At 65.5% G+C, this 906,633-nt stretch carries 838 protein-coding genes, 4 tRNA genes, 1 other RNA gene, 5 pseudogenes and 2 riboswitches (2 of these 850 running past the window's edge); of the genes and pseudogenes, 385 read left to right on the top strand and 463 right to left on the bottom strand.

Going from position 1 to position 906,633, the window contains the following annotated elements; translation table 11 throughout:
- The 8 genes from ACSQ23_RS00530 to ACSQ23_RS00565 all read right to left on the bottom strand — a co-directional run.
- Positions 1 to 1,028 carry the 5' portion of a class I adenylate-forming enzyme family protein gene (locus tag ACSQ23_RS00530; RefSeq protein WP_055887756.1) on the bottom strand. It extends 364 nt beyond the left edge of the window, so the window shows 1,028 of its 1,392 coding nt (coding positions 1-1,028); it begins with the start codon at positions 1,026 to 1,028; its stop codon lies off the left edge, out of view.
- Positions 1,025 to 1,996 (bottom strand): nucleotidyltransferase family protein, encoded by a 972-nt coding sequence (locus ACSQ23_RS00535; protein WP_436089377.1) that lies wholly within the window; start codon positions 1,994 to 1,996, stop codon positions 1,025 to 1,027. Before ACSQ23_RS00535 ends, ACSQ23_RS00530 begins: the two co-directional genes overlap by 4 nt.
- On the bottom strand, positions 1,993 to 2,988 hold the full coding sequence (locus ACSQ23_RS00540; protein WP_055887764.1) for a hypothetical protein: 996 nt from the start codon (positions 2,986 to 2,988) through the stop codon (positions 1,993 to 1,995). The genes ACSQ23_RS00535 and ACSQ23_RS00540 overlap by 4 nt, the downstream gene beginning before the upstream one ends.
- Positions 2,985 to 3,458 carry a lasso peptide biosynthesis B2 protein gene (locus tag ACSQ23_RS00545; RefSeq protein ID WP_436089378.1) on the bottom strand — a complete coding sequence of 158 codons (474 nt, stop codon included), beginning with the start codon at positions 3,456 to 3,458 and terminating at the stop codon, positions 2,985 to 2,987. Before ACSQ23_RS00545 ends, ACSQ23_RS00540 begins: the two co-directional genes overlap by 4 nt.
- Positions 3,448 to 3,717, bottom strand: coding sequence for a PqqD family protein (locus tag ACSQ23_RS00550; protein ID WP_056002612.1), 270 nt, complete (start codon positions 3,715 to 3,717; stop codon positions 3,448 to 3,450). The genes ACSQ23_RS00545 and ACSQ23_RS00550 overlap by 11 nt, the downstream gene beginning before the upstream one ends.
- A gap of 60 nt (positions 3,718 to 3,777) precedes the next feature.
- On the bottom strand, positions 3,778 to 3,867 hold the full coding sequence (locus tag ACSQ23_RS00555) for a putative RiPP precursor (RefSeq protein ID WP_156384752.1): 90 nt from the start codon (positions 3,865 to 3,867) through the stop codon (positions 3,778 to 3,780).
- A gap of 590 nt (positions 3,868 to 4,457) precedes the next feature.
- Positions 4,458 to 4,550, bottom strand: a complete 93-nt coding sequence (locus tag ACSQ23_RS00560) for a putative RiPP precursor (protein ID WP_156384753.1) — start codon at positions 4,548 to 4,550, stop codon at positions 4,458 to 4,460.
- 301 nt (positions 4,551 to 4,851) lie between these two features.
- On the bottom strand, positions 4,852 to 5,070 hold the full coding sequence (locus ACSQ23_RS00565; protein WP_436089379.1) for a hypothetical protein: 219 nt from the start codon (positions 5,068 to 5,070) through the stop codon (positions 4,852 to 4,854).
- A 183-nt stretch (positions 5,071 to 5,253) separates the two neighbouring features.
- Here ACSQ23_RS00565 and ACSQ23_RS00570 point away from each other — a divergent pair, with 183 nt between their 5' ends.
- Both ACSQ23_RS00570 and ACSQ23_RS00575 read left to right on the top strand, forming a co-directional pair.
- On the top strand, positions 5,254 to 6,465 hold the full coding sequence (locus ACSQ23_RS00570; protein ID WP_436089380.1) for an efflux RND transporter periplasmic adaptor subunit: 1,212 nt from the start codon (positions 5,254 to 5,256) through the stop codon (positions 6,463 to 6,465).
- A gap of 10 nt (positions 6,466 to 6,475) precedes the next feature.
- The gene (locus tag ACSQ23_RS00575; RefSeq protein ID WP_436089381.1) at positions 6,476 to 8,428 is read left to right on the top strand and encodes a MacB family efflux pump subunit; all 1,953 of its coding nucleotides are present in this window, start codon (positions 6,476 to 6,478) and stop codon (positions 8,426 to 8,428) included.
- 15 nt (positions 8,429 to 8,443) lie between these two features.
- On the opposite strand, the gene ACSQ23_RS00580 is transcribed toward ACSQ23_RS00575, so the two are convergent.
- The 4 genes from ACSQ23_RS00580 to ACSQ23_RS00595 all read right to left on the bottom strand — a co-directional run bounded on the left by ACSQ23_RS00580 (position 8,444) and on the right by ACSQ23_RS00595 (position 12,781).
- Positions 8,444 to 9,145, bottom strand: a complete 702-nt coding sequence (locus ACSQ23_RS00580; protein ID WP_436089382.1) for a methyltransferase family protein — start codon at positions 9,143 to 9,145, stop codon at positions 8,444 to 8,446.
- 315 nt (positions 9,146 to 9,460) lie between these two features.
- The gene (locus ACSQ23_RS00585) at positions 9,461 to 10,474 is read right to left on the bottom strand and encodes an Hsp33 family molecular chaperone (RefSeq protein WP_055887790.1); all 1,014 of its coding nucleotides are present in this window, start codon (positions 10,472 to 10,474) and stop codon (positions 9,461 to 9,463) included.
- 92 nt (positions 10,475 to 10,566) lie between these two features.
- A complete protein-coding gene (gene argF / locus ACSQ23_RS00590; protein WP_055887793.1) occupies positions 10,567 to 11,502 on the bottom strand; it encodes an ornithine carbamoyltransferase in 936 nt (311 codons plus the stop codon).
- A gap of 79 nt (positions 11,503 to 11,581) precedes the next feature.
- Positions 11,582 to 12,781, bottom strand: coding sequence for an aspartate aminotransferase family protein (locus tag ACSQ23_RS00595; RefSeq protein WP_436089383.1), 1,200 nt, complete (start codon positions 12,779 to 12,781; stop codon positions 11,582 to 11,584).
- 404 nt (positions 12,782 to 13,185) lie between these two features.
- Between ACSQ23_RS00595 and ACSQ23_RS00600 the strand changes: the two genes are divergently transcribed.
- Together ACSQ23_RS00600 and ACSQ23_RS00605 are read left to right on the top strand one after the other, a co-directional pair.
- Positions 13,186 to 13,752, top strand: a complete 567-nt coding sequence (locus tag ACSQ23_RS00600) for a GcrA family cell cycle regulator (protein WP_055887798.1) — start codon at positions 13,186 to 13,188, stop codon at positions 13,750 to 13,752.
- Positions 13,753 to 13,835: 83 nt separating this feature from the next.
- Positions 13,836 to 14,396 (top strand): DUF1697 domain-containing protein, encoded by a 561-nt coding sequence (locus tag ACSQ23_RS00605; protein WP_055887800.1) that lies wholly within the window; start codon positions 13,836 to 13,838, stop codon positions 14,394 to 14,396.
- Between the two features lie 212 nt (positions 14,397 to 14,608).
- Here ACSQ23_RS00605 and ACSQ23_RS00610 read toward each other — a convergent pair whose 3' ends face one another.
- Genes ACSQ23_RS00610 through ACSQ23_RS00625 form a run of 4 tightly spaced genes read right to left on the bottom strand, consistent with a single transcriptional unit; the run spans position 14,609 to position 17,404 of the window.
- Positions 14,609 to 14,977, bottom strand: a complete 369-nt coding sequence (locus tag ACSQ23_RS00610; RefSeq protein WP_055887803.1) for a hypothetical protein — start codon at positions 14,975 to 14,977, stop codon at positions 14,609 to 14,611.
- 55 nt (positions 14,978 to 15,032) lie between these two features.
- Entirely contained in the window at positions 15,033 to 15,704 is a 672-nt protein-coding gene (locus ACSQ23_RS00615; protein ID WP_055887806.1) for a dienelactone hydrolase family protein, read from the bottom strand.
- A 33-nt stretch (positions 15,705 to 15,737) separates the two neighbouring features.
- A complete protein-coding gene (locus ACSQ23_RS00620; RefSeq protein ID WP_055887809.1) occupies positions 15,738 to 16,778 on the bottom strand; it encodes an aldo/keto reductase in 1,041 nt (346 codons plus the stop codon).
- Positions 16,763 to 17,404: a ThuA domain-containing protein gene (locus ACSQ23_RS00625; RefSeq protein ID WP_055887811.1), complete on the bottom strand. Its 642-nt coding sequence runs from the start codon at positions 17,402 to 17,404 to the stop codon at positions 16,763 to 16,765. Before ACSQ23_RS00625 ends, ACSQ23_RS00620 begins: the two co-directional genes overlap by 16 nt.
- 164 nt (positions 17,405 to 17,568) lie before the next feature.
- On the opposite strand from ACSQ23_RS00625, the gene ACSQ23_RS00630 reads away from it, so the two are divergent.
- A complete protein-coding gene (locus tag ACSQ23_RS00630; RefSeq protein WP_055887814.1) occupies positions 17,569 to 19,050 on the top strand; it encodes an amidase in 1,482 nt (493 codons plus the stop codon).
- Positions 19,051 to 19,097: 47 nt separating this feature from the next.
- Here ACSQ23_RS00630 and phoB read toward each other — a convergent pair whose 3' ends face one another.
- The 7 genes from phoB to ACSQ23_RS00665 all read right to left on the bottom strand — a co-directional run bounded on the left by phoB (position 19,098) and on the right by ACSQ23_RS00665 (position 26,841).
- Positions 19,098 to 19,799 (bottom strand): phosphate regulon transcriptional regulator PhoB, encoded by a 702-nt coding sequence (phoB, locus tag ACSQ23_RS00635; RefSeq protein ID WP_055047977.1) that lies wholly within the window; start codon positions 19,797 to 19,799, stop codon positions 19,098 to 19,100.
- 99 nt (positions 19,800 to 19,898) lie between these two features.
- On the bottom strand, positions 19,899 to 20,594 hold the full coding sequence (phoU, locus tag ACSQ23_RS00640; protein WP_055887815.1) for a phosphate signaling complex protein PhoU: 696 nt from the start codon (positions 20,592 to 20,594) through the stop codon (positions 19,899 to 19,901).
- An 18-nt stretch (positions 20,595 to 20,612) separates the two neighbouring features.
- Positions 20,613 to 21,422 carry a phosphate ABC transporter ATP-binding protein PstB gene (gene pstB, locus ACSQ23_RS00645; protein WP_055887818.1) on the bottom strand — a complete coding sequence of 270 codons (810 nt, stop codon included), beginning with the start codon at positions 21,420 to 21,422 and terminating at the stop codon, positions 20,613 to 20,615.
- Positions 21,423 to 21,443: 21 nt separating this feature from the next.
- Entirely contained in the window at positions 21,444 to 22,763 is a 1,320-nt protein-coding gene (pstA, locus tag ACSQ23_RS00650; protein ID WP_055887821.1) for a phosphate ABC transporter permease PstA, read from the bottom strand.
- The gene (gene pstC / locus ACSQ23_RS00655) at positions 22,760 to 24,229 is read right to left on the bottom strand and encodes a phosphate ABC transporter permease subunit PstC (protein WP_436089384.1); all 1,470 of its coding nucleotides are present in this window, start codon (positions 24,227 to 24,229) and stop codon (positions 22,760 to 22,762) included. The genes pstA and pstC overlap by 4 nt, the downstream gene beginning before the upstream one ends.
- Before the next feature lie 99 nt (positions 24,230 to 24,328).
- The gene (locus tag ACSQ23_RS00660; protein WP_436089385.1) at positions 24,329 to 25,351 is read right to left on the bottom strand and encodes a PstS family phosphate ABC transporter substrate-binding protein; all 1,023 of its coding nucleotides are present in this window, start codon (positions 25,349 to 25,351) and stop codon (positions 24,329 to 24,331) included.
- Positions 25,352 to 25,560: 209 nt separating this feature from the next.
- A complete protein-coding gene (locus ACSQ23_RS00665) occupies positions 25,561 to 26,841 on the bottom strand; it encodes an ATP-binding protein (protein WP_436089386.1) in 1,281 nt (426 codons plus the stop codon).
- Positions 26,842 to 26,944: 103 nt separating this feature from the next.
- On the opposite strand from ACSQ23_RS00665, the gene ppk2 (ACSQ23_RS00670) reads away from it, so the two are divergent.
- The 6 genes from ppk2 (ACSQ23_RS00670) (at position 26,945) to ACSQ23_RS00695 (ending at position 34,452) form a co-directional block, all read left to right on the top strand.
- Positions 26,945 to 27,802 (top strand): polyphosphate kinase 2, encoded by an 858-nt coding sequence (gene ppk2 / locus ACSQ23_RS00670; protein WP_056002641.1) that lies wholly within the window; start codon positions 26,945 to 26,947, stop codon positions 27,800 to 27,802.
- Between the two features lie 124 nt (positions 27,803 to 27,926).
- Complete coding sequence (locus tag ACSQ23_RS00675) at positions 27,927 to 28,763, top strand: N-formylglutamate amidohydrolase (protein WP_436089387.1); 837 nt, start codon at positions 27,927 to 27,929, stop codon at positions 28,761 to 28,763.
- A complete protein-coding gene (locus ACSQ23_RS00680) occupies positions 28,763 to 30,286 on the top strand; it encodes an amino acid permease (RefSeq protein WP_055887839.1) in 1,524 nt (507 codons plus the stop codon). The genes ACSQ23_RS00675 and ACSQ23_RS00680 overlap by 1 nt, the downstream gene beginning before the upstream one ends.
- Positions 30,287 to 30,361: 75 nt before the next feature.
- On the top strand, positions 30,362 to 31,729 hold the full coding sequence (locus tag ACSQ23_RS00685) for a glutamine synthetase family protein (RefSeq protein WP_436089388.1): 1,368 nt from the start codon (positions 30,362 to 30,364) through the stop codon (positions 31,727 to 31,729).
- A gap of 29 nt (positions 31,730 to 31,758) precedes the next feature.
- A complete protein-coding gene (locus ACSQ23_RS00690) occupies positions 31,759 to 33,141 on the top strand; it encodes an aldehyde dehydrogenase family protein (RefSeq protein ID WP_436089389.1) in 1,383 nt (460 codons plus the stop codon).
- Positions 33,142 to 33,294: 153 nt separating this feature from the next.
- On the top strand, positions 33,295 to 34,452 hold the full coding sequence (locus ACSQ23_RS00695; protein WP_436089390.1) for an iron-containing alcohol dehydrogenase: 1,158 nt from the start codon (positions 33,295 to 33,297) through the stop codon (positions 34,450 to 34,452).
- A gap of 177 nt (positions 34,453 to 34,629) precedes the next feature.
- Here the strand turns inward: ACSQ23_RS00695 and ACSQ23_RS00700 are convergent, their stop codons facing one another.
- Entirely contained in the window at positions 34,630 to 36,093 is a 1,464-nt protein-coding gene (locus ACSQ23_RS00700; RefSeq protein ID WP_436090555.1) for a mannitol dehydrogenase family protein, read from the bottom strand.
- 206 nt (positions 36,094 to 36,299) lie between these two features.
- Between ACSQ23_RS00700 and ACSQ23_RS00705 the strand changes: the two genes are divergently transcribed.
- Positions 36,300 to 37,217: a sugar kinase gene (locus tag ACSQ23_RS00705; RefSeq protein ID WP_082533561.1), complete on the top strand. Its 918-nt coding sequence runs from the start codon at positions 36,300 to 36,302 to the stop codon at positions 37,215 to 37,217.
- A gap of 34 nt (positions 37,218 to 37,251) precedes the next feature.
- Here ACSQ23_RS00705 and ACSQ23_RS00710 read toward each other — a convergent pair whose 3' ends face one another.
- Entirely contained in the window at positions 37,252 to 37,584 is a 333-nt protein-coding gene (locus ACSQ23_RS00710; protein WP_055887854.1) for a hypothetical protein, read from the bottom strand.
- A gap of 118 nt (positions 37,585 to 37,702) precedes the next feature.
- On the bottom strand, positions 37,703 to 38,614 hold the full coding sequence (gene gcvA / locus ACSQ23_RS00715) for a transcriptional regulator GcvA (RefSeq protein WP_436089391.1): 912 nt from the start codon (positions 38,612 to 38,614) through the stop codon (positions 37,703 to 37,705).
- Between the two features lie 141 nt (positions 38,615 to 38,755).
- Between gcvA and ACSQ23_RS00720 the strand changes: the two genes are divergently transcribed.
- From ACSQ23_RS00720 to ACSQ23_RS00730, 3 genes are read left to right on the top strand one after another with little or no spacing between them, the layout of a single operon-like run.
- Complete coding sequence (locus tag ACSQ23_RS00720; protein ID WP_436089392.1) at positions 38,756 to 39,004, top strand: hypothetical protein; 249 nt, start codon at positions 38,756 to 38,758, stop codon at positions 39,002 to 39,004.
- A gap of 28 nt (positions 39,005 to 39,032) precedes the next feature.
- Positions 39,033 to 39,488 (top strand): VOC family protein, encoded by a 456-nt coding sequence (locus ACSQ23_RS00725; RefSeq protein ID WP_436089393.1) that lies wholly within the window; start codon positions 39,033 to 39,035, stop codon positions 39,486 to 39,488.
- A 50-nt stretch (positions 39,489 to 39,538) separates the two neighbouring features.
- Positions 39,539 to 40,270, top strand: coding sequence for an SDR family oxidoreductase (locus ACSQ23_RS00730; RefSeq protein ID WP_436089394.1), 732 nt, complete (start codon positions 39,539 to 39,541; stop codon positions 40,268 to 40,270).
- Here ACSQ23_RS00730 and ACSQ23_RS00735 read toward each other — a convergent pair.
- From ACSQ23_RS00735 to ACSQ23_RS00760, 6 genes are all read right to left on the bottom strand, one after another.
- The gene (locus tag ACSQ23_RS00735) at positions 40,263 to 41,459 is read right to left on the bottom strand and encodes a TCR/Tet family MFS transporter (RefSeq protein WP_436089395.1); all 1,197 of its coding nucleotides are present in this window, start codon (positions 41,457 to 41,459) and stop codon (positions 40,263 to 40,265) included. The genes ACSQ23_RS00730 and ACSQ23_RS00735 overlap by 8 nt on opposite strands.
- A gap of 324 nt (positions 41,460 to 41,783) precedes the next feature.
- Positions 41,784 to 42,941 carry an NAD(P)-dependent oxidoreductase gene (locus ACSQ23_RS00740; RefSeq protein ID WP_436089396.1) on the bottom strand — a complete coding sequence of 386 codons (1,158 nt, stop codon included), beginning with the start codon at positions 42,939 to 42,941 and terminating at the stop codon, positions 41,784 to 41,786.
- 16 nt (positions 42,942 to 42,957) lie between these two features.
- Positions 42,958 to 43,338: a DUF2200 domain-containing protein gene (locus tag ACSQ23_RS00745; protein ID WP_055887874.1), complete on the bottom strand. Its 381-nt coding sequence runs from the start codon at positions 43,336 to 43,338 to the stop codon at positions 42,958 to 42,960.
- A gap of 11 nt (positions 43,339 to 43,349) precedes the next feature.
- Positions 43,350 to 43,973 carry a LysE family translocator gene (locus tag ACSQ23_RS00750; protein WP_436089397.1) on the bottom strand — a complete coding sequence of 208 codons (624 nt, stop codon included), beginning with the start codon at positions 43,971 to 43,973 and terminating at the stop codon, positions 43,350 to 43,352.
- Between the two features lie 133 nt (positions 43,974 to 44,106).
- Positions 44,107 to 44,466, bottom strand: coding sequence for a hypothetical protein (locus ACSQ23_RS00755; RefSeq protein ID WP_436089398.1), 360 nt, complete (start codon positions 44,464 to 44,466; stop codon positions 44,107 to 44,109).
- A gap of 131 nt (positions 44,467 to 44,597) precedes the next feature.
- Positions 44,598 to 45,557: an SDR family NAD(P)-dependent oxidoreductase gene (locus ACSQ23_RS00760; protein ID WP_436089399.1), complete on the bottom strand. Its 960-nt coding sequence runs from the start codon at positions 45,555 to 45,557 to the stop codon at positions 44,598 to 44,600.
- Positions 45,558 to 45,671: 114 nt separating this feature from the next.
- On the opposite strand from ACSQ23_RS00760, the gene ACSQ23_RS00765 reads away from it, so the two are divergent.
- Positions 45,672 to 46,574 carry an AraC family transcriptional regulator gene (locus ACSQ23_RS00765; protein WP_436089400.1) on the top strand — a complete coding sequence of 301 codons (903 nt, stop codon included), beginning with the start codon at positions 45,672 to 45,674 and terminating at the stop codon, positions 46,572 to 46,574.
- 17 nt (positions 46,575 to 46,591) lie between these two features.
- Here the strand turns inward: ACSQ23_RS00765 and ACSQ23_RS00770 are convergent, their stop codons facing one another.
- Complete coding sequence (locus ACSQ23_RS00770; protein ID WP_436089401.1) at positions 46,592 to 47,134, bottom strand: DUF924 family protein; 543 nt, start codon at positions 47,132 to 47,134, stop codon at positions 46,592 to 46,594.
- A 124-nt stretch (positions 47,135 to 47,258) separates the two neighbouring features.
- Here ACSQ23_RS00770 and ACSQ23_RS00775 point away from each other — a divergent pair, with 124 nt between their 5' ends.
- Positions 47,259 to 47,468 carry a hypothetical protein gene (locus ACSQ23_RS00775; protein WP_055047954.1) on the top strand — a complete coding sequence of 70 codons (210 nt, stop codon included), beginning with the start codon at positions 47,259 to 47,261 and terminating at the stop codon, positions 47,466 to 47,468.
- On the opposite strand, the gene ACSQ23_RS00780 is transcribed toward ACSQ23_RS00775, so the two are convergent.
- A complete protein-coding gene (locus tag ACSQ23_RS00780; protein ID WP_156384755.1) occupies positions 47,469 to 47,966 on the bottom strand; it encodes a hypothetical protein in 498 nt (165 codons plus the stop codon).
- A 7-nt stretch (positions 47,967 to 47,973) separates the two neighbouring features.
- Complete coding sequence (locus ACSQ23_RS00785) at positions 47,974 to 48,975, bottom strand: zinc-binding alcohol dehydrogenase family protein (RefSeq protein WP_055887895.1); 1,002 nt, start codon at positions 48,973 to 48,975, stop codon at positions 47,974 to 47,976.
- Between the two features lie 198 nt (positions 48,976 to 49,173).
- Here ACSQ23_RS00785 and ACSQ23_RS00790 point away from each other — a divergent pair, with 198 nt between their 5' ends.
- Positions 49,174 to 50,199 (top strand): threonine aldolase family protein, encoded by a 1,026-nt coding sequence (locus ACSQ23_RS00790; protein WP_055887898.1) that lies wholly within the window; start codon positions 49,174 to 49,176, stop codon positions 50,197 to 50,199.
- A 150-nt stretch (positions 50,200 to 50,349) separates the two neighbouring features.
- Here ACSQ23_RS00790 and ACSQ23_RS00795 read toward each other — a convergent pair whose 3' ends face one another.
- The 4 genes from ACSQ23_RS00795 to ACSQ23_RS00810 all read right to left on the bottom strand — a co-directional run bounded on the left by ACSQ23_RS00795 (position 50,350) and on the right by ACSQ23_RS00810 (position 53,668).
- Positions 50,350 to 51,267, bottom strand: a complete 918-nt coding sequence (locus ACSQ23_RS00795; protein WP_055887901.1) for a hypothetical protein — start codon at positions 51,265 to 51,267, stop codon at positions 50,350 to 50,352.
- 283 nt (positions 51,268 to 51,550) lie between these two features.
- On the bottom strand, positions 51,551 to 52,435 hold the full coding sequence (locus ACSQ23_RS00800; protein ID WP_055887904.1) for a hypothetical protein: 885 nt from the start codon (positions 52,433 to 52,435) through the stop codon (positions 51,551 to 51,553).
- Positions 52,432 to 53,316, bottom strand: coding sequence for an ABC transporter ATP-binding protein (locus tag ACSQ23_RS00805; RefSeq protein ID WP_055887907.1), 885 nt, complete (start codon positions 53,314 to 53,316; stop codon positions 52,432 to 52,434). The genes ACSQ23_RS00800 and ACSQ23_RS00805 overlap by 4 nt, the downstream gene beginning before the upstream one ends.
- Positions 53,309 to 53,668, bottom strand: a complete 360-nt coding sequence (locus ACSQ23_RS00810) for a GntR family transcriptional regulator (RefSeq protein WP_055887910.1) — start codon at positions 53,666 to 53,668, stop codon at positions 53,309 to 53,311. The genes ACSQ23_RS00805 and ACSQ23_RS00810 overlap by 8 nt, the downstream gene beginning before the upstream one ends.
- Before the next feature lie 190 nt (positions 53,669 to 53,858).
- Here ACSQ23_RS00810 and ACSQ23_RS00815 point away from each other — a divergent pair, with 190 nt between their 5' ends.
- Both ACSQ23_RS00815 and ACSQ23_RS00820 read left to right on the top strand, forming a co-directional pair.
- Positions 53,859 to 54,857 (top strand): NAD-dependent epimerase/dehydratase family protein, encoded by a 999-nt coding sequence (locus ACSQ23_RS00815; RefSeq protein ID WP_436089402.1) that lies wholly within the window; start codon positions 53,859 to 53,861, stop codon positions 54,855 to 54,857.
- A gap of 254 nt (positions 54,858 to 55,111) precedes the next feature.
- The gene (locus ACSQ23_RS00820; RefSeq protein ID WP_055887913.1) at positions 55,112 to 56,317 is read left to right on the top strand and encodes an MFS transporter; all 1,206 of its coding nucleotides are present in this window, start codon (positions 55,112 to 55,114) and stop codon (positions 56,315 to 56,317) included.
- Positions 56,318 to 56,469: 152 nt separating this feature from the next.
- Here ACSQ23_RS00820 and ACSQ23_RS00825 read toward each other — a convergent pair whose 3' ends face one another.
- The 12 genes from ACSQ23_RS00825 to ACSQ23_RS00880 form a co-directional block, all read right to left on the bottom strand.
- Positions 56,470 to 57,483 carry a lactonase family protein gene (locus tag ACSQ23_RS00825; protein ID WP_436089403.1) on the bottom strand — a complete coding sequence of 338 codons (1,014 nt, stop codon included), beginning with the start codon at positions 57,481 to 57,483 and terminating at the stop codon, positions 56,470 to 56,472.
- Positions 57,484 to 57,565: 82 nt separating this feature from the next.
- On the bottom strand, positions 57,566 to 57,829 hold the full coding sequence (locus ACSQ23_RS00830) for a hypothetical protein (RefSeq protein ID WP_056002719.1): 264 nt from the start codon (positions 57,827 to 57,829) through the stop codon (positions 57,566 to 57,568).
- Between the two features lie 96 nt (positions 57,830 to 57,925).
- Positions 57,926 to 58,777: a sugar phosphate isomerase/epimerase family protein gene (locus ACSQ23_RS00835; RefSeq protein ID WP_436089404.1), complete on the bottom strand. Its 852-nt coding sequence runs from the start codon at positions 58,775 to 58,777 to the stop codon at positions 57,926 to 57,928.
- Positions 58,778 to 58,800: 23 nt separating this feature from the next.
- Positions 58,801 to 59,934, bottom strand: coding sequence for a Gfo/Idh/MocA family protein (locus ACSQ23_RS00840; protein ID WP_056002725.1), 1,134 nt, complete (start codon positions 59,932 to 59,934; stop codon positions 58,801 to 58,803).
- A gap of 156 nt (positions 59,935 to 60,090) precedes the next feature.
- The gene (locus ACSQ23_RS00845; RefSeq protein ID WP_056002728.1) at positions 60,091 to 61,140 is read right to left on the bottom strand and encodes a TIM barrel protein; all 1,050 of its coding nucleotides are present in this window, start codon (positions 61,138 to 61,140) and stop codon (positions 60,091 to 60,093) included.
- A 37-nt stretch (positions 61,141 to 61,177) separates the two neighbouring features.
- Complete coding sequence (locus ACSQ23_RS00850; protein WP_056002731.1) at positions 61,178 to 62,248, bottom strand: ABC transporter ATP-binding protein; 1,071 nt, start codon at positions 62,246 to 62,248, stop codon at positions 61,178 to 61,180.
- A 9-nt stretch (positions 62,249 to 62,257) separates the two neighbouring features.
- Positions 62,258 to 63,421, bottom strand: a complete 1,164-nt coding sequence (locus ACSQ23_RS00855; RefSeq protein ID WP_082533563.1) for an ABC transporter ATP-binding protein — start codon at positions 63,419 to 63,421, stop codon at positions 62,258 to 62,260.
- Positions 63,414 to 63,704 (bottom strand): hypothetical protein, encoded by a 291-nt coding sequence (locus tag ACSQ23_RS00860; protein ID WP_156384756.1) that lies wholly within the window; start codon positions 63,702 to 63,704, stop codon positions 63,414 to 63,416. The genes ACSQ23_RS00855 and ACSQ23_RS00860 overlap by 8 nt, the downstream gene beginning before the upstream one ends.
- Positions 63,701 to 64,660: a carbohydrate ABC transporter permease gene (locus ACSQ23_RS00865; protein ID WP_055887932.1), complete on the bottom strand. Its 960-nt coding sequence runs from the start codon at positions 64,658 to 64,660 to the stop codon at positions 63,701 to 63,703. Before ACSQ23_RS00865 ends, ACSQ23_RS00860 begins: the two co-directional genes overlap by 4 nt.
- Before the next feature lies 1 nt (position 64,661).
- Positions 64,662 to 65,552 (bottom strand): carbohydrate ABC transporter permease, encoded by an 891-nt coding sequence (locus tag ACSQ23_RS00870; RefSeq protein WP_055888021.1) that lies wholly within the window; start codon positions 65,550 to 65,552, stop codon positions 64,662 to 64,664.
- A gap of 81 nt (positions 65,553 to 65,633) precedes the next feature.
- Complete coding sequence (locus ACSQ23_RS00875) at positions 65,634 to 66,947, bottom strand: ABC transporter substrate-binding protein (protein ID WP_436089405.1); 1,314 nt, start codon at positions 66,945 to 66,947, stop codon at positions 65,634 to 65,636.
- Positions 66,948 to 67,315: 368 nt separating this feature from the next.
- Positions 67,316 to 67,948 carry a TetR/AcrR family transcriptional regulator gene (locus ACSQ23_RS00880; protein WP_055887937.1) on the bottom strand — a complete coding sequence of 211 codons (633 nt, stop codon included), beginning with the start codon at positions 67,946 to 67,948 and terminating at the stop codon, positions 67,316 to 67,318.
- Between the two features lie 111 nt (positions 67,949 to 68,059).
- On the opposite strand from ACSQ23_RS00880, the gene ACSQ23_RS00885 reads away from it, so the two are divergent.
- The 5 genes from ACSQ23_RS00885 to ppk2 (ACSQ23_RS00905) all read left to right on the top strand — a co-directional run bounded on the left by ACSQ23_RS00885 (position 68,060) and on the right by ppk2 (ACSQ23_RS00905) (position 73,466).
- Positions 68,060 to 69,247 carry a Tm-1-like ATP-binding domain-containing protein gene (locus ACSQ23_RS00885; protein WP_436089406.1) on the top strand — a complete coding sequence of 396 codons (1,188 nt, stop codon included), beginning with the start codon at positions 68,060 to 68,062 and terminating at the stop codon, positions 69,245 to 69,247.
- 19 nt (positions 69,248 to 69,266) lie between these two features.
- Positions 69,267 to 70,103 carry a phosphoenolpyruvate hydrolase family protein gene (locus ACSQ23_RS00890; RefSeq protein ID WP_436089407.1) on the top strand — a complete coding sequence of 279 codons (837 nt, stop codon included), beginning with the start codon at positions 69,267 to 69,269 and terminating at the stop codon, positions 70,101 to 70,103.
- Between the two features lie 95 nt (positions 70,104 to 70,198).
- Positions 70,199 to 70,609, top strand: coding sequence for a cupin domain-containing protein (locus tag ACSQ23_RS00895; RefSeq protein ID WP_056002740.1), 411 nt, complete (start codon positions 70,199 to 70,201; stop codon positions 70,607 to 70,609).
- Positions 70,610 to 70,688: 79 nt separating this feature from the next.
- Entirely contained in the window at positions 70,689 to 72,452 is a 1,764-nt protein-coding gene (locus tag ACSQ23_RS00900) for an adenylate/guanylate cyclase domain-containing protein (RefSeq protein WP_055887951.1), read from the top strand.
- 90 nt (positions 72,453 to 72,542) lie between these two features.
- Complete coding sequence (ppk2, locus tag ACSQ23_RS00905) at positions 72,543 to 73,466, top strand: polyphosphate kinase 2 (RefSeq protein WP_056003213.1); 924 nt, start codon at positions 72,543 to 72,545, stop codon at positions 73,464 to 73,466.
- Positions 73,467 to 73,583: 117 nt separating this feature from the next.
- Here the strand turns inward: ppk2 (ACSQ23_RS00905) and ACSQ23_RS00910 are convergent, their stop codons facing one another.
- Positions 73,584 to 73,805 (bottom strand): hypothetical protein, encoded by a 222-nt coding sequence (locus ACSQ23_RS00910; RefSeq protein WP_436089408.1) that lies wholly within the window; start codon positions 73,803 to 73,805, stop codon positions 73,584 to 73,586.
- Positions 73,806 to 74,033: 228 nt separating this feature from the next.
- On the opposite strand from ACSQ23_RS00910, the gene sthA reads away from it, so the two are divergent.
- From sthA to hrpB, 5 genes are all read left to right on the top strand, one after another.
- Entirely contained in the window at positions 74,034 to 75,434 is a 1,401-nt protein-coding gene (gene sthA / locus ACSQ23_RS00915) for a Si-specific NAD(P)(+) transhydrogenase (RefSeq protein WP_436089409.1), read from the top strand.
- Between the two features lie 422 nt (positions 75,435 to 75,856).
- Positions 75,857 to 77,101, top strand: coding sequence for an aminopeptidase (locus tag ACSQ23_RS00920; RefSeq protein WP_055887956.1), 1,245 nt, complete (start codon positions 75,857 to 75,859; stop codon positions 77,099 to 77,101).
- 148 nt (positions 77,102 to 77,249) lie between these two features.
- Positions 77,250 to 79,745, top strand: a complete 2,496-nt coding sequence (locus ACSQ23_RS00925; protein ID WP_436089410.1) for a putative bifunctional diguanylate cyclase/phosphodiesterase — start codon at positions 77,250 to 77,252, stop codon at positions 79,743 to 79,745.
- Positions 79,746 to 79,817: 72 nt separating this feature from the next.
- Positions 79,818 to 80,702, top strand: a complete 885-nt coding sequence (locus ACSQ23_RS00930) for a PAS domain-containing protein (RefSeq protein ID WP_055887964.1) — start codon at positions 79,818 to 79,820, stop codon at positions 80,700 to 80,702.
- Between the two features lie 76 nt (positions 80,703 to 80,778).
- The gene (gene hrpB / locus ACSQ23_RS00935; protein WP_436089411.1) at positions 80,779 to 83,223 is read left to right on the top strand and encodes an ATP-dependent helicase HrpB; all 2,445 of its coding nucleotides are present in this window, start codon (positions 80,779 to 80,781) and stop codon (positions 83,221 to 83,223) included.
- Positions 83,224 to 83,369: 146 nt separating this feature from the next.
- Here hrpB and recQ read toward each other — a convergent pair whose 3' ends face one another.
- The 10 genes from recQ to ACSQ23_RS00985 form a co-directional block, all read right to left on the bottom strand.
- Positions 83,370 to 85,196 (bottom strand): DNA helicase RecQ, encoded by a 1,827-nt coding sequence (gene recQ, locus ACSQ23_RS00940; protein WP_055886193.1) that lies wholly within the window; start codon positions 85,194 to 85,196, stop codon positions 83,370 to 83,372.
- A gap of 248 nt (positions 85,197 to 85,444) precedes the next feature.
- Positions 85,445 to 86,245 (bottom strand): alpha/beta fold hydrolase, encoded by an 801-nt coding sequence (locus ACSQ23_RS00945; RefSeq protein ID WP_055885396.1) that lies wholly within the window; start codon positions 86,243 to 86,245, stop codon positions 85,445 to 85,447.
- A 325-nt stretch (positions 86,246 to 86,570) separates the two neighbouring features.
- A complete protein-coding gene (locus ACSQ23_RS00950; RefSeq protein WP_055885400.1) occupies positions 86,571 to 87,005 on the bottom strand; it encodes a YdeI/OmpD-associated family protein in 435 nt (144 codons plus the stop codon).
- A complete protein-coding gene (locus tag ACSQ23_RS00955; protein ID WP_436089412.1) occupies positions 87,002 to 87,499 on the bottom strand; it encodes an SRPBCC domain-containing protein in 498 nt (165 codons plus the stop codon). Before ACSQ23_RS00955 ends, ACSQ23_RS00950 begins: the two co-directional genes overlap by 4 nt.
- Before the next feature lie 3 nt (positions 87,500 to 87,502).
- Positions 87,503 to 88,171, bottom strand: a complete 669-nt coding sequence (locus ACSQ23_RS00960) for an SRPBCC domain-containing protein (protein WP_055885407.1) — start codon at positions 88,169 to 88,171, stop codon at positions 87,503 to 87,505.
- Between the two features lie 28 nt (positions 88,172 to 88,199).
- Entirely contained in the window at positions 88,200 to 88,544 is a 345-nt protein-coding gene (locus ACSQ23_RS00965) for an ArsR/SmtB family transcription factor (RefSeq protein ID WP_055885411.1), read from the bottom strand.
- A gap of 15 nt (positions 88,545 to 88,559) precedes the next feature.
- A complete protein-coding gene (locus ACSQ23_RS00970) occupies positions 88,560 to 89,369 on the bottom strand; it encodes an alpha/beta fold hydrolase (protein ID WP_056002767.1) in 810 nt (269 codons plus the stop codon).
- A gap of 5 nt (positions 89,370 to 89,374) precedes the next feature.
- Positions 89,375 to 89,923, bottom strand: a complete 549-nt coding sequence (locus ACSQ23_RS00975; protein ID WP_055885419.1) for an SRPBCC domain-containing protein — start codon at positions 89,921 to 89,923, stop codon at positions 89,375 to 89,377.
- An 80-nt stretch (positions 89,924 to 90,003) separates the two neighbouring features.
- Positions 90,004 to 90,594, bottom strand: coding sequence for a hypothetical protein (locus ACSQ23_RS00980; protein WP_055885422.1), 591 nt, complete (start codon positions 90,592 to 90,594; stop codon positions 90,004 to 90,006).
- Positions 90,587 to 91,747 carry a hypothetical protein gene (locus tag ACSQ23_RS00985; protein WP_436089413.1) on the bottom strand — a complete coding sequence of 387 codons (1,161 nt, stop codon included), beginning with the start codon at positions 91,745 to 91,747 and terminating at the stop codon, positions 90,587 to 90,589. Before ACSQ23_RS00985 ends, ACSQ23_RS00980 begins: the two co-directional genes overlap by 8 nt.
- Positions 91,748 to 91,905: 158 nt before the next feature.
- Here ACSQ23_RS00985 and ACSQ23_RS00990 point away from each other — a divergent pair, with 158 nt between their 5' ends.
- From ACSQ23_RS00990 to ACSQ23_RS01025, 8 genes are all read left to right on the top strand, one after another.
- Positions 91,906 to 93,501: a glucan biosynthesis protein gene (locus tag ACSQ23_RS00990; RefSeq protein WP_055885431.1), complete on the top strand. Its 1,596-nt coding sequence runs from the start codon at positions 91,906 to 91,908 to the stop codon at positions 93,499 to 93,501.
- Positions 93,498 to 93,641: a hypothetical protein gene (locus tag ACSQ23_RS00995; RefSeq protein WP_156384757.1), complete on the top strand. Its 144-nt coding sequence runs from the start codon at positions 93,498 to 93,500 to the stop codon at positions 93,639 to 93,641. The genes ACSQ23_RS00990 and ACSQ23_RS00995 overlap by 4 nt, the downstream gene beginning before the upstream one ends.
- 99 nt (positions 93,642 to 93,740) lie before the next feature.
- Positions 93,741 to 95,483 carry a glucans biosynthesis glucosyltransferase MdoH gene (gene mdoH / locus ACSQ23_RS01000; protein WP_055885434.1) on the top strand — a complete coding sequence of 581 codons (1,743 nt, stop codon included), beginning with the start codon at positions 93,741 to 93,743 and terminating at the stop codon, positions 95,481 to 95,483.
- Positions 95,476 to 96,699: an OpgC family protein gene (locus ACSQ23_RS01005; RefSeq protein WP_197421394.1), complete on the top strand. Its 1,224-nt coding sequence runs from the start codon at positions 95,476 to 95,478 to the stop codon at positions 96,697 to 96,699. Before mdoH ends, ACSQ23_RS01005 begins: the two co-directional genes overlap by 8 nt.
- A 257-nt stretch (positions 96,700 to 96,956) precedes the next feature.
- Complete coding sequence (locus tag ACSQ23_RS01010; protein WP_197421395.1) at positions 96,957 to 97,841, top strand: S1C family serine protease; 885 nt, start codon at positions 96,957 to 96,959, stop codon at positions 97,839 to 97,841.
- Positions 97,842 to 97,925: 84 nt separating this feature from the next.
- Entirely contained in the window at positions 97,926 to 98,945 is a 1,020-nt protein-coding gene (locus tag ACSQ23_RS01015) for an AAA family ATPase (protein ID WP_056002778.1), read from the top strand.
- Complete coding sequence (locus tag ACSQ23_RS01020; RefSeq protein ID WP_055885440.1) at positions 98,920 to 99,852, top strand: DUF58 domain-containing protein; 933 nt, start codon at positions 98,920 to 98,922, stop codon at positions 99,850 to 99,852. The genes ACSQ23_RS01015 and ACSQ23_RS01020 overlap by 26 nt, the downstream gene beginning before the upstream one ends.
- A 48-nt stretch (positions 99,853 to 99,900) precedes the next feature.
- Positions 99,901 to 100,989: a VWA domain-containing protein gene (locus tag ACSQ23_RS01025; protein ID WP_055885443.1), complete on the top strand. Its 1,089-nt coding sequence runs from the start codon at positions 99,901 to 99,903 to the stop codon at positions 100,987 to 100,989.
- Between the two features lie 105 nt (positions 100,990 to 101,094).
- On the opposite strand, the gene ACSQ23_RS01030 is transcribed toward ACSQ23_RS01025, so the two are convergent.
- Genes ACSQ23_RS01030 through dctP (ACSQ23_RS01085) form a run of 12 tightly spaced genes read right to left on the bottom strand, consistent with a single transcriptional unit; the run spans position 101,095 to position 110,534 of the window.
- Positions 101,095 to 102,141 (bottom strand): 3-carboxy-cis,cis-muconate cycloisomerase, encoded by a 1,047-nt coding sequence (locus tag ACSQ23_RS01030; protein WP_055885448.1) that lies wholly within the window; start codon positions 102,139 to 102,141, stop codon positions 101,095 to 101,097.
- Entirely contained in the window at positions 102,141 to 103,346 is a 1,206-nt protein-coding gene (pcaF, locus tag ACSQ23_RS01035; protein ID WP_055885450.1) for a 3-oxoadipyl-CoA thiolase, read from the bottom strand. Before pcaF ends, ACSQ23_RS01030 begins: the two co-directional genes overlap by 1 nt.
- A gap of 1 nt (position 103,347) precedes the next feature.
- A complete protein-coding gene (locus ACSQ23_RS01040) occupies positions 103,348 to 104,016 on the bottom strand; it encodes a 3-oxoacid CoA-transferase subunit B (protein WP_055885453.1) in 669 nt (222 codons plus the stop codon).
- A complete protein-coding gene (locus ACSQ23_RS01045) occupies positions 104,013 to 104,735 on the bottom strand; it encodes a 3-oxoacid CoA-transferase subunit A (RefSeq protein ID WP_055885457.1) in 723 nt (240 codons plus the stop codon). Before ACSQ23_RS01045 ends, ACSQ23_RS01040 begins: the two co-directional genes overlap by 4 nt.
- A gap of 10 nt (positions 104,736 to 104,745) precedes the next feature.
- Positions 104,746 to 105,327, bottom strand: coding sequence for a protocatechuate 3,4-dioxygenase subunit alpha (gene pcaG / locus ACSQ23_RS01050; protein ID WP_055885460.1), 582 nt, complete (start codon positions 105,325 to 105,327; stop codon positions 104,746 to 104,748).
- Positions 105,327 to 106,073 (bottom strand): protocatechuate 3,4-dioxygenase subunit beta, encoded by a 747-nt coding sequence (gene pcaH, locus ACSQ23_RS01055; RefSeq protein ID WP_055885464.1) that lies wholly within the window; start codon positions 106,071 to 106,073, stop codon positions 105,327 to 105,329. The genes pcaG and pcaH overlap by 1 nt, the downstream gene beginning before the upstream one ends.
- Entirely contained in the window at positions 106,070 to 106,441 is a 372-nt protein-coding gene (gene pcaC / locus ACSQ23_RS01060) for a 4-carboxymuconolactone decarboxylase (RefSeq protein WP_055885467.1), read from the bottom strand. Before pcaC ends, pcaH begins: the two co-directional genes overlap by 4 nt.
- Entirely contained in the window at positions 106,434 to 107,228 is a 795-nt protein-coding gene (gene pcaD / locus ACSQ23_RS01065) for a 3-oxoadipate enol-lactonase (RefSeq protein ID WP_055885471.1), read from the bottom strand. The genes pcaC and pcaD overlap by 8 nt, the downstream gene beginning before the upstream one ends.
- Before the next feature lies 1 nt (position 107,229).
- The gene (locus ACSQ23_RS01070) at positions 107,230 to 107,661 is read right to left on the bottom strand and encodes a type II 3-dehydroquinate dehydratase (RefSeq protein ID WP_055885474.1); all 432 of its coding nucleotides are present in this window, start codon (positions 107,659 to 107,661) and stop codon (positions 107,230 to 107,232) included.
- On the bottom strand, positions 107,658 to 108,968 hold the full coding sequence (locus tag ACSQ23_RS01075; protein WP_436089414.1) for a TRAP transporter large permease: 1,311 nt from the start codon (positions 108,966 to 108,968) through the stop codon (positions 107,658 to 107,660). Before ACSQ23_RS01075 ends, ACSQ23_RS01070 begins: the two co-directional genes overlap by 4 nt.
- Positions 108,969 to 108,972: 4 nt before the next feature.
- The gene (locus tag ACSQ23_RS01080; protein WP_436089415.1) at positions 108,973 to 109,488 is read right to left on the bottom strand and encodes a TRAP transporter small permease; all 516 of its coding nucleotides are present in this window, start codon (positions 109,486 to 109,488) and stop codon (positions 108,973 to 108,975) included.
- A 56-nt stretch (positions 109,489 to 109,544) separates the two neighbouring features.
- On the bottom strand, positions 109,545 to 110,534 hold the full coding sequence (gene dctP / locus ACSQ23_RS01085; protein ID WP_436089416.1) for a TRAP transporter substrate-binding protein DctP: 990 nt from the start codon (positions 110,532 to 110,534) through the stop codon (positions 109,545 to 109,547).
- Between the two features lie 271 nt (positions 110,535 to 110,805).
- On the opposite strand from dctP (ACSQ23_RS01085), the gene ACSQ23_RS01090 reads away from it, so the two are divergent.
- On the top strand, positions 110,806 to 111,477 hold the full coding sequence (locus ACSQ23_RS01090) for a GntR family transcriptional regulator (RefSeq protein ID WP_055885489.1): 672 nt from the start codon (positions 110,806 to 110,808) through the stop codon (positions 111,475 to 111,477).
- Between the two features lie 62 nt (positions 111,478 to 111,539).
- Here the strand turns inward: ACSQ23_RS01090 and ACSQ23_RS01095 are convergent, their stop codons facing one another.
- Positions 111,540 to 112,415 carry a shikimate dehydrogenase gene (locus tag ACSQ23_RS01095; RefSeq protein ID WP_056003219.1) on the bottom strand — a complete coding sequence of 292 codons (876 nt, stop codon included), beginning with the start codon at positions 112,413 to 112,415 and terminating at the stop codon, positions 111,540 to 111,542.
- Positions 112,416 to 112,624: 209 nt separating this feature from the next.
- Here ACSQ23_RS01095 and ACSQ23_RS01100 point away from each other — a divergent pair, with 209 nt between their 5' ends.
- The 15 genes from ACSQ23_RS01100 (at position 112,625) to ACSQ23_RS01170 (ending at position 127,150) form a co-directional block, all read left to right on the top strand.
- A complete protein-coding gene (locus ACSQ23_RS01100; protein WP_056002809.1) occupies positions 112,625 to 113,302 on the top strand; it encodes a TetR family transcriptional regulator in 678 nt (225 codons plus the stop codon).
- A gap of 80 nt (positions 113,303 to 113,382) precedes the next feature.
- Positions 113,383 to 115,269, top strand: coding sequence for a bifunctional sugar phosphate isomerase/epimerase/4-hydroxyphenylpyruvate dioxygenase family protein (locus ACSQ23_RS01105; RefSeq protein WP_436089417.1), 1,887 nt, complete (start codon positions 113,383 to 113,385; stop codon positions 115,267 to 115,269).
- Positions 115,270 to 115,501: 232 nt separating this feature from the next.
- On the top strand, positions 115,502 to 115,669 hold the full coding sequence (gene hemP / locus ACSQ23_RS01110; RefSeq protein WP_082533565.1) for a hemin uptake protein HemP: 168 nt from the start codon (positions 115,502 to 115,504) through the stop codon (positions 115,667 to 115,669).
- A gap of 8 nt (positions 115,670 to 115,677) precedes the next feature.
- Positions 115,678 to 116,103: a hypothetical protein gene (locus tag ACSQ23_RS01115; protein ID WP_056002814.1), complete on the top strand. Its 426-nt coding sequence runs from the start codon at positions 115,678 to 115,680 to the stop codon at positions 116,101 to 116,103.
- An 11-nt stretch (positions 116,104 to 116,114) separates the two neighbouring features.
- Positions 116,115 to 116,819 carry a protein TolQ gene (tolQ, locus tag ACSQ23_RS01120; protein ID WP_407065086.1) on the top strand — a complete coding sequence of 235 codons (705 nt, stop codon included), beginning with the start codon at positions 116,115 to 116,117 and terminating at the stop codon, positions 116,817 to 116,819.
- Positions 116,819 to 117,253, top strand: a complete 435-nt coding sequence (locus ACSQ23_RS01125) for an ExbD/TolR family protein (RefSeq protein ID WP_056002820.1) — start codon at positions 116,819 to 116,821, stop codon at positions 117,251 to 117,253. The genes tolQ and ACSQ23_RS01125 overlap by 1 nt, the downstream gene beginning before the upstream one ends.
- A 1-nt stretch (position 117,254) precedes the next feature.
- Complete coding sequence (locus ACSQ23_RS01130; protein WP_436089418.1) at positions 117,255 to 118,397, top strand: TonB family protein; 1,143 nt, start codon at positions 117,255 to 117,257, stop codon at positions 118,395 to 118,397.
- 8 nt (positions 118,398 to 118,405) lie between these two features.
- The gene (locus tag ACSQ23_RS01135) at positions 118,406 to 119,203 is read left to right on the top strand and encodes a HugZ family protein (protein ID WP_055885511.1); all 798 of its coding nucleotides are present in this window, start codon (positions 118,406 to 118,408) and stop codon (positions 119,201 to 119,203) included.
- The gene (locus ACSQ23_RS01140; protein WP_055885515.1) at positions 119,200 to 119,715 is read left to right on the top strand and encodes an invasion associated locus B family protein; all 516 of its coding nucleotides are present in this window, start codon (positions 119,200 to 119,202) and stop codon (positions 119,713 to 119,715) included. Before ACSQ23_RS01135 ends, ACSQ23_RS01140 begins: the two co-directional genes overlap by 4 nt.
- Before the next feature lie 165 nt (positions 119,716 to 119,880).
- Entirely contained in the window at positions 119,881 to 122,169 is a 2,289-nt protein-coding gene (locus ACSQ23_RS01145; protein ID WP_436089419.1) for a TonB-dependent hemoglobin/transferrin/lactoferrin family receptor, read from the top strand.
- A 68-nt stretch (positions 122,170 to 122,237) separates the two neighbouring features.
- On the top strand, positions 122,238 to 123,947 hold the full coding sequence (locus ACSQ23_RS01150) for an ABC transporter ATP-binding protein/permease (RefSeq protein ID WP_436089420.1): 1,710 nt from the start codon (positions 122,238 to 122,240) through the stop codon (positions 123,945 to 123,947).
- 11 nt (positions 123,948 to 123,958) lie between these two features.
- On the top strand, positions 123,959 to 124,675 hold the full coding sequence (locus tag ACSQ23_RS01155) for a hypothetical protein (RefSeq protein ID WP_436089421.1): 717 nt from the start codon (positions 123,959 to 123,961) through the stop codon (positions 124,673 to 124,675).
- 237 nt (positions 124,676 to 124,912) lie between these two features.
- Positions 124,913 to 125,692: an SDR family NAD(P)-dependent oxidoreductase gene (locus tag ACSQ23_RS01160; RefSeq protein WP_436089422.1), complete on the top strand. Its 780-nt coding sequence runs from the start codon at positions 124,913 to 124,915 to the stop codon at positions 125,690 to 125,692.
- An 8-nt stretch (positions 125,693 to 125,700) separates the two neighbouring features.
- Positions 125,701 to 126,273, top strand: coding sequence for an SDR family oxidoreductase (locus tag ACSQ23_RS01165; RefSeq protein ID WP_436089423.1), 573 nt, complete (start codon positions 125,701 to 125,703; stop codon positions 126,271 to 126,273).
- A complete protein-coding gene (locus ACSQ23_RS01170; protein WP_436089424.1) occupies positions 126,257 to 127,150 on the top strand; it encodes an aldose 1-epimerase in 894 nt (297 codons plus the stop codon). Before ACSQ23_RS01165 ends, ACSQ23_RS01170 begins: the two co-directional genes overlap by 17 nt.
- A gap of 43 nt (positions 127,151 to 127,193) precedes the next feature.
- On the opposite strand, the gene ACSQ23_RS01175 is transcribed toward ACSQ23_RS01170, so the two are convergent.
- The 3 genes from ACSQ23_RS01175 to ACSQ23_RS01185 all read right to left on the bottom strand — a co-directional run bounded on the left by ACSQ23_RS01175 (position 127,194) and on the right by ACSQ23_RS01185 (position 130,908).
- Positions 127,194 to 128,729 carry a sugar ABC transporter ATP-binding protein gene (locus ACSQ23_RS01175; protein ID WP_436089425.1) on the bottom strand — a complete coding sequence of 512 codons (1,536 nt, stop codon included), beginning with the start codon at positions 128,727 to 128,729 and terminating at the stop codon, positions 127,194 to 127,196.
- 83 nt (positions 128,730 to 128,812) lie between these two features.
- A complete protein-coding gene (locus tag ACSQ23_RS01180) occupies positions 128,813 to 129,784 on the bottom strand; it encodes a sugar ABC transporter substrate-binding protein (protein WP_436089426.1) in 972 nt (323 codons plus the stop codon).
- A gap of 62 nt (positions 129,785 to 129,846) precedes the next feature.
- Entirely contained in the window at positions 129,847 to 130,908 is a 1,062-nt protein-coding gene (locus ACSQ23_RS01185) for an ABC transporter permease (RefSeq protein ID WP_436089427.1), read from the bottom strand.
- A 252-nt stretch (positions 130,909 to 131,160) separates the two neighbouring features.
- Between ACSQ23_RS01185 and ACSQ23_RS01190 the strand changes: the two genes are divergently transcribed.
- Positions 131,161 to 132,195: a LacI family DNA-binding transcriptional regulator gene (locus ACSQ23_RS01190; RefSeq protein ID WP_436089428.1), complete on the top strand. Its 1,035-nt coding sequence runs from the start codon at positions 131,161 to 131,163 to the stop codon at positions 132,193 to 132,195.
- A gap of 133 nt (positions 132,196 to 132,328) precedes the next feature.
- Here ACSQ23_RS01190 and ACSQ23_RS01195 read toward each other — a convergent pair whose 3' ends face one another.
- From ACSQ23_RS01195 to ACSQ23_RS01210, 4 genes are all read right to left on the bottom strand, one after another.
- Positions 132,329 to 133,513 carry a mandelate racemase/muconate lactonizing enzyme family protein gene (locus tag ACSQ23_RS01195; RefSeq protein ID WP_436089429.1) on the bottom strand — a complete coding sequence of 395 codons (1,185 nt, stop codon included), beginning with the start codon at positions 133,511 to 133,513 and terminating at the stop codon, positions 132,329 to 132,331.
- Between the two features lie 85 nt (positions 133,514 to 133,598).
- Positions 133,599 to 134,585, bottom strand: a complete 987-nt coding sequence (locus tag ACSQ23_RS01200; protein ID WP_436089430.1) for a transketolase family protein — start codon at positions 134,583 to 134,585, stop codon at positions 133,599 to 133,601.
- A complete protein-coding gene (locus ACSQ23_RS01205) occupies positions 134,582 to 135,430 on the bottom strand; it encodes a transketolase (protein ID WP_436089431.1) in 849 nt (282 codons plus the stop codon). Before ACSQ23_RS01205 ends, ACSQ23_RS01200 begins: the two co-directional genes overlap by 4 nt.
- A 4-nt stretch (positions 135,431 to 135,434) precedes the next feature.
- Complete coding sequence (locus ACSQ23_RS01210) at positions 135,435 to 136,232, bottom strand: SDR family NAD(P)-dependent oxidoreductase (protein WP_436089432.1); 798 nt, start codon at positions 136,230 to 136,232, stop codon at positions 135,435 to 135,437.
- Positions 136,233 to 136,316: 84 nt separating this feature from the next.
- Between ACSQ23_RS01210 and ACSQ23_RS01215 the strand changes: the two genes are divergently transcribed.
- On the top strand, positions 136,317 to 137,537 hold the full coding sequence (locus tag ACSQ23_RS01215) for a mandelate racemase/muconate lactonizing enzyme family protein (protein ID WP_436089433.1): 1,221 nt from the start codon (positions 136,317 to 136,319) through the stop codon (positions 137,535 to 137,537).
- A gap of 158 nt (positions 137,538 to 137,695) precedes the next feature.
- On the opposite strand, the gene ACSQ23_RS01220 is transcribed toward ACSQ23_RS01215, so the two are convergent.
- Positions 137,696 to 138,454: an HpcH/HpaI aldolase family protein gene (locus ACSQ23_RS01220; RefSeq protein WP_436089434.1), complete on the bottom strand. Its 759-nt coding sequence runs from the start codon at positions 138,452 to 138,454 to the stop codon at positions 137,696 to 137,698.
- Positions 138,455 to 138,606: 152 nt separating this feature from the next.
- Between ACSQ23_RS01220 and ACSQ23_RS01225 the strand changes: the two genes are divergently transcribed.
- The 8 genes from ACSQ23_RS01225 to ACSQ23_RS01260 all read left to right on the top strand — a co-directional run bounded on the left by ACSQ23_RS01225 (position 138,607) and on the right by ACSQ23_RS01260 (position 148,230).
- Positions 138,607 to 141,009, top strand: a complete 2,403-nt coding sequence (locus tag ACSQ23_RS01225; protein WP_436089435.1) for a thiamine pyrophosphate-dependent enzyme — start codon at positions 138,607 to 138,609, stop codon at positions 141,007 to 141,009.
- Positions 141,010 to 141,040: 31 nt separating this feature from the next.
- On the top strand, positions 141,041 to 142,054 hold the full coding sequence (locus tag ACSQ23_RS01230; protein ID WP_436089436.1) for a C-terminal binding protein: 1,014 nt from the start codon (positions 141,041 to 141,043) through the stop codon (positions 142,052 to 142,054).
- Positions 142,054 to 142,740, top strand: a complete 687-nt coding sequence (locus ACSQ23_RS01235; protein ID WP_436089437.1) for an E3 binding domain-containing protein — start codon at positions 142,054 to 142,056, stop codon at positions 142,738 to 142,740. The genes ACSQ23_RS01230 and ACSQ23_RS01235 overlap by 1 nt, the downstream gene beginning before the upstream one ends.
- A 304-nt stretch (positions 142,741 to 143,044) precedes the next feature.
- Positions 143,045 to 143,815 (top strand): GntR family transcriptional regulator, encoded by a 771-nt coding sequence (locus tag ACSQ23_RS01240; RefSeq protein WP_436089438.1) that lies wholly within the window; start codon positions 143,045 to 143,047, stop codon positions 143,813 to 143,815.
- A gap of 288 nt (positions 143,816 to 144,103) precedes the next feature.
- The gene (locus tag ACSQ23_RS01245) at positions 144,104 to 145,426 is read left to right on the top strand and encodes an ABC transporter substrate-binding protein (protein WP_436089439.1); all 1,323 of its coding nucleotides are present in this window, start codon (positions 144,104 to 144,106) and stop codon (positions 145,424 to 145,426) included.
- A 107-nt stretch (positions 145,427 to 145,533) separates the two neighbouring features.
- Positions 145,534 to 146,475 carry a carbohydrate ABC transporter permease gene (locus ACSQ23_RS01250; protein ID WP_436089440.1) on the top strand — a complete coding sequence of 314 codons (942 nt, stop codon included), beginning with the start codon at positions 145,534 to 145,536 and terminating at the stop codon, positions 146,473 to 146,475.
- Position 146,476: 1 nt separating this feature from the next.
- Positions 146,477 to 147,337 carry a carbohydrate ABC transporter permease gene (locus ACSQ23_RS01255; protein ID WP_436089441.1) on the top strand — a complete coding sequence of 287 codons (861 nt, stop codon included), beginning with the start codon at positions 146,477 to 146,479 and terminating at the stop codon, positions 147,335 to 147,337.
- Positions 147,338 to 147,345: 8 nt separating this feature from the next.
- On the top strand, positions 147,346 to 148,230 hold the full coding sequence (locus ACSQ23_RS01260) for an SMP-30/gluconolactonase/LRE family protein (protein ID WP_436089442.1): 885 nt from the start codon (positions 147,346 to 147,348) through the stop codon (positions 148,228 to 148,230).
- A gap of 180 nt (positions 148,231 to 148,410) precedes the next feature.
- Here the strand turns inward: ACSQ23_RS01260 and ACSQ23_RS01265 are convergent, their stop codons facing one another.
- The 3 genes from ACSQ23_RS01265 to ACSQ23_RS01275 all read right to left on the bottom strand — a co-directional run bounded on the left by ACSQ23_RS01265 (position 148,411) and on the right by ACSQ23_RS01275 (position 150,647).
- Entirely contained in the window at positions 148,411 to 149,100 is a 690-nt protein-coding gene (locus ACSQ23_RS01265) for an amino acid ABC transporter permease (RefSeq protein WP_055885597.1), read from the bottom strand.
- A gap of 1 nt (position 149,101) precedes the next feature.
- On the bottom strand, positions 149,102 to 149,767 hold the full coding sequence (locus ACSQ23_RS01270) for an amino acid ABC transporter permease (RefSeq protein WP_436089443.1): 666 nt from the start codon (positions 149,765 to 149,767) through the stop codon (positions 149,102 to 149,104).
- 79 nt (positions 149,768 to 149,846) lie between these two features.
- On the bottom strand, positions 149,847 to 150,647 hold the full coding sequence (locus ACSQ23_RS01275; RefSeq protein WP_056002881.1) for a transporter substrate-binding domain-containing protein: 801 nt from the start codon (positions 150,645 to 150,647) through the stop codon (positions 149,847 to 149,849).
- A gap of 287 nt (positions 150,648 to 150,934) precedes the next feature.
- On the opposite strand from ACSQ23_RS01275, the gene ACSQ23_RS01280 reads away from it, so the two are divergent.
- On the top strand, positions 150,935 to 151,261 hold the full coding sequence (locus ACSQ23_RS01280) for an NIPSNAP family protein (RefSeq protein ID WP_056002884.1): 327 nt from the start codon (positions 150,935 to 150,937) through the stop codon (positions 151,259 to 151,261).
- A 152-nt stretch (positions 151,262 to 151,413) separates the two neighbouring features.
- Here ACSQ23_RS01280 and ACSQ23_RS01285 read toward each other — a convergent pair whose 3' ends face one another.
- The 4 genes from ACSQ23_RS01285 to ACSQ23_RS01300 form a co-directional block, all read right to left on the bottom strand.
- Positions 151,414 to 152,730 carry an alpha-glucosidase/alpha-galactosidase gene (locus ACSQ23_RS01285; protein ID WP_055885613.1) on the bottom strand — a complete coding sequence of 439 codons (1,317 nt, stop codon included), beginning with the start codon at positions 152,728 to 152,730 and terminating at the stop codon, positions 151,414 to 151,416.
- Positions 152,731 to 152,794: 64 nt separating this feature from the next.
- Positions 152,795 to 153,670 (bottom strand): carbohydrate ABC transporter permease, encoded by an 876-nt coding sequence (locus tag ACSQ23_RS01290; RefSeq protein WP_436089444.1) that lies wholly within the window; start codon positions 153,668 to 153,670, stop codon positions 152,795 to 152,797.
- Complete coding sequence (locus ACSQ23_RS01295) at positions 153,667 to 154,557, bottom strand: carbohydrate ABC transporter permease (protein ID WP_436089445.1); 891 nt, start codon at positions 154,555 to 154,557, stop codon at positions 153,667 to 153,669. Before ACSQ23_RS01295 ends, ACSQ23_RS01290 begins: the two co-directional genes overlap by 4 nt.
- A gap of 144 nt (positions 154,558 to 154,701) precedes the next feature.
- Positions 154,702 to 155,955: an ABC transporter substrate-binding protein gene (locus ACSQ23_RS01300; RefSeq protein ID WP_055885623.1), complete on the bottom strand. Its 1,254-nt coding sequence runs from the start codon at positions 155,953 to 155,955 to the stop codon at positions 154,702 to 154,704.
- Positions 155,956 to 156,130: 175 nt separating this feature from the next.
- Here ACSQ23_RS01300 and ACSQ23_RS01305 point away from each other — a divergent pair, with 175 nt between their 5' ends.
- The 3 genes from ACSQ23_RS01305 to ACSQ23_RS01315 all read left to right on the top strand — a co-directional run bounded on the left by ACSQ23_RS01305 (position 156,131) and on the right by ACSQ23_RS01315 (position 159,165).
- On the top strand, positions 156,131 to 157,054 hold the full coding sequence (locus ACSQ23_RS01305) for a helix-turn-helix domain-containing protein (RefSeq protein WP_055885626.1): 924 nt from the start codon (positions 156,131 to 156,133) through the stop codon (positions 157,052 to 157,054).
- A gap of 103 nt (positions 157,055 to 157,157) precedes the next feature.
- Positions 157,158 to 158,294, top strand: a complete 1,137-nt coding sequence (locus ACSQ23_RS01310; protein WP_055885629.1) for an alpha-D-ribose 1-methylphosphonate 5-triphosphate diphosphatase — start codon at positions 157,158 to 157,160, stop codon at positions 158,292 to 158,294.
- Between the two features lie 67 nt (positions 158,295 to 158,361).
- The gene (locus tag ACSQ23_RS01315; RefSeq protein ID WP_436089446.1) at positions 158,362 to 159,165 is read left to right on the top strand and encodes an alpha/beta fold hydrolase; all 804 of its coding nucleotides are present in this window, start codon (positions 158,362 to 158,364) and stop codon (positions 159,163 to 159,165) included.
- Positions 159,166 to 159,464: 299 nt separating this feature from the next.
- Here the strand turns inward: ACSQ23_RS01315 and ACSQ23_RS01320 are convergent, their stop codons facing one another.
- Positions 159,465 to 160,508 carry a LacI family transcriptional regulator gene (locus ACSQ23_RS01320; RefSeq protein ID WP_055885637.1) on the bottom strand — a complete coding sequence of 348 codons (1,044 nt, stop codon included), beginning with the start codon at positions 160,506 to 160,508 and terminating at the stop codon, positions 159,465 to 159,467.
- Positions 160,509 to 160,791: 283 nt separating this feature from the next.
- Here ACSQ23_RS01320 and ACSQ23_RS01325 point away from each other — a divergent pair, with 283 nt between their 5' ends.
- The 9 genes from ACSQ23_RS01325 to ACSQ23_RS01365 all read left to right on the top strand — a co-directional run bounded on the left by ACSQ23_RS01325 (position 160,792) and on the right by ACSQ23_RS01365 (position 173,370).
- Entirely contained in the window at positions 160,792 to 162,105 is a 1,314-nt protein-coding gene (locus ACSQ23_RS01325; protein ID WP_082528452.1) for an extracellular solute-binding protein, read from the top strand.
- Between the two features lie 109 nt (positions 162,106 to 162,214).
- The gene (locus ACSQ23_RS01330) at positions 162,215 to 163,105 is read left to right on the top strand and encodes a carbohydrate ABC transporter permease (protein WP_082528453.1); all 891 of its coding nucleotides are present in this window, start codon (positions 162,215 to 162,217) and stop codon (positions 163,103 to 163,105) included.
- Positions 163,105 to 163,917, top strand: a complete 813-nt coding sequence (locus ACSQ23_RS01335; RefSeq protein WP_055885646.1) for a carbohydrate ABC transporter permease — start codon at positions 163,105 to 163,107, stop codon at positions 163,915 to 163,917. The genes ACSQ23_RS01330 and ACSQ23_RS01335 overlap by 1 nt, the downstream gene beginning before the upstream one ends.
- 5 nt (positions 163,918 to 163,922) lie before the next feature.
- Entirely contained in the window at positions 163,923 to 167,105 is a 3,183-nt protein-coding gene (locus ACSQ23_RS01340) for an alpha-mannosidase (protein WP_436089447.1), read from the top strand.
- A gap of 265 nt (positions 167,106 to 167,370) precedes the next feature.
- Positions 167,371 to 168,678 carry an extracellular solute-binding protein gene (locus ACSQ23_RS01345; protein ID WP_436089448.1) on the top strand — a complete coding sequence of 436 codons (1,308 nt, stop codon included), beginning with the start codon at positions 167,371 to 167,373 and terminating at the stop codon, positions 168,676 to 168,678.
- 83 nt (positions 168,679 to 168,761) lie between these two features.
- Positions 168,762 to 169,667 (top strand): carbohydrate ABC transporter permease, encoded by a 906-nt coding sequence (locus tag ACSQ23_RS01350; protein ID WP_436089449.1) that lies wholly within the window; start codon positions 168,762 to 168,764, stop codon positions 169,665 to 169,667.
- Positions 169,664 to 170,503 (top strand): carbohydrate ABC transporter permease, encoded by an 840-nt coding sequence (locus ACSQ23_RS01355; protein ID WP_055885662.1) that lies wholly within the window; start codon positions 169,664 to 169,666, stop codon positions 170,501 to 170,503. Before ACSQ23_RS01350 ends, ACSQ23_RS01355 begins: the two co-directional genes overlap by 4 nt.
- An 18-nt stretch (positions 170,504 to 170,521) precedes the next feature.
- Positions 170,522 to 172,270, top strand: a complete 1,749-nt coding sequence (locus tag ACSQ23_RS01360) for a glycoside hydrolase family 36 protein (protein ID WP_436089450.1) — start codon at positions 170,522 to 170,524, stop codon at positions 172,268 to 172,270.
- 14 nt (positions 172,271 to 172,284) lie between these two features.
- Entirely contained in the window at positions 172,285 to 173,370 is a 1,086-nt protein-coding gene (locus ACSQ23_RS01365; protein ID WP_436089451.1) for a LacI family DNA-binding transcriptional regulator, read from the top strand.
- 413 nt (positions 173,371 to 173,783) lie between these two features.
- On the opposite strand, the gene ACSQ23_RS01370 is transcribed toward ACSQ23_RS01365, so the two are convergent.
- Together ACSQ23_RS01370 and ACSQ23_RS01375 are read right to left on the bottom strand one after the other, a co-directional pair.
- Positions 173,784 to 175,103, bottom strand: a complete 1,320-nt coding sequence (locus ACSQ23_RS01370; RefSeq protein ID WP_436089452.1) for a mandelate racemase/muconate lactonizing enzyme family protein — start codon at positions 175,101 to 175,103, stop codon at positions 173,784 to 173,786.
- A gap of 81 nt (positions 175,104 to 175,184) precedes the next feature.
- Positions 175,185 to 176,108 carry a dihydrodipicolinate synthase family protein gene (locus ACSQ23_RS01375; protein WP_055885671.1) on the bottom strand — a complete coding sequence of 308 codons (924 nt, stop codon included), beginning with the start codon at positions 176,106 to 176,108 and terminating at the stop codon, positions 175,185 to 175,187.
- A 139-nt stretch (positions 176,109 to 176,247) separates the two neighbouring features.
- Between ACSQ23_RS01375 and ACSQ23_RS01380 the strand changes: the two genes are divergently transcribed.
- Together ACSQ23_RS01380 and ACSQ23_RS01385 are read left to right on the top strand one after the other, a co-directional pair.
- Positions 176,248 to 176,946 (top strand): GntR family transcriptional regulator, encoded by a 699-nt coding sequence (locus ACSQ23_RS01380; RefSeq protein ID WP_436089453.1) that lies wholly within the window; start codon positions 176,248 to 176,250, stop codon positions 176,944 to 176,946.
- Positions 176,947 to 177,010: 64 nt separating this feature from the next.
- The gene (locus tag ACSQ23_RS01385; protein ID WP_436089454.1) at positions 177,011 to 178,030 is read left to right on the top strand and encodes a hypothetical protein; all 1,020 of its coding nucleotides are present in this window, start codon (positions 177,011 to 177,013) and stop codon (positions 178,028 to 178,030) included.
- Positions 178,031 to 178,264: 234 nt separating this feature from the next.
- Here the strand turns inward: ACSQ23_RS01385 and ACSQ23_RS01390 are convergent, their stop codons facing one another.
- Genes ACSQ23_RS01390 through ACSQ23_RS01400 form a run of 3 tightly spaced genes read right to left on the bottom strand, consistent with a single transcriptional unit; the run spans position 178,265 to position 184,676 of the window.
- A complete protein-coding gene (locus tag ACSQ23_RS01390) occupies positions 178,265 to 180,901 on the bottom strand; it encodes a glycoside hydrolase family 38 C-terminal domain-containing protein (protein WP_436089455.1) in 2,637 nt (878 codons plus the stop codon).
- Positions 180,902 to 180,926: 25 nt separating this feature from the next.
- Entirely contained in the window at positions 180,927 to 183,542 is a 2,616-nt protein-coding gene (locus tag ACSQ23_RS01395; RefSeq protein WP_436089456.1) for a hypothetical protein, read from the bottom strand.
- A 36-nt stretch (positions 183,543 to 183,578) separates the two neighbouring features.
- A complete protein-coding gene (locus ACSQ23_RS01400) occupies positions 183,579 to 184,676 on the bottom strand; it encodes a lactonase family protein (protein WP_436089457.1) in 1,098 nt (365 codons plus the stop codon).
- Positions 184,677 to 184,902: 226 nt separating this feature from the next.
- Between ACSQ23_RS01400 and ACSQ23_RS01405 the strand changes: the two genes are divergently transcribed.
- From ACSQ23_RS01405 to ACSQ23_RS01430, 6 genes are all read left to right on the top strand, one after another.
- Positions 184,903 to 186,126, top strand: coding sequence for an enolase C-terminal domain-like protein (locus ACSQ23_RS01405; protein ID WP_436089458.1), 1,224 nt, complete (start codon positions 184,903 to 184,905; stop codon positions 186,124 to 186,126).
- An 8-nt stretch (positions 186,127 to 186,134) separates the two neighbouring features.
- Positions 186,135 to 187,223: an ABC transporter ATP-binding protein gene (locus ACSQ23_RS01410; RefSeq protein WP_436089459.1), complete on the top strand. Its 1,089-nt coding sequence runs from the start codon at positions 186,135 to 186,137 to the stop codon at positions 187,221 to 187,223.
- A gap of 33 nt (positions 187,224 to 187,256) precedes the next feature.
- Entirely contained in the window at positions 187,257 to 188,495 is a 1,239-nt protein-coding gene (locus ACSQ23_RS01415; protein ID WP_436089460.1) for an ABC transporter substrate-binding protein, read from the top strand.
- A gap of 63 nt (positions 188,496 to 188,558) precedes the next feature.
- Positions 188,559 to 189,503, top strand: coding sequence for a carbohydrate ABC transporter permease (locus ACSQ23_RS01420; RefSeq protein WP_055885744.1), 945 nt, complete (start codon positions 188,559 to 188,561; stop codon positions 189,501 to 189,503).
- Between the two features lie 7 nt (positions 189,504 to 189,510).
- Positions 189,511 to 190,398, top strand: a complete 888-nt coding sequence (locus ACSQ23_RS01425; RefSeq protein ID WP_436089461.1) for a carbohydrate ABC transporter permease — start codon at positions 189,511 to 189,513, stop codon at positions 190,396 to 190,398.
- Positions 190,399 to 190,411: 13 nt separating this feature from the next.
- Complete coding sequence (locus ACSQ23_RS01430) at positions 190,412 to 191,158, top strand: GntR family transcriptional regulator (protein ID WP_436089462.1); 747 nt, start codon at positions 190,412 to 190,414, stop codon at positions 191,156 to 191,158.
- 205 nt (positions 191,159 to 191,363) lie between these two features.
- On the opposite strand, the gene ACSQ23_RS01435 is transcribed toward ACSQ23_RS01430, so the two are convergent.
- The 5 genes from ACSQ23_RS01435 to ACSQ23_RS01455 form a co-directional block, all read right to left on the bottom strand.
- Positions 191,364 to 192,701, bottom strand: a complete 1,338-nt coding sequence (locus ACSQ23_RS01435) for a GH1 family beta-glucosidase (protein ID WP_436089463.1) — start codon at positions 192,699 to 192,701, stop codon at positions 191,364 to 191,366.
- Positions 192,702 to 192,871: 170 nt separating this feature from the next.
- On the bottom strand, positions 192,872 to 194,176 hold the full coding sequence (locus tag ACSQ23_RS01440) for an ABC transporter substrate-binding protein (protein WP_436089464.1): 1,305 nt from the start codon (positions 194,174 to 194,176) through the stop codon (positions 192,872 to 192,874).
- Between the two features lie 74 nt (positions 194,177 to 194,250).
- Positions 194,251 to 195,129 (bottom strand): carbohydrate ABC transporter permease, encoded by an 879-nt coding sequence (locus ACSQ23_RS01445; protein WP_436089465.1) that lies wholly within the window; start codon positions 195,127 to 195,129, stop codon positions 194,251 to 194,253.
- Complete coding sequence (locus ACSQ23_RS01450) at positions 195,129 to 196,037, bottom strand: carbohydrate ABC transporter permease (protein ID WP_436089466.1); 909 nt, start codon at positions 196,035 to 196,037, stop codon at positions 195,129 to 195,131. Before ACSQ23_RS01450 ends, ACSQ23_RS01445 begins: the two co-directional genes overlap by 1 nt.
- A 202-nt stretch (positions 196,038 to 196,239) precedes the next feature.
- Positions 196,240 to 198,336 carry a beta-galactosidase gene (locus ACSQ23_RS01455; protein WP_436089467.1) on the bottom strand — a complete coding sequence of 699 codons (2,097 nt, stop codon included), beginning with the start codon at positions 198,334 to 198,336 and terminating at the stop codon, positions 196,240 to 196,242.
- Between the two features lie 196 nt (positions 198,337 to 198,532).
- Here ACSQ23_RS01455 and ACSQ23_RS01460 point away from each other — a divergent pair, with 196 nt between their 5' ends.
- Positions 198,533 to 199,552 (top strand): LacI family DNA-binding transcriptional regulator, encoded by a 1,020-nt coding sequence (locus ACSQ23_RS01460; RefSeq protein ID WP_436089468.1) that lies wholly within the window; start codon positions 198,533 to 198,535, stop codon positions 199,550 to 199,552.
- Between the two features lie 13 nt (positions 199,553 to 199,565).
- On the opposite strand, the gene ACSQ23_RS01465 is transcribed toward ACSQ23_RS01460, so the two are convergent.
- From ACSQ23_RS01465 to ACSQ23_RS01485, 5 genes are all read right to left on the bottom strand, one after another.
- Entirely contained in the window at positions 199,566 to 200,747 is a 1,182-nt protein-coding gene (locus ACSQ23_RS01465; protein ID WP_436089469.1) for an NAD(P)/FAD-dependent oxidoreductase, read from the bottom strand.
- Entirely contained in the window at positions 200,737 to 201,462 is a 726-nt protein-coding gene (locus ACSQ23_RS01470; protein WP_436089470.1) for a class I SAM-dependent methyltransferase, read from the bottom strand. Before ACSQ23_RS01470 ends, ACSQ23_RS01465 begins: the two co-directional genes overlap by 11 nt.
- A 1-nt stretch (position 201,463) precedes the next feature.
- A complete protein-coding gene (locus ACSQ23_RS01475) occupies positions 201,464 to 202,546 on the bottom strand; it encodes a type III polyketide synthase (protein ID WP_436089471.1) in 1,083 nt (360 codons plus the stop codon).
- A 164-nt stretch (positions 202,547 to 202,710) separates the two neighbouring features.
- Positions 202,711 to 203,154, bottom strand: coding sequence for a riboflavin kinase (locus ACSQ23_RS01480; protein ID WP_436089472.1), 444 nt, complete (start codon positions 203,152 to 203,154; stop codon positions 202,711 to 202,713).
- Positions 203,132 to 203,620, bottom strand: a complete 489-nt coding sequence (locus ACSQ23_RS01485; RefSeq protein ID WP_436089473.1) for a flavin reductase family protein — start codon at positions 203,618 to 203,620, stop codon at positions 203,132 to 203,134. The genes ACSQ23_RS01480 and ACSQ23_RS01485 overlap by 23 nt, the downstream gene beginning before the upstream one ends.
- Before the next feature lie 98 nt (positions 203,621 to 203,718).
- Between ACSQ23_RS01485 and ACSQ23_RS01490 the strand changes: the two genes are divergently transcribed.
- Entirely contained in the window at positions 203,719 to 204,324 is a 606-nt protein-coding gene (locus ACSQ23_RS01490) for a PadR family transcriptional regulator (protein WP_436089474.1), read from the top strand.
- 23 nt (positions 204,325 to 204,347) lie between these two features.
- Here ACSQ23_RS01490 and ACSQ23_RS01495 read toward each other — a convergent pair whose 3' ends face one another.
- From ACSQ23_RS01495 to ACSQ23_RS01610, 24 genes are all read right to left on the bottom strand, one after another.
- The gene (locus ACSQ23_RS01495) at positions 204,348 to 205,697 is read right to left on the bottom strand and encodes an NtaA/DmoA family FMN-dependent monooxygenase (RefSeq protein ID WP_436089475.1); all 1,350 of its coding nucleotides are present in this window, start codon (positions 205,695 to 205,697) and stop codon (positions 204,348 to 204,350) included.
- 40 nt (positions 205,698 to 205,737) lie between these two features.
- Positions 205,738 to 206,553, bottom strand: a complete 816-nt coding sequence (locus ACSQ23_RS01500; protein ID WP_436089476.1) for an ABC transporter permease — start codon at positions 206,551 to 206,553, stop codon at positions 205,738 to 205,740.
- Positions 206,546 to 207,376, bottom strand: a complete 831-nt coding sequence (locus ACSQ23_RS01505; protein ID WP_436089477.1) for an ABC transporter ATP-binding protein — start codon at positions 207,374 to 207,376, stop codon at positions 206,546 to 206,548. Before ACSQ23_RS01505 ends, ACSQ23_RS01500 begins: the two co-directional genes overlap by 8 nt.
- 8 nt (positions 207,377 to 207,384) lie before the next feature.
- Positions 207,385 to 208,497, bottom strand: a complete 1,113-nt coding sequence (locus ACSQ23_RS01510; protein ID WP_436089478.1) for an ABC transporter substrate-binding protein — start codon at positions 208,495 to 208,497, stop codon at positions 207,385 to 207,387.
- A gap of 317 nt (positions 208,498 to 208,814) precedes the next feature.
- The gene (locus ACSQ23_RS01515) at positions 208,815 to 209,585 is read right to left on the bottom strand and encodes an ABC transporter ATP-binding protein (protein WP_436089479.1); all 771 of its coding nucleotides are present in this window, start codon (positions 209,583 to 209,585) and stop codon (positions 208,815 to 208,817) included.
- Positions 209,582 to 210,613 carry a FecCD family ABC transporter permease gene (locus tag ACSQ23_RS01520; protein ID WP_436089480.1) on the bottom strand — a complete coding sequence of 344 codons (1,032 nt, stop codon included), beginning with the start codon at positions 210,611 to 210,613 and terminating at the stop codon, positions 209,582 to 209,584. The genes ACSQ23_RS01515 and ACSQ23_RS01520 overlap by 4 nt, the downstream gene beginning before the upstream one ends.
- Positions 210,610 to 211,596: a FecCD family ABC transporter permease gene (locus ACSQ23_RS01525; protein WP_436089481.1), complete on the bottom strand. Its 987-nt coding sequence runs from the start codon at positions 211,594 to 211,596 to the stop codon at positions 210,610 to 210,612. The genes ACSQ23_RS01520 and ACSQ23_RS01525 overlap by 4 nt, the downstream gene beginning before the upstream one ends.
- Position 211,597: 1 nt before the next feature.
- The gene (locus tag ACSQ23_RS01530) at positions 211,598 to 212,521 is read right to left on the bottom strand and encodes an ABC transporter substrate-binding protein (RefSeq protein ID WP_436089482.1); all 924 of its coding nucleotides are present in this window, start codon (positions 212,519 to 212,521) and stop codon (positions 211,598 to 211,600) included.
- Positions 212,522 to 212,866: 345 nt separating this feature from the next.
- A complete protein-coding gene (locus ACSQ23_RS01535) occupies positions 212,867 to 214,453 on the bottom strand; it encodes a peptide ABC transporter substrate-binding protein (RefSeq protein ID WP_436089483.1) in 1,587 nt (528 codons plus the stop codon).
- Positions 214,454 to 214,511: 58 nt separating this feature from the next.
- The gene (locus tag ACSQ23_RS01540; protein WP_436089484.1) at positions 214,512 to 215,513 is read right to left on the bottom strand and encodes an ABC transporter ATP-binding protein; all 1,002 of its coding nucleotides are present in this window, start codon (positions 215,511 to 215,513) and stop codon (positions 214,512 to 214,514) included.
- Positions 215,510 to 216,526 (bottom strand): ABC transporter ATP-binding protein, encoded by a 1,017-nt coding sequence (locus tag ACSQ23_RS01545; protein WP_436089485.1) that lies wholly within the window; start codon positions 216,524 to 216,526, stop codon positions 215,510 to 215,512. The genes ACSQ23_RS01540 and ACSQ23_RS01545 overlap by 4 nt, the downstream gene beginning before the upstream one ends.
- Positions 216,523 to 217,698, bottom strand: a complete 1,176-nt coding sequence (locus ACSQ23_RS01550; protein WP_436089486.1) for an ABC transporter permease — start codon at positions 217,696 to 217,698, stop codon at positions 216,523 to 216,525. Before ACSQ23_RS01550 ends, ACSQ23_RS01545 begins: the two co-directional genes overlap by 4 nt.
- Positions 217,695 to 218,624: an ABC transporter permease gene (locus tag ACSQ23_RS01555; protein WP_156384759.1), complete on the bottom strand. Its 930-nt coding sequence runs from the start codon at positions 218,622 to 218,624 to the stop codon at positions 217,695 to 217,697. Before ACSQ23_RS01555 ends, ACSQ23_RS01550 begins: the two co-directional genes overlap by 4 nt.
- Before the next feature lie 91 nt (positions 218,625 to 218,715).
- On the bottom strand, positions 218,716 to 219,210 hold the full coding sequence (locus ACSQ23_RS01560; RefSeq protein ID WP_436089487.1) for a GAF domain-containing protein: 495 nt from the start codon (positions 219,208 to 219,210) through the stop codon (positions 218,716 to 218,718).
- Between the two features lie 115 nt (positions 219,211 to 219,325).
- Positions 219,326 to 219,994: a thermonuclease family protein gene (locus tag ACSQ23_RS01565; RefSeq protein WP_436089488.1), complete on the bottom strand. Its 669-nt coding sequence runs from the start codon at positions 219,992 to 219,994 to the stop codon at positions 219,326 to 219,328.
- On the bottom strand, positions 219,994 to 221,028 hold the full coding sequence (locus ACSQ23_RS01570) for a hypothetical protein (protein ID WP_436089489.1): 1,035 nt from the start codon (positions 221,026 to 221,028) through the stop codon (positions 219,994 to 219,996). Before ACSQ23_RS01570 ends, ACSQ23_RS01565 begins: the two co-directional genes overlap by 1 nt.
- Positions 221,025 to 221,792, bottom strand: a complete 768-nt coding sequence (locus ACSQ23_RS01575; protein ID WP_436089490.1) for a hypothetical protein — start codon at positions 221,790 to 221,792, stop codon at positions 221,025 to 221,027. Before ACSQ23_RS01575 ends, ACSQ23_RS01570 begins: the two co-directional genes overlap by 4 nt.
- 2 nt (positions 221,793 to 221,794) lie before the next feature.
- Complete coding sequence (locus ACSQ23_RS01580; RefSeq protein ID WP_436089491.1) at positions 221,795 to 222,616, bottom strand: hypothetical protein; 822 nt, start codon at positions 222,614 to 222,616, stop codon at positions 221,795 to 221,797.
- The gene (locus ACSQ23_RS01585) at positions 222,603 to 224,057 is read right to left on the bottom strand and encodes a hypothetical protein (RefSeq protein WP_436089492.1); all 1,455 of its coding nucleotides are present in this window, start codon (positions 224,055 to 224,057) and stop codon (positions 222,603 to 222,605) included. The genes ACSQ23_RS01580 and ACSQ23_RS01585 overlap by 14 nt, the downstream gene beginning before the upstream one ends.
- A 219-nt stretch (positions 224,058 to 224,276) precedes the next feature.
- The gene (locus ACSQ23_RS01590; protein ID WP_436089493.1) at positions 224,277 to 225,053 is read right to left on the bottom strand and encodes an ABC transporter ATP-binding protein; all 777 of its coding nucleotides are present in this window, start codon (positions 225,051 to 225,053) and stop codon (positions 224,277 to 224,279) included.
- The gene (locus ACSQ23_RS01595) at positions 225,053 to 225,841 is read right to left on the bottom strand and encodes an ABC transporter ATP-binding protein (RefSeq protein ID WP_436089494.1); all 789 of its coding nucleotides are present in this window, start codon (positions 225,839 to 225,841) and stop codon (positions 225,053 to 225,055) included. Before ACSQ23_RS01595 ends, ACSQ23_RS01590 begins: the two co-directional genes overlap by 1 nt.
- A gap of 7 nt (positions 225,842 to 225,848) precedes the next feature.
- Positions 225,849 to 226,991 carry a branched-chain amino acid ABC transporter permease gene (locus tag ACSQ23_RS01600; RefSeq protein WP_436089495.1) on the bottom strand — a complete coding sequence of 381 codons (1,143 nt, stop codon included), beginning with the start codon at positions 226,989 to 226,991 and terminating at the stop codon, positions 225,849 to 225,851.
- A gap of 2 nt (positions 226,992 to 226,993) precedes the next feature.
- Positions 226,994 to 228,022 (bottom strand): branched-chain amino acid ABC transporter permease, encoded by a 1,029-nt coding sequence (locus ACSQ23_RS01605; protein WP_055885830.1) that lies wholly within the window; start codon positions 228,020 to 228,022, stop codon positions 226,994 to 226,996.
- A 72-nt stretch (positions 228,023 to 228,094) separates the two neighbouring features.
- Positions 228,095 to 229,444 carry a substrate-binding protein gene (locus tag ACSQ23_RS01610; RefSeq protein ID WP_055885834.1) on the bottom strand — a complete coding sequence of 450 codons (1,350 nt, stop codon included), beginning with the start codon at positions 229,442 to 229,444 and terminating at the stop codon, positions 228,095 to 228,097.
- Between the two features lie 180 nt (positions 229,445 to 229,624).
- Between ACSQ23_RS01610 and ACSQ23_RS01615 the strand changes: the two genes are divergently transcribed.
- From ACSQ23_RS01615 to ACSQ23_RS01670, 12 genes and pseudogenes are all read left to right on the top strand, one after another.
- Positions 229,625 to 231,247: a helix-turn-helix domain-containing protein gene (locus tag ACSQ23_RS01615; RefSeq protein WP_436089496.1), complete on the top strand. Its 1,623-nt coding sequence runs from the start codon at positions 229,625 to 229,627 to the stop codon at positions 231,245 to 231,247.
- 52 nt (positions 231,248 to 231,299) lie between these two features.
- On the top strand, positions 231,300 to 231,683 hold the full coding sequence (locus ACSQ23_RS01620; RefSeq protein WP_055885841.1) for a response regulator transcription factor: 384 nt from the start codon (positions 231,300 to 231,302) through the stop codon (positions 231,681 to 231,683).
- 4 nt (positions 231,684 to 231,687) lie between these two features.
- A complete protein-coding gene (locus ACSQ23_RS01625) occupies positions 231,688 to 231,921 on the top strand; it encodes a hypothetical protein (protein WP_436089497.1) in 234 nt (77 codons plus the stop codon).
- Positions 231,921 to 234,596: an ATP-binding protein gene (locus ACSQ23_RS01630; protein ID WP_436089498.1), complete on the top strand. Its 2,676-nt coding sequence runs from the start codon at positions 231,921 to 231,923 to the stop codon at positions 234,594 to 234,596. The genes ACSQ23_RS01625 and ACSQ23_RS01630 overlap by 1 nt, the downstream gene beginning before the upstream one ends.
- Positions 234,597 to 234,685: 89 nt before the next feature.
- Positions 234,686 to 235,642, top strand: a complete 957-nt coding sequence (locus ACSQ23_RS01635) for a sugar-binding transcriptional regulator (protein ID WP_055885852.1) — start codon at positions 234,686 to 234,688, stop codon at positions 235,640 to 235,642.
- A 331-nt stretch (positions 235,643 to 235,973) separates the two neighbouring features.
- The gene (locus ACSQ23_RS01640; protein WP_055885855.1) at positions 235,974 to 237,281 is read left to right on the top strand and encodes an ABC transporter substrate-binding protein; all 1,308 of its coding nucleotides are present in this window, start codon (positions 235,974 to 235,976) and stop codon (positions 237,279 to 237,281) included.
- 254 nt (positions 237,282 to 237,535) lie between these two features.
- On the top strand, positions 237,536 to 238,408 hold the full coding sequence (locus tag ACSQ23_RS01645; protein ID WP_055885859.1) for a carbohydrate ABC transporter permease: 873 nt from the start codon (positions 237,536 to 237,538) through the stop codon (positions 238,406 to 238,408).
- A 196-nt stretch (positions 238,409 to 238,604) separates the two neighbouring features.
- Positions 238,605 to 239,429, top strand: coding sequence for a carbohydrate ABC transporter permease (locus tag ACSQ23_RS01650; RefSeq protein WP_055885863.1), 825 nt, complete (start codon positions 238,605 to 238,607; stop codon positions 239,427 to 239,429).
- A gap of 10 nt (positions 239,430 to 239,439) precedes the next feature.
- Positions 239,440 to 240,441: an ABC transporter ATP-binding protein gene (locus ACSQ23_RS01655; RefSeq protein WP_436089499.1), complete on the top strand. Its 1,002-nt coding sequence runs from the start codon at positions 239,440 to 239,442 to the stop codon at positions 240,439 to 240,441.
- A gap of 18 nt (positions 240,442 to 240,459) precedes the next feature.
- Positions 240,460 to 241,938 carry a mannitol dehydrogenase family protein gene (locus tag ACSQ23_RS01660; RefSeq protein WP_436089500.1) on the top strand — a complete coding sequence of 493 codons (1,479 nt, stop codon included), beginning with the start codon at positions 240,460 to 240,462 and terminating at the stop codon, positions 241,936 to 241,938.
- 64 nt (positions 241,939 to 242,002) lie between these two features.
- Positions 242,003 to 242,626: pseudogene (locus ACSQ23_RS01665) on the top strand (HAD family hydrolase); the annotation flags it as partial.
- A 66-nt stretch (positions 242,627 to 242,692) separates the two neighbouring features.
- Positions 242,693 to 244,279 carry an FGGY-family carbohydrate kinase gene (locus ACSQ23_RS01670; protein ID WP_436090556.1) on the top strand — a complete coding sequence of 529 codons (1,587 nt, stop codon included), beginning with the start codon at positions 242,693 to 242,695 and terminating at the stop codon, positions 244,277 to 244,279.
- Here ACSQ23_RS01670 and ACSQ23_RS01675 read toward each other — a convergent pair.
- The 3 genes from ACSQ23_RS01675 to ACSQ23_RS01685 are packed head-to-tail and all read right to left on the bottom strand — an operon-like array spanning position 244,276 to position 249,526.
- Complete coding sequence (locus ACSQ23_RS01675; protein ID WP_436089501.1) at positions 244,276 to 247,377, bottom strand: efflux RND transporter permease subunit; 3,102 nt, start codon at positions 247,375 to 247,377, stop codon at positions 244,276 to 244,278. The genes ACSQ23_RS01670 and ACSQ23_RS01675 overlap by 4 nt on opposite strands.
- On the bottom strand, positions 247,374 to 248,450 hold the full coding sequence (locus ACSQ23_RS01680) for an efflux RND transporter periplasmic adaptor subunit (RefSeq protein ID WP_436089502.1): 1,077 nt from the start codon (positions 248,448 to 248,450) through the stop codon (positions 247,374 to 247,376). The genes ACSQ23_RS01675 and ACSQ23_RS01680 overlap by 4 nt, the downstream gene beginning before the upstream one ends.
- Entirely contained in the window at positions 248,447 to 249,526 is a 1,080-nt protein-coding gene (locus ACSQ23_RS01685) for an efflux RND transporter periplasmic adaptor subunit (RefSeq protein WP_436089503.1), read from the bottom strand. Before ACSQ23_RS01685 ends, ACSQ23_RS01680 begins: the two co-directional genes overlap by 4 nt.
- Before the next feature lie 149 nt (positions 249,527 to 249,675).
- Here ACSQ23_RS01685 and ACSQ23_RS01690 point away from each other — a divergent pair, with 149 nt between their 5' ends.
- Together ACSQ23_RS01690 and ACSQ23_RS01695 are read left to right on the top strand one after the other, a co-directional pair.
- Entirely contained in the window at positions 249,676 to 250,398 is a 723-nt protein-coding gene (locus ACSQ23_RS01690; RefSeq protein ID WP_436089504.1) for an XRE family transcriptional regulator, read from the top strand.
- Positions 250,399 to 251,007, top strand: coding sequence for an RES family NAD+ phosphorylase (locus tag ACSQ23_RS01695; RefSeq protein WP_436089505.1), 609 nt, complete (start codon positions 250,399 to 250,401; stop codon positions 251,005 to 251,007).
- 191 nt (positions 251,008 to 251,198) lie between these two features.
- Here ACSQ23_RS01695 and ACSQ23_RS01700 read toward each other — a convergent pair whose 3' ends face one another.
- From ACSQ23_RS01700 to ACSQ23_RS01720, 5 genes are all read right to left on the bottom strand, one after another.
- Positions 251,199 to 252,041, bottom strand: a complete 843-nt coding sequence (locus ACSQ23_RS01700; RefSeq protein WP_436089506.1) for a GNAT family N-acetyltransferase — start codon at positions 252,039 to 252,041, stop codon at positions 251,199 to 251,201.
- 107 nt (positions 252,042 to 252,148) lie between these two features.
- Positions 252,149 to 252,970, bottom strand: a complete 822-nt coding sequence (locus ACSQ23_RS01705) for an ABC transporter permease (RefSeq protein WP_436089507.1) — start codon at positions 252,968 to 252,970, stop codon at positions 252,149 to 252,151.
- Position 252,971: 1 nt separating this feature from the next.
- Positions 252,972 to 253,886, bottom strand: a complete 915-nt coding sequence (locus ACSQ23_RS01710; RefSeq protein WP_436089508.1) for an ABC transporter permease — start codon at positions 253,884 to 253,886, stop codon at positions 252,972 to 252,974.
- 171 nt (positions 253,887 to 254,057) lie between these two features.
- Complete coding sequence (locus ACSQ23_RS01715; RefSeq protein ID WP_436089509.1) at positions 254,058 to 255,353, bottom strand: ABC transporter substrate-binding protein; 1,296 nt, start codon at positions 255,351 to 255,353, stop codon at positions 254,058 to 254,060.
- A 27-nt stretch (positions 255,354 to 255,380) separates the two neighbouring features.
- Positions 255,381 to 256,466: an ABC transporter ATP-binding protein gene (locus ACSQ23_RS01720; RefSeq protein ID WP_055885888.1), complete on the bottom strand. Its 1,086-nt coding sequence runs from the start codon at positions 256,464 to 256,466 to the stop codon at positions 255,381 to 255,383.
- Between the two features lie 265 nt (positions 256,467 to 256,731).
- Here ACSQ23_RS01720 and ACSQ23_RS01725 point away from each other — a divergent pair, with 265 nt between their 5' ends.
- A complete protein-coding gene (locus tag ACSQ23_RS01725) occupies positions 256,732 to 257,466 on the top strand; it encodes a GntR family transcriptional regulator (protein WP_056003055.1) in 735 nt (244 codons plus the stop codon).
- A gap of 138 nt (positions 257,467 to 257,604) precedes the next feature.
- Here the strand turns inward: ACSQ23_RS01725 and ACSQ23_RS01730 are convergent.
- From ACSQ23_RS01730 to ACSQ23_RS01770, 9 genes and pseudogenes are all read right to left on the bottom strand, one after another.
- Positions 257,605 to 257,994, bottom strand: a pseudogene (locus ACSQ23_RS01730) (allophanate hydrolase-related protein); the annotation flags it as partial.
- Positions 257,995 to 258,023: 29 nt separating this feature from the next.
- On the bottom strand, positions 258,024 to 261,557 hold the full coding sequence (gene uca / locus ACSQ23_RS01735; protein ID WP_056003060.1) for an urea carboxylase: 3,534 nt from the start codon (positions 261,555 to 261,557) through the stop codon (positions 258,024 to 258,026).
- Positions 261,557 to 262,177 (bottom strand): urea amidolyase associated protein UAAP2, encoded by a 621-nt coding sequence (locus tag ACSQ23_RS01740; RefSeq protein ID WP_436089510.1) that lies wholly within the window; start codon positions 262,175 to 262,177, stop codon positions 261,557 to 261,559. Before ACSQ23_RS01740 ends, uca begins: the two co-directional genes overlap by 1 nt.
- A 1-nt stretch (position 262,178) precedes the next feature.
- On the bottom strand, positions 262,179 to 262,994 hold the full coding sequence (locus ACSQ23_RS01745) for an urea amidolyase associated protein UAAP1 (protein WP_436089511.1): 816 nt from the start codon (positions 262,992 to 262,994) through the stop codon (positions 262,179 to 262,181).
- Entirely contained in the window at positions 262,991 to 263,827 is an 837-nt protein-coding gene (locus tag ACSQ23_RS01750; RefSeq protein WP_055885908.1) for an ABC transporter ATP-binding protein, read from the bottom strand. Before ACSQ23_RS01750 ends, ACSQ23_RS01745 begins: the two co-directional genes overlap by 4 nt.
- The gene (locus ACSQ23_RS01755) at positions 263,824 to 264,642 is read right to left on the bottom strand and encodes an ABC transporter permease (protein WP_436089512.1); all 819 of its coding nucleotides are present in this window, start codon (positions 264,640 to 264,642) and stop codon (positions 263,824 to 263,826) included. The genes ACSQ23_RS01750 and ACSQ23_RS01755 overlap by 4 nt, the downstream gene beginning before the upstream one ends.
- Positions 264,643 to 264,733: 91 nt before the next feature.
- Positions 264,734 to 265,801: a putative urea ABC transporter substrate-binding protein gene (locus ACSQ23_RS01760; RefSeq protein WP_436089513.1), complete on the bottom strand. Its 1,068-nt coding sequence runs from the start codon at positions 265,799 to 265,801 to the stop codon at positions 264,734 to 264,736.
- 75 nt (positions 265,802 to 265,876) lie between these two features.
- Positions 265,877 to 265,989: riboswitch (guanidine-I (ykkC/yxkD leader) on the bottom strand.
- A 152-nt stretch (positions 265,990 to 266,141) separates the two neighbouring features.
- A complete protein-coding gene (locus ACSQ23_RS01765; RefSeq protein ID WP_436089514.1) occupies positions 266,142 to 267,065 on the bottom strand; it encodes a DUF1989 domain-containing protein in 924 nt (307 codons plus the stop codon).
- On the bottom strand, positions 267,062 to 267,205 hold the full coding sequence (locus ACSQ23_RS01770; RefSeq protein WP_156384760.1) for a hypothetical protein: 144 nt from the start codon (positions 267,203 to 267,205) through the stop codon (positions 267,062 to 267,064). The genes ACSQ23_RS01765 and ACSQ23_RS01770 overlap by 4 nt, the downstream gene beginning before the upstream one ends.
- 204 nt (positions 267,206 to 267,409) lie before the next feature.
- Between ACSQ23_RS01770 and ACSQ23_RS01775 the strand changes: the two genes are divergently transcribed.
- The 3 genes from ACSQ23_RS01775 (at position 267,410) to ACSQ23_RS01785 (ending at position 270,032) form a co-directional block, all read left to right on the top strand.
- Positions 267,410 to 268,147, top strand: coding sequence for a GntR family transcriptional regulator (locus ACSQ23_RS01775; RefSeq protein ID WP_436089515.1), 738 nt, complete (start codon positions 267,410 to 267,412; stop codon positions 268,145 to 268,147).
- Positions 268,144 to 268,815, top strand: coding sequence for a flavin reductase family protein (locus ACSQ23_RS01780; RefSeq protein ID WP_055885921.1), 672 nt, complete (start codon positions 268,144 to 268,146; stop codon positions 268,813 to 268,815). The genes ACSQ23_RS01775 and ACSQ23_RS01780 overlap by 4 nt, the downstream gene beginning before the upstream one ends.
- 128 nt (positions 268,816 to 268,943) lie before the next feature.
- Positions 268,944 to 270,032, top strand: a complete 1,089-nt coding sequence (locus tag ACSQ23_RS01785) for a BMP family ABC transporter substrate-binding protein (RefSeq protein WP_436090557.1) — start codon at positions 268,944 to 268,946, stop codon at positions 270,030 to 270,032.
- A gap of 92 nt (positions 270,033 to 270,124) precedes the next feature.
- On the opposite strand, the gene ACSQ23_RS01790 is transcribed toward ACSQ23_RS01785, so the two are convergent.
- Positions 270,125 to 270,643: a Dps family protein gene (locus ACSQ23_RS01790; protein WP_056003088.1), complete on the bottom strand. Its 519-nt coding sequence runs from the start codon at positions 270,641 to 270,643 to the stop codon at positions 270,125 to 270,127.
- Between the two features lie 24 nt (positions 270,644 to 270,667).
- A complete protein-coding gene (locus ACSQ23_RS01795; protein ID WP_436089516.1) occupies positions 270,668 to 271,729 on the bottom strand; it encodes a cupin domain-containing protein in 1,062 nt (353 codons plus the stop codon).
- A gap of 185 nt (positions 271,730 to 271,914) precedes the next feature.
- Between ACSQ23_RS01795 and ACSQ23_RS01800 the strand changes: the two genes are divergently transcribed.
- From ACSQ23_RS01800 to ACSQ23_RS01820, 5 genes are all read left to right on the top strand, one after another.
- Positions 271,915 to 272,604 (top strand): YoaK family protein, encoded by a 690-nt coding sequence (locus tag ACSQ23_RS01800; protein WP_055885931.1) that lies wholly within the window; start codon positions 271,915 to 271,917, stop codon positions 272,602 to 272,604.
- A 146-nt stretch (positions 272,605 to 272,750) separates the two neighbouring features.
- Positions 272,751 to 274,280 carry a sensor histidine kinase gene (locus ACSQ23_RS01805; RefSeq protein ID WP_436089517.1) on the top strand — a complete coding sequence of 510 codons (1,530 nt, stop codon included), beginning with the start codon at positions 272,751 to 272,753 and terminating at the stop codon, positions 274,278 to 274,280.
- Entirely contained in the window at positions 274,277 to 274,984 is a 708-nt protein-coding gene (locus tag ACSQ23_RS01810) for a response regulator transcription factor (RefSeq protein WP_436089518.1), read from the top strand. Before ACSQ23_RS01805 ends, ACSQ23_RS01810 begins: the two co-directional genes overlap by 4 nt.
- A gap of 59 nt (positions 274,985 to 275,043) precedes the next feature.
- Positions 275,044 to 275,403, top strand: coding sequence for a response regulator transcription factor (locus ACSQ23_RS01815; RefSeq protein WP_436089519.1), 360 nt, complete (start codon positions 275,044 to 275,046; stop codon positions 275,401 to 275,403).
- A 101-nt stretch (positions 275,404 to 275,504) separates the two neighbouring features.
- Positions 275,505 to 276,341, top strand: coding sequence for an alpha/beta fold hydrolase (locus ACSQ23_RS01820; RefSeq protein ID WP_436089520.1), 837 nt, complete (start codon positions 275,505 to 275,507; stop codon positions 276,339 to 276,341).
- A 54-nt stretch (positions 276,342 to 276,395) separates the two neighbouring features.
- Here the strand turns inward: ACSQ23_RS01820 and ACSQ23_RS01825 are convergent, their stop codons facing one another.
- The gene (locus ACSQ23_RS01825) at positions 276,396 to 277,265 is read right to left on the bottom strand and encodes a helix-turn-helix domain-containing protein (RefSeq protein WP_436089521.1); all 870 of its coding nucleotides are present in this window, start codon (positions 277,263 to 277,265) and stop codon (positions 276,396 to 276,398) included.
- Between the two features lie 200 nt (positions 277,266 to 277,465).
- Between ACSQ23_RS01825 and ACSQ23_RS01830 the strand changes: the two genes are divergently transcribed.
- The 6 genes from ACSQ23_RS01830 to ACSQ23_RS01855 are packed head-to-tail and all read left to right on the top strand — an operon-like array spanning position 277,466 to position 281,213.
- Positions 277,466 to 278,614, top strand: coding sequence for an amine dehydrogenase large subunit (locus ACSQ23_RS01830; RefSeq protein ID WP_436089522.1), 1,149 nt, complete (start codon positions 277,466 to 277,468; stop codon positions 278,612 to 278,614).
- Positions 278,611 to 279,141, top strand: a complete 531-nt coding sequence (locus ACSQ23_RS01835; RefSeq protein WP_436089523.1) for a MauE/DoxX family redox-associated membrane protein — start codon at positions 278,611 to 278,613, stop codon at positions 279,139 to 279,141. Before ACSQ23_RS01830 ends, ACSQ23_RS01835 begins: the two co-directional genes overlap by 4 nt.
- A gap of 25 nt (positions 279,142 to 279,166) precedes the next feature.
- Positions 279,167 to 279,763 (top strand): methylamine dehydrogenase accessory protein MauD, encoded by a 597-nt coding sequence (gene mauD / locus ACSQ23_RS01840; RefSeq protein WP_055885956.1) that lies wholly within the window; start codon positions 279,167 to 279,169, stop codon positions 279,761 to 279,763.
- Positions 279,764 to 279,783: 20 nt separating this feature from the next.
- Complete coding sequence (locus ACSQ23_RS01845) at positions 279,784 to 280,326, top strand: methylamine dehydrogenase light chain (protein WP_055885961.1); 543 nt, start codon at positions 279,784 to 279,786, stop codon at positions 280,324 to 280,326.
- The gene (locus ACSQ23_RS01850; RefSeq protein WP_436089524.1) at positions 280,319 to 280,759 is read left to right on the top strand and encodes a c-type cytochrome; all 441 of its coding nucleotides are present in this window, start codon (positions 280,319 to 280,321) and stop codon (positions 280,757 to 280,759) included. Before ACSQ23_RS01845 ends, ACSQ23_RS01850 begins: the two co-directional genes overlap by 8 nt.
- Position 280,760: 1 nt before the next feature.
- Positions 280,761 to 281,213 (top strand): c-type cytochrome, encoded by a 453-nt coding sequence (locus ACSQ23_RS01855; protein WP_436089525.1) that lies wholly within the window; start codon positions 280,761 to 280,763, stop codon positions 281,211 to 281,213.
- A 551-nt stretch (positions 281,214 to 281,764) separates the two neighbouring features.
- Here ACSQ23_RS01855 and ACSQ23_RS01860 read toward each other — a convergent pair.
- The 7 genes from ACSQ23_RS01860 to ACSQ23_RS01890 all read right to left on the bottom strand — a co-directional run bounded on the left by ACSQ23_RS01860 (position 281,765) and on the right by ACSQ23_RS01890 (position 286,838).
- Positions 281,765 to 282,592, bottom strand: coding sequence for an SDR family NAD(P)-dependent oxidoreductase (locus ACSQ23_RS01860; protein ID WP_055885970.1), 828 nt, complete (start codon positions 282,590 to 282,592; stop codon positions 281,765 to 281,767).
- Positions 282,589 to 283,515, bottom strand: coding sequence for an alpha/beta fold hydrolase (locus ACSQ23_RS01865; RefSeq protein WP_055885973.1), 927 nt, complete (start codon positions 283,513 to 283,515; stop codon positions 282,589 to 282,591). Before ACSQ23_RS01865 ends, ACSQ23_RS01860 begins: the two co-directional genes overlap by 4 nt.
- Positions 283,499 to 283,759, bottom strand: coding sequence for a helix-turn-helix domain-containing protein (locus tag ACSQ23_RS01870; protein ID WP_055885976.1), 261 nt, complete (start codon positions 283,757 to 283,759; stop codon positions 283,499 to 283,501). Before ACSQ23_RS01870 ends, ACSQ23_RS01865 begins: the two co-directional genes overlap by 17 nt.
- A 10-nt stretch (positions 283,760 to 283,769) precedes the next feature.
- Complete coding sequence (locus ACSQ23_RS01875) at positions 283,770 to 284,207, bottom strand: CBS domain-containing protein (protein ID WP_055885979.1); 438 nt, start codon at positions 284,205 to 284,207, stop codon at positions 283,770 to 283,772.
- Between the two features lie 11 nt (positions 284,208 to 284,218).
- Positions 284,219 to 284,983, bottom strand: coding sequence for an SDR family oxidoreductase (locus tag ACSQ23_RS01880; protein ID WP_436089526.1), 765 nt, complete (start codon positions 284,981 to 284,983; stop codon positions 284,219 to 284,221).
- A 135-nt stretch (positions 284,984 to 285,118) separates the two neighbouring features.
- Positions 285,119 to 285,808 (bottom strand): sensor histidine kinase, encoded by a 690-nt coding sequence (locus tag ACSQ23_RS01885; protein WP_055885985.1) that lies wholly within the window; start codon positions 285,806 to 285,808, stop codon positions 285,119 to 285,121.
- 58 nt (positions 285,809 to 285,866) lie between these two features.
- Positions 285,867 to 286,838, bottom strand: a complete 972-nt coding sequence (locus tag ACSQ23_RS01890; RefSeq protein WP_436089527.1) for an alpha/beta hydrolase — start codon at positions 286,836 to 286,838, stop codon at positions 285,867 to 285,869.
- 270 nt (positions 286,839 to 287,108) lie between these two features.
- Between ACSQ23_RS01890 and ACSQ23_RS01895 the strand changes: the two genes are divergently transcribed.
- Positions 287,109 to 287,891 (top strand): alpha/beta fold hydrolase, encoded by a 783-nt coding sequence (locus ACSQ23_RS01895; protein ID WP_055885988.1) that lies wholly within the window; start codon positions 287,109 to 287,111, stop codon positions 287,889 to 287,891.
- A gap of 58 nt (positions 287,892 to 287,949) precedes the next feature.
- Here ACSQ23_RS01895 and ACSQ23_RS01900 read toward each other — a convergent pair whose 3' ends face one another.
- A complete protein-coding gene (locus ACSQ23_RS01900) occupies positions 287,950 to 288,534 on the bottom strand; it encodes a glutathione S-transferase C-terminal domain-containing protein (protein WP_436089528.1) in 585 nt (194 codons plus the stop codon).
- Between the two features lie 378 nt (positions 288,535 to 288,912).
- On the opposite strand from ACSQ23_RS01900, the pseudogene ACSQ23_RS01905 reads away from it, so the two are divergent.
- From ACSQ23_RS01905 to ACSQ23_RS01930, 6 genes and pseudogenes are all read left to right on the top strand, one after another.
- Positions 288,913 to 289,425, top strand: a pseudogene (locus ACSQ23_RS01905) (PAS domain-containing protein); the annotation flags it as partial.
- A 33-nt stretch (positions 289,426 to 289,458) separates the two neighbouring features.
- Complete coding sequence (locus tag ACSQ23_RS01910; RefSeq protein ID WP_436090558.1) at positions 289,459 to 291,456, top strand: PAS domain-containing protein; 1,998 nt, start codon at positions 289,459 to 289,461, stop codon at positions 291,454 to 291,456.
- Complete coding sequence (locus tag ACSQ23_RS01915) at positions 291,453 to 292,103, top strand: response regulator transcription factor (RefSeq protein ID WP_055885998.1); 651 nt, start codon at positions 291,453 to 291,455, stop codon at positions 292,101 to 292,103. Before ACSQ23_RS01910 ends, ACSQ23_RS01915 begins: the two co-directional genes overlap by 4 nt.
- A complete protein-coding gene (locus tag ACSQ23_RS01920) occupies positions 292,093 to 292,473 on the top strand; it encodes a response regulator (protein WP_055886001.1) in 381 nt (126 codons plus the stop codon). Before ACSQ23_RS01915 ends, ACSQ23_RS01920 begins: the two co-directional genes overlap by 11 nt.
- Positions 292,463 to 293,140, top strand: coding sequence for a response regulator transcription factor (locus ACSQ23_RS01925; protein WP_436089529.1), 678 nt, complete (start codon positions 292,463 to 292,465; stop codon positions 293,138 to 293,140). The genes ACSQ23_RS01920 and ACSQ23_RS01925 overlap by 11 nt, the downstream gene beginning before the upstream one ends.
- A gap of 552 nt (positions 293,141 to 293,692) precedes the next feature.
- Positions 293,693 to 294,022 carry a DNA-binding protein gene (locus tag ACSQ23_RS01930; RefSeq protein ID WP_436089530.1) on the top strand — a complete coding sequence of 110 codons (330 nt, stop codon included), beginning with the start codon at positions 293,693 to 293,695 and terminating at the stop codon, positions 294,020 to 294,022.
- Between the two features lie 532 nt (positions 294,023 to 294,554).
- On the opposite strand, the gene ACSQ23_RS01935 is transcribed toward ACSQ23_RS01930, so the two are convergent.
- From ACSQ23_RS01935 to ACSQ23_RS01945, 3 genes are all read right to left on the bottom strand, one after another.
- Positions 294,555 to 294,631, bottom strand: a tRNA-Arg gene (locus ACSQ23_RS01935).
- Positions 294,632 to 294,733: 102 nt separating this feature from the next.
- On the bottom strand, positions 294,734 to 296,164 hold the full coding sequence (locus ACSQ23_RS01940) for a sensor histidine kinase (protein ID WP_055886009.1): 1,431 nt from the start codon (positions 296,162 to 296,164) through the stop codon (positions 294,734 to 294,736).
- A 59-nt stretch (positions 296,165 to 296,223) separates the two neighbouring features.
- Positions 296,224 to 297,657: a dihydrolipoyl dehydrogenase family protein gene (locus tag ACSQ23_RS01945; RefSeq protein ID WP_436089531.1), complete on the bottom strand. Its 1,434-nt coding sequence runs from the start codon at positions 297,655 to 297,657 to the stop codon at positions 296,224 to 296,226.
- 266 nt (positions 297,658 to 297,923) lie between these two features.
- Between ACSQ23_RS01945 and rpmH the strand changes: the two genes are divergently transcribed.
- The 5 genes from rpmH (at position 297,924) to yihA (ending at position 301,988) form a co-directional block, all read left to right on the top strand.
- Positions 297,924 to 298,061, top strand: a complete 138-nt coding sequence (rpmH, locus tag ACSQ23_RS01950; protein ID WP_055886015.1) for a 50S ribosomal protein L34 — start codon at positions 297,924 to 297,926, stop codon at positions 298,059 to 298,061.
- A 40-nt stretch (positions 298,062 to 298,101) separates the two neighbouring features.
- Positions 298,102 to 298,452 carry a ribonuclease P protein component gene (gene rnpA, locus ACSQ23_RS01955; protein ID WP_162247993.1) on the top strand — a complete coding sequence of 117 codons (351 nt, stop codon included), beginning with the start codon at positions 298,102 to 298,104 and terminating at the stop codon, positions 298,450 to 298,452.
- A complete protein-coding gene (gene yidC / locus ACSQ23_RS01960; RefSeq protein WP_436089532.1) occupies positions 298,452 to 300,311 on the top strand; it encodes a membrane protein insertase YidC in 1,860 nt (619 codons plus the stop codon). The genes rnpA and yidC overlap by 1 nt, the downstream gene beginning before the upstream one ends.
- Before the next feature lie 37 nt (positions 300,312 to 300,348).
- A complete protein-coding gene (locus ACSQ23_RS01965; protein WP_436089533.1) occupies positions 300,349 to 301,050 on the top strand; it encodes a hypothetical protein in 702 nt (233 codons plus the stop codon).
- A gap of 287 nt (positions 301,051 to 301,337) precedes the next feature.
- Positions 301,338 to 301,988 carry a ribosome biogenesis GTP-binding protein YihA/YsxC gene (gene yihA, locus ACSQ23_RS01970; protein ID WP_055886024.1) on the top strand — a complete coding sequence of 217 codons (651 nt, stop codon included), beginning with the start codon at positions 301,338 to 301,340 and terminating at the stop codon, positions 301,986 to 301,988.
- Between the two features lie 4 nt (positions 301,989 to 301,992).
- Here yihA and ACSQ23_RS01975 read toward each other — a convergent pair whose 3' ends face one another.
- From ACSQ23_RS01975 to ACSQ23_RS01995, 5 genes are all read right to left on the bottom strand, one after another.
- Positions 301,993 to 302,697: a type 1 glutamine amidotransferase gene (locus ACSQ23_RS01975; protein WP_436089534.1), complete on the bottom strand. Its 705-nt coding sequence runs from the start codon at positions 302,695 to 302,697 to the stop codon at positions 301,993 to 301,995.
- A 157-nt stretch (positions 302,698 to 302,854) separates the two neighbouring features.
- Positions 302,855 to 303,352: a peptide-methionine (R)-S-oxide reductase MsrB gene (gene msrB, locus ACSQ23_RS01980; protein WP_055886033.1), complete on the bottom strand. Its 498-nt coding sequence runs from the start codon at positions 303,350 to 303,352 to the stop codon at positions 302,855 to 302,857.
- A gap of 140 nt (positions 303,353 to 303,492) precedes the next feature.
- Positions 303,493 to 304,056, bottom strand: coding sequence for a fasciclin domain-containing protein (locus ACSQ23_RS01985; protein WP_436089535.1), 564 nt, complete (start codon positions 304,054 to 304,056; stop codon positions 303,493 to 303,495).
- Positions 304,057 to 304,290: 234 nt separating this feature from the next.
- The gene (locus tag ACSQ23_RS01990; protein WP_436089536.1) at positions 304,291 to 305,007 is read right to left on the bottom strand and encodes an anti-sigma factor; all 717 of its coding nucleotides are present in this window, start codon (positions 305,005 to 305,007) and stop codon (positions 304,291 to 304,293) included.
- Positions 305,004 to 305,552, bottom strand: coding sequence for a sigma-70 family RNA polymerase sigma factor (locus ACSQ23_RS01995; protein WP_056003132.1), 549 nt, complete (start codon positions 305,550 to 305,552; stop codon positions 305,004 to 305,006). The genes ACSQ23_RS01990 and ACSQ23_RS01995 overlap by 4 nt, the downstream gene beginning before the upstream one ends.
- A 199-nt stretch (positions 305,553 to 305,751) precedes the next feature.
- On the opposite strand from ACSQ23_RS01995, the gene argB reads away from it, so the two are divergent.
- Positions 305,752 to 306,660, top strand: coding sequence for an acetylglutamate kinase (argB, locus tag ACSQ23_RS02000; RefSeq protein WP_244488541.1), 909 nt, complete (start codon positions 305,752 to 305,754; stop codon positions 306,658 to 306,660).
- Positions 306,661 to 307,075: 415 nt separating this feature from the next.
- Here the strand turns inward: argB and ACSQ23_RS02005 are convergent, their stop codons facing one another.
- The 4 genes from ACSQ23_RS02005 to ACSQ23_RS02020 form a co-directional block, all read right to left on the bottom strand.
- Positions 307,076 to 308,041 carry a hypothetical protein gene (locus tag ACSQ23_RS02005; RefSeq protein ID WP_436089537.1) on the bottom strand — a complete coding sequence of 322 codons (966 nt, stop codon included), beginning with the start codon at positions 308,039 to 308,041 and terminating at the stop codon, positions 307,076 to 307,078.
- Positions 308,042 to 308,165: 124 nt separating this feature from the next.
- Positions 308,166 to 308,537 carry a YciI family protein gene (locus tag ACSQ23_RS02010; RefSeq protein WP_436089538.1) on the bottom strand — a complete coding sequence of 124 codons (372 nt, stop codon included), beginning with the start codon at positions 308,535 to 308,537 and terminating at the stop codon, positions 308,166 to 308,168.
- Positions 308,538 to 308,637: 100 nt separating this feature from the next.
- Positions 308,638 to 310,149 carry an MFS transporter gene (locus ACSQ23_RS02015; RefSeq protein ID WP_436089539.1) on the bottom strand — a complete coding sequence of 504 codons (1,512 nt, stop codon included), beginning with the start codon at positions 310,147 to 310,149 and terminating at the stop codon, positions 308,638 to 308,640.
- A 3-nt stretch (positions 310,150 to 310,152) separates the two neighbouring features.
- Positions 310,153 to 310,767, bottom strand: coding sequence for a TetR/AcrR family transcriptional regulator (locus tag ACSQ23_RS02020; RefSeq protein ID WP_162247994.1), 615 nt, complete (start codon positions 310,765 to 310,767; stop codon positions 310,153 to 310,155).
- A gap of 178 nt (positions 310,768 to 310,945) precedes the next feature.
- On the opposite strand from ACSQ23_RS02020, the gene ACSQ23_RS02025 reads away from it, so the two are divergent.
- Both ACSQ23_RS02025 and ACSQ23_RS02030 read left to right on the top strand, forming a co-directional pair.
- Positions 310,946 to 311,116, top strand: a complete 171-nt coding sequence (locus ACSQ23_RS02025) for a hypothetical protein (RefSeq protein ID WP_156384763.1) — start codon at positions 310,946 to 310,948, stop codon at positions 311,114 to 311,116.
- A gap of 31 nt (positions 311,117 to 311,147) precedes the next feature.
- Complete coding sequence (locus tag ACSQ23_RS02030) at positions 311,148 to 311,852, top strand: pyrimidine 5'-nucleotidase (protein WP_436089540.1); 705 nt, start codon at positions 311,148 to 311,150, stop codon at positions 311,850 to 311,852.
- Positions 311,853 to 312,132: 280 nt separating this feature from the next.
- Here ACSQ23_RS02030 and ACSQ23_RS02035 read toward each other — a convergent pair whose 3' ends face one another.
- Positions 312,133 to 312,984, bottom strand: coding sequence for an LOG family protein (locus ACSQ23_RS02035; protein ID WP_056003139.1), 852 nt, complete (start codon positions 312,982 to 312,984; stop codon positions 312,133 to 312,135).
- A gap of 121 nt (positions 312,985 to 313,105) precedes the next feature.
- Here ACSQ23_RS02035 and dapD point away from each other — a divergent pair, with 121 nt between their 5' ends.
- Genes dapD through ACSQ23_RS02060 form a run of 5 tightly spaced genes read left to right on the top strand, consistent with a single transcriptional unit; the run spans position 313,106 to position 316,803 of the window.
- Positions 313,106 to 313,945 (top strand): 2,3,4,5-tetrahydropyridine-2,6-dicarboxylate N-succinyltransferase, encoded by an 840-nt coding sequence (gene dapD / locus ACSQ23_RS02040; RefSeq protein WP_056003142.1) that lies wholly within the window; start codon positions 313,106 to 313,108, stop codon positions 313,943 to 313,945.
- A gap of 17 nt (positions 313,946 to 313,962) precedes the next feature.
- Positions 313,963 to 315,117, top strand: coding sequence for a succinyl-diaminopimelate desuccinylase (gene dapE / locus ACSQ23_RS02045; protein ID WP_436089541.1), 1,155 nt, complete (start codon positions 313,963 to 313,965; stop codon positions 315,115 to 315,117).
- Positions 315,117 to 315,662 (top strand): hypothetical protein, encoded by a 546-nt coding sequence (locus ACSQ23_RS02050; protein ID WP_055886073.1) that lies wholly within the window; start codon positions 315,117 to 315,119, stop codon positions 315,660 to 315,662. The genes dapE and ACSQ23_RS02050 overlap by 1 nt, the downstream gene beginning before the upstream one ends.
- Positions 315,659 to 316,198 carry a hypothetical protein gene (locus ACSQ23_RS02055; RefSeq protein ID WP_055886077.1) on the top strand — a complete coding sequence of 180 codons (540 nt, stop codon included), beginning with the start codon at positions 315,659 to 315,661 and terminating at the stop codon, positions 316,196 to 316,198. The genes ACSQ23_RS02050 and ACSQ23_RS02055 overlap by 4 nt, the downstream gene beginning before the upstream one ends.
- Complete coding sequence (locus ACSQ23_RS02060) at positions 316,198 to 316,803, top strand: hypothetical protein (RefSeq protein ID WP_055886081.1); 606 nt, start codon at positions 316,198 to 316,200, stop codon at positions 316,801 to 316,803. Before ACSQ23_RS02055 ends, ACSQ23_RS02060 begins: the two co-directional genes overlap by 1 nt.
- A gap of 6 nt (positions 316,804 to 316,809) precedes the next feature.
- Here ACSQ23_RS02060 and truA read toward each other — a convergent pair whose 3' ends face one another.
- From truA to def, 3 genes are all read right to left on the bottom strand, one after another.
- Positions 316,810 to 317,547, bottom strand: a complete 738-nt coding sequence (gene truA, locus ACSQ23_RS02065; protein ID WP_436089542.1) for a tRNA pseudouridine(38-40) synthase TruA — start codon at positions 317,545 to 317,547, stop codon at positions 316,810 to 316,812.
- Between the two features lie 148 nt (positions 317,548 to 317,695).
- Positions 317,696 to 318,616, bottom strand: coding sequence for a methionyl-tRNA formyltransferase (gene fmt / locus ACSQ23_RS02070; RefSeq protein WP_436089543.1), 921 nt, complete (start codon positions 318,614 to 318,616; stop codon positions 317,696 to 317,698).
- 225 nt (positions 318,617 to 318,841) lie between these two features.
- Positions 318,842 to 319,363, bottom strand: coding sequence for a peptide deformylase (def, locus tag ACSQ23_RS02075; protein WP_055886090.1), 522 nt, complete (start codon positions 319,361 to 319,363; stop codon positions 318,842 to 318,844).
- A gap of 150 nt (positions 319,364 to 319,513) precedes the next feature.
- On the opposite strand from def, the gene ACSQ23_RS02080 reads away from it, so the two are divergent.
- Both ACSQ23_RS02080 and ACSQ23_RS02085 read left to right on the top strand, forming a co-directional pair.
- On the top strand, positions 319,514 to 320,692 hold the full coding sequence (locus tag ACSQ23_RS02080) for a DNA recombination protein RmuC (RefSeq protein ID WP_436089544.1): 1,179 nt from the start codon (positions 319,514 to 319,516) through the stop codon (positions 320,690 to 320,692).
- Positions 320,693 to 320,782: 90 nt separating this feature from the next.
- A complete protein-coding gene (locus ACSQ23_RS02085; protein WP_436089545.1) occupies positions 320,783 to 321,664 on the top strand; it encodes a dienelactone hydrolase family protein in 882 nt (293 codons plus the stop codon).
- A 573-nt stretch (positions 321,665 to 322,237) separates the two neighbouring features.
- Here the strand turns inward: ACSQ23_RS02085 and ACSQ23_RS02090 are convergent.
- A complete protein-coding gene (locus tag ACSQ23_RS02090) occupies positions 322,238 to 324,640 on the bottom strand; it encodes a bifunctional diguanylate cyclase/phosphodiesterase (RefSeq protein WP_436089546.1) in 2,403 nt (800 codons plus the stop codon).
- A 184-nt stretch (positions 324,641 to 324,824) separates the two neighbouring features.
- Here ACSQ23_RS02090 and ACSQ23_RS02095 point away from each other — a divergent pair, with 184 nt between their 5' ends.
- Positions 324,825 to 325,283: a hypothetical protein gene (locus ACSQ23_RS02095; RefSeq protein ID WP_056003161.1), complete on the top strand. Its 459-nt coding sequence runs from the start codon at positions 324,825 to 324,827 to the stop codon at positions 325,281 to 325,283.
- Positions 325,284 to 325,349: 66 nt separating this feature from the next.
- Here the strand turns inward: ACSQ23_RS02095 and recR are convergent, their stop codons facing one another.
- The 5 genes from recR to ACSQ23_RS02120 form a co-directional block, all read right to left on the bottom strand.
- Complete coding sequence (gene recR / locus ACSQ23_RS02100) at positions 325,350 to 325,943, bottom strand: recombination mediator RecR (RefSeq protein ID WP_055877232.1); 594 nt, start codon at positions 325,941 to 325,943, stop codon at positions 325,350 to 325,352.
- Positions 325,944 to 326,034: 91 nt separating this feature from the next.
- Positions 326,035 to 326,355, bottom strand: coding sequence for a YbaB/EbfC family nucleoid-associated protein (locus tag ACSQ23_RS02105; RefSeq protein WP_055877229.1), 321 nt, complete (start codon positions 326,353 to 326,355; stop codon positions 326,035 to 326,037).
- Entirely contained in the window at positions 326,352 to 328,136 is a 1,785-nt protein-coding gene (locus ACSQ23_RS02110; protein ID WP_436089547.1) for a DNA polymerase III subunit gamma/tau, read from the bottom strand. Before ACSQ23_RS02110 ends, ACSQ23_RS02105 begins: the two co-directional genes overlap by 4 nt.
- An 82-nt stretch (positions 328,137 to 328,218) precedes the next feature.
- An RNA gene (ffs, locus tag ACSQ23_RS02115) (signal recognition particle sRNA small type) lies at positions 328,219 to 328,316 on the bottom strand.
- Positions 328,317 to 328,369: 53 nt separating this feature from the next.
- The gene (locus ACSQ23_RS02120; protein WP_436089548.1) at positions 328,370 to 328,546 is read right to left on the bottom strand and encodes a hypothetical protein; all 177 of its coding nucleotides are present in this window, start codon (positions 328,544 to 328,546) and stop codon (positions 328,370 to 328,372) included.
- A gap of 254 nt (positions 328,547 to 328,800) precedes the next feature.
- On the opposite strand from ACSQ23_RS02120, the gene ACSQ23_RS02125 reads away from it, so the two are divergent.
- Positions 328,801 to 329,196: a hypothetical protein gene (locus tag ACSQ23_RS02125; protein ID WP_436089549.1), complete on the top strand. Its 396-nt coding sequence runs from the start codon at positions 328,801 to 328,803 to the stop codon at positions 329,194 to 329,196.
- 156 nt (positions 329,197 to 329,352) lie between these two features.
- The gene (locus ACSQ23_RS02130) at positions 329,353 to 329,574 is read left to right on the top strand and encodes a hypothetical protein (protein WP_055995266.1); all 222 of its coding nucleotides are present in this window, start codon (positions 329,353 to 329,355) and stop codon (positions 329,572 to 329,574) included.
- A gap of 5 nt (positions 329,575 to 329,579) precedes the next feature.
- Here the strand turns inward: ACSQ23_RS02130 and ACSQ23_RS02135 are convergent, their stop codons facing one another.
- Complete coding sequence (locus tag ACSQ23_RS02135; protein WP_436089550.1) at positions 329,580 to 330,410, bottom strand: prephenate dehydratase; 831 nt, start codon at positions 330,408 to 330,410, stop codon at positions 329,580 to 329,582.
- Between the two features lie 392 nt (positions 330,411 to 330,802).
- Here ACSQ23_RS02135 and ACSQ23_RS02140 point away from each other — a divergent pair, with 392 nt between their 5' ends.
- Complete coding sequence (locus tag ACSQ23_RS02140) at positions 330,803 to 331,525, top strand: c-type cytochrome (protein ID WP_436089551.1); 723 nt, start codon at positions 330,803 to 330,805, stop codon at positions 331,523 to 331,525.
- 73 nt (positions 331,526 to 331,598) lie between these two features.
- On the top strand, positions 331,599 to 332,546 hold the full coding sequence (locus tag ACSQ23_RS02145) for a 2-hydroxyacid dehydrogenase (protein WP_055995272.1): 948 nt from the start codon (positions 331,599 to 331,601) through the stop codon (positions 332,544 to 332,546).
- A 157-nt stretch (positions 332,547 to 332,703) separates the two neighbouring features.
- Here ACSQ23_RS02145 and ACSQ23_RS02150 read toward each other — a convergent pair whose 3' ends face one another.
- Entirely contained in the window at positions 332,704 to 333,618 is a 915-nt protein-coding gene (locus ACSQ23_RS02150; RefSeq protein ID WP_436089552.1) for a bifunctional helix-turn-helix transcriptional regulator/GNAT family N-acetyltransferase, read from the bottom strand.
- Between the two features lie 35 nt (positions 333,619 to 333,653).
- Positions 333,654 to 334,997 (bottom strand): leucyl aminopeptidase family protein, encoded by a 1,344-nt coding sequence (locus tag ACSQ23_RS02155; RefSeq protein ID WP_436089553.1) that lies wholly within the window; start codon positions 334,995 to 334,997, stop codon positions 333,654 to 333,656.
- A 161-nt stretch (positions 334,998 to 335,158) separates the two neighbouring features.
- Between ACSQ23_RS02155 and ACSQ23_RS02160 the strand changes: the two genes are divergently transcribed.
- The gene (locus tag ACSQ23_RS02160) at positions 335,159 to 335,944 is read left to right on the top strand and encodes a tetratricopeptide repeat protein (protein WP_436089554.1); all 786 of its coding nucleotides are present in this window, start codon (positions 335,159 to 335,161) and stop codon (positions 335,942 to 335,944) included.
- A gap of 93 nt (positions 335,945 to 336,037) precedes the next feature.
- Here the strand turns inward: ACSQ23_RS02160 and ACSQ23_RS02165 are convergent, their stop codons facing one another.
- From ACSQ23_RS02165 to ACSQ23_RS02200, 8 genes are all read right to left on the bottom strand, one after another.
- Positions 336,038 to 337,051, bottom strand: a complete 1,014-nt coding sequence (locus ACSQ23_RS02165; RefSeq protein WP_436089555.1) for a type II secretion system F family protein — start codon at positions 337,049 to 337,051, stop codon at positions 336,038 to 336,040.
- 9 nt (positions 337,052 to 337,060) lie between these two features.
- Entirely contained in the window at positions 337,061 to 338,038 is a 978-nt protein-coding gene (locus ACSQ23_RS02170; RefSeq protein ID WP_436089556.1) for a type II secretion system F family protein, read from the bottom strand.
- Between the two features lie 9 nt (positions 338,039 to 338,047).
- The gene (locus ACSQ23_RS02175; protein WP_436089557.1) at positions 338,048 to 339,529 is read right to left on the bottom strand and encodes a CpaF family protein; all 1,482 of its coding nucleotides are present in this window, start codon (positions 339,527 to 339,529) and stop codon (positions 338,048 to 338,050) included.
- Positions 339,530 to 339,543: 14 nt separating this feature from the next.
- Complete coding sequence (locus ACSQ23_RS02180) at positions 339,544 to 340,818, bottom strand: AAA family ATPase (protein ID WP_436089558.1); 1,275 nt, start codon at positions 340,816 to 340,818, stop codon at positions 339,544 to 339,546.
- Between the two features lie 15 nt (positions 340,819 to 340,833).
- Positions 340,834 to 342,324 carry a type II and III secretion system protein family protein gene (locus tag ACSQ23_RS02185; protein WP_436089559.1) on the bottom strand — a complete coding sequence of 497 codons (1,491 nt, stop codon included), beginning with the start codon at positions 342,322 to 342,324 and terminating at the stop codon, positions 340,834 to 340,836.
- A 17-nt stretch (positions 342,325 to 342,341) separates the two neighbouring features.
- Positions 342,342 to 343,193: a Flp pilus assembly protein CpaB gene (gene cpaB, locus ACSQ23_RS02190; protein WP_436089560.1), complete on the bottom strand. Its 852-nt coding sequence runs from the start codon at positions 343,191 to 343,193 to the stop codon at positions 342,342 to 342,344.
- Between the two features lie 127 nt (positions 343,194 to 343,320).
- Positions 343,321 to 343,833: an A24 family peptidase gene (locus ACSQ23_RS02195; RefSeq protein ID WP_436089561.1), complete on the bottom strand. Its 513-nt coding sequence runs from the start codon at positions 343,831 to 343,833 to the stop codon at positions 343,321 to 343,323.
- A gap of 133 nt (positions 343,834 to 343,966) precedes the next feature.
- Entirely contained in the window at positions 343,967 to 344,176 is a 210-nt protein-coding gene (locus ACSQ23_RS02200; protein WP_436089562.1) for a Flp family type IVb pilin, read from the bottom strand.
- A gap of 357 nt (positions 344,177 to 344,533) precedes the next feature.
- Here ACSQ23_RS02200 and ACSQ23_RS02205 point away from each other — a divergent pair, with 357 nt between their 5' ends.
- The 4 genes from ACSQ23_RS02205 (at position 344,534) to ACSQ23_RS02220 (ending at position 347,078) form a co-directional block, all read left to right on the top strand.
- The gene (locus tag ACSQ23_RS02205; RefSeq protein ID WP_436089563.1) at positions 344,534 to 344,980 is read left to right on the top strand and encodes a pilus assembly protein N-terminal domain-containing protein; all 447 of its coding nucleotides are present in this window, start codon (positions 344,534 to 344,536) and stop codon (positions 344,978 to 344,980) included.
- A gap of 108 nt (positions 344,981 to 345,088) precedes the next feature.
- Positions 345,089 to 345,700, top strand: a complete 612-nt coding sequence (locus ACSQ23_RS02210) for a TadE/TadG family type IV pilus assembly protein (protein ID WP_436089564.1) — start codon at positions 345,089 to 345,091, stop codon at positions 345,698 to 345,700.
- Positions 345,697 to 346,248, top strand: a complete 552-nt coding sequence (locus tag ACSQ23_RS02215) for a TadE/TadG family type IV pilus assembly protein (protein WP_436089565.1) — start codon at positions 345,697 to 345,699, stop codon at positions 346,246 to 346,248. Before ACSQ23_RS02210 ends, ACSQ23_RS02215 begins: the two co-directional genes overlap by 4 nt.
- Before the next feature lie 212 nt (positions 346,249 to 346,460).
- On the top strand, positions 346,461 to 347,078 hold the full coding sequence (locus ACSQ23_RS02220) for an HAD family hydrolase (RefSeq protein ID WP_436089566.1): 618 nt from the start codon (positions 346,461 to 346,463) through the stop codon (positions 347,076 to 347,078).
- 183 nt (positions 347,079 to 347,261) lie between these two features.
- On the opposite strand, the gene upp is transcribed toward ACSQ23_RS02220, so the two are convergent.
- The 3 genes from upp to deoA are packed head-to-tail and all read right to left on the bottom strand — an operon-like array spanning position 347,262 to position 350,402.
- On the bottom strand, positions 347,262 to 347,891 hold the full coding sequence (gene upp, locus ACSQ23_RS02225; RefSeq protein ID WP_055877166.1) for a uracil phosphoribosyltransferase: 630 nt from the start codon (positions 347,889 to 347,891) through the stop codon (positions 347,262 to 347,264).
- Between the two features lie 15 nt (positions 347,892 to 347,906).
- Positions 347,907 to 349,085: a phosphopentomutase gene (locus ACSQ23_RS02230; protein WP_436089567.1), complete on the bottom strand. Its 1,179-nt coding sequence runs from the start codon at positions 349,083 to 349,085 to the stop codon at positions 347,907 to 347,909.
- A 3-nt stretch (positions 349,086 to 349,088) separates the two neighbouring features.
- Positions 349,089 to 350,402, bottom strand: a complete 1,314-nt coding sequence (gene deoA, locus ACSQ23_RS02235) for a thymidine phosphorylase (protein WP_436090559.1) — start codon at positions 350,400 to 350,402, stop codon at positions 349,089 to 349,091.
- A 323-nt stretch (positions 350,403 to 350,725) separates the two neighbouring features.
- Here deoA and ACSQ23_RS02240 point away from each other — a divergent pair, with 323 nt between their 5' ends.
- Entirely contained in the window at positions 350,726 to 352,258 is a 1,533-nt protein-coding gene (locus ACSQ23_RS02240; protein WP_436089568.1) for a serine hydrolase, read from the top strand.
- Here ACSQ23_RS02240 and ACSQ23_RS02245 read toward each other — a convergent pair.
- On the bottom strand, positions 352,255 to 353,157 hold the full coding sequence (locus ACSQ23_RS02245; protein WP_436089569.1) for a helix-turn-helix domain-containing protein: 903 nt from the start codon (positions 353,155 to 353,157) through the stop codon (positions 352,255 to 352,257). The two genes, ACSQ23_RS02240 and ACSQ23_RS02245, sit on opposite strands and share 4 nt — an antisense overlap.
- Before the next feature lie 38 nt (positions 353,158 to 353,195).
- Between ACSQ23_RS02245 and ACSQ23_RS02250 the strand changes: the two genes are divergently transcribed.
- Both ACSQ23_RS02250 and ACSQ23_RS02255 read left to right on the top strand, forming a co-directional pair.
- Entirely contained in the window at positions 353,196 to 353,627 is a 432-nt protein-coding gene (locus tag ACSQ23_RS02250; protein WP_055877158.1) for a VOC family protein, read from the top strand.
- Between the two features lie 136 nt (positions 353,628 to 353,763).
- The gene (locus ACSQ23_RS02255) at positions 353,764 to 354,159 is read left to right on the top strand and encodes a hypothetical protein (RefSeq protein WP_436089570.1); all 396 of its coding nucleotides are present in this window, start codon (positions 353,764 to 353,766) and stop codon (positions 354,157 to 354,159) included.
- A gap of 26 nt (positions 354,160 to 354,185) precedes the next feature.
- On the opposite strand, the gene ACSQ23_RS02260 is transcribed toward ACSQ23_RS02255, so the two are convergent.
- Entirely contained in the window at positions 354,186 to 354,665 is a 480-nt protein-coding gene (locus ACSQ23_RS02260) for a MarR family winged helix-turn-helix transcriptional regulator (RefSeq protein ID WP_162247946.1), read from the bottom strand.
- A 109-nt stretch (positions 354,666 to 354,774) separates the two neighbouring features.
- On the opposite strand from ACSQ23_RS02260, the gene ACSQ23_RS02265 reads away from it, so the two are divergent.
- Together ACSQ23_RS02265 and ACSQ23_RS02270 are read left to right on the top strand one after the other, a co-directional pair.
- Entirely contained in the window at positions 354,775 to 356,034 is a 1,260-nt protein-coding gene (locus ACSQ23_RS02265; RefSeq protein ID WP_436089571.1) for an HlyD family secretion protein, read from the top strand.
- 23 nt (positions 356,035 to 356,057) lie between these two features.
- Positions 356,058 to 357,086, top strand: a complete 1,029-nt coding sequence (locus ACSQ23_RS02270; RefSeq protein ID WP_436089572.1) for an FUSC family protein — start codon at positions 356,058 to 356,060, stop codon at positions 357,084 to 357,086.
- A gap of 13 nt (positions 357,087 to 357,099) precedes the next feature.
- Here ACSQ23_RS02270 and ACSQ23_RS02275 read toward each other — a convergent pair whose 3' ends face one another.
- From ACSQ23_RS02275 to ACSQ23_RS02320, 10 genes are all read right to left on the bottom strand, one after another.
- Positions 357,100 to 357,534 (bottom strand): endonuclease domain-containing protein, encoded by a 435-nt coding sequence (locus ACSQ23_RS02275; protein ID WP_436089573.1) that lies wholly within the window; start codon positions 357,532 to 357,534, stop codon positions 357,100 to 357,102.
- A gap of 82 nt (positions 357,535 to 357,616) precedes the next feature.
- On the bottom strand, positions 357,617 to 359,989 hold the full coding sequence (locus ACSQ23_RS02280) for an aldehyde dehydrogenase family protein (protein ID WP_436089574.1): 2,373 nt from the start codon (positions 359,987 to 359,989) through the stop codon (positions 357,617 to 357,619).
- Entirely contained in the window at positions 359,973 to 360,446 is a 474-nt protein-coding gene (locus ACSQ23_RS02285; protein ID WP_436089575.1) for a hypothetical protein, read from the bottom strand. The genes ACSQ23_RS02280 and ACSQ23_RS02285 overlap by 17 nt, the downstream gene beginning before the upstream one ends.
- Complete coding sequence (gene deoC / locus ACSQ23_RS02290; RefSeq protein ID WP_436089576.1) at positions 360,446 to 361,468, bottom strand: deoxyribose-phosphate aldolase; 1,023 nt, start codon at positions 361,466 to 361,468, stop codon at positions 360,446 to 360,448. The genes ACSQ23_RS02285 and deoC overlap by 1 nt, the downstream gene beginning before the upstream one ends.
- Positions 361,469 to 361,527: 59 nt before the next feature.
- Entirely contained in the window at positions 361,528 to 361,935 is a 408-nt protein-coding gene (locus ACSQ23_RS02295) for a cytidine deaminase (RefSeq protein WP_055877127.1), read from the bottom strand.
- Positions 361,935 to 362,900 (bottom strand): ABC transporter permease, encoded by a 966-nt coding sequence (locus ACSQ23_RS02300; protein WP_055998918.1) that lies wholly within the window; start codon positions 362,898 to 362,900, stop codon positions 361,935 to 361,937. Before ACSQ23_RS02300 ends, ACSQ23_RS02295 begins: the two co-directional genes overlap by 1 nt.
- Before the next feature lie 3 nt (positions 362,901 to 362,903).
- The gene (locus ACSQ23_RS02305; RefSeq protein WP_055877121.1) at positions 362,904 to 364,040 is read right to left on the bottom strand and encodes an ABC transporter permease; all 1,137 of its coding nucleotides are present in this window, start codon (positions 364,038 to 364,040) and stop codon (positions 362,904 to 362,906) included.
- Positions 364,037 to 365,608: an ABC transporter ATP-binding protein gene (locus ACSQ23_RS02310; protein WP_055877235.1), complete on the bottom strand. Its 1,572-nt coding sequence runs from the start codon at positions 365,606 to 365,608 to the stop codon at positions 364,037 to 364,039. The genes ACSQ23_RS02305 and ACSQ23_RS02310 overlap by 4 nt, the downstream gene beginning before the upstream one ends.
- 76 nt (positions 365,609 to 365,684) lie before the next feature.
- Entirely contained in the window at positions 365,685 to 366,677 is a 993-nt protein-coding gene (locus tag ACSQ23_RS02315) for a BMP family lipoprotein (RefSeq protein ID WP_055877118.1), read from the bottom strand.
- A gap of 182 nt (positions 366,678 to 366,859) precedes the next feature.
- A complete protein-coding gene (locus tag ACSQ23_RS02320) occupies positions 366,860 to 367,321 on the bottom strand; it encodes a CoxG family protein (RefSeq protein WP_436089577.1) in 462 nt (153 codons plus the stop codon).
- A gap of 237 nt (positions 367,322 to 367,558) precedes the next feature.
- Between ACSQ23_RS02320 and ACSQ23_RS02325 the strand changes: the two genes are divergently transcribed.
- The 3 genes from ACSQ23_RS02325 (at position 367,559) to ACSQ23_RS02335 (ending at position 371,417) form a co-directional block, all read left to right on the top strand.
- The gene (locus ACSQ23_RS02325; RefSeq protein ID WP_055877111.1) at positions 367,559 to 368,746 is read left to right on the top strand and encodes a hypothetical protein; all 1,188 of its coding nucleotides are present in this window, start codon (positions 367,559 to 367,561) and stop codon (positions 368,744 to 368,746) included.
- A 24-nt stretch (positions 368,747 to 368,770) separates the two neighbouring features.
- Positions 368,771 to 369,712, top strand: a complete 942-nt coding sequence (locus ACSQ23_RS02330; RefSeq protein ID WP_436089578.1) for a DUF6384 family protein — start codon at positions 368,771 to 368,773, stop codon at positions 369,710 to 369,712.
- A 148-nt stretch (positions 369,713 to 369,860) separates the two neighbouring features.
- On the top strand, positions 369,861 to 371,417 hold the full coding sequence (locus ACSQ23_RS02335) for a hypothetical protein (protein ID WP_055877108.1): 1,557 nt from the start codon (positions 369,861 to 369,863) through the stop codon (positions 371,415 to 371,417).
- Positions 371,418 to 371,679: 262 nt separating this feature from the next.
- On the opposite strand, the gene ACSQ23_RS02340 is transcribed toward ACSQ23_RS02335, so the two are convergent.
- The 3 genes from ACSQ23_RS02340 to ACSQ23_RS02350 are packed head-to-tail and all read right to left on the bottom strand — an operon-like array spanning position 371,680 to position 373,079.
- Positions 371,680 to 372,063, bottom strand: a complete 384-nt coding sequence (locus ACSQ23_RS02340; protein ID WP_436089579.1) for a hypothetical protein — start codon at positions 372,061 to 372,063, stop codon at positions 371,680 to 371,682.
- On the bottom strand, positions 372,060 to 372,356 hold the full coding sequence (locus tag ACSQ23_RS02345; protein WP_436089580.1) for an autorepressor SdpR family transcription factor: 297 nt from the start codon (positions 372,354 to 372,356) through the stop codon (positions 372,060 to 372,062). Before ACSQ23_RS02345 ends, ACSQ23_RS02340 begins: the two co-directional genes overlap by 4 nt.
- 45 nt (positions 372,357 to 372,401) lie before the next feature.
- Complete coding sequence (locus tag ACSQ23_RS02350; RefSeq protein ID WP_436089581.1) at positions 372,402 to 373,079, bottom strand: TetR/AcrR family transcriptional regulator; 678 nt, start codon at positions 373,077 to 373,079, stop codon at positions 372,402 to 372,404.
- Positions 373,080 to 373,268: 189 nt separating this feature from the next.
- On the opposite strand from ACSQ23_RS02350, the gene ACSQ23_RS02355 reads away from it, so the two are divergent.
- The gene (locus ACSQ23_RS02355) at positions 373,269 to 373,751 is read left to right on the top strand and encodes a RidA family protein (protein ID WP_055998908.1); all 483 of its coding nucleotides are present in this window, start codon (positions 373,269 to 373,271) and stop codon (positions 373,749 to 373,751) included.
- 24 nt (positions 373,752 to 373,775) lie between these two features.
- Here the strand turns inward: ACSQ23_RS02355 and ACSQ23_RS02360 are convergent, their stop codons facing one another.
- Positions 373,776 to 374,756: a DMT family transporter gene (locus ACSQ23_RS02360; protein WP_055998906.1), complete on the bottom strand. Its 981-nt coding sequence runs from the start codon at positions 374,754 to 374,756 to the stop codon at positions 373,776 to 373,778.
- Between the two features lie 91 nt (positions 374,757 to 374,847).
- Here ACSQ23_RS02360 and ACSQ23_RS02365 point away from each other — a divergent pair, with 91 nt between their 5' ends.
- Positions 374,848 to 375,333: an Lrp/AsnC family transcriptional regulator gene (locus ACSQ23_RS02365; RefSeq protein ID WP_055998901.1), complete on the top strand. Its 486-nt coding sequence runs from the start codon at positions 374,848 to 374,850 to the stop codon at positions 375,331 to 375,333.
- A 31-nt stretch (positions 375,334 to 375,364) separates the two neighbouring features.
- On the opposite strand, the gene ACSQ23_RS02370 is transcribed toward ACSQ23_RS02365, so the two are convergent.
- From ACSQ23_RS02370 to ACSQ23_RS02380, 3 genes are read right to left on the bottom strand one after another with little or no spacing between them, the layout of a single operon-like run.
- Positions 375,365 to 376,342, bottom strand: a complete 978-nt coding sequence (locus ACSQ23_RS02370; RefSeq protein ID WP_436089582.1) for an aldo/keto reductase — start codon at positions 376,340 to 376,342, stop codon at positions 375,365 to 375,367.
- Positions 376,343 to 376,363: 21 nt separating this feature from the next.
- A complete protein-coding gene (locus ACSQ23_RS02375; protein WP_055877085.1) occupies positions 376,364 to 377,380 on the bottom strand; it encodes a zinc-dependent alcohol dehydrogenase family protein in 1,017 nt (338 codons plus the stop codon).
- A 32-nt stretch (positions 377,381 to 377,412) separates the two neighbouring features.
- Complete coding sequence (locus ACSQ23_RS02380) at positions 377,413 to 377,817, bottom strand: (R)-mandelonitrile lyase (protein WP_055998898.1); 405 nt, start codon at positions 377,815 to 377,817, stop codon at positions 377,413 to 377,415.
- 95 nt (positions 377,818 to 377,912) lie between these two features.
- On the opposite strand from ACSQ23_RS02380, the gene ACSQ23_RS02385 reads away from it, so the two are divergent.
- The gene (locus ACSQ23_RS02385; protein ID WP_436089583.1) at positions 377,913 to 378,827 is read left to right on the top strand and encodes a LysR family transcriptional regulator; all 915 of its coding nucleotides are present in this window, start codon (positions 377,913 to 377,915) and stop codon (positions 378,825 to 378,827) included.
- Between the two features lie 22 nt (positions 378,828 to 378,849).
- On the opposite strand, the gene ACSQ23_RS02390 is transcribed toward ACSQ23_RS02385, so the two are convergent.
- The 3 genes from ACSQ23_RS02390 to ACSQ23_RS02400 all read right to left on the bottom strand — a co-directional run bounded on the left by ACSQ23_RS02390 (position 378,850) and on the right by ACSQ23_RS02400 (position 380,430).
- Positions 378,850 to 379,437 (bottom strand): hypothetical protein, encoded by a 588-nt coding sequence (locus ACSQ23_RS02390; RefSeq protein WP_436089584.1) that lies wholly within the window; start codon positions 379,435 to 379,437, stop codon positions 378,850 to 378,852.
- A 160-nt stretch (positions 379,438 to 379,597) separates the two neighbouring features.
- Positions 379,598 to 379,891 (bottom strand): hypothetical protein, encoded by a 294-nt coding sequence (locus ACSQ23_RS02395; RefSeq protein ID WP_436089585.1) that lies wholly within the window; start codon positions 379,889 to 379,891, stop codon positions 379,598 to 379,600.
- A gap of 38 nt (positions 379,892 to 379,929) precedes the next feature.
- A complete protein-coding gene (locus ACSQ23_RS02400) occupies positions 379,930 to 380,430 on the bottom strand; it encodes an alpha/beta hydrolase (RefSeq protein ID WP_436089586.1) in 501 nt (166 codons plus the stop codon).
- A 161-nt stretch (positions 380,431 to 380,591) separates the two neighbouring features.
- On the opposite strand from ACSQ23_RS02400, the gene ACSQ23_RS02405 reads away from it, so the two are divergent.
- Positions 380,592 to 381,050: a MarR family winged helix-turn-helix transcriptional regulator gene (locus ACSQ23_RS02405; RefSeq protein WP_436089587.1), complete on the top strand. Its 459-nt coding sequence runs from the start codon at positions 380,592 to 380,594 to the stop codon at positions 381,048 to 381,050.
- Positions 381,051 to 381,269: 219 nt separating this feature from the next.
- On the opposite strand, the gene fabA is transcribed toward ACSQ23_RS02405, so the two are convergent.
- The 3 genes from fabA to ACSQ23_RS02420 form a co-directional block, all read right to left on the bottom strand.
- Positions 381,270 to 381,806, bottom strand: coding sequence for a bifunctional 3-hydroxydecanoyl-ACP dehydratase/trans-2-decenoyl-ACP isomerase (fabA, locus tag ACSQ23_RS02410; protein ID WP_055998889.1), 537 nt, complete (start codon positions 381,804 to 381,806; stop codon positions 381,270 to 381,272).
- Between the two features lie 16 nt (positions 381,807 to 381,822).
- Positions 381,823 to 382,410 (bottom strand): MBL fold metallo-hydrolase, encoded by a 588-nt coding sequence (locus tag ACSQ23_RS02415; RefSeq protein ID WP_436089588.1) that lies wholly within the window; start codon positions 382,408 to 382,410, stop codon positions 381,823 to 381,825.
- A gap of 129 nt (positions 382,411 to 382,539) precedes the next feature.
- The gene (locus ACSQ23_RS02420) at positions 382,540 to 383,082 is read right to left on the bottom strand and encodes a dihydrofolate reductase family protein (RefSeq protein WP_055998883.1); all 543 of its coding nucleotides are present in this window, start codon (positions 383,080 to 383,082) and stop codon (positions 382,540 to 382,542) included.
- 127 nt (positions 383,083 to 383,209) lie between these two features.
- On the opposite strand from ACSQ23_RS02420, the gene ACSQ23_RS02425 reads away from it, so the two are divergent.
- Positions 383,210 to 383,692, top strand: coding sequence for a winged helix-turn-helix transcriptional regulator (locus ACSQ23_RS02425; RefSeq protein WP_197421139.1), 483 nt, complete (start codon positions 383,210 to 383,212; stop codon positions 383,690 to 383,692).
- 3 nt (positions 383,693 to 383,695) lie between these two features.
- On the opposite strand, the gene ACSQ23_RS02430 is transcribed toward ACSQ23_RS02425, so the two are convergent.
- The 7 genes from ACSQ23_RS02430 to ACSQ23_RS02460 form a co-directional block, all read right to left on the bottom strand.
- Positions 383,696 to 384,604 carry a transporter gene (locus ACSQ23_RS02430; protein WP_156387291.1) on the bottom strand — a complete coding sequence of 303 codons (909 nt, stop codon included), beginning with the start codon at positions 384,602 to 384,604 and terminating at the stop codon, positions 383,696 to 383,698.
- Positions 384,605 to 384,785: 181 nt separating this feature from the next.
- Positions 384,786 to 385,706, bottom strand: a complete 921-nt coding sequence (locus tag ACSQ23_RS02435) for an endonuclease/exonuclease/phosphatase family protein (protein ID WP_436089589.1) — start codon at positions 385,704 to 385,706, stop codon at positions 384,786 to 384,788.
- Between the two features lie 101 nt (positions 385,707 to 385,807).
- Entirely contained in the window at positions 385,808 to 386,023 is a 216-nt protein-coding gene (locus ACSQ23_RS02440; RefSeq protein WP_055877769.1) for a hypothetical protein, read from the bottom strand.
- A 36-nt stretch (positions 386,024 to 386,059) separates the two neighbouring features.
- On the bottom strand, positions 386,060 to 387,874 hold the full coding sequence (edd, locus tag ACSQ23_RS02445) for a phosphogluconate dehydratase (protein ID WP_055877771.1): 1,815 nt from the start codon (positions 387,872 to 387,874) through the stop codon (positions 386,060 to 386,062).
- A gap of 34 nt (positions 387,875 to 387,908) precedes the next feature.
- A complete protein-coding gene (pgl, locus tag ACSQ23_RS02450; protein ID WP_055877774.1) occupies positions 387,909 to 388,607 on the bottom strand; it encodes a 6-phosphogluconolactonase in 699 nt (232 codons plus the stop codon).
- Positions 388,604 to 390,085: a glucose-6-phosphate dehydrogenase gene (gene zwf / locus ACSQ23_RS02455; RefSeq protein ID WP_055877791.1), complete on the bottom strand. Its 1,482-nt coding sequence runs from the start codon at positions 390,083 to 390,085 to the stop codon at positions 388,604 to 388,606. The genes pgl and zwf overlap by 4 nt, the downstream gene beginning before the upstream one ends.
- A gap of 42 nt (positions 390,086 to 390,127) precedes the next feature.
- Positions 390,128 to 391,054, bottom strand: a complete 927-nt coding sequence (locus ACSQ23_RS02460) for a BadF/BadG/BcrA/BcrD ATPase family protein (RefSeq protein WP_162247945.1) — start codon at positions 391,052 to 391,054, stop codon at positions 390,128 to 390,130.
- Positions 391,055 to 391,286: 232 nt separating this feature from the next.
- Between ACSQ23_RS02460 and cobU the strand changes: the two genes are divergently transcribed.
- Positions 391,287 to 391,844 (top strand): bifunctional adenosylcobinamide kinase/adenosylcobinamide-phosphate guanylyltransferase, encoded by a 558-nt coding sequence (cobU, locus tag ACSQ23_RS02465; protein ID WP_055998874.1) that lies wholly within the window; start codon positions 391,287 to 391,289, stop codon positions 391,842 to 391,844.
- A 141-nt stretch (positions 391,845 to 391,985) separates the two neighbouring features.
- Here the strand turns inward: cobU and cbiB are convergent, their stop codons facing one another.
- Both cbiB and ACSQ23_RS02475 read right to left on the bottom strand, forming a co-directional pair.
- Entirely contained in the window at positions 391,986 to 392,939 is a 954-nt protein-coding gene (gene cbiB / locus ACSQ23_RS02470; protein ID WP_055998872.1) for an adenosylcobinamide-phosphate synthase CbiB, read from the bottom strand.
- A gap of 112 nt (positions 392,940 to 393,051) precedes the next feature.
- Positions 393,052 to 394,500, bottom strand: a complete 1,449-nt coding sequence (locus tag ACSQ23_RS02475) for a cobyric acid synthase (RefSeq protein WP_156384625.1) — start codon at positions 394,498 to 394,500, stop codon at positions 393,052 to 393,054.
- Positions 394,501 to 394,545: 45 nt separating this feature from the next.
- Here ACSQ23_RS02475 and cobF point away from each other — a divergent pair, with 45 nt between their 5' ends.
- A complete protein-coding gene (gene cobF, locus ACSQ23_RS02480; RefSeq protein ID WP_055998868.1) occupies positions 394,546 to 395,307 on the top strand; it encodes a precorrin-6A synthase (deacetylating) in 762 nt (253 codons plus the stop codon).
- A gap of 380 nt (positions 395,308 to 395,687) precedes the next feature.
- Here the strand turns inward: cobF and ACSQ23_RS02485 are convergent, their stop codons facing one another.
- Positions 395,688 to 396,998 carry a cobyrinate a,c-diamide synthase gene (locus tag ACSQ23_RS02485; protein WP_055998866.1) on the bottom strand — a complete coding sequence of 437 codons (1,311 nt, stop codon included), beginning with the start codon at positions 396,996 to 396,998 and terminating at the stop codon, positions 395,688 to 395,690.
- A 128-nt stretch (positions 396,999 to 397,126) separates the two neighbouring features.
- Between ACSQ23_RS02485 and ACSQ23_RS02490 the strand changes: the two genes are divergently transcribed.
- On the top strand, positions 397,127 to 397,861 hold the full coding sequence (locus tag ACSQ23_RS02490; protein ID WP_055998864.1) for a cobalt-precorrin-6A reductase: 735 nt from the start codon (positions 397,127 to 397,129) through the stop codon (positions 397,859 to 397,861).
- A 26-nt stretch (positions 397,862 to 397,887) separates the two neighbouring features.
- On the opposite strand, the gene cobM is transcribed toward ACSQ23_RS02490, so the two are convergent.
- The 7 genes from cobM to ACSQ23_RS02525 all read right to left on the bottom strand — a co-directional run bounded on the left by cobM (position 397,888) and on the right by ACSQ23_RS02525 (position 405,583).
- Positions 397,888 to 398,670, bottom strand: coding sequence for a precorrin-4 C(11)-methyltransferase (gene cobM, locus ACSQ23_RS02495; RefSeq protein ID WP_055998862.1), 783 nt, complete (start codon positions 398,668 to 398,670; stop codon positions 397,888 to 397,890).
- 129 nt (positions 398,671 to 398,799) lie between these two features.
- Positions 398,800 to 400,572: a precorrin-3B C(17)-methyltransferase gene (gene cobJ, locus ACSQ23_RS02500; RefSeq protein WP_436089590.1), complete on the bottom strand. Its 1,773-nt coding sequence runs from the start codon at positions 400,570 to 400,572 to the stop codon at positions 398,800 to 398,802.
- Entirely contained in the window at positions 400,569 to 401,306 is a 738-nt protein-coding gene (cobI, locus tag ACSQ23_RS02505) for a precorrin-2 C(20)-methyltransferase (RefSeq protein ID WP_055998858.1), read from the bottom strand. The genes cobJ and cobI overlap by 4 nt, the downstream gene beginning before the upstream one ends.
- Positions 401,303 to 402,658: a precorrin-6y C5,15-methyltransferase (decarboxylating) subunit CbiE gene (gene cbiE, locus ACSQ23_RS02510; protein ID WP_055998857.1), complete on the bottom strand. Its 1,356-nt coding sequence runs from the start codon at positions 402,656 to 402,658 to the stop codon at positions 401,303 to 401,305. Before cbiE ends, cobI begins: the two co-directional genes overlap by 4 nt.
- Positions 402,655 to 403,278 (bottom strand): precorrin-8X methylmutase, encoded by a 624-nt coding sequence (locus ACSQ23_RS02515; protein WP_055998855.1) that lies wholly within the window; start codon positions 403,276 to 403,278, stop codon positions 402,655 to 402,657. The genes cbiE and ACSQ23_RS02515 overlap by 4 nt, the downstream gene beginning before the upstream one ends.
- A complete protein-coding gene (locus tag ACSQ23_RS02520; protein WP_436089591.1) occupies positions 403,275 to 404,309 on the bottom strand; it encodes a hypothetical protein in 1,035 nt (344 codons plus the stop codon). The genes ACSQ23_RS02515 and ACSQ23_RS02520 overlap by 4 nt, the downstream gene beginning before the upstream one ends.
- The gene (locus tag ACSQ23_RS02525; RefSeq protein WP_436089592.1) at positions 404,309 to 405,583 is read right to left on the bottom strand and encodes a sirohydrochlorin chelatase; all 1,275 of its coding nucleotides are present in this window, start codon (positions 405,581 to 405,583) and stop codon (positions 404,309 to 404,311) included. The genes ACSQ23_RS02520 and ACSQ23_RS02525 overlap by 1 nt, the downstream gene beginning before the upstream one ends.
- A gap of 250 nt (positions 405,584 to 405,833) precedes the next feature.
- Here ACSQ23_RS02525 and ACSQ23_RS02530 point away from each other — a divergent pair, with 250 nt between their 5' ends.
- Positions 405,834 to 406,736 carry a cation diffusion facilitator family transporter gene (locus ACSQ23_RS02530; RefSeq protein WP_436089593.1) on the top strand — a complete coding sequence of 301 codons (903 nt, stop codon included), beginning with the start codon at positions 405,834 to 405,836 and terminating at the stop codon, positions 406,734 to 406,736.
- Between the two features lie 275 nt (positions 406,737 to 407,011).
- Here ACSQ23_RS02530 and ACSQ23_RS02535 read toward each other — a convergent pair whose 3' ends face one another.
- Positions 407,012 to 408,316 carry a dicarboxylate/amino acid:cation symporter gene (locus tag ACSQ23_RS02535; RefSeq protein ID WP_436089594.1) on the bottom strand — a complete coding sequence of 435 codons (1,305 nt, stop codon included), beginning with the start codon at positions 408,314 to 408,316 and terminating at the stop codon, positions 407,012 to 407,014.
- Positions 408,309 to 409,199, bottom strand: coding sequence for an ABC transporter substrate-binding protein (locus ACSQ23_RS02540; RefSeq protein WP_436089595.1), 891 nt, complete (start codon positions 409,197 to 409,199; stop codon positions 408,309 to 408,311). Before ACSQ23_RS02540 ends, ACSQ23_RS02535 begins: the two co-directional genes overlap by 8 nt.
- A 544-nt stretch (positions 409,200 to 409,743) precedes the next feature.
- Here ACSQ23_RS02540 and ACSQ23_RS02545 point away from each other — a divergent pair.
- The 3 genes from ACSQ23_RS02545 (at position 409,744) to ACSQ23_RS02555 (ending at position 410,824) form a co-directional block, all read left to right on the top strand.
- Entirely contained in the window at positions 409,744 to 409,914 is a 171-nt protein-coding gene (locus ACSQ23_RS02545) for a hypothetical protein (RefSeq protein ID WP_176730404.1), read from the top strand.
- 137 nt (positions 409,915 to 410,051) lie between these two features.
- Entirely contained in the window at positions 410,052 to 410,492 is a 441-nt protein-coding gene (locus ACSQ23_RS02550) for a hypothetical protein (protein WP_436089596.1), read from the top strand.
- Positions 410,492 to 410,824, top strand: coding sequence for a cupin domain-containing protein (locus ACSQ23_RS02555; protein ID WP_436089597.1), 333 nt, complete (start codon positions 410,492 to 410,494; stop codon positions 410,822 to 410,824). The genes ACSQ23_RS02550 and ACSQ23_RS02555 overlap by 1 nt, the downstream gene beginning before the upstream one ends.
- Before the next feature lie 230 nt (positions 410,825 to 411,054).
- Here the strand turns inward: ACSQ23_RS02555 and cobO are convergent, their stop codons facing one another.
- The 4 genes from cobO to ACSQ23_RS02575 are packed head-to-tail and all read right to left on the bottom strand — an operon-like array spanning position 411,055 to position 417,432.
- On the bottom strand, positions 411,055 to 411,696 hold the full coding sequence (gene cobO / locus ACSQ23_RS02560; protein WP_055876740.1) for a cob(I)yrinic acid a,c-diamide adenosyltransferase: 642 nt from the start codon (positions 411,694 to 411,696) through the stop codon (positions 411,055 to 411,057).
- Positions 411,696 to 416,177 (bottom strand): cobaltochelatase subunit CobN, encoded by a 4,482-nt coding sequence (locus ACSQ23_RS02565; RefSeq protein WP_436089598.1) that lies wholly within the window; start codon positions 416,175 to 416,177, stop codon positions 411,696 to 411,698. Before ACSQ23_RS02565 ends, cobO begins: the two co-directional genes overlap by 1 nt.
- Positions 416,138 to 416,593 carry a hypothetical protein gene (locus ACSQ23_RS02570; protein ID WP_436089599.1) on the bottom strand — a complete coding sequence of 152 codons (456 nt, stop codon included), beginning with the start codon at positions 416,591 to 416,593 and terminating at the stop codon, positions 416,138 to 416,140. Before ACSQ23_RS02570 ends, ACSQ23_RS02565 begins: the two co-directional genes overlap by 40 nt.
- Complete coding sequence (locus ACSQ23_RS02575; RefSeq protein WP_436089600.1) at positions 416,593 to 417,432, bottom strand: LytTR family DNA-binding domain-containing protein; 840 nt, start codon at positions 417,430 to 417,432, stop codon at positions 416,593 to 416,595. Before ACSQ23_RS02575 ends, ACSQ23_RS02570 begins: the two co-directional genes overlap by 1 nt.
- 152 nt (positions 417,433 to 417,584) lie before the next feature.
- Between ACSQ23_RS02575 and ACSQ23_RS02580 the strand changes: the two genes are divergently transcribed.
- Complete coding sequence (locus ACSQ23_RS02580; protein WP_436089601.1) at positions 417,585 to 418,784, top strand: acyltransferase family protein; 1,200 nt, start codon at positions 417,585 to 417,587, stop codon at positions 418,782 to 418,784.
- Here ACSQ23_RS02580 and cobW read toward each other — a convergent pair.
- The 5 genes from cobW to ACSQ23_RS02605 form a co-directional block, all read right to left on the bottom strand.
- Positions 418,781 to 419,842 (bottom strand): cobalamin biosynthesis protein CobW, encoded by a 1,062-nt coding sequence (cobW, locus tag ACSQ23_RS02585; RefSeq protein ID WP_436089602.1) that lies wholly within the window; start codon positions 419,840 to 419,842, stop codon positions 418,781 to 418,783. The genes ACSQ23_RS02580 and cobW overlap by 4 nt on opposite strands.
- Positions 419,839 to 420,606, bottom strand: a complete 768-nt coding sequence (locus tag ACSQ23_RS02590; RefSeq protein WP_436089603.1) for a CbtA family protein — start codon at positions 420,604 to 420,606, stop codon at positions 419,839 to 419,841. Before ACSQ23_RS02590 ends, cobW begins: the two co-directional genes overlap by 4 nt.
- A 31-nt stretch (positions 420,607 to 420,637) precedes the next feature.
- Positions 420,638 to 420,820 (bottom strand): CbtB domain-containing protein, encoded by a 183-nt coding sequence (locus ACSQ23_RS02595; RefSeq protein ID WP_436089604.1) that lies wholly within the window; start codon positions 420,818 to 420,820, stop codon positions 420,638 to 420,640.
- A 36-nt stretch (positions 420,821 to 420,856) separates the two neighbouring features.
- A riboswitch (cobalamin riboswitch) is annotated at positions 420,857 to 421,076 on the bottom strand.
- 20 nt (positions 421,077 to 421,096) lie between these two features.
- The gene (locus ACSQ23_RS02600; RefSeq protein ID WP_436089605.1) at positions 421,097 to 421,696 is read right to left on the bottom strand and encodes a hypothetical protein; all 600 of its coding nucleotides are present in this window, start codon (positions 421,694 to 421,696) and stop codon (positions 421,097 to 421,099) included.
- Between the two features lie 78 nt (positions 421,697 to 421,774).
- Positions 421,775 to 422,254, bottom strand: coding sequence for a MarR family winged helix-turn-helix transcriptional regulator (locus tag ACSQ23_RS02605; RefSeq protein WP_436089606.1), 480 nt, complete (start codon positions 422,252 to 422,254; stop codon positions 421,775 to 421,777).
- A 67-nt stretch (positions 422,255 to 422,321) separates the two neighbouring features.
- Between ACSQ23_RS02605 and ACSQ23_RS02610 the strand changes: the two genes are divergently transcribed.
- Both ACSQ23_RS02610 and ACSQ23_RS02615 read left to right on the top strand, forming a co-directional pair.
- On the top strand, positions 422,322 to 423,515 hold the full coding sequence (locus ACSQ23_RS02610) for an FAD-dependent monooxygenase (protein WP_436089607.1): 1,194 nt from the start codon (positions 422,322 to 422,324) through the stop codon (positions 423,513 to 423,515).
- Positions 423,516 to 423,584: 69 nt separating this feature from the next.
- Positions 423,585 to 423,941 carry a DMT family protein gene (locus tag ACSQ23_RS02615; RefSeq protein ID WP_055047697.1) on the top strand — a complete coding sequence of 119 codons (357 nt, stop codon included), beginning with the start codon at positions 423,585 to 423,587 and terminating at the stop codon, positions 423,939 to 423,941.
- Here ACSQ23_RS02615 and ACSQ23_RS02620 read toward each other — a convergent pair.
- From ACSQ23_RS02620 to ACSQ23_RS02635, 4 genes are all read right to left on the bottom strand, one after another.
- A complete protein-coding gene (locus ACSQ23_RS02620; RefSeq protein ID WP_436089608.1) occupies positions 423,916 to 424,824 on the bottom strand; it encodes an NAD(P)/FAD-dependent oxidoreductase in 909 nt (302 codons plus the stop codon). The genes ACSQ23_RS02615 and ACSQ23_RS02620 overlap by 26 nt on opposite strands.
- A 68-nt stretch (positions 424,825 to 424,892) precedes the next feature.
- Positions 424,893 to 426,089: a GTP-binding protein gene (locus ACSQ23_RS02625; protein WP_436089609.1), complete on the bottom strand. Its 1,197-nt coding sequence runs from the start codon at positions 426,087 to 426,089 to the stop codon at positions 424,893 to 424,895.
- Between the two features lie 51 nt (positions 426,090 to 426,140).
- Positions 426,141 to 427,346, bottom strand: a complete 1,206-nt coding sequence (locus tag ACSQ23_RS02630) for a hypothetical protein (RefSeq protein ID WP_436089610.1) — start codon at positions 427,344 to 427,346, stop codon at positions 426,141 to 426,143.
- A gap of 123 nt (positions 427,347 to 427,469) precedes the next feature.
- Positions 427,470 to 428,408 (bottom strand): zinc ABC transporter substrate-binding protein, encoded by a 939-nt coding sequence (locus ACSQ23_RS02635; protein ID WP_436089611.1) that lies wholly within the window; start codon positions 428,406 to 428,408, stop codon positions 427,470 to 427,472.
- A 120-nt stretch (positions 428,409 to 428,528) separates the two neighbouring features.
- Here ACSQ23_RS02635 and ACSQ23_RS02640 point away from each other — a divergent pair, with 120 nt between their 5' ends.
- The 3 genes from ACSQ23_RS02640 to ACSQ23_RS02650 are packed head-to-tail and all read left to right on the top strand — an operon-like array spanning position 428,529 to position 430,587.
- Complete coding sequence (locus ACSQ23_RS02640) at positions 428,529 to 429,350, top strand: ATP-binding cassette domain-containing protein (RefSeq protein ID WP_436089612.1); 822 nt, start codon at positions 428,529 to 428,531, stop codon at positions 429,348 to 429,350.
- A complete protein-coding gene (locus tag ACSQ23_RS02645; RefSeq protein ID WP_436089613.1) occupies positions 429,310 to 430,149 on the top strand; it encodes a metal ABC transporter permease in 840 nt (279 codons plus the stop codon). Before ACSQ23_RS02640 ends, ACSQ23_RS02645 begins: the two co-directional genes overlap by 41 nt.
- 3 nt (positions 430,150 to 430,152) lie before the next feature.
- Positions 430,153 to 430,587, top strand: coding sequence for a Fur family transcriptional regulator (locus ACSQ23_RS02650; RefSeq protein WP_055876704.1), 435 nt, complete (start codon positions 430,153 to 430,155; stop codon positions 430,585 to 430,587).
- 264 nt (positions 430,588 to 430,851) lie between these two features.
- On the opposite strand, the gene ACSQ23_RS02655 is transcribed toward ACSQ23_RS02650, so the two are convergent.
- The 6 genes from ACSQ23_RS02655 to ACSQ23_RS02680 all read right to left on the bottom strand — a co-directional run bounded on the left by ACSQ23_RS02655 (position 430,852) and on the right by ACSQ23_RS02680 (position 438,396).
- Positions 430,852 to 432,999, bottom strand: coding sequence for a putative bifunctional diguanylate cyclase/phosphodiesterase (locus ACSQ23_RS02655; protein ID WP_436089614.1), 2,148 nt, complete (start codon positions 432,997 to 432,999; stop codon positions 430,852 to 430,854).
- A 154-nt stretch (positions 433,000 to 433,153) separates the two neighbouring features.
- Positions 433,154 to 433,990, bottom strand: coding sequence for an ABC transporter ATP-binding protein (locus ACSQ23_RS02660; protein ID WP_436089615.1), 837 nt, complete (start codon positions 433,988 to 433,990; stop codon positions 433,154 to 433,156).
- Positions 433,990 to 434,826, bottom strand: coding sequence for an ABC transporter ATP-binding protein (locus ACSQ23_RS02665; protein WP_436089616.1), 837 nt, complete (start codon positions 434,824 to 434,826; stop codon positions 433,990 to 433,992). The genes ACSQ23_RS02660 and ACSQ23_RS02665 overlap by 1 nt, the downstream gene beginning before the upstream one ends.
- 4 nt (positions 434,827 to 434,830) lie before the next feature.
- Positions 434,831 to 435,736 carry an ABC transporter permease subunit gene (locus ACSQ23_RS02670; RefSeq protein ID WP_055876692.1) on the bottom strand — a complete coding sequence of 302 codons (906 nt, stop codon included), beginning with the start codon at positions 435,734 to 435,736 and terminating at the stop codon, positions 434,831 to 434,833.
- Entirely contained in the window at positions 435,736 to 436,743 is a 1,008-nt protein-coding gene (locus ACSQ23_RS02675) for an ABC transporter permease subunit (RefSeq protein WP_055876689.1), read from the bottom strand. Before ACSQ23_RS02675 ends, ACSQ23_RS02670 begins: the two co-directional genes overlap by 1 nt.
- 57 nt (positions 436,744 to 436,800) lie before the next feature.
- Positions 436,801 to 438,396, bottom strand: a complete 1,596-nt coding sequence (locus tag ACSQ23_RS02680) for an ABC transporter substrate-binding protein (RefSeq protein WP_436089617.1) — start codon at positions 438,394 to 438,396, stop codon at positions 436,801 to 436,803.
- A 276-nt stretch (positions 438,397 to 438,672) separates the two neighbouring features.
- On the opposite strand from ACSQ23_RS02680, the gene ACSQ23_RS02685 reads away from it, so the two are divergent.
- The 3 genes and pseudogenes from ACSQ23_RS02685 to ACSQ23_RS02695 all read left to right on the top strand — a co-directional run bounded on the left by ACSQ23_RS02685 (position 438,673) and on the right by ACSQ23_RS02695 (position 440,579).
- Positions 438,673 to 439,062: a VOC family protein gene (locus ACSQ23_RS02685; protein ID WP_055998808.1), complete on the top strand. Its 390-nt coding sequence runs from the start codon at positions 438,673 to 438,675 to the stop codon at positions 439,060 to 439,062.
- 85 nt (positions 439,063 to 439,147) lie between these two features.
- Positions 439,148 to 440,073: pseudogene (locus tag ACSQ23_RS02690) on the top strand (aldo/keto reductase).
- Positions 440,070 to 440,579 (top strand): hypothetical protein, encoded by a 510-nt coding sequence (locus tag ACSQ23_RS02695; RefSeq protein ID WP_436089618.1) that lies wholly within the window; start codon positions 440,070 to 440,072, stop codon positions 440,577 to 440,579. The pseudogene ACSQ23_RS02690 and the gene ACSQ23_RS02695 overlap by 4 nt, the downstream one beginning before the upstream one ends.
- Here the strand turns inward: ACSQ23_RS02695 and ACSQ23_RS02700 are convergent.
- Positions 440,565 to 441,188 (bottom strand): TetR/AcrR family transcriptional regulator, encoded by a 624-nt coding sequence (locus ACSQ23_RS02700; RefSeq protein WP_055998803.1) that lies wholly within the window; start codon positions 441,186 to 441,188, stop codon positions 440,565 to 440,567. The two genes, ACSQ23_RS02695 and ACSQ23_RS02700, sit on opposite strands and share 15 nt — an antisense overlap.
- Before the next feature lie 100 nt (positions 441,189 to 441,288).
- Here ACSQ23_RS02700 and ACSQ23_RS02705 point away from each other — a divergent pair, with 100 nt between their 5' ends.
- Together ACSQ23_RS02705 and ACSQ23_RS02710 are read left to right on the top strand one after the other, a co-directional pair.
- Positions 441,289 to 442,107, top strand: a complete 819-nt coding sequence (locus ACSQ23_RS02705; protein WP_244488464.1) for an NmrA family NAD(P)-binding protein — start codon at positions 441,289 to 441,291, stop codon at positions 442,105 to 442,107.
- Entirely contained in the window at positions 442,104 to 442,571 is a 468-nt protein-coding gene (locus tag ACSQ23_RS02710) for a DUF1772 domain-containing protein (RefSeq protein WP_436089619.1), read from the top strand. Before ACSQ23_RS02705 ends, ACSQ23_RS02710 begins: the two co-directional genes overlap by 4 nt.
- Here the strand turns inward: ACSQ23_RS02710 and ACSQ23_RS02715 are convergent.
- The 3 genes from ACSQ23_RS02715 to ACSQ23_RS02725 form a co-directional block, all read right to left on the bottom strand.
- Positions 442,561 to 443,289: an SDR family NAD(P)-dependent oxidoreductase gene (locus ACSQ23_RS02715; RefSeq protein WP_436089620.1), complete on the bottom strand. Its 729-nt coding sequence runs from the start codon at positions 443,287 to 443,289 to the stop codon at positions 442,561 to 442,563. The genes ACSQ23_RS02710 and ACSQ23_RS02715 overlap by 11 nt on opposite strands.
- A complete protein-coding gene (locus tag ACSQ23_RS02720; RefSeq protein ID WP_055998797.1) occupies positions 443,286 to 443,783 on the bottom strand; it encodes a 2,4'-dihydroxyacetophenone dioxygenase family protein in 498 nt (165 codons plus the stop codon). Before ACSQ23_RS02720 ends, ACSQ23_RS02715 begins: the two co-directional genes overlap by 4 nt.
- 270 nt (positions 443,784 to 444,053) lie before the next feature.
- Entirely contained in the window at positions 444,054 to 444,992 is a 939-nt protein-coding gene (locus ACSQ23_RS02725; protein ID WP_055998795.1) for a Gfo/Idh/MocA family protein, read from the bottom strand.
- A gap of 129 nt (positions 444,993 to 445,121) precedes the next feature.
- On the opposite strand from ACSQ23_RS02725, the gene ACSQ23_RS02730 reads away from it, so the two are divergent.
- Entirely contained in the window at positions 445,122 to 445,322 is a 201-nt protein-coding gene (locus ACSQ23_RS02730) for a hypothetical protein (protein WP_055998793.1), read from the top strand.
- Between the two features lie 16 nt (positions 445,323 to 445,338).
- On the opposite strand, the gene ACSQ23_RS02735 is transcribed toward ACSQ23_RS02730, so the two are convergent.
- On the bottom strand, positions 445,339 to 446,595 hold the full coding sequence (locus tag ACSQ23_RS02735; RefSeq protein WP_055876655.1) for a glycerate kinase type-2 family protein: 1,257 nt from the start codon (positions 446,593 to 446,595) through the stop codon (positions 445,339 to 445,341).
- A gap of 304 nt (positions 446,596 to 446,899) precedes the next feature.
- Here ACSQ23_RS02735 and ACSQ23_RS02740 point away from each other — a divergent pair, with 304 nt between their 5' ends.
- The 7 genes from ACSQ23_RS02740 to ACSQ23_RS02770 all read left to right on the top strand — a co-directional run bounded on the left by ACSQ23_RS02740 (position 446,900) and on the right by ACSQ23_RS02770 (position 451,169).
- The gene (locus tag ACSQ23_RS02740) at positions 446,900 to 447,391 is read left to right on the top strand and encodes a hypothetical protein (protein WP_156384623.1); all 492 of its coding nucleotides are present in this window, start codon (positions 446,900 to 446,902) and stop codon (positions 447,389 to 447,391) included.
- 100 nt (positions 447,392 to 447,491) lie between these two features.
- Positions 447,492 to 448,214: a DUF1045 domain-containing protein gene (locus ACSQ23_RS02745; protein WP_436089621.1), complete on the top strand. Its 723-nt coding sequence runs from the start codon at positions 447,492 to 447,494 to the stop codon at positions 448,212 to 448,214.
- Complete coding sequence (locus ACSQ23_RS02750) at positions 448,192 to 449,328, top strand: alpha-D-ribose 1-methylphosphonate 5-triphosphate diphosphatase (protein WP_055998787.1); 1,137 nt, start codon at positions 448,192 to 448,194, stop codon at positions 449,326 to 449,328. Before ACSQ23_RS02745 ends, ACSQ23_RS02750 begins: the two co-directional genes overlap by 23 nt.
- Entirely contained in the window at positions 449,328 to 449,882 is a 555-nt protein-coding gene (gene phnN / locus ACSQ23_RS02755) for a phosphonate metabolism protein/1,5-bisphosphokinase (PRPP-forming) PhnN (RefSeq protein ID WP_436089622.1), read from the top strand. Before ACSQ23_RS02750 ends, phnN begins: the two co-directional genes overlap by 1 nt.
- A 54-nt stretch (positions 449,883 to 449,936) precedes the next feature.
- Entirely contained in the window at positions 449,937 to 450,089 is a 153-nt protein-coding gene (locus ACSQ23_RS02760) for a hypothetical protein (protein WP_197421105.1), read from the top strand.
- Positions 450,073 to 450,288 (top strand): hypothetical protein, encoded by a 216-nt coding sequence (locus ACSQ23_RS02765; RefSeq protein WP_156384622.1) that lies wholly within the window; start codon positions 450,073 to 450,075, stop codon positions 450,286 to 450,288. The genes ACSQ23_RS02760 and ACSQ23_RS02765 overlap by 17 nt, the downstream gene beginning before the upstream one ends.
- Before the next feature lie 194 nt (positions 450,289 to 450,482).
- Positions 450,483 to 451,169 (top strand): hypothetical protein, encoded by a 687-nt coding sequence (locus ACSQ23_RS02770; protein ID WP_436089623.1) that lies wholly within the window; start codon positions 450,483 to 450,485, stop codon positions 451,167 to 451,169.
- Positions 451,170 to 451,246: 77 nt separating this feature from the next.
- On the opposite strand, the gene ACSQ23_RS02775 is transcribed toward ACSQ23_RS02770, so the two are convergent.
- Positions 451,247 to 451,558 (bottom strand): septal ring lytic transglycosylase RlpA family protein, encoded by a 312-nt coding sequence (locus tag ACSQ23_RS02775; RefSeq protein ID WP_082527963.1) that lies wholly within the window; start codon positions 451,556 to 451,558, stop codon positions 451,247 to 451,249.
- A 498-nt stretch (positions 451,559 to 452,056) separates the two neighbouring features.
- Between ACSQ23_RS02775 and ACSQ23_RS02780 the strand changes: the two genes are divergently transcribed.
- The 7 genes from ACSQ23_RS02780 (at position 452,057) to ACSQ23_RS02810 (ending at position 458,568) form a co-directional block, all read left to right on the top strand.
- Positions 452,057 to 453,406 carry an NAD(P)-dependent oxidoreductase gene (locus ACSQ23_RS02780; RefSeq protein WP_436089624.1) on the top strand — a complete coding sequence of 450 codons (1,350 nt, stop codon included), beginning with the start codon at positions 452,057 to 452,059 and terminating at the stop codon, positions 453,404 to 453,406.
- An 11-nt stretch (positions 453,407 to 453,417) separates the two neighbouring features.
- A complete protein-coding gene (gene preA / locus ACSQ23_RS02785) occupies positions 453,418 to 454,737 on the top strand; it encodes an NAD-dependent dihydropyrimidine dehydrogenase subunit PreA (protein WP_055876635.1) in 1,320 nt (439 codons plus the stop codon).
- A 222-nt stretch (positions 454,738 to 454,959) separates the two neighbouring features.
- Positions 454,960 to 455,988, top strand: coding sequence for a diguanylate cyclase domain-containing protein (locus ACSQ23_RS02790; protein WP_436089625.1), 1,029 nt, complete (start codon positions 454,960 to 454,962; stop codon positions 455,986 to 455,988).
- A 78-nt stretch (positions 455,989 to 456,066) separates the two neighbouring features.
- Entirely contained in the window at positions 456,067 to 456,570 is a 504-nt protein-coding gene (locus tag ACSQ23_RS02795) for an RrF2 family transcriptional regulator (protein WP_436089626.1), read from the top strand.
- Positions 456,571 to 456,600: 30 nt separating this feature from the next.
- Positions 456,601 to 457,065 carry a carboxymuconolactone decarboxylase family protein gene (locus ACSQ23_RS02800; RefSeq protein ID WP_055998772.1) on the top strand — a complete coding sequence of 155 codons (465 nt, stop codon included), beginning with the start codon at positions 456,601 to 456,603 and terminating at the stop codon, positions 457,063 to 457,065.
- 192 nt (positions 457,066 to 457,257) lie between these two features.
- Complete coding sequence (locus ACSQ23_RS02805; protein WP_436089627.1) at positions 457,258 to 457,635, top strand: DoxX family protein; 378 nt, start codon at positions 457,258 to 457,260, stop codon at positions 457,633 to 457,635.
- A 6-nt stretch (positions 457,636 to 457,641) separates the two neighbouring features.
- Entirely contained in the window at positions 457,642 to 458,568 is a 927-nt protein-coding gene (locus ACSQ23_RS02810) for a DMT family transporter (protein ID WP_436089628.1), read from the top strand.
- Here the strand turns inward: ACSQ23_RS02810 and ACSQ23_RS02815 are convergent.
- Both ACSQ23_RS02815 and ACSQ23_RS02820 read right to left on the bottom strand, forming a co-directional pair.
- On the bottom strand, positions 458,519 to 459,538 hold the full coding sequence (locus ACSQ23_RS02815) for an ATP-grasp fold amidoligase family protein (RefSeq protein ID WP_436089629.1): 1,020 nt from the start codon (positions 459,536 to 459,538) through the stop codon (positions 458,519 to 458,521). The genes ACSQ23_RS02810 and ACSQ23_RS02815 overlap by 50 nt on opposite strands.
- On the bottom strand, positions 459,535 to 460,206 hold the full coding sequence (locus ACSQ23_RS02820; RefSeq protein WP_055999019.1) for a TetR family transcriptional regulator C-terminal domain-containing protein: 672 nt from the start codon (positions 460,204 to 460,206) through the stop codon (positions 459,535 to 459,537). Before ACSQ23_RS02820 ends, ACSQ23_RS02815 begins: the two co-directional genes overlap by 4 nt.
- A gap of 135 nt (positions 460,207 to 460,341) precedes the next feature.
- Between ACSQ23_RS02820 and ACSQ23_RS02825 the strand changes: the two genes are divergently transcribed.
- The 11 genes from ACSQ23_RS02825 (at position 460,342) to ACSQ23_RS02875 (ending at position 471,052) form a co-directional block, all read left to right on the top strand.
- Positions 460,342 to 461,673, top strand: coding sequence for an aspartate aminotransferase family protein (locus tag ACSQ23_RS02825; protein ID WP_436089630.1), 1,332 nt, complete (start codon positions 460,342 to 460,344; stop codon positions 461,671 to 461,673).
- A 69-nt stretch (positions 461,674 to 461,742) separates the two neighbouring features.
- Positions 461,743 to 463,239, top strand: a complete 1,497-nt coding sequence (locus ACSQ23_RS02830; RefSeq protein WP_436089631.1) for a CoA-acylating methylmalonate-semialdehyde dehydrogenase — start codon at positions 461,743 to 461,745, stop codon at positions 463,237 to 463,239.
- Between the two features lie 7 nt (positions 463,240 to 463,246).
- Entirely contained in the window at positions 463,247 to 463,666 is a 420-nt protein-coding gene (locus ACSQ23_RS02835; RefSeq protein ID WP_436089632.1) for a hypothetical protein, read from the top strand.
- A 2-nt stretch (positions 463,667 to 463,668) separates the two neighbouring features.
- Complete coding sequence (locus ACSQ23_RS02840) at positions 463,669 to 464,919, top strand: Zn-dependent hydrolase (RefSeq protein ID WP_436089633.1); 1,251 nt, start codon at positions 463,669 to 463,671, stop codon at positions 464,917 to 464,919.
- The gene (locus ACSQ23_RS02845; RefSeq protein ID WP_436089634.1) at positions 464,916 to 465,470 is read left to right on the top strand and encodes an endonuclease domain-containing protein; all 555 of its coding nucleotides are present in this window, start codon (positions 464,916 to 464,918) and stop codon (positions 465,468 to 465,470) included. Before ACSQ23_RS02840 ends, ACSQ23_RS02845 begins: the two co-directional genes overlap by 4 nt.
- A complete protein-coding gene (gene hydA / locus ACSQ23_RS02850; protein ID WP_436089635.1) occupies positions 465,467 to 466,921 on the top strand; it encodes a dihydropyrimidinase in 1,455 nt (484 codons plus the stop codon). The genes ACSQ23_RS02845 and hydA overlap by 4 nt, the downstream gene beginning before the upstream one ends.
- 4 nt (positions 466,922 to 466,925) lie before the next feature.
- Positions 466,926 to 467,726, top strand: a complete 801-nt coding sequence (locus tag ACSQ23_RS02855; RefSeq protein WP_436089636.1) for an ABC transporter ATP-binding protein — start codon at positions 466,926 to 466,928, stop codon at positions 467,724 to 467,726.
- 4 nt (positions 467,727 to 467,730) lie between these two features.
- Complete coding sequence (locus tag ACSQ23_RS02860; protein WP_436089637.1) at positions 467,731 to 468,060, top strand: hypothetical protein; 330 nt, start codon at positions 467,731 to 467,733, stop codon at positions 468,058 to 468,060.
- Complete coding sequence (locus tag ACSQ23_RS02865) at positions 468,053 to 468,940, top strand: ABC transporter permease (RefSeq protein WP_055998754.1); 888 nt, start codon at positions 468,053 to 468,055, stop codon at positions 468,938 to 468,940. Before ACSQ23_RS02860 ends, ACSQ23_RS02865 begins: the two co-directional genes overlap by 8 nt.
- A complete protein-coding gene (locus tag ACSQ23_RS02870; protein WP_436089638.1) occupies positions 468,937 to 470,052 on the top strand; it encodes an ABC transporter permease in 1,116 nt (371 codons plus the stop codon). Before ACSQ23_RS02865 ends, ACSQ23_RS02870 begins: the two co-directional genes overlap by 4 nt.
- 25 nt (positions 470,053 to 470,077) lie before the next feature.
- Complete coding sequence (locus tag ACSQ23_RS02875) at positions 470,078 to 471,052, top strand: ABC transporter substrate-binding protein (protein WP_055876595.1); 975 nt, start codon at positions 470,078 to 470,080, stop codon at positions 471,050 to 471,052.
- Between the two features lie 229 nt (positions 471,053 to 471,281).
- On the opposite strand, the gene ACSQ23_RS02880 is transcribed toward ACSQ23_RS02875, so the two are convergent.
- The 8 genes from ACSQ23_RS02880 to ACSQ23_RS02915 form a co-directional block, all read right to left on the bottom strand.
- Complete coding sequence (locus ACSQ23_RS02880) at positions 471,282 to 473,255, bottom strand: PhoX family protein (protein ID WP_436089639.1); 1,974 nt, start codon at positions 473,253 to 473,255, stop codon at positions 471,282 to 471,284.
- A gap of 338 nt (positions 473,256 to 473,593) precedes the next feature.
- Positions 473,594 to 475,405 (bottom strand): putative bifunctional diguanylate cyclase/phosphodiesterase, encoded by a 1,812-nt coding sequence (locus ACSQ23_RS02885; protein WP_436089640.1) that lies wholly within the window; start codon positions 475,403 to 475,405, stop codon positions 473,594 to 473,596.
- An 87-nt stretch (positions 475,406 to 475,492) separates the two neighbouring features.
- On the bottom strand, positions 475,493 to 475,975 hold the full coding sequence (locus ACSQ23_RS02890; protein ID WP_436089641.1) for a GNAT family N-acetyltransferase: 483 nt from the start codon (positions 475,973 to 475,975) through the stop codon (positions 475,493 to 475,495).
- Positions 475,976 to 475,995: 20 nt separating this feature from the next.
- The gene (locus ACSQ23_RS02895) at positions 475,996 to 477,933 is read right to left on the bottom strand and encodes a beta-N-acetylhexosaminidase (RefSeq protein ID WP_436089642.1); all 1,938 of its coding nucleotides are present in this window, start codon (positions 477,931 to 477,933) and stop codon (positions 475,996 to 475,998) included.
- Positions 477,934 to 478,037: 104 nt separating this feature from the next.
- Entirely contained in the window at positions 478,038 to 479,090 is a 1,053-nt protein-coding gene (locus ACSQ23_RS02900; protein ID WP_436089643.1) for a D-TA family PLP-dependent enzyme, read from the bottom strand.
- Positions 479,091 to 479,156: 66 nt separating this feature from the next.
- The gene (locus tag ACSQ23_RS02905; protein ID WP_436089644.1) at positions 479,157 to 479,453 is read right to left on the bottom strand and encodes an EscU/YscU/HrcU family type III secretion system export apparatus switch protein; all 297 of its coding nucleotides are present in this window, start codon (positions 479,451 to 479,453) and stop codon (positions 479,157 to 479,159) included.
- Positions 479,450 to 481,459 carry a flagellar hook-length control protein FliK gene (gene fliK, locus ACSQ23_RS02910; protein WP_436089645.1) on the bottom strand — a complete coding sequence of 670 codons (2,010 nt, stop codon included), beginning with the start codon at positions 481,457 to 481,459 and terminating at the stop codon, positions 479,450 to 479,452. Before fliK ends, ACSQ23_RS02905 begins: the two co-directional genes overlap by 4 nt.
- Before the next feature lie 200 nt (positions 481,460 to 481,659).
- Positions 481,660 to 483,114: an alpha-glucosidase/alpha-galactosidase gene (locus ACSQ23_RS02915; RefSeq protein ID WP_436089646.1), complete on the bottom strand. Its 1,455-nt coding sequence runs from the start codon at positions 483,112 to 483,114 to the stop codon at positions 481,660 to 481,662.
- A gap of 87 nt (positions 483,115 to 483,201) precedes the next feature.
- Here ACSQ23_RS02915 and ACSQ23_RS02920 point away from each other — a divergent pair, with 87 nt between their 5' ends.
- A complete protein-coding gene (locus ACSQ23_RS02920) occupies positions 483,202 to 484,065 on the top strand; it encodes a helix-turn-helix domain-containing protein (protein ID WP_436089647.1) in 864 nt (287 codons plus the stop codon).
- Between the two features lie 92 nt (positions 484,066 to 484,157).
- Positions 484,158 to 485,945 (top strand): putative bifunctional diguanylate cyclase/phosphodiesterase, encoded by a 1,788-nt coding sequence (locus ACSQ23_RS02925; RefSeq protein WP_436089648.1) that lies wholly within the window; start codon positions 484,158 to 484,160, stop codon positions 485,943 to 485,945.
- A gap of 195 nt (positions 485,946 to 486,140) precedes the next feature.
- Here the strand turns inward: ACSQ23_RS02925 and ACSQ23_RS02930 are convergent, their stop codons facing one another.
- From ACSQ23_RS02930 to ACSQ23_RS03040, 23 genes are all read right to left on the bottom strand, one after another.
- Positions 486,141 to 486,962: an HpcH/HpaI aldolase/citrate lyase family protein gene (locus ACSQ23_RS02930; protein WP_436089649.1), complete on the bottom strand. Its 822-nt coding sequence runs from the start codon at positions 486,960 to 486,962 to the stop codon at positions 486,141 to 486,143.
- Entirely contained in the window at positions 486,959 to 488,143 is a 1,185-nt protein-coding gene (locus ACSQ23_RS02935; RefSeq protein WP_436089650.1) for a CaiB/BaiF CoA transferase family protein, read from the bottom strand. Before ACSQ23_RS02935 ends, ACSQ23_RS02930 begins: the two co-directional genes overlap by 4 nt.
- Positions 488,144 to 488,285: 142 nt before the next feature.
- A complete protein-coding gene (locus tag ACSQ23_RS02940; RefSeq protein ID WP_436089651.1) occupies positions 488,286 to 490,400 on the bottom strand; it encodes an ADP-ribosylglycohydrolase family protein in 2,115 nt (704 codons plus the stop codon).
- A 14-nt stretch (positions 490,401 to 490,414) separates the two neighbouring features.
- Positions 490,415 to 491,605 (bottom strand): ADP-ribosylglycohydrolase family protein, encoded by a 1,191-nt coding sequence (locus tag ACSQ23_RS02945; protein WP_436089652.1) that lies wholly within the window; start codon positions 491,603 to 491,605, stop codon positions 490,415 to 490,417.
- Positions 491,606 to 491,693: 88 nt separating this feature from the next.
- Positions 491,694 to 493,115, bottom strand: coding sequence for an extracellular solute-binding protein (locus tag ACSQ23_RS02950; protein WP_436089653.1), 1,422 nt, complete (start codon positions 493,113 to 493,115; stop codon positions 491,694 to 491,696).
- Positions 493,116 to 493,283: 168 nt separating this feature from the next.
- Entirely contained in the window at positions 493,284 to 493,592 is a 309-nt protein-coding gene (locus tag ACSQ23_RS02955) for a hypothetical protein (RefSeq protein WP_436089654.1), read from the bottom strand.
- Positions 493,593 to 493,658: 66 nt separating this feature from the next.
- A complete protein-coding gene (locus ACSQ23_RS02960) occupies positions 493,659 to 494,570 on the bottom strand; it encodes a carbohydrate ABC transporter permease (RefSeq protein ID WP_055876534.1) in 912 nt (303 codons plus the stop codon).
- A complete protein-coding gene (locus tag ACSQ23_RS02965) occupies positions 494,570 to 495,526 on the bottom strand; it encodes an ABC transporter permease (RefSeq protein ID WP_082533369.1) in 957 nt (318 codons plus the stop codon). The genes ACSQ23_RS02960 and ACSQ23_RS02965 overlap by 1 nt, the downstream gene beginning before the upstream one ends.
- A 4-nt stretch (positions 495,527 to 495,530) precedes the next feature.
- Complete coding sequence (locus ACSQ23_RS02970) at positions 495,531 to 496,574, bottom strand: LacI family DNA-binding transcriptional regulator (protein ID WP_436089655.1); 1,044 nt, start codon at positions 496,572 to 496,574, stop codon at positions 495,531 to 495,533.
- 135 nt (positions 496,575 to 496,709) lie between these two features.
- Positions 496,710 to 496,928: a hypothetical protein gene (locus ACSQ23_RS02975; protein ID WP_055998720.1), complete on the bottom strand. Its 219-nt coding sequence runs from the start codon at positions 496,926 to 496,928 to the stop codon at positions 496,710 to 496,712.
- A 315-nt stretch (positions 496,929 to 497,243) separates the two neighbouring features.
- The gene (locus ACSQ23_RS02980; protein ID WP_436089656.1) at positions 497,244 to 499,109 is read right to left on the bottom strand and encodes a hypothetical protein; all 1,866 of its coding nucleotides are present in this window, start codon (positions 499,107 to 499,109) and stop codon (positions 497,244 to 497,246) included.
- Positions 499,106 to 500,242, bottom strand: coding sequence for a protein-glutamate methylesterase/protein-glutamine glutaminase (locus ACSQ23_RS02985; RefSeq protein WP_055876522.1), 1,137 nt, complete (start codon positions 500,240 to 500,242; stop codon positions 499,106 to 499,108). The genes ACSQ23_RS02980 and ACSQ23_RS02985 overlap by 4 nt, the downstream gene beginning before the upstream one ends.
- Before the next feature lie 10 nt (positions 500,243 to 500,252).
- A complete protein-coding gene (locus tag ACSQ23_RS02990) occupies positions 500,253 to 501,122 on the bottom strand; it encodes a CheR family methyltransferase (protein WP_436089657.1) in 870 nt (289 codons plus the stop codon).
- 168 nt (positions 501,123 to 501,290) lie between these two features.
- The gene (locus tag ACSQ23_RS02995; protein ID WP_055998713.1) at positions 501,291 to 501,743 is read right to left on the bottom strand and encodes a chemotaxis protein CheW; all 453 of its coding nucleotides are present in this window, start codon (positions 501,741 to 501,743) and stop codon (positions 501,291 to 501,293) included.
- 11 nt (positions 501,744 to 501,754) lie between these two features.
- On the bottom strand, positions 501,755 to 503,569 hold the full coding sequence (locus ACSQ23_RS03000) for a methyl-accepting chemotaxis protein (RefSeq protein ID WP_436089658.1): 1,815 nt from the start codon (positions 503,567 to 503,569) through the stop codon (positions 501,755 to 501,757).
- A gap of 128 nt (positions 503,570 to 503,697) precedes the next feature.
- Complete coding sequence (locus ACSQ23_RS03005; protein ID WP_436089659.1) at positions 503,698 to 505,797, bottom strand: HAMP domain-containing methyl-accepting chemotaxis protein; 2,100 nt, start codon at positions 505,795 to 505,797, stop codon at positions 503,698 to 503,700.
- Complete coding sequence (locus tag ACSQ23_RS03010; RefSeq protein ID WP_436089660.1) at positions 505,794 to 506,291, bottom strand: chemotaxis protein CheW; 498 nt, start codon at positions 506,289 to 506,291, stop codon at positions 505,794 to 505,796. The genes ACSQ23_RS03005 and ACSQ23_RS03010 overlap by 4 nt, the downstream gene beginning before the upstream one ends.
- On the bottom strand, positions 506,288 to 508,333 hold the full coding sequence (locus ACSQ23_RS03015; protein WP_436089661.1) for a chemotaxis protein CheA: 2,046 nt from the start codon (positions 508,331 to 508,333) through the stop codon (positions 506,288 to 506,290). The genes ACSQ23_RS03010 and ACSQ23_RS03015 overlap by 4 nt, the downstream gene beginning before the upstream one ends.
- Positions 508,330 to 508,698 carry a response regulator gene (locus tag ACSQ23_RS03020; RefSeq protein WP_055876504.1) on the bottom strand — a complete coding sequence of 123 codons (369 nt, stop codon included), beginning with the start codon at positions 508,696 to 508,698 and terminating at the stop codon, positions 508,330 to 508,332. The genes ACSQ23_RS03015 and ACSQ23_RS03020 overlap by 4 nt, the downstream gene beginning before the upstream one ends.
- Complete coding sequence (locus tag ACSQ23_RS03025; protein WP_436089662.1) at positions 508,695 to 509,027, bottom strand: STAS domain-containing protein; 333 nt, start codon at positions 509,025 to 509,027, stop codon at positions 508,695 to 508,697. Before ACSQ23_RS03025 ends, ACSQ23_RS03020 begins: the two co-directional genes overlap by 4 nt.
- A gap of 479 nt (positions 509,028 to 509,506) precedes the next feature.
- A complete protein-coding gene (locus tag ACSQ23_RS03030) occupies positions 509,507 to 510,556 on the bottom strand; it encodes an HD-GYP domain-containing protein (RefSeq protein ID WP_055876498.1) in 1,050 nt (349 codons plus the stop codon).
- 169 nt (positions 510,557 to 510,725) lie between these two features.
- A complete protein-coding gene (locus tag ACSQ23_RS03035) occupies positions 510,726 to 511,499 on the bottom strand; it encodes an SDR family NAD(P)-dependent oxidoreductase (RefSeq protein WP_436089663.1) in 774 nt (257 codons plus the stop codon).
- A 22-nt stretch (positions 511,500 to 511,521) separates the two neighbouring features.
- Positions 511,522 to 514,920 carry a response regulator gene (locus tag ACSQ23_RS03040; RefSeq protein WP_436089664.1) on the bottom strand — a complete coding sequence of 1,133 codons (3,399 nt, stop codon included), beginning with the start codon at positions 514,918 to 514,920 and terminating at the stop codon, positions 511,522 to 511,524.
- A 258-nt stretch (positions 514,921 to 515,178) separates the two neighbouring features.
- Between ACSQ23_RS03040 and ACSQ23_RS03045 the strand changes: the two genes are divergently transcribed.
- The 5 genes from ACSQ23_RS03045 to ACSQ23_RS03065 all read left to right on the top strand — a co-directional run bounded on the left by ACSQ23_RS03045 (position 515,179) and on the right by ACSQ23_RS03065 (position 520,534).
- The gene (locus ACSQ23_RS03045) at positions 515,179 to 516,837 is read left to right on the top strand and encodes an ABC transporter substrate-binding protein (protein WP_436089665.1); all 1,659 of its coding nucleotides are present in this window, start codon (positions 515,179 to 515,181) and stop codon (positions 516,835 to 516,837) included.
- 86 nt (positions 516,838 to 516,923) lie between these two features.
- Positions 516,924 to 517,901 carry an ABC transporter permease gene (locus tag ACSQ23_RS03050; RefSeq protein ID WP_436089666.1) on the top strand — a complete coding sequence of 326 codons (978 nt, stop codon included), beginning with the start codon at positions 516,924 to 516,926 and terminating at the stop codon, positions 517,899 to 517,901.
- A 1-nt stretch (position 517,902) separates the two neighbouring features.
- The gene (locus ACSQ23_RS03055) at positions 517,903 to 518,817 is read left to right on the top strand and encodes an ABC transporter permease (RefSeq protein WP_436089667.1); all 915 of its coding nucleotides are present in this window, start codon (positions 517,903 to 517,905) and stop codon (positions 518,815 to 518,817) included.
- 2 nt (positions 518,818 to 518,819) lie between these two features.
- The gene (locus ACSQ23_RS03060) at positions 518,820 to 519,620 is read left to right on the top strand and encodes an ABC transporter ATP-binding protein (RefSeq protein ID WP_436089668.1); all 801 of its coding nucleotides are present in this window, start codon (positions 518,820 to 518,822) and stop codon (positions 519,618 to 519,620) included.
- Positions 519,617 to 520,534, top strand: a complete 918-nt coding sequence (locus ACSQ23_RS03065; protein ID WP_436089669.1) for an ABC transporter ATP-binding protein — start codon at positions 519,617 to 519,619, stop codon at positions 520,532 to 520,534. Before ACSQ23_RS03060 ends, ACSQ23_RS03065 begins: the two co-directional genes overlap by 4 nt.
- On the opposite strand, the gene ACSQ23_RS03070 is transcribed toward ACSQ23_RS03065, so the two are convergent.
- Positions 520,535 to 521,410 (bottom strand): LysR family transcriptional regulator, encoded by an 876-nt coding sequence (locus tag ACSQ23_RS03070; RefSeq protein WP_436089670.1) that lies wholly within the window; start codon positions 521,408 to 521,410, stop codon positions 520,535 to 520,537. It abuts the gene before it with no gap.
- A gap of 193 nt (positions 521,411 to 521,603) precedes the next feature.
- Between ACSQ23_RS03070 and ACSQ23_RS03075 the strand changes: the two genes are divergently transcribed.
- The 6 genes from ACSQ23_RS03075 (at position 521,604) to ACSQ23_RS03100 (ending at position 528,149) form a co-directional block, all read left to right on the top strand.
- Positions 521,604 to 522,587 (top strand): nucleoside hydrolase, encoded by a 984-nt coding sequence (locus tag ACSQ23_RS03075; RefSeq protein WP_436089671.1) that lies wholly within the window; start codon positions 521,604 to 521,606, stop codon positions 522,585 to 522,587.
- A 31-nt stretch (positions 522,588 to 522,618) separates the two neighbouring features.
- Positions 522,619 to 523,935 (top strand): ABC transporter substrate-binding protein, encoded by a 1,317-nt coding sequence (locus ACSQ23_RS03080; RefSeq protein ID WP_436089672.1) that lies wholly within the window; start codon positions 522,619 to 522,621, stop codon positions 523,933 to 523,935.
- A gap of 188 nt (positions 523,936 to 524,123) precedes the next feature.
- On the top strand, positions 524,124 to 524,993 hold the full coding sequence (locus tag ACSQ23_RS03085; RefSeq protein WP_436089673.1) for a carbohydrate ABC transporter permease: 870 nt from the start codon (positions 524,124 to 524,126) through the stop codon (positions 524,991 to 524,993).
- Positions 524,993 to 525,847: a carbohydrate ABC transporter permease gene (locus tag ACSQ23_RS03090; RefSeq protein ID WP_055998683.1), complete on the top strand. Its 855-nt coding sequence runs from the start codon at positions 524,993 to 524,995 to the stop codon at positions 525,845 to 525,847. Before ACSQ23_RS03085 ends, ACSQ23_RS03090 begins: the two co-directional genes overlap by 1 nt.
- A 2-nt stretch (positions 525,848 to 525,849) precedes the next feature.
- Positions 525,850 to 526,836, top strand: coding sequence for an adenosine deaminase (gene add, locus ACSQ23_RS03095; RefSeq protein WP_436089674.1), 987 nt, complete (start codon positions 525,850 to 525,852; stop codon positions 526,834 to 526,836).
- A 74-nt stretch (positions 526,837 to 526,910) separates the two neighbouring features.
- Positions 526,911 to 528,149, top strand: coding sequence for an AGE family epimerase/isomerase (locus ACSQ23_RS03100; RefSeq protein ID WP_436089675.1), 1,239 nt, complete (start codon positions 526,911 to 526,913; stop codon positions 528,147 to 528,149).
- 78 nt (positions 528,150 to 528,227) lie between these two features.
- Here the strand turns inward: ACSQ23_RS03100 and ACSQ23_RS03105 are convergent, their stop codons facing one another.
- The gene (locus ACSQ23_RS03105) at positions 528,228 to 528,563 is read right to left on the bottom strand and encodes a hypothetical protein (protein WP_055879963.1); all 336 of its coding nucleotides are present in this window, start codon (positions 528,561 to 528,563) and stop codon (positions 528,228 to 528,230) included.
- Between the two features lie 94 nt (positions 528,564 to 528,657).
- On the opposite strand from ACSQ23_RS03105, the gene ACSQ23_RS03110 reads away from it, so the two are divergent.
- The 4 genes from ACSQ23_RS03110 (at position 528,658) to ACSQ23_RS03125 (ending at position 536,008) form a co-directional block, all read left to right on the top strand.
- Complete coding sequence (locus tag ACSQ23_RS03110; RefSeq protein ID WP_436089676.1) at positions 528,658 to 529,248, top strand: TetR/AcrR family transcriptional regulator; 591 nt, start codon at positions 528,658 to 528,660, stop codon at positions 529,246 to 529,248.
- Positions 529,249 to 529,389: 141 nt separating this feature from the next.
- Positions 529,390 to 530,817: a DHA2 family efflux MFS transporter permease subunit gene (locus ACSQ23_RS03115; RefSeq protein WP_055879967.1), complete on the top strand. Its 1,428-nt coding sequence runs from the start codon at positions 529,390 to 529,392 to the stop codon at positions 530,815 to 530,817.
- A 60-nt stretch (positions 530,818 to 530,877) separates the two neighbouring features.
- A complete protein-coding gene (locus ACSQ23_RS03120; protein ID WP_055879970.1) occupies positions 530,878 to 531,234 on the top strand; it encodes a hypothetical protein in 357 nt (118 codons plus the stop codon).
- 145 nt (positions 531,235 to 531,379) lie between these two features.
- Complete coding sequence (locus ACSQ23_RS03125; RefSeq protein ID WP_436089677.1) at positions 531,380 to 536,008, top strand: hypothetical protein; 4,629 nt, start codon at positions 531,380 to 531,382, stop codon at positions 536,006 to 536,008.
- Between the two features lie 252 nt (positions 536,009 to 536,260).
- Here ACSQ23_RS03125 and ACSQ23_RS03130 read toward each other — a convergent pair whose 3' ends face one another.
- A complete protein-coding gene (locus ACSQ23_RS03130) occupies positions 536,261 to 537,166 on the bottom strand; it encodes a S1C family serine protease (RefSeq protein ID WP_055876443.1) in 906 nt (301 codons plus the stop codon).
- Between the two features lie 243 nt (positions 537,167 to 537,409).
- Here ACSQ23_RS03130 and ACSQ23_RS03135 point away from each other — a divergent pair, with 243 nt between their 5' ends.
- From ACSQ23_RS03135 to ACSQ23_RS03145, 3 genes are all read left to right on the top strand, one after another.
- Positions 537,410 to 538,819 carry an ABC transporter substrate-binding protein gene (locus ACSQ23_RS03135; protein ID WP_055876441.1) on the top strand — a complete coding sequence of 470 codons (1,410 nt, stop codon included), beginning with the start codon at positions 537,410 to 537,412 and terminating at the stop codon, positions 538,817 to 538,819.
- Between the two features lie 170 nt (positions 538,820 to 538,989).
- A complete protein-coding gene (locus ACSQ23_RS03140; protein WP_436089678.1) occupies positions 538,990 to 540,945 on the top strand; it encodes an ABC transporter permease in 1,956 nt (651 codons plus the stop codon).
- 217 nt (positions 540,946 to 541,162) lie between these two features.
- Positions 541,163 to 542,428 carry an enolase C-terminal domain-like protein gene (locus ACSQ23_RS03145; protein ID WP_436090560.1) on the top strand — a complete coding sequence of 422 codons (1,266 nt, stop codon included), beginning with the start codon at positions 541,163 to 541,165 and terminating at the stop codon, positions 542,426 to 542,428.
- 189 nt (positions 542,429 to 542,617) lie between these two features.
- Here ACSQ23_RS03145 and ACSQ23_RS03150 read toward each other — a convergent pair whose 3' ends face one another.
- The 6 genes from ACSQ23_RS03150 to ACSQ23_RS03175 all read right to left on the bottom strand — a co-directional run bounded on the left by ACSQ23_RS03150 (position 542,618) and on the right by ACSQ23_RS03175 (position 557,025).
- Positions 542,618 to 543,772, bottom strand: a complete 1,155-nt coding sequence (locus ACSQ23_RS03150; protein ID WP_436089679.1) for a mandelate racemase/muconate lactonizing enzyme family protein — start codon at positions 543,770 to 543,772, stop codon at positions 542,618 to 542,620.
- 122 nt (positions 543,773 to 543,894) lie between these two features.
- Positions 543,895 to 545,388, bottom strand: coding sequence for an HlyD family type I secretion periplasmic adaptor subunit (locus tag ACSQ23_RS03155; RefSeq protein WP_436089680.1), 1,494 nt, complete (start codon positions 545,386 to 545,388; stop codon positions 543,895 to 543,897).
- A 67-nt stretch (positions 545,389 to 545,455) separates the two neighbouring features.
- Positions 545,456 to 547,189, bottom strand: coding sequence for a type I secretion system permease/ATPase (locus ACSQ23_RS03160; protein ID WP_436089681.1), 1,734 nt, complete (start codon positions 547,187 to 547,189; stop codon positions 545,456 to 545,458).
- 78 nt (positions 547,190 to 547,267) lie between these two features.
- Positions 547,268 to 553,285 carry a DUF5801 repeats-in-toxin domain-containing protein gene (locus ACSQ23_RS03165; RefSeq protein WP_436089682.1) on the bottom strand — a complete coding sequence of 2,006 codons (6,018 nt, stop codon included), beginning with the start codon at positions 553,283 to 553,285 and terminating at the stop codon, positions 547,268 to 547,270.
- A gap of 618 nt (positions 553,286 to 553,903) precedes the next feature.
- Complete coding sequence (locus tag ACSQ23_RS03170; protein WP_436089683.1) at positions 553,904 to 556,000, bottom strand: ABC transporter substrate-binding protein; 2,097 nt, start codon at positions 555,998 to 556,000, stop codon at positions 553,904 to 553,906.
- A 92-nt stretch (positions 556,001 to 556,092) separates the two neighbouring features.
- Positions 556,093 to 557,025, bottom strand: a complete 933-nt coding sequence (locus tag ACSQ23_RS03175) for a phytanoyl-CoA dioxygenase family protein (RefSeq protein ID WP_436089684.1) — start codon at positions 557,023 to 557,025, stop codon at positions 556,093 to 556,095.
- 95 nt (positions 557,026 to 557,120) lie between these two features.
- Here ACSQ23_RS03175 and ACSQ23_RS03180 point away from each other — a divergent pair, with 95 nt between their 5' ends.
- From ACSQ23_RS03180 to ACSQ23_RS03205, 6 genes are all read left to right on the top strand, one after another.
- On the top strand, positions 557,121 to 557,951 hold the full coding sequence (locus ACSQ23_RS03180) for a helix-turn-helix domain-containing protein (protein ID WP_436089685.1): 831 nt from the start codon (positions 557,121 to 557,123) through the stop codon (positions 557,949 to 557,951).
- A gap of 202 nt (positions 557,952 to 558,153) precedes the next feature.
- Positions 558,154 to 558,624: a hypothetical protein gene (locus tag ACSQ23_RS03185; protein WP_436089686.1), complete on the top strand. Its 471-nt coding sequence runs from the start codon at positions 558,154 to 558,156 to the stop codon at positions 558,622 to 558,624.
- Between the two features lie 179 nt (positions 558,625 to 558,803).
- Positions 558,804 to 560,999: a GMC family oxidoreductase N-terminal domain-containing protein gene (locus tag ACSQ23_RS03190; protein ID WP_436089687.1), complete on the top strand. Its 2,196-nt coding sequence runs from the start codon at positions 558,804 to 558,806 to the stop codon at positions 560,997 to 560,999.
- A 92-nt stretch (positions 561,000 to 561,091) separates the two neighbouring features.
- The gene (locus ACSQ23_RS03195) at positions 561,092 to 564,007 is read left to right on the top strand and encodes a hypothetical protein (protein WP_436089688.1); all 2,916 of its coding nucleotides are present in this window, start codon (positions 561,092 to 561,094) and stop codon (positions 564,005 to 564,007) included.
- Positions 564,004 to 565,665, top strand: coding sequence for an alkaline phosphatase family protein (locus tag ACSQ23_RS03200; RefSeq protein ID WP_436089689.1), 1,662 nt, complete (start codon positions 564,004 to 564,006; stop codon positions 565,663 to 565,665). Before ACSQ23_RS03195 ends, ACSQ23_RS03200 begins: the two co-directional genes overlap by 4 nt.
- 6 nt (positions 565,666 to 565,671) lie before the next feature.
- Positions 565,672 to 566,283, top strand: a complete 612-nt coding sequence (locus ACSQ23_RS03205; protein WP_436089690.1) for a hypothetical protein — start codon at positions 565,672 to 565,674, stop codon at positions 566,281 to 566,283.
- Positions 566,284 to 566,295: 12 nt separating this feature from the next.
- On the opposite strand, the gene mepA is transcribed toward ACSQ23_RS03205, so the two are convergent.
- From mepA to ACSQ23_RS03255, 10 genes are all read right to left on the bottom strand, one after another.
- Positions 566,296 to 567,147 (bottom strand): penicillin-insensitive murein endopeptidase, encoded by an 852-nt coding sequence (gene mepA / locus ACSQ23_RS03210; RefSeq protein ID WP_082527952.1) that lies wholly within the window; start codon positions 567,145 to 567,147, stop codon positions 566,296 to 566,298.
- Between the two features lie 115 nt (positions 567,148 to 567,262).
- The gene (locus ACSQ23_RS03215; RefSeq protein WP_436089691.1) at positions 567,263 to 568,300 is read right to left on the bottom strand and encodes a Gfo/Idh/MocA family protein; all 1,038 of its coding nucleotides are present in this window, start codon (positions 568,298 to 568,300) and stop codon (positions 567,263 to 567,265) included.
- 10 nt (positions 568,301 to 568,310) lie between these two features.
- On the bottom strand, positions 568,311 to 569,513 hold the full coding sequence (locus tag ACSQ23_RS03220; RefSeq protein WP_436089692.1) for a hypothetical protein: 1,203 nt from the start codon (positions 569,511 to 569,513) through the stop codon (positions 568,311 to 568,313).
- Positions 569,510 to 570,382 carry a carbohydrate ABC transporter permease gene (locus ACSQ23_RS03225; RefSeq protein WP_436089693.1) on the bottom strand — a complete coding sequence of 291 codons (873 nt, stop codon included), beginning with the start codon at positions 570,380 to 570,382 and terminating at the stop codon, positions 569,510 to 569,512. Before ACSQ23_RS03225 ends, ACSQ23_RS03220 begins: the two co-directional genes overlap by 4 nt.
- Positions 570,379 to 571,269 (bottom strand): carbohydrate ABC transporter permease, encoded by an 891-nt coding sequence (locus ACSQ23_RS03230; RefSeq protein WP_055876378.1) that lies wholly within the window; start codon positions 571,267 to 571,269, stop codon positions 570,379 to 570,381. Before ACSQ23_RS03230 ends, ACSQ23_RS03225 begins: the two co-directional genes overlap by 4 nt.
- 77 nt (positions 571,270 to 571,346) lie before the next feature.
- Positions 571,347 to 572,657, bottom strand: a complete 1,311-nt coding sequence (locus ACSQ23_RS03235) for an ABC transporter substrate-binding protein (RefSeq protein WP_436089694.1) — start codon at positions 572,655 to 572,657, stop codon at positions 571,347 to 571,349.
- 107 nt (positions 572,658 to 572,764) lie between these two features.
- The gene (locus tag ACSQ23_RS03240) at positions 572,765 to 574,039 is read right to left on the bottom strand and encodes a neutral/alkaline non-lysosomal ceramidase N-terminal domain-containing protein (RefSeq protein WP_436089695.1); all 1,275 of its coding nucleotides are present in this window, start codon (positions 574,037 to 574,039) and stop codon (positions 572,765 to 572,767) included.
- The gene (locus tag ACSQ23_RS03245) at positions 574,027 to 575,172 is read right to left on the bottom strand and encodes an N-acetylglucosamine-6-phosphate deacetylase (protein WP_055876371.1); all 1,146 of its coding nucleotides are present in this window, start codon (positions 575,170 to 575,172) and stop codon (positions 574,027 to 574,029) included. The genes ACSQ23_RS03240 and ACSQ23_RS03245 overlap by 13 nt, the downstream gene beginning before the upstream one ends.
- Entirely contained in the window at positions 575,169 to 575,942 is a 774-nt protein-coding gene (locus tag ACSQ23_RS03250; protein WP_436089696.1) for a sugar isomerase domain-containing protein, read from the bottom strand. Before ACSQ23_RS03250 ends, ACSQ23_RS03245 begins: the two co-directional genes overlap by 4 nt.
- Positions 575,935 to 576,720, bottom strand: coding sequence for a glucosamine-6-phosphate deaminase (locus ACSQ23_RS03255; protein ID WP_436089697.1), 786 nt, complete (start codon positions 576,718 to 576,720; stop codon positions 575,935 to 575,937). The genes ACSQ23_RS03250 and ACSQ23_RS03255 overlap by 8 nt, the downstream gene beginning before the upstream one ends.
- 176 nt (positions 576,721 to 576,896) lie before the next feature.
- Between ACSQ23_RS03255 and ACSQ23_RS03260 the strand changes: the two genes are divergently transcribed.
- Positions 576,897 to 577,937, top strand: coding sequence for a LacI family DNA-binding transcriptional regulator (locus ACSQ23_RS03260; protein ID WP_436089698.1), 1,041 nt, complete (start codon positions 576,897 to 576,899; stop codon positions 577,935 to 577,937).
- 112 nt (positions 577,938 to 578,049) lie between these two features.
- On the opposite strand, the gene ACSQ23_RS03265 is transcribed toward ACSQ23_RS03260, so the two are convergent.
- From ACSQ23_RS03265 to ACSQ23_RS03275, 3 genes are all read right to left on the bottom strand, one after another.
- Positions 578,050 to 578,817, bottom strand: coding sequence for a pentapeptide repeat-containing protein (locus tag ACSQ23_RS03265; RefSeq protein ID WP_436089699.1), 768 nt, complete (start codon positions 578,815 to 578,817; stop codon positions 578,050 to 578,052).
- Positions 578,814 to 579,548: a hypothetical protein gene (locus ACSQ23_RS03270; RefSeq protein ID WP_436089700.1), complete on the bottom strand. Its 735-nt coding sequence runs from the start codon at positions 579,546 to 579,548 to the stop codon at positions 578,814 to 578,816. The genes ACSQ23_RS03265 and ACSQ23_RS03270 overlap by 4 nt, the downstream gene beginning before the upstream one ends.
- 65 nt (positions 579,549 to 579,613) lie before the next feature.
- Entirely contained in the window at positions 579,614 to 581,389 is a 1,776-nt protein-coding gene (locus ACSQ23_RS03275) for a pyrroloquinoline quinone-dependent dehydrogenase (RefSeq protein WP_055876357.1), read from the bottom strand.
- A gap of 234 nt (positions 581,390 to 581,623) precedes the next feature.
- Between ACSQ23_RS03275 and ACSQ23_RS03280 the strand changes: the two genes are divergently transcribed.
- The 4 genes from ACSQ23_RS03280 to ACSQ23_RS03295 all read left to right on the top strand — a co-directional run bounded on the left by ACSQ23_RS03280 (position 581,624) and on the right by ACSQ23_RS03295 (position 584,664).
- A complete protein-coding gene (locus tag ACSQ23_RS03280; protein WP_436089701.1) occupies positions 581,624 to 582,238 on the top strand; it encodes a ubiquinol-cytochrome c reductase iron-sulfur subunit in 615 nt (204 codons plus the stop codon).
- 34 nt (positions 582,239 to 582,272) lie between these two features.
- Positions 582,273 to 582,665, top strand: coding sequence for a hypothetical protein (locus ACSQ23_RS03285; RefSeq protein WP_436089702.1), 393 nt, complete (start codon positions 582,273 to 582,275; stop codon positions 582,663 to 582,665).
- Between the two features lie 131 nt (positions 582,666 to 582,796).
- Positions 582,797 to 583,522 (top strand): GntR family transcriptional regulator, encoded by a 726-nt coding sequence (locus ACSQ23_RS03290; RefSeq protein WP_436089703.1) that lies wholly within the window; start codon positions 582,797 to 582,799, stop codon positions 583,520 to 583,522.
- Between the two features lie 98 nt (positions 583,523 to 583,620).
- Positions 583,621 to 584,664, top strand: coding sequence for an SMP-30/gluconolactonase/LRE family protein (locus ACSQ23_RS03295; RefSeq protein ID WP_436089704.1), 1,044 nt, complete (start codon positions 583,621 to 583,623; stop codon positions 584,662 to 584,664).
- Positions 584,665 to 584,899: 235 nt separating this feature from the next.
- Here ACSQ23_RS03295 and ACSQ23_RS03300 read toward each other — a convergent pair whose 3' ends face one another.
- From ACSQ23_RS03300 to ACSQ23_RS03340, 9 genes are all read right to left on the bottom strand, one after another.
- Positions 584,900 to 585,850, bottom strand: coding sequence for a hypothetical protein (locus tag ACSQ23_RS03300; RefSeq protein WP_436089705.1), 951 nt, complete (start codon positions 585,848 to 585,850; stop codon positions 584,900 to 584,902).
- Between the two features lie 250 nt (positions 585,851 to 586,100).
- Positions 586,101 to 586,628, bottom strand: a complete 528-nt coding sequence (locus ACSQ23_RS03305) for a hypothetical protein (protein ID WP_436089706.1) — start codon at positions 586,626 to 586,628, stop codon at positions 586,101 to 586,103.
- A 17-nt stretch (positions 586,629 to 586,645) separates the two neighbouring features.
- Positions 586,646 to 587,443 carry a hypothetical protein gene (locus tag ACSQ23_RS03310; RefSeq protein ID WP_436089707.1) on the bottom strand — a complete coding sequence of 266 codons (798 nt, stop codon included), beginning with the start codon at positions 587,441 to 587,443 and terminating at the stop codon, positions 586,646 to 586,648.
- Between the two features lie 34 nt (positions 587,444 to 587,477).
- Entirely contained in the window at positions 587,478 to 588,500 is a 1,023-nt protein-coding gene (locus ACSQ23_RS03315) for an ABC transporter ATP-binding protein (RefSeq protein WP_436089708.1), read from the bottom strand.
- Positions 588,501 to 588,508: 8 nt separating this feature from the next.
- Positions 588,509 to 589,360 carry a carbohydrate ABC transporter permease gene (locus ACSQ23_RS03320; protein ID WP_436089709.1) on the bottom strand — a complete coding sequence of 284 codons (852 nt, stop codon included), beginning with the start codon at positions 589,358 to 589,360 and terminating at the stop codon, positions 588,509 to 588,511.
- A gap of 7 nt (positions 589,361 to 589,367) precedes the next feature.
- Positions 589,368 to 590,237, bottom strand: a complete 870-nt coding sequence (locus ACSQ23_RS03325; protein ID WP_436089710.1) for a carbohydrate ABC transporter permease — start codon at positions 590,235 to 590,237, stop codon at positions 589,368 to 589,370.
- A 68-nt stretch (positions 590,238 to 590,305) separates the two neighbouring features.
- Positions 590,306 to 591,577, bottom strand: a complete 1,272-nt coding sequence (locus tag ACSQ23_RS03330) for an ABC transporter substrate-binding protein (RefSeq protein WP_436089711.1) — start codon at positions 591,575 to 591,577, stop codon at positions 590,306 to 590,308.
- Positions 591,578 to 591,622: 45 nt separating this feature from the next.
- Entirely contained in the window at positions 591,623 to 592,798 is a 1,176-nt protein-coding gene (gene rhmD / locus ACSQ23_RS03335; protein WP_436089712.1) for an L-rhamnonate dehydratase, read from the bottom strand.
- A gap of 52 nt (positions 592,799 to 592,850) precedes the next feature.
- Complete coding sequence (locus ACSQ23_RS03340; protein ID WP_436089713.1) at positions 592,851 to 593,621, bottom strand: SDR family NAD(P)-dependent oxidoreductase; 771 nt, start codon at positions 593,619 to 593,621, stop codon at positions 592,851 to 592,853.
- A 134-nt stretch (positions 593,622 to 593,755) separates the two neighbouring features.
- On the opposite strand from ACSQ23_RS03340, the gene ACSQ23_RS03345 reads away from it, so the two are divergent.
- From ACSQ23_RS03345 to ACSQ23_RS03405, 13 genes are all read left to right on the top strand, one after another.
- Complete coding sequence (locus tag ACSQ23_RS03345; RefSeq protein WP_436089714.1) at positions 593,756 to 595,177, top strand: hypothetical protein; 1,422 nt, start codon at positions 593,756 to 593,758, stop codon at positions 595,175 to 595,177.
- Complete coding sequence (locus ACSQ23_RS03350; RefSeq protein WP_436089715.1) at positions 595,174 to 595,920, top strand: FadR/GntR family transcriptional regulator; 747 nt, start codon at positions 595,174 to 595,176, stop codon at positions 595,918 to 595,920. The genes ACSQ23_RS03345 and ACSQ23_RS03350 overlap by 4 nt, the downstream gene beginning before the upstream one ends.
- Positions 595,921 to 596,172: 252 nt before the next feature.
- Positions 596,173 to 598,065, top strand: a complete 1,893-nt coding sequence (locus ACSQ23_RS03355; protein WP_436089716.1) for a polysaccharide biosynthesis protein — start codon at positions 596,173 to 596,175, stop codon at positions 598,063 to 598,065.
- Positions 598,062 to 599,300 carry a sugar transferase gene (locus ACSQ23_RS03360; RefSeq protein WP_436089717.1) on the top strand — a complete coding sequence of 413 codons (1,239 nt, stop codon included), beginning with the start codon at positions 598,062 to 598,064 and terminating at the stop codon, positions 599,298 to 599,300. The genes ACSQ23_RS03355 and ACSQ23_RS03360 overlap by 4 nt, the downstream gene beginning before the upstream one ends.
- A 227-nt stretch (positions 599,301 to 599,527) precedes the next feature.
- The gene (tviB, locus tag ACSQ23_RS03365) at positions 599,528 to 600,805 is read left to right on the top strand and encodes a Vi polysaccharide biosynthesis UDP-N-acetylglucosamine C-6 dehydrogenase TviB (protein WP_436089718.1); all 1,278 of its coding nucleotides are present in this window, start codon (positions 599,528 to 599,530) and stop codon (positions 600,803 to 600,805) included.
- A 4-nt stretch (positions 600,806 to 600,809) separates the two neighbouring features.
- A complete protein-coding gene (locus ACSQ23_RS03370) occupies positions 600,810 to 601,871 on the top strand; it encodes an NAD-dependent epimerase/dehydratase family protein (protein WP_436089719.1) in 1,062 nt (353 codons plus the stop codon).
- Positions 601,868 to 603,169 carry a lipid II flippase MurJ gene (locus tag ACSQ23_RS03375; protein WP_436089720.1) on the top strand — a complete coding sequence of 434 codons (1,302 nt, stop codon included), beginning with the start codon at positions 601,868 to 601,870 and terminating at the stop codon, positions 603,167 to 603,169. The genes ACSQ23_RS03370 and ACSQ23_RS03375 overlap by 4 nt, the downstream gene beginning before the upstream one ends.
- A complete protein-coding gene (locus tag ACSQ23_RS03380) occupies positions 603,166 to 603,930 on the top strand; it encodes a class I SAM-dependent methyltransferase (protein WP_436089721.1) in 765 nt (254 codons plus the stop codon). The genes ACSQ23_RS03375 and ACSQ23_RS03380 overlap by 4 nt, the downstream gene beginning before the upstream one ends.
- 50 nt (positions 603,931 to 603,980) lie before the next feature.
- Positions 603,981 to 605,144, top strand: a complete 1,164-nt coding sequence (locus ACSQ23_RS03385) for a glycosyltransferase (protein WP_436089722.1) — start codon at positions 603,981 to 603,983, stop codon at positions 605,142 to 605,144.
- Complete coding sequence (locus ACSQ23_RS03390; RefSeq protein WP_436089723.1) at positions 605,141 to 606,448, top strand: hypothetical protein; 1,308 nt, start codon at positions 605,141 to 605,143, stop codon at positions 606,446 to 606,448. The genes ACSQ23_RS03385 and ACSQ23_RS03390 overlap by 4 nt, the downstream gene beginning before the upstream one ends.
- Positions 606,449 to 606,477: 29 nt before the next feature.
- Entirely contained in the window at positions 606,478 to 608,451 is a 1,974-nt protein-coding gene (gene asnB, locus ACSQ23_RS03395; RefSeq protein ID WP_436089724.1) for an asparagine synthase (glutamine-hydrolyzing), read from the top strand.
- Positions 608,444 to 609,547: a glycosyltransferase family 4 protein gene (locus ACSQ23_RS03400; protein WP_436089725.1), complete on the top strand. Its 1,104-nt coding sequence runs from the start codon at positions 608,444 to 608,446 to the stop codon at positions 609,545 to 609,547. The genes asnB and ACSQ23_RS03400 overlap by 8 nt, the downstream gene beginning before the upstream one ends.
- A gap of 1,065 nt (positions 609,548 to 610,612) precedes the next feature.
- On the top strand, positions 610,613 to 610,813 hold the full coding sequence (locus tag ACSQ23_RS03405) for a hypothetical protein (RefSeq protein WP_436089726.1): 201 nt from the start codon (positions 610,613 to 610,615) through the stop codon (positions 610,811 to 610,813).
- A gap of 62 nt (positions 610,814 to 610,875) precedes the next feature.
- Here ACSQ23_RS03405 and ACSQ23_RS03410 read toward each other — a convergent pair.
- The 3 genes from ACSQ23_RS03410 to ACSQ23_RS03420 all read right to left on the bottom strand — a co-directional run bounded on the left by ACSQ23_RS03410 (position 610,876) and on the right by ACSQ23_RS03420 (position 612,516).
- A tRNA-Arg gene (locus ACSQ23_RS03410) sits at positions 610,876 to 610,952 on the bottom strand.
- A gap of 77 nt (positions 610,953 to 611,029) precedes the next feature.
- The gene (locus ACSQ23_RS03415) at positions 611,030 to 611,716 is read right to left on the bottom strand and encodes a hypothetical protein (protein WP_436089727.1); all 687 of its coding nucleotides are present in this window, start codon (positions 611,714 to 611,716) and stop codon (positions 611,030 to 611,032) included.
- 119 nt (positions 611,717 to 611,835) lie between these two features.
- A complete protein-coding gene (locus tag ACSQ23_RS03420; protein ID WP_055876306.1) occupies positions 611,836 to 612,516 on the bottom strand; it encodes a pseudouridine synthase in 681 nt (226 codons plus the stop codon).
- Between the two features lie 154 nt (positions 612,517 to 612,670).
- Between ACSQ23_RS03420 and ACSQ23_RS03425 the strand changes: the two genes are divergently transcribed.
- Together ACSQ23_RS03425 and ACSQ23_RS03430 are read left to right on the top strand one after the other, a co-directional pair.
- Positions 612,671 to 613,768: a Gfo/Idh/MocA family protein gene (locus ACSQ23_RS03425; RefSeq protein WP_436089728.1), complete on the top strand. Its 1,098-nt coding sequence runs from the start codon at positions 612,671 to 612,673 to the stop codon at positions 613,766 to 613,768.
- A 456-nt stretch (positions 613,769 to 614,224) separates the two neighbouring features.
- Positions 614,225 to 614,569, top strand: a pseudogene (locus ACSQ23_RS03430) (transglycosylase SLT domain-containing protein); the annotation flags it as partial.
- 481 nt (positions 614,570 to 615,050) lie between these two features.
- Here the strand turns inward: ACSQ23_RS03430 and ACSQ23_RS03435 are convergent.
- A complete protein-coding gene (locus tag ACSQ23_RS03435) occupies positions 615,051 to 615,707 on the bottom strand; it encodes a response regulator transcription factor (RefSeq protein WP_156384615.1) in 657 nt (218 codons plus the stop codon).
- Between the two features lie 487 nt (positions 615,708 to 616,194).
- Between ACSQ23_RS03435 and aqpZ the strand changes: the two genes are divergently transcribed.
- Positions 616,195 to 616,911, top strand: coding sequence for an aquaporin Z (aqpZ, locus tag ACSQ23_RS03440; RefSeq protein WP_055876294.1), 717 nt, complete (start codon positions 616,195 to 616,197; stop codon positions 616,909 to 616,911).
- A gap of 351 nt (positions 616,912 to 617,262) precedes the next feature.
- Complete coding sequence (locus ACSQ23_RS03445) at positions 617,263 to 617,916, top strand: phosphoribosyltransferase (RefSeq protein ID WP_436089729.1); 654 nt, start codon at positions 617,263 to 617,265, stop codon at positions 617,914 to 617,916.
- Here the strand turns inward: ACSQ23_RS03445 and ACSQ23_RS03450 are convergent.
- From ACSQ23_RS03450 to ACSQ23_RS03465, 4 genes are all read right to left on the bottom strand, one after another.
- Entirely contained in the window at positions 617,913 to 618,374 is a 462-nt protein-coding gene (locus ACSQ23_RS03450) for an SH3 domain-containing protein (protein WP_436089730.1), read from the bottom strand. The genes ACSQ23_RS03445 and ACSQ23_RS03450 overlap by 4 nt on opposite strands.
- Positions 618,375 to 618,520: 146 nt before the next feature.
- Entirely contained in the window at positions 618,521 to 620,479 is a 1,959-nt protein-coding gene (locus tag ACSQ23_RS03455) for a GTP-binding protein (RefSeq protein ID WP_436089731.1), read from the bottom strand.
- A gap of 350 nt (positions 620,480 to 620,829) precedes the next feature.
- A complete protein-coding gene (locus tag ACSQ23_RS03460) occupies positions 620,830 to 621,678 on the bottom strand; it encodes an SH3 domain-containing protein (protein ID WP_055998561.1) in 849 nt (282 codons plus the stop codon).
- 201 nt (positions 621,679 to 621,879) lie between these two features.
- Entirely contained in the window at positions 621,880 to 622,854 is a 975-nt protein-coding gene (locus tag ACSQ23_RS03465) for an NAD(P)-dependent alcohol dehydrogenase (RefSeq protein WP_436089732.1), read from the bottom strand.
- Positions 622,855 to 623,026: 172 nt separating this feature from the next.
- On the opposite strand from ACSQ23_RS03465, the gene polA reads away from it, so the two are divergent.
- Positions 623,027 to 625,942 (top strand): DNA polymerase I, encoded by a 2,916-nt coding sequence (gene polA / locus ACSQ23_RS03470; RefSeq protein WP_436089733.1) that lies wholly within the window; start codon positions 623,027 to 623,029, stop codon positions 625,940 to 625,942.
- 225 nt (positions 625,943 to 626,167) lie between these two features.
- Here polA and ACSQ23_RS03475 read toward each other — a convergent pair whose 3' ends face one another.
- Genes ACSQ23_RS03475 through ACSQ23_RS03485 form a run of 3 tightly spaced genes read right to left on the bottom strand, consistent with a single transcriptional unit; the run spans position 626,168 to position 628,452 of the window.
- Positions 626,168 to 626,503 carry a TfoX/Sxy family protein gene (locus ACSQ23_RS03475; RefSeq protein WP_436089734.1) on the bottom strand — a complete coding sequence of 112 codons (336 nt, stop codon included), beginning with the start codon at positions 626,501 to 626,503 and terminating at the stop codon, positions 626,168 to 626,170.
- A gap of 51 nt (positions 626,504 to 626,554) precedes the next feature.
- A complete protein-coding gene (locus tag ACSQ23_RS03480; RefSeq protein ID WP_436089735.1) occupies positions 626,555 to 627,409 on the bottom strand; it encodes an FRG domain-containing protein in 855 nt (284 codons plus the stop codon).
- Positions 627,410 to 627,411: 2 nt separating this feature from the next.
- A complete protein-coding gene (locus ACSQ23_RS03485; RefSeq protein WP_436089736.1) occupies positions 627,412 to 628,452 on the bottom strand; it encodes a type I restriction enzyme HsdR N-terminal domain-containing protein in 1,041 nt (346 codons plus the stop codon).
- A gap of 122 nt (positions 628,453 to 628,574) precedes the next feature.
- On the opposite strand from ACSQ23_RS03485, the gene ACSQ23_RS03490 reads away from it, so the two are divergent.
- Positions 628,575 to 628,835, top strand: coding sequence for a DUF2171 domain-containing protein (locus ACSQ23_RS03490; protein WP_055876270.1), 261 nt, complete (start codon positions 628,575 to 628,577; stop codon positions 628,833 to 628,835).
- 373 nt (positions 628,836 to 629,208) lie between these two features.
- Positions 629,209 to 629,889, top strand: coding sequence for an outer membrane protein (locus ACSQ23_RS03495; protein ID WP_436089737.1), 681 nt, complete (start codon positions 629,209 to 629,211; stop codon positions 629,887 to 629,889).
- Between the two features lie 82 nt (positions 629,890 to 629,971).
- On the opposite strand, the gene ACSQ23_RS03500 is transcribed toward ACSQ23_RS03495, so the two are convergent.
- Positions 629,972 to 630,343 carry a GFA family protein gene (locus ACSQ23_RS03500; RefSeq protein WP_436089738.1) on the bottom strand — a complete coding sequence of 124 codons (372 nt, stop codon included), beginning with the start codon at positions 630,341 to 630,343 and terminating at the stop codon, positions 629,972 to 629,974.
- Between the two features lie 245 nt (positions 630,344 to 630,588).
- Positions 630,589 to 631,458, bottom strand: a complete 870-nt coding sequence (locus ACSQ23_RS03505; RefSeq protein ID WP_436089739.1) for an alpha/beta fold hydrolase — start codon at positions 631,456 to 631,458, stop codon at positions 630,589 to 630,591.
- Positions 631,459 to 631,611: 153 nt separating this feature from the next.
- Here ACSQ23_RS03505 and ACSQ23_RS03510 point away from each other — a divergent pair, with 153 nt between their 5' ends.
- The gene (locus tag ACSQ23_RS03510; protein WP_436089740.1) at positions 631,612 to 632,019 is read left to right on the top strand and encodes a DUF1810 domain-containing protein; all 408 of its coding nucleotides are present in this window, start codon (positions 631,612 to 631,614) and stop codon (positions 632,017 to 632,019) included.
- A 151-nt stretch (positions 632,020 to 632,170) separates the two neighbouring features.
- On the opposite strand, the gene ACSQ23_RS03515 is transcribed toward ACSQ23_RS03510, so the two are convergent.
- Positions 632,171 to 632,779, bottom strand: a complete 609-nt coding sequence (locus ACSQ23_RS03515; protein ID WP_055876256.1) for a DnaJ domain-containing protein — start codon at positions 632,777 to 632,779, stop codon at positions 632,171 to 632,173.
- Between the two features lie 80 nt (positions 632,780 to 632,859).
- Between ACSQ23_RS03515 and ACSQ23_RS03520 the strand changes: the two genes are divergently transcribed.
- Both ACSQ23_RS03520 and ACSQ23_RS03525 read left to right on the top strand, forming a co-directional pair.
- The gene (locus ACSQ23_RS03520) at positions 632,860 to 633,543 is read left to right on the top strand and encodes an HAD family hydrolase (RefSeq protein WP_436089741.1); all 684 of its coding nucleotides are present in this window, start codon (positions 632,860 to 632,862) and stop codon (positions 633,541 to 633,543) included.
- Between the two features lie 351 nt (positions 633,544 to 633,894).
- Entirely contained in the window at positions 633,895 to 634,728 is an 834-nt protein-coding gene (locus tag ACSQ23_RS03525) for a cell wall hydrolase (RefSeq protein WP_436089742.1), read from the top strand.
- Positions 634,729 to 635,083: 355 nt separating this feature from the next.
- On the opposite strand, the gene pckA is transcribed toward ACSQ23_RS03525, so the two are convergent.
- Positions 635,084 to 636,646, bottom strand: coding sequence for a phosphoenolpyruvate carboxykinase (ATP) (gene pckA / locus ACSQ23_RS03530; protein ID WP_436089743.1), 1,563 nt, complete (start codon positions 636,644 to 636,646; stop codon positions 635,084 to 635,086).
- Positions 636,647 to 636,873: 227 nt separating this feature from the next.
- Here pckA and ACSQ23_RS03535 point away from each other — a divergent pair, with 227 nt between their 5' ends.
- The 4 genes from ACSQ23_RS03535 to ACSQ23_RS03550 all read left to right on the top strand — a co-directional run bounded on the left by ACSQ23_RS03535 (position 636,874) and on the right by ACSQ23_RS03550 (position 640,361).
- Positions 636,874 to 637,593 carry a response regulator transcription factor gene (locus ACSQ23_RS03535; RefSeq protein WP_055876245.1) on the top strand — a complete coding sequence of 240 codons (720 nt, stop codon included), beginning with the start codon at positions 636,874 to 636,876 and terminating at the stop codon, positions 637,591 to 637,593.
- Between the two features lie 68 nt (positions 637,594 to 637,661).
- Complete coding sequence (locus tag ACSQ23_RS03540) at positions 637,662 to 639,395, top strand: sensor histidine kinase (RefSeq protein WP_082527950.1); 1,734 nt, start codon at positions 637,662 to 637,664, stop codon at positions 639,393 to 639,395.
- Positions 639,392 to 639,877: an HPr kinase/phosphorylase gene (locus ACSQ23_RS03545; protein WP_436089744.1), complete on the top strand. Its 486-nt coding sequence runs from the start codon at positions 639,392 to 639,394 to the stop codon at positions 639,875 to 639,877. Before ACSQ23_RS03540 ends, ACSQ23_RS03545 begins: the two co-directional genes overlap by 4 nt.
- Before the next feature lie 85 nt (positions 639,878 to 639,962).
- Positions 639,963 to 640,361, top strand: a complete 399-nt coding sequence (locus ACSQ23_RS03550; RefSeq protein WP_055876237.1) for a PTS sugar transporter subunit IIA — start codon at positions 639,963 to 639,965, stop codon at positions 640,359 to 640,361.
- A 265-nt stretch (positions 640,362 to 640,626) separates the two neighbouring features.
- Here ACSQ23_RS03550 and ACSQ23_RS03555 read toward each other — a convergent pair whose 3' ends face one another.
- Positions 640,627 to 641,325 carry a phosphodiester glycosidase family protein gene (locus tag ACSQ23_RS03555; RefSeq protein ID WP_248310495.1) on the bottom strand — a complete coding sequence of 233 codons (699 nt, stop codon included), beginning with the start codon at positions 641,323 to 641,325 and terminating at the stop codon, positions 640,627 to 640,629.
- Between the two features lie 210 nt (positions 641,326 to 641,535).
- Here ACSQ23_RS03555 and ACSQ23_RS03560 point away from each other — a divergent pair, with 210 nt between their 5' ends.
- From ACSQ23_RS03560 to ACSQ23_RS03575, 4 genes are all read left to right on the top strand, one after another.
- Positions 641,536 to 641,850 carry an HPr family phosphocarrier protein gene (locus tag ACSQ23_RS03560; protein WP_055876232.1) on the top strand — a complete coding sequence of 105 codons (315 nt, stop codon included), beginning with the start codon at positions 641,536 to 641,538 and terminating at the stop codon, positions 641,848 to 641,850.
- A 176-nt stretch (positions 641,851 to 642,026) separates the two neighbouring features.
- A complete protein-coding gene (accD, locus tag ACSQ23_RS03565; RefSeq protein ID WP_055876230.1) occupies positions 642,027 to 642,986 on the top strand; it encodes an acetyl-CoA carboxylase, carboxyltransferase subunit beta in 960 nt (319 codons plus the stop codon).
- Positions 642,987 to 643,061: 75 nt separating this feature from the next.
- The gene (locus ACSQ23_RS03570) at positions 643,062 to 645,053 is read left to right on the top strand and encodes an SUMF1/EgtB/PvdO family nonheme iron enzyme (RefSeq protein ID WP_055876227.1); all 1,992 of its coding nucleotides are present in this window, start codon (positions 643,062 to 643,064) and stop codon (positions 645,051 to 645,053) included.
- Positions 645,054 to 645,076: 23 nt separating this feature from the next.
- Positions 645,077 to 646,399, top strand: coding sequence for a bifunctional folylpolyglutamate synthase/dihydrofolate synthase (locus tag ACSQ23_RS03575; RefSeq protein ID WP_055876224.1), 1,323 nt, complete (start codon positions 645,077 to 645,079; stop codon positions 646,397 to 646,399).
- A gap of 168 nt (positions 646,400 to 646,567) precedes the next feature.
- Here the strand turns inward: ACSQ23_RS03575 and ACSQ23_RS03580 are convergent, their stop codons facing one another.
- The 16 genes from ACSQ23_RS03580 to ACSQ23_RS03655 all read right to left on the bottom strand — a co-directional run bounded on the left by ACSQ23_RS03580 (position 646,568) and on the right by ACSQ23_RS03655 (position 668,605).
- Positions 646,568 to 648,217 carry a glycoside hydrolase family 3 N-terminal domain-containing protein gene (locus ACSQ23_RS03580; protein ID WP_436089745.1) on the bottom strand — a complete coding sequence of 550 codons (1,650 nt, stop codon included), beginning with the start codon at positions 648,215 to 648,217 and terminating at the stop codon, positions 646,568 to 646,570.
- Positions 648,218 to 648,277: 60 nt separating this feature from the next.
- The gene (gene trxA / locus ACSQ23_RS03585) at positions 648,278 to 648,601 is read right to left on the bottom strand and encodes a thioredoxin (RefSeq protein ID WP_055047561.1); all 324 of its coding nucleotides are present in this window, start codon (positions 648,599 to 648,601) and stop codon (positions 648,278 to 648,280) included.
- A 149-nt stretch (positions 648,602 to 648,750) separates the two neighbouring features.
- A complete protein-coding gene (gene trxA / locus ACSQ23_RS03590) occupies positions 648,751 to 649,074 on the bottom strand; it encodes a thioredoxin (RefSeq protein WP_055876218.1) in 324 nt (107 codons plus the stop codon).
- A gap of 79 nt (positions 649,075 to 649,153) precedes the next feature.
- Positions 649,154 to 652,573 (bottom strand): double-strand break repair helicase AddA, encoded by a 3,420-nt coding sequence (gene addA, locus ACSQ23_RS03595; RefSeq protein WP_436089746.1) that lies wholly within the window; start codon positions 652,571 to 652,573, stop codon positions 649,154 to 649,156.
- Entirely contained in the window at positions 652,570 to 655,524 is a 2,955-nt protein-coding gene (gene addB, locus ACSQ23_RS03600; RefSeq protein WP_436089747.1) for a double-strand break repair protein AddB, read from the bottom strand. The genes addA and addB overlap by 4 nt, the downstream gene beginning before the upstream one ends.
- A gap of 281 nt (positions 655,525 to 655,805) precedes the next feature.
- Positions 655,806 to 656,249 (bottom strand): tRNA (adenosine(37)-N6)-threonylcarbamoyltransferase complex ATPase subunit type 1 TsaE, encoded by a 444-nt coding sequence (gene tsaE / locus ACSQ23_RS03605; protein ID WP_436089748.1) that lies wholly within the window; start codon positions 656,247 to 656,249, stop codon positions 655,806 to 655,808.
- A gap of 38 nt (positions 656,250 to 656,287) precedes the next feature.
- Positions 656,288 to 658,693: a PAS-domain containing protein gene (locus ACSQ23_RS03610; RefSeq protein ID WP_436089749.1), complete on the bottom strand. Its 2,406-nt coding sequence runs from the start codon at positions 658,691 to 658,693 to the stop codon at positions 656,288 to 656,290.
- 608 nt (positions 658,694 to 659,301) lie between these two features.
- Positions 659,302 to 660,702 (bottom strand): adenosylhomocysteinase, encoded by a 1,401-nt coding sequence (gene ahcY / locus ACSQ23_RS03615; protein WP_055876203.1) that lies wholly within the window; start codon positions 660,700 to 660,702, stop codon positions 659,302 to 659,304.
- A 175-nt stretch (positions 660,703 to 660,877) separates the two neighbouring features.
- The gene (locus ACSQ23_RS03620; protein ID WP_436089750.1) at positions 660,878 to 661,393 is read right to left on the bottom strand and encodes a DUF2937 family protein; all 516 of its coding nucleotides are present in this window, start codon (positions 661,391 to 661,393) and stop codon (positions 660,878 to 660,880) included.
- 119 nt (positions 661,394 to 661,512) lie between these two features.
- The gene (trpA, locus tag ACSQ23_RS03625) at positions 661,513 to 662,343 is read right to left on the bottom strand and encodes a tryptophan synthase subunit alpha (RefSeq protein WP_436089751.1); all 831 of its coding nucleotides are present in this window, start codon (positions 662,341 to 662,343) and stop codon (positions 661,513 to 661,515) included.
- Positions 662,343 to 663,563 (bottom strand): tryptophan synthase subunit beta, encoded by a 1,221-nt coding sequence (trpB, locus tag ACSQ23_RS03630; RefSeq protein ID WP_055998513.1) that lies wholly within the window; start codon positions 663,561 to 663,563, stop codon positions 662,343 to 662,345. Before trpB ends, trpA begins: the two co-directional genes overlap by 1 nt.
- Positions 663,564 to 663,573: 10 nt before the next feature.
- Positions 663,574 to 664,224 (bottom strand): phosphoribosylanthranilate isomerase, encoded by a 651-nt coding sequence (locus ACSQ23_RS03635; protein WP_055876193.1) that lies wholly within the window; start codon positions 664,222 to 664,224, stop codon positions 663,574 to 663,576.
- A 10-nt stretch (positions 664,225 to 664,234) separates the two neighbouring features.
- Entirely contained in the window at positions 664,235 to 664,582 is a 348-nt protein-coding gene (locus ACSQ23_RS03640) for a lipopolysaccharide assembly protein LapA domain-containing protein (RefSeq protein ID WP_055047554.1), read from the bottom strand.
- 15 nt (positions 664,583 to 664,597) lie between these two features.
- On the bottom strand, positions 664,598 to 664,882 hold the full coding sequence (locus ACSQ23_RS03645) for an integration host factor subunit beta (RefSeq protein ID WP_055876189.1): 285 nt from the start codon (positions 664,880 to 664,882) through the stop codon (positions 664,598 to 664,600).
- Between the two features lie 35 nt (positions 664,883 to 664,917).
- A complete protein-coding gene (gene sppA / locus ACSQ23_RS03650; RefSeq protein WP_436089752.1) occupies positions 664,918 to 665,865 on the bottom strand; it encodes a signal peptide peptidase SppA in 948 nt (315 codons plus the stop codon).
- A gap of 253 nt (positions 665,866 to 666,118) precedes the next feature.
- On the bottom strand, positions 666,119 to 668,605 hold the full coding sequence (locus tag ACSQ23_RS03655; protein WP_436089753.1) for an ATP-binding protein: 2,487 nt from the start codon (positions 668,603 to 668,605) through the stop codon (positions 666,119 to 666,121).
- 129 nt (positions 668,606 to 668,734) lie between these two features.
- Between ACSQ23_RS03655 and ACSQ23_RS03660 the strand changes: the two genes are divergently transcribed.
- The gene (locus tag ACSQ23_RS03660) at positions 668,735 to 668,929 is read left to right on the top strand and encodes a hypothetical protein (RefSeq protein WP_055998504.1); all 195 of its coding nucleotides are present in this window, start codon (positions 668,735 to 668,737) and stop codon (positions 668,927 to 668,929) included.
- 4 nt (positions 668,930 to 668,933) lie between these two features.
- On the opposite strand, the gene ACSQ23_RS03665 is transcribed toward ACSQ23_RS03660, so the two are convergent.
- From ACSQ23_RS03665 to ACSQ23_RS03675, 3 genes are all read right to left on the bottom strand, one after another.
- A complete protein-coding gene (locus ACSQ23_RS03665) occupies positions 668,934 to 669,440 on the bottom strand; it encodes a GNAT family N-acetyltransferase (RefSeq protein WP_055998503.1) in 507 nt (168 codons plus the stop codon).
- A 147-nt stretch (positions 669,441 to 669,587) separates the two neighbouring features.
- A complete protein-coding gene (rpsA, locus tag ACSQ23_RS03670; protein WP_055876168.1) occupies positions 669,588 to 671,285 on the bottom strand; it encodes a 30S ribosomal protein S1 in 1,698 nt (565 codons plus the stop codon).
- Between the two features lie 193 nt (positions 671,286 to 671,478).
- Positions 671,479 to 672,114, bottom strand: coding sequence for a (d)CMP kinase (locus ACSQ23_RS03675; RefSeq protein WP_055998501.1), 636 nt, complete (start codon positions 672,112 to 672,114; stop codon positions 671,479 to 671,481).
- Between the two features lie 188 nt (positions 672,115 to 672,302).
- Between ACSQ23_RS03675 and ACSQ23_RS03680 the strand changes: the two genes are divergently transcribed.
- A complete protein-coding gene (locus ACSQ23_RS03680; RefSeq protein ID WP_055876161.1) occupies positions 672,303 to 672,725 on the top strand; it encodes a TIGR02300 family protein in 423 nt (140 codons plus the stop codon).
- A 204-nt stretch (positions 672,726 to 672,929) separates the two neighbouring features.
- Positions 672,930 to 673,005: transfer RNA gene (locus tag ACSQ23_RS03685), tRNA-Ala, on the top strand.
- Positions 673,006 to 673,542: 537 nt separating this feature from the next.
- Here the strand turns inward: ACSQ23_RS03685 and ACSQ23_RS03690 are convergent.
- Together ACSQ23_RS03690 and ACSQ23_RS03695 are read right to left on the bottom strand one after the other, a co-directional pair.
- Complete coding sequence (locus tag ACSQ23_RS03690) at positions 673,543 to 674,049, bottom strand: hypothetical protein (protein ID WP_055998497.1); 507 nt, start codon at positions 674,047 to 674,049, stop codon at positions 673,543 to 673,545.
- Positions 674,050 to 674,353: 304 nt separating this feature from the next.
- A complete protein-coding gene (locus ACSQ23_RS03695; protein WP_436089754.1) occupies positions 674,354 to 675,472 on the bottom strand; it encodes an epoxide hydrolase family protein in 1,119 nt (372 codons plus the stop codon).
- A gap of 317 nt (positions 675,473 to 675,789) precedes the next feature.
- On the opposite strand from ACSQ23_RS03695, the gene ACSQ23_RS03700 reads away from it, so the two are divergent.
- The 6 genes from ACSQ23_RS03700 to ACSQ23_RS03725 all read left to right on the top strand — a co-directional run bounded on the left by ACSQ23_RS03700 (position 675,790) and on the right by ACSQ23_RS03725 (position 688,344).
- Positions 675,790 to 677,067: a VpsF family polysaccharide biosynthesis protein gene (locus ACSQ23_RS03700; RefSeq protein ID WP_436089755.1), complete on the top strand. Its 1,278-nt coding sequence runs from the start codon at positions 675,790 to 675,792 to the stop codon at positions 677,065 to 677,067.
- Between the two features lie 102 nt (positions 677,068 to 677,169).
- The gene (locus tag ACSQ23_RS03705; RefSeq protein ID WP_055876150.1) at positions 677,170 to 678,180 is read left to right on the top strand and encodes a sterol desaturase family protein; all 1,011 of its coding nucleotides are present in this window, start codon (positions 677,170 to 677,172) and stop codon (positions 678,178 to 678,180) included.
- Positions 678,177 to 679,370 carry a GNAT family N-acetyltransferase gene (locus tag ACSQ23_RS03710; protein ID WP_055876147.1) on the top strand — a complete coding sequence of 398 codons (1,194 nt, stop codon included), beginning with the start codon at positions 678,177 to 678,179 and terminating at the stop codon, positions 679,368 to 679,370. Before ACSQ23_RS03705 ends, ACSQ23_RS03710 begins: the two co-directional genes overlap by 4 nt.
- Positions 679,371 to 679,824: 454 nt before the next feature.
- A complete protein-coding gene (locus ACSQ23_RS03715) occupies positions 679,825 to 680,070 on the top strand; it encodes a hypothetical protein (protein ID WP_055876144.1) in 246 nt (81 codons plus the stop codon).
- Positions 680,071 to 680,382: 312 nt separating this feature from the next.
- Positions 680,383 to 681,048 carry an imm11 family protein gene (locus ACSQ23_RS03720; protein ID WP_436090561.1) on the top strand — a complete coding sequence of 222 codons (666 nt, stop codon included), beginning with the start codon at positions 680,383 to 680,385 and terminating at the stop codon, positions 681,046 to 681,048.
- Positions 681,049 to 688,344: a calcium-binding protein gene (locus ACSQ23_RS03725; protein WP_436089756.1), complete on the top strand. Its 7,296-nt coding sequence runs from the start codon at positions 681,049 to 681,051 to the stop codon at positions 688,342 to 688,344. It abuts the gene before it with no gap.
- Between the two features lie 227 nt (positions 688,345 to 688,571).
- Here the strand turns inward: ACSQ23_RS03725 and ACSQ23_RS03730 are convergent, their stop codons facing one another.
- Positions 688,572 to 688,829: a DUF1344 domain-containing protein gene (locus ACSQ23_RS03730; RefSeq protein WP_055876127.1), complete on the bottom strand. Its 258-nt coding sequence runs from the start codon at positions 688,827 to 688,829 to the stop codon at positions 688,572 to 688,574.
- A gap of 216 nt (positions 688,830 to 689,045) precedes the next feature.
- Here ACSQ23_RS03730 and ACSQ23_RS03735 point away from each other — a divergent pair, with 216 nt between their 5' ends.
- The 5 genes from ACSQ23_RS03735 (at position 689,046) to ACSQ23_RS03755 (ending at position 694,873) form a co-directional block, all read left to right on the top strand.
- Positions 689,046 to 689,726, top strand: coding sequence for a response regulator (locus ACSQ23_RS03735; RefSeq protein ID WP_055876124.1), 681 nt, complete (start codon positions 689,046 to 689,048; stop codon positions 689,724 to 689,726).
- A complete protein-coding gene (locus tag ACSQ23_RS03740) occupies positions 689,710 to 691,080 on the top strand; it encodes an ATP-binding protein (protein ID WP_436089757.1) in 1,371 nt (456 codons plus the stop codon). Before ACSQ23_RS03735 ends, ACSQ23_RS03740 begins: the two co-directional genes overlap by 17 nt.
- Positions 691,081 to 691,205: 125 nt before the next feature.
- Complete coding sequence (locus ACSQ23_RS03745) at positions 691,206 to 691,607, top strand: hypothetical protein (RefSeq protein ID WP_055876118.1); 402 nt, start codon at positions 691,206 to 691,208, stop codon at positions 691,605 to 691,607.
- Between the two features lie 220 nt (positions 691,608 to 691,827).
- On the top strand, positions 691,828 to 693,087 hold the full coding sequence (locus ACSQ23_RS03750) for an Hsp70 family protein (RefSeq protein ID WP_436089758.1): 1,260 nt from the start codon (positions 691,828 to 691,830) through the stop codon (positions 693,085 to 693,087).
- A gap of 112 nt (positions 693,088 to 693,199) precedes the next feature.
- Positions 693,200 to 694,873: a vWA domain-containing protein gene (locus ACSQ23_RS03755; protein WP_055998491.1), complete on the top strand. Its 1,674-nt coding sequence runs from the start codon at positions 693,200 to 693,202 to the stop codon at positions 694,871 to 694,873.
- A 3-nt stretch (positions 694,874 to 694,876) separates the two neighbouring features.
- Here the strand turns inward: ACSQ23_RS03755 and ACSQ23_RS03760 are convergent, their stop codons facing one another.
- Positions 694,877 to 695,086 carry a hypothetical protein gene (locus tag ACSQ23_RS03760; protein WP_055876112.1) on the bottom strand — a complete coding sequence of 70 codons (210 nt, stop codon included), beginning with the start codon at positions 695,084 to 695,086 and terminating at the stop codon, positions 694,877 to 694,879.
- 260 nt (positions 695,087 to 695,346) lie between these two features.
- Here ACSQ23_RS03760 and ACSQ23_RS03765 point away from each other — a divergent pair, with 260 nt between their 5' ends.
- A complete protein-coding gene (locus ACSQ23_RS03765; protein WP_436089759.1) occupies positions 695,347 to 695,778 on the top strand; it encodes a hypothetical protein in 432 nt (143 codons plus the stop codon).
- A gap of 368 nt (positions 695,779 to 696,146) precedes the next feature.
- Here ACSQ23_RS03765 and ACSQ23_RS03770 read toward each other — a convergent pair whose 3' ends face one another.
- On the bottom strand, positions 696,147 to 696,473 hold the full coding sequence (locus ACSQ23_RS03770; RefSeq protein ID WP_082527932.1) for a cupin domain-containing protein: 327 nt from the start codon (positions 696,471 to 696,473) through the stop codon (positions 696,147 to 696,149).
- A gap of 8 nt (positions 696,474 to 696,481) precedes the next feature.
- On the bottom strand, positions 696,482 to 697,888 hold the full coding sequence (uxaC, locus tag ACSQ23_RS03775; protein WP_055876103.1) for a glucuronate isomerase: 1,407 nt from the start codon (positions 697,886 to 697,888) through the stop codon (positions 696,482 to 696,484).
- Positions 697,889 to 697,999: 111 nt separating this feature from the next.
- On the opposite strand from uxaC, the gene ACSQ23_RS03780 reads away from it, so the two are divergent.
- The gene (locus ACSQ23_RS03780; RefSeq protein ID WP_436089760.1) at positions 698,000 to 698,944 is read left to right on the top strand and encodes a hypothetical protein; all 945 of its coding nucleotides are present in this window, start codon (positions 698,000 to 698,002) and stop codon (positions 698,942 to 698,944) included.
- Positions 698,945 to 699,108: 164 nt separating this feature from the next.
- Here ACSQ23_RS03780 and rlmN read toward each other — a convergent pair whose 3' ends face one another.
- The 3 genes from rlmN to ACSQ23_RS03795 all read right to left on the bottom strand — a co-directional run bounded on the left by rlmN (position 699,109) and on the right by ACSQ23_RS03795 (position 701,876).
- A complete protein-coding gene (rlmN, locus tag ACSQ23_RS03785; protein WP_436089761.1) occupies positions 699,109 to 700,110 on the bottom strand; it encodes a 23S rRNA (adenine(2503)-C(2))-methyltransferase RlmN in 1,002 nt (333 codons plus the stop codon).
- Between the two features lie 189 nt (positions 700,111 to 700,299).
- A complete protein-coding gene (locus ACSQ23_RS03790; protein WP_055876094.1) occupies positions 700,300 to 700,866 on the bottom strand; it encodes a TetR/AcrR family transcriptional regulator in 567 nt (188 codons plus the stop codon).
- A 38-nt stretch (positions 700,867 to 700,904) separates the two neighbouring features.
- Entirely contained in the window at positions 700,905 to 701,876 is a 972-nt protein-coding gene (locus tag ACSQ23_RS03795) for a helix-turn-helix transcriptional regulator (protein WP_436089762.1), read from the bottom strand.
- An 86-nt stretch (positions 701,877 to 701,962) separates the two neighbouring features.
- On the opposite strand from ACSQ23_RS03795, the gene ACSQ23_RS03800 reads away from it, so the two are divergent.
- Positions 701,963 to 702,214: a hypothetical protein gene (locus tag ACSQ23_RS03800; RefSeq protein WP_436089763.1), complete on the top strand. Its 252-nt coding sequence runs from the start codon at positions 701,963 to 701,965 to the stop codon at positions 702,212 to 702,214.
- 188 nt (positions 702,215 to 702,402) lie between these two features.
- Here the strand turns inward: ACSQ23_RS03800 and ACSQ23_RS03805 are convergent, their stop codons facing one another.
- A complete protein-coding gene (locus ACSQ23_RS03805) occupies positions 702,403 to 703,365 on the bottom strand; it encodes a complex I NDUFA9 subunit family protein (protein ID WP_055998476.1) in 963 nt (320 codons plus the stop codon).
- A gap of 153 nt (positions 703,366 to 703,518) precedes the next feature.
- On the opposite strand from ACSQ23_RS03805, the gene ACSQ23_RS03810 reads away from it, so the two are divergent.
- Together ACSQ23_RS03810 and ACSQ23_RS03815 are read left to right on the top strand one after the other, a co-directional pair.
- Positions 703,519 to 703,603: transfer RNA gene (locus ACSQ23_RS03810), tRNA-Leu, on the top strand.
- Positions 703,604 to 703,835: 232 nt separating this feature from the next.
- Positions 703,836 to 704,993: a Shedu immune nuclease family protein gene (locus ACSQ23_RS03815; protein WP_436089764.1), complete on the top strand. Its 1,158-nt coding sequence runs from the start codon at positions 703,836 to 703,838 to the stop codon at positions 704,991 to 704,993.
- Between the two features lie 2 nt (positions 704,994 to 704,995).
- Here ACSQ23_RS03815 and ACSQ23_RS03820 read toward each other — a convergent pair whose 3' ends face one another.
- Genes ACSQ23_RS03820 through ACSQ23_RS03830 form a run of 3 tightly spaced genes read right to left on the bottom strand, consistent with a single transcriptional unit; the run spans position 704,996 to position 707,697 of the window.
- Positions 704,996 to 705,904 carry an aminotransferase class IV gene (locus ACSQ23_RS03820; RefSeq protein ID WP_436089765.1) on the bottom strand — a complete coding sequence of 303 codons (909 nt, stop codon included), beginning with the start codon at positions 705,902 to 705,904 and terminating at the stop codon, positions 704,996 to 704,998.
- 8 nt (positions 705,905 to 705,912) lie between these two features.
- Positions 705,913 to 706,383: an ureidoglycolate lyase gene (locus tag ACSQ23_RS03825; protein ID WP_436089766.1), complete on the bottom strand. Its 471-nt coding sequence runs from the start codon at positions 706,381 to 706,383 to the stop codon at positions 705,913 to 705,915.
- 9 nt (positions 706,384 to 706,392) lie between these two features.
- Positions 706,393 to 707,697: an aminotransferase class III-fold pyridoxal phosphate-dependent enzyme gene (locus ACSQ23_RS03830; protein WP_436089767.1), complete on the bottom strand. Its 1,305-nt coding sequence runs from the start codon at positions 707,695 to 707,697 to the stop codon at positions 706,393 to 706,395.
- 97 nt (positions 707,698 to 707,794) lie between these two features.
- On the opposite strand from ACSQ23_RS03830, the gene ACSQ23_RS03835 reads away from it, so the two are divergent.
- On the top strand, positions 707,795 to 708,820 hold the full coding sequence (locus ACSQ23_RS03835) for a hypothetical protein (RefSeq protein ID WP_436089768.1): 1,026 nt from the start codon (positions 707,795 to 707,797) through the stop codon (positions 708,818 to 708,820).
- 199 nt (positions 708,821 to 709,019) lie between these two features.
- Here the strand turns inward: ACSQ23_RS03835 and ACSQ23_RS03840 are convergent, their stop codons facing one another.
- Entirely contained in the window at positions 709,020 to 709,952 is a 933-nt protein-coding gene (locus ACSQ23_RS03840) for a dihydrodipicolinate synthase family protein (protein ID WP_436089769.1), read from the bottom strand.
- Positions 709,949 to 710,644 carry a hypothetical protein gene (locus tag ACSQ23_RS03845; RefSeq protein WP_436089770.1) on the bottom strand — a complete coding sequence of 232 codons (696 nt, stop codon included), beginning with the start codon at positions 710,642 to 710,644 and terminating at the stop codon, positions 709,949 to 709,951. Before ACSQ23_RS03845 ends, ACSQ23_RS03840 begins: the two co-directional genes overlap by 4 nt.
- 93 nt (positions 710,645 to 710,737) lie before the next feature.
- On the opposite strand from ACSQ23_RS03845, the gene ACSQ23_RS03850 reads away from it, so the two are divergent.
- Entirely contained in the window at positions 710,738 to 711,754 is a 1,017-nt protein-coding gene (locus ACSQ23_RS03850; RefSeq protein WP_436089771.1) for an amidohydrolase family protein, read from the top strand.
- A gap of 160 nt (positions 711,755 to 711,914) precedes the next feature.
- Here the strand turns inward: ACSQ23_RS03850 and ACSQ23_RS03855 are convergent, their stop codons facing one another.
- From ACSQ23_RS03855 to ACSQ23_RS03900, 10 genes are all read right to left on the bottom strand, one after another.
- The gene (locus ACSQ23_RS03855) at positions 711,915 to 713,081 is read right to left on the bottom strand and encodes an alpha-hydroxy acid oxidase (protein WP_436089772.1); all 1,167 of its coding nucleotides are present in this window, start codon (positions 713,079 to 713,081) and stop codon (positions 711,915 to 711,917) included.
- Between the two features lie 6 nt (positions 713,082 to 713,087).
- Positions 713,088 to 713,990, bottom strand: coding sequence for a hypothetical protein (locus tag ACSQ23_RS03860; protein ID WP_436089773.1), 903 nt, complete (start codon positions 713,988 to 713,990; stop codon positions 713,088 to 713,090).
- Positions 713,991 to 714,196: 206 nt separating this feature from the next.
- Complete coding sequence (locus ACSQ23_RS03865) at positions 714,197 to 715,123, bottom strand: dihydrodipicolinate synthase family protein (RefSeq protein WP_436089774.1); 927 nt, start codon at positions 715,121 to 715,123, stop codon at positions 714,197 to 714,199.
- Between the two features lie 32 nt (positions 715,124 to 715,155).
- A complete protein-coding gene (locus ACSQ23_RS03870; protein ID WP_436089775.1) occupies positions 715,156 to 716,193 on the bottom strand; it encodes an ABC transporter ATP-binding protein in 1,038 nt (345 codons plus the stop codon).
- A complete protein-coding gene (locus ACSQ23_RS03875) occupies positions 716,177 to 717,211 on the bottom strand; it encodes an ABC transporter ATP-binding protein (protein WP_055872876.1) in 1,035 nt (344 codons plus the stop codon). The genes ACSQ23_RS03870 and ACSQ23_RS03875 overlap by 17 nt, the downstream gene beginning before the upstream one ends.
- Before the next feature lie 4 nt (positions 717,212 to 717,215).
- Positions 717,216 to 718,151 (bottom strand): ABC transporter permease, encoded by a 936-nt coding sequence (locus tag ACSQ23_RS03880; protein ID WP_055872881.1) that lies wholly within the window; start codon positions 718,149 to 718,151, stop codon positions 717,216 to 717,218.
- Between the two features lie 2 nt (positions 718,152 to 718,153).
- Positions 718,154 to 719,116: an ABC transporter permease gene (locus ACSQ23_RS03885; protein ID WP_436089776.1), complete on the bottom strand. Its 963-nt coding sequence runs from the start codon at positions 719,114 to 719,116 to the stop codon at positions 718,154 to 718,156.
- 84 nt (positions 719,117 to 719,200) lie between these two features.
- Positions 719,201 to 720,823 carry an ABC transporter substrate-binding protein gene (locus ACSQ23_RS03890; RefSeq protein WP_055872887.1) on the bottom strand — a complete coding sequence of 541 codons (1,623 nt, stop codon included), beginning with the start codon at positions 720,821 to 720,823 and terminating at the stop codon, positions 719,201 to 719,203.
- Between the two features lie 75 nt (positions 720,824 to 720,898).
- Positions 720,899 to 721,642 (bottom strand): FCD domain-containing protein, encoded by a 744-nt coding sequence (locus ACSQ23_RS03895; RefSeq protein WP_436089777.1) that lies wholly within the window; start codon positions 721,640 to 721,642, stop codon positions 720,899 to 720,901.
- Positions 721,643 to 722,262: 620 nt separating this feature from the next.
- Positions 722,263 to 723,048, bottom strand: coding sequence for an NAD-dependent epimerase/dehydratase family protein (locus ACSQ23_RS03900; RefSeq protein WP_055998442.1), 786 nt, complete (start codon positions 723,046 to 723,048; stop codon positions 722,263 to 722,265).
- Between the two features lie 253 nt (positions 723,049 to 723,301).
- Between ACSQ23_RS03900 and ACSQ23_RS03905 the strand changes: the two genes are divergently transcribed.
- The 5 genes from ACSQ23_RS03905 to ACSQ23_RS03925 are packed head-to-tail and all read left to right on the top strand — an operon-like array spanning position 723,302 to position 727,669.
- A complete protein-coding gene (locus tag ACSQ23_RS03905) occupies positions 723,302 to 724,303 on the top strand; it encodes a Gfo/Idh/MocA family protein (RefSeq protein WP_436089778.1) in 1,002 nt (333 codons plus the stop codon).
- The gene (locus ACSQ23_RS03910; RefSeq protein WP_436089779.1) at positions 724,303 to 725,070 is read left to right on the top strand and encodes an SDR family NAD(P)-dependent oxidoreductase; all 768 of its coding nucleotides are present in this window, start codon (positions 724,303 to 724,305) and stop codon (positions 725,068 to 725,070) included. The genes ACSQ23_RS03905 and ACSQ23_RS03910 overlap by 1 nt, the downstream gene beginning before the upstream one ends.
- Before the next feature lie 11 nt (positions 725,071 to 725,081).
- Positions 725,082 to 726,041 carry a Gfo/Idh/MocA family oxidoreductase gene (locus ACSQ23_RS03915; RefSeq protein WP_436089780.1) on the top strand — a complete coding sequence of 320 codons (960 nt, stop codon included), beginning with the start codon at positions 725,082 to 725,084 and terminating at the stop codon, positions 726,039 to 726,041.
- Positions 726,042 to 726,044: 3 nt separating this feature from the next.
- Positions 726,045 to 726,830, top strand: coding sequence for an SDR family oxidoreductase (locus ACSQ23_RS03920; protein WP_055872905.1), 786 nt, complete (start codon positions 726,045 to 726,047; stop codon positions 726,828 to 726,830).
- 20 nt (positions 726,831 to 726,850) lie between these two features.
- A complete protein-coding gene (locus ACSQ23_RS03925; RefSeq protein WP_197420980.1) occupies positions 726,851 to 727,669 on the top strand; it encodes an HpcH/HpaI aldolase family protein in 819 nt (272 codons plus the stop codon).
- Positions 727,670 to 727,844: 175 nt separating this feature from the next.
- Here the strand turns inward: ACSQ23_RS03925 and ACSQ23_RS03930 are convergent, their stop codons facing one another.
- Positions 727,845 to 728,840: a GntR family transcriptional regulator gene (locus ACSQ23_RS03930; protein WP_055872908.1), complete on the bottom strand. Its 996-nt coding sequence runs from the start codon at positions 728,838 to 728,840 to the stop codon at positions 727,845 to 727,847.
- Between the two features lie 164 nt (positions 728,841 to 729,004).
- On the opposite strand from ACSQ23_RS03930, the gene ACSQ23_RS03935 reads away from it, so the two are divergent.
- Together ACSQ23_RS03935 and ACSQ23_RS03940 are read left to right on the top strand one after the other, a co-directional pair.
- Positions 729,005 to 730,177: an N-acetylglucosamine-6-phosphate deacetylase gene (locus ACSQ23_RS03935; RefSeq protein ID WP_436089781.1), complete on the top strand. Its 1,173-nt coding sequence runs from the start codon at positions 729,005 to 729,007 to the stop codon at positions 730,175 to 730,177.
- 33 nt (positions 730,178 to 730,210) lie between these two features.
- Positions 730,211 to 731,326, top strand: coding sequence for a sialidase family protein (locus tag ACSQ23_RS03940; RefSeq protein WP_436089782.1), 1,116 nt, complete (start codon positions 730,211 to 730,213; stop codon positions 731,324 to 731,326).
- 162 nt (positions 731,327 to 731,488) lie between these two features.
- Here ACSQ23_RS03940 and ACSQ23_RS03945 read toward each other — a convergent pair whose 3' ends face one another.
- The 3 genes from ACSQ23_RS03945 to ACSQ23_RS03955 form a co-directional block, all read right to left on the bottom strand.
- Positions 731,489 to 733,756, bottom strand: a complete 2,268-nt coding sequence (locus ACSQ23_RS03945; protein ID WP_436089783.1) for an MFS transporter — start codon at positions 733,754 to 733,756, stop codon at positions 731,489 to 731,491.
- A gap of 157 nt (positions 733,757 to 733,913) precedes the next feature.
- Complete coding sequence (locus ACSQ23_RS03950; RefSeq protein WP_436089784.1) at positions 733,914 to 734,990, bottom strand: sialidase family protein; 1,077 nt, start codon at positions 734,988 to 734,990, stop codon at positions 733,914 to 733,916.
- Positions 734,991 to 735,002: 12 nt separating this feature from the next.
- Positions 735,003 to 735,785 (bottom strand): helix-turn-helix transcriptional regulator, encoded by a 783-nt coding sequence (locus ACSQ23_RS03955; RefSeq protein ID WP_055872920.1) that lies wholly within the window; start codon positions 735,783 to 735,785, stop codon positions 735,003 to 735,005.
- A 145-nt stretch (positions 735,786 to 735,930) separates the two neighbouring features.
- Between ACSQ23_RS03955 and ACSQ23_RS03960 the strand changes: the two genes are divergently transcribed.
- Complete coding sequence (locus ACSQ23_RS03960) at positions 735,931 to 736,695, top strand: phytanoyl-CoA dioxygenase family protein (RefSeq protein ID WP_055872923.1); 765 nt, start codon at positions 735,931 to 735,933, stop codon at positions 736,693 to 736,695.
- A 357-nt stretch (positions 736,696 to 737,052) separates the two neighbouring features.
- On the opposite strand, the gene ACSQ23_RS03965 is transcribed toward ACSQ23_RS03960, so the two are convergent.
- Positions 737,053 to 737,547 carry a GNAT family N-acetyltransferase gene (locus ACSQ23_RS03965; protein WP_436089785.1) on the bottom strand — a complete coding sequence of 165 codons (495 nt, stop codon included), beginning with the start codon at positions 737,545 to 737,547 and terminating at the stop codon, positions 737,053 to 737,055.
- A gap of 153 nt (positions 737,548 to 737,700) precedes the next feature.
- Here ACSQ23_RS03965 and ACSQ23_RS03970 point away from each other — a divergent pair, with 153 nt between their 5' ends.
- Both ACSQ23_RS03970 and ACSQ23_RS03975 read left to right on the top strand, forming a co-directional pair.
- Positions 737,701 to 738,975: an O-acetylhomoserine aminocarboxypropyltransferase/cysteine synthase family protein gene (locus ACSQ23_RS03970; RefSeq protein WP_055872929.1), complete on the top strand. Its 1,275-nt coding sequence runs from the start codon at positions 737,701 to 737,703 to the stop codon at positions 738,973 to 738,975.
- Between the two features lie 58 nt (positions 738,976 to 739,033).
- Entirely contained in the window at positions 739,034 to 739,507 is a 474-nt protein-coding gene (locus tag ACSQ23_RS03975) for a group III truncated hemoglobin (RefSeq protein WP_055872932.1), read from the top strand.
- A 67-nt stretch (positions 739,508 to 739,574) separates the two neighbouring features.
- On the opposite strand, the gene ACSQ23_RS03980 is transcribed toward ACSQ23_RS03975, so the two are convergent.
- The 3 genes from ACSQ23_RS03980 to ACSQ23_RS03990 all read right to left on the bottom strand — a co-directional run bounded on the left by ACSQ23_RS03980 (position 739,575) and on the right by ACSQ23_RS03990 (position 743,399).
- A complete protein-coding gene (locus ACSQ23_RS03980; protein WP_436089786.1) occupies positions 739,575 to 740,591 on the bottom strand; it encodes a hypothetical protein in 1,017 nt (338 codons plus the stop codon).
- A 149-nt stretch (positions 740,592 to 740,740) separates the two neighbouring features.
- The gene (locus tag ACSQ23_RS03985; protein ID WP_436089787.1) at positions 740,741 to 741,538 is read right to left on the bottom strand and encodes a phosphodiesterase; all 798 of its coding nucleotides are present in this window, start codon (positions 741,536 to 741,538) and stop codon (positions 740,741 to 740,743) included.
- Between the two features lie 7 nt (positions 741,539 to 741,545).
- Positions 741,546 to 743,399, bottom strand: a complete 1,854-nt coding sequence (locus ACSQ23_RS03990) for a polysaccharide biosynthesis protein (RefSeq protein ID WP_055998394.1) — start codon at positions 743,397 to 743,399, stop codon at positions 741,546 to 741,548.
- A 128-nt stretch (positions 743,400 to 743,527) separates the two neighbouring features.
- Here ACSQ23_RS03990 and ACSQ23_RS03995 point away from each other — a divergent pair, with 128 nt between their 5' ends.
- From ACSQ23_RS03995 to lptB, 4 genes are read left to right on the top strand one after another with little or no spacing between them, the layout of a single operon-like run.
- Entirely contained in the window at positions 743,528 to 744,142 is a 615-nt protein-coding gene (locus tag ACSQ23_RS03995) for a ribonuclease D (RefSeq protein WP_055875847.1), read from the top strand.
- A complete protein-coding gene (gene lptC, locus ACSQ23_RS04000; RefSeq protein WP_436089788.1) occupies positions 744,142 to 744,780 on the top strand; it encodes an LPS export ABC transporter periplasmic protein LptC in 639 nt (212 codons plus the stop codon). Before ACSQ23_RS03995 ends, lptC begins: the two co-directional genes overlap by 1 nt.
- Positions 744,777 to 745,238 (top strand): lipopolysaccharide transport periplasmic protein LptA, encoded by a 462-nt coding sequence (lptA, locus tag ACSQ23_RS04005; protein WP_055872949.1) that lies wholly within the window; start codon positions 744,777 to 744,779, stop codon positions 745,236 to 745,238. The genes lptC and lptA overlap by 4 nt, the downstream gene beginning before the upstream one ends.
- A complete protein-coding gene (gene lptB, locus ACSQ23_RS04010; RefSeq protein ID WP_436089789.1) occupies positions 745,235 to 746,002 on the top strand; it encodes an LPS export ABC transporter ATP-binding protein in 768 nt (255 codons plus the stop codon). The genes lptA and lptB overlap by 4 nt, the downstream gene beginning before the upstream one ends.
- A 4-nt stretch (positions 746,003 to 746,006) precedes the next feature.
- Here lptB and ACSQ23_RS04015 read toward each other — a convergent pair whose 3' ends face one another.
- Positions 746,007 to 746,765, bottom strand: a complete 759-nt coding sequence (locus ACSQ23_RS04015; RefSeq protein ID WP_436089790.1) for an alpha/beta hydrolase family protein — start codon at positions 746,763 to 746,765, stop codon at positions 746,007 to 746,009.
- 155 nt (positions 746,766 to 746,920) lie between these two features.
- On the opposite strand from ACSQ23_RS04015, the gene rpoN reads away from it, so the two are divergent.
- The 4 genes from rpoN (at position 746,921) to ACSQ23_RS04035 (ending at position 751,077) form a co-directional block, all read left to right on the top strand.
- Positions 746,921 to 748,429, top strand: a complete 1,509-nt coding sequence (gene rpoN, locus ACSQ23_RS04020) for an RNA polymerase factor sigma-54 (protein WP_055998382.1) — start codon at positions 746,921 to 746,923, stop codon at positions 748,427 to 748,429.
- Positions 748,430 to 748,687: 258 nt separating this feature from the next.
- Entirely contained in the window at positions 748,688 to 749,257 is a 570-nt protein-coding gene (locus ACSQ23_RS04025) for a ribosome hibernation promotion factor (protein WP_436089791.1), read from the top strand.
- A gap of 48 nt (positions 749,258 to 749,305) precedes the next feature.
- A complete protein-coding gene (locus ACSQ23_RS04030; protein ID WP_055872961.1) occupies positions 749,306 to 749,773 on the top strand; it encodes a PTS sugar transporter subunit IIA in 468 nt (155 codons plus the stop codon).
- A 449-nt stretch (positions 749,774 to 750,222) separates the two neighbouring features.
- Positions 750,223 to 751,077, top strand: a complete 855-nt coding sequence (locus ACSQ23_RS04035; RefSeq protein ID WP_436089792.1) for a cycloisomerase — start codon at positions 750,223 to 750,225, stop codon at positions 751,075 to 751,077.
- A gap of 42 nt (positions 751,078 to 751,119) precedes the next feature.
- Here ACSQ23_RS04035 and ACSQ23_RS04040 read toward each other — a convergent pair whose 3' ends face one another.
- Positions 751,120 to 751,392, bottom strand: a complete 273-nt coding sequence (locus ACSQ23_RS04040) for a DUF1150 family protein (protein WP_055872969.1) — start codon at positions 751,390 to 751,392, stop codon at positions 751,120 to 751,122.
- Positions 751,393 to 751,407: 15 nt separating this feature from the next.
- A complete protein-coding gene (locus ACSQ23_RS04045; protein ID WP_055872972.1) occupies positions 751,408 to 751,827 on the bottom strand; it encodes an Hsp20 family protein in 420 nt (139 codons plus the stop codon).
- 120 nt (positions 751,828 to 751,947) lie between these two features.
- Here ACSQ23_RS04045 and ACSQ23_RS04050 point away from each other — a divergent pair, with 120 nt between their 5' ends.
- Complete coding sequence (locus ACSQ23_RS04050; protein WP_436089793.1) at positions 751,948 to 752,820, top strand: glycosyltransferase family 2 protein; 873 nt, start codon at positions 751,948 to 751,950, stop codon at positions 752,818 to 752,820.
- A 121-nt stretch (positions 752,821 to 752,941) separates the two neighbouring features.
- Here the strand turns inward: ACSQ23_RS04050 and ACSQ23_RS04055 are convergent, their stop codons facing one another.
- The 8 genes from ACSQ23_RS04055 to ACSQ23_RS04090 all read right to left on the bottom strand — a co-directional run bounded on the left by ACSQ23_RS04055 (position 752,942) and on the right by ACSQ23_RS04090 (position 759,245).
- Positions 752,942 to 753,808, bottom strand: coding sequence for a glycosyltransferase family 2 protein (locus ACSQ23_RS04055; protein WP_197420984.1), 867 nt, complete (start codon positions 753,806 to 753,808; stop codon positions 752,942 to 752,944).
- A 5-nt stretch (positions 753,809 to 753,813) separates the two neighbouring features.
- Positions 753,814 to 755,025: an FAD-dependent oxidoreductase gene (locus ACSQ23_RS04060; protein WP_436089794.1), complete on the bottom strand. Its 1,212-nt coding sequence runs from the start codon at positions 755,023 to 755,025 to the stop codon at positions 753,814 to 753,816.
- Entirely contained in the window at positions 755,025 to 755,414 is a 390-nt protein-coding gene (locus ACSQ23_RS04065; RefSeq protein WP_055872983.1) for a sugar 3,4-ketoisomerase, read from the bottom strand. Before ACSQ23_RS04065 ends, ACSQ23_RS04060 begins: the two co-directional genes overlap by 1 nt.
- 5 nt (positions 755,415 to 755,419) lie before the next feature.
- Entirely contained in the window at positions 755,420 to 756,313 is an 894-nt protein-coding gene (locus tag ACSQ23_RS04070; protein ID WP_436089795.1) for a ribokinase, read from the bottom strand.
- Positions 756,310 to 756,828: a DUF1697 domain-containing protein gene (locus ACSQ23_RS04075; RefSeq protein WP_436089796.1), complete on the bottom strand. Its 519-nt coding sequence runs from the start codon at positions 756,826 to 756,828 to the stop codon at positions 756,310 to 756,312. Before ACSQ23_RS04075 ends, ACSQ23_RS04070 begins: the two co-directional genes overlap by 4 nt.
- The gene (locus ACSQ23_RS04080) at positions 756,825 to 757,427 is read right to left on the bottom strand and encodes a YdeI/OmpD-associated family protein (RefSeq protein WP_436089797.1); all 603 of its coding nucleotides are present in this window, start codon (positions 757,425 to 757,427) and stop codon (positions 756,825 to 756,827) included. The genes ACSQ23_RS04075 and ACSQ23_RS04080 overlap by 4 nt, the downstream gene beginning before the upstream one ends.
- Entirely contained in the window at positions 757,427 to 758,254 is an 828-nt protein-coding gene (locus ACSQ23_RS04085; protein ID WP_436089798.1) for an arylamine N-acetyltransferase family protein, read from the bottom strand. The genes ACSQ23_RS04080 and ACSQ23_RS04085 overlap by 1 nt, the downstream gene beginning before the upstream one ends.
- Positions 758,255 to 758,585: 331 nt before the next feature.
- Positions 758,586 to 759,245 (bottom strand): L,D-transpeptidase, encoded by a 660-nt coding sequence (locus ACSQ23_RS04090; protein ID WP_082533349.1) that lies wholly within the window; start codon positions 759,243 to 759,245, stop codon positions 758,586 to 758,588.
- Between the two features lie 222 nt (positions 759,246 to 759,467).
- On the opposite strand from ACSQ23_RS04090, the gene ACSQ23_RS04095 reads away from it, so the two are divergent.
- Genes ACSQ23_RS04095 through ACSQ23_RS04115 form a run of 5 tightly spaced genes read left to right on the top strand, consistent with a single transcriptional unit; the run spans position 759,468 to position 763,282 of the window.
- Positions 759,468 to 760,139 carry an amino acid ABC transporter permease gene (locus ACSQ23_RS04095; protein WP_055872996.1) on the top strand — a complete coding sequence of 224 codons (672 nt, stop codon included), beginning with the start codon at positions 759,468 to 759,470 and terminating at the stop codon, positions 760,137 to 760,139.
- Complete coding sequence (locus tag ACSQ23_RS04100; RefSeq protein ID WP_436089799.1) at positions 760,139 to 760,810, top strand: amino acid ABC transporter permease; 672 nt, start codon at positions 760,139 to 760,141, stop codon at positions 760,808 to 760,810. Before ACSQ23_RS04095 ends, ACSQ23_RS04100 begins: the two co-directional genes overlap by 1 nt.
- Before the next feature lie 3 nt (positions 760,811 to 760,813).
- Complete coding sequence (locus ACSQ23_RS04105) at positions 760,814 to 761,548, top strand: amino acid ABC transporter ATP-binding protein (protein ID WP_436089800.1); 735 nt, start codon at positions 760,814 to 760,816, stop codon at positions 761,546 to 761,548.
- A 5-nt stretch (positions 761,549 to 761,553) separates the two neighbouring features.
- Positions 761,554 to 762,471, top strand: a complete 918-nt coding sequence (locus ACSQ23_RS04110; RefSeq protein WP_436089801.1) for an isoaspartyl peptidase/L-asparaginase — start codon at positions 761,554 to 761,556, stop codon at positions 762,469 to 762,471.
- A gap of 19 nt (positions 762,472 to 762,490) precedes the next feature.
- Positions 762,491 to 763,282 (top strand): transporter substrate-binding domain-containing protein, encoded by a 792-nt coding sequence (locus tag ACSQ23_RS04115; protein ID WP_055873010.1) that lies wholly within the window; start codon positions 762,491 to 762,493, stop codon positions 763,280 to 763,282.
- Positions 763,283 to 763,571: 289 nt separating this feature from the next.
- Here ACSQ23_RS04115 and ACSQ23_RS04120 read toward each other — a convergent pair whose 3' ends face one another.
- Positions 763,572 to 764,573: a LacI family DNA-binding transcriptional regulator gene (locus tag ACSQ23_RS04120; RefSeq protein WP_055873013.1), complete on the bottom strand. Its 1,002-nt coding sequence runs from the start codon at positions 764,571 to 764,573 to the stop codon at positions 763,572 to 763,574.
- Positions 764,574 to 764,659: 86 nt separating this feature from the next.
- Between ACSQ23_RS04120 and ACSQ23_RS04125 the strand changes: the two genes are divergently transcribed.
- Both ACSQ23_RS04125 and ACSQ23_RS04130 read left to right on the top strand, forming a co-directional pair.
- Positions 764,660 to 765,574: an ROK family protein gene (locus ACSQ23_RS04125; RefSeq protein ID WP_436090562.1), complete on the top strand. Its 915-nt coding sequence runs from the start codon at positions 764,660 to 764,662 to the stop codon at positions 765,572 to 765,574.
- Positions 765,571 to 766,293, top strand: coding sequence for a copper homeostasis protein CutC (locus ACSQ23_RS04130; RefSeq protein ID WP_436089802.1), 723 nt, complete (start codon positions 765,571 to 765,573; stop codon positions 766,291 to 766,293). Before ACSQ23_RS04125 ends, ACSQ23_RS04130 begins: the two co-directional genes overlap by 4 nt.
- A gap of 179 nt (positions 766,294 to 766,472) precedes the next feature.
- Here the strand turns inward: ACSQ23_RS04130 and ACSQ23_RS04135 are convergent, their stop codons facing one another.
- Positions 766,473 to 767,285: an undecaprenyl-diphosphate phosphatase gene (locus ACSQ23_RS04135; RefSeq protein WP_055873022.1), complete on the bottom strand. Its 813-nt coding sequence runs from the start codon at positions 767,283 to 767,285 to the stop codon at positions 766,473 to 766,475.
- Positions 767,286 to 767,382: 97 nt separating this feature from the next.
- Here ACSQ23_RS04135 and ACSQ23_RS04140 point away from each other — a divergent pair, with 97 nt between their 5' ends.
- The 4 genes from ACSQ23_RS04140 to ACSQ23_RS04155 are packed head-to-tail and all read left to right on the top strand — an operon-like array spanning position 767,383 to position 770,767.
- Positions 767,383 to 768,060, top strand: a complete 678-nt coding sequence (locus tag ACSQ23_RS04140; RefSeq protein ID WP_082527785.1) for a glutathione S-transferase family protein — start codon at positions 767,383 to 767,385, stop codon at positions 768,058 to 768,060.
- Positions 768,041 to 769,231 carry a tRNA epoxyqueuosine(34) reductase QueG gene (gene queG, locus ACSQ23_RS04145; protein WP_082527786.1) on the top strand — a complete coding sequence of 397 codons (1,191 nt, stop codon included), beginning with the start codon at positions 768,041 to 768,043 and terminating at the stop codon, positions 769,229 to 769,231. Before ACSQ23_RS04140 ends, queG begins: the two co-directional genes overlap by 20 nt.
- 13 nt (positions 769,232 to 769,244) lie before the next feature.
- The gene (locus ACSQ23_RS04150) at positions 769,245 to 770,117 is read left to right on the top strand and encodes an SDR family oxidoreductase (protein ID WP_055873031.1); all 873 of its coding nucleotides are present in this window, start codon (positions 769,245 to 769,247) and stop codon (positions 770,115 to 770,117) included.
- Entirely contained in the window at positions 770,114 to 770,767 is a 654-nt protein-coding gene (locus ACSQ23_RS04155) for a GNAT family N-acetyltransferase (protein WP_436089803.1), read from the top strand. The genes ACSQ23_RS04150 and ACSQ23_RS04155 overlap by 4 nt, the downstream gene beginning before the upstream one ends.
- Positions 770,768 to 770,923: 156 nt before the next feature.
- Here ACSQ23_RS04155 and ACSQ23_RS04160 read toward each other — a convergent pair whose 3' ends face one another.
- Entirely contained in the window at positions 770,924 to 771,727 is an 804-nt protein-coding gene (locus tag ACSQ23_RS04160; protein ID WP_436089804.1) for an alpha/beta hydrolase, read from the bottom strand.
- 184 nt (positions 771,728 to 771,911) lie between these two features.
- On the opposite strand from ACSQ23_RS04160, the gene infC reads away from it, so the two are divergent.
- Positions 771,912 to 772,448 carry a translation initiation factor IF-3 gene (gene infC / locus ACSQ23_RS04165; RefSeq protein ID WP_197421053.1) on the top strand — a complete coding sequence of 179 codons (537 nt, stop codon included), beginning with the start codon at positions 771,912 to 771,914 and terminating at the stop codon, positions 772,446 to 772,448.
- 200 nt (positions 772,449 to 772,648) lie between these two features.
- Here infC and ACSQ23_RS04170 read toward each other — a convergent pair whose 3' ends face one another.
- Together ACSQ23_RS04170 and ACSQ23_RS04175 are read right to left on the bottom strand one after the other, a co-directional pair.
- Positions 772,649 to 773,014 (bottom strand): DUF423 domain-containing protein, encoded by a 366-nt coding sequence (locus ACSQ23_RS04170; RefSeq protein ID WP_436089805.1) that lies wholly within the window; start codon positions 773,012 to 773,014, stop codon positions 772,649 to 772,651.
- 274 nt (positions 773,015 to 773,288) lie between these two features.
- Positions 773,289 to 773,912 carry an NADPH-dependent F420 reductase gene (locus tag ACSQ23_RS04175; RefSeq protein ID WP_436089806.1) on the bottom strand — a complete coding sequence of 208 codons (624 nt, stop codon included), beginning with the start codon at positions 773,910 to 773,912 and terminating at the stop codon, positions 773,289 to 773,291.
- Positions 773,913 to 774,016: 104 nt separating this feature from the next.
- Here ACSQ23_RS04175 and ACSQ23_RS04180 point away from each other — a divergent pair, with 104 nt between their 5' ends.
- The 3 genes from ACSQ23_RS04180 to ACSQ23_RS04190 all read left to right on the top strand — a co-directional run bounded on the left by ACSQ23_RS04180 (position 774,017) and on the right by ACSQ23_RS04190 (position 776,325).
- Positions 774,017 to 774,913 (top strand): LysR family transcriptional regulator, encoded by an 897-nt coding sequence (locus tag ACSQ23_RS04180; RefSeq protein WP_436089807.1) that lies wholly within the window; start codon positions 774,017 to 774,019, stop codon positions 774,911 to 774,913.
- A gap of 111 nt (positions 774,914 to 775,024) precedes the next feature.
- Positions 775,025 to 775,801, top strand: a complete 777-nt coding sequence (locus ACSQ23_RS04185) for a hypothetical protein (protein ID WP_055873053.1) — start codon at positions 775,025 to 775,027, stop codon at positions 775,799 to 775,801.
- A 101-nt stretch (positions 775,802 to 775,902) separates the two neighbouring features.
- The gene (locus ACSQ23_RS04190) at positions 775,903 to 776,325 is read left to right on the top strand and encodes a MarR family winged helix-turn-helix transcriptional regulator (RefSeq protein ID WP_436089808.1); all 423 of its coding nucleotides are present in this window, start codon (positions 775,903 to 775,905) and stop codon (positions 776,323 to 776,325) included.
- Here ACSQ23_RS04190 and ACSQ23_RS04195 read toward each other — a convergent pair.
- Positions 776,322 to 776,489, bottom strand: coding sequence for a hypothetical protein (locus ACSQ23_RS04195; protein WP_156384609.1), 168 nt, complete (start codon positions 776,487 to 776,489; stop codon positions 776,322 to 776,324). The genes ACSQ23_RS04190 and ACSQ23_RS04195 overlap by 4 nt on opposite strands.
- A gap of 215 nt (positions 776,490 to 776,704) precedes the next feature.
- Here ACSQ23_RS04195 and rpmI point away from each other — a divergent pair, with 215 nt between their 5' ends.
- The 8 genes from rpmI to ACSQ23_RS04235 all read left to right on the top strand — a co-directional run bounded on the left by rpmI (position 776,705) and on the right by ACSQ23_RS04235 (position 783,977).
- Positions 776,705 to 776,905, top strand: a complete 201-nt coding sequence (gene rpmI / locus ACSQ23_RS04200) for a 50S ribosomal protein L35 (RefSeq protein ID WP_055047457.1) — start codon at positions 776,705 to 776,707, stop codon at positions 776,903 to 776,905.
- 13 nt (positions 776,906 to 776,918) lie between these two features.
- Positions 776,919 to 777,320, top strand: a complete 402-nt coding sequence (gene rplT, locus ACSQ23_RS04205) for a 50S ribosomal protein L20 (protein WP_055873058.1) — start codon at positions 776,919 to 776,921, stop codon at positions 777,318 to 777,320.
- Positions 777,321 to 777,608: 288 nt separating this feature from the next.
- A complete protein-coding gene (pheS, locus tag ACSQ23_RS04210) occupies positions 777,609 to 778,739 on the top strand; it encodes a phenylalanine--tRNA ligase subunit alpha (protein WP_436089809.1) in 1,131 nt (376 codons plus the stop codon).
- Entirely contained in the window at positions 778,739 to 779,200 is a 462-nt protein-coding gene (locus ACSQ23_RS04215; RefSeq protein ID WP_436089810.1) for a hypothetical protein, read from the top strand. The genes pheS and ACSQ23_RS04215 overlap by 1 nt, the downstream gene beginning before the upstream one ends.
- A complete protein-coding gene (locus tag ACSQ23_RS04220; protein ID WP_436089811.1) occupies positions 779,197 to 779,622 on the top strand; it encodes a hypothetical protein in 426 nt (141 codons plus the stop codon). The genes ACSQ23_RS04215 and ACSQ23_RS04220 overlap by 4 nt, the downstream gene beginning before the upstream one ends.
- Entirely contained in the window at positions 779,619 to 780,272 is a 654-nt protein-coding gene (locus tag ACSQ23_RS04225) for a 3'-5' exoribonuclease domain-containing protein (protein WP_436089812.1), read from the top strand. The genes ACSQ23_RS04220 and ACSQ23_RS04225 overlap by 4 nt, the downstream gene beginning before the upstream one ends.
- Positions 780,269 to 782,677 carry a phenylalanine--tRNA ligase subunit beta gene (gene pheT, locus ACSQ23_RS04230; RefSeq protein WP_436089813.1) on the top strand — a complete coding sequence of 803 codons (2,409 nt, stop codon included), beginning with the start codon at positions 780,269 to 780,271 and terminating at the stop codon, positions 782,675 to 782,677. The genes ACSQ23_RS04225 and pheT overlap by 4 nt, the downstream gene beginning before the upstream one ends.
- A 10-nt stretch (positions 782,678 to 782,687) precedes the next feature.
- Entirely contained in the window at positions 782,688 to 783,977 is a 1,290-nt protein-coding gene (locus ACSQ23_RS04235; RefSeq protein ID WP_436089814.1) for an O-antigen ligase family protein, read from the top strand.
- A gap of 242 nt (positions 783,978 to 784,219) precedes the next feature.
- Here the strand turns inward: ACSQ23_RS04235 and ACSQ23_RS04240 are convergent, their stop codons facing one another.
- Positions 784,220 to 785,248, bottom strand: a complete 1,029-nt coding sequence (locus ACSQ23_RS04240) for an aldo/keto reductase (RefSeq protein ID WP_436089815.1) — start codon at positions 785,246 to 785,248, stop codon at positions 784,220 to 784,222.
- Between the two features lie 120 nt (positions 785,249 to 785,368).
- On the opposite strand from ACSQ23_RS04240, the gene trhO reads away from it, so the two are divergent.
- From trhO to ACSQ23_RS04255, 3 genes are all read left to right on the top strand, one after another.
- On the top strand, positions 785,369 to 786,364 hold the full coding sequence (trhO, locus tag ACSQ23_RS04245; protein WP_436089816.1) for an oxygen-dependent tRNA uridine(34) hydroxylase TrhO: 996 nt from the start codon (positions 785,369 to 785,371) through the stop codon (positions 786,362 to 786,364).
- Between the two features lie 218 nt (positions 786,365 to 786,582).
- On the top strand, positions 786,583 to 787,518 hold the full coding sequence (locus tag ACSQ23_RS04250) for a LysR family transcriptional regulator (RefSeq protein WP_436089817.1): 936 nt from the start codon (positions 786,583 to 786,585) through the stop codon (positions 787,516 to 787,518).
- 186 nt (positions 787,519 to 787,704) lie between these two features.
- Positions 787,705 to 789,030 (top strand): phenylacetate--CoA ligase family protein, encoded by a 1,326-nt coding sequence (locus tag ACSQ23_RS04255; protein ID WP_436089818.1) that lies wholly within the window; start codon positions 787,705 to 787,707, stop codon positions 789,028 to 789,030.
- A 43-nt stretch (positions 789,031 to 789,073) separates the two neighbouring features.
- Here ACSQ23_RS04255 and ACSQ23_RS04260 read toward each other — a convergent pair whose 3' ends face one another.
- Positions 789,074 to 789,985, bottom strand: a complete 912-nt coding sequence (locus ACSQ23_RS04260; RefSeq protein ID WP_436089819.1) for a hypothetical protein — start codon at positions 789,983 to 789,985, stop codon at positions 789,074 to 789,076.
- 183 nt (positions 789,986 to 790,168) lie between these two features.
- Here ACSQ23_RS04260 and ACSQ23_RS04265 point away from each other — a divergent pair, with 183 nt between their 5' ends.
- The 4 genes from ACSQ23_RS04265 (at position 790,169) to ACSQ23_RS04280 (ending at position 793,987) form a co-directional block, all read left to right on the top strand.
- The gene (locus tag ACSQ23_RS04265) at positions 790,169 to 791,791 is read left to right on the top strand and encodes a GMC family oxidoreductase (protein ID WP_436089820.1); all 1,623 of its coding nucleotides are present in this window, start codon (positions 790,169 to 790,171) and stop codon (positions 791,789 to 791,791) included.
- The gene (locus tag ACSQ23_RS04270) at positions 791,788 to 792,231 is read left to right on the top strand and encodes a GyrI-like domain-containing protein (RefSeq protein ID WP_436089821.1); all 444 of its coding nucleotides are present in this window, start codon (positions 791,788 to 791,790) and stop codon (positions 792,229 to 792,231) included. Before ACSQ23_RS04265 ends, ACSQ23_RS04270 begins: the two co-directional genes overlap by 4 nt.
- Positions 792,232 to 792,299: 68 nt before the next feature.
- Complete coding sequence (locus ACSQ23_RS04275; RefSeq protein ID WP_436089822.1) at positions 792,300 to 792,935, top strand: FMN-binding negative transcriptional regulator; 636 nt, start codon at positions 792,300 to 792,302, stop codon at positions 792,933 to 792,935.
- Between the two features lie 158 nt (positions 792,936 to 793,093).
- Entirely contained in the window at positions 793,094 to 793,987 is an 894-nt protein-coding gene (locus tag ACSQ23_RS04280; protein WP_436089823.1) for a lipid kinase, read from the top strand.
- A gap of 263 nt (positions 793,988 to 794,250) precedes the next feature.
- On the opposite strand, the gene ACSQ23_RS04285 is transcribed toward ACSQ23_RS04280, so the two are convergent.
- Positions 794,251 to 794,811 carry a TetR/AcrR family transcriptional regulator gene (locus tag ACSQ23_RS04285; protein WP_436089824.1) on the bottom strand — a complete coding sequence of 187 codons (561 nt, stop codon included), beginning with the start codon at positions 794,809 to 794,811 and terminating at the stop codon, positions 794,251 to 794,253.
- A gap of 133 nt (positions 794,812 to 794,944) precedes the next feature.
- On the opposite strand from ACSQ23_RS04285, the gene ACSQ23_RS04290 reads away from it, so the two are divergent.
- The 3 genes from ACSQ23_RS04290 to ACSQ23_RS04300 are packed head-to-tail and all read left to right on the top strand — an operon-like array spanning position 794,945 to position 795,693.
- A complete protein-coding gene (locus tag ACSQ23_RS04290; RefSeq protein ID WP_436089825.1) occupies positions 794,945 to 795,079 on the top strand; it encodes a hypothetical protein in 135 nt (44 codons plus the stop codon).
- A gap of 10 nt (positions 795,080 to 795,089) precedes the next feature.
- Positions 795,090 to 795,509, top strand: a complete 420-nt coding sequence (locus ACSQ23_RS04295) for a DUF6463 family protein (RefSeq protein ID WP_436089826.1) — start codon at positions 795,090 to 795,092, stop codon at positions 795,507 to 795,509.
- 49 nt (positions 795,510 to 795,558) lie between these two features.
- On the top strand, positions 795,559 to 795,693 hold the full coding sequence (locus ACSQ23_RS04300; protein ID WP_257720954.1) for a hypothetical protein: 135 nt from the start codon (positions 795,559 to 795,561) through the stop codon (positions 795,691 to 795,693).
- A gap of 247 nt (positions 795,694 to 795,940) precedes the next feature.
- Here the strand turns inward: ACSQ23_RS04300 and mbfA are convergent, their stop codons facing one another.
- Complete coding sequence (gene mbfA, locus ACSQ23_RS04305; protein WP_436089827.1) at positions 795,941 to 796,924, bottom strand: iron exporter MbfA; 984 nt, start codon at positions 796,922 to 796,924, stop codon at positions 795,941 to 795,943.
- A gap of 176 nt (positions 796,925 to 797,100) precedes the next feature.
- Between mbfA and ACSQ23_RS04310 the strand changes: the two genes are divergently transcribed.
- Entirely contained in the window at positions 797,101 to 797,955 is an 855-nt protein-coding gene (locus ACSQ23_RS04310) for an outer membrane protein assembly factor BamB family protein (protein WP_436089828.1), read from the top strand.
- 276 nt (positions 797,956 to 798,231) lie between these two features.
- Here the strand turns inward: ACSQ23_RS04310 and ACSQ23_RS04315 are convergent, their stop codons facing one another.
- Positions 798,232 to 799,149 (bottom strand): LysR substrate-binding domain-containing protein, encoded by a 918-nt coding sequence (locus tag ACSQ23_RS04315; RefSeq protein WP_436089829.1) that lies wholly within the window; start codon positions 799,147 to 799,149, stop codon positions 798,232 to 798,234.
- A 97-nt stretch (positions 799,150 to 799,246) separates the two neighbouring features.
- On the opposite strand from ACSQ23_RS04315, the gene ACSQ23_RS04320 reads away from it, so the two are divergent.
- Positions 799,247 to 799,405: a hypothetical protein gene (locus ACSQ23_RS04320; protein WP_436089830.1), complete on the top strand. Its 159-nt coding sequence runs from the start codon at positions 799,247 to 799,249 to the stop codon at positions 799,403 to 799,405.
- 177 nt (positions 799,406 to 799,582) lie between these two features.
- Here ACSQ23_RS04320 and ACSQ23_RS04325 read toward each other — a convergent pair whose 3' ends face one another.
- Positions 799,583 to 800,746 (bottom strand): THUMP domain-containing class I SAM-dependent RNA methyltransferase, encoded by a 1,164-nt coding sequence (locus tag ACSQ23_RS04325; protein WP_436089831.1) that lies wholly within the window; start codon positions 800,744 to 800,746, stop codon positions 799,583 to 799,585.
- Positions 800,747 to 800,842: 96 nt separating this feature from the next.
- Here ACSQ23_RS04325 and ACSQ23_RS04330 point away from each other — a divergent pair, with 96 nt between their 5' ends.
- Positions 800,843 to 800,983, top strand: coding sequence for a hypothetical protein (locus ACSQ23_RS04330; protein WP_156387204.1), 141 nt, complete (start codon positions 800,843 to 800,845; stop codon positions 800,981 to 800,983).
- Positions 800,984 to 800,990: 7 nt separating this feature from the next.
- Entirely contained in the window at positions 800,991 to 801,500 is a 510-nt protein-coding gene (locus ACSQ23_RS04335; protein ID WP_436089832.1) for an N-acetyltransferase family protein, read from the top strand.
- Between the two features lie 227 nt (positions 801,501 to 801,727).
- Here the strand turns inward: ACSQ23_RS04335 and ACSQ23_RS04340 are convergent, their stop codons facing one another.
- Positions 801,728 to 802,378 (bottom strand): TetR/AcrR family transcriptional regulator, encoded by a 651-nt coding sequence (locus ACSQ23_RS04340; RefSeq protein ID WP_436089833.1) that lies wholly within the window; start codon positions 802,376 to 802,378, stop codon positions 801,728 to 801,730.
- Between the two features lie 79 nt (positions 802,379 to 802,457).
- Here ACSQ23_RS04340 and ACSQ23_RS04345 point away from each other — a divergent pair, with 79 nt between their 5' ends.
- Positions 802,458 to 802,934, top strand: a complete 477-nt coding sequence (locus ACSQ23_RS04345) for an anthrone oxygenase family protein (RefSeq protein ID WP_436089834.1) — start codon at positions 802,458 to 802,460, stop codon at positions 802,932 to 802,934.
- A gap of 2 nt (positions 802,935 to 802,936) precedes the next feature.
- Here the strand turns inward: ACSQ23_RS04345 and ACSQ23_RS04350 are convergent, their stop codons facing one another.
- The 4 genes from ACSQ23_RS04350 to ACSQ23_RS04365 all read right to left on the bottom strand — a co-directional run bounded on the left by ACSQ23_RS04350 (position 802,937) and on the right by ACSQ23_RS04365 (position 805,724).
- Entirely contained in the window at positions 802,937 to 803,776 is an 840-nt protein-coding gene (locus tag ACSQ23_RS04350) for an extensin-like domain-containing protein (RefSeq protein ID WP_436089835.1), read from the bottom strand.
- Between the two features lie 25 nt (positions 803,777 to 803,801).
- Positions 803,802 to 804,278: a DUF1203 domain-containing protein gene (locus tag ACSQ23_RS04355; RefSeq protein WP_436089836.1), complete on the bottom strand. Its 477-nt coding sequence runs from the start codon at positions 804,276 to 804,278 to the stop codon at positions 803,802 to 803,804.
- A 232-nt stretch (positions 804,279 to 804,510) separates the two neighbouring features.
- Complete coding sequence (locus tag ACSQ23_RS04360) at positions 804,511 to 804,978, bottom strand: hypothetical protein (RefSeq protein ID WP_436089837.1); 468 nt, start codon at positions 804,976 to 804,978, stop codon at positions 804,511 to 804,513.
- 110 nt (positions 804,979 to 805,088) lie between these two features.
- On the bottom strand, positions 805,089 to 805,724 hold the full coding sequence (locus tag ACSQ23_RS04365) for a DUF4389 domain-containing protein (RefSeq protein ID WP_436089838.1): 636 nt from the start codon (positions 805,722 to 805,724) through the stop codon (positions 805,089 to 805,091).
- A gap of 208 nt (positions 805,725 to 805,932) precedes the next feature.
- On the opposite strand from ACSQ23_RS04365, the gene lepA reads away from it, so the two are divergent.
- The gene (gene lepA, locus ACSQ23_RS04370; protein ID WP_436089839.1) at positions 805,933 to 807,738 is read left to right on the top strand and encodes a translation elongation factor 4; all 1,806 of its coding nucleotides are present in this window, start codon (positions 805,933 to 805,935) and stop codon (positions 807,736 to 807,738) included.
- Between the two features lie 115 nt (positions 807,739 to 807,853).
- Here lepA and ACSQ23_RS04375 read toward each other — a convergent pair whose 3' ends face one another.
- The 3 genes from ACSQ23_RS04375 to ACSQ23_RS04385 all read right to left on the bottom strand — a co-directional run bounded on the left by ACSQ23_RS04375 (position 807,854) and on the right by ACSQ23_RS04385 (position 813,031).
- Positions 807,854 to 809,281 carry a hypothetical protein gene (locus ACSQ23_RS04375; RefSeq protein WP_436089840.1) on the bottom strand — a complete coding sequence of 476 codons (1,428 nt, stop codon included), beginning with the start codon at positions 809,279 to 809,281 and terminating at the stop codon, positions 807,854 to 807,856.
- Positions 809,241 to 811,790, bottom strand: a complete 2,550-nt coding sequence (locus tag ACSQ23_RS04380; RefSeq protein ID WP_436089841.1) for a hypothetical protein — start codon at positions 811,788 to 811,790, stop codon at positions 809,241 to 809,243. The genes ACSQ23_RS04375 and ACSQ23_RS04380 overlap by 41 nt, the downstream gene beginning before the upstream one ends.
- 287 nt (positions 811,791 to 812,077) lie before the next feature.
- Positions 812,078 to 813,031: a sugar-binding transcriptional regulator gene (locus tag ACSQ23_RS04385; protein ID WP_436090563.1), complete on the bottom strand. Its 954-nt coding sequence runs from the start codon at positions 813,029 to 813,031 to the stop codon at positions 812,078 to 812,080.
- A 238-nt stretch (positions 813,032 to 813,269) separates the two neighbouring features.
- Between ACSQ23_RS04385 and ACSQ23_RS04390 the strand changes: the two genes are divergently transcribed.
- The 7 genes from ACSQ23_RS04390 to ACSQ23_RS04420 all read left to right on the top strand — a co-directional run bounded on the left by ACSQ23_RS04390 (position 813,270) and on the right by ACSQ23_RS04420 (position 820,666).
- The gene (locus tag ACSQ23_RS04390) at positions 813,270 to 814,616 is read left to right on the top strand and encodes an extracellular solute-binding protein (RefSeq protein WP_436089842.1); all 1,347 of its coding nucleotides are present in this window, start codon (positions 813,270 to 813,272) and stop codon (positions 814,614 to 814,616) included.
- On the top strand, positions 814,603 to 815,598 hold the full coding sequence (locus tag ACSQ23_RS04395; protein WP_436089843.1) for an ABC transporter permease subunit: 996 nt from the start codon (positions 814,603 to 814,605) through the stop codon (positions 815,596 to 815,598). The genes ACSQ23_RS04390 and ACSQ23_RS04395 overlap by 14 nt, the downstream gene beginning before the upstream one ends.
- A gap of 2 nt (positions 815,599 to 815,600) precedes the next feature.
- Positions 815,601 to 816,521 carry an ABC transporter permease subunit gene (locus ACSQ23_RS04400; protein WP_436089844.1) on the top strand — a complete coding sequence of 307 codons (921 nt, stop codon included), beginning with the start codon at positions 815,601 to 815,603 and terminating at the stop codon, positions 816,519 to 816,521.
- Positions 816,522 to 816,851: 330 nt separating this feature from the next.
- Positions 816,852 to 817,589, top strand: a complete 738-nt coding sequence (locus ACSQ23_RS04405) for a glycerophosphodiester phosphodiesterase family protein (protein ID WP_436089845.1) — start codon at positions 816,852 to 816,854, stop codon at positions 817,587 to 817,589.
- Complete coding sequence (locus ACSQ23_RS04410; RefSeq protein WP_436089846.1) at positions 817,589 to 818,335, top strand: HAD family hydrolase; 747 nt, start codon at positions 817,589 to 817,591, stop codon at positions 818,333 to 818,335. Before ACSQ23_RS04405 ends, ACSQ23_RS04410 begins: the two co-directional genes overlap by 1 nt.
- A complete protein-coding gene (locus ACSQ23_RS04415; RefSeq protein ID WP_436089847.1) occupies positions 818,332 to 819,060 on the top strand; it encodes an SDR family oxidoreductase in 729 nt (242 codons plus the stop codon). The genes ACSQ23_RS04410 and ACSQ23_RS04415 overlap by 4 nt, the downstream gene beginning before the upstream one ends.
- Before the next feature lies 1 nt (position 819,061).
- Complete coding sequence (locus ACSQ23_RS04420) at positions 819,062 to 820,666, top strand: FGGY-family carbohydrate kinase (protein ID WP_436089848.1); 1,605 nt, start codon at positions 819,062 to 819,064, stop codon at positions 820,664 to 820,666.
- Between the two features lie 254 nt (positions 820,667 to 820,920).
- On the opposite strand, the gene ACSQ23_RS04425 is transcribed toward ACSQ23_RS04420, so the two are convergent.
- A complete protein-coding gene (locus tag ACSQ23_RS04425; protein ID WP_436089849.1) occupies positions 820,921 to 822,081 on the bottom strand; it encodes a calcium:proton antiporter in 1,161 nt (386 codons plus the stop codon).
- Positions 822,082 to 822,523: 442 nt separating this feature from the next.
- On the opposite strand from ACSQ23_RS04425, the gene ACSQ23_RS04430 reads away from it, so the two are divergent.
- Positions 822,524 to 823,000: a Crp/Fnr family transcriptional regulator gene (locus ACSQ23_RS04430; RefSeq protein WP_436089850.1), complete on the top strand. Its 477-nt coding sequence runs from the start codon at positions 822,524 to 822,526 to the stop codon at positions 822,998 to 823,000.
- A 26-nt stretch (positions 823,001 to 823,026) separates the two neighbouring features.
- Here ACSQ23_RS04430 and ACSQ23_RS04435 read toward each other — a convergent pair whose 3' ends face one another.
- Positions 823,027 to 824,535, bottom strand: a complete 1,509-nt coding sequence (locus ACSQ23_RS04435) for a glycosyltransferase (protein ID WP_436089851.1) — start codon at positions 824,533 to 824,535, stop codon at positions 823,027 to 823,029.
- Positions 824,532 to 827,642 carry a tetratricopeptide repeat protein gene (locus tag ACSQ23_RS04440; protein ID WP_436089852.1) on the bottom strand — a complete coding sequence of 1,037 codons (3,111 nt, stop codon included), beginning with the start codon at positions 827,640 to 827,642 and terminating at the stop codon, positions 824,532 to 824,534. Before ACSQ23_RS04440 ends, ACSQ23_RS04435 begins: the two co-directional genes overlap by 4 nt.
- 235 nt (positions 827,643 to 827,877) lie before the next feature.
- On the opposite strand from ACSQ23_RS04440, the gene ACSQ23_RS04445 reads away from it, so the two are divergent.
- From ACSQ23_RS04445 to ACSQ23_RS04480, 8 genes are all read left to right on the top strand, one after another.
- On the top strand, positions 827,878 to 829,662 hold the full coding sequence (locus tag ACSQ23_RS04445; RefSeq protein ID WP_436089853.1) for an ABC transporter ATP-binding protein: 1,785 nt from the start codon (positions 827,878 to 827,880) through the stop codon (positions 829,660 to 829,662).
- 99 nt (positions 829,663 to 829,761) lie between these two features.
- A complete protein-coding gene (locus ACSQ23_RS04450; RefSeq protein ID WP_436089854.1) occupies positions 829,762 to 830,817 on the top strand; it encodes a LacI family DNA-binding transcriptional regulator in 1,056 nt (351 codons plus the stop codon).
- A gap of 40 nt (positions 830,818 to 830,857) precedes the next feature.
- The gene (locus ACSQ23_RS04455) at positions 830,858 to 832,468 is read left to right on the top strand and encodes an FAD-dependent oxidoreductase (RefSeq protein ID WP_436089855.1); all 1,611 of its coding nucleotides are present in this window, start codon (positions 830,858 to 830,860) and stop codon (positions 832,466 to 832,468) included.
- A gap of 96 nt (positions 832,469 to 832,564) precedes the next feature.
- Complete coding sequence (locus ACSQ23_RS04460; protein ID WP_055998222.1) at positions 832,565 to 833,815, top strand: ABC transporter substrate-binding protein; 1,251 nt, start codon at positions 832,565 to 832,567, stop codon at positions 833,813 to 833,815.
- Positions 833,816 to 834,071: 256 nt separating this feature from the next.
- Positions 834,072 to 834,998, top strand: a complete 927-nt coding sequence (locus tag ACSQ23_RS04465; RefSeq protein ID WP_436089856.1) for a carbohydrate ABC transporter permease — start codon at positions 834,072 to 834,074, stop codon at positions 834,996 to 834,998.
- Complete coding sequence (locus tag ACSQ23_RS04470; protein ID WP_055998217.1) at positions 834,988 to 835,845, top strand: carbohydrate ABC transporter permease; 858 nt, start codon at positions 834,988 to 834,990, stop codon at positions 835,843 to 835,845. The genes ACSQ23_RS04465 and ACSQ23_RS04470 overlap by 11 nt, the downstream gene beginning before the upstream one ends.
- Before the next feature lie 4 nt (positions 835,846 to 835,849).
- Positions 835,850 to 836,524 carry a hypothetical protein gene (locus tag ACSQ23_RS04475; protein WP_436089857.1) on the top strand — a complete coding sequence of 225 codons (675 nt, stop codon included), beginning with the start codon at positions 835,850 to 835,852 and terminating at the stop codon, positions 836,522 to 836,524.
- Positions 836,525 to 836,599: 75 nt separating this feature from the next.
- Positions 836,600 to 837,607 carry an aldo/keto reductase gene (locus tag ACSQ23_RS04480; protein ID WP_436089858.1) on the top strand — a complete coding sequence of 336 codons (1,008 nt, stop codon included), beginning with the start codon at positions 836,600 to 836,602 and terminating at the stop codon, positions 837,605 to 837,607.
- 237 nt (positions 837,608 to 837,844) lie between these two features.
- On the opposite strand, the gene ACSQ23_RS04485 is transcribed toward ACSQ23_RS04480, so the two are convergent.
- From ACSQ23_RS04485 to ACSQ23_RS04500, 4 genes are read right to left on the bottom strand one after another with little or no spacing between them, the layout of a single operon-like run.
- On the bottom strand, positions 837,845 to 838,762 hold the full coding sequence (locus ACSQ23_RS04485; RefSeq protein ID WP_436089859.1) for a nucleoside hydrolase: 918 nt from the start codon (positions 838,760 to 838,762) through the stop codon (positions 837,845 to 837,847).
- A gap of 29 nt (positions 838,763 to 838,791) precedes the next feature.
- Positions 838,792 to 839,763, bottom strand: a complete 972-nt coding sequence (locus tag ACSQ23_RS04490; RefSeq protein ID WP_055998189.1) for an NAD-dependent epimerase/dehydratase family protein — start codon at positions 839,761 to 839,763, stop codon at positions 838,792 to 838,794.
- Positions 839,760 to 840,614 (bottom strand): FkbM family methyltransferase, encoded by an 855-nt coding sequence (locus tag ACSQ23_RS04495; RefSeq protein WP_436089860.1) that lies wholly within the window; start codon positions 840,612 to 840,614, stop codon positions 839,760 to 839,762. Before ACSQ23_RS04495 ends, ACSQ23_RS04490 begins: the two co-directional genes overlap by 4 nt.
- Entirely contained in the window at positions 840,607 to 841,362 is a 756-nt protein-coding gene (locus ACSQ23_RS04500) for a hypothetical protein (RefSeq protein WP_055873217.1), read from the bottom strand. Before ACSQ23_RS04500 ends, ACSQ23_RS04495 begins: the two co-directional genes overlap by 8 nt.
- Positions 841,363 to 841,472: 110 nt before the next feature.
- On the opposite strand from ACSQ23_RS04500, the gene ACSQ23_RS04505 reads away from it, so the two are divergent.
- The 6 genes from ACSQ23_RS04505 to ACSQ23_RS04530 are packed head-to-tail and all read left to right on the top strand — an operon-like array spanning position 841,473 to position 846,690.
- Positions 841,473 to 842,966, top strand: a complete 1,494-nt coding sequence (locus tag ACSQ23_RS04505) for a hypothetical protein (RefSeq protein ID WP_436089861.1) — start codon at positions 841,473 to 841,475, stop codon at positions 842,964 to 842,966.
- Positions 842,963 to 844,198 carry a glycosyltransferase gene (locus ACSQ23_RS04510; protein ID WP_436089862.1) on the top strand — a complete coding sequence of 412 codons (1,236 nt, stop codon included), beginning with the start codon at positions 842,963 to 842,965 and terminating at the stop codon, positions 844,196 to 844,198. Before ACSQ23_RS04505 ends, ACSQ23_RS04510 begins: the two co-directional genes overlap by 4 nt.
- Before the next feature lie 28 nt (positions 844,199 to 844,226).
- The gene (locus ACSQ23_RS04515) at positions 844,227 to 844,523 is read left to right on the top strand and encodes a hypothetical protein (protein WP_436089863.1); all 297 of its coding nucleotides are present in this window, start codon (positions 844,227 to 844,229) and stop codon (positions 844,521 to 844,523) included.
- Positions 844,496 to 845,329 carry a hypothetical protein gene (locus ACSQ23_RS04520; RefSeq protein WP_436089864.1) on the top strand — a complete coding sequence of 278 codons (834 nt, stop codon included), beginning with the start codon at positions 844,496 to 844,498 and terminating at the stop codon, positions 845,327 to 845,329. The genes ACSQ23_RS04515 and ACSQ23_RS04520 overlap by 28 nt, the downstream gene beginning before the upstream one ends.
- Positions 845,330 to 845,380: 51 nt before the next feature.
- The gene (locus tag ACSQ23_RS04525; RefSeq protein ID WP_436089865.1) at positions 845,381 to 845,572 is read left to right on the top strand and encodes a hypothetical protein; all 192 of its coding nucleotides are present in this window, start codon (positions 845,381 to 845,383) and stop codon (positions 845,570 to 845,572) included.
- 38 nt (positions 845,573 to 845,610) lie between these two features.
- Positions 845,611 to 846,690, top strand: a complete 1,080-nt coding sequence (locus ACSQ23_RS04530) for a glycosyltransferase (protein WP_436089866.1) — start codon at positions 845,611 to 845,613, stop codon at positions 846,688 to 846,690.
- Here ACSQ23_RS04530 and ACSQ23_RS04535 read toward each other — a convergent pair.
- The 4 genes from ACSQ23_RS04535 to ACSQ23_RS04550 all read right to left on the bottom strand — a co-directional run bounded on the left by ACSQ23_RS04535 (position 846,650) and on the right by ACSQ23_RS04550 (position 851,515).
- On the bottom strand, positions 846,650 to 847,795 hold the full coding sequence (locus ACSQ23_RS04535) for a nucleotidyltransferase family protein (RefSeq protein ID WP_436089867.1): 1,146 nt from the start codon (positions 847,793 to 847,795) through the stop codon (positions 846,650 to 846,652). The genes ACSQ23_RS04530 and ACSQ23_RS04535 overlap by 41 nt on opposite strands.
- Entirely contained in the window at positions 847,792 to 848,793 is a 1,002-nt protein-coding gene (locus ACSQ23_RS04540) for a glycosyltransferase family 10 domain-containing protein (protein ID WP_436089868.1), read from the bottom strand. Before ACSQ23_RS04540 ends, ACSQ23_RS04535 begins: the two co-directional genes overlap by 4 nt.
- Before the next feature lie 93 nt (positions 848,794 to 848,886).
- Positions 848,887 to 849,933 (bottom strand): mannonate dehydratase, encoded by a 1,047-nt coding sequence (locus ACSQ23_RS04545; protein WP_436089869.1) that lies wholly within the window; start codon positions 849,931 to 849,933, stop codon positions 848,887 to 848,889.
- Between the two features lie 265 nt (positions 849,934 to 850,198).
- Complete coding sequence (locus ACSQ23_RS04550) at positions 850,199 to 851,515, bottom strand: ABC transporter substrate-binding protein (protein WP_436089870.1); 1,317 nt, start codon at positions 851,513 to 851,515, stop codon at positions 850,199 to 850,201.
- Positions 851,516 to 851,700: 185 nt separating this feature from the next.
- Between ACSQ23_RS04550 and ACSQ23_RS04555 the strand changes: the two genes are divergently transcribed.
- Positions 851,701 to 852,468: an FCD domain-containing protein gene (locus ACSQ23_RS04555; RefSeq protein WP_082527795.1), complete on the top strand. Its 768-nt coding sequence runs from the start codon at positions 851,701 to 851,703 to the stop codon at positions 852,466 to 852,468.
- A 267-nt stretch (positions 852,469 to 852,735) separates the two neighbouring features.
- Here the strand turns inward: ACSQ23_RS04555 and ACSQ23_RS04560 are convergent, their stop codons facing one another.
- From ACSQ23_RS04560 to ACSQ23_RS04595, 8 genes are all read right to left on the bottom strand, one after another.
- Complete coding sequence (locus ACSQ23_RS04560) at positions 852,736 to 853,521, bottom strand: SDR family NAD(P)-dependent oxidoreductase (protein WP_436089871.1); 786 nt, start codon at positions 853,519 to 853,521, stop codon at positions 852,736 to 852,738.
- A 7-nt stretch (positions 853,522 to 853,528) separates the two neighbouring features.
- A complete protein-coding gene (locus tag ACSQ23_RS04565) occupies positions 853,529 to 855,934 on the bottom strand; it encodes a glycoside hydrolase family 2 TIM barrel-domain containing protein (RefSeq protein ID WP_436089872.1) in 2,406 nt (801 codons plus the stop codon).
- A gap of 20 nt (positions 855,935 to 855,954) precedes the next feature.
- Positions 855,955 to 856,602 (bottom strand): DUF624 domain-containing protein, encoded by a 648-nt coding sequence (locus ACSQ23_RS04570; protein ID WP_436089873.1) that lies wholly within the window; start codon positions 856,600 to 856,602, stop codon positions 855,955 to 855,957.
- Positions 856,603 to 856,658: 56 nt separating this feature from the next.
- On the bottom strand, positions 856,659 to 858,206 hold the full coding sequence (locus ACSQ23_RS04575) for a DUF3502 domain-containing protein (RefSeq protein WP_436089874.1): 1,548 nt from the start codon (positions 858,204 to 858,206) through the stop codon (positions 856,659 to 856,661).
- Between the two features lie 124 nt (positions 858,207 to 858,330).
- A complete protein-coding gene (locus ACSQ23_RS04580) occupies positions 858,331 to 859,287 on the bottom strand; it encodes a carbohydrate ABC transporter permease (RefSeq protein WP_436089875.1) in 957 nt (318 codons plus the stop codon).
- Positions 859,274 to 860,140 carry an ABC transporter permease gene (locus ACSQ23_RS04585; protein WP_197420991.1) on the bottom strand — a complete coding sequence of 289 codons (867 nt, stop codon included), beginning with the start codon at positions 860,138 to 860,140 and terminating at the stop codon, positions 859,274 to 859,276. Before ACSQ23_RS04585 ends, ACSQ23_RS04580 begins: the two co-directional genes overlap by 14 nt.
- 280 nt (positions 860,141 to 860,420) lie before the next feature.
- A complete protein-coding gene (locus tag ACSQ23_RS04590) occupies positions 860,421 to 861,446 on the bottom strand; it encodes a LacI family DNA-binding transcriptional regulator (RefSeq protein ID WP_055873266.1) in 1,026 nt (341 codons plus the stop codon).
- 61 nt (positions 861,447 to 861,507) lie between these two features.
- Positions 861,508 to 862,488, bottom strand: coding sequence for a tagatose kinase (locus tag ACSQ23_RS04595; RefSeq protein WP_436089876.1), 981 nt, complete (start codon positions 862,486 to 862,488; stop codon positions 861,508 to 861,510).
- A 235-nt stretch (positions 862,489 to 862,723) separates the two neighbouring features.
- On the opposite strand from ACSQ23_RS04595, the gene ACSQ23_RS04600 reads away from it, so the two are divergent.
- The 3 genes from ACSQ23_RS04600 to ACSQ23_RS04610 are packed head-to-tail and all read left to right on the top strand — an operon-like array spanning position 862,724 to position 867,596.
- Entirely contained in the window at positions 862,724 to 864,706 is a 1,983-nt protein-coding gene (locus tag ACSQ23_RS04600; RefSeq protein ID WP_436089877.1) for a hypothetical protein, read from the top strand.
- Between the two features lie 26 nt (positions 864,707 to 864,732).
- Positions 864,733 to 865,068, top strand: a complete 336-nt coding sequence (locus tag ACSQ23_RS04605; RefSeq protein WP_436089878.1) for a hypothetical protein — start codon at positions 864,733 to 864,735, stop codon at positions 865,066 to 865,068.
- An 8-nt stretch (positions 865,069 to 865,076) separates the two neighbouring features.
- Positions 865,077 to 867,596 carry an Hsp70 family protein gene (locus ACSQ23_RS04610; RefSeq protein ID WP_436089879.1) on the top strand — a complete coding sequence of 840 codons (2,520 nt, stop codon included), beginning with the start codon at positions 865,077 to 865,079 and terminating at the stop codon, positions 867,594 to 867,596.
- Between the two features lie 15 nt (positions 867,597 to 867,611).
- Here the strand turns inward: ACSQ23_RS04610 and ACSQ23_RS04615 are convergent, their stop codons facing one another.
- From ACSQ23_RS04615 to ACSQ23_RS04645, 7 genes are all read right to left on the bottom strand, one after another.
- Positions 867,612 to 868,853 (bottom strand): ROK family transcriptional regulator, encoded by a 1,242-nt coding sequence (locus tag ACSQ23_RS04615; protein ID WP_436089880.1) that lies wholly within the window; start codon positions 868,851 to 868,853, stop codon positions 867,612 to 867,614.
- 8 nt (positions 868,854 to 868,861) lie between these two features.
- A complete protein-coding gene (locus ACSQ23_RS04620) occupies positions 868,862 to 869,728 on the bottom strand; it encodes an NAD(P)-dependent oxidoreductase (protein ID WP_436089881.1) in 867 nt (288 codons plus the stop codon).
- 13 nt (positions 869,729 to 869,741) lie between these two features.
- Positions 869,742 to 871,436, bottom strand: coding sequence for an ABC transporter ATP-binding protein (locus ACSQ23_RS04625; RefSeq protein ID WP_436089882.1), 1,695 nt, complete (start codon positions 871,434 to 871,436; stop codon positions 869,742 to 869,744).
- Entirely contained in the window at positions 871,426 to 872,574 is a 1,149-nt protein-coding gene (locus ACSQ23_RS04630) for an ABC transporter permease (RefSeq protein ID WP_436090564.1), read from the bottom strand. Before ACSQ23_RS04630 ends, ACSQ23_RS04625 begins: the two co-directional genes overlap by 11 nt.
- Before the next feature lie 8 nt (positions 872,575 to 872,582).
- The gene (locus ACSQ23_RS04635; protein ID WP_436089883.1) at positions 872,583 to 873,572 is read right to left on the bottom strand and encodes an ABC transporter permease; all 990 of its coding nucleotides are present in this window, start codon (positions 873,570 to 873,572) and stop codon (positions 872,583 to 872,585) included.
- Positions 873,573 to 873,576: 4 nt separating this feature from the next.
- The gene (locus tag ACSQ23_RS04640) at positions 873,577 to 875,685 is read right to left on the bottom strand and encodes a beta-galactosidase trimerization domain-containing protein (RefSeq protein WP_436089884.1); all 2,109 of its coding nucleotides are present in this window, start codon (positions 875,683 to 875,685) and stop codon (positions 873,577 to 873,579) included.
- A 100-nt stretch (positions 875,686 to 875,785) separates the two neighbouring features.
- Positions 875,786 to 877,717, bottom strand: coding sequence for an ABC transporter substrate-binding protein (locus ACSQ23_RS04645; protein WP_055998126.1), 1,932 nt, complete (start codon positions 877,715 to 877,717; stop codon positions 875,786 to 875,788).
- 345 nt (positions 877,718 to 878,062) lie between these two features.
- Between ACSQ23_RS04645 and ACSQ23_RS04650 the strand changes: the two genes are divergently transcribed.
- The 7 genes from ACSQ23_RS04650 (at position 878,063) to ACSQ23_RS04680 (ending at position 886,762) form a co-directional block, all read left to right on the top strand.
- A complete protein-coding gene (locus ACSQ23_RS04650; protein WP_436089885.1) occupies positions 878,063 to 879,154 on the top strand; it encodes a sialidase family protein in 1,092 nt (363 codons plus the stop codon).
- A 136-nt stretch (positions 879,155 to 879,290) separates the two neighbouring features.
- A complete protein-coding gene (locus tag ACSQ23_RS04655) occupies positions 879,291 to 880,379 on the top strand; it encodes a sialidase family protein (protein ID WP_436089886.1) in 1,089 nt (362 codons plus the stop codon).
- A 264-nt stretch (positions 880,380 to 880,643) separates the two neighbouring features.
- On the top strand, positions 880,644 to 882,464 hold the full coding sequence (locus ACSQ23_RS04660; protein ID WP_436089887.1) for an ABC transporter substrate-binding protein: 1,821 nt from the start codon (positions 880,644 to 880,646) through the stop codon (positions 882,462 to 882,464).
- Between the two features lie 122 nt (positions 882,465 to 882,586).
- Positions 882,587 to 883,573 (top strand): ABC transporter permease, encoded by a 987-nt coding sequence (locus ACSQ23_RS04665; RefSeq protein WP_436089888.1) that lies wholly within the window; start codon positions 882,587 to 882,589, stop codon positions 883,571 to 883,573.
- Entirely contained in the window at positions 883,570 to 884,706 is a 1,137-nt protein-coding gene (locus ACSQ23_RS04670; RefSeq protein WP_436089889.1) for an ABC transporter permease, read from the top strand. The genes ACSQ23_RS04665 and ACSQ23_RS04670 overlap by 4 nt, the downstream gene beginning before the upstream one ends.
- On the top strand, positions 884,703 to 885,740 hold the full coding sequence (locus tag ACSQ23_RS04675; RefSeq protein ID WP_436089890.1) for an ABC transporter ATP-binding protein: 1,038 nt from the start codon (positions 884,703 to 884,705) through the stop codon (positions 885,738 to 885,740). The genes ACSQ23_RS04670 and ACSQ23_RS04675 overlap by 4 nt, the downstream gene beginning before the upstream one ends.
- A complete protein-coding gene (locus ACSQ23_RS04680) occupies positions 885,737 to 886,762 on the top strand; it encodes an ABC transporter ATP-binding protein (protein ID WP_436089891.1) in 1,026 nt (341 codons plus the stop codon). Before ACSQ23_RS04675 ends, ACSQ23_RS04680 begins: the two co-directional genes overlap by 4 nt.
- A 235-nt stretch (positions 886,763 to 886,997) precedes the next feature.
- On the opposite strand, the gene ACSQ23_RS04685 is transcribed toward ACSQ23_RS04680, so the two are convergent.
- Positions 886,998 to 887,885, bottom strand: coding sequence for a dihydrodipicolinate synthase family protein (locus ACSQ23_RS04685; RefSeq protein WP_436089892.1), 888 nt, complete (start codon positions 887,883 to 887,885; stop codon positions 886,998 to 887,000).
- Positions 887,886 to 888,046: 161 nt separating this feature from the next.
- Between ACSQ23_RS04685 and ACSQ23_RS04690 the strand changes: the two genes are divergently transcribed.
- Positions 888,047 to 888,685, top strand: a complete 639-nt coding sequence (locus ACSQ23_RS04690) for a GntR family transcriptional regulator (RefSeq protein WP_436089893.1) — start codon at positions 888,047 to 888,049, stop codon at positions 888,683 to 888,685.
- A gap of 155 nt (positions 888,686 to 888,840) precedes the next feature.
- On the opposite strand, the gene ACSQ23_RS04695 is transcribed toward ACSQ23_RS04690, so the two are convergent.
- Both ACSQ23_RS04695 and ACSQ23_RS04700 read right to left on the bottom strand, forming a co-directional pair.
- On the bottom strand, positions 888,841 to 889,644 hold the full coding sequence (locus ACSQ23_RS04695) for an aldolase (RefSeq protein WP_436089894.1): 804 nt from the start codon (positions 889,642 to 889,644) through the stop codon (positions 888,841 to 888,843).
- Between the two features lie 13 nt (positions 889,645 to 889,657).
- Positions 889,658 to 890,656 carry a dihydrodipicolinate synthase family protein gene (locus tag ACSQ23_RS04700; protein WP_436089895.1) on the bottom strand — a complete coding sequence of 333 codons (999 nt, stop codon included), beginning with the start codon at positions 890,654 to 890,656 and terminating at the stop codon, positions 889,658 to 889,660.
- 164 nt (positions 890,657 to 890,820) lie between these two features.
- On the opposite strand from ACSQ23_RS04700, the gene dctP (ACSQ23_RS04705) reads away from it, so the two are divergent.
- Genes dctP (ACSQ23_RS04705) through aldA form a run of 4 tightly spaced genes read left to right on the top strand, consistent with a single transcriptional unit; the run spans position 890,821 to position 895,153 of the window.
- Positions 890,821 to 891,837 (top strand): TRAP transporter substrate-binding protein DctP, encoded by a 1,017-nt coding sequence (gene dctP, locus ACSQ23_RS04705; RefSeq protein WP_436089896.1) that lies wholly within the window; start codon positions 890,821 to 890,823, stop codon positions 891,835 to 891,837.
- Positions 891,838 to 891,840: 3 nt separating this feature from the next.
- Positions 891,841 to 892,323 carry a TRAP transporter small permease gene (locus ACSQ23_RS04710; RefSeq protein WP_436089897.1) on the top strand — a complete coding sequence of 161 codons (483 nt, stop codon included), beginning with the start codon at positions 891,841 to 891,843 and terminating at the stop codon, positions 892,321 to 892,323.
- 31 nt (positions 892,324 to 892,354) lie between these two features.
- Positions 892,355 to 893,665 carry a TRAP transporter large permease gene (locus tag ACSQ23_RS04715; RefSeq protein ID WP_436089898.1) on the top strand — a complete coding sequence of 437 codons (1,311 nt, stop codon included), beginning with the start codon at positions 892,355 to 892,357 and terminating at the stop codon, positions 893,663 to 893,665.
- Positions 893,666 to 893,683: 18 nt separating this feature from the next.
- Entirely contained in the window at positions 893,684 to 895,153 is a 1,470-nt protein-coding gene (aldA, locus tag ACSQ23_RS04720; protein ID WP_436089899.1) for an aldehyde dehydrogenase, read from the top strand.
- 192 nt (positions 895,154 to 895,345) lie between these two features.
- Here the strand turns inward: aldA and ACSQ23_RS04725 are convergent, their stop codons facing one another.
- The 8 genes from ACSQ23_RS04725 to ACSQ23_RS04760 all read right to left on the bottom strand — a co-directional run bounded on the left by ACSQ23_RS04725 (position 895,346) and on the right by ACSQ23_RS04760 (position 903,814).
- On the bottom strand, positions 895,346 to 896,107 hold the full coding sequence (locus ACSQ23_RS04725) for an SDR family NAD(P)-dependent oxidoreductase (protein ID WP_436089900.1): 762 nt from the start codon (positions 896,105 to 896,107) through the stop codon (positions 895,346 to 895,348).
- Positions 896,104 to 897,762 carry a hydantoinase B/oxoprolinase family protein gene (locus ACSQ23_RS04730; RefSeq protein ID WP_436089901.1) on the bottom strand — a complete coding sequence of 553 codons (1,659 nt, stop codon included), beginning with the start codon at positions 897,760 to 897,762 and terminating at the stop codon, positions 896,104 to 896,106. The genes ACSQ23_RS04725 and ACSQ23_RS04730 overlap by 4 nt, the downstream gene beginning before the upstream one ends.
- A complete protein-coding gene (locus ACSQ23_RS04735; RefSeq protein ID WP_436089902.1) occupies positions 897,759 to 899,837 on the bottom strand; it encodes a hydantoinase/oxoprolinase family protein in 2,079 nt (692 codons plus the stop codon). The genes ACSQ23_RS04730 and ACSQ23_RS04735 overlap by 4 nt, the downstream gene beginning before the upstream one ends.
- A gap of 3 nt (positions 899,838 to 899,840) precedes the next feature.
- Complete coding sequence (locus ACSQ23_RS04740; RefSeq protein WP_436089903.1) at positions 899,841 to 900,026, bottom strand: 4-oxalocrotonate tautomerase; 186 nt, start codon at positions 900,024 to 900,026, stop codon at positions 899,841 to 899,843.
- Between the two features lie 205 nt (positions 900,027 to 900,231).
- Positions 900,232 to 901,764, bottom strand: a complete 1,533-nt coding sequence (locus ACSQ23_RS04745) for a UxaA family hydrolase (RefSeq protein WP_436089904.1) — start codon at positions 901,762 to 901,764, stop codon at positions 900,232 to 900,234.
- Positions 901,765 to 901,848: 84 nt separating this feature from the next.
- Positions 901,849 to 902,424, bottom strand: coding sequence for a DUF3916 domain-containing protein (locus ACSQ23_RS04750; RefSeq protein ID WP_436089905.1), 576 nt, complete (start codon positions 902,422 to 902,424; stop codon positions 901,849 to 901,851).
- Between the two features lie 5 nt (positions 902,425 to 902,429).
- A complete protein-coding gene (locus ACSQ23_RS04755; RefSeq protein ID WP_436089906.1) occupies positions 902,430 to 903,116 on the bottom strand; it encodes a GntR family transcriptional regulator in 687 nt (228 codons plus the stop codon).
- 230 nt (positions 903,117 to 903,346) lie between these two features.
- Positions 903,347 to 903,814 carry an invasion associated locus B family protein gene (locus ACSQ23_RS04760; RefSeq protein WP_436089907.1) on the bottom strand — a complete coding sequence of 156 codons (468 nt, stop codon included), beginning with the start codon at positions 903,812 to 903,814 and terminating at the stop codon, positions 903,347 to 903,349.
- Positions 903,815 to 904,287: 473 nt separating this feature from the next.
- Between ACSQ23_RS04760 and ACSQ23_RS04765 the strand changes: the two genes are divergently transcribed.
- On the top strand, positions 904,288 to 906,633 hold the start of the coding sequence (locus ACSQ23_RS04765) for a hypothetical protein (protein WP_436089908.1). It continues 5,808 nt past the right edge of the window; only the first 2,346 of its 8,154 coding nucleotides appear in the window; it begins with the start codon at positions 904,288 to 904,290; its stop codon lies off the right edge, out of view.

Consider the following 906,633-nt stretch of genomic DNA (forward strand, 5'->3'; position numbering starts at 1 on the left):
CCGGTGCGGAACCAACCGTCGACGAACGCCGCCTCGTCGAGATCGGGCCGCTGCCAGTAGCCCAGCATCATCGATGGGCTCTGCACCAGCACTTCGCCCCGCCCGTCGCCATCGATGGCAACGCTGCCGCCCCAGAGCCGGCCGACATAGCCGTCGCGCGCCTCGGCCTCATCGAGGCTGCCGCCGCCGATCCAGTTCGCCGTCTCGGTCATGCCGAACATGTTGAACACCCGGCCCGTGCCGCACCACTCGGCGATGGCCCGCCAGTGCTCGATCGAGAGCGGCGCCGAACCGACATGCACGCGCTCGAGCACCGGCCCGGGCCGGGCCGAGAGGCGCAGTGCGAGCTTCCAGAACGAGGGGACCGAACTCATGAAGCTGATGCGGTTCGACGTCAGGTAGCCGGCAAGGCCGGCAAGCTCGTTGAGCGCCGGACTGGGCCAGAGATGCACGCGGCCGCCAGCCAGCAACGGCGTCAGGACATTGCCGATGAGGCCGTGGCCGAAGAACACCGGCAGCACGCAGAGCGTTTCGCGCAGCACCTTGGGGCCGATCTCGGCGATGTTCAGCGCGGCGCGGGCGAACAGGCTCCGCACCGAATGCACGATGCCCTTGGGTCGGCCGGTGGTGCCCGAAGTCATCAGGATGAGCGCCGGATCATCGAGGCGCAACGGCACGGCTCCGGCGGTGCCCGATATTTCCATGCGCGGCCGCTGCGGCCCGAGCCATAGCGATGCACCGGTGGTCTCGAGCACGTTCTCGCATTCTTCCGGCCGAAGGCCCGGATTGACCGCCACCGCGACGAGTCCGATCTCCCAGCAGGCAAAGATGGCGATCAGGTAATCGACCGGATTGACCTCGGCCACCACCGCCCGAGCGCCGGGCGCTACCCCGTGGTGCGAGAGCTCGGCAGACTTCTCCTTCACCCGCCCCCGGATACCCTCGGCGTCAAGCGCCATGCCGGTCCGGACGTCGACGAGGGTCGCGGTGGCCGGAAGCATGCCGGTGAAGGAGAGATTGCCGATCATCCGGCGCCTCGCGGCACGATGCGCTGCAGGCCGCGGAAGCTGTGGCGGCGGACTTTCGAGAGGAAAGCCGTCGGCGCAGCCAGCACTGCCGCGCCATCGACAAGCCGCGTCGCGAGGCTGCTGGCGCTGCCGCCGGCGATGCGACCGGCAGCGGCGCCGGCCCCGGGGACCTCGAACAGCGCGGCGACCAGCTCAAGGCAGAGGCGCGCCTCGAGGCCCAGACCCAGCCGGCGCGCCATCTCCGGCAGCGCGGTCACCTCATCGGGCGTGAGATGGCGAAAGGCCTGCAGCACGTCGACCAGCAGGCGGAGCTGGTGGAACTTGTGGCCGAGCGCGGCATGGACCACTGCCACGAAGAACTGCGGCAGACCGGCGCTCGCGTTGCCCTGGCCACTGGCCATGAACTCGCCATAGCCGAAGCTGACGCGCCGGCGCAGGCCCTGATAGTGCACCAGGTTGCCGTGCACTTCGATCAGCAGTGCATCCATGTCGGGCTGGATCCACTTTTCTTCCTGATTCTGCTCGGTGTGATCGAGCAGCGGCTTGCGGAACAGCTGGTAGCCCAGCCCGGTCAGCAGCTCGCCGATCGGGGCGCGGGCCGAGGGCGCGACCATGATGTCGATATCGGTGAACGGACGATCTGACGGCGTCGGGTAGAGCTGGCGCGCGAAGACCGGGCCTTTGACGATCACCGCCTCGAGCTGCCTCTCGGCAATGTAGCGGTCGACCTTGGCGGCGATGCCGCGTAGGTGCATCGACAGGCCGACGAGCACCGTCAACTCGCTCTGCGCCACCCTGAGGTCGCCAGTGCTGTGCTGCGCCGCGAGCTTGCGGGTCACTACAGGCAGGACATTGTGATCGCGCGCCAGCTTGAGCAGCCGATCAACGGCGCCCGCCGGCACGGCGGCAGCGGTCGCCTCAGGGTCGGCCAGTCGGCAGAGCAGCTTGTCGAGCTCGGCCGCCATCATGCGATGATCTTCTGGATATTGAGCGCTGCCAGCATGACGGGCGCAAGATCGGTCGGATTGGACCCGGCAGATAGCCGATAGGTGGGCACGGCGCGCACCAGCTCGCCGAGCCGCTGGAACAGTTCGCGCTCGACCTGCGGTACTCCCGCGCGCGTGGAGCGCAGGTTGTCTGCAGCTGCGAGGGCAAGCACCTCGGCCTTGCTGGTTGGCGCGCAACGGCTCGCCGTCACGCCACTGCGTTCGAGCACGAAGACAGCGGCGATCTCGCGGGCGGCGATGCTCTCGACACTGACGGTGGTGCGAAGCGCCGACAGGGTCACCGGCCGCTCGTCCTCGACGCTCCAATCGCCGCTCAGCAGCGGCTGCACCCAGGGCAGCATCTCGGCGGTGCGGCGATGGACCTTGAGGCTTCGAGGCATGCCCCAGGCGGTCGGGCGATCGCCACTGACGTTGCACGCCATCGCATCATCGGAGCAAAGGCCTAGCCCGCCCGCTGCAAGAGCGAGGGTCGAGGTGGTCTTGCCGGCGCCGCTCTTGCCGAAAATCAGCGCTACGCGGCCATCCGGCAGGGTCAATCCCGCGGCGTGCACCAGAAACTGCTTTGCGGCGATGAGCGCCGCCTGCAGCGCAAGCTGCCCGCAAGTCATGACGATGCGCTCTTCGGCGCCCGGCGCCACGGTGATGGTGGCCTCTCGCGCCTTGTCGGAGAGAGTCAGCGAGATGACGCCGGGGAACACCAGGGTGCGCCCTTCCGGGCCCTGCCAGAAGCAGGCCTCGCCCTCGTCGAGGATCGGCCCTTCGTAGAGCGGATCGGTTCCCTCGGGCATCGATAGCGGTTCGCCGGAGATGATGGTCAGGCCATAGGCCAGCGGTGCGGTCGGCAGCGGACGCGAGCGGCCGGCAAAGATGCGGCCGTAGCAGTCGACCAGCACCGGCGAAATCGCGGACACCCGCAGGGATGCGCCCTGCAGATCGAAGAATTTCTGAATCATGCTCGGGCTCCCCGCGGGTCGTGATGGTCGAGCGCCGGAGCGGCGTGGACGTGGATCTGCACCTGGCCGGGAATGCTGGCGTTGATGACTTCGACACCGTCGAGCGTCACCCAGCAATGGGCGGAGAGGCGCGGCTTGCCGACCGATTTGGGGTCGACGGAGAAATGCAGTTTCGGATCATAGCCGCAGCGCCGGAGTGCGGCGAAGCCGACCAGCCCGGTCCGGAGGCAACGGTTGTTGCGCATCAGGATCGGCCATCGCGCCACACGGCCTACCCGTTTGGCAATATAGGGCACTGGAAATCGCGGCCAGGTATCGGGCTGAGCCGACGAAGCTTGTACCAGGATCCCGGAGAAGCTGCGGCCGGCGATACGAGCTGGAAGCGTCCGTGCGCTCAGCCACAGCCGCAGGCGAAACACCAGCCGATCGAGAGCTTGTGGAGCGGGCGCCTCGGCTGCCTCAGGCGGCATGCACGATGATGCCTTCTGAGATCAGTTCGGCAATCAGTTCGGGGAGGTCCTCAGCCAGCGTCGCCGGCTCGACTTCGAACTCGGCAGCCATGCGTTGGGCTACGTCCTCGACGTTGCGGACGCCATCCAGGTTCCGCAGGAAGCAAAGCGACGACTCGTTGCAGGTATAGAGTTGGCCGCTGCCGAGCAGCAGAATCACAGCCCCCTCGCCCACTGGTTCGAACGACACTTCGTCACCAAGGCGATACACTGCATCCATCTACGCACCACAGTCGAAAAACAGAACGGTCAGAGGCCGGAGAACCGGCCCCTGAACAGATCACATAGCACTCTTGCTGCTAGTCGCAGCGACAACTGCGGTCAGCCGCTGTTGCTTGGTGAGGGTCGGCTTGGAATAGATCTTCTTCATGGTCGTGCTCCCTGCCCGAAGGGCCTACCTCTCGCTCAGACCCAATCAAGGCGGCGGCGAGTTGCTCGGGATCGAGGCAGTGATCAAGCTCAGCCTCTGCTCTTTGACCAGCGTCGGCTTGATGTAGGTCTTCTTTTTCATATTCGCTCCCAACGGCCTGCTTACGAGGGCCACCGGGTAACGCTAGCATGACCGCGCCGAGGCCGAAACCCTCGTCACCGTGACATCCACCTATTGAGGCCGCGGAGATCAGGACTGTGTTCAGCCGCCAGCGATCGGGTCTTGCTGCCGGCGGCTAAGCCCGTGACCCGTTAAGCGTCTGCTGCCTGGCGAGCGCCGGCTTGGCATAGGTCTTCGTTCATGACCTCCAATGCCAGAAGCCAGTACAAATAGCAGAAGCCGCGGTGACGGAAGCCAGCGGTACAGCTGAGACGGATGGGCTTCAGCGCGACGTACTGGCGGCTGGCGCAGCAGTGACCAAAGTCAGCTTCTGCCCTTTGATGAGCGTCGGTTTGCTGTAGGTCGTCTTCATGGTCATCCCGAAATCCGAGTGCCGTGCGAACCCAGGCGATCTGGCCTGCCGGCTCGGATCAGCCTGGCTTGCTATTGCTGCTGACCGCCGCAGTGATCGCACTCAGCTTCTGCACCTTGACGAGAGCCGGCTTCGCATAGGTCTTCTTCATGTCACGTCCCCATCTACGCCCCAAGGCGGCAGCGTCAGGCTAACAGAACCAGCAAGACTTAGAAAACTTACTTCTTGCCTTTGTCACACGAAGGAAGGCCGGAGCGGGCCCCGGCCCCTCCAGATCACGTGGGGTTGTGCTTGCTGGTGACCGGCTCGGCGGTAATGGCTGTGAGCTTCTGCTGCTTGACGAGCACAGGCCTAGAATAGGTCTTCTTCATAATATGCCTCAAAAAATTCCCTGCTCGAACAGCAGGGTAGCGGCAAAATAGCAGAGTCGACGCAGCCCGCAACCGTTCGATCTAGGGTTTGCGGTAGAACATCACCCGTTGGGCGAGCTGGGTGCCGTCGAAGCGCGTTACTTCGGCGACCAGGTTGCCGAAATGGCCGTTCAGCATCAGGGGTTCGTCGGTCAGTTGACGCGCCGCCGACATCGGTTCAGGCGCCTCTACCGTCTGCGGCAGGCTGACGCTGGGTGGCCTGGCCCGGAAGTCGTAGAGCGTGACGGTATATCTGGGCATCGTCATTTCCATCGCCTGAATTCAGATTGCGATAGCCGACGATAGCGAAGCCTAGCTGACAGTTGGCTGAACCGACCCGACCTTGCGAAGAATTCACCCACCTTACCAAGCTCTAATGCGACGTCTTGACCGGTGCGCTCTACTTTAAGCGCAATGGGTATTTTGGGCTTCGAAGGTGCGGCAATGAAGCGGTGGTTGAAATGGATCGTCCTCGTGGTGCTGCTCGGCGCAGGTGGCGCTGGCTGGCTGGTGTTCAGCACGCCTGCCAAGGATGAGGTGCCACGCACAACGCCGGTGGCGCGCGGCACTATTGAGGAGACGGTGCTCGCGTCCGGGGTAATCCAGGCCAGTTCGCTGGTCAGCGTCGGCGCCGAAGTTTCGGGTCGGATCAAGACGCTCAATGTTCAACTCGGCGACGACGTGAAGGCCGGCGACGTGATCGCCGAAATCGACTCGCTGAACCAGCAGAACGCGGTGAAGGCGGCGCAGGCCTCGCTCGCCAATACCGAGGCGCAGAAGACCATCCAGACCGCCAACCTCGGACAAGCCAAGACCGCCCTGGACCGGGCCGAGAAGCTCAGCCCGCAAAAGCTGATCTCGGACGCCGACCTGCAGACGGCGCAACTGGCGGTGCAGACGGCCGAAGGCCAGTTGCAGGCGATCGAGGCGCAGATCCAGCAGGCCCAGATCAATGTCGAAGCGGCGGAGCTGAACCTCGACCGCACCAAGATCGTGGCCCCTTCCGACGGCACGGTGGTCGCCGTGTCGGTGGAGGTCGGGCAGTCGGTCAACGCCAACAATTCGTCGCCGACCATCGTCAAGCTCGCCAACCTCGACAAGATGGTGGTGAAGGCCGAGATCTCGGAGGCAGACGTGCCGCGGGTTGAACCGGGACAGCAGGTCTACTTCACCATCCTCGGTGACCCGGATACCCGCATCAACGCAACGCTCCGCGCGGTCGAGCCGGCGCCGGATTCGATCGCCTCGGACGACACCACATCGAGCTCATCGAGCACTGCAGTCTATTACAATGGTCTGTTCGACGTGGATAACCCCGGCCATAAGCTGCGCATCTCGATGACGGCGCAGGTGACGATCGTGCTGAAATCGGCCGATGACGTGCTGACGGTGCCCGCCTCGGTGCTGGGCCGCAAAGGCCGCGACGGCAGCTACACGCTTCAGGTGTGGGACCAGCAGAAGGAGGCGGCCGAGCCCAAGCAGGTCACCATCGGGCTCAACAACAACGTGACGGCGGAAGTGCTCTCGGGCCTCGACGAAGGCGATCTGGTGGTCAATGCCACGGCAGCCGCTCCGGCGGCCCGCAGCGGTAACGGCCAGGGCGCCAACCGGAACATCCTCGCCGGCCGCGGCCCGCCGGGCGGGTTCGGGCGCTGAGGCCGAGGCGATGACCGAACCGCTGATTTCCATCCGGCAACTGCGCCGGGAGTACCCGATCGGGGCCGAGAGCATCACGGTGCTCAGGGATATCGACCTCGACATCGCGGCCGGGGAGATGATCGCCATCATCGGCCAATCCGGCTCGGGCAAATCGACGCTGATGAACGTGCTGGGCTGCCTCGACAATGGCTGGACCGGCGAGTATCGGCTGGCCGGACGCGACATCGCGCGGCTCCAGCCCGATGAGCTGGCCGAACTGCGCCGCGAGCATTTCGGCTTCATCTTCCAGCGCTACCAGCTGCTGGCCGATCTCGATGCGCTCGAGAATGTCGAGGTGCCGGCGATCTATGCGGGCGCCCGGAAACAAGCGCGGCGGGAGCGGGCCCACCAGCTGCTGGAACGGCTGGGGCTGGGTGAGCGCCTGACGCACCGGCCGAACGCGCTGTCCGGCGGCCAGCAGCAGCGCGTCAGCGTGGCCCGGGCGCTGATCAATGGCGGCGAGATCATCCTCGCGGACGAGCCGACCGGAGCGCTCGATTCCAAGAGCGGCAAGGAGCTGATGGCGCTGCTCAAGGAGCTCAACGCCGAAGGCCACACCATCATCATCGTTACCCACGATCCGACCGTCGCGGCTGAGGCCGACCGGGTGGTGGAGCTGAGCGACGGCGTGATCGTCGCCGACCGGCGCAAGGATGAAACTGCCCCGCCAGTGCAGAAGGCCGCCGAGACGATCAGGCGGATCCCGCGCTGGCGCGAGGCGCTGGACCGGGTCGGCGAGGCGTTCCAGATGGCGCTCAGGGCGCTGTCGAGCCATCGGCTGCGCACCTTCCTCACCATGCTCGGCATCATCATCGGCATCGCCTCGGTGGTGTCAGTGGTGGCGCTGGGGCAAGGCAGCCAGCAGACGGTACTCGACCGGATCAGCTCGATCGGCACCAACACCATCAACGTCATGCCCGGCACCAGCGCTGCGGATCGGCGGCGCGATGCGATCCGCACGCTGGTGCCGGCGGATGCGGCAGCCATTGCGGCCGAGAAATACGCCGACAGCGTCACGCCGCAGGTGTCGAGCAGCGGCCAGGCGCGCTATCGCAATGTCAGCGCTGCGGCGCAAATCCAGGGCGTCGGCGCCGACTATTTCCGGGTGAACAACCGCAGCTTCGTCGAGGGCGCAGCTTTCGATGCGACGAGCACCAGTGCGCTGGCCCAGGTGGCGGTGATCGACACCACGGCGCGCGACACGCTGTTCACCAATGGCGAAGATGCGGTCGGGCAAGTGGTGCTGGTCGGCAATGTGCCGCTGAGGATCATCGGCGTGGTCGCGGCGAGCACCAATAATTTCGGCCCGCAGTCGAGTTCGATCAGCATCTGGATGCCCTACACCACGGCGATGTCGCGGATCCTGGGGCAGAGCTGGCTCTCGAGCATCACCGTCCGCATCGCCGACAGCGCCGATGTTACCGAGGCACAGGCGGAGATCCAGGCGCTGCTCGAGCAACGGCACGGCACGGTGGATTTCAGCCTGCAGAACACCGACACGATCCGCGAGACCATCCAGTCGACCTCGCAGACCCTGACGCTGCTGATCTCGGCGATCGCGGTGATCTCACTGATCGTCGGCGGCATCGGCGTGATGAACATCATGCTGGTGTCGGTGCGCGAGCGGACCCGGGAGATCGGGGTGCGCATGGCGGTCGGAGCACGGCAGGGCGATATCCTGCAGCAGTTCCTGATTGAGGCGGTGCTGGTCTGCCTGATCGGCGGCACGGTGGGCGTTCTGCTGTCACTGGGGATCGGTTTCGGCGTCGAGAAACTGGTGAGCGGGCTCAGCTTCATCTACTCGCCGACGACAATCATCGCAGCGTTCGTCTCGTCGAGCCTGATCGGCGTGCTGTTCGGCTTCATGCCGGCGCGTTCGGCAGCGCGGCTCGATCCGGTGGTGGCGCTGGCCAGCGAGTGAGGCGGTGGCCTGGAGTTACCAGACGCCCGGAATCCAGCGGAAACGGACCCGCTGCATGTAGCCGGAGTAACCCTCTAGCTCCTCGCTGAGAGTTGCTTCCTCGGCGAGGGTGCGCAGCGCCAGGGCAACGGCACAGATGGCGGCTGGGATGACCGCCACGAGCGAGGCCAGCGCCAGCGCCGTGCCGATGCCGAGCGCCACGCCACCGATATAGCCGGGATGGCGGATCGTGGCGTAGGGGCCGGCATCGATGACCTTGTGCCCCCGATCGGTCTGGATGCGGACCGTGAGTTCGAAGTGCCGGTTGACGCCCTGCGCCCAGGCGGTGAGGCAGAAGCCGGCGGCAAAGATCACATAGCCAAGCCAGACCACCCCATCGGGCAGTTGCGACCAGCCGAAGCGATAGTCGAGCCCGGCCACCGGCAGGATGGCTGCCATCGAGGTGAGGGTCACGGCGACGAAGGCGAGGTCCCATGACTTGCCGCCAGCCTGGGGCTTGCGCCGGATGGCGAACAGTTCAGGATCGACCCGCCAGATGTAGACGATCGCCACGAGGATCGCGGCGACGAAGATCGCGAGGTACCACCAGGCCCGGGGCCACTCGAGCGTGCCCGCGGGCAGGAACAGCAGCACGGCCATGACCAGCAGGGTCACCGCGAGCGAGCCGAGCGCGCGGTACTCGTCGGAGCCGAACCGGGGATGTGTGGCGTCGGACATGGGAGGCCTCCGCTGACAAGGGGATTTTACTCCCGTTGTGGAGGCGGAGTCACGTGCGAGTGTGGTTCAGCCGGCGAGCTCTTGAGTACCGCCGAAGCCAGCAGTCGGCGGCCCTCTCCCGCTTGCGGGGGAGGGGGGACCAGCCGAAAGGCTGGTGGGAGGGGGGTGCCACAAACACTAGCCTCTGCCCAGTCCGCTTACGATCGGTGCGTCGGCTCCCCCCTCCCACCACGCTTTCGCGTGGTCCCCCCTCCCCCGCAAGCGGGAGAGGGAATCCCGACTGCACGCTCGGGGGGCGGTTGGGTAGGGGCAGTCCTAATGCTGGTGCGGGTGCTGCTCGTCGAACTCGTGCGGCTTGAAGTGATAGTCGGCCGAGCAGAACTCGCAGACCACCTCGATCTCACCGTCGACCACCATCTCCTGGCGTTCCTCGGCCGAGAAATTGTCGCGCAGCATCGCCTCGATCCGTTCGGCCGAGCAGGTGCAGCGCTCCTCGAGCGCGATCGGCTCGAAGACGCGGACGCCGGTCTCGTGGAACAGCCGGAACAACAGCCGCTCGGCAGAGACGTCGGGGTCGGCCAGCTCGTCGTCGCCGACGGTCGACAGCAGCGCCCGGGTGGTCGTCCACTTGTCGTCTTCGACGAAATCCGGGTCGACCATCTCAGGGTTGTCGAAATCGCCGTCGCCCGGCAGGTCCGGCATCACCGACTGGCCGTGCGGCGGCAGGAACTGCACCAGCGCGCCACCGGCCCGCCATTGCGGGCCACCGGCGCCGCGCACCGAATGCTCGGCGACGGCGAGGCGCACCAGGGTCGGAATCTGCTCGGACTGCTGGAAGTAGGCATGCGCCACATCCTCGAGCGTACCGCCCTCGAGCGCCACGATACCCTGATAGCGCTCCATATGGACGCCCTGGTCGACGGTCATGGCAAGGTGACCCTTGCCGAGCAGTTGCCCCGGCTTGGTCTCGCCGCGCTCGATCGCCATCATCACCGCGTCGGCATCGAAGCGGGCATAGCCGCGCAGGCCATCCGGCGCATCGAGGTCGACGACGATCAGGTTCACCGGCCCATCGGTCTGGGTCTGCATGATGAAGCGGCCCTCGAACTTCAGCGAGGAGCCGATCAGCGAGGCCAGCACCACGGCTTCGCCGAGCAGGCGCGCCACCGGAGCGGGGTAGTTGTGGCGGGTGAGGATCGCATCGAGCGCCGGCCCAAGGCGAACCACACGGCCACGGCTGTCGAGCCCATCGAGGGTGAAGGGCACCACGACATCATCGCCCGACTCCGGGCGATCGAGGCCATAGGTGCTGAGCTCAGTCTGAGTCATCCATAATCCAATCTCGCGGAAGCGACCCCGCTCCGCTATCGGATCGAGGTCCCGCGCTGGTTCGTGTCGCGCATAATAGTATCGCAGAACGACTAGATGTTCTGCCGGTCTTGGCCCAGTGCCCAGCACAGGATCGCCTTCTGGGCGTGAAGCCGGTTTTCGGCTTCATCAAAGACCACCGATTGCGGCCCGTCTATGACCTCGTCGGTCACCTCGTCGCCGCGATGGGCCGGAAGGCAGTGCATGAACAGCGCGTCCTTTTCGGCCAAGCCCATCAATTGGGTATTCACCTGGTAGGGTTTCAAGGCCCGGCGACGCTCGGCGGCATCGGTATCGCCCATCGACACCCAGGTGTCGGTGATGACGAGGTCGGCGCCGCGCACCGCTTCCTCGGGATCCTCGATCAGCCGGACGGCCGGACCGGCCTTCTTGATGTCGGCAAGCAGGTCCTTTTCCGGGGCATATTCCTCCGGAACCGCGATGGTGAGCTCGGCGCCGAACAGCTCGGCGGCGTTCACCCAGCTGGCCAGCACATTGTTGCTGTCGCCGACCCAGGCCACCTTGGCGCCCTTGATGTTCCCGCGGTGCTCTTCGAAGGTCATGACGTCGGCCATCACCTGGCAGGGATGAGCACGGCGGGTCAGGCCGTTGATCACCGGCACGGTGGCGGCCTCGGCCAGGTCGAGCAGATCCTGATGGGTGAGGATGCGGATCATGATCGCATCGACATAGCGCGACATCACCTTGGCGGTGTCGGCGAGGGTTTCCTCACGGGACAGCTGCATTTCCTGGCCGGTGAGGAAGATGGTCTCGCCGCCGAGCTGGCGCATGCCGACATCGAAGCTGACGCGGGTGCGGGTGGATTGGCGCTCGAAGATCATCGCCAGCACCTTGTCCTTGAGGAGCAGCGGTCGATCGCCCTTTTTCAGTCGGTCCTTGAGTTCGACGGCCTGGTTGAGCATGCCGCGCAGCGTCGTGGCATCGAAATCGTCGAGATTGAGGAAGTGCCTAGGTGGGGTAGCGGTCATTTTGGGACCTCTCCTTTTCGGAACGCGCCGAGCGGGAGCTGCTGTCTCCCGCCCTTCAGATCGCGTGCCGTGAATGGGATCAGGCAGTTGCCGCCTTGCTGGGGGCTTCGGCCTCGATGGCCTCGAAGACGGCCGCGAGCTTGCCTACGGCCTCCTCGATATCGGCTTCAGTCACCACCAGCGGCGGCAACAGGCGCAGCACGTTCTCATTGGCGGTCATGGCCAGCATGTGATGCTCGTCACGCAGCCGCGCTGCCACGTCGCGCACTGGCGAGGCGATGCGGATGCCGGCGAGCAGGCCCTTGCCGCGCAGCTCGAGCACCTGGCTCGGGAAGCGCTGCGCCAGCTGCTGCAGGTGCCAGTTGAGCCGCTGGCCCATCTTGTCGACATGATCGAAGAAGCCGGGCGCCAGCATGCGGTCGAGCACCGCATTGCCCATGGCCGAGGCCAGTGGGTTGCCGCCATAGGTCGAGCCATGCGTGCCGGGGATCATCGAGTTGGCCACCTCGCCCTTGGCGAGGCAGGCGCCGAGCGGGAAGCCGGCGCCGATGCCCTTGGCGACGGCCATGATGTCGGGCTCGATGCCGCTCCACTCATAGGCAAAGAACTTGCCGGTGCGGCCGTAACCGCACTGCACTTCATCGAGGATCAGCAGCATGCCGTGCTTGTCGCAGAGGGCGCGCAGGCCCCGCATGTACTCGGCGGTCATGGCGGTGACGCCGCCCTCGCCCTGTACCGGTTCGATAAGGATGGCGCAGGTTTTGGGAGTAATCGCGGCCTCGACGGCCTTCAGGTCGCCGGGCGCCAGATGCTTGAAGCCTTCAAGCGCCGGGCCAAAACCTTCGAGATAGTGCTCGTTGCCGGAGGCGGCGATCATGCCCATGGTGCGGCCATGGAAGGAGCCGGTGAAGGCGATGATCTCGTAGCGGTCCGTCTCACCCTTGGCCCAGAAATAGCGCCGGGCGGTCTTGACCGCGCACTCCACCGCCTCGGTACCCGAGTTGGTGAAGAAGCACGCGTCGGCGAAGGTGTTCTCGACCAGCCGCTGGCCGAGCCGCTCCTGCTCGGGAATGGTGAAGGTGTTGGCCGTGTGCCAGACCTTCTCGGCCGCCGCCTTCAGCGCCGCCACCATGTGCGGGTCGCCGTGGCCCAGCGCATTGACCGCCACGCCGGCGTGGAAATCGAGGTAGGGCGTGCCGTCCTGCGCGAACAATCGCACGCCCTCGCCCCGCTCAAAAGCGAGGTCGGACCGGGCATACGTACCGTACAGCGCAGACATCTTCGCACCCCTTTCATGGGCAGGCTCAGGGACTTTGCCGGGACTGTTGCAAAAGCCCCACAAAAACCAAAAACGCGCTGCGAAAATGCGGCGCGTTGCAGGCTCTCCATATGCCTTTGTGGAGTACTTAAGTCAACGGAAACGGGGCTTGCCACCCTCAAGTGCCTGATTTGAAGCGGCTTCCGACGACGGCCAAATTGCAGACGCTTTTTCCCCGTGTAAAACGGCGGCGACTCTTGCACCGGATTCCGCGACCCGTGTAGTATCAAGGCATTGGGACACGATATCTCGTGTGGCGGACCCATCAGACCTACGATGCGTAGCGTATCGGGCTGTTGCTGAGGCAACGGCACGGCTGAGGAGTCTGTCAGAGTCCTGAATGGCGGTTTAGGAGCGGATAGTTGATGGGCTGGACTGAAGAACGCGTCGAGCTGCTCAAGAAACTTTGGCTTGAGGGGCTGAGCGCCAGTCAGATCGCGGGCGTATTGGGCGAAGGCGTTACCCGTAATGCGGTGATCGGCAAGGTGCATCGGCTGAAGCTCTCGGGCCGTGCCAAACCGGCGACGTCGACCCCGCGGGTGCGCAGCGCACCGCGCCCGGCTGCCCGTCGCGTCTCGTCGCCTGCCAGCACCTCGCGTTCGAGCGGGCTGGGCACGGTGATGAAGACCCGCAACTCGATGAATGTCGGGGGCGGCGGCGGTGGCGGTGCCATTCACGGCGCGACGGCGCTGAAGATGGAAGAGGAATTCGCGGTCGAGATGGAGATGGCGCCGCAGGCGGCCGAACTCTTCATTCCGGTGGAACAGCGGCTGACCCTGCTGCAGCTCAGCGAACACACCTGTAAGTGGCCGATCGGCGATCCGCTGACCCCGGACTTCTACTTCTGCGGCCAGCACTCGAACGAGGGCAAGCCTTACTGCGAGTTCCACTCGCGCCGGGCCTACCACCAGATCGACAAGAAGAAGCGCTGAGCATCGCTTGAGGTTTCACCAAAAGGCCGGGAGCAATCCCGGCCTTTGTCGTTTGTAGCGTCTGAGCGAAGCGGGAGGACAGCATGGCGACAACGACGTACCTGGCGCTGCTGCGCGGCATCAATGTCGGCGGCAAGAACAAGGTGCCGATGGCGGGGTTGAAGAAACTGCTGGAGGAGATCGGGCTCGAGGATGTCTCGACCTACATCGCCTCAGGCAACGCCATGTTCCGCTCGCAACTCACGGCCTCGAGCATCGCCCGAAAGATCGAGGACGGGCTGACCTCGGCGTTCAAGCTGGATGACGAGCTGGTCAAAGTGCTGGTGCTCAGCCACGACCAGATAAAGGCGATTGTCGACAAACGCCCCAAAGGGTTCGGCGACACGCCCGACAAATATCACAGCGATGCGGTGTTCCTGATGGACATCGACCGCGACGAGGCCTTTGCTCTGTTCAAGCCGCGCGATGGCGTCGACCAGGTGTGGCCCGGCGAGGGCATGATCTACTCGCAGCGGCTCAGCGCCGAGCGGACCAAGAGCCGGCTCAGCAAGATCATGGAGTCCCCGCTCTATAAATCGATGACCATCCGCAGCTGGCAGACGACGCAGAAACTGCTGGAGCTGCTGGAGGCGATGAAGCAGTAGTCGAGCCAGTCTGGAACCTCAACCGCCCCACCCCGCCTGCCGCCCCACCCCCTCCCATCCTCCCCCATCAAGGGGGAGGTGCCGTTCAGTGTGTGAGGCACGATCCAATCCACACACCGGCCCCCACCTCCCCCTCGATGGGGGAGGCAAGCGCAGCTTGTGAGCGCAAGCGAACTAGCGAAGCTCGGAGGGGGTGGTGCCACCCCCTCGAACTAGCGCGCTGCCCCCTCACCTCCAAGGTAGGCCACCGCCGCCGCGAGCACCTCATGCACGTCCTGCCGGCTGCCATCCGGACCAATGATCCGCAGGCGCTGCACGGTGTGGCCGTTGTAGAGGCTGACCATGAAATCCTCGACGCCGAGCTTGCCGTAGTCGACAAGCGGCACTTCGACGGCTTCGGTGACGAGCTGGGCGCGGCCGGCGACCACCTCGAAGATGGTGGCGAGCGCCGGGTGGGCGCCGGCCAAGCCGGAGCGAAATTCCAGCACATCGGCCGCCGGCTCGGCGCGGGAGCTGAAGACCCGGTCGGCGTAGGCATCGACGAGATGGGCCGCGAGCATCGCCTTCCGGCGCGACAGCATGGCCTTCTTGGCGTCGGCCGCTGCCTCCTTGAGATAGGCGAGGTGACGGGCGAGGTCAGAGGTGCTTATGGAAGAACTCCAGCGAGCGCACCGAGGCCTTGGTGCACGAGGCTTCGTCGAACTTTTCCGGCCGGTCGCTGTTACAGAAGCCGTGGTCACCGCTGTAGACGTAGATGTCGGCTTCGGGGTGGCGGGCCTTCAACTGCTCGACCTGCTCGAGCGGGATGCCCTGGTCCTTGTCGCCGTAATGCATCTCGATCGGCACCTTGGGTGTCAGCTCGATATAGTTCGGCACGCCACCGCCATAGTAGCCGGAAGCAGCGCTGAGGCCCTCAAGCTTGCTGGCGGCGATCCAGCTGACGCGGCCGCCGAAGCAGTAGCCGGTGATGCCCACCTTGCCGGCTTCGGAAGCGGCCGCGATGGCGGCTTCGATGTCGGTCATGGCACTATCCATCGAGAACTTCTTCATCAGCTCGCCGACCAGCGGAAAGTGGTCGGCGCCATAGTTCTCGCTCTCGAAGCCATACTCGGCGCGGTCGAACATCGCCGGAGCGATGGTGAGGTAGCCGTGGCGGGCCCAGCGGTCGGCAACACTGCGGATCCAGTTGCTGAGGCCCCAGACCTCCTGGATCAGCACCACGCCGCCACGCGGCTTGCCTTCCGGGGCGGCGCGGTAGGCGTTGAGGACGAAGCCATCGGCAGCGGTGAGTTTGATGCGTTCGCCCATGGGGCCTCCGGGGGTTGGACGTTGAAGCCTATCTTACGCCAGGACCGGGGTAACGGGGCCAGGCGCTTTCGGATGCAGCAGGCCCGCCTCGCGGAGCTCGGCCCAGAGCGCGTCGGGAATGGGCTTGCGGTAGCCGGCGAGATTGTCGTTGAACTCGGCAACATTGGAGAAGCCGGGGATGATGGCGGTGATCGCCTCATGGCCGAGCGGGAAGTTGAGGGCAGCGCGGATCAGCGTGGTGCCGTGCTTGCTGCACAACTCCTCGATGCGGCGGGTCTTCTCGATCATCTCGGGGCTCGCCTGCGCATAGTCATAAATCGCGTTGGGAACCGGACCCGTGGCGAGGATACCGCTGTTGAGCGGGGCGCCGTCGACAATCGCCACGCCTTCGCGCTTCACCCGCGGCAGCAGGGTGTCGATCACCTGCTGGTCGAGCAGGGTGTAGCGATTGGCGAGCAGGAAGATATCGAAGCGGGCATGGTTCATCAGCTCATCGATGATCTGCCACTCGTTGACCCCCGCCCCGATGGCCTGCACCGCCCCCGAGGCCCGCAGCTCTTCGAGCGCACGGATACCGCCGCCTTCGAGTGCCTGCTTCATGGTCTCGGCATGGCGCTCGCGCTGGCTGAAGGCGCCGATATCGTGGAGGAACAGGATGTCGATGCTCTCGAGCCCCAGCCGCTGCAGCGAGTTGTCGTAGCTCCGCATCACCCCGTCATAGGTGAAATCGAACTTCGGCCGGAACGGCAGGGCGCGTGGATCGCCGTGACGCTCCATCGAAAAGGCGCGGTCGGGGACCAGCAACCGGCCGACCTTGGTCGAAAGCACATAGCTATCCCGCGGCTTATCGCGCAGGAAATCGCCAATCCGACGCTCCGACAGGCCGGCGCCGTAGAACGGGGCGGTGTCGAAATAGCGGATACCGGCATCCCAGGCGGCCTCAAGCACTTCGCGGGCCCCGGCATCGGTCGGTGCCCGCCGGAGGTCGCCGAGCGGCGCGCCGCCGAAGCCGATGCGGCTGATCTCGAGGCCGGTCGCGCCGACCGGACGGGAGGGGATCAGCGGGCCGCCCATAGCAGCCCCCGGTGCAGGATGGTCTTGATCTCGGGCTTGTCTAGCTCGGCCGGCTTGTGGCCGAGCGCCGTGTAAAAGACGCGACCGCGGCCATAAGCGGACTTGTAGACTACCGGCATCTCGGCGCCCTTCTTCCAGAAGGCGTGCTCGCCCGAGAAAGTGGTGGTGGCGAGCACCTCAACGGTGGGGTCGACATGCATGTAGTACTGCTCCGAGGTGTGCTCGAAGCTCTTGATGCCCGCCATGATCGGGTCGTCCGTCACCTTGGGGTCGACCTGGTAGCTGATGATATCGCCCGGGTGGGTGGCGAAGGTGCAGCCGCCGAGAAAGCGGATCCGTGCATTGCCCTGGAAGCTGGTGGCGAGGCCGTGGTGGAAAGCAGCAAGGCCGGTCCCGGCTTCGACGGCGGCGCAGAAGCGGATGGAGTTCTCGCGGTCGAGCTCGCCGCCGGTGATCTGCGGCACGATCAGGTCGTAGGAGCCGACACTTTCGCCACCGAGCGCCGTGTAGTCGCCGGTGACATCGACCTCAAAACCCTCGCCCTCGAGGATTTCGCGCACGATATGCGCGCCTTTTTCGGGCTCGTGCAGCTCGAGCCCGCCCCATACGACCAATGCTGTCTTCATAGTCCGCTTCCCTCGCCGCTGACCGGCGGGAGACCTGAACAAAAGCAGCGGGTTAAGGCAAGCGGGAATTGGTATGGTAGGCGCCCGCTGCCCCGTCGAACGGTGCATTGTGCGGGGCGCGCTTCCTGTCGAGTATCCCCCTCAACAACAAGCGGGGGGCAAACATGCCGACAAGCGACTTTTCCTATCTGAGCGCCACCGAACTGGCGCGGCGGATTCGCCAGCGCGAAGTGTCGCCGGTCGAGCTCATGGAGGCGACCATCAGCCGGATCGAGGCGCGCAACCCGAGCCTCAATGCGCTGATCTATCTCGGCTTCGACGATGCGCGGCGCGAGGCGAAAACAGCCGAGGCGGCGGTGATGAGCGGTGCGACGTTGCCGCCGCTGCACGGGGTACCCGCAGCGATCAAGGACCTGTTCGATTTCAAGCCCGGCTGGCCGACGACCTTCGGCGGGGTGCGGGCGCTCAAGGACAATATCGCGCAGTTCCACTGCCCGTTCGCCGAGCGGATCGAAAAGGGCGGCGCAATCCTCGTGGGCAAGACCAATGCCCCGGTGATGGGGTTGCGCGGGGTGACCGACAACTACCTGTTCGGGGCGACCAATAACCCGTTCGATACCACACGCAACCCGGGCGGTTCATCGGGCGGCAGCGCGGCGATCGTCGCCGACGGCTTGGTGTCGATCGCCGAGGGCACCGATGCCGGCGGCTCGATCCGCATCCCGGCAGCCTGGTGCGGAGTCTATGGTTACAAGCCGGCTTTCGGGCGCGTGCCGGTGGTGATGCGACCCAACGCCTTTGCCGGCGACCTGCCCTATGTGTTCGAGGGGCCGATCACCCGCACGGTGGAAGATGCGGCGCTGGCGATGAGTGTGCTCGGCGGGTACGATCCGCGCGACCCGCTGAGCCTTAGCGAGACGGTCGACTATCTCGGTGCGCTGAAGCAATCGATCAAGGGTTTCCGGATCGGCTACAGCCCCAACCTCGATGTGTTCCCGGTCGATCCGCGGGTGGCGGAAACGGTACAGCGGGCCGTCGCGGCGTTCAGCGAAGCCGGCGCGCACGTCGAAGAGATCAAGCTCGGCATCCGCTATTCGCAGCGCGAACTGAGCGAGCTCTGGCTGCGGCTGATGATGCCATTGAACATGGGGACACTGGAGGCGGTAAAGGCGGGCGGGCTCGACCTTCTGGCGGACCACCGCGGCGACTTCCCGCCGGAGTACCTGCACTGGATCGAAAGCTACGGGCAGACGATGACGGCAGCCGACCTCCGACGCGACCAGGCCATGCGGTCGGAGATTTACGACGCGTTCCAGGCCGCGTTCGCCACCTATGACCTGGTGATCACCCCGACGGTTGCCGCGCTGCCGGTGAAGAACGAGGTTGGTGGCAATACGCACGGGCCGCGCGAGGTGAACGGCGAGGCGGTCGACCAGGGGATCGGCTGGTGCCTCACCTACCCGCTCAACTTCACCGGGCATCCGGCTGCGTCGATCCCGGCCGGACTGGTGGATGGGCTGCCGGTCGGCATGCAGATCATCGGCCGGCGTTATGCCGATGCCGATGTGCTGGCGGCCAGCGCGACGTTCGAGCGGCTGCGGCCGTGGGCGGACAGTTATCGGATCTGCGCGGAGCGGGTGATTTAGGGGGCTCCACATCAGAGCGTGGGGCACCCCCACCCTTGATGTGGCGTTCAGCTGACCGCCGCAAACCGCTCGTCAAACGCATAGCCGGCGCCGCGGACGGTGCGGATCGGGTCGGCGTCGCGGTGGCGGTTGATCGCCTTGCGCAGGCGCCCGACATGCACGTCGACGGTGCGCTCGTCGACATAGACGTCGTTGCCCCATACGCCATCGAGCAGCTGCTCGCGGGAGTAGACGCGGCCGGGGTGGCGCATCAGGTATTCGAGCAGGCGGTATTCGGTGGGGCCGAGATGCACCTCGCGGCCGCCGCGCCGGACGCGGTGGCTGGTGCGATCGAGCTCGAGGTCGCCGGCCTTCAGCACCGCGGTGACGAGCTGCGGGCTCGAACGGCGGAGCAGCGCGTTGATGCGGGCCAGCAGCTCGGGGATCGAGAACGGCTTCACCACATAATCGTCGGCGCCGGTGGCAAGGCCGCGGACGCGTTCTTCTTCCTCGCCGCGGGCGGTGATCATGATGATCGGGGTGCGCGCGGTTTCCTCGCGTGAGCGCCAGCGGCGGCAGAGTTCGATGCCGGAAAGGCCCGGCAACATCCAGTCGAGCAGGATCAGATCCGGAACGCCGTCACGGATGCGCTCCACCGCCTCGTCGCCCGAGGCGGCAGTGGCGACCCGGAAGCCTTCGGCTTCGAGGTTGTAGCGCAGCAGGACGGCCAGATCGGCTTCGTCTTCGACGATCAGGATGGTGGCTGACATCGGATCACCCCTAGAGCGCTTTCAGGAAAGCTACGGACCTGAAAGCTCTGTAAATCAAAGGCTTAGACCTTCGCCGTCGCAATGAGACGGCGAAGGGACTTAGCGCGGCTGGCGCTGCTGTTCCTCGGCGCCGAGGTGGCGACCGGTTTCGAGGTAATAGGCAGCTTCGGCGATGTTGGTCGCATGGTCGCCGACGCGCTCGAGGCTCTTGGTGCAGAACAGCAGGTGCGTGCACTGCGTGATGTTGCGCGGATCTTCCATCATATAGGTGAGGAGTTCGCGGAACAGCGAGTTGTACATCGCGTCGACTTCGTCATCGCGGCTGCAGACCTCGACGGCCGCAGCAGAGTCGCGGTTGAGGTAGGCATCGATGGCACTCTTCAGCTGCCGCGCCACCAGTTCCTTCATGTGCTTGACGCCATTGTAGAATTTTGGCGCGAGACCGAGGGACTCGATCTGCATGGCGCGCTTGGCCAACTGCTTGGCCATATCACCGGTGCGCTCGAGGTCATTGGCGACCTGGATCGAGGTCACCACCATGCGCAGGTCCGCCGCCATCGGCTGGCGGCGCGCAATGATCGACACCGCCGCGTCATTGATGCGCTGCTGCATCTCGTCGATCTTCTTGTCGAACAGGCGCACGTCCTGGGCCTGCTTGTGATCGAGCTTGAGCAAGGCGACAGCCGACTCGGTGATGGCCTGTTCGACCATGCCACCCATCTCGGAAATTGCCTTGTTGAGGTTGGTGAGTTCGTCCTCGTAAGAGGAAACGATGTGCTCGTTGAGCGATGCCATTCTCGAGTTCCTCTCGGGTCAGCCGATACGGCCGGTAATGTAGTCCTGCGTCTGCTTGTTCTTGGGATTGGTGAAGATGTCCTCGGTCTTGCCTTCCTCGATGAGCTTACCGAGGTGGAAGAACGCGGTCTTCTGGCTGACGCGGGCGGCCTGCTGCATGGAGTGGGTGACGATGACGATGGTGAAGTTCTCACGCAGTTCGTCGATCAGTTCCTCGATGACGGCGGTGGCGATCGGATCGAGCGCCGAGCAGGGCTCGTCCATCAGCAGCACTTCGGGCTTGGTGGCGATGGCGCGAGCGATGCAGAGGCGCTGCTGCTGACCACCGGAAAGGCCGGTGCCCGGCTCCTGCAGGCGGTCCTTCACTTCGTTCCACAGGCCAGCGCGGCGCAGCGAGGAGTGCACGATCTCATCGAGGTCGGCCTTGTTGCGGGCAATGCCGTGGATCTTGGGGCCGTAGGCGACGTTCTCGTAGATCGACTTGGGGAACGGATTGGGCTTCTGGAACACCATGCCGACGCGGGCACGCAGTTCCACCACGTCGATCGACGGGTCGTAGATATCGTCCTCGTCGAGGTTGATCTTGCCGGTGACGCGGCAGCCGTCGATGGTGTCGTTCATGCGGTTGAGCGAACGGAGAAATGTCGACTTGCCGCAGCCCGAAGGGCCGATCAGCGAGGTGACGTTGAACTGTTCGATCTTCAGGTTGACGTCGAACAGCGCCTGTTTGGCTCCATAGAACACCCCGACATTCTCGCCGGTCATCTTCGGCAGGGCGTTAGGACGCGAGACGGGAGCGGCAAGGGTCGCAGCAGATTCGAGGGACATGTCGGTCATCCAGGTCAGGGGTTACCAGCGGCGCTCGAAGCGGCGGCGGAGGAGAATGGCGGCGAGGTTCATCAGGGCGAGGAACAGCAGCAGCACGATGATGGCGCCCGAGGTGCGCTCGACGAAGGCGCGCTCGGCCTCGTTGGCCCACATGTAGATCTGCACGGGCAAAGCGGTCGCCGGATCGAGCGGCGTCGTCGGGCGGTCGGCGACGAAGGCCACCATGCCGATGAGCAGCAGCGGCGCGGTTTCACCCAGGGCACGGGCGAGGCCGATAATGGTGCCAGTAAGGATGCCCGGGGTGGCGAGCGGCAGCACGTGATCGAACACCATCTGCATCTTCGAGGCACCGATGCCCAGCGCAGCCGAACGGATCGAGGGCGGCACCGAGCGCAGCGCGGCGCGGGTGGCGATGATGATGGTGGGCAGGGTCATCAGCGTGAGGACCAGGCCGCCGACGATCGGCGCCGAACGCGGCATACCGAAGAAGTTGATGAACACCGCCAGCCCGAGCAGGCCGAAGACGATCGAGGGCACCGCCGCGAGGTTGTTGATGTTCACCTCGATGAAGTCGGTGAAGCGGTTCTTCTTGGCGAACTCCTCGAGATAGATCGAGGCGGCAACGCCGATGGGGAGCGCGCAGAGCAGCACGATTGCCATCATGTAGAGCGAGCCGACGAGCGCCACGCCGAGCCCGGCGGTCTCGGGGCGGCTGGAGGCGCCGAAAGTGAGCAGGCCCCAGTTGAACGGCGTCGAGATGGCGCCTTCCTGTTTCAGCTGATCGAGCCAGGCGACCTGCTGGTCGGAGACCTTGCGCTTATCCTGGGGCACCGTGAGATCGATCTGGCCCTTGTTGGCGCTGTCGATATCGGCGGCGGCGAGCAGGGTGACGTTGCGGGTGGTGCCGATCACCGAGGGGTCGGCGACGACGATCTCGCGCAGCGTCGAGCGCGAACCATCGGAGACGAACTTGGCGATGTCGCGCATTGCCGCCTTGTCGTCGGTCGAGACGCCGAGCGCCTTGGCCACGGCGTTGCGGGCGATGATCGGGTAGTTGGCGGAGACGAGGACGCGCGGGTTGGTGGCGCGCTCGTTGTCCTTGTCGATGATCGAGGCAGAGAACTCGACCGGCACGGTGATCGCGGTCTGGACGAAGGCGGTGTAACCTTTCGAAAAGATCGAAACCAGCAGGATGGCAAGGAAGCCGAGGCCGATGATGATGGCCACGATGCCATAGAGGCGGAAACGGAACTCGGCGGCGTGGCGGCGCCTCAGGCCGAAATCACGACGGGCCGAAGCCGCGGTGGCCACAGTGGCGTGGGGCAAGGCTGCGTCGGTCATTCATACTGCTCCCGATACTTGCGCACGATGTAGAGCGCGTAGACGTTCATGCCGAGCGTCAGCGTGAAGAGGGTGAGGCCGAGGGCGAAGGCAACCAGGGTCTGCGGCGAGTTGAACTCGAGGTCGCCGGTGAGCTGGTTGACGATCTTGACCGTGATGGTGGTCATCGCCTCGAACGGGTTGAAGTTGATGCGGGCGGCGACACCCGCGGCGAGCACCACGATCATGGTTTCGCCGATGGCGCGCGAGGCGGTGAGCAGCAGCGCGCCGACGATGCCGGGGAGCGCGGCCGGCAGGATCACCTTGCGGATGGTCTCCGACCGGGTGGCGCCAAGCGCCAGCGAGCCGTCACGCATGGCGCGGGGCACGGCGGTGATCACGTCATCGGAGAGCGAGGAGACCACCGGGATCAGCATCACGCCCATGACGATGCCGGCGGTGAACACCGACTGCGCCTGGATGAAGGAGAAGCCACCGGCGAGCGCGGCCGAAAGATCGCGGAAGAACGGCCCGAGCGTCACCACGGCGAAGATGCCGTAGACGATGGTGGGGATGCCCGCGAGCAGTTCGAGCAGCGGCTTGACCGTCGAGCGCACCCGGTTCGAGGCGTATTCGCCCATATAGACGGCGGCCATCAGACCGACCGGCACGGCGAACAGCATCGAGACCAGGGCGATGTAGAGCGTACCCATGAGCAGCGGGATCAGGCCGAACTGGCCCTCGCTGCCGCTGGAGCCGGCTGCGGCGAAACGCGGATCCCAGACGGTGCCGAAGAAGAAGGTCAGCGGGTTGACGTCGGAGAAGAAGTGGATGGTCTCGCCCAGCATCGACAGGATAATGCCGACAGTGGTGAGGACGGCGACCGTCGAGGCAGCCAGCAGCGACCACAGCACCACCCGTTCGACCTGGTTGCGGGCCCTGAGGCGCAGCCGGATGCGGGAATAGGCGAAGGCAGCGCCGGCGAGCGCCAGCAGCAGTGTCAGGCCCTGGCCGATCAGCTTGTGGACGCCGGCATCGGCATTCACGCCGGCGGCGAGCGGCACCATGTAGTCCTCGCCGCTCTCGGCAAGGCTGATGCCCGCGGACGTCGCCATGTCGCGGAGCGCCGCATAGGAGGTCGGAACATTGGCGCCCGACAGATCAAGCTGGGTCAGTGCGTTCGACGCATTGCGGACAATGCCGATGGAAAGGCTGGCGGCTGCCGGGTCGGCGATGTGGGCCGTGACCTCTGAGCGGATGCGGCTATCGAGCAGGCCGGCCGAGATGGAGCTGACAACGAGAAAGACCAGCAGCGCCGGGACGGTGGCGAAGATGAAGGCGAGCCAGCCGTGATAGGTCGGCAGCGAGTGCGCGACTTCCTTGGACCGGTCGGTGCCGTCGCGCTGCACGCGGGCGCGCTGGGCGGCGAAGAAATAGGCCAAGGCACCAATGGCCAGAACGATTGCAACTACCCAGCCTGCTGACATGACGCCTCACTTGCCCCGGTTAGACCGCCACTACGGGCGGGTAGACCCGCTATGCGGGGAGACGGCGCGGGCCCATGGAGCCCGCGCCGAGACGTCGTATCAGAGAGCCGTACCGGCTTCGAACTTGGCGCGGATCTCTTCGCGCTCCGCATCGGGAGCCGCCACGAGGCCATACTGAGCGAGCGGCGAGTCCGGCCCGATCATGTCGTCAGAGATGAAGAAGTCGACATATTCCTTGAGGCCCGGGATGACGCCGATGTGCGCCTTCTTGACGTAGAAGAACAGCGGACGGCTGACCGGGTATTCACCCGACGAGATGGTCTCGGTCGAGGGGACGACGCCACCGACGGTCGCAACCTTCAGCTTGTCGGCATTGTTCTCGTAGAAGGCGAGGCCGAAGACGCCGACGCCGGTCTTGTTGCTGTCGATGCGCGCCAGGGTCTCGGTGTAGTCGCCATCGATGTCGACGGCCTTGCCGTCCTTGCGGATGGCGATGCAGGCCTTGGCAACGGCATCGTCAGCCACGCCAGCGGCCTTCAGGGCGTCCTTGTCGCAGCCGGCGTCGAGGAGCTTGGTCTCGAACACTTCGCGGGTGCCGTGCTTCTCGCCCGGGATGTAGGCAGCGATATCCCACTCTGGGAACGCCGCGTTCACTTCCGACCACTTGGTGTAGGGGTTGTCGACGAGCTTGCCGTCAACCACGACCTGGGCGGCGAGAGCCTTGTAGATGTCGGCGGGCTGGATGGCGAAATCCGGGCCGGCGATGTCGGTGGCGAAGACGATGCCGTCATAGCCGATCTTGACTTCCTCGACGTCGGCGACGCCGTTGGTCTTGCAGGTCTCGAGCTCTTCGGCCTTCATCGGACGCGAGGAGTTCGCGATGTCGATCTTGTCTTCGCCGACGCCTTCACAGAACTGCTTGATGCCAGCGCCCGAACCACCGGACTCGACGACCGGGGTCTTGAAGTCCGGGAAGGCCTCGCCGAACGACTCGGCGACGATCTTGGCATAGGGGAGAACGGTGGACGAACCGGCGACCTGGACCTGGTCGCGCGCCGCGGCGGCACCAAGGCCAGCGGCAAGCGCGATAACCGCGGCGCTCGCGAAAACTGCAATCTTCATGATGATGTTCCCTTTCGGAAGGATCGGCCCTTTCAGGCCAGTCGACGGTCCCGGTTCCTCCGGCCGCCCTGTCTGCAAGGCGGAACCTAGGGGCGTTGTCACAAGGTTTTATGACACTGGGATTGCATTTCTGTGACAGCCTAGATCGTTGATCTATAAGCGCTATTCCCTGGAACCGAGATTGCGGCCTGTGGAAAGCCGGGCAACTGTCATTTTCTGAGCAGCACGTCGACGCGAGTGCCCTGCCCCGGCTGGCTCTTGATGGTCAGTACGCCGTGATGGCGGGTAACGATGTGCTTGACGATGGCGAGGCCGAGGCCGGTGCCCTTCTTCTTGCGGCTGGTATCGGCATCGACGCGATAGAAGCGTTCGGTGAGGCGCGGCACGTGCTCGGCGGCGACCCCAACGCCGTGATCGACTACCGAGACGATGGCATCGAAATCGCGACGACCGGCATCGGGCGACAGCGTAATGTCGATGGTATCCCCGTCGGCACCGTACTTGATGGCGTTGTCGATGAGGTTCTCGAACACCTCGTAGAGCTCGTCGCGATCGCCGCTGACGGTGACCGGTTCATCCGGCGCCTGCACCCTGAGCTTGGTGTCGGTATCTTCGGCGAGCTTGTTGAGGCCCTCGGCCACTTCGCGCAGCAACGCGCCCAGTTCGACCGGAGCGGTGGGCCGCATGTGCTGGCGCATCTCGATGCGGCTCAGCGACAGGAGATCCTCGATCAGCTTGGCCATACGGGCGGCCTGGCCGCGCATCAGCCCGAGGAAGCGCTCGCGGGCTTCCTTGTCGTTGGCGGCGGGGCCGAGCAGCGTATCGATGAAACCGACCAGCGACGTCAGCGGCGTGCGGAGCTCATGGCTGGCATTGGCGATGAAATCGGTGCGCAGCATCTCGAGGCGCTTTTCCTCGGTCTGGCTCTGCAGGGTGATGACCAGCACGCCATCATTGAGCGGATCGCCGGCGGCGAGCGGCGCCACGGTGGCCTTGTACCAGGTCTCGGTGGGGACAGTCTGGTGCAGCTCGATGGTCTGCGACGCGCCGAGCCGGGCGGCCTCGATGGCGGCGAGCAGTTGCGGAAAACGCATGGTGAAGGCGATCGGGCTGCCGGCGACGACACCGGGGAAGTGCCGCGCCGCGTGCCCGTTGAGATGGACGATCACGCTGCGCCGGTCGATGACGATCGAGGGGTCGGGCAGCGCATCGGCAAAGTGCCGGACGGCATCGGCAAAGGCGAGCTCGGTGGTGCTGGCGCCGGGTGCCACGCCACTCGCCGACTCGCTAGTCTCCGGCACCACCGCGGCGATGGCGACGATGACGGCGTAGGCGAGGATATCGAGCCAGGGATCGATGAGGTTGAGCCCGGCCAGGGTCATGAACACCAGGCCCATGGCGAGCAGCATCAGCAGCCGGCCGTAAAGCCGGGCCCTGACCGTATCGAGCCACGTGATCCCCGTCGCCGAGCGCTGCGCTTCTTCCGCCATCGAGCCTTCCTTGGAGCCCACGGGGCGATTCACCCCGGCTTGCCAGACGGGGGTGTTCATAGCACGGTTGTGACACCGTCATGACAGGCCACGGAGTTCGTTCATGTCCGACGCATTGGAGGGCTTCGACCTCGAAGACCCGGTGCTGCCCCGCTCAATCAAGAAGAAGGCGCTCGAAAGCGGGGGCTTTCCCTATGACGAGAAGCTGGATTCTGACGTCTACGAGGCCGAGATGCTGCAGGTGCAGCGGCAGCTGGCACTGCTGCAGCACGACCAGCAGAAGACGGGCAAGCGGATCGTCATCGTGTTCGAGGGGCGCGACGCGGCCGGCAAGGGTGGCTCGATCGCCAGCTATCTCGAGAACCTCAACCCCCGCTTCAACATGTCGGTCGCCCTGCCCAAGCCATCGGATCGCGAACGCACGCAGTGGTACTTCCAGCGCTATGTCGACTGGATGCCGGCGGCGGGCGAGCAGGTGCTGTTCGACCGCTCCTGGTACAACCGGGCGGGCGTCGAGCCGGTGATGGGGTTCTGCACACCGGAGGAGACCACGCGCTTCCTCGGGGCGGTGCCGGACTTCGAGAAGATGCTGGTGGAGGACGGCATCCACCTGTTCAAATTCTGGCTGACCATCGGCCGTGAGATGCAGCTGAAGCGCTTTCACGACCGGCGGCATGATCCGCTGAAGGTGTGGAAACTGTCGCCGATCGACCTCGAGGCGCTGAAGCGCTTCGACGATTACACCAAAGCGCGCAACCGCATGCTGGAGGCGAGCCACACCGAGCATGCGCCGTGGCGGATCGTGTTCAACAACGACAAGAAACGCGGGCGGCTGGGGATCATCCGTTCCGTGCTGCAGGCGCTCAGCTATGAGGGCAAGGACGACAAGCTGATCGGCGCGGTGGACGGCAAGATCGTCGTCGCGCCGCAGGCCTTCATGAAGTCCCACAGCGAGATGTAGCGGGTGGATTGACCAGACGGTCAAAAACCCGTCAACTGCTCGTTAACGAACCGTACGGAAGCCTCGTACGGCGCGAACAGCAGGGGCGAAGGCTTGGGGGCCGGCACGTCCCACAGGGGTCAGTATGGTGGGCCACAAGGCCGGCGCGAACCACGAGGCGAGCGTCATTCCGCCAGTGCTGGTGTTCAACACCGAGGGGCGATCGCCTTTCGTGCTGGCCTGCGACCATGCCTCGAACCGCTTCCCCGACCACTATGGTGACCTTGGCCTGACGCCGCACCAGCGGCTGATGCATGTCGCCTGGGACCCGGGCGCGATGGCGGTGGCGCTCGAGCTCAGCGAGTTGCTCGACGCGCCATTGGTGGCCTCGACGGTCAGCCGGCTGGTGATCGACTGCAACCGCGACCATGAGGCGCCGGACCTGATCCCGGTGGTGTCGGAGCGAACCGACATCCCCGGCAACAAGGGGATCGGCGACAACGAGCGGGCGGAGCGGATCGGGGCGTACCACGCGCCGTTTCATGGGGCGCTCGAGGCTGTGCTCGACCGACGCAAGGCCGCGGGGATCGAGACGGTGCTGGTGACGGTGCATTCGTTCACCCCGGTCTACAAGGATGTGCCGCGGCCATGGCCGATCGGGCTGATCCATGGGCGGGACGACCGGTTCACCGCGGCGCTGCGCGAGGCGCTGGCGGCGGACGATGCGAGCCTCGATATCGGCTGGAACCAGCCCTACTCGGCGCTCAACGGCGTCACCTACACCCTTGAGCATCACGGCGACGGGCGAGGGCTCGAATCGTCGATGATCGAGATCCGGCACAACGAAATTCTCGAACCAGAAGGGGTGAGCCTGTGGGCCGCCCGGCTGGCCCGCTGCCTCACTGCCGCGCTTGGGTCGCGCGGCGGGGCAGCGGCTACATCGCCGACCGACCAGAACACGTCAGTTCACAGGAGGGTTTGATGGCTGACATTCCGTCTAGTGCCACGGGCACGCAGGCGGGTGGTGTGAAATACGCCACCCGCGACAAGACCTATTTCGAAAAGCGCGGCCTGCAGCGCTATGCCGGCATCTGGTCACTCTGGGCGCTGGGCGTCGGCGCGGTGATCTCGGGCCACTTTTCGGGCTGGAATTTCGGCTTCGCCACCGGCGGCTGGGGCGGCATGCTGGTGGCCGGCATCATCATTGCCATCATGTATCTGGGCCTGACCTTCTCGATCGCCGAGATGAGCCCGGCGCTGCCCCATACCGGCGCCGCCTACTCGTTCGCGCGCAGTTCGATGGGGCCCTGGGGTGGGTTCGTCACCGGGCTGTTCGAGAACGTCGAGTATGTGCTGACGCCGGCGGTGATCTGCACGTTCATCTCGGCGTATTTCGGCTCGATCACCGGGCTCGATACATCGCTCTACCCGGTCTTATGGATCGTGTTCTACGCCATCTTCCTCGCGCTCAACATTTTCGGGGTGGCGCTGAGCTACAAGGTGACGCTGGCGGTGACGCTGATCTCCTTGGCGGGGCTGGCGTTCTTCTACATCAGCGCCTTCGGGCATATCGACTTCTCGCGTTGGGCGCTGAACATCGCGCCTGATGGCTCGGAGCTGCCGGAAGGCGGTGGCGATTGGTTCCCCAAGGGCTTTGGCGGCGTGCTCGCCACCCTGCCCTTCGCGGTCTGGCTGTTCCTCGCCATCGAGCAGGTGCCGCTGGCAGCCGAGGAATCGGTCGATCCGAAGCGCGATATGCCGCGTGGCATCATGCTGGGCTTTGCGACGCTGGCGCTCTCGGCCTTCCTCGTGGTGCTGCTCAACCCCTCGATCGCAGGGGTCGGTTCGTTCGCGCTGGGCTCGTCGCTGGAGCCGGCGCTCGACGGTATCCGCGCCATGTTCCCGGATGTGGGCTGGGCTGCTTCGGCCTTTGGCGTCGTGGCGCTGATCGGCCTCGTCGCCTCGTTCCACACCATCCTCTACGCCCAGGGCCGCCAGGTCTATTCGCTGAGCCGCGCCGGCTATTTCCCGTCGGCGCTGTCGGAGACGCATGCCAAGTACAAGACCCCGCATTTCGCCATGATCGCGGGCGCGGCCCTGGGTCTCGGCGTGATGCTGGTGATCTGGTACGCCAATGGCGGCGGCGGCGGTGGCGAAACGCAGCTGGGTGACGACATCATCGGTTCGGTGCTGCTCAACATGGCGGTGTTCGGTGCGATGCTGAGCTATATCGCGCAGGCGCTGAGCTTCATCATCCTCAGGCGCAAGCTGCCCAACATCGAGCGGCCGTTCAAAAGCCCGGTGGGCGTTCCCGGTGCGGTGGTGACCATCATCATCGCCGCCGTGACGCTGGGCTACCAGATCCAGGATCCGAACTTCTTCAAGGGCGTGATCTGGGTGATCGTCTGGTGCGCCGTCGGCATCGTCTATTTCGCGCTGGTCGGCCGACACAAGCTCATCCTCTCGCCCGAGGAAGAGTTCGCGCTCGAACACGCCAAGAAATAGCGACCAAGGGGGCCGCGGCCCGGCGCTGCGGCCCCCTTACCAACAACAAGACCAGCGTTCTGAGGGAGTTCTGCCATGGCGCAAGCCGCCTATACGCTCGATCAACTGAAGGCCGACGTGAAAGCCGGCACCATCGACACCGTGCTGGTGGCGTTTCCCGACATGCAGGGCCGGCTGATCGGCAAGCGCTTCCAGGCCGAGTTCTTCCTCGACGGGGCGATCGACGAGACGCATGGCTGCGACTACCTGCTCGCCAACGATATCGACATGGAGCCGGTGCCCGGCTACGAGGCGGCCAACTGGGCCAAGGGCTATGGCGATTTCGTCATGAAGCCGGACCTCGCAACGCTGATGAAGGCGGCCTGGCTCGAGGGTACGGCGATCATCCTCGCCGACCTCGTCGATCACCACCATCACGAGCCGATCCCGCATAGCCCGCGCGCTATCCTCAAGGCGCAGCTGAAGCGGCTGGAAAAGCTCGGATTGACGGCGAATTTCGCCTCGGAGCTGGAGTTCTACCTGTTCGACGAGAGCTTCCGCTCGGCCTGGGACAAGGGTTACCGGAACCTCACCACCGCCGGCTATTACATCCAGGATTACCACATCTTCCAGACCACCAAGGAAGAAGGGGTGCTGCGCGACATGCGGCGGCAGTTGCAGGCATCGGGCATTCCGGTGGAGAACTCGAAGGGCGAATGGGGCCCCGGCCAGGAAGAGCTCAACGTGCGCTATGCCGATGCGCTGACCATGGCAGACCGGCACGTGGTGATGAAGAACGCGATGAAGGAAATCGCGCATAACCACGGCAAAGCCATCACCTTCATGGCCAAGTGGGATTTCGGCCTCGCCGGCTCATCGAGCCACATCCATATGAGCCTAGCCAAAGCCGGCAAGAACGCCTTCATCGACAGCAAGGACAAGCTCGGCATGTCCGACCTGATGAAGCATTTCATGCAGGGGCTGCTGACCTATGCCGGCGACATCACCTATTTCCTCGCGCCGTTCATCAATTCCTACAAGCGCTTCCAGGCGGGAACCTTCGCGCCGACCAAGGCGATCTGGTCGTCGGACAACCGCACGGCGGGGTTTCGCCTCTGCGGCGAAAACACCAAGGGGGTGCGCGTCGAGTGCCGGATCGGCGGGGCGGACCTCAACCCCTATCTCGCCTATGCGGCGCTGATCGCGGCCGGGCTGAAGGGGGTCGAGGACAAGCTGCCGCTGGAGCCGGCCTTCACCGGCGACGCCTATGTCGGCGAGAAGCTACGGGAAGTGCACAAGACGCTGCGCGACGCGATTGCCGCGATGCAAAGCTCGAGCATGCTGCGCGAGGCGTTCGGCGAGCCGGTGATCGGGCATTACGTGCATACCGGCAACTGGGAGCAGTTCGAATACGACCGGCGAGTCACCGATTGGGAGTTGAAGCGCGGCTTCGAGCGCAGCTAGAACTCCGGGCACAACGATATAGGTGACAGATGACCGACAGGGTCCAGATCGTCTCGCCCATCGATGGGCGGGTGTATGCCGAGCGCAAGGTCGCCACCGGCGCCGAGATCGACGCAGCGGTGGCCAAGACCCGGCGGGCCCGCGAGGTCTGGGCCGAGGTGACGGTGAAGGAGCGGGTGAAGTTCCTCGAGCACTTCCTCGATGCGCTGCTCGCCAGAAACGACGAGATCGTACCGGAGCTGGCCTGGCAGATGGGCCGGCCGGTGCGCTATGGCGGGGAGAAGCGCGGCGTCGAAGAACGCTCGCGCTACATGATCGGCATTGCCGAGGAGAGCCTCAAGCCGTCGATGCGACCGGACAAGCCGGGCTTCACGCGCTGGATCGCCCGCGAGCCGCTGGGCACGGTGATGGTGATCGCGCCGTGGAACTACCCGTATCTGACGGCGATCAACACGATCGTGCCGGCGCTGATGGCGGGCAACGCGGTGCTCCTGAAGCATGCGTCGCAGACGCTGCTGGTGGGCGAGCGCTTCGCCGAGGCGTTCCAGGCGGCCGGAATGCCGGACGGGCTGTTCCAGAACCTGGTGCTGAACCACGCCGATACCGAAAAGCTGATCGGCTCGGGCAAGATCGACCACATCAATTTCACCGGCTCGGTGGAAGGCGGGCGGCGGATCGAGCGCGCTGCAGCGGGGACCTTTGCAACGCTGGGGCTGGAGCTCGGCGGCAAGGACCCGGCCTATGTGCGCGAAGATGCGAACCTGACGCACGCGGTGGAGAACCTGGTCGACGGCTCGTTCTTCAATTCCGGGCAGAGCTGCTGCGGGGTGGAGCGCATCTACGTGCACGCCTCGGTCTATGACCGCTTCGTCAAGGATTTTGTCGAGAACGCCCGGAGCTGGACGCTGGGTAACCCGCTCGACGCCGACACCATGGTCGGGCCGATGGCGACGCCACGCTTTGCCGACCTGGTGCGTGGGCAGACGCTGGAAGCGCTGCGGAAGGGCGCCAAGGCGCATCTCAATTCGAAGCACGACCTCGACGAGGAGAGCTCGCCTTACCTGGCGCCGGAAGTGCTGACCAACGTCAACCACCAGATGGCGGTGATGCGCGAGGAGAGTTTTGGGCCGGTGGTCGGCATCATGAAAGTGCGCGACGATGCCGAGGCGATCGAGCTGATGAATGACAGCCCGTATGGGTTGACCGCCTCGATCTGGACCGAAGATCTCGAGGCGGCGGCCAAGCTTGGTGCGAAAGTCGAGACCGGCACGGTGTTCGCCAACCGCTGCGACTATCTCGATCCGGCGCTGGTGTGGACCGGGGTCAAGGAAACCGGCAAAGGCGGCGCCCTGAGCGAGATCGGCTATGCCAACCTGACGCAGCCCAAGAGCTATCATTTGAAGAAGGTGTGAGGCACCGCCTCATCGTTGGGGCACGGTTGGTGCCACCCCCACCGGGTCATTCCCGCGAAAGCGGGAAACCCCGTTGGGGGGTGAGACGTAAACAGAGATCCCCGCTTTCGCGGGAATGACCCGGTGGAGAACTGGGCTATCGGGAGAGCGGGAATGACGACCAAGGCCAACTGGAACTACCCCACCGCCGTGAAGTTCGGCGCCGGCCGCATTGCGGAGCTACCGGAGGCGCTGAAGGCGGCGGGGATTGCGCGGCCGCTGCTGGTGACCGATGCCGGGCTGGTGAACCTGCCGGTGACACAGAACACGCTGAAGCTGCTGCGCGATGCCGGCTTCGAGGTCGGCGTGTTCGCCGATGTGAAGCCCAACCCGATCTCGGCCAACGTCAATGCCGGCATCGAGGTGCTGCGCAAAGGCGGGCATGACGGGGTGATCGCCTTCGGCGGCGGTTCCGGGCTCGACACCGGCAAGGTGATCGCCTTCATGGCCGGGCAGACCCGGCCGATGTGGGATTTCGAGGATATCGGCGACTGGTGGACCCGCGCCGACCCCAAGGGGATCTTCCCGATCGTCGCGGTGCCGACCACCGCCGGGACCGGCTCGGAAGTTGGCCGCGCCGGGGTGATTACCGACGAGACGACGCATACCAAGAAGGTGATCTTCCACCCACTGATGATGCCCAAGGTGGTGATCGCCGATCCGGAACTGACAGTCGGCATGCCGACCTTCATCACCGTGGGCACCGGGTTCGACGCGCTGGCGCATTGCCTCGAGGCCTATTGCGCCAAAGGCTATCATCCGCTGGCCGATGGCATTGCGGTGGAAGGCATACGGCTGGCGCTCGAGAACCTGCCCAAGGTGGTGGAGAACCCCAACGATATCGAAGCGCGCGGCCACCTGATGAGCGCGGCAGCGATGGGCGCGGCGGCGTTCCAGAAGGGCTTAGGCGCCATCCACTCGCTAAGCCATCCGGTGGGCTCGCTCTACGACACGCATCACGGCATGACCAATGCGGTGTTCATGCCCTATGTGCTGGTGGCCAACCGCGATGCGATCGAAGCCAAGATCGCCAGGCTCGCTGCCTATTGCGGGCTCTCGCCCAACTTCGATTCGTTCCTGCGCGCCATCAACGGGTTGCGCGCCCGGCTCAACGTTCCCAACACGTTGAAGGATTTCAAGGTGAGCGGCGAGAAGCGCGAGCTGATCGGCGACATGGCGATCGTCGATCCGACGGCGGGCGGCAACCCGGTGGAGCTGACCAAGAAGCTGGCGCTGGAAATCTTCGACCGGGCGATGGAGGGGCGGCTTTAGTCGCTCCTCGCTGACGCTCGGATCGCGCATCGCAAGCGATGCGATACCCCTCATCCGGCGCTGCGCGCCACCTTCTCCCTCAAGGGGAGAAGGTCGCAGCGGCGCGATCTAGCCCTTCTGCCCTCTCCCCTTGAGGGAGAGGGTGGCTCGGCGAAGCCGAGACGGGTGAGGGGCAGGTCAGCCTAGCCTCTGCACCGCTTCCTTCGCGCCGTTCTCCAGCAGCGATTTCAGGTGGTTGGTGACTGTATCGCGGAACACCGCAACCTGCGGCAGGTCAGTGCCGAAGACTTCCGTCACGGCGAGGAGGCCGTTCGCCAGTTTCTCGGGATCGCGCCCTGCCTCGTCGGCAATCTGACGTAGCCGCGTGGCCATGGGGTCTTTGACATCGATGGGCTGGCCGGCTTCGTCGATGCCGGTGACGTACCGCATCCAGGCAGCGACACCCAACGCCAGGCGCGGGAATGGCTGCGTCGCCTTGAGCCGATCGCGAATGGTGCCGAGCAGGCGCTGCGGCAGTTTCTGTGTGCCGTCCATGGCGATCTGCCAGGTGCGGTGCTTGAGCGCGGGGTTGGCGAAGCGAGCCAGCAGCTGGTCGCGATAGGCCTCGAGCGTCGTGCGCGACATCGGCAGGGTCGGCATTGCTTCTTCGGTCATCAGCCCGTGGACCAGCCGGTGAATTGCAGCGTCGGCGATGGCTTCGTTGACGTATTGATAGCCCGAGAGATAGCCGAGATAGGCCATGGTCGAATGGCTGCCATTGAGCATCCTCAGCTTCATCAGCTCGAACGGCTCGACATCTTCGACCAGTTCGGCGCCGACGGTTTCGAAGGGCGGCCGGCCGGCGGGAAAATCATCCTCGATCACCCACTGGGTGAAGGGCTCGGTCATGATCGGCCAGGCGTCGTCGAGACCGGTGATCTCGGCGACGATGCTGCGGTCGGCGTCGGTGGTGGCTGGCACGATCCGATCGATCATGGTCGAGGGAAAGCTCACGTTCTGAACGTAGTCCGCAAGACTCATCCCGGCTCCGCGCAGCTCGGCGAAGCGGCGCACGATGCGGCCGGCGGTTTTGCCGTTCGACGGGAGGTTGTCGCAGCTCATCACCGTGAAGGGGGCCAGCCCGCGCTGCCGGCGGCGTTCGAGTGCGGCGACGATAATGCCGGGCGCGCTGATCGGCGTCTCCGGATGCGCCAGGTCGTGGACGATATCGGGATGCTCTTCGTCGAGCTCGCCGGTCGAGGGATCGTGGCAATAGCCCTTCTCGGTGACGGTCAGCGAGACGATGCGGATCGCCGGATCGGCCATGGTTTCAATAAGTTGGGCGCGCTGGGTGTTGGCATCGAGCACATCGAGGATGGAGCCGATGACGCGCGGTTTGGTGCCCGAGGCATCGCGGATGGCGAGGGTATAGAGGAAATCCTGCGGCTCGAGCGCGTCGCGGGTATCTGGCCGCCGCAGCGAGGCGCCGATAATGCCCCAGCTGGGGTTTTTGGCCAGCAGCCTGTCGACATAAGCAGCCATGTGGGCCCTATGGAAAGCGCCGATCCCGAGGTGAACGATGCCTGGGGTGACCGTCGATCGGTCGTAATCCATGACGTCAACGCCACGTGTACGAAGGGTGTCTGATTGGATTTCGGACATGGACAGGCGTGGCATTTGTCGGTGTTCCCTCTGATAGACGGCGTGCCTCTCCACCACCCCTGGGGTGGCCCCTCCCCCGCCGCGCGGGAAAGGATCATGAAACGCACGTGCATCAATAACGGAGCATCTCGGGGACTGCCATACCAGGCGGTTGCGTGGGCAAAATATCCCCGGCATAAGCATTGGGCAGTTGAGGGGAAGACGGCGTGACCAAACGGTTTGTGAGTATCGGCGAAGCCATGATCGAAATGTCTGGCGGCGAAGGTGGGATGTACCGCCTCGGCTATGCCGGCGATACGCTGAACACCGCATGGTACGCACGGGCTCTGCTGCCGGAAGGCTGGGATGTCGATTATGTGACGGCGCTCGGCGACGACATGTATTCGGGCGAGATGCGGGCGTTCATCAAGAAGGCCGGGATCGGCACCGAGCGGATCCAGACCATCGCCAACCGCCGGCCCGGCCTCTACATGATCCACCAGGAAAAGGGCGACCGGCACTTCACCTACTGGCGTGGGCAATCGGCGGCGAAACTCCTTGCCGACGATGTCGAGGCGCTGGAGGCGGCGGTGGTAGGCGCCGACACGGTGTATTTCTCGGGCATCTCGATGGCGATCCTGGCGCCGCGAGCCCGCGGCAAGCTGATGCGCACCATCGTCAAGGCGCGCGATGCCGGCGCGACCGTGGTGTTTGACACCAATCTGAGGCCAGCGCTGTGGACCAGCCCCAAGATCATGGCCTCGACGCTGACGGCAGCCGCAGCGATTGCCGATATCGTGCTGCCGACCCACACCGACGAAGCGCCACTGTTCGGCGATGCCTCGCCCGAGGCGACGGCGGAGCGCTACCTGAAGCTCGGAGCGCAGGAAGTGGTGGCCAAGGACGGCTCGAAACCGGCTTTCGTCGCCACGGCAGACGGCGTGCGCCAGTACGTGCCGGCGCCTGAGGCCGACAAGGTCGTCGATGCAACCGGCGCCGGAGACTCGTTCAACGGCGGCTACCTCAGCGGCCGAGCCCGCGGCCTGTCGCCGGTGGAGGCCGCCGAACGGGCGCACCGGGTGGCCGGCGTGGTGATCGGCCACAAGGGCGCGCTGGTTGATCCGGCGCTGGTGCGGGGGGTTTAGGGCCGCGGCACCTACTGCCGCGCTCCGGCGTTACCTATTCCTGCGATTCTTTGCCGATGAGTTCCTGTTCGCAGGCATCGTAGTAGAGGTGCCAGACGACGACGTGGCCGTCGCGCTTCGGCTTCAGAGCCACGAACATGTAGACGTAGCCCTTCGAGTACTCAGGGTAGTGCTGCACTTCCGTGTATTTCTTGCGCTTCAGGATTTTGGCAACCCGTTCAGGGCCGAGGCACTCGTTGAGGTGCTCGCCGCCGAGGTCGAAGCCTCCCTTGGCGCCGGCGGCGATGGCCGCAGGCGCAGCCAGGGCGCTGACGACGATTGCCGCCGCGAGGCAGGATTTAAGGATCGAGACACTGGGTGAGGACATCGCTTGCTCCGCAACTGGCGGGCAGTGATTTGCCCGCCGATTGAGGGGACGCTAGGTCGCCCGAAATGAACGCCGACCGACAGTAACGGTCACCGCATATTCATCAGTCGTATTATGATTATCCCAACTTGCCGCTTGACTGATTGTCGAGGGCACTCTCGGCCAGCAGCCAGTCGCGGAAGGCCCTGACCCGACGCTCGCGGAGAGCGCTCTGCAGGTAGACGACATAGTATTTTGAGCTCGCCTTGAGCTCGAGGCCGAACGGCCGGACCAGGCGCCCCGCGGCGAGATCGGCAGAGACCAGGGTGCTGCGGCCGAGCAGCACCCCCTCGCCATGCACGGCGGCCTCGGTGGCATAGGTGGCGGAATCGAAGCGCACGCCGCTGTTGGGGTTGATGTCGGTGACGCCGGCGCGCTCCAGCCAGGTCTTCCAGTCGATCGGGAAGCCGTCATGGATCAGCGTGTGATGCCGGAGGTCGGAGGGCTCGCGGAGCGGGTGCTCGCCGCCCAGCAACTCGGGGCTGCAGACCGGGAACACATCGACCTCCGACAGCAGTTCGGACACCGCGCCCTCGTAATCGCCGGCGCCGTAGCGGATGGCGATATCGACGCCGTCGCGGACGAAATCGGCGAGCAGGCCCGAGGTCGAGATCCGCACATCGATATCGCGGTGGGCGCGATGGAAGCGGTAGAGCCGCGGCACCAGCCAGCGGCCGGCAAAACCATCTGAGGTGCTGACATTGAGCACCCCGGCCGGGCGCGGCGCCGCCACCGCCATGGTGGCGGTGCTGATCTGGTCGAGCGCCGCGGCGACCTCGGCGGCATAGGCGGCGCCCTCGGGCGTGAGGCTGACCGAACGGGTGCCGCGTTCGAACAATTGCACGCCAAGCCGGTCCTCGATGTTGCGGACGGCGCGGCTGATAGCGCCGTGCGTGAGGTTGAGCTCGGCGGCCGCGTTGGTGAAGCTCAGGTGTCGCGCCGCCGCGTCGAAAGCGGGCAGCGCGGAGAGCGGTGGGAGTTTGCGAGGCATGCGCCACCTGTGAGTTTTCATCACAGATCGTGCAGCAATTCTCGTTTGTTGTCTATGCGGTGATCGCCCAGATTGTGGCCATGGAAACAGCGGTTTCCGGCCGATCTCAAACGATCCGGCAGCAAACGAAAGGAACATCCTGTGAGCAACTATCACACTTATGCCGATGACTGCCGCGCTCCGGCTCCCTCCGTCCAGCAGGTTGCCGGCGACGCCATATCGCTGGTGCGGAGCGCGATCCACGCCGTGGTGTCGCCCTTGCGCCATGCCAGGGCGCGCCGCGCCACCGAGGATCGGGTCACGGGCTTTCCGGCGCATCTATTGGCCGACCTCGGCTACGAGCGCGACTGGGATGGCTCGATCCACCCGGTCCGCAACGAAGACGCCTGATCCGCTAAGCGACGAAAGGAGAAGAGCAATGGCAAAGGTATTCCCCCATCTCTGGTTCAAGAACCAAGCCGACGAGGCGATGGCGTTCTACACGTCGATCTTCAGGGATTCCCAAGTGCTCGGGCGCAGCGTCATGCCCGACCCGGAACTGTCGGTGGTGCGCTTCGCGCTCGCCGGCCAGCCGGTGGTGGCGCTCAATGCCAACTCGCCGGCGCACTACAACGAATCCTTCTCGTTCCTCATCGAGACCGATGACCAGCAAGAGACCGACTATTACTGGAATGCGCTGATCGCCGATGGCGGCAAGGAACAGCCCTGCGGCTGGCTCACCGACAAGTTCGGCGTCTACTGGCAGGTGTCGCCGATCCGGCTATCGCACCTGCTGGCGGACCCGGACCGTGCCAAGGCCGGCCGCGTGCTGCAGGCGATGTACCAGATGAAAAAGATCGTCATTGCCGACCTCGAGCGCGCCTATCGCGGCTGAGCCCGCGTCGCGCTCCTCCCCTTCCAACATCATCACAACGGAGAAATCCCATGGCACAGCTTATGGGCAGGAAAGTCGTCGTCGTCGGAGGCAGCTCCGGCATTGGCCTCGGGGTCGCTGCGGCGGCGCTGGAACGCGGCGCCGAACTGGTGCTGGTCGGCCGCTCGCAGGACAAGCTACTGCAAGCGCAGCGTAGCCTCGGCGGCAATGGCCGGGTGAAGACGGTGACCGCTGACATGACGCGGGAAGCCGAGATTGCCGCAGCCTTTGCCGGCATCGGCGCCTTCGACCACCTGGTGTCGACCGCCGGCACGCCGCCGCCGGGTGACCCGATCGGCGAGACCGACGCCGAAATGGTGCGGCGGTTTGTCGACGACAAGCTGATCGGCGCCGTGCTGGTGGCCAAGCACGCCGTGCGGACGCTCACGGCTGGTGGGTCGATGACCTTCACCTCGGGCATCAACAAGGACCGGCCGCCGGTGCCGGGCGGCGCCGTGGTCTCGGCGATCGCCGGCGCGTTCAGCTACTTCGCCCGGGCGCTGGCGCTGGAGCTGGGGCCGAGCCGGGTGAACATCGTCTCTCCCGGCTGGGTCGATACGCCAATGTTCGACGAACTCGTCGGCGAAGCCAAGGCGGGCTATTTCGCGGAAATGGCAGCCCGCCTGCCAATCGGCCGGATCGCCGCACCGCGCGATGTGGCGCCCGCCTATCTCTACGCCATGGAAAGTGAGTTCATGACCGGCGAGACGATCCACATCGATGGCGGGCAACGGCTTATCTGAGGTCGGAAGGAGCGGCTGGTCCCCCAAGCCGGAGGCTCAGGACGAGGGGGACCAGCAGCCCATAGAGCGCGACGACGGAAAGCCAGATGGCGCCGGGCCAGTGGTCGCGGAAGACGAAATAGAGGCTCGAGAACAGCAGTGGCGCGGCGATCGAAGCAAGGCTGACGGCCGAGGCGAGGACGCCCTGGAACTGGCCCTGCTGGCTCTCATCGACCTGCCGCGTGGCGAGCGATTGCAGCGCCGGGGCGCCGATGCCGCCGAGCGCGAAGACCGGCATGACGGCGAAGATCAGCCAGCTCTGGGTGGCAAAGGCCATGACGACGAGTGCGATCGATGCGCCGGCGATGCCGGTGAGGATCGCGCCGCGCTCGCCGAGCAGCTTTGCCGCGGGACCGGGAAGGAAGGCCTGCGCCAGCGTCTGGCAAACGCCGAAGGCGCCGAGCGACAATCCGATCCACAGGCCATTCCACTGGAAGGTGTCGCCGCCCCACAGCGCCCAGCAGGTGCCGTAGACCTCGCCGGTGGCGGCGAAGGCAAAGAAGATCAAGATCATCGGCCGCAGGCTTTTGACCGAGAGGGCCCAGCGCAGCGAGCGGAGCGGATTGAGCGCGGCCAGATCGAGCTTTTCGCGGCTCGGAGTGCGTGACTCGGGCAACACCAGGAAAGCCAGCAGCAGGTTGCCGGCGTTCAGCACCGCCGCGGCGATGAAGGGCAGCCGCAACCAGTAATCCCCCAGCGCGCCGCCGAGCACCGGCCCAATGATGAAACCGATGCCGAACATGGCATTGAGCAGGCCGAAGCGGCGGGCCCGGGTGTCTTCGGGCGAGATGTCGGTGACATAGGCGGTGGCGACCGAGACATTGGCGCTGGTGAGGCCGGCAATGGCGCGGCCGAGCAGCAGCAGCCAGAGGTTCGGCGCGAAGGCAAGGAAGAGGTAGTTGATCGCTGCGCCACCGAGCGAGATCAGCAGCACCGGACGGCGGCCGAGCCGATCGCTGAGGGCGCCGAGGATCGGCGCGAAGACGAACTGCATGACGGCGTAGAGCGCGGTCATGATGCCGATATAGGCGGCGACATTCTCGGCGCCGGTCACCTCGGCGAGCAGCGAGGGAAGGATGGGAAAGATGAGGCCGATGCCGACGGCATCGAGAACAATGGCGGTGTAGATGACGGTGAGTGATCTCTGCATGGCAAGCTTGCTCCACGCGAAGCAGGCGGACGCCACAGAGGCGACGACAGCTTCGCGATCATGCCCGACACGGCGGGCGACTGGGGTTCTGGGAGACGCTGACCAGGCCATGCGCAAGGCATGAGCTGGCGTGTGCTTGACCACCTGGACGACTATTCGTCCACCTGTTTACTCCGCCACTGAGCGGATCAAGGGAGGCGGTCGCTTTTCGCGACGGCCCGGAGATACGCCCGACGCGGCGGAGGGGCAAGTGGCGAATTCCAGAAGGGGCCGATGCGACGGAGGCATGGCTGGCCCTGACCTCAGCGGATGGACGTAAGGGCGCTAGGCGCTGGCGCGGACCGCAAGCGCCGCGGTCGCGACCTCGCGTTCCAGCTCCGGCGGATAGGCGTGGAGGCCGGGCGGAATGCCGGCGGCGCCCGCGGTGAGCAGCCAGAGCAGGCCACGGATCATCACGCCGGAGAACGGATCGAAACTCGCCGAACCCGCCAGGTTGCCGGTGAAGGCGATGTTGATCAGGCTGCCGCGGTTGAGCAGGAACAGCGAGCGGCCGCCGATAGTGTAGCGCTCGATATGAGCCTTCATGGTCCGGCGCTCATGCCGATCGAGCCAATCGACGTCGATCTCACGATTGGAGTGGCCGACATTGAAGAGCACCGCACCATCGCGGCAAAGATTCAGTTCAGCCTCGCCAAGCACGCCGTCGCGACCGGTGGCGGTGACGATGACAGCTGCCTCCGCCAGCGCTTCGGCGAGTGGCAGGGTGCGGCAGCCGAAATGCAGCGCTTCGAGCTGGCGGACCGGATCGCGCTCGGCGACGGTGACTACGGCGCCGAGGGCGCGAGCCCGCTCGGCGACGCCACGGCCTACCGGCCCGAAGCCGACGACCAGCACCCGGCAACCGAACAGTGACAAGCCGGTGATGCTGCCGAAGGCCGGCCAGGTCTCTTCGCCGACATGGAAGCGGTTATGGATGGCGTCCTTGAGGGCAATCCCGTTCCAGTCGAACACCGGAAAAGCGAGGTGCAGCGGGCGGATCCGATGGAGGCCCGTCGTGGTCGCCTCGAGTGCACCGGCGATCGGCGTGCCCGCACGGGTGGCGGCCTCGATGAGTTCGCCGCCCATGTCGCAGATGGCATCGAGGGGGCCGGTCGCGAAGCGGCGAAGCGTTTCGTCATAGAGCGTGCGCGGCTCGCGCCGGCCATCGAACACCTCAACGCCGTGGTTGGCGAGATACTCGACCACGCGGGGATCGGTACTATCGGGGTTGCACCCGCCAACCCGGACCGACACGCCGGCCTCGACGAACGGTATCAGGGTCAGGATGGTATCGGGGAGCAGGTGCATCCAGCCGGCGAGCCGCTTGCCGGAAAGGTCGGTGCGGCGCACCGCGACGCCGAAATGCGTGCTGATCGGGTGGGTGAAGCGCAGCCATTCGAGCGCCGTCTCGATCTCGGCAATCGCATTTGGGTCCGCAGCCATGATGTCACCTCCGTGGTCAGCCGGGCGTTGGGGTCCTCAGGATTTTCGCCATGGCCTTGCCCTTGGCGAGTTCGTCGATGAGTTTGTCCAGGTAGCGGATCTCGCGCATCATCGGTTCTTCGATGTTCTCGACCCGGACGCCGCAGACGACGCCGGTGATCAGCGATCGCGCCGGGTTGAGCGCCGGCGCAGAGGTGAAGAAGGTTTCGAGGGTGGCGCCCTTCGTCAGCTGATCGTCCAGCGACTGCTGGGTGTGGCCGGTCAGCCAGCGAAGGATCTCATCGACCTCGGCCTTGCTGCGCCCCTTGTTCTCCGCCTTGGCGATGTAGAGCGGATAGACCTTGGCGATGTTGTACGAATAAACCCGGTCCCTGACTTTCTCCGTCGTCTCCCGCATGTCGGCCCTCCTTATCTGGCCTCGATGATCAGGCGGACGCCGAGGATGCCGATGAAGGCGGCGGCGGCGCGATCGACCCAGAGCTTGGCGCTCAGATAGATGGCGCGGGGTTTTGTCGCCGAGAAGGCGATGGCGACGATGCTGTACCACAGTGTTTCCTGCAGGAAGATCAGCGGCGGCAGGGCCCAGTAGAGCCAGGGCTCGGGATTGGCGGGCAGGAGCGCGGCGAACACCGCGCCGAACACCGCAACGATCTTGGGATTGGAAAGCTGGGTGAGGAGGCCGAAGGTGAAGGCCTTCTGCGGATTGGCGGCGGGAGCGGCGCCGGCCTCGACCGTGATGGGGTCGGCGGCGTGGCTCCAGATCTTCCAGGCGAGATAGACGAGGTAAAGCCCGCCAGCGACCTTCAGCGCAGTGAACAGCAGGCCGCCATCCTGCGTCAGGGTGCGCAGCCCGAGCACGGCGAGCGCGCCGTACACCATGGCCCCTGCTCCCATGCCGAGCGCAGAGGCAAGCCCTTCGGTGCGCGACTGGGCGACGGCGGTACGGACCACGAAGACGAAGCTCGGGCCTGGGCTGATGGCGCCGAGCAAGAGGGCGCCGAGAATGGCAAAAAGCGGCAGAAAATGGTCCATGGGAGCCTCCGGAACAGCGGGAGGCTAGCGCATCAGCGGCCGGTGCTGGAAGCGATATCGCAGCGCCGGCGATCGACGGAGGCAGCTCTCACCCGAACCCCGACGTCCGGGTGAGAGCTCGCGTGCAGAGCCGTTACAGCATCTTTTCTTCCTTCACCGGGGTGCGGCTGACGATCTCGCGGTCGCAGGCGTCGTAGGTGATGTAGTAGGGGACGAAGACGTGCTCGGAGTTCTTCTTCTTGGCGGAGAACAGGTAGATGCCCTCCTCGGCTTCCTTCTCGAGCTTCTCGATCATCTTGTAGTTGCGCTTCTTGAGATAGCGGATCGCCTGCTTGACGCTCTGGCAATCGTAGTCGTCGTAGTCGTCGTGGTTCTCAAAGATCGGTTTCTCCTGCAGGCCGCCGGCGAGGACCGGCGGAGCCGAGACAGCGACGAGCGACAGGGCGAGAGCAGCGAGAGTCGGCCGGGCGAAACGATTGAGACGTGCGAACATTTGGTCCACTCCATGAAAGCAGGCTCGGTTGCCTGCGGGTGAGAGAGGACTAAGGGGGTTCGGCTGAACCGATGCAGAGCCGGAAGTTCATCGGTCATTCATAAGTCGTATTATGACTTTGAGTCACCCGGTTAAGCCGGACGGAAGGCGTCGACGCCGGTGAGATCGGCCGAGAGGGCCCAGAGGCGGGCCGCCTCTTCTGGGTCGACGGCGTAGGGGCGCACGCCGGTGAAGCCATCCTGGCTGAGCGGGGCGACGTCGCAGTCTTCGCAATAGAGCCCACCCAGACCGGCGAGTTGCGGGGAGGTCGCGGCCCACACCTGGGTTGCCGCACCCTGCTGCGGGGTCTTGAAGCTCGGGTCGGCGAGATCGCCATTCTCATCGATCCAGCCGGCTGCGACCTTTTCGGCCTTGGCCAGATGGCGCTGCAGCGGAGTGAGGATACTGCCGGGGTGGAGCGAAAAAGCGCGCACGCCGGAGTCGCGACCGAGCGCATCGAGATGGACGGCGAACAGGGCGTTGGCGGTCTTGCTCTGGCCATAGGCCTGCCAGCGGTCATAGCCGTGGGTGAACTGCACATCGTCCCAGCGGATGCCGGTGATGCCGTGGGCGCCGGAGGAGACGGCGACGACGCGGGCTCCGGCGCCGCCGGAAAGGGCCGGCCACAGCCGGTTGACGAGGGCATAATGGCCGAGATGGTTGGTGGCGAACTGGGCTTCCCAGCCAGGACCGACGCGGGTCTCGGGGCAGGCCATGATGCCGGCGCTGTTGATGAGGATATCGACGTGGCAGCGTGAGGCGACGACGCGGGCGGCGAACGCACTGACGCTGGCGAGGTCGGTAAGATCGAGGGCTTCGATCTCGACGCCGGGAAGGTCGCCCACGGCGGCAAGAGCTGTGTCGGGCTGGCGGGCGGGGACGATGACGTGGGCGCCTGCCGCAGCCAAGGCCCTGGTGGTCTCCAGCCCGAGACCGGAATGGCCGCCGGTGACGATCGCCAGCTTGCCGTTCAGATCCTGCCCAAGCAGCACCTCGGTGGCAGTGGTGCGGGCTCCGAAGCCGGATCCAACAGGGGTTTGCGGGTTGGCCATGGCTTAAGAACTCCGGCTGCTGGGATGAATTGCTGCAGCAGAGTTACCCGGGTTGGACGCGTACGATCTATGCGCTATTATCCGCCATTCTTTCGCGATCGTCCGGAACTGTGCATGGATCCGCTCTCCGACGTCCTCTCACTGCTGAAACCGCAGAGCTCGATCAGCGTCGGTCTCGACGCTGGCGGCGACTGGGCGATCCGCTTTCCGGCCCATGAGGGGATCAAGTTCAACGCGGTGATGCGCGGCAGCTGCTGGGTCTGGGTGGAGGGCGAAGGCGAGCCGCTGCGGATGGAAGAAGGCGACTGCTTCCTGTTGACCAAGGGACGGCCATTCGGCCTCGCCACCGACCCAGCGTTGCCACCGATCGAGGCGAACGCCATTTACGACCACGCCCGGGATGGGATCGCGACCTGCAACGGCGGCGGCGACTTTTTCCTGATCGGCGGCCGCTTCACTTTCGCCGCACCGCATGTGGAAGTGTTGTCGGGCGCCCTGCCCGCCATCGTGCGGGTACGCGAAGCCTCGAGCCAGGCCTCCGTGCTGCGCTGGGGGCTCGACCAGCTGGCGGCGGAGCTGCGCGAGCGGCGGCCGGGCGGTTTCCTGGTCTCCGAGCACCTCGCCCACATCATGCTGGTGCACGTGCTGCGGATTTATCTCGGCGGGCCGCAATGCGCCGGGGCCGGCTGGCTGCAGGCGCTGGCCGACCGGCAGATGAGCAAGGTGGTCGGCGCGATCCATGCCGACCCGGCGCAACGCTGGACCCTCGAGGGGCTCGCCGGGGTGGCCGGCATGTCGCGCTCGAGCTTTGCCCAGCGGTTCAAGCAGGTGGTGGGGACGTCGCCGATCGAGTACCTGACGCGCTGGCGGATGCTGGTGGCATCGGACCGGTTGCGCAACTCACGCCAGAGCGTTGCGGCGATCGCGCTGTCGATCGGCTATGAATCCGAAAGCGCGTTCAGCACGGCGTTCAAGCGGACGATGGCGTACTCGCCGAGGCAGTATCAGCGGCAGTAGGGCTAGGCCGGGCAGCTTCAGAACATGCCGTCGCCGGAGTTGATGTAGGCGATCTCATCGGGAGTGGAGACGCGACCGAGGGCGGCGTTGCGGCGGGGGTAGCGGCCGAAACGGGCGATGCAATCGCGGTGCATGATCTCGTATTTGAGCGTGTCCTCGTCGCCGAGCGCGGTGAACAGCCGAATGGCCTCGTCGTGCACCGCGAGATCCTCCGAATGCATGTAGGGCATATAGAAGAACGTCCGGCGCCGGGGTTCGACCCGCATGTCGTCGCCGAGCGCGACCGCCTCCTGCGCGAGACGCAGCGCCATGGCATCGGAGGCGAAGGCCTCGGGGCGCTTGCGATGCAACTGGCGGCAGAACTGATCGAGTACGATGATCTCGGCGAGCCGACCCGATGGGCTGGCGCGCCACCAGGCCGCCTCGCCACGGGCGACGGCGGCATAGGTTTCGCCGAAGCGCTCGGCGAGCAGCGCATCGAACTCGGGCTTGCCGCCGAACCAGTCCGGCTCGCCGTGCTCGACGAACCAGAAGTTCAGGATGTCATCGCGGGAGGTCATGGCAGCGGTCCGTCTGGTGGTGGTTGGGCGAGCGCCCTTCACTGTTCATTGTCCATGGGCCGGGCATGATGTCACCGGCCGCACGGCGCTGGGTTATGTGGGGCGACTACCCAAGGAGAATTCTATGCGGCTCGTGAAGCTCGATACGCCCGATGGCATCATCTACGTCAACCCCGAGCATGTGGTCGCGGTGGTCAAGGGCCTGCGCGACACCAAGATCGACACGGTGTCGGGCGTGCATGTGGTGAAGGACCCGCCCGAAGTGGTGGCGCGACTGCTCGGCATGGAAGAGATCGAGCTCGATGTGACGCCGCGGATGATCAACCGGGGTTGATCACTGCCCGAGCAGCGTAGGGCGCTTGCTTGCGTTGCGGGCGCGGCGGTCCATGGTCCAGCCGACCTTCAGGCCACGTCCGACTAACAGTCCCCCCAAGCCGACGATCGAGAACAGCTCGATCTCGAGGTCCCCCGGTTCGAGCGGGACGCGATAAGTGCTGCGTGCAGCATTCGACCTGGCGGGTCGCACATGCAGGGCATCGATGACATTCTGACCGTGGTTGTAGCCATCGAGCTCGACATCGATGAGGTGAGCAATCTCAATCGTGACGAAGACCCGCCCGTCGTCGACAGCCGTCGGGTAGAGGTTGCACAGACGGATCGAACTGCCGCCGGCCTGCCGCAGGTTGAGATCGGTGATCTCGGCATCGTGAAACGAAGGCACCCCTTCGTAGAGACGAACGAGCGAAGCTCCTCCCTCAAGTTGGGGGAACGTTGTCTGGTGCAGCCGGTAGCTCTCCTTGAACTCTTCGCGGGGGGTGTTGTCGCTGCTCACGATTGCCCTAAACCGTCACGATCGCCTTGATGACACCGGTGCGATCGTGGGCCCAGATCGGCATATCCTCGGGCACCCGGTCCATGGTGGTGGCGTGGGTGGCAAGCTTGTCGGTGGGGACCTTGCCGAGGCGGATCGACTCCATGACGTGCTCGAAATCGGCGCGGATGGCGTTGCGCGAAGCGCGGATGGTGAGTTCGCGCCGGTGCACTTCTGAATCGGGGAAGACCAGGTCGCCCTTGATGACGCCGACCAGGGTATAGCTGCCGCCATTGCGGGTATGGAACAGCGAGGCGTTCATCGCCTTGATCGAGCCGGTGGAATCGAACACCGCGTCGAAACCGGTCGACTTGATGCGCGTGAACTCACTGCCTTCGAGCTCGGCCGGCGAGAAGGTGGTGAAACCGAGGGCGCGCGTGGCGGCGATCTTGTCAGGTGCGGCATCGATGACGGTGACGTCGGCGCCGGCGATTTTTGCAAAGAAGGCGACACCCAAGCCGATCGGACCGGACCCGACCACCAGGGCGCGCGAGCCGGGCTTCAGCTCGGCGGTGCGGCGGATGGCATGGGCGCCGATGGCGAGGAACTCGACCATGGCCGCATCGCGCAGGCTCAGGCCCTCGGCCTTGTAGAGGTTGCCAGCGGGCATGACGATCTCTTCGGCCATGCCGCCCGGCGCGTGCACGCCGATGACCTTGAGGGTCTCGCAGCAATTGGCGCGGCCTTCGAGGCAGGCCGGGCAATGGCCGCAGTTGAGATAAGGGTTGATCACGACGGGATCGCCGGCGGCGAAGGCTTCGCCGTTCGGGTCAACCACGGTGCCGCTCAGTTCGTGGCCGATGACGCGCGGGTACTCGAAGTAGGGGAAGTTGCCCTCGAAGATGTGGTAGTCGGTGCCGCAGATGCCGATGTGGCGAATGGCGACGCGGACCCAGCCGGGCTTCAGCTCGGGGCGGTCGATGTCGATCAGCGCCAGCTGCTCGGGCGCGGTGCAGGATATGGCTCGCATGGGGTCTCCTATTGCGGAGGATCATAGCGGCGCGTGGCCGAGACTCCAGTGCGCAAAACGTCCCCCCTCTTGCGATTTCTAAGGGTTTGGCGAAGGGCCAAACCCAAGAAATCGCATTCTCCCCCGCAAGGGGGGCGATGGCCGACTGAGAGGCCGGTGTGCTAGGAGCGTGGCCGCGATGTATCGGGGTATTTCAGCGTGAATTTTGCGAGCGATAACTGGGCCGGGGCGACGCCTGAGGTGATGGCGGCGCTGGTGCGGCACAATGGCGGCTATTCGCCGGCCTATGGCGGGGATCCGCTGAGCCTCAGCGTAGCGCAGCGCTTCTCGGAGTTGTTCGAGCGCGAGGTGGAGGTGTGGTTCACCGCGACCGGAACGGCCTCGAACTCGCTGGGGCTCGCGGCACTGAGCCGGCCGGGCGGCGTGGTGTTCTGCGGCGAGGACGCGCATGTGCACACCGACGAAAGCGGCGCGACGGAGTTCCAGTCGGGCGGCATGAAGCTGGCGCCGGTACAGAGCCCGCTCGGATTGATCGACGCGGGAGCGTTCGCCACGGCGCTCGGCAAGCACTCGCCTGGTGGGCGGAGCGTGCCGGTGGCGCTGAGCCTCACCAATGCGACGGAATGGGGCACCGTGTATTCGGTGGCGCAGGTGGCCGAGCTGGCGACAATCGCGCGTGACGGCGGGCTGAAGGTGCACATGGATGGAGCGCGGTTCGGCAACGCGGTGGCGGCGCTGGGCGTAACGCCGGCCGAACTGACCTGGAAGGCCGGGGTAGACTTCTTGTCGTTCGGGGCCACCAAGAACGGCTGCTGGGCGGCCGAGGCGATCGTGGTGTTTACCCCGGGGCTGCTCGGGGACTTCGAAGCACGGCGGCAGCGGGCCGGACACACGTTCTCCAAGGCGCGGTTCGTCGCGGCGCAGTTCGAGGGCTATCTCGAGGACGGCAACTGGCTGCGGCGGGCCGGGCACGCCAACGCCATGTCGGACCGGCTGCGCGCCGGGATCCGGGCCAGCAGCGTGGCGCGGCTCGGCTGGGAGAACACGGCGAACGAGGTGTTCGCGGTGATCCCCAGGGCGGCGCTGGCGCGGCTGCGGGCCGCGGGCGGCGCAGCGCATGAATGGCCGACCGACGGGCTCGCGGCGGACGAAACGCTGGTGCGGCTGGTGACCAGCTGGGCGACGACCGAGGCCGATGTGGCGGGGTTTTTGGGGGTGCTTTAGGCGATAGAACCGAAGCAGGCGGCCCCCTCCCGGCCTCCCCCATAAAGGGGGAGGTGAAGAGTCGAGGCTCTGTCTTCGATTGTGCCTAGTGAACCGACGGGGCACCTCCCCCTTTATGGGGGAGGATGGGAGGGGGCCGTCTGTCAGCGTTTAGCCGATGACCACCTTCACCAGATTGCCGGCCGGGTCCCTGCTCTCGAGCCCCTCGTTGGTCTCCGCATAGCCCGCGCCGATTGCCGCCAGCCGAGCCTTCACTGCATCGAGCGCCGCCTGATCCGGCAGTGCGACGTGGAACCAGCGGAGGCCGGCCGAACCCTTCGGCGCCTGGGTGGCGTTCGGGCCGGACCAGATGTTGAAGGCGATGGTGTGCGGCGGGTAGTCGAGGCCGAGATCGCCCATGCCGAAGCGGCGCATGATGAACAGGCCGCCGAAGCCGAGGCCATCGCGATAGTAGCGCATCGCCTGTTCGAGATCGTGCACATGCAGGTGGATGTGGCCGATGCGGGTGCCCTCGGGCATCAGCGCCGGCACGGCGTTGACGTCATCGAGTTCGGCGAGCAGGTCGTCGACATCGATGGCCTCGCGGCCGGAATGGGGCGAACCATCGATGGTCTTGACGTAGAAGCCGTCCTCGCCGTCGCCGATGGTACCGCGCCAGGGCGTCTCGAAGGTGATCTCGATGCCGTTATTGTCGTCGTCCCACAGGTAGATCGCCTCGGAGACGAGGTGATCGGTGGGCGAAATGCGGACGCGGCGCATCAGGGCGCGCACCACCATTTCGGCCAGCGCCTTGCGGGTCGGGACATGCACGGCGACATGGTAGAGGCCGAGCGAGCGATCGGGGAACGGGCCCGTGGCGCCAAGTTCGAGGGTGATCAGCTCGCGGCCGCCGGCGCCCAGATGCAGCGCTTCGGCATCCTCGGAGATGAGCTCGAGGCCGACGACATCGCGCCAGACGGCGAGCGCCTTATCTCGATCGGTGACGCCGATGCGAACGGCGCCGAGATGGGTGGTGAGCGGCAGTGTCGGGGCGGAGCGGACCGCGGCCTGGGATTCGACAGTGATCATGATGGGGTCTCGCGACGGGCGTTAGGTTGACCCTGATATGGCGGAGGCCGAGGGGCAAGCCAATGCTGTCGCGCGGGTGGACAGTCGATACAGATATGCGTGAATGGGTTGCGTTGTCGGTCGATTAGCTACGGCTGAGGGCCTGAGGTGTCCCCTCCACCATGCTCCGCATGGTCCCCCGCCCCGCGGGGAGGATAAGAATAACGACCACCACCCCCATCCCCGTTTGGGGATGGATGGTGGGGAGGGAGTGGTGGCCGTACTGCTGCCGACGGCGCCGAGGTCAGGTGGCGACGATGCGGCGGCGGTATTCGCTGGCGGCGTAGACGAGCAGGGCGGCGACGATCAGGCCGCCGACAAGTTGCGCCCAGTCGACCGTGGCAAGGAAACGCGCGATCATCGCCATGGCGTTGAACTGGGCATCGGCGAAGATCTCGCGTTCGAGGTGCAGGTTGTCGGCGCCGAACTTCAGCCGCTCGTTGAGGTAGTTGAGCACGTAGCCGGCGCGCGGCCCGGTGTCGTTGAAGATCAGGTTCTCGGCGAGCCCGACCAGCCCCGGGATGAGGAAGGCGAGCGGTATCGACCAGCGACGGAACACGGTCGAGAGCGCGCCAACCCAGGCGAAGAACGGCGCGTACCAGAGCAACGCCGTCACGAGGCAGACGAACGCGAAGGCGGCGATCTGGAAGCCCGAGGAGAGAAACTCGAAGATGCCGGGGACGCCGAGGCGCGGCAGCATCATCGCGGTGATCATGGTGACCACGTAGATGAGAACGCCGGTGATGAGATAGGCGGCGAAGATCAGCGCCGGCAGGATGGTCATGCCGGCGAGGGATTTGGAGGCCAGCACCTTGAAATCGCTGACCGGCATCGACTTCCAGAACAACATGGCGTTGTTGCGCCGATCGGCACTGAAGGCATCGGCATAGTAGAAGAACAGCGCCGCCAACAGGTACATGCTCCACAGGGCGGCCACCGCAAGGAAGCCGAACTCGAAGAATTTCAGCGCCGAGGGGACGCCGATTTCCTGGTGCATCTGGAAACGGTTCGAGGCGATGCCGAACACCAGCACCAACGTCATGATGCCGAGGATCACGCCGGGGGCGTAGAGGAACGCTCCCCGATGCTCGAGATACTCGCGCTTGATAAGGGCAACGAGAGACTTCATTTGGCGGGACCGCGCTGCATGAGGGCGACGAACAGGTCGCTGAGAGTGGGAGTGGTGACCTCGCCGAACGGGGCGAGGCGATCGCGATCGACGCCATCGAAGACCATGGCGGTCTGGCCGAAGCGGGTCTCGCTGTAGATCGGGCCGAGCGCCGTGGCGGCGGCGACCTGATCGGGGCGAACCAGCACCTGGCTGAACTTCGAGGAGACCGTCTCCATCTGCATGTGGAGGATCAGCTCACCATCGCGGATGAACATGATGTCACTGAGCATGAACTCGATCTCATCCACCTGGTGGGTGGTGATCAGCAGCGTCCGCTCCTCGGTCATGTAATCCTCGAGCAGGCGCCGGTAGAAGCGCTTGCGATAGGTGATGTCGAGGCCGAGGGTCGGCTCGTCGAGGACCAGGAGCTTGGCGTCGATCGCCATCACCACCGCGAGGTGGAGCTGGGCGATCATGCCCTTACTCAGATTCTTGATCCGGGCGTCCATCTTGACGTCGGTGCCCTCGAGGAAGCCGCGAGCCTTCGCCTGATCGAAGTTGGGGTGGATGTTGGTGAGCAGTGCGAACAGCTCACGCACCCGCAGAAACCGCGGCAGGCTCGCGACATCGGAGATGAAGGCGACGTTCTGCATCAGCGAAGCACGCTTCTGGTACGGATCCTCACCCAGGACACGCACGGTGCCCTCGTAAGAGGTAAGGCCGAGCAGCGCGTTCAGCGTGGTGGTCTTGCCAGCGCCATTGTGGCCGACGAGGCCGTAGATGCGGCCGGCGGGGATGTCGAAATCGAGCCCGTGGAGGATTTCGGTGCGACCGAAGTGCTTCTTGAGGCCACGCGCCGAGACGATCGGAGCAGCTGTGGTTTGAGCCAGATCATTCATCTTTACCGCCTTGCTTCAACAACTGTGTGGGATCGAGATCGAGGGCAGCGAGGCGCGCCATGACGCGCGGCCACTCCTCGGTCAGAAATTTCTGGCGCTCGTGAGCGAGCAGCCGCTGGTGGCCGCCTTCGGCCACGAACATGCCCATGCCGCGGCGCGACTCGACGACACCGATATCGACGAGCGACTGGTAGGCACGGGTAACGGTCAACGGATTGACCGAGAGGTCGGCGGAGATCTGGCGCACTGAAGGAAGCGCCTCGCCCTCCTTGGTGGTCCTGCTCAGGATCATGTCGGCAATCCTTTCGCCAATCTGTACGAAGATCGGCTGGCTGTCGTTGAACTGGCTCATGCGTGATGCCTTGGTAGTGTGCTAGTTATGTAGCACACCAAATCGGAGGCGCAAGCGGAATCTTCAAGAGGGCGCATTCGGAGGCACCGGTCGGGGCGTCAAACGGTTCTTGGCATTGTCGAACGAGGACGCGTAGATTCGACCGTGTGGCGGCAAAAAGCATTGTGCCGCAGACGGTTTGGGGGGCGGGGTGCGCGTTCTGGTTACCGGCAGCGCCGGATTTATCGGCTATCACCTGAGCCTACGGCTGCTCGCCGAGGGGCACGAAGTGATCGGGCTTGACGCGCTGACGCCCTATTACGACGTGCGACTTAAACAGCAGCGGCAGGCAATGCTGGAGGCCAACGGGCGGTTCCTGGGGGTGACCGGGCGGCTGGAGGACGAGGCGGCGATCGATGCGGCGTTCTCCGAGGCGCCGGAGGTGGTGGTGCATCTCGCGGCGCAGGCCGGGGTGCGCTACAGCCTCGAGGCGCCGTTCAGCTATACCGACAGCAACGTGACGGGAACGCTCGCCATCCTCGAAGCGGCGCGCCGAACGCCGCCGAAGCACCTGCTGATCGCCTCATCGAGCTCGGTTTACGGCATGGCGGCCGGGCAGCCGTCACGCGAGACGGACATGACCGACCGGCCGGTATCGCTCTATGCGGCGACCAAGAAGGCGACGGAGGCGATGAGCCATTCCTACGCGCATCTGTTCGGAGTGCCGATCACCTGCCTCAGGTTCTTCACCGTCTACGGCCCCTGGGGACGGCCGGACATGGCGCTGTTCAGGTTCGCCGAGGCGATCGCGGCAGGCAAGCCGATCAGCATCTATGGCGAAGGCCGGATGCGGCGGGATTTCACCTATATCGACGACGTGGTGGCGGCGATCGACCGGCTGATCGGCAAGGCGCCGGTGCAGGGGGAGCCGGTGTCGGCGGCGGACTCGCTTTCGCCCGTGGCGCCTTGGCGGGTGGTGAACATTGCCGGCGGCCGGCCGGTGGAACTGATGCGGTTCGTCAGCGCAATCGAGACGGCGATGGGGCGTGAGGCGAAGAAAGAGCTGCTGCCGATGCAGCCGGGCGACGTGACGGAGACGGCGGCAGACGTAAGCCTGCTGCGGGCGCTGGTGGGCGAGGTGCCGGCGACGCCGATAGAAGATGGCGTGCTGGCGTTCTGCGATTGGTTCAGGGGGTGGCGGCCTGACTGATAGAGACGGCCCCCTCCATGAAGGGGGAGGTGAAGAGTCAAGGCTCTGTCTTCGATCGTGCCCCATGAACCGGCGGGGCACCTCCCCCTTCATGGGGGAGGATGGGAGGGGGCCGTCTGCTTCCGTTGTTTCGCTATGCAACCGAACGGAAAATCGCTTGAGTGCTAACGACTCGGGGCATCTGACATGTTAGGGACAAGTATTCGTTTCTGATCGGCACCCGCTGATCCCTCCAGCATTCCCGGATTCCCAAATTGACGGCCACAGCTTCGGCACCGGCGACTTCCATCGCCAGCAAGACCACGCTCTCGATCATCATCGCAGTGTCGGTCTGCCACCTGATCAACGACACCATGCAATCGCTGCTGTCGGCGATCTATCCGATCCTCAAGGAGAGCTATGGGCTCGACTATGTGCAGATCGGGCTGCTGACGCTGACCTTCCAGTGCACGGCGTCGCTGCTGCAGCCGGCGATCGGCATGTATACCGACAAGCGCCCCCTGCCCTTCTCGCTGCCGGTCGGCATGGCTTCGAGCCTGATCGGGCTGTTGATCCTGGGCTTTGCGCAGAGCTACTGGCTGCTGCTGGTCGGCTCGGCCTTTGTCGGGCTGGGCTCGGCGATCTTCCATCCTGAGAGTTCGCGGGTAGCGCGGCTCGCGTCGGGCGGACGGCACGGCCTCGCCCAATCGCTGTTCCAGGTGGGCGGCAATGTCGGCTCGGCGATCGGGCCATTGCTGGCGGCATTCATCGTCTTGCCGCGCGGCCAATCGAGCGTTGCCTGGTTCGCGGCTGGCTCGCTGGTCGGCATCTTCATCCTGACCCGGGTCGGCATGTGGTACGCGGCGCATCGCAAGGCCAATGCCGGCAAGGCCCCGGTAAGCACGGCGCTGCTGTTCGACAAGCGCACCACCGCGATTGCGCTCACCGTGCTGACGGTACTGACTTTGACCAAGAACGCCTACATGGCGGGGCTCTCGAGCTATTACACGTTCTTCCTGATCGACAAGTTCCAGGTCGGCGTGCAGGACGCGCAGCTGTTGCTGTTCGTCTATCTCGGCGCTTCGGCGGTCGGGGTGTTCCTCGGCGGGCCGATCGGCGACCGCTTCGGCGCCAAGTTCGTGATCTGGTTCTCGATCCTTGGCGTGCTGCCGTTCACCCTGGCCCTGCCCTATGCCGACCTCACCTGGACGGTGATCCTGACGGTGCTGATCGGGCTGATCTTCTCGTCGGCGTTCTCGGCCATCGTGGTGTTCGCGCAAGAGCTGCTGCCGGGCCGGGTCGGAATGATCGCCGGGATCTTCTTCGGCTTTGCCTTCGGCGCGGGGGGCATTGCCGCTGCCGCACTCGGCGCTTTGGCCGACGTGACGGGCATTCAGTACGTGTTCTGGCTCTGCTCGTTCATGCCGCTGGCCGGGCTGCTGACGGTGTTTTTGCCCGAGATGCAGCACAAGGTGCGGTAGCGGGGTGGACTGCTGCGGCAGACGACCCCCTCCCATCCTCCCCCTTTAAGGGGGAGGTGCCCTTTCGGTGTGTTGGCACGATCGCAGACAGAGCCTCGACTCTTCACCTCCCCCTTTATGGGGGCGGCCGGGAGGGGGCCGTCTCTGTCGGTCTAGATCTGCAGCAGGGCCACCGGCTTCTGCAGTTTGAACACCTTGCCGGTAGCGCTCAGGGTGCCGTCGGCGGCGACGTTGAAGACCACCAGGTCCTCGCTTTCCTGGTTGGCGACGATCAGGTGCTTGTCGAGCAGCAGGAAGAAGCGGGGCCAGTTGCCGCCGCACGAAATGTTCTGCTTCAAACTGATCCGGCCATCGGCGGCGATGGCGAAGGCGGTGATCGAGTTGTGGCCGCGGTTGCTGACATAGAGCACAGTACCCGCAGCGTTGATCTGGATATGAGCGCCGGTCGAGGTGCCCTTGAAGTCGGCGGGAAGCGCCGAGAGGGTGTTGAGCTCGGCGAGCTTGCCGCCCGGTTCGCGGGCGAGCGCGGTGACCGTCTCGGCATATTCGGTGAACAGATAGGCGAACTTGCCGTTGGGGTGGAACGCCAGGTGCCGCGGACCGGCGCCCTTGGGCGTTGCGAACGCCGTCTCGGGGCCGCCGACGAAACTGCCGGCTTCGTAGCGAACGCTGCGCACTTCGTCATGGCCGAGATCGACCATGTAGAGCCGGTCGGCCTCGGGGGACCACTGGGTCCAATGGGAGTGCCCCTTGTCATGGGCGTGGGCGCTGCGCATTACGGTGGGGTCGGATTTCAGCGCACCGGTCGCCGCATCGATCGAGAACACCGGAGTGGAGTCATCGCCATAGTTGGCGACGGCGAGCTTGGTGCCCTTGGGGCTGATGCGGAGGTAGCAGGGGTATTTGGCGCCGGTCGACTGGTAGCCGAGCGCGGTGACGCTGCTGTTGTCGTCGGCCAGTGTGAAGGCGCCGGCCTTCTCGGCCATTTCGTCGGTGACGTAGACGGTGCGTGTCGTGGGCGCGAAGGCAATCCATGAGACGTCTGGCGTGCCGGGGAAGCTGCGAACCAGCTCGATATCGCCGCTGGTGGTGTCGAAGCTCAGCAGCTTCAGGCCTTCGCCGTTGGGACCGGTATAGGATCCGGACAGCAGCACAATCTTGGTCACGCGGCACTCCTCCTCGCGCTCGACGCGGGACGGGGAGCGCCGCGTTCACGGCAAGCTTCTTACGAGACTCGCCGGCCGAAATCTATTGCGGCGCCTTGGGTCGCTTCGGGTCGTAGCCGACGCAGGTGGTGATGCCTTCGTCGCGCGAGCAGGTGACGTTGTAGCCGCCCGATTTCGAGCAGGTCCCGGTATTGTCGTCGTGCGACTCGTAGGTGCCGCCCATGCTGGCGCAGTTGGCGCCGTATTGGCCCAGACTCAGGGTTTTCGAGGTCTGGTAGACATTGTCGGCAGCACCGACTGCCGTGGTGAGCCCAAGTACAGCAACAAGAACAAGAAGCGTTTTCATGATCGATGTCCCTCATTGGAGCCCGCGCGGGTTGCGCGTCGGGCTTGAGGGTGCGCCGCGGCCGATGTCGTGGCGCTGAACGGCGCGTTCAGGCGATCAGCCCGCCCGGTCCCAGCCGTCCCGCATCAGCTTGTAACCCTGCTCGTAGACCTCGGCTTCCGAGGCAAACAGCGGACGCCAGATCTTGGTGGCGGCGGCGAGGTCCGGCAGGGCGGAGCCGAAGGCTTCGATAGTGAGCCAGCCGTCGTAACCGGCCCGCTTCAGGGCGTTGAACACCGACTGGAAATCGATGTGCCCGGCGCCGGGGACACCGCGGTTGTTCTCCGAAATGTGGACGTGGTTGATCTGCTTGATGGTGGCCGGGATCACTGATGTGATCGAGTTCTCTTCGATGTTGAAGTGGAAGGTGTCGTAGAGATAGCCGTAGTTCGGTTCGTCGACGGCCTGCACCAGTTCGGCGGCCTGGGTGGCCAAGTTGAGGAAATAGCACTCGAAGCGGTTGAGCGGCTCGACCGAGAGGGCGACGCCCTGTTTCGCCGCATATTGCGCCGCCTGTTTGTGGATGTCGCGGACCCGTGATTTCTCATCGGCGGTGGCGCCGCGGCCGGTGAACTCACCGAGCGGCTGGTGGAACGGGCCGGCGGCAAGGGTGCCGCCGAGCGCCGCGGTGCAATCGGTCAGCCATTGCAGGTGGCTGAGGGCGCCGGCGCGTTCGCTCAGTTCGGGGGAGACGGCAGACTTGCCGCCGCCGGGCATGACGCCGATGCCGGTGGCGCCCAGCCCGATATCGCGCAAACGGCGGCCGAGCTTTTCGTAATGATCGGGCGTGCCCTCGAACATCGGAACCTCGACGCCGTCATAGCCCACAGCCTTGAGGCGCTCGATGATCGGCCAGTGTTCGTCGGTGACGTGGGTGGTCCAGAGCAGGAGATTGAAGCCGAGTTTCATTGGTTAGTTCCGTTTGCTTGGCGCTACAAGTTGACCCAGCTGCCCGACTTACCCGAGCTGATGATCGCGTCGCAGAGCTTGTTGGTCGCCAGCGCGTCACGGAACGTCGGGGCGGCCGGTTTGCCGGTTTTGAGGCCCTCGAGGAAATCGGCAGCGGTGTGGGTGAAGCTGTGCTCGAAGCCGATGACCAGGCCGGGCACCCACCACTTGCCGAGATAAGGGTGGTCGCCGTCGGTGACGAGGATGTTGGTCCAGCCGCGCAGCCGGCCCTCGGTGGAATGATCGAACCACTGCACCCGGTTCATGTCGTGCAGGTCCCAGGCGAGCGAGCCCTTCTCGCCGTTGATCTCGAGTGTATAGGCGGCCTTGTGGCCACGGGCGTAGCGGGTCGACTCGAACGTGCCGAGCGCACCATTGCTGAAGCGGGTCAGCACCGCCGCCGCGTCATCGATGCCGACGGTCTGCTTCTTGCCGGTTTCGGCGTGGGTGCGCTCCTTGACGAAGGTCTCGGTCATGGCGGTGAGCGAGGAGATATCGCCGTTGATCCACAGCGCGCTGTCGAGGCAATGCGCCAGGAGGTCGCCGGTGACGCCGGAGCCGGCGGCATCGACATCGAGGCGCCAGGTGCCCTGCCCGCCCTGCGGCACATCGGGCGAAATGGTCCAATCCTGCAGGAACTTGGCGCGGTAGTGGAAGATGCGGCCGAGCTTGCCCTCGTCGACCAGCTGCTTGATCAGCGTGACGGCCGGGACGCGGCGATAATTGTACCAGACGAGGTTGGGAACGCCGGCCTTCTCGACCGCATCGACCATCGGCTGGCCCTCGGCCGCGGTGCGGGCCAGCGGCTTTTCGGTCAGCACCATCTTGCCGGCCTGAGCCGCGGCGATGGCGATTTCGGCGTGAAGGTCGTTGGGCACGCAGATATCGATGGCGTCGATATCCTTGCGCTCGATCAGGGCGCGCCAATCATGCTCGATACTCTCATAGCCCCACTGCTCGGCGAAGCGGCGCACCTTGCTGTCATTGCGCGCCGCCACCGCCTTCAGTACCGGATGATAGCCGGTATCGAAGAAATGGCTGACGGAGGCCCAGGCGTGCGAATGGCAGCGGGCCATGAAGCCGTAGCCGACCATGCCGACATTGAGTTGTTTGGTCATTGGAGTGTTCCTAGTTCGCGGCTACCCACGGAGTCATTCCCGCGAAAGCGGGAACCTCCGTTTGGGCGCACGCCGAGAGATCGCAAACGGAGATCCCCGCTTTCGCGGGGATGACCCGGTAGGTGGGGAAAGTGCAACGCCTCTTCCCCATGACGCCTATTCCCGCCAGCCGTGGGCTTCGCGGACTTTGAGCATGGCGCCGAGGACCTTGTTCCAGGTTTCCTGCTGCTCCATGACGGCGTTGGGGAACATGCAGCCGTCCCAGCAGATGTGACGCATTTTCCTGGTCAGCTCGCCCTTGTCGTCGCGCAGCCAGTAGCCGGCGTGCTTCACCACATCGAGCCGGCCATTGGGGTCGTCGATCTGGCAGTGGCGCCCGGTCTTTTCGTGGTCGCCGGAACCGAAAGTGGTGCCGTCATTCTGGGCGACGTGGAAATCCAGCGTCCAGGGGCGGAGTGCGTCGGCGACCTTATGATAGGCGGCATCGAGCGCCGCCTTGTCGCTCCACTCGAAATCCTTGGGCAGGATACGGTCTTTCTCGGCATTGGCGCCGAGGACGAACAGCATCGAGTGCGCCATGTCGGCCTGGTAGCCAACGACGCCGGGCATGTTGACCAGCTCGAGCAGCTTTACGTTCTCACGCCAGGAATGCATGCCGCCCCAGCAGATCTCGCCTTCGGCGACGATGTACTCGCCATAGTGCTGGGCGATGCGGCCGGCCTCGCGGAAGGTATCGGCGATCTTCCTGGTGTTCCCCGTGGGGTCGGTGTCCCAGGCCTCGACGCCGGTGGAGCTGTCGATGCGGACGCCGCCGGTAGGGCGGATGCCGAGCTCGCGCATCTGCTGGCCGATGCGACAGGCCTTCTCGACCTGGGTGAGGAAGCGCTTGACCTCATCGGCGTCGCCCATGGCGGAGCCGCCACCGGCGCCACCCCAGATTGGGGCAACGAAGCTACCGACCTTGAGGCCGAAGCTCGCGATGTGGTCGGCCATGCGTTTCACATCGTCCTTCGAGCTATCGATGGAAATGTGGGGATCGGCGAGCCACAGATCGACGCCGTCAAACTTCTGGCCATCGACCTCGGCATTGGCCGTGAGCTGCAGCAGCGTATCGAGGGAGATAATCGGCTCGGCGCCGGGAGCGCCCTTGCCGACCACGCCGGGCCAGGTGGCGTTGTGGAGCTTCGGGTAGTTGTTGGATGCCATGGTCCCCCTCCCCTGGGGTCTAAAGTCTCAAAACAAATCAGGCCGCCTGCCCCCTGAGGTTCAGGCCGGTTTTGGCGTCGAACAGCATCACCTTGTCGGGGTTCCAGCTGAAGCGCACGGCTTCCTCGACCTTGACCTCGACACGGGCCGGGACGGCAGCGCGCATCAGGTTTTCGCCGACGCGCAAGGTGACGATCTTTTCGATGCCATGGTTTTCGACGTCGTGGATGCGCGCCTCGTTCGGGGCGCCGGCGGTGACCTCGACGTCTTCCGGCCGGATGCCGAAGGTCACCGGCCCCTCAACCGCGGCGCTGCGGGTGATCGGCATCTCAAAAGCCTGGGCGACGCTTGCCACGTCACCGGCAAGGCTGCCGGGCAACAGGTTGATGGCGGGCGAGCCGACGAAGCTCGCAACGAACGTGTCGCGCGGGTTGGTGTAGACGTCGCGTGGCGTACCGACCTGGACGATCCTGCCCTTGTTGAGCACTGCGATGCGGTCGCCCATGGTCATCGCCTCGACCTGGTCGTGGGTGACGAAGATGAACGTGGCGCCGAGCCGCATCTGCAGGTCCTTGAGCTCGGAGCGCAGGGCCTCGCGCAGCTTGGCGTCGAGCGCCGAGAGCGGCTCGTCCATCAGGAAGACCTTGGGTTCGCGCACGATGGCGCGGCCGATGGAGACGCGCTGCATTTCACCGCCACTCAGACGGTCCGTCTTACGATCGAGCAGGTGCGTGATACGCAGCGTCTTCGAGGCATAGTCGATGCGCTTGTCGATGTCGGGCTGGCTCATCTTGCGCACGTTCGAGCGCAGCGGGAAGGCCAGGTTTTCGCGTACGGAGAGACGCGGATAGAGCGAGTATTGCTGCAGGACGAGGGCGACGTCGCGCTCGGCGGGGCCCCAGGCATCGACGTTCTCGTCGTCGATGTAGATGCTGCCGGCACTGGGCTTCTCGAGCCCGGCGATCATGCGCAGGGTCGTGGTCTTGCCGGCGCCGGTGGGGCCGAGCAGGACGAAGAATTCACCATCGGCCACATCGATGCTGAGGTCCGAGACGGCAGTATGCACGCCGAACCGCTTGGAGACTTTGTCGAGACGGATACGGGCCATGTCGGTCGCCTAGAGCTCCACGTTTTGTCGGGTGATCGGCGTAGGAACGTCTCGCGACCTTTCCTCGTCACGCGCCAGCCGGATGTCGAGCGAGGCGCCCGATTTGGTATCGAAGAAATGCGCCTGCGACGGGTCGATCCGAGCCCAGACCTGGGTGCCGGCCTTGGTCACGAAGCCCGACGCGGTGCGGGCACGCAGGGTTTTTTCGCCGAGCTTGAGATCGACGATGTCGAAGCTGCCGAAGGGCTGGATGATGTGAGCCTCAGCCGGCTGGTAACCCGCCCTGCTGTCGTGGCTGAGCAGCACACCCTCGGGGCGCACGCCGAGTGAGAGATCGGTGCCGGCCTTTTTCTGCTGCAGCATGCCGAGCAGCTCGCGCGGCAACTCGAAGCTGGCGCTGTCGAGAGCGATCCGGGCGGTGCCATCGGCCTCGCTGATCCTGGTGGCGGAAATGTTCATGATGGGTGAGCCGATGAACTGCGCCACGAACAGATTGGCCGGATACAGATAGACCTCGGTCGGGGTGCCGACCTGCTGCAGGACGCCCTCATTCATCACGACGATGCGGTCGGCGAGCGACATGGCCTCGACCTGGTCGTGGGTCACGTAGATGGATGTGGAGCCGTTCTCGAAATGCAGGCGCTTGAGTTCGACACGCATGGTCTCGCGCAGCTTGGCATCGAGCGAACCGATCGGCTCGTCGAGCAGCAAGGCCTTGGGCCGGCGCACCAGGGCGCGGCCGATGGCGACGCGCTGCATGTCGCCGCCCGACAGCGACGAAGGACGTGCATTGAGCATGTGGCCGATGCCTAGAGACTTGCCAACCGAGCGCACGGTTCGATCGACCTCGTCCTTGCTGGTGCCGACGGCGCGCAGCGGGAAAGCGAGGTTCTCATAGACGGTGAAATGCGGATAGAGCGCATAGTTCTGGAACACGAAGGCGATGTCGCGATCAGCGGCGCTGAGGTTCTGGATCGGCTTGCCGTCGAGCAGGATATCGCCCGAGTCGATTTCCTCAAGCCCGGCGATGGCGCGCAGCGTCGTGGTCTTGCCGCAGCCTGAGGGACCAAGGAAGACGACGAACTCGCGATCCTTGACGGTGAGGTTGACATCGCGAATGACGTGAACCGGTCCGAAATGCTTGTCGATATGGCGAAGTTCAATCTCAGCCATGTGGGTGCCCCTTGACCGCGGCCGAGATGGAGACCGGGCCCGTATCGTCCGCGTCAGGCTCGGGACCGTCCGGGGGCGGGATATGTACGGCGACGTTGAAGCCGATGAGGCCGATCAGCATGACGAGGACGGAGTACTGGTGGAGGAATTCGACCCAGGGCTGGCACAGGAACAGTATCCCCAGCAGCATGAAGGCCATCGAACCGGGTTCAAGGATACGGGCGTTGAAGCGTCGAAACGCCTGCTTCTTGTCGCGCTCAGCCTTGGTTTCTTCAGGCGTCATTTGCGGATCGCTCCGAAGCTCATGCCGCGCAGCAAGTGGTTGCGCAGGAGGAAGGTGAAGATCGCGACCGGGATCAGGAACAGCACCGTACCGGCAGCGATGACGGTCCAGTCCTGCAGACCCGTGCCGATCTGGCTGGGAATGAAGGGAGGCGCCGTCTGCGCCCGGCGATTGGTGAGGATGAGCGCGAAAGCGTACTCGTTCCAGGCCGTGATGAAACAGAATACTGCGGTGGCAGCGATGCCCGTGGCGGCCTCGGGCAGGACGATCTTGAAGAAAGCCTGCATGCGCGTGTAGCCGTCGACCAGAGCAGCCTCTTCATACTCCTTGGGGATCTCGTCCATGAACCCCTTCATCAGCCAAACCGCAAACGACACGTTGAACGCGGTATAGAGAATGATCAGTCCGACATGGGTGTCGTTGAGACCGACCGCTCGATACATCAGGAACATCGGGATAGCGACCACGATGGGTGGCAGCATGCGCGTCGAGAGGATGAAGAACAGGAGGTCGGCCTCGCCCTTCACCCGGAAGCGCGAGAAGCCATAGGCGGTGATCGTGCCCATCGACACCGCAAGGATGGTCGAGGTTATGGCGATGATCAGCGAGTTGATGAATCGATCCGGATAGGCGGAAAAGACGACGTCGCCCTTACCGTCGCGGGCGAGACGTTCGCCGCCGTCGAGAACCAGCCGCTCCCACCAGGGCGCCGCCTCATAGACCTCGGGTGCGACGGGCGCGGTCAATTGGGCCCGCTTGGTGAAGAGCTTCACGAAAGGCGTGATCTGGGGCTCGAAGAGCACCGAGGGCGGCACCGACGTGGCCTGCACGAGCGGCTTGAACGCCGTCGTCGTGATCCAGTAGATCGGGGACAGGAAGATCAGCGTGACGACGATCACGACAGCGATCGCAATGCGGTTGCCCAGTCGTCCGGAGCGCGTTGAAACGACAGCCATTCTAGCGCTCCTTGGCCTTGTTGAGGTACTTCACGTAGATGTTGGTAATGCACAGCACCATGATCAGCACGATGTAGGCGAGCGCCGAGGCCGGCCCCGTCTGCCACTGCGCGAACGCCATCTTGTAGAGGCGCGACGAGATCAGTTCCGCCTGCGGCTGGCCGGTCATCACGAAGGCGATGTCGAAGGTCTTGAACGCCTCCATGGTGCGGAAGATGACGGCGATGAGCAGGATCGGCGCGACCAGTGGGAGCGTGACCCGAAAGAAGGTGTAGAGCTTGCTGGCGCGGTCGATCGAGGCGGCTTCGTACAGATGCTTGGGCACCGCGCTGAGACCAGCGAGCGAGAGCAGCATGACGAAGGGCGACCACATCCAGATATCGGTGATGGCGACAGCGTAAAGCGCAAGGTTCGCGTCGGTGAGCCAGGCGGTTTTGCCCAGGCCCAGCGCGTAGTTCAGAATACCCCAGGACGGATCGTAAATGAGCTTCCAGAACAGCCCCACCACGACCGGCGAGAGCATCATGGGCAAGAGCAGCAGAGTGGTCAGCAGCCCCTTGCCGGGGATCGGCCGATTGAGCAGCAGCGCCAGCCCGAAGCCGACGACGAACTGGCCGCTCACCGAGACGATGACATACCAGAGCGTAGTGGCGAAGCTCCGCCAGATCACCGGATCGGCCAGGATGTCGGCGTAGTTCTGGAGGCCGACGAAATTGGCGGCGTCTTTACTCGATGCACGGAAATCGGTGAACGAGAAGCCCAGCGAATAGAGCAGCGGGAAGACGTTGAAAATGATGAGGAACGCGACCGTCGGGATGACGAAAAGGTTCCTGATGGTGATGTCGCTCCAGCCACGCGTAGCCGCTCGCGAAGTCGGGCTGAGCGTCGTCATCATGGTCGTCAATGCATGATCCCCCGATTAGAAATTGGCCCGGAGAGGAGGTTCTCCCCTCCCCGGGTCGCAGTCGTTGGGTTACTCGGCAGGGTAGCCGGCAGCCTTGAGGCTTTCGACCCAGGTCGCGGCGAGCTTGTCGAGCGCCTCCTGAGCGGTGCCATTGCCGTTCACGACATAGTCGTAGAAGCCCTGCTGGCCCTCGTCGAGCAGCTCGGCGTATTCGGGCAGTGCCCAGAAGTCACGAACCTTGAACATGGTCTCGAAGAACGCCTTGTTGTACGGCGTCGCGTTCTGGAACTCGTCCGACTCGAGGATGGCCGCAGCAGCGGTATAACCGCCCAGTTCGGCCCACTTCTTCTGGGTCTCGTCCTTGACCAGCCACTCGAGGAACTTCATCGCCTCGTCCTTGTTCTGGCTGTAGGAGACCAGCGAAATCCCCTGGCCGCCCAGAGCGGCGAAGTCGTCACCACGCGGGCCGGGCGGGTTCGCAAAGAAACCCATATTCTTGGCCTGCGGATTGGTCGCCTCATTGAGCAGCGACGGGAAGAACGCGAAGAAGTTCATCCCCATCGCTACTTGGCCCTGCGCGATTGCCGTGTTCACTTCGGCAAAGAAGGCGTTGCCCCAGCCCGGAGGGCCGTAGGTATAGAGCTTCTTGTAGTCCTCGAGGCCCTCGGCCGACTCCTTCGAGTTCAGCAGACCTGTGACCTTGTAGTTGGCGTAGTCACCGAGCGATCCGCCATACGAGAAGATGAATGTCTCGGCACCCATGGTGATGGCGTCGCCCGGGACCTGCGTATAGACGGCAGCGCCGTAGCGATTTTCGGCCGGACGGTGGAAGAACTCGGCGATATCGACGAGTTGCTTGAGGTCCTTCGGCACGCCGAGATCGTAGCCGTACTTGGCTTTGAAGTTCGCCATCTCGGTCGGATCTTCGAACCAATCCTTGCGATAGGCCCAGCCAACGGCGTCGCCTTCGAGCGGCACCGACCAGTAGGTGCCCGAGCCACCCGGGTACTCCGAGTAGAACTGCATGGTGGCCGGAGCCATTGTGGTGGTGAGGTTGTGAGTTTTGACGAACTCGGTGAGGTCGACATAGTGGCCGCCGGTCGAGCCGGCACCCAGCCACTGGCTGTCGCCAACGACGAGGTCATAGGCGGAACCCTGGGCGTTGAATTCGGTGAACGCCTTGGTCTGGAAATCGGGCCACGGCACAGTCTCGACGGTGACGGTGACGCCGGTCTCTGCCTGGTAGGCATTGACCAGTTCCTGCAGGTAGTTGGCCGGATCCCATTCGGCCCAGAGTATCGTCAGTTCCTGCGCGAGCACAGACGTGCTCGACACAAGCATCAGGCCCAAACCGGCCAGCATGCCCTTGGTAGCAGTGCGCATTATGGTCCTCCCTCTAGCGCTTCCGACGGCCGGCAGATGCGGCACCAGCCGAAGCCCCTCCTCCTTGCCGGGGGCCTTCACAGCAGCGAACCGGCCAAAAGCTCTCCCAAGCTTCGGCGGCCGGTCGTTCTCTCGCGACGTGCGGGAAACAATGTCCCTCATCGCCGGGACCAGCAGCAGCGGCCTCTCCCAAGGCCTCCCGCGGTCACCGGCTGCGGCGCCCCTCAGCGCCCGTCGCACTTGATCCTCCTCCTTGATCGACGTGCGTCAGAACTACAAATTCAACGTTTTGCCAGCCTCGTCAAGCTAACATGCTAGCATTTATGCAAGTCGAGGCCCAGTTTAGGAAAATAGTTTCCCATGCCGGATCAGGCGGCGGACTCCGCGACCGCGGCACGAACTAGCGCGGCGGCCGCCCAGGTCGCGACCTCGGTAGTTTCTTCGAACTCAAGCCCCCACAAGTCTTTGAGAACAATAAGAACTTCCAGACCGTAGACCAATGACAGCGCCTTTGCGAGTCGTTGGAACTTGGCCTCGGGCAATTTATTCTTGAGTGGCGCTATCGCCATTTGCAACAGCTCGACGCGATGGCCGCGCTTGAAGGGCGGCTCGGCCCCAAGGGTGCCGGCACGACGCTGCGCCCACTGCTCGAGCGACAGCTTGAGCGCCGCCTTGAAGGTCGCCTCGAATTCCGCAACCCGCGGCATGGTGAGCGCCAGGAGGTCGAGGACGCGGGTCTCGGGATCGTCGCTGGCACTCTGCCAGTTGAGGATCGGCCCCAGCCCCTCATCGACTACGGCGTGGACCAAAGCCGCCTGGCTGGGGAAGTAGCGATAGGCCGTGGCGCGCGACACCTCTGCGGCTTCGGCGACATCGCTGACCGAGGGCGTCTGGCCCTGCTGCATCAGCGCGATGGCGGTTTCGAGCATGAGCTTACGGGTGCGCGCCCTGGCGCCTTTCGGCTCGGAAACCTGCTGCTCGTCGGGCTGTGAGACGTCCATATCGAAATGATACGCACATCTCAAAATGCTTTGCAATGGCGGCGGGCCTCTGCCATGACATGGCGGCGAGAACACCGGCGGGGTCACCCGAACGGTGTCGGGAGGGGTGCGATGAAGCGCATCTATGTGGTCGGCACCGCCGACACCAAAGGCGAGGAACTGGCCTTCCTCGCCGAGAAAATCCGAGCGCTCGGCGCCGATCCGCTGGTGGTCGATGTGGGAATCCGCGCGCCGACCATTCCACCGGAAGTCGGGGCAGCGGAGGTGGCGAAGTTCGGACCACCCGGGCTGCTCGAGGGCACCGACCGCGGTGTTGCCGTGGCCGGCATGGCAGCGGCCTTCGCGCAATTTGTCATAACACGTGATGACATCGCTGGCATGGTCGGGATCGGCGGTGGCGGCGGCACCTCGATCGTCACAGCAGGGATGCGGAAACTGCCGATTGGCCTGCCTAAAGTGATGGTCTCCACCCTCGCCTCGGGCGATGTCGGGCCCTATGTCGGGGTCAGCGATATCGTGATGATGCCGTCGGTGACCGACCTCGCCGGGCTCAACCGGATATCGCGTGTTATCCTCTCCAATGCGGCGCTCGCCGTGGTGGCGATGAGCGCCAACCCGACGATGGTGGAGCCGGCGACCAAGCTGGCGGTCGGGCTCACCATGTTCGGGGTGACGACGCCGGCGGTCACCCAGATCGTCGAACTGTTGACCGGGGCCGTTGAACCCTTGGTCTTCCATGCCACCGGTACCGGCGGCAAGACCATGGAAATGCTGGTCGATTCCGGCCTGGTCGGCGCCTTGATCGACGTCACGACAACCGAGGTCTGCGACTACCTGCTCGGCGGCGTGCTGCCGGCTGGGCCGGAACGGCTCGACTGCCTGTCGCGGCGGCCGGTGCCTTATGTCGGCTCGGTCGGAGCCTGCGACATGGTCAACTTCTGGGCGCCCGAGACCGTGCCGCCGCATTATGCCGACCGCCTGTTCTACGCGCACAATGCCAATGTGACGCTGATGCGCACCAGCGCCGACGAGTGCCGGGCGATCGGGGAATGGATCGGCGGCAAGCTCAACGCCGCAGTCGGGCCGGTGCGCTTCCTCTTGCCGCTACGGGGCGTTTCGGCGCTCGATATCGAGGGCGGTGCGTTCCGCGACGCCGAGGCCGATGCCGAGCTGTTCGAGGCCATCGAGCGGACGGTGCAGTGGACTGGCGACCGGCAGCTGATCCGGCTCGACTGCCACATCAACGACCCTAGTTTTGCCGAGGCCGCGATGCGCGCCTTTCACGAAATCACGTCATAATAACCTCTTGGGAGACAGCATGGCTGCCATCGCGCGCGCCGAAATCCTCAGAAAATTCCACGACATGGTGGCCCGCGGGCAGCCGATCGTGGGCGGCGGGGCCGGCACCGGCATTTCGGCCAAGGCCGAAGAAGCCGGCGGCATCGACCTGATCATCATCTACAATTCGGGGCGCTATCGCATGGCCGGGCGCGGCTCGGCCGCAGGGCTGCTGGCCTATGGCAACGCCAACGAGATCGTCAAGGACATGGCGCGCGAGGTGCTGCCGGTGGTGAAGCGCACCCCGGTGCTGGCGGGGGTGAACGGCACCGATCCGTTCGTCCTGATGCCGCAGTTCCTCGCCGAGCTCAAAGCCATGGGGTTCTCGGGGGTGCAGAACTTTCCCACCATCGGGCTGTTCGACGGGGTGATGCGGGTCAGCTTCGAGGAGACCGGCATGGGTTATGGGCTCGAGGTCGAGATGATCGCCGAGGCGCACAAGCTGGACCTCCTCACCACGCCTTATGTGTTCAACCCCGACGAAGCGGTGGCGATGACCAGGGCCGGCGCCGACATCATCGTCGCGCATATGGGGGTGACGACCGGCGGCGCCATCGGCGCGACGGCGGCGAAATCGCTCGAGCAGTGTGCGAACGAGATCGAAGCGATCGCGGCGGCAGCGCGCCGGGTAAGGGATAACGTCATCGTCCTCTGCCATGGCGGGCCGATCTCGATGCCTGACGACGCGAAGTTCATCCTCGACCGGGTGAAGGGGTGCCACGGCTTTTACGGGGCGAGCTCGATGGAGCGGCTGCCGGTGGAAGTGGCGATCAAGCGCCAGGTTGAGGGGTTCAAGGGGTTGCGGACGGGGGCTTAGTCGACCGTTCGAGCGCGAGGCGCAGTCGTCTCCCTCCCCCGTTGCGGGGAGGGATCAAGGGTGGGGGGTGCGGAGCCCCGATGTGGAGAAAAACAATGGCCGAGAACAATTTTGTCTACCCGCGTGATGTCAGCGCGTTCGGGTTCGACTGGGGACAGCTGGCGCTGACGGTGGCGCCGGAGGTGAATGGGGCGAAGCGGTTTTCCGGCGGGGTGGTGGATCTGCCGCCGGGCCAGGGGCACAGCCGGCACAACCATCCGGGGGCCGAAGAGATCATTTTCGTGATCTCGGGCGAGGGCGAGCAGATGGTCGAGACGCCCGAAGGCGTGCCGGTGGTACAGAAGGTCGGACCGGGCTGCACGGTGTTCGTGCCGGAGGACCGATTCCACTCGACGCTCAATACCGGGACCGGCCCGATGCAGCTGTTCGTGGTCTATTCGCCGGCCGGACCGGAGCTGGCCTTACGTGATCTGCCGGATTTTCGGCTCATCTCGAAAGCAGAGTGAGCTTACGTTTCCACTTCCAAGTAACAACTCCACGCTTTACCCTGAGACAGGGCGCGGTGACTCCGCCTAGGAAGCGGAAATGGAACATGTTTTGTCGCGCCGCCTGGCGGCGGTGTTGTGTGCGGACGTAGCGGGATACAGCGCCCTGATTGGCGCTGACGAATCCGGCACCGTCGCTGCGCTGAAGGGACACCAGACTGCCGTGCTCCAGCTGCTGCAGCGGCATGGCGGGCGGGTGGTCGACCTTGCCGGCGACGGCATCGTCGCCGAGTTCTCCAGCACAGTCTCAGCCGTTGAAGCCGCCGTCGCCATGCAGGCGCTGATGGCCGAGCGCAATGCCGACGTGCCGGCCAACAAGCGGCTGATCTTCCGCGTCGGCGTCAACCAGGGCGATGTGGTGCACGATGATTCCCACATCTATGGCGACGGTATCAATGTCGCGGCCCGGCTGCAGCAGATCGGCGAGCCCGGCGGTGTCTATGTTTCGGGCAAGGTGTTCGAGGAAGTCCGCGACCGGATGAAGACCGGTTTCCGCGACCTCGGCGAGCGCGAGCTGAAGAACATCGCCCGGCCGGTGCGGGTGTTCGAGGTGGTGACCGGGGTCGGCCGAAGTACCAGGTCGCCGGAGTTCGGTCCAGTAACGCCGCGGCGGCCCACGGTCGCCGTGCTGCCGTTCGACAATATGGGCGGCGACAGCGAACAGGAGTATTTCGCCGACGGGGTGGTCGAGGACATCATCACCGCGCTGAGCCGGTTCCGCGATTTCGCGGTAGTCGCCCGCAATTCGAGCTTCGTCTACAAGGGCCGCGCCGTCGACGTGCGGCAGGTGGGGCGCGAATTGGGGGTGCGCTACGTGCTCGAGGGCAGCGTGCGGCGAGCCCGCGACCGGCTGCGCATCACGGCGCAGCTGGTGGACGCAATGACCGGCGCCCACCTCTGGGCTGACAAGTTCGACGGCAAGCTCGACGACGTGTTCGAGTTCCAGGATCAGATCACCCTCAAGGTCGCCTCGGTGGCTGAGCCGACGATCCGCTGGGCCGAGATCGAGCGCTCGCGGCGGGAGCGGCCGGACAGTGTCGAGGCCTATGACCTCTATCTGCGCGCCCTGCCGATGCACCTGTCGCAGACCCGCGACGCCAATGCCGAGGCGATCGCCCTGCTGCTCAAAGCCATCGAGCTCGAGCCGAACAACCCGACCTTCCTCGTCTATGCGGGCAACGCCATGCTGCACCGCTCGACCATGGGCTGGCCGGCAATCGGCACCGACGACACGGCGCATGGCATCGAGCTGGTGGAACGGGCGCTGGCCAATGCGCGCGACGACGCGGTGGCACTGTCGCTCAGCTCGATGATGCTGATCCATAACCTGCGCGATTACGACCGCGGGCTGATGCTGACGCAGCGGGCGGTGGAGGCCAACCCCAACAACCTGACGGTGATGATCTTTGCCGGGATCACGCACCTGCATATCGGCAATGTCGATGATGCGATCGCCTTCAGCGAACACGCGATCCGGCTCAGCCCCAGCCTCGATGGGGCGCATTGGCCACTGACGGCGATCTCGCACGCGCAGATGATCAAGGAGAACTACGAGGAGGCGCTGGTCTGGGCCAAGCGTTCGGTTTCGGCCAACCCGAGCTTCGTGTGCACCTACTGGATGCTGGTCGCCGCCAATGCGCATCTGGGACGGATGGACGAAGCCAAGCGCCACCTCCTGACGCTGCGTCGGCTGTCGCCGGGCGTCACCATCGCCCAGGTCTGGGCGGCGCAGCCGCAGAAGGATGCCTCGCGGACCAAAGCGATCCTCGATGGGCTACGGCTTGCCGGCGTCGCCGAGCAATAATCGCTTCGCACCAGGACGGCCCGACATACGGTCACAATAGGTTCATATGGAACGGGCACCCCTCCCCCCGAGCTATCCATGGGTGCACCGATGAACGATCACGAAGCCAAGACCCCGGCCGAACTCGAGCGGATCAAGCAGGCGATCGCCGACGATTTCGACGAAGAGCTGGAAATGCAGATGGAAGACGACCGGCTCGATGAGCTGGTCGCCGAGGGGATGTCCGGCCCGGCCGATGATACGATCGACCGCAAGGTGTATTTCCGCGAGCTGTTCCGGCTGCAGCACGAGCTGGTGAAGCTGCAGGATTGGGTGGCCTACAAGAAGCTCAAGATGGTGGTGCTGTTCGAAGGCCGCGACTCGGCCGGCAAGGGCGGCGCCATCAAGCGGGTGACGCAACGGCTCAACCCGCGCGTGGCGCGGGTGGTGGCGCTGCCGGCGCCGACCGAGCGCGAGCGGCACCAGTGGTATTTCCAGCGCTACGTGCCGCATCTGCCGACGGCAGGCGAAATGGTGCTGTTCGACCGCTCCTGGTACAACCGTGCCGGCGTCGAGCGAGTGATGGGGTTCTGCACGCCGGACGAGCTCGAAGAGTTCTTCCGCACCGTGCCGGAGTTCGAGCGCATGCTGGTTCGCTCGGGCATCATCCTCGTCAAATACTGGTTCTCGATCACCGACGAGGAGCAGGAATTCCGCTTCAAAATGCGGCTGCACGATCCGCTGAAGCAGTGGAAACTCAGCCCCATGGACCTCGAAAGCCGGGTGCACTGGGAAGAGTACACCAAGGCCAAGGAAGAGATGTTCGACCGCACCCACACCGAGGAAGCGCCCTGGTGGGTGGTACAGGCGGTGGACAAGAAGCGGGCGCGGCTCAACTGCATTGCGCATCTCTTGAGCCAGGTGAACTACGAGGACGTGCCCAAGCAGGACGTGCAGCTGCCCGACCGGGTGCGGCACGCCGACTACGTGCGCCACGCGGTGAAACCGGAGCTCTATGTGCCGGAGGCTTACTGAGCGAGGCTACCCCGCGCCCTAACCCTTCCGTGAGGTCGCAAGAATATCGCCTACACCCCTTTGAGCTGAGATGCCCCGCTTCATTGTGGGGCAGAGGCCAATCGCTTGACGTGGCTGCTAGCTCATCTCTTTGCCATACGCCGCGTAGAATGCGGCCGCGAGGGTCTCGAACCTGACACTCTGATAGGTTTCCGGCAGGTGATAGGTGATTTTGCCCGGATGCCACTGAATCTTGAGTAGCTTGCGGTCGAGAGTCAGATAGGCGATCGGCGGGAACAGAAATTCCCTGCCGATGCCGATGACGTCGAAGTTCGGCTCCCGGATGAATTCCGGTTCCATCGAAACCTCCATTCACGTTGCCTGCGTCCAGGGTCAATTGGCGGGCATCCCGTCATTCGGGATGCTCAAATCGAACCGACAGTTTGCTTATGATCGTACAGTCTCCCCCGCGCCACAATCTCGGACCTCGTATTGAGGGCAGAAAGCGCGGTGCATTCCCGCCATGCAGCCTTTGCCATGTGAGCTTCATCTGCCGCGTGCAACAGTCAGTCTCGGGGGACAGCACACATGGACACTTTCGATCTGATCGTCATCGGCTCGGGTCCGGCCGGGCGGCGGGCGGCTATTCAGGCGGCCAAGCTCGGCAAGGCGGTGCTGGTGGTGGAGAACCGGCTGCGGGTCGGCGTGGTGTCGGTGCACACCGGCACGATCCCGTCGAAGACGCTGCGTGAAACGGTGCTCAACCTCTCGGGCTGGCGCGAGCGCGGCTTTTACGGGCTCGCCTACCGGGTGAAGAAGGAAATCGAGGGCAAGGATCTCGGGGCGCGGCTGCGGATGACGCTCGACCACGAGATCGACGTGCTGGAGCACCAGTTTGCCCGCAACGGGGTGCGGACGGTGGCCGGGCGGGCCCGCTTCGTCAGCCCGCAGCGGATCGCCATCAAGAACGGCAGCGAGGGCGAAAGCGAATACGAAGCCGAGCGTTTCGTCATCGCGGTCGGCACGGCGCCGTACCGGCCCAAGCACATCCCGTTCAACCAGGCCAACGTGTTCGACAGCGACGACGTGGCGTCGGACCCCAAGGTGCCCAGGAGCCTGACGGTGGTGGGCGCCGGGGTGATCGGCATCGAGTATGCGACGATCTTTTCGGCGCTCGACGTGCCGGTGACGCTGGTAGAACCGCGCGAGAATTTCCTCGAGTTCATCGACCGCGAGATCATCGACGAGTTCGTGCACGAGCTGAGGAAGCGCGGCATGCAGTTGCGCCTTGGTGTGAAGGTGGAAAAGGTCGAGGTCGACGCCGCCGGCTTTGCCGTGAGCTCGCTGAGCGACGGGCGGCAGATCCGCACCGAGGCGCTGCTCTACTGCGCCGGCCGGGTCGGCGCGACGGCGGCGCTGGAGCTCGAGGCCTGCGGGCTGACCGCCGACGAGCGTGGACGGCTGACCGTGGACCCGCGGACCTTCCAGACCGCGGTGCCGCACATCTATGCGGCAGGCGATGTGATCGGCTTTCCCTCGCTCGCCTCCACCTCGATGGAACAGGGGCGGATCGCCGCCTGCCATGCGTTCGGCGCGCCGATGCCCCCTGCCCCCGAATATTTCCCCTACGGCATCTACGCGGTGCCGGAGATCTCGACGGTCGGGCTGACCGAGCAGCAGCTCAAGGCCAAGGGCGTCCCCTATGAGTGCGGCGTAGCGCGGTTCCGCGAGACCTCGCGCGGGCACATCATGGGGCTGCAATCGGGGATGATGAAGCTGCTATTCTCGCTCGACGATCGCAAGCTCATGGGCTGCCACATCATCGGCGAAGGGGCGACCGAGCTGGTGCATATCGGCCAAGCGGTGCTGAACCTGGGCGGTACGGTCGACTATTTTGTCGAGAACACCTTCAACTACCCGACCCTCGCCGAAGCCTACAAGATCGCGGCGCTCGATGCGTTCAACCGGATGCCGGGGCGAGCGCACTAACGTGCAGTGTGCTTGGCGCCCCTCACCCTGGCCCTCTCCCCAGGGGGGCGAGGGGACGCACTTTGCACCGGCAGTGCCACATCGCCCCCTCGCCCCTTTGGGGAGAGGGTGGCGGATGAGGCCGAAGGCCTCACCGCGGGGTGAGGGGTAGCCAAGCGCTCGATTCCCAAAATGTCGAATCCCCCAAGGCCGGCTCGACCATCCCTGTGACAAGCACAGGAGATGGACATGGACTGGACGCGTATGGGCATGCAGTGGCCCGAAGACGAGGCCGTCGAGCGGCTGGCGGCCCAACGGGCCTGGGCATTGGGCATCGGGACCAGGATCGAGCGCGGCGATGACGAGTTACGGCATCTGGCCGCCTTGAAGCAGGCTGAAGCGAGGGGTAAGGGTCGTGCCTCAATTTTCGCGAAGGTTTTCCAATGGCTCAGGGCAACACCCCTATCGATCCGGTCAAACTCGACAAGCTCGCGGAAGTCGCGATCAAGGTGGGGCTCCAGCTGCAGCCCGGGCAGGACCTGGTCCTGACGGCGCCCATGGCGGCGTTGCCACTGGTGCGCAAGATCACCGAGCACGCCTACAAGGCCGGCGCCGGCATCGTGCAGCCGATCTTTTCGGACGAGGAGATCACCCTCAACCGCTATCGGCACGCCGCGGACGCGAGCTTCGACAAGGCACCGGGCTGGCTGTTCGAGGGCATGGCCAAGGCGTTCGACGGCAATGCGGCGCGGCTCGCCATTTCGGGCGACAACCCGATGATGCTGGCGGGCGAAGATCCGGCCAAGGTAGCGCGCGCCAACCGCGCGACCTCGATGGCCTATAAGCCGGCGCTGGAGAAGATCACTGGCTTCGACATCAACTGGAACATCGTCTCCTACCCCAATGCCAGCTGGGCCCGGCTGGTCTTCCCCAACGATCCCGAAGAGGTGGCGGTGAAGAAGCTCGCCGACGCGATCTTTGCGGCGAGCCGGGTCGATGTCGAGGATCCGATCGGCGCCTGGAAGGCGCATAATGCCAAGCTTAAGGAGCGCTGGACCTGGCTCAACGGCCAGCAGTTCGCCTCGCTGCACTATGTCGGCCCGGGCACCGACCTCACGATTGGCCTTGCAGATGAGCACCGCTGGAAGGGCGGCGCGTCGGAGGCCAAGAACGGCATCACCTGCAACCCGAACATCCCCACAGAGGAAGTGTTCACCACCCCGCACAGCCAGCGCGTCGAGGGCTATGTCCGCTCGACCAAGCCGCTCAGCCATAACGGTACGCTGATCGCCGATATCGAGGTGAAGTTCGAGGGTGGGCGGATCGTCGAAGCCAAGGCTTCGAAGGGCGAGGCCGTGCTGCAGAAGGTGCTCGACACCGACGAGGGCTCGCGCCGGCTGGGCGAAGTGGCGCTGGTACCGCACTCGTCGCCGATTTCGAAGAGCGGCGTGCTGTTCTACAATACGCTGTTCGATGAAAATGCCGCGAGCCACATCGCGCTCGGCCAGTGCTACGCCGACTGCTTCATCAACGGCACCAAGATGAGCCAGGACGAGATCGCCAAGCGCGGCGGCAACAAGAGCCTGATCCACATCGACTGGATGATCGGTTCGGACAAGATCGATATCGACGGCCTCAAGGCCGACGGCTCGAAGGTGCCGGTGATGCGCAAGGGCGAGTGGGCCTGATCGAGAGGGATCGCTGGTCCGCGTTCAGCGAACCTTAACCACCGGCGCAGTTGTCATCACGGCGGCGAGCATTCGCCGCCGTCTCACACATGCGATTAATGTTTTGGCGCGTTCGGCTGCGTAGCATCCTCGTGAGGCTGAGGATCGCATGCGCAACACAGGCACCGTGTCGAGGGGCACACCGCCGGCTGAGGCTGCCGCAGAGACGCTGCGGCAGATCGGCAGCGCGACCGGCATTTCTGTGTGGACCTGGCACGCGCTGACCGACCGGGTCTACCATTCGGCCACCACCATTCGCGGCGAAGCGCTCGACCAGGGCGTACCGCTCGCGGCGACACTGGCAAAGCTGCATGCCTCGGATCGGGCGCGCGTCCGCCGCCGGATGCATGCAGCAGTGCGCAGCGGGAAATCCGGCGCCTTCCGTTTCCGCAGCCTGCCGGTCGGCGGGACGGCCCGCGAATACAGCGCGGCGCACTATCCGCTCGGGCCGAACGAAGTGCAGGTGATCGTGCAGGACGTGACCCGCACGACGCTGGCCGAGCGGGCGCTGCGCGAGAGCGAAGACCATTACCGCACCGCCGTCGACCTCAACCCGGAAGTGATGTGGCTCGCCGACCCCGAGGGCAACATCATCGAGTTCGGGCCGCGCTGGCTCGAGATGGTCGACCTCAACACCGAAGAGACGCTGGGCCAGGGCTGGGCGAGCGTCGTGCACCCCGACGACCTCGAACCGACCATTGCCGACTGGACCCGATCGCTCGAAAGCGGCGAGCCGCTCGACATCACCTATCGCATCCGGCTGAAGAGCGGCGTCTATCGCTGGATGCGGGCGCGGGCGGCGGCGCGCCGCGACAAGCTCGGACAGATCGTCCGCTGGTACGGCACGCTCGAGGATATCCATGACCGCCGGGTGGCGGAGGCGGCGCTGCGCGAAAGCGAGGAGTTCGCTCGCTCGATCCTCGAGGCGAGCACGATGGCGATCGAGGTGCTGGATGGTGCGGGCCGACTGATCTTCATGAACGGTCCCGGCGTCCGCATCATGGAGGTCGATGACTTCGAGGCGATCCGGGGGGTGCCGTTCGAGCAGTTCTGGCCTGAGGACCAGCGCGCGACGATCCGCGCGGCGATCGCTGCAGCACAGCAGGGCGAGACGGTGCGCCACACGCTGTTCGGGCCGACAGCCAAGGGCAAGGCGCGCTGGTGGGACCTCAGCGTGTCGCCGATCCTGGGCGCCGGTGGCGAGGTGGCGCGGCTCCTGGCGCTGTCGCGCGATGTGACCGAAGCCAAGCAGAATGAGGCCGAGGTGGTGGCCGGGGCGAAGCGGCTCGAATATCTGGCGCGGCACGACACGCTGACGGGCCTGCCCAACCGCATGCAGTTCCAGGAGGGAATGGATGCAGCGCTGCTGACGCTGAGGGCCGGCGGGACGCTGGCGGTGCTGTCGATCGACCTTGACGACTTCAAGCTGGTGAATGATACGCTGGGGCATCTGGCCGGCGACGTGCTGCTGCGCGAGGTGGCCGGGCGGCTCAACCGCTGCGCCGGCAAGCGCGACCTGGTGGCACGGCTCGGTGGCGACGAGTTCGCGCTGCTGATGCCGGTGGAGCGCCCCGAGGATGCGGCGATCACGGCCCAGGCCATCCTCGCGGCGCTGGCCATCCCATTCGAGATCGACGGTGAAACGGTGAGCATCGGCGCCAGTATCGGCATTGCCGTCGCGCCGCGCGACGGGCTCAGCACCGAGAGCCTCCTGCAATTTGCCGACGTGGCGCTCTACCGGGTGAAGAGCGACAAGGGGCGCGATTTCCGCTTCTTCGAGCCGGCCATGGATCAGGCGCTGCGTGAGCGGCGCGAAATGAAGCGCGACCTGTCGCTGGCGCTGGGCCGGGGCGAGCTGCGGGTGGTGTACCAGCCGCAGATCGATATCGGCAGCAACCGGCTGGTCGGCTTCGAGGCGCTGCTGCGCTGGGAGTGTGCGGCGCATGGCGTGGTGTCGCCAATGGTGTTCATTCCGCTGGCCGAGGAAAGCGGACTGATCGATGCGATCGGCGCCTTCGTGTTGCGCGAGGCCTGTGCCGAGGCGACGCATTGGCCTGAGGCGCTGTCGCTGGCGGTGAACCTGTCGCCGGCACAGTTCCGCAACCGCGCCGTGGTGCGCACCGTCACCGATGCGCTGGCGGAGACCGGCTTTGCGCCGGGGCGGCTGGAACTCGAGATCACCGAGTCGGTGCTGTTCGACGAGAGCGCCGAGGCGCTGGCCTCGCTCGAGGAACTGCACCGGATGGGCATCAGGGTAGCGCTCGACGATTTCGGCACCGGCTATTCGTCGCTGAGCTATCTCAGGCGCTTCGCCTTCGACAAGATCAAGATCGACCGCAGCTTCGTCGCCGATCTGCCGCGGGCAGAGGACTCGGCGGCGATCGTCCGTGCCATTATCGGGCTCGGCCGCTCGCTGAAGACGCGGGTGACGGCCGAAGGCGTCGAGAGCTGGGAGCAGTTGCTGATGCTCAGGGCCGAAGGCTGCAACGAGGCGCAGGGCTACCTGTTCAGCCCGCCGCTGCCGCAGGCCGAAGCGCGGGCGCTGGCAAAGGCTGGGCTTGTCGCCTCACGCTCGGCGAGCGAACGCCGGCAACGCCACGGCTGATACACACCAATACTTAACCGGGCTGCGGCTAGCGTTCCCGCCAGCTCCCTTCCTGCCCCGTCACGGACCCCGATGTTCGACAAGCAGTTGATCGCCACGCCGTCGGAATCACTGGCCCAGGTGGAGCCGACTCCGGCGCTCACCGATGCCGACCGCGCCCTGCAGCTCTACGAGCTGCATGAGGGCTATGGGCAGTGGAAGGTGATCTTTCCTGGCACCGTGGTGCTGTCGGCGCGCGTAGCGGAAATCTATGGCCTTGGGCCGGATAGCCCGGTGCCGCTGCAGGATCTGGTGAAGCTCTATGTCGCCGAGGATCGCGGCAAGCTGCTGACGCTGATCGCGCAGGCGCTGCAGGACCGGCGCGGCTTCCGCTGCCGGTTGCGGATCGAGCGACGCGACGGCGGCGTGCGGATGATCGAGTCGATCGCCGATCTCAGGGTGCGCGACGGACGGGTGATCGAACTGTTCGGCGCCAGCCGCGACGTGACCGCGGAGATGGAGCGCGAGCTGCAGGTGCAGGGTCGGCTGAAGCTGGTACAGGACCTCGTCGGCGACATGCCGGCGCCGATCGCGGTGCTGGACGATAAGCTCCGGGTGCTCGACTGCTCGCTCTACTGGCTCAAGGCGCACCGTTTCGTCGAGCGGCGCGAGGTGATCGGCAAGACCATCGGCCAGCTGTTTCCCGAGACGCCGCCTGAGCAGATCGCCGAGTACGAGGCGGCGCTGAGGGGGCAGACGGTGAAGACGCGCCGAAGTTTCGCCAGCCCGACCAGCGGCGCGGCGACCCAGTTCGCGACAGTGCTGACGCCCTGGTATGTGGCCGACCGCAAGGTGGGCGGCATAACGGTGGTTGTCGGCTGGTCGGAAATCGCCACCACCAAACGCGCGGCGCCCGCGGCAGCGCCGGTCGAGGATTTCGACGGCTCGCTGCTCGACATGCTGAAGAACGTCAGCTGAGGCGAGGCGCCTCGGCCGCGCGCGCCTGGACCGAGGGCGCCTTGCATCCACGTCGCTTTTCTCCGATTGAAGCGGCATGAGTTTGCCGCCCCCCCCGATCGATGAGGCCCTTCCCCGGCTGCTGGCCGCGCTGGCGGCCGGCCCCTATGCCGTGCTGGTGGCCCCGCCGGGCGCGGGCAAGACGACGCGCGTACCACTGGCGCTGCTCGAGGCGGCGTGGCGTGGCGATGGCAAGATCGTCATGCTGGAGCCGCGGCGGCTGGCGGCGCGGGCAGCGGCGCGGCGGATGGCGCAAACGCTCGACGACGAGGTCGGCGGGGTGGTCGGCTATCGCGTCAGGCTCGATGCCAAGGTCAGCAGGCGGACGCGCATCGAAGTGGTGACCGAGGGGGTGTTCACCCGGATGATCCTCGACGATCCGGAGCTCACCGGCATCGCCGCGGTGCTGTTCGACGAATTCCATGAGCGCAGCCTCGATGCCGATCTCGGCCTCGCGCTGGCGCTCGATGCAGCGGCGCTGCGCGATGACCTGCGCGTATTGGTGATGTCGGCGACGATCGACGGGGCGCGGGTGGCGGAGCTGCTCGACGGGGCGCCGGTGGTGGTCTCCGAAGGGCGGGCGTTTCCGGTGGAGACGATCTGGCGCGACCGCGATCCGCTGATGAAGCTCGAGGACCAGGTGACCAGCGTGGTGCTCGAGGCGCTGCGCGATCAGCCGGGCTCGGCACTGGTGTTCCTGCCGGGGCAGGCGGAGATCGGACGGGTGGCGGAGCGGCTGGCGGGGCGCGTCCCCGCTGATGTCGATATTGCGCCGCTCTATGGGCAACTGACGCCGGAGGAGCAGGATCGCGCCGTGCAGTCGGCCCGGTCCGGGCGGCGCAAGGTGGTGCTGGCGACCTCGATCGCCGAGACCTCGCTGACCATCGAGGGGGTGCGGATCGTCGTCGACAGTGGCCTCAGGCGCGCTCCTGCCTACGAGCCGGCGACCGGCCTGTCGGTGCTTGAAACGCGAAAAGTATCGCGGGCCTCGGCCGACCAGCGGCGCGGACGCGCCGGGCGTGTCGAGCCGGGGGTGTGCTACCGGCTGTGGGGCGAAGGCCAGAACGCGGCGCTGCTGGCGTTCGACGCGCCGGAGATGCTGGAGGCGGACCTTTCGGGACTGGCGCTCGATCTCGCCGGCTGGGGGGTGAGCGATCCAACCCAGCTCAAATTCCTCGATCCACCGCCGGGACCGGCATGGAGCGAGGCGACAAGCCTGCTCAAGGGGCTCGAGGCGCTGGACGACAGCGGGCGCATCACCGTCGAGGGCAAGGCGCTGGCGCGGCTGCCACTGCACCCACGGCTGGGGCACATGATCCACCGCGCGGCGGAAGAGGATGATGCGCTGACGGCAGCGCAACTGGCAGTGCTGCTCGGCGAGCGTGGGCTCGGCGGTGACGGCCCTGACTTGACGCACCGGCTCGAACGCTTCGGGCGCGAGCGCGGCAAGCGGGCCGATGAGGCGCATGGGCTGGCGCGGCGCTGGGCCGGAATGGTCGGCAACACGGGTTCGGGCGGCGAGGTTGGACGCCACCTGGCCCGAGCCTATCCGGACCGGGTGGCGCAGCAGGCCGGCGCCCGCGGACGATTCCGGCTGGCCAATGGACGGCAGGCGAGCCTCGAGGAAAGCGATGGGCTGGCGAATGCGCCCTACCTGGTGGTGAGCGATATCACCGGCGCGGCGGCGACCGGGCGGATCCGGGCGGCGGCGGCAGTCGAGCGGGCGACGATCGAGGAATTGTTCGCCGGCGAGATTGTCGACGAGGTGGCGATGGCCTTCGACCGCGGCTCGCGCAGTGTGCGGGCGCGGCGGTTGCGGCGGCTCGGCGCATTGCGGCTCGACGAGGCGCCGGTGGCGATAACCGATCTACAGCAGGCAGCGGCGGCGCTGGCGGAGGGCATCGCCGGGCTCGGGGTTGGCGTGCTGCCATGGAGCAAAGAGCAGCAGGCGCTGCGGGCGCGGGCGAGCTACCTCCGCGCGACGCTGGGCGAGGCGTGGCCGGATCTCTCCGATACGGGCCTCGCGGCCGACATGGCCTGGCTGGTGCCGGCCGTCACCGGCAAGACGGCGCTGAGCGAGATCGGAGCGGACGACCTGGGCGGAGCGCTCGAGGGGCTGTTGCCCTGGGCGCGGCGGCAGGAGATCGAGCGGCTGCTGCCCTCGCATTTCGACGCGCCCTCGGGCTCGCACCTGCCGATCGACTATGGCGCAGAGAACGGGCCGGCGCTGGAGGTGCGGGTACAGGAACTGTTCGGTCTCGACCGGCACCCGAGCGTCGCCGGGGGCAAGGTGCCGCTGCTGCTGGTGCTGCTCTCGCCGGCGCACCGGCCGATCCAGACGACACGCGACCTGCCCGGCTTCTGGCGCGGCAGCTGGAAGGATGTGGCCAAGGACCTGAAGGGCCGCTACCCGCGGCACTATTGGCCGGAGAACCCACTGGAGGCGGCGGCTACGGCACGGGCCAAGCCGCGGGGGACGTGAGCCCTTCCAGAAGCCGGTGGCTGTGGACCCCCACCCCTGTCCCCTCCCCGCAAGGGGGAGGGAGACCAAAACACCGGCGTCAGTGGGAGCGTCTCCCTCCCCCTTGCGGGGAGGGGACAGGGGTGGGGGTCAGCCCGCACCGGACCCTATGCCGGCCCCGCTGCCCGCAGCACCGCCAGGAACTCCGCCCCATAGCGCTTGAGCTTGCTCTCCCCGATGCCATTGATGGTGCCGAGCTCGGCCATGGTCTGTGGCCGTTCCAGCGCCATGGCGCGAAGGGTGGTATCGTGGAAGACCACGTAGGGCGGGACGCCCTGCGACTTGGCGAGGGCGGCGCGTTCGGAGCGCAAAGCTTCGAACAGCGATTGCGCGGCCGGCGGCAACTGGACGGCGTTCTGCAGCGCGCGGCGGGTCTCGGTGGCCTTGCGCGGACGGTCGCGGCGCAGGGTGATCTTGCGCTCGCCCTTGAACACTTCGCGCGAGCCCTCGCCGAGGTGCAGGGCGCCGAATGAATGGTCGACAGTGATCAGACCCATGGCGGTGAGCTGACGGATGACCGATTGCCAGGAGCGCTGGTCGAGATCCTTGCCCTGCCCGAACACCGGCTGGTCCTGGTGGCTGAACTGGGTGACCTTGTCGGTCACCTTGCCCAGGAGCACGTCGACGATGTGCCCGGCGCCGAAGCGCTGGCCGGTGCGGTAGACGCAGGCCAGCGCCTTGATGGCAGCGTCGGAGCCATCCCAGGTTTCAACCGGCACGAGACAGGTGTCGCAGTTGTTGCAGTTGCCGGGGTGCGGCTCGCCGAAATGCGCGAGGATAGCCTTGCGGCGGCATTCCGGGGTTTCGCAGACGGCGAGCAGCGCCGTGAGCTTCAGCCGCTCGACGCGCTTCACCTCATCGGGGGCGCTGCCCTCGTCGATCATGCGGCGGCGCTGCGCCACGTCGGCCATGCCGTAGCACATCCAGGCCTCGGCCGGCAGGCCGTCGCGTCCGGCGCGGCCGGTCTCCTGGTAATAGGCCTCGATGGACGACGGCAGGTCCATGTGGGCGACGTAACGGACGTCCGGCTTGTCGATGCCCATGCCGAAGGCGACGGTGGCGACGAGGCAGAGCGACTCTTCCTTGAGGAAGGCATCCTGGTTGGCGGCCCGGTCGCGGGCGTTCATGCCGGCATGATAGGCGAGCGCACGGATCCCCTGCTTGTTCAGCCATTCGGTGGTCGCGTCGACCTTGGCGCGGCTCAGGCAATAGACGATGCCGGAATTGCCGGTGTGGCGGGCGAGGAAGCTTTTCAACTGCGCCCGGGCATTGTCGCGCTCGACGATCGCGTAGCTGATATTGGGCCGGTCGAAGCTGGTGGTGAAGATGCGCGCGTCGCTGAGGCCGAGCCGCTCGACGATATCGTCGCGGGTGGTGGGGTCGGCAGTAGCGGTGAGTGCGATGCGCGGCACCCCGGGATAGTCGGCGGCGATCGAGGCGAGCTCGCGATACTCGGGGCGGAAATCGTGGCCCCACTGGCTGACGCAATGCGCCTCATCGATGGCGATGAGCGAGATCTCGACGCCCTGCATCATCGACTTGAAGCCGGGGAGCACCAGGCGCTCCGGCGCAACGTAGAGCAGGTCGAGCTTGCCGGATTTGAGATCGCGGAGGGTGCGTGAGGAGTCTTCGGACGAAACCGAGGAGTTGAGCGTTGCAGCGTTGACGCCGGCCTGCTTCAGCGCCTCGACCTGATCGCGCATCAGGGCGATGAGCGGCGAGACGACGATGCCGACGCCCTTCCGGGCCAGCGCCGGAACCTGAAAGCACATCGACTTGCCGGCGCCGGTCGGGAACAACACCACCGCGTCGCCGCCGCCAGTGACGTGGCGGACAACATCCTCCTGCTGGCCGCGAAAACTCTGGTGCCCGAAGACGGTGCGCAGGATTTCGGCGGGGTCGCGAGCTGGCGTGTCGAAGAGCGACTCAAGCATGGCGGCATAGAGCCAAGCGCCGGGGTGCGGGGTCAAGGGTGTTGAATGCCGCGCTTGCGGCGCACCCCCTCCGAGCTGCGCTAGTTCGCTATCGCTCACAAGCTTCGCTTGCCTCCCCCATCAAGGGGGAGGTGGGGGCCGGCGAGTGGGCGGGGATGGTGCCTCACTCACCGGCGGGCACCTCCCCCTTGATGGGGGAGGCTGGGAGGGGGTGGGGCCGACCCGTCGATCTGGCCCACCCTGTACCGTTACTTCGCGTCGATGAACGCCAGCGCCGTCTCGACCAGCTTGGGCGAGTTCATCATGGTGTAGTGGGTGACGCCGGGGAGGATGGCGAGGCGGTTCTGGTTCATGCCGGAGCCATCCCACAGCGCATCCTGCAGGCCGCCGCCGAGCAGCTCGAAGAACTTCGCGACATGGCTGGTGCGGACCGCATCCCAATCACCATAGACCAGCTGGGTTGGCACCTTGAGGTTGGGGACATCGGCCGAGAAGTCGTAGTCCTTGCCCATATATTGCATCTGGTCGAGCAGCTTGGGGAAGTTCACCTCGGGGTCCGGGTTCACCGCGGCGAAGCCCTGGTAAAGCGGCGAGGGCTTCAGCATCTCAAACTGGCTGGCGTTGAGGCCACGCATGCCCTGCTGGTTGTAATCGTGCCAGCCGGAGAAGGCGAAGGGGGCCGAGGCGATGACCAGCTTGTTGATCAGCTCGGGATGCGCCAGCGCCAGACGCAGGCCGATGGTGCCGCCCATCGAATAGCCGACGACGTCGACCTTCTCGAGCCCCAGCGATTTGATCACTTCGGCGACGTCGCCAGCCATGTTGTCGAAGCTCATCGGCCGGTCGAGCGGGCCGGTGTGGCCGTGGCCCTGGGCTTCGACGGCGATCACCTGGTGGGAGGCGGCGAGGCCGGAGAGCACCGGGCCGAACGCGTCGATGGTCATCAGGCCGCCATGCAGCAGGACGAGCGGCGCGCCCTCGCCATAGGTGGCGTAGTAGACCTTGCCGCCGGTGACGGGGACATAGCCGGACGTGGTTGCGGTGAGCATGGGAGCAGTTCCTTCTTGAGCAGTTGCAGTGAGGACCGGCAGGGCGGAAGCAAAGCCGGTGAGAATGGCGAGGGCAAGGACGGTACGACGTAACATGGGAAGTCTCCGTGGGTTGGCAGGCGTTTGGGTATGGCTTCGCCGATGCCCGCGATTGCGAGCTGGCTCGACTGATGGTTCTGTGGTTCCTCCCCTCACCCGTCCCGGCTTCGCCGGTCCACCCTCTCCCCGACGGGGAGAGGAACAGAGGCGGTCACACGGCACTCTCCGGATTCTTCTCCCCGTCGGGGAGAAGGTGGCGCGTAGCGCCGGATGAGGGGTCTTCTTGCTAAGTGGTCAGCATTTCGATGGCCTTCTGCACGCGGCGGAGGCGGGTTTCGGGGGCTTTGGCGCCTTCGATGGCGGTGACGTGGGCCTTCTTGTGGCTGGGGGCGAGCTTGGTCCAGGCCGCCAGCGCGACGGGATCGGCATCGAGGGCGGCCTGCAGGTCGCCCGGGGCCTCGACGACGCGAGGCTTATCATCGAGGGTCAGTTCGACCTCGTGCGTCTCGTTGCCTTTGACCCCGGTGATGCCGCGGATCTCGGCGCTGACGCCGACCAGCAGGTGTTCACCCATGGTGGCCACTTTGCTGCGCCAGGTGTGGCCGGCGAGGCTGACGACGACCAGCGGGTTCTTGCCGCCATTGAGCGCATCGCGCACCTGAGGCGGCACGATGATGCCGGTATTGTTGCCGGACAAGAGGATGGTGGTCACGAACTTCATCTCGTTGCTCCAGTCGTGAGGTGGGCGGCGAGCTTGTCGAAGCTCTCCAGCACACCTTCGCGGAAGCCGCGGCGGACGACGGCGTCCTTGTTGGCGGCGGTATCGAAATAGGCGTCGAGCGTCAGCCGGGTGCGGCCGTTGCCGAGGTCGATGAGGGTGATGACCCGCAGAAAACTCGGCGGCGGGTTGTTACCGAAGGCTTCCGCCTCGAGCTGGCGGTTGCGGTAGACGATGCGTTCGGGCGGGCTCACCTCGATGAACTCGCTGTCGGCCGGGTAGTCCTTGCCATCGGGGCCGCGCATCACGTGATACCAGCGGCCGCCGGGGCGAAGGTCGAGCTCCACCACCGGGTTGGTGAAGCCCTTCGGACCCCACCACTGGCTCAGGTGGTACGGATCGGCGAACATCATCCAGACCAGGTCGCGCGGGGCATCGAATTCGCGTTCGATCTCGAGGCGACGGTCGCTGGGGATGCTGGTGGGGTCGGAGAGCATGGTTCAGGCTTCTTGAGTGAGGTCGGCGAGCAGTTGGTCCATGATGGCGAAGCCGTGGCGCATGCCCTTCTCCATCCCGGAGGCGACCATGCCGTCGCGATCGGCAACGCTGTCGTAGTTCGAGACTGACCGGTAGTGCGTGACGGCGCCGTCTTCCTCGAAGGTGTGAGTCTCGACCAGGGTCTTGCCGATGAACATGTTCTCCATGCCAAAGGTCCAGACGAACTTCTCGGGCTCGTTCACCTCGCGGTACTCGCCGATGAAGATGTAGACCTTGTCGCCATCGTGGGACTCAATGCGCCACTTGCCGCCGGGGCGGACATCGAGCGCGGTGATGATGGCCTTCTGGCCTTCATTGCCCCACCAGCGGGCCACGTGTTCAGGCTGGGTCATGACCTTCCACACCAGGGCGCGTGGGGCGGCGAAAGTGCGGGTGGCGATGACGATGGGTTCGTTCGCCGGGGCTTCGATCTTCAGGTCGTCGAGCGGCATTTTCAGCTCCTTGAGTTGCTTGAGGTAGGCGTCGAGGCGATCGAGGCTTTCGGCCCAATACCGCCAGTAAAGTACGAACCAGTGTTCCGTTCCGGCGCTTTGCCCTTGCCGTTGGCGCAAGGCTTCGCCGTCGCGCTGTCGGCGGTAGTCCGAGAGCGCTATGACCTTGGGTCGCTGCATTGGGTTTCAGCCCAAGCGGGCTACCGGATCAGTTCCGGGAGCCGCCGGGGTCTCCCTTCTGCAGTTCGGCCAGGTAATCGCCGAGGCGATCGAGGCTCTCGTCCCAGAAGCGGCGGTAGTTCTCGACCCAGTCCGCGACCTCGGCCATCGGGGCGGCCTCGAGCCGGCACGGACGCCATTGGGCTTCCTTGCCGCGGGAGATCAGCCCGGCCTTCTCGAGCACCTTGAGGTGCTTGGAGACGGCGGCCATCGACATGTCGTAGGGCTCGGCCAGTTCGCTGACCGTGGCCTCGCCGAGCGCCAGCCGGGCCAGGATGCCGCGACGGGTGGGGTCGGCGAGGGCAGAAAGCGTGGTGGACAGGTGGTCGGTCATTTCGGTCTCTTGGGGTCAGGCAGCGGCGCGCGCGGTATCGGCGCCGGAGAAGAAGTCGATCAGCACGGGAGCGACGAGCTCGGCCGCCGCGTCGTGGCTCTGGCCCGGCAGCGAAGCGAAGCGGGCGCCGGGGATAGTTTCGCGGGCGAGGCGGACCGGTTCCTTGAGCTGCCTGAAGGTCTTGTCGCCGCTCATGATGATGGTCGGGACGCGGATCGAGCGGGCCGCCTCGGTGGGGAAACCGTAGCCTTCCATCACCGCGGTATCGTGCGGCAGGCTGAGGGCATTGTGCAGCATCGCCTTCCAGTGCGGGTTGAGCCGCATCATCGGCATCATGATCGAGGGCATGCCGATCATCTTGACCATGAAGTACTTGGCAAGGTCGGGCCGGCGGTCCTGGGCGGCGAGACGCTCGACTTCGACCTGGTAGCCACGCGGCATCGGCCTGCCGCCGGGGACATCGGTGAAGGGCGGCTCGAAGATGGCGAGCCGATCGACCGGCAGGCCGCGGGCGGCGGCGAACAGTGCGATCGCACCACCGGACGAGGTGCCGTAGAGACTGGCCGAGCCGCCGGCGATGTCGATCAGCGCGGCGAGGTCCTCGTACTCGCGGTCGGGCGAATAATCGGTCGAGACATCGCTGTCGCCGCGGCTGCGCCGATCATAGTTGTAGACGGTGAAGTGCGGGGCGAGCAGCGGCGCCAGCTTGGGCATCGGGCCCATATTGCGGCCGCACCAGGCGCCGTCGATCAGGATGACGGCCGGGCCGGAGCCGCGCACGTCGTAGGCGATTTTCGTGCCGTCGCGAGAGGTGAAGGTGTTCATGGCGGTTACTCCTGCTGGAACGCCGCGGTGGCGCTGAGGGTGAAGAGGTAGAGGTCGAGCTTGTCGCTGCCCTCGCTGACGGTGGTGGCGAAGCCCTGCTTGACGGCCTGGTCGCGGGCGAGCAGCGACGTGAAGCGGACGGTGACATGGACGCTGGTGAGGCGGCCCGTCTGGGTGAGGGTCAGCTCGGTGACCATCTCGGCGGGCGGCAGCTCGTCGCCGAAGCGGTAGCCCTCGGGGGCATCGCGCCAGACCAGCCGCTCGACCGGTGAAATCTCAAGGTAGGCGCTGGTATAGCCGTACTCGTGGCCGGCGCCGAAGCGCATCACCTGGCGCCAGGCGCCGCCGACGCGCAGGTCGACCTCGCTCACCGGATTGGTGGCGCCTTTCGGGCCCCAGAAATGCACCAGGTGGCGCGGCTCGGTGTAGCAGCGCCAGACCAGGCTGCGCGGTGCCTCGAAGCTGCGGGCGATGAGGATGACAGGATCGTTCGCCGGCGTGGTGACGGCGGAGGTCTTGGTCGGCGCAGTGCCGGTGAGTTCGACGCAGTCCATTGCTCAACCCTCAAGTTGATAACTTAATGGTTGAATACACCTCGCAATGATGGTTGTCAACCGATCGGTTAAGGAAAGTTTCAGGCGGGGAGAAGCGCCGCGGACAGCAGCTTGATCGAGCGCAGGCGGTTGTCCGGATCGGTCGGGCCCATCTGCACTGCATCGGGGAAGCGCAGCTCGAGCTCGAGCTTGCCATCGGCAGGCGCCGGGAGCGGCAGTGAGAACTGCTGCGGGGTGGGCGCATTGAGCGAGACGGTATCGAGCAGCGTGCCGTCGGCAACGATCTCGACGCGCTGCGGGACAGTCGCGCCCCCTTTCTGGATCGCGACCATCGATAGCTGCAGGGTCAGCGCCGTGGCGGGCTCGGCATAGGCGAAGCGCAGGCGGGCGCTGGTGCCGACGGCATGGTTGCCGTCGCCGGTCGGACCCTCAAGACCGCAGACCCGGATCAGCTTGGCGGCGTCCTTGTCCTCAGGGGTGAAGCGGACGGTCGTGCCAAGGGTGTAGCTGCCACTGACCGGCTGGTTGAGGCAGGTGGTGGTCTTGTCGAGGTAGTAAGCGCGGTAGTCGGGCGGCACGTTGGGGTGCAGCATGAGCCAGACCACGCCGAGTTCGAACAGCGCGACGAGACCGACGAGGATGTAGGCGGCGAGGCGAAGCGGATTAGACAAGGCTCAGATACCCCGTCAGCCAGCCGATGGTGGTGAAGTAGCCGCCGGCGAGCAGGCCGAGCAGCGCCACGGCGAAGAGCCAGCGGCGGCTGGCCAGGAGTTCGGTGAGCATCAGCGGCATCGGCGCCAGCGCCGCAGTGAAGCGGAGCACCGAGGCCATGCCGGCGAACAGCGGCAGGGTGAGGCAGATCAGCGAATAGACCGCCACGCCGTAGCGTTTCTTCACCAGGAGGACGATCGACAGTGCATATCCGACCAGCACCGCTACGGCGAGCTGCTGCGGCGGCGTCGGCACCCACCCTTCTCGCGGGAAGCTGGTGAGGGCGTTCCAGACGAACACCACCGGATTGCCCGTCGGACGCGACCAGGCGCGTTGCACATGGCTGAAGGCCAGGGCGTCGCCGATGTGGAAGTGGAGGTGGGCCATGTAGGCGAAGAGGCCGAGCGGCGCGATGAACAGCGCCAGCAGCTGCTCGGGTCGCTTCAGCACGGCAGGGATGAAATCGCGCCAGCTGCCGCCATTGGCGCGGTGGGCCTGCCAGATCGCGATCAGGATAGCGAAGACGATGAACACCCCGACGATACGGGTGGCCGAGAGCAGCGCGGCGAACAGGCCGGCCAGCAGGAACTGCTTGTTCTGCAGCGCCGCGAAGACGCAGAGGCTGAGGAACAGGAACAGCACCTCGGTATAGAAGGTGGTGAGCCAGATCGAGAACGGGCCGGCCAGGAGGAAGGCCGAGAACAGCGTGTAGGCGCGCAGGTCCTTGCCAAGCAGCGGCCAGGCGACGCGGGCCGAGGCGATACACAGAAGGATCGAGAGGCCGGTGGCAGCGACGATGGTCTGCAGGCCCGTCAGCGTGCGGACGATGGCGACGAGGATCGGATAGAGCGGGAAGAAGGCCCAGTTGCCGGCGTTGATCATTGTCGGCACCGGGAACGGATCGTAGCCGGTCTGCGACAGCTTCACGTACCAGGAGCAATCCCACCGGCACATGCCCTGCGCGAAATTGGCGATCGAGGCATCCGGGACAGTGGCGGCAAAGGCCAGGTAGCGGATGGCGAGCCCGGCAATGGCCAGAGCCAGCGGGATCAGGATCAGGACGACGCCAAGCGGCAGGGTTCGTGGGGGACGCAGTGCGACAGCGTCGCTCATTGAAGCATTCCGGGTGCGGAAACGGCCAGAACTCGTAACGCATTGCGGCGAAATCATATCCATTCCGCCGGTGCATAGCTCCTATGCGACAACTTTCGGCGCTCAACGGCGTTGCGGAATTCGTGTTTGGTATCCCGATCCCTCCATAGCGATAGTGCATGTTTTCTGTTTCTCACCATCGGCTCGATCGGCGAGCCTTTCTCCGGGCTGCTGCCGCAATGGCGGCGCTCCTCTCCACCACCTCCCTCACCCGTGTCGCCTTCGCTCAGGAGAGCGAGACGGAAGCGTTTGACTATGACGTGCTGACCGAGCGGATGCGCTTAATGGCGGCGGAGCCGTTCAACCCGGCCGTGCCGGAATTGCCCAAGCTGTTCGCCGGCCTCGACTATGACGGCTACCGCAAGATCCAGTTCGACGCGCAGCACGCGCGCTGGCTCGACAACAATTCGGGCTTCCAAGTGCACGCCTTCCCGATGGGCTGGCTGTTCAAGGAGCCGGTGGGGGTGTTCGAGGTGGTCGACGGCCAGGCATCGCCGTTCGGCTTCTCCAACGCCGATTTCATGTTCTACGACCAGGCGATGGGCCAGGAAGCGGCGGCCGAGGCGTTCCCCGGGATCGCCGGCGTGCGCATCAATTACCCCGTCAACGTTGCCGACAAGATGGACGAGCTGGTCTCGTTCCTCGGCTCGAGCTACTTCCGGGCGCTGGGGCGGAACAACATCTACGGCCTCAGCGCCCGCGGCCTCGCGATCAACTCGTGGCAAGCGGGACCGGAAGAGTTCCCACGCTTTTCGGCGTTCTGGCTGGAGCGCCCGAGCGAGGGCAAGCCGCTGGTCGCCTATGCGAGCCTCGAGGGCCCGAGCGTCACCGGCGCCTATCGCTTTGAAATCACTCCGGCGAGCGACAGCGCGCAGGAGACGGCGATCGACATCACGGCGCGGCTGTTCTTCCGCGCCGATATCGGCGAGATCGGCATCGCGCCGCTCACCTCGATGTTCCTGTTCGCCGAGACCAACCGCTCGAGCTTCGACGACTACCGGCCGCAGGTGCATGACAGCAACGGGCTGATCGTCGAACGCGATGGCGGCGAGGTGTTCTGGCGGCCGCTCAACAATACGCCGCAACTGGGCAACTCGTACCTGTGGGAGAACAACCCGCGGGCCTTCGGGCTGTACCAGCGCGATCGCAGTTTCGAGACCTACCAGGATGCCGGCGCCCATTACGAGCGGCGGCCGTCGGCTCGGGTCGAGCCGGTCGGCGACTGGGGCCAGGGCAATGTGCGGCTGATCGAGGCGCCGTCGCGGCTCGAGGCCGAGGACAATATCGTGGCGTTCTGGGTGCCGTCCGAGCCGATCAAGGCCGGCGACGCACGCGAGTTCCGCTACCGGCTGATCTGGGGCGACCTGTTGCCCAAGGACGATGCGCCGCTGGCGCATGTGGTGGAAACTAGGGCCGGCCAGGGCGGCGTGTCGGGCGTTGCCAATGACGCGAAGCTCAGAAAGTTCGTCATCGACTTCGCCGGCGGCGAACTGACGGCCATGCCGACCGAGGCCAAGCTCGATGTCGTCGCGACGGCAAGTTCGGGCGAGATCACTTCGACGGCGCTGTCGAAGGTCGACGCCAACGGCGTGTGGCGGCTGGCGCTCGATGTGATGATCGAGGGCAGCGAGCCGGTCGAGCTCAAGGCCAATATCGTCAGCACCGGCCGGACGATCAGCGAAACCTGGCTCTATCAGTGGAGGGCACTGGCATGAAGCACGACCGTTCCGACGTTTTCTCGGGCGCGCTTCCCGATGCTCCGCTGGCCATGCCCAAACAGGTGCTGGAGCGGCGGCGCAGCTCACTGTTGCTGACGTTGCGGGCCGCCTTCGCCGCCGCGTTGCCGCGGTTCTGACGGTTTTGACTTGTCGCGCGTTCGAGCCGGAAAAGTCTCACAACTTTTCCTGAACGCGCTCCAGGAGCCTCACCCATGCCGACCACAGGGCCCCGATAGATGGCGAAAGCCCACCTGACCCGAGCCCTGGCTCTGGGCGCAGCAGCGCTCTTGAGCCTTGGCGGCGGCTGGCTGTACATGCGCTTCATCGGCAATGACGGCACCAGCCCGCTCGACGTGCTGCGCACGACGCTGTTCACGCTGGTCGGATTCTGGCTGGTGTGGGGTGGTGTTGCCGGGGTGCTGGGGATCCTCGCGCCACCCAGGCGGGTTACGGGCAGCGCCGGACGACCGCTCGGCATGACGGCGATCCTGATGCCGGTCTACAACGAGGATGCGGCGGCAAGCTTTTCGCGCGTCGCAGCGATGAACCGCAGCATCGTCAACCTGGGGCTCGCCGACCGCTTCCATTTCGCCATCCTGTCGGACAGCAACCGAGAGGAAGTGGCCGCAGAGGAGATCGTCTGGTTCGAGCAGCTGCTGAGTGAACCGATGGCCGAAGGCCGGGTGTTCTATCGCCGGCGCGAGCGGAATATCGGCAAGAAGGCCGGCAATATCGAAGATTTCATCTCGCGCTCGGGCGGTGCCTACGACTATGCGCTGATCCTCGATGCCGACAGCCTGATGGATGGCGCGACGATCGCCGCGATGGCCAGGCGCATGGATGACGATCCGCGGCTCGGATTGCTGCAGACGGTGCCCGAGGTGATCCACGCCCATAGCCTGTTCGGCCGGGTGATGCAGTTCTCGGCGGCCTATCTCTCCCCCTATTTCGCCCGCGGCACGGCGCTGATGCAGGGCGAGGAAGGGCCATACTGGGGCCACAACGCCATCGTGCGGGTGCCGGCCTTCGCCGCGAGCTGCGGGTTGCCGGTGCTGTCGGGCAAGCCGCCGCATGGCGGGCACATCCTCAGCCACGACTATGTCGAGGCGGCGCTGTTGTCGCGCGCCGGCTGGAAGGTCGAGGTCGACCCGTATCTGGGCGGTTCCTATGAGGAGGGCCCGGAAAACCTGATCGAGTATGCCAAGCGCGACCGGCGTTGGTGCCAGGGCAACCTGCAGCACCGGCGGGTGCTGGGCGCGCCGGACCTGAAAGTCTGGAGCCGCTTCACCTTCATCCAGGGCATCATGGCCTATGCCGCCTCGCCACTGTGGCTCGCGCTCATGGCGGCCAGCATTCTCGCGGCGGCGCTGCCGAGCAAATACTGGTGGCGCGACAATGAGACCGGCATCTGGGTGCTGGCCGTCGCGGTTGGCGTGGCGCTGCTGTTGCCGAAATTCCTGATCCTCGTGCGCTCGACGCTGGGCGGTCGCAACCGTGGCTTCGGCGGAACGATCCGGGCGGCGCTGTCGGTGGTCGCCGAGATCGTCATCTCGACGCTCCTGGCGCCGATCATGCTGTGCTTCCAGAGCAAGGCGGTGATCGAGATCCTGTTCGGGCTCGACGGCGGCTGGCCGGCGACCAATCGCGACGAAGGCCGGGTGAGCCTTTCGACGGCGTTCGCGGCGAGCTGGTGGGTGATGGTGGCGGGCGCCGCGGTGCTGGCAATCTCGACCGCCTTCGCCAGCGACCTGGTGCCCTGGCTGCTGCCGGTGGCGCTGCCGGCGATCGGCGCGCCGCTGTTGATCGCGGCCACCTCGCACGGCATCGCCAGCGGGCGGAAGCCGATCCTCTTCACCACCACCAGCGAGAGCGCCCCCGCGCCGATCATTGTCGAGCAGCAGCGGATCTTCCTCAGTTGGACGCAGCCGGGCCCTGCCCTCGCCGAGCCCATTGCCGGAACGGCCACCGTCCATGCCTGAGACCCTCGCCACGCTGAAGCGCGCTCCGCTCATGGAGCGCCTCAAGGCCTTTGCCGGCTTCGCCGTGACCGACGAGCGGGCGACACCGCGCGCTGGGCGCGATGCGCGGCTCGACATGTTCCGCGGGCTGGCGCTGGTGATGATCTTCATCAACCACGTGCCGGGGACCTTTTACGAGACCCTGACCAGCCGGAATTTCGGTTTCTCGGATGCCGCCGAGGCGTTCGTGTTCATGTCGGGGCTCGCCGCCGGCCTCGCCTATTCCGGACGTTTCGTCAGCGGCCCGCTGTGGCCGGCGATCGCCAAGGTGTGGGCGCGGGCGCGGCAGCTCTATTTCGTGCACCTGAGCATCACCATGATCGCGCTTGCCATTTTCGCCGGCGCGGCGTGGTGGTTCGGGCTCGACGAGGTGCTGGAAAAGAACAACATCGCGCCGATCTTCGGCTTCCCGCTGCAGACGATGATCGGGCTGCCGCTGCTGACGCACCAGCTGGGCTATCTCAACATCCTGCCGCTTTACATGACGCTGCTGCTGGCGACGCCGCTGGTGATTGCACTGGGCTTGCGCTGGCCGGTGCAGACGATGCTCGGCTCGATCCTCGTCTGGGCGGTTGCCGGCCAGTTCCGGCTCAACCTGCCGAACTTCCCGACGCAGGGCGGCTGGTTCTTCAATCCGTTCTCCTGGCAGATCCTGTTCGTCATCGGCCTGCTGTCGGGCATGGCGATGAAGCAGGGGCGGCGGTTTGTGCCGAAAAGCCCGGTGCTGTTCGGGTTGGCCGCAGCGTTCCTGTTATTCGTGCTGCTGTGGGTGAAGGTTCCGCCGCTCGGCGATCTCGGCCGGCAGGGGCTTAGTTTGCTCAGCAAGCTCGGGCTGCCGTTCTACGTCACCTGGTTCGACAAGACCTTCCTCGCCCTGCCCCGACTGCTGCATGCGCTGGCGCTGTTCTATGTCGTCGCCTCGCTTGGCGTGATGTACCGGATCGCCGAGTCGCCGCTCATGACGCCGCTGCGGCTGATGGGGCGGCAGGGGCTGGCGGTATTTGCGACAGGGACGGTGCTGAGCCTGTTGCTGCAGGCGGTAAAGACCGGCGTCGGGGGCGGCCTGCTGCTCGATACGCTGCTGCTCGGCAGCGGCCTGCTGCTCCTGGTCGGGCTCGCCTATGTGCTGACGCGCACACAGGAAATGACGCGCGCCGCGACCCGCCCGGCGGGTTGACACAACTCTCACATTTCAGAGAGCGGCCACAGCTGATGCAACCTTGCGCCTTGCTGCATGGCTACGGCTGGGACTAGCCTGCTGATCGAGGGAGGGGATGGCCTGTACTCGAGCGCGGGAGCGTTTTGGTGACCCGACGGCGACCACTCTATAGCCGGTCACAGAGGCCGCGGAACACGGCCGGTTCCGCTTGGGTGGCGCGCGACGGTGTCAGTCCGGTCTATCTCGATGATCCCCAAGAGACTACCCAACCGACATTGCGGTTTCGTGTCAGTCAGTGGTGGAGTGCGCTCTACCAGCGGCACCAGGGCCCGGTGCTGGTGGGCGCCGGAGCGCTGGTGACGCTTGCGCTGATCGGCGCCTATGATCTCGTCGCCCCCGACCCGCAGCGGATCAGCGACTGGCAGTTCATGACCGCGGTCAACAAGGTGGTGGACGAGCGGCCGCGCGGACCCTCGATCGAGTCGGTAGCCTATGCGACGGTGATCAAGTCGGTGGTGCGGGTCGACGGCTACGAAGACAGCACCGACGACCCGTCGGTCGCCAAGCCCGAGGGCCAGGCCGAGATCCCTGCCGAAGGCAAGGTGGAAGAGGATTTCCACGAACGGTTCACGGCGGTCGGCACCGGCGTCGTCATCGACGACCAGGGCACCATCCTCACCAACCTCCATGTGGCGGGGGCTGCCAAGAAGCTGCGGGTACAGTTCTGGGATGGCAGCGAATCCGAGGCGATGATCATCGGGGCACGGCCGGAGAGCGACCTGGCGATCATCCGGCCGCTGAACCTGCCCGACGAACTCGAGCCCGCGACGCTGGCGACCAGCGCCGGCCTCAACCCGGGCGACGAGGTGGTGGCAGTCGGCTTCCCGTTCGGCATCGGCCCGTCGGCTTCGGCCGGCGTCGTGTCGGGGCTCGGGCGGGCGCTGGCTGAGAACGGCGAGCCCAAGCTGCAGAACCTCATTCAGTTCGATGCGGCGGCCAACCCGGGTAACTCGGGCGGACCGCTGGTCAATGGCGACGGCGAGGTGGTGGGGATCGTCACCGCCATTCTCAACCCATCCGGACTTCGCACTTTTGCCGGCATCGGCTTTGCCGTGCCGATCGAAAACGCCGCCGCGGCGGCAGGAGAAAACCCGCTCTAGTTCAGTTGTTTTTTGTCGCGCGGTCGAACCGCAAAAGTCTGCAACTTTTGCTGACCACGCTCCACCCGAACCCCGACGGAGAAAATGGTCGACACATCGAAAGACTCCGGCACCGCCGCCGCTTCACTGATGGAGCAGGTGCTGTACGAGGTGAAGAAAGTCGTGGTCGGGCAGGACCATTTCCTCGAACGGGTGCTGGTGGCGCTGCTCGCCAAGGGGCACCTGCTGGTCGAAGGCGTGCCGGGGCTGGCCAAGACGCTGACCGTCAACACGCTGGCCGACGTGATCCAGGGCAAGTTCAAGCGGGTGCAGTTCACCCCCGACCTGGTGCCGTCGGATCTGGTCGGCACCCGCATCTACAACCAGAAGACTGGCGACTTCTCGACCACGCTGGGCCCGGTATTCTGCAACCTGTTGCTGGCCGACGAAATCAACCGCGCCCCCGCCAAGGTGCAGAGCGCCCTGCTAGAGGTGATGCAGGAGCGCCAGGTCACTATCGCCGGCGAGACACACAAGGTGCCCAACCCGTTCGTCGTCATGGCGACACAAAACCCGATCGAGACCGAGGGCACCTATCCGCTGCCCGAGGCGCAGGTCGACCGGTTCATGATGAAGGTCCTCGTCGGCTATCCGAGCGAAGAGGAGGAATTCGTCATCGTCTCGCGCGTCACCGGCCTCATGCAGGCGGTGACGCGAGTGGCGACCACCGAGCAACTGGTGGCCCTGCAGGCCAAGTGCCACAGCCTGTTCGTCGACCCCTCGCTGATCCAGTTCGCGGTCAAGGTGGTGAGCGCCACCCGCAACCCGGCGGCGGCCGGGCTCGGCGACATGCAACGCTTCCTGACCTATGGCGCGAGCCCGCGCGCCTCGATCAACATGATCGAAGCGGGGCGGGCGCTGGCGTTCCTGCGTGGCCGCGAATACGTGCTGCCTGAGGACGTGCTCGATGTCACCCCGGACGTGCTGCGGCACAGGATCGTCCTCTCCTACGAGGCGATCTCGGAATCGATCACGCCCGACCAGATCATCGGCCAGGTCCTCAAGGCCATTCCCGCTCCCGAAAAACCCCTGGAGGCGCATGTCCGCATCGCCGCAGCAGGCTGAAAAGCTCCTCGGTCGCCTCGAGTGGACAGTGATCCGCAAACTCGACGGGTTGCTGCAGGGGGATTATCGCACGCTGTTCCGCGGCTTCGGGCTCGATTTCGCCGACCTGCGCGAATACCAGACCTATGACGACGTCCGGCATATCGACTGGAACGTCACGGCGCGCACCCAGGTGCCGCATGTCAGGATCTACAACGAGGACCGCGACGTCACCGCCTGGTTCCTGCTCGACCTCAGCCCATCGGTGGATTTCGGCTCCGACCAGGTGACCAAGCGACAGATGCTCACCGAGTTCGCGGCGGTGCTGACGCGGCTGTTGACCCGGCAGGGCAACAAGGTTGGGGCGATCCTGTTCAACGGGCAATCGGACTATGTGATCCCGCCGCACACAGGTCGGCGGCATGTGCTGCACCTGATCGACAAGGTGCTGGCCAACCCGCGGCTGCTGCGCTCGCCCGAAACCGATCTCAACGCCTTTATCGGCCGGGCGATGTCGGTGATGCGGCGGCGCTCGATTGTCTTCGTGGTCTCCGATTTTATCTCGCAGCCGGGCTGGGAGCGCGGGCTGTTCCGGTTGAGCCAGCGGCATGAGGCGGTGGCGGTGCGGCTGCTCGATCCGCTCGACATGGCGCTGCCCGATGTCGGCATGCTGCTGTTCCAGGATGCGGAAACCGGCGAGCAACTGTTCGTTGACACGGTGGACAAGGGGTTCCGCCGGCGCTTCGTCGCCGCGGCGGCCGCCAATGAGGAGGCCCAGATGGAAGCCTTCGCGGCGGCGGGGCTCGACGTGCTGGAACTTTCGACTTCGGACGACCTGGTCGATGCGGTGCTGCGCTTTTCACATATGCGCAAGGTGCAGTCGCGGCTGGGTGGTGGTGGCAATCTGCCCGCGATGGCGGGCGCCTAGGCCCCGACCCCATGGCGGGGGTGGGACGGTTTTGACGGTGGTGACGCGATGACCTTCATCTGGATGGACATGCTCTGGCTGCTGCTCCTGGTGCCGCTGCTGATCGGCGCCTATGTCTGGATGCTGCGGCGCCGGAAGAGGGCGGCGTTGCGCTACGCCAACCTCGCCATCGTCAAGCAGGCGATGGGCAAGGGCGTCGGCTGGCGCCGGCATGTGCCCCCTCTGCTGCTGCTGGCAGCGCTCACGGTGCTGATCGTTGCCGTGGCCCGGCCGGCCGCGGTGGTGGAGCTGGCTTCGTCGCGGGCGACAGTGATCCTCTCGATGGATGTGTCGGGCTCGATGCGGGCCCGCGACGTCGAGCCATCGCGCATCGTCGCGGCGCAGGAGGCGGCCAAGGAGTTCATCCGCAAGCAGCCCGCCGACGTGCAGGTCGGCATCGTTGCCTTTGCCTCGGCGGCGGTGCTGGTGCAGGCGCCGACCATCGACCGCGAGGCGCTGTACCAGGCGATCAACAGTTTTGATCTGAGGCGGGGCACCGCGGTGGGCTCCGGGGTGCTGGTGGCGCTGGCCACCATCTTCCCCGACCAGAACTTTGACCTCGACGGCAGCGGCAACCAGCGCGACCAGTTGGGGCTGCCGAGCTTCGGCGGCGAACGCTTCGGCGCGACCAGCGGCGCCGACGGGCTGCTGAGCGGGACAGCGACGGAGCCGCCGGCCAAGCATATGCCGGTCGAACCCGGCTCGTACGAAAGCGCGGTGGTGATCCTCCTCACTGACGGCGCAACCACCACGGGCCCTGACCCGGTCGCCGCCGGCCGGCTGGCCGGCGACTATGGGGTCAAGGTGTTCACCGTGGGCTTCGGCTCGGCCTCGGGCGACGTGGTGGATTTCGGCGGCCGCTCGATGCGAGCGCAGCTCGATGCGACGACGCTGCAAGCAATCGCCGACGCCACGGAGGGCGAGTATTACGAGGCGACCAGCGCCTCCGACCTCGCCGGGGTCTACGACTCGCTCTCCACCCGGCTGATCAGCGAGAAGAAACTGACCGAGATCGCCTTCGTCTTCGCCGGGGTTGGCGCGCTGCTGGCCATGGCCGCCGCGGCGCTGTCGATGCTGTGGTTCGGGCGGATCGCCTGAGGCACGGCAGCGCTGCCAGCGGCCCACCAGACTGGGTGTCATCGCAGCGAAGGCAACTGGGCCGGCGCTCTAATCGGTAGACGTCACCGCCCCGGCCGTGCCGGACTATGGGGCCGCCTCTCCAAAGCCGACAACCTCCTGTAACAGCGCAGACGCCAGCCTCAGGCTGGCGCCGGTGCTGACGAGCAGGGCCGGCAGGGTTAGCCATTCCAGGGTCCAGGCGGCGCCAGACCGTTCGTTCTCGTGCAGCATCGCGTGGGTGAGCGTGCCGGAGAGACCGGCGGTGTGGTGCGCCAGCGCCACCAGCAATTCGGCCTTCACTGGATTGTTCTTGTGCGACATCGCTGACGACGTACCGCCCGCAGCGAGGGTTACCGCGCCGACCTCGCTCTGCGCCATCAGCGCGAGGTCAGTGCCGATCTTTCCCAGCGTTCCAGCGAGCATTGCTACCCGCGCGCCGAGGCCGATCAGCCGATCTCGCACCGTGTGCCAGCACGGTGCGGCGCCGAGGTCGAGGCGGCTTGCCAGCGCTTCGGCAACGCGGTCGCCCTGCCCCTCAAAGCTGGATCGATTGCCGATCGGACCGCCGAGCTGGACAACGAGCAGATCCGGGGACAGTGCGGCAAGTGTCGCCCGGTGCCGCGCCAACGCCTCGTCCCAACTGCGGAGCTTGTCGGCTACGGTGAACGGCAACGCGGCCTGCATCCGCGTGTGCGCCATCACGGCGGTGGCACCGTGTTGCTCGACGAGGCTTGCGAGTTGCATCCTAACTGTGTCGATACGGCTTTGCAGCACCGGCAGAATATCCCGGAGCTGCAGCACGAGGGCAGTGTCGATCGCGTCCTGGCTGGTCGCGCCCCAATGCAACGCTGGCCGGCTTGACGCCGGGAGGGCGGCGCGAAGCTGTGACAGCAGCGCCGGCACCACCACGCCATCCCGCGCCATTCCCGCCAGCAGCCCGGGCCAGTCGGGGACGAACTGCTCCACAGCCAGCGCGATCTCCTGGGCCGCAACCTCATCGATCAGGCCGGCCTCCGCCTCAGACTGCGCCAAGGCAACCTCGAAGCGCAGGATTGCCGTGAGCTGCACCTCGTCCGACAGCAGCGCCTCGAGCTCCGGATCGCCCGCCAATGCCCCGAGCAGCCGAGACATCAGACTGACCCAAGGGCCATGGCGATGCCCTGTCCGACACCGATGCACATGGTCGCAAGGGCCAGCTTGCCGCCGCTCAGCGACAGCTCGAGCGCGGCAGTGCCAGTGAGACGGGCGCCGGACATCCCGAGCGGGTGTCCCAGGGCGATGGCGCCGCCGTTCGGATTGACGTGCGGGGCGTCCTCGGCAATCCCCAGTTCACGCAGCACGGCGATGCCCTGGCTGGCAAACGCCTCGTTGAGTTCGATGATGTCGAAATCCTGCGGCGTGAGGCCGAGCCGAGCGCAAAGCCGCCGGGTCGCCGGGGCGGGACCGACGCCCATAATGCGCGGTGGCACGCCGGCGGCGCAGCCGCCGAGCACCCGGGCAATCGGAGTGAGGCCGTACCTCGTCGCAGCTGCCTCGGACGCGATGATCAGCGCAGCGGCGCCATCGTTGACACCGGAGGCGTTGCCGGCGGTGATGGTGCCGCCCTCGCGGAACAGCGTCGGCAGTCGAGCCAAAGCCTCGAGCGTGGTATCGGCGCGCGGGTGCTCGTCGCTGTCTACGAGCAGCGGGTCGCCCTTGCGCCTGATGATGCTGACCGGCACGATTTCCCTCGCCAACCGTCCGTTGCCCTGGGCCGCGACCGCCCGCTGCTGGCTGCGCAGCGCGAAGGCGTCCTGGTCGGCGCGGCTGACGCCGAAAGCTTCGGCGACGTTCTCGGCGGTTTCGGGCATCGAATCGACGCCGTACTGCGCCTCGAGCACCGGGTTGATGAAGCGCCAGCCCAGCGTGGTGTCGTAAATCTCGGCATGGCGCGAAAACGCGCTCTCGGCCTTGGGCAAAACGAACGGCGCGCGGCTCATCGACTCGACGCCACCGGCGATGATGAGTTCAGCCTCGCCGGCCTTGATGGCGCGGGCGGCGGTGATGACCGCGTCCATGCCAGAACCGCAAAGCCGGTTGATGGTGGTGCCGGAAATCCCGACCGGCAGGCCGGCCAGCAGCAATGCCATGCGAGCGACATTGCGATTGTCCTCGCCGGCCTGGTTGGCGCAGCCGAAGATCACGTCGTCCACAGCGTCCCAGTCCACGCCGGTATGTTCCGCGAGCAGTGCCTTGAGCGCCACGGCACCCAGGTCGTCGGGCCGGACGGAGGCGAGGGCGCCGCCAAAGCGGCCGATCGGGGTGCGGCGGAAGGCGCAAATGAAGGCTTCGGCCATCTCACAGCTCCGGGGTGACGAGGTCGCCGACATTGGCGGTAACAAGCAGTTCGGCGCCGGTCACCGCCTGTAACTCGTCGATGCTCATCCCGGCCAGCTTCTCGCGCAATACGAAACGCCCAGCTTCGATGTCGATGACGGCAAGGCTGCTATAGACCCGCGTCACGCAGCCGACGCCGGTCAGCGGCAGACTGCAGCGCTTGACCAGCTTGGGCCGGCCATCCTTGGTGACATGGTCAGTGATCACCGCCACGCGCTTGGCTCCATGCACCAAGTCCATCGCGCCACCGACCGCCGGCACTCCCTTCGGGCCGGTCGACCAGTTGGCGAGATCGCCGTTCTCGGCCACCTCGTAGGTACCGAGGATGGCCACGTCGAGATGGCCGCCGCGCACCATGGCAAAGCTATCGGCGTGGTGGAAGAAGGCGGCGCCCGGCCGCAGCGTCACAGCCTTCTTGCCGGCATTGATCAGGTCCCAGTCTTCCTCGCCCTCGGCCGGGCTCTCGCCGAAGTTGAGGATGCCGTTCTCGGTGTGGAAAATCGCCTGCCGGCCCGGCGGCTGGAACTTCGCCACCATTTCGGGAAAGCCGATGCCGAGATTGACATAGGCGCCGTCCTCGATGTCCTGCGCTGCCCGCCAGGCGATCTGGGCGTTGGAAAGCTTGCTCATTGGTAGGCTGCTCCGACGCGGATCAGCGCCTCTTCCTGTTGCGGGGCGGGAACGACGACCACCCGCGTGACGAAGATGCCGGGGGTGATCACCTGCTCGGGGTCGATTTCGCCGGGCGCCACCACCTCGCTTGCCTGGACGATGGTGAGCCTCGCCGCTGCCGCCATCAGGGGCGAGAAGTTCCGCGCCGCCTTGCGGTAGGTGAGGTTGCCCATGGTGTCGGCACGCTCGGCCTTGAGCAGCGCCGCGTCGGCCTTCAGCCAGCGCTCCTCGACATACATCCGACCCTCGAACTCGGCAGTCGGCTTGCCTGCTGCGAGGTCGGTGCCGAAACTGGTCGGGGTATAGAACGCCGGAATGCCGGCGCCACCGGCCCGGATGCGCTCGGCCAGCGTGCCCTGCGGCACCAGCTCCAGGGCGATCTCGCCGGCCAGATACTTCTCGGTGAAGGCGCGCGGGTCGGACGAACGCGGAAACGAGCAGACCATCTTGCTGACCATCCCGGCATCGATCATTGCGGCGATGCCGATGCGGCCATTGCCGGCATTGTTGTTGATGAGCGTGAGGTTGCCGGGCCTGCCGGTCGCCTTGAAGCGGTCGATCAGGGCGTGGATCAGCTCGATCGGCGCCCCGGCCCCGCCGAAGCCGCCGATCATCAGCGTCATGCCATCGTCAATGCCGGCGATGGCCGCGGCGAGATCGGGAACCGTCTTGTCCATGGCAAAAGTCCTAGAAGTCGAAGAACACCGTCTCACCCTCGCCCTGCAGACGAATGGCAAGATCATAGCGGGCTCGGCCGTCGACCTCCGATCGCCTGGCGATCAGCGTTTGGCGCCGGCGCGGGTCCATGATGCGGCTGAGCACCGGGTCAACCGCATTGGCGGCTGTCTCATCGTCGAAATAGAGCCGCGTCTGCAGCGCCATATTGATGCCGCGCGCTACGATCCACAACGAGACATGTGGCGCCATCGGCTGGCCGTCGGGACCGATGACCCGACCGGGCTTCACCGTATCAAACGCGAACGCCCCTGCCCCGTCGCAAGCGGCGCGCCCCCAGCCCTGCCGATGCACGCCGTCGCTGTCGGCCTGCCAGAGTTCGACGACCGCATCACCGAGCGGCGCACCGGACCCGTCATGGATCGACGCGGCAATGGTGACGCGCGGACCATCACCGGCGGCGATCGGTCCCGAGCCGAGGTCGGGCCGGTTCGGGCCACCTATCCCCTCGAGGCTGGGCGTCATCCCGATGTGCACATAGGGGCCGGCCGTCTGCGACGGGCTCTCCTTGAGCGGCGGCAGCCGGTTGAGCATTAGTTGCCCTCCATCCGGTTCTCAAACAGCGTGGAGCGGCGCCCTCGCAGCACGATGTCGAAGCGGTAGGCCAGGGCGTCCATCGGCGTGGTGTTGTACCGGTCCAACCGGGCGATCAACTGCTCCACCGCAACGCGATCCGGGATCGCCAGCGCAATCGGATCCTGCCAGATCATCGGGTCGCCCTCGAAATACATCTGGGTGATCAGCCGCTGCGCGTAGGCGTGGCCGAACACCGAGAAATGGATATGTGCCGGCCGCCAGTCATTGCCGCCATTCGGCCATGGGTAGGCGCCCGGCTTGATGGTGCGGAAGTGATAGTAGCCGTCATCGTCGGTGATGGCGCGGCCGCAGCCGCCGAAATTGGGGTCGAGCGCCGCGACATAGCCCTCGCGCTTATGCCGGTAGCGGCCGCCGGCATTGGCCTGCCAGAATTCCACCAGCGTGCCGCGCACCGGCCGGGCGTTCTCGTCAAGCACCTGGCCGTAGACGATCAGGCGCTGCCCGATCGCCTCACCCCCGTCCTGGCTGAAATTGCGGATCAGATCATTGTCGAGCGGCTGGATGATGCCGTGCCCGAAGGTCGGGCCGGTGAGTTCGGATTTCGTTTGCCCCAGCGCCAGCAGCGCCTGTCTGGGCGCCCGCAGTGTCGTGCTCTTGTAGCCCGGGGTGTCCGCTGGTGGATGCCAGGCGCGGTCGCGCTGGTAGAGCTGACCTTCGTCACCATAAGGCGGGACGATGCTCATGGCCGCGTCTCCAGTTCTCGCTTGGCGATGCGAAACGCCCGGTTGGCGGCCGGCACCCCCGCATATGCCGCCACGTGCAGGAGCGCCTCCTTGATGTCATCGGGCGTCGCGCCGGTGTTGGCGGTGGCGCGCACGTGCATCGCCACCTCCTCGTCGTGGCCGAGCGCGGCGAGCAGCGCGATGGTGACCAGCGAGCGCTCGCGCTTCGTCAGCCCCGGGCGCGCCCACACCGAGCCCCAGGCGCCCTCGGTGATGAAGGCCTGGAAATCGGCATCGAACGGCGTCTTCGCCGCTTCGGCACGGTCCACATGGGCGTCGCCGAGCACGGCGCGGCGGGTCTGCATGCCGATGTCGAACGGATCAGGCATGGCCGACCTCCAGGAGATAGTCACGGATGAGCCCAGCCACGCGCTGCGGCTGGTCGATACACGGCAGGTGGCCGGCATCTTCGATGGCCGCAAAGTGCACGGCGCACAGACGCTCCGCCATGGCGCGCACCAGTTCGACCGGGGTCGACTGGTCGGCAGCGCCGGCGAGTACCAGTGTCGGCTGCTTAATATCGCCGATCTCGGCGGTGAGGTCGGCATCGCGCAGCGCGGCGCAGGTGCCGAGATAGCCCGCTTTGGGCGTGCGGAGCAGCAGGTTGCGCCAGCCTTCTATCTCGGCCGCGCGGCCGGCGCGCAGCGCGTCGGGGAACCAGCGCTGCATCACGCTATCGGCGATTGCGTCGAGTCCGTCGGCCTCGACCGCCGCAATACGACCCGACCACAGGGCCGCGTCGCCGATCTTCGTCGCCGTGTCGCAAAGGACAAGGCCGGTGATCCGCCGGGGATGATCGAGGGCGAAACGCTGGGCGATCAACCCGCCGACGGAAATACCGACCAGCGCGAAGCGGTCGATCTCCAATGTGTCGACCAGTTCGCGCAAATCGGCGGCGAGTTCGGCGATACTGTAGGGACCGGGCGGTACGCTCGACAGGCCGTGCCCCCGCTTGTCGTAGTTGACCAGCCGGTAGTCCGGCGCCAACTCGTCGACCACCGCATCCCAGATGCGGATGTCGGTACCGAGCGAGTTGCAGAAGACGATCGGCAGGCCGCGCGGCTGGCCGCTGAGCCGATAGTGGACGGTGCCGAAGCTGGCAGCGGCGAAGGCCATCTCAGGCCGCCAGCCGCGCCAACAACGCCTTCACCGCAATGGGGTATCCGGCTGCCCCGAACCCGGCCATCACCGAGGTCGCGACCATCGATACATAGGAGCGGTGATAGATCGGCTCCCGCCGATGGATGTTGGAGATGTGGAGCTCGATGATCGGACCATCGAACTGCTTCAGCGCATCGAGCAGCGCCAGCGAGGTGAAGGTGAAGGCCGCCGGGTTGATGATGATCCCTGCCCCTTCGTCGATCGCCTCATGCACCAGCTCGATCAGCGTCTCTTCGCTGTTGGTCTGGTGGAAGGCGACCGGCGTCGCCCCCGCTGCCTCGCGGCACATCGCCTCCACCTCCGCCAGCGTGGTCGTGCCGTAGATTTCCGGCTCGCGTTTTCCCAGCCGGTTGAGGTTGGGACCGTTGAGGACATAGATCGGCTTCATGGCGTGATACTCGGGGAGACGTAACCGAACAGCTTGGGCAGCCACAGCACCGTGTCGGGCACGAAGGTGAAAACGAACAGCGCGATGATCAGGCCGACGAGGAACGGCGCCACATCGGCGACCAGCGCCCGCATCGGCGTATTGGCGATACGCGTCATGATGAACAGCAGCAGCCCATAGGGTGGTGTGATCAGCCCGAGCATGATGTTGACCACCACGACGACGCCGAAATGCACCATGTCGATGCCGAGCGCCTGCGCCGTGGGGATCAACACCGGGACGATAACGAGGAGGATCGTCGTCCCCTCGAGCACGCAGCCGATCAACAGCAGCAGGATGTTGACGGCGATGAGGAACATCACCGGGTCGAGATCCCAGGCCAGCAGCGTGGCGCTGATGGTGCGCGGGATGTTCTCGATAGTGACCACGTAATTGAAGACCAGCGCGCCGGCGATCAGCATGCCGATCGAGGCTGTGGTCTTGGCGCTGGTCAGTACCGAGTTGTAGAGGTCCGGCAGTTTGACCGCCCGATAGATGAACACCGAGACGATCAGGGCATAGAAGGCAGCGACGGCTGCCGCCTCGGTCGGCGTGGTGACGCCGCCATAAATGCCAAACATCAGCACTGCCGGCATCAGCAGCACCGGCAGCGCCTGCCAGGTCATGCGCGGCAACTGCCGCAGCGGCACCGGCTCCTCGACCGGGAAGTTCCTGATACGGGCAGTGATGGCGACCTGCAGCATCATGACGCCGGCCATCAGCAGCCCGGGCAACACGCCGCCGAGGAACAGGTAGCCGATCGAGGTGTCGGCAACGAGCGCATAGAGCACCATGGGAATGGAGGGCGGGATGATCGGCCCGATAACCGCGGTGACGGCGGTGAGCGCCGCGGCGTAGCTCGGCGTGTACTTGCCGTCCTTGGTCATCATGTACTGCATCATCTTGCCGGAACCGGCAGCGTCGGCGATGGCCGAACCGGACATGCCGGCGAAGACAATGGACTGCAGGATGTTCACCTGCGCCAGCCCGCCGCGGAAGCGCCCGACGACAGCATTGCACCAGTTGAGCAGACGCGTGGACAGACTGCCGGAGTTCATGATCTCGGCCGCGAGGATGAAGAGCGGCACCGCCAGCATGATGTAGTTGGTGTACATGCCGTTGAGCAGCTGCTCGGCGGCGATGCCCATGTCCTGGCCGCGCATCAGCAGGTAGAGGATCGAGCCGGTGATCATCGACACGCCCATGGGCAGGCCCATGAAGGCCAGCACGGTGATGAGGCCGAGCGAAAGGGCGAAGGCGAGCGACATCGGCTCAGATCCCGGACTTGATTTTGGTGACGTCGATCGCGTCGCCCGGCCGGCCCCAGATCGCCTGGTAGCCCAGCCAGAGCTGGCGCACGATCATGGCGATCGCGAACAGGCCGTAGATCGAATAGAGCCAGTCGAAACGGATCTTGAGGTAGGCGGTCTTTTCCACCTTCATGAAGCCGATGTAGTCGAGCACCGCCGGCAGCGAGATGGCAAAGAAGAACACCACCGTCACCGCGCAGATCACCACCATGGCACGACGGGTGCGCTCGCTGACCGTCGAATAGAGCAGATCGAAGCGGATCTCCTCATGGTCCCGCACCACGAAAGCGGTGCCGAACAGCACCAGCCACACCCACATGATGACGCTGATCTCGTGGGTCCAGCCGATGGGGAAATTCAGCAGGTAGCGGAAGATAATCTGCACGATGAAGACGACGAACATCGTCGCCAGCATTGCTGCGAGCAGGTTCTCCGCGCGGGCATGCAGCCAGGCGCCGATCCGCGTGAGTGAGGCCATCTGCCGCTCCGGACAAAAGGATGGGCAGCGCCACAAGGCGCCGCCCATGTAAAGCACTAGAGCGCGTTGATCTTGTCGAGCGCCCCTTCGGGCCAGCTCTTGGCGAGCTCGGACTCGAGGTAGAGCTTCTGCGCATTGGCGCGGAAGGCGTCGACGTCGGGCGTGTGGATCTTGAGGCCGTCGGTCTCGAACTTCTTCAAGAGCTCTGCCTCGCGCTCGACGTGCTTGGCCTGGCTGAAATCGATCGCCGCCGTGGCTGCCGCCTGTAGGGCATCCTGGTCGGCCGGCGCCAGCTTGTCCCAGGCCGCCTTCGAAATGACCAGCAGGTCGTAGCCGACGAGGTGGGAGGTGAGGACGATCTGCTTCATCACCTCGTAGAACTTCATGTTCTCGACATTGGGCAGCGGATTGTCCTGCCCGTCGATCGCCCCGGTCTGCAGACCCGTATAGACCTCGGCATAGGCCATCGGCGTCGGATTGGCGCCCAGCGCCGTGCCGAGGAACTGCCAGGCATCGCCACCCGGCATGCGCAGCTTCACGCCGGCCATGTCGGCGGGGGTCTGGATTTCCTTGTCGATGCGCAGGCCTACCTGGCGAATGCCGAAATAGGTCGGTCCGAGGATACGAATACCGAGCTGCTCTTCGGCCATCTTCTTGAACTCGGCACCCAGCTCGCTGTCGAAGAACTTGCGCAGGTGCTCGGCGTCGCGGAACAGGTAGCCCGAGGTCAGCAGCGACCAGGCCGGGATCTGGTTGGAGACGTCCTGCGGCGCGATATTGCCCATTTCTAGGTTGCCGCGCTGCAGCGCTACCAGCTCGGTGCCCTGCTTGAACAGGTTGCCGCCGTAATAGGGCTCGAGCGTCGAGAACCCAGCCACGCCCTCGCCGAACTGCTTCATCATCTCGGCGCGGATATCCTGCTCCGAGAACACTGCCGAAAAGCGCAGCACCGGCTTGTCCTGTGCCAGCACCGGTGTCATCGCGCTGACTGCCAGAAGCGCTACGGCGCCGAACAGGGTTGCTCGCCGTTGAATACGGAACGTCATGTCCATCCTCCACTTGGGAACCTGTCGGCCCCGCTACCCGCGTCGCGGGCAATCCCTCGATCAACCCGCCTGAACGGGCACTCCCTCGCCTTCAGGATCTTGTTGTCCATCCAGCTTCAGTCACTTTGTACGAAATGGTTCGTACATGTCAATCGACGGCATTGCCTGTCGACCGCTCGCCATCCGGCTGGACACTGAACCTACGTCTTGCCATTCGTCAATATCCATTTTATCGGATGATCGTGGTATTATCCGATATCAAGAGGTGGGCATGGACGACGCGGTTGCGGTGGACAGCATTGGCGAGATGACCTTCCGGACCATCCGGAGCGACATCATCCATGGCGTGCTCCGCCCGGGCGACAAGCTGACGCTCGACCGGCTAAGGCAGCACTACGAAGTCAGCGTCGGCACGCTGCGCGAAGTGCTGACGCGGCTCGCCAGCGAAGCTTTCGTCGTTGCCGAGGGCCAGAAGGGCTTTGCCGTCGCGCCGGCCTCCGAAGCCGACCTGCGTGAACTGGGTGCCCTGCGCCTGCTGCTCGAGGAGCATGCCCTGGCGCTCTCGCTCGCCACTGGCGATCTCGAATGGGAGGGCCGTGTCGTTGCGGCGCACCACAAGCTGGCGGCCATCGAAAAGCGGCTGCTCGCCGGCGAGAGCAACCGCACCCCCGAGTGGATCCGCTACGATCGCAGCTTCCACGAGTCGCTGATCTCAGCCTGCGGCTCACGCTCACTGATGGCGATGCACACCTCGGTGTTCGATCGCTTCGTGCGCTACCACATGCTGGCCGGCAGCTTCCGCGGCAAGCCGGTCGCCGACGATCATCTCGCTTTGCTCGAAGCCGCCCTCGCCCGCGACGGCAAGACCGCGCAGAGGCTGCTCGACGCGCACGTGAACAAAGGCATCGAGCATGTGGTCAGGAGCGGCGCGATCGGCCGGTAGTGCCTCGCGGGCCGACCAAGGCCAGCCAGGAAGGCTTCAACGACCGTGCCCGAAGCAGAAATTCAAGCCTCCGCCCGGAAATGCGCCATCATCGCAGCTCGATCAGGCGCAATCCCGGTGAACAGCTCGAAGGCCTTCACCGCCTGGTAGACCGCCATGCCGGTACCGCCCAGGGTGCGGCAGCCCAGCCGGCGCGCCGCCTGCAGCAGCGCCGTATCGGCCGGGAAGTAGATGATCTCGGCGACCCAGTGCGAGGCGCGCAGCAGTTCGCCTGGAAACGCCAGCCCCGGGTACTTGGCCATTCCCACCGGCGTGGTGTTGACCACTCCGCTAGCGCCCGCAAGCGCCAGCGCCGGATCGTCCGTTGCGTCGACCTCAGCGCCGAAGCGTTCGCCCAGCCGTTCGGCGAGGCCCCTGGCGCGACCGAGCTCGGTTTCGCAGAGCGTCAGCTTGCGCCCGCCCAGCGACAACAGTGCGTGCCCCACGGCCGCGCCGGCGCCCCCTGCCCCGAACTGCACGATAGCCTCCATCGGTGCGCCGGCGAGGCCCTCGCGAAAGCTCTCGGCAAAGCCCCAGCTGTCGGTGTTGTGGCCGGTGCGGCGGCCGGCCATGAGTACCACGGTGTTCACCGCCCCGATCGCCGCGGCTTCCGGCGCCAGGTCGTCCAGCAACGGCAGCACGGCCTGCTTGAACGGGTGGGTGACGTTGAGGCCGGCAAAGCCAAGCGCCTCGGCCAGCTCGATCATCGCTCCGAGATCGTGATCGGCCAGCCCGAGCGTATCGAAATCGATCAGCACGTAGGTGTAGCCGACGCCGAGGCGACGGCCCTCGAGCTCGTGCATGCGAGGAGTCTTGGAGGCCTGGATACCGCGTCCCAGCAGCCCGACGACGAATTGGCGACCACCCGCCGATTGTGCCTTGCGGCGCGTCGCGACCAGGTCGCCCAGCTGCCTCCGGGCCTCGTCGACAACGGCTGAAATCACGTTCGTCTCCACCAGCCGCCCGGGCCCCGCCGCCCGGAGCGGACGTCACACCCTTGTCATTCGGCCCGCCCCACCGATAATGGTCTGGCTACGTACGCGCAGTGATGTACGAACTGGTTAGTTTAGTCAATCTCTCCGTCGGGAGGGACGGAGGAACGGCTTACATGGCGCCCAAGGCCGCAAAACCCGAGGCTCAGAGCGGGGTCCGCACCCAGGACCCAGAGGGCACGCGGCACAACATCATCGAAGTCGCCTCGGAGGAGTTCGCCCTCAACGGCCTGTCCGGCGCCCGAATCGACGAGATCGCGGCACGCACCCGGTCGTCCAAGCGGATGATCTATTATTACTTCGGCGACAAGGAAGGCCTCTACCTGGCGGTGCTGGAGAACGCCTATCGCAAGGTTCGCGAGGGCGAGGCCAAGCTCGACATCGGCGGGCTGTCGCCGCTAGATGCGCTGCGCCGGCTGGTGGAATTCACCTTCGAGCATCACCACAAGCATGAGGATTTCATCCGCATGGTGATGATCGAGAACATCCACCATGCCGAGTACCTGGAGAAATCCAAAGTCATCCGGCAGCTCAACGTCACCGCCATCGGGACCATCGAGACGATCTATGAGCGCGGTGTGGCCGAGGGGTTGTTTCGCGCCGGGCTCGACCCGATCGAATTGCATTGGCAGATCAGTGCGCTGTGCTTCTTCAACGTTTCCAATCGAGCGACGTTCTCCAAGCTCTTCGGCCGTGACCTGAGCACTTCCAAAGCCCAGGCCGTATTGAAGCGCAACTCGGTGGACATGGTGCTTCGATACATCGTCCGCCCGGAGAAACTGCCGACCGAATAGCCATGCGGGCGGTAACTTGACCGCAACCGGATCAGTCTCTACCGATTATGTACGAACTAGTTCGTTTATTGGAGGAGACGATGCGGACCTCGATTGCCACGGTCTCGATCAGTGGCGAGCTCCCCGACAAGCTTGCTGCCATCGCGGCTGCCGGCTTTGACGGGGTCGAGATCTTCGAGAACGACTTCCTCGCCTTCGACGGCAGCCCGGCAGACGTCGGCCGGATGGTGCGCGACCACGGCCTCGAGATCTGCCTGTTCCAGCCGTTCCGCGACTTCGAGGGTATGCCGCCATCGCACCGGCAACGCACCTTCGATCGCGCCGAGCGCAAGTTCGACGTCATGCAGGAGCTCGGAACGGACCTGCTGCTTGTCTGCTCCAATGTCTCGACCTTGGCGCTGGGCGGCATCGACCGGGCGGCCGACGACTTTCGTGAGCTGGGGGAACGTGCCGGCAGGCGCGGGCTGCGCGTCGGCTATGAGGCGCTGGCCTGGGGCAAGCACATCAACGACCACCGCGATGCCTGGGAAATCGTGCGGCGAGCCAACCATCCCAATATCGGCCTCGTGCTCGACAGCTTCCACAGCCTGTCCCGCCGCATCGAGATCAACTCGATCCGCTCGATCCCCAGGGAGAAGCTGTTCATCGTTCAACTGGCCGATGCGCCGCAGATCGACATGGACCTGCTGTACTGGAGCCGCCACTTCCGCAACATGCCCGGCGAAGGGGATCTGCCGGTGGCCGAGTTCACCGCGGCCGTGGTCGATACCGGCTATAACGGCTACTTCTCGCTGGAGATCTTCAACGATCAGTTTCGTGGGGGTTCGCCGCGATCGATCGCTGCAGACGGTCACCGCTCCCTCATTTACCTCGGCGATCGAGTGCGCCGCTCGACCGGGTCGGAGACGTTGCAGCTCGAGCCGATACCCGACCGCATCGAGGTCAAGGGCGTCGCTTTCGTCGAATTCTCAGCCGATGCGGCCGATGCCCTCAACCTCGGCGCACTGCTGACCACGCTGGGCTTCACGAGGATCGCCGAGCACCGCTCCAAGCAGGTGACCCTCTACCAGCAGGGCGAGATCCGGATCATCATAAATACCGAGGGTTCCGGCTATGCGCACACCGCCTTCAAGTTGCACGGAACGTCGGCCTATGCACTGGCCCTCATCGTCGACGACGCCAGCGCGGCCATGGCCCGGGCGCTTGCCCTGGGCGCCGAGCAATTCCAGCAAGCCGTAGCGCCAGATGAACTCGAGATCCCGGCCATCCGCGGGATCGGCGGAAGCCTGCTCTATCTCGTCGATGGCACCAGCAAGCTGGGCCGGTTTCAGCAGATCGATTTCGAACCAGCCGGTCTCGATTTCGAGGAACTGCCGCGACCAGCCGGCCTCAACAGCATCGACCACCTGGCGCAAACCGTTCCCTATGACCAGATGCCGACCTGGCTGCTGTTCTACAGCTCGATCTTCCTGGCCGACAAAACCCCGATGGTGGATATCGTCGACCCTTCGGGGGTCGTCCGCAGCCAGGTGATCGAGAATAGCTCGGGGGCGCTCCGCATCACCATGAACGGCGCCGAAAACAGTGCGACCCTCGCTGGCCACTTCCTCGCCGACAAGCTCGGCTCAGCCATCCAGCACATCGCCTTCGCGACGAGCGACATCTTCGCCAGCGCCGCCGCTCTCGACAGCAACGGCTTCCGCTCGCTGCAGATCTCGCCGAACTACTACGACGACGTGGAAGCCCGCTTCGGCCTCGAACCTGAGTTCACCGACCGGCTGCGCAAGCACAACATCCTCTACGACCGCGATGAGTGGGGCGAGTACCTGCAGCTCTACAGCACCACCTTCGGCCAGGGCTTTTTCTTCGAAGTGGTGGAGCGCCGTGGCTACCGCGGCTACGGCGCCGCCAACGCCATCTTCCGGATCGCCGCGCTGAAGAAGGCTATCCGCCGGCTTGCCAGCTAGGGGGTCATCGCGCCGTTTCGCGCTGAATGTACTTTCGAGTGCCAGACTGGCGCGGCCGGCAAACCTCCCACGCGCCGGCGGGGAGACCCGACCGCTATGGCCCGCGCCCCCTCCCGTGACCGGCGACATTGTGGCGCTTGCGCGTCAGCATAATTCTGATAATCACACTCATGTTTTAAACGGACGGCAGGCGGTCGGGGTGACCAGGGTGCGACTTGAGGATTTAGAGGACATGACGGCGCTGCCGGAGGCGGCGGCCAAGACCGATGCGCCGGTCGGCGTGCCGAGCTTCACCACCGAGGAATTGTTCGGTGGCGCCACCGAGATCGGCATCGCGCACCAGGGCCTCACCTACCGGCTGCGGATCACGCGGCAGGGCAAACTCGTCCTCAACAAATAGGAGCGCCCATGCGCCTCACCCATGCATTGCTGCTGGCGACGCTGTGCGCCACGCCGACCCTGGCCCAGGACGCCCCGGCGGCTCCCGGCCTGGCGCTGGAACTCAACGCGCTGACCCCGAGCGAAACCGGCTGTCGCGTCACCTTCCTCGCCACCAACAGGCTCGGCACCGAGCTCACCCGCTCGGCCTTCGAAATTGCGCTGTTCGGCGCCGGCGGCGGTATTGAGCGGTTGGTGTCGCTGGATTTCAAGGCGATGCCCGAGGGCAAGACCCGGGTGCTGCAGTTCGATATCGGCGAGCTCGGCTGCGACAAGGTGAGCCGGGTGCTGATCAATGACGTGGTGGCCTGCGAGGGCACGGGGCTCGATCCGAAGGTCTGCCTTAGTGGCCTCAGCACCGTGTCGCGCCTCGATGGCGTGGAGTTCGGCATCTGATGGAAACGGTGATCGAAGCGGTGGAGCCGGTTGCGGCGGCGCACGACATGTCGATGTTCGCGCTGTTCATGCAGGCGGACTGGGTGGTGAAGTCGGTGATGCTGGGGCTGCTGTTCGCCTCGATCGCCTGCTGGGCGGTGATCTTCGCCAAGGCTGCCGCCTATGCCCGCGCCAGGCGCGAGATGAAGGCATTCGACAAGATCTTCGCCTCGGGCGAGCCGCTGAACCAGATCTACGCCCGGCTGAAGGACGGCCCGCGCACCGGGCTCGGCGCGCTGTTCGCGGCGGCGATGGAAGAATGGAACGGCAGCCATGCCGACAATGCTGCCAATTCGGGCGGCCTGCAGGCGCGGCTCCGCATCGTGCTCGACACCACGGTGGCGGCCGAGAGCGAGAAGCTCGATCGCAGCCTGTCGCTGCTTGCGACAGTGGGGAGCGCGGCGCCGTTCGTCGGGCTGTTCGGCACGGTGTGGGGTATCATGAATGCCTTCACTTCGATCGCCGCGGCGAAATCCACCAGCCTCGCCGTGGTGGCGCCCGGCATCGCCGAGGCGCTGTTCGCCACGGCGCTCGGGCTGCTCGCCGCCATTCCGGCGGTGATTGCCTACAACAAGCTCAGCGGCGACGCCGGGCGGCTGATCGGCCGGCTCGAGGCGTTCGCCGACCGGGTCTCGGTACTGCTGTCGCGGCAGCTCGATGCGCGGGGGAATGCCTGATGAGCATGTCGCTGCAGAGTGCACGTGGGAAGCGCGGCCGACGTGGGGCGATCAGCGAGATCAACATGACGCCGCTGGTCGACGTGATGCTGGTGCTGCTGATCGTCTTCATGGTGACGGCGCCGCTGCTGACCTCGGGTGTGCCGATCGACCTGCCGCAGAGCAACGCGCCGGAGATGAAGGTCGAGGGGACGAAGCCGCTCACCATCTCGGTGACGCCGGAAGGCCAGGTCTATCTCGGCGAAGACGAAATCTCGCTCGAGACGCTACTGAGTTCAGTGGCGGCAGCGGCGGGCGACGCCGGCACGCAGCAACGGCTCTACATCCGGGGCGATGCGACCGCCGATTACGGGCTGATCATGCAGGTGATGGGCGATTTGAGCCGCGCCGGCTATGCCCGCATCGGGCTGATCACGCAGCAGCGCGAACCGTAAGATGAAGAAGGCCGCCCTCGCTTCTGCCAGCATCCATATCGGCCTGATCGCCGGGGCGTTCGTGTTCCTGAACCTCGAGCCTGCGATCGACGAAACGGCGGCGGAATCGGTGGCGGTCGAGATCATCTCGGTCGACACGGCGACCAGCAATCCGACCGAGGAGATCAGCGAAGCGACCGAGACGCTGGTCTCGGCTGGTGCCGAGGTCGAGGCCGAAGAAGTACCGGAGACTGCCGAGGCCGAAATGGTCGAGGTGGCGGAGGCCCAACCGGCCAAGGCGGTCGAAGCCGTAGCGGCGCCGGTCGAGGTCGCCGAGATCACGCCGGCCGAGAGTGAGGAGATCGCCTCGGCCGAGGTGCTCACCGCGGCGGCGGATCCGATCGCGCCGGTTGAGGCGGCGATGCCGCAGCTGGTCGACGGCGCGGCGACGGTGGTTGCCGACAGCGTGGCGCCGTCGCAGTCCGATCCGCTCGAAGAGGTACGCACTGCGACCGTAGCTCAGCTGACGCCCGAGCCGGCAATGCAGCAGATCCCGCCGGCACTGGTGCAGCCGGTGGAGGTGGTGAAGCCGCTGGAGACGGCAAGCCTCGCACCGGTGGTCGAAGACGAGCTGCAGGTGGCGCCGATCCCCAAGCCGCGCATCGTGCGGAAGGCGGTCGAGGCGAAGGCCGAGCCGGCGAAGGAACCGCCCAAGGACCAGCCGGCCGAAAAGCCGAAGCAGGCGAAAAAACCGGCCGAGAAAAAGCCGGAGAAGAAGAAGCCGTCGCAGCAGGCCAGCCTCGGCAATGGCGGCGCGGCCGAGGCCGATACCGCGGCAAAGAAATCCGGCGGTGGCGCCGGCAAGAAGAATGACGGCGGCAGCGCGGCGGCGAGCAAGTACCCCGGCCTGGTGCAGGCCAAGGTCACCCGCGCCGCCAAGTACCCTTCGAAGGCGCGCGGCGACGCCGGCGAAGCTTTGGTGAGCTTTACCGTCGGCGCCAGTGGTACAGTGACGAAAGTCGCGCTCGCCCGCAGTTCGGGAAACGATGCGCTCGACAACGCCGCGCTGGCGGCCGTCGACCGCGCCGCGCCCTTTCCCCCGATTCCCGAGGCAGCGGGACGATCGAGCTGGTCGTTCACCGTGCCGGTCTATTTCAAGAAGTGAGTTCGATGATGACCGAAGACAAGAAGAAGGACGTGCTGCTCGAGACCACCGCCGAGGCGGTGCGCGAGGCCAAGACGCTGATCCGCTCGGCGCGCTCGGGCTCGATCGCGACGATCGAGCCGGGGACCGGCTGGCCGATCGCCACCCGCGTCGGGGTCTCGACCGATTATGACGGCGCGCCGATCATCCTCGTCTCGAAGCTGGCCGCCCATACCGGCGCCCTGCTCGCTGATCCCCGCTGCTCGCTGCTGATCGGTTATCCCGGTAGGGGCGACCCGCTGGCGCATGCCCGCGTCACCATCGCCGCAGAAGCGCGCGAAGTGGAGCGCGACAGCGAGGAGCACCAGCGGCTCGATACGCGCTACCTGATCCACCAGCAGAAGGCCAAGCTCTACTCGGGCCTCGGCGATTTCCGCTACTTCCGTCTGGAGCCGAAGAGCGCCTCGTACAATGGCGGGTTCGGTCGCGCCTATGCCCTGACCCGCGACAACCTCCTCAACGCCAACCCGGCCAATCCGGAGCTGGCAGCGAGCGAAGCGGATGCCATCGAGCACATGAACGACGACCACGGCGAGGCCGTGGGGCTTTATGCCGAGCACTTTGCCAAGGCGGCGCCCGGCAAATGGCGGCTGATCGGCGTCGATGCCGAAGGCATGGACCTCGCCGACGGCGACGACATCCGCCGCATCTGGTTCGAGAGCGAGCTGACCTCGTCCAAGGACATGCACATGACGCTGGTGAAGATGGCCGGCGAAGCCCGCCGGGCGCTCAACCGGCCGCTGAAGGACGCGAGGGTCGCGTCGTGAGGGCCCTGATCTCCGCCGCGCTGCTGCTGATGGCATCACCGGCACTGGCACAGCAGGCGAGCCTGCCGGGCGGCGCCTCGGCGCTCAACGAAGCGCATGGCAGTTGGACGGTGAACTGCGCGCTGGTCGAAGCCGGCAAGGACTGCGCCTTCTCACAGACCGCCGGCAACCCGCAGACCGGCAGCGCGCTGGTGGCGGTCGAACTGGCGGCGCCGACCGGCAACAAGGCCGAGGGCATGCTGCTGACGGCGTTCGGGCTCAGGCTCGATGCCGGGGTGCAGCTCGGCATCGACGGCCAGCAGTTGGGGCAGGCCCGGCCGTTCCTCACCTGCGTGCAGACCGGCTGCCTGGTGCCGCTCGATTTCGACGAGGTGGCGCTCAGCGCCATGAAGGTCGGCACGGTGCTCGAAGTCACCGGCGTCAAGGTCGACGATGGTCAGCCGGTGACGGTGACACTGTCACTCGCCGGCTTCACTGCCGCCTACAACCGCACGGCGGAACTGGCGCAGTAGCGTTTAATCTTGACTCAGATACTCATCTTTCATAGAGCGTGAACATCGGTCCATTTAGACCGTGGAACAGCCAGCCAAGCGGCGTGCGGCGCGCCGACAGCCAGCCAACAATTTCGGTTTCTTTTGGGGGCAGGCATGTCTTATCGGCCGCTTGTCGCGCGTGCGTTGGCACGCGCGAATATCTCACCTTGGCATCTCATCGGCATCAGCGTGGTGGCGCTGCTCTGCGCGGTTCCGCAGCCGGTCGCGGCGCAGGAACTGACCAATGCGCAGACCACCATCCTCAAGCGCATCACGGTCACGGCGACCCGCTCCGCGAAAAGCGTGCTGGACGTTCCCGCGACGGTCACGGTCATCGACAGCGAGACCCTGAAAGAGCGGATGGTCAGAGACATCCAGGACCTGGTCCGGCTCGAGCCGGGCGTACAGGTTGATCGCTCGTCCTCTGCCACTCAGCCGTGGGCGCAACTGGGCGGCTTCACCATCCGTGGCGTCAGCGGCAACCGGGTCAAGATGCAGGTGGACGGTTCGCGCACCATCGAGAGCATCATCGACGGCGGCCGCGACGTAATCGATCCGTGGAACATGAAGCAGGTCGAAATCGTCAAGGGACCCGCCGGCGTGCTGTGGGGTGCGGATGCGCTCGGCGGTGTGGTGTCGTTCCAGACGCTCGATCCCGAAGACCTGCTCTACGACAGCGACAAACCTTGGGCCGTCGAGGTGAAGACTGCATTCGACAGCTACGATCGCAGCTTCCGCCAGCAGATCAACGCCGCATATGATTTCGGTAACGGGCTGCAGGTGCTGGGTTCGCTCGGCCACGTGTCGTCGCATGAAGCAACGCTGTCCAACGCCCGGGCCGACGGTGGCATCTGGGGTTGCGCCCGCGCGCCCAACTGGTCTTGCGACAAGTTCTTCCCCACCGATGCCGAGGCCTACAATGCCATGGCGAAGGCGGTGTGGACACCCAATAACGACCATCGCGTCGAAGTCACCGCCGAGTTCAACAACCGGCAGACCGACGTCGAGCAGGTGGACACCTCGGCCAACGCCGTGACCGGCACGCCGACCACCACCAGCCAGTACAATGTCGATCAGTGGACCCGTTCGGTCATCGTCGAGCGCCCACGCTTCGCCATCGAGCATGAGTGGCAGGTCGACAACGGCTTCATCGACAGCCTGACGTGGAATCTCAGCTACTCGCCGCAGCGGCGCGGTACCGACAGCTTCAAGCGCCAGAGCTACGCCTTGCCGGTGTCCTATTACACCACCAACCATGCGGTGCGCGACTATCGCGAAGCCTTCCTCGAGGCCGAGATCCAGGCGATCTCGAGCTTCGACCTCGGTGGCAGCAGCCATACGCTGACATATGGCTTCGACGGCGACATCTCCCATACGCTCTATGACGACTACACCGACACCTATAACTCGCGGACCGGTGTCTCGGGGCATACCGAGTATAACGGCTTCAGCTTCCCCGACGTCGAGACGGTGCGTGCCGACCTCTACATCCAGGACGAGATCAGGCTGCTCGACGAGAAGCTGACGATCACGCCGGGCTTGCGCTACGCCACCTATTCGATCGATCCGACCAAGGGCAAAGCGCCGCCATATCTGCCCGGCTTCAAGCCTGAGAAGATCGACTCGCAGACGCTGATCAAGAGCCTGTCGGCCAAGTACCAGTTCACCGAAGCTGTCTCGGCCTACGTTGCCTACAACGAAGGCTACAAGATGCCGACCAGCCAGCAGCTGTTCGTCTCGAGCCTCGATCCCTTCTCCGGCGGCGAAGTGATCCCGAACCCGAACCTGCGCCCCGAGACAGTGAGGAGCTACGAGGTCGGCGTGCGCGGCGAGTTCGAGAAGGGTTGGCTGAGCGCTACCGCGTTCCACTCCGACTATACCGACTTCATCGAGCGTCTGCAGGAGGTCGCGCCAAATACAGACGTCTACACCTCGATTAACCTGTCCAAGGTGAAGCTGTCGGGCATCGAGCTTGCGGGGGAACTCGAGGTCTACGAGAACCTGTTCTTCAACGCGGCCGTTACCTACCAGTATGGCCGCCAGCAGACGTCGCCCACCGCAGCGGAGAACTGGTACGAGCGGGCGACACCACTGACGGCAGTGTTGGGCCTGCGCTACGAACTGCCCGAGAACAACCTCGAGTTCGAGGTATTCGGCACCTTTGCCGATGGTGTGCAGCACCGCAACGACCCGAACGCTTTCAAGCCGGGCGGATACGCGATCTTCGATGCTTTCACCACCTGGAAGCCGACCGAGGATATCGAGATCACTGCCGGCATCCAGAACCTCTTCGACACCCGGTACTTCCCCAACACCATCGGCAGCTACAACATGCCGGGTTTCCCGGGTGGCACCAACGCCAGCAACGCTCCGCCGGAGCTGCAGACCGGTCCGGGCCGCACCTTCAAGGTCGGCGCGTCGGTGAAGTTCTAGTCTCACCTACTCCGCGGGAGGGCCTCGTCCATGGCTCTCCCGCTTTTTTGCTTTTGGAGATCCTCGTCATGATCCGCGTGCTCGGCCAGTTCTGGCGCCTCCTGGGGCTCTGCATCAGCGGGCGGGGCGGCAAGCTCGGGCTGCTGCTGTTCGTTGCGGTCGTGGCGCTGAAGCTGGCCGGCGTCTACGCGACGTTGAGGATCATCTCCTGGACCAAGGATTTCTACTCGGCGCTGGAGGCGGTGGATGCCAAGGCGGCGCTCACGCAGATCGGCATTTTCGGCATCATCGTGCTGCTGAACTCGATCCGCGAACTCAGCTCGCAATATCTCAACAAGCTGGTGCTGATCCGCTGGCGCAAGTCGCTGACCGAGGCGGTGCGCGACCGCTGGCTGCGCGGCAAGGCCTATTGGCGGATGGCCGATGGCAGTGGGGTGGACAACCCCGACCAGCGCATCGCCGACGACTGCCGGCTGTTCGTCAGCGGCATGCTGTCGGAAGCGCTCGATCTCATCACCAACATCGTCGCCATCTTCTCCTACGTGGCGCTGCTCTGGCAGCTGTCGTCGTTTCCGCTGTCGTTGACCTTCATCGGCATCGACTTCGAGATCCCGCGCTACATGCTGGTCGCGGCGTTCGTCTATGTCGGGCTCTGCTCGCTGCTGACCCATGTGCTCGGCAGCCCGCTGAAGGCGCTGTATGTCGAGCAGCAGCGGCGCGAAGCAGACTTCCGCTTTGCCCTCGCCCGCATGCGCTCCAATGTCGACGAGATCGCGCTGCTCAACGGCGAAGGCGCCGAGCGCCGTACGCTCGACCAGCGTTTTGGCGGGATCATCGGAAACTGGCGCCGACTGATCAATCGCGAGCTGATCCTCAGTTGCTTCACCTACCCCTACCAGCACACCGTGCTGCGCATTCCGCTGTTCGTGGCGTTGCCCGCCTTCCTCGCCGGCAGCGTCAATTTCGGCGGGCTGATGGAGGTGAGCACGGCGTTCTCGAGCGTCGTGACCACGCTCTCGTGGTTCATCTTCTCGTATCGCGACCTTGCGGACCTCGTTGCGGCATCGTCCCGTCTCGACGGGTTTCTGCGCTCGACCGAGGGCAATGGCGGCGCAGCACCGGTGGTGCAGCCGGGAAATGGGGCGCTGCGCATCTCGGGGCTCAATCTGACGCTGCCGGATGGCCGGGCGCTGCTCGGCGTGAAAGACCTCACGGTCGCGCCGGGTGAAGCGGTGTGGCTGGCGGGCGCCTCGGGACTGGGGAAGACCACTCTGGTCAAGGCAATCGCCGGCCTCTGGCCACATGCCAATGGCCGGATCGAGACACCCGCCGGCAGCATGCTGTTCCTGCCGCAGCGCACCTATGTGCCGATCGGCGACATCACGGATGCCGTGGCCTATCCGGCGACCGCCGAGGCGTTCTCGCCCGAGGTGCGCAAGGCAGCGCTCGAGGCCGTGGGCCTCGGCAATCGGCTCGATGTGACGCTCGGCACCGGCGAGACCGGCACGGGTGGTCTGTCGGGTGGCGAGTTGCAGCGGCTGGCGCTGGCGCGGCTGCTGCTCCATCGGCCGGATTTCGCCTTCCTCGATGAAGCCACCAGCGCGCTCGACGTCGCCGCCGAGACCGAGCTCTTGGCACTGCTGCGTCGCGAACTGCCCGACAGCGCTTTCATCCTCGTCGCCCATCGGAAGCCCCAGGGCCTCGGCACGCTCACCACCGTGGAACTGGGCGCCACTCCGGCTGCTCCGGCCACGCCTCTCGAACCCGTACTTGCCTAAGGATCCCTGCAATGCTCGACACGTTAGCCCCTTTGCCCATCGCCCTGCCTCGTGCCCGCCTCGATGCCAGCGCCCGCGATGTGCTCCTTACCCTCCCCGCCATCGGCAGGCTGATGGTGACGGCGCGACACCTCGGCGCCACGCATGAGCGGATCGGCGCGGTCGAGAGCGTCAGCTTCGAGGACGGCTGGGCGGTGATCGGTGGGGCCGAGCACGAGAGCCGGATCGAACTGGCAAGTGTCGCCGAGATCATCGTCGACCGCACCAGCGTGATGAAGGACAAAGCCTATCCGCGCATCGACCTGAACCGCGCCGATGGCAGCTATATCTGTGGCATCGTCGGCTTCGACGGGATCGAGCCGTTCGATGCGGCTGTGGCGCCGCTCGGCATCGGCACTGCCATCGAAGCCAAGCCCGACACGCCCCCGGGTGAGCGCATCGAGGCGAACGAAACCGACCCCGGCCGGCTGCCGCTCGAGGATGCGCAGGCGGCGCAAGCGCAGGTGGTGATCGGCTTCCGGCGCCCCGGCTTCCAGCAGTTCTGGCGCGGCACCATCGAGACGGTGAAGCCGGCAATGGGCTTCATCAACGTGATGCGCTCGGATTTCCACCTGCACCTCAAGGCGGGCGCGGTGGCCGAGTGGCACCGCGACTCGGTGACCGGCGAACGCGAGGCATTCAATGCCGACGGCGAGCCGCTGGGGCTGACGCTGCTGCGGGCGAACTGAGGGGTGCTCCCCTCCCCCTTGAGGGGAGGGGCGGGGACGGGGGTGGGGGTGGTGAGGCGGTCTCGGTGCTGACTTCACCACCCCCACCCTCAATCCCTCCCCTCAAGGGGGAGGGAAGCGACGACTGAAGGGCCAGTGCGATATGGCCAACAGCACTGCCCCTTAGCCCAAAGCGCAATTGCCGCTTTGGGCCAGATATTATAATAGCATTGGCGCGGGGCTGGAGGAGTCGTGCCAATGCAGGTGGAGTTGAACGGGCGGGTGGCCCTGGTCACCGGCGCGGCGGGGGCGATCGGCCGCGCCATCGCGCGGCGGCTAAGCGATAACGGCGCCAGCGTGGTGGTCGCCGACATCAACCGGGAAGGGGCCGAGGCGTACGCCGCTACCCTGCCCGGCGCGATGGCGGCGGTGATCGATATCTCCAGCCGGGATTCCGCCGAGGCGGGCGTGGCGGAAACGATCGCCCGCTATGGCCGGATCGACATCCTGGTCAATAATGCCGGGGTCAACAGCTTCGTGCACCGGGTGAACATCGACACGTTTCCGCTCGAAGAGTGGGAGCGCATCACCCGCATCGACCTCGATGGCCTCTACCTGATGAGCCATGCGGCGCTGCAGCCGATGGTCGGGCAGGGCGAAGGCGGGCGGATCATCAATATTGCCTCGGTGGTGGGGTTGGCGGCGATGCGGCTGCAGAGCCCGTTCGTCGCGGCCAAGGCCGGCATCATCCACATGACCCGCTCGATGGCGCTGGAACTGGGGCCGCAGGGCATCCTCACCAATGCCATCGCGCCGGGCTCGATCATGACCGAGGGAACGCGCTCGCTGTTCTATGGCGCCGATGGCAAGTTCGCCGGACGCACCGCCGAGTTCATGCAGCATTTGCCGCTCGGACGCCCCGGCACCCCCGAGGAAATCGCCGAGGCGGTGCTGTTTCTGAGCTCACCCGGTGCCGGCTACATCAACGGCCAGGTGCTGGCGGTCGATGGCGGCTGGACCGCCGGCTACATGATGTGAGGCCGGACATGCGGATCGAACTCCAGAACACATTCGTTGAGTTGCGGGGTGAGCAGAACCCGGTTGCCATTGCGGTGCTCGATGCGCTGAGGAGCAATGGCGCAACGGTTGGCGCGGTGGCGCCGGTGCCGGATATCCTGATCGTGTCGGTGCCGCTGCTGCCGGTTGCCGGCTACGATCCGGCGGCGCAGCTGCAGTCGGCAAGCGCCACGGGCGAGGCGATGTTCGCGCGTGGCAGCGGGCGCGTGCTGTTTCTCGTTTCAGCCGCGGCGGGGATGCCGATGCGGCGGCATGCCGAATTCTCGGTGGCAATGGCCGGGGTGCTGGCGACGGTGCGCACTATGGCGATGCAACTGGGGCCGAAGGTGCTGGTGAACGCCCTGGGCGTCGGCGCCATCGGCGAACCGCTGCTGGCGGGAGATGCGGCGATGCTCGGGCATGCGTCGGTGAAGCGGCCGGGATCGGTGGCCGAGGTTGCAGACACGGCGCTGTTCTTCTGCGACCCGCTCAACAGCTACACCACGGGTCAGATGCTGTCGGTCGACGGGGGATGGAGTGCCGGCTATGGCCGCAATTTCTGAGCATCTCGAACTCAGGACCGGGACGCTGGCAATCGATCTCGCACCGGCGATCGGCGGCAGCATTGGGCGTTTTCGGATCGACGGCATCGATGTGATGCGGCCGCTCTCGGACGCCAACCGGCAGGCCGGCAACGTGCTGGGCGTCGCGTCCTTTCCGATGATCCCGTTCGCCAACCGGATCGGCGGCAATGCCTTCACGTTCGAAGGGCGGCGTTATGGCTTTGCCGCGAACAACCCGCCGGAAATCTACCACGTGCACGGCACTGCCTGGCATCGGCCATGGACGGCGGAGCAGACCGGACCGGGCAGCGCGGTGCTGACGCTGGAGGTGGCCGACCCGTCGTCCTATTCGTACCGCGCCGAGCAGCGGTTCACGCTCACCGATACCGGGCTCGAACTGGTGACGCGGGTGACCAATACGGGCGAACGCCGGATGCCGTTCGGCTTCGGGCATCACCCCTGGTTCGACCGGGATGCGGATACGACGCTGCAGTTCGGGGCCACCAGCTTCCATCTCAACGAGCCCGAGGGGATGATCGGGCAGCGGGTGTCGCTGCCGCCCGAGGTGTCTTTCAACACGGCCGCGCCGCTGCCGATCTACTGGCGCTGCAGCGACTATGGCGGCTGGGATGGCAGCGCGACGCTGCGCTTTCCGGGCCGCGGCGCCGGGATCACCATGAAGGGCGATACACCCTACAAGCATGTGATGTTCTACGCCGATCCGGCGTTGAACGTGTTCTGCGTCGAACCGCAGACCAATGCGTCGGGGGCATTCAACCGGCCGGATGGGTTCGGCGATCCGGAGGATGGGGTGATCGTGCTGGGGCCTGGCGAGAGCACCGTGGGGACGTTGCGGTTCGAGCCGTTTCGGATTTGACATTGCTGGCGTCGGTGCGGGCTGACCCCCACCGGATAATCAGCTAGGACGCCGCCCGCACCGTCTCCGCCTGCGCCGCCGCCACCGCGCGCAGCACGCGATCTTCACCGCCTTCGCCGCGCTTGAACGTGTCGACAATGCGGCCATCGGCGATGGTGAGGCAGCGGTCGCAGAGGCCGAGCACTTCTTCGAGCTCCGACGAGACGACGACCAGCGCTACGCCCTTGTTGGCGAGCTCGACGACGAGCCGGTAGATTTCCTGCCGGGTCGCCGCATCGACACCCTTGGTCGGCTCATCGAGCAGCAGCACTTTTGGGGCGCGCATCAGCACCCGGGCGAATAGCAGCTTCTGCTGGTTGCCGCCCGAGAGATGCGCCACCGAGGCCTGCGGCGACGACGCCTTGACGTTGAGCTGGCGCATCGCCTCGAGGATGGCGCTCCGCTCCCGATCGCCGCGAACCATGCCGCGGGCCGAGAGCGGGTCGAGATTGCCGATGGTGATGTTGGCGCCGACGGGCAGGTTGAACAGCAGGCCATCGCGCTTTCGATCCTCGGTGAGCAGCGCAATGCCGGCGTCGCGTGCATCGCGCGGCGAGCGGATGGCGATGGCTTGCCCATCGACTTCCACCGTGCCCTCGGCGGGGACGCGGCCAAAGATGCCGTGGAGGATCTCGCTGCGGCCCGAGCCGAGCAGCCCGGCAAGGCCGACGATCTCACCCGCGGCCACCGAGAAGCTGACATCGCGCGCGCCGTAGATGGCCCCGGGCTTGCCGGCGACGCTCAAGTGCTCGACTGCCAGCATGGGGCGCGCGCCGACCGGCGCCTCGTGCGGGGGGAACAGCTTTTGCAGCCGCTGGCCCGACATGGCGAAGATGAAGCGGTCTTCCTCGAATTCCTCGCGCCCCAGCTCGGCGGCAACGCGTCCATCGCGCAGCACGGTGGCGCGGTCGCAGACGGCGAGCACCTCGGGCAGCCGATGGGTGATGTAGATCATGGTGACGCCCTGCCGTTTCAAACGGCGCAGCACCTCGAGCAGTGCGTCGACCTCGGTGCCCGAGAGCGATGCGGTCGGCTCATCGAGCATCAGCACGCGCGGTTTCAGCGCCAGGGCGCGGGCAATCATCACCAGATGGCGCTGGGCCGAGGTCAGCGAGGCGACGATGGCCTTCGGGTCGATCGTGAGGCCGAGATCATCGAGAATGGCGCGGGTACGATCCTCGAGTTTGTGTCGGTAGATCAGCACGCCTTCACCCAGCCCGGTATGGCCAGCGAAGACGTTCTCGGCCACCGAGAGCTGCTCCAGCACCTCGATTTCCTGCGGCACGTAGCCGACGCCGGCGGCGCGCGCTGCGGCCGGCGAGGCAAAGCTCACCGGCTGACCAGCGAGGGTGATCTCGCCAGTATAGGAGCCAGCCGGATGGACGCCGTTGAGGATCTTCACCAGCGTCGACTTGCCGGCGCCGTTCTGGCCGAGCAGCGCATGGATTTCACCGGCCAGCACGTTGAAATCGACGCCACGCAGCGCCTGCACGCCGGCGAACGCCTTGACGATGCCGCGGGCGGAAAAGATCGGGTCCATTTGTGCTGCCTCCGCGACAAACCAAGAAACAGAGAACCGCGCCGGCCCCCGGGTCAGGGGAGGCCGGCACGGTGGGAGCCGGTTTACTGGCCGGCGCTTTCGAGCATGGCGTAATAGGGGTCGAGATCGGTCGCGGTGATGACCTTGGAGGGCAAGACGTTCATGTAGGTGACCGTTTCACCCTTGGCCAAAGCACCCAGCAGTTCGGCAACCTTGGCGCTTTCCTCATAGAGCGGTTGCGCCACGATGCCGTAGGCGGCGCCGGACTTCACCAGGTCGAGATTCTGCCGGATGTAGTCCATGCCGATGATCACCACGTCGCGGCCGGCCTTGCGGGCCGCGCCCGACCAGGTCTGGATCGAGTTGCCGGTGGTGCCGAAGGCGGCGTTGACGTCCGGGTTGCCCTGGAGAATGGCGATGGCCTTGCCCTCGGCAGCGGAGGGCTCAAAACCTTCCATCTGGGTCTCGAGCACTTTGATGTCCGGGTACTTTTCCGCGATGGTCTTGCGGAAGGCATCGGACATGGCGTTTTCGGTATCGTTCGAGGCGCCCTGAGTGAGGGCGACGGTGCCCTTGCCGCCGAGCTTGTCGCCGATGGCGATGGCGGCATTGGTGCCGGCAGCGGCGATATCCTGCGCGGCGGCGGCCTTCAGCCCATCGACCGTGCCCTCGGGCGGCAGCACGTGCCAGGTGACGACCGGCAGGCCCTCCTTGGCGAGCTTGGTGATGTAGGAATAGATCGCCGGATCGGGGCCGTAGACGCCGACGGCGTTGAACTTGGTGCGCGACAGGGCCGCCTCGGCGAGCGGCAGGGTGGCCGGGATATCCCAGTTGGTGGCAGAGGGGTCGCCCACCACTTCGCAGCTGTAGCCGAGCTCCTTGCACTTATCGAGGAAGCCCGCCTGCATCAGCCGATGCACGGGGTGATCCTTCATCGCCTGCACCCAGAGCAGGTTGACCTCCTGGGCATAGCCGGCGCCGGCGGTGCCGAAGCTCGCAACCAGCGCCGCGGCGCCGAGCAAGCCTTTCACCAGTGTCCTCTTCGAGATGTTCATGGTTCCTCTCCTCCATTGGCCCGCGGGTTGCCGCGTGGCGTGAACGGTTGTGCAGACGCCCCTCAGGCGCCCGATGTCTTGCTGTCGGATTTCTTTCTTGCTGCGGTCTTGGCGCCGGCGCCGACGGTGAAGTAGCGGCGGCGCAGGATGTCGAGGCCTACCGCCAGCACCATGATCACGCCCACCGCGATCTGCTGCCAGTTGGAGTTGACGCCGATGACCACGAGGCCAGACTGCACCACCTTGAGCATCAGGATGCCGACCACGCCGCCGGCAATGGTGCCGGCGCCGCCGAACAGGCTGACGCCGCCAACCACCACGCCGGCGATGACGATGAGCTCCCAGCCCGAGCCGATCGAGGTGGTGCCGGATTGCAGGTCCGCCATGACGAACATGCCGGCCACGGCCGAGAGCGCGCCGACGGTGATGAAGGCACCGATCTTATAGATGGTGGTGTTGATGCCGACGAGGCGCGCCACTTCGGGGTTGCCGCCGGTGGCATAGAGGTTGCGGCCGAGCACGGTGCGGCGCAGCACGAAATCGGCGACGACGGCGGCGACGATGAAAAAGGCGAAGCTCCAGCCCAGCCCGAAGGCAAAGGTGCTCATGCCGAAATCAGAGACTTCCTTGGGCAGCGGGTAGACCGGATAGCCGCCGGTGACGAGCTGGATCAGCCCCTGCCCGATGAACAGCATGCCCAGCGTCTGGATGAAGGCCGGTATCCTGAATTTTACGACGATGATGCCGTTGATGAGCCCGATAAGTGCCCCGACGCCCATGCCACCGAGAATGGCCAACGGCACCGGCCAGGCGAGCGCCGTCATCAGCTGCGCGGCGATCACCGCGGAGACGCCGGCGACGGAGCCGACCGACAGGTCGAACTCGCCGGCCACCAGGAGGATGGTCTGGCCGATGGCGATGATGCCGACGAACGACACGACGTTGAGGATGGCGCGGATGTTGCGCTCGGACAGGAAGGCCGGCTGCATGAAATAGAAGAAGGCCACCAGCAGCAGCAGCGCCGCGATCACCCCCACCTCGCCGATGGCGATGAAGGAGATCAGCCGGTTGCGCAGCGAAGGCGTGGTTGGTTGCTCGGTCGTGGCGGGCGCCGCGCTGTTCATGCTTTTCCTCCCTGAGCGGCGGCGCTGTTGCGGAGTGATCCGGTCAGCGCTTCGCCATGCCCTCATCAGCTATTATACTATTATAAGTGTCAAGACCTCTCGTGTACTGGTCTGACCAGTTATCCGGCAAGCCACGATCTGCAGCTATGGTACCGGAACCATTAGATGACGTCAAAGGAAATGGTACCGGAACCAGTGCTGGCGCGAAGCGCTTGTGACGACTATGATTCCGCGCGTTTTCGGGAGTAGCGCATGGCCAGGTCGGAAGACGGCGGCGACAAGAAGCCGCTGGAGCGGTTGGGGGTGCGCGAGATCGCCAAGCGGGTCGGTGTCGCGCCGATGACCGTGTCCCGCGTGCTCTCGAACCCCGACATGGTCGCCCCGGCGACCCGCGCCAAGGTGCTGGAAGCCATCGAAGCGGCGGGATTCGTGCCCAACCGCCTGGCCTCGAGCATGAAGGGCAACGGCCGGATCATCGGCACCGTGGTGCCGCCACTGATCAACTCGGGCATTGCCGAGCAGGTGCAGGGCATGTCGGACGAGTGCCAGCTGGGCGGCTATTCGATGCTGCTGGTGCAGGGCGAGTTCACCACCGAAGCCGAGGAAGCCTCGATCCGCACCCTGCTCGGCTGGCGGCCGGCGGGGATGATCCTGCAGAGCTTCGTGCAGAGCGAAGTGGCGCGGCAGCTATTGGTGTCGAGCGGCGCGCCGGTGGTGGAGATCTCCGAGATCAAGGGGCGCCAGCCGATCGACATGGTGGTGGGCGTGTCGAACTTCGAGACCGCCTATGCCATGACCATGCATCTCGCCGCCAAGGGCTATAAGCGCATCGGGTTCGTCTCGACCCCGATCCACGGCAATGACCGGCTGCAGCAGCGGCGCACCGGCTACCATGCGGCATTGACCGAGCTCGGGATCGAGAACCAGGCGTCACTGGAAGTGGAAGTGCCGATCACCGCCGCCGGCGGCGCCGAAGCGCTGGTGACGCTGACTGAACGGCACGCCGATATCGACGCGATCTTTTTCTCCTCCGACACGCTGGCGATCGGCGCGGTGCAGGAGTGCCACCGCCGCGGCTGGGCAATCCCCGGCCGGATCGGCATAGCCGGCTATGGCGACATGGATCTGGCGGCGCAGCTCTATCCGCCGCTGACCACGGTGAAGGTGAACCGCTACGAGATGGGCCGGCGCGCCGTGCGGCAGCTGCTCGACCGGCTGGGCGGTAAGCAGAAGCTCGCGACGATCACCAGCTTGGGCTTCGAGATTGTCGATCGGGAGAGCGCTTAGCGGGGTCTGCCCCTCACCCTAACCCTCTCCCCAGAGGGGAGAGGGGACGTACTTTGCACTGCCGGTGCCACATCGCCCCCTCTCCCCTCTGGGGAGAGGGTCGGGGGTGAGGGGCTGTCGTTCAAAAACACCCCTACCGCTTAGCCTTAGCCTTGTTCTGCGCGTCGGTGCCCAGCCGCTGTTCCCAGCCCTCAGTGTGCACGTTGAGATAGGCGTGCGGGTCGTAGGGGTGCTGCTTGATGGCATCGATGTTGAGGTCGATGCCGAGGCCCGGCGCATCGGGCAGCGACAGGTGGCCGTTTTTGGGATCGATGCTCGGCCGCCAGGTGACGAGGTCGAAGGTCCAGGCGTCGTTGAAGGCGTCGAAATGCTCCTGGATCAGGAAGTTCGGCACCGCGGCCGCCAGTTGCAGGCAGACCGCCGTCGCTACCGGGCCGCCGCTCTGGTGCGGCGCGATGTGGCTGCCATGCGCCAGCGCCAGGTTGGCCACCTGCATGGACGGGCCGATGCCGCCCAGCGACATCGGCTCGGGCTGGAAGATGTTGACGCCACCGCCGGCGGCGAGCGCGTAGAACTGGCCGACGGTGTCGAACATTTCGCCGGTCGCAACCGGGATGGGCGAGCGATGCGCCACCTCGTGCACCGTCTCCTGCCGATCCCGCGAGGTCGGCTCCTCCCACCAGTAGATATCGAGGTCGGCGAAGCGCTCGGCCGCCTTGATCGCCGCGATTTCGGTGAAGCGGGCATGCACGTCGATCAGGATGCGGGTGTCGGCGGGCAACTCGTCACGCAGCTTGCGGCAGATATCGTAGCTGAGCTCCAGTTCGTCGCGGGAGATGAAGCCCTGCGCCGTGCCGAACGGATCGAGCTTGAATGCCTTGAAGCCCTTGGCCAGCACTGCCTTGGCCGCCTCGAGGAAGTGCTCGGGGGTGCGTTCGGTGCGATACCAGCCATTGGCGTAGCCGAGCACGCTGTCGCGGACCTGGCCGCCGAGCAGCTGGTGGATCGGCACGCCGAGGCTCTTGCCCAGAATATCCCAGCAGGCGACTTCGACCGCCGCCATCACGGTGCGATGGATATGGCCGCCATCGAGCGACACGCTGTCGAGCATGCGCTTCCACAGCGCGCTGATGCGGCGCGGGTCCTGGCCGATGGCGAGGTGCTTCAGCTCATGCACCCCGGCCTCGGTGGTGGCGATGAAGCCGTTCAGCGTGCCTTCACCGATGCCGTAAATGCCGGCATCGGTGTGCACCTTGACGAACAGCCAGTTCTTCCAGCCGGCACCGACGGTGAAGGTCTCGATCTCGGTGATTTTCATGTGTTTCGGCTCCTCCCGCCCCCCGTGGACCCACCGTCTTTCACCGGGTCATTCCCGCGAAAGCGGGAATGACCCGGCGTGTGCTTCAGCCTATTGCCACTATCTTCTCAACCACCGCCTCGACCGTCAGCCCATACTTTTGCTGCAGGGTCGGGACGGCGCCGCATTCAATGTAACGGTCGGGCAGCCCGATGCGGGTGACCTTCCTCACTATCCCGGCATCGAACAAGGTCTCAACCACCAGGCTGGCGAGGCCGCCGACCATCACATGGTTCTCGGCGGTGACCACCTGCCCCACCGAGGCGGCGAACGCGGCGACCGTCCCCGCATCGAACGGCTTGATGGTCGGAACGTGGAGGACCGCGACCGACACGCCGCGCTTTTCCAGCAGAGCCGCGGCATCGATGGCGCGCTCGCTCATCAGGCCGGTCGAGATGATGCCGACATCCTTGCCGTCACGCAGCTGCCGCGCCTTGCCGATCTCGAACTTGTAGCCGGGCTCGAGCACCACCGGCACGGCGCCGCGCAGCAGGCGCATGTACACCGGCCCGCGATGATCCGACATCGCCACCGTCGCGGCGTCGATCTCCGTGGCATCCATCGGATCGATGATGGTGAGCCCGGGGATCATCCGCATCAGCGCCAGGTCCTCGATGGCCTGGTGCGTGCCGCCATAGCCGGTGGTCAGCCCGGGCAGGCCGGCGATGATCTTCACATCGAGATTGGAGTGGGCCAGCGCGATGGCGACGAAATCGAAAGCGCGACGGCTGGCGAACACGCCATAGGTGGTGGCAAAGGCCTGCTTGCCGGTGCGGGCGAGCCCGGCCGCCACCGCGACGAGGTTCTGCTCGGCCATGCCGACATTGAAGAAGCGGTCCGGATGCGCGTCGCGAAACGGGTGGATATCGGTGTATTTGCCGAGATCGGCGGTGAGCCCGACAATGTTCGGCCGCTGCTGCCCGAGGCGGGCCAACGCCTTGCCGAATGGCGCATCGACCGATTGGCGGCCGCCGCCGGCGGCTTCGTTCTCCCCCATTGCCAGCGTACGGCCGGCTTCCATGGCGCGGCTCATCGCCCGGCTCCCACGCTGTGCTCGAACTCGTCGATGATCGCATCCCACTGGCCGACATCGACGCGGAAGAAATGTGACTTCTCGCTCTGCTCGATGCGCCGGACGCCTTTGCCGGGCAGCGTGCGAAGGACGATCGCCTTGGGTTTGCCGTTGCGCTGGCGCGCCCTGGCGAGCGTTGCGACCACGGCATCCATGTCGTTGCCGTCGATCTCAAAAGTCTCCCAGCCGAAACTCCGCCATTTGTCGGCCACCGGCTCCATGTCGAGCACCACCGGGCCATCGGCCTGGATGCCGTTGCAATCGACCAGCGCCACCAGCCCATCGAGCCGGAAATGGCTGGCGGACATGGCGGCTTCCCAGGTCGAGCCCTCCTGCAGTTCGCCATCGGACAGTTCGACAAATACGCGGGCCTCGGAGCGATCGAGCCCAAGCCCGAGCGCCTGCCCGACCCCCTGCCCCAGGCCATGGCCGAGCGAGCCGCCGATCACTTCGACGCCGGGTGTCGTATCAAGCGTCGACATCTCGAGCCGGCTGTTATCGGCGCCATAGGTGACGAGCTCCGCCACCGGAATAATGCCGGCTTCGGCGAGGGCAGCCCAGAGCGCGATCGAGTAGTGCCCGGTCGACAGCAGGAAGCGATCGCGGTCGGGCCAGCCGAGGTTCTCGGGGTCGTAGCGCAGCTCGTGGAAATACAGCGCAGTGAGCGCATCGGCGATGCCGAGGCCCTGGCCGATATAGCCGGCGCCCTGACCGCGGGCCATGGTCAGCATGTGGCGGCGCAGCTGTGTGGCGCGCGCCTTGAGCGCGGCGACATCGGCCTCAGCCGGAGGCGAGTTGCGGGTCATCAGATCAATCCTTGTCGAGGCCACCGGACATGTTGAGCCGCTCGGCGGTCATGTAAGGCGGTGAATCGAGGCAGAGCCACACCACCGACTCCGCCACCTCGGCGATCTCGGCGCGACGACCCAGCGGCACGCGGCGGGTGCGCTCGTCGAGGAAGGCCTGGAGGTCGTTGCTGCGGCCGTTGACGCGGGCGAGCTCGACTTCGGTCGAGCGCTGCATCTCGGTATCCATCATGCCGGGCGCCAGCGAGTTTACCAGCACGCCATAGGGGGCCAGCGCCACGGCGAGCGCCCGGGTGATCGAATCCACCCCGGCCTTGCTGGCGGTGTAGGCGGTGTAGTCGGGCAGCGCCATGCGCGAGCCCGGCGAAGTGATGTTGACGATGCGGCCGGCGCGCTGCTCGCGCATCACCCGGCCAGCAGCCTTCGAGGCCATGGCGAGCGCCGTGACGTTGAGCGCCAGGGTGCGGGTCCAGGATCTGTAGCTCGACTCGAGGAAGGGCTCGATGACGCCGTAGCCGGCATTGTTGACGAGGATGTCGATGCCGCCCCAGCGCGCCACCACCTTGTCGACGGCTGCTTCGGGCGCCCCCTCGAGGGTGAAATCACCGACAATCTCGAGCGCCTGACCGCCGACGGCCTCGACCAGCCGCGCCGTTTCTGCGGTGCCGGCGGCATTAATGTCGGCAATCCCCACGGCGCAGCCGCGCATCGCCAGCTGGATCGCAACTTCACGCCCCAGCCCGCCGGCGGCGCCGGTGACCAGCGCACGTTTCAGGAATGCCTCGTTCGTATTCGCGGCCAAGACGGCGTCCTCCCCTCGGACATCTTGACGCGACTGATACCGGTACCATAAATTGGAGTCAACGGGCTTGCCGAGGGGGATTCAATGAAAGTCACCGCGCTGGAGACACTGACGATCGCCGAGTTCCCGTTCCTGTTCTGGCTCAGGGTGTATACCGACGTGGGGATCGTCGGGACCGGCGAGACATTCTGGGCGCCGGGACCGGTGGCGAGCTACATCCATGACAATGTGGCGCCCTACCTGATCGGCAAGGACCCAAGGGATATCGAGCTGCACGACCGGACGCTGGGGAGCGTCTATGTCGGGGCGCGCGATTCCGGCGCCGAGGTGCGCGGCAACTCGGCGGTGAACATCGCGCTATGGGATATTTATGGCCAGGCGCTGGGCGAGCCGGTGTGGCGGCTGCTGGGCGGGCGGACGCACCAGTCGGTGCCGATCTACAATACCTGCGCCGGCTACAGGCACGTGCGCGCCAGCAAGAAGAACTCGCTGTTCGAGCGCACCGAGGACTGGTCGCTGCAGGCGGGCGACTCCAACGACGGGCCATACGAAGACCTACTCGCCTGGCGGTTCGATGCGGGAAAGCTGGCGAAGAGCCTCCTTTCCGAAGGCATCGGCGCAATGAAGATCTGGCCGTTCGACATCGCCGCCGAGGCCTCGAACGGCACCCGCATCTCGCTCAGCGAACTCGACAAGGCGCTGGAGCCGTTCAAGCGGATCCGCGACGCGGTCGGCCGCGACATGGAAATCATGGTCGAGCTGCACGGGCTCTGGACCCTGCCGCCGGCGCTGCGGATTGCCGAGGCGCTGAAGCCCTATGACGTGGCGTGGCTGGAGGAGCCGATCCGCTACAACGAGCTCGACGCGATGGCCGAGCTGGCGCGGCACACCTCGACGCCGATCGCGGCGAGCGAACGACTGGCCTCGCGGCAGATGTTCAAGCAGCTGATCGACAAGCGCGCCGCCTCGGTGATCATGATCGACCTCGCCTGGTGCGGCGGGCTTTCCGAAGCCCGCAAGATCGCCAATATGGCGGAGGCAAGCGAGCTGCCGGTGACGCTGCACGACTGCACGGGACCGATCGTTTATGCGGCGAGCTGCGCGCTGTCGGCGACGTTGCCCAACGCGGTCTACCAGGAGGCGGTGCGAGCCTATTTCACCGGCTGGTACACCGAGATCGTCGCCGACCTGCCACCGGTGACGGCGGGCCGGGTGGCGCCGCTCGATGGCGCCGGGCTGGGGATGCGGCTGCGGGAGGAATTGTTCACGCGGCCGGATGCGACGGTGAGGCGGACGGGGGGTTAGGCAACCATTTCCGCCGGTGCGGGCTGACCCCCACCCTTGATCCCTCCCCGCAAGGGGGAGGGAGACGCAAACTGTGGTGCCGGTGTTTTGGTCTCCCTCCCCCTTGCGGGGAGGGGACAGGGGTGGGGGTCAGCCCGCACCGGCGGGAGAGGCGAAACCTACCCCCGCAACTCCCCCACCGCCGCCTTCAACCCCCTAAGCACCAGCGCCGTATCCACCCCTGCCCCCACCAGCGTCACGCCGCGACCGATCCAGCGGCGGGCGGCTTCGCTGGTGCCGGCGAAGATGCCGGTGGTGACGCCGGCGGTTTTGCAGGCGTCGATCACCTGCTCGATCGTCGCGACCACCTCGGGATGGCCCATTTCGCCCGGCACGCCGAGGGCATGCGACAGGTCCAGGGGACCGAGGAAGATGCCGTCGAGGGTGGGGAGTTGCAGGATCTCCGGCAATGCGGCGACGCCGCCGGCGCCCTCCACCATCAGCAGCACGGCGACATCGCGGTTGGCCTCAGTGAACCACTCGGCGCGGCCGGAATAGTCGGCGCCGCGGACGAAGGAGTTGGCGCCGCGATTGCCATCGGGGGCGAAGCGGGCAGCGCGCACGGCGCGCTCGGCTTCGGTGAGCGAGCCGATCTGCGGCACGATCACCCCGGCAGCGCCGGCATCGAGCGCAGCACCGATTTCGGTCGGTTCGCTGCTGCGCACCCGCACCAGCGGATAGATGCCGCGCGCCATGGCAGCGAGGATCAGCGGACCGAGCGCTTCGCTGCCATGCGCGCCGTGTTCGAGATCGAGGATGATGCCGTCATAACCGGCGAGCGCCACCAGTTCGACCAGCTCCACCGACGGGATGATCGAGAACGGCGCCAGCAGCGGCGCCGCGGTTTTGAGGCGCGCACGAAGCGGCAATAACGGCATGACAAACCTCCCTCATTCGCCCCTTTCCTAGCCCGCGCGGCCGGCCGAGGCGACAGGAACTTTCCGCCTAGACATTATGCTATTATAATCTATGCTCGATAGTGAGGATGCGAACAGTACCCGGAATCGGGACGACGCAGGGAGGCTCAGCGGTGGCGATTTCGGCGATGCGCAAAGGCGCACAGCAGACTGGCGCGGGCAATCTGCCCGACAAGCAGGTGCTGATGGGCCTGTTCGAGCAGATGGTGCTGCTGCGCAAGTTCGAGAGCGTCGCGCAGGTGGCCTGCCGCAAAGGCGAAACCCCGGGGTTCCTGCATCTCTATATCGGCCAGGAAGCGACCGGCGTCGGCGTCTGCGCGCATCTGCGCCGGTCCGACTGGGTCACCTCGACGCATCGCGGGCACGGGCACGCGCTGGCCAAGGGCGCCGACCCCAGGCGGGTGATGGCGGAGCTGTTCGGCAAGGCCGATGGCATCTGCGGCGGCCGCGGCGGCACCATGCATCTCTACGATCGCTCGGTCGGGCTGTTCGGTACCAACGGCATTGTCGGGGCCGGCATCGGCCACGCCGTCGGCATCGGCATGAGCGCCCGGGCGCAGGGCCGCGACGATATCGGCGTGGCGTTTTTCGGCGACGGCGCGGCCAACCATGGGGCGTTCCACGAGGGGCTGAACTTCGCGGCGGTCAACCACGCGCCGGCGATCTTTGTGTGCGAGAACAACCTCTACGCCACAGCGACGCCGCTCAAATCCATCACCCTCAACCCCGAGATCGCTACGAAGGCCGACAGCTACGGCATGCCGGGCGTCGCGGTGGACGGGAACGACGTCTTCGCGGTGTGGCTGGCGATGCAGGAAGCCACCGCGCGCGCGCGCTCCGGCAAGGGGCCGACGCTGATCGAGGCCAAGACCTACCGCACCGTGGGGCACCATGAAGGCGACCCGGTGATCGGCACCTACCGCACGCAGGAAGAGGTCGACGCCTGGATCAAGCGCGATCCGATCGACATGTTCCGCAAGCGCCTGGTCGAGGATTACGGCATTGCCGATGCCGACGATCTTGCCGATATCGAAAGCCATATCGACAAGGTGGTGCAGGAGGCGCTGGAGTTCGCGCGCAACTCGCCGGAGCCCGATCCGGCGACGGTGCGGCGGCATGTCTATGCCAACCCGATCAACCCGCCCGAAGCGCTCAAGGCACGGCCGGCCGGCGAGACGCGGGTGCAGGGCTGGCTCGAAGCGGTGCGCGACGGCATTGCCGAGGAAATGCGGGCCAACTCGGCCATTCTCTATTTCGGCGAAGGCACCGGCGAGCGCGGCGGCAGCTTCGCCCATACCAAGAACCTCTGGCACGAGTTCGGGGCCGAGCGGCTGGTCGATACGCCGATCTCCGAGCAGGGCTTCACCGCTGCGGCAGTCGGCGCTTCGGCGACCGGCACCCGCACCGTGTCGGACCTGATGTTCGCCGACTTCGCCTTCGAAACCACCGGGCAGATTTTCCTCCAGGCGGCCAAACTCCGCTACATGAGCAATGGCGAAATGAGCGCCCCGATGGTGGTGCGCGCCGGCGCCGGAGCACTGCGCAGCTCCGGCCCGCATCACTCGGGCATGTACCATCCGTTGTTCGCCCATATGCCGGGCCTGATCGTCTGCGTGCCGTCCAACCCGGCCGACGCCAAGGGCTTGATGAAGACGGCGCTGCGCGGCGGCGATCCGGTGATCATGCTGGAGCCCAAGGCGCTGTTTGCCTCGAAGGGCCCGGTGCCGGTGGGCGAGGATCACTATGTGCCGTTCGGCTCGGCCCGTATCGCCCGCTCCGGCACGGACATCACCATCGTCGCGGCCGGCCAGATGGTGGCGCGGGCGCTGGAGGCAGCCGACCTCTTGGCGGCGCAGGGCACCGACGTGGAAGTGGTCGACCTTCGCACCATCATGCCGCTTGACGTGAACACCATTGTCGAGAGCGTCAGGAAGACCCACCGCCTGCTGGTGGTGGACGAGGCGTGGGCGATGTGCGGCATGGGCGGCGAGATCGCCCAGACGATCAACGAGCTGGCTTATGACGAGCTCGACGGCCCGGTTGGGCGACTGCACACCGCGCCGGTATCGCACCCGTTTGCGCCCGTACTGGAGCGCGCCATGCTGGTCGACGCCGCCAAAATCATGGACGGGGTGCGCAACATCATCGCCGGCAAGGCGCCGGTGCCGGACCATTGGCACACCACCGGCATCGTCGCCGAGGCGGCAACTGCGGCTCCAACCCCGGCCCCGGCCGCAGCACCGGCGCCCGCCGCGGCTCCGGCCCCCGCGGCCAAATCCGACGACGAGCCGATCAACATGCCGTTCGGCGACCTCACAGTGTCCGAGGGCACGCTGGTCAAATGGCTGAAGGCGGTCGGCGACGCAGTGAAGGAAGGCGACGTGGTCGCCGAAATCGAAACCGACAAGGCGGTGGTGGAGATCGAGGCGCCGGCTTCAGGTACACTGAGCGCCATCGACCAGCCGGTCGGGACGGTGGTGCCGATGGGCGGCCGCATCGGCGGCATTCGGAAATAATCAGCGACTGCCGAGGGCAGCGGAGGAAGCGATGAAGATTCTGTGCGTCAACTGGCAGGCTGCCGACGATGCCGAGCTGGAACGCCAGCATTACCCGGATGTCGAGTTCATTCTCGCCCGCTCGACGGCGGATGTCGCGGCAGTGCTCGACCCGGAGGTCGCCAAGACCGTCGATGCGGTGATCAACCATTCGCCGACGCTGAATGTACCGCTGCCGCCGACGGCGTTCCCCAATGCCAAGATCGCGGTGCGCTCGGGCGTCGGCTTCGACAATATCGACACCGCCGGCTGGGGCGCCCGCAATATTCCGGCCTGCAACGTGCCCGATTATGGCACGACCGAAGTCGCCGACCACGCCATCGCGCTGATGCTGGCGCTCACCCGCGGCACCTACAGCTACCCGGCGGAGATCGCCGTCGACGGGCTCGAGGGCTGGCACTTCTCCAAGGCGCCGCTGATCCGGCGGCACAAGAACGCGACGTTCGGCGTCATCGGGCTCGGCCGCATCGGGCTCGCGGCGGCACGGCGGGCCGCGGCTTTCGACATGAAGGTGGTGTTCTACGATCCGCACCTGCTCTCCGGCGTCGACCTCTCGACCGGTTACGAGCGGGTGCATTCGCTCAACGAGCTGATGGCCAGGGCCGACGTGGTGTCGGTGCATGCGCCGCTCAGCACCGAAACGCGTGGGCTGCTCGGGACCGAGGCGTTTGCCGCGGCCAAACCCGGGCTGATCGTCATCAATACGGCGCGCGGCCCGATCATCGACGTCACGGCACTGGAAGCCGCGATGCGCCAGGGGACCGTGGTGGGCGCCGGGCTCGACGTGCTGCCGAATGAGCCGGGAGATCTCGACCACCCGCTGATCAAGGCGTGGCGCGCCAATGAGCCGTGGATCAAGGACCGGCTGATCGTTACCCCACACGCAGCGTTCTACAGCCCGGCTTCCATGGTCGACCTGCGGCTCAAGTCGATCGAGGTGATCCACGCCTACCTGACCGAGGGCCGGCTCACCAACTGCGTCAACCGCGAATACCTGAAGCGCTGATGGCCGCCACCGCACTCCAGCCCCGCCGCGCCGCCTCGCCCTATGCCCGCCGGCTGGCGCGAGAGCGCGGCCTCACGCTGGAGGTGCTGACGGGCAGCGGGCCGAATGGCCGGATCGTCGCTGCGGATGTTGCGGCCTACACCGCCCGCCCCCCTGCCCCAGCGGCAGCGGTCGGGTCGCAGGCTTCAGCGCTTGGCACGACGATCCAGCTGGCAACGCTCTTGCAGTTGCTCGCCGGTTTCGCCGACGCCGATACGCCGTTCACACTCGAGGACGTAGTGCTGCGGGCGGCCGGATGTGCGCTGGACGATGTGCCGGAGAGCCACAGTCTCGCCGGAGCGCCGGTGGCGCTGGAACAGCAGGTCGGGCAGCTGGTGTTCGCCGATATCCGCAAGGGTTCGCTCGGGCCGTTGCGGGCGCGACGGCTTGCGGCGGTCGAGGCCGGTGGCGACCAGTCGGCGGAGCCGGCGGCGCTGTCGCTGAAGCTGCTGGCGGCCTCCGATATCCGGCCGGTGATGATGCCGCTGAAGCCCGGGCGCAACATGCGGCTGGTGCTGGCGGCGGGTCCGGCGGCGGGAGAATGCCTGTTGTCGTTCGACGCGGCAGTGGTGAGCGAGGATGCGGCGACGGAGTTGCTGACGCGGTTCAAGGCGTATCTGGAGCTGCCGCTGCGGTTGTTGGCTTAGTTGTGATTGCGCCGATCCGTTCGAACCACCACCGGCCGTCATCCCGACGAAAGTCGGGACCCACTGCTCGGAGGGCTGGTGAGATGCCGTCCGTGCCGGTCTATCACGGCAAGGTCGGCGCGGCTCGAGCGGGTGGAAACGCCGGCGCACTGGGTCCCGGCTTTCGCCGGGATGACGGCCGGTGGGTGCGGATGGAGCGAAGGCAAGACCGCCCCACATAGACGGGGACGACGTGAACGCGCCGGTTCGCTGCAACGAGTTCGTGCTATTATCATAGCCACACCTATGGGGCATGGCTGAGTACATGGACGACCTGAACGCGACGATTGATCTGTTGCCGAAGCGCGCGCTGGCGCGGGCCCAGGGGCCGCTGTACCGGCAGCTCGCGGATATCCTGCGCGAGCCGATCACTTCGGGCGCCTTTCCGGTCGGCGGCGAGTTACCCAAGGAAGCCATGATCGCCGAGCGGTTCGGGGTCAGCCTGATCACGGTGCGCCAAGCACTGCGCGACCTCGAGGCCGACGGGCTGATCAAGAAGCGGTCGGCGAAACCCGCGGTGGTCACCTCGGCCGCACCGCCGGTGACGCTGAGCTGGACGTTCAAGAACTTCGCCGACATGGCGGCCTTCACCAAGGACGCGTCGCTGAAGATCAAATCGTACAAGAAGGAAAGCTCGCCACTGTTGCAACGGCATTTCGGGCTGAGCAAAGATGAGCAGGGCTATTGCCTGCGCTCGATCCTTGGCGTCGGCAAGCAGAAGAAGGCGCAGATCACCACCTACTTCCCGCCCGATATCGGCGCGCAGTTGAAGAAGGAAGATTTCAACGACGTGCTGATCTTCCGCGCGGTGCAGCGCCGGCTCAACATCCGTATGGCGGTGGCGCATTGCACCATTCGCGCCGAGATCGCCGATGCGGTGGTCGCGGCGGACCTGGGGGTGGCGGAGGGCTCGGCGATCCTCGCGGTGGAGATGATGTACCAGTCGTCGGACCAGCGGAACGTCGAGTTCTCGATCGCCCGGCATCCGGCCGAGATGTTCTCGATCACTTACGACGCGCCGAACGACCTCGCCTGACCGGCCGTCGAAAAGTCTGATGCCCCAGCCAGCATCGGCATGGACAGCATTATAGAATTATAATAGCATCATAGCTGTTGGACGAGTTGTTTCCGCTCGTCCGGCCGGAGCGCGACAGTTGAGGAGCTGCCGCGTCACGAGGGGAAGCCTGAACACATCGTTTCTGTCGCTGGTGGCCATCGCCGCCGGTGAACGGATAGTGACGCTTGATACCGGTATCAACGTGGTCGGACCTGGCGCAGAGATGGCGAATGACCGTCGCGCCGGGCTCCATGAGGAGGAACAAACATGAACAAGCCAGGCAACGGCCTGTTGCTCCCGCGCTCGATGAGCATGGGGCGCCGTGACTTCCTGAAGCGGACCGCAGCGGCAGGGTTCGCTGCGGCCCTGGCGACGCCAGCGCTCGCCCAGAATGCGAAGATCAAGATCCCGCTGGTATCGTGGATGTGGAACGAACCGGGCCGCGGCGACGCCTGGCGGGCGATCCTCGCGAAGTTCCACGCCGAACAGAGCGATGTCTTCATCGAGGAAGCCGGCGCGCCGTTCAACGAATTCACCAACAACATGCTGATCCAGTCCCAGTCCGGGAAGATCAACGGCGCCCTGTTCCACACCACCCCCGACCTGGTGGTGCGTCTGCTGCGCGGCGGACACCTGGAGCCCTTGCAGGATATCGTCGACAAGCTCGGCATCGGCGACAAGCTGAGCGCTGCACATGACCACTTGCGCATCGATGGCAAGGTGCACGGGCTCGACATCGTCACGGTGAAGTTCGGCCTGCTCTACAACTCGGCCATGTTCGAGAAGGCCGGACTCGGGGCGCCAGCCTCGGTCGAGGAATGGGTGGAGACATCGACCGCGCTGACCAAGTCGCCGGACCAGTTCGGCATTTACTCGCCCCACCTGATGAGCGAGCCAGGCGACTTCTGGTTCATCCTGCAGCAATGGGCAGTGATGTTCGACGGCGTCTGGGCAGATGGGCGGAAGCCGCTGGTGAACACGGCTCCGGTGATCGAGGGGCTGAAGCTCTTCAAGACTATGTACGACAAGGCGATGCCGAAGGGCACCGACACGGCAACCGCCAACCAGATGTACGCCAATGGCCGCATCGGCCAGCAGTTGATCGTCTCGGCCGCGGTCAACATCTGGTCGAGCTCCGGGCCGGACATCTATCCGTCGTTGCGCAGCGTGGTGCCGCCCGGCCCCAGCGGCAAGGCGATCACCCGCATCCATCCGATCTGCGTCAACGCCAACGCCTCGGACGACGAGAAGGCCGCGGCCAAGAGCTTCGTCGAGTGGCTGTACAAGCCCGAGAACTATCAGGAACTGATGGAGCGATGCCTCGATGTGGTGCCGCCCTATCCGGAGGCGATCCGCCAGGAATACCTCGACAAGCAGTTCTGGGCCGAGGGCTACCTCGCGGGCAAGGCGATCACGCCGCTCGAGATCATGGGCGACTACATCTTCTTCAACCAGGAGTTCGGCAACGTCGTCATGGACAAGTTCTCCGAAGTGCTGGTCGCCGACCGGCCGGTCGAGGACGCCATGGCCGACGCCCAGCAGGAACTGGAGAAGGCATCCGAGCGGCTGTTCGAAGGCTTCACCCTGTAACGGCTGAACCGAGCGTGTCGGGGGCGTTCCACGGGAGCGCCCCCGACGGTGACTGGGGCGAGAGGCTGCACGCGCCCCTTATGTCGACCTCCGGGAATATCGAGCGCATGTTTCAATCAGCGACTGCAGAGGCGGTGGAAGAACGCGCGAGGCAACGGCGTCGGTGGAGCCGACACCACTCACTGCCCTACACACTGGTCTTCCTGATCGTCGCCTATCTCGGCGTCTTCATCCTGTTCCCGATCGCCCAGCAGTTCCTGACCAGCTTTTCCAACAACGTGGTCGGCGTCGACAAGGTCACCTGGGTGGGCCTGCGCAACTACGAACGCCTGTTGGAGGACGACGATTTCTGGTTCGCCGTGCAGGTCACCTTCACCTACATGGCCTTCGTGGTCGTTGGAGCGGTGTCGCTGGGGCTGCTCGCCGCTTTGTTGCTGAACCGCAAGTTCCGCGGCCGCAACCTGGCGCGGAGCGCCATCGCGGTCCCCTGGGCCTTCCCGGAAATCTCGGCCGTTCTGGTCTTCCTGTGGATGTGCAATCCGACCTTCGGGGTGATGAACGTCTTCGCCCGGCTCATTCCTGGCATCGAAAACAACCTGAACTGGCTGTCCGACCCCAAGCTGGCGATGCCGCTGGTTATTGCGCTGTCGATCTGGAAGGCGTTTCCGTTCACCTTCCTGGTGATCCTCGCGGCGCTGCAGGCTATCCCGCGCGAGACCTACGAAGCAGCAGAGGTCGACGGCGCCAACCCGTTGCAGGTGCTCCGCCACATCACCATCCCCGAGATCACCCCGACCCTGCTGCTGATGGCAGTGCTGATGTCGATCTTCTCGTTCAAGCAGTTCACGCTGATCTGGCTGACGACCGGCGGCGGCCCGTATGGCGGCATTACCGAAACCCTGGTGCTGCGCATCTACCAGACCGCCTTCCGGTTCTTCGACCTGGCCTATGGCGCGACCCTTGGGGTGTCAGGCTTCGTGATCGTTCTCGGGCTCACCCTGCTGTTCGTCTATGCCCAGCAGCGGCAAGACCGTGCGAGGAGGCGCTGAGATGGCGGCATCCTCGACTGCAGCGGTCCACAAGCTGCGCCGGTTCGGTAAGGGGGTGGCGTTCTACGCCCTCATCCTCGGCTTCTGCGCCGCAGTGCTGTTCCCGGTCTACTGGATGATCGTCAACTCGATCCAGCCGCTGAGCCACGGCATGCAGTTTCCGCCGCCGCTGATCCCCAAGGAGATCAGCTTTCTGCCCTTCATCACGCTGTTCGAGAACTTTCCGGTGGCGCGGTGGCTGGTGAACTCGCTGCTCCTGGCGGGGATGACGACGCTGATTGTCCTGGCGCTGGCGGTGCTGGGCTCGTTTGCCATGACCTTCCTCAGGTGGCGCGGCAAGGCGGCCTTCGGCTTGCTGCTGCTGATGACCCAGATGTTGCCCGAGGCGCTGGTGGTCATTCCGGTTTACGCGATGTATCGGAACCTCGGTCTCTCCGACAGCCTGCCGGCCCTGTCGCTGGTGGACGCGGCGTTCATCCTGCCGATCTGCATCTGGATCCTGAAGAACTCCTTCGACTCCATCGCCGAGGAAATCTATGAAGCCGCCCTGATCGACGGCTGCTCGCCGCTCGGGGCGCTGGTCCGGACGCTCTTGCCCTTGTCAGCACCGGGGCTGGTGGCGATCAGCGTGGTGTCGTTCTTCTATGCCTGGAACGAATACCTGTTCGCAGTCACGCTGGTCACCTCACCCGACATCCGGCCGGTGGCAGTGGGCCTCGCCTCACTCAAGGTGATGCTCGATACGCCGATCGACCGCGTGCTGGCGGCGGCGCTGTTCTTTTCCATCTTCCCGGTCATCTTCTACCTGCTGATCCAGCGCTACATCGTCGCCGGGCTCAGCGCCGGGGCAGTCAAAGGGTAACCATTTACATGACCTGGGACATCACCTGCGTCGTCGACGCCAAGGCCGAGCTCGGCGAAGGCACCATCTGGGACCCCAAGGCGGGCGTGCTGTGGTGGATCGACATCTGGAGCAAGCTGATCCACCGCTACGATCCGAAAACCGGCAAGGACGACACCTGGGAAGCGCCGGAATTCCTCGGCTGCATCGGGCTCAGGCAGAAAGGCGGGCTCGTCGTCACCATGGTGTCGGGGTTCTATTTCTTCGACCCCAAGAGCGGTGCGTTCGAAGCGATCGTCGATCCCGAGGCACACCTCGCCGATACCCGCTTCAACGATGGCAAACCGGATCGGCAGGGACGCTTCTGGTCGGGCTCGATGTTCGAGGCGCCGGGCAAGCCCGTGCAGTTCATCGGTTCGCTGTACCGGATGGACAAGGATCTCTCGGTGCACCGGATGATCGAAGGGGTCGGCTGCTGCAATGGCCTCGCCTGGAGCCCCGACAGCAAGACCATGTATTTCTCCGACAGCCACACGACGATCGTCCGCGCCTATGATTTCGATCCGGTCACGGGCGACATCGAGAACCAGCGCACCTTCATCGACCTCAACGGCAGCGGCGGCATCGCCGACGGCGCCACGGTCGACGCCGATGGCTGCTACTGGGTGACCATCCCGGTGACCAGCAAGGTCAACCAGTACGACCCGCAGGGCAAACTGATCCAGTCGATCATGCTGCCGACGGACCTCCCCACCTGCTGCGAGTTCGGCGGCGAGAACCTCGACATTCTCTATGTCACCACCGCAGTGCTGAAGCGGCCGGCCGAACATTTCGTCGGCCAGAGCAATCCGGGCGGGCTGTTTGCCATCGATGTGGGGACCAAGGGGTTGGTGCTGCCGGCGTTTGGAGGGTGAGACCCATCCTTGGGAGGGGCAGCTGCCCGGGGTCTTGGCAGTGCGCTTCCGCCGCCACCGGGTGTCATCCCAGCGAAAGCTGGGACCCAACTCGCAGCCGGCGCAAGCGGTGAAATGGGTCCCTGCTTTCGCAGGGATGACACCGAGTACGTGGGCACGGATTGTGCTCCCGCAAACGCCTCAGCTCGCCAGCAGCAGCGGCTTTTTCGTTTTCACCTGCAGCCCCTGCCCGACTTTGCGCTCGAGGTAGCCGGCATAGAGCGACAGCGGCCAGCACAGCATGAAGTAGATCAGCGACACCGTGCCGAACACCAGCACCGGCTGGAAGGTGACGGTGTTCACCTGTGTTGCGGCGCGGGCCAGTTCGGTGAGGCCGATCAGCGAGGCGACAGAAGTGGTCTTCACGATCTGCACCATGAAGCCGACGGTGGGCGGCAGCATCAGCCGTATTGCCTGCGGCAGGATCACCAGCCGGAGCGTCGGCAAGAAACGGAAGCCCAGGGCGGTCGAGGCTTCCCACTGCCCCTTGGGCACCGCATCGATCGACCCGCGAAAAATCTCGCCGAAAAAGGCGCCGCCATTGAGCGAGAAGGTGATGGCGGCGGCCGCCCAGGGGTCGGGCCGGAAGCCGAGCAACGACGAGCCGTAATAGGCCATGAACAGCTGGATGAGGATGGGCGTGCCCATGAAGAACTGGATGTAGCCGGCCGCCAGCCAGCGCAGCGGCGGCAACGGCGCGACACGGAACGCCGCGACGACAAGGCCGATTACCCCGCCCCCGGCGAAGGCGATGAGCGCCAGGAGGATGGTCCAGCGCGTCGCCATGATCAGGAACATCAGTTCGTTAGGGCCGAAATCGCGGAGGCTCATCTCAGCTCTTCCAGCGGAACAAGAGGCGCCCGAGGCCGGCAAAGATCAGGCTCGCCGCCTGCACCAGGACGAAATAGATCACCGCGATGACGATATAGACCTCGAAGCTGCGGAAGGTCTCCATCACCAGGTTGTTGGCGATGGCGGTGAGCTCCTCGGCGGCTATGGCGCCGACGATCGAGGTGCCCATCAGTTGCAGGATGAACTGCGCCGAGAGCGCTGGGTAGACGGCGCGCACCGCCGGCACCAGGACGACATGGCGGATGATGCGATAGCTGCTGAGGCCCAGCGACTTGGCCGCCTCGATCTGGCCTGATGGCACCGACTGCACGCCGGCGCGGAGGATTTCGGTGGCGTAAGCGCCGAGGTGGATCGAGAGCGCCAGGATCGCCGCGGTGCCGCTCGAAAATTTCAGCCCGATCAGCGGCAGCGTGAAGAAGACGAAATAGAGCTGGATCAACAGCGGCGTGTTGCGGATCAACTCGACATAGGCAGCGATCGGCCAGGACACCCAGCGCGGCCCGAAGCTGCGGCCGATGGCGCCAAGCGTGCCGATAGTGGTGCCGCAGAGGATCGACAGCACGGCGAGCTGGACGGTTTGCCCGACGCCGGCGAGCAGCCGGTCGAGATGGATGAGGACCGGTCCGAATTGCAGGGCCGTTTGCATGCGCGTCCTGTCGAGAACGGGGGAGGAGGCGGAGCCTGTTCGTTCAGGACTCCACCTCCAGACAAAAGTTCGGGCGCGATCAGAAGACCGGCAGATCGGGCAGCGGTTGGTTGCGGTACTTCATCGACAGGTCAGCGAGCACGCCATCGGATTTGAGCGTGAACAGCCAGGTGTTGAGCCACTGGCGCAGGTTGTCGTTGCCCTTGGCGACGCCGATGCCGAAGTAGAAGGTCTTGAGCTTGTATTTCTGCTCGAAGTCGTCGCCGTTCTGCGCCTTCTTCAGGTAGATCTCGCCATAGTCACCGCCACCCATGGCGTCGATCTGACCGGAAACCATGGCTTGCAGCAGCGAGGCATAATCGTCAAAGCGCAGGATCTCGATGCCCGGATTGGCCTCGGCCGCGGCGGTCAGGATGCCGTCCTCGGCGGTGCCGCGGGTGAGGCCGACCTTTTTGCCGACGAGATCGGCATGGCTCGAAATCGCCGTGCTCTTGGGGGCGATCACCACTGCGGACTGGCCGGCGTAGGGGATCGAGTAGTCGATCTGGATGGCGCGGGCCGGGGTGATCGAGAAGATCGAGACCACCGCATCGACCTGCTTGGTGAGCAGCGCCGGGATACGGCCCGGCGAGGTGACGGTGACGAACTCGACCGGCACGCCCAGCGCCTCGCCCATCTTGTTGGCGACCTCGATGTCGAAGCCAGTCGGCTTCAGCTCGGCATCGAGAAAGCCGTAGGGTGGCGTGGTGGTGTCGACGGCAATGATCAGTTTGCCGCGCGAAATGATCTCATCGACGGTCTGCGCCGAAGCGGCGGCCGGCAGCATGGCGCAGAGCCCCAGTGCCAGCCCGGCCACAACCCGTTTCAATCGATTTGGCATATGTTCCCTCCCAGATGCCGAAATGCGCCAAGTCATCCCCCGTCGTCCGGTGGCGCAGGGCCGCCGACGGCGATAGTCACGTGTCCCGACGATCGATATCGAGCCCTCTGCTCCGCCCCTCAGCGAAGCATCCTCCGACGGACTTGGTCCGTTTCTTATAATGGTATGCTATTATAATCTTTAGTGAACGTCTATGCTGCTAATGGCGGTGCCGGAGTGTTTGTCAATCACCCCCGCAGTAGGCTAATTGCGGCGGGCGCGAAAAACAGGCGCCGAGGGACAAGAGCATGATTTACGAGTTGCGCATCTATACCTGCCTGCCCGGCAAGCTGCCCGACCTGCAGCGCCGGTTCGAAGACCACACGCTTGGTATCTGGAAGCGGCACGGCATTGAGCAGGCCGGGTTCTGGACCACGGTGATCGGCAACTCGATCAACGACCTCACCTATATGGTGCGCTGGAACTCGATGGCAGAACGCGAGACCAAATGGGCGGCATTCCTCGCCGACCCGGACTGGCAGGCGGCACGCAAGGCGTCAGAGGCGAACGGACCGCTGCTGGCCAATGTGTCGAGCCAGTTCCTGACGCCGACGAGCTATTCGAGCGTGAAGTAGTAGACTGCGAGGCCGGTGGGAGCTGCCCCCCACCCTTGATCCCTCCCCGCAAGGGGGAGGGAGACGCAAACTGAGATGGCCGTGAGAGGGTCTCCCTCCCCCTTGCGGGGAGGGATCAAGGGTGGGGGTCAGCCCGCACCGGCCCTGCGAGTTCACCGATAAGCCGGCAGCCAGTTGCCGTGCGCTTCGATCAGCCGGTCGACCAGGCTCCAGATCTCGTCGAGCGACAGCTCGGCCGCGGTGTGCGGGTCGAGCATGGCGGCGTGGTAGATGTGCTCGCGCTTGCCGGTCACCGCCGCCGCGACCGTCTGGCGCTGCACGTTGATCGAGAGCTGCATGATCGAGGCCAGGTGATCGGGGATGCGGCCGATGCGGGTGGGCTGGATGCCATTGCGATCGACATGGCAGGGCACTTCCACCACCGCATCGTCGGGCAGGTTCTCGATCAGCCCGCGATTGGGGACGTTGCCGTAGATCAGCCCGGGCTCGCCGGTGGTGAGTGAGCGGATGATGCCGGCGGCATACTCGTTGGATTGTTCGACCTCGAGCGGTGCATCGCCTTCGAGGTCGCGGCGCAGCTGGTGCCAGTCGGCGATCTGCTCCTCGCAGCGGTAGAGATATTCGCGGATGCGCAGGTTGTACTGGTCCAGCAGGTCCGGCCGGCCGCGCTTCAGGAACCACGAGTTGTATTCGGAGAAGTGGACGCTCGACTCGGTGACGAAGTGGCCGACCCGCTTCAACAGGTCGAAGCGCACCCGGTCGTCGTCGGGGATCGGGCCATGCTGGGCGATGGCCTTCAGACGCGGATAGAGGTCCTCGAAGGCGCCATCGGGCAGCACCTTGCCGAACTTCAGGTAGAAGGCGACGTGGTTGATGCCGGCACAGAGATAGCTGAGGTCGGCGGGGTTCTCGCCCAGGAGCTCCGCCAGCTGGTGCGAGGTTTCCTGTACCGAGTGGCAGAGGCCGACGGTCTTGATGTGCGGGAACTGCTGCTTGATGGCCCAGCAGTTGATGGCCATCGGGTTGACGTACTGCAGGAGCGTTGCGTCCGGGCACACCTCCTCCATGTCGCGGCAGATGTCGAACAGCACCGGAATGGTGCGGAGGCCGCGGAAGATGCCGCCGATGCCGAGCGTGTCGCCGATGGTCTGGTTGAGCCCAAAACTGTCGGGCACCTCGAAATCGGTGACGGTCGCCGGCTTGTAGCCACCCACCTGCATCATCAGGATGACGAAATCGGCATCCTGCAACGCGGCGCGCCGGTCCATCGTGGCCTCCACCTTGAGGTTGGTGAGCCCCAGGGTCTGGCCGATGCGGTTGGCGACGACATAGGATGTGGAGAGCCGGGTTTCGTCGATATCGAACAGACTGATGGTGGCGTTCTGGAGCGCTGGATTGGAGAGCACGTCGCCGAGGATCGACTGGGCGAAGACGGTGCTGCCGGCGCCGATGAGACAGATTTTGAGCATGAGTTTTTCCTTCATCGCGAAGCGATGTTGAGGGGGTGGCTGGTTGGAGGCTGCGGGTCAGGGGTTACTTGATGCCGGTCGCGGCGAACCCCTGGATGAACTGCTTCTGGGCGAAGAAGAACACCACGATGATCGGGGCGATCGAGATGATCACGGCGGCCATCATCAGCGCCCATTGCGCACGATAGAGCCGCTGGAACAGCGCCAGCCCGACCGGCAAGGTGGTCTTTTCGAGGTCGGACGGCAGGTAGATCAGCGCGCTGAACAGGTCGTTCCACGAACTCATGAAGGCGAAGATGGCCAGGGCGGCCAGCGCGGGCTTCGCCAGCGGCAGGTAGATCGAGAAGTAGATCCGGAACAGGCTGGCGCCATCGAGCCGGGCCGCTTCGAGCAGCTCGAGCGGGATGGTGCGGAAATACTGGCGCAGCAGGAACACGCCGAAGGCGCCGCCGAGGAAGCTCGGCAGATAGAGCGGCACGTCGGTGCCGTAGAGCCCGAAGGTTTTGAAGATGATGAACTGCGGGATCACCGTCATCTGGTAGGGCACCATCAGCGTTGCCAGCAGCACGAGGAAGAGCAAGTCCCGGCCTTTGAAGCGGACGATGGCGAAGACGAAGGCGCCCATCGAGCAGGTGACCACCTGGCCGATAGTCGAGAGCGCCGCGATGCGCAACGAATTCCAGACCAAATGCTGGAACTCCATCAGCTCCCAGGCCTTGCCGAAATTCTCGAAGGTGATCTGGCGCGGGATCAGGTCGCGGGTGAACTGGTCGGCCGCTGGCTTCAGCGCCGTCGACACCATCCAGACGAACGGCGCGACCATCAGCACCCCGCCAGCGATCAGCACGAGATAGAACCAGAGGTTCTCGCGCAGGTGCTTGGCGAGGAAAGCCGTGGTCGGCAGCTCGGTGGCCGGGGCAGAGGCGGTGACGGCGCTCATCTCTGTTGCCCCCAGCGCTTGTTGAGCCGCGAATAGATCAGCGTCAGGCTCAAGACGATCACCGCCAGCACCACCGACTGGGCCGACGCGTTGCCCATGCGGAAGTAGTTGAAGCCCTCGCGGTAGATGTTGAACACCAGCATGGGCAGGCTCGAGCCGCCATTGCCGGTCTGGGTGAGGATGTAGACGTAATCGAAGGCCTGGAAGGCGTGGATGGTGCAGAGCACGGCCTGAAAGAAGATCGAGGGCAGCAGCATCGGTATGGTGACGGCGAGGAACTGCTGGAAGCGGCTGGCGCCATCGATGGTCGCGGCTTCGTAGACATCGCGCGGGATGGCCTGCAAGCCGCCGAGGAAGATGATCATCCCCTCGCCGATGGCGCCCCAGACATTGACGATCACGACCGAATAGAGCGCCATGTCGGAGCCGAGCCAATGCACCGGATCGCCGCCGAACGTGGTGATGATGGCGTTCAGGACGCCCTTGTCCTTGGAGTAGATCCAGGTCCAGACGAGGCCCACCGCGGTGGGCGAAGTGACCACCGGGATGAAGTAGATCAGCCGGAACAGGCTGACGCCGCGAATGCGCTGGTTGAGCAGCACCGCCACCACCAGCGAGATCGAGAGCGTCGCTGGCACATAGATGGCGGAGAACAACGCGGTATTGCCCAACGCCTTAAGGAAATTGCGGTTCTCGGGTAGCGCCAGGTAGTTGTCGAAACCGACCCACTTGGCCGGACTCAAGAGGTCCCATTGGAACAGGCTGATGCCGATGGTGGCGGCGATCGAGCCGAAGGCGCCGAGCGCCAGCCCCAGCAAGGTCGGCAGCAGCAGCACGATCACCCAGAAGCGCTCGGCGCCGCGCGGCGATACTCCGATCTGCGACATCTCAGCTGCCCTCGCCCTGCCCATCAGCATCGTGAGACTTGATCTTGTCGCGCTTTCGAACCGGAAAAGTCTGCAACTTTTCCTGAAAGCGCTTGGCCCGGGCGGCCGGCAAGCCGGTGGAGGTCGCCCGGGTCCCCTGGCGGGTTACTGGTTGTTGGCGAGCGCCGCGTCGGCGTTCGGCACGATCTCGGCGAGCGCGTCGTCGATGCTCATCTCGCCGGTCCAGACCAGCGCCAGCGTATCGCCGACAGCGGCCGACCATTCCTCATAGCCGCGGAAGCTCGGCTTGGTGTGGGCGTAGGCCAGCGCATCGAGGAATACCTTGTGGGTGCCGCGCGCCTTCTGCTCGAGGAACACCGGGCTGTTGGCGACCTTGTCGATGACCGGGATGGCGAAGCCGAGTTCGGTGAGCTTCGACTGCCCCTTCTCGCTGATGACGAACTGCACGAATTTCCAGGCCGCATCCGGATTGGGTGTCGTGGCGCTGACGACAATGCCGGCGCTGTTGACCAGCGTGGCGCGACCGGCCGGGCCCTTGGGGAACGGCGCCACGTCCCACTCGAAGGCGAGCTCGGAATAGGCCGGAACCACCCAGTGGCCGGAGAAGGTCATTGCCGCAACGCCGGCAAGAAAGCCATCGCTGCCATAGCTTTCGAGGTCTTCCTGGCTCATCACCGAGCCATCGTTCAGGCGGAAATCGGCGAGGAATTTCCAGGCGTCGGTCGCCGGGGCGTCACCGAGCGTGGTCTTCTTGAAATCCGTGCTGATCGGCGCGCCGCCATAGCTGTAGACCACCGGGCCCCACATCGGCTCCATGTCCCACAGCTCAGTGCCAAGCCCCCACTGGTCGGTCTGGCCGTCGCCATCCTTGTCGATGGTCAGCTTCTTGGCAGCGGCGCGGAGGTCGTCGAGGGTCCAGCTGTCATCGGGATAGGCCACGCCGGCGGCGTCGAACATCGCCTTGTTGTAGAACAGCACGATGGTCTGGAAATCGCGCGGCAGCCCGAAGGTGCCGGCGCTCAGTTGGTAGGCGGCGAGCGGGCCGGGATAGACGCCATTGAGCGTCTCCGGGGCCGCCGCGAGATAGGGCGAGAGATCGAGCAGGCTGCCGCGCGACTGCCAATCGGGGTAAAGCGGCGCATCCATGGCGAAGACGTCGGGCGGGTTGCCGCCCACGGTGGTTACCCGCAGCTTGTCCCAGTAGCTGTCCCAATCGGAGACCTCGACCTTCACCTTGATATCGGGGTTGGCAGCCTCGAATTCGGCGACGATCGCCTCCCACACGGCGATCTCCGGCGGATCGCCCCACATCATATAAGTGAGGTTGGTCTCGGCGAAGCTCGCCGTTGCCGACAGTGCCAGCGCGGTGAATGCGGTGGCCGAAAGCAATGCCTTCATAGGTGCAACCCTCCATCTGATCCCTGTTGCCGGAGAGCGCTTTCCCTCTCGCCATCCGGCCGTGGAACCCACTGTCTGGCAAAGCGGACGCGTAATCTTCCGGAATTTCGGTGTTATTCTTCCGGAAAAGTAGCGACTATGAGGGTTGTCGTTGCCGGCATCAGGGAGGGACGCCATGCCAAACGCACTGCGCACCACTCCCAGCGACGTGCCGATGTCCGACAATAACGAAGAGATCCTGCGGCACGAGTTCTGCGTCGAGACGCATCTCGCCGACGCTATGCCCGAGAGCCACTGGCACGACCATATCGAGCTCAACTACCTGTGGTCGGGGCAGCTCACCTACCTGATCAACGGACGCCGGCTGGTGCTGAATGCCGGAGAGCTGGCGATCTTCTGGGCGGCGACGCCGCACCAGGTGGTGGCGGTGGAGGAGCAGCAGCGGTTCAGCTGCGCCTATATGCCGTTATCGTTCTTCCTCAGCCTGCCGCTCGAGCCCGGCTTCCGCCAGGCCATCCTCGATGGCGAGGTGTTCTACAGCCACGAGCATGACGAGGGCGACCGGCACATGTTCGCGCGCTGGACCCGCGAGTGGCAGGATGCCGACACGGCACAGCGGCACATCCTCGAGGAGGAGGTGCGGCTGAGGGTACGGCGACTCTCCTGGTCGCAATCGATCGCCCGGGCGGGAGGACGCGCCCCGGCCCCAGCCATGTCGCCCTCGGGCCACCGCGCCGTGGCGATGGCGGAGCGGATGACCCGCTTCATCCACGACCATCTCGATACGCCGGTGAGCGTCCGCGACGTGGTGGCGGCATCGGGGCTGCATGCCACCAATGCCGGGGCGGCGTTCCAGAAGGTGCTGGGCATGTCGATCGGCGAGTATATCCGCCGGCATCGGCTGCAGCACGCGATGCGGCTCCTGGTCGATACCGACATGGAGATCGCCGAGGTGGCGTTCGAGTGCGGCTACACCTCGCTGGCCCGACTCTATGACGCGTTCCAGAAACGGCTGGGGAAGACGCCCCGGCATTACCGGCTGGAATTCCATGAGGGGCGCAGTGCTGCGAAACGGGAAACGGCACGGCTCGTTCTTTGACGTCAATTCGTCATGGACATGTCATATCACGCCTCGGTTTTCGCCCTCCCCGGGCGCGGTGAGTCTCCCGCCCGCGCCGCCCGCCACATCGGAATCAACGCCCGTGAACACCACCTTCAGGAATGCCCGCCTCGTCTTGCCGGACGCTGTGATCGAGGGAGAGCTCGGCATCGCCGATGGCCAGATCAGTGCCGTGGGTGAGGCGAGCGGCGGCGCCGAGATCGATCTCGAAGGCGACCTACTGCTGCCGGGGCTGATAGACCTCCACACCGACAATATGGAGCACCATTTCCAGCCGCGGCCGGGCGTGCGCTGGCCATCGACCCTCTCGGCGGTCCTCGCGCATGACTGGCAGATGCTGGGCGGCGGTGTCACCACGGTGCTCGATGCCCTGTCGCTGGGCGATTATGACAGCGGCGGGGCGCGTACGGCGATGCTCGATGCGGCGATCACCGGGCTGACCGAAGCGCGCGACGCCGGGCTGGTGAAAGCCAACCACTACCTGCATTTCCGCTGCGAGCTGTCGGATCCGGCACTGCTGGGGATCGTCGAGCGCCATATCGACAATCCGGCGCTGCGCCTGCTCAGCGTGATGGATCACACGCCGGGGCAACGGCAGTGGCACAATACCCAGCTCTATCGCGAATTCCGGCGCAAGAAGAACTCGCAGGTGTGGACCGACGAGGAGTTCGACGCCTATCTCGCCGACCGCCGCGCCGACCAGACCACCTATGTGGTGCCCGGACGCGCGGCGATCGGGGCGCTGGGCCGGGCGCGCAACCTCCGCATCGCCAGCCATGACGACACTTCCATTGCCGATGTCGAGGAATCCTACGCCGACGGCATCGCAATCAGCGAGTTTCCGACCACGCTGGTGGCGGCGCAGCGGGCGCGTGAACTCAAGATGCAGATCGTCATGGGGGCGCCCAATGTGGTGCTCGGCCGCTCGCATTCAGGCAATGCCAGCGCCACCAGCCTTGCCGATGCCGGGCTGCTCGACCTCCTCACCTCGGACTATGTGCCGGCGAGCCTGCTGCATGCGCCGTTCATCCTCGCTGGGCGCGGCATGCCGCTCCACGAGGCGATCGCCAAAGTCACCGCCAACGCCGCCGATGCCATCGGCATGGCCGATCGCGGCCGGCTGGCGCCGGGGCTCAGGGCTGATCTGCTGCGGGTACGGCTGGTCGGCGATCAACCGGTGATCCGCGGCATCTGGGTCGGCGGAAAACAGTTGGCCTGAAATGTCGAACGGACCTTGGCCCGCTCGACCAGTTGCGTTGCCAACCGGAAACGAGCAAGCAGGGACCATGACGTTCAGCGATGACGAACTGAAGCATTTCGAGGATGTGGGGGCGGAGCTGCCATCGGGCGACATCTCGGCCTATGTCGAAAATGACGGGGCGCAAATCTGGCACGCCAGCTTCGGCGCCGGCCCGGCGGTGATCCTGCTGCATGGCGGGCTGGGGCATGCCGGCAACTGGCAGCACCAGGTACAGCCGCTGGTCGATGCCGGCCACCAGGTGGTGGTGGTCGACAGCCGGGGCCATGGCCACAGCTCACGCGACGATCGCCCCTACAGCTACGAGCTGATGGCGACCGACGTCTTCGCGGTGATGGACGCACTGGGGCTGAAGCGCGCGGCCGTCGTCGGCTGGAGCGACGGGGCGGTGATCGGCCTGATCATGGCCGACAAGGCGCCGGAGCGGGTCAGCGGGCTGTTCTACTTCGCCTGCAACGTCGATGACAGCGGCACCTACCCGTTCGAGATGACACCAGTGATCGGCCGTTGTTTCAACCGGCACGTAAAGGACTATGCGCGGCTCTCGGCGACGCCCGATGGGTTCCAGCAGTTTGCCGATGCGGTTGGGCTGATGCAGCGCACGCAGCCGAACTACAGTGCGGCGCAGTTGGAGGGAATTCGGATACCGGTGACGGTTGCGCAGAGCGAGAAGGAAGAGTTCATCCGGCCGGAACATGCGGCGTATCTGGCGCGGACCATTCCGGGGGCGGAGCTGGTGCAGTTGCCGGGTGTCAGCCACTTTGCGCCGTTGCAGCGGCCGGAGGTGTTCAATGCGCAGGTGCTGAGGTTTCTGGGCCGCGTTGGCGCCTAGACCACGCGCTCACAGTTTTCGCTTCCCTCCCCCTTGAGGGGAGGGATTGAGGCAGGGGGTGGTGCGGTGATCACCGATGGACCCGCACCCCCAACCCCTCCCCTCAAGGGAGAGGGGAGCAGCAAGTCAGCGCTATGGGCTGAGATGGCTCCATAAACTCGATGTCATCCCAGCGAAAGCTGGGACCCATTTCACCGCCCGCGCCAGCCGATAGTTGGGTCCCAGCTTTCGCTGGGATGACACCCGGTGGGGGTGGAGAGTTGGTGGGTATCGGTCGAGGCTGGTGAGGAAGGCAACCCTCAGCTCCGCCAGTGTGCGACGGGTTCGCTCAGCGTCTGCAACGATTCCGCCGCCTCGCCGTCGATGCGCCGCAACAGCAGGCGGGTGAGTTCCAGCCCCGCGGCGTAGACGTCTTCCTCGATGGTATCGACGTTGGGGAAGACGGTCGACAGGATGTCCGAGGTCTGCTTGCAGATGAAGCGGATGTCGCGGCCGAGCAGGACGCCGCCATCCTCGAGGCCGCAGAGCATCGAGATGGCGCGGGTTTCGCTGTCGCAGATGATGCCGTCGGGCCGGTCCGGCTTATCGGCGAGATCGCGGCCGAACTGGCGCATCTCGGCCGAGGCGGGGCGGATGCCATCCTGCACCACGACGCGCCCGGTGATGCCGCGGCGGGCCACGGTGCGCTCGAAGGTGCGGACGATGTTGTGGTAGTTGTTGGTGGTGCCGTCGCCGACTGAAATCAGGATATCGCGCGCCCCGGTATCGGCCAGCCGCTCCACCGCCAGTTCGGCAAACGCCTCGGAATGGAAATCGTGGAAGGCGTGCGGCGTGAAGAACTCGGTGCGGCCGTGGCTGACGAACGGGAAATCGTGATCCATCATCAACTGCACCCGGCGGTCGCGCGCTCCGGTATGGGTGATGATGACGCCGTCGGCGGTGCGGTTCTCGAGGATATAGCGCACCGTTTCGACTGAGCGGCTGCGGTCGAACTCGGGCATCACCGTCAAGTGGTAGCGGGTACCGCCGATGGCATCGCCGATGCCGCGGATCATGTGGCGTGAGAAGTCGATGGCTTCGTCCGAGCCATCGAGCACCAGGGCGATGACGTTGGTCTTGCCGGTCCGCAGGCGCACCCCTGCGCGGTCCGGCACATAGCCGACCTGCGCTGCGGCCTCAGCCACTTTCTGGCGGGTCTCCTCCTTCAGCGAAGCGCCGCCACGCAGCGACAGCGACACCGTCGACAGGCTCAACCCGGTCAGTTCCGAGATGGTCTTCAGCGTTGCCCGCTTGCCCGACGGCTTGCGGATGCCCCTGCTGGCTTCTGGCCTGAACTTCGTCATCGTCGCTTCTTGGACCCCGCCTCCTCATACACCGGCCACCGGGTGGCGGGAACTGCAGAAAATTGCATCGATGCAAACGATGCAGACGACGAACCAACCGTCTAATCAGCGTCTATAACATTGAATTTGCTATGAAAACTCAAACATGATGTACGTCACTCGAAGAATTCTGCACCAATCATTGCAACGTTGCAATAAATGCGCTTAGCTCTGCGCGCACTCAGGAGGTGCCGCGCAGCCCACGCATGAGGGTTGCGACGCCAAACCCTTGGAGGAGGAATTCATGCTTAAACGGACTCTCTTGGCGTCTGCGGCGGCGCTGGCGCTGCTGGCAGCCACTGCCCCCGCGCAGGCGGTGAGCATCATGTACGCCGAGTGGCTGGCCTCTCTGGTCGAGCCCGGTATCGCCAACTACGAAGCCGCGACCGGCGAAAAGGTCGAGGCGATCAAGCTGCCCGGTGCCGCTTACGACCAGCGCACCTCGCTCGATCTGGCTGCGGGCACCGCCGCCGATGTGATCCAGCTCGACTCGTTCATGGTCTCCGAGTTTGCCTCGTCCGGCTACCTCGAGCCCCTGACTGAGTCGGCCAAGGGCTGGGACCAGTACAAGTATTACATGCCGGGCCTGTTGGACGTCGCGTCCTATGACGGCGCGGTCTATGCGCTGCCGACCGACACCGACGTGCGCATGCTGTGGTACGATAAATCCAACTTCGAGAAAGCCGGCATCACCGTGCCATGGGAGCCCAAGAGCTGGGCCGATGTGCTCGACGCTGCACAAAAACTCAAGGACGCGGGCGTGCAGTATCCATTCCAGCTGCCGGCCGGCATCAAGCAGGGCGAAGGCGCCACCATGCAGGGCTTCTACATGGCGCTGCTCGGCGCCGATGTGCCCGAGGGGGATCGCAACCGCCTGCTCAACCGCGAGACCGGTCAGTGGATCGGTGACAGCCCGGCGATCCGCAAGACGCTCGAACTCTACCGCAAGGTCTACCATGACATCGGCCAGCCGGCCGACCTTAACTACGCAGCCGATCCTGGCGCCGCGGTCCGCGAGGCGCTGGCCAACGACCAGCTCGGCATTCTCGCTTCCGGCTCGTGGGAAGATGCGTGCCTGTGGGATTGCAACGGCGTGAACCTGCCGAGCCGCGAAGAGCGCGACGCGATGGTGGGCTGGACACCGTGGCCGGGCTCGGGCGATCCGGGCAACAAGGCGACCACCAACATCTCGGGCGGCTGGACCATCGCGGTGAACTCCAAGGCCGCCGACAAGGCCAAGGCGTTCCAGCTGCTCACCACCATCTTCGACGTCGGTAACTTCAAGGACTGGACCATCAAGAACCACCGGATGGGCGTCCGCACCGACATCTCGGAGTCGCCCGAGTACATGGCCGATGCCTACCTCGCCAAGGCGACGTCGCTCGCAGCCGACACCACCGGCCGCGACACCATCCCAGGCTACCAGACCGTTTCGGCGCTGGTGCAGACGATGACGACGGAAATCCTCGACGGCGCCAGCGTCGAGGACACCGTGAAGAACTACCACGACGCGCTCGTCGACGAGTTCGGCGCGGAGAAGGTCATCACGTACGAATAAGCGGATCCTCCCGACGCGGCGGCGCCCCCCACTGGGGTGCCGCCGTGACGGTTGATGTCGGCCCTGCCGGCGCGGGTCCAGTTTCGTCCTCTATTCGAACGAGCCGTCCATGAGACACCAGGCCAACCCCTGGATCACCAGCAACCTATGGTTGCTCAGTGCCGCAATGCTGCCGGCGATCATTCTGGTCGGTGCGCTGCTCTTCTTCACCGGCTGGGCCGTCACCTTCAGTTTCACCGACCTCGGCCTCACCGGCCGCAAGGCTGTCGAGTGGTCTTGGGTGGGTCTCGAGAACTACGAGCGGCTGTTCACTCGCAAGGGCTTTCTCGAGTCGCTCTGGACCACGGTGATCTTCGTCTTCTTCTCGGCGATTGTCGGCCAGTCGGTGCTCGGCTTCCTGCTGGCGGCGACCCTGCGCGGCACCGTCTCCACTACCCGCAGCGTCGTCGAAATCTGCATCATGCTCGGCTGGCTGCTGCCCGACATCGTCGCGGCCTTTCTGTGGTCCGCCACTACGTCGCAGACCGGGCTGATCAATTCGCTGTTCGTCGTGCCGTTCGGCCTCAAGCCGATCAACTTCATCAACGATTTCGCCCTGCCGGTCGTCACGCTCGCCAATATCTGGAAAGGCACGGCCTGGAGTTACCTGCTGTTCGTCGCGGCGCTCGACTCAGTGCCGAGGGAGATCATCGAGGCCGCCAAGATCGACGGCGCGACCCGCTGGCAGCGCGCCTGGTTGGTGGTGCTGCCGATCATCCGGCCGCACATCGCCACGAACCTGTTATTCATCACCATCTGGACCTTCACCTACTTCCCGCTGATCTTCGCGATGACGGGCGGCGGGCCGGGCCGGCAGACGGAAACGCTGGCGCTGTTCCTCTACAACCAGAGTTTTGCCCGCGGCAATCTCGGCTTCGGCAGCGCCATCTCGGTGGCCATGCTGCTGATCGTCGGCGCCCTTTCCACCGTCTATCTACGCATGCTGCGGGAGCCCAAGTAATGGAACGCACGACGCTCTCGCGACCGATGGCGATCGCGCTCGCCTTCATGGCGGTGATCTGGGTCAGCCCGTTCGCCTGGCTGTTCAGCAATGCCTTCGACACTGCCGCGACCGGGCGGCTGGTCTGGCCGCAGAACTTCGGCATAGGGAACTTCACCGGCGCCATCGGTGGCGATGCGGGGCGAATGTTCCTCAACTCACTGCTGATCGCCGCAGGAACGGCAACCATCAGCGTGGTTGTCGGCGCCGCCGCCGCCTACCCGTTGTCGCGGCTCAGGATGCCAGGCAAGAACGCCTTGCTCTGGACGCTGGTGCTGCTGCGCATGCTGCCGTCGGTCGGCGTGCTGGTGCCGCTCTATTTCGCCGCCCAGCGATCGGGGCTATTGAACCAGTTCGGCGTCATGCTGGCGCTGAGCTGCCTCAACCTGCCGTTCACGCTGCTACTGCTCAAGAACTTCTTCGACACGGTGCCGATCGAGCTCGAAGAGGCGGCTTATGTCGATGGCGCGTCGCTCTGGCAGATCGTTACCGGCATCGTGCTGCCGATGTCGCGGGCCGGCCTGGCAGTGGTCTGGTTCTTCAGCTTCACCGGTGCCTGGAACGAGTTCCTCTTGCCGCTGATCTTTTCGCGCGTCGAGGCGGCCTTCCCGATGTCGGTGGGCCTTTACGGCGCGTTCGGGCGGATGGGGGCCATCGACTACGGGTTCCTCGCCGCCTTCTCCATCATTTATGCGGCGCCGGCGGTCGGCGTGTACTTCCTGCTGCGGCGGAACATGAACACCGGGTTCGCCGGTGTCGGGGTCAAAGGATAGCCTCAATGAACACTCTCGCGACCAAGCTCGGTCTCCTCGACGATGACATCAAGCAGGAGGAGAAGCTCTTTCGCCTCTGCGCCGACCTCAAGGCCAAGATCCTGACCCCGATCGAGGGTGACTTCGCCTGGCGCTACACCGAGGCCGAGCTCGACGCGGAGGCCGCGCTCAAGGCGGATATCCGCAGCTGGCAGCCCTTTACCGACAAGACGGTGTGGGCCAAGAAGCAGGGGCACACCTGGTTCGCTGCGGAGGTCACTGTACCGCCGTCCGCCAAGGGCAAGACCTTCGTGTTGCGCTTTTCCTCGCAGTGGCAGGACCGGCCGGGCACCACCGATCCGCAGTGCCTCGCCTATCTCGACGGCCACGTGGCGCAGGCGATCGATGGCAACCACACCGAGCTGGTGATTGCGCATGACGCGAAACCCGGAACCAGGCGCACGCTGCTGGTCAACGCCTTCACCTTCTTCGACCGGCCGCTGGTCGGCTTCAAGGTCGAACTGCTGGTGCGGCACGAGCGGGCGGAGAAGCTCTATTTCGACCTGTTGACCCCGCTCGAAGTCGCGACCCGGCTGACCCAGATCGACGGCCGCCGCCATGCCATCATGAACCTGGTCGAGCAGTCGCTGCGGGCGCTCGACCGGCGTGGCGGGGTAACCCCGGAGTTCGAGGCCTCGCTCGGTGCGGCCGAAAAGATCGCCAAAAAGATCTACGAGCTGGTCGATACCGAGGTGCAGCCGACGGTTTCGGCGGTGGGACATACCCATCTCGATGTCGGCTGGCTATGGCGGGTGATGCATACCCGCGACAAGACCGGCCGCAGCTTTGCGACGGTGCTGGCGCTGATGGCCGAGTACCCGCAATTCGTCTTCATGTACAACCAGTCGGTGCTGTTCGACTTCTTGAAGAAGGACTACCCGGAGATCTGGGCCGGCGTGGTCGAGCGGGTCAAATCCGGCCAGTTCGAGATCGAAGGCGCCATGTGGGTGGAGCCCGATGCCAATATCGTCTCGGGCGAATCCATGGTGCGCCAGATCATGCGCGGCCGCCGCTTCCACCTCGAGCATTTCGGCGTGGTGCCCAAGACCGTGTGGCTGCCCGACACGTTCGGCTATTCGGCCAACATGCCGCAGATTCTCGAGCGCTCGGGGCTCGAGTATTTCATCACCTCAAAACTCAGCTGGAACGATACCGACCGGCACCCCTATGACACGTTCTTCTGGCGCGGCATCGACGGCACCAAAACCAAGGCGCAGCTGATCACGGCGCAGAAGTTCGACAGCGAGCGGATCTTCACCACCTACAATTCCGATCTCTCGGTGTCCGAGGTGATGGGGGCCTGGAAGCGCTATGAGCCGAAGTCGGTGAACGACGAGGTGCTGGTCTGTTACGGCTATGGCGACGGCGGCGGCGGGCCGACCCGCGCCATGATCGAGCGCGGCACAAGGCTCGAACGCGGCATCCCCGGCGCGCCGAAGGTGAAGCTCGAAGGCATCGGGCCGTTCCTCAAGCGGCTCAGCAAGCGCATGGACGAGAACGCCATGCGCTTCCCGACCTGGAACGGCGAACTCTATCTGCAATACCACCGCGGCACGCTGACCAATGTGGCGAAGAACAAGGCCAATAACCGCCGCGCCGAGCGCGTGCTGCGTGAGCTCGAGTTCCTCAGCGCCATGGCGATGCGAACCGGGGCGCCCTACCCCAGCGAAAAGCTCAACGAGTTCTGGGAGCTGGTGCTGATCAACCAGTTCCACGACATCCTGCCCGGCACCTCGATCGCCGAAGTCTATGTCGACAGCGATGCCGAATATGCCGGACTGTTGTCGACGCTGGCGTCGGGCAACGGGCCGTGGCACAGCGCGGCGAAGGCCATTGCGCCTACGGCCAAGGGCGGGTTGCAGCTGTTCAACTTCACCGGGCACAAGCGCGACAAGGCGCTGGTCCGCGTCGCGGGCGCAGCCGAAGGCTCGGCACTGAGCCAGGGCGGTGCAGCCCTGCCGCTGCAGAAGCTGGTTGGTGCCGATGGCAGCGTGACGCTGGCGGCGCCGGCCGACTTGCCGGCGCTCGGCTGGGCCTCAGCCTCGCTGGTAGCCGGCAGCGCTGCGCCGAGATCGAGCCTCTCGGCTTCGGCCAAGCAGCTCGAGAATGAGCTGATCCGGGTCAGCTTCGACAAGCATGGCGAAATCACCTCGGTGGTCGACAAGCAGCATAGCCGTGAGCTGATCGCCAAGGGCGAGACGGCGAACCGGCTCGTCGCCTACGAGGACAAGCCGCTCAACTGGGATGCCTGGGATATCGACCGCTATTTCGAGGAGCAGTTCTGGAGGCTCTCAGAAGGCAAGGCGAAGATCGAGGTGGTGGAGACCGGTCCCTATCGCGCGGCGCTCCGCATCGAGCGGCAGTATCTCAACTCGAAGGTGGTACAGGTGGTGTCGCTGGAAGCCGGCGCCCGGCAGGTGGAATTCGACACTTTCGTCGACTGGCAGGAGCGCCAGACCGTGCTGAAGGCGGAATTCCCGTTCGACCTCAACATTTCCGAGATCCGCTCGGAGATCCAGTTCGGCCATGTGAAGCGCGCCACGCACCGCAATACCAGCTGGGACCGGGCCCGGTTCGAAGCCAGCATGCATCGCTGGGTCGATATCAGCGAGCCGGATTTCGGCGCCGCGCTGCTCAACGACAGCAAGTATGGCTATGACGCGGTGGAACAGCTGGTGCGCATCACGCTGCTACGCGGCGCCACCTTCCCCGACCCGGCATCGGACCGCGGCGAGCACCGCATCAAATATGCGCTCTTGGTGCATGACGGGGTCAGCGACCTCTCAGACGTGCCGGTGGCGGCCGAGCGGTTCAACAACCCGGTGGCGGTGATCGGCGATGTCTCAGCACAGGCCTCCGCGCCCGCGGAAAGCACGAGCTTCTCCTTCGCCTCGGTCGACAAGCCGAACGTTACGCTGGAGACGGTGAAGAAGGCCGAAAAGAGTGATGCGCTGGTGCTGCGGGTGTTCGAGCACGCCAATGCCCGCGCCACCGCCACCATCAGCTTCGGCGTGCCGGTGAAATCGGCGAGGCTGGTCAACCTGATGGAAGAAGGCGGCGAGCCGATCGCACTCAACGGCAACAGCGTGACGCTACAGCTCAGGCCGTTCGAGATCGCGACGCTGCTGCTGGACGTAGACGCCGGCTGACCTAGCCAACATTTCAACACCCCTCGCGGCCGCCTCCCACCCGGAGGCGGCCGCTGTCGTTCGTGCAACATCCAACCAGTGTTGTCCAGATTTCTGCAAATTTGCAACGAACTATTGCAAGACTGATTTTCGGCTGCTAGCGTCCGGCACGATCCGATCCCGGCAGCACGGTGAAATCAGCCAGCGAAGTCTGGTGGCCAGTTGCAGGGGGCGATCGGGACCGAGGAATCCTGAGGAGGAAAAACTGGACAACACGGTAGGACGTTTGTTTGCGGCAACCGGGCGCCTGGCGCGGCTTGCCCTTGCCACCACGGCGCTCGCCACACTGGCGACGGCCGCTCCGGCCGAGGAGCTGAGCGGCACCATCACGGTGTGGAGCTGGACCGCTCCCGCCGATGGGCTGGAAGCGGCAGTTGCCGGCTTCAACAAGCTGCACCCGGGCGTGACGGTGAAGGTGGAAGACGTCGGCAACCCAGCGATCTGGGACAAGATCACCGCCGGCATGGCGGCGGGCGGCGCCGGCCTCGCCGACGTGCTCAACATCGGCATCGACTATATCGGCAATTACATCGAGACCTTCCCGACCGGGCTCGTCAACCTGAGCGAGGTCGGCGCCAACGACCTTGCAGCGCAGTTCCCCTCAGGCATGTGGGCCAGTGGCTCGTCGGCCGATGGCGGGGTCTACGGTATCCCCTACGAGGTCAACACCTCGGGCTTCTTCTATAGGAAGGACCTGTTCGACCAGGCGGGCGTGGACATCAACACGATCGCCACCTGGGATGACCTGCTGGAGGCCGGCAAGAAGATCAAGGAGGCGACCGGTGCGCCGCTGATCTCGATGGACAAGGCAGCGACGGTCGCCGACTCCGCCGGGTTGTGGCAGCTGCTGACCAACCTGCAGGGCAGTTTCTACTTCAACGCCGCCGGCGAGATCACCATGAACGGGCCGGCTGGCCTCCGCTCACTCGAGTGGATCAAAAAGGCCAATGATGCCGGCGTCGTCGCCGATATCCCGGGCGGCTGGGACAACTTCATGCTGCAGATCAAGGGGCAGACCAATGTCGCGGTGATCCCGGCGGCCTCCTGGGCGGCCGGGGTGTTCGAGAACGAAGCTCCTGACATGGCCGGCAAGTGGGGCCTGAGGCTCCCGCCGGCGGTCGAGGCCGGCGGACTGACCGCCGCGATCTCGGGCGGTACTTACCTCTCGGTAGCGGGCACCAGCCCGAACAAGCAGGCGGCCTGGGAGTTCGTCAAATATGCGATGGGCACGCTCGAGGGCCAGCAGGCGACCTACGCGGGCGGCGGCATGTTCCCCGGCTTCAAGCCGATGCTGGAGAGCGACGGCTTCGTCAAGAAGAGCGCCTATTTCGATGCCGAGGTGAACAAGTTCTTCATCGACGAGCTCGGCCAGAACACCCCGACGGTGAACTACACCACCGATTATGCCCGGGCGCTCAAGGCCTATACCGATGCCCAGACCCAGGTGCTGCTGAGCGGCGCCGACCCCAAGACCGTGCTCGATGAGGCCGCCGCGCTGGTCGCCGGCCAGACCGGCCGGACCATCGCCAACTGATACGCTCCGCCTGAGCGTTACGGCGGCAGGATTATGGACTTTCCTCCCGGTCCTGCCGCCACCCTTCCCTTCCGGTGAACCAGATGACGTCGTCCAAGCTGCAGCCGGCCGCGCGCCGGCGCTGGCGAGGCTCCTCGCCGCGCCTCACGCCCTACCTGTTCCTGTTGCCCGTGCTGGTGCTGTTCGCCGGCTTCAAGGTCTACCCGTACCTCTATGCGGCCTGGCTGAGCCTCACCAAGATCATCAAGGGCCAGACGACCTTCGTCGGGCTCGGCAACTACGGGCGGCTTGCCACCGATCCGATCTTCTACAAGGCGCTCAGCAACACGCTGATCATCCTCATCACCCAGGTGCCGCTGATGCTGGGGCTGGCGCTGCTGCTGGCCGTGGCCTTCAACTCGGCGCTGCTCAAATTCCGTGCCTTCTGGCGCACCGCCTATTTCGTGCCGATCGTCATGGGGCTGGTGGCCTACGGCATCCTGTTCTCGACGCTGCTCAACAGCCACCACGGGCTGGTGAACTTCCTGCTCGAGGCCGTTGGGTTGCCGCGGGTGCCGTGGCTGGCCGACCCGGTGTGGGCCAAGGTGTCGATCATCATCGCGCTGACCTGGCATTACACAGGCAACAGCGCGGTGATCTACCTGGCGCAGCTGCAGTCGATCCCGGGGGAGCTCTACGAGGCGGCCGAGATCGATGGCGCCACGGCGTGGCAGCGCTTCTGGCACATCACCCTGCCCGGGCTGCGTCCTGCCATCACCCTCACCGTGGTGCTCTCGACCATCGGCACGCTGCAGCTCTTCGACGAGCCCTACGTGCTGACCAATGGCGGGCCCAACAACGCCACGCTGACCATCGGCATGTATCTGTACCAGAACGGCTTCAAGTACTTCGACTTCGGCTACGCCTCGGCCATCGGCTACGTGCTGACCGGCATTATCGGGGTGATTGCGCTCATCCAGTTCCGGTTCCTCAGGGAGAAACAGGCATGAGAACCGACCGCAGCCCTCAGACGCGCGCCGCGAGCCTCGCCGTCAGCATCGTCATCGCCATTGGCGGCCTGCTGATGCTGGCGCCGTTCTACTGGCTGATCGTCGCCAGCACGCACCGCACCAGCGACATCTTCTCCAACCCGCCGAACCTCGTGCCCGGCGACCAGCTGTGGGTCAACCTCACGAACCTGTTCGTCGGCGAGGGTTTTGGCCAGGCAGTGCTCAACTCCACCCTGGTGGCGACGATCTATGCGTTGCTGGGCGGGCTCGTCTGCACGGCGGCCGGCTACGCCTTCGCCAAGTTCCGCTTCCCCGGACAAGGGGCGCTGTTCGGCATCGTGCTGGTGATCCTGGCGCTGCCCTCGCAGGTGACGCTGGTGCCGCTGTTCCAGATCATGGTGCAGCTCAACTGGCTCAACACCTACCAGGCGCTGATCCTGCCCAACCTGGCGCTGCCCTTCGGCATCTTCCTGATGCGCCAGACCATGCAGTCGGTACCGGATGAACTGATCCAGGCGGCGCGGGTCGATGGCGCCGGTGAGTTCCGGATCTTTGCGCAGATCGTCCTGCCGACGATGCGGCCGGCCCTGGCGGCGCTGGGCATCTTCCTGTTCCTCGCGCAGTGGAACGACTTCGTCTACCCGCTGATCGTGCTCAGGACCTCGGACGCCTACACGGTGCCGGTGGCGCTCGCCTCGCTGCAGGGCCTCAGCGACACCGACTATGGCCAACTGCTGGCCGGCACCATGGTGTCGGTGCTGCCGGTGCTCGGGGTGTTCCTGTTCCTGCAACGTCATTTCGTCGCCGGCATCCTCGCCGGCGCGGTCAAGCAATAGCATTAGGAGACTGGCACCGTGCTGCTGGAAGACTACGCATCCGTCATGGCCCCTGCCGTCACCGGCATCCCCGGCGTCGAGGTGACAATCGGCACTGGCTGCCGGGTGATCGGCAAACAGAGCCTCGGCGAGCTCGAGATCACCACGATCGAGACCGATGGCGAACTGATCCGGGTGTCGCTCGAAGTGCCGCTCGGCGATATCGAGGGCTATTGGTACCCCAACGCTTCCATGCGGGCGCTGCCGGCCGACTGGAGCGGGCGAGACAAGACCAGCATCATTTCCTCGAGCCCGCTCGGCTGTGTCTATGACCGGCACTGCAAGGCCATCCTCGCCTTCTGCTTCGACCAGCAGATCGAGGAGAGCCAGTTGCGCTTCGGCGTCTCGGAAGAACACAAGAGCTTCGTCATCTATTACGAGCACGACCCCAAGGGACCGCGCACCATCCGGCTCGCCACGGCACGGGCCGGGCTCGATCATGCGGAGGCGGTCGGGCTGCTGCGCGACTGGCTGCGCGACGATATCGGTGAGCCCTTGCCGGTGCCCTTCGCCGGGACCGTGCCGGTCTACTGCACCTGGTATGCCTATGCGCAGAACATCGATGCCGAAAAGATCGAGCGCGACGCGGCCCTGGCCACTGCCCTCGGTTGCAAGGCGGTGATCATCGACGACGGCTGGCAGAAGCTGGCCACCGGCCGTTGGTATGCCGGGTGCGGCGACTGGATGGCCGACCCGCAAAAGTTCCCCGATATGCGCGGGCATATCGACAGGCTGCACGGGCTTGGCCTGTCGGTGATCCTCTGGGTGGCGCCGCTGCTCCTGGGTGAGAAGAGCGATGCCTATGCGCGGCTGAAACAGTTCGCGCCCTACCATAATGCCGATGGCTGGCGCGCCTCGGCGCTCGATCCCAGGTATCGGGAGGTGCGGGAGCACTTCGTCGCAACCTGCATCCGCTTGATCCGCGACTATGGTGTCGACGGGCTGAAGATCGATTTCCTCGACGGCGTCGTCGCCTATCAGGGGACGCCGACCGGCGGCGATATCCCGGATGTGGGGCAGGCGCTGCATGCCACGTTGCAGCAGCTCAAGGCGGAGTTGAAAGCGGCCGGGCTCGACGAGGCGCTGATCGAGTTCCGGCAGGCCTATGTGGGGCCGGCTACGGCGCCTTACGCCAACCTGCTGCGGGTCGGCGACTGCCCGGTCGATGCCAACCAGAACCGTCGCGCCACCGTCAATATGCGGATGATCGCGGCCGGCCAGGTGATCCATTCGGACCCGACCGTGTGGGACCACCGCGCCGGCTCGGAGCCGGCGGCGCGGCAGTTGCTCAACGCCTATTTCAGCGTGCCGCAGGTCTCGATGGACCTGTCGAGCCTGCCAGCAGTGCAGCGCGACGCGGTGCAGGCGGTGCTGCAGAACTGGATGCAAGACCGCGAGACGGTGCTGTTCGGTGAGGTGAGCGCCGGGCTGCCGTCCGAGGGATATCCGGTGGTACAGGCGCGGCACCAGGGTCGGCTGGTGGTCGGGGTGTATCAGCCGCTGGTGGTCGAGATCGACCTCGACGGCGTCACCGAGTTGCGGCTGCTCAACGCGACTTCCCACGAGCGGATCGTTGTGCGATGGACCGGCAAGTCTCGACGGCTGAGCGGCATCGCTCACTCCGCCCGCGGCGATGTCGGCATGCCGCTCGAAGTGGACACTGAGGGGCTTACCGAACTCAGCATTCCGGTGTCTGGTATTGCGACGCTCAGTGTCTTGAACGAGTAGCCACAGGGGAGCCAGTGGACAGGTCCGACGACAGCAATGGGCCGCGCAGCCAACGCGGCCGCAGCAGCGGCACCGAGGGTGCGGCGCATCGGCCACGCCCCCGTTCGCCGGCCGCCAATATCGGGCTTGCCGCGGTCGCCGAGCTCGCCGGGGTCAGCGAAGCGACAGTCAGCCGGGTGCTCAACCGCAAGTATGGCGTATCGACCGCAACACGCGAGGCAGTCGAAGCGGCCCTGCGCAAGGCGGGCTATGAGCGGCAGCTGAAGGGTGAGCTGGTGCTGCTGCTGGTGCCCGGTGTTGCTGAATCGATCTTCGCCGACCTCTGCGAGGCGATCGAGAACGAGATCGCGCCCTATGGCTTACGCGCGGTGATCTGCCCCGGGACGCAGCGCGAGCGCGACTATGTCGAGGCGATGATCGATGCCGGCATCGCCGCCGTGGTGTTCCTGTCGTCGAGCAATACGGTGCGCAATGCCGATCCGGTGGCACGGCAGCTGCTGCAATCGCGCGGCATCCCGTTCATCTGCGTCAATGGCGGCTTTCCCGATACGCCCTCGCCGGTGTTTTCGACCGACGACTGGCGCGCCGCCGAGATGGCGGTGGCGCATCTCTACGACCTCGGGCATCGGCGCATCGGCATGTGCGCCGGGCCGGTGGGCAACACCCCGGCCGATCGCCGCGTCGAGGGGTTCGTCCAGGCGATGGACCGGCGTGAGCTGCCCAATTCCGAGGATTTCGTGGTGCGGCAGTACTACAATGTCGAGGGTGGCCGGCACGCGGCCGAGGAACTGCTGCAGATGGGCGTGACGGCGATCGTGGCGTCGAGCGACGACATGGCGCTGGGGGCGATGCGCGCCATCCAACGCGCCGGGCTTCGGATCCCCGGCGACATCTCGGTGATCGGCTACAACGATTCCTACATGCTGGATTTCACCGACCCGCCGCTGACCGCGGTGCGGCAGCCGGTCGAGCGCATTGCCGAGAACACCACCCGCGCCATCGTGGCGCTGACCGCGAACCGTTCGCTGCCACTGGCCGAAGTGCTGATCGATCCGGAATTCCGGCTGCGCGGTTCGACCGCGCCGGTGATGACGAAGTAACCCCGGAAATTAGAGAGGCCCAGACTAGGAGGTGGAACTCCAGCTGGGCCTCAGTCATCGGGCGGCGAAGCCCGACAACGGGGTTCACATAGACCCATGACACCGATGAGTCCAGCAGCGATTGGTGCGGCAATGCGCCGGGGCGGGCAGTCGGCGCGCCCTCTCCCGCTTGCGGGGGAGGGGGGACCAGCCGAAAGGCTGGTGGAAGGGGGGAGCCGCAGACACTGAGCCTGCCCCGTCCGCCCACCATTGGAGCGTGGGGCACCGCCCACCGTCAGTGCGTAGCTCACCGCCTACCATCAGTGCGTGGGCACCCCTCTCCCACCACGCTTTCGCGTGGTCCCCCCTCCCCGCAAGCGGGAGAGGGGCGCCGACTTCGCGGGCCGGCTCACTTGATGGGACCGTCCAATAGCCTACTCCGGCCAGCGATCGTCCGGGCGCCAGAAGCCGAGCTTGGGGGTGTTCCACTCGTCGGTGGGGAGGAACATGGTGCCGGGGGTGCGGAGGTTCGCTTCGATCGCCTCGAGGTTGAGGTCGATGCCGAGGCCCGGCTTGTCGGGCACGGTGACGTAGCCGTCGGCCATGTAGTTGGGCTCGAGGCCGGTGACGAGGCTCTCCCAGAACGGCAGGTCGAGGCCGTGATGCTCGCAGGCGAGGAAGCTCGAGATCGAGGCGGCAGTGTGGATATTGGCCATGAAGCCGATGGGCGAGCCGGCACAGTGCAGCGCCGTCGGGATGCCCTCTTCTTCGGCGTCGTCGGAAATGCGCTTGGTCTCCATCAGGCCGCCCGAGGTGAGCAGGTCCGGGTGGACGATGTCGAAGGCGCGGATGCGGATCGCCTCGCGGAAACCATCACGCAGATAGAGATCCTCGCCGGCGGCGATCGGGGTCAGCAGCGCATCGGCGATCTTCTTGTGGCCCGGTATGTCGAAGCGCGACACCGGGTCTTCCATCCAGGCGAGATCGAACTTTTCGAGCGCCTTGCCGAGGCGGATGACCTCATCGGAGGTTAGATAGCCTTCGCCGAAGTGATCGACGCAGATCTGCACGTTGGGGCCGACGGCCTGGCGGACTTCGCCGACGACATGCGCGGCGCGTTCGATGGTGGCATCGGTGAGCTTGACGCCGCGGCCATGCATCGGTGCCTTGAACGGCCGGCCCTCCTCGTAGGCGAAGTCGTATTTGGCGTCGTTGCCGATCAGCGGGCTGTCACCGGTCTCGAACAACGACGGCCTCAAATCGAACTTGATCCAGGTCAGGCCGCGGTCACGACGGCCGAGCACCGCGGCAACGAAGTCCTCAGGGGTCGGATCGTCGGGGGTCGGGGTGTCGCCGTAGAGGCGGACCTTGTCGCGATGCTTGCCGCCGAGCAACTGGTAGCACGGCACACCATAGACCTTGCCGATCAGGTCCATCAGCGCGATCTCGATGCCCGAGACACCACCGCCTTCGCGGCCCCAATTGCCGAAGCGCTTGATGGTGCGGAAGATCATGTCGACGTTGCAGGGGTTCTGCCCGACCAGCATCGACTTGAACTGCAACGCGTTGCTGGCATGGCCGGCGTCGCGCACTTCGCCAAGGCCATAGACGCCCTGGTTAGTGTCGATCCTCAGGATCGGATAATCGTAATTGGCTGCCACCACGGCGAGCCGCATGTCGGTGATGCGAAGTTCGGACGGGTTGGAGTGGGTGGTTATGGCGTTTTCAATCCGGCCCAGCTGCTTGTCGGTCATCTTGCTTCTCTAGGTTGTCGTTTATTTTGGTCGCGCTTTCGAACCGGAAAAGTCTGCAACTTTTCCTGAAAACGCTCCGTTTCAGCGGCGGTGCGTATAGGCGGGGAGCATCAGGTCGGCGAGGTCGTCCATGATGGCGGCGGCCTCGGCGCGGGCGGCAGCGTCGAGCGCGCGGAAGCCGGATTGGCGGACCGCAGCGCTGGGGATGACGCCGCGCTGCTTCAGCACCTCCTTCATCAGCGGCATGCCGTAATTGCTCTCCATATCGAGCAGCGGCAGCAGGCGCTGGAAGATGTTGCGGGCGCGCCTGTCGTCCCCGGCTTCGATGGCGTTCCACAGCGCCACGTGCACGTCGGCGATTTCGCAGGCCGGCATGGTGCCGGAGACGCCGTGACGGACTTCCTCCATCAGCGTCTTGCCGGCCTTGCCGCCCATCACGCCCTCGAGCTTGTCGCCGCAGAGCCGGATGATCTCGCCGACGGTCTGGGCCGGGTAACCCGACTCTTCCTTGACGAAGCGAGCGGTGGGGATCTCGCTCACCAGCTCGGCGATGAGGCCGGCGCTCAGCGGCGAGGCGCCCTGCCCCGAGACGTTCTGGATCACCAAGGGCAGCGTGGTGGCGGCGCCGATGGCCTTGTAGTGCGCCTTGATATCGGCCGGGCTCGAGGGATGCAGCGTCGGCGGCAGCGACATCACCGCGTCGGCGCCGATCGTCTCGGCATGGCGGGCGAACTCGACGGCGAGGTGGTAGTGCGGCGCCGACACAGCGACGATCACCGGCACCTTTCCCTTGGCCTTACCGACGACGATCTCGGCGGCGCGCCGGCGTTCGGCTTCGCTGAGATAGAAGCCTTCGCTGGCCAGCGCGTTGGCGACGACGCCATGGACGCCTGCGGCAAGACAGAAATCGAGCGTGCGCTCGAGGGCCGCCTCATCCAGCCGGAAGTCGTCGGTGAACGGCGTCGTGACGATCACGAAGATGCCGCGGTAGTCGTTGCGATCCATGGGTATTGCCTTGTGTTTTGGATCAGGCGGCGATGCGCGGCCCATCGGGAATGCGCTGGACCTCCCCGTCCTGCGCAACGTATAGGACGATGCAAGATCGTATCAAATGTGTCAACATCGTATACGATGTGAGGTTGCCATGCTCCAGGACAGTTCCGCCCCCCGCAAGCGCCGCGGCGATTCCGACCCCAAGACCGAGACCAGCTACCAGCGGGTCACCAATCTGCTGCGCAGCGAAATCCTCGCCGGCGATATCCCCCTCGGTGGTCGGCTGACCATGACGGCGATTGCCGACCGCTTCGGCGTCAGCGTGCAGCCGGTGCGCGAGGCGTTGCAGCAGCTCGAGGGCGAGGGGCTGGTGGAGATGATCCCCAATCACGGGGCGCGGGTTCGCCAGCTCGACCGCAACCGGCTGGTCCACTCCAGCGAGATCGGCGAGGCGCTTGAATGCTACCTCGCCCGGCAGTTCGCCGAGGAGGCGTCGCTGTCGTCGCTGCGCCAGCTCGAAGCCTTGCAGGTCGAACACGATGCAGCGATCGAGGCGATGGACTGGGCCCGCATCGACGCCGGCAATCGCGTCTTCCACCGCTTCATCAACACGCATGGCGGCAATCTCGAAGCGGCCGATCTCATCGCGCGTTATTATGGCCTCAGCGAAGGCCTGATGAACAAGCACGGTCGCGACAAGGCGTTCGCCGAGCGGGTGCGCGCCGAACACCACGCGCTGCTCGAAGCGTTCCGCCGCCGCGATCCGGAGGCCGCCGCCCGGATCAACGCGGAACACGTCCGCGGCACCGTAGCCGCGGTGCTCGCCGCCTTCGAGACGACCCTCCGCTGAACGGCGGATTGTCGGCACAGCCGTCATGGGCGAGTGTCGGACGAACGAGAACAAGGGAGTGACGATGACCAAACTGGGTGAAACGCGATCGCTGGTCTGGGCGCATGGCGTGGTCAGCGTCGAGAGCCTGGGTGGGATGATCGGGCCGACGCTATTCGTGTTGCCCGATGGCCGGCAGGTGGCGCCGTTCCAGGTGGCGCCGTGGGCGAACGAGCCCGGCGGCGAAGCGTTGCCCGGCATCCTCAAACGGCTGCGTGGCGAGTGGCCTTGCGTGCCGTTCGGGGTCGACGGGGACCGCCCGGCGAACAACGACTGGCCGGGATCGACGGCCCGCCCGACGGTCGACACCGACCCGCATGGCTTCAGCTCCAACCATGACTGGCAGTTCGAGGCCGCGGCTGATGGCAGCATCGGGCTGAGCATTGCCTATCCCGAGACCCATCCGATCAAGGCGCTGCACCGGCGCGTTACGCCCGATCCGACCACGACGGCATTGGACTTTGAATTGATCATCGAAGTGCGGGCCGACTGCACGCTGCCACTGGGGCTCCATCCGTCGTTCCGGCTGCCGACGAAAATCGGCGCCATGCATATCGAAGTCGGTGACGAGATCACCGGCGCCACCTTCCCCGGACCGGTCGATGACACCTCGATCTTCGAACAAGGCCGGTTCCAAACGCCGTGGCGCGACGTGGCGCTCAAGGACGGGACACGGCTCGATGTCGCCCGGGTGCCGCTGGCGCAGGCGACGGAGGAGATCCTGCAGCTGCTCGACATGCCGGGGACGGCGTCGCTGTGGAACAGCGCCGAGGGTTATCGGGTGCGGCTGAGCTGGAACAAGGAGCACTATCCCGGCGCCCTGCTCTGGATGTCGAACCGCGGCCGGCAGATGGCGCCGTGGAACGGCCGGCATTTGGCGCTGGGGTTCGAGCCGATCTGCTCGGCTTTCGATCTGGGGCCGCAGATTTCGGCGGCGGACAATCCGATCTCACGGCGGGGCACGAAGACGGCGCGGCGGTTCAGCGCGGGCGAGCGGTTCATAACGCGGTATCGGATTGCGGTGGAGGCGGCGGACCTGGTTTAGGGCCGGGTCGCCCCTCGCCCACCGGCCCCCACCTCCCCCTTGATGGGGGAGGCAAGCGAAGCTTGTCGCTTCAGCGACTTAGCGAAGCTCGGAGGGGGTGGTGCCGCACGAGCGATCTGGGTGTGAACAACCAGCGCGATGCCGGCGCTTGGGGCTCCCCCCTCCCAACCTCCCCCACAAGGGGGGAGGTGCCGTTCGGCGCGTGGGGCACGATACAGCCCAACAGGCCGACCCTCACCCCTCCGGCGTAAACCGCACCAGCACAGTCCTGATGCCCCGCGCCTGCACCTCCACCGTCAGTGCCTTGCCGTTGAGCTCCAGCGCCGCCCCCGGGTGCTCGATCGGGTCGGCGCTGCGAGCCGCGGCCGGGTTGCCGGTGAAGGTGACGGTCTGCCTCGCCGGCTTGGCCGAGAGGTTCTGCAGGCGCAGCGCCACCCAGCCGCTGTCCTCGCCGGGCTTGGCAGTCACGAGCACCGGTGATGTCTCGTCGGTGCCGAAGAAGCTGTCGCTCAGCTTGCCCGTCGGCTTGATGTCGCGCATTGCCACCGGCGGGGTCGCGACTTCGGCGGCGAACTTCGCCGCGGCGGCTGCATCGGCCGGACCTTCATGCGTGATGAGGCGATAGCGCAGCGGGATGCGGCCGGATTGCGCCGACTTGAAGTTCACCAGCCAGTGGTTGTTGAGCGCCCAGCTCATGATGGTCGGGCCTTCGGGCTCGAGCGTGCGGTTCCACTTGCCGGTGGTGATGCCACCCAGATGCACCAGCGGTGCGTCGAGCGGCACCACCGTGACGCCGCGTTGCTTGTCGCTGACATCGACCCAGCGTCCCACCGGGTACCAGTCCTTGGCGGCGCCATCGAGCTGGTCGGCATTGGGCACGGCAGGGATGCCGTTGAGATCGAGCAAGAAATCCGGCTTGCCGAGGTTGAACGGGAAGGCGACGAACACCGCTTCGGCGTCGGCATGCTCGAGCTTGTCGATGCTCCAGTCGACGACGACGCATTTGGTATCGGCATCGAGCGCATAGACCACGGTCGCGGCGGAGACGCCGGGTGCTTCGATGTGGACTGTGATCGAGGCGCGGCCTTCGAAAATCTTCGCCGCATCGAGCGTCACCTTAGTGGCGGTTTCGCGCTTCCAGGGCGTGTCCTTGTGGCCGGTGAAGAACTCCGGCTTGTCGAAGCTGATATCGGCGATGGCCAGGCGATCGTCGGGAGAGTCCACCGTCTCGTAGACATACTCTCCCGGCCCCCAGCCCTGGTACTTGCCGGCGAAATCGTGGCCCTGCGCCTTGTCGAACAGCTCGGCAATGGCGCCGGTCTTGCCGTCGATGCGGATGCGATAATGGCGGTTCTCGATGGTATCGCCATTGGCCTTGAGGTCGCCAGCGGGGACGCCCTGTTTGAGATCGAGGAAGGCATAGCCCATCGGCGGGACGGTGCCGGCGACGCGACGGATCTCGGGATAGGGACGCGGACCGCCCCAGGTGCTGCGGCGGTTGAAGAAGGTATCGAGCATGCCGACCGGCGCGGCGCCGCCGCGCGGCTCGGGCTCCTCGACGATGACCTTCCGCTCCCAGGGCAGCGTGTTGAACACCAGCACTTCATCGATCCCCGAGGCCTTGAAGGCTTCGTTGGGATCGAGGTTGCCGAGGTTGAAGATGCCTTCCGGCCCCTTCGTACCGAGCGGCGCCGCCAGCGCATTGGCAGCCTTGGCGACGGTGCCGTGGCCTTCCATCGCGGCGGTGTAGGCGAAACCCGCCTTGCGGTTCCACTGCGCCTGGCTGAACAGCGAATGCGGCGCTTCGACCGAGGAATAGGCGCCCCAGGTGTGCTCGTCGAACAGCGTCATCGACTCGTAGATGTCGGCAGCCCGGTCGGCATTCCAGTCGCCCTGTCCCTTGCTGCGGCGCCAGGCTTCGAGCGCTTCGCCGATGCCGACGATCTCGTGCGCGGCCCGGTTGACGCCGACCTCGAAGGCCGAGGAGCCGACCCCGTCGGCCCAGTGATCGGTCCAGTCGCCGCGCTGCGTGCCGATGACCTTGGCGTATTTGCCTTCGAGCAGTCGGCCGAAATCGGTGACGGTGATGAACTCCATGCGGACGTTCTTACGCTCATCATTCCAGCGGCGGACGAAATCCGGCATGCGGGCATCGGGCGGACCGTTGTCGACGCGCACCGGGTGGGTGGATTCGCAGTAGAGGAAATCGAACGGATAGCTCGCCTCGTTCTCGAGCTCGTCGATCCAGCGTGGCAGCAGGCGATCGACCAGATCCCAGTTGCCGAGGCCGGCCTGGCTGCGGCCGAACAGGTAGTGGTAGCCGTTCCAGGCCAGCACCTGCTTGCCGCTCGGACCCTCCCAGCGGAAGGCGCCTGGGAACGGCTTGGGGCGGGCGCCACGGATCGGGTTGATGGCGGCGGTGTAGAACTTGATTCCGAGCTCGGCGAGCAGGTCGGCATAGAGCCAGCTCACGCCGTTGACGTCGTCCTGCATGGCGGCCTCGACATTAAAGCCGAACTCGTCGCGCAGCGCCCGCAGCGGATAAAGCGAGCGGTGCATCTGCTCGACATTGAGCAGCGGCGTCATGTTGTACTGCATGCCGGCGATGTCGATGCGGCCCTGCTCGTGCCAATGGCGGAAGCGGGCCACCTCGGCGGGGCTCGCCTGCCGGAGGTAGCGGAGGAACGGCCCGGTGGTCTCGACGGTCCAGCGGTACTGCGCTTCGGCCGGATAGCGGTCGGTGGCCTCGATCAGATCGAGCGCCTGGCCGACGAACTCGCCGTGCTGGCGGAGCGCCAGCTCCTGATAGTCGGTGAAGCCGATATCGGTGTGGGCGTGGTTGCAGATGTAGATCGTCTTGATCTTGCTCACGGGGTTTCTCCTCCAGAGAGTAGACTTAGCTCAGGGCGATGCGGGTCCAGGCGCGCGGTGCGACGGTGAAGGCGACGGCGCCACCGCTGACCGGCAGGGCTTCACCGGCACCACCCGAGAGCGGCGTGCGGCTGGCCTTGCCGGGCTTGAAACTGCCGGCCCCGACCTTTGCCTGCACCTCGATATCGCCGGGGTTGAGCACGGTGATCGCCACGCCGTTGCCGTCGGCTTCGAGCCGCGTCAGCAGTGCCGTGCCGAGGTCGAGCGTCAGCAGGCTCGCCGCCGTGCTGCGGACCGGTCCGCGTTCAGCGTAGACATGGGTCGCCAGCGGCTGGGCATAGCTCAGCGCCGCCTGGGCCGAGGCGCCGAGCTCACGACGCGGCGCCGGCAACACCGTAAAGCGGTACTTGGTCTGGCCACCCTGGTCGGCCTGGAAATTGGTGCTCCAGTAGTTGTTGGTGAGCCAGGCCACCAGCGTCGGGCGTTCGCGGGTGACGCGGCCATCCGGATCGCCGAAACGGCCGAAAGTGTAACCGCCCACTTGCCAGAGCGGCGCATCCGGGCAGGCGACCGTCACTTCGGACTTGGCATCGCCGATGCGGATGAAGCGCTGCGCGGTGATATAGTGGCGGCTGGCATAGGGCAGTTGCTCGTCGTCGAGCTTAGCGACGGCGCCGCCAGTCTCGTAATGCGCGTCCCAGCCCTCGGCGAGCGCCGTCGGCATGGGCAGGTAGATGGCGTGCGGTTCGACGATCGGTTGCTTCTTGACCGTGGCCTCGACATGCAACACCGGTTCATCGCCGACGAGGCGGTAGAGCACGTCGACCTTGTCGCCATTGGGCAGCTCGAAGCTCTGGACGATGCGGGCATTGCCGCGCTCGACCGCCTCGCTGCTGCCGACCAGCTTGCCGTCGAAGCGCTCAGCCTGCCAGTCGCGATGCCAGGCGAGGTGCCAATCGGGCGACTCGAGATCGGGCTGGCCGAACATGTCGGTGCGGATGCCGGAGGCGACGCGCTCCAGCACCGGCACGCCGAACTTCAGATGCTCGGTCGCGGCGCCGGCATACTCGGTGCCGTCGAGCTTGAGCGAGGTCAGCCCGCCCTTGGCGTCGAGGCTGACGGTAAGGCGAGCGTTCGACAGCACGCCATCCCTGGCCGCGAGCTTGCCATTGGGCATCACCGCGGCCTTGGCGGCCGGGATAGTGACATAGCTCAGCGGAGGGATCTCGATCGGCGCGGTGTAATAGGCGCCATGCTCAGGCAGGTCGGAGGTCACCACGTCCTGGCGCTGGATGCGGTGCGACGAGGGGCCGGTGGGGACCAGATCCTCGAGCCCGAAGCCGCGCTTGGGATCGGGCGCATCTGTCATCGGCGGCAGGTAAGGCAGCCGCACCGACTGCTTCACCGCAAAGCCGTGCGGGTTGTAGACCAGCAGCGTCGGCTCGTCGCCGCCGGCCTCGATGCCGAGGCGTTCGAGGCCGTCGCGGCGCAGCATGCGGGCGACGCTGGCGCCTTCGGCGACAGTCGCGAGCTTCAGCAACTGCTGGGTGCGGGTTTCGGGCGAGTATGGCTGGGTGATCGAGCGGTCGGCGCCCCAGGTGTGCTCGGCATAGAGCGCGAGGCCCTGGCGGGCGACATCGTGCAGCATGGCGCGGCGGCGCGGCGCCTCGGTCGGGTGCCAGGCGTCGAGGCCTGTCGCGGCATCGAGGTCGCGCTGGCCACGCATCGCCTGGGCGGTTTCGTGCGCGGTGGAGCTGGCGCCGAAATTCCACCAGTCGGTCCAATCGCCACGCAGCGTCTGCATGGTGTCGGCCGGCTGCTGGCGGACACGGTCGAAGAACTCGCTGATCGTCCCGAGCCTGAGCTTGATGCCGCCGGTCGAGGCGTTGCCTTCATTGAAGTTGCGGATGAAATCGGGCAGCGCCGCCTGCGGCGAGCCGTTGTCGTGGTAGCGGACGTTGGTGATCTGCATCATCAGGAAGGGATGCGGATAACCGGTCGCCTCCCACTTCCTGGCCCAGCGTGGCACCCGGGCCCGAGCCTCTTCCATGTTGGTCGGGATCTGCAGGCTGCGATCCGAGGTCACGCCGTAGATGAAGCCGTTATAGGCGGTGATGCTGCGGCCGCCCGGCGCCTGCCAGTTGAAGGCGCGCGGCCAGGGCTTCAGCGCATGCCCATAGTGCTCGTTGATCGCCATCGAGATGCCGGTGATGCCATGGTCGAGCAGCGCATCGACGACGCCCCAGGGCAAGCCGTTGACGTCGGTGTTCATCGCCGAGCGCACCGGGATGCCGAGCTCGCGGAAGAATTTCAGCGGCTTCAGCACATCGAGGACCATCGAATGGTCCATCAGCGGGGTCATGTGCCAGCCCATGCCGGCGACTTCGATCTGCCCGCGCTTCACCGCGGCGAGGAAGCGGTCGCGGTCGGCATTCCCGGCATGCACCCACCAATCCATGGTTCCGCCGGTAACCTCGCAGGTCCAGCGGAATTTGGCGTCATCGGGGTAATCGGCCGTGCGCTCGGCGATATCGAGCGCCTCGTCGATGAAGCGGCGGTGCAGCTCCATCACCACCGGCTGCGGATGGGTGTAGCCGATGTCGGTATGGCTGTGATGGACGAAGAGGATTTCGTTGATCATGGGTGGCTCTGATGAACGGGGTGAAGGGGGAGCCGCCTAGAAGGCGGCGAGTTTGACCGACATCGGCGTGCCGACATCGAAGTGCTGCAGGGGTTCGGACAGGGTGCCGGTGGCGTGATCGACGGCGAACACCGTCAGCCGATCGGAATCCTGGTTGGCGACCACGAGGTGCCGGCCCGAGGGTGAGAAGGCGAGATCACGCGGGGTCGTGCCGCCGCTCGGCCGGCGGCCGGTCTGGGTGAGCTTGCCGGTGGCGTCGTCGATGCCGAGCGCCAGGATGTCGTTGCAGACGCGCAAGCCGACGAACAGGTGCCGGCCATCGGCGCTGAGCACGATGCCTGATGGCTGGACGATGCCGCCATCGAGCGAGGGGATGGTGAAGCTGTCGCGCTGGGTCAGGGCGCCGGTTCTTGGATCGACGACGAGGCTGACCACAGTGGGGATCAGTTCGCTGACCATGAAGATGGCGCTGCCATCGGCCGAGAACACCAGGTGGCGCGGGCCGAGACCGGGCGGCAGCGTAAAATCGCGAGACGGCTCGGGGCTCAAACTGCCATCGGCGCCGAGCCTGTAGGCAACGAGCCTGTCGATGCCGAGATCGGCGACATAGACGATGTCCCCTGCCGGTGCCGGGACGACGCAATGGGCGTGTGCGGTGGTCTGGCGCGCCGCGTTGGGACCGCTGCCGGTATGGCGGACACTGGCGACGGCGGCGCCGAGCGAGCCGTCGCTGGCGATGGGAAAGACGCTGAGCGCCGCGTCGGGCCATCCCTCGGGGTTGGCGCCATTGTAGTTGGCGACCAGCAGGAATTTTCCGTCGGTCGAGAGGCTGGCGTGGCAGGCCTCGTTGCCGCGCGTCGGCTGGCGGTTGATCAGCCGCAAGCCGCCCGCCTCCACGGCGTAGGTGGCGATGGCGCTCTCGCGGGTGCCGGTGATCTCGCAAGTCGAATAGAGCCGGCCACGCGCCGCGTCGGTCACCAGCCAGGCGGTGTCGTCGACGCCGCCGACCAGATCCACTGCACTCAGCCGGCCGGTTTCGTCGTCGAAGCTCAGCCGGGAAATGCCCGCGCCATTGGCCGCGCCGTATTGCGGCATGGCACGGGTCAGGCTCCCGGTGAATGCGTAAATCGGCACGACGTCCCTCCCGCTTTCCCCGTCATTGCCCCCTCGCGCCCGATCGACGCTTGCCAAGCCCGTTCGTTTGGAACAGGATCGAAGGCAATTGACACAACTAGTATGGTAGACCTACAACGTCTTGGCAAGGGCGGACGACACCGATGCGGAATGCGACAAAAGCAGCACCCGGATCGATCAGCGAACCACCGCCCTGCCCGTTCGAAACGCCGAAAGCTGCACCCGAATGAAGATTGTCGACATCAAGGCCACCACCGTCGCCGTGCCGCTCGAGGCGCCGCTGCGGCATGCGTCGGGCGCCCATTGGGGGCGGTTCGTGCGCACCATCGTCGAGGTAGTGACGGACGAAGGGATTTCCGGCTGGGGCGAGCTCGGCGGTGGCGGCGAGAGTGCCGAAGCGGCAGTCAAAGGGCTGCTGCCTTACCTGAAGGGGCATGACCCGCTGCAGCTCGAACAGCTGCGCTGGAAGATCATGAACCCGGTGGCCAGCCTCTACAATTCACGCATGCAGGTGCATGCGGCGCTCGAGATGGCCTGCATGGACGTGGCCGGCAAGGCGCTGGGCATCCGCGCCTGCGACCTGATCGGCGGGGCGCTGCGCGAGTCGATCCCGTTCGCGAGCTACCTGTTCTATCGCTACGGCAACGAAGAGCAGGGGTTTGGCGATGAGTTCTCGGCCGATGCGCTGGTGGCAGAAGCCAAGCGGCAGAAGCAACTGCATGGCTTCAAGTCGCACAAGCTGAAGGGCGGCGTGTTCGCTCCAGAGCATGACGTCGAAGTGTTCTCGGCGATTGCCGAGGCGCTCCCCGGCGACCGCTTCCGGCTCGACCCCAATTCGGTGTGGTCGGTCGAGGAGTCGATCTGGGTGGCCAAGGAAATCGAGCACATCCGCAACGACTATTTCGAGGACCCATGCTTCGGGCTCGAGGGGATGCGGCGGTTGCGCGACCGGATTTCCATTCCCACCGCCACCAACACCGTGGTGGTGAATTTCGAGCAGCTCGCCGCCTGCATCAAGCATGACGCGGTGGATGTGATCCTCCTCGACACGACGTTCTGGGGCGGGTTGCGGCAGGCCTACAAGGCGGGCCAGGTGCTCGAAACCTTCCAGTTCGGCGCCAGCGTCCATTCTTCGGGCGAGCTCGGCATCCAGCTTGCCTCGATGCTGCATCTCGGCGCAGCGCTGCCCAACATGAGCTTTGCCGCCGACGCGCATTACCACCACCTGCTCGACGACATCATCGTCGGCGGCAAGCTCAAATATGTCGACGGCGAGATCGCGCTGCCCAAGGGGCCGGGGCTCGGCGTCGAGGTCGACCGCGACAAGCTCGCCCAGTACGCCGCCTATTACCGCGAGGTCGGCGGCTACACCTATGACCGCGATCCGCAGCGCCCGGACTGGTACTCGATCCAGCCCGAGATGCGCTACGCCGACCCAGCCGGACGATAAGAGGCGCCATGGCAACCGTTACCCTCCGGGATATCATCAAGATCTACGGCGAGTTCGTCGCCATCAAGGGCGTCGACCTCGACATCGAGGACGGCACTTTCGTGGTGCTGGTCGGGCCCTCCGGCTGCGGCAAATCGACGATCCTGCGGATGATCGCCGGGCTCGAAACCATCTCGCATGGCGAGTTGAAGATCGACGGCAAGCTGGTCAACGACCTGCCGTCGCGGGATCGCGGCATCTCGATGGTGTTCCAGTCCTACGCGCTCTACCCGCACATGAGCGTCTCCGACAATCTCGGCTTCGGGCTTCGTATCAGCGGGGTGCCGAAGGTCGAGATCGCCCGGCGCCGCGGCGAGGCGGCGAAGATGCTGGGGCTCGACCCCTATATGGATCGCCGGCCGAGCCAGCTCTCCGGCGGGCAGCGGCAGCGCGTCGCCATCGGCCGCGCCATGGTGCGCGAGCCAAAGGTGTTCCTGTTCGACGAACCGCTTTCCAACCTCGACGCCAAGCTCCGCAACCAGACCCGTATCGAGATCAAGCGGCTGCAGCGCCAGCTCGGCGCCACGGTGGTGTTCGTCACGCATGACCAGGTCGAAGCGATGACGCTGGCCGACAAGATCGTGGTGCTGAACGACGGCCGCGTGGCACAGATCGGCACGCCGCTCGAGGTGTTCGAACGTCCGGCCAACATGTTCGTTGCCGGCTTCATGGGCGCACCCTCGATGAACATGCTGAAGGCCGAAGTCGGGCCGGGCAATACCATCCGGTCGTCCGGGCTCGACATTCCGGTGCCGGCCGACCGCTTCACCCTGCCGGCAGCGGGTACGGCGGTGACGCTGGGCATCCGGCCGGAGGATATCGTGCCGGAAGGGCACGGCACGCGGCCGGAGCTGGGCGCCGACTTCAGCGCCGAAGTGAGTTTCGCCGAGATGCTCGGCAACGAAAGCCTGCTGTTTGCCGAGCTCGGCGGGACCGAGATCGTCGCACGCATGCAGCACCCACGCGCCCTTGAGCCCAACCAGCAGGTGCGGTTCCGCATCGACGGCGCGCGCGTCCACGTCTTCGACAACGAAAGCCAGAATTCGCTGCTCCGCTAAGGCGCAGCGGGAACAACGACAAGGGAGAGAGACATGTCGTTACTAAGGACTTTTACAGCAGCGGGCCTTGCCGCCGTACTGTCGGCGGGCACCGCGTATGCTCAGGACCTGATCCTCAACTCGGACAAGACCGAGTGGAATCCGGGCATCACCGCGATGATGGATGCCGCCGGCACCGCCGCGGGCGTCAAGGTCACGGTGCAGGACATCACCCCGACCGACAAGTATCAGGCCTATATGCAGACCTCGATCGCCGGCAATAATGCCCCGGCGTTCTTCACCTGGTGGAATGGCCAGCAGCTGAGCGACCTGGTGGCGACGGGCATTCCCGCCGACCTCAGCGCCAACTGGGACGCCGCCATCGCCAATGGCGACTATTCGGAGGCGCAGCGCGAGCTGGTCAGCGTCGACGGCAAGCCCTATGGCGTGCTGCTGAACGTCGCCAACTGGGTGGTGTTCTACAATACTGCGGCCTTCGAGAAGGCCGGCATCGCGGCCCCTCCCACCACCTGGGAAGAGCTGATGACCGACGCCGACAAGCTGAAGGCGGCGGGCTACACCCCGTTCAACGGCCCGACCTCGGGCGGCTGGATGCCGTTCATCTGGTTCAGCCAGTTGGTGCTGGGCGGCGATCCGGACGCCTTTGTCGGGCTGACCGACGGCACCGTCCCCTATGACGGCCCGGCCGTGCAGAACGCCTTCAAGGTGTGGGGCGAGATGTATGCCAAGGGGTACTTCACCGATCCGCGCGAGCAGGACGACCAGAAGTTCTTCGTCGATGGCACGGCCGCCATGTATCTGATCGGCGACTGGCACTCGGGCTCGTTCGCCGAAGCCGGGATGGAGCCGGGCAAGGACTTCAAGACCTTCCTGATGCCGTCGCTGTCGCCGGATGTGCAGCAGTCGGTGATCGTCGAAGCCTCGCCGATCGTCGTCTCGAAGGCAGCGCTCGATGCCAACCCCGAACTCGCCAAGGCCGTGCAGTCGATGATGGGCGTCGATGCCTCGAACGCGCTCGGTACCAAGATCCAGGTCTACAACGGCAACCTCAAGGCTGCCGCGCCGAACGCCACCATCCAGGCCAACAAGGACATGGTGGCAGCCGCCAAGCCGCGAGCGCTGGTGCGCTGGTGGGAAGCCGTGCCGTCGCAGATCCAGGGTGACCTGGTCGCGGCCATGGGCGCCTTCATGTTCAACCCGACCCCCGAACAGGCGGCCGAGTCGATGAAGACCATGCAGACCATCAACGCCGACTACTGGGCCAGCAAGTAAGCAGGTTCCTCCCAGCCGGTCGCGCTTTCGGGCGCGGCCGGTCCTTCGATTGGAGCGTCTCGGATGATCGCCACCGCCTCGGCCCTGCTCTCGCCGCAAGTGTTGAAGGAAGCGCGCCAGCGCGAGCGGCGGGTCGCCTGGCAGCAGACCCGCATCGCCTGGCTGTTCATCGCCCCGGCGGTGCTCATGGTGACGCTGTTCCTGCTGACGCCGGTGGTGTTCAACGTCATCCTGAGCTTCACCAAGTGGCAGAAGTTTACCGGGCTCGACCAGTTCGCCGGCTTCAATAATTACGCGCGGCTGTTCCGCCTGCCGTACTTTTCGGAAGCGCTGGCCAATACCGCGGTCTGGGTGGTCGGCGCCGTGGTGTTCCCGCTGGCGGTCGGCCTCGGGCTGGCGCTGCTCTTGCGCAACATCCCGTTCCAGGAAACCTTCAAGAGCCTGTTCTTCCTGCCGCGCGTGCTGGCGCCGACCGCGGTTGCCGCCATCTGGTACTATGTCTACGCGCCGCGCGGGGTGCTCAACTCGGCTGTCTCCGGGATCACCGGCACGCCGTTCGATTTCGGCTGGCTCTACGATCCGGCGACCATCACCGGCTCGGTGATCGTCACGTTCGTCTGGCAGACCGTCGGCATCACCATGGTGCTGCTGCTGCTCGGGCTCGCCGCCATTCCCAAGGACCCGATCGAAGCGGCGCGGGTCGATGGCGCGTCGAACTTCCAGATTTTCCGCCACATCGTCTGGCCGCTGCTGCTGCCGACGGTGCTGGTGGTGACCATTCTCAACGTTGCCGCGGGCTTCACCACCTTCGACCTGCTCTGGGTGATGGCGACCTCATTCCCCGGCAAGCGCACGCTCTCCTTGGCGGTCTACATGTATTACGAGAGCTTCTCCAACGGCGCCTGGGCCTATGGCTCGGCCGTCGCCGTGGTGCTGGGCGCCATGGTGATCACCGTCAGCGCGCTGCTCGCCGTGGTGCAGGCGCGCGTCAGCAAGAACATCCGGTAGGCAGATCATGGCAGTCGACATCACCGACAAGGCGTTTATCTCGGGCCTGATCGCCAAGGAAAAGCGCGCGCAGCGGCAAGGTGGCCGCTGGCTGGTGCTCCCGATCCTGGCGCTCACCATCGCCTACCTGACGCCGCTTTATTACCTGTTCGTCACCATCTTCAAGACCTCCGAGGAATACGCCAAGAAGGGTGTGCTGGAGCTGCCGGACAGCGTCGCGCCGCTCGCCGACAACGTGGTGCAGGCCTGGACCATCGCCAACCTCGGCCAGGCGGCGATGAACTCGTTCAGCTACGCACTGGTCGGCGCCGTGCTGTCGGTTTCGTTTGCCGCGGCGGCGGCCTACGGCATGACCCGGCTGCACCTGCTCGGGTCGAACGGCTGGTTCATGCTGATCTTCACCGGCACGCTGTTCCCGTTCCAGATGTACCTGGTGCCGCTGCTGTTCGGTTATCAGCGGCTTGGACTGGTCAACACCTGGTTCGGCATGCTGCTGGTCTATGTGGCGATCTGCATTCCGTTCCCGCTGCTGGTGCTCAGGAACTCGTTCTCGGCGATCACCCGCGAGGTCGACGAGGCGGCGCGGATCGAGGGCGCCAGCGAATGGCGGGTGTTCACCTCGATGATCGTGCCCAACGCGATGGGACCGCTGATCGCGCTGTTCCTGCTGCAATTCACCTTCATCTGGAACGACCTGCTGTTCTCCTCGATCCTCGCCAACGGCATCGAGGTGCGCTCGATCATGGTGGCGCTGCAATCGCTGCAGGGCACCTATTCGACGCTCGGGCCCAATGTGGTGATTACCGCGACGCTGATTTCGAGTATCCCGACGGTCTTGCTGTTCATCGCCCTGCGGAAGTACTTCATGGCAGGATTGCAGCTGGGGACCAAATGACGGCGGAACGACCATGAAAGCCCCCAAGGGGATATCGGCGACGGAGTTCGGTGGCGATGCCAGCTACGGCACGCGGCAGGATGGCGGCTCGATGGCGAGCCAGGTCTATGACCGGCTGATGCAGCAGATCCTCGATATGCAACTGCCGCCGTTCCAGGAACTCTCCGAAGCGCGGCTCGCCGCCGAGTTCGGGGTCAGCCGCACGCCGGTGCGCGAGGCCTTTGCCAGGCTGGCACGGCGCGGGCTGGTGGAAATCCTGCCGCAGCGCGGCACCATCGTTTCGCCGCTGAGCGAGAACCTGATCGCCAAATCGCGCTTCATCCGCGAGGCGCTGGAGCGCCCGCTCGCCCGGCTTGCCGCCGAGCGGCTGACGCCGGAAATCGCGGCGCTCCTCAAGCGCGAGATCGTCCTGCAGCAGACCTTTGCCGGGCTTGGCGACGACCAGGACTTTTTGCAGTCGGACGACCGCTTCCACTCCCTGATTGCCAAGGCAGCCGGGTTCGAGACGATCTGGGACGATGTGCGCGAAGCCAAGTTCCACATGGACCGCATCCGCCGGCTGTCGCTGCTCAGCCAGGAGCACATGTATTTTATCGTCGGCGAGCACGAGGAAATCCTGGCGCGGCTGCAGGCGCACGACGCCAAAGGCGCCGACGAAAGCATGACCGTGCACCTCGCCTCGGTGATGCACGAACTCGACGTGATCCGCTCGGCGCATCCGGAGTATTTCGTGCGCGAAGCGGCTGGGGTGGAGACGTAGGTCGGGGTTCGAACCCGATGATAGGCCGGTGCGGGAAGAGCACCCCCACCCCTGTCCCCTCCCCGCAAGGGGGAGGGAGACGCTCTCACCGGCGTCAGTGTTTTGGTCTCCTCCCCCCTTGCGGGGGAGGGACAGGGTGGGGGGTAGTCTTCCCACACCGAGCTAGCCACGCGCGCGGCGCCGTCTCCCCCAGTGCGGGGAGCAACTAAACCCCGCGCCGCTTGATCACATCGCGGTACCACAGCGCCGACTTCTTGGGCGTCCGCTGCATGGTGTCGAGGTCGACGTGGACGATGCCGAATTTCTGGGTGTAGGCGGCGGCCCATTCGTAGTTGTCGAGCAGCGACCAGAGGTAGTAGCCGCGCACGTCGGCGCCTTCGTCGATCGCCTTGGCGATCCATTCGAGGAAGGCCCCGACATAGGCGATGCGCTCATCGTCCTGCAGTGGGTCGGCCAGGGTCTTGCCGTCGGAGACGCCGTTCTCGGTAATGAAGATCGGGCGGTCGAAGCCGTAGTCGGTCTTGACCATGACGATCGCGTCGTAGACGGCCTTGGGGTAGAACTCCATGCCGTTATCGAGGAAGTTGCCGCCCGGGTGCCACTCGTCGGCGACCCACCATTTCGGGTTGTAGTGCTCGGCGCTGACCACGACGCGCGAGTAGACGTTGAGCCCGATATAGTCGATCGGCGTGGCGATCAGCTCGAGGTCGCCGGCCTCGAGCTCGGGCATGGCGCCCTCGGCGCTGAGCCGCTGGGTGAGACGCTCGCTGTAGCCGCCGCCGAGCAACGGATCGAGGAAGAAACGGAAGCCGTTATCCTCGTCCTGGTCGGCTAGAGCCTTGTCCTCGGGCTTGTCGGTCGCCGGGTGGCGCTGCCAGATATCGAGGACGATGCCGATCTCCCCCGGACTGCCGGCAGCGCGGAACGCTTCGACGCCGCGGCCATGCGCCAGCAGCGCATGGTGCATCGCCTGTCGCGCCGCCTTCTCGTCGGTGCGGCCGGGAGCGAAGGCACCCATGCCGTAGCCGACCCAGATGGAGATCGGTTCGTTAAGCGTTGCCCAGCGGCGGACGCGATCGCCGTAGCTGTCGAACACCAGCGCCGCATAGTCGCCGAACCAGCCGACGACGTCGCGCGTCACCCAGCCGCCACGATCCTCGAGCGCCTGCGGCAGGTCCCAGTGGTAGAGCGTGACATTGGGGGCGATGCCCTGCTCCAGCAGTTCATCGATCAGCCGTGAATAGAAATCGACGCCGGCCTGGTTCACCCGGCCGGTTCCCTCGGGCATCAGCCGCGACCAGCTGAGCGAGAAGCGATAGCTCTCGATGCCGAGCTCGCGCATCAGGCCGACATCCTCGCGATAGCGCCGGTAGTGCTCGACGCCGCGATTGCCGGAGACATCGCCTGCCACCTTGCCGGGGGTCTGGGTGAACGTGTCCCAGATCGAGGGACCCTTGCCATCCTCGTTCCAGGCGCCCTCGATCTGATAGGCGCTGGTGGCGACGCCAAAGGTGAAGTCCTGGGGCAGCAGAATTTTGGGCAAAGCAGAACCGTCCTGTGAAACGGGAGGGGGATGGATGAACGGAGGTGAGTGGGAGAGAACCGCGACGCTGGTGCGCGCGGACCCCCACCCCTGTCCCCTCCCCGGAAGGGGACGCGGTAGCGCCCTGAGGGGAGGGAGACGATGGAGCGGAAGCCCCCGTGTGTGCAGGCTTACTTCGCCGTGACCGTAAAACCTTGCTCGGTGGCGTAGTCGGCGATGCGCTTCTGCCAGGCCGCAAGACCTTCGGCGATGCTGGTCTTGCCCGAGATGGCCTGGCCAACGGTGTCCTTGTAGACGCTGCCGACATAAGGCTGGAACGGCAGCCAGCTCCAGCCAACCACCGAGTTCTTGGCCGACTCGGCAAAGATCTGGCGGGCCTTCTGGCCGCCGAGATAGGCGATTTCCTCATCGAGGAATCCTGGGTCTTCCCAGGCAGCATTGGTGGTGGGCAGCAGCCCCTGATCGTTCTTCAGGGACGTGACGCCTTCCGGGCTGCTGTTCATCCACAGCGCGAACTCGACCGCCGCTTGTTTGTTGGCGCTCTGCTCGAGGATCACCGTGCCGGAGCCGCCGAACTGGCTGGTGCCGACATCGCCCTCGTTCCACACCGGCTGCGGTGCGACCCGCCACAGGCCTTCGTTCTGCGGCAGCACTCCGGTGAGCGCCTGGAGGCCCCAGGCCCCGACCACCCAGGTGGCCATCTGGCCGGCGCCCAACTGCTTGAACCAGGCGTCCGAGCCCATGACGGATTCGATCGTCAGCCCCTTGGCGTTGAGATCGGTCCAGTAGTCGGCCCATTGCCTGGCCTTGTCGGAGTTAAAATCGAGCGTCACGTTGGTGCCGCCTTCGAGGCTCCACGGTGCGGCGCCGAGCTGCCACAGCCCCATATAGGCGGCATCGACCAGAGCCGGATCGATGAAGGTGATGAAATGCTCGGGGTTCTTGGCGTGGATCGCTTCGCCGGCGGCGGCGAACTCGGCCCAGGTGCGCGGCACCGCGACGCCGGCTTCATCGAACACGTCCTTCCTATAATACATCACGCCCGGACCAAAATCCTGCGGGATGCCGTAGATGCCGCCATTGATGTCGACCAGCCCGACCACGCCGGGCAGGAACAGCTCGCGCACGCTCTCGCCGCCATGCTTGGTGACATCGGCGAGCGCGCCGGTGAGGGCGAAGTTGGGGATCGCGTCATAGGTCATGTGGGCGACGTCGGGGCCGCCGGAGCCGGCGTCCACGGCGTTCTGGATCTTGGTATACTGGTCGGCGCCGACGCCGACATTTTCCACCTTCACCTTGATGTTGGGGTGACCAGCCTCGAACAGGTCGACGGTCTTCTGGATGTCGGGCAGCCAGGTCCAGAAGGTGATCTGGACCGGCTCCTGGGCGTTGGCGGCGCCGGCGAACAGGGCCGCTGCCGCGATCCCGGCGGCGAGGGCAGCCCGGATAAGGCTGCCGGTCTTTTTTCCGATCATAATGACTTCTCCCTTTGTCATTGTTGTCGTCGTTGGCGCCCCGCGCCGGATGGTGCGGGGGATTGGAAGCGCGCTCATTGCTTGACCCCGCCGGCGGCGATGCCGGACTGCCAGTGGCGCTGCAGGAACAGGAAGGCGACGATCAGCGGCAGCACTGCGAGGAGCGAGCCGGTGATCACCAGCGGATAGAGCGGCTGCGCGAGATTGACCCCGCCGGCATTGGCCAGCTTGTTCCAGAGGCTCAGCCCCACGGTGAGCGGGAACTTGTCGGACTGATTGAGGACGATCAGCGGCAGGAAATAGTTGTTCCAGGTGGCGACCAGCTGGAACAGCAGCACGGTGACGAAGCCGGGCGCCAGCAGCGGCAGCGCAATGGTCCAGAAAATCCGCGCCTCGCCGGCCCCATCGATGCGGGCGGCCTCGATCATCGAATCCGGTACCGCATCCTGGGCGTAGACCAGCATCAGGAACAGCCCGAAGGGGCTGGCCAAAGCCGGGATGATCACCGCCAGCTCGGTGTTGATCAGGCCCCACTGGCTGAACAGCATGTAAGTGGGGACGGCGAGCGCCGTGCCGGGCACGGCGCTCGCGCCGAGCACCGCCATCAGCACGCCGCGGCGGCCGTGGAAATCGAACTTCGCCAGTGCGTAGCCGCCCATCGCGGCGATCACCGCGGCGCCGCCGGCCCCGACCACGGCATAGAGGATGGTGTTGCCGAACCAGCGCAGGAAAATGCCGTCCTGGAAGGCGAAGAGGCTCTGGATATTGTCGAACAGCGCAAAGCTCGGCGCGAAGGCGAGGCCGAAGGTGGCGAACAGATCGACATTGGACTTGGTGGCGTTCACCAGCAGCCAGCAGAGCGGCAGCATGAAATAGGCGAGCAGCATCCACAGGACGATGCTGAGCACCACGGACTTGCGCGCCTTGAGGCCGGTGGTTTCGGTTGTCGCCATCAGATCAGCCGATCCCGGCGGGCGATGCCGAGTTGCACGACATAGGCGATGGCGACAGTGAAGCCGCCGAGGATCACGGCGATCGCCGCGGCATAGTTGGTCTGGCTGCCGGTGAAGGCCAGGTTGTAGGCATAGAGGTTGGGCGTCCAGTTGGTGGTGATGACGCTGGGCCGCACCGCCTGCAGGATGCTCGGCTCGTTGAAGAGCTGCAGGCTGCCGATCACCGAAAAGATCAGCGCCAGGGTCAGTGCGGGACGGAGCGCCGGCAGCTTGATCGAGAAGGCCTTGCGCCACTCGCCGGCGCCGTCGATATCGGCGGCCTCGTAGACCTCGGTCGGCACGGCGCGCAAAGCGGCGTAAAAGATCAGCATGTTGTAGCCGACGAACGACCAGGTCACGACATTGCCGACGCTGCCCAGCATCAGCCCGGGGCCGAGGAAATCCGGCGCCGTCGCGCCGAAAAAGCCGAATACCTGGCCGGCGAGGCCGAACTGGCCGCCGAAGATGTAGCCCCACATCAGCGCCGCAACCACCGCCGGCACGGCATAGGGGAGGAACAGCCCGATGCGGACAATACGGCTGCCGGCGAGGCGGCCACTGTCGATGGCCAGCGCCACGAACATGGCAACCGCCAGCATGATCGGCACCTGCAGGAAGAAGAACAGCAGCACCCGCAGCACGCCGTCATGCAGCAGCGCATCGCCGAAGGCGCGCACATAATTGCCGAGCCCGACGAACACCGTGCCGCCGACCATTTGCTTCCTGAAAAAGCTGATGACGATGGCGTAGCCGAGCGGGATCACCACGCTGATCGCGAACACCGCGATGAACGGCGCGAGAAAGAGATAGGCGGTGACCGAAGCGCGCGCTTTGGCTTTGGGGCGGTGGACGGTGGTGGGGGCGGTCAATCTTGCCACCCGTCCATGCTGAACTCGCCAGCTCGCGGGCTCCCGCCCCCCTCCCCAACCCTCCCCGCAAGGGGGAGGGTGCAGGGCGGCGAACTTGGCGAGGTTGTGCCCCACACACCGGCGGGCACCCTCCCCCTTGCGGGGAGGGTTGGGGAGGGGGGTGCCAAGCACTCCGAACCCTTGGCAGGGAGGAACACCGCCCTCATCGCCCTGCCCCGCGCTCGCGCAGCACGCGCACGTCCCAGGGCCCGAGTTCCAACAGCTCGACCGGCGCGCCGCTCAGTACGTCCTCCACCGGCATCGGGGGTGCGACGCTCCGAGCCTCCCAGCCGAAATTGTGCACGAACCACAGCCGCTCGCCCGCGGCATTGGTGGCGCCGTGGACGGTCAGCGCGCCGGGGACGAGCTGGTCGGCCCAGGGGTGATCCGGCGCCAGCCATCGCGCCAGCGACTCGGCGAGGTCGAGGTCGGGGAAGCTGCCGAGATAAGTGACGCGGCCGGCGCCGTGCCGGTGCGTAGTGGCGGCGGGCCAGCGGCCGAAATGCGGATGCTGATAGCTGGCGAGCACCGTTGCACCATCCGCGATGAGGCCTTCGACGAGGCCCTCGGCGGCGCCCGCGATGTCGCCGCTGACCGCGAGCGGCTGCACCAGGTTGCTGAACTCGTCGTACCAGGCGCCGGCGGCGGCAGCGAGGCCGGCCGGCTGCCGGTCCAGTTTCGGCCGCCCGATCTCGTCGGCATAGCCGGTGCGGATTCCGAGGACGAGATGACCGCCCGCCGCCGCATAGGCGGTTAAGTTGGCGATCAGCGCGTCGGAGGCGAGATAGAGCGCCGGCACCACGAGCACCGGCAGTTCGGCCGCGAGTATCTTGGGATCAGTGATCTCGAAATCGGCAGCGTGCATCACCCGGACCTGATGGCCGGCGCGGTTCAGCCCGCCATAGAAGCGATAGACGATGCGCTCATAGGCGGCGCGATCCGGCGGCCCCTGTTTCTCGGGTTTGACGCCCGGGTCCTGCATCGGCGGGTGGTATTCGAAGGCCCAGCGGGTGGGCATCGAGAACAACAGCCCGGTCGTCGCGTCGGGCACGAGGCCTTCGACCGCCTGCCCTGCCCGCTGGATCTCGCGGCCAAGCGCTGCAATCTGCTCGTAAACCCGGCCGGGCACGAAGCTATGCGGCAGCACGCCGCCCCAGAATGTCTCCCAGGAGCCGTGCATGGTATGCCAGTGCCAATATTCGACGGCGCGGGCGCCGCGGGCGATCATCGCCCAGGCGACCTGCCGCCACTGGCCATCGAAGGCAGGATAGTTGAACCAGGGAAAACCGACGCTGGTGGCATTGGTCTCGGTGACCATGAAGCGCTGCTGGCCGATGGCCCAGGTGCGATCGGAAATGAAGAACGGCGCCCAGCTGCCGGACGGCGGGAAGGCGTAGTCGCCGACGATGTCGGGACCGAGCTGGTCCTGGGTGGCGAGGTACTGGTTGGAGGCGATGACGTCACCGGTGGCGCCGATGGCGCGGTCATCGACCGCAGGCCGCATCGGGTCGATGCAGGTGGTGATGAACTGGTCGGGCGTGGCGTATTCGCGGACGATCGCCGTCTGCCAAGCGATGTACTCGGTGGTCAGTTCAGCCTGATAGCGCCGCCAGGCCAGATCGTATTGCGGCACGTGGTTGCCGTCGGGCACCCACAGCTCGTCGATATCGTTCAGCCGGTGTGCCCAATGGGTGAGGTTCCAGGCCTGGTTGATGGCCTCGACGCCATTGTACTTTTCGAGCAGCCAGCGTTTGAAGCCGGAGAAGACATGGGTGTTGTGCGGCACCTGCTGGCCGGGCTCGTTGTCGACCTGGAAGCCGACTACGGCCGGGTGGGCAGCATAGCGGCCGACCACGGCGCGGATGATGCGCTCGGCATAGTGGCGGAATACCGGATGCGAGCAATCGGTCTCCTGCCGGGCGCCCCATGGCACGCGCACGCCAGTCTTCTGTTCCGCCGCGATCTCGGGGTGCTTGAGCATCAGCCAGGGCGGCACGGCGTAGGTCGGGGTGCCGAGCACCACCGAGATGCCATGCGCGTGGGCGCCATCGAGCACCGGCTGCAGCCACTCGAGCTCGAACTCGCTTTCGCGCGGCTCCCAGGTGCTCCACACCGACTCGCCGACGCGGATCAGGTTGAAGCCGGCTTCCCGCATCAGGCGGAAATCCTCGGCCAGGCGCTCGACCGGCTGGTACTCCGGGTAATAGGCGGCGCCAAACAGGATGCGGTCCCCGATCCGGAGCCCTGACTTCGATTCCACGCCTCACTCCCTCGTGGAGACGCGGTTGGTCGCGCCATTGGGACAAATTGTTTGCGCAAACAATTCTGATGTCAATACGACTCGCGGACGATCCGGATAAGGACAGTCATCGTGCCACTTCCACCGGCAACACCGGATGTCCGGCTTGCGTCAGCATGGCGGCGTGCATATTGTTTGCGATAACGAAAGGTAGCCGATGGCACGACCGGACAGCAAGGCGCGCGCGCCGACAATGATGGATGTGGCGCGGCTGGCGCGAGTCTCGCCGCAGACGGTGTCGCGGGTGCTGAACGACTATGCCTTCATCAAGGCCGACACGCGGCAGCGGGTGCTGCAGGCGATCGACAGCCTCGACTACCGGCCCAATATCGCGGCGCGGACCCTCGCCACCAGCCGGTCGCGCACCATCGGGGTGGTGGCCACCGATTACCTGAGCTTCGGACCGGCGAGCGCGCTGTGGGCAGTCGAGCAGGCGGCGCGCGAGGCCGGCTACGCGGTGTCGATCGTCAGCCTGCCCGAGTCCAACTACCGCACCATTTCGGACGCGCTGCAGCGGCTCGCCAGCCAGGCCGTCGAGGGCATCGTGATGATCGCGCCGCAGGACGTCTCGGCCAGCGCGGCGTTCATGTCGTTCGACAATGTGCCGGTGGTGACGCTGAGCTCGGTCGATACCGGCGAACACACCTCGATCATGACCGACTCGGTGGAAGGCTCGCGCCTCGCCACCCGGCACCTGATCGAGCTCGGCCACACCGCGATCGCGCATGTCGCCGGCCCCGCCGGGTTCACCGTCTCGGACTCGCGCATTCATGGCTGGCGCAAGGCGCTGGGCGAGGCAGGCCTCGTGGCAGTGGAGCCGGTGGTGGGTGACTGGTCGGCAGCGAGCGGCTATCGCGCGGGCCTCGAGATCGCTGCCAATCGCGAGTTCACCGCGGCCTACGTCGCCAATGACCGGATGGCGCAGGGGGTGCTGCTGGCACTGCACGAGAGCGGCCGGCGGGTCCCCGAGGAGTTCAGCGTGGTCGGCTTCGACGACGTGCCGGAGGCCGCCTATTTCATCCCGCCGCTCACCACCATGCGGCAGGATTTCGCCGCGCTGGGCCGGCGCTGCATCGAGGCGGTGCTGGTCCGCATCAACGGCGAGCCGCCGCTCGAGGCAGACCCGTTGCTGCCGGTGCTGGTGGTGCGCGCCAGCACGGCGCGAGCGCCCGGCTGAGCCGGTTACCTGGTCAGCCGATGCCGGGCACCGGCGTAACCTTGCCGCTGAGCCGCGCGCCGACGAACAGGCTCGCCGGGAAGGCGCTGACGAAGCGGTGCATCAGGCCGGCGGTGAGCGGGCGGGTGGCGAGGCCGGCCAGCACCGACGCAGTGAGGATGCGCAGCGGGAACTGTTTGTGCCAGGCGGCCGCGTAGCGCTGCCCGGCGAGTTCCCGCCCGGCCCTGCTCCACTCGGCGACGCGCGCCAGTTCCGATGCCAGCAACCAGCCCGATTGCAGCGCCATGGAAATGCCTTCGGCAATGATCGGGTGGGATTCGCCGGCGACGTTACCGACGCTGAAAATGTCATGCGCGTAGCAGTCGCGAATACCGGGCCGGATCGGACCGGCGGCCAGCCATCCCCCATCGAGCGTGGCGTCCTGCAGGACCTCGGCGACGCTCGGGCAGGCTGCTGTGATGTGCCGGAACACTGCTTCGCCTGCCGGCAAGCCACGCTGTGCCGCCCGGATAGCATCGAGCCGGTCGCGGCGAATGCAGCACGAGAGCGACATGCGGCCCTGGTCGGCCCAGACCATGCCGCCATAGCCGCCGGGGAAGGCCAGCAACGGCATCAGGTCGGGCGGCAGCGCGGAGCCGCGAAAATGCGCCTTGAAGCCGAGGAAATCCGACGGGAGGTGCGGCCGCTTCGGCTGGCTCGGGAGCCCGCCTGCCTCCCACGAGCCATGGGCAACGATAAGCACCGGCGCCAGCAGGATGCGCCGTTCCCCGGAGCGCTCGATGCTGACGGCCATATCGCCGCCGTCGCGAACCGCGGCCGTGGCCTGCCAGGGCTGCAGCAGCGTAGCCCCGGCCGCCGCGGCCGCATCGAGCAGCAGCAGGTCGAGCACGTCGCGACCGAGCGCGCGGCCAAAGGCGTCGGCCTGGCCGCGCGGCATCCGGGCTTCGATGCTGGGTCCGGCGGCGAACAGGGCAAGGCGGCGGATCTCGGGGCCGGCGAGAGCGCGTACCCGTTCGCCGACACCCAGCCGGTCGAGCAATGCCAGGTTCACCGGGGAGATGAACTCGCCGCACACCTTGTTGCGCGGAAATGCGCTCCTTTCGACAAGAGCGACGGCGCGCCCCTGGGATGCCAGGGCGATAGCGGCCGAGGCCCCGGACGGCCCGCCTCCGATGATGACCGCGTCATATCTCATTGTGCAGCACCGGAGGTGTGGAGCGCGCGGAGAAGACATGGGTGAACAACCCGACCATCCCCTCCCGAGCCGTCATCGCCTGGCCGCCGGGCCACAATCGAGAGAGTTCCTGCCCGGCAAAACCGGCGCGGACACTGGCGGCCGCATCGTGCAGCGTCACGGCGTTGGCGCCGATGGCGCGCAGCAGCCCGGTCGCGGCGAGTGCGGCAGCGTTCCGGCTCGGCTCGGTTGCAACGAACACCGGCGCGAGCCGGGCTGCGGCCGCCAGCAACCGCGTCAGCCCGGCCTCGGCAAAGTGATGCAGGAACAGATTGGCGGTGACGAGATCGAACCCGGTGCTCGGGGACTGTTCCATCCACACGAGCGCATCGGCGGTCACCGTCTCAACCTGCCAGCCGAGCGCGGCGTATGCGCCCAGTCGCGGGGGCGGCACCAGGTCCTGCTGGTCGAGCAGCACGATCTCGCCGCCCGGCCAGTGCCGCCGCATGCGTTTCAGCACCGCGAGCATGAAGCCGCCATCGCCGCAGCCGATCTCGAGAATGCGCCGCGGCGGCCGCTGCAGGTCACGCCGCAGGCGCCGGCACATGATCGCCGCCTGAAACATGATGGCGTTGATCCGGGCCAGGTCGCGGCGGGAGCCGATCGCCTCGGGATCGCTCGCCGGCAGCTGATCGAGCAGTTCCGGCGACAAGTGGCGCACCGGCATCCCGGCCATTTCAGGCGGCGTCGGCGGTATGGAACATGAAGGTCTCGGCGGTGAGGCCGGGACCGAAGGCCATGCCACAGCCGATCTGGTCGGCCTGTCGATGGGCCAGCATATCGGCAAGCACGAACATCACCGTCGCAGAGGACATATTGCCGTTCAAGCGCAGCACCTCGCGCGATGGGCGCAAGGCCTCGCCGTCGAGGCCCAGCGACCGCTCGACCGCATCCAGCACGGACTTGCCGCCCGGGTGGACGGCCCAGAGGTCGACATTGTTGAGCCCCCGATTGCCCAGAATGTCGGTGATGCGGGTGCTCAACGTGTCGTGGATGGCGGCAGGCACCTGGCCGGACAACACCATATCGAAGCCGTCATTGCGCACCGTCCAGGTCATCAACTCGCGGCTATCGGGGGCAACGACGGCGCGGAAACTGTCGAGCGCGATGCCGGTGGGCTCGGCCGTGACCAGCGCCGCAGCGGCCCCGTCGCCCCAGAGGATGAAGGTCAGCAGCCGTTCGATATCGGTGGTTTCTTTCAGGTGCAGGGTGCAGAGCTCGACATTGACGGCCAGCACCCGCGCCTCCGGATCCGAACGGACGATGTGATGGGCGAGCTTCAGGGCATTGACTGCCGCATAGCATCCCATGAATCCGACGATGGTTCGCTCCACCGAGGGCGACAGGCCGCAGCGCTCGATGATCTCGAGGTCGATCCCGGGCGAGGCGAGGCCGGTGCAGGTGGTGACGATGAGGTGGGTGATCCGGGCGGCATCAGGTCCGAGCTCCAGCCGGTCCACCGCTTTCTGCGCCAGCACCGGAGCGGCCTCGGCGAAGAGATCCATCCGGGTGGCGGTCGAGGGAAAGTTGCCGCGGGTGAACCGGCCGGCGCCATCGACCGCCGGGCCGTTGGGGTCGTCAGCGGAGGGGAAGCAGCAGTAGCGGTGCTCAATGCCGCTTCTCTCTGCCATCCGGGTGAACACCGCCTGGCGCCTGGGGTCGTCGGCAAGCTGAGAGGCGGCGAAGCCGATGGAGAAACGGTGCACATCGTAATCCGGCACCGCGACAGCGATCTTGTTCACATAGGCCTTGGCAGACATGATGGCTCCTCGGTTGAGACCCAAGGGAGCGGAGAGCACTGTTCCCTGGGCACTCAGGGTCAACACTTGCCGTGGTGGTTTATTCCATCAGACCGCCACCAAGGCGCGGAGGCGGCCGTCCTTGGGCCCGTCGCGGCGCAAGTGCCGCCGCACGTCGTCAGCCCCTATCCCTGCCCTGGCGGGAGCCGGCCAGGCACCCGGTCCACCAGCAGTTGCCGCGACTGCCGGACATCGCTTTCCATCTGGGCGATCAGCGCCTCGACACTGGTAAAGCGGCGCATGTCGCGCAGGCGGCGCAGCAGGCGAAGCTCGGCGCCGAGGCCGTAGAGCAGCTCGTCGAGATCGTGGATATGGGCTTCGACGCGGATCGAGGCGATGTCTGGAAATGTCGGGTTGGTGCCGACGCTGACGGTGGCGCCATAGAGCGTGTCGCGATGCGAGAACCGTGCGACGCTGCAATAGACGCCCTCGGGCGGGAACGGATTGCCCGGGGCCAGCGCGATGTTGGCGGTGGGGAAGCCGAGGGCGCGACCGCGCTTCTCGCCGTGAACGACGCTGCCGCTGATGACCAACTCGGCGCCCGGATCAGGAAGCGTTGGAAAGGGCAAGATACTGGCTCTGGTGGAAGACCAGCGGCGGGATATGGGGGAAGAGGCTGGTCTCGCGCACTTCGAGCAGGATGATCTCGTGGTCGCCGCCCTCGAGCCGATCGCTGATGGCGCAATCGAGCCAGAGCGCCGCGCCCCTGACGAACAGCGCGCCATCGGGGGTCGCCTCGAACTCGACGCCCTGGAAGCGATCGCCGTTGCGCGACGACAGCTGGCGCGAGAGCCGCTCCTGGCTCACGCCCAGCACACTGAGGCCGATGCGCGGCAGGCGGTTGAGCCGCGGCCAGGTGGCGGACTGGCGCGCCACGCAGACCGAGACCAAGGGCGGGTCGAGCGACACCGAACTGAACGAGTTCACCGCCATGCCGACGGGCGCCGCGCCATCCATGCCGCACATGGCGACGACACCGGTCGGGAACATCGAGAAGGCCCTTCTCAGGGCCAGCGTCGCCTCACCTGCCTGCACCGCGATTTCCTCCCATATAGTCAAGTTTGAATAATTGGACTGAAGCTAGTCAATTTGTTAGAGGGAGACAAGCGCCTTCCCCGGTTTCAGGAGCCAGCATGTCGAACATTACCCGCCTGGTGGTGCTGGGCGCCGTGCGCCAGTTCGAGCCGGTGCATGGCTATTTCCTGCGCCGCGAGCTGATGACCTGGCATGTCGACGAGTGGGCCAATATCCAGCCCGGCTCGATCTACAACGCACTCAAATCGCTGAAGCAGGACGGCTACATCCAGGAGAACGGCACCGAAGCCGCCGGCAAGCGCCCGGAGCGGACGATCTACCAGACCACTCCGAATGGGGTGGTCGAGCTGATGCGGCTGTTGCGCCAGACGCTGTGGACGGTCGAGACCTTCGACACCAAGCCGGTGATGGCGCTGACCTCGTTCATGTTCCTGCTCAGCCGCGCCGAAGTGGTGGCGGCGCTGAAGGTCAGGATCGCCGAGATCGACGCCAAGGTGGCGAGCAACGGCTTCGATATCAGCGACGTGGCCAAGTCGAGCACCACGCCGGCCTACGTGCGCGAGATCTTCGAACTCTCCTCGCTGCGGCTGAGGGCCGAGCAGGAATGGGCCCGCGGCCTCTACGACCGCATCCTCGGCGGCGCCTATACGTTTGCCGACGAGATCCCGGCCGGCACGCAGCCGACGGCAGGCCGGGACAGCTAAGTCACGACCCGCCGCAGCCGCCATCACTGCAGCTGGCGATGGCTGGCGCCGGGATGATCGGGGCTGAGGATCGGGCTTTCGGTGCCCACCAGCCGTTCGCGCAGGCTCTCGCCCTCGTAGTCCGACGCCGCCACGCCCCGGGAGCGCAGCACCGGCATTACCTGCTCGACGAAATCGAGGGTGGACGTCGGCTGGATCAGCGGGGTGAAGAGGAAGCCGTCGAGGTCGGCGCCGTCGGCCATCTCGCACATGATGTCGGCGATCTCAGCGGGCGTCCCGACGAAGGGGTTGGTGCGCACGCCATGGGCGTGCCAATCTTTCAGCACGTCGCCGACGGTCTTGTCGCCGAAGCGGGCGACCTGGGTCTGCGACAGCTCGGTATGGAGCGCGCTCATCTTGGTCGCGGGATCGAACGACGAGAGGTCGAGGCCGGTGAACCAGGCATAGGAGGCGACGGCGACATCCGGGGTCTGGGCGTCGAGGATCGCCTGGTGCTTGGCCCGCGCTTCTTCGATGGTCGGCGCGACGACGCAGGAGAAGGCGCTCATCAGCTTGATCGAGTTGGGGTCGCGGCCATTGGCGGCGGCCTCGTCACGGATGGCCTTCACCTGCCCGGCGAGCTTTTCGATCGAACCGCCGCCGAGGAAGATGCACTCGCCATGCTTGCCGCCGAACTGCTTGCCCCGATCGGACGAGCCGGCCTGGAACAGCACGGGGGTGCCCTGCGGCGAGTAGGCGGTGTTGCCGAAGCCATGCGAGCGGAAATACGGGCCGTCATGGGCGATGCGGTGCACCTTGGCCGGGTCGGCATAACGTCCCTGCTTGTTGCGCTCGAGCGCATCGCGCTCCCAGGCGCCTTCGAACAGCTTGTAGACGAGGCTCATGAAATCGTCGGCCATGTTGTAGCGCTCGTCATGCGCCACCATCGGCACACCGAAGGCGGCGACGGCGGTCTCGGCAGTACCGGTCGTGACGACGTTCCAGCCGATGCGGCCGTTCGACAGGTGGTCGAGGGTCTGCATACGGCGGGCGAAGGCATAGGGCTGCTCAAGCAAAGTCGAGCCGGTCATGACGATCCCCAGCTTCTCGGTGGCGCCGATCAGCGCCGCGCCGACAATGGCAGGGTCGAGCCGCGGCAGGTCGAGGCCCTCGGTGGTGCTGATGTCGGGGCGCGTACCCTTGACGTCGGCCCAGCCCCAGGCATCGGCGAGGAACAGGAAATCGAGTTTCGCATCTTCGCAGATGCGGGCGATCTTCACCCAGTAATCGAGCCGGTCGAAATTGTGCCGCTCGCTGTCGGGATGCCGCCAGGTGGACGTGCCGGAGTCGTTGGTCTGGGCGTTTTCAAACAGCCCAAAGCGTAGCTTCTTCATAGCAATGTCTTTCGTCAGAGTTGGGTCCGGATCGGGCGCCTCAGCGCCCGATGACGTCCTCGTCGCTCCACCACAGGAGGCGTTTGCGGAGCAGGGCCAGCAGCGACACGAGAAGTACGCCGAGCAGGCAGAGCAGGGCGATACTCGCCCAGGTCACGGGCAGGTTGGCCTGGGCGGCGGCGATGGTCACCAGCGAACCCAGCCCTGCCTGCTGGCCGGCGGCCACGAATTCAGCCACCGCTGCGCCGACCACCGCCAGTGGCATGGCGATGCGAAGGCCGGCGAAGACGAAGGGCATGCAGCCGGGGAGCCGGAGATCGCGGAAGATCTCCCAGCGGCTGGCATGCAGGGTCTTGAACACGTCGAGCGCCTTCTGGTCGACATCCCTGAGGCCGGCCAGCGAGTTGACCAGCATGGGGAAGAACACCACGAGGCCGGTGACGATGTACTTGGGCAGCATGCCGAAGCCGAAGGCGACGACCAGCGCCGGGGCGATGGCGACGACCGGCGTCACCATGATCACCACGATCAGCGGCATCACCGCCTTCTCGACGATCGGCAACTCGCTCATCGCCACGGCGAGGAGGAAGCCGCAGATGATACCGGCGCCGGCGCCGATAACCACCTCCTGGCAGGTGACGAGGAGGTTGGCCCAGTACATCCCGGGGTCGCTGGCGAGGCTGTTGCCGATGGCGTCAAGCGTCGGCAGCACATAGGGATTGTTGATCGCCACCAGTTGCCAGAGCACGGCGACGATGACGAAAGTCAGCGCCGGCGGGCCCCAGTCGAAAACGATACGGGCCACGGTGAAACCGGATGAATTGCGCCGCGGCGCGGTTGCGACAGCGTCAGACACGGGCAGCCTCCATCACCTTGCGCAGGGCAGAGCGGACATAGCCTTCGAGGTCGCGGAAGGCGTCGGTGGCGTAGAGCGCCTCGTTGCGCGGCCGCGGCAGGTCGACATCGATGATCTCGGCGATGCGGCCGGGATGCGAGGCCATCAGCACGATGCGGTCGGAGAGGATGATCGCCTCAGGCACCGAGTGGGTGACGAACAGCACCGACTTGCGGTTGGACTGCCAGAAATCCAAGAGGCCCATGCGCTGCTGGTCGCGGTTCATCTCGTCGAGGGCCGAGAACGGCTCATCCATCAGCAGGATCTCGGGATCGAAGACGAAGGCGCGCGCGATGGCGGCGCGCTGCTGCATGCCGCCCGAGAGCTGGGCCGGGTAACGGTCGAGCGCATGGCCGAGCCCGAAGCTCTGCAGAATCTCCCGGGGATCGCGCAGCTTCCGCCCGGCATTGGCGCCGGGGTTGATGCTGATCGGCAGGCTGACATTGTCGAGAATGGTGCGCCAGGGCAGCAGCGCGGGAGACTGCGGGACGAGGCCGATGGCCTTGTCCCTCGCCGCCTCGCGCACGGATTTGCCATTGATCGAGACACTGCCGCCATTGGCTTCGGAGAGCCCGGCGACCAGCTTGAGCAAAGTGGACTTGCCGCAGCCGCTCGGCCCGATCAGCGAGACGAACTCACCTTTTTTGATCGTCAGCGACACGCCGTTGAGCACCGTCACCCGGGACTCGTCGCCACCAAAGCTCTTGGTCACGTTACTGACCTCTACCCCGATGTCATCGGGGTAGGCGGTGCGCGTGCTCTGGAGATGAGAGACTGCAGGCATCGTCGCGATCACTTCTTTTCCGGCCAGATCAGCTTGCCGTCGGCATAGAGCGCGGCGACGAGGTCCGGATCCATCATGTCGGCGAGCGGCGGCGGGTTCTTCAGGCCACCGAAGCTCTGCACCATCTGGTACTCGCTCTCCCACTCGGCGATGGTCTGGACGCCCGGCGCGCCATACTGGCTGGTGCGCACCCACTCGGACTCGACGCCCCAGGTGCGGGCCTGCTGATCCCTTGGGAAGGCCGAACCCTGGTTGTTGTCAGCGGCGAGCTGGCTGATCATGTCGACGCACTTGTCCTCCTCGGTGAGGCAGAACTCGAGCGCCTTGAGGCTCGCTCGCATGAAGTCGGCCACCACCTCGCGGTGCTCGGCGAGGAACTTCGAGTTCACTTCCATGACGTTGTAGGTGCCCTGGAGGCCAAGATCGGCGGGCAGGAACTGGTTGAACGGCAGGCCCATGGCCTTCAGCGTCTGCGGCTGGTTCGAAGCATAGCCGACGATGGCATCGACCTGACCGCGAGTGACCACGGTCGGGTCGTAATTGGTCATCTTGATCAGCTCGACCTTCGAGATATCGACGCCGGCGGCATCGAGCATCGCCGCGGCGATCGGGGTGATGTTGATGAAGTAGCCGAGGCGCTTGCCTTCGAGATCCTTCAGGCTTTTCACCGCCTCATTGGTGAAGATCGAGAACGGCGAGGTGCTGCCATAGGTGGCGACGGCGGTGAGGTTGCGGCTGTTGGCGGCCGCCAGCATCACGTCGGACGCCGAGCCGAGCGCGGTGAACTGCGCCTGCCCCGAGGACACCAGCAGCTGGCCGTTGCCGCCCGCCGCGTTGATATCGACGGTGAGACAGAGCGCATCGAAATAGCCGAGCTCCTTGGCGAGGAACACATCGACCTGGCCGGCGCTGGCCGAATAGCCGTAGCCCGAGATGTAGGTGATGGTGCCGGCAGCCTGGTTGCGCGCGCACTCGTCGGCGCTGATCAGCACATGATCCGGCAGCTCGCCGGCAGCCTGCGCCGCGGTAGCGCCAAAGCCGCCGATGGTCAGCGCCAGGGTTGCCGAGCTCAGCAGCAGGCGAGCGTGCATCCGCCCTGCCCGATAGGTTACGTGAGACAAAGAGTCCTCCCAAAGTCACGTCCGTTACCTCCAACGGACGCACATTCGTAACCAATCAAATTTGACTATGCAAACTTTTTGATTTTGGGATGGGGATAAGCGGGGGTGAGGGATGGGAAATGAGGTGTTGGTGGAGGTGGTTAGGTGGACCGGTTGGCTGGCCGCTATCGCTGGCGCGGGCTGACCCCCACCCCTGTCCCCTCCCCCTAAACAAGGGGAGGGAGACCAAAACACCGGCCTCTCAGTAAGCGTCTCCCTCCCTTGTTTAGGGGAAGGATCAAGGGTGGGGGTCAGCCCGCACCGGCCATCCAGCCGCCCTACCGCGGCGTAACCACCGGCGTACCCGAAACGGGATCCGCGTAGACCTCGCAGTCGAGCCCGTAGACGTTGCGGATCAGCTTCGGGGTGACGACGTCCGCCGGCTTGCCTTCGGCGACGATGCGGCCTTCGTGCATTACCACCAGGCGGTCGCCGTAGCGGGCGGCCTGGGCGATGTCGTGGAGGACGACGATGCTGGTCCGCCCTGCTCCATGCAGCTGGCGCACCAGGTCGAGGGTTTCGACCTGGTGCTTGATGTCGAGGAAGGTCGTCGGCTCGTCCAGCATGACGTAGGGCGTATCCTGGGCCAGCGCCATGGCGATGAAGGCGCGCTGCCGCTGCCCGCCGGAGAGCTCGGCCACCGGCTTGAAGCGCAGCTCGGCGAGCCCGGTGGCGGCGATGGCCTGGTCGACCAGTTCGATATCGCGGGGCGAGCGAAGGCCGAGCAGCGACTGGTGCGGGGCGCGGCCGTAGCCCACCAGTTGCTCGACGGTGATCGCGGTCGGCACGACCGGGCTCTGCGGCAGGTAGGCAATGGTGCGCGCGACGCGCTTGGGATGATTGCGCAGCACGTCGAGTTCATCGGCATGGATGGTGCCGGTGCGCGGCTTCAGCAGCCGGCCGATGGTCTTGAGCAAGGTGGATTTGCCGCAGCCGTTGGGGCCGATCAGGATGGTGACCTCGCCGGTGGCGATGGTCAGGTCGATGTTCTCGACGATGGCGCGGTCGCGGCCATAACCGGCGGTGACGCCCTTGACCAGGATGCTCATGAGTCCTGCTCCGAAGTCGTGGTCAGCATGATGTAGATGAAGAACGGCGCGCCGATCAGCGCGGCGAGGATGCCGGCCGAGACCTCGATCGGCGGGGCGATGGCGCGGCCGACGCCATCGGCCAGCACCACCAGCAGCATGCCGACCAGCGCCGCCACCGGCAGCATCAGCCGGTGCGAGCCGCCGACCAGCCGGCGGGCAATATGCGGCGCCATCAAGCCGATAAAGCCCATGACCCCGACCACCGCGACGGAAACGCTGGCGAGGAGCGTCGCGACGAGCAGCAGCAGCAGGCGCTGGCGCGGCACGTTGAGCCCGAGCCCGGTGGCGGTCGCCTCGCCGAGTGCAATCAGGTCGAGCCGGTAGGAGAGCAGCAACGCCACCGCGCTCAGCACGACGAGCGGCAGCCAGCTGACCGCGACATGGGCCCAGGTGCGACCCCAGAGCGAGCCGGTGAGCCAGATCATCGGGGCTGAGCTCTCGCTGTCATTGGAGACGATCAGCAGGTAGTCGACGCCGGCCTCGAAGACGAAGCCGACGGCGACGCCGATCAACGCCAGGTGGATGGCCGAGAGGTTGCGATAATGCGCCACCACCATGACGGAGGCGGCGGCCACGAGGCCGCCGATACAGGCGGCGAGCGGCATCCAGACCTGCGGGATCTCGGGGAACACCAGCACCAGCACCAGCGCGAACAGCGCAGCGCCGGAGTTGATGCCGATGATGTTGGGGCTGGCTAAGGGGTTACGGATCACCGCCTGGATGATGGCGCCCGACAGCGCCAAAGCGGCACCCGCCAGCAGCGCCAGCACCATGCGCGGCAGGCGCGACTTCATGATGATGTAGGTCTGCTGCTCGCCATCGAGGTTGAACAGCGTGTTGATGATGGTCTGGGTCGGGATCGGGACCGCGCCGACGCTGAGGCTCCAGAGCGCGGTGGCAATGACCAGCACGATCAGCGCGGCGATCAGGACGAGGCCGCGAAGCGTGCTGCGAGGTCTCGCGGAAGCGTGCACCACGGTGCTCATGCCATGTGCCTCGCGCGGAGCGTGGCATAGAGGAAATACGGCGCGCCGATCAGCGCGCAGATCACGCCGAGCGGGGTTTCGTAAGGAAAGCGCACCAGCTTCGACACCACGTCGGCTGCCAGCACCAGCCCTGCCCCGCCCAGCGCCACCGCCGGCACCAGCAGCCGATGGTTGGAGCCGAACCACAGACGGCATAGATGCGGGATCACCAGCCCGACGAACATCACCGGCCCGGCCGCGGCGACGCTCGCCCCGGTGAGCACTGCGGCGAGCATGGCGCCGATGAAGCGCATGCGGCGCGGATCGACGCCCAGCCCCTGCGAGGCGCCATCGCCGAGCGCCAGGATGTTGAAGCTGTGCGCCATGAAGGTGCTGATGGTCAGTCCGCCGGCGGCCCAGAAGACCAGCGGCAGCGCCTGGTCGAAACGAGCGGCGGAGATATCGGCCGAAGTCCAGCTGAGGACCAGCCGGGAGAGGTTGTCCTCGAGGGTGAAGGTGAAGCGCACGAAGGCGAAGCTGAAGGCGCCCACGGTGACGCCGGCGAGGATCAGCCGCATCGAGTCGAGCCGGCCGCCTAAGCCGCCGGCGATACCGAAGGTGACGGCGCCGGCCACCACTGCGCCGATGATCGCCATGGTGTCGAGATTGCCGATCATCAGCGCCGGGAACACCAGCGCCAGCGCCACCCCGAGGGCCGCGCCCTGGTTGATGCCGAGCACCGATTCCGAGGCCAGCGGGTTGCGCGTCACCGCCTGCAGCGCCAGCCCGGCCAGCCCCAGGTTGATGCCGATCAGCCCGGCGATCAGGGTGCGCGGCAGCCTGAGGTCGACCACCGCCGAACGGGCGAGGCTGCCGTCATCGACGAACAGCAGTTGCAGCACGTTGCCGATACCGACATCGCTGCGCTGCCCAATGGTCAACGACAGCAGTGCCGCGATGAGCACTGCTGCCGCGAGGAGGGCGAAACGGATGGCGACAGGCAAGCTACTTCTTGAGGTTCTTGACGATCTCGACGAGGTTGGCGCCGCTGACTTCCGAAGCGATGACGCCGCGCAGGCGCGACCACTCGTGGGCGTTCACGTCGAAGAGGTTGCCGGTCTTGACCGCTTCGACATTGTCGTAGAGCGGCTGGCCGACCCAGCTGTCGGTGAGGCCGGGATCGGCATATTTGCCGCGGATGATCACCTGCGGGTTGATCTCGGACAGCTGCTCCAGCGAGGTCTTGACGATGGCTTCCTCGTAGGTGTGCCCGTCGGGCGTCGGCATGTTGTTCTTGAAGCCGAACCAGCTGAGCAGCGAGCCGTTATAGCTCACCGGAGAGTGGAGGAAGATGCCTTCGCCATTGTCGACGATGAACTGCGCCGACCAGGCGGAGACGTCGCCGATGGCGGCCTTGAAGCCCTCCATCTTCGTCGTGTGCTCGGCCAGCCGTGCCTCCATTTCCGCATCCTTGCCGACCGCGTGGGCGATGGTCTTGGCCGCGTCGAGCGCCACCTGGTAGGTGCCGGTGAGGCTGTCGAAGGCGATGGTCGGGGCGATCTCGCTGAGGGCGCCGTAGATCGCTTCGTGCCGGCTGGTATCGGCGATGATCAGGTCGGGCTGCAGCGAGGCGATGACCTCGAGGCTCGGCGACTTGCGGGTGCCGACCGATTTCCAGTCGTCGCCGATAACAGCGGTATAGGCAGGAACGATCGACTCCCGCGTGTCATCATCGGCAATGCCGACCGGCGCGACGCCCACGGCAGCAAGGCTGTCGACGAAGCTGTATTCGAGCACGACGATGCGCTTGGGTTCATCCGGCACCTCGGTGGTGCCGAGGTCGTGCTTGATTTCGACGGCCTGCGCCAGGGGCGCGACGGCCAGCATGATGACGCCCGCGAGCGTGGCGAGGATGGTTCTGTTGAACATGGATGACCCCAGGCTGATTGGCGGCATGTTCTCTGGCTGAAAACATGATTTGTCAAATCATGTTTGATTCCGGCTCGAGCTTCCAGGATCTGCTGGTGGCTGCACCGGTGGAGGTGCTGGCTCTGCCCTCAGCTACCCACCGGCTGTCATCCCAGCGAAAGCTGGGAACCAACTCGCAGCTGGCGCAAGCGGATGAATGGATCCCAGCTTTCGCTGGGATGACATCGTGGGTGGGGTGACGCAGTGGGTCAGCTCAACCACCGCAGAGGTGCAACGAAGAGAACTCCGTGAAAGCAAAACCCCGACCTCTCGCGAGACCGGGGTTCGTAGCAGGCGGCAGTGCGCTTACTTCTCGATGGTGACCGCGTCGAAATACGGCACGTTCAGCGGCGAGCGCCAGAAGCCTTTCACGTAGGGCTTCATCATCATGTACTGGTTGCGGTGATACTGCGGCAGGATCACCGCATCGTTCATAATCAGCGCCTCGGCGGCGCGCATGTCGGCGAGAGATTGCTTCTCGTCATTGGTCGCCTTGGCGTCGGCGATCAGCTTGTCGTAATCGGCGTTCGACCAGTTGGCGAGGTTGTTGGCGCTGCCGGTGACGAAGTTGTCGAGGAAGGTCATCGGGTGCGGGTAGTCGGCGCCCCAGCCCATCTGGGCGATCTGGTACTCGACCTTCTGCACTTCGGGATAGAACACCTGCCACTCCGACGCCTGGATCTTGACGTCGATGTTGAGGTTCTTCTTCCACATCTGCTGGATGGCTTCGAGCAGCTTTTCGATCGGTGGCGACGAGTAGGTGACGAACACCGTGTCGGGGAAGCCGGCGCCATCCGGATAACCGGCCTCGGCAAGCAAAGCCTTGGCGGCATCGACTTCGGCGGTCGGGGCGAGGCCGAAGCTGTCCGAGCCGTCACGGAAGTCTTCACCGGCAACGTTCATGCCGGGCGGAACCAGCGCCATGGCCGGGATATCGGCCGACTGCAGCACGAACTCGACGATCTCCTCGCGGTCGATCGCCATCGACAGCGCCTTGCGGACGCGCACGTCGTCGAGCGGCTTCTGGTGCGGGTTGAAGAAGGCGTAGGTGGTGCCGAGCGCCGGCACGACGAGGAAGCCATTATTGTCTTCCGAGGCGAGACGCGGGATTTCCGGTGCCGGCACCGCTTCGACGCCATCGACGTCGCCGGCTTCATAGGCGGCGAGCGCGGTCGCGGGATCGGGGATCAGGCGGAAGGTCAGCTTGTCGAGGCTGACATTGGCGGCGTTGTAATATTCCGGGTTCTTCTCGAGGACGATGGATTCACCAAAGTTCATCGCGGTGACGCGGAACGGGCCGGTGCCGATATAGCTGGCTGGCTTGCGGGTCCAGCCTTCGGGATCGGCGGCAACGATATCCTCGCGCACCGGATAGAAGGTGGAAAAGCCGAGCAGCTGCAGCATGTAGGGCACGCGCTGCTTCAGGGTGAAGGTGAGCGTGTGGTCGTCGGTGGCCGAGATCGCCACGTTGTCCTTGCTTTGGTCGGCGTAGAACTCTTCGGCGCCGGCGATGCCGTAGAGCATCTGGCTGTTCTTGGCGCCCGAGGCCGGGGTCAGGACGCGCTTCCAGGCATAGACGAAATCACCCGCGGTGACGGGCTTCCCATCCGACCACTTGGCGTCGGCGCGCAGCTTGAAGGTGTAGGTGAGGCCATCATCGCTGATGGTCCAGCTCTCGGCCAAAGCCGGCACCACGGCGCCATCCGAGGCGTATTTCACCAGGCCCTCGAAAGCGTTGCCGATGATCGGCGTGGCGAAGGTCTCGGCCGTGGTGCCCGGATCGTAGGCGGCGGATTCGTTGTTGACCACGTAGGTCAGCTCGCCGGCGGCCCAGACCGGACCGACCGAGGCCAGCAGAGCCGCGGCAACCAGCGGCAGCAATCGCTTCAGCATAAGTTTCTCTCCTGTTTTGCGGGCCGTTGTCCGGCCCTGTTGAAAGTCAAAAAACGGTTCAGGCGGCGACCGCCTGGCCGGCCATCACCTCGGCCGCATAGTGGCAGGCGGCGAGGTGACCGCCGCCGACATCGTTGAGCGGCGGCTCGACGCGAGCACAGAGTTCGGTGGCGAAGGGGCAGCGGGTGCGGAAGCGGCAACCGGATGGGATATCGATCGGGCTTGGGATCTCGCCGCGCATCGGCTCCACGTCGCGGCGCGCCTCGGGGTCGGCCACCGGGATCGAGGCCAGCAGCGCCTGGGTGTAGGGGTGGGCCGGGGCGCGATAGAGCGTGTCGTTGGAGGCGAGCTCGACGATCTTGCCCAGATACATCACCCCGATGCGGTCGGAGATGTGGCGCACCATCGACAGGTCGTGGGTGATGAACAGGTAGGTGAGGCCCAGCTCCGCCTGCAGGTCCTCGAGCATGTTGACCACCTGGGCCTGGATCGACACATCGAGCGCCGAGATCGGCTCGTCGCAGATCACCAGTTCGGGGTTCAGCGCGATGGCGCGGGCGATGCCGATGCGCTGGCGCTGGCCGCCGGAGAATTCGTGCGGGAAGCGATGGGCATGGTCGGCGTTGAGGCCGACCCGCGCCAACAGCTCGGCGACCCGCTGCGCCCGCGAGGCAGCAGTGCCGATGCCGGCGATTTCCAGCGGCTCGGCGATCAGGCTCTGGACCGTCATGCGGCCGTTGAGCGAAGCATAGGGATCCTGAAAGATCATCTGCATGCGCCGCCGATACGGCACCAGCTGCCGCTCGGGCAGATCGGCGATATCGACGCCATCGAACAGCATCTGGCCGGAGGTCGGCTGGAACAGCCGGATCAGGGTGCGCGCCAGGGTGGATTTGCCGCAGCCGCTTTCGCCCACCAGCCCGAGCGTCTCGCCCCGGCGGATCTCGAGGTCGACGGCGTCGACCGCCTTCAGCAGTGGCCGGTTGCGGCCGAGCAGATCGCCCGGCAGCGAGAAGTGCTTGGTGAGGTTCTTGAGTTCGACCAGCGGGGTATCGGTCATGCGGGAACGAGCTCGGCGGTGATGCCGGCGACACGCGGCGCCTGGGGGTGGTGCAGCCAGCAGCGGGCGCGATGCGCCGGACCAGCATCATAGAGCGGCGGCAGCGCGGCGTTGCACTGCGCCATGGCGTGCGGACAGCGCGGCGCGAACGGGCAGCCTTTGGGCGGGCGCAGCATATCGGGCGGCGAGCCGGGGATCGGGGTCAGACGGTGGTGGGTGTCGTCGCGGAGATCGGGGATCGAGGCGAGGAGACCCTGCGTATAGGGATGCGATGGGCGGGCGAACAGCTCGCGCACCGGCCCCTCTTCCATCACCATGCCGCCATACATCACCAGCACCCGGTCGGCGGTTTCGGCGATGACGCCGAGATCGTGGGTGATGAGGATCACCGCCATGCCGAGCCGGCCCTGCAGCTCCTTGAGCAGCGCCAGGATCTGGCGCTGGATGGTGACGTCGAGCGCAGTGGTCGGTTCGTCGGCGATCAGGAGTTTCGGATCACAGGCGAGCGCGATGGCGATCATCACCCGCTGCCGCATGCCGCCCGAGAACTCGTGCGGATAGGACTTCAGGCGCTTGGCCGCTGAGGGGATGCGGACCAGTTCGAACAGCTCGATGGCGCGGGCACGCGCCGCGGCGCGACTGACCTTGCGATGCCTGAGGATGGTCTCGATCACCTGCTCGCCGACGGTGAGCGTCGGGTTCAGCGAGGTCATCGGATCCTGGAAGATCATCGAGATGTCGTTGCCGCGCAGGGCGCTCAGCTCGTCCTCATCGAGGGTCAGCAGGTCACGGCCCTCGAACAGCGCGCTGCCGTCGATGACGCGGCCGCTGCTGCGGAGGAGGCCCATAAGGCTCATGCAGGTGATCGACTTGCCCGAACCGGACTCGCCGACAATGCCGAGGATCTCCCCGGCGCCGAGCTCGAACGAGACGCCACGCACCGCCTTCACCTCACCGCGCGAGGTGAAGAAGCTGGTCGAGAGGTTACTAACCGAAAGCAAGGGCGTGCTCATGTGCGCAACCGTGGATCAAGGGCATCGCGCAGGCCATCGCCGAGGAAGTTGAAGGCGAACATGGTGAGGCTGATGGCAGCGGCCGGGAAGAACAGCTGGTAGGGATAGGCGCGCAGCGTCTCCACCGCCTCGGAAGTCAGGGTGCCCCAGCTGGCTTCCGGCGGGGTAACGCCGAGCCCGATGAAGCTCATAAAACTCTCGATGAAGATGGCGCTCGGGATCAGCATGGTGAGCGTCACGAGGATCGGGCCGACCGAATTGGGCAGCAGGTGCCGGACCAGAATGCGCGGCGTCGAGGCGCCCATGGTGCGGGCAGCAGCGACGTAATCCTGCTGCTTCAGGGTCAGGATCTGGCCGCGCACGATGCGCGCCATGTCGACCCAGTAGACCGAGCCGATGGCCAAGACCACCGAGAGGAAGCCGGAGTTGAACACCACCATGATCAGGATGACGTAGAGGGTCAGCGGGATGGTCGAGATCACCTCGACGATGCGCATCATGATGGTGTCGGCCTTGCCGCCGAGATAGCCGGCGAGCCCGCCGTAGAATACGCCGATGAAGAAGTTCACCAGCGTCGCGACGAACGCCACGGTGAGCGAGATGCGGGCGCCATAGAGTTGACGCGCCAGCACGTCGCGGCCGAGCTGGTCGGTGCCGAGCAGGTTGCTCATGTTCCACTGCCAGCCGCTGGGGGCGAGCGCCGTGCCATCGGCGAAGCTCAGCTGCTGCTTGGCGGTATCGAGCACCACCTCCCGATCGCCGAACTTGAACTGCTGCTGCTTCTTGATCAGGTCTTTCTTGGCCGGCCGGAGCAGCCCGGCAACTTCGCCTGATGGCGTCACCTCGTAGAGGTTGAGGTTGCCGGAGTTGAAGAAGAACCGCGTCGTCGCGCCGGCGCTGTCGGTGACTTCGTAGGTCTGGAACAGTGGCGGCACGTTGGAGAGCTTGAGGTTCTGCTCGAAATAGGTGTGCCGCGACAGCATCGGCCCGAAGATCGCGGCGAGCACCAGGAGAATAATGAAACCGAGCCCGAGCATGGCCGGCTTGTTGGCCCAGAGGCGCTTCCGCACATCCTGCCAGAAGGTGAGGCTGGGCGCGGCGATATACTCGGCGGCGGCGCGGTCGCGCGTCGCCGGGGCCCACATTTCAGGCGCGATTTGCGTGTCGGTCATTTGGCGTCGGCCCGGTATTTGATGCGCGGGTCGAGCACGAGATAGAGCATGTCGACGATGAAGATCATCACCATCAGCACGGCGGCATAAAAGATGGTGATGCCCATGATGGCGGTGTAGTCGCGGTTGGTGATCGACAAGACGAAATGCCGGCCGATGCCGGGCAGCGCGAAGATCTGCTCGATGACGAAGGAGCCGGTGAGGAGGTTGGCAACCACCGGGCCAAGCACCGTCACCACCGGGATCAGCGAGTTGCGCAAGCCATGCTTGAACAGCACGGTGCCGCGCTTCAGCCCCTTGGCCTTGGCGGTCATCATATAGTCCTGCTGCAGCGTCTCGAGCAGGCTCGAACGGGCCAGCCGGGCGATGAACGAGATCCAGAACCCCGACAGCGCAAACACCGGCAGGAAATAGCCGCGCCAGTCATCGAGCCCGAAGGTCGGCACCCAGCCGAGCCGCAAGGCGAAGACATAGAGCGCCACGGTGGCGATGACATAGGAGGGAACGGCGACGCCGATGGTGGCGATCACCATCACCAGCGTATCGGGCCAGCGGTTGCGGTTCAGCGCCGCGACGATGCCGAGCGGCACGCCGAGCGCCACCACGCAGATCAGCGCCAGGGCGCCGGTCTTCATGGTGACCGGCAGGCCCTCGGCAATGATCTCGTTGACGCTCATCCCGGCATATTTGAACGACGGGCCGAGATCGAGGCTCAGCACGCCCCGGAGGTAATTGAGGTATTGCAGCCAGAGCGGATCATCGAGATGATACTTGGCGTTGAGCGCCGCCTGGATTTCGGGTTGCAGCATCTTTTCGGAGGTGAACGGCCCCCCGGGCACGGCATGCATGAGAAAGAAGGTCAGCGTGATGATGGCGAACAAGGTCACCAGCATCAGCAACAGGCGCTGCACAACATAGGCCGTCACTTGGACAGGCCCGCTTGGCCCCGGACTCGCAAAACTTTAGCCCCACTATAATCGGGACATATCAGCACCTTGGCGGCGCTGGCGCAACTGGTCAGATGGTGAAGCGGCTGCGCAGGATCAGGAAACAGGCAGCGGCAGGGACGACGAGGGCACGGGCGGCTTCGACCTTTTCGGCCGGGTAGGCGCCCTCGACCTCGAGCAGGTTGACGCTCCCCAGCATTTCGCCACCGGCGACCACCGGGATATTGATGGCCGAGCCGCAGCCGAGCGAGCGGATCAGCGTCAGGTCGGGAAAATCCTGCTCCATCGCCTTGACCGAGTTGGCCGAGTAGATGAAGCGCTCGGTGCGCATCTTCTCATAGGTATCGTCGAAGACGATCGGCTTGGTGCCGAGCACCGGATAGGCCACCTCGTCGCTCGAATAGACCCGTCGCACATAGCCGCCGGCCGGGTTGTCGGCGGTCATGGTGAAAAGCTTCACCCCGACCAGCGCCTCGGCCAGCCGATGCAGCGCGGCGCCGACATCCCGCTCGGTGCGGTAGGTAGCGAGCGCTTCGACAAAGGCGTCATGCGGCGACTGGTGCAAGGCTGGTCTCCCGGGAAGGCGTTGAACGGGCTCGTCAAAGCAGACTCGAAGTAGAAAGGGAACCGGGTGCGGCGTGATGCAGCAAGCCCGTGCCCCGGCAAGCCGGGGAACCCTCTCAATCTCTACGACCCCAGTATGCCGGCCGCCATCCCGCTGCTACCGCTTCGCCTTCGTTGCAGAACCACCGCTCGCCTTTCTCGAGGCTTATTCTGGTTCGCCCGTAAACCGGAGACCATGGCGGGTGATAGATGTGCTCGCCTTGATTGTTGATGTTGCCCTTGATCGGACAATTAGGGTCGGGGGCTTCGTTGCCCGAGGCGCTCCAGCGTCTTTCCCGGAATTCCCACGGCGCTTCAGTCTGGGCCTGCCAAACGCCAGCGCGAGCTGCGCGGGCTATCCCCTCATCTGCAACGTAGTCGTTCGCGAACTTCACGAAGGCCCAAGCCGCGCCGCGGCGTACCAGTTCCTGCCCGATATCAACGCCGTCCGCCCAGCAGACCGCGATGATTCGTCCATATTCATCGAGTTTGCCCGTATCGCAGCGTACATCTGCTGCCGCGAATACGATCTGTTCAAGGGCTACAACTGCGGCGGCGCCACAATTCCACGTCCCTCCCCCGACGCGCTCGCATTGTTGTCCGGGCTCGGGAGCATCAATGCCGTGGATGCCATAGCGCGTCCCGCCAAGTTCGATCGTGTCACCATCGATCACCAGGATGTCTGCGGCGAAAGCTGAACCGATCGTGAGCACCATGGTCGCAACGAGCCACCGCAGCACGAACATCAGTTCGCTTCTGGAGTGCTGCGGCGCACACGTATCTCGATCCGCCGCCTGTCGGGATCGTTGAGCGCTTCACCGCCTCCTGGTGAGAGCAAGTCGCCCTTCCGCATCAGTTGTCCCGCCGAGAGCGGCACCACCCTCATACTCACCAGTTCGGGCTGCTCCCGCAGCACCCGGGCGACCTCGATGGCCCGAGCGAGCCCGAGCCCGGCGTTGTCGATTGGCGTCAGGTGTATGCCGGGCGCGCCGTTAACCGCCGGAATTGCCAACAGGTCGAGATTCGAGGTTTTCTCGATATTGGGCTGGATGACCTGCTCATCGGTGTGACCGACGATCTCGATGACGTTTGCACCATATTGATGGAGCAGCCCGGCTATCTTCACCGCCGCCTCGTCCTCGAGATAGGTCTGAAACTCCGAGGTGATCTCAGCGCTGCCAATCTGAAACCGATAGCGGTTCCCATCGAGCGAGATAATCGGCGGCCAGCGGCTTCCCGGCGGGTTGGAGGCGGAAGCGGTATTGGAGGCCTCTGCGACCAGCGCTTCCATCTCAGTAGGGGTAAGGGTGTCGGCGCCCGCCGCGACCAAGCGCTCAAGCACCGAGAGCAACTTGGCCAGCTCCGCTTCTGAGGCGAAGCGGCCTTCCATATCGCCCCAGACAGTCAGCAGCTGTTTCAGCTTTTCAGGGCTGCCGAGCCCGGCCGAAGTGGCCATTGTTTCCATGTCGCGGGCGAGCACCAGCTTATCCCAGAGCCTGGCGAAATCGGCATCCTTCAGCTGCGGGACGCCTAATGGAAAGAGCTTCTTCAGCAGGATCTGCAGCTGCAGCGCGTTACGTGGAATGTCGCTCGCGCGGATACCGGCGGAAGCCTCGACCTGTTCCTGAAGCGCGGCGATTTCCTTGTCTTTGTCGAGTAACGCCGTTGCCGAGATCAGGAGGAGGCAAAACAACAGGAGCAGCAGCAACTCGGCCATGGTGAAGCCGAGAACGACACCACGCCGGTGACCACGTTCGGTTTCGGCGATCGGCGAGTTCATGTTCGTTCTTGCCGAGGCAGAGCCTCGATGGGCGCCCAGAAGGCGAGCCTGCGCCAGAAACCAACGCGCCGCCGCTGACGCAGCAGACCGGGTATCTCGGCGAGCGCAACGTTGACCTCGACCAGCAGCTTCTGGGTTTCCTCGAGCTCGGCGCGGGCTCGCGCGATGGCTTCGGCATGCGCCTCCGTGCCGAGCAGCTCCAGCAAGGCGCTGGTGGTCTCTTCCGCCCGCTCCCGGTACTCCTCCATCGCCTCCAGCGCCATTTGCTGCTGGGTCCGTCCGAAATGGGAGAACTCGAGCAGCATCCCGTTCAGCTCCTGGCGCACCTTGCGGGCGGCCTCTGAGAGCTCGAGCCGAGACTCATGCTCGACCTCCACCGGATCACGGCGGAACAGATTGAAGACGATGCGGAGGACAATGCCGGCAATTGTCGAAGCAACCGCAACACCGAAGTTGCGGATGATCTCCGCTGCATTGGTCCCGTCCGCGTACTGGATGAGGGTCACCGCCAGGCTGGTCAGCGTGTAGATGAAGCCCATGTAGTAGAAATTGTCGCCGGACTGATCGCTGCGAAGCCTGAGCGCCTTGAATAGCCAGATACAAACTGCGTAGCCGATCATCAGCAGGACTGGGACCAGCGTGACCATGACAGCGTCGACGTTCAGCGCCTTGGCGAAGATGATGTAGGCGACACCAATCACTGAGAAGGTGATGAAGACGGTGGGACCCGTCGGGTCTGCGCGGCGCGATCGTGGCTGTTCCATTGCTACATTCCCATCAGCTGCGACAGGGTGACGGGTTTCTTGGCGTTGCTGTCACTGGCCCACTCGAGCCAGAAACTTCCGAGCTGCTCGGCGTCAACCTTCTGCGTCGCGCGACGCACCATCCAGAACTCCACCGCTGCACCAGCAAGGTCGGTGGCCAGCCTGTTGCGCGCCTTGGCAGCGAACGCCTCAGGGGACAGCCCATCGACATAGTGGGAGTAGCTGACGGTGTGCTGGATCATGTCGGAGACGACGACGAGACGGGATGGAATTGACCGGTCGTGCTGGGAGGTCAGGTGTTCAGCCGCGATCTGCTGGATCGCCTCCATGATCGGGGAGTAATCCTGTTCGGAGCCGGCCACGCTGCCGCGCAGCGCCTCCTCAGCCTTTTCGGCGTATTGCGTCTGCCAGCGCCGCTTGGCCATCTCCGGGTTGCCGGTGACCGGGTCGATGTCGCTGCCATCGCCGGGATTGCAGAGCGGCTCCATCGCCAGGCGCGTTTGCGCCGCGTCGGCTCCCAGCAGCCGAAGCTCGAGCTGGCCGTCCTTTGGGATCGAGGTCACGACATCGCGCAGTTTGTTCAACACCTGGGTCTGCGTCACCGGTGCAAGTGCATCTGTGGTGTCGATGAGGATCAGCGTCTGCGAGGTGTACCCGGACAATGGGCAGAGCGTCGCCTGATCGCGCGGCACGTAATCGGCTCGCGCTTTCACCACCAGCCAGATCAGCCCGCCAACCAGGAGGATGAGCGCGGCAGCCAGCACCACGATCAACGCGATCTGGCCGGCATTGCCGCCCGAATTCCTGCGCCTACGTCGCGACATGGCTGCCATCCGGAACGAGTACATCGAGCTGGCGATACCGGGCCAGCCCAAGCTCGAACTCCTGAGTGACCTCCGACATGACCATCTGCAGATGCGACTGCGCTTCGTCGATCTTGACCTGCAGCGCCTCAGAAGTGATTTCGTTCAGCCCGTCGAGCGTGACCGATAGCCGCTCGAGCTTGAAGGGATGCTCGAAATAAGCCGGCGCGGCTGTCGTTCTGGCTGCGAGGTTGGCGTCACGATACGTACGAAGGAGCTGGCTGCCGGCCTTTTCCAGCTGGGCCTGGTGCTCCTGGAACAGGTTCAGCATTTTGAGGCGATGCGCCATGATCGAGCCGTGCTCGGTGCGGCGCTTGGAGATGTCGATGCGCAGCTGCGACACCGCCTCCTGATACTCCTGCCGCTTATCGCTGAGGTCCTGAATCTTGGCCCGACGTTCACCGGCGTAATCTTCCTGTGCCTTGCGCGCCGTCTCCGAGGCTTTCCGGTAGCCGGGGTATTTGTCGACGAGGCTCAGTCCATCAATGAGCGCCACCAAGGCGAACAGCACACCAATGGCAAATAGCAGCCAGGACTCGAACTGATCGAGCTGCAGCGGTCGGGTCTGCAGGCGCTCCATGACGGCGTCTCTGGCCTGAACCGCGAACTGTGCGGTCGGCTCCCTCGTCCCCGCCGCCTCGCGATAGTGGGCAAGGCCAAGGTTCAACGCCCCGGCCCATGCGAAGAAACCGAGCAGTGAGACCAGGCCGAAGGCTTTGCGCAGTAGGTTCCGGTGATAGAGATTGGGAAGCAGGACCACCGCGACGAACACCGCGACGCCGACGTTCAGCACGGCGAACAGCAGAGCTTCGACGATGCCGCCAACAAGGCCAAGCTCGTTGCCCCCGCTCAGAAAATACCCGTTGGCAACGATCTCGCCGACGACCAGCAGCGCTATCACCAGGAGCTTGACGATCATGCCGAGCGCCGTCTTTTTGTCGGCCAGACGCTTGATCCGGTGTTGCCTGCGGAAGTCGTCAAGCCACGACTCCGCGATCGTCAATTCCTTGCGCAGAATATGCAGGTCATCGAGCGCCATCTGTTGCTCGGCCTTCAGGTCTGCAAGGCCGCCTTGCGCAACTTCCGAAATCGCGCCAAACCGCGACTCGAAATCGAGATCGGTCAGGCGCTCATGGAATGTCGCGAGCTGTGCCTGCAGTTCATCATGGGCCGCCTTCTGGGCGGCGCCGATCTGCTCGACAATCTCATGCTCGGTCGACTCGAGCGAGGCGCTTGCGGTCGCGGGAAGGTTGTCCCCGCCCCGCGCGGCGCCGCGCTTCTCTAAGTCCATCTCTCGTTCGAGACGTTGAACATCGATGTCGTTGAATGTCTGCAGTGTCGGACGATAAGTGTGCGCCGGGCGACCAAGCGCGCCGCGCAAACGCTCAAGTGACTTCAACATAACCTATTACCCCCAAGACTGAGGCTATCGCCCGCCGAGAACGTCGGTCAAGGTGAAGTCACAGTTGAGGCGAGTATCCATCGGCAGGAGGAAGCGGCTTTTCTTGCCCAGACCGGCGAGATGAGGTGGCTTTGGGTCTCAAGCCCAGCGGGCTAGGCGCCGCCGGCGTCGGTCATCGTCGCTTTGGCCGGAGGCACAGCATCGTCGTGCGCGGGGCGCTCAGATCGCCAAATATTCGCGGCGCAGTGCTTCGTCGGCGAGCACATCTTTGGCAAGGCCGGTGAAGGCGACTTCGCCGGTGTCGAGGATCACCGCGCGATCGGCGAGGCGGAGCGCGGCGACGGCGTTCTGCTCGACGATGATGGTGGTGATGCCGAGCGCCTTGATCTCGTTGAGGATGCGTTCGATCTCCTCGACGATGACGGGGGCGAGCCCTTCATAGGGCTCATCGAGCAGCAACAGCTTCAGGTTGCGGGCCAGCGCCCGGGCGATGGCCAGCATCTGCTGCTCGCCGCCTGACAGGGTCACGCCTTCCTGGCGGCGGCGCTCGGCGAGCCGGGGGAAATGCGAGTAGATGCGCTCGAGCTCCCAGCCGCGTCCGGGGGCGACCTGGGCGATGGTGAGGTTCTCCTCGACCGTCAGGCCCTGGATGATGCGGCGATCCTCCGGCACCAGCTGAATGCCGGCGCGCGCCGCTTCGAAGGACTTCATTTTGTGGATCGGCTGGCCGTCGAGCCAGATCTCGCCCGCCTGCAGGGCCGGGTTGTCGACCCGGGCGATGGTGCGCAGCGTCGAGGTCTTGCCGGCGCCGTTGCGGCCGAGCAGCGCGAGAATTTCGCCATGCCGGATGTCGAAGCTGACGCCCTGCACGATGTAGCTCTCACCGTAATAGGCGTGGATGTCCTTGGCGGCAAAGAACGGGCCGTCATGCGGCACGACGCGCTCGGCGCTGCGGGCGGTGGTGCTGAGATCAGTGTCCATGGCGATCGCGCTCATCAGTGCACCGCCTCGAGCCGGTGGGCGCCGCCGAGATAGGCCTCCTGCACCTTGATATTGCCACGCACCTCATCGGGCAGCCCCTCGGCAATGATCCTGCCGCCGGACAGGACGGAGATCTTGTCGGCCAAGGAGAACACGACATGCATGTCGTGTTCAATGATCACCTTGGTCATGCCGCGCGCCTTGATCTTCTGTAAGAGGTCGATGGTGGTGTTGGTGTCGTGCCGCGACATGCCGGCGGTCGGCTCGTCGAGCAGCAGCAGGCGCGGGTGCTGGATCAGGCACATGGCCAGTTCCATGCGCCGCTTGTCGCCGCGGCTCAGCGCCCCGGCATGGGAAAGCCGGCGATCGGCGAGGCCGACATCCTCGAGGATCGCCTCGGCTTCGTCGCGCAGCGCCGCTTCGCGCTCGACGCTGCGCAGCACATTGACGCGGAAAGCCCCATCGCGTCTGGCGAAGGCCGGCACCATGACGTTCTGCAGCACCGTCAGATCGGGGAAAATCTCGGGGGTCTGGAACACCCGGGCGACGCCGAGCTGGTTGATCTGGTGCGGCTTCTTGCCGGTCAGCACCTGGCCATCGAACACCACCGCCCCGCTGGTCGGCGCCAGCCGCCCGATGATGACGTTGAGTAGCGTGGATTTGCCGGCGCCGTTCGGCCCGATAATGGCGTGGGTCTTGCCCTGCTCGACCTCAAGATCGATGTCGGAGAGGGCATGCAGCCCGCCAAAATTCTTGCTGACGTCATCGACATGCAGGACGACATTGCGTTCGGTGGTTGTCATCTTGGCGCTACTCCGCCGGCTGGACGCGCATGGCGCCGGCTTTGGGTGGGTTGCCCCGACGGAACAGCGCGCCGATACGGCGCACGCCCTCCATGATGCCGCCGGGCAGGAACACCACGACCAGGACGAACAGCAGTCCCAGCGTCAGCTGCCAGCCTTCGCCGACGAACTTGCTTGATATGGCGACGATGGTGTCGTGCAGCGGGGCGGGAATGAAGTCGAAGAAGCGGCTCAAGATGCCCTCGTTGAAGGACGAGAAGATGTTCTCGAAATACTTGATCAGCCAGGCGCCCATCACCGGCCCGATCAGCGTGCCGACGCCGCCGAGGATGGTCATCAGCACCACCTCGCCGGAGGCCGTCCACTGCATGCGTTCGGCGCCGGCCAAAGGATCGGTGACTGCCAGCAGCGCCCCGGCGAGCCCGGCATACATGCCCGAGATGACGAAGGCGGTGAGTGCATAGGGGCGGGTATTGAAGCCGGTATAGCTCATCCGCATCTGGTTGGATTTGATGCCCCGCAGCATCATGCCGAAGGGCGAGGCGAAGACCTTCTGGGCAAAGAAGAAGGCGATGAGCAGCACCGCGGCGCAGAAATAGAAGCCGCTGAGCCCGCTCAGCGTCACGCCGAACAGGCTCGCCGTCGGCAGCCCGGCGCCGCGAGTGGTGAAGGCGAGGTCGATGAGGCGCGGATCCTGCAGCGTCAGTTGCAGCGAGGTCTCGCCATTGGTGATCGGGGTCAGCACCGAATAGGCGAGATTGTAGCTCATCTGGGCGAAGGCCAGGGTGAGGATGGAGAAGTAGATCCCCGATCGCCGGAGGCTCAGGAAGCCGATGACCAGCGCGAACAGCCCGGAAATCAGCACCGCGAGGAGCAGCGCCGGCAGCGCGTCCATGGTCAGGAGCTTGAACGACCACACGGCGGTATAGGAGCCGACGCCGAGGAAAGCGGCATGGCCGAAGCTCAGGTAACCGGTGAGCCCGAACAGGATGTTGAAGCCGATGGCGAAGATCGCGTAGATCGCGAATTTCTGCATCAGGCCCGGATAGTTGGCGCCGAACGGCGCCGCCCATACCGGCATGGTGACGACCACCAGGGCGAAGAGCGCGAGGATCAGCGCGTCGCGGCGGGAGAGCTGGAACAGCGCCATGGTCAGTTCTCCATCATGCCGCGGCGGCCGAACAGCCCGCGCGGCCGGACGAGGAGGATCACCACTGCCGTCAGGTAGATGATGATCTGGTCGATGCCGGGCAGGATCGACTTGATCTGGTTCATCGAGGCAAAACTCTGCAGGATCCCGAGCAGGAACCCGGCGGCCACGGCGCCCGGCAGCGAGCCCATGCCGCCCACCACCACGACGACGAAGCTCAGCACCAGGAAATCCATGCCCTGGTGATAGTTGGGCGGCAGCAGCGGCGTGTACATCACGCCGGCGAGCCCGGCAACCACCGCGGCAAGCCCGAACATGATGGTGAAGCGCCGGTCGATATTGATGCCGAGCAGCCCCACCGTCTCGCGGTCGGCCATGCCGGCGCGCACCACCATGCCGAAGGTGGTGAAGCGCAGGAAGCCGAACACCGCGGCGATGACGCCGGCCGAGAACAGGAAATACACCAGCCGCCACAGCGGATAGGTCAGCGCGCCCGGCGCGAGGCCGATGAGCGCCCCGACATCGGCGGCGCCGCGCAGCGCGGTGGGCATGGCCTGGCTGATCGGGTTGGGCCCGAAGATCGCCTTGACGATCTCCTGCAACACGATGGCGAGGCCGAAGGTGACGAGGATCTGCTCGGCGTGCGGACGCTTGTAGAAATGCTTGATCAGCCCGCGTTCCATGACGATGCCGATGACCAGCATCACCGGGATGGCGAGGAGGATCGAGAGCGGCACCGACCAGTCGATCAGCACCGCCCCCCAATCGCCGAACCAGGTCTGGGCCAGCGGCGTGCGCACTTCGAGCGCGGTGCCCCAGGCCGTGGTCTGGGTGGGGTCGATGGTGACGGTTTCAAGGGTGATCAGGTAGCGGAAGGTGACGGCGCAGAAGGCGCCGAGCATGAACAGCGCGCCATGCGCGAAATTGACGACGCCGAGCGTGCCGAACACCAGGGTCAGCCCGAGCGCGATCAGCGCGTAGGCGCCGCCCTTGTCGAGGCCGTTGAGAAGTTGCGCGAGTATGGCGTCCATGGTCCGCTGCCCTGTTGGTGCCAGAGTAGCCGCTCCGGCTGGATCGCAGCCGGAGCGGGCCTCAGGTGTCGATCAGCAGGCGACCGCGGTGTCGGGACCGAGCTCGCCGCCGAAGATCGCCGGATCGTAGGTGACGCTTTCCTTGGAGGCGGTGGCGACCACTTCGAGCAGGTCGAACGGGTTGGCCGGCGCTTCCTTGCCCTTCACCACATAGACTTCCTTGAAGCACTGGTGGTCTGTGGCGCGGTAGCTGGTCGGACCGTTCCCCATGCCGTCGAACTCGAAGCCCTCGAGGGACTTGATGACCTCTGGCGGATAGAAAGTGCCGGCGCGTTCGCAGGCATCGGCATAGAGCAGCGCCTGGACGTAGGAGGTGTGGGCGGCCTGGCTCGGCGGCTGGCCGAACTTGGCGCCGAACGACTTGGTGAAGGCCTTGCTGGCGTCGTCGGGCAGCTGCCAATCCCAGTTCGAGGTGCCGTAAATGCCCTTCATGGCATCGCCGGCGCCCTTGGCCATTAGGTCGGAGACCAGCGGCACGACGATCTCGAACTGCTTGCCGTTGGCCTGCTTGTCCTTCATGCCGAACTGCACCGCCTGGGTGAGCGAGTTCACCATGTCGAAGCCGTAATGGTTGAGGATCAGCACGTCGGCGCCGGAGTTCAGCACCGGCGTCAGGTACTGGCTGAAATCGCCTGCTCCCACCGGAGTGCGAACCGGCGCCAGGGTCTTCCAGCCGAGCGCCTCGGTGGCGTTCTTCATCGACTCTTCCTGGGTCCAGCCCCAGGTGTAGTCGGCGGTCAGGTGGTAGGCGACGCGATCCTTGCCATAGGCATCGCCGAGCACTGGTCCCAGCGCGATGCCCGACTGATAGGCGTTGAAGAAGTGGCGGAAGCCGTAACGCTTCTTGTCCTTGCCGGTGGTGTCGTTGGAGTGGGTGAGCGCCGCCATGAAGATGACGCCCTTTTCCTGGCAAAGCCCCTGCACGGCGATCGCCACTGCCGAGGAGGAACCGCCGGTGATCATCACCGCGCCATCGCGCTCGATCATGCGGCGCGCCGAGTCGCGGGCCGCATCGGCCTTGGTCTGGTCGTCGCCGGTGACGCCCACCACCTTCTTGCCGAGGATGCCGTTGCCCTTCAAAGTCTTCGACGAGAAGAACGGGATCAGGCCGCCATCGCCGCCGCCATTGAGGTGCTCGACGGCAAGCTCGTAAGCGCGCTGCTCGTCGGCGCCCTCATCGGCATAGGCGCCGGTCAGCGGCATGTTGAAGCCGATGGTGACAGTGTCACCGGTCGGTGCGTTGCAGAATTCCTGGGCATAGGCGCCCCGGGTGAAAATCAGCGGCGAGACACCGGTCGCCAGAATGCCGGCAAGGCCGCCCTTCAGCACGCCGCGGCGGCTGAAGTTCCCAGAATTGGTCATTAGCTCCTCCTCATGCGCGGCGGGGCACGGTGCATTGCCATGCGCCTCACAGCGATGCGCCACTATCCGGCGACCTGCAAAGCTGCGCAACAGGTGACTGATATTGCTCAGAATTTCTGTAAATCATTGGCCTTGATCGGCTGCCGATGTGTCAATAGATTGACAATCGAGGGGGGATGAATGCGCGCGCCGATCGGGCTCAAGATCAGTTCACGTCGCCGGGCCCTGGGGGTGTCACAGGCCGCGCTCGCCCGTCGGGCCGGGATTTCCGCGAGCTACCTCAACCTGATCGAGCGCAACAAGCGCCATGTCGGCGGCTCGCTGCTGATCCGCCTCGCCGAAGAGCTGGGGGTGGAACTCAGCGAACTCAGCGGCGATGCCGAGCATCGGCTGATTGCTGAACTCGACGAAGCTTTCGCCGATCCGGTGCTCGAGGGCATCGACATGCCGGCGTCGCGTGATCTGGTGGCGCAGCAGCCGGCCGCTGCGCGCGCTATCGCCCGCCTCCGCCGCGCCTATCTCGGCGCCACCGCCAATGCGGATAGCTATGCCGACCGGCTGCGGACCGATCCGCTGCTGGCGCAATTGCTGCACCGCATCCTTTCCGGCATCACCGCCGTCCGCTCCACCGCCGAAATTCTCGAGGATGTCACCGATCTCGAGGAGGGCGAGCGCAACCGGTTCGTTGCGACCATCACACGCGAGACGCGCGGGCTCACCGACGTGGCGCGCAGCTTGATCGGCCAGTTCGAGATCGATGCCCGGGGCCGGCGCACGCTGTCGCCGATCCGCGAACTCGACGACCTGATCTTCGAGCGCGACAATTACTTCCCTGGGCTCGAGGCCGTCGCCGCCGCGTTGCGGGCCGAGATAGAAGCCAGCGGCCCGTTCGGCGAAGCTGCACTTGCCGCCTGCCTTGCAGCCAAGTTCGGCGTCAGCATTGCCCGCAGCGCCGGTCGGGAGGTGGATGCTGCGGGTTTCCCCGGCCAGTATCACTTCAACTCCAACACCCGCACCATGTGGTTCCAGGCCAGCGCCGGCGCCGCCACCCGGCAGTTCCAGCTCACCCGGCTTTACGCCGAACTCAGCGCCGCCGACGCCATCGAACGTGAAGTCGACACCCCGCAACTGTCGACTGCCACGGCGCGGCGGCTCGGCTATCGGGCGCTCAGCTCTTACCTCGCAGGCGCCATGGTGTTTCCCTATGCGCAGTTTCTCGCCGATGCCGAGGCGCAGCGCTATGACATCGAGACGCTGCGCCAGCTCTATACCGCGAGCTTCGAGCAGGTGGCGCATCGCCTGGTTTCGTTGCGCAAACCGGGCGAGCCCGGACTGCCGTTCGGGTTCCTGCGCTCCGATGCGGCGGGGCGATTGACCAAGCATTTTCCCCTGCCCGGCCTGCCGCTGCCAAGCGCCGGGCACGCCTGCCCGCGCTGGGTGATCTACGGTGCGTTCCGTACGCCGCGGACGCTGGCCCGGCAGATCGCGCAGTTCGCCGACGGCTCGCGCTACCTGTTCATTGCCAGCGCGCAGCCGCGGCAGGGCGCCGGCTACGCCGACCACGCCATTCCGACCTCGGTGATGCTCGCCTGCGATGTGCTGCATGCCGATCGCACGGTTTACGGCGCCGGCCTTGATCTCGGCGATAGCAGCGCCGACGTACCGGTCGGGCCGAGCTGCCGGCTCTGCCCGCGGCGCGATTGCGCCGACCGGCAGGAAGAAGCCTTCACCACCGCCGGCGAGCCTGCCGCCATTCGGGCGCCGCTGGTGCCCCGGCGTTTCGACATTGGCGAGCCGGACTAGTTATGCCTAAGTAGGCCAAGCCTGATTGGGAGGTCGGGCAGGAGGGGGAGATTTGGCTGTCGATGTTCTCATCGCCGAGGATGAGCCGAGCATTCTGAGATCGCTCGACTTTATCCTCCGCCGCGCCGGCTGGTCGATCGAAGCGGTCACCGACGGCGACGCCGCGCTCAGCGCGGTGCGCCGCAGCATGCCCAAAGTGCTGGTGCTCGACGTGATGCTACCCAAGCGCTCGGGCTTCGATGTGCTGAAGCAGATCCGCGCCGATGACGCCTTGCGGCAGTTACCGGTGCTGATCCTCACCGCCAAGGGGCAGGCACAGGATCGCCGCACCGCCGAGGAGCTCGGCGCTGACCGGTTCGTCACCAAGCCCTATGCCAATGCCGAGGTGGTCGGGGCGGTGCGCGAACTGATGGGCCTCGCTCCGGCGGTGGAATAGACCGATGGAGCGCCGGAAGCTCGAAAGCGCGGCGCTGTTCCTCAGCCTCCTGGGTGTTTTGCTGATCCTGCCGCCACTCGCCGTGGTATTTCAGCTCGAGCGGCGCCTGTTCGGCGTGCCGTTCGAGGTGATCTACCTGTTCGTCTGCTGGCTGGGGCTGATCGCCGCTGCCTTCTGGCTCGGCCGCCGTCTGCCGCGCGAAACCGAGGCCGAACCGCCAGCCGAGGGCGAGGACTGATGCTGACGCCGGACGTGGTCATCGCCGTCGCTATCGGTTACGTCGGCCTCCTCTTCCTCATCGCCTATGTCAGCGACCGGCAGGCGCGTAACCACAAGGCGGCGTTCCTGCGCTCGCCCTTTATCTACACGCTCGCCATCTCGGTCTATTGCACCAGCTGGACCTTTTACGGCGCCGTCGGCTCGGCAGCGCGCAACGGGCTCGAATATCTCGCCATCTATCTCGGGCCGACGCTGGTGTTCATCGGCTGGTGGTTCGTGCTCCGCCGGCTGGTGCGGATCAGCCACAAGCAGCGCATTACCTCGATCGCTGACCTGTTATCGGCGCGGTTCGGCAAGTCGAGCCGGCTGGCGGTGCTGATCACCGTGATCGCGGTGATCGGCATCGCGCCCTATATCGCGCTGCAGCTCAAGGCCGTCACCTCGTCGCTGCAGGCCATTGCCGGGGTCGGCGAGTTTCCCGGCCGGACGCTGCGCGGCATTGACGAAGTCGGCCTGGCGCTGGCGGTGGCGGCCGGCATGGCGCTGTTCACGATCCTCTTCGGCACGCGCAACGTCGATGCCAAGGAGCAGCATCACGGCGTCGTCGCCGCCATCGCCTTCGAAGCGATCGTCAAGCTGGCGGCGCTGCTGGCGATCGGCATCTTCGTCATCTATGCGGGTGGCGGGCTCGAAGCGATCTTCTCGCGCGCCGAAGCGGCCGGGATCGACATCTACTCGACCGGCAATTTCGACGACCGCTGGGTGGCGATGAACGTGCTTTCGGCGGCGGCGATCCTCTGCCTGCCGCGGCAGTTCCAGATCACCGTGGTCGAGAACTCCAACGAAAATCACCTGCGCACTGCCGGCTGGGCCTTTCCGGCCTACCTGCTGCTGATGAGCCTGTTCACCCTGCCGATCGCGCTGTTCGGGCTGACCTCGATGCCGGCAGGCGCCAACCCGGACATGTTCGTCCTCACCCTGCCGCTGTCGGCCGGGCAGGAGGGCCTGGCGCTGTTCAGCTTTATCGGCGGCTTCTCCTCGGCCACCTCGATGATCATCGTCGAGTCGATTGCGCTGTCGATCATGGTTTCCAACCATATCGTCATGCCGATCGTGCTGCGGGTGACCCAGGGGCATGGCGTTGCCAGCGCGCGCGGCGTCAGCCGCCTGCTGCTCAATTCCCGGCGCTTCTCGATCGCGCTGATCCTGCTGCTCGGGTTTTTGTATTTCTACCTGACGCGCGATTCCGACGCGCTGGCGCCGATCGGCCTGATCTCGTTCTGCGGCGTGGCGCAGTTTCTCCCGGCCATCATCGCCGCCTTGTTCTGGCGCGAGGCCTCGCTGAAGGCCGCGACGTCAGCAGTGGCGGTGGGCTTCGTGGTCTGGGCCTGGTCGAGCTTCATGCCGTCGTTCCAGAGTTCGTCGCCGCTGGTGGCTCAGATCATGGCCGAAGGGCCATGGGGGCTCACCTGGCTGCGGCCCGAGGCGCTGTTCGGCATCGATGACATCGACCCGCTGGTCAACGTGGTGTTCTGGAGCCTCTTGCTCAACACCGCGACGCTGGTGGTCGTTTCGCTCTTCACCTCGCAATCGGCGCTGGAACGGGTGCAGGCGGCGCTGTTTGCCGATCTGTTCCGCCGCCCCGGCACCGGCGCGCCGGCGGTGATCCGCGGCTCGGCGACGGTCGAGGATCTCTATTTCGTCGCCGAGCGGGTGCTTGGTTCGCCGCGCGCCAAGGCGCTGTTCGAGGGGGTGGCTGGCGCGCCGCCACCGCAGTTCATCGACCGGCTGGAGCGCGAGCTCGCCGGCTCGATCGGCGCCGCTTCGGCGCATGTGATGCTCAGCAAGGTGGTGTCGGGCGACGCGGTATCGCTCGAGGAAGTGTTCGAGATGGCCGGTGAGACCCGGCAGGTGATCGAATATTCGCAGGAGCTGGAGCGCACCTCCGCCGAGCTCCGCTCGACGGCGCAGAAACTGGAGGAAGCCAACACGCAGTTGCGCGCCATCGACACCGAGAAGGACGAGTTCCTGAGCCAGGTCAGCCATGAGGTGCGCACCCCGATGACCTCGATCCGCTCGTTCTCGGAGATCCTGCTCGAGGAACAAAAGCTGACCGCCGACGAGCGGCAACGCTTCGTCAAGACCATCCATCAGGAGAGCCTCAGGCTCACCAAGCTGCTCGACGACATCCTGGGGATGAGCGCGCTAGATCACGGCGAGCATGGCTGGGACAACACACCGATCGAGGCCGAGCGCTCGATCGATCGCGCCATTGAAGTCTGCTCGGCGCTGGCGCGGCAGCGCCGCATGCAGCTGACCGTTGGCAGCCGCGCGCCGAGCGCGGTGATCTCGGGCGAACCCGACCGGCTCTGCCAGGTGCTGATCAACCTCGTGTCCAACGCCATCAAATACAATGATGCGGCCGAGCCGATGGTCGAAGTCCGCTCCCGCACCGGGCGTGGGCGCTACCTGATCGAAGTTGCCGATAACGGCCCCGGCATCCCCAAAGCCGAGCGCAAACTGATCTTCGAAAAGTTCGCGCGTGGGCAATCGGGCGGCGTCACCGCGCCCGCCGGGGCCGGCCTCGGCCTCGCCATTTCGCGCCAGCTGATCGAGCGGATGAACGGCAAGCTGGAACTGCTGCCAGGCACCGGCCAGGGCGCCTGCTTCCGCATCACCCTGCCCCTGCTGTAGAAGCAGGTTTGCCAGGCGGCGGGGGCGATTTGGGCTTGCGATTATTCGCCCGCTCGATGAGTATCCGCCCAATCGGAGGGCAAAGTTTCATGGCTCGTCAGGACACAGCAGTTACGCGTCTCGACGATGCGGCCAGGGCCGGATGGCTCTACTACGTCGCCGGCAACAATCAGGAGCAGATCGCCAAAAAGCTCGGCGTGTCGCGCCAGACGGCGCAGCGACTGGTGTCGCTGTCGGTGAGCGAGGGGCTGGTGCGGGTGCGGCTGGACCATCCGATCGGGCGCTGCATGGAATTGGCCGAGCAGCTGCAGAAGCGCTACGCGCTCGATTTCGCCGAGGTGGTGCCGACCGATCCCGAGGCGCCCGGGGCGATCCATGGCGTGGCGATCGCCGCCGCGGCGCTGATCGAGCGCTGGCTCAGGAGCGACAAGCCGACGGTGATGGCGATCGGCACCGGACGGACGCTGAAAGCCGCGATCGAGCAACTGACACCGATGGAGGCGCCGCAGCACAAGATCGTGTCGCTGACCGGCTCGATCGCCCCCGACGGCTCGGCCGCCTTCTACAACGTGATCTTCAACATCGCCGAGGCGGTGAAGGCGCGCAGCTTCCCCATGCCGCTGCCGGTCATCGCGTCGTCGGCGGCCGAGCGTGACATGCTGCTGAGCCAGCCGATGATCCGCGAAACCCATGCCCTTGCACAGCAGGCCAATGTCACCTTCGTTGGCATCGGCGACCTCGGACCCGAGGCGCCGCTGGTGGTGGATGGCTTCATTTCGGCAGCCGAACTGAAGCTCTTGCAGAAGGCCGGGGCGGTCGGTGAGATCGTCGGTTGGGCCTTCGACGCGCAGGGCAAATTCATCAGCGGCCTGACCAATGACCGCGTCGCCTCGGCGCCATTGCCGTCGCGGGAGAGCTCGATGGTGGTGGCAACGGCCGTCGGCGAGCGCAAGGTCCCAGGCATCCGGGCCGCCCTGACCCGTCGGCTGGTCAATGGCCTGATCACCGACGAGCAGACCGCTGAGGCGATTCTCGCGGCTGATTAGGTCGCTTTCTGCTGCACCAGCGGGGCTAGTTGGCCTCGGCCTTGGCCTACCCACCGGATGTCATCGCAGCGAAAGCTGGGACCCATCCATACGCTGGCACGGGCTGAGAGTTGGGTCTCAGCTTTCGCTGGGATGACATCGTGGGTGGGGTTGGCATCGGCGAAACGCCCCAACGGTTCTGCCGTTTCCCAACAGCGAAAAACGAACCTGAGCGGGATGCCGAACGCATCACCCTCCGGATTCCCGCGTTTTCCACCCGCTTGACATCATACTAAAGTTTGTGAGTAATTGCTCAACGGCGAGACAAATGCTCGCCTATGGGAGGACATTGATGAAACTGCTTCCGCTTTTCTCGAGCGCGCTGGTGCTTGCGCTCGGCTCGACGGCCTATGCCCAGACCACCCTCACCATCGCCACCGTGAACAATGGCGATATGGTTCGCATGCAGGGGCTGACCGACGATTTCACCGCCAAGAACCCGGATATCCAGCTGCAGTGGGTGACGCTCGAGGAGAATATCCTGCGCGAGCGCGTCACCACCGATATCGCTACCAAGGGCGGCCAGTTCGACGTGATGACCATCGGCACCTACGAAGTGCCGATCTGGGCCAAGAACAGCTGGCTGTTGCCGCTCGACAATCTCGGCGATGCCTATGATGTCGACGATCTGCTGCCGGCCATCCGGGGCGGGCTCAGCGCCGACGGCAAGCTCTACGCCGCGCCGTTCTATGGCGAGTCGAGCTTCATCATGTATCGCAAGGACCTGATGGAGAAGGCCGGGCTGACCATGCCGGATGCCCCGACCTGGGACTTCGTCGCCGACGCCGCCCGCAAAATGACCGACCGCGCCGCCGAGATTAACGGCATTTGCCTGCGCGGTAAGGCCGGCTGGGGCGAGAACATGGCGTTCCTCACCGCGATGTCGAATTCGTTCGGCGCACGCTGGTTCGACGAAGCCTGGAAGCCGCAGTTCGACCAGCCGGAATGGAAGAACACGCTGCAGTTCTATGTCGATCTGATGAAGGATGCCGGCCCGGTCGGCGCCTCCTCGAACGGCTTCAACGAAAACCTGACGCTGTTCCAGCAGGGCAAGTGCGGCATGTGGATCGACGCCACCGTCGCCGCCTCGTTCGTCACCAACGCCAAGGAATCGACGGTGGCCGACAAGGTCGGTTTCGCTCTCGCCCCCGACACCGGGCTCGGCAAGCGCGGTAACTGGCTCTGGGCCTGGTCGCTCGCCATCCCGGCCGGCTCGCAGAAGGCCGACGCGGCGCAGAAGTTCATCTCCTGGGCAACCAGCAAGGACTACCTCGCACTGGTCGCCGCCAAGGAAGGCTGGGCCAACGTTCCGCCGGGCACCCGCACCTCGCTCTATACCAACGCCGACTACCAGGCCGCGGCGCCCTTCGCCAAGATGACGCTCGACTCGATCAACGCGGCGGACCCGACCAATCCGGCGGTGAAGCCGGTGCCCTATACCGGCGTGCAGTTCGTCGCCATCCCCGAGTTCGCCGGCATGGCGACCACGGTCGGCCAGCTGTTCTCGGCCGCACTTGCCGGCTCTACCAGCGTCGATGACGCGCTGGCCCAGGCACAACAGAGCGTCGACCGCGAGATGAAGGCGGCCGGCTACTACTGAGGTCTCTCCTCCCGAGCGACTGCCCGGCGGCCACGCTGCCGGGCTTCTTCGGATCAGGGCTGCGGTCACCGCGGCTCCACCCACGCGCAGCGTCATACCGGCGAAGGCCGGTAACTATCCTGAAATACTTGCTCTCGCTGTGGACGCCGAGAGAATTCAGGACAGGCCCCGGCCGTCGCCGGGGTGACCTGGTGCGGGGAGTAGATTGCGCAAGACTGCCGGTGGGGACCGGCGCATTTTGGGGGAACGGCATCATGGCCACCAAGCAGTCACATCGCCTCGCCCGCTGGATGATGGCGCCTTCGGTCTTTGTGCTGCTGATCTGGATGATCGTGCCGCTGGCCCTGACCATCTGGTTCGCCTTCCAGCGCTACCGGCTCACCAACCCCAACATCAAGGGTTTCGCCGGTTTCGCGAACTTCGAGTTCTTCGTCACCGACCCGGCCTTCTGGCCGGCCATCATCAACACGCTGCTGATCGTGGTCGGCGTGCTGGTGATCACCGTGGGTCTCGGTATCCTCCTCGCCTTGCTGCTCGACCAGCCGATCTGGGGCCAGGGCATCGTCCGTATCCTGATGATCTCGCCCTTCTTCGTCATGCCGCCGGTGGCGGCGGTGGTCTGGAAGCACGAGCTGATGAACCCGACCTGGGGCGTATTCGCCGCGGTCTCACGGTTTTTCGGGCAGGAGCCGGTCAACTGGCTCGGCAATTACCCGCTGCTGTCGATCATCGCCATCGTCGCCTGGCAGTGGCTGCCGTTCGCGACACTGATCCTCCTGACGGCGATGCAATCGCTGAGCGAGGAACAGAAGGAGGCGGCCGAAATGGACGGCGCCAATGTGTTCCGGCGCTTCTGGTACATCATCCTGCCGCACCTGGCGCGGGCGATCACCGTGGTGATCCTGATCCAGACGATCTACCTGCTCGGCGTCTATGCCGAGATCCAGATCACCACCGGCGGCGGCCCGGGCTTTGCCAGCACCAACCTGCCGTTCCTGATCTACAACACGGGCGTGTTGGGCGGAAACATCGGCGCCGGCGCGGCGGGCGGATTGGTGGCCGTGGTGCTCGCCAACATCGTCGCGATCTTCCTGATGCGGGCGGTGGGGAGGAATTTGGATGCGTGAGGGATCCCGACCGACCATGGATGTGCCAGTCGTCTCCCTCCCCCTTTGCGGGGAGGGATCAAGGGTGGGGGGCGCCCCTCGCTCGGAGCCTGCTGCCACCCCCACCCCAGCTCCGCTAAGTCGCTACGCGACCAGCTTCGCTACCCTCCCCGCAAGGGGGAGGGAGACCAGCCGCAACCAACGAGTGGAGGCATAAATGGCCCGCGCCGTATCCACGCGCCGCAAGCTCACCATGACGGTTCTCGTCTGGCTGGTGGCGCTGATCGTCTTCTTTCCGATCCTCTACACCATCATCACCAGCCTCAAGACCGAGGGCGAAGCCGCGGCGGGGTTCTCGATGATCCCGTCCTTCACCTTCGAAAGTTATGCGGCGGTGCTCGACCAGCAGGATTACTTCCGGCCGTTCTTCAACTCGGTGGTGATCTCGATCGGTTCCACCATCGTGGCACTGCTGATCGCGGTGCCGGCGGCCTGGGCGATGGCGTTCACGCCGACCCCGAAAACCCGTGACGTGCTGATGTGGATGCTCTCGACCAAGATGATGCCGGCAGCAGGCGTCCTGGTGCCGATGTACCTGATTTTCCTCAATACCGGGCTGCTCGACACGCTGCTGGGCCTCACCATCATCCTGACGCTGGTGAACCTGCCGATCGTGGTGTGGATGCTCTACACCTACTTCAAGGAAATCCCGGTCGATATCCTCGAGGCGGCGCGCATGGATGGCGCGACGCTGGGCAAGGAACTGGTCTATGTGCTGCTGCCGATGGCGGTGCCGGGCATCGCGTCGACGCTGCTGCTCAACGTCATCCTCGCCTGGAACGAGGCGTTCTGGACCCTTCGTCTCTCTACCGACGATGCGGCGCCGCTGACCGCCTTCATTGCATCCTTCTCTTCGCCGCAAGGCCAATTCCTCGCCAAGCTTTCCGCCGCGTCGGTGCTGGCGATCCTGCCGATTTTGCTGCTGGGCTGGTTCAGCCAGAAGCAGCTGGTGCGCGGTCTCACCTTCGGCGCCGTGAAATAGGGGATTTCAGATGGGCTCCATCACACTCGAACACGTCAACAAGACCTTCGGTGGCCATCCGGTCATCCCCGATGTTTCGCTCGAAATCGAGGACGGCGAGTTCGTCGTCTTCGTCGGGCCCTCGGGGTGCGGCAAGTCGACTCTCCTCCGACTGATCGCCGGCCTCGAGGACACGACCTCCGGCGCGATCAAGCTCGACGGCGTCGACGTCACCGACAAGGGTCCGGCGCATCGCGGCCTTGCCATGGTGTTCCAGTCCTACGCGCTCTACCCGCACATGACGGTGCGCCAGAACATCGCCTTTCCGCTGAAGATGGCCAATATCGACAAGGCGATCGCCGAGCAGAAGGTGGCGGATGCGGCGCGGGTGCTGAACCTCACCGACTACCTTGATCGAAAGCCCCGGGCCTTGTCCGGCGGGCAGCGTCAGCGCGTTGCTATCGGCCGCGCCATTGTGCGCCAGCCCAAGGCGTTCCTGTTCGACGAGCCGCTGTCGAACCTCGATGCGGCGCTGCGCGTCAACATGCGCATCGAGATCACCGAACTGCACCAGCAGCTGAAGACCACCATGGTCTATGTGACGCATGACCAGGTCGAGGCCATGACCATGGCCAACCGTATCGTGGTGCTGAACGCCGGGCGGGTCGAGCAGTTCGGCACGCCGCTCGAACTCTACAAAACGCCGGCCAACCGGTTCGTCGCCGGCTTCATCGGCTCACCCAAGATGAATTTCCTCGAAGGCGCCGCGGCCGGCAAGTACCAGGCCGAGGCGATCGGGGTGCGGCCCGAGCATGTGCGCATCTCGCGCGATGCGGGGGAGTGGCAGGGCAAGGTCGGCGTCGCCGAGCACCTCGGCTCCGACACGTTCCTCCATGTGCATGTCGACGGCGTGGGCCTCCAGACGGTGCGCACCGGCGGCGAGAACGACTATCATCCCGGCGAACAGGTATGGCTCTCGCCCGAGCCGGGCCGTATCTATCGCTTCGACCGCGCCGGCCAAGCGCTCCGTTGACCACCCAGGAATAGACCCATGCCGCTAGAACTCTCCGCCGAAGACCTGCCGGAGATCGCTGCCGTCGCCAGCGTGCCCCGCTACCAGCGCGGCTCGCTGACGCCGGGCATCGTGCATTTCGGCGTCGGCAATTTTCATCGCGCCCACCAGGCGGTGTATCTCGACAGCCTGTTCAACCTGGGGCTCGACCACGACTGGGCCCTGGTCGGCGCGGGCGTGCGGGCCAACGACGCCGAGATGCGAGAAAAGCTCCTGGGGCAGGATTACCTCACCACCGTGGTGGAGCAGGAAGCGGGCGGAACGAGTGCCCGGGTCACCGGCGCAATGATCGACTTCCTGCCGGTCGGAGACCTCGCCGCGATCAGCGAAACGCTGGCCGACCCCAAAGTCCGGATCGTCTCGCTCACCGTTACCGAGGGCGGCTACTATATCGATCCGGCCTCGCAGCGGTTCGACGCCAACCACCCCGATATCGTCGCCGACAGCGTCAACCCGGAGGCACCGAAGACGGTGTTCGGGCTGATCCTCCTCGGCCTGCAGCTGCGTCGGGAGCGCGGCATCCAGCCGTTTACGGTGATGAGCTGCGACAATATCCCGGGTAATGGCCACGTCACTGAGAATGCCGTGGCAGGGCTCGCCGAGCTGATCAGCCCGGAGCTCGCCAGTTGGGTGCGCGCGGCGGTGGCCTTCCCCAACGGCATGGTCGATCGGATCACCCCGGCAACGGGACAGCGCGAGCGCGATGCGCTCGAGGCCGATTTCGGCATTGTCGATGCCTGGCCGGTGTTCTGCGAAGAGTTCAAGCAGTGGGTGCTGGAAGATCGCTTCCCGGCCGGCCGCCCGGCGCTCGAGCAGGTCGGGGTGCAGTTCGTCGCTGATGTGGCGCCCTACGAGCACATGAAGATCCGCATTCTCAATGGCGGGCACGCCACCATCGCCTACCCGGCCGGATTGCTCGACATCCATTTCGTGCATGAGGCAATGGAGCATCCGCTGGTTCGGGCCTTCCTCGAAAAGGTCGAGCGCGAGGAGATCGTACCGGTGGTGCCGCCAGTGCCCGACACCGACCTTGGAGACTATTACAAGCTGATCGAGCGGCGATTTTCCAACCCCAAGATCGGCGACACCATCCAGCGGCTCTGCCTTGATGGCTCGAACCGGCAGCCCAAATTCATCCTGCCATCGGCGGCGGATCGGTTGGCGGCGGGACAGTCGGTGACCGGGCTGGCGCTGGTCTCGGCGCTCTGGGCCCGCTACTGCTACGGCGAAAGCGACAGCGGCAAGCCGATCCCACCGAACGACCCGAACTGGGAGCGGCTGACGGCGCTGGCCACCGAGGCCAAAATCGATCCGGTGGCATGGCTGTCGATGGGCGACATTTTTGGGCCGCTCGCCACCAACCCGACTTATGTCGCGGCCTTCACCACGGCGCTGTCAAGCCTCTGGTCCCGCGGCACCAAAGCGACGCTCGAAGCTTATCTCGGCGGGACCCTTTAGCCCCAAGCAGACCAAACTTGCCGAAGCGGATGTCGCCCGGCTACCGATAGGCCGGGAGGGCAGCATGGCGCCGATCAAGCTCGTCATTTTCGACTGCGATGGCGTGCTGGTGGACAGCGAGCCGCTGGCGATGCGGGTGCTGCTCGAGCTGATCGCCGAGCAGGGCATCGCCATCGAACGCGAAGTGGCGTTCCACTCCTATCTGGGGCGCAGCCTCGCCTCGATCTCCGAAAGCCTGAACCAGAGCCATGGGGCACACCTCAGCGACGCCGCGCTCAGCGGCATGCGCGACCGGCTCTATGCGCTGTACCGACGCGAGCTGAAGCCGACCGGCTGGATCGGCGAGGTGCTGGCAGGGCTCGAGCTGCCGTTCTGCGTCGCCTCATCGAGCCAGCCGGAGCGGATCCGGCTGAGCCTCGAGCTCACCGTCCTCCTGCCCCGCTTCGAGGGCCACATCTACTCGGCCAGCATGGTCAGGAACGGCAAGCCGGCGCCCGACCTGTTCCTCCACGCAGCGCGTGAGATGGGCGTCGCGCCGGAACACTGCCTCGTCATCGAAGACTCGCCGGCCGGTATCCTCGCGGCGCAGGCGGCCGGCATGCGGGTCTTCGCCTATGTCGGCGGCAGCCATATCGAACCAAGCGGCCTCCGGCCCGAGATCGAGGCGCTGGCCCCCGATGCGATCATCGAGGACATGCGGTCGCTGCCCGGGCTCCTGGAACTCCACGCAGCGCGCGAAACAGGCGAGGCGGCGATGCTGGTTGCCGTGGATGTGGGGACGGCGAGCGCGCGGGCCGGCCTCGTCACGCCGTCGGGGCGCCTGGTCAGTCGGGCGGAACATCCGTTGGAGCTGAACCGGGTCGGTTCGGACATCGCCGAATACGATTCCGAGCAGATCTGGGATGCGGTCGCCGAGGCGGTGCGCACGGCGATGCGACTGGCGGGCGTCGCGGCGCACGAGGCGGTGGGGATCAGTTTCGATGCGACCTGCTCGCTGGTGGTGCGCGATAGTAGCCGCGCTCCCCTGCCGGTCAGCCCGGGCGGCGCCGCGCGCTGGGACACCATTGCCTGGTTCGATCATCGGGCGCAGGCGGAAGCCGAGGCATGCACGGCGAGCGGTCACCGGGTGCTCGATTTCATCGGCGGCACGATGTCGCCGGAGATGGAAGTGCCCAAGCTGATGTGGCTGAAGCGCCATGCGCCTCAGAGCTGGGCCCGGGCCGGCCAGATGTTCGACCTCGTCGATTTCCTGACCTGGAAGGCCTCGGGCTCGAACGCGCGCTCGGAGTGCACACTCACCTGCAAATGGACCTATCTCACGCATGAAAGCCCGAGTTGGCAGCGGGATTTTCTGGCTGCCATGGGTCTCGCTGACCTGTTCGAGCGCGCCGCGCTGCCCGAGACGGCGAGCCGGATCGGCCAGTCGTTGGGGCCGATGACGGCCATTGCTGCGGCGAAGCTTGGCCTCACCAGCCGCTGTGTGGTCGGCGTCGGCCTGGTCGATGCCCATGCCGGCGCGCTCGGGGCGTTGGCGAGTTATGCCAAGGATCCTGCCAACCTCCACCGGCACATGGCGCTGATCGCCGGCACGTCGAGCTGCGTCATGGCGCTGTCCGACCAGCCGATGCCGACGGCCGGCGTCTGGGGGCCCTATCACAACGCGGTGCTTCCTGGCGCCTGGCTCAACGAAGCCGGCCAATCGGCGACCGGCGCCCTGCTCGACCACGTACTGCGGACGCATGCGGCGGGGGGCGACCCGACCCCCGAGCTGCATCACCGGGTGATCGCGCGGGTGACCGAGTTGCGGGCCAGCGAGGGCCCCGACCTGGCGCCGCAGCTCAATGTGCTGCCGGATTTTCACGGCAATCGCTCGCCGCTGGCCGACCCGCGCGCCCTGGGGGTGATTTCCGGCCTGTCGCTCGACAGCGACTTCGACAGCCTTTGCCGCCTCTACTGGCGCACCGCGGTAGCGATCGCCGTGCAGGTCCGGCACATCCTCGATACCCTCACCGTGCGCGGCTACGGCATCGAGACGCTTCACGTCACCGGCGGACACAGCCACAACCCATTGCTGATGGAACTCTACGCCGACGCGGCGCGCTGCACCGTGGTGGTTTCGACGGCGGAGGATCCAACCCTGCTCGGTGTCGCCATTGTGGCGGCCACCGCAGCGGGCCTACATGCCGATCTGCCCGCCGCCGCTGCAGCAATGGCGCAGCCCAGCACGGAACTCTCGCCCCACCCGGAAGCGCGCACTGGTCTTGAGCGCGACTATCGCATCCAGCTCGCTATGCAGCGCCATCGCGCCGAGCTGATAGCGTTGGGCGTAGCCGGCCCCTAGGACGAGCTGGTCGGCGACGCTGCCGCCGGCGCTGGCTCGGTCTCCGGCTTCGCCGGTTCGGGGTCCGGGTGGATGCGGAACCAGGCGGCGTAGAGCGCCGGCAGGAAGATCAGGGTCAGCAGCGTACCCACCAGGATGCCGCCGATCATGGCGTAGGCCATCGGCTCCCAGAACACTTCGGTGGCGATGGGGAGGAGGCCGAGGCTGGCGGCCAGGGCCGTGAGCATGATTGGGCGCACCCGGTGCTCGGTCGCATCGATAATGGCGCGCCAGGCCGAAACGCCCTCCTTCCGCAAGTGTTCGATCTGGACGATCAGAATCACCGAGTTGCGAATCAGGATGCCGACCAGCGCCAGGACGCCGAGAATGGCGACAAAGCCCATCGGCTTGCCGAACGGCAGGAGCGCGGCGACCACGCCAATCAGCGCCAGCGGCGCCACCGCGGCGACGAGGAACATGCGCGAGAAGCTCTGCAATTGCAGCATCAGCACCGTCGCCATGACGAACAGCATCAACGGCACCACGGCGATGATCGGCGCGACCGACTGGGCGCTGTTTTCGACCGTGCCGCCCACGGCGAGGTGATAGCCGGCCGGCAGGCCGGCGGTGAAGCTATCAATGGCCGCCTGCAGGTGCTGCGCCACCGTCGCCGGCTGGCGCGCCCCCTCGACGGCGGCGCTCACCGTGATGGTCGGCACGCGGTCGCGGCGGATGACCACCGGCTGCTCCTGGGCGTAGCGGAAGGTGGCGACCGTGGCGAGCGGGATGGAGCGGCCATCGCCGGTCGCCAGTTGCAGGTTGCGCACCGTTTCGATCGAGCTGCGCTCAGCGTCTTCGGCGCGCCCCACCAGGTTGACCAGGTAGATGCTGTCGCGGATCTGGGTGATCGGCTGGCCGGAGGTGACGCCGTTGAGCGCGGTGGCGATATCATTGTTGGTGATGCCGAGCTGACGGGCTTTGTCCTCGAGCACATCGACCTCGATGACCCGGGCCGCCTCCATCCAGTCGTAGCGCACCGCCCCGAGTTCCGGACTCTGCGCCATCACCGCGGCGAGTGCCTGCGCCTGGGCGCGGAGCGTCTCGATGTCGGGGCCGCTGACGCGATACTGGATCGGCCGGCCGACCGGGGGCCCAAGCGACAGCGTCTTGATGACGGTGTCGGTGCCGAGGAAGGTGCGGGCCAGATAGGCTTCGAGCTCTGCCTTGACGGCGTCGCGCTCGGCCAGCCCCTTGGTGACGATCACCGTCTGGCCGATCGAGGGCATGGCGGCGGGAATATCGAGAGCCAGGACGAAGCGCGGCGCGCCCTCACCGACATAGCTCGACCAATGATCGATCTTGTCGTTGCTGGCCAGTGCCTCCGTCTCGAAGCGGGCGATCTGCGCCGAGGTTTCGGCGATCGAGCTGTTGTGCGGCAGGTTCCACTCGACGATCAGCTCGGGCCGGTCCGAGGAGGGGAAGAACTGCTGCTGCACCAGCGTCAGGCCGCCCAGCGCCAGGACGAAAATGGCGAGGGTGATGCCGATGGTCACCCAGCGCCACCGCATCCCCAACTCGATGAAGCCGATGAAAGCCGTCATCAACCGGCTGCGCCCATGCGCCTTGTGCTTCATCTGCCTGGGCAGCACGGTGACGCCGATCAACGGCGTGAACAGCACGGCGACCACCCAGGAAACCAGCAGCGCAACCGCCAGCACGACGAACAGGGTGAAGGTGAACTCGCCGGCTTGGCTGGGGTTGAGGCCGATGGGAATGAAGCCGGCCACGGTGACCAGCGTGCCGGTCAGCATCGGGAAAGCGGTCGAAGTGTAGACGGCGGTCGCGGCCTTGCGCAGCGTGTCGCCGGCCTCGAGCCGCGACACCATCATCTCGACCGCGATCATCGCATCATCGACCAAGAGGCCAAGTGCGATGATCAGCGCGCCCAGCGACACGCGCTGCAGCGAGATGCCGAAATAGCCCATGGCGAGAAAGGTGATGGCGAGCACCAGCGGGATCGAGAAGGCCACCACCAGCCCGGCGCGAAGCCCGAGGCTCAGGAAACTCACCACCAGCACGATGGCGACAGCTTCGAACAGCGCCCGGGTGAAGCCATCGACGGCTTCCTCGACCACCTTGGGCTGATCGGAGACGAGGAGCACATCGACGCCGATCGGCAACTCGGCGGTGATCTTGTGGATCTCCTCATCCAGCGCCTCGCCGAACTGGAGCAGGTTGCCGCCGGCGCGCATGCCGATCGCCAACCCGATGGCCGGCGTGCCGTTGTAGCGGAACAGCGCGCTGGGCGGATCAGCATAGCCGAGGCTGACGGTGGCGACATCGACCAGGCGGAAGAAGCGCTCACCCACCCTGAGGTTGATCTGCCGGACGCTTTCCTCGGAGGTGAACTGGCCGCCGACCCGCACCGCGACCCGCTCCGGGCCGGCCTGAATGACGCCTGACGCCGCAACGGCGTTCTGGTCCTGCAGCGTGGCGATGACCTGCTGCGCGCTGATGCCGAGCGCCGCCAGCCGGCGGGTCGAGAACTCGAGGTTCACCACCTCGTCCTGGGCGCCGATCAGGTCCACACTGCCGGCTGCCGGCAGGGTCAGCACCTTGGAGCGCGCATCCTCGACATAGTCACGCAGCTGGCGCTGGGTGATGCCGTCGCCGGTGAAGGCATAGATGTTGCCGAACACGTCACCGAAGCGATCGTTGTAGAACGGCCCCTGCACCCCCTGCGGGAAGGTGCGGGCGATGTCACCGATCATGGCGCGGATCTGCAGCCAGACCGAGCGCACGCTCGCCGCGGGCGTCTCGTTGCGCAGCGAGACGAAGACAGTGGTCTTGCCCGCGGTGGTCACCGAGCGGGTATAGTCCAGCGTTTCGAGGTCCTGCAGCTCGCGCTCGATGCGTTCGGTGACCTGCACGGCCACATCTTCGGCCTTGGCGCCCGGCCATTGCGCGGCAATGACCATGGTGCGGATGGTGAAGGCCGGGTCCTCTTCGCGCCCCAGGTGGAGGTAGGAGAAGACGCCAGCCACCAGCGCCACCAGCATGAAGTACCAGATCAGCGAGCGGTGCTCGAGCGCCCAGTCGGAGAGGTTGAACGGCTTCACTGCAGCTCTCCCGCTTCGGCCACGGGCTGTCCCTCGACCAGGCTGTTGACCCCGGCGATGGCGATGCGCTCGCCGGCGGCGAGACCGGAGCGGATATCGACCTGCCCGTCAGCTACGGCGCCCAGCTCGACGGGGCGGGCATTGACGATGTTGGCAGCCGGATCGACCACCCACACCGAGGTTGCTTCGGCGTTGTGCCTGATTGCCGTCTCGGGGACGCGGATCACCGTATCGGTGGACGCCACGGCGAGGCTGGCGGTGGCGGTGGTGCCGAGCCAGAACTGCGCCGGTGCGTCATCGACGCCGATCTTCAGCCGCCAGCTGCGGGTGACCGGATCGGCTTCCGGAGCGATTTCGCGCAACGTGCCGTCAACGACGGTCGCGGGGCTGAGCTGCGGCGAGACGCGGAACACCGCCCCGACCTCAAGGTTCTGCACAAAGCTCTCAGGCACGTCGATGACGACATCGCGACTGTCGGTGCGGGCGATGGTCAGGACGGTTTGGCCTGCCGCCACCACGGCACCCGGCTCGGCCCCGACGGCGGTGACGACGCCGTCGAAAGGCGCGGCGAGGCTGGCATAGGAGCGTTGCTCGGTCGCCTGGGTGAGGCGTGAGCGGGCCTGCACCACGCCGGCCAGCGCCGCCGCGCTCTGCTGCTCGGCCTGCTCGAGGTTGGCGACGGTGGTGACATCACTCTCCGTCAGAGCCCGCAGCCGCCCCTCGGCTCCGGCCGCATTAGCATATTGCGCTTCGGCGGCCTGCAGGTTGGCGCGTGCGGTTTCCACCGCCAGGTCGAGCGTCGTGGCGTCGAGGTCGGCGAGCGCGGCGCCGGCGCGCACCTGATCGCCCACCCCGGCGGACCGGTTGATCAGCGTGCCACCGACCCGGAAGGCTTGGGTGACCGAAATGCGCGGCGAGACGACGCCGACGAAGCTCGCCTCGGCGGTGGCCGCCGGCTCGACCAGCATCGACAGCACCGGGCGGGGCGCCGGCTGCGGCGCTTCGGTTGCCGGCTGGCAGGCCGCGAGCAGCACCAGCACGGGGAGCGCGGCAGTGAGCCGGATGGCGCTCATGGTGCGCTCCCCTCGATGGTGGTGACATGTTGGCCCGGCGTGAGCAGCTGGCCGCCCTCGGTCACCACCAATTGGCCATCGCTGAGCCCGGCGGCGATGACGACGCTGCCGGTGGCATATTCGGCCACTTCGACCGGCACAACGGCGACGCTGCCATCAGCCTCGACGACCCAGACCGCCGCCTTGCCATCGCTCGACCACAGGGCGCTCCAGGGCAGGATGACGCGCTTATGCGGCAGCGAACCGGTGGTGCCGATCACCGGCGCGCCCAGCACCATCTCAGCGGGTGCGTCGATCGCCACCTTGACCTCGATGGTGCCGGTCTGAGGGTCGAGGGCCGGGGCGATCTCAGTGACCCGACCAGTAGTCTTCACCTCAGGGTTCGAGACCAGCGCGATGTCCACCAACTGGTCCGGCGAACGATCGATAAGCGCCGACTCGGCCAGGTTGAACACTGCATTGCGGGGGCCGTCCTCGGCGAGGATCAGCACGGGAGACCCGGCCGGCGCCACCTCGCCAACCTCGAACAGCCGGCGGGTGATCTGGCCGTCAGCGCTGGCCCGCAATTCGGTATAGCCCAGCGCCTCCTCGGCCGTCTGCAGCTGCGCCGCAGCGCTGGCGGCAGCGCTGTTGGCGGTATCGTAGGCGGTCTGCGCGCCATCGAGACTGCTGCGGGTCGTCAGCCCCTGCTGCCACAGCGAGGTCTGGCGATCGAGCGTCGACTTGGCCTGGGTGAGCTGCGACTGGCTGGCGGTCAGCGCGGCCCGCGCCGCATCGACATCGGCCTGCTGCTCCTCGGGCGCCAGTTGCGCCAGCAGGTCTCCCGCCTTGACCCTGGCGCCGACCTCGACGGCGATGCCCGTCAGTTGCCCGCCGACGCGGAAAGCCAGCGGCGTCGCGGCTCTGGCCTCAATCGCGCCGGTCAGCAGCAACTGATCCATGTGGTCGACGGATGCGACGGTCGCGACCCGGACCAGCGGCGCCGGGCGTTCGACCTCGGCAGCAGGCTGGCAGGCGCTCAGGAGCACTAGGGCCGGAATGCCCAATGTCCACTTCGCAACCGCCGCTGCGCGCATAGTCCGCCCTCAAGCCGGTGCCAGCATGCTAGTCGCAGCCATTGTCCTCGCGCAAGGGCGGCCTGTTCGGCAAATGAGATCGGCCAAGGTTTACGAACTTGACGAACTTATCCAACTTCCCCATATGCTCTGTCACCGTGGAGGTTGAAATGGCTGCACCTAAATCGAAATCCCCCTCTGGTGGCCGTTGGCGAGCGCGGACCTCGAAGGGTCAGATAACAGCATCCTTCATGGCCGCTCCCGACTACCCGGTCCAGAAAGGCGTGGCGGGCTTCAGCCTGTCGGTTCCCGACGGCGCGTTCAATGCGACCGCCAGCAAGCAGATGAAGGTCGTTCTCCAAGGCTACCTGGACGCTATCGCCAAGAGCAAAGCGGACGGTCGCCGGGTTCGCCTGATTGTTGACGTCGACCCGGCAGGAGAGACGGTCTTGACGCCGGTCGCAAGCGTCGAGGCGACGGACGAAACCGACCCCGATCTCGACGAAGCGCTGATAGCAGCACGGGAACGCGGTCGAGTCCGAGCCGCAGAGATTCTGAACGGTAAGGATATGCTGAGCGCCGACGAATTCGGCAAACTGCTTGGCACCACCCGTGTAACGGTGAACAGCAAGCGCCAGGCCGGTCAAATCGTTGGACTAGATGGGGCAACGCGTGGTTTCCGCTATCCGATCTGGCAGATCGGCCCGGAAGGTAAGCCATACGCCGAGCTGGCACTGTTGCACGAGCGTCTGGGTGGCGCTTGGGCAGTGTTTCGCTTCCTGGTTCAGCCTCAGGCAGAGCTCGACGGAATGACCGGACGTCAGGCGCTGGAAAGCGGCAAAGGCAAAGATGCCGTCGAAGCTGCGGAAAGCGTTGGGAGAGACTTCCGCTAAATGGCGATCGTCCGACCGCCCAGTGACTTCTCGAGTGCTGAGCTCGAGATCCATGAGGTGCCGGCCGGAAAGCGCTTCGGCCGCATCTATCTCGACCGCTATCCGGACCCACTCGGATACGGCAAGACAAGAAGCAGGTTCAGCGACCCGCGCAGGCGCCTCGCGGAGAACAGGTTTGGCGTCCTCTACCTTGGCGAGACCTTAAAGGTTTGTTTCCTCGAGGCGGTACTGCGCGATCAGCGAGATGGAATGATCGATGATCTGCCGATGGAGGAATCCGAACTCCACACTCGCCGGTACGCTGCGATCGAGATTGCCGCGAGGCTGAGGATGGTGGACCTGCGTGACGACAGGGCAATCGTGATGGGAGTGCCTACGGATGTCGCTAAGGCAGCCAACCAGACACTGGCCCGAGCATGGTCCGTCGCATTCCACGATCATCCGGCGAGACCCGACGGGATCATCTACCCATCGCGCCTCAACGGGCATACCAACCTCGCTGTGTATGACAGGTCGATCGGCAAACTGAAGTTCATCAAGACCGTTCCGCTTATGTCGGCGCCCGGCCTGGGTGCCACGATTAACGACCTCAAAGTCAGCATAGTCTGATCGCGTCATCGACCATGCCTCGGCGCGCCGGAGGGACGCACCAAACGTCCGCACGTAGTGAACGAAGTCGGAAGAGGAGATGTCGATAAGCGCGCGCATGCGTTCGCTGGCAATCTCGAGTTGCGCTCGGCAAGTCCGGCAGGTGAACGCAGACCGAGAAAAGCGAGAACGGCGCCCGCTCGCCGTCGGTCTCAGCCGAGCTCCAGGGTCGTGATGCCGAAGATCTCGTCGAGTGCGAGCGCTGGCGCTACGCCGAGATACATGCGGGCGGTTTCGAAGGCCGGGGTGAGGCCGAGGCGACGGGCCATCGCGGCGGCGGCGTGATTGGGCTCGGGGATGTCGATGAAGATCATGTCGGTGGCTGCGGGGGTCACCAGCGTCGCCAGCAAGGTCTCGGCGATCGCCGGGGTATCGGCGAAGAGCGGGCCGATCTTCCAGCCGTCGACGCAGCGGCGGATGGTGCCGAAGCCGCGCAGCGCGCCGTCTTCGAAATAGCCCTCGGTCTGGCGCGACGGCGACGGGGCGAGCCAGGCTTTGAGGAAGGGCTGGCGGTCGCCGGCGACGTGCTTGCTGTCATAGGTGAGGACGGCGTCCATGTCGGTGACCTCGATCGGCCGGACGAAGGAGCGGGTCGTGACCAGGCCGCGAAGCGAGCCGCCCCAGCGCACGGTCTTGTGGGTAAAAGCAAAGCCGGATTTGCGGTAGTTGTCCTGCTGCGCCACGACGCCATCGAGCCCGATGGTGCGGCCGGCAGCGCTGGCGATGCCGGCGTCCCAGATGGCCTTGCCGTAGCCTTTGCCGCGGTGCGCCGGGTGGACGATGTAGAGGCCGAGGAAGGCGAAATCCGATCCGTATTTGACGACCGAAATGCAGCCGATGCGAACGGTGCCCAGCCAGCCCATCAGGAAGCCGCCGGGATCCTGCGCGTAGAAGGCGCCGGCATCGTCGAGCCCCGGGTTCCAGCCTTCGTCGCGGGCCCAGCCGAGCGCCACGTCGAGGTCGCTCAAGGTCATCGGTCGGATGGTCAGGTTCATGCCGTCAGCGTAGGCGCAAACAGGCCCGATTGCGAAGTGCCCGAGCTCAGCGCCACCAACCTTTCGGCGGGTTTGACGGCGACACCATCGATCAGCAACAGCCGCATCTAGGCGCGCGCCCGCTTGCGCCTGATGAGCAGGATGATGCCCAGCGTCACGAGGATCACGGCGAAAGAGAACAGCGTCGTCACCGTTCCCAGGGCGTAAAGCACCGGCGTCGTGACATTGGTGGTCATGCCGTAGATCTCGAGCGGCAGCGTGTTGAACGTGCCGGCGGTCATCAGTGTGCGGGCGAACTCGTCGTAGGACAGGCTGAAGCCGAACAGGCCGACGCCGATCAGGCTGGGGGCGATCATCGGCAGCAGCACGTGGCGGAAGGTCTGCCACGGCGAGGCGCCAAGATCGCGCGCCGCCTCCTCGTAGGACGGCGAGAAGCGATTGAAGACGGCGAACATAATCAGCACGCCGAAGGGCAGCGTCCAGGTCAGGTGCGCGCCGAAGCCCGAGGTCCACCAGGCGGGGCGGAAGCCGATCTGCTGGAACAGCACGCCGATGCCGAGGCTGACGATGATCGAGGGAACGACGAGGCTGGCGATGGTCAGGTAAAAGAGCGGCGTGCCGCCGAGAAACCTGCGGCGAAAGGCGAGCCCCGCGAGCAGCGCGACGAGGACGGTCGAGACCATGACCATCAGCCCGAGTAGCAGCGAACGGCTGAAGCTGGCGCCGAAATCACCGACCGCCTGCTTTTCGAACAGATTGCCGAACCAGTGCACCGAAACGCCGTTGAGCGGGAAGGTGAGGCCGCCGTTGGGCCCCTGGAACGAGAGGATGAAGATCGCCGACATCGGTCCGTAAAGGAACAGCACAAAGAGCGCGAAGAAGGCGGCGAGGACATAAAAGCTGAACGGGCGTTTCTCGCGCTGCTGCATCTCAGAGCTCCTTGCGGATGTCGACGATACGCAGGATGCCCCCGACGAGCAGCAACACCAGGACGAGCAGCACGACGGCGTTGGCCGCGGCGGCGGGATATTGCAGCAGGGACATCTGGTTCTTCATCATCAGCGCCACTGAGGCGCTTTGTCCGCCGCTCATCACCTGCACGGTGGAGAAATCCGCCATCACCAGGGTCACCACGAAGATGGTGCCGATCGCCATGCCGGGCTTGGCCAGCGGCAGGATGACGTTCCACATGATCTGCCAGGCACTGGCCCCGGCGTCGCGCGCCGCCTCGATCAGCGAGCGGTCGATGCGCATCAGCGTGTTAAAGATCGGGGTGACCATGAAGAGCGTGAACAGGTGCACCATGGCCAGCACCACGGCGAAATCGGAATAGAGCAGCCATTCGATCGGCTGCGAGATGACCCCCATCTCGACCAGCGTCGAATTGACGAGGCCATTGCGGCCCAGCACCGGAATCCACGAGATCATGCGGATGATGTTGGAGGTGAGGAACGGCACGGTGCAGACGAGGAACAGCACCATCTGCATGGTCGCCGACCTGACGTGGAAGGCGAGGAAATAGGCAACCCAGAAGCCGATGAAGAGCGTCAACGCCCAGACGATGGCCGCGAATTTCAGCGTGTTGAGATAGGTCTTCCAGGTGACCCAGGAGCCGAGTGTCTCGACATAGTTGGTGAAGACGAAGCCCGGATACATCCGGGCAAAATCGTAGTCCCAGAAACTGACGAAGACGAGCAGCAGGATCGGCAGCAGCAGGAAGAACCCGAGGATCAGCCACAGCGGGATCGACTGGAGGTACGAGGCGAGCCGGCCGAAGGAGAGCGGCGTCTTGCGCGGCTTCGGCTTGCTGGTCGGCACGGCGATGGATTGATCGGCGACGGCCATTTTGGCTCCCGGCTATCAGTCAGGTCACCCTCCCCCTTGCGGGGAGGGATGGGGTGGAGGGAGCAGCACGCTCCGAGCGTGAGGCACCCCCTACCCTAGCTTCGCTGCGGACCTGGCGGTCCCAGCTGCACTACCCTCCCCGCGAGGGGGAGGGTGGCGGTCGGTGGCTCATCAGGCCGCGATGAACTCGTTCCAGCGCGTGACCATGTAGCGGTCCTCGTCCATCACCGAGTTCCAGCAAGCGACGTGGCCCATGCGCTCGAGGAAGGAACCGCCGTCGCGCACGGCGCCGGCCTTTTCCATCACCGCGCCATCGGGCGACAGGATGTCGCCGACTGCCGCCTTGCCCTCGATCCAGAAGCCCCACTCGTCTTCCGACATGTATTCCTTGGCGGTGTCCATGGCCGCCGAGTAGTAGCCCTGGCGATTGAGGTAACCACCGACCCAGCCCGAGGTATACCAGTTGATGTACTCGTAGGCCGCGTCGAGCTGGGCGCCCGAGAGATGTGCGGCAAGGCCGAGGCCGCCGCCCCAAGAACGATAGCCTTCCTTGAGCGGCTGGTACTTGCAGGCGATGCCCTTGGAGCGCACGGCGGCGACGGCCGGCGACCACATGGACTGGATCACCACTTCGCCCGACGCCATCAGGTTGACGCTTTCGTCGAAGCTCTTCCAGAAGGCGCGGAACTGGCCATCCTGCTTGGCCTTGATCAGGAAATCGATGGTCGCGTCGATCTCCGCCTTGGTCATGTTGCCCTTGTCGGCATATTTGATGTTGCCCATCGCTTCCATGATCATGGCCGCGTCCATGATGCCGATCGAGGGGATGTTGAGGATCGAGGTCTTGCCCTTGAAGGCGGGGTCCATGATGTCGGCCCAGGTGGTGATCTCGCGGCCGACGAGGTCAGGGCGGATGCCCAGCGTGTCGGCGTTGTAGATGGTCGGGACCATGGTGAAAAAGCCGGTCTCCGCCTTGGCGAATTCCTTGGAATCCGGTGCATCGACATAGCCGACGGTGTGCGGCGCGGTGCCCTGGGCGATGACACTGTCGGGCGTCAGCTTGCCGGTTTTGAACAGCGGCACGATCTTGTCGTAGTATTTGAGCTTGGTCACATCCATCGGCTGGATCACGCCGGTCGGGTAGACCTTCTTGAGGATCCAGTATTCGATATCGGCGATGTCGTAGCTGTCGGGCTGGGTGACGGCGCGCTGCGCGGCCGCATCGGAATCGGTCGCGGTCATTTCGAGCGTGATGCCCAGGTCCGCTTTGCACTTTTCGGCGATGGCGTTGAGGTTCGACACACCGGTGCCGAACTGGCGCAGGGTGATCGGGTTCTGCGCCCAGACCGTCGGGAAACCACCCAGGGCGCCGGCGCCCGCGGCAGCGCCGGCCAGCGCGGCCGCTCCCTTGAGCAAGCTGCGTCGCGAAATCATGGCCGCCTTGGCCGTCTTGCTGGATTCAGTCATAGCCTAAAACCCCTGTTGCTGATGGCTTTACGAATTGGGGCGGCCGAGGATGATCGCATCCTCGGCATCCCAATAGAGTGGCACCGCGTCTCCGACGGCGACCGGCTTCGAAAAGAAGCTCTTGTCGTCGACGATGGCGGTGAAATCCTCGATGCCGGCGCCGTCGACCGAGAGCTTCACCGAGGCGCCGCGATACTCGATGTTGGAGACGATGCCGGTGAAGCCGAGCCCTTCGGCAGGAGTCGTCCCGACGCGCACATGATCGGTGCGGATGCCGACATCGACGGGTGAGCCAACGGCGAGCGGCGCCCCCGAGGCAGCAAAGCTGCTGCCGCCCGGCACCTCGACGCTGACGACGCCATCGGCGACCGATCGGGCGCTGCCGGTGACGACGTTGTGATCCCCCATGAAGCGGGCGACGAAGGCAGTTGCGGGCCGCTCGAACACCTCGCGCGGCGCCGCCGCCTGCTCGACCCGGCCGTTGTTCATCACCACGATGAGGTCAGCCAGCGCCATGGCCTCTTCCTGGCTGTGGGTGACATGGACGAAGGTGATGCCCAGCCGCGTCTGCAGCTTCTTGAGCTCGGCGCGCATGCGGATCTTGAGGAACGGATCGAGCGCCGAGAGCGGCTCGTCGAGCAACAGCACCTCGGGATCGGTGATCAGGGCACGGGCCAGCGCCACGCGCTGCTGCTGGCCGCCGGAAAGCTGGGCCGGCCGCCGCGAAGCGTAGCCATCCATCTGCATCAGCTTGAGCAGCTCGAGCGCCTTGGCCTGTCGCGGCGCCTTCTCGATGCCCTTCATCTTGAGGCTGAAGGCAACGTTGTCGATCAGGTCGAGATGCGGAAACAGCGCGTAGGACTGGAACATCATCGCCGTGCCGCGCCTGGCCGGCGGCAGGTCGGTGACATTGGTGGACGACAGGATGATATCGCCGTCGGTCGCCGCCTCATGTCCTGCAACCATGCGCAAGGTCGAGGTCTTGCCGCAGCCCGATGGTCCGAGCAGGCAGCAATAGGTGCCGGCCGGCACTTTGAGATCGATCGAATCTACCGCAAGCGCATCGCCGTAGCGCTTGGTCAGCTTCACAACTTCCAGGTCGCCCTGCGCCATGCACCGCCCCGTAGGCCACCTCTTGGCCGTCGGGTAAGCAACTGCAAGAGCTGTGCCAGCGCGCGGCGCCCCAGGTATCGCGCCCTAGGCCATTGAAATCACGCGATGGTTCAGGGACGAGTGGTCCCTCGCCGTGTCTGCATCATTTCTTCTCAATGCCTAAAATATAGGCGAGTGCATTCGATATTGGCAGACTTTGTATACGAAACGCCGATAGCGGTGTGTCCAGTTCTCGGCTAGATTCGACTGGGTTCGGGAGTTCGGCATGCTCGAAAGCGACGAGATCGATGAGAGTGAGGGTCGCCCCGCGGTGCGGCGCTCCGCGCTCTATATCGGTTTGCGCAATGGCATCCTCGGGCACGGCATCGACCCCGGCACCAAGTTGCCCGAGGACGAGCTGGGCGCGATCTATTCGGTAAGTCGCACCGTGGTCCGCGCGGCGCTGCAGGCGCTGGCGCATGACCGGCTGGTGCGGCTCGAACCCAATCGGGGCGCCTTCGTCGCCAAGCCGACGCGCACCGAAGCCCGCGAAGTGTTCGAGGCGCGAGCGCTGGTCGAGCCCAAGGTTGCCGCACTCGCGGCAGGGATCGCGACGCATGCCGACGTCGAGCGGCTGCACCGGCACCTCGAGGAGGAGCACAAGGCCGTGCGCGCCGGCAAGGATGGCGAGGCGGTAATGCTCTCGGCGCAGTTCCACGTCGCCATCGCCGAGATCGCCGGTCAGTCGATCTTCACCGAAATGGTGCGCGATCTCTGCTCGCGTTCATCACTGATCATCTCGCTCTACTGGCGGCGGCGCGACACGATCTGCGAAAGTCACGCCCATCATGCGCTGGTCGATGCCATCGCCAAGCGCAGCGCCCTCGATGCGTCGGAGCTGATGACCAGCCACCTGGTGGACCTGCTCTCCGGGCTCGACCTGTCGGAGCGCCAAAGCTCGGGCAAGAAACTGGCAGACATCCTGATGGGGCGGTCGCCGGCGCGAGGATCCGAGCCCTAGAGACTTCTCCGTGAGAGCACAGGGACAGGGACGGCTATCTCGTCGTTGGGAGTTTGCCTGGCCGGACAATAGCTTTGCGGGCGGCGAGACCGTCGCAGAGGCGGTGCAGAAACCACCGCGCGGCACGGCCGAGCGCCTTCATTGGGCACGCTCCGCCAGAAACGCGCGCCACCCCCCGAAGCGGGTGATCTCCTCCGCCTCGGCTACCGCATGGGACTCGCACAGAAAGCCCGAGACTGCCGTGCCGTCATCGAGGGAAATCTTGCCGATGCCGAGCGGCGCGGGGATCCTGGCGACGAAGCGGCCGAACGCGTCGGACGGCAGGGACCACACCTCGACCTCGAGGCCGGGTCCGTCAAAGCCTGGTTCGCGCACCATCCCCGGCTTGGGCGGGGTGGTGTTGGGGAGTGCGAACAGCCGGTAATCCGGGGCCGTGCGACAGCGCTTGAGCAGGTGTCCGCCCGAGGAGGTGAGTTCCGTATTGAGCGGCAGGCCGGTGAGGTGGGCACCTACGACCACGATGGGGAGCGGGCTCTCAGCTTGGTTTTCGGGCATGTTCAGATCTCCTCTAGGACGATGATGACGTCGCCGGTCTTGATGTTGCGCCCCGGGCCGGCGCGGACGTCGCGGACGGCGCCGGCGGCGTGAGCGGTGACGGTGATTTCCATCTTCATGGACTCGATGATGGCGACCGGCTGGCCGGCTTCGACATGGGCGCCGGTCTCGACGAGGATCTTCCAGATATTGCCGGGGACCGAGCTTGCGACGCCGAAGTGGCCGGACGGCATTTCGGCGCTATCGGAAGCACTTGCGTCCTCCTCCGCCACGAAGCTGTCGAGACCCTCGTCCTTCCAGCGCTGGCGCTCGGCTTCGAACGCCGTCTGCTGCGTGTGCTTGAAGGCGGCGATGCTGCCGGCGTTGCGCGCGAGCTCGGCGGCATAGTCGGCATAGGAGAGGCTGGTCTCCTCAATGCGGATCGGATAGCCGCCGTGCGGGAAGGCCGCGCGGGCTTCCGTCAGTTCGTCATGGCTGACCGGGAAGAAGCGAATCTGGTCAAAAAAGTCGAGCAGCCACGGGGACCTGGCAAAGGCCGGCGTCTTCCGCCAGGTGTTCCAGACCTGGACGGTACGGCCGAACAGCTGGTAGCCTCCCGGGCCCTCCATGCCATAGATGCACATGTAGGCGCCGCCGATACCGACGGCGTTCTCCGGGGTCCAGGTGCGGGCCGGGTTGTACTTGGTGGTGACGAGCCGGTGACGCGGGTCCATCGGGGTCGCCACGGGTGCGCCGAGATAGACATCGCCGAGACCGAGCACGAGATAGCTGGCATCGAAGATGGTTTTCCTCACCGCCGCGAGATCGGGCAAGCCGTTGATGCGGCGTATGAACTCAATGTTGTCCGGGCACCACGGGGCATTCGGGCGGACCAGCTCCTGATATTTCCGCATGGCCAGTTGCGCCTCCGGGTCGTTCCAGCTGAGCGGCAGGTGGACGATGCGGGAGGGAACGGTGACCTGCTCCGGAGCGGGGAGGGACTGCTCGATCTCGGACAGCAGGCCGAGGAGGCGGTCGCGGGAGAGGCGGGTCGAGTCGTAGTGGACCTGCAGCGAACGGATACCGGGCGTGAGATCGACGATGCCGTTCCCGGCGCCGAGCCTGCCCTCCCCGTTAACGGCTTCCATCAGCAGATGAACGCGCAGGCGCAAGGCGAGATCGAGCGCCATCGGGCCGTACTCGACCAGGAGGTTGTCGTCACCTTGCCGTCGGTAGACGACCGGCACAGGCCCGTTGTCGGAATACCCCACAATCGCCGAGCCGGCTTCACTTGGCCGATGAACTGCGGGGCCGGCGATCTTGTCATCAGGGCGAGCGACGGGGACAAATCGGATGGTGTCGCCGGGCTTGAACTGGCCGAGCTTCCACAGTTCGTCGCGCGCCATGACGGCCGGGCAGACGAAGCCGCCGAGGCTTGGCCCGTCCGGGCCGAGGATGATCGGCATGTCGCCGGTAAAGTCGATGGCTCCGACGGCGTAGGCGTTGTCGTGGAGGTTGGAGGGATGCAGGCCTGCCTCGCCACCATCCCGGCGCGCCCATTTCGGCGCCGGGCCGATCAGGCGCACCCCGGTGCGGGCCGAGTTGAAATGGACTTCGTAGGCTGTCGAAAACAGCGCCTCGATGTCTTCTTCGAGGAAGAAGTCGGGAGCGCCGTGCGGGCCGTAGAGCACGGCGACGTCCCATGTGTGCGTCAACGGTACCGGATCGTTGGCGGGCCTCGCCACCTGCGGCAGGCCGGCGAGATGCAACACCTCGCCGGTGCGCAGGGTGCCGGTCGCGTGACCGCCGAACTTGCCAAGCGCGAAGGTGGCGCGGGAGCCAAGCACTTCCGGAGCAGCGAGACCACCGGAGATCGCGAGATAGGATCGCTGGCCGGGGCCCTCGATCGCGCCGATGCTCAGCACCTGTCCGGCGCCGACGTCGATCGGCTGGTTGTGCGGCAGCGGTGCGCCATCGAGTTTCATCGGCATATGCGCCCCGGCGAGGGCGACGATGGCAGGAGCGTGGAAGCGCAGGGTCGGGCCGGAGACGGTGAGTTCCAGCGCGGCCGTCTCGTCGGCATTGCCGACCAGCCGGTTGGCGTGGCGGAAACTGCGTTCGTCCATCGGCCCCGAGGGCGGCACACCGACATGCCAGAGGCCGAGCCGGCCGGGCAGTTCCTGCAGCGAGGATTGCGCGCCGGGCGCAATGACTTCGACGACCTCGGGCGTGAAGGCGAAGCTGCGCAGTGCGGTGGTCGCCACCTTGCCGGAGGCGAGGAGGTCGGATGCCGCGATGGCTCGCAGATAATCGAGATTGGTCTCGATGCCGGCGATGCCGGTATCGGCAAGGGCGGCCTGGAGCCTGACGATGGCGGCCGGGCGATCAGCTGCGGCGACGATGATCTTGGCCAGCATCGGATCGTAGTAACTGGTGACCTCGGTGCCGGTCTCGACCCAGGTGTCGACCCGCGCGTCGCCGAACTTCACCTCGGTCAGGAGGCCCGCGCTGGGCTGGAAGTCGGCGTGCGGGATTTCCGCATAGAGCCGAACTTCCATGGCCGCGCCCTTGGGGGACAGCGGCAGCGTGGGGATCACGTCCTCGCCGGCGGCCTGGCGGATCATCCACTCGACCAGATCGATGCCGAAAACGGCTTCGGTGACCGGATGTTCGACCTGCAGCCGGGTGTTGACCTCGAGGAAGTAGAACGCCTCGCGATCGGGATCGTAGATGAACTCGACGGTGCCGGCGGAACGGTAACCGACAGCCCGGCCGAGGTTCACGGCGGCCTCGTGCAGCCGATAGCGGGTCGTGGTGGAGAGGCCGGGCGCCGGCGTCTCCTCGACCACCTTCTGGTTGCGGCGCTGCAGCGAGCAATCGCGTTCACCCAGCGCGATCACCCTGCCCTTGCCATCGCCGAACAGCTGGACCTCGACATGGCGGGCATCCGACACGAAGCGTTCGAGATAGACGCGCGCATCGCCAAAGCTGGCTCGAGCGGTGCGCTGCACGCCGTCGAAGGCAGCATGCAACGCCGCGGCGTCGGCACACAGCGACATGCCGATGCCACCGCCGCCGGCGGTGGATTTGAGCATGACCGGGTAGCCAATGGCGTCGGCCGCTACGAGCGCCTCTTCGGCGGTGGCGAGAAGGTCCGTGCCGGGAAGGAGCGGCACGCCGTTGGCCCTGGCCAGCTCGCGCGCCGTGTGCTTGAGGCCGAACGCTTCGATGTTCTCGGGCGTCGGGCCGATGAAGGTGATGCCTTCGGCTTCGAGGCGGCGGGCAAAGCCGGTGTTCTCCGACAGGAAGCCGTAGCCGGGGTGGACGGCTTCAGCCCCGGTTGCCTTGCAGGCGGCGATGACGGCCTCGACATTGAGGTAGCTCTCGGCGGCCGGAGCCGGCCCAAGCCGCACGGCTTGGTCGGCGAGCTGCACCGCCCTGGTGAAGCGGTCGGCGTCGGAATAGACCGCGACCGAGGCGATACCCATGCGCCTCAGCGTGCCAATGATGCGGACCGCGATCTCGCCGCGGTTGGCGATCAGGACTTTCGTGAACATCACTCAGCGTCCCAGATCAGGACCTGGATGGGCGTCGGGTTGAAGCCGTTGCAGGGGTTGTTGATCTGCGGGCAGTTGGAGATGACGCAGAGGACGTCCATCTCGGCAACGAGATCGACGTAATCGCCGGGTCCGCTCAGCCCATCGACGATGGTCATTTCGCCCGAGGGCGAGATCGGTACGTTCATGAAGAAATTGATGTTGGGAACGATGTCCCGCTTGCTCATGCCGTGCCTGGTCACCTCGATGAGGAAGTTGTCGCGGCAGGCGTGCAGGTAGCGGGTGTCGTGACCAAAGCGGACGGTGTTGCTCTCGCACGAGCAGGCGCCAGCCATGGTGTCGTGGCGGCCGCACGTGTCGGCAACCACGGTGAGCATGGTGTTACCCTCGTTGGAAACGAGTTTGGTGCCGACCCCGATATAGGCCGCGCCCTGGGTGCGCAGGGTGTCCTGGGCGCTGTAGCGTTCGGCGAAGTCGTCGGCACGATAGAAGATGGTATCGACGGCCTGCTGGCCCTCGCTGTCGACAATGCGAATGGTCTGGCCCCGCTTGACGATGCCGGACCACGGCGCTTCGGCGGGGATCAGGTGGGACTGGCTGGCGGTATCCTCGGTGCGCATCTCAGGCCTCCGCGCGGGCGTTGTTCTCGAAGCCGCGGACGGCCTCGGCGGTGGCCATACGGCAGAGATCATCAGCCGTGACCTCGGCGACATAACGGGTCACCTCGACGGGGTTCGGCGCATAGGCCGGCCCGGGATCGAGCGGGTGCGGGCAGTTGGAGAACGCGACAAGCAGGTCCATTTCGGCGCGCAGGTCGACATAGTCGTTGCCGTTGAGCAGATCTGGCTGCCAGGCGAAATGGCCGTCGCCGTCGGAGACGCGGATCGGGGCGAACAGGGTCAGCGCCAGCGGAATGTCTCGGCGCGACAGGCCGAGCTTGCCGGCGGCGAGCACCAGATTGTCGCGGGTGTTGCGGGTGGCTGTCCCTGGATATTTCGCAGCGTTGGCGGCGGCGGTGGAACCGCCGAGGAGCACGTCATGGGCGCCGCCGGACGAGTCCTCGGTGATCGACAGCATCACCCGGCCCATGTCGGAGAACAGCACCCGCCCCTTCTGGGTACGGGTGTCCCACTGCACCTTGACGGTGTCCGGCAGATTGAGCCGCTCGCTGGTATCGTGCGCGCTCCAGCAGACGAGGGCGACCGAGGCGGGACCATGGGGTTGGGCGACGCGCAGCGCTTCGCCCTTACGCAGCACGGTCGACCAGTACCAGCCAGCGGCGATGGTTTCGGTCGCAATGACGCTGCCCGGCGCGATAGGCGCGGCCGGCAGAACACTGGCTTCGGGCAATGCCCTGGTGGCAAAGGCGAGACCCTTTTTCTGGTGCTCTTCGTAGCGGGCGCGGTCGGCGGCGATCTGCTCTGGGGTTCGGCTCATGCCGGATCTCCTTGAGGGGATGGCGCCGGGTCGTCCCGGCCAATGCCCACCTCATGGATCGGGTCGTCCCGATCGGGGCTATCGGCAAATGCGTCTGGATCGAGCTGGCCGGCGCGACGCGGCGGCCAGATGTCGATGTCGCGGCTGAGCGAGGCGCCGTAGCGCTCGCGCTCGTCGGGCCGGTTGCGCGGCCGCTCGAAGGCAATGACGCGGGTCCCGAGCGTAAAGGCTTCACGCATGTCGTGGGTGACCATCACCACGGTGAGGTTGGTCTCGTTCCACAGACGTTTCATCAGCACATGGATTTCGGCGCGGATGCCCGGATCGAGCGCGCCGAACGGTTCATCGAGCAGCAGAACGCGCGGCTGCATGATCAGCGCCTGCGCCAAGGCAAGGCGCTGCTGCATGCCGCCCGAGAGCTGGGCCGGGAACTTGGTTTCGCTGCCGGCGAGGCCGACTTCGGCAATGAGTTCCCGGGCCTCCTCGACAGCGGCGCGACGTGCCGGACCAACGAGCCGGGCGCGGAAGCGGGAGGCAGCGAATTCCTTGCCGAGCAGCACATTGCCCAGCACGGTCAGGTGCGGGAACACCGAATAGCGCTGGAACACCACGCCACGGTCGGGTCCCGGCTCGGGTGACAACGGCGCGCCATCGAGCGTGATGGTCCCCTGCGTCGGGCGTTCCTCGCCGAGCAGCAGTTTGAGGAAGGTGGTCTTGCCGCAGCCCGAAGGGCCGACGAGCGCGACGAAGGCCCGGTCCTCGATGGTGAGCGAGACCTTCTCGAGCACGATCTGGTCGCCGTATTCCTTCCAGACATTGTCGACGACGATCATGACGCCTTCCCCAGATCGGACCAGGGGAAGACCCGGATGCGGAGCAGATCGAGCAGGACGTTGGTGAGCACGGCCAGCAGCGTGATCCAGATCACGTACGGAAAGATCACGTCCATGGAGAGGTAACGGCGGACCAGGAAAATCCGGTAGCCAAGCCCGGAATCCGCCGAGATCGCCTCGGCCGCGATGAGGAACAGCCAGGCCGGGCCAAGCTGCAGGCGGAGGCAGGTGATGAGCCGTGGCAGCACCTGTGGCAGGACCACGCGGATGGCGATCTGCCATGAGTTGCCGCCAAGCGTTTCAGCCTTCACCGTCTGCTCGCGCGGCAGTTCCATGACCTTGAGCGCCAGGTCGCGGATCATGATCGGCGCGACACCGATGACGATGAGGGTGACCTTGCTGGTTTCGCCCAGCCCCATGACGATGAACAGGATCGGCAGCAGCGCCAGCGGCGGCACCATCGAGACGGCGGCAAAGAACGGCGCCAGCAGCGCCCGGGCATAGGGAAACATGCCCACGATCATGCCGAAGACCAGGGCGATGAGCGTCGAAATGCCCAGCGCCGAGAACAGGCGGCCGAGGCTCGCCCAGCTATCGGACCACAGCAGGTATTCGCCGGTGCGGGGGTCGGGGACGAATGCCATGCGATTGACCGCGTCGGCGAGGCTGGTCAGCGCCGGCAGCAGCTTGTCGGCGGGGTTATCGGCGAGCCGGGCCGCCGAGCCCAGCGCATAGGCCACCAGCAGCGCAACAAACGGCAGCAGCGCCAGGATCAGCTGATTGGTTCGTGATGGCTTGAGGTTAATGAGACGCATGGAGTGGCTCGGATGATTGAGACGTCACCGACCTCCCCCGCCCCTGCGGGCGAGGGCGCCGAGCGCGGCGAGACGGGTGGGGAGCACGGACTTACAGCGTCCCTGCCGCCGCTTCCTTCATGTAGACGTCGGTGAACCGCAGCTTGACGTTGGCCGGATCCCCCAGCACTTCGCCGCCGGGGAGCTCGATGCCGATGACGTCGGCGGAAGCGGCGCCGGAGCCAAGCAGGCCCTTGTCGAACAGGAAGGCGCGGACCTTGTCCATGGTGGTCTGGAGGTCAGGAGAAGTGACGAAGGTCACGGCTTCGGCGGGCGTCGGGAACAGTTTCGTCGCCGCAAGCTGCGCTTCGAAGCCCTGCTGATCGGTACCGGAAGCTGCGCCCATGGCGGCGCGCGCTGCGGCGCCCTCGGGCGTCTGGGCGGTCATGATGGCCATGGTGTCGTACCAGATGCCGGCCAGCGCCTTGCCGAAATTGGGGTTGTCGGTGAGCACCTGGGTGTTGGCAACCATCATGTCGATGATCTCGCCAGGGATCTGCGCGCTGTCGAACACCTTGTGAGCGCCGGGCAGAGCAGCGATCTCAGAGACCATCGGGTTCCAGGTGACCATGGCGCTGACATCAGGGGTCTGGAAGGCGCCGACCATGTCGGGGTCGGAGGTATTGACGACATTGACGTCGCGCTCGGTCAGACCGACGCTTTCGAGGGCGCGGGCGAGCAGGTAGTGCGAGACCGAGAACTCGACGAGGTTGACGGACAAGCCCTTGATATCGGCCAGCGCGGTCTTGTCCTTGAGGATCACCGCGTCGTTGCCGGCCGAGAAGTCACCGATGATGACGGCGGTGGTGTCGACCCCGCCGGCGGCGGGAATAGAGAGGCCATCCATGTTGGTGAGGGTCACCGCGTCATAGGCGCCGGCCGTATATTGGTTCATCGACTCGACGTAGTCGTTGAACTGCGTGACCTCGATGCTGATGCCGTATTTGTCGGCCCATTTCTTGACGATGCCGTTGTCGGCGGCGTAGCCCCAGGGCATCCAGCCGACATAGATCGACCAGGCAACCTTGAAGTCGTTCTTCTGCTGCGCCTCAGCGCCGGTGCCTGCGGCAGCAACGAGCATCGCGAGGGCGAGGGCGGAAACCAGTCTGGTGAACTTCATGCACAATCCCCTGTTTCGACTTGGGGATCGGCGAAGCGCGTAAAGACCCGCGCTGCCAATCCCTTGGCTTACGAGGTCTCCCGGGCTTTTGTCCCGCCGTGTCCCGGAGGGATGCCTCCCGCTCCGGTGGGTGCTCTCGGACCAGACGCGCCGGAAAAGATGGCGCCGGAACCCTAGCTCCTAACTCTGCATACAACGGAGCAAGGGCCATGCCAGAATCGAATATCGTTATCTGTCAGTGCATTAGTAAGATCGTCCGTCTCCAATCCCGACGCCCGGCGTCGAATGCGGGGCATCGTGCACATAAAGTGGGCGCTGCCACTGTGCTGTGCAGTACCTGCTATTTAGTGATGGCAGGAGCCCCGGCATTGGCTCCGAGGTAGCGCTCCTCCCACCAGGTAAAGAGCAGGTCGCGGAGCGCAGCGCCGTCGTCGTCGCCGTAGAGCGGCAGCCGGGCCGCGTCGAACAGGGCCGCTTCTTCCTCGGTCAGCGTGACCACGAGTTCCTCGATGCGGATCGGCACGTTGGTGAAGGCCGGCGCGTAGGCGGGGTCGCGGGTGAGTTCGCGGTCCGCCTTGATGTGGGGCTGGCGGAAATCCCTGGGTGTCCGCTGGCTGCGTAGCACCGGCGTCGGCGGGACGGCGGCGAGGTCGGCTTCGGTCGCCTCGAATACGGTGAGGCGGATCGGCTTCAGCGAGAAGTTGGAGGTGCGCATGACGTCGGCGCCGCAGACATTGGGCACGGCGAGCACATCGGTCAGCGCCAGGAGATCGACATGGTCCCCTGCCCGGCTCGACTGCCGGGTGATCGTCGCCCGCCCATCGGCGCCAATCTCGGTGTTCATGAAGAGGTTGAAGCTGTCATGCACGTCGTCCGGGGTCAGACCGTACTCGCGCTGCGCCTCGGACTGGATGTCGTGGCAGTTGGTGTGATCGTGAAAGCCATAGGCGCTTTCGTAGAGATAGGCCGAGCAGCGCGGGAACAGCACGTCGTTACGCTTCACGGTATCCTTGAGGATATAGAGCAGCGCCCGCTCGCGCGGCGGCTGGCTCCACAGGAACGCACCTTCGGTAGGGTTGAAGCCATGCACGGTGCGGGTACGGCCGCAATGCATGAACTCCTTGTAGTCGTGCAGGTTGAAGGCGTTGAAATCGACGCATTGCCCGCCCTCCACCTGCTCGATGCGCAGGATCTGCCCGGCGAGCAGTTCGATCGCCTTGCCGGTGCCCGGCTGCAGCATCAGGGTCTGGAGCACGGTTCTCATTTGGCGCGCCGTTCCGCGTGCTCGCGAATGGCCAGCTTCACCAATGCCGCACGGTCAGGCGCCACGCCTTTTGCGATGGTGCGGTCGATCAGTTCGAGCTGCTGCTGGTTGAGCTTGAGAATAATGGTCCTGGCCGGCATGCGCCTCTCCCGTTCGAATACCAAAACTGTATACATGATTGACGGAACAACGATCCAGTTTCACGCAGATCAGCCATGCGCTTCTCGCATGTTGGCCGCAAGTGGCTGCAAACTGCTGCAGTTTTTGCTGTCCGACGGTGAAATCTGGCATACTTGCAACGCACAATCTCGTATGCATGAATGGATCGGCAACACGAGGTTTGAATGACCAGGCCATCCCCCCGCACCGATATCGCTCACGAGGCGCTGAAACAGGCGATCCTCGAGCGGGCGCTACAACCGGGCACCAAACTGCCCGAGGATGAGATCGGCGCACATTTCGGCATGAGCCGGACGCTGGTGCGGGCAGTGCTGGCGAAACTGCAATCAGAAGGGCTGGTCGATGCTCGGCCCAAGCGCACGGCCATCGTCGCCCAACCGACCCTGGCGGAGGCCCGTGACGTCTTCGAGGTGCGGCGCGGGCTGGAGGCCCAGGCCGTCGACCTCGTCATCAAGCGCTGGAAACCAAGCTTTGGCGCCGAGCTCGAAGGGCTGGTGCGCGAGGAGGATGCGGCCCGCGAGCGGCATGAAGAACACGTTGCCGGGCGCCTGGGCGGTGAGTTTCACATCCGGCTGGCGAAACTGAGCGGCAATGTCCTGCTCGAGCGCTACATGTCGGAACTTGTGACCCGCTGTTCGCTGATCCTTGCCGTTTACGGCTCGCCGCACAGCCACGATCACAGCAGCCCCAACGAGCATATCGAGATCATCGCCGCGCTGCGTGCCGGCGACGCTGCTAAGGCCATCGCCCTCATGGATGCGCACATGTCCGCCGTGGAGCGTCGGGCCATGCACGATACCGACCCCGCCGGCGCGGCGCTCGGCGACGTGCTCGCCCGCTATGCCGGCGCGATCGCCGCGCCCGCCGGCGCCATCCCGCTCAAGCGCAAGCGCGCCAGATGAGCGGCCATCTGCATTTCGATTTCGCCGAACTGGACCCGCGCGAGCGCTACAAGCTGCTGATCGGGACGGTGATCCCGCGGCCTATCGCGTTCATCACCACGCTGAGCAGGGACGGCCGGCGCAACGCCGGGCCGTTCAGCTTCTTCAATGTTCTCACCCACGATCCGGCGATCGTCGCCATCGGCATCGAGAACTACGACGACATGCGCCTCAAGGACACGGCGCGCAATATCCGCGAGACCGAGGAGTTCACCGTCCACATCGTCGATGACGCACTGGCCGCGCAGATGGAGATCTGCGCCATCAAGTTCGGCCCCGATGTCGATGAACTCAGCGAGGCCGGCCTCGAAACGGTACCCGGCAAGGCAGTGCGCAGCCCGCGCATCGTCTCGGCCCCGGCGGCGCTCGAATGCCGCCGGCACATGACCATCGAAGTGGGCAAGGCGCGCGAGATCGTGCTCGGCCAGGTGCTGGGCATCCACATCCGCGCCGACATCGTCGATGCGGCACGCCTCCACGTCGACCAGATCAAGATGGATGCGATCGGCCGTCTCGGTGGCCATGGCTATGCCCGCACGCGCGACCAGTTCGACATCCGGACGCTCAGCGTGGGCGAGTACGAACAGCTCAAGGCCGACCGCCTTGTGACTGAGACCGGCGCCGCCTAGCCGCGCGCAGGAACGACCCGACTAAACGGAACGCCGCGCCAACGCGTGGCCGAGACGGTGAGCGCATGCCGCGCTCCCCGGACGATGAAACCTGGACTCACGGGGGTGCAACCTTGTCCAACTTCTCAATGAACCGCCGACATTTCCTCGGCACTGCTGCCGCCGGATCGCTGCTGCTGGCGAGCGGCATGAAGGCACAAGCTGCAACGCCGCTGACCATCGGCATGATCTATGTCGGGCCGGTCACCGATTTCGGCTGGAACCAGGCCCATGCGGTCGGCGCCGCCGCGCTGAAGGCGCTGCCCGATGTCACCGTGGTGGAGGAGGAGAATGTCCCCGAAACCGACGCGGTCGCCCAATCGATGGAATCGATGATCAACCTCGACGGCGCCAAGCTGCTGTTTCCGACCTCGTTCGGCTATTTCGACCCGTTCATGAAGGAAGCGGCGAAGAAGCACGCGGACGTCGAATTCCGCCACTCGACGTCGCTGTGGAACAAGGACACCGACCCGATCAACCTCGGAGGCTACTTCTGCTACCTCGACCAGGGCCATTACGTGAACGGCGTCGCCGCGGGCCTCTCGACCAAATCCAACAAGATCGGCTTCATCGCCGCCAAGCCGATCGCGCTGGTGCTGCGAAACGTCAACGCCTTCACGCTGGGCGTCAAGAAGGTGAACCCCAACGCCGAGGTGCGCCTCATCATCACCGGCGAGTGGAGCCTGCCGGTGCGCGAGGCCGAAGCCACCAATGCGCTGGTGGATGCCGGCTGCGACGTCATCGCCTGCCATGTCGACAGCCCCAAGGTGGTGGTCGAGACGGCCGAGGCGCGTGGCGTCAAGAGCTGCGGCCATAATGCCGACCAGGCCTCGCTGGCCCCCAGCGGCTTCATCACCGGCGCCGAGCTCAAATGGGGCACGGTCTATACCGAGTACGCCAGGCTGATCGCCGCGGGCGAGAAACTGCCCAACGTCAACGAGGGCGGCTACGACAAGGACATGGTCTTTTCCACGCCGTTCGGCGTGGGGGCGACCGAAGCGGCGATCGCCGCAGCCACCAACGCCATTGCCGAAACCAGAGCCGGGGCGCCGATTTTCGTCGGCCCGCTCAAGGACAATACCGGCAAGCTCATCAGTCAGGAGACGCTCGGTCTCTATGACGGCGCCCTGTGGGGCACCGACTACCTGATCGAAGGCGTGGTCGGCTCGATCACCTGAGAGCCTCGGTGTGCGGGCCGCTACGGCGACCCGTACACCGATCCAGTTGCGATTGGGGCATTGGTGGAGGCCTGGCTCCGCCAATGCCAAGCTTAGTTGCCGGCCCGACCCGTCTCGAACAGGAACCAGGTCCGGCGTTCGGCTTCGTCGATCCAGACTTCGACGAGGCTGGTGGTGGCGGAATCATTGTGACCGGCAGCCAGTTCGTGCACGGCGCGAAGCAGGCTGACGAAGCGTGAGTTGTCGTCGGCCAGTTCGGCCAGCATGTCGGCCGGGGTGACGAACTCGGCATCGTTGTCGGCGAGGCGCTGCAGGCGGCCGATCTGGCCGATCGAGCGCAGGGTGCCGCCGCCGATCTTGCGGGCCCGTTCGGCGATATCGTCGGTGATGGCGAAGATCTGGTCGGCCTGCTCGTCGAGCAGCAGGTGATAATCGCGGAAGTGCGGGCCCGACATATGCCAGTGGAAGTTCTTGGTCTTGAGGTAGAGCGCGAAAGTGTCGGCCAGCAGTGCGGTCAGCGCGGCGGCAATGTCCTTGACCGCGGCTTCGCCGAGATCGGTGGGGGTGTGGAGCGGCGCGGCGCGCAGTGCACGGGTACGAGCGATGTCCATTCTGTTTCTCCTTGAGTGAGTGGGTCAGGCGACCGGGTCGATCGGGTTGATACGGTTGACGAGCAGGGGATCCTGTTCGGTGAAGGGGAAATCGGGGAGTTCGGCGCGCGACACCCTCAGCGTTGCGGCCAGCACTTCGGGCGGAAAGCTGCCGACAAGGGTGCGGAAACCGATATCGCCGGGGTCGGCGCGATCAAAGAAGATCAGGAAGTGGGCGTCGCCGGCGCCGATATTCTCGATGTGATGCGGATAGGCTGGCGGGATGAAGTAGACGTCGCCGCTCTGCAGCTCGTAGGTGTCCGTCGTTCCATCCGGGTCGAGGATGGTCATCCGCGCCCGGCCCTCCAGCACGTAGCCCATCTCGGCGGTTGCCGGGTGCCAGTGCGGCTCGCGCATGCCGACATCCGAGATGCGGACCGAGTACATCGCGATATCCTCGAGCACCGGCCACAACCCCGCCTTGGTCTGGCGGGCGGAGCCGGCGGCGGCGTCGATCTGCGGCAGGTTGGTCTCGACGCGATACTTCAGCGCATCGACATGCAGGGCCTGCAGCTCGATCTCGGCCTCGCCGTCGACATGGACGATCTCGGGCTCGATCGGGCGGGTGGTGATGCTGCCGATCTCCTGGAAGAAGGCGGTCGGCGCGTCGAAGGTGTTGCCGAGCACGGCCGGCGTCATGGCCGCGAAGCTGCCGCCAAGACCGAAATCCTCGGGCTTCTCATGCGAGAACGCCAGGATAAACTCGGCCTCGGCCGGGCCGATATTGCGGATCGAGTGGAGGCTGCCGCTCGGGGCGAAGAACATGTCGCCGGGCCGGACGACGAAGCTGTCGCGTACAGCGTGATTGCGCACGATGGTGACCAGCGCTTCGCCGCGGACGCAGTAGCCCAGTTCGTGGGCATTGGCGTGCCAATGCGGTTCGCGCAGCCCTTCGGGCGCCAGCAGCAACCGGCGCAGCGACAGACGCTTCAGGAGCGGCAACGCCGTGCTGTCGATATGAACCGTCGATCCCGACGCGTTCGCATAGCTGGGCGGCTGTAGGCTGATCGAAGCGACATGCCGCGAGGTATTGGGTTTGAAGTCCATGTCTCGTCTCCTCAGGTCGGGTTGACCATCGGAAGGTGGACTGAACGCGGCGCCGGCAGAATCCTCCGCAGGTTTGCGTGGCTCATACCTGAGTACAGGGTCGAGCCAACCAGCGCACGATGGGCTGCCGATCCCGGGGCGCGTTAGCTCGATAGTCGAAGCAGCCCAGCGAACGGAGACATCCAATGGAGCGCTCGATCACGGCCGGCAACCCTACCGGCACGAGCTATGAAGGCCTTGCACCATTGCTGGCGTTCGTTGCGGGCTATGTCGACGCCACGACATTCCTGGCGTTCGGTGGCCTGTTCGTGGCCCAGGCCACCGGCAGCCTGGTGGTCGCAGGCTCCGCCTTCGAAGCCGGTGGCGCCGATATCCTCAAGCTCGCGGCCATCCCTGCCTTCATTCTGGCCGGTATTGTAACGACCGCGGTGGTGCGCAGCTTCGGCCCCGACCGGGAGCACGCCCTCGCGGCTGCGCTGTTCATGGAGACAGTGTTGGTAGCCGGACTGGCGCTGTCGGCGTTGCTGATCCCGCATGACGCGCTGCTGCCGGGGCTGTTCGGCCTCGGCGCCATGGGCGTGCAGAGCGCGCTGGTGCGCCTGTTGCTCAGCGGCGGGTCGACCAACGTGATGACCACCAACCTGACGCAGCTTTCGATCGACATCGAGGGCGCCCTTGCCGGTCTCGCGCGCAACCACATCGACCGCACGGCACTCGCATCGCTGCGCCGGGTGGCGCTGTTGATCCTGGGCTTTCTCGCAGGCGTGCTGGTGGGCAGCGTCGGATTTCATATCGCCGGCAGCGCCGGTGTGGTGCTGATGGTGGCCGTGCTCGCGGCACTGGCGCTGTGCGCCTGGATCCACGCTTTGCCCTGAGGCGACCCAAACCTCTGTATGATGGCAAATCTCCAGCGCCGCGGCACATTGCGTGCCGATAAGCCCGCCGCACTATCCGAGTTGCTCGGAGCGCGGCATGATCGGGTCGCCCGGACCACGCCGGGCGCTAGAGGATACGCGCGTCAATGTCGTCACAAGCCGTCGCAGAAGGTGGAGCAGCGCCGGGTGGCAAGCGGCCGCAACCGCTGATCGGCGCCAATGGCTATCGCCTCAGCGCTGCGGCGCTGGCGCTCGCGATCTTCCTCTTCGATATCCTGTCGCCGCTCGAAGGCGCCATCGCCGTGCTCTACGTGCTCGTGGTGTTCATGGTGGCGCGCACTGGCCGACGCAGGGAGATCATCGCCGCCGCTGCCGCCTGCCTCGGGCTCACCCTGCTGGCTTATTTCACCTCGCATGGCATCAGCCATGCCGGCGCACCGACGCTGCGCGCGCTGGTCAGCATCGCCGCTATCGGCGTTGCGGCCCTGCTGGCCCTGCAGAACCAATCGGCCACCGCCACGCTGGTGCGCAGCGAACGGCGTTACCGGCGGATGTTCGACGCCACGCGGATCGGCGTGATGCAAGAGGACTGGTCGCGCGTTCGAAGCGAACTGGCCGATGCGAGTCCCGCTGACCTCGAAGCGCGTGCGCCGGGCCTGATCCGCATTGTCGACGTCAATCCGGCATTCCTCGCCATGGTTGGCGCCGGCGCGGGCAGCTTCCGTGGCACCGTCGACGACATCCTGAGCGCCGGCGATCGCACGTTTGCCGGCGCGCTCGCCGCTTTCGCCCGTGGCGACACCCACTATGAAGGCGAGACCGAGATCATCGCCACCGACGGCCGGCGCGTGCCGGTGCTGTTCGCCATCACCCTTCCAGCAACGCCTGAGGATGACGGCAACGTGCTGGTCTTCGTGGTCGACATCACCGAACGGCGCGAAGCGCATGACGCGCTGCACCTGGCGCAGACCGAGCTGGCGCATGCCGCCCGCGTGGCGACGCTGGGTGAGCTGACCGCCTCGATTGCCCACGAGGTCAACCAGCCGCTGATGGCGGTGGTGACCAATGGCGAGGCCGGCATGCGCTGGCTGCGACGCGAGCCGCCGGACCTCGGCGAGGTTGAGAAGGCAATGGGCCGGGTGATTTCTGAAGGCCGGCGCGCCAGCGATATCGTCAAGCGCATCCGCGCCTTCCTCAGCAAGGCGCCGAGTCAACCGGCCGAGCTGAGCGTCCCCTCGCTGATCGAGGACGCTTCGGCGCTGGTCGAGCGTGAACTGGCCCGGGCTGGCGTGCACCTCAGCGTCAAGGCGCCGGACGGATTGCCCACGGTGCTCGGCGACCGGGTGCAGTTGCAGCAGGTGCTGGTGAACCTGATGGTCAACGCCAGTCAGGCCATGGCAGGCCATCCCGGCAGCCGCCACTTGACCGTCAAGGCATGGGCAGACAGCGGCAAGATCGCGATCACCGTGTCTGATACCGGCCCCGGCATCGCGGCACAGGACCTGCAGCGGCTGTTCGACCCGTTCTTCACCACCAAAGCGGATGGCATGGGCATGGGGCTCGCGATTTGCCGGACCACCGTCGAGGCGCATGGTGGCTCTCTCACCGTCGAAAGCGAGCCACCCGATGGCGCGACCTTTCGCATATCGCTGCCAGCCCAGGAGGCCAGCCCATGATCCGGCAGACATCGGGGCGCGGCGCCTCGGCAGAAGACCCCGCAGTGCCGTTCGTGGCGGTCGTCGACGACGATCCGGCAGTGCTCGAAGCGCTCGACAGCCTGCTGCGCTCCATCTCGCTCGCAACGCGGTTGTTCGGCTCGCCGGCCGAGCTGCTGGCCGCACAGTTGCCCGATGCGCCGGGCTGCATTGTGCTCGACGTCCGGCTGCCGGGCGTCAGCGGGCTGGATTTCCAGGGGCAACTGGTCGAGCGCGGCATCGGTCGGCCGATCGTGTTCATGACCGGGCACGGCGATATCCCGATGAGCGTCCGCGCCATGAAGGCCGGGGCGGTAGATTTCCTGTCCAAGCCCTTCCGCGACCAGGACATGCTGGACGCGGTCTCCGCCGCCATCGAACGCGATCGGCAGCAGAGGGCGGCGGCGGCCAGCCGCAACGATCTGACGGCGGAGTTCGAAACGCTGACGGCGCGGGAGCGCGAGGTCATGACCCACGTCGTGGCTGGCCTCATGAACAAGCAGGTCGCCGGCATCCTGGGGCTCAGCGAGATCACCGTGAAAATCCATCGTGGCAACGTCATGCGAAAGATGGGTGTGCGGACGCTCGCCGACCTGGTGCGAAAGGCCGAGGCGCTCGGGATCAACCATGAGGGGGAGAGGGGCAAACCTGCGTATGATTCCGCGGGGCTCGCAGCTGCGCCATAACGACGGTGGACGCAGGGCTTGGCCACATGGCCGAGCCTCAGCGACACGAGAAATTTGTCATGCACAGTGAAAAGACCATCGCCATCGTCGACGACGACGAGGGTGTCCGCATTTCCCTCGCGAGCCTCCTCCGTTCGTTCGGCTACCAGGTCAGCACCTATGGCTCCGCCATCGCATTCCTCGAGAGCGGCGCGGCGCCGGACTGCATGGTCGTCGACATCCAGATGCCGACGATGCAGGGCGACGAGCTGCAGGCGAGGCTCATCGCCGACGGGCAGTTCATTCCGATGATCTTCATGACGGCATTTCCGACCGAGGCAGTCCGCAATCGCGTCCTCGCGGCCGGCGGCCGGGCTTTCCTTGAGAAACCCACCGATACCGACATCCTCGTCCATGAGGTCGAGCGGGCCGTGGCCTGACATACCTTGGTATGAGTGCGCCACCCCAGCGTAGAATTCGGCCGACGACGAACCGGCCCTAGGCTCCAGGCGTTGTATCACCTCAACGCAAGGAGCAGCAGATGAGCAGCGGCTACATCACCACCCGGGACGGCACTGAGATCTTCTACAAGGACTGGGGCAGCAAGACCGCGCAACCCATCGTCTTCCATCACGGCTGGCCGCTATCGGCCGATGACTGGGACGCGCAGATGCTGTTCTTCTTTTCGAAAGGCTATCGCGTCATCGCGCATGATCGACGCGGCCACGGGCGTTCGAGCCAGACCGACACCGGCAACGAGATGGACACCTACGCCGCCGACGTCGCCGAACTGGCCGAAAAGCTCGATCTGCGCAACGCCATCCATATCGGCCACTCCACCGGCGGTGGCGAGGTTGCCCGCTATGTGGCGCGCTACGGCAAGGGCCGGGTTGCCAAGGCGGTGCTGATCGGGGCGGTGCCGCCGATCATGGTGCAGACCGCCAGCAATCCAGGTGGCCTGCCGCTCTCGGTGTTCGACGGTTTCCGCTCAGCCCTCGCGGCCAACCGCTCGCAGTTCTACCTCGATGTGGCATCGGGTCCGTTCTACGGCTTCAACCGACCCGGTGCGACGGTGATCGAGGGCGCCATCCGCAACTGGTGGCGGCAGGGCATGATGGGCGGGGCCCAGGCACACTACGAGTGCATCAAGGTCTTCTCGGAGACCGACTTCACCGAAGACCTCAAAGCCATCGAGGTGCCGGTGCTGGTGATGCACGGCGAGGACGATCAGGTGGTGCCGATCGCCGACTCGGCGCTGTTGTCGATCAAGCTGCTGAAGCAGGGCACGCTCAAGACCTATCCGGGCTATCCGCACGGCATGGCGACAACTCATGCCGACGTCATCAACCCGGACCTCTTGGCCTTCATCACGGCATGACGGTTTGCGGCGGCCACCGGCCACCAGTGGCCGCCGCAACGCCGGCGGATTTTGTCAGAGGCGCGATCGCGCCCGCAGAGCATCCGACGGCGTGTGACCGAAACGCTCGGCATAGTAAGCCGAGAAGCGACCCAAATGCCAAAAGCCCCATTTCATCGCGATCTCGGAGACGCTGCCGTTGGCGCTGTTGAGGTCGCGGCGTGCGCCATGCAGCCGATGCTGGCGCAGCCAGGCGCTGGGGGTAATGCCGATCGTTTCCGTGAAGGCTTCGCGCAGGCTTGTAGCCGGAACACCAAGCTCCTGCGCCATATCGGCGACCGACAGCGGTTCGCGATGCTGATCCTCCATCAGGCGCAATGCCTGCCGGTAGAGCCCATAGGCGGCTCGAGGACGCAGCGCGGTGTCGTCGCTGAGCAGGAAATGTTGCAGCATGGCGTGCAACCGGTCGAGGACGAGGCCCGGCAGCAAGGCGTCAAGCTCCGGCGGGGCCTCGTTCCTGCCATAGATGGCCAGCAGCGAACTGAGCCACTGTTTGGTGGCTTCGGTTTGGGCTGAGCCGAAACAATAGCGCACCGGCGGGATGTCCTCCGCTGCGACACCCAGCTGTTGCGCCTCGACTGTAACGATCAGCACGTCACTGTGGTCGGGGGCCACGGCAGTGACTTCCGTGCCGCCGCGGTAAAGCGAGATGACATCGGTGCCGCGTCGGGCCGCGTTGACGCGCCACTCCGCCGAGTTCGACAGGGACGCGACGAAAACGGCGCAGCCCAGTGGGCTTGCGATCTCCTGCGCCACGGCCAGGTTCACGCGCTCCCGGGTAATGCTGATCCCCGGCAGGCTCAACGTCTGAACCTCGCCGGCGAAGCTGCCGCGACGCAGTTGGCTATAGCGCTGATGCCAACCCACCAGCGCCGCTTCCTGCACGGAAGCATCCGCAAAGCACTGTCGCGTGAGGTGGTGGGAACTTGTGCGCATCGTGTGGCCTTCGCCTGAACGTAGCAGAGCGCATAGATTAGGCAAGCGTCGTCGTTGCCTACGATTTAGGCAGGATTTCTGCCCAAACTGGATATTCAGCCTCAGTCCTGCCTCGCTAGCCTCTCCTCGAAACGCGATGGAGACCCCGCATGGCCCGTTCTCTAACCCTATCAGTCTGCCTCGCCTGCGCCCTTGCCGCGGCCGCGCCGACCCTGGCCCAGGAGGCCGAGTTCAAGCCCGAGAGCGTCGGCGTCAAGGCGGCGATCGACCCTGGGCCAAACGTTTTCGTCAACAAGCAGGAATGGGGCGGTGCGGGCTCGATCAACGTCTATTCGGCTGCCGACCTGACCTACAAGGGCAACATGAGCGCCGGCTCGATGGGCCAGGTGCTGATCTCGCCCGATGGCAAGACGGCCTACAGCCAGTCGAGCTACCTCAAGCGCATCATGTACGGCGACCATGAGCAGGTTCTGCAACTGTTCGACGTCGCAACTTTGACCCCGACCAAGGAAATAATCCTGCCCAACAAGGCGGCCATGGTCGCGGCCTACACACCGCTGCTGACGCAAAGCGCCGATGGCAAGTTCGTCTATGTGCAGAACGCTACCCCGGCAACGTCCGTGACGGTGGTGGATGTCGCGGCGGGCGAGGTGGTGCAGGAGCTGCCGACACCGGGTTGCTGGGGCATCTACCCGTCGCTTGCGGGCTATTCGTTCTCCGCCATCTGCGGTGACGGCACCTTCGCCAGCTTCGCACTGGGCGAGGACGGCAAGGGCATTGCCAAGACCAGCAGCGAGAAGATCTTCGACGCCGATGCCGACGCACTCTTCGTCTCGGCCGAACGGATCGAGGGCAAGCTCGCCTTCATGAGCTTCAAAGGCAATCTCTACGTCCTCGACGATGCGACCGGCACGATCACGCTGAGCGACAAGATCGCCATCACCGAAGGGCAGGAGGGATGGGCGCCGGGTGGCTACAACCTGTTCGACTACAACGACCCCAACGGCGTCATCTTCCTCACCATGCATGACGAGGCCAAGGAGGGCACGCACAAGAACGCGTCGAAGGAAATCTGGGCCTACGACGTCAAGAACAAGAAGCTGCTCTACCGGTCGCCGGTCGAGCACGTCATCTCGCTCACTGTCAGCGATGACCCGGTTCCGGTGGTCTATGGACTCAACGAAGACGACGGCAAGGTCATCCGCTTCGCGTCCGATCCGGAGGCCAAGTTCGTCCTCAAGCAGACGGCCGAACACGAGGACACCGGCTTCGCCACCGTCGTCGCGGTGCGCAATTGAGCGCCGACTGGACAAGCCTCGTCGCGGCGAGTGCGACAGCGTTCACGACGCTGATCTTCGCTCGTGCAGCGCTCCATAAACTGGGTGATTTCACCACGTTCACCGGTTTCGTCGCCGACTACCAGGTCGTGTCGGAGCGACAGGTGGCGCCGGTCTCGATGACACTCGCCGCCGCCGAAGTGGTGGTGGTTGCGGCGGCTTTCCTGCCCGGGCTGCAGCCGCTGGGCAGCGTCGTCGCGATCGGGCTCTACCTGCTCTACGCCACGGTCATCGGGCTCAACGTCGCCCGCGGGCGGGACCGGGTCGAGTGCGGCTGCGGCGGAGCAGCCCAGCCGCTGAGCTGGACCCTCGTTGCGCGGAATTTCGTGCTGGCGGCCATCGCGGCAATCGGCCTTGCCGGCCCGATCTCGGCCCTCAGCGTGGCCGAAGCGGTAACCGCGATCGTCTCCGGCTTCACGCTTTTCGTTGGCTACCAGCTCGTCGAGCAGATCATGGCCAACTTCACCCAGATGCGCCTCAAGCGCTGACCGGGCCGGAACAGGAGTATCTCAAATGGATGCCGTTACCTTCGCAGTGATCGTGCTCTGGCTGGTGGTGATCGGACTGATCATTGTGCTGTTCGCCATGGCCCGGCAGATCGGCGTGCTCTACGAGCGCGTCTCGCCGATGGGGGCACTGGTCAACGAATCCGGCCCACGCATCGGCGACATGACCCCGCTGTTCAGCCTCACGAGCCTCAATGGCGGCGAGGTGGCGATCGGCCCGAAGCCCGAGCGCTCGACGCTGATGTTCTTCCTCTCGCCCACCTGTCCGGTGTGCAAGAAGCTGTTGCCCATCCTCAAGTCAGTCCGGCAGGCCGAGGGCAAATGGCTCGATGTGGTGCTGGCGAGCGATGGCGACGTGGCCAAGCACCAGCGGTTCATCCAGACGGCCGATCTCAAGGCCTTCCCCTATGTCGTGTCGACCGAGCTGGGCCTCGCCTACCGCGTCGCCCGACTGCCGTTTGCGGTGCTGCTCGACAGCAAGGGAACGGTCAAGGCGAAGGGCCTCGTCAATAATCGCGAGCAGCTGGAAAGCCTGTTCAACGCCCATGAGATGGGGATCGATTCCATCCAGGGCTTCCTCGAGACACAGCCCGCTCAAGGCTGATCCCCCGAACGGAGAGAAAAATGTTCAACATCGTTGATACGCTGCTCGAATGGATGGACAGCCGGGCCGAGTCCGGCGCCCGCCGGGTGGCGCAACGCACGGGGCGCCGAAGCTTCCTCACCAAGGCCGGTGCGGCTCTACTTGGTGGCGCGCTCCTGCCGATGCTGCCCTACGACCGCAATTTCGGCGAAGCCCATGCCCAGGAGGGCGCCTCCACCGACGGCGACCAGACCGAGTGCGAATACTGGCGCTATTGCGCGCTCGACGGGAACCTCTGCAACAGCTGCGGCGGCACGCTCACCGAATGCCCGCCGGGCGCAGAGGCTTCGAAGGTCAGCTGGGTCGGCACCTGCCGCAACCCGAACGACAACAAGGACTATCTCGTCTCCTACAACGACTGCTGCGGCAAGGCGTCGTGCTCGGGTTCGTTCTGCTTCACCTCCGAGGGCGAACGGCCGGGCTACCGGATGGGTCTCTACAACGACATCAACTGGTGCATGGCCAATACCTCCAAGGGCTACCACTGCACTGTCGCGGTGCTCGTCGGCCTTGCGGATGCGTAATCTCTGCGCCCTTGCGGCGGTACTGCTGCTGGCGGCCTCCGGGCCGGCGGCAGCGGCTGACGGTGAGGCAATCTTCAACGATATCTGCTCGGCCTGCCACCAGCCGGACGGCAGCGGCCAGCCGGGGCTGGCCCCGCCGCTGGTGGACGCCGCTTTGTGGTCGAGGTTGGGCGGGAAGGCGCCCGGCTACGTGGTCGGGGTCGTCCTCGCGGGCCTTACCGGGACGATCGAGGCGGCCGGCCAGAGCTATATCGGTCTCGTCATGCCGACGCACGACTTCATGAGCGACGAAGAGATCGCAGCGGTTACCAACTACGTGCTGCAGGACCTCAATCAGGTCGGCACGCCCATAGATGCCACGACCGTTGGGGACGTCCGCGCTGCAGTGCCCACCCACAAGCAACTGCGCGACATCCGCAAGGGGGGTGGCTGACATGCGCGTCCTGGCAGTTCTTGCAGCAGGTCTTGCACTTGGCCTCGCTCTGGTCTCGCCCGCGCTGGCACAGCAAGCAGGCCGCAGCAATTTCATTTTGCGCTGCGCCGGCTGCCACGCCACGGATGGGTCAGGAAGCGAGCCGGGCGGTATCCCCGACTTTCGCAACTATGTCGGTGCATTCGCCCAGACCGAGGATGGCCGTCGCTACCTCATGCACGTCCCCGGTGTGGTGAGCGCAAGCCTCACCGACAAGCAGATCGCCGATGTGATGAACTATGTGATGGAAACCTGGGGCGGAACCTCTTTAGCAGCGGACCACCGACCCTTCACCGGAGCCGAGGTCACGACGCTCAGGGCCGAGCCGGTGGGCGATGTGGTGGCCTATCGGCGGAAAGTGGCGGCGGATCTGTTGGCGCAGGGGATCGCAACGGCAGGCTATCCCTGGCCTTAGGGCCGATCACTCAGCGGGGCGACCGTTCACCCGGCCTGCCCCTGCCCGTCCCACGATGTCACGCTGGTCGAGAGCCGCGAGGTCGCGCGGCATGGCGAGGTGCTTCACCTCGGTCCCTGGTCGGTAGTGGTCTCGTGGCAACGCAAATCCCGGGGGACCGACCGCGATGTCGGTACCAGATCGACCCGAGTTTGTTTTGGAATCGAGCCAGCCCGATTTTCGTGTCGCGCCAAAATGAAGTTGGGTCGGCTAAGCCCATGAAAAGGCTCAACCCACCAAAATTTCTTGGGTCAACCCCGCCAAAGGAACCTGGGTCGATCAGGTCGTACTTCCAAAATTTCTTGGGTCGACTGCGCACCGGGTGTGGCCACCCCTCCTTCGCCGCTGCTCGGAATCGTCGGTAGACTGGACGCCACGATCTCCCTCTTGTCGGATGGCCGCCAATAACCGTGATGAGCTCCACGCGCTGGTTGCTAAGCCAACGTCCGTTCTTGGGCGCGGAGGGGTCACCGTCGGGGGCCGGTTCGGCCCAAAAGCGGCCATTGGCGCTCCTAGAAATCCGTGGACAAACTCGTCGCGATCCACCTCTCGGCTTCCTCGCGGCGAGCGGCTTCGGATTGAGAGACTCGGGCTACCGCGTCGCTACCGAGGATAAGGTGCTCTGGCACGTCGTCTCGGCGCGAGAGGTCGAACAGGACCTGCGCGACCCGCATCGGATCACCCGGTTCGTTGCCGGCTATGTGCTCGGTCAGCTTCATAATCATGCCAATTGTCGGTTCGTATTCCTCGAGCAGCGTCGGCACGTTTCCTCGCGCCACCCGTGTCCAGTTGGTGCGGATGCTGCCGGGCTCAACCGATACGGCTTTCACCCCGGATGGCGCGACTTCCTTGGCTAGGGACTCGGTGAATCCACTCACCGCCCATTTCGCGGCGCTATAGGCGGTTGAACCCGGACCGCCAAAGCGACCGGAACTTGAGGAGATGTTGAGGATGTGCCCTGCCCTTTGCCGCCGCATCACCGGCAGGACAGCTCGCGTCAGGTTGACCACCCCGAAGAAGTTGGTTTCCACCTCGTTGCGAAAGTCGACCTCCGGCGTCTGCTCGAAGGGCGCGAGGTGAGCGTATCCGGCATTGTTGATCAGCACGTCGAGCCGGCCGAAGCGTTCCAGCGCCTTTGCGACGGCCCGCGATGCGGCTGCGCTGTCGGTCACATCGAGCTCCGCCAGCGCCACGCTCGAACCATACCGCTCCACCAGATCGCCGAGTCGGTCGACCCGACGCGCCGTGGCGACCAGTCGGTCGCCCTTCTCCAGTACTAGCTCCGCGGTGGCGCGTCCGATGCCATTGGCGGCACCGGTAATCAGCCAAACCTTGCTCATTTGCTTCGTCCTTCAAGTGCGTGTGTCGTGATATCGATGACTGCCGAAGCGAAGGCGTCGGGCGCTTCCTGAGGCAGGTTGTGGCCGATGCCGCCGGCTAGCGTCCGGTGCTCGTAGTGGCCGGTGACTCGGTCGCGATAGGTTGCGGGCTCGGGGTGCGGGGCGCCATTCGCGTCGCCCTCGAGCGTGATAGTCGGTACCGAGATAAGCGGCCGCGCCGCCAGCCTCGCCTCGAACGCGTCGAGCCTGGGGTCACCTTCGGCCACACCGAGCCGCCATCGATAATTGTGGATCACGACGTCGACATGGTCGGGATTGTTCAGCGCCTCAGCCGTGAGGGCGAACTGGGCTTCGTTGAATGCCCAGCGCGGCGAGGCCAGCCGCCAGATCAGCCGGGCGAAGTCCACGCGGTGCGCCGCATATCCCCGGCGGCCACGCTCCGTGGCGAAGTAATACTGATACCACCAGCGTAGCTCCGCCTCCGGCGGCAATGGCGCCTTGCCGGCGTGCTGACTAGAGATCAGGTACCCGCTCACCGACACCAGCGCCGTCACCCGTTCCGGCCAGAGCGCCGCGACACAGCAGGCGGCGCGGGCGCCCCAGTCGGTACCGGCCAATGTCGCTCGTTCGAGCCCCAAGGCATCCATCAGCCCCAACACGTCGAGTGCCAGCGCCGCCTGCTGACCGTTGCGCAAGGCCCGGGCGTCACGAAACCGCGTCGTGCCGAAGCCGCGCAGGTAGGGCACGATCACTCGAAACCCGGCGCCGGCGAGGCGCGGCGCGACCTGCACATAGGTGTGGATGTCATAGGGCCAGCCGTGGAGGGGGATCACGGCTGGCCCGTCGACGGGGCCGAGCTCGGCGTAGCCGATGCTGAGTTCGCCCACATCGATTTGTCGAAGGTGGTCAGTCAGCGTCGTCATGCGGCACGGGACCGTTGAGAACGTGCGCCACACGGGTGGCCTCGAGCAGCTCCAGCGCTGCTCCCACCCTCTCGGCCACGTCGAAGCGGAAATGCCGGTCGGGCTGGGTGTGCTCGTAGTCGTGCAGTTCCTCGACGCTGACGCCGGCGGCAGCCGCGAATTCCTCCCGACTGGCGCCCAGCGATAGCCGGCGGTTCTTGTCGCCGCGAGGCAGGCGATCATGCGGATCGTTGGGAAAGGTCATTCCGGCCTCCTCAGTGATAGCCGTTGCCAGCGATATAGTTGATCAGAGCTTCCTCCTGGCTCTCCTCGGACTTGAGGATGGCCGAGAGCGCATCGCGGATATCGAGCGTTCCGACGAGCCGGCGGTCCGAACCCACCACGGGCAGGTTCTGCAGCCGCTGACGCACCATGTATTGCCAGGTCTCGTGCAGATCGTCGGCGGGCGAGGCAGTGATGACCGTGTGGGTCATCACCGCCGTGACCGGCAAGTCGACCAGTCCGGCCTGCGCGAGATGCCGCACCAGATCGGACTTGCTCACCACCCCCGTCGGACGCTCGTCCGAGCCGCACACCACGATGAGGCCCAGCCGTGGGTTGGCCAACGCTTCTGCGGCCAGCCGCACCGTGCTCGTCTCATCGAGTGCCTTGAAACGCGAGCGCATCTGCTCGTCGAGGTCGCGGACGAACATCCTCGCCTCCATCAGGCGGCGCGAGGCTGGCTGCGGGCCAGCCAGTCGTCGAGCGACACGGCACCGATGAAGGGATCGTCACCCACCGGCACCAGCGTGCGTTCGCTGATCGTGACGCCGAAATACTTTGCCTTGGGGTCGGCAATCACCAGTCGTTCATCATGGTTCACCGCCAGTACGCGGCCGACCACATCGCTCAGGCGATAGGCCTGCGGTCCGGCCAGTTCGGCGCGGCCGTTGACCGGTGCCCTCAGCGCCAGCTGTGCCAGCGTTTCGCCGACATCGTCGGCAGCCACCGGCTGCATCAGCGCCGGCGGCAGGCGCACCACTTGGTCTTCGCCGGTCGAGAACCCGGCAACGCCATTCAGGAATTCGTAGAACTGGGTGGCCCGGAGGATCGTGTAGGGAATGCCGCCCTCTTCGATCAGTTGTTCCTGCAGCGCCTTGGCACGGAAATAACCGCTGTCCTGCAATTGTTCGGTGCCAACGACTGAAAGCGCCACATGGTGCTTCACACCTGCCGCCTTTTCGGCGGCAAAGATGTTGTTGCCGGCGTTGAAGAAGAAGTCCCAGGCCGCCGCGCTGTCGAACGATGGCGAGTTGGCGACGTCGACAACCACGTCGGTGCCTTCCATCGCCTCGGGCAATCCGTCGCCGGTCACCGTATTGATCCCGGTCGACGGCGAGCCCGCGATCACGTCGTGGCCGCCTTGACGCAACCGGCTGACCACGCGTGAACCGATGAGACCGCTGCCGCCGATAACCAGAACTCTCATGACTTGCTCCTGTTGTTTGCTCGATGCCGAATTGCCCCTGAAGTCTGTCTCCGGAGCCGACTGCCGACCATCGTGCCTGGGCTGAGCCCGCCTATACCGAAGGTCTAGGTGCAACAGCCGCTAGGGCTGCAGCGCCTAGACGACCGGAAATCGAAGCCTCACCGCGGTGCCGGATCCGAGGGCGGATTCGATCGCAATGCGTCCGCCGGCGCCCTCGACGAAGCGTCGGACGCCCGGCAGGCCCATGCCGCCGCCGGTCGGTTTGGTGCTGAAGCGAGGCTCGAAGGCACGCTGAATGACTTCCGACGACATGCCGGTGCCGTCGTCGGCAACTACCAGCTCGATTTCCGCGCCATCCGGTCCTTCGGCGAGCATCGCCGAGATCGACAGGGTGCCGCCTACCGGCATGGCGTCCCGGGCATTCACCGCCAGGTTGAGCAGCGCGTTCTGCAGCTCGATCCGGCTGATCCGCACTCGCGGCAGCAGTCCGACCAGCAGCCGCACATGCACATGGGGTCCGGTCGCGTAGCGCAGCAGCGAAGCCATCTGCATAACGCACTCGCCGATGCTCACGTCATCATCCGCATCGTTGCGGCGCACGGTATGGCGCACCAGCGCGCCGGCACGGTCGAGCGCGTCATCGGCCTGCGCCAGCATTGTGCTGAGGGCCATCGACCCCGCAGCATCCTTGTGGCGAGAAACGAGGCGTACCGCCGACATGGCGATCTGGATGTAGTTTCCGAGGTCGTGCACCAGTCCGGCCATGCCATCGTAAGGCAAAGGCGGGATCACTTCGGACCTGCCGCCGGGTACAAAATCCGTCATTTTGCTCTCCTGTAGACCCAAAGGGGGCGGCGAACCGAACAGGTCCGCCGCCTCGGCCTTACGGCTGCGAGAACACGAAGCGCAGGTAGCCCGTGGCCTGGCCAACGGCGCCGCGGACGGCCGGCGTCAGCGCGAGGGCGTTGAGCATCATGAAGTCGTGGATGGTGCCGTTGTATCGGACTGAGGTGACACGAACGCCGGCCTCGGCGAGCTTCCGGCCATAGGCTTCGCCCTCGTCGCGCAAAACGTCGTTCTCGTCCACCATCAGCAGCGTCTGGGGCAACCCGCTCAGCTCGTCCTTGCTGGCGTTGACCGGCGAGGCGTGCGTCTGGGAACGTTGCGCGGCCTCGGGAATATACTGTTCCCAGTACCAGGCCATCGCGTCCCGGGTCAGCCACGGGCCGGCGGCAAACTGCTCGTACGAGCGAGTCGACATCGAGGCGTCGGTCACCGGGTAGAGCAGGACCTGGGCCCGGAAGTTCGGCCCCTTGCGCTCCTTGGCGAGCAACGCAATCGCCGCCGCCATGTTGCCGCCCACGCTGTCACCGGCGATCACGATGTGCTGGCCGTCGATCATCAGTTTGTCGGCATTGTTGGAGACATAGTTCGCCACCGCGTAGCCCTGCTCGATCGCTACCGGGTAGCGAGCTTCGGGCGAGCGCTCGTAGTCGACGAAGACCAGCGCCGCGTTGGCGCCAGTCGCGAGCTCGCGGATCAGGCGGTCATGCGTCACGCGGTCGCCCAGCACCCAGCCGCCGCCATGCATGTAGATGATCGCCGGCAGTACGCCGGTCGCTCCGGCCGGGCGGACAACGCGGATGTTGATGCTGCCGGTCGGGCCGAGCGGCAGCGCCACATCCTTGATCTGCACATCGAGCAACTTTACGTCGGCGGCTTTCTGCACGCTCGTGAGCACGCCACGCGCTTCGGTGGGCGTCAGGGTCTGGATCGGCTTGCCACCCGCAAGGCCTTCGACGAAGGCGCCAGCAGTGGGGTCGAGGATCGGGGTGGGAGTGATCGGCTTGTTCATTTCGGCTCCTATGGAGTTGGCAAGAGCGTTCGCTGCTCTCGTCCACCATCTGGCGGCGGCCCGTCGCGTCGGGCCATTCGCCCTCGCAGCGAGCTGCGCTAGTGCCGAGGGTGTAGGCGGCTCGACCCGGGGGCAGGAGTGCAACACCCAGCAGCGAGGCGATGCCATGCCTCCGCAGCGGTCATCCTCCGCCTGCGCACAAATGGCCGCTTCGACGGCTTCGGCGATGCTCGCTTCACGGCCAAACCCGGCCGACATGGAGACAATCAAATGCAGAAGACTCTCGGAGTTATCGCGATTGCAGCGGCCGCCGTGCTTGGCGCTACCGGTGGCGGCATCGCCCAGGATGTGACCAAGCCGACCATCGTTCTGGTCCACGGCGCCTTCGCCGATTCCTCGGGCTGGGGCGGCGTCATCGCGGAGCTCAACAAGGACGGCTACACTGCCATCGCCGCCTCGAACCCGCTGCGGACGCTTGCTGGCGACGCAGCTTCGGTCGCCGACCTCGTGAAGTCCATCCCGGGTGACGTCGTGCTGGTCGGCCACTCCTATGGCGGCCTCGTCATCACCGAGGCGGCGAACGGCAACAAGAACGTCAAGGCGCTGGTCTATGTTGGCGGCTTTATCCCCGCGCCTGGCGAGTCGGCTTCCGTGCTCTCAACTAAGTTCCCGGGCTCGACGCTGGGCGCCGCGCTGCAGCCAGTGCCGCTGGCCTCGGGCGGCGCCGACCTCTACATCCAGCCGGCGAAGTTCCACGCCCAGTTCGCTGCCGACGTGCCCGAGACTGTCACCGCCCTGATGGCGGCGACCCAGCGCCCCGTCACCCAGGCGGCGCTCGAGGAGCTCACCGCTGTCGCGACCTGGAAGGACGTGCCGAGCTACTCGATCTATGGCTCGCTCGACCTCAACATCCCAGCCGCCGTGCAGGAGTTCATGGCCGACCGCGCCGAGGTCAAGAAGGCCGTGGCGATCGAAGGCGGCTCGCACGCCCTGATGGTCTCTCATCCGGCCGAAGTCGCCGCGATAATCGAGGAAGCGGCTACAGCGAAGTAAGCATCGCGACAAACTTGAGCCGGCCGGAGGTGCGCCCCCGGCCGGTGTCGTCTGCCCGCTACAACAGGCCTTCCACGCTCATTGCTTCGTGCACCGCCGCCCGCCGGCTGAGCCGGTCGCCGAGAGCGACGATTTCTTCCGGGATGGTCACGCCTAAGCGCTGCGCCCAGAGCAGCATCACAAACAAGTAGAAGTCGGCGACGGATGGGTGATCTCCGAGCAGATAGTCGCCCCGCATCCGATCGGAGAAATATTGCATGTGCCGGTTGATCGTTTCGGCCGCATGCGCCTTTTCCGCGACCGATCCGTTATGCCAGAACGGCTTGAAGGCGCGATGGATCTCGGTCGAGATGAAGGTCAACGCCTCCAGCAGGCGGGTACGCCCGAGCGGCCCCTCGAGCCCGAGCGCCGGGTAGCGGCCGGCGATCCAGTCCAGCACGGCAATGTTTTCGGTCACCACCTCGCCATCGTCGAGCACCAGTGCCGGCACGTAGCTCTTGCCGGTGATCTCGGTGATGTCGCGTCCGGTCGCGGTGCGCTTGGTGCGCAAGTCGACCTGCTCGCGCTCGAACTGCATTCCGGCTTCAAGCAGGGCGATGTGGTCGGCAAGGCTGCAGGCCAGCGGGGCATAGTAAAGCTTCATGGTCTTGATCCTCTGTAGGGAGACCTGAAGTTGTCCCCGCGAGGATCGCGGCGCGGTATTATGCTAGGCGGGGAGTGCGGCTCGACCTGAGGGTAGGTTCGTCCATCGAAAAGCCAGTCCCGTCAGCCTCTTAAGGCAGTCAGAATTCGTTCAGACAGCGTTCATGTTGATGGCGGAGCCGTGTCAACCGGACGAGACAGCGATGGCGAACACGCGGGATTTTTCCGGTTTCTCCCCGTGGCCGACGAAGGGGCAGGCGAGCGCTTTACCTGTCCGGCTCCGCCCCGCCCCGCCCGGGGCATGGATTTCCACTAGATACGACGGAAGTGGTTTGTGGTTAGCCTCGGCGCCAGTGAGGGACGACCGGAGCAGCCGGCAATGACCATAGCCCACCCAGACCTGACGGGAGCCGGTATAACCGCCGCAAACGCGGCAAGGGCGGTCGAGCGCATCCTCGGCAACGCTTGGGCCGCAGATATCGACGGCCGGCTCACCTACGCGAACGGTGGAAGCCCTGCGGGAGAAGCTGCCTGGTGCCGGCTCGCCCATCCCGACGACCTCGCCCGGATCGAGGCAGCCTGGCGCCAAAGCCTCGACACCGGCGAACGTCTCGACGTTGAGCACCGCACGCGGCGCGGCGACGGCCGGCTCGGCTGGGCGCGAACCACCGGTGAGCCGGTTCGCGACGGCTCCGGCGCCATCACCGGCTGGTACGGCGCCATGGTCGATATCGAAGCCCCCGGTCTCGCGTCGGAGATAGAAGCATCAATGCATCCCGAGGACCGCCCGCTGGTGGAGCAGGCCGCCTCCCGGGCTTTCTTCCACGGCACCCCACAGGTCAGCAGCTACCGCCAGCTGCAGCCTGACGGCAGCTATGCCTGGGTCGAGTTCCGACTCGAGCCACAGGCGAGCCCACGTCTCACTATCGCTCCAGCCACCGCCCGTGGCGACGACCGCTGGACTGTCGCCTCGTCATTCGGCGAAACCGAGGAGGCCGTCCGCGCGGCCAAGGCGGTCGAAGACCTCTATGGCGGGGCCTGGGCCATGGACGCTACCGGCCAGTTCACCTACGCCACACCCACGGCCCAGACTTCGATTGGGATGACGCTCGAGGGCCTCAACGAGCTGCTCGACGGCATCCCGTTCCTCGAAGGCGGCCGGCAGGGCTGGCAGCGCAGCTGGCATCCCGACGATGCTCCGCTTGCCGCCGAAGTACTGCGCAACTCGCTGCGCACTGGTGAAAATTGTCATTTCGAGTACCGAGTGCTGCGGGCCAATGGTGCCTTCGTCTGGCATCGGGTTGCGGCGCGACCGACCCGCAATGCCGACGGTCGCATTACCGGCTGGTACGGCGCGATGCTCGATATCGACGTCTACCGCCTTACCGAACAGGCGTTGCGCGAACGCGAGCGTCGCTTGCAACGCCTCGTCGACACCGTGCCAATCCAGATCTGGTGTGTCACGCCCGACGGCGAGCCCGCCTACATCAACAAGACGATGACCGACTATATCGGCCTCGACCTCGCTTTCTTCGACGCTCAGGGAGGCCTGCGCGAGGCGATCGGCACCATTGTGCACCCCGATGACCGGACGCTCCTCGCCAACGCGCTGCACCACTCCTTCACCACAGGTGAGCCGTTCCATCTGCATTACCGCAACCGCCGTCACGACGGCGCATGGCGGTGGACAGAGGGGCAAGCAGCGCCATTCCGGGCTTCCGACGGCAAGATCGTCCAGTGGTACGGCGTCAACGTCGACATCGAGGACATGGTGGTGGCGCAGGACTCGCTGCGGCAGAGCGAACAGCAGTTCCGGCAACTGGTCGAGACACTGCCGGCTATGATCGACTGTGCTGCTCCCGATGGCGAGCCCATCTTCCGCAGCCAGCAGCTCCGCGAGTACCTGGGCTATGACCTCGATGCCCTCGACGGCACGGGAAAGTCTCGGCTGGCCGGCACGCTCGATGCGGGCGTCCATCCCGACGATCTCGCGGCGGTCAAGGAGGACTATGGCCTATCGCTGCGCACCGGCCAGCCATACGCCCGCAAGCACCGGCTGCGGCGCCATGATGGCGAATACCGCTGGGTCGAGACCCGTGCCGCGCCGATGCGCAGCGCCGATGGCACGATCCTGCAGTGGAACGTCATCTGCCTCGATATCGACAGCGAGATGCGGGCCGAGGAAGAATTGCGGTTGGCGCGGGAGAGCCTGGCCCGGGCCAGCCAGGCGGCGAGCCTTGCCGAACTTTCCGCCTCGATCGCCCACGAAGTGAACCAGCCTCTAGCCGCCATCGTCGCCAATTCGCATGCCTGCGAACGGTGGCTGAAGGCCGATCCACCCAACCTTGACCGGGCGAGGATCACGGCCGAGCGCATCATCCGCGACGCCAACGCGGCTGCCGATATCGTCAGCAGCATCCGCTCCCTGTTCAAGCAGTCTGCCGACACCCGTTCCAGCATGGGGCTCGACCGCCTCGTTGCGGAAGCTCGAGAGCTGATGGCCGAAGATGCCGCCCGGCGGCGCGTTCGCCTGACCGTTCAGGTCTCGGCCGACCTCCCGGATGTCGTGATCGATCGCGTGCAGATCCAGCAGGTGATCATCAACCTGCTGCGCAACGGCATCGAGGCGATGGAGTCGGCGACGGGACAGCGAGACTTACGGATCGATGTCAGCGCCGCCGATGGCCTGGTGCGAACCGAAATCAGCGACACAGGCTCTGGGCTATCGAACCCCGAGACGATCTTCGAGCCGTTCGTCACCACCAAGGGCGGCGGCATGGGCATGGGACTGGCGATCAGCCGTTCGATCGTCCAGTCGCATGGCGGTCGACTCTGGGCCGAGCCGAATACGCCGGCGGGAGCCAGATTTATCTTCACCCTGCCGGTCGCGGCCAACGTGCCGGAGACGCAGACTTCGCCATGACCAGTAACGACAAAATCGCCTTCATCGTTGACGACGATGCGCCGATCCGCGAGGCGCTCACGGAGCTGCTCGATTCACACGGGATACGTTCAATGCCGTTCGCCTCGGCCGCTGAATATGTCAGGGCCGACAAACCGGACCTGCCTGCCTGCCTGATCCTCGATCTCGAACTCCCAGGTATCACAGGATTGGAACTGCAGCGCCAACTGGGGGAGGGCGAGCATCCACCCATCGTCTTCATCACCGGTCACGGCGACATCCCATCATCGGTGCGAGCGATCAAAGGCGGCGCGGTGGATTTTCTCACCAAGCCATTCAGCGACTCCGACCTGATGCGAGCAATCGATCAGGCGATCGCGCTCGATCGCGCCAGGCGGACCGAGCAGACTGAACTGCTGGCCCTGCGGCGTCGCTACGACGAGTTGACCCCGCGAGAACGCGACGTGCTGCCATTGGTGGTCAGCGGGCTGCTCAACAAGCAGGCCGCGGCCGAGCTCGGGATCAGCGAAGTGACCCTGCAAATCCATCGCCGCAACGTCATGCACAAGATGGCGGCCGCGTCGCTGGCCGATCTCGTCCGCATCGCCGAGCGCCTGCAGGTCCCGGTCACCCATTCCCGTTTGGGAGTGACCGATCGTGACCACTGAGCGAGCCGTGATCGCCATCGTCGACGACGATGCGCGGGTATTGGAGTCCCTGTCGGAACTTCTAGAATCTGCAGGATATGTGGCTCGTTGCTATCTGTCGGGACAGGCTTTGCTGGAGGGCGGCACAGCCGACATCGACATGCTGATCACCGACATCGGGATGGTCGGTATGGATGGGTTCGAACTCCGTGACCGGGTGCTGCGCGTGCGGCCGGACCTGCCGGTTTTCCTGATCACCGGGCGCCATGAGGTTGCCGACCGTGCCTCGAACGTTGGCGGCCTGTTCCGCAAGCCGTTCGACGCCGGTGAGCTACTGTCGACGGTGGTGGGCGCCCTCAAATCCAGAGACGGAGGCAAGCATGGGACTTGACCAAGGACAGACAACCAGGGTTGTGGCGTCGCAGTCCGTCACGGGATTGGACCTGAGGCCGGCGGTCTTCATCGTCGATGACGACCAGCGAGTCCGCGAGGGTCTGACCGAGCTTATCCAATCGGCAGGATATGAGCCCTTACCCTTCGCGTCAGTCGGTGAGATGCTTGAGAGTGGCTCGCTGAAACGGCCGGGCTGCCTGATCCTCGATGTTCGCATGCCGGGCAGCAGCGGACTGGATATCCAGCAGCAACTGGCCCGTGGCCCCAATCCGAAGCCGGTCATTTTTCTCACCGGGCATGGCGACATCCCTATGACCGTCCAGGCGATGAAGGCGGGTGCCATCGACTTCCTGACCAAGCCGGTGCGGGACCAGACGCTACTCGATGCCATCGCCGCGGGAATCGCCCGGGATGCCGCCCAACGGGCCGACGCCGAAGTAACACGTCGGCACGCCGAGCGTGTCGCTACTCTGACGCCTCGCGAGCTCGAGGTGCTGGAAAAGGTCGCGCATGGCCGCCTCAACAAGCAGATCGCCTTCGACCTCGGCATCAGCGAAGTCACGGTGAAGCTTCACCGCAGCAACGCCATGCGGAAAATGGGGCTCGGTTCGATTGCCGAGCTAATCCGAGTCTGGAGCATCTCCTCCGGCACACAGGCTCCGTGACCGGATGTCGGCAATTGGCGCGATAGCGTTGAAAAAGCGGGCCGAAGGGCGTCCATGGCGCCACTACGGCCGACGTGCTGGGATGAGGTTCCGGCAGTGGCCAGTAGCGAGAACGGTTTCGCTGCCGAAGGGCCTCTCGGCGGCTGGCCGCGCAAGATCGTTTCAGCCAGTTTGGCAGCTGATGACCCGCGCGGACTTTTTCAACACTATCCGCCCAAAGCGGAAGTCAGACAGCGGTCAAATCTAGCCTGACATTGAGGAATTGGGCGGCGAGGAACGATGCAAGCTCGTGACCTTGGGACTCGATAGCCGCGACGACGCATGCAGTACCCAGAACTCGATCGGCCGATTGAGCACGTCTCCCCAGTTGGCCAAATGACTAGAAGCAACATCGGCGGCAGTTAGCGATCAACGCAGACGGCGGCACCGCGCTCGACCGGGACAGCCTGATGGACCATCAGGATGGATGATAGCCGCATCACCGGTTCGGCTGGTAGGTGACGCTAAGCCCTCATCAGCAAATGAGGCTCCACCTGCTGCCGGTCGTAGATGGTGTCAAAAACGGTCGCCAATCTTGAAAGCGTCCGCAGCGCCTATCAACAGCTGTTGGCGAGAGGCAACTCTCCGTCCGCGGCCAATGTTCTCAAATTGACGGGCGGCTCGAAGAGCACAGTGTTGAAGCACTTGGCAGTGGTCCGGTCAGAACGCCTGAATGCGTCCCATGACGACGATCCCTCCGCGAGCTTTCTTGCCGACATCGCAGAGCCGGTGCTCAAGAAGCTGTGGGCTGCGGCTAAGCGTCATGCCGAGGGAGCGCTGGCGGCCGAGGTCCGCGAGTTTCGAGCGGCCTATGCCGGCCTAAGAGAGGATTCGAGTTGCTAGAGGCTTCTGAAGAGGCAGCGACAAAACGTGCGGAGCTCGCCGAGAACCGGCTGGACCAATTGCTTCAGAGCACGAGCGAGCTTCAGGCGGCCGCTCAATTGTTCCGTGCGCAAACGTCGGCGGTGTCAAGTTCGCTCCCAGCGCCTACAGCCGCGGTTCCTGAGGAAACGTCCACGCTACTCGCCCTGCTCGCTGTGTTGAGCGGGGCCGACGAACCAATTGCGACCAAGGTGCTTTACGCTGAGCTCGAGGCTCAGGGACACAAGCCACACGAGGCGCAAAAGGCCAGAACCCATGCGATCGACCGCGGGTACATCGGGCTAAGCCTGACGGAAAAGGGCAGAAATCGGGTCCGCAGGGACGAACCGAAGGCAGCTGCTAGCTGACGCTACTGCCGGCAACCTTGCAGTCGCCGCTCGGATCTTCGGATCCGAGCGCTGGCCGTGTCGAGCTAGCGGCCGACCCAACTTTCTTTGGAATCGACCCAATCGCGATTTGGCGTGACATTTCGGCTGACAGCTCGGGGAAGGATTGGCGCGCCCTAAGAGATTCGAACTCCTGACCCCCAGATTCGTAGTCTGGTGCTCTATCCAGCTGAGCTAAGGGCGCGCACGGCCGGTGGTGTTTCCGGCGAACGGCGAGACCCATACATGGGCCGTCGCAGCATTGCAAGCATCGACGCGCGAGGAATTTTGACGCTGACGTGACAGTTCAGGCGATGCGGATGGAACGGGGCAGCGTGACGTCGAAACGCGTGCCCAGCGGCTGGTCGACGAAGCTGAGCTTGCCACCATGCGCCTCGGTCAACTCGCGGGCGATGGCGAGCCCAAGACCGGTACCGCCGGCCTTGGCGGAGCCCTCGAAGGCGACGAACAGGTTCTCGCGGGCCCGTGGCGGCAGGCCGGGACCATTGTCGGTGACCGTGAGGGTCAGCCAGTCGGGCGTCTCGGCGATGCTGACCTCGACCTGAGGGCCGTCGATCTTGCCGCCGGCGGCCTCGAGCGCCTCGCGGGCATTCTTGAACAGGTTGTCGAAGATGCGGGCAAACTGGTCGGGATCGGCGGAAATCGACACCGCGTCAGGCACGTGGTTGGTCCAGCGGATCGCGGGGTGGCCGACGAGGCCGGCATCGAAGGCGGCTTCATCGAGCAGCAGATGCAGGTCAACCGGCACCGGCCGCGGCGGGGTGGCGCTCTGGCGGCCATAGTCGAGCACCGACTGGGCGAAGCCGATGGCCTTGTCGATCGACAGCACCAGGCGCGGCGCGAGGCGCTGCACCTTGGGATCGTCGAGATTGGCCACCTGGTCACTGAGCAGTTGCGCCGAGGTCAGGGTGTTGCGCAGGTCGTGATTGATCTTGGCGACGGCGAGGCCGAGATCGGCGAGATGCCGGCGCTGGCGCAGCATCGAATAGATATCGGATTCCATCGCCGCCAGCTCGCGCTCCATGATGCCGATTTCGTCGCGCCGGTCGGATGGGGTGACGATCAGCGCGGCGTTCTCGGGCGCCTCGGAGAACTCCACCATGTTGCCGGTGAGGCGGCGGATTGGCGCAATCAGGATGCGCGAGACAAATACATAGAGAACCGCCGAAGTGATGATGGCGAGGATCAGCGACAGGAAGAACAGGTTGCGCGAATAGAGCAGCAGCTCGCTGCGTAACGGCGCCTCGGGCATCAGCACCTCGATGACCCGGTCGGGCATACCGTCTTCTTCGCCGACGATGCGCAGCGTGCGGTTGGAGCCGAGCACCAGGGTCTCGAGGGCGCCGAGAATCAGTGAGGCCGGATCGCGCTGGCGCAGATCCACCGTCACCGCCTCGCGCGGCATGGTGACGTTCTCGAGTTCGATCAGCTGGCTCTGGCCCTCGCGGCGATAGACGATGGCGAGGGCGCCGGCCGAGGTGAGCAGCCGGTCGGTCAGCATGCGCGGCAGGTTCATGGCGTCGGGCACGGCATCGAGCACGCGGGCGGCGACGACGCCGACGCGCAACCGGTCGTTGAGCCAGCTTTGGCGGAAGTTGGCGGCCGATGGCAGATAGATCACGATCTCAACCGCGAGGATCACCACGATGATGGTGGCGATGATCTTGACGGACAGCCCGGAGAACGGGCCAGGCATCGCGCGGTTTTGTTTAGCCATTGGGCGATGATTAGCGGGGAAAGCTGTGGCTTTCCAGCGTCAACAGGTGACAAACAGGCCTAGCCGAGCAGCTTATTGAGGCTGATCCACTGCCGGATGAGCGGCTTGGCCGTCCCGCCACGGCGGAACTCCTCGCCGAGCCGCACTGCGATCTCGGCGTAAGAGGGGTAAGGCGCAACCAGCTCGGCGAGCTTGTCGGCCCTGAGCCCACCGGTCATGGCGAGGGAAAACAGCGCAACCAGCTCGCCGGCGCCGGGACCGACGACGCCAGCGCCGAGGATCCTGCCGGAGCGGTCGGTGATGAGCTTGGCGAGGCCATAGGTCGCACGTGAGGTGCGGGCCCGATCATTGTCGGCGTAGGACCAGCGGGTGACGCGAAAGCCGGCGCCGTGCCTCAAGCGGGCCAGCGCTTCGTTGAGGCCGATCTCGGCGAGCTCGGGGTCGGTGGAGACGACGCGCGGGACGCGCAGCGCGTCCGGTTTGGCCATAGCACCGAGGAGGACGCTGCGCACCACGACCTCGGCCTGGCGCACCGCCGCCTGCACCGACTGGCCGCCGGCGGCGTCGCCGACGGCGTAGACGCGTGGATTGGTGGTCTTGAGGCCGGGCGACAGCAGCAGCAGCCGCGGATCGGCCTTGTTCATCCGGATGCCGGCCTTGTCGAGGTCGAGGCCGGCAAGGTTGGGCATGCGTTCGGCGGCAACGAGGATGTGCGAGACGTCGAGCAACTGGTCGTCCTCGCCGTTCTGCACGGCGACGCCGATGCCCATCGAGCGGGCCTGGATGGCGGTGACGGTGGTGTGCGCCCGGAGGCGGACGCCCTCCTCTTCGACCCGCTTCAATGCGACGGCCGCCAGTTCGGGGTCGAAGCCTGCAAGCATCGGACCGTTCTCGACCACAGTGACCTCGGTGCCGAGCCGGGCATAGGCCTGGGCCAGTTCGAGCGCCACGCCGCCGCCACCGATGACCACGAGGTGGGTGAGTTTCCTCGTATTGTCGAGAATGGTCTCGCTGGTGAAATACGGCACCGCGTCGAGCCCCGGGATGGAGGGGATCGGCAGCCGCGCGCCGGTCGCAATAACGAAGCGGCGGGCGCGGATTTCACTATCCCCGACCGACAGGGCCTTGCGGTTGATGAAGCGGGCGGCGCCGCGGATGATCTCGACGCCGAGCGCTTCGAGCCGGCCCGCGGCATCATGCGGCGCAAGCGCGGCGATCACCTGCTCGACATGGTCGTGCACCCTGCGAAAATTGATCTTGGGCTCGTCCGCAGCGATGCCGAAAGCGGCGCCATCCCGCAGCGCCTGGGCGTGAGCGGCGGCGGCGACCAGCGCCTTGGCCGGAATCGCGCCGGCATGCAGCGCGTTGCCACCCAGCCGCGCCTTCTCGACCAGCACGACCGAGGCGCCATAGGCGCGGGCGGCCTCGGCGACGGCCAGGCCGCCGGATCCGGCCCCGATGACACAGAGGTCGGGCGTAAGGATATCGGCCAATCTCGCTCTCTCGACTAAGCCCCCGCGCCTCATTATCACCGGGTGACGGCCCAACAATAGTGGGCGGGATCAAGGCAGTGTGGAAATCGGCGGATTTCGGGGGCAGACAATGCCGTTCTGCCGCACGGTCCTCGCGTTGACTTCACCGAACCAATTCCCTATAAGCCGCCCCAATCTGCCGTAGGCGCCCAGATCAGGGCCCGGCCGGCAAGCACCTTGCTGCTCTCAAGTATAAGAGGAACCGCGCGCCGGCGTGGTCAGATCGTATGTCGAAACGCACTTTCCAGCCGAGCACGCTCGTCCGCACTCGCCGGCACGGTTTCCGCGCCCGTATGGCGACCAAGAACGGCCGCAAGATTCTGAACCGCCGCCGCGCTGTCGGCCGCGCCAAGCTCTCGGCCTAAGGTTTTGGCCGTGAACACGGCCATGCCACGGGATGGCGCTTTGCGGCGCCTCAAGAACCGGTCCGAATTTCTGAAAGCCGCCCGAGGCCAGCGCGTCGGGCGCGCTGCGTTTTCGCTGCAGGCGAACGCGCGTGAGCTCGACGAGCCGGGCATCGGCCTGGCCGAGCCGGGCATCGGCTTCACGGTTACCAAGCAGATGGGCAACTCGCCCCAGCGCAACCGCATTCGCCGGCGCCTTCGGGCTGCCGCGAAGGCTTGCGCGAGCGGGTTCGAACCCCAACATGATTACGTGCTGGTCGGCCGCCGCGAGGCGCTGAGCATTCCGTACGGCCAGCTGGTCAACGACCTGGCCGCCGCCATTTCCAAAGTCCACCTGAAGAAGAAGAGCTGATGCAGTCCGATAACAACCGCAACATGATCATTGCGATCGTGCTCAGCGTCGTGGTGCTGTTCGGATGGCAGTTCTTCATTGCCGGCCCGCAACTGGAGCAGGCGCAGAAGCGAGCGGCGCTCGAGCAGGCCGCGCAGGCGCCGGCGACCGATGCCAGCCTCGCGACGCCCGCCGCCGACGGCAGCACGCCCGCGGCGGCTGCAGCAACCGGCGCCACGGGGACGTTCGCCGACCGCGCGGCCGCGCTCGCGGCATCGCCGCAGCGGTTGAAGATCGATACCCCATCGCTGTCGGGCTCGATCAACCTCACCGGCGCCCGCCTCGATGACCTGCAGCTCAAGCAGTACACAGAGACGGTCGACCCCAATTCGCCGATCATTACCCTGCTGATCCCCTCCGGCGCCCCCGGCGGCTATTACGCCGAAACCGGCTGGGTGCCGGCGGCCGGCGGCACTGCGGCAACCCCGAGCGAGACCACCGTGTGGTCGGTCGAGGGCGATGCGCAGACGCTGACCGTCGCAACGCCGGTGACGCTGAAGTGGGACAATGGCGCCGGGCTGATCTTCCGCCGCACCATCAGCGTCGACGACAATTACTTGTTCACCGTGGCGCAGTCGGTGGAGAATACCGGCTCCGGCGACGTGGCGCTCTACCCGTTCTCGCGCATCGTGCGCCAGGGCAAGCCGCACGTGCAGAACTTCTTCGTGCAGCATGAGGGCCCGCTCGGCGTGCTCGGCTCGAACAACCTGGTCTCCAAAAAGTACGACGACGTCGTCAACGACAAGCAGATCGACGTCTCCAGCACTACCGGCGGCTGGGTCGGCATCACCGACAAGTACTGGGCGACGGCCGTGCTCTCGGTGCCGGGCGCGCCGCTCAACGCTCGCTTCTCGGCGACCCCCTCGGGCGCCCAGAACATCTTCCAGACCAGCTTCGTCGAAACCACACCGGTGCTGGTGCCGGCCGGCGGCACCGCTGAGAACAAGACCTACCTGTTCGCCGGCGCCAAGCGCGAAGGGGTGATCGCCAGCTACGAAAAGACCTACGGCTTCGACCGGCTCGAACTGCTGATCGACTGGGGCTGGCTGCACTTCCTGACCAAGCCGATGTTCTTCCTGTTGCAGTTCCTCTACGGGATCCTCGGCAATTTCGGTCTCGCCATCCTCGCGGTGACGGTCATCGTCAAGGGCCTGTTCTTCCCGCTGGCCAACCGCTCGTACGCCTCGATGGCGGCGATGCGGCGCGTGCAGCCGGAAATGAAGTCGATCCAGGAGCGCTTCAAGGACGATCGCCCCGCACAGCAGCAGGCGATGATGGAGCTGTACAAGAAAGAGAAGATCAATCCGCTCTCGGGCTGCTGGCCGATCCTGATCCAGATCCCGGTATTCTTCTCGCTCTATACCGTCATCTTCATCTCGCTGGAGATGCGGCACGCGCCGTTCTTCGGCTGGATCGTCGACCTCGCGGCGCCTGATCCGACTAACATCTTCACCCTGTTCGGGCTGATCCCGTGGAACCCGGTTGCCCTGCCGGTGGTGGGCGGACTGCTGCATCTGGGCGTCTGGCCGGTGATCATGGGCATCACCATGTGGGTGCAGATGAAGCTCAACCCGCCGCCGCCGGATCCGACACAGGCGATGATCTTCAACTGGATGCCGATCATCTTCACCTTCATGCTCGGGACGTTCCCGGCCGGCCTGGTGATCTACTGGGCTTGGAACAACCTGCTCTCGGTGACGCAGCAGTGGTTCATCATGAAGCGCCACGGCGCCGAAGTGGACCTGCTCGGCAACATCGTGGCGAGCTTCAAGCGCAAGCCCAAGGTCCAAGAAAAGCCGGCCGGCGGCAAGGCCAGCTGACGCAACAGAGCCAGCTGACGCGGCAAGAGGTGATCAGGTGCTGGACAGCCTCTGCCTGATCACCGGCCCCCGCACCGGGGCCAACCACCTGATGCAGCTCGGCGGCAATTTCGCCGAGCTCAAAAGCTTCCCCGAACTGTTCAACAGCCTCGCCGAACGGATCGAACCGGACCACGTGCTCGACCGGGCGACCGCCGCGGCCCGCGCCGAGCACAAACGCGTCCTCGCCTTCAAGCTCTGGCACGATACGCTCGAGCCCGAGACCGTCGAACAGCTGGTGCTGTCGCGGCCCGGCGTCCGCGTCATCTTCGTGGTGCGCCGGCAGATCGACGCCTATGTCAGCTGGTGCAAGGCGATCAGCGTGCACAAGTGGCAGGAGGTCGACACCTCGGCGGTCCGCCTCAGCCTCGACATCGCCGATTTCGCCGCCTGGATGGACGCGCAGGAGCGCTGGTACGACCGCTGGCGCAACTGGCTCAACCGGCGCTTCCTGCCCTCACCGATCCTCCGCTACGAAACCGACATCGACCAGCCGCCCGAGGGCGCGCTGCGGCGGTTCTCGGCGGCTGCAGCGCAGGTGGGGGTGACGCTCAAGGTGCCGGCAGCGCTCAGCACCACCGGGCTTGTGAAGCAGGATCGGGTAAAGGCGGCGGCCGACAAGGTCGACAACTGGCCGGCTTTCTCGAAGGCGATGGTGGCGCAAGGGCTTGAGAAGCGGGCTTTCGGGTATCCGGTGTAGAGACCGGAGGATCGGGCTGGATCGTGCCTCACACACCGAGCGGCACCTCCCCCCTTGTGGGGGAGGTTGGGAGGGGGGGTGAGCCACGAACACCGAACTAGACAAGGAGTTCCCGGGGGGTGAACCCGCCCGTCTCTGCAACAAGCCTGCGGCTCCACCCCCTCCCGGCCTCCCCCATCAAGGGGGAGGTGTGGCATCCAGTGCTGGGGACGATCGACGATAGAGCCTCGGGGCTATCAGCCCACGCTCCCCTTCCCTTCTCCGCCGCCCTCCCCTATTGAACGCCAATGAGCGAGACACAATCCAAGTTCAGCGCAGACCAGATCGAGGCGGGACGGCTGCTGTTCGCGCGGCCGTTCGTCTTCATCAAGGGCTGCGTGCGCATCGCCGACCTGCCGCCGGCCGACCGGATGGAGATCGCCTTTGCCGGGCGCTCCAATGTCGGCAAGTCGTCGCTGATCAATGCGCTGACCGGCACTACCGGGCTGGCCCGCACCTCGAACACGCCGGGGCGGACGCAGGAGCTCAACATCTTCGAGAGCCAGTCGGACGACCTGCGCATCGTCGACATGCCGGGCTATGGCTATGCCAGGGCGCCCGAGGACAAGGTGAAGCAGTGGACCCGACTGATCCACCAGTACCTCACCGGCCGGCCGAACCTCAGGCGCGTCTATGTGCTGATCGATGGCCGACATGGCCCGAACGCCAATGATGCGACGGTGATGAACGAGCTCGACAAGGCGGCGGTGAGCTATCAGATCGTTGTCACCAAGGCCGACAAGCCGAACAAGACGGAACTCGAAGCAGCGCTGGCCAAGACCCGTGCCGCGATCGCCAAGCGCCCGGCGGCGCATCCCGAGATCATCCTGACCTCGAGCGAAGAGAAGGTCGGCCTCGAGCAGTTGCGGGCGGAGATCCGGCAACTGATGGAGCACTGAGGGCTCAGCGGCTCAGGAAGCTTCCCAGCCAGCCGGCTACATCCTTACTGTGCGACGGCGTTGTGACCGAGGCGACGGCGGTGTCCACCACGGCGTCCGGGGCCTTGCCGCGGCGGAGTTCGGCGAGAGCGAGGGTGTAGTCGTCGAGGAATTCCGGGTGCGGCTGGAGGCTCAGGGCCTTGCCGTTCCGGTAGACCAGGCCGGCATTGGGCGTGAACTCGGAGCCGAGAAACACCTCTGCTTCTTTGGGCGGGACGATCACCTGATCCTGGTGCGAGCAGGCGATCGACAGCGCCGACAGGTCGGTGGCGAGGAAGCCGGGACGAGCCTTAACTTCATAGGTGTGGCGGCCGAGGCCCCAGCCCTTCTCGGATTTGCGCACATCACCGCCCAGCGCGTCGGCCATGATCTGGTGGCCGAAGCAGATACCGAGCATCGGGGTATTGGCGGCGTAGGCCGAGCGGATGAAGGCGCGCAGCGGGTCGAGCCAGGCATAGTCGTCGTAGACGCCGGCGGCGGAGCCGGTGATCAGGATGCCGTCGAGCCTGGTCGCATCGGGAAACTCGGCGCCATCATAGACGGCCACCGTCTCGTAGTCGAACGGTTGGCCCGCCTCGTCGAACATGCGCCTGAACATCGGCGGGTAGGCGCCGAACTGCGGGCGCAGCGGAACGGGGACGTCGCCGGTCTGGATGATGGTGAGCTTCATGGCGCGGCAAGAAATGGGGCGGTTCGGCGGGCTTGGCAAGATGCCGGCCGGTGCGGCTGCGTTGCACAGAAGAAGACCCTCCATCCCGAAGCGTCAAACTTTGACGCGAGGATGAAGGGCCAGTCGGAGGGTAGGCACTAATCTCAGGGAAACCCGGTCAGGCCGGGGTGAAAGTCAGAGCGAGGCCGTTCATGCAGTAGCGCAGGCCCGTGGGTTGCGGCCCGTCGTTGAAGACGTGGCCGAGATGTCCCCCGCAGCGGCGGCAATGCACTTCGGTGCGGCTCATGCCGAGCGTGGTGTCGGTGGCTTCGCCGACGGCGTTGTCGAGCGGCTGGTAGAAGCTGGGCCAGCCGGTGCCGCTCTCGTACTTGGTCTTGGAATCGAACAGCGGCAGCTCGCAGCCGGCGCAGTCGAAGATGCCGGCGCGGTGCTCGTAGAGCAGCGGCGAGGAGCCCGGGGCTTCGGTGGCTTCGTGGCGCAGCACTTCGAACACCTTGGGGTCGAGCTTCGCCTTCCACTCGTCTTCGGTGAGATTGACCTCGAAGGTGCCTTCGGCAGCGCGGCTCGAGCCCATCGGCCGGAACATCAGCGCCGCCGCGCCGAGGGCAGCAATGGCGGTGCCGCCAAGGAGGAATGTCCGACGATCGACTTGCATGGGATGAGGCCTTTCAGCAGTTGCCGGCAGTCTATCTGCCCCGCCGGTGATGGGCATTCAAATGCTCGTGTCCCGTGAGGATCGCCCCACGGGACACGAAGCGGTTCACGATGTGATATTCGCAGCGCGGGCTGCGAAGGTTACATCTTGGGCAGCAGCACCGCATCGATGACGTGGATAACGCCATTCGACTGGACGACGTCGGCGATCGTCACGTTGGCCACGCCACCGTTCTCGTCGGTGAGGGTGATCTTGTCGCCTTCGTACTTGGCGGTCCAGACGCAGCCACCGACGGTCTTGACGGGGTGAGCGCCACCATCGTCAGCCACCATTTTGGAGATGGCGGTCGACAGTGCATTGGCGGCGACCACATGACAGGTCAAGATCTTGGCCAGCTGTTCCTTGTTCTCGGGCTTCAGCAGGTTGTCGACGGTACCGGCCGGCAGCTTCTCAAACGCCGCGTTGGTCGGCGCGAACACGGTGAACGGGCCAGCGCCCTTCAGCGTCTCGACGAGGCCTGCGGCCTTCACGGCGGCGACCAGCGTGGTGTGATCGGCCGAGTTCACGGCATTGTCGATGATATCCTTGGTCTCGAGCATCGGCGCGCCGCCGACCATCGGGTTCTCAGCAAAGGCGACGCCGGAGAGCGCGGAGACCGACAGCATGGCCGAGACGGCAAGTACGCGAAGAGTGGAGAACTTCATTGTTTGGTTCCTTCCTTTTGGCAGTGTCCGCATTGTTCTTGTGACGGGACAGCGGGAGATACGGGCGCTGTTTCAGGGTAGTTTCGGATCACATTTTCGTCCGCGGCGCTTTATTCGTGGTACCGAACGAAACTATCTGCGGCCTCGGCTCGTATGCGCGCCACCGACGCTGAAAGCGAAACGGCCCGCCTCGGTGGAAGCGGGCCGTTTCGTCTGTGATGGCGGTGGACGGGGTCAGATCGGCGTGACGGTACCGACCGCGACGATCGGGCCCTGCGCCACGCCGGTGGGCGAGCCACCCTTCTGCTCCAGAGTCACGGCGAGGACGGTGCCGGGTTCGATACCGGCCTTGGCGGCGGCATCGAGCGGGATCTCCAGGCGCTGGTCGACCGGGATCACGCCCATCGATACCGCAGGCTGCTCGCCCTTGATGTACCAGAGCTCGAAATCCTTGTCAGGCACGGCGGTGCCCTTGAGCGAAGTGATGCGCACTTGACCGGAAGCCTGATCGTAGAGCGCGACGAACTCGACGCCACTGCCCTCTTGCGCCTGGATCGCGGCGACCAGCTGGGTGGCCAGAACATTGGGATCGACGCGCGGCTGCAGCAGGTTGACGCCGATGGCAACCACGGCCACCGCCGCAGCAGCGGCGGTGAGACCGCGCCACAAAGCCAACGAGTTCCACCAGCCCCCGGAAACAGCCGCAGTGGCGCCGAACAGGCGGCTCTCGATGCGGGCCAGGACGCCTGACGGCGCCGCGACTTCAGCGAACTCGTCGTCGAGGGTCGCGAGGCGGGAACGCCACAGGCGCAGGTCCGAGGCGAGCCCCGGCTCGGCGACGATGCGGCGTGCGAGGGCGGCTCGCTCGCCGCCTTGCAAGAGGCCGAGCGCGTACTCGGCGACCAGCACCTGGTCGTCCTCCCTACCGCCGCTGTGACCTTCCGTGCTCATGCCGACAGGCACTCTCTCAGTTTCAACAGGCTGCGTCGCAGCCAGGTTCGCATCGTGTTCAGCGGTACGCTGTGGCGCGTCGCCAGTTCCTCGTAGCTGAAGCCGTCGAGATAGGCCCCGCGCACACAATCGGCCTTGTCGCTCTCGAGTTCGTCGAGGCAGCCGTCGATGCGCGTGCGCTCCGAACTGTCGATGGTGGCCTGCTCTGGGTCAGGCCCGCCATCGGCGAGGTCAAGCACGAGGTCGATATCATCGCTTACCGGCTTGCGCGCCCGGAGGACGTCCAGCGAGTGGTTGCGGGCGACCGCCACCAGCCAACTGATCGGGCTGTAGCCACCCGCCACGTAGCGGTCGGCGCGCTGCCAGATCTTGACGTACACTTCCTGGAGCGCCTCTTCGGCTTCCGATCTGTCTTTGAGGATACGCAGCACGACGCCGAAAAGTTTCGCACTGGTGCGGCTGTAGAGATCACGAAATGCCGCGCGGTCCCGCAGGGCACAACGGGCAATGAGGTCGGCGATATCGAGGCTCGCGGTGCTGCTCATGGGCGCGAACTTAGCCAAAGGCTGTGAGTATGCCTATCCCCACAGCGCCCGGTCACGAAATCTTCGTGTTTGTTCTGTTGATGCCCATGTCTGGTCGCGGGATCGAGGTGGAAAGTCTCACAACTTTTCCTGATCCGCTCCGGCACGGGGCTCAAAAGCGCTTTCGACTCCAATGGAATGCGCTATAGGACGGGACACAATGGATACACAGCGCGCCATGCCTGACATCGAGAGCTTTTCCCGCGACGCCGCCGTCCTGTCGCAGGCGCTGCCCTATATGCAGCGCTATGAGGGCAAGACCGTCGTGGTGAAGTACGGCGGCCACGCGATGGGCGATGTGGAACTGGGCCAGGCCTTCGCGCGTGACATTGCGCTCTTGAAGCAATCCAAGGTCAATCCGATCGTCGTGCATGGCGGCGGGCCGCAGATCGCCTCGATGCTGAAGAATCTCGGCATCGAGTCGAAGTTCGAGGGCGGGCTGCGCGTCACCGACAAGCGGACGATGGAAGTCGTCGAGATGGTGCTGGCCGGCTCGATCAACAAAGAGATTGTGGCGCTGATCAATGCCGAGGGCGAATGGGCCATCGGCTTGTGCGGCAAGGACGGCAACATGGTCTTCGCCAAAAAGGCCACCAAGACCGTCAAGGACCCCGGCTCGAACATCGAGCGCGAGCTTGATCTGGGCTTTGTCGGCGAGCCGGTGGAAGTCGACCGCACCCTGCTCGACCTCCTCGCCCGCTCGGAGATGATCCCGGTGATCGCCCCGGTGGCGCCCGGCCGCGATGGCCAGACCTATAACATCAATGCCGATACCTTCGCCGGCGCCATTGCCGGCTCGCTCGGCGCCAAGCGCCTGCTGTTCCTGACCGATGTCGATGGCGTGCTCGACGCGAATAAGAAACTGATCCCCGAGCTGTCGGCCCGCGACGCGCGGGCGTTGATCGCCGACGGCACGATCAATGGCGGCATGATCCCCAAGGTCGAAACCTGCCTCGAAGCGCTCGACAACGGCGTCGAGGGCGTGGTGATCCTCAACGGCAAGACCCCGCACGTGGTGCTGGTCGAGCTGTTCACCGCGCATGGCGCCGGCACGCTGATCGTAAGGTAAGAGGCCGCCGATCCGCCCCGGCACATCTCCACATCGTGGCTCCGCTCACCCCCACCCATCCTCCCCCGTCCAAGGGGGAGGTGCCGGGCGGCGGGCTTGGCCAGATCGAGTTCTAACCACCGGCTTCATTCCCGCGCAGGCGGGAACCTAGTGGGATCTCCCCGCGCCCAGGATGCTGAGGCATCCCACTGGTTCCCCGCCTACGTGGGGATGACGCCGGTGAGTGATGGGTTGCGCTGGCGCTCTCTGCCCATGGTTGGCTCACCGCACTCCGGGGCTCAACCCCATCCAATCGCTCGGTCTCTCAGATCTCGCCGTCAGGTCGTGCCCGATGCGGCGCGGTTGCGGCTCTCGCCCGGCTGGCGGCTGGTGTGCGGCAGCGGGCGGCTTTCGGTGCGGCTGTGCATGACCGCGCTCACGGCTTGAGCCACGGGGATTCGACGCTCCAGAAGATGGCGTCGACGCCGAGATAGTCGGTGGCGAAGGCGGTGAACTCGTCCTTGGTGAAGGGCTTGCCGGTCTTGTCGTTCTTGTAGGTGAGGGTCGGCTCCTGCACGGCCATGCCGACGAAATCGAGCTTGCCCCTGTACTGGTTGAAGAACGGGTAGGAGTTCTTCATCTGGCCCTTGCGGTAGGGCACGATATCGGGGCCGCCGAGCCCGATGCCGCTGGCGGCGGCGCGCTCGAACAGTCGGCCCATATAGTTGTGGTCGTTCTCCCACTCGCAGGGCCAGAAGTTGACGTACTGCACCACCTTGGAGGTGCTGAACGCCTGGCGCGCGGTGGTGAGGTTTTCCAGTTCGGCGTCGAAGTAGGCGTCGCAGCTGAAGCCGGTCTGGTCGGCCTTCATGTCGATGTCGATCGCCGTCTCGGGCAGGTTGACGCCATAGACCTGGCCGTCGAAGCGGGTGGCCAGTGCCTTGAGCAGCTCCTGGTAGCGGGCGCGGACGGCGGGGTTCCACTGCATGGTGGTCCAGCCATAGGCCTCGGCCTTGCCCTCGCCCGGGTTGTCGAGCTGCGGCACGAGGCCACCGCCATACTCGGCGCCCTCGAGCACGTAATCGGGGATGTTGCGGGCCTCGGGCGAAAAGAACCGATCCTGGACCTGGATGAACAGTTTCTTGCCTAACTTGCCGGTCTGCTCGAGGTCGCGCTCGATGGCCGAGAAGTCGTACTCACCCTTTTTGGGCTCCAGCGCACGCCAGTTGTAGACTACCTGCGCCCCGGCAATGTCAGGGCGCTCGAGGATCGCCGCTGCCGCCGCGAGGTCGCCATTGCCGGTGTAGATGAAGTTCTCGGCAGCCTGGACGTTGCCGGCGATAGCCGTGGCGAGCCCGAAGATGGTGGCGGCGGTGATGCCGAAGATGGCGAGGGTGTTCACGACGACTCCTGTGCGTTTGGTGAGACGCGAGATGGAGCCGCACTTGGCCGGCACCGCGACCGACATGTGGCATTTTATAGAAAGTCGCCAGCAATGGTTAGCCAATTGCCAACGCCTGAAAGCGCTAGGCCGGTTTGGGCTGCTGCCAGGAAATCCCCATTTCGGCCCGCACCTCGATGCTGCCGAAGCGGGCCATGGGCTCGCGGCGGGCGATCGCCACGGCCTCCTCGAGGTCACGCGCCTCGATGACGAAGAAGCCGCCCAGGTGCTCCTTGCTTTCGATATACGGGCCGTCGGTGGCGGAGACCTTGCCGCCGCGCGAGCGGACGATGCGGGCAGTGCCGGGCTCCTTCAGCGCCAGGTCGAGGATCAGATGACCGCTGGCGGTCAGCTCGGCGTTCGCCGCCTGGTTGTCGCGATCCATGGCGGCGAGCTCTTCAGGGGTGGCGGCGTCGATCAGCGAGGGGTCGACATGGACGAGGCAGACGTAGCGCATCGGTTTCTCCTCTGGGGTTTCTCTGAGTGGTCGACCGGATGGCGACGGAATCGACATTCACACAGCAAAGAAAAAGGGCGCCCAGAGACGCCCTTTCGCATCAGGCCTCGGCGACGACTGGCGGCGCCGCCGGTGCGCCGGCACTCTGGTCGGGGCGCTTGATCTTGAGGAACGGCACGAGGATCACCACCAGGCCGAACGAAATGATCTGGTAGACGATGGCCGGCGCCGCAGCTTCGGCGAAGGCGACATGCGGGGCGTTGCCGGCGGCAAAGCCAGCGGCGAGCTGGGTGAAGAAGATCTGCCCGACCAGCGCCACGCCGATGGCGCCGCCGACCTGCTGGAACGCCTGCAGCGCACCGGAGCCGGCACCGGCATCGCGGGCCGGGACACCCCCCAGCACCGACTGGAACAGCCCGGAGAAGCCGAGGCCGAGACCGAGACCGGCCAGCAGCAGCGGCGGCAGGAAGGTCCAGTGATCGACGCTGTCACCGAGCCCGCCGATGATGAAATCGAGCCAGGTGATGCCGACGACGAGGATCGCCGCGCCGAGCGCCAACCGAGTGCGCAGGTACCTCTGGCCGAGCCGGCCGATGAACAGCGAGACGGCGAGCACGCCGACCGAGAACGGCGTGTTGGTGAGGCCGGACTCGAGCGGGGTGAAGTTGTAGCCCGACTGCAGCAGCAGCGAGATGACCATGAACATGGCCGGCACGCCCGAGGCGAAGATAGTGGTGATGAGCAGGCCGAGCAGATAGTTCGGGTTGCTGATCAGGCTGAAATTGAGCAGTTGCGGCTGATCGATGCGGGCCCGGTGCCGCTCCCAGATGATGAACATGCCGGCGAATAGCAGGCCCACCGCCATCAGGCCCCAAAGCCAGGTCGGCCAACCCAGGGCGTGGCCTTCGACCAGCGGGAAGACCATGGCGACCATGGCGATGCCGAACAGGCCAATGCCGACGAAATCGTTCTTCAGCGTCGGGTGGCCCGGGGTGCGCGGGATCAGGTACCAGCCGGCGATAACGGCAAAGATGCCGAACGGGATGTTGACGAGGAAGATTGGCCGCCAGTCGAGATCGAAGAAGTTGGCGCCGATCAACAGGCCACCGACGATCGGACCGGCGACGGCAGCGAGGCCGGCGCTCAGACCGAACAGCGAGAACGCCTGGCCCTTTTCCTCGGGCGGGAAGGTGACCTGGGCGATGGCGAGCACCTGCGGGGTCATGGCGGCGCCGGCGAGGCCCTGCAGCACGCGGGCGATGATCAGCCACTCGATCGAGGGCGCCAGGCCGCAGAAGGCCGAGGCGAGCGTGAAGGCCGCGACGCCGATGAGGAACATGCGGGTGCGGCCGACGATGTCGCCGAGCCGGCCGAACGGCAACAGGCCCAGCGCGAAGGCCAGCACATAGGCGGCGATGACCCACTCGATCTGCGTCGGGTCGGCGCCGAGATTCTGCTGCAGGCTGGGGAGCGCGACGTTGACGATGGTGACGTCGATGAGATTCATGAAGCTGGCGAGCAGCAGCACGGCGAGCGCCACCCAGCGGCGCGGATCGGCATCGGCCTTGGACTGCGGCGGATGGAACTGCGAAGAAGGGAATTGCGAAGACATGGACTAGTTCCTGGTCGGTGTGGTTGAGCGAACGGCGCGGCGCAGCTCAGCGCACAGGCGTTCGAAATACTGGGGTGAGGTATCGGGGCCGCGGCCGAAGCCGACCAGCGCCCCGATGAACATGCTGGAGGCGGCCTCGGGATCGAGGTCCGCCCGGAAGGTTCCGTCGGCGACGCCGTCGACGAAGATCGCGGCAACCATCTGGTGCCACTTCAAGAGGATCGGCCGCATAGCGGCGTGGATGACTTCGTCGCGCCGTGCCCGCTCCATCAGCTCGGACATCACGGCGAGGGTGTCGCGCTGCTCGTAGAACATCTCGTGGAAGTCGAAGAACTCGTGCTCGAGCCGCTCCAACGGCGACAGGTGGGCGCGTGGCCGCACCAGCGACTGAGCCCGGAAGTCGTCGCGCATGGCACCGGCGACGAGGCCGATCAGCGCCTCCTTGGTGGGGACATGATAGTGCAGCGTCGCGACATTGATGCCGACCCGCGCCGCGATATCGCGGGTGCGCAGGCCCTCAAAGCCCTTCTCGGCAATGAGGTCGCGCGCTGCGGACGCGATGGCGCGGCGACGATCGTCGGTGTTTTCCCGTTTCGGGGCGGGGCTGGTGACGGTCATGGCTTCCTGGCTCGCCGACAATGTCGCGCCAGACGCCGTGATTTCGACGTTTCGCGCCTGGCAGCGCAGCCACATACACCTCGTCGCTCTGTCAATCAAGTGATTGATTGAACGGAATCGTTGGATCGACTTATAGGCGGGCTTTCCGCCTTTCCGGTTTCTTCCCGGTGACAAGAAGATGAGCCAGCAGCTGGGCAAGCTGCCGCGACTGCCGGCCGGGTTTCAGGTTGAGCTCGATGCAGCGCTGCTGGGGCGCGGCGACGCTTCTACCAGCGCGTGGCCGGAGCGCTTCGCGATCATCGAGCGCTTGACCGCCGGGCTGCGCAGCCTTGCACCGAGCGCGGGGTGAAAGTTCCGGCGAAAGCTGCCATATTGGTCGGATGAACGATTTTACTCCTCCGCCCCGCTCGCTCTCCCACGTCACCGACTGGGTGTTCGACCTCGACAACACGCTCTACCCGCGTGAATGCAACCTGTTCGCGCAGATCGACATGCTGATCTCGCACTATATGGTCGGCGTCACGCAGCTGCCGTTCGACGAGGCGCGGGCGCTGCAGAAAGCCTATTACCGCGACTATGGCACGACGCTGAACGGGCTGATGCAGTTGCACGAGGTGGACCCGGACCATTTCCTCAACACCGTGCACGCCATCGACTACTCGCCGGTAGAGGCGCATCCCGACCTGGTCGAAGCGATCAAGGCGCTGCCGGGACGGAAGTTCATCCTCACCAATGGCGATGTCGGGCACGCACGCGCGGTGCTGAACCGGCTGGGCAACGCCGACGCGCTGTTCGAGGACATCTTCGATATCCGCGCCATGAGCTACAAGCCCAAGCCCCTGCCCGAAGCTTATGAGGCGTTCTTCCACAAGCACGGCATCGACGCGCGGCGCGCCGCGATGTTCGACGATCTCGAAAAGAACCTGCTGGTGCCGCACGATACCGGCATGACCACGGTGCAGGTGATCGCCGGCGAAGCTTTCGCGCACGAGCAGGTGGAAGCCTGGGAGCTCGAACGCACCGGCGGCACCCATGTGCACCATGTGACGGCGGACCTGGCTGGGTTTTTGCGGAAGCTGCCGTAAGGGCAGGTTGTGGCGCACACAGTGGCTCCCCACGACCCCCTCTCTGGCGAAAACTAAGGACTTAGCTGCGCTAAGCCCAAGTTTTCGCTTTCTCCCCCGCCAAGGGGGAGAGTCCCGACTGATGCGCCAATGCCAATGGTGGCCACTGATCATCTCCCCCCTTGCGGGGGAGAATGGAATTTCTTGGGCTTAGCTTCTTGGCTAAGCCTTAGAAATTCCAAGAGAGGGGATGCGGAGCCACCGCGCCTCCACGCAAGGGGGCCGTCTCTGTCAGTCTGGTTCAGCTCGCCAGCGTCACTTCCGGCAGGTTGTAGTGTTCGCGGATGACGTTCCAGCCGTCTTCGGCGCTGTCGACGACGGTGAACAGATGCGGATCGTCGGGGGCGATGGTGCCGGCTTCGGCGAGGGCCTCGAAGTTGATCACCTTGTTCCAGAACTCCTTGCCGAACAGCAGCAGCGGCACGCGCTCCATGCGGCCGGTCTGGATCAGGGTCAGCGTCTCGAAGAACTCGTCGAGCGTGCCGAAGCCGCCGGGGAAAATGGCGACGGCGCGGGCGCGTAAGAGGAAGTGAATCTTGCGGGTGGCGAAATAGTGGAAATTGAAGCAGAGGTCGGGCGTGATGTAGGTGTTCGGCGCCTGCTCGTGCGGCAGGACGATGTTAAGGCCGATGCTGGGCGCGCCGACATCGGCGGCGCCGCGATTGCCGGCTTCCATGACGCCGGGACCACCGCCGGTGACCACCACATAATCGCGGAAGTTCAGGGCGCGTGAGGTGAGCGAGGCGTATTGAGCGAAGCGCCGGGCCTCGTCGTAGTAGCGCGAGGCCGCTTCGAGGTTCTTTTTCTGCGTCTCGTTGCGGGCGGCCCAGGCGGGTTTGCCCGGCTCGGGGATACGGGCGCCGCCGAACAGCACGACGGTCGAGCGGATGCCGTGCTCGCGCAGGCGGAACTCGGTCTTCAGATATTCCAGCTGGAAGCGGACGCCGCGGGTGTCCTCACTGGTCATGAACTCTTCGTCGGAGAAGGCGAGCCGGAACGCCGCGGATTCGGTCTGCGGCGTCGAGGGCGCGCGTTTTGCCGCATCCACGTCCTCGACTGAGGTACGAAGCGGGGTATGGGCGCGTCTGGCCATTCTGGCGTCTCCGAATAGTGGCCTTGAGCTTGTCACGGCCGGGGTTAAGGATCGTTGACAGCAGGACCGGGCCGGATAATGTCCGGCGCGCCGTCCTGCCACCCGACCGAAAGCACTTGTCATGTCGTATGCCGATCTCGCCCAGACCATCGATGCCGCCTGGGAGGCGCGCACCGAGATCAGCTCCAGTACGCAAGGCGCAGTGCGCGAGGCGGTGGAGACAGCGCTCGAACTGCTCGACAGCGGCAAGGCGCGCGTTGCCGAGAAGTCTGGCGACGGTTGGACGGTCAATCAATGGCTGAAGAAGGCGGTGCTGCTGAGCTTCCGGCTCAACGACAACGCGGTGATCCAGGGCCCCGGTGGCACCACCTGGTGGGACAAGGTGCCCTCGAAGTTCGAAGGCTGGGGCGAGAACCGTTTTCGTGAGGCCGGCTTCCGGGCGGTGCCCGGCTCGATCGTGCGGCGTGGCTCGCATATCGGCCGCGGCGTGGTGCTGATGCCGAGCTTCGTCAATATCGGCGCCTTCGTCGACGAGAACTCGATGGTCGATGGCTGGGCCACAGTCGGCTCGTGCGCGCAGATCGGCAAGAACGTGCACCTGAGTGGCGGCGTCGGCATTGGCGGCGTGCTGGAGCCGATGCAGGCCGGCCCCACCATCATCGAGGACAACTGCTTTATCGGCGCCCGCTCCGAGGTGGTCGAGGGCGTGGTGGTCGGCGAGGGCTCGGTGCTGTCGATGGGCGTCTATATCGGCGCCTCGACCAAGATCGTCGACCGGGCGACCGGCGAAATCCATATCGGCAAGGTGCCGCCCTACTCCGTGGTGGTCTCGGGCAACCTGCCGGGCAAGCCGCTCCCCAACGGCCAGCCGGGCCCGAGCCTTTATTGCGCGGTGATCGTCAAGACGGTCGACGCGCAGACGCGGTCGAAGACCGGCATCAACGAGCTGTTGCGCGACTGACAGGGACGGACGGGACAATGACGCTCGCAGAGGGGATCAACCCCGTCCAGCTTCTCGCCGACCTGATCCGCCAGCCCTCAGTCACGCCGGAGCTGCATGGCGCGTTCGACGTGCTCGAGGCGGCCTTGGTGCCGCTGGGGTTCAGCTGCGAGCGCGTACGGTTCGAGGGGGATGGGTCCTATCCGGTCGACAACCTGTTCGCGACGCGCGGCAGCGAGGGCCGGCATCTGCTGTTTGCCGGGCATACCGACGTGGTGCCGCCCGGCGATAGCGCAGCGTGGCGGCATCAGCCGTTCGCGGCTGAGATCGTCGACGGGACGATCTATGGACGCGGCGCCGCCGACATGAAGTCGGGAATCGCGGCGTTCATCGCGGCGATCGCACGGGTGCCGGAGGCGGGGCGCATCTCGCTTGCCATCACCAATGACGAGGAAGCCGACGCGGTCAACGGCACCGACAAGCTGATGGCCTGGGCGGAAGCTCAGGGTCACCGCTTCGATTTCGCCATCGTCGGCGAGCCAAGCGCCACGGCGCGGGTGGGCGACAGCATCAAGGTGGGGCGGCGCGGCTCGCTCAACGGGCAGATCCGGGTGACCGGCACGCAGGGGCATGTCGCCTATCCCGACAAGGCCAACAACCCGCTGCCGACGGCGGCGCTGCTGATCGGGGCGCTGACCGGCAAGCTCGACGACGGCACCGAGCATTTTCCGCCCTCGAACCTCGAATTCACCTCGGCCGATGTCGGCAACGAGACTACCAACGTCATCCCGGCCTCGGTGCTGCTGCGCTTCAATGTGCGCTACAACGATCGCTGGACGCCGGAAAGCCTGATCGCCGCGATCGAGGAGGTGATCGGCAACCAGGACCTGCGTGGCTGCAGCGCCGAGTTCAGCGTGGTGGGGCGCCCATCGCGCTCGTTCCTGTCGCCGCTCGGCGGCGGCGTGGAAACGCTGATCGAAACCATCGCGCGGCGCACCGGCATCCCGCCGGAACTGTCGACCGGCGGCGGTACGTCGGACGCGCGGTTCATCGCGGAATACTGCCCGGTGGTGGAGTTCGGGCTGCCCGGCCCGACCATGCACAAGGTGGACGAGAATGTGCGAGTCGCCGATGTCGAGGAGCTGACGGCGCTCTACGCCCAGTTCATCCGTGACTATCTGGGGGGCGAGTGATGGCGAACGGCTTTCTCAGCGCCGTGGGCACCGCAACGCAGACGGCGTTCGGCCGGGCGCCGGCCACCGACAGCCCGGCGACGGCGAGCTGGACGCATGCCGTCGCCGGCATCGTGGTGATGGCGTTGCTGCAGGTGGTGCTGCTGGTGGTGCCATTCGCAGGCGCGTTGCCGGAGGCACTGCGGGCGGTCGTCGATTTCGCCCTGCTGGCGCTGGTGATGACGGCGGTGCCGTTCGTCGTGGTCGGCGCGGCCGGATTGCTGCTGGGCAAGCAGGAACAGCTGCCCGGCTTCTTCCTGTTCCTGGCGCTGGTGCTGGCGCTGAGCCAACTGGTCGGCCTCATCATCGGGGCGTTCGGCATCAGCGCCGGCACGGCGATGATCGGTATCCTCGGCTACTTCGTGGCGCGGGCGGCAAAGAGCCTGTTCGGCATGGGCTGGGCCGGCGCGATCCTGCTCGGTGCGCTGGTGGCCGTCGCCTCGTTCGCTGCGAGCTTCATCTTCCTGATGCTGCCGACCGGGCAGGCGATGATGGCGGCGCCGTGAACGCCTTCGGCGAGCTGTGGCGCGCCATTGTCGGCTGGCTCGACCTGTTGACGGCGCGCCCGGGCGCGGCGCAGAAATTCAACCTCACCGGTCTCGGCCTCATCAACGCCACCGGCTGTTTCTTTGCCGTGGTGCTGGCGCTGATCCTCATCGAGAGTTCGCTCAGCGGCTTTCCCGGCTGGGCGACGGTCGTCCTCAGCCTTGTCGCCAATGCCCTGCAGCTCGGCGTCATATGGGTGGTGATCGCAGTGACGGCGCGGGTGTTTCGTACGCCTGGAGTAGCGATGGCGGTGCCCGCTACCTACGCCGTGGCGTTCGTCCTCGGGGTGTCGCTGCCGCTGGCCTATCTCGGCGGATCGAACATTCTCACGGCGACGCTCGGGGTCATCGGCTTTATGCTGTTCCGGGTGGCGCGCGAGGTCGGCAAACTCGGGATCGGCATTTCCGCCGCGTTTGCCATTCTTTCGATTGTCGCGCTTGTCGCCACCCGAGTCGGGCTCTACATGCTGACCACCGGACTGAACGGGGTCGGCTAGTGCCTGAACGCAGCAACGATATCTGGAACGAGGTGGCCTCGGCCGCCCGCGGCGTTGTGGCGCTGGTCATCGGTGACCGCCGGGCCAACGGCTATTTCGACTTCTCCGATCGCGGGCTGGTCGGCAGCTTCATCGCCTTCCTGGTGGTGGCGCTGCTCAACACCGCGGTGCCGCTGGTGCTGGGCGTGCCCGGAACGAGCGGTACGGCGTTCCGGGCCATTGCCACGGTGATCATCGTGCTGGCGCTGCAGATCGGCGCGGCGGCCCTGGTGCTGCGCCAGTTGAAGCGGCCCGATGCCTTGGTGCCCTACATCGTGGTCGACAACTGGGCGACCTTTTTCCTGACCATCGCCACGACGCTGCTCGGACTGGTGGGCGCCGGCGGCGAGCTGATGTTCATCGCCACGGGCATCGTGATCATCATCATCATGATCAACATCGCCCGGCTGATCCTGACGCTGACGCCCTGGCAGATCGCCTCATTCCTCGTGGTGCAGCTGATCAGCGGCGTGATTGCACTGTTCGTGGTGAGCGCGGTGTTCCCGCTGTCGCCGGAGCAGTTGGCCGAACTGACGGCCGGCGCAGGAGCGGCTACGGCGCCCTGAGCGCTGTCAGTAATCCACCTTGGTGAGGTAGAGCCCGTCGGGCGGGGCGAGCGGGCCGCAGCGGGCGCGATCGCGGGCATCGAGGGCAGCGCGGAAATCGCTTGGGCGCCATTTGCCGTCGCCCACCAGCTTCAGCGAGCCCACCATCGAGCGCACCTGCGAATGAAGGAAGCTGCGGGCCTTAGCGGTGACGACGATCATCTCAGCCTGCCGCGACACGGTGAAGATATCGAGGGTGCGATCGGGCGACTTGGCCTGGCACTCGGCGGCGCGGAAGGTGGTGAAATCGTGCTTGCCGAGGATCAGCTGCGCCGCCCTGTGCATGGCATCGGCATCGAGCGGCACCGGCACGTGCCAGACGCGGCCGGCATCAAGGCCGGGCCGGGCACGGCGGTTGAGGATGCGGTATTCGTAGTGCCGGGCGATGGCCGAGAATCGGGCCTCGAAGCTCTCGTCGACACGATCGACAGTGAGGATGGCCACCGGATGCGGCTTGGTGTGATAGTTCAGCGCCTCTCGCACCTTGAATGGATCCCAGTCGCGCTCGAGGTCGAAATGCACCACCTGGCCGAGGGCGTGGACACCGGCATCGGTACGACCGGCGGCCTGGGTGACGACACTCTCACCGGAGAAGCGCGCGATCGCCTCCTCGAGCAGTTGCTGCACGGAGAGATCGCCCGCCTGCCGCTGCCAGCCGCAGAAGGGGCGGCCGTCGTATTCGATCGAGAGACGGTAGCGGGGCATCGCTAGAAAGGCCCCCTCACCCGGCCCTGCGGGCCGACCTCTCCCCCAAGGGAGAGGTGACGCATGGGCGAGCTCGTGCCACCGCGCACCTCTCCCTTGGGGGAGAGGTCGGAGCGCGCAGCGCTCCGGGTGAGGGGGCATTCAGGACTCACGATGCCCGCTCCGGCAACGCCCCTGCCCCACGCAGGAACGTCGCGGCGTCCATGGCGCCCTTGCCTTCGCGCTGCACCATGGTGAGGCGCACGGCGCCGGTGCCGCAGGCAATGGTGAGATCGGGGAGGATGGTGCCCGGGGTGCCCTCTGCGGCGACCAGCGTCGAGCGCAGCGCCTTGATGCGGGTGGGCGTGCCGTTAAGGCTCAGTTCGAACCAGGCGCCGGGGAATGGCGAGAGGCCGCGGATCAGGTTGTGCACCTCGCTCGCGGGCTTCGTCCAATCGATGCGCGCTTCCGCCTTGTCGATCTTGCTGGCGTAGGTGACGCCTGCTTCCGGCTGTGGGGTGAAATGCAGGCTGCCGCGGTCGAGCGCGGCGAGCGCCCGGCCCATCAGGTCGGCGCCGACCAGCATCATCCGGTCATGCAGCTCGCCCGAGGTCATGTCGGGTCCGATAGGCATTTCCTCGATCAGGCCGACGGCGCCGGTATCGAGGCCCTCGTCCATCTGCATCACCATGATGCCGGTGCGCGCATCCCCCGCCATCACCGCGCGCTGGATCGGCGCAGCGCCGCGCCAGCGCGGCAGGAGCGAGCCGTGGAGGTTGAGACAGCCAAGCCGTGGCGCCTCGAGGATCGGCCTGGGCAGGATCAGGCCATAGGCGACGACCACCGCCACATCGGCATCGAGCGAGGCAAACACCTCCTGCTCGGGCGCCTGCTTCAGCGAGCGCGGGGTGAATACCGGGATGCCGAAGCCCTCGGCCGCCTCATGCACCGGCGACTTGCGCTCGGCCTGGCCGCGGCCGGCGGGTTTTGGCGCACGGGTGTAGACGGCAACCACTTCGTGGCCGGTCGAGACGATCTCGGTGAGGGTGGGCACGGCGAATTCCGGCGTGCCCATGAAGATGATTTTCATATTCCCGGTCTCTCGGTGGTCGCCTTCTCCCCTTGCGGGCAGCGGACGAGGGCGAAGCCCTCGCCGCGAGGTGGCGCGTGAGCGCCGGATGAGGGGTCCGCGCAACGAAGTGTAGCGCGATCCGAGTGAAGCGAGGAGCGATTGCGTACGCGGAGAGAGACCCCTCATCCGCCCTTCGGGCACCTTCTCCCACGAGGCGAGAAGGCGATCGCCTCAAATGAGGTGTCAGCCCGCCTTCTTGGCGAGGCGCTCGGCCTTCTGGAACTTCTTCAGCACGCGGTCGCGCTTCAGCCGGCTCAGGTAGTCGATGTAGAGCACGCCATCGAGGTGATCGAGCTCGTGCTGGACGCAGACCGCGAGGCGATCCTTGGCGTCGAGCTCCACTTCCTTGCCGTCGAGATCGGTGTAGCGGACGGTGACCTCGGCCGGGCGCTCGACATCATAGTAGAGCTCGGGGATGGAGAGGCAGCCTTCCTCGGTGGTGACGGTCTCGTCGGAGTATTTGAGGATCTCGGGGTTGATCATGACCAGCGGCGCGGCCGGCTCGTCTTCCTTGGCGAGGTCCATGACGACGATACGTTTCAGCTCGCCGATCTGCGGCGCGGCAAGGCCAATGCCCGGCGCGTCATACATGGTTTCGAGCATGTCCTTAGCAAGCTGCTTGATGCCATCGTCGATCTTCTCGATCGGCTCTGCAATGGCGCGCAGGCGCTCGTCGGGCAGGATCAGGATGGGGCGCTTGGCCATGAACGTTCAGTCCTTCATCGGGGGTTGCCGCTGAATATGGTATTTCCCGGGCGCCGGTCAACGGCCAGCCGGTTTACGCTCTGTTTAGGCCAATTGCGGCGCCGAAGAACAATGCGGGAACAACGGCGTCGAATCGTGTAAGCTGAGGCGATGGATCGAGTGCTTTTCGTCATCGCCGACTTCCCCGTCACGCTTGAGATCGCCGCCTATGCATCTGTGGGAGTCGTCGCGGCCCTCTTGGTGGCGCTGCTCGTCGTCGTGGTGCGCCAGTCGCGCGCCCGGGCGGAAGAGGCAGAGCAGCGCGCCGAAGAGGCAGCCGCGGCGCGGCTCAAGGCGCAGGAGACCGAGCGCTACATCGCCGACATGGTTCGCGTGCAGTCGGAGATGACCGGCCGGATGCAGACGATGAGCGAGATTTTTGGCTCGCGCACCTCCGACCTGGCACGGCTGGTGAACGAACGGCTCGACAGCCAGGGCCAGCGCATCGGCGCGGTCATGCAGGAAAGCAACGTCAAGACCAACGAGAGCCTGGCGAAGCTCCAGGAACGGCTGGCGGTGATCGACCGGGCGCAATCCAACATCACCCAGCTCAGCCAGAATGTGGTGTCGCTGCAGTCGATCCTCGCCAACAAGCAGACGCGCGGCGCGTTCGGCCAGGGCCGGATGGAAGCGATCATCGGCGATGGGCTGGCGCAGAACGCCTATGCGTTCCAGGCGACGCTGTCGAACGGCAGCCGCCCCGATGCGCTGGTCTATATGCCGAACGGGGCGCCGTCGCTGGTGATCGACGCCAAGTTCCCGCTGGAAAGCTGGCAGGGCTTTTCCGGGGCCGGCGAAGGCGAGGACCCGCGCTTCGCCGCCAGCCGGTTCCGCACCGACATGGGTGTCCATATCAAGGCGATCTCGGAAAAATACCTGATCGCCGGAGAGACCGCCGACACGGCGTTCCTGTTCGTGCCGTCGGAATCGATCTTTGCGGACCTGCACGAACATTTCGAGGATGTGGTGCAACGGGCGCTGAAGGCGCGCATCGTCATCGTCTCGCCGTCGATCCTGATGCTGTCGATCCAGGTGGTGCAGGCGCTGCTGCGCGACGTGAAGATGCGCGAAGAGGCCTATCGTATCCAGACCGAGGTGCGGGCGCTATTGGCCGATGTCGGCCGGCTGGACGAGCGGGTGCGCAAGCTCCAGACCCACTTCACCCAGGCCGCCGGGGATATCAGCGACATCGTCACCTCGTCCTCGAAGATCGTGAAGCGCGGCGAGCGGATCGAGGCGATGGAGTTCGACGAAGCCCGGCCGGAGCCGCAGCGGCTCGCCGGCGAGTAGGCTGCTCACATCGCCTCACAAGCGTGCGAGCGTCATCCCCAAGTCCGGTTGCACGCCTTAGCCTCCCCCGTCAAACAGGAGGACGGCGAAATGGACGAGAGGGACACACCCCCGATCTCGCAGGAGATGATCAATCTCTTCGACGACTACACCCACCTGAGCCTCGACCGCCGCAAATTCATGGACAATCTCGCCAAGCTCGCAGGCTCGATGAGCGCGGCGACGGTGGCGGCAGCGCTGATGGCGTCGAACGCCAAGGCGCAGGGCCTGGTGCCCGAGGATGATGCGCGGCTGGTTACCGAGGACGTGGCCTATCCGGGCGCCAAAGGCGAGATGCGCGGCTACCTCGCCTACCCTGCCGAGGGCGGACCGTTCGGCGCGGTGATCGTGGTGCACGAGAATCGCGGGCTCAATGCGCACACCAGGGACGTGGCGCGACGCGTGGCGCTCGAGGGCTTCGTGGCGCTGGCGCCTGACTTCCTCTCCGACCTCGGCGGCACGCCCGCCGACGAGGAGGCGGCGCGGCCGATGTTCCAGCAGCTGCCGGCGGCAGATGTCGCAGCCAATGGTGTCGCGACCATCGCCTGGCTGAAGACCCATGCGAAGGGCAACGGCAAGGTCGGCGCCATGGGCTTCTGCTGGGGCGGCGGCACGGTCAATAACCTCGCGACAGTGGCGCCCGACCTCCTCGCGGCGGTGCCCTACTATGGCGGGCAGCCGGATGCCGCGGCGGTGCCCAGTATCAAGGCCAAGGTGATGGCGCATTATGGCGGGCTCGATGAGCGGATCAACGCCGGCATTCCCGCCTTCGAGGCAGCGCTGAAGGCCGCCGGGATCGACTACCAGATCTTCATCTACGAGGGCGCCAACCACGCCTTCAACAACGACACCTCGGCCGCGCGCTACAGCAAGGAAGCATCCGACCTGGCCTGGTCGCGAACGATCGGGCTGTTCCGCGAGGTGCTCGCCTGAGCGCAGCCAGAGAGCGCAGGGACGGGGGTACGCCCCTGCGCCACAAGAAAGCTCGGAGCGCGCCTTCTCCCACCTGGGATAGGCAGCCGGCGATTATTTCCGCCACCGCAGCGGATCGTCGATCGGCCGAGGCAATGGTGGCAGGCCGATATCGCGCCGGAGGCTGTCGGGGAGTTGCGGCTCACGGCGCAGTTTTCCCCAGCGGATCCAGGATAGCAGCCAGTTTCGCCAGCCGGGGCGACGGGCAGCGTCGCGACGGGAAGCGGGAGCAGTGGTCTCAGATTCTGTCATAGCCAAGCAGGCGCGTGGCGCCTGTCTCCTTGTTACGAGGGGAAGGCGCCAGCGAATGAAAAAGGCCCTGGGCCCGGCGATGTCCGCCGGAGCCTGGGCCTTTGCCTTCGTAGCGATGTGGTTAGAGGTGCGCCGGCAAGCGGCGGCTAAGCCCTATCGTCGGCGCATCACGAAACTCGCAGACATGGCCCATACCTCCATCGACCGCGGCACTGAGCGCCGCGGACAACATGGAAGCTAGGCGGCCTGTCCGCTCGGCGCAAGACCCGCCGCGGCGCGGAGCTAGCTGGCCAGCGCCTGCAGCGGTGGCGGCAGGATGCTGTCGAGCAGCTTGGTCCTGCCCTCGGTAAGCGCAGCGAAGGTCCGGATGTCTTCCGGGCGGCTCAGCAGATAGCCCTGCGCCGTCTGGCAGACCTCGCTCTTGAGGAACGCCAGCTCCTCGGCCCGTTCGACGCCTTCGGCGACAACCGGAACGTTCAAGCCGCTGCCCAGACCCAGTACCGCCCGCACGATGGCGGCCGACTGGTCATTGTTGTCGACGGCGCGGATGAAGGACTGATCGACCTTGATCTTACTGAACGGGAAAGCGCGGAGGTTCGCCAGCGACGAGTAGCCGGTGCCGAAATCATCCATGGCGATGCGGACGCCGAGCGCCCGGATCTGCCTGAGCGTCGTTACGGCTCGCATCATGTCGCGGATCAGCGCCGTTTCGGTGATCTCCACCTCGAGCCGGGCCGGCGACAGGCCGGTGCTGATCAGCACCTCGTGCACGGTCTGCGCGAAGGTGGGCGAATGCACCTGCACTGCCGAGACGTTCACCGCCACCGAAAGCGGCGACTTCCAGCGCGCCGCTTCGCTGGCGGCGGCACGCAGCACCCACTCGCCGATCTGCAGGATCAGCCCGCTCTCCTCGGCCACCGGCACAAACACCGACGGTGGAATCTCGCCGCGTTCCGGATGTTTCCAGCGCACCAGCGCCTCAAAGCCGGTGACTTCGCCCGATTGAATATCGACCTGCGGCTGGTAGACGAGGCGCAACTGATTGCGCGACACGGCGTGGCGCAGGTCATGCTCGAGCATGCGGCGGTCCCGCACTTCGGCGCCCATGGCGTTCTCGAAGAAGCGGTAGATGCCGCGCCCATCCTGCTTGGCGCGATAGAGCGCCGTGTCGGCATGAGTCATCAGCTGCTCGGCGGTATCGGCGTTATCAGGGAACAGTGCGATGCCGATCGACGCGGAGATCAGTGCTCCGCCGGCCGATTGCTCGTTGTTGCGGCGGAAGCCGTCGAGGATCTGCTCGGCGATGCGACCGGCGCGGGCCGGTGTGCCGATATCCCCAAGCAGCACGGCGAACTCGTCGCCGCCCAGGCGCGCGGCGTCACCGACCCCCTCGATGGCGCCGAGCAGCGCCTGGCCGACGCGCTGCAGCAAGGCATCGCCGGCGGCGTGCCCGAAGAGGTCATTGACCTCCTTGAAGCGATCGAGATCGAGGCAGAGCACGGCGAAGCTCTGCTCGTGACGCCGCGCGTGGCTGATCTCGTCCTCAAGCTTGCGCGAAAAGCTCACCCGGTTGGGCAAGCCGGTCAACGCATCATGGTGGGCGAGGAAGCGGATATGCTGCTCGGCCTGCTTGCGGGCCGAGAGATCGCGGATGGCGATGGCCTGGTGTGGCTGGCCGGCGAAATCCACCTGGCGCAGGATGACTTCGGCAGGCACCGCGCCGAAGCCGGTCTTCAGGTCGGTCTCGACCGCGATGTTGGGTCGCTCGAGCAGCATGGAGCAGGCGGCCGAACCGAGGAATTCCGACAGCTGCCGGCCGCTGACCGAAGCCTGCGGCAGGTCGACCATGGAGAGAAAGCTCTGGTTGGCGGTGACGATTTCGCCACCGCGCACCACCAGGAGGCCCTCCACCGCGGCATCGGCGAGGCCGCGCATGCGGTCGCTCTCGGCGAGAGTGCGGCGGCGATCGAGCAGGTCAAGGTAGGTACCACCAAGTGCAAACACCAGGATCATCACCGAGACCAGCGCGACGACGATCGATAGCCATTGCGGCGTCTGGTCTTCGGCAGAGACCACCGGGAAGCAGTTCTCCAGCCCCGCTGCCCCCATGGCAGTGAAATGCATGGCGCAGATGGCAAGCGTGAGGAGGATCGTGGCACGGATGCGGTGGCGCAGGGTGTGTCCGTTCACTGCGAAATAGATCGACGCTCCGGCAAGGGTCACGCCCAGCAGCACGGACACGGCGACCAGCGGCGAAGCCCAGGCAATGCCGCCGCCGATCAGCAGCGACGCCATGCCGGTATAATGCATCAGGGCGATACCGAGGCCGATGACGGCGCCGCCGAGCACGGAATCGGAACGGCGGGTGCCGAGCGCGGCGAACCACAGGCCACCACCGACGATCGAGATGGCGATGCTGAGAGAAACCAGGGTGAGCGGCAGGTCGTAGCCAACCGGCATGCCGGCATTGAACGAGAGCATGGCGACGAAATGCGTCGCCCAGATGCCGAAGCCGACGGAGAAGGCGGCGACTGCCAGCCAGACCCGTTGCATGGCGCCGGTGGTGCGGCGCGCATGATGGAGCAGGGTAATGCCGGCAAAAGCGGAGAGCGCACAAACCAAAGCCGCCAGGGCCACCAGGCGGAGGTCGTGTTGCTCGAAGAGCGTAGTCAGTACAGTTTGCAAGATGGCGCGTCCTTCTGGAGCCAATGCCACTGCTCTCGGCCCCCACTGGTGAAGGGAGTGTTGCGCCTGCAGCTGTGACTTGTACTTAATCGCTCACGTCTGGAGACGGCGTAAACGGAGGCTTAAGATATCGGCTGAACCCGTCGCTGGGTGTGTGCGTTACTGCTCACTGAGGGAGGCGCCGATGATCTCGAACCATTTTCGCGGCTTGATCGCCGAGGACACGCCGGCCGGCAATGACGGCGACACACCCGGCTTTGCCCAGCCGGTGAGCCAGACCGAGATCGAAGAGCTGCTCTATGGCGACGACTGGCCGGCGGTCGAGCGGCTGGCGCGGCTGCTGGCGATCCGCGACGAGCTCAGCAACCTCGAAGCGACGGATTTCGGCGATGACGATCCGCGCACCCTGATCGGCGCCATCGACGAAGCGGTCGCTCAGCTCAATGGGCTCGCCGGCGAAGGCATGGACCCGACCTCGGTCGACCACGATCCGGCAGCGCATCGCGAAACGCTGTCCCCCGATTCCGACGAGCTCGAGGCAATCGAGGCCGCGGATGAGGCCTCGCTCGAAGACGAGCCGGAAAGCGCTATCGACAAGAGCCAGTGGATCGACGGCGACGGGTTGGACCGGGGCGAGGGTTAGTCTGGAGCGGACTGCAGGCGATTCATCTGTTAGCGCCTCCCTCCCCCTTGAGAGGAAGGGGGCAGATCAGAGTGCGGTGCGCGCCTTCAGCGCCTGGCTGAGCGTGCCTTCGTCGAGATAGTCAAGTTCGCCGCCCACCGGCACGCCGTGAGCGAGGCGGGTGATCTTGACGCCGCTGGGGGCGAGGCGGTCGGTGATGTAGTGCGCGGTGGTCTGGCCTTCGACCGTGGCGTTGACGGCAAGGACGATCTCGGAGAACTCCGGGGCGCGGCGCAGCAGCGCATCGATCGACAGATCATCCGGGCCGACCCCGTCGAGCGGCGACAGCACGCCACCGAGCACGTGGTACTTCACCGCCCCTACTCCGGCGCGCTCCAGCGCCCAGAGGTCGGCGACATCTTCGACCACGATCAACAGGCCATTGTCGCGGCGCGGATCGGCGCAGATGTGGCAGGGCGAGCGGGTATCGACGTTGCCGCAGGTTTCGCAAACGGTCACCGCCGCAACGGCGCGATCGAGCGCCGCCGACAGCGGGATCATCAGCTGTTCCTTCTTCTTGATCAGCTGCAGCACGGCCCGTCGGGCCGAGCGCGGCCCCAGCCCCGGCAAGCGCGCCAAGAGCAGGATCAGCTGTTCAATCTCGGGTCCGCCGTTGGCCATGTTTGGTGAGCGAACAGCCAATAGCGAGTAGCGAGTAGCGGGCCGTCCCCCCTGCTCGTCATTCGCTACTCGCTACTCGCTACTCACTCCTTCAAAATGGAAACTTCATGCCGGGAGGCAGCGGCAAGCCCGCCGTCATTTCCTGCATCTTGGCGTTCATCTCGTACTCGGCCTTGCCCTTGGCATCGTTATGGGCGGCGAGGATCAGGTCCTCGAGCACCGATACATCGTCGGAGACGAGGCTGGGGTCGATCTTCAACCCCTTCATCTCGCCCTTGCCGTTGAGCGTCACCACCACCAGACCACCGCCGGAGCGGCCTTCGACGGTCATCTCGGCGACCTTGTTCTGGAACTCCTCCATCCGCCCCTTCATCTCCTGGGCGGCCTTCATCATTCCCATCAGGTCTTTCATTCGTCGTCTTCCTCATCGCTGTCGCGGACGGCGTCCGCGTAGGCTTCGATCGGTATCTGTTCCTGCTTGACGGTGACGCGCACCGTGGCGCCGGGGAACGTCTCGAGGATGGCCTGCACCAGCGGATCCTGATGGGCCTCCTGGCGCACTGCCTCCTGCCGCTCCTCGCGCTGCTCGCGCATGGTCGGCACGTGCTGGGCGTCGGTCTTGAGGGTGATCATCCACTGCCGGTTGGTCCACAGCTTCAGCCGGGCCGACAGCGTCTGGATGATGCCCGGATCGGCATTTTCGACCAGCGCCACTTCGAGCCGGCCATCGCCGATGGAAACCGGGCGCAGGGACTGCTCGAGCGCAATCTTGACGATGACATCGCGTTTCTCCCCCGCCAGCGCGACGAGCTCGGCGTAGGTGCGCGGGTTGGCGAAGGCCTGCGGGGTAGATTGCGGGATGACCTGCGGCGCCGGAGCGGCATCGAAGCGCGGCGCCACCTCGGGCTGGTATTGGCGAGCGGCGGACGGGCCACCGCTGCCGCCACCATTGCCGCGCGCCACCGGCGCCGATTGCGGCTGGGCCGGAGGCGGCAGGTTGCCGAGTTTGGCGATCAGCTCGTCCGGGGTCGGCAGATCCGACGCATAGGCGAGGCGGACCAGCACCATTTCGGCGGCCTGCAGGGCGTTGCCGGCCTGCTGCACCTCATCATAGCCCTTGAACAGGATCTGCCAGGTACGACTCAGGGCGCGCATGCCGAGCTTCTGCGCCAGCTGGGCGCCGCGGCTGCGCTCGTCGGGCGTCAGCGACACGTCATCGGCGGCGGCCGGGACCACCTTGATGCGGGTGACGAGGTGGGTGAAATCGCAGAGGTCGGCGACGATGGTCTGCGGGTCGGCGCCGGCGTCGTAGAGCTCGCGGAGGTTGGTGAGCGCATCGCCGATGCGGCCGGCCATCAGCGCCTCGAACAGGTCGATGGTCCGCGCCCGGTCGCCGAGCCCGAGCATAGCCTTGACGGTAGCCGTCGTCACCTTGCCGTCGCCGTGGCTGATGGCCTGGTCGAGCAAAGACTGGTTGTCGCGCACCGAGCCCTCGCCGGCCCGCACGATCATCGCCAGCGCCTCGGGCTCGTAGCCGATGTTCTCGCGGGCCAGCAGGTCGATGAGGTGGGCGGTCATCGTCTCGGGCGGCACGCGGCGCAGGTCGAAGCGCATGCAGCGCGACAGGATAGTGACCGGGACCTTCCTGATTTCGGTGGTGGCGAAGATGAACTTCACATAGGGCGGCGGCTCTTCGAGCGTCTTCAGCAGCCCGTTAAAGGCCGCGGTCGAGAGCATGTGCACTTCGTCGATGATGTAGACCTTGTAGGGCGCCGATACGGGCCCGTACTTCACCGAGTCGATGATCTCGCGGATATCGTTGATGCCGGTGTTGGAGGCAGCGTCCATTTCGACCACGTCGACGTGGCGGCCCTCAATGATGGCGCGATCGTGGACACCTTCCTTGTCGAAATCGAGCGTCGGGTGCCGGCCGGTTTCATCCTCGTAGTTGAAAGCGCGGGCGAGGATGCGGGCCGTGGTGGTTTTTCCCACGCCGCGGACGCCGGTGAGAATGAAGGCGTGGTGGATGCGGCCCGACTTGAAGGCGTTCCTGAGCGTCTGCACCATGGCGTCCTGGCCGATGAGCTGGGCAAAGCTCAGCGGCCGGTACTTGCGCGCCAGCACCAGATAAGGCGACTTCGCCGCCGCAACGGCGGGCGCAGGGGGATCGTCGGGGAACATTCCGTCAGCCATGGCAGAGCATATAGCGAGCGCGGGCGCAGATCGCAAAAGCTCATGCCATCAAAGCGGCGATGCGCGGTCAGAAAGATGTGGGAAGTAGGAGGCTGGCAACGACCCGTGAAGGTCTCGTTGGGGCTGCTACCTTCCGGTCCTGACCCGGTTGGCGAGGAACACGTCCGCACCAACCTCCCGTCGCCTATATGGAAGAGGATCGCGGCAAACGCAAGGCCGTGCGGCGGGCGTTCTCACGGGACGGTACCGGGTGCGCAGGGCTCCGGTGTCGACGCGCCGGGACCGAAGACGGCCTGTCGCGCCCCGGCAAACTCGCCACCGCTCTCGAAGGCGATCAGATCGCCGATCGTCGCGCCGTCGAGGCCGAGGTCGCGCCGGAACTCGGGGCTCATCTGGGCGATCTGAGACATGGCGACACGGGCCCGTCGCTTCCGCCACCAGGCTTGCAGCCAGCGTGGGGCTCTCATGATTGCGCGTCCGCGCAGCCGAAGGGGCTTATCGTCTTCATTTCGGTTCTCGTCTTGCTCGCCGCAACGAGGCGGAGCCCCCGCAGGCATCACCATGACGAGGCGAGAGGGCCGCCGCCCCCTCCGATCGGACGGGAGAATGCAACCTGCCTAGCTCGATCACCGTTATTGCGCTGGTATGACCGGTGGAGGCGGTGATGATCGCCAAGGGCAGCAATGACGAAACCGAGGCGCGGCGCCATATCGCGCTGCTGCAGGGCATGATCCGGCACTGGAACGTCATCGCCGACGAGTACCGCGATGCGGCGCGTGGCCGGGCTCAGGTGAGCGCACAGATGCAGCGCGAAGCCGACCGCACCCACCGGCGCATCCGCGAAGCCCTTGAGCTCTGTGACCGGCTGATCGACAACCTGCCCCCGGGCCACGACATGCGCCGCGACCTGTTCCAGATCGAATGGGCGCTGCAAGCGCTGAGCGAGAGCATCGCCATCTCGGCCGAGCAGATGGGCCCGCGGATCGAAGCCAGCCGAACCGTCGCCGGGCTCAGGTACCTGCTGAGCGCATTGAGGCAGGATGCGGGGCTCGGGGCCTAGAGCACCCGGACCTGATACTCCCCGTCGCTACCCCACCGACCGGTGGAGGTGGCCAAGCGACGGAAAGCCCCTGTCCTACCCTGAACGCATCCCTCAGACCTTGTTAACAAACTGGGGCGCATTCTAAGGACTTCACGAGCCTGAAGGAGGCTTGTCATGTTGAAGTCAGTCCGCGTCCCCCACGAACTCGTCGCGCTCAGCCAGATGCAGCGCGCCAGCATCCGCGAAGTCGGCGCGCCGCTCTACCTGCCAGCGTTCGAGCATCAGATCCTCGAGGCCGAGGCCCGTCGCGAAGAAGACAAGGCCGACGATCTCGACTGGGGCGTCACAGCTGGCGGCCTCACCGTCGGCGCCGACGAGGACGACGATTTCTACTGATACCGTCAGGCCGCTGATGCGGCCTTGTAGACGCCCAGCACGTGGAAGTGGTCGGTGAAGAACTTCAGCTCCTCGAAGGCGAGCTGCACCGACCGATCCGACGGATGTCCCTCGATATCGGCGTAGAACTGCGTGGCGGTGAACGAACCGTCGAGCATGTAGCTCTCGAGCTTGGTCATGTTGACGCCATTGGTGGCGAAGCCGCCCATCGCCTTGTAGAGCGCCGCCGGCACGTTGCGGACGCGGAAGACGAAGGTGGTCTTCACCTTGCCGGCATCCGGCGCCGGTTCCTCAGCCTGTTTCGAAATCACCAGGAAGCGCGTGGTGTTGTGCGCCGCGTCCTCGATGTTCTGGGCGAGCACGCTCAAACCATAGACCTCTGCGGCGAACAGCGAGGCAATGGCGCCGACCGACTTATCGCCCTTTTCGGCGATTTCGCGGGCCGAGCCGGCGGTGTCGACGCCGTTGATGGTCCTGAGCTTGTGCTTGGATATGAACTTGCGGCACTGGCCGAGCGCCACGGAAAGCGATTGCACCGCCTTGATGTCGGCGAGGGTCGCACCGGGCACGCCGAGCAGGTTCATCTCGACGCGCAGGAAGTGCTCGCCAGTGATGAACAGGCCGCTCTTGGGGAGCAGGTGGTAGATGTCGGTGATACGGCCGTAGAGCGAGTTCTCGACCGGTACGACGCCGAACTCGGCATCGCCGTTCTGCACCGCCGCAATGGTATCCTCGAAGGTGGTGCAGGGCAGCGCCTTGTCGCTCGGAAACAGCGCATGTGCCGCCGCGTGGCTGAAGGCGCCGGGCTCACCCTGGAACGCGATCTTTCTGGACATGTGCTGGAACTCCGAAGCCGATCTTTTCTGGTCGCGGGGCGAGGCGGAAAGTCCTGCAACTTCTCCGCTCCCCGCGCCGTGCGGCGCCTTAATGCGACCCGGTGCGAGCCAAGTCAATGTTGAGGGAAATCATCCTGTTTCCATAGGAGCAGGATTGCGTGCGGTTGCATCGCACTTCTGCTCCAAGTGCTTGTTTTGTCGCGAGATCGAACCGAAAAGGTCTGATCTCGCTCTGTTGTCGCAGTGCGCTTCTGCCCCGTTGCGCCCCATGTGGGGACAGACTATCTTCCGCCCGCGTCGGGACAGGGCTTGAAGCGCCGGGGTTGGCCAGCTATGGCCTATCGCTGTTCCGCCGTTCATCAAACCGGCGTCAAAGGCTAAAGATACCCGCGATGGATTCGTTCGAACTCAACAAGATCATTGGCGCCGTTCTCGGTACCCTCCTGTTTGTCATGGGCGTGGGGTTCCTGGCCGAGGCCATCTACCACCCGATCGAAGGTCGCGGGCCGGGCCTGACCCTGGCCGAGGCAGAGGCTCCTGGCGAGCACGGCGCAGGCGCCGCCGAGCCGGAAGCGCCGGCTGTGCCGCTGGGCGTGCTGCTGGCCAGCGCCGATGCCACCGCCGGCCAGGCCTCGGTGAAGAAGTGCTCGAGCTGCCACAATTTCGGCGAAGGCGAATCCAACAAGACCGGCCCGCTGCTTTACGGCGTCGTCGGCCGCGTCGAGGGCAGCCACGAGGGCTTCTCGTATTCGGACGGCATGCTGGCCCATAAGGCCAATGGCGACACCTGGACCTACGAGAACCTCGATGCGTTCCTGACCTCGCCCAAGACCTACACCCCGGGCACCAAGATGAGCTTCGCTGGCGTCAAGGACCCGCAGGAACGCGCCAACATCCTCGCCTACCTGCAGACGTTGTCGCCGACGCCAGTGCCGTTCCCGGCCGCGGAAGCTGCTCCGGCGGCTGAAGGCGCAGCCCCCGCCGAGGGCGCCGCCGCTCCGGCTGAAGGCGCCGCTGCGCCGGCCGCGGAAGCCGCACCTGCTGCTGAAGCGCCTGCCGCCGAAGCTCCGGCCGCCGAGGCGCCGGCGGCAGAAGCGCCGGCTGCCAGCCATTGATCCTCGACTGAGGTCCGTTTGATTTCCGAGCCGCGCCCCTGGTGCGGCTCGTTCGTTTTTGGGGAGACGACCGATGACCTTGCTGCTGCACCTCGCCGATTTCAACGAGCGGCGCTGGGCCGATGGCTTCGCCGCCGCCCTGCCCGGCCGCAAGGTGGTGACGCGCGCCGACAGCTATGATCCGGACGAGGTGGAGTACATCTTCATCTGGAAGCCGAAACCCGATGCGTTCGAGGGTCTGCACAAGCTCAAGGCGATCCTGTCGCTGGGCGCCGGCGTCGATGCGCTGCTGCGCAATCCGTCCCGCCCCAGGGACGTGCCGATCGCCCGCTTCATGGATGAGGACCTGACGCAGCGGATGAGCGATTATGTCGTCTCGCAGGTCACCATGCACCAGCGGTTGCTGACGCGCTTCAAGCGCGACCAGGCGAAAAAGCAGTGGCGGCAGCTCTACCCGGCGCCGGCCTGGGATGCGACCGTCGGCATCATGGGCCTCGGGGCCCTCGGGCTCGATGCTGCTCGGCACCTCAAGGTATTCGGCTACAAGCTTCGCGGCTGGAGCCGGACCGCAAAAGACGTCGAGGGCGTCGAAGTCTTCACTGGGCCCGAGCAGTTCGAGACGTTCCTTGCCGGCACCGACATCCTCGTCAACCTGCTGCCGCTGACGGCGGAGACGCAGGGCATCCTCAACTACGACACGTTCAGCAAACTGAAGCGCGGCGGCATAGACAACGAAGGCCCGGTGGTGATCAACGCAGCGCGCGGCGGGCACCAGAAGGAAGCCGACATCGTCCGGGCGCTGGGTGATGGCACGCTGAAAGCGGCGAGCCTCGACGTGTTCGAAGTCGAGCCGCTGCCGCAGGAGTCGCCGCTGTGGGAGATGGACAATGTCTACATCACCCCGCACATCGCCGCCGCCTCCAGCGAGCGGACCGGCGTCGCCTACTTCTCCAAAGTGATCAAGGACCACGAAGCCGGCCTGCCGCTGCCCAACGTGATCGACTTCAGCCGGGGGTATTGAGGGCAGCGCTGCCTTCCATTCACTCCCGCCTTCGCCACCCACACCGGCGTCATCCCCGCGAAAGCGGGGACCTCCGTTTGCGATGGTGCAGGCTGCGAGAAAACAGAGATTCCCGCTTTCGCGGGAATGACCCGGTGGTTGGCGAAGAGCGAGGTCGTTACAGCTTCAACTCCCAGTATTCCCCCACCAGATCCTTACCGAAGCTGTGGTGCGGTTTGCTCTCGGTGAGGGTGAAGCCGGCATTGGCGTAGAGCTTTCGCGCGGCGACGAGACTGGCCTGGGTCCACAGCCGGATCTTCGCATAGCGCTTGTCACGGGCGTGGCGGACGACCTGGTCGACGAGGAGCTTGCCCACCCCAAGGCCGCGCGCGTCGGGCTCGACATAGAGCAGGCGCAGTTGCGCTACGCCCTGCCCGGCATCGACGACAAACACCGAACCAATGATCTTGCCATCGCGTTCGGCGATCCAGCAGCCCTCGGTCGCCGGATCGAAGTCCTGCAGGAACTTGCCGCCGATCTCGGCCGCCAGCGCCTCATAGCTGCCATCCCAGCCGAACTCACCAGCGTAGAGCTGGGCTTGCCGGGCGACGACATGCGCAACATCGCCGATGCGATGCGGCCTCAGGATGATGGAGGCCCCGCTATCATCGCGGTCGAGGATGCGGGCAATGGTCTGCATGGCAGAGACCAGCTCACGTCGCTCGGTTTCGGACAAGGGTGTGATCAGATCGGCGATGGCGCCATCGGCCGCTGCCTCGACACTGGCGGCGGCCCTGTCGCCGTCAGGGGTGAGCGCCAGCTGGTTGCGGCGCCGATCCGAGATACTGGGCGATACCGCCACCAGCCCCTCGGCGACGAACTTCTGCAGCATGCGGCTCAGATAAGCGGGGTCGACCCCCATGGACCGCGCCAGGTTGGCGCCATTGGTATGGCCGGCCGCGGCGAGCTCATAGAACAACCGACTCTCGGCCGGGCTGTAATCGGTTTTCGAGTAATGCTCATCGAACAGCCCCAGCCAGCGCGCGAAGGCGCGGTTGAAGCGACGAATCTCGGCAATCTGCTTGTCATCCATGATGGATGACAGTGGCGCCGATATCGTTGATTTTGTCAACTATATCGTTGCTTGAGGTAGCCGTAGACAGCGCGGATGCCCTGGTCGGTGCCACCGAAAGGCCGGCCGGGCCTGGCCTCGGGGGCCCAGCCGTAGATATCGAGGTGCACCCAGGCCTTGGCCTGTTTGACGAAGCGCTTGAGGAACAGGGCCGCGGTAATCGAGCCGGCGAAGGCGCTGGCGCCGGCATTGTTCACGTCGGCGATCTTGGAGGAGATCATCGCATCGTAGGGCGCCCAGAGCGGCATCTGCCAGAGCGGATCGTCGGACGCGGCGCCGGTGGCCATCAGCTCACGGGCCAGTGCGTCATCGGTCGAATAAAGCGGCGGCAGGTCGGGGCCGAGCGCCGAACGGGCGGCGCCGGTGAGCGTCGCCATGTCGACGATGAGGTCCGGGCTTTCTTCGTCGGCGAGCGCCAGCGCATCGCCGAGGATCAGCCGGCCCTCGGCATCGGTGTTGCCGATCTCGACGGTCGAGCCGTTGCGGGCGCGCAGGATATCGCCGGGGCGAAAGGCCGGGCCGGAAATGGCATTCTCGACGATCGGGATCAGCACACGCAGCCGCACACGCAGCCCGGCATCGATGATGGCGTGGGCGAGGCCGAGCACGTTGGCAGCGCCACCCATATCCTTCTTCATCAGCAGCATGCCGGCCGACGGCTTGATGTCGAGGCCACCGGTATCGAAGGTGACGCCCTTGCCGACCAGCGTGACCTTTGGATCCTTCGCCTTACCCCAGCTGAACTCGACCAGCCGGGGAGCCTCGGCGGCGGCGCGACCGACGGCGTGGATCATCGGGAAATTCTGCTTCAGCAGCTCATCGCCGGCGATCACCTTGAGGTCCAGCTTGTGACGTTTGCAGAAGGCCCGGATCTCCTTCTCGAACGCTTCCGGGCCAAGGTCATTGGCCGGCGTGTTGATCAGGTCGCGGGCGAGGTAGGCGGCGTCGACCAGGCGATCGACCTCTGCTGCATCCGCACCCTCGACCGGCTCCAGCACCGCCGGATCGCGCGGTTTGCGATAGCGGTCGAACCGATAGGCACCGAGACGGAAGGCAAGTGCGGCAAGCGTGGGGTCACCGAAGCTGCCGCCGAGCCTGTACTTGCCTGGCTCCAGCGCTGCCGCCGCCTGCCCGAGAATCAGGGCCGGGCGATCGTCGGGTTTGCCGAGACCGAACAGGTGACCACCGAGCCCACCACCCTCCCCCGGCAGCGCCAGCAGACGTCCGCGCTGGCCGGTGAAACCGTTGGCCTTGGCCCATTGCAGGTCGGCCGCCGTCAGGGTGGCGGGCAACGCCTCCTGCTCCACGGCGATGAGCGGCAGCGACTTCGACTTGGCCATTTCGGAGTATCCGTTGCGAGGGCGAGAAGCATTGCTTACGCCGCGGTCGCAGCCGTGGCAACGGTTCGGCAACGCACCTTAACCCCCTATTAGGGTTAATCAATTATTGCTGCTTGGTGGGCTCGGGAATTGCCAGTTGCATTGCCCAGAGGAAGAGTTTCGTGTCACTCCGCCTGATCCAGAACAAGCTTAAGCCGTTGCGCTCCCTCATGTTGGTGAGCGTGGCCGCCATGGCGCTTTCCGCCTGCGCTTCGAACCCGATGACCACCGGCAGCATTGGCGGCGACCAGGCCGGCCAGCCGATGGACAGAAAGCAGCAGGCACTGGCGCAACTCGCCGCGCACTATAAGAAGTCGCCAGGCGATCGCTCGGCGATCATCTACTACGCCGCCGCATTGAGGGCGAACGGTCAGAACGAGCAGGCGGTGGCGGTGCTGGAAAACGGCGTCGCCAAGTTCCGCAACGACCCCGAAATCCTCACTGGCTACGCCAAGGCGCTGGTCGCGACAGGACGCTTCGAGCAGGCGCTCAACGTCGTCGAACGGGCGATCAATCCGACCTCGCCCGACTGGAACGCGCTGATGGTGAAGGGCGCGATCCTCGACCAGAGCGGTCGCAACAAGGAGGCCCGCGCGGCTTATGGCCAGGCGCTGAAGATTGCACCCGACCAGGCGTCGCTGCACGCCAATCTCGGCCTCTCCTACTCGATGACCAACGAACTCGACAAAGCCGAAGCGGAACTGCGCATCGCGGTGAAGCTGCGCGGCGCCAACAGCCAGATCCGGCAGAACCTCGCATTGGTGGTTGGGCTGCAGGGGCGGTTCGACGAGAGCCGCGCGCTGTTTGCAGCGGAGCTGCCGGCCGACCAGGTGGAGGCCAACATGAGCTATATCCGGGCGCTGCTGACGCAGCAGAACCGCTGGGATGCGGTGAAGAACTCCGGGTGAGGTGGAGCGAGAGCGAGTAGCGAATAGACGCAGGGCGCCAATCGGCGCCCTTTTTCTCTACTCGCCAGTCACTATTCGCTGCCGGCTTCCCCTTCAGCCGCCACCGTTGATGAAGCTGTTGGAAAAGACGCGGATCATCGCCGGAGACAGGATGATGATGAACAGCACCGGCAGAAAGAACACGATCAGCGGCACGGTGAGCATGGGCGGCAGGGCGGCGGCCTTCTTTTCGGCCTCCATCATGCGGGCTTCGCGGCCTTCCTCGGCCATGACGCGGAGGGCCGAGCCGACGGAGGTACCGTGGCGCTCGGCCTGGATCAGCGCCTGCATCACCGACTTGACGTTGTCGAGGCCGGTGCGGCGGCCGAGGTTTTCGAAGGCGCGGGTGCGATCCTCGAGGAAGGCGAGCTCGGCAGTGGTGAGGGTCATCTCCTCGGAGAGCTCGATGCTCTGGGCGCCGATCTCCTTGGCGACCCGCTTCAGCGCGTGCTCCACCGACATGCCGGCCTCGACGCAGAGCAGCACCAGATCGAGCGCATCGGGCCAGGAGCGCTTGATCGATTTCTGGCGCTTGATGGTCTGGTTCTTGAGCAGGAGATTCGGCAGGTAGGCGCCGAGGAGCCCGATGCCCAGGGCATAGACCGCGTTCAGCCAGAGCGGCTTGTCGGCGAATGCGACAAGGCTGAAGTAGGCAAAGGCGATGACAAAAAGCACCACCGGCGTAACGAAACGCAGGAACAGGTAGGTGGTCATCGCCGCCTGCCCGCGATAGCCGGCACGGGCCAGCTTCTCCGTGGTGTTGTCATCCATGAACGCCTTTTCGAGCGAGAAGCGCTCGACGACGTTCTTCATGTAATCGCGGCCGGCGGTCTGGCGGATGGTTCGTGTCTGCGCTTCGGCGCCGCCACCACCGCCGCGCAGACGGGCCATTTCTTCGGCCCGCATCTTTTCGCGCTCGAGCGCTACGCGGCGGATGCGCTGGCGCATCTGCGAGCCGCCGGAAAAGAAGGTGGCGCCGATCGAGAACACCACGGCAGCAGCCGCCACAGCGGCGAGCACGGCCACCAGGAACTGCGTGTTGGTCAGCGTCGCGACGAGATTTTCCATCGCCGGCCCCTAGATATCGAACTGGATCATGCGGTTCATGATGAACCCGCCGAGGAACATCATGATCGCGGCAATGCCGAGCATGAGATTGCCGATCGGCGTCTCGATCAGCGGCAACAGGTAGCTGGGTGATGTCAGCGACACGAGAAAGGCGACGAGGATCGGCAGCGAGCCGATAATGCCGGCCGAGGCCTTGGCTTCGGCGGACATCGCCTTGACCTTGGCCTTCATCTTCTTGCGGTTGCGCAGCACGCGCGCCAGGTTACCCAAGGCCTCGGAAAGGTTGCCGCCCGCCTGCGCCTGCACCGTGATGACGACGACGAAGAAGTTGACTTCCGGCAGCGGCACGCGATCGTAGAGGGTGACTACCGCTTCCTGGATGGTCTTGCCCACCGCCTGCTGGTCGAGGATGCGCTGGAAGTCCGATTTGATCGGCTCCTTGGCTTCCTTGGCGACAAGGCGCATCGAGTCGTTCAGCGGCAGACCGGATTTGACACCACGCACGATAGCTTCGACGGCATTGGGCAACTCGTCGAGGAAGGCGTTCTGGTACTTCTTGCGACGGTGGCCGACATACATCCGCGGCAGCAGGTAGCCGCCGGCCACCGAAAAGATCAGGCAGTAGATCAGCTCGAGCTGCAGCACGAAGCAGAGCACGAAGACGATGATGCCGAAAATCACCGAGTTGCGGATGAAGGCGCCCTTCTTCAGCTTCATACCAGCCTGATACAGCCGGTCCTGCAGCGGGATATTCTTCTTTTTGCGCTCAAGCGCCACGGTCTGGGCGCGCAGCGTCTGCTGGATTTCCTTGCGGCGGGTATCGCGGTTGCGCGTCGCATCGGCATTGCGGCGGTTGGCCTGGATATCGCCCTGCAGCGCCTTCATGCGCTTGTTGGCGCGACCGCCGCCCAGCATGGCCGGGACCAGCGCGAATCCGGCGGCTCCCACGGCGACGGCGGCGAGCAAGGCGAGGATCAGCGGGGTCATCGTTGGACCTTATGCACCAAGGATCTCATGCTGTTCGACGTTGGACTTCTCCAGCGCCTCGACGAGATTGGCTTCTTCGTTGAAGTAGCGGGCGCGCTCGGTGAAGTTCGGCTTGGTGATACCGGTCGAGCGGTGGCGACCGACCAGGTTGCCGTTCGAGTCTTCGCCGAGAATGTCGTAGAGGAACACGTCCTGGGTGACGATGACATCGCCTTCCATGCCCAGCACCTCGGAGATGTGGGTGATGCGGCGCGAACCGTCGCGCAGTCGCGCGGCCTGCACCACCACGTCGATCGAGGAGACGATCATCTCGCGGATGGTGCGGCTGGGCAGCGAATAGCCGCCCATGGTGATCATCGATTCCAGACGCGAAAGTGCTTCGCGCGGGCTGTTGGAGTGGAGCGTGCCCATCGAGCCATCGTGGCCGGTGTTCATCGCCTGCAGCAAGTCGAAGGCTTCCGGTCCGCGCACTTCGCCCACGATGATGCGCTCGGGACGCATACGGAGGCAATTCTTGACCAGATCGCGCATGGTGATCTCGCCCTCGCCCTCAAGATTGGGTGGGCGGGTTTCGAGGCGCACCACGTGCGGCTGCTGCAGCTGCAGTTCGGCCGAGTCCTCGCAGGTGATGACCCGCTCGTCTTTCTCGATGAAGCCGGTAAGGCAGTTGAGCAGCGTGGTCTTGCCCGAGCCGGTACCGCCGGAGATCAGGATGTTGGCGCGCACCCGGCCGAGGATGCGCAGCACCTCGGCGCCCTCAGGCGAGATCGAGCCGTACTTGACCAGCTGCTGCAGGGTCAGCTTGTCCTTCTTGAACTTACGAATGGTGAGCGCGGCGCCATCGATGGCAAGCGGCGGGGCGATGACGTTGACGCGCGAGCCATCGGGCAGGCGCGCATCGCAGATCGGAGAGCTTTCATCGACGCGGCGGCCGACCTGGCTGACGATGCGCTGGCAGACGTTCATCAGGTGTGCGTCGTCACGGAAACGCACATTGGTGAGCTTCACCTTGCCACCGACCTCAATGTAGCATTTCTGGCTGCCGTTCACCATGATGTCAGCGATGTCGTCGCGGGCCAGCAGCGGCTCGAGCGGGCCGTAGCCGAGCACGTCATTGCAGATGTCCTCGAGCAGGTCTTCCTGCTCGGAGATCGACATGATGATCGACTTGAGGGCGATGATCTCGGCGACGATGTCGCGGATTTCCTCGCGCGCCGCTTCCTGATCCATGGTCGCGAGCTGGCTGAGATCGATCGAGTCGATCAGCGCGTTGAAGATCGCCGACTTGGTCTGGAAGTACTCCTTGTCGCGCGCCACCGCCTCGGGACTGCGCACGTCGAGCACGCCGCCATCGTCGCCACTGCGTTTGTTGTCAGCAGCGCGCGCTACGTCCTGACGGGGCGTGGCGGGGACAAGCGGAGCGACCGCCGGGCGCGCGGCCTGCGCGGCGCCGGGAGTGTTGCCTCCGAAACTGGTACGCTTGCCGAACATCTAGGACTGGCCTTTCAGGCGCGCTTCTTGATGAAAGACGGGAGTTTGAGCCCCGGCTTCTTGGAGGCACTTTTCTCGGGGGCGTTGCGGCCGGTGACGTGCAGGCCGATCAGGCGGAACACTTCGTTGGCGCGATTGTTGGCGGCGACCTCGGCGACCATCTGGCCGTTATTGGCGGCCGTGCCGAACGTGGCGGCGTCGAAGCCGATCTGGCCGAGCAGCCGGCACTCGACCGAGGCGGCGAACTCGTTGGCCGCGATCTCGGGACGCCGTGGCATGCCGACCTTGTTGATGACGAGCAGCGGCTCGCTCTCGGCGGGACGCAAGGCCTTGATGGTGTCCGACAGGTTCTTGGCGTTCCTCAAATTCGCCAGGTCGGGCTCGGCGACGATGATCACCTCATCGACGGTCGCGATAGTGTGGCGGACCCAGGCGCTCCAGATGTGCGGGATATCGAGGATAACGATCGGCGTGGACTTCTGGCTCAGCTCGACAATCTGCTCGAACTCGCGCTCCTCGAAGTCGAAGGTGCGGTCGAGCACCACGGGCGCGGTGAGCAGGTTGACGTGATTGGCGGCCTTGCTGGCCAGCCGATCCAGCATGGTCTGGTCGAGTTTGGCGTTGGAGCCGATGGCGTCGGCGATGCCATGCGGCGGATCCTGGTTGAAATTCAGCCCGGCGGTGCCGAAGGCGAAGTCGAGATCGAGGATCAGGGTGTCCTGGCGCAGCGTCTGGCTGACAGCCCAGGCGACATTGTGCGCAACGGTGGAGCCGCCGGCACCGCCCTTGGCGGAGATGAAGCCGATGGTGCGGCCAATGGGCGCCGCGCCCTCGGCGGCGAACAGCTCGCTGATGGCGGAGACGATCGACTGGGCCGATGCCGGCAGGACGATGTACTCGGAAACGCCCGAGCGGATGAGCTCGCGGTAGAGCAGCACGTCGTTGATGTGCCCAAGCACGATCAACCGGGTCGAGGCATCGCAAACCTCGGCGAGGCGCTCCAGCGCACCGGGGATTTCCTCCGGCTGCAGCGAGGTCTCGACGATGATGAGGTTCGGCGTCGGGTTCGAGCGATAGGTCTCGATGGCGCCATCGAGACCGCCATTGTGGGTGGTCAGCGCCACCTTCGACATGCGCCGGTCGTGCACCGCAGATTCGACCAGTTGCGCCGTCTGGGAGTGTTCGCAGAAGGCCTGGATGGTGATGCGCGGGATCAGCCGCGTTCCGGCAGCGATCTCGATCGCGGGTTCGTCAGCCTGCCTGGCGTTGTCGCGGGAGAGGAAACTCATGACTGCTACACTCCATCAATCCAGCAGGAAGCCGACGGACCCGTCATAGCTGCCGCGGGTGCCCGCGGGCCCGACGCCGTACATCGTCTCGATGTGGCCCAGGAAGATTGCCTCGGCGTCGTTAGCAAACTGCATACGATCGGTTGGCAATTCGGGTTTCTTAGTAGTCGTCTGGGCGAGATAGGGAGTGACCAGGATCACCAGCTCGCTCTGCGAGCGGATAAAATCACGCGAGCGGAACAGCGCCCCCAGGATCGGGATGTCGCCGAGCCCCGGCAGGCGATGGATCTGGGTGCGGGTCTTGTCCTCGATCAGGCCGCCGATCGCGAGGGTCTGGCCGGTGCCGATCTCGACCGAGGTCTTGGCGGTGCGGCGCTTGATGCCGAGCAGGGTCGAGCCGCCGACGGTGATGCTGCCCTCGGTGCTCAGCTCACTGCTGGTGGTATCGACGACGAGCGCGATATTGCCGTTGGACTTGATCGTCGGGGTAAAGGCAAGTTTGACGCCGAAATCCTTGTACTCAACCGCCACCTTGCCGTCCGTGACGCTGGTCGGCACGGGGAACTCGCCGCCGGCGAAGAAATCGGCGCTCTGACCCGACATGGCGGTCAGGACCGGCTCTGCCAGGGTGCGGGCCGCGCCGCGCTGCTCCATGGCACGGATCTGCGCATCGATGCTGAGGCCACCGATATCGACACCGACCTCGAGGCCGTTGTCGCTGAACAGGTTGGAGGCACCACCGATCGGCTGCGAGCTGATGAGCTTGGTGGTGAGCCCGCCACTGGAGTAGCTGCCGGTCAGGTCGATGCCGAACTGCTTGGCGAGACTGCGGTTCACTTCAGCGACGGTGACCTTCAGCATGACCTGCTGTGGGCCGGACACGGTGATCACGCTGGTGACATTCTTGGGGTCCCCGGAGAATTGCCCGGCGATGGCAATAGCCTTGTCGGCATCGTCGGTGCTGCCGGCATTGCCCGACAGCACGACGCGGTTAAGGACGTTGCCGTCCGCGTCGGTCAGCGAAACCGCCTCCACCTGGATGTCCGAGTTCGGCATGACCCTGCGGAAGGTCTCTCGCAGCGCCGCGGCGACGTTGGAGCCGCCGGTGTTGGCGGCGCCGGTGGTGCTGACATCGACCACGACAATGGTGCGGCCGGCGCCGTCGAGGAAGAAAATGTTGGTATCGCCAGAACTCACGGCCTGGATAACGGCGCGGCGCTTGTTGCGCAGGATGGCGTTGGCAACGCCCGGCTGCGACACGATCACCTCCTGGGCGTCGACCGGCAGGTCGATGATCATCGACTTGTTGATGCCGATGCTGACCGGCTGGGTGGAGCCGAAGCTGCTGGCGCCGATGCGCAGGTGATTGGAATCGGCGCCGTGCGCCTCGCCAAGACCGAGCGGGGCAAGCCCAAGCGCGGCGCCGATCAGGGCGGCAGCTGCCATCAGGCGCAAGGTGCTGGCCATGAGCGAGCGCGGAGAACGGGTGGTGAGAGCCGGAGACATCACGTAATCCTCACACATCATTGCACCTGTTCTTCTGAGCCGGTGTCGTCGAATGAGGCCTGGGCGACATTCGGGCTGGAACCGGGCATCACGTCGCTGCCGACGCCGAAGCGGATCATGCGGACCGCGCGGCTGCTCTGCAGATCATCGCCGGGGGATGGCTTGAAGTCGGCAATCGAACGAAGCGCCACCGAGAGGACGCCGATCTTGGAGGCGTTGATGATCACCTCACCCTGGGCCGGGGTCAGCTCGAGCGTCGCGATAGTGCCGCCCTGAAAGACGTCGGCCTTGGGGTTTTCGGGATTGGCCTTCTCGCCCGTCGTGCCGGCTTCGCCAAGACGGGTGCCGATGGCCAGCACCTTGACGTTGGAGAGGATGGTCTGGCTGATGCCGCCGCGGCTGAGCACGATGTCGACGCGGTCATTGGGGAGCACGAAGCCGCCGGCCGCGGCGTCGGCGCTGACCGGCACGGAGACGCCGCGCATGCCCTTGGTCAGCACGGCCGACAGATAGCCCTGGTCGGAGTGCACCAGCTTCTTGTCGATGATCGGCTCGCCCGGGAAGAACTCGAAGCGGGCGACGGCGTCGAGCATCTTGGTGGGTGCATCGGGCAGGACGGCTTCGCTGATATATTCGGGGCGGACGGCGAACTCCGGCCATTCCTGCCACTCGATGGTTTCCGCCGTGATCCGCTGGCCGACGCCGATCGGCGCCTTGGCCACCAGCACCTTGGCCTTCTTTTCCTTGATGACCTGGGTTGGCCCCTCGACCACGACCTGCTGCGGAGCCGTGCCGCGCATGGCCAGGAAGGCTGCGAGCCCGCCTGCCAGAAGCGCGACGACCAGCAGGATGATACGCGAGACTCCCATCGCCCCAAACTCCACATGCTGGGCCCGAAGGAACCCCGCTACTCTTGCGGTCGACTATCGCGGCAAAGGGTCAAAGTTTGGTTAATCGTTGCTTGCCGAAGACGGTTAACAAATCGTTTCGAAGTCTTCAGCCGACGAGGCGCTGGAAGATCAGGCTGGTGGGGTAGACGAGCAGGCCAGCGGCAGCCAGCGCGATACCATAGGGGACGCCGGTTTTGCTGTCGTGCAGCCGATCGATCCACAGCACCTGCTTGAGCTGCAGTGGCAATGGCCAGCGGCGGACGGCCAGCAGCGACAGCGTCAACGCCCCGCCGAGCAGCGAAGCGAAGACGAGATACATCAGCATGTCTTCGAAGCCGAACCACAGGGTGGTCGCGGCGATCAGCTTGGCATCGCCGCCGCCGATCCAACCCAGGGCGAAGAAGCTGAACGATACCGCCAGCACCAGCGCCGCCGCAGCGACATGCATGCCCAGTAACTCGAGGGAGAAGCCGGTAAGGAGAGCGATGGCGAAGAAGAACCCCGCCACCAGCAGGACCAGCTTGTTGGAGATCCGCATGGTCAGCAGGTCCGAGGAGGCCGCAAAGGCCATCAGCAACGGAAACACCAGCATGGCGGGGAGGGTGATGAATGTGGGCATCGGGGTCGACAGTTGCAGCGGGCCGGGGCTTCGGTCCCGAGTGCAGTGTCGGCGCATCGTGGTTAAGAAAGCCCAAATGGAAAAGGGGACCCCGACGGGGTCCCCTTCGTAGTCGTAGCCCCAGCGAACCGGATCAAGCCGGCGGGGGTTCCTCGGCAGCCGGAGCGCCCGACGGGTCGATAGAGTCGAGCTTTTCCGAAATACCGGTGAACATGGTGGACAGGCTACCACCGAGAAGGCCGGCGGCAACGATGATCGCGACGGCGATGAGCGCGGCAATCAGGCCGTATTCGATCGCGGTAGCGCCGGACTCGTCATTTACGAAACGAGCGACAGTGTTCATTTATTGGCTCCTTGCACACGTCATTCTGTGACTGCATCAGGTGATGCGTCAGCACCGTTCGATACGTCACACATCGAACATGGCCTCACGCTAGGCGGCCCGGATTGAAATTGAGTTAATAGTTGGAGCCCGAACGCCCCGGTTTGCAAGGCTTTCCGGCATGCTGAGCAGATCGTTAAAGCAACCCGCAAAATTGATTCGAATGCCGGCGAAGTAATACGCGGCGAGCGACCGACCGCACCGGTGGCTAACGACCGCGGCTGGCGGCTGCGGGGCGGCATCCGGCCATTTGCGAATTCTTCACCATTCCGCGCAACACTCCGTTTGCCATAGCATACCTCCCGCCAAGGGCCCGTCATGCCGTTTCGTCCCAGTATCGCTGCCCTTGCCATCCTCTCGGTGCTCGCCACTCCCGTTGCTGCGCTGGCGGAAAACGCCCCGGTGACGGTGAAAGTGAACATGGCGCGCATCCTCAGGATCAATGCCCCGGCAGCGACGGTGATCATTGGCAACCCCGGCATCGCCGACGCCGCCATCCAGGATCCTCAGACCCTGGTGCTGACCGGCAAGAGCTATGGCCAGACCAACCTGATCGTACTGGACGCCCAGGGAAACCCGATTGCCGACACCATGATCGAAGTGGTGCAGGAGCAGGCTGGCCTTGTAACCGTGTACCTGGGCGAGAGGCGGACCAGCATGGCGTGTGAGCCGGTGTGCCAGCCGATCATCATGCTGGGCGACGACAAGGCATACACTCTTGAGAAGATCGAGACGGCGGGTGCGGTCGAAACGGCAGCGAACTAACTGCCGGTTAACCAAGCCGCTGCATCGCATGCAAATGCAGCCCGGGCACTAACCAATCACTAGGTAGGAACCGCTAGTTTCCGTCGGCGAATGGAAACTCAGGGCCGCATGTCTCAACGTTCCCGATGGCTGAAGAAGCTGATGTCGCCGGCGATCCACCGGGCGCAGGCTTTTGGTCGGAACGACAGCGGCGTGACGGCGATCGAGTTCGGGCTGCTGGCGCTGCCGTTCTTCACCATTATCCTGGCAATCGTCGAGACGGCGCTGGTCTTTCTCGCGGGCCAGATCCTCGACAGCGCCGTGAACGACTCATCACGGCTGATCCGCACCGGCCAGGCGCAGAACGGCACGCCCGCATATAATGCCGAGGCGTACCGTGAGGCCATCTGCGATGGTCTCTACAACCTGTTCGATTGCGATCTGGCCGACGACAAACTACGGGTCAGCGTGACGGTGATCACCGATTTTGGCGCCGCCGCCCTGGGTTACCCGCTGAAAACCGGCGAGGACTGCAAGAAGGACAAGTGCGACTGGACCCTCGCCGACGACTACAAGCCCGGCAAGGGCAGCGATGTGGTGCTGGTGCAGGCCTACTACAAATGGCCCACCGTGGTGAACCTGCCGGGCTTCAATTTCCAGACGCTGCCGGATGGCACCCGCCTGCTGGGCGCCTCGCGGGTATTCCGCAACGAGCCGTTCGTCTGCGCGAGTTGCACATGATCCGCCGCCTGCAGCAGTTCCGCGACGATATCCGCGCCGTCGCCGCGGTGGAATTCGCACTGATCCTGCCGCTGCTGCTGACCCTCTATCTCGGCACCATCGAAGCGGCGACGCTCTACTCGGCGGACCACAAGGTGGCGACAGTCGCGAGCACGATGGCGGATCTGGTGTCGCGCGAGAAGGGCGCGATCTCGACGACGACCCTCGACACGTATTTCGAGGCGGCCGAAACGATCATGACCCCCTATACCACCTCGGGCTTGGTACAGGTCGTCTCGTTGCTCAGCATCGACGCCGACGGTGTGGCCACGGTCGCGTGGAGTCGAGCGCACGGCGCCGAAACAGGGCGTGAGGCGACCAGCGCGTTTCCGCTGGATGCGACCGCCAAGATCAATGTGCTGGCTCGCGGCGCCAGCGGCTGGCTCGTGGCCTCCGAGATCACCTACCCGCACCAGCCACTTTTTGGTCTCGTCATCCCAGGCACGATCACGCTGAGGCACACGCAGTACTTCCTGCCGCGCTTCAAGGGGGAGATCGCGCTGGAGTAGCCCGCGGCGGCTTGCCGAGGCAGTACGGGCGTGCCATAGCCCGGCTCACGTTCCCCAGAGCGCTTCACCGTTTCACAGAAGCGTCGAAACGCCAGAGCGTTTCACCGAACCGCTCGAGCGTTCGCGGAAACGCTTGAGGTCATTGGTTTTGTCGCGCTTTCGCACGGCAAAGTCTGCAACTTTCCCTGCAAGCGCTCTACGAGGCCAGCCCGATGCACGATACCCTGATCCCCGTCTTCGACCTCGGCGGCGTGTTCGTCGACTGGAACCCGATGTACCTGTTCCGCAAGCTCTTCGAGACCGAAGAGGAAGCGCAGTGGTTCTGGGACAATATCTGCACCAAGGACTGGAACCTCGAGTTCGACGCAGGCGACATCTTCGCCGAGGGCGTGGCCGAGCTCATCACCCGCTATCCGCGCTACTGGCGCGAGATCCAGGCGTTCGATCTCAGGTGGAAAGAGACGGTCGGCGAGTTCATCACCGGCACCATCGATATCCATAACGAGCTGATCGCCGAGGATATTCCGACCTTCGCCATCACCAACTTCTCGTGGGAGAAGTGGGTGAGCTGCCTGCCCGAATGGCCCTTCCTCGAAAAGTTCGACGGCGTCGTGGTGTCCGGGCTCGAGGGGCTGGTGAAGCCCGATCCGCGACTCTACCGGGTATTCTGCGAGCGCTACGGCCTTGCGCCGGAGAGCTGCGTATTTATCGACGACAGCGAGCCGAACGTGATCTCGGCCCGCAAGTTCGGCATGCACGCGATCCACTTCACCGACCCGAAGTCGCTCCGCAAGGAGCTGATCGGGCTGGGGCTGCCGCTGAAGAAGTAAGGGGCCGTTTGGACTACTGCGGCTTTGACTGCCCCCTCCACCACCCTTCGGGTGGTCCGTGGTCCCCCTCCCCCGCCGCGCGGGGGAGGATTCGCCGCGGCATCGGTTCACACCCTTGGACGAGCGTAGCGAGGACCCCGCGCGTGGCGCGCCCCGTCTGGAGCGCGACCAGCGCGTGAAGACCTACTTGGTCCCATACATCCGATCCCCGGCGTCGCCGAGGCCGGGGATGATGTAGCCCTTCTCGTTGAGATGGCTGTCGATTGCAGCGGTGAAGATCGCCACGTCGGGGTGGGCGGTCGAGAACTTCTCGATACCCTCGGGGGCGGCGAGCAGGCAGAGGAAGCGGATGTTGTTGGCGCCACGCTCCTTGAGCTTGTCCACTGCCGCAATCGAGGAATTGGCCGTCGCCAGCATCGGATCGACGACGATGATCAGGCGGTTGTCGAGCTCTGATGGCGCCTTGAAGTAGTACTCGACCGGCTGCAGCGTCTCGTGGTCGCGATAGATGCCGATATGGGCGACGCGGGCGGCCGGGACGAGATCGAGCATGCCGTCGAGCAGGCCGTTGCCGGCGCGCAGGATCGAGGCGAAGACCAGTTTCTTGCCCTTGATGGTGGGGGCATCCATCTTGGTCATCGGCGTCTCGATCTCGACCATCTCGAGTTCCAGGTCGCGCGTCACCTCGTAGCACATCAGGTGCGCGATCTCGCGCAGCAGGCGTCGGAACCCCGCGATGGAGGTATCCTTGTCGCGCATGATGGTGAGCTTGTGCTGCACCATCGGGTGGTCGATCACCGTTACGCCGCGCATGGATACCTCGAAGGGCTAGAGGAAGGATTTGCCGTGGGGGCCGGGCGCAAGGCCGAGCCAGCGGGCGATACTCTCTCCTATATCCGCAAAGGTCGGCCGGATGCCAATGGTTCCGGGCGTGAGGGCTGGGGAAAAGGCTATGATCGGGGTCTGTTCGCGGGTGTGATCGGAACCGCGCCAGGTCGGATCGTTGCCGTGGTCGGCGGTGAGGACGACGAGATCGTCGGGCCGCAGTGCCGCGATCAGCTCGGGCAGGCGCGCATCGAAGGCTTCGAGCGCCTGGGCATAGCCCGGCACATCGCGGCGATGGCCGAAATCCTGATCGAAATCGACGAAGTTGGTCATGATGAAGGCGCCGTCGGCGGCCATTTCCATCGCTTCGAGGGTGCGATCGAACAGCGCCATATTGCCGGTGGCCTTGATCTTGTGGGTGACGCCGTGCCCCGCATAGATGTCGGAGATCTTGCCGATGGCGTAGACCTGCCGCCCGGCCCCCTTGGCCCGATCGAGCAAGGTCGGCTCGGGCGGGGCGATGGCGAAGTCGCGGCGGTTGCCGGTGCGCTTGAAGGTGGCGGCGGTCTCGCCGACGAACGGGCGGGCAATGACGCGGCCGATATTGAGGGGCGCAGTGAGTTCGAAGGCGGTTTCGCAGAGCTCATAGAGCCGCTCGAGGCCAAAATGGGTCTCGTGCGCGGCGATCTGGAAGACGCTGTCGATCGAGGTGTAGCAGATCGGCTTGCCGGTCCGGATCGACTCCTCGCCGAGTTCGGCGATGATGGTGGTGCCGGAGGCATGCTTGTTACCGAGGATCCCGGGGATGCCGGATTTCTCGATCAGCTTGGCGATGAGGTCGGGCGGGAAGGTCGGCTCCTGCAGCGGGAAATAACCCCAGTCGAAGGGGACCGGCACACCGGCGATTTCCCAATGGCCGGACGGGGTGTCCTTGCCTTTGCTGACCTCGCGGCCGACGCCCCAGCGTCCGCCCCTCGGCTGGTCCGTGAGGCCGCGAGGAACCTCACCGGTGGAGAGTTTGGCCGCGGCGCCGAGCCCGAGCGCATCCAGGTTCGGCAGGGCGATCGGGTAATTGGCGGCGATATGGCCGAGCGTGTCGGCGCCGGTATCGTCGTAATCGGCTGCGTCCGGAGCGCCGCCGATGCCAAAACTGTCGAGGATGCAGAGAATGGCGCGGGGCATTGATCAGGCCTCCGTGGGCGGGACGTAATCGGCGATCAGCGGATGAGCTGGGGCCGGGCCGTCACTGATGGTGTAGGCGGCCAGCAGCCGTTGCGTTGCATCTGCGGCCATCTCTTCGGTGCGCGCATGGACGCGGCACAACACGGTCTGACTGTCAGTCTTCGCCCCGAGCCCGAGGATCCGGTCAAAGCCGACGGCAAAATCGATGCTGTCGGTAGGGAGCCGGCGACCACCGCCGAGGGCGACGACACCCATCCCGACCCCGCGCGTGTCGATACCGGTAATGGTGCCGGTGGCAGGCGCGAGGATATCGCGGACGATCGGCGCGGCCGCCAGGTGCGCATCCATGCGTTCGACGAAATCGGTGGAACCGCCGAGCAAGGCAACCATGCGGGAGAAATGCTCGGTGGCCTTGCCGCTGTTGAGAGCGGTTTCGACGGCCGCACTGGCGTCGCCAGTGTAGCCGCTGAGCTGCAGGGCGGCGGCGCAGAGATCGAGCGTCACTTCGCGCAGGCGCGGATCCTGATGGCGCCCGGTGAGGAAATCTACGGCGTTGCGCACCTCGAGGGCGTTACCGGCGGCCGAGGCGAGCGGCTCGTTCATGTCGGTGATCAGCGCCGCGGTGCGCAGGCCCGCCCCGTTGGCCACCGAGACGAGGCTTTCGGCCAGGGCGCGGGATTTCTCCAGCGTCGGCATGAAGGCGCCGGAGCCGGTCTTCACGTCGAGGATCAGCGCGCCGAGGCCGGCGGCGAGTTTCTTACTGAGGATCGAGGCGGTGATCAGCGGGATGGATTCGACCGTGCCGGTGACATCGCGGATGGCATAGAGCACCTTGTCGGCCGGCGCGAGATCGGCGGTCTGGCCGATAATGGCGCAACCGGCTTCACGCACCACCTTCCGAAATAACGCGTTATCCGGGCTGGTGCTGTAGCCGGGGATGGCATCGAACTTGTCGAGCGTGCCGCCGGTATGGCCGAGGCCGCGGCCGGAGATCATCGGCACGTAGACGCCGCAGGCGGCAAGGATCGGCGCCAGCATCAGCGAGGTGTTATCCCCTACCCCGCCGGTCGAGTGCTTGTCGGCGACCGGGCCATCGAGATCGGACCAATCGAGCACGGTCCCCGAGTCCCGCATCGCTTCGGTGAGGGCAACGCGCTCGGGGGTCGACATATCGCGGAAGTAGACCGCCATGGCGAAGGCGGCCGCCTGGGCCGGACTGACGGAACCGTCGGTCAGCCCGCCGATGAAGCTGGAGATTTCGCCTGACGTGAGGGCGAGACCGTCGCGCTTGCGGATGATGGTTTCTTGCGGGAGCAGGGTCATGCCGGTGTTTTGCGCTGCCCGCCGGGCGAAGGCAAGATGAGGCGGCGGCGCTCTGACCCTCCCGGCATGCGGCCTCGGTACGGTTCCGTACACAATGTCGAAATACAAACCGGCTCTGGCTGCGCCTTTGCTTCGGCATGAGAACTAAGTCCGGCCCGAACTACCGACATCAGGTGCAGGAGATCGCGTTAGCTAAAGACTCGATGGCACTTGCTCTTGTCGCACCTCGCAAGCTGATGTTCACATGTGAGCTGGCAACGACGATTTCGCTCGACATTACCTGTCGACCGCCAGCTGCCCCGCCTGGAGGATCTATCGTGCTTCGCCACCTTGGTTTCGGACTGGCCGCTCTCGTTGTCGCTGCGACCGGCGTAGCGCTTGCCGACGAGCGTGAGCCGCTGCCACCGGCGCAATTGCAGCAGGCGCTCGATACGCTCGCCGCGGACGCGAAGCAGGCGATTGCCGGCGACCGGACGCCTGGCATTGCCATCGCCGTTGTCCACGGCGACGCGGTGATCTTTGCCGAGGGGTTCGGGGTCCGCAATGTCGAGACCGGCGAGCCGGTCGACCCGGACACGGTGTTCCAGCTCGCCTCGGTATCGAAGCCGATCGGCTCGACGGTGATCTCGGGCCTGATCGGCGACGGCAAGCTCAGCTGGGACACGCGGCTGATGGACCTGACGCCCGGTTTCGCCATGCAGGAGCCGTGGGTGACAAGCCAGGTGACGCTCCGCGATCTCTACGCACATCGCTCGGGGCTGCCCGACCATGCCGGCGACCTCTTGGAAGACTATGGCTACGATCGCGAGGCGGTGCTGCACCGGCTGCGCTTCCAGCCGCCGCTGACCAGCTTCCGCTCCGGCTACGCCTACACCAATTTCGGCATCACGGCCGCGGCGGTGGCAGCGGCGTCGACAACCGGCATGGACTGGGAGACGCTGTCGGAAGAGCGGCTCTACAAGCCGCTGGGCATGGCGTCGACCAGCTCGCGCTATGCCGACTTCATGACTGAGCCCAACCGCGCCGCCGGCCATGTCCGGGTCGACGGTAAATGGGCATTCGTCGAGCAGCGGCAGCCCGACGCGCAATCGCCGGCCGGCGGCGTCTCATCATCGGTGAACGACCTGACCAGCTGGGTGCGGCTGCTGGTGAACGACGGCATGTTCGAGGGCAAGCAGGTGATCGCCGCCGCGCCACTCGAGGAGGCGCACCTGCCGGTAATGATCACCGGCTACGCCCCCAACGGGACGCCGTCATTCTACGGGCTGGGCTGGAATGTAGGCTATGGCGGCGACGCGCGGCACTCGATCTCGCACTCGGGCGCCTTCGCCATGGGCGCAGGAACAACGGTCAACATCTCGCTCGACGACAAGCTGGGGGTGATCGTCCTCACCAACGGCGCGCCGGTGGGCGTATCGGAAACACTGGCCAACGCCTTCATGGACAACGCCATTCTCGGCGCGCCGCGTTATCCTTGGCAGGAGGTGTTTACTGGCATCTTCACCCAGATGGCGGCAGATGGGATCTCGCACAATTTCGATACCCCACCGGCCGACGCTGGTCCCGCAGCCCCGGACCCGGCCTATGTCGGCAGCTTCGCCAATGACTTTTATGGCCCCATCGAGGTGGTCGCCGGCGCCGACGGGCTCGACCTGCTGATCGGACCGAACCGGCGCTCGTTCCGGCTCACGCATTTCGACCGCGACACGTTCACCTTCGAAACCATCGGCGAGAACGCCTCCGGCCTGAGCGGGGTGAGCTTCGCGCTCGATGGCGCGGGCAAGGCGCGCTCGGTATGGATCGAAGCGTTCGACAAATCCGGGCTAGGGAGCTTCGCCCGGACGCCCTAGCGGGTCAGGCTCTTGTGGTACTGCACCGGCGTTGCGCCCAGCACGGTGCGGAAGTCGGTGATGAAGTGCTGCTGGCTGCTGTAGCCGAGGTCGTAGGCGATGCCGACCCAATCGGGCGCGTCGCTCAAACGGATTTCTGCGGCGGCGGCGAGCAGGCGCTTGCGCTGCAGCAACCATTTGAGGCCGATCCCCAGATAGTCGCGAAACGCCTGCTGCAGCCAGCGCTCGCTGCGACTGAAGGCCTCGCCGACCGCGGCGACGGTGGTGAGGTTCTCGTCGGTCTCGACGGCCGTGATAATAGCGTTGATCTCCTCGAGCGTTCCGTCAGCCACAGGTGAGGCGGCGCGAATATGCTCGAGCAGCGTGGCGATCACCGCATCGTCGTCGTGCGCCAGGATGGCGGCGATACCCTTGGCATCGGCCCAGGGAAACACCGCCGTCAGCGGCACTACCTTGTCCTGCAGGTCGGCCATTTCGCCGGTCCAGAAAGCGTGGAAGGCGCCAGGGCGAAAGCGCACGCCGATGATGCGGCCATTGCCGGCGGCCGAATAGGTGCGCTTGCCGCGGAAGGTGCCCTGGATGCCGGACTCCTGGGCCGACAGAAAGATATCGACGTAAGGCCGGTGCATCACCTGGTCGGAATCGTAGGGGCCCAGTGAGCTGTCCCAGCGGATGACCCAGAAATGCTCGATGAAGCGCTCGAGATCGGCCGAAGGCGGCACGGTGCGGAACTGCACGTGACGGTCGAAACCCAGGGGATCGAGCCGGCCGCGCGCCTCATAGGGCTCGCGCGGCTCCCCGGGCTCGCGCGGCTCCCCGGGCTCGCGTGGCGCGCCGGACGCACCTGTCTCTCCGGCCGCTGCGGGTTTCTGAAATACAGGGGTTGGAGCATCGGTCATTGTCTGGGCATCAGCTCAACGATGAAAGGAAATTCCAAATGAGCAACAAGCACTTCCTGCGCGGCATGGCTACCGTCAGCTTCTTCGCCGACGACCTCATCGCGGCCCGCGACTGGTACGCCGAGCTGTTCGGCGTCGAAGCCTACTTCCAGATGCCGAGCCGCGAGAAGCCGGCTTACATCGAGTTCCGCATCGGTGACACCGAGGACGAGTTCGGCATCATCGATCGCCGCTATGCGCCCGAGGCGATGCAGCCCGGGCCCGGTGGCGCGGTCCTGTTCTGGCATGTCGACGACATCGAGGCGGCGTTCGCCCGGCTGAAGGAGCTGGGTGCAAAGGAATACGAGGCGATCACCAAGCGTGGCGAGACCGGCTTCGTCACCGCATCGGTGGTCGACCCGTTCGGCAACGTGCTGGGGATCATGTACAACCCGCATTATGTAGAAATGCTGGCCGCCCGCGCCGCCTGAACGTGGGTTGCGTTAGCTGCAGAGACCGCCTGTTCGCTTCGGCGCAGGCGGTCTTCCGTTACGAGGCGTCAACGCGTCGTTCACGCAGGGCGGGTTACGGTGCGTCCCGCCTGTGAGGCGGCAACGGTAGACCGCCATGCTCGAACCCCACGCGATTGAGACCTATATCGACAAGCCGGTGACTGAGGTCTACCGCTTCCTTGCTTCGCCGTGGAACTACCCGCGCTGGGCAGCGATCAACGCCGCAACCTTCCGGCAGATCGGCCCGCTCGAGTGGGCCGGCGATACCGAGTTCGGGCCGCGCATCGTCAGGTTCAGCCCACCCAATGGCGAGGGCATCCTCGACCATGCGGTGTACAAAGCAGGCGAGGAGCCGGTGATGATGCCGCTGCGGGTCACCGCCGATGGCAACCGGACTCTGGTGACCTTCGTGTTCTACCGCCGGCCGGGGATGGACGACGAGCAACTGGCCTCAGCGCTCGAATGGATCCGCACGGATTTCACTGCGCTGAAATCGCTGCTCGAAGTCTGAGGCCCGCCGGCGCTTGCGCTGGGCCGTTACTCGCCCGTGGGCACCGGAGCGGCTTTGTCGAGGCGGGTCTTGCGCAGGGTATCGCGGGTATTGGCCAGCATGTCGCCGATGAAGCGGCGGACGATCGCCAGTTCGGCCTCGGAGTATGAGGCGATCACCGGCTGGTTCATCCGCAGCACATAGTCGCGCAGCTGCAGGAGACCCGATTCCTCGGTGGCGGGTCCGAGCATGATCAGCACGCCGCGCCGGTCGGTCGGGTGCGGATGGCGCACGATGAAGCGGGCGGCCTCCAGCCGGTTGAGCATGATGGCGGTGGCGCCGGTGGTGAGCCCCAGATGCTGCGAGATGGCTTTGGGCGTCGCCTGGCCGCCCGACGAGCGCACGAAGAACAGGCACATCAGATCGGTGTGATTGATACCGGCCTGCTCGGCCAGCCAGCGATAGACGTGCGTCACCTCGGCGGTCAGGTCGCGCAGCAGCTCATCCATCTCGGGCTTTCGTTCCAACGTCTCATTCCTCACGCGCAACATAGCTATGCGACATAGTATCTTTGTTGCAAAGTTAAATCAGCTGCCCTAGATGGGGATCAGACGAATGCAGCCAATGGAGCGGACTATGGCACAGGCACAGGCGACGATGGACCACAAAGACGCTGTGAACGCTGACAAGGCGGGGCTTCCCGCCATTGGGCGCGCGACGAACCAGTCCAAGGTGGTGAACATTCCCGTGGAGCGAGTGGCGGAACCCGGGCCGACTCCCCTGCCCGCCACCGTTGCGGCAGAGGCCGCGGCAGCACCGACCGAGGCGCCGAACAAGAGCCGCAGGAAGGCAAAGCTGTTCGGCATCGGCCTCCTGGTGACACTGGGCGGCGTGGTCGCCTGGTATCCGCTGGCCGATCACTATGCGCCGTTCGCCTCGGGCGCCTCGATCACGGCGCAGGTGACCCAGGTGGCGCCGCGCGTCGCCGGGCCGGTCAAGCACGTGCTGATATCAGACAATGCCGAGGTGAAAGCCGGCCAGCCGCTGTTCGAGATCGACGACACGACGTTCCTGATGGACGTGGCGCAGGCCCGGGGCCAGCTCGACCAGGCGATGAACAACGTGACTTCGGGTGTCGCGGCGGTGCCGGCCGCCGAGGCCAAGCTGGCGCAGACCGAGGTGGCGCTGACCATTGCGCAGCAGGAACTGGAGCGCGCCACGCAGCTCCACGACAAGGGCTTGCTGTCGCAGGCGAAGTTCAACACGGCGGACGCCAACGCCAGGACGGCAGCGCTCAACGTCGAGGCGGCAAAGGCCGATCTCGAGCGGATCAAAGCGTCGGCCAGCACGGCAGACGCCAGCAACCCCAACGTGCGGGCGGCGCAGGCGGCGGTCGACAAGGCCGAATTCGCGCTCCGCAACACCACGGTGCTGGCGCCAGCCGACGGCTATGTGTCGAACCTGTCGCTGGCCGAGGGGCAGTTCGTTGCCGCCGGCACGCCGGCGCTGACCTTCATCAACCCCAAAACGCAGATGGTGATTGCCGACCTGCGCGAGAACCAACTGGTCAACGTCCAGCCGGGCGACAGGGCAGTGGTGATGTTCGAGGCGGCGCCGGGCAAGCAATTCGAAGCCACGGTCCACAGCATCGCCTGGGGCATCAATAGCGGCCGCACCACGGCCAATGGCCTGGCGCAATCGTCGAACGATACCCGCTGGTTCCCGCCGGCACGGAAAATCCCGGTGCGCGTCAGCATCGATGACATGAGCGTGCTGCCCGCCAATGTGCGGCTCGGCTCGGAAGCGAGCGTCCTGATCGTGCCAGAAGACGGGATCGTGCCGACCATCGCTCGTGGGCTGATGGGCATCAGCGGCCTGCTGTCGGGCCTCAACTAGGATCTTCTCTCCAGGAGGCGAAGATGGAAGAGCTAACTCGCGTCGACCCCAAAGAGGATCCGTACCTGGCGCTGCGTACGGCGCTCAGCGTCGCGATCTGCGTGATCCTTGCCGACCCGCTCGGCGTCACGCAGCCGATGATGCCGGTGGTGCTGGGGATGAGCCTGATGTCGAACCAGCGCGGCGCGCTCAACCTGCGCTCGTTCATGGGCCCGGTGATGCTGCCGGTGATGGCGTTCGTGTTCAGCTGGCTGGCGGCGGCGACGGTGAGCGAGCCGATGCTGTTCGTTCTGGTCAACATCGCGCTGGCCGGCGCCGGCATCGGGCTGATGCTGTTCAAGGGTTCGCGGCTGGGGGTGATGCTGACGGTGTTCCCGGCGATGATGTCGATGTCGGTGCTCTATAGCGACCAGGCGCTGGTGGCGATCCGCGACTCGATGGCGACCGGCGGGCTGATCGTCGGGGTGACCGCGGTGGTGCTCAACATCCTGTTCCCGCCGCAGACTGCCCGCGTGCACATCGAGCAGCCCAAGCCGTTCGAAACCGAGCACCCGGCTGCCGAGCTGCTGATCCGCATGGCGGTCTATGTGCCGATCATGCTGATGACTTATGCGACGGGCGACATGAACCTCTTGATCGTGCCGATCATGCTGGCTTTCATCTGCGCCGAACCCGATCGCGGCGGGCGCCTGCAACAGCTGATCGACCGCGGCGGCGGCACCATCGTCGGCGCCGTCGTGGCAGTGGGCGCCATGGCGATCTACTATGTGGTGCCGCAATTCCCGGTGCTCGTGGCGCTGATTGCCAGCATCACCTTCTTCCTCATCGACAGGATGACGACCGGAGCGAGCCGGCCGCTCTACTACCAGTACATCTGCTCGGTGGCGCTGGTGATGCTGCTGTCGTCAACCTTCGGCGCCCGCGATGCCTTCGAAGTGGTGGTGCAACGCGTAGTGCTGACGAGCGGAGCGATGGTCGGGGCAATCGCGCTGCTGTCGCTGCTGGAGGCAGTGTTTTTGCCGCGGAAGGCGATGGCGGCTGCGACGGCCTGACCTCAAGTCAGGTCTAGTCGCCGGTGCGGATGGCGAGATCGCGCAGAGCCTTGCGGCTCTTGCGTCTCCCTCCCCCTTGCGGGGAGGGATCAAGGGTGGGGGTCAGTGCGGGCACGGTGGCCAGGGTCTGCTCAATGATCGTGAAAACACCTTCGGCGTTCTCGGTGATCTCGTTGTTCCAGAAACGCAGGACGCGAAACCCGCGGGCGTGCAGGTAGTCGTCGCGGACGCGATCATGGTCCCGGCCGGCAGCGGAGGTATGGGTTTCGCCGTCGGCTTCGATGATCAGTTGGGCATGCATGCAGGCGAAATCGGCATAGTACGGGCCGATCTGCTGTTGACGACGGAAATGGTAGCCGCGCTCGCTGAAGACGCGAAGGATGGCCCAGAGCTTTCGCTCCGGGTCGGTCGCGTTGTGGCGGAGTTCTCTGGCGCGCTCAACCGTCATGCCGAAACTCCGGTGCTGGCTGACCCCCACCCCTGGCCCCTCCCCGCAAGGGGGAGGGGGACGCCTGCTGCGCCCATCGCGCTTAAGCCCCGTACGGAATCCACACGTTCTTCACCTGCGTGGCACGGCGCAGGAAGTAATCACCCTCGAATTTCGCCTTGTCGCTCAAATCGTAGTAGAGGCCGCGGCTGGTCCAGGTCTGCTTGACGTTGCCGGCACTGGCCTTTTCGACCATGGCGGAGGTTTCGGCGTCGCCGGCGAACCAGATGGCGTCGATGCCGTCATGCTCGGCGAGCGTTTTGGCCAGCACCTTGCTCTCGCCGGTGACGATGTTGAGGACGCCCGACGGCACGTCTGAGGTTTCGAGCACCTGGTAGAAATCGGTCATCGACAGCGGCGAGCGCTCGGAGGGGACGAGCACCACGGTGTTGCCCATGGCGAGGGCCGGGGCGATGAGGGCAATCGAGCCGAGCAGCGGCCGTGACGGCGGGGCGAGGATGGCCATCGCGCCAAGCGCCTCGACCATGGCGGTCGCCACCATGCGCTGCGGCGGATTGTGCACGGCACCATCGTATTTGTCGGCCCAGCCGGCGAAGGCGAACAGACGCTCGACGCTGGCGGCGACTTCGGCGGCGCCATCCTCGCCGGTTTGTGCCCTGAGGCGGGCGGCGAATTCGTCAGCGCGATACTCGAGGTTCTCGGCGAGGAAGTAGAGTATCTGCGCCCGGTTATGGGCGGAGGTGGTGGCCCAGCCAAGCGCCGCGCGGGCTGCCTCTACGGCGTTGCGGATATCCTTGCGATTGCCGTCGCCGACTTCGCCGACCAGCGCGCCCGAAGGACCGTGGACCGGCCGGGAGTAACCGCTGTCGGGACGGGCCTGCTTGCCGGCGATGTACATCTTGGCGGTCTGGTCGATGCCGCCCGCATCGTCGAGCGGGTTGGCGGACTTGCCGGACTTGGCCGCCGCAGCGACGAAGGGTTTCAGCTCCTTTTCCCACTTCGCCTTCAGGTAGAAGGCCATGCCTTCCCGGCCGCCTTCGCGGCCGAAGCCGGATTCCTTGTAGCCGCCGAAGCCGACCGCAGCGTCGAAATTGTTGGTGGAGTTGATCCACACCACGCCGGCCTTCAGCTTAGGCGCGATGTCGAGGGCGAGGTTGACGTTCTCGGTCCAGATGGTGGCGGCAAGGCCGTAGCGGGTGTTGTTGGCGAGGGCCACCGCTTCCTCGGGGGTGCGGAAGCTCATCTCGACCAGCACCGGCCCAAAAATCTCTTCGTTCGCCACGGTGTTGGCGGTCGAGACATTGGTGATCAGCGTCGGCTTGAGGAAGCAGCCGCCGCCCGGCACGTCGATATCGGGCTCGTAGAGCTGGCCGCCCTCGGCGACGCCCTTCTTGACCAGGTCGCGCACGCGCTCGACCTGCACCGGGGCGACGAGGGCGCCGATATCCACCGCCTTATCGAGCGGATCGCCGACCCGCAGGGTCGACATGCGCTTCTTCAGCTTTTCGAGGAAACGCTCCTCGATCGACTCCTGGACCAGGAGGCGCGAGCCGGCGCAGCAGACCTGGCCCTGGTTGAACCAGATGGCGTCGACGAGGCCCTCGATGGCGCTATCGATATCGGCGTCATCGAAGACGATGTAGGGCGACTTGCCGCCGAGCTCGAGCGAGATGCCCTTGCCGGTGCCAGCCGTGGCCCTCCTGATGATCTTCCCCACCTCGGTCGAGCCGGTGAAGGCGATTTTGTCGATATCGGGGTGGCCGGTGATGGCGGCGCCGGTATCGCCCTCGCCGGTGACGATGTTGACGACGCCCTTGGGCAGGTGCGCCTTGTCGCAGATCTCGGCGAACAGCAGCGCGGTGAGCGAGGTGAACTCGGCCGGCTTCAGCACCACGGTGTTCCCCGCAGCGAGCGCCGGCGCGATCTTCCAGGCCAGCATCAGCAGCGGGAAATTCCACGGGATGATCTGGCCGCAGACGCCATAGGGCACGTGATCGGGGAACTCGCGCTCGAGATGCTGAGCCCAACCGGCATGGTGGTAGAAGTGGCGCGCCACCAGCGGGATATCGACGTCGCGGCTCTCACGGATCGGCTTGCCGTTGTCCATGGTTTCGAGCACGGCGAAGAGGCGCGAATGCTTCTGGATCAACCGGGCGATGGCATAGAGGTACTTGCCGCGCTGGTAGCCGGAGAGGGCCGACCATTTCGGGAAGGCAGCGCGGGCGGCCTTCACCGCCGCATCGACGTCGGCGGCGGTGCCATCGGTGACCTGGGCGAGGACCTTGCCGTTGGCTGGGTTCTCGGACGCAAAGGTTTTGCCCGGCTTGGTCCACGCGCCGTTGATGAAATGGCCGAACGTGTTGTCGTGCGCTGCCAGCCAGGCGAGGGCGACATCGGCAGACTCGGGGGCCGGGCCATAGTCGAGGGAGGTGAAGATTTCAGCGATCTTGTTCATTTCGTTGCTCCCTGGCGGCATGCTCTTGGGCGAGCTTATTCACGTAGTCGAGTTGTGCCAGCTGCTCGGCGTTCGGCGGATCATCCAGATGGACGGTCGGATCCCAACCAGTGTCCGTGGCCATGTAAGCCGGTTGCGGATCGTCGGTCTCGAATGGCGCGCCAGCAAAGATGACGTGGTCGCCGACGCTGAAACCTCGGTTACAGCTGTTCATGTCCATCACGGCCCTTGCCTCCGTTCCGATGTCGCCCCTGGCCGGCATCTCGACGCGAAACACCGCGCGCCTGCTGCCATCGGCCGGTTCGGCAGGAACCACCGCAATCACGGTGCCGACGAACACGATCTCCTCCTCGTCGATCATCTGTTCCCAGCTCGGCCGCGGGTCCTTGACGATGTCGCAGGCCTGAACTGGCTCGACCGATAACAGCGCCCCAGCCAAGGCAAGCAGCGTCCGCATCACACCATCGGCATACGATAGTCGGCGGCATAGTGGCCCGTCAGCGTGTGCTCCAGCTGCCGCTCGATGTCGGTGAGCAGGCTCGAGGCGCCGAAGCGGAACAGATGCGGCTGCAGCCAGTGGGTGCCGAGCTCTTCCTTGATCAGCGCCATGTAATCGAGCGACAGTTTTGCTGTAGCAATGCCGCCGGCCGGCTTGTAGCCGATCTCGATACCGGTTTCCTCGTGGAACCAGCGGATCATCCGCACCATCGACAGCGAGGTCTGCAGGTTGGCGTTGACCTTTTCCTTGCCGGTCGAGGTCTTGATGAAATCGGCGCCGGCCAGCATGCAGACCAGCGAAGCCTTGGCGACATTGGTCTGCGTCGCCAGCTCGCCGGTGCCCAGGATGGTCTTGATGTGAGCATCACCGCAGGCCTTCCGCATGGCGCGGACTTCGTCGTAGAGCGCCTGCCAGTCGCCGCGCAACACCATGCCGCGCTCGATGACGATGTCGATCTCGTTGGCGCCGTCGGCGACCGAGGCCTCGATCTCGGCGAGACGAGTGCTCAGCGGCGCGAGGCCATGCGGGAACGCCGTGGAGACTGCCGCGACATTGATGCCAGTGCCCTTGAGGGCATCGACGGCGGTTTTGACGAAGGAGTGGTAGACGCAAACGGCAGCCGGCTTCACCTCGAGGTCGGCAACGCCGAGACCGTCGATGATATCCTGCCGAACCGGGTGGCGGGCCTTGGCGCAGAGCCGCTCGACGCGGCCCGGGGTGTCGTCGGAGTTGAGCGTCGTCAGGTCCATCAGGGTGATGGCCTTCAACAGCCAGGCAGCCTGCCAGTCCTTCTTCACCGTACGGCGGGCCGGCAGCGCCGCGGCGCGACGCTCGAGCGCCGAACGGTTCATGCGGACGCGTTCGACCCAATCGAGATCGAGTGGGAAGCCTGGATTTCTGCGGTGCGAAGAGGCGGGAGCCTCGATCGGCTTTGATTTCGCGGGCTTTGCAGCAGCGGGGTCGACGACGCGAAGTTCCATGGATGGCCTCCTTGCGCCTTACCGGTTAGCCCGGCTTTGCGGCAGTACGTTGAATGGCATTATCGGCCCAAAAACTCGGGGCCGAAAGAGTGCGGGAGAAGCTGTGCGATGGTCTGCTCCAGCGGCGTGCCGTCGATGCCGTGCGAAACGACGACGACATCCTGATCGGCGAACTCACGGATGCGCTGGCGGCAGCCGCCGCACGGGGTAACAGGCGTCGTGCCCGGCCCGGTGGTGTAGACGCGCTTGATGCGTTTGGCGCCGCCGGCGAGCATTGCCGCGATGGCCGAGGGCTCGGCGCAGTTGCCGACCGGATAGGCAGCGTTCTCGACATTGCAGCCGACATAGATCTTGCCGTCATCGGCAAGGATGGCGGTGCCGACGTGGAAGTTCGAGTAGGGCGCGTAGGCCTTGGCGCGAACGGCTTCGGCGGCAGCCAGCAGCTGCGGGTCCAGCGGATGAGGCATCAGCGTTCCTTGGTGTAGGCGACACCACCGGCCTTGGGACCGACGGCCTTGCCGATGAAGCCGGCCAAGAGGATCACCGTCAGCAGGTAGGGCAGCGCCTGGATGGCCTGCACCGGCACGCCGACGCCGAAAATCTCGGCGCCCTGCAGGCGGATCTGCAGCGCATCGAGGAAGCCGAACAGCAGGCAGGTGAACATCGCCGGCACCGGCTTCCACTTGGCGAAGATCAGCGCGGCGAGCGCGATAAACCCCTTGCCGGCGGTCATGTTGTTGCCGAAGCCGGAACCCTGGGCGATCGAGAAGAACGCCCCGGCGAGGCCGCAAAGCAGTCCGGTGATCAGCACCGCCTGATAGCGGAGGCGAGTAACCGAGATGCCGGCCGTATCCACCGCTTTGGGGTTCTCGCCGACAGCCCGCAGCCTGAGGCCGAAGCGGGTGCGATAGAGCACCCACCAGGTGATCGGCACGGCGAGGAAGGCGACATAGACCAGGATGTTGTGGCCGGAGATCAGCTCGGAATAGATCTGCCCGAGGATCGGGACACCGGCGAGCTCGTTGGCGAACGGCAGGTCGATGTTCTGGAACCGCCCGGTGACCGGGAGCTGCGGGGTGCGCCCACCCTGCCCGAACCACTGGATGCCGAGGAAGGTGGTGAGGCCGGCCGCCAGCATGTTGATGGCGACGCCGGCGATCAGCTGGTTGCCGCGCAGCGTGATGGCGGCAGCACCCTGCAGCCCTGCCGTGGTGATCGAGACGGCAAGGCCGGCAAGCAGCCCGAGCCAGACATTGGCGGTGACCGCGGCGACGGCGGCAGCGGCGAAAGCCGAGGCCAGCATCTTGCCCTCGAGGCCGATATCGAACACGCCGGCGCGCTCGGAATAGAGCCCGGCGAGACAGGCGAGCAGCAGTGGCGTCGACAGGCGGAGCGTCGCGTCGAGGGTGGAGAGGATGAGACCGAGATCCATGGCTCAGCTCCCCGACTTGACGCTGTTGGCTTCGATGGCGGCCGCCTTCTGGCGCGGCGACAACGTCATGAAGACGCGCTGCAGGCCGGGGCGGAACAGCCCTTCCATGGCGCCGGTGAACAGGATGACCAGCGCCTGGATGACGACGACCATTTCCTTACTCAACCCCGGGATGACGTATTGCAGCTCGTTGCCACCCTGGTAGAGCGCGCCGAACAATACGGCGGCGAGAAGAATGCCGATCGGATGGTTGCGGCCCATCAGCGCCACGGCGATGCCGACAAACCCCGCATCGGCGACATAGTCGAGCACCAGCCGGTACTGCACGCCGACCACCTGGTTGACCGCCACCATGCCGGCGAGCGCGCCGGACATGGTCATGACGATCATGATGATGCGGCTGTTGGACATGCCGGCGTAGCGCGTGGCCGTCGGGTTCTGGCCCAGCGCCCGCATGGCGAAGCCGAAGCGTGTATGCCAGATCAGGATATAGGCGCCGACGAGGCAGATCAGCGCCAGCACGAGCGTGAAGTTGACGTCGGTATTCTTGAACCAGGGGATGAAGGCGCCGAGTTTCGGCATGCGGCCTTCGGGGGCGATCATCGCCGATTCCGGCGCGAGGATGCCCGCCGGCTTCAACACGTTCACCACCATGTAGACCATGATCGCCGCGGCGATGAAGTTGAACATGATGGTGGTGATGACGACGTGCGAGCCGCGCTTGGCCTGCAGCCAGCCGGGGATAAAGCCCCACAGCCCACCCACCGCCGCACCGGCGACGATGGCGATCGGGAAGGTGATCCACCAGGGCAGAAACTGCAGCGGCAGCGCCACCGCGATGACGCCGAGGCCGGCGATATAGGCCTGGCCGTTACCGCCGATGTTGAACAGCCCGGCATGCGCGGCGACTGCCACGGCGAGGCCGGTGAACATGAAGTTGGTCGAGTAGTAGAGCGTGTAGCCGAAATTGTAGCCGTTGCCGAAAGCGCCGGTGACAATGGCATTGAGCGCCGCCAGCGGATCCTGACCGATGGCGAGGACGACGAGACCGGAAACGATGAAGGCCAGCGCCAGGTTGAGGATCGGCAACAGGACCACATCGGCCCAGCGCGGCAACGGTTTGAGGATGGCTGAGCTCATGGCGTCTTTCCCTCGGCCGCGACGCGCGCCTGGGGGGCTTTCCTGTCGGTGATGCCGGCCATCATCAGGCCGAGCTCGCCTTCGGTGGCGGTGGCGGGGTCGGCTTCGCCGACGATGTGGCCGTCGAACATCACGAGGATGCGGTCGGCCAGCGAACGGATTTCGTCGAGCTCGACCGAGACCACGAGGATCGCCTTGCCGGCGTCACGCATCTTGATGATCTGGTTGTGGATGAACTCGATGGCGCCGATATCGACGCCGCGGGTCGGCTGACCGACGATCAAGACGTCCGGGTTGCGCTCCATCTCGCGGGCGAGAACGATCTTCTGCTGGTTGCCGCCGGAGAAGTTGGCGGTCTTCAGCCGCTCGTTGGCCGGGCGGATGTCGAACTTCTTGATGCGCTCGCGGGCCTGGGCCTGCGCTGCCGGGATGTCGAGGATGATGCCCTTGCCATAGGCCGGGTCATCCTCGTAGCCGAGCATGGCGTTTTCCCATTCTTCGAAGGCGGTGATCAGGCCCATGCGCTGGCGGTCTTCGGGCACGTGGGCAAGACCGGCCTTGCGGGCGCGATGCGCGCCGTCATCGCCTTCGAGCGACAGTGGCGTGCCCTTCAGGCGGACAATGCCGCTCGCCTGGTCGCGCATGCCGGAGACGGATTCGAGCAGTTCGGACTGCCCGTTGCCGGCGACCCCGGCAATGCCGACGATCTCGCCGGCCCGCACGGTGAAGCTCACATCCTTGACCCGGGTGACGCCGAGGTCGTCCTTGACCACGAGGTTTTCGACCGAGAGGAAGGTATCGCCCGGCTTGGCGGCGGTCTTTTCGACACGCAGCAGCACGCGGCGGCCGACCATCAGCTCGGCCAGCTGCTCGGGGTTGGTCTCCGAGGTCTTGAGCGTATCCACCATGGCGCCCTGGCGCATAACCGACACATAGTCGGTGATGGCCATGATCTCGCGCAGCTTGTGGGTGATGAGAATGATGGTCTTGCCCTGGTCGCGCAGGGTGCGGAGCACGCGGAACAGGTCGTCCGCCTCGGCCGGGGTGAGCACCCCGGTCGGCTCATCGAGGATCAAGACATCGGCGCCGCGATAGAGCGCCTTCAGAATTTCGACGCGCTGCTGGGTGCCGACCGAGACGTCCTCGATGATGGCGTCGGGATTGACGTCGAGGCGGTATTCCTTGGCGAGGCGGGTCAGTTCCTTCTTCGCGCGATCGAGGCTGGGGCCGAGCAGCGCGCTGTCCTCGGCGCCGAGTACGACGTTCTCGAGGATGGAGAAATTGTCGACCAGCATGAAGTGCTGGTGCACCATGCCGATGCCGAGCGCCAGCGCGTGGCGGCTGTCGGTGATGGCATGGGGGGTGCCGTTGACGCGGATCTCGCCGCTATCGGCAGTGTAAAAGCCATAGAGGATCGACATCAGCGTCGACTTGCCGGCGCCGTTTTCGCCGACGATGCCATGCACCGTGCCCCGACGGACTTTCAGGTCGATGTCCTTGTTGGCATGCACGGCGCCGAAGCGCTTATTGATGCCGATCAGCTCGATCGCCAGATCGGTCTGGGCCAGATCAGATGCAGCGGCCCCGGAAGGCCGCTGCTGAAGGTTGTCGCCGTTCTGCACGGGTTCGGTCACGCGAGGGACCTTACGGGCAGGTGTTGTCGGCGGTGTAGTCGTGGACGGTGATCGCGCCCGACTGGATGTCAGCCGAGAACTTGTCGACTGCCGTCTTGATATCGTCGGTGATCAGCGCCTTGTTGTTGTCGTCGAGAGCATAGCCGACGCCGTTTTCTTTGAGGCCGAGCACGGTAAGGCCGGGCTTGAAGTTCGCGTCGGTGAGCGAGCTCTGCACGGCGACGTCGACGCGCTTCAGCATCGAGGTCAGCACCGAGCCGGGATGCAGGTAGTTCTGGTTGCTGTCGACGCCGATCGAGAACTTGCCTGCGTCGGCAGCGGCCTGCAGCACGCCGAGGCCCGAACCGCCGGCGGCGGCGAAGACCACGTCGGCGCCAGCGTCGAACTGCGCCTTGGTCAGCTCACCAGCGGTGACCGGGTCGTTCCAGGCGGCCGGGGTGGTGCCGGTATAGTTTTCGATGATCTTCACGTCGGCCTTGGCGGCCTTGGCGCCCTGGGCGTAGCCGCAGTAGAACTTGTGGATGATCGGCACGTCCATGCCGCCCACGAAGCCCACGGTGCCGGTAGCCGACTTCAGCGCCGCGATGGCGCCGACGAGGAACGAACCGGTGTGCTCGTCGAAAATGATCGACTGCACGTTCGGCGCATCGACGACGGCGTCGATCACCACGAAGTGGGTATCTGGGAACTCGGCGGCGACAGTGCCGAGCGCGGTGCCCCAGGAGAAGCCGGCCATCACGATCGGGTTGGCGCCCTGCGAAGCGAAGCGGCGGAGCGCCTGCTCGCGCTGGGCATCGTTCTGCAGCTCGAGATCGGTGAAGCTGCCACCGGTTTCCTTCTTCCAGGCCTCGGCGCCGTTATAGGCCGCCTCGTTGAAGGACTTATCGAATTTGCCGCCCAGGTCGTAAATGACCGCCGGATCGGCAAGCGCAGCACCAGCGGCGAGCACCGACAGCGCCACGCCAGCCGCGAGCGCAGAAATGCGCTTGGTGAAATAGTTCATGGATCAGTCTCCCTGTATCGCGTCCGGCAACGGCACATGCCGCCCTGACAGCCCGGCGCGTTGGGAGGAATACAATCCTGCAAACCGGCGCTCTGCAAGAGGGAGCTGCGCAAATTTTGACCAAGTGGGCAAAATCCGTGCGGGGAAGGTTTACGCGCGTGCGCGACGAGGTGATGACACCCTCACCCCGAGATCGGCTTCACCTCGACGCCCATGGCTTCGCCGAAGCGTTCGAAGAAGCCGTCGATGAGCTTCTGCGCGGAGTTGCCGATCAGCGACTTGCCCAGTTTCATGATGCCGCCATCGGCCCCGCCATTGGCAGTAAACACCAACTGGGTGTGCTCGCCGGCATCGGAAAGCACGATGTCGGCGGCCGCCTCGGCCTTGCCGAGCAGCCCACCGCGGCCCTTGCCGGCAAGCGTGTAGCTCTCGGCCGGCACAACGTTGCGCAGCTCCAGGTCGCCGGAAAACACCGGCTGCATCAGGCCGAGATTGACCTCGATCTCCAGCTCCAGCGTGGTCTCGCCGGTCCAGTCGATGCGACGGCAGCCGGGAATGATGGCTTTCAGCACCTGGGTGTCGTTGAGCGCCTGCCAGACCGCGAGCCGGGGCGCCGAAACGAGGTACCTGCCGCCGAATTCCATGCCGTCATTTCCTCGCCATTGTGCCGTCCGAAACCAAGCTAGTGCGCGGGATCGGGATGGACAACCGCGGCGGCGCTGCAACGGTTGTCGCAAACTTCTGCTGATGCCCTTTTCGTGAGGCTTTTAAGCACCATATCGCGCAAAACAGGCGCGGCCGATATAAGCAACATTGGCAACTGACGCCGAGAACGTGAATCATGTCACCCCAAGGTGACCGATAGAGGGAAACGCATCCAAATGGCCACTGAAGTGATGGAAAAGCCCCTGCAGTATCTCGACAAGGCGATGGGGGCGATCAAGCAGCTCGGCATTTGGCCCGAGCAGACGGGCGAGCAGCCGATTACCGGGCTGTTGAACGAGATCACCGGCCTCGACGAAAACAAGGTCATCCTGATCGGCCGCACGCTGACCCAGGCGAGCGCCTTCAACGAGGTGGTGCGCAGCCAGGTCGCGGCGATGAATGTCGGCGAGCGCTACGAAGACATCACCAACGGCTTCAACTCGATCCGCGACGACGCCAAGGGCATGGTCGACCAGCTCGACGACGGCAAGCTCGACCTGATGGAGCGGGTTTCCAACGTCTGGATGAAGGTCAGCCGCGGCGACATCGCCTCGCGCTTCGACAAGATCCGCAACATCTATCTCGATGTCTCAAAGGAGACCAAGAACCAGGTCGACCGCGAGCACACCATCCTCGAGGCCTATCGCGATTTCCGCGGCGCGCTGAAGCAGTCCGAAGTGATGGCGCTCGAACTGCTCGACGTCGCGACCAAGAAGCTCGACGACAAGAAGGTGATCCTGAAGGCGGCCGGCGACGCGCTCGCGGCCTTCACCGCCGGCACGCCGGCGGATCGCGCCAAGCTCGAGATGGATCGCGACGAGAAGCTGCGCGACCTGCAGAACGAGGAGCGCCGCTACCAGATCGCCAAGGACCTGAGCGACAACCTCACCATCTCCTACTCCACTTCCGAAGTGGTAATGGCGCGGCTGATGCAGACGACGCAGGCCAAGGAGCGCGTCTACCAGCAGGCGATTTCGTTCTTTTCGACCAACGAGACGGTGTTCACCGCGCTCAGTGCCTCGTTCACCGGGCTGTTCGGCCTGCATGAATCGACCGAGACGCTGAACGCCATGAAGGAAGGCATGTCCAAGAGCCTCGAGACGCTGTCGGAGATCGGCGACCGGGTGGGCGAAGCGGCGGTGCGGGCCGGGTACGGTCCGACCATCCGCGCCGACGCGGTCAAGAAGCTGGTCGACTCGGTGGTGACGTTCCAGGAAAAGTCGCGCGTCATCATCAACGAGATGCGCGATGCAGCGACCAAGAACTCGGCCGAGATCCGCGATGCGGTCGAAGACGGCAAGCGCCGTTTGGCGCAGCTGGCTGCCGATGGCAACGCGCTGATCCTCGAAGAAAAGAAGGCCTAATTTGGAGCGCGAACGGGCTCGACCATGAGCACGACGACGGCGACCGCCGAGAAGGCCCCGCTGGACGAGGTGATGCTGGCGATGGACGTGGTCGACACGCTCCGTCACCGGCAGGACCTGGTCGAACGCGAACTCGCGGGCGATGCCCGCGAGAAGCAGCTGATCGAAAAGCTGCGCGAGATCTATCAGCAGCAGGGCATCGAGGTGACCGACGCAGTGCTCATGGCGGGCGTGAAAGCGCTCGACGAGAGCCGCTTCGTTTACACGCCGCCCAAGCCGAGCCTTGGGGTCAGCCTCGCCAAGCTCTATGTCGGCCGCAAGAAATGGGGCCCGGCGGCACTGGCGATCGCGCTGATCCTGGTGGTTGGTCTGGGCGGCTATTTCTTCGCCTACCGGCCGTACCAACAGGCGCAGGTCGAAGGGGCGCGGGTCGAGCTCAGCGAGAAGCTGCCGGCCGAGATGGATGCGCTGTACCAGTCGATCTTCGAAGAGACCAAGGTGCAGCAGGCGGTGACCGAGGCCGAGCAGATACGGGGGCGCGGCAAGACCGCCGCGGCCGAAGGCAACCGCGCCGGCGCCGAGCAGGCAATCGCCTCGCTCACCGGGCTGCGCGACCAGATCCGGCAGGAATACCAGTTGAGGATCGTCAACCGCGAGGGGCAGAAAACCGGGTTCTGGACCTTCCCCGAGGTCAATACGGCGGCGACCAACTACTACGTGGTGGTCGAGGCGATCGGCGATGACGGCAAGCCGCTGACGCTGCCGGTCACCAACGAGGAAAACAGCGAGACCGAGAACGTCGCCATCTGGGGTGTGCGGGTGCCGGAAAGTACCTATCGCGCAGTGGAGAGCGACAAGAAGGATGACGGCATCCTGCAGCGCAATATCCTCGGGCTGAAGGAATACGGCTTCCTCGACGTCGACTACCTCATGCCCGTGCTGGGTGGAGCGGTGACACGGTGGTGAGAACCTGCACATCGACGCTACTGCGCCGGCTATCTGGCACGGAGACCCTGCGCTTCCGGTGCTCACGTATTGGCATACGCTCCGCTCCGGTTCTCGGGTGCTCCGCACCATCTGACTCGGCGCAGCGAGTCACTGTGCAGGTTCTGTCATGAGCCTTTCCGGACCCGAGGCCCTGCGCTCCCTCGACGAGGCGCTGCGCGACATCCGCCGCGAGGAGGACGAGATCGCCAAGCGCCTGGCGCGCTCGGCTGAACTCGTCACCAAGTTCAAGGAAACCGAGAGCGAGCTGCTGCGGCAGCTGGCCGAAGTACGGCTCGACCCGGCCTCGCAGGCGGCGCTGGCCGGCCGGTTGAGCCAGGCCGAGGTAAAGGCACGCGAGATGCTGAGCCGGCACGGCGCGGAGCTCAGCGCGGCGGAAGGCGAACTCAAGGGGCTCGACAAGCAGATCGCGGCGCTCGCCAAGGAACGGACCGAGCAGGCGGCAGCAGTCGACAAGGCGCAGGCCGAGCTGAAGGCGCTGGCCGACCGGGTAGCCGTGGAAGCGGTGAAGAACCCTGAATATGCGGAAAGGCGCAAGGCCGCCGAGCAGTTGGCGCACATCGCCGAAGAGAGCCTGCGCAAGACCCAGCAGGCCGAGGCGGACCGCGAGCAGAAGGGCAAGCCCTACCGCGACGACCAGCTGTTCATGTATCTGTGGGAGCGCGGCTTCGGGACCAAGAACTACCGCGAGAACAACCTGATCCAGTATTTCGACGGCCTGATCGCCGGGCTGGTCGGCTTCCCCGAGGCGCGGGCGAATTTCGCCATGCTGAACGAGATCCCGCTCAGGCTGCGTGAGCATGCCGACCGCCAGGAGCAGATCGCGATGGCGGCGCAGGAAGAAGTGACCAAGCTCGAAAAGGCGGCGGTGGACGCGGCCGGTGGGCGGCCGACGCGCGAGCTGCTGGAGAAGGCCGAGGCGCGGATCGCGGCGATCGACCAGGAGATGGTCGGGGCCGAGGACAAGCGCGACGAGCGCGCCCGGGCGCAGCGCGAACTGGCGCAGGGGAGCGACCCGGCGTTCAGCGCGGCGGTGAGCGGGCTGGCCGAAGCGCTGGGCCGCGAGGACATCCAGACGCTGCTCGCCGAAGCGCGGGCCACCGAGACCGGGCAGGACGACACCATCGTCAAGCAGATCGACGAATCCCGCCAGCGGGCCATCGAGGAAGACGGCGACAGCCGCGAGCAGAAAGCCCGGCTGAAGACGCTGGCAGCGCGGCGGCGCGAGCTCGAGGATATCCAGTACGAGTTCAAGAAGCAGAATTTCGATAACCCGCGCTCGACCTTCCGCGAGGACAAGCTGGTCGGCGATTTGCTCAACGATTTTCTGCGTGGCGGCATCACCGCGGCCGACTATTGGGGCCAGTGGCGGCGCAGCCAGAACTGGACCGGCGGGGTGCAGCCGCAACAGCAGCGGCAGGATTCGCCGTGGGGCGGCAATTCGGGCGGCGGCTTCAGCTGGCCGGATTCGAGCTTCGGCGGCGGCGCTTCGGGCGGCCGTCGCGACGGCGGTTTTGGCGGCGGTTGGGGGCGGCTCCCCGGCAGCGGCGGTGGCGGCTTTGGCGGCGGCGGTTCCAGTGGTGGTGGCGGCGGCTTCTCGCGCCCCCGTACCGGCTCCAGCGGCAACCGCACCAGCGGCGGCTTCAAGACGGGTGGCGGGTTCTAAGGCAGTTCGCGCCGGCGGGGAAGCGGTTCCCTTCGCAAATTGGGCACTGGCTGCGCCACACCGTCCCCTCGCCCCTCTGGGGAGAGGGTCAGGGTGAGGGGCAGCCAAGCGCACCGGGTAACCTGCGCATCACGACGCTGAGCCAAGATCGTATCCGGCGCGCTTGGCGCCCCTCACCCCAGCCCTCTCCCCAAAGGGGCGAGGGGGCGGTGTGGCACCGCCAGTGCAAGGTGGGGCGACCGCCAGAACGGCCCCGCCCCCCTCACGCGGCACTTCCGTCGTTTCCGAGCTTGGTCCTGAGGCCGATGCAGTAGCCAATCACCATGATCACGCCGGCGGCGAGGCCGCCGGTTCCGATGGTCATGGCCAGGGGGAGCGGGGCAAAGGCCCAGAAGCCGGCGTAGACGAGACCGCTCAGCGCCAGCACCCAGCCGGAGAACCTGGCGACTTGCCGCGCCAGTGCGCTGGGCGCGATCGCCTTGGGCGCCCGGTTGCCGTAATAGGCAATCACCAGTCCGTTCATCGCGACGACCCGCTTCGTCGTTTCCGGATCGATGTAGCCGTGCTCGCGCGCGAACCGTGCGGCCAGCGCCACGATTACGATGGCGGTTGCCCAGGCGAGGGCTACGAGGATTTCCTTCTTCATCGCACGGTCTCCAGCTTTGTCGGCGTTGCCTCGGTGCCGATGCCGAACGAATGCGCAAAACCCAGCAGCGCCTCTTCGAGCACCGACAGTTTCAGGTGATAGATAATGGACTTGCCAGCCTTTTCGGCATGCACCAGGTCGGCGTTCTTCAGCACGGCGAAATGCGCCGACATGGTGGGCTTGGAGACGTCGAAATGTCTGCTGAGCTCACCCGCACTCATCGGCCCCGCTTGCAGCAGTTGCAGCACCCGGCGGCGGGTCGGATCGGCAAGGGCTTTGAACACCAGACTCATGATTCGATGATTAGCTAATTATCGAATTGAAGTCAAGTCGCCCCCTCACCGCTTCGGGGTCAGCCCATCGAGCAACAGGTCGAGGCCTTTCTTGAAGGCGCCGTCCCAATCGCTGTCGAGCAGCAGACGGGAGCGGTCGATGCTGGGGTAGCGCTCGCCGAGCTCGGTGAGACGGCGTTGCGCCGCAGCGAGGTCATCGGGAGAGCGCTCGAAGCTGCCGCGCGTGATGGTGGCGCCCATCACGTAGTTCCACACCGACCAGATCGCGACGTTCAGGTCGGCATCGGCAACGCCGGCGCGCGACAGGGTCTGGCTCAGCAGTTCGAGGCGCCCCAGCATGCTCGGCCCGAGGGCGCGGCGCGGCAACAGCGCGGCCGACCAGGGATGGCGCAGCATGGCGGCGCGCCAATCCTCGAGCATGTGGACGACATTGGCGCGCCAGACATGGGCTTCAGCTTCAGGCGGGTGGTAGGCGAGGACGGCGTCTAACGCGAGGTCGAACACCTCCTCCTTGTTCCCCACATGCCAATAGAGGCTCATAGCGCCGGCGCCAAGCCGATCGGCCAGCCGGCGCATCGACAGGCCATCAACCCCCTGGGTATCAAGCAACTCCACGGCCGTGGCGATGATGCGCTCCAGCGAGAGCGGCGGCCCGCCCGAGGCGGTCGCTGCGCCGGTGCTGCGGGAGCGCCTCTGTGGGGCGCCACTGGGTTTGGCTGGCATGTGGTCCTCGCTGTCGGCGTCGATCTAGGCGAGCCCGACGACAAATGTCGACCCTGCCCGATTGACTCGTACATCGTACGATGTCAAACACTCGTACACTGTACGAGTACACGTACGGCGAAATCGATCAACGCTCAACCCCTGTCGGCCGCGACCCTGTCGCGGGTCCGCGGAGCTACGAGAAACACCATGTCACGCACACTCACCCAGCTGCTTATCGGAGGGCTATTCATCATGACCGCAGGCGCATCCACCGCAACGATGGCGGACGAAACCAGGCTCAGCATCGTCAATCCACCGAACCTGTTCGACCCCACCCCGAACGGCTACAGCACGGCGGTGATCGTGCCGGCGGGCGCGAGGATCGCCTATATCTCGGGACAGGGCGGGCAGGACAGCACCGGCGGTCTGTCCCCAGACTTTGCCGCGCAGGTGAAGCAGGCCTATGTCAATCTTGGTGCGGCGCTGGAGGGGATCGGGGCGACGCCGGACCAGGTGGCCAAGCTGACGATCTTCGTGGTCGACCACGACATGTCGAAGCTCGGCGTGCTGACCGAGACCGTCAAGGCGATGTTCGGCGAGACGCTGCCGGCGCAGACACTGGTGCCGGTGCCCAAGCTGGCGATCGATCCGATGCTGTTCGAGGTCGAAGCCATCGTTGTGCTGAAGTAGGACGACAGCAGAGGGCGGCGGGTCTCAGCCTGTCGCCCGCTGCTCGGCGTCTGCGTGCGTGGCCGGGGCGCCGTGACCGCGATGCGCCCGGAGACACGAGATCACGCCGGCGAGGACGAAGGCACCGGCGAGCAGTTCCAGCGGCTGCGGCCAGCGCTGCTCCCACAGAAAGCCGTAGAGCAGCGCGAACACCGTCTCGAACACGATCATCTGCCCAACCAGGGTGAGCGGCAGCAGCCGGCTCATCCGGTTCCACAACGCGTTGCCGCAGATCGACGCCAGGATGGCGACGCCGATGGAAACGCCGGCGAAGTGCAGCCACTCGGTCGGCGCGTGCTGCGGTTGGATCAGGGCGATGAGGGGCACCAGCAGCAAGGCCTGGGCGCCGGTGACGACCCCGGTGAGGAGACTCCAGTCGTGCGCCGACAGATGCGGCAGCCGGGCGAGGCAGCGGCTGTTGCCGACCGCGTAGGCGGTCCACGAGGCGAGCGCACCGAAGGCGCAGATGAGGCCAAGCAGCTCGGTACCGGCGGTGGTCGCGCCGATAGCCTGCCAGCCAATGGCGAGGGCACCAGCCGCGCAGAGCAGCAGCGAAGGCAGCAGCGCACGCAGCGGCACGGCACCGCGATCGCGGCTGCCGATAAGGGTGACGGTGACCGGCAGGAAGCCGACGACCAGCGAGGCCATGGCGACGCTGCCGAGCTGTACCGCTGAGGCGACGAGAATGTAGTAGAGCGTGTTGCCGGCCAGCGAGAGCCAGAACAGCGAGAGCCAGTCGCGGTGGGTGAGGACTTGGCGCAGCGCGCGCCAGCGCGGCAGGATCAGCAGGGCGGAAATGACGCCATAGGCGAGGTAGCGCCCGGCAGCGAGCTCGAGCGGACTGAAGCCGCGCACCAGTTCCGGAGCGAGGAACACCAGACCCCACAGCGCCCCGGCGCCGACGCCGAAGGCGAGGCCGAGAGAGGTCCGGTAGGCGCCCGACGGTGCTGCGGTGGTGGTGCTCATACTGGCCTCGCAAGAATTGCGCGAGGGATATCATCAGGCAGCCGAGCGTTGCGCTCTTGATTGCGCCCCCAAATGCAACAAAAACTCACCCATGACCCAAGCCAAAGTTCCGGCCCGCAAGCTCGACAGTTTCGATCGCGCCATCCTCAGGATCATCCAGCGCGACAACAAGACCCCGCAGCGCAGCATTGCCGAGGCGGTGAACCTCTCCGCGGCGGCGGTGCAGCGCCGGATCGCGGCGATGGAAGCGGCGGGGGTGATCGAGAAGAACGTCGCAGTGCTCGATACAGGCGCTGTGGCAATGGGAATCACGGCGATCGTCGAAGTGCACCTCGGCAACGAGCGGCTGCAGACGGTGGATACGGCGAAGACGTTGTTCCGCGACGCGCCGGAAGTGCAGCAGTGCTACTACGTCACCGGCGGCACCAGTTTCGTCCTGATCATCGTCGTGCCCGACATGGTGAGCTACGAGGCGACGACGCGGCGGCTGTTCGCACAGAACGAGGCGGTGGCGAGCTTTCGCACCCTGGTGGCGCTGGATCGGGTGAAGACCGGGGCGGAGATCATCGTTCCGTAGTCCGGTCCCCGACGAAAGGCGGCGGGAACGGTCAGAGCCCGGTGGCGCGCTCCTGCTGCTCGTTATAGCGGGCGCCATGCACTTCGATGGCAGCAGCGGCAGCGTCGATCTCGGCGAGCGTCGCCGGCGGCAGCTCGAGCGATGCGGCAGCGATGTTCTCCTCCAGCCGCGGCAGCTTGGTGGTGCCGGGGATCGGGACGATCCAGGGGCGCTGGGCCAGCAGCCAGGCGAGCGCCACCTGCGCCGGCGTGGCGCCGAGCCCAACCCCGATGCGCGCCATGAGATCGACCATGGCCTGGTTGGCGGCCCGGGCCTCGGGGGTGAAGCGCGGGATGGTGTTACGGATGTCGTGGGCTTCGAAGGTCGTGGCCTCAGTGATCTTGCCGGCGAGGAAGCCTTTGCCGAGCGGGCTATAGGCGACGAGGCCGATATCGAGCTCCTCGAGCAGGTCGAGCACCGGTGGGCGCTGGAACCACAGCGAGTATTCATTCTGCAGCGCCGTGACCGGCTGCACCGCATGGGCGCGGCGGATGGTCTCGAGCCCCGCTTCGGACATGCCGAAATGCCTGACCTTGCCCTCGGCGATGAGGTCGCGGACGGTGCCGGCGACATCCTCGATCGGCACGTTCGGGTCGACGCGGTGCTGGTAGTAGAGATCGATGCTGTCGAGGCGCAGCCGCTGTAGCGAACCCTCCAGCGCCTGCCGGATGTGGTCGGGCCGGCTGTTGACGCCGGTCGACTTGCCGTCCTGGTACTGGAAGCCGAACTTGGTGGCGATCACCACCTGGTCGCGCACCGGCGCCAGCGCCTCGCCGACGATCTCCTCGTTGTCGAAGGGGCCGTAGACCTCGGCGGTGTCGAAGAAAGTGAGGCCGCGATCGACGGCCGCGCGGATCAGCGCGATCGAGGCGGATTTCTCCGGGAACGGGGCATAGGACTGGCTCATCCCCATGCAGCCGAGGCCGATGGCCGAGACTTCAAGCCCCTGCCCGAGTTTGCGCTTCTGCATCTTGATCTCCTTCGAATGAGGTTACGGACGGAGCAGCGTCTTGATGGCGCGGCGCTCGTCCATGGCGCGATAGCCCTGAGCGGCATCGCGGAGCGGTAGTTCAAGGTCGAACACTCTTCCGGGGTTGATCCTGCGGGTGAGGATCAGCTCCATCAGCTGCGGCAGGAAGCGGCGCACCGGGGCCGGTCCGCCAATCATGCCGCGCTGCGCGAAGAACAGCGACTGGCCGTCGAAGGTCACGCCGTGCGGGACGCCGACATAACCGATCATCGAGCCCGGGCGGGCGCAGTCGATGGCCGTCTGCATCGATTGCTGCGTGCCGACGCATTCCAGTACGGCGTCGGCGCCAATGCGCTGGGTGAGCTCGCGGACCCGCGCCACGCCGGCTTCGCCGCGCTCGGCGACGATATCGGTGGCGCCGTAGTCGAGCGCCAGATCCTGCCGCGACCTGTGTCGGCTCATGGCGATGATGCGGTCGGCGCCGAGTTGTTTTGCCGCCAGCACCCCCATCAGCCCTACCGCCCCATCGCCGACGACGACCACGGTCGAGCCGGCCTGCACGCGGGCGGCATCAGCCGCATACCAGCCGGTGCCGAGCACGTCGGAGGCGGCGAGGAGGCTCGGGATCAGGTCGTCGGGGGGCATCTCGGCAGTGGCGATCAGCGTACCATCGGCGAGCGGCACGCGCGCCAACTCGGCCTGGCCGCCGGTCATGAACTCGCGCTGTTCGCAGGAGGACTGGAAGCCATGCCGGCAGTGCGGGCAGGTATTGTCGGAGAGGACGAACGAGCCGACGACGAACTGGCCCGGCCGCACGGTCCTCACCTCGCTGCCGACCTCGACCACCACGCCGCAATATTCATGGCCCATGGCCATGGGCGAAGTAACCTCGTTGGCGCCGCGGAACGGCCAGAGGTCGGAGCCACAGATGCAGGTGGCCGAGAGGCGGATGATCGCATCGGTGGGTTTGAGGATTTTCGGTTCGTCGCGCTGTTCAACGCGGACATCGCCCGGAGCGTGGAGGATGGTGGCGAGCATGATCGGGGTCCTTCGGAAATCGGGGGCCAGGGCTACCGCGTCGTCGCCGCGTACTGGGCTTCGGTGACGGGCTCGAGCCAGTCGACGACTTTGCCGTTCGCCACCTCCTGGGTGGCGAGATGGGTCATGGCGGTTTGCGGGGCGGCACCATGCCAATGCTTCTCGCCGGGGGCGAAACAGACGACATCGCCGGGGCGGATGTCTTCGACCGGGCCGCCCCAGCGCTGCACCCGACCGGCGCCGTGCGTGACCACCAGGGTCTGGCCGAGCGGATGGGTGTGCCAGTTGGTGCGGGCGCCGGGCTCGAAGGTGACGCTGGCGCCCTGTACGCGATCGGGCGCGGCCGGATTGAACAGCGGATCGATCCGGACCGTTCCGGTGAACCAGTCGGTCGGTCCCTTGCCCGAGGGCCGGCTGCCGGCGCGATAGATCTCCATGGCAGTGCACTCCTTGCTGACGGGCCAATGTAGCCAGCGGCCCGACCGTCGATTAGGATGAATAATCTCCATGAAGTTGTGAGCACGGCTCAGCAATGGCGCGCAGCCCAATCGATGACATGCAGGCCTTTCTCGCCGTGGCGCGGGAGCAGAGCTTTACCCGGGCGGCGGCGAAACTGGGAGTGACGCCGTCGGCGCTCAGCCATTCGGTGAAGGGGCTGGAAGCGCGGCTGGGTCTGCGGCTGTTGTCGCGGACGACGCGCAGTGTGTCGCCGACCGAGGCGGGGCAGCGGCTGGTAAACTCGGTCGGGCCGCATTTCGAACAGATCGAAGCGGAGATCGCGGCGCTCAGCGAGCTGCGCGACCGGCCGGCCGGCACCATCCGGGTCTCGTGCGGCGACTCGGTGGTGGCGTCGGTGTTCCGACCGATGCTGAGGACCTTCCTTCGGCAGTACCCCGACATCACGGTGGAACTGGCGATCCAGAACGGCTTTGTCGATATCGTCGAGCAGCGGCTCGATGCCGGGGTGCGACTGGGCGAGGCGCTGTCCAAGGACATGATCGCGGTGCGGATCGGTCCGGACTGGCGGTTCAGCGTGGTGGCGACGCCTGAATATTTCGAGCGGCGCCCGCCACCATTGACGCCGCACGAGCTCACCAGGCACCAGTGCATCAACCTCAGGCTGACCAGTGCCGGCAGCCTCTATGCCTGGGAGTTCAGGAAGGACGGCCGCGAGCTCAACGTGCGGGTGGAAGGACAGTTGATCTTCAACTCCATCCTGCCAGTGCTGGACGCGGCGCTCGACGGGCATGGGCTCGGCAACGTGCCGGAGTTCATGGCGCGCAGGTACATCGAGAGTGGTGAGCTGGTCGAGGTGCTGGCCGACTGGTCACCGCTCTGGCAGGGCTTTCATCTGTATTACCCCAACCGCCGCCAGCCTTCGCCGGCCTTCACCGCCTTCGTCGAGGCGCTGCGCTATCGAGGCCAGATGTCTGAAACGCCCGGCTGAACTGCTCACGCGCAGTAACGCTCTACCCCGAATGGCCGGTACAAGGCGGGACATCCTTGATCGGGGCGCTGGCGAGGACGCTCGAGAGCGGCTGGTTGCTGAGCAGCGGGGCGAGACCGGGGACACCAGGCAGCGCGATGAGGGCGGAGATGGTGGTTTTGGCCGGATCGATCGGCTCGGTGCGGCAGAGTTTTGGGCTCAGCGAGATGGACAGCGCATTGTTGCCGGCCGGCAGGGTTTTGGCCCAGGCCTGGGCTTCGCGGATCGCCTGCTTGTCGGGGTCGGAGAAGCCGAACAGGTAATAGTTCCGCTCGCCGGTGGGTGGCGGGAGCGTGCCGGCGAGATCACCGGCATCGGCCGCGACCAGCGTCGCCTTGATGTGGCGCTCGCCGCTCGATGGCGTGGTGATGTCGAAGCCGATGGTGGAGGCGCCCTGCACCGGCTCGAGCGAGGGGGGCAGGTCGAAGGCCAGCAGCAGGTTCGCGACATCGTCGTTGAGGTAGTCGAGGCCGCGAAGCTTGGTGGCGGTGCCGAGGGGAATCGAGGAACAGGCCGCGAGGGCGGCGAGCGCCAGAGCGGCAGCTGCGATACGGGTGGTCCGGCGGATCAACTTTCCCTCCCCTGCCCCCAGGGCGATACCTCGTCCGTGGGGCGTAGTTCGATGGGTACGAGATTCCCGGGCTTGGGGGAATGGGCGAGGTGTGGCGAGTGCCGCTCTGTCGGTGATCCTCCCCCGCGTGGCGGGGGAGGATAAGGGAGCCACCGAACACTCAGTGGATCGAGGGAGCCGCGGTGACTTCGTTGGCCCAGTCGAGGGCGTAGTGGGCGACTTCTTCCCAGCCCTTCTCGCCGGCGAGGAAGTGCGAGCGATCGGCGAACTGGTGGAAATCGGTGCGGGCCGGGGACTTCTTCTGGATGTTGAAGATCGCCTTGGCGAGATATGGAGTGACGGTGCGGTCGTGTTCGGCCGAGATCACCAAGAGGGGTTGCTTCCGCGCCTTCACCTTCACCGCGGTGCCGAGCATGCCGGCGGCCTGGTAGAAGATGTTGGTCGGGGTGGGCACGACGTAATCGTCATAGGCGATCTGCTGGTCGGCGGCAGTCAGAGTGTTGGCGAAGTTCTTGGCAAAGCCCTCGCGGGTAATCGTCTGGCTATTGCCTGGCCGGCGAAGATCGGCGGCAGGGCGGCGAGCAGCGAGACCGGGCCGGGCAACGCACCGGCAATCGGACCGGGATCCATGGCGATACCGGCGATGCCGTAGCCGCGATCGAGCAGCAGCTGGGTGATGAGGCCGCCCATCGAGTGGCCGATGATGACCGGCTGTTCGTCGAGGCCGTCGATGATCGACGCATAGTGATCGACGATCTTCTTGAAGGTCAGCCCGCCCAGCCGCTTGTCGGGGTGGGCGCGAAGCTCGGCCGGGTTGCCTTCGAGGTAGGGCCAGGCCGGAGCCAGGGTCTTGTAGCCGGCGGCTTCGAACACCGAGCGCAGCTTGTCCCAGCTCGAGGTGTGCATCCAGGCGCCGGTGATGAACAGGGCAGTCTTGCTCTTTGCGGCATTGGCGGCGGCAAAGGCGGCTGAGGTTTCGAGGTTCGCGGTCATTTCAATCTCCCGTTTGAAAGTCGGTCGCGTCATTGCGATGACGATTAAATCGCACGCGATTGAATTTCGGACAACGCATGATCCTGCATGGCTGCCATGCATTGATCGCTTGCGATTAGATCGGATACGCTCTATATAGGAGGCACGACTGGAGACATCCGATGGACAAGAAAGAGATCGCCGAGCAGTTGAAGCTCGATCTGCTGCTGTGCTTCTCAGCCTATTCGCTGAGCCACGCCTTCAGCCGGTTCTACCGGCCGATGCTGGACAAGCTCGGCCTCACCTACCCGCAATTCGTGGTGATGATGGTGCTGTGGGAAAACGGCAAGATCACGATGAAGGCACTCACCGACCTGGTGATGCTGGAATCGAACACGCTGACGCCGCTGCTCAAGAAGCTCGAGGCGGCGGGACTGGTGAAGCGCACCCGCAACAAGGACGACGAGCGCGTGCTCGATATCGAGATCACCGAGGCCGGGCTCGCCCTCAAGGCCGACGGCCAAATGGCCGCGGTGGAACTGGCGCTGGCCAGCGGTGAGGATATCGACGGGGTGATGGAGATGCAGCAGCGCATGGCCAGGATGCGCGACAGCGTGCGGGCGAAGCTCGAGGCGACTTAGGGTTCGCGGGCTCGTCAGGTGTGGCTGACGACGATGGAATCAACGTGTGCCGGTGCGTGTGCCCCACCCCTCCCCGTAAGGGAGGGAGACCAAGACACTGGCATCGAGGCTGTCGCCCCCTTGCGGGGAGGGGACCTAAGGGCTGGTTGGCGCCTGTCCGCCTACCCTGCCTCTGAGACGGCAGCGAGACAATGCCGGGGACCAGAACCGCCGCCGTGGCTATTCGGACGTGGTGCCGCCGATCAGGGTGACGCGCATGTCCCTCGCGACATAGACGCAAGACTCGTCGGCATAGACGCTGCCATCGGCGACACCGATCGGCAGCCTTCCGCGCCGAACCTGGCGGATGCTGACCTCGTAACGGACGAGGCGCGTCTCAGGGGTGATCTGGCCGCGGAACTTCATCTCGCCGACACCGACCGCTCGGCCCTTGCCCGGCAGCCCCGACCAGCCCAGCCAGAAACCGATGATCTGCCACATGGCGTCGAGCCCGAGGCACCCGGGCATCACCGGATCACCGGGAAAGTGGCAGGCGAAGAACCAGAGCTCGGGGGTGATCGCCAGCTCACCAATGACGTGACCTTTGCCGTAGGCGCCACCATCGTGGCTGATGGCGGTGATGCGGTCCATCATCAGCATCGGCGGCGCCGGCAATTGGGCATTGCCGGGACCGAAATAGCCGCCGGCGGACGAGCGGAGCAGTTCGCTGCGGTCGTAGGCGGGCTGCGGGCGGTGAAAGTCGAGCGGCGTCGGCATGATGGATCTCTCGCGGTCAGCTGGCCGGGCGCAGCGCCGCGGCCATGAAGCTCCAGATCGCTTCGGTGAGCGCGTCTGGGGTGGGCCGATCCTCCCGCGTCAGGGCGCCGAGCATCGCCTGCCGGATGCCGCCGCTCATCAAGGCGATGGTCAACGCGGGGTCGAGGTCCGGCCGAACGATGCCATCGTGCTGCGCCGCCCGGATCATGGCTTCGCCGCCCGTGAGGGTCTGGTTGGTGTTCCAGCCAATATGGTCGACATCGAGATGGGTGCAGACCACCGCATCGACGCCGTCGCGCGACCAGCCCGCCTCGCTCAGTTGCGCGAGGAACGGTGTCGACAGGGCCTCGCCGCCGGTGAACTCGCGCGGCCGATCGTTGCCGACGCAGGTATCGACCACCAGCCGCAGCCCGGGCGCCTCGACCAGCAGCGCATGCACGCTGAGGTTGAGGGTGCTGTCGTCAGCGCTGACGAAGTGCGGATAAAGCCAGGGCAGCCGGCGCAGCGCCTCAGGTGTAGCGCCGGCCATGAACGAGGCCGGGATCGGCAGATCCATTTCGACAATGCGAGTGATCTTCACCCGCCCGACCTGCCAGCTCAGCATAGCGCTCGCGCTCCCTTGCGCAGGGTTTGCCCAACGGCTGCTTCGGCGACCGCCGATCCGGCTACGGCGGCCTTCATCGCGGCTCTGTTCCGCATTGCAGTTCTCCGTCCGGCCAGGTCTGCCTGCCGTTCAGGCGGGGACGTAGACGAGCCGCATCGTATCGCCGATCTGTTCGCTGGATTGGAGGCGGAGCGGCGGCCGGGGGCCGTGGAAGAATGGCTTGCCGCGGCCAAGCACAAAGGGCCGGAGGTAGAGCTGGTATTCATCGATGAGGCCAAGCGCGCTCAAGCCTCCCGCCAGCTCCGGGCCGGCGACGTCGATAACGCCCTCCTGCTCGGCCTTCAGCGCCTTGATGGACGCTTCGAGATCGCCGCTCAGCAGCGTGGCGTTCGGTCCGACCGATTTCAGGGTGCGCGAGACGACCCATTTCGGCTTCGCCCGCCAGGCTGTGGCGAAGGCGAGACCGGCCTCGCCCTCTTCAGCTTCCTCCTCGTCCCAGTAGCGCATGATCTCGTACATGCGCCGGCCGAGGAGGCTGCCGGAGAAGCCGCTGAGCTGGGAGCTGAAATGGAGGTGGAGCGCGTCGTCGGGCATCGGCAGGCCGGGCTGGCCCTCGGCGCCGGCGACATAGCCATCGAGGGACTGCATCATTCCAAATATGAGCTTGGCCATGCGTGGCTCCTGTCGGGCGGCGGCGATCCGAAGGGGTCGCGTTCATTTGCGCCGATCCCTGTGCTAACAGTCGGGCTCGGCGGGAAACCACCTCTATTTTGCAACCAGTTTTTGCGGATGGATTTCGATGAGCTACCGACGCGCAGGGTGCCCGATCAACAATACGCTCGAAACTTTTGGCGATCGCTGGAGCCTGATCATCCTGCGCGACTCGATGTTCGGTGGCCGGCCGCGCAGCTTCCGCTCCTACCTGACGGAGAGCATCGAGGGGATCGCCTCCAACATCCTCACCGACCGGCTGAAGCGGCTCACCGCCAATGGGCTGCTGACCCGCAGCCGGGACCCCAGCCACAAGCAGCGCGTGGTCTATTCGCTGACCGAGAAGGCGATCGAACTGGTGCCGCTGATGGCGGTGATGGGCAGTTGGGGGCTGCGCCACACCCTGCCCGCAGCGGACCTGGCGACCGGCGCACAGGTGCTCGAGGATGGCGGCCCGCAGCTCTGGGAAGAGTTCATGGACGAGTTGCGGCACATCCACCTGGGCGCGCCGCAGCCGGCCGTGTCGGCTTTCGCCAAGATGGAGGCGGCCTACGCGGCCGCCGCCGAGTAGGCGTCAGAACAGATAGGCAGCGGTGATCTCGAGGGCGTGCCCCGAGAGGTCCGGGTCACTGGAATAAACAGTGTGGCGATAGGTCATGCGGGTCGCGACATTCGGGCTGAGCACCAGGCCGAGGGTGGCGCCGAGCGCCAGCGTCTCCACCCCGTCGCCCTTCGCGACGCCATCCCACGAGGTCTCGCCGCCGGTCTCGTAGTAGGCATCGACAGCGGCCCAGATGCTGTTGCCGAAATTGCGGGTGATATGGCCTTCGAGGCCGAAGATCGGAGCCTGGCTCACCACGTTGGCGGGGACATCAACGAAGGGATCCTCGTTGTCGCCGAAGATCACCACTACTGGCCGGATTTCGAAGGTGGTCAGCTCCGGATCGATCATATTGTCGCCCAGCGCATAGCTGATGGGAAGGCTGGCCTGGAAGGTCCAGCGATTTTGTCCGAGGTTCACCATCCGGTTGGCATCATAATCGCCGGTGGGCAGGAACAGCTTACCCTCGACCATGGCCTGGAAGCCCGGCTTGTGCATGGCGTAGTCCATGGGGGCGAGGGCCGGCATCCCCACCAGTCCCACACCCGCGCCGAGCACCAGATCGCCTTGGGCGATGCCCGTGTCGACGGTGGGGAGCAACGAGTCGAACGTCATGCCGCCGACCGGCAGTCCGATCAGCACGAAGCCGACATCGCCCATGATGTCGAAGGTCTTGCGATAGGTCGGGGTCAGCACCCCCACGTCCAGCGTGGTGTCCCCAAGTCCGAGGAGGGTGTTCTCGACATGGAGCAGATTAAGCGCCAGGCTGATATCGCTCGCCCCGCCCGGACGCAGGTGATAGGCCCTCGCCCCATCCCAGGCGAGCGCGCCCGAGACCATCGAAGCCGACGCCAACGCGGCAATGGCAATTCTTGCAAGCACGCTTCCCTCCTGTCGATCAGTTGCCAGGGCAACCGTCACAGCCGGGCAAATCAGCACCGGCCCCCTTTTGCGACAGTGCACGCGCCTTAAAATAGGAACAAGAATTTTCTGGGCGCTGCCGATCACATCGGCAGCAAGCGTGGCACAGTATCCACAACCCGGTTATGGGCCCGACTCCGTATCAGATCACCAGATTGACCCGAACCGGATAGTGATCTGATCCCACATCGCCGAGCGTCCGGTAACTGCCGGCGGTCATTCCCCTCGTCAGCACCTGGTCGATCTGGATGGCCATCCATGGCCTCGCCGTCGGCCAGGAGTAGGCGAGCCCCGAGTTCGCCGGCCATTGCATGGGCTGGCGAAGCAACGGCTCGATGTTGTTCGACCACAGCGTGGTGTTCAGGTCGCCGGCGATGATCACCGGATGCGTCTCGGCGCCAACCGCTGCCGCTAAGGCCTCGATGTAATCGCGATTGTCGGCGGTCAGCCTCGCATTGGCAGGCGGCATCGGGTGCGCGACATAGACCACCATATCGCCGAAATCGGCCCGCAGCAGCGGCAATTGCCGGCGGCCAGCGTAGAGGAGCGTCGCCGAGAACGGGCGTTTGGCGTAGAGGGCCACGCCAAAGACGCCGAGCGTCGTCGGCGCGAAGCTGTGGGGATACTGATCCTTCAGCTCGTCCAGCGACGCCACCCATTCCGGCGTCGTCTCGACGGCGGCAAAGATGTCGCTCTGCTGTTCGCGCACCAGCGCGACGACGCGGTCATACTGGGTGTTGTCGCAAAGCACGTTGGCGACGACGAGGCTGAGGGGCCGACCCGGCGCGGTCTCGGGCAGGACCGAGCGATCAATCAGCCGCGTGGCGATCGGCACGACTGTCGCCGCCACGACGATGCCGGCAAAGCCGACCAATCGCAGGTCTTTGAGTGCCGCTGCTGCGCTCAAACCGACAAGGGCCGCGACCGCGAGCTGCAGTCGAAATGGCGCGATCATGTCTCCGGGCCAGGGGCCGAGCAGCGGGACGAGGGACACGCCAAGGAGCGCCAGCAACGCCAAAGCAGCGGCGATCCGCAGCGCCGTCACGGCCAGTTTCGAAGCCACAGCCAATCTCCCCCGCCGCGCGCCCGCAGGCAAGACGCCGATTGCGTCAGCATCAAGGTGCGGGGGCTATGCCGCGCGGATCAACGGCGCAGTGCGACGCGCTAGCTGCTTGCCAGAGCCAGAACAAACAATCCGGCAGAACCAAACATCACGATCAATAAGAGCGAGAGGCGAATTGTGTGCTTGAGCGGCGCCCCAAACAGGGCCCAGGCGATCATCACGATGATCGAGATCGCCAAAAACGCGATACTGGCAAGCGTGACGAACTGGGTCGCTGCTATATGGCCGCCCATCGCCGCGGCCTCTCCTGGATCCATGAAGCAACACCCTCCTACTGAGAGGCTTGCGGCTTGCTAGCCGAACACACTCGCGCCGCGGTCGGCGGTGCCGACCAGGGCGCGGAAGCCGGCGAAGAGCTCGCGGCCCATGCCGTAGTGCTCGCGGCGGAGATCCTCGGTCGCCGGGGTGCGGGAGAAGAATTCCTTCTCGTCGCCGATGAAGGTCAGCGTGCCCTCGTTGGCGTCGAGCCGGATCAGGTCGCCGTCGCGGATCTTGGCGATGGCGCCGCCGTCGCTGGCTTCCGGGGTCATGTGGATGGCGGCGGGAATCTTGCCCGAGGCGCCCGACATGCGGCCGTCGGTGACCAGTGCAACCTTGTGGCCGCGATCCTGCAGGATGCCGAGCTGCGGGGTGAGCTTGTGCAGCTCGGGCATGCCGACCGATTTCGGGCCCTGGAAGCGGACCACGGCGATGACGTCGCCGGTGAGCTCGCCGGCCTTGAAGGCGGCGAGCATCCCTTCCTGGGTGTGAAAGACCCGCGCCCGGGCTTCGACGACGCGGTTCTCGGGCTTCACCGCCGAGACCTTGATCACCGACTTACCGAGATTGCCCGACAGCACCTTGAGGCCGCCATTGGCGGAAAAGGCGTCCTTCACCGGCGCCAGCACTTTGGGGTTGCCGGAAACGGCCGGCGAGGGCGTAAAGCTGAGCTTATCTTCCATGAGCTTGGCTTCGACCGTGTAGCCGGAGAGGCCGGCGCCCCAGACGGTCTTGACGTCTTCGTGGAGGTACCCCGCTTCGAGCAGCTCGCGGATCATGAAGCCCATGCCGCCGGCGGCGTGGAAATGGTTCACGTCGGCGATGCCGTTGGGATAGACGCGAGCCAGCAGCGGCACGCCGCCGGACAAATCCGACATATCTTCCCAGGTGACCTTGAGGCCGGCCGCGGCAGCGATGGCGACGAGGTGCATGGTGTGGTTGGTGGAACCACCGGTCGCCAGCAGCCCGACCAGCCCGTTGACGATGGCCTTCTCGTCGACGATGTGGCCGATCGGGGTGTAGTCATTGCCCTCGGCGGTGAGCGACAGGGCGCGCTTGGCCGCCTCGCGGGTCAGCGCTTCGCGCAACGGCGTGTTGGGGTTGACGAAGCTGGCGCCCGGCAGATGCAGGCCCATGATCTCCATCAGCATCTGGTTGGAGTTGGCCGTGCCGTAGAAGGTGCAGGTGCCGGGCGAGTGGTAGGACTTGGCCTCCGACTCCAGCAGTTCGGCGCGGCCGACCTTGCCCTCGGCATAGAGCTGGCGGACCTTGGCCTTTTCGTCGTTGGAGATGCCGGTGGGCATCGGGCCGGCGGGGACGAACACTGCGGGCAGGTGCCCGAAGGTCAACGCGCCGATCATCAGGCCAGGGACGATCTTGTCGCAGATGCCGAGATAGACCGCGGCATCGAACATGTTGTGGCTGAGCGCGATGGCCGTTGCCATGGCGATGACGTCGCGGCTGAACAGCGAAAGGTCCATCCCCGGCTGGCCCTGGGTGACGCCGTCGCACATGGCCGGCACGCCGCCCGCCACCTGCGCCGTGGCGCCGATCTGGCGGGCCGCATCCTTGATGATCTCGGGATAGGTCTCGTAAGGCTGATGGGCGCTCAGCATATCGTTGTACGAGGTGACGATGCCGAGGTTCAGCGCCTTGGAGCCGGCGAGCTTGGCCTTGTCGGACGGAGAGCAGGCGGCAAAGCCATGCGCCAGGTTACCGCAAGCGAGCGCGGCGCGATGCACGCCCGCTACCCGCGCTCCTTCGATGCGATCGAGATACTCGCGACGTGAACCGGCGCTCCGCGCCGCGATGCGGTCGGTGACTTCCTGAACGATCTTGACGACGGACATTTCATGCTCCTTGGGGGAGCGCCTGAACACTCTCTCAGGGGCTCCAGAAGATAGTCAGCGGTGTCTGGCTTTGACGCAGAATAGACCTGATCGGCATGTCCTCAACGGGACCTTCCGACGCAGCCCTTTCGAGCGTCGCCAGCTTCTCCTCCCCCTCGATATGCAGATAGAGCCCCGAGGCGTCGAGAAGGCGCCTGAGGACCAGCGTCACCCGGGGCTCCCCTGCCCCCGGCGCCCGGATGGCGAGGGCCGGCCCCTCGCCGGTCAGCGCCGCGGCGAGGTTGTCGCCGCCGGGAAAGAACGATGCGGTGTGGCCGTCATTGCCCATGCCGAGGATCACCACGTCGAATGGCGTCGGCAGGGCGTTGACCGCGATATTGGTGCGAGCGATGGCAGCGTCGGTCGGCTCGTCGCCGCCCGAATAGAGCGGCACGAAATGCGCCGAGGCGGCCGGGCCTTGCAGCAGCTTCTCGTTGACCAGGAGCGCATTGGAGCGGTCGTTGGTCTCGTCCACCCAGCGCTCATCGACCAGGGTGACGGTGACCTTTTCCCAGTCGATATCCTTGCGGCGGCCCAGCACGGCGAAGAACCGTGCCGGGGTCGAGCCGCCGGAAACGGCGAGCACCGCCTGCCCGCGGGCGGCGATGCCATCGTTCAAATGTTCGGCTACGGTCTCGGCGAGCGCGAGCGCCAGGTCTTCCTTGGTGCCGAAGCTGCGCCGGGTCGCGTTCAATGCCCGTCCTCGTGCCAGGTGCGGCCGTCGCGCTCGATCAGCGCGATGGCGCCGGTCGGGCCCCAGGTGCCGGCCGTGTAGGTCTGCGGCGCGTCATTGGCGAGATCCCAGCCATTGCGGATCGGATCGACCCACTCCCAGGCGGCCTCGAGCTCGTCGCGGCGCATGAACAGGGTCTGCTGGCCGCGGATGACGTCGAGCAGCAGGCGCTCATAGGCTTCCGGCGTACGCTCGGCGAAGGTTTCGGCGAAGCTGAGGTTCAGCGGCACTTCTCTGAGACGCATACCTCCTGGGCCCGGATCCTTGATCATCAGGAACAGCTTCACGCCTTCATCGGGCTGGATGCGGATGACCAGCCGGTTGGGCTTGGGCGCCCCCTGGGCATGGTCGAACATCGAGTGCGGGATGTTGCGGAACTGGATGACGATTTCCGAGGCGCGCGACACCAGCCGCTTGCCGGTGCGGATGTAGAACGGCACGCCCGACCAGCGCCAGTTCTCGATCTCGGCCTTGATGGCGACGAAGGTCTCGGTGCGCGAGCCCTTCTTCTCCTCGGGCAGTTCGTCCTGGTAGCTGGCGACGGCGGTGCCATCGACGCTGCCACCGCGATACTGGCCGCGCACCGTGACGCGGCCGACATCGGCGCCGGTGATCGGCTTCAGCGAGCGCAGCACCTTGAGCTTTTCGTCGCGCAGCGCGTTGGCGGCGTCGGAAGCCGGCGGCTCCATGGCGACGAGGCAGAGCAGCTGGATGATGTGGTTCTGCACCATATCGCGCAGCGCGCCGGATTCGTCGTAGTAGCCACGGGTGCCGGCGCCGACGGACTCGGCGACGGTGATCTGCACGTGGTCGATATGGGCGGAGTTCCAGATCGGCTCGAACAGGATGTTGGCAAAGCGCAGCGCGAGGAGGTTCTGCACCGTCTCTTTGCCGAGGTAGTGGTCGATGCGGTAGACCTGATCTTCCTTGAAGATCTTGGACACTTCGTCGTTGATCTCGATCGAGGAGGCGAGGTCGTGGCCGAGCGGCTTTTCGATCACCACGCGGGCATCGCGCCGGTAATAGCCCTTCTTGAGGATGTACTCGCAGGTCGGCCCGAACAGGTCGGGCGCAATGGCGAGGTAGAAGGCGCGGACCACCTTGGGATCCTCGCGCAGGTTCTTCGATAGATCGCCCCAATGCGCCTCGTCGGTGACGTCGTTAGGGACGTAGGAGAAGGTGCCGATGAAACGGTCGATGGTCTTTTTGTCCTGGTAGGACTTTTCGACAAAGGTTTCGATCGACTCGCGGGCGAGCTTCTGGAACTCGGCATCGGTCAGCTTGGTGCGCGACACGCCGATGATGCGGCTGTGCTCGTCGAACTGCCCATCCTTGAAGCGATGGTAGAGCGCCGGAATGAGCTTGCGCTTGGTGAGATCGCCGGTGGCGCCGAACACCACGTAATCGAAGGGCTGGACCGGGATGATACGGCTGGACACGCTCTTCAAGCTCCTATCGAGGTAGTTCATGGCAACTCAAACTCAGGCGAAATTCTGCTTGGCAAGGATGACGGCGCCGTGCAGCGGCTCGTCGACGGGGCGGACGATGAAGTCGCCGTGGCGCTCGATCATCAGCGGGTAGAGGCGGGTGCCGAAGCCGCCGACGGCGGCCATGCGGGTGACGCCGCGCGCCTTGAACCAGCGCACATAGGTGTCGATGTAGCTCAGCTCGAGCTCCATCAGTTCTTTGGCCACCGGATCGCCCGCTTCGTAGAAATCGAAGAACAGCGGGATCAGCGCGCCGAATTCGGCGGGCGCCCGGCCGAGCAGGGTCGACGGGGCGCCGTTGCCGGCCGGCATCGGGCCGCGCGGGTCTTGCGGGAAGGACCAATCCATCACCGTATCGATCGAACCGCCAAGCTTGGAGATCACCGCTTCGGTCAGCGGCGAGGCGGACCGCAGGCCGTCGGCAGCTTCGACCGAGCGGCGCACCAGTTCGCGGCCGAGAATGGCGCCCGACATCTGGTCGCCGATCTGAAAGCCCCAGCCGCCGCACTGGTGGCGCTGGCCATTGACCATGGCCAGGGCAGCCGAACCGGTGCCGACGATGATTACCGCACCATCCTCGCCACCATGGGCGCCGGCGCGGGCGATATCGATGTCGTCATAGACGCGAACCTTGGCGAAGGGCCAGGGGCGCTGCTCGAAGGCCTCGCGCGCCGAAGGCAGCCGGCCGCCGGCCATGCCGAAGCAGGCATAGGTATTGGCCGCCTCGGCGATATCGATACCGGCTTTCTGGAACACCTCTTTGGTGCCCTCGGTAATGGAGCGGAAAGCCGGCTCGCCGGCCTCGATCTGCAGGTTCGAGCGACCACCGGCAGCGTCGGCCAGGGTTTCGAGGTTCTCGTTGGCGAGGCGGATGCGGCAGTTGGTGCCGCCACCATCCACCCCGAGATAGTACCTAGGCACCGAACGCGCACTCCTTCGCGACAACTAATGGCTTGCCGACCCAGGAGCCCCCCGAGTCCGGCGCGGACCTTAATGCCAAAGGTTTCTAGACGAAAGTAGAATAAGCAAAGGAAAGCGGCTGGAAAGGTCGCTTGCCGCATGGCTCGCATGCGGCCAGAGTCCGCCGCCGATGGATCGAAGCCCGGCGCAGCGCATTGCTCCATGGCAGCAAGGACGGCAAGGAGGCCAACAAATGGGTCATGTTCTGGTGCTGGGCGGCGCACGCTCGGGCAAGACCGGCTTTGCCGAGCGGCTGGCAATGCGGGCCGGGACGCGCCCGGCCTATCTCGCAACAGCGCAGGCGCTCGATGCCGAAATGCGCGAGCGGGTGGAGAGCCACAAGCAGCAGCGGGCGCAGGCTTTCGCCACCATCGAGGAGCCGCTGCGGCTGAGCGCCGCTATCATGCAGGCCGCCAAAGCGCATGATGCCATCCTCGTCGATTGCCTGACGCTGTGGATCACCAACCTGATCGTCGCCAACGAAAACGTGGCGGCGGCGGTGGACGAATTGCTGGCGACGCTGGCGGCGACGACCAGCGCCCGGGTGATCCTGGTTTCGAACGAGGTGGGGCTGGGGATCGTGCCGGATAATGCGATGGCGCGAATGTTCCGCGACCTCGCCGGGTCGGCGCATCAGCGGATCGCCGAGATCTGCGACGATGCCTATTTCGTGGTGGCCGGGCTGCCGATGGTGCTGAAGGGGTCGGCGCCGGAGGCAGAAGTGCTGCAGCGGCGGGTGCATGAGGCCTGAGCAGCCGGCCGGTGCTTGGGTTGAGATCGTACCTCAAACTCGATGTCATCCCAGCGAAAGCTGGGACCCAACTATCGGCTGGCACGGGCGGCGAAATGGGTCCCAGCTTTCGCTGGGATGACACCGTGGTGGGGGTGAGAGCTAGCTTAGCCGCCAAACCACCAGCGCCACCAGCACCGTCACCGCCAGCGTCAGGTTGAGCGTCATGGCGTAGAGCCTGAGCGAGCGCTCGATGTCGTCGGCTCCGAGTTCCGCCCGACCATCGCCAAAACTCGGCAGATCCACCACGTCGCCGTCATAGCTCCGGGGGCCGCCGAGGCGGAAGCCGAGCGCGCCGGCCATCGCGGCTTCGGGCCAGCCGGCATTGGGGCTTTCGTGCTTTCTCGCATCGCGCAGCGCCGTGGACCAGGCCAGCTCCGGATGCGCGCCCTTGATGAAGAAGGCCCCACCGGCGATCAGCAAAGCGGTGAGACGAGCGGGGATCAGGTTCAGCAGGTCGTCGAAGCGGGCGCTGGCCCAGCCGAATTCGAGGTGCCGCTCGGTCTTGTGGCCGATCATCGAGTCGGCGGTGTTCACCGCCTTGTAGAGCGCGATGCCCGGCAGGCCGAACAGGACAAGCCAGAACAGCGGCGCGACTACCGCATCGGAGGTGGATTCGGCCAGCGACTCGATGGCGGCGCGGGCGACGCCGGGCTCGTCGAGCGCTTGCGGATCGCGGCCGACAATGTGGCTCACCGCGGTGCGCCCCTCGGGCAGGCTACGGCGCAGCGCGGCGGCGACGAAGCGCACGGCATCGCCCAGCGCCTTCTGTGCCAGGAAGGTGGAGGCGAGAATGGCTTCGAGGATAAAGCCATAGGGGATGAGACGGCAGAGCCAGGCGATAGCCACGGTGACGAGGCCGGTAACGGCGAGCAGGATAATAAGCGCCAGCACGCCCTTGCCGCGGCGGTTGACGTCGCGGTTCAGCCGCAGGTCGAGCAGCGAGATCAGCCTGCCGATCCACATCACCGGGTGGCCGATGCGGGCGACAAGACCGTTGGGGTAACCGACGAGGCGCTCGAGCAGCAGCGCCAGGGGAGCGAGGAGGGCTTGCATCAGGGGTGCCCTCTCCCAAAGCCGGCAGTCAGGTTCCCTCTCCCGCTTGCGGGGGAGGGACGCCGACTGCGCCCCCGTACCGCGGGGAGAGATTCGACAACCGAAACGGCCCTCATCGCGCCAGCTCCAGCAGCGCTTCGAGGTCGAGGTGCCGCTCGAGGTGAGCGGCGAGCGCGTCGAGGGTCGCCTCGATGGTGGCCTCGTAGGCCAGCGCCGAGGTCGCGGCGGCCGAACCCAGGAAGTTGCGGCGGAAGGCGTCGGCGGCGAACAGGCCGTGGAGATATGTCCCCATCACCGTGCCATCGGCGCTCACCGCGCCGTCAGTCGCATCGCCGATACGGGCGAAGGGGCGCTCGAGGCCGCGGCCGCGGGTGACGCCCATATGCATGTGGTAGCCCACCAGCGGGTCGCCGGTCAGGGCCGAAGTCGCCTGCTCGACCCGCAGCTCCTTGGTGGGGCCGAGGACGGTGTCGATGTCGAGGAGGTTAAGGCCGGCCGAGGTGCCGACCACGCCCTCGAGTCCCAGGGGATCGAACACCGTATGGCCCAGCATCTGGAAGCCGCCGCAAAGACCAAGCACGCGGGCGCCGGCGCGATGGTGGGCGAGGATATCGATGTCCCAACCGTACTCGCGCAACGCCGCGAGATCGTTGCGCGTGGCCTTGGAGCCGGGGAGGATGATCAGCTCGCCATAGGGCAGCGGGCGCCCTGGCTGGACGATTTCGAGGCTGACGCCGGGCTCGAGCCGCAGCGGATCGAGATCGTCGAAGTTCGCAATGCGCGGCAGGCGCGGCACGACGATGCGATAGCCGCCCTGCCCCGGCCTCTGCTGCTCCTCGAGCGCCAGCGCGTCTTCGGCCGGAAGTTTTCGTGCATCGCTGAAATACGGAACCGGGCCGAGGCAGGGCACCCCGGTACGTTCGGCGACGAAGCGCCTGCCGTCTTCGAACAAGGCCGGATCGCCCTGGAACTTGTTCACCAGTGTCGCGGCAATCAATGCGGCATCGGCGGGATCGATCACCGCGAAAGTGCCGACCAGGGCGGCGATGACGCCGCCGCGCTGGATATCGCCGGCAAGGATCACCGGCACATCGGCGGCACGGGCGAAACCGAAATTAGCGATGTCGTTGGCGCGGAGGTTGACCTCGGAGGCGCTGCCCGCGCCTTCGACGACGATCAGGTCGGTGTCCGAGCCAAGCTCGCCATGGGCGGCGAGCACCTGAGGGAGCAGCTCGCCGCGCTTCTTCCAGTACTCGCGGGCCGGGAAGCTGCCGATGCGCTGGCCACGCAGCACCAGCTGCGAGCCGGTCTCACCCTCGGGCTTCAGCAGCACCGGGTTCATGGCGGTGACGGGGGCGCGTCGGGCTGCCCTTGCCTGCAACGCCTGAGCCCGGCCGATCTCGCCGCCATCGGCGGTGACGGCGGCATTGTTGGACATGTTCTGCGGCTTGAACGGCGCGACGCGCAGCCCGCGATTTGTGTAGGCGCGACAAAGGCCTGCCACCAGCAGCGACTTGCCGACATCGGACCCGGTGCCCATGAACATCAGGGATTTCGCCATGCTGCGGTTCTAGCGGGTGACGCAGCGATCCGATAGGGAGGACGGATGCGCACCATCCTCGTCATCGGCATCGGGGCCGGCAACCCGGATTACCTCACGCTTCAGGCGATCAAGGCGATGAACCGCGCCGAGGTGTTCTTCATGCCCGACAAGGGCGAGGAGAAGGCCGGGCTCAACGCCATCCGGCTGGCGATGCTCGAGCAGTTCGTCAGCGAGCCGCGCTACCGGCTGGTGGAGTTCGCCATCCCGTCGCGCCGCAAGGCGGCGACGCCCGACTATCGCGAAAGCGTCGAGGAGTGGCGGGATAAGCTCGAGCTTGCCTACCGGCAAATGTTCGCCGAGCTGCCCGAGACGGGCGTCGGCGCGTTCCTCGTCTGGGGCGACCCGGCGCTCTATGACGGAACGCTGCGCATCCTCAGGGATATGCAGGCGGCCGGCTGCCCAATCGCCATCGAGGTGATCCCCGGGATTTCGGCGCCGCAGGCACTGGCCGCCCAACACCAGGTGACGCTGAACCGGGTCGGCGAGGCGGTGACCATCACCACCGGCCGTCGGGTCGGCGAAGGCGAGGCGGACGAACTGACCAGCGCCGTGGTGATGCTGGACAACCACCAGGTGTTCCGGCGGTTCGCCGAGAGCGAAGCCGAGATCTTCTGGGGCGCCTATCTCGGGACGGCGGACGAGCTTCTTGTTGCCGGAAAGGTGTCCGAGGTGATGGACGAGATCGATTCGAAGCGCCGCGAGGCGCAGGCGCGGAACGGCTGGATCATGGACACATACATGATCCGGAAGCCTGAGAAGAGCTGACGCCTCCTGTCGTCTAGCCGTCGATGGTTGGCCGCCCCCCTTGATCCCTCCCCGCAAGGGGCATGGCTATCGCATATGGAAAGCCACCGGCCGTTGTGTGAGTGCCTTCTCCCCTTGTGGGAGAAGGTGCCCGAAGGGCGGATGAGGGGTTCTCTCCACGCACTCAGTCGCTCGTCGCTTACGCTCCGACCGCGCTACACTTCGTTGCGCGGACCCCTCATCCGGCCTTCGGCCACCTTCTCCCACAAGGGGAGAAGGCCACCCAACTACTGTCAGTCCCCCATATGCGATAGCCCTGCCGCAAGGGGGAGGGAGACGCAGACTGAGATCGCCGTGTTGGGGTCTCCCTCCCCCTTGCGGGGAGGGGACAGGGGTGGGGGTCAGCCCGCGCCGGCGCTTGCTTCTGGAGCCACATCGATCACGTGGGCGTACGACCCCATGACGCGGCCCTCGACCAGCCCCATCGGCAGCAGCGCCTCACCGAGCGCGTCGGTGGCGCTGAACAATGGCGTGCCACGGGTCTTGCGGGCGGATGAATAGTGGAACTCGTGACCAGCGAGGTGTTGCGGGAACGGCAGCGGGCTTTGGTGGGCGAGGCGGCGATAGCCGAGGACCCGTTTGGGGCGGTCGATGCGGGTTTCGTGCGGCAAGAGCCCGGACATCGGATAAGCCGCACCGGCCTTGTCGGTGAGGGCGGCGCCGAGCACCATGAAGCCCCCGCATTCGCCATAGATCAGCGCCGACCGCTCGGCGCTCGCCCGCAGGCCGCGCATGAAAGTCTCTGCAGCGGCGAGGCGGGCGGCGTGCAGTTCGGGGTAACCGCCGGGGAGGAAGACGGCATCGGCCGTGGTGTCGGGCGCTTCGTCGGCGAGCGGGGAGAAGAAGCTGAGGCTGGCCCCGGCATCGCGCCAGTCATCGAGCCAATGCGCGTAGAGGAAGGCGAAGGCGTCGTCGCGGGCGATGGCGATGTGCTGGCCGAGAGGGGGAAGCGGCTCCCCTCCCCCGTGAACAGAGTGGAGGGGCAAGCTCAGTGCCAAGAGGTGATTGAGGTCGACATAGTCCTCCACCGCTTCGGCGGCGGTGGCGACGACCTTGTCGAAGCCGGCGATCTCGTCGGGGAGGACGAGGCCCAGGTGGCGGTCGGGGAGTGCAAGGGCGTCGCGCCTGGGGACGACGCCGAGGAGCGGGATGTCGACAGCTGCCAGCGCGGCACGGAGCATGGCTTCGTGGCGGGTGGAGGCGGCGCGGTTGACGATCAGGCCGGTGACTTTCACTTGCGGGCGCCAGGTGGCGAAGCCGTGCGCGAGGGCGGCGATCGACTGCGATTGACGCTCGGCATCAAGCACCAGGATTACCGGCAGGCCGAGGGCAGCCGCGAGGTCGGCGGTCGAGCCACGGCCGTCGGCAGCGCCGTCGAACAGGCCCATGACACCTTCGACGAGCAGCAGGTCGGCAGCGGCGGCGTGGTGTGAGGCGAGGCTTCGCAGGCGGTTGGGCGACATGGCCCAGGGGTCGAGGTTGATGGCCGGACGGCCGGCGGCGCGGGCGAGGATGGTGGTGTCGATATAGTCGGGGCCGGTCTTGGCCGGCGCGACACTCAAGCCGCGACGCGTCAGTGCGGCGAGGAGGCCCAGGGTGAGTGTAGTCTTGCCCGAGCCGGAGCGGGGCGCGGCGACGATCAGGCCATTCATCCTGGCACGCGAAGATTATGCTGCAAAATCTTGGGACTAGCGGTTAAGATAGAGTTATCGCAACCGGACCGGGGGGTACTGGCGGCGCTGCGGCCCAGTTGGGCGCCGGACTTGGGGAATACAAATAGATGAAGATCCTGATCCTCGGCGGGACCGAAGAGGCGCGGCAGCTTGCTGCGCAATTGACCAAGATGGGCCACGCGGTGACCACGTCGCTGGCGGGCCGGACCAGCGATCCGCTGTTGCCAGCGGGCGAGGTGCGCATTGGTGGGTTTGGCGGCGGCGACGGGATGGGCAACTACATCATCACCGAGCGCTTCGACCGGCTGGTCGACGCCACGCACCCCTATGCCGAAGAGATCAAGCGCAACGCCGTGCGGGCGGCGGAGCTGGCTGAGATGCGACTGGTACGGCTGACCCGGCCGGCCTGGAGCGAGCCGCAATATGCGTTCTGGAAGCATGTCGCCAATGCCGAGGAGGCGGCGGCCAGCCTGCCCAAGGGGGCGCGGGCGCTGCTGACCGTCGGGCACACCCAGCTCGACGTCTATCTGAAGCGCACCGATTGCAGCTTCGTGGTGCGCTCGATCGAGCCGCCGGAAAAGGAACTGCCGGTCAACGCCACGTCGCTGTTGGCGCGGCCGCCATTCTTTTTCAATGGCGAGTTCCAGATGATGCAGGACCAGGGAATCACCCACCTGATCTGCAAGAATTCCGGTGGGGCGCAGACCGAGGCGAAGCTGCAGGCGGCGCTGCGGCTGCGGCTCCCGGTGTTCATGATCGCCCGGCCGGCTTTGCCGCCGGCGCACGAGGTGCCGACGGTCGGGCAAGCGATCGCGGCGCTGAAGCTGGGGTCGAATATCTGAGAGGCTGGCGCGGGCCCTCGCGGCCATCATCCCCCTGCCCTCAGCTTCTTCTTGCCGGCGTTGCGCAGCACATGGGCAAAACTCTCGTCGTAGAGCTTGGACTCGCGGAAGCGGGTTTCGCCGAGGACGCGGCCGACGAGGATGAGCGCGGTGCGGGTGATCTTCTCCTCGCGGACGCGCGCCTTCATCTCGGAGAGCGTGGTGAAGATCACTTCCTCGTCCGGCCAGGTGGCGCGGTAGATGATCACCACCGGGCAGTCGGCCCCGTAATTCGGGGTCAGCGCGGTCTCGACATAGCCGAGATTGCGGATCGACAGGTGGATGCAGAGCGTTGCCTTCGACAAGCCCAGGATCTCGAGGCTCTCCGACTCAGGCATGGCCGAAGCCTTGCCCGAAGTACGGGTGAGGATGATGGTCTGCGATATCTCCGGCAACGTCAGCTCGGCCGCGATACGGGCGGCAGCGCCGGCGAAGGCGGGAACACCAGGCACCACCTCATACGGGATGTCGAGTGCATCGAGGCGGCGCATCTGCTCGGCGACAGCGCCGTAAATCGAAGGATCGCCGGAATGGACGCGCGACACATCCTTGCCGGCGTCATTGGCTTTGATGATCTCGTCAATGATCTCGTCGAGATGCATCGGCGCCGTGTCGCGGACCAGTGCACCTTCAGGGGCGGCGGCGACGATCTCGGCGGGGACCAGCGAGCCGGCATAGAGGCAGACCTCGCAGCGCTCGATGAGGCGCTGGCCGCGCAGCGTGATGAGATCGGGCGCGCCGGGGCCGGCGCCGATGAAGTAGACGGTCATGCAGGAACTCTGGAGGCTCGAGCCTCCCTCCCCCTTGAGGGGAGGGATTGAGGGAGGGGGTGGTGCGGTGGGCCACTGATGGACCCCCACCCCCAGCCCCTCCCCTCAAGGGGGAGGGGAGCGCAGGCTTCAGTTCCCATCGCCAGCCCCCTTGGCTGCGTAGCCGCGTGGGGTGTAGGCGACGGTGCCGGAGCCGCGCTGGAAGGTGCGCGAGCTACTGGAGCCGATCATCACGATGGTCAGCATGTCGATCTCGGTCGGATCGAGATCGGCCAGCGCGACGACGCGAACCTTTTCGGTGGGGCGACCGAGATTGGAGCCGATGATCACCGGGGTCGAGGGCGGGCGGTGCTCGAGGAAGATGCGCTTGGTCTCCTCGATCAGGTCGGTGCGGCGCTGCGAGCGCGGGTTGTAGAGCGCGGTGACGAAATCGGCGCGGGCGGCGCCGTCGAGCCGCTTCAGAATGTCCTGGCGTGGGGTGAGCAGGTCGGAGAGCGAGATGCAGCAGAAATCGTGGCCGATCAGCGCGCCGGCCGCGGCGGACGCGGCCTGGAAGGCGGAGACGCCAGGGTGGGTTTCGAGGTTGACGCGGCGGGCGACCTCGGAGACGGCGCGCGGGCCGGTGGCGTCGAGCAGCTCATAGGCGAGCGCCGCCATGGCGTAGATCTGCGCGTCGCCGGAACAGACCAGCGAAACCACCTTGCCCTCGGCCGCGAGCTCGAGGGCGTGGCGGACCCGGCTCTCTTCCTCGCCGAGGCCGTAACGATGCTCGACCTGGCCGCGGCGGAGATCGGCGACAAGATCGATGTAGAGCTCGTAGCCGACCCAATCGGTGCTCTGTTCGAGCGCGTTCACCGCCGCAGCGGTACGCGAGACGGCTTCGCCCGGCCCGATGCCGACGAGGTGCAGCACGCCCGGTCGACGGCCGAAGCCTTCGGGATCGATCGGGTGCAGCGCCTTGCCGATGGCACAGGTGGCGCGGTCGGATTTCAGCTTCTCGACCACCAGCGGGCCGGCCTTCAGCGCCGCCGCCTCGGCGACGCTGGGGGTGCCGACGGTCTCCTCGACATAGTCGGACGGCGACTTGAGGCGGTAGCGCTCCTGGAGGAGTTCAGCAGCCGAGAACAGCCGCAGTGGCACCTTGAAGTGCCGCGCGGCTTCGAGCAGCGCCGGCTCGTCGGCCTTGATGTCGATCGAGGCGATGGCGGCCAGGCTTTCGGGCGCCAGGTTCTGCTGGCGCAGGGCGAAATCGATGAGGCCGATGACCTCCTCGGCGTCGGCGCCCCGCTCGCAGCCGACACCGGCGACCAGCGTCTTGGGGTGATAGACGACGCCGCGCTCGATGCGCAGCTTCTGCTCGGAGACCAACACCTTGACCGCACCCATCGAAGAGACCGGGTAGCCGGCTTCGGCGAGAAATGGCGCTTCACCCTCGATCTGCAGCTTGGCACCGAGCAGCAGCGCCATCATGGCGGGCTTGGCGTCCTGCGGGGTGCCGAGCACCCAGCCCGGAGGCGGCTCATCGAGGCTGTGGAGGAACTTGCTGTCCGACGCCGTGGTGATGGCCGGATGGCCGCCCAGTTCGTCGGCGAGTTCGCGCGCCAGCCGGTTGGCGCCGCGATGGCCGCCAAGCAGTGGCACGATGCTGGCGCCGCCGAGCGAGACGGCAAGCACTGGCGGTTCCTTCTGCTTGTTCTCGAGGCTCGAGGCGAGCAGCCGGATCAGGATGCCGGCAGCACAGACCCCAATGATCGGGCGGCCTTCGGAGAACAGCCGCGGCAACAGTTTCAGCGCGTCGGCGCCGCCCTGCCCGCAGCTGTAGATCTCACCACCGGTCGCCTCGGCAATGCGGTTGGCGGTATCGAGGCCGGTATCGGCGAAGATGATGATGGCGGGAGTCATTCGAGCCAGAACTCCGCTCCTGAGTAGCAGAGCAGCAGTGAGAAGTAGGGTTTGGGGCCCGGCTCCGCGTCGCGAACGCGAACAATGCGTTGCCGCTCCCCGCCGACATTCTCGACAAGCCATGCCCATTCGGCTCGACCAGTCTTTTCCAGCAGCGCCCGCAGCCGATCGTAGTGACGACCGACTTTGAGAATGACCACCGACCCGGCGTCGTCGATGCTGGGCAGCAAGATTTCGTCAGGACTGGGCCCAGTCAACACCGTGAGTGACTCGAAGCGGGCAACCAGCGGAAAGGGGATCGCGGCGGCGGCCGCATTCATCGAGGTTATGCCCGGTACGACTTTGACGGGGAAGCGGTCCCAAAGCCCGGTGCCGACGTAGATAGAGGTTCCGTAAAATAGCGGATCACCTTCACAGAGGTAGACAACGTCGCGGCCCGCAAGAAGGTGCCCCTCGATGATGGCTGCTGCAGCCAGATAGTGCTCCTCTTTCGAGGTGAACTCGCCGTTCGGCATGCGAATGGTCATCGGGATGCTGATCGGCTCAAGCACCGCGGACGGGGCGACATGACCGCGAGCAATGTCTAACGCCATCGTCGTCCCGCTCTCGGTCTGGGGGAAGGCGACCACTTGGGCGGAACTGATAATCCGAGCCGCCTTCAAGGTCAGCAGTTCGGGATCCCCCGGGCCGACGCCCACGAGGTGCAGCGTACCGGTGGTGGGTTCGGTTTTCATGGCGTCACCACGAGGCCGTGCATTGCCTTGGTGACCAGCCATTGCGTTACCGCCATGCGCGGCTTGAAGGCGCGATGACCGCCGACGCGGTCGAGCGAGGAAATCTCAATGCGGGTCAGCTCGCCGCCGAGCTGCAGATGGCGCGAATAGAGGGCGTGCTCGGCATCGAGGGTAACGGCGTTGGCGACCAGCCTGCCGCCGGGTTTCAGGGCGCTCCAGCAGGCATCGAACAGGTCGTCATTGCCGACATCGCCGCCCATGAAGATGGCATCGGGCGGGGCTGTGCGGCCGAAGGTCCCCGGCGCCTCACCGCTGACGATTTCAAGGTTTGGCACACCGAGCGCGGCGGCATTGAGAGCGATCATCTGCAGGCGCTCGCCCTGGCGCTCGAAGGCGATGGCCTTGGCGTCGCGGGCCGCGCGCATCCACTCGATGGCGATGGAGCCCGAGCCGGCGCCGACATCCCAGAGCAGCGCGCCGGGGAACGGGGCGAGCTTGGCGAGGGTGGCGGCCCGCACCTCGCGCTTGGTCAGCTGGCCATCGGTGACGAAGACCTCGTCGGGCAGGCCGGGAACCGGGGGCAGCAGCGGAGCGGTGAAATCGGGCACGCAGTCGATGGCGAGGACGTAGAAATCGTCGATATCACGGCTGTTGAAGCTCTCTGCCTCGTCGGCGGTGATCTTCTCGTCGGGGCTGCCGAGATTCTCGAGCGTGGTGACGAGGCTGCGGCCATAGCCGCGATCGACCAGCAGCTCGATGGCGAGGTCGACGGTGGTGTGATCGGCGGTGAGCGCCAGGATGCGGTTGCCGGGGAGGAGATGCGGGTGCATCGATTCCACCGCCCGGCCATGCAGCGACAGGGTGGCGACCGACTGCAGCGGCCAGTGCAGCCGCGACGCGGCGAGCTGGAAGGCCGAGGGGTGGGGGTGGATGACGAACTCGGAGGGCAGCAGGTAACGGGTCAGCGTGGCGCCGATGCCGAACCACATCGGATCGCCCGAGGCGAGGATGACGGTGGGGGTCTCGCGCAGCGCCATCACCTGTTCGATCATGCTCTCGAGCGGCGGCTCCCATTCGATCAGCGTGCGGCCATCGGCGTAGGTAGCGGCAGGCGAATGATCGGGCTCCTCGCCGGCCAGTGCCCGGGCCACGGCCTCGAAGCTGCGCTTGGTGACGAATTCGGGGTTGAACAGGTCGGCGCTGGCGTTGGGGCGGGTCACCGGCTGGAGATCGGCGAGGAAGCGGGCCGGGCCGACGACGGTATCGGCATAGTTGAGCAGCAGCTTGTAGGATGCCGGCAGCTCGTTCGGCCCCCGCTCCCCTACCCCGATGATGTGCAGCCAGGCGGTCATGCGAGGTCTTTCGAAATGGCGTTGAAGGCGGCGCTGGCGACGGCCGAGCCACCGCGGCGACCGCGCACCGTGAGGAATGGCATAGAAAGCGCGTTGGACGCGAGCAAGGCCTTGCTTTCAGCCGCCCCCACGAAACCAACCGGCGCGGCGATGATGGCGGCGGGGCGCGGGCCGCCGGCCGCGATCAGTTCGATGAGGTGGAACAGCGCGGTCGGGGCATTGCCGATCAGCACGACGGCGCCGGCGAGGCGGGGGCGCCAGAGCTCGACGGCGGCGGCCGAGCGGGTGGTGCCGAGCGAGGCAGCCAGTGCCGGCACGGCGGGATCGTTGAGGGTGAGGACGAGCTCGGTGGATTCAGGCAGATGGCGGCGGATGATGCCGGAGCGGACCATCTCGCAATCGCAGAGGACGGGGGCGCCTGCGCGCAGCGCATCCTGAGAAGCCGCCGCAACAGCGGGATCGCCGACGATGTCGGCTGCGAGATCGACCATGCCGCAGGCATGGATCATGCGGATGGCGGCGGGGTGAAGTTCGGGCGCAAGCGACGAGAGATCGGCTTCAGCCTCGATGGTGGCGAAGCTCTGCGCATAGATGGCAGCGGGATCGCGGAGGTAGCTCATGCGGCGCTCCGCAACTGAGCGAGCAGCGCCTGGTGGCCGGCGCCGGCGATCCAGCCTTCCTCGGCGATAAGGATGGCGCGCTGGTCGGCGGTCAGCTCGGTGGGCGGGTTGAGGAAGGTTTGGAGGAGACCGGCGCGGTCGAGCTCGGCGAAGCGTGTGGTGGTGACCTCGACCTGGGCGCGGTCGCGCGGCAAGCCATCGGCCGCGCTGACCGGGAACAGCGAGGGGTAGATCTCGGTGATGATGATCGGCCTGCTGAGGTCGTCGGCGAAGGCGGTTTCGAAGGGCCAGACGGCGATGTCGGCGGCAAAGCGCGGGTCGGTGCGGAGGGCCGCGAGGCGGGCGATGCCGAGCATGGCTTGGCTGCCGACCGAGCCGACGCCAGTCAGCTTCCATACCGGCTGGGCGCTGCGGACGTAATGCTCCGCCATCCGGCGCTCGGGGATGGCTGCGTAGGCGCTGGGCGGGCGTTTGGGGTGCAAAGCGGCATAGCTATGCTGGTGCGGGTGCCCCCAGAAATGCGGGCCGTCGGCGAGCCGAAGGTTGATCGCTTCGGCGAGCTGAAAGCGATTGGAGCTGTTGTCCGCGCTGTCGACGACGGTGCCGGCCAGGGCTGACCAGAGCTGCAGCCATGGTGGCTGTGGCTCCCCCCTCCCTTGCCATTCGAGCGTAGCTCTCATGGCCTTCTCCCCTAAAATCGCTCCACTGGAGCGATTTTGCCTGCGGCCCGGCTCGAAGTCCCCAACAAGGGGGGAGGTGTCCGAGAGGCCGGTGGCAGCTGCGATCGCCGTCGCGCCGCCGCGGGGGTAGCCGAAGACGAAATCGAAGCCGAGCATGGTGCGTTCGCCGCGCCCGCGGGCGGCAAGCAGGCGGGCGGCGATCTCTGCCATCGCGGCGTGGCGGGTCGGTGGGTTCTGGCTCGGCACCCGGCCTTCAGGGCCGAGTTCGCCGATCCAGATCGAATCCTTGCCGCGCTTCGGCGTATTTGCCGCCGACCAATCCACCGCGATGTAGCGATCGAACAGCGGCATCAGCTCTCGCCATCTTCACGGGCAAGGCGGCCGGGAACCTTGGGCAGCGTCACCGGCCCGAGCGGATGATCGGCGTGCGGATAGGGGTGATGGTGGTGATCGGCATCGTGGTGGTGGTGCGCACCGTCGCCGTGGTGATGGCCGTGATCCTCGGGGTAGCCGTGATCGTGGCTGCCGCCGAGACGGATGACCGGAAAGGCTGGGTTGGCGACGAGGGCGTGCCGGGCTGGGGCGTGAGTGTGCGGATGCGCGTGCGGGTGGGCATGGTCGTGACCGTGGTCGTGCGCGTGGAGCGGCGTCCAGGGCAGGCCATGCTTCAGGCAGAAGGCCTCGTCGCGGCACGATGAATCGCAATCGCCCTTGCAAGGGCAGTTCTCCAGCCCGCCGCCAATGCCCTCGACATGGTGGTGGTGGCTCTCCTGCTTCAAACCGACCTCGGCCTCGAACCCCAGCACCTGCTCGCGGTATTTGCACATGGCGCAGTTCATCAGGTTCTGGCCGACCAGTATCTCCTGGATGCGATCGATGAAGGTCTCGACCACCAGCGGATGGTCGTTGAGGTAGGGCGCGTTGAGGAACTCGATATGCGGGTACTTCGCCGCGGCCTCATCGGCCGCATCGTAGATGCGTTTGACCAGCACGCCGGTGAACAGGAAGTACGGAAAGACGATGATGCGGCGATAGCCGAGCTTCACCGCATGGTCGAGCGCCGGAGCGACGAGCGGGAAGGTGACGCCGGAATAAGCGACCTCGCCCCAGCCAAAACCCATGCCCTCCCAGAGCAGGCGCATGACCTTGGCCACGTTGGAATTGGCATCGGGATCGGAAGCGCCGCGGCCGACCACCACCAGCAGCGTCTCGTGCCGCGGCACCTCGTTGGGCGAGGCATCGATCGCCTCCTGGATGCGATCGCCGGCAGCGCGCAGCATCTTCAGATCGACGCCCAGCTCGCGGCCATAGGTGATCTCGACATCCTTGCCGGCGGCATAGGTGTTGAGCACCGAGGGAATGTCGTTCTTGGCGTGGCCGGCGGCGAACAGCATGCCGGGCACGGCAAGGACGCGCCTGGCACCGCCTGCCCGCAACTTATCCAGCCCCTGATGGATCACCGGATTGGCGAACTCGAGATAGCCGTACTCCACGGGAACGCCCGGCAGGCGCTGCCTTAGCCGTTCGGCCAGCACCGCGAACTCGCCGACGGCGAGCTGGTTGCGGCTGCCATGGCCGCAGAGCATCACGGCGGTTTCCGCCGGCAGGATCAGGGATTTATTCATGCTCGCCTCTGTTTTGCACAAAGGCAGAGTTCGCTTTTCGACCAACCAGCAGCCCCGGACTTGGTCCCCGAATTGGGTCGACCGCACCGGGCGTGAGTCTCAGTCCATCAAGGAACGCTGCGCTATCAATGGGTTGTAGTGAGGGGCCCATAGCGGGTCAAACGATTCCGGCCCAGATGCGAACGCTTCTCAAAATCACATGCAAATTCAGTGACTTGCCAGCGCGAAAGGGCTCGGCTATTGGCCGCTGATGGCAAGCGGTTCTTCAAATCTGGCGGTGCGCGTCGCCTATGGCAGCCTCGTGGTCGGCATCCTGGTGCTGGCGCTGAAGGGCTATGCCGCCTGGGCGACCGGCTCGATCGCGCTGTTCTCGGATGCGCTGGAAAGCGTGGTCAACGTGGTGACGGCGATCGTGGCGCTGATCGCGGTGCGGCTCGCGGCGCGCCCGGCCGATGCCAGCCTGCCCTATGGCTATTACAAGGCCGAGTATTTTTCGGCCGTGGTGATCGGCATCTTCATCGCGGTGGCGGCGCTGCTGATCTTCCGCGAGGCCTATTACGGCTTCATCAACCCGCGCGAGTTCAAGCTCGATCCGCTGGGCCTCAGCGTCAGCGTGCTGGCGACCGGCATTAATGCCGGCTGGGCCTGGTGGCTGTCGCGCCGTGGCCGCGAGGAGCAATCGCCGGCGCTGGTGGCCGACGGCCGGCACCTGTGGACCGATGTGGTCTCGACGCTGGGCGTGTTGATCGGCGTGCTGCTGGCGGCGGCAACCGGCTTCGTGCAGCTCGACGCGATCCTTGCGGCGCTGGTCGGCTTGGCGATCCTGTGGTCGGGCTGGGAGCTGATCAAGCAGAGTGTCATTGGCCTGATGGACGTGGCGGTGGAGCCAAAACTGCTCAACCAGATCCGCGAAATCATCTCGGCCAATGCCGACGGGGCGCTCGAGGCGCATGACATCCGCACCCGGCAGGCCGGCGCCATGACCTTCATCGACTTTCACCTGGTGGTGCCCGGGACGATGAGCGTTGAGGCGGCGCATGCGATCTGCGACGGGATCGAATTGAAGCTCCGCGAGGCGGTGGAGCGAGCGCAGATCACCATCCATGTCGAGCCCGAGAACAAGGCGAAGCACTCGGGTATCGTGGTGGTGTGAGCGGCCGAGCCATCGTGCCCTCCAGGACCCCCTCTCTTGCAAAATCTAAGGCTTAGCCAAACGGCTAAACCTAAGATTTTGCTTTCTCCCCCGCCAAGGGGGAGACGAGCGGGTGCCTTCCACTTGCTCCTGAGTATCAGTCTGGACTCTCCCCCTTGGCGGGGGAGAAAGCGAAAACTTGGGCTTAGCGCAGCTAAGTCCTTAGTTTTCGCAAGGGAGGGGGTCGCGGGAGACACCCGGGCTTTGCAGGATGCGATAGCCCTCCCCTTAAGCGCCTACCCCACCCTCGGCGTTTTCGCGCCATCCACATGCGCCGCCTCTGGCTCCGGCTTCCCCGCCAGCAGCGCGGTCGTCGCGGCATTGCCCTGGACGTTCACCACGGTGAGAATCGGGTCGACGATCGGGTCGATGGCAACGAGAAGGATGATCGCCACCTCGACCGGCAACCCCAGCGGCACGAGGATGATCGAGATCATCGACAAAGCCGCGACACCGGGCGCCCCGGTGGCGGCGACGCCGGCCAGCATGGCGCCGAACAGCACGAACGCCATCTGCCCTGGGTCGAGCGCCAGCCCGTAGAGGTTGGCGAGAAACAGCGTCGCCAGCGCGAAGTGGAAGGTCGAGCCGGGTGGATTGAGGGTGATGCCGAGCGGCAGCGCCAGATCGACGACGCGCCGATCGAGCCGCAGCCCCTCCTTGAGTCCGCGCAGCGCCGAAGGGATCGAGGCGTAGCTGCTGGAGGTGCCGAAAGCGACGACCACCGTTTCGCGCATCGCCCCGAGCGTCGCGAGATAGCTACCGCCGACGCGCCACCAGATCAGCACCGAGTAGAGCGCGATCAGCACGATGGCGCCGGCATAGATGAAGACCACCAGCTTGGTCATGGCGAACAGCACGTCGAGCCCGACGGCTGAAACCTGGCTGTAAGCGAGGCAGAACAGGCCGAACGGCAGCACGTACATCAGCCATTCGATGATCTTGATGAAGGTGTCGTAGAACGCCTCGAGCAGCGCCGTGGCGCGCTCGGATTTCTCCCGCGCGATGGAGCCGAGCGCCACGCCGAACAGCACGGCGAACATCAGGATGGCGATCTTGTTGCCGGTGGTCAGCGCACCGAAAATGTTCTCGGGGAACATGCCGACCACCAGGTCGGCGAACACCCCCTGGCTGTGCGCCGGGTCGACGCCGGTGCCGGCCGCCTCGGCGGTGAAGATCACCTTGCCGATGACCTCGCGCGCCGCGAGCTGCAGCTCGCCGCCGGGCTGACCCCAATAGCCCAGCGCGACACCGAGCGCCCCGGCGACGGCAAGGCCACCGATGATCAGCAGCACCAGGCGGGTGAAGTAGCGATTGGCGGCGCCATCGAGGAACAGGCGGCTGAGACTGGTGGCGACCGCGGTGAACAGCAGCGGGATGACACACATCTGTAAGAGGCGAATGTAGATATCGCCGAGCGTGCCGATGACCGGCATCTGGCCCTTATCCAGCCAGCCCAGCACACCGCCGGCAATGAGCCCGCTGAAGATTGCGAGGGGGTGGAGGAGCAGCCGCCCGAGGCGGCCCTTCAAGACCTCAGCCATCGATCAGCGCCCTGTCCTTGGAGTAGAGATAGGTGTTGAGCACGCCATCGAGAAAGCCGTTGCTCTTGGCCTTGGTGAGGTAGAGATCGACCCAGGCCTTGAGGTCGGTATTGCCGGGCGGCATGGCGATGGCGATGGTGTCGGGATGGCCGGCAAGGTGGTAGGGCCGCAGCTCGACGGCGCCGGCGGAATCGGCGAGGCGCCAGTTGCCGATCTCGATCTCGTCATACATCAGCGCCACCAGGTCGCCGGATTTCACTGCGGCGAGCATTTCGGCCCAGGTGTTGAAGGCAACGTTCTGCGCTTCAGGAAAATCCTCGGCGACGAAGCCGACATAGGAGGTGCCATCGATGACGCCGATGCGCGACTGCGGATTGTTGAGCAGCGCCGGGATGTCATTGGCGCGCTCGGGATCGGCGGCGACGAGACGGCCGAGCTGCAGGCGGTTGATCAACAGGAACTGGCGGACGCTGACATAGCTCTGAGAGAAGCTGGCGCGCGCGGCGCGCTCGAGCGTATCGCTCAACAGGCTGATCGCCATGTCGGCGCGACCTTCGACCACTTCGTCGATCAGTCCATCGAAGGTGGTGGCGGCGCGGTTGTACTCCAGCGTCACGCCGAGCTTTTCGGCAATGTCCTCGGCGATGGCGGGGTCGACGCCGATCAGCTTGCCATCCGGGCCGACATAGAAGAACGGCACCACATCCTCGAAGAACACCGCGACGGTGAGCTTGCCGGCCGCCTGGATGCGGGCGAGGGCGGAGGCGCCCGGGCTCTGCGCCTGGGCGGAAAGCGGCGCAGCAAGGGCCAGCAGGGCCAGCATGCAGGCCCGGATCAGCGCTATCGCGGGGCGGTTGAGCCGCCCCAAAATCGGTATGAACATGTGCTGAAGCCCCCAAGCCCCAGTAGAAAGCGCGCACCGTAACCAAGCATTGTCGCTAAATTGTTATCCCGACAAGATAATTTGGCGGAACAGCGGAAACCGGACGCAGCCGGCGTAGCTCGCGCAAGCGTGAAAAGCGCAAGCCGTTCAAGTCCTTGCGGCAGAAGCCAGCGATCACCACATTTTGAGCAGCCGATGCGGGCTCGATCCGCAGGCCCTGCGTCTTGGCACATGGAGGCTAAGATGGCTCTCAATGCTCCCAACATGGTGATGTATCTGGTGGCGCTGCTGCTCGCGATCGTCGGCCTGCTCGCTTCGGCGTGCTGGGCGGAATGATCGGCTGGGCTTTCTGGCTGATGGCGATTGCGTTCGTCGTGCTCGCCCTCTCCGTCCTGCTCAAAGCGGCCTGACACCCCGATGCAACGGCGCGCAACCCAATCGCGGCTGCGCGCCGCACAAGCTGTGCAAAGCCCCTGGCGCGGCATGGCTGCAATGCAGCGGCGCGCCTAAGCTTTGCCGGTGTGCATGACCCAGGAGATCTTTCATGACTCTCAATGCGCCTAGCCAGACCATGTTCATCGTCGCCGTCGTCATCGCGGTCATCGCGTTGCTCGGCGCCCTCGTCTCGATACCGTTCGTCAGTGCCTACGCGTTCTGGATTCTGATCGTCGCGTTCATCGTGCTCGCCGCCGCGGTGATGATGAAGGGCGCCTGAGCCCCTCGGTCCTTGACTCTGTCGCGCTTTCGAAGCGGAAAGGTCTGCAAGCTTTCCTGAAAGCGCCGCCGGGTTTGAGGTTGCAGGCCGGCGCATGGCGAGCGATCTTCGCCGCCATGCGCCTTTTGATTTGCCTGATGCTCATCGCCCTTGCCGCCCCGGTGCTCGCCACCGATTGGGGCCAATATGACAATGCCCGCTTCGGCTACACCATCGACGTGCCGCCGGGCTTCGAGTGGGGCAAGGAGGCTGATAATGGCGACGGCCGCGCCTTTCGCGGCGGCGCCACGAAGCTCCTGGTATGGGGCGGCAATATCACCGAGAACAGCTTCGAAGACGCCGTCGCCTCAGCCAAGGGCTTCGCCGAGGCTGACGGCTGGAATATCAGCTATGAAGCGGTGACGCCGAGCTGGGCGAGCTTTTCGGGGGCGCAGGGCAAGCGCATCCTCTACCAGCGGATGATCGCGCTTTGCGATGGCGCCTATGCGGCGTTCCAGCTGGAATACTCGGCGGTGGACCTCGGCAAGCTGGAGCCGGTGGTGGAGCAGTTGGTGCGGAGCCTCAAAGGAGGGTGCTGATGGCGCGGGTCTACCAACGCGAGGACTGGGCCAGGCACCCCACCCGCCAGTCGGGCGAATGGGAAGGCGGCGAGGCCAATGTCACGGTGATCCTGCATGACAGTGTCGATGCCGGAGCCGGCCCACGGCTCCACACCCATCCCTACCCCGAGACCTTCATCATCGAGGCGGGCCGGGCCGTGTTCACGGTGGGCGACGAGGAGCTCGAGGCCGGGCCGGGCCAGATCCTGGTGGTGCCGGCAAACACCCCGCACAAGTTCAAGACGCTCGGCCCGATGAAGAGCATCCACATCCACGCGAGCCCGAAATTCGATACGCGGTGGCTGGAGTAGGAGGCACCCACCGGCCTCTCCGCCTTCTCCCCCCTTGCGGGGGAGAATGGAATTTCTTGGGCTTAGCTTCTTGGCTAAGCCTTAGAAATTCCAAGAGAGGGGATGCGGAGCCACCCTGCCTCTCCACGCCCCCCTCTCTTGCGAAAACTAAGGACTTAGCTCCGCTAAGCCCAAGTTTTCGCTTTCTCCCCCGCCAAGGGGGAGATGGGGCCGGTGCGCGTTCAGCCCCGCTAAAACTCAATCCCAGCCTGCGCCTTCACCCCAGAGCGGAACGGGTGCTTGATCTCGGTCATTTCGGTGACGAGGTCAGCCAATTCGATGATCTCGTCCTTGGCATTGCGGCCGGTGACGATGACGTGGGTGTCGCGCGGCTTGTTCCGCAGCACTTCGAGCACCTCATCGAGCGGCAGGTAGTCGTAGCGCAGCACGATGTTGAGCTCGTCGAGCAGGATGAGCTTAAAACTCTCGTCGGCGATCAGTTCCTTGGCCATTTCCCAGGCGCCGCGAGCGGCGGCGAGATCGCGCTGGCGATCCTGGGTGTCCCAGGTAAAGCCCTCGCCCATCGCCTTGATGGTCACCTGGTCGGGAAACCTGTCGAGCACGTCGCGCTCACCGGTGCTCCAGGCGCCCTTGACGAACTGCACCACACCGACCTTGAAGCCGTGGCCGATGGCGCGGAACACCATGCCGAAGGCGGCGGTCGACTTGCCCTTGCCCTTGCCGGTATGGACGATGAGCAGGCCGCGCTCCTCGGTCTTGGTGGCGAGGATCTTGTTCCGCGCCTCCTTCTTCTTCCGCATCTTTTCGGCGTGATAGGCGTCGCGCTCGGCTTCGCTCATCAGGTCGGTCTTCTTGGGGGCTTTGTCGGTCATCAAGTGTCCTCGAGATAGGCGAAAGCGGAATTGGAACGTGGGGTCCAGAAGCCGCGCCGGCGGGCTTCGTTGAACTTTTCGATCAGCTCGTCATAGCCGAAGCGGTTGTTGGCCTCGATGAACCGACGCGTCGCATCGTCTTCGACGAAGGCCTCGAAGGCGAGATCGAAATGGTGAGTCTGCACCGCGCCGGTCGTCGCAGCGAAGGCGAACATATAGTCGACGGTGGCGATGATCTCGAAGGCGCCCTTATAGCCATGGCGCTTCACCCCATCGATCCATTTCGGATTGACGACGCGGGAGCGCACGACCCGCGAAATCTCCTCGGCCAGCGTGCGGGCGATCGGCCGCTCGGGGCGCGAGTGATCGTTGTGATAAGCGGCGGGAGCCCGGCCGGTCAGGCTCTCGGCGGTGACGGCGAGGCCACCCTCGAACTGGTAGTAATCATCGCTGTCGAGCAGGTCGTGCTCGCGATTGTCCTGATTGTGGACCACCGCCTCGATGTCGGAGAGGCGCGCAGCGAAGCGATCGCGCTCGGGCGTGCCGTCGGCATTGGCGCCATAGGCATACTGGCCCCAGTTGAGGAACGCCTCAGCGAGGTTGGCCTTGGTCTCCCAGTTACCGGAATCCATCAAGCCCTGGAGCCCCGCGCCATAGGCGCCGGGTTTCGAACCGAAGATGCGGTGGCCGGCGCTGAGGGCCGCGGTGCGATCGTCGGCGCCGGATCTCATCAATTCCAGCGCGTCGATGCGCATGCGGGCGGCAATCGGGTTCTGGCCCTCGGGCTCGTCGAGGGCGCCGATGGCGCGGACGGCTTTGTCGAAGAGCGCGATCTGAGCCGGGAAAGCGTCGCGGAAGAAGCCCGAGATGCGGAGGGTGACGTCGACACGCGGCCGCCCGAGCTTGGCCAGCGGCATGATCTCATAGCCGGAGAGGCGGAGCGAGGACGGGTCCCAGACCGGTTTGGCGCCGATGAAGGCGAGAGCCTGGGCGACGTCGTCACCGCCGGTGCGCATATTGGCGGTGCCCCAGACGGAAAGCGCGAGCGAGCGTAGCGGCGTGCCGTGATCCTGGAAGTGGCGGACCAGCAGGTTTTCCGCCGACTTCCGGCCGAGCTCCCAGGCGGTGGGGGTGGGCACCGCCCGGATATCGACGGAGTAGAAGTTCCGTCCGGTGGGCAGCACGTCGAGGCGGCCACGCGACGGCGCGCCGGAGGGGCCGGGTGGAACGAACCGGCCGTCGAGGCCGAGGAGCAGCGAGGCGATCTCGTTGGGGCCGGAGGCGGCGAGGCTCGGACGGATAACGCGTTCTATCGTTTCGAGCACGGCCGCGGTGGCGTGCCAATCGGCATCGGACGGGTGGCCGTCGACGAGGTTGGCGGCCAGCGCTTCGAGGTATTCGACGATGTCGCCGACGGTGCGAGGGGCGCCCCCCTCCCCAACCGCAAGGGGGAGGGTGCCGGCTGGTGTTTGGGGCAGGATCGCGCCGACTGCACCGGCCGACACCTCCCCCCTTGCGGGGGAGGTTGGGAGGGGGGGAGCAGCGGGCACCGGCCCGGTCCATGGCGCGCCTAGATCGGCGGTCAGCGGGTCGAAGCCGAGTTTCAGGTCGTCGGCGAGGGCGCGGATGAGCGATGCTTCACCCGGTGTCTCGCCGCGCGGGACGCGGGCAAGGGCGACGATCAGGTCGCGCTCGAGGCGGCCGGTGGGGGATTGGCCGAAGATATGGAGGCCATCGCGGATCTGGGCTTCCTTCAGGTCGCAGAGGAAGGTGTCGATGCGCTTCAGCGTTTCGAACTCATCCGGGACGAGACCGATATCGCGGTCTAGGCGCGCGTCGCGGGCGAAATCGAAGATGCGTTTCCTGAGCCCGGCGAGGCGGCGGCGGTCCATGCCGGAGGCGGCATAATACTCGTCGAGCAGCGCTTCGAGGTCCTTGAGCGGGCCGTAGGTTTCGGCGCGGGTCAGCGGCGGCACCAGATGATCGATGATCACCGCGCCGGTGCGGCGCTTAGCCTGGGTGCCCTCGCCCGGATCGTTGACAATGAACGGGTAGAGCTGCGGCAGCTCGGCCCAGAGCGCCGCGGGATAGGACGCGGCGTCGAGCGCGGTGGCCTTGCCGGGAAGCCACTCGAGATTGCCGTGCTTGCCGTTGTGGATCACGGCATGGGCCGCAAACTCGTGCCGCAGCCAGAGATAGGCAGCAAGATAGCCGTGTGGCGGCACGAGGTCCGGATCGTGATAGCTGGCGGTCTCGTCGAGATGATAGCCGCGGGCCGGCTGGACCAGGATGGCGACGTTGCCGAGGCGGATCGCCGGGAGATGGAAGGCGCATTTAGCGCCGTCGCCACGCACGAACGGATCGGCAGCAGGGTCGCCCCAGCGGGCGGTGACTTCCGACTGGATCTTGGCCGGGAGCGTGGCGAACAGCTCACGGTAGCGATTCACGGGAAACGGGATGCCGGTGCCGCGCTCCGGATGGGCGTTGGTGGGGCCGGCTTGGAGGAGTTCGATGAGGGCGTTGCCGGTGGTCGGCACGCCCATCTGCTCCCCTCCCCCTTGAGGGGAGGGGTGGGGGGTGGGGGTGGCGGGGGGAACCTCGGGGGTGACTGCACCACCCCCTCCCCCATCCCCTCCCCTCAAGGGGGAGGGGGGCGACAGTTCCGTGAGCGTGGCCTCAATGACGGTCCAAATACCTTCGGGGTTGGTTACGATGTCGCTGTTGGTGAACCGCAGGACTCGATAGCCGATGGAGTTGAGGAACGCGGTCCGGCGACGATCGCTTTCGGCAGCCGTCGAGTTGAAGTGTGTTTCGCCATCGAGCTCGATCACCAGCTTAGGATGGTGTGAGGCGAAGTCCGCTACATAGGACCCGAGCGGAACCTGACGGCGGAAGTGGTGCTCCGTGAATGAGCGCAGCAGCTTCCACATGTGTTGCTCAGGCGGAGTCGTGCTGTTTCTCAGGCCGCGCGCCCGCTCGACGTTTCTCGATCGCACATGGCGCGCATTGGAGAAGAGTGCACCGGTCGGCTCCCCTCCCCCTTGAGGGGAGGGGTGGGGGGTGGGGGTGGCGAGGGGAACCTCAGTGCCGACTGAACCACCCCCTCCCCCATCCCCTCCCCTCAAGGGGGAGGGGTGCGCTGTGGCTCCACCGGTGATGTAGCCGGCACCATCGAGAGCTTTGATGATCTCCACCGTCGACTGAGGCGCGTCATATCCCACCCCGTTGGCCAACCGGCCATCGCGGATCGGATAATTGGCGAGGACCACCGCAACCCGCCGATCGGCGCGCGGAGTGGCCCGCAGCGTGGTCCAGTTCTTGGCCAGCGTGACGGCGCGGCGGATGCCATCGGCGTCGGGGGCGTAGGCGGAGAGCGGGCATTCGGTGCGCTCGTGCCAGACGGCGTCGTGCTTGTGGCCGACCAACAGCATGCCGATGCGGCCGTCGAGCTCGGGCAGCACCACCTGCATGGCGAGATCCTTCGCCGTGAGGCCCTGGATATCGGCGGCCCACTGTGCCTCGGGGCGGCCGCCCTGCAGCAGCTGAATCACTGGGGCGTCGGTGCCGGCAAAGGGGTTCTGCTTGGCGTCGAGGCCGTCGAGGCCGAGGGCAAAGCCGGTGAGGTTGAGGATAACGCTGGGGGGATACGTGGCGAAAGCCGCCTGGACGAACCGGATGCAGGCGCCTTCCTTCAGCGTCGAGACGACGATGGGGACCGGGTTGAGCGATCGGGTTTCGAGTTCGGCGATCAGGGCTTCGAGCGTTCCGGTGCCGGCGCCTTCAAGGGCAGCGCGGTAGAACAGGACGGGCACGTTCGGGTTGGGCGAGGCCGGCAGCGCGTCGAGCATGCCATGGTTGGGGTGCCAGAGGCCGAAGCGGTGGAAGGGTTTGGGCGCCGAACTGCTCGGTTCGAGCGCGGGGCTCCCCCCAACCTTGCCTCCCCGCGAGAGGGAGGAGGACGACTGCACGAGCTCAGCGAAGGCCTTGAGCAGCGTATCGGCATTGTCCGGGCCGCCGGCGGTGAACAGGCTGTGGAGCCTGGTCCAGTCGTCGGGGTGGATGGTGGAGCGCTGTTGCAGGATCGGGTCGGGGTTGGCGTCGCCGGGGAGGAGGGCGAGCTGGATCTTGCCGCTCAGCGCCAGGGCGGTCAGCTCGTCGACGCCATACTGCCAGTAAGCCGGGCCGCCGAGCAGCCGAACAACTACAAGTTGGGCGTGCTGCACGGTCTGCTCGAGCCACAGGTCGACCGAGAGGTTGTGGCTGAGACGCAGCAGGTTGGCGAGGCGCAGGTCGGATGTGCCGGCGCGATCGGCGGCGCCGGCGAGCATGGCCAGTTCGCTGTCGGCGGCGGAGGCGAAGATGATCGGCGCCGGGGACTGGGCGAGGTCGATGGCCTCGCCTTCCTGTTGCAGGGCACCGGCCTGGGCGGAGAGCAGGTGCATCAGGTCACCGGAGCCGAGCGCTTCGGCAGCGCGTGCCAAAGCTCGATCAGGCCGACGCAGCAGAACGCCGATACGGCGCCGGTGAGCGCCACACCGCTGATGATGATGACATCATCGGCCGAGCTGACGTCGTCGGAAAAGAGGAAGAGGCCGATGACGGCGGCGCTGACCAGGGCGCCGATCACCGGGCCGGCGACGAGGCGCTGCCAGAGCTGCGGCAGGAAGCGGCTGACGAGCATGATGATGACCGAGGAAATGGCGGCGGGTATGGCGCCGAGGGTATAGGCCGCGATGAGGATGATCGGCCAGTTCTCGCCGAGGAAGTTCGACGCCGACTGGCCGGCGGCATGCACGATGATGCCGTCGGTGATGGCGGCGAAGGCGAAGAACACCAGGGCGCCGATGGCGGGGCCGATAAACAGCGAGACGACGAACAGCCAGATGTTGCGGGCCATTATGCAAGCTCCTGGCGATAGCGGCGCGAGCCGCGGAGTTCGGAGCCGTCGGCCATGCGGATGGTGAAATCGCCGTCGCGGACCGGCGCGATCTCGCGGACCTTGGCGCGGTTGACGAGGTGCGAGCGGTGCACCCGGGCGACGTCGACGCCGGCATCGCTGAGCAGCTGCTCGAGCGCCGCCAGGCTGATGCGGGCGAGGTGGGTGGCGCCATTGGCGCGGATCTCGACATAGTTGCCGGCGGCGCTGGCCCAATCGAGCGAGGCGGCATCGAGGAAGATGGTGCGGCCACCGGCCTTGAGGGTGAGCTTGCCGGTCTGCCGGGCGTCGGCCCGCGCCGCTTCGGCTTCGCGGCGATGCTCCTCGAGGCTGCGCTGCAGGCCCAGCATCAGGATCAGCACGGAATAGGGGAAGATGTCCTTGCGGTACTCGTAGAGCAGGTCGGTGGGGAGGTCGGTGAAGAAGCTGTAGCTCATGCCGAGGATCGAGGCGAAGGCGACGGTACGCAGTGCGATGAACAGCGCGATGTGCAACAGGGAAAACACGATGCTGCCGAGCACGTGCCAGAACAGGGCCGAGCGCCAGGTCTCCGCGGTGAACGGCACACGGCGCTCGAACAGGATGACCAGTGGCGCCAGCGCCACCATGGCGAGGACGCTGGTCAATTCGAGGATGAACGGCACGCGGGGGTCGAGCACTCGGCTCGCGCGTTGCGCTTCGGTGAGAATGCCGAGGGCGTTGAGCACGCCGATGGCGATCAGAAACAGCGTCATGATGAGGAAAACGCGGCGGGCGACACGGCGCTCCAGTGCGGCCTCGCCGGTGAGATCAGCCGCCATTGGTCACCCATTGGCCGCCGCTGGCCCCACGGTCGCCGGCGCACGTCGCCGCTCGTCCCACCGGCCTGCCTCTCGCACCAGCGCGATAGGACAAGGCGGCGCCCTGCCCTAGCTCTGAACACCTCGCAAATCGCTCAGAGGTTGGAGCCATCATGTCAGCAGAGACCCTTCCCGCCATCGGTTCGGAGCGCCGCTACGATCTCGACTGGCTGCGCGTCATCGCCTTCGGTTTTTTGATCTTCTACCACATCGGCATGTTCTACGTGACGTGGGGTTGGCACGTGAAAAGCCCGCATGCCGGGCCGTGGCTGGAGCCGGTGATGGCGCTGATCAACCCGTGGCGGCTGCCGCTGCTGTTCCTCATCTCGGGCATAGCGCTGCGCTTCGCCATCGACAGGAGCCGGCTGCGCCAGTTCGTGCCGCGGCGCTTCATGCGGCTGTTCGTGCCGATCGTCTTCGGCATGCTGGTGGTGTGCGCGCCACAAGCCTATTTCGAGCTCTACAGGAAGGGCGAGACCGGCGCGGATTTCTGGGCGTTCTACGGCCAGTATCTCGACTTCGACATGGAGTTCTCGATCCTGACGCCGACCTGGAACCACCTGTGGTACGTGGTCTACATCCTTGCCTACACGCTGGTCGTGGTGGCGCTGCTGCCGCTGCTCAGAGCGCTCGATAGGGTGGCGGAGACGCTGTTCGGCTGGCTGGGGCGCGGCGCGCTGGGCTGGCGCCTGCTGCTGGCGCCCACGCTGCCGTTCCTCGGTTACGAGTGGCTGCTGGCGCCGCATTTCCCTTCGACGCATGCCTTCTACAACGACTGGGCCAACCATGCGGAGCTGCTCAGCATCGTGCTGATCGGCTGGTTCGCGGCGAAGAGCCCGAAGTTCTGGGGCGCGGTGCAACGGCATCTTCGACCGGCGATCGTCGCGACGCTCGGGCTGCTGCTGGTGCTCGCAGTGGCGCGGCTCAACTGGGGCGCGGTGCGCGCCGATCAAGGCCTCACGACACTGATGACGGTGGTACGCACCCTGTTCATGTGGGCGGCGATCGTTGCCATGCTGGGGCTGGCGCAGCGCTACCTCAACCGAAGCGGCAGAGCGCTGCGCTTCCTCACCGAGGCGGTGTTCCCGTACTACATCCTGCATCAGACCCTCATCGTGGCCGTAGGGTTCTGGGTCGGCGGCCTGCTGCTGCCGGTGTGGCTGGAGGCCGGCATTATCGTCGTCGCGACGGTAGTCGGTTGCGCGGTGCCGACCGAGGCGATCAAGCGCGTGCCACCGCTGCGCCCGCTGTTCGGGCTGGCGTGGCGGGCCGAAGCGATCCGGCCCGCGCCACAGGTCGTCGCTGCCCGTTAGGCCGCAGCCGCGATGGCGCCCTCGAGGCTCCGGGTGATCGCCGCATGATCGAGCGGCGATTCCCCGATCACCACCAGAGCGGTCCGGCGCGCTTCGCCCGGCTTCCACGGCCGGTCGAAATAGGCGGAGACGCGCGGGCCCACCGCCTGGATGGCGAGACGGGCCGGGGCGCCGGGGAGTGCGGCAAAACCCTTGAGACGGAGCACGTCGTGGGCGCGGATGGTCGCTTCGATGGTTTGGAGCAGGTGATCCTTGCTGGTGACGCCGTCGAGGGTGACGGAGAAGGAATCGAAGTCGTCGTGCTCATGGCCTTCGCCACCATGCTCGAGCTCGTGATGGCTCTCGCGTCCGGCAAGGTTGTCTTCCGTCGAGAGCCCCATGCCGAGCAGCGCCGCGACATCGACATGGCCGTTACGGGCGCGGACCACGCCGGTGCCCGGACGCATCTCGGCCTTGAGGTGGGCTTCGATGGTGTCGAGCTGGGCGTCGGTGACGAGGTCGGCCTTGTTGAGGATCACCATGTCGGCCGCGATCAGCTGATCCTCGAACAGCTCGCCGAGCGGCGTCTCGTGGTCGAGCATGGCGTCGGCGGAGCGGAGCGCGTCGACCGCCTGTTCGTCATTGGCGAAACGGCCTTCGCTGAGCGCCGCGGCGTCGGCGACAGTGACGACGCCGTCGATGGTCACTTCGGACCTGATCTCGGGCCAGTTGAAGGCGCGGATCAGCGGCTGCGGCAGCGCCAGGCCGGAGGTCTCGATGACGATGTGGTCGGGGCGATCCTCGCGTTCGAGCAGCGCCTGCATGGTGGGGATGAACTCGTCGGCGACGGTGCAGCAGATGCAGCCATTGCTCAGCTCGATCATGTCCTCTTCGCGGCAGGTCTCATCGCCGCAGCCGGCGAGGATTTCCTTGTCGACGCCGAGCTCGCCGAACTCGTTGATGATCAGCGCGATGCGCTTGCCCTTGGCATGGGCGAGCAGGTGCCGGACCAGGGTGGTCTTGCCGGCGCCGAGGAAGCCGGTGATGACGGTGACGGGGATCTTTTCGGTCGTGCTCATGCGTGGGCACCTTTCAGGGCGAAGGCGGAAGACCTGGCGAAGCGCTCGTTGAGCCAGCCGAACAGCGGGCCGACGATCAGCCAGAACAGCGCGCCGGTGGCGAGGGTCGCCGCGGCGAAGCTGGTCGCGAGATTGGCGGGTACGCCGGTGGTGTGTTCACCGACCAGTTGCGGCGCGCCGATGACGTGCGGCGCAAGGATCAACACGGCGGCAATGACGATGCCGGTCCAGTTGCGGAGCTTGGCGATGGCGAGGATGCCGGCGCCGGTGGCGAGCGCTGTGCCGACCCACCAGACCTGGCGGGCGACGAGATCGGCAGCGGGCATGCCGGGGAGTTCCGGCGGCAGGCCAAGGGCCGGGGCGAGCTGCAACGCGATGAAGCCACTGAGCCCCCAGATCACGCCATTGCGTGCGGTGATCTCGATGCCGGAAAGCACGGAGACGGCAGCCAGCACGAAGGCGAAGCCGATGCAGCCGAGGAGGTTGGCCAGCACGGTGTAGGCGATGCGCTCGGCGCCATCCTGCGGGGCCCAGGCGTCTTCGTCATGCTCGTGTGCCGGCGCGGCTTCGGCATGGGAATGCTCTGCGGTGCCGGCCTCGTGGCTGTGCTCGGCGACGGCCGGCACCTCGGGGGCGGCGTTCTCAAAAACCTCGGCGGCGAGGATCAGCGGCGCGACGCGCCATTGCTGCACGGCGCTCATGGCCAAGCCGGCTGCGAGTCCGGCAAGGACCGCAGCGAAAAAGATTCGCTGGAAGAGTTTCATCGATGTCTCGTGTGCTTAGAGCTGAGTCAGCTCAATGGCAGGGAAAGCCAAGCGCATGGCGCGTATCGTGCGCGCCATTGTGGACGGCCATGTCACTGGCAAAACCGACGCCGCCGACAAGGACGAAGCCGATAAACAAAGCCAGCACACCTGCGATGAGCCGCTGCGAGACCGAAAGACGGGCGATCGATGCCGTCTGGACCTGAGTATTCATATGCCTGCACCCTCCGTGCGGATGAAATGGGGGATGAACCCCGGTTGCACGCTGGCAGGTCTCCTGACTCGCGGGTCACCGTGGTCTCCGGCCTTCCCAACATCCCAAGGGATGTCAGTGGCATAGTCGGAGGCACTCGCCGCTTACAGTTGCGGGGGCAGCCACGGATTTGGTCCCTGATGGGTACGCCGCACCGTGTTCCCTTTTGATCCCCTCGCCCGAACGGGGTTGAGGAACCAACGTGGGGCTATCGTTACGCCGTGGGAGGGGGCGCGGTCAATCTTCCGCGGCAGCGGAATCGGGGTAGCCGACCGTGACGGTATCGACGCGCGCATCGACCTTTTCGAGCAGCGGCTCGCTCGACGAGATCTGCATATCGCCGGAGATGGCATCGACATTGGGGTCGGCCGGATAGTCGCCGACGGCAAAGCGGACGCTGACCGAGCAGCCACCCTCGGGCGGGGGGAGCTTGCCGCCCTCGAAGCTGGCGGCGCCACCATAATCCCAGAAGAAGCCGTAGAGCTGGAACGGCCCGCCATTCAGGGCTTCGACTTCCTTGACAGTCAGGCCCTGCTTGAGGCCACCCGGCGCCGTGTCACCCGGCGGCACGGTGAAGTAAGCGACGCGCTCGTGCTTTTCCTCGTCCCACCAGCCGAACTCGATGGTCTTGGCGGGATCGTTTGGGAAGATGGTGGTGGCGAGCACGGTAGAGCCCTCGGGGCCCGGGACATCGCCAGTCACCACATTATCCTTGCCGAAGGCTTCGATCAGCCGCGCCTCGGAACTGTCACCGGCGAACGGGCCCTCGCAGACGATGTCGGCAGCCAGGGCGGGCGCCGCCAGCAGCAACAGGGAAAACAGGACCAGCGCACGCATTGTCGACCTCCGTTGACCCGCCGAATCTAGCTGAGCCAGGTGAGTCTGGGCAGGCCTTACGGCGGAAGCTGGGCACGGTCACCGGCCCCACTGCAGTCGTTCGGTCATCTGGTTCTGGATCGCGAGGACCTCCTCGATCACCTCGGTGAGGAGGCGCAGCTCGGCGAGGCTGCGCTTGCCCAGCGCTTCGGCGCCAGCGATCGCCATCGGGGCGTAGGCCTTCTCGATCACCGCGGCAGTGGCCTCGGCGAGCTCCACCAGCACCTTGCGCCGGTCGTGCGGGTCGGGTTGACGGCGGACGAAGTTGCGCGCCTCGAGCCGGTCGATCAGCGAGGTGACAGCAGCCGGGGTGAGGCGGGTGGCACGGGCGATGGCGCTGGCGGTCTGCGGACCGCTGGTGAGGAAGCTGAGGCACAGCCGTTCGGCCGGGCCAAGCTGGAACATCGCTCCCACCTCCTCGTCATACCGCTGTGTCGCCTCCTGCCAGCGCACGATGAGCGTGCCGAGCCGCTGGACCAGCTCCGCCTTCGCGTCGCTTGACGAATTTACTTCGACCATCTAATTATATGCTCATCTAATAATACGACGGACGCATGATATGCGGCGTCGCGCAGGTGAGGCAAGAATGAAAGCACGCATCGGTATCGTTGGCGCCGGCTCCGCTGGGCTCGGCCTGGCCCTGGCACTGGTCAGGCGCGGCTTCGCACCCGTTGTCTTCGAGAAGCGCAGCGAGAAACAGGTGATCGACGAGGGGATTTTCCTGACGCTGGCGCCCAACGGCATGAACGCGCTGCGCGGCTTTGGCCTCGCGGCGGAGGCGCTGCGGCACGGGGTCGAAACGCGCGCCATTGTCCTCCACAACGAACACGGCAGGGCGCTCGGCACCGTCGACTATGCCCGCCATGCGGCACAGTTCGGCGCCCCTTCAGTGACGATCCGGCGCGGCGCGCTGGGCGAAATCCTGTTGGCCGCGGCGCGTGCAGCCGGAGTGCCGATCCAGTTCGAGACGCCGGTAAGCGCGGTCGCCAATCTCGAGACCGAGGTGGCGGCGACGACCGGTGACGGCGTGACGCACAGTTTCGACGTGTTGGTGGGGGCAGATGGCCTGCGCTCCAATGTGCGCAGCCTCACCATGCCCGGGCTGCCGTCACCTGCCTATAACGGCTTGCTGGGGAGCGGTGGCATCGTCGATGTGCCGGATGTGGCGCCGACCGATGGGCGGATGCTGATGACCTTCGGGCGGCGGGCGTTCTTCGGCTACATCAAGGACCCGGGCGGGCCGGTCTACTGGTTCAACAGCTTTCCTGCCGACGAGCAGCAGGCGCGGTTGATCGACCGCCAGGCGGCGACCGGGTATTTCGAGGCGCTGCATCGCAGCGATCCCTCGGTCAACCGGCGGATCATCGCGGCTGCCGCGCCGCAGGTGAGCCGGATCTACCCCGATTACGACGTACCGAGCCTGCCCTACTGGTCGAAGGGGCGGGTGATCCTGATCGGCGATGCGGCGCATGCGGTGACCCCGCATTCGGGCCAGGGCGCATCGATGGCGCTCGAGGACGCGCTGGTGCTCGCGGCCTGTCTCGAGGCGGAGGCGACACCTGAAAGCGCCTTTCGGCGTTTCGAGGCATTGCGGCGCGACCGGGTGGAGGCGGCGGTGCGGCTCGGACGGCAGGGCGGCACGCCCAAGAAGGCACAGGGTTGGCTGGCGCGGCGGGTGCGCGATCTGGTGCTGCCGCTGTTCGTGCCGCTCGGCCAGCGTGGGCAGGAGCACCTGTTCGCCTTCCGCGCCGACGATACACCGCTGGTCCTGCCGAACTGAGCGGCCTTGCGGCCGACACAGGGCCCGGTGATCAATGGGTAGAGCCAACTGATTCGCCCCGGTGCCCTGATGCCCTTCACCTTCCAGACGGTGATGCCGATCCTCTTATTGATCGGCTCCAATGTGTTCATGACCGTCGCCTGGTACGGGCACCTGAAATTCCCGCATATGGCGATGTGGGTGGCGGTGATGGTCAGCTGGGGCATCGCGCTGGTGGAGTACTGGCTGGCGGTGCCCGCCAACCGCATCGGCTACGGCGCCTATACGGCGGCGGAACTGAAGACCATCCAGGAGGTGATCAGCCTCACGGTGTTCGCCGGCTTTGCGGTGTTCGTTCTGGGCGAGAAGCTGACCTGGAACCACGCCGTCGGCTTCGGGCTGATTTTCGCCGGGGCATTCTTCATTTTCCGCGGGCCACTGAAGTAGCGACCAGCGACTGGTGGGCGAACACGCCCGCCCCTGCCCCGTCGGCGACCGCGAAGCTGATATTGTGCATCGGTCGCGCCGCATCGCCGGCGGCGTAGACGCCGGGAATGCTGGTCTGCTGCAGGTGATCGACGAGGAAGAAATCGCCAGCCATGCCGGCCTTGGTTTCGCAGCCGAGCTGGATGCCGAGATTGCTGGCGAGCTGGATCGGCGCATGGACGAAGATGGCGTCGAGCGGCGTCGATCCGGCGGTGGTCACCACCGATTGCAGCACGCCATCGCGGTGATCGAAGCGCACCAGCGCCTCCTCGACCAGCTTCACCCCGATATCGGCGAGCGCCGCGCGGACGATCGGATCGACCGGGCCGCCATTGGCGAACAGGGTGAGATCGCTGGTCCACTCCTGAAAGAAGCGGGCGCGGTCGAGAAGGTCGCCGTCGCGCAACATCAGGCCGAGGCGGCGATCGGCCACCTCGTAGCCGTGGCAATAGGGGCAATGCAGCACGGTCTTGCCCCAGCATTCGGCCATGCCGGGAATGCCGCTGGTATCGTCGGTGACGCCGTGGGCGATGATCAGCCGGCGGGCGGCGAGCTGCTGGTGTGACGCGAGCTCGATGCTGAAGCCATCGAGCTCACCCGACGCCGCAATGGCCTCGGCGTTGCGGAGCTCGACGGTGCCGTAGATTTCGAGCTGACGGCGAGCCTCGGCGAGCAGGTCGCCCGGCACGGCGCCATCGCGGCTCAGGAAGCCATGCGCGTGGGCGGCGAAGCGGTTGCGCGGCTTGCCGGTATCGAGCACCAGCACCTTGCGGCGGGCGCGACCCAGTTGGGTTGCGGCAGCAAGGCCGGCAAAGCCGCCGCCGATGATGATGACGTCGTACATGTTTCTTGTCCTGTTTCGAACGAGGAATGGTGGCGGCGGCGAGATGTTCCGCCGGGCCGGGATTTGCATCAGGCCGGCGACCAGGCCGGGAACGGATCGGGGAGGCGCTCCCAGGCCGATGGGGTGAAGGCGCGCGCCGGGATCAGGCAGTCATCGAGCGCCCGGCGCAGCGCCGCCTCATCCATCGGATCGGTGCCGATGAAGACCAGCTCCTGCCGGCGGTCGCCCCAGATGGGGTCGAGATAGGCCGACATCGCGGTTTCCCACTGCGGATCGTCGGGCCAGCGTTGCTGCGGCACGGCGGCCCACCACAGCCCGCGTCGACTGGTCGAGACCAACTGGCCGGCCTGGCTCAGTTCACCGACATAATGCGGCCGGGTAGCGAGCCAGAAGAAGCCCTTGGCGCGGATGACGCCAGGGTGCGCCCGGGCGACGAAGCCGTTGAACAACAGCGGGTTGAATGGCCGGCGCGCCCGGTAGACGAAGGAGCGGATGCCGTATTCGAGGGTTTCCGGAATGTGGTCGGCAAAGCCGTTCAGTTCCTTGAACCACAGCGGATGCTGCTCGGCGCGATCGAAGTTGAAGCGGCCGGTGCCGAGGATCTCGTCGATGGCGACGCGGCTGAAATCGGTCTCGATGACGCGCGCGCCGGCGTTCAGTGAGCGGATGATGCGGCGCGCCGCGGCGAGCGCCTCCGGCGTGGCGGTCGCGACCTTGTTCAGCACGATGATGTCGGCGAACTCGATCTGGTCGACCAGCAGGTGGACGAGGCTGCGCGCATCGTCGGGACCGAGGGTCTCGCCATGGGCGGAAAACGGATCGGTGGAGCCGAACTGGGCGGCAAGGTTGGCGGCATCGACCACGGTGACCATGGTGTCGAGGTCGGTAATGTCGCTGAGGCTTTCACCCGCAACGTCGCGGAACTCGAAGGTGGCGGCGACCGGCAAGGGCTCGGAGATGCCGGTCGATTCGATGAGCAGGTAGTCGAAGCGGCCGGCTTCGGCCAGGGCACGGACTTCGCGCAACAGGTCGCCGCGCAGGGTGCAGCAGATGCAGCCGTTCGACATCTCGACCAGTTGCTCATCGGCCCGCGACAGCTCGGCGCCGCCCTCGCGCACCAGCGTCGCGTCGATGTTCACATCGCTCATGTCATTGACGATGACGGCGACGCGGCGCCCTTCGCGATTGTTGAGGATGTGGTTGAGCAGCGTGGTCTTGCCGGCGCCGAGAAAGCCGGAGAGCACGGTGACGGGGAGGCGTTTCATGACGTTTCGCTCGATGGGAGGGGCCCCCGCCTCGCGGCGGGGCGTGATGTATCACTCGTGCGTGTGGCCGGAGCCGCCGACGGCGACGATGTTGTAGGGGGCGCCGGCCACCGCGATGTCGCGGGCAAGCGCAAAGCTCTCGGCATCGACGAGGTGGATGGCGCCGGCCAGCGGATCGGTGACGGCGATGTGGTCGCCGGCGACAGCAAGCCGCGGCCGCGGCAGGCTCCACTCGCCATCCATCGAATATGGTTCGGTCAGCTGCAGCGTCTTGTCGATGGCGCCGGAGACGACATCGAGCCGGTGCAGCGCACCGTCCTCGGTGAAGACATAGGCATATTTCACGCGCTCGGGGTCGATGGCGAAGTGGACGCGGCGGCTGGGCAGATCAACCAGGCGGAAGGGCTCGGCTGCCGAGGGGTCGATGATGGCAACGCGATCGGCGCCATAGTTGCCGAGCCAATACTGCATGGCGACACCGCCGAGCAGCGTGGTGGCTTTTCCCTCCGGCAGGCTGGCCGAATAAGGCAGCAGCTGCAGCTGTGGCCCGTCCTTGGCCGCCTTCACCAGCAAGAGGCCGGCGGCGCAGGCGATGGCGAGGGTGTCGCCGGAGCTGGCTTCGCCATGCAGGTCCGGGCAGGCATGGAGATCGCCGATGGTGGCGCCGTCGGCGCCATAGACATCGATGCCGACGGGAAGCGCCTTTGGGTCCTCGGCGCTGGGGCGCGAGATCAGCGTGTATTCGCCGAGCGGCGCGGCAACGCCATGGTGCGGGGCGGCAACCTTCAGGTCACGGGTCGCCGCATTGCCAGCAAGCCAGTCCGTCTCGGAGAGCAGGCGGGCGACACCTTCGCCATCGAAGAACAGCGCGATATCGCCATGGTGCTCGACAAAGTGCACCGGCTTGTCGCCGGCGACGGCGGCATCGAGCAGTTTGGGCGCACTGACGTCGAGGTCGGCATGATCGCCGTGGTCGCCCAGCGCGATGCCGGAAGCGATGGCGGAGACACGGTCGGCCTCGCCCTGCACCGCATAGACGGCGGCCTTGCTCGGAGTGGTGTAGAGGCTTGCCGGGCTGCCGAGCTCGAAGCTGCCGGCGATCTGGTCGGTGCCGAGGTCAATGGCGGTGACGAGCGGCTTGGCGTGGTCGGCGACGAACAGCCGCCAGAAGGTGGCCTCTTCTTCGGCCCAAGCGGGGGTGGCGCAGAAGGACAGGGCCATGGCAGGCAGGATCAGGTGGTGCAGCAGGCGCGGCATCGGTAGTCTCCCAAGGTGAAATCGAGGTCGAGCGGAAGGGTTCGCGCGCCGGATGGCGCGCGGGCGGTCGGCGAAAAAGCGAGGGGATAGGGGCCGCCGGGTGGCGCGGCCGCCCCCCTCAGGCTACTGCGCGAGGCAGGCCTTGAGGCTGGTGGCGAGGTTCTCGATCAGCTGGCGATAGAGGCCCGGGCCTTCATCGAGGTTGGCGCCCTCGGGGTCGAGCACGCCTTGTTTGGCCGTCGTGCCCTCGGTGAGCACGGTAACGATGCGCGGGTCGAACACCGGCTCGGCGAAGACGCAGGCCGCGTCGAGGGTCTTCAGCTTCGCCCGGATCTCATTGATGCGGTCCGCGCCGGGGGCGATTTCGGGGCTGAGGGTGACCGAGCCGGCGACGTTCAGCCCGAAGCGCTTCTCGAAATACTGGTAGGCATCGTGGAAGACGACGAAGGGGCGATCCTTGATCGGGGCGAGGCTGGCCGCGGTCTCGGCGATCAGGGCGTCGAGGTCGGCGGTCTCCCTTGAGGCATTGGCGCGGTAAATGTCGGCATGCTCGGGATCGGCAGCGACGAGACTATCGGCGATGGCCGCGACCATCACCTTGGCGTTGCCGGGATCGAGGAAGAAGTGCAGATCCTGCTCCTCGCCGTGCTCGTGCTCATGCGCCTCATCACCGTGCTCCGCTTCACCGTGATCGTGATGCTCGAAGGTGCCGGTTTCGCGCGGCGGCAGCAGCTCGATGCCGGGAGCCTTGCTCAGCTCGACGATGGTGGCCTTGGGCGCCAGGGTGTCGATGGAATCCTCGAGGAAGAGCTCGAGGCCGTGACCAGTCCAGAACACCAGGTTGGCCGATTGCAGCGCCTGCGCGTCGGAGGGCTTGAGGCTGTAGCTGTGCGGCGAGGCGGCGCCCTTGACGATGAGCGCGGGCGTGCCGAGATCTCCCATCACCGCGGCGACCAGCGCATGCAGCGGCTTGATGGTGGCGACAACGCTGGGCACCTCGGCAAGCGCCAGGGTGGGCCAGCTGAGCGCCGCAGCAAGCGCCAGGAAGAACGGTTTCTGCATCGGAAGACCCCCTGTTTGAAACACAGCTCGAGTACGCGATATGTTATGACATTACGCTATCGATGTGTTACGCTATAACGTAATGGTAGAACGTCAGCAAGAGACGGAATCGTGAATTTCATGGATGCACATCGAGGGCACGAGGTGCTGGTGGATGTGGCCGGCGCCGGCGTGCGGCGTGATGGCCGCTGGCTGGTCGAGGCTGTCGACGTGACGATCCGCAAGGGTGAGATCGTCACGCTGATCGGGCCGAACGGCTCGGGCAAATCGACCACGGCGAAGCTGGTGACCGGGGTGCTGAAGCCCGATGCCGGCACGGTTGCGCGCAAGGCCGGGCTGCGGATCGGCTATGTGCCGCAAAAGCTGTCGATCGACTGGACCATGCCGCTGACGGTGCGGCGGCTGATGTCGCTGACCGGCAGCTATCCCAGAGCCGAGATCGATGCGGCGCTGGCGGCGACCGGCGTGGCGCACCTCGCCAATGCCGAGGTGCAGCACCTCTCGGGCGGCGAGTTCCAGCGGGCGCTGCTGGCGCGGGCGATGATCCGGAAGCCGGACCTCTTGGTGCTGGACGAGCCGGTGCAGGGCGTTGACTTCTCCGGCGAAGTGGCGCTCTACGACCTGATCGGCAAGATCCGTGACGAGACCGGCTGCGGCATCCTGCTGATCAGCCATGACCTGCATGTGGTGATGGCGGCGACCGATACGGTGATCTGCCTCAACGGCCATGTCTGCTGCCGTGGCACGCCGGAATCGGTGGCGCGGAGCCCGGAATATCTCAGCCTGTTCGGCGCCCGCGCCGCCAATGCGCTGGCGGTGTACCAGCACCACCACGACCATACCCACCTGCCCGATGGGCGGGTCGAGGAGGCGGACGGGCGGATCGTCGACGCACACGAGCATGTGCACGAACACGACCATGAAGGGCACCGCCATGCTTGAGGATTTCTTCACCCGAGCGGTGATCGCCGGGATCGGGCTGGCGCTGGTGACCGGGCCGCTCGGCTGCTTCATCGTCTGGCGACGCATGGCCTATTTCGGCGACACCATGGCGCATTCGGCGCTGCTCGGGGTGGCGCTCAGCCTGGTGCTGCAGGTGAACATGACGCTTGGGGTGTTCATCATCGCCGCGGCCGTCGCCGGGGCGCTGCTGCTGCTGCAGCGCCGGCAGACGCTGTCGACCGACGCGCTGCTCGGCATCCTCAGCCATTCGGCGCTGGCGATCGGCCTCGTGGTGGCGTTCCTCAGCGGCATCAGGGTCGACCTGATGGGCTTTCTGTTCGGTGACATCCTCGCCGTGTCGGTCGCCGATATCGTGGTGATCTACCTCGGCGGGCTGGTAATCCTCGCCGTGCTCGCGGCGATGTGGCGGCCGCTGCTGGCGGCGACGGTCAATGCCGAGGTGGCGGAAGCCGAGGGCATGCGGCCCGAGGTGACACGGATCGTCTTCATGCTGCTGCTCGCTTCAGTGATCGCCATTGCCATGAAGATCGTCGGTGTGCTGCTGATCACGGCGCTGCTGATCATTCCGGCGGCAACCGCACGGCGGCTGAGCGCCACGCCCGAGCAGATGGCGCTGATCTCGGCCGGCGTCGGGGCGCTGGCAGTGGCGGGCGGGCTGTTCGGCTCGCTCCGCTTCGATACGCCAAGCGGCCCGTCGATCGTCGTTGCGGCGCTTGCGCTGTTCCTCATTTCCATCGCGCTGCCGGTCCATTTGTGGCGCGCCAGACGGGAGGCCTGAGCCATGGCCCATAGCCACGAAGCCCACCACCATGAGCGGCCGCGCGACCTGACGCGCAACCAGGAGCTGGTGCTGACGACGCTCAACAATGCCGAGGCGCCGCTCTCGGCCTACGACATTCTCGACAAGCTGCGCGACGAGGGCCTGCGGGCGCCACTGCAGGTCTATCGGGCGCTGGAGAAGCTGATCGAGCACGGGCTGGCGCACCGGCTGGAATCGCTCAACGCCTTCGTCTGCTGCGCCGATGCCAACTGCCACGGGCGCGCCAGCGGCACGGCGGCGTTCGCCATCTGCTCGGGCTGCGGGCGGGTGGACGAATTCGCCGACCCTGAGGTGACAGCGCGGCTCGCCGCCTGGGCCGGGGAAACCGGCTTCGGGCTGGAGCGGACTACGATCGAGCTGCGCGGCCGCTGTGCGGAGTGCCGGCAGGCGGCTTAGGGGGCGGTTTCGCTCGGGTCAGCTCCCCTCCCCGTGGGGGCAGGGCTATCGCATATGACTGCGATGGGCACCTCTTGCCTTCTCCCCTTGTGGGAGAAGGTGCCCGAAGGGCGGATGAGGGGTCCGCGCAACGAAGTGTAGCGCGGCCGGAGCGAAGCGACGGACGATGAGTACGCGGAGAGAACCCCTCATCCGGCCTTCGGCCACCTTCTCCCACAAGGGGAGAAGGCCATCCAACTACTGTCAGTGCTCCATATGCGTTGGCTAGCTCGCCTGACGCAAAGCCTGCTCGCCCTGCAGCAGGCGCTCGAGCTGCGCCAGGCGCAGCGGGCGGGCGAACAGGTAGCCCTGGAATTCGCGACAGCCGAGGCGTGACAGCAGCGCCGCCTCCTCGCGCCGCTCGACGCCTTCGGCAGTGACCGCGAGGCCCATGGCGAAAGCATAGATCATGGTGGATTCGACCAATGCCGCCTGCACCGGGTCGCTGTCGATCTCGGCGACCAGCGAGCGATCGAGCTTCACCCGGTCAAAACGGAACTGCTTCAGGTAGCCGATCGAGGAATAACCGGTGCCGAAATCGTCGAGCGCGATGATGATGCCCGACTGGCGCAGCTGTTCGATAAGCCGGATGGCGCGATCGGGGTGAGAGACGAGAAAGGACTCGGTCACTTCGAGCTGCAGCCGGCCGGCGGCGACGCCCCATTCGTCGAGCGTCGCAAAGACCGTCTGTGGCAGCGTCGGGTTGCGGAGCTGGGCCGGCGAGACGTTGACCGAAATCTTCAGCTCGCCGAGCGGGCCGATCTCCTCGATGGCGCGGCGCAGCGCGAACATGCCGAGATCGTCGATGAGGCCAGAGGCTTCGGCGGCGGGGATAAACTCGCCCGGCCCCATCGGGCCGGCAGCGCGGCGGTTCCAGCGCATCAGCGCCTCGACCCCGAGGATCGCCTGGGTGCGGAAATCGATGATCGGCTGGTATTCGAGGTCGAACTCGCCGGCCTCCAGCCCGCGCCGGATATCGGCCTGCAGCTCGATACGGCGGCGACGCTCATCCTCGATGGCCGGGTCGTAGGCCACGGTGTGATTGCCGCCGGTCTCGCGGGCCCGCGCCACGGCGGTCTCGGCCATGCGGATCAGGTTGCCAACGTTGTCACGGCGTGTCGGCGCATCGACGACGCCGATGCTCAGGCCGATCTTCAGCTTGAGGTTGCCGACCGGTACCGGTTCGCCGGCGCCGGCCAGGATGCGGTCGGCGAAACCGCGGATCTTCTCGCCGGCGTCCTCGCCGAGGCGAGCGAGCGACAGCTCGGTCGGGCCGGTACGGGCGAGCACTGCCTGCCCATCGGTGATCGTCTCGAAGCGCTCGGCCAGCGCCACCAGCAACTCATTGGCGGCCTCGCGACCATAGAGACCGACGATATCCTGCAGGCCATCGACGTTGATCTGGCTGACGGCAACCGGCAGCTCGCCGCGCTTTCTGGGGATCGCCTGGGCGATATGCTCCTCGAGGCCGAAACGGCTCAGCAGCCCGGTCGTGCCGTCATAGCGGGCATTGTACCAGTCGCGCTCTTCCGAAGCGGTGCGCAGCTTGATCGAATGGCGGAAGGCGGCAAGGACGACGAAGATCAGGACGCCGATGATCAGCATCACCAGCACGGCGATGGTCGCGGTGTGGGCGAAGGCGGGATCGCCAGGGCGGCGAGGCGGCCAGTCGATGGTGGCGATAGCCGCTCCCGCCGCGTCGGTGAGTGCCATCGCGTCATGGTCGGGTTTGGGCACCTCGACGAGCCGTGGCAGCGGCAGCTGGAAGCGGGTGGCGACGTCGCGCAGCATGATGTCGTCGAGCTGGCGGGCGAGCCAGAGCACGCGGCGCTGCTCGCGCGGGATGCTGGCCTGGCCGGAATTGCCGTGGACCACCGCGCCGGCCAGCGCCGCAGCGCCACGGGCATTGCGCGACAGGTTGGAAACGGTCGCATCGTCGCCGGCCCTGGCGATACCCGCCTCGAGCCGTTCGAGCAGTTGCGGCACACCGCTGAACAACTCGGCGAGCGTACCGGTCACCGGTCCGCGGCTGGTTTCGCCGAAGATGATATTGCCGCTCATATCGGTGAGAATGGCGGTGTCATAGGTATCGGAGATGCGCGCGGTGGCGCCCCAGACCGAGTCGAGCCAGGCCGGATTGGGCTCGATATAGGTGTTGATATAGGCCTCGGTCCAGGTCGCCTCATCGGCAGTGCTCTCGGCGAGACCGACCACCAGGGACTCGACGGCGGCGGCGATAGCGCTCTTGCCGCGATTGGAATCGATGGCGTTCATTTCGGCGCTCATCAGATGCATGGCGACGAACACCAGCGCGCAGACGCCAAAATAGACTGCGACGGCCGGCAGGGCGATCCACAAGGTGAAGTTCAGCAATGCCGATCGGCGTGCCGGCTTGCGCGCGCTGCGGGCGCTAGCGGCCGCAGCCGACGTCCGTTTGGCAGCTTTGGGCAAGTAGTGACACCGGCGTGGGAAGCATCGCCGAACGCTACGGGCCCAGGCTTAACACCGGCTTAAAGTGTGCGGCAGATCAGGCTGAGGCCAGAGCTGCCTTTTTGGCCAACCTGGCCTTGATACTCTCGACATCGGCGCGCGGCGTCGCGGCGAACAGCGAGCGGGTATAGGGATGCTCGGGGTTGGAGAACAGCTTGTCGCGCGTCCCCTGCTCCACCGCCTCGCCCAGGTACATCACCATCACCTCGTCGGCGATGTATTTGACCACGCTGAGGTCGTGGCTGATGAACACGTAGGTGAGCCCGAACTCGTCCTGCAGGTCGGCGAGCAGGTTGAGGATCTGCGCCTGCACCGACAGATCGAGCGCCGAGACCGGCTCGTCGAGCACCAGCAGCGAGGGCTTCAGGATGATGGCGCGGGCGATGGCGATGCGCTGGCGCTGGCCGCCCGAGAACATGTGCGGATAGCGGTTGAAGTGCTCGGGTTGCAGCCCGACCTTGACCAGCATGTCGAGGGCGCGGTCGCGCCGTTCGGCGGCCGGCATATCGGTATTGAGGAGCAGCGGCTCCATCAGCACGTTGCCGATCTTCTGGCGCGGGTTCAGCGAGCCATAGGGGTTCTGGAAGACGATCTGCACCTTGCGGCGCATGGCGGCGGTGACGCCGCTCTTCTTGATGTCGATGGTCTCGCCGTCGATCAGCAGCTCACCGTCGGTCTGCCGGTCGATCAGCGTCAGGATGCGCGCCAGCGTCGACTTGCCCGATCCGGACTCGCCGACAATGGCCAGGGTCTTACCCTGTTCGAGCTTGAAGCTGACACCCTTGACCGCATGCACGGTGCGGCCGCCGCCGAACAGCGTGCCGCCGATGTGATAGTCGCGGACCAGGTTCCTGACTTCGAGGACGGTGCTCATCACACGGCCTCCTCGAAGTTGGTGCCGGTAATGGTCGGCAGCCGGTCGCCGGTGGCGTTGTCGGGGAGCGCCGCGAGCAGCGCGCGGGTGTAGGAGCTCCTCGGCGCGGTGAAGAGCTCGAGCACGCCCGCCTCCTCCATCTTGCGCCCCTTATACTGCACCACGACGCGGTCGGCGGTTTCGGCGACGACGCCGATATTGTGGGTGATCATGATCAGGCCCATGCCGTGCTCGGCCTGCAGCCGTACCAACAGATCGAGGATCTGCTTCTGGATGGTGACGTCGAGCGCTGTGGTCGGCTCATCGGCGATCAACAGCTTGGGGTTGCAGGCAATGGCCATGGCAATCATGACGCGCTGGTTCTGCCCGCCCGACATCTGGTGCGGATAGGATTTCAGCCGCTCCGCCGGGTTGGGGATGCCGACCTGATCGAGCAATTCGACGGCGCGGGCGCGGCGCTGGGCTTTGCCCATGCCGAGATGGAAGCGCAGCACTTCCTCGATCTGGAAGCCCACCGTGAAGCAGGGGTTCAGGCTGGTCATCGGCTCCTGGAAGATCATGGCGACGTCCTTGCCGATGATCTTGCGCTTGTCGGCAGCCGACATGGCGAGCAGGTCCTTGCCGTCGAAGGTCATCTTGTCGGCGCTGACATGAGCGGTGGGCGGCAACAGGCCCATGACGGCAAGCATCGCCACCGACTTGCCGGAACCGCTCTCGCCGACGATAGCGAGGACTTCGCGGGCGTCGACATGGATATCGATGCCTTTGACGGCGTTGAACACGCCGACCGAGGTATCGAAGCTGACGGTGAGATTTTTGACTTCGAGCAGGTGCATCGCCTCAGCTCCGCTTGAGCTTGGGATCGAGCGCATCGCGCAGGCCATCGCCCACGAGGTTGATGGCGAGAACCGTGATCAGGATGGCGAGGCCGGGCATGGTGACGATCCACCAGGCGCTGGTGATGAACTCGCGGGCACGCGCCAGCATGGTGCCCCATTCCGGCGTCGGCGGCTGCGCCCCCATGCCGAGGAAGCCGAGCGCCGCCGCCTCGAGGATGGCGTTGGAGAAGCTCAGCGTCGCCTGGACGATCAGCGGCCCAAGGCAGTTGGGGAGGATGGTGACGAACATCAGCCGGATGTGGCTGGCGCCGGCGACCTTGGCCGAGGTGACATACTCGCGGCTCTTCTCGCTCAGCACCGCGGCGCGGGTCAGGCGGGCGAAATGCGGCTGCAGCACCAGCGCGATGGCCAGCATGGCGTTGAACAGGCCGGGGCCGAGGATCGCCACCAGCACCAGCGCCAGGAGCAGCGAGGGGAAGGCGAGGATGATATCCATGACGCGCATGATCAGCGCATCGACCCAGCCACGGAAGTAGCCGGCGAGCAGCCCGAGCGTGACACCGACGATCAGCGCGCCGGTGACGACGATGAAGCCGATCATCAGCGAGTAGCGTGAGCCGTGGATCAGGCGCGAAAGAATGTCGCGGCCGACCTCGTCCGTGCCGAGGAAGAATTGCGGCTGCGTGCCGCCGGCCCAGGGCGGCGCCATGCGGATGAACTCGCGGAACTGCTGGTCGGGCGAGAACGGCGCCAGCACTGGCGCGAACAGGGCAACCAGGATCAGCAGCAGAAACACGGCGAGGCCGAGGACCGCCCCGTGGTTCGTCGAGAAATAGTACCAGAACTCGCGCAACCCGCTGAAGCGGCCCGGAGCGGTGGAGGTCGTGGTGGTGGTTTCTGCGGCCATCACTGCACCCTGATGCGCGGATTGATGACGGCGTAGAGGATGTCGACGATGAGGTTCACCGCCATGACGATCAACGCAATGAGCAGCAGGCCCGACTGTACCGAGACGTAGTCGCGCTTAGAAATCGAGTCGATCATCCACTTGCCGATGCCCGGCCAGGAAAAGATCGTCTCGGTGAGGATGGCGCCGGCCATCAGCAGGCCGATCTGCAGGCCGATGGTGGTGACGACCGGGATCAGCGCGTTGCGGAAGGCGTGAACGCCGACGACGCGGTTGGGGTCCAGGCCCTTGGCGCGGGCGGTGCGGACATAGTCCTCACCCAGCACTTCCAGCATGGCGGAGCGCGTCTGCCGGGCGATGACGGCGAGCGGAATGGTGCCGAGCACGATCGCCGGCAGGATCAGGTGGCGCAGCGCCGAGATGAAACCATCGGGCTTACCGGCGAGCAGGCTGTCGATCAGCATGAAGCCGGTGATGCGCGGGAAGAAGAAGTTGAGCGCGATGCGACCCGACACCGGGGTCCAGCCGAGATAGCCGGAAAAGAAGATGATGAGCAGAAGCCCCCACCAGAAGATCGGCATCGAATAGCCGGTGAGCGCCACGCCCATGGTGATCTGGTCGAACCACGAGCCGCGCTTGATGGCGGCAAAGATGCCGGCGGGAATGCCGAGCGCCACGGCGATCAGCATAGCGAACAGCGCCAGCTCGACGGTTGCCGGGAACAGGGTCAGGAATTCATCGATCACCGGCCGCTTGGTGGCGAGCGAGATGCCGAAATTGCCCTGCAGGATGCCGCCGACGTAATTGAAGTACTGCTGCCAGATCGGCAGGTTGTAGCCGAACTGTTCCTTCAGGATCTCATAGCGTTCGGGGGTGACGCCGTGCTGGCCGGCCATCGCGAGGATGGGGTCGCCGGGGAGCAGGCGGATGAAGGCAAACGACGCGATCGTGATGCCGATAATGGTCGGCACGATCAGGGCGAGTTTCTGGAGGATGAATCGCAGCATTGGGTACGCCAAGGGGCGGCGCCGGTGATGGCGCCGCCCCTTGAACTCTATCTCTAATTATTCGGTCACGTCGACATTGTCGAAGCGGTGAATCCCGAGCGGATCCATAGTGTAGCCGAGGACGCGCTTGTTCATCGGCATGAAGACCTTGGAGTGCGCCATGGTCAGGGCCGGCTCTTCGACTTTGAAGATTTCCTGGGCCTTGGTGTAGAGCGCGGTACGCTCGGCCGGGTCGGAGACCTTCTTGGCGTCCTGGATGACCTTCTCGAAGTCGTCGTTGCACCAGCTCGAGTAGTTGGACACGCCAATGGCCGAGCAGGAGAACAGCGTCGCAAAGAAGTTGTCCGGATCACCGTTGTCGCCGGTCCAGCCGATCTGGAACGCACCCGGGCGGTCCTTCTGCTTGCCGCGCTCGCGGTACTCGGTCCACTCGTAGGTGACGATGTTGGCAGTGACGCCGACCGCGGCCCAGTCGGCCTGGATCATTTCAGCGGCGCGCTGCGCGTTCGGGTTGTACGGACGGCTGACCGGCATGGCCCACAGGTCGAGGGTCAGGCCCGAAACGCCTGCGTCGGCGAGGAGCTTCTTGGCGCCTTCCGGATCGTAGGCAGTGTCGACGATCTTGTCGTCATAGGACCACATGGTCGGCGGGATCAGGTTCTTGGCGGCCTGGCCGGCGCCCTGGTAGACCGCATCGACCAGCGCCTGCTTGTTGATGGCCATCGAGAGCGCCTTGCGGACGTTCACGTTATCCATCGGAGCGACGGTGGTGTTGTAGGACATATAGCCGATGTTCAGGCCTTCCTGCTCCATCACCTGCAGGTTGGTGTCGGCCTTGAGGCCTTCGATATCGGCCGGGGCGGGATACGACATGATATCGCATTCGCCGGCCTTGAGCTTCTGCGCACGCACCGCCGGATCGGTGGTGATGGCGAAGATCAGGTCGTCAATCGCCACCTTGCCGCGCCAGTAGTCGGCGAAGGCCTGGTAACGGATGACGGCATCGGTCTGGTAGTCGACGAACACGAAGGCGCCGGTACCGACCGGCTTGTTGGAGAAGTCGGCCAGGTTGCCCGAAGCGGCGAGCTGGTCGGCATATTCCTTCGAAACGATCGAGGCGAAGTCCATGCCCAGGTTGGCCAGCATCGGCGCGTTGGGCTCGTTCAGCGTGATCTTGACGGTCAGGTCATCGACCTTCTCGATCGACTTGAGGAACTTGGGCATGTCCATGCCCTGGAAATAGTCCCACGAGATGCCCTCGAGGTACTTGTTCCACGGATTGTCTTCCTTCCACTGCCGCTCGAGCGAGAAGATCACGTCGTCGGCGTTCAGCTCACGCGTGGGCGTGAAGTAGGAGGTGGTGTGGAACTTCACACCCGGACGGAGCTTGAAGGTGTACTCGAGCCCGTCGGCCGAGACTTCCCAGCTCTCGGCGAGACCCGGCTGCACGGCGGTGCCGCCGTGTTCGAACTCGACGAGGCGGTCATAGATGGTGCGCGAGCTGGCGTCGAAGTCGTTACCACCGGTGGTCGGACCGGGGTCGAAGTGCGCCGGCGAGGCTTCCGAGCAGAACACGAGCTGCTTGGCATAGACGCTGCCGCCCATCACCGCGACGAGCGCGGTGGCGGCGAGCAGGGTTTTCATCAAATGCATGATGGTTGTCTCCCGAAAAGCATTACGCCCCGGCATTCAACGGCAGAGTCCCTTCCGCCGGCCGGAGCTTGGCGCGCAACAAAGCGCTTTTTCTGCCGCCACGCAATGGCCCAGTTTTACCGGTTGGTCAAAGCCCCGTCATACGCAATGCCGTTTCAACAAAGCCACTATCGCCGCAAACCTGAGTTTCTCGGCAGGTAAAGCGGTTGCGCGGTGGGATCGATTTCACACCGCGGCAATTGACGGTCGCGACGCGCTGCCGCAAATGATCGGCACATGAGCCAGTCCATTGCCACAATCGCCCTCGTCGTCGCCGACTATGACGACGCCATCTCGTTCTATGTCGACAAGCTCGGATTCGCGCTCGCGAGCGATCTCGATATGGGTGGCGGCAAGCGCTGGGTCACCGTGACGCCCGGCGGCGGCGGGGCCAGACTGCTGCTGGCGAAGGCGGACGGGACCGCGCAATCCGCCCATATCGGCAACCAGACCGGCGGGCGGGTCGGCTTCTTCCTCGAGACCGACGATTTCGCCCGCGACCACGCCGCCTATGTGGCGCGCGGGGTCAAGTTCCTCGAGTTACCGCGGCACGAAGCCTATGGCTCGGTGGCGGTGTTCGAGGACCTCTACGGCAACAAATGGGACCTGATTCAGCCCAAGGGTTGAGACGTCCATCGCTTGTCGCCGATGGATGGCAAGGCTAGGCTCACCGGGCCTTCCTGCCTGTCCCTCACCAATACTGGAGATCACCATGAGCAAGCGCCGCCTCGGCCGCACCGAGCTTTTCATCGACCCGTTGGTTTTCGGTTGCAACGTGCTGGGCTGGACGCTGGAAGAGCAGGCGGCCTATCCGGTGCTCGACGCCTTCCTCGATGGCGGCTTTGCGGCGCTCGACACCGCTGACAGCTATGGCAAGGGCAAGTCGGAGACGATCATCGGCAACTGGATGAAGGCGCGCGGCAACCGCGACAAGGTGCTGGTGTTCACCAAGGTCGGCTCGGACATGGGCCAGGGGCACCGCGACCTCAGCGCCAAATGGATCGAGGAGGAAGTCGACGCCTCGCTGCGGCGGCTGCAGACCGACTATATCGACCTCTACCAGACCCATTGGCCCGACCCGGCGACACCGCAGCAGGAGACGCTCGAGGCACTCGACAAGCTCGTGAAGGCCGGCAAGGTCCGCTATGTCGGCTCGTCCAACCAGGACACGGCGCTGTTGAGCGAGGCACTCGGCATCTCGAAGGCCGACGGCTTGGCGCGCTACGAGACGATCCAGAACGAGTTCAACCTCTACGACCGCATGAAGTTCGAAGAGGTGCAGGCGACCTGCGTGGCCGAGGCGTCTCGGGGATCGGCTATTTCAGCCTGGCGCGCGGCTTCCTCGCCGGCAAGTATCGCAGCGCCGCCGACGCGCAGAAGAGCCCGCGCGGCCAGACGGTGGTGGAGAAATACCTCAACCCCAAAGGCTATCGCATCCTCGAGGCGCTGGACGCGATCAGCCAGCGGACCAGGGCGCTGCCGGCGGAGGTCACCCTCAGCTGGATCGCGGCGCAGCCGGGCGTCGGCGCACCGATCGCCTCGGCGACATCGGTCGAGCAGGTGCAGAGCCTGATGCGCGGCGCCAACCTGACGCTGAGTGCCGAGGACCTGCAGTTGCTGACGGACGCCGGCAAATGACATCGACGGCTGCGGCCGCAGCGCTGTTGGCTTGGGCGCTCGCCACCCTCGCCGCCCCCGCCCTCGCCCAGGACGCCGGCTGGCACTATTCGCCGCTACAGGGCGAAGGCGACCGGGCAGCTCTGGGTTGTGCTGCCGGATCGACGCCAAAGGAATTCGTCTGCCTCGCGGTGCGCTGCGAGGACGATTTCGAGATCGGCATTCATCTGCACACCAGCCGTCCGGGCGGCGACGCCGGACGATGGCGGATCGATATCGACAAGGAAGACGGACACGAAGTCGACGCCAAGCCCGATGGTTCGCCCTACAACGCCCGCATCGAGGGCGACGTGGCGCCACTGCTCGAGGCGCTGAAGAACGGCGGCCTCGCCTTTCTCGACCCGAAAGCCGGGCCGGACCTGCCCAGGAACGGCATCACGCTCGACGGCTCGCTCTACGTGATCAACCAGGCGCTGTATTTCTGCGCGCCGCGCGTGCCGCCGACGGCGACATCAGTCGCCGAGTAACTCGGCGACTGCCATGCGCTTGAAGTTGCCGACGTAAGCGTCGCCTTCCTTGCGGCCCACCGAAATGGCAAGGCGCATGCTGGCGCTGCCCAGGTACATCACCAGGGTGGCGCGGTTGAGCAGTTCCGCTGGATCGGCATCGGGATAGATCCGCTGCAGCACGGCGCCGACCAGCGCGCCGTTCTCGTGGCTGTCGGCGAGGTCGATGCCGTGCAGCGATTTGTCGGCCTGGGTGCCCGACCAGATGTCGCGCATCACCGGCTCGGCCAGGAACAGGCCGTAATAGATATCGATGAGTTCGCCGAAGGCCCGGCGGAAGCCAGGCGCATCGCTGACCCCGGCGAGGCCATCGCGAATGCAGGCGCGACCCTCTTCATTGTAGCGCTCGGCCAGCGCCCCGATCACCGCCGCCTTGTCTGGAAAGTATTGGTAGAGCGAGCCGATCGAGATTTCCGCCTCGGCGGCCAGTTCCCCCATCTTCATGGCATCGCTGCCACTCCGCTCGATCAGCCCCTTGGCCGCATTGAGAATGCGCTCGACCCGCTCGCGGCTGCGCTGCTGCTGCGGGGTGCGTCGCGCCGGGGCGGCGGTTTCGGCGGCTTCGGCCATAAGTGAACAATCCTCACATTTCTGCTTGACGTCGATAATATGAGGATTTATCACCTTCCGCAACATGAGACTTCCTCATGTTTTGCGAATGGAGCATGAAATGACCAAACCGATCCTGATCATTGGCGGCCGCGGCAAGACCGGCGCGCGGGTTGCGGAGCGCCTCGAAGTACGCGGCTTGCCGGTGCGGCTGGCCTCGCGGTCGACGGGGTTCGACTGGACCGACCGCGGCACCTGGGCGGCAGCGCTTGAGGGGGCTGCCAGCGCCTACATCACGTATTACCCGGATATCGCGATTAAGGGCGCAGCCGAGGCCATCGGCGCCATTACCGAACTGGCCCTGTCGCTGGGGGTAAAGCGGCTGGTGCTGCTGTCCGGCCGCGGTGAGCCGGAGGCGCAGCGGGCCGAGCAGCAGTTGATCGGCTCGGGCGCCGACTGGACCGTGGTGCGCGCCAGCTGGTTCAACCAGAATTTCGACGAGGGACAGTTCCTCGAGATGGTGCTCGGCGGCGAAGTGGCATTGCCGGTCGACGCGGTACGCGAGCCGTTCGTCGATTGCGACGACATCGCCGACGTGGTGACCGCAGCGCTGACCGACGACCGGCACATCGGCCAGCTCTATGAGGTTACCGGCCCACGGCTGTTGACCTTCGCCGAGGTGGTTGCCGAGATCAATCGCGCGAGCGGCAGCAACGTGATGTTCCGCACCATGCCGGCACATGAGTTCCTCGACTCGCTCGCCGGCAGCGAAATGCCCGAAGAAATCGCCGGGCTGCTCGAAGAGCTGTTCAGCGAGGTGCTGGACGGCCGTAACGAATCCCTCGCCGATGGAGTGCAGCGGGTCCTCGGGCGGCAACCGAAGGACGTTGCGGACTTTGCACGCGAAGCGGCAGCCAAGGGCGCCTGGAGGCAAGCATGAACTGGATCGATATCCTCAGTATCGTCGTGGCGCTCGGCGCAGCGCTGATCGGCGGAACCTTCTTCGGGTTCTCGAACTTCATCATGCCGGCAATCGGCCGGCAGCCACCCGCCAACGCCATCGCGGTGATGAACGCCATCAACGTGACGGTGCTCAATGCCGGCTTTCTCGGCGCCTTCATGGGGACCGCGATCCTCGGGCTGGCGCTGGTGCTGGCGGTGTTCGTGGCGGGCGGCAGCCCATGGGCGGCGGCCGGCGCGCTGGTCTATGTCATCGGGACGTTCGGCGTGACCATGGCGATCAATGTGCCGATGAACAACCGGTTGGCCAGGTTCGAGGCCCCGAGCCCCGAGGGCGCCGCCTACTGGGCCAGCTACCTCAGGGACTGGACCCGGTGGAACTCGATCAGGTCGGGCGCCGCGATGCTCGCGACGCTCTTACTGATGATCTCGCTCATGCGATGAGGTAGCCGCCGTCGACCGGCAGGATCGCTCCGGTGATGAAGCCGGCGAGCGGCGAACACAAGAACAGGGCGGCGGGCGCCAGGTCCGCCGGAGTGCCCCAGCGGCCGAGCGGGGTGCGGCCCATCAGTTCGGCGTTGCGCGCCTCGTTGGCGCGCGGCACCGCGGTCATCGCGGTCTCGATCCAGCCGGGGGCGAGGGCATTGACGCGGATCTGCTCCTTGGCAAAGGCGGTGGCGAGCGACTTGGTGAGGCCGGCGACGGCGTGCTTCGACGCCGCGTAAGCCGGGGCGTGCGGGGCGCCGAAGAACGAGAACATCGAGCCGATATTGAGGATGGCGCCGCCGGCGAGCTTGTCCTTGAAGGCGTAGGCGGTGCGCATCGAACCGTTGAGGTTGATATCGATGACAGTCGCAAAGCCGTCGACGGTGTGCTCGGCAGCGCGGAGGTTCACCCCGGCGCAGTTGATCAGTGCGGCGACGCTGCCGAAGGTCGCGGCATACTCGGCGACCTGTTCGGAATTGCGCACGTCGAGCTCTGTGTAACGGAAGCGCGGCTCGGCAGCGGCGCCCGCCTCGACCTCGGCCTGGGTGGCGCCGGTGACATGCACCACCGCCCCGGCGTCAGCAAAGGCGCGGCCGATGCCCTGGCCGATGCCGGAGGTGCCGCCGGTGATGACAACGGTCTTCTTGGCGTAGAACTCTGATGCCCAGTGGCTCATCTGACGAACTGGTCCACGTAGTCCGCCCCGAGCCCCACCTTTTCGTAGTGCTTCTTGCACATGTCGATCTTGGTGAAGACGTCCTCGAAGCCGACCTGCTTGTTGTCCTTGTCGAGATAGACCATGCAGCCCGAGATGTTGAAGAAAGTGATCATCTCCGGGGTGTCCTCGGGCACGGTCAGGGTATGGATCTCGCCCGGCGGCTCGAACACATAGGAGCCGGTTTCGGCCACCCAGTCGTGCTCGAGATAGTGCCAGCGGCCCTTGATGACGTAGCCGTGCACCGGCTGGGGGTGGAGGTGGCGGCTCAGAATGCCGGCGCGGCGGACGCGCAGCAGGTTGCACCACTGGCCCTGCAGCGTGTTGAGAAACAGCGGACGGAACCAGACCCCCTCGGCCTGCGGCACCCAGACCCGCTCATCCTCGGGGACGGCGGTGATGGCGATTTCCCGGGGCGCCAACGGATGGGCCGAGCCGTTGAAGGTCTCGTACATGGCAGGTCTCCTCGTCACTGGTATGGTAGCTGTATGCGGTGCGAGCTAACCCTGCCAGTCGACCTACGTCTAGGGGGCTTTGTTCGGCAGCCTCACGAAGACCGATCGGTCAGGGCGGGCTGACCCCCACCCCTGTCCCTCCCCGCCAGGGGAGGGAGACGCGTACTGCGATGTCAGTGGGAGGGGCACCCTCCCCCTTGCGGGGAGGAGACAGGCGTGGGGGTCCACAGCCACCAGCCTGTCCGTTGCATTCCCAATGCCTGTTCGTCCTTACCAGTGGAACTCGTCGACGTTCTCGCGGGCGCCGAGCAGGAAGGCATCGCCGACCAGCCGCAAAGGAGAACCGTCCATTTCGGACTTGCCCTTCTTCAATAGCTTGGCAAAACGCTCGTAGATCGCCTCATACTCCTCGGAGGGGTTGGCGACGGTTTCCTTGCCATTGACCGTGAGCACGGTGCCGCCCCGCTCGAGCTTCAGCTGCGTGCCCTTCCGGGTCTCGATGGCGATGGTCCAGATCTCGCCCGACTCCTCCAGCCAGTTGAAGCCGGCGCTGAGCTTGGGCTGGTGCTTTTCGCCGGACTTGAAGACGATCTCGACATCGACCGGGGTCTGGCGGTTGGCCGGGAATTTCAGCCGCGCGCTGTCGACGAAGACCGGGAACGGCATGATCTTGGTGAAGATCGACATGGCGTTGATGCCCGGATCGCAGACGCCGAAGCCGCCGGGCTCCCACACCCATTCCTGGCCCGGGTGCCACTTGCGGACGCTCTCGCGCCAGTCGATGCGAAGCGAGGCGACGCCTTCGTCCTTGAGGATCAGTTTGGCGGTGTCGACGGCGGCATTGTAGCGTGAGTGCCAGGTCTGGAACAGCACCTTGCCCTTCTTCTCGCCATAGGCGACGAGGTCCTCGAACTCGGTGATGGTGGGGGTCGGCGGCTTTTCCAGCAGCACATCCTTGCCGGCATCGATCGCCTGCCGCACATAGGCGTGGCGGACGCCGGGCGGGGTGCAGATGGCGACCAGCTTCACCTCGGGCATGGCCTTGTAGAGTTCGGCCGGGGTCTTGAACACCGGCACGTCGCGATGGCCGAGGCCGCGGGTCGAGACGCAGGCCGCGAGGTCGAAATCCGGGCTCTTGTCGATCACCGGCAGGTGCTGATCCTGCGCGATCTTGCCGATACCGATGACGGCGATCTTCTTTTTGGCCATTGCCGAAACACTCCCTGAAAGCGGGCGGCACTTAAAGGCATGGGCGAAGGAAAGGGAAGTTCCCCACAAAGGAAAATCGTCCGGCTGCCTAAGGTGGGCTATGCTGAGGCGTCAGGTGGGAGAGTTGTGATGTCGCGGGCATTCGTCAGTGAAGGCAACAGCGTGCCGCAGGTGTTCGCCTCGGCGGAAAGCGCCGAGAGCGCTGCCAACCTGCAGCGGGCGATGGACGGCAAGGACTATGACTACGAGGTGCGGCCGCGGCAGCGCGGCGGCTACATGGTGGCGCGGCTGAGCAAGGATGGCACCTTCGACTCGTGGGTCGAGGAATAACGTCCAGCGCAGTATCTCAGCGCACGAGGATGGCGCGAAAATCGTTGACGTTGGTGCCGGTGGGGCCGGTGAGCAGCAGGCCGCCGACGGCGCGGAAGGCGTTGTAGGCGTCGTTGTTGGCGAGAGCCCGACGTGGGTCGATGCCGGCGGCGCGCAGCCTCGCCGCGGTGTGGCCATCGCAGATGGCGCCGGCATTATCCCCTGCCCCGTCGATACCGTCGGTATCGGCGGCGAGCGCGGTAATGCCCTCGATGCCATCGATGGCGAGGGCGAAGGCGAGCAGGAACTCGGCGTTGCGGCCGCCCCGGCCATCGCCGCGGATGGTGACGGTGGTCTCGCCGCCCGACAGCAGCAGCGCGGGCTTGGCGAACGGACGGTTGCGGGTTTTGATCTCACGCGCGAGCGCGGCGTGAACCGACGCGACGTCGCGCGCTTCGCCTTCGATCGCATCGGAGAGGATATGGGCCTCGAGCCCCGCGGACCGCGCCTCGGCGGCCGCGGCCTCCAGCGACAAGGCGGCGGACGCTATGATGCGGACGGTGTTGTGGTGAAAGCGCGGATCGCCGGCGCGTGGCGCGGGGTTGAGATCGGAGGCCAGCAGCTCTTCGGCGGCCGCCGGCAGTTTCAGCCGGTAGAGCGAGGCAAGGTGGCGAGCTTCGGCGCGGCCGGAACTCAGCGGCACGGTCGGGCCGGAGGCGACCAGCGACGGGTCGTCGCCGGGGATATCGGAGACGATGAGCGTAGCGACGCGGGCGGGCGAGGCGAGAGCGGCGAGGCGGCCGCCCTTGATGGCGCTGAGTTCGTTGCGGATGACATTCATCACCGAGATCGGCGCGCCCGAGGCCAGCAGGATTTCGTTGACCGCCTGCTCGTCCTCGAAGCTGAGCCCGGCCGCCGGTTGCGGCAACAGCGCCGAGCCGCCGCCCGAGATCAGCGCCACCACCAGGTCGTCATGGCCGAGGCCGGAGACCTTTTCCATCAGCCGGCGGGCGGCGAGGTAGCCGGCCATGTCGGGCACCGGATGGGCGGCCTCGACGATTTCGATGCGCTCGCAGGGCGTGGCGTAGCCGTAGCGGGTGACCACGAGGCCACTGTGGATCGGCCCGGGCCAGGCCAGCTCGAAGGCCCGCGCCATCTGCGCGGAGGCCTTGCCGGCGCCGATCACCACGGTCCGTCCCCTTGGCGGCTCCGGCAGGTTGGCGGCGATGGCGTGCTGCGGCTGGGCGGCGTCGACGGCGCGATGATAGAGCCGTTCGAGAAGGTCGCGATCCATGAAGCCCCGGGGGTACTGATTTGCCGCGATATTGGCGGCGTCGCCCCGTCGAGGCAAGCACCGGGCGATGCGGCAACGCGTTCATGCCCGGTACAGCTCATTTCTGCCAGAAGGCGCGCAGAAAATGCATCGGCCTCGTCTGTGTCCGATGCGCAACGTTAACAGCTGGTCTTGCTGAACAAGGGCGAAATGGCCACCTCACGCGAAGTTCAAGCGTCGGGACCTAGTTGCCGCCGCAGGAAACCAGCGACATAGTCAGGCACCGATCGTGGACGCGATCGATGGGCCTGCGCAGGAAACAACAATGAACAGAATTCGTCCTCTCGCGGGCGCGTTGCTCGCGGCACTGATGTTGTCGCCCCTCACGGCGGCTGTTCTGCCAGTGGTGGCAGATGAGGTTGACCTGCTGCTGCCCGGCGGCCCAATCGACGGAACCGGTCCGGCGGCCGGCACCGGACCGGCGGACGAGCTTGTCCCGCCGGTTACGGCCGATAGCGGGGACGGCGACTCCTCGTCCGACTATGTCCCTGAGCCGATGCTGCAGACCCGGCATTTCGGGCTGACAGTCCAGCTGAGCTGCGCCGTTTCGGGCAAGCCGAACGCTATCGTCGTGGTCAATCACAGCGCCGAAGAGCTGCCGCCGGGAACCCGGATCAAGTGGCAGCTGAAGAGCGAGGGCAAACGCGGCTTCTTTGCGCTGCTGAACCCGCTGGCCGGCGGTGAGACGCTGGTGGCGGACAATGTCCTCGACAGCGCGGCAAGCGAGGCCGCCGACTGCGTGGCGCGCGTCATCTGAGCTTCGTCTGAACCCGGCAGTGGACAGCTTGTCGGACTGACAAAAAACTGACATCGAACGGGGCTAGTCAGCCCCGTCCCTTGCCGAGCCTGAAGTCCCGATGCCCGAACGTTTTGCCATCTACTACGCCCCCGGTGCGGCCGAGCCGCTCTGGGCGAAATCCGCCGAGTGGCTGGGACGTGATCCGCTGAGCGGGGCAACGATCGACGGTCCGCTCGCCGGCACGGCGCGGGACGCGCTGTTCGACCGGAGCGTGTCGGCCCGGCGCTACGGCTTCCACGCCACGCTCAAGGCACCGATGACACTGGCCGCCGGCAAGTCGCGCGCCGAGCTCGAGGACGGGCTGGCCGATTTCGCCGCCGAGGCGGAGCCGGTGGCGATCGGCCGGCTGAAACTTCACCTGATCGACGGTTTCCTGGCGCTGATCCCGGCAGACCAGCCGCGCGAACTCACCGACTTTGCGGCCGAGGTGGTCGAGGCGTTCGAACCGTTCCGCGCGCTGCCATCGGCGGCCGAGCGTGAGCGGCGGCTGAAGGGCGGACACCTGAGCGAGCGGCAGATCGAACTGATGGACCGCTTCGGCTACCCGTACGTGTTCGAGCAGTTCCGCTTCCACATGACCCTGACCGACCGGCTGCCCGAGCATGAGCGCGAGGCCTATTCGCGCGCTGCCGCGGCGCATTTCGGAGCACTCGCTGAAGCCGAAACTATGCTGGACAGGCTTGTGCTGTTCCACGAGCCTGAGCCGGGGGCGCCGTTCGTGCGCCTCGGCGATTTTATTCTTACTGGGGAGGCCGCCGATGAGCGAATTCGCGCTCGCTAACGCTCGTATCGTTCTCAATGACGAGGTGGTGACCGGCTCGGTGCTGGTGCGCGACGGAGTCATCGCGGCGATCGACACCGGCTCGGTGCGGGCCGGTGAGGACATGGAGGGCGACTATGTCATCCCGGGCCTCGTCGAACTCCACACCGATCATTTCGAAAACCACTACCGGCCACGGCCGGGCGTGACCTGGAACGCCATTGCGGCGCTGCAGAGCCATGACGCGCAGGTTGCCGGCGCCGGCATCACCACGGTGTTCGACGCCGTGCGGATCGGTTCGGACCCGGAAGTGGGCGACATCACCGCCGATGTGCGCGCCATGGTCGACGCGGTGGCCGAGGCCGATGCGGGCGACCGGCTCAGGGCCGACCACCACATTCATTTGAGGTGCGAACTGGCGACGCCCGACGTGGCGCAGCACTTCGAGGACAATTGCAGCAACCCGATCGTTGGGCTCGCTTCGCTGATGGACCACACGCCGGGGGCGCGGCAGTACACCACGCTCGAGCACTACATCGCCTACTACCAGAAGAAGCTCCGCCTCTCGGACGCCGAGATGGCGCAGTACATCGCCGACCGGCAGGCCGAACGCGAGCTCTATGCCGACAAGAACCGCGCCGCGATCCTGAAACGCGGCCGCGAGATCGGACTGGCCTTCGCCAGCCACGACGACGCGACGGTCGAGCATGTCGACGAGGCAGTGCGTGACGGTATGGCGATTGCCGAGTTCCCCACCACCATGGAGGCGGCGCGCGCCTGCCACGAGGCCGGCATGGCGGTGCTGATGGGCGCCCCCAACGTGGTGCGCGGCAAATCGCATAACGGCAATATCTCGGCGGCCGAGCTGGCGCGGGCCGGTGTACTGGATGTGCTGAGCTCGGACTATGTGCCGTTCTCGCTGATCTACGCGGCGTTCCTGCTGCCGGAAGTCGCCGACAGCATCACGCTGCCGGAATCGGTGGGCATGGTGACCTCGCGGCCGGCAGCGGCGGCGCACCTCAGCGATCGCGGCGAGATTGCCGTCGGCAAGCGCGCCGACCTGGTGCGGGTGCGGCGGACCGATCCGGTGCCGGTGGTGCGCGCGGTGTGGCGGCAGGGCAAGCGGGTCAGCTGATGAGCCACGGCGCCCTCGTCCTCGTCGTCGGACCGTCGGGCGCCGGCAAGGATACGCTGATCGGCGCGGCCAAGGCGGCCCTCGCCGACGACCTGCGCTTCAGCTTCCCGCGCCGGGTGGTCACCCGCACCGCGATGGTCGAGCTCGAGGATCACGACAGCGTCGACGTCAACGAGTTCGGCCGACAGAAGCTGCGCGGCGCCTATGCGCTGGATTGGGAAGCGCATGGGCTCTGCTACGGCGTACCGGCGGCAATCGACGCGGCAATGGTGGCCGGACGGATCGTGGTGGTGAACACCTCGCGCAAGGTGATCGAGCGGGCGATCGAAAAATACCCCAGCTGCCACGTGCTGCTGGTGACGGCCCGGCCGGAGGTGCGGGCCAAGCGCCTTGCCGGGCGCGGCCGCGAAAGCGCCGAGGACATCGAGGCCCGGCTGCAGCGCGAAGGCGCGCCGGTGCCGGAGGGGATCGTGCCTCAGATCATCGACAACTCGGCCGGGCTGGACGCTGGGATCGCCTCATTCGTCGGGGCGCTGCGCGCGATCGCCGATTGAACCTGCGGCCGGGTTGATGCGTTGCCCCCTCTGAACAGCGTCAGAGGAACCGGCATGAGCAGAAGTTCGCTTTACACCGTTATCGCCGTGCTCGCGGCGCTCGCCGTCGGCTTCGGCATCTACATCGCCTATCAGGAATCGCAGAAGCCGGCGCTGGAGATCCGCGTCGACGAAGGAGGGATCAAGATCGATGGCAATGGTGGTTGACGAAGCCCGGCGCACCCAACTGATCGAGGAGGCGCTCAAGCACGCGCTGCAGCGGCAGCCAGTGGAGAAGGTTGCCGATCTCGATCTCACCAAGCTGGCCGTGGATATCGAGGCGATCATCGGGGCGGAGCCGCATCCGCTCGACCCCGAGGGGGACGGGCTGACGACCGGCGAACTCAACGCAGCAAACGATCTCTAGTGTCGTTTCAGCGTTTGCATGAAGCGGCCGAACAGCAGACCAGAACTGCTGTCTGCAAATAGTTGCCAAATAATCTTCGGCGCGCTGCCTGCTAACTTTCCTGCATCGACGAGGCAAAGACCTCGGTTGCGGGGAGTTACGGTAGCGCGCGTTATTACGTTGCCGCGCGACCATGGCTCCGGGGAGGACGGAGAATGGCAGCGCGATTTGCCGGCTCGTTGCACCGAGCGAACGAACCTGGCTTTCTCTACAACTGCGGCAATGTGCTGGGATTTGTCGCCGGCCTCATCGCCGCGGTGTGGTTGCATGACGCACAGGTCGGCGGCGACACCTTCGACAAGGTAATCCGTCACCTGGCAGGGAGCCAGGCAGCGCTGGCGCTGAGCCTGGCGACAATGATCTCTTTCTGGGGCGGCATCGTTTATAGCCGAGCCTGGGCCAGAGGCGCCCCACCCAATGCGGCGCTGAACCGGCAGGGTGACCTGTGGTCGACTGCTGGCGCAATCTGTCTGGCGTTCGGGCTGTTCGTTCTGGGCAACCCGCTGCTGGCGCTGAGCGCCGGGGTGCTGCATGCCATGGGCAAACTCGGAAGCGCCTGGGGCGGCAATGTGCGGCTGAACTTCGCCGGCTGGTCGCCCAGCGTCGGCGATCTCGCAAAGGATCTGGTGCTGGTCAGCCGGGTGCCGGCGATCCTTTCGGCGGCGGTCGGCTTTGCCGGCGACTGGCTCTCGGCCAGCGTGATCGTCTGCTGCCTCGTCTGGGCGCGCCCCGATTGGCTGCTGCTCTCGCCCGACGGGGCAATCCGGCGCAGTTGGCAAGCCCTGCGCGATAGCCTGAGGCCAAAGCAAAGGGGCCGCCCATCTCACCTGGGCGACCCCTGATCTTGTGAACCGATCGGCCACTGGCCACGCGCTCAAAGCGGACAGGTCTCAACCCTGTCCTGAGCGCCATTCGGTTTTTACAGCTTGGCGACGCACACTTTGCCGACACCTGCATTCTTGGTGCCGAGCCTGGCAGCGGCTGCCTTGCTGAGGTCGATGATGCGGCCCTTGGCGAAAGGACCGCGGTCGTTGATCGTGACCTTGATCGACTTGCCCGTCCGCTGGTTCGTGACCTTCACGACCGTGCCGAGGGGAAGCGTCTTATGGGCCGCGGTCATGGCATTCTCATTGAACCGCTCGCCCGAGGCCGTCTTCTTGCCGTGGAAACCTGGTCCATACCAGGACGCCCCACCGCACTGATCTGCCATTGCGCCTGTGACTGAGGTCATAAGGCCCGTCACGAGGGCTGCGGCGACCAGAACGATTTTCCTATTCAACCTTGGACTACTCACGCTTGTTTACGATGGCGGGAGAAGGCTTTGGCGGTGTGGCGACAATATGAACCGAAAATGAACACCGCCCTTCCAAGTGCAACCGTTGCCGAAATGCATCAGTAGCATTACCGATGGTCGTAAGGATTTTGTACGAGATTCCAGAAACTTGCCCGGGTTTAGCCATGACTCGGAAGGGATGCCGCGGTCTGAAGTTTTTCTCGACCAAGCGCAGAAGCATCCCCGAAAGCCGGCGCCGATCGACAGAATAAGGCGCGATTTCGGTCGCAACGACCGGCAAACGGCCCACCAGATCCAATCGCTGCGCGGGAATTTCCGCTGGCGTGGAGGCTTCGGGGTGAGCTCAAAATTCCTATTTTTGACCAATTGATAAAATTTCTGAGCTGCGTTAGCGTCCTCAGTCTGGAATGGCTCTAAGGAGAGAGGGAGCTGCCGATGAGCGGGGGAATGCTCAAACAAGGCATCGCATCCGGGCGACTCGAGCCCGGCCAGTACGCACGCAACTTTTCCGACCTGCATCCGGCGCTCGACCGGCACGAGGCCTTCGTCGAGGCCGATCGCTGCTACTTCTGTTTCGATGCGCCGTGCATGAACGCCTGCCCCACCGAGATCGATATCCCGATGTTCATCCGGGAGATCTCGACGGACAACCCGCTGGGGGCGGCCGAGACGATCTTCGAGCAGAACATCCTGGGCGGCATGTGCGCCCGCGTCTGCCCCACAGAGCAGCTGTGCGAAGACGCCTGCGTGCGCATGGAGGCCGAAGGCAAGCCGGTGAAGATCGGCCAACTGCAGCGCTATGCCACCGATATCGCGATGGAGGAGAACGCGCAGTTCTTCACCCGCGCTCCCGCTACCGGCAAGACCATCGCCGTGGTCGGCGCCGGCCCCTCGGGGCTCGCCGCTGCGCACCGGCTGGCGGTGCACGGCCACGACGTGGTGGTCTACGATGCGCGCCCCAAGGCGGGCGGGCTCAATGAGTACGGCATCGCTTCGTACAAGACGCCGGACGGCTTCGCGCAGGCCGAGGTCGACTATGTCACCTCGATCGGCGGCATCGAGATCGAGCTGGGCCAGGCGCTGGGACGCGAGCTGTCGCTCGATGGCCTGCTGGAGCGCCACGACGCGGTGTTTCTCGGGGTCGGGCTGGGCGGTGTCAATGCGCTCAGGGCCGAAGGCGAAACGGACGGCTCGCACGGGCTTGCCGATGCAGTCGATTTCATCGCCGAACTGCGCCAGAGCGACGATCTCTCCAAGCTCCCCGTCGGTCGCCGCGTGGTGGTGATCGGCGGCGGCATGACGGCGATCGATGCCGGCGTGCAATCGAAGCTCCTCGGCGCCGAAGAGGTGACCATCTGCTATCGCCGCGGGCAGGAGCACATGAATGCCTCGAGCTTCGAGCAGGATCTTGCAGCATCGAAGGGCGTCACCATCCGGCATTGGCTGCAACCCAAGCGCGTCTTGAGCGAGAACGGCAAGGTGACGGGGATCGAACTCGAATACACCGAGCTCAAGGACGGGCGCCTGAGCGGCATGGGTCACACGCTGACGCTGCCGGCCGACCAGGTGTTCAAGGCCATCGGCCAGACGCTCGAGGACGAGACGGCCGCTGGGCTGGCGCTGATCGCCGGCCGCATCGAGACCGACGCCGAGGGCCGCACCTCGCGGCCGGGTGTCTGGGCCGGTGGCGACTGCGTCGCAGCCGGCGACGACCTGACGGTGACCGCGGTGGCGCAGGGGCGCGACGCGGCCGAGAGCATCAACCGCTATCTCGCTGGAAACTGAGGAGGGACGCCATGGCCGACATCCGCAACAATTTCGTCGGGATCAAATCGCCCAACCCGTTCTGGCTGGCCTCGGCGCCGCCGACCGACAAGGCGTACAATGTCGAGCGCGCCTTCAAGGCGGGCTGGGGCGGCGTGGTGTGGAAGACGCTGGGCGAGGAAGGCCCGCCAGTGGTCAACGTCAACGGACCGCGCTACGGCGCGATCTGGGGCGCCGACCGGCGGCTGCTCGGCTTCAACAATATCGAGCTGATCACCGACCGCGACCTGCAGAAGAACCTGCAGGAGATCAAACAGGTCAAGAAGAACTGGCCGGATCGCGCCGTGGTCGTCTCGCTCATGGTGCCGCTCGCCGAGGAAAGCTGGAAGTCCATCCTCGCCGTGGTCGAGGAGACCGAGGCCGACGGTGTCGAGCTTAATTTCGGCTGCCCGCACGGCATGAGTGAGCGCGGCATGGGTGCCGCGGTCGGCCAGGTCCCCGAGTACATCGAGATGATCGTGCGCTGGTGCAAAGCGCATACGCGTATGCCTGTGATCACCAAGCTGACGCCGAATGTCACCGATGTGCGCCGTCCGGCGCGCGCGGCGAAGAGTGGCGGCACCGATGCGGTATCGCTGATCAACACCATCAACTCGATCACCGGCGTCGACCTCGACAACTTTGCGCCAATGCCGACGATCGACGGCAAGGGCACGCATGGCGGCTATTGCGGCCCGGCGGCCAAGCCCATCGCGCTGCATATGGTGGCCGATATCGCCCGCGATCCCGAGACCTACGGCCTGCCGATCTCGGGCATTGGCGGGGTCACGACCTGGCGCGACGCGGCAGAGTTCATGGCGCTGGGCGCCGGCAATGTGCAGGTCTGCACCGCCGCCATGGTCTATGGCTTCAAGATCGTCGAAGAGATGATTTCCGGGCTGCAGAACTGGATGGACGAGAAGGGCCACGCAACGCTTGAGGATTTCACCGGCCGCGCCACCCGCAACGTCACCGACTGGCAGTTCCTCAATCTCAACTACATCACCAAGGCGCATATCGACCAGGACAAGTGCATCAGCTGCGGCCGTTGCCACATCGCCTGCGAAGACACCTCGCACCAGGCGATCACCAAGGAGAAGGACGGCAAGCGCCACTTCGAGGTGATGGACGACGAGTGCGTCGGCTGTAACCTCTGCGTCAATGTCTGCCCGGTGGAAGACTGCATCACCATGATCCAGCTGGAGCCGGGCATGCTCGATGAGCGCACCAAGAAGGTGGTGGAGCCGACCTACGCCAACTGGACGACGCACCCGAACAACCCGATGCGGAAGTCGGTTGAGCCGGCGGAATAGGCGCGCACCGAGCGTGGGGCCCACCCCGTCCGAGCTGCGCTAGGCAGGAGAGCTGCCAAGCTGCGCTTGCCCCCCATGGGAGGTGGGGGCCGGCGGTTGGGGCGCACCATTGGCGACGCCCGACACTGTAACCATTGTTCAACCATGCGCCGACGAGAGGCGGTGGCGCTAAGGGATTGGCAAACTCCCGCGCCGTAGCGTCCCCCTGACGTGGAGGGGATAATGGCGCAGCGTAGTGCAGGCACGGTCGGTTCGGCTGCTGGAGCCGACGCTATTGCCATGGCGGCTGACCTCGACTTGCCTAACCCGCGGCGCCTCTTGATCATCAGCATCGTGGCCATCGTGCTGCTCGGCCTAAGCGTGGTGATCGCCGCCGGCTATTCGGTCCTTTCGATCAATGAAACGGCGATCAGCGCTGAAACCGAGCGCGCCCAAGTGGCGCTTGCCGTGGTGCTGCAGGACGGACAGCCCGATGCAGCCGGTGCGACCCGTCTGGCTCGGGACTTTGTGCTGAAGAGCGCGCGCTTCGGCGAGGCGGCCGGCATGCAGCCCGGTGAGGTGGCGATCGCGGTTCCGGGATACGAGACCCAGTTGATGTGGACGCCGCGGCGGATCGGCACCGAACTGGCGCAGCACCTGGCGCCGATACGGCTATTGGCGAGCGCGCTGTTCCTCGGCGGCATCGGCATCGTGCTGAACCGGCTCTATCGGCTGGCGCGGCTGCTCGAGGCGCGGCGCCGCGCGGCGCAGGACCTGGCGGCGCGGGATGCGCTGACCGGCCTCCACAACCGGCTCGGCTTTGACCAGCGGCTCGGGCAGACGACAGATGGCCCGGCGCTGCTCTATCTCGATCTCGACGGCTTCAAGCACGTCAATGACAGCTTTGGACATGGCGCCGGCGACGACCTGCTGCGGATCGTGGCAGACCGGCTGAGAGGGTTGGCGCGCGACGGCGACTGCGTGGCGCGGATCGGTGGCGACGAGTTTGCCTTTCTCCGCTCACCGCCGACATCGCGGGCGGAACTGGCGGAGCTGGCAGCCGATATCGGTGTGGCGCTGAGCGAGCCGGTGCGGCTGGGCGCGACGCAGATCCAGATCGGCGCCAGCATCGGCATTGCCATGGGCAGCGAGCACGGCGATGACCGCGCCCGGCTGGTGGCCGCGGCCGACGCAGCGCTCTACCGCGCCAAGGCCCTGCCCGGCCACGCCTTCGTTTTCGCCGACTCCCCGATCATCTCCGCCGCTGCCTGAGTTTTCACCCACCTCAATCGGCGGACTCGACTTGCGTAATAATCATGGATAGATTGTATCCATGATTGGAGTCGGACGATGAAGCTGGGCGACGGGGTGGAGCAGGCCATCCACTGCATGCTGATGCTGAGCGGGTTGCAGCCGGACGGCGCCATGCCGGCGGCGGCGCTGGCGGAGTATCACGGTGTTTCGACCAGCTACCTGCTCAAGCACCTGCAGGCGCTGGCGGGAGCTGGCCTGCTCACTTCGGTGCCGGGACCGCGCGGCGGTTACCGGCTCGGCCGGCCGGCGGACAAGATCACCCTGCTCGACGTGGTGCTGGCGCTCGAAGGCGCCGGACCGGCGTTTCACTGCAGCGAAATCCGGCAACGGGGGCCAGATCCCCTGCCGCAGAAATTCTTCGCCAAGCCATGCGGCGTGAGCGCCGCAATGCTGAAGGCGGAACGCGCCTATCGCGATGAACTGCGCAGGGTCAGCATCGCGGAGCTGGCGTACAATCCGGACACCGAACTCGGCAACGCCATCGAAGGGCGCAGCTGCGCCTTCCGCGAACGGCATGAGCGGCGCCCGGCCACCAGCTAACCCCTTCCCCAAGCAAAAGGACTGTTTGCCATGCGAGCTCGACTCGACATCACCAAGGTTGCGCCCGACGCCTACCGCGCCGTAGCAGCGCTCGACCGTTTCGTGGTCAAGGAAAGCGGCCTCGAGGCCCGCTATATCCACCTGATCAAGCTCTATGCCTCGCACATCAATGGCTGCGCCTACTGCGTCGACATGCACATCAGGGAAGCGCGGCACACCGGGCTCTCGGACCAGTGGATCAACCTGGTCAATGTGTGGCGCGAGTCACCGGTCTACAGCGACGCCGAGCGCGCCGTGCTGGCCTGGACCGAGGCGCTGACCCTCCTGGCGAACACACGTGCGCCGGACGAGGCGTTCGAGCCGCTGAGGGCGCATTTCACCGAGGAGCAGATCGCCAACATCACCGTGGCGATCAGCACCATCAACGTGTGGAACCGCGTCACCGTGGGGCTCAGGACGCTGCACACCGTCGCGCCGGAGACGGTTGCCGCCTGATCCACGCACAATTGTGGTGGGCCGGTGTCGATTCCGGCCTGCCTCGTGCGTCGTTGTTCTGTAACCAGGGCACCTCACCGCTTCGGCGAAGCGGCGAAGTGCTCCGATTTTTTGATTGGTCGCGCTTTCAGAGCGGAAAAGTCTCGCAACCTTTCCTGAAAGCGCTATGCACACATCCGAGGAGCTTCACGCATGTTCTCGACTTTGTTCGTTCTCGCCCACCTCCTGCTGGGCGGCGCTTTCGTGGTTTTCGGCATCCGCAACATCAAGGGCATTCCGGGCCTTGCGAGTTTCCTCGCCGGCAGGAAGGTGGCGCAGCCGCAGGCGGCCGCGACCTTCGGCGTGGGCCTGCAGATCGTCGGCGGCGCCTTGACGGTGCTGGCGCCATTTGTGCCGGTTGCCGGCGTGCTCGGCGGGCTGGCGTTGATTGTTTTCCTGGTCCTCGCCACCCTGCTGTTCCACCCGTTCTGGGAGTTTTCGGGCGAGGAGCAGAAGCCGCATGTGCAGTCGTTCATCATGAACAGCGGGCTCAGCGGCGCTTTCCTGCTCGTCATCGCCTACGCGCTCTAGCCGCCCGTGAGTGTTGCCGGCGCCAGCATCGAGAGCACGGACGCGAAGCGGCAGCGGGTGCTGTCGCATCTCGCCATGCTGCTGTTCGCGGCGCTGATCGCCGGCTCGTTCACCTTCGGGGCACTGACCGTGCCCTATATTCACGCCGTGCCGCTCAACGCCCTGCGCTTCGTCCTCGCGGCGATGCTGATGGGGGCGTTCGCCTTCGGTGTGGCGAGGCAAAAATTCGCCTTCCCGCCGGCGCCGTGGCGCTTCGGCATCAACGGCTTCCTGACTGCCGTCTATTTCGTCACCATGTTCATCGCGCTGACCATGACGCAGCCGGTGGCGACCAGCGCCGTCTATACGCTGGTGCCGCTGATGACAGCGGTGACGGCGTATTTCATCGTCGGGCAGCGCTCGGGGCTCGCGGTACTGGTCAGCCTGCTGCTGGCCGGGCTCGGGGCGATCTGGGTGATCTTCCGCGGCGATATCGACGCGCTCCTGCGCTTCGATATCGGCCAGGGCGAGCTGATCTATTTCGTCGGCTGCGTCGCCTACGCGATCTACACGCCGCTGCTGCGCCGCTTCAACCGGGGCGAGTCGGCGCTGGTGCTGAGCTTCTGGACCATGGTGGCGACGGCGGCGTGGATCGTCCTTTACGGCCTGCCCGAAATCCTCGCCACCGACTGGGCGCACCTGCCGGCGCTGGTCTGGTGGGTGGTGCTCTACCTCGCCATCGGCCCGACGGCGGTGTGCTTCTTCCTGATCCAGTTCGCCTCGGCCCGGCTGCCGGCGGCCAAGGTCATTGCCTACGGCTACCTGGTGCCGGCCTTCGTCATCGTGTTCGAGGGGCTGGCCGGGCATGGCTGGGCCAGCCTCAGCGTCGCCGCCGGCGCGGCGATCACCGTACTGGGGCTGGTGGTGCTGGCGCTGTTGAAGGAGCGGCACTGAGCACGCGCCGGTGCTCCACTACCCAGCGGCGGAAGGCGCCCTGATAGAGCGAGAGCGGCCAAGGCTGGGGGTGACTGAGGAACCAGCAGTTGTGGAAGGCCTCGAACCAGGCCCGCTCGATCAGCGGTGCGTTGGAAGCCTCGCGTTCGCGACCGTAGCCGGCGCTGGGATAAACGGTCATTTCGCCCAGATAGATGTCCGCGCCGTCGACGAGGAAATCGACCCGAACATGGTCGATGCCGCGGCTCAACCGCTGCGCCAGCCCCATGGCCTCGAAGTAGCTGGGCGGCAGGACGTAGTCGGCGGGTAGGTGCATGGTATCGGGCACACCGAGCTTGTTCGGCAGGCGCCGTCCGGCGCCATCGAAATGCGCCTGCCGTTCGCTATCGGCATGCTGGTCAAGCGAGACGAAGCCGGCGGAGACCACGCCATCGTGGCTGCGGAAGGTGTATTCGACGAGACCTGCTCCGTTGCCGATGCGGGGCTCGACGAAGAGCCGGCGCGGAATGTCGCGATAAGCCCATTGGTCCTGAATGTAGTGCGAGCGCTGCAGCCAGCTGTGCAGCAGTGCATTGAGCTCGGTGCGCGGCAGCGGCGTGCGCTCGGGGAAATGGTTCATCCGGAAGCCGTGACTGGCCTTGACGACATTGCCGGGAACGACGAGCGCATCAGGCAGTTCCTCCGGCGTCGTGCCGACCCAGATCGGCATCGCCACGCGGATATCCGGGAAGTGTTCGGCGGCCCAGTACTTGGTCGCAAGCTTGTCAGAGAACAGGGTAAAGCGCGGGTCGTGGTCGAAGATCTTCCGCCACTGCACCAGGTCGGTGTGCTCGGTGGGTTGGGCAAGATTGGGCAGCCGCCCGCGGCGACGCCGGAACTCGCGCCTCAGACTGCGGTAGCGCAGCAGGCAGAGTAGCTGAACCACGGCAAAGATCAGGCGGTCGGCGCGGCTGGTCCCGGAACCGCTCACTGCTTGGGCAACAACCCGTGCAGAAACAGGTTCTCGAGGAAGCGGGCGGCGTCCTCGAAGCGGCCTTCGCCGCCGCGGTCCTTGCCGAGCACGGCGCGGACCTGCACGTCGAAATCGGCATAGTGCTGGGTGGTGGCCCAGATCGAAAAGATCAGGTGGTAGGGGTCGGTGCGAACGATCTTGCCGGCATCCATCCAGCCCTCGATGACCTTGGCCTTGTCGTCGACCAGCGCCTTGAGATCGGTCTCCAGCATTTCGAGCACCCGCGGGGCGCCCTGCAGCATCTCGTTGGCGAAGAGCCGGCTCTGGCGCGGATAGTCGCGGCTCATCTCGAGCTTGCGGCGCAGGTAGGATCTGAGCTCGGGGACCGGGTCGCCGACCGAATCGATCTCGCGCAGCGGGGCCAGCCAGATATCGAGCATCTCGGCGAGCAGGCGCTGGTAGATCTCCTCCTTGCGCGGGAAATAGTAGAGCAGGTTGGGCTTACTCATCCCCGCCGCTTCGGCGATCTGGTCGATGGTAGCGCCGCGGAATCCCTCGCGACTGAACACATCGAGCGCCGCCTCGAGGATGACTTCCTGCTTCTCGCGCTGGATGCGCGTCTGCGCCCTGGGGCGCTTCGATGGCGCTGCCTTTGCGCCCCCTTTGCCGCCCTCGGTCTCCAGCATTTTCACCTTGATCGGCGGCATGGGAGTGATAACGTTTTTTCCAACTGGTCAAATTTCTGGATAACACATCCAAAGGTCAAGCGCCAAATATACTTGACCTCAGAACTCAACAAATAGCCTCCGGGGGAGTCCAAGGTGTCCGACCGTCGCAATGTCACGCCGAACGATCTGAGCGCGTTCTGGATGCCGTTCACGGCGAACCGACAGTTCAAGAAGGCGCCCCGCATGTTCGTCGGCGCCAAGGACATGCACTATACGACTTCCGACGGACGCAAAGTGCTCGATGGCACGGCGGGGCTGTGGTGCGTCAATGCCGGCCATTGCCGCCCCAAGATCGTCGAGGCGATCCAGGAGCAGGCCGCCGAGCTCGACTACGCGCCGGCCTTCCAGATGGGCCATCCCAAGGCGTTCGAGCTGGCGAATGCGCTGGTTTCGATCGCGCCTGAGGGGCTCGACCATGTGCTCTACACCAATTCCGGTTCGGAATCGGTCGAGACGGCGCTGAAGGTGGCGCTAGCCTATCACAAGGTCAAAGGCGATGCCGGACGGTTCCGGCTGATCGGCCGCGAGCGCGGCTATCACGGGGTGAATTTCGGCGGCATCTCGGTGGGCGGCATCGTCACCAACCGCAAGATGTTCGGCACCCTGCTGACCGGCGTCGACCACATGCCGCACACCCATACGCCGGGCAAGAACCAGTTCACCCGCGGCGAGCGCGAAGCGGGCGGCGAGGACCTCGCGTCCGAGCTTGAGCGCATCGTCACGCTGCATGACGCTTCGACCATCGCCGCTGTCATCGTCGAGCCGGTGGCCGGCTCGACCGGCGTGCTGATCCCGCCCAAGGGCTATCTGCAGAAGCTGCGCGAGATCACCAAAAAGCACGGCATCCTGCTGATCTTCGACGAAGTGATCACCGGTTTCGGTCGCCTCGGCACGCCGTTTGCGGCGGACTATTTCGGCGTGACACCGGATATCCTGGTGACGGCCAAGGGCCTGACCAACGGCGTCATCCCGATGGGCGCGGTGCTGGTCAGCTCCGAGATCCACGATGCGTTCATGCAGGGGCCCGAGCACGTCATCGAGTTCATGCACGGCTACACCTATTCGGGCAACCCGATCGCCTCGGCGGCGGGCCTCGCGACGCTCGAGACCTACAAGGACGAAGGCTTGTTGACCCGCGGCGCAGAGCTCGCGCCCTACTGGGCCGATGCGCTGCACTCGCTCAAGGGGCTGCCGCACGTCATCGACATCCGCAACCTGGGGCTGATCGGCGCGATCGAGCTCGAGCCGATTGCCGGCCAGCCGACCAAGCGGGCCTTCTCGGCCTTCGTCAAAGCCTTCGAGACCGGCATCCTGATCCGCACCACCGGCGACATCATCGCGATGAGCCCGCCGCTGATCATCTCCAAGGCGCAGATCGACGAGCTGATCGGCACCTTGGGCAGCATCCTGAAGACGCTTCAGTAGAATGGAACGATTGTTCTATATCGCACCCGATAGAACGAACGTTCTACACCCAACGAGCGGAGGTCTGTGATGCAGACGATACAGAATGCGATCGGCGGCAAGCTGGTCACCTCGACGAGCCCGCGCACTCAGCCGGTGTTCAACCCGGCCACGGGCGAGGCCACCGCAACGCTGCCATTGTCGAGCGTCGATGAGGTGAATGCCGCTGTCGCCGCCGCCAGGAAGGCCCTGCCCGCCTGGGCCGCGACCACGCCGATGAAGCGGGCGCGGGTAATGTTCAAGTTCAAGGAGCTGCTGGAAAAGCACGCCGACGAGCTGGCCGAGCTGATCAGCCGCGAACACGGCAAGGTGCATGACGACGCGCTGGGTGAGCTGGCGCGCGGCATCGACTGCGTCGATTTTGCCTGCGGCGTACCGCAGCTCTTGAAGGGCGAGTTCAGCCGCAATGTCGGGCCGAACATCGACAGCTATTCCGACCGCCAGCCTTTGGGCGTGGTCGCCGGCATCACGCCGTTCAACTTCCCGGCCATGGTGCCGATGTGGATGTATCCGCTGGCCATCGCCTGCGGCAACACCTTCGTTTTGAAGCCGTCGGAACGCGATCCGAGCGCACCGATGTTCGCCTGGCAGCTGCTGATGGATGCCGGCCTGCCCGACGGGGTGCTGAATGTCGTCCACGGCGACAAGGAAGCGGTCGATACCATTCTCGACCACCCCGACATCAAGGCGGTGAGCTTTGTCGGCTCGACGCCGATCGCCGAATACGTCTATCGGCGCGGCACCCAGGCCGGTAAGCGCGTGCAGGCGCTGGGCGGCGCCAAGAACCACATGATCGTGTTGCCCGATGCCGACATGGACCAGGCGGCCGACGCGCTGATGGGCGCCGGTTACGGCTCGGCCGGCGAGCGCTGCATGGCGATCTCGGTGGCGGTGCCGGTGGGCGACAAGACGGCAGACGCGCTGATCGCACGGCTGAAGCCGCGGGTCGAAGCGCTGAAGATCGGCCCCGCGACCGACAAGGACGCGCAGATGGGCCCGATCGTTTCCAAGGCGCAGCGCGACAAGATCGTCGGCTATATCGATTCCGGCGTCGAAGCCGGGGCGGAGTTGGTGGTCGATGGCCGCGGCTTCAAGCTGCAGGGCTATGAGAACGGCTTCTTCGTCGGCGGCACGCTGTTCGACCATGTGAAGCCCGACATGAAGATCTACCGCGAGGAGATCTTCGGGCCGGTGCTGTCGGTGGTCAGGGCGCAGAGCTACCAGGATGCGGTCGACCTGATCCACGGGCACGAATATGCCAACGGCACGGCGATCTTCACGCGCGACGGCGACGCGGCACGCGACTTCGCCGACAAGATCGAAGTGGGCATGGTCGGCATCAACGTGCCGATCCCGGTGCCGGTGGCCTACCACTCGTTTGGCGGCTGGAAACGCTCGATCTTCGGCGACCACGGCATTTACGGGCCGGAAGGCGTGCACTTCTACACCCGGCTCAAGACGGTCACCACACGCTGGCCGGCCGGGATCAAGAGCGGCGCCGAGTTCAGCTTCCCGAGCCAGAAATAGAGCCCACGTGAAAGTGCAGCGTCTCGGAAAATTAGAGCAGCAAAGGCAGTCCCTCGAGAGGGACTTCCGCGATGCTCTGGTTGAGGCGCTGAAGGAATGCGCAGGCGGGCGGTGGGGCCTGTTCGAGCGGAACAAGGGCCTCCTCCCAGCGCATCTCGAGACGCGCTATTTGCCGGAATCAGTCGCAAGGGTGGACGATCTGGGAGAACAGGTCGCCCAAGTACGAGTGAGCCTCGGCTATACTGAACTGCCGGAACTGGTTCGCTTACGCGAACTGCGCCGGGCTGCACACGCAGGCGACGCCTTGGGCGAACCACGCCAGGCGCAAGTGTGGCTCGATGAAATAGCCAAAGGATCCGACCTCATTGCCTCCCCAGAGGGGCGAGGAGGTGCTGTGGCACTATCCGAACACAATCCGAAAGACTGACTATGGCAGCTCCTGGCGAAAACCTCCGTATCGACCCCGAACGCCTGTGGAGCTCCATTCATGAGTTGGCCGAGATCGGGCCGGGCGTTGCCGGGGGCTCCAATCGGCAGACGGTGACCGATGACGATGCCAAGGGCCGGGCGCTGTTCAAGCGCTGGTGCGAGGCGGCCGGCATGGAGATGGGGCTCGACCAGATGGGCACCATGTTCGCGCGGCGCGAAGGCAGCGAGCCGGGGCTCGATCCGGTCTATGTCGGCAGCCATCTCGACACCCAGCCGACCGGCGGACGCTATGACGGCGTGCTCGGGGTGCTGGGCGGGCTCGAGGTGATCCGCACGCTCAACGATCTCGACATCCGGACCCGGCGCCCGATCGTGGTGGTCAACTGGACCAACGAGGAAGGGGCGCGGTTCGCCCCGGCGATGATGGCCTCGGGCGTGTTCGCCGGGGTGCTCGACCAGGCCGACGTCTATACGCACAAGGACAAGGACGGGAAGAGCTTCGGCGAGGAGCTGGAGCGGATCGGCTGGCGCGGCGACGAGGTGGTCGGGGCGCGCAAGATCCATGCGTACTACGAGCTCCACATCGAACAGGGCCCGATCCTCGAGGACGAGAAGGTCGATATCGGTGTGGTGACGCACGGCCAGGGGCTGAAGTGGCTGCAGGTGACGCTGACCGGCAAGGAAGCGCATACCGGCTCCACCCCGATGCCGAAGCGGCGCAATGCCAGCCTCGGCATGGCGCGGGTGATCGAGTTGGTGCACGAAGTGGCGATGGACTACCAGCCGGAGGCCGTCGGCGCGGTGGGGCACATCCAGGTCTATCCGAACTCACGCAACATCATTGCCGGCAAGGCGGTGTTCACCATCGACATCCGCTCGCCGAACAAAGAGGTGCTGGACGAGATGGACGAGCGCATCCGCTACGGCATCCAGAACACCGCCGAGGCGCTCGATATCGAATTCGAGGTCGAGCAGGTCGGGCATTTCGACCCGGTGACCTTCGACAAGACGCTGGTGGGCAATATCCGCGAGGCAGCCAAGGAACTCGGCTACTCCTACCGCGATATCGTTTCGGGCGCCGGGCATGACGCCTGCTGGATCAACCGGGTAGCGCCGTCGGCAATGATCATGTGCCCATGTGTCGACGGGCTCAGCCACAACGAGGCGGAAGAGATCTCGAAGGAGTGGGCGGCGGCAGGGACAGATGTGCTGCTGCGGGCAGTGCTGGAGACGGCGGAGATTGTGGGGTGATCGGTGGCGAGCGCGCAGAAACTACTATTCGGCGCGCACGCTCACTGCGCAAAGCCGGAACGGACGTCGAAAACAGGCTTTGGTACGTGTTGCGCAACCGAAACCTTGATGGCCTGAAGTTCGTGCGACAGGCGCCGATCGGGCCGTACTTTGCGGACTTTCTCTGTGCTGAGGCGGGGCTGATCGTCGAACTCGACGGCGGGCAGCACGCGGACAGCGCGGCCGACTTGAGGCGTACGGCATTCCTGAATCGCGAGGGATATTCGGTCCTCAGATTCTGGAACAATGAAGTGAACAGCAATCGCGACGCTGTGCTGCAGGCTATTCTCGACACCGTGGCAGGCAACCCCTCACCCGACCTGCGCTTCGCGCAGGCCACCCTCTCCCCGACGGGGAGAGGAACAAGGGGAGCACGAGCGGCGAGGGCTGCATTTGCGGCAAGACATTTGAGCGGGGCACCCTCTGTTCCTCTCCCCGTCGGAGAGAGGGTGGATCGGCCGAAGGCCGAGACGGGTGAGGGGTTTCAGGGCACATTAGAGGAAATGCCATGAGCAGCAAAATCATCAAGAACGGCACCGTCGTTACCGCCGACCTCACCTATATGGCCGATATCCGGGTGGAAGGCGGCAGGATCACCGAGATCGGGCAGAACTTATCGGGTGGGGAAATCCTCGATGCCAGCGGCTGCTACGTGATGCCGGGCGGGATCGACCCGCATACGCATCTCGAAATGCCGTTCATGGGCACCTATTCGAGCGACGATTTCGAGAGCGGGACGCGGGCGGCGCTGAGCGGGGGCACCACCATGGTGGTGGATTTCTGCCTGCCCAGCCCGCAGCAGTCGCTGCTCGAAGCGCTACAGATGTGGGACAACAAGACCTCGAAGGCCAGCTGCGACTACTCGTTCCACATGGCGATCACCTGGTGGGGCGAGCAGGTGTTCAACGAGATGGCCGATGTGGTCGATCGCGGCATCACCTCGTTCAAGCACTTCATGGCCTACAAGGGCGCGCTGATGGTGGATGACGACGAGATGTTCTCGTCGTTCCAGCGCTGCGCCGACCTCGGCGCCCTGCCCCTCGTTCATGCCGAGAACGGCGATGTGGTGGCGCAGATGACGGCCAAGCTCCTTGCCGCGGGCAATAACGGGCCGGAGGCGCATGCCTATTCGCGGCCGCCGGAGGTGGAGGGCGAGGCAACCAACCGGGCGATCATGATCGCCGACATGGCGGGGGTGCCGGTCTACATCGTCCACACTTCGTGCGAGCAGGCGCATGAGGCGATCCGCCGGGCGCGACAGGCGGGCAAGCGCGTCTATGGCGAACCGCTGATCCAGCACCTGGTGCTCGACGAAACCGAGTATTTCAACCGCGATTGGGATTATGCGGCGCGCCGGGTGATGAGCCCGCCGTTCCGCAACAAGCAGCACCAGGATTCGCTGTGGGCGGGGCTGGCCTCAGGCTCGCTGCAGGTGGTGGCGACCGACCACTGCGCCTTCACCACGGCGCAGAAGCGCAACGGGATCGGCAACTTCGCCAAGATCCCGAACGGCACGGGCGGGCTCGAAGACCGGATGCCGGTGCTGTGGACCAAGGGCGTCAAGACCGGCCGGCTGACGATGAACGAGTTCGTCGCGGTGACCTCGACCAACATCGCCAAGATCCTCAACATGTACCCCAAAAAGGGCGCTATCCTGGTCGGGGCGGATGCCGACCTGGTGGTATGGGACCCCAAGCGCAAGAAGACCATCAGCGCGGCCAAACAGCAGTCGGCGATCGACTACAACGTGTTCGAGGGTATCGAGGTCGAGGGGCTGCCGCGGTTCACGCTGACGCGTGGACAGGTGGCGGTGACCGAAGACACGATCAGCACCGAGCAGGGGCATGGCCAGTTCGTCGCACGTGAGGCGAAGAACCCGGTGAACCGGGCGCTTTCGACATGGAAAGAGATTACCGCACCGCGCAAGGTGGAACGGTCCGGCATTCCGGCGACGGGGGTTTGAGGGTTTGACGACTGATGGGGGCAAATCGCAGAGCGTGGTCGAGGCCAAGGGTCTCGGCCTGACGTTCAAGACGGCGGATGGCGACGTGGTGGCGCTGTCCGACGTCAACCTGGAGATCAAGCGGGGCGAATTCGTTTCGTTCATCGGCCCTTCGGGCTGCGGCAAGACGACGTTTCTGCGCGTCATCGCCGACCTCGAGCAGCCGACCTCCGGCAGCATCACGGTCAACGGCACCTCGCCGGCCGATGCGCGGCTCAACCGCTCCTATGGCTATGTGTTCCAGGCGCCGGCGCTGTTTCCGTGGCGCACCATCGAGAACAACGTGGCGCTGCCGCTCGAGATCATGGGCTATGGCGACGCCGACCGGAAGGCGCGGATCAAGAAAGCGCTGGAGCTGGTGAACCTCGAGGGCTTCGAGAAGAAGTTCCCCTGGCAGCTCAGTGGCGGCATGCAGCAGCGGGCCTCGATTGCCCGGGCGCTGGCGTTCGACGCCGACCTGTTGCTGATGGACGAGCCGTTCGGAGCGCTCGACGAGATCGTCCGCGACCACCTCAATTCGGAACTGTTGAAGCTCTGGGCGGCGACGCAGAAAACCATCGCCTTCGTCACCCACTCGATCCCCGAGGCGGTGTACCTCAGTACCAAGATCGTGGTGATGAGCCCGCGGCCGGGACGGGTGACCGATATCATCGAAAGCACGCTCCCCGCGGAGCGGCCGCTCGAAATCCGCGAGACGCCGGAGTTCCTCGCCATCGCCCACCGGGTGCGCGACGGCCTCAGGGCCGGCCACTCCTACGAGGAGTAGCGGAATGCAGGTGACCCGCATCGTAGCAATCTGCAGTGAAGAGCCTGATTGGCCCATCGTCATAGACGCACAGATTGTCGCCGACCGTATCGCTCCAAAGACGCCGTTCTTTGGGTCCTGGGGAAAACTCGGCGGCGAGTTCAGCCCCTTCGTTCTTCAGCCAACAGGTGAGATGGACTTCGGATCGGACTACGCGGAGACCGATCGATACTTCGAGTGCAACATTCGCTCGAGGGAGATAGCGCAGGGTGCGATGTTCACCGTCAGGAAGCCGGACGATGACAACCGCGTCCGAGAGTTTGTGTATGTCATTCGCCCGTTTGACGATGCGTAATGTCGTGAAACCAACTGGCAGTCTCGTTCCGATCCTGATCGTCGTGGCGGCGCTGATTGTCGTCTGGTACGTCGCGGCGGTGCTGATGAACTGGCAGGGGATGTCGGATTTCTACCAGCGTACCGACGTGACCGGTGTCAGCTTCAACCAGCAGCTCAATGATGTGCTGAACGCCGAAAAGCCGCTGCTGCCGGCGCCGCACCAGATTGTCGGCGAGTTCTGGAAGACCACGGTCGAGCAGGCGGTGACGTCGAAGCGCAGCCTCGTCTACCACGGCTGGATCACGCTTTCGGCGACGCTGCTCGGCTTTGCCATGGGCACGGTGTTCGGCATCGGGCTCGCGGCGTTCATCGTCCACAACCAGGCGATGGACCGCTCGCTGATGCCGTGGATCATCGCCAGCCAGACCATCCCGATCCTCGCCATTGCACCGATGGTGATCGTGGTGCTGAACGCCGTCGGCATTTCCGGGCTGATCCCCAAGGCGCTGATCTCGACCTATCTCAGCTTTTTCCCGGTGGTGGTCGGCATGGTGAAGGGGTTTCGCAGCCCCGAGTCGATCCAGCTCGATCTGATGCGGACCTACAATGCGGCGCGCTTCCAGGTGTTCACCAAGCTGCGCTGGCCGATTGCACTGCCGTATCTCTTCACCTCGATGAAGGTGGGCGTGGCGGCGAGCCTCGTCGGCGCCATTGTAGGCGAGCTGCCGGCCGGCACCAGCAACGGCATCGGGGCACGGCTGCTCGCCGGGTCCTACTACGGGCAGACGATCCAGATCTGGTCGGCGCTGCTCGCCGCCGCCCTGCTGGCCGGGGCGCTGATCGCGCTGGTTGGGTTGGCCGAGCGGCTAACCAACCAGCGGCTGGGAGCCCGAGCATGACGGCGCTGCAACGGGTCCTCGCCGCTTTCGCCTCGGGCTTTGCGCTGCTGGCCCTGATCTTCGATTTCGCCTCGACCGAAGGCGCACCGCTGCCTGTGTGGGAGTTCCCGGCGGTCGGTGTATTCCTGGTGCTTGGGGTGCTGAGCCTCGTCCGCTTCCGGGTAAAGATCAGCTACTGGGTCGATGGGGTATTGGCAGCGATCGGCGCGGTCGGGCTGGTGCTGGCGCTCGAAACGCTGCAGCAGGCCGAGCCAGGCTACTGGTTCGCGCTGGTGGCAAGCTGGCTGTTCGCCTGGTTGTTCGCCGAGCGGTTGGCGCTGGCGATTGCGCGGGACGAGGTGCCGGATGCGGTCGGGGTGCTGATCCCGGCGATCTTCGGCGTCGCCATCCTGGTCGCCTGGGAAGCGATCACCCGGGGCGGCAATGTGCCCAAGGTGCTGCTGCCCTCGCCATCAGGGATCTGGGAGACCTTGATCGGCAACATCCCGAGGATCGCGGCGGATTTCCAGCAGACCTTCCTCAAGGCGGTGCTGGCGGGCTACGCGCTCGGCTGCGGCGCCGGCTTCCTCGTCGCCATCGCCGTGGACCGCTCGCCGTTCCTCAAACGCGGATTGCTGCCGCTCGGCAACTTCATCTCGGCGCTGCCGCTGATCGGCATCGCGCCGATCATGGTGATGTGGTTCGGCTTCGACTGGCCAAGTAAGGCCGCCGTAGTGGTGATCATGACGTTTTTCCCGATGCTGGTGAACACCGTCGCCGGGCTGAACGCCGCCGGACACATGGAGCGCGACCTGATGCGCACCTATGCCTCGGGGTACTGGTCAACGCTGTTCAAGCTCCGGCTGCCGGCAGCCGCGCCGTTCATTTTCAACGCTTTGAAGATCAACTCGACTCTGGCGCTGATCGGCGCAATCGTGGCTGAATTCTTCGGGACACCCATCGTCGGCATGGGCTTTCGCATCTCGTCGGAGATCGGCAAGCTCAATGTCGAGATGGTCTGGGCAGAGATCGCCGTGGCGGCGTTGGCGGGCTCTGTCTTCTACTGGGTGGTGGCGCTCATCGAGCGGGCAGTCACCTTCTGGCATCCGTCCGTCCGTGGTGGTCGGGCGTAATCAGGGGAAAAGGGAAACGCAAAAAATGAAGAAGCTTCTCGTTGGTCTGGTGGCGGGCGCTCTGGCGCTCGGTGCCACCGCGGCTTACGCGGCCGATCCGGTCACCTTGCAGCTCAAGTGGGTGACGCAGGCGCAGTTCGCCGGCTACTTCGTCGCCAAGGACAAGGGGTTCTACACCGAAGAAGGCATCGACATCACGATCAAGCCGGGCGGGCCGGATATCGCCCCCGAACAGGTGATCGCCGGTGGCGGCGCCGACGTGATCGTCGACTGGATGGGCGGCGCGCTGGCGGCCCGCGAGCAGGGCGTCGGCCTCGTCAATATCGCGCAGCCGTTCAAGAAATCCGGCCTGTTGATGATCTGCCCGAAGGATGGCCCGGTGCAGACCGAAGCCGACTTCAAGGGCCACACGCTCGGCGTCTGGTTCTTCGGCAACGAGTATCCGTTCTACGCCTGGATGAACAAGCTGGGCATCCCGACCGAGGGCGGCGCCGATGGCGTGAACGTCCTGAAGCAGTCGTTCGACGTGCAGCCGCTGGTGCAGAAGCAGGCGGATTGCATCTCGGTGATGACCTATAACGAGCTGGGCCAGGCGATCGACGCCGGCTTCACCACCGACAAGCTGGTGATCTTCAACTACACCGACCTCGGCAACGACCTGCTCGAGGACGGCCTTTATGCGATGGAAGACAAGCTCGCCGACCCGGCCTTCGCCGACAAGATGGTGCGCTTCGTCCGCGCTTCGCAGAAGGGCTGGCAGTACGCGATCGACAATCCGGATGAAGCCGCCCAGATCGTCATCGACAACGACGAAAGCGGTGCACAGACCCTCGACCATCAGAAGTACATGATGGGCGAAGTGGCCAAGCTCGTCGACGCCAAGGACTTCAAGCTCGACGCGGCCGCCTATGACCGCACCGAGAAGGCGCTTTTGGACCAGAAGATCATCCAGAACAAGCCGTCGGGCGCCTTCACCTCGGCGATCACCGACAAGCTCTGAGAACTTTCCCCTGAGACTTGGGGTTTCAGGAGTGACGAGGCGGGGAGCGATCCCCGCCTTTTTTGTACGTTGACTGATAGAGACGGCCCCCTCCCGGCCTCCCCCATAAAGGGGGAGGTGAAGAGACGGAGCTCTGTCTTCGTTCGTGCCAAGTGAACCAGCGGAGCACCTCCCCCTTCATGGGGGAGGATGGGAGGGCGCCGTCTGCTTCAGTTAGCCCGCCCTGCCCTCAGCTGCCGATCACCCCGCCATCGTCCTTGCTGATCACCACCAGCGAGGGGCGCGGGCCCTGGCCGTCGATGAAGTCGGGCCAGTTGGTGCCGGCGTCGGCAATCGAGGTGGAATCCTCGCCGTCTTCGAGGCGAAGTTCACCGGGGTGCTGGATGGAGAGGAACATGGTCTTGCCGTCGGGCGTGAAGGCCGGCGAGCAGACTTCCGAGCCGACCGGCGGCGAGTAGAACAGTTTTGGCAGGGCCTTGCCGTCCCCTTCGGTATCGACCGCATAGAGCGCATCGTTGAAGCCGGCATCGGGCGGGCCGTCGGTGGTGACCCAGAGGCGGCCGGCGGGATCGACCGACAGGTTGTCCGGGTCGGTGAACCAGCCATTGGCCGAGGTCTCGGGGTGGCAGAGCGCATGCGCGGCCGGATCGGTCGGGTCGCCGCAGAGGATGAAGGCGTCCCAGGTGTAGTCGGTGGCGGCATGGTCGGGCGCCTCGGGGGCACCGGGCGGGGTGAGCTCGAGGATGTGTCCGTCGGGGTTGGGGGCGCGGGTATTGGCGACGTTGACCTGCTCCCCGGCATCACCCTCGCCGGCCGGCAGGCGATCCTCATTCTCGGTCATGGCGATATAGATGCGACCGGTTTTCGGGTGCGGCACGAAGCCTTCCGGTGCGTCCATCGGAGTGGCGCCGAGCAGGTCGGCAGCCATGCGGGTGCGGAGCACCACGTCGGCCTGGCTGTGAAAGCCATTCTCCGGCGTCAGCGGCCCCTGCCCCTGCACCAGCGGCAGCCAGCTCAGCTTGCCGTCGGCATCGAAGCGGGCGGTGTAGAGCGTCCCCTCATCGAGCAGGTCCTTGTTGGCGGCGCGGTCGGTGGGATTCCACGGTTTCGAGGTGACGAACTTGTAGAGGTACTCGAAGTCGTCATCGTCGCCCATATAGAGGACGACGCGGCCATCGGGCGCCACGGCGACCTGCGCCCCCTCATGGGTGAAGCGGCCGAGCGCGGTGCGCTTCACCGGCTTGGCCGTGGGATCGAACGGATCGATCTCGACCACCCAGTCGAACTTCAGCCACTCGTTGGGCTCGTTCTCGAATTTCAGACGCGCGTCAATGCGGCCCAAAGCATAGCCGTCGTTCTCGTCTTCATCCCAGCCCTGGCGCTCGACCAGCTCCTGGTCGGGCAGCGTGGTGTAGTCGCCGGCGAAGATATCCATGCCGCCTTCCTCGCCCGAGAGCATGGTGCCCCACGGGGTGATGCCGCCCGAGCAGTTGGAAATCGAGCCGAAGACGATGGTGCCGGTGGGGTCGATGCTGGTCTTCAAGCGATCGTCGCCAGCGGCAGGACCGCTCAGCCGCATCTCGGTGCCCATATGGACGCGGCGGTTGTACTGGCCGTCGGTGATGACCTGCCATTCGCTGCCGGCCTTTTTGACCTCGACGACGGAGATGCCGGTGGACGCGGCGACCGCGCGGATCTGCTCGTCGGTGAGCTTTTCCCGGTAATCCTCATCGGTCATGCCGGGGAACATCAGGTAGGGCGAGGCATATTCGTGGTTCACCACCAGCAGGCCATGGTCGTTCGCCTCGCTGCCCTGCGGCAGCGGCAGGAAGGCGGTGAAGTCGTTATTGTAGCCGAACTGCTTTTCGGCCGCGGCGCCATCGAGGCTGGCGATGTCAAAGGCCGGACTGTCGGCGAACAGCTTGTCGCCCCACTTGATGAGGATCTGGCGAGAGTAACCTTCGGGCCAGTGGTCGGTCTTGTCGGTGACGCGGCTCAGCTCGGGAAAGGTGAGGCTCGAGGGCGAGTTGGTGGCGGCGGCAGCGCGGCTGAAGCCGAGGCCGGAGGTGGCGAGCGCGGCGCCGGCAAGCAGCCCCTTCAGCACGGTGCGGCGCGAATAGCCCTCGGCCATCAGGTCGGAATATTTGGTGGTGAAGGACTGCCGGCGCGTCGGGCGCGCGCGGGTTTTCAAACGATCGGTCATGCTGACGCTCCCTGGAAATATGCGGGGATGCGTGCACGCGGCAGGCGAAGCTGCCGTGACGGTTCGATGACGGTCGGGTGACGGGGGGCGGTTCACCATTGATCGGCAATGCCTTGCACCGCCCGTGCCGAAGCACCCCCTCGCCCCTCTGGGGAGAGGGCTGGGGTGAGGGGCGCCAAGCACGCCGGCATCAAACGCGGCCCGCATCGCAGCAACGGCCGCTCATTTAGTGTGCTTGGCTACCCCTCACCCTGACCCTCTCCCCAGAGGGGAGAGGGGACGCGAGACCAATGGCGGTGACAAATGGGGGGACTTTGCGAGCCAACTCAGCCGTGAACCTACCCCGCTTCGCGCTCTTCGAACGGCGCCTCGGGCATGGCGTCGGAGGCGAGGACCAGGCGGCGGACGGCGTCGCGGGCCATCGGGCGGGAGATCAGGTAGCCCTGCGCCTCGGTGTAGCCGGCAGCATGCACGCCGCGCAGTTGCTCGGCGGTCTCGATGCCCTCGGCAGTGGTTGCCATCATCAGGCGGGCGCCGATATCGGCTACCGCAGCGACGATGGTCTCGGCGCCTTCGGCGCTGTCGAGCGCTCTGATGAAGGTGCCATCGATCTTGATCTTGTCGAACGGGAAGGCCAGCAGGTAGCCGAGCGCCGAGAAGCCGGTGCCGAAATCGTCGAGCGCGATACGGACACCCAGGGCGCGGAGCTGGCGCAGGGTATCGAGGCTCTGCTCGGAGTTTTCGAGGAACACCGACTCGGTGATTTCGATCTCGACCCGCTCGTGGGCGATGCCGGAGGCAGCGAGGGCCTGGACCAACGTGGTGAGGAGACTGCCGCGCACCAGCTGCACCGACGAGACGTTGACGGCGATCTTCAGATCACCGGGCCAGCGGGCCGCCTCGGCGAGGGCCTCGCGGATCACCCAATCGCCGATCGGAACGATCAGGCCGGTCTCCTCGGCGACCGGGATGAAGTCGCAGGGTGGCACCACGCCGCGCTCCGGGTGCTGCCAGCGCAGCAGCGCCTCGAAGCCGGAAAAGGCGTGAGTGCGGAGGTTGAGGATGGGCTGGAAGTGCAGCTCGAATTCGCCGAACTCCAGGGCCCGGCGCAGGTCGGCCTCGAGCCGGCGGCGATCGACGCCGATGCGGTTGAGTTCGGGTTCGAAGCTGCGGATGGCGCCGCGACCGTCGCGTTTGGCGGCGTAGAGCGCAACGTCGGCATTGTGCAGCAGCTCGTCGGGCTCATTCCCATCGGCGCCGCCCACCGCGATGCCGATGCCGACGGCGATGGTCAGCACCTGACCGTCGAGGTCGTAAGGCGAGACGGTGGCGGCGCAGATGCTGGTCGCGAGGTCGAGGGCGCTTTCGGCGTCGCCACCGCGATGCAGCACGGCGAATTCGTCGCCGCCCATGCGGGCGGCACTGTCCGTAGGGCCGAGACAGCCGCCGAGGCGGGCGGCGAACTGCTTCAGCAGCGCATCGCCGGCCGCGTGGCCGAGGCTGTCGTTGATGGCCTTGAAGCCATCGAGATCGAGGCAGAGCACAGCAAAGCCGCTGGCCCTGCCAATGTCATGGAAGGCGTTACCGACCCGTCGGTAGAACAGCGTGCGATTGGGGAGGCCCGTCAGGGCATCGTGATAGGCGAGGTGGGTGAGCTCGGCCTGCATATTGTGCAGCTCGGTCACGTCCTTGTGGGTCGAGATCCAGCCGCCATCGTCGATCGGTTGGTGGGTCATCGAAATGACCTGTCCGGAATTGAGCCGATGGATGCCGCCCAAAGTACGCTGCTCGTGTACGGCGCTCAGCCGGTCAGCGACATAGCCCTCGATGTCGTCGCCGACATGAGTGTTGCCGGCGACGCGCGCCTCGAGGATCTGGCGGAAGCTGGTGCCGCGTTTACCCAGCGCCGGCGGCAGCCGGTAGATATCGAGGAACTGGCGGTTGCACAGCACCAGCCGACCGTGACGATCGTAGAGCGAAATGCCATGCGCGAGATTGTCGAGAATGGCGCGCAGATGCAGTTCCTGGGCGCGCAGCTTGCCGCGCGCCGAACTCAGCGAGCGGGTGAGTTTCAGCAGCGCCGCGGTGTCGGCCTCAGGTGGCGCGGCCGCGTCCGGCGAGGCGGTGGATGTCTTTCCGGTCTTTGGCAAAATGCTGGAGCCCCGGAAATCCCAAGGAGATCGAAGCTCATAGCCTAGCGGTAGCGAGTAAATGCAAGGTTAGTCGATACGCTGGATTCAATCCGACTTGGGTGGTCGCAGCATCCCATTGTAAATGCCGGGCTCGGATTTGGGGATCACCATGGCATCGAGCCGCTTCTGATAGAACTCGACCGGGCCGGCACCGCCAATGACGGCATAGGCATAGCCCGCCTCGCGCATGCCGCGCAGGGTGGCGATCAGCAGGGCCTCGCCGATCCCCTGCCCGCGCGCCGCCTCGTCGACCCCGGTGGGGCCGAAAAAGCCCTTGGCCGTGGCATCGTGGCAGGCGAAGCCGAGCAGCTGGTTATCCTTCACGGCGATCCAGCAGGTGACCGGCAGGCGGCTCATCGCCGCCTCGACCTCGGATACCCAGAACGGGCTGAAGTGCTTGCCGACCCAGGCGGTGACGACGTGACGCTCCGGCGGCAGGGCGCGGCGGACGGTCACCCCGGCCGCCTGCACCTTTGCTTCGGAGGCAATGTCCGGCAGGTCATACAGCCGGACCAGCAGATCGCCCATTTGTCCTATCAGTCCTTCACTCAGAATCCTTCGTAGCGACCGTAAAGGTTCGGCATCAGGCCGACCAGCGCCTTGAAGCGGCTGAAATCGCGGCTGGAACTCCAGCCGGTTTCAGCGATGGCCGAGAGGCGCGGGAAGACCAGCCGGTCGAACACGGCGCGATCGGTCATCGGCTCGGACCAGATGCAGGCCTGGACGCCGAGCAGTTTCTTCCGCTCGGTGTCGCTCCAGCCGGCAGTCGGCTCGAAGCTGTAGGCTTTTTCCGGTGACGACCAGCCGGCCCAGGCGGCGCCGCACTCGTGCCAATCCTCGGTATTGGCCATATCGAGATAGTAGGCCTGGCCTGGGGCGACGACGACCTCGTAGCCCTCGGCGGCGAGCTGCTGGCTGCCCTCGGTGGTGCGCCAGCCGACCAGATAGCAATTGGCCTTGTCGATGCCCCCGCCATGCGAGGCTTCTTCCCAGGCCCCGGTCAGCTTGCCCTTCGAGGTAAGGTAGGTCTGCAGGCGCTGCAGGAAGTGGGCCTGCAGCGGCGCGGCGCCGGTAACGCCGAGCTTCTGCCGCATCTTGTTGGCGGCCGGCGAGGAGTGCCAGGCATCCTCGGGCACTTCGTCGGCGCCGACATGGAAGTAGCGCGAGGGGAAGAGCTCGACCATCTCGTCAATGATCGCCTCGACCACGCCGTAGGTGGCCTCGACCGCCGGGTTGAGGCAGTTATTGGGGAAGCTCTGGATCGAATAATAGGGGGCATTCTCGCCGGGGTCGCGCAGCGCCGGGATGGCCTGCAGCATGGCATAGCAATGGCCCGGCATATCGATCTCAGGCACCACGTCGACGCCGAGCTCGGTGGCGAAGCCGACAATGGCCCGGATATCGGCCTTCGAATAGTAACCGCCGGTGCGCTCCGGACCCGAGCCAAGCAGCGGCGGCACCGGCATGCCGTAGCCGCGCCAGGCGCCCTTGCCGGTGAGCTGCGGATAGGCGTCGATCTCGACGCGCCAGGATTCGTCGTCGCTCAGGTGCCAATGCAGCACATTGAGCTTGTTCCAGGCGAGGATGGCGATGAAGCGCTCGACCTCGTCCTTGGCGTAGTAGCGGCGGGCGACATCGAGATGGCTGCCGCGCCACACCATGGCCGGGGCATCCTCGATGCGGCCGGCAGTGGGGAAGTTGAACTGGCGCAGGTGGATACGGGCGCCACGCAGGATCTGGCCCAGTGTGATCAGGCCATAGAGCAGGCCGGTTTCGGTTTCGCCGACGATGCGAGCCCGGTCGGTGGAGAACTCGATGGCATAGCCTTCCTTGCCGCCGGCGCCGGCGACCAGCTCAACCGGAAAGCCGCCTTCATGGGCGGGGCGGACGAGACCTTCGCCGGGAAACAGTTTCTCCGTCAGCTTGCCGAAGGCGGCAGCAGCGGACTTGCCGATGGCCGAGGCGATCGGCGCGAGGCCAGCGGGCGCGGTGCGGCGGCCGGAAACCGCCACATCCTGCGGCCAGGGGACGATCGACACCGGCACCGGCGGTTGCTCGGGGACCTCGAAGATGGCGGTGCCTTTCTTCCGCAGCGTGTCGCTGCCCTCACGCCGGGTCGGCACGGTGCGCAGCGAGCGCGTCGTGCCATCGGCGAGAACGAGGAAGCCGGTGGTGGCGCCATCGGTCCAGTGGCGGATCGGGTAATCGAGCTTCAGCACATCGATGGTCCAGCGGGCGCCGGGGGCGAGCACGAAGCCGCGCTCGGGCGCCAGCTCACAGAAATTGGAAAGCTGGGTCACCACCTTGGCGCCGACAATCTCGGCATCGTCGCTGACCCGCGCCGGGCCGGAAATGCCGAGCCGGAAATCGCGCAGCGCCTCGCCCGTATCGTTGGTGAGCATCAGCCGGTAGCGCGCCGCCACACCTTCAGCGGCCGGACGCCACTCGGTTGCCAGCGTCAAACCATCATACCAATCAGCGACCATTTGAATACCACTCCCTTGCGTGAGGAGTTCTAGAGCATTTCCCCGTTGCAGTGAAACGCCGAAAGCTCCGGATTTTCGATTTTGTCGACTTTTCCGGAAAGCGCTCAGTCGACTCGACCGCGGGCCGCAACAGGAACCACTTCGCGAACCTCGTCGCCGGAGATCAGCGTCACGCTGTCGAACAGGTTGGAGATGACGCAGGCGTGGTTGGGGATGATGCGCAGCCGCTCGCCGATGCGCGGCCAATCCGAAGCGACCGGCAGCTCGATGACGCCGTGCTCCTCGGAGAGCCCCTTCACCGTGAGATCAGTGCCCATCACCAGGCCGAAGCCTTCCATGCCGAGGAGATCGGAGGTGAGCGACTTGGAGCCGGCATCGATGACCACGCGGGTGGCAGTGGGACGGCTGACCACGGTGACGAGAACGCTGAGCGCGCAATCGTCGAGGCCGGCCACCCGTTCCTTCACCTGGAAGCGATCGTAGTAGATGTAGGTGCCGGGGCGCCGCTCGGTGACGGGCGCGGCGGCGGGGGCCCACATGTCCGGGCTGTTGCCCGAGGAGACGCGCGACACGGCGATACCAGCTTGAGCGAACAGCGCCACCGCCTCGCTGAGCCAGGCATTGGATTTCTCAACCCCATGCAGCGGCGGATAGGTCATCAGGCCACCGAAACGCAGGCCGGGGGCGAGCGCGATCTGGCGGGCCAGCGCCAGCGCCTGGGCCGGCGTCTGCACACCGCATCGACCACCGCCGGAATCGCATTCGATCAGCACGGTCAATGGCTTGCCCTCGGTGAAGGTCGCCGCATAGCCGAACAGCGTGTCGGGGCTGTCGGCGGTGACCGAGAGGGTGACACGCTCGTTCAGCGCCTTGAGCCGCGCCAGCTTTTTCGGGCCGAGGATATTGTAGGGCAGGAAGATATCAGCGATGCCGGCATCGGCCATCACCTCGGCCTCGCCCAGCTTCTGCACGGTGATGCCGACGGCGCCGAGTTCGACCTGGCGTTTGGCGAAGCGCGGCAGCTTGTGGGTCTTGATGTGCGGGCGCAGGGCATAGCCTTGCTCGGTGGCATGTGCCTGGGCCCGCTGCAGATTGGCCTCGACGCGATCGATATCGATGAGGACGGCGGGAGTATCGAGGTCGGCAATGGTCGGCATGACGCGGGCTCCAGGGAATGGCGCGTCACTTCGCCCGGAGCCGGGTGAGAATGCAAGGTGGGGACGCTAGCTGCCTGCCGTAGGCGTCCAGTGGCGCTGGGCGCTGGCGCGGAGGATGAAACCGATAATCTCGGCCACCGCCTCGTAGAGCTCGATCGGGATCTGCTCGTCGAGTTCGACGCTCGCCAGCGCTTCGGCGAGCGGGCCGTTGGCCTCGATGACGACGCCGGCTTCGCCGGCCACCTCGACGATGCGGCGAGCCAGTTCGCCCCGACCCTTGGCGATGATGCGGGGGGCATCTCGAGTGCCGCGCTCATACTCCAGCGCGACGGCGAGGCTGACGGGCTTTGGAGTGTCCGTCATCGGGCGCTGTCCAGCAATTGTCCCGGGGCGCGGGCGGCGGGTTGCGGCGCGCCGCGGCGGACCCGCACGGAAGCGACATCGAGGCCGTGGCGGGCCAGCGCCGGAGCGAGCTCGGGCAGCATCGCCTCGAGCGCCTCGGCCGTGGCCGGGTCGGCGGCCCACAGCGAGACGTTGGCGCTGCGGCCGAGCAGCGCCACCTCGGCGCCGACTTCGCCAGTAGCGGCGAAATTGAGCGCGAAACGCATGCGCCAGCCGCGCTCGGCCGGGCTGCGCTTGTGCTTGCCGTCGCGCTCGACCAGCAGTTGCAGGATGCCGGTTTCGGCGCCGAGCTGCATCGGCACTTCCACCCGGAACTCGGCGGCTGGGGCCGCCATATTGGGGCGGCCGGCGTCGCCGGGGTTGGAAGCCAGCTGCAGCAGCTTTGTGCGCGACAGCGCCGCATCGGCGTGACCGAGCAGCTGCCGGGCCGTCTCGACGGGTTCTTCAGCCAAAGGCGGTGCGGGCTGGGTGGAAGGGGCACGGACAGGCTCGCCCTTCAGCGGCGGGGGTGGACGGCGCGTCACCGGCGCGATCGCCTCGACTTCGCCGCCGAGGAAGCCCGAGAGCGCCGAGCGCAGCTGCAGCAGGGCGGATTTGGCATCGGTGGGGGTGCGGGTGCCGGGCTCGGTGATGATGCCGGTGCGCAGCACAGCGTCGCGAAGCGATTTGCCGTCGGGCGGGGCGCGGTTGAGGTCGAGCCGGGTGCCGAGCAGCATGGCGATGGCTTCGAGGGCGGGACGCGGCAGCGCCGCAGCGGTGGGCGCGGCGAGTGTCGCAAGCCGGGCGATCAGCGGCAGGACGCTATCCTGGCGCGCCGCGGCCTGGACAGGATCGGCGAGGATCTGGGCGAGCGGCGGCGAGACGGGCTGCGGTACCGGCCGCGGGGTCGATATCGGTGCTGTGACCACTGGCGACACGACCGTCGGCGGTGCCAGCGAGGTCGCTGGGGCCGCTGCCTGAGGTGCGGGGGTTGGCAACGCCAGGGCGGATACGAGCTGCGGCGCACCGACCGGTGCCGGACCGCTTGCGACAACTGGCGTAGGCAACGTGGTGGCCGCGGGTTGCGAGATCGGCGGCGGTGTCGGACTGCTCGTCGTGGGGGAGTTGCTCGCAGGGACGGCCGGGGCGGACGGAGGGAGTTGGGCCGTCGCGGGCTGCGTGGAAGCCGCAACCGGCGCCGGCGGCGTCGAGACGGCGGCAGGTGTGGTCGGTTGGTTGAGCGGCGGAACCGCCACCGGAGCTGGTTGAGCCGGCGCCGCTGGGGCGGGCGCGGTTGGCGGCGCCTGCATTACCGGGGCTGGAGCTGATGGCAGCGTTTGTGTCGGCGCAGCTGGCACCATGGCAACCGCCGCCTGCTGAACCGGCGCGTGGGGAACCGGCGGGGGCGCCGCGGGCGCGGCTTGCAGCGCCGGGGTCGCCGGCGCTTGAGCGGCCGGGATCGGCGGCTGAGCCTGGGTGAGGGTTGGCAGCGCCGGGGCAGCCGGAGAAACGGATGGGGTCGCCGGCATTGCCGCAGCCGGTGAAGCGCCGGGCGGTGGTGGCGCGGGAGGTGCGGGTTGCGCAGCCGACGGAACCGGTGGAGGCGGCGCCGTTGTGGCGGCAGGCGGTGGTGGCAGCGGCGGCAGCGCTTGCGGCGCTGGCGGAGCCGGCTGGGCAACTGCGGGTTGCGGCTGCACGTTGACAGTGACGGCAGGCTGACCGGTCGGCGTCGGGGTGATCTTCAGGGTCACCGCGGTATTGACCGGCAGCGGCGTCTCGAGCTTCAGCACGAAACTCTCGCCGCCGGCAGTGAGCTGGGTCAGGCCGCCGGCGAGTTGCGCGGTGACCTTGGCGTCGATGCTCTGGCCGAGGCGGAGGATCAGCGCGTCGAGGCTGGCACGCGCCAGCTTTACCGCCGCCAGCGCCGGGTCGGCGGCGGGCTCGGTACGGCCGATCAGTTGCAGCAGCGCGGTGGCGACATCGGACATGCCGCCACCATGCAGGGAGTCGGGTTAATGGGAGTTAACTTGTGCCTCGTCAGCCCGCCGGTGGTTGCGGACCCCCACCCCTGTCCCCTCCCCGCAAGGGGGAGGGAGACCCTCACACCAGCATCTCAGCATGCGTCTCCCTCCCCCTTGCGGGGAGGGATCAAGGGTGGGGGGCGGCCTCCACCGGCGCTGGTGAGACCTCAGTGATGCGCCCCCTTCATCTCGCGCAGCTCTTCGACCGAGCGGACCACCTTGCGGGCGGCGCCGGCCCAATCCCTGGTCTTCACCGTGGCCTTTTCCAGCCGGGCCTTGGCGGCGGGGACGGCGTCGGCATATTGCGGCAACCACTGGGCCTGGGCGACCACCATTTCGTCGACCATCTGCCAGACCTCGTCGGGGGTGCAGATGGCGCCGACCAGCGGGTCATGCAGCACGGCGAGCTTCAGCATGTCGATATTGCCGGTCATCGCCGCCTCGACGCTCATGCGCTGCACGCTGATCGACACCGAGCAGGTGGCGGCGCAGGCGATTGGCAGCTCGATGCCCTCGACCATGTTGATGCCGAAGCGATCGACGAAGCCCGGGCTCTCGATGATGGCGTCCGCCGGAAGGTTCTTGATGATGCCGTTGTTGCGGCGGTTGAAATGGCCGCGATAGGTGCGGCCGGTTTCGCGCGCCTCGATGATGTAGCTGGCGTGCTCGGTGGTACGCTTGTGCTCCGACAGCGACTTGGTGGCTTCGGCCTTGAACTTGGGGAAATCGGTCTCGAACCAGTTCCGGCGTTCAGTCGAGTGGCGGAGATAACCGCCGGTTTCGCCGTGGATCCAGTCGCTCATGTCGATCCAGCGCGAGATCTCTTCCGGGCGCTTGCGGTACCAGGGCAGGTATTCGCTGAGGTGGCCGTTCGACTCGGTCGAATAGACGCCGAAGCGTTTCAGCACGTCGATGCGGACCTTTTCCTGCTTTGCATAGACCGGGTGCTTTTCGAAGCCGGCGATCAGCTCGTCCGCCTCGATCTTGCGGCCCTTGGCGCGGATGTCGATGTACCAGGTCTGGTGGTTGATGCCCGAGCAGACATAGTCGAGGTCGCGGTCATCGACGCCGAGCACCTGGGCGATCTGGTGGGCGCCATGCTGCACGCCATGGCAAAGCCCGACCACGTCCACGCCGCCATAGAGATCGGCGGCCCAGGTGTTCATCGCCATCGGGTTGGCGTAGTTGAGGAACAGCGCACCCGGCTCGGCGACCTCGCGGATATCCTTGCAGAAATCGAGAATGACCGGGATGTTGCGCTGGCCATAGAGGATGCCGCCGGCGCAGATGGTGTCGCCGACGCACTGGTCGACACCGTATTTCAGCGGGATGTTGACGTCGGTGGCGAAGGCCTCGAGCCCGCCGACGCGGACGCAGCTCATGATGTAGCGCGCGCCTGACAGAGCTTCGCGCCGGTTGGTGGTGGCGGTGACCTTGGCCGGCAGGTTGTTGACCGCCACGATCGACGAGATGATCTGCTGGATCATGTCGAGGTTGTGGGCGTTGATATCGGTCAGCGCAAACTCGACATCGGCGAATTCCGGCACCTTGAGCAGATCCGAGATCAGGGTCTTGGGGAAGCCGACCGAACCGGCGCCGATGATCGCGACTTTGAACGACATGGCGTTCCTCCCCTTTGAATTGGGCTCCATCTAGCGGCAAGGCGGGTCGAGGGTGTAGAGGAAAGACATGCGATCGCGGGTAATTTCATGCTGTCCGACCTGATTGCCCATGGGCACAAGATCCAGGCCATCGCGCCACCGCGCGGGCCGCTGGGCTTTCACGTGATGGCCACTGGCGCCGGCTTCGAGAAGCGCGTCAACGAGGTCTATAACTGGGAGGGCCTGAAACGCGGCGACGTACCGTTCGTCATCATCCAGCACACCATCGCCGGGCGGGGCGAGCTCGACTATGCCGGGGCCCGGCACGTGCTGCTGCCTGGCTCTACCATGGTGCTGAGCTTTCCGCATGCCAACCGCTACTGGCTCGATCGGGGGCAGACCTGGGAGTATTTCTGGATCGGCGCCAATGGGCGCGAGGCGCTGCGGCTGATGCGGGCGATCATCGATCTCAAGGGACCGGTGGTGACGCCGGGAGCAGGCGCGGTCGACCGCATGGCGGAGGCCTGCGTGCGGCTGATGCGATCGCCCGAACTGCTCAGCGGCGAGGCCTCGGCCGCGGCGTATGACGCCATGATGGCGCTGCATGACGGGTTGTTCGGCGCGACGCCGCTCGCCACCAATGTGGCGCCGCCGATCGCCCGAGCGCAGAGTTTTGTCGCCGAGCACCTGGGCGAGCCGCTGGGGGTGGACCGGCTGGCGCGCGTGGCCGGGCTGAGCCGGGCGCATTTCGTCAGGCGTTTTGGCGGCGAGACCGGGCAGAGCCCCTCGGATTTCGTCTTCGCAGCACGGATGGAACGGGCAACCCGGCTGCTGATCGCCACCGACCAGCCAGTCGCCGCCATCGCCGCGGCAACCGGCTTCGCCAATGGGAACTATTTCGCCAAGGCGTTCCGGCGGCTCAACGGCATCTCGCCGAGCGACTATCGCTCCGCTGCTGCGGCGGGGCGCTGAGGGCAGGCCTTGTACTTAGCGTAGATTAGGAGTTGCTTATCCATTGCTGCCTAGCATGATAGTCGCCCGAACTATCCGGTTCCGAGGCCCCGATGGTTGTGAAGCGGTCCCCCGTCCAGCACGTCGCTCGCCCCGAGCCACCGGAATCGCTTGCCGCGTTGGTGGCCGCCAACGAGCGATTGCAGCGCTTTGCGGCGGAGCTGGCCGGGGAGCAGCAGCGGGCCCAGGTGGAGCGCAGCTGGCTGCGCACCATGATCGACCAGGTGCCCGACTATCTCTACATCAAGGATAAGGACGCACGCTTCGTCATTGCCAACCGCGCGGTGGCGGCGGACCTTGGGCATGGCGATCCCAATACCCTGATCGGCAAATCCGATCTCGATGTGCATCCGCCGCAGCTGGCGCGGCGCTACTACGAAGATGACATGAGCGTCATCCGCGGCGAGAAGGCGCTGATCGACCACGAGGAATATGTGGTCCGCCCCGACGGCACGCAGCTCTGGCTCTCGACCTCGAAGCTGCCGCTGCGCAACCCCGAGGGTCAGATCATCGGGCTGGTGTGCAGCGCCCGCGACATCACCGAGCGGCGGCGCACCGAAGCGCATATCCATTTCCTCGCCTACCACGACTCGCTGACCGGGCTGCCCAACCGGGCCCAGTTCGAACGCGACCTCGCGGCCCTTGCCGGGCGGGCAGCGGAGGGCGTGCCGGCGACGCTGGTGCTGATCGACCTCGACCGGTTCAAGCATATCAACGACACGCTGGGGCACGTGGCGGGCGACGACCTGCTGCGCCAGCTGGCCAACCGGCTGTTCCAGCTGGTGGGGCCGGCGGGGACGCTGGCGCGGGTGGGTGGCGACGAGTTCGCAATCCTGCTCTCCGGGCCTGCGGCAGGCGCGGCGGAATCGCTGTGCCGGGCGATCCAGTTGCAGTTCGGGCGGCCGTTCCGGCTGTTTGACGATCCGGCGTTCATCACTGCCAGCTTCGGCATCGCACCATGGCGGCCGGGATCGGACGCGCTCAGCATGCTGCGCGAGGCCGACATCGCGCTCTACGAAGCCAAGGCGCGCGGCCGCGGGCGCTGGGAGGTGTTTGCGCCGCCGATGGCCGAGACGGTCGAGGAGAAGCGGCGCATCGAGCAGGATCTGCGCCGAGCCCTCGACACCGGCGGCGAGCTGACCCTCGAATACCAACCGATCTTCGCTGCCGACGGCCGCACCGTGGCGGGCGCCGAGGCGCTGGTGCGCTGGGAGCACCCGGAGCGCGGCCGGCTGGCGCCTGATGTGTTCATCGGCGTGGCGGAAGAACGCGGGCTGATCGAGAAACTCGGCGAATGGGTGCTCGAGGAAGCCTGCCGCATGCTGGCGCGGACGACAATCCCCTGGGTGGCGGTGAACGTCTCGCCGGTGGAACTGAAGAGCCGGCGTTTTGTCGATCGGGTGATCGAGCAGCTGCGGCTGCTCGGCATCAGTCCGGCGCGGTTGCAGCTCGAGATCACCGAGGGCGTGCTGCTCGATACGTCGGAAGCCACCGAGAGCGGGCTGACCCGGTTGCGGGCAGCAGGTATCCGGCTGGCGCTCGACGATTTCGGCACCGGCTATTCGTCGCTCAACTACCTCAGGCGCTACAATGTCGACAAGCTGAAGATCGACCGCTCGTTCGTCGGCCAGCTCGGCCAATCCACCGATGCCGAGGTGATCGTCAGGACCATTATCGACCTGGCGCGGTCGCTGAACATGAAGGTGACCGCCGAGGGCGTCGCCACCGAGCAGCAGCGCGATTACCTGATGGCGCGCGGCTGCCACGAGCTGCAGGGGTACCTGTTGTCAAAACCGCTGCCGCTCGAGGCGTTCCTCGAGTTTACGGGGATCGCGGCTTAGGACTAAGCGTTTCGTTGAACCACCGGCCGCAGTGCGCCGCACCCGTGATGGTCCACGCTCTCGCCTCCTCCACCGGGTGTCATCCCAGCGAAAGCTGGGACCCATTTCGCAGCCCGAGCCAGCGGTGAGTTGGGTCCCAGCTTTCGCTGGGATGACATCGAGTGGGGGAGCAGGTGGTGCCCCCCAAAGGGCGCACTAACTCCCAAGTGTCCTCCGCGCCCGGGCAACAATCGGGGCGTCGACCATCCGGCCGTCGAGCTGGAAGGCGCCGGCATGCTCCGCTGCAGCGGCGACGACCCGTTGGGCCCAGTCGCGCTCGGCGTCGCTCGGCGAGAAGCCGGCGTTCAATACCGCGACGGCCGAGGGATGGACGCAGGTGGCGCCGTCGAAGCCATGCGCCTTGGCCTCGGCGGCGGCAGCGGCCAGCGCTTCGAGATCGGTGTAATCGGCGCTCGATTGCAGGAGGCCGAAGCTGAGCTTCTTCTCCGCCTTGGCGGCGTAATGCAGCAGGAGCTTGGGATGGCGCAGGACCTCGGGCGTCGGCGTGGCGCCGAGCTCGGTGGCGAGATCTTCGCTGCCGAGCAGCAGGCCGATGACGCGGTGATTGGCGGCAATGACGCGAGCGTCGAGCAGCGCGGCGGCGCCCTCGATCAGGGCCAGGAAGCTCATGGCGGGGCGGTCGAGCTTAGCCTCTTCGGCGCGCAATGCGCCGGCGAGAGCATCGAGCGCGGCGGAGGAACTGGCTTTGGCCACCATCACGCCGGTGGCGCCGGCACGGCAGGCCGCGAGCGCATCCTCGCGCTGGCGAGCACCGGAGTTGATACGGACGAAAACCGCGGCGCCGTTGCGGCTGACGGCAGGAACCGTGGCCGCGAGGCTGGCCCGCGCCGCGTCCTTGTCAGCCTCCGGCACCGCATCCTCGAGGTCGAGGACGATGGCGTCGGCGCCGCGCTCATGCGCCTTGGCGACGAAGCGTTCGGAATGGGCCGGAACGTAGAGGAGGGAGCGGAGCTTCATCCAAGTACCGTAGCAGGATCGACGCCGGCTTCGCGCAACACTTCGGCGGTGTGCTCGCCGAGGTCGGGCGCCGGGCGGCGGAAGGTGCCGGGGGTTTCGCTGAGGCGCGGCAGGATGTTGTGCATCGGCAGGGCGCCGAAATCCTTGTCTTCGACATCGACAATGATGCCACGGTCAATGAAATGCTGGTCCGCGGCGATATCGGCGATCGAATAGATCGGGCCGACGGTGGCGCCGGCCTCGCGCATAATGGCGAGCGCCTCGTCATGGCCGTGACGCAGAAACCATTCGCCGACCGCCGCATCGACGAGGTCGCGATGCTTCACCCGGTCGGAGTTGGTGGCAAAGCGCGGGTCGCTGTTCATTTCGGGCTTGCCGATCACCTCGAAGATGCGACGGGCGACCTGCGGGGTGGAGCCCGAGAGCGCGACATACTTGCCGTCGGAACAGCGATAGACGTTGCGCGGCGAGGCGGTGTTGGAGGCGGAGCCGGAACGCTCCTTGACCTTGCCGGTCACCTGAAAGATCGCGGCTTCCGGACCGAGCACCGAGTACATCGGTTCGAGCAGGCTGAGATCGATGACCTGCCCCTTGGCCTTGCCCCGGAAGCGCGCGAATAGCGCCGTGACGGTGGCGTTGGCGCCGTAGACCCCGGCGATCATATCGGCCAGCGCCAGCGGCGGCAGCACCGGTTCGCGATCCGGAAAGCCGGTGCGGTAGGCAAAGCCGCTCATCCCCTCGACGATGGTGCCGAAGCCGGGGAACTGCGCGTAGGGGCCGGTCTGGCCGAAGCCGGAGATACGGACGACGATGAGGTTGGGGTTGGCGGCGAGCAGCGCGTCGGGCGCGAGGCCCATCTCCTCGAGCGTGCCAGGACGAAAATTCTCGATGAAGACGTCGGCGGTCGCGAGCAGCGCCTTGAGCGCCGCCATGTGCGGGGCCTCACGCAGGTTGAGCTGCACCGAGCGCTTATTCCGGCCGTAGGTCTTCCAGTAGAGCGAGTGCCCGTCATCGCGCCACTCGCGCAACGGATCACCCTGCGGCGGCTCGATCTTGATGACGTCGGCGCCGAAATCGGCGAGCTGCAGCGACAGCATGTTGCCGGCGACGAGGCGGCTGAGATCGATGACCCGGATGCCATCGAGCGGGCCGGTGGCGAGGGGGTTGAACTGCAGGGTCACAGCGTGTGGCTCCCCCCTCCCAACCTCCCCCACAAGGGGGGAGGTGCCGATCGAGTTGTTGGCGCGACGGTGCCCCACGCACCGGCAGACACCTCCCCCCTTGTGGGGGAGGTTGGGAGGGGGGTGGCCGCACGCACCAGCATCAGACTTCGACCACTTCCAGCCGCGCCACCGTCATCCGACCGGCCGAGGCCATGCGCAGGCCGGCCTGGCCGTAGCGGAACTGGCCGTCAGTCGCCGAGATCAGCTCCTTGCCGTCGACGCTGAGCGTCAGCTTATCGCCCACCACAGTAAGCGCCAGCTTGTGCGCCTCGCCCGGCTTAACTGCGAACGGCGTCCGCGCCAGTACCATGGTGCCATGGTCCTGCTTCAGGATTACGGCTTCGCCATTCTCGAAGCCGGCCGCATAGAAGCGGGACGTGCCCTGGACGCGCGCGGCGACGAGGTGGGATTTGCCGGCGAGCGGGGTCAGGTCGGCGGTGACGGTGACGTCGCGGAGATAGCCGTTGCCGGTCCAGGCGTCGGCGTCTTCGGCGGTGTGGGCGTGAATGGCGCCGTCCTGCAGCGACCAGTGGCCGCGGTTCCAGGTGAAGCGGGTGATGCCACCCCATTCCTGCTTTTCGGTGCTGGGGTCGATGGAGAGCCTGCCCTTCCCCGATACCGAGAACTCCGAGAGGTAGAGCCGGCCGAGGAACTTCAGGCGTCCAAAATACTCGACCAAGACGCCGATCTCGTCGATGGCCTCGTCACCTTCGGGGATCGTGAACTCGTAGTCCTGCCAGCCCGCGGAGCTCGGGACGTGCCAGGCGCCGGTTTCGACGATCTCGCCGGAAATGGCGCGGCGGACATAGGGCGCGACGCGGAGGTTCCCATCGCCGTTCCAGGGGTCGAGCTGCAGTTTGAACTTCACCGTCTGGCCGGCATCGGCGAGCGGAGTGAACATCGGGCGGTAGCGCTCGTCGTCGAAATCGGCGCGGCGGTAGAACGGCTTCCAGAAGATGCGACCGCCCTGCCCGCGCTCGAGCCGATCGAGCAGCACCTCAAGCGCGCCGCGCGAGTTCGGGCCCTGCTTGTCGGTCGCCGACTTTACCTCGATCTGGTTGAACGGCTCGGTGCGGAAGGCATGGGTGGCGCCCGGCGCGTCGAAATCGAAGCGCACGCCGCGGCGCTCGAAATCCTCGACCCACGGCGCCGGCGGTTCCTTGCCGTCGAGGCGGAGGGCGAGCACGGTGAGCTCGCGGGCAAAGCTCGGGATATCGACGACGTTGAGCGTGCCGATGACCCCCGAGGCGATGACGAAGTCGTTGATGGGCTTGCGATACTTATCCCAGCTCGGCTGCACGCCCTGGAAGGTGCCGACGATGGCGCAGGCATTGCCGGCGTTACAATCGGTGTCCCAGCCGGCCATGGTGGCGATCTCGGCGGTGCGGGTCAGTTCGCCCGCGCCGTAGAGGATGGCCATCACGGTGACGCCGGCATTGGGGATGATGTGACAGACGCCGGGATAGCGGTCATAGCCCCAGTCGGCGGTCAGCATGTCGCGGCAAAGGCGCCAGTCGGACGGGTTGGCCTTGTGGAAGTCGATGACGGCGCGGGCGACGCGGGCGTAGGTCGAACTGGCATCGATGGTCGAGAGGCCGGTTTCGACGATCTCGTCGATGGATTTGGCGACGAAGGCCTGGGCGATGGCGGCGGCGCAGAAGCGGGCGCCGTTGAGGCCGTCGCCGTCATGGGCGACGGAAGCCGCCATGGCCGACATCTTGGCGGCACGCGACGGATTGCCCGGGTTCACCCAGCCCCAGCTGTCGATGAAGATCTGGCCGCCGATCTGCTCGGCGACAGTGGTGCCGTTGGTGGCGATGGAGCCGGACTCCGGCGCCTCCATGCCGGATTTGAGGTTCTTGTAGGCGGTGTGCTCGGTGGAATTGCCGAAGCCGCCCCACCAGTACATGCCGTGTTCCTCGGCGGCATAGTTCAGCCAGGTGCGGCCGACATCGGCAGCAGTGGCCTTCAAGCCGTAATCGCGCAGCGCGCGAATGAAATAGACCGGGCCATTGGTATCGTCGTCGGCAGCAAAATTCTTGAAGTCACGCAGGTACTGGGTGACCTCGCCATAGGTGTTGCGGATGCGGTCATAGCTCCAGATGGTCGGCTCGACCGGCGCGCCCAGGCGGACGCCGATGGCCTTGCCGATGAAGCCGGCATAGATGCGATCGAAGATTGCTTGGGTCGAAAGGGCTTGGGTGGTCAGGGGCATGAACGGTCCGGTGGTCAGAGATTGACGACGCTGGCGGTCGGGAGATCGGCTAGGAGGCTGTCGCGGCTGCGTTCGGCAGCTTCGCGGGCCCGCCGGTCGGCGAGAAGGATATCGGTGACGGTCGCAGTGAAGCGATCGGCAGCGGCGGTGAGATCGAGTCGGTTGGTACTGTCGAGGGTCTGGCGGTCGGCATCGCGGATGACGCTCTCGCCGTGCAGCACGCCAAGGATGGCGCCGGCCATGACGCCGATCGAGTCGGTGTCGCGGCCGGAATTGATGCCGTCCTCGATGGCAGTGCGGAAGTCGCCGCCATTGACCAGGGCGAAGCCGAGCGCCAGCGGCAATTCCTCGATCGAGCCCAGCCGCGACGGCTGGTAAGCCACCGAGAGCCGGCCGGCGCGCGCCTTGGTGTGATTGACATCGTCGCCCATCGGCGAGAACGGGGCGATGGCGGCGTGAAAGGCGGCGACCACCTCGGCGTGCTCGGCACCCTTGAGCCGCGAAGCGACGTCGGCGATGGCGCGGATCGCCTCGCGCGTGCCGTCCTTGCTGAGGGCAATGACCCGCTCGACGATCTCTTCAATGCCGATACCTGGGGTGAAGGCGGCGGCGACGGCAGCGGCGAAGGCGCCGGCGGCTTCGAGTCCGTAGCTTTCCTGGTGCCCCTGGGCAAAGGCGATCGCCTCGTCATAGGCCGCCTTGGGGTCGCAGGCATTCACCACGCCGACTGGGGCGATGTACATGGCGGCGCCGCAGTTGACCATGTTGCCGATACCGCCCTGGCGGGGGTCGCAATTGGCCAGCTGGTGACGCTGGAAGATCCATTTCTCGGGGTAGAACAGGCGGTCGATCAGGTTGGCCTCGCGCTGCATCTCGGGGATCCAGCGCGGCATCCAGGCGATCTGGCGCACCATGCCGTCGGCCATGTCCCAGGCGTCCAGGTGGCGGTGGGTTTCGGCGTAGATATCCATCAGCGCCAGGGTCATCAGCGTGTCGTCGGTGACGATGCCGTTGCCGCGGATGCGGTGGTTCCGTTGCTCAGGCGGCAGATCCATCTTGTGCCAGCGCGCCTCGAGCGAGGTGACGCGGCCATAGCGGGCCCGGATATCGGCAGCCGAGAGCTTTTCGACCGGGGCGCCGAGCGCGTCGCCCAGGGCGATGCCGTGCAGCATGGCGCGGACGCGGCCGCGAAGTGAGGTGGGCATGATGGTCTACTTCCGCTTGTCTAAATCTGTCACCGCACCCGCCCGTGGTCGTGGGAGGACGCCACGGGCGGGATGCGGTGGTCCGGGCTTAGCCGTTCAGCTTGGTCCGGGCGTACTCGTTGAGGCGGTCGCCACCGGCGGCCTTCCATTCGGCGACGAAGGCATCCCACTGGTCCATCGAGGCTTCGCCGGAGATGAACTTATAGACCCAGGCGCGGTAGACGTTCTCGGTCGCGTCGAGGTCAGCAGCGTAGTCGGACGGCCAGACGAAGGCGTTGTCCGGCTTGAACCAGGTGGTGATGTTCTTCAGCGACTCCTGGGCGGCAGCCGATTTCCACTCCACCGGCGGCACGAAGTTGGCGGCCGCAAAGAAGCGGGCGTACCAGGTGCTCATCTTGTCGGTGATGGTGTAGGTGTCGCCGGACTTGGTGTATTCCTCGCCCTCGAAGCCCATCCGGTCCATCATCTGGCCTTCGGTCGAGGCCATGAAGTCGAGAAGTTTTGCGACTTCTTCCTTGTGCTCAGAGGTGGTCGAGATGGCGAAGCCGCGGCTTTCCTTCGAGACATCAGTGGCCGAGAGCCCCTGGCCGCCCGGACCCGACGGGATCGGCAGCAGCGCCAGCTCGATCGGGGTTTCCGGATGTGCCTGGCGCATCTTGCCGCCATAGATGTCGATGACTTCTGCCGAGGAGCCGAAGATCACGCCGGCCTTGCCGGTGTAGAACTTGTCTTCCTTCACGTCGAACTTCGAGGTGACATATTCCTTGTCGTAGAGACCCTCGGCGCCGAGCTTGGCGTACCAGGTGAGCTTGGCCTTTTCGGCATCGGTGATGCGCGAGCTCACCCACTCGCCAGCCGCGTCTTTCATCCAGGTGCCGGTGATGCCGAAGGCCTGGTTGAAGATCGAGTCGAGCTCATTGGTGTTGTCGGCGGTGGTGACACCAAAAGTGTTGCCCGGGGTGCCGTCGCCATCGAGATCGGCATCGTGGATGGCCTTGAAGAAGGCCTCGTACTCATCGACGGTGGTCGGGGCCGGGATGCCAAGCTTTTCCAGCCAATCCTTGCGGATCACCGGCTGCGGGGCGCGCGGCGGATAGACATAGAGCAGATAGGGGTAGTTCTTCAGGCGCTCGACATTGTGCGGCCAGAGCGCCGCCTTGAGGTTGGGCGACTTCTCGATCCAGGGGTTCAGGTCTTCGAGGATGCCCTGGTCGGCCATCTTGGCATCGCCGCCCTGGAAGTAGATCAGGTCGGGGATATCGCCCGAAAGCAGCATGACGCCGAGCGCGTCGGCATAGCCCGAAGACGGCAGGTCGACGATCTGGATGTCGAGATCGGTGCCCTGGGCCTTCAGCGCCGCTTCGATGCGCTCGATATGGGCGACGTCGGGCGGGTTGGTCGAGAGCAGGTCCTTGGATACCAGGCGGATCACCGTCTGGGCACTGGCCGGCATGGCCAGCGACAGGCTGAGCGCCAGCGCCGTGGTGGTCAGAAGCAGGGTCTTAAGCATGGATTCTCCTCCGTTATGCTTGTTGTTGTTCATGGGATGGCGGTTGGGCCAGTGCGTCGGCCCCACCCCCTCCGAGCTTCGCTAAGTCGCTGACGCGACAAGCTTCGCTTGCCTTCCCCAGCAAGGGGGAGGTGGGGGCCGGTGGGTTTGACGAGATGGCGCTCGCGGCTAGCGGAAGTGGATGAGGGCGAGCAGTCCCGATACCGCGAGGATCGGCAGCAGCGCGAGGATCAGCGCCAGCACCAGCCAGCGACGCAGGAAGGCGAGCACCAGCGCCGGGATGGTCATCATCACGAAGGGCACGATGAGCATGAGGGAGAAACCCTGGCTCATCGAACGGGTGATCAGTTCCATCTGCGGGGCGCGCAACAGGAAGTCGGCCTCGATGATGATGAACAGGGCGATCTGCAGCCCGGAGAGGACGAAGATCGTATAGCGCAGCCAGGGCGTCTTCGGGCCTACCGCGGTATCGGTCATGCGGCACTCCCTTGCCCTCGAGCGGCAGGATGACCCGATTTCGGCCGACAATGACAGCACAATCCATCATCCCTTCAGCGCTCCCGACATGGTGCCCTTGGTGAAGAATTTCAGGATCAGCGGGTAGATGGCGAGGATCGGCAGGATGGTGATGATGATCATCCCGGCCTTCAGCGCCTTCAGGTTGATCTGCGCCACGCCGATATTGTTGGCGGCGTTGTCGGCGCCGACGATGGCGAGCTTGTCGCCTTCGACCACGAATTGCCTGAGCACCACCTGCAGCGGGTACTTGGTCTGGTCGTTCAGGTAGATCATCGCCCGGAAGAACTCGTTCCAGTGGAAGACCAGGTAGAACAGGGCGATGGTCGCCAGAGCGGGCTTGGCCAGCGGCAGCACCACCTGGAAGAAAATCTGGAAGGCATTGGCGCCGTCGAGTTCGGCGGCCTCGAGCAGCTCCTCGGGGATCTCCTCGAAGAAGCGCACCAGGATGATCAGGTACCAGGCGTTCACCGCCTTGTAGAGGATGACGCTCCAGTAGCTGTCGAGCAGCCCCATCCGCTTCATCAGGAAGTAGTCGGGAATGATGCCTGGCTCGAACACGATGGTGACGAGGACCAGCAGAAAGATGACCCGCCGGCCGGGCAGGTTTGGCCGGCTCAGGCCCCAGGCCATCAGCGCCGTGCCGACGACGCCGATAAAGGTCGCGGTGGCGGTGATGAAGATCGAGTTGAGGATACCGCGCTGCACGTTGGGGTGCTGCAGCAGCAGCATCCAGACATCGAGCGAGAAGCCGGACGGCCAGATGTCGAGGCCGCTCTTGCCGGCGACCCGGCTCGGATCGGAGAATGACACGGCGAGCAAGTTGAGGATCGGCTGCAGCATCACCACCACCATCGCCAGCAGGGTCGTGACGATGATGGCGTACTCGATGCGCTCGAGCGGGGTGCGGCGGATCGCGGTGCCACGGGGCGCGGCCATCACCAGACTCCCTTGCCGGTGAGGCGCTTCGAAACGAAATGCGCCGAGAGGATGAGGATCATGCCGAACACCGCCTTGAACAGGCCGGCGGCGGTGGCGAGCGAGTATTCGCCGGTGCGCAAACCGATGCGGTAGACGTAGGTATCGAGGATATCGATCTGGCCGCGGTTCACGTCGTTGAGGAAGTTGATGACCTGATTGAGGTCGGCCGACAGGAACATGCCCATGTTGAGAATGAACAGCGTCGCGATGGTGGGGACGATCCCGGGGATGGTGACGTGCCAGACCTTCTGCCAGCGGTTGGCGCCATCGAGCTCGGCGGCCTCGTAAAGCGACTGATCGATGCCGATGATGGCGGCGAGATAGAGCAGGCTGTCCCAGCCGGCAGAACGCCAGATCTCGGAGAACACCAGCACCCAGCGGCTGGAGTTGCCATCGGTCATGAAGGCCACTGGCTTGGCGCCAAAGAAGCCGGTGATCTGGTTCACCGCGCCATCGGACGGCGACAGGATGGCGATGAACACGCCGGCGATCACCACCCAGCTCAGAAAGTGCGGCAAGTAGATCGCCGACTGCACGAATTTTCTGAGCCGCCCGCTCCGCACCTCGTTCAGGAGCAGCGCGACGATGATCGGCACCGGGAAGACGAAGAGGATCTTCAGCGTCGAGATGATCAGCGTGTTGGCCAGTACCTGGTAGAACACCGGCGAGGCGAACAGCGTCTGGAAGTGCTTCAGCCCGACCCAGAGATTGGGCGGGATGATGCGCACCTGCTCGAATGCCATCTTGGCTTCCCAGATCGGGAAATAGTGCCAGACGAGGAAGAACAGCAGGCCGGGGGCGAGCATGACGTAGTAGGGCCACCAGCGACGAACGCTATTGGCGAAGCGCTGCGATCTGGGAACGTTCCCGGTGACGCGTGCAATGACCGTCGCGTTTTGCTCGACGCTCGACATGCTTCTAGCTCCTCCCCGCTCCTGCGACGCGCAGGGGCGTTTGTACCGTCAGATCGGCGAGTGAGCCTCGCTCTATCAGGCGGCACGGCAAATAGGTGCGGCCATCCTGCGGACGACCGGCGATCTCATCGAACAGCGCCTGGGCGGCGCGGCGGCCAAGCTCGCGCGCCGGCTTCTCGATGGTGGTGAGACCGGGCCAGGAGAAGGCGCCAGCAGGCACCCCGTCAAAGCCGAGAATGGAGACATCGCGCGGGCACTCGCGGCCGGCCTCGCGCACTGCCAGCATGGCGCCGAGCGCCATCAGGTCGTTGGCGCAGAACACGGTGAGATGGCCGTTGCGCTGGCGCGCCATCAGCCGCTGCATGGCGGCATGGCCACCCTCGAAGGTATAGTCGCCATCTTCGACCAGCAGCACGGCCGGGTCGATATCACGCTCGAGGCAGTGCTCATGCACCGAACGCAGGAAGCGGGCCCGAGCCAGGCGGGATTTTGGACCAAGGATCAGGGCGGGCGCCGCGTGGCCGCGGGCGACCAGATGATCGAGCCCGAGCCGCACGGCCTGCCGGATGTCCGAGCCGATGCTTGGGGTATCGGGGAAGCGCTCGGCGCTGGAGCCGATCAGTGAAAAAGGCACCCCGAAGCGGCCGAAATCTTCGGCATTGTCGGAGACCGGGTTGACGATGGCGCCCTCGACCCGGGCCTGTCGCAAGGCGCGCAGGTGGCTGGCTTCCCGATCGTGGTCCCAGTCCGATGAGAAGACCAAGAGCGAAGCGCCGTTCTCGCCGACGATATCCTGGGCGCCGCGGGCGACCTCGGCCCAGAACGGGTTGGTGATATCGGGGATGACGAGGCCGAACAGGCCCGAGCGGCCGGACCGCATGCCGACCGCAAGGTGGTTGCGCTCGTAGCCGCTGGCGATGGCGGCCTTGCGCACCTTTTCCCGGGTGGCGTCGTTGACATCAGGGGAATCGGAAAGGGCGCGTGCGGCGGTGCTCTTCGACACGCCGGCAAGCCTTGCCACATCAATGATGGTGGGCCGTCTGCCCATGCAACCCTCCCGTGCCGTTCCCGGCATCTATTGGGAACGTTACCGGAAGTTAACTCCGGAGTCTAGATGGCCCAGGATGCGTGGATTTTGGTGCTCATCGCCGGCGCCAGCCTGCTGACCGGCCATGAGTTTTCGTCAGTGGTCGCGCGGTAAGAGGCCGCGACGACGCAGTTCCGCACGGACTGCGACGAAGCTCGGCACGTTGGTCACCAGCCGGTCGTCGCCCAACGGGTTGATGACCGCGAGCAGCGTCGCATCTGAGAAGTTGGTAAGGCGCTGCGTGTCGACGTTCTCGTCGCTGCGGCGCAACATCGCCAGGAGCTCGACGAGCTCATGGTTATCCAAGTCATTCATCGGATTGGCCCCCGACAGACTCACGTAACGAGAGGCCCGCCGCCCCTGTATACGTGTAAACGCATATATGTCGGACCAGTTCCCGCTACGTCAAATCACATGTTGGACGGTGATCTCCCCGGGTGTGGACCAGCGGGAGGCTTGGGAGTACCGGTGGTCGAGCTGATCGCAGCTATCACCCCACACGCGATGTCATCCCAGCGAAAGCCGGGACCCAACTGTCGGCTGGCGCGAGCCGTGAGATGGGTGCCAGCTTTCGCTGGGATGACAGCCGGTGGGTGTGGGGGCCGAGCGTCCTGACCTGGACGCAATCGTTCAGAAGAACAGGTCGTCCAGGGCGGCGTCGGTGTCGGCGGCGGGTTCGGGGGCGATTTCGATGCCGGTAAAGGCGTCGTGGACGCGGCGCTCGGCGTCCATGGTGTAGCGCTTGCGCAGGGTGGCGAGGAACTCGGTCAGTTCGATGGAGGGGAGCTCCCCTCCACCAAGCTGCGCTTGGTCGCCCTCTCCCGCCCCGCGAGGGAGGATAAGAGCGGCAATCCCCAGTTCGATATCGCTCAGGGCTTCCGAGATGGCGCCGTGGTTGGCGAGGCTGTCGACGGCCTGGTGCAGGCGGTCGGCGACCTTGGGGCCGTCGTCGTAGAGTTCGACCAGCGCCTTCTTCATCCGCATGCCGACGGTTTCGAGCTGGGTGAGCGAGGCCGCGGCCTCGCGCTCCAGATCGCCAACGCGGCCGGCACCGGCGCCGGTGGCGTTGGTGAAGGCGGCGGAGAAGCGGGCAGCTTCGTTCAGCCGTTCGACCGCCTCATGCGCCGAAACCACGGTCTCGCCGGTGAGGGTCCTGAGTTGCTGGGCGATGACGTCGAGAGCACGGCCGCGCGGGCCGAGCTGGGCGCATTTGACCGCGGCATTGAGCGAGACGAGGCGCATCTTGTACTCGATCTCCTGCACCGCCTCGACGTGGTTGAGCAGGACGCCGACTGTCTCCGAGACGGCGACCGCGACGCGATCGAGTTTTTCGCGCTCGCTTTCGCAATCGCGCAGCACGGTGACGGCGCGGCGCACGGCGCTGTGCAGTTCGGAGAGGGCCGAGCGGTTCTCGGCAGAGCCGTAGACCTGGCGCGCATGCTCGAGCACCGCTTCGACGTCGTCGGCCAGCTGAGTGAGCGCCTCGGCGCCAGAGGCCATTTCGAAGACGAGGGTTTCGCGCGCGCCGGCGAGCTGCTGGCGCTGCAGTTCGGTGATGGGGTCACTCAGTGTCGAGCTCCCCCCTCCCCCATGCTCAGCGTGGGCCCCCTCCCCCGCCCCGCGGGGGAGGGTAAGGGTGGAGAGATCGCGGAGGGCGGCTTCGACGTGTTCGACGCGCTGGCGGGTGGCGTCGCCGACCTGCAGGGCCATGACGGTGGTGGCGACCTTGTCGGCGATGGCGCGGGACATCTGGCCGGTGACGGCGCTGGAGCGGACCGAGGTGAGGCGCTGCTCGGTGACTTCGGCGAGGTCGCGCTCGAGCTCAGTGGCGAGAGTCGAGAGCGTATCGCGGTGCGTCTGCTCGAAGCTGGCGCGGGCGGTGGCGGCTTCGCCGACGACGATGCTGAGCGCTTCATAGGTGCGCGAGAAGCGCTGGATGGTGGTCGTGGCAGAGTCCGACAGCTGCGCGATGTCGGTGGTGAAAACGCCGAAATCCTCGGTGTCGGTGACGACGCTGGCGGCGACGACGCGGGCATTGATGGCGACGATGCCCATCATCTTGACGGTACGGCGCAGCTCTGAGATCGGGTGCGAAGCGCCGCGCAGCGCGTCGACGAGGCGGTTGAGATCGGCCTGCTCGGCGCCGAGCGTGACGGAAATCTCGCCGGCACGGCGGCCGACCACGGCGAGGCGATCGGTGGCCTCGGCGAGGTCCGGACCTTCGAGATCGACCGGCAGGGTTTCGAAGGTGTCGGTGAGGCGCGACAGGATCTCGGCGCACTCGGCAAGCCGGCCGCCAACGGCGACGAAGGCGCCATCGATGGCGTCGCGGGGGGCCGCGAGGTCGGCGGCGAGGGTGAGAATGCGGGGCGAGAGGAGATCTGCGTCAGCACTACTGAGAGTCTGTCCGCCCCCTCCCCCATGCTCTGCATGGGCCCCCTCCCCCGCCACGCGCGAGAGGATAACGGAGAGCTCAGTGGCAGGGGACGAGGTCATGCGGTGTCCTTTTGCGGGGCACGGGCGGCGTAGGTGGTGATTTCGGTGGCGACGCGGCGGAGCGAGACCACCTTGTCGGCGGCGCCGAGCGCAATGGCTTCCTTGGGCATGCCGAAGACGATCGAGCTCTCTTCGTCCTGGGCGAGCGTGGCGGCGCCGGCCTGTTTCATTTCGAGCAGGCCGCGGGCACCGTCGTCGCCCATGCCAGTCAGAATGATGCCGAGCGCGTTTTTGCCGGCGGCATAGGCAGCGGAGCGGAACAGCACGTCGACCGAAGGGCGATGGCGCGACACGTGCGGCCCGTCGACGATGCTGACGGTGTAGCGCGACCCCGAGCGCTGCAGCGACATATGGTGGTTGCCCGGGGCGATCAGCACGCGGCCGGGTTCGACCACATCGCCATCCTCGGCTTCCTTCACCTCCATCTGGCAGAGGCCATTGAGGCGGCGGGCGAAGGCGGCGGTGAAGCGCTCAGGCATGTGCTGGACGATGACGATGCCGGGTGTGGTGGCGGGCAGCGCCTCGAGCACATCGCGCAGCGCCTCGGTGCCGCCGGTGGAGGCGCCGATGCAGATCACCGGCGCCGTGGTGGGCATCGAGGCGGCAGCCGAGGCGGCGCGGGCAGCGGAGCGCTGCGGGATCACTGCGTCGGCGGTGAGTTTCTTTTCGACTGCGAGTTTCGGCGCCGGGGGACGGACGCGCCCTTTGAGCCTTGCATGGGCAGCGGAGCGGGCCGCTTCGCAGATGCGGACGCGGGAATCGTGCAGGAACTGGGCGGTATCGACGCGCGGCTTCTGCACCACATCGACGGCGCCCGCTTCCAGCGCCTCGATCAGCGTGTCGCTGCCCTCGCCGGCATGCGACGAGCAGATCACCACCGGGATGGGACGCTGCGACATCAGCTTCCTGAGAAAGGTGATGCCATCCATGCGCGGCAGCTCGATATCGAGGATGATGACATCGGGCACTTCGGCGCGGATCCGCTCGACCGCGATATAGGGGTCAGCCGCCGTCGCCATCACTTCGAGCTCGGGGTCGGACGAGATGATGTCCGAGAGCGTGGTGCGCACGGCGGCGGAGTCGTCGACGATCAGCACACGGATCTTGCGGTCGGTTTCGGCGGAGGCGGACATCGAGGGGATCTCAGAGCTTCTGGAACACGGCGGGGGCGACCTGCCGCACGGCGAGCGAGGTGCCAATCATCGACTCGGAATGCCCCAGCACGATGTAGCCACCGGGGCGGAGGTGATCGACGAGGCGGGCGACGACGGCGTCCTGGTCCGCCTTCTCGAAATAGATCAGCACGTTGCGGAGGAAAATCACGTCGACATCGCGATCGAACGGGTAGGTCTGGTCCATCAGGTTGAGATGGGTGAAGCGCACCTGACGGCGGAGCTCGGGCACCATGCGCACCTCGCGGCGGGCGCCGGGGCGGCGCGCATGCATGAGATAGCGCGCCTGCATCTCGGGCGGCACCGGCGCGAGCATTTCGGCCGGATAGACGGCGCGGCGGCCCTGCGCCAGCACCGCGGTGGAGATGTCGGTGCCGAGGATGGCGAAGCGGAAATCACTGCGCCGCGCCTGCAAGTCGTCGAGCACCATGGCGAGGGTATAGGCCTCGGCCCCGGTGGAGCTGGCGGCGCTCCAGATCTTCAGCAGCGGGTTGCGCTCGCGGGTCTTGAGCAGGGTGGGCACCATGTGCTCGACCAGGAAATCGAAGTGCTCGGCCTCGCGGAAGAAGTCGGTCTTGTTGGTGGTGACGGCGTTGATCAGATGGGTGAGCTCGCGCTCGAGCCCGCCCTGCTTGAACAGGAAGCTGCAATAGCTGGCGAAATCGGGCTGACCGAGCGCCCGCATGCGCTTGCGCAGCCGGCCCTCAACCATCAGGCGCTTGCCCGGCGGCAGCTTGATACCGGCCTCGCCTTCGATGAGCTTGGCAATACGGCCGAAATCGAGCGCGCTGAGGTGATCGTCGGCGTCGTCGGGCTGGGGCTTCTGGGCGAGGCTAGGCATTGGACGCCCTCGGAGAGTTCTGGCGCGCGCTGCCCCACCCCCTCCCGGCCTCCCCCATCAAGGGGGAGGTGAAGAGTTGAGCGTGTGGCTCGGTCGTGCCCAGCGCACTGGCGGGCACCTCCCCCCTTGTGGGGGAGGTTGGGAGGGGGGTGGCAGTCAATCCCAACATCACGCCGCCTCAGCCACGCTGCCCAATAACCGGTCGAGATCCAGCACGGTGACGAAGCTGCCGTTGCGGCGGCCGATGCCGGCGACGGCGTGGCCGCGCCAGTTGCCCGAGATGGCCGGGGGCGGTTCGAGCTCGGCGGCGTCGAGCACGGTGACTTCGAAGACCCGGTCGGTGCGCAGCCCGACGGTCATCGGGCCGGCACCGCCGCTGACATTGAGCACCACGATACGGGTGTTCTCGGTGTCCTCCGCTTCGGGCAGCCCGAGGGTCAGGCGCAGGTCGAGCACCGGGATGCCCTGCCCACGCACATCGGTCATCCCGAGCAGGTTGGCGGGGGCCTGCGGCAGGCGCGCCACCGGACGCATCTCGAGGATCTCCTGGACCTTGTCCACCGGGGCGGCGAACAACTCGCCATTGACCCCGAGCGTTACGTACTGGGCTCTCTCGGCCATCGCGGCTCTCCTCAGGCTGCGCCGCGGCGGGTGAACTCGCTGTCGAGCTCGTCGCCGGCATCGTCGATATCGAGATCGAAGCCGCCATTGCTGCCCGGCTTGCCGGCCGAACGGGGCCGCGGCTTCAGGTGCGGGGCCTTGGCCATGATCTCGCTGCGGATGGCGTTGCTGCGCTTTGCCGCCGGCTTCTTGGCGGCTTCGGCAGCAACCTCGCGGCTCGCCTCGATGCGGAAGTAGCTGATGGCGTTCTGCAGCTGCTCGGCCTGGCTCGCCAGCTCCTCGGAGGTGGCCGACATTTCCTCGGCCGCCGAGGTGTTCTGCTGGGTGACCTTGTCGAGTTGCTGGATGGCGGTGTTGATCTGGCTGGCGCCGGCATTCTGCTCGCGCGCCCCGGCGGTGATCTCCTCGACCAGCTCGGCCGTGCGCTGGATGTCGGGGACCAGGCGGGTCAGCATCTCGCCGGCCGACTGGGCGGTTTTCACCGTGGTGTCGGAGAGGGTCGAGATCTCGGCCGCGGCAGCCTGGCTGCGTTCGGCAAGTTTCCGCACCTCGGAGGCAACGACGGCGAAGCCACGGCCATGCTCGCCGGCGCGCGCAGCTTCCACCGCTGCATTGAGCGCCAACAGGTCGGTCTGCCGGGCAATTTCCTGCACCACCATGATCTTCTGCGCGATGGTCTGCATGGCGGCGACGGCGTCGTTGACCGCGCTGCCCGAAGCGATGGCGTCGGCAGCGGACTGCCGGGCAATCTTTTCGGTCTGCAGCGCGTTGTCGGCGGACTGCTTGATGGTGGCGGCCATCTCTTCCATCGAGGCGGACGCCTCTTCGGTGGATGAGGCCTGTTCGGTGGCGCCCTGGCTCAGCTGCTCGGCGGTGGCGGAGAGCTCCTGCGAACCGGCGGAGACGTTGTTGGCCGAGGTGATGGCTTCGGCGATGACATCGCGCAGCTTTTCGACCATGCGCTGCAGCGCGAGGCCGAGCGTGTCGCGGTCGGAAAGCGGCTTGGGCTCGACAGTCAGGTCGCCATCGGCGATGCGGTCGGCGATGGCGGCGGTGGCGCGGAGGTTGGCGGTCATCACGTTGACGGTCGCAACGAGATCCTTGATTTCGTCATTGGATTTGATCTCGATGTTCTGGTCGAGATCACCAAGAGCGACGGCGCTGACCACCTGGCTGATCTTGCCGAGGCCGCGGCTGATGCCGATGATGATCATGGCGGCAGCGCTGATGGCGATGATGGTCGAGCCGACCAGCAGCGCGGTCAGCAGCAGCGAAGACGAGCCGTAGAGGGCTTCGGCGTTGGCGATGGCTTCGTCGAGCTGGGTGTCGTTGAGCGCGACGATCTCATCGAGGCGGGCCACCGAAGCCGCACGGACTTCGGCGGCCTTGCCGGCGGCGAGCGCGAAGGCTTCGGCATCGAGGTTGAGGGTCGAGAGGCGGCGCACTTCGGCGTGCTGGACCAGGTAGGCGTCATAGTCGGCGCCGAATTTGTCGACCAGTGGCTTGCCGACCTCGCTGGAGAGTTCGCGCAGTCTCGCGGTATCGGCGTCGACGGCGTCGATCTCGGCGTCCATCTGGGTGACCAGCGCGGTGATGGCGCCGGGGTCCTGGGTGAGGATCAGGTTCTTTTCGTCGCGCGCCACTTTGAGGGTCGAGGTCTCCAGCTCGGCAGCGAGCTGGATGCGCTTGACGTTGCCTTCCATGGCGGCGTTGAACGAGCTGTTGAGCGCCCCGAGGTTCAGCAGCGCAATGGCCATGCTGATGGCGCTGAGCACGATGACCGTGGCGAAGGCCGCGATCAGCTTGGTCTTGATGGTCAATCTCATTTGGCGTGGCCCCCTAGCCCACGGACCGCTTCTGCGGTCCTCTGCCCAAAATCTGCAGTCAGTAAGATCGGCGTTCTGCGATTGGCCGGGGCGAGCGAACACCCCGGCCGGACTCAGTCGGTGTCGGATCAGGCAGTGCCGCGGCGGGTGAATTCGCTGTCGAGATCGTCGCCGATGTCATCGAGCTCGAGGTCGAAGCCGCCGCCGGTGGCGCGGGCCGGAGTTTTCTTGCGCGTCAGGTGCGGCGCCTTGCTGAGGATCTCTTCCTGCAACTGGGCGGTGCGACGGGCGCGCTGCGGGGCGCGGTCGTTGGCGGCATCGACGCGGGCCAGCTGGCCCTGGTCGATGCGGAAGTAGCTGATGGCGCTCTGCAACTGCTCGGCCTGGCTGGCCAGCTCCTCGGAGGTGGCCGACATTTCCTCGGCCGCCGAGGTATTCTGCTGGGTGACCTTGTCGAGCTGCTGGATGGCGGTGTTGATCTGCGCCGCGCCGGCATTCTGCTCACGCGAGCCGGCGGAAATCTCTTCCACCAGTTCGGCCGTGCGGCGGATATCGGGCACGAGCTTGCTCAGCATGTCGCCGGCCGAGCGCGCCGCCTTCACCGTGTCGACCGAGAGGGTGGAAATCTCGGCGGCGGCAGCCTGGCTGCGTTCGGCGAGTTTCCGCACTTCGGACGCCACCACCGCGAAGCCGCGGCCATGTTCGCCGGCGCGGGCGGCTTCCACCGCGGCGTTGAGCGCGAGCAGGTCGGTCTGGCGGGCGATCTCCTGCACCACCATGATCTTTTCGGCGATGGTCTGCATGGCGGTGACGGCATTGCCGACGGCTTCGCCGGAGGCATTGGCATCGGCGGCCGACTGGCGGGCGATCTTCTCGGTCTGGCTGGCGTTGTCGGCCGACTGCTTGATGGTCGAGGCCATCTCTTCCATAGAGGCGGACGCCTCTTCGGTCGAGGAGGCCTGCTCGGTGGCGCCCTGGCTCAGTTGCTCGGCGGTAGCCGACAGCTCCTGGCTGCCGGAAGCGACGTTGCGGGCCGCAGCAGTGACCTCGCTCACCACTTCGCGCAGCTTCTGCGTCATCAGGTTGAGCGCGTCGATCACATCCTTGATCTCGTCGTTCGACTTGACCTTGGCTTCGGCGCTGAGATCGCCGCCGGCGACCGCATTGGCGAGACCAAGCGCGGCGCCGAGCGACTTCGAGATCGAGAAGACGATCCACAGGGCAGCGAGGATGGCGATGACGGCCGAGCCGATGAGCAGGCCGATCAGCAGGGTCATGGCGCCCTCGTAGAGCTGGCGGGCCTCATCGTCGGCGGCGTTGAGCAGTTCCTTGGTGCGCACGATCATCGCGTCGATCGTCGCATTGGCGACACGGCGCAGTTCAGCCGCTTCATTGGCAGCCAACAGGGCGTTGTAATCGCCGCGCTGGATCGAGACCCCGACCGCCTTGTCCATGGCTATGACCAGGCCGTCATAAGCCTCGTGAGCGGTTTTCAGCAGACCGGCTTCCGTCGCGGGAATGGTGCGCTCGAGGGTGGGGAACAGCTGGGCCAGGCCTTCGATGCCGGCCTTGTAGTCGGCGTACCACTCGTCCTGCTTGGCCGGGAGCGAGGAGGCGAGCAGCACGTTGCGCTGCTGGCGGAAAGCATCGGTGATGGTCATGAAGGCCTCGGACGCCGCCTTGAAGGCGGGAAAGGCCGAGAGGTCGCCAGCGCTGACGCGGTTGGAGAGGCCGGTGACGAGAGCCGTCATCGCCTCCTCGAGCGTGCCGAGTGCGCTGCTGCCATCGGTGGTGGTGATCTCGAGCGCCTCTGTATCGGTGTTGAGCGAGGCGAGATCCATCACCTTCTGCGCGCCGACCTTGTAGGCCGCAGTCTGCGCGGCGAACTCATCGAGGCTCTCGCGGACCTGGGCATCCTTGACGTTGTCCTTGAGGAAGGCCGAGTACTTCTCGATCTCGGCGCCATCCTCACCGATCTTCTCAACATAGTCGGCGATCTCGGCGGCATCGTCGCTGATGATCATGGCGCGCAGGCGCGAGCCGATCGACTCGAGGTGGGTCTGCACCTCCATCATCGCCATGGTGTTGGCGGCACGGACGTTGACGATGGTGTCGAGCGACTGGTTCAGCCTGTCGAGGTTCTGCAGCGCGATCAGCATGCTGACGCCCGACATGACGATGACGGCACCGAACACGGCCGCCAGCTTTGCCTTGATAGTTAGCCTCACGATGCGGCCCTTTCTTCTGATGCGTTAGGCGAGCCGCCTCTGCGGCCCTCTAGTTCAAAGATGCGGTGGATGTCGGGGATGATGATGAACTCGCCCCGGCGCTTGCCGATGCCGCGCACGTAATCGGGCCGCCAGCGCATGCCGACGCGCGGCGCCTCCTCGATGGCGGCAGGCTCGATATCGGTGACGTCGTAGACCTTGTCGGCAAGAATGCCGACAACGCTCGGCTCGCCCTCGATCTCGGTTTCGATGACGACGATGCGGGTGTCCTGGTCGGGTTCGGCGCTCTGCATACCGAACGCCACCTTCAGATCGGTGAGCGGTACGACGCGACCGCGCACGTTGATCAGGCCGGCGGCGAAAGGCGAGGCGTTGGGCACCTCGGTGACCGGCACCAGATCGAGGATCTCGCGGACGCTCCGCGCTTCGATGGCGAAGAGTTCGTCGTCGAGCCTGAGGGTCAGGGCGCGCATCGGTTCGGTGAAGGCGGTCATGCCGCGGCCCTCCCCTCGGTATTGCGATATTTCTCCTCATGCGCTTGGCCGTAGGAGACCAGCCGCGAGGTATCGAGGATCAGCGCCACGGTGCCGTCGCCAAGGATGGTGGCGCCCGAGAAGGTCTCGAGGTCGGTGTGGAGCTTACTGAGCTGCTTGATGACGGTCTGGTTGTTGCCGATGATCTGGTCGACCACCAGGCCGGCCCGGCCCTCGCCTGACGAGATGATCACCACCTTCTGGTGGGTATCGGCGTCACCCGGGGTGTTGAACAGGTCGCGCAGCCGCAGGAATGGCACCAGGCTGCCGCGGATATCGAGGAAGTTGCGCCCGCGCGAATGGGTCGCGACCTCGGCCGGCAGCTCGACGCACTCCTCGACCGCCGAGAGCGGGATCGAGTAGCGGCCATTGCCAACGCGGACCAGCATGCCCTCGATAATGGCCAGGGTGAGCGGCAGGCGGAGCGTCGCCGTGGTGCCTTCGCCAGGCCTGGTGGAGAGCTCGATCTTGCCGCGGAGGCCATCGATAGTGCGCTTGACCACATCCATACCGACACCGCGGCCGCTGAGCGAGGTCACCTCCTTGGCGGTCGAGAAGCCGGGCGCGAAGATCAGCTGGAACAGATCGTGGTCGGCAATGCGCGACTCCGGCGTCAGCAGCCCCTGCTCTTCCGCCTTGGCCCGGATACGGGCGGCGTTCAGCCCAGCGCCATCATCGGTGACCGAGATCGCCACCTCGGCGCCGACATAGACGGCGGAGAGGCGCACGGTGCCTTTCACCGGCTTGCCCGCCCTGATGCGCTGCTCGGCGGTTTCGAGGCCGTGATCGACCGAGTTGCGGATCAGGTGGACCAGCGGGTCGGCGAGCCGCTCGATCATGGTCTTGTCGAGCTCGGTGTCCTCACCCGTGGTGATGAACTCGATTTCCTTGTCGAGATCACGGGAGAGGTCGTGCACGAGCCGGCGGAAGCGCGAGAACAGCGACCCGATCGGCACCATACGGATGCCCATGGTGGTGTCGCGGAGGCCTGAGCTCAGGCGCTCCAGCTCCTCGGCGATGGTTTTCAGATTGCCGTCGGAGCTCTGGGCCGCCATCTGCGATAGTCGCGCCTGAGCGATGACCAGCTCGCCGACCCGATCCATCAGTTCGTCGAGCCGCTCGGCCGGCACGCGCAAGGACGTCGAGGCGCGCTCGGCGGTTTCGGTCTTCGGTTCTCTCGGCTCGCGTCGGGTGCGGACCGGGGCGGCGTCAGCGATGGGTTCGTCGGCCTCAAGCACCGGTACATCCTCAGCGAGGATGTCGAGCACCGGCGAAGATATCGGCTCGGGCGCAACGACAGCCGCGAGCGGTTCGATCGATAGCTCCATCCCGTCCTTCAGGAACAGAAAGACATCGTCGAGTGCAGCGGTGGGGTCGGGATGGGTGAGGTCGACCTGCCAGCCGAGGTGGCAGGCTTCGGGGTCGAGCACATCGAGGGTGGGGACGCTGTCGATAAGCGCCGTGACCTCGCAGGAACCGAGGTCGGCGATTTCGCCGAGCAGCAGCAGCGGGTTGGTGCCATGCACCAGCGCATCCTCGGGCAACTTGAAGCGGATGCGCCAGCGGCCGGTTACCTGAGGCGCGACATTGGCAGCAACAGTGGCGCTCTGCGCCATCGGCGCGGCCGGGAAGCGGTCGGGTTCGACAATGCCACGCAACGCCGCAAGGATGGCGTCGCCGGCATCGGTCGCGGCGTCGGGCGTTTCGATCAGGTGATGCACATGGTCCTTGGCGTCGAGCGCCACGGCGACCAGCTCGGGGGTGATCGGCGACAGGCCCTTGCGCACCTTGTCGAAGGCGGTCTCGAACTCGTGGACGAACGCCGCCACATCGGTGAAGCCGAACATCGCGCCCGAGCCCTTGATGGTGTGCAGCGCCCGGAACACGGAATTGACCAGGTCGGCGTCGCCAGGGTTCTGCTCGAGATCGAGCAGGCCCTGCTCGAGCTGCTCCAGCAGTTCGCGGGCTTCCTGCCGGAAGGTATCGGTGGGGTCGGAGCTCATGCGCCGGTCACCTTCCTGATCACGGCCAAGAGCTGGTCCTGCTTGAACGGCTTGACGATCCAGCCGGTGGCGCCGGCCTCGCGGGCCTGGCGCTTCAGCTCCTCGTCGGACTCGGTGGTCAACAGGATCACCGGGATGCCTTTACCGGCGGGGTGCTGACGGAACTTCTTCAGGAATTCCAAGCCGTTCATGACCGGCATATTGAGATCAGTGACCACCGCGTGCACCGTCTCGGTGGTGGCCTTGTTGTAGCCCTCGAGCCCGTTGCCGGCCTCGAGCACGGTGAGACCGGCGCTCTTCAGCGTCATGGCGACCATCTGCCGGATGGAGGCGGAATCATCGATGGTGAGAATGGTCTTGCTCATGCCGCCTCGCGCGTCAGGGTCCAGGAGGAAAGGGTTGCCACCAGTGGCCGGCCGGCCGCGGTGAAGAAGCCGGCGCGCACCAGAGCGCGGCCCATCGGCGTCGCAGCATCGGCAGCAAGGCTGAGGGTGCGATCGTCGGCGGCAGCGCTCTTGGTGGCCGAAACCAGCAGCTGCAGCGTGCCGACATCGACGCTCTCAACGGCGGCGGTGTCGAGGTCGATAGCCCGATGCTCGGCCAAAGCTTGCTTGAGGCGAGTATGGAGTTCGGAAATATTGCGTAGGGAAAGGTCGCCGCTCAAATGGAGCGGGTGCGCTGATGGTCGCGACATGGCTTTGTTCTGGCCCCGGACAAGTATGCTTCTGCGATACGTAACGTCTTGTTTTCAGCGGCAAAACCGCAACCTCGGCGGGAACGACGGTTCTGTCGCCCCAGCCCGAAAACAGTCCCCGCGTCCACGGAATTGCTGTTTGCCCCTGATGACCACGATGATCAGCGCTATTTGTTAAGTCTCAATTACCGCTAAGCAGTATTTGGTAGAATTATGGCGATGAAGTAATCGCAAGTATTGCGTGCGGCGTATTGAGTCAGTCGAACCCGCCGTCATGACTCACAAGAATCGTCGCGCGACTCTGATCGAGTCGCCGGATGCTTGCCGGGAGTCATCGGCGACCTGCGCCTGATAGCCAATACTGCCGATACTCAGGAGTTGGAGGCGTCCGACAGATGTCCGCACGGCGAAGTGCCTGATCTCGTCCGGCGAGCCCAGCCGTCGCCGGATTGCGATGACTTGCGCGGCAGGAGCCCGGTTCAGCCGGCGAGGCGGGTATCCTCGGGGACGGCCAGCATCAGGGCGAGGATTTCCGCCCAGCGGGCCTCGAAAGCGGCCACGCAGGCAGGGTCGAAATGCGTGCCGGCGAGCGACAGGATCTCGCGATAGGCCTCTTCGATCGGCCAGGCGCGCTTGTAAGGACGCTCGGAACAGAGGGCATCGAACACATCGGCGATGGCGACGACGCGCGCTTCGATCGGAATATCGGTGCCGGAGAGACGATCGGGATAGCCGGTGCCGTCCCAACGCTCGTGATGGCTCTGGGCGATCAGCTCGGCGGTACGGATGACTTCGGACGAGCCGTGTTCGAGAATGCGGGCGCCGATCGAAACGTGGGTGCGCATGACGCGCAACTCGTCCGGCGTCAGCTTGCCGGGCTTACTGAGGATGGCGTCGGCGATGCCGATCTTGCCGATATCGTGCAACGGCGCCGCAAGGTAGATCATGCGGCAGCGCTCGGGGCTCAAGCCGATGGCGGCGGCGATCATCGAGGAGACCTGGGCGACGCGCGAGACATGCTCGCCGGTATCGCCGTCGCGATACTCGATGGCGCGGGCGAGGCGCCAGATGATCTCTTCCTCGCGCTCGACCAAATGACGGGTGGCGCTTTCGACCTCGCGGGCGAGCCAGGCGGCGCGGTCGGCGAGTTCGCTCTGCGACCGGCGCAGGGCGAGGAGGTTGCGGACACGGGCCTGCAGCTCGGTGGAATCGAACGGCTTGTTGACGAAATCGGTGGCGCCGGCGGCGATGGCGCGGACCCGCAAAGCCGGAGCGTTGTCGGAGGTGACCATGACGATCGGCACCAGGCGGTAGGCCTCCTCGGCGCGCAGGCGCCGGGTCAGCTCGACGCCATCCATCTCGGGCATGACGTGATCGACGAGGACGAGATCGAACTGCGTGGTGGCGGCGAGCGCCAATGCCTTGCTCGGCAGCAGCGAGGCGGCGATCTCGACATCTTCGAGGGCGCCGATCACATGGCTGATGAAGGCCAGGCTCGAACGCGAGTCATCGACGATAAGCACACGCACCGGCTGAGCCCCAAAGCGGCGGTTGGACCACAGCACCTAAGCGGGCCCGAGTTAACAATATCAAAAACTGCGTAGCGGCCCGCTGGCGATGTTACGCGTGGTTACTGATTTGTATTTGCTCGGCAAAGCTTAGGTGGCGGGCGCGAGAAGTTGACCGGCTGGTCAAAGCTTAGCGCGAGGTCCAGCCGCCATCGATGATGAGGGTCTGGCCGGTGATCAGCGAGGCGGCCGGCGAAGCGAGGAAAGCGACGGCGCCGGAGACTTCCCTGGGCTGGCCGACGCGATGCAGCGCGGCGATGCGCTCCACCACGTCGTCGCGGAAGCCGGGGCGGCCGAGCGCCTCGGCGGTGCCGTCGGTCTCGATGAAGGTGGGGGCGACGGCGTTGACGGTGATGCCATACTTGCCCCACTCGACCGCCATGCACTTGGTCATGTGGGCGACGGCGGCCTTGGAGAGGCAGTAAATGGCTTCGCCGGGCAGCGCGATGAAGCCGGCCTGTGAGCTCATGTTGACGATGGCGCCGCCCTGGCCGCGGGCAATCATGTGGCGGGCAACGCGCTGGGCGATGAAGAAGCTCGCCTTGACGTTGAGGTTGACGGTCAAATCGAACTCGTCCTCGGTGAAATCCTCGATCGGCCCCTCGGTGCCGCCGCCAACATTGTTGACGAGGATATCGAGGTGGCCGAGCGCGGCGATGGCGGCATCGACCGCGCTATAGGCCTGGGGCAGATCCATCACGTCCATCTGCAACGGCACGGCGCGGCGGCCGAGCGCCTCGATCTCGGCGATGACCTCGGCGCCTGAGGCTTTGTCGCGAAGACCGAGCGCGATGTCGGCGCCGGCATTGGCGAGGGCCAGCGCAATGGCGCGGCCAAGGCCGCGGGCGGCGCCGGTGACGAGCGCGGTCTTGCCGGTGAGGTCGTAGCTGGGCAGATCGGTCATGTGCTTCTTCTTGGCTGAGGTGTCAGGCGAGGCCGGCGGGTTCGCCCTGGGGGACGCGGCGGAGGTGGAGCTTGAGGTGGGTGCGCAGCACCGTCAGCCGCTCGGACAGCTCGGAGCGAAGGGCCGCGGTGGCCGGATCGGCGGCCGCTGCTTCGGTGTCGCCGAGCACGAACTCGGCAGTCTGCACCACGTCGCGCCAGCGCGGGTTGGCCGGCAGGGTTTCGATCAGCAGGTACTTGTCGAGGGTGCGCACCTGCAGCGACGAGCGGTCGAAGCTGGCGCGCCAGATGCCGCTGGCTTCGGCGAAATCGATCTTGGAGCGGCCGGTGACGCGGCGCCACAGGCTGAGGCTGGCGCTGGTCACCTCGACGAGGATGCGGCGATAGTCGTCGCCGTCGTCGAGCGGAGACGCGGTGGCCGGCAGCGGCGCTGGGCTGGTAAGGGCGGGGCCGACCGTGTCGATGGCGGCGCGGAGGCCGCGGACCAGCCCCTCGGTCTGGGCGAAGCTCTCGCCGGTATCGGCGGTCAAGACGCAGGCGATGCCGCCGCCGGCATCGGCCTCGAGTTCGAAGGCGCTGAGCCGCACCGGCGGGCGCCCGGGATCGAGCGGCACCGCCTCGAGCATTGCCTTGCCATCGGCGCGCACCAGCCCGATCACCGTGGCAGCCGTCGCCGCCGGAATGACATCGGCGAAGGCGGTGACGCCCGGCTCGATCCGCCGTGCCATGAGGGTCGAGGCCGCATGGTTGGCATAGGTGATGGCGCCGTTCTCAGCGACGCAGACGAGGCCGGCATTGAGCGCGTCGAGCAGGCGCGCCAGCCGCTGCTGTGACAGCCGCAGCGCATCCTCGACCAGCACGCGGCGGTCGATCTCCTGGCGCAGGTCGAGGTTTTCGCGCGCCGTGCCGCGGGCCCGGCGGGCCTCCAGCAGGGTCGCGATGCGGGCCAGCAGCTCCTCCTTGACGAAGGGTTTTATGACATAGTCATTGGCGCCGTTTTCGAAGCCGGCGAGGGTATCGCGGGTGCGGCTGCGGGCGGTGATCATGATGATCGGCAAGTCGAGCAGGCTGTGGGTGCGGCGCAGCTGCCGCGCCACATCGAGCCCGCCGATATCGGGCATCATCACGTCGAGGATGACGAGGTCGGGGGCGTGCCGCTCCACCGCCTCGAGCGCGGCGCGACCGCTATCGGCGGTACGGACGACGTAACCCTGCGGCTGCAGCACGTTGCGCAGCACCTGGATATTGATCGGCTCGTCGTCGACGACGAGGATCTGCGGGGCGGCATCGTCACCGTCCTGGGCGAGGAACATCGGGGCGTCGAGGGCGTGATCGACCGCCGAGTGAAGGCCGGTGAGGTCCGCATCGGCCAACAGGTCAGTGGCCGCAGCGGGGGTGGCGCGCGGCAGCCTGAGGGTGAAGCGCGAGCCCTGCCCCTCCGCCGACTGCGCCAGGATTTCACCATCGAGCAGATGCGCCAGCTGGCGGGCTATGGTGAGGCCGAGGCCGGTGCCGCCGGACTGGCGGGCGGTATCAAAGCCATCCACCTGTTCGAGCGGCTGGAAGATCCGCTCGAGGCTGCCGGCCGAGATGCCGCGACCGCTGTCGGCGACATGCATCAGCACCGTGCCCTCCGGCGTCGCCTCGGCGCTGATCGCGATGGCGCCCTGGTCGGTGTATTTGATGGCGTTGCCGATCAGGTTGTAGAGGATCTGCTCGAGCCGCACCGGATCGGCGAGGACGAAGCCGAGATCGTCGGGAATGTCGACGGTGAGGATCACCGGCTCGCCGCGCAGCATCGGCTCGCACAGCTGCAGCACGTTGCGCACGCTGGTCGCCACATGCACCGGATGGATATCGAGCCGCATGCGGCCCTGGCGAATGCGGTAAAGGTCGAGCAGGTCGTCGACGATGCGCGACAGCCGCCGGGCGCTGAAGGTGATGAGGTCGAGCTGGCTGCGCTGCGGGCCGCTGAGCTTGCCGACGACGCCGCCGGCGAGGGTTTCGGCGATGCCGATAATGCCGTTCAGCGGCGTGCGCAGCTCGTGCGAGGTGTTGGCGAGGAAAGTGTCCTTGTGGCGATCGGCCAGCTCCAGGGCGCTGTTCTTTTCAGCGATGACCCGCACCTGCTGCTCGAGCTCGGCATTCTTCTGGCCGACCAGCGACAGCTGGCTGCGCAAGGCATCGCGCATCCGCCGGAAGCTCGTGGCCAGCCGGCTGAGCTCGCGGGGTGAGGCGATGGCCGGCATGTCGCGATCGAGGTCGCCGCGGGCGATGGCCTCGGCGACGCCGGTGAGCCGCACGATCGGCGCGGTCATGGTGCGCGACAGCAGCACGACGATCAACACCAGCAGCGGCAGCGAGATGCCGGCGACGATGATCAGCACGCGCTTCAGCTCGTCGGCATTGGCGAAGGCCAGCGCCGTGGGCACTTCGGCAACGAGGGTCCAGGCGAGGTCGCCGAACTGCACCGGGGCGGAGGCCGACAGGGCCGGCGCGCCGCCAAGCCCCGCCGCGACGATGGCGGCCCGCGGTGCGCCGGCGGCCGCTGCCGCCTGGGTCGGGATACCGATCACTGCGCTGGCGCCGGTCGGCGCCGAGACCAGGGCGTGATGGGCGCTCAGCAAATAGAGCTGCGCCGTCTCGCTGTTCTGCGCCTGGGTCAGGCGGTCGAGCCCGGCAGTCGGCAGTCGCAGCACCACGGTGCCGCGGAACTTATGGTAGAATTCGACTGGCACCGCGACATAGGCGCCGAACACCCCGGTGATCGGATCGCGGTCGAAATCGCTGACCAGCGGGGGCGCGCCCGGCGCCGCGAGCCGGGAGCGCTCGATGAGTTCGGAGAGTGGCGTGCCGCTGAAGCCGAGACTCAGGTCGCGGCCGAGATAGCGGTCCTTCAGCATCGAGTAGACGACGCGGCCCTCGGGGGTGACGAGGTAGATATTGTCGAACTCGGAGGTGCGAACGAAGCTGGCGAAATCCTCGTGGAACTGCACATGGGCGTTGGCATATTCGAGCGCCTGGCGGAGCAGTTGATCGTCATCCACCGGCTGCTGGTGATCGGCCGCCTGGTCGCTGACGGCGAAGATTTGCTGCAGCAGCGCCGTGGCGCGCTCGGGTGAGCCGTCGATCTGGCGGAAGGCGTAGCTGAATCCGTAGAAATCGCCGATGGCGTAGCGCACGGCGTTGGAGCGGGCGAGGCTCGCTGCCTGGCGCTCGGCAAAGCCCAGATATTGCTCGATCTCGCTTTTCTTGGCGTCACGCACGAAGCCGAGCTTGCCGAAGGTCTGGGCTTCGACATTGGCGCTGAGGATGGCAAAAAAGGCAAAGCCGGTCGCCACCAGCGGCAACGTGCTGATCAACAGGAAGATCAGCAGCAGCCGGCCGCGAAAGCCATTAGGCACGAGTCGCAGACGTCCCATCCCCAGCCCTCTGCAATGCGCAGCCTATTGTCGGATAATTTTCCGCCGGGACGCAAGAATACCACTTTCGTCTAACCCAGGATTTTGCCGATTTTGACGATCTTGCGTGACGAATTGCACGCTTTTGCCCGGGTGACGGGAGGCGGGTGGCAAGGCTGATGTGGTTGCCGCAAGGGACGTGGGGTGGCTGCGGCAAGCGGCGCGCATGTCTCGAGGGGGTCCCGGCCGGCGACGGCCCGGGCGAAACAGGGAGTGGACATGATGAGATCGACGACGTTCAGCCTCGTCCTCGTGGCAGCGGCGCTGGGAGCGCCCGCCACGGTCGAGGCCAAGGCCATCCTGACGGCGTTTCCGACCGAAACCACGGCGTTCGTCGCCAACTTCAATCCGTTCAACACCTCGACGCGGCTGTCGACGGTCGAGGACTTCATGTACGAGCCGCTGGTGATCTTCAACGTGCTGCAGGGCGGCAAGCCCGAGTACCGGTTGGCCGAGAGCTTCACCTACAATGACGACCTGACGGCGGTAACCTTCAAGATCCGCGACGGGGTGAAGTGGTCGGACGGCCAGCCGTTCACCGCCAACGACGTGCTGTTCACCTTCAACCTGTTGAAGGCGCATCCGGAGCTCGACCTCAATGCGATCTGGACGCAGATCAAGAGCGTCGAGGTCGACGGCAACAACGTCACCATCGCCTACAATGCCGCCAATTCGGGCCTGATCTACAAGCTGGTGCAGGTCTATGTGGTGCCCGAGCACACCTGGAAGGACGTTGCGGACCCCGCGACCTTCACCAACGAGAAGCCGGTGGGCTCGGGGCCGATGACCGAGATCGAGCGCTTCACCGCGCAGGAATACATGCAGTGCCGCAACCCCAACTACTGGGATGCCGCGAACCTCTTCGTCGACTGCCTGCGCTTCCCGCAGATCGCCGGCAACGACCAGACGCTGACCGAGGTCACCAAGGGCGAGCTCGACTGGTTCGGGGCCTTCCTGCCCGATATCGAGAAGACCTATGTGGGGCTCGACCCCGACCACAACGCCTACTGGTTCCCGGGCGGCTCGATGGTGGTGTTCAACCTCAACCAGCAGACCAAGAATGCCGGCAACAAGGCGGCCTTCAACGACATCAACTTCCGCCGCGCCTTCTCGATGGCGATGGACCGGCAGGCGATGGTGGATATCGCCGGCTATGGCTACCCGACGCTCAACGAGTATCCGTCGGGGCTCGGGGCGGCCTTTCATTCGTGGAACAACCCCAAGGTCGACACCGAGTATGGCCAGTTCTCGAAATACAACCTCGATGCGGCGAAGCAATTGCTGGCCGACAGCGGTTACAAGGACGTGACCGGCGACGGCTTCGTCGAGAATCCTGACGGCACGAAGATCAGCTTCGACATCATCGTGCCGAACGGCTGGACCGACTGGGTCAACAGCGTGCAGCTCGCCGTCGAGGGGCTGACTCAGGTCGGCGTCGAAGCCCGGCTGTCGACCCCCGAGGAAGGGCCGTGGGACAACATGCTGAAGTCCGGCGATTTCGACGTGGGGATCAACTCGATCCGCGGCGGCGTCACCCCGCATTTCATGTTCGACCTGGCGCTCTATTCGGCCAATGTCGGCAAGACCCGGCAGGCCGCCTCGCACTACTCGACCCCCGAACTCGATAAGCTGCTGGATGGTTTCTACCAGACCAGCGACGAGGCCGAGCAGCGCAAGCTCATGGACCAGATCCAGGAGATCGTCGGCCGTGACCTGCCCTATATCGCGGTGTTCAACAACCCGCTCTGGTACGAGTACTCGACCAAGCGCTTCACCGGCTGGTTCAACGCCGACAACCCGGTGGCGCGGCCGGTGGTCTATGGCGGCGTGCCGGAGCGCGTGCTGCACCTGTTGGCCCTCAGGCCAGTGACACCTTAGGCCTCGAGACGACCAGAGCCTGATCCAGGCGGCACGCTCCCCACGCGGCGCCGCCTGGATCTCGTAACCGACGGGGGAGGGTTCGCATGCCATTCGTGCTGCGCCGCATCGGCTTTTACATCGTGGCGTTCTGCGCCGCCGCGGTGATCAACTTCCTGATCCCGCGGCTGATGCCCGGCGATCCGATCGACTTCATGTTCGCCAAGGCCGAGAACACGCTGCCGCCGGAAGCCCGCGCGGCGCTGCTCAAGACCTTCGGTTTTGCCGTCGGACCGCTGCACGAGCAGTTCCTCGCCTACCTCAGGAGCGTCTTCACCTGGGACCTCGGCTACTCGGTGAAATTCTATCCGCTCACCGTCTCCCAGGTACTGGGCTACGCCCTGCCCTGGACGGTGTTCCTCGCCGGCACCTCCGCGATCCTCGCCTTCTCGGTCGGCTCGATCACCGGCATCCTCGCCGCCTGGCGGCGCGGTGGCGCCTTCGACTCGGTAGCATCGCCTTTGGCGCTGGCGGTGCAGGCGATCCCGGCGGTGGTGGTGGCGCTGGCGGCGCTGTTCGTCTTCGGCGTGGCGCTCAAATGGTTGCCCACCGGCTATGCGTTCGATCCCAAGCTCGACCCGGGCTGGAGCCCGCAATTCCTCGGCAGCGTGGCGCACAGCGCCATCATGCCGGTGGTGTCGCTGGCCTTCGTCCATATCGGCGGCTACCTCGTTACCATGCGCAACAACATGATCGGCCAGCTCGGCGAGGATCATGTGGTGATGGGGCTGGCCAAGGGGCTGAGCGACCGGCGGGTACGCTACAATTATGCGGCGCGCAACGCGCTCCTGCCCAGCGTCACCGCCTTTGCGCTGACCATCGGCTCGGTGATGGGCGGCTCGCTGGTGACCGAGGTGGTGTTCAACTATCCCGGCCTCGGCCGCACCCTCTATGTCGCGATCGTCGCCCGCGATTACCCGCTGATCCAGGGGCAGTTGCTGGTCATGACGCTCGCCATGCTGACCGCCAACCTCGCCGTCGACCTCGCCTATGTGTTCCTCGACCCGCGGCTGAGGAGGGCCTGAAATGAGCGGTTCCCTCGAAGTCATCTTCCGCAACAAGAAGGCGGTGGTCGGCCTCGCCATCGTCCTCGCCTATGTGGCGATCGCCATCGCCGCCCCCTGGATCACCGAGCATGCGCCGATGCAGCGGGTGGGGCGACCGCATGAGCCGCCCTCGATGGACCAGTTGCTCGGCACCACCCGGATGGGCCGCGACGTGTTCACCCAGCTGATCTGGGGCACCCGCACCTCGCTGTTCGTCGGCTTTCTCGCCGGGCTGATCGTCACGGTGATCGGTGTGGCGCTCGGCATTACCGCCGGCTATCTCGGCGGCTGGGTCGACGAGGTGATCAACTTCTTCACCAACATCGCGCTGGTGATCCCGCAACTGCCGCTGCTGCTGGTCATCGCAGCCTTCGTCGGGCAGGCGAGCCCGATGGTGATCGCGCTGATCATCGGGCTCACCTCCTGGGCCTGGGGTGCACGGGTGACGCGGGCCCAGACCATGAGCCTCAGACGCCGCGAGTTCATCGAGGCTTCGGAACTGGCGGGCGAGCCGACGTGGCGGATGATCGCGGTGGAGCTGCTGCCGAACCTGTTATCGATCATCGGCTTCAACTTCATCGGCAGTGTCATCTACACCATCATCACCGAGGCGACGCTGGAGTTTCTCGGGCTGGGCGATCCGAACGCGGTGAGCTGGGGCACCATGCTCTACAATGCGCAGACCTCGTCAGCGATCATGATCGGGGCGTGGTGGGAAGTGGCGGCGCCGGCGAGCTTCATCGCGGTGATCGGCATCGGCCTGTCGCTGATCAACTTCGCCATCGACGAGATCTCCAACCCACGGCTGAGGACGCTCGGCACCGTCGCCAAGGCGGCGAAGGCGCAACGCGCCATCGACCGGGCGCGGGTCGATGCGACGGCGCCGGAGGCATGACGATGGATCAGCAATCGAACCTCGTCGAAGTGCGGGGCCTCAAAGTCGACTTCATGACCACGACGGGGCTGTTCACGGCGGTCAACGCTGTCGATCTCGACATCCGGCGCGGCGAGGTAATGGGCCTCGCAGGGGAAAGCGGCTGCGGCAAATCCACTATCGCCTTTGCGCTGATGCGGCTGCACCGGCCGCCGACGATCATCTCGGGCGGCAGCATCCGGGTCGACGGCGAGGACGTGCTGGCGCTGACGCCGCAAGCGCTGAGGCGGTGGCGCTGGCGCAAGGTATCGATGGTGTTCCAGAGCGCCATGAACTCGCTGAACCCGGTGCTGACGATTTTCGAGCAGTTCCGCGACGTACTGGTCGGCCATACCGGGATGCGCCGCGAGGCGGCGCGGGCGCGGGCCGAAGAACTGATGAAGCTGGTGGGCATCGCCGCGGCGCGGCTCGACGATTACCCGCACCAGCTGTCGGGCGGCATGCGGCAGCGCGTGGTGCTGGCCATGGCGCTGGCGCTCGAACCGGAGCTGATCATCATGGACGAGCCGACCACCGCCCTCGACGTGGTGGTGCAGCGCGAGATCCTCACCGAGATCATGGCGCTGAAGGCGCGGCTCGGCTTTTCGCTGCTGTTCATCACCCATGACCTGGCGCTGATGGCGCAACTGGCGGACCGCATCGCCATCATGCTCAAGGGCCGGATCATCGAGGTCGGCGCGACCCGGCAGATCGTCGAGGCGCCGGAGCAGGCCTATACGCGGGCGCTGTGGGACGCCATGCCGAGGCTGGAGAGCCTGTCATGACCCCGCCCATCCTCGAACTGGTCGCCGCCAGCAAGACCTTCCGCATCCGCAACATCTTCGGCGGCGAGAAGTCGGTGGCGGCATTGCAGCAGGTGTCGCTGAAGCTCGACGAAGGGCGGGCCCTGGCCATCGTGGGGGAGAGCGGCTCGGGCAAATCGACGCTCGGGCGGGCTGCCACGGGCCTGTTTCCGCTGAGTTCGGGCCAGGTGCTGTTCCGCGGGCGCGACATCGCGACGATCCGTGGACGCAAGGCGCGGCTCAAACATCGGCGCGCCGTGCAGATGATCTTCCAGGACCCGTTCTCGGCGCTCAACCCGGCGCACACGGTGCGCCATCACCTGGAGCGGCCCTTGCGGCTCCACCATGGGCTGAGCGGGGTGGCGCTCGGCGAACGGGTGGCCGGGATCGTTGCCGAGGCCGAACTCGACCCGGAGCACACGCTCGACAAGTATCCGCACGAGCTGTCCGGCGGGCAGCGGCAGCGGGTAAACCTGGCGCGGGTGCTGGCGGTGGGGGCAGAACTGGTGGTGGCGGACGAGCCGACCTCGATGCTCGATGTCTCGATCCGCCGCTCGATGCTCGAGCTGATCGCGCGGCTGAAGACGCAGCGCGGCCTCAGCCTCCTCTACATCACCCACGACATCGCCACGGCGCATTATATCGCCGAAGAGACGGCGGTGATGTTCGGCGGGCGGATCGTCGAATGGGGGCCATCGCGCGAGGTGATCGCCCGGCCGGTTCACCCCTACACCAGGGTGCTGCTGTCGGCGGTGCCCAATGCGTCGGAGCGACTGGATGGCGACAGCGCCGCGGCCGCAGCGTTCGCCGTGGAAGTCGCCCGGGTGCGCGGCATGGCGAGGGCGGAGGTGGGGCAGTGGACCGAGGTCAGCCCCGGTCACTACGCGGCGGTCTGATCACTCGGCGAACTCACGTTCGAACCAGCGCTTCACCAGGTTCATGACGCGGATCGAGCGATCGTTGCGCCAGGCGAGGTACCAGGAGCCGGGGCGTGTGACGAGGCCGAGCGGCGCCAACATGCGGCCCTGCTTGATGGCGTCGGAAACGGCGGGGCCGGGCCCGATGGTGACGCCGAGCCCGGCTTCGGCGGCCTGCAAGGTGTAGAACAGCAGGTCGTAGGAGATGAACTCGCGCGGCTCGAGCGTCACGCCGGCTTCGCGGGCCCAGTTGGACCACATGTCGGGCGGCCAGACGGTATCGAGGCGCGGCAGGCTCCACAGATGCTCGAGATCGGCCTCGCGGCCCTTCATCAGCATCGGGCTGACCACCGGGCCGAAGGTTTCGGGCGCTACGGTGACAACGGTCATGCCGGGGATCTCGGGCACCGGACCGACTCCGATATAGATATCGATGGAGCGATCGGCCGGGTTGATCTCGCGGCTCCAGGTGGTGAGGCGCACCGAGGTGCCGTCGAGCAGCGCCTCGAGGCTCTGTAGCCGCGGCACCAGCCAGCGGAGCAGGAACGCATCGGGCGCGGTGAGCATGATGGTCTGGCGGTTGTGGGCGTGGCGCAATTGCTCGGTGCCGCGCGCAATCGAGGCGAAGGCCTCGGAGATGGTGGCGGCATACTCCGCGGCGGCCGGGGTGAGGCGGATCGAGCGGTTGCCGCGCTCGAACAGTTCGACCCCCAGGGCATCCTCGAGATGCTTGATCTGGCGGCTGACGGCGCCATCGGTGACGCTCAGGTCCTGCGCCGCCTTCTTGACGCTGCCGAGCCGGGCGGCGGCCTCGAAGGCGCGGAGGGCATTCAGCAGGTGGCCGGTCTCAACCATTGACGAAAACTCAATCGAACGGCCGATTTGTAAATTGTTGGCCGAGGCCCGTCCAGCCTAGTGTTCCGTCTCGGATGCGAGGCGTCAGGCCGCCGGATCCGGGTTCCTCCCTCCCCGGTTTCGACACCTCACGCTTTCGCGTCCGGACTTGCGCGTGCGCAGTTCTCTCCTCCCCTCATAGAGCAGTTATCTGATGTCCGTTTCGACTCCCCACCGCATCATCATCGATTGCGATCCCGGCCATGACGACATGGCGGCGATCCTGCTCGCGGCATCGCACCCGGCGATCCGGATCGAAGCGATCACCACGGTATGCGGCAATGCTTCGCTGGAGAACACGACGCGCAATGCGCTGAGGATCGTCGACGCGTTCGGGCTCGATGTGCCGGTGCATGCCGGCGCCGTGCTGCCGCTGCTGCACCGCTACGAGTTTCCCGCGGCGTTCCATGGCCCGTCGGGTATGGACAGCGCCGGCGTCGAGCTGCCGCAGACCGAGCGCAAGGCCGATGCGGTCGGCGCCGTCGAGGCGATTATCGCCAAGGTCGACGCCAACCCGGGCGAGATCACCCTGGTGGTGATCGGGCCGATGACCAATGTTGCGCTGGCGCTGGCCTTGCGGCCCGACCTGGCGCAGAAGCTCAAGCAGATCGTCTTCATGGGCGGCTCGGCCACCGAGGGCAACGTGACCCCGGCGGCCGAATTCAACACCTGGGCCGATGCGGAAGCGGCGCGGATCGTCTTCAAGTCGGGCGCCAGGCTGGTGATGTTCGGGCTGAACCTGACACACCAGACGCTCTTGAGCCGCGCCGACATCGCCGAAGTGCGCGCCGCTGTGGCCGGTAACAATCCGGTGGCCGACATCATGACGTTCTATTGCGGCACCTATTACGCCTTTGCCGGCGAGGACAAGCCGGGCGCACCGCTGCACGACCCCTGCGCGGTGGCCTACCTGATCGACCCGACAATCTTCGGCGTCGCGCAGTTGCCGGGCGAGGTGATCATCGGCGATGGCCCGGGTTACGGGCAGACGCTGATCGATTTCCGTCCGCAGGACCCAAAGCATGACACGCGCAGCAAGAATGTCGGCGTCGCCATGACGGTCGATGCGAGGCGGTTCACGGAACTGGTGACCCCTGGCCTCGTCTGGGGCGCCAGGCGGTTTGCGGCAAAGTCCTGATTTCTTCGGCTACAAGAGAAGGGTGCGTAATATGAAGATGTGGAACACGGCTCTGGCGATCAGCGTGGTGGCGGCGATGACCGCGGCACCGGCGCTGGCGCAGGACAAGACGCTCAACATGATCGTCATCGAGGGCGGCGACACCACGGCCATGCAGGCCGTCGTCGATGCCTATACGGCGGCGCATCCGGGCACCAAGATTAACCTGCAGCCCTATCCGTTCGCGCAGTTCTTCCAGGTGGCGGAGCTCCGGCTGCGCTCGAAGGACACCGGCATCGACCTCGTCTATGTCGACGCGCCGCTGGTCGCGAGCTATGCCTCGCGCGGCTTCCTCGCGCCTGTTGATGCCAGCATCGATACCTCGAGCCTGGTGCCGGCGGCGATCGATGCCGGCAAGTATGATGCGACGCAGTTCGCGCTGCCGATCAACAACTCGGCGCAGGTGCTGTTCTACAACAAGAAGCTGTTCGCCGATGCCGGCATCACCGCGCCGGATGGGCTGACCGCCGGGCAGAACGCCACGCAGGCGGAAGTCGATGCGCTCGGCTCGACCAAGCGCTGGACCTGGGAACAGGTGGCGGACGCGGCGCAGAAGCTGACGGTCAAAGATGGCGGCCGCACCACGCAGTACGGCTTTACGGTCGAGCAGTTCGGCGAGCTCTACCAGCTGCAGCCGCTGGGGGAATCGCTCGGCACCGACGTGATCGCGCCCGATGGGGTGACCGCCAAGGGCTACCTCGACAGCGAGGCCTGGACCAAAGCCGGCACCTACTGGGCCAACCTCTACAATGAATGGGCAGTGAGCCCAAAGAGCCTCGGCTATGGCGAAGCGGCCTCGCTGTTCGGCAATGGTCAGCTGGCGATGTTTGCCGGTGGCACCTGGAACCTGCCGATCCTCGCACAGACCAGCATCGATTTCGGCGTGGCGCCGTTCCCGTATTTCGAGGGCGGCAAGGTGCTGACCCCGACCGGGAGCTGGTATGTCGGCGTCAGCGCCGCCTCGACCAACCAGGCCGAAGCGTTCGATTTCGCCAAGTTCCTGACCACCTCGGATGAAGGCACGCGCGTCTGGTTCAAGGCGCTGAACCAGCTGCCGGTGAGCAAGCCGTTGCTCGACGAAATCAGCACCGCGGCCGATTTCGATGCCTTCCCCAACAACGTGTTCCGCCTGGGCGTCTACGACTCGCTCAACACCGCCAGGGCCCGTCCGGTGACGGCAGCCTACGGCCAGCTGCAGGACGCGTTCCGCACCGCCTTCATCGACATGGCGAATGGCGTGGCGGTGAAGGATGCACTGGCGAGCGCCGTGCAGAAGTTCGAATCCGCGGCAGCGCGCGTCGCGCAGTAGGTTCGTCTCTCGAATGCCGGTGGCTGTGGACCCCCACCCCTGTTCCCTCCCCGCAAGGGGGAGGGAGACGCCCACACCGGCATCTCAGTATGGGTCTCCCTCCCCCCCTGCGGGGAGGGGACAGGGGCGGGGGTCCGCGGCCACCGTGTTACATGGTGGTCTCCGACACGCTAGGTGAACCGCTCTAGATGGTCAGAAGCAAGACTCCCCTCTTCCTGCTCGCGGTGCTCTTGGCGCCGGCGCTGGTCGGCCTCGTGGTGTTCCGCCTCTATCCGATCGCGCTGGCGGTCAGCGACAGCTTCTTCAACATGCTGCGCGGCAACCAGGTGTTTGTCGGGCTCGACAACTACGTCGCGCTGTTCACCGATTCCGCATTCTGGAAATCGCTGCAGGTGACGCTGTGGTTCAACCTCCTGATCAACCCGATCCAGATCGCCCTCGCGCTGGGGCTGGCCCTGCTCTACGTGCAGAAGTTCAAGGGCGTGGCGTTCTACCGGGTGCTGTTCCTCATCCCCATCGGGGTGTCGCTGCCCACCGCGGTGATCATCTGGCGCATCATGCTGAGCCCGGATGGGCTCGCCAATGGCGTGCTCAACATTGCCGGCATCCCCGGCCAGCCGTGGCTGACCTCCGAGAGCCTGGCGCTCTATTCGATCATCGCCATCGCCACCTGGAAGGGCATCTCGTACTGGATGATCTTCATCATCGGCGGGCTGCAGAACATTTCGCCCGAGATCTATGACGCGGCCAAGATCGACGGCGCACGAGCCTGGCAGCGCCTGGTCTTCATTACCATCCCGCTGCTGCGGCCGACGCTGCTCTTCGTGCTGGTGGCCGATGTCTCAATCAATTTCCTGCTGTTCGCGCCCATCTTCATGATCACCCAGGGCGGGCCGGCCGACAGCACGAACGTGCTGATGTACGAGGCCTTCAAGTCGGGCTTCATCTTCGGCGACATGGGCCGGGCGATGGCGATCATCGTCGTGGTGGTCGCGATCCTCCTCGTCATCGTCGGGTTGCAGTTCCGGCTGCTCGACGGCAAGCCGGAGAAGAAGTGATGCAAAGCACCCCGCATGCGCTCCGCAAGGGCATCGGCTTCGGTTTGAAGCACGTCGCCTACATCGCCATTGCGTTCATCTTCGTCTTGCCGCTGTGGTGGGCGATCGTTTCGTCGCTCCGCCCCAACACCGAAGTCTTTGCCGATATCTTCCCGTTCACCGCCAAGGCGCTGATCCCCTCGCCATTCTCGCTCGAGGCCTACCAGGGCGTGTTCGACCGCGGCTTTGGCATCATCATCGCCAACACGATGTTCGTCGCGATCGTCACGATGATTGGCGGACTGATCGTCAACGGCATGGCCGGCTTTGCTTTCGCGGTGTTCGACTTCAAGGGCAAGAACGCCATTCTGACGCTGATCATCATCAGCTTCATGCTGCCCTTCGAAGCGATCGCGCTGCCGCTCTACACCGTCACGCTGCAGTTGGGCTGGCTCGACAACGTGGCAGCGTTGATCGTTCCCAGTGTTGCCAACGGGCTGGCGGTGTTCCTGTTCTACCAGTTCTTCAAGGAAGTCCCGAAGGACTACCTCGAGGCGGCCAAGCTCGATGGCGCCAACTGGTTCGATGTCCTCGTTCGCATCTATGTGCCCCTCTCGATCCCCACCTGCATCAGCGCCGGGCTGCTCCTCTTCGTGTTCCAGTGGGAGGCGTTCCTGTGGCCGCTGCTCGCCATGCCCTCCCAGCAGTTCAAGGTGATCCAGGTCGGCATGGCGGCGTTCCAGCAGCAGTACCAGACGATCTGGAACCAGCTTTTTGCAGTATCGGTGATCACCGCGCTGATCCCGATCGCCCTGTTGTTGCCGCTACAGCGCTACTACGTGCAGGGCCTGGCGAGCGCTGGTATCAAGGGTTGATGATGACTCGCGACGAACTCAGGGCGTTTCCCAAGGTCGAGCTGCACCTGCATCTCGATTGCTCGATGAGCTTTGCCTCGGTGAACGCACTCGATCCTGATGTGACGCCGGAGCGCTATCGTGCCGAGTTCCTCGCGCCGCGCAAATGCGTCAACCTCGTAGATTATTTCCGCTACCTGGCGCCGCCGCTGGCGCTGCTGCAGAGCCGCCGGGCGCTGACCGTGGCGACCATCGACCTGCTGCGCCAGTTGGCCGAGGATAGCGTGGTCTATGCCGAAATCCGCTTCGCGCCGCAGCTGCATCGGCAGACAGGGCTCACCACCGACGAAGTGGTGGAGACGGTGCTGGCGGCGCTGGCCGAGGGTCGAAAGAGCTATCCGGTCGAAGCCCGGCTGATCCTCTGTACGCTCCGGCCCGACGATACGGCCCAGGGCCTCGACCTGGTGCGGATCGCCGAAACCTACCGGGCGCAAGGGGTCGGCGGTGTCGACCTCGCCGGCGACGAGACCGGGTATGGGCTCGGCGAGCACATCCCGGTATTTCGCAAGGCCGCCGAGCGCGGGCTCAACGTCACCGCACATGCCGGCGAGGCGGGCGGCGCCGAGAAGGTGCGCGAAGTGGTGGAGCAGTTGGGCGTACGGCGCGTCGGGCACGGGGTGCGCTCGATCGAGGATGACGCGGTGATCGCGCTGCTGCTGGAGCGCGACGTGCATCTCGAGGTCTGCCCGTCCTGCAACATCCAGATCGATGTGTTCGACCGCTATGAAGATCACCCGGTGGACAAGCTGATGCGGCGCGGCGTGTCGGTGGGGATCAATACCGATGCCCGCGGGCCGACCGATCTGACGCTCACCGAGGAGTATGGCCGGCTGCAGCAGGTGTTCGGCTGGGACGCAGTACGGTTCCGGGCGGCCAACCTCGCGGCAATCGGGCGGGCTTTCGCCGACGACGCGACCAAGGCGGCGATCCGGGCGCGGCTCGAGGCCTGATGCTCGTATGGTAGCCCTCGACGCTGCGCTGCCCGCTGGGTAGAACTGGCTCACCAAAACCGAGGGAGCTAGATATGCCGGCGACGACCACCCAACCCTGGCGCAACCGTAGCTATCATCGGCGCTGGCTCTTGGAGCAGGCCGACGCGCTGTTCGGGTTCTTCCAGAATCGGGCCTTCAACCCGAAGGGCGGGTTCTTCGACCTCGATCCGATCGGCAAGCCGCTGAACGCCGCCAATCCGGTGCGCGGCATCCACTCGACGGCGCGCATGGTGCACTGCTTCGCCATCGGCAGCCTGCTCGGCCGGCCGGGCTCGGACCTGATCGTCGACCACGGCATGAAGTTCCTGTGGGAGCGGCATCGCGATACTAAGGCCGGCGGCTATTTCTGGACGGTGGACGATAACGGGCCGCGCGATGGGCGGAAGCAAGGCTACGGCCATGCCTTCGTGCTGCTGGCCTCGTCGAGCGCCAAGCTGGTCGGGCACCCCCTGGCCGACAAGATGCTGGCCGATGTGACCGAGATCCTCGAGACCAAATTCTGGGAAGAGCAGCACGGCGCCATTGCCGAAGAGTTCAACGCCGACTGGTCGGTGATCGCCCCCTATCATGGGCAGAACTCCAATATGCACCTGACCGAGGCGTTGATGGCAGCGTTCGAGGCCACCGGCGAGCGTCGCTATCTCGACAAGGCCGAGCGCATCGCCGACCTGATCATCCGGCGCAAGGCCGGCGAGAACGGTTTTCGCGTCGCCGAGCACTTCGATGGCAACTGGCAGGTCGACAAGGGCTATCTCGGCGACCAGATGTTCCGTCCGCCCGGCACCACGCCCGGCCACTGGCTGGAATGGTCGCGCCTGGTGCTGCAGCTGTGGGCGCTGGGCGGCAAAAAGCACGCCTGGATGCCTGATGCGGCCGAAGCTCTGTTTGCCCAGTCGATCGCACTCGGCTGGGACAAGGCTAAGGGCGGGTTCTTCTACAACCTCGACTGGAACGACAAGCCGGACATGCGCGACAAGCTCTGGTGGCCGGCCTCCGAAGGGGTTGGCGCCGCGGCGTTCCTCTGCGAGCACCGGCCGAGCGCCTTCCACGAGGAGTGGTATCGCCACATCTGGGACGTGATCGCCAGTTCATTCATCGACGAAGCCAATGGCGGCTGGCACGAGCAGCTGACCGAAGACCTGCAGCCGAGCTACACGCTGTTCGGCGGCAAGGGCGACATCTACCATGCGCTGCAGGCGTGTCTGATCCCGCTCTACCCAGCGACGGGGAGTTTGACCAAGGGGATCTTGGCGGAGATTTCCAAGGGGTGAGACGGTCGGCGACCGGAGCCCTTGACCAGCATTCCAGCGACAGGTCGCGAGCGCGGTGCGCTCGCCGATGCGCTGCCCTCACGTCACCTCAGGCAGCTCGGTGCGAGAGCTGTAGAGCTTGATCCCGAGTTCGGTGATCTCCAGCAGCACCAGGTGGATGGCGTCGCCGACCGGGGCGAGTTCAGCGGCGGCAGCGGGGCTGGTGGTGGCGATTTCCTCGACGGTGCGCTGAAACTCGGTGATGTCGGTGTAGACGGCTGTTGCCGTCTCTTCGAGATGGATCAGTTGCGCTTCGTCGGGCTTCTGCTCCCGGGCCTGGGCGGCGAGCAGGGTCAGGCGCGCCGCTTCGGTGCGCCATCGTTCGATGTTCCTGCCGAAGTGGTTGAGGCGGTCGGCGATGTCGTTGCTGGACATGGGGGCACCCTCGTTGAGATGGCCAAACGGCCGGAGGGGCGGTTTCGATGCCAAGGGCTCGGAGATTGTTTGGCCATTGACATGCTTAGTGCAAGTGAGTATTCACTCACTCACCATGAAGCACACGCGCACCAACCTGTCCGATGCGGACACCCGAAGAGAAGCCATTGTCGAGGCGGCGCTGGTGGCGTTTGCCGATGCGGGGTTTCAGGCGACGCCGGTGACGGCGGTCGCTGTCCGGGCCGGGATCAGCCAAGCCTATGTGTTCAAACTGTTCCCCACCAAGGAAGAGCTGTTCATCGCGGCGGTGGAGCGCTGTTTCACGCGGATTGAAGAGACGCTGGAAAAGAGCGCCCAGACGGTCAGCAACGGCGATGCCGATGCGATCCTTTATGCGATGGGCGACGGCTATGCGAGCCTGATTGCCGACCGCAGCATCCTGATGATCCAGGTGCATGCGCAAAGTGCCTCGGATGTTCCCGCGATCCGCGCCACGATGCGGGCTGGGCTCAAGCGGATCGTCACCTATGTGAAGCAGCGCACCGGCGCCAGCGACGAAGCCGTGCAACGCTTCATCGCCTTCGGCCAGCTCTGCCACCTGATCACCACCACCGATATCGACGAGCTCGGTGAGGACTGGGCCCGCCTGGTGGCGCGCGGCATCCGGCACGTGCCGGCGATCTGATCCGGCCGGGGCATCCCCCCCGGCGATTTATGACGACGTCCATCGTGGCGCCCTCACCCGCTCAAGCGCGGGAACAAAGGCGCCATTTCTTGAAACCAACTGGTGAGTGACTAGTCACTCTATTGATATGGGAGAACAGCAATGACCACCGTGATCGCAACCGCTGCCGAGGCAGCACCACCGACCGAGCGCAGCCGCAATCGCTGGCTGGCCCTCACCATCCTGGCGCTGGCGCAGTTCCTCGTGGTGCTGGATGCCTCGATCGTCAACATCGCACTGCCCAGCCTCGGGGCCGGGTTGGGGCTCGACCACAACCTCCTCACCTGGGTGATCACCGCCTATGTGCTGCCGTTCGGCGGGCTGCTGATGCTGGGCGGGCGGCTGGCCGATCGTTATGGGCACCGCAGGGTGTTCCTCGCCGGGGTGTCCGGCTTCATCGCAGCGTCGCTGCTGGCTGGGCTGTCGATCAACGGGCCGATGCTACTGATGGCCCGCGCTATCCAGGGCGCCTCGGCGGCGCTCCTCGCGCCGGCGGCGCTGGCCTTGCTGATGCAGCTGTTCCCGGTGACCGACGGCCGGGCCAAGGCGCTCGGCATCTGGGGCGCGGTGGCGGGGCTCGGCAGTGTTGCCGGGGTGCTGCTCGGTGGCGTGCTGACGGCCAGCATCGGCTGGTCGGCGATCTTCTTCATCAACGTGCCGGTGGGCCTCGTGGTGCTCGCCGCGATCCCCTCACTGCTGAGCCGCGACGTGGCGCAGAGCCAGGCGCGTCTCGACCTCTGGGGCGCCATCACCATCACGCTCGGCGTGGTGGCGCTGGTGGCGGCGTTCTCGATGGTGCTCGAGGTCGGCTTCCTGTCGCCGGTGACGCTCGGCCTCGGGGCAGCCGGCGTGGTGCTGCTCGGGCTGTTCACCGTGATCGAGCTCCGCTCGCGCGACCCGCTGGTGTCGTTCGCGATCTTTGCCAACCGGGCGGTGACGCTGGGAAACCTGGTGGTGCTGCTGATCGGCGGCGCGGTGGTCGGGCTGTTCTTCGTCCTGTCGCTGCATATGCAGAACGTCCTCGGCTATGACGCGATGCTGACCGGCCTGACCCAGGTGCCGCTAGCGCTGGCGCTGATCGTCACGGCCGGGGTGTTGCCGCCGGTGATGGCGAAGGCCGGCTCGGCGCGGACGCTGGCGGTGTCGCTGGTCGGTCTCGCAATCGGCCTCGTCTGGCTGGCGCTGGCGCCGGTCGGGGCGGATTTCGTGCTCCACCTGCTGGGTCCGACGATCATCATCGGCGCCGGTCTGGGCGGCGCGTTCATCGCCGGCACCGAACTCGCGGTGCAGGGCGTCAGCGAAGCTGATAGCGGGCTCGCCAGCGGGCTGGTCAACACCAGCCAGCAGATTGGCGGCGCCCTGGGCCTCGCCGTGCTGTTCACACTGGCGACGACGCTGACCAGCAGCCTCAGCGCCGGTGGTGCAGACGAGATCACCGCGCTCGCCCGTGGCTACTCGGCCGCCTATCTCGGCGCCGCCGGGCTGGCGCTGCTGGCTGCGCTGATCGCCGCCTTCGCCACCCGCAAGTGACACCCGGCGCCGGCGCGACGCCGCGCCGGTGCCCTTCCCCTAACCCAAGGAGTAGCTGATATGACCACCGATAACCTCACCGCCCCGGGCCAGGACAAGTCGCAGAAGCTTGCGCCGCGCTACGTCACCTGGTCGGCCATCGTCGCCCCCGTGCTGGTGCTGACCGGCTGGGCCTTCATCGCCGCGGTGCCGATTGCGCTGCTGCTCTGGGGCACCTGGAGCGACAGGCGGGTCCGGGCGCTGCGCTGGTGGAGCGGGCTCACCGCCCTGCTCTACGCCATCCCGTTCGTGCAGTACCTGCTGCGCACTGATCCCGAGGCCAGCATGTCCTCAATGCTGCACCCCGCAATGGGCCTCGCCATTGCGCTCGCTGCGGCGGTGGTGGCGCTGAAGATCTTCAAAAGTCATCGCGGTTGAAAGTCATCCGAAGGCCGGCGGCAGCATCGTTGCCGCCGGCACAAGATTAGCAGTGCCGACAGCGTGGTGGCGTGGTATTGTACTTATGCGGAGTGCACGCGAAGGGGACGCGTGAGCTTAGGGGCGTTAATGGCGAGGAGAGGCCATGGCGTCGTATTTCGGTCTGCGGACCCCGGGTCAGTTCGTCGGCGCACTTGTCGCGACTGTTATTGCTTCCACGGTACTCCTGACATCGTTCGCCCTGGCGGCGGACGAGGCGATCTTTGCTCCCGGCGAGCCTGTCGTCACCGGCTTCTCGGGCGTGGTGCCGCCGGCGACACCCCCGGCCAGCGGCGAGCCGCTCGACTACACCTTCATCGATCCGGCCGGCGCGTCGATGGTGATCCAGCAGCTGCAGCCGGATGGACCGCCGACCGGTCAGCTGATCCCGGCCGAACCGGTATTCTCGGCAACCGCAGCCGATGTCGGGCAGACCTTCGGGGTGGCGCTCGACGATGCTCCCGAGTTCAGCGGCGCCGCAGCGCCGAATATCTATCTCGCGGCCACCTCGGCCTTCGGGCTCAACATCGTCGTGCCGGATGCCGATGGCAATCCGGTACGCAGCAAGCTCGGCGCGCCCGAGGCGAGCTTCATGGCGGGCCAGTGGGGCACGGCCGGCGGGACGGCGGGCTATCCCGGCTCGATCTGGAAAGTCGATGGCAGCACCGGAGAGATCTCGCTGTTCACCACCATCGCGGCCAATAGCGGCGCGGGGCTGGGCAACCTGGTGTTCGACCCGGCCAGCGCGCAGTTCTTCGTTTCCGATCTCGATACCGGCCTCGTCTACCGGCTGGCGGCGGACGGCGTCATCATCGACACCTTCGACCATGGCGTCGCCGGACGACCGACGCACGAGCTCGAACCCGTCGCCGACGACGGCAGCACCATGTCGGTCACCGATCCGGCGTTCAACAGCGAGGATCCGGCGACCTGGGGCTTCACCCAGCCGGAGCGCAAGGTGTTCGGCCTCGCGGTCAATGGCGGGCGGCTGTTCTACGCCGTCGCCGCGCAGATCTGGTCGGTGCGCATCAATGCCGACGGCAGCTTCGGCACGGCACGCTGGGAACTCGATATTGCCGACCTGCCCTCCAGCAACGAGATCGCCAGCATCGTCTTCGACCCGCAGGGCCGGATGCTCCTCGCGCAGCGCGGCGCGCCGGTGGGGAGCTATGACTATTCGGTGTTTGCCACGCCGCTGACCTCGTCGGTGGTGCGCTACGAGCGCGAGTTCCCGGACGACCCGACGACGCCGGGCACTTGGGTGGAGACACCCCAGAGCTACGCCATCGGCATGGCGCCGGAAGGCAGCAACGCCTCGGGCGGCATCGCGCTCGGCCCGGATTTCGACGACGAGGCCGGCACGCTCAGCGGCGCCTGCAGCGCCTATCTGTGGTCGACCGGCGATGCCTTGCGCGACAATCTGAACGTCGATGCGCCGCTCGATCCGCCGACCCAGGTGCATGGCCTGCAGGGCAATGCCGCGGCGCTGGTGCGGCCGCAGAACGAGCCGCCGACGCTGGCCTTCTTTGCCGACTATGACGGCAATACCGATGATGACCAGGCGACGGCGCAGGGCCATGTCGGCGCGGTCACCATCTGGCAGGTGTGCGAGAGCGCACCGGCTACCTACGTCCCGCCGCCGGCCTTCCCGCCGCCGGATTACCTGCCGCCGAGCTATGAGCCGGACGAGGACGAACCCGATGAACCCGACGAGCCCGAGTACAGCAATCTGACGCTGGAAAAATGGGCCAAGCCGTTCTTCTGCGTCGATGGCGGCGCCAACTGGTGGTGCAACTTCACCATCCGGGTCGAGAACACCGGCAGCGTGCCCTATTGGGGTCCGGTGGTGGTCAACGATCACCTGCCGGCCAACAATCCGGGCGCCAGCATGAGCTTCTGGCCGCAGCCGCCATGGTCGTGCGGCCCGACCGGACCGACCGCCTATCAGTGCGTCACCGGCCCGGTGCTGCTCTATCCCGGCGACGGGGTGGTGCTGCACGAGGTGGTGAAGCTGCCCAAGGCGCTGGTGAACTATTGCCACCTCGCCAACGCAGCCGAACTCGACTGGTTCTGGGGCAATGACGACGATCCGAGCGACGATTTCAACATCGGCGTGGCGGGCATCAAGGCGCCCGGTTGCTTTGCGGCACCCGGCAGCGACCTGCTGCTCGAAAAGATCGCCGCGCCGAGTTGCGCCGACGCCGGCGCGACCTGGAACTGCTCGTACGTGGTGCTGGTGCAGAATGCCGGGCCGGGCAATTATTCCGGGCCGATCACCGTCACCGACACGCTCGGTATCAACGCTCCGGCAACGACGCTGGGCCCCTGGGCCTGCGTCCAGGCCGGCCCGGTGCTGACCTGCAATATCGTCGCGCCACCGGTCAACGTGCCGCCCGGCTGGACCTCGGGGTTCCTCGTGACCTCGCATGTCCCCAAGGGCATCCTGCCGGCGCTTTGCGGCCTCGACAACAAGGCCAATATCAGCGCGCCCGCCGGGGGCTCGCCGACCAACCTCGTCGCCGGCAACGACTTCGACGCGGTCACCGCGCCGATCCCGGATCCGGCCTGTGCCGGACCGGCGCTCGATACCGACCTCAAGATGCAGAAGACGGCGCTCGGCTGTTCGCCCTTCTTCTACGGGGTGAATGGCTATCTCTGCCAATGGCGGATGACGATCAGCAATGTCGGCACCACGCCCTATCTGGGGCCGCTGTCCTTCGTTGACAGCTCGGCGGGGGTGACCACCAACTTCCTCACCCTGATGTACCCATTCTGCACCGGGGCGGCGGTCACCACCTGTACGCCGCCGGGAGCGGTGGGGGTCAATCCGGGAACGCCGATCGTCGTGCCGTTCCACACCTTCATTCCGGATGGGCCGGGCGTCTGCTCGGTGACCAACAACCTGTCGATCCTGGCGCCGAACCCGGGTTCACCACAGAATCCCGGTGGCAACGACTCGGACACGGTCGGCCAGGCGCTGCCCAATCCTGCCTGCATCGCGCCGGGCCTGCCCAAGCTCAACATCCAAAAGACCGCCACCGGCTGTGCGTCGGATCCATCCAGCGAGGACTGGCTCTGCGATTTCGACATCACCGTGTTCAACTATGGCGGTGGCCCGCAGCCGGGACCGATCCAGGTCAAGGATTTCAACGACAAGCCCACGACCTTCTCGGGCGCCGCGTGCGTTCCTTCGGGGGTCGATCAGTGGCTCTGCACCCGTCCGGCGGCGTTGCCTTCGCTGTCGAACTGGACCTTCCAGGCGACGTCGCACGTCAACCCCAACAGCGTGACGCTGGCCGACTGCAACGTGATCAACACTGTGCTGATCACCAATCCGGCTTCCGGCGGCGACCCGGGCTACCTCGCCCAGGCCACCCAGAAGGTGCCGCAACTGTTCATCAATCTGGGGCCTGGCCCGGTCGCGGTGTATTGCGACCCGCCGAGCCTCAAGCTGACCAAGACCGCGATCAAGACCGTCAAGGCCGGTGACGGCTACGACGCGACCTTCACCGTCAGGGCCACGTCGACCGGACCCGACCCCTATATCGGTACGGTCGAAGTCGACGAATTGCTGCCGGACGGTACGAGCTTCGTGTCCTCCAGCAACTGGACGTGCGTGCCGACGACCGACAACGACATGCACTGCTCGTCGACGTTCAAGACCATCCCGGTGGGCAAATACACCGAGATGACCATCACCATCCACATCCCGACCGATGTGGCGGTGGCGGGTCAGTGCAATATCGTCAACACGGTGAATGCGTCGATCTCGGCCGCCGTGCTGCACAGCGACGAGGGGGTGCAGTACACCGCCTCGGCCGCAGCCCAGCTGCCGGCCAGCGTCTGCCGGCCGGGCGCGGAGCCCGAGCCCGAGCAATGCCCGGTCAAGCAGGTGATGCCGAATGGCGACTGCTGCGAAGCGGGCACGCAGTGGAACGGCAAGCAATGCGCCACGCCGCGCCCGACGGCGCCGAAGTGCCCCGCCGACAGTCACCTGACCGATAGCGGCGCCTGCGTCTGCGACAAGGGGACCCATGGCGATCCGGGCGAGTGCGAACCCAACCAGTCGACGCCAAGCTGCGACTTCCGCGACAGCCGGCTGGTCAATGGCGAGTGCGTCTGCAAGCCCGGCACGCATGGCAACCCCGGCAAGTGCCGGCCTGATGTGGTCGAGGAGCCGGTCTGCCCCGACGACAGCCGCCTGCGTCGCGGTGAATGCGTCTGCCTGCCGGACACCCACGGCAAGCCGGGCAATTGCCGGCCGGACGTGGTGGAAGAACCGACCTGCCCGGACGATAGCCGGCTGCGCCGTGGCGAATGCGTCTGCCTGCCGGGGACGCTCGGCAAGCCCGGCAATTGCCGGCCCGAGGTGATCGAGGAGCCGAGCTGCCCGGATGACAGCCGCCTGCGCCGCGGCGAATGCGTCTGCCTGCCGGGCACGCTCGGCAAGCCGGGCAATTGCCGGCCCGAGGTGATCGAGGAGCCGAGCTGCCCCGACGATAGCCGCCTGCGCCGCGGTCAGTGCGTCTGCCTGCCCGGCACCAGCGGCGAGCCCGGCAACTGCCGGCCGGATATCGTCGAGGAACAGACCCCGGCCTGCCCGGACGACAGCCGCCTGCGCCGCGGTCAATGCGTCTGCATCCCGCCCACGACTGGCAAGCCGGGGGCTTGCCAGGCTCCGGTGCTCGAACTGCAGCCGCTGCGGCCACGGATTGAGCTACCGACCATCAACTGAGCTTTGGGGGCTGGCCGCGTAAGTGGCCGGCCCTTCGCCGAAATGTCGAGGCAGCCGTCCCCTCTCCCCTGAGGGGAGAGGCTGGTGCAGCTAGGACCGTGAGGTCCGTAGCGGAACTAGGGTGAGGGGTTCAGCTTCTCAGCATGCTCGCCCGTCCAGCAGGTGGCACCGCTTCACCCCTCATCCGGCGCTTCGCGCCACCTTCTCCCCTCAGGGGAGAAGGGACGTGGCTGCCTGCGTCCGCAAATGCCCTCACTGCAGGTGGGGTTTGCGCAGGAAGCTGTTGCGGTCGGCGGATTTGATGCGGACCCAGGTGTCGCGGCCGTCGCGGACGACACGCATCGGGAACTCGGCGCCGGCCGGGCCGCTGCTCCAGACCTTGCGATAGAAATCGGCGAGGCTTTCGACCTCGCTGTCGCGCACGTCGGAGATCACATCGCCCTGGCGCAGCCCCGCCTGCGCGGCCGGGCCGCCATCGGCGACACTCATCACCACCACTTCACCGTCGCTCTCGGCGGAGAATACGCCCAGCCACGGACGCGGCGGGCGGTTGGCCTCGCCGCGGGTGAGCAGGTCATCGAGGATGGGGCGGAGCAGATCGATGGGGACCACCATATTGATGTCGGCGGTCTCGCCGGCCCGCATCATCTGCAGGCGGAGCGAACCGACCCCGAGCAGCTTGCCGTCGGCACCGATCAGCGCCGCGCCGCCCCACGAAGGATGCGCCGGGGCGGTGAAGATGGCTTCGTCGAGCAGGTACTCCCAGTAGCCGGCGAATTCCTGCTTGGCGACGATAGTGGCGCGAATGGAACGACCGGTGCCGTCGGCGAAGACCACGGCATCGCCCAACTGGGCGTCGGCAGAATTACCAAGTTCCAGCGCCGGCAGGTCGAGGGGCCCAAGCGCCTGCACCAGGCCGAAACCGGTTTCCTGGTCATAGGCGAGGGCATGAGCGGCGACGACGCGGCCGTCGCTGGTGGTCAACCACACCTCTTCGGCTTCGGTGATCAGATAGCCGATGGTCAGCACCAGGCCGTTCTCGCGGATCACTACGCCGCTGCCTTCGCGCAGTGTGCCGAGGCCGGCCGCGGTGAAGGCGTCGTCGGGGATGGTGGATCGGACGGCCACGACTGACCGCAAGGTCGGATCGATATCCATGCTCTTGTCCTGGTGTTGCGGAAACAGGCGGGCGCCGGGCCTCTTGCCGGGCACGATGCCTGTGCACAAGGTAGGCAATGGACGGGGGGCCTGCAAGGGCTGGACAGCCGAACCGTGAGGTACGTGTTGCAGCAGAGCGAAATCTGTTCAATGCTGCACGTGTTGTCATACAAGGTGGACACGAGAGCCACCAACGAGCCGTGACTAGGAGAGACTGCCCAACGACGAGGAGGAGAAACTACGATGACTATCAAGAAGTTGAGCCGTCGCGACGTCCTTAGGGGGACCGTTGCTACCGGCGCCGGACTTATCGCCGCGGGGAGCGGCCTTCCGGTTTTTGCGCAGGACGCCGCAGCACCCAAGCCGGACGCACCGCTGCCGGTCGGCGGTTCGGGAAAGCTCACCGTCATTCACCGCACCGAGTATTTCGAGGCGGCCCAGACGGCGTTCCGCGACACAGTGCAGGCCTTTGCCGACGGCAAGGGAGTCCAGCTCGACATCTCGACCACGAACCCCGAGTCATTCGGCGATTTCATGGGAAAGATGACGGCGGCGGTGAAAGCCGGCAACCCGCCGGATTTCGCCTACACATCCAACGTCTCGATCTCGCAACTGCACCTGCTCGACCTGGTCGAGGATGTGACCGACGTGGTCGACGAAGCGGTCAAGCTCTACGGCGACATCATGCCCGGCCTGAACGCTGCCAAAACCGCGCAGCTTGACGGCAAGTGGTGGGCCGTTCCGCTGATCGGCACGACCACCGGCTATTATGCCCGTGGCGACAAGCTCAAGGAAAAGGGCATCGATCCTGCTTCCCTGAAGACCATCGTCGACCGCCGCGAAGCGGCGCTCGCCATCTCGGGTCCCGACTTCTACGGCTGGGGCTTTACGCCCAACCAGTCCGGTGACGGCTTCGGCTTCCTGATCGCCACGGTGCAGGCCTTCGGTGGCCACTTCACCGACGAGACCGGCCAGGTCGTTACCTTCGACTCGCCGGAGACGGTGGCCGCCTTCGAGTTCCTGCGCGAAACCTACGACCGCAACGGCAAGTATGCCGCCATGCTGCCGCCGGGCGTCGAGAGCTGGAACGATACCGGCAACAACGAGGCCTGGCTCGCCGGGCAAATCGGGTTCACGCAGAACGCCTTCTCGATCTACGCTCAGTCGAAGCGTGACGCCAACCCGGTGTATCCGAACACGCTGCTGCTGCAGGCGCCGACGGCGATCAACGGCGACAGCCGTGACGGCGGCAATGTCGGCGGCTGGATGACCGTGTTCAAGGGTGCACCGAACGCGGCGCTCGCCAAGGAACTGGCGCTCAACCTGCTCGACCCGGCCAACTTCGGCAAGATCGCGGCACTGGGCAGCGTGCTGTTCACCCCGGCCTACCAGAACCTCTGGACCCCGGAACTGCTTGCTGCCGAACCAAACCTCGCGACGATCAAGCAGGCGGTTGACGTCAAGGATCCGTTCCTTGGCCAGTCGTGGCCGGCCAATCCGAATGCGGGTGTCGATGCCATCCGCGCCCAGGGCGTGCTGGAACAGTCGGTCGGCAACGTCATCTCGGGCCGCATGGCGCCCGCCGATGCCGTCAAGGATGCGCACCAGAAGATGCGAGACCTGTTCGAAGAAGGCGGGATCATGCAGCCGTAAGGCGATGCGACCCGCGCGGGAGGGCGGTGCGACCGCCCTCCCCACTCTAGCGCCACAGCGTCATCGGCCGCACTCCCAGGCAGAGTGGGCGCGCTGTTGCACGCAGTGGATCAAGGCTCCGGTGCGCAGGCCAGACGCCTCGCCATGCAGCACTTTCGAGGGGACAGATAATGGTTGACCAAGCTCAGGTGAATACGGCGGTAGGCCGAACGATGCGGCCGATGTCCGTGGCGCGGCGGGTGCGAGGAATTCTCGGCCGCGACTGGAAGATCGCCTATCTGTTCGTATTGCCAATGGTCCTGCTGATGGCCGGCCTGATCTTCTGGCCGTTCATCAGCGCCATCCTGATGTCGATGACGACATTCAATTTCAACACCGGCGACACGGTGCAGGTGGGGCTGAAGAACTATCAGCGGCTCTACACCAATTCCGACTACCTGCTGAGCCTCTCGAACACGATCAACTTCACCTTCTGGTCGCTCAGCATCAAGTTCGTCACCGGCATGACCATCGCCATGATTCTCCATTCCAAGTTGCCATGGCGCAACCTGATGTCGGCGATCATGCTGCTGCCCTGGATCGTGCCCGAGATCGTCACGGCGCTGGCCTGGAAGTCGATCTACGATCCGCTGTTCGGTGGCCTCAACCCGATCCTGCAGGGCGCCGGCATCATCAACAAGCCGCTGGGCTGGCTGTCGGACTCGAACCTCGCGCTGGGGAGCGTCATCGCGGTGAACGTCTGGAAGGGCATCCCGTTCTTCACCCTCTTGCTGCTGGCCGGGCTCAAGGCGATCGATACCGAGCTCTATGAATCGGCCGAGGTCGACGGCGCCAATGCGGTGCAGCGCTTCCGCTACATCACCCTGCCCGGGATGCGCTACGTCATCCTCGTGGTGCTGCTGCTGAGCTTCATTTCCACCTTCAACCAGTTCGGGCTGATCTTCCTGATGACCGGCGGCGGACCGAGCGGCGCGACGCGCCTCTACTCGATCCTTGCCTATGAAAAGGCGATCGGCTCGCTGCAATACGGCCCCGGCAGCGCCATCGCGCTTTCCGTTGCGCCGCTGATGGCGTTCCTGATCTACCTGCTCTCCAAGTACATGCGCCACGACGAACGTGCCGCCGGGGTGCAGAAGAAGGGGCTCGGCATCGGCAAGTTCTTCGGCGGGCTGTTCAGCTTCGTGCTCGATATCTTCTTCTGGCCGTTCGACATGCTGAACCGCGGCATCGAGGTGCTGGGCAAGGCGCTGCGCAAGCGGATGACCGGTTCGACCGAAAAGCCGGTGTTCAAGCCGCAGGGCCGCGAACGCATGGGGATCGGCATCCGCATCCTGATCCTGTTGCCGATCATGGCGTTCGTCCTGTTCCCGTTCTACTGGGTGCTGATCACCTCGTTCAAAACCACGACACAGATCAGCCAGCGGCAATCGATCTTCTGGCCGAACCCGCCGACCCTCAACCAGTACCAGGAGCTGCTGTTCGGCTCGCCGTTCCTGCACTGGCTGGGCAACTCGATCCTGATTGCCGCATTGAGCACCATCATCTCGGTGGCGATCGCGGCGCTCGCCGCCTATGCGCTGACCCGGCTCAAATTCCTCGGCGCCGGGCTGCTGACCACGGCGATCCTGATTACCTACCTGCTGCCCGGGACGCTGATCTTCATCCCGCTCTACCAGACGCTGAGCGACCTTGGGTTGATCAACAGCTATGGCGCGCTCTTGACCACCTACCCAACCTTCCTCGTCCCCTTCGCCACCTGGGTGCTGATCGGTTATTTCCGCTCGATCCCGGTGGAGCTTGAAGAAGCGGCGATGATCGACGGGGCGAGCCGGCTCTATGCCTTCATCCGCATCACCCTGCCGCTGGCGGCGCCGGCACTGCTGTCGGTGGCGCTGTTCGCCTTCACCAACGCATGGAACGAGTTCCTGTTCGCCTTCGTGTTCATCACCTCGGAATCGCTCAGGACTTTGCCGATTGGCCTGCAATCGATGGTGGTGGGCGACATCCTGCCCTGGGGCGAACTGATGGCGGCCTCGTTGCTGACTGCGATCCCGGTGGCGGTGCTCTACATGTACGCCCAGCGCTTCCTGGTCGGTGGGCTGACCGTCGGGGCGGTGAAGGGGTAGTTCGCTCGATCGGTGCGTGTTGCCCACCCCCACCCTTGATCCCTCCCCACAAGGGGGAGGGAGAACCACGGCCCGCGCCACAATGTCTCCCTCCCCTTGATGGGGAGGGATCAAGGGTGGGGTGGAGCCCCACGCACCAGCTTGTCTTGAGGCAAACGTGACCGCCACCCCCATCATCACCGCCCTCCGCGTCGTGCCCGTGGCCGGCGAGGACAGCATGCTGCTCAACCTGAGCGGCGCGCATGGACCATTGTTCACCCGCAACATCGTGCTCCTCACCGACAGCGCCGGCCGGACCGGACTGGGCGAGGTGCCGGGGGGCGAGGCGATCGCCAAAACGCTGGAGGATAGCCGCGAACTGGTGGTCGGACGCGAGATCGGCGCCTATCGCTCGGTGCTGCGGCAGGTGGGCGAGACCTTCGCCAGCCGGGACGCGGGCGGACGCGGGGCGCAGACCTTTGACCTGCGTGTCACCATTCATGCGGTTGCAGCACTCGAATGTGCGCTGCTCGACCTGATGGGACAGTTCCTCGGGGTGCCGATGGCCGAGCTGCTCGGCGACGGCCAGGTGCGCGACCGGGTCGAGATGCTGGGCTACCTGTTCTATATCGGGGACCGCACCAAAACGCCGCTCGGCTATCGCGCCGCGACGCGCGGCGATGATTGGGACCGGCTGCGCGACGAGGTGGCGCTGACGCCCGCCGCCGTCGTCCGGCTCGCCGAGGCGGCGGAGGCGCGTTACGGGTTTCGCGACTTCAAGCTGAAAGGCGGGGTGCTGGCCGGCGAGGCCGAAGCCGAGGCGATCGAGGCGCTGGCCGAGCGCTTCCCCGCGGCGCGGCTGACGGTCGATCCGAACGGGGCGTGGTCGCTCGAGGAAGCGGTGAAGCTCGCGGGCCGGCTGAAGCCGATCCTCGCCTATGCCGAGGACCCGTGCGGCGCCGAGGCCGGCTTTTCCGGACGCGAGGTGCTGGCGGAGTTCCGGCTACGCACCGGGGTGAAGGTCGCGACCAACATGATCGCCACCGACTGGCGGCAGATGGGGCACGCCATGACGCTGGGCAGCGTCGATATCCCGCTGGCCGACCCGCATTTCTGGACGCCGCGCGGCTCGATCGACGTGGCAAAGCTCTGCCAGCGCTGGGGGCTGACCTGGGGCAGCCACTCGAACAACCATTTCGATATCTCGCTGGCGATGTTCACCCAGGTCGGCGCGGCGGCGCCAGGGACGATCACTGCGCTCGACACGCACTGGATCTGGCAGGACGGACAGCGGCTGACGGTGGAGCCACCGCTGATCCGTGACGGGCACGTCGCCGTGCCGGAACGGCCAGGCCTCGGGGTGGAGATCGACGAGGCGCAGCTCGAGGCGGCGCATGCCCGGTATCGCTCGCTGCCGGCAGGCAGCCGCAACGATGCGGCGGCGATGCAGTACCTGATCGGTGGGTGGGCGTTTGACGCGAAGCGGCCGGCTTTGGTGCGGTAGCACAGCTCCGATCTTACCGCCCCGCCCCACCCAGCTGCGCTAGGCGGCAGAGCCGCCAAGCTGCGCTGCCCTCCCCATCAAGGGGAGGGAGAGCCAGAACCGCAGCTTCAGTACGCGTCTCCCTCCCCCTTGTGGGGAGGGATCAAGGGTGGGGGTGGCCACACGCTCAGAGCATCGTGGCCGTCCCCCTCAAGCAAACCAGGTCGTCCCCGGATACTGGTGCTGCTTGGCCACCTCTTCGTTCAGCTCCAGACCAATGCCCGGCCGATCGGTGAGCTTGATGCGGCCGTTCTGGATGATCTCGCCGCCATCGGTGATGGTCGACCAATAGTCGCGGTGGAACCAGTGGAACTCCAGCACGAGGAAGTTCGGCACTGTGGCGCAGACCTGGGCCGAGGCCATGGTGCCGATGGGCGAGCTGACATTGTGCGGGGCGAAGGGGATGGAATAGAGGTCGGCCATCTCGGCGATCTTGCGGCACTCCGAGAGCCCGCCGCATTTCGGAATGTCGGGCATGATGATGTCGAGCGCCTGCTGCTCGAACACCTTTCGGAAGCCGTGACGCAGATAGAGGTTTTCGCCGCCGCAGATCGGCACGCTGGTCGAGCGGGTAATCTCGGCCATGGCGTCGATGTTTTCGGGCGGGATCGGCTCTTCCAGCCACATCAGCTGCAGATGTTCGAGGTCCTTGGCGAGGCGGATGGCGGAGTGCTTGTCGAGCCTGGTGTGCAGGTCGCAGGCGACCTCGACCTCTTTGCCGGCGGCCTTCACCACCATCTCGGCCAGCTGCACCATGCGGTCATGCTCCCACTTGTTGGGAGTCATGTTGAACCTGTCCTTCTCGTACCAGCCGGTTTCCGATCCGGTGTGGCCATAGGCGCGGATATCGAGATCGACCTTCAGGGCGCTGAAACCGGCCTCAAGCACCTTGTCGACCTCGGCCTGCACCTCGTCCATGTTCATGCCGGGCGAGACTTCGCAATCGCAATAGACCCGGATGTCGTCGCGGAACTTGCCGCCCATCAGCTCATAGATCGGCACCTTGAGGGCCTTGCCCTTCAGGTCCCACAGCGCGATTTCGATGCCGGTGAGCGCGGTGATCAGCGCGCCGGCGAAGCCGCCTTCGAACACCAGGCTGCGGCGGGTCTCCTCGAAGATCGCATCGATGGCGAAGGGGTCGCGGCCGATCAGGCGCTCTTCCAACTCCTTGATGATCGCAATGGCCTGGTAGCCGCCATGCACGCATTCACCGAGCCCGGTGATGCCGGCGTCGGTCTCGATGCGGACCCATAGATGCATGCAATGGCCGCTCGTTGCCGCCGTCTTCACCGAAGTGATCTTCACGTTGCCTCTCCCTCGTTATTTGTCCCCCGATCCTCCCCGAGGGACGTACGTCAGGTTACAGCCCGAGGCAGCGTTGGCAACCGCCGATCGGGCAACGAGGAGTAGGCTGAAAGTCGTACGCCCTACTGCCGGAAGCTATGGTCGAGCGAGGCGGTGATCGGGCTCACCAGATAGTCCAGGAGAGTCTGCTCGTCGCCCAGCAGCATGATCTCGGCCGGCATGCCAGGAAGCATCCTGATGCCTTCGCCGAGCGCGTCGAGGCTCGCCCGGTCGACCTCGACCTTGGCGAGGAAATAGGCGCTGCCGGTGCGCTCGTCGATGAGGCTGTCGGCCGAGATCGAACGGAGCACGCCGTGGATCTGCGGCAGGTTGCGCTGCCGGAACGCAGTGAGGACAACGCGCGCCGGCATGCCGGGATGGACGGTATCGATATCGAGCGGCCTGAGCCGCGCATCGATCACCAGCTTCGAGCCCTCCGGCACGATCTCGAGCATCGGCTCGCCGGATTTCACCACGCCGGAAACGGTGGTGACCCGCACATGCATGACGGTGCCAGCGATCGGCGCCGTGACCACGGTGCGGGCCAGCACATCCTCGCGCGAGGCCAGCTGGCTCGCCAGTTCCGCGAGCTCACCGCGCACCTTGCTGAGGTCCTCGCTGACGCTTTCGACGATTTCGTCGCGCAGCGCGAAGAGCTGCATCTGGGTTTCGCCGATCAACTGGCGGTTCTGCGCGATGGCGGCGCGGTTGGCGGCGCGCTGGGCTTCGACGCTGGCCGCCTCGCGCTGCAGCTCGAGCAGGCGCGGCAGGCGCTCGAGGCCCTTGTCATAGAGCTGCTTGACGTTCGCGGCCTCCTGTTCGAGCAGGCCGATCTGTTCGTCCTCGGCGGCGATCATCTCGGTCAGGCCGGCGATCTGCTCGTCCACCTGTTTCACCCGCTGGTCGAGAATCTGCTCACGGCCGTTCTGTGAGGCGCGGCGGTTCATGAACAGGGCACGCTGGTCGTCGATGGCCCTGGCGTAGTCAGCTGCCGGAAAGGCGAGCAGCTCGGCCGGGATGACGATGGCATCGCGCCCCTGCATCTCGGCGAGGAGGCGCGCCTCGAGGGCGCGCAGGTCAATGTAGCGGTCGCGCAGCTCCTGGCGACGGGCCAGGGCCTGGGTGTCGTCGAGGGTGACCAGCGGGTCCCCGGCGGCGACCACATCTCCCTCCTTGACGTGAATGGTGCGGACGATGCCGCCTTCGAGATGCTGGATGGTCTTGCGGTAGCCGTCGGGGCTGACCACGCCCGATGCGATGGCGGCGCTGGCGAGCCGGGCGCCATAGGCCCAGGTGCCGAAGCCGCCGACCAGCAGCAGCGCCGCGACGTAGCCGAGCCAGCGCGGACCACGGGTGGCGCGGGAGAGTTCGACCCGCGGTTTGATGCGGCGGCGGCGCTCCCCGAGCATGAGCAGCAGAATGCCCAGTGCAATCACGGTGGCGGCCGCAGTGAGCACGCCTTCGGGGGAGAGGCCGGCGTCGCGGGTGGCGGTCCAGGCCCGACCGACCAGCGGCAGGGCCTCGGCTTGCCACCAGTCCAATGCCATCTGCCAGAGCTTGGTGGGGTTCTCGAACATGGCAGCGACCTCCTGGAGTGCTTTCAGGAAAAGTTGCAGACTTTTCCGGTTCGAAAGCGCGACATAATCAATGACTTGGGGCGTTTGCTCTGGGGAGCTTGCGCGCCGGCTGCGGGATGCGCCGCGGCTCTTCGCCCTCGACCGGAACGCCGGAGGGGCGCAGCACCTCGTCGCGGTCGGCGAAGCGGGTGACGGTGCCGTTGCGCATGATGAGGATCTTGTCGACGGCCTGCAGGTCGACCGGCCGGTGGGTGACGATCACCACGGTGCGCCGGCGGCGCCGGAGCTCGGCGAGCGCCTTGGTGAGCGCGAGGTCGCCATCGCTGTCGAGGTTGGCGTTGGGCTCGTCGAGCACCAGCAGCGGCGGATCGCCGTAAACGGCGCGGGCGAGGCCGAGGCGCTGGCGCTGGCCCTGCGACAGCCGGTTACCGGCCGCCGCGATATCGGTCTCGTAGCCGCCGGGCAGGCCCAGCACCAATTGGTGCACGCCGGCCAGCTGGGCAGCCTCGACCAGCTTATCGCTGTCGATGGGGCGGAAGCGGGCAATGTTCTGGCCGACGGTGCCGGGGAACAGTTCGACCTGCTGCGGCAGGTAGCCGAGGTGGCGGCCCAGATCGTCGGAATCCCAGGCAAAGACATCGGCGCCATCGATGCGCACATGGCCGAAGCTGGGGCGCGCGGCGCCGACCAGCAGGCGGCAGAGGGTCGACTTGCCCGCCCCCGATGGGCCGACGATGGCGCAGCTGGTGCCGGGCTCGAGGCCGAAGCTGACATTGGAGAGGATCGGCTCATGCCGAGCCTGCGCGGCGAAGCTCACCGCCTCGACGGACAGGCGGCCGAGCGGCCGTGGCAGCTGCACCGCCTCGTGGTCAGAGGCCGAGCCCTTGAACAGGGCCTTGAGATTGCGATGCGCCGCGGCGGCGGCGAGCAGCCGGCGCCAGGCGCTGATCGAGCGCTCGATGGGCGAGAGCGCCCGGGCGAGGACGATCGATGCGGCGATCATGGCGCCACCAGTGAGCTGCCCCTGCAGCACGTAATAAGCGCCAGTGCCGAGGATCAGCACCTGCAGCGCCATGCGAATGGCGCGGGAGATGCTGACGACGGTGGCGGTGTCTTCGGCGAGGCGCTGCTGGCGATCGGTGGCGAGCTGCTCGCGTTCCTGCCAGCGCTCGATGATCGGTTGCGCCATGCCGAGCGGCGCCAGCGTCTCGCCGCCGTCGATGTAGCGGAGCGCCGCGTCGTGGTTGGCGCGCAGCTCGGCCGTCGAGCGCTTCTGCGCCGGTCGGGTGGCGATGTCATTGCCGACAGCGAGGCCGAACAGCACCAGGGCCCCGCCGATGGCGATGAGGCCGAGCGCCGGATGCAGCTGCCAGATGAAAGCGATGAAGACGATGGCCCAGGGCGCATCGAGCAAGGCGAGCGGACCGTCGCCATCGAAGAAGGCGCGCAGGTCCGAAACATCGCGCGGTCCGGCTTCGAGGCCGGCGCCGGCAAGCCGGGCTTCCATGGCCCGGCGGATCACCGGGCCGGTGAGCTCGAGATTGAGCCAGGCGCCGGTGCGGGTGAGCATCAAGCGTCGGACGTGCTCGATGAGGCCGTAGACGATGATGGCGGCGAGCGTGCCGAGGGTCAGCCAGATCAGCGTGTCGAGCGAGTCGGTCGACAGCACGCGGTCATAGACCTGCAGCATGTAGAACACGGTGACGAGCAGCAGCAGGTTGACGAGGCAACTGAACAGGATGAGCGCCGGAAGCTCGTTCCGGACGCGATCGATGATGGTTTCGTAGAGGGTCTTGGGCATGACAACCGCCTTGGCAAAGAACGCGCCGCAAAAGACGCCGGCCGGGGTTTGCCCCCGGCCGGCTAAGGCTTGTTGCCGCTAGATGGTGATCACCCCGTCGAGGTCGCCATCGATGCCGATGGTGAAGTCGGCGACTGCCGTGTCACCCGCGGTGTCGAAGTCCTCGATGGTCACCTCAAAGTCGAGCTGGCCGTCCGGTGTGGTCCCGGTTTCGCCGATGCTGAACTTGCCGACGTCGAACTTGCCGGCGACGCCTTCAACCAGAACGCGGTTATGAAGCGTGTCGGTATCCCATTCGACGGTGTAGCCCTTGTCGAGGCCGGTAACGACCACCGAGGTGCCACCCAAGCCCGTCACATCGATGAAGCCGATCGCCGGGTCGGAGTCGGAGTCGAACTCATAGATCGTCCCGTCGGGCTTGATGACGCGCACCTCGATGATGTTGGGCGAAGTTCCGTTCGGGGTCAGCACCATGTCGCGGCCCTGCTCGGCGGTGCCGAGGAAGGTCGTAAGCTTCATCGATGCACCCTTGTTGCCCTGCATCTGCGAGATGGTGATCGAGGCCGTGGTCACGTCCACGGTGCCACCGGTGTACTGCACGTTGTCGGCATCGTCCGCTTCGGTTGGGCTCAGCCCGCCGGGCACGCCCGACAGGAAGTTGGCCACCGGATCGTCGATGTAGACGAAGTACGCGCCTTCGCCGGGGTCGAACATCTGGTTGTTTACACCGATGGTCGCTCCCGTGCCGCCCTGCGAGGTGTGGATCACATCGCTCTTGTTGGTGTAGTTGCCGGCGGCATTAACGATGGCCTTCTTGCCGAAGACGAGGATCGCCGGATCAGAGGACGACTCGCCGACCACGCCGAACAGGTTCGCACCCGAAGGCAGCTCGTCGAAATTGAACTCGATGCTGGCTGGTTCCGGATCCTTGAGCGTTTCGAACAGGTAGCTCCAGGCCGCCGGATCGTCACCAGTGGTATCGAGGCTCAGGCGGAAGAACGCAGTGTCCTCGCCCGGGTCGATCGAGCCGTTGCCGTTCTCGTCCTCGTAGTAGGTGACCGTCTGGTCGCCTTCCTGCACTCCGACCACCGTAGCGAAACCGAAATCGAAGCTCTCGGTGAAGTCGGTGATCTTGGCGTCGGCGCCGTCGGCACCGGGAAGCGCTCCAAGCAGGTTGGAGACGGTGTCGCCGTTGGCGAAGTCCACCATACCGCCGGCGATCGGCCCGATCGCCGGGCCATCGTCCTCGAACTTGAACGTCGCACTGATATCGAGGGTAGCGCTGTCGTGGTCGCCATCCCCGTCATAGGCCGTCGCCACAAGGCTCACCAGGTTGGCCGAGGTGAAGGTGGCGGGCGAGCTGGACTCATCGGGATCGTCCGGATCGTCATGCTTGACGGCGCGGCTCTGCGTCAGGGTGACCACGCCGGTTTCCCCGTCGGCCGAGACGCGGAACACCTCGAGCCCGCCGATCTCGGTGACGCCGATCACGTCGAGGCCCTCGACGTCGAGCACCACCGCCTCGCCAGTGAGCGAGTCGATGAGACCGGTGTCGTCGCCGGCATTGCTGATCGTCACGGCATAGGTGATCGCATCGTCGTCGGGCGTGTCGTTGTCGTCGGTGTCCTTCGGCCCGTCATTGCCGAAAACGGTGTCGAACAGGCTCGAGAAATCGGCGAAGACGCTGCCGAATGCCGACTCGTCGACCACCAGGTCCGGAACCTCGACCAGGTTGCGGTCGATCGACGGGCCATCGTCCTCGAAGTTGAACGCAAGCCCGATATCGGCAACGGCGTCATCGTGGTCGAGATCACCGTCAACGGCGACGGCGGTCAGGGTCACGAGGTTGGCTGCGGCAAGCTGAGCCGGTGAGCTGCTCTCCTCGTCATCGTCCGGATCGTCGTGCACAACGGCGCGGCTCTGGTCGAGCGTCACCTCGCCGGTATCGGCATCGACCGTGATGCGGAACACCTCCTCGGTGCCGACCATGCCGACAACCGCGGCACCATCCATGCTGAGGACGACAGGATCGCCGGTCAGCGTGTCGGTGAGACCGCTGGCCCCAGCGTTGATGCCGAGCTCATAGGTGATGGCATCGGCATCGGCCACGTCATCGTCGTCGGCATCGAGCGGCCCGTCATTACCCAAGGCGGTGGTGAACACGACCGAGAAGTCGGCCGAGTCATTGGTGGTGAAGTCACTGTCGTCGACGGTGAGGGCCGGAACCTCGACCTGGTTGCGGTCGATCGACGGCCCATCATCCTCGAAGTTGAAGGCGAGGCCAATGTCGGCAATAGCATCATCATGATCGCCGTCACCGTCATAGGCGGTAGCGGTCAGGGTGACGAGGTTGGCAGCCGCCAGTTGAGCGGGCGAGCCGCTCTCCTCGTCGTCGTCCGGATCGTCGTGGACAACGGCGCGGCTCTGGTCGAGCGTCACCTCGCCGCTATTGGCATCGACCGTGATGCGGAACACCTCTTCGGCGCCGACCATGCCGACCACTGCAGCACCATCCATGCTGAGCACGACGGCGTCGCCGGTCAGCGTGTCGGTGAGGCCGCTGGCGCCGGCGTTGATGCCGAGCTCATAGGTGATCGCATCTTCGTCGGCGATGTCGTTGTCGTCGGTATCCTTGGGCCCGTCATTGCCGAAGGCGGTGGTGAACAGGCCCGAGAAGTCGGCCGAGTCGTTGGTGGCGAAGTCGCTGTCGTCGACCGTGAGGGCCGGAACTTCGACCAGGTTACGGTCGATCGACGGGCCATCGTCCTCGAAGTTGAAGGCGAGGCCGATGTCAGCGACGGCGTCGTCGTGATCGCCGTCACCGTCAACGGCGACGGCGGTCAGGGTCACGAGGTTGGCAGCGGCAAGCTGAGCGGGTGAGCCGCTCTCCTCGTCATCGTCCGGATCGTCGTGCACGACGGCGCGGCTCTGGTCGAGCGTCACCTCGCCGGTATCGGCATCCACGGTGATGCGGAACACCTCCTCGGTGCCGACCATGCCGACAACCGCGGCACCATCCATGCTGAGCACGACAGGGTCGCCGGTCAGTGTGTCGGTCAGACCGCTGGCGCCGGCATTGATACCGAGCTCGTAGGTGATGGCATCGGCATCGGCCACGTCGTCATCGTCGGCATCGAGAGGGCCATCATTGCCGAAGGCGGTGGTGAACACGACCGAGAAGTCGGCCGAGTCGTTGGTGGTGAAGTCACTGTCATCGACGGTGAGGGCCGGAACTTCGACCTGGTTGCGATCGATCGACGGACCGTCGTCCTCGAAGTTGAAGGCGAGGCCGATGTCAGCGACGGCGTCGTCGTGATCGCCGTCACCGTCAACGGCGACGGCGGTCAGGGTCACGAGGTTGGCTGCGGCAAGCTGAGCCGGTGAGCTGCTCTCCTCGTCATCGTCCGGATCGTCGTGCACAACGGCGCGGCTCTGATCGAGCGTCACCTCGCCGGTATCGGCATCGACCGTGATGCGGAACACCTCCTCGGCGCCGACCATGCCGACAACCGCAGCACCATCCATGCTGAGCACGACGGCGTCGCCGGTCAGCGTGTCGGTGAGACCGCTGGCCCCGGCATTGATCCCGAGCTCGTAGGTGATGGCATCGGCATCGGCCACGTCATCGTCGTCGGCATCGAGCGGCCCGTCATTACCGAAGGCGGTGGTGAACACGACCGAGAAGTCGGCCGAGTCATTGGTGGCGAAGTCACTGTCGTCGACCGTAAGGGCCGGAACCTCGACCTGGTTGCGATCGATCGACGGCCCATCATCCTCGAAGTTGAAGGCGAGGCCAATGTCGGCAATAGCATCATCATGATCGCCGTCACCGTCATAGGCGGTAGCGGTCAGGGTGACGAGGTTGGCAGCCGCCAGTTGAGCGGGCGAGCCGCTCTCCTCGTCGTCGTCCGGATCGTCGTGGACAACGGCGCGGCTCTGGTCGAGCGTCACCTCGCCGGTATCGGCATCGACGGTGATGCGGAACACCTCCTCGGTGCCGACCATGCCGACAACCACGGCACCATCCATGCTGAGCACGACGGCGTCGCCGGTCAGCGTGTCGGTGAGACCGCTGGCCCCGGCATTGATCCCGAGCTCATAGGTGATGGCATCGGCATCGGCGATGTCGTTGTCGTCGGTGTCCTTGGGCCCATCATTGCCGAAGGCGGTGGTGAACAGGACCGAGAAGTCGGCCGAGTCGTTGGTGGCGAAGTCGCTGTCGTCGACCGTGAGGGCCGGAACTTCGACCAGGTTACGGTCGATCGAGGGACCATCGTCCTCGAAGTTGAACGTGTCTCCGATGCCGACCGTGTGGTCGTCGGTGTCGCCATCGTCATCGGTGGCCGTGGCGGTCAGCGCGATGAGGTCGGCCGAGGCCAGTTGGGCAGGTGAGCCGCTCTCCTCGTCATCGTCCGGATCGTCGTGGACAACGGCGCGGCTCTGGTCGAGCGTCACCTCGCCGGTGTTGACGTCGACCGTGATGCGGAACACTTCGGGGCCAGCGGCCCCCGCCTTGCCGACGACCGCAGCACCATCCATGCTGAGCACGACGGCATCGCCGGTCAGCGTGTCGGTGAGGCCGCTGGCGCCGACGCCGATGCTGAGGCTGTAGGTGACGGCATCAACGTCGACGGTGCCGTCATTGTCGCTGTCCTTGCCGCCGTCGGTGCCGAAATCGACATCGAACAGGTTGGCGTAGCTGGCCGAGTCATTGGTGGTGAAGTCGCTGTCATCGACCGTCAGCGCCGGCGTGCCCTCGCCATCGCCGACCGATGGGCCATCGTCTTCGAACACTATGCGGTCACCGACCGGCTCGTGGACGAAAGTGCCTTCGGTGATGGTGAAGCCGCCGATATCAAACTTGCCGGCGGTGCCTTCGATCTTGACGCGGTTGTGCTCGCTGTCGGTGACGAACTCGATGAGGTAGCCATCATCGACGCCGGTCAGTGTCACCGTGGTGGTGCCGAGGCCCGACACATCAAAGCCGCTCACAGCCGGATCAGCATCGTTGTCGAACGTCGTGGTAACCCCGCCAATGGTGACGTTGACCGCGATGATATTGGGCGAGGTGGCACCGTCGGTCGGGCCGGTCAGCAGGTCACGGGCGGTGTCGGCCGCACCAAGATAGGTGGTCAGCTTCATGCTGCCGGTGCCGTTGCCCTGGATCTGAGCGATGGTGAACTGGGCCGCCGTCACGTCCAGCGTGCCGCCGGTATAGAGCGCGTTGTCGGCATCGTCAGCCTCGGTGCCGGTCAGCCCATTGGGCTCCCAGCCCGACAGAAAGTCGGCGTTCACGTCGTTGACATAGGCAAAGAACGCCGCGTCGCCGGGGTTGAACATCTGGTTGTTCATACCGATCGTGGCATTGGGTCCGGCCTGCGACATGAACATCATGTCGCTTGTATTGGTGGGTGTGCCATCGGCCTGAAGATGAATGTCGGCGCCGAAGATGACGATCGCCGGACCGTCGGGAGACGCGCCCAGCGTTGCAAACAGGTTGTTGCTCGATGGCAGGTCATCGAAATCGAAATCGATGGTGCCGCTGGCCCCCACGTCGAGCAGGCCGCTCAGATCGACCGGATCGTCATGGTTGCCGCTATCGGGATTGGTGATGGCCTCGAACTGCACCGTCGAGATGGTGCCGTCTGCCTCGAGGTAGCCAGCGAGCACGATGTCGCCATTTACGTCGACACCGAGGAACATGGAAGATCCCAGCCCGGTCGCCTCGTCGGCGAACAGATAGATCGCCTCGCCATCAACGGTAGTGAAGCCGGCGAGCACGCCGGTGGTCGGAACGGTCGTGCCGGCGTCATAGGCCAGCAACGCACTGCCGTCGCTCTTGACGAAACCGGTGAGGGTCGAGCCGTCGGTGAGTGAAATGAAGTCGTTCTGGGCCGCGCCGTTGGCCTGGGCAAATGCACTGCTCAAGTTGAGCTGGCCGGCGTCGAAGAGCCGCGTAGCGAAGGCGGCGGGCAGGTCGGTATAGACTATATCGTTGTCGTCGTTGTCCTCGTTGGTGCTGGATACTCCGGTGTTCTGTAGCCCTTGCGACTCGTCGAGCACGACGAATTCGTCGCCTGTTAGAACGATTGCCATGATGACTGCTCCCTAGAGTGTTTTGTAACTGCTCCCCGCTTACGTGTTGACGCTTTGTATTCGCCTGCGGAATAAAACAAATCATCGACCGCGCTGTCGACATCATCGACAACACAGCCTTATCTACCGTTGGCCTCTGATTGTTGCAGAATACATCCGGCGCAGATCGGATGGTACGGCCGGGAGTTCTACTTCTGCACCATGAGCTCGTTCCGCAATTCGAGCGAAGGTGCTGTCCCGGTATTCTTGGTTCGCGCCGGAATACAAGTTGTGTGCCGAGCTATACAAAAAATTAGCCATGATTGCAATGGCGACCAGCGCCGCCAGCTGCCGCCGAGGCCGTGCGCGACAGACGAAAGCCCGATCCGGGCGGGTCAGGCGCGTCGAACATACCAATTAGTGCTGAGAGCAAATGCAGTGGGGATGGCTTGCGCCACCCCCACCGGCCTTGGTGCAGCAGTGATCGGTTTTGACGATCTGGCGAACCGCCGCACCGGGAGGTTCAGTAATCCTGGCTAGGAGCGCTTTCAGGAAAAGTTGCAGACTTTTCCGGTTCGAAAGCGCGACAAAACCAATGACCTGGAGCGTTTCGGCGTTTCATTGAAACGGTGAAACGATCTAAGAGACCGGGCCGTTGCCGATGCCCGGGGCGCCGGGCAGCGATTGCGGGTGCAGCTCATAGCCCGGCTGCTTGTCGGCCGGCACGAACAGCCGCTCGCGCATCATGTTGTCGACGTCCCAGTTGAACATGAAGATCGGCACGCCGGCTGGCACGTTGGCGAAGCGCTTGTTGATGATCTCGGCGCCCGGATACTGGGTCAGCCCGATGGCGTAGATGTTCTCGGTATAGAGCTTCTGGTAGCGCTGCATCAGCGCGATACGCTCCGCCGCGTCGTCGGTGGCAGTGAAGGCGTTCACCACCTCGACCATCTCGGTTTCAAACGGCAAGAGGTCCATGCTGCCATCCGGCCCGGCCTGGTGCTGGGCGGCGATACGCGGGCCGGTGGGCGCCAGTGACGCGGTATTCTGCACCACGGCCACCAGTTCCGAGCCGTTGCGGATCACCACCCAGTCGAACTGGCCCGAGCTTTGCGCGGCGTTGAACTGCGTGCCGGTCATGAAGTTGGCGACCACCCGGATGCCCACCCGCTCGAGCTGGGCGATCACCGCCTCGGCGAGGTTCTTGTCGGTCTGATAGTCGGCATTGGCGAGGATGGTGATTTCGAGATTGCGCCCGCCTTCCTGGTCGCTCGGAAAGTTCAGGATGCCGTCGGCATCGGTATCGGCGAGGCCGGCCTTGGTGAAGTAGGCCTCTGCCGTCTCGGCCGAGTACGGATAGTAGACCGTCGAGGCCTTGTCGTAGAAGGTGGTGCCGGCATAGAGACCGCCCGGATAGATGGCGGTGAACGGCCCCTTCACCAGCGCCTCGCCGATCGACTGGCGGTCGAGCGCGCTGGTGACGCCCTTGCGGAAATCGAAGTTGCGATTGAGCTCACGCACCGCCTGGCGGCGGCTGTCGGGTTCGCCCCAGCCATTGGCGCTGAGATTGGGGTAAAGCGTGTAGCCGATGGTACGGGCGCCGAACTGCAGGCGCGACGGGGCATTGGGATCGGCGGCGCGCTTCAGCGCCTCGACGTAGTTCTCCGGCTGCTCCATCGCCGAGTTGTCGGCGGTGCCGGCCACGGCCTGCACGTCGCGATCGGCCCAGGTCGAGAGCCGGTAATGCACCTCGTCGAGATAGGGCAACTGGTTGCCCGCCTCGTCGACCTTCCAGTAGTAGGGGTTGCGCAGCATGACGATGATGTCGTCGGCCCGATACTCAGCCGGCACCCAGGCGCCCATGACGGGGATGTTGAGGTATTCCGGCTTGATGGCGTTCTTGTACTGGTCGTAGGTGTTGGACGAGTATTTTGGGTGCAGCGGCTTGAAGATATGCGCCGGGCCCGGACAGAAATTTCCGTAGGCCATCTGGTAGAGGTACTGCTTGGGGAAGGCGTCCTTGAAGGTCCACTCGATGGTGTAGTCGTCGATGGCGCGGAGCGTGGTGCCTTCACCAAAACTCTCGGGCGAAGCGCCGTTGAGCGGCGTCACGTTGGGGTCGACGACATTGTCCTCCCAGTAGAACATCACATCCTCGGAGGTGAACGGCACCCCGTCCGACCATCTGGCGCCCTCGATCAGGTGCATGGTCAGCGTGTGGCCGTCTTCGCTCCACTCCCAGCCCTTGGCGAGGTTAGGCAGCGGCTCGAGCTCCTCGGCCTTCACCTGGAACAGCGGCCCGGTGCGGGTCAAACACTCCATGGTGCCGATATCGGTGCCACCCCAGCCCTGCGACTGGCCGGCCATGTAGTTCCAGCCTTCCGGCCGGCCGCCGATCACGTGGCGCATCACATCGCCATAGACGCCGATGCCATCGGGCAGGTTCGAGGCCTTGTAGACCAGCGGCTCCCTGGGCAGGCGTTCCGCCACCGGCGGCAGCTTGCCGGTCGCAACGAACTTCTCGGTCACCCAGACCGGTTCGTGGTACTCGGGCAGCGCCCGGTACTCGAACATGTCGGTGACGCCGACGAAGCTGGGCGTGCCCTGGGCGTCGAATTTCGGCGGGTCGGGCGGCGTCGTCGGCTCCAGCAACTGCGCCTCAGTCAACGACGTCGAGGCAGAGAGCAGCAGGGCGGCATAGCCTATGAGGCCAAGAGTCCTGGTGGTTTTGGGCATGGCATCTCCTCGCGGGGCGCGGTGGTGTCGCGCCTCTTGCTTTGTGGGTTGGCGGTGGGGGGGGGGTGAGCGGACAGGCTGCTGAAGCGCCTTCAGAGCATGTCGTTGAGGCTCCAGTGGTTGTTCCAGCGGGCGTCGATCTCGTCGTCGACGTTCTGGTAGCGGATGTCGGTCGAGAGCCTGATCCGCCGCTCGGGATCCTGGTTGGTGGTCGAGGCGTGGATCATGAACGGGCTGTGCAGCATGACGTCGCCGGCCTCGTAGTCGGCGACCAGCCAGCGGGTATCGAAGCGCTCGGCCATGTCAGGCAGATCCTTGGAGACCCAGCCGCCTTCGGTCATGTTCTTGTTGTAGGCGCTGATCCGCTCCTCCGGCGTCAGGTCCAGCCCCTCGATCTGGAACTTGGCTTCCATGTCGCTGCCGATGCGGTGCGAGCCTTCGAGATAGGTCAGCCCGCCCATGGCAATCGAGGTGTCGCCGATCGGGATCCAGGCGGTGACGATGCGGCTGGTGCCGCCCCGCAGGTAGACCAGGTCGTAGTGCGCCGGCGTCACTGTCGTGGTGCCGGGCTGGGTGAAGCGCATGATCTTGCGCTTATGCAGGTAGGAGAGCCCGTCGAGGAAGGCGTCCATGAAACGGGCGAGGCGCGGCTGGGCGCAGAAGCCCTCATAGGCGGTCGAGCGCACCAGCGACATCAGGCGGCGATCGAGCCAGGCCTTGTCGGGTGAGCGCGAGGCGGAAATGCCGGCGGCGAAATCGGTGCCCGGCTCGGTCAGCCGGCCGGCCGCCAGCTGCTCGAACACCCAGCCACGGAAATCGATGACGTCCTGCCGGTCGAGGAACCCCTTGATGAACAGGTAGCCCTGCTCCTCGTACTGCCGCCGCATCTCAACGAGGCTGGTGGTCGCACTGGTCGGCGTCAGGTAGCCCATGCGGTTGGCCGCCGAGGACAGGGTCTGGCCATTGGCATGCAGCGTCGGCATGGACGAAGCGGCAGGCCGCTCCGCAGCCACGGAACTTGACATTTCGATCATCCGTTGGAACGACTGGTGATGCAGTATCGCTATGGTATGAACGACAGCGCCACCATAGACAAAAGCACCATCTGGACTTTTCGCTCATGGCTAACTTTTCCGTCGCCGCCTATCGCCCACATATTCCCGGCACCGCGCCGCTGCTCGGGGTGCTCGAATACGGGGCGCACCGGATCTCGACGCAGATCGAGAATCGGAAGCTCGAGCTGTTCGCCGTGGTGATGGTCGAACGTGGCCGCGGCCGGTTGCACACCGCGTCGAGCGGCAGCCAGGTTGTGACAGCGCCGGCCATCTTCTGGCTCTGGCCGGGAATGGCGCATTCCTATGGGCCGGATGACGGCACCGACTGGGACGAGCAATGGGCGCTGTTCGAAGGACGGATCGCCAACGACGTGCTGGCCAGCGCCTTGATCGAGCCGCGCCAACCGCTGCTGCAACTGCACGAGCTTGGTGAAATGCAGCGGCTGTTCGCGCTGTTGCGGGTGGAGATGGGCGACGACACGCACCTCGCCCGCGCCTCGGCCGGCGCCCGCATGCAGCGCATCGCGCTCACTGCGGCGCAGCAGAGCCTGATCGAGCGGCGCGAGCGCGCCGAACACCCCATCGCCCCGGCGATCGAAACGCTGCGTAAGCGGGCCTTCGAGACCGTCGACCTGACCCGCTTCGCCGCGGAGTTCGGCATGTCGCCGGCGACGCTGAGGCGGAAGTTCATCGCCGCCACGGGCGTACCGCCCAAAGCGTTCCAGCTGCGTTTGCGGCTCGACCGGGCCAAGGAGATGCTGGCGATCAGCAATGCCGGCATCGAGGCGATTGCCCACCAGACCGGCTTCGAAGACGCCTTCTACTTCTCGCGCATCTTCGCCCAGCGCGAAGGCGTGTCGCCCAGCGGTTTCCGCAGCACCAACCGGCGGGGGTAGCGGCAGGCGTGTCGCCCCAGGTCCGGCAGGGCAAGCGCTGATAGTAGTTGGGGTGCCTTCTCCCCTTGTGGGAGAAGGCTAGAGGTGGTCAGCGCCATCATATGCGATTGCCCCGGTCGGCTCCCGGCTGTGGGCGTTCTGTCAGCTTGCGGGAGTTAGGCTCGGTGATCCCTAGTTATCCGACGAGGGCAAGATGTCATCGATGCGGTTTCAGAGACTAGCATGGATTATCCTGGTTACTCCCGTAGTGGCAGCGGGGTTGCCGGCGTTGGCGCAATCGGCGGACGGCCCCGCCATCAAGCGCGAGTTCCTGTTCGAGGTGCCGGGGTACAAGACCCAGAACCAGGGCGGGCAGACGATGAACATGTATTTCCATTACCGCTACAACAGCGGCATCGCCGAAGCCGATATCCCGAATTACGAAGACCTGCGCAGCCATGCGCTGAAGTTCATGGATGCGGTCGATCCTGCCAAAAATCCCTATTGGGAAACGCTCAACCAGGAGCTGTGCACGCAACTGAGGGACGGCTTCCCGATCGAGGCCATCACCTGCCAGTTGCTGGTCTATCCCGACAACCGGCCGGGGCTGCCATATGAGCCGGGCTATCACGGCTCGATCCACACCATCGGTGATATCGAGCCGCTGGCCATCCTGTCGCCGCCGCCACCGTGATTACTCCCCGAACGGATGCTGCCCGCACTCCGAATAAGTCCTTCGCATTCTAGTAGAAACGTGAATTGACGGCACGACTGGCAGCGTAAATCCTGACTTCGCCGAGTAGTCATCTGAGGGGTTGGCTCGTGGCTGATAGTTCTGCCTTCCGCCCTGCCGGATTGGACCGGCGTCAATTCATGGCGTCGCTGGCCGCGGCCGTGGCGGCAATCGCCTCGTCTCCGGTCTGGGCGCAGTCGGCGCCCGCCGCGGCAGCAATCGAGAAAACCCACGATGCCCTGTTCGACCTGTGGTTCCCGCAGGCCGAACTGGGGCTGCCGCCCGATGCGGCCAAATCCATCGCCGAGATCGCCGCCGAAGTCAGCAAGGCGATGCTTTCAGGCTTCGAGGCCTCGCCGGTGGCGCAACTGCTCGCCGGGTTCACCGAACCGCAGGCGCTGCCGTTCTATGCCGAGCTGAAGGCGTCGAGCGATCCGGCGGTGCAGGCCTTCATCACCACCCCGGGCGGCTTCGGCGCGATGGATCCGGCGCAGAGAACACCGTTCTACTCGTATTTGTTCGAAGGCACGGCGGGGCCGGTCTCGACGCAGATCGCCTCGATCCTGCGCGAAGCCTACCTCTCCTCGATCTGGGACCTGCCGCTGGCGCAGCCGCTCAGCAACTTCCTCGCCCCGCCGGTTTTCGTCAGCCGGCCCGATTTCTATTCGATGCTCAACGCGCCGGCGATCGCACCCAGCCGGCTGACCTATGACGCGGCGAGCAAGACCATCAGCCATGCCGACGGGCCGATCGAGTATCTGGTGATCGGCAGCGGGCCGGGCGGCGCCACCGTCGCCAGCCAGCTGCAGGCGGCCGGCAAGCGGGTGGTGCTGATCGAGAAGGGGCCGTTCGTCGTCTGGGGTTCGATGACGACGCGCAGCTACCCGCGGCTGATGTACAAGGGCGACCAGTCCTTTACCGCCGACAATGCGGTGGTGATCCGTAGCGGCGAGACGCTGGGCGGCGGCTCGGCCGTCAATATCGACCTCGCCTTCTCGCCACTCGAATCCACGGTGCAGACCCGCATCAATGGCTGGATCGCCGACGGCTTAATGGACGGCACCTACTATTCGACCGAGCGGCTCGCCACCGCCTATGAGTGGGTGCGCCAGGCGATCGGGACCCGCACGCTGGCCGAGAGCGAGCTCAACAGCGACAACCAGGCGCTGTGGGACGGCGCCGCCGCCTATGGCGCCGACCCCTCGCTCTATCATCTCAACCGCTTCCCGGTCGGTGCCTCGCCGTCACCAGTGAACGACAAGCTCGATGCCGCCCGGCAGCTGCTCTACCCAGCCATTGCCGACACCGCCAACCCGCTCGGCATCATTCCGGACGCGACGGTTGACGAGATCGTCTTCGATGCGACCGGTACGCGCGCCACCGGCGTCACCCTGCACATGACGGCGCCATGGACCGACTACGGCAATACGGTGGTCGACCCGTCAAAGCTCGGCATTCCACCCGACGTGCCGGTGAGCATCGCGGCCGAGACCATCGTGGTCTCGGCCGGCACCATCGGCACGACACGGGTGCTGCTCAACACCGCCAAGGCCAACCCCAAGGTCGCCAATGACAAAATCGGCCGCGGACTGATCCTTCACCCATCGGTGCCGTTGCTCGGGCTGTTCGACAAGGTCATCGACCTGCTCGATGGGCTCGACAGCGCCACCTACGTCTCGTCGTTCGGCGCCTCGCCCGGCTTCATTTACGAGACCATGGCCGGGCTGCCGGCCTATGGCGCGCTGCTGGTGCCGGGCAGCGGCAAGCAGGTCTACGAGGAGATGGCGCGGTTCAACAATTATGTCGGCTTTGGCTGCATGCTGGTCGATACGCCATCCGAAGACAACCGCGTGGTGCTCGATGCGACCGGCGACACGGTGCTCGAATACACGCTCAGCGACAGCGACAAGGCACGGTTCCGCATCGGGGTCGCCATCGGCGTTCGGATGATGTTCCTCGCCGGCGCCAAGAAGGTGATCATCCCCTCGAACGAGAACGTGCTCGGGGGCGAAAATTTCGATCCGATGGTCGGCACCTATTTCACCGACATCAAGCAGGCCGACCTGATCGATGAAAACCTCAAGTTCATCCCCAACCGCAATGTGCTGACCTCGGCGCACCTGCAGGCGACCAACAAGATGGGGCCGGCCGGCACGGGCGTGGTGTCGCTCAACCACCGGTTGTGGGCTGCCGATGGCAGCGAGGTGCCGAATGTCTACGTGATGGACAGCAGCATCTTCCCGACCTCGGTCGGCGCCAATCCGATGCAGTCCCTCTACACCATCGCCAAAATCTTCTCCGAACGACTGATCGAGGGCATCCCCCAACCGAGCTGAGGATTCTCGTGACCATCGAGGCGGCCTGCTCCACGCAACGGAAGCGCATAGCGCCGAGGCGCTCGCTCGCAACGCTCGTCGGCGGCCTCGCGATGGCACTGCTGTCAGCGGCCGGCGCCGTGGCGGGTACCTGCCCGGCCGAGCAGCAGACGGCGCTGGCGCCGGTCGACCCAGAGCTCTGCCTCTCGCTCGACGCCGATATCCGCAACCCCGGCGGCTTCGCACTCGACGTCTACGAGAAGAAACTCGACGCCTTCCTCGGTCACTACTGCCACCGCGATCCATCGCGCGGCTGGGCCCGCGACAAGACGGTGCGCGATACCGGGCCGTTCACCGCGACGCTTGCCGATGGCAAGTGGATCGGCAGCGAGCACGGCACGCATGCGCCGGTGGTGATCTGGTATTCGCCCGAAATGCTGGCCTGGCTCGAGAAATATCGCTCGGACGATGCCGATCCGAGCATCGTACCACCGCCGGTGCCGGCTGGAGCGGTAATGATCAAGGAGATGTATCCGGCCCCGGCCGCCGACTGCGCCGGCGTCGACCCGATGAAGCTGTTCCCCACCAGCGGCGCGGCCGTCATGATCCGCGCGCCTGACGTCTCGTTCGATGGCTGGTTCTGGGGCTGGTACGGCTTCGGTGCCAAGAGCGGCTGGACGCCGGACTGGCCGGCGCCGCCTGGTAACTCGATCCCCGACATGGGCTTTGCCCAATACTGCATGAACTGCCACGCCTCGGCCAAGGACAACCTGACCTTCGCCACCACCGCGAATATCGAGGGGCATCCCGGCACGCCGACAGTGTTCCTCAGCCAGAACTTCTTCGTCGACGACCCGGCGACGCCAGCGACCCCAACCCAGCACCAGGCGGCGGCGCAGGCCGATTTCGGCGCGCCGCGCCTGCTGGTGCCGTTCAGCACGCCCGACCCCGGTGTTGTCAAAGACCTGATGGCCTATGCCGAGGGGCTGCCGCCGGCCGCCAACGTCCAGCCGATGCCATCGCAGACCTATGACAATACCTGGGTGGCGGCAGGTGGGCCGACGGCGGCCGACACCTTCCTCACCTCGAGCCAGTGCATCGGCTGCCACGATGCCGGCAGCACCGGGTTGCAGTTCGACATGACGCAGCCCAACCCGCACGGCAATGCGCTCGAGAACCTCTCGCCCTATGCGACCTGGCGCTCGTCGCCGATGGGGCTCGCCGGGCGCGACCCGTTCTTCTTCGCGCAGCTGGCGAGCGAGACGCAGACCTTCCACCCGGATGCGGCGGACACCGTGCAGACGGTCTGCCTCGGCTGCCACGGCATTGCGGGGGAACGGCAGTTCAATATCGATAGCAAGCTGGCGGGCGGGCAGTGCTCGACTTTCGAGCGCTCGGTGCTGGAGACGCTGCCGTGGGGGGGCGGCACCTCGCACCTCGCCCAATACGCCATGCTGGCCCGTGACGGGGTCTCGTGCACCGCCTGCCACCGCATGGCGCTGGGCGATCGGGTCACCGAGAACTTGCTCGCGGCGCCGCAGAACGCCTGCGTCGCCGAGCGGCAGGCGCTGCTCAACCCCGACAATACCGGGTTTGCCAAGACCTTCACCGGCAGCTTCCTCGTCGGCCCGCCGGATTCGCTGATCGGGCCATTCGACAAGCCGCAGACCACGCCGATGAAGCAGGCGCTCGGCATCACGCCCGAGGAGCACCCGACCATCGCCGCGTCGGAAGTCTGCGGCTCCTGCCACACGGTGCACCTGCCGGTGCTGCAGGACGGCAAGATCATTGCTCACATCTACGAGCAGACGACCTACCCCGAGTGGGCATTCAGCGCCTTCCGCACCGGCTCGACACCCGACGGAGTGCTGCCGCAAGGGGCGGGCACCACCCCGCTCTCCTGCCAGGACTGCCACATGGCGACCAGCGACGCCAATGGCGTGCCCTACACGTCGAAGATCGCCAGCATCCAGGAATATCCGAACTTCCCGCAGGCCGATAACGCCACCGCACCGGAGAAGATCGACCTCGAGGCACGCGACAATTTCGCGCTGCACACGCTGGTCGGGCTCAACGTGTTCCTGGTCAAGCTGGCCCAGCAGTTCCCCGATATCCTCGGCATCCCGATCGCCGATCCGATGCTGGGCAGCAAGGGCACTGATCCGCTGCTGTGGACCGAGGGCGCCATGCTGGATCAGGCGAGGCAGCACACCGCCGATATCGCGGTGGGCAGCGTCGCCGTCAGCGATACGGCGCTCACCGCCACGGTGAAGGTCACCAACAAGGTCGGCCACAAGTTCCCCTCGGGGGTCGGCTTCCGCCGCGCCTTCATCGAGTTCTCGGTGCTCGATGACGGCGGCAAGCTGTTGTGGCGCTCGGGCGGCACCAACGCCGCCGGTGCGCTGGTCGACGCCAACGCCACACCGCTCGACGGCGAGTATTGGTGGGATGCCAATTGCAGGGCCCGCATCGTACCGGAGCAGCGGTTGCACCAGCCGCATTTCGAAACCATCACCAGCCAGTCGCAGGCGCAGGTCTACCAGGAACTGGTCTCGACCCCCGGCGGCGCGGCGCCGGTCTGCGGCGCCGGCTCGTCCCCCTCCGGTGAGCTGACCACCAGCTTCCTCTCGATCTGCTCGACGGTGAAGGACAATCGATTGCTGCCCGACGGTTACCTGCCGCTCGAGCAGCGGGTCGAAATCGCCAATGCGCTGGGGGCCGGCGACGACCTGGCGCTCGAGGCCGGCTCGGTCGGCGTCGGCGACGACCCGGATTACGTCGCGGGCGGCTCGGACAGCATCGCCTATGCGGTGCCGCTCAGCGAGATCAGCGGCAAGCCGGCCAGCGTCAGCGCCACGCTCTACTACCAGGCGACGCCGCCCTTCTACCTGCAGGACCGGTTCTGCACCGCCTCAGGCAGCGATACCGACCGGCTCTACCACATGGTGACCCGGCTCAACCTCGCGGAGACACCGGCCGAGGGCTGGAAGCTCGCCATCGCCGCCACCAGCCAGGCAGCCGTGCCTTGAGCAAGACCGCCGGCCCTTCGCGGCGCAACTTCCTCAAGCTGAGCGCCGCGGCAATGGCCGGAGCGAGCGCCACGCCGGGCCAGGCCGCCGAGGCGGTGGCGAAGGGTGCCCCGGCCGCCGCGCTCGACCACCTGGTGGTGATCATGTTCGAGAACCGCTCGTTCGATAACCTCCTGGGCCACCTCTATCCGCCTGGGCAGATCCCCGAGGGACAGAGCTTCGACGGGGTGGCCAATGGCGATTTTGCCAACCCCTCGCCGAGCGGCGATATCGCTGCGCATATCTATGCCGGCTCGACCGACGCGATCATGGCGAGCCCGACGCCGGACCCGGGCGAGGAATACCCGCACGTCAACACGCAGCTGTTCGGCACGGTCGATCCGCCAGGCAATGCCGGGCTCGATTTCAGCGCCATGACGGCGCCGTTCAACGCGCCGCCCGCCGGCTCTACGCCGGGCATGAACGGCTTCGTCACCGACTACATCAACAACTTCGTCGCGACTGAAGGGCGGCAGCCGGAGCCGGACGAGTGTGCCGTGGTGATGGGCGGCTTCAGCCCCGACATGCTGCCGGTGTTCAGCACGCTGGCCCGCGGCTTTGCGGTGTATGACGCCTGGCATTGCGCCGTGCCGTCGCAGACCTTCTGCAACCGCGCCTTCTTCAACGCCTCGACCTCGTCGGGGTTCGTCACCAACAGCGGTGGCGCGGCCAGTTATCTCAAATGGATGGACCCCAAGCTGAATGCTGCGCCGACCATCTTCAACCGGCTCGAGGCAGCAGGCATTTCCTGGGCGGTGTATTTCGACGAGACGCAGATCGTCTCGCTGACCGGGCTGATCAACGGCCCGGCGCTAAAACCCTACTGGAAGACCAGGTTTCGCGGCATGCAGCAGTTCCATGCCGATGCCGGCGGCGGCACGCTGCCGGCCTATGCCTTCATCGAGCCGCGCATCATCTTTGACCACAACGACATGCATCCGCCGGTCGCCGCCTTCGATTTCGTCGGCGCCGACGGCGTCACCGTGCAGGTCGGCGGCAATTCCGATGTGCGGGCCGGCGAGAAGCTGCTGCACGAGGTCTATTCGGCGATCCGCCTCTCCGCCTCGCCTACCGGATCCAATGCCAGCAACACGCTGCTGCTGGTCACCTTCGACGAGCATGGCGGCACCTATGACCACGTGCCGCCACCGGCCGCGACGCCGCCGGCCGGTCTCACCGATACCGAGATGGGATTTGCCTTCGACCGGCTCGGGGTGCGGGTTCCGGCCATCGCCATCTCCGCCTACACCCGGGCCGGAACGATCATCAACGCGCCGATGCACCACGCCGCCGCCATCGCGACGCTCTGCAACCGCTATGGCCTTGCGCCGCTCACCGCTCGCGATGCCGGAGCGCGCGACCTCGGCAACGCCATCAACCTGACGGAACCGCGCCCGGCAGCCGATTGGCCCGAGACCACGCCGCAATATGTGCCGCCCAACCCCGAAGCCGGCGGCCCATTTTCCGAGGCGGCCGGCAAGGCTCCGCTCAGCCCGCCCGGCCGCGCGCTGATGGGGATGCTGGTGAAGAATTTCGGCCTCCCCACCGACGAAGTCCCCACCACCTATGACGAGGCCTATGCGCTGCTGCAGCGCCTCGGCCCCGGCCTGTTCGGTTAGCAGCAGATGACCTCCACGGCGGTCCTGCTGGTGCTCGTCGTCATCGCGCTCCTGGTCGCGATCATCATCTTCGACGTCTTTACCCTGGGCACCAAGGGGCGGCTCAATGCGCTCAGACAGTGGCAGACGCTGATCGGCACGATGCTCGGCTTCGTCACCGGCGCCGGGGTGCTGGCGATCTCGAGCGCCATCCAGGACGAGACACAGGTACGGCGCAACCAGGAGGCGCTGGTGCAGGTCGGTAACGCGCTGCGCGTCGAAGCGAGCGATCTCGACGGCGTGCTCGCCCGGGCCCAGTTGCTGCGCGATACGCTGATGCCGAGCGACCCTAACAAGCCCGCCGGCTGCAGTGGTACGGTGAATGAGCTGGTCGACGCCTTCCAGCGCGAGACGCCGATCTACACCGCCGCCGTTCCCCAATTTATCGCGGTGGGCGAGCCGAACCTGGCGCTGTTTGTGTCGTTCTATGCCGGCTTCGAGGAGCTGGCGCGGGCCGCCAAGCAATATGGCGACAATGGCTGCCCGGTGGTCGCCAAGGAAACGGTCGCGCTGTTCTACGGCCGCATCGACGCGGCTCGCGCCGACTTCGCCAGGATCGCCGCGATCTACAAGGGATAACGGCGAGACAGCTCAGTCTGCCTTGAGCACGGCGGTGCAGGCCTTGGGCAGATCGGCGAGGGTCAGTGGCGGGGCCGGTGGCTTGTCGCTCGGCTTGTACGGCTCGTCGGTGAACCAGTAGTCGAGTTCGGCGCCACAGCCGTCACCGGCCGGAGCCGGCGCCTGGTTGACGCAGAGCTCGACGCCCGCCGGGCAGTCGAGCCGCACGTGGAAATGGTCGTCATGGCCGTACCAGGGGCGGATCTTGTTCAGAAAGCTGCGGTCGCGCCAGGTGACGGCGCAGAGCGATTTCTTGATCCCCGGCGCCACAAAGATGCGGGCCACGCCCGGCAGCTCGGCGGCGCGATAGAGCAGCAGGCGCTGCGCTTCGCCGAAGCGCTGGGGGTCGATCTCGCGGGTGCCCTTCTTCAGCATCGAGCGGGCGGAGAGGCTCTCGCGCTCATCGGCGCTGAGCTGGTGATCCGGCATGCGCTCGAACCAGATGTCGACGTCTAGCCCGATCTGATGCGAGGCGTGCCCGCTGGCCATCGGCCCGCCGCGCGCCTGCCCCATATCGCCGACCAGTATCCCCGGCCAGCCATCCTGCGCCGCCGATTGGGCGAGCGCCCCGACATAGCTGACGAGCTCGGCACTGCCCCAGCGCCGATCGCGCGACAGGCGCATCGCCTGCCAGCCCGGCCCATCGGTCGGCAATTGCACCGCACCGGCGATGCAGCCCTTGGCGTAACTGCCCACCGGCACCTCGGGTCCGGTGGTCGGCGAATGCATGGCGCCGAACAGGTCTCGCGCCGGTTGCGCCAGCGCCGCCGAGAGCAGCGTCAGCAGGGCGACAGCCGCCAAAGCAAGCATGCGAAGCACAGCCATCATCACCCCCCACGAAGCACCCACGACTCACGGTTTTTGATCGTAACATCAGGGCCGTGTCATGGCGGAGCGGCACATTCGGCCCCGCCTCGGCGCGAGCCCAATTGCATTGCGCTCAGCGGTCGAGGTCAGCCAGCCGGACCGGGCGCTGTTCGGCGCTCGAAGCAAGGATCGCTTCGATCAGCCGATGCACCTTGAGAGCCTCCTCGCCGGTGACCAACGGCTCGCGGTCCTCGTCCAGGGCATCGAGAAAATCCTCGAGCACGGCGCGGTGCCGGGCGTGCGAATAGCCCATCGGGTCGGCGCCGCCACCATGGCCGGCGGCAGCGACAGAGTGATCCTCGATGCTGCCATCGCGCCAATAGAGCATCAGGCTTTCACCTGATATCACCGCCGTGGCCCGGTCGAAGACCAGTTCCAGCCGTTCGGGGAACCCCGGGAAGCTGGCAGTGGAGGCATCGATCGAACCGATCGCGCCATTGCCGAAGCGGATCGCGGCACTGACCACGTCCTCGCATTCCATCCGGTGGGTCTGCGAGGTGCCGGCCATGGCGCTGACCTCGGCGACCGGGCCGGTGAGGCTCAGGAACAGGTCGAGCGCGTGGATAGCCTGGGTCAGCAACACGCCGCCGCCGTCGCGCGCCAGCGTGCCGCGGCCCGGCTCGTCATAGTAGGATTGGGCTCGCCACCAGCGGATCGAAGCCGAGGCGGTCACCAGTTCGCCCAGCTCTCCCTCAGCGATGCGGCGCCCGAGTTGGCGCGCATTGGGGCGGGTGCGGTTCTGCAGCACGATGCCGAGCCGGACACCGGCGGTACGGGCGACCGCCACGACTTCGCGGCTCCGGGCCGGACTGTGCTCGATGGGCTTTTCCAGCAGGATGGCTTTGCCCGCGGCGGCCGCCAGCCGCACCATTTCGAGATGCGCCGATGGCGGGGTCAGCACCAGCACGACATCGACCCGCGGATCGCCGACCAGGGCGTCGAGGTCGTCGCTGACGGGAAAGCCATAGGCCGCATGGGCCGCCTCGCGGCGCTCGGCCGAGCGACTGAACACACCGATCACTTCGACCCGATCAGCCAGATCACGCAGGCTCAGCGCATGCGGCTTCATGCCCATGCCGGCGCCGATCACGGCGATGCCTCTGCGCTGCATGTGCCCTCCCCTAGCTCCGGCGACCGACCACATCGATCGCAGCCAGCAGGCTCAGCCCGGTGTGGTAGCCGGGGTCGAGATCGGGGGTGGCCGGCACGTAGTCGATCGGGCCATCGTCGGTGAGGCACTGGTAGGCAATGCCGGTGCCGGGGCGCCAATAGTCGCGGAAGAACACCTCGTCGGCCTTCTGCCAGACGCGGAGGCTCTCGGCGCTGTGCGAGCGCTCGTGGCAGAGCGCTGCGCTGCGGATGGTTTCGGGCAGCGACCACCAGGGGCAATAGGGGCTGATCGGTGCGCCGCTCGCCGCCGACACCACCAGCCGCACGCCGGGCCCCACAAAGCCGCGGTCGAACGACGAGACGAGGATGGTCTCCAGCACGCGCAGCAGTTCCGGGTCGACGTCGGCCTCAAGGTAGTCGAGCGCGAAGCCGACGAACTCGATGCCGTGCCCGACATTGCAGCGATCCTCGCCCGGCACGTTACGCAGCAGCCCACTGGCGGGATCGAAATAGTTGTCGATGACATGAGCGATGAAGCGATCGGCGAAGCCGGCGAGATTGCGGTGGCCGATGCCGGTCAGCAAGGCGCCGGCACTCAGCATGATCATGCGCGGGCCAAAGTCCGCCGCCTCGGCCTCGAGCATCTCGCGCCCCAGCGGCAGCTTCTCGTCGATCTGGAAGCGATCATCCTCGATGGCAGCGATCACCTTTGCCAGCGCCGCGAGCTGGCGCGGCAGATCGGCGGGCGCATAGCGCGCCGCGCCGGCAACCAGGCCCTTGGCGGCAAAGGTGTCGGAGAAGCTGTAAATGTCGGCCGGCTGGGTCTGGGGAACGAAGACTTCACCCTCGAAACGGATCGGGCGCATGTCGCGGTCGTAACAGAAATAGACGTGCCCATCGGCGGCGCGCAGCTTGTCGAGCGCAGTGTAGAGCCGGCGCCCTGCCGTATCGAGGGCCTGGGTGAGGTCTGGGTCGATGTTTTCGAAGGCCGCCGCGTGGGTGACGATGGCCTCGAGGGCGCGGCCCTGGATCCAGCCATAGACATGGTCAGGCCCGCGCCAGCCGTCGACCGCTGCGTAATCGATGAGGGTCAGCGGGTTCAGCTTGGTGTTGACGAAGACGCCGTGCAAAGGCGGCCGCGCCAGCATCCAGAGCAGCGTCTCGGCGTTGGAGGCGAGATAGCGTTGCCGCGCCGCGGCGAAAAACTCGGTCATTCCTTGAGCCCGGTGCTGGCGACGCCTTGAACGAAGTTGCGCCGCAAGAAGACGAACAAAGCCACCGACGGCACGAGGACGATGGCGGAGGCGGCGCTCAATCGGCCGAGGTCGACGGTGAAGCCGGTCTGGAACAGCGCGAGGCCGACCTCGATGGTGTAGCTGTCCTTGGTGGTGGCGACGATCAGCGGCCAGGCAAAGGCCGTCCAGGCCTGGAAGAAGGCAAGGACGAACAGCGCCCCGAGCGCGCCGCGCAGCAGCGGCACGACGATGCGGATGAAGATCCAGATCTCGCCGGCGCCATCGATCCGCGCGGCCTCGAGCAGCTCGTCGGGGATCGAGTGGATGACGTTCTGCCGGATCAGGAAGATGCCGAAGCTCATCACCAGGTAGCCGAGCAGCAGCCCCCAGACCGAGTTGAGCAGCCCCATGCTCTGTGCCTGGAAGTAGAGCGGGATCATGTAGACCTCGAACGGCACGATGGCGGTGGCGAGGATGATGGCGAACAGCACGCTCATCGCCCGCGACGGGAACTTGGCGAGGATGTAGCCGGCAATGGTCGAGGTGATGAGGATCGCGATGGCCGAGAGCAGCGCGAAGCTGAAGCTGTTGAAGATCCAGCGCAGCAGCGGCGTATCGGCCAGCACCGCCTCGATATTGGCGAGCGTCGGCTGGGCCGGGATGACGGTGGGCGGCCAGCTCAGCATTTCCTGCGGCGTCTTGAAGGCATTGGCGACCAGCAGCACCAGCGGCAGGATCATCAACAGCCCGAACAGCCCGAGGAACAGGTCGATACCGAGATTGGTGGCGCGCGCCTTGAACGTCCGGTCGCCGACTTCACGGGAATGTTTCTCGATGTCGGTGCTCATCGGGGGGCCCTCTTGTCACGCAGCAGGCTGAACTGCACGAAGGTCAACAGCAGCACGATGGCGAGCAGCACCACCGCCTCCGAGGCGGCATAGCCGACGCGGTAATTGCGGAAGCTGTTCTCGAGCATATCGAGCACCAGCACCCGGACCTGCCGACCCGGCGCGCCCTGCGCATCGGAGGCCAGCACATAGACCTGGGCGTAGACGTTGAAGGCTGAGACCAGCGTCACCACCGAGACATAGAGAGTGATCGGCTTCAGCATCGGCACCGACAGGTGCCAGAATGACTGCCGCCCGGAGGCGCCATCAAGCTTGGCCGCCTCGTAGACGGAGACCGGCAGGCTCTTGAAGCCAACGAGGTAGATCAGCACGGCGAAGCCGAGCGCCTGCCAGGAGCAGAGCACGATGACGCAGATGATCGACAGCACCGGGTCGAACAGCCACGACATCGGCTTGACCCCGAACAGCGACAGGAACGCGTTAAGCGGCCCGAGCCGCGCGTCAAAAATCCATTTCCACGCCATGGCGGCGGGCACCAGCGACACCACGTGCGGGATGAACACCGCCGTCTCGTAGAAGGCGGCAAAGCGCGAGCGGGTGCGGTGGAAAATCAGCGCGGCGATCACCAGCGACAGCGGAATGGTGATCAGCAGCACGCCGAAGGCGATGATCGAGGTGTTGAAGAGCGCCTCGTGGAACAGCCGGTCGCCCAGCAGCTCCTGGAAATTCCTGAGTCCGATGAACGGCTTCTTCTTCGACAGGATGTCCCACTTGTGCAGGCTCAGCCGAAGAATCTCGCTGATCGGGTAGACCCGGACAAAGGCGAAGATGGCGATGACAGGCAGGATGGCTAGCAGCGAGAAGAGCAGGCGTCGTCGCTTCAGCATGTCATCGTCTCCGTGCTGCCTCCGGGGCATGATCCCCGAAGGCAGCGGTTGAGCAAGGGCAGGTTTGCAAAACCGATTTACTGGCCGAGCAGGCCTTCACGGTCGAGAATGGCATTGATCTCCTTGTCGGCATTCTCGAGGAAAGCCTTGAGCGCCGCATCGTCGGTGGCGAGCTCCGGCTTGGCGAAGGCTTCAACGAGGAAGGCTGCGGCGCGGGTCTGGATCTCATCGATCGGGCCGATGGCCGGAACGGTGAAGAACTCATAGCTCGTGGGGTAATTGACGTAGGCTTCGAAGCCGGGCTTGGCGGCAAGGATGGCCGAGAAGTCGAGCCCCGAGCGGTTCGGCAGCCAACCGACATTGTCGAGCAGCCAGAGCAGGTTTTCAGGCTTCTGCGTCGCCAGCACGAAGGCCCAGGCGGCGGCTTCCTTGTCGGCGCCGGCTTTGACGTAAAGCTGGCCGGGGCTGACGATCGAACCACGCGGCAGCGTCGCCGTGGCATATTTCAGGTCCGGGGCCTTGGTGGCGATATCGCCGATCACCCAGGACTCGCGGATGAACATGGCAGTCTGGCCGCGCTCGAAGGCATCGGCATCAGCCGGCGACTCGACCGTCACGGTCTTGGTGTCGAACAGGTTGTGCAGGTACTGCTTCATAGTGGCAGTGCCGGCCTCGGAGGCGAAGTTCGACTTCCACAGGCCCTCACCGGCGGGCGCGATCAGCTCGCCGCCATGCTGCCACATGTTGATGGCGAACTTTTCGGCAATACCCGAGCCGCCACCCGAGAGCCGCATGCTCCAGCCGGTGACAGTGGGCGCACCGCTGGCATCGCGCTGCGTCAGCTTTTCGGCATAGGCGTCGAAATCGGCCATGGTCTTGGGCGGCTCGGTGAGGCCGGCCGCGGCGAACATGTCGGTATTGTAGTAGAGCGCGCTCTGGCCGCGGAACAGCGGCATGCCATAGACGGTGCCGTCATAGCTGGCGGAGTTGACGAAGAACTCGCCGAAATTGGCGGGATCCTTGACGAAGGCCGTCACGTCGGCCGGCGGCGTGTTGAGCAGGCCGCCCTCGAGGTAGCGGGCGGCAATGGTGGTCGCCAGCTCGATCACCTCGGCGGCTTCGCCGGAGGTGACGCCAAGCGCCACGCGCTTTTCGTGCTCGCGCAAGGCGATGGCTTCAACCGTGACCTTGAGGTCCGGGTATTCCGCCGCCATCCCCTCGGCGACATGCTGATAGAACGGCGCCAGTTCCGGGTAGCCGCTCCACACCCGGATCTCCTGCGCGGAGACCGCCGTAACGGCCAGCCCGAGGCCGGCGGCGGACACCAGCAGCAGCTGTCGTCCGAATGTCGAGAAGGCAGAAAGCTGAGGCCGAGAAAGCAATTTCATCATCGTTGTCATCCCTGTTTAACGAACGATCCAGCACATAGTGAAGTCTTGACTGCAACCGGTTGCGTGTCAAGCGGCGCTAACCGCGCGACCCGCGTCGAAACCCCTCATTTTCTAGGCGTTGCAGCCTGTTTCGGTAGTCCGAGCAAGGTCTTGGCCGCGAGGGCCAGGCGCTCGGCAGAACCGGCGGCGAATGCCCCCGGCATACCGATGAAGCGATGCGCTTCATCGACCTCGTAGCCGCCGAAGCCAAACTCACTGGCTGGCGGAATGTAACCCGGCGTGCCGTCGGCATAGGACAGCACCAAAGCCGGCCGGCCGGCGCAGGCAGCGCGGACGGCAAGGCCGGTTTCGGCAAAGATCTCTCCGGGCAGCGCCGCGATCGGCAGGCCGCCCCAATCGAGGACACTGACGCGACCGGCCCAGCTTCCCTCGGGTTGGCCGGCATAACGGCGGGCCCAGTTCGCCCAGTGCCGCAGCACCGTGGCGCGCACCGGCTCGGCGGTGCGGGCCTCGTCATCCCAGGCAGCAGCCAGCGCCGGCAGGTCGTGTTCGCGTCGCTCGAGGCTCAGTTCGACCCATTGTTCCCCGGCGGTCGCCGTGTCTCCGAGCCCTGTCTCCGGCGCCGCGAGCGCCGCCTCGGCGATCCGCGTGCCCAGTCGCTCGGCATTCTCGAAGGTGCGGGTGGCGCTGGCGTTCAGCGTCACTGAGGCCTGGGCGGTGTGCCCGATATTGACGTCGCCACAACAGCCATTGAGGAAAATCGCCACCGCGCCCGGATGCGCTGCCTCGATCGTGGTGCGCACGAAATGCGGGAAATCCGCGGTCATCAGCCGGTTGTCGGCGCCCAGCACGGTGGGGTGGCAGGCATAGGAGACGACCACCGCCAGCAGGCTGCCGGCCGCGTCGCGGATGCGCAGCACCGGCAGGGCGCGATCGAGCGGGCCGTCGGCGTGACGGCGATTGCGGGCCACATCGGGATCGGCGCCGAGACCGACGCTCAGCGTGGCCGGCACGGCGTTGGCGGCAGCTTCGCTCAGTGCGGCGACGCAGCCATCCTCGATCGCCATGAGGAATGCCGGGTCAGCCTCGGCGCTCAGCCGGTCTGCCATCGAGACCGGCGCGCCGTGCGTATGGGTGGCCGCGACGATGACATTGGCTGACGGCAACGGGCAACGCTCGCGAATGCGGGCGCTCATCGCTTCGTGGATGCCGATGACGTCGGCGACGACAATCGCGGTATCGCCGACCACCACGGCCCGTACGGTCAATGGATCATGCGCCCCGGTTGCCGGTTCGGTGCGGGCGGCAAAGCCAGCGAGCAGCAACCCGGGTGGCGGGGTGATGTCGACGACGGCGACGCCGGCCTTCAACGCGCCCATACCCGCTCCCCACCCAGATAGGTTGCAGCAATGGCCAAGCGCTCGGCGCCTGGCGCCCACTCGAACTGAATGAGGTCAGCCGCCGCGCCGATTTCGAGCAAGCCACGGCCGCCGGCAAAGCGGCCGGAATTGCGCGTCGCGAGCCCCAGCACCTGAGCGAGGCTCAGCCCGGTCATCGTGACGGTCCGCGCTACGCAATCGCCCAGCGGCAGCGCGGCGCCGGCGAGGTAGGGCGTGCCGGGCGGCCCCAGCCGGCCATTGGCCTGGAGTTCGACGCGGCCACCGATGGTCTGGTGATAGATGCCCGGCTTCAATCCGCCGGGCGAGACCACGTCCGACACCAGCAAGGCCTTGTCGAGCCCCTTGGCGCGCAGCATTGCCTTCAGCGTGTCGGCCGGCAGGTGGTGGCTGTCGCCGATCAGCGTGGCGGTCAGCCGATCGTCCGCCAGTTGCGCCCAGATGACGTTGGGATGGCGCGGCAGCAGGGCCGATATGCCATTGCCGAGATGGGTCGAAAGCGTGGCGCCGGCTGCCGCCGCTGCATGAATCTGCTCGGGGCTTGCATCGGTATGACCGATGGCGACGTGCACCCCCTGCCCCGCCGCGTGCCGTACCAGCGCGATGGCCGCATCGGAATGCGGCGACAGCGTCAGCAGCCCGACCAGCCCGCCGCTTGCTGCCTGCCAGCGCTCGTATTCGCCGATATCGGCGTCGCGGACATGGGCGGCCGGATGGGCGCCGCGCGGGCCGTCATGGACAGAGATGAACGGCCCTTCGACATGCACGAACGGCACGGCGCGGGCGACGAGCGGGTAGCGCGCCCGGGCCTCGCGGATCGCCACCAGCCCGGCAGTGATGTTCGCCTCGCTGGCGGTGACCAGGGTCGGCAGGTAAGTGGTGGTGCCCAGCGCCAGCAGCATCTCGGTCAGCGCCAGGACGCGCTCCGGGGTCACCGTGCCGTCGTTCAGATCGTGGGTGGCATAGCCATTGACCTGCAGGTCGACGAGGCCCGCCGAGAGATAGAGCGGGCCGTGGTAGTCCGCCGCCTCGACGGCAGCGATCCGGCCGTCGGCGATGCTGATGGCAAGGCCCTGGCCGGTGTCTGGATCGCGGCCGACGATTGCTGCCGTCACAGCCAGCGCACCCGCTCGGCAAAGCGAGCGATGAACTTCGCATTGGCCTCGTCGCCGCCCGGGGCATTGCCGCTGCGCCAGACCGGTGGCTCGATGCCGCGTTCGACCAGCTTGGCGACGGTGCGGATCACCAGGTTGTTGAGCGCGAAGGCGTTGGCGAAAGTGGAGATGGCGCCGATCTTTTCGCCCATCCCCGGCACTGCAACGATCGCGTCGCCGATCGGCACCTTGCAGTCGATGGCGATATCCACCAGCTCGTGCAGGTTATGTTTGGTCGGGTGGCGTGCCGGGTGGGTGGGCGCGGAGTTGTTGGCGTGCTCGTGCGAGTTGACGCCAATCAGAAACACGCCGCGGCGCTTGGCCTCGAGCGCTGCATCGATCAGCGCGGCGTTGATGCCGTAGGCGTTGACGAGGATCAGCAGGTCGCCTTCGCCGAGCCGCTGGTCGGCGATGACGATCTTGCCATAGCCCGGAGTGCGCTCGATCGCCATCGAGCGCAGCGAGCCGCCCGAAAGCAGCGTGCCCTCGTCGAGAATGGCGCTGACATGCATCAGGCCGCCGGCGCGAAAGAAGATCTCCTGCGAGGCGAGGTTGGAGTGGCCGCCCGGCCCGTAGGCATAGACCAGCCGGTCGGCGGCGATCTGCTCGGCCACCCGCTCGGCGGCACGCTCGGTCGCGTCGCGCTCCTCGACGAGGATGCGCCGCATCAACGCGGTGACGTCCTCGTAATAGCTGCGGCAGAGTGCGTCGGCGTCGATCAATTCAGGCATGGGGATCTGACTCCGCATCGAGGTAAAGCGTGCAGTCGGGGTGGGTACGGAGGATCGAGGCCGGGCAGGCCGTGGTCAACGGGCCCTCGAGCGCGGCCCGCACGGCGTTGCGCTTCACCCGCCCCGGCACCATGCAGAACAGCCGATCGGCCCGCAGCAGCCGCGGCACGGTCAGCGTGATGGCGCGCAGCGGCACGTCGGCGAGGGTGGCAAAGCAATCATCGTCGACCTGCTGCTGCCGGCAGACCTCATCGAGCTCCACGACTTTGACATCGAGCGGATCGTTGAAATCGGCCACCGGCGGGTCGTTGAAGGCGATGTGGCCATTCACCCCGATGCCGAGCTGCACGATATCGATCGGGGCTTCGGCCAGCAGCGCCGCGTAGTCGCGCGCCGTCGCCTCGGGGTCGTCGCCAGGGAGGATCGGGTGCACCGCGGCGAAGGGCAGGCGGCCGAAGATGTAGCGCGACAGCCAGCTGCCGAAGCGCTCCGGCGCGTCGGGGGCGAGCCCGATATATTCATCCATGTGGAAGGCGGTGACGCGGCGCCAGTCGATGCCGGGTTCTGCCGCCAGCGCATCGATGACGTCGCTCTGGCTCGGAGCGGAGGCAAAGACCATGCGCACCGCAGCCTGCCGGGCGAGCCGCGAGCGCAGCTCCGTGGCGATCTCGCCGGCAGCGACGCGTCCCAACTCCTCGCGGGTGACAAAGCTCCGGACCTTGAGCTGGTCTACTCGCCGGTCACGCGTTCCGGCCTCAGGCACGACACTCGAACTCATCGGCTAAAGCACTCCCCGCGACGCATCGTTCTCGAACCACGATTTCGTTTGACTATTGAATGCAACCGGTTGCACGTCAATCCCCTGTCGAACACTCGGCATTGGATGGAACGGGATATTGCCAAGCCACGCTGAACTGTGGGAGCGATCGTTCCAGGCTGCGCAAGGGCAACAGCATGACAGCAGGCAAGGGCCGCAAGGACCTGCCCACCATGATGGATGTGGCAAGGACGGCGGGGGTGTCGAAGTCCACCGTGTCGCGGGCCTTCACGCAGCCGGGCATGCTCGGCGCGGAAACCGTGGCGCGCATCCTCGAGATCGCCAGCAGCATCGGCTATGTCCCCAACCACACCGCACGGGCGCTGAGCACCGGGCGCTACGGCAACGTGGCGCTGGTGGTGCCGGATGTCGCCAACCCGTTCTTTCCGCCGCTGATCCGTGCCGCGCAGATGGAGGCGGACCGTTCGGATTTCTGCGTGTTCCTCGGCAATTCAGACGAGAGCTGGCGCCAGGAGGACAAGCTGGTCGACCGCTTCCTCAGCCAGGTCGAGGGGCTGGTGCTGTGTGCCTCTCGCCTCACCGATGAGCGGATCCGCGCCCATGCGCTGAAGCGCCCCTTGGTGCTGGTCAATCGCGACGTGCCGGGGATCCCGCGGGTGCTGATCGACAGCGCCATCGGGGTGCGCGAGGCGATCGCTCACCTGGCGGGACTGGGTCACAAGCACATCGTCTATGTCAGCGGCCCGGCCAGCTCGTGGTCGAACCAGCAGCGCCGCGCCGCGGTGCGGCTGGGGGCCCGGCAGCATCGGCTCGAGGTCAGTATCGTCGCCGCACGGGTGCCGAGCTATGAGAGCGGCCGCGCCGTGGTGCCGGATATTCTCGCCACCGGCGCCACCGCCGCCATCGCCTTCGACGACCTGACGGCGCAGGGGATCATGACCGGCCTTGCCGATCGCGGCGTCAGCGTGCCCGCCGACTTCTCCATCGTCGGCTGCGATGACGTGCTAGGCGCCGCCACCTACCCGTCGCTGACCACGGTTTCCAACCGCTCGGACGAAACCGGGCGGGCGGCGATGTCGCTGCTGCTCGATATGCTGGGCTCGCGCGCCGTGGGCGACGCTCGGGTGACGCTCGACACCTATCTGGTGGTTCGCAACACGACGGCGCCGCCGCCGGGCAGGCCGCCAGCGCCGGCGCGGGCTGACCCCCACCCTTGATCCCTCCCCGCAAGGGGGAGGGAGACGCAAACTGAAACGCTGGTGTGAGGGTCTCCCTCCCCCTTGCGGGGAGGGTACAGGGGTGGGGGTCAGCACGCACCGGCGGGCCAGTCTACCGCCGATAGTAACTCCCGTCCGGCATCAGCGCGTCCTGCCAGTTGGCGCCGTCGGTGATGGCGTCGCGGAGGTTGGCGGAGACGAGGCGGGTGCCGGAGAGGTTGGCGTTGCTGAGGTCGGCGGCGATCAGGCGGGCCCCGAACAGGTCGGAGTGAGCGAGGTTGGCGCCGCGGAGGATACCGGACTCGAGGTTGCTGGCGGTGAAGTCGGCGCCCTCGATGGTGCTGCCGGTGAAATCCACCCGCTGCATGTTCAGCTGGCGGAAGCTGGCGCCGGAGAAATCGGCGTTGGTCGCCTTCACCCCGCCGAAGCGGGCATCCTCGAACTGGGCGAAGCGGAGGCTGGCGCCATCGAAACGGGCGTTGGTGAGAATGGCCCGGCGGAAATTGACGCTCTCTCCCGTGGCCCCAGCCAGGGACGCCCCGCTGAGCGTCGCACGAAAGAACACCGCGTTATCGAGGCTGGTGTCGGCGAGGTCGGCGTTGCTGAGCTTGGCGGCAGTGAAGTCAGCAGCCTCGAGCTTGGCGCCCGAGAGGTTTGCCTCGCTCAGGTTCGACTGAAAGAAGAAGGCGCCGGTGAGGTCGGCGCCCGAAAGGTCCGCGCCGGTCAGGCTCCGGTCGCTCAGGTCGGCGCCGACAAGCGGGCAGCCGGGGCAGGAATTGGTGTCGCCGTTGAGGAAGGCCGACGCGTCGGACGATTGCGCGATTGCCGGTGCGAGGGTCGCGAGCAACACGGTGAGCGCGATGCCGATCACCGGCCTCATGGCACCGCCTTCGCCGCATCGAGCGTCGCGTCGAACGCCTCCCAGCGGGTCGAGGATTCATACTGGCCCGGCTCGAACATGCCCTGGATATCGAGGCCGGTCTGGCCGGGCTTGCGGAAATAGTGGGTTTCTACCCGGATGTGCCGCCCTTCGACGTCCTTGGTGCACACCTGTTTGATAAACATCTCGCCAACGCCGGTTTCGCCCGGCGCCTTGGGCAGATCGGTGCAGGTCCAATCCTTGGAGCCGTAGCGCTGGAACACCGGCAGCCGGAACAGGTAGGCGCGGCCGCGATCCTCGATATGCGCGCGGTCATCGGTGACGGCGCGGAAGCCGCGCACCAGGCCGGCATCGTCGAACAGCAGCGACAGCACCACGGGGAAGTTGGCGAGCCGGGTGCCGCCGAAGCGCTGCAGCCAGAGCTCCTCGCCATACTGATCGTGGAAACGCTCGGCGAGTTTGCCGACGCGGCGGCCGAACTCGACATAGACTTCGTGGAGGCCGCGCTCGTCGGCGGCGCATTGGGCAAAATCGCTCCAGCCGGTGATGTGCTTGAGCGGCGGGCCGCCATTGGAGCCGCAGGCGAAAGCCTCATAGCCCTCGGTCGGCAGCGCCGTGGCGGCCTCGCCGATGGCGAGAGTGCGGAATTCCGGCGGGAGCGGCGCCCCCGGCGACGGGGCAGCAAGGCCGAGCAGCAACAGGGCCGGCAGCAATCGGACAAAATTGATCATGGTACCGTCGCGCGAGGCGAAAAGGGGGTGGCACGGCAGCCTTCGCCGCCGCGCCACAGGAGAGATCAGTTCACGGCGAAGACGTACATGGCGTCGGTCGGGACGAAGTACTTCAGCGACGGGTCGGCATTGATCTGCGCCGTGCTGGGCGCCGCGCCGGCGAGGACCGCGATGTACTCCTTGCCATCGACGGCATAGGCCATCGGCGGGGAGCCGAGCGAGGTGCCGACGTTGAACTTCCAGAGTTCTTTCAGCGTCTCGTCGTCATAGGCGTAGATCCAGCCGGCACGGTCGGAGCCGAACACCAGGCCGCCGGCCGTCGCCAGCATGCCGTTGCCACGGGCCAGCAGCGGGATCTTGGCAGCAATCTTGCCGGTGACCGGGTCGATCGCCACCACCGAACCACTCTGTTCGGCCGGCAGTTCGGTGCCCTCAGGAGCGGGCAGGCGACCGTTCCATTCCTTCTGCGCCGCGACGACGTCGTACTCACCGCCGGTGATGGTCGGGTTCGGCGCCTCGGTCGGCACATAGGCCGAACAGCCTTCGTTGGAGGTGAGGTAGACCAGCTTGGTCTTGGCGCTGTAGGAGGCCGGCTGCCAGTTCTTGCCGCCGCCCAGGGTCGGACAATAGATGCCCGGCAGGTCGTCACGCGACCCCACCGTGCCGGCGACATATTTCTGCAGGTCGGCCTTCGGATCGTAGCTCAGCGGCAGGCCGGTCTTCTGGTCGATACCGGTGGTCCAGTTCAGGTCGTCGACATATTGCGTGGCGTGCTGCAGCTCGCCGTTCGAGCGATCGAACGAGTAGCCGAAGCCGTTACGGGCAGCGCGGAAGGCGAGGTTGCGATCGCCATTGTCGATAAGCTGAGTTTCACCGATTTCGTCGTAGTCGTAGGGGTCGTTGGGGGTGAACTGGAAGTGCCACTTGATGGCGCCGGTCTCGGTGTCGAGCGCGACGAGGCTCGAGGCATAGAGGTTGTCGCCCGGCCGATACTCGGCGTCGATCTGCGGCGCCGGGTTACCGGTGCCCCAATAGGTCAGGCCGAGTTCGGGGTCGTAGCTGCCGGTCGCCCAGATCGAGCCACCGCCGGTTTCCCAGGTGCCCTCACGCTTCCAGGTCTCGCTGCCGGGCTCGCCCGGCGCCGGAATGGTGTAGGTGCGCCACTTGGGCTTGCCGGTATTGAGGTCAATCGCCTCGATCCAGCCGCGGATGCCGTATTCGCCGCCGGCCGGGCCGTAGAGCGCCACATCGCCGATGACCAGCGGAGCGACGGTGAAGCTTTCGGCGCGGGTCTTGTCGGCCTGCTGGGTTTCCCAGTTGAGCTCGCCGGTATCCTTGTTGATCGACATCACCCGGCCATCGAGGGTCAGGGCGATGACGTCGTTCTTCCACAGTGCGATGCCGCGGTTCTCGGCGCCGCAGCAGGTGGCGTCGGAAATCCACTGCTTGTCGACTTCGGGATCCACCTTCCAGACGATCTTGCCGAAGCGGCCGTCGCGCACGTCGACCTTGTAGACCCGGCTCCAGCCGGCCTGGACGTACATGAAGCCGTCCTCGACCAGCGGGGTGCCTTCGTTGCGGGCGCTGGCATAGCGGCCGCCGGCCGATGCCTGGTCGAACTGGGTGACGAAGGCCAGCGACAGCTTGCCGATATTGTCCTTGTTGATGCCGTCCAGCGGGCTGTAGCGGTGGGCGTCATAGGTCCGGTGAACCATCAGCCAGTTGCCGGATTCCTTGTCGGCAGCCAGAAGCCGATCGTTGGTTACCTCGTCCGACCAGGCCGATGACGCCATCGTCACCGCCAAGGCCAGGAGGCCGGCGCCAAAGCGCAAGCGTGCCATCTTCCTCATCCCTTTATTTCGAAAACTCGGCCGCCGATCCGATGGGGATCGTGGGCGCTGCAACGTTATCGCAATGCGACGTTTCGCCGCCAGAATGTACGCGACCTACAAAACCCAATTCAAAATATAGGAACAAGCACTGACGCCAGCTTTCTATATTCAGCGAGAATGAGGGCGCGGCGATATCGACCGCGCTGCCGACTGCCAAAGTCGGCACTTGAGGAGAAACAGCTGATGAAACAAGGCACTGCGGCCGATCCGGCGCTTGAGACTCAATGCGGGTGCGCGTGCACCAGGATCAGTCGGCGGAGCGTGCTGGGTGGCCTTGCAGCGGCCGGCGCCTTTGCCGGGCTGGGTGGTACGGCCCTTGCCGCGGCGCCTGATGCAATGCCGCCGCAGGTCGGGGATTTCCTAGTTTCGCCGGCCGGCAATACGCCGTTGACGCCCGACAGCATCAAGCTCGACAGCAAGCCGTTCGAAGCGGTGGCGATGTCGCCCGACGGCGTAGTGCGCAACGCCGAGTACGAGAACACCGTGCTGCTGCTGCGCTACGACCCGGCAGCCCTGCCGGCGGAAACCGCGGCCAAGTCGGCCGAGGGCGTACTGGGCTACACCATCATCTGCACGCATGCCGGCTGCCCGCTCACCGATACGCTGAAGAACAAGCTCCTGGCCTGCGACTGCCATGGCTCGCGGTTCGACCCGACCAAGAACGGCGAGGTGGCGCACGGCCCGGCGGTCCGCAAGCTGCCGCAGCTCGGGCTTGCCGTTCAGGACGGCAAGCTGGTGGTGGCGGAAGCCTTCGACTCCCGTGTCGGCGGCGACATGATGGGCGAAGACGACCGCTAGATTGGCCTCCTTTGCACTCAAGAGGAGTGACGCAGTGAAACTCAGACTGACTCTTGCCGCCGTTCTGGTCGCAATTCCCACCGCTGTGCTGGCCGCCAGCCTGCCGATTGCCGCCAGCTATGGCACGCCGGCCGGTTGTGCGGCGCATGCGGGGACAGGCAACAGCAGCGGCGACAAGGTGCTGATCAGCGCCGACGACGTGCGCTTTGAAGGCAATGTCTGCCCCTACACCAACATAACCGAAGCGGGCGACAAGGCCTTTGAGGTGAAGATCGCCTGCGAGAGCGGCCACGATGAAGTGGTGCGCGGCACGCTCGAGGTCACCGAGAGCGCCGATGGCGGCAAACTCACCGTTGCGCTCAAAGACGGCGCCGGGCCCGCGGGGGAGTTTCTACCCTGCGACGCCGCGGCAACCGCATCACCGTAGGAAGGGTCCTTGATTTGCCGCGCTTTCGAACCGGAAAAGTCTGCAACCTTTCCTGACAGCGCTTTGCCTCTGATTTTTTCTTGTTTTTGGAGTTATTGGACGGTCCGCAGCCTCTCGCAAGGGACCTAACAGTGTCAACTCTGCCAAAGAACGGCGATCGCGTTTCGGACAGTGCGATCGTTTCCGCCACCCGGATCCGAGCCACGCTGAGGGGCGACATCCTCACGGGCAAGCTTCGGCCGGGCACCAAGGTGAATATTGAGGACCTCGCCGACCGCTACGAGACATCGCACATCCCGATCCGCGAAGCGCTGATCGGTCTGGTGTCGGAAGGGCTGGTCAAACGCGAGGAACGACGAGGGTTCTTCGTGGCTGCGTTCACGACAGAGGTGCTGGAGGAGCTGATCAAGACCCGGTGCTGGCTTGAGGAACGCGCGCTCGAGGAGAGCATCGCGAACCGCACGGTCGAATGGGAGGAGAACCTGGTGCTGGCGCTGCACTGGCTATCGCGAACCGACAGATATGCCGACGCGGCGCGCCAGCAGCTCAACCCCGCCTGGGACGAACGGCACAAGCAGTTCCACCAGGTGCTGATCAGCGCCTGCGGCTCGTCGCTGCTGCTGCGCTACTGCCAGGAGATCCGCGATCGGGTGGATTCGTACCGGTTCATTACCGAGAGCGCCAACCCGGCGCCCTTCGAAGCCCGTCCCGACGAGCACCGGCTGATCGCCGATGCGGCGCTGGCCGGCGATACGAAGACGGCGGTCGAGCTGCTGATCAAGCACTATCGGCAGACGCTCGAGATCATCACGGCGACGTTTGCGTCGACCAGCAACGCGCCGGACGGGACGGACTGATCCACGGGCCGGCAAACGACGAAAGCCATGCGGGGGAGCGCCTGAACATTACGGCGAGCCTCCAGTCGGTTGCCTGCAACAAGAAGTGGAGAAAGTCGATGAAGCCTGTTTCGATCGCCAGCCTGATCCTCGTCGCCGGTATCGCCGCGAGCCCTGCACTCGCGCAGGGGCCAACCCCTGGACCGTACTTCGTCGGCAACCCGCTGGGCCTGCCGGTGAACCCCGCCGCCGACGGCGGCTTTGCGCCGATGTCGAGCAACGTGAAGGTGTTCGGCGCGATCTACGCCACCGAAAGCTGCTCCTATGATGCCGAGCGCGACCTGATCGTGGCGCCGGCGCGCGGCGTCAGCCAGGCAATCCAGGAGAACAACGCCTTCGTCGCGCTGATCAACCACGACGGCTCGGTCAACACGGCGCGCTGGATCGGCGTGCAGAACCCGCAGCAGCGCGCCGACCTCATGCCGCCGCTGCTTCTCAACGAGCCATTCGGCAGCGATATCGAGGGCGGCGTGCTCTATCTCGCCGACCGCGACGGCGGCACCGCAGACCCCGCCGATCCGACTAAGACGACGCCGAGCGTCGCAGTGATCCGCAAGTTCGACATGAAAACCGGCGAGCCCGCGGGCGAGGCCAGGATCGAGGGATCGCCCTGGATCAACGATATCGAGGTAGCGCCGGACGGCACCATCTATGCCAGCAATACGGGCGTTGGCGGCAAAGCGCCGGAGCCCGACACCTGGCAGATCTGGAAGGTGACGCCGGATGGCGCGGCCTCGGTGTGGATAGCGGGGGCGCCGCTCAACCAGCCCAACGGCATCGCCTTCGACAATGACGGGAACGTGGTGGTGGTCAATATCGGCAGCGACGAGGTGCTGACCTTTGCGGCCGCCGACGCCAAACTGCTGAAGACCGAGAAAGCGGCGCAACCTGGCAATGACGGCATCGTCGTCCTGCCCGATGGCACCAAATACATCAGCAGCGTGATGAACGGCGGCATCACCAAACTGGCGCCCGACGGCACCGCTTCGCTGATCGCCGAGAACATCCCGAGCGCCGCCTCGATGTGCTATGACGCCGGCGCCGAGCAACTGGTCGTGCCGATGAACGCCAATAACGGGTTGGCGTTTATCAGCCTGAAGTAGTCGGGCGCCACTGCCCCCAGCACCCCCTCTCTGGCGAAAACTAAGGACTTAGCTCCGCTAAGCCCAAGTTTTCGCTTTCTCCCCCGCCAAGGGGGAGATGGGCATCGAGCTTGTGGCCAAGGGTGCGATCACCGGCCCCTCCTAAATCTCCCCCCTTGCGGGGGAGAATGGAGGGGATTTTGGCGGACGCGATGCCTGCCGGCCCCGCCAGTATCGCTAGTGGCTTACCCACCCGCTAGTCCCGCAGCGCCTGCAGGTGCAGCGCCCCGACATTGCGCTCGCAACGGAGCACGCCGTCCTCGACCGTCAGCCTGGCCCAGTGAATGGTGCTGCGGCGGGCGCTCGGCGTATCCATCTCGTGCGTGTGGTCGGTGCCGGTATTGGGATGAGTGAAATAAACCAGCGCCGCCCAGCCATCCTGCACCACCACGTCGGCGTGGCGCGCCACCTGCCGATCCTCGGGGTCATCGCCGGGCACATCGAGGATCAGCCCCTGCCGCTCCCAGGTCCTGGCATCGTCGGAGCGGAACACCGCCTGCCCGCGCCACTCGTCGACGATCATCCAGGACTGACCACCGAGTTCGAACACATTTGGCCCCTCGTGCCCCCTGCCGCCGTGCCGTGAACCCGGAATGGCGATCCCCTCATCTGTCCAGGTGTAGAGGTCGGTGCTGATGGCGACCCCGGTGCATGACCCGTTGCCTTCGTCCTTGTACCAGAGCCGGTACAGCCCATCGGCACAGAGCGCGACCGCAGCGTCGATCACGAATTCCGACGCCAGTGGCAGCACCGAGCGGCGGGTCCAGTCGACGAGGTCGGGGCTGGTGAAGTGGACGATGCGGCGTGGGAAGCCGGGCCAGCGATCGGGCGTGCCGGTGATGTAGCTGAGGTACATATGGTACTCGCCACGCGCCCAGATCACCTCGGGCGCCCAGTGCGTGTTGAGCCCGGGATCTGAGGGATCGTCGAGGCCCGCAACAGTACCGCGATAGACCCAGGTGGCGCCGCCATCACTCGACCCCGCGATGCCGATCGGGCTGCCGTGTACCCACTCAACGCCCGACCCGACATGCGCCGCCCGACGCACGGTGTAGAACATCCACCACTCGTCGGTGCCTCGCCGGTTGATCACCACCGGATCGGCAGCACCATCGAAGATCGGATCGGCAAAGATCGGACGAGACATCGGCGAGCCCTCAACCGGCCATATCGGCACCGTGACGGGTAGTGCCGGAAATGCCGCCGGCCGTCGAGGGGGTGGAAGGTCGAAGACTCGACCTTGCCGACCTGCCTGCCAAAGCGGACGACGACAGCATCACTTGCGTCGTTCAGGTGATGACCAGAGGCGCCCAGCACTCACTGCGATGGATTGGCGTACCTAGTCCGGGGCCAGTGGCCCTTGACGTCCGCGGCGCAGGCGTCGCGGGGTCGGCCGGTCACGGCGCGCCGACCCCGTGCTCGACCAGTTCCCAGCACCCCGCGATCGGCTCGAACAGCAGGTAGCCGGGCGGACCGATGGTCTCGACGACGTCGCCGAGATCGTCTCCGCCCGACGAGTTGCCATCGTAGCGGACCGCCACGTAGTCGATGCGCCATTGGTTGCTCGGGCTCTGGTTGCGTTCCAACTGCAGGTGAACCAGTTCGGTGTGGGGATTGGCCTCCCAAGCCTGCATCGAGGCGCGGGAGATCCAGTAGTAGTCGAGCATGCCGATCGGGAAGTCGCGGTAACTTTGGCGCGGAACGGACGCTTTGACCCCGTCGACAATGACGGAGACGCTGTGGGCGCTGTAGCGGGCAACCACCGCGTCCGAAATGGCCATGGCCTGCAGCAGCGAGGAAAACTCCTGGTTGCTGCAGGCGTCCGCCGCCATCTGCAAGGCGTCCTGATCGTGCGCTGATTCAGCCGCAACTGGCGGAACTCCCAGCGCCGCGCCAAGCCCGACGACCAGGGCCAGGCCGGCCACTGGCCACAACCTGCCCATCAGCCGAGGCAGCTTTGCAGTTTGCGCTTGGCCTTGAGGCCGTCCTGCCACTCGACTTCGGCGACGGTCTTGCTGCCGACCGACAGCTTGAAGCTCTGCGTGTCTTCCATGCCGTCGAGTGCGGCTTCGATGCTCGGCACCGCGAGCGCGATAGCGCCCCAGGCATCCCCGGCCAGATGGTAGTTGAAGGCCTTGACCTTCTGCGGCGCGCCATCGGCCTGATCCAGTGTCACGCTGATGGTCTTTACCTCCGACGGCGTCGGAATGTTCGGGCCCCAGAATGTGATCAGGGCTCCCTGATAATCCCCGCCTGGCCCCGACAGCCGGACCATGCCATCGCCCTTCCAGTAGAAGGCAGCGCAGTACTCGCCCGGCGCCGCCCCGGCATTGTCCTGGAAGTAGTCCCAGCCGCCATTGCTGTAGCGCTCATAAGCCTTGCGGAACCCCGGATCCTTCAGCTTTTCGTCGAGCGCTGCCTGTTGTGCACTCACCGCGCTGGCAAAGCTCGCTGCCTCGTTGCTCAGCGAGCGGCCAGGGTCCTCGGCATAGGCCGAATAGTCGATATCGCCGCTGTAGTAGCCGCTGTCGTAGTAGTCGTCGCCGTAATATTCTTCCTCGCCGTAGTAGTCGCCATAGGCGTAGCTGGCCGAGATATCCACCATGCTCTGGTGGTGCTGCGCATTCATCGCGCAGATATTGGGCAGGTCCGAACAGGCCGCCGCCGGCCCGGCGAAAGCCAGGGCCGCCACGACAGCTCCGCCGAGCACAAAAACCCGGGTCAATTCACGTCGCTGCATAGATGCCTCCTGTTTTGGTTGGGCAATTGAATGGCTAGTCCAGCCGTGCGCCGTCGGCGGCGAACTGGTGCAGGTAGCCGGGATTTGGCGCAAGACCCACACGCTCGCCACGGCTGAGCATGACGTTGTCCGAGCGGCGGACATTCACCCTGGTGCCGTCGTCGAGCTCGACGAAGTAGTAGCTGTCGGCGCCCAGATGCTCGGTCAGCCCGACCGTTCCGTTGAACTGGCCGCTGCCGGAGGGACCAATGGCGATGTGCTCGGGCCGGATACCGATCCGTTCGGCGGCGTCGCCGACCACGAGGCCGGCCTGGCGCGCTGCCGCCGCGGTCACGATGTTCATGCGCGGCGAGCCGATGAAGGTCGCGACGAACAGGTTGCGCGGCCTCGAATAAAGCTCGAGCGGCGTGCCCACCTGCTCGATCCGGCCGGCGTTGAGCACGACGATCTTGTCGGCCATGGTCATCGCCTCGACCTGGTCGTGCGTCACGTAGATCATGGTGGCCGAGAGTTCCTCGTGCAGCTGCATCAGCTCGTGGCGCATCTGTACGCGCAGGTCCGCATCGAGGTTGCTCAGCGGCTCATCGAACAGGAACGCCTCGGGTTCGCGCACGATGGCGCGGCCGATGGCGACGCGCTGGCGCTGCCCGCCGGAGAGCTGGGCCGGGCGCCGATCGAGCAGATCCTCTATCCTCAGGATCCCGGCGACACGGGCGACGCGCTGGGCGATCTGCGGCTTGGGCTGGCGCGCCAGGCTGAGGCTGAAGCCGAGATTGTCGCGGACCGTCAGATGCGGATAGAGCGCGTAGGACTGGAACACCATGGCGATGCCGCGCTTCGAGGGCGGCATGCGGGTCACCTCCTCGCCGCCGATCGAGATGGAACCGTCGGAGATGGTCTCGAGGCCGGCGATGCAGCGCAGCAGCGTGGACTTGCCGCAGCCCGAGCGCCCGACAAACACCACGAACTCGCCGTCGGCGACATCGAGATCGATGCCCTTCAGCACTTCGACATTGCCGTAGGTCTTGTGCAAGGACCGGATGGAGATTGCCGACATGGAACGACTTAGCCTTTGACTGCGCCCAGGGAGACCCCGGCGACCAGATGACGTTGCATGAGCGCGGCGAAGACGATGCCGGGCAGCATGATGAGGATGGCCGCCACCGCGGCTTCGCCGAACAAAGTGCCGCGCACGCCGGTGGGCAGGAACAGCGCAACCGCCGCCGAAACCGGCCGGGCATTGGTGCCCGAGAGGATCGAGGCAAAGAGGAACTCGTTGACCGTGTAGATGTAGACGAACAGCGCCGTGCTCAGCAGGCCCGGCCAGATCTGCGGCACGGTCACGCGCCAGAATGCGCCGAGCCAGCTGGCACCATCCATGACGGCCGCTTCCTCGATCTCGCGCGAGGTGCCCTCGATGAAGCCGCGGATCATCCAGATCGAGAGCGGGATGTTGAAGGCGACGTTGATGGCGATCAGCGTCTCGAGCCGGTCGAGCATGCCGATATTGGAGGCAATGAGGAAAATCGGCAGCACCACCGCCACCGGCGGCATCATGCGCTGGCTGATGATGAAGAACGAAATGTCCTTACTGGCCCGCATCGGGTAGCGCGCCAGGGCGTAGGCGGCGAGGGTCGCCACCACCATGACGATAGCGACGGTGGCGGCGGCAATGATCAGGCTGTTCAGGTAGAACTTCAGGAAGTCGGAGGTGAACAGCACGCGCTCCCAGTGCTCCAGCGTCGGCTGGAACAGGAAGATCGGGTCCTTGGAGAGGATCGCGTTGTTCGGCTTCAGACTGGTCAGCAGCACCCAGAGCAGCGGGAAGCCGGCGAACAGCGTCATCAGCACGAGGATGCCGCCGACGGCGACACGCTGGCCGGGATGCAGCGGCCGGGAGGATGGGGATGCACTCATCGCCGCCTCACGCCTTGCGGCCGAGCTGGCGGATCAAGAGGGCGGCGATCACCGTCAGGACGATGACGAACAGGTAGCTCAGCGCCGAGGCGTAGCCCATTTCCATATAGGGAAGTCCCTTGCGGTAGATGTAGAGCGAGACCACCTCGGTCGAGGCCGAGGGGCCGCCATTGGTCATCACGAAGATCGAGTCGAAGGTCTTGAACGAGTCGATCAGCCGGATCAGCGTGGTGATCAGGATGAGCGGCATCAGCATCGGGATCGCCAGCCTGGCGAGGCTCTGCAGTGGGGTTGCGCCGTCGATCTCGCCGGCTTCCATGACCTCCTTGGGCAGGTTCAGGATGCCGGCCAACAGGATGATGGTGAAGAACGGCGTCCACTGCCAGACGTCGGCGACGATCACCGCGATACGTGCCGTCAGCGGGTGCTGCAGCCAGATCGGCCCGGCGATCCCTAGCTTCGCAAGCAGACCGTTAACCACCGAGTAGTCCGGCTGGAACATCAGCAGCCACAGGATGCCGACGACCACCGGCGTCACCATCATCGGAAACATCAGGAGGATGGTCAGCGGGCCGCGCGCATAGACCACCCGGGCGAGGCAGAGCGCCGTGACGAAGCCGAGCACCAGCTGCGTGCCGGTGGAGGTGAAGGCGAAGATGAAGGTGAAGAGCGCGCTGTCGCGGAAGGCCGGGTCGCCGAACGCCGTCAGGTAGTTCTTGAACCCCACCCACACGCCGTCGAGCATGATCAGGTTGTAGTCGGTAAAACTGGTCGTGAGCGAGAAGAGCAGCGGATAGACCACCATGGCGACGAGGATCGCCATGGCCGGCATGAGCAGCAGATAGGGGAACAGCCGGGACCAAAGACTAGCGCGCATGCGGCCTCATTTCTGCGATGAACCAGGGGCCGGGCCCCTGGTTCGGTGGTGGCGGAGAGCAGTGAGGCTCAAGGCTGCCAGATGCCGAAGCGGACGGCGATGGCTTCGACGTCGGACTGCAGCTGCGCCAGCGCCGCCTCGGGTGTCGCCTGGCCGGTCATCACGGCGTTCTGCGCATCGGCCAGTTCCTGGAGGATCTGCAGGTTCGGCGTGACTTTGGGGAAGTTGAACGGCTGGCCTTCGACCAGGGCGAGGAAGCCCTTATAGGCGGGGTACTTGTCATTGGCCGGATCGGAGAGAATCGAGGTGCGGATCGAAGGCGTGAGCGGGACCAGCGCACGCTCCATGTCGGGCGAGACGATCCACTTGAGGAACTCGAACGCCGCTTCCGGATTCTTCGAGTCGCGCGACACCTGCACCGACCAGCCGCCATTGGTGGCGCGGCCGCCTGGCATCGGCGCGATGGCCCACTTGCCGACGATCTGTGAATTGGCCGCATCGCCGAAGAAGTTATCGCCCGAGTCCCAGAACACGGTCATCGCCGCCTGGCCCTGCTTGAACGCGGTCTGCGCCTCGTCGAAGCTGTAGGACGGCGAGCCCTCCACGGCGTGGGCGGACAGCGCCTTCAGCATGGTCATGGCGGCGAGGCCGGATTCGGTGTTGAGCGTCGGCTTGCCGGCGTCGTCGAAGTAGTTGCCGCCATAGGCGCCCCAGATGTTCTGGAACGTCGAGGCGCCCTGGATGTCGGCCTTGCCCATCAGCACCAGGCCGCGCATCTCCGGCCCGTGCTTCTCGTCGACCGCCTTGGCGATCGCCAGCACCTCGTCCCAGGTGGTGGGGACGGCATAGCCCTCGGCCTCGAAGATATCCTTACGGTAGTAGAAGTTCATGCCGCCCACATGGGTCGGCACGCCGTAATAGCGCCCCTTGTACATCATGTGGGAGTCCTGGATGGAGGGGTGGATATCGTCCAGTTCCATCTCGGCGGCGTCGCGCTTCACCCAGTCGGTGAGATCGACCATGAAGCCCTTTTCGTCGAACAGCGCCATATCCGGCACGTGCATCTGCACCACGTCGTATTCGCCGGTCTTGCCGGCCGAGGCGGTGAGGATCTTGTTGAACAGGCCATCGAAGCCATAGGTATCGATGGTCACCTTGATGCCGGTCAGCGCCTCGAACTCGGCCAGCCGGTCGCGGAACGCCCATTCGCGCGGCTCGTCGATCATGGCGACCTTCAGCTCGACCCCGGCGAAGGGCTTGTCCTGTCCCATCGCCGGAGCGAGCGCCAGCAAGGCGACGCCGGCGGCGACGGCACTCAGCAGATTGCGTCTCTGAATCACGTTTCTCTCTCCCTTTGTGGGCCCGCTTTGGCGGGCCGTTCTGCCTCAGTCGGCCTCGACCAGTTTCGCCGAGGGATTCAGCTCGAGCCCGAAACCTGGCGCGTCGGTGACGTCGACACGACCGTTCTCGGGCACGGGTTCATTGGTGAACAGCGCGCCGAAGCTGGGCAGCACGGCGGTGCCGTCGGGGCTGTTGGCGACATATTCGCTGAAGGGCGCGTTGGTCTGCGACAGCACATAGTGGTAGCTGTAGGGCCCGCTGCCATGCGGCACCACCGGCAGGTCGTAAGCCGCCGCATGCGCCGAAATCCGCAGCAGTTCGGTGAGGCCGCCGACCCACATCACGTCGGGCTGCAGGATATCGACATTGCGCTGCTCGATCAGCTTGCGGAAGCCATAGCGCGAGTACTCGTGCTCGCCGGTGGTCCAGCGGAGCTTGGGGTGGGCGCGCTTCAGCAGTGCAAAACCATCGAAATCGTCGGGGTGCAGGACCTCTTCCCACCAATGGATGTTGAGATGCGCAGCGGCTTCGGCGATCTCGATCGCGTAGGGCACGTCGAACGCCATGTAGCAATCGACCATCAGCGGGAAATCGGGGCCGATGGCCTCGCGATGGCGGGTCAGAAACTCGATATTGGCGCGGAGGCCCTCCCGGCCGCTGGCCGGACCGTAGGGGATCGGCACCTTGCCGCCGAAGAAGCCAAGTTTCTGCGCGGCGTCGGGCCGCGGGCCGGTGCAGTAGAGCTCCACCGCCTCCTTGGTGCGCCCGCCGATCAGCTTGTAGACCGGCTCGCCGCGGAGCTTGCCCAACAAATCCCACAGCGCCAGGTCAACGACGCTGATCGTCGCCAGCGCGATGCCCTTGCGGCCATAGGGCATCGAGGCGCGGAACATCTGGTCCCAGATGCGGTTGATGTCGCGCGGGTCGGCGCCCCTGAGGAAGCGGCTGAAATGGTGGTTGATCAGCCAGCAGGCCGGCGGACCGCCGAAGCCGGTGCCACGGCCGACCTGGCCATCCTCGGTTTCGACCTCGACGACGATCGAGCCCATGACGCCGATGCCCCAGCTGGTGCGGGTCTTGCGGTATTCCGGATAGCCGGACATCGGGTTGGCGATGACGCTGTCGATCAGCCAGTGACCGCCCTCCTGACGGAAATAGTCGCCGCCGCCGGCGCCATCGAGCAGGTAGGTGCGGATCGCCACGATCTTGGGCGCGGTCATTGCCTGGTCCTCATTCGATTGTGCGCCGGCCAGCGAGCCGCCGACGAGAAGGTCATTGCAGGTTCACGAACATGCCGCCGTCGACCAGCAGCGCGGCGCCGGTGACGTAGCGCGCCATGTCGGAGGCGAGAAACACCACGCACTCGGCGACGTCGTCGGGGCGGCCGAGGCGGCCGAGCGGGATGCGTTTTTCGAACGCCGCCCGCTTGTCGTCGGCTTCGAGATCGGCGCGGTTGAGATCGGTCAGGATGGCGCCCGGCAGCACCGAATTGCAGCGCACGCCGAAGGCTCCGAGGGCAATCGCGGCGGATTGCATCAGCGAGTGCACCCCGGCCTTGGTCGGCGTGTAGTGAGTCTGGGTGGCGCCGCCGACCAGCGCACTGATCGAACTGGTGGCGACGATCGCGCCGCCCCTGCCCTGCGCCTGCATCTGCCGCGCCGCGGCCTGCACCACGTAGAAGGCGCCATGGAGGTTAACCGCCATGGTGCGCTCGAGCAGCGCCGGCGGCAGGTCGAGGAAGCTGTGAAACGGGCAGATGCCGGCATTGCTGGCCAGCACGTCGACGCCGCCGAAGGCCGCCACGGTGCGCTCGATCAGCGTGATCGAGGTTTCGGGCAGCGCGATATCGCCTTCTACCACGATCGCCCGGCGGCCGGTGGCCTCGACCAGCGCCACCACCTGATCGGCAGCCCGGGCCTCGTCAGCACCAGGCGCGCAGTTGATGGCGACGTCAGCGCCATGGCGGCCGGCCAGGGCGGCAATCGCGGCGCCAATGCCCCGCGAACCGCCCGTCACCAGCACGACTTTTCCCTCAAGCAGCATGCCCGTCCTCCTGACCCATATTCATCAACATGGAAACTTGTAAGTCAAGTTGCTTTGTTGCTAGCTTGCGAAGCATTCAAGTGATTGCCCCGAGCCGGGGCGCGCTGTAAGGCTGAAACGACGGGGAGAGACGGATGACCGACGACGCAGCGCCACGGCCAAGGATCGGCACCATGGCGGTTGGCCTCACGAGCTACTGGGACCAGTTCGCCGGCATGAAGGATGCAGTGCTGGACGCGCACCGACGCCTCTGCGCGCTGGTCTCGCCGCATGGCCAGCTGGTCGAGGCGGGCCTCGTCGACAACGCCGCGTCGGCACGCATAGCCGGCGACACGTTTCAGCGTGAGGATGTCGACCTGGTGTTCGTCCAGCTCGCCACCTATGCGAACTCCGAGACCTTGCTGCCGGCGATCCGAGCGTTGGATGTGCCGGTGGTGCTGCTGAACGTCCAGCCGCAGCGCAAGCTCGACATGGCCCGGGTCACCGGCATCGGCGACTGGCTGGCGAGCGGGGTGACCCCCTCGTCATTGCCGGAAATGACCAATGTGCTGATCCGCCTCGGCAAGCGTTTCGACGTGCTCACCGGGCACCTCGACAATGACCTCGAGCTGGCGGACAGCCTCGCCACCTGGTGCAGGCTGGCGGCGCTCTGCCGCCGCTTACGCACCCAGTCGATCGGCCTGCTGGGGCGACCGTTTGCCGGCATGATGGACCTCAACATCGACGAGACCCACCTGTTCAAGCAGCTGGGCAGCTTCGTCGACCACCGGCACTGGGACGAGCTGGTAGCTGAAATGGACGCGGTGACATCAGCCGAGCAGGCCGCCGGGGTCGCCGAACTGCGCCGGATCTTTCCGGCCTCGGGTTCGTTGAGCGAGGCCGAGTTCGCGGCAGCCGGCAGCGTGACGGCCGCCGTGCAGCGCTTCGTCGGGCGGCACAATCTCTGCGCCATCTCCAGCCACTATGACGGCCCGGTGCAGGGCCGGCACGCCGAGCTGCTGGCCGCGCTCAATCCTGCCTTGTCGGTATTGAACGCGGCGGGCATCGCTTGCCCGGTCGAGGCCGATATCAAGGTGGCCGTGGCCATGCTGCTGCTCAAGACGCTGGGCGGCAGCGCCACCCTCGCCGAGCTCTACTCGATGGATTTCGACGACGATGTGGTGATCATCGGCCATAGCGGCGCCGGCGATCCGGCGATCTCACGCGAGCCGGCGCGCCTCGCCATGTCCGAGGTGTTCCACGGCAAATCCGGCAAGGGCTACCTGACGCAGTTCTTTCCCGGCCCGGGCCCCGTTACCCTGTTGTCGATGACGCAGGGGGCCGATGGGGATTTCCAGCTGGTGGCGGCGGAAGGGGAGATCGTCCCCGGCCCGACGCTGCAGCTGGGCGACACCAACGCCCGGGTCCGCTTCCCGCAGGGGCTGCGCCGCTTCGTCAACGAATGGAGCCGCCCCGGCCCGACCCATCACGGCGTCCTGGGCTACGGCCACCACGCCGAAGGCCTGCGGGCCGCCTCGATCGCCCTCAACCTGCCGCTACAGATGGTGACACCATGACCGACAGCGCCGTTGCCTCGCTGAGCAAGGGGGCGCCGCTCGCCCGCAAACCTGCCGCGGAACTGGTGGTCGAGCGCCTGCTCGAGCTGATCTATGCCGGCAGCCTCAAGGCGGGCGACACCCTGCCCACCGAGCAGGAAATCGGCGCGGCGCTGCAAGTCAGCCGGCCGGTGGTGCGCGAAGCGCTGCGCGGCCTCCAGATTCTCGGCGTCGTCGAGACGCGGCAGGGCGGGCGCTGTTCGGTCACCGACCTGAAGCCGGAGCGGCTGGCGGCGCCGGTGCAGATGCTCATCGCGCTCGACGAGCGCAACATCGATTCGCTCTACGAAGCCCGCATGGCGGTCGAGGGAGAACTCCTCGCGCTGGGGGCGCTGCGGGCCACCGACGAGGCGATCCTCCACCTCGACCACATGGTCCGCGAAGGCTACCGACTGATCGCCGACCCGGTGGCCTTTCGGGTGCTCGACCTCGAATTCCACCAGACCCTGCTCGCGCTTGCCGGCAATCCGTTCCTCGAACGAACCGCCCGATCCTTCTACCACGCCGGAACCGAGTTCAGACGCATCGCCTCCGAGACGCCAGGAGTGCTGGAAAACAGCGCCAGGGAGCACGAACGGATCGTCACCGCGGTGACCGCGCACAACCCACAGCAGGCCAGGCTCGCCATGCGGGACCACCTGTCGAGCATCGCCGCGACGACAGCCAACGCAATGAAGAGCGTTGCGACGACGCGGGGTGATTGAGGGGGGGCGTTTTTCAAAGCTCTTTGAGAGTGTGACGCACCCGCCCGATGCACTAAGTCTGCTCGCAGCGTACTCAACGGCGACCATCCCGGGGTGGCACGCACATGGTCGTGTGTTTGTCGATCGCGTTGGGACTACCGAAACAGCGGCGATCCGTAGCCATGCTCCATCGCGGTAAGGTGGATCACATTTGTGTTGACGGGCGGACGGTTTCATGAGACCGCGGACGCCCGATTATGCTTGACGAGATACATGATTCAAAAGGTCAAGACACGCATCGTCGGACTTCCTCGCGGCTGGAAGCGAGCGCTTCTTATTTGCTTCGACTTCGTCGTCCTCGGGATAGCATTGTGGGCAAGCTTTGCGCTCAGGCTCGACCGTTGGACTCTTCCGCGCGGCTTAGACGAGTACCTCGTTATTCTATCCGCGCCGGCCGTTGCTATATTCGTCTTCGTACGAATGGGCTTATATCGCGCAGTAATTCGATACCTGCCAGACCGCGCGCTGTGGACGATGTTTCAAGCTGTCACGCTTGCCGTGCTCATTTGGGTAATGGGAGCATTCCTGTCCGAACTCGTCGGCCGCAACGTAGTACCGCGCTCCGTGCCTATCATCTACTGGGCCCTTTCTTCAGTCGCGATAGTGGGAAGCCGCTTCGCGGCCAAATGGTTATTCCTGCCCGAGACACGCAGTGCCTCACTAAAACTTCCCTCTGTTATAATCTATGGGGCCGGTGCGGCCGGGACGCAGTTGGCGCAGTCCTTGCGCCACAGCCATTTCGTGGCGGGATTTATCGACGACAACCCCGCGTTGCATCGGCGTGAGGTCGCCGGATTGAGGGTGTATTCGCCAAGCGAAGTACCAGCACTCATTCGAGATTATGGGGTGAAGCAAGCGATCCTGTCGATCCCATCTCTGGGTACATCGAGGCGCAAGGATATCGTGGCAGATCTAAGTCGGCATGGCATCAAGGTCCAAGCCTTGCCCGGCATCCCCGATCTCGTCACCGGTAAATACCTGGTGAGTCAAATCCGGGAGATCGAAATAGATGATCTACTCGGGCGCTCCGCGGTTCCACCGGATATCGACCTAATTCGATCGATGATTGTCGGTCGAACGGTAATGGTGACCGGCGCCGGCGGATCCATTGGCTCAGAGCTTTGCCGAACCATTGCCCAATGGCGACCGCAGCGCATAGTTCTGTTTGAGGCGAATGAATTCGCGCTTTACCAGATAGATCGAGAACTGACAGCAAATAACACAGTCGTCGTGGTTCCAGTATTGGGTTCCGTTATTGATGGCCAGCTGGTATCCCGCACGATCCGAAAGTATGGCGTTGAAGCGTTGTTTCACGCCGCAGCCCACAAGCATGTTCCAATAGTTGAAGAAAATACCCTCGAGGGAATAAGAAACAACGTATTCGGGACGAAGGAGGTCGTCGACGCCGCATTTCGACTTGGCGTGAAAGATTTCGTTCTAATTTCGACAGACAAAGCCGTTCGCCCAACAAATGTGATGGGCGCGACGAAGAGATGGGCCGAGCTTGTGGTGCATCAGCGAGCATCCGAGGCCAAGGCCAGAGGAACGGGTCAACGTTTTTGCGCGGTACGCTTCGGCAACGTTCTGGGCTCTAACGGCTCCGTCGTACCGCTGTTCAAGGAGCAGATTGATCATGGCGGGCCCATCACGCTGACCGACCCTGCGATGACGCGCTACTTTATGTCGATCCGCGAGGCTGCGGAACTGATCATTCAGGCTGGCGCGCTGTCGGAGAGTGGGGATGTCTTCCTCCTCGATATGGGCGAGCCCATCCTTATCTCTGAGCTTGCGGAGAACATGGTGCGCCTCGCGGGGCTATCAGTGCGTTCACCGGAAAACCCACATGGCGATATAGAGATCGTTTCCATCGGAAAACGCCCTGGCGAGAAGATGTTCGAGGAGCTCTTCTATGACGAAGCCGCATCCAGTCGCACTCGTCACGCCAAAATCATGCGAACGACAACGACCGAGCTTCCCGGCCTTCCTGATGCGCTGTCCCAGTTGGAGCAGGCGATATCCAACGAGGACGAACAGGCAGCACGACATGTCCTGTTCGACATCGTGATCCGGAGCGACGTTCGATTTCTCGAAGGAAGTGCCGCATGAGCCCGGGTCGCGAGCACATGGGAGCAAAGCGGCTAGTCGTCACCGGTGCCAGCGGGTTCCTGGGCCGTGAGTTGGTTCCGCGTTTGCTGGCTCGCGGTGTTGAACTGCTGCTCGTGGGGCGCGACCCTGTGGGCTTGAAGCAGCTATTCCCTGGCTGCAAATCCATCGGCTACGATGAGATCTCTGCGGCTGCCGCGGATTTCGATTTGCTCGTTCACCTCGCGGCGCAGAATAACGATGCCACAGGAACGTATGACAGCTTCAAAGCGACAAACGTCGACCTTGCTGCTGACACCTACCAACTCTCTCGCAAGGCCAGGATACGCAGGTTCATCTATGTTTCGTCCATCCGGGCTTTAGACCTGTCGGACACATCACACTATGCCGTCAGCAAGCGCGAGGCCGCACGGCAACTGGTGGACCTTGGCGATGACGGCATACAGATCCTCTATCTTCCCGCCGTACTGGGGGAGACCTTGTCGGGAAGGCTAAGGGTGTTCTCGCGCTGGCCGCGACCGCTGCGCGATTTCGCCTTGGCGATCGTCACGTCTCTCAAGCCTACAGTGAGTGTGGATCGGGTTGCTTCGGCCGTCATGGATGCTACGCGCAACAGCCTGCCGCCGGCAGCACCCTGGATCGTGACCAACGGTCAAACGGACAGCTGGTTCTTTGCCATCACGAAGCGTTCCATCGATGTGCTGTTTGCGGTCAGTGTCCTGGTCTTGATCGGCTGGCTACTGGTCGCCCTCGGCGTGGCGATCCGACTGCAATCACCGGGGCCAGCACTGTTCCGTCAGGAGCGCGTTGGGCGGTATCAGCGCACCTTCACCTGCTACAAGCTTCGGACAATGCACATTTCCACGCCGAACGTTGGAACCCATGAGGTTGCCTCCTCGTCGGTAACCAGGCTCGGTGGGTTTCTCCGACGCACAAAGCTGGACGAGTTGCCGCAAGTTCTGAACATCCTGATGAATCAGATGAGCCTGGTTGGGCCCCGTCCTTGTTTGCCGTCCCAGGCTGAGGTGATCGCGGCGCGCGCGCGTCGGGGCGTGGATATCGTCAAGCCCGGCATAACCGGGCTGTCTCAAATCCGGGGGATCGACATGAGCACACCAGAAGCGCTGGCTGCCTCGGACGCAGACTATCTTCACTTGCAGTCCATCATTCTGGACGGCCAGATTCTGGCGCTTACAGCTCTTGGCAAGGGAGGCGGGGACAGGCTCCGCGTCGCTTGAAGTCGGCGTGGCGATTGTGTCGCGCTACTGTGAGAATTTGCCGCGGCGGCGGCAAAGGGGAATGACATCACCCTGGCTTGGCATTACCAGCAACCCCGTGGAAGCCGAGGATGTCGGCCCTGGGTTAGCCCACCATATTGTGTCAGAGGTCGCCCGCGCGGCGGCGCCGGCGGCGAGCTGTCGCCACCAGCAGCAAACGCCTTGTATCGGACGGTAAGAGCTCGAAGATGAACGTTGCAAACGAGAAGATTGCCGTTGTGGGGCTGGGATATGTCGGCCTGCCTTTGGCGGTGGAATTCGGCAAGCATCGCCGGGTTCTGGGCTTCGACATCAATCCGAAGCGGATAGCGGAACTCCGCCGCCATTCCGACAGCACGCTGGAGGTGGACGAAGCTGACATGCGTGCGGCCACCGGGCTTGAATTCAGCACCAACCTTGATGATTTGGCGACCTGCACGATCTTCATCGTGACCGTACCTACGCCGATCGATCGGGCAAACCGGCCAGATCTCTCACCATTGCTTGCGGCCAGCAAGACCGTGGGAAGCGTGATGAAGCCAGGAGCCATCGTCATCTACGAGTCAACCGTTTACCCAGGTTGCACCGAAGAGATTTGTGTTCCGGCGCTGGAGGCGGCGTCCGGTCTGCGCTTCAACCATGACTTCTTTTGCGGCTACAGCCCTGAACGGATCAACCCCGGCGACAAAAATCACCGGCTGGCAACAATAACGAAGGTGACAAGCGGTAGCACTCCCGAGGTCGCCGAAGCGGTCGATGGCTTGTATGCGCAGATCATTACCGCGGGCACCCATCGCGCCAGCAGCATTAAGGTGGCCGAGGCCGCCAAGGTGATCGAGAACACCCAGCGCGACCTCAACATTGCGTTGATGAATGAGTTGAGTCTGATCTTCCAGCGCCTTGGCATCGACACTTTGGAAGTTTTGAAGGCGGCGGAAACAAAGTGGAACTTTCTTCCCTTTCGACCGGGTTTGGTCGGGGGGCATTGCATTGGTGTTGACCCCTACTATCTCACGCACAAGGCTCAGGAAGCGGGCTACCATTCCGAGGTCATTTTGGCTGGCCGGCGCATCAACGACAGTATGGCAGAGCACGTCGCGGACGAGACGGTCAAACTCATGTTGCGCAAAGGCAAGCAGGTCCTTGGGGGCCGCGTGCTGGTGCTCGGTTTGACGTTCAAGGAAAACTGCCCAGACATCCGCAACACCAAGGTTGTCGACATCGTCGGCCAACTACAATCCTACAACGTAGGTGTTGATGTATTCGATCCGTGGATCGATGTGGCCGAGGCAAAGCATGAATATGGCATTGAATGCCTTTCGGAATTGCCGACGAGCGGTGGATATTCAGCAATCATCATCGCCGTTGGGCATGACGAGTTCGTTGCCATGGGCAGCGATGGCATCAAGGCGCTGGGGGAGAGCGATGCCGTGATCTACGACGTCAAGGGAACGCTGCCCGCCGGCAAGGCTGACGGCCGGCTGTGAACCCATGACGCGATACGACGACGTTAAACAGCTGCTTCGCCATGAGCCACGGACCTGGCTCATAACGGGTGTAGCCGGGTTCATCGGGAGCAACCTGCTCGAGACGCTGTTGAAGCTGGACCAGCAGGTTGTGGGCCTTGATAACTTCGCCACGGGTCACCAGCGCAACATCGATGAGGTGTCCTCCCTCGTATCCGCAGAGCAATGGGCGCGGTTTCGCTTCATCGAAGGCGACATCCGCGACCTCGAGCAATGCAGGAACGCCATGCGGTGGTCCGTTGACCGGACCGTTGACCACGTCCTGCATCAGGCGGCGCTGGGCAGTGTTCCGAGAAGCATCGCCGACCCGATAGCGACGAATGCGGCGAACGTAACCGGGTTTCTCAACGTGCTGGTGGCGAGCCGCGATGCCGGGGCCCGCAGCTTTACCTACGCCGCGAGCAGCAGCACATACGGCGATCATCCGGACCTGCCCAAAGTGGAAGACAAGATCGGGCGCCCCCTCAGTCCCTACGCCGTCACCAAGTATGTCAACGAGCTCTACGCGGACGTATTTGCGCGAAGCTATGGCTTTCGGACTATTGGGCTGAGATACTTCAACGTCTTCGGGCCGCGGCAGGATCCGAATGGCGCCTACGCCGCCGTTATCCCGAAATGGACGTCAGATCTCCTGAACGGCGAGCCCGTCTATATCAACGGCGATGGCGATACGAGCAGGGACTTCTGCTTTGTCGCGAATGCCGTACAGGCCAACATCCTCGCCGCCGTCACCACCTCGGACGCTGCCCTCAATCAGGTCTATAACGTAGCGGTCGGCGATCGTACCTCGCTCACCGAGCTGGTGGACGCCATTCAGTTGGAGCTCTCGCTGCTCGGCGAAATCCCCAAAGCCCAAGTCGTCTTTCGAGACTTCCGTGCTGGCGATGTGCGGCATTCGCAGGCCGACATTTCCAAGGCGCAGCGGCTCCTGGGATACGTCCCCGAATACCGGGTTGCCGAGGGCCTCGCTGCAACCATGGCGTGGTACAAATCGACATTGACTGCCACAGCCATTGACCCTCGATGACGAGGCAACTGGCAGTCATTGCCCTTCTCACCGCGGCCTCGCAGGCCTCGGCGTTTTTCAAGCTCTGGTTTACCGCCCGCACTTTCGGCATCGGGAGCGAACTGGATGGGTACAATCTGGCCCTGGTCCTGCCGATACTGATTTCTGGTGTCATTGCGGGGTTCTTACAAACCGGCTTGTTTCCGGTGCGCGCGAAACTGAAGACAGCGGGCAATGCTGCCGATGTTGAAGCATTTGAACGCGCTGTCCTTTGGGGCATGGCGGCGCTTGGCGTCGTTCTTGCTCTTTTGCTTGCCCTCTGCGGTCCCTTTATCGTCCCGGCACTGGCCGGGCGCGCAGCAAATTCGGTCGTCGCCTCGATGGGGGCGGCATTTCCCTACCTCGCGTTCCTTGTGGCACTGAACATGGTGGGAGATTGCGTCGGATACCTGCTCGCCATGCGGAACCGCTTTTGGATCGCTGCCGCTGCGCCTATCGCAAATGGGATCGCTGGTGGTTTGCTGCTTGCATCCTGGCCGCAAGGCGGACTCACGAACCTGGTGCTGGGAACGCTGCTTGGCTTTGCGCTCCAGGTGGGTATCTGCCTGTGGGGCCTCAGGTCGACCGGACTGCGCCTGAGGGGCGCGTTCCCGCCTGTTGAGCGGATGCGTTCGTTGTCGCGAGATATGTTGGTGCTAGGGGCCTGGATCTTGCCAGGCGTCATTCTCTCCAACCTCACCGTATCGCTGCCGCCGATCTGGGTAGCTTCCTTTGGCGAGGGCGCCAATTCGGCGTTCGGGTATGCCTACCGCTTACACTCATCTGTGGTGCAGTTGCTCGTCATGGCGAGTTCGCCCGTTATTCTGGCTCACTTTGCGGATCTGGTTGCCAGAAACGAAACTGCTGCTGTGCGAACCATCCTGGCAAAAGCGGCCGCGGCCTCGGCAATACTGGGTATTCTCGGGGTGGTTCTCGTTGGTACTCTCGGGGCGCCAGTGCTGGCCCTGATATTCGGCGGGCGTTTCGACGCTGAAGCCGTCACGCGCGTGACCAATCATTGGTGGTGGATGACGACTGGCCTGGCATTCATGATTCAGGGCAATGTCCTCGCGAAATTGTGGCTGTCGCAGCAGCGAGCAAAACAGATGTCGATCATGACTGGAGTTAGTATCTCTGCTCTAGTGACGGTTTATTTTGCACTGCAGGTAACTCTCGGTGAATACTCAGCGGCAGCGGCAATGTCTGTTTCTGCTGCCTCAGTTGTGGTAATCGGCATTCCATTCATGCGCTTAACAAAGAGGGCGAATAAACAGATATGACAGACTCGGTTCGCTATGGTTTCGGCGACAACTGGTCCGACTACGCAGCGGCGGTGGGGAGCGATCAACTGTCTGGGGCGGATGCCGGATTAAGCAAGCTGCTTCCGGGCGATCTCCGGCCCGAGGGAAAGACCTTTCTGGACATCGGGTCAGGCAGTGGCCTTCATGCCGTCGCTGCGTCGCGCATGGGCTTTGAAGTTACGGCCACGGACTATGACGAAAACTCGGTCCTGACGACCAGAGCAGTGGCGTCCCGGTTCGGCGCGAAGGTTGACGCGTTCCGGGATGACATCCTCAACACGAAGCTTACCCATGGCTACGATGTTGTCTACTCGTGGGGCGTGCTGCACCACACCGGTGACATGAAACGGGCCATTGCCAATGCCGCGAGCCTTGTGAGGCCGGGAGGAACGTTCATTATCGCGATTTATCTCAAGACCCCGCTGTGTGGATTCTGGAAGGTTGAGAAACGCGTGTATTCGCGGTTGCCAAAGTCACTCCAATCGGTTGTCGCTCATTGCTTTCATGCCTTCGCGGTCGCCATCGGCGGGGCCGCTCGTCAAGACAAGCGGGAACGCGGTATGGACTGGTTTCATGACGCACGAGACTGGCTCGGCGGCTATCCCTACGAGAGTGCCTCACCAGAAACGGTTTCCACTCTGGTTGGTACTGATTTCGAACTGACTCGTTCGTTTAATACCAAGGCCGGCCGGGGCATCCTTGGCAGCGGATGTGCCGAATATGTCTTTCGCCGACGCTAGATCATGCGGAGGTCACACTTTTCTGTTGTCGACGGCGGGCTGAGGGCAGAGTGAAACGACGCATTCTCTACGTCATCGGCTCACTGAATGTCGGTGGAGCCGAGCGCCATCTGTCGCAGGTCGCGATACGCCTTAAGCGGCGGGGATGGGAACCCGAGGTGTTCGCGCTATCACCTGGCGGCCCCTTGACCGACGGCATCGAGGCGGCTCAAGTCCCGATATACGGGGCGAAGTTACCGAAGTGGCTGGCGGCCGTGCTCCGGACCGACCGCTGGCGGGCTCGCGTCATGCTGGTACCGGCTGCGCTCACGCTGGTCTTCATCATCTGGCGGCGCCGGCCCCACGTGATGCATTTCTTCCTTCCGGCCGCTTACATTGTCGGGGGCCTTGCATCGATGCTGGCTTTTGTACCAGCGCGCATCATGAGCCGGCGCAGCTTGGGCGTGTACCAACTTGGTCATCCGCTATTTGCCCGTGTCGAGCGTCGACTGCACCCACGCATGACGCTGGTGTGCGGCAATTCGCAGGCTGTCGTCGCCGATCTGCGCCAGGAAGGGGTCGCCCCGGCGAAACTGCGTCTGATCTATAATGGCATTGATACTGAAGCCTTCAGTCGACCAGTCGAAAGAGATCAGGCGCGAGACACGCTGCGCATCGCGCGCGATGCCACGGTCTTCGTCATCGTCGCCAACCTTATTCCGTACAAAGGGCACGCAGACCTGATCGCTGCATTTGCCAGAATTCAGCCGGAGCTGAGAGGCCCATGGGAGTTGCTTTGCGTCGGGCGCGACGACGGAATAGCCGCGCAACTTCGATCGCAGATTGACGCCGCGGGGCTGCAGGCGAATATTCGAATTCTGGGCGCACGTTCGGATGTCCCGGATATCCTGCGGGTGGCCGATATCGGAGTTCTCTGCTCGCACGAGGAAGGCTTTTCCAACGCTATCCTGGAAGGCATGGCTGCGGGCCTGCCAATGGTCGTGACCGATGTCGGGGGCAACGCGGAAGCCGTCGTTGATGGACAGACGGGATTCGTGGTTCCGCCCCACGACGCCCCTGCATTGGGGGACGCGTTGCTCAGAATGGCGAACAGTCCAAATCGGGTTGAGATGGGCGAGGCGGGCCGTCGACGTGTGCGCGCGCAGTTTTCGATGGAAGCTTGTATCGATGGCTACGAGAAGCTCTATCTCGAGACCGGAGCTCGGAAACCATGAACATAATGGCGCGCGGCAACCGGGCGAGCTCGGCTAACGCAAGACTTCTCAAATGGAGTGACGCCCCCGACGAGCCGTCGGCATTCTTCTTTTTCCTCAGCATCGGCCTGTGTTGCGTTGCAATCTTTCTCTTCCAGTTGGGAACATTCAATCACATCGCCAACTCCGATTATCGACCGGAACTATCCATCGTAAGCTACGCGATTTGGATAGCATTCGCTCTTGCTGCAGTTGCGCAGATTGCCCGGCGACCCTCGATACTGCTCCCGCTGTCGCCGCTTTACTTTACCTTCGTAGCGATTGCCCTGCTCACCGTGTTGCATTTTCCAATAGACGCAGCAGGCAAGAGCATGATCGTTTCGTGCGCGATGATCATTTCCATTAGCACTATATTACCGCACTCGGGGGCCTGCACTTTAGTGATGCGCATTAGTGCTGTCGCCGTCGCAGTGACGTCAGCCTCGCTGCTGGTCGAGATGCTCGCTCCCGGAACCCTCTCGTCGGTGCCGGGACGTTCCGCTGGCCTGTTCGAGAACCCAAATGTGGCGGGTGGCGCCTTAGTCCTTGGTGGCACAGCGACAGTGCCTTTCGTCGCTCGCAGATGGAGAGGGCCGTATGCTGTGCTGGTTGCCTTTGGGGTCACGGCGACGATTTCGAGAACGTCGCTATTGGTTCTCGCAGGATCGGCAATCGCGGCCTTCGCAGCCGAGAGACTGTTTCAAAGAAAGAAGCTACGCACCGACAGGAACGAACTTGCCCGTATCATTGCAGCCGCGGGGATTTGCAGCATCATATTCGCCATCGCACTGCAACATAATGCAATAGTAGGCAATTCGTTTATCGCTTCCGCCGACACCGCGCTAACCGCGGTGAGCGCAGCTGCAGAGGCTAGTGCGGCCAACTCCGGGAAACTACCTACAAGCCAGCTGTCCGACTCGTTGGGCAAAACCGATTCGGGGGCGGCTCGACTTCTGCTGATGGGAAACGCGATCCACGAGATTTCCCTTTGGGGCGTTGGTATCGATCGCGCCCACGCGCTCGCCCCTCACAATCAGTACATATTTTTTGCGGTCGCTTTCGGCGTGGCCGGTATCATCGTCGCAATATCCTTGATCGGCGCAATCGGATATTTTGGACGGCATAATCCAGTTTTCGGTTTCGCCGCCATCGGCATACTCGTATTCACACACGATCTTACGATGCTGGATCTGGCTGTGCCATTTGCACTTGGATGCGCAGGCGCAATCCACTTGGGGTCCGCGGCTCAAAGTCCAGAACCTCGGCGCGCGTCGATCTTCGGATAGATCCCCCCTAGCCCTCCCAAAGGACCCATATGTGTGGAATTGCTGGCTTTCTAGGACACGGGGTGTGGCAAGGGGTTGAGCACGCGAAGGCCGGCCTCACGCAGATGGCTGCCGCGATAAGTTCGCGCGGACCTGACGATTCCGGCCTTTGGGTCGACGAGGGCGTCGGTGTGGGCCTCGCCCATCGACGACTGTCGATCGTCGACCTTTCCCCAGCGGGCCATCAGCCAATGCACTCGGCCTCCGGGCGCTACGTCATCGTCTACAATGGCGAAGTCTATAACCACGACGAAATCAGGCGACAGCTGGATGCAAGTGGCCTCGTTCCCAATTGGCGCGGGCATTCCGATACCGAGACGCTCCTCGCAGGATTTGATGCCTGGGGGATCGAGGGCACCCTGGAGCGATGCGTTGGCATGTTTGCCTTTGCCTTGTGGGATCGCCAGGAGCGAACTCTGACGCTGGCGCGCGATCGTCTCGGTGAAAAGCCGTTGTACTATGGCTGGCAGGGCGAGGGACAGAAAGCCAGTTTGATCTTTGGCTCGGAGCTGAAGGCGCTGAGGCGACATCGCCAGTTCTACGGCGAGATCGACAGGGACGCGATCTCCCTCTTGATGCGTCACAATTACATACCGGCGCCGTACTCGATCTATCGCAACATCTTCAAGCTGCCACCTGGCTGCCTGTTGACCGTGCGCCCTGATGACGGCCGCGACCGGCCGCAGCCTCGCCAGTACTGGTCCTTGCCTCAGGTTGCCGAAGTCGGTCGCCGTAATCTGCATCAAGGCGGCGCAGACCAGATCGTGGATGAGCTTGAGCACCTGCTCAAACAAGTTATCGGCCAGCAGATGGTCGCCGATGTTCCGCTGGGGGCCTTTCTCTCAGGTGGGGTGGATTCATCGACAATCGTAGCGCTGATGCAGGCCCAGGCCGCGCGTCCCGTCAGGACGTTCACGATCGGCTTTGACGAGCACGGCTATGACGAAGCTGTGCATGCCCGTGAGGTCGCGACTCACCTGGGTACGAACCATACGGAACTGTATGTCAGTCCGGAGGAGGCCATGGCTGTCATCCCCGAACTGCCGACGATCTATGATGAGCCATTCTCGGATTCGTCTCAGATACCGACCTATCTGGTTTCGAGGCTGGCCCGCCAGCACGTCACGGTTTCGCTTTCCGGAGATGGGGGCGACGAGGTCTTTTGCGGCTACACGCGATATACCGCCACTGCCGCAGCGTGGGGGAAGCTTTCTGCAGTTCCTCGACCGCTTCGCCGCATGGGCGCCGCCGGCATCAGGGCCATTTCTCCTGCACATTGGGATCAGGCTGCGCGGTTCCTGCCGGGATTGAGGAAAGCGGCTATGGGTGGGCGCCTCGGCGACAAGCTTCACAAGGCGGCAGGAGTCCTGGGCAGTTCATCAGTAGATGACCTCTATATGGCGCTGGTCTCGCATTGGAGTGAGCCGGCTGCCCTTGTATTGGGCGCGAGAGAACCGCCCACGCAGTTGACCGGATTGGCCCCCAGTCTGGACGGTTTGACGCCAGTAGAACGAATGATGGCCCTCGATATGGTCAGCTATCTGCCTGATGACATCCTGACCAAGGTCGACCGGGCGGCGATGAGCGTCAGCCTCGAAACTCGTGTTCCCTTGCTGGACCACCGATTGGTAGAGTTTGCATGGCGGTTGCCACAGGACGTCAAGCTGCGTGACGGCGAGGGAAAGTGGGCACTCAAACAGGTGTTATACCGGTACGTCCCCAGAGCTTTGATTGAACGCCCGAAGATGGGATTTGGCGTTCCTCTGGACAGTTGGCTGCGTGGGCCGCTCAGAGAGTGGGCGGACGCACTTCTGGAGGAAGGACGTCTGCGGCGCGACGGCTATTTCGATTACACAGCCATCCAGCAAAAGTGGCGCGAGCACTTAAGCGGCCAGCGCAACTGGGCTTACCACCTGTGGGACGTCCTGATGTTCCAGGCCTGGCAGGAAGCGCAGCTTGCCTAAACTGGTCTTTGTCGTCACAGAAGATTGGTACTTCGTATCGCACCGCCTCGCATTGGCGACCGAGGCGATACGCCGTGGCTACGAGGTGGTGCTCGTCACCCGGCTCTCCACTTTCCGCTCCGAGATCGAGCGGCATGGCATTCGGGTAATCCCATTCGATACCAACCGGCGGGGCATGAACCCGCTGGGGGTCCTGGCCGAGGCTTTCGCCCTCGCACGCATTTATCGGCAGGAGCAGCCTGACATCGTGCATCACGTCGCGTTGCGCGCGGTGATGGTGGGAGGGTTGGCCGCACGCCTCTGCGGAATAGACCGCGTGCTCTCGGCCATTACCGGCATGGGATTTCTGTTCACCGGCGGAGGGCGAAAACCATGGGTCCGCCAGATGGTCGGCTGGGTACTGCCGCAGCTTGTGTCGCGCGGCCTGGTCATTGTTCAGAACTCCGATGACGGCAGGCAGATCGCCCAGTTTGGCGTGCCGACAAGCCGCCTGAGGCACATTGCCGGAGTGGGGGTCAACACCGAGAAATTCCATCCGGTGGCCCGCGACAATGAGCAGGTGATGGTCATGCTGGCGGCGCGTCTGCTGTGGGACAAGGGCGTCGGCGAGTTTGTGGAAGCGGCTCGCCTGCTGCAGCATACCGGCGCCAGGTTCGTACTGGTGGGAATGATCGATGTCGACAACCCTGCAGGAGTGCCCAGAGAGCAAGTGGACGCATGGACCAGGCAGGGCATCGTCGAGTGGTGGGGACACCAGCAAGATATGGCATCTGCTCTGTCGCGCGCCGACATCTTCTGCCTCCCGTCATACCGGGAGGGATTGCCCAAGGCGCTGCTCGAGGCGATGTCATGCGGCCTCCCCTGCGTCTCGACTGACGTTCCCGGCTGCCGGGAGGTCGTCCGACATGGTGACACCGGCCTGCTGGTGCCTGCTGGTGATGGCGCAGCGTTGGCCGCCGCTATCGCGAGCCTCATTAGAAACCCCGAGCAAAGACTGAAGATGGGTGCGCGCGGGAGACAGCGTGCGGTTGATGAGTACTCCGAAGTGGAGTCCATCTCAGCAACGATGCGCGTCTATGAGGAGCTGATGAACTAGCCAGCTGCCGGAAGATTTCCGCGGCCCGAACGTCCGCTTCAGTTCGGCCGGGCGAACGCGTCGTTCGAGGTGGCTGTGTAAGCAGCCAGAAATATCGCCAATTGCCAACCAGCATCGCCGCCCCACGGCGGACGTTGGGGTTCATGGGGAGTCTCCGGTCTTCACGAGAGGGAGGAAGATGCGCTACGAGTGCGCTGGCAACGGTGGGGCACAGATGCGGAACTTCGCGCGGCTTGTTAATGTGATCGCGGCTCTGCCGCTGCTGAGTGCGTGCAGCATGGACGTTGGGAAACTTCAGCTAAATGGCCAGGTCGAGCCGCTGCCCAGCAACTACCGTGAACTCATAGGTGCGTACCTGCAAACCGATGAGTGGGAGATTATTTCCGCATCGCGCACCGTGCCGGGCAGCAATGTGCTCTCGGCGAAGCGATCAATCGTCTGCGTCCGACAGGGGACGGTCGTAAGCGCCTTATTGTTCGAAAGTGGCAGAGTATCTGGCACTCTCCCACCCGGACCGGGAGCCATCTGCGCTTGAACCAACACGTGTCTCAGCTGCAGAAGGTCCCGGCGTATCGGCCAGACATCGACGGGCTGCGCACGGTGGCGGTCCTTGCCGCTCTACCAATACGGCGCCACATGGCTTCCTGGCAGCTCGTCGGCGTCGATGTGTTCTTCGTATCTCAGGCTACCTGATCACCAAGATCCTCTCAAAGGACATCGCGAGCGGCAACCGGTCGTGGCCCCTTGATTTCCTTATTCGCCGGGTTCGTCGAATTGTCCCCGCTCTGCTGACAGTGCTCGCGGTTTCCCTGGTCCTCGGCTGCTTCATTTTGATGCCCAGCGACTATGCCGATCTATCGCTAGGGTGAGCGCGTCGCGGAGACGGGGAAGCGGCAACCATCGGTGCGGCTCGGTGCCGCGGCATAGGGGCATCTTCGCCGCTGGCAGGCGATCGATGAACGCGAACGCGCCGTCCTGGTTCGCATCAGCAACGAACCGTTGAAACGCCTATTGTAGCCTCATCAATTGGCGTGGCGAGCCAATCGCCGACATCGCAAGAGCTTCTTGACGACGCTCGATTACGCCGGCCTGCCGCTACGCTACACCCCGCACACTCTGCGCCACACGAGAATAACCTGGTGGGTCGAGAAAGGGCGAACAATCAAGGAAGTCGCCGACGCCGCCGGCATGACGACGCAGATGGTTGAGGAGGTTTACTGGCATTGCAGCCCACATTTTCAGAAGTGGGTCGCGGAGGGGCGCTGAGTCGCTTCTGTGCGGAAACAGTGCGCCAGCGAATCACCGACCCGCTAAGCCATGCAAAGGATTGGCGCACCCGACGAGATTCGAACTCATGACCTCTGCCTTCGGAGGGCAGCGCTCTATCCAGCTGAGCTACGGGTGCAGCGGGACTAGGCAATAGGCGATTGGTGCGACGAGTGCAAGACGGTCGGCTCCCGGGAGAGCCGACCGGTGGAAAGCTCAGGCGGCGCGGTGCCAGAGGCGATCGAGTTCGCCGAGCAGCCGGAAGGTGACGCCGTCGGCGGCTTCGAGATCGCCAAGCGGCTCGACCGGAGCGCTGTCCTGCTGTGCGGCGTGGAGCGCCGCGAACACCGAGGCGATGCCGTCTTCGAGATCGACATCGAGCAGCGGCGCGTCGTCATCGCTGTCAGCCTCGACATCGAGCTCGACGATGGTGTCGGCATAGGCGGCCGGCATGTGCTCGAAGGCGCTGGCGGCAAGCGGCGCGGGCGCCGCGTCCAGCAGAGCGGCTTCAATGACATCGGCGATATCGGCGGAGCCGACCGCTTCGGCCGGAGCCTCGTCGCCGAAATCGACGGCGGCATCGGCCACCAGTTCATCGGTCGCCGTCGCTGCGTAGACGGTCTCGCCAGACTGGGGGATGGGTTCGCCTTCGACGACATCGTCGAGATCGGCGGCAGCCGACGGCTCGTCCGCGTCGCTGCCGGCGCTATCGGAGAGCTCCACAGTGTCGGCTTCCGGCCCAAGGGGCGCTTCCACGCCGGCGACCGGCATGGCCTCGGCATCGACCGGTTCGGCTGCTTCAAAGCCCTCCACCGCCGCGGCGGCTTGGGTATCGTCTGCCAGGGCGGCGACGATCGGGTCGATATCGGAAGCGGCGTCCTGCCGGTCCTTGATCTCGCTCATCGTTCTCTCCGAGCTCGGGTTGAGACGCTGGCGACGCTAAAAGCCGGAAATGGCCCGTTTCAGGCCTCAATCCGGCACTCCAATGACGATTTCGTGACAGGCCGGCTGGCTGCGGCGGCTCAGAACGGCGCCGGAACGCGGAAATTCACCCAGTGTCCAGCGGGGTGATTGAAGCCCAGTTCCTCGGCGTGGAGTTGCAGCCGATCGGCCGCGGCGAAGGCCTCGCCGGTCGAATAGAACGGATCGCCGAGGATCGGGTGGCCGAGCTCGAGCATGTGGACGCGCAGCTGGTGGGTGCGGCCGGTGAGCGGGTAGAGCCGCACCCGGGTGATGCCGCCCTCGCGCGCCTCGACCTTCCAGTCGGTGACGCTCGGCCTCCCCCGCTCATAGTCGACGCGCTGGCGCGGCTTGTTTTCCCAATCGGTGGCGAGCGGCAGGTCGACGCGACCCTCGTCGGCTTCAACATCCCCCCAGACCCTTGCCACGTATGACTTTTTGGCGCGGCGCTGTTCGAATTCCTGGCCGACATGGCCGAGCGCCCGCTTGTTGAGACACATCACCAGGACGCCGGACGTATCCTTGTCGAGCCGGTGCGCCATGGCGGCGCTGGGCCAGCGCCCTTTGACCCGCGCCTCGAGGCAATCGGCCAAAGCCGGGTCCTTGCCGGCGACCGAGAGCAGGCCCGAGGGCTTGTCGAGCACGACGATATCGTCGTCGGCATGCACCACGGTGAGCCACGGTTCGGTCGGCGGGCGATAGTCGAAACTGGTGGGGACGGGATTGAGCATTGCGCCGCTCATAGCAGGATCGGGCGACGGTGAGAAACCTTGCGTTACGTACCTCATTTGCCTCTGGCAATCGACGCCAATTGCGGCGATGCTGCCTTGAAGATTGGAGCGGCGCGCCCGCGCGGGCGGATCGGCCGGTTTACCGACAGGGACGGAGAGAGTGACTATGGACGGCAAGCGTCGCGTTGGCGTGGGGATTATCGGGTGCGGCAATATCTCGAGCCAGTACCTCAAGGCGATGCGGGATTTCCCGGTATTGGAGGTGATCGCCATCGCCGACATGAAGCCGGAGGTGGCCGAAAAGAAGGCCGCCGAGTTCGGGCTTACCGCGGTCTCGGTCGAGGCGCTCCTGGCTGACCCGAGGGTCGAGATCATCGTCAACCTCACCATCCCCCGGGCACATGTCGAGGTCGGCCTTCGCGCCATCGCGGCGGGCAAGCACGTCTATGGCGAAAAGCCGTTCGGCATCACCTATGCCGAGGGCAAGACCCTGGCCGCGGCGGCGAAGCAGGCGGGGCTCAGGGTCGGCTCGGCGCCCGACACCTTCCTCGGCGGCGCACACCAGGAGGCACGAGCCCTGCTCGATAGCGGCGCGGTGGGCGAGATTGTCGGCGGCACGGCGTTCTTCGCCTGCCCGGGACATGAGCGCTGGCACCCCGATCCGGCGTTCTATTACGACGTCGGCGGCGGGCCAGTGCTCGATATGGGGCCGTATTACATCACCGACCTCATCAACCTGCTTGGCCCGGTGAAGAGCGTGCAGGCGATGAGCGCGACGCCGCAGAAAGAGCGGCCGATCTATTCGGAACCCAAGAAGGGCCAGCTGATGCCGGTGAAGGTGTCGACGCATGTGGCGGGGCTGCTGGAGTTCCACTCGGGCGCCATCATCCAGGTGACGCTGAGCTTCGACGTGCCGGGCCACGCGCACCTGCCGTTCGAACTCTACGGAAGCAAGCAGAGCGTGCTGGTGCCCGACCCCAACATGTTCGGCGGCGAGGTGAAGACGCGGGCGGCGGGCGAGAAGGACTGGACGGTGGTGCCCTACGCCCTGCCCTATGCCGATGCGAACTACCGCTCGCTCGGCGTCGCCGACATGGCGCACGCCATCCTCGAAGGCCGGCCGCACCGCGCTTCGGGCGACCTGGCGCTGCACGTGCTCGAGGTGATGGAAGCGTTCGAGACGGCGAGCCGCGAGCGCCGGGCGGTGGAGATCACCACGCCAGTGGAACGGCCGGCGCCGCTCAAGGAGTCGGTGGTCGCCTAGGGCAGCGAAAGGCTGCCGACGACGGGATGGCCGGCGCGGGCTGCCCCCCACCCCTGTCCCCTCACACAAATATCGAGGCTGACGTCTCCCTCCCCCTGTTTGAAGGGGAGGGGACAGGGTGGGGGGCAGCTCGCACCGGCTCCTGCGCGAAAGCACCGCATATCGGCTCAAATCCCCCGCAATTCACCCGGGTTCCCCCGCGCAAAAGCTTCTGTTAATAGAGACTTTATGTTCAGGGCCCCTGTTCTCTCGCGCGTTGTGCGCCTCACGCTCGCTGTGCCTGTCCTCGCCGGGCTGGTCGCGGGCTGCTCGATGGCGGGGTTGCCGGGGTTCAAGCCGGCCTCGCCGGCGGCAATCGCAGCGATTGCACCAGTGCCAGAGACGCGGCCCGAGAGCGAAGGCGAGGCCTTCGTGCCGCTGGCCTTTGCCGAAGCGCCGGCCCGCACCTCGTCCTCCGGGGTGGACGGGCTGATCGCCAAATATGCCAGCGTCTACGATGTGCCGGAGTCGCTGGTGCGCCGCGTGGTGCAGCGCGAAAGCGGCTTCAACCCGGGGGCGCGCAACGGGCCATATTACGGGCTGATGCAGATCCGGCACGACACGGCGCGCTCGATGGGTTATGGCGGCGGCGCCTCCGGGCTGCTCGATGCCGAGACCAACCTCAAATACGCGGTGAAGTACCTGCGCGGCGCCTATATCACCGCCGGCTACAATTCGGATGGCGCGGTGCGCTACTACGCCCGCGGCTATTATTACGACGCCAAGCGCCTCGGCCTGCTCGAAGAAGCCGGCCTCCGCTGAGGTGCGTTGCGCCCTAAGCCCCTAAGGCGACTTCCACAGATCTGCTGGCAGGCTGACGCCGAACTGGCATAGTCTATCCCCGATCATCACGCTGCTCGACGGCGGCAGCGTCGATCAGCGACGGATCGCCGGCTATGCCTGCCGCGGTTTCCTGACCTGGACGCTTAGCCGCCCGGATGCGCCCTTTTTGCAAGAGAGGGGGTCCTGGAGGGCACATTGGCCCAGGCACCGGAAAACGGAACCACCGGCGTCATTGCTGCAAAGGCCTCACGTCCGTTCGGGAGCCATCGCGAACGAAAGGTGCTGCTTCGAGGCAGGCAATGACCCGGTGGAGCCGGGCAGCGCGGGGGCGGCGCTGCTGGCGCTCCTCGCGTCCTGCGGGGAGCATTTTTGCCTGGGGCATCTTCAGTTTCGTCGAGACGACGCCCAGTTCCTGTCTGGTCGCACTTTCGAAAAGTCTTACAACTTTCCCTGAAAGCACTCAGCTCTCGATGGCGAGCCGAACCAGTTCGGCGGTGTTGCGCGCGCCGATCTTTTCCATGATGTGCCGGCGATGCACCTCGACCGTGCGGTAGGAGAGGCCGAGATCGACGGCGATCTCCTTGTTGGTGCGGCCATCGACGACATATTGCAGGATCTGCCGCTCGCGATAGGTGAGCGTGCCAAAGCCCTTCACCGTGACGGTGGATGGGCCATCCTTGCCCTGTTCGACATGGATGTCGCCACGGAAGATTTCCTGCGCAGCGACAGCCAGTTCAACCGGCGCATAGGGCGGGGAAAACACTGAGCTGGCGCCGTGCTTCATGGCGGCCACCACCATTTCAGCACGTACGTCGGGAGGCGCCAGAAGGAAGGTATGAATGCCCAGGTGCTGGCCGCGGATGGCGTTCAGCGCCTCGAGCGCGTCCGCCATGTCGCGTTCCTCGCCGCACAGCGGCATCAGCACCAGATCAGGACGCCTGAGCGCCATGAGCCTCGTCAGAGCCATCACGTCCGGCACCATGGAAACCTGGAAGCCCTGCGCGATGAACTCGTCGCACAGTGCCTTGGATATCCGTGCTTCCGGGTGCGTTAGATAGATCAGCCGATCTCTATTGAGATAGGGCCGATAGGGTATCGAGTCCGCAAGTCTGTCCACTTTGCCACCTGAGGTTGCAGGCCAAAGCTGTTGCCGATCTGTACCGGCACCAGTAGGTAACGGGGCTCATCCCCGTACCCTCGAATCGCGTCCACATAAGTATTAGAGCACGACTGACAGAAGCCTGACAATGCACAGTAACCGGGTCGTTACCTAATTCGGCAGTGTAATTTGCGCACCATCTACGGTGATAACGATAGTCATCGATTTGTTCTATTTTGAGCTAAATAGGAAAATCCACTGCCGAGCTTCGGAAAAGCTGAATTCTGGCGTCCGCATTTGTAGCGCAGCTAAAGTCCACGTAAACGTTTTCGGGGCCTAAGCTTAACCCGGCAGCACCCGGCGCGACACGCAGACGCCTGCACAGGCTACGTTTTTCGTCCTCACCCAGCACAACAGTGGTGCAAAACCCGGGTGCGGCGATTCACCGGCGCTACAACAGCGCCTAACAGTGAGGCGTGGGAACGACTCCTGAGAGGGTTTGGTTATGTTCAGAAGACTATCGGCCGAAGCATTCGGCACATTCTGGCTTGTATTCGGCGGATGCGGCAGCGCCATTCTTGCGGCAGGGGTGCCTGATGTCGGCATCGGCTTTGTCGGCGTGTCGCTGGCATTCGGCCTGACGGTGCTTACCATGGCCTATGCGGTGGGCGGCATTTCGGGCGGGCATTTCAACCCGGCGGTGTCGCTCGGCCTCGCGATTGCCGGCCGCTTTGCCTATAAGGATCTGGTGCCATACTGGGTGGCGCAGCTGATCGGCGGCGTTGCCGGCGCGGCTGTACTGTTCATCATCGCCTCGGGCGTCGCCGGCTATACGCCGGGCGGCTTCGCCTCGAACGGCTACGACACGCTGTCGCCAGGCGGCTACGGGCTCACCGCGGTGCTGCTTGCGGAAGTGGTGCTGACGGCGTTCTTCCTGATCGTCATTCTCGGCTCCACTGCCAAGGCGGTGCCGGCCGGTTTCGCCCCGATCGCCATCGGGCTCAGCCTGACGCTGATCCACCTGATCTCGATCCCGGTGTCGAACACCTCGGTCAACCCGGCCCGCTCGATCGCCGCGGCGATCTTTGCGCAGAACGGCGCGCTCGGCCAGGTCTGGCTGTTCATCGTGGCGCCGCTGATCGGCGCCGCCATCGGCGCGGCGATCTGGAAATACCTGCTGTCGCCGGGCGAAAGCCCCGCCAATATCGGCCAGGTCGAGTAAGACCAGGTCTCGATACAACAATAGAGGGCCGGGAGACCGGCCCTTTTCTTTTATGCATCGGGTACGGGCTAACCAGGTCGGACGCGGTCGCGGCGCCGGACGGGATCGCCAGTAGCACTCTCCCACCCACCGGCTGTCATCCCAGCGAAAGCTGGGACCCATCCATCAGCTGGTGCGGGCGGCACAGGACGAGGGCAGAGCCCTCGCCGGGGGGCCCAGCTTTCGCTGGGATGACATCGAGTGAGTCCGCAAATCGAGAACATGACTGCACATTTCAGGAGGGCATTGGTGAAACCACCGGGCCCGCTCGGCGTTGATCCGGATCGCAGTCGTCCATCCGGATGCACGGGCATGTTCACGCAGCATGGCATCGAGCCCAGTTTCACCGATCGACACGAGGCCGGCCGGGCGTTGGCCACCGAGCTTCAGGCGCTTAACCTCGACAACCCGCTGATCCTGGCATTGCCGCGCGGCGGTGTGCCGGTGGCGCGTGAGGTGGCGACGGCGCTTGGCGCCGAGTTCGACCTGCTGCTGGTGCGCAAGATCGGCGCACCGGGGCACGAGGAATATGGCATCGGCGCCGTGGCCGAAGGAGCGCATCCGCAACTGGTGGTGAGCCAGGCCGTGCTGGGTCTGGCCGGGGCATCGCAAGGCTACCTCGAGGCCGAGCAGGAGCGGCAGCTCGCCGAAATCGAGCGCCGACGGCTGCTGTGGCGCGGCGGACGGCCGCCGATCCCGGTGGCCGGACGCACCTGTGTGGTGGTGGATGACGGCGTCGCCACCGGCAACACTGCTCGCGCCGCCATCCGGGCGCTGCGCTTTGACGGCGCGGCCCGGATCATCCTCGCCGTGCCGGTGGCGCCGCCCGATGTGATCGAGCAGCTGGCGCAGGAGGCGGATATGCTGGTCTGCCTCAAGACGCCCGAGCCATTCCTCGCGGTGAGCCTCCACTACCGGCATTTCGGCCAGCTCGGCGACGAGCAGGTGACCGAACTGCTCGGCTAGTAACTGGTGCCCGCCGGCCGGATGTAATCGGAATAGACCCAGCCGCGTCCGCCATTGGGGCCACTGACCAGGGACCAGTTGCCCTCGACCCGGGAAACCGACAGCCGGGCGCCTCGTTCGAGGGCGACGACCTTGGCGCTGCGCTTGTTGGGCCCGGCGCGCACCCAGAGTGACTTCACCACCACTTCGTGGGTCAGGGTTGGCGGTTCAGGCGCCGTGGCCGTTGCGGCCGCCGCGGTGACCGGCGTCACGGCAACGAACTTCGCGATATCGAGGTCGGTGGCAGCGGCCGTGGGCAGCGAGGCCACATAGCTGGGCCGCGGGTCCGACTTCACCGGCGCCGCGGCGACCGCCTCGGCCAGCCGTTCGACGGTGAATACAGCTCCGGCGGTGATGATGAGACCAGCGGCGATGAGCGTGCCGGCGAACCAGAGGAGAGAGTGAACGGACCGCGCCATGGGTCAGCTCCATATCGCCTCCCGGCCCGGTCGGAGGTTAGCTGTGAGGTCGACTGGCGCCTCGGAAAGCGCCGCAGCTCAAGTCGCATCCGGCCAAAAGGTTCCGGCGGCATTTTCCTCAAATGCCGCCGGCCTGCCGATCCCCGCTAGGTTTCGCCGACACTGGTCGGGACGCGCCGCAGCACATGCAGCAGGTACTCCTTGCGGTTCAGCGGGTTGTTGTCGGAGCGCCGCCGGGTGGGCACTGGCCCGGCCACGGCGCGGTAACCGGCAAAGCTGGTTTCGAGGGCGCCCTCGCCATGGGTCAGCCCGGGCAGCAGCTGTTGCAGCTCGTGCACCCGGGCGGCGGCGATCTCGCCTTCGACCACATAGCTCGCGCCCTCCAGCACCGGCTGGCCCGGCAAAGCATCGAGCCGCGCCAGCACCGAGAGCGCGGCCGCCAGCGCCTCGGCTGGGACATCGATGAGGAAGTGGTGGATCGGCTCACACACCGCGGTACCGGCCAGCCGCAGCGCCTCCATCAGCACCAGCGGCGTCAGGTTGCGGAAATCGCCGGCGGCGCTCATCGGCGCCTTGTGGCCAGCATCGGTGACGCTGACAATCGCGTCGGTCACCTGCCAGCCCATCAGCCCCTGCCGCAGCGTCTCGCCAATCGCCGCTTCTATGGCTTCATAGAAGGCCACCGGCATGGCCCCGAACATCGCCTCGAGCCTGATATCGATGCCCGAGCCGACCGGTCCGGGCGCGACCCGAATGCCGACCGTGGCGAGGAACGGGTTGGGCGGCTTGAAGATCTGCTCGACCGCCGTGCCGGTGCCGAGCGGGCGCTCGACGCAGATCATGGTGGTTTCGCGGAACGCTACCGCGAGCCCGTAGTCGGTGAGGAGTGTCGCCTCGATCACCTCCTTCTGCACCTCGCCGTAGAGCGAGACGAAGATCTCCTGCCGGATATCGTCCTTGCGGAGGTTAATCAGCGGATCCTGCTCGGCCAATTGCCCGAGCGCCGTCCACAGGGCACGGCGATCGGCGGCCGCGACCGGCACGACCAGCGTTTCGAGCGTCGGCGGCGCGAAGTGCTGCGCTGCCGGGCGCGACGAGATGCCGATGCTCTCGCCGATCCGCACATCGAGGCCGCGCAGCCGGGCGATCTCGCCGGCCACCACCCGATCGCGCCGCACGACGGCGCCGCGCTCGAACACCTCGACGCCGGTGATCTTGGCGTCTTCGCCGCGCAGCTGCAGGCGCTCGCGGTTGTGGAGGGCGCCGGCGAACATCCTGACATAGGCGAGCTTTTCGCCGGCTGGACCGCGATCGACCTTGAACACCGTTCCGGAGGCCGGGGCCTCGAGGTCGGCAGACGGGGCGGGCAGCAGCTCGGCGATGCCTGACAGCAGCGCCTCCACCCCGGCCCCCGATATGGCCGAGCCCATGAACACCGGATGCAGCCGGCCGGCACGGCTCTGCTGCGCCAGCGCTCCGCGCAGCTGGTGGTAAGGCAGGTGGCGGTTGTCGACATAGGCGGCCAGCACCGCCTCGTCATGCTCGGCGAGACGTTCGGCGAGGGTGTCGCGGAAGCCTTTGTCGTCGGGACCGAATGGGGCAAATGCCGCGGCGGCCGTGCCGAGCCCCTGGCCGAAGCCCATCGGCACGATATCCGGCGTCAGCCGACGACGGATGGTCGCCAGCACCCGGTCCGGGTCGGCGCCGGCGCGATCGAGCTTGTTGATGAAGATCAGCGTGGGGATCCTGAGCCGCTGCAGCGCCCGCATCAGCACGCGGGTCTGGCCCTGCACGCCTTCGACCGCCGAGACCACCAGCACGGCGCCATCGAGCACGTTCAGCACCCGCTCCACCTCGGCGATGAAATCGGGGTGGCCGGGGGTATCGATCAGGTTGATCGTCGTATCATGGGCGACGAACGACACCACGGCAGCCTTGATGGTGATGCCGCGCTGGCGCTCCAGCGCCAGTGTATCGGTCTGGGTATTGCCGCCATCGACGCTCCCGAGGCGGTCGATGACACCGGCTGCGTAGAGCAGCCGCTCCGTCAGAGAGGTTTTACCGGCGTCGACATGCGCCAGAATCCCAAGGTTCAGTGTTCGCATTGCGCGTCACGTTCTCAAGTTGGGGAAGGGCTCCTTTCTCGATGAACATGACTCGGGGCATTGCGATCTCCATGGGAGGGCTGTGAAGGACGCGGAATTAATCACGGGCGGAAGCGGTGGGCAACCCCGGCCGGCGCGGGCACCGGTTTGCCTTCTCCCCTTGTGGGAGAAGGTGGCGCGCAGCGCCGGATGAGGGGTCCGCGCAACGAAGTGTAGCGCGCTCGGAGCGTAAGCGACGAGCGACGGTGTACGCGGAGAGAACCCCTCATCCGGCCTTCGGCCACCTTCTCCCACAAGGGGAGAAGGCACTCGCTGCCGACGACGGCGCGGCGCCGCGTGCCCTCTGGCTGCTAGTTCAGGTAGTCCTTGTAGACCCAGCCGGTGCGGCCCTGGTCGTCGGTGATCTTCAGCCAGCCGCGCCGGTTTTCGCTCACCGTGACCTTCTCGCCGCCGGCGAGACCGAACACCCGGCCGTTCGACTTGCCCGGGCCGGAGCGGACATTGACGCCGGAGCCGGCAACGGTGCGGGAATCGCCGGAGGCGGCCGCTTCCTGTTTGGCGGGTGCGGGTTCTGGCTTGGCTTCCGGCTCGGCGGCAGGCTGTTCCTTTGCCGGTTCCGGCTCGGGTTCGGCAATCGGCTCGGGCTCAGACTTCGCCACTTCGGCGAGCTTCCGCTCAGCCTCCGCCTTGACGGTCGCGGCGGTCTCGGTGGGCGCTTCGGCGAAGGCCGCCACATCGAGCGGCGTCGGGCGCTCCAGCGGCTTCGTGGTATCGCCGGCAACGGCATCCACCGCCTCGACGGCAGTCTCGTCCTGCACGGGCGGGCCGGCGCCATCGCCCTCGGCATAAGTCTCGGGGTCGGCGGCAGCGTTGGCGGCGGCGCCGGCGAGCCAGCCCTCGTCATCGGAAGCGAGCGCCACGAAGGTGTCGCCGATCATCGCGTCGACCCGCTGCGCCCGCTTGACGCCCTCCGGCACCTCCGGCGCAGTGGTCATCGCCACGGTCGATGCGACAGGGGCCGCGGGAGCCGTCGCAACGGGCGCGACAGGGGCCGGGCCGAGCGAGGCCTCGGCCGCGACGGGCACGGGTGCCACGCTGGTGGCGGCCACGGGCGCCTTGCGGGCAAAGCACTGGTCCAGTCCACCGCACTGCAAGCCGAGCAGCACAGCGCCGATCGCGCCAATGCCAAGCACTGCCATTGCCGGCGCACCGACACGGACCAGAAGTTGCTGAGTTGTCGCCCTTCGCCGACGCGCCGAGTGACGCGAAAGCTCGTCGAATGCCCCGTTCATGGCCCTTACAATGATTAACAAGCTTGTGGAAAGTCTGTCCCGAAAGCGACGCAAATCGGGCAATGGCTTGACGGACTCTGGATTGCCACGATCTGCGGGGCGAAGCATCTATCCTGCCAGTTGCAGCACGACACTGCCGCGCTTGCGTCCGGTATCGACGTGACGATGCGCCTCAACCACCTGATCGAGCTGATGAATCCGGTCGATGACTGGTCGCAATGCGCCGGCCTTGGCGAGCTCGATCTCGAAGGCGACATCCTCCGGCCTGGGCTTGAAGCTGATCGGGATCACCCGCTTGCCGCTGCGCCGGCTGTTTTTGCCGGCGCCGAGCATGCCCTTCAAGTCGAGGATCACCAGCAGCAGCGCCCCGCCGGGTTTCAGCGCGGGCTCGGCCCGCTCGAACGGCGCATTGCCGACGCACTCGAAGATCACGTCGTACTGCTTGCCGTTCTTCGTGAAATCCTCGGCCTTGTAGTCGATCACGTGGTCGGCGCCGAGCGAGCGCACCAGCTCGGCATTGCCGGCGCTGGTCACCGCCGTGACCACGGCGCCGAAGTGTTTCGCCACCTGCACGGCCGAAGTGCCGACGGCGCCGGAAGCGCCGTTGACCAGCACCTCGTCGCCGGGCCTGATCGGGCATTGCCGGATGCACTCGGCGACGGTGTGGCCGCCGAATACCAGCGCCACGGCATCCTCGAAGCTCCAGCCCTCGGGCTTGAGCACCATCGCCTCGGTCTGCTTGAGCGTGACATATTCCGCATGCCCGCCGAACTTCATGCCGGTGAGGCCCACCACCGCGTCGCCCGGCTTGAAGCGCGTCACGCCGGCGCCCACCGCCTCGATCACGCCGGCGAAATCCATGCCGAGGATTTTCTTGCGCGGTGCAAAGATGCCGATGGTCAGCGGGCCGAAAAATTCGAGCCCCTTGGGCAGGTCGCGGGTCCGCATGCGGTAGTCGCCGACGCTCACCGTCGAGGCATGGACGCGCACCAGCACCTCGTCGGCCTGCGGCACCGGTTTGGGCAGCTCCTCAACCCGCACCACGTCCGGCCCGCCGAACGACCGATAGACAGCTGCCCGCATCCTTATCTCCCCTCCCGGCCCGACCGGTAGCCTAGACATGGTGCGCGTCAGGGCGATTACAATCGGGAGCGGTTGCAGCGGCGCCGGACTGCCCCCCGTGTCAGCCTTCGTCAGGGTTCATCCCCGGCGGCTTCTCGGCTAAGGTCCGGCCCCGACCATCCGGAATCGTTTCATGCATCTCGTTCTCGTCGACGGCTCAGGCTTCATCTTTCGGGCCTTCCATGCCCTGCCGCAGCTTACCCGCAAGAGCGACAAGCTGCCGGTGGGCAGCGTGATCGGGTTCTGCAACATGATCTGGAAGCTCAGCGAGGATCTCTCGGGCGACGACGCGCCGACCCATATGGCGGTGATCTTCGACTATTCGTCGAAGACCTTTCGCGATGAGATCTACGCCGAATACAAGCAGCACCGGCCGCCGGCGCCGGAAGAACTGGTGCCGCAGTTCCCGCTGACCCGTGCCGCGACCCGCGCCTACGGCCTGCCCTCGATCGAGATGGAAGGCTACGAGGCCGACGACATCATCGCTACCTACACCGCGCTCGCCAAGGACGTCGGCGGCAAGGTGACGATCGTTTCGTCCGACAAGGACCTGATGCAGCTGGTGGAGCCGGATGGCTCGGTGCGGCTGCTCGACACCATTCCGCGCCCTGGCCAGCCGCCTTTGCGCTGGATCGGCTCGGACGAGGTGTTCGCCAAGTTCGGCGTCGGGCCGGATAAGGTCATCGAGGTGCAGGCGCTCTGCGGCGACGCGGTCGACAACGTGCCGGGCGTTCCCGGCATCGGGGTGAAAACCGCGGCCGAGCTGATCAACACCTTTGGCGATATCGAGACGCTCTTAAGCCGCACCGCCGAGATCAAGCAGCCGAAGCGCCGCGAGGCGCTGGAAACCAATGCCGAACTGGCCCGGATTTCGAAGCGTCTGGTGACGCTCAACCGTGAGACGCCGGTGGAGCTGCCGCTCGAGGACCTGGTGCGCCAGCCGGTCGAACCGGCCAAGCTGTTTCCGTTCCTCAAGGCGATGGAATTCTTCGCCATTTCGAAGCGCCTCGGCACCCTGCTCGATGCCGACCCCGAGGCGTGGCCGGCCGATCCGGAGCTGGCGGCCAAGCCCGCCGAGCCGGTGGGCTTTGACAACAATGCCCGGGCCGAGGCGCGCGTGGCGCGGCAATCGGCTGAGGGCCGGGCGGATTCCGCTCCGGTGCTGCATGCCAAGCTCGAGCATGAAAAGATCAAAGCGATCCCGCTCGACCATTCGAAATACGAGATCATTCGCGACGCCGCGCACCTGCAGCGCTGGATCGACGCGGCCTATGCCGAGGGGATCGTTGCCACCGACACCGAGACCACCGGGCTCGACAACCAGACCGCCGATCTCGTCGGCATCTCGTTCTCGACCGCGCCGGGCAATGGCGCCTACCTGCCGCTCGGCCATACCGAGGGGCATGGTGACCTCTTAGGCGGCGGCATGGCCGAGGGGCAGATGGACCTCCGGGCGGCGCTCGAGCAGATCAAGCCGCTGTTTGCCGATCGCTCGATCCTCAAAATCTTCCACAACGTCAAATACGACCTCGGCATCCTCGCCCGCTACGGCATCGAGGTGCGCTCGTTCGACGACAACCTGCTGCTCAGCTATTCGCTCGATGGCCCGCAGTTCAACACCATGGGCGAGCTTTCCGATCACTGGCTGGGTCTCGCCGGCATGTCGATCAAGGAGCTGCTCGGCAGCGGCAAAACGCAGAAGACCTTTGCGCAGGTGCCGATCGCCGATGCCGCGAAATATGCCGCCGAAGATGCCGACCTGACCTTCCGGCTGTGGAAGGTGCTGAAGCCGCGGCTGGTGGCCGAGAACATGACGACGCTCTACGAGACCATCGAGCGGCCGCTGGCGCCGGTGCTGGCGCGCATGGAAGGCCGCGGCATCACTGTCGACCGGCAGATCCTCAGCCGCCTCTCGGGCGATTTCGCGCAGCGCGCGGCTGCTCTGGAAGCCGAGGCCTATGAGCTGGCCGGCTCCAACTTCAACCTCGGCTCGCCCAAGCAGCTGGGCGAAATCCTGTTCGACCGCATGGGCCTGCCCGGTGGCACCAAGACCAAGACCGGCGCCTGGTCGACCGGCGCCGATGTGCTCGAGGATCTCGCGACGCAGGGCATCCCGCTCGCCCGCACCATCGTCGACTGGCGCCAGCTGACCAAGCTGATGGGCACCTATACCGATGCGCTGCCGAGCTACATCAACCCGCGCACCGGGCGGGTCCACACCACCTATTCGCAGCACTCGGTGCTGACCGGGCGGCTGAGCTCAAACGACCCGAACCTCCAAAACATCCCGGTGCGCACCGAGGATGGCCGGAAGATCCGCACCGCCTTCGTCGCGCCGGCAGGGAAGACTTTGATCAGTGCCGACTATTCGCAGATCGAGCTCCGCGTCCTCGCCCACATCGCCGATATCCAGGCGCTGAAGGATGCGTTCGAGGAGGGGCTCGACATTCACGCCATGACGGCGTCGGAAATGTTCGGCGTGCCGGTCGAAGGCATGCCGTCGGAAGTGCGGCGCCGCGCCAAGGCGATCAATTTCGGCATCATCTACGGCATCTCGGCCTTTGGTTTGGCTAATCAACTAGGAATCGAGCGCTCGGAAGCCGGGGAGTACATCAAGACCTACTTCGCCCGTTTCCCCGGCATCCAGGATTACATGGCCGAGCAGCGCCGCAAGGTGAAGGCCGATGGCTATGTGGAGACCATTTTCGGGCGCAAGGTGAACTTCCCCAACGCCAACTCCTCGCACCCGGCCGAGCGCAGCTTCGTCGAGCGCGCGAGCATCAACGCCCCGATCCAGGGCTCTGCCGCCGACATCATCCGCCGCGCCATGATCCGCATGGAACCAGCACTGAAAGCCGCCGGCTCAGACGCCCAGATGCTGCTGCAGGTGCACGACGAACTGATCTTCGAGGTGGACGAAGGCAAGGAAGACGGCGTGATCCCGGTCATCGTCAAGACGATGGAGAACGCGTCGGAACCGGCGGTCCGGCTGACCGTGCCGATCAAGGTGGACGCGCACGCGGCTCGGGATTGGGACGGGGCGCATTAGCGCGCACCAATCTATCAGTCAGGCACCCTCCCCCTCGCGGGGAGGGTAGCGCAGCTCGGGAGCAACGCGACCTAGCGCAGCTTGGGTGGGGGCGAAGCGGGCTCAGTGCCTGACTGCTGGCCACCAGCGTACCGCACACCCCACCCCATCCCTCCCCGTCAAGGGGAGGGTACCGATCGAGCCAGGGTCGACCGCCTGAGCACCAGCCGCAGTTGCCCCCAGCGATCAGCGCTTCTTCTTCACCTTGGGCTTCGGCATCGGCAGCGCCGCGGTGGTCACCCGCACCAGCTCGGCCATCCACTCCGCATCGTCCCAGCGCTCCCCGGCAATCCGGAAGCTCGGCTTGGCGCCGCTGTAAGCCGGCTGCTCATCCACCGCCTGCCCGAGAAACGCCCGTCCCTCCGGTGTCGGCTTGAGGAAAAACTGGTCGTCACAGACCAGCGCAACGATCTTGCCGTCGCAGTAGACGCCATACTCGCCGAACATCTTGCGAGCGGAGACTGCGCCGGCGGAGGCGAGTTGTTCGAGGAGGTAGTCGACGGTGGAGGGCTGGGATGACATTGCGATCTTCGATTCTGGCTCAGGCACAAGATGTGTGCGTGATCCCGTGCATTAGGGATGGTGGTAGTAGTGCCGCTTTAGCCACCTACTAAGCCCATCCAGTCCAGGGTAGATGACGCGTTCCGTAATGTTTGCTTGATCCAACCGATCTCGGACTTCCCATTTGAGCTTCGCCGGGACTACGACCTTTTTGTATAGGCTGCCGCGCTGACCGAACCACCTATTCATCATCATGGTCGGGTCAGACATAACGGAGAAAAGGGCAAACTGATTCACGATACGATCGTCTAGTGAAGGAGGTTCAAAGAACAGTGCGAAGGGCTTCTTCGACAAACGGTCGAAGTCTCGAAGATTGCTAACGTTCCTTGGCCTTACGTTCTGCGGCCCAGCCAGCGACGTCGGATCGCTGACGCGGTTGTCTCTCTCTAGGTTGGCGAGCATGTCGACGGTGAATACCCCCGACCCCTCGGACCTTAGTACCGAACGCAGAGGAGTAGATAATAGACGATGTATCGCGGGAACATCGGCTACCCATACTACCCCGTCGACTTCCATCTTATCGAGATGATCCGTCGCGAAATGGAGCGCAACAAACGGAGAGTACGTCCAATCGAGAAGTCTCGTGGGCAAACCATGATGCTGGGCTACTGAAAGCCAGTACCAGAATGAATCTTTGTCGGCGACGTCGCGATGTGCATACTTGCGGAAGTTCCTCAAGAGATGAGGCTCCAGTGACGCGTAGTCACCCTTGATGCGCATCAAGGAAGTTTCGAGCTCCCATGTGGCGTCTACCACCCCTCGATATGCTGCCGTGGAGCGATAACGTCGAATGGCGGGATTGAAGTCGCCCTCGTACAGCTCGGATATCAAGTCGTGCCAGTTCTTGGGGTCAACGATCTGGGACATGTTTACGCCACGTACGACCTGATGGTTGCTCCGATGTGCTGCCGCAACTGATAGAGGTCCTCGATCTCCACAATGTCGTGCCGCACCCCCTCCTTGTCTGCCCCGAAGATGGTCACGAACTTGCCCTTCCCGTTGAAATGCAGGCGCGCGATGGGCTTGCGATTATTGTCGTCGAAGAGGATGGCGCAGTAGGACTGAGCATCTCGCAGGAAAATACGTGAGACAGGCGCCACCTCGGCTGCGATAGCGCGGACGATCATGAATGCTTGCTTCTCCTCCTCGGTCGTCTCGACTTTGGCCTCGTTCACCTCAGGCAGCTTCTCTTCCTTGCCACCATCGAAGGCTACGTCGATCCGCTTCAGCGCGCGCTGCCGGAACAGGTCATCGAAGGCCCGCTTCACGATCGGCTTCATCGTTTCGACGACCGACGAGCGCAACTGCCCCTCATAGAAGTCGCGGGCCACCATACGGACGAACTCCTCGTCCGGGCTCGCCCACTGCTTCTCAATAAAAGCCATCGCGCCGCGCAGGTACTTCAGCGAGGACGCCGCAGCCTTGATGTTCTCGATCGAGAAGGTGTTCTTGTGGAACTTCTCCAGCTCTCGGAGGTCGTTGTCGTCGTAGGACAGGAGGTCGAATTTGAAGAACGGATTGGCGTCCATCTTGTTGGGCGCCTCGAGGTCGGCAAAGAACCAGATCTGCAGCCCGTTGGTCAGGATGCCGATGTTCGCGTCGCAGGCATGGTAGTACCGAAAAAGCTGACTGTACTGGGCGTCTCGCAAGCTCACGGAGACCGACTTCGCCTCAACCAGATACTCGATCTGACCACCGATCTTGATGGCGTAGTCGATCTTCTCGCCCTTCTTGAGTCCGACATCGGCCACATACTCGGGAATAACCTGCGTCGGATCAAAGACGTCAAATCCGAGCACACGCAGAAACGGCATGACGATGGCGTTCTTGGTGGCCTCTTCGGTTTGAGCTATTGCCTGCGCACTAATGGCGCGCTTCGCCAAATCGGCGACATCATCCTTAAATGTCATTTATTCCCCCTACCCCACGGGAATACATGACTCCGATCATTGGGCGTCTGCAAGTGGGATGGTTCCGCATCCATCCCCGCCCCCATGCGTTCCCCCTGCTCCAGCAACCAAGGAGCAGTGTCATGTCGAACCTTTCGGGTATCCGCGAACATATGGAAGTCATCGGCGCCGATGGGGTGCATGTGGGGATTGTGGATCGGGTTGAGGGTGGGCGGATCAAGCTCACCAAGGCCGAGGCGCCGGGCGGTAGCCATGAGGGGCATCACCACTATGTGCCGGGCATCCTCGTCGCCGCCGTCGAGGGCGACAAAGTGAGGCTGTCGGCCGATGCGGCCAATGCCGAGCTGTTCGAGGAAGAAGAGGACGGCAAGACGCGGCACTGAGGTGATGCACCGGTCACCCTCCCCCTCGCGGGGAGGGTAGCGCAGCCGGGAGCGACGCGACCTGGCGAAGCTAGGGTGGGGGGCGACGCGCGCTGGATGGAACGGGGTTTCGCTCCGCAGCGCGATGCCAAGTACATCCCCTGATGGGAAGGGGCCCACGCACCAATCGAGCGTGCTTCGCCCCCCACCCTTGATCCCTCCCCGCGAGGGGGAGGGTGACGACTGCTACATCGAGCGCTGATCGTTCCGCGTGTCGTGATGCTTACGTTATCAAGCCTCCGCGAAACTGGAATTTCGCGCTCCCCGCGCTTCCGTTTGGGGCGCGGCTATGCCATTGGGATTGCATACTGATTATTCTTTGCGGTGGGCTCCAATGAACAAGTTTGTGCTTCTCCTTGCGGCAGGCGTCTCGGCGCTGGCCATTTCCTCGGCTTCGGCGGCCGATCTCATCATCGATACCCCGGTTGAGGCCGGCGTGGTCCAGGCCAGCGGCAACTGGGATGGCGCCTTTATCGGCGTGTTCGGTGGCTATGGCTGGGCCGAGCTCGGCAGTGACCTTGCGCCGCCCGGCGCGCAGTTCCCTGAGCCGGCGGGCTGGTTGCTTGGCGTCGCTGCCGGCGTCAATTTCACGCTGGATAACGGCATCGTGCTGGGCGTCGTCGGCGACATCGCCTGGGCCGACCTCACCGAGACGCTTACCCAGCCGGGGTTTGGCAGCCTCACCTCGACGGTCGACTGGCAAGGCTCGCTGCGCGGCCGGATCGGCTTCGACGGCGGTGCTTTCCTGCCTTACCTGACAGCGGGTCTGGCCGTCGCACACAACAGCGTCGAGGCTGTGCCGGTTTTGGGCCCCAGTTTTGGCGACGACGCCACCCATGTCGGTTGGACGGTGGGCGCCGGCCTCGAGTTCGCCGCCACCGAGGACCTGTCGGTCGACCTGGCCTATCGCTACAGCGATTATGGCGATGCCGACTACACCCTCGGCTTGGCGCCACCCAGCCCGCTCAACATCACTACCCATCAGGTCACGGTCGGTCTTAACTGGGGCTTCTGACCTCGCGGTCGGCAGTTGCCGATCCGGACGGGTTAGAGACAGAAATTCAGCGGGCGGCTTCGGCCGCCCGTTTCATTTTCGGCTACCAGAGGTTGCGGCCGTCGATGACGTTCACCGGCAGCGACTGCATCAGCTCGTAGTCGTCGAGGATCTTGACGTTGATCGCCATCTTCTTCCGCTCCGGCACCTCGGTGTCCTCGAGCGAATAGTCGGGGCTGACGCCGTAGGTGGTGCAGCCGCAGCGGGTGCAGAAGTGGTGCTCGTGCAGCGGGCTCACGGGCGAGTACACCGCACCATAAGTGTCCGAGAGGATGCGCGGGCCGCCGACATCGTAATAGGCCCAGAGGCCGCCGGATTTGGTGCACCAGGTGCAGGTGCACTGGGTGGCCTCGGTCGGCGCCTTGGGCAGCTCGATGCGGGTGCCGCCGCAGTAACAGGTGGCGATGGTGCTCATCGGGGGTCTCCTTGTCTGGTGTGACAAGGTTTGGCCGGGGTATGCTGACAAAGGCTGTCAGCAGTGACGGTGACGACGGCCACGCGGGCGCAAATGTTGCGCCCTGGCCAGGGGCCAACGAAGCAACTGAGTGTGTTTCACCCCCCACCCTTGATCCCTCCCCGCGAGGGGGAGGGTGACGACTGCGGGATCGAGCAAAGAAGGCCGGCGGTTTCCCGCCGGCCTCACACTCATTCTGCCGTCGATCAGCCAGGGAAGCTCGGCTTGGCCGGGAGTTCCTGCTTCAGGAAGGCCGGGACCACGGCCTTCATGATCTCGACGTTCGCGGGGTTGAAGAAGACGTTGATGTGGCTGGTGCCGGGGAGGACCAGCAGCTGGGTCTTGGGCAGGCCGGCCATGTCGCCGTTGACGAGGCCACCGGCGGCCTGATGGTGCTTCGAAATATAGTCGAGCCCGACGATATCGGCGTCACCGTAGATATAGAGCGAAGGCACGCTGATCTTGGCGAAATCGGCCGACCAGTCGAAGGTGTTGAGGTCGAGTTGCTTCAGCTTTTCGACCAGCAGCGGGAAATTCTCCGGGTGCGGGTTCAGGCGCTTGAACTCGCCTTCGAACGGGCTGCCGGCGAACATCTCGGGAGTGATCCCTTCGATCATCTTCATGAAATCGGGGCCCATAGTCTCCTCGTCATACTTGTAGCCGGCGGACGCGGCGACGATGCGGGTGACCTTTTCGGGGTGATCGATGGCAAAGCGGATGGCGACGCCGCCGCCCATCGAGAAGCCGAACAGCGCGGCCTTGTCGATCTTCAGTTCGTCGAGCAGCGCCGCCACGTCATCGGACATACCCTCATAGGTGATCGGGGTGTCGCGGTCGCTGGTGTGGCCGTGGCTCTGCAGCTCGACGGCGATCACCTTGTGGTCCTTGGCCAAGGTCGGGATCAGCCCGGCCCAGTTGCTGTCGACTGACATGTAGGCGCCGTGCAGCAGCACGAGCGGTTCACCCTCGCCATGCACCTCGTAGTACATGTCGAGGCCGTTGATTTTGGCGGTTTCGGCCTGGGCAGCACCAACGAAGCCGAGGGCAAGGGCGGCGGCAAGAAGGGTGGTCTTCATGGTCGTTTCTCCTGTTGTCGTCGGCGCGTCCCTCGCGCCTTCTGACTTCACGACGAGCGGCGAAATCGGGAATCGACATGGGTGATGAAAAAACTTCGCGCGGGGTTCGGGAGTTCCAATCCGCGGGAGTTTGGCGCGTGCTAGGCTCGAGGCATGTTCGAGCATTTCGTCACGGCGCAGGAGCCGGTTTACGCCCAGGTGCTGGCCGAGCTCCGCGCCGGGCGGAAACAGACGCACTGGATGTGGTTCATCTTCCCGCAGCTCAAGGCGCTCGGCCGTAGCGCCACGGCTTTGCGCTTCGGCATTGCCGATCTCAAGGAGGCGCGGGCGTATCTGGCGCATCCCGTGCTGGGGGCGCGGCTGGTCGAGTGTGCGGGGATTGTCGGCGGCGTTGCCGGGAGGACGGCGCATGAGATCTTCGGCTCGCCCGACGATGTGAAGCTCAAATCGTCGATGACGCTGTTCGCACATGCGGCGGAGGATGCGACGCCGTTCCGGCGGGTGCTGGAGCGATATTATGACGGGGTGGAGGATCCGCTAACCGCAGACCTGGTGAGATAAGCCCACCGCGCCCTACCCAAACTCGGTGTCATCCCAGCGAAAGCTGGGACCCAACTCGCAGCCCGCGCCGGCGGATAGATGGGTCCCAGCTTTCGCTGGGATGACATTCGGTGGGGTAGCTAGATCGGAGCCGCCACGGGGCGCAAAGCCCCTACCCCTCAGCCTCCAGCGCTGCGATCAGTTCGATCTCGCTCTCGTAATTGCCCAGCTCCGCCAGCGCCGTTTCCAGCATGGCGACGCGGCGCTTGATGGTGCGGTGCTGTTCGGCCTTGGCGGCGACCTGGGCGTCGAGGCGTTCAGCGAAGATGTTGCGGTCTTCGTCGGTGCGGCGGATGCGGGCGCGCAGCGTCTGCAGAGCGCCGATCTCGGTGTCGGTGCGGGCCATCGAGAGCCGGGCATCGGCGAGGCCGGTCTGCACGGCGGCCGACATCTGGGCGATGAAATCGACGTTCTCGAGCTTCAGCCGGGTGGCGATGGCGGTTTCGACCGCCGCATCGAACATGTCGGCGAGGATCGCCGCCACCTCGCGGCGATAGCTGGTCACCGCCTCGTCATCGATAATGCCGGTCTCGTCGAACAGCCGGCGCGAGTCGGGATCGGAAAGGAGGCCGAAGGCGCGGACCACGACGACAAAGTGCTCCGGGTCGCCGCCCCGATCGGGGTGAGCGAGCTGCACCTTGCGGCGGTAAGCCTGCTTGATGTCGGCGGGGCGGGCGGCCTTGCTGACTTCAAGCACCTTATAGGGATCGAACACGGTCATCGCTGGGCTCATAGCAGGTCGTCGCCGGTGGTTGAAGCCAAGGGTAGCGGCGGGAGTGAAATCTGCCTATATCCCCCGACATGTCCCCGACCGTTCCGACCGCTCCGCTCCGCCCGTTCTCCGCCATTGTCTTCGATATGGATGGCACGCTCCTCGATACCGAGATGGTGTTCAAGCAGATCGTCTGGGATGTGAGCGGTGAGCTCGGCTTCGAGATGACCGAGACCGTGCACCACGCCATGGTCGGCTCCAGCCACGAGACCACCAACCGGCTGCTGGTCGAGGCCTATGGGGTCAGCTTCCCCTACACGATCTTCGACGAGAAGTGCCGGGTGCTGATGAGGGAGAAGATGAGCGAAGTGGTGCCGGTGAAGACCGGCGTGCACGAGCTGCTCGCCGAACTCAAGGCCCGCCGCATCCCGGCGGCGGTCGCCACCTCGTCACGGGCCCCGCACGCGCTGGGCCACCTTGGCGGCGCCGGGATCCTGTCGATGTTCGAGACGGTGGTGACGCGCGATGACGTCGTCAACCCCAAGCCGCATCCCGAGCCCTACCTGATGGCGGCAAAGCGGCTGGGGATCGACCCGAGCCTCTGCATTGCGGTGGAAGACTCCCATACCGGGGTGCGCGCCGCGCATGCGGCAGGGCTGCAGACCATCATGGTGCCCGACATCGTCGCCCCCTCGGACGAGATCAGCGCGCTCTGCGTCGCGGTGATGCACAGTCTCCATGATCTGAGGACTGCGGCGTTCGCCCAGGGCTGACCGGCCCCCAAGTCCAGCTGGAATCGCCAGGTTAATTCACGCCCTCGCAAGGGGCGTGGAAACTGTGTCGTTCGCGCAACGATTCGGATCGATTAACTTTTATCGATTGCCGCAACACCCCCTTACCCACCTCCAAAACTCAGTAAAATCAGGGCTTTCACCCCGGAGGGAGAGCCGTTAACCTCAAATTAGCAACCTAACATTCATGGTTAAGTAACTGTAAATTCTGGGTTCCATCGTCACCCAAGCTCGGCTACGTTCCGGGCAAGGGTAACTAGACAACTGGGGCTGCCTCGGGGGCGGCATCGGGGGAAGGTAGGCGGATTGCGAGCAGGGTCGATCGCACCAGCGATGCGTGTTTTCACGCATGCATTGGCGTTCGCCGCAGCAGCACTGGTGCTGCTGGTGACATTTGCTCCGTCGTCCGCTGAAGAACTCGTCGACGAGACGGTGGTTCCCGCCGCCATCACCCAGAGGGTGGCGCTGAAGCGCGAGCAGTTCCAGACCAGTGCGCAGCCGCAGCTGACCAATGAGGTGCTGCAGGCCTATGTGGAGCGCCGCAAGCAACTCGACAATTTTGAAGGCTTTGATGTTCCGGCCCCGAAGGCGGAACTGACCGAAGCCATGCTGATGGGCTATATCGCCAAGCGGCAGAACCAGGCGCTCGACGCGATCGAGAGCGTCGATATCTCCGACAAGCCAGCGCTCACCTCAGCCGTGCTCTCCAGCTATGCCAAGGCCGATTTCGTGCCGACCACCAAGCGGGTAAAGCTGGCCGACGGCGAACGGCTCTGCCTCGCCCAGGCGATCTACCACGAAGCCCGCGGCGAAAGCCGCGAGGGGCAACTAGCCGTCGCCAACGTCATCATCAACCGGGCGATGAGCAAGAAGTATCCCTCGACCATTTGCGGCGTGGTGTTCCAGAACGCCGACAAGGGCCGCTACAAGTGCCAGTTCACCTTCGCCTGCGACGGTCGTTCTGACTTGGGTCGCGAGCGCTCGGCCTGGAACCGGTCGATCAAGCTGGCCGAAGACGCGTTCTACGAATTCCAGCGCGGCGAGCGCCCAGGCGTGGTGCCGGCCTCGGTGCTGTTCTACCACACGACGGCAGTGGCGCCGAAATGGTCCCACACCTTCAACCGCGTCGCCGCCATCGGCTCGCACGTCTTCTACTCGACGAACTGAGACCTAACAGTCACCGGATGAATGGGCCCTGAACGGGGCCTTTTTCATTTGGGGGGGCTCCCAGGGAGCACGGTGGCTCCGCAACCCCCTCTCTTGCGATTTCTAAGGCTTAGCCAAGAAGCTAAGCCCAAGAAATCGCTTTCTCCCCCGCAAGGGGGGAGATGATCGGTGGCCTCCACTTGGATCGGGGTTTCAGTCGGGGCTCTCCCCCTCGGCGGGGGGAGAAAGCGAAAACTTGGGCTTAGCGAAGCTAAGTCCTTAGTTTTCGCCAGAGAGGGGGTCGTGGGGAGCCACGTGCCCCCAGAAACAACAATCCCCGCTCGCGCGGGGACCGTCACACTCAGCAATCGCGGCCCTACTCAGCCGCGACCGACACCGGCTCGAACTTCCGGTAGTTCGTCGCGAACAGGTCCTGCAGCTTGGCCGCTGCCGCATCGTACGCTGCGACGTCGGCCCAGTTGGCGCGGGGGTCGAGCGCGCGGGGCGTGACGCCTTCGACGCGGAGCGGCACCTGCATGCCGAACAGCGGCTCGGTGCGCAGTTCGGCGCGCTCGAGTTCGCCCGCGAGCGCCGCGTCGAGCAGCCGGCGGGTGGTGGCGATGTCGATGCGCTTGCCGACGCCGTAGCCACCGCCGGTCCAGCCGGTGTTCAGCAGGTAGATGCGGGCGCCCGAGACCTCGAGACGCTGCTCGAGCAGCCGGCCGTAGACCGTGGGGTGGAGTGGCATGAACGGCGCGCCGAAGCAGGCCGAGAAGGTGGCGACCGGCTCGGTGACGCCGCGCTCGGTGCCGGCCACCTTGGCGGTGTAGCCCGAAAGAAAGTGGAACACCGCCTGTTCGGGGGTGAGCTTCGAAATCGGCGGCAAAACGCCGAATGCGTCGGCGGTGAGGAACACCACGGTGCGGGGCTTGCCGCCGACACCGCCCGGCGCCACCGCCGGCAGGGTTTCCAGCGGGTAGGCGGCGCGGGTGTTCTCGGTGAGCGAGATGTCGTCGTAGAGCGGCACCAGGTTGTCATCGAGCTTCAGGTTCTCGAGCACGGTGCCGAAGCGTTGCGTCGCCGCATGGATCTGCGGCTCGGCCGTCGCGCTGAGCTTCACCGTCTTGGCGTAGCAGCCACCCTCGAGGTTGAACACGCCATCGGCGGTCCAGCCATGCTCGTCGTCGCCGATCAAGAGGCGCTCGGGATCGTTCGACAGCGTGGTTTTGCCGGTACCCGAGAGGCCGAAGAACAAAGCCACATCGCCATCGCCGCCGATATTGGCCGAGCAGTGCATCGGCATGGTGCCGGCGAACGGGGCATGGAAATTGAACAGCGAGAACACCGATTTCTTGATCTCGCCGGCATAGGCGGTGCCGGCGATCAGCACCAGCTTTCGCGCCATATCCAAGGCGATCACCGTGCCGCTGCGGCTGCCATGGCGGGCCGGATCGGCGGTGAAGCTCGGGAGGTGGAGGATGGTGACGTCGGTCGCCCCTCCCACGGTTTCCGGCCGGATCAGCAGGTTGCGGATGAACAGCGCGTGCCAGGCGGTCTCGGTGATGACGCTGACCCGCAGCTGCTGCCGCTCGTCGGCGCCGGCGAGGAGGTGCTGGCCGTGCAGGGTGCGCTCGGCGGTGGCCGCAACCATGTCGGCGAGCAGGGTTTCGAACTGCTCAGGCGCCATCGGCTGGTTGTTGTCCCACCAGACCTGATGCTCGGTCATGGCATCGCGGACGATGAACTTGTCCTTCACCGAGCGGCCGGTGAACACCCCGGTGGTGACTGCCAGCGCCCCGCCGGCCGCCAGCCGCCCTTCGCCCTCGGCGAGCGCGGTTTCCACCAGCGTGGGGGGCAACTCGTCCCAACGGACATGAGCCAAAGCCCCGATCCGCGTTGCGAGCTCCAGGTGAATCTTGTCGTCGATACGCTGCGCCATGGCCGTTACCCTCGGTCTGGAATGACCATGAGTTACGGCCGTATAGGGCCCCTCGCCCATCGGGAAATCCGGCTTAAGACGGAAGTCCTGCGACTTCGGTTGAGTGCGGCATGCTGGCAATCATTGGCGACGCGCCTTATTTATGCGCAATTGTGGCAGTCAATGCTCGCCACAATTCGAGGCGCGATGCTGAATCGCGCAGCGAGAGTTGGATGAAAGGGAGCTCAATGCCCAAGATCGCACTGGTGGATGACGACCGCAATATTCTGACTTCGGTGTCACTGACGCTCGAAGCCGAGGGCTATCAGGTCGCCACCTATACCGATGGGGCTTCGGGCCTGGAAGGTCTGACCGCCGACCGGCCGGACCTCGCCATCCTCGATATCAAGATGCCCCGCATGGACGGTATGGAACTCTTACGCCGGCTGCGCCAGAAATCCGACGTGCCGGTGATCTTCCTCACCAGCAAGGACGAGGAAATCGACGAGCTGTTCGGGCTCAAGATGGGCGCCGACGATTTCATCACCAAGCCGTTCAGCCAGCGCCTCCTGGTCGAGCGGGTGAAATCGGTGCTGCGCCGCGCCGCGCCGCGCGACCCCGCCGCAGCCGGGGCAAATCCGGGCGCCGAGGCCGCGCCGAGCAAGGCGCTGATCGAGCGTGGTTCGCTGGTGATGGACGAAGAGCGCCACACCTGCACCTGGAAGGGCCAGCGGGTGACGCTGACCGTCACCGAGTTCCTGATCCTCCAGGCCCTGGCGCTGCGCCCCGGCGTGGTGAAATCGCGCAATGCGCTGATGGATGCGGCCTATGATGACCAGGTCTATGTCGATGATCGCACCATCGACAGCCACATCAAGCGGCTGCGCAAGAAGTTCAAAGCCGTTGACGACGATTTCGAGATGATCGAAACCCTCTACGGCGTAGGTTACCGCTTCAAGGAGCAGTAAGAGGACAATTGGCCGTCACCGAAGAGGAGCTGCCGGGTTCCAAGCCCGCATCCGCGGAGGTCGGCATCATGCCGAAGCTCAACCGGATCGCCGGGGCTGTCGGTACCGTCGTGCTCGCGGCGATCAAGCAGATCCAGCGCGCGCTGGCGCTGACGATCTTCTCGAGCCTGGCGCGCCGCATCATCGTCCTGAACCTTGCCGGCCTCGCTGTGCTGGTGATCGGCATCCTGTTCCTCAACCAGTGGCGCACCGGGCTGATCGAAGCCCGCGTGCAGAGCCTCCGCGTGCAAGGCGAAATCATCGCCGCGGCGATTGCCGGCGACGCCACGGTGGACAGCGACGTCATCACCGTGAACCCCGACCGGCTGATCGAGCTGCAGGGCAGCGAGGTGGTCTCGCCGCTCAGCTTCTTCGATCCGAGCCTCGAATTCCCGGTTAATCCCGAGCGCGTGGCGCCGCTGTTGCGCAACCTCGTGACCCCGACCCGCACCCGAGCCCGCATCTACGACCAGCAGGGCCTCCTCATCCTCGACAGCGCCAACCTCTATGCGCGCGGCGAGGTGCTGCGGCAGATCACCAAGCCGCAGGACAATGGCAGCTTCTTCCTCAGCGACTGGTGGAACGCCTTTGTCGACTGGCTGCCGGGCGACGATTATCCGCAATATCAGGAGTTCGGCGCCGACGAGGGCACGCGTTATCCGGAAGTGGCGGCGGCGCTGGGCGGCGCCCCGACGGCGATCGTCCGCATCGACCCCAAGCGGCAGCTGGTGGTGTCGGTGGCGGTGCCGATCCAGCGGGTGCGCGCCAATGTCGGCGTGCTGCTGCTCTCCACCCAGCCCGGCGATATCGACCAGATCGCCAGCGCCGAGCGCTGGGGCATTCTGCGAATCGCGCTGGTCGCCGCCACGGTGACGGTGATCCTGTCGCTGCTGCTCGCCGGCACCATTGCCGGGCCGCTGCGCCGGCTGGCGGGCGCCGCCGAGCGGGTGCATTCGACGGTCAACAGCCGTACCGAAATCCCGGATTTTTCCGATCGTACCGACGAGGTCGGCCACCTCAGCAAAGCGCTGCGCTCGATGACCTCGGCGCTCTACAACCGCATCGAGGCGATCGAGCGGTTTGCCGCCGATGTGGCGCATGAGCTGAAGAACCCGCTGACTTCGCTGCGCTCGGCGGTCGAAACGCTGCCGCGCGCCAAACGCGCCGAGGATCGCGAGCGCCTCAATGCCATCATCCAGCACGATGTGCGCCGGCTCGACCGCTTGATCTCCGATATCTCGAACGCCAGCCGGCTCGATGCCGAACTGGCGCGGCAGAGCGCCGAGCGGGTCGATATCGCGCAGCTGGCCGACGCCATGGTCTCCATCCAGAAGGACGTGGCGGCCAACCGCAAGGTCGATGTGGTGCTGGAAAAGCATGTCAGCCGCTATGTGCCGATCGCGCTGGGCCATGACAGCCGTCTGGCGCAGGTGATCAACAACCTGATCGACAATGCCGTGTCGTTCTCGCCCGAGGGCGGCAAGGTGCTGGTGGTGGTGCGCACCAGCGAGGACACCATCACCATCACGGTGACCGATGAGGGGCCCGGCATCCGCGGCGATATCAGCCGGATCTTCCAGCGCTTCTACACCGACCGACCGGACGGTGAGCATTTCGGCGATCATTCCGGCCTCGGCCTCGCCATTTCCAAGCAGATCGTCGAGGCGCATGGCGGCAGCATCACCGCCGAGAACCGCTCCGACCGCAGCGGCGCGCTGTTCACCGTCAAGCTGAAGCGGGCGGCGGCCGAGAAGCGCCGGTGAGCGACAGCCTCAACATCCATGCCACAGGGCTGGTGCTCGGCGGCACCGGCCTGATCCTCCGTGGCCCATCGGGCTCGGGCAAATCGCTGCTGGCCCTCGACCTGCTCGAGCAATGGGAAGCGCGCGGCTTACCAGCGCTGCTGGTCTCGGACGACCGGGTGGTGATCGTTGCCGGCAACGGCGAGGTCAGCATGCGGCCGGCGCCGAATATCGAGGGGCTGATCGAGCTGCGCGGCCGCGGCATCGTCCGCCGGCCGTTCGCCGCCGAGGCGCGGCTGCATCTGGTCATCGACCTGGTCGAGACGCTGGAGCGCATGCTCGAAGAGGATGCATTGGTCACTGAACTCGGCGGTGTCACCCTGCCCCGCTGCCCGGTTCCGCGGGCGGGAGTGATCGACGCGCGGCACCAGTTGCTGCTGATCCGCGAGGCGATCGCCGCCGTCAACGCCCCGCCTCCGGTGGCGCGACAAAAAACCACTTGAATCAGGGCCGCCCAAGGGCAAGACTCCCGGCTCCTCTGGGAAGCCTGTTGCCCGGCCGGAACCTGCGAGACTTTGGGGATACTGCATGATCGGCATGGTTCTGGTGACGCACGGGGCGCTCGCCGTAGAATTCAAATCCGCCCTCGAACATGTGGTTGGTCCGCAGGAGATGGTGGAGACCGTCGCCATCGGCCCCGATGACGACATGGAGGAGCGTCGCAACGACATCCTCAAATGCGTCGACGCCGCCGACCAGGGCCAGGGCGTGGTGATCCTCACCGACATGTTCGGCGGCACGCCGTCCAACCTCGCCATCTCGATCATGCAGCAGCGCGAGGTCGAAGTGATCGCCGGGGTGAACCTCCCCATGCTGGTCAAGCTGGCGCGCGTCCGCGCCGACCTCGAGATCAAGCAGGCGGTGAAGGAAGCCGCCGAGGCCGGTCGGAAATACATCAACGTCGCCAGCGAGACGCTGGGCGGGTAGGACAGCTACCGCCAAGGCTCGCAGTCGGCGTCCCTCCCCCGCTTGCGGGGGAGGGGGGACCAGCCGAAAGGCTGGTGGGAGGGGGGAGCCGCAGACACTGAGCCAAGCCCCAGCCGCCCACTGCGGGTGCAGTGGGGCATAACCTGACCGTCCGTGCGCGCCAGCCCACAATCAGAGCGTGGGGCACCCCCCTCCCACCACGCTTTCGCGTGGTCCCCCCTCCCCCGCAAGCGGGAGAGGGTGCGCCGACTGCTGGACTGGCTCTCTACCGCTTCAGCACCGCAACAATCGGCCCGGCAGCATGCCCCCCGCCCACCACCACGCCATCGTCATCGGCGAGCCCGGACACGAAGCCATCGAGGTAGAGGGCGTCGGGGCATGACAGGGCATCCCTGAACAGGCGGGCGAAGCGGCCGAAGCTCACCACGTCGAGCGAGATGGCGAACACCACCTTGCCATCGGCGCGGACACCGACGCCGTTGCGCACGTAGCGCGAGGTTCCGTTGTCGGAGAACTCCGGGTGGAGGGCGCCATCGATCACCAGCATCGGGCCCGATTGGGTGGCGTAGGCGAGATCCGGCGTGGCCACGAAGGCCTCGGTCGCCACCACCTGCGCCCGGTGGTCGGCGGTGACGAGGAAGACGCCATTGGGCTTCAGATAGAAGTTGCCCTCGCCATCTGCGGTAACGAGGGGGGCGAGCGTCCCGCCGGCTTCGACATAGAGCCCCTGCGGGCTGCGGTCGGGCAGGTACATGCCGCCGTTCATGGCAAAAACCACCGATGGGCCGTCGGCGGCAAAGCTCTCGAGCGACCCGTAGGGTTGGCCATCGGGCGTGTGCAGAAACAGCCGGATGTCCTGGAGCGCGGGATCGACCGTGCAGGCGATGAACGCGTCACCCTCAAAGGTCACGGTTTCGCACAGGTTGGGCAGTGTCGGCGCGGCGACCGCGGGGAGACTTGCCAAGGCCAAAACCGCAAAGCACGCCAAGAGATCTACGAAACGCGCTCCCATGATCCTGTCCCCAAGCTCGATGATCTGCTTCTGCCAGCTCCGCTGCGGCGCGTCACGCCTGCCCGTAGACACCGACTGCAAGTGCGGGCTCATTTGACCAGCAGGCAGGAATCCACCAGCGAGACGCTTGGCGGCCAATTGGTTTTCCGGCATCCTAGCGGCATGGATACCGCAGCTGGTTCGGATCGGGCACTCGCGCAGCAATTGACCATCGTCAATCGCAAGGGCCTGCATGCGCGGGCTTCGGCCCGCTTCGTACGAACCGCCGAGTGCTTCGAGGCCGAGATCAAGGTGGTGCGAGACGGCCAGGCGGTGAACGGCAATTCGATCATGGGGCTGATGATGCTGGGCGCCGGCCCGGGCTCCACCATCCTGGTCCAGGCCACCGGCAAGCAGGCCCGCGAGGCGCTCGACGCCATCACCACACTGGTCAATAACGGCTTCGACGAAGACTCGGACGGCGCCCCCGCCGCCTAGCCGGCTGCGGTATTCCCGCCGATACGCAAGGCTACTCCTCGCCAAATCCCCCTTGCGCGGGGCCCTACCTGCCCTTAACCACGCCCGCTGAAGCTGATAATATCTGCCACAATCACCATATAGGCCGATGGCAGCGCCCGAATGGCGCGCACATGGACCGCGAACAGGCTTAGGCAATGAACTGGATCAACAACGTCGTCCGTCCCCGTATCCGCTCCTTCCTCAAGCCCAAGGATACCGGATCGGAGAATCTCTGGGTCAAGGATCCGGAGTCGGGCGAGATGGTGTTCTACCGCGACCTCGAAGCCAATATGTGGGTGGTGCCGAATTCCGGCTACCACATGAAGATCAAGGCCTCGGACCGGCTGGCCACCTTCCTCGACGAAGGCAAATACGACACGGTGCCGCTGCCGGCGGTGCCGCATGATCCGCTGAAGTTCCGCGACAGCAAGCGCTATGCCGACCGCCTCAAGGAAAGCCGGCTGAAAACCGGCACCGAAGACGCCGTCACCGTCGGCACCGGCGAGCTGTTCGGCCAGCCGGTGACGGTGGGCGTGCAGGATTTCGATTTCATGGGCGGCTCGCTCGGCATGGCCGCGGGTTCGGCCATCGTGACCGGGCTCGAGACCGCCGCCAGCAAGCACACCCCGTTCGTGCTGTTCGTCTCCTCGGGCGGCGCCCGCATGCAGGAAGGCGTGCTGTCGCTGATGCAGATGCCGCGCACCACCGTGGCGGTGCTGCGCCTGCGCGAAGCGGGCTTGCCGTTCATCGTGGTATTCACCAACCCCACCACTGGCGGCGTCACCGCATCCTACGCCATGCTGGGCGATGTGCACCTCGCCGAGCCCGGCGCGCTGATCGGATTTGCCGGGCCGCGCGTCATCGAGCAAACCATCCGCGAAAAACTGCCCAAGGGGTTCCAGCGCTCGGAATACCTCTACGAGCACGGCATGATCGACATGGTGGTGCACCGGCACAACCTGCGCGAGACCATCGGCTCGCTGGTCGGCATCCTCACCAAGTCGCCGCAGCGCGAAGAGCTGAGCGAAACCGCCCCGGCGCGGCTGGCGACGCCGGTCGCCGCCAATGCCGGTGACGATCTCGTCGGCATGCCCGAGGCGGCGCACGCCGAATAGCCTGACCTCCTGCCTCTCTGCGGCAGCGGGGAGGCGGCCGGGTCGTCGTGCTCCCCTCTGGCTCAGAGAACCGCCTTGCCGTCTCCCGGTTTCAATCCCTACGTCCCTCGTCCCATCGACCTGCCTGCCGCGGTACCACTGCAGGCCGACGCCGACCTGTCGGCGATCGATGAAGCCAAGATCTTCGCCGCCCCGGACGACCCACAGGATTGGCCCGCCTGGCGTGCCGCGCTGAGCCGCTGGCGCGACGAGGCCCGCACACGCATCGGCTACGATGCCGCCCGCTATGCGGACACCAGCCGCGCCGCCCGCATCATGCACATGGTATGGTTGTGGGACGAGTGGCTCTACGACCATGCCAGCGGGCGCTTCACAGTCGACCGCTATGTCGAGGGACTCACCGAGCAGTTCGGCGGCTGCGACGGCGTCATGCTGTGGAACGCCTATCCGGTGCTCGGCATCGATCCGCGCAATCACTTTGCCTATTTTGAGGACGTGCCCGAACTGCCCGAGGTGGTGGCCGCATTCCAGCGTCGCGGCATCCGGGTGTACCTGACCTATTATCCGTGGGAGACCGGCGCCGGGGCCGAGGCCATCGACAGCGTCACCGCGCTGGTGACGAGGCTCGGCGTCGATGGGGTGTTTCTCGATAGCTCCAAAGAGGGCAGCGCCAGGCTCCGCGTCGCGCTCGACGCCATCGACCCCGCGCTCACCGTCGAAGGCGAGTCCCGCGTGCCGCTGGCCCGCGTCGCCGACCAGTTGATGTCGTGGGGCCAGTGGTTCGCCGACTCCAAGATCCCCGGCGTGTTGCGCTCCAAGTGGTTCGAGCGCCGGCACGATATCCACCACGTCCGCCGCTGGAACCGCGATCATCTGGACGAACTGCACTCCGCCTGGCTCAACGGCACTGGCGTGCTGGTGTGGGAGGTGGTGTTCGGCGTCTGGGTCGGCTGGAACGCTCGCGACCGTGACCTGCTGCGCACCATGCGGCGGCTCTATCGCAGCCACGCCGCCTGGTTCATCTCCGAAGACTGGGTGCCGCTCGCCGACCATCCGGGCGATGGCGAAGTGTATGCCTCACGCTGGGAGCATCAGGGCCAGCCGCTGTGGACGGCGGTCAACCGCGGCGAGGCCGTCGATGGCGTCTGGCTGGTGGTGGAGGGCGAGGTCGGCGCCGGCTTCGTCGACCTGGTCAGCGGCAAGGCCTTGACCGCAACCACCCTGCCCGATGGCCGGATCGGCATCGGCGGCGCCTTGCCGAGCGGCGGGATTGCGGCCGTCGCCCGTGCCTCGGGCGAACTTGAGCCGCAACCGCCCCTTGCCGCGTCGAGCTTCTTTCCCGCCCGCATGGCGCTGCCACTGGCCGGACCGAAGACCGAGGCGACGTCCACGCCTCGTGGCATGGTGGCGGTCACCGCGCCGGCGCAGGACCTCGTCGTCACCTATCGGCTGCGCGAGACCGGCCTCTATGGCGAAACACCGTTCATCGAGGAATGGAAGCCGCTGCCGCCGCGGCTGCACGAGATCGTCAGCCTCACCCGACCGGTGCCGGCACTGCACTTCGCCATCTCGCACGCCGAGGTGACCAATGCCGAGTTCTACGCCTTCACCGACGCCACGGGCTATTGGCCAGCTCGGCCCGAGCGCTTCCTTGCCCATTGGCGTGACGGTCGCCCGGCGCCCGGCACCGAAACGCTGCCGGTGACGCATGTCGAACTGGCGGACGCGCGGGCCTATGCCCGGTGGGCCGGGCTGCGGCTCGCCACCGAGGACGAATGGCAGGTCGCCGCCGAACAAGGCAAGCTCGAGCGGCTCGCGCCGCTGGTCTGGAACCTCACCGAGAGCGAGCATTGCGACGGCCGCACCCGCTTCCACATCCTCAAGGGTGGCTGTGAGCTGCATCCGGTGGTGTCCGACTGGTATGTCGAGAGCGGCCTGCTGCCGCCACAGCGCTCGGTGAAGCTGCTGCAGCTCGGCGCCGGGCTCAACCGTTCGCCCGCGATCGGGTTCCGCTGCGCCATCGACCTGATCGGACAGGAGGTATCGGCGGGGTCTTTCGCCGCCTGAGGGCCTGATGCTAAAAGCGCGCCATGCTCCTGTTCGAGAATCTCGTTCCTGTGTCCCGCACCGACGCTATCCTCAAGCGGCTGCTCAAGCTGCATCCGAAGCTTATCGACCTTAAGCTCGATCGCGAGGTCCGTTTACTCGAGCGGATCGGCAACCCGCAGGATCACCTGCCGCCGGTGATCCATGTCGCCGGCACCAACGGCAAGGGCTCGACGCTCGCGTACCTCCGCGCCTTCCTCGAGGCCTCGGGCAAGAAGGTGCACGTAATGACCTCGCCGCACCTGGTGCGCTTCAACGAGCGCATCCGGCTGGCCGGGAAGCTCGTGTCATCGCGCAAGCTCAACCAGGCGCTGGAGTTCTGCGAACAGGCCAATGGCGGCGAGCCGATCACCTTTTTCGAGATCACCACGGCGGCGGCGCTGAAGCTGTTTTCGGAAGTGAAGGCGGATTACCTGCTGCTCGAAACCGGCATGGGCGGGCGGTTCGACGCCTCCAACGTGGTGGCGCGGCCGCTCGGCACGATCATCACCCCGGTCGACTACGACCATCAGAACTTCCTCGGCAACAGCCTCGACAAGATCGCCTGGGAGAAGGCCGGTATCCTGAAGCGCGGCGCCAAGGCGGTGTTCGGCCGGCAGCGCGATGAAGGCCGCGCCGTATTGGTACGTGAGGCAGCGCGGCTGGGCGTCACGCCGCTGATCGCCGGCGAGGATTTCGACGGGCGCGCCGAAGATGGCCGGCTGGTCTACCAGGATGAACAGGGCCTGCTCGACCTGCCGCCGCCGGCGCTGGCCGGTCCGCACCAGTTCGATAACGCGGCGCTGGCGATTGCCGCGACGCGGCATTTCGGCCTGCCGGTGAGCGATGCCGACATCGCAAGAGGGCTTCGTGAGGTGGTGTGGCCGGCGCGCCTGCAGCCGGTGCACGGCACGCTGCTGCAGATGCTGCCGCCGGGCTCCGAACTCTGGATCGATGGCGGGCACAATGCCCATGGCGCCGCGGCGCTGTCGCTGGCGCTCAAGGAAATCGAGGCTCGGCGGCCGCTGCCGCTGGTGCTGATCATGGGGCTGATGAACACCCGCAAGCCCGCCGATTTCCTCGCGCCGTTCAATGGGATGGTCGAGCAGGTGTTCGCCCTGACCATTCCGGGCGAGCCCAACGCGCACGCCGCCGCGACCATTGTGGAGCAGGCGCGCGAGGGTGGGTTCGAGGCGGTGGAATCGAGCTCGATCCTCAACGCCCTCGCCGATGCCGCCAAGCTTGGGCATGCGGCGCGCGTGGTGTTCGCCGGCTCGTTGTATCTCGCCGGGCACGTGCTGCATCAGAACGGCACGCCGCCGACTTGAGGTTTGTGCGTGGGGCCACCCCCACCCCAGCTCCGCTAAGGCTTCGCCTAGCTGCGCTACCCTCCCCACAAGGGGGAGGGAGGCGATAGCTGCACGTTTTCGGCTCCTGCGTCTCCCTCCCCCTTGTGGGGAGGGATCAAGGGTGGGGGCGCCCCACGCACCGGCCTCTCAATACTTCGCATCCTCCAGCCCGCAGAACGGGTCGACCGGCGACTTCGTGTTCCAGGGCACATCGCCGAGCAGCGCCGCGAGCACGGCCCGCTGCATCGTCTCGGTGGTGGCGTAGGCGTTGATGTAGGTCGGCACCCGCGGCGCGTCGTAGAGCATGTAGGGGTAGCCGAACGAGATCATCGCGGTCGGGATGTCGTGCCAGTGGCGCTGCATCGCCTTGCCGAAGCTGCCGGTCAGCCGCAGCCAGTCGAGGAAGATGCGGCCGCGGGTCAACAGCGTCTCGTCGCCGAACAGGTAAAGCACCAGGTCGAACTTATCCGGGCTCACCTCGGTGGCGGCGTCATGCACCGTCACCTCGAAGCCGCGCTGGCGTAGCAGGTCGGGCAGCGCGAAGGGCAAGGGGTGCGGCAGGAACGGGAAGACGATGCCGCCGGAGATCACCAGGATCCGCTTGTGCTTGGTGGGATCGAGCGGCAGCAGGTTCTGGGTGTCCTTGACCAGAGTCGGCGCCCGCTTTGCCACGGCGTCGGCATAGGCCCGGTTCTCGGCAGTGCCGATCGAACCCCCGCCAGCGGGCTTGTGGAGGCCCACCGCGGCCTTGAGGCCGAGCTGGCGGATCACCGCATCGTCAACCCGCTGCCAGCTCAGCCGGCCATCCGCCAGCGCCGCTTCGAGATAGGCGAGGTCCTGCTCATAGTCATCGGAGAACAGGATCACGTCGCAGCCGGCGCTGACGAGTTCGGGCAGCGTGTCGCTGCGCTTGCCCCAGGCGCCGAGCCCCGCCATCGGCGTCGCGTCGGAGACGATCAGCCCGTTGAAGCCGAGGCGGTTGCGCAGCAGTTCCTCGTTCAGCAGCCGGCTGATCGAGGCCGGGCGGAACGCTTCGACGCCGGCATCGGGATCGAGCGCGCGCACGAAGGCCGGCAGCGCGATATGCGCCGACATCACCGAGAGCGCACCAGCGGCGATGGCGCCGCGATAGAGCCGCCCGAAATTGGCCTCCCAGTCCTCCATCGACAGCGGGTTGATGGTGGTGACGAGGTGCTGGTCGCGATCGTCAAAACCCTCGCCGGGCCAGTGCTTGATGGCCGAGGCGACGCCGTGCTGCTGGAACACCCGCATCTGGGTGATGGCGTGCTTTTCGACGGTCGCGACATCGGAGCCGAAACCGCGGGTTGCGACGATGGCGCTGCGGAACGCGGCGTTGATGTCGAGAACCGGGGTAAAACTCCAGTTGATGCCGATCGCCCGGGCCTCTTCGGCCATGATCCGGCTTACTTCGGCGGTGACCTCGACATCGTCGATCGCCGCCAGCGCCAGCGGGTTCGGCATCTCGGCGCCGGCCGCGAGGGACATCCTGCTGCCTTCGAGATCGGCCGAGATCAGCAGCGGCACTGGCGCCGCGGCGTTGAGATCGGCGAACAGCGCCCGCTCTGCCGCAACGTCTGCGCCGGCATGGCGGGTGATGCCGCCCGGCCGGAAGGCCCGGATCCGGGCAATCTCATCGGCGTCCATGCCGCGCGACAATAGCGTGAACAGCTGGCGCAGCTTGTCGTCCGATGTCAGCGCGGCAAAGCGCTCCCGCACCCAGGCAAGCGCCTCGGCATCGAGATTGAACGGGGCTTTGGCGAGGTGGTCGAAATTCATGCAGTCCTCCGGTGCGGGGCGGTGACTATGCCCGATCGCACCGGAAAATCGCGCGTGAAATTATGCGGCGAACTGATCCAGCCACTTGATCAGCTGCACGCGCGACTGGCCGGCGCCGACCTTGAAATCCACCGGCTCACCATCCTTGAAGACGATCAGCGTCGGCATGGCGCGCACATTGTACTTCACCACGGTCGAAGGGTTGGCATCGACGTCGAGCTTGACGATCTTCACCTTGGCGGCGAGCTCGGTCGAGAGGTCGTCGAGGATCGGGTCCATCGCCTTGCAGGGCGGGCACCATTCGGCCCAGAAATCGACCAGTACGGGCTTACTTGAGTTCAGCACTTCAGCTTCGAAGTTCTGGTCGTTGACGCGCGTACCCATAATCGTCTCCATCGTCGATTGGCGATGGAAGCTACAGGGAGTCGGGCGAGAAAGAAAGGCATGGCTTTCCACGCCGTAAGCGGGAAAGAGAAACGCCGCCGGCGGGTGCCAGCGGCGTTTTCTTATTGGAAGCAGCGAGTGACGCGCCCTTAGGCAGCGTGGCTCTCGAGCCACTTCGCGAGGCCGGCCTTCGGGGTGCCGGCGCCGATCTTCATGTCGGCGGCTTCGCCGCCTTTGAACAGGATCATCGTCGGGATCGAACGGACGCCGTACTTGACGGTGGTGTTCGGGTTGTCGTCGACGTTCAGCTTGACGATCTTCACCTTGCCCTGCAGCTCAGCCGAGAGCTCTTCCAGAACCGGCGAGATGGCGCGACACGGGCCACACCACTCGGCCCAGAAATCTACGAGCACGGGCTCTTTCGAGGACAGGACTTCCTCGCCAAAATTGGCGTCGGAAACGTGGGTTGTCATTGGGATTGCCTTTTGGGTTGAAAGCGGCGGTCTGTTTGATCCAAAAGCTAGGTAGAGTCCAGCGTGACTTCAACGAACGTCACCGGATGGTGAACCCCCGCGCCGCGTTTGCCAAGGCGGCGTCGGGCAATTTTAGCAGCGATTCCAACCCAGTCCAGAGGATGCCGGTTTCTATCCTCTGTCCCGGGAAAAGCTGCTTTGCAACAAGCGCATAGAGCCCGAGCTGCAGGAGGTAACCGGGTTTGACCCGCTCGGGTTCCATCATCGGGTCGGCATCGGACTTGAAATCGACCAGCAGCACGCCACCCGGCGTCACGACGATCCGGTCGATGCGGCCGGCAATGGTCACCGTCTCGCCCTTATGCAGCGCGGTCGCAAGGAACGGCACTTCGGCGCGGCTGCCCTCGGCAAACAGGTGCTGGAGCTCCGGCCGCGACAGGATCGACAGTGCCTTCGTCGCCAGCCCCTGATGTTGGTCGGGTGCTTCGGGCAGCAGCAGCGGCAGCGCCCGCGCCGCGACTGCCGGCCGATCGGGCAGTGCAACCTTGGCGAGGTGCTGCAGCAAGGCATGAAGCGCCGTACCGGCGAGCCGCGCCGTCGTGGGGTCGAGCCCCTCTTCAAGCCGCGTCGCCAGCGTGCGGTCGGGATCGGACGGCGTCTCAACGCTCGATGGCCGCAAGACCTTGCGCACCTTGCGCTCCGGCAGCGGCTTCAGATCGAGCCCCATGCCACCGAGGTCGACCAGCGCCTCGACCGGCTTCAGCTTCGCCGGCGCCGGCCTCTCCCTGGGATAGAGCAGCGCCGCGGTATTGCCCTCAGCATCGGTGAGGCTTTCGCTCAGCGGCCCCAGCCCCTGCTCGATCGCCTCGTACCAGCTGCCATCGACCTTGCCCTGCTTGGTCAGGTAGCCGGTGACATAGAGCTCGTCCTCGGCGCGGGTCATGGCGACGTAGAGCTTCCGCCAGTATTCCTTTAGCTGGTCGCTGTCGGCCTCGTCCTTGAAGCCTGATGTGGCCGGGGCATGGGTTGCCGACGACGAGGCGTGGACGAAGAGCGGCGGCTGTGCCCGCAAGTAGATGCTGCGCCGGTCGCGGCCGCGCTCGGTGCTGGCGGCGTCCGCGAGGATGACGATCGGCGCTTCGAGCCCCTTGGCGCCATGCACCGTCATCACCCGCACGCCGGCGCCGCCTTCGGCCAGCTCGCGCTTGATGGTCACCTCGCGCGAGCGGAGTTCGGCAAGAAAGCCGAGCAGCGAGGGCTGCGGCGATTGCTCATGCGACAGCGCCAGGTCGAGGAACTCGGCCATCACGTCGTCGATCTCCGAGCCGAAGCGGCCACGCATCCGCTTGAGGCCGCCGCCAGCATAGAGCACATCGGCGTAGAAGTTGAACGGCCGCTCGAAATCCAGCCGGTTGCGCCAGCGATAGAGCTGGTCGTAGGCCGCCTGCACCGAGGGGATTTCAGCGCTTTCGATGGCCCGCCACAGCCGCTTGTCGCCACGCGGCTGCGCCACCGCCAGCAAGTCATCCTCGCTGACCTCGAACAGCGGCGAGCGCAGCAAGGCCGCCAGCTGCAGGTCGTCGGCCGGGTTGCTCAGCACATCGCCGAGCGCCATCATATCGAGGACGCCGATATGGGTGGTGACCGCCAGCCGGTCGGCCCCCGGTGTTGGCACCCCGGCGCGGATCAGCGCCCGGATGATCTCGTGAAACAGGATGCTGCGCACCTGAACGAGGATCAGCACATCGTCGGCGCTCACCGCCTTGCCGCGCGGCCCAAGCGGGCGTTTGGCATCGATCCAGCCCTTGATCTCCCGGGCGATCTTTTCCGCCACCTGGCGCTGGGCGCTCTGCGTCTGGATCAGCGGCGGCTCGGTTGGCCAGTTCTCGGGGTCGGTCTCTTCCGCCTGGTCCTTGATCGGTGGCCACAGCGTCACCACGCCACCGGCATCGGCGCGGGCGGTCGAGTGGGCGACGCCCGTCGCCTCAAGCGCCCCGTCCTTGAGGTCGGCGCGCTTGAACACCTCGTCGACGGCGTTCAGGACGTTAGGCAAGGTGCGAAAACTGTAGCGCAGCGGCACCGGGGTGATCTCGAAATGCGCGGCGCGGGCACTGAAGGCGTATTGCCGGCCAGCCTCGACGAACACTTTTGGGTCGGCGCCCTGGAACGAGAAGATCGACTGCTTCTGGTCGCCCACCGCGAACAGGGTGCGCGGCCGGTCGGCGGCGCTGTCGCCGAAAAAGAAATCGTCGATCAGCGCCCCCACCACCTGCCATTGCAGCGGGTTGGTGTCCTGCCCCTCGTCGACGAGGATGTGGCTGAGGCCGGCATCGAGCTTGTAGCGCACCCAGGGGCCCTGCTCCTCGTCGCGTAGCAGCGCCGCGAGCTTTTCGATCAGGTCGTCGAAATCGAGCAGCGAGCGGGCCCGCTTGGCCTTCTCGTAATGCGCCGAGATTGCCGCCACCACGTCGAGCATCGCCTCGCTGCGCGCCACCAGCTCCGCCGTCACCAGCTTCTGGTAGAGCTGTTCGAGCCGCTGCCCCTCGGCCACTAGGCGCGCCGCGACATCGGGGATCAGCGCCGCGGTGGCCTTCTTGATCAAGGTCTTGCGCGCCGTGCGATCGGCCTGGGTCAGGAAGGCATCGAGCAGGTCGTCGGCATCGGGCTTGCCAGGGTCGATCTGGCCAAGCCGGTCGACGAAGTCGGTGCCGTAGGGGTCGGGGGTGATGAGCGAAAAGATCGCGGCGTGGTCGTCGCGGCTGAGGCCGTAGCCCGAGCTGATCTCCGCCATCACCTCGTCGATGCCGCCGACATTGCCGACGAGCTTGTGCAACTCGCGCTTCGCCGCCTGCGGCTGCGCCAGCACCCGGCGCAGGGTGCGCTGCTGGTTCAGCGCTTCGAGGATGGCGGTCTCGATCTGGAAATCACTGAGCAGGCCGAACAGCGTTTCCACCGCCGCCGCCTCGCCGCTGCCGCGGAGGCCCGCCGCGAGCACAGTCTCGCGCGCCTCGAGCAGCATGCTGTCGCGCTGGTGCTCCTCCAGCACGCTGAAATCGAACGGCACCGCCGCCTCGCGCGGGAAGCGGTGCAGCACGCTCTCGCAGAAGGCGTGGATGGTCTGGATGCGGAGGCCACCTGGGGCCTCCAGCGCCCGGGCGAACAGCGAGCGCGCCCGCAAGCGCATCGCCGGGGTCGGCGGCACTCCAGAGAGCGCCGTCAGGTCCTTGATCAGCTCGTCTTCGCTTTCGAGCGCCCACTGGCCCAGCCGCTCGGCGACGCGGCCACGCATCTCGGCTGCCGCCGCCTTGGTATAGGTGAGGCAGAGGATCTCCTCGGGCTTGGCGCCCGAAAGCAGCAGCCGCAGCACCCGGGCGGTCAGCACATAGGTCTTGCCCGAGCCGGCATTGGCCGTCACCCAGACGCTGCGCTCGGGGTCGGAGGCGTCGCGCTGCGCCGCAACGATCTGCTGCGGCATCGGGCTCAGAAGGCGCCGGCTCATGGATCATCCACTCCCGCGGTCAGCGTCCATTCGTCGGTGCGCGCCAAGTGGTCGTAGGGGCCTGGAAAGGATTTTCGGCCGGTTTCGACGCGCGGCCGGATGCGCGCCGCCATCGGCAGCCCGTCCTGCAGCAGGAAGGCCTCGACATGCCGCTGCATGCGGCGTTCGATCTCACCCACCGCATCCATCAGGCTCATGCCCTTGATCAGCTTGAACGGCTTGATCTGGAACGCCGCCGGCCCCAGGCCGATCTTGATGTAGGTGAGCGCCGAGCTGTCGCGGGGCGAGATGCCAGGGAACACCCCGGCGCGGGCCATTGCCGCCTCCAGCAGCAGCTGCGGCGCGTCGAACGCCGTCATGTCCTTGGGCTGCGGCACGCCGCCGGTCTTGAAATCGATGATCTCGAGCGTGCCGTCGCGCTTCAGGTCGAGCCGGTCCGCCTTGCCGACGAGCACGAAGTTGTCGAGCGCCGGAAACAGCCACTCGCCCTTGGTCTCGGCGTGGCGTTCGACGATCTCGGCGTCGCGCCGGCGCTCATAGTCGAGGAACTGCCGGGCGGCGCGCTCGAAGCGCTTCAGCCAGATGTCGCGACGCTCCTTGATGGCGTCGAGGCCGGCAAAGGCGTCGCGCGCCATCTCCATCATCTCGGGCAGCGCTTCGGGCAGTTCGAGATCGAGCCCGGCATGGACGAATTTCTCGAACACGCCGTGGATCATGGTACCGCGCTCACGCGCGCTGGGCTCGGTCCCGAGCGGCTCGATCCGTTTGAGGGCCAGCACATGCCGGGCGTAGATGTCGTAGGGCGAGCGCATCAGCGGCTCGATCTCGGTGATCGACAGTCGCCGTGGGCGGATGCGGGCGGGCGGGTTGGGCGACGGCCGGTCGGCCGGGCGCGGCACGCCGGCATGATCGATCGCATCGGCCTGGGCCAGCCAGCGCATGCCGCGCGCCCGAGCCTGCCTCGCCTCGCTCTCGCCGATAAAGGCGTAGAGCCGTTGCAGCAGCGGCGAGGGCAGCGCCGGCGAGGTGCCGATGCGCTCGGCATAGGCGATGATCACCTCGGCATTGCCGGCGGCCATGACGAAGTCATGCGCCGCCTGGCCCTGTCGGCGCTCGGGCGGCTCGAGCCCGATGCCGATGCGCATGCCGCGGCTGAGCCAGGGGCCAGGGTCGGCGACCGGCGGCCAGATATCCTCGTTCATGCCGGCGAGGATCATCAGGTCGGGGTTCATCAGGCGGGCTTCGAGCTCGCCCCAGATGTGGATGTCGTCGCGCGCCGGGACCGGGTTCTGCGTCTTGGTGCCGGTGAGCAGCGCCTCGATCACCGCTTCGAGGTCGAACGGCGCGAAAGCGGTGCCGCCCTGGTCGAGCGCCACCAGCTCTTCGGCCCAACGGCGGAGCTCAGCCATCCCCGGCAGCTCGGCCTCGGCGATCAGCGCATCGAGCGTCGTCAGCAGCGCTGAGGCGAGTTCGGGGGCGGTGATGCGCTCGCGCGTCCTGAGCGTTACGATCGGCGCCATGGCCGCATCGAGCCGATCGAGCAGGGCCGGCAGTTCGGCGTGGTCGGACAGGGCCCGCAAGCCGGCGATGCCGGCGCCGGGGCGCTCCGAACGCAGCCGCAGGTCGAGATGGTCGGTGAGCTTGCGGACGAGGAAGCGGTCGAGGCCCAGCGATACGGCGGCGTTGCGCAGCAGCGAGATGATGTCGACCGGCGCATAGTCGTCGGTGGCGATGGCCAGCACCTGCCGCGCCAGCCGCCCGGCGGCCGACTGGAACAACGGCGTGCCGGCGGCGTCATCGACCACCACCCCGTGGCGGTTGAGTTCGGCTGCGATGCGCCGGGCCAGGGTCTGGTCGCGCGCCACGATGCCGACGGTCTTCTTCTCAGCCAGCGTGGCGCGGGCGGCGAGCGCGATAGCGCGGGCCTCGACGTCGGCGTTGCGGGCGGCGAGGATGCTGACGCCGTCGAGCGCCCGGCTCACCGGAATATCAGCGCGCAGGATCGGCCAGGCCGGCGTTTCGCTGGCCGGCGCCAGCGCCGCCTGCACCAGCGCGGTGCGGGCCTTTTCGCCACCCAGTTCCACCACCTCGCCGACACCGGCCTCGAGGCTGCGCAGCAGTTTCATCAGGCCATATTGCGGATGGCCCTGGGTGGTCTCGCCGTTGATCATCCGGTCGTGGCGATCGGGGGTGAACGAGGTATCAAGCCCCGGCAGCACCACGACGCCGCGCGGCAGTGCCGCCACGGCCTTGAGCAGTGCCGCAGTAGCGGGGATCGAGCCGGTGGAGCCGGCGGCAATCACCGGGCGGTCGCCATAGACGAAGCCCGCGGCCCCGGCCTGGCGCAGCAGCCGCTCGTTGCGGGCGGTGGCGGCGTCGATGCGGCCGCGTTCGGCGAGGATCGCCGGCCAGGCCTTCAGCGCTACGTCGAGGAATTCCAGCACCTTCTGCCAGTTATCGGCCAGCTCTTCGGGCACCAGCTCTTTCAGTTTCTCGGTGGCAATGCCGGCGATGGTGAAATCGTCGATCACCTCGCCGAGGGAATCGGCGAGCCAGAAGATCTCGGCCGGGTTGGGCGGGGTGGCAAAGCTCTCGGCCCGCTCGGCAAACAGCCGCACCAGGTGCGACAGGGTCAGCCGGCGCTCGAGCAGCGATGCCGCGGGCTTGCTGGCCGGCGCGTCGAAGGGCGGCAGGAACGGTTCTTCATCCGCCACCTCGCCGCCAAAGGTGCGGATATCGGGCAGCAGCACGGTGCCACCGAGGCGCCGCGCGAACTCTTCGGCGAGGACGAAACGGGCGCGCCGGGTGGGAAGGATGATGGTGATGTCGCTGAGCCAGAAGGCGCCCTGGCGCGGCCAATCGCCCAGCAAACGGCCATCGAGCACCCGCTCGGCGAGCGTCGCGAGAAAGGGCGCGTGGGGGGCGATATTGAAGAGCGAGTCGCGGCGCATGGTCGGCGATTTGACTCGGTGGGGCGCGGGAAGTCCAGCGGAGTAGGTTGCGAGGACTATTGGGATGCTCAGATCATTTCAGAGGCACCGCATTTCCCTCACCCCATGGGTGCCAAGCTGTGGTCTTGCCCCACCCAGCGGATGTCATCCCAGCGAAAGCTGGGACCCATCCATCCACTTGTGCTGAGGCGCGTTGGGTCCCAGCTTTCGCTGGGATGACACCGAGTTCGGGGCGGTGTCGGGTGGCCATCAGCGCCGCATCAGAGCAGTGCAATCCCTGACTAAATGACCCGATCGTCGCTGAAAGCGATCGTCGCCTCGCGACCGTCGCCGCCTGGGGGCACTGCAAGGGAGACGCGAACCGTCGCCTGCTGCACCACCTCGTCCGAGCGCTCCGGCCATTCGACGAGGACGATCGCGTCGGCCCGGTCGAACAGGCCCAGTTCATCGACCTCGCGCGGGCTGGAGATGCGGTAGAGGTCGGCATGCAGCACCGGGTGGCCGTTGGACTCATAGGGCTGCACCAGGGCAAAGCTCGGCGAGGGCACATCGAGCCTGTCGTCACCGACCAGGGTGCGGATCACGCTGCGGGCGAGCGCGGTCTTGCCGGCGCCGAGGTCGCCCTCGAGCAGCACCAGGTCGCCAGGCCGCAGCAATGCGGCGAGGCGGCGGCCGAGATCGGCGGTCGCGTCATCGTCGGCGAGGAACAGGTGCTGGTCAGCCATGGCACTGCAATAGCGTCAGCGCGCTACCGCGAAAAGCCCTACTCGGCAGCGCCGGCCATGGCGGCGTCGCTCGGAAGGCTCACCACTACGCGGGTGCCGCGCGGCTCGCGCCGCTCCACCGCGATGGTGCCGCCATGCATGTTGACGAAGGCGCGGACGATCGAGAGGCCGAGGCCGGCGCCGCGCTGGCGGACCGGGCCGGCCAGCGCCTCGTTGCGATCGAGCAGCGCGACGCGCATTTCCTCGCTCATCGGGGCGCCTTCGTCCTCGACCACGAACTGGATGCGGCCGGTGCGGCCGCTGACGGTGAGCCGCACCTCGCCACCCGGTTCGGAGAAGCGGGCGGCGTTCGAGAGCAGGTTATAAAGCACGTTCACGATGCGGGTGCCGTCGGCGATGAACGGCGGCAGGTCGGGCTCGACGATGACCTTGAGGTTGAGCGAGGGCTCGCCGTCGATATCGGGGAAGGTGGCAGCGAGGCCGGCGCGCGCCTTGTCGACCAGCGTTGCGACGTCCTGCGGTTCGGGCTGCAATTCGGCAATGCCGGCATCGACCGTCGCGAGGTCGAGGATGTTGTCGATCAACACGCCCAGCGTGGCGCTCGAGGCGCGGATGAAGTCGGTATAGCTGTGCTGCTTGTCGTTCAGCTCGCCGGCGGCGCCCGAGGCGAGCAGGTCGGCGAAGCCGATGATGTTGGTGAGCGGCGAGCGCAGTTCGTACGAGACGTTCTGCACGAACGCATCCTTCAGCCGGTCGGCGGTGATCAGCGCGTCGTTTCGCTCCTTCAGCACGCGCTGGTAGTTGGCGCTCTCGGTGACATCGAGGAAGGTCATCATCGTCTGCCCGTCGGGCAGCCGCACGATGGCATAGTCGATCAGCTTGCCGTCGGCCCGGGTGATGCGGCCCTGCCGGTCCGAGCGCGTCGGGTTGAGGTCGATGATCGAGCGCTTGAGGTCGCGCCAGATCGTCGCCCCGTCCTCGGGCAGCGCCCGCGCCGCGGCTTCGGCGATCTGGTCGATATGCGGCGTCTCGGCGAGGAGGTTGGCCGGCAGCTTCCACACGGTCGAGAGTTTCGGGTTCGACAGCGTCAGCCGCCCGTTGGTGCCGAACACCGCCACCGCTTCGCTCAGGGCGTTGAGTGTCGAGCGCTGCACGTCCAGCACCACCTTGTGCTGGCTCTTCAAATTCAGCTGGTCGGTAATGTCCTCGAACACGTAGATCACCCCACCCTTCGGCCCGGCCGGGGCGGCGATCACCTGCACAGTGCGGCCATCGGGCAGGTGCCAGGGCTCGAGTTCCTTGGGGACGCGGAGCTGGTAGGCACTGAGGTGCCGGGTGCGCCAGCCCTGATAGTCAGGCTCGTTGGGCAGCTTGCCGTCGGTGCGGAGCTTGTCGAGAATGGCGCGCTCGTCCATGCCGAGCTTCAGCCAGTTCGGGTCAATGTCCCACATGGCGCAATAGGCGCGGTTGAACTGCACCAGCTCGCGGTTGGGATTGAAGATGGCGATCGGCGTCGCCAGCGCATCGATAATGGCGCTGAGATGCGACAGCCCGGCATCGCGCGGGGCGCTGTCCTGGCGCGCGTGCAGATAGCCGGCCGAGCCACCGTTGACCGGGAAGTCGACGACCTCGAAATCGCCGACCTCGCCCAAGGTCACCATGGTGCTCTGGGGCTTGCGCGCATCGCCAAGCACGGCGCGGTTGCGCTGCAGCAGGCCGTAATCGACCAGTTCGGCCGGCTGGCTCTCGCTGGTCTTGCGGCCGAGCGCCCGCGCCAGGTCGTGATAGGCGGCGTTGGCGAAGACGAGGCGGCCGGCGCCATCGCGGAGGAAGGCCGGCTTGCCGAGGCTCGCCAGCACCGTACGGGCCGTGGCGTGGTCGGTGGCGGTCTGCGTGGCCTGCGAAACCGACGCTGCTGCAGCCAGTTCGCCCTGCGGCGCAATCGCTGCGGGCCGGAGCCGGAGGGCGGCGCCGTTGCCGAGCAGCGAGCCCGAGGCACGCACGGTGCGGCCATCGCCGGCCTTGAGCGTCAGCTCGAAGCCGCGGCCGCCAACCCGCAGGTTCTCGATGGCGCGGGCGATGCGATCGGCGTCGGCCTCGCCGAGCCAGGAGGCGAAATCCAGCACCGCTTCAGCGCGCCGCCCCGGGGGCAGCAGGGCCGAGGCCTGGCCGAGGAAGCGCGGGCCTTCACCGGCGCTGGCCCACAGCACAATGATCTCGCGACCGCCAGACAGCAGCGCTTCGTATTCGTCGACCCGGGCGCGGAGCCCGGCGATCTGTTCGGCGGCGCGCGAGCGCGCCAGCCGGTTGTCGCGCAGCATGCGGCGCACCAGCGCCATGGCGATCAGCGCGAAGGCGCCGGCGCCCAGCGCGATGGCGACGGGCGCAGCGCCCATCACATTGTTGGCAGTGATGCCCTGGGCCAGGGCGGGAGACGCACTCACAAGGGTCACCAGACTCGCTGATAGACCTGCGAATCCCCAATCGTTCCGGACCCTATCCGGCGCCATATACTGCCCCTAACCGATTATGCCGCTCACCGCTGCCCGGATCGGACAGCGAACACCGCACTTGCCGCCGCGCCGAGCCCCATTGATTCGCCGCGCCTTCGGCAGGCCAAAACCCGTAACCGCCGAATCACCAGACATTACCGGGCGCGGAATCGCGCAAAAAGAGTCTAATTGTATGTGAACAGCGGGGAATGGCCCGAGAATGGGTGTTGACCCGAGTCCGAACAGTGAACGCTTCGTTAACGCCGCACTGATTTGGGGGGATTATTTTGCCGGGTGCGGTGCGTGTGGCCCCCCACCCAGCTTCGCTACGGCTGCGCCTAGCTGCGCTACCCTCCCCGTGGGGACGACAAGAGGTCGCCCCGAGGGGGAGGGAGACGATAGAACCGAAGCCAGCAGTCAGGTCTCCCTCCCCTTGATGGGGAGGGCAGCGCAGCTTGCTCGCGTAGCGGGCTTAGCGAAGCTGGGTGGGGCGGGGCCACAGGCACCAGATGTGAAAAGGGCGCCCAGTGGGCGCCCTTCAGAATTCGAAGCGTAACCCGTCAGTACCGATACTGCTCGGACTTGAACGGGCCGGTCTCGCTGACGCCGATATAGTCGGCCTGCGACTTACTGAGCTTGGTCAGCTTGGCGCCGAGCTTGGCGAGGTGGAGTTCGGCCACCTTCTCGTCGAGGTGCTTGGGCAGGACGTGCACCGCCTTGGTGAGCGTTTCGCCATTGGTCCAGAGCTCGATCTGCGCCAGGGTCTGGTTGGCGAACGAGGCGCTCATCACGAAGCTCGGGTGGCCGGTGGCGTTGCCGAGGTTGACGAGGCGGCCTTCCGACAGCAGCACGATGCGCTTATTGGCCGAGAGCTCGACGATATCGACCTGCGGCTTGACGTTGGTCCACTTGAAGTTGCGCAGCTCGGCAACCTGGATCTCGTTGTCGAAATGGCCGATGTTGCAGACGATCGCCATGTCCTTGAGGTTGCGGATGTCGTCGAGGCTGACAACGTCCTTGTTCCCCGTGGCGGTGACGACGATGTCGGCGCGGTGCGCCGCGTCCTCGAGGGTCACCACTTCATAGCCGTCCATCGCCGCCTGCAGCGCGCAGATCGGATCGACTTCGGTAACCAGCACGCGGGCGCCGGCGCCGCGCAGCGACTGGGCCGAACCCTTGCCGACGTCGCCATAGCCGCAGACGATCGCCACCTTGCCGGCCAGCATCACATCGGTGCCGCGGCGGATGGCGTCGACGAGGGATTCACGCGTGCCGTACTTGTTGTCGAACTTCGACTTGGTGACGCTGTCATTGACGTTGATCGCCGGGAAGGGCAGCTCGCCCTTCTGCTGCAGCTGATAGAGCCGCATCACGCCCGTGGTGGTCTCCTCCGAAACGCCGCGGATATTGGCGCGGATCTTCGAATAGAATTTCGGGTCCTGCGCCAGCCGCTTCTTGATCAGCGCGAAGAAGATTTCCTCTTCCTCGGAATGCGGGTTGTTCAGCACCGAGGGGTCGGTCTCGGCCTTGGCGCCGGTCAGCACCAGCATAGTGGCGTCGCCGCCATCATCGAGGATCATGTTGGGGGTCTGGCCGCCGGGCCATTCCATCATGCGGTCGGTGTAATCCCAGTATTCTTCGAGGCTCTCGCCCTTCTTGGCGAAGACCGAGATGCCGGCGGCGGCGATAGCGGCGGCGGCGTGGTCCTGGGTCGAGAAGATGTTGCAGCTGACCCAGCGGACGTCGGCGCCGAGCGCCTTCAGCGTCTCGATCAGCACGGCGGTCTGGATGGTCATGTGGAGCGAGCCGGCAATGCGGGCCCCCTTGAGCGGCTGCTTGGCGGCATATTCCTCGCGGATCGCCATCAGGCCCGGCATTTCGATCTCGGCCATGCCGATTTCCTTGCGGCCATACTCGGCGAGGCCGATGTCGCGGACCACGTAGTCGTTATTGCTGGCCATCGGCCCTGTCTCCATCCTGTCGTGCTGTTGCGGCCTTATACTGAAGCTGGAGGCCGCTATCAACCGGGATATAAAGAAAGCTTTATGTCCCTTGAGTGATTGATCGGTCGCGAGATCGAACCGGAAAAGTCTGCAACCCCCGCCTCCGGGGGGCAGGCCTTTTCCCGATCTCGCTCTAGGGCCGACGCTCGACATAGCGCACGCGACGGCGCCGGAACGGCAGCAGCAGCACCCCTGCTATCGCCGAGAGGATCACATAGCCCACGGCGAAGCCGGCGGCCGCATAGCTCAGCCCCTCGAGGGTCACCGGCACCGCCGGCTGGTAATCGCTGAGGGTGCGCCGGCCGATCTCGGTATCGAAATATTCGGGCATCCGGGTGAAGCGCTCCCAGCCGGTAGCGCCGCGCACTTCGGCCAGGGTGGCGGAGAGCTGCTGGTAACGTGAGAAGGTCCGCGCCATCGACTCGCCGCGGGCCGCGATGAAGCTGTCGCCCGTCTTCGAATATCGGTCGATCGCCTGTTCGAGGGTCAAACCTGCCTCTTTGGCGGCGACCTCGAACTCGGCGGTGATGATGCGCAATTCGTCCACCGCGCCGCCCAGCCGCTGGGTATATTGCTGGGCATATTCGGGGAACTGGCTGAGACTGAGGCCAAGCGCCAGTCCGCCAATGATGCCGAGTGTCCTGCGCATCCCAAAACTCCGTTCCCCACTGCAACGGCACCACGACGGGTGCCGTTCCGAACATAGGAACAGTTGGTGAGCGAGAGACTAACTCGCCAGACCTCGGAAGCCGCAGGACCTTGCTGCGGTCAGGCGGCCGCCTTCGCCCGCTTCACGCCACTCGAGAGGCCGGCGACCAGTGTGGTCACCGCGGCGACCGTGCCGGCAGTGGCTTTGCCGTTCTCGAGCGAACCGAGCACGGCGTTGCAGATGGCGGTGCCGACGGCGATGCCGTCGGAGTCGCGGCCCATGCGGGCGGCGTCATCGGCGGTCTTGATGCCGAAGCCGACCACGACCGGCAGGTCGGTATGCCCCTTGATGCGGGTCACCGCTTCGCCCACCGCGGCGTGGTTCTTGATGCTGGCGCCGGTAATGCCGGTCATCGAGACGTAGTAGACGAAGCCCGAAGTGTTGTTGAGCACCGCCGGCAGGCGCGCCTCATCGGTGGTCGGGGTGGCGAGGCGGATGAAGTTGAGGCCGGCCCTCAGCGCTGGAATGCAGAGCTCGGCATCTTCTTCGGGCGGCAGGTCGACGACGATCAGCCCATCGACGCCCGCGGCCTTGGCGGCGCTCAGGAAAGCATCGACGCCGAAAATGTAGATCGGGTTGTAATAGCCCATCAGGACGATCGGGGTTTCGTCGTCCTGCTTGCGGAAGGCTTCGACCATCGCCAGCGTCTTCTTCATCGTCTGGCCCGCCGCGAGCGCCCGCTGGCCGGCGGCCTGGACGCCCGGGCCATCAGCCATCGGGTCGGAGAACGGCATACCGAGCTCGATGATGTCGGCGCCGGCGCCCGGCAGCGCCTCGAGGATGGCCTGCGCGGTGGCGAGGTCCGGATCGCCGGCCATGGTGTAGGCGACGAGCGCCGGACGGTTCTGCGAGGCACAGAGCGCAAACCGCGCGGGGATACGGGTGGTCATCAGCTGTTCATCCCCAGGTAGCGGCCGACACTCTCGACATCCTTGTCGCCGCGGCCGGAAAGGCAGAGGACGATGGTCTCGTCCGTGCTCATCGTCGGCGCGACCTTCATGAGATGCGCGAGGCCATGGGCGCTTTCCAGTGCCGGGATGATGCCCTCGAGCCTGGTGCAGAGCTGGAAGGCGTCGAGCGCTTCCTTATCGGTGATCGGCGCGTAGGTGACGCGCTTGGTATCGTGCAGATACGAGTGTTCGGGACCGACGCCCGGATAGTCGAGGCCGGCCGAAATCGAGTGGCCCTCGAGGATCTGGCCGTCGGCATTCTGTAAGAGGTAGGTGCGGTTGCCGTGCAGCACGCCGGGGCGGCCGCCGGTCATCGAGGCGGCATGGCCGTTCTCGACTTCGATGCCATGGCCACCGGCTTCGGCGCCATAGAGCTTGACCGAGGGATCATCGAGGAAGGCGTGGAAGGTGCCGATGGCGTTGGAGCCGCCGCCGACGCAGGCGACGACGGCGTCGGGCAGCTTGCCGGTCTCGGCCTGCATCTGCGCCTTGATCTCTTCGCCGATCACCGACTGGAAGTTGCGCACCATCTCCGGATAGGGGTGCGGGCCGGCCGCGGTACCGATCAGGTAATAGGTGGTCTCGACATTGGTGACCCAGTCGCGCAGCGCCTCGTTCATGGCATCCTTGAGGGTGCCGGCGCCGGCAGTGACCGGGCGGACCTCGGCGCCGAGCATCTTCATGCGCAACACGTTGGGGTATTGCCGCTCGACGTCGGTGGCGCCCATGAACACCACGCAGGGCAGATCGAACTTGGCGCAGACCGTCGCCGTCGCCACGCCATGCTGGCCGGCGCCGGTCTCGGCGATGATCCGGGTCTTGCCCATGCGCTTGGCGAGCAGGATCTGGCCGAGCGTGTTGTTGATCTTGTGCGAGCCGGTGTGGTTCAGCTCTTCGCGCTTGAAGTAGACCTTGGCGCCGCCCAGTTGCTCGGTCAGCCGCTCGGCGAAATAGAGCGGCGAGGGGCGGCCGACATAGTGGGTAGCGAGATGCTTGATCTGGGCCTGGAACTCAGGATCGGCCTGCGCTGCGCGGTAAGCCTTCTCGAGATCGAGGATCAGCGGCATCAGCGTTTCGGCGACGAAACGGCCGCCATAGAGCCCAAAGCGACCCTGCTCGTCGGGGCCGTTGCGAAGGGAATTGGCCCCGGTCGCGGTCACTGCTGAACTCCTACCCGTGTGCGGCTCGCGCCTGCTCGATGAAAGCCCGGATCAGCGCCGCGTCCTTGACGCCGGGCGCGGTTTCGACGCCGGAGGAGACATCGACGGCCATCGGTCGAACGGCCCGGATTGCCTCTCCCACCGTCTCGGGCGTGAGGCCCCCGGAAAGCATGAATGGAAGGTTGGGGTCAAGCGCCTTGAGCAGGCTCCAGTCGAACGGCACGCCATGCCCGCCGCTGCGATCGGCCCCCTTGGGCGCCTTGGCGTCGAGCAGGATGCGATCGGCGATATCGGCGAAGTCGGCAACATGCGCCACATCCTCGGCCGTGCTGATGCCGATGGCCTTCATGATGGCGATGCCGGCTTCGTCGCGGATCGCTTCGACGCGATGCGGCGTCTCAGGGCCATGCAGCTGGATCCAGTCGGGCGACAAAGCGGCAATTTCCATGACCGAGGAATTGTCCGGATTGACCAGGACGACGCAGGTCTCGATCCGGCCACGTGCCGCCGAGATCAGTTCCTGCAGCGTCTCGAGATCGACATGCCGGGGGCTGCGCTCGAAATGCATGAAGCCGACGATGTCGGCGCCGGCGTCAATGGCTGCGTCGAGCAGTGCCGGGGTCCTGATGCCGCAGATCTTGACGATGAGGGGGTCGGACATGTGCCTTGGATCAGTTGGGAACGAAATCTTCGGCGCCAAGCGCCGGGGGTTCGGGCGAGCGGCGGGCGACCTCCAGCTCGCGATGCAAGCGTTCGGTCTCGCGCTTGAAGTGGCGCTCGTCGCGGCGATGCGGCCCCTGGGCGAACCAGGTGGCGACGCCTCCGAGCAGCACGCCGACCAGCAGCACGGCAAACAGCACCAGGAACAGCGGCACCCCGACACCCGGCGAGCTCAAGGCTTCGACCGGCGCGAAGGGGTTGAAGTTCACCACCACCAACTGGCGGTTGGCCAGGGCGAACACAATCAGCACCGCGCAAAGCGGCACCAGCACGAACCAGCCGACAATGCGTCTAATCATCGGAAATGCCAGACATCATCCCGCGCGATTGATCCGCTCACGGATTTCCTTGCCGGCCTTGAACTGCGGCACGTACTTCTCGCCCACATCGACGGTTTCGCCGGTCCTGGGGTTGCGGCCGACACGCGCCGGCCGGTTCTTGACCGAGAAGGCACCGAAGCCGCGCAGCTCGACGCGGTCACCACGGGCCATCGCGTCGCCGACCTCATCGAGGATAGCGTTCACGATGTTCTCGATATCGCGCTGAAACAGATGCGGATTCTCGTCGGACAGTCGCTGCACGAGTTCGGACTTGATCATACCGCCCCCCGGCGCACTCCACGGGTCGATGGGGTTCACATCGATGGGTTAGCCTGCCAAAGCGAGACCAAACCGTCAAGGGACATCGCCCCGTCGACGCTCGAACGCATCACTTCGGCAGCGCTCTGGCCGAGCCAGCGGGTTACGCCGAACCAACCTTCCGCCGGCAACGGAAAGTAATCGACCACCGGCAGGTCGGCGACAATGGCTTTGTCGCTCTCGAGCCAAGTAATGGCCTCGGCTTCGCCGCCGATCGCGTCGATCAGCTTGCTCTCGACGCCCTGGCGCCCGGTGATGATGCGGCCATCGGCCAGCGCCAGCGTTTCGGGCCGTGGGATGGCGCGGCGTTCGGCAACGATATCGACGAACCACTCGAACGAATCGTTGACCAGCGCCTGCAGCGAGGCGCGGACCTCGCCCTGCATCGGCTCGTTGAAGTCGGGCTCGGCCTTGAGCGGGCCGGTCTGCACCTTGTCGAAATTGACCCCGATGGTGTTCAGCAGCTTGCCGGCATCGACATGCTGATAGAGCACGCCGATGGAGCCGACGATCGACAGCCGGCGGGCAAAGATGCGGTCGGTGGCAATGGCGGTCATATAGGCGGCCGAAGCGCCGAGTTCGCTGATCACCGCGACCACCGGTTTTTTGGCGCGCAGCGCCCCAAGCGCCTCGTAGAGTTCCTCACCGCCCGCGGTGGTGCCGCCGGGAGAATTGATGGCGACGATCACGGCTTTCACCGCATCGTCCTCGGCCAGCTTGTCGAGGATCTTGAGGCGAGCCGGATCGGTCATGATGGTGCCGGTGATGCTGACCCGGGCAATGCGGTCGCCGGGGCCGCCCTGCTCCATGGCGAAGCGGCCGACAATGGCCAGGACGGCAGCAGCGAGCGCCAGGAAGAACAGCACCCGCCACAGCCGGCGTGACCGGCGCAGCCGGGCATTGGCGGGGATCAGGTGCGCGCTATCGCCGGAGGTATCGGTCATCGGGGCCTCATGCAGGATTGGAGCGAGGTAACCCGCGGGCCGCGACAAATGCAAGGCGGAGAAGGGTTGCGGGCCGAGGCTCTGCAAGTCCTCCAAACTCGGTGTCATCCCCGCGAAAGCGAGGGAACTCCGTTTGCGATCGTGCGGCAAGCCAAGAAAACAGAGGTTCCCGCTTTCGCGGGAATGACCCGGTGGGTGGGGCCGGGATCACACAGTGGGTGGGGAAGGGTCCGTGCCCCGTGGATAGACGGCCCTATACCTTCAGCCGCTGCCGCTCGGTCTTGATGAAGCCGGCGAGGTGATCGGCCTCGAACAGGGTCAGCGCCCTGCCCTGCTGCAGCAGGCGGTCTCGTTCGGTTCGGCCCAGCGCGGCCTCGAGGGTGCCGGAGAGCCGGTTGCGCTGCATCTCCTCGGTAGCCTGGCGGCCGTCGATCCAGCCCTCAAAACTCTTGTCGGTGAAGCCGACGAGGAGCGCCGCGACATCGAAGGCGCCACGCGTCGCAAGGAGCTCCGCGGCGTTCTGCAACAGGCACCAGTGCCACTGGCCGCCATCGCGCGGCACGATTTCGGCCGCTTCGTAAAGCGGGGCGACCGCACCGTCGAAATCGCCGAGCGCCATGCGGTAGGCGGCGTTGTTGTTGAGATGGAAGCCGAGCAGCAGGCTGCGGCCGGCGGCTCGCAATTCGGGCATAATCTGATTGGAGAGCGACAGGGCGCGAACCGTGTCGCCGCCCTTATGCAGCATCTCGGCAAGGTTCATCACCGAGCGAAAACGGCCCTTGGGGTTGCCGACATCGAGATGCATGGCAAGCCCGGCTTCGGCGCGGGCGAGCCCCGACATGGTGTCGCCGCGGGTCCAGGCCTGGGTGCCGATGCCCACCAGCGCCCAGGATTTCACCTTGCTGGGCGGCATGTCGGCGATCAGCGTTTCGAGCTCGGCAACCAGCGGCTCGGCATCGCCCTGATGGTGGAAGAAGATGGTGATCCAGGCGGTAAGCACCAGCGCCTGGGTGTAGCGCAACCGATCATCGCTCCGTCGGAACCAGTCGAGCGCCGGCTCGAGCCCCTGATAGGCGCGGACATCCATGGCGTTGTAGCGGCCGATCTCGCCCAGCGCCAATTGCAGCCGGGCCGCGGTTTCCGGCGGCACGGCGCCGACCAGCGACATGCCGGCCTCGATGGTCGCCAGCCCTTCGGCGCCGAGCTGCTCTTCCATGAAGTAGCGGTAGGAGCCGGCGGCGATCTCGACATAAGTCGGCCAGTCGGCGCGGGTCTTGGTCCAGGCGAGGGCGGCGCGGAGGTTGTCGCCGTCCGGGCGGTAGATCTGGTCCCAGCGCTCGTCCGGCAGCACCTCCCAGCGCAGCACGCTGTCGGCGAAGAGGTCGCGAATATAGGCGGCGTGGCGGTCGCGGGTGATGACGTCCTCGCCGGCCTCGGCCAGCTTGTCGAGAGCGAAATGACGAGTGGATTCTAGCAGGCGGTAGCGCGCCCGGTCCTGGCCGTCGCGAACGACGAGCGAGCGGCGCACCAGTTCGGCGACCCGCATCTCGGCCCCCTCGCCCGCCACCGCGTTGACGGCGGGGATGGAGAAGCTGCCCTGGAACACCCCGAGAGCGCGCAGGGTGCGTTGATCTTCGGGCTCGAGCAGGTCGTAGCTCCAGGCCAGCGAGGCGGCGAGGGAACGGTGGCGCGGCAGCGCCGGGTCCCAGTCGGCCTCGAGGCTCGCCAATTGCTGCTCGAGCTGGCGGTCGACGGTCTCGATACCGACGGTCGCGGCGCGGGCGGCTGCCATTTTCAGCGCCAGCGCCACCCCGTCGAGGCGGCGGCACAGGCGAGCGACGATCGGCAGCTCGTCAGCCGAGAGCTTTTCGCCGAACGCCTCGTAGCAATAGGCGAGGAACTGCGCCGAGGCGGCGTCGACCAGTTCGCCTTCGCCGGTGACGGCGAAAGGCAGGAGCTTGAAGACGTGCTCCTCGGGCAAGGCGAGCGGCACCTGCGAGGTCGCGAGGATGCGGATATCTGGCACTTCGGCCAGCAAGGTGCGAATGACGCGCGCTGCGGCGCCGCGCACATGTTCGCAATTGTCGAAGATCAGCACCGCTTCGCTGGGCCTCAGATACTCGACGATCGATTCAAGCGAGCGGCTGCCGGCGCGGAACGGCACGGCGAGGGTCTGGATCAAGACGCTCTCGATGAACTCGCCGCTGCCGAGCGCGGCTAGGTCGACCATCCACACGCCGCCATCGACAGGGCCGAGCGTCTCGGCCACAGCGACCGCCAGCGTGGTCTTACCGACCCCGCCGGGGCCGAGAATGCTGACCAGCCGGTGCTGGTCGAGCAGGCGGGCAACGGCCGCGATCTCGGTCTCGCGCGCCACGCAGTCGGCACGATAGCGGCCGAGATTGCCGTCGGCGCCGGCGGCGAGCGATCGCACCGTCTCCGCATCCTCGACCGGCTCGGGGCCGACATATTTGTAGCCGCGACCATGCACGGTGGCGATGAAGCCGGGGCCAAGCGCCTTGCGCAGCGCCGACATATGGACCTGCAGCGTATTCTCCTCGACCACCACGCCGGGCCACACCGCGTCGAACAGGGCGGACTTGTCGAGCAACTGGTTGGGCCGGGTCAGCAGCGCCTCGAGTAGGTCGAAGGAACGGCCCGAAAGCTCGATCAGCCCGTCAGGGCCGATGAGCTCGCGTTCACGCGGCCGGATCCGGTAGTCGCCAAAGCGCTTTTCCATTGTGTGATCATAGCCTGATCCCCTGATTCAGGTCGATCAGGACTGCTTCAGAACTCTTCAGGATTGCCCCAAGGACTGCCGGGCCGCTCGGGGCGATGATCAGCGCATCAGATCCGAGGAGACGGACAAATGCTGTACCAGCCCAAGCCCCGCAACAATGCCGCAGCGCTCGCCCGGCACGTGCTCGTCGCCATCGCTGGCGTGTTCGGCGGTCTCGGCCGCGGCCAGTCCGACGGCGCCTATCTCGACGGCATGCGCGGCAGCGAACTCGAAGACCTCGGCCTCCGCCGCGGCGACGATGGCGGCTACCGGATGTTCAAGTGAGCGGTCAATCGAGCTTGCGCACCATGTACCGCGCCTCTGCCTCGTAGCTCAGCAGCTTGCCGTAGAGCTCGGGAACCTCGGTCACCTCGAAGCCGTGGCGCTGCCAGAACGGGATCGAACCGTTCACGGCGACCAGCGTCATGGTGGGGTAGCCCTCGGCGTTGGCGTGCTTGACGAGCGCCTCGACGATCTTCGACGCCGCGCCGACCCGGCGGGTGACCGGCAAGAGGCAGAGATCGTGCAGGTAATAGGTATCGGGCTCGGCCGGCAGCGCCTTCAGCAGCGTGTTGAGCGGTGGCAGCGTGCCATAGAGCCAGGGGTGGCTCAGCACGTAGCCGGCCGGCTTGTCGCCGATCTCGAGCAGGTAGCAGCCGTGCCGGTAGAGCTTCAGGCGCTCGGCCAGCACCTCGGGGGTTTCGAAGAAATCGACATGCACGGTGTCGGCGATGCCCTGCACCGCCGGCAGGTCATAGCTGGTCATGGCGCGCCAGGCGACATCCTTCAAAAGCATCGTTTCCCCCAAACAAAGGGCCCGCACCTGTCGGTGCGAGCCCTCCGGAGCGCTTTCAGGAAAAGTTGCAGACTTTTCCGGTTCGAAAGCGCGACCAAATCAAACAGATGCAGACCCGCGGGGTGCCGAAGCACCCCGCGGAAACGCTTACTTCTCGTCGCGGCCCTTGAGGGCGGCGCCCAGGATGTCGCCGAGCGAAGCGCCCGAGTCCGACGAACCATAGGCGGCCACGGCTTCCTTCTCCTCGGCGATTTCAAGCGCCTTGATGGAGAGCTGGATGCGCTGGGTCTTGCGATCGTACTGGGTGACGCGCGCGTCGACCTTCTCGCCCTTGCTGAAACGCTCCGGACGCTGGTCGTTGCGGTCACGCGACAGATCGGCGCGACGGATGAAGGCGGTCATCTCGGTGTCGTTGATGCGCACTTCGATGCCGCCATCGTTGACCTCGGTCACCGTGCCGGTCACCACGGAGCCCTTGCGGACGCCGTCGCCGCCAGCATCGGCCACTTCGCCGACTGCCAGCTGCTTGATGCCGAGCGAGATGCGCTCCTTCTCGACGTCGACGTCGAGCACCTTGGCCTGGACGATGTCGCCACGGTTGTAGGCCTCGAGAGCCTGCTCACCCGGCTTCTGCCAGTCGAGGTCGGAGAGGTGGACCATGCCGTCGACATCGCCATCGAGACCAATGAACAGACCGAACTCGGTCTTGTTCTTGACCTCGCCCTCGACAACGGTACCCGAGGGGTACTTGTCAGCGAAGGTTTCCCACGGGTTGGCAAGCGTCTGCTTGAGGCCCAGCGAGATACGGCGCTTCTCGGGATCGACCTCGAGCACCATCACTTCGACTTCCTGCGAGGTCGAAACGATCTTGCCCGGGTGGACGTTCTTCTTGGTCCAGCTCATCTCGGAAACGTGGATCAGGCCTTCGATGCCCGGCTCCAGTTCGACGAACGCACCGTAGTCGGTGATGTTGGTCACGCGGCCGGTGAACTTGGCGCCGACCGGATACTTGGCGGCAATGCCATCCCACGGATCGGCCTGCAGCTGCTTCATGCCCAGCGAGATACGGTGGCTCTCGTGGTTGATGCGGACGATCTGCACCTTGATGGTCTCGCCGATCGACAGCACTTCGGACGGGTGATTGACCCGGCGCCAGGCAATGTCGGTGACGTGCAGCAGACCGTCGATGCCGCCGAGGTCGACGAACGCACCGTAATCGGTGATGTTCTTGACCACGCCGTCAACGACCTGGCCTTCCTCGAGCTGCTGGACGATCTCGGAGCGCTGCTCGGCGCGGCTCTCTTCGAGGATCGCACGACGCGACACGACGATGTTGCCGCGGCGCTTGTCCATCTTCAGGATCTGGAACGGCTGCGGCACATTCATCAGCGGGCCGATGTCGCGGATCGGGCGGATATCCACCTGCGAGCGCGGCAGGAAGGCAACAGCGCCTTCGAGGTCGACAGTGAAGCCGCCCTTGACCTGGTTGAAGATGATGCCTTCGACGCGCTGGTTGGCGTTGTACATCTCTTCGAGCTTGACCCAGCTCTCTTCGCGGCGAGCCTTCTCGCGCGACAGCACGGCCTCGCCGACGGCGTTCTCGACGCGATCGACGTAGACTTCGACGAGCGAGCCCACCTTGATGGTGCCGTCACGGCCGGCGGCGCCGAATTCCTTCAGCGCGATGCGGCCTTCGGTCTTCAGGCCGACGTCGATGATGGCGAGATCCTTCTCGATCGCCACGACGGTGCCCTTGACCACGGTCCCTTCCAGCGGCTCGTTCTCGAGGAACGAGTCCAGCAGCAGGGATTCGAAATCTTCCTTGGTAACAGTTTGAACTGCCAAACGACTTCTCCAATGCGCCCGGTGGCTTGAGGTGAAAGGCCCGGTTGCCAATCGCCATGAAAAGGCGATCCGGTGCGCTGGCGCGCGAGCCATGTGGGGTTAGGATGGTTTTCCGCTGCCGGCTCTTGGAACATGCCGGGGGACGAAAGCCGCAAGGTTTGGTTTAGCAGCTCGGACTTGGTGGTTGCCGAAGCTACGCCTTGCGCGCCATGACCCCGTCGACAATGGCGACGGCTGCGCGGAGTGCGGCCTCTATACCCAAGAGCGTGGTGTCCAGCAAGTGGGCATCGGGCGCCTGGTAGAAGCCGCCGTGTGGATTCGCGCGGTCCCGCGCGTCCCGCTGCTCTATCTGGTGATAGAGGGCGTAACGATCAACCACCTGCCCCTTGGCTTCGAGCTGGCGGGCGCGGCGCTCCATGCGGGCCTTGCTGTCGGCGACGATGAACAGCTTCACATCGGCATCGGGACAGACCACCGTGCCGATGTCGCGGCCGTCGATCACGGCGCCGCCCGGCTGGTGGGCATAGTCGCGCTGATACTGCCGCATCGCGAGGCGCACGTCGTTGATCACTGCGACGTGCGAGGCAAGAACACCGGCTTCGGCGCTGGTCAGCTTGTCGACGTCGCTCAGGTGTGCGGCATCCAGCGCACGGGCCGCGGCGATGGCATAGGCCTCGAAATCGGACTTACCCAGATGGTCGGCGACGGCAAGGCCAACGGCGCGATAGAGCAGCCCGGTGTCGAGGTGCGGCAGGCCATAGTGCCGGGCGAGACCGGCCGCCAGCGTGCCTTTGCCGGATGCCGCCGGCCCATCCACCGCAATGATCATTGCCCCTCCGCACCCAGGCTGTTCGCGGCCCTGCCTATCACGCTGGCCGGGCGGGCTGCCAGCATGCCACGACGCTACCCCCAGAGATCGGTCGAGTGCGGCCGCACTTTCGGTTTGACAGGGCGAAACTTTCACCCTAACCGGACGTTTCCCTGCGGGTGGCCCCGCCTTTCTATACGAGGAAGCAATTGGCCAACGACGAACGCGGTACGAAACGGGAAGATCCCGATACCGGCAAGAAGTTCTACGACCTGAATAAGGATCCGATCGTCTCGCCTTATACCGGCAAGTCCTATCCGCGCTCCTATTTCGAGCAGAACGCCGTAGCGGCGGTGCGCGCCAAGGCCGCAGTTGCTCGCGAAGACGAGGATGAAGAGGAAGAGACGGAAGTCGAGGAAGCGGCCGAGCCCGGCGCGCCCGAGATCGTCTCGCTCGAGGATGCCGACGCCGAAGAGGCCGGCGCCGATGACGGTGAAGAGATCCCTGATGTCGAGGACGTCGAAGACGTCGAAGACATCGGCGATGACGACAGCGACGTGTTCCTCGAAGAGGATGAAGACGAGGACGAGAACCTCGACTTCGACGTCGGCGGCGGTGGGGACGAGCGCTAAGCCCGGCCCCCTCCGGCGCGGGTTTGGGTGCGAAAGTCGAGAACTTTCCCCCACCGCGCAGAGCCCACGAAATACCGCTTGCATGCGAGGGGTGACGTGGGTAGATAGCACCGCGCTTCGACGGGAGACCGCCGCGGCGCATACCCAAAGGCACGATACACACGATACAATCGTGCCACCGGATGTGATCCACGGATCGTTGATGGGGCCATAGCTCAGTTGGGAGAGCGCTTGCATGGCATGCAAGAGGTCGTCGGTTCGATTCCGATTGGCTCCACCAAATCCCCGGTTTTCCAGGACCGCCCACGGACATTCTGGATTGTCCGAAGCCTGAGAACTCAGGCGATCAGCCCTAATTGCAGTTGCTCAGCCGTCCAGTGCGATCCGCAAAGGACTACCGCCACTCGCGTGCGGGTTGTGAGTCAATCTGTGAGTCGGCCAGACGGACGGATCCCCGAACCTATAGTGCGGATGTGCGGGCACGGACTGGTGCCGGCGAGGTGATCGAGCGGTCGCCATCCATGGATTTGGCTAGTGCTCGGGTACATCAACTAGGTGCAGGCTGATTTGTCCGACCTCTCGTTCGTTCATGTCGAACTTCACGAGGTTGCCATCGATCCGAAGTCGGAACTCGTCGTCACCCCTTGGGATGGCACCCAGTTCCTGCAACGAGGCCCGCAATTCCTCCTTATCTCCATAACCATGAACCGCACAGTCCGGTATCTGTCCAAGCCGGCCTTCGAATATGGACGCCGTGACCAATGCTCCCGCCACCGTTATCTCGATTCCCACATGCAAACTTAGGGCGTGAGGCTGCCTAGTCTGCGCGGGCCATGTCGAGAAGCCTGCTTGGCCCACTCAGGTCAGGGCACTCTTCATTGATGGGCAACAAGCACAGGTCGACAAACCAATCGCTCGACGCACCGCTGTCGCTGTCCCACTCCATGCTCCCCATCGGCATACTATGTCCGACCACCTTGCCACCCAGTTTCTTGATGCGTTCCTCTGTTTCCCTGGCAGAGCGTTCGGCGCCGCGCACTACACGGTCCAGAATATTGCGTCCCCCGGGATAGCTCATCGCGCACTTCTCAGCGGCGCCACCGGGACGCCCAAAGTACGCAAGCGTGACCTCGGCGATGTCATCTGGCGGTGGTGTCTTCGTGCCATCGATGACGTGGAAGCTTGGCGGCAGTCCCCGCTGCAGCTGACCAATGACGGCCGGGTCGTCACTGCAAACATAAATCCCCGAATGTGGTCGCACCCCATATTGCCCGGCCTGGACACCTCCGACCCCAACTAGGATCACACCCAGAACAATCCCCAAAAACGCTCTCAACAAGTTCCCCAGAATGACAATGCCTCGCCGATATAGAACCCGTGTGGGGCGCGGAATGCTACCCCCACAGATCGACTTAATGTGTGGGGGTTTTGAGGGGGGTATGAGAGGTTGCTTCGGCCCACAGCAAGAAGGGTGCCTTTCTACTGCTTATTCTGGTCAGGCCGAACATGCCTCGCCATGACCTAGCCATCCGAGTCCCGTGGGCAGGCCGTGCCTCGCCCTGGATTTCCGGAATCTCGAGCGCCGGGCGGATGTCCCCCGGCGCTCTTGCGTAACCTTGCCGCAGCGCTCAGCGCTTGAGCAGCGCCGCGAACTCGCGGAGGTCGCCGACGACGAATTCGGGATCCTCCCAGGCCGCGAAATGGCCGGCTTTCTGCATGTCGTGGAACTGCACCACATTGCCGGCGGTCTGCCGATCCGCCCATTCGCGCGGCAGGCGCACGCCGCCGGGGATCGGAACCTCCGTCGCCACCGCGACCGGAACGCCGGTGTTCGTGCCCTTGATGGTCGGCGGCTGCATGGCGTTCTGGCTGTAGATCCGGAACGACGACGCGGCGGTCTCGGTCAGCCAGTAGATCATGATGTTGGTGATCAGCTCGTCGCGACCGAAGCGTTCATCCGCCGCGTCGCCGACGCCCATGCCGGCCATGAAGCTCATGATCCAGGCAGCGAGCCCCACCGGCGAGTCGTTCATCGCGAACGCCAGGCTCTGCGGCTTGGTGGCATGCACCAGGTTGAAGGCGCCATGCGCGAAGAACCACTGCTGGATGGCGCCGGCATAGGCCTGCTCCGGCGGGGTCAGCACCGAGAAATCGGTGGTGTGGTCGGGATAGCCGACATCGGTCACGTGATAGCCGAGCAGCACCTCCGGGTGACGCTGGGCCAGCGACATGGAGATGATCGAGCCGCCATCGCCGCCGGCAGCGATGAACTTGCCGTAGCCGAGCGTCTCGGTCATCAGGCGAGCGAAGAGATCGGCGACCTTGTCCATCGGCAGGGCCGTCCTGCCGGAGAACCCGGTCCCCGGAATCGACGGGACCACAACGTGGAAATCCTCGGACAGCCGCTCGATCACCCGGTGGTAGCGGAAGAACGAATCCGGCCAGCCGTGCAGCAGCAGCAGTGGGGTCGCGTTCGGGTTGCTCGAGGGACGGTGGACGAAGTGCAGGTCCACGCCGTCGATTGCGACCTTGAAGTTGCCGAGCGCGTTGAGCCCGGCTTCGGCGCGCCGCCAGTCGTAGTCGTTGATCCAGTAATCGGTCAGTTGCTTGAGATAGTCGAGATTGGTCCCGATGGACCAGCCCGCATCGGCAGGTTGATCGGGCCAGCGGGTGTGCTGGAGCCGATACTTCAGGTCGGCGAGCTGGGCATCCGGGATGGCGATTTCGAAAGCGGTCGGATTGGTCATGGTGGTCGTCTCCTCTGAATGAGCGGCTTTGGCTGTGAAGGCAGCGAGCAGCGCTGAGGCTGCGAGGGCCCTGGAAAACTGACGGCGGTTCATCTCTCATCTCCACGCTTGTCTGATGGGATGAGGCTACGGGGAGGCGCCGCGAGGGGATTGGAAAAATCCGACAATCACCGACTGGCAGAGGCGGCCGCTCACGAGCGCGCGCCGATGCATACAGCGATACGACCGATCTTAACGCCGCATTTCCGAAGCTGAACTAGCCTTGGCATCGTCGCCAATGTGCCCGGCGGCTGCACCTGATCCAGCCGGATGCCCCAATGAGTTCTACGTCGGCCGGGTTTGACAGATCGCCGACAGATGCCGCGCGCCAGCAGAACGCGGTGTCGCTGCTGTTCTTCTTCTGCGTCGCCGCGGCATTCATCGCCCGCTTCGCCGTGTCGTCGCAGCTGATGAACCGGGTCGTCGCCTACACCACGGAAGCCGGGCCGTTTTACGAGAAGCTGCATTTCGGCACCTATGCCGTGCTGTTCCTGCTGCCGGTCGTGCTGTTCAGCCGGCCGTTCCTGCTGCGCGGCGACGAGATCGGCAAGTTTCGGGCCCTGGTGCGCTACAGCGGGCTGATGCTGCTGCTGGTGCTGTTCATGTTCGTTACCGGGCGGGCAGGCTCGTCAGTCGTCCTGATCGATACCTATCTGGTGACCGGCGGGGCTGGCTTGATCATGCTGGCGCTGAACCCGACGTCGCGCCGGCTGCTCGGCGACGTCACCCTGGGCCTGCTCATCCTCAGCGCCGCCCTCGGGACCCTCGAGGCGCTGACGCAGCAGCGGATCCTGCCTTACGATGCCGTGGAGCTGGGGTTCCGGCCAGTCGGTCTCTCCGAGCACCCGCTGGCGCTCGGCACCACCTGCGCCATTGCCGTGGGTTTCGTGGCGCTGACCAATTGGCGCGTCTGGATCCGTGTCGCCTGCATCATCGTGCTGTTTATCGGAGCCGCGGCCTCCGGCGCGCGCATGGCGCTGCTGGTGACCGTCGTCGAGATCTTCGCCCTCATCATTGTGGTGCCGTGGCCCCGTCTGTCCCAACGCCACCAGCGGCAGGCCAAGCTGTTCGTCTTGCTCGCTGCAGCTGCGGGTGGTGCGGTGCTGACCGGCATCCTGCTTTCGGCGGGCCTGCTCAGCCGCTTCACCAGCACCCTGTTCGACGAGAACTTCTTCGTTCGGGTGAGCATCTATGACGTGTTCAAATATGTGAGCTTCGAGCAGGTCATGTTCGGCATGGACGGCAAGGAGCTCATCAGGATCGTCACCGAAAAGCTCCATATGCCGACGATCGAGAGCGCTCAGGTCGTCATCGTGCTGCTGTTCGGCCTGCCGGTGGCGCTGCTGTTTGCCTGGCTGGTGATCTGGATGCTGCTGCGCATGTTGCGCCATGCCCCGCTCGCCGCCTGGATCGGCGTGGCGGCGACGCTGCTGGCGGCGCTTTCCAACAACACATTTTCGTCCAAGACCCCGATCGTCATGATGATGATCGTCCTGGTGCTCGCCTACAATGCCAACGGCATCAAGGCCGCGCCGGAAAAGCCTGTCCAGGCTTAGCTGCGGGGCCGCCCCATATTAAGGACGATTCGAGTAGGAGCAGGCATCCGCGGCCCCGCTCTGGCATCTTGGCCCCAGTATCTGGATCCTCTCGAGGCCGCGATGATTTCTGACATCGTCGATTTGGTAACCACCAAGCTCGTCAACGCCGTAAGCGGCGAGAACGGCATCACGCTGCTCATCCTGTTCGCGACGGCCTTCGTCAGCGCCCTCGTCGCCTATTGGCGGACGGTAGAGGACAAATCGTTCGGCGATTTCTTCAGCTTCGCGCTGCCCAAGGAGGTGATCATGCATCCCTCGGCGCGCGCTGACCTGCTGTTCTACATCACCAAGCGCCTGCTGATGCCGCTGCTGCTGATCCCCACCGGCATCGTCTTCATCGCGCTGGTCGGCTACGGTACCAACCAGCTGATCAGCTGGATCTTCCAGATCCACGGCCCCCTGCTCGAGGGCCCGACACCCTGGTGGGTGCTGGTGCTGTTCACCGGCTCGATGCTGATCGCCTACGACATCTCGTACTATTTGTACCACGTCGCGCAGCACAAGGTGCCGTTCCTGTGGGAGCTGCACAAGGTGCACCACTCGGCCGAAGTGCTGGTGGGCATTACCAAGGACCGCGTCCATCCGCTCGACGACCTGATGAACCGGGTGTGGGATGGGCTCATTCCCGGCATCTGTTTCGGGGTGTGGAGCATTATTGCGCTCGATCCGGTCGAGCTCACCGTGTTCGGCATCAATGTCTATGCTATGCGCAACCTGCTGATGATGGATTTCGTCCGGCACACCCACTACAAAATCTCGTTCGGGCCGCTCGATAACTACATCCTGTCGCCGCACTGGCATCAGTTGCACCACAGCGCCGACCCGCGTCACTACGACAAGAATTTCGGCCTCCTGCTGTCGATCTGGGATCGGATGTTCGGCACGGCCTATGTTCCCGACCCCGACGAAGAGATGAAGTTCGGGCTGCTCGATCGCGACAAGGACGACTACCAGTCGTTGTTCGGGCTCTATCTGCTGCCGCTCAAGAAGATGGCCGGCCATGTCGCGCGCTGGTTCGGCCGGCGCCCCGCACCGATCACTCCGCCCCCTTCGGAACCCACACAGCCATGAACGTCCATGCTCCCATGGTGCGCCTCGATGATCGTTTCGAGGACTATCGCCTCGAGATTGTCGAGAGCGATGCCCGCCTGGCCGAAATCGGCGCTGCCTGGAACGCCCTGTGGCGGCGCGGCGATGGACTGATCTTTCAGAGCCACGACTGGGTTGCGGCCTGGTGGAGGACCGTGCCGAACCGGGACGGCCGACAGCTGCGGATCGGGCTGATCTGGCGCGGCGACGAGCTGATGGCTATCCTGCCGCTGGCCATCCAGCGCCGCAAAGGCCTCAGATTCCTCGAATGGGCGGCCAATGACTGCAGCGACTATGCCGATGTGCTGATCCACCCGCGCTGCCCGCCCGCCGCGCTCAGCCAGCTGTGGCGGCAGGTGGTCGCTGCCGGCGGGTTCGACCTCTACTTCCTCAACCGGCTGCGGCCGGACGCGAAGTTCCGCGCCCTGCTCGATGCACCCGGTGGCCTGAGCCTACCCGCCAATCGCCGCACCGAAATCTGCTCGCAGGTCGCGGGGGACTGGGCGACGGGGGCCCAGTGGTTCGAGGCGCAGTCGAAGAAAACCCGGCAGAACTACCGGCGCGGGCGCAAGGCACTGGAGGAGAGTGGCAAGGTGGTGTTCCGCCTGCTGCCGCTCGACGAGCCCGCGGGCCCGGTGCTGGCGCGGCTCGGCGAACTGAAGCGGCAGTGGCTGGCGGGGAACGGCCGCGTTGCGCCGCTGTTCGACGCTGGCGCTCCGGCGCTGCCGGCATTGGTCGAGGTGCTGGCGAAGGCCGGCGCGCTCAGGATTTTCGTCATCGAATGCGCGGGGACCACCGTCGCCATTTCGGTCAATTTCGTGCAGCGCGGCACCCTGATGGCGTTTCTCACCAGCTACGATCCGAGCTTCGAGCGCGGTTCGCCCGGGATGGTGCTGCTGATGGATTATGTTCAGTGGTCGATCGACCAGGGACTCGAGATGGTGGATTTCCTCTGTGGTGAGGAGCCGTTCAAGGTCCGCTTTGCCACCCAGACGCTGACCCTGACCTCGGTGATGGGGCCGGCGACGCTGAAGGGCAGGCTCGCCATATTGGTCGACGAAATACGGCTCAGGTCGCAGTCAGCGCTCGATCGGTGGCGAGCCTGGCGTGCCGCTAACGTCAAGCGGCCAGGATCGAGCCAAAGCACCGAGCTGGTGCGCGACGACGCCTAGCGGACGAACCGTCACGAGCGCCCTCGTAGAGCCGCAGCACTCCAGATCCGGTCGTGAACAGAAGCAGCCCAAATGAACACCCCTCCCGCAGACGCGTGCGTGTGGCTTAGCATTTCGCATGTTAAGAGCGAGCTGTTGTTCGGATTTGCCTGCGATCTCTTCCAGAAAGATTCAGCGACCACGGTCGCGCGCCTTGAAGCGTTCACTCGAGGGGGTGCGATAGCGGTGGAGAACTGCCTTCGGTGATGTGGATCCGCCCGCAACGCGCCGTGCACGATCGACGCAAGCTGCCGCACCTTTTCAGTGCTGCGGGGTTGCTCACGGTATCTGAAGCGTTTGCCGAGGTACTGAGTGGCTTTGAGCTAGGGCAAACCCGGCTCCGCCTTGTGGAGCTGCTGCATTCCAATCGCCGAGAGCTATTCCGGGGCGGTACTATTTTCTCAGTATTGCCGAGGTGCGGCGGTACTTCTCGCCCGAGTTCTCGACGCGCTTCGAAGCAATGCCGAACTCGGCGACCTCCTATATCGGGAGTGTCGGAAACGAGCTGCCGGATGACGATGTTACAGTTGTCCCGGCGGCGCTGAGCGATCCAGATCTGTGGATCGATGACACGCTGCTCAGGCATTTTTTCTGCTCCGACCGGCTGACGCAGGCGCTTCGCGCCGCAAAGATTGCGAGCAGGTTCGTTGCTGGGTTTTGACGGAACACTGAATATGGAGAAATGCACCTTCGCCACCCACCCGGGACATGTGTTTGAGTGTTGACCGATTGGCTTCGGCATGTCAGCCTCATGAAGCTTATCGACGATCTACACAAACGAAATTCGATCACGTTATTTCTGCATACATCAAACTGCGCTGGGTAAATGAGGCGATGCTGTTGCGGGTTGGAAATTTGCGAGTGCCTCGAAGTATGATCCAATGAGAGCGATCGTCGATTGGCGGAACACCGGCGTTCGCGGGGAAGATTAGGTGACGATAGTCGCCTCTCGATTTGAGCAGTGTTGAGCAACGTGGAAGACAACGCCAAAGACAACGTCCCGTCCGAAGCATGCGTTTGGCTTAGCGTATCGCATATTAAGAGCGAATTGCTGTTTGGATTTACGTGCGACCTAATCGAAACAAATTTGCCCTCCGTGGCCTCACTTATCCAGGCATTCAGGCAAGGGGTGGCCGTCGAAGGTGGTCAACTGCCTTCGACGATGTGGATCCGACCTCAGCGCGCGGCACAGGACAGAAACAAGCTGCCGCACCTTTTCAGTGCTGCGGGGTTTCTTACCGTGTCCGAAGAGTTTGCCGAGGTTCTGAGCGGCTTTGACCTTGGGCAAACGCGGCTCTATCCAGTGGAGTTGCTGCACTCCAATCGCAGAGAGGCTTTTCCGGGACGCTACTATTTCCTTAACATAGCAGAGGTGCACCGGTACTTCTCGCCGGAACATTCGGCCCGCTTCGAACGGATACCCAACCCTGCGACTACCTATGTCGCAACTATCGAAGCGGAGGCGCAGGATGACGATGTCACAGTCATCCCGGCAGCGCTGAACGGCCCCGATCTTTGGATCGACGACACATTCCGCAGTCATTTTTTCTGCTCTGACCGGCTGGCGCAGACGCTTCGCGCCGCAAAGGTGGCGAGTCACTTGCCGCTATTTCGCTGCCGGGTTTTGACACCAAGCTGATTGATTTTTGGGGATACGGAAGTGGATTACCTTTGGCAGTTCCATGTTCATCATATCATCCCCGAGAAAGCTTACGATGACGTACTGGTGGGGCAAGCCCTGGAGGCAGCTGGCTTCTTCCAGCAAGCGAAAGGCAACAAGATCGCCTTATTTGCCAGTTCGGAAACGGCAGCCATTGCCCGCCAATCGATAAATAGCGGCAGCAGTTTTTACCTTGACGCTGGCTTCGGGGGCTCGGTCCACCCCGGGCGAGAGACTGGCCTTAGTCACAAGGGCTACAACGATTTTGCCCTGGCTCAACTTGAAGCGATAATGCTCGCTGATCCTGCCGACAGGCAGGCCGCCTTCACGAAGCTCCACGCGTTTCTCACCGATGTATCGGAGGGGCGCTTCGCCAACCTCGGCGTTGAGAGCAGGTCGGCGGCGTTAGGCAGCACTTGGGTTGACTACGATCCCAGCCCGGCCGAACTAAGCCAGCGTACCGCTGATTTCGATCCAACGATTACCGATGCCAATGGCCTGAGCAATGACGAGGAGCGCTACGAGAATATCAGGGACCAGATTGAGAAGGCGTACGACGCGGGGCACTTGACCGAGGCGCAGTACCACAACCATGTTGCCGATCTAGGGGCCAGCGTTTCTAAGGGACCCAGCCACGTCTCAGCCGTCGGCGTCGCCGCGACCATCGACATTCAAAAGAACATGGGCTCGATCCAGCCCAGTGCGAAGTCGGAGTTCGCGCTTCTTGTCACAAAGTTCGTCGGTGATCAGAACGCCTCGGTCCCGGTCGACGTTTTCGATCGGATGATGTCTTCGATGGATCGGCTCGGTGACCGGGTGGCTGGTGACTTCGGGGCCCGCTTGCCCGCTTCGCTGGATGGGCTTGGGAGTTCCACCGTCGGCGCCATGGCGACCAGCATGGGGAGCATACTTGCCGGTATCGGTGGCGGGGCCATTGGCGACGTCGTCGAATTCCTGAATGCAAGCTATGAATCCATCAAGATCGGTCTCGATACAAACGATTGGTCCAGTTTCAGGCAGAACATACTGACATATGGGGCTTCGGCAGTAATAAGTGCTGCGGTAGTAGCCCTCAGCGTCGCCGCCGCCGCGGAAATCGGTGTGTTGGCCGCCTCCGTCGTCGCCGCCGGCTGGGCGGCCTATGGTGTCTACGATGCCCTCACCAACGGGATCGAACTGATCGGAAAGCTGCATGCCGACTGGCGGGACAGTGATCTCGGAAAACTCCTCACCGAGTTCTTCGATCTGCCGCCGCTCTCCCCCCTGGTTCTCGACCTTGACGGTGACGGCGTCGAGCTTGTCGCGCTGCAGAACTCGGGGACCTTTTTTGACCTCGATGCGGATGGTGTTACGGAACTTGCCGGTTGGGTTGCCGCCGACGATGCATTGCTGGCGATTGATCTCGATGGCGACGGACGCATCGACAACGGCTCGGAGCTGTTTGGCGACCAGACCGGCTTCGCCCACGGCTTCCTGGCGCTCGCAGAGCATGACAGCAATGACGACGGCATCATCGACGCGCAGGACAGCACATTTGCTGAGCTATTGCTGTGGCGAGACGCAAATGGCGATGGAGTGAGTCAATCCGGCGAGTTGAAGACGCTGGCCGAACTCGGCGTCGCTTCGATCTCGCTGTCAGCGACCGCCACGAACCAGCAGGTAGCCGGGCACGGCATTCTCTGGCAATCCGGCTTCACGCGGACTGACGGCTCTACGGGAACCGTGTCGGACGTATTCTTCGAAATCGATCCGATCCGGACCAGGGCTGTGGTGCCCGATGGGTTCCAGTTCGATCCCGATGTGTTCAAGCTGCCGGTGATCCAGGGCGCAGGACAGCTCCCGTCTACGCTCATTGCCCTCAGCGCCCAACCGGCACTCAAGGCGCAGTTTACGGCGCTCTTGGCTCAGGCCGCGTCGGGAGACATTGGTGGTCTTCTCGCAGGGTTCGAGGCCTTCGTCTACGCTTGGGCAGGCGTCGCCAACGTCGAACCGGATAGCCGTGGTCCTGCAATGGACGCGCGTAAAGTTGCGTTTCTCGAAGCGATCTTAGGCCGGCAGTATCAGCAGGACGACTACGCCTATCTTGCCAACCCTGGGCCTGTCGCGGCGCTGATGCTCGACTGGGAAGCTTCGAAGATCATCGAGGCCATGGCGGCCCAGTTCCTCGCGCAATCGACGATATCGCACGCGCAACTGACAGCCACGTCGGCGGCAACGTACGAAGCGGCCATCGCGGGGCACCCGCTCAACATGCTCCCATCCGTCGGCGACGATGCCGGCTCCTATGATTGGGTCGGAGAAATCCTGGCCGATGCGGCGAGCGAGACGGGACTCACCCTTGCTCAGGCCGGCACTTTGTTGCGCATCATGCGCCACGAGGCGAGCGACCTCGGCGCCTACGAACAGGCCATTGTTCATGGCTATGTCAGCATCGGAGTTGCTGCCGGGATCGCGCAGCAGATGGCTGCCCGACTTGTTGCTGAGGACGGCTACTACGTCACCGATGGCCCGGGCGATGAGCTGGTACCGGACGCCCTGATGGCAGACCATGCAGTCTATGTTGCCGACCCCTCGGGTAACGACACGCTTCAGGGAACCAAGGGGGACGATGTTCTGGTGGGGCGCGAGGGCAACGACACCTATGTCTGGGGCACCGGCATGGGCAATGATGTCACTGACGAAGAAGGCGATGCCGACCCCAACAACACCACCGACGTCGATCGGCTCGTCCTGACAAACCTGACGGCGGAGGACGTGCGGTTCGTCCGCATGATCGAGCCTGGCTTCGACATGGACCTAATGATCGAGGTCGTCGATACCGGAGAGTGGTTGCTCCTCGACGATCAGCTGAGCTCTTACGCCTTTGAAGCAATCGAACAGATCGTGTTCGCCGATGGCCAGGTTATGCTGGCGGCGGAGTTCGAACAGTTGGCCAGGGTCTGGGTTGATGGAACGGCGGCGGACGATGTCCTCACCGGCCCGAACATTGCCAGCGGTATCAATGGCTGGTCTGGTAATGACGTGATCGACGCCGGAACCGGCCAGGACATGCTGGCCGGCGGCAGTGGCAATGACACGTTGCGCGGTGGTGAGGGCAACGACACCTACGTCTATTCCCGCGGCGACGGCCATGACTCGACCACCGAAGGGACCAATCAAGGCGCCGCCGACAAAGTCGTCCTCACCGATATCAATCCAGACGATGTCGCCCTTGTCCGAAACGGAAACAACGTCACGCTGCTGATCGGCGAGAGTGCCCCAGGCGCCGGAGATGGTGGTTCGATCCTTCTTAACGAAAACCTGGACGATTACTTCGATAGAGGCGTCGAGCAGATCGTATTCGCCGACGGCACCACCTGGGCTCGGGTGGACTTGCGGCTGAGGCTCCTGGCGCAAGCCTCGACCGACGGCAACGACACGATCGTCGGATTCAATACTGGCAATACCATTACCGGCGGCCTCGGCAACGATACTTTGCGCGGTGAGGCCGGCAACGACACCTATGTCTATTCCCGCGGCGATGGCCATGACTCGATCGCCGAAGGGACCAATCATGGCGGTGCCGACAAACTCGTGCTCACCGATATCAACCCCGACGACGTCAGCCTCCTCCGGAACGGAAACGACGTCACGCTGGTGATCGCCGAAAGCACTCCAGGGGCCGGAGACGGTGGCTCGATCTTCCTCGACGAAAACCTGGACGATTACTTCGATAGAGGCGTCGAGCAGATCGTATTCGCCGACGGCACCACCTGGGCTCGGGTGGACTTGCGGCTGAGGCTCCTGGCGCAGGCCTCGACCGACGGCAATGACACGATCGTCGGATTCAATACTGGCAATACCATTACCGGCGGCCTCGGCAACGATACTTTGCGCGGTGAGGCCGGCAACGACACCTATGTCTATTCCCGCGGCGACGGCCATGACTCGATCGCCGAAGGGACCAATCATGGCGGTGCCGACAAACTCGTGCTCACCGATATCAACCCCGACGACGTCAGCCTCCTCCGGAATGGAAACGACGTCACGCTGGTGATCGCCGAAAGCACTCCAGGGGCCGGAGACGGTGGCTCGATCTTCCTCGACGAAAACCTGGACGATTACTTCGATAGAGGCGTCGAGCAGATCGTATTCGCCGACGGCACCGTGTGGAGCCGCGCTACCCTGCGGAGTATGGTGCTGCTTGGAACCTCAGGCAATGACATCATCACCGGCTTCAGCTCGAACGACTACCTCAACGGCGCCAGCGGCAACGACACCTTGGATGGGGGTGATGGCAACGATGCCGTCCACGGCGGTGATGGCAACGACTTAGTTCGAGGTGGGAACGGCGACGACAGCCATTTCGGCGGCAACGGCGATGACGTCATATACGGCAGTGTTGGAACCGATAGCTTCGATGGCGGGGCTGGCAAGGATTCGTTGAACTTCGATTACACCAGCGCAGCGCTGACCGTGGATCTGGCGAACGGCTCCGTCAGCTTTGAGACGGGACAGATAGAAGCCGCGATTGACTTCGAGAACTTCACATCGGGTGCAGGCAACGACACCCTGTTGGGCTCGGCCCAGGGAAACACTATGCGAGGTGGCGGCGGCAACGACACCATCAATGGCGCCGGTGGCGACGACATCATCGACGGCGGCGACGGAGATGACAGCCATTTTGGCGGAGACGGCGACGACCGTCTTGTCGCCAATGCCGGCACGGACACGTTCGACGGTGGCGATGGCGTCGATACTATCGATACGACCTACTACGCATCCAACATCCAGGTCGATTTCGCATCCGGAACGCTCACCTTCGCCAATGGAGTCAGTGAGAGCGCCATAAACATTGAGAATGCCACCACAGGGGCCGGCAATGATGTGCTGGTTGGCAGCTCGGGCAGCAACCGGCTCAACAGCGGAGACGGCAACGATGCTCTGCACGGCGGAGATGGCGACGACATTCTCGATGGCGGCGCGGGTCTCGACAGTTACTTCGGCGGCGGTGGCGACGACCTGCTTATCGGCAATCTTGGCGCCGACACGTTTGACGGCGGAAATGGTAACGACACACTCGAGCTCACCTACACAAGCGAGAGCGTAACGGCCAACCTCACCGCTGGAACCGTTCTGTTCGCCGGCGGCACGACGGAGACGGCGGTCAATATCGAGAACCTCAGAGGTGGCAGCGGAAACGACACAATCCTGGGGACGAGCGGAAGCAACGTGCTCGGCGGCGGGCTCGGAAGCGACCAGCTCGATGGCGGCTCGGGTGTCGATACCGCCATCTACAGCGGCGCACGGCAGGACTACTCGATCGTCGAGAACGTCGACGGTAGCTTCACCATCACGGATCTGAACGCGAGCGACGGCAACGAGGGCACGGATCTCCTCACGTCCATCGAGTTCGCGCGATTCTCGGATCAGGACGTTGTGCTGGCCGTCGAACCAATCCATCAGGCTATTGACGGGATACTCTCTATCCCAGTCGGCTCGACCGCCCAGGGCAAAATTCAGCTGACCGTGCCACCCGGATACGACGGCATCTTTGAGTATTCGATCATCGACGATGCCGATCACGGGTCGGTCTCAATTGGCTTAGATGGCACCTACTCTTATGCGGCCAACCCTGCATATGTTGGCGGCGATGGCTTCTCGGTCAGAATCGAAGATGAGTTCGGCGGTGTCCAGGTAGCGACGGTCGCCGTTTTCGTTCGTCAGGCGGTGACGCAGTCTCCGGTCTCCTTTGTCAATGCGTATTGGCGGGCCAGCAACATAACGACGGACGCCGATTATTGGAGGATGGACCCCGCGATATCCGCCCTCGAGGACGGTGGCTACATCGTCGCCTGGTCGCAGGATGGGCGTGACGGTTCGCTGAGCGGAGTCTTGGCGCGGCGATACGACATTGACGGAAATGCGCTAGGCAGCGAGTTCCAGGTCAACACCTATGCCACCAATGATCAATCGCTGGCCGACGTAGCCGGACTGAGCGGAGGTGGTTTCGTCGTCACGTGGACGTCCACGTCGCAGGACGGCAGCAACGACGGCGTCTATGCGCAGCGCTACACCTCGACCGGTGCAAAGGCCGGTGGCGAGTTCCGCGTTAACACGACAACGGCCGACTATCAGCGGCGATCGACCGTGGCGGCGACGGATGATGGCGGCTTCATCGTGACCTGGGAAAGCAACGGTCAGGATGGGAGTGATTTCGGCGTCTACGTTCGCAAGTATGACTCCGCCGGCTCCGCAGTGACTACAGAGCTTCGCGTCAATACTTTTGCGACCAACTGGCAACGTGTGCCGCAGGTTCAAGAACTGACGGATGGAAAGTTCGTTGTAGTATGGGACTCCAATACCCAAGACGGCAGCGGTCTCGGTGTATATGGGCAAGTGTTCAATGCCGACGGAAGTAAGTTCGGCAACGAACTTCAGATCCATGAATACTTGCAAAATGCGCAGCGGGAGCCGCAAATCGCCGCCCTTCGTGATGGGGGCTTCGTTGTGATCTGGGAGGATGAGAGCGGGGGCTTCGGTGCGGGAAGCGGTACCGATATTGTCGGCCGCCTGTTCAGCTCGGACGGAGTGAGCGAGGGACCGAGCTTCCGCATCAACAGCTCAGGTTTTGCGGGGAGCCAAACCGCACCCACTGTTGCAGCTCTTCCGGATGGTGACTTCGTAGTCATCTGGGGTGATTTGTCCGACGGCACGATACGCGGCCAGCGGTTTGACTCTCTTGGTCAGGCCGAGGGGTCGGGAATCTTCCTTGCCGACTACGCGATCAATGAGGCCTGGAGGCCCGAGGTCTCCGTGCTGGAGGACGGCGGCATAGCATTGGCTTGGCAGTTCTCGGAAACAGCCGGCGGCCGAACGGCCATCAGAACCACCCTCCTTCTCGGCGATCACGTGGGCGCGGTCTCTGGAACCGCCGGCGCCGACACGATCATCGGCGATGACATCAGGAACACCTTCGACGGCGGCGATGGCGATGATCGCTTGGACGGCGCCGGGGGTGGCGACTGGCTGACTGGTGGCGTTGGCGATGACTCGTTCGTGTTCCGCGGGGACTTCGGCAGCGACGAAGTCGAGGATTTTGAGATCCACGCTGGCGGCGCGAATGGTGACGTGATCGAGATCCATGACCAGACTGGCCTCACGTTCGCCGATGTCATTGCCGATGCGGAGCAAAGGGGTTCCGACGCATATCTCGATCTGGGGGAAGGCAATTCCATCACCCTCCGCGGCGTCGCCGTCAGTGCGCTGACGGTGCAGGACTTTTGGTTCGTTTAGGTACTTCGAGCTGGACTGAGAGGATCTGGTTGAGGTGTCGGACGGGCAGCGTTGAAACCCATCGTGCCGTGGGTAAATCGCGCGTCGGTTCAACGTTGTCGCTCCTGGACGACCCCCGAATTGACCAACCCCAGCTCCGGGCCACGTCCCCGTTTAGCAAACGACAATCGGCGAGGAGCCGGGACGAAGCTCCTCGCCTGCGGGCCTGTCGGTGATCGGGAGACTGATCAGCCGGCAGTGATCGCCGACGCCTGGTTCACCTTGCCGTTGAGGGTATAGGTGATCGCGACCTTCTCGCCGGCTTTCAGCTTGGAGAAGTCGCACTTGGGCGCGAACTGGTAGACGGACTTGTCGGCCAGGGTCACGGTGCACGCCTTGCCGTCCATCGACTGGATGGCGCCATGGGCGGTGCTGGGGGCGGCCAGCGCCATCGAGGACGCGCCGATCGAAGCGACGAGCATCAGGGGAACAAGGAACTTGCGCATGACGATCTCCTTTTCGTCAGGTTCGCCACGCCGGCTTTGGGTGGCGGCCGGTGCGTGGTGCAGCGGCGAGACAGAAGCTGGGGCCGGCCGATTGCTCCCTCCTTTCCTGAAACTTACATATTCGTAAGCCGACAGGACGGCTGCACCGGGTGTAGGTTGCGACCAGGCGGCAATGCCATCGTCGGGCGCGCCGCGCTTCAATGTCGAGGTTGCACGGTGAAGGTCGTTGTCGCCGAAGACGACCGGACGTCGTCGGATTTCATCCGCAAGGGCCTGGCCCAGCAAGGGCACAGTGTCGAATCGGTGTTCGACGGCCGCGACGCCCTGACCTTCTGTCTCTACAATAGCTGCGACGTGCTGGTGCTCGACCGGATGATGCCCGGCATGGACGGGCTGTCGGTCGCCAAGGCGCTGCGCGCCTCCGGGCGCACCATGCCGATCCTGTTCCTCACCTCGATGGGCGATGTCGACGACCGGGTCGAGGGGCTGATGGCCGGCGGCGATGATTACCTGGTCAAACCCTTCCATTTCTCCGAGCTGATGGCACGGATCACCGTGCTGGCGCGGCGGCCGCAGACGGCGGAAGCCTCGACGCGGCTCAGCATTCACGACCTCGAACTCGACCTGCTGGACCACACCGCGACGCGGGCCGGCACCCGCATCGAACTGCAGGCCAAGGAGTTCGCCATCCTGGCGCTGCTGATGCGCAACGCGGGGCGGATCGTCACGAAGACCATGCTGCTCGAGCAGGTGTGGGACTTCAATTTCGACCCGCAGACGACGGTGGTCGAAACCCATATGAGCCGGCTCAGGGCCAAGATCGACAAGCCGTTCGAGGTGCCGCTGATCCACACCACCCGCAATACGGGCTACTCGATCCATGCACCGCGTCAGTAGCATTCTCGCCGGGGCGGCGTTCCGCTCGGCGGTGCTGTCGCTGCTGCTGTTCCTTGCGGTGTTCCTGGTCGCCGGCGTGGTGATCGTCAGCCAGACCAGCAGCGAGGCCGAGAGCGAGATCCGGGCGCTGGTCAGCAACGAGTTCGAGCTGTTCCGCGAGGCGGCCGACACCGGTGACATGGACCAGTTGCGGCAACTGGTCGACAGCTCTGCCGCTGCAGCCGGGCCGCGCTTTTTCGTCGTCGCCCTCTACCGGCCCGACGGCACGCTGTTGGCCGGCGACGATATCCCGCGGCCGGCGAAACTGGGCTGGAGCACGATCAGCTCGGGGATCAACGTCACGACGCCATCGGAACAGTACCTGGCGCTGACCGAGGATATCGGCGGCAACCGGGTGACCTTCGGGCGGGCGCTGTTCTTCGTCGAAGTCGGCTCGGCGGCGCTGTGGCGCGCCTTGATGCTGGCGAGCATCGTGGTTGGCATCGGGGCGCTGGCGATCGGCTATTTCACCAGCCATGGAGTCTCGGCCAAGCTCGACCGCATGGCCGATACGCTGGAACGGGTGGCGCGCGGCGACAGCCGGGTCCGCCTGCCGGTCGGCCGCTCGAACGACCAGGTCGACCGGGTATCGCGGCAGATGAATGCCCATCTCGACCGGTTGAGCGACCTGCTCGGCACCATGCGCAACACGGTGATCTCGATCGCGCACGACCTCAAGTCGCCGCTCAGCCGCGCCTATATCCTGCTGCAGGAAGCCGAGGAGGCGCCGAGCGAGGCGGAGCAGAGCAAGCTGCTCGAGGAAGCGCAGGCCGAGATCGAGCGGCTCAACGGGATCTTCGACACCGTACTCAGGATTTCGCGCATCGAGGCCTCCGACGATCAATCCGGCTTTGCGGCCTTTTCCGCCCGCGAACTGGTGAGCGAAACGCTGCAGACCTTCGAGCCGGTGGTCGAGGAGGCCAAGCAACAGCTGGTCGAGGCGCCTGGGGATGGCGACGCGACGATTGTCGGGGATCGGCGGATGGTGGTGCAGATGCTGGTCAACCTGATCACCAATGCCTCGCGCTATAGTCCGCCCGGCGCCCGGATCGAACTCAGCGCCGGCATCGAGGATCAGCACCCGGTGCTGGTGGTGGCCGATAACGGCCCGGGGATCCCGCCCGACCGGCGCAGCGAAGTGTTCGAGCCGTTCCGCCGGCTCAACCCGGAGCGCGACGAGAAGGGCTCGGGATTGGGGCTGGCGCTGGTGCAGGCCATCGCCACCCGCCACCGGGCCAGCGTGCGGCTCGAGGACAACGGCCCCGGCCTGCGGGTGACCGTCCGCTTTCCGATCGCCGCCGCCGGCGCAGTTTGAGGATTTGTAAGGTTGGGGAGAGCGACGCGCAAACCCCGCACGTCATAACCCTGCCCGCCGATGCCGTTGCACCGACCGCCGGCCCTCCTCCGCCGACGCCAACCCACCATGCGGAGTTCCATGAAATGAACAAGCTCTCCAGCCTTTCCGTCGTCGCCCTCATTGCTGCGCTGATCGCCGCCAATCCGGTGCTCGCCGCCGTGCCGAAGTTTACGAATGGCGCGCCTGGCACCGCCATGAGCGTCGACGACTTTGCCAGCCAGCTGGCAAGTTTCAACGCCAAGGATGTCACCGACCTCGTCGGCGCCAAGAGCGTCACGGTCTACAACTACAATACCGCCTGGACCGACAAGGCCGGCAAGGCGGTTGACCTGTTGACCGAGGACTCCCAGAGCATCGGCCTGTTGCGCGAGGCGCTGAACAAGAACCCCGCCGCGGTGAAGCTGCTCGCCGACAACAAGATCAAGGTCAACCAGGTGGTCGACATCATCGATGTCGGCGGCAACGTGCAGCTCTATATCCAGTAACGGCATGGCGGACGCCATGACAGATTCCTGATCTGTCGCGGCGTCCGCCAACCACTCGCGGGAGCTCGGTCCATCGCCGGTTCGTTGCGATAACTACGCTCCCCCGCGCGGATTCCGCCGCGAGCGGGCACGCCCTCTCGACAGCTCCCGCCATACCGCCTATATCGCGCGCCCCGCTGCCCCTTCCGGTGCAGCTTTCGAGGCAGCCCCGGAGGACAGGATGGCGCGGACCCATTGCGGCATGGATTTCGGCACTTCCAACTCCACTCTCGCGGCAGCCGGCGGCAACACGCCGCCGCGGCTGCTGCCGCTCGAAGACGGCAAGCCGACCATCCCCTCGGCGATCTTCTTTTCGTTCGAGGAGGATCGCACCTTTTTTGGCCGGCAGGCGGTGAGCGAATATGTCACCGGCGCCGACGGCCGGCTGATGCGCTCGATCAAGAGCGTGCTCGGGACGTCCTTGTTCAATGACACCACAAGGGTGAAGCGCGACGCGCTGAAATTCTCCGAGATTCTGGGACGCTTCATCGCCGAACTGAAGCGGCGCTCGGAGGCTTCGCTCGGCCATGAGATTGAAGACATCGTCTGTGGCCGCCCGGTGCGCTTCGTCGATGACGACGACAAGGCCGATGCCGAGGCGCAGCGCCAGCTCGAGGGCGCGGTGCGGGCCCAGGGTTTCCGGCATATCGAGTTCCAGTTCGAGCCGATCGCCGCGGCGCTCGACTACGAGCAACTGGTAGCGGGTGAAGAACTGGGCCTGGTCGCCGATATCGGCGGCGGCACCTCGGACTTCACGGTGATCCGGCTCTCGCCGGAACGGGCCCGGCGCGCCGACCGCAAGGCCGACATTCTCGCCACGGCCGGCGTCCATGTCGGCGGCACCGATTTCGACCGGTTGCTGTCGCTGAAAAAGGTGATGCCGCTGATGGGCTACGGCACCGAGACGGCGGATGGCAAACGCCCCCTGCCCTCGGCGCCCTATTACGATCTCGCCACCTGGCATCGGATCAACCGGCTCTATAACCAGAAGACCCTGCTCGAGCTGCACTCGACCTACCAGGAGGCGCAGTTCCCCGACCTCGTCAGCATGCTGATCGCACTGGTCGAGGACCGGCAGGGACATCGGCTGGCCGGTCGCGTCGAGGAAGCCAAGATCGCGCTCAGCGAGGCGCCGCAGACCGAGTTCCGCTTCGTGACGCGCGACGTGAAGCTCGAGACGCCGATCAGCATCGAGCAGTTACACGCCGCCCTCGAAGTCGCCACGGCAGCGATCGCCGCGGCAATCGGCAGGACGCTGGTGGCGGCGGGCGTACCTGGTAGCCGGATCGACACGCTGATCCTCACCGGCGGTTCGACCCGGGTACCGGCGGTCGGCAATATGCTGAGGGCGCTGTTCCCCGAAGCCAAGGCGGTCGAAACCGATGCCTTCGGCAGCGTCGGGCTCGGCCTCGCCCTCGATGCGATGCGGCGGTTCAGCTAGCCTTCAGCTTGGTCTCGCTACGCCTCTAGAGGTGACTTGTTTGACGCGAGATCGAACCGGAAAAGTCTGCAACTTTTTCTGATCTCGCTCTCAGCACCCGAGGGGGATTTCGATGCTGCTGCCGATCCGTTCGCTGCTGTCGGGGCTGCTTGCCCTGCTGCTTTTGGGCCCGCTGGCCTTCGCCATGCCCGCCTCGGCCGCCGAGAAGGCGATCATCATCCTCGATGGCTCTGGCTCGATGTGGGCGCAGATCGACGGCAAGGCCCGCATCGAGATCGCCCGCGAGACGCTGAACACGGTGCTGGAGGGGGTGCCCGAGGCGCTCGAGCTCGGCTTAATGAGCTACGGGCATCGCGAGAAGGGTTCGTGCGACGACATCGAACTCCTGGTGCCGCCGGCCGCCGGAACCGGCGCGGCGATCAGTGAGGCGGCTGCGGGAATCACGCCGACCGGCAAGACGCCGATCTCGGCGGCGGTGCAGCTGGCGGCCGAGGACCTCAAATACACCGAGGACAAGGCGACGGTGATCCTGATCACCGACGGGCTCGAGACCTGCGAGGCCGACCCTTGCGCGCTGGCCTCGACGCTCGAAGGCCAGGGCGTCGATTTCACCACCCATGTGGTCGGCTTCGGGCTCACCGACGAAGAGGGCAAGCAAGTCGCCTGCCTCGCCGAGAATACCGGCGGCAAGTATATCGCGGCGGGCGACGAAGAGACGCTGACCGAGGCGCTGAAGAGCACGGTGGCCGAGGTTGCGGCGCCGGCGGAGCCCGAACCGGCGCCTGCCCCGGGGCCCGCCAACGCCGAGTTCAATTTCGATCCCGATGCGAGCCTCGCCGAAGGCGGCGAGTCGCTGGACGAAGAGGCGGGCCTGGTCTGGGAGGTCTACAAGGCCAATCCGGATGGCAGCCTCGGCGAGTACGTCACCACCGATTACGGCATCAACTGGAAGACCAATCTCGAACCCGGCGCCTATGTGGTGCGCGCCACGCTCGACTTCGCCAAGCTCGAACAGCCGGTGACGATCGAGGCGGGGACGGTCGCCGAGCCGCTGTTCGTGCTCGATGCGGGCCGGCTGATCATCCGGCCATTGCCGGCAGCCGACGCCGAACCCGACCCCAATGCCGCGGTGTTCACCGAATTCCCCGGCGGCGCGAGCACGACCAACTACGGCGAGACCAAGCTCTATGTGCCGGCCGGCGACACCAGGGTCGAGGTGAGCATCGGCAGCGGCAAGGTGTCCGAGCTGGTGCCGGTGCAGTCCGATACCACGGTGGTCAAGGATATCGTCGTCGGGGTCGGCGTCGCGGCGGTCAACGCCTTCTATGTCGAGGGCATGAAGGTCGAGGACGGCGACCTGTTCGAGGAGATCCTCGAGGCCAAAAAGGACATCCAGGGCAACCGCAAGTCGGTGGCCTACAATTATGGCCCGGACCACAATTTCGAGCTGCCGCCGGGCGATTATGTGCTGGTGTCGACGGTGGGCGGCGCGACGCTGGAAACCCCGTTCAGCATCGCAACCGGCGAGCGGACAGAGGTCGGCGCCATCCTCGGCGCCGGGGTCGTGGCGATCACCGCGCCAGGCACCGACAAGGTCGAGGTGTTCGGCGCCAAGGCGGATATCCAGGGCAACCGCAAATCCTTCACCTACGGCTTTGGCGGGGCGCTCGAAACCACGCTGACCGCCGGCGACTACCTGGTGGTCGCATCGCCGGCCGAAGGCGAGCCGAAACAAACCAGCATCAGCGTGGTGGCCGGCGAACGGCTGGAGGTCACGGTCGAATAAGGCTCAGGCGGCGTGGTCGCGCAATTCCTCGAAACCCGCAGCGTAGAGATCGACCAGCTTGCGGGCGCGGTCCATGGCGATGCCCCGCCCTTCGCGCAACAGGGCCGTGGCCTTGGTCGGCAGCACCGCGCCGGTGCCGGGCTCAAGCAGAATGGCATGCCATTGGGCGGCACGCGTCACGCGGATGATGTAGCCGCGATAGCTATCGTCCAATGCGTAGTCTCCTGCGTAGTTGTACTTGCGCGCTAATGCGACGCTGCACCCGGCGTTCCACTGGCTCAACGCGGCCGTGATCACAACTGCTGGGCGGTGTGAATTGCGGGGAGAACAGGAAACGTGATCGGCAGCGTCACGATTCAGAGGAAATCGTCCCGCCGCGGGCTTCGGCTGGCTCCGCCGCGATGACTACCCGGTTCATCGCGGCTTCAGCGGCGCAGGCGCAGTCTCCCGCTCAGCACGGAGGGAGGACTCCAATGTTCAGGTCATTGATGCTCGGCGTCGCGTTCGTGGCCCTATTGGCGATGCCGGCGGCCGCCGCGGAGGTCGAGTTAGACGCCAACGACAACGGGCAGATCGAATTCGTCATGCCCTCGGGCAATGTCGGCTGCATCGTCACCCCGGAAGGCGGCACCGACGTCTATCAGCCGGAGGATGGCGGCCCCGAGATCATGTGCGACCGGGTCGAACCGGAATATGTCCGTGTCGTGCTCGGCGCCGATAGCGCCGAAGAACTCGACGAGGTTGGCGACGCCAGCTGCTGCGGAGCCGAGCAGGTGCTGCACTACGGCGAGTGGGCGTCGATCGAAGGCTTCGTCTGCTATTCGAAGAAAACCGGCCTCACCTGCACGACCGAGGACGAAGCCCACGGCTTCAAGCTGGCGCGCGCCGGCATCGATACCTGGTGACGGACGGTCTGGGGCAGATGGGTCCGCGCTTGCGCGCATGCGCGGCGATCACCTCAGGTCCGGCAGGGCTATCGCATATAGGGAACCGTTGGATGAGGGATGGCTCGGATGGCTCCCAGGACCCCCTCTCTTGCGAAAACTAAGGACTTAGCTGCGCTAAGCCCAAGTTTTCGCTTTCTCCCCCGCCAAGGGGGAGAGTCCCGACTGATGCTCCGATGTAGGTGGAGGCCACCGATCATCTCCCCCTTGGCGGGGGAGAAAGCAAAATCTTAGGTTTAGCCGTTTGGCTAAGCCTTAGATTTTGCAAGAGAGGGGGCGCTGGAGGGCACGATGGCTCGGCCGCCCATGCCGGAGCACCGTGCCGCCGCCTACAAAAAATCGTCGCGGCGCGGGGTAAAGCTGTCGATCAGTTTGCCGGCTTCCAGCGCCTTGACCCCGTGCACCAGCCCAGACGGCACGATATAGGCGCCACCCTTGCCGATGGTCTGGGTGACGCCGTCGATGGTCACCTCGAACACCCCTTCGGCGACATAGCTGGTCTGGAGGTGCGGGTGCGAGTGCAGCGCACCGATCCCGCCCTCGTCGAAGGTGAACTCGACCAGCATCAGTTCGGGCAGGTCGAGGATGACGCGGCGGGACGAGCCATTGAGCTCGGTGTGCTTGCCGTCGCCGGGCTGCGCAAAGAGGGGGGACATTCTGTCACTCACAGTTTGTAGGCCTTCTTGACCAGGTTGTAGGCGAGGTCTTTGGCGACTTCGTGGGCCTCGTCCTCATCGAGCCGATGTTCGGTGACGAGGCGGGCGAGGAAGGCGCAGTCGACGCGGCGGGCGACATCGTGGCGCGCCGGGATCGAGGGGAAGGCGCGGGTGTCGTCGTTGAAACCGACCGTGTTGTAGAAACCCGCCGTTTCGGTGGCCATCTCGCGGAAGCGGCGCATCCCCTCCGGGCTGTCGTGGAACCACCAGGGCGGGCCAAGCTTCAGCGACGGATAAACGCCGGCCAGCGGCGCCAGTTCGCGCGCATAAACGCTCTCGTCGAGAGTGAACAGGATGATCGACAGTTTCGGGTCGGTGCCCACTGCATCGAGCAGCGGCTTCAGTGCGCCGACATAGTCGGTGCGCGAGGGGATATCGAAGCCTTTGTCGCGGCCGAACTTCTGCAACATGGAAGGCGAGTGGTTGCGCCAGGCGCCGGGATGGATCTGCAGCACCAGCCCGTCATCAATCGACATGCGGGCCATTTCGGTGAGCATCTGAGCCCGGAACAGGGCGCGCTCGCGCGCATCGGCCTTGCCGGAGCGCACCTTGTCATAGAGCTGCCCGGCCTCCTTAGGGAGGAGGTTCGCCGTCTCGGCGGTCGGGTGGCCATGGTCGGACGAGGTGGCGCCGAACTCAATGAAATAGGCGCGGCGCTTGCGGTGCGCCTCGAGATAACCGTTCCAGTGGCCGGTATCCTCGCCGGTGATCTCACCGAGCTTGTCGAGATTGCCGGCAAAGCCGGCGAAATCCGGATCGACCACCGAATCGGGGCGGTAGGCCGGGACCACCCGGCCCTTCCAGCCACTGTCACGGATCATCCGATGCCATTTGAGATCATCGAGCGCCGCGTCGGTGGTCGAGATCACCTCGAGGTTGAAGCGCTCGAACAGGGCGCGCGGGCGATAATCGTCGCGCTGCAGCCGTTCGGCGATCTGGTCGTAGATCGCATCGGCATTGTCTGCGCTCAGCCGCTCGGTGACGCCGAACAGGGTGGCGAAGGTGTGGTCCAGCCAGGAGCGCGTCGGGGTGCCGCGGAACAGGTAGTAGTTCCTGGCGAACAGCCGCCAGATCTTCCGGCCATCGGTCTCGACCGCCGAACCGTCGGTGGTCGGGACGCCCAGGTCCTCGAGGCGGATGCCCTGCGAAAACAGCATGCGGAAGACATAGTGATCGGGGACGATCAGCAGTTGCGCCGGATCGGGGAACTTCTCGTTCTCGGCATACCAGCGCGGCTCGGTGTGGCCGTGCGGCGAGACCAGCGGCAGGTCCTTGATCCCGGCATAGAGCGCCTGCGCCACGCCACGCGCCTTGGGTTCGGCATCGAACAGCCTGAAGTCGTCGAGCAAAGTCATGGTCAGCGGGTCCTCCGAACCACTTGGTTACTTAGCGCGGGCGCCGATGTCAAAGCCGGGGGCTTGATCCCTCTCATTAGCCCTGCAATGGGTCGATAAGGAGGATTGGCAATGAGCGGGATTATTGAGCGGATCGAGCGCGAGAGCGGCGTCGAAGGGCTGGCGGAGATTCTCGCCGACCGGCTTAATCCGTCCGACCTGCAGTCGCTGCTGATCGAGGTGACCCGCCGCCGCGCCAAGAAGCGCAGCCCGGCCGAACTGCTCAAGGATTTTGCCACCAGCCGCTTCTTTGGCGTGGCCCGGCCGGACCGGGCGGCGCTGCTGGCCTGGGAACAATTGGCGCTCGGCCTGTGCGAGGGGCGCTTCGAGCCGGTCGAACTGTCGCCGGTGACGCCGCTCGGCGCCTGCTCGGTGGTGGCGACGGTGGACCAGGACTGGTCGATCGGCACGACGCGGCGGGGCGAAGTGGTGTCGGACCCGACGAACGTCCTGGCGCTCGAGGCGGCGCGGCTGCGCCAGGGCGGCGGCGGCGATGTGCACCTCACGACCAGCCATCGGGTGGTGCGGCCGCAGAACTATGGCGACGGGCGGGCCGCAGGCCGTATCGATGGTGTCAGCCGTCAACCCGTGCAAATGCTGGCGCATTTCCGGCTGTTCGCCCTGGCGAGCAGCGGGCGCGATCGGGGCGGCTACGGTTTCGAGGCCGAGGCGCTGCGCCGGCAGGTGGGGCTGCTGCTCGAAGCGTTCGGGCAGTTTCTGGCGCCGGGCACGGCGCTGCGGCTCGGCTACACCCGGACGACGGCGCCAGATGTCGACGCCCGGCTCGAGGCGTTGCGCGGCGTCGCCGAGGCGAATGGCGCGGAGCTGTTCGAGGAGGTCGGACGCGAGGCGGCAGGAGGCTACTATGCCGGCTTCTGCTTCCACATCTTCGCCGGCGACATGCAGCTGGCCGATGGCGGCGTCGTCGACTGGGGCGCCAAACTCACCGGCAACGGCAAGGAACGCATGGTGATCTCCGGCTGCGGCGTCGAGCGGCTATTGGCGCTGCGGGGGTAGGATGTTGCCGGCGCGTTCGATTTGGACTGCCCCTCACCCCGACCCTCTCCCCAGCGGGGGAGAGGGGGCGATGGGGCACTGCTGGTGCAGACTGCGTCCCCTCTCCCCGGCGGGGAGAGGGCTAGGGTGAGGGGCAGGACGCACCGGTCACAGCGTAGCTCTCACTAAGCCGCCCGCGCCACCAGCTGGCCGCGGAGGTCACGCAGCCAGAGCTGGCCGCAGGCGGCGTCGATGCGGTTGCCCTGGGTGTCGCGCACCACCACCGGGATGCCGGCGCGTTCCAGCCCGGCGCGGAACTGCATCAGCCTGAAATCGGAGATGCGGCCGAAGCCGAGCCCGTCGACTTCGTTCCAGCGCATCAGGTTGAGCCGGGCGGGTTCGTTGCGGAACATGGTGACGAGCCGCCGCAGATCGGCGTCGCTGTCGTTGATCCCAGGAAGCAGCAGGTAGACGAAGGTGACGATGCGGTTGTGCCGGCGGGCCCAGCTCAAGGCGCCACCGACCACGTCGGCGATGACGTGTTTGCGCGCACCGGGGATCAGCCGGCCGCGGGTCTCGTCGGTGGTGGCGTGCAGCGAAATGGTGAGGTTGAGCCCCAGATGCTCCTCGCGCAGCGCTTTCAGCCCCTTGGGAATGCCGATGGTGGAGAGGGTGATGCCGGTGGTGGCCCAATCGAGCCCGCGCCGATCCCGCAGGATACGGATGGCCGCCAGCACGTTGTCGTAGTTGTTCAGGGGCTCGCCGATCCCCATGAAGACGATGCGGTTCACCTTCGGCCCCAGCCGCACCACCTGCTCGACGATCTCGCCGGGCGAGAGGTTGCGCTTCAACCCGGCCTGCCCCGAAGCACAGAACTGACAGGCGAACGCGCAGCCGACCTGCGACGAGATGCAGGCGGTGAAACCATCACGCCGGCGGATCAACACGGATTCCACTGCATAGCCGTCACGCAAACCGAACAGGTGCTTTTCGGAGGTGCCGCCCAGTTGCCGGTCACGACGGGTCAGGGCGCGCGGCGCAATGTCGTGCGCGGCAGCCCAGCGGCGCAGCGGCCTGGGGAGATCATCGTGCGGCGAGAACAGCTCGCGGTAGGTGAGGCGCGGGCTGGTGTTGAGCGCATCGAAGGCGGCGGAGCTGAGGTCGAGGGCGAAGGGCGCGGGTTGCATCTATCATTTATAACTTACACGTTGGTTATAAATCAAGATGACATACTGAGAGAGACGGCCCCCTCCCGGCCTCCCCCCACAAGGGGGGAGGTGAAGAGTCGAGGCTCTGTCTTCGATCGTGCCAAACACTCGATGCGGCACCTCCCCCTTCATGGGGGAGGATGGGAGGGGGCCGTCTCTATCAGTCGCCTACTCCAGCCGCGCGCCCGGATAGAGCCGCTCGATCGCCTTGCGCGTCTCGGCCTCGGTATACCCCGCAAGCGTCCCCTGCGGCTCGACCAGCCAGAGCATGCAGGCGCCCTGGATCACCATCTGGATCAGCGCCGCCGACTCGGCCCGGTCGGCCGTCTGCGGCAATCGCTCGAGGATTGCCGCCCGCACCAGCTGGTTGCGCTCGCGGGCCAGCGCGTTCAGCTGCGCGTCGTTGATGTCACCCCAGGCGAGCAGCAGGTAGCCGGCAAAGCCCTCGCCCGAGCCCATGCCACTGATCAGGTCGCGCAGCATGGCCCAGAGCGGGATCAGCCCCTGCTCCCGGGGAGCGGCGGCAAAGTAATCGCGCACCTCCTGGGTCGAGCGCTCCAGGGTTTTCAGATGCAGCGTGCGCTTGTCGGAAAAACGCTGGATCAGCGCAGCGCGGCTCAGCCCCACCGCCTCGGCGACATCCGAGAGAGTGAAGCGCTCCGGCCCCAGCCGCAGCATGGCGGCATGGGTGGCATCGAGGACCTGATCGTCGGAAACAAGCTTTGGGCGCGGCATGTGGATTGATAACCGCCACGGCGGTTACATGCCACTCTTTAGCTGGTAATCCCGTACCTTCGCGCCATCTTGCTGATATTGGTGACGACACGGCTCCTGAGCTCCGGCGGGCCTAGCACTTCGACATCGTCGCCGATCTTGATGAACTCGTGGCTGGCCCAGCCGACTTCTTCGATCGGGATGTCGAGCTCGCACCAGCCATCGGCGTCGGGCGTGGGCGCCAGTGCCTCGACCGCGCGTCGCACCGTGTCGCTCAGATCCCTGAGCTTGCGCAGCCCGACTGCGGTAGCGCGCACATGGGCAATGCCGACATAGATATCGCGCTCGAACTGCTTGGTCGCTTCCTGCCAATACGACGGCAGGTCGAAATCCTTGGGCCGGGTGAAGGTCTGGCCGGTGGGGCCGAGCGCCTGGATCTGCGACAGCCGGTAGGTGCGGCTATTGCCGTCGCGTTGCGCCACGACGTACCAGACGCCACCCTTTAAGACGAGGCCGAGCGGCTCGATCACCCGGTCCTTCACGTCCTTCCAGCTCTCGTAACGGATGGCGATGCGGGTTTCGCTCCACACCGCCTCGGCGACCAGCTTCAGGAATTCCGGCTTGTGGCCGGGCTGGAACCAGCCGCGCGGATCGAGATGGAAGCGCGAGCTCATCCGCCGCGCCTCGGCCTGCCAGTCCGACGGCAGCGCCGCGAGCAGCTTCAGCTCGGCCTGCGCTGCCTCCTCGCCGAGCCCGAGTTCCCCGGCCGGGCCGGGCAACCCCGAGAAAAACAGCGCCCGGGCTTCCGGCGCGGTCAGCCCGTTGAGCCGGGTCTTCCAGCCATCGAGCAGGGCGAAGCCGCCATTGCGGCCGGTCTCGGCATAGACCGGCACGCCCGCGGCGCTCAGCTGGTCGATGTCGCGATAGACGGTGCGGACCGAGACCTCGAGTTCCTCGGCCAGCGTCTCGGCACTGGTCCGCCCCCGGGTCTGGAGGATCATCAGAATGGTGAGGAGGCGACTTGCACGCATAAATCTTCTCTACACCAGCAACCCTGACAGCGGGTGTCAGTCTTAGCGCCATAGAGTCGTTTCTTGAAGATTCGAGGAGACGCGAAATGGCTTTCGAGCAGGTGAAGAACGAGCGGGCTCGCGACGCGGCGGAGCTGCGGCAGGCGGTGGCCGGCATCAACGTCTTGCGCGCCGACCTGCCGACGCGGGGTTTTGGCGCCTGGTTCCGCACACTGGTGCTCCGGCGCTACGCCAACACCATGCTGAAACGCACCCTGCGCCGGTCGCGGCGAACGCCGCTCGACCAGCTGTCACCGCATCTGCTGCGGGATATCGGCGTGCCGCCGGATGTTCGGTAGCGAGCATCTCTAACGTCGGCGCGGGCTGACCCCCACCCCTGTCCCCTCCCCGCAAGGGGGAGGGAGACCCTCACACTGGCATCGCAGTCTGCGTCTCCCTCCCCCTTGCGGGGAGGGATCAAGGGTGGGGGTCCACAGCCACCGCAGTGGCAGCAGTTAAGAGGGCAGCAGTGAGCTCTCTCGTCCGACTACGCCGTCTGGCGGTCGAACTGGCCGTTTTTCATGAAGCGCCACAGATAGCTCGGCAGGATCGCGTCCATCGCCGTCGGCGCGATGTCGAACGCGGCGAGGGTGCGCTTTTCGCGCTTGGCGTCTTCCGACACCACGTTGTCCGCCTGCAACTGGTCGACCTGGTCGCTGGTGATCAGCGGCGAGGGGAGCAGCGACAGCGGCAGCGCCAGGAGCTTGGCCGGCCCGGCAGGCAGCGGCAGCAGCAGGTTGGTGCGGAGGGTATCGGTCAACACCCGCGCCACCAGTTCCTTGTGGGTCGCGACCTCGGGGCCGCCGATCTCATAGATCTTGCCACCCTTCACCTGACCCTCGGCCGCACGGCAGATCGCCTCGGCGACGTCGCCGACATAGATCGGCTGCAGCCGTGACTTGGCGCCGATCACCGGCAGCACCGGCAGCATGCGGGCCAGCATGCCGTAGCGGTTGAAGAAGCCGTCGCCCGGCCCGAAGACGATCGAAGGACGGATCACCACGGCCGACGGAAAGGCAGCGAGCACTTCGGTTTCGCCCAGCGCCTTGGAGCGGGCATAGCCGCTCGGCGCCTGCGTATCGGCGCCCAGCGCCGAGATATGCACCAGTTCCTTAACGCCGAGCGCCTTGGCCGCCTCGGCAATGTTCTTGGCGCCCATCGCATGCACAGCGCGGAAACGCTGCTTGCCGCTCTCGTGGCCGATGCCGACGAGGTTGATGACGACGCCCGCGCCGCGGATGGCGCGCTCGACCGATTCGCGGTTCCGGATATTGGCCTGGATCGGCATCACCTGCCCGACGGCGCCGAGCGGGCGGACGTGACCGGCGAGATCGGGCCGGCGCACCGCGACGCGGATGCGATAGCCGCGACGGGCCAGCAACTGCACCACCTGGGTCCCGATAAAACCGGCGCCGCCGAAAATGGTGACCAGGTTCGAAGTGGATTCCATGGCTTGAGGCGGCTCCGGGCAAGGCAATCGGTGTAGGGTTTTGCCGCTTCTAGCCTGCACGCCCCGACGTGTCGAGTGGACGAGGTGTGGTCGGGCAAGAAACCGAGTTGACAGCCCCCGTGCAGTCACCTAGTGAACGGCGCCCATCGGATTGCCCTGGTGGCGGAATTGGTAGACGCGCACGGTTCAGGTCCGTGTGTCGAAAGACGTGGAAGTTCGAGTCTTCTCCAGGGCACCAATGGCAAACGCAAAGGCCTCCCTCACGGGAGGCCTTTTGTTTTTGTGCACGGCTAGAGCCCAAGATCGCCGGGCAGACTGCCTAGCGAGCATTAGTCCGTGCAATCTAGGGATGCCCATTGTGTATAGGCGGGGACCCCACTCGTGTGTGGGGAAACTTCGCCGACAAATCTGGCGCAGATATTAAGTCTAGGCCTGCTCCTGTAGAGTGCCCTCGGGGATCGGGGAGCCTCATGCCAAAGAAATACGACGACGGATGGACGGAGTTCAGCGCTACGACGGGGTTCCGTCGAGAGGTCTCGCATATGTTCGAAGGCGACGATGCGATCATGGCCGCCAAGGTCCAAGATCAGATGGTGCTGCGCCAGACCCCTAAGGGCCGGCTACGCGCCACCGCTACAATTTACGAGACGGAGGGCCGCCCGTTTCACTCGCTAACAGTTCAGCGATGGAATGGCGCAAACAAGCCTGAGGAATATTTCGCGCTCAGTGCAGCCGAGTGCAGAAAGTTCCTAGAATTCATTGATCGCATCAAACGCACGACGCTTGATCGCGCGGCGAATTTCTGGGTGCAGGATGACGAGAACAAAACAGTCCTCGTGGCCGCAGACATCGATTTTGAAAAGCTGGAGGCGGTCACCAAGTACGATCCGGCGAAGGCGGAAGCCCTAGCGAGGTTCGTAGAGGAGGAGTATTCCCTGCGCGACCTGCAGGCGGTCGCCTACCGGCGAAAGGAACTCGCCCACTTCAAGCGACTGCTAGATGATGAGAGCTTTCGGGAGGAACAGCGTTTGCTGTTCGGCGGACCGGAGAAGCTCTGGCAAGCCTTCTTCGAGAAGAACCCATGGATCTTTGGGTACGGCCTCAGCTATATGCCCCTAAGCAAGCTCTCGCGCCGCTCCCTCGAAGTCTATTTGCAAGGGAGAGGCATAGGCGGCGTTGGCAAAGAAGCCGATGCGGTGATGAAGAGTAACGCGCTCATCAGCGGCCTTGCCGTCGTCGAGATCAAATCGCCATTTGGCGTTGACTTACTCGACTCGAAGTCTCTCCGAGAAGGCGTCTATCATCCCTCAGGAGAGCTTTCAGCCGCTGTGGCACAGGTGCAGGTGTCTGTGCAGATCGCCGTGGAGGCGTTTGGGCATTCCCTACGAATTGAAGGTCCGGGTGGCGACAAGACCGGAGAGGAACTTCACTTTGTCCAGCCTCGTGCCTACCTCGTCGTTGGGCACCTCGATCAACTGATGGGTGAACATGGCGTCAACGACCAGAAGTATCGGTCGTTTGAGATCTACCGCCGTAGCCTTCGCTCCCCCGAGATTTTCACGTTTGACGAGCTCTACGAGCGCGCGAGGCACATCGTTGAATATGAGCCGCCCAAGGACGAGGCTTAGTCTCAACGCTGCCCCTCCGCCTGCGCGACAATATCCAGCCCCACCAACTCGCTCCACGCCCCCAGCAACTGCTTGGTCACCGGCCCAACCTGCCCATCCCCCACCGGCAAGCCGTTGAACTTGGTCGCCGGCATGATGCAGTACGGGGTCGAGGTGAAGAACATTTCGTCGGCCGTCGCCAGGTCGTAGGGCAGCAGCGATGTTTCCTCGGTCGGGATGCCCAGGCCCTGCGCCAGTTCGAGCGCCGTGGCGCGGCTCACGCCGGCGAGGCAGTTGACGGTGGAGGGGGTGCGGAGCACGCCCTTGGTGACGCAGAAAATGTTGCCGCCCTTGTTTTCGGCGACGTGGCCATCGAGGTCGAGGATGACGCTCTGGGCCTGGGGGTCGACGAGCTTGGCTTCCATTTCGGCCAAGGTGTAGGCGAGGCGGCTGCGGTTCTTGATGCGGGGGTCGAGCGACTGGCTCGGCACCATGCGGCTCATCGGCGTGACGCCGTGGCAGCCCTTCGAGTAGAAATCGACCCAGGGCAACAGGTTCATCGGCTGGGTGAAGATCATCACCGTGGCGGCGCCCAGCTGCTTGGTCGGATCGGCGCCGGCGACCGACAGGCCGCGCGAGATGTTGTGGACGATCCAGGCGTCCTCGTGCGGGGCGTAGTTCGGCCGATTGGCCTCGAACACTTCGAGCGTCACCCGCTTCATCTCGGCGGGGCTCATTTGCGGATCGATGCGCGTCAGCTTCAGCGATTGGTAGAGCCGCTCGATATGCGCGTCGAGCTTGAACGGGACGTGGCGGAAGGTGCGGGTCGATTCCGTCATCGTATCGCCCAGCATGATGGCGCTGTCGAAGATGGAGATCCGCGCCTCATGCTCGGGCACCAGTTCGCCCGAGATGTAGACCAGTCGCGTCATGACGTGCCTCACACGCTGAGAACGATGGGAGTTTTGAGTTCGAAGACGATGCCGTCGGCTGCGGGGCCGGCAGCGGAGCGCCACATCATCATCCCCACCTCCGCCGGCCGGTCGAGCACGGTGAGGCCGGCGTGCCAGACATTGCGATGGATGCAGACGGCATCCTCCGGACCGGCAAGGAAGGCGCGGATATTGGCGAGGTCGGGCGTGCCATCAGCGAGCGTCGGGGCGAGCAGCACGAGCCAGCGGCCGACCTTCAGCGGTACGAAGGTCTGGGTCGAGTGCGGATGGCGCTCGAGGAAGGTGATGCTGATCGCCTGGGGGTCGACCGGCTGCGGGCAGAGCACGGCGAAGGCGTGCTGGCCGGGGACATCGCCCGGCTCCAGCACTGCGGGGATGGTGGTGAACTTGCCGCCTTCAGCACAGACCAGCGTGGCAAAGGGAGCGAGGTCGGCAGAGGCAAGCGGCGGGAGGGACATGCAAAAATCTCAGTTGAGCCGGGTGAAACCGCTATGGGCAATGGGCCCCTTCAGCAAGGAATCGATATCCCGCCCATCCTCGCATTCCCTGATGGTTTTGAAGATCGGTTCGAGCGCGGCGAAATAGCCGTCGACGATTTCGGGGGTGTGCTCGGTGCAGGTGTAGACGCTGGTGGCGGCGAGGTAGCCGGCGGCCAGCATTTCCTGGGTGATCAGGGTTTTGTAGGCGAGGCCGTTGGCCGATTTGATGCTGAAGCCGGTGAGCGCCGGCACGCCCGCGGTGACCAGCGGCAGGCCGTATTTCTGGCCCAGCGCCTGCCAGCGCGCGGTGATGGCGCGGCCGGTGTCGGTGATCTTCTGCCAGGACTGTTCTTTTTCCATCACATCGAGAGTGGCGAGCGCCGCCACCGAGCCGATGCGCTCGGTCCAGAAGGTCGAGGAGATGAAGGTGTTCTGCGCCGCTTCCATGATGTCGCGCTTGCCGATGACGCCGGTGACGGCATAGCCGTTGCCGAGCGCCTTGCCGAACACCGCCATATCGGGATCGACGCCATAGACCTTGTGCAAGCCGCCAAAAGCCTGGCGGAAGCCGGAGGTGCACTCGTCGAAGATCAGGATGATGTTGTGCTGGTCGGCAAGCTTCCGCACACTGACCAGGAACCCCGGATCGGGGTCGTAGTTGCGCGACACTTCCATCTTGATGACGCCGATCTCTTCCTTGCGGATCAGCGCCTCGAGCTCGTCGAGCTTGTTGTAGTTGAAGGTGAACACCGAGCCGCGCAGCGACTTGGGCACGCCATTGGGGCTGAGCCCCGGCAACAGGTGCCCGGCGAGCTTGCTCTCGTCGCCGAGGTTACTGGCGAGATACCAGTCGTGCCAGCCATGATAGCCGCAGAGCGCCACCCCGTCCTTGCCGGAGGCGGCGCGGGCGATGCGGATGGCGATGGCGTTGGCCTCGCCGCCGGAACGGGCGAAGCGGGCCATGTCGGCCCAGGGGTGCAGGTCAATCAGGCGCTGCGCCAGCTCGACTTCCTCGGGAGCGTTGAGCGTCGCCATGTTGCCAAGGTCAACGGTACGCTTGACAGCGTCATCGACTTCCGGCCGGCCATAACCGAGCGTGTTGCAGCCGATGCCCATGATCGACATGTCGATATAGTCGCGCCCGTCGAGATCCCAGACGTGGCAGCCGGCGGCCTTCGAGAAATAGGCCGGCCACTGTTCGGGGAGGAACATTTCGGGGCGCTTCGACAGCAACATATTGCCGCCAGGTATGACGGTCTTCGCCGTCTTCCAGAGGTCCTGCCCCTTGCCCATTCCGTCTCCCCCATTCACTCGCTACGGCGAGCATTGACGTAATGCTATATTGTTATGAGAATAACCAAGTAGCCGTCAAGGAAGAGCCTGATCCTCAATGCAGAAAAACTGGCGGAAGAAAGCCGGGGCGCGGATCGAAGGCAGCCGCGACCTCGATCGTTCCAAGGTGCAGGCGCCGTGCATCGTCAAGGCGCCGGCAGGCGGGTATCGGCTGTTCTACACGGCGGTCGGACCGGACAAGCCGTTCGCTGATTGCCAGGGTTACATCCTCAGCGCCGTGTCGCAGGACGGGTTGCGGTTCGAACCGGAGCCGGGGATCCGCGTGGCGCCCGATCCGGCGCTGCCGCACATGGCGCTGCGGGTGCTGGCGCCGAGCCTGACGCAACTGCCGGATGGCCGCTGGCGGATGTATTTCGAGGGGCGCGGCCGGGCGGATCGGCCGACGGTGATCGGCAGCGCCATTTCGGATGACCAGGTGAACTGGACGGTGGAGCCAGGCATCCGGCTCGACGGTGGGGTCGGCGCGCCGCGTTTCCTGTCGCTGGGTGACGGCAGTGGACGCCTGTTCGTGTTTCGCGCCGAGGTTGTGGAGGGTAGGCGGCTCGGCACGCCGGTGGTGAGCGCGGTGACGCGCGACGGGCTGAGCTTCGAGGTGGAGCCCGGATATCGGCTGCGCGACCGGACTGATAGCATCGACAGCGCCGGGATCACCGCAGCCGAGGTGATCGCGCCACGGGCGCCTGATGAGATGTGGACGATGTTCTATTCGGCCTGGCAGGACCTGCCGCCGGGAGTAGTGGCGCCAGTGCACCCTAGCCTCGATGCCGAGGCGGTGGCGAATGGGATGAGCGCCGATTTCGCGGCGGCCTCGATCGCCGCCGATATATCCGGCTATCGCTCACGCATTCTCGTGGCGCAGTCAGAGAACGGGCTGGATTGGCGGCGCGCCGGCATCGCTATCGAGGGCGATGGTTATGGCGGAGGGGAGATCGACGCGGTGCATGCCGAGGACATGTCGCTGATCGATCTCGGCGATGGCCGGATGCGCATGTACTACGCCTGCTGCGACGCGCACGGGGTATGGCGGATTGCCAGTGCGGTTAGTAGTCGCCCACTCCCCTGACGGGAGAAGGGATCGAGCGGCTCATCCGGAGTGCTTGGCGCCCCTCACCCTAACCCTCTCCCCAGAGGGGCGAGGGGACGCACTTTGTACGGGCAGTGCCACAACGCCCCCTCGCCCCTCTGGGAGAGGGCGGCGGAGAGGCCGAAGGCCTCGCCGCGGGGTGAGGGGCGCCAAGCACTCCGAAATCATTTGGCTCAGCTCAATCGCGAAGCGCCCCACCCGGCAGCCACTCCGGGAGCTCCGCGGCAAGCCGCGCCCGATACGCCTCGTACACCGCATCCCCCACTGTCTCGTAAGGCGGCAGCAGTTTCAGCGGGAAATCCGGTTCGCTGAGCTCGAGGATGGTCTTGTCATAGGCGCCGTCGACGAAACTGCCGCCGGCGCTGTCGAGCAAGGCGTGCAGCACACCGCAGAGCTCGCGGTAGAGCGTCGCGAAGCGGGCCCAATCGCCGGTGGCGCCGGCATTCAGGTACTCGAAGGCGCGGGCGGGGTGGCTCGACGAGATCGAGGTCAGCAGCCCGCATTCGCCCAAGGGCGCGCCGATATAGTAGCCCTGCTCGGTGAGGAAATGGCGCAGCTGCGGTGCATGCCGCATGAGGCCGGAAATGAGGAACGGATCGCCGCCGCCGTATTTGGTGGCGACGAGGTTCGGATGGGCTTCGGCGAGCTCGGCATAGAGCCGCGGCGAGACCAGCCGGCCGGAGCGCATCAGGTTGTAGTGGAGGAATTTCGCCTCGGGGAAACCGCCGCAGAGCTCGGCGAAGACCCGGCGCATCTCGGTATCGGTCACCACCGACCAATTGGGCAGCGAGATCTGAAAGGTGTCGATGCCGAGGGTGCGGCAATACGCGATGCGCTCGAGCATGGTGGCGAGCGACTGGCTGACGATGCCGACCATCGGCGCGGCGCCGCCGGCCTCGCGCATGGTCTCGGCAAAGATCGCAGCGACGCGGCGGAACATGCCGTCGGTGACCGCATAGCCCTCCCCGGCGGTGCCGAAGATGTAGAGATCGGGGAGCCCCGCGGCGACCAGGTTGCGGATGGTGCGACGGAACAGCGCCTCATCGAGCGTGCCGTCGTCGCGCCAGGGCAGGCAGACCGTGCCGAGCACGGTGCGTGGGTAGCGGCTCATTGAGCGAAATCGATCTGCACGCGGTCGACCTCGACATAGCCCTGGGCGATGCTGGAGGGCCAGATCGGATAGTCGCGCCCTGCCCGCAGCCGGTGCGGATCGCCGCTGATCTCGCCCATCGGCCGGGGTTGCACCGGGAACATGATGATGTGGATGTTGACGTTCACCTTGGCGAGGATGTCGAGCAGCGGCTTTTCGCCATAGGTGTCGGTGCGATCATGGCGCGAGCCGATACTGGTCCATTGGCTCGGGTCGGGCACGGCGGTGACGGTGGTCTCGGTCCATTCGGCGTTCACCGCGAAGGTCTGGCCGGTCAGCACCCAGCCGGAGGTGAGACCGTCTTTGCTCCCCTGGATCAGCAGCGACAGTTTGGTGCCGGCCTCTTCGAGTTCGCCGCGGGTGCGCAGGGTGATTTTGGCATTGGTGAAGTCGGTGGGGAACCTGCCTCCGGTGAAGCGGTTGACGCCCGAGACCTCGCGCACCGACTCGCCGGATGGGCCGTGGGTGACCATGCACATCAGCAGCTGCAGGTAGCCGCCGCCGGGCGGCGCATGGTTGTAATCGACCCACCAGGGGCCCTGGCAACGCACTACGCCATTGCTGATCGACAGCGCGGCAGGCGGGGCGAAATTGTCGACCACGCGCATCCAACCGCCCGGCCCGTCATCGAAATCCTCGACATATGACGTCACCGGCAACCCCTCGCCTCTTGCCCATAATATTAGCTTATCATTATAACATCTGTAGCGGTGTCAAGTGCGGACGCCGCGATGGGGGATATGTTTATGCGCGATCTCGACCCGACCGACCTCGACCGGCAGATCTGGGAGGACGAGCTCGCCGATTTCGTCCCGGACAAGGTGTTCGACGTCCACACCCATATCTATCGCTGGGCCTTCGATCTCGACCCGAACCGGCTCACCGGACCGTTCGCCAGCAGCATCGGCGCCTATTTCCCCGAGGTCACCTGGGAGCTGGCCGATGAGGTGGATGCAACGCTGTTCCCGGAGCGGCAGATCGAGCGGCTGTCGTTCCCGTTCCCCTTCCCCAACCCCTGCGACTTCGAGGGCTCGAACACTTATGTGGCGGCCGAGGTGGCGAAGGGCGGCGGCAGTTCGCACGGGCTGATGCTGGTGCATCCGGGGATGAGCGCTGCCGAGGTCGAGGCCGAGATCCGACGCACCGGGCTGATCGGGCTCAAGCCCTACCGCTTCTATGCCGCCGACCCGGTGCAGTGCCGGATTACCGATATGCTGCCCGAGGCACAGATCGCGGTGGCCGACCGGCTGGGGCTGATCATCATGATGCACCTGGGTAAGCGCGACGCCATTGCCGACAGGGAGAACATCGACGACATGGTGCGGCTCAGCGAGAAATACCCCGGCGCGAAATGGGTGCTGGCGCATTGCGCGCGCAGCTATTCGGCCTGGGCGATCGAGAAGGCGGCGGCGCGGCTCAGGGGGCTGCCCAACGTCTGGTACGACACTTCGACGGTCTGCGATTCCGATGCGCTCGACGCGCTCTATACCGGGGTCGGCGTGGAGCGGGTGATGTATGGCTCGGACGACATGATCGGCCCGATGCGCGGCAAATACATCACCTATGGCCGAGCCTGGGCCTACCTGTCGCCGACCAACCATTCGATGGGGCTGAGCCACTGCGACGGACGGATGACCTATATCCGCTATGAGCAGCTGAGGGCGATGAAGCGCGGCGCGCGGCAGATCGGGCTAAGCACGGCGCAGCGGGAAGCGCTGTTTTATGGGACGGCGCGGGGGTTGGTGGATTCGGTGAGGCTCTAGCACTGACCTCTCAGTGATCCTCCCCCGCGTGGCGGGGGAGGGGACCGCCCGAAGGGTGGTGGAGGGGGAAGCAGGAGTCGCCGGTTGGTTTGGCCGCCCCCTCCACCAGCTTCGCTGGTCCCCCTCCCCCGCCACGCGGGGGAGGATTACCGACTGCGAGCTACACGCTGCCCCGCACCAGATCATTCGACTCGATATTGTGCGCCCCGAGCTGCGTCACATCCGTTTCACCCATCAAGCCCAGCGCGCTGTCGGCTTCGCTGCGGATAATGTCGATGACGCGGGTGACGCCGGCTTCACCGGCGACGCCGAGGCCGTAGAGGGTGGGGCGGCCGATGAAGACGGCGCGGGCGCCGAGGGCCACGGCTTTCAGCATGTCGTGGCCGGATCGGACGCCGCTATCGAGGTAGATCTCGCAGTTATCGCCGACCGCATCGACGATGCGCGGCAGCACGCGGATGGTCGAGGGGACGCCATCGAGCTGGCGGCCGCCATGGTTGGAAACGACGATGGCGTCGGCGCCATGGGCGACCGCGGCGCGGGCATCGTCAGCATGGAGGATCCCCTTCACGACCAGCGGCCCGCCGAAGCGGCGTTTGATCCAGCCGAGATCCTGCCAGTTGAGCGTCAGGTCGTCCTGCTGCGACATCCACTGCGCCAGCTCGGCGACGGTCGTGGCGCCGGGGACGTGGCCGGCGAAATTGCCGAAACTGCGGCGCGGGGTGCCGAGCATGGCGAGCGACCAGGCCGGCTTCAGCGCCAGCTCGGCGACGAATTTCGGGGTGAACTTCAACGGCACGGTGAGCCCGTTGCGGACGTCCTTGTGGCGCTGGCCATAGTGCTGGCAATCGAGGGTGACGACGAGGGCGGCGCAGTTGGCGGCGCGGGCCCGGTCGATCAGCCGCTCGGTGAAGGCGCGGTCCTTCCGCACATAGAGCTGGAACCAGAACGGGCGATTGGTGGCCGCGGCGACATCCTCGATCGAGCAGATCGAGACGGTGGAGAGGGTAAAGGGGATGCCGGCCTTTTCGGCGGCGCGGGCGGCTTTGATCTCGCCATCCGCCACCTGCATGCCGGCGGCTCCCGTGGGGGCGAGGCCTAGCGGCAGCGACACCGGCTGGCCGAGCATGGTGGTCGCAAGGCTGCGGCGGGAAATGTCGCGGCCGACGCGCTGCTCGAGGCGGATCTTGCTGAAGTCGGAACTGTTCTCGCGGTAGCTCTGCTCGGTGTAAGCGCCCGAGTCGGCATACTGGAAGAACATTTTCGGGACGCGGCGCTCGGCCACGCGCTTGAAGTCGTCGACGGTCAACAACCGATCGAGACGCATGTTTTGTTACTCTCCCGAGACGAACCAGCGCATGTCGTAGCGATGGGTGCTGCGATCGAAGGCGAGGGTATGCGGATCGCAACGCCAGCGCTCGACCTGGCCATCGGTGCGCGCCACCAGCCAGCAGAAATCCCAGCCGCCCGACTCGTAGCGCAGCGGGATGGCCGGCTTGATCCGCACCGCCGGGTGGGTGCCGGTGATGAAGAGTTTCTGCTCGGTGTAGTAGTAGCAGGAGCCGCAGTGGATGAAGGCCTCGTGCTCAGGCGCGGTCTCGCCTGATGGTACCAGCCCGACGCCGAATTTGCTGATCGCCACCTTCACCGGCGCGCCGCGGAGGAACGCCGCATTGAGCGCCTCAACCGAACCGGAAACCGGCCGCCCCGTGTGATCGTGCGCCAGCACCTCGCGCCAGCGGTCGTTGACCATGAAGCGGTAGCTGTCGAAATCGTAGACGAAGTTGCTCGAGGGCGCGTTGGTGCCGGCGTCGAAACTGTCGAACTGGTGGTAGCGCGGCATGTCGGCCAGGTCGTCGAGCGGCGCCGGGCCGCGTTGCCCGGTGGGCGGCTGGCCATCGAGATAGGGCCGGGCGATCGCCTGGGTGCCGTCCTGGTTGTAGAGAAAGAACGACATCGAGGGACGCGGGCCAAAGCCCTCCGGCAGCTCCACCGGCATGCGCAGCGTCATGATGCCGGCGGCCCAGCGGTCGTCGAGCAGCCAGGTCTGGCGGAACTCGGCCACCTCCTCGATCAGCTCATTGCTCGAAGATTTGGTGTCGATGTGCTCGTTGTGGCGGAACGACGTACCGATGCGGAGATCCGCACCGCGCCGAATGGCGTCCACCAGGTCGGTGGTGCTGCCGCTGCGAACCGAGCGGTCGGAATTGAGCGTGAGGACGGTGCGGAGCGTCATAGTAAGGCCCCCTCACCCGCGACTGCGTCGCGACCTCTCCCGAGGGACATCCTGCGTTGGCCGACTACCACCGGGTCATCCCCGCGAAAGCGGGGACCTCCGTTTGCGATGGTGCCGCAGGCCAAGAAAACAGAGGTTCCCGCTTTCGCGGGAATGACCCGGTGGGCAAGGGGCATCCTATGAGCGCCTAGCAGCATGCCTTACTCTCAGAGCGCATCGAGAAACGCCACGCCGCTAAGCTTCCGCTCGTCGCGGAGCCCGCGGAACTCGGCCTTGAGTTTGTCATCGGCCGCCTGGTCGATGAAGCCGCCGAGGGGGCTGCGCGCATAGCCGGCATCGCACCCCATCCAGGCCATGGCGCGCTTGATCGAGGGGATGCCGCCGCGGCTCAGTGAGAAGAAGATCACGGCGTTGCCGATCTCCTGCAGGCGCCTGGCCTCGGCGAGATTGCCGGCGGCGACCGCGTCGCGCAGCGCGATCCAGATCTCGGGCATCGAGTTGTAGAACGAGCCGATAATGCCGTCGGCGCCGAAGCTCAGGCCCGACATCGCCATCTCGTCGGCGCCGGAATAGACGATGAAGTCCTGCCCGATCTCTTCCTTGATGCGGATGATGTCGTGATGCGTGGTGGCGGTGTACTTGACCCCGGCGACGCCATCGATCGACGAGAGCCGCTTGATCATGTCGAAGCCGAGCGCCGCCATCGGCACGTTGTAGGCGATCATCGGCAGCTTGGTCGACTTGGTGATGTCGGCGTAGTAGCCGTGGATCTGGTCGGCGGAAAAGCCCCAGTAGATCGGCGGCACCGAGGAGATGGCGTCGACGCCGGCCCGTTCGGCGTGCTGCGCCAGGTCGATCGAGTGGAAGGTGCTGATGGCGCCGATATGGGCGATCACCGGGACGCGGCCACGGTTCTCTTCCATCGTCACTTCGACGACGCGCTTCCGCTCCTCGGGCGACATCAGGAAGGACTCGCCGGTCGAGCCGGTGATGTAGAGCCCCTCGACCTGGCGTTCGATCAGGAAGTTGACGACGGCGCGCAGGCGCTTTTCGTCGAGCTTCTCGTTCTCGTCGAACGGGGTCACCATCGCCGGAAGGACGCCGGTGATGGACTTGATGTCGAAGGCGGGCATTTGGGGCTCCGTGGGGGGCTGGCGCCGGGCGATCAGGCCGCGGCTTCTTGGGCGTCGATGAGGTGGCAGGCGGCGTAGTGATCGTCACGGCCGTCGATGGAATAGCGCTTCAGCGTCGGCACGGTGGTCTTGCAGACATCCTGGCGGAAGCGGCAGCGCGGGTGGAACGGGCAGCCCGACGGCGGGTTGACCGGGCTCGGCACGTCGCCCTCGAGCACCACGCGATTGCTCTTCCGATCGAGGTCGGCGACCGGGATCGCCGAGAGCAGCGCCTGGGTGTAGGGGTGGAGCTTGCGCTCGAACAGATCCTCGGAGCGGCAGAGCTCGACGATCTTGCCCAGATACATCACCGCGACGCGGTCGCAGATGAACTCGGTAACGCTGAGATCGTGGGTGATGAAGACATAGGTGAGGTTGCGCTCGCGCTTCAGCCGCATCAGCAGCTCCAGCACCTGGGCGCGGATCGACACGTCGAGCGCGCTCACCGCCTCGTCGCAGACGATCAGCTCCGGATTGACGCTCAGCGCCCGGGCGATGCCGATGCGCTGGCGCTGCCCGCCGGAGAACTCGTGCGGGTAGCGATCCATATACTCGCGGCGCATGTTCACCGCCTCGAGCAGGTCGCCGATGATCTTGCGGCGCTCCTCGCGGGTCTTCACCCCGTATTTGGTCAGCGGGTCCTCGAGCGAGCCGAAGATGGTGAAAGCCGGATTGAGCGAGGAATGCGGATCCTGGAAGACGATCTGCAGGCGCTTGCGATAGGCGTAGAGCTCCTTGTCGCTGAGCTTGGTGAGATCGGCGCTCGCTTCGGCGCCGGAATAGGTGATCTCGCCCGCGGTGGCGCGCACCAGCTGCAGGATGGTTTTGCCGAGCGTGGTCTTGCCGCAGCCGCTCTCGCCGACGAGGCCGAGCACTTCGCCGCGATAGATATCGAGGTCGACGCCATCGACCGCCTTCACCTGCGCCACGGTGCGGCGCAGCACCCCGGCCTTGACCGGGAAATGCGCCTTGACGCCCTTGAGGCTGAGGATGACGTCGCCCGGTTCGTGCGCTTCAGCTGCGGACGCCATTGGCGAACTCCTCGTGGCGCACGCACATGACGCGATGCGTGGGGGACAGGTGGGTTTCGGCCGGCAGGGCAGTCTCGCAGGCATCGAGCTTGTAAGCGCAGCGATCGGCGAACTGGCAGCCCTTGGGCCGGTTGAACGGATCGGGGGTCGAACCCGGGATGGCGCGGATATCCTGGTTCTTGCCGCGCCCCAGCACCGGCACGGAATCGAGCAGTGCGCGGGTATAGGGATGGCTGGGGCGGCGCAGCACCTCATCGACGGTGCCCGCTTCCACGATGTTGCCCATGTACATGACGGCGACATCGTCAGCCAGTTCGGCCACCACCCCCATGTCGTGGGTGATCAGCATGATGGCGGTGCCGTGCTCGCGCTTCAGCGTCGCCATCAGCTCGAAGATCTGTGCCTGGATGGTGACGTCGAGCGCCGTGGTCGGCTCGTCGGCGATCAGGATTTTCGGGTTGCAGGCCATGGCCATGGCGATCATGGCGCGCTGGCGCATGCCGCCCGAAAACTGGTGCGGGAACTGCTCGACCCGCCGCTCGGGCGCCGGAATGCCCATCGAGCGCAGCAGGTCGATGGCCTTGTCCATCAACTGCCGGCCGCGCATGGCGGTGTGGTAGCGGAGGTTCTCGGCGATCTGGAAGCCGATGGTGAAGACCGGGTTCAGCGCCGTCATCGGATCCTGGAAGATCATGGCGATCTCGGAACCTCGGATCGAACGCATGGCCTTGCCGTTGCGCTCCAGCGTATCGAGCCGGATATCGCCGCGCTCCGAGTGGTAGACGATCTCGCCTTGCTCGATGCGCGACAGCGTCGGCAACAGCTGCATGATGGCGGAGGCGGTGACCGACTTGCCGCAGCCGCTCTCGCCGACGATGCAGAGGGTCTTGCCCTTACGGATCTCGAACGAGACGCCGTTCACCGCCTTGTTGCAGCGCTTGTTGGTGTAAAAGAAGGTCTTCAGATCGCGCACGCTGAGCGCGACATCGTTGACCGGCAGCTGAGTGGTGGTGGTCATGCGGCTAGCCCTGCTGCGTCGGGTCGGTGGCGTCGCGGAGGCCGTCGCCGATGAAATTGACGCTCAGAACGAAGAGCGAAATCGTGGTGCCGACCGGCAGCCAGATCCACCAGTTGTTCTGCAAGACGCCGAGATCCTGCGCGACGTTGAGGATGTTGCCCCAGGTGGCGATATTCATCGGCACGCCCAGCCCGAGGAAGCTGAGGCCCGCCTCGGCGAGAATGAAAGCGGCGGTCGAGAGCGTGATGTTGACCATGATGGGCCCAAGCGCGTTAGGCAGGATGTGCTTGAAGCAGATCAGCGGCACACTGAGCCCGAAGCTCCGCAGCGCCTGCACATACTCCTCTTCGCGCAGCGACAGCATGCTGGCGCGGGCGAGGCGATAAATGCCGCACCAGCCGCCGACGATGAAGATGATCATGATGTTGGAAAGCGACTGGCCGAGGATCGAGACCAGCATCAGCACCAGGATCAGCTCCGGGAAGGCCATGATGATCTCGGAGATGCGCATGCAGATGGCATCGAACCAGCCGCCGACATAGCCGGCATAGCAGCCGACGATCACCCCGATAATGGCCGAGACCACGGCGCTGCCGAGCCCGACAAGGATCGAGATGCGGCCGCCATAGAGCACGCGGGCAAACACGTCGCGCCCGGTCTTGTCGGTGCCCAGCCAATGCTCCCAGGAGGGCGGCTGCAGCATGGCGCGGAGGTTGATCTTGGTCGGGTCCCACGGCGTCAGCAGCGGCGCAAAGATCGAGGCAAGAATGATGACGCTGAACACCACCAGCCCGACGACGGCGAGCCGGTTGCTGATGAACTTGCGCAGCAGCCGGCTGCCGGTCGGGTGCTTCAGCCGGCCGGCCTCCTCGAGTTCGCGGATGCGGTCGAAGCGGCGGTCGAAACGGTTGCGACGGCGCGGAATATCGGCGAGGGCCATGGCTAGTTCCCCAACCGGACGCGTGGATCGATGATGGCGGTGAGGACGTCGATGACGACGCTGACCACCAGCACGGTGACCACCGAGATCAGTGCCACGGCCATCACCACCGGATAGTCCTGATTGCGCACCGAGAGGACGAACAGGCTGCCGATGCCCGGCCACTGGAACACCTGCTCGACGATCACCGAGCCGCCGATCAGCGCCGGCAGGCGGAAGCCGATCAGCACCACCACCGGGGTGAGCGCGACGCGAAAGCCGTGCAGCAGGTTGACCCGCCATTCCGGCAGGCCCTTGGAGCGGGCGGTCTTGATGAAATCCTTGTTGAGCGCATCGAGCATGGCGGCGCGCGCATAGCGCATGACGCCCGCGGTCATCATGATCGACAGCACCAGCGACGGCATCACCAGATGCGGCAGGCGATCCCAGAAGGTGATGTATTGCGGCATCGAGCGGCCGCCGACCGGCAGCCAGCCGAGGTTCAGCGCAAACACGGTGATGGCGACGAGGCCGAAGAAGAACTCGGGGATGGAAACACCAACCATCCCAACCACGGTCAGGGTGTTGTCGGTGGCCGAGCCGCGCCGGAGCGCGCTGATGATCCCAAGGATCGAGCCGAACACGGTCGACAGCACCAGCGCCACCGCGGCCAGCTCCAGCGTCGCCGGCAGGCGCCGCGCCAACAGGTCCGAGATCGGCACGCCACCGGTGAGGGTGTAGCCGAAATTGCCCTGCAACAGACCCCAGAGCCAGATGAAATAGCGGACGAACAGCGGCTGGTTCAGGCCGAGCGCTTCGCGCAGCTCGGCGAGGCGTTCGGGATTGGCGCCCGACATCTGTTCGGGGCTCAGCATGAAGGAGACGGCGTCGCCGGGGGTCGCGTCGAGACCGAGATAGATCAGGAAGCTGATGGCGACAGCCATCGGGATCATGATCAGAACGCGCCTGATGACGTAGGCTAGCACGCGGCTGTTTCCTTACACGGCTGGGACGACGGGAGAGGGATGCCGCGGTCTGGCCGCGGCATCCGGAGCTAACGGGATCGGGCCTTACTTGTCGTAAGTGTTGATCCACATCATGCGGGTGTAGGGGATATCCATCGGCGTCAGCTTCATGTGCGGCATCGCTTCCAATGCCTTCACGTCGCTGGTCACCTTGGTGATGGCGAAGTCGATGCGGTTGGCCGCAGCGTTCTTGACCATGTTGACGTCGCCGTCGGCGCTGGCAAAGGCCACCACCTGCTCGATCTTGGGCTTGCCGAGGAAGTAGTCGTCGAACGGCAAGAGCGATGCGTAGTCGCCGAAGGCGACAGTATCGACCTTGAACGGGCCGGAGCCGACCGGCTTCTGCCAGAAGGCGTTCTGCTGCAGCACGGTCGGATCGGTGCCCTCGAAATACTTCTTGGGCAGCGGCGCGAACTGGCTGAGCGAGATCAGGACGTTCGGGTCGAGCGTCGCGAACTTCAGCGTGATGGTGTTGCCTTCGGTCGAAATGCCCGAGATGTGCTCGGCTTTCTTCGCCACATAGTCGGCGGCGCCCTCGAGTGCGTTGAGGGTCTTGCCCACCACGCCATGCAGGTTCGGCACGAACAGAGCCGCCTCGAAACTCCAGGTGACGTCGTCGACGGTGATCGGCTCGCCATCGTGCCACTTGATGTTATCGCGCAGCGTCAGCGTCACGGTCTTGCCGTCATCGCTGATGGTATAGCTCTCGGCGAGGTCGCCGCCGGCAACGCCCGTCATGGTCGGGTTGGCGAACAGCAGCCGGTCGAAGACGAAGCGGTTGCCGACCCAGAGGCCGAGATTGGCCCAGGGATGCTCGAAATAATCGACCGGGGCGCCGTTGGTGTAAAACACCTGCTTGCCGCTGGCGTCGGGTGTGACGGTCCAGTTCTGGATGTCCCAGTTGTAGTTGAACTGCTCGTTGCCATAAGGGGCGCCGTTGCGGTTCAGCCGGTCGCTTTCCACCGTGAACAGCCGCTGGTAGTAGAGCGGCACGGTGTAGACGTTGTCGTTCATCAGCTTTTCGATGGCGAAGAAGGCTTCCTTCTGCTTCTCCGGATCGGTGCTGGCATTGGTGGCGGCAATGGCCGCGTCCATCTCGGGCGTGCCCGGGAACTGGTCGGAGCTGGCTTTACCGGTGGCGTAGTCGTTGTAATATTCCTGCATGACGATGGCAGCGCGGGCGCCATAGCCGAGATCCCAGGAGACCAGCGACTTGTCGGTCGGGTTCGGCGGGATGGCGCCGAGGGTTTTGGCCACGTCGCCGGTCAGCAGGCGGGCATTCATGTTGATGCCGACATCGGCGAAATAGGCCTGCAGCGCCTGCATCAGGTTCGCGGTGATCTGGTCATCGTAATAGTAGACCATCTCGAGGGTGCGGTTCGAATCCCAGCCGGCTTCCTTCAGCAGCTCGCGTGCCTTGTCCGGGTTGTAATCGTAGGGGTTGAGCTCGGGGTTCTTGAACGGACCATTAGGCAGCATGCCGACCGCCTTGATGGCGTTGCCATCGAAGATGGTGTCGATGATGGTCTGCATGTCGATGGCGTAGGCCAGGGCCTGGCGGACGCGGACGTCCGAAAGCGGGTTGTTGTTGGTGGCTTGCGCGGCTGCGGTGCCGATCGCCGAGGTCGACATGAGCAGCGCCATGCCAAGTGCCAGCAATTTCTTCATGTGAATGGGTTCCCTGTTTAACTCACGGATAGTGATCCACGCTTTCGTGGACCCCGACGGCGCCGGCCTTCCCTCTCATCCCTCCGAGTTGGAAACGGCCGCACGTGGTTCAGTGCCGACAGGCGATTCAGTGCCGCTAAGGGCCTGGCGCATGTAGGTGGCGTAGTTGCGCGACAGGTGGACGGTCAGCACCCTGACCGCCTCCGGCTCGTCGCGGGCGACAAGGGCGGTGACGATGGCGCGATGCTCGTCATTGCTGCGCCGGTTATGGGAGGCGACATCGGCCGGCGCCTCGCGGCGGCGCATCAGGCGATCGACGAACGCATCGTGCAGCGCAACGAAGATCGGGTTGCCCGGCACTTCGGCCAGCGTGCGATGGAAGCGCAGGTCCATCTCGCGGAACAGCGGGTAGTTGCCGATGGCGCGCTCACACTCCTCGATGGCCGCCAGCATTTTGCCCAGCTGCGCCTGCGTGGCGTATTGGGCGGCATAGCGCACCAGGCTCATTTCGAGAAAGAACCGAGCCTGCTCCAGATGGGCATTGCCCTCGCTGCCGCGAAAGAAGAAGCGCGCCGCCTCGGCGGCCCCGGCCATGGCCTGGGCCAGCGTCGGCGTCACGACGCGCGGACGAAAGCCCTTGCGCTGTTCGATCAGCTTCATGCCCTCGAGCATGGTGATGGCTTCGCGCACCACGGTGCGCCCGACAGCGAAGCGCTCGCAGAGATCGCGTTCCGACGGGATCATCTCTCCGGCCTTGATGACGCCGGAGTGGATGTCTTCGGCCAGCGCCTGCGCGATGTCGGCAGCTTCGGTCGCCATGTCAGCGGTTCCCCAGTCCTCTACAACTTTAGGGAACCATGTGACGCTATATGGTGTCAAACTTTTATGTTTTGGTCGACCAAACTGCCATGCTCGCTGTGAACAAGTGGGCATCGACGGATGGTGGAAGCGGTTGACGGACGGGCGGAGCGGGGCGCGGCCAGCGCGCATCCGATCGACGATATCGCCCCGCTGAGTCACCAATTCCCCCTAGTGGCCTGCATATGTCATTAACATAACAACATATCAGTTTGGGGTGGTCAAGCGACGGCTGCGACACCGGCGAATAGGTTCGCCAGACGGAACAAAGTCAGGATTTCCGGGGATTTTTGGGGGGATGGGCTTGGTCGCAGTCGGGCTGGATGAAACCCACCCCACCGGCCGTCATCCCGACGAAAGTCGAGACCCAGTGCTCCGAAGGTTGCACCGGCGCGGACCCCGCCGACCTTGCCGTGACAGATCAGCACGGTTCGTGCCTGCCCAGGCCTCCGAGCAGTGGGTCCCGGCGTTCGCCGGGATGACGGCCGGTGGGAGTGGCGAGATGGAGAGTAAGACACCTCTCGCCTTCTCCCCTTGTTGTGGGAGAAGGCAGCCGCTGCACGATTGGCGGTTTCGGCCGCTCAAACGCTCAGCTTGCTGATGTCGTACTTGTCGGCCGAACCCGTCGGCTGCCAGCCGATGACCTGTTTGGCGTGCGAGGTGTCGCGCCAGCGGCGCTTGTTCTCGGAGATGGCGTCGAAGATGTCGAAGCGGACGCTTTCGGGGGCATCGAGGCATTTGTCGACCATCTGCACCGCGTCGGCCTGCGAGAGGTAGCCGGGGTAATGGCGGATCAGTTCGGGCTGGTCGCTCGGCAGCACGGCGCCGAGCCGAATGCAGATCACCGACATGCCGTAGCGATCGGAGAACAGCCGGCCGGTATTCTCGCCGAACAGCTTGCCGACGCCATAGAAGCTGTCGGGGCGCGGCGGATCCTTGTAGTCGAGCAGCTTTTCGCCCGGTGGCAGGGCCTGCAGCTGGTTGGCGGCGAGCTTGCCGTAAGGCGAGCCCTCGTACCACTCGTAGCCGCACATGGTGCTGCCGGTGCTCATGAACACCACGCGCTTCACCCCGGCCTCCTGTGCAGCGCGGAACATGTTGAGAGTGCCGCCGATGGTGTTCTGCATCACCTTGTCCCAGTCGTCGTATTCGTGCGTTTCCGCCGCCAGGTGCAGCACCATGTCCATGCCTGCGGACGCCTTGCGAATGGCCACCGGGTCGGCGATCTCGGCCTGGGTGTGGACGATCCCCGGCACGACACGCCGGCTCAAGCCGCTGAACTCGTATTTGTCGGAGAGGTCGCGGATGACGAGGCCGCCAATCAGACCGCTGGCGCCGGTCACGAGGACCTTTGGTTTTGTACCCATTCGAATGCATCCCCCTGCATTGATCGGTTAAATATACCGTTAGCATGATAACATGCTTTTCTTGAAGTCAAGTGAGTCAAACAGTGCGTTCGACTGTGGTTCGTCTGGCGGAACCGCCGCATCGCGGATCATGGTGCGAGCTCAACGGCTTTCGACTTTTTGTGCAGCTGATGACCCTCAGCCGCGATTGACAGCATCAAATATGCCGTTAGCATAACAACATACTTGGTTATCGCGTGAGGGGGCGTCGTCGGTGAAGCGGGTGCTTATCGTGGGGAGCGGCGGCATCGGCCGGCGTCATCTCAAGGGCTACAGCCTGACCGGACGAGCCCAACTGGCGATCGTCGAACCGGACGCCGGGCGGCGCGATGAAGCCAAGGCGCTGTTCGGCATCACCGAGACCTATAGCGATATCGGCGAAGCGGATCTCAAAAGTTTCGACCTCGCGGTGATCTGTGCGCCGGCCAATTTTCACGTGGCGCTGATGCGGCGCTGTGCCGAAGCCGGGCTCAACTTCCTCGTCGAAAAACCGCTCTCGGTGACCATGGACGAGGTCGACGAAACGCTGGCGCTGGTCAAATCGAAGAACCTGGTGGCGCGGGTCGGCTATGTGCGGCGGGTCGCCGACGAAGTGGTGACGCTGCGCCAGCAGATCCTCGACGGCAGGATCGGCACGCTGCGGCTCGCCTATCTCAACTCTTCGCAGGAGTTCCCAAAGTACCGGCCGGACTTCCAGCGCACCTATTACGCCCGGCCGGAAATGGGTGGCGGCGCCATCCTCGATGCGGCGAGCCACCTCTTCGACATGCTGATCTGGCTGATGGGAAAGCCCACCGATGTCAGCTGCCTCTATGACCGGCTGGTGCTCGAGGGCACCAATACCGAGGACACCTGCCTCGTTTCCATCCGCTTTCAGAGCGGCGCCATGGCGAACGTCACCATCAACCAGTTCCAGAAGCCCAATATCGCGCGCTTCGAGTTCATCGGCACCAAGGGCAACCTGATGCTCGAGCATTCGACGCTGAAATTCGCCGACGACGACAGCGGCAAATGGCAGGACGAGCGCGACTTCATGCAGGGGCTGGTGCCGACCGAAGCGCATCAGGCGCGCTTCCGCATGCAGGCCGACGCCATGCTCGATGCGATCGAGGGCAAGCCCTGCTGGCTGGCAACGCTCGACGACGCGCGTGACAACCTACGGGTGGCGCTGGCCGCCAAGCAATCCTGGCTCGAAAAGCGGATCGTGAGGCTTTGATGCCTGGTTTTGGTGGCAAGACCATTCTGATGGCTGGCGGCGCGGGCTACCTGGCGCTGCCGGTGAGCAAGCTCCTCGCCGCTGAGGGCGCCAATGTGGTGCTGGCCGATATCAACCCGGAGCGGCTGGCGGCAGCCGAGGCCGAGCTCAAGGGGCTCGGCGGCGGGGTGCTGGCATTGCCGCTCGACATCGGTGACGAGGACTCGATCCTCAAAGCGGTGCGCGGCGCGGCGCAGGAGTTCGGCGCGCTGCATGGGGTGGTGAACGCCACGTTCGGCTCAACCGGCAAGCGCTTCGAAGAGCTGACCGCAGCGGATTTCGACCGCACCAACCGGCTGAACCTCACCGGCAGCTTCCTCCTCGCCCGCGAGGCAGCCAGGCATATGGGCCCTGGCGGCGCGATGGTGTTCTATGCCTCGATGTATGGCGTGGTGGCGCCGAACCCGGCGAACTACCCGGGCGACATGGCGCCCAACCCGATCGAGTACGGCGCCGGCAAGGCCGGGATGATCCAGATGGTGCGCTACATGGCCGGCCATTTCGGCCCGGCCGGTATCCGCGTCAACGCTGTGGCGCCCGGCCCCTACCCGCACCAGGCGACGCAGGACAATGCCGAGTTCATGGGGAACCTGGCGCGCCAGACCATGCTGGGCCGGATCGGTCGGCAGGACGAGATGGCCGGGCCGACGGCGTTCCTGTTGAGCGATGGCGCGAGCTACATCACCGGGCACTGCCTCAATGTCGATGGCGGCTGGACCGCCTGGTAGGGAATTTATCGATGAGCGTTCTGCCGATCACCCGGGATGAAATCCGTCTCGCCATGCTGGGCATGGTGGAGGGCAACGGGCACCCCTATTCCTGGAGCATCATCATCAATGGCAGCTACGACGCCAAGGCGCTCGCGGCCTGCCCCTACCCGGTGATCAAGGACTATATCGCGAAGCAACCGGTGGGGACGCTCGGCATCCCCGGCGCCAAGGTCACGCATGTGTGGACGGACGACCCCGCCGATGCCGTGCAGGTGGCCGCGGTGGCGCATATTCCCAACATCGCCAGCCGAGCCGAGGACGTGATCGGCGAGGTCGATGCGGTGCTGGTCGCCACCGACAAGGGGTTCGAGCATGTCGAGCGGGCCCGGCCGTTCATCGAGGCCGGCATCCCAGTGTTCATCGACAAGCCGCTTTGCGACAACCGGCTCGATCTCGCGACGTTTTCGAAATGGGTGGCCGAGGGCAAGCCGCTGATCAGCTCGTCGGCGATGCGCTTCGCCAAGGAATACGCGCCCTACCACCGCGCCACGCACGCGCTCGGGCAGTTGCGCCATGTCAGCGCCACCATGGCTAAGTCGTGGGAAGCTTACGGCATCCATGCGCTGGAGACGGTCTACCCGATTACCGGACCAGGCTACGTGTCGGTGCAGAATATCGGCGACGCGAATTCCAACATCGTCCACCTGCGTCACCGCGACGGCATCGAGGTGCTGCTGCAGGTGACCAAGGATATGGGCGGCGGCTTCGGCATGGTGACGCTGGCCGGCACCGCCGCCGGGCTGCAGCTCAAGTTCACCGACACCTATCATGCGTTCCGCACCCAGCTCGTCGGCTTCGTCGATTACCTCCGCACCGGCAAGCCGCCGGTGCCGTGGGAGGAGACGCGCGAACTGATGCAACTGGTGATCGCCGGCATCGAAAGCCGCGAACAGGGCGGGCGCCGCGTTTTCCTCAGCGAGATGGACTGAACCATGCAGGTACTGGAAAGCTTCTCGCTCAAAGGCAAGGTCGCCGTGGTCACCGGCGGCGCCGGGCTCTATGGCCGGCAGATCGTCGCGGCCCTGGCTGAGGCCGGAGCGCAGACCTTTATCGCGGCACGCGATCTCGCAAAGCTCGAAGTGGTGGCGGCTGAAGAGCGGGCTCGCGGCTTCGACGTTACGGCGCTGCAGCTCGACCTGTCGTCGGACGCCTCGATCGAAGCGCTGCATCGCGAGGTGATCGCCCGGGCCGGCCGCTGTGACGTTTTGGTCAACAACGCGGTGACCCGCTCGGCACTCGATGGCTGGGCACATGATCTCGATGCGTTCGACAGGAGCCTCCGCGTCAACGCCTCGGCGCTGTTCAAGATCACCGAGCTGTTCGGCCGCAATATGCGGGCGCAGAAATCCGGCTCGATCATCAATATCGGCTCGATGATGGGCATGGTCGGGGTCGAGATGGCCAACTACGAGGGCACCGACATGACGCCCAACCCCTCGCCGATCTACCACTACGAAAAGGGCGGCATGCTCAACTTCACCCGCTGGGCAGCGAGCATCCTCGGCGCCGACAATGTGCGGGTGAACTGCCTGTCGCCGGGCGGCTTCTTCAACAACCAGCCGGCGCCGTTCGTCAAAGCCTATAGCGCCCGCACGCAGCTCGGCCGCATGGCCAACGATACCGATTTGAAAGGCGTCATCGTCTTTCTCGCCTCGGACGCCTCGGCCTATGTCACCGGCACCAACATCCCGATCGATGGCGGCTATACCGCCAAATAACCCCTCCGGAGGAGATCACCTTGTCCCAGACGCAGCCTTACGCCGCGACGCCCCCGACGCGCTTCCGCATGCGGCCGAGCCGCGTGCTGCGCACCATCCGCGAGGGCAAGGTGGCCCGGGTGCTGAAGCTCAACATCGCCGACGCCAAGATCGCCGAGATTTTCGCCGCGGCGCAGCCGGATGCGCTGTGGCTGTGCATGGAGCACACCTCGGCGACGTGGGAGCAGGTGGAAAACCAGATCCGCGCCGCCAAGCTCTATGACGTCGACACGCTGCTGCGCGTGTCGCGCGGCAGCTACAGCGACTATATCCGCGGCTATGAGATGGACGCGACCGGGCTGATCGTGCCGCACGTGATGAATGCCGATGACGCCCGCAAGGTGCGCGACATCACCAAGTTCGCGCCGCTCGGCAAGCGCGCCGTCGATGGCGGCAACAACGATGCGCAGTTCACCCGGGTCGGCTTTCTCGACTACCTCAAGACCGCCAACGAAGAGCGCTTCGCCTGCTACCAGATCGAGGATCCGGAAGCGATGGAGCACCTCGAGGCGATCGCCGAGATGGATGGGGTCGATTGCCTGTTCTTCGGCCCCGGCGACTATTCGGTGGCGAGCGGTATCCCGGGTGAGATCCAGCACGACGAGATCAAGGCGGTGCGCCGGCGCGTCGCCGAAGTGGCGCGCAAATACGGCAAGATCGCCGCGACGGTCACTAACCGCGAGCTGATCGGCGAGTATGTCGACATGGGGTACAACCTGCTGTCGGTCGGCGCCGACGTGATCGCGCTGGCGAACTATGCCGATGAGTCGATGGCGGCGTTTGATAAGGCGCTGGGGTAAGGCCTCGGCTGGTGCGCGCTGACTGAAGCGCCGGTGCGAGCTGACCCCCACCCCTGTCCCCTCCCCGCAAGGGGGAGGGAGACCCTCACACCGGCATCTCAGTTTGCGTCTCCCTCCCCCTTGCGGGGAGGGATTAAGGGTGGGGGTCAGCCCGCGCCGGCGCTCCAGAAACACTCTACGGGTGAAACGTCGCCGGCATGCTCATCACCTGCTTGCCGGGTTTGCGGTCTTCGAGGTTGGCGTAGATATCGGCCAGCACCTGCTGCATCCAGGCGGCGGAGTCGACGTTGAAGCTCGGGCCGTCATTGTCGAGCGAATAGCGATAGGCCTTGGTCGGCTTGGTCGCCTTGGCGGCGATCACCGGCACCCAGCTATGGTGCATGTAGCCGCAGACGATATCAGGCTTGTAGCTCTTCAATACCGCCTCGAGCTCGGCCGTGTCGTTCTGGCCGGTCTCCTGGTTCACCGAGATGACGCGCAGCTCCTGCTCGGTGGTGGTCGAGGCATTGGCCCGCCTGATGCTGGCGAGGCGCGAGGCCTGCTCGCTCGAGGTGATGGTGGTGTTGAGGTAGAGATACTTCAGCTTTTTGCCGTCGTTTTGCCGGAACATCTCCATGAAGGCCGGCTCGAAATCGATGCGATAGGCGTGGTAGGGCAGCTCCTCGATGACGAGGTCCATGATCGCCACCTGTGCCGAGGTTTCGGGCAACTTGTCGATCTCGGTTTCCGGGGTAATGCCGGCGAGCACCACCACATCGAGCGCGTCCCACACATGGGTAGGCATCGACTTGTGGGTGAAGCTGCCGAGGATGAACTCGTGGCCATCGGAGACCACGGCCTTTTCCAGCGCCACCACCAGCTTGGTGTAGAACTCGTTGTTGAAGATGCCGCCGCCGACGATGTCGCGGTTGTAGAAGAAGCCGATGCGATGATGCGCTTCGGTCCACGGCGTTTCGACGAGGAAGGAGCCCTTGCCCACCTGGCGACGGATGATCCCCTCGGCTTCGAGATCCTTCAGCGTCTTGATCACGGTGATCAGCGAGAATTCGCAGAACTTCACGATCTCGTTCTGCGACTCGATCTTGTCCCCGGCTTTGAGGCCGTTGGTTTTCCAGCGCCGGAACAGCATGTCTCTGAGCTGCAAGTGGCGTGGCGACAGGTCAATACTCAAGCCAGGTCTTCCCGTGACAGGTGATTGCCGAAGTTTGCTTCGGCGACATATAGCACCACGCCCGCCCTGCCGATCACAGAGGCGCTTTGCGGCGCCATGTTTCCCCTTGAATTCGCATGTTAGGTGGTTATCATGACAATATACTACGAGCATGGATTCTGCAAGTGAAGCAAAGATGGCGTAACGCCACGCTGGTGACCCCGGGCGGAGAAATCGGGCAGGATCTGTTGATCGAGAATGGCCGGTTCACCGGCATCGTCAGCCGGGACAGCGCGACCGGCGCCGACTGGCAGGATGTCGAGGCCAGCGGCAAGCTGCTGTTCCCCGGCATTATCGACCTGTTGCAGCACGGCATGGACGTCTACCTCTACAACGACACCCTGCCTGGTTGCGTGTCGGACAACTCGACGCTGCTGCTGTCGCGCGGCGTGACCGGGTTCCTGCCGTCGATCAGCTGCCTGCCGCCCGAGAACATGGAACCGACGCTGACGCGCCTCGCGGCCGAGACCGAGAAGGCCACCGGCGCGCGCGCCATCGGCATCCATAGCGAAGGCCCGGTCTTCGCCTCGCCTGGCGCGCACAACCCGCGCAACCTGCAAAAGCCGAGCATCGAACTGGCCGAGCGGATGCTGGCGGCCAGTAACGGCCGGCTGAAGGCGGTGACGCTGGCGCCGGAACTGCCGGGTGCCCAAGCCTTCATCAAGCGGCTGAAGCAGCACGGGGTGAGCATCCATCTCGGCCACAGCCAGGCCGTGCCTGATGACGTGGCGCGCTATGTGTCCTGGGGCATCGATGCGGTGACCCACATGTACAACGTGATGCGCCAGCCGGAGCCCGGCAATATGGGGCTGCACGTCCTGTCGCTCACCGACGCGCTGCTGGCTGAACCGGGCTTGGCGCTGGGGTTGATTTGCGACGGCATCCACGTCTCGCCCAAGCTGATGAAGATCCTGGCGCAATTGCCGGTCGACCGGGTGTTCCTCGAGACCGATGCCAACAAATATGCCGGCGCCGAGGACATGGAGTTCGAGTTCTACCCGGGGCAATGGGTACGAAGTGCTCGAGGCAAGGCGGTGGTCGATCGCAATGGGGGGCTCTGCGGCTCGTCGCTGACCCCGGACGAGGCGATGCGCAACTACGTGAGGCTGGTCGGGGCTGACCTCGTTCGCACCGCCCACGCCACCAGCCTGGTGCCGGCCAGGGTGCTGGGGATGGAAAAGGATATCGGCTCTATCGAGGTGGGTAAGCTCGCGGACTTCGCTGTGCTGGACCCCGCCACCCTCGAGATCGAAGCGACGGTGGTGGGCGGCGAGATGCTGTTCAGGCGCGCCGCGTAGCGAGTTGGCGCAGCGGCTTCGGGGGGATGGCCAATGCAAATCGTCGCATCAGGACTCTTGGGCAAGGCGGAGCCGGAGACGGATCGGGCCAACCTGACCTTTCCGTCGGTCACCGCGCTGGCGGATGGCTCGCTGCTGGCGACGCTCAGGGCCGGCGACGAGAAGGATTCGCCCAAGGAGCGGATCGCCTTTTATCGCTCCACCGATAACGGGCTCAGCTGGTCGGCGCCGAGTTATCCGTTCGAGCCGCCCGCGGTGCGCGGCACCGGCGGGACGCTGAAGCTCTGCTACATCACCGAACTTGCCCCCAACCGGCTGCTGGCCGCCGCGATGTGGGTCGATCGGACGACGTATCCTGGCAAGCCTTTGTTCAATGCCGAGACCGAGGGTTGCCTGCCGATGGTGATCCTCCTCGCCACTTCCAACGATAACGGCGCGAGCTGGACGGCCTGGCGCGAGGTGCCGATGCCCGAGGAGATTGGGCCCGCCAGCCTCACCAGCCCGCTGATGCGGCTTTCCGACGGGCGGCTGGCGATGAGCATCGAGACCAACAAGAGCTATCTCGATCGTTCGAAATGGCTGCAGCGGGCGGTGTTCTTCCATTCCGCCGACGAGGGCCGGAGCTGGAGCGGACCGGTGACGGTGGCCGAGGATCCGACCGGCCGCATCTTCAACTGGGACCTTCGCTGTGCGGTGGCGCCGGATGGCCGGGTTGGCTCGTTCGCCTGGACCTATGACACCGAGACGGCGAGCTATCTCAATATCCACCGTCGCATCAGCACCGATGGGGGAATGAGCTGGAGTGCGGCCGAAGATCTCGGCTTTGCCGACCAGGCGGCGCGACCGGCAGTCCTCACCGATGGCCGGGTGGTGCTGGCCTGGGTCGATCGCTTCGGGTCGCAGTCGATCCGCGCACGGGTGGCCCAGAGCATCGATGCGCCGTTCGCGGCGGTGAGCGAGGTCGAGGTCTATGCGCATGCCAGGGCGCAGGCGGCGAGCAGCGATACTGGCGACATGCTGGCCAGCATGGATGTGTGGAGTTTTGGCCTGCCCTCGGCGACGGCCCTGCCGGATGGGGACGTGCTGGTGGTGTATTACGCGGGGGAACCCAAGGCGTTGGATGTGCGGTGGGCGAAGCTGCGGGTTTAGCTGCGTCGCTGAAGCGCTGGTGCGGGCTGACCCCCACCCCTGTCCCCTCCCCCTAAGAATGGGGAGGGAGACGATAGCCTCGATGTCGGTGTGAGGGTCTCCCTCCCCCTGTTTTAGGGGGAGGGGACAGGGGTGGGGGTCAGCCCGCACCGGCCGCAGGAGCTACCCCGCCAACACCGGCCGCATGGCCAACGCCAGCAAGATCAGCAGCGCGCGGTGCGGTTGCTCGATGTCGCGGGTGCCGTCCATCAGCTTGAGCACGATGCCAGCTTCGGGGTGGCCGCTGCGCTCGATATAGGGGCGGAGGTCCTGCAGGGCGCGGAAGGCGGTGCCGGTGCTGCCCGAGCTCAGCGCCGCGGCGGCCTGCAGCAACAGGCGGGAGTGCTCCGCATTGGAGCGCTTGCGCAGGTCGTCGCTGAGGCGGCCGAACAGGCCCGGCAGGCGGTAGCCGAGGACCTTTTCCTCGTGCCGCCACTCGCGCGAAAAGCTCTCTTCCCAGTCGAGGATCTTGGCCAAGGCCAGGAGCACCACCTTGCTGCGCGGCTCGCCCACCATGCTCACTGCATCGCCGGCCAGTTCGCGATAGACCTGCAGCAGGCCATCGACGCTCTGGCTGTCGCGGAATTTGCCGAGTGCCGAGACCGCCGCCAGCCGGGCGTCGATCTCGGGATCCTCTGCCAGCATCTGGCGAATGCGCGGCAACTGCTTCACATCCCGGATGTCGCCGAGGGTGCGGGCGGCGCGGGCGCGGAGGAGCGGGTTGGGACTGTCGAGGAAGCGGGCGATGGCCTCGCCGCTTTGCGTCGCCTTGATACGGCCGAGCGAGTTGAGGGCCGCATATTGCAGCTCGACCAGCCCGTCATAGGCGAGCATGGATTCGAGCGCCCGCACCACCACGGGACTCGGCGGCAGGTGGCCGAGCGACTGGATCGCTTCATGCCGAACATCGAACGAGGGATCGCTCAACGCGGCGATCAGTTCCTCCTTCACCAGCGCGCTGCGAGTCTTGCCGAAGCCATAGGCGAGGTCGCGGCGGCGCTCCTCGGAGGTCAGCGCGCCATAGCGGTGGATGCCCCAGAGCGCGCTGAGCGGCCGGCCGCGGCCGAACTGTCCGAGGAAATCGCGCACCCCGGTCGCCCCCTCTTCCTTCAGCAAGGCGAAGGTGATGGCCGAGACCACCACCATCATGGCGCTGAGCGCGAACAGGGTTTCGAAATTGCCCAGTGTCACGCCTGAGATGACGATGGTGTTGCTGGCGAGCAGCTCGAGCAGCCAGCCGGCAAGGAAGGCGGCGCCGCCGCCGATCAGGCCATCGGTCATATAGGCGAGCGTCATGTAGCTCTCCTTTTTGGCCGGCGGCACGTAGTTGAGCATGTAGATGCCGCCCACCGAGATGGCGCTCTGGAACAGCATGCCGAAGACGAAGAAGATCAGCCCGACGATGAAAATCGTGCCGGGCGTATCCCTGGTGACGAACATCAGCCCAATCAGCATCGCCACCTGCAACGCCTGCAGCGTGACACGGATGGCGCGGGTGCCGTAGCGATCGACGAACCAGCCCGAGGCGACACTGCCGAGCGCCGCGCCCACCGGGATGAACGCCGCCATCAGGACGATCTGGCCCGAGGAGATGCCGAGCCGCTCGCGGAAGAACAACAGGATGAAGAGGTTGATGACGGTGTAGACGAGGAACTGCGTGCCCGAGGAGACGAGATAGAGCAGGAAATTGCCATCGCGCAGCGGCACCCGCATGGCGCGGATGGCATCGAAGCCGCGGGCTGAACCGGGGCGCGGCTTGCCGCCGCCGAGCCCGAACAGGGTCGACGCGGCGATGACGCCTAACAGCAACCCGATAGCGAAGACCGGAAAGAAGCGCTCGATGCCCTGCTGGCCATCAAGCCAGAGCTGCACCAGGACCGAACCCACCAGTGCCACCGGCAGGTAGGCGAGTGCGATGCCGCCGGTCAACCGGCCGCGGATGAAGCTCGGCATATATTCCTGCGACCACGGCCAGATCGCTGTTTCGGCGAGGGTACGGAAGATCGAAAAGCCCAGCATGGCCGCGAACAGCACCCAGAACACCATGTCCGGGTTGCCCTGGAACATCGGCGCCACGAGGATCAGCGACAGGCAGAGATAGCGGGTGAGCGAGGCATAACCCGCCACCCGGCGATGGCCGAAGGCCATGACGATGGGCAGGAACACCACCGCGATGACCTGCACGAACGGCATGATGCCGCCGATCAGCCCGATGCGGTCCTTGGGGACGCCCAGCTCGGCAGCGAACAGCGCCAGCGGCGAGGTGACGGTGCAGAGCAGCGCCGCGGCGGTGATGATGTTGAAGGCGTAGAGATAGGGGATGCGGCGGATCTTGTCGAAATCCGACTGCTCCTCATACTCGGCAACGCCGATACCTTCCGCCCGCGACACGATACCCTGTCCTCCCATCGGCTCGCCCGTTCGCGACCTCGTTCTGGATCGCTTCACGGGTGAGTTGAACCACTGTGATCGCCCCACCTGCGATGACAGCCGGTGGGTTGGTCAACCGTTGAGCCCAACCAGCTCCTCCGGTTCAGAAAAGACTCGATCAGAGCGCGATCCGATAGCCCTTGATCACATACTGGCTCTGCTCGAAACTCCAGCAGGCGGCGTAGATTTCCCCGTTCTGCAAGCGCAGCAGCGAGGGCTGGCCGAACTTCAGGCTGCCGAACTGCTTCTTGATGTCGGCGGAGTCGCTGCCCATGGCAGCATCGGCGAAGAGGTTGAGCTCCTCCTCCACCTTGAAGCCGCCATTGAGGTCGACGCGACGAACAATCAGCCCGACCGGCGCCTCGCGGTGCGAATGGATGGTCAGCGCCTTGCCACCGCCGAGCGATAAGAGGTTCGAGGCCTGGCCGCGGACGCCGGTGTCGATCGCCGGCGCGAAGGTCTCGCCGCCATCGCTGGAGAGGGCGATGTGGTTGGTGAGGTTGGCGCCGGCGGAATTGTCATAGGCCCAGAAGATCACCGCGGCGCGGCCGCCGCCGAGATCGGCGATGCGGCTCTCCCAGGTCGAGACGTTGCCGGCCGGCGAACGATAGAACTCGGAGAGCTTGCGCCAGCTCCTGCCGTTGTCGTCGCTGGCGATGATCCAGCCGGCATGGCCATCCTTGCCGAGATGGAACGGCGCGGTGGCGGCGATGATGCGACCCGAGGCGAGCTGGATGGCGGGACCGGAGAGCTCGAGCGGCTGGCCTTCGATGTCGAAATAGGCCGGAACGCTCCAGCTGCGCCCACCATCGCTGGAGGTGCTGGTCTTGTTGCGCAGGGTCAGCAGCTTGAAGGTATCGGGGTCGACCACCGGGGTCAGCGGGGTCGGGCGGACGAACACATAGCCGGTGGCGAGGAGCGAACCATCGCTGAGCAGCAGCGGCTTGAAGCTCTCGGATTCTTCCGGGCGCACTTCGTGGTCGGTGAGCCGCACCGGAGCGGACCAGGTGCGGCCATTGTCGGCGCTGCGGCTCACATAGGCGCGGGCATCGGCGGCGTCGAAAGCCTGACCGATGGTGAAGATGGCGACCAGTTCGCCATCGGCCAGCTGCACGATGCCCGGAAAGGTCGCCTGGCGGCTGACCAGCAGCGGGTCGGGGTTGGCGTAGATGGTGATCTCTTCAAGACGCTGCATCGAAAACTCCGGTCAGGCGAAAGGGTTGGACCAGTGGCGATACTGGCCTGGGGTCTTGCCGCGCCGCTTCCTGAACGCCGCGGCGAGCGTGGCTGCATGGCCGTAGCCGACCTCGGCGGCGATGGTGGCCAGCGACTTGTCGGTCGAAACCAAGAGCTCCTCGCTGCGGGTGAGACGCAGTTCCCTGAGGTGCTCTCCCGCGGACGTATGCCGGGCCTTGCGATGCATGGCGCGCAAAGCACTCTCGGAGATGCCGAGCAAGGCCGCCACGTCGGCGAGAGTGCGCATGCGATGAAGGTTCTGTCCGGCCTGGGTCCAGGCGATGGTCAGCCGGTCCTCGTCGGCAGTCGGGATGTCGGGTGCGCCGGTGAGTTCGAACCCGTCGAGCAGGCTCAGCAGCAGCCGTTTGCGCCGCGGCAGCTCGTCGGGGCGGTTGCGGCGGGCGAGGTGCATGGCGAGGCGGATGAGGTTCTGCAGGTGCAGCGCCTCGTCCGGGTTGGGCAGCGCATAGCCCGGCCCCACAGGCTTTTCGGGCATCGCGAAGTGGCAGATCGAGGCGGTGGCGAAGGCACCAAGTGTTGCACCCTGAAACTGGGTGCCCGGCAGGATCAGCACGCCTGATGGAGCCACCAGCTCGAGTTTGGCCTCGAGCTCTGGAAACGTAATGGCGACGCGCCCCTCGTGCACCCAGAACAGATCGTGGAACGGCCATTGCACGGGTCCGATCGGCATGCGGCGGTTGATCCGACCGAAGCGGTGGTCGCGCAGCTCGAGCTGATCGGTGTCACAGGACATGGCGCCTCGCCAGTGCCGGGTGACGGCGGCAATCGGATTTCCTAACGTGCTGCCGAACCTCGGCAATGACGGGACGCCGGCGTTGGCCTTTCATCAGGTAAGGCCGCATCGGCCCTGAGGAGAGGAGCCTAGGATGAGTGCTGCAATGAGCATTCCGCACAGCCAGCTGAAGGCAGATTTCGACCGGGACGGCTTCATCGCCTTCCGGCCATTGTTCGATGCCGCGCGCATGGCCGAGATCAACCGCGAGCTCGACCGGTTCCTGATCGAATGCGTGCCGAAGATGTCGGAGACCGAGGTCTATTACGAGGACAAGGCCAACCGCTCGACGGTCAAGCAGATGATGTACCTGGAAAAGTACGACAGCTACTTCAAGACGCTGCTCTCGGACGGGGTGATCAAGGAGCTGGCCGAGACGGTGCTGGGCGAGGCGGCGGTCGCGCAGAACATGGAATATTTCAACAAGCCGCCCGGGATCGGCAAGCAGACCCCGCCGCACCAGGACGGCTACTATTTCAAGATCGCGCCGCCCAAGGCGATCACCGGCTGGCTGGCGCTGGAGCCGGTCGACGACGAGAACGGGTGCCTGCAATATGTGCGTGGTTCGCATGCCTTCGAGGGCTGGCGTCCGCATGGGCGCTCCGAGATCCTCGGCTTCTCGCAGGGGATCACCGATTTCGGCACCGAGCACGATGTCGCCAATACCGCAGCGCAGCCGGGGCCGGCCGGGATGCTGTTGATGCACGACTGCAAGACGGTGCACTGGGCCAGCCCCAACCGATCGCCGACCCGCTCGCGCCGGGCGCTGGGCTTTGTGTATTTCGGGGTGAGCGCCAAGACCGACGAAGAAATGAAGCGGGCCTACCAGGCCAAGCTCGACGCCGAACTGAAGGCCGCCAACAAGATCTGACGGCTCGGCCGGATGGTGCGGCTCAAACCGTGCCATCCGCTCCGTCCTGCGCGCCTCGATCGCCAACCTCTGCCCGGTTGTACGCAACCGCCCCTCCGCACCGCATCGGTGCAGAGTATGTTACTATAATAACATGGTTATGCGGTCAAACGGCGCTGGATCATGATGGCCACCGCCAGCCATCAGCCGAGGTGGCTTCCGTTATCCGGCGCGGCGACGGCGCTTGGCCGTCCTGTGCTCTCGATGTTGCCACCCACACGGAGCGGCACCTCCCCCTCGACGGGGGAGGTGGGCGCCGGTGCCAGGTGCGAGACTGAGCCAACTCCCACCCGAGCGCATCGTGAAATGCCGCACGCCTCACACGTCGAAGCCCGGCGCGAATTTGAGTTCGCCGCGCGGCGGCGGGCCGGACAGCACGAGCCGCTGCACGAAGCGGCGATCGAGATCGCCATAGGCCAATAGCCCGTCGCTCTCGAAGCCGACGCGTCCGTAGATATCGGGGTTGCCGATCAGCGCCACACCGGCAGCGCCCTGTTGGCGCAACAGCTCGAGCCCGCGAGCGATCAGCGCCTTGCCGATGCCCTGGCGTTGCCGGTCGGCCCGCACAGCAATCGGCCCGAGCCCGAACCAGCCGCCATGCACGCCATCGATGGTAACCGGCGAGAAGGCGATGTGCCCGACGATCGTGCCGTCGTCCTCGGCGACCAGCGACAGCGTCAGGTCGCCGGCGGCGCGCAGCGCCCGGATGATCGGCGCTTCGGTGCCGCTGCTGAACGGCATCGGCTCGAACGCCAAGCGGGTCAGCTGATGGATCGCCGTGTCGTCGGCAGGGCGTTCGTTCCGGATTTGCACGTTGGCCTCGATGGTTGAAGGGGAGCGATATTTCCCACTGCGCGCAAATCACGCAATCCCCATCCGTTCGGACGGGGTCCCTGCCCCATCCGGCCATGTTACGGATATAGGTCCACCGGTTCGCCGGGGGTTCATTGCTTGAAAGGACAATAAGTGAAGCTCGAATCCATCGCGCTCCATCATGGCTACAAGGCGGAGGAAACCACTAAAGCGGCGGCGGTCCCGATCTATCAGACCACGTCATACGTCTTCGACAACACCCAGCACGGCGCCGACCTGTTCAACCTGGCGGTGCCCGGCAACATCTATACCCGCATCATGAACCCGACGACGGCAGTGCTCGAACAGCGCGTCGCCGAGATGGAAGGCGGCATTGCCGGCCTTTGCGTCGCTTCGGGCATGGCCGCCATCACCTATTCGATCCAGGCGATCGCCGGCGTCGGCGATAACATCGTTTCGATCAGCCAGCTTTATGGCGGCACCTATAACCTGTTCATGCACTCGTTCCCGCGCCAGGGCATCGAGGTGCGGATGGCCGACCAGGCCGATTTCGAGGGGCTGGAAAAGCTCATCGACAGCAAAACCAAGGCAGTGTTCTGCGAGTCGATCGGCAATCCGGCCGGCAACATCGTCGATATCCAGCGGCTGGCAGAGATCGCGCATCGCCACGGTGTGCCAGTCATCGTCGATAACACGGTGGCGACGCCCTATCTCTGCAAGCCGTTCGAGTTCGGCGCCGACATCGTGGTGCACGCGCTCACCAAATATATCGGCGGGCACGGCAACTCGATCGGCGGCATCATCGTCGACTCGGGCAAGTTCGACTGGGTGAAGCACAAGGACCGCTTCGCGATCCTCAACGAGCCCGACCCGTCCTATCACGGCGTGGTCTATACCGAGGCGCTTGGGCCGGCGGCCTATATCGGGCGCTGCCGGGTGGTGCCGCTGCGCAATACCGGCGCGGCTTTGTCGCCGCACAACGCCTTTCTGTTCCTGCAAGGCCTCGAAACGCTCGGGCTTCGGATGGAGCGGCATTGCGAGAATGCCGAAAAGCTCGCCGCCTGGCTGAAGCAGCACCCCAAGATCAACTGGGTGAACTACGCCCAGCTGCCGGACAGCAAGTACAATGCGACGGCCAAGAAGATCACCAAGGGCAAGGCGTCGGGCATTATCAGCTTCGGCATCAAGGGCGGCGCCGTCGCCGGCGGCCAGTTCATCGACGCGCTGCAGATGATCCTTCGGCTGGTGAATATCGGCGATGCCAAGTCGCTGGCCTGTCATCCGGCATCGACCACACACCGCCAGCTCGGCCCCGAGGAACTGGCCAAGGCTGGTGTCTCGGAAGACCTGGTCCGCATCTCGGTCGGCATCGAGCACATCGACGACATCATCGCCGATGTCGAACAGGCGCTCGCAAAGGTCGCCTGAGCTAACTACATAGGTCGCCGGCGCGCACGATGCGCCGGCGGCTCCGAAAGGCCATGACGTGACTGCTCCCGAAGGCCCCCGCCTCCACCCGACCGGCCGCTTGATCCCAGCCGAGCTCGACGACGCCATGGTGACCGCGGTGGTCGAACAGTTTTATGGCCGGGCGCGGCGCGACGAGGTGATCGGGCCGGTGTTCAACCGGGTGATCCCCGAGGCCGAGTGGCCGGCGCATCTCAAAACCATCGCCGATTTCTGGAGCTCGATGCTGCTGGGCAGTGGCCGCTATTACGGCCGCCCGATGCCCAAGCACATTGCCATCCCCGAACTCTCCGACCGGCATTTCGCGCGCTGGCTGAAGCTGTTCCGCGAGACGGCGGAAGAACTCTGTCCGCCCGAGGTCGCGGCGCTGTTCGTCGAGCGGGCCGAGCGTATCGGCTACAACTTTCGCCTCCGCATCGCGCAGTTCCGCGGCCAGGACCTCGAAGCGGTGAAACCGATCCGGGCCGGCGACGAGGCACCCGAACAGGCCTGACGCCCGCCGGCTTGTGCAAAAGCCCCGCGCCGTGGCGCGGGGCTCGATGGCTATGACCGATAACGGCTCAGGCGCCGAAGAAGGTCGAGGGCAGCATGCCGATCAGGGTGGCGAAGGAACGGACCACTTCGAGCGGCACGTTGGTGCCCGAGAGGCTGCCGGAGGCCTCCACCTTCATCGGGGTGGTGATCTTTTCGCCATCGACGGTGACGGTGACATTGTTGGAATTCTTCATGATGATGTTGCCGGTGATGCCGTCGACCGAGGCGAACAGGTCGGCGTTCTCGTCGGTGGTGGCGAACAGCGCGTCGTCGCCGACCAGTTCGGTGGAGGGCAGCGTCAAGGTCAGGTCGTACTGGGTCTGGCCTTCGACACCGGGCGTATCGGTGAACGGCATGTTGCCCTTCAGCTCATAGACCTTGCCGTTGCAATCGGCCGACAGCGACATGAACCAGGAATAGGTCTGGTAGGCAAAGACCATGTTGCCAGACCAGGTGCAGCCCTTGTCGGACGGCAGGCCGGCCGAGGGGATGAACAAGCGGTTGAGATCGACAGTGTCGACGGCATTGTTGATCGGACCGGTATTGTCACCGGTGATTTTCTTCAGCACCGACTGGGTGAGCCCGGCCGCGCCGCTCGAGGAGAGCTCGGGCTTCAAGTTCAGCGAGCCGCCGAACTGCTTGGTGTCGGGCGCCACCTTGCCGACGGCGAGGTAGTTGATCGACAGCGTCCGCGCGTCGGTGCTGCCGTCGGCGGTGACGGTGTACTGGCCCAGATACTGGGTGCGCGGCAGTGCCTGCTTGTTGGACGGGTTGATGATCGAGCCATTGCCGCCGATGGCGCAGGCCTTGTCGTTGCGCACGATCAAGAGCTCAGTGCGGCCGGCAGTGCAATCGACGGTGATGTTGGTCACCACCTGGGCGTCGGAAAGCGTGACGGCGAAATGATCCTGCTTGGAGGTATCCTTCAGCGTCGGCATGTCGGCAATGGTGGCGAAGCTGACCACTGCCGGAGGCGGCGTCTGCGCGGCTGCGCCGGCGACGAGGCCAAGCAATGCGAAGCCGGCGAGTGCAATTCGTTTCATGGCAATTCTCCCTAGGATTCACCGGGGCTCGGAGCCGAGCGCGAAACCGGCGGAGCCCCAAGCCCGCCGCCCGCGTTGATCATCAACAAGTGCTCAGTAGCACTTGAATGCCTGATGAATGATGCAGTCAGCTGCCGCTTAGCTGGCGCTCAGAAGAACGGCAGCGGGCCTTCGCCCGGGTTGATCGGCACGTGATGAGTGACCACCCCGGAATCCGCTCGCCAGTGGTGCAGCAGCAGCGCTGGTGACTCGACGAACGAGGCGGGTTCGGCTCCGGGCGCGAGGCGCAGGGCGATGGCTGTGGTGGTGCTTGGGGCGATCTGCAGCAGGCTGCCACCGAAGCGCCGCGACATGTGACGGTGGACATGGCCGCAGAGCACGCGCTCCACCGCCGGGTAGCGCGCGATGATGGCCGCCAGCCGCTCGCCGCCAAAGCAGCGATAGGTGTCGATAAAGCCGATGCCGGTTTCGATGGGCGGCTGGTGCAGCATGATCAGCGTCGGCCGCTCCGGTTCGGCCGCGAGCGCCGCCTCCAGCCACGCAGTCGTCGCCGCGTCGAAATCACCGTGATGCTGGCCCGGCACACTGATATCGAGGCCGATGACACGGACCGGCCCGTGACGGCCGACAGCAAAATGCAGCGGGCCGGTGGCGGGCACGTAGCCCCGGTCGGCGAAGGCGGCGCGGAAAGCTTCGCGCTCGTCGTGATTGCCCGGGATGGCCAGCACGGGCTGCCGGATGCCGGCGAGCAGGCGCCGGGCCAGCTGGTACTCCGCGGCTGCGGCGTGCTCGGTGACGTCGCCGGTCAGCAGCACCAGGTCGGGGGCGGGATCGAGCGTCGCCAGCCGCTCAATGGCAGCCTCGAACATGGCGTTGGAATCGACCAGCCCCTGATAGAGCGTGCCGGGGGCGCAGAGGTGCGGGTCGGAGAGCTGCGCGATCAGCACCGCCGGCTCAGACTTTCACGTAGTCGAACAGCACGCGGCGCAGCTCGGCTTCGTCTTCGGCTTTCAGCGCAGCATCGAGCGCCGTGAGGGCGGGCAACAGGTCGTTGGTCTGGCGGGCGCCCGGTGGCGAGCGGAGGATCTTCGGCTGCGCGGTGCGCAGCGCGTTGGCCGGATCGAAGAACAGCTCTTCGGCCAGCTTCTCGCCCGGCCGCGCGCCGGTCTCGCGGATGGCGATGTCACCGGTGGGGTTGTCGTCGGATTTCACCGACAGGCCGGCCAGCCGGATCATGTTCTCGGCGAGATCGCGGATGCGTACCGGCTCGCCCATCTCGAGCAGGAAGATGTCACCACCCTCGGCCATGGCGCCGGCCTGGACGATCAGCTCGGCCGCCTCGTGGATCGACATGAAGTAGCGGGTCATGCGGCTGTCGGTGAGGGTCACCGGGCCGCCGGCGGCGATCTGCTCGCGAAACAGCGGCACCACCGAGCCGTTGGAGCCGAGCACGTTGCCAAAACGCACCGAGCAGTAGCGCATACCGCTGCCCTTGCCGTAGTGGCGGACGATCAGTTCAGCCCAGCGCTTGGTCGCCCCCATGACGCTCGACGGCCGCACTGCCTTGTCGGACGAAATCAGGACAAAGCGCTGTACGCCCGCCGCGACCGCCGCTTCCACCAGGATGCGGGTGCCCAGAACATTGTTGCGCACGCCCTCCAGCGCGTTGGCCTCGACCAGTGGCACATGCTTGTGCGCTGCGGCATGGAAGATCACTTCGACGCCCTGCCCCTCGAGCGTGCGGCGGAGCAGCGCGGCGTCGGCGATCGAGCCGAGCACCGGGACGATCTCGACCTCAGCCAGGGTGCGCAGGTGCCGGTCGATCTCGTAGAGCGCGAACTCGTTGGCCTCGAGCAGCACCAGCTTCCTGGGCGCGTGCTGGACGATGAGCCGGGTGAGCTCCGAGCCGATCGAGCCGCCAGCGCCGGTAACGAGGATCACCCGACCGCCAAGGATTTCGCCCATCAGCTCGGGATCGGCGGGCACGGCGGAGCGGCCGAGCAGATCGTCGATATCTATCTCGCGCAGCTGGCTGATCAGGTACTTGCCGGAGACCAGGTCGGCAATCGCCGGCAGCGCCCGGATCTTGACGGGGTGGTGGCTGAGCTCGGTGACAATCTGGGCGCGTCGGGTGGCGTCGGCGGAGGGAATCGAGAGGATCACCTCGCTGACACCGCGGTTGCTGATCAGCTCACCGAGCCTGGTCGGCGGGTCGACGCGGATGCCGGCGACATCGCGACCCCAGAGGCTTTGGTCATCATCGACGAAGGCGACGACGGAGCTGGCGCGATGCGCACGCAGCGCTTCGGCAAGCTGCGTGCCGGCGGAACCGGCGCCATAAATCACCACCCCGCCGCCATGGCGGAGGTTGCGCTCAGGCAGCCAGAGCAGTGCCTTGGCGAGGAAGCGCGAGCCGGCGACGATGACGGTGCCGAAGATGAAGTAGAACAGCGGCACGGTGCGCGGGAAGGTCGCCAGCCGCGTCGCCTCGGCGAGAAACAGCGCGAACACCCAGAGCAGGGTTGCCAGCATCATCGCCTGGATAATGGTCCACAGCGCCCGCTCCGGCAGGTAGCGGATCACGGCGCGATACAGCCCCATCCGGATGAACACCGGCACGGCGAGGATCGGCGCCAGCAGCATCAGCAGGATGTGCGACATGGTGGGCGTGAAGGTGCCGCCCAGGCGGATAGCAAAGCTCAGCCACAGCACGCCGAGCAGCGCGAGCATGTCGAAGCCGATCAGAATGGCTTGCTTCCAGCGACGCGGCAGTCCGCTCAGTCCGTCGCGGACCTTGTTCAACGTCATAAAGTAACCCACCCGCCGCGAGCCGCGTGGCCTGCGGCCGCCCCGGGTTTTGTAACGATGCCGCCCGGTCTTTCCAACGCCTTTATGCTATGGCATCACAGCCCAAATCGCCGAACCAGGATTTCGACATGACGATCAGACTGCATCGGGGCGACCTGCCCGACCTCCAGCGCTATGGCCGGGAGGTGGCGATCGATACCGAAACCATGGGCCTCGATCCGCGGCGTGACCGGCTCTGCGTGGTGCAGCTCTCCCCCGGTGACGGCAGCGCCGACGTGGTGCAAATCCCGCAGGATCTGAAGGACGCGCCGAACCTCACGAAGCTCCTGAGTGACCCCGGGGTCACCAAGATTTTCCACTATGCGCGCTTCGACATGGCCGTGCTGAAGCACCGCTTCGGTATCGTCACCGGCCCGGTTTACTGCACCAAGATCGCCAGTAAGCTGGTGCGCACCTACACCGATCGGCACGGCCTCAAGGACCTGGCGCGCGAGCTGCTCAACATCGACATGTCCAAGCAGCAGCAGAGCTCGGACTGGGGCGCCGAAAAGATCTCCGAAGCGCAGCTCGACTATGCCGCATCGGACGTCCTCTACCTCCACGACCTGAAGCGCCACCTCGATCGGATGCTCAGGCGCGAGGGCCGGACCGAACTGGCCCAGGCCTGCTTCGAGTTCCTCAAGCACCGGATCGACCTCGACCTGATGGGCTGGGACGAGACCGACATCTTCGCGCATAGCTGATGGCGTCGCTGGCCACCCCGATCGACGATCGCGCCGCGCTCTACGCGCGACTCAATCGTCGTAACCGGCTGGTCAGCCTGTTGCGCTGGCTGGTGCCAGCCGGCGGGGTGCTGGTGTTCGTGGTGCTCTTGGCGATGATCGTCATCGACAATCTGGGGCAGCGCTTCGGCTACTCCAATATCAGGATCGATCGGGACAACCTGGTGGTGGAAACGCCACGACTCACCTCCACCGGCGATGACGGCACGCTTTACGCGCTGTCGGCGCGGGCGGCGAAGGTGGCGCCGACACAGAACGACCTGATCGACATGGAGGACGCAGTGTTCACCATGACCCCGCCGGAGGGCGCGGCGATGCAGGCGGAAGCGGCGGCAGCACAGTTCCAGACCAATGACCAGTTGCTGAACGTGCCGGGGATCGCCCATGTCACCAGTTCAGAGGGGCTCGATGGCACGCTCGAAGCGGTGTTCGCCGACCTGATGAACTGGAAGATGGTGGCGAGCGGCAACGTCGACATCACCATGCCCAGCGGCTCGCACATCGTCTCCGATGGCATGACCTATGATCGCGAAACCGGTATCTACACCTTCAAGAACGCCAAGGTGACGCTGGTCTCGACCCCGGGGGAAACCGAATGAAGTTTTGTGCTGCCCTCGCTATTGCCTTGACCACCCTGTTGGCCATGGCGCTGCCGGCGGCCGCGGCCGAGCCGGTGAACGTCGCCGCCGACGATTTCACCATTGACCAGAACAACAACAACGCCACCTTCACCGGCAACGTCACGATCACCCGGACCGGATTGAAGCTCTGGGCCGACAAGGTGGTGGTGGTCTATGGCAGCGGTGGGCAAAGCGACATCGACGGCCTCACCGCCACCGGCAATGTGCGGATCAAGACCGACAGCCAGGACGCCACCGGGGCCAAGGCGACATTCGATCCGGACACCCTGATCCTGAGGCTCAGCGGCAATGTCACGGTGGTCAACGCGCAGGGCAAGCTGAACGGGCCGGAGCTGACCATCAACCTCAAGACCAACAGCTCGGTGTTCAAGGGCAATGCCGGAGGCCGGGTGACCGGCGTCTTCACCCCGCAATGAACGAAGCGGCGACAGTGACGGCCAGGACCCCGGTCGACCAATCCGGCTGGCTGGTGGCGCATGGGCTCAACAAAAGTTTCGGCAAGCGGACGGTGGTCGAGAACATCAGCCTCGCGGTGCGACGCGGCGAGGCGGTTGGCCTGCTTGGGCCGAACGGCGCCGGCAAGACCACCGTCTTCACCATGATCATGGGGCTGGTGAAGCCGGACAAGGGCAAGATCCTGGTCGACGGGCGACCGATCACCAACCTGCCGCTGTTCCAGCGCGGGCGGCTCGGCATCGGCTACCTGCCGCAGGAGAGCTCGATCTTTCGCGGCCTCAGCGTCGAGGGCAACATCCTCGCGGTGCTCGAGGGGCACGTGCCAAGGAAAGCCGACCGGCTGGCGCGGCTCAATGAGCTGCTGGCGGAGTTCGGCATCGCCCATATCGCCAAGTCCAATGCGCTGGCGCTGTCGGGCGGCGAACGACGGCGCGTCGAAATCGCCCGGGCGGTCGCCACCGACCCCCTGTTCATGTTGCTCGACGAGCCGTTCGCCGGCGTCGACCCGATCGCGGTCAGCGAAGTCAAGATGCTGGTCAGGCACCTCACCCGCCGCGGCATCGGGGTGCTGATCACCGACCATTCGGTGCGCGAGACGTTGTCGCTAGTCGACCGCGCCTATGTGATCCACGAGGGCCATGTGATGATCCAGGGCAAGCCCGAGGTGATCGCCGCCGACCCCGAGGCGCGGCGCGTGTATCTGGGCGATACGTTCGAGGTCTGACTGGTCAAGCGAGGTTTCGCTCGAAGAAGTCGATCAGGTGCTCGTGGTGTTCGTTCTCAGCGTCGCTACCCGGCAGGTGATCCTGGCCTTCGTACAGATGCACTTCCGGGCTGCGGCCGTGGCGATGCAGACGGTCGGCCAGACGCCGCGTCATCTCCACCGACCATACCCGGTCGGCGGTGCCGTGGCTGAGGAACAGCGGCCCGGGGTAGCGCTCGATCTCGATCGGCGTGGTCGGCAGCAGCCCGTCCGACGAGCCCTTCCAGCTCCAGGCACGGTGGCCCGGATCCCAAGGCTGCCAGCCGGGATCACCGGCGTCGCGCCATGAACGGCTGTCGAAGCTGCCGCAGATCACATCGGGCGGGCTGTGGGCGGCAATGGCGTCGGGCATGCCCCGGTCCCCGTCACGCGCCATCAGCGCGGCAAGCAGCAGGGCGTGCTCGGCACCGCGCGAGACGCCATAGAGGCCAAGCCTCGGCCCGGCCGGAGCGAAGCCGCGCAGCGCCGCCAGTGCCTCGACGGTGCGGTCGAGCGGCACATCGATGATGTTGCCGGCGTTCCAGGCGTTGCCACCCTTCGAGTAGCCGAAGGGGAAGGCAAGGAAGCCATGCGCGGCGAGGATCGCGGCGTTGCGGTGGCTCCAGCCCGACCACGGGCCCTCCGAACCGTGGAGCAGGAGGACAGCCGGAAATGGTCCTTCACCCGGCGGTCCATAGGTCGTGCCCCAATCCGGCAGCAGCCGTCTGACGATCTTGAGTGGCACCGGACTCTCCTTATGGCTCACCATCGACTACCGCCGGCTCGGATACAACCGGAAGGCAGGAAATGCGTTTGGCCACTCTTGGCACGGTTCTTGCCCTTACCTCGCCAATCATGCATGGATGGCGTTGGAAGCCTCTCTTACGTGGAAACGCGCGCATGGCCTTGTCGCCACGGCTTGAGGTTCGTCAGAGCCAGGGCCTGACGCTCACGCCGCAACTCATGCAGTCGATCCGGCTGCTGCAACTCAGCCACCTCGAGCTCAACAGCTTCGTCGAGGCGGAGTTGCTGCGCAATCCGCTGCTCGAGCGCGAGGACGGGGCGGAACCGGCCGACGAGGCGGCGGAAGCGCCGGAGCGCCCAGCCGAACTGAACGCTGCCGAGGACACGGTCGACTATTCCGATCGCATCCAGTCGGCGGACTCGATCGCCAATGGCTACGATACCGAAGTCGAGAACGTCTTCCCCGACCAGTCGGCGCCGGAGCGGCTGACCGACTCGACACAGTGGAACGAGCGGAGCGGCGGTGACGGCGAGGCGGCCGATATCGACCAGTTCGTCGCCGCGCGACCGACGCTCTCCGACCACCTTGCCGCGCAGGCCGGGCTGATCACCGCCGATCCGGCGGAACGGCTGATCGCGCAGTTCCTGATCGACAGCCTCAGCGAGGCGGGCTACCTCGCGGTCGAGCTCGAAACCGTCGCCGAGCAGCTCGGCGCTCCCGTCGAAACCATCGAAGCGGTGCTGTTGAAGCTGCAGGGGTGCGACCCGGTTGGGGTGTTCGCCCGGGATGTGCGCGAGTGCCTGGCGCTGCAACTGCGCGAGAAGGACAGGCTCGATCCGCTGATGCTGCGGCTGCTCGACAATCTCGAGCTGGTGGCTCAGCACGACCTCGCCGCCCTCGCCCGCGCCGTGAGCGCCGATCGCGAGGATTTGCTCGACATGCTGGCCGAGCTGCGCCAGCTCGACCCCAGGCCTGGGCGCGCCTTCGAGGCAGGGCCGGTGGAATCGGTGGTGCCGGATGTGTTCGTGCGGCCGGGGCCCGGCGGCGAGTGGCAGATCGAGCTCAATGCCGACGTGCTGCCGCGGGTGCTGGTCAACCGCACCTATTATGCCTCGGTGACCAAGAAGACCCGCGACACCACGGAAAAGAGCTTCCTGACCGATTGTCTCGCCACCGCCAACTGGCTGGCCAAAAGCCTCGACCAGCGGGCGCAGACCATCCTCAAGGTCACCGCCGAGATCGTCAAACAGCAGGACGGCTTTCTCGTCCACGGCATCACGCATCTGAGGCCAATGACGCTGAAAGCGGTCGCCGACGCCATCGAGATGCACGAGTCGACGGTAAGCCGGGTCACCTCGAACAAATACGTGTCGACGCCGCGCGGGCTGTTCGAGATGAAGTACTTTTTCACCACGGCGCTCGGCTCATCGACCGGCGAGGGCGACCATTCCGCTGAGGCAGTGCGCCACCGCATCAAGCAGATCATCGATGCCGAGCAGCCGGCCGATATCCTCTCCGACGACACCATCGCCGAGATGCTGCAGAAGGAACGCGGGATCGAAGTGGCGCGCCGCACCGTGGCGAAATACCGCGAGGGGATGAACATCCCCTCCTCGGTGATCCGGCGCCGCCAGAAGCGCGCTTTGGTCGCGGCGGGACGATAGCGCGTCGGCACTGCCGCTGTCGACACCTCGCATTTGAACCCAATCGGGTTCCGCGCATTGCCCCTTGGGAGGGGTCGGTCTAGACTCCCCTCACCGGGGTGACCACATCTCATGGTGGCGGCCGCTCCGGCCGGCTACACGAGCATTTCACCGTTTGCTGAAGCGTTGAAATGCTCAGGCTTTGATTTGGTCGCGCTTTCGAACCGGAAAAGTCTCAGAACTTTTCCTGAAAGCGCTCTAGCGAGAAAGAGGACCTCCATGACACTGCGCGTCTCAGGAAAGAACATGGATGTCGGCGATGCGCTGCGTATCAGGGCGCAGGGCCATTTCGACACGGTGGTGAAGAAGTACTTCGACGGCAACTACACCGGCCACCTCACCCTCGAACCGGAAGGCTCGGGGTTCAACGCCCAGTGCATGGTGCACCTCGATTCCGGCGCCGTGCTGCAGTCGAGTTCGTATGGCGGCGACGCGATGTCGGCCTACCAGGGCATGGCTGACACCATCGAGAAGCGCCTCAGGCGCTACAACCGCAAGCTCAAGGCGCACCGCCGCCATGCCAATGGCACTGACGAGGAAGCGCCATCCTACGTGCTCGCCGCGCCCAGCGAGGATGACGAGCTGCGGGAGGACTACTCGCCGCCGGTGATCGCCGAGGCGACCTCGAGCCTGAGGCAGATGTCTGTGGGCGAAGCGGTGATGCAGCTTGATTTGACCCAGGCGGAAGTGGTCGTATTCCGGCATGCTGGACATGGTGGCCTAAATGTGGTCTACCGCCGCGCCGACGGCAATATTGGCTGGATCGATCCGGCCCTCAGGCCGAACTAGGGCTCCGGAAAAGCTTGCTCTTTCCGCATCCACGATGGGAACTTCTTGATGGAATTGGCTGACATCCTCTCGGAGGAGTCCGTGATTGTTTGCTCTGAGATCAAGACCAAGCTGGACGTGCTGCACAGGCTCTCCGAGCGGGCCGCAGAGATCACCGGGCAGGACGCAGCGACCATCTTCGAAGCGGTGAACGATCGCGAACAGCTGGGCTCGACCGGGCTCGGCAATGGCATCGCCATTCCGCACGGCAAGTTTGCCGGGCTGGGGTCGGTGACGGCCCTGTTCGCCAAGCTGGAACAGCCGGTGGAGTTCGAGTCGGTCGACGACCAGCCGGTCGACCTCGTCATGCTGCTGCTCGCGCCGATGGGCGCGGGCGCCGACCATCTCAAGGCACTGGCTCGGGTGGCGCGGATCCTGCGCACCGATTCAGTCGTCGCGCGGCTGCGTCGCGCCGATGATGCCGGCGAACTCTACGGCATCCTGACCCAGCCGCTAGAAGCTACGCGGGCGGCCTGAGTCCGGAGGGCTCCCCGCGACCCCCTCCCCCTTGAGGCAGGCGATCGCATATGGCCGAACCATTGTGCCCTCCAGGCCCCCTCTCTTGCAAAATCTAAGGCTTAGCCAAACGGCTAAACCTAAGATTTTGCTTTCTCCCCCGCCAAGGGGGAGATGATCAGTGCCTTCCACTTGCTCCTGAGTATCCGTCTGGACTCTCCCCCTTGGCGGGGGAGAAAGCGAAAACTTGGGCTTAGCGCAGCTAAGTCCTTAGTTTTCGCCAGAGAGGGGGGCGTGGGGAGCTGCCGGGTTTTGCAGCATCCCTCATCCGGCGCTTCCCATATGCGATTGCCCTGCCCACAAGGGGTAGGGAAGCCCGCCCCGTCACACCAGCTTCACCGAGCACGCCTAGCGTCTTCCGCGGTCGCGCCGCCTTAAGTGCGCCACCCCAGGCCGTTCAGGAGAATGTGATGTTTGCCAGATTGTCGCTGGCGGCAACGCTTGTTGTCGCCGTCAATTGTGTTGCCCCTGTCGTTGTTACGCTCAGCCTCGCCGCCGAGCCGGTGGCGATGACCTCGAGCGTGCTCGACAGCGTCGAGATTCCCGAGATCAACCAGGCGATCGGCGTCGACGCCGAGCATTTCTACGCCATCGACAACACCTCGATCGCCAAATACGCCAAGGACAGCAAGCAGCTGGTGCTCAGCCGCGACTACGAGGATATCGGCGCCATCCATTTCGACAGCGCCACGGTGGTCGACGGCAAGATCTATGTCGCCCATTCCAACTACCCGGTATGGCCGATGACCTCGTCGCTGGAGATTTTCGACGCGGCGACGCTCGACCACCTCGAGAGCCACAGCTTCGGCATTCAGATCGGCTCGTTCACCTGGGTGGATCGGGCGGCCGACGGCAGCTGGTGGGGCGGCTTTGCCAACTACAACCGGGTGTTCGACAAGAGCCCCGTCGCCTATGGCAACAAATACAATACGCAGGTGGTGCGCTTCACCCCCGACTGGCAGGTGGCCGCGGCCTATGTGATTCCGGATGCGGTGGTGGAAAAGTTCGACGACATGTCGAACTCGGGCGGCTCGTGGGGCCCGGACGGCAACCTCTATCTCAGCGGTCACGATCCGGCCGAAGCCTACGTGATGCAGCTACCCAAGATCGGTTCGACGCTGAGCTGGATTGGCACCGTACCACTGGCCATTGCCGGCCAGGGCATTGCCTGGGACCGCTCGCAGCCTGACGTGCTCTACGGCTTCGTGCGCAAAACCAAGATGGTGAGCGTCAACAAGATCGACCTTACCAGCCTCGGCGACTGAGGGGTTTGGGCGTGGGCGCAGGCTGCGCTCACGCCTCCCCGTTCAGTGCAGCGTGACGATGCCGAAGGACTTGTCGCTCAGCCATTCCTCGACGGCTTCCTCGCTGTCGCCGACCATCAACGGCGAGCCGTCGGCCGAGACCACGATGTGGAAGTCGGAGTCCTCGTTGAATTCGCTGTCGGGCAGGATCGGACCCATGTCGGCGCCCTTGACGTGCTTGACGTAGACCACTGCATTGCCGCCGAGCGCCATGAACTGGGCCGGGGTCAGGTTCCGCAGGGGATTGTCGATGGGGTGTTCTCTGTTCTCTTGCACTTCATGTTCCCCTTTCTAGGCAGAACGGATCTCGATACGGCGGGCGATCTTTTCGGCTCTCGGACGAACAACTGCGAGCATCAGCATGCCGTTCCGTAACATCGCGTCTTTGACCACCATGCCGTCGGCGAGGAGGAAGTTTCGCTGGAACTGCCGCGCGGCGATGCCGCGATGCAGGTATTGCCGGCTGGCGTCGTCTTTCTGCCGGCCGCGGATCAGCAGCTGGTTATCCTCCACCGTCACCTCGAGGTCGGCCAGGCCGAACCCCGCGACAGCGATGGAAATCAGAAAGGTCTCCGCGCCCTCGTTATCGAGCGAACGCTCGATATTGTAAGGCGGGTAGCCATCGGCGGCTTTGCTCAACCGATCGATGCGTTCCTCGAACGCGTCGAAGCCGAGCAGGAAGGGCGCCGAAAACATGGAGACGCGCGACATCCGTATCGTCCTTGTTCCAAGCAACGGTGTGGAGCGGCCCGAGTTTCAGTGGCGCCGTTCCATGCCCGTGATATGGGTCTGGGACCCTTCCCAATCAAGACCGCCGTCCCGGCGGGGAGCATGACTTTGACCGACAGCACGGTGGCGGTGGTGATCCCCGCCTACAAGGCCGAGAGCCTGATCGAACAGGCGGTTCGCAGCGTCCTCCAGCAGACGCATGCGGACTGGGAAGCCTGGATCGTCACCGATGACGGCGAGGACTACGAAGAGCTGCTCGGCCGCGCCGGTCTCGTCGACGAGCGCTTCCATTTCCTCAGCTCCGGCCGGGTCGGCGCCGGTGCGTCGCGGGCCCGCAACCTGGCGCTCGACCGCATCACCGCCCCCTATGTGGCCATCCTCGATGCCGACGACCGGCTGAGACCGCGGAAGCTCGAGCTGGCCGTCGCGGCGCTGGCCGAGCACCCGATCGTTGCTTCGGCGCTCGAGGTGATGGATGACGGCTACACGCACCTGCGTTTCGTCGGTGACGGCGAGGACCGGGTGCTGACCCCCGGCGCCTACAAGTTCGTCAACCTGTCGATGGACTCGATGATCGTCTGGGACCGCCGGCGCTGCGACGCGCGCTACGATCTCGAACTCACCAACATGACCGACCTGGAGCTGCTGATGCAGCTCTGGCGCACCGCCGGAACCGTCCACCACCTCGGCACGCCACAGCACGACTACGTCAAGCTACCGAGCTCGATGAGCAACGGCATCGGCGTCACCGAGAAGATGATCGCCTCGAAGAAAGCGCTGCTGCAACGACTGGAAACCGGCCACTACCGCTTCGCCGCCCCCGGTGCGGCGGAAGGCCTGATCGCCTTCCTCGGCCTGTCGCTCGCCGCCGAAGCCGCCTACCCGATGGCGCTCGAGGAAAAGCCGGGGCTGCTGTTCGAGGATCACCTCGAACCGATGCTCAGGGCCTACGAACAGCGAGTGAAGCTGGACTAGAGCATTTCACCGTTTCGTTGAATCGATGAAATGCTCCAGGTCTTTGATTTGGTCGCGCTTTCGAGGAGGAAAAGTCTGCATGCCCCGCCTTCGCGGGACAGGCTTTTTTCCTGAAAGCGCTCTAGCGGCCAGTTGGTGCGGTGGCCCGGCGCCACAGCACGCCCAGCCGCGCCAGGTTCAGCCCGATATAGACGGCCAGGACGGCGCGGCGTGGCAGGTCGAGCCGGCTGTTCCACACCTCGCGCATGCCGGCCTGGCGCAGGGCGCGGCGCTGCGCGGGGCTGAAGGCCCAGTTCCGGCTGAGGCTGGTTTTCTGGAAGTATTTCCGGCAGAGCGTTTCGGGCACGCGGACGAAATCGCCGAGCAGCGACAGATGCAGGAGCCAGGTCCAGTCGGCCGAGAACTCACCTTCGGCATTGGGTTTGATCCCACCGGCCCGTGCGAAGGCCCAGGAGCGGAACAGTCCGCGATTGGGCAGCCACCAGTCGGTCACGAGGCCGCCCATCACCAGGCCGCGCGCCAATGGTGTGTGGGCAGCGGCAAGGGCGTCGAACACCTTGATCTCGCCCGACCCATCCGGCTGGAACAGCTGCATATCGGTATAGGCCAGCACCGCGCCGGGGTTGTCGCGCAGCGCCGCGACGAGCTTTTCGACATAGCTCGGCTCGACCGCATCGTCGTGGAAGGCAAAGAACATCAGCTCGCCGGTTGCGTTGGCCATCAGGTCGTTGGCGTTGCGCAGCCAGCCAAGATTTTCGCTGCGCCGCAGGACGCGCACGTTGCCGCGGGTCGCCGCAAAGGCGGTGACGATGTCGAAGGTATTGTCGGTCGAGCAATCCTCGCCGATCAGGATCTCGAGGTTCGGCCAGGTCTGGGCGGCGAGACTATCGAGCGCCCGGGTGACGAAGGCGGCGGAGTTGTAGCAGGGGACCAGCGCGGTCACCTTCGGTTGCCAGGGCGCGACCGGCGGCAAGGATTGGTCCAGCACGGCCGCTAATCTCCCGAAATCTCGGCGGCCAGCTGCTCGGCCATCCACGGTGCAGTCGAGTACTTGCCGGTGTCGACGGAATAGTAGCTGCCTTCGCGCTGCACGCCGAAGCGGTCGCGCCGATGGATGCTCGCCGCGGGGTCGTCGACCGATCCCCCGGCCTGGGCGAAGACGAAACCGCCCCGGACCTTGATGTCCTCGGCCGCCTCGAAAACCGCCTCGGTCCCTCGGAGCAGGGTTCCCAGCCGAGCTCGCACGGCGTCGACGAATCGTTCCGTGGCCGCCGCGTCCAGCGCTTCGGGTCGCTCGAGGGTGATGCCGCTGCCCTGCCTGACCATGCCGACCGGGTACCAGGACATGTAGAAGTCGCGCCCATTGTAGTTTTTGACGTCGCCAAAACCTCCGACGGTGATGAGGGCGCTTCGCAGCGCAACCGGTCGTTTGGTGCGAATGAAGAGGCAATAGCGGAAGCGGTGCGACCATCCCGGCTCAGGCGTGATGCCCGCAGTCAGGTCCACGGCAAGGCGACCTTCCCACAGCGCATTGACCACCACGTCAAACTGCTCCCGCGCCCCATCGTTGGTAGCCACCTGCCATTTCCCATCGACGCCGGCCACGGGCTTTGCCTCGGTGATCGTCGTCTCCAGCCGCAACGTGACGCGGGGTTGGCTGCGCAGCGCCGCGGCCAGGCTCCCGGCGACCCACTGCGTGTTGATCGAGCGTTCGGGAACTTCGTATCCGGCAACCACCTCGTCCGAGGTGCTGATCGCGCCCCATTCGGCCGGCGAGAGCTTCCGGCTCCGTGCCGCCGAGACATCGACCAGGTAGTTCCGCGCTCCCGGGTGCTCGTGCAGCAGGTCGTCGATCCGGCCGAAGGTCCGATCCAGGGTGGCGGCGTCGACGACCGAGTTGCGATGTACGAGGTAGATGTCATCTCTGGAGGTAGTGTGCGGCCTGAGGTCGGCCTCCAGCAGCTTTGACAGCACGCGCCCGAAGCTGAGGCTGCCGGGGAGGATGTGCCGGGCCGTCCTGAGACTGTCATCTGCCCCATACAGATATCCCAGGTGGATCTTACCTTCGTTCCAGCGGCTGGCGCAGGCGACCGGCTCACTCTCCTTGTCGTACACGGTCACGTCGTGGCCACGGCGGGCGAGCAAAAGCGCCAGGCTGGAGCCGAGAATACCAGCCCCGAGTACGGCGATGCGTTTACGAGGCACTAGACGGGGTCCTCGGAGTAGTCGTCGGGATCGTAGGCGGTGTCGCACAGAACCAGCAGGCTCGCGCGCTCGCCCCGATAGGTCTGACTGGCCCAGACCGGCGGCTCGACAAGAACAGCACGGAGCCTGTCATCGAGGGTCAGCCGCTCGACGGTTCCACCATAGCGGAGCTCGACGTCGATGCTGCCGGACAGCCGCACCAACAGCTGTCGGCCCCGGTGATGTCCGTGGCCGCCCCGGAGGGCCCCATCCGGGGCCTCGACGATGAAGCTCCTGACCGCGGCAAAGCGATGCCGGTCGAACGCCAGGGCGGCGAGAGCGCCGCGCTCGTCGGCATGTATGCTGGGGATCAGTTCAACAACCTTGCCCCCAAGCCAGACCCGCTCCATCCCGCCTACTTCAATGCCGCTTCGACATCGCGCAGGTACGGCACCGACGGCTGGGCGCCCGGCTTCAGCACCGCAAGACTGGCGGCCACGGCGGCGCGGCGCATAGCGGCTTCGAGGTCGAGGCCGCGGTCGAGACCGGCCGCCAGGTAGCCGCAGAAGGTATCGCCGGCGCCGACGGTGTCGACCGGATCGACCTTCATTGCCGGAACGGCGAAGCTGCCGGTCGGGGTGGCAGCGCGGGCGCCGTCGGGGCCGAGGGTGACGATCACCGTCTGGTTCTGCGATCTGGCCCAATCGGTCATCGCGGCATCGAGCCGGTCGACGCCGGCGCCGGTCAGCAGTTCAAACTCGGTTTCGTTGGCGATGACGATCGAGGCCTGTTCGGCCACGGCCTTGGTGGTCTTCAGGAACGGCGCGGTGTTGAGGATCGAGACGACGCCCTGGGCCCTAGCCAGCTCGAGCGCCCGCTCGGTGGCGGCCTGCGGAATTTCCTGCTGCAGCATCAGCACCGAGCCGATGCCGAGCCCTTCCAGCGCCGCGTCGGCGTCGGCACGGCCCATGGTGCCGTTGGCGCCGGGAAGGATGGCGATGACGTTCTCGCCGGCCTCGTCGACGAAGATCATGGCGATGCCGGTGGCGCCTTCGACGACGCGCACATGGGTGAGGTCCACACCGTCGGCGCGCAGCAGCTTCAGCGCTTCATCGGCGAAACTGTCGGTGCCGGCCGCAGCGAACATCCGGACCTCGGCGCCGGCGCGACGGGCGGCCAGCGCCTGGTTGGCGCCCTTGCCGCCGGCCGCCATCGAGAACTGGTCCCCGGGCACCGTCTCGCCGGGCTTGGGGATGCGGCTGACGGTGCCGATCAGGTCGAGATTGGTGGAGCCGAGGACAGTGATCAATTGAGGACCTTGGGGATGGTGTTCCAGTTGCGCATGGTCGCGACAGCGCCCTTCTCCAACTGCCGGTCGAACTTGTCCAGCCCCGGACCGTGACGACCGTCGGGCTGGCGGTAGCCGACCAGGTAGATTTCGCGCGCCTCGACCCGCACCACGTCGTAATTTTCGGGGATGCCGGTATAGCTCGCGTCCGCGGGCAACGGCTTGTCGAACAGCATGACGTAGCGGTGGAAGTTCCCCTCCTCCGGGTAGGCCGCGAAGGGTTTTGCCGCCAGCATGGCCTCGATCTCGGGGCCCGAGCGCATCACCGCCTCGGAAAACCAGCCCCAGCGTTTTTCGATCGCCGCTTCCAATTCCGCCTTGGGGTCGTGCCCACACTCGAAGCGCACATTGCCGCTGGCGAGGATGGTCTTGATGCCGGTGTAGCCGAGCTCGACGCAGAGCGCCTGCAGTTCCGCCATCTTCATCTGGCGCTTGCCGACATTGACGGCGCGCAGGAACGCCACCCAGACGGTCACTTCTGCTTGCCCTGCGGATGGATGGTCTCGCCGCGCTTCAGCATCTCGACAAAGCTCTCGATCTTCTTTTTCCGCCCGGCCTCGGTCTTCATGTTGTGGGTGCGGAAAGCAATGGCGAAGCGGTTCTGCTCGCTGAGCTTGCCGAGCATCTCCTTGGCCGCCGGTTCGGCATCGATTGCCGCCTGGAGGTCATCGGGGATCTTCATGTCCTTGCCGGCGCCGTAGGCCTTGTCCCAGCGGCCGTCGGCCTTGGCGGCCTCGACATGCTTCATGCCGTGCTCGGTCATCCGGCCGGATTTGACCAGCCGCGCGACATTGTCGACGTTGATCTTGCTCCAGATGCTTTTCCGGCCGCGACGGGTGTAGCGCTGCAGGAAGCTCTTGTCGTCAAAGCCCTTGCGCACCGCGTCGATCCAGCCCCAACAGAGGATGGCGTCGATCGCCTCTTTGGCGGTGATCGAGGGCAGGCCCGAGCCGACCTTGTGGATCTTGATCCAGACTTCATCCCAGCTGTCGTGGTGCTGGCTGAGCCAATCGTAGAAGGCCTGCTCGTCCTTGAATTCGAGCACCTTGTCGGGGTCGACATAGACTGGCGCCATCAGTCGGACTCGCGTTCGATGATCTTTTGCAGTGCCAGTTCGAGCCGCTCATCATTGGGCAGCTGCAGACCGAAGGTGCCGGTGAGCAGCTCGCGCAGTTCAGTGGTCGAATTGATCAGCCGCCCCTCGCTCGGCGCGCCGACGGTGTGGATGTTGAGCTTGCGATTGAACAAGGCGACGCGCCGGGCCTTCTCGACCTTGGCGACCAGCAGGTTCTGGGTGAAGAACGGCGACGAGTCGGCTTCATCGTTCAGCCTCGCCAGCTCGTCCATGCTGCGTTCGGTGCGCTCGAAGCTGTAAAGCGCGTGCCACGCACCGGCGATCTCGATCTCCACCTGCCAGGTGCCGTCGGCTTCGAGCAGGCGGTAGGTGTCGAGCGGGGTGGCCTGGGGCGCGTCGGCGCGCAGCCGGAGCGGCGCCGTGGCGGTCTGGCCGCCGAAACCGACATCGGCGAGATAGGTGATGCCGGCAACCTCGACGGTCAGCACCAGGTGGCGCAATGGCGGCTCCTCGCCCTCGGCGAGGCCCCAAAGCACGCGGGCGCCGTGCATCTTCACCTCGAAGTCGAGCTCCTCGAGCATCGCCTTGAACAGGAGGTTGTGCTCGAAGCAATAGCCGCCACGACGATCGAACAGCAGTTTCTGCTGCAGGTTGGCGAGGTCGAGCCGGACCGGCGCGCCCATCAGCGGATCGAGGTTCTCATAAGGGATGGCCGCCGGATGCAGCTGATGCAATTGGCTCAGCGTCTCCAGCGAGGGAGCGATCGAGCCGGCAAAGCCGATACGCTCGAACCAGGCATCGATATTGGCCTTTGATGCCACGGACATCCCCACCGCTGATTCCGGGAGGGCCATAATGATGAGCGGAACGGGATTTGTCACCCTGTCCTGGAGCGCCCTGCCCGGACGGGGAGGTGTGGCACTTCAGACGGGCCTGCCCACGGGGTTATCCCCGCGAAAGCACATGGGCGCTAAGTTATGGTCGCGCCCCACCCACCGGCGGTCATCCCTGCGAAAGCAGGGACCCATCTCACCGCCAGCACCAGCTGATAGTTGGGTCCCAGCTTTCGCTGGGATGACACCGAGTTTGGGGGACTTGCACAGCGTCGGTTCGCTTACTCGGTGGCCCAACGCGGCGCGTCGGGAGCAGACCGGTCGATCAGCCGGTGACGATCACCCGGGTGCCGGTGGAGACGCGGCTATAGAGATCGATGATATCCTGGTTGATCAGGCGGATGCAGCCCGACGAAACCGACTGCCCGATGGTGTAGGGCTCGAGCGTGCCGTGCAGGCGGAAATGCGTGTCCTTGCCGTTGCGATAGAGATAGAGGGCGCGCGGGCCGAGCGGGTTCTTGAGCCCTGGCTCGAGGCCGGCGGCCACCGGACCGTAACGCTCGGGCTGGGTCTTGATCATGTTGGCGGTGGGGGTCCAGCGCGGCCACTCGGCCTTGCGGGCGATCACCGCCGAACCGCGGAAGTTGAGCCCCTCCTCACGCCCGACGCCGACGCCGTAGCGCATGGCGCGGCCACCTGGCTGCACCAGGTAGAGGAAGCGCTCGGAGGTGTTGACGACGATGGTGCCCGGCTTCTCGTTGCCGGCATAGTCGACTTCCTGGCGCCAGAACTGCTGCGGGATCTTGCGGATATCGATGCCAGGAACCGGGAACGGCTCGTTGGTCTTCATCGAATAGTAGCTGGCCCACGGCTCGTCGACCTGGATCACGTTGGTTCGCGCGGTGAGGTCGCGCTTGCCGGTGGAGGAACAGGCACTGAGCGCCAGGGCGGCGCCCCCGATCAGGAACAGGCGGCGGGTGGTCAAAACGGGTCTCGCAACAAGAGTGGCAATATCAGGGTGTCTACCAGCAAAAAGCGAGGTCACTTGTCGAGTGCATTGGGGTCACACTTCACATCCAATGCCGATCACGGCGGCGTGTGTGCGGTTCCGCACTGGCCGAACACCTACCGGATTGGTCTGATACCCTGCTTGACATTGCCGAACTGTCACATAAAGTGAAACCGGTTTCACTCGGCGGGAGGGCACGTGCGGCTCGATCTCACCATTCTCATTCCACATCTCGGCTTTCTGGCCGAGGGGGCGCTATTGACGCTCGAAGCCTGCGCCCTGGCGCTGGTGGGCAGCGTCATCCTCGGCATGCTGGTCGCCATCGCGCGCACCTCGTCGAGCAAGTGGATCAGCCGGCTGGCTTTCCTCTATGTCGACCTGTTCCGCAATATCCCGTTCATCGTGCAGCTGTTCTTCTTCTATTACGGCCTGCCCGAAATCGGCATTTACATCGACGCCTTCACCACCGGTGTGGTGGCGCTGTCGATCGCCGGCGGCGCCTATGCGTCGGACGCGATCCGCGCCGGCATCCTCGCCATCGATAACGGCATCCTCGAAGCAGCCGAGGTCAGCGGTCTTTCGAAGCGCGTCACCTTCACCCGCATCGTGCTGCCGATTGCGCTTCGCACTTCAGTGCGGCCGCTCGGCTCGGTGCTGATCAACATGATCCTCACCTCATCGATCCTCTCGACCATCACGCTCAACGAGCTGACCGGGCAGGCGAAGATCGTCGCCTCCGATACCTTCCGGCCGTTCGAAGTCTATGTCGTGCTGCTGGTGGTCTATGCGGCGCTGACCTACCTGGTGTCGCTCGGCATCACCCTGCTGCACCGCCGCCTCAACCGCGACCTCCAGGAACAGGTGAGCTGATGCGTTTCGCCGAGTTCACCCCTTACGACATCGTGCTGCTGCTGCAGGGCCTCGGGGTCACAGTGGGGCTGTTCCTCGTCACCTCGCTGATCGGGCTCCTGGTCGGCGTGCTGTGGGGCATCGTGCGCTTCTACCGCGTGCCGGTACTGATGCAGCTCGTCACCTTCGTTTCGGAGATCCTGAAGAACTCGCCGGTGCTGGTGCAGCTGTTCCTGGTGTTCTTCGGCTTTCCGGCGTTCTTCCACGTCAACGTGACGCCGGTGCAGGCGGCGATCGTGACGCTCTCGGCCAATACCGCGGCCTTTGTCTACGTTATCGCGGTGTCGTCGATCGAATCGATCGGGCGCGACCAGGTCGAGGCGGCGCGGGTGTTCGGGCTCAGCCGCTGGCAGGTGCTGCGCCACGTGATCGCCCCGCAGGCCGCCGCCTTCTCGATCGGACCGCTGACGGCGCTGCTGGTCAACCAGCTGCAGGTCACCTCGCTGATCTCGGTGATCGGCGTGCTCGACCTCGCCAAGATCGGCGCCACGCTCAACCTCAGGACGCTGAAACCGTTCATCGTGTGGACCGCCGTCGGCATCCTCTACTACCTCGCCGCCAAGGCGGTCGCCTCGCTGGGCGCCTGGGCCGAAAAACGTCTGCGGGCGCACAGCGCCTTCCGGGGCCTCTGAAGCATGCTGAAAGTCGAAAACGTCAAGAAGGCCTTTGGCCCGGTCACCGTCCTCGACGGGGTGAACCTCACGGTGAACCCCGGTGAAGTGGTGTCGATCCTGGGCTCCTCAGGCTCGGGCAAATCGACGCTGATCCGCTGCATCAACGGGCTCGAAAAGCTCAATGCCGGCAAGATCACCGTCGACGATTTCGATGTCTCAAAGCCCAAGGAGCTGGCCGAGGCGCGCAAGCGCAGCGGCACGGTGTTCCAGCTGTTCAACCTCTACCCGCACATGACGGCGCTGCAGAACATCACGCTGGCGCCGATCGAAGTGCTGAAGCGGCCCAAGGCGGAGGCCGAGGCCGAGGGCCGGGCGCTGCTCACCCAGGTGGGACTCGGCGATCGCGCCGATGCCTATCCGGCGCAGCTCTCGGGCGGGCAGCGGCAGCGCGTCGGCATCTGCCGGGCATTGGCGATGAAGCCGCGCTACCTCTTGCTCGACGAAGTCACCAGCGCGCTCGACCCCGAGATGACCTCGGAAGTGCTCGAGATCCTCGCCAAGCTCGCCCGGGACGGCACCACCATGGTGTTCGTCACGCACGAAATCGAGTTCGCGCGGCAGATCTCGAACCGCATCGTCTTTCTCGAGAAGGGCGTGCTGCTGGTCGACCTGCCGACCGAAAGGTTCTTCGCCAGCGATGGTGGCCTCGCACAGCCGCGCGTCGCGCAGTTTCTCTCCAAGATGCGGAAAGACTGACCACCATGTTGTTTATCGCCAATGCGGAAGGCTGGCCCGGCATCCCGACGACCGTCGAGATGCTGCGCTCGGGCAGCGACAGCCTGACGGCCATGGTCGCCGGCATTTCGAAAGTCGAAGCCGAAACCAAGGTGCGCAGCGTCGGCCATGGCGGCTGGCCCAATATGCTGGGTGTGATGGAGTGCGATGCCGCGGTGATGGACGGCACGACGCGCGAAGTCGGCAGCGTCGGCGCGGTGCCCGACACCATCCCGGTAGCCCGGCTGGCCCACGAGGTGATGAAGCAGCTGCCGCATGTCATGCTGACCGGCGCGGGCGCTCGCCGCTTCGCCACTGAAACCGGTTTCTCGGTCGACGACGTGCTGCTCGAGGATAGTAAACGGGTCTGGTGGGAGCGGCTCGAACAGGAAATGACGCCGGAGCAGAAGGCGGCCTTCCCGAATACGCCACTGGCGCCGCTGCTCAAGACCATCACCGATCCGGAGCGGGTGCGCGATACCACGGTCTATCTCAGCGCCGACCCGGCGCGTGGCATCCATGCCGCGACCTCGACCTCGGGCTGGGCCTGGAAATATCCGGGCCGGCTCGGCGACAGCCCGATCCCCGGCGCCGGCTTTTATGCCGACAGCCGCTACGGCGCTGCGGCCTGTACCCATACCGGCGAGATGACGATGCGCTGCGCCACCAGCCGCACCATCGTCCTCGCCATGAAGCTCGGTTACTCGCTCAGCGATGCGGTCAAGCTCGCGGTCGACGAGCTCAGCGAACTCACCGACGGGTTCCTTGGCGGGGTGGTGATCCACGCTGTCGACGCCAAGGGCAACCACGAAGTGTTCAATTTCAGGTGCCAGGGCGAGATCCGCTACTGGCTCTGGGACGACTCGATGCCGGAAGCAGAACTCCGCGCAGCGAAGACTATCTGACAAGGAGAGGAACCAACCCATGAAGCGTATTCTGACTGCTATCGCCGCGCTGGCGCTCGTCGCCACCACGGCCGTCCCGGCCTTTGCCGGCATGCTCGACGACATCCGTGGCCGCAATGTCGTGCGCATCGGCGTATCGCTCGGCGGCGAGCCGATCGGCTTCCGCGACGACCAGAACAACCCGGTCGGCTACGACGTCGACGTCGCCAACATGATCGCCACCAAGCTCGGCGTGCCGGTGGAATTCACCGACGTGTCGGGTGACGCCCGCATCTCGATGCTGGTCTCGGGCCAGCTCGATATCGTGGTCGCCAACACCTCGGCGACGCTCGAGCGCGCCAAGTCGGTGAACTTCACCATCCCCTATAACCGCGCGGGCCTGCGCGTCATCGTCCAGGCCGACTCGGGCATCACTTCACTCGAAGGCCTCGCCGGCAAGAAGATCGTGGTCGGCCGCGGCACCACCGGCGAGACCTTCATCAAGACCGCCGTGCCGACCGCCGAGCTGGTTTATGTCGACCAGTTCGCGCCCGATGGCGTGCTGCAGTTGCAGCAGAAGCGCGTCGACGCGGCGATCGAAGACTCGTCGCTGCTCGACTACCTCGCCACCAAGAACCCGAGCCTCGTGACCCTTCCGGGTCTCTACTCGAACGACCCGATCGGCATTGCCGTCGCCAAGGGCGATCCGGAATTCGTGCGCTGGCTCGACATGTTCGTGTCCGACTACATCCAGTCGGGCGCCTACGCAGCGAACTACAAGAAGTGGTGGGGCGAGACCGCCAACCCGCCCGAGCTGATCGCGCTCTGGTAAGAACTGGCCGGGGCGGCGCTGTTCTCCCTTTGCCGCTGCTCCAGCCGAATGCCGGGCCGTCCCCCAAGGCGGCCCGGAACATTTTGTGGGGGTGGTGGTGGCAGCCGCCATCTCCACTACCTTCGCCAGTATTCAAGCGTGGTGGTGGGCAACCGATATTTTCCCACCACCGGTGTCATCCCAGCGAAAGCTGGGACCCAACTCACAGCCCGCGCCAGTGGAAGCTTGGGTCCCAGCTTTCGCTGGGATGACACCGAGTATTAGGCGAGGATGGAGGTCTACTGCGAGCCTAGCTGGTCTTCCGCGGCACAAACCGCGTCGGGATCAGCACGGGAGGCTGGCCGGGGGTGAACGCCGTGGGGTCGGCGAGGAAGCGCACCATCTGTCGCACGTAGTCGGCCTTGTCGTAGCCGATGGACGAGATCGGGTAGGCATCAAAATCGGTCAGCGACAGGTTGTCGAAGCCGTAGAGCCGGAAACGGGTCGGACGGTTGCCGGGGAAATCCTCGCGGCAGACGTCGAGAATGCCCATCGCCATGGCGTCCGAGGTGCAGAACACGGCATCGGGGCAATCGAAGCCGACCACCGCGGGCGCTGCGGCGTGCCCGCTCTGATAGGAATAATCACCCTGGACGGTCTGGACGAGCTCGATGCCATGCTGACTGAAAGCGCTGAGATAGGACGCGATCCGCGCCTGTTCGACCAGCGAGGAGGCACGGCCGGTGACCAGCGCCGCGGTCTTTACCCCGTGCTGCGCCGCATCGGCGACGGCCTGATGGATTCCCATCGCCTCGTCGGGGATCACCGTCGGCGACAGCCGGTCGTGGCGGCCGTTGAGCATTACCACGAGATCAGAGCGGAACATCTTCCGCACCGTCTCGGCATCGGCGAAATCGGAGAACACCAGCGCCGCGTCGACATGGTAGGCGACGCCCTGGCGCAGGAATTCCTCGACCTTGTCGACCGAGCCGACGCGGATCAGGATCACCTGCTTGCCGATCGCCTGGGTCTCGGCCAAGAGCCGATCGAACAGATCGAGGTCCGAGAGGTCGTGGATGTGGTTGACCACCACGGCGATCAGATTGACCGTCTTGGTGGTGAGGCTCTGCGCCAAGAGGTTGACGCGATAGCCGAGCTCGGCCGCCGCCTGCAGCACCCGCTCGCGCTTTTCCGCCGAGACCGGGCGCTTTTCGGACGAGAGCGCGCGCGACGCCACGGCGCGGGACACCCCGGCGAGAGCCGCGACATCGTCGATGGTGGGGGTCGCCTGCTGCCGGGCCTGTTCAACCATTATCCGTCATCGCACCTTCCGCGCGGCCCGAGTCGGCCACGTTCGACGAAGGTAGATGCCTGCTCGTTAGAAAGCACTCAACAGTGATGATTATCTGCTTCGATATTGGCGGCTCCGGGATCAAGGCGGCGCTGGCCAAAAACCCCGCCGAGCTGACGCCGCTGGGCCGGGTGCCGACACCGCTCGACGATTTCGGGGCGTTCGTCGCCGCCATCCGCGATGTGGCGGACTCGGCTGGCGCACCGGTGGGCACGCCGATCGCCATCTCGATCACCGGGGTGGTCGACCCGGCCACCGACATCATCACCTGCGCCAATATCCCCTGCATCGATGGCCGCACGCTCTCGACCGACCTCGCAACGGAGCTCGGCCGGCCGGTATTCGTTGCCAACGATGCCGATTGCTTCGCGCTGGCCGAAGCCATCGAGGGCGCCGGGCGCGGACACCGCATCGTCTTCGGCGCCATCCTCGGCACCGGGGTGGGCGGCGGCATCGTCATCGATGGTCGCGTCGTCAATGGCGCTGGCGGCTTTGCCGGCGAGTGGGGGCACGGTCCCGTGGCCGCCACCTCGGCCGGCAACCCGCCGATCGGTATCCCGCGCATTGCCTGCGGCTGCGGCCAGGTGGGCTGCGTCGACACGATCGGCGCGGCGCGCGGCATGGAGCGGCTGCACAAGCACCTCCACGACATCGACCTGCCGAGCACCGCCATTGTCGAAGCATGGCGGGCCGGCGACGCCAAGGCAGCCCGCACCATCGAGGTGCAGATCGACCTGCTCGCCGGGCCTTTAGCACTGGTGGTCAATGTCATCGGCGCCAGCATTGTCCCGGTGGGCGGCGGGCTCGGCAAGGTGCCGGAGTTCATCGCGCTGCTCGACACCGCGGTGCGGCAGCGCATCCTGCGCCGGCTCAGCGAACCGCTGGTGGTGCCCTCGCGACTCACGCTAGAGCCCGGCCTCGTCGGGGCCGCTATCCTCGGTTTTACGGAGAACGCCGCGTGAGTGCTCGCCTGTTGGAAGTCTGCGTCGCCGACCCGCAAAGCCTCGCTGCCGCCATTGCCGGCGGCGGCGACCGGATCGAACTCTGCTCGGGGCTCGAACTGGGCGGCCTCACCCCGTCGGCCGGCCTGATGCGGCTCGCCGCGACGGCGCCGATTCCGGTTTACGCCATCGTCCGGCCGCGCAGCGGTGATTTCGTCTGCGACGGTGCCGACCTCGACGCCATGCTCGGCGATATCGACGCTATCCGCGCCGCCGGCCTCGCCGGCGTGGTGCTGGGGGCGTCACGGCCGAATGGCGAACTCGATCTCAAGGTGCTGGCGCGCCTGCAGGAGCAGGCCGAGGGGCTCGGCTCGACCCTCCATCGGGCGATCGACCTGGTACCGGATTTCGCCGAGGCGACGGAAGCGGCGATCGCACTGAAGTTCGAGCGCATCCTCACTTCGGGCGGCGTGCATGTGGCGCTCGATGGGGTCGACAACATCGCCACGGCGCTGACCACGGCGCGTGGGCGGATCAAGATCATGGCCGGCTCGGGGCTGACGCCCGCCAATGTCGGCGCGCTGCTCGCTGCAGTGCCGGTCGACGAGGTGCACAGCTCGTGCGCCTCACCCGGCCCGGCCAGCAGCGCCCCGGCGGTGCGGCTCGGCTTTGCGGCGGAGACCCGCCGGCGTACTGACCCGGCAGTGGTGCGGGCGTTCAAGGCGGCGATGGCGGGGTAGGCTTGCAGCTTACCTAGGATCCGGTGCGGGCTGACCCCCACCCCTGTCCCCTCCCCCTAAGAATGGGGAGGGAGACGCTTGCCTCGATATCAATGAGAGGGTCTCCCTCCCCATTCTTAGGGGGAGGGACAGGGGTGGGGGTCCACAGCCACCAGCGGAAGGCTTGAGCGCCTCGGCCCTCACCCGAACAGCAAAATCCCCCACAGGCCGATGGCGCCGACGAAGATGCGCCAGTAGGCGAACACGGCAAAGCCGTTCTTCGAAATGAAATCGAGCAAATAGCGCACCACGAAGAAGGCGGTGACGAAAGCGGCGGCGAAGCCGATGATCACCGCGGCGCCGAGTTCGGCGGTGATGAAGTCGCGGCTCTTGTAGAGATCGTAGGCGAACGCCCCGCCCATGATCGGCATGGCGATGAAGAAGGTGAACTCGGCCGCCGAGCGCTTGTCGGTGCCCAAGAGCAGCGCGCCGACAATGGTCGAGCCAGAGCGCGACACGCCGGGGATCAGCGCCAGCACCTGGAACAGCCCGATATAGAGGCAGAGCAGCGGCGGGTAGTTGTAGATATCTGTGTACTTCGGGGTGAGCTTCAGCTGATCGACATAGAGCAGGATGATGCCGCCGACGATCAGCGACACGCAGAACACCACCGGCGTTTCGTAGATCACCGTCTTGATGAAATCGTGCAGCAGCACGCCGGCGATCGCCGCCGGGAAGGAGGCGAGAATGACCCCGAGGATGAAGCGCAGAGCCCCGGGTTTCCTCGCGATCGCGTCCCTGGCGATGCTGAGCAGGCGCTGGAAATACACCACCAGGATGGCGAGGATGGCGCCCAGCTGGATCAGCACCTCGAACACCCGGCCCGGGCTGTTGAAGCCGAGAAAGTGCCCCGCGAGCAGGATGTGGGCGGTCGAGGAGACCGGTAGGAATTCGGTAAGGCCCTCGATAATCCCTAGGATCAGCGGCACAAAAAGACCTTGATCGGCGTTCATCTGATCCCCTAACTCATCCCACCGGAAGGGCGGCAAGCGTCGCATCTAGCGCGATTTGCCCGGGCCCGCCAAGGATCGGCAAGGATCGTTTCACCGCATGCCACGGTTGCTGCAGCACAGGCTCGACCCCTCCTCCCGCCTCGCCCGTTTGATGTTCGCTGAATATGGCGTCGGCATCGACCTCGAGGACATCAAGCCCTGGCGGCGTGAGCCGGGGCTGCTCGAGATCAATCCGGCGGCGACGGTGCCGATCCTCGCCGAGGACGGCGAGCCGCCGGTGGTGGGGACGCTGGCGGTGATCCACGCCATCGAGGATCGCTATGTGCCCGCCGCGGTCGCCGGGCTGTTCCCGTCGCATGCGGCGCTGCGCAACGAAATGTGGCGGCTGCTCGAATGGGTGCTGGTCAAGCTCAATGACGAAGTGACCCGCTATGTGCTCGAGGAAAAGATCGTCAAGCGCGACCAGCGCGGCATGACGCCCGAGCCAGGCGTGCTGCGCGTCGCCAAGGCGAACCTTGCCGAGCACCTGCACTATTTCAACTGGCTGTTCGCCACCCGGCACTGGATTGCCGGCGACACCATGACGCTCGCCGATTTCGCGCTCGCGGCGCACCTCTCCAGCCTCGACTACCTGGGCGACGTGCAGTGGGACACTTCGCCGGAAACCCGGCAATGGTACGCCCGGATCAAGTCCCGTCCGGCCTTCCGCACCCTGCTCAACGACCGCGTTGCCGGGATGCCGGCGGCAGCCGGATATGCGGATCTCGATTTCTGACGCGGCCGCTGGCTGTGCTACACCGCGCGGCGTGACAGACACAAAGCTCCTCGCTGAACTCCGCGACCGCGCCAAAGCCCTGGGCTTTGAGGCGTTCGGCGTGGCGCGGGCCGATGCGCGGCCGGACCTGCCGGAAAAGCTCGGCACCGCCCTCGCCCACGACTGGCATGGCGAGATGGCGTGGATGGCGGAGACCGCGGAGCGGCGCGGTTCGCCCGAGGCGCTGTGGCCCGAGGCCAGATCAGTGATCGTGGTCGGGATGAACTATGGGCCCGACAGCGACCCGATGGCCGACCTCGCGCATCGCTCCTTCGGCAATATCTCGGTCTATGCCCGCAATCGCGACTATCACGACATCATCAAGGGCAAGCTCAAGGAGCTGGCCGGGCTGTTGAACCGCCGCACCGGAGCCGAGGTGAAGGTGTTCGTCGATACCGCGCCGGTGATGGAAAAGCCGCTGGGCGAGGCCGCAGGCATCGGCTGGCAGGGCAAGCACACCGTGCTGGTCAGCCGCGAGTATGGCTCGTGGCTGTTCCTCGGCGCCATCTTCACTTCTGCCGAACTGCCGGCCAACGAAGCGCATGCCGAGAGCTGCGGCAATTGCCGGCGCTGCCTCGATGTCTGCCCCACCAACGCCTTTCCGGCGCCGTTCCAGCTCGATGCGCGGCGCTGCCTCAGCTACCTCAATATCGAGCATCCCGGCCCGATTCCGCTGGAATTCCGCGTGCCGATGGGCAACCGCATCTATGGCTGCGACGATTGCCTCGCCGTCTGCCCCTGGAACAAGTTCGCTTCGGAGACACACGAGCTGAAGCTGCGCGCCCGCGACGAGCTGAAATCCCCGGCGCTGAGCGACCTGGTGCAGCTCGACGATGCCGGCTTCCGCAGCCTGTTCGCCGGCTCGCCGATCAAACGCATCGGCCAGGCGCGGTTCCTGAGGAACGTGCTGATCGCGGTGGGCAATTCCGCTGACGAGACGCTGATCCCCTTGGCCGAAGCCCGGCTTGCCGATCCTGAGCCGCTGATCCGCGGCGCCGCGGTTTGGGCAGTGCGCCGGCTTGTGACGAAAGCGCGCGCGGATGCACTGGCGCTTGCGTTTTTGCCCGATGAAGGCGACATCAGCGTCCAGGCAGAGTGGAGCGCGGTCGTCCAGCCGGCGCGTGCAAACTAGAGTTCTATCTGAGATGCGCCTGTTCTTCTTCGGCATGGGTTATTCCTCGCGCGCCACCGCGCGCGCCCTGCACCTCCTGGCCGACCCGCAAATTCCCGTCGCCGGCACGACGCGCAGCGCCGAAGCCGCCGAATCGGAGGCCGATTCGGCCTACCGCATCCACGTGTTCGATGGCGAAGTGCCGGGCACGACGCTCAGCGAAGACCTCAGGGCAGCGACGCACGTGATCCTGTCGATCCCGCCCGACGAGCGCGGCGATCCGGCGCTGAACCTGCACCGCGCCGATCTCGATGCGGCGCCGAACCTCGAGTGGATCGGCTACTTCTCCACCGTCGGGGTGTATGGCGATTTCGGTGGCGAGTGGATCGATGAAGACGCGCCGACCCGGCCGCTGAACATCCGCTCCAAGCAGCGGGTCGAGGCCGAACAGGCCTGGCGCGATTATGCCAAACAGCGCGGCGTGCCGCTGTTCATCGTGCGGCTGGCCGGCATCTACGGCCCCGGCCGTTCGGCCTTCGACAAGCTGCGCGAGGGAACGGCACGCCGCATCGTCAAGCCGAACCAGGTGTTCAACCGCATCCATGTCGCCGATATCGGCCGGATCACGGCGCGCGCCGCGCTCAGCGATCTCGAGGGGACCTTTAACCTCGCCGATACCGAACCGGCGCCACCGCAGGATCTCGTCACCTACGCTGCCCACGTCATGGGGATCGCGCCGCCCGCCGAGGTGCCGTTCGAGACCGCCGAGATGACGCCGATGGCGCGGAGCTTTTACTCCGACAACAAGCGCGTCTCGTCGAAGAAAGTGCTGGCGGCGCTTGGCGCCGACCTGCTCTATCCGACCTATCGCGAAGGTCTCGACGCCATCTGGAAAGGCCGGCAATGAGCGCTCCAAAACCCGGCACCCCGCCGCAGCGCGTGGTGCTCGAGGGCCATTATGTGCGGCTCGAACCGCTGAGCATGGCGCACGCGCCGGACCTGTTCGAAGCCTCGAACGTGCCCGATGGCGACGTTCGTTTCGCCTATCTCGGCGACTACGCACCGAAGGCGCAGGCCGATACCGAGTCGTTCATCCAGAGCGTCCTCGGCAAGGCCGATCCGATCCTCTTCGCCGTCATCGACAAATCGACCGGCAAGGCGGGTGGCCGCCAGGCGCTGATGCGCATCGTGCCGGAGCACGGCGTCATCGAGATCGGCTCGATCTACTGGGGCCCGGCCATTTCCCGCACGCCGCGCGCCACCGAGGCGCTGTATTTGTTCGCCCGCCACATCTTCGAGGATCTCGGCTATCGTCGCTTCGAGTGGAAATGCAACGATCGGAACGAACCGAGCAAACGCGCCGCGAGGCGCTTCGGCTTCAGCTATGAGGGCTTGTTCCGCCAGCACATGATCATGAAGGGCGAGAACCGCGATACCGCCTGGTTCTCGATGCTCGACGGCGAATGGCCGGCGAAGCGGGCCGAGTTCGAGCGCTGGCTTGATACGAACAACTTCGATGCGGATGGGCGGCAGAAGACGCCGCTGCGGTTCGGCTGAACCAATATGGGCCGGTGGCTGTGGGCCCCCACCCTTGATCCCTCCCCGCAAGGGGGAGGGAGACGCAGACTGAGATGCTAGTGTAAGGGTCCTCCCTCCCCCTCGCGGGGAGGGGACAGGGGTGGGGGCAGCCCGCACCAGCAGACCAGTTCGATCCTAAAGCTCCAGCTCCAGCTGCTCGGGCGGCGCGGTGATCTCGCGCTCGACCGCGGCTTTCAGCAGCTCGAGATCCTCGGGGCGGCTGAGGCGATGGTCGCCATCGGGGATCAGGGTGAAGGTCACCGGGTCGGTGAGCAGGTGCTGCACCAGCCGCATGGCGTGCTCTCGCGGCACATCGGGGTCCCTGCCGCCCTGGAGGATCGTCACCGGCGCCCCGACATCGATGCCGCGGCCGAACATCAGGTGATGCTGGTTGCCGTCCTCGATCAGCTTGGCCGTATAGGGATAGGGTTCGTCGGAATATTGCGACGGCCGCTGCACCACGCCGTCGCGCTTCAGTGCTGCCAGTTGCGCCTTGCTCATCCGCTTGGTCATCAGCTCGGCCGTCGCATCCACGGCGGGAGCGATCAGTACCAGCGCCTTCACCCGATCGCCCTCGCCCCGCCGGCGCAGCTCGCGCGCCATCAGCAGCGCCAGCCAGCCGCCGAGCGAGGAGCCGACAATGACCTGCGGCCCGGAGGTGGTGGCGAACACCGCGAGCGATTCCTCGAGCCAGCGGCTCACCGTGCCATCGAGGAAATCGCCGCCCGACAGACCGTTGCCGGAGTGATCGAGGCGCGTGACGGCAAGGCCCTGCTCGGCGCCGAAGGCGTCGAGCGCCGAGGCCTTGGTGCCGCCCATGTCGGAACGGTAGCCGTTGAGCCAGAAAATGCCTGGGGACTTGCCGGGGCGGCGCAGCATGGCGACGCGGCGCGCCTCAGCCCCCTCGCCCACCTCGAGATACTCAACCGCAGGTTCCACGCGTCCCCGACTCCATTCTCATGCTCGGCCTTTTGCCTCGCGTTAGCCTTCGCGGCAACAGTTTGTCATCAAACCGCGCTTGCATGCTGTTTCTTGTCTGTTCCGGTGTTGACTTATGGCCGACGCAGCACGATTTTAGCCGCGATCTCCCGCCGCTCCGGTAACAATCGAAGGATCGCCTCCCATTCGTCGTCCCATGAGACCCGTCGCGCCCCAGAAAGATGGGCCGCAATCTAACGAAGATATCTCCTCCCCCGATGTCCAGCTGATTGATGCCGAAGGCGCCAACCGTGGCGTCGTGCGGACGCGCGAGGCGTTGTCCGAGGCGCAGGAGCAGGGACTCGATCTCGTCATCATTTCCCCGAACTCGGTTCCGCCTGTTGCCAAGATGCTCGATCTCGGCCGCTTCAAATACGCTGCCCAGAAGAAGGCGGCCGAAGCGCGCAAGAAGCAGAAGGTGATCGAGGTCAAGGAAATCCAGCTGCGTCCGAACATCGACACGCACGATTACGAGACCAAGATGAAAGCGGTGCACCGCTTTCTCGAGGACGGTGACCGGGTGAAGGTGACGATGCGCTTCCGCGGTCGCGAAATGGCGCACCAGGAACTGGGCATGCAGCTCTTGGTCAAGGTGCAGGCCGAGCTCGAAGCCAAGGCGAAGGTCGAATCCTCGCCGCGCTCCGAAGGTCGCCAGATGGTGATGGTGCTGGCGCCGAAATAAGGGCGACAGCAGTGTGAATTGAACAAGGGCGGCCCGCGGGTCGCCCTTTGTTTTTGGTGCGGTGCGGGCTGCCCCACCCCCTCCCAGCCTCCCCCATCAAGGGGGAGGTGAAGAGTCGAGCTTGTGGCTCGATCGTACCTGACACACCGGCCGGCACCTCCCCCTTAATGGGGGAGGCTGGGAGGGGGTGGGGCAGCAAACTACCGGCCCCGCCGCCCCACCACCCCAGCCAGCGCCACCAGCAGCCAGCCGACGATCAGCCCGCCACCACCGAGCGGCGCGGCCAGCGGGAACAAAGCGCCGCCGAGCAGCGAGCGGGCCGCGAGATCGCCGGCGAACAGCACCAGCCCGACCAGCAGCACGACGCCCGCCACCATGACCATGCGGCTCGCCGCCAGAAGGCTGAGCCCGATCAGCACCGGCGCATGCAGCAGCAGGAAATTCGCGGCGATCCCGAGATTGTCGTCGCCGGCATGGCTGGCCCGGGCCGCTGCGGCGACGCCGAGCGCCCCGCAAAGGCCGGCGGCGACCAGCAGCAGGCGGGATGCGAGGGTTGGGTTCGACATTGGATGCTCCAGGATCACGGGTACTCGGGCGTTAGTCGCCGATGCCGAAGACTCTATCTGCACTCGGGCGGCGCCGGGACGTCGAAATCGACGCACAACCTGCAGCCCCACCGGTCATTCCCGCGAAAGCGGGAACCTCTGTTTGCGGTGCCTGCCCCAAAACAGAGATCCCCGCTTTCGCGGGGATGACATCGGGATTAGGGCGACGCAGGGTAAAGAACAAAGAGGCCGGGGATCTTTCCCCGGCCCTTTCGTCTGCTGCGTTGGCCTGGCCTTACGCCGCCAGCTTCAGCCAGGTTGGGGCGATGGCAGTGCCCTGGCCGAGGCCGTAGCCGAAGCGGATGTTCAGCATGCCGACCGGCTCGACCAGGCGGGCGCCATCGAGGCCGCCGACCTTTTCGACTGCAAAGCCCGAGGCGGTGACCAGTTCGGCAACGGCATCGACCGCGGCAGCGTCATTGCCGGCGAGGAAGACCGGGACATTGGCGGTAGCGCTGGCCGGGGTATCGAACAGGCTGGCGAAGATGGTGTTGTAGCCCTTGACCACCTTGGCCGAGGGCGCGGCAGCCTGCAGCTCTTCGGCCGCCGACGTGGTGTGGCCGATGGCGAGGCCGGAGAAATCGGCCTTCACCGGGTTGGAGATGTCGACGACGATCCTGCCGTTGAGCGGCAGCTTGCCGGCAAGCTCAAGGGCCGCGCCATAGGGCAAGGCCAGGACGACGATGTCGGCGGCGAGCACAGCGCTCTTGTAGTCGGTCACGGTGGCGCCGACCGAGGCGGCGAACTCGGTGGCGGCGGCCGGGTTAGAGGCGCCGAGCACCAGCTCAGTCTTGCCCGCGAGACGCTTGGCGAGACCCTTGCCCATGTTGCCGAGGCCGAGAATTGCGGTGGTGGTCATTTTCGAAAGCTCCATCCTGCGATTGCGATGCCCCCTATCTACGCGCCGACATGGAGGTATAGAATTGCCGCTGATTGCGCTTCACTATTGCGCTGGAGTATCGAATGGCCGAGATCACCAACCTCGAAACCTTCGTCACGGCGGTCAAAGCCGGCAGCTTTGCCGGGGCGGCGCGGCTGCTCGGCATCTCGCCGGCCATGGTCGGGCGCCGCATCCAGGCGTTGGAGGAGGAGCATGGGGCCCGGCTGATCGAGCGCACGACGCGGGCGCAGCGCCTGACCGAGCTGGGCGAGAGCTTTTTCGCCCAGGCGGAGACGGTGCTCGAGGCGGTGGCCGAACTCGACGATCTCACCCGCACCGAGCCCGGGAAACTCTCGGGCCGCATCCGCGCCACCGGACCGGCGACACTCGGCATCCACCGGCTCGCCGGCATCATCGCGCGGTTCTGCGAGGACAACCCCGCCGTGACGGTGGAGCTTAGCCTCAATGACCGCCGCGCCGACCTGATCGCCGAGGGTTTTGACGTCGCCATCCGGGTGGGCGAGTTGCAGGCCTCGACGATGATCGCGCGCCGGATCGGCACCTACCGCTTTCGCTGCGTCACGTCGCCGGCCTATGCCGACGCCTTCGGGTTGCCGGCTACCCCGGAGGAACTCAGACAGCACCGCTGCATCCTCAATCTCAACATGAGCCCGCGCAACCGCTGGCCGTTCATCGGCCCGGGCAGCGCCTCGGTCATCGCCGAGGTCGAGGGCGGGCTGCAGATCGACAATGGCGAGGCGCAGTTGGCGGCAGCACTGGAGGGCGCGGGCATCGTCTATCTGCCGGTCGATCTGGTCACCGAGCCGTTGCGCAGCGGCCGGCTCATCGAGGTGCTGCCGCACTGGCAGCGCATGACACTGCCGATCCACCTGGTCTATCCGTCGCGCCGCCTGGTGCCGCGCCGGTTGAGCGCCTTCATGGAAGCCATCGCCGGCGGCCTCAAAGACACGGCGGCCTGAGCCAATATTGTTCTCCTCGACAGATTAACTGTCTTCGGTAACCACATCAGCATCTACCCGGGCGGAATACTGGCCGGACCCATGGCATTATCGTAAAATGCGATCATGCAAGTGGCAGTCAGTACCGTGTCGGCGTCCGAATACCTTCGGGACATCCTCGATCGCGAGATGGTCACGCGTGAAGCGATGGCCGAACTGGTACGCGTTGAGAACAAGATCGCCGCGCTGTGCCACGCCTGGGGCAGCCGCGACATTGTCGACGTCACGCCGGGCGGCGGCTTCGAGAAGTCGATGGCCAATCGCAGCGGCATCAGTGTCGATTACGTGGTGTGGATCCACGCTCAATCGGATCGCCGCATCCCCGAACTTTACGAGTCGATGTTCTCGGCGTTCCGGCGTCTCGGCCTCGCGCCGGTCCGCCGCGACGTGACGCTGGCGCTCAACCTTGGCAACATGGTCGTCGACCTGCTGCCGGCCAAACGGCTGTCGATGATCTCGGACATCCACGAGATCTATTCGACCCGCCGGTCCGCAGCGATTACCACGAACCTGCATCAGCACGTGCTCGACAGCCACGACGCCGGCCGGCACGAGGAAGTGCGGATCCTGAAGCTCTGGCGCGACCAGAACGGGCTGGAGTTCCCGTCCTACTACCTGGAGCTCGCCACCCAGGCCGCGTTGCGCCGCCGCCCGGCCGGGGCGCTGGCCGACAATGTCTGGGCGGCGCTCGGCTTTTTCGAGCGCCTCCTGGTGCCGCGCGCCATGCTCGACCCGGCAAACGCCGCCAACATCGTCTCGGACGAGCTGACCGCGGCACAGAGGCGCTCCATTGCACTCGCCGCGGAGGCGGCGCGCAGTGGCCGGCCGTGGTCGGAGATCGTGCGGTAGGGATAACTGCAGCAGACGGCCCGTCTCTCTCAGTAAGGCCCAGCAATCTCCCCTTAAGTCACAACACGCTATGATGGCCTCTCACCTCTGGGGAGGAGGCCGTGTTCGACCACAAGGAAACCTTGTTTCACGTTGCGAGCCAACTGGCCCGCCGGCTCGCCAACCATCTGCGCGAGACCCTGGAGCCGTTCGGGCTGCATCCGGCACAGTTTACCGCGCTCAGCGAGATCGCCGAGCGCGAAGGCCTGACGCAGGCTGAGCTGGTCACCCGCCTCGAGCTCGAGCAGCCCGGCGTCGCCCGCACCCTCAGTGGCCTCGAAGCCGAGGGCTGGATCGAGAAGGCGTCGATCGGCAAGGGCCGGGCGCAGGGGCTCTATCTCAGCCCCAAGGCCAAGACCGTGCTGCCCGAAGCCGCGGCCGCCGCGGCACGCGCCGACCGGCAGGCGCTGGCGAGCCTTTCAAAGACCGAGGCCGCGCACCTGATCGATGGCCTCGGCGAGCTCGCCGCCGCCAACCGGGGCTAGCGCTCGGCCGCCAGTTGGGCCGCCGCCGGCTCGGCATCGGCAAAGGGCTTGGGCAGCAGCACCAAGACCGCCAGCGCCGCGAGCCAGATAGCGCCACGCAACTGCGCCTTGCTGGGCCTCGGCAACGGGCGGTTCGCCGGCTTGGGCGCAAACAGATCAGTCATTGAACGCTTCCCGGATCACGCGCCTGCAGCGCGGCGCTGGCCGGGATCACGGCAGAGCGATATTACGTGCCGATGACAGCGGCGGCGCGCCCTCTTGCGTCTGCGCCGCTTTCCCCCTATACACCCGCCTTCTCGACGGGCCGCCCGGCCAAAAGGCATGCCGTGGCGATCCCGAATGCAGGCTCTAGCGAGCCGCCTCTAACCAGGACAGCAAAATGCCAAAGATGAAGACTAAATCGGGCGCCAAGAAGCGCTTCAAGATGACCGCGACCGGCCGCGTCAAGGCTGGCGTCGCGGGCAAGCGGCACCGTCTCCTTAGCCACGACGCCGACTACATCCGCTCGCATCGGGGGACCAAGATCCTCAAGAAGGGCGATGAAAGTCTGGTCAAGTGGTACATGCCGTATAACCGTTAAGGAGCGCCGATAGATGTCACGCGTTAAAAGAGGCGTTACCGCCCACGCCCGTCACAAGAAGGTTCTTAAGGCCGCTTCCGGTTTTTACGGTCGCCGCAAGAACACCATCCGTACTGCCAAGGCCGCCGTCGACAAGGCCGGCCAGTACGCCTACCGCGATCGCCGGGTCAAGAAGCGCAACTTCCGCGCCCTGTGGATCCAGCGCATCAACGCCGCGGTGCGCGACCACGGCCTGACCTACGGTCGATTTATCGACGGCCTCAGCAAGGCTGAGATTGCCGTCGACCGCAAGGTGCTCTCCGATCTCGCGATCACCGAGCCCGCAGCGTTCGCCGTGCTGGTTGAGCAGGCCAAGAAGGCTCTGGGGTATCTCGGCAAGATCGAGACGACCACCCACGAGCGTATTTCGGCCTAAGCGTCTAGCCCCGGAAAGCATGTCCCCGCGAAAGCGGGGATCCATTTCCGGATCAAGGCTAAGAGCCAGTAAGAATTCTCGCCTTTTCTGAGGCCCTAAGCTAAGCCTTGCGCCGCCCCGTAACCGGGGATGGCGCGGGGCTTTTGTTTTTGGTCTCGACGCCGCCCAGAACACGACGTCACCCCGGCGAAGGCCGGGGCCCATCCCGAGATCTCAAGATGGATACCGGCCTTCGCCGGTATGACAGCGAGTGAGCGGCAACGAAGCGAACGATAAATGGAACACCACATGTCTCTCGACGCTCAGATCGCCACCCTTCGCGCCGAAATCGCCGCCGCCACTGCAGCCGCCAGCGATGAGGGCGCCATTGAAGCGGTGCGCGTCGCCGCGCTGGGCAAGAAAGGCTCGGTCTCGGCGCTGCTCGCGACGCTTGGCGGCATCGCCCCGGAAGAGCGCAAATCGGCCGGCGCCGCCATTAACGGGCTGAAGACCGACGTCACTGCGCTGATCGAAGCCCGCGCCGCGGAACTCAGCAAAGCGGCGCTCGACGCCCGCCTTGCATCGGAGCGGGTCGACGTGACCCTGCCGGTCCGCCCCTCGCCCACCGCCGAAGGCCGCATCCATCCGGTCAGCCAGGTGATCGACGAGATCACCGCAATCTTCTCCGACATGGGCTTTTCGATCGCCGAAGGGCCCGACATCGAGACCGACTGGTACAACTTCACCGCGCTCAATTTCCCCGAGGGGCACCCGGCGCGCGAGATGCACGACACCTTCTTCATGGCGCCGTCGCCGGATGGGGTGAAGCGCGTGCTGCGCACCCACACCTCGCCGGTGCAGATCCGCACTATGCTGAAGGGCAACGAGAAGCCGGCGGCGCCGTACCTGACGCCGGCAATCGATCCGCCGATCCGCGTGGTGATGCCCGGCCGCACCTACCGGCACGACTCGGACCAGACGCACACGCCGATGTTCCACCAGGTCGAGGGCCTCGTCATCGACAAGAGCTCGCATATCGGCCAGCTGCGCTGGGTGCTGGAGGAGTTCCTCAAGGCCTTCTTCGAGGTCGACAACGTGACGCTCAGGTTCCGGCCGAGCTTCTTCCCGTTCACCGAGCCGTCGATGGAAGTCGACGTGCAGTGCGACCGCTCGGGCGCCGAGGTGAAGATCGGCGAAGGCAAGGATTGGCTCGAAATCCTCGGCTGCGGCATGGTGCACCCGAACGTCTTACGCAATTGCGGGCTCGATCCGGATGTCTACCAGGGCTTCGCCTGGGGCATGGGCATCGATCGCATCGCCATGCTCAAATACGGCATGAATGACCTGCGCGCCTTCTTCGATGCAGACAAGCGCTGGCTCGATCACTACGGCTTCCGGCCGCTCGACCTGCCGACGCTGTTCGGGGGGCTCAGCAGCTGATGTCTGCCAACCCCGCGGCATCGTTGCGCGAGCGTGTGGTGCGCATGCTGCACCGCGAGATCGATGCGATCCTCGCTCCCGCCGGCTATGTCCAGGCCGGCGGGCGCTGGAGCCGCACGACCGCGTTCGCCCGCACCTGGGTCGAAATCCAGCGCAGCAGCTCGGGCCTTGCCTGCTACCTCAATCTCGGCCGCTTGCAGCGCCTGCTCAACTGGGAGTGGGTACCGCCCGGCACCTACTTCTCGGGCTGGCGCATCGGCGATTTCGCCGACAGTACGGCCGAGCACAACAGCCTCGACGCACTAGCCTATGATCAGCTCGATGGCGACAGCCCGCTGCGCGCCAAAGTCATGACCTTGCTGTCGGAGCGCGCAATGCCATTTCTCAATGCCAGCCACAAGCCATTCGGCCACCGGATGCTCCCGCCCCGACTCGCCGCGCTGCGGGAGGCCAGACCATGACGTGGGCCAAGCGATTGCTGCTCGCCCTCACGGCGATAACGCTCACCGCCCCGGTGCTCGCTGAGGAGATGGTCGCCTGCACGCCGGAGCACTATTACAACTCGAGCGAGACCCCACCGCTGATCATCACCATCGACAAGGCGCGCGGCGCCGGGTCGCGGGTGACGCGCATCGACCTCGAGACCGGCGCCTATCGCGAACATTTCATCGGCTCGGACAACGACACCATCGAGGCCGGCAGCCTCAAGGTGATCAATCCGGGTTCGCTGCGCGAGCGCATCGATTTCGTGGCGCTCGACAGCAATACCGGGTTCCTCATCCGCATCAGCCTGATCGATGAGGACATGCCATTCGTCCGCGTCGATACGGAAGGCACTGTCGCCTCCGGCCATTGTACCTACGTGACCGAGCTGCCGCGATGAGCCTGCAGCCCCCCATCGCGCCGGGTCAGTCGGAGCTTTGCACCTTCGTCGTCACCGACATCGAGTCCGACGGGCATAACCCGCTCGAATCCTCGATGCTGAGCTTTGCCTCGGTGGCAGTCGATATCGAGGGCAAGGTGCTCGACGAGTTCGAGGCGGTGCTGACGCCGCGCGCCGACAGGAAGCCCGACCCCAACACCATGGCGTGGTGGCAGACGCAACCCGAGGCATGGAAGCACGCCACGGCGAACCCGGAAGACCCCGCGTCGGTGATGCCGCGCTATGCCGACTGGGTCGAGGGGCTCCCCGGCTTTCGTGTCTTCGCGGCGGCGCCGATGATCTTCGACGGGTTGTGGATGGATCATTACCTGTCGGTATTCGCCGGCACCCGGGTGATGGGTGGACCGTACAAGAGCCGGCAGATCTTCCGCGGCGGCGGCGTCTGCCTCTACACCATGGCCGGCACCTTACGCGGCGCCGAGTATACCAAGTGGGGCATGCAGCGCGTGCCACCGGCTTGGTACGGCCATATCGAACACACCCACCGCGCCATCGACGATGCGCGCGGCTTTGCCAACGTCCTCGCCAAACTTTTCGAGATCAGCGGGCAGCTGCCCAGGATCGAAGCGACCGAAAGCGTCTACAAATGAAGTTCACCCTCAACTGGCTGAAAGAACATCTCGACACCACCGCTTCGGCCGAGGAGATCGGCAAGGCGCTGACCATGGTCGGGCTCGAGGTCGAAGCGATCGTCGACCCCGCGGAAAAACTCAGGCCGTTCGTCGTCGCCCATGTGGTTGAAGCGAGGCCGCATCCGAACTCGGACCATCTCAACCTCTGCAAGGTCGATGCCGGCACCGGCACGCTGATCGATGTGGTGTGTGGCGCGCCGAACGCCCGCACCGGCATGAAGTCGGTGTTCGCCTTCCCCGACACCTATATCCCGGGCAAGGATTTCACCCTGAAGGCCGGCGTGGTGATCCGCGGCGAGCCGTCGAACGGCATGCTCTGCTCGGCCGCCGAGCTCGAGCTTTCGAACGACCATGACGGCATCATCGAGCTCCCCGCGGATGCCCCGATCGGCATGGCTTATGTCGATTACGCCAAGCTCGGCAACACGGTGATCGACATCTCGATCACCCCCAACCGCGGCGATGCTACCGGCGTCTATGGGGTGGCGCGCGACCTCGCGGCGTTCGGCATCGGTACGCTGAAGCACACCGACATGTCGCCGGTGCCCTCGAAGGGCCCGAGCCCGATCCCGCCGCTGCCGCACCAGTTCGGTGCCGGCGAGCCCAAGGCGATCCGCAAGTTTGCCGGCCGCTACTTCAAGGGCATCAAGAACGGTCCGTCGCCCGATTGGCTGCAGCAGCGCCTGCGCGCCGTGGGCCTGAGGCCGATCAACGCGGTGGTCGACATCACCAACCTCGTGTCGCTGGGCTGGGGCCGGCCGCTGCACGCCTATGACGCCGACAAGATCGTCGGGCAGGCCGTGCTGCGCAACGCCAGGCCGGGCGAGGCATTCGACGCGCTCGACAACAAAGTCTACGCGCTCGACGAGACCATGACCGTCATTGCCGACGATTCCGGCCCGCTCTGCCTCGGTGGCGTGATGGGCGGCATCCGCTCGGGCACCACCGACGAAACGGTCAACGTGCTGATGGAATGCGCCAGCTGGGACCCCGACCTGATCGCGCAGACCGGCCGCAAGACCGGCATCGTCTCGGATGCCCGCTATCGGCTCGAGCGTTCGGTCGATCCGGCGCTGACCGAACCCGGCCTCGAACTCGCCACCCGGCTGATGCTGGAGCTGGTGGGTGGCGAAGCGATGGAGCCGGTGATTTCGGGCGAGGACGTGTTCCCCAATACCGTGGTCGAGTTCCCGCTCAGCGAAGTCGAGCGCCTCACCGGCCTCGAGACCTCGGCCAGCGAGATCGAAGCCATTCTCGGCCGCCTCGGCTTCAAGCTCGAAGGCGCGGGCCTCACCCGCAAGGTGCATGTCCCGTCGTGGCGTCCTGATGTCACCATGAAAGCCGACCTCGCCGAGGAAGTGATGCGCATGGTCGGCGTCGACAACGTGCCGATCGACCCGCTGCCGCGGCTCAACCATGTGGCGCCGCGCATGCTGACGACGCTGCAGAACCGCCGCCGTCTTGCCCGCCGCACCCTCGCGGCGCGCGGGCTCGACGAGGCGGTGACCTGGTCGTTCATCCCGGAAGCGGAAGCGCAGCGCTTCGGCGGCGGCGCGGCCGAACTGAAGCTCGCCAACCCGATCGCCTCCGAGCTCACCGACATGCGGCCCTCGCTGTTGCCGGGGCTGCTCGGCGCAGCACAGCGCAACACCAATCGCGGGCTGAGCGAACTGAAACTGTTCGAAGTCGGCCAGGTGTTCCACTCGGTACAGCCGGAAGGCCAGCGCACCTATGCCTCGGGCCTCCGCCTGGGCGGTTCGCGTCACTGGCAATCGGCCAACGGCAAGGTCTCGGTGTTCGACGCCAAATCCGATATCGCGGCGCTGCTCGACGCCATGGGCCATGATATCGACAAGCTGCAGCTGGTGGCCGAACCCGCAGCCTGGAGCCATCCGGGGCGCGGCGGGCGCATTCAGCTCGGCCCCAAGCTGACCATCGGCTGGTTCGGTGAAGTGCACCCGAGCGAGCTCGAAAAGTTCGACCTTACTGGACCGGTGGCGGCATTCGAGCTCGATCTCGACGCGATCCCGGAACCGCGGAAGAAACCGACCCGCTCGAAGCCGGCGCTGAAGCTCAGCGACCTGATGCCGCTGAGCCGCGACTTCGCCTTCCTCGTCGACCGCTCGGTGCCGGCGGCGACGATCCTGCGCGCCGCCAGGAACGCCGACAAAACGCTGATTACGGAAGTGTCGGTGTTCGATGTGTTCGAAGGTAAGGGCATCGCCGACGACAAGAAATCGGTCGGCATCGCCGTGACGCTGCAACCCAGCGACAAGACGCTGACCGACGAGGAGATCGAAAAGGTGGCAACTGTGATCGTTGCCGCGGTCACCAAGGCGACCGGCGGCGTGTTGCGGGGCTGACGGAGAGCACATGCGGATCGACGACAAGGTCGAGGCAATCAGCCGGGTAGCGCCGGAACTCCTGGCGATCACCGAGCTGCCACTGGCACCGGCGACGCCGCGTTTCGAGACGCTGCTGCGGCGCGCCGTGCTGGTCACGGCGATCGGCCTGTCGTCGATTCTTGGCTACCTCACCGCGCACGCGCTGTTCTTCCTGTTCGGCGCGGTGCTCGTCTATTTCATCGTGACACAGCGAGCCGTCCGGCTGCGCTTCGAGCTGCCGGACAAACTGTTCATTGCCGCCTTTACCCTGCTGTTCGTCAGTGCCGTTGCGACGGCGAAGCAGCCGGCCGACCTGGTGCCGGTGCTGGGCTTTTCCACCATGCTGCTCTATGCACCGCTCGCGACGTTGTTCCGCCGCGCCGCGGGGGCCAGCAACTCCCGCAAGGTCGCCGATTTCGCGCTCTTCGGCACCGCCGCGGGGATGCTGCTGGCGGTGTTCTATACCTACGTGCTTGGCGCCGAACGCGCCGGCATGGGCTCAGCGATCACCGATCCGATCCGGCTCTCCAACACAGCACTGATCATCGGCTTTTTCGCCATGATCGGCGCCGCGGCTTCGTCGGGCCGGCAGCGCTTCATCTACCTGTTGGGCCCGCTGATGGCGCTGGTGGTGATCTTTGCTTCCGGCTCACGCGCGGCGCTGGTCGCCTTCCCGATCCTGCTGTTCGTCGGTGCGGTGCTGCTGGTGGAGCACAAGGCCAAGGCATTAGCGATCAGCCTGTTGCTGCTTGTCGGCTTCGGCATTGTTGCCTATGTCGCCGACCTGGTGGGCGCCCGCTCGTCGTCCGCAATGTTCGACGCGCTGTCGATGCTGGCGGGCGGCGAAGACCCGGCAGATCTGGGCACTGATGTTCGCTTCATCCTCTATCGCGCCGGGGTGGCGGCGTATCTCGACGCGCCGATCTTCGGGCATGGCTGGGGCCAGCTGATGCAATCGATCGTGCCGCATCTTGCACCCGAAAACCTGGTGCATGCCCGCCTGCCGCATCTGCACGACGACGCGCTGAACTTTGGCGTCGCCGCCGGCGTGCTCGGCCTCGCCACCTATCTGGTGCTGCTGGTGCTGCCGATCGTGTCGTGCCTGTTCTCGCCGCGCGATAGCCAGTATCGAACCCGGCTTTATGGCTGCAGCCTGCTGGCGGTGAGCTATTTCGTGCTCGGGTTGCCCGACACGATGCTGAGCTTCCCCATGCACAACGCGCTCTACGTCGTGCTGACGGCGATGCTGCTGAACTACTGCCGGGACGAGCGGGCGTGAGACCTGCCACAATCACCGGTCACATCTCCCCCTTGGCGGGGGAGAAAGCGAAAACTTGGGCTTAGCACAGCTAAGTCCTTAGTTTTCGCAAGAGAGGGGGGCGTGAGGAGCCACCGTGCCCTCCACGATCCCCTCTCTTGCGATTTCTAGGACTTAGCAAACGCTAAGCCCAAGAAATCGCTTTCTCTCCCGCAAGGGGAGAGATGGCCGAGAGATCGAGCAAGTGGCCCTTCGTCGCCCGACTACCGCCCCGGCCGGCTGTCGATCAGGCCGCCTTTGGCGGCGGCGTCGATCGCGGCGATTTCCTCGGCCGAGAGCTCGAGGTTGTCGAGTACGCCGAGGCAATCCTTGAGCTGTTCGAGGGTGCGGATGCCGATCAGCGCGGAGGTCACTTCCTGCTTCCGCAGCACCCAGGCGAGCGCCAGCTGGACCATGGTTTGCTTGCGCGCCCGGGCAATCTCGCCGAGCTTGTCGACGGCCTCGAGGATGCGCGGCTCCAGCCGGTTTGCCGAGAGCGAGTAGTTTTCCGAGGCGCGGGTGCCGGAAAGGTCGCCCTTCAGGGTGTTGTACTTGCCCGACAGGATGCCCTGCTGCAGCGGCGAGAAGGCGATGATGCCGACGCCCAGTTCGTCGCAGGCGGCCATGGTGCCGTCTTCCTCGATCCAGCGGTTGAGGATCGAGTAGTTGGGCTGGTGGATCAGGCAGGGCACGCCCATGTCCTTCAAAATCCGCACCGCCTCGCGGGTCTGCTTTTCCGGATACATCGAGATGCCGACATAGAGCGCCTTGCCCTGCCGATGCAGCTGCGCCAGCGCCCCCATCGTCTCTTCGAGCGGCGTCTCGGAGTCGTAGCGGTGCGAGTAGAAGATATCGAAATACTCGATCCCCATGCGCTTCAGGCTCTGATCGGCCGAGGCGAGGATGTACTTGCGCGAGCCGCGGTCACCGTACGGCCCATCCCACATGGTCCAGCCGGCCTTGGACGAAATGATCATCTCGTCGCGGTAGGGGCGGAAATCGCGCGCCATCACGTCGCCGAACAGCTCTTCGGCAGCGCCCGGCGGGGGGCCGTAATTGTTGGCGAGGTCGAAATGGGTGACGCCCTTGTCGAAAGCGTAGCTCAGCATTTCGAAGGCGCTGGGATAGTCGCGCGTGCCACCGAAATTCTGCCACAGCCCCAGGCTGATCACCGGCAGCTTCAGCCCGGAACGCCCGGTGTAGCGATACTGCATGCCGCCGCCATAGCGAGCGTCGCTGGCCCGATAGGTCATTTCATTCCTCCGAATTTGCTTGATTGTCGCGCTTCCGAACCGGAAAACCGCGGGACACTTTTCCTGGAAACGCTCCGGCCGATTTGCTCGTTGCAGCCGCCGGATGCTACACCCGCCGCGATGTCCGAGCTTTTAGAAACCGCCGCCAATCTGTCCGAACGCCTGAACCGTTTCAAGGTGCTGGCCCTCTACAAGTTTGCGGATTTCAAAGATTGTGCTGCGCTGCAGCCGGAGCTGGCGCTGTTCTGCTGCGCCCGCGGGATCCGCGGCACCTTCATCCTGGCGCCGGAGGGGATCAACGGCACGGTTGCCGGCACGCCCACCGCGATCGACGAGCTGACGGCCTGGTTCGAGACCGCCCCGCTCTGGGCCGGCCGGCTCGCCGGCGCCGAGGCCAAATTCTCCAGCGCGACCGAAATGCCGTTCCTCAGGATGAAAGTACGGCTGAAGCCCGAAATCGTGACGCTGCGGGCGCCCGAAGCCGACCCCAGCAAGCTCGTCGGCAACTATGTCGAGGCCCGCGACTGGAACCGGCTGATCAGCCGTAACGATGTGACGCTGATCGATACCCGGAACGATTATGAAGTGAAGCTCGGCAGCTTCGCCAATGCCCGCGATCCGGCGACGCAGAGCTTTACCGAGTTCAAGGATTACGTGGCGAAACTCGATCCGGCCCAGCATCCGAAAGTCGCGATGTTCTGCACCGGCGGCATCCGCTGCGAGAAGGCCTCGGCCTACATGCTGTCGCAGGGTTTTAAGGAAGTGTTCCACCTGAAGGGCGGCATTCTCAAATATCTCGAGACCGTCCCAGAGGCCGAAAGCCGCTTCAACGGCGAGTGCTTCGTGTTCGACGAGCGCGTTTCGGTGGTGCAGGGGTTAGCTGAAGGCGAAGCGGTGCTGTGTCGCGCCTGCCGCAACCCAATGCTGCCGGAGGAAGCCGTCGGCTCGCTCTGCCAGGAATGTGCCGAAGCGGCCCCGGCTGGCGCCACTGAGCGCGAGCGGCAGATGGAACTGGCGCGGGCGCGGGGCGAGGCGCATCTGGGGGACGACGCGGCGGCAGCGGCGGCGCGCAACAAGGCGGCGAAGCTGGCTCGGCGGAAGCAGTCGGTCGACTGAAGCGAGAAACATCCGGGCTCCGCACACCCCCACCCATCCTCCCCCGTCAAGGGGGAGGTGCCGCATCCAGCTTGGGGCACGATCCTGCCAACGCCCAGGATATTGGTCAGCCTTGCTGACGTATTCTGTTGACATTCGCCGATGGCCGTTATCAGCATGTCCAATGTAAAAGCCTCGTCCGAGGCCCCAGGGTGCAACCTCCATAAGCGTCGCCTATCATGGACCTCGACCAGATCAGAACCTTCGACCGGATCGCGCAGGATCTGAGCTTCACCAAAGCCGCGGCCAAGCTCAACGTCACGCAGGCGACAGTGTCGATGCGGATGCGGGCGCTCGAGGACCTGTTGGGCGTGCCGCTGTTCCATCGCGGCCGCAATATCGCGCTCACCGACCAGGGCATGACGTTTCTGCCCTACGCGCGCCGCATCCTGCAGGCGGCGCAGGAGGCCAAGGAAGCGCTGCGCCGGGTGGAGCGCGGCCGGGTCTCCATCGGCTCGCTGCGTAGCCTCGTGTCGCCGCTGGTCACCGAGTCGCTGCTGCGCTTCCAGCAGAAATATCCGTCGGTCGACGTGGTGATCCACGAGGGCCGGCAGAGCCAGATCGCCGCCATGCTGCGCGAGCGTGATGTCGAACTCGGGATCCTCTGCTGGCCCAACCTCGATCCGCTGGTCACCGACCTGGTGCCGTTGTTGGTGCTGCGCGAGCGGGTGCCGATGGTGACGACGCCGCAGATCGCCGCCGAACTGGGGCTCGAACCCCGGATCGAGGACGTGCTGAAGCGGGTGCCGCGACTGATCTCGATCAACTGGTGGCAGGTCTATCCTGACGCGGCGCTGGCGCTGTTCCGGCGCGCCGCGGTGTCGGTGGAGCTGCCCACCGGGCCGGCGCGGCAGATCGCCATCCGCGGCGAAGGCGTCGGCTTCTTCGTCTATTCCGCCGTCGCCGACGACATCGCCGCCGGCCGCCTCACCGAGATCACGCCCATCGATGTCGACCCGGTGCATCGCGACATCGCCATGGTGGTGCGCAACGCCGCGGTGCTCGACCGCGAGATGCTGCGCGACTTCGCCACCGAGATCGCCGAGGAGTGCCGGAAGAACGGCACCATCCTCGAAACGACGCTGCTGCCGCCAACCGCGGCGAACGCGGCTTAGGCTGGCCTCGGAGTGCTTGGCGCCCCTCACCCCAGCCCTCTCCCCAGAGGGGCGAGGGGGCGATGTGGCACGGGCGGTGCAAAGTGCGTCCCCTCGCCCCTCTGGGGAGAGGGTCAGGGTGAGGGGCGCCAAGCGCACCGCCGGACCACGCTTGCCCCCGTCGCACGGCTCGGCTTTAGTCCACCGATGGCCCAGGCGCGCGACTTGCAGCACGAGTTCTACGACATGCTGATGGAGAGCCAGTATTGGCTCCCCGAAACCATGCTCAATTACCAGCGCAGCCAGCTGGCGCAACTGCTGCGACATGCGCGCGCCAATGTGCCGTTCTACGAGAAGCGCCTCGATCCGGTGTTCACCGCCACCGGCGATATCGACTGGGGGCGGTGGGAAGAAATCCCCATCGTAACACGCCACGATATGAGCGCTCATCGCGCCGCGATGCTGGCGCTCGAAGTGCCGCTGGGACACGGTCAGTCCAGCACGGTTGCCAGCTCCGGCTCGACCGGCGAGCCGGTCCAAATCACCAGCAACCGGCTTACTTTTCTCACAAGCAACGCCAATCGATGGCGGGCCCAGCGATGGCACGATCTAGACTGGTCGGCGGCATACACTGCGCGCATCGGATCCGACGCCCGCTCAGTCTATCCGCACGGACTAACGCGCGGACGCTGGGGCCCTTCGTGGGACGCGGCAGCGCAACTCGGGCAGGCGTTCGAGTTGCACAGCGACGCCACCATGCGGGAGAACCTGGAGTTCATCAGGCGCACGGGCTCGCGCTATTATTCCACCGGACCCAAGACCCTGCATGTACTGGCACTCGAAGCCGAGCGGCTCGGCCTTGAGCTCAAGCTGCACTATGTGCTCGCCCAAGGTGGGCACATGGACGACGAGGACAAGGCTGCGTGCCGGCGGGTATTCGGAGCCAGATCGCTCGAGCTCTACAGCTCCAAGGAGGGCGGTCCGATCGCCTATCCCTGCGACCATGGTACGGGCATGCACGTCAACTCTGAGAGCGTGCTGGTGGAGATCGTCGACGAAGCGGGCCACGCAGTGGCCCCCGGTGCCAGTGGCCGCGTCATCATCACGCCCTTCGTCAGTACCGCCCAGCCGCTCATCCGCTACGAGCAAGGCGACATCGCTCGCTTCGGCCCACCCTGCACATGCGGACGCCACCTGCCGGTGCTGGCGGCGATCGAAGGACGGTCCATCGCTATTTTCAGCCATCCCGACGGTCGGCAGATCGCAACCATGTTGGGCAGTGGTGCGCGCACGGCGTTGAACTGCAGCTTCTGGCAGATCGCCCAGGTGGGGCCGTTGCAGTTCGAGGTCCGTTATGTGCCGCGCGACGGGTCAGTGGTAGCGGACGAGGCCTCAGCCAGGTCGGCATTCCACGCCGCTTTCTTCCCGGATGCGGAAGTCCGATTTGTACCCGTCCGCGAGATCCCGCTTACCGCTGCAGGCAAGTATATCGAGTACATAAACGAATGGGCGCGGACACCGCCGCGCCCATAGCACTGAACTTGCTGAAGCCTACCAGCCCGCCGCGGCGGCTGAATCAACTCTCATTATTATACTCGCAGACCCATTCGCCTTCGACGAGTTGCCATGACTCGTTCTCGGAAGGGCACGGCTCATCCGGCGGCCCATCCGGCTCCGCCGTGAGCAGATCCCCGGCGGCGCTGAACAGGTCCAGCGCGCGGTTCGGCGGGTCGTCCTGGCGGTGGCGGTCGATGAGGCTCTTGTCGGGATCGCCGAGGTAGCCCTTGATGCCGACGCGGAAGCTGTAGGCGCCGGTATCGTAGGCGCGCACTTCGCCCACGCCCGAAAGCGGGAAGCCGAGGCCGCTGAACTGGTATTCGGTGGCGAGCTTGAGCGATTCACGCCCGAGGATCGAGGCGGCGCCGAGGCTGAGGCGCCAGTCATCGGTCGGATACCAGGCCACATCGCCGATAGCGAAGAAGCCGTTCTCGTCGGGCATCGCGATGTTGTCATAGTCGATCGCCGCCCAGCCGGCCCAGCCCTCGAGGCTGATCCGGTCGAGATAGAGTTCCGCTTCGGGACCGATCGCGACGAGCCGCGCGCCATCGGCGACAACCACGCCGGCGGTGACGCCGAGCAGATAGGACGAGGGGTCGCGGGTGAAAGCGTGCAACGCCCCACCGAACGACCAGCTGTCATCGATATTGCCGATGGCGACGTCACCCTGGACGCCGAAGCGCTCGCCGATCGGCACCGATAGTGAGCCGGCGGCGCGGAAGGTGGCGCTCTCCGGATCGGTGATGCCGCCGAAATCCAGCTCCAGCTTGCCGTTGATCGCAGAAACCGCCGGCAGCACCAGATCGACATACTGATCTTCGACCGGCTCCGGCGAGGTGAGGATCAGGTCGGCGGCAGATGCCGCAAAACCGAACGGAATCGAAAACACGCTGGCAAGCAGCGCTGCTTTAGTCACGCGCAAAACTGACATGGTCCGCCCTCAACAACTGGGCGAAAGACTTGCACCACAACAGAATTCTGGCAAGCCGAGTCCGCGGTTTATTGAGAGATTTGAACGACCCCGTTGCCGAATTGCTGCAACAGCTCAAGACGATGGCAGCCTATCCAACACTCCGCCGGGCGGCTAAAACGGGCGCGTTGCAAGGGATTCCACATGGCCGAACGGAGCTTCGATTTCATCATCTGCGGCGGCGGCTCGGCGGCGTCGGTCGCAGCGATGCGGCTGGTCAAGGAGTTCGGCTATTCGGTGCTGATCATCGAGCGCGGGCCGCGCTCGACCAACCGGATCATGGCGATGCCGGCCGGCTACATGAAGTACTTGGCGCAGGACACTTTCCTCGAAATGCACAAGACGGTGCCGCAGCCGCAACTGGGCGGCCGGGCGCCGATCGTGCCGGTGGCGAAGGCACTGGGCGGCGGCAGCGCCGTCAACGCCATGGTCTATATGCGCGGCCAGAAGGAAGACTATGACGGCTGGGCCGCCGGGCTCGGCAATGCCGAAGAGTGGAGCTATGCGGATATGCTGGGGCATTTCCGCGGGCTGGAGCGCAACACCCGCTTCAATAACCAGTTCCACGGCATTTCGGGGAACCTGCGCGTCTCCGATCCCGGCCATATCTCCGATACTACCGAGGATTTCCTGCTCGCGGCGCAGGGGCTCGGGCACCGCTACAACCCCGATTTCAACGGCGAGCGGCAGAACGGGGTGGGCATCATGCAGCACACCTACGGGCAGTGGGGCCGCTACAAGGAACGCTCGGACGGCAAGAAGGCCTTCCTCGACCCGCTGCGGCGCGACCGGCGGCTGACCATCGTCACCGAGGCGCGGGTCGACCGGATCATCATCGAGAACGGCCGCGCCGTCGGCGTCGCCTATACCCGCGATGGCGATCCGCATGAGGCACGGGCCGGGCGCGAAGTGCTGGTCGGCGCGGGCACCTACAATTCGGCGAAGCTGATGATGCTGAGCGGCATCGGGCCGGCCGACCACCTCGACGATTTCCAGATCCCGGTGATCGCCGACCTGCCCGGTGTCGGCTCGAATTTGCAGGACCACCACGAGGTCCCGGTGATCGCCACCACTAAGGGCAAGTCGGGCTATTTCGGCCAGGACAAGGGCTGGCCGATGTTCCGCAACGGCCTGCAGTATCTCTTGTTCAACTCGGGCCCGGTGACCACCACCGGCATCGAATCCTGCCTGTTCTACGATCCCGATGGCGGCGAGCGGCCGACCATCCAGCTCTATTGCGCACCGATCGTCTACCAGGACCGGGACGTGTCGAAGGCCCAGCCGACCTGGGGCGTCACCTTCACCTCATGCCTGTTGCGCCCCAAGGCGCGCGGCACAGTGCGGCTGCGTTCGGCCGACCCGGCGGCGCAGCCTTTGGTCGACTGCAACTTCTTCGGCGACCCGGAAGATCTGCGGATCACCCTCGCTTCGATGCGGCATGCGCGCCGGCTGCTCGAGACCGAACCGTTCCTCAGTAAGATCAAGGAAGAGATCCTGCCGGGCAAGGACGTGACCGACCTCGCCGGCATGACCCGCTTTGCCCAGGAGACGGTGAAGACCAATTACCACCCCTCGGGCTCACTGAAGATGGGGCGCGATGACGATCCGATGGCGGTGGTCGATGCGCGGCTCAGGGTGCGCGGCGTCGAGGGCCTGCGGGTCATCGACTGCTCGATCATTCCGGCCATTCCGTCGGCCAATACCAATGCCGCCGCCATGGCGATCGGGAGCAAGGCGGCGAGCCTGATCGCTGAGGATTATCGATGATCGAGACCGTCGAACTGCCGGAGATGCAAGCCATCGGCGTGCTGGTCGAGGCGCACTGGAACGACTTGCCCAAAGCCATCCCGGCCGCTTGGACCCGGCTGTTCGAGACCGATACCGGCGCCAGCTCGTTTCTCGAGGTATCGATCTCGCGCGACAACGGGATCTACCGCGAGCTGGTCGGCTACCTCGCGGCGAAGAAAACCGAGGTGCCCGACGGCATGGTGCGGATCGTCATCCCGGCGCAGCGCTACCTCAGGATCGTGCACGACGGCCCGCTGGTCGAGATCGCCGCCGGCTTCGAGAAGCTCTACGCGCATGCGGCTGTGGCCGGGCTGAAGGCCACCGATTACAAACTCGATTTCGGCTACCTGCCCGGCCTGCCGGCCGGGCGGCACGAGCTGCACGTGGCGCTCGAACCGGAGCCGCTGCGCCTCGGCTGAAACGCTGTTCACTGCGAGTTCAGGGCTGCTCCGCCAAGAGCCCTGCCGATCTGAAGAGGGATACGCCCATGTACCAGCCACCAGCCTTCCGCGAGACCGACCTCGAAACGCAGCAGGCGTTCATCGCCGCGCACCCGCTCGGGCTGCTGATCTCGGCCGGCGAGGGGCTGCTGGCCAACCCGATTCCGTTCCTGCTCTACGCTGCAGAAGGCCCGCTAGGGACGCTGCGCTGCCACATGTCGCGGGCCAATCCGCAATGGAAAGCGCTGGGCCAGAGCCCTGACGTGCTCGTGGTGTTCCAGGGCACCGAGCACTACATCACGCCCAGCTGGTATCCGCAGAAGGCGGTCGACGGCAAAGTCGTGCCGACCTGGAACTATGCCATCGTCCAGGCCCGCGGCACGGCCCGGGTGATCGAGGATGCCGCGTGGCTGCATGCCAATGTCTCGGCGCTGACGGCGCAGCACGAAGGCAGCCGGCAGAAGCCATGGGCGGTGTCGGACGCCCCGGACGCCTACATCGCCAGCCAGCTCAAGGGCATTGTCGGTATCGAGATCGAGATCGCCGCCATCGACGCCAAGTTCAAGGCCAGCCAGAACCGGCCCGAGCTTGACCGGGTCGGCGTGGCGCACGGTCTCGCGGCGGAAACCGACGCCGAAGCGCCGGCGATGCGCGAGTTGGTGAAGGCGCGCGGCGGCATCTAGCCTCGATCGTTCGCCCCTAGATTGCGTAGTTTGTTCCACCCACTCGGGGTCGGGGGGAGGTGAGGACGGTGGCAACCCATCGGCGGCGGCATCTGGCCGCTCTTGCGGTTTCATGGCTGCGCCTCCATCTACGGCCGTTCGCAACGTGAGCCCTGCCTATGAGCCTTCCCGCGCGCCGTCGGGCGCTGATGCTGGTCAATCCCAATGCCCGGCGCGGTACCGAGAGCCTCGATCCGATTGTTAACCGGCTGGAAGCCGGCGGCATCGACGTGGCGATCGAGCGGTTCAGCTCGCCGGGTGAAGTGGCGGCCGACATCGTCAGGCGCCGGCACGAGGCCGACCTCGCCATCGTCTGCGGTGGCGACGGTACCATCAACGCGGCGGCCAATGGCGTGGTCGCGGCGGGGCTGCCAATGGGCATCCTGCCGATGGGCACGGCCAACGACCTGGCCCGCACGCTCGAGATCCCGACGCAGCTCGACCTCGCCGCCGACATCATCATCGCCGGCAACCAGCGCCGGGTCGACCTGGGTGACGTCAACGGCCACCCGTTCTTCAATGTCGCGACCATCGGGCTCGGCGCCGACCTCGCCATGGGCCTGACGGCCGAGACCAAGCGGCGCTGGGGCCGGCTCGGCTATGCGATCGGGGCGCTAAAAGTGCTGATGCAGGCGCGGCCGTTCAGCGCCACCATCATCAACCGCGAAGGCACCTCGCATGTCAAAACCTACCAGATCGCGGTGGGCAATGGCCGGCACTATGGCGGCGGCACGGTGATCGAGCAGGATGCCAGCATCGAGGACGGCACACTCGACCTCTACAGCCTCGAGATCGACAATGTCTGGAAGCTGGCGCTGATGCTCAGCGCCTTCCGCTCCGGCACGCATGGCGCCTGGGAAGAAGTGCGCACCGCCCGCTGCGTCGAGTTCGACATCCGCACCAGGAAGCCGCGCCCGGTCAATCTCGACGGCGACATCGTCACCCAGACCCCGGCACATTTCCGCATCCGCCCGGGTGCGATCACGGTGTTCGCACCGCCGGCGGGGGGCTGATTGCCCACCCGCTGACTTGGCAGTCGGGACGCCCTCTCCCGCTTGCGGGGGAGGGGGAACCGTCCGAAAGGACGGTGGGAGGGGGGAGCCGCAAACGCCGGCTCTGCCCCATCCGCTCACTGCCGGTGAGGGAAGCATGACCCACTTTCAACGCGTGGGTGAGCAAGCGGGAAGATCGCTGGGCACCCCCCTCCCACCACGCTTTCGCGTGGTCTCCCCTCCCCCGCAAGCGGGAGAGGGCGGCCGACTGAAGGTCCGGCGCGCTAGTCCACTGCCAGCCGCAGCAGTGCCGCGAGGGCGTCGCCGGTCGCCGAGGGCGAAGCGTAGCGGTGGGCGGCGTAGTAGCCGAGCAGCGCCAAATACAGCCCTTCGGCGCGGCGCTGCGCCACGTCCAGGGCATGTCCCGCCAGCAGCAGCTCGCCCTTGAGATAGTCGACGCGGCGGGCGTCGATCAGGCGCACCCGCGCCGCCGTCGCCTCGTCCTGCCCGGCCCAGGCGCGGATGGCGCCTTCGACTGCCGAGACCTCGGCGCCATGCACGTCGAACTGCACGGCTTCCTCGAGCACCGCATCGAGCCGCGCGGCCGGCGTGTGCAGGTGCGCCGCGGCGGCGATGACCTGCTCGGTGCCTTCGTCTTCCCACAGCGTCAGCAGCGCATCGAGCAGGTCGGCGCGATCGCGGAAGTGCCAGTAGAATGAGCCCTTCGAAGTCTTGAGCTGCCGCGCCAGCGCTTCGACCCGCACCCCGTCGACACCCGCCGCGCCGAGCGCCACGGTGGCGGCAACGGTCCAATCCATGCGGTTGAGGCTCTCGGCTTTGCTCACGTCATTCTCCTGCCGCCAAATCTTCTGACCGCGACCTGCCGTCGCATCCATACGCTACCGTATGGACAGGCGTCGAGGGTGCCGATACATACGGCACCGTATGGTCGCCTGCAATACACTGGAGGGATCCAAGATGAGCGCACCTCAAACAGCCAAGGCCGAGGCCCGAGCGGGATGGCGGCTCGCCGTCTGCGGCATCCGCATCGAATGCGGCGCGCTGCGCCTCGCCGCCATCTTCATCGCGGCGCTGCCGCGCTCGAAAGCCTGAGGAGGTTCGGATGCTGAAATGGGCCGGATGGACGATGATCGGGATGAGCGTGCTGCACCTGATCGTGCTCGGCATGGACGCCATCGCGCTGCTGCCGGCATGGCTGTCGGGGCACCTGTGGACGCTCGAACACTGGCAGCCGGTCGTGACGCAAAGCCCCGACATGGCGGCCAATGGCGCGGTGTTCCACGCCACGCTCGGCAGCTTCGCGCTGCCGATGCTGGTGTTTGGCGCGCTGGTGCTGTGGATGGATCGGCGCGGCCTCGTGCCGCCGGCCTTTGTCGGCTGGGGCATCGGCGCCTGGGCGCTGCTGGCCGGGCTGGTGATGGCGCCGAGCGGCTATCCGCTCGGGCTCATTCCGGCGGTGCTGCTGGTGCTGGCGGCGCGTTCCGGCGTGAGCAGTTCCGCCTCACGGCGGAGAGTGCTATGATCGCTGAGCCGGCGCCCTCGGCCCCGGCAACGATCACGGGAGGCCGCCTATGCAGGGTATCCGCCACGAAAACGTCGATCACGGACTCGAAACCCAGCACGAACTGCACTTGCTGCCATGGCCATTCCTGGTCGGGCTGTTCGCCGTGCTGGTGCTCGTGGTGTTCTTCGTCGTCGCCAACTGAGCGACGACCATAGCCGCCGGCCCGGGATGAGAGGCTGCTGAGGTAACTTGAGAGCCGCGATGAGCGGTGACGTTTATCTGTGTGCTGCGAGGGAGATAACCTGTTGAATCTCCTCCCCACCGGCTGTCATCCCAGCGAAAGCTGGGACCCAACTCACCACTGGCTCGGGCTGCGAAATGGATCCCAGCTTTCGCTGGGATGACATCCGAGTAGATGGCTCAAGTCGTGTCCAGCTTGAGCGCCCAGCCTAAGCACTGCCAATAATTATCCCCGCCGCAAAGACCAGCGCCCCGCCGACCACCACCTGCAAGGCGGCGCGCCAGAACGGGGTCTGCATGTAGCGGTTCTGGATGAAGGCGATGGCCCAGAGCTCGATCACCACCACGGCGACGGCGACGCCGGTCGCGGTCCAGAAATGCGGGATCAGGTAGGGCATGGCATGGCCCAGGCCACCCAGCGTGGTCATGGCGCCGGTGACGACGCCGCGGGTGATGGGTGAGCCACGGCCGGTAAGCTTGCCGTCATCGGCGGCCGCTTCGGTAAAGCCCATCGAAATGCCGGCGCCCACGGCGGCGGCGAGGCCGACGAGGAAGGTCGACCAGGTATTGCCGGTGGCAAAGGCCGCGGCGAACACCGGCGCCAGTGTCGATACCGAGCCATCCATCAGCCCGGCGAGGCCGGGCTGCACATAGGTCAGAAGGAACTGCCGGTGCTCCTCGCTCTTTTCGGCGGCCCGCTCCTCGACGCCGAGCGCCTGCTCTTCGAGTTTGCCGGCCAGGTTGGCGTGCTCACGCTCCTCCACCGCGAGGTCGCCGAGCAGCTTCCGCACTTCGACATCCGTCGTTCGGCCGGCGGCCTCGGTGTAGAAGCGCGACGCCGCCGCCTCCATCTCGAAGGCCAGCTGGCGTACCGCTTCGAGGCTCATGGTTTCCATCAGCCAGACGGGCTTGCGCTCAATGAAGCCACGCACGTGCTCGCGCCGGATCGGCACGAGGCGCGAACCGAACTTTTCCACATAGAGGTCGAGCAGCCGGCGCCGGTGCCCGTCTTCCTCGGCTGCCATGCCCTCGAACACTTTTGCCGTCGCCGGGTAGCGCGAGGCGAAGCGCTCGGCGATTTCGGCGTAGATGGCGCCATCCTCTTCTTCGGCGGCAACCGCCAGGGAGAGGATCTCGCGTTCGTCGAGCGAGAGGAAATCCCGCCGATGCGGGTGGAGAAGTCGTGCAAACATAGCGCTCTAGCCATTCAGTTTAGAATTATTCTAAGCATGAACAACGAGTCCGACAACCCCCGGTCATGCCTTTCGCTGATATCGAGCAAAGGCCGAACCTTGTTCGAGTGCGCATAGGCTCGCGCCGCCGGCACGCCTGCGGAGGCCGGCCAAAATCGATAATCGGAGGAAGACCCATGTTTTTGCGATTGAGCCTCGCCATCGGCCTCGTTGCGGCCGCCACCCTTGGCGCCTCAGCTCAGAGCGCCACCGAGAGCTGGCGGCTGGGCGGGCTGAAAATGCCGGAATCGGTGATTTTCGACACAGCCAACAACCGGCTGATCGTCACCAACATGGTGACCTTCGGGCCCGATGGCGGCGCCGACGGGTACCTCTCCATCGTCTCGCCGGATGGCAAGCTCGTCACCGAGCAGTGGACCACTGGTCTCACCGACCCCAAGGGCATGGCGATCGTCGGCGACAGCCTGTTCGTCGCCGACAGCAATGGGCTGGTCGAGATCAAGCTGAGCGACGGCTCGATCGTCACCACCCACGCGCTCGAGGGTGCGATGTTCCCCAATGACGTCACCAGCGACGGCGCCGATGTCTATGTCAGCGACCTGATGGGCTCGGCGATCTACAAGCTCGCCGGCGGCACAGTGGAGAAGTGGCTGGCCGACGAGAAGCTCGCCACCCCGAACGGGTTGTTCATCGACGGCAAGACGCTGATCGTCGGCTCGATGGGCACCGGCATGAAGCCCGATTTCACGTTCGACAGCAAAGGCGGGCTGCAGGCAGTGGACCTCGCCACCAAAGCCATCACGCCGCTGACGGGCGCCATGGAAGTGGCCCTCACCGACGGCGTCGCCCGGCTCGGCGACAGCCTGGTGTTCGACGACAACCCGGCTGGTACCATCCTCAGCTATGCCGACGACAAGGTGACGACGCTGACCACGCTGGCGCCGGGGGCGGCGGATTTATGGGTCGAAGGGAAGGTGGTCTATGTGCCGCTGACGCAGACTGGGGAGTTGGTGGCTTTGACGGTGGAGTAACGCGGCGCTTCGTGTTCGCTGCTCCCCCCTCCCCTGCCCCGGCCATTCGAGCGTAGCTCTCATGGCCTTCTCCCCTAAAATCGCTCCACTGGAGCGATTTTGCCTTCGGCCGGATCGAAGCCCGCAAAGGGGGAGGGTGCCGGCCGGTGCTTGTGGCCAGGATCGTGCGCAGAACTCGATACCCACCTCCCCCTTGACGGGGGAGGCTAGCGAAGCTGGTCGCGAAGCGACTTAGCGTAGCTCGGAGGGGGTGCGCGGAGGCACGGTGTCGCCCCCCTACCCCTCCCGCCGCTTCACCTGCGCCACATAGCCCTCGGCTGAATCCGGCACCTCGGCGCGCAGCCATTCGCGGAACAGCCGGACCTTTTTCGGCTCGCGGCGGCCTTCGGCGACGATCAGCCAGTAGCCGAGGTCGCTTTCGACCGAGGTGGCGAAGGGGCGGACCAGGCGGCCGTCGCTGACCGCGTCGGCGGACATCATATCCACCGCCATCAGCACGCCCTGCTCCGAGATCGCGGCGTCGAAGGCCAGAGCCGGGTCGTCGTAGCGCGGGCCGGTGAGTTCGATCGGTTCGGCCCCGACGGACGCGAACCACGGCTCCCAGGGCAGCATAGAGGAAGTGTCGCGGATCAGCGGCACACGCGCGAGATCGGCCGGCGTGTGCAGCAGTTTCTCCATCGATGGCGCCGCCACCGGGCTGTAGCGCGACCCGCCGACCAGCTCGGCCTTCAGCCCCGGCCAGTTGCCGCGGCCGAAGCGGATGCCGAAATCGATGTCGGAGTGGACGAGATCGATCATCGTGCCGGTCACCACCAGCCGCACTTCGATTTCGGGGTGCAGCTTGTTGAACTTGGCGATGCGCCAGATCAGCCAGCGCGAGGCAAAGACGCTGCCGACGGTGAGCGTCAGCACCTTCTCGTCACCCGGCTTGAGGTTGCCCACCGCATCGGCCAGCGCGGTGAAACCGCTGGTCAGCTGCGGCAGGATCTGGCGCAAGGCCGCAGTCGGACGCAGGCCCTGCGGGGTGCGCTCGAACAGCTCGAGCCCCAGCCGCTCCTCGGCCCGGCGCAGATGCTGGCTGACGGCGCCCGGCGTCACCCCGAGTTCCTCGGCGGCTGGGGCAAGCGCACCGCGGCGCGCCACGATCTCGATGGCGCGGATGGCATTGAGCGGAATGGGGAACGGGCTCGGCATATAGTTTTTCTATACCCCTCGCAAATTCTTGTCGATTGGCGCGCGTAGCCTCACAGCACATATTGGGCCGTACACCGCACCCAAGGAGGGCTTCAAAATGTACAACCTGTTCAGTGAACTGCGCCTCTGGCTGGCGCGACTGTTCGAGATCGACGGCGATGAGACGGGCGACGACCCGCTGAGCTGCATGAGCGCGCGCGAGCTGGCGGATCTGCCGGTGTATCACCCGCGGTTTGACGACTGCATCAGGGCTTAAGGGGGGCGCGAAAGCGCTGAAGCGCCGGCGCGGGCTGACCCCCACCCCTGTCCCCTCCCCGCAAGGGGGAGGGAGACCCTCACACCAGCATCTCAGTTTGCGTCTCCCTCCCCCTTGCGGGGAGGGATCAAGGGTGGGGGTCAGCTCGCGCCGGCGACTGGGCATTTCCCACGCCGCCTAAGCCAGCACATCCGTGCGATACAGCGTCACCCGCAGCCCGCCATGCAGCACTGGAGCGCCATTCGGCAGGAACGGCAGCGCTGTCGCTCGGGCCAGCCCAACCTCGGTGGTGATCAGGCCGACGCGCCAGCCGGAGAAGCGTTCGCGTAGTACGCTGCCTAAACTGCGGTAGAGCGGGCCGAGCGAGGCGCTTTCGCCGATGCGGGTGCCGAAGGGTGGGTTGACGATCACGAGGCCGGGCGGCCCCGGCGGGCGTTCGAGCTCGCCGACCGGGAGCTGCCGGAACTCGGTCAGCGCGGAAACGCCGGCGCGCTCGGCATTGGCCTTGCTCATCTCGATGGCGCCGGCATCGCGGTCGCTGCCATAGAACCGCACCGTCGGCTCACGGCGCACGGTCGAGCGCAATGTTTCCCACCCGGCGCGATCGAAGCTTGCCAGCTGTTCGAAGGCGAACGTCCGTGAGCGGCCCGCTTGCAGGCCGGCGGCGATCTCGGCCGCCTCGATGACGAAGGTGCCGGAGCCGCACATCGGGTCGAGCACCGGCTCGTCGCCGGTAAAGCCGCACTGGCTGAGGAACAGCGCCGCCATGGTCTCGCGCATCGGCGCGCGGTTCACCGCTTCCTTGTGGCCGCGCTTGTGCAGCAGCTCGCCGGAAGTGTCGACGCTGATAGTGACGAGATCATCCTCGATCCGCGCCATGACGGTGAGCGGCGCCTTGTCGAGCACCGGGGCGCCCAGTTCCTCGCGGATGGCGGTGGCGACGCGCTGCGCGGCAGCACCGGCGTGGTAGATTTTCGATTTCCGGCAGCTGGCCTCGACCGCCACCGGCACGTCGGGCCGAAGCAGCGCCGCCCAGGGCAGCTTGCGCGCCCGCTTGTCGAGCTGGGCCAGGTGCATGGCGCGGAACGTCGCGAAGCGGGCCAGCACGCGGCTGGCGCCACGCAGCTCTAGATTGGCGCGCCAGACCTCGGGCCAGCCGCCGGTGATGGTGACGCCGCCCTCGACCTGCTGGGGTTTCTCGAAGCCGAGCGCTGCAGCTTCGGCGCGCAGGGCTGCCTCGAGCCCGGGAGTGGCGACGAGGAAAATCTCGAACGGCGCGTTCGGATCGAACTCACGCGGCTGGGCATCAGGGAGGTGCGACATGCGGCTGCTGTAGTGCATTTCCGCCTGACAGGCCAGTTCATGGGGCGTTCAGCGGGTCACGACTAGATCGACCGCCCATGGCGCTTGGCGCCTTCCCTAGGAGGGAGAAGAAAGATGAAGATGAAAGACCTGTTCTCGAAGCTCCGTAACCGTTCGCCGAAGCCGACGACCCGCGACTGGTCCACCACCTGGACGCCGCGTGACTGGGCCGACCTGCCGACGCACCATCCGCGCCGCGAAGACGACGCGCTCTGAGCCAGCGATGAACGCCGCCGCTCCCATGGTGATCCGCCCGGCCCGGCTGGGTGATGCGCTGGCGATTGCTGCGCTGCACCACGTCGCCGTGCACCAGCTGGCAGCGCCGTTCTATCCGCACGAGGTACTGGCGCACTGGAGCCCGCCGGTGACGCTGGCCAGTGCCGAGCGGCGCTATCGCGAGACCCAGGAAGATGGCGGGTTGACGCTGGTCGCCGAACAGCACGGCACACTGGTCGGCTTCGGCGTCGTCGTGCCGGAGGCCGGCGAGATCTCAGCCTGCTACGTGGCGCCGGAAGCAACGCGCCGCGGCATCGGCCGCGCCCTGCTCGCCGCCATGGAAGCGGCGGTAAGCGCCCACGGCGTGCACGAACTCAATGTCCGCGCCTCGCTCAACGCCAAGAGTTTTTACTCCGCCTTCGGCTACCACGTCAGCGGCCGCGGCGAGTACCGCTTCGAAGACGGCACCGTGATGGTGGTCGCCTTCATGCGCAAGGACAACTCGCCGATCGTTTGAGGGGGTGTTGGTCCCGAAGCACTCCGAGGGCGGTTCTTGCCCTCAACCTTGCCCACCCGCCGGCTGTCATCCCTGCGAAAGCAGGGACCCATCCATCCACTTGCGCTGTGGCGAATTGGGTCCCAGCTTTCGCTGGGATGACACCGAGTTTGAGGGTGCTTGCGGAGCGTCGTTCGCGTGCCGGCGCTACCGCTTTGCGGCTGGACGGGCCTTTTCCTGAAAACGCCCTAGGGGGCCAGCAACAGCTGCCCCAGCGTGTGCTCGAGCCAGGCGGCGTACTGCTCCGGCGTAAAACCCTCGATCCGGGTCAGCATCAGAAACAGTTCGGGGCTGGCGAGGCGCCAGATCTGGGCCAGGGCCGCGGCCTCGCTCATGCCGTCGCGCAACGGCCCCTTGCCGGCCAGCGCCTTCGCCACCAGCGCCAGGTTCTCGCGTCGCCCGGCGTGGATGGCGTCATAGACCTTCGCCATTCCGGGGTCGGTTTCAGCCGCGACGCGCAGCACCGCCACGATCCCGGCCACCGCCGAGAGCACCTGCACGATATCGCGGGCGAACAGCCGGAGCACCTCGGCCTGGTCGTGGGCAGCTGCCACGGCTCGCGGGCCGGCCTGTTCGACCAGCGGCGTCGCCGGATCGCCACGCCGCACCGCGCTCTGCACCACCCCGAGCAGCAGTGCGGATTTGTTGCCGAACACCGCGTAGACGCTCTCCGCCGATACCCCTGCGACGCGGGCCACGGCAGCGATGGTCGTCCCCTGCCAGCCATTGGTAACGAACAGCTGGCGCGCCGCCGTGACGATGGCGCCACGCGTATCGGCGGCCTGCTGCTGGCGCAGGCGGGACTGGTATTTCCGGCGGGGTTCGGGCTGCTCGGTCAATTCGCTATGTCGCTACCATATTGACTACAGTGATACTGTATTGTAATTACAGCTCCAGCGTCGAGAGGAGCCCTATCCTATGCCTGGCCTCGGCTATCTATCCACCATCGGACAAGCGCTTTCCCTGCTGCTCGTGGGCCTGTTGGCCGGCAGTATGTACGGAATCTGGTTCGGCTACGACATTACCCGCTATTCGCCGTCCACCTTTGTCGAAGTACAGCAGGGCGCGGTGCGCGGCCTCAATACGCTGCTGCCGCTGATGGGGCTTGCGGCGATCGTCGTGGTCGTCGTCCTGGCCGTGCTGGCGCGCCAGCGGCCGACAGTGCTGATGCTCTATGGCGCCGCGGCGCTCGGCCTCGTCGCCGCCGGGCTGATCACCCGCCTCTGCAACCAGCCGATCAACGACGCGGTGATGGGCTGGTCCACCGATGCCCTTCCCCCTGATTGGGAGACGCTGCGCAACAGCTGGTGGAACTGGCATGCGGCGCGGCTCGGGGCCACCATCCTGGCGCTGCTGCTGCTGATCGCGGCGGTATTCACCGACCGCAGCGCCTGACGCTATTCACACAACCGCGCCGTGCAGCTCTTGCCGTGGCAGCCGAGATCGACATGCAGGTGGTCGTGATGCTCGGCATTGGCCTCGGGGCCGAGCACGGTGGTGAAATGGGCGCAGGCGGAATCGTGAGCGAAGCGCAGCAGCCGGCCCTCGGGTGAGAGCGCATCGGCCCAGCCGCCCTCGACGGTGACGAAGCGGCCGTCTTCGAGCTTGAAGCCGACCACGTCGAGCGCATCGGCGAAGGCGTGGAAGCTGAGGTTGCCGGTGCTGCCATTGTTGACGTTGCGGCACATGTAGGAGGTGCCAACCACCACTTCGGCGATCCGCGTATTGTCGCGCGCCAGCAGGTAGCTGTCGATCGATTCGATCCAGGCCGGCAGGGCCGAGGCGATGCCGCAATCGGTCTCGACGCCGCCCGCCACCGGCACCATCCGCCCATTGGCGAGGACACCGGTGACCGAGAGCGGCGATTGGGTGCCGCACTGCTTTTCCTCGATCGGCGGCAGCGCCTTGGCCTCGACCTTGCCGAGCAGCACAGCGGGGCACGCGGTCTGGTAGATGCGCGGCGGGGCGGTCGGCTCTGCCGGCTCGGCAACATGTTCGCCGGGCGGTAGCGGCGGGCCGATCGGGTCGGCCTTCGCCGGCGTTTCGGTGGGCTTTCCGGGCGTCTCGGCCGGCTTATCGGGCGTTGCCGCCGGACGATGCCGGGGCAGCTTTACCGCCGGTTCGGCGGAGAGTTCGGCCGGCCGGGGCTTGGGAAGCGGCACGGTCGTGTCGCCTGCCTGTTGCGCCAGGGCGGCAAAGCTCATGCTGGCGAAAAGGCAGGCGAGGATAAACCGCATCAACCCCGAACGCGGCGACCCCGCGTCAGGTTGCGCGGTCGATGCGGAGGGTGAAGCAGTTATTGGTGGCCGAGCGCATGTGGACGTAAGCGACGTCCGCGCGCTCGAGGATCGCCTCTGCTGCTGCCTCGATGCCATCGTTCCCCACTACGATCCCGGTGCCGTAGACGATCCTGTCGTCGGCGCCGTAACCGCGCAAGATGCGACCGCTGGTGCCGCGCTGCTCGCGCTCCGGCAGGCCGGCCGCGGGTTCATAGGCCGGGCAGGCCTCGGCGTGGAGGAAGATCGGCCCGAGCTCGGCATAGGGCTGCGGCGCCGGGAACGGGCGATAGGCGAGGACGAGGTAAGCCTCGCCGGCCGCGACGTTCTCGAGGCAATGCCGGCACGGCACTCCGTCGCCATCGGAGATGCGCCGCTCCGGCGCCTGGCCATTGGCGTCGGGGGCGCCGGCGCGGTAGGCGGCGGCGAGATCAGAGGGCATTCCGGAATAATGCAGGGTCATGGCGGTCTCCTTTGCTGGGGGAGACATTTGCCGGAGCTGGTGGGGGGAAGCGACCCGGTTTTGGCGGGTTGGGCCACGCTAACTTGGCACGATTGCTCCACCAACTCGATGTCATCCCAGCGAAAGCTGGGACCCATTTCTCCGCTGGTGCGGGCTGCGAGTTGGGTCCCAGCTTTCGCTGGGATGACACCGGTGGGGAGGTGAGATGGAGGCCCGCCCTTTCCCCCGCCCCCTACTCCGGCCGCCTAAACTCCATGATCCAGTTGGTCTCCCAGCTGTCGCCGCCATCGTAGGAAAAGGCCTGGCTCCAGCGGGGGGTTTCGGTGTCGGTGCCGCTCCAGTCGAACAACACTTTGACCGGCCTCTCGCCATCCATGTCGTCGCCGGCAAAGCTGCCGCGGCCGAATTCGAAGCGGCCGAACACCGGCGGCTCCAGCACGCCTTTCTCCGAATTGATCCAGTAGATCGCCCACTCGTCGCGCTCGGGGTTGTAGATCCTGAGCGTCATGCCCTTGAAGCCCTTGGTGGGGAAGTCGCTCTCATCCACCGACACCATGCCGCCAAGCAGCAGTTGCGCCGTCTCGTAAGAGGTGAAGACGTCCCACTCGGTTGAGCCGACGCCGCGGGCCTTGAGCCGCCGGTTGGTGACCACCCAGTCGCCATGGTTGAACGCAAAGCCGCGCCGAGTCTCCGAATCCATCTCATCCCTCCAGTGACGCTGCCGACCGGCCGAATCCGGCTCAGCCCAGCGTTCCGGAAGCCATGTAGCGCAGTTACCCTGCCAGGGCGTGTCAGGCTTTTATTCCCTTGCTAGCGCAGGCTGAACGGCGGGTAGACATCGGTGACGAGGAGGAACGCATAGGCCCAGACCCGGGTGGCCCAACGGCCGACGCCGACGACGAAATCGAACATGCCGCGTGGATAGGCGCCGGTGAACAGGATGGCGAACCAGGCGACGATCGTCACCAGCAGGGCGACGAGGCCGAGCACTGCCAGAACGATGTAGTGCGGGATCGCCAGCAGCCATTTGACCAGCGGCAGCCAGCGGTTGAGCTCTGCCGCCTCGGGATAGGCGACCTCGAGGTGCACGGATTGCGCGTCGACCGTCGAGGGGTACTTGTCGGTCAGCAGGAACAGATAGGCGCTGACCCGGGCGCCGAAGCGCGCCAGCTCGACGCCGAAATCGAACCACCAGCGCGGATAAAACTGCCGGAACACCAGCATCAGCACGGTAGCGAGGAACAGCCCAGCGGTGATGCCGCCGCCCGCCGATTTCACCGCGTTGCCGGCCGCATCGTAATAATAGTAGCCGCCGGTATCGGAGAGGAGGCCCAGCACGATGAGGATCGGGATCGCCCAGATCAGGCGGAAGAAGGTGGTCAGCCGGTCCATCTGGCCGGGGTAATCGACGTCGAAACGCGCTGCGTAGTCGCTGCTGTCTGCCATTTTCCGCCCCCTGCCCGCTCTGATCCAACCCCCGCGCCTCGCGGGGATCAGCGCGTGGCCGGGCTGTCCATCGCGCCGCGGGGAAGCCTAGCACGCCCGGGCGCGGCGCGGTCACGTCATCGCGGCGGGGCGATTGCTACGCATCTGCTGCTGTTAACCCCCGATAAACCATCTTTGCCCCGTCACCCGGCTCTGGTATCAGCGGCCCATGTCCGTACCGCTCGACCATATTCGCAACTTCTCCATCGTCGCCCATATCGACCATGGCAAATCGACGCTCGCCGATCGGCTGATCCAGCTCACGGGCGGCCTCGAGCTGCGCGAGATGAAGGAGCAGGTGCTCGACTCGATGGATATCGAGCGGGAGCGCGGCATCACCATCAAGGCGCAGACCGTTCGGCTGACCTACAAGCACAGCGACGGCGAGACCTATATCCTCAACCTGATTGACACGCCCGGCCATGTCGACTTCGCCTATGAAGTCAGCCGGTCGCTGGCCGCCGTCGAGGGCTCGCTGCTGGTCGTCGATGCCAGCCAGGGCGTCGAGGCGCAGACCCTCGCCAATGTCTACCACGCCATGGATGCCAACCATGAGCTGGTGACCGTGCTCAACAAGATCGACCTGCCGGCCGCCGATATCCCGCGCGTCAAGCAGCAGATCGAGGACGTGATCGGCATCGACGCCTCGGACGCAGTGGAGATTTCCGCCAAGTCGGGCCTCAACATCGACAAGGTGCTGGAAGCGATCGTCGAGCGCCTGCCGGCGCCGAAGGGCGATATCAACGCGCCGCTGAAGGCGCTGCTGGTCGACAGCTGGTACGACACTTACCTGGGCGTCGTGGTGCTGATCCGCGTCATCGATGGCACGGTGAAGAAGGGCCAGAAGATCCGGATGATGAATGCCAACGCGGCGTACGAGCTCGACCGCGTCGGTGTGTTCACCCCGAAACTGGTCGATATCGGCGAACTCGGCCCCGGCGAGATCGGCTTTTTCACCGCCTCGATCAAGGAAGTGGCCGATACCAATGTCGGCGACACCATCACCGACGATCGCCGCCCGACCGCCAGCGCCTTCCCCGGCTTCCGCCCGGCGCAACCGGTGGTGTTCTGCGGCTTGTTCCCGGTCGACGCCTCGGATTTCGAAGAGCTGCGCGCCGCCATGGGCAAGCTGCGGCTCAACGATGCGAGCTTCAGCTACGAGATGGAAACCTCGGCCGCGCTCGGCTTCGGCTTCCGCTGCGGCTTCCTCGGGCTGTTGCACCTCGAAATCATCCAGGAACGGCTGAGCCGCGAGTTCAACCTCGATCTGATCGCCACTGCGCCATCGGTGGTGTACGAGGTGCACCTCACCAATGGCGAGACGCTGCTGCTGCACAACCCGGCCGACCTGCCGGACGTGGTGCGCATCGACCACATCAGCGAGCCGTGGATCAAGGCCACCATCCTCACTCCCGATGAGTATCTCGGCTCGATCCTGAAGCTCTGCCAGGATCGGCGCGGCATCCAGCGCAACATGACCTATGTCGGCAACCGCGCCATGGTCGAGTACGACCTGCCGCTCAACGAGGTGGTGTTCGATTTCTACGATCGGCTGAAGTCGATCTCGAAGGGTTATGCCAGCTTCGACTATACGCTCGCCGATTACCGCGAGGGCGACCTGGTGAAGCTCTCGATCCTGGTCAACGCCGAGCCGGTCGACGCGCTTTCGATGCTGGTGCACCGCAATGTCGCCGAAACGCGCGGCCGCATCATGTGCGAAAAGCTCAAGGACCTGATCCCGCCGCACCTGTTCGTGATCCCGATCCAGGCCGCCATCGGCGGCAAGATCATCGCCCGCGAAACCGTCCGCGCCATGCGCAAGGATGTGACGGCGAAGTGCTATGGCGGCGACGCGACGCGTAAGCGGAAACTGCTCGAGAAGCAGAAGGCCGGTAAGAAAAAGATGCGCCAGTTCGGCAGCGTCGAAATCCCGCAGGAAGCGTTCATCAAGGCGCTGAAGATGGGGGATGAGTAGGAGGGGCAGCGTCCGTTTCGTACTGGGGGGCGGTCGCCTGAGTTATCCAACGGCTGCCTGATGGGCCAGCTCAAAAGGACCTGACGTACAAAGGTGATGCGTCCGGCCTTCCCGGTTACCGAGAAAGCGAGCTCGGCTTCGCGAGGTTACCCTGGACGATGAATGCGATCACGTACACGGGGCGATCACCCGACTGAACCGGGACAACCTGGATTGCCTCCGCCATCGTGATCGGTGGAGCGTCCTTCTTGGATCCATCCAGAACGCAGAGTATTGCCATCGCTTTGTCTGAGCTGACCGCATAGGCGGCGGCTTGGAGGGAGTACCTCGTGAGGTCCTCGCGAGTTAGCAAGGCGTCGTTCTTCACCTTCAGCTCAATGCGCATCTGGCGAAACGACAGATCGGTGCGACCGCCGCCCGTGTGTGCCTGTACCTCCAACTCCACGCCAACTTCCGGGTGTCGCCGAAGATGCTGTGTCACAAGCCTTTCGAAGGCCGCCTCCTGGAGCGCCTCAGGAAAGAGATTGTCCTGCACTGCTTGCCCGACCAGGTTGGCCAGAGGTTTGAAGAGGTGTAGTGCCGTCCCAATTTCGTTCTCGGGGATGCGTGGTTCGCCCCTCAGTTTGTCGCGCACGGTGACCAGTTTGGCGTCAAGTGAAGGATATCCCGTTTCGGAATGACCGCTCACTTCGGAGCTGTCTAGTCTCAGGCTGCGCTGTCCAGCGATCGCTACTGGTTGCTCTGTGCCAACCGGCTGGAACTCTGCCGCATATAGGAACTCCAGTGGCCTTGCCCCAACTGCTATCCGCTGTTGAATTGATAGGCGGCCGTGCGCTTCCAAAGTGAAGGGAGCGGCACCGTCGGGTCGCACAAAGTCGAATTCGGGAAGAGTCCAAACAAAGTCCGGTTCGACCGAGATTGGCTTTAGCGACAACCGCTTTGCTTCTTCGGGCCATCGCGAGACGCGTAGCTTTATCTCGAGGTCGTGCAGTTCGTTAGGCGAGAGGCGATGCGTCACTGCCGCCTCCCTTCCATCAATCCGGAACTCCAGGAAGGCCACCGCCAACTCAGTAGAGGGCCTCTCAGTGTCATCACGCCAACGTCCAGAGCGCGGCGGTTCGTCGGTGAAGATCGTCACGGGAAAAGGCACATAAGCGAGTTGCTTGACGATCGATCCAACACCCGTCGCAGGGAAGTCTCCCATGATGGGTGCCAGCCTTAATCTGAGGTCGTGACCATAACTGGGGTCGGATGTCTGCCACTCGGACAGCTGAAGTCGGGCCGCGCGTAGAAACCGGTCGGCGTCCGCCTCACCTGTTCGGACTGTTTGATACCAGCTATGGAGTTTGGCGCCGATCGAAACCGCCTCTGCTAGGGCCTGCCAATCGGCCTGGCTGGCAGTATCGTGAAGCCTCGAGATCGAATCGCGAATGCCTTCCCCAGCCTCTCGCAAAGCCGTCACAGTGCTCGGACCCGGCTCCGCGAGAAGCGCCCTGACTGCGCTAATGCGGGAAGGAAAAACGGCTTCGAGAATCGCGTGCACGTATGTCCTCCAGCAACACCTTTTCGCGCTCGGTCATCGCTGACCAATCAGCTGCTAGCTCCGTCCACCGCTGAACATCGCCGGCCGCAAGAGCAGCCTCCATCCGATACGCTACCAAGGGATAGCTGACAAACAAGGCGCGCCGTTCATCCTTGACTGTGCTGCGATAGATCTGCGCCATGTAGTCAAGTAGCACGTCCGCCTCGGAAGCAAGGCCGGCGCAGTACAGGACATCCACAACTTGGGTGGACAACCACATGTCGTCCGGGGCGAGCTCCTTGGCTACCTGAACAAGCTGAGTGCAATGTTTGCGCGCGCTACGTGGGGTAATCGACCTGACCAGTCTGGCTTCGTCATCGCGTCCATTGAAGTCCCCCCGGTACTCGAGAAGCACGTGAGCGGCCACCAACGCAAAGTCGTCGCTCGCACTAAGAGAATGCCGAAGACTCCTCGTATGGGAGCGTACAAAGACCGGTTCGGCTTTGAGCACGGCTTGGCAGCAGAAATCACGAATGTTGTCCGGTTCCGGCAAATCACTGGCAAATCGGGCCAGTGCATCAACACAATCGACAAGGAAGGCACTGTCGGACTTTTCGTCGGAGTAGACCTTCACGAGATTGTACAAAGCGTAGGCCGCCCGGAACCGAAAGGCTTCCGGGAGCGATATTCGGCTCAAGGAACTGACTGCGTGCTTATGGACCATGACATACTGGTCCATAAGCAGCACGCAAAATGCCTCGTGAACCAACGACGGGAGGTTCTGTCGTCCGTACGCCGGGAGCTCTGACAGACCGGTCGCGGCCTCCGCACGTCCATATACACTCGCGCCTACAAGGGCAGAATATAGGATTGGCAGCACAGCTCTCAGGCCGTCTACGTCACTGGCCAGTTCCATGGCCACTCGGCACGCGATGGCCCGCAGCAGGGCTCGGTCCTCCGGAATTGCCCTGACCGCATCCAGGAAACGCGATCTGGCGGGTTCGCTTCTGGATGCCTTGGCAGCAGCCTTAAGGAAGCACTCGGCGACATTGAACGTGGCCTGACGCAGGTTCTGCCACTCGAGTTGCTGAAGAAATGGTGCCTTATCGCTACGACTCGCTTCGAAGACAGCGAGCTTTTCATCGATCAGTAAGGCCTCGCCGACAAGTCTGTCCGCTCGGTCGGCGATCAATGGCCACGCCTCGGCAGGTGGATACCGGAAAGCCCCAGAGACTGTTTGTAGAACTTCGTGGTCGAATGCCTGCAACGGAAGCGAAACAAGACGCTCGAGCCCTATTCGGAACCTGCTCTGAGGAAACTCGCTCCTGCCCTCTCGATCAGTACGCGAACGCCACATTAGCCCGTACAACTTGGCGATGTTTCTAGTGGCCTCGATGGTAGCGCCGAGGCTAAGCCCTTGAAGGACTCTATCGAGCTCCTCTGGTTCTAGATCCATCATCAGATCGAGCGCTGAGGCTACCTCGCCGAGGTCGTGATATTCATCCAAGTCGGGGAGTATCTGCGTAGCCCGAACATACCGACCTGCGGCCGAACGCAAGAAATTCCTGGCCGAACTCGGATCGCGGTCGAGGATTACGCACAGCGTTCGCCCCACCAGCTGTGATGCAGCTGTCGTGTGGCGATCCAGCAACTGTTCGATACCCTGCCTAACGGCGTCCGGAGCCGCGTCCCACAATGCAATAAGCAACGAGCGGTCGGCGCGAACCTGACTGCCGTGGGAAAGTGGAGTGTGTTCCGGGCTTGCTAGTTCTGCGGCCGAAGGCACCAGGGCGACAATTCTTGCTTCGGCCAACTTACTGAGATTGGCTATGAGAACCCGCGGGGCGCTGTCGTTCGCAATACCCCTTCGAAAGAGCTGTTCGGCAAGGAGCAAAAGCCGTTGTTCAGTCGGAGCAACAGCCCAGCCCACTTCGAGCGCCAGCATCGCGATTAATGTCGCCTCGGTCGCTTGATTGAACAACAAATCTACCACGCGCGAGTCGAACCGCTCAGGAGCCATTTTGGCGGCCTCAACCAGTCGCCTGTAATCAACTTCCTGATGCGCCCGGTCGTAGGCGTCGAAGTCGTCTATCAGCGCCTGATTGACTGGGTCGAGGTCATTTCGCAACGCCATGCGCGCCTTGCTACGCGTTGCTAGGGCGTGCTCCGCGACCAGCCTATCAGCCTTGGCGTGAGCCTCGGCTTGCTTTCGCGCCGCATCTCGTTGCGCGACAAGAGTCGAAAGATTGGGAAGCCCAACTGGCTGCCTGACCGTGCAGCCGGCGCAGTTGCGATCATAGAAATCGAGGACGGACTCCCCGAAATCATAAGCCGCGATACTTCCGGTCGGAGCATGGTCGCACTCGACCGAGAAGTTGCCGATTGGAAGCTTGGTCATTTCTTCGACCATTCCAACCCCGCCCATGCGCTTCGCACGAGCGTGAGCACACCAGTTATGCATCAGCTTCATTGCTTCGGCGTTGCGTTCGCCGCCAGCTATTATCTCCGCAATTCTATCGTCATGACTCATATTGCCAGTATAGTCGATGCTCGCGCGACGCCGCACGCTCTAAAAGATCCGTTCAGTTTCGACGCATCGAGACTCCCACAGAAATCAACTGGCTGCTGTGAACCACAAGCGACGCCACCACCAGCGTCGCGCGTGCCCAGCAACTGCTCGCGGTCGCTGCTCTCATCGAGATCGGGATCAGGTGGGTCTTGCCGGGTTGGCGGATCATCCCCTGGGCGAGGGCGCGGTTGATGTCGGTGCCGCCGCCCAGTCGCGACCGCTGCCCGCCACATCGTACCAAATCACCCCTACCCCACCGCTCCCAGCGCAATCCCCATCGCCGCCCGAGCCGTCGCCTCATCGCACACCAGCGCGCTCCCCAGCCCGGAGCGGAGGACAGCGGCAATGGCGTGGGTCTTGTTGGCGCCGCCTGAGGCGAAGACCACGTTGGGGACTTTGCGCAAGGCTTCGAGCGGCAGGGCGATGGCGCGGCGGTTGATCGGGTGGTCGATGGGCTGGCCGGCGGTGTCGACGAACTGCGCCATCACATCGCCCACCGCGCCCGCCGCCACCAGCTCGTCGATGCTGACGTCGCGCGGCAGGCCATAGCGCATCAGCAGCGAGCGCTCGGTCATATCGCCGATGGTCAGGAGGATCAGGTCGTTGCGTCCGATGCGCTCGAACGCCTCCTGGAACACATCCTGGGTCATGATGGCGTCGTGCGATTGCGGGCTGCCGGCATAGATCGGGGCCGCGAGATAGGCGCAATCGGCGCCGAGGTGCCGCGCCAGATCGCCGGCGATGTCGAAGGTGTTGATCTCGATGCCGCGGGTCAGCCCGCCCATCACCGAGTTGACCAGCAGCTCGGGGCGCTTCAGCGACGGCATGTGCCGCACCGTTTCGCGCAGCGTCGTGCCCCAGCCGACGCCGACCCCGGTCATGGTGCCATCGGCCAGCAGCTGGCCGACATAATCGGCGGTCGCCTGCCCCAGCAGCACCGGCACCAGCGCCGGGTCCTCAGGGGTGGGAACGATGATGGCGCGTTTGAGCCCAAAAGCCTTGATCAGCTGCTGCTCGAGCTCGACGCATGAGGCGAGTTTGGAGTTGAGCGTGATGGTGACGAGGCCGGTGCGCCGGGCCTCGCTGATGATGCGGTTGACGCGCAGGCGGTTGGTGGAGAGCGCATCGGCGATCTCGCCCTGGGTCCGCCCCTCCATGAAATAGAGCCAGACGACGCGCACCTGCATCTGCTCGTCCGACATGCCCTGCGGCGCTGGTATTGCCACGCTGTTTCGCCCCTCGCCCTCAGGCCCGGCTCAGCATGGACATGACTCCCGGGTCGGCTGTCAATCGCATCTCCATGGCAGTGTCATACATTTGTAACAGACGCTTGACATTTGTAAACGGTGACCACTAGCCTTCGTCTCCTCGCCGCCATGAAGCGGGTCACGCCGGAGCAACCGGCCAAGGAAAGACGGCGAGGCTCGAGAGGAGAGAAAAATGACAGGCAACAAACGCGGCCATGGTGCCGTGATCGGCCGGCTGCTGGCCGGCGCTGCCGTGGCTGCGCTGGTCTTGCAGGCAGGCGGAGCACTCGCGCAGGAGCGCACCAAGATCGAGTGGTGGCACGCGCTGGGTGGCCGGCTGGCCGAAATCGTCGACAAGCTGATCGTCGATTTCAACGCCAGCCAGGACAAGTACGAGTTGGTCGGCATCAACAAGGGCAATTACGAAGAGACCATGGCGGCGATGGTGGCCGCCTATCGCGTCGGCCAGCAGCCGACCCTGGTGCAGGCGGCCGAACGCGGCTTTCTCACCATGCTCAATTCCGGCGCCGTGGTGCCGGTGCCCGAGCTGATGGAAAAGCAGGGCTATGACATCAAGTGGGACGATTTCGTCGCCCCGGTCGCCGGCTTCTTCCTCGTCGACGGCAAGCCCGCGGCGATGCCGTTCAACAGCTCGACGCCGATCTTCTGGTACAACGCCGACCACTTCAAGGCGGCCGGCTTCGATAAGCCCGGCGAGACCTGGCAGGAGATCGACACCCAGCTGCGCGCCATCAAGGAAAAGGGCGTGTCCGACTGCTCGATGGTGCTGGCCAACGATTTCTTCTGGAGCATGCTGGAGAACTACGCCGCCATCCAGGATCAGCCCTGGGGCACCAAGGCCAACGGTTTTGGCGGGCTCGATACCGAGTTCATCTTCAACCAGAGCCCGATGGTGGTGGGCCAGCTCGAACGGCTGCAGAGCTGGATGAACGATGGCGTGCTGCAGCTCGCCGGACAGGGCCTCGCCCCCGACCAGCTGTTCACCTCGGGCCAGTGCTCGACCTTCGTTGCCTCGACCGCGGCGCATGCCGGCGTCGAGTCGACCGCCAAGTTCAACTGGAGCGCCACCTTCCTGCCGCACGAAGAAGGGGTCGAGCCCAAGAACAGCACCATCGGCGGCGGCGCCCTGTGGGTAATGAAGGGCGAGACGGACGCCGAATATGCCGGCGCCGCAGCGTTCCTCGATTTCGTTGCCTCGCCGGCGACGCAGGCCTGGTGGAGCAAGGAAACCGGCTATGTGCCGGTGACGATGACGGCCTATGAGGCGATCAAGGCGGATGGCTATTATGACGAGCACCCGACCCGGGAAATCGCCATCCTGCAGCTGAGCCGCGGCACGCCGACCGACAATTCGCGCGGCTTCCGCTTCGGCAATCACAACCAGTCGATGCAGCTGCTGGTCAAGGAAGTGCAGAGCGTGTGGACCGGCGAGAAGACGGCGCAGCAGGCGCTCGACGCGGCGGTCGAGCAGGGCAACCAGATCCTCCGCCAGTATGAGAAGCTCCATGCCGGCGGCTGATGGCAGCATCGAGATCGGGGGCGGCGCCAGCCGCCGTCCCCGAACCTCCGGCGGGCTGGCGCTCGGCCGGCTGTTCCCGCGCGCCTCGCGCGCCGGGCTGAAGACCGCGCATTTCAAGCAGCCGTGGCTGGCCGCGGGGCTGCTGACGCCGCAGCTGCTGATCCTCGTCTTCTTCTTTTTCATTCCGTCCTACAAGGCGCTGTCGCTGGCCTTCGTGCAGGTCGATCCGTTCGGCGGCATCCAGATCTTCGTCGGGCTCGACAATTTCCTCGCCCTGTTCGCCAGCACCGACTACCGCGACAGCGCGGTGTTCACGCTGTGGTTCTCGGTGGTGCAGAACGTCCTGACGCTCGGGCTCGCGGGGCTGTTCGCCTTTGCCACCGATTATGTGATCCGCGGCCGCGGCCTCTATCGCAGCATTATCCTGATGCCCTATGCCATCGCGCCGGTAATCTCCGGGGTGATCTGGGCCTTCCTGTTCAACCCGGCGGTCGGGCCGATTGCCGAGATGCTGCAGGCGATCGGCATTCCGTGGGACCCGAACCGGCGGCCGTTCGATGCGCAGCTCTTGGTGATCATCGCCTCGGTCTGGAAGCATGTCTGCTACGACTACATCTTCCTCGTCGCAGCACTGCTCGCGGTGCCGGCCTCGCTGCTCGAAGCGGCGACGCTCGACGGCGCCGGGCATATCCGGCGGTTCTTCGCCATCTCGGTGCCGCTGATCACCCCGACCATCTTCTTTCTCATCGTCATGAACTTCGTCTACGGGCTGTTCGAGACCTTTGGCGTCATCGACGCGATGACGCGCGGTGGGCCGGCCGGGGCGACCAACAGCCTCGTCTACAAGGTCTACCAGGATGGCTTCGTGCAGCTCGACCTCGGCTCGTCGGCCGCCCAGTCGGTGGTGCTGATGATCGTCGCCGTGGTGTTCACGGTGCTGCAGTTCCGCGCCCTCGAGCGCAAAGTCAATTACGGGGTGTAGCGATGGTGGGCCGTAGCCTGACGCTCTCGATCTTCTGCCATGCGGTGCTGCTCATCGGCGCCGCGGCGGTCTGCCTGCCGCTCTATTTCGCCCTCGTGGCCGGCTCGCTGACGCTGCAGGAAGTGCAGCAGACGCCGTTCCCGCTGCTGCCGGGGGCGCACCTCATCGACAACCTCGCCACCGCCTGGAACGAGGGCAATTTCTCGCGCGCCTTCCTCAACTCGATCATCGTGACGCTCGGGATCGTGGTGGGCAAGCTCGTCGTGTCGCTGCTCGCCGCCTTCGCCATCACCTATTTCCGCTTCCCGTTCCGGATGACGGCGTTCTGGCTGATCTTCGTGTCGCTGATGCTGCCCGTCGAAGTGCGTATCATTCCGACCTACGAGGCGGTGGCCGATGCCGGCGGGCCGCTGCGCTGGGTGGTCGGCACGATCGGGCTTTCGGGGCTGGTCGAGAGCCTCACCGGCTACCGGCTCGAGGCGGCGCTGCAGTGGAACCTCGTCAACTCCTATGCCGGGCTGATCCTGCCGCTGATCGCCTCAGCCTCGGCAACGTTCCTGTTCCGCCAGTTCTTTTTGACCGTGCCGGACGAGCTGTGCGAAGCGGCCAAGCTCGACGGGGCGGGGCCGCTGCGCTTTTTCTGGCATGTGCTGCTGCCGCTGTCGCGCGCCAATATCGCGGCGCTCGGCATCATCCTCTTCCTGTTCGGCTGGAACCAGTATCTGTGGCCGCTGCTGTTCACCACCGGCCCGGAAATGCAGACCGCGATCCTGGGGCTGAAGGAGCTGGTTCCGGTCTCCGACGCGGCGCCGGCCTGGAACATCGCGATGAGCGCGGCTTTGTTCGTCATGCTGCCGCCGGCGCTCGTAATCCTCATCATGCAGCGCTGGTTCACCCGCGGGTTGGTCGATGCGGGGAAGTGAGGTGTACCGGCGCGAGGAGAGTTCGGTGCGGGAGCCGGCTCGTCAACCCCTGCTCCGTCCAGAGGGCGGGGCGATCGCCGGTGGCGGCAGTGGGCACCTCCTGCCTTCTCCCCTTGTGGGAGAAGGTGGCGCGCAGCGCCGGATGAGGGGTACCGCGCAACGCAGTGTAGCGCGATCCGAGCGAAGCGAGGAGCGACCCAGTACGCGGAGAGATACCCCTCATCCGGCCTTCGGCCACCTTCTCCCACAAGGGGAGAAGGCCCTCCGACAACTGTCAGCGCTTCAGCGCAGTCAGTGCCTGCTCATGTCTACCCCTGAAGGAACTCTACGATGGTAATGATCATCGGCCACCGCGGTGGCCGGAACCTGTGGCCGGAGAACTCGCTCTCCGGCTTTCGAAAGCTGAAGGCGATGCCGGTCGAGGGCGTCGAGTTCGACGTGCATTTGACGACCGCCGGCGAGCTGCTGGTGATCCACGATCCGACGCTCGACCGCACCACTGACCACAGCGGCCCTGTCGCGGCGCTCCCGGCGGGAGAGCACCGCAACGTCCGGCTCAAGGACAGCGACGGCGAGGCGGTTCCGACGCTCGAGGAGGTGCTCGAGATCTTCCGTGATGGCACGATGGAGCTGCATGTGGAGCTGAAGGCCGGCGTCGGACACGCCGCCTATCCGGGGCTCGAAGCGCAAGCTGCGGCATTGATCGACCGGTTCGGGCTGGCCGAGCGCAGCATCCTCACCAGCTTTCACGAAGAGATCCTGGTCGAGATCGGCCGGGCCGCGCCGCATATCCGCCGGCTGTCGTCGTTCGACCGCAACTCGGCCGATCGGCTGGGGCTCAAGGCGGGGCTCAGCACCATGCTCGAGCTCTCCGACATCGTCGCGGTGGAAAAGAGCCTGCTGCTCGCCGAATGGGACGCCATCACGGCCCAAGTACCGCTCGAGCGGCTGGGCGCCTGGGTGCCGAACGAAGAGGCGGACCTGAAGTTGTGGCTCGACAAGCCGATCCGCCAGATCACCACCGACCGCCCCGATCGGGCCGTCAGCATCCGGGGCGCTGAGGCGTGATGATTTCCGATTTGAGGCCGCCCAGCGCGGCGGCGACGCTCGACCATATCGGGCTGGTGATTTTCGACTGCGACGGTGTGCTGATCGACAGCGAGCCGATCGCCAGCCGCACGCTGGCCGAAGCGCTGGCGGCGGCCGGGGTCGCCATCACGCCGCAGGAGGCGCATCGACGCTTTACCGGCAATTCCGAGCGGGATATCCGCGCCATGTGCGCGCGCGATTATGGGCTCGAGGATCTCGAGGGCCTGTTCACCGGCTGGCACCAGCGGCTCTATGCCGAGTTTGCCACGACGCTCACCGCCATGCCGGGAATTGCCGAGGTGGTTGCGGCGCTCGAGCGGCCGAAATGCGTCGCCTCCAACAGCACGCTGGAGCGGCTGGGTGCGAGCCTGGGGCAGCTGCCGCTATGGCAGAGCTTTGCGCCGTTCGTGTTCAGCGCCGAACAGGTGAAGCGGCCGAAGCCGGCGCCCGACCTGCTGCTTTACTGCGCCAAAGAGCTCGCGGTGGATCCGGCGCACTGCGTCATGGTGGATGACAGCCCGCATGGCATCAGTTCGGCGGTCGCCGCCGGCATGGTGCCGATCGGCTTTGTCGATCCGGCCGATCCGCGACCGGGGCGACGCGCCCTGCTCAAGGCGGCGGGGGCCTTCAGTGTCGCCATGGGCGCGGAGGGACTGCCGGCGGCGCTTGCCGCCGCCGATGACGCATTGGCATCAAGGACGCAGCAATCGGGGAAAATGCAATGAGCGCCAACCTCAACGGAAAAGTCGCGGCGATCACCGGCGCCGCATCGGGGATCGGGCTCGAATGCGCGCGGACGCTGCTTGCCGCCGGGGCGCGCGTCGTGCTGATCGACCGCGCCGCCGACAAGCTGCAGCAGCTCTCTGCTGAGCTCGGCCCCAACGCCATGCCGCTGGTGATCGACCTCACCGAGCCCAGAAGCGTGGCGCAGATGCTGCCGGGAATTCTCGAGCAGACGGGACAGCTCGACATTTTCCACGCCAATGCCGGCGCCTATGTCGGGGGCGATTTCGCCGCTGGCGACCCGGACCAGTGGGACCGCATGCTCAACCTCAACATCAATGCGGTGTTCCGCTCGGTGCACGCGGTGCTGCCGCACATGATCGAGCGAAAGACCGGCGACATCATCGTCACCAGCTCAGTGGCCGGCGTGGTGCCGGTGGTCGGCGAGCCGATCTACACCGCGTCCAAGCACGCCATGCAGGCGTTCGTGCACACCCTGCGCCGGCAGGTGAAACAGCACGGCATCCGCGTCGGCGCCGTCCAGCCGGGGCCGGTGGTCACGGCGCTGCTGAGCGACTGGCCCAAGGAGAAGCTCGAGGCGGCCCTGGCGGCCGGCGACCTGATGGAGCCGACCGAGGTGGCGGAAGCGGTGCTGTTCATGCTGACCCGATCGCGCAAGGTGACGATCCGCGACCTGGTCATCCTGCCGCAGAGCAATGATCTCTGAGATGGCGCAGCAGCATTTCATCGGCGTCGACGTGGGCACCGGCAGCGCCCGCGCCGGCGTGTTCGACGCGAACGGCCGGCAGCTCGGCGTCGGCAAGCACGATATCGCGCTGTTCCAGGCGGCCGGCGGCATCGCCGAGCAATCGAGCGAGGACATCTGGGCTGCGGTCTGCCGCAGTGTCCGCCAGGCGGTGAGCGAAGCGGGCGTGGCGCCCGAGAGCATTGCCGGCATCGGCTTTGATGCGACCTGCTCGCTGGTGGTGCTGGGGGAAGGTGGCAGACCAGTCTCGGTCAGCGCCTCGGGCGAGCGCGAGCGCAATATCGTCGTCTGGATGGATCACCGCGCCCGCGAACAGGCGGCGCGGATCAACCGCGGCGGGCACGCAGTGCTGCGCTATGTCGGCGGCTCCATCTCGCCCGAGATGCAGACGCCGAAGCTGCTCTGGCTCAAGGAGCATCTGCCGAAGAGCTTCGAGAGCGCCTGGCAGTTCTTCGACCTGCCGGATTTCCTCAGTTGGCGCGCCACGGGCAGCCTCGCACGCTCGATCTGCACGGTGACCTGCAAATGGACCTACCTCGCGCATGAGCAGCGTTGGGACGCCGGGTATTTCCGCGCCATCGGCCTCGGGGTGCTGGCCGATGAAGGCTTTGCCCGCATCGGCACCGAAATCGTCGCGGCAGGCACGCCGCTGGCCGGCGGGCTGCTGCCGGAGGCCGCCGCGGACCTCGGCCTTTTGCCGGGTGTGCCGGTGGCCGCCGGGCTGATCGATGCGCACGCCGGCGGGCTCGGCACGGTCGGGGCGCAGGATGGCAGCGGCAGCGTCGAACGGCGCATGGCCTATGTGTTCGGCACCTCGGCCTGCACGATGACCTCGACGGCAGAGCCGGCCTTCGTCGATGGAGTCTGGGGGCCGTACTTCTCGGCCATGGTGCCGGGGTTCTGGCTCAGCGAAGGCGGCCAGTCGGCCGCCGGGGCGGCGATCGACCAATTGGTGCGCTTCCACCCCGCCGCGCCGGAGGCCGAGACCAGAGCCAAAGCCGAGGGCCTCGGGCTGGTCGCCTGGCTGAGCCGCACGGCGGCGGAGCGGCTGAAGCAATCCGACGTGCCGGCACTGGTGGGCGGCCTGCACGTGGTGCCCGAGTTCCTCGGCAACCGTGCCCCGTTCGCCGATCCGGAGGCCCGGGCTGTTGTCGCGGGGCTCGGCATGGAGCGCGGATTGGACAGCCTCGTCGGGCTCTATCTCGCCGGCGTCGCAAGCCTCGGCTATGGCGTGCGGCAGATCCTTGCCGCCTCGCGCCGCCAGGGCATCGCCATCGACGAGATCGTGGTCAGCGGTGGCGCGGCCCAATCGCCGCTGGTGCGGCAACTGCTCGCCGACGCGACCGGGGTCGGAGTGTCCGCACCCGAGGCGGAGGAACCGGTGCTGCTGGGCTCGGCCATTCTCGGTGCAGTGGCTTCGGCCCGTTATGCCGACGCGGCAGCCGCCATGGCGGCCATGTCGCACATCGCCGAACGCTACCAGCCTTCGGCCGCGACGCGCGCCTGGCATGACAGGCGCTTTGCCGCATTCGAGACCCTGCAGGGCGCCGGCCGCCAGATCCGCTGAGGGCCGGTTGCTCCATCAATGACCGGGGTGCAGCGCGTTTGGCGAGGCTCAGATCCATTGAGCCGAGCGGCAGGTCGTCCTGCGGGCGGGTTAGAGTTTCACGGATGGCAAACCACCCGCGATGTCATCCCAGCGAAAGTGGGAACCAGCTCGCCGCCCGCGCCGGCTGATAGTTGGGTCCCAGCTTTCGCTGGGATGACAGCCGGCGGGTGGAGCCAGGCCGAGTGCAACAATCAGACCGGTGCAGCCCGCTCCTAGGTGACGAAGAGCAAAACGCCGAACACCGCGAACAGCGTCAGGTGCAGCGTGCCCTGCAGCGCCGAGGCGCGCTGGCCGAGAAAGGTCAGCGTGGTGAGCCCGACAGTCAGCAGCAGCAGCACCGTCTCGCTGGGCGAGACGCCCATCACCACGCGCTTGCCGGTCACCAGCCCGACGATCAGCACGGCCGGCACGGTGAGCCCGACGGTCGACACGAACGCCCCAAGGCAGAGGTTGATCGAGCGCTGCAGCTGGTTATCGAGCGCCGCCTTGATGGCGGTGATCGATTCCGGAGTGAAGACGATGATGGCGATCAGCACGCCGCCCAGCGCCAGCGGCGCGCCGACCGCAGCGATGCCGAAATCGATCACCAGCGCCAGATCGTGCGCCAAGAGCACGATGGGCAGCATCAGCGCCACCAGCAGCACCGAGTGGATGACGACGCCGCCCCGATCGACCGGCACGTGCTCGGTCGGTGTGCCGCCATTGTCCAAGGGAATGGTCAGCGAGCCGAGATCGGGTTGGATGAAGTAGCGCCGGTAGGCGCGGGTCTGCATCAGGAGGAACGCCGCATAGAGCACGATGGTGAGGAGCGCGAACGCCACTGCCTGCGCCGGCAGGAAAGTGCCGTCGCCACTGCTGAGCGTGTTGGGGAGGATCAGGCCGATGCCGGCCAAGAGCAGGGTCATCGAGATGTAAGCGAGGGCGCCCTGCGAATTGTACTCCTGCTCGCCGAAGCGCCGGCCCCCCAGCAACAGGCAGATGCCCATCACCAGGTTGAGGATGATCATCATCACCGCAAAGATCGAGTCGCGGCCGATAGTCGGGTTCTCACCCGGCCCCAGCAGCACCGCGGCGATCAGGATCACCTCGATCGAGACGATGGAGAGCGTCAGGATCAGCGTGCCATAGGGCTCGCCCAGCTGGTGCGCCAGGTAATCGGCCTCATGCACCACGCCGAAGGCGGCGACGAGGATGGTGGCAAAGATCACGCCGAAGGCGATGACGGCGACCACGGGGTCGATGGGCGCGTGCAGCCAGGTCGGGCCGCCAAGCATGAACACCAGCACCACACCCCAGGCGATGGCGAGTTTGATGAGCGTGCGCGGGCGAAGGGGGCGGCTTAGGGGCGTTTTGGCGTCGCTGGACGGAGACATGGGTTCATTACCTCCGGGGTCGTCCCCGATCGATAAACCCACGCATCATGGCCGTCCAGAATGCGTCACCGCGTGACGCGGCAGGGGGGATGTAGCGCACGGCGCGGGGAGATTCAACCGGGGGATGGACGCTGGAAGCCGGTGGCTCCCTGGGCCCCCTCTCTTGCAAAAACTAAGGACTTAGCTGCGCTAAGCCCAAGTTTTCGCTTTCTCCCCCGCCAAGGGGGAGAGTCCCGACTGATGCTCCGGCGTAAGTGGAAGGCACTGATCATCTCCCCCTTGGCGGGGGAGAAAGCAAAATCTTAGGTTTAGCCGTTTGGCTAAGCCTTAGATTTTGCAAGAGAGGGGCCTTGGAGGGCACTATGGGTCGCCCCCCGCGACTTTCACCCACGGTTCACCTAAGCTCCACCAGTCTGCCGCCCGAACCTACCGGAACCTGCCGATGTCCACGCTCGCCGCCCTCGCCGTCTCGCTGCCGCTCGAAACGCTCAAGCCGGGTGACCCGCTGATCACCGAGGGCAGCTATTCGGGGCGGCTCTATCTGCTCGAGGCCGGCCGGCTCACCGTATCGCGCGAGGGCGTCGACATCGCCCAGATCGACGAGCCCTGGGCGATCATCGGCGAGATGGCGGTGCTGCTCGGCACGCCACACAGCGCGACCGTCACCGCCGAAACCACGGTGCGGGTCCGCGTCATCGAGGAGGCGCTGGACGTGTTGTCACAGAACCCGGATTTCGCCCTCCACATCGCCACCCTCGCCTGCGCCCGCCTCAACGCCACCTCGGCCCTCCTCGTCGACCTCCGCCGTGGCGCCGAAGGCAAGAAGCAGGAACAGGCCCTGATGAGCCGGATCCTGACTGCGATGCTGGCGACACCGAAGGTGACAGGACGCGCGGGCAAGTGGGCGGATCACGAGTGAGGCGCGCCCCCTAGACCCAACTGATGCTAAGCCCGCAGCAGCACGGCTTTGCCGTCGATCGTCGCGTCGGTGACGGAGTCGAACAGGCAGCAATGCCAGTCGGGACGAACCTGGCGCAGCACGGCGAGCGGGTCGCGGCCGATGGTGGCGAACCGCGAGGGGTCGGCAAGGACCCTCTCGAAGTCGAATGATGTCGCCAGCAGCGCAGCGACAAACTGGTGCTGCCGTTCGATGCGATAGAGGTCTGAGCCGGCGCCCGAGACCGGCGTGCGGGCGCCGATCCATTGATGTAACCGCTCACCCGAGAGGCGCTCGGCCGGTGGCCGGAAGGCGATGCGCTTGCGGCCCTCCTCGATCGGGCGAATCGGCGTCAGGGGGTACCAGAAATCCATCGGTTCGCTTACCGGAACGGTGAGTTCGAGCCCATCGAGCGCCGCCTCGGTGGCGGAGCGGCGAAGGCACAGCACCCCCTCCGCCTCGGCGAGGCGCAGCTCGGCCAGCGCCGCGATCAGGCCCTCGCCGCCGCCGCGGGCATAGGCGGCGTTGATGCGATCGCTGAGGCTCGGCACCCACAGATCGCGCGGCACCCAGGTGAGCTGCCGCAGCACCGGATCGACGAGGACGATGACATCGGTGTTGGCGCCCCAATCGTCGCGATCGAGAATGGCGACGGCAACGATGTGCTTTGGCGACTCGGCCACGGGCAGCCTCCTGCCGCGCGACACGCCGGACTGGTATGAAAAACAGGCGGCGGCCAGCAGCGGCGCCGCGGCGAGGACCATCCAGCGATCGCGGCCGCGCGCGGCGCGGAGCGCCAGGGGAAAGGTCTCGCCCAGCTGCTTCAGCCCGCGGCCGATGGCCGAGCCGGTCTGCCCGATCGGCCAATGTACGGCGGCGCGCTCGCCGCGGGCCTGCTGGTCGGCGAGCAACTGGCGCCAGGTTTCCGGATAGCGATGCGACGCCACCACCTGGGGGGCCCAGACCGGGCGGTCGCGGCGACGCATCCGGCGGTGAAACTCGGTGTCTTCACCGATCCGCAGGTCCTCGCGAAACAGCCCGTAGCGATCGAACAGGCTGCGCGCATAACTGGCGCCGTAGCGACGCGCCTTGCGCCTGGGGATGCCCCGCATACGGCGCACATGCAGCGCGGCGTGGCTGGCCCAGGCGAAGAGGTTGCCGGCCTGGGCGTTGCTGACGGCCGAGGCGACGCTGGCACGACCGGCGCGATGCAGCGCCAGCCGCTCAGCCGCCCAATCCGGCGCTGCCACCAGGTCGGAGGCGAGGAACGCTACCCAGGGCGCGCTGGTCGCCCGGATTCCGGCGTTGCGGGCGGCGCCCGGCCATAAGAGCTCGTTCACCTCGACCGTCCTGATGGCCTGTCCCGGGGGCAGCACGGTAGAGAGATCGCCGCCGCCCGAGTTCACCACCACGATCTCGAGCGGCTCGGGCTGTCGCAGCAGCGAGTCGACGGCGTGGCGCAACTCGCGGGGCGCGCCGACGGAGAGCACGACGACCGCCAGTTCAGGCGATGTCATGCCCCTGCTCCGCTGGCACGGCGCGGCGGTTGCATACCCAGCAGCAATCCGGCGTAACGGGGATGGCTCGCGACAAGGGCGCGCACCAATGCGGCGGTACCGATCGGCGAGCGGTAGATGGCGACGTCAGCGATGCCGCGGGTGCCGTAGCCGCACCAGTGATCGGCGGCGCTGCCGATGTCGATGGCGACGCCGCCCGCCTGTTTGATCCAGTGGCAGTAAATCTTGCCGAGCATGCCGGCCGATACGAGGACGGTTCGCCCGCGGGCGGCGGCGGGCAGAACGTCCCGCAGCCGCTCGAATACGTCGGGGAAGTGGTTTTCCGCATCGACGCCGGTAAAGGCGGCGGCGTATTTCCGCTCAGGTGGAATACGGTACGTCTGCCCGATCTCGAGGCCATGTCGCTGGGAGAGGATGTCGCCGAGCTGGCCATGGCAGGTGATGATGTCGACGCTGCCGAGCCGTGGCAAGATGATGTCCCACAGGCCCCAGAACGCCAGCGACTGATGAATGTGGCAGGTGGTCCAGACTGCGCCGGCGCCGTTGGCTGCGGCAAAGTCCGCGACGGCAAGTAGGCCCCGCATGTTGCGACCATTGGTCAGCGAGGTCCGCTCGGCCGGGTAGAACACCCTTGCAGCGCGGTAGAGGTCGGGGATGCCGATGATGTCGGCGGCTCGGATCGCTGCCTCGAGTTCGGCAGCGAGCTGCGGGGTCGGCGAACTCTCGCCGCCCCACCAGGTCTTGCTGGTATCGGCGAGGTCGGTTGAGCGGAACGGCTGAAGTTCTGGGCGATATGGCAGCATTGCGCCCTCGCCATCCCCCAGCCGGAGCAATGAGAGCGGTCGCGCGGCGTCGGCGGCATCAACCACGCGCAGGGCGATTTCGAGCGCATCGCGCAACAGGAAGGACGCGTCTGGAAAGTGCGCATCCGGTCGCGCGGCCCGATGCCCGGCAAGCATCGCGCAGAGGTTGCGCAGATCTTCCTCGCGCGGGGCGCCACGCTCATCCAGCCCGGTGAGCAACTGCTGCTCCGACGACGTGGCCGGCGCCAGCAACCTGCCCTTCGCCAGGGCCTCGAGGCTATCGAGCCTCAGACGCTGGAACAGGCGATTGAAGTGGAGGGCACGGCCGCTGCGATCGGCGGACGGGACCAAACCCTCCAGCACCGAGCGCGCCAGCGGCAGGCCGCCAAGCTCCTGGGCGGCCGTCATCACGGCGGCGAGGTTACCGCCGCCGATCTTCTCGATCGTGCCGCCCTCCCAGGCCGCCTGCAGCAGCCGGTCTGCCTCAGGGTAGCGGCGCGCTTCGACGAGGCACTCGATCTGTAGCGAGGCGCGCTGGGTGGCGCTGCCGGCGTGGCCGGCTTCGAGCGCCGCGAGGGCCTCGTCGACGCGGCCGAGCCGCCTGAGGGCGACAATCTCCGCGCGCAGCAGCTGCCAGTTGCTGCGGGTAGCTTTCGGGTGCCGGCGCAGCAGATCGAGCGTGGCCTGCCACTCATGCAGTACCGAGTGTAACGGCGTCATCGCCAGCAGATAGGCCATCGGCTCGCGGGCCTCACCCAGCGCCTGGGCGAAGCATCTGAGTTTGTCGAGGTGGTTCAGCCGGGTCAGCAGTTGCGCGTACCGCTGCACCGCCCCCAGGTCGCGGAAGCGATCCCAGAGCTTAAGCTGCAGCACGAGTGCTTCGGCCCAATCGCCACGTTCGGTGGCGATGCGCTCCAGCCCGCGCAGGCCACCCGCTCGGTCGGGGGTGAGCGTTACGAGCCTGCGATAGGCGGGCTCGGCCAGGTCCAGCCGGCCGAGGCGCAGTGCGGTACGCCCGATCCCAGACAGCGCACCGGCTCGATCGGGGCGCAACTGGTGCATGGTGCTCCATGCCTGCAGCGCGTCTTCCCACTGGCCCAGTTGCTCGGCAGCCTTGGCGGCGCCGCGAAACCCTTGCGATCGCCGCGGCCAGCGCTCCTGCAAGGCCTCGAAGGTCGCCTTGGCTTCGGCGGCGTAGCCCAGTCCCGCGAGCGCCTCGGCTCTTCCCTGCAGGGCGCGCGGGGATTTCGGAAACAGCTGGCCGAACCAGGTGAAGGCATTGAGCCGCCAGAGCAAGGCGCGCCGCCGCGCCGGCGGAAGCTGGGCGCCGGGCTCGCGCTGGGCGAGGCGCGCCTCGACGCTTGCCTCGAGCTTGTGCTGCACGGCCGGCAGGAGGTGGCGCCAGGCGGTGCCGTCGCTCATCTCTGCGGGCGTCCACTGGCTATAGGCGAGATCGCAGAAGAACTGCGTGCGATCGGGTTCGAGCGGCGCGTCGATGTCATCGAGGCTCTGCGAGCACAGCGCGTAGGCGAGGCTGGCCGGCGACAGGCAGATCGGCGGCACGCCGGCCAACAGCGCATCGACCGCCCCGCCGGACGAATAGGTGACGCAGGTCCAGGCATTGCGGACATCGGCGGCAAAGCTGCTCTCGATCGGCGAAATGCTGAGCCCGTCAATGCCGGCGCAGGCGGCAAGCGCCCGCTCGCGATCGCGCCAGCGCATGCTGGGGTGGAGGCGCACCAGGATCGGGCGGGCGGTGCGTTGGCGCACCGCGCGCGCCGTCTCGCCAAGCCATGCGGCGATATCGAGGCCGCGCAGCGAGGCGTCGCGTCCCACCTGACCGAGGATCAGCACGTGCTGCCCCTGCTGGCGATAGGGCGCGAGCTTCAGGCCGAGTTCGCGACGCTGCGTCTCCCAGCGATCGGGCGGGCTGCCGGCGGAACAGAAGTCGGCGTCGTCGCCCAGCGCCCCACCGACGGCCACGCGGAAATAGGGATGGACCTGGCGGGGGCGCAGCGGCCGGCGCCGCAGCGCTGCAACCCAGGACGGGGCGGATGGCCGGAAACCGCGGCCCAAGAGGCTGCTTTCGACGACGACGATCGGCCCCTTGTGCTCGCGATAGATGGAGTTGCGCAGCTGGCCCTGCAGCGACCGACGCTCCGGATTGGCGAGGCCGTACATGATGGCCACATCGCAGGGCTGATAGATCCACCCCCGGGTGAGCGTGACCCGCATCCCCTCGACCTTGAAGCGCGAGATGTCCGTGAAGCTGACGCTGTTGGTGAAAATGCGAACGTGAAGCATCGGACTCATGGCTAGAGGATGGTGAGTATCGTTATCATCATGCGGCGCGCTGGTGCGGAATGGTTGCCCTGCAGCGCGGAATTTGGTGGCCTTCGTGACACCATGGCTAGGCGGTTGTTTCTGAACCGCAGATGACTGAAGGCGGCATTCTCAGCGTGATCAGTACTTTGGTGGCCATTGTCACGGAGCCGGCTTCAGGCGTAGCTCCCGCGAGGGAGTTTGCAAGCGGATGGGCATGACGAGCACCGACAGCCAGCGGCCGGCGACGGATATGGCTGCGCCGGCCAGGCAGTTGCCCCTGGTGCGCCGCCTGTTCGGGGACGGCCTCCATGGCCGTACGGCCAACTATCTTCAGGCACTGGTTGCAATGATTGTCGTGGCGGTTGCAACTGCGGCGCTCGCCTGGCTGATGCGGCACGTGGTCAACGATGTACTGGTCGCCCGTAACCAGTCGGTGATGTGGCTGACGGCTGCTGCCGTGCTCGCGATCTCGTTGATCCGCGGCTTCGCCGACTATCGGCAGACAGTGCTGCTCGCCGCCGTCGGCAACGACCTCGTCGTCGATCTGCAGCGGCGGATCTTCGACAAGGTGCTGTCGCTCAGCGTCGACAACCTGGCGCGCGCTCATTCGGCTAAGCTGGTCAATCGACTGATCACCCATGCCAGCGCGGCGCGCAATGTGCTGGTCCGCGTGTCGACCAGCGTCGGCTGCGACCTGCTGACGGTGGTGCTGTTGGTGCTGGTGATGCTGGCGCAGGATGCGGTGATGGGGCTCGCGGCCTTGCTGATTGGTCCGCTGGCGATCCTTGGGCTCAACCGCATCATGGGGCGGATTCGCGAGCTTGCCACGCGCGAGCAGCAGAGCACCGCCGGGGTGATCCAGTCGATGCAGGAAACGGTGCAAGGGATGCGCACCGTGAAATCGTACACGGCCGAGCGGTCGATGCGCCATCGCTTCGATCTCGCGGCCCTCGATTCACGCGAGCGCGCCGATGGCGTGGTGCGCATCCGGGCCTGGACCTCGCCGCTGATGGAGGGACTGGGCGGCGGGCTGATCGCTTCCATCATCCTCTATGCCGGCTGGCAGGTGGTCGCCGCGAGCAAATCGCCCGGCGAATTCATGGCCTTTATTCTGGCGTTCCTGCTCGCCTACGAACCGGCAAAGCGGCTGGCAAAAGCCCATGTGCTGCTGCAGCGCGACATTGTCGGGATCGAGAAGATGTACGAGTTTCTCGATCAGCCGGAACCGGAGCCGATAGACGATCCGCGGCCGGACCTTACCGTGGCGTCAGGCCGGGTGAGCTTCGCGGACGTGAGCTTCGGCTATGACCGGGAACGGCCGGTGCTCAAGGGCGTGTCGCTCACCGTCGAACATGGCGAGACCACCGCGCTGGTCGGCGCCTCGGGCGCCGGTAAATCCACCATCGCCGCGCTGCTGCAGGGGTTCTACCAGCCCTGGGCGGGGACGATCAGCATCGGCGACACCGATATCGGATCGGTCAATCGCGATAGCCTCCGCCGCAACGTTGCAGTGGTGAGCCAGGAGGCGACGGTATTTGCCGGCACCATCCGGCAGAACATCGGGCTCGGCCGGCCCGGCGCGTCCGATGCCGAGATCGAAACGGCGGCGGAGGCCGCCTGCGCTACCGAGTTCATCGGCGCGCTGCCGCTGGGCTTCGATACGCCGATCGGGGAACGCGGCTCGACCCTGTCGGGTGGACAGCTGCAGCGCATCTGCATCGCCCGGGCCATACTCAAGGATGCTCCGATCCTGATCCTCGACGAGGCGACTTCGGCGCTCGACGCCGATTCCGAGCGGCACATCCAGACGGCGCTGCGGCGCCTGACGCGCGGGCGCACCACGCTGGTGATCGCGCATCGCCGCTCGACCATCGAACGGGCCAACCGCATCTGCGTGCTGGTCGACGGCCGGGTCGAGGCCAGCGGAACACCAGACGAACTGCTGGCGGCAAGCCCCGCCTATCGCCTGCTGTTTGGAGCAACGGCCGACTCCAGCTGACCCCAACCCTGCCCTCTTGACTGACGGCCGGACTCTCCGCTAATACGCATTAGCAGCTAATACGCATTAGCAATGCAAAAGGGCGTCGGGGAGGACGGCTTGGCCAAGGCAGGGCGGCTTACACAGCGGGATATTGCGCGCATTGCCGGGGTCAGCCAGGCGACGGTGTCGCTGGTGCTGAACGATGCCAAGGCGGCCGAAGGACGCATTCCGGACGAGACGCGCGAGCGGGTGCAGAAGGCGATCCGCGAGACCGGTTATGTCGCCGACCCGATTGCCCGGCGGATGGCCAAGGGGCTGAACCGCATTCTCGGGGTGTTCACCTACGAGCCGGCGTTTCCGAGCGCCCAGGCGGATTTCTTTGCGCCATTCCTGTTCGGCATCGAAGAGACGGCGCAGACGCTGGGCTATGACCTGCTGCTGCTCACCGGCGCCCCCGCCAACCGCGGCAAGCGCAACATTTTTGACGAGAACAACCGGCTGCGGCTGGCCGACGGCTGCGTCATCCTCGGGCGCGAGTTCGACCGGGCCGAGCTGAAGCGGCTGGTGGCCGGGGATTATCCGTTCGTCGCTGTCGGTCGCCGTGACCCGATTGGCGGCCCGACCGGCGCGCCAGTGCCCTATGTCGGCGCCGACTACGTCGAGGCGACAGCCGAGATGGTGCGGCGGGCCAAGGCCAAGGGGCATACGCGGCTCGCCTATGTCGGACCGAGCAAGGGCGCTGAATCCTCGGTCGATCGCTGGGCCGGTTTTGCCTCCGCGATCGCCGAGGCGGAGCTGGTGCTGCATATTCCCGAGGTCGGCGGCAAGGCGCTGCCGATGCTCGAGGCGATCCGTGCGTCGGGCGCCAGCGTGGTGTTCTTCACCGAAATGGCCGACGCGGTGATCGTCGATGCGGCGGCGCGCTCGCAGAACCTCGCGGTACCGGGCGACCTGTCGATCGTCGTGCTCGGCAGCCACCTCCGCCCCATGCAGTCGGGCACCCGTTTCACCACCTTTTCGGTGCCGCGCGAAGAAATGGCGCGGCGCGCCACGCAGATGCTGTGCGAGCGGATCGAGGCCGGCTCAGCCGGCGACCAGGTGGTGCTGCCATGCGAGCCGGTCGAGGGCGACACCCTCGGCGTCATCCACCCGAGCGACAAGGCGACGAGTTGACCGACTTGTCCCACATCGCGACCAACCAGACGGATTTGAAGTGAAAGAATACTCGGCAGATATCGCGATCATCGGTGGCGGCCTCGGCGGCGTGGCGGCGGCGCTCGGCGCGCTGCGCTCGGGCCGCAGCGTGGTGATGACGGAGGAGTTCGACTGGCTGGGCGGGCAGATGACCAGCCAGGCGGTGCCGCCCGACGAGCACAGCTGGGTCGAGCAGTTCGGCATCACCCGCTCCTATCGGGCGCTGCGCAACGGCATCCGGCAATATTATCGTGACCACTATCCGCTGACCGAAAAGAGCCGCGCCTGGGGCGACCTCAACCCGGGCGCCGGGTTCGTGTCGCGGCTCTGCCACGAGCCGCGTGTCGGCCTCGCGGTGATGGAAGCGATGCTGATGCCGTATCGCGGCGGCGGCAAGCTCACGGTGCTGCAGCCCTACAAGCCGATCTCGGCGGAGGTCGATGGCGACCGGGTGCGAGCAGTGACACTCAGGCATCGCGACAGCGGCGACACCATCGTCGTCAGCGGCAAATACATCATCGAGGCCACCGAGCTCGGTGACCTCCTGCCGATGACCGGCACCGAATATGTCACCGGCTTCGAGAGCCAGCGCGACACCGGCGAGCCTTCGGCGCCGGCCGAGGCGCAGCCGACCAATTCGCAGGCGGTGTCGATCTGCTTTGCCATCGACCATGTCGAGGGCAACCAGGTGGGCGACAAGCCGCGCAACTACGACAAGTGGCGCGCCTATACCCCGAGCTTCTGGGGCGGGCCGCTGATCGGCTTCGTCGCGCCGCATCCGCGCACCCTCGAAACCACGGTGCGCAGTTTCACCCCGAACCCGGATGATGACCCGACCCTGGTCGATGCCGACCAGCGCAAGAACCCCGGCGACGGGAACCTCTGGACTTTCAGGCGCATCGCGGCGCGGCGCAATTTCGTCGACGGTGCCTACGCCTCCGATATCTGCCTCGTGAACTGGCCGATGCTCGACTATTTCGAATATCCGATCATCGATGTGCCGGAAGCCGTCTATGACGAGCGGATCCGCGACGCGGCCGATCTCGCCTACTCGGTGTTCTACTGGCTGCAGACCGAGGCGCCGCGCGAAGATGGCGGCCAGGGCTTCCCGGGCCTGCGGCTGCGCGGTGACATCACCGGCACCAACCATGGCCTCGCCATGGCGCCCTATATCCGCGAGAGCCGCCGCATCAAGGCGGTGACCACCATCGTCGAGCAGGACCTCTCCTACGACGTGCGCGGCGAGCGCGGCGCGGTCCACTATCGCGACAGCGTCGGCATCGGCATGTACCGGATCGACCTGCACCCCTCGACCGGCGGCGACAACTATATCGACGTGGCTTCGTGCCCGTTCGAGATCCCGCTCGGCGCGCTGCTGCCGGAGCGGACCACTAACCTGATCCCCGCCGGCAAGACCATCGGCACCACCCACATCACCAATGGCTGCTACCGGCTGCACCCGGTGGAGTGGAACATCGGCGAAGTCGCCGGGCTGCTCGCCGCCTACTGCCTCGACCACGGGGTGACGCCGCACCAGGTGCAGGCCGACGACGCGCTGCTCACCGACTTCCAGGCCCGGCTCTATGCCGAAGGCATCGAGACCCGCTGGCCCGATGTCAGGGGCTACTGACCGCCTGGGCGACCAGGTACGGGCCGCTTCAACCCGCGGGCATCCGGAAAGACAACGACCAACGACGACCAGAAGACGACGACAAAGGAGGAAACCATGAAACTGTTCGACCTGAGACTGGCGGCTCTCGCAGCCGGCATCGCACTCCCGCTGGCAGCAGTGCCGGCCATCGCCCAGGATATCCGCATGGCGATCTGGAGCGCCAACGAGGCGCACCTCAAGCTGTTCAACGAGATCGCCGCCGCTTACACGGCGCAGCACCCGGAGGTGAAGGTCAGCTTCGACTCGCTGCCCTTCGACGGCTACACCACGACACTGACCACGCAGATCGCAGGCGGCAATGCCCCGGACCTCGCCTGGATCCTCGAGACCACGGCCGGCGATTTCGTCAGCTCGGGTGCGCTGTCGCCGCTGAAAGCGACGTTCGAGGGAGTAGCCGACTACAACCTCGCCGACGTCACCGAGAGCGCACTGTCGCTATGGACGGCGGATGGCGAGATCTACGCCTATCCGTTCTCCACCTCGCCGTTCGGCATGTTCGTCAACAACGACGTGATCAAGGCCGCCGGGCAGCAGACCCCGGCGGAGCTGATCGCGGCCGGCGAATGGACCTGGGACAAGGCTGAGGCGATCAACACCGCCGTCGCCGCTGCCGGCAAGCAGGGGCTGATCGTCCGCGATTTCGACTACAAGGTGTGGGACAACCTCGCCTCGATCTGGAACGGCTGGGGCGCCTCGCCGTGGAGCGCCGACGGCAAGACCTGCACCTTTACCGAGCAGCCGATGGTCGACGCGATGAGCTTCATCCACAAGGCGATCTTCACCGACAAGGCGATCCCCGGCCCCGGCGTCACCGCCGATTTCTTCGCCGGCGACGCGGCAATGACCATCACGCAGATTTCCCGCGCTTCGCTCCTCCCCAAAGAGAACCCGTTCAACTGGGACCTGGTGCCGCTGCCTTCGGGCCCGGCGGGTGAATATGCGGTGATCGGCCAGGCCGGCATCGGCGTCTTCGCCTCGGGCAAGAACCCTGCGGTTGCCGCCGACTTCCTCGCCTTCTTCAGCAACCCGGACAATGCCAAGAAGCTGGCAAAATTCTTCCCGCCGCCGCGTTCGAGCCTGCTCAATGCCGAAGTGCTCGGCGCCGCCAACCCGCTGCTCTCGGCTACCCAGATCGAGAACGTGGTGATCAAGGGCATCTCGACCGGCAAGGTGAAGCCCGGCCATGCCGGCTTCGCCGAAATCCAGCAGACGGCCCGCGCCGCGCTCGACGCGCTGTGGGTGGCCGATGCGGATGTGCCGGCAGTGCTGAAATCGGTGTGCGACCGGATCCAGCCGATGCTGTGATGAATGGTTGGGGGTGGCCGCTGCGTGTGGCCTCACCCCTCGCCCCTTAGGGGAGAGGGCAGCGAAGCTTACGAGCGCCAGCGAGTTAGCGGAGCTGGGTGAGGGGTGCGATCTCTCCACATGCTCGAAGAGCCAGCATGCCGCCGCTCTTCACCCCTCATCCGGCGCTCCGCGCCACCTTCTCCCCTGAGGGGAGAAGGGATCCGTGCCCCGACCGCTCGACACTATCCAACTGCCCATGCCCACAGGACTCCCAATGCCCATTGCCGCCCTCACCGCTGACCGATCGCGCAAGCGGCCGTTCTGGACCATGGAGCGGCGGGATAGCCTCGCGGGCTATCTGTTCATCGCGCCGCAGCTGTGCGGCATCGTCTTGTTCGTCCTGATCCCGCTCGGGCTGGTGGTCTGGTACTCGCTGCATGAGTGGAACGTCCTGGCCGGGACGTTCCGTTTCGTCGGCGATGCGAACTACAAGAAGCTCGCGGCCGACCCGGCGCTGCCGGAAGTGCTCGGAGCGACGGCGATCTTTTCGGCCGGGCTGGTGGTTTTCAACCTGTCGCTCGCGCTGCTGCTCGCCATCCTCGTAAACCAGAAGCTGAGGGGCATTACGGTGTTCCGCACCATCTTCTTTTCGCCGGTGGTGGTGTCGCTGGTGGCCTGGACCATCGTCTGGAACTTCCTGTTGCAGGCCAATGGCGGCATCAACGGGCTGCTGCAGGTGATCGGCATTACCGGGCCCAACTGGCTGCGCTCACCGCCGACTGCGATGGCCTCGGTGATCGTGGTGCAGGTGTTCAAGAATGTCGGGCTCAACATGGTGCTGTTCCTTGCGGCGCTGCAGGGGGTGCCGCGCGAACTCTACGAGGCGGCGCGGGTCGATGGCGCCAGCCGCTGGACGCAGTTCCATGCGATCACCGTGCCGCTGATCTCGCCGACGATCCTGCTCACCATGATCATCACCATTGTCGGCTCGCTCCAGGTGTTCGCGCAGATCGCAGTGCTGACGCAGGGCGGGCCGGGGATGTCGACTACGGTTCTGGTCTACTACCTCTACCAGCAGGCCTTCCAGTTCCACCGCTTCGGCTACGGCGCCACCATCTCGATCCTCCTCTTCCTGATCGTCGCAGTGCTCACCTTCGCGCAGTGGCAGATGCGCAAACGGATCGTCTTCTATGAAAACTGAGAGCTCCCCCAACGACATCTCGCCGCGGGCGCGCGTCGCGCTCTATGGCCTGCTCTGCGTGCTCGCTATCCCCTTCGTCTTTCCGACCTGGTGGATGGTGACGAGCTCGGTGAAGCCGATCTCGGATATCTTCGCCTTCCCGCCCGAGCTGATCCCGTCGCGCTTCGACTGGTCGACCTATGCGGAAGTGTTCAAGCTGCAGCCCTTCGCGCAGCAATACTGGAACTCCTGCTACATCGCGGCGATCGTCACCGTGGGGACGATGGCGGTCTCCTCGATGGCCGGTTACGCCTTCGCGCGGATCAAGTTCCCGGGCGCCAACCTGATCTTCATGGTGGTGCTGCTGGGGCTGCTGATCCCGTCGGAAGTCACCATCGTGCCGCTGTTCCAGATGTTCCTCAAATGGGGGCTGGTGAACACCCACTGGCCGCTGATCCTCGTGCCGATCTTCGGCGCCCCCAGCGTCTTTGCCACCTTCGTGATGCGGCAGTTCTTCATCGCGCTGCCGGTGGAGCTCGAAGAGGCGGCGCGGGTCGATGGGCTGAGCCGCTTCGGCATCTTCTGGCAGATCGCCCTGCCCCTGGCGAAGCCGGCGCTGGCGGCGGTCGCCATCTTCACCTTCCTCCATTCGTGGAACCTCTATCTCGAGCCGATCGTCTTCCTCACCACCCCCGGCAATTTCACCCTGCCGCAGGCGCTGACCCAGTATGTCGACGTCTACCAGGGGCCGATGTGGAACACCCAGCTCGCCGCCGCAACGCTCACCGCCCTGCCCGTGCTGGTGGTCTTCATCTTCGCGCAGCGCCAATTCATCGAAGGGTTGGCTCATACTGGCTTGAAGGGCTGAGACGATGATCGAAGCTGCAATGCGCGCCGGAGAGTTGCCGGTGCTGGTTTCCCTCGGCCGGCATGATCTCGACCTCGCCAAGGCGGCGGTCGATGCCGGGGTGTTCGGGCTGAAGTTCCACCTCAACGCCTATCACCGGGCCAGCGGCACCACGTTCGGCAGTTTCAGCGAGGAACGCGGCTTCATCGAAGCGCTGGCGAAACTGGGCAAACCCATGCTGGTGATGAGCGGGCAGGAAACCCAGCCGAGCCTTGATGAGCTCGAGGCGCTGGCCGATTACGGCGTCGAAGGCTGGAACATCTATCTGCAGCACGTGCAGCCGCATCTGCTGCAATCGCGGTTGAAGCCGATCCTGGCACTCGACAGCGACAGCGGTGAGGCCGATATCGACGCCATCCGCGCCATCCCCGGCGCCATGGTCGAAGCCTCGATCGGGCGCTTTGCCGAATATGGCCAGCCGCTGAATGAGGCCGACCTAGCGCGCTTTGCCGAGATCGTCACGATGGCGGGCCGCCCGGTTATCGCGCCGAGCCAGAAGAGATTCACTGCAGCGGATGCGCCGCGGCTGAAGGCGGCCGGGATCGGGGCTATTCTGGTTGGCGCCGTGGTGACCGGGCTGGAGCCGGAAGGGCTGCGGCGGGCGGTTGCGCCGATCGTCGAGGCGGCGCGGAGGGCGTAGAGTTTGCATGCGGCGGTGATCCGGTCACATTGACCCCACACCGTGCGCCCGCGCACGCCCCCCGGAGACCTACGCATGGTTGACTATCGCTACCTTGGCCGCAGCGCCCTAAAGGTATCCCCGCTGTCACTCGGCACGATGATGTTCGGCCAGCAGACGCCCGATCCCGAAGCGTTCCGGATCATCGACAAGGCGCGCCAGCAGGGGATCAACTTCATCGATACCGCCGACGTCTATGGCGACGGCGCCAGTGAGCGGGTGGTGGGGCAAGGCATCAAATCGAGCCGCGACCATTGGGTGCTGGCGACCAAGTTCGTCAACTCGGGCAAGAAGGGCCCGAACCTCGGCGGCTACTCGCGCAAATGGGTGATCGAAACGGTCGAGAATTCGCTGCAGCGGCTCGGCACCGACTATATCGACCTGATCTACTTCCACCGCGCGGTGTTCGATGCGCCGCTCGAGGAGCCGGTGCGCGCCATCGCCGACCTGATCCGGGCCGGGAAGCTCCGCTATTTCGGCGTCTCCAACTTCCGCGGCTGGCGCATCGCCGAGGTGGCGCACCTCGCCGACCAGCTCGGCATCGACCGCCCCATTGCCAGCCAGCCGCTCTACAACATCGTCAACCGCACGGCCGAAGCCGAGCAGTTGCCGGCTGCGCAGCACTACGGCCTCGGCGTCGTCTCCTATTCGCCGCTGGCGCGCGGCGTGCTCACCGGCAAGTACCAGCCCGGCCAGGAACCGGCGGCCGATACCCGCGCCGGGCGCGGCGACAAGCGCATCCTCGAAACCGAATGGCGACCGGAATCGCTCGCCATCGCCCAGGAGATCGCAGCGCATGCGCGGCGCAAGGGGATCGACGCCGCCGACTTCGCGCTGGCCTGGGTGCTCAACAACCGGCTGGTGAGCGCGGCAATCACCGGGCCGCGCACCGAAGCGCACTGGGACAGCTACATCCGCGCCCTCGACGTCAAGCTCGATGCCGAGGACGAGGCGCTGGTCGACCGGCTGGTCACCCCGGGCCACGCCTCGACCCATGGCTTCACCGACCCGGGCCACCCGCTCGAGGGCCGCGTGCCGCGGTAGGCGGAGCACGGCAGGGCTGCTGGCTCGCTAGCGAAACCGATTGGGCTCCGATTAGGCCCCACCCACCGGCTGTCATCCCAGCGAAAGCTGGGACCCATCCATCCGCTTGTGCTGCGGCGAGTTGGGTCCCAGCTTTCGCTGGGATGACACCGAGTTTGGGGTGCTCTCTGGTGGCAAGTTCGCCGATCTGCAGTTTCGCTCGCTTCGCAGTGAATCAGCTCGCCCGAGGCCCTCTCGCTACGACGCCGTCGCGGCCTGCAGCTTCAGGAAAAAGTCCCTGAGGATCAGGTCGCGGCGGACATGGGTGACGTAGCGCATCGGGTGGCGCGCGCGATCGGTGCTGTAGGTGATATCGGTGGTGAGGATCGGCGTCGGCACCAGGACGCTCGGGGTCCAGTCCGCATCGAGCAGCCAGGCGACCGCCGCCATGTCCCAGATCTCCTTGGACCAGCCGAGGTGATCCTCAGAATACTCCTTGAACCGCATGGCGAGGAACTTGCCGATATCGCCGCAGGGTTCGACGTAGCGCTCGATCTCGGCGACGGTGCTGTGCAGGTGCGAGGTGACGCCCATGCAGGGCACCAGCACCAGCGGCACGCCGCTGTCGAACAGCACCTGGGCGCCGCCGACATCCTGCTTCAGATTGAACTCGCGCTGGTGCGGCCAATCGAGGGCATGCCCGCCGAGCCAGACGACGACGGTGCGGTCGATGATATCGGGGGCCTTGAGCAGCGCCGAGGCGACATTGCTGATTGCGCCGATGGCGATGACGTAGAGCGGATCATCGATCGAGCCTGCGCGGGCCCGGGCAATCAGGTCGTCCACAGCCGCCGCCGGTCGGGCGAGCTTGGCCGCGCCGACATAGTCGTTGACGCCGCGATAAACGAAGCCCTCGGGCGAGATGTCGAGCCGCTGCAACAACTCCAGAATCTCGCCATAGCTCAATTCCATGCCATGGCCGGGACCATCGGAACGTGAATTGTGGAACGGGGCGGCATAGATCGCCTCGAGGCCGATCCGCTCAGGCGACAGCGCGGCCTGGACCAGCGCATACTGGTCGTCGATCTCGTTGTAGGTGTCGGTATCGAGCACCGCCCGCAGCCGGCCGGCGCGGGGGGTCAACAGCATCAGCCGATCGGCATCGGACAGCGACACGTCATGCTCCTCGTTGATTGTCGGACGGCTCAGGCGGGGACGGCGTGAGCCTGGCTTTCGATCCAGCCATAGGTCTTTTCGAGCCCCGCCCGGAGCGGCATGCTGGGGCGCCAGCCGAGGCTCTGCTCGATGAAGCGGTTGTCGGAGGACCGGCCGCGCACCCCGGTGGGGCCGGAGATGTGGCGTTTCGACAGTCGCTTGCCGGCGATCGCCGCCACCATGTCCACCAGCTGGTTGATGCTCACCATCTCGTCCGAGCCGACATTCACCGGGCTCGTGACATCGGAGCGCGCCAGGCGGATGGAGCCCTCGAGACACTCATCGACATAGAGGAACGACCGGGTCTGCTCGCCGTCGCCCCAGACCTCGATCTCGTCGCCGTCGCGGGCCTCCGCCACCTTGCGGCAGATGGCGGCCGGCGCCTTCTCGCGCCCGCCGCGCCAGGCGCCTTCCGGCCCGAACACATTGTGAAAGCGGGCGATCCGCGCCAGCATGCCGTGGTTCCGCGCCTGGGCAAGATAGAGCCGCTCCGAGAACAGCTTTTCCCAGCCGTACTCGCTGTCGGGGGCGGCGGGATAGGCCGAGTCCTCGCTGCAATCGGGGTGATCAGGATCGACCTGGTTGCGCGCCGGATAGATGCAGGCGGAAGAGGAATAGAACAGCCGGCCGGCGCGCGTGCGCTCGCAAGCGGCGACGACGTTGAGGTTGATCGCTGCCGAGTTGCGCATGATCTGCGCGTCGTTCTCGCCGGTGAAGATGTAGCCGGCGCCCCCCATATCGGCGGCCAGCTGGTAGACCTCGTCATAGCCCCGGTCGAACACCTCGGCACAGGCCAGCGGATCGCGGAGGTCGGCGATCATGAACCGATAGGCGGCCGAAGCCGAGAACTCGGACCGCTTGAGGTCGGCGCCGTGCACCTCATTGCCTTCGTTCGCCAGCCGGCGAACCAGATGAGAACCGATAAAGCCCCCAGCTCCCAGAACCAGTATCTTTCGCGTCACGATGTCCCTCGCATTGTGAAGATCGGTGCCATCAAGCCATCGATCCGACGGAAGGCGACTATATCGCAATCCGCGCCCGGGTGACGCCGATTGTCGTCTTCCTGATGGTCGACCAGTCGCTGCCAACTCATCGGGATGATCCGGGGGCGCGCCCGATCGACAAAGGCCGCGGCAAAGCCGAACTCATCGAGCAGCGCCGCGAGCTCGGCGGTGCGCCGCCCGCCCGCCGCCAGGGACGACGGCGACACCTCGCAGAACAGCACCACGTCATGTGGGTAGCTGGTCAGCAACGTCCGCGCTCCCGTCAGCACATCGATCTCGCTGCCCTGTACGTCGAGCTTGACGATCAGCGGACGCTCGCGGCTCAGCCCGTCGTAGTCGTCGAGCCGCTGCAGCCGCACCAGCGTCGAGCCCGACCTCTCGATGCTCGGCAGCAAGCTGTTGTCGCCGCGGTTGACCGCGTTCAGGTAGAGGCGCGCGTCACCATTTCTGTCCGAAAGGGCACAGCTATTGATGGTGACGTTTTCGAGGTGATTGGCGGAGACATTGGCCCGGAGCTTTGCGAGATGGGCGGGGTCGGGCTCGAAGCTGTGAACCTGTCCGCGTCCGCTGAGGGCGTGCGCCGCAACCAGGGTGAACCAGCCGATATTGGCGCCGATATCGATGAAGTCGGCAGGCCGGCCGAGCATCTGCAGCAGCAGCGCGGTGTTGCTGACTTCCCAGCTGCCCCAGTCCTCGATCACCCTCGAGACGAAGATATCGCCTCTGCCATGCGTTACCATCCGGAAGCGCGGCAGGCCGATCATGTCGATCGTGACCGGAGACGCTGCTCCCCGAAACAGTCTACTCATTGGCGTGGATGATCTCGAGGTCCGGCAGGCCCCAGCACTGGATCCCCATATCGGCCGCCATGGCGCCAAGCCCTTCGGTCTCGATCTCGCCCTTGCCCCAGACCGGGTGGCGGCTGCGGATGCGCGCACTGGCAACGCCATAGGGGTAAGACGGAAACACCAGGCCATCCCGGTGCAGGTCGGCCCGGACCAGCAGCATGGTGCCGCCCACCGCATCGAGGCGCATGGCGCCGCTGCCCCGGCGGTCCGACAGCGTCACGGTCCCTTCCGCTGCCCAGTTGTTCTCGTCAAAGGTCTTGCCGCCCGGTCGTTTCACGCAGTTGGGCACCACGATATCGAACCCGGTCGCCAGCAACCGGCGCAGCACGTCAGCCGGGTAGTCGATCACGTCGACATCGATCCACAGCACCCAATCCTCGTCATCGAGGGCCCGAAACAGCAGGTGATTGCGGGCCCGCGCCAGCACGGCGCGCCGCATCAGCTGGAAGGCGGGGGCCCAGCGCGGCACGCCATCGGGGATGTTGAAGCCGAAATCGCGCTGGAACAGCTCGGCCCTGCGAGTCCGCTGGCGCAGTCGTGGCAGCAGCGTCTCGGCGACGGCAAAGGTGCCGTCCTTGCTGTCGCCTTCCAGCAAGGCGACTGAAAGCCGGTCTTTAGGCCAATCCAGCTGCTCGACGAGTTCGGTGTAGCGCGGCAGGTGCCCGGCGGCCCCTTTGACTGGCGTGAGGATGAGAACTTTGGGAAGCATTCGATTCCAGCGCGGACATTATTGCCCCTTGCGGCGCGATAAAATCTAATGAACGCAGAAGGCGCAAGCGGCCGTCGACAGGTAATCCATGCCAGTTGCAGGGGGACGTCATGACCGATCAAGCAGCAGCTGCGGAGCGCATCCGCCGTCTGGCCGCTGACATCAGAGCGTCGTCGCCGGCCCCGCTTCAGGGGCAGGGACGCGGCCTGGTGATCGTCGCGGGCGGCGCCCGGATCTTCACCAATGCCTATGTGCTGGTTCACATGCTGCGCCACGCGCTGAAATCCGAGCTGCCGGTGGAGCTCTGGTATTTCGGCCAGGCCGAGGTCTCTGCGGCGATGGCGGCGCTGATCGAACCCCTCGGCGTGCGGCTGGTCGACGCCAATCCGGTTATTGCCGCGACCGGGGCCAATATCCGGGACGGCTGGCAGCTCAAATCGTTTGCCTTGCTGCATAGCGGCTTTGCCGAAGCCTTGCTGCTCGATGCCGACCAGGTACCGGTTTCGGACCCGGCGGCCTGTTTCGACTGGCCTGAATATGTCGAGGCCGGTGCGGTGTTCTGGCCCGATATCGTCGATTTGAGGCGCGACAACGCCATATGGCCGCTGCTCGGGCTCGAAGCGCAACGCGCCGTATCGCTCGAGAGTGGGCAGATGCTGGTCGATCGCCGGCGCCACGCAGCAGCGCTCTGGGCGGCGGTTCGGCTCAATGAGGCCGCCGCAGATCTCTATCGGCTCATCTATGGCGACAAGGATACTTACCTCCTCGCCTGGCAGATGCTGGGCGCGCCCTATGCGCTGGTGCCACATCGCCCCTATACCGACGAGTTCATGCTGGTGCAGCGGGACTTTTCCGGCAACGCCCTGTTCCAGCACCGGACCAATGCGAAATGGCAATATGGCGGTGAGCAGCGGAAGCTGTTCGGCTTCCAGCATGAGGCCGCCTGCCTCGCGGCGATGGCCGAGCTGGAGCGGCGCTGGAGTGGGCACGCGTTCACCGCTCCCGACCGCAGCCTCGGTGCGCGCGAAGTGGAACAGGAGCTGATCGCCGCGGGTGAGTTCGTGCTCGAATCCGCTGACGAGCCGGCGTTCACCATCCGGTTGGGAGAGCATGCCGAGGTCGGCAGCGGCCGCGCGGTCGACCGCCGGCACTGGTGGGTCGAGGATAGCGGAGGCAGCCACAAGCTCGTTCTCACCGGCAGTGGTCGGCCCGGCTATGTGCTTGAACGTGGCGACGATCGGATCTGGCGCGGGCAGCGCCACCGGGTGCCGATCGTCGATGTCAGTCTATACGGCGTTGCCGGAGCGGAGCCTGCCGCCCTGCCCGCGCCGGGCCTCGTCGATGAGCTGCTGCGCGCCGGCGGCGCGTTCGGCGGCCCGGCCGGCGTGTCGCAACAGCTGGTGGATGCGCTCGGCCTCATCGCTGCGGTGCTGCCCGGGGTCAGGGAGCGGATCGCGACGCTCGCCGGATTGCAGACCGATCCGATTATCGCGAGCCGGTTGCTGGACCTGGCGGAGCGGGTCACACCACCGCCGCCGCCCAGCAGGGTCGATCGAACCCTGAAGTTCGAAACCGGCTATATTCGGGCCGAGATCCCGGAATGAGCGAGCGGCCGCGGGCCCTGCACATCGCACCGATCATGCCGGCACGGTCGGGCAACGGCCTCGCCATGCGGCAGGGGATGTTTCTCGAAGCGCTGAGCCGGAGCTTCGAGACGCGTCTCGTCGTCCTGCCGGTGGTCGGGCGGGACGACGCTCCGGCCGCCTTGCCCGATGAGCTTGGCGTCCCCGCCACGGTCATTCCGGTCGCCGGGCGGCAGGATACCCACTTCAGCCTGCTGGCGCGCCTCGCCGATCCGGCGGCGCGCCTCTCGGCCTTCCGTAGTTACGGTCGCAGTTCGCTCGCCAGCCACCTGTCTTCGCCGGTCCTCGCGGAGCTGCGCGCCGCGGTCGGAGCGCAGCGCTATGACCTCGTTCACCTCGGGCGCTCCTATCTGGGCGACGCGCTTCAGGTGCTCGACGCCGCACGAGCGACCGTTGATCTCGATGAGGACGAGTGGACCTCCCACCGTGAGATCGCCGCAACTTTGGAGCCGGGCGATCCGGTCGGTTCGGCCTGGGCAGCGGCGGAGGCCGACGCCATGGCCGCACTCATCGGGCGGCAAGCCCCGCGCTTTGCTGCCCGGTTCATCTCGAGCCGGCTCGATGCAGCTCTGATCGAGCAACGCCACCCGACGACCGCCGGGCTCGAGGTCATCGAGAACGCGGTGAATGTGCCGGCCGAAACCCATCGGCGAGATGATGGCGCGACGCTGCTGTTTCTCGGCTCGTTCGGCTACGCACCGAACGTCGATGCGGCCAACTGGCTCGTTGAGGAGATCTGGCCTCTCATCCAACGCCATGCGGCTCGCCCGCTGCGTCTGCTGATCGTTGGGCGCGATGCCGGCCGGGTTGGCCAGCTTGGGCAGCGGGACGGGATCGAGGTTGAGCCCGATATCGAGGACGTCGCCAGCGCCTATGGCCGAGCCACGGTGTTTCTTGCGCCGCTCCGCGCCGGCGCCGGTACGCGGCTGAAACTGCTCGAAGCCGCCGCGCACCGGGTGCCGCTGGTCACAACTCCCCTCGGCGCCAGGGGGCTGCCGTTCGAGAGCGGCAAGCACTTGCTGCTCGCCGACAGTGTCGCCGGGCTCGCCGAGGCGGTGCTCGATACCGTCGCCGATGCCCGCGCCAGCGCCACCCGGGTGGAGGCCGCATGGTCTATCGTCCGCTCGCAGTATCAGCGGGGCGGCGTCATCGAACGGCTCGCTTGCCGCCTCTCGGAAATTGCAGCTACATGACCAGCCGGCCACAGGGAGACCAGATGCGATGACTGGGATCGCACCCGATACGAAGTTCAGTTCCGTCGATGGCATCGAGGTCAATCGCGTGCCGGATGGCGCCATGGTCTACCAGAACGAACGCGAGCGCGTGCACTTCCTCAATCCGACCGCGCTGATCGTGTTCGAACTGTGCGGCCTCAACAAGACGGCCGGCGAGATCGAGGCCTTCATCGCCGATGCGTTCGGCCTCGACGTGGCGCCGACCGAAGCCGTCAAGGAGTGCCTCACCTCGCTGCTCGACGAAGGACTGGTGATTTGCGCCCCATCGTCTGCCGCACCCTGAGGCGAGAGTATCGGCTGCATCCCCCCTCCGACGAGGTCGCTTCGCTGTTGCGCTTCGTCGAAGCGGCGCCAGAATTGCCGGCTCTGCCGCTCGAGGTTCTCGATATTCCGGTGCGCTTCCGCGACGGTTTTCTGGTCGCCACCATGCCCTCAGGTGAACTGGTGGAGGGCACGCCGAACCATCTGGTCAGCGCCATGCACCGGATCGTGCTCGTCGACCTCATCGAGGGCGAGCGGCACACTCCCTTCATCCATGGCGCGACCGTCATGATCGGCAGTCGCCGCATCCTGCTGGTGGGTCACAAGGGCTCGGGCAAGAGTACGCTCGCGCTGCACCTGTCGCTGGCCGGCCATGACGTCGAGGGTGACGAGCATCTGGTGATCCGCGAGAGTGAGGTTGTCGCGCGCCCGCGAACCTTGCGGATCAAGGAGGGAAGCCTGAGGCTAGTGCCTGGCCTGCCGGAACACATCTGGGAGGCGCCATCCATTAACAACTGGGACGGTTCCGTTATCCGATCGATCAGTCCCACGATTGGCGGACGGCCATGGGTGATTCGCCCCGGTAACCTCGATGCCGTGGTGTTGCTCGTCGCCAATCACGGCGGCCGGTCTGTGGCCAGGCCGATCACCGGAAAGGACGCGTTCGGGCGCCTGATGACCGAGGTCTTGCTGCCACAGGGCGGCGTGGCCATTGCCGCGGGTCGCTTGCGGCGTATCGCGATGGAAGTGCCGGCTTACCAACTGTTGCTCGGAGACCTCGCCACAGCAGAATGGCACCTGTCCTCAATAGCATCCCAGTTGACGTAAGCCGCGTTGCAGCGCAACACTTCGTCACCGAGTAGATGATCAGGGGTTGCGATGTCTGAAAAGAGCGAGAGTGCGCGACTCGAGCAGGCGCTCGAGACTGTTGACCAGGGTCGCCGCGACGCGCTGCGCAAGCTGGTGACCACTTCGGCGTTCGCCGTTCCCGTGGTGGTGTCGTTTGCCATCAATGGCCTGACGGTGAGCCCGGCCATGGCGGCCTGGGACCCGAACTCTACCAGTTCATGAATCCGGCGCCACGCGTTGGTCCCGGGATCAGCGCGTGCATGATCGTCAAGAACGAGCAGCCGTTCCTCGACGGCTGCTTGAAGTCTTTATATGGCCTGGTGGACGAGATCGTCATTGTCGACACTGGCTCCACCGATGCCTCGATCGACATCGCCCAGGCACACGGCGTGCGTCTCCTCAACTATGCGTGGCACGATGATTTCGCCGCCGCCCGCAATTTCGGCCTCGACGCGGCAGGCTCGGAGTGGATCCTCTACATCGACGCGGACGAACGCCTGGTCGAGACGACGCGCGATGACCTGCGCGCCGGGCTCGATGCCTCCGACGCCTATGCCGCCCGGCTGCTGTTCCGGGTGAGCAGCAACAGCACGCTCTACCGCGAGTTCCGGTTGTTTCGGAACGATCCTCGGCTGCGGTTCAAGGGCGCCATGCATGAGACGATCCTGCCCGACCTGGCAGTGCTGCAGCGCGAGGGGAGCGCACGGGTGGTCGACTCAGCGGCCAAGCTGATCCATCTTGGCTATGACGGCGACATGACCGCCAAATACCGCCGCAACCTCCCTTTGCTGCGCACCTCAGTGGAGCGCGATCCTGATCGCAGCTATTACTGGAAGGATCTCGCCGACACGCTGGCTGGATTGGGAGAGATCGAGGAGGCGATCGCGGCCGTGGAAGAGGGCCTCGCCCGTGCGAGGGCATCCGGGCGGGTCAGCCGGGTTAGGCATAGCACGCTGATCTACACTCAGGCGCGGCTGCGGGAGCAACGCGGCGAGGATATGCGCGACCTGATCGATGCCGGACTGAGCCTCCACCCGCAGAACTGGTCGCTGCTGTTCCTGCGGGCTCGCGCCCGGATCAACGCCGGAGCCTTGGAAGCAGCCATCGACGACCTCCGACTGCTTCTGGCGCAGGACCCGGAAACGATCGTCGACGACGTCGCGCATGACCAACGGATCTTCGGCGCCTATGCGCATGATCTGATGGGCGTCGCGCTACTGCGCCTGGGGGAGCGTGCCGAGGCCGCCGCAGCTTTTGCTCGCGCCGCCCGGGCTGCCCCGGGGGTTCAGGAGTATCGCGTCAAGGCGATGGCGCTGGGCGGCGCCGCAGCGTTGGCATGAGCATCGGCCGCTTGACGAAGGTCAGCGGCATGGTCAGCCGCCAGTAGAACCGGCGCAGGGCGCTGTCGCCGCCGGCTGCCCGGCGCATCCGCTCGGCAGACGTGGCTGCTCGCAGTTCCGGCCCGATCCCCGGTGACGGCGCGTCCGGCGTCGCCCGGCACATGCTGGCCCACCAGGCGATCGAATCCGTCGGCAGGTGCAGTGACGCCGCCACCGGCATGCCCAGCAAATCGCTTGCCGCCGCCGTCCAGAGCTCGAGGATTGCCAGCAGGCGCGGATGCCGCGCGGCGCGCTCGACCAGTTGGCGTCGCCCGCGCTCGTCCATGTCGATGACCGCGGCGGCGAACTCGTAGAGCGCCTTGAGCTCGATGGTGGCATGCTTCACGGCGCGGTGGCCGACATGGTGATGGATGATGCCGTGCAGGACGTGCAGATGGTCCGGCAGGACTATAGCGCCCGCATTGCCCGGCGAGGCGTCCATGGCTGCGGCCAGCAGCTCGGCAGAGGGAAGGAACTGCTCGACGCGCGAGGGGCCGCCGCGCCGGTGAATTTCGATCCAGCCGGGCATGTCGGCGCGGTACAGCTCGTGCAGATGATGATGGATCAGCCGGGGACGGGGCTCGCCGGCCGGACGATAGCCGAGCGCCAGGACGATCTGCTGAGCGCGCTGCGCCTCAGCCGGCGCGACCAGCAGGTCGAGATCGCGCAGGTGCCGCCAGTCCGGCGCGCCGGTGACGATCGATCGCCCGCCTTTCAGCGCCAGCGGAACGATGGCCTCGCGCCGCAGGGCTGCGACGATCTCGTCAAGGCGCTGCCGCATGATGGCGCGACGCGCCAGGTGATCGGTCCAGCGTTGCTGCAGCGCCCTGGTAATGGTCATGCGTCCGTCCGGCAGGGTCAGCGGCGGCACCGGTGGCGCGAGACGGCGACGCATGACTGCCGTGATCAGCACCGAAGCAAGGCGCAGCTCGTCGGCATGGTCGAGAAGCTGCTCCCACCCTGCCGCCGCGATGCGGCCAGCCAGGGCTTGATCGCCCTCGGCGCCATCGAAGCGCAGACAGGCGACGAGCAGCTCCTGCAGGTTGGCGGTCGGGCGCTCCGTCATTGGAACTGTACCGGCGGAGACTGCCGGCCGCCAAGCCGGCGCAGCAGCCGCGTGGTGCGGGCCGAGAGTGCAGCTCGGAAACCGAAGGGCAGCGCCGGCCGCCCGCGCCGCCGTCCGCTGCGGGCGCTATCGACGCGCTCGAGCAGGCGAAGCCAGCACGAGGTCGCCGAGGCCTGAAGCTTCTCCTCGAGCCAATCGGGCAGCGGCCGCTGACGCCAGGCAAAATAGGCGGCGTACTCGGCCGGACTCTGCAGCAGGTGGCGCAGGTATTCCGCCAGGCCCTTGGGTCCGCCATAGGCCTCGGCATCGATGTAGGAATGCTCGGGTGCGAACTCGGCGGCGTTGGGAGCGCCGCGATAGACCGGCACCGTCCCAACCAGCAGCGGGTCGAACAGCTTCTCGGTCACGTAGTCCGGCAGTAGCGAGTTCTCGAGCGACAGGCAGAAATGATAGCGCGAGATGGTGTCGAGCTTGCTCTGCCGCCCCAGATCCTCGGCCAGGGTGCGGTTGCGATTGACCCTGCCGTAGGAGTTGACCGTAATCTGGCGCATCAGGGCGCGCGAGAAGGCGTTGCGGCCGCAGCCGTCGATGAGCGCCGACTGGAACATGACGAGCGGCGCCGCCTCCGGCTTAGGTGGCTGAGGCATGGCCAGAGCCGCCTGCCACTGGGCCATGGCCGGAAGGTACGACGACCAGATATCGGCGGTCCGTTCGTAAGTGACGAGCAGGTCGAAGTGGCGGAGAAAGGCCGGATCGGCCATGCGCGGGTAGTTCACCGCGCTTTCCATCGACCAGAGCACCCAGAGCTGGCCGGGATATTTCGGCGTATCGTGCAGTTGCGTGGGGCGCCAGTCCGGGATGTGGAACACCACGGCATCGGCTTCCCGGAGCCGCGCCTGATCGGCGGTGAAGTGGTCCCGCAGCGCGTCGGGCACGCCTGCCAGCGGCACCGGGCCGCGAAAATACGGGGTTCGGAACAAGATAAGGGGGCCGGCCACGAAGCTGCTCCTCCTGAGGCGTGCCTGCTGAGGTAACGGGCAAAACGCCAAGCTGCAACCGGCCTCGCTTCCTGCGGGTGATCAGCGCGCCAGCTACCGGCGGCTGAACTCCAGCATGCGGATCAGGCCCTGCATGTAGCCGATGGCGTGGGCGCGGCCGCGGTGGTTCCAGTCGCTGTCACCATCCATCTTGGGCACGTGGTCGTCGAGCAGGAAGCCGTCAAAACCGTTCTCGGCGAGCAGTGCGATCACCTCGGCCGGGTCGTAGTTGCCGTCGCCGATGAAGCACTCGGTGAAATCAGGCACGGTGCCCTGCACATCGCGGAAATGGATGTAAGCGATGCGGCCCTTGGGGGCGAAGAACTCGATCATCTCGGTGACGTTCTGCTTGCCGCCGATCATTTCCGAGCAGCAGCCGAGGCAGAGATCGAGCGCCCAGCTCGGCGACTGGCCGAACAGCTCATAGGCCTTCTTGAAGTTGTCGGGCTTGTAGAACAGCCGCGCCACGCCGCCCAGCATCGGCACCGGCGGATCGTCGGGATGGAGCGCCAGCCGCAGCCCCTCTTCCTCCGCCACCGGCAGCACGGCGCGCATGAAGTAGCTGTAGTTACTCCACATCTGCGCTTCGGAAACGAAGGGGCCATCCTTGCCGAACAAAGGCATGCCCGAGAGCCTGCCGAGGCCGGTCGGCATGAAGCTGCGCAGCAGTTCCATGTTCTCGCTGTTGGCCTCGACGACCGCCATGTCGAACTTACGCGCCGTGGCGCCGCCGCGGGTCACCCCGACATAGTCGGTGGTCCAGACCGAGTTGGGCATGAAGTGCAGCCCCAGCACCGGGATGCCGGCGCGGGCCACGGCGCGGATCGTCGCCTGGTAGTTCTCGATCTCTGCGTCGCGGCCCTCGAGCCCCAGCATCGCCTTCATGTAGAACTGCGACGGCACGTTCTCGATCGCCTCGAAGGTCAGCCCGACCTCGCGGACCTTGTCGGCCAGCTCGCGGACATCCTGTTCGGCCCATTTGCCGTCGCCGGGCAGCGCCGGGTTGTTCATCTGCAGCCCGGTAACGCCGATCTGTTTGGCGAAGCGCAACCGCTCCTCGGTCAGGTCGTGAAACTGACCCACCGCCGCTCTGATACCCATTATCTTTCTCCAAAATTCGGTCGACGTTCGCCGGCCGCCCCGCGAAAGGCGGAACGTTGAGTTGAAACAGTCATGGTCCGGTGCGCTTGGCGCCCCTCACCCCGACCCTCTCCCCAAAAGGGGCGAGGGGGCGTTGTGGCACTGCCCGTGCAAAGTGCGTCCCCTCGCCCCTTTGGGGAGAGGGCGGCGGATGAGGCCGGAGGCCTCACCGCGGGGTGAGGGGTAGCCAAGCGCGCGGATCGTTCAGTGGTGCCCGCCCACCGGATCAGTACTTGTCGTAAATCGCCTGGGTCGAGGCCTGGGCTTCGGCGATGGCCTTGTCGAAATCCCAACCATCGACCACCACGCGCTGCACCAGCTTGGGGATGATGAAGTTGGCCGACATGTCGGCATAGGCGGCGTTGAACACATCCGGATAAGCGGGCGGCGTGCCGGTCTTGGCCAGATCGAGCAGGCCATTGAGGATGGTGTTGGAGCCGTCGAAGGCCGGGAGCTTTTCCTGGTCCTTCAGCACCGGGCCCCAGATGGCGTACTGAAAATACTCGTTCATGAACTCGGAGTTGGCGAGGTGCTCGAGCAGCGATTTGCCCTCTTCGACCAGCGGGCTTTTGGCGTTGATGACGCGGCTTTGCGGGCTGACCGGCGAGATGGTGCCGATCGGACCAGCGGGCAAAGCCGAGAAGCCGGTCTGCTCAAACAGCTCCGGATCGTCCTTGCGCGCCGCCACGGCCACCGAACCGGTATTGGCGATGAAGCCGACCTGACCCGACAGATATGCCTGGTTGTCGCCCGAGCCATCCCAGACGGTGCTGCCCGGCGCGAACAGTCCCTTGTCCCAGGCGTCCTTCAGCCAGGTGAGCCACAGGCGGGTCTCGGGGGAGTCGAGCATCACTTTCTTACCTGCATCGTCAGCGATGCGGCCGCCGAAGGACTGCAGCACGCTGGTCTGGAGGTTCCCGTCACCGACATTGGAGAGTGCGAGGCCGAGGCCGGAGAGCGGCGGCTTGTTGATCGCCACAGCCTGGGTCACCAGTTCATCCCAGGTTTTGGGTGGCTCGGTGAAGCCGGCGGGCTCCAGCAGGTCCTTGCGCCGCATCAGCAGGTTGCCGCTGACGCCGAATGGAATGGCGGTGCGGCCGCCGGCTACGGCGGTCATGTCGCTGGCCTTGGCCGGGCCTTCGAACCAGCCACCATGGGCGCTGCCGATCCGCTCATAGACGTCGTCGACCTTGGCGAACACATCCTGCCGCGACAGCAGTGTCAGCAGTTCGAGCCCGACATCGAAGACATCCGGCAGCGTGCCAGAAGCGATCGCAGCCGAGACCTTCTGGGTGATCTCGTTGACGTTGATGAGGACAACCTCGGTCTCGACATTGTTGGCCGCGCCCCAGGCGGTCACAGCGTCGATCAGCAGCTTGTGGGCGGTGTCGCTCAGCACCAGACCGCCCCAATAGGTCAGCTTCTTCGACTGCGCGATGGCCGGCATCGGGAATGCTCCGGCGGCCGCGAGGGCCACGCCGCCCGCCGCGCTTGCCAGCACCCGCCGGCGCGTCCAGCCGGCTCGGTTCAAGGTTTCATTCACGGCTCTGTCCCTCCCACGTGAACGGTGCTGGCGGCGGCAGGCGAACGCTGTGTGCCAGCGCCGTCCACCCTCCTCTCCACCTCACCAAACTGGCATGACAGGTAACAGCATGACGGCATGACATCAAGTCTTGTGGGCTCATCCGTTTTGGTTATGCTGACAGCCAAGCAAGCGAAGGACACTCAATGAACGAAGGCGATTCCAGCCAAGGTCTCGGACTGGCGCCGATATCCCGCCCCAAGCTGTACGAGGTGGTGGCGGCTCGCCTCGAGGCGGCGATCCGCGATGGACGACTGAAGCCGGGGGACCGGCTGCCGTCGGAGCGAGACCTGATGGAAACCTTCGAGACCGGCCGGCCCTCGGTGCGCGAGGCGTTTCTGTTCCTCGAGAAGAAGGGGCTGATCGAAACCGAGAACGGCCGGCGGGCGCGGGTGCGCAAGCCCGATGTCTTCAGCGTGCTGGAATCGCTCGACAGCGTCATTCACCTGTCGCTGCAGGACGGCGAGACGTTCAAGGACCTGTTCGCTGCCCGTTCATTCCTCGAGCAGGCGATGGCGCGGAACGCGGCAAAAAACATCACCGACGCACAGCTGGCGCTGCTGCGCGAGCGGCTCGATGGCAATGGCCGCGCTATCGGCGACCGGCACGAGTTCGTCCGCACCGACGCGCTGTTCCACCGCACCTTGTTCGAGGTCGCAGACAACCGGATCTTCGAGGCGGTGCACGATGCCTTTGCCGGCTGGGTCGAAGAACGGCGCTCGAAGCTGCAGCGAGAGTCGTTCACCGAACAGCACGCGCATCGCCAGCATACCGACATCTTCAACGCCATTGCTGCCCGCGACCCCGATGCGGCGGAGACGGCGATGCGCGACCATCTCAAGGGTTGGTGGGCGGCCTGGGTGACGCAGAAGGAACTGCCGCAGGACGCATATGTGGATCCGCCGACGACCTAGCGCAGCGGTCTGCGCCTCAAGGGGCAGGGCCTATCGCATATGATGGCGATGGGCACCTCTTGCCTTCTCCCCTTGTGGGAGAAGGTGCCCGAAGGGCGGATGAGGGGTCCGCGCAACGAAGTGTAGCGCGGCCGGAGCATAGCGACGGGCGACTGGGTACGCGGAGAGAACCCCTCATCCGGCCTTCGGCCACCTTCTCCCACAAGGGGAGAAGGCCATCCAACTACTGTCAGCGCTCGATAGCCCTGCCTCAGGGAGGAGCCTACCCTACGGCTCGCGGTGGCTGACCCAGGGCATCTGGGTGGCGAACTTGCCGCCCGAGACATCGATCATGGTGCCGGTGATGTAGGAGGCGAGGTCCGACGCGAGGAAACAGATGAGGTTGGCCACATCCTTGGGGCTGCCCCAGCGGCGGAGCGTCAGGGTGTCGAGCAGGCGGCTCTTTTCGGCATCGGTCCGGTCGGCGAAGCGGTTCATTGCCGTCGGGATCATGCCAGGGGCGTAGCAGTTGACGGTGATCTCGTGCGCCCCGAGCTCACCGGCCAGCACGCGGGTGAGGCCCTCGACGCCGGATTTCGAGGCGGCATAGGCGGCGCCGCCCACCGACGGGATGATGGCGGCGAAAGACGAGGCATTGAGGATGCGGCCCGAGCGCTGACGCTTCATCACCGGGATCACCGCCTGGCACATCAGGAAGGTGCCCTTGAGGTTGACGTCGAGGTTGAGGTCCCAGGTTTCCTCGGAGAGCTCTTCGACCCGCGCCCCGCCGGCGACGCCGGCATTGTTGACGAGGATATCGATGCGGCCGAAGGCCTGCTCGACCGCCGCGACGGCGGCACGGTTATCCCCGGTCTTGCGCACATCGCAGAGCAGTTGCAGGCCGCGCCAGCCATTGCGCTGCCACTCCTCGGCAACCTCATCGAGCAGCTCCTGGCGGATATCGGTGACGACGACGATAGCGCCCTCGCCGGCCAGGGTTTTGGCGATTTCGTTGCCGATGCCGCGGCCGGCGCCGGTGACGATGGCCACCTTGTTCTTGAGATCGATCAGCATGTTCAGATCACCGTGTTGGGAGAGGGGTGCCGGCAAGTCCGGCGTCGAGAGGGTGAAGCCGGAGCTCCGGCAGGCCGGGAGCTCTGAGGCGCAGCGAGGTGCTTTCTCCGGCACGGACGAAGACGATGGCCCGCCCGTCGAAGCTGCGCCGCTCGGGCACTGCATATGGCGTGTTGTCGCTGAGGTCGCCGCTCTCGATGCCGAGCAGAACGCCGCCATCCACCTCGACCGTCACCGGCAGGTCGTTGCGCGCCACCTCGCCGTGCGCGTCGCGCAGCGTGCATTCGATCTGGATGACGCTGTCGCCGAGCAGGCCGGCGGCCGCGCACCAGCGAATGGCTTCGTCGGGCGCCTGCCACACCACAGCGTCGATCCGCACCGCGTCGCCGCGTGGGCCGAATGTATCCTGCGCCATCTGACCGTTGCGGCGTGTCTCCAGCAGCAGCGGCCCGTTCGATGGCAAGGCCGCGGCAACCCAGTAACCGTGCTCGTCGTCGCGGGTCAGCGCGACATCCACGCCGGCGCAGCTCAGCCGCGGTTCGCCGTTGGAGAAGCAGATAACCTCCACCTCGCCGCCGGCGATGCCGTCCCAGGATCGAGCGATCGGGTGCGACCAGAGGTTCTTCTTTTCGTCGCCGCGCTGGCGCGTTGCGATATAGGCCACCGGCTCATCCGACCACCAGCTGCGACGCAGCTGGGCGCTGTGCTTGGCGAACCCGGCCAGCGTCAGCAGCCCGGCCCGCGACCCGTGATGCGGCCAGCGATCGGTCTCGCCGAGATAGTCGATGCCGGTCCACAGGTACTGGCCGGAAATGTAGTCGTTGTCGGTGACGGCCCGCCATTCGGCATAGCCATGACCGTTCTCGCTGCCGACGATCGGCTGGCTGGGGAATTTCTGGTGATCGGCCGGGTAGAGGTGTTCCTTGTAGTTGTAGCCGACGAGATCGAGCGGCTCGAGGAAGCCGGTGTAGCGCGACAGCTCGGGGAAGGCGGCGCCCACCGTCACCGGGCGGGTCGGATCCTTGGCTTTGACGATGGCAGCCAGCCGGCGCGAGATGGTGGCGAGGCGCCGCGCATCGGGGCGGTTGGGGTCGTAGGCGCGTTGCTTCGCCGATTTGTTGGCGTCGTTGTTGCCGGTCATCGCCTCGAACATGGCACTGGCATAGGGATCGTTGGGGTAGTCGATCTCGTTGCCGATGCTCCAGGCGATGATCGAGGCGTGGTTGCGGTGCGCATCGATCATGTTGACGAGGTCGCGCTCGCCCCATTCATGGAAATCCTGGGCATAGCCCTGATGGCGCGGTGGGTAGACATTGTGCCCCTGCCACCACTTGTTCTTGGGGTTCTCCCATTCGTCGAAGGCTTCGTCGATGACGTAAAAGCCGAGCGCGTCGCAGAGGCGATAGAGCTCTGGCGCATGCGGATTGTGCGCCATGCGCACGCCATTGCAGCCCAGCTGCTTGAGGTTCAGCAGCCGGCGCAGCCACACCTCTGATGGCACCGCCGTGCCGAACGGGCCGGCATCCTCATGCAGGCAGACGCCCTTCAGGGTGCGCGGCTCGCCGTTGATGAAGAAGCCGCGCTCCGCATCGAAGCGGAAGGTGCGGATGCCGACGGTCTCCTCGTAGACGGCGCGCTGGTTCGCACCCCAGCTGAGGGTAGTGGTGAGCCGATAGAGGTTCGGGCTGGTATCGGACCACAGCTCAGGCTGCGGGACGGTAGCCGTGACGACGGTCTCGGCTGAGCCCCCGGCGGCGAGTTCCGCCGTGGTTTCGAAGGTCTCGGTCCGGCCCGATGAGAGCGAGCGCAACTCGTGTCGCACCGCGACCGTCAACGCTGCCGCGGTGTCGTTGACCAGCCGTTGGGTGACGCGGACCGACGCTTGCGCCGCGTCGGCCGCCAGCGTCTCGAACACCGTGCCGTATTCGGCGACGCGCACCGCCTCATGCAGCTCGAGCGTCACGTGCCGGTTGATGCCCGAGCCGTTGTACCAGCGGCTGTCGGAGATATCGGTGTGCTCGACCCTGACGCTGATCACCAGGTCGTCGCTGTTGGCGTAGGAGAGGATTTCGGTGAGGTCGAACGAGAACTCGGCATAGCCCGAGGGGCGGCCGCCGACATGGTAGCCGTTCACCCAGACCCGGGCGTTCTTGTAGACGCCGCCAAACTTGAGCCGTACGTGCTTGCCGGCCACCTCGCCGACGTCACGCAGCGAAACGTGCGCGCGATACCAGCCGATGCCGCCGGGGAGGTACCCGGTGCCGCTCGAATGGCCCTCGGCGAAATCCTCTGCGATGCTCCAGTCATGCGGCACGGTGACGGCGCGCCATGCGGCGTCGTCGAAGCCCTTGGCCCAGGCCTCCGGCGTGTCCGTGAGGCTGAAGGCCCACTGGCGGATATCGTAGCTATGCATGAGCCTTCGGCCCTTATCTATCAGGTGGATGCCGACGCAGCGGCAGCGATGTATTTGCTGAAGACGCCGGCAAACAGGCGTCCGTTGATGGTGGCGATGCCGGCAAAGCCGACGAAGAACCAGAACAGTCCGTAGCCGGTGAACTGCGGGTAGAAGATTGTGATGATCACCGAGAGGGCGATCAGCCCCAGCGCAGCGAGCCCGGTGAACGGGTGCTTCCAGGAGAGGAGGCGCGCGTTGCGCAGCACGTCGCGGGTGCGGCCGTCGAAGCTCGCGAGATAGGGGAAGACGAACAGGGCGGCGGCGGCGAAGTTGAAGGCGAGCACATACCAGACGGCGAGGAGGAGCAGCTCGGCCAGGGGTCCGAAGGTCAGGTTGGTGACGACGACATACCAGGCGGCCAAGACGCCAACCAAGGCCAGCAGCAGCAGCCAGATCACCGTGGCCTGGCGGAAGTTGCGCTGGAACGAGCGGAAATAGTCCGCGCTCACCGAGTTGCACTCCCCGGTTGCAAGCCGCATCGCGGTGAAGTTCAGCGCCGTCAGCGAGGCGCCGAGGGTGAAGAGCGGGATCGAGGTGGCGACGAACAGCAGGTTGAGGACGATCACATCGGCAACGAGGCTCAGGCCGCGCATCAACGCCGAGTCCTGCGAGAACAGAGTTGCCATGCTGGATCCTCCGGAGGGACCGGGCGGTGAAAACACCGCCCGGTCCGGTTCGACAATCAGAGGCCGCGGGCGGCTTTCCAGGCGTCCATGTCGGCCTGGATGGAAGCGCGGGCGTCCTCGTAGCCGACGTCCTTCAGCTTCTGGCGCATTTCGGCGACAGCAGCAGCCGGGTCTTCGAACTTGCCGTATTGCAGCTGCGGGATGTACTCCGACAGCACGCCGGCCATCGCCGCGAGGGTCGAGTCGGTGTTCTGCTTGTTCACGATGAGCGTCGAGTACGGGTAGTCCTTGGCCCTCGCATCGAGCGCGGCGATGATCTCGGCCCGGTTCGGGGCCTGCGTGGTGCGCGGCAGCTCGAACTCGTCAGTACGGCCCCACCAGTAGTCGGTGCCCAGCGCCATGGTCGAGGAGTCGTAGCCCTCCGGATAGCCGAGCTTGCCATCGGCAGTGATGACGTAGTCGACATCCTTGATGCCGAAGTTGAACAGGTCGTAGATTTCCTTGTCGTTGCGGATCAGGTCATAGACCTGCAGCGCCTTTTCCGGGTTCTTCGAGTAGGCGCTCACGGCCATGGCGCCGTGGGTGAAGATGTCCTTGAAGAAGTTGCCGTTTTCCTGGCCCCAGTAGAAGAACTTGGGGTCGGAGCCGGGCTGCTTGGTATTCATGTTGTTGACGATGTCGTTGACGAAGGTCTGCGTGTGGTGCTGCTCGACGCCGGAGAGGCCGGCATAGAGCTCCTCACGCGTATCGCCATCGTAGTTCAGCGCATCTTCGCGCCACACGCCGATATCGTTCCACTGCTTGGCGAGCTTGGCCGCTTCGACCAGCGCGTCGCCCTCCATGTACCAGGAGGTGACGGTGAAGGGGTTGGCCGCCGTGGTGTGGAACGGGATGTAGTTGCCGGCGCTGATCCCCTGCAGGGTCTGGAAGTCGGTATGACCCTGGATGTAGCCGGTGAGCGCCGCCTCGTTGGCGCCCGCCACATCCCACGGATAGGCGTCGGGCTTGTTGGCCTTCACCCACTCGAAGTACTTGGTGAAATCCTCGAACTTGGTGATCTCGCCGTTCTCGAAGCCGGCCTCCTTGGCCCAGTCGCCGCGGTAGAAGAAGCCGTGGTTGGTGTACTGGGTGTAGTTGTCCTCGGGGGCGAAATAGATCTTGCCGTCGGCGAGCTTGGTCAGATCCCAGTGGCCGTCGGCCTCGACCTGCGCCCAGGTCTTGGGCGCATTGGCCTGCAGCATTTCCGGCGAGAGCGGCAGGAAGGCGCCCTTCTCGGCGTTCTCCCAGGCGTAGAGCCAGTCGGTGGCCGTGGCGACGAGATCGACATTGTCGTCGCCCGACAGCAGCTGCACGTTGTACTGGGTCTGCCAGTCGGCCCATTCGATGTAGAACAGGTCGAGCTTGGCGTTGACCTTGGCGACCAGCAGCTCATTGAGCTTTTCGAGCATCGCCTCGAGGCGACCGTTGGTGGGCTTGTTGCCCATGGTCAGCATGGTGATCTCGGTCGGCGCATCCTGGGCGAACGCCCCTGCCGTCAGCGCCGGCATGCTGATGCCGATGGCCAGCAGCGCCGCCCCGACCCGCACGAAGTTCCTTCTCTTCATCTCAGACTCCTCCTCTGAATTTCTGACTTCTTCGACTTTCCTGCCGAGATTTCCCTCAACTCGAATGGCTTCGAGGGTGCGGCCGGTCATCGGCGCCGGCCGCGTAGTTGGTTGTTCGCCGCCGCTAGCCTTTCACCGCGCCGATGGTGATGCCGCTGACGAAGTATTTCTGCACGAACGGGTAAAGCAGCAGGATCGGGCCGGTCGCGACGATGGCGCTTGCCATCTTCAGCGTATTGCTCGGCAGCGCCGTGACGCTGACATTGGAGCCGGCCACCGAATTGCGCAGCGCGTTCGCTGTGTTGATGATGTTGTAGAGGTGGTATTGCAGCGGTTTGAACTCGACCGTGCTGCCCAGGTAGAGCGAGCTGAGGTACCACTCGTTCCAGTAGCCGAGCGCCAGGAACAGCCCGATGGTCGCCAGCGCCGGCTTCATCATCGGCAGGCAGAGCTGGGCGAAGATGCGGAAATCGCCGGCGCCGTCGACCTTGCCGGATTCGATGATCTCGTAGGGCACGGTGCGCATGAAGTTCTTCATCAGGATGATGAGCCACGGCGTCATCAGCAGCTGCAGGAACACCGCGAGGTAGTTGCCTCTGAGCCCCAGGTCGCGCGCCACCCACAGGAAGGTCGGGGCGAGGCCGGCCGAGAACAGCGTGGTGAAGTAGATGAGGAACGAGATGTGGTTGCGGAACGGAAAGTCCTTCCGGTGCAGCGCGTAGCCGGTCATCGAAATGATGAACAGGCCGATCGCCGTGCCGAACACCGTCATCACGATGGTGACGACATAGGAGCCGATGATCTGCTTGGGCGCCTTGAAGATCCACTCATAGGCGGCGAGCGAAAAATCCTTGGGCAGGATGCCGAAGCCGGATTTCATGATGGCCGCCTCGCTCGACAGCGAAGCCGACAGCATCATGATGAAGGGCAGAAGGCAGAACAGCGCAAACAGCGTGATGGTAGTGTAGGAAATCGAACGGATCACGATGTCGCTGCCGTCGAGCTTGATCGCCCGCGGCTTGGCCGGCCCGAGGCCGACGCCTTCTGTGTCGAATGGGCGTGCCAGGTCAGAAGAGTGCATAGTCTTTATTGATCCTGCGCACGATCCAGTTCGCCGTCATGACGAGGGCGAAGCCGAACAGCGACTGGTAAAGGCCGACTGCGGTGGAGGTGGTAAAGTTGTTCTGCGACAGCACCATCCGGTAGACCGAGGTCTCGATGATGTCGGTGGTCTGGAACAGCGCCGCATTGTTGCCGACGAGGTTCCAGAACAGCCCGAAATTGCCGTGCATGATGCCGCCCAGCGCGAACAGCACCAGGATGATGAAGGTCGGCTTGAGGCTCGGCAGGGTGACGAAACGGATGCGCTGCCAGGCCGAAGCGCCGTCCACTGTCGCCGCCTCGTAGAGGCTGCGGTCGATGCCCATGATGGCGGCGAAGTAGACGATCGAGCCGTAGCCGGTCGACTGCCACAGGTGCACCATGATGATGATCAGCGGCCAGGCGCCGGCGCTCGAGTAAATCTTTATCGGGTCGCCGCCGGTCTGCTTGATCAGCGCGTTGAGCGCGCCGGTGTCGTAGTTGAGGAGGTTGAAGGCGATAACCCCAACCAGCACCGAGGAGATGAAGAACGGCAGGAACATCGCGGCCTGGCTGAGCTTCTTGAACCAGGCCAGCCGCACCTCGTTGAGCATGATCGCAATGGCGATCTGCAGGATGTTGCCGAGCACGATGAAGGCGAGATTGTAGAGGATGGTGTTGCGCGTCAGCGTCCAGAGCTGGCCGGATTTGATCAGGAACTCGAAGTTCTTGAAGCCGACGAACGGGCTGCCGAAAATCCCGTCGCGATAGTTGAAATTGGTGAAGGCGATCCACGCGCCCGGCAGCGGCATGTAGTTGAAGACGATGAAGAAAATGATCGCTGGGACGCACATCAGCAAGAGGACCTTGCTGTCCGCCAGCTGCCGCCAAATGGACTTAGGTCCCCGGGACGTATCCGTTCCTGACATCTTCCCCCTCTCTGCCGTCAGCCGCGACGTCCCTCCAGACGCTGCCCCGATGAGCGGCCGACGGATCGGCTCTCATGTGGCTCGCAACCAACCGGGCCCGAGCTTTTTTGCTCTTGGTCGGCTCAGTGCAGTCGTGCGGGGTCTCCCTCCCGCCGGCATAGTGTTAGCCGGGGGATGCGCTCTGCGCAAGATTTTCAGTAAATATTTAGTTCGCGGTCTGCGGCGCCCGGATTCGGGTGCTGCCGCGCCAGCGAATGCTGGTCGCAAGGGTCACCCGCTTGGGCAGTTCGCGCCCGCCCATCCGCTCGAGCAGCAGCTCGACGGCGCCCTCGCCGATCTCCTCCGCGGGAAGGTGCACGGTGGTGAGCGGCGGGTTGAGGAACTGCGCCACCGAGATGTCGTTGAAGCTCGCCACGGCGATGTCGTCGGGGATGCTGAGACCCATTTCATGGATGGCGCGGTAGGCGCCGACGGCCATGTTGTCATTGGCGGTGATCAGCGCGTCGGGCCGGTCGGGCTGCGACAGGATCTGGCGGGTCAGCTTGTAGCCGCTGTCTTCGGTCTTGCCGTCGGTGAGGCAGATGCGCTCGTCGAACACCCCGGCTTCCTTGGCCCACTCGATATAGGCGCGGCAGCGCCGTTCGACCCGGGTCGGCGCCACCCCGTCATAAACATCGACCCAGCCGGCGAAGGCGATCCGCCGGTAGCCGGCCTCACGCAGCGACTGCAGGAGCTTGCGCGTCGCCAGCATCAGGTCCGCCTCGACCGAATCGATCTCGTCGGTCGGCGGAGCGAAATCGGCGAACACCAGATTGCGGTTGTGCCGCTTGAGCCAGGCGATCTCGTTCTCGTCGTGCCGCCCGATGGCGATGATCCCCGAGGCGCCGCGCAGCAGCGAGGCCTCGGGCAGGCTGTCGGTGTGGTAAACCTTGATGGTCTCGATCTTCAGCGCCTGGCAGCGGCTCTCGATGCCGAGCCGCAACCCAACATAGTAGGGATCAACGAACTCCTGGTCGGGGCGCAGATAGTGCACCAGCGCCACCTTGCCGAGCCCCTGCTGATAGGCGCGGTTGCGCGCCCGCGGCGTCTCATACTTCAGCGCCTCGGCGGTTTCGATGATCGCCTGCCGGGTCTTGGGCGTCACCGAAAGCGTCTGGTCGAAGTTGAGCACCCGCGACACCGTCGCGGACGAGACGCCCACTGCCTTGGCGATTTCCTTGATCGTGACCACGACGCTTTCCCCAACCGGGAGACCTGCTTAGGCAAGAAGGCAGGACCTATGCAAGCGGCAATCACACGTGTCTTGGCGTAGCGGCAATGAACGCGTCGAGTTCGGACCGCGTCCCGGCGCCTTCCATCGGCCCCCGAACCGTAACGTTGCGCGCCCCAGCCGCGGAGGCATAGGTGAGGGCCTGTTCGGGCCCCATCCCCAACCGGCGGCAGGCGACATAAGCACCACCGAAGCAGTCACCGGCGCCGGTGGCGTCGAGTTCGGTCACGGCGAATGCCGCGGCATCGATGCGGGATCCGTCGCGGCCGAACCAGCTGGCGCCGGCCGCCCCGCGCTTCAGCACGATCTCACCGACGCCAAGCTCGAACAGGCGCCGGAGCGCTGCCGCTTCCCCGGCCACACCGGCGGCACGCTCGAGCTCGTCACCGCTGGGGAGGAGGAGATCGGCTTTGGCCACGAGCTCGGCGAATTGCCGCTCGATCGGCGCACTCAGCTGCAACTCCTTGCGCAGGTTGGGATCGACCGACAGCGTACCGCCACGGGCCTTGATGATCTCGACGGCGCGCGCAATGACCTCGCGAGCGCTCGGCATCGACAGCGCCGTGCCCATGACATGCAGGTGGCCGGCACGACGGACCAGCGCCTCGACCTTGTCGTCCCAGCCGAACCGCGACGCAGCGGAAGTGGCGATGTTGTAGACGAAATCCCTGGCGCCGCTGGCGCGGTAGCGCACAAAGGCGCTGCCGGTCGGGAACTCGCGATCGATGGCCACGGCCGACACATCGACGCCATCCGCCCGCAACCGATCGAGGTTGACCCGGCCAAAGTCGTCGTCACCGACGGCGCCGATCATAGCGGCGCTGCCGCCGAGGCGGCTGCACTGATCGATGAAGATCGCCGGCGCGCCGCTCGGATACGGCCCGACCAGCGGCTGCGCCGAGCGGAACCCCTCGCCGGTGGTGGTTGCAACGATCTCGACCAGGATTTCGCCGACGCAAATGGTCGGGCCCAGTTGGTCCGGGGACAAGGCAGAGTTCGGCATTTCGACGGCGTCCTTGGTGCATGGAAGCGGCATTCCGCCGAGCGGAGATCAATAACATGAGGCGGCGCCAAAGCTGCCGTGCTTCGCTCGGCTCCAGCTAGCTACGCCGCTGCGTATCGTCCCGACGCGTCCACACTTCATCGTGGAGTGCAGCATGACTGAGCGTCAGGAACGAACTTGTAGAGGCTAATGCCAATGTGAATCCGACAGTTGAAAAGTCGGCGGACGATGCCCTATGGATATGATGCCTGCCAAGGCAGGTTGGGGGAGCATTGCAGCAGAAATGACGGTGGCGCCGCGGTCAGCAGATGTGCTGTCCACAGGTCTAGTGTTTGACCTGTTACAGAATCCGTTTGCCATATTGAACTTGTCACCGGACGCGACCCGCGAAGACATTGTTGCGGCATTCGACGACGGTATCGCCGACAACAGCGCTCCCGAAGGAGCCCTAAGAGAGGCTCGCCGGCAGTTACTCGCACCCAAGCTGCGAATGCTGGCCACCGTTGAGTTTCTTCCCGACGCCACGCAACACCAGCGGGAAGAGGCGGTCGCTGCACTTCGGCAGTCCTTGCCGCTGCCAGACCTGGATGCGCTTGCCAAGACACTGCCAGCGTTCTCGCAGGCGATCTTTCTGTCACAGCTTGCGCAACTGGGCCCGAGCTCCGCTATCCTTGGCTCCTTCGCACGGTCTCGGGCCCAATCGGGACGAGACACGATCGCGACGACGGTCGCGGAGCTGCTAATGGCGTCGGGCACTCCCCAGCCACAAGGCGAGGCGATCAACGAGGTCATCGACGAGGTCACTCAACGCGGCGCGGACCGCCTGTTTGTCGCCTATGCCGACGCGAATGCCGCCGCCAGCGACATGGTGCAATGCCTGAACGAGGAGCTCGCTCAGGCTGCGACTGAGCAGGTCGGCGCTTTGGGCGTTGTCGTCGAGGCCTATGCGAAGATGGCACTCCCGGACCTTCAGGCGGCGCGCCGAAAAGTCGAGGATGTCGCCGAAGCGATCCGGAAGGACCCCGATTTACCTGGCGGAATTCAGTCGCTGACCTCGGTATTGCACGAGTGGGATGCGATGGCCCAGCCACAGCAGCTTTTGGCGAGCCATAAGGGTCGCGACGAGGGGGCGGCTCGCGAGCTCTTTCAGTTTCTGCGTGGTTTGATGCTGGAGCTCGCCAACGAGCACGAAAGGCCCAAGACTGCGCTCGAAATCAACGAGGCCAGTCTGTCGGTATTTGCCGAGTTACCGCGCGCTGAGCAGCAGCTGCAGGAGGATCGGGCGGCGCTGGAGGGCCTGGCCGCGCTGGAAAAGCTGCAGGAACTGAGCGCGTTCGTGAACAATGCGAAACAGAATCCCGACCCCCTGGTTGATGATCTGAAGCAAGGCGGCTTTGGAGAGGGAGCAAGAGGGGACGCAGCCCGCCTCTATGGGATCTTCAACAAATCGCTTGCCAGCACGCAGGGCTCCCCGGCAAGCGAGCATGTGTGGGGTTTCGTTCGCGATCTTGCGCTGGAAATCAACAACGAGTTCGATGAGGTGGTTGCCAGTCAACGACTGATCGAAGGGTTACATGCGCACCCGGGGTTCCGCGAAGTGTCCGCCACGATGCAAGCGGCGCTGGAGACTGACCTGCACACGGTGCGGGCCAACGCGGTTCACGCCAAGCTCAACCGAGCAATCCAGCAGAGCGATCGCCGGCAGACAAAGGTCCACCTGGCGGAGCTTGTTTCGATCACGCGGGACCCGGCGGACCGCCAGCTGTATCAAAAGGCCATCGAAGAGATCGACGCGGCGAACCGGCGCCGCGCCATCAAGTGGGTCATTTGGGCGACCATTGGTCTGGCGCTGATCGGTTACCTGCTGACCAGCAACGGCGGCAGGCCTTACTCGACGTCCTCGTCGAGCTCTGCATCATCGACCGCGGAAGCGATGCCGCTGCTCGGCACCAGTCAACCGCTCAACCGGGCCAATATCCGATACTGCGTGTACCAGAATGCCCGCCTGGATGCCGCCAGTCAGATGTTGGCGACCGAGACGAATGGCAGTGTCATCGACGCATTCAACCGGAAGGCCGACGAGTACAATTCTCGCTGCGACGACTATCGCTACTATCCCGAGGATCTGTCGGCCGTGCAGGCCGAGCTGGCTATCAGGCGGGACGCGCTGACCGCGGAGGGGCGGAACTGGGTTCGCATCTGGAGAGCTCAGCCGTGACGACGCAGGATGCGGATGCAAGTCGAATGGCGATCGCCGAACTCGCGTCGGAATACTGGAAACTGCTCCGCAACTATGATCGCGTCCTCGCTGCAGCGCCCGAGAACTTGCGGGCCGGACTGACGGCGCAGGCGAAGTTCGGGGCGCGTAGGCTGGCGACCATTCTCGCCAGCGCCGGCATGCGCGTCGAGACGTTCGACGGAATCTCGTACTCCGTCAATTTACCGGTCACCGCGGTCAACGCTGACGACTTCGCCGACGGCCCGACGCCGGTGATCGAACAGACCCTGGAGCCGGCCATTATCTTTGGCACCTCGGCCATAAAGACTGGGCGCGTCTATCTGCGCGCCCCTAACCCGTAGGAGCAGTTATGTTTTTGGGCATCGATCTGGGGACGTCAAACTCTGCCATTTTTGGTAGCGATGCAGAGGCTGTTCGGCTGTTCAAGACATCCGAAGGGATGGACGTAATGCCCAGCGCGATCATGATCGACCGGCGCGGCGGCCTGTTTGTCGGCCGTAAGGCCTACGATCAGTCAGCGTTCTCTCCGCAGAGTGTGCAGCAGAAGTTCAAACGCCTGATGGGTACCGGCAGCGTGGTCGAGTTCCCGGGTTCAGATCGGGTGCTCACACCCGAAGAGGCGAGCGCCGAGGTGATCAAGGCGCTGGTTGCGCAGGTCCGCCGCGACCTCCCCGATGTCACCATCGAGGGAACGGTCATCACCATTCCTGCCGCATTCAACCAGATGCAGTCGGAGGCTACGATGAAGGCGGCCCGCATGGCCGGTCTCGAGCGAGTCGCCTTGTTGCAGGAGCCTATCGCTGCGGCGCTGGCAGCCAATGCAGAAGCACGCGACAGCTCCAGTCAGTTCCTGATCTACGACCTGGGGGGCGGCACGTTCGACGCTGCGATCGTGCATAGCATTGCAGGTAACATTACCGTGGTCGCGCACGCCGGCGTGAACATGCTGGGCGGCGCGGACTTTGATCGAGCCATCGTCAACTCGCTAGTGCGGCCATGGCTGCTCGATAAGTTCAACCTGCCGGCAAACTTCCAGACGGAACCCCAATACGCTCGCTTGATCCGCATTGCGCACTACCGGGCTGAGCTCTGCAAGATTGCGTTATCGACGCAGATGACGGATCAGGTGTTTGCCGACGAGAGCCAAGTCGGGACCCGTGACGCAGATGGCAACGAAATCTATCTCGATGTCGAAGTCACTCGCGCCGACCTCGAAAGGCTCATTGCCGACAACGTAGAGCGATCGATCGCCGAGTGCCGCACTCTGTTGTCGAGCAACGGCTACGGCGCCGCCGACATGGACCGTGTGGTGTTGATTGGCGGCCCGAGTCGCATGCCCTATGTGCGCGAACGTGTAGGCTTTGAGCTGGGTATCGCCCTGGATACGAAGATCGACCCGATGACTGCCGTGGCCCACGGCGCTGCGATCTATGCGTCGGGGCGCAACTGGGCTGACGAGGGAGCCGCCGGCGCGCTGGCGTCCCGTCAGACCATGAAGACAGCTTCGGACCTGCGGCTGTCGTTTGAGTACACAGACAACACTGCCGCCAGCGAGATCCGGCTACGCATCCGAGCCGGCGCACCGGTACCAGCAGGGACGAGTGTCCAGGTCGACGCCGCCAATGGCTGGACGTCGGGCAAGCTCGCGCTCGGCGCAAGCATCGACGTCAAGGGCGTACCGCTGCCGCGGGTTGGTCAGAACGACGTTAACGTGCTGGTCTTCGGCCCCGACGGTATGCTTGACCAGCACGCAGGGACAACACTGAGCGTCAATCGGCTCACCGCAACAGCCGATGGTATGCCGCTCATGCACGACTTGGCGATCAAAGTTGTCAATGGCGCTCCAGGTGCCGAACGCAACGTGCTCAAGACGTTCGCCAGGAAGGGAACAACGACCCCGACATCGGGAATGGAGTCTCTGCGTGCGGCCCGCGACCTCAGGGCCGGCGACCGAGCATCGCTGGTCTTCGAGCTGTTCGAGCAGGCGGAAGGCGTCGATGATCCGGCCTTAAGCCTGGCGATCGGTGTCTTTGAACTGAGTGGCAGCGGTCTCAGCCCGGGTCAGATGATCCGCAAAGGCGACACCGTGAACGTGCATTGGAGCGTCGATGCCAGCAGCCTGCTCCACTGTCATTTCGAGCTACCCGACGTCGGTCTCTTCCACAGCCTCGACAACGTCTATGTTCCTTCGTCGACCAGCTTTGATGGAACCGACGGAACGGTGCTGGCTCGCCAGAGCATCGACAAGGCTCGCGCCGATGTCGAGGCTCTGGAGCGCGCTCTTGGCCCTCGCATTGCTGGCGATACGCAGGGGATCCGCCAGCAGCTCGACCAACAGCAGCACAGCCTGTCGCTATCCAACGACGCGGATGCCAGCCGCATGGTGACCCAGGAGACACGGCTCCTGCGCCAGCAGATGCACCGCCTGAAACGAGATCCGGCAAATGCCGCTGCCGTGCAGCAGGCCGAACTCGATGAGTTCACAAACGCTTTCGCACAGCATTTCGCTCGGGAGATCGAGCCGGCCATCAACACCAATATCTCCCGCCAGCTGAGTTCGGCGCGCGATGCTCTGCTGCGAGGCGAACTGAAGGAGAGTCGTGAGGCGCTAGAGGAAGCCAGAGCTATCCTCCAGACGTTCATGTTCCAGCAGCCCAGCTTCTGGTTCGGTCAGTTTGATCGGCTGATCAGCGAGAGGCACAACATGGTCGACAAGGACTTGCACGACAGCCTGGCGCTGCGCGGTCAGCGGGCGGTCGACCAGAACGACGTCGGCAACCTGCGCAATATCGTCGTCGAGATGATGCAGAACATGGTGCATCGCGCCGGCGACACCGACACCGCGATACTTTCGGGGTTGATGGTCTAGTCGTTCAAGCACAACTCAACGCGGCGGGCGGCCCTTGCCGAGGTCGGACAGGGTCAGCTCGCGGCGGACGGCTTCGACGCCAAACAGCTCGGCGTGGAGGCGATGCAGCGCCTCGCCGAGGGCGCCCACCAGGGTGGCGCGATCGGCCAGTGCGCTGGCCTCGACTTTCGGAGGTTCGCGCATCAGGCGGGGGAGCAGGCCGCGCACCCGCTCGACGATCTCGGGTCTGAGCCCGATGCTGCCGCCGAAGACGATCAGGTCGACGTCGATCACCGCATGCACCGCGCCGATCGCCAACGCCAACAAGCGGGCGGTCTCGTCGATGGCGGCGACGGCGGCCGCCTCGCCCTGGCCATAGGCGGCGAGAATGTCGGTCACCGAGAAGCCGGCGGCGCCGCCATAGCCCTCATAGCGGCGCTGTAACGCATCGACATTGGCCGCCGTCTCGAAGGTGCCCGAGGCGAAGCCGGAGGGATCGAACGGATTGCCGCCGAGCGGCAGGTAGGCGATTTCGCCAGCCGCGCCGCGCCCACCGCGTAAGAGCTTGCCATCAGCGACAATGCCCATGCCGACGCCGCGCCCGACACCGAAATAGGCGAAGTTGCGGGCGCCGCGGGCGACGCCCTGCCACAGCTCGCCCAGCGCCGAAAGCTTGACGCCGTTTTCAATGGTCAGGGGCACGCCGATTTCCGAGCGCAGCTCCTCGACCACGTTGATATCGCCGAGGTGCGGGATGGAGGGCGCGATGTCGATGTGCCCGGTGACCGGGTCGACCACGCCGGGGCTGCCGACCACCACCAGCTTCACCCGATCGCGCGGCACCCCGAGCGTGTCGGTCAGTTCGCGATAGAGCACGCCGATCTGGCGCACCACATTGGTGCCACCACGCGGGTCGGTGGCGGCGGCGATCTCGCCCACCACCTCGCCGCGGATATTGGCCAGCGCGATCTGGGCGATCTCGCCCTCGAGCCGGATGCCCAGCACATAGGCGGAGCCAGCCGTGAGCTCGTAGGTCGGGGCGCTGCGACCGAGCTTGCCCTGCATCTTGCCCGAGACTTCGAGCCAGCCGTCGCGCTCGAGCTCCAGCACCACCTGCGTGGTGGTCTGGCGCGACAGGCCGGTGTGCTTCGCCAGCATGGCCCGCGAGGTCGGGCCATTGAGGAGGATCGTTTCCATGATGGCGCGAACCGACAGCTGCCGCGCCACCGGCGGCAGCTGCGCGGGACGAACCGGAGCCTGGGGGCTCTGCGCGCTCACGATGCCGGTCAGCGCTCCAGCCGGGCGAGGAGGCTCGAAGTGTCCCAGCGCTTGCCACCCATGGCCTGCACTTCGGCATAGAACTGATCGACCAGCGCGGTGAGCGGAAGCTTGGCGCCATTGGCGCGCCCTTCTTCGAGCACGATGCCCAAATCCTTGCGCATCCAGTCGACGGCGAAGCCGAAGTCGAACTTGCCGGCGTTCATGGTCTTGTAGCGGTTTTCCATCTGCCAGGATTGGGCGGCGCCCTTCGAAATCACGTCGATCACCGCCTCGATATCCATGCCCGACTGCTTGCCGAAATGGATGGCCTCGGCCAGCCCCTGCACCACCCCGGCGATGCAGATCTGGTTCATCATCTTGGCGAGCTGGCCGGCACCGGGTGCACCCAAAAGCCGCGCGGCCTTGGCAAAGCTCATGATCACCGGTTGGGCGATCGCGAACGTCGCCTGGTCGCCGCCGACCATCACGGTCAGCTGGCCATTCTCGGCGCCGGCCTGCCCGCCTGAGACCGGCGCATCGAGGAAGCCGAAGCCCGCGGCGGAGGCCGCGGCATGGAGTTCGCGCGCGATCCCGGCCGAGGCCGTGGTGTGGTCGACGAACACTGCGCCCTTTGCCATCGCCTTGAAGGCGCCCTCGGCACCCAGTGTCACCTGACGCAGATCATCGTCATTGCCGACACAGGCGAAGACGATGTCCTGCCCTGCCGCCGCTTCTGCCGGCGTCTTCGCCAGCCGGCCGCCCTGCTCCGACACCCACTTTTCGGCCTTTGCCGTAGTGCGGTTGTAGACGGTGACGTCGTGCCCTTTGGCCTTCAGATGCCGGGCCATCGGGTAACCCATAACGCCGAGCCCCAGGAAAGCTGCCTTGACCATTTTGTTCCTCTTTCTAAACGGAAGTTTCGGTGTAGCGGGCGCGCTGCTGCATGCGCGGGCGGCGCGGATCGGGATAGGGCACGGCAGAGATCAGTGCCTGCGTATACGGATGGCTGGGCGACGTACAGATGGTCTGGGCATCGCCGACCTCGACCACCCGACCGCGCCGCATCACCGCGACCCGGTCGCAGAAATAGCGGATCACGCCGATATCGTGGCTGATGAAGATGAAGCTCAGCCCCAGCCGTGCCCTGAGTTCGATCAACAGGTCGAGAATCTGGCTGCGGATCGACACGTCGAGCGCCGAGGTCGGCTCATCGGCGATCAGCACCTTGGGGTCGAGCGCCAGCGCCCGGGCGATGCCGATGCGCTGGCGCTGGCCGCCGGAAAAGGCGTGCGGGTAGCGATCCATCATCTCGGCATCGAGCCCGACCAGCTCGAGCAATTGGCTGACCCGGGTGTTGATCTCGGTGGATGAACCGCGCCGGTTGATCAGCAACGGTTCGCCGACGATCTGGCGCACGGTCATGCGCGGGTTCAGCGAAGCGAACGGATCCTGGAAGATGAAGCGGATCTCGCTGTAGAGGTTGCGCAGCCCCGCCTTGTCGAGCGTCCGCACGACAACCGGCGCCGCGCCGGGCGGCGAGTAGACCACCTCGCCATCGGTCGGCTCCACCGTGCGGAGGATCAACCGCCCCAGGGTGGTCTTGCCCGAGCCGCTTTCCCCCACGATCCCCAGCGTTTCGCCGGTCGCAAGCTCGAGGCTGACCGCGTCGACGGCGCGCAGCGTGCCCTTGGCCTTGCCGCCGAAGGCGCCGATGCCGAGCTGATAAGTCTTGCCCAGGTTGCGCAGCGAGAGGATCGGCGATGACACAGCGGGAGGCGCCGGCCGCGCTGCCGGCTGTTCGAGCTTCAGCGTCGCCGCCAGCAGCCGCTGGGTGTAGGGATGGGTCGCGCCGTGGAAGACCTGGTCCACCGGCCCGGCTTCGACCACCTGCCCGCGATACATCACCGCCACGTCGTCGACCGTCTCGGCCACCACGCCCATGTCGTGGGTGATGAGGAGCATCGCCATGCCGCGCTCGCGCTGGATGCGACCGATCAGATCGAGCACCTCGGCCTGCGTGGTCACGTCGAGCGCTGTGGTCGGCTCGTCGGCGATCAGCACGCGCGGGTTACAGGCCAGCGCCATGGCGATCATCGCCCGCTGCCGCATGCCGCCCGAGAACTCGTAGGCGTAGCGATCGATCGCCTGTTCGGGGTTGGGGATCTCCACCTGGCCGAGCAGCTCGATAGTGCGGGCGCGCGCCGCCTTGCGGTCGAGCTTCAAATGCAGCTCGAGCACCTCCATCACCTGCGCGCCGATCGTATGCACCGGCGACAGCGAACTCATCGGCTCCTGGAAGATCATCGAGATATCGGCGCCGCGAATGGCGCGGATGGCTTCGCCACGCCGCAGCAGTTGCGCGATATCGATCTCACCCAGCCGGATCGAACCGCCGGTGATCCGCCCGGGCGGGTCGACCAGTTGCATCAGGGCGCGCGCGGTGACCGATTTGCCCGAGCCGCTTTCGCCGACGAGGCCCAGCGTGCGGCCCGCGCGCAAATCGAAGCTGACGCCGTCGACGGCGCGGAAGCTGCCCTGACGCTGGGTGAAATCCACGGTCAGGTCGCGGACCGAGAGGACGATTTCGGGTTCAGTTGTCATAGGGATCCGCCGCGTCTCGAAGCCCGTCCCCGAGGAAGTTGAAACTGAGCACTGCGATCATCACGAACAAAGCCGGCCAGAACAGCAGCCAGGGGGCGCTGGTGATGGCGCGGAGGTTCTGTGCGTCCTGCAGCAGCACGCCCCAGCTCACCACCGGCGGCTTCAGCCCGACGCCGAGGAAGGACAGCGAGGTCTCGGCGATGATCATCGCCGGCACCGCCAGCGTCACCATGGCGAGGATGTGGCTGGTCATCGAGGGCAGCATCTGGCGGAAGATGATCCGCATCTCGCCGGCCCCGTCGAGCCGCGCCGCGGTGACGAAATCCTCGTTGCGCAGCGAAAAGAAGCGGCCGCGCACCTCGCGCGCCAGGGAAGTCCAGCCGAGCAGCGAGACGATGGCGGTGACGGTGAAATAGACCTCGATCGGCCCCCAGGTCAGCGGGATCGCCGCCGCCAGCCCCATCCACAAGGGGATGGTGGGCATGGCGCTGATCACCTCGATCAGTCGTTGGATGACGCTGTCGAGCCAGCCGCCGTAATAGCCGGAAATGCCGCCGAAAAAGACGCCGAGGACAAGCGAGATCACCACCCCGACCAGCCCGATCGACATCGAGATGCGGGTGCCGTGGATCAGCCGGCTCAGCACGTCACGCCCCAGCCGGTCGCTGCCGAAGAGGTACACCACCTCCTTGGGGTCGGTGGCGCCGATCAGGTGGATGTTGGCGTCGATTAGCCCGAACAGCCGATAGGGCTGCCCCTCGACCAACAGCCCGAGCGGAATGATTTTGTCGGGGTTGGCGGTAAAGCTCCGCCGCATCGCTTCGGTATCGACGGTGATGTCATAGCCTGAAGCGTGGAAGTTGAAGGCCCAACCGCCATCGGCCGTCGGCGCGAACAGGTTGATGCCCTGCGGTGGCGCGTAGGTATATTGCGGCCGGGTGGTCTCAGGGCTGTAGGGCGCGAGGAACTCGGCGAAGATGCCGGTGAGATAGAGCAGCACCACAATGACCAGCGACACCAACGCCAGCTTGTGGCGGCTGAAGCGCCAGGCCATCAGCCGCCACTGGCTGGCGGTCGCGGCCGAGTTGCCCGCCCGCGCGATGATCGGCGGCGGCAGGGCCAGTTCTTCTTCCGAAATCACGCCGCTCATCGCTGGTACCTGACGCGCGGATCGAGCACGGCGAGCAGGATGTCGGAGAGCAGCATGCCGATCAGCGTCAACACGCTCATGATCAGGATGAAGGCGCCGGCGAGATACATGTCCTGGCTGACCAGGGCGCGCAGCAGCAGCGGGCCGGCCATCGGCAGGTTGAGGACGATCGCCGTGATGGTGACGCCCGAGATCAGCGAGGGCAGCACCCAGCCGATGGTCGAGACGAACGGATTGAGCGCGAGGCGCACCGGGTAGCGCATGATCAGGGTGAACTCCGAAAGCCCCTTGGCGCGGGCGGTGACGACATAGGGCTTGCTGAGTTCATCGGAGAGATTGGCGCGCATCACCCGGATCAGCGCCGCGGTCGACGAGATGGCGATCACCACCACCGGGATCCATAGATGCTGCAGCAGGTCGAGGAGCTTGGCGAGGCTCCAGGGCGCCTGCTCGTATTCGGGCGAGAACAGCCCGCCGACATTGAGGCCGAACCAGGTGAAGCTGATGTACATCAGCCCCAGCGCCAGAATGAAGGTCGGCACCGCGAGCCCGACAAAGCCGAGGAAGGTGAAGACGTAGTCGCCGATCGAATAGCGGCGCACCGCCGAGTAGATGCCGATCGGAATGGCCAGCGCCCAGATCAGCACCAGGCTCAGGGCCGAGACGAAAATCGTCACCCCCATGCGATCCCAGAGCAGCCGGCTCACCGGCTGGCCCCAGTCGAACGACCAGCCGAAATCGCCGCGGAAGATGATGTTGGAGATCCAGTTCCAGTACTGCACGTAGAACGGCTGATCGAGCCCGTAGAGCGCGGTCAGCCGGTCGATCGAGGCCTGGTCGAGCGACTGCCCGGAATCGGCGATCGCCGAGGTGAGCGAGGTCAGGAAATCACCGGGCGGCAGCTGGATGATCAGGAACGACACCAGCGACATGCCGAACAGCGTCGGGACCATGTAGAGCAGGCGCTTGAGGATATAGAGCAGCATGCCGTCAGGGCCCGAACTCGACGAGCACCACCTCGTTGGTGTGGATCTCGGGCAGATCGACATGCAGCCTGCCACCCTGGAGGCTGGTGGCCGGCACCTGCCCCGAAACCAGCAGCCGCGCCGTCGCCGTCGTGGCGCCAGACGGCAAAGCGACGGATACCGACTGGCCCCGCAGCGGAATGGTTTCGCGGATCGGGCCCTTCATCATCATCGGGTTGGTGAGGTTCACGAGGTGCACCGAAATCTGGCCCGCGCCGTCGCGGGTGGCAATGTCGACGAGGCCGGGGCCAGCCGACTGCACCCGCGCCGGGGTACCCAGCGCCCAGCGGAAGGCGTTGTCGAGCAGCCGCGAATGATCGGCATTGGTCACTTCCCAGAAGATCTCGCCGATGTTCCACGGGAAGTAGACCACCCGGCCCTTGCCGACCTGGCGCGCCAGCACGGCCGGCTCCACCGCCGGCTCCCGCACATAGATTTCCTCCATTGGCAGGTCGGGGAAAAGCGGCACGAAGCGGAACGGCACTTCGGAGACGCCGTGGACATCGAGTGGAATGCGGCGGGTGCCGCCCATGATGCGCGAGGCGCCGTCGAAGCCGCGGAGGATCGGGTGATCGGCACCGTCGAGCGCGATGTAGGTGTTCTTGACCGGCCCTTCGGTCGGCCCGGCAACGCTGGCGCCGAACAGGCGGGAGAGTCCGAAATCCGGCCGCTGCACCCCATGCTCATCATAGAGCGAAGTCTCGAAGCTGGTGACCAGCGCACCGCCGCGTTCGACGTAGCGGGTGAGCATGTCGCACTGCGCCTCGGAGAGGAACGCCGCGTTGGCGACGGCGATCAGCCGGTAGCGGTCGAGCGCCGCATCAGTCATCACCAGGTCGGAGAGCAGGTCAAACGGCATCCGGGCTTCGACCAGCGCATGATAGAAGCCGAGTTCATGCCCCTCGGCATTGTCGCGGTCGTCGGAATGCCAGGTCCTGAGCGTCGTGCTTGGGTCGAGCAAGGCGATCTCGGCGGTCGGCGCCAGCTTTGACAGCACCGGCTCGAGCTCGGCATGGAGGCGGTAGGTCTCGACGATCGGCGGCAGCCAGCGATTGTCGTGCACCTTGGCGTTGAACTTGGTGAACCAGGGCCTCAGCCCATGCGCCATGCCGTCGATCATCCACATGCGGATTTCCTCGGGCGACTGCACCGAGTCCTTCCAGCGCCACTTTTCCTCGACCGAGGTCGAGGTGACCAGCCCGATCGGTTTGTCGCCCATCACGCCGCGCATCCGCTTGCCGTCGCGCCCGGCCGACCAGATCGGCACCACGCCGGTGCGGCCCTGGTGGTCGACGAACAGGATCGGGCAATAGCGCTTCACCTCGTCAAGGGCGAAGTCGAGCATCGAGGAGTTGCCGATATTGGGAATGAAGCGGCCATGCGGACGCTCGGACGCGACGATGCCGTTCCAGTGCCCGACGAGTTCGGTGAGCACATCGCGCGACCAGCCCAGCCAGGCCTGCCAGGTCGGATCGAACGGATCGCGGCGGCGCGGCAGCTCGCGCCCGGTCTTCGCCCGGAAATCGGTGGTGCAATGGGCGCAGTAGCAGACGCCGTGACCGGACCAGCGATTGGCGAAGATGGCGTCGATATCGTAGCCGGCGGCGATCTCGCGGATCACCTCGCTCATGAACTCGCGGTTATAGCCGCCCCAGGCGCAGGTGACGTAGGCCTTGGGAAACGACCAGTGTCTGCGGAGCTCGCCTTCGGCGGTGACCGAGATCCATTCGGGATGCGCTGCCGCCACGTCGGCATGCACGGCGTGCGGGTCGACGCGGGCGACGACATGCATGTTGCGCTGCCGCGCCCCGGCCACCAGGTCGCCAAACGGATCGCCGTCGCCGATATAGCGGCTGACATAGTGCAGCGGGATCTTGCTCGGATAGTAGGCGACATAGCCGCCGGCCGAGAGGCAGGTGGCGTTCGACCGGGTCTCGTCGAACACGCCGAGCCAGAAATCGAGGTCGTAGCTCCCGGGGTCGTCCTCGACCAAAGTGAGCTGCGTCCAGCGCGTCGCGCCTTCATACCAGGTGGGTGACCTGAGGCCGGTGCTGGCCTCGGCTGTGCTGTTCATCGCTACTACCGCTGATGCGTCTGAGAAAAGGACCGGGGAGCTGTCAGGCGTCCCCGGTCAAAGGCCGGGAAGCCCTGGGGGGCTCCCCGGTCAGGCCGGGTCAGGCCTTGAAGTACTGCTCGGGATTGGTCGGCGCCGGAGTGGGATAGCCGAAGGAGTTCGGCATCTTGTCGGGCACGTTGTGGAAGTCGTTGCGCACGATGCCGTAGGCGTCGTTGGGCACCTTGATGCCGATGCAGTAGAACTGGTCGGCGGCGATCTCGAGGATCTGCTTGAACGCCTCGACGCGCTTCAAATCGTCGACCGTGCTCTTCATCTCGTCATAGAGTTTGAGCGCGTCCTGCACCTGGGCCGGCGGCTCGACGGCATTGGCGGCGGTCTTGTCGTTATACCAGATCTGCCAGCCCATGGCGTAGAAGGCGTTGCCGCTATAGGGCACGAAGTAGCGCGGATCGAGCATGGCCGCGAGGCCGATGCCGCCGCCGAAGCGGTTGGTGGTGGCGTCGTAATCCATGTTCTGGCGGATGCGCACTTCCCACAGTGAGCGGTCGATCAGCTTGAGCTGGCCGTCAATACCAACCGCCTTCAGCATCGGCATCATCAGCTGCATCATGTCGACCATTTCGAGCCGGTTCTGATCCTGCTCGACGATGATGGTGATGCGGCGGCCGGAGCTGTCGAGGCGATAGCCATCGGCATCCTTGTTGGGCGCGGCCTTGTCGAGGAATTCATTGGCCTTGGCGAGATCGAACTCGGTGAATTGCTTCGCCAACCGCTCATTGTAGAGCGGATCGCCCTCGGCGATGGCCGGCTGCGAGGCCGAGCCGATGCCGACGAACACCGAGTCGATCAGCGCCTGCCGGTCGATGGCATGCGACAGCCCGATGCGGAAATCCTTGTTCGAATAGAGCTCTGCCTTGACCTTGTCCGGATGGGTCATGTTGAGGCAGATCGCCATCTCGTTGGGCTGAGTCGAGAGCGTCGTATAGAAGTCGTAGCCGCCACGTTCCTTGCCGTCGAACAGCACCGACTTGTTGGTCGGGGTGCCGATATACTGGTCGAGCAGGTCGATCTCGCCCTGCAGGCACTTGAGCAGCAGCACCTGGGCGTCGGCGACCAGCACGTAATCGATGCTGTCGAGATAGGGCAGCTGGTTGCCGGCGGTATCGACCTTGAAATAGTAGGGGTTGCGTTCGGCAATGGCATGCTCGGTGCTCTCGCCCGGCGCCACCTTCATCTTCCATGGGTGGAGGACGGGGATTTCGCTGTTGGTGAAGAAGTCGTCCTCGAGCGCCGCGCCGGATTTCTTCTGGAACAGCTGCACCCAGCCCGACAGGCCCTGGTCGGTCGCGAGCTTGTCGGCGTCCGGATTGTACTTGGGCAGGAACTGGCTGAGGTAGTGCTTGGGGAAGCGGGTCGTCTGGTCGCTGTCGGCCCAGGCCAGCAGCAGCAGGAACAGCCCGTTCGAGCTCTTGAAGCTGACCGTGAAGGTGAGCGCATCGACTTTGGTGAACACCGCCTTGTCTTCACCGACGATCAGGTGGTCCTGGTTGGTGACCTCGATGTCGGGGTTGGAGAACACGTCCTCGTACCAGAACATCACGTCGTCGGTGGTGTAGGGCTGGCCGTCGGACCACTTGTGGCCTTCGCGCAGCTTGAAGGTGAATTCGGTGGCGGCGTCGTTGGCGACGACGGATTCGGCGACGTTCGGGATCACCCCGGTCCATTCCGGGTTGTAGCGCATCAGCGGCTCATAGGCCTGGTAGCGGAACAGCATCGACAGCGAACCGCCGCCAACAATGGTCGAGCGCCAGGTGCCGCCGTACTTGCCCACTTCCCTGAGCGGCGTCACCACCATCGGGTTCTTGGGCAGGCGGTCGGCCAGCGGCGGGAGCGTCCCGGCATCGGCCAACGCCTTCAGCATCGGCGCCTCGCCGATCGCAGCGGCGAGCGCCGGGCCGAGGCCAGTCGCCGCAGCGGCGAGCGTCGCCAAGGACGACGTGACGAACAGTCTCCTGGATAGCTTGATCATCTCACATGTTCCCCTGATTGCTGCGCGTGGAGCCCCTTGCTCCCGCCGCGTACCAGCGTCCCGCCGGCCGCGATTGCCTCAACACCCCCGAGGCAATGCTGAGCTAAACGGTAGCGCCAACGCCTATTTTGTCAAGGCCCATGACAAATTAGCGACGAAAGTTGCATTCTGCTCGTCGATTTCGGCTTATCAGCTCGACCCACATGGGATTATGGTCATGGCCACTGACAAACGTGACAGAGGTGCACGCCCAACATTGCTGACAATCATCTATTTTCCGCTTGACCGGTTGGGGTGGGTTCCGCATCGTGGATAATGTCGACATTATGCAGGCTGGAGGGGTCGGTGGAGCAGGTGACGATCTTTCGCGAACCGGGAAAATTCGCCGGCTGGCCCGCCAATTACGGCATGTGGGCCTGGGGCGATGAACTGGTCGTCGGCTTCACTGTGTCGACCTTCAATGCCAATTCCGGCTTCCATGCCCGCGACCGCTCGCAACCCACCACAACCACCATGGCGCGCAGTCTCGACGGTGGCCGGACCTGGGCCTATGGCCCGTTTCCGGGCCGGCTGCCCGGCGGACGGGCGCTGTCGGCCGATGAGCACATGATTAGGGGGTTGAAGCTCGAAGAGGTGATGGATGGGCCGGAAGGGCCGACCGTGCTCACCGAGAAAATCGACTTCACCCATCCCGACTTCGCCTTCATGGCGGCGCGCACCGGGCTCGAGCCGGGCGTCCAGTCGTTCTTCTACTTCTCCTATGACCGGGCGAAGAGCTGGCAGGGCCCGTTCAAATGGCCGCAATTCGTCTGGGCCGGCGTCGCCGCCCGCACCGACTATGTGGTGGTCAACAAGGATCACCTGATCGTCTTTCTCACTGCCAACAAGTTCGACGGCGAGGAAGGCCGGGTGTTCGCGGCCGAAACGCTGGATGGCGGGCTGAGCTGGAAATTCCTCAGCTGGATCGGCGAGGAGCTCTGGGGCAAGGACCACGGCATCATGCCGGCAAGCCTGATGCTGAAGAACGGCGACATCCTCGTCGTGGTCCGTGCCGGGCACGGCCACGACTACACCATGGAAACCTACCGCTCGAGGGACCTCGGCCGCACCTGGGGGCCGATGCAGGTGGCGGCGGCATTCAAGGACAATGCCAAGAACCACCTCGGCAACCCCGGCACGCTGAACCAACTGGCCGATGGCCGCGTGGTGATGACCTACGGCAACCGCGACGCCCCCTACAGCATCGACGCCAAGGTCTCATCCGACAATGGCGAGACCTGGGGCCCGACCATCGTGCTGCGCAGCGGCGGCGGCAGCCATGATCTCGGCTATCCGCGCACCGTCGCGGCGGCCGATGGCACCCTGGTCACCGCCTATTATTTCAACGAAGACGCCAGAACCGAGCGCTTCATCGGCGCCACGCGCTGGCGACCATGAGCCTCATCACCCACCCGGCGATCGACACCATGTCCCAACCGATAGAGCCGCTCCGCGGCTCAGCTTGTGCAGCGATTTTATTGCTGACAATATACCCTCAGCAGGGGTCCGCCTCTGGCTCTTTCGGGGACGCGCCGTGGAGCAGGTAACCGTCTACTCAGAACCGGGGCGCTTTGCGGGCTGGCCTGCCAATTACGGCATGTGGGCCTGGGGCGACGAGTTGGTCGTCGGCTTCGTCACCTGCCACTACGAGCGTGACGCCGAGTTCCACGCCCGCGACGAAAACTACCCGGCGCTGACCCATCAGGCCCGTTCGCTCGATGGCGGCCGCAGCTGGAAGGTGATCGGGTTCCCCGGCAAGACCCCCGGCGGCCGCGGCCTGTCGGCCGACGAGCACATGGCGGCGGGCCTGCGTGTCGGCGAGCTGCTCGACGGCCCCGAGGGGCCGAAGCCGCAAGCCGAAGCGGTGGATTTCACCCATCCTGACTTCGCCCTGATGTGCGCTCGCGATGGGCTGGAGCCCGGTTGCCGCAGTTTCTACTACCTGTCGCTCGACCGGGCGAAGAGCTGGCAGGGACCATTCGCCTTTCCGCAATTCGTCTGGGCCGGCGTCGCCGCCCGCACCGATTACCTGGTGCTGGGCAAGAGCCACCTGATCGTCTTTCTCACCGCCAACAAGGCCGATGGGGTCGAGGGCCGCGTGTTCGCGGCCGAGACTCGCGACGGTGGGATCAGCTGGAACTTTCTCAGCTGGATCGGCGAGGAACTGCCCGATCTCGACCACGGCATCATGCCGGCGAGCCTGCGCCTCAAGGACGGCACCATTCTCGTCGCCACCCGCGCCGGCCACGGCCAGGACTATACCGTCGAGATCTACCGCTCCACCGACAACGGCAAGAGCTGGGACGGCCCGAGCATTGCCACCGCCTTCCGTGACCGGCATGCCAACCACCTCGGCAACCCGGCGACGCTGAACCTGCTGCCCGATGGCCGGATCGCCCTGACCTACGGCAACCGCGATGCGCCCTACACCGTCGATGCGCGCATTTCGGACGATGGCGGCCGGAGCTGGAGTGCCGCCCGACATTTGCGGCGCAACGGCGGCAACCACGACCTCGGCTATCCGCGCACCGTCGCCAATGCCGCCGGCGAGCTGGTCACCGCCTATTACTTCAACGAGGCGCTCGGCGAGCGCTTCATCGGCGCCACCATCTGGGCGCCCTGACGCGACTACGGGCCTGCCATGGGGCAGGCCGGAAAGGAGATCGGACCGCGCCATTGCCAGAACGGAGCCTGCCGCCGAGGGGGCGGTGAGGTTTTCGGGACATGGCCAGCCCGAGGGGACTTCGGAAGAAGTCAGGAAAGGGGAAGCGTTATGACACTCAGCACAATCGGGGGATGGAGCCGGCGCCTTGTCGGCACCGCCGCCCTCGCGACTTTGTTGCTTTCGACCACGGCTTTCGGGGCGGCCGCATTCCAACAGTCTCCCATGCTCGATGCAGCCGTTGCCGATGGCAGCCTGCCGCCGGTCGAGCAGCGCCTGCCACCCGAGCCGCTGGTGGTCACGCCGGTCTCCGAGGTCGGCAGCTATGGCGGCACGGCGCGCGCCATGCGCTCATCGACCGAAGAATTCGGCGACGCCACCTCGGTGGTGGGGATCGAGTCGCTGACCCGGCTCAACGCCGAAGACGGCGCGACGATCGAGCCGAACCTGGCGCAATCGTGGGAATGGTCGAACGACGACAAGACCCTCACGATGACGCTGCGCAAGGGCCTCAAATGGTCCGATGGCGAGCCCTTCACCACCGCCGATATCGCCTTCTGGTGGGATGACGTCATCAACAACTCCGAGCTGACCCCGACCATGCCGGGCGACTGGATGTCGGCCGGCGAGCCGATGACGGTGACGGTGGTCGACGAGCAGACCTTCAAGCTCGACTTCAAAGCGCCGAACCGGCTGATCGAGCTCTTGATCGCCCGCGACGGTTATCAGGGGCAGATCTTCCTGCCGGCGCACTTCCTGAAGCCGTTCCACCCCAAATATGCCGATCCGGCCAAACTCGCCGAGATGGCAAAGGCTGCCGGCTACGCCACCTGGGCCGAGCTGTTCGCGCAGAAGGCGCTGAGCGACGACGTGTTCGGCGTCGCCAATTTCGACAGCCCGGTGATCCGCGCCTTCAAGCCGGCCTCCAGCAATGGCAGCCACCTGATCCTCGAGCGCAACCCCTTCTATTTCAAGGTCGACACCGAAGGTAACCAGCTGCCCTATATCGACAAGGTCGATGTCGACCTGGTGCAGAACCCCGAGGTCTACACGCTCAAAGCCTCATCGGGCGAAGCCGACCTGGCGCTCGAGAACACCACCATCACGCAGATGCCGGTGTTCATCGACAATGCCGAAAAGGGCGGCTACCGCGTGCTCGAATACAGCGCCGGCTTCACCAACATCGCCAATATGATGCTGAACCAGACCGTCGCCGATCCGGACAAGCGCGCCCTGTTCCAGGACATCCGGTTCCGCAAGGCGCTCGAGATCGCCATCAACCGCGACGAGATCAACGAACTGGTGTTCTTCGGGCTCGGCACGCCCATGCAGAACTCGATCCTGCCGATCGGCGGACGCTGCTGGGATGAAGCGGTTTCGAAGACCAACACCCAGTTCGATCCCGATGGCGCCAAGGCGCTGCTCGACGAGATCGGCATGAAGCTGGATGGCGACTGGCGCACCATGCCGAACGGCAAGCCGTTCAAGTTCACCCTCACCTACTGGCCCGGCGAAGGCGGCGATGCCAAGCGCAAGATCGTCGAGCTGACCCAGACCTATTTCCGCAATATCGGCCTCAACTTCGACGTGCGCGAGGTGGAGCGCAGCCTCTATTTCGAGTTCACCACCTCCAACCAGCACGATATGGGCCTGTGGCACGCCGACAGCGCCACCGACCCGCTCTGGGTAACCGGCCCCAAGATCATCCCGAGAACGCAGCGGCACGGCGCCTTCGCCACCCTGTGGGCCACCTGGTTCGAAACCCATGGCGAAAAGGGCGAAGAGCCTCCGCAGGACATGAAGGATGCCATGGCGGCCTGGGAAAAGGCCAAGGCTACCGGCACGCCCGAGGCGCTGGTCGAAGGCTGCAAGGCCGTGGTGAAGGCCAATGCCGACGGCGCCTGGACCATCGGCACGGTCGGAGCGTTCCCGCAGCCGCTGATCGTCTCCAACGCCATGCGCAATATCCCGGAACAGGGCATGGCCTCATGGGACTGGGGCTACATGGCGCGCTATCATCCCGAGCAGTTCTATCTCGCTCAGTAGTCTTTCCTGCCAACTGGTCTTTTGATTGTCGCGCTTTCGAACCGGAAAAGTCTGACAACTTTTCCTGAAAGCACTCCCGGGGCGGGGCAACCCGCCCCCCGATTTTCTGCCGGGGCGATGCGATGTGGGGTTTCGTACTGAGACGGCTCGTCTGGATGGTGCCGACGCTGATCGTGATCTCGATCATCTCGTTCATCATCATCCAGCTGCCGCCCGGCGACTATCTGAGCTCCTATATCGCGCGACTCGAAGCGCTCGGCACCACGGTCGACCAGGCGACGATCGACGCGCTGCGCCTGCGCTACGGCCTCAATGACCCGATCTGGGTGCAGTATTTCAAATGGCTCGGCAACATCGTCTTCGACTTCAATTTCGGCTACTCGTTCGAGTGGCGCCTGCCCGTCAGCCAGCTGATCATCGAGCGGCTACCCACCACTTTCCTCGTCGCCACCTGCTCGCTGCTGTTCGCCTGGAGCGTGGCGCTGCCGATCGGCATCTTCTCGGCGGTGAAGCAATATTCCCTAGGCGATTACTTCTTCACCATCCTCGGCTTTCTCGGCCTCGGCATTCCCAATTTCATGCTAGCGCTGACCTTCCTCTACGTCTCGAACCGCTATTTCGGCCTGTCGATCGGCGGGCTGTTCTCGCCGCAATACCTGAACGCGCCGTGGAGCCTCGACAAGTTCATCGACCTCCTGAGTCACCTCTGGATTCCCGTGGTGATCGTCGGCACCGCCGGCACGGCGGGCCTGATCCGCATCACCCGCGCCAACGTGCTCGATGAACTGAGAAAGCCCTATGTCGAGACGGCGCGGTCGAAGGGCCTGCACCCGATGCTGCTGATCCTCAAATACCCGGTTCGTATCGCGCTGAACCCGTTCGTTTCCTCGATGGGTTTCATCCTGCCGGGGATGATTTCGGGCGAGGTGATCGTCTCGATCGTCCTTAACCTGCCGACCACCGGGCCGCTGCTCTATGCAGCGCTGTTGAGCCAGGACACCTATCTTGCCGGTGCGTTCGTCCTGATGCTGGCGGTGCTGACGGTCATCGGCGTGTTGATCTCCGACATCCTCCTCGCCTGGCTCGACCCCAGGATCCGGCTGTCATGAGCGTTACGGCCAAACCCATGCCGATCGGCGCCGGAAGCGTGCGAAGCGCGCCGGTCGAATCGCCGCTTACCCTGATGTGGTACAAGTTTCGCGCCCACCGGCTGGCGGTCGCGAGCATCTGGGTGATCGCGGCGCTGTACCTGACGGCGATCTTTGCCAACTGGATCGCGCCCTTCGACCCCGAAAGCCGCACCGGCCTGCCGTTCTCGCCACCGAGCTGGCCGACGGTGATGGTCGACGGCGAGTTCGTCTGGCCGCCGGTCGCCTTCGGCGTGTCGCAACAGCTCGACCGCAAGACTTTCAAGCGCGTCTACGCCATCGACACGTCCAAGCGATATCCGGTGGAGCTGTTCATTGCCGGCGACCGGCACAGCTGGTTTGGCCTCTTCCCCAACGACATGCACCTGGTCGGCGTCGACAAGGGCGGCGCCTTCTTCCTGATGGGCACCGATAGCCTCGGGCGCGACGTGTTCTCGCGCATGGTCTATGGCTCGCGCATCTCGCTGTCGATCGGCCTCGTCGGCGTCGCCATCAGCCTAGTGCTGGGCGTCATCCTCGGCGGCATCTCCGGCTATTTCGGCGGCTGGGTCGATCTGGGGGTGCAGCGGCTGATCGAGATCATCCAGTGCTTCCCCTCGATCCCGCTGTGGATGGCGCTGGCGGCGGCACTGCCGCATGACTGGACTACGATACAGGTCTATTTCGGCATCACCGTGATCCTGTCGCTGGTCGGCTGGACCGACCTCGCCCGGGTGGTGCGCGGCCGCTTCCTGTCGCTGCGCGAAGAGGATTTCGTCATGGCGGCACGGCTCGCCGGGGCCAGTGAGGCCCGCATTATCGGCAAGCACCTGCTGCCCAGTTTCATGAGCCACATCATCGCCTCGGTGACGCTGTCGATCCCCTCGATGATCCTGGCCGAAACGGCGCTGAGCTTTCTCGGCATCGGCCTCACCCCACCGGCGCTGAGTTGGGGCGTGCTGCTGCAGGATGCGCAGAACGTCAACACGCTGGCCACCGCCCCCTGGCTGCTGCTGCCCGGCGCGCTGGTGATCGTCACCGTGCTCGCCTTCAACTTCCTCGGCGATGGCCTCCGCGATGCGGCCGACCCGTTCTCGCGGGAGAGTCTTAAATGACTGACGGCCCGATCATTTCCATTCGTGGGCTCGAAGTCGCGGCGCGCAGCCGCCATGGCATGCTGCGGCCCCTGCGCGGCATCGACCTCGACCTCCCCCGCGCCGCCACCACCGGGCTGGTCGGCGAAAGCGGCTGCGGCAAATCGATGACGGCCCGGGCGCTGCTCAACATCACGCCCTCGCCGATGCGGATCACCGCCGGCTCGATCGTCCTCGACGACGGCAAGACCCCGCCGGTCGACCTCGCCGCGCTTGACCCGGACGGAGCCCCGATGCGCGCCATCCGCGGCCGCCGGCTGGCGATGATCTTCCAGGAACCGATGACCGCCTTCTCGCCGGTCCACACCATCGGCAACCAGATCGCCGAGATGCTGCTGATCCACGAAAAGCTCGACAAGCGCGCTGCGAAAGAGCGCTCGATCGAGATGCTCGAGCTGGTCGGCATGCCCAACCCCCGGCAGCACTTCGATGCCCACCCATTCAAGCTGTCTGGCGGCATGCGGCAACGCGCCATGATCGCCATGGCGCTGGCCTGCAAACCGGACGTGCTGGTGGCGGACGAGCCGACCACTGCGCTCGATGTCACCATCCAGGCGCAGATCCTCGAACTGCTGCAGCGGCTGCAGCAGGAACTAGGGATGACGGTGCTGCTGATCACCCATGATCTCGGCGTCGTGGCGCGGACCACACGGCGGGTCGCGGTGATGTATCTGGGCGAAGTGGTCGAGGAGACCACCACCGAAGCGCTGTTCGATGCGCCCAGGCACCCCTACACGCAAGGGTTGCTCGGCTCGGTGCCGCGGCTCGGCAGCCGGCGCGGCAAGCGCGAGCGGCTGCCGGCGATGCGCGGCTCGGTGCCCTCGGCGCTGGCCGAACTGCCCGGCTGCGCCTTCCACCCGCGCTGCCCCAAGGCCGTCGCCGGGCTCTGTGACGTGGTGAAGCCGCAGATGGCCGAGGTGGCGCCCGGACACCGCGCCCGGTGCCTGCTCTACCCCGAAGTGCTGGCGGCTTCGGTCGCGCTGGAGGCCGCATGACTGAGGCACAGACCGCGCCGCTGCTCGAGATCCGGGGGCTGAGCAAGCGCTTCCCGATCCATTCCGGCCTGTCGCGCCGCGTCACCGGCGAGGTGCGCGCCATCGACGGCATCGACCTCACCATCATGCGGGGCGAAACGCTGGGGCTGGTCGGAGAAAGCGGCTGCGGCAAATCCACCACCGGCCGCGCCATCCTCCGCGCCATCGAGCCCAGCGCCGGCGAGATCCTGTTTCACGATCGCGATGGCACGGTCGACGTGGCCAAGCTCGGCCGCACCGAGCTGAAGCGCATCCGGCGCAAGATGCAGATGGTGTTCCAGGACCCCTATGCCTCGCTCAACCCGCGGATGAATGTCGAGGCGATCATCGCCGAGCCGCTGATCTGCCTCGATCACCTCACGCACAAGCAGCGCCGCGACCGGGTGGTCGAGCTGCTCGAGCTGGTCGGGCTCAATGCGAGCTACCTGCTGCGCTACCCGCACACCTTTTCCGGCGGCCAAAGGCAGCGCATCGGCATCGCCCGGGCGCTGGCGCTGGAGCCGGATTTCGTCGTCTGCGACGAGGCGGTGTCGGCGCTCGACGTGTCAGTGCAGGCGCAGGTGCTGAACCTCCTGACCGACATCCAGGAGCGGCTGGGCACCACCTACCTGTTCATCTCGCACGACCTCGGGGTGATCGAGCACCAGTGCGACCGGGTGGCGGTGATGTATCTGGGCCGGATCGTCGAGTTCGCCGAAACCGAGGCGCTGCTCCGCACCCCGAAAATGCCCTATGTCGAAGCGCTGCTGTCGGCCGTGCCCGAACCTGACCCACATGTGCGGCGCGAACGCGTGGCGATCCGCGGCGAAGTCGCCGACCCGGCCAACCGCCCATCCGGCTGCCCGTTCCATCCGCGATGTCCGTATGCGCAGGAGGTGTGCCGGAGCACAGTCCCGGCGCTGCGGCAGGTGGAAGGGGCAGCGGGACCGCATCTGGCGGCGTGTCATTTTGCCGAGGCGCTGAATTTGCGTGGGGTGGCTTAGCGCGCCTCGAGGGAGCAACAGTGCAGAGCTACCGAGCTTCAAGGGAACATCGCGCGCGCTGCACACCCCACCCCATCCCTCCCCGTCAAGGGGAGGGTGCCGGCCGGTGGTTTTGGCGAGATCCAGCCAACCACTCGATGCCCACCTCCCCCTTGACGGGGGAGGCAAGCGAAGCTTGCGAGCGTAGCGAGTTAGCGCAGCTCGGAGGGGTGTGCGGAGCCACGGTGCTAAAGGCCTAAACCCGCTTCAAATCCGCGATCGTCTTCATGATCACCGCCTCGACCCTTGCCCGCTCCTCACCTTCCAGCGGCAGGCGGGGTGGGCGGATGTGTTGGGGGGCGCCGTAGACCAGGTGCTCGGCGAACTTGATGTACTGCACCAGCTTGACGTCGGTATCGAGGTGGAAGGCCGGGGTCATCAGCCGGTAGAGCGGCAGCGCTGCCTTGAAGTTGCCGGCCCGCGCCGCGTTGAACAGTTTTACGCATTCGCTCGGCCAGGCATTGGTCATGCCCGAAACCCAGCCGACGACGCCCAGCGCCAGGCTCTCGAGGATCAGGTCGTCGACGCCGCAGAAGATATCGAAGCGGTCGCCGAAGGCGTTGTAGAGGTCGGTGACGCGGCGGATATCGCCGGTCTCTTCCTTCACCGCGACGATCTCCGGCACCCCGGCCAGGCCCTCGAGCGTCGGGACGTCGACATCGACCTTATAGGCGATGGGGTTGTTGTAGATCATGATCGGCAGCCCGCCGGTGGCGACCGCCTTGTACCAGGCGATGGTCTCGCGCCGGTCGGTACGGTAGGCGAGGCTGGGGAACACCATCAGCCCCTCGGCCCCGAGCTTGCGGTAGTTTTTCGCCGCGGCAATGGCATCGTCGGTGGAGAGCTCGGCGAGGCCCGAGAGCAGCGGCACCTTGCCGGCCACCGCTTCCTTCGCCGCTCGCACCACCTTGTCCTTTTCGGCCTGGGTCAGCACGGCGTTTTCGCCCAGCATCGGCAAGACGATGACGCCGCTGACGCCGCCCTTCACCAGCCGCTCGATGCTCAACTGCATGGCAGGCAGGTCGAGCCCGCCACTCGCCGTCATCTTGGTGGTGGCTGCAGGGAACACGCCGCTCCAGGTCATCTCTCGCCTCGACTTCTTTTTCGGGAAGGTCGGACCTGTTGTCCGCCGTATGTCGAATGTATACATTCCTCATTTCGACGTTGCAAGGCGTGGGACGGCTCGTGTAACAGCGAGTCATGCCTTCGGGACGTGCAAGCGGCCCGGGTCCCCGGAGACGGCACATGGCGACAGGCCTGCTCGACAAGACGACCATCAGCATCCAGGTGGCGCAGGAACTGCGCCGCCGCATCCTCGCCGGCCACTACCCGCAAGGGGTGAAGCTGCAGCAGGAGCAGATCGCCGCCGAACTGGGCGTCAGCCGCAGCCCGGTGCGCGAGGCGCTCGGCCAGCTCGAGGCTGAGGGGCTGGTGGTGCTGACGCCGCAGAAGGGCGCCCAGGTTTCCCCGATCTCGCGTGCCGAAATCGCCGAACTGTTCGAGCTGCGGCTATTGGTCGAGCCGCACCTCATCGCGCTCGCCATCCCCGAGATGACCGAGGCCGACCTCAACAAGGCCACCTCCATCATCTCGGAGATGGCCGATATCAGCCTCGATGGCTGGGGCGACGCCAACTGGCGGCTGCACGAGGTGCTCTACGCCCCGGCCGGCCGGCCGGGCATGCTGAAGCTATTGCGCCGCACCCACGAAACCATCGGCCGCTACATCCGCATGCAGGTGATGGCCACCAACGGCCGCTCCGACGCGCATCGCGAGCACAAGCTGATCCTCGATGCCTGCCGCAAGCGCGATGTGGCGAAGGCCGTCGGGTTGCTGCGGAAGCATATCGAGGATGCGGGGCGGATGTTGCATCCGGAGGGGTAGGCCGATTTGCTCCCCCACCCCTTGAGGGGAGGGGCTGGGGGTGGGGGGTGGTGAGGCGGGCACGGTGCTGACTGCACCACCCCCACCCTCATTCCCTCCCCTCAAGGGGGGAGGGATGCAATCGCAGCAAGCATCGAGTATCGCCGAGCGTATCCTCAGTGCCGATATTCCGGCTCACTGCTGTCCAGTTGTCGCTTGATGCTCTCGAGATGCAGCCGGCCGGACTCCGCATCGCCTTCGCGCATCTGCCGCGCTGCCGCCTCGGCGATTTCCGTCGCTACCGGCTTGATCTCGCGGCCGGTCGACATGGCGAGCAACTGCACTTCTGAGGCCCGCTCCAGGTAATAGAGATCGTCCCAGGCCTCGGCGATGGTCTTGCCACAGACCATGACGCCGTGGTGCTTCATGAACACAATATCGGCGTCACCGATGGCGGCGGCGATGCGTTCGCCTTCGCGCTCGTCGAGCGCCAGGCCGTTATAGTCACGGTCGACCGCAGTGCGGCCATAGAACTTCAGCGCCGTCTGGCCGGCGAAGATCAGCGGGTCGCCTTCGGTCATCGACAAGGCCGTGGCATAGGGCATGTGGGTGTGGAACGCCGCGCGGGCGCGCGGCAGCCGGCGATGCACCTGGGCATGGATATAGAAGGCCGTCGCCTCGGGCACCCCATCGCCGTCGATGACATTGCCCAGATAATCGCAGATCAGCAGCGACGAGGCCGTCACCTCGGCGAAGGCGCGGCCATAGGGGTTGACGAGGAACAGCTCGTCATGGCCCGGCACCACCGCCGAGAAGTGGTTGCAGATCCCCTCGTGCATGCCCAGCCGCGCCGCCATGCGGAAGCAGGCGGCAAGATCGACCCGTGCTTCGCGCACGGCCGGACTGTGGAGATCGGGCGCGTTGCTGCGCGGCACGGCAGCGGTGGCAAGTTGCGGCTTGCCGTCGAGCGAGTGGGCCAAATGGACTCTCCTGTCAGGCGCGCTTGAGGTCGACGACATTAGTGGTCGCCGGCACCGCGGCGATGCTGCGCCACGGCTCGGGCAGGCCGGCATCCCAGGCGCGGAAATCGGCGACGATGTGCTGGCGTTCGAGGATGGCGATATCCGGCATTGGCGGGATCACCCGGCGCCACTCGGCGTCGTCGAGCCAATCGGCCACCACTGCTTTTGCCGACGGAATGAACGGCCGCCGCGACAGGATGGCGTCGCCGGCAAAGAGCAGCGGCAGCAGGGCCCGGCGATCGAACGCCGTCGGCTCGTCCATCATGCCGCGCATCAGGCGCGGCATGACATTGGCGAGGCCGCAAATAGTGCCGCGCGCGCCCGCCGCGATCAGCTCGGGCAGGTGGATCTCGCTGCCGGTGAAGATCGACAGGTGCGAGAAGCGGCGCACCAGATCCATGGTGAAATCGAGATCACCGCCGGAATCCTTCACCCCAGCGATCATCCCCGGATAGCGCTCGTCGAGCCGGCGCACCACCTGCGGGGTGATCGGCACGCCGCAGATATCGGGGAAGTGGTAGAGGTAGAGCCGCAGCGCCGAGAGCGCCACCCGGTCGATCACCGCGGTGAAATAGCGGAAGGTCGCGTCCTCGGTGATGCCGCCGCGGTAGACGCAGGGCGGCATCAGCAGCACGCCATGCACCCCCAGCCGGGTGGCGTGGCTGGCCAGCGCCACCACATCGGGGAGCGACAGCGCGCCGATCGAAACCACCAGCCGGCCGGCGGGAATGCCGGCGGCGATCACCGCCTCGAGCGTTTGCGTGCGGTCCTCGAGGGAGAACTCGGCGCCTTCGCCGGTGGTGCCGAACAGCGTGATGCCGTCGCAGCCGGCTGCCAGCAGCGCCTCCATGCGGGCGACCAGACGCGGCAAATCGGGGTGAAAATCCCTGGTCAGAGGGGTCGCTATGGCGACCGCAAGGCACCGGGTCTTGGGCAGACCATCCACTCTAACCTCTTGAGATAACTGCATTTCGTGGCTCGAACGGCCAGCTTCAGGATGCTGGTCATCATCAAGATTAATTGCCGATTGTCAACATTGTGCTTGACGCCTCCCCCGCCCTGTTGAAGCATCGAAACTGCGAAAGGAGCCGCAGAGGGCGCTTCGGCGTGCGGCTCCATGCAGGGAGAACAATCATGACGTTCAACGTTCCGAAATTCGGGCGCCGCACGCTGATATCGGGCGCCGCACTTCTCGTCGTTTCCATCGCCATGGCCGGGCCGGCATTGGCCCAGGCCAAGGCGCTCCGTATTTCCACCCCGGGCGCCGAGAACGAGATCCAGTCCAAGGCGCTGGTGGTGTTCAAGGACGAACTCGAAAAGGCGCTGCCCGGCGGCTTCGATGTGCAGATCCACTATAATGGCACGCTGTTCGCGCAGGGCACCGAGATCGAGGCGATGCAGCGCGGCAATCTCGAAGTGGCGATGATCTCGCCACAGGATGTGGCGGCGCTGATCCCCGAATATTCGATCTTCACCAATGGCTACCTGATGCGCGACGCCAAGCATCTGGACGCGGTGTATGACGGCGAAGTCGGGGCCGAGTACAAGGCCAAGGTCGGCGCCGATCTCGGGCTCGAGATCGTCCGCAGCCAGTATCTGGGCTCGCGCCAGCTGGTGCTGGTGAAGCCGCGCGAGGTGAAGACCCCGGCCGATCTCGCCGGGCTGAAGCTGCGCATGCCCGGCTCCGAAACCTGGCAGTTCCTCGGCAACGCGCTCGGTGGCAACGCCACGCCGCTGGCCTTCGAGGAAATCTACCTGGCGCTGCAGACCGGCACCATCGACGGCTTCGAGAACCCCCTGGCCGACGTGATCGCCAACAAGTTCTACGAGGTGACCAAAGAGGTGGTGCTGACCGACCACATGGTCTCGAACACCTTCTTTGCCGTGGCCAAGCCCTATTGGGACGGCCTCAGCGATGCCGAGAAAAAGGCCATCGAAGGCGCCGAGGCCGCAGCCAAGGCGTTCAACGACGACGCCGTGCTGGCCGCCGAGGCCGATGCGGTAAAATTCCTCGAAGGCCAGGGCCTGACGGTGGTCATCCCCGATGTCGCCTCGTTCCGCGACCAGGTGCAGAAGAAATTCCTCGAGAGCGAGTTCGCCAAGACCTGGCCGGCCGGGCTGCTCGACCGCATCAACGCCGCCGGCGCCTGATCCGTGCCCAACCGGCTCCGCACCCTGTGGACGCAGGTGGCTGAAGGCGTGGCGGCAGTGAGTTTTGCCGTCATGTTCTTCGCCTTCATCGTCCAGGTCGCCTCGCGCTACATCTTCAACGCGCCGGTGGCCTGGACGCTGGAGCTCTGCGCCATCGCCTATGTCTGGGTGGTGTTCTGGAGCTGCGGGATCCTGGTGCCGGAGCGGCAGCAGATCGTCTTCGACGTGATCTACAACTGGTTCAAGCCGGGGCCGCGGCGCTGGCTTGCCATCTTCAACACCGCCTGCCTCGGCCTCGCCTTCCTCGCGGCGCTACCGGGCGTCATCGACTACATCGGGTTCCTCGGCAAGCGCAGTACCATGCTGCTGCATGTGCGGATGGACCTGGTCTATTCGTGCTTCGCCATCTTCCTCGTCGCGGTGGTGGTCGGCGCGGCGATCCGGATCCGGCGGCTGCTGAGCCCCGAGTGGCAGAAATCGCTTTGACTGAGATGCGACACCAAAGAACCCCAGCGTCATGAGCTTTTCCGCCTGGGCGATGTTCGCCTTGTTCTTCCTGTGGTCGTTCCTCGGCATGCCGATCGGCCATGCCATGCTGGCGAGCGGCATCGTCTACCTGCTGCTGACCCAGCAGGATATTGCGCTGGTCGCCACGCAAAGCCTCAACGGCCTCTATGGCAGCTTCGTGCTGCTCTCGGTGCCGCTGTTCATCTTTGCCGCCGAGATCATGAATGCCGGCGGCCTCACTGAGCGGATGTATGGCGTCGCCAATATGCTGGTCGGCCGCTTCAAGGGCGGGCTGGCGCATGTGAACATTCTCGCCTCGGTGATCTTTTCGGGGATGAGCGGCTCGGCGCTGGCCGATGCCGCCGGCCCCGGCAAGCTCGAGGTCGATGCCATGGTCAAGGCCGGCTATAGCCCAGGCTTTGCCGCGGCGCTGAGTTCTACCTCGGCGATCATCGGGCCGATCATCCCGCCTTCGATCCCGATGGTGCTGTACGGCGTCGTCGCCAACACCTCGATCGGCTACCTGTTCATGGGTGGCGTCATCCCAGGCCTGCTGCTGGCCGGGGCGCAATCGGCGATCGTCACGGTGATGGCGCGCTACAAGGATTTTCCGGTCGAGCCGGCACCGAAGCTCCGCGAGGCGGCGCGCACGGTGTTTCACGCCATCCCGGTGCTGTTCCTGCCGGTGATCCTGCTCGGAGGCATCTATTCGGGCGCCGTCACCCCCACCGAGGCCGCTGCCGTGGCGGCGTTCTGCGCCCTGCTGCTCGCCGCCTTCCTCTACCGCTCGCTGACCCTCAAAGCCTTCTACCGGGTGCTGGTCGACAGTTCGAAAGCCACCGCCATCGTCGCCATCACCATTGCCGGCGCGCTGGTGATGAACTGGGTGGTGGCGGCCGAGCAGATCCCCGAGGCGATGGGCCAGTGGATGATCAGCCTCGAGCTCAGCCCGGTGCTGTTCATGTTCGTGGTGACGGTGCTGTTCCTGATCCTCGGCGCCTTCCTCGATACGCTGCTGATGCTGTTGATCATCATCCCGATCCTGATTCCGACGGTGATCGCGCTCGGTATCGACCCGGTGCATTTCGGCGTCGTCTCGGTGGTGAACCTGATGATCGGCCTCGTCACCCCGCCGATGGGCGAGCTGGTCTTCCTGATCGCCGGAGTTTCCGGGATCAAGGTCGCCGATATCACCAAGGAGCTGTGGCCATTCCTGATCGCGCTGATCGGGCTGCTCTTCGTGCTCGTCTATGTGCCCCAAATCACGCTCTGGCTGCCCGAAATGGCGGGCTACAAAGTCCAGGGCAATTTTATGCGTTGACCACCTGAGGACCCCGCCATGCCCGGCATGAAAGATCTCGTCAAAGGCACCGACCGCTACCGCAACTTCATCGGCGGACAGTGGGTGGACTCGACGCTCAAGGAATGGATCGAGGTGGAGAACCCGGCCACCGGCCAGGTGATCGCTTCGGTGCCGCGCGGTAATGCCGACGATGCCGACCGTGCGGTCACCGCCGCCTACCAGGCCCAGCCCACCTGGGAAGCGCTGCCGCCGGCGTCGCGCGGTCAGCTGCTGAAGGACCTGGCCCGCGTCGTGCTCGAGAACCGCGAGCGGCTCGCCCGCATGGTGATCGCCGAACAGGGCAAGCCCCTGCAGGAAGCGCGCGGCGAAATCGAAAGCGCGGCGCTTTACCTCAGCTACGCCGCCGAGGAAGCCCGGCGCATCACCGGCGACATCATCCCTTCCGACAATCCGGACGAGCAGATCTGGATCCAGAAGGTGGCGCATGGCGTGGTGATCGCGCTCACCGCCTGGAATTATCCGGCCGCGCTGATGTGCCGGAAGATCGGGCCGGCGCTGATCGCCGGCAACACCGTGGTGGTGAAGTCGCATGAGGGCACGCCGACGACGGCGCTGGAAATCGCCCAGCTCGCCGACCAGGTCGGCTTTCCCGCCGGGGTCATCAACATGGTCAGCGGCACCGGCGAAGGGGTCGGCCGGGCGCTGGTCACCCACCCGCTGAGCCGGCTGATCACCCTCACCGGCTCGGTGCGGGCCGGCAAGGACATCTTCCGCAACGCCGCCGACGACCTCAAGGTCCTCCGTCTCGAGCTCGGCGGCAAGGCGCCCTTCATCGTCGCCGAGGATGCCGATATCGGCGCCGCGGTGCGCGCCGCGGTGCTGTCGCGCTTCGAGAATTGCGGCCAGGTCTGCATCTGCAACGAGCGCATGTATGTGCACGAAAAGATCGCCGACGAGTTCCTCGAGCGTTTCACCAGTGCGGTCAGGCAGCTGAAGGTCGGCGACCCGACGACGCTGGTCGATATCGGGCCGAAATTCTCCCGTCCCGAGCTCGACAAGGTCGATCGCATGGTCGAGGCCGCCAAGGCCGCCGGCGCCGAAGTGCTGACCGGCGGACGCCGCCTCACCGAGGGCGAGTTCTCGCGTGGCCACTGGTACGATCCGACGGTGCTGAAGGTGAACGACAACTCCATGCAGATCATGCAGGACGAAGTCTTCGGCCCAGTGGTCCCGGTGATGACCGTCACCGATTTCGACGAGGGGCTGCGCCTCGCCAATGAAAGCCGCTATGGCCTCTCGGCCTATGTGTTCACCAAGGACATGCGCCGCATGATGCGGCTGATCCGCGAGCTGAAATTCGGCGAGATCTACGTCAACAAGCAGGGCGGCGACGTGGTCCAGGCCCACCACGCCGGCATCCGCGATTCCGGCATCGGCGGCGAGGACGGCAGGTACGGGCTGGATGCGTATTTCCAGAAGAAGACGATCTATGTGAACTATGCGTGAGGCCTGGGCGACCTGCCCCACCCCACCCAGCTTTGCTAAGCCGCTGACGCGGCCAGCTGCGCTACCCTCCCCATCAAGGGGAGGGAGACGATGGAACCGAAAGCTCGCAGTCAGATCTCCCTCCCCCTTGTGGGGAGGGTAGCGTCGCCGGGAGCGAAGCGACCTGGCAAAGCTAGGGTGGGGGTGAGCCCCCTACTCCGGCACCGCCGCATAGGCCGTGTACGCACTGGTCGCCAGCCAGCCGGCGTCCACCGGCAGCGTCACGCCGGTGATCGCCGAGGCGGCGTCCGAGCACAGGAACCAGATCGCCTCGCCGACATCGGCGGGCTGCACGAAGCGGCGGAGGGCGGCTTTTTCGATGATCAGTTTCGGATCGCGCTGGCCCGAGTCGATGCGCGCCTGCATGGCCGGGGTCAGCACATAGCCGGGCGCCACGGCGTTGACCCGCACGCCCCGGGGCCCCAGTTCGGCGGCGAGGATTTCGGTCAGCATTTTGATCGAGGTCTTGCCCATGGCATAGGCCGGCTGGCCGGAGGGACGGTAGGTGGTGAGCGAGCCCATGTTGATCAGCACGCCCGCGCCGCGCGCCGCCATCGCCGCGCCGAAGGCCCGGTTGACCACCAGGGTGCCGCGGACATTGATGGCGTGGATGCGGTCATACTCGGCCATATCCATTTCGAGCACGCGCACGGCGTTCTGCAGCACGCCGGCCGAGTTGACCACCGCATCGACCGCGCCGCGGCGCGCCAGCACGTCGGTGGCATAGGCCGCCACCGCGTCGTCATCGGCGACATCCAGCCCGGCATAGGTGGCGCCCAGCTCCGCCGCGATGGCCGCGCCGCGCTCGGCGTTACGATCGGCGATTTCCACCGCCCAGCCGCCGGCCGCGAAGCGCCGTGCCGTCGCCTCGCCGATGCCGCTGGCGCCGCCGGTGACCACCACAACCTTGCTCATCGCTTCCCCCCATAATCCATTGCCGCCGCTTCCGGCGTCACCTTGCCATTGGCGATATCGGCCTCGATCGCGGGGCGCACGCGCCGCTGCGGATCGCCCCAGCCGCCACCGCCGGCCTGCTCGTGGCGAATCACCGTGTCCCTGCCGATTTCCAGCGTCACCTTGGCAGGCAGCACCTCGAAGCCGGTACCGCGATCGATCAGGTTGCGCGACGAGGCGGCCGGACCCCCGCCGAACAGGCCATAGGGCGGATGCTCGTGGCGGTCGGCGCGCAGCTGCAGCACGGCGCTCTCGGCCAGCAGCCGATACTGCCGCACCAGCCCAAGCCCACCGCGAAACTCGCCGGCGCCGCCGGAATCCGGCCTCAGCGCATATTCCTCCATCAGCAGCGGATAGCGCGCTTCGATGGTTTCGATGGGGAGGTTCGACATGTTCTGGCTGGGGTTGGTGATACCCTCGACTCCATCCTTGTCGGCCCGGCCGCCCCAGGCGCCGTTGATCATATCGACGAAGACGAAGGGTTTTGGCGGCTCGCCGTGATAGCCGCCGATCGCCACCACGGTATTGCCGCCCTCGCCGGCCGCCATCAGCTTTTTCGGCGCGATCTGCGCCAGCGCTCCCATCACCGTATCGACGACGCGATAGCCGGTGAGGGCGCGCGCCGCGACCGGCGCCGGCATGCGCGGGTTGAGGATCGAGCCTTCCGGCGCCGTCACCGTGATGCAGCGATAGACCCCGGCATTGTTGGGCACGTCGTGGTCGAGGGCGCAGCGGATGGTGAGATAGGTTGAGGATTTGACGAAGCTCAGCGTCGCGTTGATGGCGCCTTTGACCTGTGGCGACGAGCCGGCGAAATCCACCCAGAGATGATCGCCCTTCACGGTGATGCAGCAGACGATGGGGATCGGCGCCGGTGAGAAGCCATCGCCATCGATATAGTCGGTGAAGCGGTAGTCGCCATCCGGCCAGCTGGCGATGGCCTTGCGTGTCAGCGCCTCGCCATAGTCGATCAGCCGGCCGAAATAGCGCGTGAGCTCGTCGCCGTGCCGCTCGAACAGCCGCAGCATTTCGCGCTCGCCGATATTGCAGGTGGCGTATTGCGCATCGAGATCGCCCAGCACCAGCTCGGGCAGGCGCACGTTCTTTTCGATGATGGTCAGGAGCGTCCTGTTGGGGACCCCGCGCTCGTAGAGCTTCATCGGGGCGATGCGCAGCCCCTCCTGGAAGATCTCGGTCGAATCCGAGGCGTTCGAGCCCGGCACCCGGCCGCCGACATCGCAATGGTGCGCGATCACCACGGAGAAGCCGAGCAGCCGTTCCCCTGCAAAGATCGGCTTGAACATGAAAATATCAGGCAGATGCATGCCGCCGTCATAGGGATCGTTGAGGACGATCACGTCGCCGGGGAACAGGTCGCCTGCGAAGCGGCTGCGCACCACCTCGATCGCGTCGGGCACTGCCCCCAGATGCAGCGCCACGGTCTTGGCCTGGCTGAGGATGCGCCCCTCGGCGTCGCAGATGGTCACCGAGTAATCGAGCACGTCGCGGACGATCGGCGAACGGGCGGTGCGCATCACCGCATAAGCCATGTCGTCGACGATGGTATCGAGCCCCGATTTGATGACGGCGAAGGTGATGGGGTCGAGGGCGTTCATCGGGCCGGCTCCAGCGTGGCGACGAGGCTGCCGGTGGCATTGGGCGCAACGCGTGCGCCTGATGGAATGACGATGGTGGTATCCGGGCCCTCGATGATGACAGGTCCGTCGATCGGACCGGTCACTGCCTCGCGCCGCAGCACCGGCGTCAGTTGCGCTCCACCACGACCGAAATGCACCTCGCGCCGGGCGGCGCCCCCTCCGCCATCACCGGGGGCGGCGGCCTTGAGGGCGCGGAAATCCAGCGGCTCGGAGTTCTGCGCATGGGCGTGGAGCCGCAGCACCACGGCCTCGACCGCATCGGTCGGAGTGTAGCCATAGCTGTCGCGATAGGCGGCGATGAAAGCGGGCCGGAGCGCCGCCGCATCGAACCGGTCGAACGGGATCGACAGAGCGGCGTCCTGGCCATCGAGCCTGAGGTCGATCTCATAGCTGCAGGCGATGGAGGCGGCCTCATAACCCTGGGCTGTGAGCTGCGCGACCGCGGCTTGCTGCATCTCGGCGGAAAGTGCCGCCACCTCGGCGGCATCGACGCGGTCGAGCCGGCCGGCGAGCGCCCGCAATTCGTGATGCTCCACGGTGCCGGCCAGCATGCCCATGGCGGTGAACACGCCAGGCGAGGGCGGGAACAGCACACGGGTGATGCCGAGTGTTCGCGCCAGGTCGGCCGCATGCACCGGGCCGGAGCCGCCGAAGGCGAGGAGCGTCAGGTCGCGCGGGTCGAGCCCGCGCTCCACCGTCACCGCCCGGATGGCGCGCACCATGTTGGCGTTGGCGATCTCGCGGATGCCATAAGCCGCCGCTTCGATGCTGAGCCCCAGCGGCTGCGCCAGCTGGCGATCGATGGCGGCGCGGGCCGCCGCGATATCGAGCGACAGGCTGCCACCGGCGAGGAGCGGCGGCAGCAGGCCGAGCACCACATTGGCATCGGTGACGGTCGGCTGCGTGCCGCCGCGGCCGTAGCATACCGGCCCCGGCACCGCGCCGGCCGAGCGCGGCCCGACGGTCAGCAGCCCCGCCGGATCGATGGCGGCGATCGAGCCGGCGCCGTTGCCGACCTCGGCGACATCGACGGTGGGCACCCGCATCATGTAGCCGCCGGCCTTGATGAAGCGTGACGGCACCGACATGCCGGCGCGGAATTCATATTCGTGCGTGCGCGCCAGCACGCCGCGATGGATCAGCGCCGCCGATGCCGTGGTGCCGCCCATGTCGAAGGCGACGAGGTTGGCTTCGTCGGTGGCGGCGCCGAGCCGCTGTGCGCCCACGGCACCGGAGGAGCGGCCCGAGGAGATGAAGAACACCGGCTTTTGCTGCGCCACGCTCGCCGAGGAGAGCCCGCCATTGGAATTGCCGATCAACAGCGGCGCCGTCACCCCGTGGGCGCGGAGCTTCTGCTCCAGCCGGGTCAGGTAACCGCGCAGCGGCGGCAGCACATAGGCATTCACCGCCGTGGTCGAGGTGCGCTCATACTCGCCGGCCTCGGGCAGCACATCCATCGAGGCGGTGACCGCGATGGCGGGGAAAGCCTCAGCAAAGGCGGTCGCCGCCTGCCGCTCATGCACCGGGTTCTTGTAGGAGTTGAGAAAGCAGATGGCGACCGACTCGATGCCCTCGGCGGCGAAGAACCGGCCCGCCGCCAGCACGTCCTCGAGCCGCAGCGGCGTCATCACCGTGCCGTCGGCCCGCACCCGCTCGGTTGCTTCAAGCCGGTAGCGGCGCGCCACCAGCGGCTCGGGCTTATCCCAGGTGAGGTCGAACATGCCGGGGGTGCGCAACCGGCCGATTTCCAGCACGTCGCGAAAGCCGCGCGTGGTGATCAGCCCGCAGCGGGCGCCCAGCTTCTGCAGCAGCGTGTTGGAGCCGACAGTGGTGCCGTGCAGCACTTCGGTGAGCCCGTCGGCACGAAGCTCCGCTGCCGCCAGCACCTCGAGCATACCGGTGACCAGCGCATCCTCCGGCGCCTCGGGAGTGGAACTCACCTTGGCCGAAAAACTGGCGCCATCGCTGCGCAGCAGCACGAGGTCAGTGAAGGTGCCGCCGATATCGACGCTGAGGCGGGCGCTATGGGTCATCGGCTACTTGTCGGAATTGAGTTTGCCGCCATTGGCCCAGTCATGCGGTTCGATATCGTGGAAGACGATGTCGACGACCTCCGGTCGGCATTTGAGAATGCGGGCGGTCTCGCGCGTCACGATCTCCGCGAACTCGCGCTTCTGTTCGACGCTGCGCCCCTTGAGCAGCTCGACCTTGATCATCGGCATAGGTGTCTCCCTGACGGCGTTCTGGTGCGCTTGACGATTGGCCGGTGCATCGTGGCTTTCCCCTCATCCGGCGCTACGCACCACCTTCTCCCCGACGGGGAGAAGAATCCGGAGGGTGGATCGGCCGTGAGGCCGAGACGGGTGAGGGGTTGGCAGCCGCTGGGATGACATCGAGTGGGATTGGTCCATCCGTGACATGCTGCAGCTACAACCACGCATTCACGTGCCAGGGGGCGAACTCGTCTTCGCCGTAGCCCAAGAGCTCGCTTTTGGTCGGCTTGCCCGAGGCGGTGGCGATCATTTCGCGGAACACCAGTTCGCCCATCTCGTCGATCGAGGCTTCGTCGTCGAGGATGGCGCCGCAATTGATATCCATGTCCTCTTCCATGCGCCGGAACATCGCGGTGTTGGTGGCGAGCTTGATCGAGGGCGATGGGCGGCAGCCGAAGCAGGAGCCGCGTCCGGTGGTGAAGGCGATGAGGTTGGCGCCGCTCGCCACCTGCCCGGTCGCCGACATCGGGTCGAACCCCGGCGAATCCATGAAGACCAGGCCCCTGGTGATGAGCGGCTGGGCGTAGCCGATAACATCGGTGAGGTTGGTGGTGCCGCCCTTTGCCACTGCGCCGAGGGATTTTTCGAGGATGGTGGTGAGCCCGCCCGCCTTGTTGCCGGGCGAAGGGTTGTTGTCGAAGCCCTGCGGCTCGTTGCGGGTGTACCCCTCCCACCAGTCGAGGAGACCGAGCAGCTTCTCGCCCACCTCTTGCGTCACGGCGCGTTCGAGCAGCAGGTTCTCGGCGCCATAGATTTCCGGCGTTTCGGCGAGGATCGCGGTACCGCCTGAGGCCACCAGCCGGTCGACCGCGGCGCCGAGCGCCGGGTTGGCGGAAATGCCGGAAAAGCTGTCCGAGCCGCCGCATTGCAGCCCGACGATGATCTCGCTCACCGGCACCGGTTCACGCTTCGCCTGGGCAGCGCGCTCCAGCATCGCTTCGACCAGCTCGATGCCGCGACCGATCGAGGTGCGGGTGCCACCGGTTTCCTGCATCACCAGTTTGTTGAGTTCGTCGCCGAGTTCGAGCTGCTCCTCGTCGATCAACTGGTCGATCTGGTTGTCTTCGCAGCCGAGCCCGACCAGCAGCACGCCCGCGAAATTGGGGTGACGGGCATAGCCGCCGAGCGTCCGCCGCAGCATCGACATCGACATCGAGCCGTCGGCGACGCTGCAGCCGGATTTATGGGTCAATGCCACCACCCCGTCGACACCGGGATAGGGCGCGAGCCGCGCGGGATCGCGGAAATACTCGGCAATCATCCGTGCCACCAGCGACGAGCAGTTCACCGAGGTGAGGACGCCGACATAGTTGCGCGTCGCGACCCGGCCGTCGGCGCGCACGATGCCGTCAAAACTCGGGATCTCGGCCTTGCCGCGAAGCGGCGCGTTGGAGAGCCGGGTGCCGATGGCATGGCCGGCCATCGAGGTTTCGAAGCCGAGATTGTGGAGATGGACATGCGCGCCCGCAGCGATCGCCTGCCGGGCCAGGCCGATCGGCTGGCCGAAACGGTGCACGGCGGCGCCCGGGTGGAGCGCCACCAGCGCCACCTTGTGGCCGAACGGGATGTCGGTAGCGGCGACGCCGGGAAACGGCGCCAATGCCTCGCCGGCGCTGAGATCGCGCAGCGCGATCCCCACCTCGTCCCCGGGCTTCAGCTGCAGCACCGCAGCGACCTGACCAGCCATGACCGTCTCTCCTCGGGAGGAGACAATCACACTAATCGTCGATTGTCAGCAATCAGCAGACGGAAAAAGCCGACAGTGGCGGCCTCAATCGTCGGTCGGCAGATCGCTGTAGATCCAGACCTCGCCTTGCGGGCCAATACCGGGTGGCTCCCAGTCGGGATCGTGGAGATAGGTGCGATAACCCTGCTCGACAAAGCCCGCGGGCACCGTGAGCTGCAAGCGCTTCGCGAGGCTCTCGGCCGCCGGCAGCGGGGTCCAGCGATCGTTGTCGTGATCGCGTTGCGCAAAACACGCCCAATAGCTCGGGTCGAAGAACACGCAGACCTCACTGGAGAACATATCGGGATAGTCGATGATCGCCGCGACGCGTGCGAAGCTCCGGGTGCGCGGCTTGGCGCGCGACAGGTTATGCGCGGCCTCGATCAGCCGCTGCGCACATTCCGCCTGGACCGCGCTGGTGACGATCGGTGGCGCCACCAGCCAGCGCTTAGCCGGGATTTTGGCATGGCTGTAGCCGCGACCATCCGGCGGGTCCGCCGGGAAATGTCCGGCCATTTGCTGCGCCCAATCCGCCATCCGCTTGAGCATGGCTGCGGTCTCGGCGCTGTAGTCGGCGGTCGGGTCCTTGTCGTCCACCGCGATGGCGCGGCCCTCGATCACGCTCGCTACTCCGCCACCACCCGCGGGTTCTCTTCGGTGTGCGCGGCGAGGAGTTTTACCTCGGCCTCGTTGTGGCTCTTGGCCAGCTGTTCGGCGAGATCGGGCTGGCGCTCGATCACCGCGCCGATCAGCGCCGCATGCTCGTCGACCAGTGCCGCATAGTCTGTCGGGAAGAACCCCGAATGCACCATGTGGAAGCGCACCTGCTGCATGATAAAGCCGTGCTGCTCGGCCAGCCGCCGGTGCTTGGCGATCTCGACGATCTCCTGGTGCAGGCGGAAATCGATGTCGGTGACGTCGTCGAAACGCTTGTCCTTCACGGCGCGCGTCAGTTCGGCGACGGTGGATTTGAGCCGCTTGTGGTCGGCGGCCACGCCGTGCTCGGCGGCCAGCCGCGCCGCCAGCCCTTCGAGCGCGGCGCGCAGCGTATAGAGCTCCCAGGCATCGCGCGGCGAGGTCTCGGACACCTGCCAGCGGGTGAACGCCACCTGCTGCACCAGCCCCTCGCGCGCCAGCTGCGCCAGCGCCGCGCGCACGGTGCCGCGGCTGACCTCGAGCTCCTCGGACAGCTGGGTCTCGAGCAGCCGCCCGCCGGCGGGCAGAATGCCCTCGAGAATATGGGTGCGAATCCCGTCGGCCGCCTGCCGATCGAGCAGGCGCTTCTCGGACTTCAGGCTAGTCAACTTGGCCATAAGCCCTCCGCGATTGCTGACGATCAACCATCAACCAGCAATTAGCTGATCAGGCCTGATCCGTAAATGGAGGCGGGGGAGAGAACGGCGCAGGGAGAGACGCAGCCGACGCTCTCCGGTCGACCTGCTCCGGCCGACTTGTCATCGGCATGATAGTTCAAATCCTGACGGATGCCCATGATCAGTCCGAGGGCAACCAGCAAGGCTTCGCGCCTGGACAGACTGCGAAGCTACTGGATTTTCTCGTACGCTGCAGTGAAGCCGTTGAGCGAAACCGGCACGGCGATGTCGCGCTGCTGCGCGTCCTGAAAGGTAATCGAGAGGGTGACGCCCTGCTTCAGCGCCGCCAGCAGTTCGGGGCCGACTGCGTCACCGGCGTAGCATCCGCCGCCGTCGCAGGTCTGCAATGGCAGGGTCGCAAATGCCGTGCCATCAACCGCAACCTTCAACCCGGCAGGCAGATGCAGGCCGAACGGGGTCTGGATCATCATCACCGGCGCCTTGCTGTCGGGCGGGATGCGCACCGTGACAGCGGTCAGCAACTGACCGGTATTGCTCACCACGACGCGCTGTTCGACCACGCAATCGAGCGCGCCGGCTCGGGCGTCGCTGGCGCACCGTGCACCCCAGGGCGCCGGCGGGGGCGGTTCAGGCGCCGCGGCAGTCTCCTGCCCGACGGCGGGCCATGCAGCGGACATCGACAACAAAACGGCACCCAAGAGCGTGGCGCATCTTATCGGTTGCGGGCGCTGTTGCATGTCGGTGGACCAGAGTGTTGAGGCGTCAGGAACTAGTACTTCATTCCTACATTTCGGTCCAGAGTGATTGCGGCCGCTTACAGACCGCCGTTTATACGACGAAGTTGGCATCAACTCATCCACAATAAATAACGGTCACTCGAGAGCAATCAGAAAGACATCGCTCCATTTCTGGTACGGTTTCATACAATTCGGCTATTGTTGACTGCGGCAGGTTTGCAACAGCTGCAAACATTCGAGTCTGAAATGAGCAGAATCAATGACCTAGCTTCGGACCGCGGGGCATAATTTACTGGATTTGTGTCGAACCGCTCTGCTGGTATTCGGGCAACCAACCTGCAACGACCGGTGCCACAATGCGAGCGCTAGGGGCTGGGACGGATCGCGCATCCGCTCCTGAAGTGGTAGTGGGGATGTGGTCGCTGCGGCCAGCGATGGCCGCCGCGGCGCTGCTGTTATGGGTGGTTGTGGGCCTGCCCGGCACGGCCCTGGCGCAATGCAGTCCGGACGCTGCCGTCGTCACCTGCAGCGGCGTGCTCGGGCCCATTGCCAAGTCCGAACCGCCGGTCGGTACGCTCAACGTCAACGGCATCGTCGGCAACATCGCCGCCGGTGGCGCCGGCGAAGCCGGTGTTGCCCTCAACAGCCTGCGGGCCCAGGCGGCGACGCCCGGCTCGTCGTTTGTCGACGGGACCAATGGCAGCAATGGCGCTTCGTCCGGGGCCGTCACCATTAATCTGCAGGGCGCCGGAGCCGGCTTCGTGCTGTCGACCGCCGATGGCATCGGCATCGAGGCGCGCAGCATCGGTGCGGCGGGCCAGAACGGCGGCGCCGCGGAGGCCGATGGCGTCCCCCTGGTCCCCACTTTCGGTGGCCATGGCGGGCTCGGCGGCAACGGCAACAACGTCGCCGTGACCACCACGGGTTCGGGGCTGATCACGACCGGCGGAAACGACCGGCATGGCATTCTCGGCCTGAGCAAGGGTGGCGCCGGCGGTAATGGCGGAGCAGCCGAAGGTGTCGCCGGCGTGACCAGCGTCGCCGGTGACGGCAAGAACGGTGGCTCGCCTGGAAATGTTACCATCAACAACGTGCTCAACATTACCACAGCGGGTACCGGATCGGCCGGCATCTGGGCCCAGAGCATCGGCGCCCCTGGCGGGCATGGCGGGGCGGCGAGCGGCAGCCTGGTTGATGCCGGCGGCGACGGCGCCGCTGCGTCTTCGGGCGGCACCGTCAGTGTCACCACTGGCGGCATCATCAATACAACCGGCTGGAACGCCTATGGCATCTATGCGCAGAGCGTCGGCGGTTTCTCGGGAAATGGCGGCGGTGCCTACGGGGTGTTCTCGTTCGGCGGCGGCCCCTCGAGCGCCGGCAATGGCGGCCTCGTCACCGTCGAGACCCTCGGCGGCAGTTCGATCACCACCATCGGCCAGAACGCGGCCGGCATCTATGCCCAGAGCGTGGGTGGCGGCGGCGGTGCCGGTGGCACCGGCGCCGGGCTCATCGGCTTCGGTGGCAGCGGTGGCGGCGGTGGTGGCGGGCAGAACGTCACCGTCACCAACCGCTCCGTCGTCAGCACCAGCGGCCCCGGCGCCGGCGGCATCGTCGCGCAGTCGGTGGGTGGCGGCGGCGGCGCCGGGGGCACCGGCGTAGGCGTTGCGGGTATCGGTGGTGATGGCGGGGCTGGCGGCAATGGCGGTGTCGTCAATGTGCAGAACTCCGCCAATGTCACGGTCCGCGGCAACGGCGACGGCTTCGAGCTCGGCAATTACGGCATCTTCGCCCAGAGCGTCGGCGGCGGTGGCGGTTCAGCCAACGTTTCGGCCGGGCTGTTTGCCTTTGGCGGCAAGGGCGGCGCTGCCGGCAATGGTGGCGACGTCACCGTCGGCAATACTGCCGAAGTGCGCAGCGAGTGCATCAACTGCCGCTTCGCCGGCGCCATCTATGCCCAGAGCGTCGGCGGCGGCGGTGGCCGCGGCGGCGGCGCGGCGGGCCTTATCTCGATGGGCGGCTCGGGCGGCGGCGGCGGCAGCGCCGGCGAGGTGCGCGTCACCAACACGAACACCCTCGTCGCCAGCGGCCAGTTCTCGCGCGGCATCTTCGCCCAGTCGATCGGCGGTGGCGGCGGTGACGGCGGCTTCGGCGGCGGCCTGTTCACCATCGGTGGCTCGGGCGCTGCAGGTGGCGAAGGCAAATTCGTCGGGGTCACCAACTCAGGCAATATCACCACCAGCGGTCCCGACTCGGCCGGCATCTTCGCCCAGAGCGTCGGCGGTGGCGGCGGCAATGGCGGCAATACGATCGCTGCCGGCGTCTTTGTTGCCATGTCGTTTGGCGGCACTGGCGGCCCGGGCGGCCGCGCCGGCAATGTCGATGTCAACCGCGAGCCGTTCTCTGCCTCGACCATTCAGACCAGCGGCGACCGCTCGGTCGGCATCCTGGCGCAGAGCATAGGCGGCGGTGGCGGTAATGGCGGTTTTGCCATCAGCGCCTCAGCCGGGCTCTATGGCAGCGTGTCCCTGGCCTTCGGCGGCAAGGGTGGCTCGGGTGGAGCGGGCGGCGACGTCTATGTCGGCGCCAATGGCGCCATCATCACCAATGGCTCGTTCTCGTCCGGCATCGTCGCCGAATCGATCGGTGGTGGCGGCGGCCGTGGCGGTTTTGCGATCTCTGCCGCGGTTGGCACCCTGGTCGGCGTTGCCGTGAGCTTTGGCGCCGATGGCGGCGCCGGCGGTTCGGGCGGCATTGTCGAG

Origin of the sequence: Devosia sp. LjRoot16 (genome assembly GCF_964252795.1) — a bacterium.
Lineage (GTDB): Bacteria > Pseudomonadota > Alphaproteobacteria > Rhizobiales > Devosiaceae > Devosia_A.

Coding starts and splice junctions, on each gene's coding strand:
- ACSQ23_RS04025 (WP_436089791.1), top strand. CDS start 748,688: ATGACACTGCGCGTCTCAGGAAAGAACATGGATGTCGGCGATGCGCTG.
- ACSQ23_RS04740 (WP_436089903.1), bottom strand. CDS start 900,026: ATGCCGATGATCAAGGTCGAGCTGCTCAAGGGGCGCAGCGTCGAACAG.
- ACSQ23_RS02270 (WP_436089572.1), top strand. CDS start 356,058: ATGGAAGAGCTAACTCGCGTCGACCCCAAAGAGGATCCGTACCTGGCG.
- ACSQ23_RS04395 (WP_436089843.1), top strand. CDS start 814,603: ATGCCGGCGGCTGATGGCAGCATCGAGATCGGGGGCGGCGCCAGCCGC.
- ACSQ23_RS01800 (WP_055885931.1), top strand. CDS start 271,915: ATGGAGCGCTCGATCACGGCCGGCAACCCTACCGGCACGAGCTATGAA.
- ACSQ23_RS02775 (WP_082527963.1), bottom strand. CDS start 451,558: ATGACCTCAGTCACAGGCGCAATGGCAGATCAGTGCGGTGGGGCGTCC.
- ACSQ23_RS04175 (WP_436089806.1), bottom strand. CDS start 773,912: ATGACCACCACCGCAATTCTCGGCCTCGGCAACATGGGCAAGGGTCTC.
- ACSQ23_RS01625 (WP_436089497.1), top strand. CDS start 231,688: ATGGAGCGCCGGAAGCTCGAAAGCGCGGCGCTGTTCCTCAGCCTCCTG.
- ACSQ23_RS02995 (WP_055998713.1), bottom strand. CDS start 501,743: ATGGCCGAGAGAGCCCAGTACGTAACGCTCGGGGTCAATGGCGAGTTG.
- ACSQ23_RS01590 (WP_436089493.1), bottom strand. CDS start 225,053: ATGAGCGCGATCGCCATGGACACTGATCTCAGCACCACCGCCCGCAGC.
- ACSQ23_RS02295 (WP_055877127.1), bottom strand. CDS start 361,935: ATGCCTCATCCGCTGGACCCGCAGCTGCTGGCTGCCGCCGAAGCCGTT.
- ACSQ23_RS01850 (WP_436089524.1), top strand. CDS start 280,319: ATGCGTAATCTCTGCGCCCTTGCGGCGGTACTGCTGCTGGCGGCCTCC.
- ACSQ23_RS02135 (WP_436089550.1), bottom strand. CDS start 330,410: ATGTCCAGAAAGATCGCGTTCCAGGGTGAGCCCGGCGCCTTCAGCCAC.
- ACSQ23_RS00575 (WP_436089381.1), top strand. CDS start 6,476: ATGACCGAACCGCTGATTTCCATCCGGCAACTGCGCCGGGAGTACCCG.
- ACSQ23_RS01205 (WP_436089431.1), bottom strand. CDS start 135,430: ATGACCCGCAACTCGCCTCCGGCTGAGGCCGATGTCGCCGCGCTCAAG.
- ACSQ23_RS00900 (WP_055887951.1), top strand. CDS start 70,689: ATGGAACATGTTTTGTCGCGCCGCCTGGCGGCGGTGTTGTGTGCGGAC.
- ACSQ23_RS02975 (WP_055998720.1), bottom strand. CDS start 496,928: ATGAATGACTTGGATAACCATGAGCTCGTCGAGCTCCTGGCGATGTTG.
- ACSQ23_RS00770 (WP_436089401.1), bottom strand. CDS start 47,134: ATGACCTCCCGCGATGACATCCTGAACTTCTGGTTCGTCGAGCACGGC.
- ACSQ23_RS01195 (WP_436089429.1), bottom strand. CDS start 133,513: ATGAAAATCACCGAGATCGAGACCTTCACCGTCGGTGCCGGCTGGAAG.
- ACSQ23_RS03800 (WP_436089763.1), top strand. CDS start 701,963: ATGGCTTTCGAGCAGGTGAAGAACGAGCGGGCTCGCGACGCGGCGGAG.
- ACSQ23_RS00735 (WP_436089395.1), bottom strand. CDS start 41,459: ATGCAGAGATCACTCACCGTCATCTACACCGCCATTGTTCTCGATGCC.
- ACSQ23_RS02515 (WP_055998855.1), bottom strand. CDS start 403,278: ATGAGCTACCTCCGCGATCCCGCTGCCATCTATGCGCAGAGCTTCGCC.
- ACSQ23_RS02630 (WP_436089610.1), bottom strand. CDS start 427,346: ATGCCGCGCCTGCTGCACCACCTGATCCTGCCTGCCATGGCCCTGTCC.
- ACSQ23_RS03055 (WP_436089667.1), top strand. CDS start 517,903: ATGAGCGGTTCCCTCGAAGTCATCTTCCGCAACAAGAAGGCGGTGGTC.
- ACSQ23_RS04260 (WP_436089819.1), bottom strand. CDS start 789,985: ATGTCAGTTTTGCGCGTGACTAAAGCAGCGCTGCTTGCCAGCGTGTTT.
- ACSQ23_RS00875 (WP_436089405.1), bottom strand. CDS start 66,947: ATGCGCACTGCTACCAAGGGCATGCTGGCCGGTTTGGGCCTGATGCTT.
- ACSQ23_RS01015 (WP_056002778.1), top strand. CDS start 97,926: ATGGTCGACACATCGAAAGACTCCGGCACCGCCGCCGCTTCACTGATG.
- ACSQ23_RS01605 (WP_055885830.1), bottom strand. CDS start 228,022: ATGGACGCCATACTCGCGCAACTTCTCAACGGCCTCGACAAGGGCGGC.
- preA (WP_055876635.1), top strand. CDS start 453,418: ATGGCCGACATCCGCAACAATTTCGTCGGGATCAAATCGCCCAACCCG.
- ACSQ23_RS00700 (WP_436090555.1), bottom strand. CDS start 36,093: ATGTCCGAAATCCAATCAGACACCCTTCGTACACGTGGCGTTGACGTC.
- ACSQ23_RS04460 (WP_055998222.1), top strand. CDS start 832,565: ATGAAACTGTTCGACCTGAGACTGGCGGCTCTCGCAGCCGGCATCGCA.
- ACSQ23_RS01170 (WP_436089424.1), top strand. CDS start 126,257: ATGGCCGCAATTTCTGAGCATCTCGAACTCAGGACCGGGACGCTGGCA.
- ACSQ23_RS03455 (WP_436089731.1), bottom strand. CDS start 620,479: ATGCGAACACTGAACCTTGGGATTCTGGCGCATGTCGACGCCGGTAAA.
- ACSQ23_RS01600 (WP_436089495.1), bottom strand. CDS start 226,991: ATGGCGCTGTTCCAGCTCTCCCGCCGCGACGCGCTGATCCTCGCGCTC.
- ACSQ23_RS02940 (WP_436089651.1), bottom strand. CDS start 490,400: ATGCCCCTGACCACCCAAGCCCTTTCGACCCAAGCAATCTTCGATCGC.
- ACSQ23_RS03485 (WP_436089736.1), bottom strand. CDS start 628,452: ATGACATTTAAGGATGATGTCGCCGATTTGGCGAAGCGCGCCATTAGT.
- aldA (WP_436089899.1), top strand. CDS start 893,684: ATGCCCGGCATGAAAGATCTCGTCAAAGGCACCGACCGCTACCGCAAC.
- ACSQ23_RS01150 (WP_436089420.1), top strand. CDS start 122,238: ATGATCCGCGTGCTCGGCCAGTTCTGGCGCCTCCTGGGGCTCTGCATC.
- ACSQ23_RS01995 (WP_056003132.1), bottom strand. CDS start 305,552: ATGAGCAGCACCGCGAGCCTCGATATCGCCGACCTCATTGCCCGTTGT.
- ACSQ23_RS04240 (WP_436089815.1), bottom strand. CDS start 785,248: ATGACCTATCGGGCCAGCGACGCTCGCTATGGCGGCGGCATGCAGTAT.
- cobW (WP_436089602.1), bottom strand. CDS start 419,842: ATGAGCACGACCGAAAAGATCCCCGTCACCGTCATCACCGGCTTCCTC.
- cpaB (WP_436089560.1), bottom strand. CDS start 343,193: ATGGGAGTCTCGCGTATCATCCTGCTGGTCGTCGCGCTTCTGGCAGGC.
- ACSQ23_RS02380 (WP_055998898.1), bottom strand. CDS start 377,817: ATGGAGATCTATCGCGCCGGCAGCCGGCCCTCGGGCAAGGGACCGACC.
- ACSQ23_RS01710 (WP_436089508.1), bottom strand. CDS start 253,886: ATGGCCGTCGCCGATCAATCCATCGCCGTGCCGACCAGCAAGCCGAAG.
- ACSQ23_RS01460 (WP_436089468.1), top strand. CDS start 198,533: ATGGCACGACCGGACAGCAAGGCGCGCGCGCCGACAATGATGGATGTG.
- ACSQ23_RS01900 (WP_436089528.1), bottom strand. CDS start 288,534: ATGAAGCTTTACTATGCCCCGCTGGCCTGCAGCCTTGCCGACCACATC.
- ACSQ23_RS01810 (WP_436089518.1), top strand. CDS start 274,277: ATGATCCGGCAGACATCGGGGCGCGGCGCCTCGGCAGAAGACCCCGCA.
- ACSQ23_RS01250 (WP_436089440.1), top strand. CDS start 145,534: ATGTTTCAATCAGCGACTGCAGAGGCGGTGGAAGAACGCGCGAGGCAA.
- ACSQ23_RS04350 (WP_436089835.1), bottom strand. CDS start 803,776: ATGCGGTTTATCCTCGCCTGCCTTTTCGCCAGCATGAGCTTTGCCGCC.
- ACSQ23_RS04405 (WP_436089845.1), top strand. CDS start 816,852: ATGGTAATGATCATCGGCCACCGCGGTGGCCGGAACCTGTGGCCGGAG.
- ACSQ23_RS03130 (WP_055876443.1), bottom strand. CDS start 537,166: ATGGATATCGATCCGACCTTGCGGTCAGTCGTGGCCGTCCGATCCACC.
- dctP (WP_436089416.1), bottom strand. CDS start 110,534: ATGACGTTCCGTATTCAACGGCGAGCAACCCTGTTCGGCGCCGTAGCG.
- ACSQ23_RS00850 (WP_056002731.1), bottom strand. CDS start 62,248: ATGGCCCGTATCCGTCTCGACAAAGTCTCCAAGCGGTTCGGCGTGCAT.
- ACSQ23_RS01740 (WP_436089510.1), bottom strand. CDS start 262,177: ATGCGCACCGAGGATACCGCCAGCCAGTCCCACCTGATCCCCGCCGAA.
- ACSQ23_RS01255 (WP_436089441.1), top strand. CDS start 146,477: ATGGCGGCATCCTCGACTGCAGCGGTCCACAAGCTGCGCCGGTTCGGT.
- ACSQ23_RS03255 (WP_436089697.1), bottom strand. CDS start 576,720: ATGAGTTCGAGTGTCGTGCCTGAGGCCGGAACGCGTGACCGGCGAGTA.
- ACSQ23_RS04410 (WP_436089846.1), top strand. CDS start 817,589: ATGATTTCCGATTTGAGGCCGCCCAGCGCGGCGGCGACGCTCGACCAT.
- ACSQ23_RS01985 (WP_436089535.1), bottom strand. CDS start 304,056: ATGAAGTTCTCCACTCTTCGCGTACTTGCCGTCTCGGCCATGCTGTCG.
- ACSQ23_RS03520 (WP_436089741.1), top strand. CDS start 632,860: ATGTCCCCGACCGTTCCGACCGCTCCGCTCCGCCCGTTCTCCGCCATT.
- ACSQ23_RS00890 (WP_436089407.1), top strand. CDS start 69,267: ATGGCTGCCATCGCGCGCGCCGAAATCCTCAGAAAATTCCACGACATG.
- ACSQ23_RS01785 (WP_436090557.1), top strand. CDS start 268,944: ATGAACCGCCGACATTTCCTCGGCACTGCTGCCGCCGGATCGCTGCTG.
- ACSQ23_RS01445 (WP_436089465.1), bottom strand. CDS start 195,129: ATGGCGACAACCGAAACCACCGGCCTCAAGGCGCGCAAGTCCGTGGTG.
- ACSQ23_RS01570 (WP_436089489.1), bottom strand. CDS start 221,028: ATGAACTCGCCGATCGCCGAAACCGAACGTGGTCACCGGCGTGGTGTC.
- ACSQ23_RS02820 (WP_055999019.1), bottom strand. CDS start 460,206: ATGCTGGAGACCGAGGGCGGCAAAGGGGGCGCAAAGGCAGCGCCATCG.
- ACSQ23_RS00930 (WP_055887964.1), top strand. CDS start 79,818: ATGTTCGACAAGCAGTTGATCGCCACGCCGTCGGAATCACTGGCCCAG.
- ACSQ23_RS00810 (WP_055887910.1), bottom strand. CDS start 53,668: ATGAGCCAGTTCAACGACAGCCAGCCGATCTTCGTACAGATTGGCGAA.
- ACSQ23_RS01865 (WP_055885973.1), bottom strand. CDS start 283,515: ATGACGACGCTGACTGACCACCTTCGACAAATCGATGTGGGCGAACTC.
- ACSQ23_RS03460 (WP_055998561.1), bottom strand. CDS start 621,678: ATGGCAGTGCTTGGCATTGGCGCGATCGGCGCTGTGCTGCTCGGCTTG.
- ACSQ23_RS01370 (WP_436089452.1), bottom strand. CDS start 175,103: ATGACCGACAAGCAGCTGGGCCGGATTGAAAACGCCATAACCACCCAC.
- ACSQ23_RS02860 (WP_436089637.1), top strand. CDS start 467,731: ATGCAGGTGACCCGCATCGTAGCAATCTGCAGTGAAGAGCCTGATTGG.
- fliK (WP_436089645.1), bottom strand. CDS start 481,459: ATGTCCGATGTCGCCACCGCGCTGCTGCAACTGATCGGCCGTACCGAG.
- ACSQ23_RS01695 (WP_436089505.1), top strand. CDS start 250,399: ATGGCGATCGTCCGACCGCCCAGTGACTTCTCGAGTGCTGAGCTCGAG.
- ACSQ23_RS01030 (WP_055885448.1), bottom strand. CDS start 102,141: ATGTCTCGGCTGCTCGGGGCATTGGCGGGCGATCCGGAGCTCGAGGCG.
- ACSQ23_RS04555 (WP_082527795.1), top strand. CDS start 851,701: ATGAACGAAGGCGATTCCAGCCAAGGTCTCGGACTGGCGCCGATATCC.
- ACSQ23_RS02085 (WP_436089545.1), top strand. CDS start 320,783: ATGGACGAGAGGGACACACCCCCGATCTCGCAGGAGATGATCAATCTC.
- ACSQ23_RS01385 (WP_436089454.1), top strand. CDS start 177,011: ATGACCAAACTGGGTGAAACGCGATCGCTGGTCTGGGCGCATGGCGTG.
- ACSQ23_RS02255 (WP_436089570.1), top strand. CDS start 353,764: ATGCTCGAACCCCACGCGATTGAGACCTATATCGACAAGCCGGTGACT.
- mepA (WP_082527952.1), bottom strand. CDS start 567,147: ATGGCTGTGCTTCGCATGCTTGCTTTGGCGGCTGTCGCCCTGCTGACG.
- ACSQ23_RS04545 (WP_436089869.1), bottom strand. CDS start 849,933: ATGGGTATCAGAGCGGCGGTGGGTCAGTTTCACGACCTGACCGAGGAG.
- ACSQ23_RS01505 (WP_436089477.1), bottom strand. CDS start 207,376: ATGCCTGCAGTCTCTCATCTCCAGAGCACGCGCACCGCCTACCCCGAT.
- ACSQ23_RS03260 (WP_436089698.1), top strand. CDS start 576,897: ATGACAGCAGGCAAGGGCCGCAAGGACCTGCCCACCATGATGGATGTG.
- ACSQ23_RS02700 (WP_055998803.1), bottom strand. CDS start 441,188: ATGGCCGAAGCCGCCGAAACCGCCGCCCCGGCGCGACGCACCCCGCAG.
- ACSQ23_RS01515 (WP_436089479.1), bottom strand. CDS start 209,585: ATGAGCATCCTGGTCAAGGGCGTCACCGCCGGTTATGGCCGCGACCGC.
- ACSQ23_RS03355 (WP_436089716.1), top strand. CDS start 596,173: ATGATTCAAAAGGTCAAGACACGCATCGTCGGACTTCCTCGCGGCTGG.
- ACSQ23_RS01715 (WP_436089509.1), bottom strand. CDS start 255,353: ATGACTGAATCCAGCAAGACGGCCAAGGCGGCCATGATTTCGCGACGC.
- ACSQ23_RS04670 (WP_436089889.1), top strand. CDS start 883,570: ATGAGCGTTACGGCCAAACCCATGCCGATCGGCGCCGGAAGCGTGCGA.
- ACSQ23_RS02770 (WP_436089623.1), top strand. CDS start 450,483: ATGGCAGCGCGATTTGCCGGCTCGTTGCACCGAGCGAACGAACCTGGC.
- ACSQ23_RS02165 (WP_436089555.1), bottom strand. CDS start 337,051: ATGGAAAATCTCGTCGCGACGCTGACCAACACGCAGTTCCTGGTGGCC.
- yidC (WP_436089532.1), top strand. CDS start 298,452: ATGCAGTCCGATAACAACCGCAACATGATCATTGCGATCGTGCTCAGC.
- ACSQ23_RS00885 (WP_436089406.1), top strand. CDS start 68,060: ATGAAGCGCATCTATGTGGTCGGCACCGCCGACACCAAAGGCGAGGAA.
- ACSQ23_RS00765 (WP_436089400.1), top strand. CDS start 45,672: ATGGATCCGCTCTCCGACGTCCTCTCACTGCTGAAACCGCAGAGCTCG.
- asnB (WP_436089724.1), top strand. CDS start 606,478: ATGTGTGGAATTGCTGGCTTTCTAGGACACGGGGTGTGGCAAGGGGTT.
- ACSQ23_RS01245 (WP_436089439.1), top strand. CDS start 144,104: ATGAACAAGCCAGGCAACGGCCTGTTGCTCCCGCGCTCGATGAGCATG.
- sthA (WP_436089409.1), top strand. CDS start 74,034: ATGGACACTTTCGATCTGATCGTCATCGGCTCGGGTCCGGCCGGGCGG.
- ACSQ23_RS01420 (WP_055885744.1), top strand. CDS start 188,559: ATGATCGCCACCGCCTCGGCCCTGCTCTCGCCGCAAGTGTTGAAGGAA.
- ACSQ23_RS03815 (WP_436089764.1), top strand. CDS start 703,836: ATGCCAAAGAAATACGACGACGGATGGACGGAGTTCAGCGCTACGACG.
- tviB (WP_436089718.1), top strand. CDS start 599,528: ATGAACGTTGCAAACGAGAAGATTGCCGTTGTGGGGCTGGGATATGTC.
- ACSQ23_RS03790 (WP_055876094.1), bottom strand. CDS start 700,866: ATGCCGCGCCCAAAGCTTGTTTCCGACGATCAGGTCCTCGATGCCACC.
- ACSQ23_RS01745 (WP_436089511.1), bottom strand. CDS start 262,994: ATGAGCCGAACCCCAGAGCAGATCGCCGCCGACCGCGCCCGCTACGAA.
- ACSQ23_RS03940 (WP_436089782.1), top strand. CDS start 730,211: ATGCAAATCGTCGCATCAGGACTCTTGGGCAAGGCGGAGCCGGAGACG.
- ACSQ23_RS00695 (WP_436089390.1), top strand. CDS start 33,295: ATGACGACCAAGGCCAACTGGAACTACCCCACCGCCGTGAAGTTCGGC.
- pcaH (WP_055885464.1), bottom strand. CDS start 106,073: ATGAGCATCGTCCCGCCTTATGGTGACGAAGGTCAGCTCTACCAGCGC.
- ACSQ23_RS02685 (WP_055998808.1), top strand. CDS start 438,673: ATGAGCCAGTCCATTGCCACAATCGCCCTCGTCGTCGCCGACTATGAC.
- ACSQ23_RS02200 (WP_436089562.1), bottom strand. CDS start 344,176: ATGAACACTGTCGCTCGTTTCGTAAATGACGAGTCCGGCGCTACCGCG.
- ACSQ23_RS01580 (WP_436089491.1), bottom strand. CDS start 222,616: ATGTCGCGACGTAGGCGCAGGAATTCGGGCGGCAATGCCGGCCAGATC.
- ACSQ23_RS02300 (WP_055998918.1), bottom strand. CDS start 362,900: ATGGATCTCGGTCTCATCCTCTCCACCCTCGACGCGACGCTCCGCCTG.
- ACSQ23_RS03205 (WP_436089690.1), top strand. CDS start 565,672: ATGACCTCCACGGCGGTCCTGCTGGTGCTCGTCGTCATCGCGCTCCTG.
- ACSQ23_RS04080 (WP_436089797.1), bottom strand. CDS start 757,427: ATGGCGCCAGTCTATGTCGACCCCGACAAGGTGCTCGAATTCAAGGAC.
- cobO (WP_055876740.1), bottom strand. CDS start 411,696: ATGACCGACAAAGCCCCCAAGAAGACCGACCTGATGAGCGAAGCCGAG.
- ACSQ23_RS04470 (WP_055998217.1), top strand. CDS start 834,988: ATGAAAACTGAGAGCTCCCCCAACGACATCTCGCCGCGGGCGCGCGTC.
- ACSQ23_RS02915 (WP_436089646.1), bottom strand. CDS start 483,114: ATGTCGTTCAAAGTCGCGATCATCGGCGCCGGTTCGGTCGGCTTCCCC.
- ACSQ23_RS02570 (WP_436089599.1), bottom strand. CDS start 416,593: ATGGCCCGCAACATCTGGCTGTTCGTCGTCTCGCTGTTTATCGGCCCC.
- ACSQ23_RS01405 (WP_436089458.1), top strand. CDS start 184,903: ATGAAGATTGTCGACATCAAGGCCACCACCGTCGCCGTGCCGCTCGAG.
- ACSQ23_RS01755 (WP_436089512.1), bottom strand. CDS start 264,642: ATGCGTCTCATTAACCTCAAGCCATCACGAACCAATCAGCTGATCCTG.
- ACSQ23_RS00685 (WP_436089388.1), top strand. CDS start 30,362: ATGGCGCAAGCCGCCTATACGCTCGATCAACTGAAGGCCGACGTGAAA.
- ACSQ23_RS02880 (WP_436089639.1), bottom strand. CDS start 473,255: ATGACCGATCGTTTGAAAACCCGCGCGCGCCCGACGCGCCGGCAGTCC.
- ACSQ23_RS04045 (WP_055872972.1), bottom strand. CDS start 751,827: ATGTCGCGCGTCTCCATGTTTTCGGCGCCCTTCCTGCTCGGCTTCGAC.
- ACSQ23_RS03855 (WP_436089772.1), bottom strand. CDS start 713,081: ATGCGTCTCGATCGGTTGTTGACCGTCGACGACTTCAAGCGCGTGGCC.
- ACSQ23_RS02985 (WP_055876522.1), bottom strand. CDS start 500,242: ATGTCCGCCTCCGCCGAAACCGACCGCAAGATCCGTGTGCTGATCGTC.
- ACSQ23_RS02610 (WP_436089607.1), top strand. CDS start 422,322: ATGAAAGCACGCATCGGTATCGTTGGCGCCGGCTCCGCTGGGCTCGGC.
- ACSQ23_RS01660 (WP_436089500.1), top strand. CDS start 240,460: ATGCCGCTAGAACTCTCCGCCGAAGACCTGCCGGAGATCGCTGCCGTC.
- ACSQ23_RS03640 (WP_055047554.1), bottom strand. CDS start 664,582: ATGATTAGACGCATTGTCGGCTGGTTCGTGCTGGTGCCGCTTTGCGCG.
- ACSQ23_RS01275 (WP_056002881.1), bottom strand. CDS start 150,647: ATGCCAAATCGATTGAAACGGGTTGTGGCCGGGCTGGCACTGGGGCTC.
- ACSQ23_RS01395 (WP_436089456.1), bottom strand. CDS start 183,542: ATGATCAACGAAATCCTCTTCGTCCATCACAGCCATACCGACATCGGC.
- ACSQ23_RS04085 (WP_436089798.1), bottom strand. CDS start 758,254: ATGTCCGTGGCATCAAAGGCCAATATCGATGCCTGGTTCGAGCGTATC.
- ACSQ23_RS03795 (WP_436089762.1), bottom strand. CDS start 701,876: ATGCGTGCAAGTCGCCTCCTCACCATTCTGATGATCCTCCAGACCCGG.
- ACSQ23_RS04500 (WP_055873217.1), bottom strand. CDS start 841,362: ATGCTTCCCAAAGTTCTCATCCTCACGCCAGTCAAAGGGGCCGCCGGG.
- ACSQ23_RS01105 (WP_436089417.1), top strand. CDS start 113,383: ATGCGGACCTCGATTGCCACGGTCTCGATCAGTGGCGAGCTCCCCGAC.
- fabA (WP_055998889.1), bottom strand. CDS start 381,806: ATGCCGACGCCGCTCGACTTTCACCGCCCGCAGCCCGCCTACGACCGC.
- ACSQ23_RS04225 (WP_436089812.1), top strand. CDS start 779,619: ATGAGCCTGCAGCCCCCCATCGCGCCGGGTCAGTCGGAGCTTTGCACC.
- ACSQ23_RS04065 (WP_055872983.1), bottom strand. CDS start 755,414: ATGGAGCGGGTCTGGCTTGGGGGCAAGGTTGTTGAACTGATCCCCAGC.
- ACSQ23_RS03765 (WP_436089759.1), top strand. CDS start 695,347: ATGTTCAGGTCATTGATGCTCGGCGTCGCGTTCGTGGCCCTATTGGCG.
- ACSQ23_RS02215 (WP_436089565.1), top strand. CDS start 345,697: ATGATCCGCCGCCTGCAGCAGTTCCGCGACGATATCCGCGCCGTCGCC.
- ACSQ23_RS01235 (WP_436089437.1), top strand. CDS start 142,054: ATGGCCGCCACCGCACTCCAGCCCCGCCGCGCCGCCTCGCCCTATGCC.
- ACSQ23_RS01410 (WP_436089459.1), top strand. CDS start 186,135: ATGGCAACCGTTACCCTCCGGGATATCATCAAGATCTACGGCGAGTTC.
- ACSQ23_RS03890 (WP_055872887.1), bottom strand. CDS start 720,823: ATGAAGAAATTGCTGGCACTTGGCATGGCGCTGCTCATGTCGACCTCG.
- ACSQ23_RS00955 (WP_436089412.1), bottom strand. CDS start 87,499: ATGCTCTCCGACCCCACCAGCATCCCCAGCGACCGTCGCCTCGAGATC.
- ACSQ23_RS04600 (WP_436089877.1), top strand. CDS start 862,724: ATGGATATGATGCCTGCCAAGGCAGGTTGGGGGAGCATTGCAGCAGAA.
- ACSQ23_RS02925 (WP_436089648.1), top strand. CDS start 484,158: ATGGTTGTGAAGCGGTCCCCCGTCCAGCACGTCGCTCGCCCCGAGCCA.
- ACSQ23_RS01880 (WP_436089526.1), bottom strand. CDS start 284,983: ATGAGAGTTCTGGTTATCGGCGGCAGCGGTCTCATCGGTTCACGCGTG.
- ACSQ23_RS02750 (WP_055998787.1), top strand. CDS start 448,192: ATGAGCGAATTCGCGCTCGCTAACGCTCGTATCGTTCTCAATGACGAG.
- ACSQ23_RS00920 (WP_055887956.1), top strand. CDS start 75,857: ATGGCTCAGGGCAACACCCCTATCGATCCGGTCAAACTCGACAAGCTC.
- argF (WP_055887793.1), bottom strand. CDS start 11,502: ATGACCGCTACCCCACCTAGGCACTTCCTCAATCTCGACGATTTCGAT.
- ACSQ23_RS00750 (WP_436089397.1), bottom strand. CDS start 43,973: ATGGACCATTTTCTGCCGCTTTTTGCCATTCTCGGCGCCCTCTTGCTC.
- ACSQ23_RS01490 (WP_436089474.1), top strand. CDS start 203,719: ATGTCGAACATTACCCGCCTGGTGGTGCTGGGCGCCGTGCGCCAGTTC.
- ACSQ23_RS02180 (WP_436089558.1), bottom strand. CDS start 340,818: ATGAGTTTCCTCTCCCGCGACAACGCCAGGCAGGCTGACGAACCCGCG.
- ACSQ23_RS00615 (WP_055887806.1), bottom strand. CDS start 15,704: ATGGGCGAACGCATCAAACTCACCGCTGCCGATGGCTTCGTCCTCAAC.
- ACSQ23_RS04265 (WP_436089820.1), top strand. CDS start 790,169: ATGGCCGAACGGAGCTTCGATTTCATCATCTGCGGCGGCGGCTCGGCG.
- ACSQ23_RS02415 (WP_436089588.1), bottom strand. CDS start 382,410: ATGCTGAGCTGGCAGGTCGGGCGGGTGAAGATCACTCGCATTGTCGAA.
- ACSQ23_RS00960 (WP_055885407.1), bottom strand. CDS start 88,171: ATGCAGCGACCCAAGGTCATAGCGCTCTCGGACTACCGCCGACAGCGC.
- ACSQ23_RS04700 (WP_436089895.1), bottom strand. CDS start 890,656: ATGCAGTTATCTCAAGAGGTTAGAGTGGATGGTCTGCCCAAGACCCGG.
- ACSQ23_RS01700 (WP_436089506.1), bottom strand. CDS start 252,041: ATGAACCTGACCATCCGACCGATGACCTTGAGCGACCTCGACGTGGCG.
- ACSQ23_RS01475 (WP_436089471.1), bottom strand. CDS start 202,546: ATGTCTGCCAAGGCCTATGTGAACAAGATCGCTGTCGCGGTGCCGGAT.
- accD (WP_055876230.1), top strand. CDS start 642,027: ATGAACTGGATCAACAACGTCGTCCGTCCCCGTATCCGCTCCTTCCTC.
- ACSQ23_RS02945 (WP_436089652.1), bottom strand. CDS start 491,605: ATGCCCACCTCACTTCGCGGCCGCGTCCGCGCCATGCTGCACGGCATC.
- ACSQ23_RS02865 (WP_055998754.1), top strand. CDS start 468,053: ATGCGTAATGTCGTGAAACCAACTGGCAGTCTCGTTCCGATCCTGATC.
- ACSQ23_RS02080 (WP_436089544.1), top strand. CDS start 319,514: ATGGATCGAGTGCTTTTCGTCATCGCCGACTTCCCCGTCACGCTTGAG.
- ACSQ23_RS02010 (WP_436089538.1), bottom strand. CDS start 308,537: ATGCGCTACGTCTGCCTCGTCCATGTCGACCCCTCGCTGATCGACGCC.
- pheT (WP_436089813.1), top strand. CDS start 780,269: ATGAAGTTCACCCTCAACTGGCTGAAAGAACATCTCGACACCACCGCT.
- ACSQ23_RS00925 (WP_436089410.1), top strand. CDS start 77,250: ATGCGCAACACAGGCACCGTGTCGAGGGGCACACCGCCGGCTGAGGCT.
- ACSQ23_RS01650 (WP_055885863.1), top strand. CDS start 238,605: ATGGCCCGCGCCGTATCCACGCGCCGCAAGCTCACCATGACGGTTCTC.
- ACSQ23_RS01520 (WP_436089480.1), bottom strand. CDS start 210,613: ATGAGCACCGTGGTGCACGCTTCCGCGAGACCTCGCAGCACGCTTCGC.
- dctP (WP_436089896.1), top strand. CDS start 890,821: ATGACGTTCAACGTTCCGAAATTCGGGCGCCGCACGCTGATATCGGGC.
- ACSQ23_RS02580 (WP_436089601.1), top strand. CDS start 417,585: ATGTCAGCAGAGACCCTTCCCGCCATCGGTTCGGAGCGCCGCTACGAT.
- ACSQ23_RS03175 (WP_436089684.1), bottom strand. CDS start 557,025: ATGTCAAGTTCCGTGGCTGCGGAGCGGCCTGCCGCTTCGTCCATGCCG.
- ACSQ23_RS03100 (WP_436089675.1), top strand. CDS start 526,911: ATGCCGGCGACGACCACCCAACCCTGGCGCAACCGTAGCTATCATCGG.
- ACSQ23_RS01075 (WP_436089414.1), bottom strand. CDS start 108,968: ATGTCGCTCGCCTTCGCCCTTTCGCTCGGCCTCATCACCGTGCTGGCC.
- ACSQ23_RS03635 (WP_055876193.1), bottom strand. CDS start 664,224: ATGTCCGACCCCCTCATCGTCAAGATCTGCGGCATCAGGACCCCGGCA.
- ACSQ23_RS01845 (WP_055885961.1), top strand. CDS start 279,784: ATGTTCAACATCGTTGATACGCTGCTCGAATGGATGGACAGCCGGGCC.
- ACSQ23_RS01780 (WP_055885921.1), top strand. CDS start 268,144: ATGAGCGGCCATCTGCATTTCGATTTCGCCGAACTGGACCCGCGCGAG.
- ACSQ23_RS02930 (WP_436089649.1), bottom strand. CDS start 486,962: ATGAAGCTCCGCTCCCTCCTCTACGTTCCGGCCCATTCCGAACGCTTC.
- ACSQ23_RS00895 (WP_056002740.1), top strand. CDS start 70,199: ATGGCCGAGAACAATTTTGTCTACCCGCGTGATGTCAGCGCGTTCGGG.
- cobU (WP_055998874.1), top strand. CDS start 391,287: ATGGGTCATGTTCTGGTGCTGGGCGGCGCACGCTCGGGCAAGACCGGC.
- ACSQ23_RS01770 (WP_156384760.1), bottom strand. CDS start 267,205: ATGCCGGCCAGGACCATTATTCTCAAGCTCAACCAGCAGCAGCTCGAA.
- ACSQ23_RS04445 (WP_436089853.1), top strand. CDS start 827,878: ATGACGAGCACCGACAGCCAGCGGCCGGCGACGGATATGGCTGCGCCG.
- ACSQ23_RS01100 (WP_056002809.1), top strand. CDS start 112,625: ATGGCGCCCAAGGCCGCAAAACCCGAGGCTCAGAGCGGGGTCCGCACC.
- cobI (WP_055998858.1), bottom strand. CDS start 401,306: ATGAAAACCGAACCCACCACCGGTACGCTGCACCTCGTGGGCGTCGGC.
- ACSQ23_RS02150 (WP_436089552.1), bottom strand. CDS start 333,618: ATGGATGACAAGCAGATTGCCGAGATTCGTCGCTTCAACCGCGCCTTC.
- ACSQ23_RS02695 (WP_436089618.1), top strand. CDS start 440,070: ATGACATCGACGGCTGCGGCCGCAGCGCTGTTGGCTTGGGCGCTCGCC.
- ACSQ23_RS04625 (WP_436089882.1), bottom strand. CDS start 871,436: ATGACAACTGAACCCGAAATCGTCCTCTCGGTCCGCGACCTGACCGTG.
- ACSQ23_RS04415 (WP_436089847.1), top strand. CDS start 818,332: ATGAGCGCCAACCTCAACGGAAAAGTCGCGGCGATCACCGGCGCCGCA.
- ACSQ23_RS03420 (WP_055876306.1), bottom strand. CDS start 612,516: ATGAGCGGCGCAATGCTCAATCCCGTCCCCACCAGTTTCGACTATCGC.
- ACSQ23_RS03695 (WP_436089754.1), bottom strand. CDS start 675,472: ATGACCAATCCGACCGCTTTCGAAATCGCCATCCCGGATGCCCAGCTC.
- ACSQ23_RS02790 (WP_436089625.1), top strand. CDS start 454,960: ATGGCGCAGCGTAGTGCAGGCACGGTCGGTTCGGCTGCTGGAGCCGAC.
- ACSQ23_RS03505 (WP_436089739.1), bottom strand. CDS start 631,458: ATGAAGACCACCCTTCTTGCCGCCGCCCTTGCCCTCGGCTTCGTTGGT.
- ACSQ23_RS03825 (WP_436089766.1), bottom strand. CDS start 706,383: ATGTCCCTCCCGCCGCTTGCCTCTGCCGACCTCGCTCCCTTTGCCACG.
- ACSQ23_RS01315 (WP_436089446.1), top strand. CDS start 158,362: ATGACGTTCAGCGATGACGAACTGAAGCATTTCGAGGATGTGGGGGCG.
- ACSQ23_RS02320 (WP_436089577.1), bottom strand. CDS start 367,321: ATGGAATTCGGCGGCAGGTACCTCGTTTCGGCGCCCCGGCTCGCGGTC.
- ACSQ23_RS03085 (WP_436089673.1), top strand. CDS start 524,124: ATGGTCAGAAGCAAGACTCCCCTCTTCCTGCTCGCGGTGCTCTTGGCG.
- ACSQ23_RS03580 (WP_436089745.1), bottom strand. CDS start 648,217: ATGAATTTCGACCACCTCGCCAAAGCCCCGTTCAATCTCGATGCCGAG.
- ACSQ23_RS03880 (WP_055872881.1), bottom strand. CDS start 718,151: ATGGCCCTCGCCGATATTCCGCGCCGTCGCAACCGTTTCGACCGCCGC.
- ACSQ23_RS01425 (WP_436089461.1), top strand. CDS start 189,511: ATGGCAGTCGACATCACCGACAAGGCGTTTATCTCGGGCCTGATCGCC.
- ACSQ23_RS04560 (WP_436089871.1), bottom strand. CDS start 853,521: ATGCTGATCGATCTCAAGAACAAGGTGGCCATCGTCACCGGCGCCGGC.
- ACSQ23_RS02485 (WP_055998866.1), bottom strand. CDS start 396,998: ATGAATGGCCTGATCGTCGCCGCGCCCCGCTCCGGCTCGGGCAAGACT.
- ACSQ23_RS01895 (WP_055885988.1), top strand. CDS start 287,109: ATGCAGAAGACTCTCGGAGTTATCGCGATTGCAGCGGCCGCCGTGCTT.
- ACSQ23_RS02635 (WP_436089611.1), bottom strand. CDS start 428,408: ATGCAGAAACCGTTCTTCCTGGCGCTTGCTGCGGCGCTCAGCTGGCCC.
- ACSQ23_RS02030 (WP_436089540.1), top strand. CDS start 311,148: ATGAACGATTTTACTCCTCCGCCCCGCTCGCTCTCCCACGTCACCGAC.
- ACSQ23_RS02330 (WP_436089578.1), top strand. CDS start 368,771: ATGAGCACGACGACGGCGACCGCCGAGAAGGCCCCGCTGGACGAGGTG.
- truA (WP_436089542.1), bottom strand. CDS start 317,547: ATGCCCCGCTACCGTCTCTCGATCGAATACGACGGCCGCCCCTTCTGC.
- ACSQ23_RS04215 (WP_436089810.1), top strand. CDS start 778,739: ATGTCTGCCAACCCCGCGGCATCGTTGCGCGAGCGTGTGGTGCGCATG.
- ACSQ23_RS00730 (WP_436089394.1), top strand. CDS start 39,539: ATGGCACAGCTTATGGGCAGGAAAGTCGTCGTCGTCGGAGGCAGCTCC.
- ACSQ23_RS01765 (WP_436089514.1), bottom strand. CDS start 267,065: ATGAGAACCGTGCTCCAGACCCTGATGCTGCAGCCGGGCACCGGCAAG.
- ACSQ23_RS04435 (WP_436089851.1), bottom strand. CDS start 824,535: ATGACATCGCCTGAACTGGCGGTCGTCGTGCTCTCCGTCGGCGCGCCC.
- ACSQ23_RS04680 (WP_436089891.1), top strand. CDS start 885,737: ATGACTGAGGCACAGACCGCGCCGCTGCTCGAGATCCGGGGGCTGAGC.
- ACSQ23_RS04420 (WP_436089848.1), top strand. CDS start 819,062: ATGGCGCAGCAGCATTTCATCGGCGTCGACGTGGGCACCGGCAGCGCC.
- ACSQ23_RS02345 (WP_436089580.1), bottom strand. CDS start 372,356: ATGAGTCTGGTGTTCAAAGCCCTTGCCGATCCGACCCGCCGCCGGGTG.
- ACSQ23_RS02540 (WP_436089595.1), bottom strand. CDS start 409,199: ATGTTCATACCGATTTTGGGGCGGCTCAACCGCCCCGCGATAGCGCTG.
- ACSQ23_RS02735 (WP_055876655.1), bottom strand. CDS start 446,595: ATGGATCGCGACCTTCTCGAACGGCTCTATCATCGCGCCGTCGACGCC.
- ACSQ23_RS04645 (WP_055998126.1), bottom strand. CDS start 877,717: ATGATCAAGCTATCCAGGAGACTGTTCGTCACGTCGTCCTTGGCGACG.
- ACSQ23_RS03125 (WP_436089677.1), top strand. CDS start 531,380: ATGGCGTCGTATTTCGGTCTGCGGACCCCGGGTCAGTTCGTCGGCGCA.
- ACSQ23_RS01090 (WP_055885489.1), top strand. CDS start 110,806: ATGGACGACGCGGTTGCGGTGGACAGCATTGGCGAGATGACCTTCCGG.
- ACSQ23_RS03490 (WP_055876270.1), top strand. CDS start 628,575: ATGTCGAACCTTTCGGGTATCCGCGAACATATGGAAGTCATCGGCGCC.
- ACSQ23_RS01165 (WP_436089423.1), top strand. CDS start 125,701: ATGCGGATCGAACTCCAGAACACATTCGTTGAGTTGCGGGGTGAGCAG.
- ACSQ23_RS00775 (WP_055047954.1), top strand. CDS start 47,259: ATGCGGCTCGTGAAGCTCGATACGCCCGATGGCATCATCTACGTCAAC.
- pstC (WP_436089384.1), bottom strand. CDS start 24,229: ATGTCAGCAGGCTGGGTAGTTGCAATCGTTCTGGCCATTGGTGCCTTG.
- ACSQ23_RS03185 (WP_436089686.1), top strand. CDS start 558,154: ATGCGGTTTCAGAGACTAGCATGGATTATCCTGGTTACTCCCGTAGTG.
- ACSQ23_RS04180 (WP_436089807.1), top strand. CDS start 774,017: ATGGCCGAGATCACCAACCTCGAAACCTTCGTCACGGCGGTCAAAGCC.
- ACSQ23_RS02980 (WP_436089656.1), bottom strand. CDS start 499,109: ATGACCTCGTCCCCTGCCACTGAGCTCTCCGTTATCCTCTCGCGCGTG.
- ACSQ23_RS03070 (WP_436089670.1), bottom strand. CDS start 521,410: ATGGTTGAGACCGGCCACCTGCTGAATGCCCTCCGCGCCTTCGAGGCC.
- ACSQ23_RS02705 (WP_244488464.1), top strand. CDS start 441,289: ATGACCAAACCGATCCTGATCATTGGCGGCCGCGGCAAGACCGGCGCG.
- ACSQ23_RS03115 (WP_055879967.1), top strand. CDS start 529,390: ATGACCACCGTGATCGCAACCGCTGCCGAGGCAGCACCACCGACCGAG.
- ACSQ23_RS03015 (WP_436089661.1), bottom strand. CDS start 508,333: ATGAGCTCCGACCCCACCGATACCTTCCGGCAGGAAGCCCGCGAACTG.
- pstB (WP_055887818.1), bottom strand. CDS start 21,422: ATGTCCCTCGAATCTGCTGCGACCCTTGCCGCTCCCGTCTCGCGTCCT.
- ACSQ23_RS02605 (WP_436089606.1), bottom strand. CDS start 422,254: ATGGTCGAAGTAAATTCGTCAAGCGACGCGAAGGCGGAGCTGGTCCAG.
- ACSQ23_RS04495 (WP_436089860.1), bottom strand. CDS start 840,614: ATGAGTAGACTGTTTCGGGGAGCAGCGTCTCCGGTCACGATCGACATG.
- ACSQ23_RS02280 (WP_436089574.1), bottom strand. CDS start 359,989: ATGAACAAGATCGCTGAAATCTTCACCTCCCTCGACTATGGCCCGGCC.
- ACSQ23_RS01795 (WP_436089516.1), bottom strand. CDS start 271,729: ATGGACTTCAAACCCAATACCTCGCGGCATGTCGCTTCGATCAGCCTA.
- ACSQ23_RS01295 (WP_436089445.1), bottom strand. CDS start 154,557: ATGTCGCAGATCGGAGTATCGCCGCGCGGCGCCGAGCGCTTCTGGGTG.
- ACSQ23_RS02440 (WP_055877769.1), bottom strand. CDS start 386,023: ATGGATCCAGGAGAGGCCGCGGCGATGGGCGGCCATATAGCAGCGACC.
- ACSQ23_RS04480 (WP_436089858.1), top strand. CDS start 836,600: ATGGTTGACTATCGCTACCTTGGCCGCAGCGCCCTAAAGGTATCCCCG.
- rplT (WP_055873058.1), top strand. CDS start 776,919: ATGTCACGCGTTAAAAGAGGCGTTACCGCCCACGCCCGTCACAAGAAG.
- ACSQ23_RS00965 (WP_055885411.1), bottom strand. CDS start 88,544: ATGACCGACCACCTGTCCACCACGCTTTCTGCCCTCGCCGACCCCACC.
- ACSQ23_RS04330 (WP_156387204.1), top strand. CDS start 800,843: ATGAAGATGAAAGACCTGTTCTCGAAGCTCCGTAACCGTTCGCCGAAG.
- ACSQ23_RS02970 (WP_436089655.1), bottom strand. CDS start 496,574: ATGGGCAGACGGCCCACCATCATTGATGTGGCAAGGCTTGCCGGCGTG.
- ACSQ23_RS00535 (WP_436089377.1), bottom strand. CDS start 1,996: ATGATGGCGGCCGAGCTCGACAAGCTGCTCTGCCGACTGGCCGACCCT.
- ACSQ23_RS03495 (WP_436089737.1), top strand. CDS start 629,209: ATGAACAAGTTTGTGCTTCTCCTTGCGGCAGGCGTCTCGGCGCTGGCC.
- trxA (WP_055047561.1), bottom strand. CDS start 648,601: ATGGGTACGCGCGTCAACGACCAGAACTTCGAAGCTGAAGTGCTGAAC.
- ACSQ23_RS02550 (WP_436089596.1), top strand. CDS start 410,052: ATGCTCATCGCCCTTGCCGCCCCGGTGCTCGCCACCGATTGGGGCCAA.
- ACSQ23_RS03900 (WP_055998442.1), bottom strand. CDS start 723,048: ATGGGTACAAAACCAAAGGTCCTCGTGACCGGCGCCAGCGGTCTGATT.
- ACSQ23_RS01280 (WP_056002884.1), top strand. CDS start 150,935: ATGATTTACGAGTTGCGCATCTATACCTGCCTGCCCGGCAAGCTGCCC.
- msrB (WP_055886033.1), bottom strand. CDS start 303,352: ATGCAAGTCGATCGTCGGACATTCCTCCTTGGCGGCACCGCCATTGCT.
- hrpB (WP_436089411.1), top strand. CDS start 80,779: ATGAGTTTGCCGCCCCCCCCGATCGATGAGGCCCTTCCCCGGCTGCTG.
- deoC (WP_436089576.1), bottom strand. CDS start 361,468: ATGGAACTTCGCGTCGTCGACCCCGCTGCTGCAAAGCCCGCGAAATCA.
- ACSQ23_RS04105 (WP_436089800.1), top strand. CDS start 760,814: ATGCTGAAAGTCGAAAACGTCAAGAAGGCCTTTGGCCCGGTCACCGTC.
- ACSQ23_RS01005 (WP_197421394.1), top strand. CDS start 95,476: ATGCCTGAGACCCTCGCCACGCTGAAGCGCGCTCCGCTCATGGAGCGC.
- ACSQ23_RS03240 (WP_436089695.1), bottom strand. CDS start 574,039: ATGGGCGCGTTGAAGGCCGGCGTCGCCGTCGTCGACATCACCCCGCCA.
- ACSQ23_RS02680 (WP_436089617.1), bottom strand. CDS start 438,396: ATGCATTTGATGAAAACCCTGCTCGCCGCCACCGCGCTCGTCGCGGTG.
- ACSQ23_RS04100 (WP_436089799.1), top strand. CDS start 760,139: ATGCGTTTCGCCGAGTTCACCCCTTACGACATCGTGCTGCTGCTGCAG.
- ACSQ23_RS03035 (WP_436089663.1), bottom strand. CDS start 511,499: ATGACCGATCTGCCCAGCTACGACCTCACCGGCAAGACCGCGCTCGTC.
- ACSQ23_RS03350 (WP_436089715.1), top strand. CDS start 595,174: ATGACCGACAGCGCCGTTGCCTCGCTGAGCAAGGGGGCGCCGCTCGCC.
- ACSQ23_RS02740 (WP_156384623.1), top strand. CDS start 446,900: ATGAACAGAATTCGTCCTCTCGCGGGCGCGTTGCTCGCGGCACTGATG.
- ACSQ23_RS01690 (WP_436089504.1), top strand. CDS start 249,676: ATGGCTGCACCTAAATCGAAATCCCCCTCTGGTGGCCGTTGGCGAGCG.
- ACSQ23_RS04735 (WP_436089902.1), bottom strand. CDS start 899,837: ATGACCCATAGCGCCCGCCTCAGCGTCGATATCGGCGGCACCTTCACT.
- ACSQ23_RS03375 (WP_436089720.1), top strand. CDS start 601,868: ATGACGAGGCAACTGGCAGTCATTGCCCTTCTCACCGCGGCCTCGCAG.
- ACSQ23_RS02265 (WP_436089571.1), top strand. CDS start 354,775: ATGGCACAGGCACAGGCGACGATGGACCACAAAGACGCTGTGAACGCT.
- ACSQ23_RS00630 (WP_055887814.1), top strand. CDS start 17,569: ATGCCGACAAGCGACTTTTCCTATCTGAGCGCCACCGAACTGGCGCGG.
- recR (WP_055877232.1), bottom strand. CDS start 325,943: ATGGCCAACGGCGGACCCGAGATTGAACAGCTGATCCTGCTCTTGGCG.
- ACSQ23_RS02640 (WP_436089612.1), top strand. CDS start 428,529: ATGGATGCACATCGAGGGCACGAGGTGCTGGTGGATGTGGCCGGCGCC.
- ACSQ23_RS00845 (WP_056002728.1), bottom strand. CDS start 61,140: ATGGCATCCAACAACTACCCGAAGCTCCACAACGCCACCTGGCCCGGC.
- ACSQ23_RS03500 (WP_436089738.1), bottom strand. CDS start 630,343: ATGAGCACCATCGCCACCTGTTACTGCGGCGGCACCCGCATCGAGCTG.
- ppk2 (WP_056003213.1), top strand. CDS start 72,543: ATGAACGATCACGAAGCCAAGACCCCGGCCGAACTCGAGCGGATCAAG.
- ACSQ23_RS00865 (WP_055887932.1), bottom strand. CDS start 64,660: ATGGCTGTCGTTTCAACGCGCTCCGGACGACTGGGCAACCGCATTGCG.
- ACSQ23_RS03705 (WP_055876150.1), top strand. CDS start 677,170: ATGATTTCTGACATCGTCGATTTGGTAACCACCAAGCTCGTCAACGCC.
- ACSQ23_RS01335 (WP_055885646.1), top strand. CDS start 163,105: ATGGAACGCACGACGCTCTCGCGACCGATGGCGATCGCGCTCGCCTTC.
- ACSQ23_RS01350 (WP_436089449.1), top strand. CDS start 168,762: ATGACGTCGTCCAAGCTGCAGCCGGCCGCGCGCCGGCGCTGGCGAGGC.
- ACSQ23_RS03620 (WP_436089750.1), bottom strand. CDS start 661,393: ATGCGCAGGACACTCGGCATCATTGGCGGACTGGCGCTTGGCCTCAGT.
- ACSQ23_RS00740 (WP_436089396.1), bottom strand. CDS start 42,941: ATGGCTGCGGACCCAAATGCGATTGCCGAGATCGAGACGGCGCTCGAA.
- ACSQ23_RS04755 (WP_436089906.1), bottom strand. CDS start 903,116: ATGGCCAAGTTGACTAGCCTGAAGTCCGAGAAGCGCCTGCTCGATCGG.
- ACSQ23_RS02530 (WP_436089593.1), top strand. CDS start 405,834: ATGGCAAGCGGTTCTTCAAATCTGGCGGTGCGCGTCGCCTATGGCAGC.
- ACSQ23_RS04635 (WP_436089883.1), bottom strand. CDS start 873,572: ATGCTGCTCTATATCCTCAAGCGCCTGCTCTACATGGTCCCGACGCTG.
- ACSQ23_RS03075 (WP_436089671.1), top strand. CDS start 521,604: ATGTCCGTTTCGACTCCCCACCGCATCATCATCGATTGCGATCCCGGC.
- lepA (WP_436089839.1), top strand. CDS start 805,933: ATGTCCGTACCGCTCGACCATATTCGCAACTTCTCCATCGTCGCCCAT.
- ACSQ23_RS01175 (WP_436089425.1), bottom strand. CDS start 128,729: ATGGACCCGATCTTTTCCGCCCGCGGCATCGTCAAGGCGTTCGCCGGC.
- ACSQ23_RS00545 (WP_436089378.1), bottom strand. CDS start 3,458: ATGCCGCCTGAGGCAGCCGAGGCGCCCGCTCCACAAGCTCTCGATCGG.
- ACSQ23_RS04300 (WP_257720954.1), top strand. CDS start 795,559: ATGCAGGGTATCCGCCACGAAAACGTCGATCACGGACTCGAAACCCAG.
- ACSQ23_RS03525 (WP_436089742.1), top strand. CDS start 633,895: ATGCGTGTTTTCACGCATGCATTGGCGTTCGCCGCAGCAGCACTGGTG.
- ACSQ23_RS02800 (WP_055998772.1), top strand. CDS start 456,601: ATGCGAGCTCGACTCGACATCACCAAGGTTGCGCCCGACGCCTACCGC.
- ACSQ23_RS02905 (WP_436089644.1), bottom strand. CDS start 479,453: ATGACGGACACTCCAAAGCCCGTCAGCCTCGCCGTCGCGCTGGAGTAT.
- ACSQ23_RS03510 (WP_436089740.1), top strand. CDS start 631,612: ATGTTCGAGCATTTCGTCACGGCGCAGGAGCCGGTTTACGCCCAGGTG.
- ACSQ23_RS03990 (WP_055998394.1), bottom strand. CDS start 743,399: ATGACGTTGAACAAGGTCCGCGACGGACTGAGCGGACTGCCGCGTCGC.
- ACSQ23_RS02475 (WP_156384625.1), bottom strand. CDS start 394,500: ATGGCGAAATCCCTGATGTTCATGGGCACCGGGTCCGATGTCGGCAAG.
- ACSQ23_RS02520 (WP_436089591.1), bottom strand. CDS start 404,309: ATGCCGCTGTTCGATCGCTACATCGCGGTGGATTGGTCGGCGGCAAAT.
- ACSQ23_RS02795 (WP_436089626.1), top strand. CDS start 456,067: ATGAAGCTGGGCGACGGGGTGGAGCAGGCCATCCACTGCATGCTGATG.
- ACSQ23_RS01990 (WP_436089536.1), bottom strand. CDS start 305,007: ATGAGCACGGAAGGTCACAGCGGCGGTAGGGAGGACGACCAGGTGCTG.
- trpA (WP_436089751.1), bottom strand. CDS start 662,343: ATGACCACCCGTATCCCCGCGCGGTTTGCGCTCTGTGCCTCGCAGAAC.
- ACSQ23_RS02105 (WP_055877229.1), bottom strand. CDS start 326,355: ATGAAAGACCTGATGGGAATGATGAAGGCCGCCCAGGAGATGAAGGGG.
- ACSQ23_RS04030 (WP_055872961.1), top strand. CDS start 749,306: ATGGAATTGGCTGACATCCTCTCGGAGGAGTCCGTGATTGTTTGCTCT.
- ACSQ23_RS01545 (WP_436089485.1), bottom strand. CDS start 216,526: ATGAGCACGCCCTTGCTTTCGGTTAGTAACCTCTCGACCAGCTTCTTC.
- lptC (WP_436089788.1), top strand. CDS start 744,142: ATGGCGTCGCTGGCCACCCCGATCGACGATCGCGCCGCGCTCTACGCG.
- ACSQ23_RS00760 (WP_436089399.1), bottom strand. CDS start 45,557: ATGGCCAACCCGCAAACCCCTGTTGGATCCGGCTTCGGAGCCCGCACC.
- ACSQ23_RS01585 (WP_436089492.1), bottom strand. CDS start 224,057: ATGTTGAAGTCACTTGAGCGTTTGCGCGGCGCGCTTGGTCGCCCGGCG.
- ACSQ23_RS02575 (WP_436089600.1), bottom strand. CDS start 417,432: ATGGCGGCTGATCTCACCGGCGAGGCCGCACTGGAGCGCCGTGTCGCC.
- ACSQ23_RS01670 (WP_436090556.1), top strand. CDS start 242,693: ATGCTGGTTGCCGTGGATGTGGGGACGGCGAGCGCGCGGGCCGGCCTC.
- ACSQ23_RS02400 (WP_436089586.1), bottom strand. CDS start 380,430: ATGACCGCGAACCTCGAAACCTCAGCCGCCTTTGCCGCCGCCAATGCC.
- ACSQ23_RS02420 (WP_055998883.1), bottom strand. CDS start 383,082: ATGGCCAAGCTCATATTTGGAATGATGCAGTCCCTCGATGGCTATGTC.
- ACSQ23_RS01655 (WP_436089499.1), top strand. CDS start 239,440: ATGGGCTCCATCACACTCGAACACGTCAACAAGACCTTCGGTGGCCAT.
- ACSQ23_RS03745 (WP_055876118.1), top strand. CDS start 691,206: ATGAACAAGCTCTCCAGCCTTTCCGTCGTCGCCCTCATTGCTGCGCTG.
- ACSQ23_RS01640 (WP_055885855.1), top strand. CDS start 235,974: ATGAAACTGCTTCCGCTTTTCTCGAGCGCGCTGGTGCTTGCGCTCGGC.
- ACSQ23_RS01125 (WP_056002820.1), top strand. CDS start 116,819: ATGAGCATGTCGCTGCAGAGTGCACGTGGGAAGCGCGGCCGACGTGGG.
- ACSQ23_RS03550 (WP_055876237.1), top strand. CDS start 639,963: ATGATCGGCATGGTTCTGGTGACGCACGGGGCGCTCGCCGTAGAATTC.
- ACSQ23_RS02385 (WP_436089583.1), top strand. CDS start 377,913: ATGGCGCGCAGCCCAATCGATGACATGCAGGCCTTTCTCGCCGTGGCG.
- ACSQ23_RS03915 (WP_436089780.1), top strand. CDS start 725,082: ATGAGCGTTCTGCCGATCACCCGGGATGAAATCCGTCTCGCCATGCTG.
- yihA (WP_055886024.1), top strand. CDS start 301,338: ATGAGCGAGACACAATCCAAGTTCAGCGCAGACCAGATCGAGGCGGGA.
- ACSQ23_RS02535 (WP_436089594.1), bottom strand. CDS start 408,316: ATGGCTGAGGTCTTGAAGGGCCGCCTCGGGCGGCTGCTCCTCCACCCC.
- ACSQ23_RS01805 (WP_436089517.1), top strand. CDS start 272,751: ATGTCGTCACAAGCCGTCGCAGAAGGTGGAGCAGCGCCGGGTGGCAAG.
- ACSQ23_RS04675 (WP_436089890.1), top strand. CDS start 884,703: ATGACTGACGGCCCGATCATTTCCATTCGTGGGCTCGAAGTCGCGGCG.
- ACSQ23_RS01320 (WP_055885637.1), bottom strand. CDS start 160,508: ATGACGAAGTTCAGGCCAGAAGCCAGCAGGGGCATCCGCAAGCCGTCG.
- pstA (WP_055887821.1), bottom strand. CDS start 22,763: ATGACCGACGCAGCCTTGCCCCACGCCACTGTGGCCACCGCGGCTTCG.
- ACSQ23_RS02245 (WP_436089569.1), bottom strand. CDS start 353,157: ATGACCGATGCTCCAACCCCTGTATTTCAGAAACCCGCAGCGGCCGGA.
- ACSQ23_RS00625 (WP_055887811.1), bottom strand. CDS start 17,404: ATGAAGACAGCATTGGTCGTATGGGGCGGGCTCGAGCTGCACGAGCCC.
- ACSQ23_RS02840 (WP_436089633.1), top strand. CDS start 463,669: ATGGCAGCTCCTGGCGAAAACCTCCGTATCGACCCCGAACGCCTGTGG.
- ACSQ23_RS00795 (WP_055887901.1), bottom strand. CDS start 51,267: ATGATCACTGTCGAATCCCAGGCCGCGGTCCGCTCCGCCCCGACACTG.
- ACSQ23_RS01615 (WP_436089496.1), top strand. CDS start 229,625: ATGCGCGCGCCGATCGGGCTCAAGATCAGTTCACGTCGCCGGGCCCTG.
- ACSQ23_RS02220 (WP_436089566.1), top strand. CDS start 346,461: ATGCACGATACCCTGATCCCCGTCTTCGACCTCGGCGGCGTGTTCGTC.
- ACSQ23_RS01440 (WP_436089464.1), bottom strand. CDS start 194,176: ATGATCGGAAAAAAGACCGGCAGCCTTATCCGGGCTGCCCTCGCCGCC.
- ACSQ23_RS04530 (WP_436089866.1), top strand. CDS start 845,611: ATGATCGTCAAGAACGAGCAGCCGTTCCTCGACGGCTGCTTGAAGTCT.
- ACSQ23_RS03980 (WP_436089786.1), bottom strand. CDS start 740,591: ATGAAACGAATTGCACTCGCCGGCTTCGCATTGCTTGGCCTCGTCGCC.
- ACSQ23_RS02990 (WP_436089657.1), bottom strand. CDS start 501,122: ATGCCTAGCCTCGCCCAGAAGCCCCAGCCCGACGACGCCGACGATCAC.
- ACSQ23_RS01855 (WP_436089525.1), top strand. CDS start 280,761: ATGCGCGTCCTGGCAGTTCTTGCAGCAGGTCTTGCACTTGGCCTCGCT.
- ACSQ23_RS04515 (WP_436089863.1), top strand. CDS start 844,227: ATGACTGGGATCGCACCCGATACGAAGTTCAGTTCCGTCGATGGCATC.
- ACSQ23_RS00840 (WP_056002725.1), bottom strand. CDS start 59,934: ATGACCAAACAACTCAATGTCGGCATGGTCGGCTACGGCTTCATGGCC.
- ACSQ23_RS04250 (WP_436089817.1), top strand. CDS start 786,583: ATGGACCTCGACCAGATCAGAACCTTCGACCGGATCGCGCAGGATCTG.
- ACSQ23_RS03780 (WP_436089760.1), top strand. CDS start 698,000: ATGAGCGGGATTATTGAGCGGATCGAGCGCGAGAGCGGCGTCGAAGGG.
- ACSQ23_RS01685 (WP_436089503.1), bottom strand. CDS start 249,526: ATGCGCGCAGCGGCGGTTGCGAAGTGGACATTGGGCATTCCGGCCCTA.
- ACSQ23_RS02900 (WP_436089643.1), bottom strand. CDS start 479,090: ATGCCGACCATTGCCGACCTCGATACTCCCGCCGTCCTCATCGATATC.
- polA (WP_436089733.1), top strand. CDS start 623,027: ATGCATCTCGTTCTCGTCGACGGCTCAGGCTTCATCTTTCGGGCCTTC.
- ACSQ23_RS02830 (WP_436089631.1), top strand. CDS start 461,743: ATGCAGACGATACAGAATGCGATCGGCGGCAAGCTGGTCACCTCGACG.
- ACSQ23_RS02195 (WP_436089561.1), bottom strand. CDS start 343,833: ATGCCCACATTCATCACCCTCCCCGCCATGCTGGTGTTTCCGTTGCTG.
- ACSQ23_RS04035 (WP_436089792.1), top strand. CDS start 750,223: ATGTTTGCCAGATTGTCGCTGGCGGCAACGCTTGTTGTCGCCGTCAAT.
- ACSQ23_RS04320 (WP_436089830.1), top strand. CDS start 799,247: ATGTACAACCTGTTCAGTGAACTGCGCCTCTGGCTGGCGCGACTGTTC.
- ACSQ23_RS01355 (WP_055885662.1), top strand. CDS start 169,664: ATGAGAACCGACCGCAGCCCTCAGACGCGCGCCGCGAGCCTCGCCGTC.
- ACSQ23_RS01645 (WP_055885859.1), top strand. CDS start 237,536: ATGGCCACCAAGCAGTCACATCGCCTCGCCCGCTGGATGATGGCGCCT.
- ACSQ23_RS03805 (WP_055998476.1), bottom strand. CDS start 703,365: ATGGAATCCACTTCGAACCTGGTCACCATTTTCGGCGGCGCCGGTTTT.
- ACSQ23_RS03740 (WP_436089757.1), top strand. CDS start 689,710: ATGCACCGCGTCAGTAGCATTCTCGCCGGGGCGGCGTTCCGCTCGGCG.
- ACSQ23_RS03215 (WP_436089691.1), bottom strand. CDS start 568,300: ATGCAGCGCAGAGGCATCGCCGTGATCGGCGCCGGCATGGGCATGAAG.
- ACSQ23_RS03080 (WP_436089672.1), top strand. CDS start 522,619: ATGAAGATGTGGAACACGGCTCTGGCGATCAGCGTGGTGGCGGCGATG.
- ACSQ23_RS04640 (WP_436089884.1), bottom strand. CDS start 875,685: ATGAACAGCACAGCCGAGGCCAGCACCGGCCTCAGGTCACCCACCTGG.
- ACSQ23_RS03180 (WP_436089685.1), top strand. CDS start 557,121: ATGGCTAACTTTTCCGTCGCCGCCTATCGCCCACATATTCCCGGCACC.
- ACSQ23_RS00995 (WP_156384757.1), top strand. CDS start 93,498: ATGAAGCACGACCGTTCCGACGTTTTCTCGGGCGCGCTTCCCGATGCT.
- ACSQ23_RS04155 (WP_436089803.1), top strand. CDS start 770,114: ATGAGCGCTCCAAAACCCGGCACCCCGCCGCAGCGCGTGGTGCTCGAG.
- ACSQ23_RS01115 (WP_056002814.1), top strand. CDS start 115,678: ATGCGCCTCACCCATGCATTGCTGCTGGCGACGCTGTGCGCCACGCCG.
- ACSQ23_RS03370 (WP_436089719.1), top strand. CDS start 600,810: ATGACGCGATACGACGACGTTAAACAGCTGCTTCGCCATGAGCCACGG.
- rpmI (WP_055047457.1), top strand. CDS start 776,705: ATGCCAAAGATGAAGACTAAATCGGGCGCCAAGAAGCGCTTCAAGATG.
- ACSQ23_RS03000 (WP_436089658.1), bottom strand. CDS start 503,569: ATGAGATTGACCATCAAGACCAAGCTGATCGCGGCCTTCGCCACGGTC.
- ACSQ23_RS00585 (WP_055887790.1), bottom strand. CDS start 10,474: ATGACTCAGACTGAGCTCAGCACCTATGGCCTCGATCGCCCGGAGTCG.
- ACSQ23_RS03345 (WP_436089714.1), top strand. CDS start 593,756: ATGACCGACGACGCAGCGCCACGGCCAAGGATCGGCACCATGGCGGTT.
- ACSQ23_RS04585 (WP_197420991.1), bottom strand. CDS start 860,140: ATGTGCGTCCCAGCGATCATTTTCTTCATCGTCTTCAACTACATGCCG.
- ACSQ23_RS04525 (WP_436089865.1), top strand. CDS start 845,381: ATGTCTGAAAAGAGCGAGAGTGCGCGACTCGAGCAGGCGCTCGAGACT.
- ACSQ23_RS04355 (WP_436089836.1), bottom strand. CDS start 804,278: ATGACCCTGCATTATTCCGGAATGCCCTCTGATCTCGCCGCCGCCTAC.
- ACSQ23_RS00950 (WP_055885400.1), bottom strand. CDS start 87,005: ATGAAGTTCGTGACCACCATCCTCTTGTCCGGCAACAATACCGGCATC.
- ACSQ23_RS01130 (WP_436089418.1), top strand. CDS start 117,255: ATGAAGAAGGCCGCCCTCGCTTCTGCCAGCATCCATATCGGCCTGATC.
- pcaC (WP_055885467.1), bottom strand. CDS start 106,441: ATGCCTGATCCGTTCGACATCGGCATGCAGACCCGCCGCGCCGTGCTC.
- ACSQ23_RS03090 (WP_055998683.1), top strand. CDS start 524,993: ATGCAAAGCACCCCGCATGCGCTCCGCAAGGGCATCGGCTTCGGTTTG.
- ACSQ23_RS02725 (WP_055998795.1), bottom strand. CDS start 444,992: ATGGCCAAAAAGAAGATCGCCGTCATCGGTATCGGCAAGATCGCGCAG.
- ACSQ23_RS00880 (WP_055887937.1), bottom strand. CDS start 67,948: ATGGACGTCTCACAGCCCGACGAGCAGCAGGTTTCCGAGCCGAAAGGC.
- ACSQ23_RS04295 (WP_436089826.1), top strand. CDS start 795,090: ATGCTGAAATGGGCCGGATGGACGATGATCGGGATGAGCGTGCTGCAC.
- ACSQ23_RS04335 (WP_436089832.1), top strand. CDS start 800,991: ATGAACGCCGCCGCTCCCATGGTGATCCGCCCGGCCCGGCTGGGTGAT.
- ACSQ23_RS02615 (WP_055047697.1), top strand. CDS start 423,585: ATGCCCTTCACCTTCCAGACGGTGATGCCGATCCTCTTATTGATCGGC.
- ACSQ23_RS02205 (WP_436089563.1), top strand. CDS start 344,534: ATGCCGTTTCGTCCCAGTATCGCTGCCCTTGCCATCCTCTCGGTGCTC.
- ACSQ23_RS01875 (WP_055885979.1), bottom strand. CDS start 284,207: ATGTTCGTCCGCGACCTCGACGAGCAGATGCGCTCGCGTTTCAAGGCA.
- ACSQ23_RS02645 (WP_436089613.1), top strand. CDS start 429,310: ATGTGCACGAACACGACCATGAAGGGCACCGCCATGCTTGAGGATTTC.
- cbiE (WP_055998857.1), bottom strand. CDS start 402,658: ATGACCGCCTGGCTGCACATCATCGGGGTAGGGGAGCGGGGGCCGAAC.
- ACSQ23_RS02715 (WP_436089620.1), bottom strand. CDS start 443,289: ATGAGCCACTGGGCATCAGAGTTCTACGCCAAGAAGACCGTTGTCATC.
- upp (WP_055877166.1), bottom strand. CDS start 347,891: ATGCGCGGCGTAACGGTGATCGACCACCCGATGGTGCAGCACAAGCTC.
- ACSQ23_RS03225 (WP_436089693.1), bottom strand. CDS start 570,382: ATGAGCACCGACATCGAGAAACATTCCCGTGAAGTCGGCGACCGGACG.
- ACSQ23_RS00945 (WP_055885396.1), bottom strand. CDS start 86,245: ATGCTCACCGCAACCACGTCCGGCTATGTCCCCGTCACCGGCGGCAAG.
- cbiB (WP_055998872.1), bottom strand. CDS start 392,939: ATGCAAGCCCTCCTCGCTCCCCTGGCGCTGCTGCTCGAGCGCCTCGTC.
- ACSQ23_RS03865 (WP_436089774.1), bottom strand. CDS start 715,123: ATGCCCGCCTTCGACATCAAGTCCATCACCGGCGTCCTTCCGGCGATG.
- ACSQ23_RS04365 (WP_436089838.1), bottom strand. CDS start 805,724: ATGGCAGACAGCAGCGACTACGCAGCGCGTTTCGACGTCGATTACCCC.
- ACSQ23_RS01925 (WP_436089529.1), top strand. CDS start 292,463: ATGGGACTTGACCAAGGACAGACAACCAGGGTTGTGGCGTCGCAGTCC.
- ACSQ23_RS02875 (WP_055876595.1), top strand. CDS start 470,078: ATGAAGAAGCTTCTCGTTGGTCTGGTGGCGGGCGCTCTGGCGCTCGGT.
- ACSQ23_RS02660 (WP_436089615.1), bottom strand. CDS start 433,990: ATGAGCACCGTCCTCGAAGTCAGGAACCTGGTCCGCGACTATCACATC.
- ACSQ23_RS03870 (WP_436089775.1), bottom strand. CDS start 716,193: ATGGCGTCCGCAGCTGAAGCGCACGAACCGGGCGACGTCATCCTCAGC.
- ACSQ23_RS04275 (WP_436089822.1), top strand. CDS start 792,300: ATGTACCAGCCACCAGCCTTCCGCGAGACCGACCTCGAAACGCAGCAG.
- ACSQ23_RS02965 (WP_082533369.1), bottom strand. CDS start 495,526: ATGTCGAGCGTCGAGCAAAACGCGACGGTCATTGCACGCGTCACCGGG.
- ACSQ23_RS04235 (WP_436089814.1), top strand. CDS start 782,688: ATGCGGATCGACGACAAGGTCGAGGCAATCAGCCGGGTAGCGCCGGAA.
- ACSQ23_RS00600 (WP_055887798.1), top strand. CDS start 13,186: ATGGGCTGGACTGAAGAACGCGTCGAGCTGCTCAAGAAACTTTGGCTT.
- ACSQ23_RS00785 (WP_055887895.1), bottom strand. CDS start 48,975: ATGCGAGCCATATCCTGCACCGCGCCCGAGCAGCTGGCGCTGATCGAC.
- trxA (WP_055876218.1), bottom strand. CDS start 649,074: ATGACAACCCACGTTTCCGACGCCAATTTTGGCGAGGAAGTCCTGTCC.
- hemP (WP_082533565.1), top strand. CDS start 115,502: ATGACGGCGCTGCCGGAGGCGGCGGCCAAGACCGATGCGCCGGTCGGC.
- ACSQ23_RS04730 (WP_436089901.1), bottom strand. CDS start 897,762: ATGAACGCCCTCGACCCCATCACCTTCGCCGTCATCAAATCGGGGCTC.
- ACSQ23_RS02250 (WP_055877158.1), top strand. CDS start 353,196: ATGAGCAACAAGCACTTCCTGCGCGGCATGGCTACCGTCAGCTTCTTC.
- phnN (WP_436089622.1), top strand. CDS start 449,328: ATGAGCCACGGCGCCCTCGTCCTCGTCGTCGGACCGTCGGGCGCCGGC.
- ACSQ23_RS03450 (WP_436089730.1), bottom strand. CDS start 618,374: ATGGCGCGGTCCGTTCACTCTCTCCTCTGGTTCGCCGGCACGCTCATC.
- ACSQ23_RS01240 (WP_436089438.1), top strand. CDS start 143,045: ATGGACGACCTGAACGCGACGATTGATCTGTTGCCGAAGCGCGCGCTG.
- ACSQ23_RS03300 (WP_436089705.1), bottom strand. CDS start 585,850: ATGTCTCGTCCGATCTTTGCCGATCCGATCTTCGATGGTGCTGCCGAT.
- ACSQ23_RS01550 (WP_436089486.1), bottom strand. CDS start 217,698: ATGACCGACACGCAAATCGCGCCTGAAATGTGGGCCCCGGCGACGCGC.
- hydA (WP_436089635.1), top strand. CDS start 465,467: ATGAGCAGCAAAATCATCAAGAACGGCACCGTCGTTACCGCCGACCTC.
- cobM (WP_055998862.1), bottom strand. CDS start 398,670: ATGACCGTCTACTTCATCGGCGCCGGCCCCGGCGCGCCCGATCTCATC.
- ACSQ23_RS04620 (WP_436089881.1), bottom strand. CDS start 869,728: ATGGTCAAGGCAGCTTTCCTGGGGCTCGGCGTTATGGGTTACCCGATG.
- ACSQ23_RS01890 (WP_436089527.1), bottom strand. CDS start 286,838: ATGAACAAGCCGATCACTCCCACCCCGATCCTCGACCCCACTGCTGGC.
- ACSQ23_RS01300 (WP_055885623.1), bottom strand. CDS start 155,955: ATGAAGGCATTGCTTTCGGCCACCGCATTCACCGCGCTGGCACTGTCG.
- ACSQ23_RS01215 (WP_436089433.1), top strand. CDS start 136,317: ATGAAAGTCACCGCGCTGGAGACACTGACGATCGCCGAGTTCCCGTTC.
- ACSQ23_RS03960 (WP_055872923.1), top strand. CDS start 735,931: ATGAGCATTCCGCACAGCCAGCTGAAGGCAGATTTCGACCGGGACGGC.
- ACSQ23_RS00680 (WP_055887839.1), top strand. CDS start 28,763: ATGGCTGACATTCCGTCTAGTGCCACGGGCACGCAGGCGGGTGGTGTG.
- ACSQ23_RS03710 (WP_055876147.1), top strand. CDS start 678,177: ATGAACGTCCATGCTCCCATGGTGCGCCTCGATGATCGTTTCGAGGAC.
- ACSQ23_RS04380 (WP_436089841.1), bottom strand. CDS start 811,790: ATGAGTCATGACGATAGAATTGCGGAGATAATAGCTGGCGGCGAACGC.
- ACSQ23_RS03645 (WP_055876189.1), bottom strand. CDS start 664,882: ATGATCAAGTCCGAACTCGTGCAGCGACTGTCCGACGAGAATCCGCAT.
- ACSQ23_RS01180 (WP_436089426.1), bottom strand. CDS start 129,784: ATGAACATCTCGAAGAGGACACTGGTGAAAGGCTTGCTCGGCGCCGCG.
- uxaC (WP_055876103.1), bottom strand. CDS start 697,888: ATGACTTTGCTCGACGACTTCAGGCTGTTCGATGCCGAACCCAAGGCG.
- ACSQ23_RS04535 (WP_436089867.1), bottom strand. CDS start 847,795: ATGACGGAGCGCCCGACCGCCAACCTGCAGGAGCTGCTCGTCGCCTGT.
- aqpZ (WP_055876294.1), top strand. CDS start 616,195: ATGTTCAGAAGACTATCGGCCGAAGCATTCGGCACATTCTGGCTTGTA.
- ACSQ23_RS03515 (WP_055876256.1), bottom strand. CDS start 632,779: ATGACCGTGTTCGATCCCTATAAGGTGCTTGAAGTCAGCAAGGCCGCC.
- rhmD (WP_436089712.1), bottom strand. CDS start 592,798: ATGACCGCGCCCAAGATCGTGGCGATCCGCACCTACCTGCTCGATGGC.
- ACSQ23_RS04430 (WP_436089850.1), top strand. CDS start 822,524: ATGTCCACGCTCGCCGCCCTCGCCGTCTCGCTGCCGCTCGAAACGCTC.
- ACSQ23_RS02355 (WP_055998908.1), top strand. CDS start 373,269: ATGTCACGCACACTCACCCAGCTGCTTATCGGAGGGCTATTCATCATG.
- ACSQ23_RS00835 (WP_436089404.1), bottom strand. CDS start 58,777: ATGAAACTCGGCTTCAATCTCCTGCTCTGGACCACCCACGTCACCGAC.
- ACSQ23_RS00805 (WP_055887907.1), bottom strand. CDS start 53,316: ATGAATGATCTGGCTCAAACCACAGCTGCTCCGATCGTCTCGGCGCGT.
- ACSQ23_RS02730 (WP_055998793.1), top strand. CDS start 445,122: ATGTCGCGGGCATTCGTCAGTGAAGGCAACAGCGTGCCGCAGGTGTTC.
- ACSQ23_RS00910 (WP_436089408.1), bottom strand. CDS start 73,805: ATGGAACCGGAATTCATCCGGGAGCCGAACTTCGACGTCATCGGCATC.
- ACSQ23_RS01160 (WP_436089422.1), top strand. CDS start 124,913: ATGCAGGTGGAGTTGAACGGGCGGGTGGCCCTGGTCACCGGCGCGGCG.
- ACSQ23_RS02340 (WP_436089579.1), bottom strand. CDS start 372,063: ATGAAGAAGGAAATCCTCGTAGCCCTCGCCTGGGCAACCGCCATCGTA.
- ACSQ23_RS03020 (WP_055876504.1), bottom strand. CDS start 508,698: ATGAGCAAGACCATTCTCACCATCGATGATTCCGCCTCCATCCGGCAG.
- ACSQ23_RS02895 (WP_436089642.1), bottom strand. CDS start 477,933: ATGGTCGCTGATTGGTATGATGGTTTGACGCTGGCAACCGAGTGGCGT.
- lptB (WP_436089789.1), top strand. CDS start 745,235: ATGAACGAAGCGGCGACAGTGACGGCCAGGACCCCGGTCGACCAATCC.
- ACSQ23_RS01870 (WP_055885976.1), bottom strand. CDS start 283,759: ATGACCTTTCCCAACGATCCGCATGATCGCCTGCCTCGCGGCGACAAG.
- ACSQ23_RS02665 (WP_436089616.1), bottom strand. CDS start 434,826: ATGCACCTGCTCGAAGTCAAAAATCTCACCGTCAGCTTCGATACCTCG.
- ACSQ23_RS03265 (WP_436089699.1), bottom strand. CDS start 578,817: ATGAGGCCGGTGATCGGCATCGCGCTCACCGTGTTGCTCGCGACCCTC.
- pheS (WP_436089809.1), top strand. CDS start 777,609: ATGTCTCTCGACGCTCAGATCGCCACCCTTCGCGCCGAAATCGCCGCC.
- ACSQ23_RS03340 (WP_436089713.1), bottom strand. CDS start 593,621: ATGCTGCTTGAGGGAAAAGTCGTGCTGGTGACGGGCGGTTCGCGGGGC.
- ACSQ23_RS04610 (WP_436089879.1), top strand. CDS start 865,077: ATGTTTTTGGGCATCGATCTGGGGACGTCAAACTCTGCCATTTTTGGT.
- ACSQ23_RS04220 (WP_436089811.1), top strand. CDS start 779,197: ATGACGTGGGCCAAGCGATTGCTGCTCGCCCTCACGGCGATAACGCTC.
- pcaD (WP_055885471.1), bottom strand. CDS start 107,228: ATGGCCTTCGCCGCTGCCAGCTTCGGCACCGTCCACTATCGGCTCAGC.
- ACSQ23_RS02110 (WP_436089547.1), bottom strand. CDS start 328,136: ATGGCTGACGGAATGTTCCCCGACGATCCCCCTGCGCCCGCCGTTGCG.
- ACSQ23_RS02805 (WP_436089627.1), top strand. CDS start 457,258: ATGTTCTCGACTTTGTTCGTTCTCGCCCACCTCCTGCTGGGCGGCGCT.
- ACSQ23_RS04315 (WP_436089829.1), bottom strand. CDS start 799,149: ATGCCGAGCCCGTTCCCCATTCCGCTCAATGCCATCCGCGCCATCGAG.
- uca (WP_056003060.1), bottom strand. CDS start 261,557: ATGTTCACGAAAGTCCTGATCGCCAACCGCGGCGAGATCGCGGTCCGC.
- ACSQ23_RS04170 (WP_436089805.1), bottom strand. CDS start 773,014: ATGTCGAACCCAACCCTCGCATCCCGCCTGCTGCTGGTCGCCGCCGGC.
- ACSQ23_RS04660 (WP_436089887.1), top strand. CDS start 880,644: ATGCTCGATGCAGCCGTTGCCGATGGCAGCCTGCCGCCGGTCGAGCAG.
- ACSQ23_RS04120 (WP_055873013.1), bottom strand. CDS start 764,573: ATGGTTGAACAGGCCCGGCAGCAGGCGACCCCCACCATCGACGATGTC.
- ACSQ23_RS02870 (WP_436089638.1), top strand. CDS start 468,937: ATGACGGCGCTGCAACGGGTCCTCGCCGCTTTCGCCTCGGGCTTTGCG.
- ACSQ23_RS03320 (WP_436089709.1), bottom strand. CDS start 589,360: ATGAGTGCATCCCCATCCTCCCGGCCGCTGCATCCCGGCCAGCGTGTC.
- ACSQ23_RS03770 (WP_082527932.1), bottom strand. CDS start 696,473: ATGTCCCCCCTCTTTGCGCAGCCCGGCGACGGCAAGCACACCGAGCTC.
- ACSQ23_RS00855 (WP_082533563.1), bottom strand. CDS start 63,421: ATGGCTGAGATTGAACTTCGCCATATCGACAAGCATTTCGGACCGGTT.
- ACSQ23_RS00660 (WP_436089385.1), bottom strand. CDS start 25,351: ATGAAGATTGCAGTTTTCGCGAGCGCCGCGGTTATCGCGCTTGCCGCT.
- ACSQ23_RS04125 (WP_436090562.1), top strand. CDS start 764,660: ATGATTATCTGCTTCGATATTGGCGGCTCCGGGATCAAGGCGGCGCTG.
- phoU (WP_055887815.1), bottom strand. CDS start 20,594: ATGGCATCGCTCAACGAGCACATCGTTTCCTCTTACGAGGACGAACTC.
- ACSQ23_RS04505 (WP_436089861.1), top strand. CDS start 841,473: ATGACCGATCAAGCAGCAGCTGCGGAGCGCATCCGCCGTCTGGCCGCT.
- recQ (WP_055886193.1), bottom strand. CDS start 85,196: ATGCTTGAGTCGCTCTTCGACACGCCAGCTCGCGACCCCGCCGAAATC.
- ACSQ23_RS02600 (WP_436089605.1), bottom strand. CDS start 421,696: ATGCGTGCGCTGGTCCTGTTTTCCCTGTTGCTGCTGGCGGCGCCCGCC.
- pcaG (WP_055885460.1), bottom strand. CDS start 105,327: ATGCTCAACCGGCTGCCGCCGCTCAAGGAGAGCCCGTCGCAGACGGCC.
- ACSQ23_RS03675 (WP_055998501.1), bottom strand. CDS start 672,114: ATGATCATTGCGGTGGATGGGCCGGCGGCATCCGGCAAAGGCACGCTG.
- ACSQ23_RS02130 (WP_055995266.1), top strand. CDS start 329,353: ATGTTGAAGTCAGTCCGCGTCCCCCACGAACTCGTCGCGCTCAGCCAG.
- ACSQ23_RS02490 (WP_055998864.1), top strand. CDS start 397,127: ATGAAGATCCTGATCCTCGGCGGGACCGAAGAGGCGCGGCAGCTTGCT.
- ACSQ23_RS00620 (WP_055887809.1), bottom strand. CDS start 16,778: ATGGGCGGCCCGCTGATCCCCTCCCGTCCGGTCGGCGCGACCGGCCTC.
- ACSQ23_RS03755 (WP_055998491.1), top strand. CDS start 693,200: ATGCTGCTGCCGATCCGTTCGCTGCTGTCGGGGCTGCTTGCCCTGCTG.
- ACSQ23_RS03310 (WP_436089707.1), bottom strand. CDS start 587,443: ATGCAGCGACGTGAATTGACCCGGGTTTTTGTGCTCGGCGGAGCTGTC.
- ACSQ23_RS01220 (WP_436089434.1), bottom strand. CDS start 138,454: ATGCCGTTATTGCCGCTTCGTGCGCGCCTCAAAACCGCGGCGCCGCTG.
- ACSQ23_RS01540 (WP_436089484.1), bottom strand. CDS start 215,513: ATGACCGATACCCCGCTGGTCGAACTCAAGAACCTCACCAAGCACTTC.
- ahcY (WP_055876203.1), bottom strand. CDS start 660,702: ATGGCCAGCAATAACGACTACGTGGTCCGCGACATCGGCCTCGCCGAG.
- ACSQ23_RS04580 (WP_436089875.1), bottom strand. CDS start 859,287: ATGCACTCTTCTGACCTGGCACGCCCATTCGACACAGAAGGCGTCGGC.
- ACSQ23_RS03465 (WP_436089732.1), bottom strand. CDS start 622,854: ATGCGGGCAGCTGTCTATCGGTCGTTCGGCGGGCCGGACGTGGTGCGG.
- ACSQ23_RS01635 (WP_055885852.1), top strand. CDS start 234,686: ATGGCTCGTCAGGACACAGCAGTTACGCGTCTCGACGATGCGGCCAGG.
- ACSQ23_RS00570 (WP_436089380.1), top strand. CDS start 5,254: ATGAAGCGGTGGTTGAAATGGATCGTCCTCGTGGTGCTGCTCGGCGCA.
- ACSQ23_RS00595 (WP_436089383.1), bottom strand. CDS start 12,781: ATGTCTGCGCTGTACGGTACGTATGCCCGGTCCGACCTCGCTTTTGAG.
- ACSQ23_RS02365 (WP_055998901.1), top strand. CDS start 374,848: ATGACCCAAGCCAAAGTTCCGGCCCGCAAGCTCGACAGTTTCGATCGC.
- ACSQ23_RS04760 (WP_436089907.1), bottom strand. CDS start 903,814: ATGTCCGCTGCATGGCCCGCCGTCGGGCAGGAGACTGCCGCGGCGCCT.
- ACSQ23_RS04390 (WP_436089842.1), top strand. CDS start 813,270: ATGACAGGCAACAAACGCGGCCATGGTGCCGTGATCGGCCGGCTGCTG.
- ACSQ23_RS01155 (WP_436089421.1), top strand. CDS start 123,959: ATGCTCGACACGTTAGCCCCTTTGCCCATCGCCCTGCCTCGTGCCCGC.
- ACSQ23_RS04110 (WP_436089801.1), top strand. CDS start 761,554: ATGTTGTTTATCGCCAATGCGGAAGGCTGGCCCGGCATCCCGACGACC.
- cobJ (WP_436089590.1), bottom strand. CDS start 400,572: ATGACTCCCGCCATCATCATCTTCGCCGATACCGGCCTCGATACCGCC.
- ACSQ23_RS04135 (WP_055873022.1), bottom strand. CDS start 767,285: ATGAACGCCGATCAAGGTCTTTTTGTGCCGCTGATCCTAGGGATTATC.
- ACSQ23_RS03995 (WP_055875847.1), top strand. CDS start 743,528: ATGACGATCAGACTGCATCGGGGCGACCTGCCCGACCTCCAGCGCTAT.
- ACSQ23_RS01380 (WP_436089453.1), top strand. CDS start 176,248: ATGCTCCAGGACAGTTCCGCCCCCCGCAAGCGCCGCGGCGATTCCGAC.
- ACSQ23_RS00580 (WP_436089382.1), bottom strand. CDS start 9,145: ATGTCCGACGCCACACATCCCCGGTTCGGCTCCGACGAGTACCGCGCG.
- ACSQ23_RS04195 (WP_156384609.1), bottom strand. CDS start 776,489: ATGACTGATCTGTTTGCGCCCAAGCCGGCGAACCGCCCGTTGCCGAGG.
- ACSQ23_RS01070 (WP_055885474.1), bottom strand. CDS start 107,661: ATGAAGCCGATCTATGTCCTCAACGGTCCCAACCTCAACCGGCTGGGA.
- ACSQ23_RS04685 (WP_436089892.1), bottom strand. CDS start 887,885: ATGACCTGGAGCGGCGTGTTCCCTGCAGCCACCACCAAGATGACGGCG.
- ACSQ23_RS01185 (WP_436089427.1), bottom strand. CDS start 130,908: ATGAACAGCGCGGCGCCCGCCACGACCGAGCAACCAACCACGCCTTCG.
- ACSQ23_RS04345 (WP_436089834.1), top strand. CDS start 802,458: ATGCCTGGCCTCGGCTATCTATCCACCATCGGACAAGCGCTTTCCCTG.
- ACSQ23_RS02545 (WP_176730404.1), top strand. CDS start 409,744: ATGACTCTCAATGCGCCTAGCCAGACCATGTTCATCGTCGCCGTCGTC.
- ACSQ23_RS03750 (WP_436089758.1), top strand. CDS start 691,828: ATGGCGCGGACCCATTGCGGCATGGATTTCGGCACTTCCAACTCCACT.
- ACSQ23_RS03910 (WP_436089779.1), top strand. CDS start 724,303: ATGCCTGGTTTTGGTGGCAAGACCATTCTGATGGCTGGCGGCGCGGGC.
- ACSQ23_RS02620 (WP_436089608.1), bottom strand. CDS start 424,824: ATGTACGACGTCATCATCATCGGCGGCGGCTTTGCCGGCCTTGCTGCC.
- ACSQ23_RS02710 (WP_436089619.1), top strand. CDS start 442,104: ATGAACTGGATCGATATCCTCAGTATCGTCGTGGCGCTCGGCGCAGCG.
- ACSQ23_RS03415 (WP_436089727.1), bottom strand. CDS start 611,716: ATGAGCGAGATCAAGGACCGGCAGGACGCCGCTTCCGATATCGACCCG.
- ACSQ23_RS03025 (WP_436089662.1), bottom strand. CDS start 509,027: ATGTCGCGACCATCAGCGCACCCGCTCCATTTGAGCGGCGACCTTTCC.
- pckA (WP_436089743.1), bottom strand. CDS start 636,646: ATGGCGCAGCGTATCGACGACAAGATTCACCTGGAGCTCGCAACGCGG.
- ACSQ23_RS03145 (WP_436090560.1), top strand. CDS start 541,163: ATGCTGCTCAACCTGAGCGGCGCGCATGGACCATTGTTCACCCGCAAC.
- edd (WP_055877771.1), bottom strand. CDS start 387,874: ATGTCCGTCGTCAAGATCGTTCAGGAAGTCACCGACCGCATCGCGGCG.
- ACSQ23_RS03850 (WP_436089771.1), top strand. CDS start 710,738: ATGCGCGATCTCGACCCGACCGACCTCGACCGGCAGATCTGGGAGGAC.
- ACSQ23_RS04565 (WP_436089872.1), bottom strand. CDS start 855,934: ATGCATAGCTACGATATCCGCCAGTGGGCCTTCAGCCTCACGGACACG.
- ACSQ23_RS02325 (WP_055877111.1), top strand. CDS start 367,559: ATGGCCACTGAAGTGATGGAAAAGCCCCTGCAGTATCTCGACAAGGCG.
- ACSQ23_RS03560 (WP_055876232.1), top strand. CDS start 641,536: ATGGATACCGCAGCTGGTTCGGATCGGGCACTCGCGCAGCAATTGACC.
- ACSQ23_RS03875 (WP_055872876.1), bottom strand. CDS start 717,211: ATGACCACCACCACTCAGCTGCCGGTCAACGATGTCGCGCTCAGCGTG.
- ACSQ23_RS02020 (WP_162247994.1), bottom strand. CDS start 310,767: ATGACCGTCACCAGCCCCGCCCCGAAACGGGAAAACACCGACGATCGT.
- ACSQ23_RS03445 (WP_436089729.1), top strand. CDS start 617,263: ATGTTCACGCAGCATGGCATCGAGCCCAGTTTCACCGATCGACACGAG.
- ACSQ23_RS03390 (WP_436089723.1), top strand. CDS start 605,141: ATGAACATAATGGCGCGCGGCAACCGGGCGAGCTCGGCTAACGCAAGA.
- ACSQ23_RS03820 (WP_436089765.1), bottom strand. CDS start 705,904: ATGACGCGACTGGTCTACATCTCGGGCGAACTGGTGCCCGAGCATGAG.
- ACSQ23_RS02170 (WP_436089556.1), bottom strand. CDS start 338,038: ATGACCCCGCTGATCCTCGCCTTGCTCGCCGCCGTCGCCGTGGGAGCC.
- ACSQ23_RS01820 (WP_436089520.1), top strand. CDS start 275,505: ATGAGCAGCGGCTACATCACCACCCGGGACGGCACTGAGATCTTCTAC.
- ACSQ23_RS02625 (WP_436089609.1), bottom strand. CDS start 426,089: ATGAAACGCCTCCCCGTCACCGTGCTCTCCGGCTTTCTCGGCGCCGGC.
- ACSQ23_RS02745 (WP_436089621.1), top strand. CDS start 447,492: ATGCCCGAACGTTTTGCCATCTACTACGCCCCCGGTGCGGCCGAGCCG.
- ACSQ23_RS00550 (WP_056002612.1), bottom strand. CDS start 3,717: ATGGATGCAGTGTATCGCCTTGGTGACGAAGTGTCGTTCGAACCAGTG.
- ACSQ23_RS03840 (WP_436089769.1), bottom strand. CDS start 709,952: ATGAGCCGCTACCCACGCACCGTGCTCGGCACGGTCTGCCTGCCCTGG.
- rlmN (WP_436089761.1), bottom strand. CDS start 700,110: ATGCAACCCGCGCCCTTCGCCCTCGACCTCAGCTCCGCCGCCTTCGAT.
- ACSQ23_RS04325 (WP_436089831.1), bottom strand. CDS start 800,746: ATGCACTACAGCAGCCGCATGTCGCACCTCCCTGATGCCCAGCCGCGT.
- ACSQ23_RS02155 (WP_436089553.1), bottom strand. CDS start 334,997: ATGGCCAAGTCGAAGTCGCTGCCGCTCATCGCCGTGGAGCAGGAGGCG.
- ACSQ23_RS01595 (WP_436089494.1), bottom strand. CDS start 225,841: ATGACAACCACCGAACGCAATGTCGTCCTGCATGTCGATGACGTCAGC.
- ACSQ23_RS01830 (WP_436089522.1), top strand. CDS start 277,466: ATGGCCCGTTCTCTAACCCTATCAGTCTGCCTCGCCTGCGCCCTTGCC.
- ACSQ23_RS02305 (WP_055877121.1), bottom strand. CDS start 364,040: ATGAGCTCAGCCATCCTCAAACCGTTGCCGCGCTGGGCCGATGTGGTC.
- rpmH (WP_055886015.1), top strand. CDS start 297,924: ATGTCGAAACGCACTTTCCAGCCGAGCACGCTCGTCCGCACTCGCCGG.
- mdoH (WP_055885434.1), top strand. CDS start 93,741: ATGGCGAAAGCCCACCTGACCCGAGCCCTGGCTCTGGGCGCAGCAGCG.
- ACSQ23_RS03040 (WP_436089664.1), bottom strand. CDS start 514,920: ATGGGACGTCTGCGACTCGTGCCTAATGGCTTTCGCGGCCGGCTGCTG.
- ACSQ23_RS01340 (WP_436089447.1), top strand. CDS start 163,923: ATGAACACTCTCGCGACCAAGCTCGGTCTCCTCGACGATGACATCAAG.
- pcaF (WP_055885450.1), bottom strand. CDS start 103,346: ATGGCCGAAGCCTTCATTTGCGCCTTCCGCCGCACCCCGATCGGCCGC.
- ACSQ23_RS00555 (WP_156384752.1), bottom strand. CDS start 3,867: ATGAAGAAGATCTATTCCAAGCCGACCCTCACCAAGCAACAGCGGCTG.
- ACSQ23_RS03895 (WP_436089777.1), bottom strand. CDS start 721,642: ATGGCGACCGAAGCTGCCGACATCGCGCAGGCGCTGGCCGAAGACATC.
- ACSQ23_RS00975 (WP_055885419.1), bottom strand. CDS start 89,923: ATGGACTGCGTCGAACTCACCGGCACTGCGCCGACCAAGACCTCCGCC.
- fmt (WP_436089543.1), bottom strand. CDS start 318,616: ATGAAAATCATCTTCATGGGCACGCCGGAATTCGCCGTGCCCACCCTC.
- phoB (WP_055047977.1), bottom strand. CDS start 19,799: ATGTCAGCCACCATCCTGATCGTCGAAGACGAAGCCGATCTGGCCGTC.
- ACSQ23_RS04270 (WP_436089821.1), top strand. CDS start 791,788: ATGATCGAGACCGTCGAACTGCCGGAGATGCAAGCCATCGGCGTGCTG.
- ACSQ23_RS01860 (WP_055885970.1), bottom strand. CDS start 282,592: ATGAGCAAGGTTTGGCTGATTACCGGTGCCGCCAATGGCATCGGACGC.
- ACSQ23_RS04465 (WP_436089856.1), top strand. CDS start 834,072: ATGCCCATTGCCGCCCTCACCGCTGACCGATCGCGCAAGCGGCCGTTC.
- ACSQ23_RS01530 (WP_436089482.1), bottom strand. CDS start 212,521: ATGTTCAACAGAACCATCCTCGCCACGCTCGCGGGCGTCATCATGCTG.
- sppA (WP_436089752.1), bottom strand. CDS start 665,865: ATGACCGATACCTCCGGCGATAGCGCGCACCTGATCCCCGCCAATGCC.
- ACSQ23_RS04575 (WP_436089874.1), bottom strand. CDS start 858,206: ATGAAGAGAAGGAACTTCGTGCGGGTCGGGGCGGCGCTGCTGGCCATC.
- ACSQ23_RS02210 (WP_436089564.1), top strand. CDS start 345,089: ATGTCTCAACGTTCCCGATGGCTGAAGAAGCTGATGTCGCCGGCGATC.
- ACSQ23_RS02595 (WP_436089604.1), bottom strand. CDS start 420,820: ATGAATACTCAGGTCCAGACGGCATCGATCGCCCGTCTTTCGGTCTCG.
- ACSQ23_RS01270 (WP_436089443.1), bottom strand. CDS start 149,767: ATGCAAACGGCCCTGCAATTCGGACCGGTCCTCATCCATCTCGACCGG.
- ACSQ23_RS04050 (WP_436089793.1), top strand. CDS start 751,948: ATGACTTTGACCGACAGCACGGTGGCGGTGGTGATCCCCGCCTACAAG.
- ACSQ23_RS03665 (WP_055998503.1), bottom strand. CDS start 669,440: ATGCTTTTGAAGGATGTCGCCTGGCGCGCCATGACCAGCTATGACCTG.
- ACSQ23_RS03860 (WP_436089773.1), bottom strand. CDS start 713,990: ATGACGCTCCGCACCGTCCTCACGCTCAATTCCGACCGCTCGGTTCGC.
- ACSQ23_RS01260 (WP_436089442.1), top strand. CDS start 147,346: ATGACCTGGGACATCACCTGCGTCGTCGACGCCAAGGCCGAGCTCGGC.
- argB (WP_244488541.1), top strand. CDS start 305,752: ATGGATACACAGCGCGCCATGCCTGACATCGAGAGCTTTTCCCGCGAC.
- ACSQ23_RS03480 (WP_436089735.1), bottom strand. CDS start 627,409: ATGTCCCAGATCGTTGACCCCAAGAACTGGCACGACTTGATATCCGAG.
- addA (WP_436089746.1), bottom strand. CDS start 652,573: ATGAGCCGGCGCCTTCTGAGCCCGATGCCGCAGCAGATCGTTGCGGCG.
- ACSQ23_RS02890 (WP_436089641.1), bottom strand. CDS start 475,975: ATGGGCGATCTGCTGGTCCGGCTGTATGACCTGCCGGACATTGCCTCC.
- ACSQ23_RS01680 (WP_436089502.1), bottom strand. CDS start 248,450: ATGAGCGCCATCCGGCTCACTGCCGCGCTCCCCGTGCTGGTGCTGCTC.
- ACSQ23_RS01045 (WP_055885457.1), bottom strand. CDS start 104,735: ATGGACAAGACGGTTCCCGATCTCGCCGCGGCCATCGCCGGCATTGAC.
- ACSQ23_RS01575 (WP_436089490.1), bottom strand. CDS start 221,792: ATGGAACAGCCACGATCGCGCCGCGCAGACCCGACGGGTCCCACCGTC.
- ACSQ23_RS01020 (WP_055885440.1), top strand. CDS start 98,920: ATGTCCGCATCGCCGCAGCAGGCTGAAAAGCTCCTCGGTCGCCTCGAG.
- ACSQ23_RS01325 (WP_082528452.1), top strand. CDS start 160,792: ATGCTTAAACGGACTCTCTTGGCGTCTGCGGCGGCGCTGGCGCTGCTG.
- ACSQ23_RS03045 (WP_436089665.1), top strand. CDS start 515,179: ATGATGAGATCGACGACGTTCAGCCTCGTCCTCGTGGCAGCGGCGCTG.
- ACSQ23_RS03535 (WP_055876245.1), top strand. CDS start 636,874: ATGCCCAAGATCGCACTGGTGGATGACGACCGCAATATTCTGACTTCG.
- ACSQ23_RS00745 (WP_055887874.1), bottom strand. CDS start 43,338: ATGCGGGAGACGACGGAGAAAGTCAGGGACCGGGTTTATTCGTACAAC.
- ACSQ23_RS03325 (WP_436089710.1), bottom strand. CDS start 590,237: ATGCGCGCTAGTCTTTGGTCCCGGCTGTTCCCCTATCTGCTGCTCATG.
- ACSQ23_RS01230 (WP_436089436.1), top strand. CDS start 141,041: ATGAAGATTCTGTGCGTCAACTGGCAGGCTGCCGACGATGCCGAGCTG.
- ACSQ23_RS02095 (WP_056003161.1), top strand. CDS start 324,825: ATGATCTCGAACCATTTTCGCGGCTTGATCGCCGAGGACACGCCGGCC.
- ACSQ23_RS01725 (WP_056003055.1), top strand. CDS start 256,732: ATGCTCGAAAGCGACGAGATCGATGAGAGTGAGGGTCGCCCCGCGGTG.
- ACSQ23_RS04425 (WP_436089849.1), bottom strand. CDS start 822,081: ATGTCTCCGTCCAGCGACGCCAAAACGCCCCTAAGCCGCCCCCTTCGC.
- ACSQ23_RS01535 (WP_436089483.1), bottom strand. CDS start 214,453: ATGCTGAAGCGATTGCTGCCGCTGGTTGCCGCGGCTCTGCTGGCCTCG.
- ACSQ23_RS01190 (WP_436089428.1), top strand. CDS start 131,161: ATGGCCAGGTCGGAAGACGGCGGCGACAAGAAGCCGCTGGAGCGGTTG.
- ACSQ23_RS00830 (WP_056002719.1), bottom strand. CDS start 57,829: ATGAAAACGCTTCTTGTTCTTGTTGCTGTACTTGGGCTCACCACGGCA.
- trhO (WP_436089816.1), top strand. CDS start 785,369: ATGTCCGAGCTTTTAGAAACCGCCGCCAATCTGTCCGAACGCCTGAAC.
- ACSQ23_RS01885 (WP_055885985.1), bottom strand. CDS start 285,808: ATGACGGATTTTGTACCCGGCGGCAGGTCCGAAGTGATCCCGCCTTTG.
- ACSQ23_RS01330 (WP_082528453.1), top strand. CDS start 162,215: ATGAGACACCAGGCCAACCCCTGGATCACCAGCAACCTATGGTTGCTC.
- ACSQ23_RS01465 (WP_436089469.1), bottom strand. CDS start 200,747: ATGAGATATGACGCGGTCATCATCGGAGGCGGGCCGTCCGGGGCCTCG.
- ACSQ23_RS01610 (WP_055885834.1), bottom strand. CDS start 229,444: ATGACCAATTCTGGGAACTTCAGCCGCCGCGGCGTGCTGAAGGGCGGC.
- ACSQ23_RS02425 (WP_197421139.1), top strand. CDS start 383,210: ATGAGCTACCGACGCGCAGGGTGCCCGATCAACAATACGCTCGAAACT.
- gcvA (WP_436089391.1), bottom strand. CDS start 38,614: ATGCCTCGCAAACTCCCACCGCTCTCCGCGCTGCCCGCTTTCGACGCG.
- ACSQ23_RS04385 (WP_436090563.1), bottom strand. CDS start 813,031: ATGTCGGACGAGCAGATGCAGGTGCGCGTCGTCTGGCTCTATTTCATG.
- ACSQ23_RS02960 (WP_055876534.1), bottom strand. CDS start 494,570: ATGGCCGCGCCCCGTGGCACCGCGATCCGCCGCACCCCGCTCGAGCGC.
- ACSQ23_RS00755 (WP_436089398.1), bottom strand. CDS start 44,466: ATGTTCGCACGTCTCAATCGTTTCGCCCGGCCGACTCTCGCTGCTCTC.
- tsaE (WP_436089748.1), bottom strand. CDS start 656,249: ATGGCTGACCAGCACCTGTTCCTCGCCGACGATGACGCGACCGCCGAT.
- ACSQ23_RS02405 (WP_436089587.1), top strand. CDS start 380,592: ATGGACAAGAAAGAGATCGCCGAGCAGTTGAAGCTCGATCTGCTGCTG.
- ACSQ23_RS01815 (WP_436089519.1), top strand. CDS start 275,044: ATGCACAGTGAAAAGACCATCGCCATCGTCGACGACGACGAGGGTGTC.
- ACSQ23_RS01975 (WP_436089534.1), bottom strand. CDS start 302,697: ATGAAGCTCACCATCATCCAGACCGGCGACGTCCCCGTTCCGCTGCGC.
- ACSQ23_RS03195 (WP_436089688.1), top strand. CDS start 561,092: ATGGCACTGCTGTCAGCGGCCGGCGCCGTGGCGGGTACCTGCCCGGCC.
- ACSQ23_RS04360 (WP_436089837.1), bottom strand. CDS start 804,978: ATGGATTCGGAGACTCGGCGCGGCTTTGCGTTCAACCATGGCGACTGG.
- ACSQ23_RS03220 (WP_436089692.1), bottom strand. CDS start 569,513: ATGACCGAGTTTTTCGCCGCGGCGCGGCAACGCTATCTCGCCTCCAAC.
- ACSQ23_RS03830 (WP_436089767.1), bottom strand. CDS start 707,697: ATGGGCAAGGGGCAGGACCTCTGGAAGACGGCGAAGACCGTCATACCT.
- ACSQ23_RS01470 (WP_436089470.1), bottom strand. CDS start 201,462: ATGGCCGGGATGCCGGTGCGCCACTTGTCGCCGGAACTGCTCGATCAG.
- ACSQ23_RS03010 (WP_436089660.1), bottom strand. CDS start 506,291: ATGACCGCCTTCACCGAACCGATGCGCGCCCTGACCCTCAGGCTCGAC.
- ACSQ23_RS00560 (WP_156384753.1), bottom strand. CDS start 4,550: ATGAAGAAGACCTATGCGAAGCCGGCTCTCGTCAAGGTGCAGAAGCTG.
- ACSQ23_RS01285 (WP_055885613.1), bottom strand. CDS start 152,730: ATGCTCAAAATCTGTCTCATCGGCGCCGGCAGCACCGTCTTCGCCCAG.
- dapE (WP_436089541.1), top strand. CDS start 313,963: ATGACGCTCGCAGAGGGGATCAACCCCGTCCAGCTTCTCGCCGACCTG.
- ppk2 (WP_056002641.1), top strand. CDS start 26,945: ATGTCCGACGCATTGGAGGGCTTCGACCTCGAAGACCCGGTGCTGCCC.
- ACSQ23_RS01760 (WP_436089513.1), bottom strand. CDS start 265,801: ATGAAGTTCACCAGACTGGTTTCCGCCCTCGCCCTCGCGATGCTCGTT.
- ACSQ23_RS02920 (WP_436089647.1), top strand. CDS start 483,202: ATGCTGTCCGACCTGATTGCCCATGGGCACAAGATCCAGGCCATCGCG.
- ACSQ23_RS04605 (WP_436089878.1), top strand. CDS start 864,733: ATGGCGATCGCCGAACTCGCGTCGGAATACTGGAAACTGCTCCGCAAC.
- ACSQ23_RS03660 (WP_055998504.1), top strand. CDS start 668,735: ATGCTGTACCAGCCCAAGCCCCGCAACAATGCCGCAGCGCTCGCCCGG.
- ACSQ23_RS03190 (WP_436089687.1), top strand. CDS start 558,804: ATGGCGTCGCTGGCCGCGGCCGTGGCGGCAATCGCCTCGTCTCCGGTC.
- ACSQ23_RS03835 (WP_436089768.1), top strand. CDS start 707,795: ATGCAGAAAAACTGGCGGAAGAAAGCCGGGGCGCGGATCGAAGGCAGC.
- ACSQ23_RS02275 (WP_436089573.1), bottom strand. CDS start 357,534: ATGACGGTTGAGCGCGCCAGAGAACTCCGCCACAACGCGACCGACCCG.
- ACSQ23_RS02375 (WP_055877085.1), bottom strand. CDS start 377,380: ATGCTCGCCACCATCCTCCACGCTCCGGGCGATGTCCGCGTTGAACAG.
- queG (WP_082527786.1), top strand. CDS start 768,041: ATGCGGATCTCGATTTCTGACGCGGCCGCTGGCTGTGCTACACCGCGC.
- ACSQ23_RS04725 (WP_436089900.1), bottom strand. CDS start 896,107: ATGAGCAAGGTTGTGGTGGTCACCGGCGGCGCCAGCGGCATCGGCGAG.
- ACSQ23_RS03295 (WP_436089704.1), top strand. CDS start 583,621: ATGAAGCCTGTTTCGATCGCCAGCCTGATCCTCGTCGCCGGTATCGCC.
- ACSQ23_RS01040 (WP_055885453.1), bottom strand. CDS start 104,016: ATGAGCAAGCTTTCCAACGCCCAGATCGCCTGGCGGGCAGCGCAGGAC.
- ACSQ23_RS00605 (WP_055887800.1), top strand. CDS start 13,836: ATGGCGACAACGACGTACCTGGCGCTGCTGCGCGGCATCAATGTCGGC.
- ACSQ23_RS01415 (WP_436089460.1), top strand. CDS start 187,257: ATGTCGTTACTAAGGACTTTTACAGCAGCGGGCCTTGCCGCCGTACTG.
- ACSQ23_RS02335 (WP_055877108.1), top strand. CDS start 369,861: ATGAGCCTTTCCGGACCCGAGGCCCTGCGCTCCCTCGACGAGGCGCTG.
- ACSQ23_RS00970 (WP_056002767.1), bottom strand. CDS start 89,369: ATGAACACCTTCACCTCTCGCGACGGCACGAAAATCGCCTACGACGTG.
- ACSQ23_RS02285 (WP_436089575.1), bottom strand. CDS start 360,446: ATGCGGACGCTGCTTGCCTTGGCTGGGGCGCTGTTATCGGTCGAGCCA.
- ACSQ23_RS03315 (WP_436089708.1), bottom strand. CDS start 588,500: ATGTCGGCAATCTCCATCCGGTCCTTGCACAAGACCTACGGCAATGTC.
- ACSQ23_RS04690 (WP_436089893.1), top strand. CDS start 888,047: ATGGCGACAGGCCTGCTCGACAAGACGACCATCAGCATCCAGGTGGCG.
- add (WP_436089674.1), top strand. CDS start 525,850: ATGACTCGCGACGAACTCAGGGCGTTTCCCAAGGTCGAGCTGCACCTG.
- mbfA (WP_436089827.1), bottom strand. CDS start 796,924: ATGTTTGCACGACTTCTCCACCCGCATCGGCGGGATTTCCTCTCGCTC.
- ACSQ23_RS01790 (WP_056003088.1), bottom strand. CDS start 270,643: ATGGACATCGCTCGTACCCGTGCACTGCGCGCCGCGCCGCTCCACACC.
- ACSQ23_RS01265 (WP_055885597.1), bottom strand. CDS start 149,100: ATGAGCCTCCGCGATTTCGGCCCTAACGAACTGATGTTCCTGATCATG.
- ACSQ23_RS01565 (WP_436089488.1), bottom strand. CDS start 219,994: ATGTTCGTGCTGCGGTGGCTCGTTGCGACCATGGTGCTCACGATCGGT.
- dapD (WP_056003142.1), top strand. CDS start 313,106: ATGTCGTATGCCGATCTCGCCCAGACCATCGATGCCGCCTGGGAGGCG.
- ACSQ23_RS01375 (WP_055885671.1), bottom strand. CDS start 176,108: ATGGATCGCAACGACTACCGCGGCATCTTCGTGATCGTCACGACGCCG.
- ACSQ23_RS02125 (WP_436089549.1), top strand. CDS start 328,801: ATGATCGCCAAGGGCAGCAATGACGAAACCGAGGCGCGGCGCCATATC.
- ACSQ23_RS03540 (WP_082527950.1), top strand. CDS start 637,662: ATGCCGAAGCTCAACCGGATCGCCGGGGCTGTCGGTACCGTCGTGCTC.
- ACSQ23_RS01495 (WP_436089475.1), bottom strand. CDS start 205,697: ATGAAGAAGCTACGCTTTGGGCTGTTTGAAAACGCCCAGACCAACGAC.
- ACSQ23_RS04475 (WP_436089857.1), top strand. CDS start 835,850: ATGATCGAAGCTGCAATGCGCGCCGGAGAGTTGCCGGTGCTGGTTTCC.
- ACSQ23_RS00990 (WP_055885431.1), top strand. CDS start 91,906: ATGTTTTCTGTTTCTCACCATCGGCTCGATCGGCGAGCCTTTCTCCGG.
- ACSQ23_RS03065 (WP_436089669.1), top strand. CDS start 519,617: ATGACCCCGCCCATCCTCGAACTGGTCGCCGCCAGCAAGACCTTCCGC.
- ACSQ23_RS02015 (WP_436089539.1), bottom strand. CDS start 310,149: ATGTCTTCGCAATTCCCTTCTTCGCAGTTCCATCCGCCGCAGTCCAAG.
- ACSQ23_RS00565 (WP_436089379.1), bottom strand. CDS start 5,070: ATGCCCAGATATACCGTCACGCTCTACGACTTCCGGGCCAGGCCACCC.
- ACSQ23_RS02765 (WP_156384622.1), top strand. CDS start 450,073: ATGGCAATGGTGGTTGACGAAGCCCGGCGCACCCAACTGATCGAGGAG.
- ACSQ23_RS02140 (WP_436089551.1), top strand. CDS start 330,803: ATGGATTCGTTCGAACTCAACAAGATCATTGGCGCCGTTCTCGGTACC.
- ACSQ23_RS01200 (WP_436089430.1), bottom strand. CDS start 134,585: ATGAGCCGCGCCATGGAAGCCGGCCGTACGCTGGCAATGGGGGAGAAC.
- ACSQ23_RS00610 (WP_055887803.1), bottom strand. CDS start 14,977: ATGCTGTCGCGCCGGAAGGCGATGCTCGCGGCCCATCTCGTCGATGCC.
- ACSQ23_RS02760 (WP_197421105.1), top strand. CDS start 449,937: ATGAGCAGAAGTTCGCTTTACACCGTTATCGCCGTGCTCGCGGCGCTC.
- ACSQ23_RS04115 (WP_055873010.1), top strand. CDS start 762,491: ATGAAGCGTATTCTGACTGCTATCGCCGCGCTGGCGCTCGTCGCCACC.
- ACSQ23_RS00870 (WP_055888021.1), bottom strand. CDS start 65,552: ATGACGACGCTCAGCCCGACTTCGCGAGCGGCTACGCGTGGCTGGAGC.
- ACSQ23_RS03575 (WP_055876224.1), top strand. CDS start 645,077: ATGCTCCTGTTCGAGAATCTCGTTCCTGTGTCCCGCACCGACGCTATC.
- ACSQ23_RS04595 (WP_436089876.1), bottom strand. CDS start 862,488: ATGCCGAACTCTGCCTTGTCCCCGGACCAACTGGGCCCGACCATTTGC.
- ACSQ23_RS00690 (WP_436089389.1), top strand. CDS start 31,759: ATGACCGACAGGGTCCAGATCGTCTCGCCCATCGATGGGCGGGTGTAT.
- ACSQ23_RS02120 (WP_436089548.1), bottom strand. CDS start 328,546: ATGTCTCAGATCGCCCAGATGAGCCCCGAGTTCCGGCGCGACCTCGGC.
- mauD (WP_055885956.1), top strand. CDS start 279,167: ATGGATGCCGTTACCTTCGCAGTGATCGTGCTCTGGCTGGTGGTGATC.
- ACSQ23_RS04570 (WP_436089873.1), bottom strand. CDS start 856,602: ATGGCAACTCTGTTCTCGCAGGACTCGGCGTTGATGCGCGGCCTGAGC.
- ACSQ23_RS04310 (WP_436089828.1), top strand. CDS start 797,101: ATGTTTTTGCGATTGAGCCTCGCCATCGGCCTCGTTGCGGCCGCCACC.
- cobF (WP_055998868.1), top strand. CDS start 394,546: ATGCGCACCATCCTCGTCATCGGCATCGGGGCCGGCAACCCGGATTAC.
- ACSQ23_RS02315 (WP_055877118.1), bottom strand. CDS start 366,677: ATGAACTATTTCACCAAGCGCATTTCTGCGCTCGCGGCTGGCGTGGCG.
- ACSQ23_RS03955 (WP_055872920.1), bottom strand. CDS start 735,785: ATGTCCTGTGACACCGATCAGCTCGAGCTGCGCGACCACCGCTTCGGT.
- ACSQ23_RS03165 (WP_436089682.1), bottom strand. CDS start 553,285: ATGGCAATCGTTCTAACAGGCGACGAATTCGTCGTGCTCGACGAGTCG.
- ACSQ23_RS02025 (WP_156384763.1), top strand. CDS start 310,946: ATGAGCCAGCAGCTGGGCAAGCTGCCGCGACTGCCGGCCGGGTTTCAG.
- ACSQ23_RS00665 (WP_436089386.1), bottom strand. CDS start 26,841: ATGGCGGAAGAAGCGCAGCGCTCGGCGACGGGGATCACGTGGCTCGAT.
- ACSQ23_RS04140 (WP_082527785.1), top strand. CDS start 767,383: ATGCCACGGTTGCTGCAGCACAGGCTCGACCCCTCCTCCCGCCTCGCC.
- ACSQ23_RS01025 (WP_055885443.1), top strand. CDS start 99,901: ATGACCTTCATCTGGATGGACATGCTCTGGCTGCTGCTCCTGGTGCCG.
- ACSQ23_RS04150 (WP_055873031.1), top strand. CDS start 769,245: ATGCGCCTGTTCTTCTTCGGCATGGGTTATTCCTCGCGCGCCACCGCG.
- addB (WP_436089747.1), bottom strand. CDS start 655,524: ATGCGCCGCGACTCGCTCTTCAATATCGCCCCCCACGCGCCCTTTCTC.
- ACSQ23_RS02360 (WP_055998906.1), bottom strand. CDS start 374,756: ATGAGCACCACCACCGCAGCACCGTCGGGCGCCTACCGGACCTCTCTC.
- ACSQ23_RS03475 (WP_436089734.1), bottom strand. CDS start 626,503: ATGTCATCCCAGCCCTCCACCGTCGACTACCTCCTCGAACAACTCGCC.
- ACSQ23_RS03230 (WP_055876378.1), bottom strand. CDS start 571,269: ATGCTGAAGCGACGACGCCTGCTCTTCTCGCTGCTAGCCATCCTGCCT.
- ACSQ23_RS02650 (WP_055876704.1), top strand. CDS start 430,153: ATGGCCCATAGCCACGAAGCCCACCACCATGAGCGGCCGCGCGACCTG.
- ACSQ23_RS02675 (WP_055876689.1), bottom strand. CDS start 436,743: ATGCTGCGATTCATCCTCCAGAAACTCGCCCTGATCGTGCCGACCATT.
- ACSQ23_RS03105 (WP_055879963.1), bottom strand. CDS start 528,563: ATGTCCAGCAACGACATCGCCGACCGCCTCAACCACTTCGGCAGGAAC.
- ACSQ23_RS02950 (WP_436089653.1), bottom strand. CDS start 493,115: ATGCTTAAGACCCTGCTTCTGACCACCACGGCGCTGGCGCTCAGCCTG.
- ACSQ23_RS01430 (WP_436089462.1), top strand. CDS start 190,412: ATGAAAGCCCCCAAGGGGATATCGGCGACGGAGTTCGGTGGCGATGCC.
- ACSQ23_RS02720 (WP_055998797.1), bottom strand. CDS start 443,783: ATGTACGAGACCTTCAACGGCTCGGCCCATCCGTTGGCGCCCCGGGAA.
- ACSQ23_RS02175 (WP_436089557.1), bottom strand. CDS start 339,529: ATGTTCGGCAAGCGTACCAGTTTCGGAGGCAACACTCCCGGCGCCGCG.
- ACSQ23_RS04745 (WP_436089904.1), bottom strand. CDS start 901,764: ATGGCTGGTCAGGTCGCTGCGGTGCTGCAGCTGAAGCCCGGGGACGAG.
- ACSQ23_RS01705 (WP_436089507.1), bottom strand. CDS start 252,970: ATGCAGCAGCGCGAGAAACGCCCGTTCAGCTTTTATGTCCTCGCCGCC.
- ACSQ23_RS03060 (WP_436089668.1), top strand. CDS start 518,820: ATGGATCAGCAATCGAACCTCGTCGAAGTGCGGGGCCTCAAAGTCGAC.
- ACSQ23_RS01630 (WP_436089498.1), top strand. CDS start 231,921: ATGCTGACGCCGGACGTGGTCATCGCCGTCGCTATCGGTTACGTCGGC.
- ACSQ23_RS02145 (WP_055995272.1), top strand. CDS start 331,599: ATGACCTTGCTGCTGCACCTCGCCGATTTCAACGAGCGGCGCTGGGCC.
- ACSQ23_RS03360 (WP_436089717.1), top strand. CDS start 598,062: ATGAGCCCGGGTCGCGAGCACATGGGAGCAAAGCGGCTAGTCGTCACC.
- ACSQ23_RS03135 (WP_055876441.1), top strand. CDS start 537,410: ATGACTATCAAGAAGTTGAGCCGTCGCGACGTCCTTAGGGGGACCGTT.
- ACSQ23_RS03120 (WP_055879970.1), top strand. CDS start 530,878: ATGACCACCGATAACCTCACCGCCCCGGGCCAGGACAAGTCGCAGAAG.
- ACSQ23_RS02780 (WP_436089624.1), top strand. CDS start 452,057: ATGAGCGGGGGAATGCTCAAACAAGGCATCGCATCCGGGCGACTCGAG.
- ACSQ23_RS02185 (WP_436089559.1), bottom strand. CDS start 342,324: ATGTCTCCGGCTCTCACCACCCGTTCTCCGCGCTCGCTCATGGCCAGC.
- ACSQ23_RS01915 (WP_055885998.1), top strand. CDS start 291,453: ATGACCAGTAACGACAAAATCGCCTTCATCGTTGACGACGATGCGCCG.
- ACSQ23_RS00725 (WP_436089393.1), top strand. CDS start 39,033: ATGGCAAAGGTATTCCCCCATCTCTGGTTCAAGAACCAAGCCGACGAG.
- ACSQ23_RS03050 (WP_436089666.1), top strand. CDS start 516,924: ATGCCATTCGTGCTGCGCCGCATCGGCTTTTACATCGTGGCGTTCTGC.
- ACSQ23_RS00860 (WP_156384756.1), bottom strand. CDS start 63,704: ATGACGCCTGAAGAAACCAAGGCTGAGCGCGACAAGAAGCAGGCGTTT.
- ACSQ23_RS03280 (WP_436089701.1), top strand. CDS start 581,624: ATGAAACAAGGCACTGCGGCCGATCCGGCGCTTGAGACTCAATGCGGG.
- ACSQ23_RS04255 (WP_436089818.1), top strand. CDS start 787,705: ATGGCCCAGGCGCGCGACTTGCAGCACGAGTTCTACGACATGCTGATG.
- ACSQ23_RS04440 (WP_436089852.1), bottom strand. CDS start 827,642: ATGCTTCACGTTCGCATTTTCACCAACAGCGTCAGCTTCACGGACATC.
- ACSQ23_RS03250 (WP_436089696.1), bottom strand. CDS start 575,942: ATGCCTGAATTGATCGACGCCGACGCACTCTGCCGCAGCTATTACGAG.
- ACSQ23_RS04510 (WP_436089862.1), top strand. CDS start 842,963: ATGAGCGAGCGGCCGCGGGCCCTGCACATCGCACCGATCATGCCGGCA.
- ACSQ23_RS02955 (WP_436089654.1), bottom strand. CDS start 493,592: ATGACCGATACCGCGGTAGGCCCGAAGACGCCCTGGCTGCGCTATACG.
- ACSQ23_RS01720 (WP_055885888.1), bottom strand. CDS start 256,466: ATGGCGCAGGGCGACCTGGAAGTTGTGAAGCTGACCAAGCGCTACGGC.
- ACSQ23_RS01750 (WP_055885908.1), bottom strand. CDS start 263,827: ATGATCGTCGTCGACAATGTCTGGAAGGAATACGGCGACCAGATCGTG.
- ACSQ23_RS00540 (WP_055887764.1), bottom strand. CDS start 2,988: ATGATTCAGAAATTCTTCGATCTGCAGGGCGCATCCCTGCGGGTGTCC.
- ACSQ23_RS04665 (WP_436089888.1), top strand. CDS start 882,587: ATGTGGGGTTTCGTACTGAGACGGCTCGTCTGGATGGTGCCGACGCTG.
- ACSQ23_RS00985 (WP_436089413.1), bottom strand. CDS start 91,747: ATGAGCGACGCTGTCGCACTGCGTCCCCCACGAACCCTGCCGCTTGGC.
- ACSQ23_RS01290 (WP_436089444.1), bottom strand. CDS start 153,670: ATGAGCGCCGTCACCGCCTCTGCCCCGGCCACCGAGCTGCCGACCACG.
- ACSQ23_RS02525 (WP_436089592.1), bottom strand. CDS start 405,583: ATGAATAAATCCCTGATCCTGCCGGCGGAAACCGCCGTGATGCTCTGC.
- ACSQ23_RS04280 (WP_436089823.1), top strand. CDS start 793,094: ATGAGCCTTCCCGCGCGCCGTCGGGCGCTGATGCTGGTCAATCCCAAT.
- ACSQ23_RS03730 (WP_055876127.1), bottom strand. CDS start 688,829: ATGCGCAAGTTCCTTGTTCCCCTGATGCTCGTCGCTTCGATCGGCGCG.
- ACSQ23_RS03170 (WP_436089683.1), bottom strand. CDS start 556,000: ATGCCCAAAACCACCAGGACTCTTGGCCTCATAGGCTATGCCGCCCTG.
- ACSQ23_RS01305 (WP_055885626.1), top strand. CDS start 156,131: ATGCCAAACGCACTGCGCACCACTCCCAGCGACGTGCCGATGTCCGAC.
- lptA (WP_055872949.1), top strand. CDS start 744,777: ATGAAGTTTTGTGCTGCCCTCGCTATTGCCTTGACCACCCTGTTGGCC.
- rpoN (WP_055998382.1), top strand. CDS start 746,921: ATGGCCTTGTCGCCACGGCTTGAGGTTCGTCAGAGCCAGGGCCTGACG.
- ACSQ23_RS03275 (WP_055876357.1), bottom strand. CDS start 581,389: ATGGCACGCTTGCGCTTTGGCGCCGGCCTCCTGGCCTTGGCGGTGACG.
- ACSQ23_RS04400 (WP_436089844.1), top strand. CDS start 815,601: ATGGTGGGCCGTAGCCTGACGCTCTCGATCTTCTGCCATGCGGTGCTG.
- ACSQ23_RS02555 (WP_436089597.1), top strand. CDS start 410,492: ATGGCGCGGGTCTACCAACGCGAGGACTGGGCCAGGCACCCCACCCGC.
- ACSQ23_RS01080 (WP_436089415.1), bottom strand. CDS start 109,488: ATGGCCTCACTCACGCGGATCGGCGCCTGGCTGCATGCCCGCGCGGAG.
- ACSQ23_RS03700 (WP_436089755.1), top strand. CDS start 675,790: ATGAGTTCTACGTCGGCCGGGTTTGACAGATCGCCGACAGATGCCGCG.
- ACSQ23_RS03270 (WP_436089700.1), bottom strand. CDS start 579,548: ATGATCAATTTTGTCCGATTGCTGCCGGCCCTGTTGCTGCTCGGCCTT.
- ACSQ23_RS03380 (WP_436089721.1), top strand. CDS start 603,166: ATGACAGACTCGGTTCGCTATGGTTTCGGCGACAACTGGTCCGACTAC.
- ACSQ23_RS00710 (WP_055887854.1), bottom strand. CDS start 37,584: ATGTCCTCACCCAGTGTCTCGATCCTTAAATCCTGCCTCGCGGCGGCA.
- ACSQ23_RS03160 (WP_436089681.1), bottom strand. CDS start 547,189: ATGCCCAAGACCCTCTACGAAACCATCATCGATCGCGTCCGGAACGAG.
- ACSQ23_RS01135 (WP_055885511.1), top strand. CDS start 118,406: ATGACCGAAGACAAGAAGAAGGACGTGCTGCTCGAGACCACCGCCGAG.
- ACSQ23_RS01775 (WP_436089515.1), top strand. CDS start 267,410: ATGACCAGGCCATCCCCCCGCACCGATATCGCTCACGAGGCGCTGAAA.
- ACSQ23_RS03920 (WP_055872905.1), top strand. CDS start 726,045: ATGCAGGTACTGGAAAGCTTCTCGCTCAAAGGCAAGGTCGCCGTGGTC.
- ACSQ23_RS04715 (WP_436089898.1), top strand. CDS start 892,355: ATGAGCTTTTCCGCCTGGGCGATGTTCGCCTTGTTCTTCCTGTGGTCG.
- ACSQ23_RS03425 (WP_436089728.1), top strand. CDS start 612,671: ATGGACGGCAAGCGTCGCGTTGGCGTGGGGATTATCGGGTGCGGCAAT.
- ACSQ23_RS02050 (WP_055886073.1), top strand. CDS start 315,117: ATGGCGAACGGCTTTCTCAGCGCCGTGGGCACCGCAACGCAGACGGCG.
- ACSQ23_RS03235 (WP_436089694.1), bottom strand. CDS start 572,657: ATGAAATTGCTTTCTCGGCCTCAGCTTTCTGCCTTCTCGACATTCGGA.
- ACSQ23_RS02230 (WP_436089567.1), bottom strand. CDS start 349,085: ATGCCCCGCGCCATTCTCTGCATCCTCGACAGTTTTGGCATCGGCGGC.
- ACSQ23_RS03950 (WP_436089784.1), bottom strand. CDS start 734,990: ATGCAGCGTCTTGAAGAGATCACCATCTACGCCAACCCCGACCCGCTG.
- ACSQ23_RS00800 (WP_055887904.1), bottom strand. CDS start 52,435: ATGAAGTCTCTCGTTGCCCTTATCAAGCGCGAGTATCTCGAGCATCGG.
- ACSQ23_RS02670 (WP_055876692.1), bottom strand. CDS start 435,736: ATGGCCGCAGAAACCACCACCACGACCTCCACCGCTCCGGGCCGCTTC.
- ACSQ23_RS01940 (WP_055886009.1), bottom strand. CDS start 296,164: ATGGCTAAACAAAACCGCGCGATGCCTGGCCCGTTCTCCGGGCTGTCC.
- ACSQ23_RS03655 (WP_436089753.1), bottom strand. CDS start 668,605: ATGGAAAAGCGCTTTGGCGACTACCGGATCCGGCCGCGTGAACGCGAG.
- ACSQ23_RS02035 (WP_056003139.1), bottom strand. CDS start 312,984: ATGGCCAGACGCGCCCATACCCCGCTTCGTACCTCAGTCGAGGACGTG.
- ACSQ23_RS03140 (WP_436089678.1), top strand. CDS start 538,990: ATGGTTGACCAAGCTCAGGTGAATACGGCGGTAGGCCGAACGATGCGG.
- ACSQ23_RS03155 (WP_436089680.1), bottom strand. CDS start 545,388: ATGTTCGAGAACCCCACCAAGCTCTGGCAGATGGCATTGGACTGGTGG.
- ACSQ23_RS00675 (WP_436089387.1), top strand. CDS start 27,927: ATGGTGGGCCACAAGGCCGGCGCGAACCACGAGGCGAGCGTCATTCCG.
- ACSQ23_RS02350 (WP_436089581.1), bottom strand. CDS start 373,079: ATGCCAGCCAAACCCAGTGGCGCCCCACAGAGGCGCTCCCGCAGCACC.
- ACSQ23_RS04290 (WP_436089825.1), top strand. CDS start 794,945: ATGAGCGCACCTCAAACAGCCAAGGCCGAGGCCCGAGCGGGATGGCGG.
- ACSQ23_RS02590 (WP_436089603.1), bottom strand. CDS start 420,606: ATGAAACTCTTCCAGCGAATCTTTTTCGCTGCGGTCCTTGCCGGACTC.
- ACSQ23_RS02370 (WP_436089582.1), bottom strand. CDS start 376,342: ATGCAGAAGCGCAAACTCGGGCAGGGGCTTGAAGTCTCGGCCATCGGC.
- def (WP_055886090.1), bottom strand. CDS start 319,363: ATGGCCAAGCGCCCCATCCTGATCCTGCCCGACGAGCGCCTGCGCGCC.